The 913,219-nt window shown below is 63.1% G+C and carries 780 protein-coding genes, 15 tRNA genes, 2 pseudogenes and 4 riboswitches (2 of these 801 only partly in view); of the genes and pseudogenes, 313 read left to right on the top strand and 484 right to left on the bottom strand.

The genetic code is table 11. The features are described 5' to 3' along the window. The 5 genes from ACP7EG_RS07085 to queE all read right to left on the bottom strand — a co-directional run. Window positions 1–706 carry the 5' portion of a hemin-degrading factor gene (locus ACP7EG_RS07085; protein WP_426087047.1) on the bottom strand. The gene continues 452 nt to the left of window position 1, outside the view, so the window shows 706 of its 1,158 coding nt (coding positions 1–706); its start codon is at window positions 704–706; its stop codon lies beyond the left edge, outside the window. 61 nt (window positions 707–767) lie between these two features. Continuing rightward, window positions 768–3,131, bottom strand: a complete 2,364-nt coding sequence (locus ACP7EG_RS07080) for a TonB-dependent hemoglobin/transferrin/lactoferrin family receptor (protein ID WP_426087046.1) — start codon at window positions 3,129–3,131, stop codon at window positions 768–770. 234 nt (window positions 3,132–3,365) lie between these two features. Next, window positions 3,366–3,875: a tRNA adenosine(34) deaminase TadA gene (gene tadA / locus ACP7EG_RS07075; RefSeq protein WP_426087045.1), complete on the bottom strand. Its 510-nt coding sequence runs from the start codon at window positions 3,873–3,875 to the stop codon at window positions 3,366–3,368. Beyond that, complete coding sequence (queD, locus tag ACP7EG_RS07070; protein ID WP_035819191.1) at window positions 3,868–4,314, bottom strand: 6-carboxytetrahydropterin synthase QueD; 447 nt, start codon at window positions 4,312–4,314, stop codon at window positions 3,868–3,870. The genes tadA and queD overlap by 8 nt, the downstream gene beginning before the upstream one ends. A gap of 9 nt (window positions 4,315–4,323) precedes the next feature. Further along, the gene (gene queE / locus ACP7EG_RS07065) at window positions 4,324–4,959 is read right to left on the bottom strand and encodes a 7-carboxy-7-deazaguanine synthase (protein WP_426087044.1); all 636 of its coding nucleotides are present in this window, start codon (window positions 4,957–4,959) and stop codon (window positions 4,324–4,326) included. A gap of 289 nt (window positions 4,960–5,248) precedes the next feature. Between queE and ACP7EG_RS07060 the strand changes: the two genes are divergently transcribed. From ACP7EG_RS07060 to ACP7EG_RS07035, 6 genes are all read left to right on the top strand, one after another. Further along, complete coding sequence (locus ACP7EG_RS07060; RefSeq protein WP_426087043.1) at window positions 5,249–6,139, top strand: sensor histidine kinase; 891 nt, start codon at window positions 5,249–5,251, stop codon at window positions 6,137–6,139. A 93-nt stretch (window positions 6,140–6,232) separates the two neighbouring features. Further along, window positions 6,233–7,219, top strand: a complete 987-nt coding sequence (locus ACP7EG_RS07055) for a sensor domain-containing diguanylate cyclase (protein ID WP_426087042.1) — start codon at window positions 6,233–6,235, stop codon at window positions 7,217–7,219. A 72-nt stretch (window positions 7,220–7,291) separates the two neighbouring features. Further along, complete coding sequence (locus ACP7EG_RS07050) at window positions 7,292–7,579, top strand: type II toxin-antitoxin system Phd/YefM family antitoxin (protein ID WP_096235600.1); 288 nt, start codon at window positions 7,292–7,294, stop codon at window positions 7,577–7,579. 1 nt (window position 7,580) lies between these two features. Further along, entirely contained in the window at window positions 7,581–7,913 is a 333-nt protein-coding gene (locus ACP7EG_RS07045) for a type II toxin-antitoxin system RelE/ParE family toxin (RefSeq protein ID WP_426087041.1), read from the top strand. A gap of 93 nt (window positions 7,914–8,006) precedes the next feature. Continuing rightward, complete coding sequence (locus tag ACP7EG_RS07040; protein ID WP_426087040.1) at window positions 8,007–10,871, top strand: M16 family metallopeptidase; 2,865 nt, start codon at window positions 8,007–8,009, stop codon at window positions 10,869–10,871. Between the two features lie 185 nt (window positions 10,872–11,056). Next, window positions 11,057–13,399 (top strand): M28 family metallopeptidase, encoded by a 2,343-nt coding sequence (locus ACP7EG_RS07035; RefSeq protein WP_426087039.1) that lies wholly within the window; start codon window positions 11,057–11,059, stop codon window positions 13,397–13,399. A gap of 15 nt (window positions 13,400–13,414) precedes the next feature. Here the strand turns inward: ACP7EG_RS07035 and ACP7EG_RS07030 are convergent, their stop codons facing one another. Next, the gene (locus ACP7EG_RS07030; RefSeq protein ID WP_426087038.1) at window positions 13,415–13,669 is read right to left on the bottom strand and encodes a hypothetical protein; all 255 of its coding nucleotides are present in this window, start codon (window positions 13,667–13,669) and stop codon (window positions 13,415–13,417) included. A 20-nt stretch (window positions 13,670–13,689) separates the two neighbouring features. Beyond that, on the bottom strand, window positions 13,690–14,475 hold the full coding sequence (locus ACP7EG_RS07025) for a DNA/RNA non-specific endonuclease (protein ID WP_426087037.1): 786 nt from the start codon (window positions 14,473–14,475) through the stop codon (window positions 13,690–13,692). Between the two features lie 227 nt (window positions 14,476–14,702). Between ACP7EG_RS07025 and ACP7EG_RS07020 the strand changes: the two genes are divergently transcribed. Further along, window positions 14,703–15,230 carry an SRPBCC family protein gene (locus ACP7EG_RS07020; protein WP_071077181.1) on the top strand — a complete coding sequence of 176 codons (528 nt, stop codon included), beginning with the start codon at window positions 14,703–14,705 and terminating at the stop codon, window positions 15,228–15,230. Window positions 15,231–15,303: 73 nt separating this feature from the next. Here ACP7EG_RS07020 and ACP7EG_RS07015 read toward each other — a convergent pair whose 3' ends face one another. From ACP7EG_RS07015 to ACP7EG_RS06990, 6 genes are all read right to left on the bottom strand, one after another. Next, window positions 15,304–16,317: a response regulator gene (locus tag ACP7EG_RS07015; protein WP_426087036.1), complete on the bottom strand. Its 1,014-nt coding sequence runs from the start codon at window positions 16,315–16,317 to the stop codon at window positions 15,304–15,306. After that, window positions 16,310–17,407 carry a hybrid sensor histidine kinase/response regulator gene (locus ACP7EG_RS07010; protein ID WP_426087035.1) on the bottom strand — a complete coding sequence of 366 codons (1,098 nt, stop codon included), beginning with the start codon at window positions 17,405–17,407 and terminating at the stop codon, window positions 16,310–16,312. Before ACP7EG_RS07010 ends, ACP7EG_RS07015 begins: the two co-directional genes overlap by 8 nt. Next, window positions 17,407–18,750 (bottom strand): sensor histidine kinase, encoded by a 1,344-nt coding sequence (locus tag ACP7EG_RS07005; protein ID WP_426087034.1) that lies wholly within the window; start codon window positions 18,748–18,750, stop codon window positions 17,407–17,409. The genes ACP7EG_RS07010 and ACP7EG_RS07005 overlap by 1 nt, the downstream gene beginning before the upstream one ends. Then, the gene (locus tag ACP7EG_RS07000) at window positions 18,750–20,144 is read right to left on the bottom strand and encodes a class I SAM-dependent methyltransferase (protein ID WP_096235609.1); all 1,395 of its coding nucleotides are present in this window, start codon (window positions 20,142–20,144) and stop codon (window positions 18,750–18,752) included. The genes ACP7EG_RS07005 and ACP7EG_RS07000 overlap by 1 nt, the downstream gene beginning before the upstream one ends. Before the next feature lie 368 nt (window positions 20,145–20,512). Then, window positions 20,513–21,538, bottom strand: a complete 1,026-nt coding sequence (locus tag ACP7EG_RS06995) for an AraC family transcriptional regulator ligand-binding domain-containing protein (RefSeq protein WP_426087033.1) — start codon at window positions 21,536–21,538, stop codon at window positions 20,513–20,515. Beyond that, on the bottom strand, window positions 21,538–22,440 hold the full coding sequence (locus tag ACP7EG_RS06990; protein ID WP_426087032.1) for a GGDEF domain-containing protein: 903 nt from the start codon (window positions 22,438–22,440) through the stop codon (window positions 21,538–21,540). The genes ACP7EG_RS06995 and ACP7EG_RS06990 overlap by 1 nt, the downstream gene beginning before the upstream one ends. Before the next feature lie 306 nt (window positions 22,441–22,746). Here ACP7EG_RS06990 and ACP7EG_RS06985 point away from each other — a divergent pair, with 306 nt between their 5' ends. Together ACP7EG_RS06985 and ACP7EG_RS06980 are read left to right on the top strand one after the other, a co-directional pair. Further along, window positions 22,747–25,287 carry a TonB-dependent receptor gene (locus tag ACP7EG_RS06985; RefSeq protein ID WP_426087031.1) on the top strand — a complete coding sequence of 847 codons (2,541 nt, stop codon included), beginning with the start codon at window positions 22,747–22,749 and terminating at the stop codon, window positions 25,285–25,287. Window positions 25,288–25,304: 17 nt separating this feature from the next. Further along, window positions 25,305–27,158: a phytase gene (locus tag ACP7EG_RS06980; protein WP_426087030.1), complete on the top strand. Its 1,854-nt coding sequence runs from the start codon at window positions 25,305–25,307 to the stop codon at window positions 27,156–27,158. 111 nt (window positions 27,159–27,269) lie between these two features. Here the strand turns inward: ACP7EG_RS06980 and ACP7EG_RS06975 are convergent, their stop codons facing one another. Next, window positions 27,270–27,614: a hypothetical protein gene (locus ACP7EG_RS06975; protein WP_426087028.1), complete on the bottom strand. Its 345-nt coding sequence runs from the start codon at window positions 27,612–27,614 to the stop codon at window positions 27,270–27,272. A gap of 247 nt (window positions 27,615–27,861) precedes the next feature. Continuing rightward, on the bottom strand, window positions 27,862–28,275 hold the full coding sequence (locus ACP7EG_RS06970) for a hypothetical protein (protein ID WP_426087027.1): 414 nt from the start codon (window positions 28,273–28,275) through the stop codon (window positions 27,862–27,864). A 317-nt stretch (window positions 28,276–28,592) separates the two neighbouring features. Here ACP7EG_RS06970 and ACP7EG_RS06965 point away from each other — a divergent pair, with 317 nt between their 5' ends. The 7 genes from ACP7EG_RS06965 (at window position 28,593) to ACP7EG_RS06935 (ending at window position 33,810) form a co-directional block, all read left to right on the top strand. Next, entirely contained in the window at window positions 28,593–29,132 is a 540-nt protein-coding gene (locus tag ACP7EG_RS06965) for a hypothetical protein (protein ID WP_426087026.1), read from the top strand. Continuing rightward, on the top strand, window positions 29,125–29,844 hold the full coding sequence (locus tag ACP7EG_RS06960; RefSeq protein WP_426087025.1) for a hypothetical protein: 720 nt from the start codon (window positions 29,125–29,127) through the stop codon (window positions 29,842–29,844). The genes ACP7EG_RS06965 and ACP7EG_RS06960 overlap by 8 nt, the downstream gene beginning before the upstream one ends. A 9-nt stretch (window positions 29,845–29,853) precedes the next feature. Beyond that, a complete protein-coding gene (locus ACP7EG_RS06955) occupies window positions 29,854–30,765 on the top strand; it encodes a hypothetical protein (RefSeq protein WP_426087024.1) in 912 nt (303 codons plus the stop codon). After that, window positions 30,765–31,829, top strand: a complete 1,065-nt coding sequence (locus tag ACP7EG_RS06950) for a peroxiredoxin family protein (RefSeq protein WP_426087023.1) — start codon at window positions 30,765–30,767, stop codon at window positions 31,827–31,829. Before ACP7EG_RS06955 ends, ACP7EG_RS06950 begins: the two co-directional genes overlap by 1 nt. After that, the gene (locus tag ACP7EG_RS06945) at window positions 31,804–32,184 is read left to right on the top strand and encodes a hypothetical protein (protein ID WP_426087022.1); all 381 of its coding nucleotides are present in this window, start codon (window positions 31,804–31,806) and stop codon (window positions 32,182–32,184) included. Before ACP7EG_RS06950 ends, ACP7EG_RS06945 begins: the two co-directional genes overlap by 26 nt. A 223-nt stretch (window positions 32,185–32,407) precedes the next feature. Next, window positions 32,408–33,286 (top strand): EamA family transporter, encoded by an 879-nt coding sequence (locus ACP7EG_RS06940; protein WP_426087021.1) that lies wholly within the window; start codon window positions 32,408–32,410, stop codon window positions 33,284–33,286. A gap of 116 nt (window positions 33,287–33,402) precedes the next feature. Then, on the top strand, window positions 33,403–33,810 hold the full coding sequence (locus ACP7EG_RS06935) for a c-type cytochrome (RefSeq protein ID WP_426087020.1): 408 nt from the start codon (window positions 33,403–33,405) through the stop codon (window positions 33,808–33,810). A 195-nt stretch (window positions 33,811–34,005) separates the two neighbouring features. On the opposite strand, the gene ACP7EG_RS06930 is transcribed toward ACP7EG_RS06935, so the two are convergent. After that, window positions 34,006–34,269, bottom strand: coding sequence for a DUF378 domain-containing protein (locus ACP7EG_RS06930; RefSeq protein WP_197678713.1), 264 nt, complete (start codon window positions 34,267–34,269; stop codon window positions 34,006–34,008). Window positions 34,270–34,590: 321 nt separating this feature from the next. Here ACP7EG_RS06930 and ACP7EG_RS06925 point away from each other — a divergent pair, with 321 nt between their 5' ends. Next, a complete protein-coding gene (locus tag ACP7EG_RS06925; RefSeq protein WP_426087019.1) occupies window positions 34,591–35,988 on the top strand; it encodes a methyl-accepting chemotaxis protein in 1,398 nt (465 codons plus the stop codon). Between the two features lie 21 nt (window positions 35,989–36,009). Here ACP7EG_RS06925 and ACP7EG_RS06920 read toward each other — a convergent pair whose 3' ends face one another. Both ACP7EG_RS06920 and ACP7EG_RS06915 read right to left on the bottom strand, forming a co-directional pair. Further along, the gene (locus ACP7EG_RS06920) at window positions 36,010–36,534 is read right to left on the bottom strand and encodes a GNAT family N-acetyltransferase (RefSeq protein ID WP_426087018.1); all 525 of its coding nucleotides are present in this window, start codon (window positions 36,532–36,534) and stop codon (window positions 36,010–36,012) included. 7 nt (window positions 36,535–36,541) lie between these two features. Further along, window positions 36,542–37,114: a helix-turn-helix domain-containing protein gene (locus ACP7EG_RS06915; RefSeq protein WP_426087017.1), complete on the bottom strand. Its 573-nt coding sequence runs from the start codon at window positions 37,112–37,114 to the stop codon at window positions 36,542–36,544. 116 nt (window positions 37,115–37,230) lie between these two features. Here ACP7EG_RS06915 and ACP7EG_RS06910 point away from each other — a divergent pair, with 116 nt between their 5' ends. Further along, window positions 37,231–38,319 carry a flavodoxin family protein gene (locus ACP7EG_RS06910; RefSeq protein WP_426087016.1) on the top strand — a complete coding sequence of 363 codons (1,089 nt, stop codon included), beginning with the start codon at window positions 37,231–37,233 and terminating at the stop codon, window positions 38,317–38,319. A gap of 12 nt (window positions 38,320–38,331) precedes the next feature. Here ACP7EG_RS06910 and ACP7EG_RS06905 read toward each other — a convergent pair whose 3' ends face one another. Beyond that, window positions 38,332–39,234 carry a LysR family transcriptional regulator gene (locus tag ACP7EG_RS06905; protein WP_426087015.1) on the bottom strand — a complete coding sequence of 301 codons (903 nt, stop codon included), beginning with the start codon at window positions 39,232–39,234 and terminating at the stop codon, window positions 38,332–38,334. A 107-nt stretch (window positions 39,235–39,341) separates the two neighbouring features. On the opposite strand from ACP7EG_RS06905, the gene ACP7EG_RS06900 reads away from it, so the two are divergent. After that, window positions 39,342–40,418 carry a YeiH family protein gene (locus ACP7EG_RS06900; protein ID WP_426087014.1) on the top strand — a complete coding sequence of 359 codons (1,077 nt, stop codon included), beginning with the start codon at window positions 39,342–39,344 and terminating at the stop codon, window positions 40,416–40,418. 106 nt (window positions 40,419–40,524) lie between these two features. Further along, window positions 40,525–41,166, top strand: coding sequence for a LysE family translocator (locus ACP7EG_RS06895; protein WP_426087013.1), 642 nt, complete (start codon window positions 40,525–40,527; stop codon window positions 41,164–41,166). Here ACP7EG_RS06895 and ACP7EG_RS06890 read toward each other — a convergent pair whose 3' ends face one another. Then, window positions 41,167–41,934 carry an alpha/beta fold hydrolase gene (locus ACP7EG_RS06890; protein ID WP_426087012.1) on the bottom strand — a complete coding sequence of 256 codons (768 nt, stop codon included), beginning with the start codon at window positions 41,932–41,934 and terminating at the stop codon, window positions 41,167–41,169. It abuts the gene before it with no gap. A gap of 85 nt (window positions 41,935–42,019) precedes the next feature. On the opposite strand from ACP7EG_RS06890, the gene ACP7EG_RS06885 reads away from it, so the two are divergent. After that, window positions 42,020–42,781: an AraC family transcriptional regulator gene (locus ACP7EG_RS06885; RefSeq protein WP_426087011.1), complete on the top strand. Its 762-nt coding sequence runs from the start codon at window positions 42,020–42,022 to the stop codon at window positions 42,779–42,781. Here the strand turns inward: ACP7EG_RS06885 and ACP7EG_RS06880 are convergent. The 5 genes from ACP7EG_RS06880 to ACP7EG_RS06860 form a co-directional block, all read right to left on the bottom strand. Then, window positions 42,778–43,521: a CatA-like O-acetyltransferase gene (locus tag ACP7EG_RS06880; RefSeq protein ID WP_426087010.1), complete on the bottom strand. Its 744-nt coding sequence runs from the start codon at window positions 43,519–43,521 to the stop codon at window positions 42,778–42,780. The two genes, ACP7EG_RS06885 and ACP7EG_RS06880, sit on opposite strands and share 4 nt — an antisense overlap. Continuing rightward, a complete protein-coding gene (locus tag ACP7EG_RS06875) occupies window positions 43,457–44,017 on the bottom strand; it encodes a DUF6714 family protein (protein ID WP_426087009.1) in 561 nt (186 codons plus the stop codon). Before ACP7EG_RS06875 ends, ACP7EG_RS06880 begins: the two co-directional genes overlap by 65 nt. Continuing rightward, complete coding sequence (locus tag ACP7EG_RS06870) at window positions 43,992–44,864, bottom strand: hypothetical protein (RefSeq protein WP_426087008.1); 873 nt, start codon at window positions 44,862–44,864, stop codon at window positions 43,992–43,994. Before ACP7EG_RS06870 ends, ACP7EG_RS06875 begins: the two co-directional genes overlap by 26 nt. 408 nt (window positions 44,865–45,272) lie before the next feature. Further along, a complete protein-coding gene (locus ACP7EG_RS06865; RefSeq protein WP_426087007.1) occupies window positions 45,273–46,493 on the bottom strand; it encodes an MFS transporter in 1,221 nt (406 codons plus the stop codon). A 76-nt stretch (window positions 46,494–46,569) separates the two neighbouring features. Further along, complete coding sequence (locus ACP7EG_RS06860; RefSeq protein WP_426087006.1) at window positions 46,570–47,595, bottom strand: ice-binding family protein; 1,026 nt, start codon at window positions 47,593–47,595, stop codon at window positions 46,570–46,572. A 489-nt stretch (window positions 47,596–48,084) separates the two neighbouring features. Between ACP7EG_RS06860 and ACP7EG_RS06855 the strand changes: the two genes are divergently transcribed. Next, the gene (locus ACP7EG_RS06855; protein ID WP_426087005.1) at window positions 48,085–48,864 is read left to right on the top strand and encodes an EAL domain-containing protein; all 780 of its coding nucleotides are present in this window, start codon (window positions 48,085–48,087) and stop codon (window positions 48,862–48,864) included. Window positions 48,865–48,897: 33 nt separating this feature from the next. Here ACP7EG_RS06855 and ACP7EG_RS06850 read toward each other — a convergent pair whose 3' ends face one another. The 4 genes from ACP7EG_RS06850 to ACP7EG_RS06835 form a co-directional block, all read right to left on the bottom strand. Further along, the gene (locus ACP7EG_RS06850) at window positions 48,898–49,194 is read right to left on the bottom strand and encodes a pentapeptide MXKDX repeat protein (RefSeq protein WP_426087004.1); all 297 of its coding nucleotides are present in this window, start codon (window positions 49,192–49,194) and stop codon (window positions 48,898–48,900) included. A gap of 90 nt (window positions 49,195–49,284) precedes the next feature. Next, on the bottom strand, window positions 49,285–50,016 hold the full coding sequence (locus ACP7EG_RS06845; RefSeq protein ID WP_426087147.1) for a molybdopterin-dependent oxidoreductase: 732 nt from the start codon (window positions 50,014–50,016) through the stop codon (window positions 49,285–49,287). Window positions 50,017–50,068: 52 nt separating this feature from the next. Further along, entirely contained in the window at window positions 50,069–50,665 is a 597-nt protein-coding gene (locus ACP7EG_RS06840; protein WP_426087003.1) for a cytochrome b/b6 domain-containing protein, read from the bottom strand. Next, complete coding sequence (locus ACP7EG_RS06835; protein ID WP_426087002.1) at window positions 50,665–51,447, bottom strand: DUF1223 domain-containing protein; 783 nt, start codon at window positions 51,445–51,447, stop codon at window positions 50,665–50,667. Before ACP7EG_RS06835 ends, ACP7EG_RS06840 begins: the two co-directional genes overlap by 1 nt. Window positions 51,448–51,592: 145 nt before the next feature. On the opposite strand from ACP7EG_RS06835, the gene ACP7EG_RS06830 reads away from it, so the two are divergent. The 6 genes from ACP7EG_RS06830 (at window position 51,593) to ACP7EG_RS06805 (ending at window position 57,128) form a co-directional block, all read left to right on the top strand. Beyond that, a complete protein-coding gene (locus tag ACP7EG_RS06830; RefSeq protein ID WP_426087001.1) occupies window positions 51,593–52,183 on the top strand; it encodes a sigma-70 family RNA polymerase sigma factor in 591 nt (196 codons plus the stop codon). Then, the gene (locus tag ACP7EG_RS06825; protein WP_426087000.1) at window positions 52,180–52,827 is read left to right on the top strand and encodes an NrsF family protein; all 648 of its coding nucleotides are present in this window, start codon (window positions 52,180–52,182) and stop codon (window positions 52,825–52,827) included. The genes ACP7EG_RS06830 and ACP7EG_RS06825 overlap by 4 nt, the downstream gene beginning before the upstream one ends. A 132-nt stretch (window positions 52,828–52,959) precedes the next feature. Beyond that, window positions 52,960–54,459 (top strand): DUF4331 domain-containing protein, encoded by a 1,500-nt coding sequence (locus ACP7EG_RS06820; RefSeq protein ID WP_426086999.1) that lies wholly within the window; start codon window positions 52,960–52,962, stop codon window positions 54,457–54,459. 13 nt (window positions 54,460–54,472) lie between these two features. Beyond that, window positions 54,473–54,721 carry a hypothetical protein gene (locus ACP7EG_RS06815; RefSeq protein WP_426086998.1) on the top strand — a complete coding sequence of 83 codons (249 nt, stop codon included), beginning with the start codon at window positions 54,473–54,475 and terminating at the stop codon, window positions 54,719–54,721. Window positions 54,722–54,798: 77 nt separating this feature from the next. Further along, the gene (locus ACP7EG_RS06810) at window positions 54,799–56,010 is read left to right on the top strand and encodes a hypothetical protein (protein WP_426086997.1); all 1,212 of its coding nucleotides are present in this window, start codon (window positions 54,799–54,801) and stop codon (window positions 56,008–56,010) included. Next, on the top strand, window positions 56,007–57,128 hold the full coding sequence (locus ACP7EG_RS06805; protein ID WP_426086996.1) for a HupE/UreJ family protein: 1,122 nt from the start codon (window positions 56,007–56,009) through the stop codon (window positions 57,126–57,128). Before ACP7EG_RS06810 ends, ACP7EG_RS06805 begins: the two co-directional genes overlap by 4 nt. A gap of 12 nt (window positions 57,129–57,140) precedes the next feature. Here the strand turns inward: ACP7EG_RS06805 and ACP7EG_RS06800 are convergent, their stop codons facing one another. Continuing rightward, on the bottom strand, window positions 57,141–57,686 hold the full coding sequence (locus ACP7EG_RS06800) for an RNA 2'-phosphotransferase (protein ID WP_426086995.1): 546 nt from the start codon (window positions 57,684–57,686) through the stop codon (window positions 57,141–57,143). A 17-nt stretch (window positions 57,687–57,703) separates the two neighbouring features. Then, complete coding sequence (locus ACP7EG_RS06795) at window positions 57,704–59,776, bottom strand: TonB-dependent receptor (RefSeq protein WP_426086994.1); 2,073 nt, start codon at window positions 59,774–59,776, stop codon at window positions 57,704–57,706. A gap of 95 nt (window positions 59,777–59,871) precedes the next feature. On the opposite strand from ACP7EG_RS06795, the gene ACP7EG_RS06790 reads away from it, so the two are divergent. Continuing rightward, window positions 59,872–61,086, top strand: a complete 1,215-nt coding sequence (locus ACP7EG_RS06790) for a response regulator (RefSeq protein ID WP_426086993.1) — start codon at window positions 59,872–59,874, stop codon at window positions 61,084–61,086. Here the strand turns inward: ACP7EG_RS06790 and ACP7EG_RS06785 are convergent. Both ACP7EG_RS06785 and ACP7EG_RS06780 read right to left on the bottom strand, forming a co-directional pair. Beyond that, window positions 61,071–61,445, bottom strand: coding sequence for an immunity 22 family protein (locus ACP7EG_RS06785; RefSeq protein WP_426086992.1), 375 nt, complete (start codon window positions 61,443–61,445; stop codon window positions 61,071–61,073). The genes ACP7EG_RS06790 and ACP7EG_RS06785 overlap by 16 nt on opposite strands. Next, a complete protein-coding gene (locus ACP7EG_RS06780; RefSeq protein ID WP_426086991.1) occupies window positions 61,446–64,139 on the bottom strand; it encodes a polysaccharide deacetylase family protein in 2,694 nt (897 codons plus the stop codon). It abuts the gene before it with no gap. 161 nt (window positions 64,140–64,300) lie between these two features. On the opposite strand from ACP7EG_RS06780, the gene ACP7EG_RS06775 reads away from it, so the two are divergent. Next, a complete protein-coding gene (locus ACP7EG_RS06775) occupies window positions 64,301–64,423 on the top strand; it encodes a hypothetical protein (protein ID WP_426086990.1) in 123 nt (40 codons plus the stop codon). A 22-nt stretch (window positions 64,424–64,445) separates the two neighbouring features. On the opposite strand, the gene ACP7EG_RS06770 is transcribed toward ACP7EG_RS06775, so the two are convergent. Genes ACP7EG_RS06770 through ACP7EG_RS06735 form a run of 8 tightly spaced genes read right to left on the bottom strand, consistent with a single transcriptional unit; the run spans window position 64,446 to window position 72,229 of the window. Next, window positions 64,446–65,498: an ABC transporter substrate-binding protein gene (locus ACP7EG_RS06770; RefSeq protein WP_426086989.1), complete on the bottom strand. Its 1,053-nt coding sequence runs from the start codon at window positions 65,496–65,498 to the stop codon at window positions 64,446–64,448. A gap of 48 nt (window positions 65,499–65,546) precedes the next feature. Beyond that, entirely contained in the window at window positions 65,547–66,608 is a 1,062-nt protein-coding gene (locus tag ACP7EG_RS06765; RefSeq protein ID WP_426086988.1) for an ABC transporter substrate-binding protein, read from the bottom strand. 39 nt (window positions 66,609–66,647) lie between these two features. Then, complete coding sequence (locus tag ACP7EG_RS06760) at window positions 66,648–67,529, bottom strand: ABC transporter ATP-binding protein (protein ID WP_426086987.1); 882 nt, start codon at window positions 67,527–67,529, stop codon at window positions 66,648–66,650. Further along, the gene (locus tag ACP7EG_RS06755; RefSeq protein ID WP_426086986.1) at window positions 67,526–68,779 is read right to left on the bottom strand and encodes an MFS transporter; all 1,254 of its coding nucleotides are present in this window, start codon (window positions 68,777–68,779) and stop codon (window positions 67,526–67,528) included. Before ACP7EG_RS06755 ends, ACP7EG_RS06760 begins: the two co-directional genes overlap by 4 nt. 4 nt (window positions 68,780–68,783) lie before the next feature. Further along, complete coding sequence (locus tag ACP7EG_RS06750) at window positions 68,784–69,548, bottom strand: ABC transporter permease (protein WP_426086985.1); 765 nt, start codon at window positions 69,546–69,548, stop codon at window positions 68,784–68,786. Then, the gene (locus ACP7EG_RS06745) at window positions 69,545–70,387 is read right to left on the bottom strand and encodes an ABC transporter permease (RefSeq protein WP_426086984.1); all 843 of its coding nucleotides are present in this window, start codon (window positions 70,385–70,387) and stop codon (window positions 69,545–69,547) included. The genes ACP7EG_RS06750 and ACP7EG_RS06745 overlap by 4 nt, the downstream gene beginning before the upstream one ends. After that, entirely contained in the window at window positions 70,384–71,457 is a 1,074-nt protein-coding gene (locus ACP7EG_RS06740) for an ABC transporter substrate-binding protein (protein ID WP_426086983.1), read from the bottom strand. Before ACP7EG_RS06740 ends, ACP7EG_RS06745 begins: the two co-directional genes overlap by 4 nt. A gap of 22 nt (window positions 71,458–71,479) precedes the next feature. Continuing rightward, entirely contained in the window at window positions 71,480–72,229 is a 750-nt protein-coding gene (locus ACP7EG_RS06735) for a class II aldolase/adducin family protein (protein ID WP_426086982.1), read from the bottom strand. A 225-nt stretch (window positions 72,230–72,454) separates the two neighbouring features. Here ACP7EG_RS06735 and ACP7EG_RS06730 point away from each other — a divergent pair, with 225 nt between their 5' ends. Beyond that, on the top strand, window positions 72,455–73,507 hold the full coding sequence (locus tag ACP7EG_RS06730) for an ABC transporter substrate-binding protein (protein ID WP_426086981.1): 1,053 nt from the start codon (window positions 72,455–72,457) through the stop codon (window positions 73,505–73,507). Between the two features lie 68 nt (window positions 73,508–73,575). Here ACP7EG_RS06730 and ACP7EG_RS06725 read toward each other — a convergent pair whose 3' ends face one another. The 5 genes from ACP7EG_RS06725 to ACP7EG_RS06705 all read right to left on the bottom strand — a co-directional run bounded on the left by ACP7EG_RS06725 (window position 73,576) and on the right by ACP7EG_RS06705 (window position 80,822). Further along, on the bottom strand, window positions 73,576–74,079 hold the full coding sequence (locus ACP7EG_RS06725; RefSeq protein WP_426086979.1) for a 6,7-dimethyl-8-ribityllumazine synthase: 504 nt from the start codon (window positions 74,077–74,079) through the stop codon (window positions 73,576–73,578). Between the two features lie 176 nt (window positions 74,080–74,255). Continuing rightward, window positions 74,256–74,417: riboswitch (FMN riboswitch) on the bottom strand. 74 nt (window positions 74,418–74,491) lie between these two features. Further along, the gene (locus ACP7EG_RS06720; RefSeq protein WP_426086978.1) at window positions 74,492–76,864 is read right to left on the bottom strand and encodes a TonB-dependent receptor; all 2,373 of its coding nucleotides are present in this window, start codon (window positions 76,862–76,864) and stop codon (window positions 74,492–74,494) included. Between the two features lie 220 nt (window positions 76,865–77,084). Next, entirely contained in the window at window positions 77,085–78,239 is a 1,155-nt protein-coding gene (locus tag ACP7EG_RS06715; protein WP_426086977.1) for an LLM class flavin-dependent oxidoreductase, read from the bottom strand. A gap of 34 nt (window positions 78,240–78,273) precedes the next feature. Further along, window positions 78,274–79,365 (bottom strand): LLM class flavin-dependent oxidoreductase, encoded by a 1,092-nt coding sequence (locus ACP7EG_RS06710; RefSeq protein WP_426086976.1) that lies wholly within the window; start codon window positions 79,363–79,365, stop codon window positions 78,274–78,276. Between the two features lie 245 nt (window positions 79,366–79,610). Further along, entirely contained in the window at window positions 79,611–80,822 is a 1,212-nt protein-coding gene (locus ACP7EG_RS06705) for a sigma-54 interaction domain-containing protein (RefSeq protein ID WP_426086974.1), read from the bottom strand. Between the two features lie 144 nt (window positions 80,823–80,966). On the opposite strand from ACP7EG_RS06705, the gene ACP7EG_RS06700 reads away from it, so the two are divergent. Next, window positions 80,967–82,304 (top strand): LLM class flavin-dependent oxidoreductase, encoded by a 1,338-nt coding sequence (locus ACP7EG_RS06700; RefSeq protein WP_426086973.1) that lies wholly within the window; start codon window positions 80,967–80,969, stop codon window positions 82,302–82,304. Window positions 82,305–82,315: 11 nt separating this feature from the next. Here the strand turns inward: ACP7EG_RS06700 and hmgA are convergent, their stop codons facing one another. From hmgA to ACP7EG_RS06645, 11 genes are all read right to left on the bottom strand, one after another. Next, entirely contained in the window at window positions 82,316–83,620 is a 1,305-nt protein-coding gene (hmgA, locus tag ACP7EG_RS06695; protein ID WP_426086972.1) for a homogentisate 1,2-dioxygenase, read from the bottom strand. Further along, the gene (locus ACP7EG_RS06690; protein ID WP_219134274.1) at window positions 83,617–83,802 is read right to left on the bottom strand and encodes a hypothetical protein; all 186 of its coding nucleotides are present in this window, start codon (window positions 83,800–83,802) and stop codon (window positions 83,617–83,619) included. Before ACP7EG_RS06690 ends, hmgA begins: the two co-directional genes overlap by 4 nt. Before the next feature lie 104 nt (window positions 83,803–83,906). Continuing rightward, window positions 83,907–85,577: an FAD-dependent oxidoreductase gene (locus tag ACP7EG_RS06685; RefSeq protein WP_426086971.1), complete on the bottom strand. Its 1,671-nt coding sequence runs from the start codon at window positions 85,575–85,577 to the stop codon at window positions 83,907–83,909. Between the two features lie 31 nt (window positions 85,578–85,608). After that, on the bottom strand, window positions 85,609–86,934 hold the full coding sequence (locus tag ACP7EG_RS06680; protein ID WP_426086969.1) for an MFS transporter: 1,326 nt from the start codon (window positions 86,932–86,934) through the stop codon (window positions 85,609–85,611). 175 nt (window positions 86,935–87,109) lie between these two features. Next, window positions 87,110–87,928: a helix-turn-helix domain-containing protein gene (locus ACP7EG_RS06675; RefSeq protein ID WP_426086968.1), complete on the bottom strand. Its 819-nt coding sequence runs from the start codon at window positions 87,926–87,928 to the stop codon at window positions 87,110–87,112. 18 nt (window positions 87,929–87,946) lie between these two features. Then, a complete protein-coding gene (gene msrA, locus ACP7EG_RS06670) occupies window positions 87,947–88,456 on the bottom strand; it encodes a peptide-methionine (S)-S-oxide reductase MsrA (protein WP_426086967.1) in 510 nt (169 codons plus the stop codon). A gap of 33 nt (window positions 88,457–88,489) precedes the next feature. Next, on the bottom strand, window positions 88,490–89,857 hold the full coding sequence (locus ACP7EG_RS06665; protein WP_426086966.1) for an MBL fold metallo-hydrolase: 1,368 nt from the start codon (window positions 89,855–89,857) through the stop codon (window positions 88,490–88,492). A gap of 124 nt (window positions 89,858–89,981) precedes the next feature. Then, window positions 89,982–90,956: a porphobilinogen synthase gene (gene hemB / locus ACP7EG_RS06660; RefSeq protein WP_100873238.1), complete on the bottom strand. Its 975-nt coding sequence runs from the start codon at window positions 90,954–90,956 to the stop codon at window positions 89,982–89,984. 112 nt (window positions 90,957–91,068) lie between these two features. Next, window positions 91,069–91,971 carry a VirK/YbjX family protein gene (locus tag ACP7EG_RS06655; RefSeq protein ID WP_426086965.1) on the bottom strand — a complete coding sequence of 301 codons (903 nt, stop codon included), beginning with the start codon at window positions 91,969–91,971 and terminating at the stop codon, window positions 91,069–91,071. A gap of 151 nt (window positions 91,972–92,122) precedes the next feature. After that, on the bottom strand, window positions 92,123–93,478 hold the full coding sequence (locus tag ACP7EG_RS06650) for a sensor histidine kinase (protein ID WP_426086964.1): 1,356 nt from the start codon (window positions 93,476–93,478) through the stop codon (window positions 92,123–92,125). Further along, the gene (locus tag ACP7EG_RS06645; protein WP_071077124.1) at window positions 93,468–94,154 is read right to left on the bottom strand and encodes a winged helix-turn-helix domain-containing protein; all 687 of its coding nucleotides are present in this window, start codon (window positions 94,152–94,154) and stop codon (window positions 93,468–93,470) included. Before ACP7EG_RS06645 ends, ACP7EG_RS06650 begins: the two co-directional genes overlap by 11 nt. A 257-nt stretch (window positions 94,155–94,411) precedes the next feature. On the opposite strand from ACP7EG_RS06645, the gene ACP7EG_RS06640 reads away from it, so the two are divergent. The 4 genes from ACP7EG_RS06640 to ACP7EG_RS06625 all read left to right on the top strand — a co-directional run bounded on the left by ACP7EG_RS06640 (window position 94,412) and on the right by ACP7EG_RS06625 (window position 98,529). Further along, a complete protein-coding gene (locus tag ACP7EG_RS06640; RefSeq protein WP_071077123.1) occupies window positions 94,412–95,188 on the top strand; it encodes a DUF481 domain-containing protein in 777 nt (258 codons plus the stop codon). A gap of 16 nt (window positions 95,189–95,204) precedes the next feature. Next, window positions 95,205–97,073 carry an esterase/lipase family protein gene (locus ACP7EG_RS06635; protein ID WP_426086963.1) on the top strand — a complete coding sequence of 623 codons (1,869 nt, stop codon included), beginning with the start codon at window positions 95,205–95,207 and terminating at the stop codon, window positions 97,071–97,073. 124 nt (window positions 97,074–97,197) lie between these two features. Then, a complete protein-coding gene (locus ACP7EG_RS06630) occupies window positions 97,198–97,842 on the top strand; it encodes a hypothetical protein (protein ID WP_426086962.1) in 645 nt (214 codons plus the stop codon). Between the two features lie 6 nt (window positions 97,843–97,848). After that, window positions 97,849–98,529: a hypothetical protein gene (locus tag ACP7EG_RS06625; protein WP_426086961.1), complete on the top strand. Its 681-nt coding sequence runs from the start codon at window positions 97,849–97,851 to the stop codon at window positions 98,527–98,529. An 11-nt stretch (window positions 98,530–98,540) separates the two neighbouring features. On the opposite strand, the gene ACP7EG_RS06620 is transcribed toward ACP7EG_RS06625, so the two are convergent. From ACP7EG_RS06620 to ppc, 14 genes are all read right to left on the bottom strand, one after another. Beyond that, window positions 98,541–99,536 (bottom strand): HD domain-containing phosphohydrolase, encoded by a 996-nt coding sequence (locus tag ACP7EG_RS06620; RefSeq protein ID WP_426086960.1) that lies wholly within the window; start codon window positions 99,534–99,536, stop codon window positions 98,541–98,543. A 13-nt stretch (window positions 99,537–99,549) separates the two neighbouring features. Then, window positions 99,550–103,263: a PAS domain S-box protein gene (locus ACP7EG_RS06615; protein ID WP_426086959.1), complete on the bottom strand. Its 3,714-nt coding sequence runs from the start codon at window positions 103,261–103,263 to the stop codon at window positions 99,550–99,552. Window positions 103,264–103,636: 373 nt separating this feature from the next. Further along, window positions 103,637–104,104: a GNAT family N-acetyltransferase gene (locus ACP7EG_RS06610; protein WP_426086958.1), complete on the bottom strand. Its 468-nt coding sequence runs from the start codon at window positions 104,102–104,104 to the stop codon at window positions 103,637–103,639. Then, entirely contained in the window at window positions 104,105–104,590 is a 486-nt protein-coding gene (locus ACP7EG_RS06605) for a nuclear transport factor 2 family protein (RefSeq protein ID WP_426086957.1), read from the bottom strand. It lies immediately after the preceding gene. A gap of 60 nt (window positions 104,591–104,650) precedes the next feature. Further along, the gene (locus ACP7EG_RS06600) at window positions 104,651–105,337 is read right to left on the bottom strand and encodes a hypothetical protein (protein ID WP_426086956.1); all 687 of its coding nucleotides are present in this window, start codon (window positions 105,335–105,337) and stop codon (window positions 104,651–104,653) included. Then, window positions 105,304–105,672, bottom strand: a complete 369-nt coding sequence (locus tag ACP7EG_RS06595; RefSeq protein ID WP_426086955.1) for a hypothetical protein — start codon at window positions 105,670–105,672, stop codon at window positions 105,304–105,306. Before ACP7EG_RS06595 ends, ACP7EG_RS06600 begins: the two co-directional genes overlap by 34 nt. A 75-nt stretch (window positions 105,673–105,747) precedes the next feature. Beyond that, window positions 105,748–108,207: a TonB-dependent siderophore receptor gene (locus ACP7EG_RS06590; protein WP_426086954.1), complete on the bottom strand. Its 2,460-nt coding sequence runs from the start codon at window positions 108,205–108,207 to the stop codon at window positions 105,748–105,750. 215 nt (window positions 108,208–108,422) lie between these two features. Beyond that, complete coding sequence (locus ACP7EG_RS06585) at window positions 108,423–109,388, bottom strand: FecR domain-containing protein (RefSeq protein ID WP_426086953.1); 966 nt, start codon at window positions 109,386–109,388, stop codon at window positions 108,423–108,425. Beyond that, the gene (locus tag ACP7EG_RS06580) at window positions 109,385–109,891 is read right to left on the bottom strand and encodes a sigma-70 family RNA polymerase sigma factor (protein ID WP_426086952.1); all 507 of its coding nucleotides are present in this window, start codon (window positions 109,889–109,891) and stop codon (window positions 109,385–109,387) included. Before ACP7EG_RS06580 ends, ACP7EG_RS06585 begins: the two co-directional genes overlap by 4 nt. Window positions 109,892–110,085: 194 nt before the next feature. Then, on the bottom strand, window positions 110,086–110,496 hold the full coding sequence (locus tag ACP7EG_RS06575) for a hypothetical protein (protein ID WP_426086951.1): 411 nt from the start codon (window positions 110,494–110,496) through the stop codon (window positions 110,086–110,088). A 258-nt stretch (window positions 110,497–110,754) separates the two neighbouring features. After that, window positions 110,755–111,018, bottom strand: coding sequence for a hypothetical protein (locus tag ACP7EG_RS06570; RefSeq protein ID WP_426086950.1), 264 nt, complete (start codon window positions 111,016–111,018; stop codon window positions 110,755–110,757). A gap of 96 nt (window positions 111,019–111,114) precedes the next feature. After that, on the bottom strand, window positions 111,115–112,575 hold the full coding sequence (gene pyk / locus ACP7EG_RS06565) for a pyruvate kinase (RefSeq protein WP_426086948.1): 1,461 nt from the start codon (window positions 112,573–112,575) through the stop codon (window positions 111,115–111,117). A gap of 87 nt (window positions 112,576–112,662) precedes the next feature. Further along, window positions 112,663–113,673, bottom strand: a complete 1,011-nt coding sequence (gap, locus tag ACP7EG_RS06560) for a type I glyceraldehyde-3-phosphate dehydrogenase (RefSeq protein ID WP_426086947.1) — start codon at window positions 113,671–113,673, stop codon at window positions 112,663–112,665. A gap of 109 nt (window positions 113,674–113,782) precedes the next feature. Next, entirely contained in the window at window positions 113,783–116,536 is a 2,754-nt protein-coding gene (gene ppc / locus ACP7EG_RS06555) for a phosphoenolpyruvate carboxylase (protein WP_426086946.1), read from the bottom strand. A gap of 478 nt (window positions 116,537–117,014) precedes the next feature. Between ppc and ACP7EG_RS06550 the strand changes: the two genes are divergently transcribed. Next, the gene (locus tag ACP7EG_RS06550) at window positions 117,015–117,470 is read left to right on the top strand and encodes an RrF2 family transcriptional regulator (RefSeq protein ID WP_426086945.1); all 456 of its coding nucleotides are present in this window, start codon (window positions 117,015–117,017) and stop codon (window positions 117,468–117,470) included. A gap of 66 nt (window positions 117,471–117,536) precedes the next feature. Here ACP7EG_RS06550 and ACP7EG_RS06545 read toward each other — a convergent pair whose 3' ends face one another. The 4 genes from ACP7EG_RS06545 to ACP7EG_RS06530 all read right to left on the bottom strand — a co-directional run bounded on the left by ACP7EG_RS06545 (window position 117,537) and on the right by ACP7EG_RS06530 (window position 121,295). Next, a complete protein-coding gene (locus tag ACP7EG_RS06545; RefSeq protein WP_426086944.1) occupies window positions 117,537–119,222 on the bottom strand; it encodes a cation acetate symporter in 1,686 nt (561 codons plus the stop codon). After that, window positions 119,219–119,527 (bottom strand): DUF485 domain-containing protein, encoded by a 309-nt coding sequence (locus ACP7EG_RS06540; RefSeq protein ID WP_426086943.1) that lies wholly within the window; start codon window positions 119,525–119,527, stop codon window positions 119,219–119,221. Before ACP7EG_RS06540 ends, ACP7EG_RS06545 begins: the two co-directional genes overlap by 4 nt. 139 nt (window positions 119,528–119,666) lie before the next feature. Next, window positions 119,667–120,848, bottom strand: a complete 1,182-nt coding sequence (gene hmpA / locus ACP7EG_RS06535; protein WP_426086942.1) for an NO-inducible flavohemoprotein — start codon at window positions 120,846–120,848, stop codon at window positions 119,667–119,669. A 33-nt stretch (window positions 120,849–120,881) separates the two neighbouring features. Beyond that, window positions 120,882–121,295: a hemerythrin domain-containing protein gene (locus tag ACP7EG_RS06530; RefSeq protein ID WP_426086941.1), complete on the bottom strand. Its 414-nt coding sequence runs from the start codon at window positions 121,293–121,295 to the stop codon at window positions 120,882–120,884. Between the two features lie 224 nt (window positions 121,296–121,519). Here ACP7EG_RS06530 and ACP7EG_RS06525 point away from each other — a divergent pair, with 224 nt between their 5' ends. The 8 genes from ACP7EG_RS06525 to ACP7EG_RS06490 all read left to right on the top strand — a co-directional run bounded on the left by ACP7EG_RS06525 (window position 121,520) and on the right by ACP7EG_RS06490 (window position 129,708). Continuing rightward, the gene (locus ACP7EG_RS06525) at window positions 121,520–122,413 is read left to right on the top strand and encodes an STAS domain-containing protein (protein ID WP_426086940.1); all 894 of its coding nucleotides are present in this window, start codon (window positions 121,520–121,522) and stop codon (window positions 122,411–122,413) included. A 7-nt stretch (window positions 122,414–122,420) separates the two neighbouring features. Continuing rightward, the gene (locus tag ACP7EG_RS06520; protein WP_426086939.1) at window positions 122,421–122,783 is read left to right on the top strand and encodes an STAS domain-containing protein; all 363 of its coding nucleotides are present in this window, start codon (window positions 122,421–122,423) and stop codon (window positions 122,781–122,783) included. Next, on the top strand, window positions 122,780–123,229 hold the full coding sequence (locus tag ACP7EG_RS06515; protein WP_426087146.1) for an ATP-binding protein: 450 nt from the start codon (window positions 122,780–122,782) through the stop codon (window positions 123,227–123,229). Before ACP7EG_RS06520 ends, ACP7EG_RS06515 begins: the two co-directional genes overlap by 4 nt. Next, window positions 123,226–124,311, top strand: coding sequence for an ATP-binding SpoIIE family protein phosphatase (locus ACP7EG_RS06510; protein ID WP_426086938.1), 1,086 nt, complete (start codon window positions 123,226–123,228; stop codon window positions 124,309–124,311). The genes ACP7EG_RS06515 and ACP7EG_RS06510 overlap by 4 nt, the downstream gene beginning before the upstream one ends. Next, window positions 124,308–126,131, top strand: coding sequence for an ATP-binding protein (locus ACP7EG_RS06505; protein WP_426086937.1), 1,824 nt, complete (start codon window positions 124,308–124,310; stop codon window positions 126,129–126,131). The genes ACP7EG_RS06510 and ACP7EG_RS06505 overlap by 4 nt, the downstream gene beginning before the upstream one ends. Continuing rightward, window positions 126,118–127,632 (top strand): ATP-binding response regulator, encoded by a 1,515-nt coding sequence (locus ACP7EG_RS06500; protein WP_426086936.1) that lies wholly within the window; start codon window positions 126,118–126,120, stop codon window positions 127,630–127,632. The genes ACP7EG_RS06505 and ACP7EG_RS06500 overlap by 14 nt, the downstream gene beginning before the upstream one ends. Window positions 127,633–127,760: 128 nt before the next feature. Further along, window positions 127,761–128,579 (top strand): substrate-binding periplasmic protein, encoded by an 819-nt coding sequence (locus ACP7EG_RS06495; protein WP_426086935.1) that lies wholly within the window; start codon window positions 127,761–127,763, stop codon window positions 128,577–128,579. Between the two features lies 1 nt (window position 128,580). Next, entirely contained in the window at window positions 128,581–129,708 is a 1,128-nt protein-coding gene (locus ACP7EG_RS06490) for a metallophosphoesterase (RefSeq protein ID WP_426086934.1), read from the top strand. A gap of 41 nt (window positions 129,709–129,749) precedes the next feature. On the opposite strand, the gene ACP7EG_RS06485 is transcribed toward ACP7EG_RS06490, so the two are convergent. The 4 genes from ACP7EG_RS06485 to ACP7EG_RS06470 form a co-directional block, all read right to left on the bottom strand. Continuing rightward, entirely contained in the window at window positions 129,750–130,460 is a 711-nt protein-coding gene (locus ACP7EG_RS06485; RefSeq protein ID WP_426086933.1) for a hypothetical protein, read from the bottom strand. Between the two features lie 17 nt (window positions 130,461–130,477). After that, window positions 130,478–132,433, bottom strand: coding sequence for a hypothetical protein (locus ACP7EG_RS06480; protein ID WP_426086932.1), 1,956 nt, complete (start codon window positions 132,431–132,433; stop codon window positions 130,478–130,480). 11 nt (window positions 132,434–132,444) lie between these two features. After that, window positions 132,445–134,637 carry a sugar kinase gene (locus ACP7EG_RS06475; RefSeq protein ID WP_096235686.1) on the bottom strand — a complete coding sequence of 731 codons (2,193 nt, stop codon included), beginning with the start codon at window positions 134,635–134,637 and terminating at the stop codon, window positions 132,445–132,447. Between the two features lie 431 nt (window positions 134,638–135,068). Beyond that, window positions 135,069–136,001 (bottom strand): LysR family transcriptional regulator, encoded by a 933-nt coding sequence (locus tag ACP7EG_RS06470; protein WP_426086930.1) that lies wholly within the window; start codon window positions 135,999–136,001, stop codon window positions 135,069–135,071. Window positions 136,002–136,124: 123 nt separating this feature from the next. Between ACP7EG_RS06470 and ACP7EG_RS06465 the strand changes: the two genes are divergently transcribed. Next, on the top strand, window positions 136,125–136,892 hold the full coding sequence (locus ACP7EG_RS06465; protein ID WP_426086929.1) for an SDR family oxidoreductase: 768 nt from the start codon (window positions 136,125–136,127) through the stop codon (window positions 136,890–136,892). On the opposite strand, the gene ACP7EG_RS06460 is transcribed toward ACP7EG_RS06465, so the two are convergent. The 10 genes from ACP7EG_RS06460 to ACP7EG_RS06415 all read right to left on the bottom strand — a co-directional run bounded on the left by ACP7EG_RS06460 (window position 136,820) and on the right by ACP7EG_RS06415 (window position 148,943). After that, window positions 136,820–137,809, bottom strand: coding sequence for an NAD(P)/FAD-dependent oxidoreductase (locus tag ACP7EG_RS06460; protein WP_426086928.1), 990 nt, complete (start codon window positions 137,807–137,809; stop codon window positions 136,820–136,822). The genes ACP7EG_RS06465 and ACP7EG_RS06460 overlap by 73 nt on opposite strands. Continuing rightward, entirely contained in the window at window positions 137,796–138,248 is a 453-nt protein-coding gene (locus ACP7EG_RS06455) for an RrF2 family transcriptional regulator (RefSeq protein WP_426086927.1), read from the bottom strand. The genes ACP7EG_RS06460 and ACP7EG_RS06455 overlap by 14 nt, the downstream gene beginning before the upstream one ends. A 115-nt stretch (window positions 138,249–138,363) precedes the next feature. Beyond that, complete coding sequence (locus ACP7EG_RS06450) at window positions 138,364–139,776, bottom strand: c-type cytochrome (protein WP_426086925.1); 1,413 nt, start codon at window positions 139,774–139,776, stop codon at window positions 138,364–138,366. After that, entirely contained in the window at window positions 139,773–141,383 is a 1,611-nt protein-coding gene (locus tag ACP7EG_RS06445; protein ID WP_426086924.1) for a GMC family oxidoreductase, read from the bottom strand. Before ACP7EG_RS06445 ends, ACP7EG_RS06450 begins: the two co-directional genes overlap by 4 nt. A 9-nt stretch (window positions 141,384–141,392) precedes the next feature. Beyond that, complete coding sequence (locus ACP7EG_RS06440) at window positions 141,393–141,917, bottom strand: sugar dehydrogenase complex small subunit (RefSeq protein ID WP_426086923.1); 525 nt, start codon at window positions 141,915–141,917, stop codon at window positions 141,393–141,395. Between the two features lie 28 nt (window positions 141,918–141,945). Continuing rightward, window positions 141,946–143,112 carry a porin gene (locus ACP7EG_RS06435; protein WP_426086921.1) on the bottom strand — a complete coding sequence of 389 codons (1,167 nt, stop codon included), beginning with the start codon at window positions 143,110–143,112 and terminating at the stop codon, window positions 141,946–141,948. Window positions 143,113–143,443: 331 nt separating this feature from the next. Beyond that, window positions 143,444–143,899 (bottom strand): homoprotocatechuate degradation operon regulator HpaR, encoded by a 456-nt coding sequence (gene hpaR / locus ACP7EG_RS06430; protein WP_244198838.1) that lies wholly within the window; start codon window positions 143,897–143,899, stop codon window positions 143,444–143,446. Window positions 143,900–143,985: 86 nt separating this feature from the next. Beyond that, entirely contained in the window at window positions 143,986–144,933 is a 948-nt protein-coding gene (locus ACP7EG_RS06425) for a DMT family transporter (protein ID WP_426086919.1), read from the bottom strand. 71 nt (window positions 144,934–145,004) lie between these two features. Next, window positions 145,005–146,822: a DUF885 domain-containing protein gene (locus ACP7EG_RS06420; RefSeq protein ID WP_426086918.1), complete on the bottom strand. Its 1,818-nt coding sequence runs from the start codon at window positions 146,820–146,822 to the stop codon at window positions 145,005–145,007. Window positions 146,823–146,936: 114 nt separating this feature from the next. After that, a complete protein-coding gene (locus ACP7EG_RS06415) occupies window positions 146,937–148,943 on the bottom strand; it encodes a glycoside hydrolase family 3 protein (RefSeq protein WP_426086916.1) in 2,007 nt (668 codons plus the stop codon). Window positions 148,944–149,151: 208 nt separating this feature from the next. On the opposite strand from ACP7EG_RS06415, the gene ACP7EG_RS06410 reads away from it, so the two are divergent. Further along, the gene (locus ACP7EG_RS06410; protein WP_426086915.1) at window positions 149,152–150,183 is read left to right on the top strand and encodes a helix-turn-helix domain-containing protein; all 1,032 of its coding nucleotides are present in this window, start codon (window positions 149,152–149,154) and stop codon (window positions 150,181–150,183) included. A gap of 152 nt (window positions 150,184–150,335) precedes the next feature. On the opposite strand, the gene ACP7EG_RS06405 is transcribed toward ACP7EG_RS06410, so the two are convergent. From ACP7EG_RS06405 to ACP7EG_RS06395, 3 genes are all read right to left on the bottom strand, one after another. Then, window positions 150,336–153,395: an efflux RND transporter permease subunit gene (locus tag ACP7EG_RS06405; protein WP_426086914.1), complete on the bottom strand. Its 3,060-nt coding sequence runs from the start codon at window positions 153,393–153,395 to the stop codon at window positions 150,336–150,338. Beyond that, a complete protein-coding gene (locus ACP7EG_RS06400; RefSeq protein ID WP_426086913.1) occupies window positions 153,392–154,501 on the bottom strand; it encodes an efflux RND transporter periplasmic adaptor subunit in 1,110 nt (369 codons plus the stop codon). The genes ACP7EG_RS06405 and ACP7EG_RS06400 overlap by 4 nt, the downstream gene beginning before the upstream one ends. An 84-nt stretch (window positions 154,502–154,585) precedes the next feature. After that, window positions 154,586–155,212, bottom strand: a complete 627-nt coding sequence (locus ACP7EG_RS06395) for a TetR/AcrR family transcriptional regulator (protein WP_071077079.1) — start codon at window positions 155,210–155,212, stop codon at window positions 154,586–154,588. 97 nt (window positions 155,213–155,309) lie between these two features. Between ACP7EG_RS06395 and ACP7EG_RS06390 the strand changes: the two genes are divergently transcribed. After that, window positions 155,310–156,779, top strand: a complete 1,470-nt coding sequence (locus tag ACP7EG_RS06390) for an efflux transporter outer membrane subunit (protein WP_426086912.1) — start codon at window positions 155,310–155,312, stop codon at window positions 156,777–156,779. A gap of 14 nt (window positions 156,780–156,793) precedes the next feature. Here the strand turns inward: ACP7EG_RS06390 and ACP7EG_RS06385 are convergent, their stop codons facing one another. The 6 genes from ACP7EG_RS06385 to ACP7EG_RS06360 form a co-directional block, all read right to left on the bottom strand. Then, window positions 156,794–157,906, bottom strand: a complete 1,113-nt coding sequence (locus ACP7EG_RS06385; protein ID WP_426086911.1) for a porin — start codon at window positions 157,904–157,906, stop codon at window positions 156,794–156,796. 24 nt (window positions 157,907–157,930) lie between these two features. Then, window positions 157,931–158,575, bottom strand: a complete 645-nt coding sequence (gene maiA / locus ACP7EG_RS06380; RefSeq protein ID WP_426086910.1) for a maleylacetoacetate isomerase — start codon at window positions 158,573–158,575, stop codon at window positions 157,931–157,933. After that, window positions 158,572–159,933: an MFS transporter gene (locus tag ACP7EG_RS06375; protein WP_426086909.1), complete on the bottom strand. Its 1,362-nt coding sequence runs from the start codon at window positions 159,931–159,933 to the stop codon at window positions 158,572–158,574. The genes maiA and ACP7EG_RS06375 overlap by 4 nt, the downstream gene beginning before the upstream one ends. A 66-nt stretch (window positions 159,934–159,999) precedes the next feature. Beyond that, on the bottom strand, window positions 160,000–160,707 hold the full coding sequence (locus ACP7EG_RS06370) for a fumarylacetoacetate hydrolase family protein (RefSeq protein WP_426086908.1): 708 nt from the start codon (window positions 160,705–160,707) through the stop codon (window positions 160,000–160,002). A gap of 20 nt (window positions 160,708–160,727) precedes the next feature. Beyond that, complete coding sequence (gene gtdA / locus ACP7EG_RS06365; protein ID WP_426086907.1) at window positions 160,728–161,780, bottom strand: gentisate 1,2-dioxygenase; 1,053 nt, start codon at window positions 161,778–161,780, stop codon at window positions 160,728–160,730. Further along, complete coding sequence (locus ACP7EG_RS06360) at window positions 161,777–162,991, bottom strand: 3-hydroxybenzoate 6-monooxygenase (RefSeq protein ID WP_426086906.1); 1,215 nt, start codon at window positions 162,989–162,991, stop codon at window positions 161,777–161,779. Before ACP7EG_RS06360 ends, gtdA begins: the two co-directional genes overlap by 4 nt. 149 nt (window positions 162,992–163,140) lie before the next feature. Between ACP7EG_RS06360 and ACP7EG_RS06355 the strand changes: the two genes are divergently transcribed. Next, entirely contained in the window at window positions 163,141–164,061 is a 921-nt protein-coding gene (locus tag ACP7EG_RS06355) for a LysR family transcriptional regulator (RefSeq protein ID WP_426086904.1), read from the top strand. Window positions 164,062–164,106: 45 nt separating this feature from the next. Next, window positions 164,107–164,562: a GNAT family N-acetyltransferase gene (locus ACP7EG_RS06350; RefSeq protein WP_426086903.1), complete on the top strand. Its 456-nt coding sequence runs from the start codon at window positions 164,107–164,109 to the stop codon at window positions 164,560–164,562. Here the strand turns inward: ACP7EG_RS06350 and ACP7EG_RS06345 are convergent. Continuing rightward, window positions 164,554–164,982, bottom strand: a complete 429-nt coding sequence (locus ACP7EG_RS06345) for a winged helix-turn-helix transcriptional regulator (RefSeq protein ID WP_426087145.1) — start codon at window positions 164,980–164,982, stop codon at window positions 164,554–164,556. The genes ACP7EG_RS06350 and ACP7EG_RS06345 overlap by 9 nt on opposite strands. 162 nt (window positions 164,983–165,144) lie before the next feature. Here ACP7EG_RS06345 and ACP7EG_RS06340 point away from each other — a divergent pair, with 162 nt between their 5' ends. The 4 genes from ACP7EG_RS06340 to ACP7EG_RS06325 all read left to right on the top strand — a co-directional run bounded on the left by ACP7EG_RS06340 (window position 165,145) and on the right by ACP7EG_RS06325 (window position 167,502). Next, a complete protein-coding gene (locus tag ACP7EG_RS06340) occupies window positions 165,145–165,717 on the top strand; it encodes an FMN-dependent NADH-azoreductase (RefSeq protein ID WP_426086902.1) in 573 nt (190 codons plus the stop codon). A 121-nt stretch (window positions 165,718–165,838) separates the two neighbouring features. Then, window positions 165,839–166,126 (top strand): putative quinol monooxygenase, encoded by a 288-nt coding sequence (locus ACP7EG_RS06335; RefSeq protein ID WP_426086901.1) that lies wholly within the window; start codon window positions 165,839–165,841, stop codon window positions 166,124–166,126. A 78-nt stretch (window positions 166,127–166,204) separates the two neighbouring features. Then, window positions 166,205–166,771 carry a hypothetical protein gene (locus tag ACP7EG_RS06330; protein WP_426086900.1) on the top strand — a complete coding sequence of 189 codons (567 nt, stop codon included), beginning with the start codon at window positions 166,205–166,207 and terminating at the stop codon, window positions 166,769–166,771. After that, window positions 166,771–167,502: a hypothetical protein gene (locus ACP7EG_RS06325; protein WP_426086899.1), complete on the top strand. Its 732-nt coding sequence runs from the start codon at window positions 166,771–166,773 to the stop codon at window positions 167,500–167,502. Before ACP7EG_RS06330 ends, ACP7EG_RS06325 begins: the two co-directional genes overlap by 1 nt. Before the next feature lie 27 nt (window positions 167,503–167,529). Here the strand turns inward: ACP7EG_RS06325 and ACP7EG_RS06320 are convergent, their stop codons facing one another. Together ACP7EG_RS06320 and ACP7EG_RS06315 are read right to left on the bottom strand one after the other, a co-directional pair. Then, the gene (locus ACP7EG_RS06320; RefSeq protein ID WP_426086898.1) at window positions 167,530–169,068 is read right to left on the bottom strand and encodes a cryptochrome/photolyase family protein; all 1,539 of its coding nucleotides are present in this window, start codon (window positions 169,066–169,068) and stop codon (window positions 167,530–167,532) included. 31 nt (window positions 169,069–169,099) lie between these two features. Next, complete coding sequence (locus ACP7EG_RS06315) at window positions 169,100–171,547, bottom strand: penicillin-binding protein 1A (RefSeq protein WP_426086897.1); 2,448 nt, start codon at window positions 171,545–171,547, stop codon at window positions 169,100–169,102. Window positions 171,548–171,724: 177 nt separating this feature from the next. On the opposite strand from ACP7EG_RS06315, the gene ACP7EG_RS06310 reads away from it, so the two are divergent. Then, complete coding sequence (locus ACP7EG_RS06310; protein ID WP_426086896.1) at window positions 171,725–171,850, top strand: hypothetical protein; 126 nt, start codon at window positions 171,725–171,727, stop codon at window positions 171,848–171,850. Here the strand turns inward: ACP7EG_RS06310 and ACP7EG_RS06305 are convergent. From ACP7EG_RS06305 to folE2, 4 genes are all read right to left on the bottom strand, one after another. Then, window positions 171,847–172,242 carry a hypothetical protein gene (locus ACP7EG_RS06305; protein WP_426086895.1) on the bottom strand — a complete coding sequence of 132 codons (396 nt, stop codon included), beginning with the start codon at window positions 172,240–172,242 and terminating at the stop codon, window positions 171,847–171,849. The genes ACP7EG_RS06310 and ACP7EG_RS06305 overlap by 4 nt on opposite strands. Further along, the gene (gene blaOXA, locus ACP7EG_RS06300) at window positions 172,239–173,066 is read right to left on the bottom strand and encodes a class D beta-lactamase (protein ID WP_426086894.1); all 828 of its coding nucleotides are present in this window, start codon (window positions 173,064–173,066) and stop codon (window positions 172,239–172,241) included. The genes ACP7EG_RS06305 and blaOXA overlap by 4 nt, the downstream gene beginning before the upstream one ends. Before the next feature lie 86 nt (window positions 173,067–173,152). Then, window positions 173,153–173,320, bottom strand: coding sequence for a hypothetical protein (locus tag ACP7EG_RS06295; RefSeq protein ID WP_426086893.1), 168 nt, complete (start codon window positions 173,318–173,320; stop codon window positions 173,153–173,155). 33 nt (window positions 173,321–173,353) lie between these two features. After that, window positions 173,354–174,265, bottom strand: coding sequence for a GTP cyclohydrolase FolE2 (gene folE2 / locus ACP7EG_RS06290; RefSeq protein ID WP_426086892.1), 912 nt, complete (start codon window positions 174,263–174,265; stop codon window positions 173,354–173,356). A 166-nt stretch (window positions 174,266–174,431) separates the two neighbouring features. Here folE2 and ACP7EG_RS06285 point away from each other — a divergent pair, with 166 nt between their 5' ends. Next, window positions 174,432–174,788, top strand: a complete 357-nt coding sequence (locus ACP7EG_RS06285; protein ID WP_426086891.1) for a VOC family protein — start codon at window positions 174,432–174,434, stop codon at window positions 174,786–174,788. Window positions 174,789–174,867: 79 nt separating this feature from the next. Here the strand turns inward: ACP7EG_RS06285 and alkB are convergent, their stop codons facing one another. Then, window positions 174,868–175,530, bottom strand: coding sequence for a DNA oxidative demethylase AlkB (gene alkB / locus ACP7EG_RS06280; protein WP_426086890.1), 663 nt, complete (start codon window positions 175,528–175,530; stop codon window positions 174,868–174,870). A gap of 94 nt (window positions 175,531–175,624) precedes the next feature. Here alkB and ACP7EG_RS06275 point away from each other — a divergent pair, with 94 nt between their 5' ends. Continuing rightward, window positions 175,625–176,095: a heme-degrading domain-containing protein gene (locus ACP7EG_RS06275; protein ID WP_071077059.1), complete on the top strand. Its 471-nt coding sequence runs from the start codon at window positions 175,625–175,627 to the stop codon at window positions 176,093–176,095. Here the strand turns inward: ACP7EG_RS06275 and ACP7EG_RS06270 are convergent. From ACP7EG_RS06270 to ACP7EG_RS06260, 3 genes are read right to left on the bottom strand one after another with little or no spacing between them, the layout of a single operon-like run. Then, window positions 176,092–176,784: an aspartate/glutamate racemase family protein gene (locus ACP7EG_RS06270; protein ID WP_426086889.1), complete on the bottom strand. Its 693-nt coding sequence runs from the start codon at window positions 176,782–176,784 to the stop codon at window positions 176,092–176,094. The genes ACP7EG_RS06275 and ACP7EG_RS06270 overlap by 4 nt on opposite strands. 15 nt (window positions 176,785–176,799) lie before the next feature. Beyond that, window positions 176,800–177,537 carry an SDR family NAD(P)-dependent oxidoreductase gene (locus tag ACP7EG_RS06265; protein ID WP_096235720.1) on the bottom strand — a complete coding sequence of 246 codons (738 nt, stop codon included), beginning with the start codon at window positions 177,535–177,537 and terminating at the stop codon, window positions 176,800–176,802. Next, window positions 177,530–178,246 carry a GntR family transcriptional regulator gene (locus ACP7EG_RS06260; RefSeq protein ID WP_426086888.1) on the bottom strand — a complete coding sequence of 239 codons (717 nt, stop codon included), beginning with the start codon at window positions 178,244–178,246 and terminating at the stop codon, window positions 177,530–177,532. Before ACP7EG_RS06260 ends, ACP7EG_RS06265 begins: the two co-directional genes overlap by 8 nt. A gap of 135 nt (window positions 178,247–178,381) precedes the next feature. On the opposite strand from ACP7EG_RS06260, the gene ACP7EG_RS06255 reads away from it, so the two are divergent. Next, entirely contained in the window at window positions 178,382–178,834 is a 453-nt protein-coding gene (locus ACP7EG_RS06255) for an acyl-CoA thioesterase (protein ID WP_426086887.1), read from the top strand. Here ACP7EG_RS06255 and ACP7EG_RS06250 read toward each other — a convergent pair. Beyond that, window positions 178,831–179,514, bottom strand: a complete 684-nt coding sequence (locus ACP7EG_RS06250) for a YoaK family protein (protein WP_426086886.1) — start codon at window positions 179,512–179,514, stop codon at window positions 178,831–178,833. The genes ACP7EG_RS06255 and ACP7EG_RS06250 overlap by 4 nt on opposite strands. A gap of 189 nt (window positions 179,515–179,703) precedes the next feature. On the opposite strand from ACP7EG_RS06250, the gene ACP7EG_RS06245 reads away from it, so the two are divergent. Beyond that, a complete protein-coding gene (locus ACP7EG_RS06245) occupies window positions 179,704–181,068 on the top strand; it encodes an amino acid permease (protein WP_071077054.1) in 1,365 nt (454 codons plus the stop codon). Window positions 181,069–181,132: 64 nt separating this feature from the next. On the opposite strand, the gene ACP7EG_RS06240 is transcribed toward ACP7EG_RS06245, so the two are convergent. Then, window positions 181,133–182,767, bottom strand: a complete 1,635-nt coding sequence (locus tag ACP7EG_RS06240) for a hypothetical protein (protein ID WP_426086885.1) — start codon at window positions 182,765–182,767, stop codon at window positions 181,133–181,135. Between the two features lie 423 nt (window positions 182,768–183,190). Between ACP7EG_RS06240 and ACP7EG_RS06235 the strand changes: the two genes are divergently transcribed. From ACP7EG_RS06235 to ACP7EG_RS06205, 7 genes are all read left to right on the top strand, one after another. Beyond that, a complete protein-coding gene (locus ACP7EG_RS06235; protein ID WP_426086884.1) occupies window positions 183,191–184,906 on the top strand; it encodes a methyl-accepting chemotaxis protein in 1,716 nt (571 codons plus the stop codon). A gap of 21 nt (window positions 184,907–184,927) precedes the next feature. Next, the gene (gene cysC, locus ACP7EG_RS06230) at window positions 184,928–185,554 is read left to right on the top strand and encodes an adenylyl-sulfate kinase (RefSeq protein ID WP_426086883.1); all 627 of its coding nucleotides are present in this window, start codon (window positions 184,928–184,930) and stop codon (window positions 185,552–185,554) included. A gap of 33 nt (window positions 185,555–185,587) precedes the next feature. Then, window positions 185,588–186,703: a sulfotransferase family protein gene (locus ACP7EG_RS06225; RefSeq protein WP_426086882.1), complete on the top strand. Its 1,116-nt coding sequence runs from the start codon at window positions 185,588–185,590 to the stop codon at window positions 186,701–186,703. 137 nt (window positions 186,704–186,840) lie between these two features. Beyond that, complete coding sequence (locus ACP7EG_RS06220; protein WP_426086881.1) at window positions 186,841–188,199, top strand: diguanylate cyclase domain-containing protein; 1,359 nt, start codon at window positions 186,841–186,843, stop codon at window positions 188,197–188,199. A 165-nt stretch (window positions 188,200–188,364) separates the two neighbouring features. After that, complete coding sequence (locus ACP7EG_RS06215) at window positions 188,365–188,868, top strand: phage tail protein (RefSeq protein ID WP_426086880.1); 504 nt, start codon at window positions 188,365–188,367, stop codon at window positions 188,866–188,868. A gap of 58 nt (window positions 188,869–188,926) precedes the next feature. Further along, window positions 188,927–189,418: a phage tail protein gene (locus ACP7EG_RS06210; protein WP_426086879.1), complete on the top strand. Its 492-nt coding sequence runs from the start codon at window positions 188,927–188,929 to the stop codon at window positions 189,416–189,418. A gap of 16 nt (window positions 189,419–189,434) precedes the next feature. Further along, window positions 189,435–189,971 carry a phage tail protein gene (locus tag ACP7EG_RS06205; protein WP_426086878.1) on the top strand — a complete coding sequence of 179 codons (537 nt, stop codon included), beginning with the start codon at window positions 189,435–189,437 and terminating at the stop codon, window positions 189,969–189,971. An 80-nt stretch (window positions 189,972–190,051) separates the two neighbouring features. On the opposite strand, the gene ACP7EG_RS06200 is transcribed toward ACP7EG_RS06205, so the two are convergent. Both ACP7EG_RS06200 and ACP7EG_RS06195 read right to left on the bottom strand, forming a co-directional pair. Further along, window positions 190,052–192,214, bottom strand: coding sequence for a biotin/lipoyl-binding protein (locus ACP7EG_RS06200; protein ID WP_426086877.1), 2,163 nt, complete (start codon window positions 192,212–192,214; stop codon window positions 190,052–190,054). Then, window positions 192,211–192,702: a GNAT family N-acetyltransferase gene (locus ACP7EG_RS06195; RefSeq protein ID WP_426086876.1), complete on the bottom strand. Its 492-nt coding sequence runs from the start codon at window positions 192,700–192,702 to the stop codon at window positions 192,211–192,213. Before ACP7EG_RS06195 ends, ACP7EG_RS06200 begins: the two co-directional genes overlap by 4 nt. Before the next feature lie 442 nt (window positions 192,703–193,144). Between ACP7EG_RS06195 and ACP7EG_RS06190 the strand changes: the two genes are divergently transcribed. The 6 genes from ACP7EG_RS06190 (at window position 193,145) to ACP7EG_RS06165 (ending at window position 208,196) form a co-directional block, all read left to right on the top strand. Further along, a complete protein-coding gene (locus ACP7EG_RS06190; RefSeq protein WP_426086875.1) occupies window positions 193,145–203,092 on the top strand; it encodes an Ig-like domain-containing protein in 9,948 nt (3,315 codons plus the stop codon). 49 nt (window positions 203,093–203,141) lie between these two features. Further along, window positions 203,142–205,061 (top strand): TolC family protein, encoded by a 1,920-nt coding sequence (locus tag ACP7EG_RS06185; protein WP_426086874.1) that lies wholly within the window; start codon window positions 203,142–203,144, stop codon window positions 205,059–205,061. Further along, complete coding sequence (locus ACP7EG_RS06180; RefSeq protein ID WP_426086873.1) at window positions 205,061–205,843, top strand: efflux RND transporter periplasmic adaptor subunit; 783 nt, start codon at window positions 205,061–205,063, stop codon at window positions 205,841–205,843. Before ACP7EG_RS06185 ends, ACP7EG_RS06180 begins: the two co-directional genes overlap by 1 nt. A 35-nt stretch (window positions 205,844–205,878) precedes the next feature. Next, window positions 205,879–207,222 carry an HlyD family efflux transporter periplasmic adaptor subunit gene (locus tag ACP7EG_RS06175; protein WP_071076932.1) on the top strand — a complete coding sequence of 448 codons (1,344 nt, stop codon included), beginning with the start codon at window positions 205,879–205,881 and terminating at the stop codon, window positions 207,220–207,222. A gap of 47 nt (window positions 207,223–207,269) precedes the next feature. After that, window positions 207,270–207,656, top strand: a complete 387-nt coding sequence (locus ACP7EG_RS06170; RefSeq protein WP_426086872.1) for a hypothetical protein — start codon at window positions 207,270–207,272, stop codon at window positions 207,654–207,656. Between the two features lie 99 nt (window positions 207,657–207,755). After that, window positions 207,756–208,196, top strand: coding sequence for a DUF411 domain-containing protein (locus ACP7EG_RS06165; protein ID WP_071077044.1), 441 nt, complete (start codon window positions 207,756–207,758; stop codon window positions 208,194–208,196). A gap of 91 nt (window positions 208,197–208,287) precedes the next feature. Here the strand turns inward: ACP7EG_RS06165 and ACP7EG_RS06160 are convergent, their stop codons facing one another. Both ACP7EG_RS06160 and ACP7EG_RS06155 read right to left on the bottom strand, forming a co-directional pair. Further along, window positions 208,288–210,519, bottom strand: coding sequence for an NADP-dependent isocitrate dehydrogenase (locus tag ACP7EG_RS06160; RefSeq protein WP_426086870.1), 2,232 nt, complete (start codon window positions 210,517–210,519; stop codon window positions 208,288–208,290). A 308-nt stretch (window positions 210,520–210,827) separates the two neighbouring features. Further along, a complete protein-coding gene (locus tag ACP7EG_RS06155; RefSeq protein WP_099763532.1) occupies window positions 210,828–211,064 on the bottom strand; it encodes a hypothetical protein in 237 nt (78 codons plus the stop codon). Between the two features lie 388 nt (window positions 211,065–211,452). On the opposite strand from ACP7EG_RS06155, the pseudogene ACP7EG_RS06150 reads away from it, so the two are divergent. Next, window positions 211,453–211,884 (top strand): annotated as a pseudogene (locus ACP7EG_RS06150) (integrase core domain-containing protein); the annotation flags it as partial. Between the two features lie 156 nt (window positions 211,885–212,040). Continuing rightward, window positions 212,041–213,603 (top strand): hypothetical protein, encoded by a 1,563-nt coding sequence (locus tag ACP7EG_RS06145; protein ID WP_426086869.1) that lies wholly within the window; start codon window positions 212,041–212,043, stop codon window positions 213,601–213,603. A 506-nt stretch (window positions 213,604–214,109) separates the two neighbouring features. Here ACP7EG_RS06145 and ACP7EG_RS06140 read toward each other — a convergent pair. The 4 genes from ACP7EG_RS06140 to ACP7EG_RS06125 all read right to left on the bottom strand — a co-directional run bounded on the left by ACP7EG_RS06140 (window position 214,110) and on the right by ACP7EG_RS06125 (window position 216,392). Then, window positions 214,110–214,184: transfer RNA gene (locus ACP7EG_RS06140), tRNA-Val, on the bottom strand. Between the two features lie 82 nt (window positions 214,185–214,266). Then, window positions 214,267–214,983 carry a DNA polymerase III subunit epsilon gene (dnaQ, locus tag ACP7EG_RS06135; RefSeq protein ID WP_426086868.1) on the bottom strand — a complete coding sequence of 239 codons (717 nt, stop codon included), beginning with the start codon at window positions 214,981–214,983 and terminating at the stop codon, window positions 214,267–214,269. A gap of 202 nt (window positions 214,984–215,185) precedes the next feature. Beyond that, a complete protein-coding gene (gene rnhA / locus ACP7EG_RS06130) occupies window positions 215,186–215,623 on the bottom strand; it encodes a ribonuclease HI (RefSeq protein ID WP_071076881.1) in 438 nt (145 codons plus the stop codon). Further along, window positions 215,616–216,392 (bottom strand): class I SAM-dependent methyltransferase, encoded by a 777-nt coding sequence (locus ACP7EG_RS06125; RefSeq protein WP_096235741.1) that lies wholly within the window; start codon window positions 216,390–216,392, stop codon window positions 215,616–215,618. Before ACP7EG_RS06125 ends, rnhA begins: the two co-directional genes overlap by 8 nt. Window positions 216,393–216,411: 19 nt before the next feature. On the opposite strand from ACP7EG_RS06125, the gene gloB reads away from it, so the two are divergent. Then, complete coding sequence (gene gloB / locus ACP7EG_RS06120) at window positions 216,412–217,221, top strand: hydroxyacylglutathione hydrolase (RefSeq protein WP_426086867.1); 810 nt, start codon at window positions 216,412–216,414, stop codon at window positions 217,219–217,221. Window positions 217,222–217,300: 79 nt separating this feature from the next. On the opposite strand, the gene aceB is transcribed toward gloB, so the two are convergent. Then, window positions 217,301–218,899, bottom strand: a complete 1,599-nt coding sequence (aceB, locus tag ACP7EG_RS06115; protein ID WP_219136727.1) for a malate synthase A — start codon at window positions 218,897–218,899, stop codon at window positions 217,301–217,303. 216 nt (window positions 218,900–219,115) lie between these two features. On the opposite strand from aceB, the gene ACP7EG_RS06110 reads away from it, so the two are divergent. Next, the gene (locus ACP7EG_RS06110) at window positions 219,116–220,027 is read left to right on the top strand and encodes a LysR family transcriptional regulator (RefSeq protein ID WP_034784477.1); all 912 of its coding nucleotides are present in this window, start codon (window positions 219,116–219,118) and stop codon (window positions 220,025–220,027) included. A gap of 263 nt (window positions 220,028–220,290) precedes the next feature. Here the strand turns inward: ACP7EG_RS06110 and ACP7EG_RS06105 are convergent, their stop codons facing one another. The 4 genes from ACP7EG_RS06105 to ACP7EG_RS06090 all read right to left on the bottom strand — a co-directional run bounded on the left by ACP7EG_RS06105 (window position 220,291) and on the right by ACP7EG_RS06090 (window position 223,654). After that, entirely contained in the window at window positions 220,291–220,494 is a 204-nt protein-coding gene (locus ACP7EG_RS06105) for a cold-shock protein (protein WP_010398811.1), read from the bottom strand. 298 nt (window positions 220,495–220,792) lie between these two features. Beyond that, window positions 220,793–221,155 carry an Hpt domain-containing protein gene (locus ACP7EG_RS06100; protein ID WP_426086866.1) on the bottom strand — a complete coding sequence of 121 codons (363 nt, stop codon included), beginning with the start codon at window positions 221,153–221,155 and terminating at the stop codon, window positions 220,793–220,795. Between the two features lie 20 nt (window positions 221,156–221,175). Then, on the bottom strand, window positions 221,176–221,826 hold the full coding sequence (gene upp / locus ACP7EG_RS06095; RefSeq protein WP_071076875.1) for a uracil phosphoribosyltransferase: 651 nt from the start codon (window positions 221,824–221,826) through the stop codon (window positions 221,176–221,178). Window positions 221,827–221,971: 145 nt separating this feature from the next. Then, window positions 221,972–223,654: an isovaleryl-CoA dehydrogenase gene (locus ACP7EG_RS06090; RefSeq protein WP_426086865.1), complete on the bottom strand. Its 1,683-nt coding sequence runs from the start codon at window positions 223,652–223,654 to the stop codon at window positions 221,972–221,974. 396 nt (window positions 223,655–224,050) lie between these two features. Between ACP7EG_RS06090 and ACP7EG_RS06085 the strand changes: the two genes are divergently transcribed. Then, window positions 224,051–225,790, top strand: coding sequence for a putative bifunctional diguanylate cyclase/phosphodiesterase (locus ACP7EG_RS06085; protein ID WP_426086864.1), 1,740 nt, complete (start codon window positions 224,051–224,053; stop codon window positions 225,788–225,790). Beyond that, window positions 225,787–227,283, top strand: coding sequence for an HDOD domain-containing protein (locus ACP7EG_RS06080; protein ID WP_426086863.1), 1,497 nt, complete (start codon window positions 225,787–225,789; stop codon window positions 227,281–227,283). Before ACP7EG_RS06085 ends, ACP7EG_RS06080 begins: the two co-directional genes overlap by 4 nt. 170 nt (window positions 227,284–227,453) lie before the next feature. Here ACP7EG_RS06080 and aroC read toward each other — a convergent pair whose 3' ends face one another. Then, entirely contained in the window at window positions 227,454–228,548 is a 1,095-nt protein-coding gene (aroC, locus tag ACP7EG_RS06075; RefSeq protein WP_426086862.1) for a chorismate synthase, read from the bottom strand. Between the two features lie 434 nt (window positions 228,549–228,982). Between aroC and ACP7EG_RS06070 the strand changes: the two genes are divergently transcribed. Next, window positions 228,983–231,244: a putative bifunctional diguanylate cyclase/phosphodiesterase gene (locus ACP7EG_RS06070; RefSeq protein WP_426086861.1), complete on the top strand. Its 2,262-nt coding sequence runs from the start codon at window positions 228,983–228,985 to the stop codon at window positions 231,242–231,244. A 68-nt stretch (window positions 231,245–231,312) separates the two neighbouring features. Here ACP7EG_RS06070 and ACP7EG_RS06065 read toward each other — a convergent pair whose 3' ends face one another. After that, window positions 231,313–231,759 carry a CBS domain-containing protein gene (locus ACP7EG_RS06065; protein ID WP_010398828.1) on the bottom strand — a complete coding sequence of 149 codons (447 nt, stop codon included), beginning with the start codon at window positions 231,757–231,759 and terminating at the stop codon, window positions 231,313–231,315. Window positions 231,760–231,887: 128 nt separating this feature from the next. After that, entirely contained in the window at window positions 231,888–232,511 is a 624-nt protein-coding gene (locus tag ACP7EG_RS06060; RefSeq protein ID WP_426086860.1) for a 2OG-Fe(II) oxygenase, read from the bottom strand. 281 nt (window positions 232,512–232,792) lie between these two features. Here ACP7EG_RS06060 and ACP7EG_RS06055 point away from each other — a divergent pair, with 281 nt between their 5' ends. From ACP7EG_RS06055 to ACP7EG_RS06035, 5 genes are read left to right on the top strand one after another with little or no spacing between them, the layout of a single operon-like run. Beyond that, on the top strand, window positions 232,793–234,103 hold the full coding sequence (locus ACP7EG_RS06055; RefSeq protein ID WP_426086858.1) for an O-acetylhomoserine aminocarboxypropyltransferase: 1,311 nt from the start codon (window positions 232,793–232,795) through the stop codon (window positions 234,101–234,103). A gap of 1 nt (window position 234,104) precedes the next feature. After that, complete coding sequence (locus tag ACP7EG_RS06050) at window positions 234,105–234,917, top strand: alpha/beta fold hydrolase (RefSeq protein ID WP_426086857.1); 813 nt, start codon at window positions 234,105–234,107, stop codon at window positions 234,915–234,917. A 34-nt stretch (window positions 234,918–234,951) separates the two neighbouring features. Continuing rightward, on the top strand, window positions 234,952–236,358 hold the full coding sequence (locus tag ACP7EG_RS06045) for a PoNe immunity protein domain-containing protein (RefSeq protein ID WP_426086855.1): 1,407 nt from the start codon (window positions 234,952–234,954) through the stop codon (window positions 236,356–236,358). Window positions 236,359–236,387: 29 nt separating this feature from the next. Further along, window positions 236,388–238,376: a DUF6630 family protein gene (locus ACP7EG_RS06040; RefSeq protein ID WP_426086854.1), complete on the top strand. Its 1,989-nt coding sequence runs from the start codon at window positions 236,388–236,390 to the stop codon at window positions 238,374–238,376. Window positions 238,377–238,397: 21 nt separating this feature from the next. Then, window positions 238,398–238,712 (top strand): hypothetical protein, encoded by a 315-nt coding sequence (locus ACP7EG_RS06035; protein ID WP_426086853.1) that lies wholly within the window; start codon window positions 238,398–238,400, stop codon window positions 238,710–238,712. A 7-nt stretch (window positions 238,713–238,719) separates the two neighbouring features. On the opposite strand, the gene ACP7EG_RS06030 is transcribed toward ACP7EG_RS06035, so the two are convergent. Continuing rightward, window positions 238,720–240,096, bottom strand: a complete 1,377-nt coding sequence (locus ACP7EG_RS06030) for a YihY family inner membrane protein (RefSeq protein ID WP_426086852.1) — start codon at window positions 240,094–240,096, stop codon at window positions 238,720–238,722. A gap of 67 nt (window positions 240,097–240,163) precedes the next feature. Between ACP7EG_RS06030 and wrbA the strand changes: the two genes are divergently transcribed. Genes wrbA through ACP7EG_RS05985 form a run of 9 tightly spaced genes read left to right on the top strand, consistent with a single transcriptional unit; the run spans window position 240,164 to window position 250,369 of the window. Beyond that, window positions 240,164–240,772: an NAD(P)H:quinone oxidoreductase gene (gene wrbA, locus ACP7EG_RS06025; RefSeq protein WP_426087144.1), complete on the top strand. Its 609-nt coding sequence runs from the start codon at window positions 240,164–240,166 to the stop codon at window positions 240,770–240,772. Continuing rightward, the gene (locus tag ACP7EG_RS06020) at window positions 240,772–241,182 is read left to right on the top strand and encodes a DUF2069 domain-containing protein (RefSeq protein WP_071077034.1); all 411 of its coding nucleotides are present in this window, start codon (window positions 240,772–240,774) and stop codon (window positions 241,180–241,182) included. The genes wrbA and ACP7EG_RS06020 overlap by 1 nt, the downstream gene beginning before the upstream one ends. A gap of 11 nt (window positions 241,183–241,193) precedes the next feature. Beyond that, the gene (locus tag ACP7EG_RS06015) at window positions 241,194–242,609 is read left to right on the top strand and encodes an FAD-binding oxidoreductase (RefSeq protein ID WP_426086851.1); all 1,416 of its coding nucleotides are present in this window, start codon (window positions 241,194–241,196) and stop codon (window positions 242,607–242,609) included. Further along, the gene (locus ACP7EG_RS06010) at window positions 242,606–243,034 is read left to right on the top strand and encodes a DUF4124 domain-containing protein (protein WP_426086850.1); all 429 of its coding nucleotides are present in this window, start codon (window positions 242,606–242,608) and stop codon (window positions 243,032–243,034) included. Before ACP7EG_RS06015 ends, ACP7EG_RS06010 begins: the two co-directional genes overlap by 4 nt. Beyond that, entirely contained in the window at window positions 243,022–245,613 is a 2,592-nt protein-coding gene (locus tag ACP7EG_RS06005) for an FtsX-like permease family protein (RefSeq protein ID WP_426086849.1), read from the top strand. The genes ACP7EG_RS06010 and ACP7EG_RS06005 overlap by 13 nt, the downstream gene beginning before the upstream one ends. Beyond that, on the top strand, window positions 245,613–246,689 hold the full coding sequence (locus ACP7EG_RS06000; RefSeq protein ID WP_426086848.1) for a lipocalin-like domain-containing protein: 1,077 nt from the start codon (window positions 245,613–245,615) through the stop codon (window positions 246,687–246,689). Before ACP7EG_RS06005 ends, ACP7EG_RS06000 begins: the two co-directional genes overlap by 1 nt. Window positions 246,690–246,728: 39 nt before the next feature. Beyond that, window positions 246,729–248,591, top strand: coding sequence for an ABC transporter transmembrane domain-containing protein (locus tag ACP7EG_RS05995; protein ID WP_426086847.1), 1,863 nt, complete (start codon window positions 246,729–246,731; stop codon window positions 248,589–248,591). 2 nt (window positions 248,592–248,593) lie between these two features. Then, window positions 248,594–249,268, top strand: coding sequence for a leucine efflux protein LeuE (gene leuE, locus ACP7EG_RS05990; protein WP_426086846.1), 675 nt, complete (start codon window positions 248,594–248,596; stop codon window positions 249,266–249,268). 9 nt (window positions 249,269–249,277) lie between these two features. Further along, a complete protein-coding gene (locus tag ACP7EG_RS05985; RefSeq protein WP_426086845.1) occupies window positions 249,278–250,369 on the top strand; it encodes a threonine aldolase family protein in 1,092 nt (363 codons plus the stop codon). Window positions 250,370–250,565: 196 nt separating this feature from the next. Here the strand turns inward: ACP7EG_RS05985 and ACP7EG_RS05980 are convergent, their stop codons facing one another. Further along, window positions 250,566–252,008 carry an OmpP1/FadL family transporter gene (locus ACP7EG_RS05980; RefSeq protein WP_426086844.1) on the bottom strand — a complete coding sequence of 481 codons (1,443 nt, stop codon included), beginning with the start codon at window positions 252,006–252,008 and terminating at the stop codon, window positions 250,566–250,568. A gap of 159 nt (window positions 252,009–252,167) precedes the next feature. Continuing rightward, window positions 252,168–254,909 (bottom strand): bifunctional diguanylate cyclase/phosphodiesterase, encoded by a 2,742-nt coding sequence (locus tag ACP7EG_RS05975; RefSeq protein WP_426086842.1) that lies wholly within the window; start codon window positions 254,907–254,909, stop codon window positions 252,168–252,170. Window positions 254,910–255,114: 205 nt separating this feature from the next. On the opposite strand from ACP7EG_RS05975, the gene ACP7EG_RS05970 reads away from it, so the two are divergent. Next, window positions 255,115–256,089, top strand: a complete 975-nt coding sequence (locus tag ACP7EG_RS05970) for a thymidylate synthase (RefSeq protein WP_426086841.1) — start codon at window positions 255,115–255,117, stop codon at window positions 256,087–256,089. Beyond that, on the top strand, window positions 256,089–257,132 hold the full coding sequence (locus ACP7EG_RS05965; protein WP_426086840.1) for an SMI1/KNR4 family protein: 1,044 nt from the start codon (window positions 256,089–256,091) through the stop codon (window positions 257,130–257,132). The genes ACP7EG_RS05970 and ACP7EG_RS05965 overlap by 1 nt, the downstream gene beginning before the upstream one ends. Here the strand turns inward: ACP7EG_RS05965 and ACP7EG_RS05960 are convergent. Continuing rightward, a complete protein-coding gene (locus ACP7EG_RS05960; RefSeq protein WP_426086839.1) occupies window positions 257,129–259,411 on the bottom strand; it encodes a TonB-dependent receptor domain-containing protein in 2,283 nt (760 codons plus the stop codon). The genes ACP7EG_RS05965 and ACP7EG_RS05960 overlap by 4 nt on opposite strands. 244 nt (window positions 259,412–259,655) lie before the next feature. Here ACP7EG_RS05960 and ACP7EG_RS05955 point away from each other — a divergent pair, with 244 nt between their 5' ends. Genes ACP7EG_RS05955 through ACP7EG_RS05945 form a run of 3 tightly spaced genes read left to right on the top strand, consistent with a single transcriptional unit; the run spans window position 259,656 to window position 260,942 of the window. After that, complete coding sequence (locus ACP7EG_RS05955) at window positions 259,656–260,201, top strand: hypothetical protein (RefSeq protein ID WP_116744748.1); 546 nt, start codon at window positions 259,656–259,658, stop codon at window positions 260,199–260,201. Between the two features lie 10 nt (window positions 260,202–260,211). Continuing rightward, window positions 260,212–260,502, top strand: a complete 291-nt coding sequence (locus ACP7EG_RS05950) for a winged helix-turn-helix domain-containing protein (protein ID WP_282407498.1) — start codon at window positions 260,212–260,214, stop codon at window positions 260,500–260,502. Window positions 260,503–260,522: 20 nt separating this feature from the next. Further along, window positions 260,523–260,942 carry a DUF2141 domain-containing protein gene (locus tag ACP7EG_RS05945; RefSeq protein ID WP_282407497.1) on the top strand — a complete coding sequence of 140 codons (420 nt, stop codon included), beginning with the start codon at window positions 260,523–260,525 and terminating at the stop codon, window positions 260,940–260,942. A 13-nt stretch (window positions 260,943–260,955) separates the two neighbouring features. Here ACP7EG_RS05945 and ACP7EG_RS05940 read toward each other — a convergent pair whose 3' ends face one another. From ACP7EG_RS05940 to ACP7EG_RS05930, 3 genes are all read right to left on the bottom strand, one after another. Continuing rightward, complete coding sequence (locus ACP7EG_RS05940) at window positions 260,956–262,290, bottom strand: VWA domain-containing protein (RefSeq protein ID WP_426086838.1); 1,335 nt, start codon at window positions 262,288–262,290, stop codon at window positions 260,956–260,958. Window positions 262,291–262,299: 9 nt separating this feature from the next. Next, entirely contained in the window at window positions 262,300–263,550 is a 1,251-nt protein-coding gene (locus tag ACP7EG_RS05935) for a TerD family protein (protein WP_426086837.1), read from the bottom strand. A gap of 76 nt (window positions 263,551–263,626) precedes the next feature. Next, the gene (locus ACP7EG_RS05930) at window positions 263,627–264,202 is read right to left on the bottom strand and encodes a TerD family protein (RefSeq protein WP_116744752.1); all 576 of its coding nucleotides are present in this window, start codon (window positions 264,200–264,202) and stop codon (window positions 263,627–263,629) included. A gap of 176 nt (window positions 264,203–264,378) precedes the next feature. On the opposite strand from ACP7EG_RS05930, the gene ACP7EG_RS05925 reads away from it, so the two are divergent. From ACP7EG_RS05925 to ACP7EG_RS05910, 4 genes are all read left to right on the top strand, one after another. Further along, complete coding sequence (locus ACP7EG_RS05925; RefSeq protein ID WP_426086836.1) at window positions 264,379–265,194, top strand: alpha/beta fold hydrolase; 816 nt, start codon at window positions 264,379–264,381, stop codon at window positions 265,192–265,194. Further along, the gene (locus ACP7EG_RS05920; protein WP_426086835.1) at window positions 265,191–265,676 is read left to right on the top strand and encodes a dihydrofolate reductase; all 486 of its coding nucleotides are present in this window, start codon (window positions 265,191–265,193) and stop codon (window positions 265,674–265,676) included. Before ACP7EG_RS05925 ends, ACP7EG_RS05920 begins: the two co-directional genes overlap by 4 nt. Before the next feature lie 241 nt (window positions 265,677–265,917). After that, window positions 265,918–268,182, top strand: a complete 2,265-nt coding sequence (locus ACP7EG_RS05915; RefSeq protein ID WP_426086834.1) for an Orn/Lys/Arg decarboxylase N-terminal domain-containing protein — start codon at window positions 265,918–265,920, stop codon at window positions 268,180–268,182. A gap of 159 nt (window positions 268,183–268,341) precedes the next feature. Continuing rightward, window positions 268,342–269,730, top strand: coding sequence for a sigma 54-interacting transcriptional regulator (locus tag ACP7EG_RS05910; protein ID WP_426086833.1), 1,389 nt, complete (start codon window positions 268,342–268,344; stop codon window positions 269,728–269,730). Here ACP7EG_RS05910 and ACP7EG_RS05905 read toward each other — a convergent pair. The 8 genes from ACP7EG_RS05905 to ACP7EG_RS05870 all read right to left on the bottom strand — a co-directional run bounded on the left by ACP7EG_RS05905 (window position 269,690) and on the right by ACP7EG_RS05870 (window position 277,895). After that, entirely contained in the window at window positions 269,690–270,424 is a 735-nt protein-coding gene (locus tag ACP7EG_RS05905) for an amidohydrolase family protein (protein WP_426086832.1), read from the bottom strand. The two genes, ACP7EG_RS05910 and ACP7EG_RS05905, sit on opposite strands and share 41 nt — an antisense overlap. Window positions 270,425–270,440: 16 nt before the next feature. Continuing rightward, entirely contained in the window at window positions 270,441–271,097 is a 657-nt protein-coding gene (locus ACP7EG_RS05900; protein WP_426086830.1) for a hypothetical protein, read from the bottom strand. Between the two features lie 31 nt (window positions 271,098–271,128). Beyond that, window positions 271,129–271,977: a hypothetical protein gene (locus ACP7EG_RS05895; RefSeq protein WP_426086828.1), complete on the bottom strand. Its 849-nt coding sequence runs from the start codon at window positions 271,975–271,977 to the stop codon at window positions 271,129–271,131. After that, the gene (locus ACP7EG_RS05890; RefSeq protein WP_426086827.1) at window positions 271,961–272,989 is read right to left on the bottom strand and encodes an aminotransferase class I/II-fold pyridoxal phosphate-dependent enzyme; all 1,029 of its coding nucleotides are present in this window, start codon (window positions 272,987–272,989) and stop codon (window positions 271,961–271,963) included. Before ACP7EG_RS05890 ends, ACP7EG_RS05895 begins: the two co-directional genes overlap by 17 nt. 20 nt (window positions 272,990–273,009) lie before the next feature. After that, on the bottom strand, window positions 273,010–275,163 hold the full coding sequence (locus tag ACP7EG_RS05885) for a hypothetical protein (RefSeq protein ID WP_426086826.1): 2,154 nt from the start codon (window positions 275,161–275,163) through the stop codon (window positions 273,010–273,012). Window positions 275,164–275,173: 10 nt separating this feature from the next. Continuing rightward, window positions 275,174–276,466 (bottom strand): hypothetical protein, encoded by a 1,293-nt coding sequence (locus ACP7EG_RS05880; protein WP_426087143.1) that lies wholly within the window; start codon window positions 276,464–276,466, stop codon window positions 275,174–275,176. Between the two features lie 67 nt (window positions 276,467–276,533). Continuing rightward, complete coding sequence (locus ACP7EG_RS05875; protein WP_426086825.1) at window positions 276,534–277,253, bottom strand: hypothetical protein; 720 nt, start codon at window positions 277,251–277,253, stop codon at window positions 276,534–276,536. Between the two features lie 36 nt (window positions 277,254–277,289). Then, window positions 277,290–277,895, bottom strand: a complete 606-nt coding sequence (locus ACP7EG_RS05870) for a hypothetical protein (protein ID WP_426086824.1) — start codon at window positions 277,893–277,895, stop codon at window positions 277,290–277,292. Between the two features lie 412 nt (window positions 277,896–278,307). Here ACP7EG_RS05870 and ACP7EG_RS05865 point away from each other — a divergent pair, with 412 nt between their 5' ends. Continuing rightward, the gene (locus tag ACP7EG_RS05865; protein ID WP_426086823.1) at window positions 278,308–280,098 is read left to right on the top strand and encodes a DUF1800 domain-containing protein; all 1,791 of its coding nucleotides are present in this window, start codon (window positions 278,308–278,310) and stop codon (window positions 280,096–280,098) included. Window positions 280,099–280,107: 9 nt separating this feature from the next. Continuing rightward, the gene (locus ACP7EG_RS05860) at window positions 280,108–281,553 is read left to right on the top strand and encodes a DUF1501 domain-containing protein (RefSeq protein ID WP_426086821.1); all 1,446 of its coding nucleotides are present in this window, start codon (window positions 280,108–280,110) and stop codon (window positions 281,551–281,553) included. Here ACP7EG_RS05860 and ACP7EG_RS05855 read toward each other — a convergent pair. From ACP7EG_RS05855 to ACP7EG_RS05840, 4 genes are read right to left on the bottom strand one after another with little or no spacing between them, the layout of a single operon-like run. Then, entirely contained in the window at window positions 281,550–282,395 is an 846-nt protein-coding gene (locus ACP7EG_RS05855) for an intradiol ring-cleavage dioxygenase (protein WP_426086820.1), read from the bottom strand. The two genes, ACP7EG_RS05860 and ACP7EG_RS05855, sit on opposite strands and share 4 nt — an antisense overlap. Next, complete coding sequence (locus ACP7EG_RS05850; protein ID WP_426086819.1) at window positions 282,353–282,517, bottom strand: hypothetical protein; 165 nt, start codon at window positions 282,515–282,517, stop codon at window positions 282,353–282,355. Before ACP7EG_RS05850 ends, ACP7EG_RS05855 begins: the two co-directional genes overlap by 43 nt. Window positions 282,518–282,520: 3 nt before the next feature. Further along, window positions 282,521–283,180 (bottom strand): hypothetical protein, encoded by a 660-nt coding sequence (locus tag ACP7EG_RS05845; RefSeq protein WP_426086818.1) that lies wholly within the window; start codon window positions 283,178–283,180, stop codon window positions 282,521–282,523. A 2-nt stretch (window positions 283,181–283,182) separates the two neighbouring features. Then, complete coding sequence (locus ACP7EG_RS05840) at window positions 283,183–283,656, bottom strand: Spy/CpxP family protein refolding chaperone (RefSeq protein ID WP_426086817.1); 474 nt, start codon at window positions 283,654–283,656, stop codon at window positions 283,183–283,185. 193 nt (window positions 283,657–283,849) lie between these two features. Here ACP7EG_RS05840 and ACP7EG_RS05835 point away from each other — a divergent pair, with 193 nt between their 5' ends. Then, window positions 283,850–284,539 (top strand): response regulator transcription factor, encoded by a 690-nt coding sequence (locus ACP7EG_RS05835; RefSeq protein ID WP_071076833.1) that lies wholly within the window; start codon window positions 283,850–283,852, stop codon window positions 284,537–284,539. Between the two features lie 2 nt (window positions 284,540–284,541). Continuing rightward, window positions 284,542–286,032, top strand: a complete 1,491-nt coding sequence (locus ACP7EG_RS05830; RefSeq protein WP_426086816.1) for a HAMP domain-containing sensor histidine kinase — start codon at window positions 284,542–284,544, stop codon at window positions 286,030–286,032. A 40-nt stretch (window positions 286,033–286,072) separates the two neighbouring features. Here the strand turns inward: ACP7EG_RS05830 and ACP7EG_RS05825 are convergent, their stop codons facing one another. The 5 genes from ACP7EG_RS05825 to ACP7EG_RS05805 all read right to left on the bottom strand — a co-directional run bounded on the left by ACP7EG_RS05825 (window position 286,073) and on the right by ACP7EG_RS05805 (window position 289,567). After that, on the bottom strand, window positions 286,073–286,414 hold the full coding sequence (locus ACP7EG_RS05825) for a FlxA-like family protein (protein WP_426086815.1): 342 nt from the start codon (window positions 286,412–286,414) through the stop codon (window positions 286,073–286,075). A 112-nt stretch (window positions 286,415–286,526) separates the two neighbouring features. After that, window positions 286,527–287,096 (bottom strand): dCTP deaminase, encoded by a 570-nt coding sequence (gene dcd, locus ACP7EG_RS05820; RefSeq protein WP_071076830.1) that lies wholly within the window; start codon window positions 287,094–287,096, stop codon window positions 286,527–286,529. 133 nt (window positions 287,097–287,229) lie between these two features. Continuing rightward, complete coding sequence (locus ACP7EG_RS05815; RefSeq protein ID WP_426086814.1) at window positions 287,230–288,030, bottom strand: alpha/beta fold hydrolase; 801 nt, start codon at window positions 288,028–288,030, stop codon at window positions 287,230–287,232. 58 nt (window positions 288,031–288,088) lie between these two features. Beyond that, window positions 288,089–288,784: an HAD family hydrolase gene (locus ACP7EG_RS05810; RefSeq protein WP_426086813.1), complete on the bottom strand. Its 696-nt coding sequence runs from the start codon at window positions 288,782–288,784 to the stop codon at window positions 288,089–288,091. Window positions 288,785–288,805: 21 nt separating this feature from the next. Further along, window positions 288,806–289,567 (bottom strand): sulfite exporter TauE/SafE family protein, encoded by a 762-nt coding sequence (locus ACP7EG_RS05805; RefSeq protein ID WP_071076827.1) that lies wholly within the window; start codon window positions 289,565–289,567, stop codon window positions 288,806–288,808. Between the two features lie 151 nt (window positions 289,568–289,718). Here ACP7EG_RS05805 and ACP7EG_RS05800 point away from each other — a divergent pair, with 151 nt between their 5' ends. Next, window positions 289,719–290,642 carry a LysR family transcriptional regulator gene (locus ACP7EG_RS05800; RefSeq protein ID WP_426086812.1) on the top strand — a complete coding sequence of 308 codons (924 nt, stop codon included), beginning with the start codon at window positions 289,719–289,721 and terminating at the stop codon, window positions 290,640–290,642. Window positions 290,643–290,984: 342 nt separating this feature from the next. Continuing rightward, window positions 290,985–292,118, top strand: coding sequence for an SMEK domain-containing protein (locus ACP7EG_RS05795; RefSeq protein WP_426086811.1), 1,134 nt, complete (start codon window positions 290,985–290,987; stop codon window positions 292,116–292,118). A gap of 359 nt (window positions 292,119–292,477) precedes the next feature. On the opposite strand, the gene ACP7EG_RS05790 is transcribed toward ACP7EG_RS05795, so the two are convergent. Further along, on the bottom strand, window positions 292,478–294,901 hold the full coding sequence (locus tag ACP7EG_RS05790) for a DNA internalization-related competence protein ComEC/Rec2 (RefSeq protein WP_426086810.1): 2,424 nt from the start codon (window positions 294,899–294,901) through the stop codon (window positions 292,478–292,480). A gap of 216 nt (window positions 294,902–295,117) precedes the next feature. Here ACP7EG_RS05790 and ACP7EG_RS05785 point away from each other — a divergent pair, with 216 nt between their 5' ends. Both ACP7EG_RS05785 and ACP7EG_RS05780 read left to right on the top strand, forming a co-directional pair. Continuing rightward, window positions 295,118–295,951 carry a class I SAM-dependent methyltransferase gene (locus tag ACP7EG_RS05785; RefSeq protein WP_426086809.1) on the top strand — a complete coding sequence of 278 codons (834 nt, stop codon included), beginning with the start codon at window positions 295,118–295,120 and terminating at the stop codon, window positions 295,949–295,951. Between the two features lie 87 nt (window positions 295,952–296,038). Then, window positions 296,039–298,027: a helicase-related protein gene (locus ACP7EG_RS05780; protein WP_426086808.1), complete on the top strand. Its 1,989-nt coding sequence runs from the start codon at window positions 296,039–296,041 to the stop codon at window positions 298,025–298,027. A gap of 3 nt (window positions 298,028–298,030) precedes the next feature. Here ACP7EG_RS05780 and ACP7EG_RS05775 read toward each other — a convergent pair whose 3' ends face one another. The 12 genes from ACP7EG_RS05775 to ACP7EG_RS05720 all read right to left on the bottom strand — a co-directional run bounded on the left by ACP7EG_RS05775 (window position 298,031) and on the right by ACP7EG_RS05720 (window position 313,814). Beyond that, a complete protein-coding gene (locus tag ACP7EG_RS05775) occupies window positions 298,031–298,504 on the bottom strand; it encodes a T6SS effector amidase Tae4 family protein (RefSeq protein WP_426086807.1) in 474 nt (157 codons plus the stop codon). Between the two features lies 1 nt (window position 298,505). Beyond that, the gene (locus ACP7EG_RS05770; RefSeq protein WP_426086806.1) at window positions 298,506–298,892 is read right to left on the bottom strand and encodes a Rap1a/Tai family immunity protein; all 387 of its coding nucleotides are present in this window, start codon (window positions 298,890–298,892) and stop codon (window positions 298,506–298,508) included. Between the two features lie 193 nt (window positions 298,893–299,085). Continuing rightward, window positions 299,086–300,327, bottom strand: coding sequence for a PQQ-dependent sugar dehydrogenase (locus tag ACP7EG_RS05765; RefSeq protein ID WP_426086805.1), 1,242 nt, complete (start codon window positions 300,325–300,327; stop codon window positions 299,086–299,088). Next, window positions 300,324–301,130, bottom strand: coding sequence for a TatD family hydrolase (locus tag ACP7EG_RS05760; RefSeq protein ID WP_426087142.1), 807 nt, complete (start codon window positions 301,128–301,130; stop codon window positions 300,324–300,326). The genes ACP7EG_RS05765 and ACP7EG_RS05760 overlap by 4 nt, the downstream gene beginning before the upstream one ends. A 22-nt stretch (window positions 301,131–301,152) precedes the next feature. Beyond that, window positions 301,153–301,878, bottom strand: a complete 726-nt coding sequence (lolD, locus tag ACP7EG_RS05755) for a lipoprotein-releasing ABC transporter ATP-binding protein LolD (protein ID WP_035819561.1) — start codon at window positions 301,876–301,878, stop codon at window positions 301,153–301,155. Between the two features lie 16 nt (window positions 301,879–301,894). After that, a complete protein-coding gene (locus tag ACP7EG_RS05750) occupies window positions 301,895–303,160 on the bottom strand; it encodes a lipoprotein-releasing ABC transporter permease subunit (RefSeq protein WP_426086804.1) in 1,266 nt (421 codons plus the stop codon). A gap of 65 nt (window positions 303,161–303,225) precedes the next feature. Beyond that, on the bottom strand, window positions 303,226–304,503 hold the full coding sequence (locus tag ACP7EG_RS05745) for a lipoprotein-releasing ABC transporter permease subunit (RefSeq protein WP_426086803.1): 1,278 nt from the start codon (window positions 304,501–304,503) through the stop codon (window positions 303,226–303,228). A gap of 104 nt (window positions 304,504–304,607) precedes the next feature. Next, on the bottom strand, window positions 304,608–305,891 hold the full coding sequence (locus tag ACP7EG_RS05740) for a TolC family protein (RefSeq protein WP_426086802.1): 1,284 nt from the start codon (window positions 305,889–305,891) through the stop codon (window positions 304,608–304,610). Beyond that, window positions 305,891–307,204 carry an HlyD family type I secretion periplasmic adaptor subunit gene (locus ACP7EG_RS05735; protein ID WP_426086801.1) on the bottom strand — a complete coding sequence of 438 codons (1,314 nt, stop codon included), beginning with the start codon at window positions 307,202–307,204 and terminating at the stop codon, window positions 305,891–305,893. The genes ACP7EG_RS05740 and ACP7EG_RS05735 overlap by 1 nt, the downstream gene beginning before the upstream one ends. After that, a complete protein-coding gene (locus ACP7EG_RS05730) occupies window positions 307,201–309,375 on the bottom strand; it encodes a type I secretion system permease/ATPase (protein WP_426086800.1) in 2,175 nt (724 codons plus the stop codon). The genes ACP7EG_RS05735 and ACP7EG_RS05730 overlap by 4 nt, the downstream gene beginning before the upstream one ends. 194 nt (window positions 309,376–309,569) lie before the next feature. After that, window positions 309,570–310,235, bottom strand: a complete 666-nt coding sequence (locus ACP7EG_RS05725; protein ID WP_426086799.1) for a PEP-CTERM sorting domain-containing protein — start codon at window positions 310,233–310,235, stop codon at window positions 309,570–309,572. 66 nt (window positions 310,236–310,301) lie between these two features. Next, window positions 310,302–313,814 carry an SdrD B-like domain-containing protein gene (locus ACP7EG_RS05720; protein ID WP_426086798.1) on the bottom strand — a complete coding sequence of 1,171 codons (3,513 nt, stop codon included), beginning with the start codon at window positions 313,812–313,814 and terminating at the stop codon, window positions 310,302–310,304. A 386-nt stretch (window positions 313,815–314,200) separates the two neighbouring features. Between ACP7EG_RS05720 and ACP7EG_RS05715 the strand changes: the two genes are divergently transcribed. The 9 genes from ACP7EG_RS05715 (at window position 314,201) to ACP7EG_RS05675 (ending at window position 323,466) form a co-directional block, all read left to right on the top strand. Continuing rightward, the gene (locus tag ACP7EG_RS05715) at window positions 314,201–315,253 is read left to right on the top strand and encodes a hypothetical protein (protein WP_426086797.1); all 1,053 of its coding nucleotides are present in this window, start codon (window positions 314,201–314,203) and stop codon (window positions 315,251–315,253) included. Further along, window positions 315,250–316,950, top strand: a complete 1,701-nt coding sequence (gene recJ / locus ACP7EG_RS05710) for a single-stranded-DNA-specific exonuclease RecJ (RefSeq protein WP_426086796.1) — start codon at window positions 315,250–315,252, stop codon at window positions 316,948–316,950. The genes ACP7EG_RS05715 and recJ overlap by 4 nt, the downstream gene beginning before the upstream one ends. Window positions 316,951–316,998: 48 nt before the next feature. Then, window positions 316,999–317,412, top strand: coding sequence for a fosfomycin resistance glutathione transferase (fos, locus tag ACP7EG_RS05705; protein ID WP_426086795.1), 414 nt, complete (start codon window positions 316,999–317,001; stop codon window positions 317,410–317,412). A gap of 275 nt (window positions 317,413–317,687) precedes the next feature. After that, window positions 317,688–317,774: riboswitch (cyclic di-GMP riboswitch) on the top strand. A gap of 83 nt (window positions 317,775–317,857) precedes the next feature. Then, complete coding sequence (locus tag ACP7EG_RS05700) at window positions 317,858–319,855, top strand: S53 family peptidase (protein ID WP_426086794.1); 1,998 nt, start codon at window positions 317,858–317,860, stop codon at window positions 319,853–319,855. A 60-nt stretch (window positions 319,856–319,915) separates the two neighbouring features. After that, window positions 319,916–320,479 carry a putative Ig domain-containing protein gene (locus tag ACP7EG_RS05695; RefSeq protein WP_426086793.1) on the top strand — a complete coding sequence of 188 codons (564 nt, stop codon included), beginning with the start codon at window positions 319,916–319,918 and terminating at the stop codon, window positions 320,477–320,479. A gap of 137 nt (window positions 320,480–320,616) precedes the next feature. Beyond that, a complete protein-coding gene (locus ACP7EG_RS05690) occupies window positions 320,617–321,054 on the top strand; it encodes an MbcA/ParS/Xre antitoxin family protein (protein WP_071076812.1) in 438 nt (145 codons plus the stop codon). Between the two features lie 2 nt (window positions 321,055–321,056). Then, a complete protein-coding gene (locus ACP7EG_RS05685) occupies window positions 321,057–321,755 on the top strand; it encodes an RES family NAD+ phosphorylase (protein ID WP_426086792.1) in 699 nt (232 codons plus the stop codon). Between the two features lie 53 nt (window positions 321,756–321,808). After that, the gene (locus tag ACP7EG_RS05680) at window positions 321,809–322,129 is read left to right on the top strand and encodes a DUF2288 domain-containing protein (protein ID WP_426086791.1); all 321 of its coding nucleotides are present in this window, start codon (window positions 321,809–321,811) and stop codon (window positions 322,127–322,129) included. Window positions 322,130–322,161: 32 nt separating this feature from the next. Continuing rightward, window positions 322,162–323,466 carry a hypothetical protein gene (locus ACP7EG_RS05675; RefSeq protein WP_426086790.1) on the top strand — a complete coding sequence of 435 codons (1,305 nt, stop codon included), beginning with the start codon at window positions 322,162–322,164 and terminating at the stop codon, window positions 323,464–323,466. Between the two features lie 586 nt (window positions 323,467–324,052). Here the strand turns inward: ACP7EG_RS05675 and ACP7EG_RS05670 are convergent. The 4 genes from ACP7EG_RS05670 to ACP7EG_RS05655 form a co-directional block, all read right to left on the bottom strand. Beyond that, entirely contained in the window at window positions 324,053–324,775 is a 723-nt protein-coding gene (locus ACP7EG_RS05670; protein WP_099763446.1) for an ABC transporter ATP-binding protein, read from the bottom strand. A 10-nt stretch (window positions 324,776–324,785) separates the two neighbouring features. Further along, entirely contained in the window at window positions 324,786–326,729 is a 1,944-nt protein-coding gene (locus ACP7EG_RS05665) for an ABC transporter permease subunit (protein ID WP_426086789.1), read from the bottom strand. Window positions 326,730–326,736: 7 nt separating this feature from the next. Next, a complete protein-coding gene (locus ACP7EG_RS05660) occupies window positions 326,737–327,627 on the bottom strand; it encodes a branched-chain amino acid ABC transporter permease (RefSeq protein WP_071076807.1) in 891 nt (296 codons plus the stop codon). Between the two features lie 93 nt (window positions 327,628–327,720). Then, entirely contained in the window at window positions 327,721–328,878 is a 1,158-nt protein-coding gene (locus ACP7EG_RS05655) for an ABC transporter substrate-binding protein (RefSeq protein ID WP_071076806.1), read from the bottom strand. A 365-nt stretch (window positions 328,879–329,243) separates the two neighbouring features. Between ACP7EG_RS05655 and ACP7EG_RS05650 the strand changes: the two genes are divergently transcribed. Continuing rightward, on the top strand, window positions 329,244–330,152 hold the full coding sequence (locus tag ACP7EG_RS05650) for a hypothetical protein (RefSeq protein ID WP_426086788.1): 909 nt from the start codon (window positions 329,244–329,246) through the stop codon (window positions 330,150–330,152). Window positions 330,153–330,176: 24 nt separating this feature from the next. Next, window positions 330,177–330,590, top strand: coding sequence for a hypothetical protein (locus ACP7EG_RS05645; protein WP_426086787.1), 414 nt, complete (start codon window positions 330,177–330,179; stop codon window positions 330,588–330,590). Between the two features lies 1 nt (window position 330,591). On the opposite strand, the gene ACP7EG_RS05640 is transcribed toward ACP7EG_RS05645, so the two are convergent. Beyond that, on the bottom strand, window positions 330,592–331,080 hold the full coding sequence (locus tag ACP7EG_RS05640; RefSeq protein ID WP_426086786.1) for a tetratricopeptide repeat protein: 489 nt from the start codon (window positions 331,078–331,080) through the stop codon (window positions 330,592–330,594). Beyond that, window positions 331,077–333,122 (bottom strand): bifunctional 2',3'-cyclic-nucleotide 2'-phosphodiesterase/3'-nucleotidase, encoded by a 2,046-nt coding sequence (locus tag ACP7EG_RS05635; RefSeq protein ID WP_426086785.1) that lies wholly within the window; start codon window positions 333,120–333,122, stop codon window positions 331,077–331,079. Before ACP7EG_RS05635 ends, ACP7EG_RS05640 begins: the two co-directional genes overlap by 4 nt. A gap of 91 nt (window positions 333,123–333,213) precedes the next feature. Here ACP7EG_RS05635 and ACP7EG_RS05630 point away from each other — a divergent pair, with 91 nt between their 5' ends. The 4 genes from ACP7EG_RS05630 to lysS all read left to right on the top strand — a co-directional run bounded on the left by ACP7EG_RS05630 (window position 333,214) and on the right by lysS (window position 336,681). Further along, entirely contained in the window at window positions 333,214–333,408 is a 195-nt protein-coding gene (locus ACP7EG_RS05630; protein ID WP_167389586.1) for a peptide chain release factor 2, read from the top strand. Next, a protein-coding gene (prfB, locus tag ACP7EG_RS05625; RefSeq protein ID WP_096235817.1) for a peptide chain release factor 2 occupies window positions 333,325–334,429 on the top strand; the annotation gives its coding sequence in 2 pieces (ribosomal slippage) (window positions 333,325–333,405 and window positions 333,407–334,429; 1,104 coding nt in all). The genes ACP7EG_RS05630 and prfB overlap by 84 nt, the downstream gene beginning before the upstream one ends. A gap of 2 nt (window positions 334,430–334,431) precedes the next feature. Then, entirely contained in the window at window positions 334,432–335,133 is a 702-nt protein-coding gene (locus ACP7EG_RS05620; protein ID WP_426086784.1) for an HAD family hydrolase, read from the top strand. A gap of 18 nt (window positions 335,134–335,151) precedes the next feature. Next, a complete protein-coding gene (lysS, locus tag ACP7EG_RS05615; protein WP_141169778.1) occupies window positions 335,152–336,681 on the top strand; it encodes a lysine--tRNA ligase in 1,530 nt (509 codons plus the stop codon). A 72-nt stretch (window positions 336,682–336,753) separates the two neighbouring features. On the opposite strand, the gene ACP7EG_RS05610 is transcribed toward lysS, so the two are convergent. The 11 genes from ACP7EG_RS05610 to ppnN all read right to left on the bottom strand — a co-directional run bounded on the left by ACP7EG_RS05610 (window position 336,754) and on the right by ppnN (window position 347,346). After that, window positions 336,754–337,755, bottom strand: coding sequence for a Gfo/Idh/MocA family protein (locus tag ACP7EG_RS05610; protein ID WP_426086783.1), 1,002 nt, complete (start codon window positions 337,753–337,755; stop codon window positions 336,754–336,756). Between the two features lie 12 nt (window positions 337,756–337,767). Then, complete coding sequence (locus ACP7EG_RS05605; protein WP_426086782.1) at window positions 337,768–338,790, bottom strand: porin; 1,023 nt, start codon at window positions 338,788–338,790, stop codon at window positions 337,768–337,770. Between the two features lie 35 nt (window positions 338,791–338,825). Further along, window positions 338,826–339,785, bottom strand: coding sequence for a 2-hydroxyacid dehydrogenase (locus ACP7EG_RS05600; RefSeq protein ID WP_426086781.1), 960 nt, complete (start codon window positions 339,783–339,785; stop codon window positions 338,826–338,828). A 20-nt stretch (window positions 339,786–339,805) separates the two neighbouring features. Continuing rightward, window positions 339,806–340,792 (bottom strand): sugar kinase, encoded by a 987-nt coding sequence (locus tag ACP7EG_RS05595; RefSeq protein ID WP_426086780.1) that lies wholly within the window; start codon window positions 340,790–340,792, stop codon window positions 339,806–339,808. Then, on the bottom strand, window positions 340,789–341,535 hold the full coding sequence (locus ACP7EG_RS05590; RefSeq protein WP_426086779.1) for a sugar phosphate isomerase/epimerase family protein: 747 nt from the start codon (window positions 341,533–341,535) through the stop codon (window positions 340,789–340,791). The genes ACP7EG_RS05595 and ACP7EG_RS05590 overlap by 4 nt, the downstream gene beginning before the upstream one ends. Next, window positions 341,532–342,266 carry an amino acid ABC transporter ATP-binding protein gene (locus tag ACP7EG_RS05585; protein WP_426086778.1) on the bottom strand — a complete coding sequence of 245 codons (735 nt, stop codon included), beginning with the start codon at window positions 342,264–342,266 and terminating at the stop codon, window positions 341,532–341,534. The genes ACP7EG_RS05590 and ACP7EG_RS05585 overlap by 4 nt, the downstream gene beginning before the upstream one ends. After that, window positions 342,253–342,903 (bottom strand): amino acid ABC transporter permease, encoded by a 651-nt coding sequence (locus tag ACP7EG_RS05580; protein ID WP_289949237.1) that lies wholly within the window; start codon window positions 342,901–342,903, stop codon window positions 342,253–342,255. The genes ACP7EG_RS05585 and ACP7EG_RS05580 overlap by 14 nt, the downstream gene beginning before the upstream one ends. A 1-nt stretch (window position 342,904) precedes the next feature. Further along, a complete protein-coding gene (locus ACP7EG_RS05575) occupies window positions 342,905–343,597 on the bottom strand; it encodes an amino acid ABC transporter permease (RefSeq protein ID WP_426086777.1) in 693 nt (230 codons plus the stop codon). A gap of 91 nt (window positions 343,598–343,688) precedes the next feature. Continuing rightward, on the bottom strand, window positions 343,689–344,495 hold the full coding sequence (locus ACP7EG_RS05570; RefSeq protein WP_096235825.1) for a transporter substrate-binding domain-containing protein: 807 nt from the start codon (window positions 344,493–344,495) through the stop codon (window positions 343,689–343,691). 220 nt (window positions 344,496–344,715) lie between these two features. After that, complete coding sequence (locus ACP7EG_RS05565; protein ID WP_426086776.1) at window positions 344,716–345,783, bottom strand: LacI family DNA-binding transcriptional regulator; 1,068 nt, start codon at window positions 345,781–345,783, stop codon at window positions 344,716–344,718. A 192-nt stretch (window positions 345,784–345,975) separates the two neighbouring features. Then, on the bottom strand, window positions 345,976–347,346 hold the full coding sequence (ppnN, locus tag ACP7EG_RS05560) for a nucleotide 5'-monophosphate nucleosidase PpnN (protein ID WP_426086775.1): 1,371 nt from the start codon (window positions 347,344–347,346) through the stop codon (window positions 345,976–345,978). A 311-nt stretch (window positions 347,347–347,657) separates the two neighbouring features. Here ppnN and ACP7EG_RS05555 point away from each other — a divergent pair, with 311 nt between their 5' ends. The 5 genes from ACP7EG_RS05555 (at window position 347,658) to ACP7EG_RS05535 (ending at window position 352,686) form a co-directional block, all read left to right on the top strand. Then, window positions 347,658–349,163 carry a peptide MFS transporter gene (locus tag ACP7EG_RS05555; protein WP_099763427.1) on the top strand — a complete coding sequence of 502 codons (1,506 nt, stop codon included), beginning with the start codon at window positions 347,658–347,660 and terminating at the stop codon, window positions 349,161–349,163. A 130-nt stretch (window positions 349,164–349,293) separates the two neighbouring features. Further along, entirely contained in the window at window positions 349,294–349,974 is a 681-nt protein-coding gene (locus ACP7EG_RS05550; protein WP_426086774.1) for a UPF0149 family protein, read from the top strand. Between the two features lie 131 nt (window positions 349,975–350,105). Then, entirely contained in the window at window positions 350,106–350,468 is a 363-nt protein-coding gene (locus tag ACP7EG_RS05545; protein ID WP_096235830.1) for a DUF6232 family protein, read from the top strand. 122 nt (window positions 350,469–350,590) lie between these two features. Continuing rightward, complete coding sequence (locus tag ACP7EG_RS05540; RefSeq protein ID WP_426086773.1) at window positions 350,591–352,291, top strand: hypothetical protein; 1,701 nt, start codon at window positions 350,591–350,593, stop codon at window positions 352,289–352,291. A gap of 14 nt (window positions 352,292–352,305) precedes the next feature. Next, window positions 352,306–352,686 carry a hypothetical protein gene (locus ACP7EG_RS05535; protein ID WP_426086772.1) on the top strand — a complete coding sequence of 127 codons (381 nt, stop codon included), beginning with the start codon at window positions 352,306–352,308 and terminating at the stop codon, window positions 352,684–352,686. Between the two features lie 9 nt (window positions 352,687–352,695). Here ACP7EG_RS05535 and ACP7EG_RS05530 read toward each other — a convergent pair whose 3' ends face one another. Beyond that, window positions 352,696–352,923 carry a hypothetical protein gene (locus ACP7EG_RS05530; RefSeq protein WP_426086771.1) on the bottom strand — a complete coding sequence of 76 codons (228 nt, stop codon included), beginning with the start codon at window positions 352,921–352,923 and terminating at the stop codon, window positions 352,696–352,698. Between the two features lie 145 nt (window positions 352,924–353,068). Between ACP7EG_RS05530 and ACP7EG_RS05525 the strand changes: the two genes are divergently transcribed. Together ACP7EG_RS05525 and ACP7EG_RS05520 are read left to right on the top strand one after the other, a co-directional pair. Beyond that, window positions 353,069–354,262: a hypothetical protein gene (locus tag ACP7EG_RS05525; protein ID WP_426086770.1), complete on the top strand. Its 1,194-nt coding sequence runs from the start codon at window positions 353,069–353,071 to the stop codon at window positions 354,260–354,262. Next, window positions 354,255–355,202, top strand: a complete 948-nt coding sequence (locus ACP7EG_RS05520) for an AAC(3) family N-acetyltransferase (protein WP_426086769.1) — start codon at window positions 354,255–354,257, stop codon at window positions 355,200–355,202. Before ACP7EG_RS05525 ends, ACP7EG_RS05520 begins: the two co-directional genes overlap by 8 nt. Here ACP7EG_RS05520 and hepB read toward each other — a convergent pair. From hepB to ACP7EG_RS05505, 3 genes are all read right to left on the bottom strand, one after another. Beyond that, window positions 355,185–357,416, bottom strand: coding sequence for a heparin/heparin-sulfate lyase HepB (gene hepB / locus ACP7EG_RS05515; protein ID WP_426086767.1), 2,232 nt, complete (start codon window positions 357,414–357,416; stop codon window positions 355,185–355,187). The genes ACP7EG_RS05520 and hepB overlap by 18 nt on opposite strands. After that, window positions 357,392–358,060 carry a hypothetical protein gene (locus ACP7EG_RS05510; protein WP_426086766.1) on the bottom strand — a complete coding sequence of 223 codons (669 nt, stop codon included), beginning with the start codon at window positions 358,058–358,060 and terminating at the stop codon, window positions 357,392–357,394. Before ACP7EG_RS05510 ends, hepB begins: the two co-directional genes overlap by 25 nt. Before the next feature lie 165 nt (window positions 358,061–358,225). Further along, window positions 358,226–360,487: an OPT family oligopeptide transporter gene (locus tag ACP7EG_RS05505; RefSeq protein ID WP_426086765.1), complete on the bottom strand. Its 2,262-nt coding sequence runs from the start codon at window positions 360,485–360,487 to the stop codon at window positions 358,226–358,228. 211 nt (window positions 360,488–360,698) lie between these two features. Here ACP7EG_RS05505 and ACP7EG_RS05500 point away from each other — a divergent pair, with 211 nt between their 5' ends. Further along, entirely contained in the window at window positions 360,699–363,026 is a 2,328-nt protein-coding gene (locus tag ACP7EG_RS05500) for a penicillin-binding protein 1A (protein ID WP_426086764.1), read from the top strand. 115 nt (window positions 363,027–363,141) lie between these two features. Here the strand turns inward: ACP7EG_RS05500 and ACP7EG_RS05495 are convergent, their stop codons facing one another. Continuing rightward, window positions 363,142–363,795 (bottom strand): TetR/AcrR family transcriptional regulator, encoded by a 654-nt coding sequence (locus ACP7EG_RS05495; protein WP_426086763.1) that lies wholly within the window; start codon window positions 363,793–363,795, stop codon window positions 363,142–363,144. 360 nt (window positions 363,796–364,155) lie between these two features. Between ACP7EG_RS05495 and ACP7EG_RS05490 the strand changes: the two genes are divergently transcribed. After that, window positions 364,156–365,070 carry a lipase family alpha/beta hydrolase gene (locus tag ACP7EG_RS05490; protein ID WP_071076781.1) on the top strand — a complete coding sequence of 305 codons (915 nt, stop codon included), beginning with the start codon at window positions 364,156–364,158 and terminating at the stop codon, window positions 365,068–365,070. 10 nt (window positions 365,071–365,080) lie between these two features. Beyond that, a complete protein-coding gene (locus ACP7EG_RS05485) occupies window positions 365,081–366,007 on the top strand; it encodes a lipase secretion chaperone (protein ID WP_426086762.1) in 927 nt (308 codons plus the stop codon). Between the two features lie 3 nt (window positions 366,008–366,010). Here the strand turns inward: ACP7EG_RS05485 and ACP7EG_RS05480 are convergent, their stop codons facing one another. From ACP7EG_RS05480 to ACP7EG_RS05465, 4 genes are all read right to left on the bottom strand, one after another. Continuing rightward, window positions 366,011–368,788 (bottom strand): ATP-binding protein, encoded by a 2,778-nt coding sequence (locus tag ACP7EG_RS05480; protein ID WP_426086761.1) that lies wholly within the window; start codon window positions 368,786–368,788, stop codon window positions 366,011–366,013. Between the two features lie 51 nt (window positions 368,789–368,839). Continuing rightward, window positions 368,840–369,727, bottom strand: a complete 888-nt coding sequence (locus ACP7EG_RS05475; protein ID WP_426086760.1) for a putative bifunctional diguanylate cyclase/phosphodiesterase — start codon at window positions 369,725–369,727, stop codon at window positions 368,840–368,842. Then, window positions 369,727–371,325 (bottom strand): methyl-accepting chemotaxis protein, encoded by a 1,599-nt coding sequence (locus ACP7EG_RS05470; RefSeq protein WP_426086759.1) that lies wholly within the window; start codon window positions 371,323–371,325, stop codon window positions 369,727–369,729. The genes ACP7EG_RS05475 and ACP7EG_RS05470 overlap by 1 nt, the downstream gene beginning before the upstream one ends. Window positions 371,326–371,658: 333 nt before the next feature. Continuing rightward, on the bottom strand, window positions 371,659–373,413 hold the full coding sequence (locus tag ACP7EG_RS05465; protein ID WP_426086758.1) for a methyl-accepting chemotaxis protein: 1,755 nt from the start codon (window positions 373,411–373,413) through the stop codon (window positions 371,659–371,661). 338 nt (window positions 373,414–373,751) lie between these two features. Between ACP7EG_RS05465 and ACP7EG_RS05460 the strand changes: the two genes are divergently transcribed. The 7 genes from ACP7EG_RS05460 (at window position 373,752) to ACP7EG_RS05430 (ending at window position 382,079) form a co-directional block, all read left to right on the top strand. Continuing rightward, the gene (locus tag ACP7EG_RS05460) at window positions 373,752–374,687 is read left to right on the top strand and encodes a 5'-nucleotidase (RefSeq protein ID WP_426086756.1); all 936 of its coding nucleotides are present in this window, start codon (window positions 373,752–373,754) and stop codon (window positions 374,685–374,687) included. A gap of 218 nt (window positions 374,688–374,905) precedes the next feature. Further along, a complete protein-coding gene (gene mfd / locus ACP7EG_RS05455) occupies window positions 374,906–378,349 on the top strand; it encodes a transcription-repair coupling factor (protein ID WP_426086755.1) in 3,444 nt (1,147 codons plus the stop codon). 31 nt (window positions 378,350–378,380) lie between these two features. After that, window positions 378,381–379,247, top strand: a complete 867-nt coding sequence (gene serB / locus ACP7EG_RS05450; RefSeq protein ID WP_426086754.1) for a phosphoserine phosphatase SerB — start codon at window positions 378,381–378,383, stop codon at window positions 379,245–379,247. A gap of 67 nt (window positions 379,248–379,314) precedes the next feature. Continuing rightward, window positions 379,315–380,067, top strand: coding sequence for a hypothetical protein (locus ACP7EG_RS05445; protein WP_426086753.1), 753 nt, complete (start codon window positions 379,315–379,317; stop codon window positions 380,065–380,067). After that, entirely contained in the window at window positions 380,064–380,981 is a 918-nt protein-coding gene (locus ACP7EG_RS05440; RefSeq protein ID WP_426086752.1) for a TIGR04222 domain-containing membrane protein, read from the top strand. The genes ACP7EG_RS05445 and ACP7EG_RS05440 overlap by 4 nt, the downstream gene beginning before the upstream one ends. Beyond that, window positions 380,971–381,825 (top strand): DUF692 domain-containing protein, encoded by an 855-nt coding sequence (locus ACP7EG_RS05435; RefSeq protein ID WP_426086751.1) that lies wholly within the window; start codon window positions 380,971–380,973, stop codon window positions 381,823–381,825. Before ACP7EG_RS05440 ends, ACP7EG_RS05435 begins: the two co-directional genes overlap by 11 nt. Beyond that, entirely contained in the window at window positions 381,822–382,079 is a 258-nt protein-coding gene (locus ACP7EG_RS05430) for a hypothetical protein (protein WP_426086749.1), read from the top strand. The genes ACP7EG_RS05435 and ACP7EG_RS05430 overlap by 4 nt, the downstream gene beginning before the upstream one ends. Before the next feature lie 16 nt (window positions 382,080–382,095). Here the strand turns inward: ACP7EG_RS05430 and ACP7EG_RS05425 are convergent, their stop codons facing one another. Then, window positions 382,096–383,961, bottom strand: coding sequence for a serine hydrolase domain-containing protein (locus ACP7EG_RS05425; protein WP_426086748.1), 1,866 nt, complete (start codon window positions 383,959–383,961; stop codon window positions 382,096–382,098). A 92-nt stretch (window positions 383,962–384,053) separates the two neighbouring features. On the opposite strand from ACP7EG_RS05425, the gene ACP7EG_RS05420 reads away from it, so the two are divergent. Beyond that, on the top strand, window positions 384,054–384,416 hold the full coding sequence (locus ACP7EG_RS05420; protein ID WP_426086747.1) for a DUF4870 family protein: 363 nt from the start codon (window positions 384,054–384,056) through the stop codon (window positions 384,414–384,416). Window positions 384,417–384,452: 36 nt separating this feature from the next. On the opposite strand, the gene ACP7EG_RS05415 is transcribed toward ACP7EG_RS05420, so the two are convergent. Both ACP7EG_RS05415 and rimO read right to left on the bottom strand, forming a co-directional pair. Continuing rightward, on the bottom strand, window positions 384,453–385,619 hold the full coding sequence (locus tag ACP7EG_RS05415) for a cystathionine beta-lyase (RefSeq protein WP_426086745.1): 1,167 nt from the start codon (window positions 385,617–385,619) through the stop codon (window positions 384,453–384,455). 96 nt (window positions 385,620–385,715) lie between these two features. Next, on the bottom strand, window positions 385,716–387,071 hold the full coding sequence (gene rimO, locus ACP7EG_RS05410) for a 30S ribosomal protein S12 methylthiotransferase RimO (RefSeq protein ID WP_426087140.1): 1,356 nt from the start codon (window positions 387,069–387,071) through the stop codon (window positions 385,716–385,718). 310 nt (window positions 387,072–387,381) lie between these two features. Between rimO and ACP7EG_RS05405 the strand changes: the two genes are divergently transcribed. Continuing rightward, on the top strand, window positions 387,382–388,977 hold the full coding sequence (locus ACP7EG_RS05405; RefSeq protein ID WP_426086744.1) for a hypothetical protein: 1,596 nt from the start codon (window positions 387,382–387,384) through the stop codon (window positions 388,975–388,977). Between the two features lie 91 nt (window positions 388,978–389,068). Here the strand turns inward: ACP7EG_RS05405 and phaR are convergent, their stop codons facing one another. Both phaR and phaC read right to left on the bottom strand, forming a co-directional pair. Beyond that, window positions 389,069–389,632 (bottom strand): polyhydroxyalkanoate synthesis repressor PhaR, encoded by a 564-nt coding sequence (phaR, locus tag ACP7EG_RS05400; protein ID WP_071076767.1) that lies wholly within the window; start codon window positions 389,630–389,632, stop codon window positions 389,069–389,071. Between the two features lie 225 nt (window positions 389,633–389,857). Then, on the bottom strand, window positions 389,858–391,573 hold the full coding sequence (gene phaC / locus ACP7EG_RS05395; protein ID WP_426086743.1) for a class I poly(R)-hydroxyalkanoic acid synthase: 1,716 nt from the start codon (window positions 391,571–391,573) through the stop codon (window positions 389,858–389,860). Window positions 391,574–391,694: 121 nt separating this feature from the next. Here phaC and ACP7EG_RS05390 point away from each other — a divergent pair, with 121 nt between their 5' ends. After that, window positions 391,695–391,919, top strand: a complete 225-nt coding sequence (locus ACP7EG_RS05390; RefSeq protein ID WP_243420269.1) for a hypothetical protein — start codon at window positions 391,695–391,697, stop codon at window positions 391,917–391,919. Window positions 391,920–391,935: 16 nt separating this feature from the next. Here the strand turns inward: ACP7EG_RS05390 and pgeF are convergent, their stop codons facing one another. Further along, window positions 391,936–392,721: a peptidoglycan editing factor PgeF gene (gene pgeF / locus ACP7EG_RS05385; RefSeq protein WP_426086741.1), complete on the bottom strand. Its 786-nt coding sequence runs from the start codon at window positions 392,719–392,721 to the stop codon at window positions 391,936–391,938. Then, a complete protein-coding gene (locus ACP7EG_RS05380; protein WP_071076764.1) occupies window positions 392,721–393,746 on the bottom strand; it encodes an RluA family pseudouridine synthase in 1,026 nt (341 codons plus the stop codon). Before ACP7EG_RS05380 ends, pgeF begins: the two co-directional genes overlap by 1 nt. 89 nt (window positions 393,747–393,835) lie before the next feature. Here ACP7EG_RS05380 and ACP7EG_RS05375 point away from each other — a divergent pair, with 89 nt between their 5' ends. After that, window positions 393,836–394,639 (top strand): outer membrane protein assembly factor BamD, encoded by an 804-nt coding sequence (locus ACP7EG_RS05375; RefSeq protein ID WP_071076763.1) that lies wholly within the window; start codon window positions 393,836–393,838, stop codon window positions 394,637–394,639. Window positions 394,640–394,724: 85 nt separating this feature from the next. Here ACP7EG_RS05375 and yaaA read toward each other — a convergent pair whose 3' ends face one another. Then, window positions 394,725–395,495 (bottom strand): peroxide stress protein YaaA, encoded by a 771-nt coding sequence (gene yaaA / locus ACP7EG_RS05370; protein ID WP_426086739.1) that lies wholly within the window; start codon window positions 395,493–395,495, stop codon window positions 394,725–394,727. Between the two features lie 30 nt (window positions 395,496–395,525). Between yaaA and ACP7EG_RS05365 the strand changes: the two genes are divergently transcribed. The 3 genes from ACP7EG_RS05365 to ACP7EG_RS05355 all read left to right on the top strand — a co-directional run bounded on the left by ACP7EG_RS05365 (window position 395,526) and on the right by ACP7EG_RS05355 (window position 398,373). Further along, entirely contained in the window at window positions 395,526–395,960 is a 435-nt protein-coding gene (locus ACP7EG_RS05365) for a putative toxin-antitoxin system toxin component, PIN family (protein ID WP_426086738.1), read from the top strand. A gap of 83 nt (window positions 395,961–396,043) precedes the next feature. Beyond that, the gene (locus ACP7EG_RS05360) at window positions 396,044–397,222 is read left to right on the top strand and encodes a pyridoxal phosphate-dependent aminotransferase (protein ID WP_426086737.1); all 1,179 of its coding nucleotides are present in this window, start codon (window positions 396,044–396,046) and stop codon (window positions 397,220–397,222) included. Between the two features lie 47 nt (window positions 397,223–397,269). Next, entirely contained in the window at window positions 397,270–398,373 is a 1,104-nt protein-coding gene (locus tag ACP7EG_RS05355) for an HD-GYP domain-containing protein (protein WP_426086736.1), read from the top strand. A 38-nt stretch (window positions 398,374–398,411) separates the two neighbouring features. Here ACP7EG_RS05355 and ACP7EG_RS05350 read toward each other — a convergent pair whose 3' ends face one another. Continuing rightward, entirely contained in the window at window positions 398,412–398,870 is a 459-nt protein-coding gene (locus ACP7EG_RS05350) for a nuclear transport factor 2 family protein (RefSeq protein ID WP_426086735.1), read from the bottom strand. Window positions 398,871–399,132: 262 nt separating this feature from the next. Continuing rightward, window positions 399,133–399,795, bottom strand: a complete 663-nt coding sequence (locus tag ACP7EG_RS05345; protein WP_426086734.1) for a DUF2625 family protein — start codon at window positions 399,793–399,795, stop codon at window positions 399,133–399,135. 312 nt (window positions 399,796–400,107) lie between these two features. Here ACP7EG_RS05345 and ACP7EG_RS05340 point away from each other — a divergent pair, with 312 nt between their 5' ends. After that, entirely contained in the window at window positions 400,108–400,959 is an 852-nt protein-coding gene (locus ACP7EG_RS05340) for a helix-turn-helix domain-containing protein (protein ID WP_426086733.1), read from the top strand. Between the two features lie 29 nt (window positions 400,960–400,988). Beyond that, window positions 400,989–402,023: a serine hydrolase domain-containing protein gene (locus ACP7EG_RS05335; RefSeq protein WP_426086732.1), complete on the top strand. Its 1,035-nt coding sequence runs from the start codon at window positions 400,989–400,991 to the stop codon at window positions 402,021–402,023. A 7-nt stretch (window positions 402,024–402,030) separates the two neighbouring features. Here ACP7EG_RS05335 and ACP7EG_RS05330 read toward each other — a convergent pair whose 3' ends face one another. The 17 genes from ACP7EG_RS05330 to ACP7EG_RS05250 all read right to left on the bottom strand — a co-directional run bounded on the left by ACP7EG_RS05330 (window position 402,031) and on the right by ACP7EG_RS05250 (window position 420,053). Then, on the bottom strand, window positions 402,031–402,933 hold the full coding sequence (locus ACP7EG_RS05330) for an alpha/beta hydrolase (RefSeq protein WP_426086731.1): 903 nt from the start codon (window positions 402,931–402,933) through the stop codon (window positions 402,031–402,033). Window positions 402,934–402,959: 26 nt separating this feature from the next. Further along, window positions 402,960–404,021, bottom strand: a complete 1,062-nt coding sequence (locus ACP7EG_RS05325; RefSeq protein ID WP_426086730.1) for a tetratricopeptide repeat protein — start codon at window positions 404,019–404,021, stop codon at window positions 402,960–402,962. A 17-nt stretch (window positions 404,022–404,038) separates the two neighbouring features. Further along, the gene (locus tag ACP7EG_RS05320) at window positions 404,039–404,944 is read right to left on the bottom strand and encodes an ExeA family protein (protein ID WP_426086729.1); all 906 of its coding nucleotides are present in this window, start codon (window positions 404,942–404,944) and stop codon (window positions 404,039–404,041) included. After that, the gene (gene mshL, locus ACP7EG_RS05315) at window positions 404,945–406,717 is read right to left on the bottom strand and encodes a pilus (MSHA type) biogenesis protein MshL (RefSeq protein ID WP_426087139.1); all 1,773 of its coding nucleotides are present in this window, start codon (window positions 406,715–406,717) and stop codon (window positions 404,945–404,947) included. Between the two features lie 13 nt (window positions 406,718–406,730). Continuing rightward, window positions 406,731–407,129, bottom strand: a complete 399-nt coding sequence (locus ACP7EG_RS05310) for an MSHA biogenesis protein MshK (RefSeq protein ID WP_426086728.1) — start codon at window positions 407,127–407,129, stop codon at window positions 406,731–406,733. After that, window positions 407,114–407,836 carry a hypothetical protein gene (locus ACP7EG_RS05305; RefSeq protein WP_426086727.1) on the bottom strand — a complete coding sequence of 241 codons (723 nt, stop codon included), beginning with the start codon at window positions 407,834–407,836 and terminating at the stop codon, window positions 407,114–407,116. Before ACP7EG_RS05305 ends, ACP7EG_RS05310 begins: the two co-directional genes overlap by 16 nt. Then, window positions 407,833–408,528, bottom strand: coding sequence for an MSHA biogenesis protein MshA (locus tag ACP7EG_RS05300; RefSeq protein ID WP_426086726.1), 696 nt, complete (start codon window positions 408,526–408,528; stop codon window positions 407,833–407,835). The genes ACP7EG_RS05305 and ACP7EG_RS05300 overlap by 4 nt, the downstream gene beginning before the upstream one ends. Beyond that, window positions 408,525–409,469 (bottom strand): agglutinin biogenesis protein MshI, encoded by a 945-nt coding sequence (locus ACP7EG_RS05295; protein WP_426086725.1) that lies wholly within the window; start codon window positions 409,467–409,469, stop codon window positions 408,525–408,527. The genes ACP7EG_RS05300 and ACP7EG_RS05295 overlap by 4 nt, the downstream gene beginning before the upstream one ends. A 168-nt stretch (window positions 409,470–409,637) precedes the next feature. Next, window positions 409,638–413,357 (bottom strand): DUF6701 domain-containing protein, encoded by a 3,720-nt coding sequence (locus ACP7EG_RS05290; protein WP_426086724.1) that lies wholly within the window; start codon window positions 413,355–413,357, stop codon window positions 409,638–409,640. Between the two features lie 23 nt (window positions 413,358–413,380). Continuing rightward, complete coding sequence (locus ACP7EG_RS05285; RefSeq protein ID WP_426086723.1) at window positions 413,381–413,830, bottom strand: agglutinin biogenesis protein MshP; 450 nt, start codon at window positions 413,828–413,830, stop codon at window positions 413,381–413,383. Continuing rightward, window positions 413,827–414,714, bottom strand: a complete 888-nt coding sequence (locus tag ACP7EG_RS05280) for a pilus assembly FimT family protein (RefSeq protein WP_426086722.1) — start codon at window positions 414,712–414,714, stop codon at window positions 413,827–413,829. The genes ACP7EG_RS05285 and ACP7EG_RS05280 overlap by 4 nt, the downstream gene beginning before the upstream one ends. Continuing rightward, window positions 414,711–415,340: a type IV pilus modification PilV family protein gene (locus ACP7EG_RS05275; protein WP_426086721.1), complete on the bottom strand. Its 630-nt coding sequence runs from the start codon at window positions 415,338–415,340 to the stop codon at window positions 414,711–414,713. The genes ACP7EG_RS05280 and ACP7EG_RS05275 overlap by 4 nt, the downstream gene beginning before the upstream one ends. Then, entirely contained in the window at window positions 415,327–415,905 is a 579-nt protein-coding gene (locus ACP7EG_RS05270; protein WP_426086720.1) for a pilus assembly FimT family protein, read from the bottom strand. Before ACP7EG_RS05270 ends, ACP7EG_RS05275 begins: the two co-directional genes overlap by 14 nt. Before the next feature lie 123 nt (window positions 415,906–416,028). Beyond that, window positions 416,029–416,508, bottom strand: a complete 480-nt coding sequence (locus ACP7EG_RS05265; protein ID WP_426086719.1) for a type II secretion system protein — start codon at window positions 416,506–416,508, stop codon at window positions 416,029–416,031. Between the two features lie 59 nt (window positions 416,509–416,567). After that, window positions 416,568–417,119 carry a type II secretion system protein gene (locus ACP7EG_RS05260; RefSeq protein WP_426086718.1) on the bottom strand — a complete coding sequence of 184 codons (552 nt, stop codon included), beginning with the start codon at window positions 417,117–417,119 and terminating at the stop codon, window positions 416,568–416,570. Next, complete coding sequence (locus tag ACP7EG_RS05255) at window positions 417,116–418,348, bottom strand: type II secretion system F family protein (RefSeq protein WP_426086717.1); 1,233 nt, start codon at window positions 418,346–418,348, stop codon at window positions 417,116–417,118. The genes ACP7EG_RS05260 and ACP7EG_RS05255 overlap by 4 nt, the downstream gene beginning before the upstream one ends. A gap of 1 nt (window position 418,349) precedes the next feature. After that, a complete protein-coding gene (locus tag ACP7EG_RS05250) occupies window positions 418,350–420,053 on the bottom strand; it encodes a GspE/PulE family protein (protein WP_096235892.1) in 1,704 nt (567 codons plus the stop codon). 233 nt (window positions 420,054–420,286) lie between these two features. Between ACP7EG_RS05250 and ACP7EG_RS05245 the strand changes: the two genes are divergently transcribed. The 3 genes from ACP7EG_RS05245 to ACP7EG_RS05235 all read left to right on the top strand — a co-directional run bounded on the left by ACP7EG_RS05245 (window position 420,287) and on the right by ACP7EG_RS05235 (window position 426,456). Next, window positions 420,287–420,652, top strand: coding sequence for a YgiW/YdeI family stress tolerance OB fold protein (locus ACP7EG_RS05245; RefSeq protein WP_426086716.1), 366 nt, complete (start codon window positions 420,287–420,289; stop codon window positions 420,650–420,652). Between the two features lie 408 nt (window positions 420,653–421,060). Beyond that, window positions 421,061–425,536 (top strand): PAS domain-containing protein, encoded by a 4,476-nt coding sequence (locus tag ACP7EG_RS05240; RefSeq protein WP_426086715.1) that lies wholly within the window; start codon window positions 421,061–421,063, stop codon window positions 425,534–425,536. After that, window positions 425,533–426,456, top strand: a complete 924-nt coding sequence (locus tag ACP7EG_RS05235) for a diguanylate cyclase domain-containing protein (RefSeq protein ID WP_426086714.1) — start codon at window positions 425,533–425,535, stop codon at window positions 426,454–426,456. Before ACP7EG_RS05240 ends, ACP7EG_RS05235 begins: the two co-directional genes overlap by 4 nt. 118 nt (window positions 426,457–426,574) lie before the next feature. Here the strand turns inward: ACP7EG_RS05235 and ACP7EG_RS05230 are convergent, their stop codons facing one another. The 5 genes from ACP7EG_RS05230 to ACP7EG_RS05210 form a co-directional block, all read right to left on the bottom strand. After that, window positions 426,575–427,030, bottom strand: a complete 456-nt coding sequence (locus ACP7EG_RS05230; protein WP_426086712.1) for a MaoC family dehydratase — start codon at window positions 427,028–427,030, stop codon at window positions 426,575–426,577. Further along, entirely contained in the window at window positions 427,023–427,511 is a 489-nt protein-coding gene (locus ACP7EG_RS05225) for a MaoC family dehydratase (protein ID WP_099763378.1), read from the bottom strand. Before ACP7EG_RS05225 ends, ACP7EG_RS05230 begins: the two co-directional genes overlap by 8 nt. Further along, complete coding sequence (locus ACP7EG_RS05220) at window positions 427,508–428,653, bottom strand: acyl-CoA dehydrogenase family protein (RefSeq protein ID WP_426086711.1); 1,146 nt, start codon at window positions 428,651–428,653, stop codon at window positions 427,508–427,510. Before ACP7EG_RS05220 ends, ACP7EG_RS05225 begins: the two co-directional genes overlap by 4 nt. A gap of 16 nt (window positions 428,654–428,669) precedes the next feature. Beyond that, window positions 428,670–429,860, bottom strand: a complete 1,191-nt coding sequence (locus ACP7EG_RS05215; protein WP_426086710.1) for an acyl-CoA dehydrogenase family protein — start codon at window positions 429,858–429,860, stop codon at window positions 428,670–428,672. Between the two features lie 214 nt (window positions 429,861–430,074). Beyond that, window positions 430,075–430,692, bottom strand: a complete 618-nt coding sequence (locus tag ACP7EG_RS05210) for an FMN-dependent NADH-azoreductase (protein ID WP_426086709.1) — start codon at window positions 430,690–430,692, stop codon at window positions 430,075–430,077. A 116-nt stretch (window positions 430,693–430,808) separates the two neighbouring features. On the opposite strand from ACP7EG_RS05210, the gene ACP7EG_RS05205 reads away from it, so the two are divergent. Beyond that, the gene (locus ACP7EG_RS05205; RefSeq protein WP_426086708.1) at window positions 430,809–431,750 is read left to right on the top strand and encodes a LysR family transcriptional regulator; all 942 of its coding nucleotides are present in this window, start codon (window positions 430,809–430,811) and stop codon (window positions 431,748–431,750) included. 16 nt (window positions 431,751–431,766) lie between these two features. Here ACP7EG_RS05205 and ACP7EG_RS05200 read toward each other — a convergent pair whose 3' ends face one another. From ACP7EG_RS05200 to aceE, 3 genes are all read right to left on the bottom strand, one after another. Next, on the bottom strand, window positions 431,767–433,356 hold the full coding sequence (locus tag ACP7EG_RS05200; RefSeq protein ID WP_426086707.1) for an aspartate:alanine exchanger family transporter: 1,590 nt from the start codon (window positions 433,354–433,356) through the stop codon (window positions 431,767–431,769). A 240-nt stretch (window positions 433,357–433,596) separates the two neighbouring features. Next, a complete protein-coding gene (gene gstA / locus ACP7EG_RS05195; protein ID WP_426086706.1) occupies window positions 433,597–434,223 on the bottom strand; it encodes a glutathione transferase GstA in 627 nt (208 codons plus the stop codon). A 19-nt stretch (window positions 434,224–434,242) separates the two neighbouring features. After that, window positions 434,243–436,909, bottom strand: coding sequence for a pyruvate dehydrogenase (acetyl-transferring), homodimeric type (aceE, locus tag ACP7EG_RS05190; RefSeq protein WP_426086705.1), 2,667 nt, complete (start codon window positions 436,907–436,909; stop codon window positions 434,243–434,245). A 134-nt stretch (window positions 436,910–437,043) separates the two neighbouring features. Here aceE and ACP7EG_RS05185 point away from each other — a divergent pair, with 134 nt between their 5' ends. After that, a complete protein-coding gene (locus ACP7EG_RS05185) occupies window positions 437,044–437,523 on the top strand; it encodes a MarR family winged helix-turn-helix transcriptional regulator (protein ID WP_426086704.1) in 480 nt (159 codons plus the stop codon). Here ACP7EG_RS05185 and ACP7EG_RS05180 read toward each other — a convergent pair. Continuing rightward, on the bottom strand, window positions 437,508–438,629 hold the full coding sequence (locus tag ACP7EG_RS05180; protein WP_426086703.1) for a transketolase-like TK C-terminal-containing protein: 1,122 nt from the start codon (window positions 438,627–438,629) through the stop codon (window positions 437,508–437,510). The two genes, ACP7EG_RS05185 and ACP7EG_RS05180, sit on opposite strands and share 16 nt — an antisense overlap. A gap of 137 nt (window positions 438,630–438,766) precedes the next feature. Here ACP7EG_RS05180 and ACP7EG_RS05175 point away from each other — a divergent pair, with 137 nt between their 5' ends. Next, window positions 438,767–438,955, top strand: a complete 189-nt coding sequence (locus ACP7EG_RS05175) for a hypothetical protein (protein ID WP_426086701.1) — start codon at window positions 438,767–438,769, stop codon at window positions 438,953–438,955. A gap of 153 nt (window positions 438,956–439,108) precedes the next feature. Here ACP7EG_RS05175 and ACP7EG_RS05170 read toward each other — a convergent pair whose 3' ends face one another. The 4 genes from ACP7EG_RS05170 to alaC all read right to left on the bottom strand — a co-directional run bounded on the left by ACP7EG_RS05170 (window position 439,109) and on the right by alaC (window position 444,873). After that, the gene (locus ACP7EG_RS05170; RefSeq protein WP_426086700.1) at window positions 439,109–439,759 is read right to left on the bottom strand and encodes a hypothetical protein; all 651 of its coding nucleotides are present in this window, start codon (window positions 439,757–439,759) and stop codon (window positions 439,109–439,111) included. 55 nt (window positions 439,760–439,814) lie between these two features. After that, entirely contained in the window at window positions 439,815–442,103 is a 2,289-nt protein-coding gene (gene metE / locus ACP7EG_RS05165; RefSeq protein ID WP_426086699.1) for a 5-methyltetrahydropteroyltriglutamate--homocysteine S-methyltransferase, read from the bottom strand. A 385-nt stretch (window positions 442,104–442,488) separates the two neighbouring features. Continuing rightward, window positions 442,489–443,391, bottom strand: coding sequence for an HNH endonuclease (locus ACP7EG_RS05160; RefSeq protein ID WP_426086698.1), 903 nt, complete (start codon window positions 443,389–443,391; stop codon window positions 442,489–442,491). Between the two features lie 264 nt (window positions 443,392–443,655). Next, a complete protein-coding gene (gene alaC / locus ACP7EG_RS05155; protein WP_426086697.1) occupies window positions 443,656–444,873 on the bottom strand; it encodes an alanine transaminase in 1,218 nt (405 codons plus the stop codon). 309 nt (window positions 444,874–445,182) lie between these two features. Between alaC and ACP7EG_RS05150 the strand changes: the two genes are divergently transcribed. Further along, window positions 445,183–445,866, top strand: a complete 684-nt coding sequence (locus ACP7EG_RS05150) for a pentapeptide repeat-containing protein (protein WP_426086696.1) — start codon at window positions 445,183–445,185, stop codon at window positions 445,864–445,866. Between the two features lie 178 nt (window positions 445,867–446,044). On the opposite strand, the gene ACP7EG_RS05145 is transcribed toward ACP7EG_RS05150, so the two are convergent. Next, window positions 446,045–447,265 carry an MFS transporter gene (locus tag ACP7EG_RS05145; protein WP_426086695.1) on the bottom strand — a complete coding sequence of 407 codons (1,221 nt, stop codon included), beginning with the start codon at window positions 447,263–447,265 and terminating at the stop codon, window positions 446,045–446,047. A gap of 114 nt (window positions 447,266–447,379) precedes the next feature. On the opposite strand from ACP7EG_RS05145, the gene ACP7EG_RS05140 reads away from it, so the two are divergent. Further along, the gene (locus tag ACP7EG_RS05140) at window positions 447,380–448,309 is read left to right on the top strand and encodes a LysR substrate-binding domain-containing protein (RefSeq protein WP_426086694.1); all 930 of its coding nucleotides are present in this window, start codon (window positions 447,380–447,382) and stop codon (window positions 448,307–448,309) included. Between the two features lie 22 nt (window positions 448,310–448,331). Here ACP7EG_RS05140 and ACP7EG_RS05135 read toward each other — a convergent pair whose 3' ends face one another. From ACP7EG_RS05135 to ACP7EG_RS05120, 4 genes are all read right to left on the bottom strand, one after another. Further along, window positions 448,332–455,399, bottom strand: coding sequence for a YDG domain-containing protein (locus ACP7EG_RS05135; protein ID WP_426086693.1), 7,068 nt, complete (start codon window positions 455,397–455,399; stop codon window positions 448,332–448,334). Then, complete coding sequence (locus ACP7EG_RS05130) at window positions 455,400–456,053, bottom strand: filamentous hemagglutinin N-terminal domain-containing protein (protein WP_426086692.1); 654 nt, start codon at window positions 456,051–456,053, stop codon at window positions 455,400–455,402. A 26-nt stretch (window positions 456,054–456,079) separates the two neighbouring features. Continuing rightward, window positions 456,080–457,738 (bottom strand): ShlB/FhaC/HecB family hemolysin secretion/activation protein, encoded by a 1,659-nt coding sequence (locus ACP7EG_RS05125; protein ID WP_426086691.1) that lies wholly within the window; start codon window positions 457,736–457,738, stop codon window positions 456,080–456,082. Between the two features lie 410 nt (window positions 457,739–458,148). Continuing rightward, on the bottom strand, window positions 458,149–460,419 hold the full coding sequence (locus ACP7EG_RS05120) for a carboxy terminal-processing peptidase (RefSeq protein WP_426086690.1): 2,271 nt from the start codon (window positions 460,417–460,419) through the stop codon (window positions 458,149–458,151). A gap of 519 nt (window positions 460,420–460,938) precedes the next feature. On the opposite strand from ACP7EG_RS05120, the gene ACP7EG_RS05115 reads away from it, so the two are divergent. Together ACP7EG_RS05115 and ACP7EG_RS05110 are read left to right on the top strand one after the other, a co-directional pair. Continuing rightward, a complete protein-coding gene (locus tag ACP7EG_RS05115; RefSeq protein WP_426086689.1) occupies window positions 460,939–462,909 on the top strand; it encodes a methyl-accepting chemotaxis protein in 1,971 nt (656 codons plus the stop codon). A gap of 50 nt (window positions 462,910–462,959) precedes the next feature. Further along, the gene (locus ACP7EG_RS05110; RefSeq protein ID WP_426086688.1) at window positions 462,960–463,232 is read left to right on the top strand and encodes a putative signal transducing protein; all 273 of its coding nucleotides are present in this window, start codon (window positions 462,960–462,962) and stop codon (window positions 463,230–463,232) included. A 9-nt stretch (window positions 463,233–463,241) separates the two neighbouring features. On the opposite strand, the gene ACP7EG_RS05105 is transcribed toward ACP7EG_RS05110, so the two are convergent. Continuing rightward, the gene (locus ACP7EG_RS05105) at window positions 463,242–463,790 is read right to left on the bottom strand and encodes a thymidine kinase (RefSeq protein ID WP_034755172.1); all 549 of its coding nucleotides are present in this window, start codon (window positions 463,788–463,790) and stop codon (window positions 463,242–463,244) included. 294 nt (window positions 463,791–464,084) lie between these two features. On the opposite strand from ACP7EG_RS05105, the gene ACP7EG_RS05100 reads away from it, so the two are divergent. Further along, window positions 464,085–465,476, top strand: coding sequence for a pyridoxal-phosphate dependent enzyme (locus ACP7EG_RS05100; RefSeq protein WP_426086687.1), 1,392 nt, complete (start codon window positions 464,085–464,087; stop codon window positions 465,474–465,476). Then, entirely contained in the window at window positions 465,473–466,654 is a 1,182-nt protein-coding gene (locus ACP7EG_RS05095) for a trans-sulfuration enzyme family protein (protein ID WP_426086685.1), read from the top strand. Before ACP7EG_RS05100 ends, ACP7EG_RS05095 begins: the two co-directional genes overlap by 4 nt. A 103-nt stretch (window positions 466,655–466,757) precedes the next feature. On the opposite strand, the gene ACP7EG_RS05090 is transcribed toward ACP7EG_RS05095, so the two are convergent. Together ACP7EG_RS05090 and ACP7EG_RS05085 are read right to left on the bottom strand one after the other, a co-directional pair. After that, window positions 466,758–468,977: a penicillin acylase family protein gene (locus ACP7EG_RS05090; RefSeq protein ID WP_426086684.1), complete on the bottom strand. Its 2,220-nt coding sequence runs from the start codon at window positions 468,975–468,977 to the stop codon at window positions 466,758–466,760. Between the two features lie 14 nt (window positions 468,978–468,991). Next, entirely contained in the window at window positions 468,992–469,828 is an 837-nt protein-coding gene (locus ACP7EG_RS05085) for a hypothetical protein (protein WP_426086683.1), read from the bottom strand. 112 nt (window positions 469,829–469,940) lie between these two features. On the opposite strand from ACP7EG_RS05085, the gene ACP7EG_RS05080 reads away from it, so the two are divergent. The 4 genes from ACP7EG_RS05080 (at window position 469,941) to ACP7EG_RS05065 (ending at window position 473,374) form a co-directional block, all read left to right on the top strand. Then, window positions 469,941–470,387: a DUF2939 domain-containing protein gene (locus ACP7EG_RS05080; protein WP_426086681.1), complete on the top strand. Its 447-nt coding sequence runs from the start codon at window positions 469,941–469,943 to the stop codon at window positions 470,385–470,387. Window positions 470,388–470,512: 125 nt separating this feature from the next. Then, complete coding sequence (locus ACP7EG_RS05075) at window positions 470,513–471,016, top strand: DUF2939 domain-containing protein (RefSeq protein WP_426086679.1); 504 nt, start codon at window positions 470,513–470,515, stop codon at window positions 471,014–471,016. A gap of 78 nt (window positions 471,017–471,094) precedes the next feature. Beyond that, a complete protein-coding gene (locus ACP7EG_RS05070) occupies window positions 471,095–471,307 on the top strand; it encodes a hypothetical protein (RefSeq protein WP_099763360.1) in 213 nt (70 codons plus the stop codon). Window positions 471,308–471,643: 336 nt separating this feature from the next. Further along, the gene (locus ACP7EG_RS05065) at window positions 471,644–473,374 is read left to right on the top strand and encodes a methyl-accepting chemotaxis protein (protein WP_426086678.1); all 1,731 of its coding nucleotides are present in this window, start codon (window positions 471,644–471,646) and stop codon (window positions 473,372–473,374) included. Window positions 473,375–473,448: 74 nt separating this feature from the next. Here the strand turns inward: ACP7EG_RS05065 and ACP7EG_RS05060 are convergent, their stop codons facing one another. Further along, window positions 473,449–474,846: an HD-GYP domain-containing protein gene (locus ACP7EG_RS05060; RefSeq protein ID WP_426086677.1), complete on the bottom strand. Its 1,398-nt coding sequence runs from the start codon at window positions 474,844–474,846 to the stop codon at window positions 473,449–473,451. Between the two features lie 497 nt (window positions 474,847–475,343). Here ACP7EG_RS05060 and ACP7EG_RS05055 point away from each other — a divergent pair, with 497 nt between their 5' ends. The 5 genes from ACP7EG_RS05055 to ACP7EG_RS05035 all read left to right on the top strand — a co-directional run bounded on the left by ACP7EG_RS05055 (window position 475,344) and on the right by ACP7EG_RS05035 (window position 481,637). After that, window positions 475,344–477,626, top strand: coding sequence for a TonB-dependent receptor (locus ACP7EG_RS05055; RefSeq protein WP_426087137.1), 2,283 nt, complete (start codon window positions 475,344–475,346; stop codon window positions 477,624–477,626). Between the two features lie 102 nt (window positions 477,627–477,728). Beyond that, window positions 477,729–477,815: transfer RNA gene (locus ACP7EG_RS05050), tRNA-Leu, on the top strand. Window positions 477,816–478,098: 283 nt separating this feature from the next. Next, the gene (locus ACP7EG_RS05045) at window positions 478,099–478,584 is read left to right on the top strand and encodes a hypothetical protein (protein WP_426086676.1); all 486 of its coding nucleotides are present in this window, start codon (window positions 478,099–478,101) and stop codon (window positions 478,582–478,584) included. A 423-nt stretch (window positions 478,585–479,007) separates the two neighbouring features. Next, window positions 479,008–480,513 (top strand): glycosyltransferase family 39 protein, encoded by a 1,506-nt coding sequence (locus ACP7EG_RS05040; protein WP_426086675.1) that lies wholly within the window; start codon window positions 479,008–479,010, stop codon window positions 480,511–480,513. A gap of 203 nt (window positions 480,514–480,716) precedes the next feature. Next, the gene (locus ACP7EG_RS05035; protein ID WP_426086674.1) at window positions 480,717–481,637 is read left to right on the top strand and encodes an IS481 family transposase; all 921 of its coding nucleotides are present in this window, start codon (window positions 480,717–480,719) and stop codon (window positions 481,635–481,637) included. Window positions 481,638–481,722: 85 nt separating this feature from the next. On the opposite strand, the gene ACP7EG_RS05030 is transcribed toward ACP7EG_RS05035, so the two are convergent. Next, window positions 481,723–482,472, bottom strand: coding sequence for a hypothetical protein (locus ACP7EG_RS05030; RefSeq protein ID WP_426086673.1), 750 nt, complete (start codon window positions 482,470–482,472; stop codon window positions 481,723–481,725). 1 nt (window position 482,473) lies between these two features. Then, complete coding sequence (locus ACP7EG_RS05025) at window positions 482,474–483,154, bottom strand: hypothetical protein (RefSeq protein ID WP_426086671.1); 681 nt, start codon at window positions 483,152–483,154, stop codon at window positions 482,474–482,476. A gap of 111 nt (window positions 483,155–483,265) precedes the next feature. Here ACP7EG_RS05025 and ACP7EG_RS05020 point away from each other — a divergent pair, with 111 nt between their 5' ends. Together ACP7EG_RS05020 and ACP7EG_RS05015 are read left to right on the top strand one after the other, a co-directional pair. After that, window positions 483,266–483,535: a hypothetical protein gene (locus tag ACP7EG_RS05020; protein WP_426086670.1), complete on the top strand. Its 270-nt coding sequence runs from the start codon at window positions 483,266–483,268 to the stop codon at window positions 483,533–483,535. Window positions 483,536–483,609: 74 nt separating this feature from the next. Next, on the top strand, window positions 483,610–483,732 hold the full coding sequence (locus ACP7EG_RS05015; protein ID WP_426087136.1) for a phage virion morphogenesis protein: 123 nt from the start codon (window positions 483,610–483,612) through the stop codon (window positions 483,730–483,732). 1 nt (window position 483,733) lies between these two features. Here ACP7EG_RS05015 and ACP7EG_RS05010 read toward each other — a convergent pair whose 3' ends face one another. Then, entirely contained in the window at window positions 483,734–484,702 is a 969-nt protein-coding gene (locus tag ACP7EG_RS05010; protein ID WP_426086669.1) for an IS1595 family transposase, read from the bottom strand. Between the two features lie 224 nt (window positions 484,703–484,926). Here ACP7EG_RS05010 and ACP7EG_RS05005 point away from each other — a divergent pair, with 224 nt between their 5' ends. From ACP7EG_RS05005 to ACP7EG_RS04995, 3 genes are all read left to right on the top strand, one after another. Next, window positions 484,927–485,898: a hypothetical protein gene (locus tag ACP7EG_RS05005; RefSeq protein WP_426086668.1), complete on the top strand. Its 972-nt coding sequence runs from the start codon at window positions 484,927–484,929 to the stop codon at window positions 485,896–485,898. A gap of 171 nt (window positions 485,899–486,069) precedes the next feature. After that, on the top strand, window positions 486,070–486,471 hold the full coding sequence (locus tag ACP7EG_RS05000) for a hypothetical protein (RefSeq protein ID WP_426086666.1): 402 nt from the start codon (window positions 486,070–486,072) through the stop codon (window positions 486,469–486,471). Window positions 486,472–486,873: 402 nt separating this feature from the next. Then, on the top strand, window positions 486,874–491,916 hold the full coding sequence (locus tag ACP7EG_RS04995; RefSeq protein WP_426086665.1) for a diguanylate cyclase domain-containing protein: 5,043 nt from the start codon (window positions 486,874–486,876) through the stop codon (window positions 491,914–491,916). 27 nt (window positions 491,917–491,943) lie between these two features. Here the strand turns inward: ACP7EG_RS04995 and ACP7EG_RS04990 are convergent, their stop codons facing one another. The 3 genes from ACP7EG_RS04990 to ACP7EG_RS04980 all read right to left on the bottom strand — a co-directional run bounded on the left by ACP7EG_RS04990 (window position 491,944) and on the right by ACP7EG_RS04980 (window position 494,640). Then, entirely contained in the window at window positions 491,944–493,443 is a 1,500-nt protein-coding gene (locus ACP7EG_RS04990) for a nucleobase:cation symporter-2 family protein (protein WP_426086664.1), read from the bottom strand. 276 nt (window positions 493,444–493,719) lie between these two features. Continuing rightward, window positions 493,720–494,148, bottom strand: coding sequence for a hypothetical protein (locus tag ACP7EG_RS04985; protein ID WP_426086663.1), 429 nt, complete (start codon window positions 494,146–494,148; stop codon window positions 493,720–493,722). Between the two features lie 81 nt (window positions 494,149–494,229). Beyond that, the gene (locus ACP7EG_RS04980; RefSeq protein WP_426086662.1) at window positions 494,230–494,640 is read right to left on the bottom strand and encodes a FeoC-like transcriptional regulator; all 411 of its coding nucleotides are present in this window, start codon (window positions 494,638–494,640) and stop codon (window positions 494,230–494,232) included. A gap of 149 nt (window positions 494,641–494,789) precedes the next feature. Here ACP7EG_RS04980 and ACP7EG_RS04975 point away from each other — a divergent pair, with 149 nt between their 5' ends. Next, on the top strand, window positions 494,790–495,503 hold the full coding sequence (locus ACP7EG_RS04975) for a S24 family peptidase (protein WP_116744874.1): 714 nt from the start codon (window positions 494,790–494,792) through the stop codon (window positions 495,501–495,503). 44 nt (window positions 495,504–495,547) lie between these two features. Here the strand turns inward: ACP7EG_RS04975 and ACP7EG_RS04970 are convergent, their stop codons facing one another. From ACP7EG_RS04970 to ACP7EG_RS04940, 7 genes are all read right to left on the bottom strand, one after another. Further along, the gene (locus tag ACP7EG_RS04970; protein ID WP_426086661.1) at window positions 495,548–497,434 is read right to left on the bottom strand and encodes a propionate--CoA ligase; all 1,887 of its coding nucleotides are present in this window, start codon (window positions 497,432–497,434) and stop codon (window positions 495,548–495,550) included. Window positions 497,435–497,536: 102 nt separating this feature from the next. Then, window positions 497,537–498,727 carry a 2-methylaconitate cis-trans isomerase PrpF gene (prpF, locus tag ACP7EG_RS04965; RefSeq protein ID WP_426086660.1) on the bottom strand — a complete coding sequence of 397 codons (1,191 nt, stop codon included), beginning with the start codon at window positions 498,725–498,727 and terminating at the stop codon, window positions 497,537–497,539. A 114-nt stretch (window positions 498,728–498,841) separates the two neighbouring features. Then, on the bottom strand, window positions 498,842–501,436 hold the full coding sequence (gene acnD, locus ACP7EG_RS04960; protein ID WP_426087135.1) for a Fe/S-dependent 2-methylisocitrate dehydratase AcnD: 2,595 nt from the start codon (window positions 501,434–501,436) through the stop codon (window positions 498,842–498,844). Between the two features lie 23 nt (window positions 501,437–501,459). Continuing rightward, window positions 501,460–502,614 (bottom strand): bifunctional 2-methylcitrate synthase/citrate synthase, encoded by a 1,155-nt coding sequence (gene prpC, locus ACP7EG_RS04955; RefSeq protein WP_219134697.1) that lies wholly within the window; start codon window positions 502,612–502,614, stop codon window positions 501,460–501,462. 75 nt (window positions 502,615–502,689) lie between these two features. Then, window positions 502,690–503,577 carry a methylisocitrate lyase gene (gene prpB / locus ACP7EG_RS04950; RefSeq protein ID WP_096236075.1) on the bottom strand — a complete coding sequence of 296 codons (888 nt, stop codon included), beginning with the start codon at window positions 503,575–503,577 and terminating at the stop codon, window positions 502,690–502,692. Window positions 503,578–503,931: 354 nt separating this feature from the next. Continuing rightward, window positions 503,932–504,180 (bottom strand): hypothetical protein, encoded by a 249-nt coding sequence (locus ACP7EG_RS04945; protein ID WP_096236077.1) that lies wholly within the window; start codon window positions 504,178–504,180, stop codon window positions 503,932–503,934. 124 nt (window positions 504,181–504,304) lie between these two features. Further along, complete coding sequence (locus ACP7EG_RS04940; RefSeq protein ID WP_426055210.1) at window positions 504,305–504,541, bottom strand: hypothetical protein; 237 nt, start codon at window positions 504,539–504,541, stop codon at window positions 504,305–504,307. A gap of 165 nt (window positions 504,542–504,706) precedes the next feature. On the opposite strand from ACP7EG_RS04940, the gene ACP7EG_RS04935 reads away from it, so the two are divergent. From ACP7EG_RS04935 to ACP7EG_RS04925, 3 genes are all read left to right on the top strand, one after another. Continuing rightward, window positions 504,707–505,564, top strand: coding sequence for an MBL fold metallo-hydrolase (locus ACP7EG_RS04935; protein ID WP_426086659.1), 858 nt, complete (start codon window positions 504,707–504,709; stop codon window positions 505,562–505,564). 141 nt (window positions 505,565–505,705) lie between these two features. Then, window positions 505,706–507,094 carry a virulence factor gene (locus ACP7EG_RS04930; RefSeq protein WP_426086658.1) on the top strand — a complete coding sequence of 463 codons (1,389 nt, stop codon included), beginning with the start codon at window positions 505,706–505,708 and terminating at the stop codon, window positions 507,092–507,094. Between the two features lie 122 nt (window positions 507,095–507,216). Continuing rightward, window positions 507,217–508,650 (top strand): MFS transporter, encoded by a 1,434-nt coding sequence (locus ACP7EG_RS04925; RefSeq protein WP_426086657.1) that lies wholly within the window; start codon window positions 507,217–507,219, stop codon window positions 508,648–508,650. A 19-nt stretch (window positions 508,651–508,669) separates the two neighbouring features. Here ACP7EG_RS04925 and ACP7EG_RS04920 read toward each other — a convergent pair whose 3' ends face one another. Both ACP7EG_RS04920 and ACP7EG_RS04915 read right to left on the bottom strand, forming a co-directional pair. Next, complete coding sequence (locus ACP7EG_RS04920; RefSeq protein WP_426086656.1) at window positions 508,670–509,575, bottom strand: LysR family transcriptional regulator; 906 nt, start codon at window positions 509,573–509,575, stop codon at window positions 508,670–508,672. Window positions 509,576–509,581: 6 nt separating this feature from the next. Further along, window positions 509,582–511,030, bottom strand: coding sequence for a M20/M25/M40 family metallo-hydrolase (locus ACP7EG_RS04915; RefSeq protein ID WP_426086655.1), 1,449 nt, complete (start codon window positions 511,028–511,030; stop codon window positions 509,582–509,584). A 173-nt stretch (window positions 511,031–511,203) separates the two neighbouring features. Here ACP7EG_RS04915 and ACP7EG_RS04910 point away from each other — a divergent pair, with 173 nt between their 5' ends. The 3 genes from ACP7EG_RS04910 (at window position 511,204) to ACP7EG_RS04900 (ending at window position 513,403) form a co-directional block, all read left to right on the top strand. Continuing rightward, entirely contained in the window at window positions 511,204–511,734 is a 531-nt protein-coding gene (locus tag ACP7EG_RS04910; protein ID WP_298414566.1) for a GNAT family N-acetyltransferase, read from the top strand. A gap of 120 nt (window positions 511,735–511,854) precedes the next feature. Further along, window positions 511,855–512,310, top strand: a complete 456-nt coding sequence (locus ACP7EG_RS04905) for a glycine zipper 2TM domain-containing protein (RefSeq protein ID WP_426086654.1) — start codon at window positions 511,855–511,857, stop codon at window positions 512,308–512,310. Between the two features lie 142 nt (window positions 512,311–512,452). Further along, on the top strand, window positions 512,453–513,403 hold the full coding sequence (locus ACP7EG_RS04900) for a PP2C family protein-serine/threonine phosphatase (RefSeq protein ID WP_426086653.1): 951 nt from the start codon (window positions 512,453–512,455) through the stop codon (window positions 513,401–513,403). Here the strand turns inward: ACP7EG_RS04900 and ACP7EG_RS04895 are convergent. Continuing rightward, window positions 513,384–513,803: a DUF2177 family protein gene (locus tag ACP7EG_RS04895; protein WP_426086652.1), complete on the bottom strand. Its 420-nt coding sequence runs from the start codon at window positions 513,801–513,803 to the stop codon at window positions 513,384–513,386. The two genes, ACP7EG_RS04900 and ACP7EG_RS04895, sit on opposite strands and share 20 nt — an antisense overlap. A gap of 306 nt (window positions 513,804–514,109) precedes the next feature. Between ACP7EG_RS04895 and ACP7EG_RS04890 the strand changes: the two genes are divergently transcribed. The 5 genes from ACP7EG_RS04890 (at window position 514,110) to ACP7EG_RS04870 (ending at window position 521,033) form a co-directional block, all read left to right on the top strand. Beyond that, a complete protein-coding gene (locus ACP7EG_RS04890) occupies window positions 514,110–515,735 on the top strand; it encodes an FHA domain-containing protein (protein ID WP_426086651.1) in 1,626 nt (541 codons plus the stop codon). A gap of 511 nt (window positions 515,736–516,246) precedes the next feature. Continuing rightward, window positions 516,247–516,840, top strand: a complete 594-nt coding sequence (locus tag ACP7EG_RS04885) for a metal-dependent hydrolase (protein WP_426086650.1) — start codon at window positions 516,247–516,249, stop codon at window positions 516,838–516,840. A gap of 115 nt (window positions 516,841–516,955) precedes the next feature. Continuing rightward, complete coding sequence (locus tag ACP7EG_RS04880) at window positions 516,956–517,474, top strand: sigma-70 family RNA polymerase sigma factor (protein ID WP_426086649.1); 519 nt, start codon at window positions 516,956–516,958, stop codon at window positions 517,472–517,474. After that, window positions 517,474–518,442, top strand: coding sequence for a FecR domain-containing protein (locus tag ACP7EG_RS04875; RefSeq protein WP_426086648.1), 969 nt, complete (start codon window positions 517,474–517,476; stop codon window positions 518,440–518,442). The genes ACP7EG_RS04880 and ACP7EG_RS04875 overlap by 1 nt, the downstream gene beginning before the upstream one ends. A 113-nt stretch (window positions 518,443–518,555) precedes the next feature. Continuing rightward, entirely contained in the window at window positions 518,556–521,033 is a 2,478-nt protein-coding gene (locus tag ACP7EG_RS04870) for a TonB-dependent siderophore receptor (RefSeq protein WP_426086646.1), read from the top strand. Window positions 521,034–521,042: 9 nt separating this feature from the next. Here ACP7EG_RS04870 and ACP7EG_RS04865 read toward each other — a convergent pair whose 3' ends face one another. The 5 genes from ACP7EG_RS04865 to ACP7EG_RS04845 form a co-directional block, all read right to left on the bottom strand. Next, window positions 521,043–521,930 (bottom strand): pirin family protein, encoded by an 888-nt coding sequence (locus ACP7EG_RS04865; RefSeq protein WP_426086645.1) that lies wholly within the window; start codon window positions 521,928–521,930, stop codon window positions 521,043–521,045. Beyond that, a complete protein-coding gene (locus ACP7EG_RS04860; RefSeq protein ID WP_099763291.1) occupies window positions 521,927–522,325 on the bottom strand; it encodes an OsmC family protein in 399 nt (132 codons plus the stop codon). The genes ACP7EG_RS04865 and ACP7EG_RS04860 overlap by 4 nt, the downstream gene beginning before the upstream one ends. 78 nt (window positions 522,326–522,403) lie before the next feature. Further along, entirely contained in the window at window positions 522,404–523,150 is a 747-nt protein-coding gene (locus ACP7EG_RS04855; protein WP_426086644.1) for an SIMPL domain-containing protein, read from the bottom strand. Between the two features lie 35 nt (window positions 523,151–523,185). Beyond that, window positions 523,186–525,507, bottom strand: a complete 2,322-nt coding sequence (locus ACP7EG_RS04850) for an SUMF1/EgtB/PvdO family nonheme iron enzyme (RefSeq protein ID WP_426086643.1) — start codon at window positions 525,505–525,507, stop codon at window positions 523,186–523,188. Between the two features lie 19 nt (window positions 525,508–525,526). Further along, on the bottom strand, window positions 525,527–527,842 hold the full coding sequence (locus tag ACP7EG_RS04845) for a hypothetical protein (RefSeq protein WP_426086642.1): 2,316 nt from the start codon (window positions 527,840–527,842) through the stop codon (window positions 525,527–525,529). Window positions 527,843–528,207: 365 nt separating this feature from the next. Between ACP7EG_RS04845 and ACP7EG_RS04840 the strand changes: the two genes are divergently transcribed. The 3 genes from ACP7EG_RS04840 (at window position 528,208) to ACP7EG_RS04830 (ending at window position 530,474) form a co-directional block, all read left to right on the top strand. Beyond that, a complete protein-coding gene (locus tag ACP7EG_RS04840) occupies window positions 528,208–528,444 on the top strand; it encodes a hypothetical protein (RefSeq protein WP_426086641.1) in 237 nt (78 codons plus the stop codon). Window positions 528,445–528,631: 187 nt separating this feature from the next. Continuing rightward, window positions 528,632–529,330, top strand: a complete 699-nt coding sequence (locus tag ACP7EG_RS04835; RefSeq protein WP_426086640.1) for a hypothetical protein — start codon at window positions 528,632–528,634, stop codon at window positions 529,328–529,330. A gap of 115 nt (window positions 529,331–529,445) precedes the next feature. Continuing rightward, on the top strand, window positions 529,446–530,474 hold the full coding sequence (locus ACP7EG_RS04830) for a transporter (protein WP_170840458.1): 1,029 nt from the start codon (window positions 529,446–529,448) through the stop codon (window positions 530,472–530,474). 64 nt (window positions 530,475–530,538) lie between these two features. Here the strand turns inward: ACP7EG_RS04830 and rnk are convergent, their stop codons facing one another. Further along, window positions 530,539–530,946: a nucleoside diphosphate kinase regulator gene (gene rnk, locus ACP7EG_RS04825; RefSeq protein ID WP_167389686.1), complete on the bottom strand. Its 408-nt coding sequence runs from the start codon at window positions 530,944–530,946 to the stop codon at window positions 530,539–530,541. Window positions 530,947–531,526: 580 nt separating this feature from the next. Between rnk and ACP7EG_RS04820 the strand changes: the two genes are divergently transcribed. Beyond that, complete coding sequence (locus ACP7EG_RS04820; RefSeq protein WP_426086639.1) at window positions 531,527–533,419, top strand: putative bifunctional diguanylate cyclase/phosphodiesterase; 1,893 nt, start codon at window positions 531,527–531,529, stop codon at window positions 533,417–533,419. A 182-nt stretch (window positions 533,420–533,601) separates the two neighbouring features. Here ACP7EG_RS04820 and ACP7EG_RS04815 read toward each other — a convergent pair whose 3' ends face one another. Next, window positions 533,602–535,290: a peptide chain release factor 3 gene (locus ACP7EG_RS04815; RefSeq protein ID WP_373629862.1), complete on the bottom strand. Its 1,689-nt coding sequence runs from the start codon at window positions 535,288–535,290 to the stop codon at window positions 533,602–533,604. A 162-nt stretch (window positions 535,291–535,452) separates the two neighbouring features. Between ACP7EG_RS04815 and ACP7EG_RS04810 the strand changes: the two genes are divergently transcribed. Both ACP7EG_RS04810 and ACP7EG_RS04805 read left to right on the top strand, forming a co-directional pair. After that, window positions 535,453–537,510: a methyl-accepting chemotaxis protein gene (locus ACP7EG_RS04810; protein ID WP_426086638.1), complete on the top strand. Its 2,058-nt coding sequence runs from the start codon at window positions 535,453–535,455 to the stop codon at window positions 537,508–537,510. Window positions 537,511–537,735: 225 nt separating this feature from the next. Next, entirely contained in the window at window positions 537,736–538,545 is an 810-nt protein-coding gene (locus ACP7EG_RS04805) for a Crp/Fnr family transcriptional regulator (protein ID WP_071076667.1), read from the top strand. A gap of 71 nt (window positions 538,546–538,616) precedes the next feature. On the opposite strand, the gene ACP7EG_RS04800 is transcribed toward ACP7EG_RS04805, so the two are convergent. The 12 genes from ACP7EG_RS04800 to ACP7EG_RS04745 all read right to left on the bottom strand — a co-directional run bounded on the left by ACP7EG_RS04800 (window position 538,617) and on the right by ACP7EG_RS04745 (window position 549,340). Beyond that, complete coding sequence (locus ACP7EG_RS04800; RefSeq protein WP_426086637.1) at window positions 538,617–540,032, bottom strand: CHASE3 domain-containing protein; 1,416 nt, start codon at window positions 540,030–540,032, stop codon at window positions 538,617–538,619. Between the two features lie 144 nt (window positions 540,033–540,176). After that, window positions 540,177–540,809, bottom strand: a complete 633-nt coding sequence (locus tag ACP7EG_RS04795) for a response regulator (protein WP_034783185.1) — start codon at window positions 540,807–540,809, stop codon at window positions 540,177–540,179. Between the two features lie 196 nt (window positions 540,810–541,005). Continuing rightward, on the bottom strand, window positions 541,006–541,410 hold the full coding sequence (locus ACP7EG_RS04790) for a MerR family transcriptional regulator (RefSeq protein WP_426086636.1): 405 nt from the start codon (window positions 541,408–541,410) through the stop codon (window positions 541,006–541,008). Between the two features lie 10 nt (window positions 541,411–541,420). Further along, a complete protein-coding gene (locus ACP7EG_RS04785; RefSeq protein ID WP_010399205.1) occupies window positions 541,421–541,768 on the bottom strand; it encodes an integration host factor subunit alpha in 348 nt (115 codons plus the stop codon). 169 nt (window positions 541,769–541,937) lie between these two features. Next, window positions 541,938–544,364: a phenylalanine--tRNA ligase subunit beta gene (gene pheT, locus ACP7EG_RS04780; RefSeq protein ID WP_426086635.1), complete on the bottom strand. Its 2,427-nt coding sequence runs from the start codon at window positions 544,362–544,364 to the stop codon at window positions 541,938–541,940. 78 nt (window positions 544,365–544,442) lie between these two features. After that, on the bottom strand, window positions 544,443–545,459 hold the full coding sequence (pheS, locus tag ACP7EG_RS04775) for a phenylalanine--tRNA ligase subunit alpha (protein ID WP_010399212.1): 1,017 nt from the start codon (window positions 545,457–545,459) through the stop codon (window positions 544,443–544,445). Window positions 545,460–545,604: 145 nt separating this feature from the next. After that, window positions 545,605–545,964, bottom strand: a complete 360-nt coding sequence (gene rplT, locus ACP7EG_RS04770) for a 50S ribosomal protein L20 (protein WP_010399214.1) — start codon at window positions 545,962–545,964, stop codon at window positions 545,605–545,607. A 26-nt stretch (window positions 545,965–545,990) separates the two neighbouring features. Next, window positions 545,991–546,188: a 50S ribosomal protein L35 gene (gene rpmI / locus ACP7EG_RS04765; RefSeq protein ID WP_010399216.1), complete on the bottom strand. Its 198-nt coding sequence runs from the start codon at window positions 546,186–546,188 to the stop codon at window positions 545,991–545,993. A 227-nt stretch (window positions 546,189–546,415) separates the two neighbouring features. Further along, window positions 546,416–546,976 carry a translation initiation factor IF-3 gene (gene infC, locus ACP7EG_RS04760; protein ID WP_373629882.1) on the bottom strand — a complete coding sequence of 187 codons (561 nt, stop codon included), beginning with the start codon at window positions 546,974–546,976 and terminating at the stop codon, window positions 546,416–546,418. A 12-nt stretch (window positions 546,977–546,988) separates the two neighbouring features. Then, on the bottom strand, window positions 546,989–548,896 hold the full coding sequence (gene thrS / locus ACP7EG_RS04755) for a threonine--tRNA ligase (RefSeq protein WP_096238553.1): 1,908 nt from the start codon (window positions 548,894–548,896) through the stop codon (window positions 546,989–546,991). Window positions 548,897–549,107: 211 nt separating this feature from the next. Further along, a tRNA-Val gene (locus ACP7EG_RS04750) sits at window positions 549,108–549,184 on the bottom strand. Window positions 549,185–549,263: 79 nt separating this feature from the next. Next, window positions 549,264–549,340: transfer RNA gene (locus ACP7EG_RS04745), tRNA-Val, on the bottom strand. Between the two features lie 148 nt (window positions 549,341–549,488). Here ACP7EG_RS04745 and ACP7EG_RS04740 point away from each other — a divergent pair. Then, window positions 549,489–549,953, top strand: a complete 465-nt coding sequence (locus tag ACP7EG_RS04740; RefSeq protein WP_426086634.1) for a hypothetical protein — start codon at window positions 549,489–549,491, stop codon at window positions 549,951–549,953. Window positions 549,954–549,956: 3 nt separating this feature from the next. Here ACP7EG_RS04740 and ACP7EG_RS04735 read toward each other — a convergent pair whose 3' ends face one another. Then, entirely contained in the window at window positions 549,957–551,069 is a 1,113-nt protein-coding gene (locus ACP7EG_RS04735) for an acyltransferase family protein (RefSeq protein WP_426086633.1), read from the bottom strand. Between the two features lie 138 nt (window positions 551,070–551,207). Between ACP7EG_RS04735 and ACP7EG_RS04730 the strand changes: the two genes are divergently transcribed. Beyond that, a complete protein-coding gene (locus ACP7EG_RS04730; protein WP_426086632.1) occupies window positions 551,208–552,170 on the top strand; it encodes a succinylglutamate desuccinylase in 963 nt (320 codons plus the stop codon). A gap of 161 nt (window positions 552,171–552,331) precedes the next feature. Here the strand turns inward: ACP7EG_RS04730 and ACP7EG_RS04725 are convergent, their stop codons facing one another. Both ACP7EG_RS04725 and sugE read right to left on the bottom strand, forming a co-directional pair. Continuing rightward, window positions 552,332–552,661 carry an SMR family transporter gene (locus tag ACP7EG_RS04725; protein WP_070217979.1) on the bottom strand — a complete coding sequence of 110 codons (330 nt, stop codon included), beginning with the start codon at window positions 552,659–552,661 and terminating at the stop codon, window positions 552,332–552,334. 23 nt (window positions 552,662–552,684) lie between these two features. Then, window positions 552,685–553,005 carry a quaternary ammonium compound efflux SMR transporter SugE gene (gene sugE, locus ACP7EG_RS04720; protein WP_070217981.1) on the bottom strand — a complete coding sequence of 107 codons (321 nt, stop codon included), beginning with the start codon at window positions 553,003–553,005 and terminating at the stop codon, window positions 552,685–552,687. 194 nt (window positions 553,006–553,199) lie between these two features. Between sugE and ACP7EG_RS04715 the strand changes: the two genes are divergently transcribed. The 3 genes from ACP7EG_RS04715 (at window position 553,200) to ACP7EG_RS04705 (ending at window position 555,117) form a co-directional block, all read left to right on the top strand. Continuing rightward, entirely contained in the window at window positions 553,200–553,562 is a 363-nt protein-coding gene (locus ACP7EG_RS04715; protein WP_425269194.1) for a DUF1304 domain-containing protein, read from the top strand. Between the two features lie 137 nt (window positions 553,563–553,699). Continuing rightward, window positions 553,700–553,996, top strand: coding sequence for an ArsR/SmtB family transcription factor (locus ACP7EG_RS04710; protein WP_426086631.1), 297 nt, complete (start codon window positions 553,700–553,702; stop codon window positions 553,994–553,996). A 56-nt stretch (window positions 553,997–554,052) separates the two neighbouring features. Then, window positions 554,053–555,117: an alkene reductase gene (locus tag ACP7EG_RS04705; RefSeq protein WP_426086630.1), complete on the top strand. Its 1,065-nt coding sequence runs from the start codon at window positions 554,053–554,055 to the stop codon at window positions 555,115–555,117. 49 nt (window positions 555,118–555,166) lie between these two features. Here ACP7EG_RS04705 and ACP7EG_RS04700 read toward each other — a convergent pair whose 3' ends face one another. Continuing rightward, window positions 555,167–555,388 (bottom strand): hypothetical protein, encoded by a 222-nt coding sequence (locus ACP7EG_RS04700; RefSeq protein WP_099763274.1) that lies wholly within the window; start codon window positions 555,386–555,388, stop codon window positions 555,167–555,169. Between the two features lie 250 nt (window positions 555,389–555,638). Between ACP7EG_RS04700 and ACP7EG_RS04695 the strand changes: the two genes are divergently transcribed. Beyond that, complete coding sequence (locus ACP7EG_RS04695) at window positions 555,639–556,250, top strand: 1-acyl-sn-glycerol-3-phosphate acyltransferase (RefSeq protein WP_426086629.1); 612 nt, start codon at window positions 555,639–555,641, stop codon at window positions 556,248–556,250. Here the strand turns inward: ACP7EG_RS04695 and ACP7EG_RS04690 are convergent. The 12 genes from ACP7EG_RS04690 to tssK all read right to left on the bottom strand — a co-directional run bounded on the left by ACP7EG_RS04690 (window position 556,247) and on the right by tssK (window position 571,203). Further along, window positions 556,247–556,807, bottom strand: a complete 561-nt coding sequence (locus tag ACP7EG_RS04690) for a HupE/UreJ family protein (RefSeq protein WP_426086628.1) — start codon at window positions 556,805–556,807, stop codon at window positions 556,247–556,249. The genes ACP7EG_RS04695 and ACP7EG_RS04690 overlap by 4 nt on opposite strands. Next, window positions 556,804–557,442, bottom strand: coding sequence for an urease accessory protein UreG (gene ureG / locus ACP7EG_RS04685; protein WP_100873508.1), 639 nt, complete (start codon window positions 557,440–557,442; stop codon window positions 556,804–556,806). The genes ACP7EG_RS04690 and ureG overlap by 4 nt, the downstream gene beginning before the upstream one ends. 22 nt (window positions 557,443–557,464) lie before the next feature. Further along, window positions 557,465–558,145 (bottom strand): urease accessory protein UreF, encoded by a 681-nt coding sequence (locus tag ACP7EG_RS04680; RefSeq protein WP_426087134.1) that lies wholly within the window; start codon window positions 558,143–558,145, stop codon window positions 557,465–557,467. Continuing rightward, window positions 558,145–558,669, bottom strand: a complete 525-nt coding sequence (gene ureE, locus ACP7EG_RS04675; protein WP_426086627.1) for an urease accessory protein UreE — start codon at window positions 558,667–558,669, stop codon at window positions 558,145–558,147. Before ureE ends, ACP7EG_RS04680 begins: the two co-directional genes overlap by 1 nt. A 13-nt stretch (window positions 558,670–558,682) precedes the next feature. Beyond that, a complete protein-coding gene (gene ureC, locus ACP7EG_RS04670; protein ID WP_426086626.1) occupies window positions 558,683–560,383 on the bottom strand; it encodes an urease subunit alpha in 1,701 nt (566 codons plus the stop codon). A gap of 1 nt (window position 560,384) precedes the next feature. Then, window positions 560,385–560,714 (bottom strand): urease subunit beta, encoded by a 330-nt coding sequence (locus tag ACP7EG_RS04665; RefSeq protein WP_071076649.1) that lies wholly within the window; start codon window positions 560,712–560,714, stop codon window positions 560,385–560,387. 30 nt (window positions 560,715–560,744) lie between these two features. Beyond that, window positions 560,745–561,047, bottom strand: a complete 303-nt coding sequence (locus tag ACP7EG_RS04660; RefSeq protein ID WP_426055246.1) for an urease subunit gamma — start codon at window positions 561,045–561,047, stop codon at window positions 560,745–560,747. 21 nt (window positions 561,048–561,068) lie between these two features. Next, window positions 561,069–561,911, bottom strand: a complete 843-nt coding sequence (locus tag ACP7EG_RS04655) for an urease accessory protein UreD (protein ID WP_426086625.1) — start codon at window positions 561,909–561,911, stop codon at window positions 561,069–561,071. A 160-nt stretch (window positions 561,912–562,071) separates the two neighbouring features. Continuing rightward, a complete protein-coding gene (locus ACP7EG_RS04650; RefSeq protein WP_426086624.1) occupies window positions 562,072–564,276 on the bottom strand; it encodes an EAL domain-containing response regulator in 2,205 nt (734 codons plus the stop codon). A 175-nt stretch (window positions 564,277–564,451) separates the two neighbouring features. Then, window positions 564,452–566,617 carry a sensor histidine kinase gene (locus ACP7EG_RS04645; protein ID WP_426086623.1) on the bottom strand — a complete coding sequence of 722 codons (2,166 nt, stop codon included), beginning with the start codon at window positions 566,615–566,617 and terminating at the stop codon, window positions 564,452–564,454. Next, on the bottom strand, window positions 566,614–569,694 hold the full coding sequence (locus ACP7EG_RS04640) for a response regulator (protein ID WP_426086622.1): 3,081 nt from the start codon (window positions 569,692–569,694) through the stop codon (window positions 566,614–566,616). Before ACP7EG_RS04640 ends, ACP7EG_RS04645 begins: the two co-directional genes overlap by 4 nt. A 162-nt stretch (window positions 569,695–569,856) precedes the next feature. Beyond that, window positions 569,857–571,203 carry a type VI secretion system baseplate subunit TssK gene (tssK, locus tag ACP7EG_RS04635; protein ID WP_426086621.1) on the bottom strand — a complete coding sequence of 449 codons (1,347 nt, stop codon included), beginning with the start codon at window positions 571,201–571,203 and terminating at the stop codon, window positions 569,857–569,859. Window positions 571,204–571,377: 174 nt separating this feature from the next. Between tssK and tssF the strand changes: the two genes are divergently transcribed. The 8 genes from tssF to ACP7EG_RS04595 all read left to right on the top strand — a co-directional run bounded on the left by tssF (window position 571,378) and on the right by ACP7EG_RS04595 (window position 582,126). After that, entirely contained in the window at window positions 571,378–573,183 is a 1,806-nt protein-coding gene (gene tssF, locus ACP7EG_RS04630; RefSeq protein WP_426086620.1) for a type VI secretion system baseplate subunit TssF, read from the top strand. After that, window positions 573,147–574,172: a type VI secretion system baseplate subunit TssG gene (gene tssG, locus ACP7EG_RS04625; RefSeq protein ID WP_426086619.1), complete on the top strand. Its 1,026-nt coding sequence runs from the start codon at window positions 573,147–573,149 to the stop codon at window positions 574,170–574,172. The genes tssF and tssG overlap by 37 nt, the downstream gene beginning before the upstream one ends. A gap of 28 nt (window positions 574,173–574,200) precedes the next feature. Further along, window positions 574,201–574,455: a PAAR domain-containing protein gene (locus ACP7EG_RS04620; RefSeq protein WP_426086618.1), complete on the top strand. Its 255-nt coding sequence runs from the start codon at window positions 574,201–574,203 to the stop codon at window positions 574,453–574,455. Window positions 574,456–574,467: 12 nt separating this feature from the next. Further along, window positions 574,468–577,065 carry a type VI secretion system Vgr family protein gene (locus ACP7EG_RS04615; protein WP_426086617.1) on the top strand — a complete coding sequence of 866 codons (2,598 nt, stop codon included), beginning with the start codon at window positions 574,468–574,470 and terminating at the stop codon, window positions 577,063–577,065. Further along, window positions 577,062–578,984, top strand: coding sequence for an esterase/lipase family protein (locus tag ACP7EG_RS04610; RefSeq protein WP_426086616.1), 1,923 nt, complete (start codon window positions 577,062–577,064; stop codon window positions 578,982–578,984). Before ACP7EG_RS04615 ends, ACP7EG_RS04610 begins: the two co-directional genes overlap by 4 nt. Then, entirely contained in the window at window positions 578,981–580,093 is a 1,113-nt protein-coding gene (locus ACP7EG_RS04605; RefSeq protein WP_426086615.1) for a T6SS immunity protein Tli4 family protein, read from the top strand. Before ACP7EG_RS04610 ends, ACP7EG_RS04605 begins: the two co-directional genes overlap by 4 nt. 354 nt (window positions 580,094–580,447) lie before the next feature. Continuing rightward, window positions 580,448–581,575 (top strand): T6SS immunity protein Tli4 family protein, encoded by a 1,128-nt coding sequence (locus tag ACP7EG_RS04600; protein ID WP_426086614.1) that lies wholly within the window; start codon window positions 580,448–580,450, stop codon window positions 581,573–581,575. 71 nt (window positions 581,576–581,646) lie between these two features. Further along, window positions 581,647–582,126, top strand: a complete 480-nt coding sequence (locus ACP7EG_RS04595; RefSeq protein ID WP_426086613.1) for a GNAT family N-acetyltransferase — start codon at window positions 581,647–581,649, stop codon at window positions 582,124–582,126. A gap of 4 nt (window positions 582,127–582,130) precedes the next feature. On the opposite strand, the gene ACP7EG_RS04590 is transcribed toward ACP7EG_RS04595, so the two are convergent. The 6 genes from ACP7EG_RS04590 to ACP7EG_RS04565 all read right to left on the bottom strand — a co-directional run bounded on the left by ACP7EG_RS04590 (window position 582,131) and on the right by ACP7EG_RS04565 (window position 585,609). Beyond that, window positions 582,131–582,304: a hypothetical protein gene (locus tag ACP7EG_RS04590; protein WP_426086612.1), complete on the bottom strand. Its 174-nt coding sequence runs from the start codon at window positions 582,302–582,304 to the stop codon at window positions 582,131–582,133. Continuing rightward, entirely contained in the window at window positions 582,297–582,674 is a 378-nt protein-coding gene (locus ACP7EG_RS04585; protein ID WP_426086611.1) for a DUF2750 domain-containing protein, read from the bottom strand. Before ACP7EG_RS04585 ends, ACP7EG_RS04590 begins: the two co-directional genes overlap by 8 nt. After that, window positions 582,664–582,945 carry a hypothetical protein gene (locus ACP7EG_RS04580; protein ID WP_426086610.1) on the bottom strand — a complete coding sequence of 94 codons (282 nt, stop codon included), beginning with the start codon at window positions 582,943–582,945 and terminating at the stop codon, window positions 582,664–582,666. The genes ACP7EG_RS04585 and ACP7EG_RS04580 overlap by 11 nt, the downstream gene beginning before the upstream one ends. 1 nt (window position 582,946) lies before the next feature. Then, window positions 582,947–583,336 carry an Imm1 family immunity protein gene (locus ACP7EG_RS04575; RefSeq protein WP_426086609.1) on the bottom strand — a complete coding sequence of 130 codons (390 nt, stop codon included), beginning with the start codon at window positions 583,334–583,336 and terminating at the stop codon, window positions 582,947–582,949. Next, the gene (locus tag ACP7EG_RS04570) at window positions 583,333–584,973 is read right to left on the bottom strand and encodes a SulP family inorganic anion transporter (RefSeq protein WP_426086607.1); all 1,641 of its coding nucleotides are present in this window, start codon (window positions 584,971–584,973) and stop codon (window positions 583,333–583,335) included. Before ACP7EG_RS04570 ends, ACP7EG_RS04575 begins: the two co-directional genes overlap by 4 nt. A 66-nt stretch (window positions 584,974–585,039) precedes the next feature. Beyond that, a complete protein-coding gene (locus ACP7EG_RS04565; protein WP_426086606.1) occupies window positions 585,040–585,609 on the bottom strand; it encodes a TetR/AcrR family transcriptional regulator in 570 nt (189 codons plus the stop codon). 127 nt (window positions 585,610–585,736) lie between these two features. Here ACP7EG_RS04565 and ACP7EG_RS04560 point away from each other — a divergent pair, with 127 nt between their 5' ends. From ACP7EG_RS04560 to ACP7EG_RS04545, 4 genes are all read left to right on the top strand, one after another. Beyond that, window positions 585,737–586,714: an SDR family oxidoreductase gene (locus ACP7EG_RS04560; RefSeq protein ID WP_426086605.1), complete on the top strand. Its 978-nt coding sequence runs from the start codon at window positions 585,737–585,739 to the stop codon at window positions 586,712–586,714. 3 nt (window positions 586,715–586,717) lie between these two features. After that, complete coding sequence (locus ACP7EG_RS04555) at window positions 586,718–587,593, top strand: Ku protein (RefSeq protein ID WP_426086604.1); 876 nt, start codon at window positions 586,718–586,720, stop codon at window positions 587,591–587,593. Window positions 587,594–587,713: 120 nt separating this feature from the next. Beyond that, window positions 587,714–589,870 carry a PAS domain S-box protein gene (locus tag ACP7EG_RS04550; RefSeq protein ID WP_426086603.1) on the top strand — a complete coding sequence of 719 codons (2,157 nt, stop codon included), beginning with the start codon at window positions 587,714–587,716 and terminating at the stop codon, window positions 589,868–589,870. An 11-nt stretch (window positions 589,871–589,881) separates the two neighbouring features. Further along, entirely contained in the window at window positions 589,882–590,025 is a 144-nt protein-coding gene (locus ACP7EG_RS04545; protein WP_426086602.1) for a hypothetical protein, read from the top strand. Here the strand turns inward: ACP7EG_RS04545 and ligD are convergent. Then, window positions 590,009–592,498, bottom strand: coding sequence for a DNA ligase D (ligD, locus tag ACP7EG_RS04540; RefSeq protein ID WP_426086601.1), 2,490 nt, complete (start codon window positions 592,496–592,498; stop codon window positions 590,009–590,011). The two genes, ACP7EG_RS04545 and ligD, sit on opposite strands and share 17 nt — an antisense overlap. 232 nt (window positions 592,499–592,730) lie before the next feature. Between ligD and ACP7EG_RS04535 the strand changes: the two genes are divergently transcribed. Then, window positions 592,731–593,048 (top strand): hypothetical protein, encoded by a 318-nt coding sequence (locus tag ACP7EG_RS04535; RefSeq protein ID WP_426086600.1) that lies wholly within the window; start codon window positions 592,731–592,733, stop codon window positions 593,046–593,048. Between the two features lie 74 nt (window positions 593,049–593,122). On the opposite strand, the gene ACP7EG_RS04530 is transcribed toward ACP7EG_RS04535, so the two are convergent. Both ACP7EG_RS04530 and ACP7EG_RS04525 read right to left on the bottom strand, forming a co-directional pair. Beyond that, the gene (locus ACP7EG_RS04530) at window positions 593,123–593,857 is read right to left on the bottom strand and encodes a LytR/AlgR family response regulator transcription factor (protein ID WP_426086599.1); all 735 of its coding nucleotides are present in this window, start codon (window positions 593,855–593,857) and stop codon (window positions 593,123–593,125) included. Next, window positions 593,857–595,152: a sensor histidine kinase gene (locus tag ACP7EG_RS04525; RefSeq protein ID WP_426086598.1), complete on the bottom strand. Its 1,296-nt coding sequence runs from the start codon at window positions 595,150–595,152 to the stop codon at window positions 593,857–593,859. Before ACP7EG_RS04525 ends, ACP7EG_RS04530 begins: the two co-directional genes overlap by 1 nt. Before the next feature lie 253 nt (window positions 595,153–595,405). Here ACP7EG_RS04525 and ACP7EG_RS04520 point away from each other — a divergent pair, with 253 nt between their 5' ends. The 5 genes from ACP7EG_RS04520 to ACP7EG_RS04500 all read left to right on the top strand — a co-directional run bounded on the left by ACP7EG_RS04520 (window position 595,406) and on the right by ACP7EG_RS04500 (window position 598,153). Next, window positions 595,406–595,747: a hypothetical protein gene (locus tag ACP7EG_RS04520; protein ID WP_426086597.1), complete on the top strand. Its 342-nt coding sequence runs from the start codon at window positions 595,406–595,408 to the stop codon at window positions 595,745–595,747. A 41-nt stretch (window positions 595,748–595,788) separates the two neighbouring features. Then, on the top strand, window positions 595,789–596,127 hold the full coding sequence (locus ACP7EG_RS04515; RefSeq protein WP_426086596.1) for a hypothetical protein: 339 nt from the start codon (window positions 595,789–595,791) through the stop codon (window positions 596,125–596,127). Window positions 596,128–596,340: 213 nt separating this feature from the next. Then, the gene (locus tag ACP7EG_RS04510) at window positions 596,341–597,360 is read left to right on the top strand and encodes a serine hydrolase domain-containing protein (RefSeq protein ID WP_426086595.1); all 1,020 of its coding nucleotides are present in this window, start codon (window positions 596,341–596,343) and stop codon (window positions 597,358–597,360) included. A 115-nt stretch (window positions 597,361–597,475) separates the two neighbouring features. Further along, window positions 597,476–597,847, top strand: coding sequence for a hypothetical protein (locus ACP7EG_RS04505; RefSeq protein ID WP_426086594.1), 372 nt, complete (start codon window positions 597,476–597,478; stop codon window positions 597,845–597,847). 42 nt (window positions 597,848–597,889) lie between these two features. Beyond that, window positions 597,890–598,153 (top strand): hypothetical protein, encoded by a 264-nt coding sequence (locus tag ACP7EG_RS04500; RefSeq protein ID WP_426086593.1) that lies wholly within the window; start codon window positions 597,890–597,892, stop codon window positions 598,151–598,153. A 66-nt stretch (window positions 598,154–598,219) separates the two neighbouring features. On the opposite strand, the gene ACP7EG_RS04495 is transcribed toward ACP7EG_RS04500, so the two are convergent. The 6 genes from ACP7EG_RS04495 to ACP7EG_RS04470 all read right to left on the bottom strand — a co-directional run bounded on the left by ACP7EG_RS04495 (window position 598,220) and on the right by ACP7EG_RS04470 (window position 606,235). After that, on the bottom strand, window positions 598,220–598,777 hold the full coding sequence (locus ACP7EG_RS04495) for a fasciclin domain-containing protein (RefSeq protein ID WP_426086592.1): 558 nt from the start codon (window positions 598,775–598,777) through the stop codon (window positions 598,220–598,222). A gap of 214 nt (window positions 598,778–598,991) precedes the next feature. Further along, window positions 598,992–600,434, bottom strand: coding sequence for an efflux transporter outer membrane subunit (locus ACP7EG_RS04490; RefSeq protein WP_426087133.1), 1,443 nt, complete (start codon window positions 600,432–600,434; stop codon window positions 598,992–598,994). Between the two features lie 44 nt (window positions 600,435–600,478). Beyond that, window positions 600,479–603,679, bottom strand: coding sequence for an efflux RND transporter permease subunit (locus ACP7EG_RS04485; RefSeq protein WP_426086591.1), 3,201 nt, complete (start codon window positions 603,677–603,679; stop codon window positions 600,479–600,481). Window positions 603,680–603,681: 2 nt separating this feature from the next. After that, a complete protein-coding gene (locus ACP7EG_RS04480) occupies window positions 603,682–604,926 on the bottom strand; it encodes an efflux RND transporter periplasmic adaptor subunit (RefSeq protein ID WP_426086590.1) in 1,245 nt (414 codons plus the stop codon). Window positions 604,927–605,207: 281 nt separating this feature from the next. Then, window positions 605,208–606,068, bottom strand: coding sequence for an alpha/beta hydrolase (locus ACP7EG_RS04475; RefSeq protein WP_426086589.1), 861 nt, complete (start codon window positions 606,066–606,068; stop codon window positions 605,208–605,210). Then, window positions 606,065–606,235, bottom strand: coding sequence for a hypothetical protein (locus tag ACP7EG_RS04470; protein WP_426086587.1), 171 nt, complete (start codon window positions 606,233–606,235; stop codon window positions 606,065–606,067). The genes ACP7EG_RS04475 and ACP7EG_RS04470 overlap by 4 nt, the downstream gene beginning before the upstream one ends. A 188-nt stretch (window positions 606,236–606,423) precedes the next feature. On the opposite strand from ACP7EG_RS04470, the gene ACP7EG_RS04465 reads away from it, so the two are divergent. The 3 genes from ACP7EG_RS04465 to ACP7EG_RS04455 are packed head-to-tail and all read left to right on the top strand — an operon-like array spanning window position 606,424 to window position 608,803. Next, window positions 606,424–607,383: a LysR substrate-binding domain-containing protein gene (locus ACP7EG_RS04465; protein WP_426086586.1), complete on the top strand. Its 960-nt coding sequence runs from the start codon at window positions 606,424–606,426 to the stop codon at window positions 607,381–607,383. Further along, complete coding sequence (locus ACP7EG_RS04460; protein WP_426086585.1) at window positions 607,380–608,351, top strand: D-2-hydroxyacid dehydrogenase; 972 nt, start codon at window positions 607,380–607,382, stop codon at window positions 608,349–608,351. The genes ACP7EG_RS04465 and ACP7EG_RS04460 overlap by 4 nt, the downstream gene beginning before the upstream one ends. Next, window positions 608,348–608,803, top strand: coding sequence for a hypothetical protein (locus ACP7EG_RS04455; RefSeq protein ID WP_426086584.1), 456 nt, complete (start codon window positions 608,348–608,350; stop codon window positions 608,801–608,803). Before ACP7EG_RS04460 ends, ACP7EG_RS04455 begins: the two co-directional genes overlap by 4 nt. 3 nt (window positions 608,804–608,806) lie before the next feature. Here ACP7EG_RS04455 and ACP7EG_RS04450 read toward each other — a convergent pair whose 3' ends face one another. The 7 genes from ACP7EG_RS04450 to ACP7EG_RS04420 form a co-directional block, all read right to left on the bottom strand. Further along, window positions 608,807–609,319, bottom strand: coding sequence for a DUF1993 family protein (locus ACP7EG_RS04450; protein WP_426086583.1), 513 nt, complete (start codon window positions 609,317–609,319; stop codon window positions 608,807–608,809). Beyond that, entirely contained in the window at window positions 609,316–609,795 is a 480-nt protein-coding gene (locus ACP7EG_RS04445) for a hypothetical protein (RefSeq protein ID WP_426086582.1), read from the bottom strand. The genes ACP7EG_RS04450 and ACP7EG_RS04445 overlap by 4 nt, the downstream gene beginning before the upstream one ends. Window positions 609,796–609,889: 94 nt before the next feature. After that, a complete protein-coding gene (locus ACP7EG_RS04440; protein ID WP_426086580.1) occupies window positions 609,890–610,765 on the bottom strand; it encodes an extracellular catalytic domain type 1 short-chain-length polyhydroxyalkanoate depolymerase in 876 nt (291 codons plus the stop codon). 73 nt (window positions 610,766–610,838) lie between these two features. Then, complete coding sequence (locus tag ACP7EG_RS04435) at window positions 610,839–612,062, bottom strand: sensor histidine kinase (protein WP_426086579.1); 1,224 nt, start codon at window positions 612,060–612,062, stop codon at window positions 610,839–610,841. Then, window positions 612,059–612,760: a response regulator transcription factor gene (locus tag ACP7EG_RS04430; RefSeq protein WP_426086578.1), complete on the bottom strand. Its 702-nt coding sequence runs from the start codon at window positions 612,758–612,760 to the stop codon at window positions 612,059–612,061. The genes ACP7EG_RS04435 and ACP7EG_RS04430 overlap by 4 nt, the downstream gene beginning before the upstream one ends. Beyond that, entirely contained in the window at window positions 612,757–613,281 is a 525-nt protein-coding gene (locus tag ACP7EG_RS04425; RefSeq protein WP_426086577.1) for a GNAT family N-acetyltransferase, read from the bottom strand. Before ACP7EG_RS04425 ends, ACP7EG_RS04430 begins: the two co-directional genes overlap by 4 nt. A 20-nt stretch (window positions 613,282–613,301) precedes the next feature. After that, on the bottom strand, window positions 613,302–613,865 hold the full coding sequence (locus ACP7EG_RS04420) for a GNAT family N-acetyltransferase (protein WP_426086575.1): 564 nt from the start codon (window positions 613,863–613,865) through the stop codon (window positions 613,302–613,304). A 178-nt stretch (window positions 613,866–614,043) separates the two neighbouring features. Here ACP7EG_RS04420 and ACP7EG_RS04415 point away from each other — a divergent pair, with 178 nt between their 5' ends. From ACP7EG_RS04415 to ACP7EG_RS04400, 4 genes are all read left to right on the top strand, one after another. Beyond that, window positions 614,044–614,811, top strand: coding sequence for a CPBP family intramembrane glutamic endopeptidase (locus ACP7EG_RS04415; RefSeq protein ID WP_426086573.1), 768 nt, complete (start codon window positions 614,044–614,046; stop codon window positions 614,809–614,811). Between the two features lie 9 nt (window positions 614,812–614,820). Beyond that, window positions 614,821–615,477 carry a hypothetical protein gene (locus ACP7EG_RS04410; protein WP_426086572.1) on the top strand — a complete coding sequence of 219 codons (657 nt, stop codon included), beginning with the start codon at window positions 614,821–614,823 and terminating at the stop codon, window positions 615,475–615,477. A 10-nt stretch (window positions 615,478–615,487) separates the two neighbouring features. After that, window positions 615,488–616,294, top strand: a complete 807-nt coding sequence (locus ACP7EG_RS04405; protein ID WP_426086571.1) for a DUF6624 domain-containing protein — start codon at window positions 615,488–615,490, stop codon at window positions 616,292–616,294. A gap of 196 nt (window positions 616,295–616,490) precedes the next feature. Then, on the top strand, window positions 616,491–616,997 hold the full coding sequence (locus ACP7EG_RS04400; protein ID WP_426086570.1) for an AAA family ATPase: 507 nt from the start codon (window positions 616,491–616,493) through the stop codon (window positions 616,995–616,997). Here ACP7EG_RS04400 and ACP7EG_RS04395 read toward each other — a convergent pair. Further along, entirely contained in the window at window positions 616,994–618,139 is a 1,146-nt protein-coding gene (locus ACP7EG_RS04395; RefSeq protein WP_426086569.1) for an alpha-hydroxy acid oxidase, read from the bottom strand. The genes ACP7EG_RS04400 and ACP7EG_RS04395 overlap by 4 nt on opposite strands. Before the next feature lie 92 nt (window positions 618,140–618,231). Further along, complete coding sequence (locus tag ACP7EG_RS04390; protein WP_426086568.1) at window positions 618,232–619,188, bottom strand: phytanoyl-CoA dioxygenase family protein; 957 nt, start codon at window positions 619,186–619,188, stop codon at window positions 618,232–618,234. A gap of 115 nt (window positions 619,189–619,303) precedes the next feature. On the opposite strand from ACP7EG_RS04390, the gene ACP7EG_RS04385 reads away from it, so the two are divergent. Then, window positions 619,304–620,176, top strand: a complete 873-nt coding sequence (locus tag ACP7EG_RS04385) for a helix-turn-helix domain-containing protein (protein WP_426086567.1) — start codon at window positions 619,304–619,306, stop codon at window positions 620,174–620,176. A gap of 55 nt (window positions 620,177–620,231) precedes the next feature. On the opposite strand, the gene ACP7EG_RS04380 is transcribed toward ACP7EG_RS04385, so the two are convergent. The 4 genes from ACP7EG_RS04380 to ACP7EG_RS04365 form a co-directional block, all read right to left on the bottom strand. Further along, window positions 620,232–620,308: transfer RNA gene (locus tag ACP7EG_RS04380), tRNA-Arg, on the bottom strand. Between the two features lie 160 nt (window positions 620,309–620,468). Continuing rightward, window positions 620,469–620,545, bottom strand: a tRNA-Arg gene (locus tag ACP7EG_RS04375). Window positions 620,546–620,623: 78 nt separating this feature from the next. Continuing rightward, window positions 620,624–620,700 (bottom strand) — tRNA-Arg (locus tag ACP7EG_RS04370). An 82-nt stretch (window positions 620,701–620,782) separates the two neighbouring features. Then, window positions 620,783–620,859 (bottom strand) — tRNA-Arg (locus tag ACP7EG_RS04365). Window positions 620,860–621,284: 425 nt separating this feature from the next. Between ACP7EG_RS04365 and ACP7EG_RS04360 the strand changes: the two genes are divergently transcribed. Both ACP7EG_RS04360 and ACP7EG_RS04355 read left to right on the top strand, forming a co-directional pair. Beyond that, a complete protein-coding gene (locus ACP7EG_RS04360) occupies window positions 621,285–623,771 on the top strand; it encodes a hybrid sensor histidine kinase/response regulator (RefSeq protein ID WP_426086566.1) in 2,487 nt (828 codons plus the stop codon). A 300-nt stretch (window positions 623,772–624,071) separates the two neighbouring features. Beyond that, window positions 624,072–625,055: a diguanylate cyclase domain-containing protein gene (locus tag ACP7EG_RS04355; protein WP_426086564.1), complete on the top strand. Its 984-nt coding sequence runs from the start codon at window positions 624,072–624,074 to the stop codon at window positions 625,053–625,055. A gap of 75 nt (window positions 625,056–625,130) precedes the next feature. On the opposite strand, the gene ACP7EG_RS04350 is transcribed toward ACP7EG_RS04355, so the two are convergent. Then, entirely contained in the window at window positions 625,131–625,526 is a 396-nt protein-coding gene (locus ACP7EG_RS04350) for a hypothetical protein (RefSeq protein ID WP_096236236.1), read from the bottom strand. 309 nt (window positions 625,527–625,835) lie between these two features. Between ACP7EG_RS04350 and ACP7EG_RS04345 the strand changes: the two genes are divergently transcribed. After that, the gene (locus ACP7EG_RS04345; protein WP_426086563.1) at window positions 625,836–626,549 is read left to right on the top strand and encodes a sensor histidine kinase; all 714 of its coding nucleotides are present in this window, start codon (window positions 625,836–625,838) and stop codon (window positions 626,547–626,549) included. 50 nt (window positions 626,550–626,599) lie between these two features. Continuing rightward, window positions 626,600–627,115 (top strand): DUF6265 family protein, encoded by a 516-nt coding sequence (locus ACP7EG_RS04340; RefSeq protein ID WP_426086562.1) that lies wholly within the window; start codon window positions 626,600–626,602, stop codon window positions 627,113–627,115. Window positions 627,116–627,157: 42 nt separating this feature from the next. Here ACP7EG_RS04340 and ACP7EG_RS04335 read toward each other — a convergent pair whose 3' ends face one another. The 16 genes from ACP7EG_RS04335 to ACP7EG_RS04260 all read right to left on the bottom strand — a co-directional run bounded on the left by ACP7EG_RS04335 (window position 627,158) and on the right by ACP7EG_RS04260 (window position 643,592). Continuing rightward, window positions 627,158–628,456, bottom strand: a complete 1,299-nt coding sequence (locus ACP7EG_RS04335; protein WP_426086561.1) for an NAD(P)/FAD-dependent oxidoreductase — start codon at window positions 628,454–628,456, stop codon at window positions 627,158–627,160. 20 nt (window positions 628,457–628,476) lie between these two features. After that, window positions 628,477–628,977: a hypothetical protein gene (locus ACP7EG_RS04330; RefSeq protein ID WP_426086560.1), complete on the bottom strand. Its 501-nt coding sequence runs from the start codon at window positions 628,975–628,977 to the stop codon at window positions 628,477–628,479. A gap of 93 nt (window positions 628,978–629,070) precedes the next feature. After that, window positions 629,071–629,838 carry a transporter gene (locus ACP7EG_RS04325; RefSeq protein WP_426086559.1) on the bottom strand — a complete coding sequence of 256 codons (768 nt, stop codon included), beginning with the start codon at window positions 629,836–629,838 and terminating at the stop codon, window positions 629,071–629,073. Between the two features lie 83 nt (window positions 629,839–629,921). Then, window positions 629,922–631,577: a methyl-accepting chemotaxis protein gene (locus tag ACP7EG_RS04320; protein WP_426086558.1), complete on the bottom strand. Its 1,656-nt coding sequence runs from the start codon at window positions 631,575–631,577 to the stop codon at window positions 629,922–629,924. Between the two features lie 192 nt (window positions 631,578–631,769). Continuing rightward, entirely contained in the window at window positions 631,770–633,149 is a 1,380-nt protein-coding gene (locus ACP7EG_RS04315; protein WP_426086557.1) for a multicopper oxidase family protein, read from the bottom strand. A gap of 2 nt (window positions 633,150–633,151) precedes the next feature. Next, entirely contained in the window at window positions 633,152–634,519 is a 1,368-nt protein-coding gene (locus ACP7EG_RS04310; RefSeq protein ID WP_426086556.1) for a TolC family protein, read from the bottom strand. A 1-nt stretch (window position 634,520) separates the two neighbouring features. Continuing rightward, the gene (locus tag ACP7EG_RS04305) at window positions 634,521–634,895 is read right to left on the bottom strand and encodes a hypothetical protein (protein ID WP_426086555.1); all 375 of its coding nucleotides are present in this window, start codon (window positions 634,893–634,895) and stop codon (window positions 634,521–634,523) included. A 113-nt stretch (window positions 634,896–635,008) separates the two neighbouring features. Next, complete coding sequence (locus ACP7EG_RS04300; protein WP_426086554.1) at window positions 635,009–635,428, bottom strand: hypothetical protein; 420 nt, start codon at window positions 635,426–635,428, stop codon at window positions 635,009–635,011. Between the two features lie 41 nt (window positions 635,429–635,469). Continuing rightward, complete coding sequence (locus ACP7EG_RS04295; RefSeq protein ID WP_426086553.1) at window positions 635,470–636,033, bottom strand: hypothetical protein; 564 nt, start codon at window positions 636,031–636,033, stop codon at window positions 635,470–635,472. Continuing rightward, complete coding sequence (locus tag ACP7EG_RS04290) at window positions 635,988–636,131, bottom strand: DUF2474 domain-containing protein (protein WP_298413413.1); 144 nt, start codon at window positions 636,129–636,131, stop codon at window positions 635,988–635,990. Before ACP7EG_RS04290 ends, ACP7EG_RS04295 begins: the two co-directional genes overlap by 46 nt. Further along, window positions 636,131–637,138 carry a cytochrome d ubiquinol oxidase subunit II gene (gene cydB, locus ACP7EG_RS04285; protein WP_426086552.1) on the bottom strand — a complete coding sequence of 336 codons (1,008 nt, stop codon included), beginning with the start codon at window positions 637,136–637,138 and terminating at the stop codon, window positions 636,131–636,133. Before cydB ends, ACP7EG_RS04290 begins: the two co-directional genes overlap by 1 nt. Then, on the bottom strand, window positions 637,128–638,543 hold the full coding sequence (locus ACP7EG_RS04280; protein ID WP_426086551.1) for a cytochrome ubiquinol oxidase subunit I: 1,416 nt from the start codon (window positions 638,541–638,543) through the stop codon (window positions 637,128–637,130). Before ACP7EG_RS04280 ends, cydB begins: the two co-directional genes overlap by 11 nt. A 154-nt stretch (window positions 638,544–638,697) precedes the next feature. Further along, the gene (locus ACP7EG_RS04275) at window positions 638,698–640,290 is read right to left on the bottom strand and encodes a diguanylate cyclase (RefSeq protein WP_426086550.1); all 1,593 of its coding nucleotides are present in this window, start codon (window positions 640,288–640,290) and stop codon (window positions 638,698–638,700) included. 127 nt (window positions 640,291–640,417) lie between these two features. Beyond that, a complete protein-coding gene (locus tag ACP7EG_RS04270; protein WP_426086549.1) occupies window positions 640,418–640,975 on the bottom strand; it encodes an NADPH-dependent FMN reductase in 558 nt (185 codons plus the stop codon). A gap of 204 nt (window positions 640,976–641,179) precedes the next feature. Beyond that, a complete protein-coding gene (alr, locus tag ACP7EG_RS04265) occupies window positions 641,180–642,289 on the bottom strand; it encodes an alanine racemase (RefSeq protein ID WP_426086548.1) in 1,110 nt (369 codons plus the stop codon). Between the two features lie 13 nt (window positions 642,290–642,302). Further along, a complete protein-coding gene (locus tag ACP7EG_RS04260; RefSeq protein ID WP_426086547.1) occupies window positions 642,303–643,592 on the bottom strand; it encodes a D-amino acid dehydrogenase in 1,290 nt (429 codons plus the stop codon). Window positions 643,593–643,697: 105 nt separating this feature from the next. On the opposite strand from ACP7EG_RS04260, the gene ACP7EG_RS04255 reads away from it, so the two are divergent. From ACP7EG_RS04255 to ACP7EG_RS04245, 3 genes are all read left to right on the top strand, one after another. Next, complete coding sequence (locus ACP7EG_RS04255; protein ID WP_034754979.1) at window positions 643,698–644,198, top strand: Lrp/AsnC ligand binding domain-containing protein; 501 nt, start codon at window positions 643,698–643,700, stop codon at window positions 644,196–644,198. A 147-nt stretch (window positions 644,199–644,345) separates the two neighbouring features. Then, window positions 644,346–644,693 (top strand): hypothetical protein, encoded by a 348-nt coding sequence (locus ACP7EG_RS04250; RefSeq protein ID WP_426086545.1) that lies wholly within the window; start codon window positions 644,346–644,348, stop codon window positions 644,691–644,693. A 77-nt stretch (window positions 644,694–644,770) separates the two neighbouring features. Further along, window positions 644,771–645,631, top strand: a complete 861-nt coding sequence (locus tag ACP7EG_RS04245) for a tetratricopeptide repeat protein (protein ID WP_426086544.1) — start codon at window positions 644,771–644,773, stop codon at window positions 645,629–645,631. Here ACP7EG_RS04245 and ACP7EG_RS04240 read toward each other — a convergent pair. Beyond that, on the bottom strand, window positions 645,614–646,576 hold the full coding sequence (locus ACP7EG_RS04240; protein WP_426087132.1) for a GlxA family transcriptional regulator: 963 nt from the start codon (window positions 646,574–646,576) through the stop codon (window positions 645,614–645,616). The two genes, ACP7EG_RS04245 and ACP7EG_RS04240, sit on opposite strands and share 18 nt — an antisense overlap. A gap of 141 nt (window positions 646,577–646,717) precedes the next feature. Between ACP7EG_RS04240 and ACP7EG_RS04235 the strand changes: the two genes are divergently transcribed. The 4 genes from ACP7EG_RS04235 to ACP7EG_RS04220 all read left to right on the top strand — a co-directional run bounded on the left by ACP7EG_RS04235 (window position 646,718) and on the right by ACP7EG_RS04220 (window position 649,915). After that, a complete protein-coding gene (locus tag ACP7EG_RS04235) occupies window positions 646,718–647,365 on the top strand; it encodes a cysteine hydrolase family protein (RefSeq protein ID WP_426086543.1) in 648 nt (215 codons plus the stop codon). 21 nt (window positions 647,366–647,386) lie between these two features. Continuing rightward, window positions 647,387–647,635: a hypothetical protein gene (locus ACP7EG_RS04230; RefSeq protein WP_426086542.1), complete on the top strand. Its 249-nt coding sequence runs from the start codon at window positions 647,387–647,389 to the stop codon at window positions 647,633–647,635. Window positions 647,636–647,644: 9 nt separating this feature from the next. Beyond that, window positions 647,645–649,258, top strand: a complete 1,614-nt coding sequence (locus tag ACP7EG_RS04225; RefSeq protein ID WP_426086541.1) for a restriction endonuclease — start codon at window positions 647,645–647,647, stop codon at window positions 649,256–649,258. A 120-nt stretch (window positions 649,259–649,378) separates the two neighbouring features. Further along, window positions 649,379–649,915 (top strand): YdcF family protein, encoded by a 537-nt coding sequence (locus ACP7EG_RS04220; RefSeq protein WP_426086540.1) that lies wholly within the window; start codon window positions 649,379–649,381, stop codon window positions 649,913–649,915. A gap of 29 nt (window positions 649,916–649,944) precedes the next feature. Here the strand turns inward: ACP7EG_RS04220 and glpK are convergent, their stop codons facing one another. The 8 genes from glpK to glpD form a co-directional block, all read right to left on the bottom strand. Beyond that, complete coding sequence (glpK, locus tag ACP7EG_RS04215) at window positions 649,945–651,438, bottom strand: glycerol kinase GlpK (protein ID WP_426086539.1); 1,494 nt, start codon at window positions 651,436–651,438, stop codon at window positions 649,945–649,947. Window positions 651,439–651,518: 80 nt separating this feature from the next. After that, window positions 651,519–653,246, bottom strand: coding sequence for an ABC transporter substrate-binding protein (locus tag ACP7EG_RS04210; RefSeq protein ID WP_219889056.1), 1,728 nt, complete (start codon window positions 653,244–653,246; stop codon window positions 651,519–651,521). A gap of 72 nt (window positions 653,247–653,318) precedes the next feature. Continuing rightward, window positions 653,319–653,594 (bottom strand): DUF2160 domain-containing protein, encoded by a 276-nt coding sequence (locus tag ACP7EG_RS04205; protein WP_071076998.1) that lies wholly within the window; start codon window positions 653,592–653,594, stop codon window positions 653,319–653,321. 28 nt (window positions 653,595–653,622) lie between these two features. After that, a complete protein-coding gene (locus ACP7EG_RS04200) occupies window positions 653,623–654,429 on the bottom strand; it encodes a carbohydrate ABC transporter permease (protein ID WP_426086538.1) in 807 nt (268 codons plus the stop codon). Then, entirely contained in the window at window positions 654,426–655,310 is an 885-nt protein-coding gene (locus ACP7EG_RS04195; RefSeq protein ID WP_071076566.1) for a carbohydrate ABC transporter permease, read from the bottom strand. The genes ACP7EG_RS04200 and ACP7EG_RS04195 overlap by 4 nt, the downstream gene beginning before the upstream one ends. Continuing rightward, a complete protein-coding gene (locus tag ACP7EG_RS04190; protein WP_426086537.1) occupies window positions 655,310–656,410 on the bottom strand; it encodes an ABC transporter ATP-binding protein in 1,101 nt (366 codons plus the stop codon). The genes ACP7EG_RS04195 and ACP7EG_RS04190 overlap by 1 nt, the downstream gene beginning before the upstream one ends. A gap of 1 nt (window position 656,411) precedes the next feature. Further along, a complete protein-coding gene (locus tag ACP7EG_RS04185; RefSeq protein ID WP_426086536.1) occupies window positions 656,412–657,506 on the bottom strand; it encodes an ABC transporter ATP-binding protein in 1,095 nt (364 codons plus the stop codon). Between the two features lie 72 nt (window positions 657,507–657,578). Continuing rightward, window positions 657,579–659,147, bottom strand: a complete 1,569-nt coding sequence (glpD, locus tag ACP7EG_RS04180) for a glycerol-3-phosphate dehydrogenase (protein ID WP_426086535.1) — start codon at window positions 659,145–659,147, stop codon at window positions 657,579–657,581. A gap of 194 nt (window positions 659,148–659,341) precedes the next feature. Here glpD and ACP7EG_RS04175 point away from each other — a divergent pair, with 194 nt between their 5' ends. After that, a complete protein-coding gene (locus tag ACP7EG_RS04175) occupies window positions 659,342–660,103 on the top strand; it encodes a DeoR/GlpR family DNA-binding transcription regulator (protein WP_141169978.1) in 762 nt (253 codons plus the stop codon). Window positions 660,104–660,164: 61 nt separating this feature from the next. Here the strand turns inward: ACP7EG_RS04175 and ACP7EG_RS04170 are convergent, their stop codons facing one another. Continuing rightward, a complete protein-coding gene (locus ACP7EG_RS04170; RefSeq protein WP_426086534.1) occupies window positions 660,165–661,169 on the bottom strand; it encodes a zinc-dependent alcohol dehydrogenase family protein in 1,005 nt (334 codons plus the stop codon). A gap of 124 nt (window positions 661,170–661,293) precedes the next feature. Between ACP7EG_RS04170 and ACP7EG_RS04165 the strand changes: the two genes are divergently transcribed. The 3 genes from ACP7EG_RS04165 (at window position 661,294) to ACP7EG_RS04155 (ending at window position 663,997) form a co-directional block, all read left to right on the top strand. Next, a complete protein-coding gene (locus tag ACP7EG_RS04165; RefSeq protein ID WP_426086533.1) occupies window positions 661,294–662,175 on the top strand; it encodes a LysR family transcriptional regulator in 882 nt (293 codons plus the stop codon). A 321-nt stretch (window positions 662,176–662,496) separates the two neighbouring features. Continuing rightward, entirely contained in the window at window positions 662,497–663,000 is a 504-nt protein-coding gene (locus tag ACP7EG_RS04160) for a MarR family winged helix-turn-helix transcriptional regulator (protein ID WP_071076561.1), read from the top strand. 79 nt (window positions 663,001–663,079) lie between these two features. Continuing rightward, the gene (locus tag ACP7EG_RS04155; protein ID WP_426086532.1) at window positions 663,080–663,997 is read left to right on the top strand and encodes a pyridoxal-phosphate dependent enzyme; all 918 of its coding nucleotides are present in this window, start codon (window positions 663,080–663,082) and stop codon (window positions 663,995–663,997) included. Between the two features lie 3 nt (window positions 663,998–664,000). On the opposite strand, the gene ACP7EG_RS04150 is transcribed toward ACP7EG_RS04155, so the two are convergent. From ACP7EG_RS04150 to ACP7EG_RS04120, 7 genes and pseudogenes are all read right to left on the bottom strand, one after another. Then, on the bottom strand, window positions 664,001–666,001 hold the full coding sequence (locus ACP7EG_RS04150; RefSeq protein ID WP_426086531.1) for a diguanylate cyclase domain-containing protein: 2,001 nt from the start codon (window positions 665,999–666,001) through the stop codon (window positions 664,001–664,003). Between the two features lie 19 nt (window positions 666,002–666,020). Further along, window positions 666,021–666,530: pseudogene (gene cysC, locus ACP7EG_RS04145) on the bottom strand (adenylyl-sulfate kinase); the annotation flags it as partial. An 83-nt stretch (window positions 666,531–666,613) separates the two neighbouring features. Next, window positions 666,614–669,283 (bottom strand): molybdopterin-dependent oxidoreductase, encoded by a 2,670-nt coding sequence (locus tag ACP7EG_RS04140; RefSeq protein ID WP_426086530.1) that lies wholly within the window; start codon window positions 669,281–669,283, stop codon window positions 666,614–666,616. Between the two features lie 11 nt (window positions 669,284–669,294). Next, window positions 669,295–670,533 (bottom strand): NAD(P)/FAD-dependent oxidoreductase, encoded by a 1,239-nt coding sequence (locus ACP7EG_RS04135; RefSeq protein WP_426086529.1) that lies wholly within the window; start codon window positions 670,531–670,533, stop codon window positions 669,295–669,297. Beyond that, entirely contained in the window at window positions 670,518–670,871 is a 354-nt protein-coding gene (gene nirD / locus ACP7EG_RS04130; RefSeq protein WP_426087131.1) for a nitrite reductase small subunit NirD, read from the bottom strand. The genes ACP7EG_RS04135 and nirD overlap by 16 nt, the downstream gene beginning before the upstream one ends. A 12-nt stretch (window positions 670,872–670,883) precedes the next feature. Continuing rightward, on the bottom strand, window positions 670,884–673,436 hold the full coding sequence (gene nirB / locus ACP7EG_RS04125) for a nitrite reductase large subunit NirB (RefSeq protein WP_426086528.1): 2,553 nt from the start codon (window positions 673,434–673,436) through the stop codon (window positions 670,884–670,886). Between the two features lie 10 nt (window positions 673,437–673,446). Beyond that, complete coding sequence (locus tag ACP7EG_RS04120) at window positions 673,447–674,742, bottom strand: MFS transporter (RefSeq protein WP_426086527.1); 1,296 nt, start codon at window positions 674,740–674,742, stop codon at window positions 673,447–673,449. Between the two features lie 335 nt (window positions 674,743–675,077). Between ACP7EG_RS04120 and ACP7EG_RS04115 the strand changes: the two genes are divergently transcribed. The 3 genes from ACP7EG_RS04115 to ACP7EG_RS04105 all read left to right on the top strand — a co-directional run bounded on the left by ACP7EG_RS04115 (window position 675,078) and on the right by ACP7EG_RS04105 (window position 679,687). Continuing rightward, a complete protein-coding gene (locus ACP7EG_RS04115) occupies window positions 675,078–676,766 on the top strand; it encodes a CehA/McbA family metallohydrolase (RefSeq protein WP_426086526.1) in 1,689 nt (562 codons plus the stop codon). Next, window positions 676,763–677,332 carry a hypothetical protein gene (locus tag ACP7EG_RS04110; protein WP_426086525.1) on the top strand — a complete coding sequence of 190 codons (570 nt, stop codon included), beginning with the start codon at window positions 676,763–676,765 and terminating at the stop codon, window positions 677,330–677,332. The genes ACP7EG_RS04115 and ACP7EG_RS04110 overlap by 4 nt, the downstream gene beginning before the upstream one ends. A 243-nt stretch (window positions 677,333–677,575) precedes the next feature. Beyond that, window positions 677,576–679,687: a prolyl oligopeptidase family serine peptidase gene (locus ACP7EG_RS04105; protein ID WP_426086524.1), complete on the top strand. Its 2,112-nt coding sequence runs from the start codon at window positions 677,576–677,578 to the stop codon at window positions 679,685–679,687. A gap of 70 nt (window positions 679,688–679,757) precedes the next feature. On the opposite strand, the gene ACP7EG_RS04100 is transcribed toward ACP7EG_RS04105, so the two are convergent. Continuing rightward, entirely contained in the window at window positions 679,758–680,381 is a 624-nt protein-coding gene (locus tag ACP7EG_RS04100) for a glutathione S-transferase family protein (RefSeq protein WP_426086523.1), read from the bottom strand. 254 nt (window positions 680,382–680,635) lie between these two features. Between ACP7EG_RS04100 and ACP7EG_RS04095 the strand changes: the two genes are divergently transcribed. Next, window positions 680,636–683,341: a M1 family metallopeptidase gene (locus ACP7EG_RS04095; RefSeq protein ID WP_426086522.1), complete on the top strand. Its 2,706-nt coding sequence runs from the start codon at window positions 680,636–680,638 to the stop codon at window positions 683,339–683,341. A gap of 457 nt (window positions 683,342–683,798) precedes the next feature. Here the strand turns inward: ACP7EG_RS04095 and ACP7EG_RS04090 are convergent, their stop codons facing one another. The 3 genes from ACP7EG_RS04090 to ACP7EG_RS04080 are packed head-to-tail and all read right to left on the bottom strand — an operon-like array spanning window position 683,799 to window position 699,884. Next, a complete protein-coding gene (locus ACP7EG_RS04090) occupies window positions 683,799–684,869 on the bottom strand; it encodes an OmpA family protein (protein ID WP_426086521.1) in 1,071 nt (356 codons plus the stop codon). 8 nt (window positions 684,870–684,877) lie between these two features. Further along, the gene (locus tag ACP7EG_RS04085) at window positions 684,878–688,183 is read right to left on the bottom strand and encodes a hypothetical protein (protein ID WP_426086520.1); all 3,306 of its coding nucleotides are present in this window, start codon (window positions 688,181–688,183) and stop codon (window positions 684,878–684,880) included. 52 nt (window positions 688,184–688,235) lie between these two features. Continuing rightward, on the bottom strand, window positions 688,236–699,884 hold the full coding sequence (locus ACP7EG_RS04080; protein WP_426086519.1) for a hypothetical protein: 11,649 nt from the start codon (window positions 699,882–699,884) through the stop codon (window positions 688,236–688,238). A 576-nt stretch (window positions 699,885–700,460) separates the two neighbouring features. Between ACP7EG_RS04080 and ACP7EG_RS04075 the strand changes: the two genes are divergently transcribed. Then, entirely contained in the window at window positions 700,461–701,189 is a 729-nt protein-coding gene (locus ACP7EG_RS04075) for a YceI family protein (RefSeq protein ID WP_426086518.1), read from the top strand. Here ACP7EG_RS04075 and ACP7EG_RS04070 read toward each other — a convergent pair. Further along, window positions 701,152–701,781 (bottom strand): LysE family translocator, encoded by a 630-nt coding sequence (locus ACP7EG_RS04070; RefSeq protein ID WP_426086517.1) that lies wholly within the window; start codon window positions 701,779–701,781, stop codon window positions 701,152–701,154. The genes ACP7EG_RS04075 and ACP7EG_RS04070 overlap by 38 nt on opposite strands. Window positions 701,782–701,936: 155 nt before the next feature. Here ACP7EG_RS04070 and ACP7EG_RS04065 point away from each other — a divergent pair, with 155 nt between their 5' ends. Continuing rightward, window positions 701,937–704,828, top strand: a complete 2,892-nt coding sequence (locus ACP7EG_RS04065) for an ATP-binding protein (protein ID WP_426086516.1) — start codon at window positions 701,937–701,939, stop codon at window positions 704,826–704,828. On the opposite strand, the gene ACP7EG_RS04060 is transcribed toward ACP7EG_RS04065, so the two are convergent. Both ACP7EG_RS04060 and ACP7EG_RS04055 read right to left on the bottom strand, forming a co-directional pair. Further along, the gene (locus ACP7EG_RS04060; protein ID WP_426086515.1) at window positions 704,813–705,724 is read right to left on the bottom strand and encodes an alpha/beta hydrolase; all 912 of its coding nucleotides are present in this window, start codon (window positions 705,722–705,724) and stop codon (window positions 704,813–704,815) included. The two genes, ACP7EG_RS04065 and ACP7EG_RS04060, sit on opposite strands and share 16 nt — an antisense overlap. Before the next feature lie 2 nt (window positions 705,725–705,726). Next, entirely contained in the window at window positions 705,727–708,876 is a 3,150-nt protein-coding gene (locus ACP7EG_RS04055) for an NAD(P)-binding protein (protein ID WP_426086514.1), read from the bottom strand. Window positions 708,877–709,069: 193 nt separating this feature from the next. On the opposite strand from ACP7EG_RS04055, the gene ACP7EG_RS04050 reads away from it, so the two are divergent. Further along, window positions 709,070–709,612: a phosphohydrolase gene (locus ACP7EG_RS04050; RefSeq protein WP_426086513.1), complete on the top strand. Its 543-nt coding sequence runs from the start codon at window positions 709,070–709,072 to the stop codon at window positions 709,610–709,612. 353 nt (window positions 709,613–709,965) lie between these two features. Further along, window positions 709,966–710,565 (top strand): response regulator, encoded by a 600-nt coding sequence (locus tag ACP7EG_RS04045; RefSeq protein WP_426086512.1) that lies wholly within the window; start codon window positions 709,966–709,968, stop codon window positions 710,563–710,565. A 416-nt stretch (window positions 710,566–710,981) separates the two neighbouring features. On the opposite strand, the gene ACP7EG_RS04040 is transcribed toward ACP7EG_RS04045, so the two are convergent. After that, window positions 710,982–711,203: a hypothetical protein gene (locus tag ACP7EG_RS04040; protein ID WP_071076994.1), complete on the bottom strand. Its 222-nt coding sequence runs from the start codon at window positions 711,201–711,203 to the stop codon at window positions 710,982–710,984. Between the two features lie 220 nt (window positions 711,204–711,423). On the opposite strand from ACP7EG_RS04040, the gene ACP7EG_RS04035 reads away from it, so the two are divergent. Together ACP7EG_RS04035 and ACP7EG_RS04030 are read left to right on the top strand one after the other, a co-directional pair. Beyond that, complete coding sequence (locus ACP7EG_RS04035) at window positions 711,424–712,017, top strand: chromate transporter (protein ID WP_426086511.1); 594 nt, start codon at window positions 711,424–711,426, stop codon at window positions 712,015–712,017. Further along, complete coding sequence (locus ACP7EG_RS04030; protein WP_426086510.1) at window positions 712,014–712,598, top strand: chromate transporter; 585 nt, start codon at window positions 712,014–712,016, stop codon at window positions 712,596–712,598. The genes ACP7EG_RS04035 and ACP7EG_RS04030 overlap by 4 nt, the downstream gene beginning before the upstream one ends. A gap of 139 nt (window positions 712,599–712,737) precedes the next feature. Here the strand turns inward: ACP7EG_RS04030 and urtE are convergent, their stop codons facing one another. From urtE to ACP7EG_RS03995, 7 genes are all read right to left on the bottom strand, one after another. Next, entirely contained in the window at window positions 712,738–713,436 is a 699-nt protein-coding gene (urtE, locus tag ACP7EG_RS04025; RefSeq protein WP_426086509.1) for an urea ABC transporter ATP-binding subunit UrtE, read from the bottom strand. A gap of 2 nt (window positions 713,437–713,438) precedes the next feature. Then, window positions 713,439–714,269 carry an urea ABC transporter ATP-binding protein UrtD gene (gene urtD / locus ACP7EG_RS04020; RefSeq protein WP_426086508.1) on the bottom strand — a complete coding sequence of 277 codons (831 nt, stop codon included), beginning with the start codon at window positions 714,267–714,269 and terminating at the stop codon, window positions 713,439–713,441. Further along, complete coding sequence (gene urtC, locus ACP7EG_RS04015) at window positions 714,266–715,381, bottom strand: urea ABC transporter permease subunit UrtC (protein WP_426086507.1); 1,116 nt, start codon at window positions 715,379–715,381, stop codon at window positions 714,266–714,268. The genes urtD and urtC overlap by 4 nt, the downstream gene beginning before the upstream one ends. Continuing rightward, complete coding sequence (gene urtB / locus ACP7EG_RS04010; RefSeq protein ID WP_426086506.1) at window positions 715,378–716,979, bottom strand: urea ABC transporter permease subunit UrtB; 1,602 nt, start codon at window positions 716,977–716,979, stop codon at window positions 715,378–715,380. The genes urtC and urtB overlap by 4 nt, the downstream gene beginning before the upstream one ends. Before the next feature lie 137 nt (window positions 716,980–717,116). Then, window positions 717,117–718,370, bottom strand: coding sequence for an urea ABC transporter substrate-binding protein (urtA, locus tag ACP7EG_RS04005; protein WP_426086505.1), 1,254 nt, complete (start codon window positions 718,368–718,370; stop codon window positions 717,117–717,119). A gap of 201 nt (window positions 718,371–718,571) precedes the next feature. Next, window positions 718,572–719,360, bottom strand: coding sequence for a DUF4349 domain-containing protein (locus ACP7EG_RS04000; protein WP_426086504.1), 789 nt, complete (start codon window positions 719,358–719,360; stop codon window positions 718,572–718,574). Between the two features lie 16 nt (window positions 719,361–719,376). Further along, the gene (locus tag ACP7EG_RS03995) at window positions 719,377–719,988 is read right to left on the bottom strand and encodes a transglutaminase-like domain-containing protein (protein ID WP_426086503.1); all 612 of its coding nucleotides are present in this window, start codon (window positions 719,986–719,988) and stop codon (window positions 719,377–719,379) included. A 273-nt stretch (window positions 719,989–720,261) separates the two neighbouring features. Between ACP7EG_RS03995 and ACP7EG_RS03990 the strand changes: the two genes are divergently transcribed. The 3 genes from ACP7EG_RS03990 to ACP7EG_RS03980 are packed head-to-tail and all read left to right on the top strand — an operon-like array spanning window position 720,262 to window position 725,497. Further along, the gene (locus ACP7EG_RS03990) at window positions 720,262–720,840 is read left to right on the top strand and encodes a DUF2760 domain-containing protein (protein WP_426086502.1); all 579 of its coding nucleotides are present in this window, start codon (window positions 720,262–720,264) and stop codon (window positions 720,838–720,840) included. Continuing rightward, complete coding sequence (locus ACP7EG_RS03985; protein WP_426086501.1) at window positions 720,837–722,708, top strand: Hsp70 family protein; 1,872 nt, start codon at window positions 720,837–720,839, stop codon at window positions 722,706–722,708. Before ACP7EG_RS03990 ends, ACP7EG_RS03985 begins: the two co-directional genes overlap by 4 nt. Before the next feature lie 2 nt (window positions 722,709–722,710). Next, window positions 722,711–725,497: an Hsp70 family protein gene (locus ACP7EG_RS03980; RefSeq protein WP_426086500.1), complete on the top strand. Its 2,787-nt coding sequence runs from the start codon at window positions 722,711–722,713 to the stop codon at window positions 725,495–725,497. 174 nt (window positions 725,498–725,671) lie between these two features. Here the strand turns inward: ACP7EG_RS03980 and ACP7EG_RS03975 are convergent, their stop codons facing one another. The 3 genes from ACP7EG_RS03975 to ACP7EG_RS03965 form a co-directional block, all read right to left on the bottom strand. Beyond that, on the bottom strand, window positions 725,672–727,213 hold the full coding sequence (locus ACP7EG_RS03975) for a CHASE2 domain-containing protein (protein ID WP_426086499.1): 1,542 nt from the start codon (window positions 727,211–727,213) through the stop codon (window positions 725,672–725,674). 106 nt (window positions 727,214–727,319) lie between these two features. Continuing rightward, a complete protein-coding gene (locus ACP7EG_RS03970) occupies window positions 727,320–728,516 on the bottom strand; it encodes a serine hydrolase domain-containing protein (RefSeq protein ID WP_426087130.1) in 1,197 nt (398 codons plus the stop codon). A 172-nt stretch (window positions 728,517–728,688) separates the two neighbouring features. Then, window positions 728,689–730,185, bottom strand: coding sequence for an alginate export family protein (locus ACP7EG_RS03965; protein ID WP_426086498.1), 1,497 nt, complete (start codon window positions 730,183–730,185; stop codon window positions 728,689–728,691). Between the two features lie 213 nt (window positions 730,186–730,398). Between ACP7EG_RS03965 and ACP7EG_RS03960 the strand changes: the two genes are divergently transcribed. Together ACP7EG_RS03960 and ACP7EG_RS03955 are read left to right on the top strand one after the other, a co-directional pair. Further along, window positions 730,399–731,541: a GAF domain-containing protein gene (locus ACP7EG_RS03960; protein ID WP_426086497.1), complete on the top strand. Its 1,143-nt coding sequence runs from the start codon at window positions 730,399–730,401 to the stop codon at window positions 731,539–731,541. 143 nt (window positions 731,542–731,684) lie between these two features. Then, window positions 731,685–733,493, top strand: a complete 1,809-nt coding sequence (locus ACP7EG_RS03955) for an NAD(P)-binding domain-containing protein (RefSeq protein WP_426086496.1) — start codon at window positions 731,685–731,687, stop codon at window positions 733,491–733,493. A 195-nt stretch (window positions 733,494–733,688) separates the two neighbouring features. Here ACP7EG_RS03955 and ACP7EG_RS03950 read toward each other — a convergent pair whose 3' ends face one another. Further along, on the bottom strand, window positions 733,689–734,255 hold the full coding sequence (locus ACP7EG_RS03950) for a YceI family protein (protein ID WP_100873620.1): 567 nt from the start codon (window positions 734,253–734,255) through the stop codon (window positions 733,689–733,691). 19 nt (window positions 734,256–734,274) lie between these two features. Here ACP7EG_RS03950 and ACP7EG_RS03945 point away from each other — a divergent pair, with 19 nt between their 5' ends. The 5 genes from ACP7EG_RS03945 to ACP7EG_RS03925 all read left to right on the top strand — a co-directional run bounded on the left by ACP7EG_RS03945 (window position 734,275) and on the right by ACP7EG_RS03925 (window position 737,862). Further along, window positions 734,275–734,589 (top strand): hypothetical protein, encoded by a 315-nt coding sequence (locus tag ACP7EG_RS03945; protein WP_426086495.1) that lies wholly within the window; start codon window positions 734,275–734,277, stop codon window positions 734,587–734,589. Between the two features lie 153 nt (window positions 734,590–734,742). Then, window positions 734,743–735,201, top strand: a complete 459-nt coding sequence (locus ACP7EG_RS03940; RefSeq protein WP_426086494.1) for a YbaN family protein — start codon at window positions 734,743–734,745, stop codon at window positions 735,199–735,201. 324 nt (window positions 735,202–735,525) lie between these two features. Beyond that, window positions 735,526–736,335 (top strand): methionine ABC transporter ATP-binding protein, encoded by an 810-nt coding sequence (locus tag ACP7EG_RS03935; protein ID WP_070222288.1) that lies wholly within the window; start codon window positions 735,526–735,528, stop codon window positions 736,333–736,335. Continuing rightward, complete coding sequence (locus ACP7EG_RS03930) at window positions 736,328–737,002, top strand: methionine ABC transporter permease (RefSeq protein WP_071076516.1); 675 nt, start codon at window positions 736,328–736,330, stop codon at window positions 737,000–737,002. Before ACP7EG_RS03935 ends, ACP7EG_RS03930 begins: the two co-directional genes overlap by 8 nt. A gap of 32 nt (window positions 737,003–737,034) precedes the next feature. Beyond that, the gene (locus ACP7EG_RS03925) at window positions 737,035–737,862 is read left to right on the top strand and encodes a MetQ/NlpA family ABC transporter substrate-binding protein (protein WP_426086493.1); all 828 of its coding nucleotides are present in this window, start codon (window positions 737,035–737,037) and stop codon (window positions 737,860–737,862) included. Between the two features lie 229 nt (window positions 737,863–738,091). On the opposite strand, the gene ACP7EG_RS03920 is transcribed toward ACP7EG_RS03925, so the two are convergent. Together ACP7EG_RS03920 and ACP7EG_RS03915 are read right to left on the bottom strand one after the other, a co-directional pair. Beyond that, entirely contained in the window at window positions 738,092–738,706 is a 615-nt protein-coding gene (locus ACP7EG_RS03920) for an OmpW/AlkL family protein (protein ID WP_426086492.1), read from the bottom strand. Between the two features lie 145 nt (window positions 738,707–738,851). Next, window positions 738,852–739,748 (bottom strand): LysR family transcriptional regulator, encoded by an 897-nt coding sequence (locus ACP7EG_RS03915; RefSeq protein ID WP_426086491.1) that lies wholly within the window; start codon window positions 739,746–739,748, stop codon window positions 738,852–738,854. 253 nt (window positions 739,749–740,001) lie between these two features. Between ACP7EG_RS03915 and fur the strand changes: the two genes are divergently transcribed. The 7 genes from fur to ACP7EG_RS03880 all read left to right on the top strand — a co-directional run bounded on the left by fur (window position 740,002) and on the right by ACP7EG_RS03880 (window position 744,709). Beyond that, window positions 740,002–740,442 (top strand): ferric iron uptake transcriptional regulator, encoded by a 441-nt coding sequence (fur, locus tag ACP7EG_RS03910; protein ID WP_071076512.1) that lies wholly within the window; start codon window positions 740,002–740,004, stop codon window positions 740,440–740,442. 74 nt (window positions 740,443–740,516) lie between these two features. Next, window positions 740,517–740,882, top strand: a complete 366-nt coding sequence (locus tag ACP7EG_RS03905) for a MerR family transcriptional regulator (RefSeq protein WP_426086490.1) — start codon at window positions 740,517–740,519, stop codon at window positions 740,880–740,882. A 59-nt stretch (window positions 740,883–740,941) separates the two neighbouring features. After that, entirely contained in the window at window positions 740,942–741,532 is a 591-nt protein-coding gene (locus ACP7EG_RS03900; RefSeq protein ID WP_426086489.1) for an NAD(P)H-dependent oxidoreductase, read from the top strand. 180 nt (window positions 741,533–741,712) lie between these two features. Next, window positions 741,713–742,921, top strand: coding sequence for a SpoIIE family protein phosphatase (locus ACP7EG_RS03895; protein WP_426086488.1), 1,209 nt, complete (start codon window positions 741,713–741,715; stop codon window positions 742,919–742,921). A 65-nt stretch (window positions 742,922–742,986) separates the two neighbouring features. Further along, window positions 742,987–743,544, top strand: coding sequence for a SiaB family protein kinase (locus ACP7EG_RS03890; RefSeq protein WP_071076508.1), 558 nt, complete (start codon window positions 742,987–742,989; stop codon window positions 743,542–743,544). Between the two features lie 22 nt (window positions 743,545–743,566). Beyond that, a complete protein-coding gene (locus ACP7EG_RS03885) occupies window positions 743,567–743,965 on the top strand; it encodes a DUF1987 domain-containing protein (RefSeq protein ID WP_426086487.1) in 399 nt (132 codons plus the stop codon). Window positions 743,966–743,968: 3 nt separating this feature from the next. After that, window positions 743,969–744,709: a GGDEF domain-containing protein gene (locus tag ACP7EG_RS03880; protein ID WP_426086486.1), complete on the top strand. Its 741-nt coding sequence runs from the start codon at window positions 743,969–743,971 to the stop codon at window positions 744,707–744,709. Window positions 744,710–744,723: 14 nt separating this feature from the next. Here ACP7EG_RS03880 and ACP7EG_RS03875 read toward each other — a convergent pair whose 3' ends face one another. From ACP7EG_RS03875 to ACP7EG_RS03835, 9 genes are all read right to left on the bottom strand, one after another. After that, on the bottom strand, window positions 744,724–745,437 hold the full coding sequence (locus ACP7EG_RS03875; RefSeq protein WP_426086485.1) for a substrate-binding periplasmic protein: 714 nt from the start codon (window positions 745,435–745,437) through the stop codon (window positions 744,724–744,726). Window positions 745,438–745,592: 155 nt separating this feature from the next. Then, window positions 745,593–745,688: transfer RNA gene (locus tag ACP7EG_RS03870), tRNA-Sec, on the bottom strand. Between the two features lie 19 nt (window positions 745,689–745,707). After that, window positions 745,708–747,663 carry a selenocysteine-specific translation elongation factor gene (gene selB / locus ACP7EG_RS03865; protein WP_426086484.1) on the bottom strand — a complete coding sequence of 652 codons (1,956 nt, stop codon included), beginning with the start codon at window positions 747,661–747,663 and terminating at the stop codon, window positions 745,708–745,710. Continuing rightward, window positions 747,660–749,069 (bottom strand): L-seryl-tRNA(Sec) selenium transferase, encoded by a 1,410-nt coding sequence (gene selA / locus ACP7EG_RS03860; protein WP_426086483.1) that lies wholly within the window; start codon window positions 749,067–749,069, stop codon window positions 747,660–747,662. Before selA ends, selB begins: the two co-directional genes overlap by 4 nt. Beyond that, window positions 749,066–750,121, bottom strand: coding sequence for a formate dehydrogenase accessory protein FdhE (fdhE, locus tag ACP7EG_RS03855; RefSeq protein ID WP_426086482.1), 1,056 nt, complete (start codon window positions 750,119–750,121; stop codon window positions 749,066–749,068). The genes selA and fdhE overlap by 4 nt, the downstream gene beginning before the upstream one ends. 175 nt (window positions 750,122–750,296) lie before the next feature. Next, on the bottom strand, window positions 750,297–750,968 hold the full coding sequence (locus ACP7EG_RS03850) for a formate dehydrogenase subunit gamma (protein ID WP_426086481.1): 672 nt from the start codon (window positions 750,966–750,968) through the stop codon (window positions 750,297–750,299). After that, on the bottom strand, window positions 750,958–751,878 hold the full coding sequence (fdxH, locus tag ACP7EG_RS03845; protein WP_071076501.1) for a formate dehydrogenase subunit beta: 921 nt from the start codon (window positions 751,876–751,878) through the stop codon (window positions 750,958–750,960). The genes ACP7EG_RS03850 and fdxH overlap by 11 nt, the downstream gene beginning before the upstream one ends. 13 nt (window positions 751,879–751,891) lie before the next feature. Then, on the bottom strand, window positions 751,892–754,963 hold the full coding sequence (gene fdnG / locus ACP7EG_RS03840; RefSeq protein ID WP_426086480.1) for a formate dehydrogenase-N subunit alpha: 3,072 nt from the start codon (window positions 754,961–754,963) through the stop codon (window positions 751,892–751,894). A 283-nt stretch (window positions 754,964–755,246) separates the two neighbouring features. Beyond that, window positions 755,247–757,397: a TonB-dependent receptor gene (locus ACP7EG_RS03835; protein WP_426086479.1), complete on the bottom strand. Its 2,151-nt coding sequence runs from the start codon at window positions 757,395–757,397 to the stop codon at window positions 755,247–755,249. 381 nt (window positions 757,398–757,778) lie between these two features. Here ACP7EG_RS03835 and ACP7EG_RS03830 point away from each other — a divergent pair, with 381 nt between their 5' ends. Further along, complete coding sequence (locus ACP7EG_RS03830; RefSeq protein ID WP_426086478.1) at window positions 757,779–759,485, top strand: methyl-accepting chemotaxis protein; 1,707 nt, start codon at window positions 757,779–757,781, stop codon at window positions 759,483–759,485. Window positions 759,486–759,508: 23 nt separating this feature from the next. Here ACP7EG_RS03830 and ACP7EG_RS03825 read toward each other — a convergent pair whose 3' ends face one another. The 31 genes from ACP7EG_RS03825 to ACP7EG_RS03675 form a co-directional block, all read right to left on the bottom strand. After that, a complete protein-coding gene (locus ACP7EG_RS03825; protein ID WP_426086477.1) occupies window positions 759,509–761,269 on the bottom strand; it encodes a S41 family peptidase in 1,761 nt (586 codons plus the stop codon). A 23-nt stretch (window positions 761,270–761,292) separates the two neighbouring features. After that, entirely contained in the window at window positions 761,293–761,745 is a 453-nt protein-coding gene (locus tag ACP7EG_RS03820) for a hypothetical protein (RefSeq protein WP_426086476.1), read from the bottom strand. A 33-nt stretch (window positions 761,746–761,778) separates the two neighbouring features. Continuing rightward, complete coding sequence (locus ACP7EG_RS03815; RefSeq protein ID WP_426086475.1) at window positions 761,779–763,266, bottom strand: SulP family inorganic anion transporter; 1,488 nt, start codon at window positions 763,264–763,266, stop codon at window positions 761,779–761,781. Between the two features lie 257 nt (window positions 763,267–763,523). After that, window positions 763,524–763,597: transfer RNA gene (locus ACP7EG_RS03810), tRNA-Cys, on the bottom strand. A 41-nt stretch (window positions 763,598–763,638) separates the two neighbouring features. Further along, window positions 763,639–763,714: transfer RNA gene (locus ACP7EG_RS03805), tRNA-Gly, on the bottom strand. A gap of 89 nt (window positions 763,715–763,803) precedes the next feature. Continuing rightward, window positions 763,804–763,879 (bottom strand) — tRNA-Gly (locus ACP7EG_RS03800). A gap of 56 nt (window positions 763,880–763,935) precedes the next feature. Then, window positions 763,936–764,011 (bottom strand) — tRNA-Gly (locus tag ACP7EG_RS03795). A 70-nt stretch (window positions 764,012–764,081) separates the two neighbouring features. Then, window positions 764,082–764,157, bottom strand: a tRNA-Gly gene (locus ACP7EG_RS03790). Between the two features lie 92 nt (window positions 764,158–764,249). Continuing rightward, window positions 764,250–764,325, bottom strand: a tRNA-Gly gene (locus ACP7EG_RS03785). Window positions 764,326–764,430: 105 nt separating this feature from the next. Beyond that, window positions 764,431–765,015, bottom strand: coding sequence for a CDP-diacylglycerol--glycerol-3-phosphate 3-phosphatidyltransferase (pgsA, locus tag ACP7EG_RS03780; protein WP_071076491.1), 585 nt, complete (start codon window positions 765,013–765,015; stop codon window positions 764,431–764,433). Window positions 765,016–765,131: 116 nt separating this feature from the next. Then, a complete protein-coding gene (uvrC, locus tag ACP7EG_RS03775) occupies window positions 765,132–767,012 on the bottom strand; it encodes an excinuclease ABC subunit UvrC (protein WP_426086474.1) in 1,881 nt (626 codons plus the stop codon). Window positions 767,013–767,019: 7 nt separating this feature from the next. Continuing rightward, window positions 767,020–767,421 carry a holo-ACP synthase gene (acpS, locus tag ACP7EG_RS03770; RefSeq protein ID WP_426086473.1) on the bottom strand — a complete coding sequence of 134 codons (402 nt, stop codon included), beginning with the start codon at window positions 767,419–767,421 and terminating at the stop codon, window positions 767,020–767,022. A gap of 16 nt (window positions 767,422–767,437) precedes the next feature. Beyond that, entirely contained in the window at window positions 767,438–768,199 is a 762-nt protein-coding gene (pdxJ, locus tag ACP7EG_RS03765) for a pyridoxine 5'-phosphate synthase (RefSeq protein WP_426086472.1), read from the bottom strand. 42 nt (window positions 768,200–768,241) lie between these two features. Further along, entirely contained in the window at window positions 768,242–769,093 is an 852-nt protein-coding gene (gene recO / locus ACP7EG_RS03760) for a DNA repair protein RecO (RefSeq protein WP_426086471.1), read from the bottom strand. A 28-nt stretch (window positions 769,094–769,121) separates the two neighbouring features. Next, window positions 769,122–770,024, bottom strand: coding sequence for a GTPase Era (gene era / locus ACP7EG_RS03755; RefSeq protein ID WP_096236430.1), 903 nt, complete (start codon window positions 770,022–770,024; stop codon window positions 769,122–769,124). A 1-nt stretch (window position 770,025) separates the two neighbouring features. Continuing rightward, window positions 770,026–770,841, bottom strand: a complete 816-nt coding sequence (rnc, locus tag ACP7EG_RS03750; protein ID WP_086140332.1) for a ribonuclease III — start codon at window positions 770,839–770,841, stop codon at window positions 770,026–770,028. A gap of 74 nt (window positions 770,842–770,915) precedes the next feature. Beyond that, entirely contained in the window at window positions 770,916–771,833 is a 918-nt protein-coding gene (lepB, locus tag ACP7EG_RS03745) for a signal peptidase I (protein ID WP_071076486.1), read from the bottom strand. A 3-nt stretch (window positions 771,834–771,836) separates the two neighbouring features. Next, window positions 771,837–773,627, bottom strand: a complete 1,791-nt coding sequence (gene lepA, locus ACP7EG_RS03740) for a translation elongation factor 4 (RefSeq protein ID WP_096236434.1) — start codon at window positions 773,625–773,627, stop codon at window positions 771,837–771,839. Window positions 773,628–773,942: 315 nt separating this feature from the next. After that, on the bottom strand, window positions 773,943–774,188 hold the full coding sequence (locus tag ACP7EG_RS03735) for a glutaredoxin family protein (protein WP_426086470.1): 246 nt from the start codon (window positions 774,186–774,188) through the stop codon (window positions 773,943–773,945). Between the two features lie 134 nt (window positions 774,189–774,322). Next, window positions 774,323–775,819: a DegQ family serine endoprotease gene (locus tag ACP7EG_RS03730; RefSeq protein WP_426086469.1), complete on the bottom strand. Its 1,497-nt coding sequence runs from the start codon at window positions 775,817–775,819 to the stop codon at window positions 774,323–774,325. 413 nt (window positions 775,820–776,232) lie between these two features. Next, on the bottom strand, window positions 776,233–776,556 hold the full coding sequence (locus ACP7EG_RS03725) for a sigma-E factor negative regulatory protein (protein ID WP_426086468.1): 324 nt from the start codon (window positions 776,554–776,556) through the stop codon (window positions 776,233–776,235). A 71-nt stretch (window positions 776,557–776,627) separates the two neighbouring features. Beyond that, entirely contained in the window at window positions 776,628–777,251 is a 624-nt protein-coding gene (gene rpoE, locus ACP7EG_RS03720; protein WP_219136777.1) for an RNA polymerase sigma factor RpoE, read from the bottom strand. A 66-nt stretch (window positions 777,252–777,317) separates the two neighbouring features. After that, window positions 777,318–777,836, bottom strand: coding sequence for a hypothetical protein (locus ACP7EG_RS03715; protein WP_426086467.1), 519 nt, complete (start codon window positions 777,834–777,836; stop codon window positions 777,318–777,320). A 130-nt stretch (window positions 777,837–777,966) separates the two neighbouring features. Further along, a complete protein-coding gene (gene fabF / locus ACP7EG_RS03710; protein ID WP_071076479.1) occupies window positions 777,967–779,217 on the bottom strand; it encodes a beta-ketoacyl-ACP synthase II in 1,251 nt (416 codons plus the stop codon). A 29-nt stretch (window positions 779,218–779,246) separates the two neighbouring features. After that, the gene (gene acpP, locus ACP7EG_RS03705) at window positions 779,247–779,486 is read right to left on the bottom strand and encodes an acyl carrier protein (RefSeq protein ID WP_008449912.1); all 240 of its coding nucleotides are present in this window, start codon (window positions 779,484–779,486) and stop codon (window positions 779,247–779,249) included. A 178-nt stretch (window positions 779,487–779,664) separates the two neighbouring features. Beyond that, window positions 779,665–780,408 carry a 3-oxoacyl-ACP reductase FabG gene (gene fabG / locus ACP7EG_RS03700; RefSeq protein WP_099763133.1) on the bottom strand — a complete coding sequence of 248 codons (744 nt, stop codon included), beginning with the start codon at window positions 780,406–780,408 and terminating at the stop codon, window positions 779,665–779,667. A 49-nt stretch (window positions 780,409–780,457) separates the two neighbouring features. Next, a complete protein-coding gene (gene fabD / locus ACP7EG_RS03695) occupies window positions 780,458–781,399 on the bottom strand; it encodes an ACP S-malonyltransferase (RefSeq protein ID WP_426086466.1) in 942 nt (313 codons plus the stop codon). 136 nt (window positions 781,400–781,535) lie between these two features. After that, complete coding sequence (locus tag ACP7EG_RS03690; RefSeq protein WP_426086465.1) at window positions 781,536–782,534, bottom strand: beta-ketoacyl-ACP synthase III; 999 nt, start codon at window positions 782,532–782,534, stop codon at window positions 781,536–781,538. A gap of 15 nt (window positions 782,535–782,549) precedes the next feature. Then, complete coding sequence (gene plsX / locus ACP7EG_RS03685; RefSeq protein WP_071076475.1) at window positions 782,550–783,617, bottom strand: phosphate acyltransferase PlsX; 1,068 nt, start codon at window positions 783,615–783,617, stop codon at window positions 782,550–782,552. A gap of 210 nt (window positions 783,618–783,827) precedes the next feature. Then, window positions 783,828–784,010, bottom strand: coding sequence for a 50S ribosomal protein L32 (rpmF, locus tag ACP7EG_RS03680; RefSeq protein ID WP_010399517.1), 183 nt, complete (start codon window positions 784,008–784,010; stop codon window positions 783,828–783,830). A 235-nt stretch (window positions 784,011–784,245) separates the two neighbouring features. Continuing rightward, window positions 784,246–784,743, bottom strand: a complete 498-nt coding sequence (locus tag ACP7EG_RS03675) for a YceD family protein (RefSeq protein WP_071076474.1) — start codon at window positions 784,741–784,743, stop codon at window positions 784,246–784,248. Between the two features lie 223 nt (window positions 784,744–784,966). Between ACP7EG_RS03675 and ACP7EG_RS03670 the strand changes: the two genes are divergently transcribed. Together ACP7EG_RS03670 and ACP7EG_RS03665 are read left to right on the top strand one after the other, a co-directional pair. Further along, window positions 784,967–785,575, top strand: a complete 609-nt coding sequence (locus ACP7EG_RS03670) for a Maf-like protein (protein ID WP_426086464.1) — start codon at window positions 784,967–784,969, stop codon at window positions 785,573–785,575. 18 nt (window positions 785,576–785,593) lie between these two features. Then, entirely contained in the window at window positions 785,594–786,343 is a 750-nt protein-coding gene (locus ACP7EG_RS03665) for an SAM-dependent methyltransferase (protein WP_426086463.1), read from the top strand. A 181-nt stretch (window positions 786,344–786,524) separates the two neighbouring features. Here the strand turns inward: ACP7EG_RS03665 and ACP7EG_RS03660 are convergent, their stop codons facing one another. After that, entirely contained in the window at window positions 786,525–787,442 is a 918-nt protein-coding gene (locus tag ACP7EG_RS03660; RefSeq protein WP_071076471.1) for a 23S rRNA (adenine(2030)-N(6))-methyltransferase RlmJ, read from the bottom strand. A 277-nt stretch (window positions 787,443–787,719) separates the two neighbouring features. Here ACP7EG_RS03660 and ACP7EG_RS03655 point away from each other — a divergent pair, with 277 nt between their 5' ends. After that, window positions 787,720–788,151: a thioredoxin family protein gene (locus ACP7EG_RS03655; protein ID WP_426086462.1), complete on the top strand. Its 432-nt coding sequence runs from the start codon at window positions 787,720–787,722 to the stop codon at window positions 788,149–788,151. A 3-nt stretch (window positions 788,152–788,154) separates the two neighbouring features. Here ACP7EG_RS03655 and ACP7EG_RS03650 read toward each other — a convergent pair whose 3' ends face one another. Continuing rightward, complete coding sequence (locus tag ACP7EG_RS03650) at window positions 788,155–790,428, bottom strand: molybdopterin cofactor-binding domain-containing protein (protein WP_426086461.1); 2,274 nt, start codon at window positions 790,426–790,428, stop codon at window positions 788,155–788,157. Window positions 790,429–790,438: 10 nt separating this feature from the next. Continuing rightward, the gene (locus ACP7EG_RS03645) at window positions 790,439–793,576 is read right to left on the bottom strand and encodes an EAL domain-containing protein (RefSeq protein ID WP_426086460.1); all 3,138 of its coding nucleotides are present in this window, start codon (window positions 793,574–793,576) and stop codon (window positions 790,439–790,441) included. 261 nt (window positions 793,577–793,837) lie between these two features. On the opposite strand from ACP7EG_RS03645, the gene ACP7EG_RS03640 reads away from it, so the two are divergent. Further along, entirely contained in the window at window positions 793,838–794,344 is a 507-nt protein-coding gene (locus tag ACP7EG_RS03640; protein WP_034779265.1) for a DUF1993 domain-containing protein, read from the top strand. Window positions 794,345–794,449: 105 nt separating this feature from the next. On the opposite strand, the gene ACP7EG_RS03635 is transcribed toward ACP7EG_RS03640, so the two are convergent. Together ACP7EG_RS03635 and ACP7EG_RS03630 are read right to left on the bottom strand one after the other, a co-directional pair. Next, window positions 794,450–794,644, bottom strand: coding sequence for a DUF1289 domain-containing protein (locus tag ACP7EG_RS03635; RefSeq protein ID WP_096236462.1), 195 nt, complete (start codon window positions 794,642–794,644; stop codon window positions 794,450–794,452). Then, a complete protein-coding gene (locus ACP7EG_RS03630) occupies window positions 794,644–795,222 on the bottom strand; it encodes a DUF1415 domain-containing protein (protein ID WP_426086459.1) in 579 nt (192 codons plus the stop codon). Before ACP7EG_RS03630 ends, ACP7EG_RS03635 begins: the two co-directional genes overlap by 1 nt. A 333-nt stretch (window positions 795,223–795,555) precedes the next feature. Here ACP7EG_RS03630 and ACP7EG_RS03625 point away from each other — a divergent pair, with 333 nt between their 5' ends. From ACP7EG_RS03625 to ACP7EG_RS03605, 5 genes are all read left to right on the top strand, one after another. Beyond that, entirely contained in the window at window positions 795,556–796,968 is a 1,413-nt protein-coding gene (locus ACP7EG_RS03625) for a transglycosylase SLT domain-containing protein (RefSeq protein WP_426086458.1), read from the top strand. A 102-nt stretch (window positions 796,969–797,070) separates the two neighbouring features. Further along, window positions 797,071–797,859 (top strand): enoyl-ACP reductase FabI, encoded by a 789-nt coding sequence (fabI, locus tag ACP7EG_RS03620; protein ID WP_219136789.1) that lies wholly within the window; start codon window positions 797,071–797,073, stop codon window positions 797,857–797,859. Window positions 797,860–797,931: 72 nt separating this feature from the next. Beyond that, entirely contained in the window at window positions 797,932–798,210 is a 279-nt protein-coding gene (locus ACP7EG_RS03615) for a hypothetical protein (RefSeq protein WP_426086457.1), read from the top strand. Window positions 798,211–798,215: 5 nt separating this feature from the next. Next, on the top strand, window positions 798,216–798,737 hold the full coding sequence (locus tag ACP7EG_RS03610; RefSeq protein ID WP_426086456.1) for a helix-turn-helix transcriptional regulator: 522 nt from the start codon (window positions 798,216–798,218) through the stop codon (window positions 798,735–798,737). A gap of 382 nt (window positions 798,738–799,119) precedes the next feature. Beyond that, window positions 799,120–800,526, top strand: a complete 1,407-nt coding sequence (locus ACP7EG_RS03605) for a DEAD/DEAH box helicase (protein ID WP_071076465.1) — start codon at window positions 799,120–799,122, stop codon at window positions 800,524–800,526. 88 nt (window positions 800,527–800,614) lie between these two features. Here the strand turns inward: ACP7EG_RS03605 and ACP7EG_RS03600 are convergent, their stop codons facing one another. From ACP7EG_RS03600 to ACP7EG_RS03585, 4 genes are all read right to left on the bottom strand, one after another. Beyond that, window positions 800,615–801,073 (bottom strand): acyl-CoA thioesterase, encoded by a 459-nt coding sequence (locus tag ACP7EG_RS03600; protein WP_071076982.1) that lies wholly within the window; start codon window positions 801,071–801,073, stop codon window positions 800,615–800,617. Between the two features lie 127 nt (window positions 801,074–801,200). Further along, window positions 801,201–801,569, bottom strand: coding sequence for a hypothetical protein (locus ACP7EG_RS03595; RefSeq protein WP_096236472.1), 369 nt, complete (start codon window positions 801,567–801,569; stop codon window positions 801,201–801,203). Between the two features lie 129 nt (window positions 801,570–801,698). Beyond that, complete coding sequence (locus ACP7EG_RS03590) at window positions 801,699–801,836, bottom strand: hypothetical protein (protein WP_170840448.1); 138 nt, start codon at window positions 801,834–801,836, stop codon at window positions 801,699–801,701. A gap of 240 nt (window positions 801,837–802,076) precedes the next feature. Then, complete coding sequence (locus ACP7EG_RS03585; RefSeq protein ID WP_426086455.1) at window positions 802,077–802,250, bottom strand: hypothetical protein; 174 nt, start codon at window positions 802,248–802,250, stop codon at window positions 802,077–802,079. A 248-nt stretch (window positions 802,251–802,498) separates the two neighbouring features. Between ACP7EG_RS03585 and pepA the strand changes: the two genes are divergently transcribed. Beyond that, a complete protein-coding gene (gene pepA / locus ACP7EG_RS03580) occupies window positions 802,499–803,332 on the top strand; it encodes a flocculation-associated PEP-CTERM protein PepA (RefSeq protein WP_426086454.1) in 834 nt (277 codons plus the stop codon). Window positions 803,333–803,410: 78 nt separating this feature from the next. On the opposite strand, the gene ACP7EG_RS03575 is transcribed toward pepA, so the two are convergent. From ACP7EG_RS03575 to ACP7EG_RS03555, 5 genes are all read right to left on the bottom strand, one after another. Next, a complete protein-coding gene (locus ACP7EG_RS03575; protein ID WP_426086453.1) occupies window positions 803,411–804,532 on the bottom strand; it encodes a nitroreductase family protein in 1,122 nt (373 codons plus the stop codon). Next, window positions 804,529–805,398 carry a ThiF family adenylyltransferase gene (locus ACP7EG_RS03570; RefSeq protein WP_426086452.1) on the bottom strand — a complete coding sequence of 290 codons (870 nt, stop codon included), beginning with the start codon at window positions 805,396–805,398 and terminating at the stop codon, window positions 804,529–804,531. Before ACP7EG_RS03570 ends, ACP7EG_RS03575 begins: the two co-directional genes overlap by 4 nt. Window positions 805,399–805,480: 82 nt before the next feature. Continuing rightward, window positions 805,481–807,067: a methyl-accepting chemotaxis protein gene (locus ACP7EG_RS03565; protein ID WP_426086451.1), complete on the bottom strand. Its 1,587-nt coding sequence runs from the start codon at window positions 807,065–807,067 to the stop codon at window positions 805,481–805,483. Between the two features lie 144 nt (window positions 807,068–807,211). Beyond that, window positions 807,212–807,409, bottom strand: coding sequence for a hypothetical protein (locus ACP7EG_RS03560; protein WP_010399555.1), 198 nt, complete (start codon window positions 807,407–807,409; stop codon window positions 807,212–807,214). Window positions 807,410–807,502: 93 nt separating this feature from the next. Next, entirely contained in the window at window positions 807,503–810,337 is a 2,835-nt protein-coding gene (locus tag ACP7EG_RS03555; RefSeq protein WP_426086450.1) for a M16 family metallopeptidase, read from the bottom strand. 184 nt (window positions 810,338–810,521) lie between these two features. Next, window positions 810,522–810,672, top strand: a riboswitch (FMN riboswitch). A gap of 95 nt (window positions 810,673–810,767) precedes the next feature. Between ACP7EG_RS03555 and ribB the strand changes: the two genes are divergently transcribed. Then, window positions 810,768–811,415 carry a 3,4-dihydroxy-2-butanone-4-phosphate synthase gene (ribB, locus tag ACP7EG_RS03550; protein ID WP_426086449.1) on the top strand — a complete coding sequence of 216 codons (648 nt, stop codon included), beginning with the start codon at window positions 810,768–810,770 and terminating at the stop codon, window positions 811,413–811,415. Window positions 811,416–811,422: 7 nt separating this feature from the next. On the opposite strand, the gene ACP7EG_RS03545 is transcribed toward ribB, so the two are convergent. After that, window positions 811,423–812,796, bottom strand: coding sequence for an MFS transporter (locus ACP7EG_RS03545; protein ID WP_426086448.1), 1,374 nt, complete (start codon window positions 812,794–812,796; stop codon window positions 811,423–811,425). A 122-nt stretch (window positions 812,797–812,918) separates the two neighbouring features. Here ACP7EG_RS03545 and ACP7EG_RS03540 point away from each other — a divergent pair, with 122 nt between their 5' ends. From ACP7EG_RS03540 to ACP7EG_RS03520, 5 genes are all read left to right on the top strand, one after another. Further along, window positions 812,919–813,785 (top strand): LysR family transcriptional regulator, encoded by an 867-nt coding sequence (locus tag ACP7EG_RS03540; RefSeq protein ID WP_426086447.1) that lies wholly within the window; start codon window positions 812,919–812,921, stop codon window positions 813,783–813,785. Between the two features lie 67 nt (window positions 813,786–813,852). After that, window positions 813,853–814,671, top strand: a complete 819-nt coding sequence (locus tag ACP7EG_RS03535) for an MlaE family ABC transporter permease (RefSeq protein WP_423245199.1) — start codon at window positions 813,853–813,855, stop codon at window positions 814,669–814,671. 52 nt (window positions 814,672–814,723) lie between these two features. Beyond that, window positions 814,724–815,755 carry an MlaD family protein gene (locus ACP7EG_RS03530; RefSeq protein WP_096236486.1) on the top strand — a complete coding sequence of 344 codons (1,032 nt, stop codon included), beginning with the start codon at window positions 814,724–814,726 and terminating at the stop codon, window positions 815,753–815,755. Continuing rightward, a complete protein-coding gene (locus tag ACP7EG_RS03525) occupies window positions 815,752–816,423 on the top strand; it encodes a hypothetical protein (RefSeq protein WP_426086446.1) in 672 nt (223 codons plus the stop codon). The genes ACP7EG_RS03530 and ACP7EG_RS03525 overlap by 4 nt, the downstream gene beginning before the upstream one ends. An 87-nt stretch (window positions 816,424–816,510) precedes the next feature. Further along, window positions 816,511–817,836 carry an ATP-binding protein gene (locus tag ACP7EG_RS03520; RefSeq protein WP_426087129.1) on the top strand — a complete coding sequence of 442 codons (1,326 nt, stop codon included), beginning with the start codon at window positions 816,511–816,513 and terminating at the stop codon, window positions 817,834–817,836. On the opposite strand, the gene ACP7EG_RS03515 is transcribed toward ACP7EG_RS03520, so the two are convergent. The 8 genes from ACP7EG_RS03515 to ACP7EG_RS03480 form a co-directional block, all read right to left on the bottom strand. Next, a complete protein-coding gene (locus tag ACP7EG_RS03515; protein ID WP_426086445.1) occupies window positions 817,833–819,152 on the bottom strand; it encodes an HD domain-containing phosphohydrolase in 1,320 nt (439 codons plus the stop codon). The genes ACP7EG_RS03520 and ACP7EG_RS03515 overlap by 4 nt on opposite strands. Before the next feature lie 14 nt (window positions 819,153–819,166). After that, window positions 819,167–820,648, bottom strand: a complete 1,482-nt coding sequence (locus tag ACP7EG_RS03510; RefSeq protein ID WP_426086444.1) for an ATP-binding protein — start codon at window positions 820,646–820,648, stop codon at window positions 819,167–819,169. Continuing rightward, the gene (locus tag ACP7EG_RS03505) at window positions 820,645–821,484 is read right to left on the bottom strand and encodes an HDOD domain-containing protein (RefSeq protein ID WP_426055399.1); all 840 of its coding nucleotides are present in this window, start codon (window positions 821,482–821,484) and stop codon (window positions 820,645–820,647) included. Before ACP7EG_RS03505 ends, ACP7EG_RS03510 begins: the two co-directional genes overlap by 4 nt. Continuing rightward, a complete protein-coding gene (locus ACP7EG_RS03500) occupies window positions 821,481–821,825 on the bottom strand; it encodes a hypothetical protein (RefSeq protein ID WP_426086443.1) in 345 nt (114 codons plus the stop codon). Before ACP7EG_RS03500 ends, ACP7EG_RS03505 begins: the two co-directional genes overlap by 4 nt. Next, a complete protein-coding gene (locus tag ACP7EG_RS03495) occupies window positions 821,822–822,688 on the bottom strand; it encodes a response regulator (RefSeq protein ID WP_426086442.1) in 867 nt (288 codons plus the stop codon). Before ACP7EG_RS03495 ends, ACP7EG_RS03500 begins: the two co-directional genes overlap by 4 nt. A 134-nt stretch (window positions 822,689–822,822) precedes the next feature. Beyond that, a complete protein-coding gene (locus ACP7EG_RS03490; RefSeq protein ID WP_426086441.1) occupies window positions 822,823–823,281 on the bottom strand; it encodes a hypothetical protein in 459 nt (152 codons plus the stop codon). A gap of 87 nt (window positions 823,282–823,368) precedes the next feature. Then, a complete protein-coding gene (locus ACP7EG_RS03485; protein ID WP_426086440.1) occupies window positions 823,369–824,631 on the bottom strand; it encodes a DEAD/DEAH box helicase in 1,263 nt (420 codons plus the stop codon). Window positions 824,632–824,710: 79 nt separating this feature from the next. Beyond that, on the bottom strand, window positions 824,711–825,769 hold the full coding sequence (locus tag ACP7EG_RS03480; RefSeq protein WP_426086439.1) for a DUF4105 domain-containing protein: 1,059 nt from the start codon (window positions 825,767–825,769) through the stop codon (window positions 824,711–824,713). A 72-nt stretch (window positions 825,770–825,841) separates the two neighbouring features. On the opposite strand from ACP7EG_RS03480, the gene ACP7EG_RS03475 reads away from it, so the two are divergent. The 4 genes from ACP7EG_RS03475 to motA all read left to right on the top strand — a co-directional run bounded on the left by ACP7EG_RS03475 (window position 825,842) and on the right by motA (window position 828,645). Beyond that, window positions 825,842–826,357 (top strand): hypothetical protein, encoded by a 516-nt coding sequence (locus ACP7EG_RS03475; protein WP_426086438.1) that lies wholly within the window; start codon window positions 825,842–825,844, stop codon window positions 826,355–826,357. Window positions 826,358–826,390: 33 nt separating this feature from the next. Continuing rightward, window positions 826,391–827,095: a hypothetical protein gene (locus tag ACP7EG_RS03470; protein ID WP_426086437.1), complete on the top strand. Its 705-nt coding sequence runs from the start codon at window positions 826,391–826,393 to the stop codon at window positions 827,093–827,095. 41 nt (window positions 827,096–827,136) lie between these two features. Further along, window positions 827,137–827,493: a glyoxalase superfamily protein gene (locus tag ACP7EG_RS03465; RefSeq protein WP_426086435.1), complete on the top strand. Its 357-nt coding sequence runs from the start codon at window positions 827,137–827,139 to the stop codon at window positions 827,491–827,493. 288 nt (window positions 827,494–827,781) lie between these two features. Beyond that, a complete protein-coding gene (motA, locus tag ACP7EG_RS03460) occupies window positions 827,782–828,645 on the top strand; it encodes a flagellar motor stator protein MotA (RefSeq protein ID WP_071076441.1) in 864 nt (287 codons plus the stop codon). An 81-nt stretch (window positions 828,646–828,726) separates the two neighbouring features. On the opposite strand, the gene ACP7EG_RS03455 is transcribed toward motA, so the two are convergent. After that, window positions 828,727–829,326 carry a TetR/AcrR family transcriptional regulator gene (locus tag ACP7EG_RS03455; protein WP_426086434.1) on the bottom strand — a complete coding sequence of 200 codons (600 nt, stop codon included), beginning with the start codon at window positions 829,324–829,326 and terminating at the stop codon, window positions 828,727–828,729. Window positions 829,327–829,491: 165 nt separating this feature from the next. On the opposite strand from ACP7EG_RS03455, the gene ACP7EG_RS03450 reads away from it, so the two are divergent. Continuing rightward, window positions 829,492–830,715: an MFS transporter gene (locus ACP7EG_RS03450; protein ID WP_426086433.1), complete on the top strand. Its 1,224-nt coding sequence runs from the start codon at window positions 829,492–829,494 to the stop codon at window positions 830,713–830,715. 91 nt (window positions 830,716–830,806) lie between these two features. Here ACP7EG_RS03450 and ACP7EG_RS03445 read toward each other — a convergent pair whose 3' ends face one another. From ACP7EG_RS03445 to ACP7EG_RS03435, 3 genes are all read right to left on the bottom strand, one after another. Continuing rightward, window positions 830,807–831,358, bottom strand: coding sequence for a cyclophilin-like fold protein (locus tag ACP7EG_RS03445; RefSeq protein ID WP_426086432.1), 552 nt, complete (start codon window positions 831,356–831,358; stop codon window positions 830,807–830,809). Then, window positions 831,330–832,493, bottom strand: coding sequence for an MFS transporter (locus ACP7EG_RS03440; RefSeq protein WP_426087128.1), 1,164 nt, complete (start codon window positions 832,491–832,493; stop codon window positions 831,330–831,332). The genes ACP7EG_RS03445 and ACP7EG_RS03440 overlap by 29 nt, the downstream gene beginning before the upstream one ends. Before the next feature lie 102 nt (window positions 832,494–832,595). Then, window positions 832,596–833,570 carry an alpha/beta hydrolase gene (locus tag ACP7EG_RS03435; RefSeq protein WP_426087127.1) on the bottom strand — a complete coding sequence of 325 codons (975 nt, stop codon included), beginning with the start codon at window positions 833,568–833,570 and terminating at the stop codon, window positions 832,596–832,598. A 340-nt stretch (window positions 833,571–833,910) separates the two neighbouring features. Here ACP7EG_RS03435 and ACP7EG_RS03430 point away from each other — a divergent pair, with 340 nt between their 5' ends. Beyond that, window positions 833,911–834,804: a LysR family transcriptional regulator gene (locus ACP7EG_RS03430; RefSeq protein WP_426086431.1), complete on the top strand. Its 894-nt coding sequence runs from the start codon at window positions 833,911–833,913 to the stop codon at window positions 834,802–834,804. Between the two features lie 17 nt (window positions 834,805–834,821). Here ACP7EG_RS03430 and ACP7EG_RS03425 read toward each other — a convergent pair whose 3' ends face one another. Then, on the bottom strand, window positions 834,822–836,639 hold the full coding sequence (locus tag ACP7EG_RS03425; protein ID WP_426086430.1) for a DUF4153 domain-containing protein: 1,818 nt from the start codon (window positions 836,637–836,639) through the stop codon (window positions 834,822–834,824). Window positions 836,640–836,741: 102 nt separating this feature from the next. Beyond that, window positions 836,742–837,179, bottom strand: a complete 438-nt coding sequence (locus tag ACP7EG_RS03420; protein WP_426086428.1) for a hypothetical protein — start codon at window positions 837,177–837,179, stop codon at window positions 836,742–836,744. An 80-nt stretch (window positions 837,180–837,259) separates the two neighbouring features. Between ACP7EG_RS03420 and ACP7EG_RS03415 the strand changes: the two genes are divergently transcribed. Next, window positions 837,260–837,655, top strand: a complete 396-nt coding sequence (locus tag ACP7EG_RS03415; RefSeq protein ID WP_426086427.1) for a MerR family transcriptional regulator — start codon at window positions 837,260–837,262, stop codon at window positions 837,653–837,655. A gap of 52 nt (window positions 837,656–837,707) precedes the next feature. Here ACP7EG_RS03415 and ACP7EG_RS03410 read toward each other — a convergent pair whose 3' ends face one another. From ACP7EG_RS03410 to ACP7EG_RS03400, 3 genes are all read right to left on the bottom strand, one after another. After that, window positions 837,708–838,352: a choice-of-anchor C family protein gene (locus ACP7EG_RS03410; protein ID WP_426086426.1), complete on the bottom strand. Its 645-nt coding sequence runs from the start codon at window positions 838,350–838,352 to the stop codon at window positions 837,708–837,710. Between the two features lie 152 nt (window positions 838,353–838,504). Further along, a complete protein-coding gene (gene rraA, locus ACP7EG_RS03405; RefSeq protein ID WP_426086425.1) occupies window positions 838,505–838,999 on the bottom strand; it encodes a ribonuclease E activity regulator RraA in 495 nt (164 codons plus the stop codon). A 32-nt stretch (window positions 839,000–839,031) separates the two neighbouring features. Then, the gene (locus ACP7EG_RS03400; RefSeq protein WP_426086424.1) at window positions 839,032–840,282 is read right to left on the bottom strand and encodes an MFS transporter; all 1,251 of its coding nucleotides are present in this window, start codon (window positions 840,280–840,282) and stop codon (window positions 839,032–839,034) included. 100 nt (window positions 840,283–840,382) lie between these two features. On the opposite strand from ACP7EG_RS03400, the gene ACP7EG_RS03395 reads away from it, so the two are divergent. Then, a complete protein-coding gene (locus ACP7EG_RS03395) occupies window positions 840,383–841,183 on the top strand; it encodes a helix-turn-helix transcriptional regulator (protein ID WP_332859157.1) in 801 nt (266 codons plus the stop codon). Here the strand turns inward: ACP7EG_RS03395 and fliD are convergent. From fliD to alr (ACP7EG_RS03375), 4 genes are all read right to left on the bottom strand, one after another. Continuing rightward, window positions 841,180–842,565, bottom strand: coding sequence for a flagellar filament capping protein FliD (gene fliD, locus ACP7EG_RS03390; protein WP_426086422.1), 1,386 nt, complete (start codon window positions 842,563–842,565; stop codon window positions 841,180–841,182). The two genes, ACP7EG_RS03395 and fliD, sit on opposite strands and share 4 nt — an antisense overlap. A gap of 232 nt (window positions 842,566–842,797) precedes the next feature. Beyond that, complete coding sequence (locus ACP7EG_RS03385) at window positions 842,798–843,118, bottom strand: PilZ domain-containing protein (RefSeq protein WP_280141164.1); 321 nt, start codon at window positions 843,116–843,118, stop codon at window positions 842,798–842,800. A 131-nt stretch (window positions 843,119–843,249) separates the two neighbouring features. After that, the gene (gene radA / locus ACP7EG_RS03380; protein WP_096236532.1) at window positions 843,250–844,626 is read right to left on the bottom strand and encodes a DNA repair protein RadA; all 1,377 of its coding nucleotides are present in this window, start codon (window positions 844,624–844,626) and stop codon (window positions 843,250–843,252) included. A 74-nt stretch (window positions 844,627–844,700) separates the two neighbouring features. Further along, window positions 844,701–845,780 (bottom strand): alanine racemase, encoded by a 1,080-nt coding sequence (gene alr, locus ACP7EG_RS03375; RefSeq protein ID WP_426086421.1) that lies wholly within the window; start codon window positions 845,778–845,780, stop codon window positions 844,701–844,703. Window positions 845,781–846,027: 247 nt separating this feature from the next. Here alr (ACP7EG_RS03375) and lplT point away from each other — a divergent pair, with 247 nt between their 5' ends. Beyond that, window positions 846,028–847,290: a lysophospholipid transporter LplT gene (lplT, locus tag ACP7EG_RS03370; RefSeq protein WP_071076427.1), complete on the top strand. Its 1,263-nt coding sequence runs from the start codon at window positions 846,028–846,030 to the stop codon at window positions 847,288–847,290. 102 nt (window positions 847,291–847,392) lie between these two features. Here the strand turns inward: lplT and ACP7EG_RS03365 are convergent, their stop codons facing one another. Genes ACP7EG_RS03365 through tsaB form a run of 4 tightly spaced genes read right to left on the bottom strand, consistent with a single transcriptional unit; the run spans window position 847,393 to window position 850,430 of the window. Then, the gene (locus tag ACP7EG_RS03365) at window positions 847,393–848,331 is read right to left on the bottom strand and encodes a DUF1853 family protein (RefSeq protein WP_426086420.1); all 939 of its coding nucleotides are present in this window, start codon (window positions 848,329–848,331) and stop codon (window positions 847,393–847,395) included. After that, complete coding sequence (locus ACP7EG_RS03360) at window positions 848,324–849,202, bottom strand: uracil-DNA glycosylase (RefSeq protein ID WP_426086419.1); 879 nt, start codon at window positions 849,200–849,202, stop codon at window positions 848,324–848,326. Before ACP7EG_RS03360 ends, ACP7EG_RS03365 begins: the two co-directional genes overlap by 8 nt. Next, complete coding sequence (rimI, locus tag ACP7EG_RS03355) at window positions 849,199–849,708, bottom strand: ribosomal protein S18-alanine N-acetyltransferase (RefSeq protein ID WP_096236542.1); 510 nt, start codon at window positions 849,706–849,708, stop codon at window positions 849,199–849,201. The genes ACP7EG_RS03360 and rimI overlap by 4 nt, the downstream gene beginning before the upstream one ends. Next, window positions 849,705–850,430: a tRNA (adenosine(37)-N6)-threonylcarbamoyltransferase complex dimerization subunit type 1 TsaB gene (tsaB, locus tag ACP7EG_RS03350; RefSeq protein WP_426086418.1), complete on the bottom strand. Its 726-nt coding sequence runs from the start codon at window positions 850,428–850,430 to the stop codon at window positions 849,705–849,707. Before tsaB ends, rimI begins: the two co-directional genes overlap by 4 nt. 254 nt (window positions 850,431–850,684) lie before the next feature. Between tsaB and dapC the strand changes: the two genes are divergently transcribed. The 7 genes from dapC to ACP7EG_RS03315 all read left to right on the top strand — a co-directional run bounded on the left by dapC (window position 850,685) and on the right by ACP7EG_RS03315 (window position 859,167). Continuing rightward, entirely contained in the window at window positions 850,685–851,914 is a 1,230-nt protein-coding gene (gene dapC, locus ACP7EG_RS03345; protein WP_426086417.1) for a succinyldiaminopimelate transaminase, read from the top strand. 17 nt (window positions 851,915–851,931) lie between these two features. Next, window positions 851,932–852,759 carry a 2,3,4,5-tetrahydropyridine-2,6-dicarboxylate N-succinyltransferase gene (dapD, locus tag ACP7EG_RS03340; RefSeq protein ID WP_070223998.1) on the top strand — a complete coding sequence of 276 codons (828 nt, stop codon included), beginning with the start codon at window positions 851,932–851,934 and terminating at the stop codon, window positions 852,757–852,759. Between the two features lie 122 nt (window positions 852,760–852,881). Next, on the top strand, window positions 852,882–854,429 hold the full coding sequence (locus ACP7EG_RS03335) for an FAD-dependent oxidoreductase (protein WP_426086415.1): 1,548 nt from the start codon (window positions 852,882–852,884) through the stop codon (window positions 854,427–854,429). Window positions 854,430–854,561: 132 nt separating this feature from the next. Continuing rightward, a complete protein-coding gene (locus ACP7EG_RS03330) occupies window positions 854,562–854,918 on the top strand; it encodes an ArsC family reductase (protein WP_096236552.1) in 357 nt (118 codons plus the stop codon). Between the two features lie 34 nt (window positions 854,919–854,952). Next, window positions 854,953–856,089, top strand: a complete 1,137-nt coding sequence (dapE, locus tag ACP7EG_RS03325; protein WP_426086413.1) for a succinyl-diaminopimelate desuccinylase — start codon at window positions 854,953–854,955, stop codon at window positions 856,087–856,089. A 56-nt stretch (window positions 856,090–856,145) separates the two neighbouring features. Next, entirely contained in the window at window positions 856,146–857,036 is an 891-nt protein-coding gene (gene prmB / locus ACP7EG_RS03320; protein WP_426086411.1) for a 50S ribosomal protein L3 N(5)-glutamine methyltransferase, read from the top strand. A 136-nt stretch (window positions 857,037–857,172) separates the two neighbouring features. Then, window positions 857,173–859,167 carry an ATP-binding cassette domain-containing protein gene (locus ACP7EG_RS03315; RefSeq protein WP_099763078.1) on the top strand — a complete coding sequence of 665 codons (1,995 nt, stop codon included), beginning with the start codon at window positions 857,173–857,175 and terminating at the stop codon, window positions 859,165–859,167. Between the two features lie 39 nt (window positions 859,168–859,206). Here the strand turns inward: ACP7EG_RS03315 and ACP7EG_RS03310 are convergent, their stop codons facing one another. Further along, window positions 859,207–859,707 carry a chemotaxis protein CheW gene (locus tag ACP7EG_RS03310; protein WP_426086410.1) on the bottom strand — a complete coding sequence of 167 codons (501 nt, stop codon included), beginning with the start codon at window positions 859,705–859,707 and terminating at the stop codon, window positions 859,207–859,209. Between the two features lie 196 nt (window positions 859,708–859,903). On the opposite strand from ACP7EG_RS03310, the gene arfB reads away from it, so the two are divergent. Next, window positions 859,904–860,302, top strand: coding sequence for an alternative ribosome rescue aminoacyl-tRNA hydrolase ArfB (gene arfB, locus ACP7EG_RS03305; protein ID WP_034779396.1), 399 nt, complete (start codon window positions 859,904–859,906; stop codon window positions 860,300–860,302). Here the strand turns inward: arfB and ACP7EG_RS03300 are convergent, their stop codons facing one another. Together ACP7EG_RS03300 and ACP7EG_RS03295 are read right to left on the bottom strand one after the other, a co-directional pair. After that, window positions 860,303–862,162 carry a flagellar assembly protein A gene (locus tag ACP7EG_RS03300; RefSeq protein WP_426086409.1) on the bottom strand — a complete coding sequence of 620 codons (1,860 nt, stop codon included), beginning with the start codon at window positions 862,160–862,162 and terminating at the stop codon, window positions 860,303–860,305. Between the two features lie 161 nt (window positions 862,163–862,323). After that, window positions 862,324–862,713 carry a hypothetical protein gene (locus tag ACP7EG_RS03295; RefSeq protein ID WP_099763075.1) on the bottom strand — a complete coding sequence of 130 codons (390 nt, stop codon included), beginning with the start codon at window positions 862,711–862,713 and terminating at the stop codon, window positions 862,324–862,326. A gap of 264 nt (window positions 862,714–862,977) precedes the next feature. On the opposite strand from ACP7EG_RS03295, the gene ompR reads away from it, so the two are divergent. Beyond that, entirely contained in the window at window positions 862,978–863,679 is a 702-nt protein-coding gene (ompR, locus tag ACP7EG_RS03290; protein WP_232730910.1) for a two-component system response regulator OmpR, read from the top strand. A gap of 13 nt (window positions 863,680–863,692) precedes the next feature. Continuing rightward, window positions 863,693–865,051, top strand: a complete 1,359-nt coding sequence (locus ACP7EG_RS03285) for an ATP-binding protein (RefSeq protein ID WP_426086408.1) — start codon at window positions 863,693–863,695, stop codon at window positions 865,049–865,051. A gap of 153 nt (window positions 865,052–865,204) precedes the next feature. Here the strand turns inward: ACP7EG_RS03285 and ACP7EG_RS03280 are convergent, their stop codons facing one another. Together ACP7EG_RS03280 and ACP7EG_RS03275 are read right to left on the bottom strand one after the other, a co-directional pair. Beyond that, complete coding sequence (locus tag ACP7EG_RS03280) at window positions 865,205–865,684, bottom strand: Imm26 family immunity protein (RefSeq protein ID WP_426086407.1); 480 nt, start codon at window positions 865,682–865,684, stop codon at window positions 865,205–865,207. Between the two features lie 93 nt (window positions 865,685–865,777). Further along, complete coding sequence (locus tag ACP7EG_RS03275) at window positions 865,778–866,083, bottom strand: hypothetical protein (RefSeq protein WP_243136503.1); 306 nt, start codon at window positions 866,081–866,083, stop codon at window positions 865,778–865,780. Between the two features lie 142 nt (window positions 866,084–866,225). Between ACP7EG_RS03275 and ACP7EG_RS03270 the strand changes: the two genes are divergently transcribed. Together ACP7EG_RS03270 and ACP7EG_RS03265 are read left to right on the top strand one after the other, a co-directional pair. After that, complete coding sequence (locus ACP7EG_RS03270; protein ID WP_426086406.1) at window positions 866,226–867,383, top strand: iron-containing alcohol dehydrogenase; 1,158 nt, start codon at window positions 866,226–866,228, stop codon at window positions 867,381–867,383. Window positions 867,384–867,449: 66 nt separating this feature from the next. After that, window positions 867,450–867,547: riboswitch (TPP riboswitch) on the top strand. A gap of 87 nt (window positions 867,548–867,634) precedes the next feature. Beyond that, window positions 867,635–869,779 (top strand): TonB-dependent siderophore receptor, encoded by a 2,145-nt coding sequence (locus ACP7EG_RS03265; protein WP_426086405.1) that lies wholly within the window; start codon window positions 867,635–867,637, stop codon window positions 869,777–869,779. Here ACP7EG_RS03265 and ACP7EG_RS03260 read toward each other — a convergent pair. From ACP7EG_RS03260 to ACP7EG_RS03250, 3 genes are all read right to left on the bottom strand, one after another. Next, window positions 869,776–870,324: an AAA family ATPase gene (locus ACP7EG_RS03260; protein WP_426087126.1), complete on the bottom strand. Its 549-nt coding sequence runs from the start codon at window positions 870,322–870,324 to the stop codon at window positions 869,776–869,778. The two genes, ACP7EG_RS03265 and ACP7EG_RS03260, sit on opposite strands and share 4 nt — an antisense overlap. After that, entirely contained in the window at window positions 870,324–870,935 is a 612-nt protein-coding gene (gene pnuC / locus ACP7EG_RS03255) for a nicotinamide riboside transporter PnuC (RefSeq protein WP_426086404.1), read from the bottom strand. The genes ACP7EG_RS03260 and pnuC overlap by 1 nt, the downstream gene beginning before the upstream one ends. Window positions 870,936–871,020: 85 nt before the next feature. Next, complete coding sequence (locus ACP7EG_RS03250) at window positions 871,021–871,539, bottom strand: DUF2867 domain-containing protein (RefSeq protein ID WP_426086403.1); 519 nt, start codon at window positions 871,537–871,539, stop codon at window positions 871,021–871,023. 67 nt (window positions 871,540–871,606) lie between these two features. Between ACP7EG_RS03250 and ACP7EG_RS03245 the strand changes: the two genes are divergently transcribed. The 3 genes from ACP7EG_RS03245 to ACP7EG_RS03235 all read left to right on the top strand — a co-directional run bounded on the left by ACP7EG_RS03245 (window position 871,607) and on the right by ACP7EG_RS03235 (window position 873,497). Next, window positions 871,607–872,245 (top strand): TetR/AcrR family transcriptional regulator, encoded by a 639-nt coding sequence (locus tag ACP7EG_RS03245; protein WP_426086402.1) that lies wholly within the window; start codon window positions 871,607–871,609, stop codon window positions 872,243–872,245. Between the two features lie 58 nt (window positions 872,246–872,303). Beyond that, the gene (locus tag ACP7EG_RS03240; RefSeq protein ID WP_426086401.1) at window positions 872,304–872,918 is read left to right on the top strand and encodes a class I SAM-dependent methyltransferase; all 615 of its coding nucleotides are present in this window, start codon (window positions 872,304–872,306) and stop codon (window positions 872,916–872,918) included. 87 nt (window positions 872,919–873,005) lie between these two features. Then, entirely contained in the window at window positions 873,006–873,497 is a 492-nt protein-coding gene (locus ACP7EG_RS03235; protein WP_426086400.1) for a hypothetical protein, read from the top strand. A 27-nt stretch (window positions 873,498–873,524) separates the two neighbouring features. Here the strand turns inward: ACP7EG_RS03235 and ACP7EG_RS03230 are convergent, their stop codons facing one another. From ACP7EG_RS03230 to ACP7EG_RS03145, 18 genes are all read right to left on the bottom strand, one after another. Further along, window positions 873,525–874,058, bottom strand: coding sequence for a hypothetical protein (locus ACP7EG_RS03230; protein ID WP_426086398.1), 534 nt, complete (start codon window positions 874,056–874,058; stop codon window positions 873,525–873,527). 112 nt (window positions 874,059–874,170) lie between these two features. Then, the gene (locus ACP7EG_RS03225; protein WP_426086397.1) at window positions 874,171–874,923 is read right to left on the bottom strand and encodes a substrate-binding periplasmic protein; all 753 of its coding nucleotides are present in this window, start codon (window positions 874,921–874,923) and stop codon (window positions 874,171–874,173) included. 130 nt (window positions 874,924–875,053) lie between these two features. Continuing rightward, entirely contained in the window at window positions 875,054–876,649 is a 1,596-nt protein-coding gene (locus ACP7EG_RS03220; protein ID WP_426086395.1) for a tetratricopeptide repeat protein, read from the bottom strand. 2 nt (window positions 876,650–876,651) lie between these two features. After that, complete coding sequence (locus ACP7EG_RS03215) at window positions 876,652–878,709, bottom strand: phospholipase D-like domain-containing protein (protein WP_426086393.1); 2,058 nt, start codon at window positions 878,707–878,709, stop codon at window positions 876,652–876,654. Window positions 878,710–878,734: 25 nt separating this feature from the next. Further along, a complete protein-coding gene (locus tag ACP7EG_RS03210; protein WP_426086392.1) occupies window positions 878,735–881,542 on the bottom strand; it encodes a type VI secretion system Vgr family protein in 2,808 nt (935 codons plus the stop codon). 107 nt (window positions 881,543–881,649) lie between these two features. After that, window positions 881,650–883,797 carry a S46 family peptidase gene (locus ACP7EG_RS03205; protein WP_426086391.1) on the bottom strand — a complete coding sequence of 716 codons (2,148 nt, stop codon included), beginning with the start codon at window positions 883,795–883,797 and terminating at the stop codon, window positions 881,650–881,652. A gap of 87 nt (window positions 883,798–883,884) precedes the next feature. Next, window positions 883,885–886,014 (bottom strand): PAS domain-containing sensor histidine kinase, encoded by a 2,130-nt coding sequence (locus ACP7EG_RS03200; protein WP_426086390.1) that lies wholly within the window; start codon window positions 886,012–886,014, stop codon window positions 883,885–883,887. After that, complete coding sequence (locus ACP7EG_RS03195) at window positions 886,011–888,605, bottom strand: chemotaxis protein CheB (protein ID WP_426086389.1); 2,595 nt, start codon at window positions 888,603–888,605, stop codon at window positions 886,011–886,013. Before ACP7EG_RS03195 ends, ACP7EG_RS03200 begins: the two co-directional genes overlap by 4 nt. Window positions 888,606–888,720: 115 nt before the next feature. After that, window positions 888,721–890,145, bottom strand: a complete 1,425-nt coding sequence (locus ACP7EG_RS03190) for an efflux transporter outer membrane subunit (RefSeq protein WP_426086388.1) — start codon at window positions 890,143–890,145, stop codon at window positions 888,721–888,723. Beyond that, window positions 890,142–893,378: an efflux RND transporter permease subunit gene (locus ACP7EG_RS03185; protein ID WP_426086387.1), complete on the bottom strand. Its 3,237-nt coding sequence runs from the start codon at window positions 893,376–893,378 to the stop codon at window positions 890,142–890,144. The genes ACP7EG_RS03190 and ACP7EG_RS03185 overlap by 4 nt, the downstream gene beginning before the upstream one ends. Then, window positions 893,375–896,494, bottom strand: a complete 3,120-nt coding sequence (locus tag ACP7EG_RS03180) for an efflux RND transporter permease subunit (protein WP_426086386.1) — start codon at window positions 896,492–896,494, stop codon at window positions 893,375–893,377. Before ACP7EG_RS03180 ends, ACP7EG_RS03185 begins: the two co-directional genes overlap by 4 nt. Next, complete coding sequence (locus ACP7EG_RS03175; RefSeq protein WP_426086385.1) at window positions 896,491–897,861, bottom strand: efflux RND transporter periplasmic adaptor subunit; 1,371 nt, start codon at window positions 897,859–897,861, stop codon at window positions 896,491–896,493. Before ACP7EG_RS03175 ends, ACP7EG_RS03180 begins: the two co-directional genes overlap by 4 nt. A 428-nt stretch (window positions 897,862–898,289) precedes the next feature. Continuing rightward, on the bottom strand, window positions 898,290–898,829 hold the full coding sequence (locus ACP7EG_RS03170) for a GNAT family N-acetyltransferase (RefSeq protein WP_426086384.1): 540 nt from the start codon (window positions 898,827–898,829) through the stop codon (window positions 898,290–898,292). Window positions 898,830–898,904: 75 nt separating this feature from the next. Next, window positions 898,905–900,779 carry a signal peptide peptidase SppA gene (gene sppA, locus ACP7EG_RS03165; protein WP_426086383.1) on the bottom strand — a complete coding sequence of 625 codons (1,875 nt, stop codon included), beginning with the start codon at window positions 900,777–900,779 and terminating at the stop codon, window positions 898,905–898,907. 63 nt (window positions 900,780–900,842) lie between these two features. Next, entirely contained in the window at window positions 900,843–902,321 is a 1,479-nt protein-coding gene (locus ACP7EG_RS03160; protein WP_426086382.1) for a sodium:solute symporter, read from the bottom strand. Between the two features lie 68 nt (window positions 902,322–902,389). Beyond that, complete coding sequence (locus ACP7EG_RS03155; protein WP_426086381.1) at window positions 902,390–903,607, bottom strand: YeeE/YedE family protein; 1,218 nt, start codon at window positions 903,605–903,607, stop codon at window positions 902,390–902,392. 161 nt (window positions 903,608–903,768) lie between these two features. Next, window positions 903,769–905,769 (bottom strand): PhoX family protein, encoded by a 2,001-nt coding sequence (locus tag ACP7EG_RS03150; RefSeq protein WP_426086380.1) that lies wholly within the window; start codon window positions 905,767–905,769, stop codon window positions 903,769–903,771. A 130-nt stretch (window positions 905,770–905,899) separates the two neighbouring features. Next, a complete protein-coding gene (locus ACP7EG_RS03145; RefSeq protein WP_426086379.1) occupies window positions 905,900–907,111 on the bottom strand; it encodes an MFS transporter in 1,212 nt (403 codons plus the stop codon). A 144-nt stretch (window positions 907,112–907,255) separates the two neighbouring features. On the opposite strand from ACP7EG_RS03145, the gene ACP7EG_RS03140 reads away from it, so the two are divergent. Further along, on the top strand, window positions 907,256–907,492 hold the full coding sequence (locus tag ACP7EG_RS03140) for a DUF3820 family protein (RefSeq protein ID WP_071076391.1): 237 nt from the start codon (window positions 907,256–907,258) through the stop codon (window positions 907,490–907,492). Between the two features lie 17 nt (window positions 907,493–907,509). Here ACP7EG_RS03140 and ACP7EG_RS03135 read toward each other — a convergent pair whose 3' ends face one another. From ACP7EG_RS03135 to ACP7EG_RS03120, 4 genes are all read right to left on the bottom strand, one after another. Continuing rightward, the gene (locus ACP7EG_RS03135; protein WP_426086378.1) at window positions 907,510–907,893 is read right to left on the bottom strand and encodes a glutaredoxin; all 384 of its coding nucleotides are present in this window, start codon (window positions 907,891–907,893) and stop codon (window positions 907,510–907,512) included. Window positions 907,894–908,002: 109 nt separating this feature from the next. Beyond that, entirely contained in the window at window positions 908,003–908,647 is a 645-nt protein-coding gene (locus tag ACP7EG_RS03130) for a GNAT family N-acetyltransferase (RefSeq protein ID WP_426086377.1), read from the bottom strand. Between the two features lie 70 nt (window positions 908,648–908,717). After that, window positions 908,718–909,539 carry an APH(3')-I family aminoglycoside O-phosphotransferase gene (locus ACP7EG_RS03125; protein WP_426086376.1) on the bottom strand — a complete coding sequence of 274 codons (822 nt, stop codon included), beginning with the start codon at window positions 909,537–909,539 and terminating at the stop codon, window positions 908,718–908,720. Between the two features lie 16 nt (window positions 909,540–909,555). After that, complete coding sequence (locus tag ACP7EG_RS03120) at window positions 909,556–910,044, bottom strand: Lrp/AsnC family transcriptional regulator (RefSeq protein WP_426086375.1); 489 nt, start codon at window positions 910,042–910,044, stop codon at window positions 909,556–909,558. 77 nt (window positions 910,045–910,121) lie between these two features. Between ACP7EG_RS03120 and ACP7EG_RS03115 the strand changes: the two genes are divergently transcribed. Then, window positions 910,122–911,012 (top strand): EamA family transporter, encoded by an 891-nt coding sequence (locus ACP7EG_RS03115; protein WP_426086374.1) that lies wholly within the window; start codon window positions 910,122–910,124, stop codon window positions 911,010–911,012. A 3-nt stretch (window positions 911,013–911,015) separates the two neighbouring features. Here the strand turns inward: ACP7EG_RS03115 and ACP7EG_RS03110 are convergent, their stop codons facing one another. Next, window positions 911,016–912,239 carry an MFS transporter gene (locus ACP7EG_RS03110; RefSeq protein ID WP_426086372.1) on the bottom strand — a complete coding sequence of 408 codons (1,224 nt, stop codon included), beginning with the start codon at window positions 912,237–912,239 and terminating at the stop codon, window positions 911,016–911,018. Window positions 912,240–912,324: 85 nt separating this feature from the next. Between ACP7EG_RS03110 and ACP7EG_RS03105 the strand changes: the two genes are divergently transcribed. Continuing rightward, window positions 912,325–913,219 carry the 5' portion of a LysR family transcriptional regulator gene (locus tag ACP7EG_RS03105; RefSeq protein WP_426086371.1) on the top strand. It continues 26 nt past the right edge of the window, so 895 of the gene's 921 nt are visible here — the first part of the coding sequence; its start codon is at window positions 912,325–912,327; its stop codon lies off the right edge, out of view.

Here is a 913,219-nt window from a genome sequence, read left to right as displayed (position 1 = left end):
AGGCCAGCTGGAATTCCTTGACGTCGATCTCGGCATCGGGCTTTTCCGCCACTTTCGGCGCCACGGCCAGCACGTTCAATTCCGCGCTTTGCTGGGGCATGCGGAAGTTTGCCACCAGCTTGTCGTAGACGGCCACGCCCGGCTCGTTGCGCAGGTAGATTTTGTGCACGGCCGTGCCGTTGGCATCAAAAAATTGCAGGCTGCGCGTCGGCTTGCCGTCGCGGCCCGCTTGCTCCACAGCAAATGCATATTTCCAGTTTTCAAAGTGGAAGCGCAGGTCGATCTGGCCGCCCAGGTAGCCGCCCGCGATATTGCGCTGGCGCGCCTGCGTTTCCGGGTCCTGCTTGGCATCGGCCTGTTCCGACTTGTCGCCCGCCTGCTTGAATTTGCTGGCGACGCCCGTCGTTTCGATGACGCCGTTTTCATTGCGCGTGATCGCTTGCACGAGGCCCAGGTCCAGCGCGGCGCGCATGATTTCGCGCGGCTGGTTGCCATCGGCCTGCAAGCGCGTGACGCCCTTGCCGATGTTAGTTGCCAGCAATTGCGCTTCTGACGCACCCAGCGCGCGTGCCGCGTCGCGGATCTGCAGCTTGGGCTGCTCGGTGCGCAAGGTGGACCAGCGTTCCGCCAGGGTGGCTGGGGCCGCAGATGCGTTTGCAATCAGCAGGCTGCCTAGCAGGGATAGAACGAGTTTGGATAACTTCATAGAGAGACCATTCAATCAAACATGGAAAATAAGAGGGGCAAGCACCCCTCCCCGGTAAAAATCAGAAATTGACGCTGAGGTTGGCGGCGACGTTGCGGCCCGGCTTGGCGTAGCGCTCGATCTCGGCGCGGGTAGCCGCCGTGGTACCAGCGGACAGGCTGCGCGCGGCGGCGTAGTCCCAGTACTTGCGGTCCGTCAAGTTGTACACGCCGACGATGATCTTGGCGTTCTTGTGCACGTTCCAGTAGGTCGACAAGTCAAAGATCGTGTACGACGGCACCTTGAAGCGCGGCGCGGTCGTGCCCGTCAGCAAGTCGTTCGGCGCCTGTTTGTCACCCGCATGCACGACCGTCAGGGCCAGGCCGAACAGCTCGTTTGCATGGTCGTAGCCGACGCTCAGCGCCGTCTTGGCGGGCGCCACCGAGGCCAGGCCGCCGCTGTCGCCCGTCAGGGTATTGAAGGAGCGGCCCTTGGCCACGCCCGTGGCCAGGTCGACGTGGTAACCCTGCATGGCTGGCGCCCAGGCGCCCAGCTCCGCGCGCAGGGTCAGCTCGGCACCCCAGGTGCGCGCATTGCCGATGTTTTCCGGACGGAACAGGCCCTGAGTGATGGTGGGATAGTTGACCGGGTCATCTTCCTGCATCACATACTCGATCATGTTTTTGTATTCCGTCTGGTAGACGGAGGCGTGCATGCTCAAGCCCTTGACGACGTCGCCCTTCAAGCCCAGTTCATAGGCCTGGCTGGTTTCCTTGCGCAAATTCGCATTGCCCAGCACGGCATAACCTCTGCCCGTGCCCGTATAGCTGATGGAATCATAGGTGCCCGTGCGTTCGGCCGCCGTCGGCAGGCGCGTGCCGCGCGTCACGGTGGCGTAGGCGTTCATTTGCGGCAAGACTTCCACGGACAGGCTCAGGCTGGGCGTGAAATACGTGTCGCTCTGCTTGCGCACTTCCTTGGCTGCGCCCGGCACGCCGATGGCGTAGCGTTGCAGGTTTTTCGGTGCGTCCTTGCGGTAATCGGCACGCAAGCCCGGCGTCAGCACGGCTTTCTTGCCAGCCAGATCAAAGCTGAGGTCGTCGCGCACGTACAGGGCCAGCTTGCTCGTGTCCATGTCGGCCATGCGGTTCTTGTTGGTGATCTGATGCTGGCCCGTGGCGACGATGAGACGGTCTTCACGCCACGGACGGCGCGTTTTCAGCTGTTCCAGCTGCACGCCATACAGCAGCGCGTTGTTCGCATTGAGCTGCTTGAACGCTTCGGACGTGACGCCGATGCTGTCGTTCTTGAAGCTGGTGTCGATCGAGCGCTGCGCCGGGCTGCCAAAGGTGTAGACGCCTTGCGTCTTGTCATCGGTGTTCGCATTCTGCAGATACACTTTCGACGTCAGGCGGTCGAACAGGGCGAAATCCTTGAGCACCACGTCATGGCCCAGGCTGACGCGCGTGCGCCTGGTGGTGGAATCCTGCTGCACCCCCGTCGGATAATACGTGCTGACCTTGCTGCGCAGATCGCGCTTGTTCTTGCGCTCGAACATGTCGACCGTCAAGTCGAGCTTTTGTTCACCAGGCAAGGTCCACACGAGCTTCGACAGCAAGGCGTTCGAATGCCAGTCGTCGGGATTGGGTGGCGTGGTGCCGCGGCTGTCCGTCTGCTCGCCATCGCGGTGCACGTAGACGGCCAGGCCCTGCAGTGTGGCGCCGATCCTGGCGGCGCCCGTCAGGGTGTGCGCATTGCTGCGGTCGGCCGTGGCGCGGCCGTATTTATAGGCGACATAGTGATCCCGCCCATCGCCCAGGTAATCCTCGGGCGACTTGGTGATGTAAGCCACGCCGCCGCCCAGGCCCGGATTGGCGCCGCTGGCGGCCGTCGTGCCCGAATCGATGCGCACTTCGCGGAAGGTTTCAGGGTCAAAATAATCACGACCCGTGGCGAAGGCGTTGAGGGTGTTGCCGTCCGGCTTGGGCGCCGCGTCGGGCAGCGCAATGCCATCGAGCTCCAGGCTGACCCGGTTGCCTTCCAGGCCGCGGATGTTGTAACCGGTATTACCCGAACCATCCCACACGCTGCCGCTGCCCGAGGCCGCCGCTGGCGCGGTAATCAAAGGCAGGTAGCGCACGATGCCGCCCATTTCCGTGACATTGCGGCGCTCCAGGTCGTCCGCCGAGACGACCGTCTTCGTGCCGGCGCGGCGTTCATAGTCCTGCTTGGCATTCACGACGATTTCCGGGAAGACAGGCAGCTTGGCCGGCTCCTGCGCCGCCGTGCCCGCGTTGATGGCGGTATTTTGCGCGCAAACCGGCAGCAGCGGCGCGGCGAACAGGCCCAGCAAGGCTGCGCGCAGCACCAGGTTGTGGCGGTGGGCGGGCAGGTGAGCTGGGGATACGACGGGTGCAGCGGAGCGCTGCAGAAGCACTGTAGTCATGATGTTCCGGTTTAAGAGTGGAGGCTGGCTCTTGAACCCGGATCGATAACGATGCGCAAGGAAAGGTTGCTGGCGAAAACAATACTGTAACACGAATCATTCTCATTTGAGAATGGCAAAGTAGTCTAGACAGATGTTATTTCGCAACAGTTGCAAAAATGCCAGCCGGGATGGCTGGCAAGGCATGGCTCATTACCGGCAAGGCCATGGCGGCCCTGCCCTGTCAGGGCATGGTCAGGCTTCCGGATGGGCCAGCTTGCGCGCTTCCGCCTGCGCACGACGGCGCTCGACAAAGAAGCGTTTGAGGAAGGCGCCGCACTCGTCGGCCAGCACGCCCCCAACGATCGCCGTCTGGTGGTTCAAGGCTGGCTGCTCGAACAGGTTCAGCACGGAACCGCAGGCGCCCGTCTTCGGGTCGCCAGCACCGTACACCACGCGCGCCAGGCGCGCATGCAGCATGGCGCCCGAGCACATCACGCACGGTTCCAGTGTCACGTACAGCTCGCAGCCGGGCAAGCGGTAGTTGCCCAGCTTTTCGGCGGCCGCGCGCAAGGCCATCACTTCCGCGTGCGCCGTGGGGTCGTGGCGGCCGATGGGCTGGTTGTAGCCCACGGCGATGACTTCGCCATCCTTGACGACGACGGCGCCGACGGGCACTTCGCCCAGGTCCCACGCGTGCTGGGCCTGTTCCAGGGCCAGCTGCATGTAGCGCGCGTCCTGCGCACTAGCGTGCACTTCAGTCATCGGTCACTTCTGCCCAGCAATTCGGTGTTTCATGCAACACCAGTTTATGCAGGTGCAAGCCGGTGCCGAAATGGTCGGTGAATGCGGCCTTGAGGATCTCGAAGGCGATGCGCGCCAGGTTTTCCACGGTCGGGATGCGGTCGATGACGACGGTTTTATGGTCGGGCAGGCTGGCCAGGAAGTCGCGCACGGCCGTGTCTTTTTCATACACGAGGAAGGCGTGGTCCCACACATCGACCAGGTGCTGCTTGGCCAGGGTTTTCACGTCGGAAAAGTCCATGATCATGCCATTGTCGGAATTGCCTTCCGCTTCGATGACCTTGCCGACCAGCGTGATTTCCACCGTGTAGCGGTGGCCGTGCAAGTTGCGGCACTGGCTTTTATGGTCGGGAATGCGGTGGCCCGCGTCGAATTCGAGCTTGCGTGTGATAGTCAGCATATTGTTTTGTTAAGGTATTTGCAGGAGTTTATGGGTTTGCAGGCTCAGCTTCCACTTCGGGTTGCTTTTGCACGTCTCGATGGCCAGCTGCATGTTGCGCGCGGCCAGGGGACCGTCCATCGCCTGCACGAAGAAGTTCTCGAAGTCCAGTTGTTCGTAGGCGGCCAGGTCTTGCTGGAACTGGGGAATGACCACCTTGATTTCATTACCTTTGTGTACGACCAGTGTCGAACCCATCTTCGGGCTGACGCAGATCCAGTCCACGCCGGCTGGCACGGGCAAGGTACCGTTGGTTTCGATGGCAATGGTAAAGCCGACCGCGTGCATGGCGTCGATCAGGGCCGTGTCCAGTTGCAACAGCGGCTCACCACCCGTAAACACCACGTATTTGCTGGGCGCGTAGCTGGCCGGCCACAGGCTGTCGATCAGCGCGGCCAGTTCCTCGGGCGTCTTGAACTTGCCGCCCCGTTCGCCATCGGTACCGACGAAATCCGTGTCGCAGAACTGGCACACGGCCGTGGCACGGTCGCTTTCGCGGCCCGTCCACAGATTGCAGCCGGAAAAGCGGCAAAACACGGCCGGACGGCCCGCGTGTGCACCTTCGCCCTGCAGGGTATAAAAAATCTCTTTGATGCTATAAGTCACTGTATTTCCTAAGAGCTGGCTGGCGTCCTCGCGCAAGGCGACCGCAGCGATGCCCGCGCACAGCGCCGGAACCGCAAATGCCGATTGACAACCTTCTATTATATGTCGCCGCGACACTTCCCGTGCAAATGCCGTGGCCGCCACCTGGCGCTACGGTGTCAACGGGCAAGAAAGCCACAGCGGCAGGCATAACTGCGTAGCTTTTGCGTTTAGACAATATAAATAACCCAAAGATAATATATTTTCTGTAAGAACATTGCCTTCTGGAAAATATTTAGGGAGCAAGGACATGCTGCAACGCTGGATACGCCTGCCGTACCGCCTGAGCATTCTGGCCTGCCTGACGGCCGCCGCACTCGCGTCCCTGTATGCCGGGCCACTGGCGCAAGCCAGCCTGCCCTGGTCCCTGATGGCGGCCTGCGCCCTCCTGCCAGGCGCGCTGGCGCTGCTGCTGTGGCGCCAGCATCGGCTGTTCCAGCGCCAGCGGACGCTGGAACAGCTGCGCGCCGACGCCGAGCAGACGCGCCTGGCCAGCGGACAGCGCAAGGCGCGCGAACAGGAACGCCTGCGCATCGGGCGCGATATCCACGACGACCTGGGCCAGCATTTGCTGACCCTGAAAATCGACCTGTCCATGCTGCAGGCCAGCACGCATGGCGCGACGCCCCAGCTGGCACGGCAACTGGCCGTGATGGCGCGTAATGTCGACCTCAGCATCGCGGCGCTGCGCCGCGTCATCCACGACCTGCGCCCACCCGCCCTCGATGCCGGCCTGCAAGCGGCGTGCGACGGCTTGCTGGCAGACTTCCAGCGCAGCACGGGCATCGATTGCAGCTGCGATTACCGGCTCGACGCCGCCGCCGGCAGCGCGCACGGGCCCCTGCTGTACCACGCGCTGCAGGAAGCGCTGGCCAATATCGCCCGCCATGCGCGTGCCACGCATGTCCAACTGTGCCTGCAACAAGCGGGCGACACCCTCGCCTGCAGCATCAGCGACGACGGTGTCGGGCTGTCGGGTTCGCCGCCGCGCCTCGGTTACGGCCTGTCCGGCATGCATGAGCGCGTGGCCGCCGCCGGCGGCAGCCTGCACATCGCCAGCCACAGCGGCGCCGGCACCACCTTGCACCTGTCGCTGCCCCTGCCAGGCTGCCGCCACGATGAAGCGATGGTGCATCGCTGAAAATATTGCTCTACATCAACACCATCGCTACTCCACGCTGCATCATGGCCAAGGAGCCAGCTCCCCCCATTCACGCCCAGGAAGGATGCATTCATGCCGGATAGTCACGCACATGCCAGCGCATCGCCGTATGGCGAAGCCCAGGGTTTCGCCGTCAAGATGATGGAATTGCTGGTGGTGCCCACCTTTGTCCTCGATGTGCATGGGCGGGTGATGATCTGGAACCGCGCCTGCGAGCAGCTGACGGGCGTGCCGGCGGCCGAAGTACTGGGCACGCGCGAGCCGGGCCGCTGTTTTTACAACGACGAGCGCCCCACCCTGGCCGACCTGCTGCTGGCCGGACGCGGCGGCGACATGCGCGCACTGCATGCCCAGCAGCAATACCGCAGCAGCACGGGCAGCAATCTGTGTGCGGAAAACTGGTGCGACATGCCGCGCACGGGACGGCGCCGCTACCTGGCCGTCGATGCCAGCCCCATCTACGGCAACGGCGACGAACTGATCGCCGTGGTTGAAACCCTGCGCGACATGACCGATGAAAAGCGCGCGCAGGTGGAACTGCAACGCCTGGCCACGCGCGATGGCTTGACGGGGCTGGCAAACCGGCGCTGCTTCGACGACACCATCCTGGCCGAATGGCAGCGCGCCCAGCGGCAGGGCCAGCCCCTGTCGCTGCTGATGGTCGATGTCGACAATTTCAAGGAATACAACGACAGCCACGGCCACCAGGGCGGCGACCTGTGCCTGCGCAAGGTGGCCGGCGCCGTGGCCAGCGAAATGCGCGCGAACGACATGGTGGCCCGCTATGGCGGTGAGGAATTTACCGTCATCCTGCCGAACCAGTCGCTCAAGGGCGCGGCCATCGTGGCCGAACGCATCCGCCAGCGCGTGGAACGGCTGCAACTGCCGCGCAAGCGCCCCGACGGCGCCTGCGTCACCGTCAGCATCGGCGCCGCCACGGCCCTGCCAGGCCCCGGCACGCAACCGGGACAATTGATCCACACGGCCGACTGCGCCCTGTACCGCGCCAAGCACCTGGGCCGCAACCGCATCAGCCTGCCGGAAACCACGCTCACGTAAGCAACAAGGAGGCACGACCAAATTTGGTGTATATTTGGTCCTGTCGCAGTTTTTTTCGCATTTGGAGCCGCCATGAACCTCAAGGAACGCATCAAGCCAATTTCTTACCTCAAGGCCAATACGACCGAGATCGTCAACAGCTTTGACGCGGGCCAGGACGAGCCCATCATCATCACGCAAAATGGCGAAGCGAAGATGGTCGTACTGTCCATGCACGCCTACCAGGAAGGCAAACGGCAGGCGCAGCAGATGCAGGAACAGCACGCGTTCATGAAGCTGATCGCCATGGGCAACCAGGACATCGCGCGCGGCGACGTGGTGTCCGAAGAAGACTTCCTGGCCAGCCTCGACCAGGCTTGAGATGGCGCGCCTCGTCGTGCTGAAAAGCGCCGCAGCCGATTTCAGGGAATTGCGCAGCGACTTCCAGACGCGCCATGCGGCAGCGCAATGCGAGCAGTTCACCTCGGACTTTCGGCAACTCTTTGCCGATCTGAAGACCTATCCCGACAGCGACGCGCCCATCGAAGCGGCCCGCGACCTCGGCCTGGACGTGCGGCAGCGCCTGTGCCATGACATCCGCGTCGTATACCACCATGATCGTACGCACGGCATCGTGTATATCCGCATGTTCCTGCCGACCCGGCGCGACTTTCTCAGCCATGTGACGGCACGCATCCTGCGGCCCGACTTTTAATCTCGCCCCTATGCACGGCGGCCTGAATATTCTATGCTGCGGCGTTGCACTTTCATAACATCCAAAAAAGAAGGAGCCCCCGTGTCAAGAATCATGCCCGCTTTATTACCCGCTTTCGCCCTGGCCCTGTCGGCCATGGCATCGTCGAACCTGGGCGCCGCGCCCGTCAAACCGGCCGCTGCCCACAGCGCCCCTGCCAGCAAGGCCGATTTGCTGCCATTCAAGGCCACCGAAAAGACCCTGGCCAATGGACTAAAAATCATCATCGTGCCGACCGGCTTCCCGAACCTGGTCTCGCTGCAGATTCCCGTGCAGACGGGCTCGCGCAATGAAGTCGAGCCGGGCAAGTCCGGTTTCGCGCATTTTTTTGAGCACATGATGTTCCGCGGCACCAAGGCCTATCCGCCCGAAAAATACCAGGAAGTCATCACCCGCGCCGGCGCGCGCCAGAATGCGTATACCAGCGACGACCTGACCAATTACCACACGACGTTTGCCAAGCAGGACCTGGAAACCGTTCTGAAGGTGGAGGCTGACCGCTTCCAGCACCTCGATTACGCGGAAGACGCGTTCAAGACGGAATCGCGGGCCGTGCTGGGCGAATACAACAAGAACAGCGCCAATCCCGTCTCGAAACTGTTCGAAGTGATGCGCGACAGCGCCTATACCACGCATACCTACAAGCACACGACGATGGGTTTTATCCAGGACATCGAAGACATGCCGAACCAGTACGCGTATTCGAAGATCTTCTTCGACCGCTGGTACCGTCCCGAGCGCACCACCATCATCATCGCCGGCGACGTCGAGCCGCAGCAAGCCATCGCGCTGGTGGAAAAATACTGGAGCGCCTGGCAGCGCGGCAAGCAGCAGGCCGCCGTGCCCGTGGAACCCGCGCCGCGCGGCCCCGTCTACAAGCATGTGGCCTGGCCCACGCCGACCCTGCCATGGGTGGCCGTGGGCTTCCACGCACCCGCGTTTTCCGTGAAGGACAAGGACCAGGCGGCGCTGGCGACGTTGCTGTCGCTGTCGTTCGGCCGCACCTCGCCGTTGTATAAACGTTTGGTGCAAAACGAGCAAAAGGTCGACCAGTTGTTCGAGATGACGCCGGACCGGGTCGACCCGACCCTGGCCGTGCTGGGCGCGCGCGTGAAAAACATCGACGACGCCGTCTACGTGCGCGACGCGATATTGGCCACCGTGGCGCAGCTGCGCGATACGCCAGTCAGCGAAAAAGACCTGGCGGACGCCAAGTCGGCCGAAAAATATGGCTTGATCCGCTCGCTCGACAACACGGAGCAAATTGCCGGCACCCTGGCTTCCTTCGTGCATTTCGACCGTTCCTACGCCACCATCAACCAGTACTACCGCCTGATCGATACGCTCACGCCAGCCGACCTGCAGGCTGCCGCACGCAAATACCTGACGGACGACGGCCTGGTGGTGACCACCCTGTCAAACCAGCCGATGGCAGCTGCCATCGCCACCACGCCGAAGCTGGCCAGCCTGCTGCCGGCCGCCTCGAACGCGAAATTTGACGTCTTGGTGCAAAAGTCCGCGCTGCCGCAAATCCGCTACAAGCTGCTGTTTACGGCCGGTTCCGCGCAAGACCCGCAAGGCAAGGAAGGCCTGGCCGCGCTGACGGCCGCCATGGTGGCGTCCGGCGGCTCGTCCGAACGCAAGATCGACGAAGTCAACCAGGCCCTGTTCCCGCTGGCCGGCAGTTTCAGCCAGCAGACGGACAAGGAAATGACGACGTTTACGGGCTCCATCCACCGGGATAACTGGACGCAGTTCAACGCCATCGCCCTGCCCCTGCTGCTCTCGCCGGGCTTTCGCGAAGACGACTTCCGCCGCCTGAAGGATGCGCAAAAGAACGCGCTGCTGCTGGACCTGAAGGACAATAATGAAGAGGAATTCGCCAAGGAGCGCTTGCAAACGAATGTGTATGCAGGCACGCCATATGGCCACCCGGTGCTGGGCACGCTCGCCGGCATCGACGCCATCACCCTCGACGACGTAAAACAGTTCTGGAAGAGCGCGTATGCGCAAGGCGCCGTCAAGGTGGGCGTTTCCGGCGATGTATCCGACGCCATGACGGCCTCGCTGACGCAGGCACTCGGCAAACTGCCGGCCGGCCCAGGTTTGCCGGCCACTGTCAAACCCGCGGGCCGCAAGGCGCAGGGCCTGGAAGTGGAAATCATCGAGAAGAACACGCGCGCCACGGCCATTTCCTTCGGCTTGCCTTTGGAAGTGACGCGCACGCATCCGGACTTCCCCGCCCTGTGGCTGGCGAAAACCTGGCTGGGCGAGCACCGCGCCTCGAATTCCTACCTGTACCAGCGCATCCGCGAGCTGCGCGGCATGAACTATGGCGATTACGCGTACATCGAAGCCTTCCCGCGCGGGATGTATCAGTTCTTCCCGAACCCGAACCTGGGCCGCAAGGCGCAGCTGTTCGAGATCTGGATCCGCCCCGTGGCGCCGGACAACGCCCACTTCGCCCTGCGCGTGGCCCTGACGGAATTGGGCAAGCTCATCGACAACGGCCTGACGCAGGACGATTTTGCCACCACGCGCGACTACCTGATGAAGAACGTCTTCGTCATGACCTCGACACAAGACCAGCAACTCGGCTATGCGCTCGACTCGCAATGGTATGGCACGCCGGAATTTACCAAGCTGATGCGTGACGGCCTGTCGAAACTGACGCTGGCCGACGTCAACCGCGCCATCAAACAGCATTTGTCGGCAAAGAACCTGTCGGTGGTGATCGTCGCCAAGGATGCGGCCGGCTTGAAGGATAAGCTCGTCAGCGACGCGTTTTCGCCCATCAAGTACGACGGCAACAAGCCGCAAGCGCTGCTCGATGAAGACAAGGTCATCGGCGCGATGAAACTGGGCATCAAGCCGGAAGCCGTCACCGTGACGCCAGCGGCGCAGGCGTTCGCCAAGTAAGTTTGTGCCAGATCAAGCTCATCCGACGCAGCTTGCCGGATGAGCTTGATCTGTTCTTCGGCGCGGCCAAACCCGACTTCAGGCAGCAAATCCCGGTCTTGGTCGGAAAGTAGCAACTTGGCAATCTGGTTATCTGCATACTGTTTTTCGACTCTTCCCGAGTGAAAACCATGACAAGGATAACCATGCAGCTGTTCCCTCCCCACCTTTACGCCACGTGCGTCCTCGCCGCCGCTACCCTGCCTGGCGCCCTGTACGCGCAAGTGCCGGCCCTCGCCGGACAGTGGCAATTCCAGACGGCGACGGGCACGACCACGACGAATGGCGTCGAAGTCGACCTGATCGACACGGGCATACTCGACATCACCGAAGAGCAAGGCGGCATGCGCGCAACGATCGCGTGGCTCGACGAACGGGGCCAGCTCACGCCGCCGCGCACGGTGCATGGCATGGCCAGCCCGGCCGGCACCGTCTTCCGGCACGGCGGCAAGCGCGTCAGCACGGGGAGAAGCGGCAAGGATGTGAGCACCGACGTGACGATCCGCTGGACCTTGCAAGCCAAAGGCAACGTGCTGAGCGGCGAACGCCTGGTCGAAACCGATGAGAACGAACCCAAGCCGGTGACGGGAACGCGGCTCAGGGAACGTTATGTGCCGCCGGTGCTGCAGGCCGCGCTGCCGGGAACTGCGGCAAGCGCCACCGCGCGCGGCCCGTCGACGCCGGCCGAACGCGCGCGCGTGGTGCAGATGGCGCAAGCGGCGCAGCACGATCCTCTGGCGCTGCAGCAGCGCGATGGCGCCTGGCTCAGCGCATGGATCGATGCCATTCCCGACCTCACGTTCGACGCCAGCATGCCCGATGACTGGCTGAGCACCGCCCCCACGCCGGCCACGCGCGAGGCGCTGCGCTTCCAGTACCTGGCCAGCGTGATGGCCTTCCAGATCGACCACCCGGAACAAGCCCGGCAGCAAGGGGACCGCGACCTGGCGGGCATGCAGGGCGTGCTGCGCGCCTATGAAACACTGCTGCACCAGGATAAGCTGAACCGTTCCGCAAAACTGGACGCGGCGCTGGCGGCGCGCCAGCAAGACAGGCTGCCCGCCTTCCTGGCTACGCTGTCCGGCAGGGATGCCAGCATCGAGGCCACGCCATCACCATCTGGCGACGCCACGGCGCGCCGGATCGTGGCGCTGGGCACCAGCGAGCCGCGCGCCATGGACTGGCTCGACATCCTGAGCAACCGCTTCGGGGGCCGCATGGCAGGCAGCGACGCCTACACGCATGCGGCGCAATGGGCGCGCATGCAACTGCGGCAATGGGGCGTGCAGGCCGAATTGGAAGAAGCCGGTGACATGCCCGTCGGCTTCAACCGGGGCCCCTGGTCGGGCAAGATGCTGGCGCCCCAGGAGCTGCCTCTGCGCATGGCGACGCCCGCCTACACGGCCGGCACGCGTGGCGTGCAGCAGGGCCGGGCAATTATGGGGCCGGCCACCCTGGAAGAGGCGCAGCAGCGCGCTGCGCAATTCAAGGGAAAATGGGTGCTGACGAGTGGTGAAAGCGGCGGTGGCGGGCGCGATGGCAAGACCATCCACAAGCCTAGGGCCATCACCCGGCTGCTGATGCAGGCCGGCGCCCTCGGCACCATCCAGTCTGGCGAAGAACCCTTGTATGCCGCCAGCGCGGCGCCCGCTACCTGGGCGACCCTGCCGACCTTGCCCGACATCAAGCTGGCCGCGCCACACTACGCCGACATCCGCCAGCGCCTGGCGCGCGGTGAAGCGGTCACCCTGGAATTTGACATCCGCAACTGGTTCTATCCGGGCCCGGTGACGTATCACAACGTCGTCGCCCGCATTCCCGGCACGGAAAAGCCGGAAGAAATCGTGCTGATCGGCGCCCACCTCGACAGCTACGATGGCGGCACGGGCGCGGCCGACAATGGCGGCGGCGTGGCCAGCATGCTGGAAGCGATGCGCCTGCTGGCCAAGTCCAATGCCAGGCCGCGCCGCAGCATCATGCTGGTGGCCTTCGGCGCGGAAGAAATCGGCCGCAAGGGTTCGTTCGCGTTCGCCGAGCGGCATGCAGGTGAATTGAAGAATATCGTCATGATGCTCAACCGCGACGGCCGGCCCGGCGCCATCGACGGCATCGCGATTCCCACGGCCTGGAAGAGCGTGTTTGGCCGCGTCGAACTGGCCCTGCAAGACATCCACCCCGTGTTCGGCTTCGCCACAACCATCAACGATGTGCCGCGCGATGCCAGCAAGGCGATGAATGCGCGGGCCGGCAGCGATGACGCCGTCTTCAGCCTGCATGGCGTGCCGACGCCGAAATTTACCGTGCTCGGTGATTTCGACTATGCGCGCGTGCATCACACGGTACTGGACACGTATGACAACGTGCTGCCTTTCAGCGCGGCGCAGCAGTACTCTGCCATCGCCATCGCCCTGACCGCGTATGAAGTTGCGAATGCGCCGGAAGAGATCAGCCGGAAGGGCTACTATCGCGCCGCCAGCCCGGCAAAATAGGTGCTGGCCCCAACGTTACTCGAAGGGATTGGCCACCGACGTCACCTCGGGCGGCGGCAACTGGTCGGGCAGTTCCTGCTTTTCCAGCTGCGCCACCACGTCGCCCAGCAGTTTTTGCAGCTGTTTCGCCAGGGCCAGGCCCGGCTTGTCCAGGGTCAGGTCGATATCGCCGCTGATGCTGATGCGGTCGATGCGGTTTTCGATGCTCAGATTGCCGATTTCCAGCACATCGCTTTCATTGGCATACGGGACGAATTTCTTTGCGCACATGGAATTTCCTTTCAATGGTCTTATTTTTTGGACTTGCTATTGATCTTGGGCAAACTCAGCATGCGCAGCTTTTGCTGCCGCGTCAGCGACGGTAACAGATCGATGCCTATCCTGTCTTCCAGTTGCGCAATGCTCAGCATTTCATACGCCTTGGTATCGACGTTTTCGATAAAGTAGGCGGCACCGGCGCGCTGGCGCGGGCTGTACACGGCCTTGTACAGGTGGCTGGGCACGATCACGCGCCCCACCTTGCGCAAGTTACCGCCAATAAAAGCCGGCCCCGTAATCACGTACAAATCGCCCTCCTTCTTCGCCATCTTGCGCACGGCGCCTTCGATGCCGGCCCACACATAGCGGTTGTTGCGCGCATCCTGCGGCACCATATTGGCCAGGGTAAAGCTGTCGCGCTGGCTCTGGCGGTCCGGCATGTCGCCGTTCGGCGCCATGTGGCCACGGTCGAAGCCGCTGCGCGCATAATCGGCCAGTTCCGCGCGCTGGGTGGCGGGCAGCTTGCGTTCGGCGTGGAAGGAGTTTTCGCGCGACAAGTCCTGCGCCGCTTCCAGGTTGTTCGCCGTCAAGTGCTCGGCCGACCACAGGGGCGTACGGGTGATCCCCGAGTGCATCACGCCAAACACGTTGTAGCACAGCTCTTTGGTCGCCACATCCAGCTTGGGGTTGGTGATTTCCGGCTTGCGGCCATCGACGTAATGGGCGGGACAGGCATCGGCATGCGCCAGGTTCGCGGCAAAGGCGGACGCCAGCAAGCCGCACGCCAGGGTCAGCCTGGCGATCGATCGTTGAATCATATTTCCCTAAGTGAAATCGTTGCAGGCCAGCATTCTAGCGGACGCCGGCCCTCACCACAAACCGGCACACACCTGGCGTGCGCGGGTGCGCGCGGCGGCGAACGAGCGTGCAGGCGGTCCTGCGCAGAGCTGGCGCAAATAAAGGCCAAGCGGCTGCGCACAGCCATTCATATCTGCTAAGATTGCCTTGATTCGTTCGCATCGACCATTCAAGATCTGGAGAGCATATGATCAAAAAAACCCTGCTGCTGATCGTCGTCGTCGTCGCCGCCATCCTCGGCTATGCCACCACCAAGCCCGACACCTTCAGTGTCCAGCGCGAAATCACCATCAAGGCCCCGCCCGAGAAAATCGCCGGCCTGATCACGGACTTCCATTACTGGGCCGCCTGGTCGCCGTGGGAAAAACTCGATCCGGCCATGCGCCGCACCTTTGCGGGCCCGGCCAATGGCCTGGGCGCGCAATATGCGTGGCAAGGCAATGACAAGGTGGGCGCCGGCCGCATGGAAATCACGGAAGCGGCCCAGCCCGAGCGCACCGTCATCAAGCTGGACTTCCTGAAACCGTTCGAAAGCCATAACACCACCACGTTTACCATGACACCCGAGGGCGACGGCACCAAGGTAAACTGGACCATGACGGGTCCCAGCCCTTACGTCAGCAAGGTCATGACGGTGTTTGTCAGCATGGACAGGATGATCGGCAAGGATTTTGAAAAAGGCTTGAACAACCTGAAGGCGGCGTCAGAGCGCTAAGCTCTGTTCGCAGCAAGCAGAAACAGGGCCCGCGCGGCCCTGTTTTCTATGGCGCTTCCCCTTGCGGGCCCCGTCAGAACTGCTCGATCCAGGCCGCCAGGTGGTCCGGCGTGAGCGCCGGTTCAGCCTGCACTACCTTGCCTTGCAAGCCTTGTTCCGTCTTGCTCAGCTGCAAGGACCAGCCGCGCCGCGCCAGCCACAGCAAGCTGGCCAGCCAGAATGCGTGGATGGACGAGACGGGCGTGGTGGTCGGCGTTTCCAGGAATTCCGTCAGCAGGCGTCCATCGAGGAACAGAGCCGTGCCGCCCTGGTTTTGCAGCGCCGCGCCAAACACGGGCAGCAGCATGTCGATCGCTTGCTCCACGCCGCGCCCCGGGTGCTCGCGCTCGAGCGTGTCGAGCTGCTGGCGCACGGCGGCGGCAAAGGCGGTGCCGCGGAAGGCTTCCGAACTGACCAGGTCGGCATAATCCATCAGCAGCCAGTCCGGCTCGGGTGGCGTGACGCCGGCCGTCAGGGCCGCCGACAGATACGCTTCCACGGGCAGCTGCTGTTCCGGACCAGCCAGGCTGGCGCACAGGGCGTACAGGGTGCCGATGCGGTTGGCGACGGCTTGCCGCTGGCGCACCATCAGTTTTTCGCGCAGCAGCTGGGCGTGTTCATTGCGCAGCCGCGCCAGTTCCAAAGCCTGCTTGAGTTCCATGCGCAGCGCCGCGATATCCCACGGCTTCTGGATGTAGCGGTGGATCTGCCCCTGGTTGACGGCCTCCACCGTGTGCTCCAGCTCGGAATACGCGGTGGTCAAAATGCGCACGATGTGCGGATAGCGGTCCCAGGCATAGGACAGCAATTCGTTGCCATAGGCACCCGGCATGCGCTGGTCCGACACCAGCACGGCGATGCGCTCGGCCTGCGCGTCGAGGATGCGCTTGCCCTCCTCGACCGAGGTGGCCGTCAGCACGTTGGCCAGCGGCGCGATGGCGCGCTGGAAATATTTGAGGGCGTTGGCCTCATCATCGACATAGAGTATCGTCGGCAAGCCTTGCGCCGGCTCACGCTGAGCCGGCAAACGCAGATTGGCGTCAATCATGCTCGTTCCTTATATGTACTGGAAAATTCAGGGTTACCGTGGTGGCACTGCCAAATTCGGTAGCGATATCGAGGTTGCCGCCGAACGATTGCATCATGCGGTGGCAAAACACCATGCCCCAGCCCTTGCCTTCGTCACCGCTGGCGCCGACGGGATCAAGCAACAGCTGCGCAACAATCTCGGGGGCGATGCCGGCGCCATTGTCGCGCACCGTGATACGGCCCGCATCGATGCGGATGCCGATCGCAGGATGGTCTTGCTCGCCGGCCGAACGCAGGGCATTCGCCAGCACGGACGATAAAATCAGCGCGACGCAATTGGGCGACTCGGCAATGGCGAAATCCTCGCCCTGCTCGAGCGTGATGGCGGCGCGCTGGGCCGTGCTCAAGGGATAGCTGTCGAGCAAGGCAGCCAGCAGCTGGCGCGCGCTGCCGGCGCTGCGTCCGCCCTGCATGCCCGGCCCGGCGCTGGCCAGGCGCACCGTGTCGACAAAGCTGGCCAGCACGGACAAACAATAGCGTGCATTGTCGTGCATCAAGGCGGCCGCTTCGCCGATCTCGGCCTGTGCTGCGGCGTCCGCCTGCGCGCGCCGCGCGATGCCGCGCGCAAAATTGGCGATGGCCGCCAGCGGCGTGTTCAATTCGTGCGCCAGAAAGGCCAGCGATTCCTCCATCGCCACCAGGCCCTGGCGGCGCGCGGCGCGCTCGCGTCCCGTCTGCACTGCCAGCTGCAGCGCCGTTTGCATGGCGGCCAGGTCGAGCGGCTTTTCCAGCAGGCGGAACAGCGAGCCGCCATTGATCAGTTCCAGCAGCACGTCCTTGTCCGCATACGCCGTCACCAGCATGCAGACGATGTGCGGGTAGCGCTGCGCCACTTCCTGCAGCAGCTCGCTGCCCAGGCGATCCGGCATGCGGTAATCGGTAACGAGCACATCGATGTTGGCGGCCTCATCTTTCAGCATGGCCAGCGCCGCATCGACGCTGTGCGCCGTCAGCACGCGGTAGCGCGCACCGATGGCGCGCTCGAAGTACTTGCAGGCAAGCGCTTCGTCGTCCACATACAGCACGCTGGCGCGGCTATCGTTGTCCATTAACGCCCCTCCCAGTCGGAGCGCTGCAAGTCGAAATTCATGCTGGCCCACTCGCCCAGTTCGCTTTCGGCGGAGAGGGTGCCGCCGTGGCGCTCGATCACGCCATAGCTGATGCTCAGGCCCAGGCCCAGCCCCTGCCCCACTTCGCGCGTGGTGAAGAACGGTTCGAACACGCGCGCCAGGTTTTCCGGGGCGATGCCGGGGCCGTTGTCGCGCACGCTGATGCGCAGGCGGTTCTCGTCCCAGCGGGCCGTGATGCGGATCTCGAACGGCGGCGCATTGCCCTTGCGCATGGACAGCACGGCATTGCCCAGCAAATTGATCAGCACGCCCACGATGGCCGCCTCGTCGCCGCGCACCAGGGTGTCGACCGGCAGGTCGTGGCTGATGCTGACATTCTTCGTTTCATGCCCCACCAGGCGGATGGCCGCGTCGAGCGCGCTGCGGAACTGGAAGTGTCCCGTTTCCAGCTGGTTGCCGCTCTTGCGGTAGGCAAAGGTCTTCAAGTCGGACACGATGTGCTGCACGCGCAGCATGCCCTCCTTGGCGTCGGCCAGACATTCGCTCACCAGCGCGCTTTGCTTGGCGGCCGGGTCTTCGATGGCCACCTCGATGGCCATCATGCAGAAATTCACGGGGTTGTTGACTTCATGCAGCATGCCGGCGGCCAGGGTGCCGATGGCGGCCATTTTCTCCTGTTGCAGCATCTGCCCCTTGATATCGGCCAGGCTTTTATTCGTTTCTTCCAGCTGCGTGTTCTTTTGCGCCACTTCCGCCTTCAGCTGGAACAGCATGAAGCGGGCGCGCTCATTGAAATAGGTGAAGACGGCGCTGATGCTGGCCGACATGATGAGGAACAGGCAGTTGACGACAAACGTGGCCGGCAAATCGAAGCCGCCCGCATGCCAGGTGCAAGCGGCCACGTACAGCAGGCAGGAGATGGCGCCGAAGACCATGTTTTGCCACAGGCCGAAGGCCAGCACGATGCCCGAGGAATAGATGGCCAGGGTCATGCCCACATAATAGATCGAGGTGGCGCCTTCCGTGACGGCGATCATCCAGGCGATCATGATTTGCGGCAGGATCAGCCAGACGAAGGTCAGCCCCTGGATGCGGTCTTGCGCCCAGCGCGTACGCATGGCCAGCACGACGCAAAAAATCAGCACGGACACGAGAATGCGCGCACTGGTGAAAGCCGACTGCTTGTCCGGATACAGGGCCGAATCGAGGCCCATGCCAAGCAGGATCAGCACGATGCCCGTGTAAGCCCCGCCGCGGCTGAATTCCAGGCGAAAGTCGCGCAAAACGGCCGTGTAGCCGGCGTGCAGGCCTGGAGTATCCATCAAGGAATGCTCACTTCCGCAAACACATTCACGCCTGTGGCGTCGACATAGATTTTCGGCTCCGTCGCATGTTCAGGCAGCAAGGCCGACAGGCCCGCTTCATTACGATAGATCAGATGCCACTCCAGCAAATGCTCCATGCCGAACTTGCCCGGATTGTTCGCGTGCACATTGGTGACGAGCAAACGGCCGCCCGGCCGCACGCGCGAGGCGAAATGCAGCAGCAGGCGCGCGCAGACCTTGTCGGACAGGTAGTCGAACAGGCCGGCGCAATACACGGCGTCGAAACTGCCAGGCAAGCCCGTGATACCCGAGCCATGGCGGCGCTTGAGCAGGTTGTGCACGGAGTCGTGTACGTAATCGATTTCCGCTACTCTTCCCGTACGCTGCATGATGGTGGTCAGGCGCGCGCGCGTCCAGTCCAGGGTCTCGCTGCTGAAGTCGACCAGCTCGAACGCCAGCCACTGCGCATCCGGGCACGTTTCCAGGAAACGCTGCACCTCGATGGCCGGGCCGCAGCCCACATTGAGCACCTTGTAGACGTGCCCGGCAACACGCGCCTCGGCCGCCTTGTGCGCCAAAAACTCCGTCAGGATATCGATGCGGTTGCGGTGCGCCGTGGCGACAGCCGCCTGCAAGAAGGCTGCATTGACGATCTGGAAGTAGGTACTCGGACCCTGGCGCGGATCGTCGAGCAGCTGATTGACCATCTGGTAATCGCCCGCATAGCCGAGCGGTTTGGTAAACGTGCGGAAGACGAACGGCGCGCGCAGGATCAGCGGGTGCAGCGCCGTCTGGGCAAAGGCCCGGTGGGCCGGCGCCCGTTCTTCCTCGACCAGCGAGGCTTCCACCTCGAGCTGGCGCAAGTACAGCTGGGTTTGCTCCATCAGCGGCAAGGCCAGCTCGTCGAAGATGTCGGCGCGCAAGCGGCCGTTTTCCTTCGGCAGCGAGTCCGACAAGTCGACCTGCTCGACCCAGCGCGCCACCTCCGACAAAAAGGCGCGCATTTCGTTGACGACGATCTGGTAGTCGCGGCGGATGCGGAAGCGCTCGCCCCAGCCGGCGACAAAGGCGCTGGACTCTTTCGCCACGGCGCCCTTGACTACCACCACGTCGCTCAGCTCGCGCCACTCGTCGATCAGGGTGACGGAAACGATGGCGGTCAGGCCCGTGTTGACGCTGCTGATGACGACGGCCTTGCCCACATAGGCGTTCTTCGCCCCCATACGCACCGTCAGGTCATTGAGCACCTCGCTGACCTGCACAATCGAGTAGGGATTGTAGATTTCCATGACCAGCGAATTGCGCTGCAAGTTGAAAATCGTGCCGCGCACCGCCTCACCCTGGGTGTTACGGAAACTGACGACTGGATCGATCTGCGATTGTGAATACACGATTAAGCATTATCAAGTTGCCCGGCTTCCGGCGCACCACGCTGGGCGCGCCAGTTTCCAGGCTGGGTTAAGGCACGGCACAACGGTCGTCGCCGCCGTACCGGAGCGCCTCAAAGCGCGTCTGTTCGCTCTCTGGTCGAGTGTACTATGGATGTAGCAGAACGGGCAATTGTTCCCTCTGGTACGACTGTCCGTGGCGCTGGCGCGCAACGCCCAACAAAACCCGCGCGCGCCACAGGGAATGGGCGACGCCCATCAAAACCGTAGCGAGCGGAAGTGAATTGCGGCCGAGAAGCGCAACTGTGCTGTAGCACAGTGAGCATCGCAGGCCGTAAGTCACGACGCGCAGTAGGTTTTGATCGGCGTTCTCATCCAGCAACAAACAGGGCCAGTGCATGACGCAACAGCTGTGGCGTTTGCCCCGTCCAGCGCTTGAACGAGCGGCGAAAGTTGGTGGCATCATGAAAGCCGAGGTAGGCGGCCACGGCATCGTTGTCGTAGCCATGCGCCTGGAACAGGTAGATGGCCTTGTGCGCGCGCACCTGGTCCAGCTCGGCCTGGAAATGCGTGCCATGGCGCGCCAGGTGGCGTTTCAGGGTGGCGGGACTGACGCCAAACTCCTGCGCCGTGCGTTCCAGCGTGGGCGCACAGCGGATATTGGCCAGCAGGTAGTCGTACAGCGCGCCGAGCAGGCTCGCCGCCGGCACGGGCGCCAGGGCCGCCGCGCGCAAGGCCAGCGCGGCCGCAGTGGCATTGCCGCGCGGCCAGGGTTTATCCAGCCAGCTGGAATCGATAAGCATGGCATCGACCTGGCAATCGAAACGCAGCGCCTGGCCCAGGTGCACTTCATGCTGCTCCACATGACGGGGCCGCGCGCGGTTAAAGCAGAAGCGCCACGGCAACGCCTCGCCGGCCAGCCAGCGGCACATGGCCGCCAGCGCCGTCATGTGCATTTCCACCAAAAAAGGCAGCTGGCTGGGCGCGCCGAACGCATCGACCCAGTACAGCACGTGCAGCTCGCCCGCCTCGCGCAAACGCGGTTGCAGCAGCGGACACAGCAAGGTATGCAAGCCGCACAGAATGCTCAGGGCCTGGCGCAGATTCTGCGCCTGCAGCAAGGCATGGCTGGCCGCGCCGTAATGGCCGGGCAGCATTTGCTGGCCCAGCATGAAGCTGGTGTCGGCACTGTCCAGGCCGCGCGCCACATTGGCCAGCAATTGCAGGTACTGGGCGGCGCTGACCTGGCTTTCCGCACACGGCAGCGCACCGCCGTCGAGGCCCGTGCCCTTGAGCAGCGGCGCCACAGCCAGCTCGCGGCTGCGCGCGTAGTCGAGTACCAGCGCCGGCTGGTGATGGGCCGCGATGCTGGGGTCGGCTTGCTGGTTCAGCAGCATCAGGCAGGTGCGACGGAACTGATCCCGGCACCGGAGCGCGGCATTTCCACGGCACGGCTCAGCTCGGCCAGCACCACTTCCGGCACGCCATCGGTAAGCGAGCAGGCATGCCGCAGGCTCAAACGGATTTCGCGGTTGTCATTGGCGTGGTGCCGCATCTGCCCCACCATGGCGCACAGGTGGCGCGCCTTCACGGCCGCATCCTCGCGCGACACGCCCGGCATCAGCACGGCAAAGCGGTCGCCCGCATAGCGGCACAGCAAATCGTCATTACGCAAGTTCAGCAGCAGCATATGGCCCACGGCTTGCAGCACGCGGTCGCCTTCGCGGTGGCCGTATTCGCGGTTAATCAGGTGAAAACTGTCGATATCGAGCAAGACCAGCGCGCAATCGAGGCCGGGCCGGCGTTCCTGTTCCAGGCGCATCTGCGTGCGCAGATAGCTGGCGTCGGCCAGCTGCGTGATGCGGTCGAAGGCGCGGTGGTCGCGGAACAGGCGTTCGCGCTTTTGCAGGTGCTCGTTCAGGCGGAACTGTTCCTGGCGCCAGTAATACATGCCGATGGTCAGCACCAGCATGCCAAACGGAATCAGGGCTTCCAGCCAGTTGTCCCACACGGCACTCTTATCGACGGCAAAGAATTCATCGAGGCAATCGGCCCAGGACCCCAGCATGATGGCGCACAGGCCGCCGGCGATCAGGCTCGTCACCCGTCCCCGTGGACGGCTGCTGAGAGTAAACAAGAACCAGATGCCCGCCATGACGGCCGTGCCGCCTTCGCAGACGATATCCATCCACTTCCAGATGGCAAACGGTTTAACGTGGCCTAGTATGGCGTACAGGAAAAAGAACAGGGGCAATGCCAGCGCGGCGGCAATCAGGCTGTTACGGTGCAACGGCAGCATGTGGGGAACCTTTAAAAGTGGTGCTGCCGCCACGATAGCGCCCGCCCATGACGGCACGATGACATACGCTGCGCCCGTGCGGCAGGTGCAAACGGCTCAACATGAGCAGAGCAGCTGATGCAAATCCGGCAAGCCGCTTCCCATGCGCCCTGCGCTGGCAGGTCATTTCAGCTCACCACGTTTCCTTTTCGGCCGGAAAGCGTCCATCAGCCCTTGTTTTCAAGGTGGCAAGCCCGCCCCTGTCACGCAACCGTCATATTTGCTGCCTAGAATCCGCCCGGTTCCCTACCCCTAACCGAGCTCTTCATGAAAACCATGCACACTTCCTTCCCCTCCCCGCTGCGCCTGACGGCCCTGTCCCTGGCCATCATGGCCGTCTTCAGCGGTCCAAGCCAAGCGCAAGCGCAGGCACAGGACGATGGCCAGGCGGCCGCCACCGTCGTCGTCAGCGGCCAGCGCGCCAGCCTGCGCAACGCCATCGCCGCGCAAGAGAAAGCCGACAACATCATCAGCGTCATCAGTAGCGACGATATCGGCGGCTTGCCCGATAAAAACGCGGCCGAGGCGCTGGCCCGCTTGCCGGGCGTGTCCGTGCAGCGCGACCAGGGCGAAGGCCGCTACATCACGGTGCGTGGCCTGGGGCCGGACTTGAATGCGGTGACCATCAACGGCGCGCTGGTACCGTCGCCGGAAGCGGGCCGCCGCGCCGTGGCGCTCGACATCCTGCCTGCCGGCCTGATCCGTACCCTGGAAGTCTCGAAGACTTTACTTCCGGAAATGGACGCCAATTCGCTGGGCGCCACCATCGAAGTCAAATCGCTGTCCGCCTTCGACTTGCCGGGCAAGCTGCTGTCGGCCAACGTGGGCGCCAGCCATGATGAAAAGACGGGCAAGACCAGCCCCAGCGGCGGCGCCCTGTGGGCCCAGCGCTTCCTCGATGGCAAGCTGGGCGTGGCTGCCGGCCTGAGCGTGGAAAAGCGCTCGTTCGGCTCCGATGACGTGGAAACGGGCGGCGCCTGGAGCAAGGGTAAATTGTCTGGCCTGGAGTTGCGCGACTACCTGCCCGTGCGCAAGCGCGGCGCGCTGGCCATCAACCTCGACTACCGCCCGGAAGCGGGCAACAGCTGGTTTTTGCGCTCTTTTGTGAGCGAATTTTCCGACGATGAAGTGCGCGACCGCCTGACCATCAGCAATATCGCGGGCGGCAGCCTGGCCGAAGGCCAGACGGCCGGCGCGCGCGCCGAGCGCCGCATCCGCCAGCGCAAGTACACGCAGCAAGTGCGCTCGCTGGTCCTGGGCACGCAGCAGAAATCGGGCGACTGGACCCTGGACGTGAAAGGCGGCATGAGCCGCGCCACGGAAGACACGCCGGAGTCCTTGAACGACGGTCGTTTCCGCGGCACCAGCAATTTTGCCGGCATCAGTTTCACGGATACGCAGGAGCCGACATTGAGCGGCCCCGCCTCGCTGTACGATCCGGCCAGCTATGCGCTGAACGCCATCACCCTGCAAAAGCGCTACTCGAAGGACAATGAACACCACGCGCGCATCGACCTGGCGCGCAAGTTCGATATCGCCACCCTGAAATTCGGCGCCAAGCTCAGCCGCCGCGAAAAGACCAATGACACGGATCAATGGGCGTATAACAGCAGCAAGGCCAGCAGCGGCAATTACTGGGGCGCCGGCTCGACCTCGATGAGCAACTTCGTGCAGGGCCACACGCTCGACTACGACTTGGGCAACATCGGCGTGGCGCTGGACCCGCTTCTCATCCGCGCCCGAGTGGCCGGCCTCGACCGCGACAAGGCGCGCCTGGCCACCGAGTCCATCATCAACGATTACCGCATGCATGAAGACATCAACGCCATGTATGTGCAAAACAGCTACGACTTCGACGCCTGGCACATCCTCGGCGGCGTGCGCGCTGAACGCACCAGCTTTGAAGCGGCCGGCTCGCAAGTGGACAGCGCCGGGTTGGCCACGGCATTGACGCGCGAACGCTCGTACACCAACTGGCTGCCGAACCTGCAAGCCCGTTATGACGTCGATCAAAAGACCAGCGTGCGGGCCGCCTGGACGCAAGCCGTGGTGCGCGCCAACTTCAGCCAACTGGCACCCGGCATCAGCCTGGCCAGCAACACGGAAGCCGTGATCGGCAACCCGGACTTGAAACCGCTGAAAGCCAACAACCTGGACCTGGGCATCGAAAGAGTGCTGGGCAACGACGGCGTAATGTCGGCCTACGGTTTCTACAAGGACATCAAGAATTTTACCTACACGACGAACCTGGCCGGCACGGGTCAGTGGGCCAATTACACCTCGGCCACCTCGTATGCGAACGGCGACGCGGCCAAGGTGAAAGGCATCGAACTGGCCTACATGCAGCCGCTGCGCATGCTGCCGGCGCCGTTCAACAAGTTTCTCGTCGGCGTGAATGGCACCCTGAGCACCTCGAGCGCGCAAATCGGCCGCTACGACAAGGCCAGCAAGCAGCAGATGAACCGCGACATCCGCCTGCCGGGCCAGTCGAACCAGGTCATGAACTTGATGTTGGGCTATGAAACGGGGCCGGTGAGCGCCCGCCTGGCGCTCAACTACAAGTCGCCGTACCTGCTGGAAATGGGCGGCGACATCCTCGATCAAAGCCAGGACCACATCGTCGACAGCCAGAAGCAGCTCGATTTCTCGCTGTCCTACCAGATCAACAAGCAGTTCCAGGTGGTCTTTGAAGCGGCGAACCTGAACAACGAGAAATACTATGTCTACCAGGGCACGAAGCAATACAACGTGCAGAACGAACAATATGGCCGCACTTTCAAAGTGAGCCTGAAAGCCAGCGCCTTCTGATGATGATCCCCAATAACATGAAAAAAACCGTACTCTGCAGCGCTTTGCTGGCTTGCCTCAGCGGCATCGTGCAGGCCGCCCCCGCCAACGCCTTACCTTCCTTCACGCAGGAAGCGGAAGAACTGACCCGCCTGCCCGGCGGCGGCTGGCTGACTTTGGACAAGCACGGCTTGCGTCTGTTCAATGCAGCCGGCCAGGAACAGGACCGCATCGCCGTGCGCGCCAAGCAGCTCGACACGCGCCTTGACGGCAATCAAGTGCTGGCCGTGTTCCTGGAAGCGGACACGCAGCGCCCGCTGCCCGTCTCCGTCGATGTGCAAGCCGGCAAGCTGGTCAAGCTGGCACCGTTTCCCGTGCCGACGTTTTCCGTGGAAGCATCGTGTTTGTACCGCGACGCGCAGCAACTCGATCATCTGTTCTTGATCGGCAAGGATGGGCAAGCGGAACAGTGGGTGATGCAGGGAGAACAGCGCAGCCTGGTGCGCAAACTGGCTTTGCCGCCGCACGCGAAGCATTGCCGGGTCGACGATGGCGCGCAGCGCCTGCTGGTGAGCGAGTCCAACATGGGCGTGTGGGCGTATGACGCCGATTCGGAGGGCATGGGCAAGCGCGAAGTGGTGGCGCTACGCAAGCCGTACGGCCAGCTGGACGGCGGCGCCGGTGCGCTGGCCGTGCTGCCCGGTGGCGTGGCCGTGCTCGACGGCAAGGCGGAAAAGCTGCACCTGTTTGCGCATGAAACCGGCAAATGGACGGCGCAGCCAGCCCAAGCGGTGGCCTTGAACGTACGCAAAGGCGACAGCCAGCTGACGCTGGACAAGGGGTCGCTACTGCTGCGCGGCAAGAACGGCTGGCAAGCGCGCCCCTTGAAATGGAATGGTAAGGCGGAAACGCAGCCTGCGGTAGCCATCATCGCCCCGCAGGCGCAGACGGCGCCGATGGCGCGCCAGGGCGACGCGGCCGACGACCCGGCCATCTGGCTGGCCAGCGATCCTGCCAACGCGCGCATCCTCGGCACCAACAAGAAGCAGGGACTGCTCGTCTACGACCTGCAAGGCAAGCAGACGCAGCTGCTGGAAGTGGGCCGTTTGAACAACGTCGACGTGCGCCAGAACATCCAGTTGGGCGGCAGCAAGGTCGACCTGGCCGTGGCCACCCAGCGCGACGACAACAGCATGATGCTGTTCACCATCAATGCCAGCGGCGAGGTGGCGGAAGCGGGCCGTTTTCCTACCGGACTGAAAAGCATCTACGGCATGTGCTTGTACCAACCGGCCAGCGGCGGCGTGCAAGCGTTCATCAACGACAAGGATGGCACTATCCAGCAATACAGCATCGGTCTGAGCGGCAACCAGTTCAGCGCCACCCTCTTGCGCAGCTTCAAGGTTGCCACGCAACCGGAAGGCTGCGTGGCCGACGACGCCAACGCCCGCCTCTTCCTGGGCGAGGAAACGCGCGGCATCTGGACCACCTCGGCCGACGCCGCCAAGCCCGATGCCCTCACCATGGTCTTGCCCGTGGGCGCGAACCTGACGGCCGACGTGGAAGGCATGGCCATCTACCGCAAGCCGGGTGGCAAGGCTGACACTGGCTACCTGATCGTCTCCAGCCAGGGCGACAGCAGCTACGTGGTGCTCGACGCGCAAGCGCCGTATAAAGTACGCGGCCGCTTCAAGGTGGGATTCAACTTGCCCGCCGGCATAGACGGCACATCGGAAACGGATGGCCTGGAAGTCACCTCCGCCAACCTGGGTGGCGCGTATGCGCAAGGCATGCTGGTGATCCAGGACGGCTACAAGCGCCTGCCCGATGGGCCTCAGAACTTCAAGTATGTGGCGTGGGGGGATGTGGCGAAGGCGTTGGAGCTGGAGTAAGTTAGCAACAACAGGGGCCAGCCTCACCGCCAGAGTGTATAAGTAAAAGCAGTGCAGGACATCCATGCCATGCATGGATGTCCTGCTGCGCTCACGTGCCCGGGTGTTTGCCTATGGCGATATCCAATGGTACTTTTCCAGCACGCGGTCATGCTTGTCCAGCGTCATGGACCACGCTTCCATCCCGAGCGTCAGGCGATTTTCGTACCACAAGCGTACCACGCAGGGTTCCTGGCATGGCGTCGAGGCATAGCGCTCGAACAGCTTGCCCTGAAGCTCCACATGCGATGGTGCACCCAGTTCAGCGATCACGGCTTCCCGCGCAGCGCCCGGCTGGATCATGGCATAGCCTTTTTCCCTAGTGTGGGAGATCACATGACATGCCGTGACGTACCAGACGGGACTGAGGAATAGCAGCCACAACACGGTTTTTTTAAGTGATATTTTCAATTTCATGCCTTACTTCCCGTTAAATCTGTTCAACGCGCTATCCAGGCCAATTGGAATGGCCCCTCCTTGCGGATCACTTTGCAATACGGAACTGCTCAGTCCGTGTCCGTTTGTTGGCACTGACGCCATGCCGCGCAAGCACCCGCCCGATGGACCGCAAAATTTCAAATATGTGGCGTGGGGGGGGATGTGGCGAAGGCGTTGAAGCTGGATTAAATTAGCAACGGCCGGTCCTTCGAGAGCGGCCCCGGCACTATGCGCGCGGCATATCGATATGAAATGGCAGCCGCTTACCGCATAAGTCCACCATGCCCGACACAAGCAGGCGTCGTGCCGACAACTCAATGATGTTGACAGCCGATACGTCACCGTACTCCATCATATACATGCCCGACTCCTCCGCCTCGGGATGCGTATCGAGCATCCCGATCGCAAACGCTCCTCCCTGCCCTCCCGGTATGCGCAAGCCGTGCAGGAAAAACGCAGGCGGATACAGCGCCCACGACCATTCCGCGTCATCGGGCTCGGTCAAGCGCATAAACACATCGTCGTCCCCATGGATATCGATGTTCAGTTCCACCATGCCAGTGCCATCTTCTTCCAGGCTGATGCTTGATTTCGCGATATCCACGTCAAAATTGGTGTCGCCGATACTAAAAACAGTCATTCAATACTACTCCGGGTTACAGGTAACTATGCGGCGCGACAGGCGGCAAGTGGGGATTCAATCGGTGGTCGCAACACTGTAACCTGGATCTATCGTGACAGAGAAGAGATTGCTGTGAAAACGATCTCAAATCCATTGGACCTTAGGTGCCTGGATGATTCTGATGGCAATGATTAACATCGACAGCTTGTCGGTCATCTTTACACTTCCCCGCGACTGCCACGGGCAATCCTGAGCAAGCATTAATTTAACAGAGCTGCCACGGACTGGCATAGTTAATGCATAGCTAATCCCATGATGCCAACCAGGGGATTTCCATGCTCTATACTCTACACAAATCGTTCTGTCGCGCGCTGGCCGCACTCATACTGCTCGCGCTGGCACACAGCGCGCACGCGCTGCCGCTACTCACGCTCACCTCAACACAGACCACCATGCCTGCCTCGGCCGGTGGCAGCGTCCAAATCACCGGCAGCATCATCAACCGGACTAACACGGCGCTGGACGCGACCGACCTGTTCCTAAATTTCGGCAATTTCGATCCAGCTGCGTTGACGCCACAGCAAACGTTGGGACTGGTCCTGTTCAGCATTCCCAGTTTTTCGTTCAGGGACAATGTTGCCCTGTTCACTATCGACGTGGCGACCAACGCGCTGCCCGGCGCGCATACGCTCGATGTGATGCTGCAGGACCTTAGCGGCAACTTCTCCGACGTCATCAGCTTCAGCTTCCTGGTCGACCAAGTGGTGGCCGTATCGGAGCCGCCCACGCTGGCCATCATGCTGGCCGGCCTGGCTGGCATGACCGGCATGATGCTTTGCCGTACTGTCTCCAACCATGGAGGCAATCATGGCTAGCAAGCCACAGATCGGCACGGGCAACGCCACGGTCATCAACACCGGCGAAGAAGTCATCGTCTCGATCACTGTGACCAACATCGGTAGCGAGACCGCCAGCAAGGTGTTCCTGACCGGCGCCACACTGGGTGCGGCACGGCGAATCAGCCCGCAGAATTTTCCGGTGTACATCGGTAACCTGACGAACGAAGGCAGCGGCAGCATAGGCGCCAGATTCAGCCACACCGGGCTAACGCCCGGCCAGCAATACCTGCTGACCCTGCGCGGCACCTACGAGGCCGGCGGCACGCTGGGCTTCGTCGTCAATCGCTACGTGATGATTCCGCAGCCGGCGCCGTATGCCACGCCACGTCTGCGCTCGCATGTGAACGTGCTGCTGAATAACGCCACGTGGACCTACACCATCTTCAACGACGAGCCGCTGGGCAGCTCCTTGTATATCGCCGCCTTCCACCTCGACATCGTGGCACCCACCACCGTCACCGGCACGCCACACGGCTGGCAGTCCGAGTCCGACCTGATGACCTATGTGGGCTGGATTTCTGGTGATGCCCATATCGCGCCCCAGCAAGCGCTTGGCGGTTTCGAGATCCAAAGTCCAACCGGGCGCTCCGAGTCCACCTCCTACAGCCTGACCTCCTGGGACCATGCGGCCAACAATGCCGGACCGGTGGGGCTGGACTCGGTACTGTCGCCATCCAGAGCACGATAGGTGAACGATATGAAAACCTCAGACCATACCGTACTCGACGACATCGCACGCACGCTGGCTGGCGTCACCTCGCGCCGCGCCGCACTGAAAATGGTCGTGCTCGGCCTGGGCGGCATGACCCTGGCCCGGTTCGGCATCGACAACGCCTGGGCGGCGCGCAATTGCCTGTGCAATAACCGCGTGTACGACTCTGCCCTTGCCTGCTGCACGCCCAACGGCGTGGTGCAAAAGCACCCCATTGCCAATCTGGCGGACTGCCCTTCCCGCACCGCCAACCTGGCGCATACCTGCACCGCCAATGGTTGCGGCGCGGTCGGATCGTGGGTGCCGCCGCCGCAAAGTTACTTCGGCGTCAGCTTCGTTCCCGCTTGTAATACTCACGATTGTTGCTACGACAAGTGCAAGCAGAACAAGGCAGCGTGCGATACCAACTTCCTTAGTGAGCTTAACGCTATTTGCACCGCAGCCTTCCCCGGTACGGGCAGCATACAGAACATCAAGCGCGGCGGTTGTCTGTCCCAGGCGCAGGCCTATCACAACGCGGTGTCCGCCTATGGCCAAAACGCGTATGACGACGCCCAGAAGCTCTCGTGCGACTGCTGCCCGCCTACGGCTTGCCAGACCTGCGCCGGCGGCAGTTGCGGCGCCTTCCCGGCATGCGTCGGCGGCGGCGACTGCGTGTGCTTTACGACGCCGAATGGCTCGGGCGTCTGCGTGCACGGCAATACTCCTTGTGCCGGTTTGCCTACCTGCAGCTCCAACGACGATTGCCCACCGGGATACGGTTGCGCCGGCTCAAATTGTTGCGGCGGCACCGCATTGTGCGGGCCACTGTGCTCCGACCTGACGAACGCATCGATCATCTCGCCGTTTGGTGGCGCTCAACGTTACGACGGACCTACCTTGGGAGGAAAGAGATAATGGACGCGTTTATAGTGCCATTCACCGTCTTGCGCCTGCTGTTGGGCGGCGTCTTGCTGATGGCCGCTGCCGGCAAGCTACTGCACCGGCAGGCGTACGCTCAAACGCTGGCGGAATTCGGTATTCCCACTGCAATGCAGCCGCAACTGGCGTGGCTGATGCCGACGTGCGAACTGGCGATCGCCTTCATGCTGACGCTGGCGATGTCCACGTGGTGGAGCGCCATCGCCTGCGCCGCACTGCTGACGCTCTACAACGCCGTGCTGGCGTACAAGCTGCTGCAAGGCCAGCGGCCCAGTTGCAACTGCTTCGGTCAGCAGGACGCCACGCCGATCGGCCCCACTACGCTGCTCAGAAACGGGGTACTGCTGTCGATGGCGGGCGCACTGATTTACGCTGGGCCGGCATACGCGCATGCTCCTGTATGGCCGCATCTAGCCGAGATATTGGTCACAGCCCCGACACTGTCGATATGCATCGCCGTGATGGCGGTGCAATGGTGGCTGCTACTGCATACGCTGCGCCAAAACGGGCGCCTGATCTTGCGCATGGATACGCTGGAGCTTCGACTCGACGCCGCCAACATTGAGCCACTGCATGCTGTCGACATGCGGCCGCGCGGACTGGCAGTCGGCAGCATGGCGCCGGACTTCGCGCTGCCGGGAATGGGCACTGGCGAAGCGAAGACGCTGGCGCAGCTCAGGTCTGTCGGCCTGCCGGTGCTGCTGGTATTCTCCGACATCGCCTGCGGCCCTTGTGCCGAACTGGCGCCGCGCATTGAGAGTTGGCATCGGCAATACCAGGGCTTGATCAGCATCGCCGTCATCCTGCGCGTCGATGCCGGCCAGCTGCACCGTCCACATACCGCCGGCTCCTGCACCACGCTGCTGCAAGAGGACCGAAAGGTATCCGAGCGCTACGACGCGCTGGTGACTCCGAGCGCTGTACTGGTGTCCGCCGAGGGGACGATCGCATCGCATCTGGCGCTGGGTTCAAAAGACATATACGATCTACTGGAATCAACCGTACCGCAGATCGATGAAAACCGGAATATCGCCGCTTAAATCGCCACGACAGGCAAGCCGCCTACTGCTGACGGTCGGCACTTGCCTGCACCTGATCACCGCGCTATTTCTGGCCAACGGTGGCGGCATCGTCTTTCGGACGGCGCTGTGCGCCTGGTCGCTGGCGCCCTACCTATTACTGGCAATTGCGCTACAACGCAGCAAGAATTGCGGCGGTCTGTTAGCCGGCGCCTTGCTGATGCTGCTGCTGGACGCGCACACCTACTGGTCTGTGTTTGTGGCCCCGCAAAGCTCCACTGCTGCATTGGGTCTGCTAATGGCACCGTTGTTCAACCTGTTCTGCATGGCGCCGATATCGATTGCCGCCAACATGTGGCTGGGCCGCAGGCGATAATTGTTTACTAGTGTTAAGAATCAAAATGGTAAAGGCTGTTCGATTAGCAACGGCTACTTCCGGCCATGAGTAAACAATGCTACAACTGTAACGTATTTTACAACATGGTATCCAGAAAAGTAGCCGCGATGCACCAGTCATGCCAGCAACTGCCCAGTTAAATCTCCCCCGCTTACCAATCTGCCAGCGACTGCCAGCCTAAGGCATATTAAAATACCGCCCCATGACCTCCCCCGCCTCGACCTCCCCTCTCCCCGACAGCATTTTGCTCCCTTCCCTGGCAGTATTGGGAGGGCAGATTTCCGTCAATCTGGGGGCGGCGATTGCGAAGAATCTGTTTCCTGTCATCGGCGTCGAGGGGATTACGGCGTACCGGGTGGGTTTTTCAGCGCTGATCCTGCTGGCCATCTTCCGGCCGTGGCGTTTCCGCCTGACGCGCAAGGATGTGCTGAACTTGCTGGTCTACGGTTCCGTGCTGGGGCTGATGAACTTGCTGATTTACCGGGCGTTTGCGCTGATACCGATCGGTATCGCCGTCGCCATCGAGGTCACGGGGCCGCTGGCGGTGGCCATGCTGTCGTCGCGCCGGCCGCGCGATTTGCTGGCCGTGGCGTGCGCCGTGTTCGGCCTGTATTTATTGCTGCCGCTGCAAGGCAGCCCGGGCAGCCTGGACCCGATCGGTGTGGCATATGCGCTGGGAGCGGCGCTGTGCTGGGCGCTGTACATCATCTTCGGCAAGCGCGCCTCGACCTTGCAGGGCGGGCAAGCCGTGGCCTGGGGCATGACGGTGGCGGCCATGGTGACGGTGCCCATCGGCGTCGCGTACTCGGGCACGGCTCTGCTGGCGCCATCGATTGCGCTGATGGGCCTGGCAATCGCCATGCTGTCCAGCGCCCTGCCGTATTCGCTGGAAATCTTTGCCTTGCGGCGTTTGCCGCAAGGCGTGTTCGGCATGTTCAGCAGCGCGGCACCGGCCGTCAGCGCGCTGGCCGCCATGGCCGTGCTGGGAGAGTTGCTGAGCCTGACCCAGTGGCTGGCCATCGCCTGCATCGTGTGCGCGTCGGCCATGGCGGCGTTGGGCGCTCAGGGCGGCAAGCGCTAGCGGTGTCAGTCATCCGGCACGATTTCTTGGCATGGCTGCGCAACAGACGGGCAGGTTTGGATGCCCGCCTGTAAAATGCGTCATTGCTTGCCATATCATGCCTTTCCGCCTCACCGATGACATACCCATTTCTTTTTCGCTGCTCCTCCCATCTCGTCGCTGCAGCCTTGCTGCTGGCGCCAGTCGCCGCCGCACAGGCAGCCGCTCCCGCCGCCCTCACGGGCAACGCCGAAGCGGGCAAGACGGCGTTTCGCAAGTGTGCCTCCTGCCACCAGGTGGGGCCATCGGCGCGCGGCGGCTTCGGCCCCAAGCTGACGGGCGTGATTGGCCGCAAAGCCGGTGCCACCACCGATTACAAGTATTCAGCGGCCATGAAAAACGCAAACATCGTCTGGACCGAGCAAAACCTGGCCGGCTTCCTCAAGTCACCCAGCGATTTCATTCCTGGCAATAACATGCGCTTCTGGGGCATCGGCAACCCCCAGCAAGTGGCCGATTTGCTGGCCTACCTGCGCACGCAGTAAGCACCTGCAATTAGCACAGGCAGCAAAGCATGCGCTACCGACGCATGCACCGATGCTTGCACCGTCCGGCAAGGCGACCACGCACAGGCCCGCCCGCCCCCACCTGCACGTACATACAAGCAGGCACCACCCCATCAAAACCCTGACAACTGCCAGCGATGGGCAAGTCTGGCGCTGACGCGCCAGGGGCGTCCCCTAGGACTTGGCTGGCAGCTTGCGCACGCACAGGTAAATGGAATACACCGCCGCCAGCCCCACCAGCACATACACGCCGCGCGAAGCCGTCGTCATGGCGCCGAGGATGCGGGCCACGATGTCGATGTCGAACAAGCCCACCAGCGCCCAGTTCAAGCCGCCCACGATCAGCAGGATCATGGAGATCCAGTCGACCACGTTCAAGCGCTTTGCCGTCATTTCCTCGTTTGCCGCACCGTCCGATCCTGCCTGGATATTCGCCATCTCAGCCTCCTGTGTATAAGAAGAAGACCCGCCGCCGGGTCCGTGCAAGGAACAGTGTAGGCGCGGCAGCGGCATGCGCCAGTCGGACGATGCCGGGGATCGAGGTAGGACGAGTCTGGAATACGGCGGGTGATTTTATCTGGCAAGAAGCCATGCCGCTGTTGCCAAACAAGCAGTGACTAATTCCAATATAGAAATATTTATAGATTACTTAGTATTGCGCTGCTACACTCATTTCACCCCGGCAACTTCAGGGGGACAAGCGCCACGCCGTACCGCCCGCATGGGGAGCGGCCACCATGGGACAACAGCTGAGGGGACATGAATATTTCAAACATACGCATCGGTGTACGCCTGACAACAGGTTTCTTACTGGCATCGCTGTTGCTGGCCGTGGTCGTCGGCATCAGCACGTGGCAGCTGGCCACGGTGAGCGGGGAAATCGACAGCAGCGTGAACCAGCGCTATGCGCGCATCGAGCAATTGCAGGCCACGCGCAACCGCACGCAGGAACAGCCCGCCCTGCGCGACATCGACCAGCAGATCGCCACGCAATCGGCGCAGATGCGCGCGGCGGCCGAGACGGCCATGGCCCGTGCGCACGATACCAGCGTGCTGATCATCGCGCTGGGCCTGATCGGCGGCGTGCTGAGCCTGGTCACGGCCTGGTTCATCAGCAGCGGCATCGTGCGGCCCCTGCGGCACGCCGTCAAGGTGGCGCGCAAGGTGGCTGGCGGCGACCTGAGCGGCAATATCCGCGTCGAATCCGGCGATGAGGTGGGCCAGTTGCTGCAGGCGCTGAAAGACATGAATGCCAGCTTGATCACTATCGTAGGCGACGTGCGCGGCGGCACGCTGGACATCGCGGGCGCCTCGGGAGAGATCGCCGCTGGCAACCTGGACTTGTCGCAGCGCACGCAAGCGCAAGCCAGTTCGCTGGAGCAGACGGCCGCCTCGATGGAAGAGCTGACTGGCACCGTCAAGCAAAATGCGGACAATGCGCGGCAAGCCAACCAACTGGCGCAATCGGCCGCTGACGTGGCCGGCAAAGGGGGCAAGGTGGTGGCACAAGTAGTCGATACCATGAGCTCGATCAATGCTTCGTCGAAAAAGATCGTCGATATCATCGGTGTCATTGACGCCATCGCCTTCCAGACGAATATCCTGGCCCTGAATGCAGCCGTGGAAGCGGCGCGCGCAGGCGAACAGGGACGCGGCTTTGCCGTCGTGGCCGCCGAAGTGCGCACCCTGGCCCAGCGTTCGGCCGGCGCGGCGCGGGAAATCAAGCAGCTGATCGGCGACTCCGTCGAGCGGGTCGACGCGGGCGCGCGCCTGGTCGATACGGCGGGCGCCACCATGCGCGAAATCGTTGCCAGCGTTCACCGGGTGACGGACATCATGGGCGAGATCAGCATGGCCAGCGGCGAACAATTGTCCGGCATCGAGCAAGTCAATGCCGCCATCGTGCAGATGGAGCATGTGACGCAACAAAACGCCGCGCTGGTGGAACAAGCGTCAACGGCGGCGGCGAGCATGCAGCAGCGCGCCCAGCAGCTATCGGGCACGGTGGGCATCTTCACCTTGGGCAATGAGGTGGCGCCCCTGCACGCGGCACCGGCCATCAGCCTTGTCGCAGCGCAATACGCAACGCATGGCAAGGCGGCCCCCGCCCTGGCACGCTCACGCGCCCCTGCCGTTAGAGCGCGCCTGAAAGCCTGAGTTCCCCGCCTGAGTTCCCCGCTATAGCTGCTTGTACATGATGGTGGTGGCGTCCAGCCGGTCGCCGGCCGGCGCCAGCGCATAGGCGGGGATGCTGCCGGCCACCACGTAACCGAGCGACAAATACAGCGGTTCGGCATGGTCGCCGCTGCGCGTGTCCAGGGTCAGCAGGCTGCGCGGCAAGAGGCGCGCCTGCTCTTCCAGCGCCTGCATCAGCTGGCGCGCGAGGCCGAGGCGGCGGTAAGCAGGCGCGACCAGCAACTTGCGTACTTCGGCCCGGTGCCCCTGATTGGGATTGGTATCCCAGTCCAGCTGCACGGCGCCGGCCACCCGACCATCGACTTCGGCCACCAGCAGCAGGCGCGCGCCGCGCGTCACGGCGGGCAGCACATTGTCCGTCCAGAACGCCTGGCTGGCCGCCACGTCAAACGGCAAGATAAAACCGATGCTGGCGCCGTCGTGCACGCAGTCTTGCAGCAGTGCGCCCAGTTCCGGCAGGCGGGCAAGAATATCGGCGGGTGTAAAACTGCGCAGCGAAGCGGGCATGCTGACCTCAGACAAGAAAGAGAAAATAGCGGGCGCCGCTATCCGGCGGCGTGATAAACGCGCTGGTGCCCTGCAACTGGTAGCGCAGGCAATCGCCAGGCATTAAATCGTGCGAGCGGCCGTCGACCATCACGTTCAGCTGGCCTTCCTGCAACAACAGATGGTGTTCCATGCCGGGCCGGGGCGAGGCCGCGTAGGTGATCGTCACGCCCGCGCCCAGTTCGCATTCGAGCGCTTCGCCGGCCAGGGCGCGTGACGGGGGCGAGACGGAACGGCGGATAAAACCGGTCTCCGGGTCCGTCCACACGCCCTGCTGAGCCCGCCGCAGCAGGGGCGGAAAATCGTCTTCCACCATGCGCAGCAGGCGCGACATAGCCAGGCCATACGCGGCGCACAGCTTGCCCAGCACGACCGTCGTCGGGCTGACTTCGCCATTTTCCAGGCGAGATAATGTCGCGCGGCTGACCTGGCTCGCGTTCGCCAACTGGTCCAGCGACCAGCCCCGCTCCACGCGCAACTGTTTCAGGCGCGCCGCCAGCCGCTGTTCGGTATCGTGATCAGTCAATTCTGTATTTTCCATATGTGGGAATTTATCCCGTAAACGGGAATTTGGCAAGCAGTCGTCGCAGAGTTGCTCAACGCACAGACCAGCGGCCGCTGCTCAAGCAAGATGGTGCATCACCTCAAGGAGAAGCCATGTCCGCCACTCCCCCCACTCCCCAGCCGCGCCAAGGCCAGGCGCCCGCGCCGCTGGCCAGGGTCGAATTTCATTTGCAATTCATCCGCTCGTTTGCCGACCCCACGTTCGACGCCGTGCGCGGCGCCCTGGTGCAGGTGGAAGAAGTGGCGTGGAAGAATTACCAGGATGGCCGCAAGGCGCCCGTCACGCAGAAGGCGGGGCCTGGTTTTGCCGACCCCGACTACGAGCTATCGGTGGAATGGCTCGCCACGCGCGACCGACTGCTGGCCGCCGAGGCGCGCCAGAAAGATCCCGCCACGCCGTCGCGCGTGCAGCTGATCTGCGGCGCGGCGCGCAACGACGGTTCTTGCCCTGGTGAAATATCAAAGACCTGGCGCATGACGCAATGGGCCAAAGAAGTGCTGCAGGCCGAGCACATCGAAGCGGACGTGCTGGACCTGAGCTTGCTGACGTCCTCGTATGACTTGCACATTCACCCATGCAAGGGCTGCGTCTCGACGGCCATGCCCCTGTGCCACTGGCCCTGCAGCTGCTACCCGAACCATGGCGAACGGCAAACGAATGACTGGATGGCGGACATTTACGAACGCTGGACGGCCGCGCACGCCGTCATCATCCTCACGCCCGTGTACTGGTATCAGACGCCCGGCGTGCTGAAACTGATGATAGACCGGCTCGTCTGCGCCGACGGCGGCAACCCCGACCCCACGTCCACGCACGGCAAGAAAGCCGTGGAAGCGAAGGCCCTGGAGTTGCAAGGCTGGAATTACCCGAAACACCTGGCCGGGCGCGCGTATGGCCTCGTCGTGCATGGCGACGTGGCCGGCATCGAAGGCGTACGGCGGGGCCTGTCGGATTGGCTCGACTGGATGGGCCTGGTCGATGCGGGCGCGAAGTCGCGGCTGGACCGCTACATCGGCTATTACGACAGCTATGCGCAAAGCCATGAGACCCTGGACCGCGATACCGAGATGCAGGAAGAAGTGCGCAACGTGGCGCGTGCCGTGGCCGAAGCCGTCAAGCGGCTGCGCGCAGGCACGCTGGCGCCGCCCGATGCGGCACTACAAGCTCCGCGGCCAAAATGACGCCGCGCCTAGCTACCCTGCCATGCGCGAGGCGTGGCGGCACAGTTCCAGGAAACCCGTCAAGCGGGGCGACAGGATCTTCTTGGACTGGCGGATCAGATAAAAGTTGCGCTCCAGGGGCGGCAGCATGGTGTCCAATTCCACCAGTTGCCCGCTGGCCAGCAGGTCGGCCACCACCACGCGCGACAGGCAGGCGATGCCGAGCCCCGCCGCGGCGCCATATTTGATCGCCTCCGAATTGCTGAATTCGCCCGCGGCGCGCAGATAGTGCAGATACGGCACCAGCGCCTGCTCCACGGCTTCGCGCGTGCCCGAGCCCGCTTCGCGCAACAGCCAGCCCGCCTGGTTCAGCTCTGCAAAGCTGAGCAAATGATGCAGCTGCGCTAGCGGATGCGTGGGCGCGGCCACGATCAGCATCTGGTCCGTCAGCCACGGTTCCACCAGCAAGCCCGCTTCGTGGCACGGCCCTTCGATCAGGCCGATATCGACACGGAACTCCGCCACGGCGGCGGCGATGTCGGCCGTGTTGGCAATCGTCACTTGCGGGATGCTGCGCCCGTACTGCTGCGCCGCCTGGGCCAGGATCTGCGGCAGCAGATAGATGCCTATCGTCGTACTGGCGCCGATTTGCAGGCTGACGGGCACGGACGGGTCGGCGCCCGCGAACTGGCGCTCGATGCTGGCGGCCCCGTCGCGCATCTGCCGCGCCTGCGGCAACAGCAGGCGGCCATTGTCATTGAGCAGCAATCGCTTGCCCACCCGGTCGAACAGCTGCGCGCCCAGCAAGGTTTCCAGTTCATTCAGCGCAGCGCTGGTGGCCGATTGCGACAGCGCAATGTGTTCGGCCGCCGCGCTGGTGCTGCCCGTGTCCGCCACGGCGAGGAAAATCTGCAGTTGCCGCAAGGTTAAGGCCATCGAATCTACCTATTTAATTGGTTAAACATACAAAAACAATCCGTTTTACCATTTAATCGACGAACTGTACAGTCATGCCATACGAACCAGTAACCATGGAGTACGGCATGTCTTCTCTCACAACAAGCAACACAACAAGTTTCAGCGACCGCTATGGCCGCCTTCTGCCTGGCCTGCTGCTAAGCGGCATGATCGCCTGGGGCGCCATTCAACTGGGCAAGCTGGAATGGATGCAAAGCCACGGCATGAGCGCCCTGACCCTGGCCATCATGCTGGGCATTGTGCTGGGCAACAGCGTGTATGGCCGCCTGGCGCCCACCTGCGGCGCAGGCGTGACCTTTTCCAAGCAGACCTTATTGCGTCTTGGCATCATCCTCTACGGCTTTCGTTTGACATTCCAGGATATCGGCCAAGTGGGCCTGGCCGGCATCGCCATCGACGCGCTGGTGCTGACGTCCACGTTTGGCCTGGCGATGTTCCTCGGCACCAAGGTGTTCAAACTGGAACGCAACAGCGCCATTCTGATCGGCGCGGGCAGCTCGATCTGTGGCGCCGCGGCCGTGATGGCGACGGAACCCGTCGTCAAGGGGCGCAGCGAAGACGTTACCGTGGCCGTCTCCACCGTCGTCGTGTTCGGCACCATCGCCATCTTTTTGTATCCCTTGCTGTACCAGCTGAACCTGAGCTGGCAGGTGCTGGGCGCCACGCCCACGGCGTTCGGCGTGTACATCGGTTCGACCGTGCATGAAGTGGCGCAAGTGGTGGCGGCCGGCAAGTCGATCGGGCAGGAAGCGGCGAACGCGGCCGTGATCGCCAAGATGGTGCGCGTGATGATGCTGGCCCCCTTCCTTGTCATCCTCTCGGCGGTGCTTGCGTGCGGCAAGGCCAAAGGTGGCAGCCACGACAAGGCCACCAAACTGGCCATTCCCTGGTTCGCCTTCATTTTTATCGGCGTGGTGGCCTTCAATTCGCTGGGCTTGCTGCCAGCGGGCACCGTCGCCACCATTACCGAGCTCGACACAGTCTTGCTGGCCATGGCCATGGCGGCCCTGGGCTTGACGACGCATATGTCGGCCATCCGCCGCGCCGGCATCAAGCCCCTGCTGCTGGCCGGACTGCTGTTCTGCTGGCTGATCGCCGGTGGCGCCGCCATCAACCACGTGGTCGCCAGCCTGTTTGCCTGAAGCTGAGCCTGATTCAGGCGGGGGCCGCTGACGCGGGAGCCGAAAACTTCGTACAATAAGCGTGTTTTGACTCTCAATCCGGCTTCGGCCCCACCCAGGAACACCCATGCATCTCTCGAACTGGCTGCTTTTCTGCAGCGTCGCCCTGCTCGTCACGTTTTCTCCCGGTCCGGCCGTCCTGCTGGCCATCTCGAATGCCATCGCCGTCGGCCCGCGCCGCGCGATGATCAGCAGCATGGGCAATGGCTTTGGTTTGTTCATCATTTCCGGCGTGGCCATGGCCGGCATGGGCGTCGTGCTGGCGACCTCGGCCACGGCTTTCATGCTGCTGAAACTGGCTGGCGCCCTGTATCTGGTGTACCTGGGCATCAAGCAATGGCGCAGCAAGACCAGCATCGTGGCCGATGCGCCCGTGGCGTTTGGCGCGGCGAATCCGAATTCGTTCTGGAAACTCTTCCGCCAGGGCTTGACGGTGGCGCTGACCAATCCCAAGGCCATCCTGTTCTTTTCGGCCCTGTTCCCGCAATTCATCACGCCGGGCGAACCGGTGGCCATCCAGTTCACCGTGCTGACGACCTCGTTTGTGGCCTGCGCCATGCTGGCCCATTTGTTCTACGCCAACCTGGCGCGCCTGCTGAAAACCCAGCTGGCCACGCCGGGCCGCGCCAAGCTGTTCAACCGTATCTCGGGCGGCGCCTTCGTGCTGCTGGGCCTGAGCCTGCTGCGCCTGCGCGCCAAGGCGACGTAACTAGTCCTTTTCCGTCAAAAACGCCTCGATGCTGGCCGCCAGGGCCAGCGGCGTTTCATTCATCGGATAGTGTCCCGCATTGCCCAGCACTTCCAGCCGGGCTTGCGGGTACCACGCCAGATACGTGCGGCGCATCAGGGCCGCATCAAAGCGGGGGTCGTGCTCGCCCACCAGCGCCAGCAAGGGCAATTTCGGCGCCGCCCGCATCACCTCCCCGCTGAAATCCGTGTCGCTCCACGCGAGAAAGTAGCGTGCGAACGCGGCCGGATCCGCACTTTCCCACGAATATTGCGCCTTCCAGTCCAGCCAGCTTGCAGGCAAGCGCCCGCCCGTGCTGCGATCGATGATGGCGCGCCGCGCTTGCTGGTTGCCGCTGGCGTCGATAAACAACGCGCGTGCCGCCGCATCCATGCTCACGCCGCAACTGGGCACGGGCGCCACGGCCACCAGTTTGCGCACGCGCAAGGGTGCCAGCAAGGCCAGCCGTTCCAGCGCCATGCCGCCCATGGAGTGACCGACCACGCTGAAGGTGGTGAAACCGAGCGCATCGGCCAGCGCCAGCGCGTCGCGGGCGACCTCTTCCATCGAATACTCGCCCGCCGCGCCGCGCATGCCGCCATAGCCGCGATTGTCCATGAAGACATAGCTGAAAGCGCCGCCATCGAGGGCCACTTCCATCGGTGCAAATGCGTGCGCGTCGCCAAACCAGCCGTGCAGGACGATGACGGCGTGGGGACCATGGCCCACGCGATGATAGCTATTGTGCATATACACTCCAGAAAAAGAGTGCATGGTAAGCGCAGATCAAACGGCCTGCCTTCGATAGCAGGTCAAATACTGTAGAGTACGGGCCATGGATGATTTTTATACGGAAGTGCCGCGTCCCTTGATCGCCACTGCGCGCGAGTATGCCGCGGGAGAGATGTTTCCCGAGCATCAACATGCGCGCGGGCAATTCGCCTATGCGGCGCGCGGCGTCATCAGCGTGCACACGCCGCAAGGCAACTGGCTAGTGCCGCCGCAACGCGCCTGCTGGGTCCCGCCCCAGCTATCCCACGGCATGCGCATGCATGGTGGCGTGAGCATGCACAATGTCTTCATTGACGAGGCCGCCATCTCCAAGATGGGCTTGCCATCCGATTGCCAGGTGCTGGACGCCTCGCCGCTGCTGCGCCAGCTGCTGGCCGAGGCCGTGAGCGTGGAAGCCTTGTATGCGGAAGAATCGCGCGCCGGACGGTTGATGGCCTTGCTGCTAGATGAGATTGCCGCTGCCAGGCCCCTGCCCCTGAGCGCGCCCCTGCCCCAGGACGCCAGGCTGGCGCGCCTGTGCACGCAACTCTTGCAGCGACCCAGCCTGGACAGCAGCCTGGATGCGATGGCGGCGCAGGCGGGCATGAGCCGGCGCACCTTTACGCGCCAGTTCCGCGACCAGACGGGCCTGGCCTTTGCCCAATGGCGCCAGCAAGCGTGCCTGCTGGCGGCCATCAAGCGCCTGGCCGAAGGGCAAGCCGTCACCCGCGTCGCGCTGGACCTCGGTTATGCCAGCCCCAGCGCCTTCACGGCAGCCTTCCGCCGCGTGCTGGGCCAGGCGCCCAGTGACTATCTGTCGAACTAGGCAATGAAGGCGGCAATGCGCTGCGACAGCGCCTGCGCCAGTTTCTGCACATGGTAGCCGTCGACAAAGCCATGGTGCGCCTGCGCGGAAAACGGTACCCGCATGCGGCCATCGTCCTGCGCGGGGCCGAACTTGCCCCAGGTAAAGGTCGGGATATCGGCATCGCGGTGGCGGTGGATCGGGTGCTCGATGGCCGCCAGTTCCAGCCATGGCAGGCAGGTGATGAAGATATTGTTGCGCTGCTCGCGCTCGCTCTCTCCCTCGCCCGTATTGATCAGCGCGGAACTGGCTTCGGCAAGGCGTTTCGCTTCCAGGCTGCGTTCGATGAACAGGTCAAGCTGGTCCGTCATCGTGAAACGCGTGTAATTGAGGTTCTCGTCGCCGTTGATGACGGTGTAGGACGCGGGAAAATCATCGATCCTGATCACTTCGCCTTGGTAGATGCGATACATGAAGTTGTCGATCTCCCTGACCGTATTGAGCAGGCAAAACAGGAAAAAGTGGAACACGGGAATCCGGCGCGCCTTGCAGTACGGCCGGAAATCCGGCACGTCGAGCTGGAAGTTGATGTTGACGAGGGGATTGTCAAACGCGCGGAACAAGTCGTAGCGGTCGCGCCGCTTTTCAAAATTTTTCATGCGGCGAGTGTAGACGATGGGGGTGCTGGCGGGCAAGTCACGCCGCATCCGCTTGCCAGTAATTTGCCATGGCGACAAGGGCACCATGGACAGTATGGGCATGCATGCCGTCGTCCAGCTTTGCCACGAACGCCAAGAAGCGCACGACGGCCTCCCTTTGCGCCGCATCGAGCGCTGCGTATTGCGCGATGGCATACGCGCGCCGCGCCAGGTTCTTTTCCGACGGACAGAGCGACGACACGGTCATGCCGAGCACATCACTTTCCCAGCTTGCCGGATGCGCCACCGCGTAGCGCATGTATGCTGGCAAGTAATACCGGAATTCCCCGGCATCCATATGCGCAAGCAAGCCTGCGCCTGCCTCGATTTCCACATCGGGAATCTGTTGCCAGATTGAATCGACGCGCTGCCTGCCGCTGGCCTCCCATTGCCTGCCGCTGATATCGCCCGACATGCCGTCGCCATCCGTCAAGAGAAACTGCCGCAGCGATGTTTCCGCACGCGGCGCACCATCAAACGCGCTTTCGATGCAAGCGATGATCTCTGCAGGATGCACTGAACCTCCTGGCAAGTCAGACCGCCTGGCCGATCTCGTCATCGATCATATTGACGAACAGATCGAAACTCAGGATACCCGTGCCGATGCACGAAAACACCGTGGCGCCCGCCGCATCCTTGATCGTCACTTTTTCGGTCCAGTCACTCAGATGCATGCATTTCAGGCTAGCGCCAGGCCAGGTGACGCCATCCACATGCAAGCCCTGGGCAGACAATGCCACTACTTGTGTCTTGAAATTCAGGAAATTACCGAGCAAACGTTTCTTGTACACGTTGCCGCTACTGATGTAATGGAAGTTCACGCGCTCGCCGTCTGCAAGCTTCTGCTTTAATACGGGCATGCGGTGCAAGACATAGCGGGAACGAAACTCGTCCATGAAATCGTCAAAACGCTTGAGTTCTGCGGTAGCCAGTATCCAGGGCTGGTCGGCGCCCGTGCGGTAGGCAAAGTTATTGATCAAGCCTGACATGGCGGTGGAGCCGGCGGCGAATAGATACAGGTCCTCGATATCGGCAAAGGCTGCGTAGCTGCGGATGCCGCCCGATTCATGCACCACGCCGTCTTCATGCAATTCAAAACGACTCTTTTGCCGCTTGAGCATTACCGCACGCATCACCAGTACCAGCAGTGCGATCAGCAATAGAAAAGCCGCCGCGCCATAAAGAATAGTCAGATTGCTGTGCGTGCCCAGTTTGGCGCCGTTACGCAGCGTCATGGCCTGCGCATCGGTCAGTGTCTTCTGCGGCAAGGTCGTGCTCAGGTACAGCACCAAACCCGCCACTGCCGCCAGGATCGCCGCAAATACCGCAAAGAGCATCGGTACTGTCTTGCCATGAAAATACACGGCGAGTGCTTTATTGCTTTGCGGGATACTAAAATTGCCCATGTAATCTTCCTATTAAATGATAGAGAGTTTTCAAAACCCGGATGCCGACATATATTCGGACCGGATTGTCTCCTATCTATTGCAGGAATGGTCACACGCAAGCGCACTCAAAACTAAGTAGGTCGTGGGAAATTATTGTGAAGTTATGACGAACAGAACCGGATGCTCTGCAAGGCGCCCGCTGCGACGCAGTGCGAGCACTGCTAGCAGCGGGCAACACCGCAGAGCGCCGGTTATGGAAGTCAGAAATCACAATAATTTATTACGCCCTACTTAGTGTTCGTCAATCATGAAGCTGATTATTGGCCGAGCACTTTATTATCTGGCATTGCAGGATTTCCCGAGCCACGTCCGCCACGCCGTCCTCCGGTTCGGCAATTATGCGCAGCGTTCGAGTGCCAAGCCGTATCATGTGGAAGCAGCGTGCGCCAGGCCCCGCTGCACTTTCCACGCCAGCGGCAAGGTCAGCAGTAACAACGCCGCCAGCGCCAGCAAGACTGTGTTCACGCTGGTATGGTCGCCCAGCGCGCCGAACAGCACGGGCGACAGCGCACCGCCGCCGATGCTGCCCGTGTAGAACAGGGCGAACGCGTGCTCGCGCTTGCCAGGCTCGGCCAGCTCCGGCACCGCGCCATACAGCACGGACGAAGTGCCGTTCAGCGCCAGCCCCAGCAGAGGCAACATGGCCATGATCCCGGCCAGCGGCAGCCACAGGGCCGCCACGATCAGCAGCGAGGTCATCGATTCCGTCAGCCACACGGTTTTCATCATGCCGATGCGCGCGCCCAGGTAGCCGCACAGCAGCTTGCCGAAGGCGCCGCCCACAAACAGCAGAGACAGGGCCACGCCGATGCCGGCCGTGCCCGCACCCTTACTTTTCAGCAAGAATGGCAAGAAGGTGAGAAAACCCATGCGCACGGCGCTGTCCAGCGTGCCCGTGGCCAGCAAGGCACGAAAGCTTGCTTTGGAGCCGCTGCCAGTGATGGGTTTGGCCGCTGTCTTCTGGCTGGCCTGGATGTCTCCCGGTTTCGGCAGCAGCCACCACAGCAAGCCGGCCGCCGCCAGGCCCAGCAAGCCCAGCAGCGAGACGCTGGCTTGCCAGCTGCACACCAGCAACAGCAAGCCCACCAGCGCGGGTATCAGGGTCTTGCCGATATCGCCGGCAAAGTTGTAGTGCGACAGCGCTTCCTTGACGCCGCCGCCCGCCTCGTGCGTGTCGGTGACGATGGACGAGGCCAGCGGATGCTGGGTACTGGCGCCCAGGCCGCCCAGCAGCAGGGCCACCAGCAGCACGGCCAGGCCGCCCGCCTGCCCGGCGATCAGGTAAGCCACGCCGGCCAGGGCCGTGCCGCCCACCAGCATGCGTTCGCGTCCCCAGCGCCTGGCCATGCGGCTGGCCAGCAACTGGAAACCGGCCATCATGCCCGAGTAGGAACCGCGCAACAGGCCCACCATGGCGTAACTGATGGCAAACTGCGCCTGCCAGATGGGTAGCAGCACATAAATCACGTCCGTCAAGCCGTCATGCACGGCATGCGCGCTGCAGGCGGCGAACAGCGAGCGGCGGCGCAGGGATTTGTCGGAATCAGGGGAAACGGCAGGAAGCGCGGCGACGGAAGGTTCGGTCATGACTGTGCATGCAATAAATCAGGAGGAGACCAGCTTACTACAAATTGCCTTGGCATCTAGGTCGCCTTGTTTCCCCTTACAGGCGCGCCAGCTTGCGCTGCCGCATCAGGCCAAGCAGGGCAAGGCCGGCCACCAGCATGGCGTAGCTGGACGGTTCCGGCACTGCCGGCATGTCGATGCTGCGAACAGCGGTACCGTCCACGATATCGAAACCGCTGCCTATGCCGCTGCAGCCATTGCCGCCGATGCGCGCGCCGTCGCCCGTCGACACATACGATGTGGCGGAAAAGAGCCCGCCGCAGGCGCTACCCACGCCCGTCACGCTGGTGCCCGCGCCCACACTGACGTAATCCTTTGCCAGGATGGTGCCGATGAACTCCCCGCTGGCGCCCAGGCTCGTGTAGCCGCCACTGTTCCAGATGACGCTATTGCTGGCATCGGCATTGATCAAGACAATTTTCATGGCCGCGCCCGTGACCAGGTAATCGTCGATATTGAACACCCAGGATTGATTGGAGCGGTTCTGTCCGTCCAGGGTCAGCGTGATGCCGGCCGTGGTCGACAAATTGGCCGCCGAAAACACGCCCGGATACAGCGTGGTGTCGAGCGTCATGGTCGTGCCCAGGGCGGTCCCCCGCCCCATGTTCTTCAATGCGGCCTGCGCGGCACCAACCTGCTGCGCATCGCTCTGCACGTTCGCCGGCAGCGCGGAAAGCGTGCCAGCACCATGGGTGGTGCTGCTGGCGGACAAGGTGACCGCGCCCAGCGCCGCCACCTTGCCGGCCACGCTGGCATTGGCGCCGACGGTGGCGGCGCCGCCACTGAGCATATTGCCGCTCACGCTGGCATTGGCGCCGATGGTGGACGCGCCCAGGGAAAGCAGATTGCCGCTGAGCCGCGACGCGGCGCCCATGGTGGCGACATCGCCCGAGACGATATCGCCCGTGACGGTCGAGTTGGCGCCGGTGGTCGCATAGGTGAGCGCAAACACGGAAGAACCGGCTAGCGACTGGCCAAACAGGGGCACGCCTTCGGCATGGACTTGCGCGGCAGTGCAGGCCAGCGTGACGAACAGCGCCAGTGTCGATGGTGGCAATTTCATGGGTTTCTTTTTGCGCAGCTTGCGCATGAATGGAGTTACGTGCAATGGAGTTGCGTGCAGATCCCGGGCCATCATGGCCAACTTGAGAATGCACGGTCGTTTCGCGACAAGCGGCAGGCAGCAGAGGTGAAACACCTGAAACGATATCGTCGAATGCAGCAAGCCAGTACGACTGCGCGTAAGGGCCGGTAGGCGGGGACGTGCCGCAGGGGGATGGGCGGCGGGCGGTCAGCTGTTCCGATGGGCGGGTCACGCTGACAACGTGACGCATCGGAACTGGTAAATTCCTTAGTGGAAATAGTACAGCGCCTGTCGGCGAATAGCCAATCAATTATTACTATGAGGAAATTTGTATTATTTTCTGTCTCATTTCTCCCCTGGCACAACCTTCCCCTGTTTTGGCGCGCCATAAATATCGCGCCACTGGCGCAGGGCCGTGGTATAACTGCCATGTACATCTTGTACCTTTTATCAGAGGCCAGCGCGACCATGACGTCCTCCAGCGACACCCCCGGCCAGGCCGGGAAAAAGGCAGGCTGCAGCCAGTGCAGGGATGCCGCGCCACTCGGCTTCGATTTCACCTTTGCCTATCAACCGATCGTCGACCTGTCCACACGCTCGATCTTTGGCCATGAAGCGCTGGTGCGTGGTCCCAACGGCGAATCGGCTTACTCGGTCTTGTCGCAGGTGAATGACGAAAACCGCTATGTGTTCGACCAGGCTTGCCGCGTGCGCGCCATCGAGGGCGCGGCCCGACTGGGCATCGAGGAATATCTATCCATCAATTTCCTGCCGAATGCCGTGTACCGCCCCGAAGCGTGCATCCAGACCACCTTAGCTGCGGCGCGCAAATACAATTTCCCCATCCGCCGCATTATCTTCGAGGTGACCGAGGGCGAAGAAGTGCGCGACCGGCCCCACCTCGTCAACATTTTTCATGAGTATCGCCGCTTCGGCTTCCAGACGGCCATCGACGATTTCGGTGCCGGCTACGCGGGACTGACGCTGCTGGCGGAGTATCAGCCGCACATCATCAAGATCGACATGGAACTGGTGCGCGGCATCGAGGCCAGCGCCCCAAGGCAGGCGATCGTCAGGGGCATCGTCGCCATTTGCAAGGAACTCAACATTCAAGTCTTGGCCGAGGGCATCGAAACGACCGCCGAACGCGATTGCCTGAGGGAGATGGGCATCGACTTGATGCAGGGCTATCTATTTTGCAAGCCGGCACTGATGGCCATCGGCGTGATCAATCCGGCAGCGTGGTGAGCGGCAGCCACCACGCACCATTCTGCTCCGGTCTTACTTGCCCATCGCATCCTTCTTCATCTCGTCCTTTTTCATTTCATCCTTCTTCATGCCGTCTTTTGCCATGGCATCTTTTGCCATGCCATCCTTGGCCATGTGATCCTTTTTCATGTGCTTCTTGGACATCGGCTTGTGCATGCCGTCCTTGTCCATCGCATCCTTGTGCATGGCGTCGGCCGAGGCGTCCTTGGCCATCGGGTCTTTCTTCATGGCGTCCTGGGCGAAAGCGGCGCCCGACATGAGGATGGCGGAAGCGAGGATGGCGGTGAAGGTGGTGATCGTGGTTTTCATGATAAGTCCTTGTCTCTGGGTTAAATGGGCAAGTGCCCGGCACTGCAAAATACTGCTGCTTGGTTTTGCTACTGGTGTTGCTAAAAATGTTCAGGAACCGCCAAACCAGTTATATCCTTGATTCTCCCAATACCCTCCCGGATACGTATTCGTCACGAAAATGGCCTGGATGTGCTTGGGATTCTTGTAGCCCAGCTTGGTCGGCATGCGCAGTTTCATCGGGTAGCCGTATTTCGGCGGCAATTCCTGGCCGTCATACGTCAAGGCCATGATGGTTTGCGGATGCAGGGCCGTGGCCATGTCGATGCTTGTAAAATAATCGTCGGCGCACTGGAAGCCGATGTATTTCGCCGTCGTGTCGGCGCCCACGCGCTTGAGGAAGTGGGAAAACGGTACGCCGCCCCACTTGCCGATGGCGCTCCAGCCTTCCACGCAGATGTGGCGCGTCACCTGCGTTTCCTGCGGCAAGGCGCGCAATTGCGGCAGAGTCCACGGCTTCTTGTCGGCGATCAAGCCGCTCAATTCCAGGCGCCAGGCGTCGCCATCGACCTCTTCCACTTCATCCTCGCCGTAATACGCGTTGAAGGGAAACGGCCGCGTGATCATGGAATCGGGATAAGTGGGCGACAGTTTATTCGGGTCAAACAGCCAGCCCTGCACCCGGTCGTTGAAGCGCGAGACGGCCATCAGCGCCGTCTCGATGCTGGACGGATCGCTGGCATTGCATCCCGTCAGCAGCGACAAGCCGCCCAGGCTCAAACTGCGCTGCAGGAACTGGCGCCGCGATGGCTGTTTGATCTGGCGCAAGGCGTCGGCCAGCATGGCCTGGCCCTGCGCTTGCACGATGATGGTTTTTTTCATGGTGATTGTCTCCTTAGCGGCCGCGCAGCATGGCGACCAGGGTGCGCGGCACCAGCGCCACCATCAGCAGGTGCACGCCGACAAAGCCCGTCAGCAGCGCCATGGCGATGAAATGCACGCGGCGCGCGCTCTCGTAGCCACCCATCAGCTCGCGCAAGATGGGAAACTGCACGGACTTCCACAACACCAGACCGGACAGCACCAGCACGATGCAGTCGAGCATGACGAACAGATAGGCGGCGCGCTGCACCATGTTGTAGCGGCGCGGGTCCGCATGGGCCAGCTTGCCCTTCAGCGCGGCGGCGACATCGGCCAGCAGCAGGCGCGGCGACAGAGGAAAGAACTGGCGCCGCAGCCGTCCCGAGACGATATTAATGATCAGATACAGCAAGCCATTGACCACCAGCAGCCACATGGCGGCGAAATGCCATTGCAGGGCGCCGCCCAGCCAGCCGCCCAGGGTCAGCGCACGCGGCAGCTCGAACGGGAAGAATTGCGCCGCGTTGTAGATGCGCCAGCCGCTGGTGGCCAGCACGACCACGGCCACGGCATTGAGCCAGTGCGTCAGGCGCAGCCAGGCGGGGTGGATCACGCTCGCTGGTCCGTTCATCACATCGCTCCCTTCGCGCATTGCGCCGTGCTGACGGTTTGCAGGATGGCGCTGCTGTCAGCCCGCTGCACGAAGGCCACCACTTGCAGCTGCTCGGGGCGCCAGCTGGCGGGCAGCTTGATTTCGCGGCGCAGCCGGGCGCGGCCTTGCGCCAGCGCAAGCGGTCCCAGCCACAGGCGCACGGCTGCATCGTGATGCAGGGTGGCGCCCCGGTTTTCGCCGCGCAGCACGGTCGAGACGATGCCACTTTCGCTGATGGCCACATATAACTGCCCGCCCGTGTGCCCGTCCGGCGCGCTGGCATCGGCTTCAAGCAATAGTTTTCCGCCCTGCAGCGGCGTGGCGGACAGGCTGATGTTGACTGGCGCGGCGGTCGCGTTGATGCGGCGGATGGCGGCCGGCAGCTGCGTATCCCAGCTGCGCAATTCCATGCCGCCGACGAAAAACTGCGGCGTATAAGCCACATGGCGCGGCTGGTGGCGCAGCAGTTCGGCCTGGCGAGAGTCGAATTGCGCCTGTGCCAGCGGGTCCGTCCAGCCGATCTGGTCCCAGTACGTGACGTGCAGGGCCAGTGGCACGATCAGGCTGGCCGCCCCCGCTTCCTTGCGCAAGGCGTTCAGCCGCTGGTCGGCGGGCGGGCAGCTGGAGCAGCCTTCGCTGCTATACAGTTCCACCAGCGCCGCCGTCTGCGGCCCGCTTTGCACGGCGCAGCGCTGGCCCGCTGCCACGTTCATGCCCAGGACGGGAAGTAGAAGTATTGCAAGGCGGTGCTTGATGTCCATGGTCTTTCACCGGTATATTAAATTAAGAAGCGTTGAATGAAGAAGCGTGCTTGCCTGTCAATTCGCCGCAGCATGCGGATTGGTTACAGCCACCATCAAATAATTCAAGATTTATTTTTTTCAACGCCTGTCACCAAAGGCCTGCATGCAACGAATACCTGTAAGCGAACACCTGCATGGCACGGAATTGCGGCTGCACGGCTTGATGCTGCGCGGGCTCGATGGCGATGCGGGCGCCTACCGCAATTTCTTGCAGGCAAGTAGCGCCCATTTGCGCGCGTTTTTCCGGCGCCGTCTGCAGCGCTGGCCGGACGAGGTGGAAGACTTGGTGCAGGAATGTTTGCTGGCCATCCACAACCAGCGCTTGACGTATGACACAGGGGTACCGCTGACGTCGTGGATTCATGCGATCGCGCGCTACAAATTGATCGACTGGCTGCGCCGGCATGGGCGGCGCGAGGCGCAGCACTTGCCGTATGACGAAGAAGATAGCGCGCAGGAACTGTTTTCCAGCGCCGATGCCGAGGCGGCCGAAGCCAGCCGCGACCTGGGCAAGCTGCTGGCCACCTTGCCGGCGCAGCAGCGCGACGCCATCGTGCATACCAAACTCGACGGCTGGTCCGTACGCGACACGGCCGCCGCCATGGACATTTCGGAAGCCAGCATCAAGGTGGCCGTGCATCGCGGCTTGAAGGCACTGGCGGCCAATTTAAGGATAGAGGGAAACGCACCATGAAAACCGATGACTTGATCGCCATGCTGGCCAGCGGCCCGGACGTGGCCGCCGCAGCGCCGCCCGGCACGCACTGGCGCGCCGCAGGCACTGTGGGCGCCGGCCTGCTGGCCAGCGTGGCCCTGATGGCCATGCTGCTGGGCGTGCGCCCCAACCTGGAGCAGCTGGCCCTGCTGCCGGACTTCTGGATCAAGGTGGGCTTTGTCGTGTGCCTCTGCCTGGCCGCCTGGCACGTCAGCCGCCGCCTGTGCGTGCCGGGCGCCAGCACACGCGCCCTGCCCCTGCTGATCGCCATGCCCCTGCTGCTGATGTGGGCGCTGGGCGCCATCATCCTGAACGAAGCGCCGCCCGAACAGCGGGCCGAACTGTTCTGGGGCGCCACCTGGCGCAGCTGCCCCTTGCTGATCGCCATGCTCTCGCTCCCCATCCTGGCCGCCGTGCTGCGCCTGATGCGCCAACTGGCGCCCACGCGGCTGCGGCTAGCGGGCGCGGCTGCCGGCTTTGCCGCCGGCGCCATGGCGGCGCTCGTGTACTGCCTGCATTGCCCCGAACTGGCGGCCAGCTTCGTCGGTTTCTGGTACGTACTGGGCATGCTGGTGCCGACCGCCCTCGGCGCGGCCCTCGGTCCGAAAGTGCTGGCCTGGTAAGGGGCCGGCAAGATCTACTTGCACACGTTGACAAAGAGTTGAATCCGTTTTTTGTAGCCGTTCGTATAAGTCAGGCAGCCTGCAGTTTCTTGGACTTGCCTGTCAACGCTAACAAAAATCGGGAGAATCGAAATGTCTTTGTCAATATCGAAAACCGCGCTTGGCGCGGCCATCCTGGGCAATTTTCTGGCGGCGGCCATTGCCCCGCCCGCTTTTGCTTCCAGCCACCGCGAAGCGCCGTTCATCACGCAAAACCCCAAGGTCGACGCCACCGACTTCTATATGTTCCGCAGCTATGAAGCGGGGCGCGGCGCCTACACTACTCTGGTAGCCGACTACATTCCCCTGCAAGACGCCTACGGTGGGCCCAACTATTTCGCCATGGACCCGAACGCCCTGTACGAAATTCATATCGACAACAATGGCGACGGCAAGGAAGACCTCACCTTCCAGTTCCGCTTCAGCAACACCATCAAGGATGGCCAGTTCACCGTGGGCGGCAAGAAAGTCTCGATTCCGCTCGTCATCAATGGCGGCGCCATCGATTCCGTCAACCCGGCTGGCCTGAACGTGCGCGAAACCTACAGCGTGACGGTGGTGCGGGGCGACCGCCGCACAGGCACGCGCAGCAGCGTGACCAACGCCACGGGCGGCGGCACTACCTTCGACAAGCCCGTCGACAATATCGGCAACAAGGCCATCCCCAACTACGCCGCGTATGCCGCGCAGCATGTGTACGCCGTCAACATCCCCGGCTGTGCCGCGCCGGCGCGCCTATTCGTCGGCCAGCGCAAGGACCCGTTCGTAGTGAACCTGGGCGAAACGTTTGACTTGATCAACATCAAGGCACCCGCCACGGAATTCTCCGCGAATGCGGAGTCGGCTGCCAAGGATGACCTGGCGCGCAAGAACGTCACGGCCATCGAAATGGAAGTGCCGACCGCCTGCCTGACGGCGGGCAGCGACCCCGTCATCGGCGGCTGGACCACGGCCAGCCTGCGCCAGGGACGCTTGCTGAACCCGGCACCGGGCACGGCCACCACGGCGTCGAAGGAAGGCGGCGCGTGGGTGCAAGTGTCGCGCCTGGGCATGCCGCTGGTAAATGAACTGGTCATCGGCCTGAAGGACAAGGACCGCTTCAACGCCAGCAAGCCGTCGGGCGACGCGCAATTTGCCGACTACGTTACCAATCCGACGGCGCCAGCGCTGGTGGAAGTGCTGTTCGGCTCTGCAGGCGCCAAGGCGCCCACCAACTTCCCCCGCAACGACCTGGTGGCCACCTTCTTGACGGGCATCAAGGGCGTGAACCAGCCAGTCACCGTGACAGCCTCGGAAATGCTGCGTCTAAATACGTCCATCGCGCCCACCGCAGTTGGATCGCAAAAGCGCCTGGGCGTGATCGATGGCGACAACGCAGGCTTCCCGAACGGCCGCCGCCCTGGCGACGATGTGGTCGACGTGGTGCTGCGCGTGGCGATGGGCAAGCTGTGCACCCTGAACATCGGCTGTGCACCGGCCGACGCGCCCGCCGGCACCCTGCATTTCACGGACGGTGCTTTCCTGGATGAAACCTTCTTCACGGCGGGTTTCCCTTACCTGAAAACGCCCGTGGCCGGTTCGCCGCAGCTGTAACGAGGAGAACGCGATGAAAAAGCTCTATGTAATCGGCGCCATGGCGCTCATGGCCTTGCTGGCCGGCTGCGGCGGCGGTAGCAGCAGCCACGGCGACGATAACGGCAACGGCGGCACCACGCCGCCGCCCGTGGTCTTGCTCGATGCGTTTTATGTAGCCGTCAGCAACGTCATTTTGACCACCAGCGATGACAAGGATGGCGTGGACATCGACACCATCATGGCGACGTCTCCGGAAAATACGGAACCGGTGCCGCTGTAACGCGCTGTAACTGAGTGCGGGCGCCTGGGAGTCAGCTCTCGGGCGCCCGTATCAATGACTGTTGATGGGCATCCACGATGAAAACACCGTTTTCCCTGCTGTGCGCCTGCCTGCCCCTGCTGGCATGGGCCGCACCCTACACGCCGAAAGACGGCAGCGCCGTCATCGAACAGCTGCCGCGCCGCGCCGACGCCACGCAGCTCGCCTTGCGGGGCCTGCGCCAGCAACTCAACGCCACGCCGCAAGACCTGGCCCTGGCGGCAAGCCTGGCGCAGCGCTACATCGCCCTGGCACGCAGCGAAACGGACCCGCGCTACCTGGGCTACGCGCAAGCGGCGCTGGCGCCCTGGTGGCGGCAAACGGCACCGCCCTTGCCCGTGCGTTTGCTGCGTGCCACCATACTGCAAAGCACCCACAAGTTCGGCCTCGCCCTGCAGGATCTCGACGCCGTCATCGCGCAGCAGCCGCAAAACGCCCAGGCCTGGCTGACGCGCGCCACCGTGCTCACGGTGCAGGGCGACTACACAAAAGCAACGGCGGCATGCGCGCGCCTGTCGGCCTTGACAACGCAACTGGTCACCGTCACCTGCCTTGCCAATATCGCCAGCGTCACGGGCCGCGCCGCCAGCAGCGAACGTTTGCTGGACCTGACCCTGCGGCGCAGCGCCGGCACGGCGCCCGAACTCGATAGCTGGGCCCTGACCCTGCTGGCGGAAATGGCCACGCGGCGCGGAGAGTCAGCGCTGGCCGAGGCGCGCTACCAGCAAGCGCTGGCGCAGCAGCCGCGCGACAGCTATCTGCTGGGTGCCTACGCGGACTTCCTGCTCGACCGCCAGCGCCCGCAGGAAGTGGTCAAGTTGCTCAAAGACCAGCAGCGCATCGACGCCCTGCTGCTGCGTTACGCGCTGGCCCTGCAATCGCTGCCCGGCCGGCAGACGGCATTCCAGGCGGCAAAAGCGGAACTGGCCGCCCGCTTCCACGCCGCCATGCAACGGGGCGACACCGTACACCAGCGCGAGCAAGCGCGTTTCGCCCTGTTCCTGCAGCACGATGTCCCCGTTGCCCTGAAGCTGGCGCAGCAGAACTGGGCCATCCAGAAGGAAGTGCCCGACATGCGCATCCTGCTCGAAGCGGCCCTGGCCGCGCGCAATGACGGTGCCGCGCAACCCGTGCTGGCCTGGATCGCGGCCAACGGTGTGGAAGACGTGGTCCTGCAACGGCTCGTCAGGCAGCTGGGACCGCAGGATGGGCAGAAAGTCAGTTTTATCAGGAAAGCGGGGGTACTATGAAGCGCTGCCTTTTCATCCTGCTGCTGTGCGCCTGGCTGGCTCCTGCGCAAGCCCACAAGCCCAGCGACAGTTATCTGAGCCTGGCGGTGCACGGCCAGCAGATCGAGGGACAATGGGATATCGCCCTGCGCGACCTCGATTTCGCCATCGGCCTCGATGGCAATGGCGACGGCGCCCTGACCTGGGATGAAATCCGCGCGCGCCACGCGGCGATTGCCGCCTACGCGCTGCAGCGCCTGCAGGTGGCCAGCGACCAGGGCGCGTGCCCGTTGACAGCCGTCGAACAGCTGATCGACAGCCACACGGACGGCGCCTACAACGTGCTGCGCTTTCGCGCCGACTGTCTCGGCGGCGCTGCGCCAGCCAGTGTGACCATCGGCTACACCCTGTTCGCCGACCTCGACCCGCAGCACAAGGGCCTAGTAAAAATCAATAGCGGCGGCACCACGCAAACGGCCATCTTCGACCCGGGCAGCCCCCGCCAGACGATTTCGCTGGCCGCGCCGGACCGCCTGGCGCAGTTCGGCGCCTACGTGAAACACGGCATCTGGCATATCTGGATCGGCTACGACCATATTTTATTTCTGCTGTCCCTGCTGCTGCCGGCCGTGCTGCTGCCCGGCTTGCGCGAGCAGCAGCACGGCTTGAAGGCGGCGTTTGTCGACGTGCTGAAAGTCGTCACGGCGTTCACACTCGCCCATTCCCTCACCCTGAGCCTGGCCAGCCTGTCGCTCGTGTCCCTGCCCTCGCGCTGGGTGGAGTCGGCCATCGCCGCGTCCGTGATCCTGGCGGCGCTGAACAACCTGCTGCCCCTGTTCCGCGGCAAGCGCCCCGTGGCTGCCTTTGCCTTTGGCCTAATCCACGGTTTCGGTTTTGCCAGCGTGCTGCGCGACCTGGGCTTGCCGCAGGGTTCCTTGCTGGCCAGCCTGCTGGGCTTCAACGTCGGCGTTGAAATCGGCCAGCTGGCCATCGTCGCCGCCTTTTTACCCGTCGCCTGGCTGCTGCGCAAGACCTGGCTGTACCGGCAAGTGCTGACCGTGGGATCGGCGGCGATTGCCGTGGTGGCGTGCGTGTGGCTGGTGGAGCGGGTGGCCGATATCAAGCTCATCAGTGCATGAGCGCATGCCGATTTAAGGAAAACCGATAAACCCCACCGGCACGGCTTGCGTCAACCACACGCCATTGGCCGACACGTAAAACACATGGCCCTGCGCCTGCATGGCGGCCGCATCGACCGTCAGCACGACAGGCTTGCCATGGCGCGCGCCCACGGCCACGGCCGTTTCGCGGCTGGCAGACAGGTGTACGTGGTTGCGCGCTCCCGACAGCAGGCCGGCAACGCGGATCGCTTCCAGGAAGCGGCTGGCCGTGCCGTGGTACAGCATGGCGGGCGGCGTGGCGGGCGGCAGAGCGATATCGACGGCGGCCAAGGAATGCCCTTGGTTGGCGCGGATGCGCATGCCGTCGTCGCTGATGGCGTAGCGGGTCTTGCTGTCGCGCGCTACGACGTCATCCAATTGTTCACGGGAAAGGCGGCGGCCATGCTGGGCCGCGCGCGCCAGCAGCTGGCCGATGTCGGCCCAGCCCTGGGCATCGAGTACGAGGCCGATTTTTTCTGGCGCGTGGCGCAGTATGAGGGAAAGAAATTTACTGGTATTTACTAGGTGATCTGTCATGCCCCAGTTTACCGTTATCAGAACGCATATGACAAGGTCAGGCGCGCGGAACGGGGCTCCACCGGATGGAAATGGCGATCGTTCACCCCGTCCGCCGCCTCGCCGGGCAGGCGCGAGGCATAGTAGTAATCGATGTCGCTGGCGCGTTTATTCAACAGGTTGAACACGTCGAGCGCGATGCGCGTCTTGCGGTTGAGCTGATACGCGAGACGCGCATACGCCAGGGTGGTCGAGGCGGAGCGCACGCTATTGTCCTCGATCAAGGGACGGGGACCGAAATAGCGCAGCTGGAAGGCCCCCGACCACGGCCCCTGATCCGTCACCGTCACGCCAAACGAAGCCACCTTGTCAATCGAGCCGGGAATAAAGTTGCCGGCAGCATCGTTTTGCGTATAGCGCGAGCGCGAAGCGGCCAGGTCCAGGTCGAACAGCAGCCACGGTGCGGCTATGTAATGGTTGTTCCACTCGATGCCGTGGCGGCGGCTGGCGCGGCTCGCTTGCGTCTCGCCCACGTCGCCGACGAACAGCAGTTCGGATGCGAGATCGAGGCGCCACAGGGCCAGCGAGCTTTGCAGGCCCGGCAGCCATTCCGTGCGCGCGCCCAGTTCCATACCTTTGGTCGGCACCAGGGGCGTGACGGGAGCCGATGACGTGCCATCGGGCAAGCGCGTCTGCGTCGTACCCCGCGCATCGTTGCTATGGAATCCCTTGCCATAATTGACGAAAAACTCCGTCCTGCGCCACGGCCCGAGTATCAATGACAGCTTCGGCGACATCACATGGTCGCTCGCCGCGCCGCTGTTGCCCTGCACGCTGTTGTCGACCTTGAAACGGTAGGCGTCGTAGCGCAAGCCCGCCACCGAACGCAGCCACGGTAGCCATTGCACCGTGTTTTCACCATACACGCCGATGCTGGCCTCGCGCACGCGGTCTTCGCGCAGCGTGCTTCGCCGCACCCGCTCCACCGTGCTGTACAGGCCCACGGGCGACAAACGGTCGACACGTGCCTGCACGCCGAGCTTGTTGCGCAGGGAGAACCCCGCCAGCTCCGTGTTCCAGCTTTCGCTGGCGTTCACGCCCGCCACCGTGCGCCGCTCGCTTTGCTGGAACTGGTCACCGGTGGCCGGCCTGGCCAGGAAATACGTGAAATCGCTGTTGAGTTCCAGCTGCGAGCGGATCAGATACGCGTCAAACTCGAACAAGCGATTCTGCGTGCGCTGGCGCAAGGCGCACGACAGGCTGGTGCGCGACGTATCTCCGCCGTCGCTGGGCGCCAGGCTGCCAAAACGGCCGATCAGGCCGGATTCCACGGCGCGCAGCGGTACCTGGTCGGTGGCGTTCCAGCTGTTGTGATACGCCATGGCCGTCACGCTGAATCCATTGTCTGCCGTGCCCTGGCTGTAGCGCAGCACGCCGCTAACCTTGCGCACGCGCTCCGACACGTCCCAGGGACCGTTGTTGCGGTGTACTTCCAGGCCATACAGCAGGGTGCCCTGCCCCGCAGCGGCCGAATCGGCCACGACGCCACGCAGATAGCCGTGCTGGCCGACGGACACGCTGGCCTGGCCTTGCGGCAATTTATCGGCCAGGCGGATGCGGGCTGCCCCTGCCGAGGAAAAATCGCCTTCGCTGGCGAAATACGGCCCCTTCTTGTAGTCGATGCGCTGCACCAGTTCGGGAATGAGGAAATTGAGGTCGGAATAGCCTTGACCGTGCGCATGCGTGCGCATATTCACGGGCATGCCGTCGACGTAAGTGGCGAAATCCGTGCCGTGGTCCAGGTTAAAGCCGCGCAAGAAATACTGGTTGGCCTTGCCGTCGCCGCTGTGCTGGGTGACGATCAGCCCCGGCACGAATTCCAGCAACTCGCCCGTGCGCAAGGCCGGCCGGTTGACGATCAGCTCGTTGGTGATGACGCCCTGGCTGGCCGCGTCCGAGGTGCCGACGGCATTGTCGTAGTGACCCGTCACGCGCACGGTGCGCGACTCATCCGTGGACGGTGCGGCCTGCGGCGTGGCCCCCGCCCTGGGCGCCACGGACAGCAGCCCCAGCGCACAAGCTGCCAGCTGTTTGCGTTTTATCAATGGCATGGCGTCTCCCCTTTTTATGATGTCAGTACAGGCTCCTGCGGGATATATACGCGGCAGGCAGGCTGCCTGGATTCAGCAATTTTCAAGGAGCGTCCGTGGACCTGAGCGACAGCACCGGCAAGGCGAGCAAAACCGCCACGGCGGCCGTGCGCAAGCGCGACGTGCTGCCGTATATCCTGCTGTTCATCTTGCTGGCGGGTTTGCTGGCCGTGCTGGCAGGCGCCCTCCTGCCGCCGTACTACCATGCCGTGCCTGCCATGCTGTGGAGCCTGGGCTTTTGCGTCAGCGGCATGCTGCTGGGCTTTTTGTTCGGCATACCGCGCAGCCTGCCATCGGGCACCGTCAACGCCGCGCCGGCCGACGAGCGGGCCAATGGCAAGGGCCGCCCCACGGACGAGCCACCGGCCGCGGGGGCCGATGCGGTAACCAGCAATACCCTGTTTTTGGGCACACCCACGCCCATGGAAATCAATTCCAACCTGGTGGAAGTGTCGGACTGGCTGACGAAAATCATCGTGGGCGTGGGTTTGATCGAACTCAAAAGCCTGCCCGGCAGCGCGCGCAGCATGGCCGCCTTCATCGCGCCCAGCCTGGCCACGGACACGCCCACGGCGATGGCGATGGTGGGCGGCATCATGCTGTTCTTTTCCGTGCATGGTTTCCTGATCGGCTACCTGCTCACGCGCATTTACCTGTCCATCATGATCAAGCGCGCCGACAGCCTCGTCAAAAATGAATCGGTGCGCCTGGAAAGCGGCAAGGAAATCGAAGTGACGGAGCTCAGCCGTTTGCAGCAAAAGTCGCTCGACGACATGCAGGAAGCCATCACGCAGCTGTTGCTGGCCCATCCACCCGATGGCGGCGGCACCGTCACGGCCCTGGCCGGCGTGCCGACGGCGCAAAAGCCATCCAGCCTGGTGCTCTGGCTGGACGACCATCCGCGCAACAATACCTTGCTGGTGGAACAGCTGGAACGGGAAAACATCAAGGTCGACCAGGCCGTGTCGACCAGGCAGGCGCTGGCCATGCTGCAACAGAAGCACTATGCGCTGTTCATCACGGACATGGCCAGGGTGGAAAACGGCCGCCGCATCAAGGATGCGGGCGTGCGCACGGTACGCGAGGTGCGGCAAGTGCAGCCGGAGCTGCCCATCATCGTGTATTGCAGCAAGGATACGGTCGCCAGCTACGGCACGGAAGCGGAAGCGGCCGGCGCCCGTTTCATCACCACCTCGGGCACCAGCTTGCTGGCGGCAATCAACAAGCTATTGCACGAGGGCCGAAGGGATGGCGCTCAGCCACCGGCGTAGGCGTAGCTGCCCACGTAATGCAGCAAACTGCGCTGCGGGTGCGCCAGTTGATTTGGCGCAAACACGCACACGCTCGTGTCGGCCAGCACGCCCGGCGCGTCGGCGCAGGCCTGCGCCAGCCAGCTGTCGCCATACGACACGCCGTCGAGCAACTGCGCCAGCGGCGCGGGCGACGCCAGCATGGCGCTTTCCACACACGCTGGCTCGTACTGCGTGAGGCCCGTTTCCAGGATGAATGGCGACGGTACTTCATCGCCATCTTCCGTGTACCTGGGCGACAGGTAAGCCTCCAGCGCTTCCCGGCTGGCGAAGCGGCCGCTGCAGGTGAAGACGTGAACCACGGGCAAAGTATTGGCCAACTACAGCTTCTCCATCTTTTGCCGCACGGCCGGCGCCGTCGAGGCCGTTGGCGCCAGTTCCAGATAGGTTTTGTATGCGGCCTTGGCCTTGGCTGCATCGCCAGCCTTGGCATACGCGTCACCCAGGTTCAAATAGGCGATGGCGCGCGACGGGTCCATCCTGACCGTGTTTTCAAACCAGCGCGCCGCTTCGCGGTATTTTTCCTGCTTGTAGAAGACAAAGCCCAGGTTGTTGGCGGCCAGCGCGAAGTCGGGACGCAATTTCAGCGCTTCCGTAAATTGCGCTTCCGCCGCCGCATACTGTTTCTCCTTGTACAGCTGCAAGCCACGGTCGTTGGCCCGCTGCGCCAGCTGGCGCGTGGAAGTCGGTACGGCGCCCGGCGTGACGATCTTCTGTTCCCCGCCCTGCAAATCCTTCACCGTGACGCTGGCCGCTTGCGGCTTGGCATCGAGCTTGCTGTTCAGGGCGATGGCTTCCGTCGACAGCTGTGTCGTGTTCGGGCTGAGGAATTCTGTTTCGCCCGGCAATTCAAAGACGAAATCGCCCCCTTCCGAGCCAGGCAAGCTGCCGAACGCGGGCGTCTGGTTCGACACGCTGGAGACGGCCGGCGCCACATACGCCGCCAGTTCCGTCGCCGTGATCAGGCCGTCGCCGTTCAGGTCGCCCTTGCCCGCCAGACCTTGCAGCAGGGTCCACGTGAACACGGAGTGGCCGTTCGGCCCGCCGTCGGCCACCAGCTGGTCACCGCCGCCGGCCGTCAGCATTTGCCGGCCGATGCGCCTGGCGTTATCGCGCAGGAAAGAGCTGGAACCGGCGCCACGGGTAAGGCCCAGGCCGCTGTAGCAGGCATCCATGACGAAGAACGCATGCTTGGCTGTCAGCGATTCCGCGATATTCTGGATTTCCGTCATTGGAATCGCATCCGTGGCGAACTGCGCCGGGTCGGAATCGACGGGCACGATATAGCCGAGGTCACGCCCGGAACTGAGCTTGCGCGTGGCGCCGTGGCCGGCAAAGAACACGAAGATGCGGTCATTCTTTTGCACGCCGCCATGCGCCAGCTTGTCGTGGAAGGCGGCCAGGATGTTGTTGCGCGTCGCCTCGCCGTTCTTCAGGGTCACGACACGCTCGGGCGCAAACGCGAATTTCTCGATCAGGGTTTCGCGGATGCCTTGCGCATCGCGCACCGCATATTGCAGTTTTGGCCATTTCGCATAATCGTCGATGCCGATCACCACGGCCCAGGAATTGGCATAGCCCGTGGTGACGGGCACTTTTTCCGGCGCGGGCGCCGTGCTTTTCGCCACCTGGAAGCTGGTGCCATCCCAGCCCGCGAATTGATAGCCTTCGGCGATCAGCTTGTCTAGCACGGCCGGCAAGGCTTTCACCGTGCGCTCGTGGATGTCGTGGAACAGGACGATGCCGCGCCCCGCCTTGTCGACGGACGCCAGTACCCGGTTGGTGATGGAACTGGGTACGGGGTCGGCCCAGTCCAGCGAATCGATATTCCACATCACGGATTTCAAATGGGCATCGGCCAGCGCGGCCATGCCTTCGCTATTGCGCGCGCCATACGGAAAGCGGAACAGCGCAGCCCGCTCGGGGCTGATGGCTTTCAGCAAGGTGTCGGTGCCGAGGATTTCACCTTTCAGCTTGTCGCCCGTCTGCTTCGACAATTGTGCGTGGCTGAAACTGTGGTTGCCCACGGCATAGCCCTCTTGCATCAGCTTGCGGCTCACTTCCGCGCCCGCACCCAGCTTGGCGTGACCTTCCGCATCCAGCGAACCCAGGTTGCGCCCCACGTTGAAGAACACGGCCGGCACGCCATACTGCTTCAGGATGGCGCTGATTTCTTCCGTGTAGCGGCGGTGCGGGCCGTCGTCGAAGGTCAGCACGATGGTCTTCTTCGGCAAGCCCAGGCCAAAGATTTCCGCCTCATCTTTTTTTGGCGCCGGCTTGGCTTCCGGGACGGAACCTGCTGGCGGTACCGCATATGGCACGACGATGCCGTTTTCCTTCAAAATCTGTTCGCGGCTGTAGAGCTTTTTCAGCTGCGCCACGTAATCGTCCCAGCGTTCGCGCTTGAGTTCAATGGACCGCTGGCCCAGGTTGCCGAAGATTTGCCGGATTTCCTTTTCGTAATTGCGCTCGATCTCGCCCAGCGCATCGAGGTCTTCCGAAATGCGCTTGTGCAGCTTGATCGCCGGCAAGGACGAATCCTTGGCCACGTCGGCCAGCATGCTTTGCAGCAGTTCGCGGAAAGCCAGGCGGTCCGCGTCGTACAGACCGGGGTCGGATTCGATATACGTGAGCAGACTGTCGAGCGCTTCGAAGCGGCCCGGATTCGTGGGCGCCGTCAATTGGTCCAGCGCAAGATCGAGCTTGGCGATGCGTTCCTGGTTTTCATGGAACAGCGCCTGCCCCACTTTACGGGCTTCGTCGCGCGCGCCTTCCGGCAAGCTTTGCTCGTCAGCCAGCAGCACGATAATCTTGCGGAAATTGGCCAGCAAGTCGCGGAACTGGGCGGCCACGGCGGCCGTATCGACGGCGGACTGCGGCGCGGCGACCAGGCTGCCCGAGGCCGGGGCGGTCGACGTGGCCGTGGCGGCAGGACGGGTATAGGTATAAATGCCGGCCCCAGCGGCGAGAGCCACGACGACGGTGGCGGCGATCTTGATCGGTTTGGAAGTCACAGGCTTGTCATTCCCTTCACATACTATGCATAACATTCAGATGGCGCGGATGCGCACGATGCATAATTGTAAAGCACGCTCAGCACAAGCTCAGCCCGCACGCTGAATTTCGGCAATAATATTACTGCACACATACATAGATAGTGAAAACGGAAAAGACGATGCACAAGAAACTCTGCGCGGCAGCGCTGATGCTGGGCGTGGCCCTGATGCTGCTGCAATTGCGCGCGCATGCGGGCGATGGCGTGATCAATGTGGCTGGACGCGTATGCCTGCCGCACTGAACCACGCGCCCGTCCTCCAGAGCTACACCTTGGCCGGCTCCCAGTAATTGGCTAGGCCCAGCTTTTTCAGGCCGGCCGCCACGAAACGCGGCTCCAGCAATTCCTCCGCCGTCAACGGTAGTCGGATCAGCTTTTGTTCCTGCGCAAATGCCAGCACCCTGCGGTAATGCCGGTACACGGCGTCGTCGTACAGGGGCGACCAGCGCTCCTTCCACTGCAAGCCCGGATCGTCGTAGCTGCGCCGCACCACGCTGTCGGGCGTGCCATTGCGCGTGCCATCCTTGATGACGGCTTCGCGGTTGGCGTCCAGCGCCGCCCAATGCTGGGCCCGCAGCCAGGCCGTGGCCACCAGTTCCGCGATGTCGGGATGGGCTTGCGTAAAGTCGCGCCGCGCCCACAGTTCCGCGCGCATTTTACGCTCCGGCAAGCCCTTGCTGGACCAGATGATGCGGCCAATGCCCTTGTCTTCCAAGGGATAGCCATTGATCATGAACAAGGCGTCGACGGCGCCCGTGGCCAGCGCGGCCGTGCCCGGCTTCAAGTCCATATTAATCAGGCGGAAATCCGTGGGCGACATGCGCTGGTCGGCGATCAGCTGGCGCAGCCCCAGTTCCCATGGCCGGCCCCGGTGCACGCTGATGCGCTTGCCCTTCAGCTCGGCCAATGACGTGGAGCGCGAACTGGTGGGCACCAGCAGGAACTGGTCCGTGCCCCGCCCCGCCGGCACGATCACCTGCGTGCGCACGCCGCCCGCGTTGAGGATGACGGAGGGCAGGTCGCCATACGCGGCCATGTCGATGCGCCCGCTGGCGAACGCCTCGTTCATGGTGGCGCCCGTGTCGCCCGTGACGGGCAGCCATTCCAGCCGCACGCCGCGCTGCTTGAGCTCGCGCGCCAGCCAGCCTTCCTGCTGCACCCGGTAAGCGATGCCGCCCAGTTCCGCCCTGCCGTTTTCCGCAAAGCCCGTCGAGGCGATACGCAGGGCCGCCGGCGGCGCCCCCGCTTTCACCGCCGACACCGCCTGTCCCGCCAGGGGCAGCAGCGCCAGCCCGCCCATCACCGTGCGTCGCCGCATCGCATTCTCCTCATCATCATGCATGGCCACTGTTGACGTGCTTCCCGCTCAAGCCGCCCGGCGCGTCTGCGCCAGCGCCGCTTCGAATGGACGCGGGTCGATCCAGGCGCGCACGTCGACCTTGCTGGGCAGGAAGTTCCAGCGGAACAGGAAGTCGCTGAAATCCTGCAAGCCGGCGACCGACGTTTCCGCCAGGTCCGTGTCCAGGCGCAGATGGGCATCCTTGCCGTAAGCCACTTGCACCCAGTGCTCGCTGGCATTCGATTCGCGCGCGAGGAAACGCCGCGTCTCGTCCGCATGGCCGCGCGCCCACGCTTCGGCCCGCAGCACCTGCTCGACCAGGGTCACGGCGGAGCTGAAGTGATGCTCCAGCAAGTGCGCATCGACGCTCAAGGTGCGCGGCGTGCCGTTGTTGGCGCGGATCAGGGGTTCCGGATGGTTGCCCGTGTCGATCACCGTGTGCAAGCCGAACTGCTGCGCCAGCTGGGCGGCAGAAGCGCCTTTCAGGAAAATGGCATCCACCTCGCCCCGCAGCAGTCCCAGCAGCTCCGGACTCTGTCCGCCGCGCCGCGCGCCGCTGAACAGATTCGTTGCCGCGCCCTGCTCCGGCGGCGATTCGCTCTGGCCAGCCGCGATCACATAATCAACCAGTTCCACGTCGGCAACAGCCAGCCCTTCCAGGCTCAGCGCATTTTCCAGCCCCCGCAAGGCTTGCGCGCGCGCAAAGTCGATCTGCGCCTTGGCCCACAATGGCAGGCCGAAGCGCCGTCCCTTCAAGTCGCGCACCGTCTGGATACCGCTGCCGGGCAGAGTCAGGATCAGCTGCGTCTCGTCCGACCACGACAGGCCGATCACGCGCGTCTCGCGCCCCGCCGCGCGCGCCCACAGGGCTGGGATGTTGCCGCCGTGGCGCACGGAGTTCTGCAGGGTATGGTCGAAATGCGATTCGCGTACGGCTTCCTGGTCGGACTCGCGCAGCGAGCGCAAGCTGGTGCCATCGGCGCGCAAGGCCGCTTCCAGCCAGCCTTGCTGCAAAGCTATCCCCAGGCCCGTCGGGACGGGGCAGCGCGTGTACCACAGGGTATCGAGTGCTTGGTTTTCATTACTCATCTTTTTTCTCCAGGGTAGGTGGACCGTTCAAAAAGGAAACTACAGCGCCATCCTGCGCGCCCATTCATTGCCATCCCATGAGCTGCTGGGATCTACATCCTGCGCCACGGGCGCGTGCGTGTCGTCCAGGTCGCTGAAATCCGCATGCAAGCCGTCGCGGATGGCGACAAAGCCCGGCGAACCGCGCTGGCGCGGGTGAGCCAGCGGCACATCCTGCACGCGGCGCACCTTGCCCGGGCGCGCATCGAGCACGACGATGCGGTCGGCCAGGTAGACAGCTTCATCGATGTCATGCGTGACCATCACCATGGTGATGCCCTCGTCTTGCCACAGGCGGCGCAGTTCCTGCTGCAGGCGCAAGCGGGTCAGCGCGTCGAGCGCGCCCAGCGGTTCGTCCAGCAGCAGCACGTCGGGCCGCCCCACGAGGGCGCGGGCAATCGCCGCCCGCTGCGACATGCCGCCCGACAACTGATGCGGATACGCATCCGCATAGCCATCGAGGCCCACGCGCGTGATTTCCGCCGCCACGCGGGCGGTGCGCTCGGCCAGCGGCACACGGGTATTGCTGAAAGCCACGGCGACGTTCTGCTGCACCGTCAGCCACGGAAACAAGCGGTGGTCCTGGAACACCAGGCCCCGGTGCAAATCCGTGCCACGAATCGGCACGCCGTCGTGCAGCAGCAAGCCCGTGTAATCCGTATCGAGGCCCGCCAGCAGGCGCAGCAGGGTTGACTTGCCGCAACCGGACGCGCCCACGATGGCGACGAATTCACCGGGCGCAATGGTCAGGGAAATGTCGTCGAGCACCAGCAGCGGCGCGCCTTTCAGCGAAAACGACTTGCTCACGTGCTGCACTTGCAAGCCGCCGCTCAGGTGCTGCCGCTGCGGCAGCAAGGTCGAAGGGGAAACGAAATCATTCATGGCGTACTCTCTGCAGTGGGGGCGAGGGAAGAAACGGCGGCGGGCGGCGCCCGGCGCAGCCAGCGGCTGCCGTGGAAAACCAGCCAGGCGGCCAGCCATGGAGCCAGCCAGATCAGGAACACATTGCGCAGACCCGTCAGGTCGGCCAGGCGGCCCGCCGCCAGCGCGCCAGCCGTGCCGCCCACCATGCCAAACAGCGTCAGATGGGCGGAAACGCGGGCCTTGTCGACGGGCGCCCGGGCGATATTGTCCGTATTGACGAGGTTATTCACGCCCAGGCCCAGGCCCAGCAGCACGGACGCGCCCAGGTAAGCGATGCTGGAGGGCCACAGGCCCAGGATCAGCAAGGCGGCCATGATGGCCAGGTGGGCGCCGCCATACAGTTGCTCGCGGTACGGGCTGGCCAGCACAAGGCGCCCCAGGAACAGCAACACCAGCACGCAGCTGAGTCCCTGCACGGCCATCAGCCAGACGGAGTGATGCGCAGGCCAGTGCAGCACGCGGATGGCCAGCAAGATGGAAAACACGCCCACGCTGGACGCCGTGAAGCTGGCGAGTATCTCGAACAGGTAAGTCACGCGCACGACGGGCAGGCGCAGCAGCTCGCGCAAGCTGGCCGCGCCGGGTACGGCAGCATGTCCCCCAAGCTTGCGCGGTGCCGTATTGCTGGGCAACACTTGCCAGCCCAGTACCGCCAGCATGGCGAACATCAGGGCGGAGATCAAAAAGCCTGCCTTCAGCCCCAGTTGGGCGATCAGGTAATTGCCGCACAAAGGCCCGAGGAACTGCATGCCGAGTATCAAGGTCCCCTTGTACCAGCCCGCCTTGCCCTGCCCCAGTTCCGGCAGGCGCACGAGAAACACGGTGCTCATGGCCACGATGCGCAGCGAGATGCACAGGCCGACGAGAAACATCAGCAGGGCCACCCATTGCCAGCCGGGCAGCCACGGCAGCACGCAAAAGGCCAGCGCCAGGCTCAGGCTGACGCCCGCATACAGATGCTTCGGGTTGCCACGCGAAAGAATGTAGCCGGCCGGTATGGTGCCCAGCGCCATGGCCAGGGTTTCCGCGCTGCTGATCGCGGCCAGTTGGAAATTGCTCACGTGCAAATGTAAACCCAGCAAGGTGGCCAGCACCTTGTTCATGCCGATGGTCACGCCCGACAGCAAGGTCAAACCGATGAAGCGCAGCAAGAAGGCGCGCAGTTCGCCGTCGCGGGCGCTGACGGCCGCATCCGCTTGTAAAGGCATCGAGTCACTCACTGCTGCGCCCCTTCACCAGCAAACGCGCCAGCCGCGCAAACGCCACGTTCATCGCCTGCGCCAGCAGCGCGATCACCAGCACGGCCAGCAAGACGACATCCATGCGGCCCGACACTTCACCGTTCAGCAACAATGAACCCATGCCGGGCCCAGCTGCAAACAGCAGTTCGCCGCCCAGGCAAGCCAGCCAGGCAAACGCCAGCGCATGCGTGACACCCGTGACGATGGCCGGCATGGCGCCCGGCAGCAAAATCTGGCGCAAGGTTTGCCAGCGCGTCAGGGTCAGCACCTGCCCCACTTCGCGCAATCTTCCCTCCACCTGGCGCATGCCCGCCTGCGTGTTGAGCACGGTAGGATAAAAGGCGGCGATGGCGATCACCAGCAGCTTGGCGCCATCGCCATTGCCCACCCACAGGCCCAGCAAAGGGATCAGGCCCAGCAACGGTACTTGCCGGATGCTGTGGAACAGCGTGCCAATCAATCGGTCAGCCAGCGGCGACTGCGCCATCAGCGCACCCGTGACGATGCCGGCGCTGCCGCCCAGCAGCAAGCCGGCCAGAGTGCGGCCCAGGCTGGCGCGCAAATGCACCCACAGTTCGCCCGTGACGAGCAGGTCGCGCAGGCTGTGCGCCAAATCTCCCAGCGAGACAAAGATGTAGGCGGCCGCCGCACCCTGGCCGGAGGCCCATTGCCAGGCGCCCAGCAAGGCCAGCGGCAACAGCGCGCCCTTGATGATCTGGATCAAACGTTGTTTCATATGGACTCCCCGTTACGCTTCCAGCGCATCAACCGCGATTCCAGCGCGTGGCAGGCCCGGTCCAGGCCGAAGCCGATCACGCCTGTCAGCACCACGCCCACCATCACCACGTCGAGGCGGAACATTTGCCGGCCCATTTCCATCATCTGCCCCAGGCCGCTGTCGGCGGCCAGCAATTCCGCGCCCACCAGCACCATCCACGAGCGCGACAGGGCGATGCGCATGCCCGTCAGCGCGGCCGGCACGATGGCCGGCAAGACGATCAGGCGGATGCGCTGCCAGCGCGAAAAGCAATACACGTGCGCCACCTCAAAGTAGCGCTGCGACAGGTTGCGGATGGCGTCATGCACGGCCAGCGCCACGATGAAGAAACTGGCCTTGGCCACGATAAACACCTTGAAGCTCTCGCCTATGCCGAACAGCAAGATAAACAAAGGGATCAGGGCCACGGTGGGCAGCTGGCGCAAGACATTGAAGGTGGGGTCGACGTAGCTGCGCAAGCCAGGCGACAGGCCCAGCACGACGCCGAAGGCCAGGCCCGCGCTGGCGCCCAGGCCGAAACCGGCCAGCAGGCGGAACAGGCTGATGCCCAGATGCTGGCCCAGTTCGCCGCTCTCGGCCAGGTCGCGGGCCGTCAGCAGCACTTGCCATGGCGACATCAAGATGTGCGCCGGCATCCACTCGAAGGTGGTGGCCGCCGTCCACAGCAGCAGCAAGGCGAGCGGCGACGCCCACACGGACCAGGACGAGCGCACAAAGCGTTGCAGCAAGGGGACAGAGGCTGCACGTGCTGCAGCATGGACGCGCGGCAAGGCGATGGCGTTGACGATGGAAGTCATGGCGTCCAGTAGGTTTGCAGCTTCAGCTGCGCCAGCGCCTGGTTGACGAACTGGGGCGCGAACAGGCTATCGACTTGCAGGGGCCGCGCGATCAGGCCCGCGCTCTTCGCATACGCCGCCTCGCCCACGTAATGCTGGCGCAAGCTGGCCGTAAACAACGGCGACCAGCGTGCCTGCCACGGCGTATGGTCGCCCGCCAGTTCGCGCCGCACGACGCTTTCCACCTGGCCCGCGGCCGCCTCGGTGCGCACATAGTCATCTTCGCCACCCGCGCCGGCGGCACGGTGGTGTTCGCGCACATAGGCCGTCACCACCAGCTGGGCCAGCTGCGGATAGCGTTGCAGGAAGCCGCTGTCGGCCCACAGTTCGGCGCGCATCTTCCAGTCCTGCGGCGGCGCCTTGCTGGACCAGATGATCTTGCCCACTTTTTTATCTTCCAGCAAGAAGGCGTCGCTGAGGGTGAAGAAGGCGTCCGCGCCACCCGTCGCCACGGCCGCCGCGCCTGCCTGTGGATTGAGGTTGAGGATCTTGACGTCGCGCAAGGTCATGCCATTTGCTTCCAGCAGGCGGGCGAATGGGTATTCCCACGGCCGCCCACGGTGCAAGGCGATCTTCTTGCCCTTCAAATCCTTGATCGAACGGGCCGTGGAACCGTTCGGCACCACCAGATAGGTGTTGTTGGCGCTGCCGCCGGGCAGTATCAGCCGCGTCTGCAAGCCGGAGGCATTGGCGATTATCGATGGCAAGTCGCCATACTGGGCCAGGTCGATCGAGTGATTGGCAAACGCCTCGTTGACCTGCGTTGCCACGGAATTGGTGGTGACGGGCACCCATTCCAGCTTCACGCCCAGCTTGCCCAGTTCGGCGGCCAGCCAGCCCTGCGCGGCCACCTGGGCGGCCGAACCGGCAAACACGGTCTTGCCGGACGGCGCCGTGCGGGCCACGACGGCGATGCGCACGGCGGCCGGCAGCGCTTCTGCCGCCAGCGCGATGGCTGGCGCCAGCAAGCTGGCCGCCACGACGGCGGCGAATACCTTGCGCCAGGTCAAACGTAAGAATTTCAATGACATCTCGGGCCTGTTCTTGAAAGGGTTACACCAGATCGGTGGCGGGCAGCAGGGAGAGCGCGCGCGCCGTGTCGATCAGCTTGCTCATCTTCCATTGCTGCAGCAACACGCCGGGACCGAAGTCGCGCGAGCCGCCAATGGCTTCGGCCGCGATCTGGATCTTGGCGCCCTCTTCCAGCAGCAGGATGAACTCGGCCAGCTTCAGCAAGCCCTGCTTGCCCCACACGGTGGCGCCGCCATTCGCTTCCAGGATGGCCGTCGCGTGCGTGTTGCGGGCGATTTCACCGAGGATGAAATCGACTTCCGGCTGGCGGCGGTCGATATAGATGGGAATTTCGCGGATCAGCTGGAAGCGCTGCACGGGCACGTAGCGGATCGGCAGGGTGCGGTGCGTCTGCGCCCACGCGCCCAGGGACGGCGAGTGCACGTGCGAGATCGACGTGACCTCGGGCCGCTCGCGGAACAGTTTCAAGTAACGCGCGCCACCGTTGTTGGCGTCGCCCACAATCACCGTGCCATCGAGCGCCAGCACGGCCGCCTTCAGGGGCTGGCCGCGGCGGAACGGGCCCGGGTCGTTGACGACCACCACCTTGTCACCGCCAGGGGTGCGCTCGACAAAGCCCACCGTGCCGTTGGCCGTCAGGCTGCCTGTCTCGCGCAAGCCGTCGAAGGCCGTCTGCGCATCGCGCCGCACCTGTTCCACGAAGGCCAGTTCGGCCGCCGTCAACTCCTGCACCTGTACTAGTTGTGCTTGCGCTTGTGCCACGTCCGTCATGTCATGCTCCATTCTTTGAGGTTGAGGTACGAATCAGTCATGCCTCTACTTTCGCAAGACGCGTGCCAGCGCCAGGGCCGCAGAAATGGTGGAAGGCTGCTGCCTGCGCAACAGCGGCTGCTGGCGTGGCAGCAGCGCTGGACGCAGGCGCTGTCGCCAAGCCAGCAAGCGGCGCGGGCACGTTTCCTGCACGGCTCAAGGCTCCACCCACCACGAAGGAATCCCATGACTACCGCACCATCCCCTGAAGTCGATACCGTCTGGTTCACGCGCTGCCCCGTGCCCACGGCCACGGGCCTGGCCTACAAGCTTGGCTGGCTGGACGAGGAATTCGCCCGCGACGGCATCGCCCTGAAAACCCTGCAGGAAGTAGGTGGCGAACTGGCGCGCCACCATTACGACCACGGCCTGTCCACGCTCGTGCGCGAAGGCGGCAACCTGCTGGCCCTGCCCGCGCGCGCGCAAGGGGCGCCCACGCGCCTGATCGGCCTGACCTGGATCGACGAATGGCAAGCCATCCTCGTGCGCCCCGGTTCCGGTATCACGACGCCCGCGCAGCTGCAGGGCAAGCGCCTGGCTTTACCCGCCTTTCGCGCGGAAGACTTGCGCGAGAACCGGCGCGGGCGCAGCATCGCGCGCGGCATGAGCCTGGCCGGCTACAAGGGCGTGCTGGCGTCGGCCGGCTTGACGCTGGACGATGTGCGACTGGTGGAAGTGGGTGGCGAGGCGCCAACGCAGGCAAATCTGGGCGCGGGCCTGTGGCAAGGCATCGCGCCGCTCTTGCGCGGCGAAGTCGATGCCGTCTACGTGAAAGGCGCGGCGGCGGCCGAAGCGGCCCGCGCGGCCGGGCTGGAAGTGGGCATAGACATCGACGCCCTGCCCGACCGGCGCTTCCGCGTGAATAACGGCACGCCACGCCCGATCACCGTGCATGAAACGATGCTGGAACAGCATTTCGAGCTGGTCGTGCGCTTTTTGACGCAAACGCTGCGCGCCGCCCACTGGGCGCGCAGCCACCAGGCCGACGTGCTGGCCATCCTGCAGGGCGAAACGCGGGCCGGCGCCGACGCTGTGGCCGAAGCCTACCGCGACGGTTTTCATTTGACCCTGGCGCCCGACCTGTCCGACGAGAAGGTGGCGCTATTCCGCCAGCAGAAGGACTTCCAGCTGCAGCACGGCTTCCTGGACCGCGACGTGGATATCGACGCCTGGATCGACTGCCGGCCGCTGGAGGAAGCGCAGCGGCGACTGGAAGCGCTGCTGCGGCAAGCCGCATAAAGAAACGGGGCCAGCACATGGCAACATGTGCTGGCCCCGGGTACTACGGCATCAAGGCAAACTGAGCCCTAGGCAGCCAAGGCCTCGTGCGGGGCGGCGGCCGGTTGCGCCAGCCGCTGCAGCGAGCGGATGGTGGCCGCGCAGGCAGTGGCCAGTTCGACGCCCTTGACCTTGAAATGCTGGAAGTAGAATTCCTGGTGCTCGTGGCCCGCATGGAAGTGGTGCGGGGTCAGCACGGCCGACAGCACGGGCACGCCCGTCGCCAGTTGCACCTGCATCATGCCGGAAATGACGGCATCGGCCACGAAGTCATGCCGGTAGATGCCGCCGTCCACCACCAGGGCGGAAGCGGCAATCGCCGCGTATTGGCCGCTCCTGGCCAGCACTTGCGCATGCAGGGGAATTTCAAAGGCGCCGGCGACGTCGATGACATCGATATCGTCCTGCGTGAAACCCAGGGTCGCCATTTCGGCGATGAAGGACAATCGGCATTGCGCGACGATGTCGCGGTGCCAGCCCGCCTGGATGAAGGCGATGCGTTTGGCTGGTATTGCGTGTGACGCTTGTGACATATAAAAGACTCCTGTTTTCAAGAATGACAAAAAACAGGGCATTGGATCGAAGGGGATATGACGGGCGCATGAAAGCCACGCCCAACTGCGCATGCAGGCACGTGCACCCGCGCACCGACGGCAAACGCAGGCCGTCCATGCGCCGGGCGTATGCCGGCACCAACACAATGATTCCATCCCGCTCTCTCTTTATCCGGACTATACCGTCGGCCCCGGAATCACACCAGGTCTGCTGACCTTGCCGGCATGGTCCAAAGACCATGCCAGCAAGCGCTCGCGGGCTAGGCACGCATGCCATTACCGCCGGTGGGGAATCGCACCCCGCCCTGAGAACGTTGCGTGGCCAGCGCACCGGGTGCGGCAGCCACGCCCGGCGACTATAGCATATCGCCCCTGCCCCTGCCCTGCAGGGTCAGAACTGCACCGTGTACGAGGCGCCCACCGTGCGGCCCTGGCCAATGATCACCGTGTCGCCATTCACGGCACCCGGCACGAAGCTGGTGAGCGTGTGGTTGCGGTAAACCTTGTCGGCCAGGTTGTTCGCATACGCCGTGATCCGCTGCTTGCCGCCCGGGAGCACATACGACAGGCGCGCATTGGCCAGCGCGAAGCCGCCCTGGTTCAGCAAGCCGCGCGCGGCATTTTGCGGGTCGACATAGTAGTACTGCTTCGACGTGTAGCGCACATCGCCGCTGAAGACCAGCTGCGCGCCATTGCCCAGCGGGTAGCGGTAATCGGCCGCCAGCAAGGCCGTCACGTGGGGCGAGCGCACGAATTCATTGCCGGAACGGTCGCCGCCATTGTTCTGGATGGCGAAATCGTCGAATTCCGTGCGCAGCAGGCCCAGATTGGCATTGATGTGCAGGTTGTCCGTCGGCTGCGCCTCGATCTCGAATTCCGCGCCATTCACGTGGGCCTTGCGCACGTTCTGCAGGTAATTGACGCTTTGCGTGGGGTCGCCGTTGTACACGCCCGTGATATTCACCTGCACGTTCTTGTAATCGTAGTGGAAGACGTTGGCGTTGAAATTGAGGCGCCCGTCCAGCCATTCGGACTTGATTCCCGCCTCGAACGAGTTCAGGGTTTCCGGCTTGACCGTGTTCAGGGCCCGCACGTCCGTGGCACTCGTGTTGTAGCCGCCGGACTTGATGCCGTGTGCGTATTTCAGATAGCCGCGCAGGGTGCTGCTGAAGCGGTATTCGGGCGTGACGTCATAGGTCAGTGCATTCCACGTGGTGGACGGATTCGAGGTGAAATTGTTGTTGACGACCGAAGCGGCCGTGTAATTGCCGCCCCGGACCGTGTTCCACCAGTTGGCCGCATCACCAAACGTCACCGAATTCGATGCGGCCTGCACGCGCTGCAAGTCGAGGTCCTTGGTTTCCGTCGTCCAGCGCAGGCCGAATGTGGACAGCAACTGCTCGCTGAAGTTGACGGTCGTGCTGCCGAAGATGGCCGCGCTGCGCGCCTTGTGCTGGTAGATGGTGCGGTTGTAGCCGACAGGCTGCGTGCTGCCCGCCAGCGCCGGCACACTGCCGTTGGGCAGGCGCGCGCCGGCCGAATCGGAATCGATCTTTTCATTGAAGTAGAACAGGCCCGCCACCCAGCTCACGGCGCCGTTTTGCGGCGACGTCAAGCGCAGCTCCTGCGACACTTGCCTGCTGCTGGCCTTCGAGCGGCTGCGCCCCACTTCCAGCGGTGTGTTGTCGCTGTCGCCCGTCGCTTCGTTGCGGAAGTTTTCATAGCCGGTGATCGACGTCAGGGTCAGCTCGCCCAGCGCATATTCGAGGTTCAGCTGCGCGCCGCCCTGTTTCACGTCGCTGTCGGCCGGCGCATTCGTGCTGACATCATCGGGATTGGTGCTGGGGACGTAGCCGTTGCGGTACACGCCATTCGCGCCATAGCTGGCCACCGTGGTGGTGGCGCCCTTGGTCGTGTAATCGCGATAATGCAGGTTCAGGTTCGCCGTCAGGTCGCGCCCGATCAGGGCCTTGAGCTGGCCGCGGATGGCGCTATCCTTGAGTTTTCCATCGCGCTCGCCCGTAAACTGATTGTAAAAGCGGCCCTTGTCCTGCTGCTCCGTGTGGAAGGACAAGCGCCCCGCCAGCACCTCGTCGACCAGGGCGCCACCGATGGCCCCTTCGGCCACGGTGGTGTCATAGCTGCCGTAATCGAGCTTGGCGTAGCCGCTGGATTTGAACGAAGGCTTGCGCGAAATCACATTAATGGCGCCGCCAGTCGTGTTCTTGCCCCACAAAGTGCCTTGCGGGCCGCGCAGCACTTCCACCCGGTCCAGATCGAACAGGGGAAAGCCCGTGGCGCTGGAATTGCTGATGTAGACATCGTCGAGGTAAAAGCCGACGGGATTCGGAAAATCGATTTGCTGCTGGCCCGCGCCCACGCCGCGTATCCACCAGCGCGGACGGCCATGCTGCTGCGTGCCGGCCGAGGCGTTCGGCACGTAATTGAGGATTTCGCTGGCCGAGCGGCCGATGCCCGTATCGAGCAGCTCCTTGCCGCCGAGGACCGTGATCGCGCTCGGCACCTTCTGTGCCGATTCTTCGCGCTTTTGCGCCGTCACCGTCACCGATTGCAAGGAGGCGCCCTCGCCGGCGCCGTTGGCGTCGGCAGCGGCAATGACATCGGCGCCAGGCGTTTCCGCGTGGAGCATGCCATGGACGAGCATCAAGCCGCCGATGGCGAAGGCCGAACGCAGCGCGCGGCGCAGCGGGGTCAGATGAAAGGGAAAGGAAGAAAAGGCGGCGGGGGAAGTCGAACGGCGCATGGGTGATTATCCTTGAGTAAAGTCAAAACGCGAGATGGTGATGACTGTTATTGCAAGGCGCATGCCCGCTACCGCAGTGCAGCAATATATACGCTAAGTGCTTGATTTAAAAGGAAGACTATCATGATGATAGTGCTGTTGATTTGGCAGCAGCGGCGCCGCCGCGTGCTGCCTGCGCGACAGCAGGCGGTGGCGCTGCTGTCGCGGCAACAGGGGATACTCAGGCGGCGCGCAGCAAGGCGGCACCATGGCCACGCACCAGCGGCAGCACCTCCTCGCCCACCCGGTACGCTTCTTCCAGGTGCGGCGTGCTGGCCAGGATGAAAGCGTCGGCGCCCAGTTGCACCAGTTCGTCGAGGCGTTCGGCCACCTGCTGGTAGCTGCCGACGATGCCCTGCGTCTGCCCGCCGCGCAGCAGGTTGAAGCCGGACCAGATATTCGGCGCCGTGATCAAGTCCTTGTAGCTGTTCAGGGTGGTCGGACGGTTGCCCCGCTGGCGCGCCGCGCCCACGGAATCGCCGCCATCGGCGCCGAGGAACTGGCGCAGGGTGGCGGCATCCACGGTCTCAAAGCCCTTGCGCACCTCGTCCCACGCCTCTTCTTCCGTGGCGCGGGCCACGATGTCGACGCGCACGGCGCACTTGATCTTGCGCCCCAGGAGCGCCGTCTTTTCATGCACGCGGGCGAATTTCTCGCGCAGCTGCTCGAACGGTTCCAGCCACGTCAGGTAGTAATCGGCGTGCTTCGAGGCGGAACCGAGGGCCGCGTCGGACGAGCCGGAAAAGTAAATTTCGGGGAAATCCTGCTCGGACAGGGGCGTGGCCAGGCCCGCGTCTTCCACCTGGTAGAACTTGCCCTGGTAGGAAAACGGCCCGCCGCGCCACACGCCGCGCACCACATCGAGAAATTCCGTCGTGCGCGTGTAGCGGTCGTCGTGGCCGGCCGAATCGCCCCACCACAGCTGCGCCGGGCCGCCACCGCCCGTGATGACGTTGTACAAGGCCCGGCCGCCCGTGGCCCGCTGCAGGCTGGCCGTCATGCGCGCTGCCACCACGGGGTTCAAAAAACCGGGCTGGAACGGGATCATGAAGCGGAAGGTGCTCGTCTCGCGCGCCAGCAGCGCGGAAATGGCCCACGGTTCATCCGTCATGGGAAAGGAAGGTATCAAGCCGCCCTGGAAGCCCGATATCTCGGCCGCACGGGCGATTTCCGCCAGGTAGTCGATGTAGGTAAAACCGTCGGTGCCGCCGCCACCGAGGCCCGCCTGGCGCAGGTTGTCATTGCCGGGAAACCAGTCGCCGCGAAACGGCGTGCGGGCGCGGTGCGAACTCGGTTCGCCATGTGTGGGGATGCGCCAGAAAAAATCGATTGCCATCAAGGTACTCCTTCAGTAGGTTGAATACAGGAACTCAAGCCGCTTGCAGCTGCGCGCTCAACGCTGCACGCACGCGTGGCAGCACGTGTTCGCCGATGCGATAGGCTTCCTCGAAATGGGGGATGGCCGCCAGCACGAAGCTCGACACACCGGCCTGCGCGTAGGCTTGCAACGCCGCGCTGACCTGTTCATAGCTGCCGACCAGGGCGCCGTGGGCGCCCGTTTGCGCTTGCGCAAAGCCGGGCCAGAAGGCCGCAGCGCTGGCCGTCGTGCTCTCATTCAACGGAGCGTCGTCGGGCAGACCCGCCCCGCTGCGGTAGCGGCGCGCGTCGCGCAAGGCTTCGTCGAAGGTTTCACGGGCCAGCACGTCGATGCGCAAGCCCGCCGCCACCGTGCGGCCCAAGTGGCGCGCCTGCGCTTGCAGGCTGTCGATGGAAGGCTGCAGGTCCGTCGCGGGCGCCGCGTCAAACACGTGCACGTCGGCCTGGCGCGCCGACAAGGCCAGCGCCTCGGGCGTCTCCCCCGTCAGGTAAATACTATTCACAGGATGGTTCGCCAGCGGCCCCTTGAAGCCGCCGTCCTGCACTTCGAAGAACTTGCCCTTGAAGCTGAACGGTGATGTGCTTTGCACGCCGCGCGCCACCGTGATGAATTCATCGATGCGGGGCAGAATATCGGCGTCCGGCGCCGCATCGCCCTGGCGCCGGCGCGCTGCCGCATCGCCGCCATGACCGATTTGCCAGGCGAAGCGCCCGCCCGTGAAGCGCTGGAAGCTGACGGCGTTCTTTGCCGCGTACACGGCAGAACCCCAGGCGGCGTCGAATTCGGCGATCAGTTTCAGATGGCGCGTGCTGCGCGCCAGGTAACCGGCGACGATCCAGCTTTCGTCACCCTGCGTATCGTGGCGTATCTGGATGCCGTCGAAGCCGGAAAGATCGGCGGCGCGGGCGATCTGGTGCAGGTAGTCGAAATAATTGAACGGCGGACGCGCGCCGCGCGGGTCGCTCACGCCCGCCTGCAACGGGCTGGGGGCGCCAGCATTTCGCTCGCCCCTGCGCGTGATGCCGGGCGCCGCGTAACGGCCGTCGCCGCTGGTGGGCAATTGCCAGATGAATTCGATGGTCATGCATGGACTCCTGTCGTGGATCGAAGAAAGGGGCTGCACGCGCATGGTGAGCAATGCGCACACAGACCTGCCCTTTCCTCCTCGCAGAAAACATGCCATGCCGCGTGCACCCGCCAGCGCCCTTCGCTGCTGATTTGGCAGCAATCCGCTGCACCCACGGCAGCAGCGTGCTGCGCGCGCAGCAGCATAAAAAAAAGCCGGAACCGCATCGCTGCGGGTCCGGCTCCAGGAGATTGGTCATGCGCCTAGTCGATGGCGCCCGCCTTTTTCAAAAAAGTGCGCAGGATGTTACGGCTGAGATTCAGGTGCTTGGCCGTGCGCACCTGGTTGCGCTCATTGCGCTCCCACGCGGCGCGCACCAGTTCCTGCTGCATGGCTTCGAATTCCACTGCCTCGCCCGAGTCGAGCAAGGCTTGCCAGGCACGGGCGAAACGTTCGGCCGCCAGCAAGTCATCCTGCCCGGCCGCGCCGTGGGCCGTGTAGGCGATATCGGCAGCGCCAGCCCAGGTGTCCAGAACGGGGACAGGGGCAGATGCGGGCGCTGGCGCGGGAGACGTGGCAAGTGCGCGATGCCAGCCCGACAAACTCAGGTCTTCGGCGCGCACCACGCCGCTGCGGCAAACCAGCAGCGCGCGGTGGATGACGTTTTCCAGTTCGCGGATATTGCCCGGCCATGGATACGCCAGCAAGGCTTGCTGCGCGTCAGGGCCCAGTTCCACCTCGCCCAGGTGCAAGCGCTGCGCATAGATGGCCATGAAGTGGCGCGTCAGCGGCATGATGTCGCCCGGGCGCTCGCGCAAGGGGCGCAGCGGCAAGCCGATCACCTGCAGCCGGTAATACAGGTCTTCGCGGAAGCGCCCGGCCCGCACGGCTTCGGCGAGGTCCACATTGGTGGCCGCGATCAGGCGCACGTCGATGGGGATGGCGCGCCGCGCGCCCAGGCGCACCACTTCGCGCTCCTGCAGCACGCGCAGCAGCTTGACCTGCATCGCCAGCGGCAAGTCGCCGATTTCGTCGAGGAACAGGGTGCCGCCGCTGGCCGTCTCGAACCAGCCAGGTTTACCCTGCTGCGCGCCCGTAAACGCGCCTTTTTCGTAGCCAAACAGTTCGCTCTCGACCAGGGTTTCGGAAAAGGCGCCGCAGTTAATCGCCACAAAGGTCTGCTCGGCGCGCCCGCTCAAGCCGTGCACATGGCGCGCAATGAGTTCCTTGCCCGTCCCTGTTTCGCCCGTGATCAGCACCGTCGCCTCGCTGGGAGCGATGCGTTCGATCAGTTCGTGCAACTGGCGCGAACGGGGGTCGGCAAAGACAAAGGCCGTGGCGCGCACCAGCAAGCTCATTTGCTGCGGGTCGCGGAAGGCGACCAGCGCCTCGCTATCGCCGTCATCGCCGGCGCCGCGGGCAAGGTGGGCGCTGCGCGCGAAATCGCTGCTGAAATTGTGGGCTAAGAGTTCCATGGGCCGACTATACCGCGCGCCATCGCCAGGCGTGAACGAATGGTGCCGCGCTAGCTTATCCGGATTTTGCATATGCGGGGCGTTGGCCCGAACCTTGCTGCAGCAAAGGAGCAGGCAATGTCGCCTGCCTACCACGGAGCCCCCATGCCAGCACGCCAGCTTGTCCTGAACGTCTTTTTGCAACGTCACGGCCACCATCCCGCCGCCTGGCGCCATCCGTCTGCCAGCGCCAGCGGCCGGCCCGACCTGGCCTGGTGGCTGCGCGCCGCCCGGCTTGCCGAGGCGGCCAGGTTCGACAGTTTTTTTATCGCCGACTTCATCGGCCGCGCCGGCGAGGTCACGCCCGAGACGGGCCGCGCCGCCATCGGCCTGCCCTTCGAACCTTTCACCCTGCTGTCGGCGATTGCCGCCGTCACCAGCCATATCGGCCTGATCGCCACCGTCAACACCAATTACGAACACCCGTACCACGTGGCGCGCAAATTCAGTTCGCTCGACCACCTGAGCGGCGGGCGCGCGGGCTGGAATGTCGTCTCCTCGTTTGGCGAACACACGGCGCGCAATTTCGGCATCGATGCACCGCGCAGCCATGCGCAGCGCTATGCGCGCGCCGATGAATTCATCGCCCTGTCCAAGGCCCTGTGGGATAGCTGGGATGACGATGCGTTCGACCGGCCCGACCGCGCCGGCGGCCAGTTTTACGCGCCCGCACAAGGCCATGCGCTCGACTTCCAGGGCGAGTATTTTGCCTCGCGCGGCTTGCTGGACTTGCCCCGTCCCTTGCAGGGCCACCCGGTGCTGGTCCAGGCGGGCAATTCCGAGGCAGGCCGTGAATTTGCCGCGCGCCAGGCCGAGATGGTGTATTGCTCGGCCACCTCGCTGCCCGTGGCGCAAGCGTATTATGCGGACGTCAAGGGGCGCATGGCGAAATACGGGCGCGCCGAAGATCAGCTGAAAGTCACGCCGGGCCTGTCGGTGGTGGTGGCGGAAAGCGACCAGCAGGCGCAGGACCAGTTCGGCGAACTGCAGGCGCTGGTCGACTTCAGCAATCTGGAATTTGGCGGTTTCGACTTGTCCGGCTATCCGCTCGACGGCCCCCTGCCCGACCTGCCCTACCAGGCGGGCGAGAATGGCAAGGGGCGCTTCCTGCAGCAGTTGGAGCTGGCCCGCCGCGAGAACCTCACCTTGCGCCAACTGGTGCTGCGCTTTCGCGTGGCGCGTGGCCATCTGCAAGCCATCGGCTCCGTCAAGACGGTGGCCGACCTGTTGGAGCAGTGGTTCGTGGAACGGGGCGCGGACGGTTTCAACGTCGTGCCGCCGCTGCTGCCGCAAGGCTTCGAGGATTTTACGCGGCTGGTGGTACCGGAACTGCAGCGGCGCGGCCTGTTCCGCACCGAGTATGCGGCCAGCACCTTGCGCGGCCATTTGGGACTGGTGCGGCCCGCCAACCCGCACACGGTGGCGGGGGCGCGGGCCGCCTGAGCAAAGCCAGACTAAGCCTGGTCCGGATCGAAATGCTTGCGCAAGCCTTGCCAGCATTCGAAATAGTCGTTCTGCAGCAGGCCGCCGTCCAGGGCGAACGGCGTGGGCTTGAGGATGGTGCGCGTCTCGAACATGAAGGCCATGGTGTCGGCCACCTTCGCGGGTGCGGAAGTGTCGCTGTGCGAGGCGCGTTCGAACGTTTGTGCATCGGGACCGTGGCCGGACATGCAGTTGTGCAGGCTCGCGCCGCCCGGCACGAAACCGGCCGCCTTGGCGTCGTACACGCCGTGGATCAGGCCCATGAATTCGCTGGCCACGTTGCGGTGGAACCACGGCGGCCGGAACGTATGCTCGGCGGCCAGCCAGCGCGGCGGGAAGATGGCAAAGTCGATGGCGCCCAGCAGCGGGTTTTCGCTCGGCGCCTGCAGCACAAGGAAGATCGACGGGTCGGGATGGTCGTAGCTGATCGAGCCGATGGTGTTAAAACGGCGCAAATCATATTTGTACGGCGCGTAATTGCCGTGCCAGGCCACCACGTCCAGCGGCGAATGGTCGAGCGTCGTGCGCCACAAATGGCCGCCGAACTTGGCCAGCAATTCGCACTCGCCGTCGATATCCTCGTAGGCCGCGTGCGGCGTGAGGAAATCGCGGCTGTTGGCCAGGCCATTCGAGCCGATGGGCCCCATGTCGGGCAAACGAAAAGCCGTGCCGAAGTTTTCACACACATAGCCGCGCGCCTGGCCGTCCGGCAGGGTCACGCGGAAGCGCACGCCACGGGGAATGACGGCGATTTCCTGCGGTTCCAGTTCGATCAAGCCCAGTTCCGTGGCGATCGCCAGCCGGCCTTCCTGCGGCACGACCAGCAATTCGCCATCGGCCGAGTAAAAGAAGCGCTGCATGGAACAGTTGGCCGCATACACGTGGATGGCGCAGCCGCTCATCGCTTCGGCACTGCCGTTGCCGGCCATGGTTTGCCAGCCGTCGATGAAGTCGACCGGCGTGCCGCTGTCGGGCAACGGCAGCGGGTCCCAGCGCAGCTGGTTCGGCGGCGTGGGGGGCATGGCGTGAAAATCGCTGACGATGCGGGTATTTTGCAGCAAGGTAAACGGCGGATGCTGGCTGGCGGGACGGATGCGGTACAGCCAGGAGCGCCGGTTCTGCGCGCGCGGCGCCGTGAAGGCCGTGCCCGACAATTGTTCCGCATACAGGCCCAGGGGCGCTTGCTGCGGCGAATTTTGCCCCTGCGGCAAGGCGCCGGCGATGGCTTCCGTGGCAAATTCGTTGCCGAAGCCGCTTTGGTAGCCGGCGCCTGTCATGCGTTTTCCGCCAGGCCGTCGGCCGCGTCGCGCAGCAAGCCCTGCACCACGTCGGCCTGGCCGATGGCGCCCATGGCCAGCAAGGCAAAGCGGGCCAGGAACAGCGGCGAGCGCTGTTCGCCCAGGCCGCCCATGGTGTGGCACAGCTCGGTGTACAAATTATCGAGTTCGATGTCGGTCATATTATCTCCTGATCTTGATGTATTACATTCGCCCATTTCAACCCGAAAGGCGGAACAGCTGGGGTCGGACCCTCAGGGTCCGACCCCGGAATTTGCCGTTGGGCTTAACTCGCTAATATCCTCGCCAGCGCCTGCGCCACCTGCCCCGCCTGCACTTGCCGCCAGCGCCCCAGCACGTGGCCGTCCGGACGCACCAGGTAAAACGTGCCTGGCTGCGCGTCGAATAGCGAGAATACCCGCGCCGTGTGGTCCCAGGCGCACTCTTGCGCCCCGCTGCGGCTGATCGCCACGGTACTCAACGGCAAGGTGTCGCCCAGCGCCAGCAGTTCGGCTGGCACGGCCCCATCCTCGCTGAAATACAGGCCCGTGAAAGCACCAGCGGCGCGCAGCACCAGATCGGTAATATACCCGGCTTTTTGTCCGCCGTTGTGCGGCAGCGCCAGCGGGCATTCTGGCAAGACCGTGCCCGGCGCGGGACCAGTTGCAAACACGTCCGCGTCAACCGCATTCAGGGGCGACCGCGCATACGCGATGGCGCTGGTCTGGCGCGGGTTGATCAGCGAGCGCACGTGCGCATGCTTGCCCGCCAGGCCCAGCACGGCCGTGCGCATCAGCTCGAAAGCGAAGGTGGGCGGCGCCATGAATTCCGTGCTTTTGGTGCCGTGGCGCAGGTTTTCACGGGCGGCGAACACGCGTTCGTCGGAATAGCTGTCCAGCAGCCCCTGTGGCGCCCGGCCCTTGACCACATACGCCAGTTTCCAGGCCAGGTTGTCGGCATCGTCGATGCCGGAGTTCGCTCCGCGCACGCCGAAGATGGGCACCAGGTGGGCCGCATCGCCGGCGAACAGCACGGCGCCGTGCCGGTATTTGTCCAGGGTCAAGGCGTTGGCCTTGTAAATGGTGATCCACACGGGATGCCAGGGCGCTGTTTCCCCCATCATGGCCAGCAGGCTGTCCACGCGCGGCGCCACGTTTTCCAGCAGCACGGCCGCCTGCGCATCCTCGTCGTCGCGCAGCTGGTAATCGATGCGCCAGATATCGTCGGGCTGCTTGTGCACCAGCACGGTCGAGCCGGGATTCGATGGCGGGTCGAAATACGCGAGGCGCTCCGTCGGGCGCTCGCTCTTCAGGTGGATATCGACGATCACATAGCGCCCTTCATAGCTGGTGCCTTGCAATTTGAAGCCCAGCGCCTCGCGCACGGCGCTGCGCCCGCCATCGGCCGCCACCAGCCAGTCCGCCTCGATTTTGTAGGTTTCATCGGGCGTGGCCACGGTGACCGTGGCGCCATCGGCGCGCTGCTCCACGCCGGTCACCCGTGTTTGCCAGCGGATATCGATCAGCTCGCTCTGGCGTTCGGCTGCATCGAGCAGGAATTGCTCGATATGGTATTGCGCCAGGTTGAGCATGGGCGGCAATTTCTGCTGCGCGTCTTGCGGCATCGTAAAGTGCAGCACTTCCTCGTCGCGGTAAAAGCTGCGCCCGCCCGCCCACGGCAAGCCTTTGCTCATAAAACCGTCGAGCGCGCCCAGGCGGTCGATGATTTCCAGGCTGCGCCGCGAGATGCAGATGGCGCGGCTGCCCGTGCAGACGCCATCGTCCGCTTCGATCAGCACCGAGCGCACGCCGTGGCACGCCAGGCCCAGGGCCGTGGCCAGGCCCACGGGACCGCCGCCGACGATCAGCACCGGCACGTGCTCGATGCCGGCACCGGCAGGTTTGCCGGGCGGATACAGCTTCGGCACATGGGGATAAGGGTGGAATGTATCGCTCATGATGTTTCCTCTTCAACAATATTCGACAATACTATTTGCTACTGCGCGCGATGGGCAGTGTCAGCACGATGGCCGCGCCCGCCACCAGCAGCACGCTGGCGTACAGCAAGCCCGTGGCAAAGCTGTGCGTGACATCCTTCAGCCAGCCCACCACGACGGGATTCAGGGCCGAGCCGATATTGCCCGTGGCATTGATGACGGCGATGCCGATGGCGCGCGCGCCCAGGCTCAGGGCCCGGTCCGGCGTGGTCCAGAAGACGGACATGGCGGTATACGCGCCCGTCGAAGCCATGCACACGCCCAGCAACTGCACCACGGGATTGCCGGAGTACGCGGTGAAGAGCCAGCCGCCGGCCGACAGCAGCATGGGCCAGACGATGTGCCAGCGGCGCTCCTGCAAGCGGTCCGAGCGGCGGCCCCACAGAATCATGCCGATCACGGTGCATACTTGCGGAATGGCGGCCAGCAGACCGATCTGCGTGTTGCTGGCGTTGCCGCTGAAACTTTTCACGATCAGCGGCGTCCACACGGCCACCATCGCCAGGGTGTTGACCAGGCAAAAATAGGCGATGCCGAATTTCAATACCGTGGGCGACAGCATTTCCGCCAGCACGGAGGTCTTCTGCTCCTGCGCCACCGGCTTGTACTCGGCCGCCAGCATGCGCGCCAGCACCTGCTGTTCCAGCTTGCCCAGCCAGTTCGCCTTGTTGGGCGAATCGTCCAGATAGCCGTACACGGCCAGGCCCAGCAGCACGGATGGCATGCCTTCGAGCAAGAACAGCCATTGCCAGCCCTTCAAGCCCCAGTGGCCATCCAGGCCCAGGATCAGTCCCGACAAGGCCGAACCGACGGCAGCCGTGACCGGCATGGCGATCATGAACAGGGCGTTGGCGCGCGCCCGGTAGGCGCTGGGAAACCAGTACGTCAGGTACAGCAACATGCCGGGCAAAAAGCCCGCCTCCGTCACGCCGACCAGGAAGCGCAGCGCATACAGGCTGGCCGGGCCACTGGCGAACAGGGTCGCCGTCGAGGCCAGGCCCCAGGCGATCATCATGCTGCCTATCCATTTACGGGCGCCGATGCGGGCCAGCACGATGTTGCTTGGGATGCTGCACGCGATGTAGGCAATGTAAAACAAGGTGGTGGCAAAGCCGAACTGGGTGCCGGACAGTCCCAGGTCTTGCATCATGGTCAGGCCGGCGAAGCCGATGTTGATGCGGTCAAGAAAGGAAAAAACGAACAGCAGGAACAAGAATCCCAGCAAATGGCGCGATACCTTGCGCATTACCTGCTGTTCCAGTTGATTGGTGGCCGCGTCGAGAACGGGCGCGTTGGTGGCTTGTGTGGCGCGGGTCATGCTTGTCTCCATAAGGTGTCGCCCTCCCCTTGTTGTTGTTCTTGGGTAAGGGCGGCCGGGTAATCCCGGCTTGAAACACAGTATGCAGACGACGATGCCGGCAGCTGTCCCCATTTTGGGGACAACTGCCGGGCAAAACAGTCAAAAAGGCGGAGCCATCCCTACGCCGAAGGGACTAGACAGGCGCTGGCGCCATGCACAGGGCGAACAACTGACGCTGGCTGGAAATGCCCAGGCGTTTATACGCGCGCTTTTGATACGTGATGACGCTCGATGGCTGCACGCCCATGGTTTCGGCGATTTCCACAGCCGTGAGGCCTTCGAGCACACAGCGCAGCACGTCCAGTTCGCGCTTGCTCAGGGCGGGGCAATGCTGGCGCAACCTGGCCAGCATCATGGGCGAAACGCCTTGCGCGGGCTGGCCATTGACGCTGTAGTGGTGTCTGGCCGCATACGCGAACAGCGGCGACAAGGTTTCGATGGCGGCGATTTCGCCGGGCTGGAACTGGCCCTGGCTGCTATCGCGGTAAAAATTGACGGATAGCCAGATGTCGCCGGCCGGCTGCACCAGCAGGGACAGCCGGTCCGACACATTCGGTCTTTGATAGCAGACGGCGCGGTAGCCCGGGTGGCAGATCTCGTCGCTGGCCTGCTGGTGCAGCACGATGGCGGGGTCCAGCTTCGGCTGGCGGGCTGGCGCGATGACGCTCTGGTTGCCGTCGAGCGCATAGTAGTGGCGCGCGTAGCTGTCGGCGATATCCTGCAAAAAACGCCCGCCACGCCGGTCGGCCACGGCCACCGTGCGGGGCCGGTTGCCGAATTCATAGGCAAAGATCGTGCACTGGGCGATGGAGGCGGCCGTGCCGGCCGTTTTCAGGATGGCGCCCGCCATGGCATTCACGTCGGCATGGCCGATGGCGGCCAGCAGATCGAGGGCGCGCCCCAGGTCCAGCTGGCCTTCCGCCTGCCGCCGCTCCACCTGCCAATAGCGCATGGCCGCCTCCCGTGACGCTTATTGTTGACGCTGCGGCAAGACCCAGTCCGGCCGGATGTAGTGGCAAGTATAGCCGTGCGGCAAGCGCTGCAGATAATCCTGATGCTCCGCTTCCGCTTCCCAGAACGGGCCGGCCGGCGCCACTTCGGTCACCACCTTGCCGGGCCACAGACCGGAGGCGTCGACGTCGCGGATGGTGTCTTCGGCCACCTTTTTTTGCTCGTCGCTGGTATAAAAGATGGCCGAGCGATAGCTGGTGCCGCGGTCGTTGCCCTGGCGGTCCGGCGTGCTGGGGTCGTGGATCTGGAAGAACAATTCCAGGATCTTGCGGTAGCTGATGGTGTTCGGGTCGAAGATGATTTCGATCGCTTCCGCATGCGTGCCATGGTTGCGGTAGGTGGCGTTGGCCACGTCGCCGCCGCTGTAGCCCACGCGCGTGGCAAGCACGCCCGGATAGCGGCGCAGCAAGTCTTGCACGCCCCAAAAGCAGCCGCCAGCCAGGATCGCGGTCTCGTTGTCTTGTGCCATGGTGTCGTTCCTCTTCATTCAGAAGCAGCTATCTTACCGCGTCGCGCCATTTCCTTCAGGCCGCGCCAAAAGGCGCTTCAGCTGCGCCGCCTGGTAGGCGCCGATGGCGTCGTTGAACAGGCAGCGGATCAGGGGGTCGTCAACGATGTCGGCCTCTTCCAGTTCGGCCCGCGTGGCCGCATCGAAAGGGCCATCGTTGATGCGCATGTACATCGAGGTCAGCGATTCACCCAGCGCCAGCGCCGCATGGCATTTCACCAGCGGCACCTCGGTGGTCCAGCCCGGCGCCTCGCCCGTGTCCGGCACCAGGTCGATCAAGTCGCCGTGCGTGCGGTAGTGCAGGACGGTGGCTGCGCCGTCATGGCCGTACAGGGCCAGGCGCCACAGGCGCGGGATTTGGAAGTAACTATCCTCGGGCAGTTCCATGTCGCGGTAGCGTTCGAGCAAGCCATGCTGGCAAAAATCGAGCACCAGCGCCGCATCGGCATCGCTCAGGGGCGCGAAACGCCGGGCGATGTCGGCGGTCGCGGGCGGCGGCGCATCGGGGCGGTAGTCGAAATCGACGTCCTGCGTCCCGACGGGGATGACCCAGGGCAGCGGCGCGGCCGGCGCCAGGCCGTGCGCGTCGAGCAGCACGGACGTCGACGGGTCGAGGCGGAAGATGTGCGCGTCCGGCAGCGCGGCGCCGATTTCATCGGCAAAGCGGCGGTAGGTAATCGGGAACATCGCATGGTTGTACCAGGACCAGTCTTCCTGCACGAACTGGCAAGAGCTGGGCACGAGGTAACGGGGCGCCAGCGCGCGCAGTTGCGGCACCCAGTCGTCGGGAAGCTCGACTGGCCCCTGCGCTGCCAGCGACGGCGCGATGACGGCGAGCTCGCGCATGGTCTGGAACGGCCACAAGACCATGTCCCAGGGCGCAAACGCGGCCAGCTGCGCCAGGGTTTCGGGTCCGATCCAGGAATCGACGACGTTGAGCACATTCAGGCCGGCGGCGCGCACCTGGAACAGCGAGTCGACATCGTCGTCCAGCGCGCGGCGCGGGATCACTTCGATGGGGCCCACGCGCACGGGCACGTCGACGTGCAGGCGCTCGACGGTGGTAAAACCCAGCGCGCGCAGCATGACGAACAGCTCGTCGAAGACGCAGTACAGGTAGATGGGCGTGGCGCGGTCGAGCACATCGAGACTGTCGAGCGAGCAGTGGTCATCGTGGAAGTGCGAGATGAAGACGGCATCCCAGCGCAGCCGGCGCACGGCATCGAGGTCGAAGCGCACGGACGGAAACGCGTGGCAGTTACGGCTGAACGGATTTTCGACGATGGGGTCGAAGGCGATGGCCGTGCCTTCGCATTCGAAGACATAGCCGGCGTGCAGGATGCGGGAGATTTTCAGGGGCATGGCTAAATAAATAAATAAAACCCAACGGCAAATTCCGGGGTCAGACGGGGACGCCGAGTCCCGGCGGGTCTGACCCCAGCTCTTGCTTTTGGGGTAAAAATAAGCACCAACTTGACGGGAATGCTCAATACGGATTATTCAGCACATCCATCGCGAAGTAAGTAAAGATCATGTCTGCGCCCGCGCGCTTGATGGCGCCCAGGGTTTCCTGCACCACGCGGCGCTCGTCGATGGCGCCCGCCTGTGCGGCGAACTTGATCATCGCGTATTCGCCGCTGACCTGGTAGGCGCCGATCGGCAGGCGCGTCACTTCGCGCAGGTCGCGGATGATGTCCAGATACGCCCCGGCCGGTTTCACCATCAGCGCGTCGGCGCCTTCGGCTTCGTCGATCAGCGACTCGCGGATCGCTTCGCGGCGGTTCATCGGGTCCATCTGGTAGGTTTTGCGGTCGCCCTTCAGGGTGCTGCCGGCCGCATCGCGGAACGGGCCATACAGGCCGGAGGCGAACTTGGTGGAATACGCCATCACGGGCGTGTCGTGGAAGCCGGCCGCGTCCAGCGCGCTGCGGATCGCCGCCACCTGGCCATCCATCGCGGCCGATGGGGCGATGATGTCGGCGCCCGCCTGGGCCGCGATGACGGCCTGCTTGCCCAGGTTCAGCACCGTGCTGTCGTTGTCGACCGTGTCGCCATGCAGGATGCCGCAATGGCCGTGGTCCGTGTATTCGCAGAAGCAGGTGTCGGACATGACCACCATTTCCGGCACGGCGTCCTTGATGATGCGCGACATGCGCGCCACCAGGCCGTCCGGGTTCAGAGTGTCCGTGCCGTGGCTGTCCTTGTGGTGCGAAATGCCGAAGGTCATGACGGAGCGCAGGCCGGCGCGCGCATAGCGTTCGACTTCCTGCGCCAGCTTCGCTTCGGGAATGCGGCGCACGCCAGGCATGGACTTGATGTCGATGAAATCGCTGGAACCTTCGTCGACGAAGATCGGCAGGACCAGGTCGCGCGGATTGATCTCGGTCTCGCGGAACAGCTCGCGCAGTTGCGGGGTCGCGCGCAGGCGGCGCATGCGCGAAGTGGGGAATTGTGCTGGCATGGGGTGACTGGCTTCAGGTTGAGAACGCCGATAAGTATACGCCGATCACGCCGATTGCGCCGGGCCGCGCGGCAAAAAAGCCGCACAGGTCAAAAAATGCCGCCGGGTGCTTTCATTGCGGGTGCAACAGGGCCGCCACTTGCCAGCGCATGTCCGCCGCCAGTTGCAGCAGCATGGCGCTGCGGCGGCGCGCCTCGGCACGCTTTTTCGACGGCACCAGTTCGATGTCCGGCATCCGGCAAGGGCCGCATGGCAGGCGGTAATTGCCGTCGCTGGTGGGCAGCGCATGCAATTCCTGCCACGCCAGGTCGTAGTCGCACGAGATGTGGCGGCGCCGGCGCCAGTTCAGCGCGATGCGGTTGGCGTTGCTGACCAGGTGCAGATGGCCGCAGCCGAAAAAGTCGCCCAGGTCGCGCAAGGCGGCCACCATCAGGTTTTTCGGCCGGCAGCCGTGCAGCGCCCGCGTGGCCTCTTTCACCGCGAGGGCGCCGGCAGGCGAGCGCAAGCCCTGCAAGGCGCCCAGCTGGATGACGGCGCCGCCAGGCTGGGGCCGGAACAGGAAGCTGGCCAGGTACAGCGACACGCCGTCACGCGTCAGGCGCAGGCACAGCTCCCCTTCGCGGTGGCTGTCGTGAATGGCCGTCAGTTGCAAGCGGTAGGTGGCGCCATCCTTGCCCTCGATGCTGGCCAGCACCAGCGCGCGGCGCGCCGCGTATTCCACCAGCCCCCGCGCGCCGGCCTGCCACAGGAAGCGGTAATGCCCGCGCAACAGCTCCACCCTCGCCGCGCAAGCAAACTGGCGGCTGGCGTAGGGACGGTAGATTTTATACAGCAGGCTGGGATGGGCTTGCGCCAGCGCCGCCAGACCCGGCGTGCCGGCGATGAAGGCTTGCCAGCGCGCGCGCTGCAGGGGAAAGACCAGCGCGCCCAGAGTGGCCTTGAGGCGGTGGCCATGCTGGCGCAGTGCCGGCAGCTGCGGCGCGGCGTTGTCGCCAATGGCGGTAAAAGGTTGCATGCGAACGGCTCTACTGAACGGGACGCGGCGACGGCCGCAAACAGCCCGGCGCAAAGCGGCTGCGCGCACGCAGCCGCTCTACGCCGGGTAGAACGGATGATAGGGGGAGGTGAAAACGAAGGGGGTTACAAGTTGGTAATGTGCGGCCCGGCTAGCGCAGCAGCCGCAGGCGCAGGCGCAAGCCCGGCGCCGCATCCTCGATGTCCAGGCTGCCGCCGTGCAGGGCCGCGATGGCCGCCACGATGGACAGGCCCAGGCCATTGCCGGGTAAATGGCGGCTCTTGTCGAGCCGGTAAAAACGCTGCGTCAGCTTCGGCAATTCTTCCCGGGGCACGCCGGGGCCGTTGTCGCGCACGGCCAGCCAGCTGCCCTGCTCATCGCTGCCGGCCGACACTTCCACCGTGGCGCCCGGCCCAGCATACTTGATGGCGTTGTCGACCAGGCTGGCCAGGGCGCTGCCCAGCAGGTTGCGGTCGCCGCGCGCCGGCACGCTGTCGCCATACATCTGCACCAGCAGCACGCCCTGCTCGTCAGCCGTCGCCTCGTACATTTCCACGATGTCGGCGCCGATCTGCTGCAGGTCGATGTCGTCGAAATTCTCGGGACGCATGCCCGATTCGGCCGCTGCGATCTGCAGCAGCTTGTCGAACACGCGCGTCAGGTCGTCGATGTCGTCAATGGCCGCCTGCGCCGCACTCTCGTAGCCGGCCACGCTCTGCTGCTGGCGCAAGGCGCCATCGAGCTTGTTGCGGATGCGACCCAGCGGCGTGCGCAAGTCGTGCGCAATGGCGTTCGAGACGTGGCGCACGCCTTCCATCAGGTGTTCGATGCGGTCGAGCATGCGGTTGATATCGCGGCTCAGCAAGCCGAATTCATCCTCGCTGGCGACGGGAATGCGCCGGCTCAGGTCGCCTGCCTCGATTTCCCCCGCCGTGCGGCGGATTTGCCCGATGCGCGCCTCGAGCTGGCGCCGGAACAGCCAGGCGCCCGCCACCACCAACAAGATGGCCACCCCGCCGCCATAGGCCAGCGAGCGCAGCACCAGGGTACGGATGGACTTGCCCTCTTCCATGTCGCGTCCGACGAACAGGCGCGCGCCGCCCGCCAGGTCGCGGATCAGCATGCGCGCGGGCACCCTGCGCCCTTCGCGCGTGACGTCGCGGTGCAGCAGGCGGCCCACGGGACTGGCAAGGTCAGGCCAGGACGACAGATTGCCGGCCACGCGGTGGCCATCGGCATCCACCAGTAAAAAAATCTCCGTGTCGCTGTCGGTGCGGTCGGTGAGCAGATGGGCGATTTCCGCCGTCGTGCGGCTGCTGCCCCCCTGCTGGTACAGCACGGCGAGGCGCTCCGAGAGCAAGGTCAGCTTGCGGTCCACGCTGCGATCGAGCACGCCGATGGTGCCGAAATAGAAGACGGCGCAGACGATGCTGATCGACACGACCACCAGCACGCCATAGCCGAGCGCCAGGCGGGCCGCAATGGAACGGTGCCAGTTACGCACCATCGAGCACGCCCAGGGTGTAGCCGACGCCGCGCACCGTGTGGATCAGCGGCGGCGAAAACTCCTTGTCCACCTTGGTGCGCAAGCGGCTCACCTGCACATCGATGACGTTCGTCTGCGGGTCGAAATGGTAGTCCCACACGGCTTCGAGCAGCATGGCGCGCGTGACGGACTGGCCCTGGTGGCGCATCAGGTATTCCAGCAGGCGAAATTCGCGCGGCTGCAGGGCGATTTGCCGGTTGGCGCGCGTCACGCGCATGGTGCGCATGTCGAGCACCAGGTCGGCCACCTGCAGCTGCGTCGATTCGGGCACGGGCGCGGCGCGCCGCAGCAGCGCCTCGATGCGGGCCAGCAGTTCGGCGATGGCGAACGGTTTCGACAGGTAATCGTCGCCGCCGCTGCGCAAGCCGCGCACGCGCTCGTCGACGCTGGACAGGGCCGACAGCACCAGCACGGGCGTGTTGCGGCCCATGCCGCGCAGGCGCGCGACGATGGCCAGGCCGTCGATCTCGCCGGGCAGCAGGCGGTCGAGCACCAGCGCATCCCAGTCTTCGCCGCAGGCCAGGCGCATGCCGTCGATGCCATTGTCGCAGGCGGTGACGTCGTGGCCTGCCTCGCGCAGGCCGGCACAGATATAGCGGGAAGTTTCAGCTTCGTCTTCGATAACCAGGCAGCGCACGGGAGATTCCTTGTAAAGATCAGGCAGCAAACAGGCGCAGCATACGCCAGGCGCGCGCCACTTGCCAGCCCTGTCGCGTGCGGCAAACGATGGCGGGGTCGGGTACAATACAGCCTCGACAATGTTTGGCCGCGCCCGCGCGCGCGTACGTACGCATGTTTTTATCGGCGCCGCCCCGATTGCTGCGGCCTGCATCGACACCACCGCCACTAACGAACAGCAGGCACGCCCGGCGCGCGCCATAGACAAATACAGCCATGAAATCGACCCACTCTCTCGCACTGGCGCTGGCCATGGCCATCACCTGCGGCAGCGCCGCCGCCGCAGACGTAAAACAAACCATGCTGTTCGATGAAATTCCCATCGGCAGCTGGAGCACCTCCGCCGAACTGGGCGCCATCACCACCTCGGGCAATACGGTCGGCACCTCGGTGACGGGCAAGATCGACGCACGCCAGGAACTCGATGACTGGAGCAACCAGTACATCTTCAGCGGCTACTTCAAGGAAGATGAAACGACGAACGACGACGGGCAGAAAGTGCGCGAACGCTCGGCCGAACGCTTTTCTGCTTCCGCCAAGGCCGCCTACAAGCTGATGGCCGACCATGAAAAACTGTTCGTGCTGGCCTCGCACGTGAACGACAAGTTCGGCGCCTACACCAAGTACTCGACCCTGGCCGTCGGTCATGGCTCGCGCTGGTACCAGTCGAGCGACAAGAGCGTCGACGTGGAATTCGGTCCTGGCTATTTCAGCGGCACCAACGACACGGGCGAATCGGAGCACGGCCTGACGGTGCGCGGCGCGGCCGCCATGAAGTGGAAAATCAGCCAGTCGGCGATGTTTTCGCAGACGCTCAGCGTCGAACGTGGTACGTCGAACACCCACTCCATCGCCGAAACGTCCCTCAGCACGAAAATCAACGGCACCATGCAGATGAAGGCCGCCTTCAGCGCGCGCAACGACACGCGCGTACCGGACGACAAGAAGAACACGGATACGCAGACGTCGCTGACCCTGGTCTATTCGTTCTGAGATGCCGGCCAGGCTGATGCGGCGACTGCGCCTGGGCGCCCTGCTGTGCGCGGCGGCGCTGCTGAGCGGCTGTGCCGCCGTCACCGTCAGCGCGATCTCCCCGGCCGACTACCTGCAGCAGCGGCGCGGCGACATCCTCACCACGGGCAAACTCAGCGCTGCGGCCAGCGAAGTGCTGCGCATTATCGGCAGCGACATCGCCGCCTGCGAAAGCAATACGGGCAGCTGCCGCGCCGACCTGGCCCGCTCCGAGCTGCTCAGCGACGAGCAGCGCCTGGCCACGCTCTCTGAATTGTGGCTGGAAAGCGCCCTGGCGGAAGAAAAACAGGGTGGCCACCCCAGCGCCGAATTGCTCGCTGCCTGGCTCGAATCGGCCCGCTACGCGTACGCATACCTGTTCTACACGACGCGCACGCCGGGCCAGCGCGCCTTCGAGGAACGCCAGACGCAAATACGCGACTACTATAACTATGCCGTGCAAAAGGCCGTCGGCAACCTGTTCCGCCACCGTGGCGAATACCGCCCCGACGGCCATGTGATCCGCGTCGCCGGCTGGCAGATCGACAGCGAATTGTCGGCCCTGCGCCTGCCCGAAGACGGCACCCTGCCCGAAGAACTGCTGCCGGCCACCTCGCTGTCGTTTTCCGGCCTGCGCAATGTGTACCGGCGCGACGGCTTCGGCGCCGATCTGGTCGCCGTGATGCCCAAACCAGGCGCATCGAAAGGCGAGTATGTGCCCTACCAGGAAACCCGCTTCCCCGTCGTCACGGCGCTGATCCGCTTCGACGGCAACAGCCTGCAGGAGGTATTGGCCACGCAGCAGTTGATGGTGATGCTGGTGGACCCGACGCGCAGCGACTCGACGCGCATGGCGGGCCAGGAATTGCCCGTGGCGGCCAACTTCACGGCCGGCTATGGCCTGTGGCTGGCCCGTTCCGGCTTCGGCGTGCAGGCGCTGCGCACCCTGTTCGGCCGCGCCGACGGCATTTCGCGCCCGCAGGTGCACCTGATGCAGCCCTACGACCCGAACAAGCGCACCATCGTCATGCTGCACGGCCTGGCCAGCAGTCCGGAAGCGTGGATCAATGTGGCGAATGAACTGATGGGCGACGAGCAGCTGCGGCGCCGCTACCAGATCTGGCAGGTGTACTACCCCAGCAATGCGCCACTGGCGGCCAACAATGCCGCCATCCGCCAGGCGCTGGCCGCCACTCTGGCGCATTTCGACCCGTCAGCCAAGGCGGATGCGGCGAACGACATGGTCTTGATCGGCCACAGCATGGGCGGCGTGCTGGCGCGCCTGATGGTATCGGATGCCAGCAACACCCTGCTCGACGCCATCACGGAAGAATACAATTTGAAGGGCAAGAAGGCGGAAAAAGTACGCGCCGGACTGGCGCCCTACCTCAATTTCACGGCCATGCCGCAGGTAAACCGCGCCATCTTCATCGCCGCACCGCACCGCGGCACCTCGTTCGCCAACCACAAGGTGGCGCGCTGGATCGCCAACCTCGTCACCCTGCCCATCAACATGCTCGAGCAGCTGTCGGACGCGGCCGGCAGCCTGGCGCAGCTCGACACGGGCAGCAGCGAACCGCTGCGCATCCCCAACAGCATCGATAACCTCAGCGACAAGGACCCCTTCGTGCGCCTGGTGGCGGACCTGCCCATCAGCCCGAAAGTGCGCTATTACTCCATCATGGGCAACGACACACCGGAACTGCCCCTGCTTGAATCGAGCGACGGCGTGGTGCCCTACGCCAGCGCCCACCTCGACGGCGCGCTGTCGGAAAAAGTCATCCCTTCGTGGCACAGCGTGCAGGAAAGCCCGCAGGCGATTCTGGAGATACGGCGGATTTTGCGGCTGCCAGACACTTTGCCTTAAGGCACCTGGCATGCTCCCCGCATGGCTTAACGCTGGATAAGAAAGTTGCGTCACGTGATAAAGTTGCGAAACATGAGAATCTTGTATATGATGTTCTTTACCACGCTACTGCAAAGGAATCATCATGACAGCGCATCTGCATCACGATACTCTGGCGCCCGAGCGTCAGGCATTAACCGATAGCGACCTGCGGGTGGTGGAACAATTCTCGCAGCTCGTGACCGCACAGCTCGACGTACTGGCGCAAGGGCCCGAGCGCCAGCGCCTGATCGACGTGGCCACGCGCGCACTCCATCAGGCGCGCGCTTCGCTGGGCGCCGCGCGGCCGCTCGCGCCGCTCCAGCTTCCCGTGTCAAAACTCAAGGTGTCCGATGTCATTGGACAAGGATGGGTGGAACTGTCGCAGGCGTCCCTGTATCGCGCAGTGGAAAGCAAGCGGTTTTATTGCGTGACGCCCAAGGGGCGCAGCATCGGCAAGGAATTTCCAGCCTGGCAATTTGTCCAGCCCGTGCCGGAACTGATTGGGCCGGTACTGACCGTCCTTGCCGACCAGCCGAGTAGTGAAATCCATGCCTTCTGGGTCAGCCGTGTTGACGAACTCAACGAGCTGTCGCCGGCAGAGATGCTTGCAGGCAAATCGTTCGAAACGCGCGCCGAGATCCATCCAAGCCAGCAGGCGCTGCTGGATCTGCCGGCAAACGAGAGATTGCGCAAGGTGCTGGCGGCGGCCAAGTGGCAGCATAGGGGGATGGCTGACATCGTAGGCTAGTCCGGCATGACGCCTGAACTGGAAGAAACACCTATCCCGCCAGAAATGGCTGCGCGCCTGCCGGCATTGGCCTTGCTGCGTGCTGAATTATTGCGCAATCTTGCCACCCATCAAGCAGACCAGCCCCTGATACGCGCAGCGTGGAGCGCGGCATCCATCTGGCCGGCAAAGGTCGAACGCACGTATCGTTTCGGTCCTCCCGCCGCGCTGGCCGGCCCGGACGGTTTCCCCTATCACTGGGTGTATATCGCAGAAGATACCTGCACGGCTGCCTGGGAAGCCCAGCTTTGCTGCAACGACGTCACGCGCCCCGGTACCTTTTACGTCGCGCACAGGGCGGAACAGGCGCTGATCGCAACCTTGTCATTCGCCACCCTTCTGAACTTGCTCGACCTGACAGGCTTGGCCGCCAGCCGGCTGGGCATCTATGATCAACTGCGCAGCCCCGATCACGGCTGGTGTCAAAGGCTGGGCTGGCAGCTGGATCAGATCATTGCACAGGAGAAACGCCAGATCCATGGTTTCATGTATCCATCGCGCCGACAGCCCGGTAAACTGGCCTATGCGATATCCTCGCGCCATATGGCAGCGCTGGGAACCAGCATGGCATGCTCACACGTACAATTCGGCAACACTGAAGCCTATGCGCGCCTGCTGGCCGATCACCTGCGCGTGGACCCACCCTGACCTGAGACGCCCTACACCGGCTCGCGCCACTTGTCCTTGATCTCCAGCATGGCTGGCAGCTGTTCGATGAACAGCGCCAGCAGGGTCGGGTCGAAGTGCGTGCCGCTGTCGCGCTGCATGGTGGCGATGGCCTCTTCGACCGTCCAGGCGCGCTTGTACGGGCGTTCGCTGGTGAGCGCGTCGAAGACGTCGGCGATGGCGACGATGCGGCCTTCGTGGGGGATTTCCTCGCCTTGCAAGCCTTGCGGATAGCCGCTGCCATCCCATTTCTCGTGGTGCGTCAGGGCGATGATGCGCGCCATTTTTAGAAGGCCGCCCGCGTGCTCGCCGATGATGGCCGCGCCGATTTCCGCATGGCGGCGCATGACGCTCCATTCGTCCGCATCGAGCTTGCCCGGCTTTTGCAGGATGGCGTCGGGGATGCCGATCTTGCCCACGTCGTGCATGGGCGCCGCATTCAATAAATCTTCCGCCCTGGCCGCGCTGTAGCCGGCCGCCAGCGCCAGCTGGCGCGCATAATAGCTCATGCGGATGACGTGCATGCCCGTCTCGTTGTCCTTGTATTCGGCCGCCTGGCCCAGGGTCTGGATCACCTGCAGGCGCGAGCGGCGCAATTCCTCGGCATCGACCAGCGACAAATGCGTGCGCACGCGGGCGCGCACGATGGGCGGGCTGACGGGCTTGGTGATGTAGTCGACGGCGCCGGCGTCAAAGCCGTCCGCCTCGTCCTTCACGTCGCACAGGGCTGTGACGAAAATCACGGGGATGGACGCGGTGGCCGGCATGGCTTTCAGCTGGCGGCACACTTCGTAGCCCGTCATGGCGGGCATCATGATGTCGAGCAGGATCAGTTCGACGGGATTGTTCTGCGCCAGTTCCAGCGCCTTCTCGCCATCCTTGGCATACAGCAGGCGATAATCATCCTGCAAGATCTGGCGCAGCACCTGCAGATTCGTCGCTTCGTCGTCCACCAGCAGCAGGATCGGTTTGTCTTCGTGTAAGGTCATCGTTAGCCCAATATCAGGAAAGGTCGGCCGGCGCGGGAGCCTCAAGCCACGCCAGCAACTGGCGCAGCACGTCCGCGGCGCGCGCAAATTCAAAATCGTCGATGGCGCTGGCCAGCGCCTGCAGGCGCTGCTGCTGGCCGTACGGCGCCAGCATGGCAGCGATCTGCGCCATCAGGGCATCGTCCAGCTGTCCGCCTTCCAGGCTGACGATGGCTTGCCGCAGCAAGGCGCCAGCGACGGATGCATCGAGCGGCGCGCTGGCAGCCGGCGCAGCATCGGTGGGCGCCAGCGTCGCCATGGCACCCTCCTCCAGCTCGCCGGCCAGCGCCATGAAGGCGGCCGCCAGCTGTACCAGCAATTCGGTGGCCGGCAACTGGCGCGCGATGGCTTGCTCGATGCGTCCCAGCAGGCTTTCGACCTGCACCAGGCACAGGTTGCCCGCCGCGCCCTTGATACGGTGCAGCAGGTGGCCCGCCACGCTGCCATCGCCACGCTCCAGTTCCGCCGCCAGCATGGCGGCGCAATCGCCATTGGCCTGCACGAAGCGCGCGATGGCCCGCTGCAAGGTCTCGCGGCCGCCCCACAGGGCGATGCCGCGCTGCCAATCCACCTGGCCTGCGGCGGCACGCGCCGCCGAGCCGGCCGCCGGCGGCGGCATGGCCACGGCGATATCGAGCAGGCGGGCGATTTCCGCCGTCAGCTTGTGCATTTCCAGCGGCTTCGAGGCAAAACCGTTCATGCCCGCCGTCTGCGCGGCGCGCCGGTCCTGTTCCAGTACGCTGGCCGTCAGGGCGATGATGGGCGTCGCCTTCAAGCCCTGTTCCCGCTCGTATACGCGAATCAGGCGTGTCGCTTCCAGGCCATCCATGCGCGGCATCTGCACGTCCATCAGGACGATGTCGAAGCTGCCACGGCTGAACTCGCGCACGGCGCTCTCGCCATCGCTGGCGGCGATCACCTGGTGGCCGGCCGCGCCCAGACTGATCTGCAGCAGCTCCACGTTCTGCGGCACGTCGTCGGCCACCAGGATGCGCAGCGGCGGCAAGGCCACCACGGGCTGTTCGCTGCGGCGCGCCACAGCCTTGCCCGGCGCCAGCGGCAGCAATACATGGAACACGCTGCCCACGCCCAGGGTGCTTTCCACCGTGATGGTGCCACCCATCAGTTCGACCAGCTGCAGCGAAATCGTCGTGCCCAGGCCCGTGCCGCCAAAGCGGCGGCTCATGGAAGAATCGGCTTGCGTAAATGGGGCAAAGATCTTGTCCAGGCGGTCGGCGGGGATGCCGATGCCCGTGTCGTGCACGGCGATATGCACCTGCTCGCCCTGCATGGCGACGGCCACGCGCACGTGGCCCACTTCCGTGAACTTGACGGCGTTGCCGATCAAATTCGTCAGCACCTGCTGCAGCCGGCGCGCGTCGCCCAGGAAGAACTGGCCCATGCCCGGATCGACGTCCACATGCAGCACCAGGTCGCGCGCCTGCGCCGTGATGCGCAGGGAGGCCGCCACATGGTCGACCAGGTCCGGCAGCGAAAAGTCCACCAGTTCCAGCTCGGTGGCGCCTTTTTCCAGCTTGGCCGTGTCGAGGATGTCGTTGAGCAGCTCGAGCAGCGAACGGGCCGACTGGCGCACCGTGCCCAGGTGGCGGCGCTGCAGGCTGTCCAGGGCGGTCCCCAGCAGCACTTCCGTAAAGCCGATGATGGCGTTCATCGGCGTGCGGATTTCATGGCTCATGTTGGCCAGGAAGCTGGTTTTCGATTCGGCGGCCAGCTCGGCGCGGTCTTTCGCCGCGCGCAGGTTTTCCTGCATGGCGCGCCGTTCGCTCACGTCGGTGGCCAGCTTGACCACCTTGAACGGCTTGCCGTCCGTGTTGAAGATCGGGTTGTACGAGGCCTGTATCCACACTTCCCGGCCATCCTTGTCGATGCGCTTGTACTCGCCCGTATTGAATTCGCCCTGCGCCAGTTGCTGCCAGAACGCGATGTAGTCGGGCGAAGTGACATAAGCCGGTTCGCAGAAGATGCTGTGGTGCAGACCCAGCACGTCATCGAGCCGGTAGCCGAGCAGGTCGAGGAAGTTCTGGTTGGCCGCCAGGATGCGCCCCTGCAGGTCGAACTCGATGACGGCCATCGCGCGCGAGATGGCCGTCACCTTGCCTTCGTATTCGGCGTTGCGCAATTCGCTTTCCGTGATGTCGAGGATGACGCCGTCGATCCAGCGCACCACGCCGTCGTTGTCGAGCACGGGGCCGCTGCTTTCGCGCACCCAGCGCTCGCGCCCGTCGCGGTGGATCAGGCGGTAGACGTTCTCGAAATCGCGCTTCTCGCCGGCCGCCTGCACGCAGGTGTCGCTGACGCGCTGGCGGTCGTCCGGATGCACGAGGTCGAACAGCCTGACCCGCCCTTCGATGAAGTCCTGCGGCATCCAGCCTGTCAGGTTGAAGACGGCATCGCTGATGAAGATCATCTTCCATTCGGGCGCGAAGCTGCAGTGGAAGGACACGCCGGGGATATTGCGGATCAGGGTGCGGTACTGGCGCTCGCTGTCCTTCAGCGCCTGCTCCATGCTGCGCGAGGAGCGCATGTCCGTCACGAAGGCCACGAACAGGGGCTGGCCCGGCGTGTCGATCTTGCCGATCGCCACGCGCATGGGCAGCACCGCACCATCCTTGTGGCGGCCATTGAGTTCGCGTCCGCTGTCGAGGATGCGCGAAGCACCCGTTTCCAGGTAGTCGCGCAGATAGCCCTCGTACTCGGCGGCGTCGGACGGTTGCAGCAGCACGCTGGCGTCGCGCCCAACGATCTGCGCTTCGCGCCAGCCAAACAGGCTTTCCGCGGCGGGATTGAAGGAGCGCACCTTGCCCTGGCCATCGATGGTGATCAGGCCATCGGCGGCCGTGTCGACGATGGCGCGCAGGCGCGACTCGCTGGCGCTGGCATGGCGCAGCAACTGGCGGTAGCGCAGCAAGCCGTTCGCGGCGACCACAAAGACGGTCAGGGTGACGGTGATCAGGGCCACGGCCAGGGCCACGAACGAGGCTTGCACCACAATCGTGTTCTCGCCTGCCGTGGGCGTGCCGGAAAATCGCGCCGCCAGCATGCCCGTGTAATGCATGCCGGAAATGGCCAGGCCCATCACGACACTGCTGACCAGCAGCGCCGTCAGCGCACTGAGGCGCTGGCGCATGGCGCTCAGGCCGAAGCGTATCCACAGCGCCAGCATGGCCATGGTGACGGCCACCAGCAGCGACAGGGCAAACAGCCACGGCTCGTAGTGCAGGGTCAGCGAAGTTTGCATGGCGGCCATGCCGCTGTAATGCATGGAGCCGATGCCCACGCCCACCAGCACGCCGCCCACCACCAGCTGGCGCCAGTTGATGCGCGGACGCGCCAGCAGGTTCAGCGCCACCCATGACGCGGCCACGCCAGGCAGCATCGACAGCAGGGTCAGACCCGGTTCGAAGGACACACGCGTGCAGATGTCGAAAGCCAGCATGCCGATGAAGTGCATCGACCAGATGCCGCCGCCCAGCGCGATGGCGCCTGTGATGATGGCCGTCTGGCGCTGGAAGCCCCGTTCGCTGCTGCGCGCCATGCCGGCGATCTGCAGGGCCATGAACGAGGCAAAGATGGCGATAGCGATGGAAAACAGCACCAGCCAGGCATCGTGCGTGCCGTAGATATACGGCACGGTATCGGTCGAAAAGGCAAAGATGGAACTCAGCATACTGTCGTGAACTACATAGAGTGAAACGTGACGTCGCAAAACATGACAGCGCACCGCGCGCCGATGCCAGGCTTTTTAGTAAAGCGGCAACACAGCGAAAATGACAACGGCAGCAATCGACCAGGGCAAGGCTCGGTCATCACGCCCACGCCTGCCGCGCGGGGGAAAGGTGCCCGTTCAGAGAGAACAAGCGGAATACGTACGAACTCTGGCGCGGATAGCTGGCCGCCAGCGTGACGATGATTTTTTAAAGAGTCATGAGTATAGTTGCTTTACGAAAATATTCATAGGACTTCAGCAATACAATTGCCAGGAAATACATGTTTTGCGGCGATACGGCGACAGTTGCCCGTCGCGGCCAGGCACGCCGCCGTCACGCCGGCGTGCGCACGGCCATCATTTCGCCATCCGCGTCGATGCCCGTTTCGACAAAACCGGCCGATGCATACAGCTGCCGCGCTATCAGATTGGCGGGCGAGTAGTACAGCGCTACGCGGGCCGCGCCGCGGGCGCGCATCTCGCCCAGCAGCAACTCCAGCGCGCGCCGGCCCAGGCCCTGCCCCTGCCAGCCGGCGGCCAGCATCAGCCGGTACAGCACGTAGGTATCCTGCCGGCCCGCCGGGCCCGGCTCCGCATACAGGGCAAAGCCGGCCAGCACCTCGCCGGCATAGATGGTGCGCGCGTGCATGTGCGGGTGTGCGGCGGCAAGCGCCAGCGACTCGGCATTGCTGGCAATAAAATCCTGCTGCGCCGCGTGCGGCGCCAGCGCGCGCACGTCGTCGATGTTGCCCGCAATGACGGCGCGCAGCGACAGGTCCGGCAAGGCTTGCCTGGATATCACTTATTTATTCGCGCGGTGCCCGTAGCTGAGCACGCGCGTCATGTGCCAGCCTGCCGGGCTTTGCTTCCATATGATGGTGAAATCGGCCAGGCCGTCGCAGCTACCCGTATCGAACTGGCAAAAGCGGTGCGAACCCTGCTCGATGGCGCCAAAGTCCTGGATCGGGTAGACGCGCTGTGAGCCAGCGACAATTTCCCGGCGAAATTTGCCGCAGACATGCTGTTGCGTGTTGGCCAGCATCGCATCGCGGTTCCAAGTGACGCCGCCCTGGTCGTGGTAAAACTCCACATCCGGGGCAAAGTAGCTCGCATGTTCCTGCAGGCGTCCCGCTTCGGCACAGTGATTGAAGGCATCGAAAGCCTTGGCGTCGAGCGCGACAATGGTCGCTTCCAGCGTGGGTTCGGCGGCATCGGCCTGCAGGCAAAAGGCGGCGCAGGCAAGCAGCGTGCAGACCTGCGGCAAGCCCCGGCAGAAGAAACTATTCATGGACAATTCCTTTTCACCGGCGCTCACGGGGCCAGCGTGCGTGCATCATAGCAGAATCAATTACGCCTGCGGCCAGCGCGCGCGGATGGCGGCGCACGACTGGTAATGCGGGCCGGCCGTCTCGCTGACGGCAATGCCGGCCAGCGTACAACGGCGGCTCAGCTCGTCCTTGATCTGCCGCAACGACCAGCGCTGCGGCACGAGCAAATCCATGCCCACCACGCGGATCAGCGGGCAAGCGTCGAGGTTCGTGTGCAGCAGCAACTCCAGGCGCGCCATCGGCGGCCCGCCGCGGTAGACATCCACCGGGCCCGCGTAGCTGACCACCTCCAGCGCGCGTATCTGCTGCGGCGTCAGTTGCAGCACCTTGTCATGGCCAGGCAAGCCCCGCGCCACCCGGCGCAGCAACAGGCCAGCGTCGTTGATTTCGACATGAAAAGACAGATTGCGATCCGGCAGCAGCACCAGGCCGATGGTCCACGCGGCCAGCGCCGGCAGGAGCAGCAGCACTGCCTCGCCCGCGTACGACACATCACGCCAGACGGCTTGCAGGACAAAGGCGAGGATCAGGGCGCAGCCGCCCAGCAGCACGCTGCGCCACAGCACGGGACGCAGATTGGCCATCATCGCCGCATGGGAGCTGGCATCGTCGGCCGGCGCAAAGCGTATCCATTCGGCGCGCACCGGCTTGCAGAGCTTGGCGGGAATACCGATCAAGCGTTGGATGCCCGCATGTCGCGGAACCACGCCAGTTGCTCGCGCGTCAGGTAGTTGGCGCCATCGCCATGCAGGATAACGATCTCGATCTCGGGCGGAATCGACGCGATCAGCTGCGCCCCCGTGACGGGAAGCTTGGGAAACGCGATGCCGGCCAGGAAGGCCGGGTCTTCCGCCACCGTCACGCACTGGCGCTCCGGGTTCGGCGACGGCACGAGGAACAGGTCGATCTGCTCGCTTTGTCCGCCGATGACGACGTGCAATTGTGCGGCCAGCAGTTCGGGCAGGATCAGCTCGATGTTATTCTCGGTGCGCGATAGCTGGAAAGCGCTTTTCAGGGGCGTCAGGACTGGCGTGGCGGACATGGGAGCAGTGTGAAAGTGAAGACGGCGGCAGTGTAGCAGAGGCGCCCGCACGGGCGCGCTCTGCTGGCGCAGCGGCTACAGCTTGTAATTCAGGGACAGCAGCACGCTGCGCGGCGCGCCGTAGCGCTCCAGCCCGCCCGACCAGGCATAGCCGAGGCCCTGGTAGTAGCGGCGATCGAGCACGTTGTCGACACTCACGCGTAGCTGTACCTGCTCGCTGAGGCGGTAACCGGCCGTCAGCCCGACGATGGCGTAGCCGCCCTGCTGCGTCAGGTAAGCCTTGTCGCTCCGGTAAATCTTGTCCTGCGCAGTCACGGAGGCGCCCAAGTTCCACCGCGCCAGGCTGCCCCCCAGTTGCACAGTCGTGTATAGCTTGAACAATTGCTTCGGCTCATCCGTGGCGATGCGCTGGCCGATATTCGCCGCCACGCTATCCTTCGTGTACTTGGCCAGCACATAGGTGTAGCCGCCCGCGATCTGCCAGCCCGGCAGAGGCGAGCCCGACAACTGCAAGTCGACGCCTTCGCTTTTTACCTGCCCGGCCGCGCGGGCACAATAGATGGCGCCGCCCGTGGGGCAATTGACTTCATCGGCCATGGCGCGGTTATTCTGCTTGATGCGGAACAGGGCGCCGCTGGCATTGAGCCTGCCGCCGAAATATTCTCCCTTGACGCCCAATTCCAGGTTGGTGCCGCTCAACGGCGGCAAGGTATTGCCCTTGACATCGAGCACGCTTTGCGGCTGGAAGATCTGCGTGCCGCTCGCATACACGGAATGGTGCGCGTCCAGGTCGTAGACCAGACCCGCGTATGGCGTAAACTTCGCGTTTTCCGTCAGGTCGCGGCGCCACGTCGGCTTGGTGGCATACCAGCCAGTGACATCCTGCGCATACCAGCCGAAGCGCCCGCCCAGCACCAGGCGCAGCGGATCGGCCAGGCTGAAGTTGCCGGCCGCATAAATGCCCTTCTCGTCCGTCTTGCGGCCCCAGTTGTACGGCTCGAACGGCGCGCCGCGCATCGAGTAGGCACGGGGATTCCACTGGCGCAGATCGAACACGCGCTTTCCCGCACCTTCCCAGCTCTGGGCCGCGTCCGAATCGTCATGGCGGTAGCTGGCGCCGACGATGACGTCATGCTGGCGGCCGAACCAGGTGACGGGGCCGCTCAAGCGCCAGTCGGCCACCACTTGTTGCGTGTTGTACTTCCAGCCAGTTTCCGACTGTTCCAGCAGATACGTTTCGCCCTCGACACGGCTGTTGGTGGTATTGCGCGTGCTCGACGAGGCATCGATGTGCGTGATGGCGAAGCGGCTGCGCCAGCCCTGCTCCAGCGTGGTTTCCAGGTCGGCGAAGACGACGTTGTTGTCGCGTTTCTGGAACGAGTCGGCATTGTTCAGGAAAGTCGAGCGGGGCAAATCCATGTGGCGGCCGTCGGGCAAGGTCGGCAAGCCGACGAACACGCCGTCGGTGCGGCTGTGCTGGCGCGAAAAACCGATGCCGGCCGTGGTCGACGGCGTCAGGTCCGCCTCGACGATCGCATACACGGTGCCATTGGTATTGTTGACCACATCGACAAAGCTGTCGCTGTCGCGCCAGCTGGCCGCCACCCTGCCGCGCAGGCTGCCCGACTCGTTCAGGGCATTGCTGCCATCGACCGTCAATTGCCGGTCCTTCCAGCTGCCCAGGTAGACAGACGCATTGAGCAAGGGCGTGGCCGTGGGGCGCTTGCGTATCATGTTGATGCTGCCCGACGGTGCGCCCGCCCCTTCCATCAGTCCGGTGGCGCCGCGCACCACTTCCACGCGGTCGTACATCAGCATGTCGGCCGAGACGTTGCGCTCATTGAAACCCGTCACATCGAGCGGCAAGCCATCAACATTCACGTGGCTCAAGGCAAACCCGCGCGCAAAATACGTGGTTTCCTGGTCGGACACGCCCTGCGTCTTGCCATACAGGCCCGGCGTGGCGCGCGCCACGTCCTGCAAGGTGGTCAGGTCGAAATCTTCCATTTGCTGGCGCGAAATCACGCTGACCGTTTGCGGCGTGTGGCGCTGCGACAGGTTCAAGCCCGTGGCCGTCGACAGATTCCTCGACGTGTATAACCCCGTGCCTTCCGTGGCGCGGTCCGCCTCGGCGCTGACGATCACGGCGGGCATGCTGTCCAGACCTCCATCGGCCGTACTGCTACTGATTTTACGCAACAGGTAATTGCCATTGCCGTTTGCAAGCACTTCGAGTCCGCTGCCCTGCAGCAGTTTTTGCAGGCCGGCCGCGACGCCATGGCGGCCCTGCAAGCCTGGCGTCGCCAGGCCGTCGAGCGCCACGCCCTGCGTGGACAGGTTGATCCCGGCGGCGATGGCAAACGTGGACAGCGCATCGCGCAGGCTGCCGGCAGGAATGCTGTAATCGCGCAGGTTGGCGGCCGGGCTGGACTCGGCCGCCAGCGCCATTTGCGGCAAACCGGCACCGGCCGCACCCACGGCCAGGAACAGGACCAGCGCGGCGCGCACGGCGCCGGTGATGGGATGGAGCGTCATGCGTGCTGTTGTCAAACTGCGGTGCTGCAAAGCCATGTGGACCCTTTCGATGGTTCGGATTGTTCGTTCTCTACCTTGTATGACGGAGCAATCTAAAAAAAGGGACAGGCAAGAAGTAAATTGGAGCACGTCGGCTTACGCCCTGCGGGCTAAGCCGACCTACCATACCCGACAGGCGTAGGTCGGGTTAGCCCACCGGGCGTAAGCCGACAATCTCAAGCCGCCTCGACACTGATCCAGTAGCGCGTGCGGCGTACCAGCCGGATCGGCAAGGAACGCTGCAGCAAGAGCAGGATGTTGTCCGGGTCGTTCAGCTGGAAGATGCCGTCCACGGGCATGGCGGCCAGCGCCGGATCGCAGCGCAGCACGCCGTAGCGATAGCGCGCCACCTGCGCCAGCACCTCGCCCAGCGGCATGCGCTCGGCGATCAGCACGCCCTGCAGCCAGCCGGCAGCATGCGGCGCCAGCGGCGACAAGGAGGAAACGGCACGCTCATCAAAACTGCCTTGCCGGCCCGCATTGACCCTGCGCACGGTATCGGACGCCTGCGCTGGTCGGATCTCGACGGCGCCCTCGCTGACAGCCACCTGCGTGCGTGGCGCCAGCACGCTGCCGCCCTGGCGCACGCTGAAGTGCGTGCCCAGCGCGCGCACACTGCCATTGCTGCTGCGTACGAGGAATGGGCGCGCGGGCACTGCCCCGTCGTGCGCCGTGGCAACATGGAGTTCGCCCCCATGCAAGACCACCAGCCGGGCCCCGTCGTCAAAGTGCACGTCGATGGCCGTGTCCGTGTTGAGCACCAGTTGCGTGCCATCCGGCAAGGTCATGTGGCGGATCTCACCGCGCGCCGTGCGGATCGCGGCGCGCCAGACCTGCCATGGGGCCGACTGGCTGGCCAGCCACAGCGCCGGTCCGGCCGCGATCAACCCGGCCAGACCGTAGAGTACGGCACGCCGCTGCGGCGACTGCGGCGCCGCGTCTGCCGTCTGGCGCAGCGCGGGCGGCACGCTGGCCAAGGTGCCGCACACCAGCTCGGCCCGCTGCCAGGCCGCTGCGTGCGCGGGATCGCTGGCGCGCCAGGACTGGAACGCTTGCTGCTCATCTGGACTCAAGGTGCCCCCGTGCAGGCGCACCAGCCATTGCGCCGCCGCGCGGGCGGCGCGCGGATCGATGGCGCTCACAGGATCAGCAGGATGCAGCGTTCAAACGCCTGCACCATGTAGCGCTTGATGCTGCGCTCGCTCACGGCCAGGCGCCGCGCGATTTCCCCGTAAGCAAGGCCGTCAACATGCGCCAGCAGGAAGGCGTTGCGCACCAGCGGCGGCAAGCCATCGAGCATGGCATCGATGCGCTGCAAGGCCTCCAATACCAGCAGGCGCTCTTCAGGAGACTGCATCAGCAGATCGGGCTGCTGCGCCAGGGTTTCCAGCCATGCCTGCTCCAGCGATACGCGCCGGTAATGGTCGATCAGCAAGCGCTGCGCCACGGTGGTCAGGTAGGCGCGCGGTTCGCGCAAGGTCTGCCGGCCTTCCGGCGGCGCCGTCAGCAGGCGCACGAAGGTATCCTGCGCCAGGTCGGCCGCATGGTCGGCGCACTGCAGCTTGGCGCGCAGCCAGCGCATCAGCCAGCCGTGGTGGCTGCTGTAAATGGCTGCGATCGATTCGCTGGACTGCGCAATGTTCACGACGGACTCCTGCGCTGCAAGCGGCAAGGTGGAGGGTTTGCGATAGCCGGGTGGAACACGCCACCCAACTGAGAATAATTCTCATTATCGCAAACACTGCGCGCCCGCGTCAATGCCGGCGCCCGTCCAGCCAGGCAAACTGTTGTTTCAGCGTGGCGCCTGGCGCTTGATATACTGGCGTTGCCACAGCAAATTCAGCGAGTTATCACGGGCCAGACGGCAGGCGCCCTTTCCGGGCTGGCTCCGCGTGTCTGCACCCACTTATCCACGATAAGCCGGTACTCCAGTTTTTTTTCATAGTGACCCACGCCACCGTATTCGACGGTCAGCCAGATGCAACGCTGGCCTGCGACACCGCCAATCAGCCTGCGCATCGGCACGGTTTGATCGAGGATAACGTCGCTCGGATTGAATTTACCACCGATGTCCGCGATCCCCTCGATGCCCGGCCTGGCGCGCCCCAGCAAGTCCTGAACCTGGGCAGGGAGTGCATCGAGCGATGTCACGGCCGCTCTGTCGTCCGCATCGCATGATGCGTCCTGCGCCCGGGACTGGGCCGTGCAAGCGAGCATGAGCATCAATACGGCAGCATATCCGGGTTTCATCTTGACGGTTCCTTCAATTGCCAAATGGGAAAGTATCTATCTTCTCACGCGCGAGCCGATCGCACCAGTTGCCCGGCCACGGGACCTGGCAAGGGCGCCCGGGACGGGGAGGTTCAGGGCCGGCCGCGGCCGGTCACCTCGGCCAACGGCGAACGTCCGGCGTCAATGCCGGTGGCCACTGATGCCTGGAAACTGTTGTTTCAACGTGGCTGCCAGTGCTTTATATACTGTCGTATTCGATCAGCTGATCGCGGGAGATTATGCCCGATGGCGTGTCTCTGGCCTTGCTGCCAGCACGAAGGGAATGGCAAACGGCCCCAGAAACACCACCAGGATGGTCCTGACAGCAGTTGTTTTCAAGGAGCGGCGTTTGGCAATGAAGAGGCAGACAAAGGCCGACAGCGACCAGATCAAGGCAGGCAAGTATGTAGTCATCATGAACTCCGGATGCGCCCTGGAAGGCAGGAAACCATGCTGACACGGAAATGTGGTCACTGCAATGGCTGATTGGGCATCTGCCATTGCAGTGGGCGGCCAAGCGCCCCGCTTTCAGCCATTCTTAAGACTGCCGGCGGCTGTCGGCCAGTGATGAGGCCAGCAATGTGGCCAGTAATACGGTCAGTGCTGGCCGATCTTCATGATTTTCAGCGCGTTCGTGCCGCCGACCTTGCCCATCGGCTCGCCCCAGGTCAGCACGACCGTGTCGCCCTTGGTCACGACCTTATGTTCCAGCAGCAGCTCTTCCGCCTGCTGCAAGACCTTGTCGCGATCCGTGCCAGACGTCAATTCCAGGGTGCTGACGTTGCGGTACAGGGCCAGCTTGCGGCGCGTGCCCACGCTGGGGGTCAGCGCCACGATGGGGATGTCGATGTTGCAACGGCTCATCCACAGGGCCGTGGAGCCCGATTCCGTCAGGGTGGCAATGGCTTTCACGCGCAAATGATGGGCCGTAAACAGGGCGCCGTAGGCGATCGACTGGTCGATGCGCGAGAACGTGGCGTTGAGGAAATCGGCGTCCAGCTTGCAGGTATCCCATTTTTCCGCGTCCAGGCAGATGGCGGCCATCGCTTCCACCGTCTCGATCGGGTAGCGGCCCGAGGCCGTTTCCGCCGACGTCATGACGGCGTCCGTGCCATCGAGCACGGCATTGGCCACGTCGGACACTTCCGCGCGCGTCGGCACAGCGTTGACGATCATCGATTCCATCATCTGTGTGGCCGTGATCGCCAGTTTATTCGACGCGCGCGCCATCTTGATCATGCGCTTTTGCAGGGCCGGCACGGCCGCATTGCCCACCTCGACCGCCAGGTCGCCGCGCGCCACCATGATGCCGTCGGAGGCGTCCAGAATCTCTTGCAGCGCGGGAATCGCTTCCGCCCGCTCGATCTTGGCGATCATCATCGGCTTGTGATCCCACGCTTCGCCGGCGATATTGGCCAGCTGGCGCGCCATGACCATGTCGGTGGCGTTTTTCGGGAAGGACACGGCCACGTAATCGGCCTGGAAACTCATCGCCGTCTTCACGTCTTCCATGTCTTTCGCCGTCAGCGCCGGCGCGGACAGGCCGCCGCCCTGGCGGTTGATGCCCTTGTTATTCGACAGTTCGCCGCCGATTTTCACGGTGGTGTGGATTTCGCTGCCGACGACCTTGTCGACCGTCAAGACGATGAGGCCGTCGTTCAGCAGCAGCACGTCAGCCGTACGCAAGTCGCGCGGCAATTCCTTGTAGTCGAGGCCGCAGCGTTCGAGGTTACCCAGTTCGCCGTTTTCGCCCCATTTGGCGTCAAGGATGAACTTCATGCCATTTTCCAGGAAAATCTTGCCTTCTTCAAACTTGCCGACGCGAATCTTCGGGCCTTGCAAGTCCGCCATGATGGCCACTTCGCGGCCGCACAGCGCTGCCGCTTCGCGCACCATGCGGGCGCGGTCGATATGGTCTTGCGCCTTGCCATGCGAGAAGTTCAGGCGTACGACGTCGACGCCGGCCTTGAACATGCGGACCAGGGTCTCGATATCGTTCGAAGCGGGGCCGATGGTGGAAACGATCTTGGTGGCGCGTTGCTGTACTTGCATGGTCATGGTGTGCTGCTTTCTATAATGAGTTGCTACAAGGGCCAGCCTTGTGGGCCGGCCGTCCTGGTGCGCTGGATCAGCGGTGGTTCTTTCTTACTTGGCCGCCATCAGGGCGACCGTGGTGTCGAGCATGCGGTTCGAGAAGCCCCACTCGTTGTCGTACCACGACGACACCTTCACGAGGCGGCCCGAGACCTTGGTCAGGGTCGAATCGAAGTTCGACGACGCCGGGTTATGGTTGAAGTCGATGGAAACGAGCGGCTCCGTCTGGTATGTGAGGATGCCTTTCAGCACCCCTTCCGACGCCGTTTTCAGCAAGGCGTTGACTTCCTCGACCGTCGTATCGCGCTTGGCGATGAAAGACAGGTCAACCAGCGAGACGTTAATCGTCGGCACGCGGATGGCGAAACCGTCCAGCTTGCCGTTCAATTCAGGCAAGACCAGGCCGACGGCCGCCGCCGCGCCCGTCTTGGTGGGGATCATCGAATGCGTGGCAGAACGGGCGCGGCGCAAGTCTTCATGCATCACGTCGGAGAGTACCTGGTCGTTCGTGTAGGCGTGCACGGTGGTCATCAGGCCCGATTCGATGCCGATGGCGTCGTTGAGCGGCTTGACTAGTGGCGCGAGGCAATTCGTCGTGCACGAAGCGTTCGAAATCACCGTGTCCGATGCCTTCAGCACGTGCTGATTGACGCCGAACACGATGGTGGCATCCACGTCCTTGCCGCCCGGCGCGGAAATGATGACTTTCTTTGCCCCGCCCTTCAGGTGGGCCGAGGCTTTTTCCTTGGTGGTGAAGAAACCCGTGCATTCGAGCACCACGTCCACGCCCAACTCTCCCCACGGAATCAGGGCCGGATCGCGCTGCGCGAAGACGCGGATGCGGTCGCCATTGACGAGCATGTTGTCGCCATCGATGGTGACGACGCCGGGAAACTTGCCGTGCACCGTATCGTAGCGCGTCAGGTGCGCATTCGACTTGGCGTCGCCCAGGTCATTGATGGCGACGATTTCGATATCCTGCTGCTTGCCGCCTTCATAAAACGCGCGCAAGACATTGCGGCCGATGCGGCCATAGCCATTGATGGCAACTTTGATGGTCATGCTGTCTCCTTGATGTTTTCTACTGAGTTCGTAAAGCCAACCCAAGTGCAAATACCGGGGTCGTACCCTGAGGGTACGACCCCAGCCCTCGCTCTTGGGTTTGCCTTAATTAACCACTATTCCGCAAACCCGCCGCGATGCCATTGATCGACAAATGAATCCCCGTGCGCGCCGCCGCATCCTGCTTACCCTCGCGGAAACGTTTCAACAGCTCCACCTGCACGTGGTTCAGCGGGTCGATGTAGGGGAAACGGTTGCGTATCGAGCGCTGCATCAGCGGATTGGCTTGCTGCAACTCTGCCTGGCCCGTGATCAGCTTCAAGGCATCCAGCGTGGCCGCATATTCGGCGCGGATGCGTGTAAAGATGGCCTCGCGCAAGGCCTTGTCCTTGACCAGTTCCGCATACTTGCCGGCAATGGCGATATCGCTCTTGGCCAGGACCATATCCATATTCGACAGCAAGGACGTAAAGAAGGGCCAATCCGTGTACATGCCGCGCAGCACGTCCGCGCCGTCCGCCGGATGGGCGGCCAGGTAGGCTTGCACGGCGGAACCAAAGCCGAACCAGCCAGGCAGCATCAAACGGCATTGCGCCCAGCTCAAGACCCAGGGAATCGCGCGCAAATCCTCGATCGAGGTCGATTTCTTGCGCGAGGCGGGACGGCTGCCGATATTCAGCGCGGCAATTTCCGCAATCACCGTCGATTCCCAGAAATACTGTTCGAAGCCGTCCGTGCCGTAGACGAGGTCGCGGTAGGCGTTCAGGGCCGTGCCAGACAATTCTTCCATTGCCGCCAGGTGGCCCGCGCCGGCCGAGGCCTTCGGCTGCAGCTGCGCCTGCGGCAGCAGGGTCGACTGAATGGTAGCGGCCACCAGCACTTCCAGGTTGCGGCGCCCTACTTCCGGGTTCGCATACTTGGCCGTGATGACTTCGCCCTGCTCCGTCAAGCGGATCTGTCCCTGCACGGCACCGGCCGGCTGGGCCAGGATGGCTTCGTAGCTGGGGCCGCCGCCACGTCCGACGGAACCGCCGCGGCCGTGGAACAGGCGCAGCTTGATCTGATACTGCTTGAATACCGTCACCAGCTCGATTTCGGCCTTATAGAGTTCCCAGCCGGAGGTGAGGAAGCCGCCGTCCTTGTTGCTGTCAGAATAGCCGAGCATGACTTCCTGCTGGTCGGCGCGCGACTTGAGCAATCCCCGGTAGAACGGCAAGCCGAAGGCGCGCGCCATGATGGCGGGGCCGGCGCGCAAGTCGTCGATGGTTTCGAACAGGGGAATGATGTTGACATCCACTTCGCGACTGTCCTGGCGCAGCAAGCCCACTTCTTTCAGCAGCAGGGCCACTTCCAGCAAGTCCGAGACGCTGGCCGCCTTCGAGATGATGCAGTTCGGTACTGATTCGCGGCCATATTTGACGTGGGCCTCGCGCACGGCGCGGAAGATGTCGAGTTCGGACGTCGTTTCCTCGGAGTACTGCGCATACGGCGACGCCAGCAGGCGTGGCGACTCCAGCTCGGCCAGCAGCACGGCGATGCGCTGCTCTTCATCGAGGTCCAGGTAGACCAGGCCCGGCTGGGCGCCGGCAAACAGTTCGCCCACGACACGCTCGTGCACGTCGGAATTCTGGCGCAGATCGAGCGGCGCCAGCGAAAAGCCGAAGACCTTGACGGCGCGGCGCAGCTGGCGCAGCCGGCCACGTGCCAGCGCACGCAAGCCATTGCTGACGAGCGAATGCTGGACCACGTCCAGGTCGGCCAGCAGTTCGGCAGCCGCCGCGTAGGGTTGCACGCCTTCGGCTGGCTTGCCCTTGCCGCACAAGGCGACGCGCGTCGCTTCCAGGCGCGCATGGATACCATGCAAGGCGCGGCGGTACGGCTCGTCGACCCGGTGCGGCGACGCATCGGCCGAGCGTTCGGCCAACGCGCGCAGCGGCTCGCTGCATGCGTTCAAGATTTGTGCCAGCGACAGTTGCGAGGCGAGCTTGCGCAATTCGCCCAGATAAAAGTCGAGCACCTTGTCGGCCTGCGTCTGCAGGGTGCTGCGCAGGATGTCGGCCGTGACAAACGGGTTGCCGTCGCGGTCGCCGCCTATCCAGCTGCCGACCTTCATGAAATTGGGCAATTCCGCATCTTCCCAGCGGGCATCGCGCTGGGCCAGCATGGTTTCCAGCGAGGAATACAATTTCGGCAATTCGCGCAAGATGGTGTGGTCGTAGAACGACAGGCCATTGGCCACTTCATCCATGACGGACAGTTTGCTGGTGCGCAACAAACGCGTCTGCCACAGGGTGACGATGCCACGTCCCAGCGCTTCTTCGTTTTGCTCCGCCTCTTCCGGCGTCATTTGCACGCGGTCGCGCTCGCTCAACAGGCGGGCGATGGCCATCTGGCAATTCTGGATGCTCTTGCGCTGCACTTCCGTCGGATGCGCCGTGAACACGGGGCTGACAAACGCATCTTCAAAGAAGGTTTCCAGCGCATCGGCCTTGCCCGCGTCAAACACGTTGCCGACGGCATGGCTGAGGCTACCCTGGCGCGGTGGCGAACCGGCGATCAAATGGGCGCGCGTGCGGCGGATGTGGTGTTGGTCTTCTGCAATGTTGGCCAACAGCGAGAAATAGCTGAAGGCGCGCGTCAATTGGGTGGTTTCTTCCTGCGACAGCGCTTGCAGCGCGTCCGACAGCTGCGCGCGCGCCGCTTCGTCATTGTCGCGGCGGAAACGGATGGCCAACTGACGCACATGCTCGATGCGCTCGAAGGCGGGGTCGCCCAGGTGGTTGCGGATGGCGTCGCCCAGCAGACGGCCCAACTGGCGGATATCGCTGCTCAGCAGCTCGTCTTTCACTTCATTCATTTGCATGGTATTCATTTCCTGGGGCGGCCACGGCGGCACCGCACAGATTGCGTAGTACGCGCTTCCCGGCCCGGGAAACGCCCATCATCCATTTTGTAGTAAATTTACCTTACTGTCTCACCATCCTCTTGATTTTCATCAATAAAATCCACGTCAAACGGGCCTTAAAGGGCTTGCGAGCTGTTTGCCAGGGCAACAATATGAAAATTTACTACGCATTTAAGCGAAAGGCAACCAAATTTGTCTTTCCAGGCTGAAAAGTGACGGCGCAAGTCACATGGCGGTGGCGATGGCGAGGCACTCTCCTGTATGCTGGCGGCTTGAAACAAGGATGTAATCCACATCTTTACAACACACCTGACAAACCGTAGCGAGCGGGATGAGTTGTGGCCGAGAAGCGGAGCTGTGCGGATGCACAGTGAGCATCGGAGGCCGCAAATCGCGACGCGCAGTAGGTTTGTCGGGTGTTTTACTCTCTTCTCCCATGCGACTGACTGCCTACACTGACTACACCCTGCGCACCCTGATGTATCTGGGCGTGCACCGCGACCGGCTCGTGACCATCCAGGACATCGCCGACCTGCATTCGATTTCAAAGAATCACCTGATGAAGGTGGTGCACCAACTGGGCCTGTCAGGCATCGTGGAAACGGTGCGTGGGCGGAATGGCGGCCTGCGCCTGGCGCGCGACCCGGCCGAGATCAATATCGGCACGGTGGTGCGCGAGACGGAAAACGATTTTTTCATGGCGGAATGTTTTAACAAGGAAAACAATACCTGCCCGCTGACGCCCGATTGCCTGCTGAAAGCCAAGCTGGGCCAGGCCACGGCCGCCTTCCTGGCAGTGCTCGACACGGTGACCCTGGCATCGATACTCGAAGCGACGCCGGGCGTGCCGGCGCTGGCGGCGGGCGTGATTCCCCTGCGCGTGGCGAAGTAAGCGCGCGCCAAAAACAACAATGCCCGGCAAGCCGGGCATTGTTTCCTGCAGTAACTATCTAAAACATCAATGCGCGCTGGCACCGGAGGCGCCGATACCCGTTTCCGAACGCATCTGCTGCGCCTCGTAACCGGCGCGGTCGATGCGCGCGCGCGGGCTCTTGTCGAGCACGGAGAACAGCCAGATGCCGACAAAGCCTGCCGTCATCGAGAACAGCGCCGGCGAGGCATACGGGAACAGCGCCGCCGGATGACCGAGCACGTCGACCCACACGGACTTCGACACCACCGTCAGCGCGACGGCCGTGGTCAAGCCCAGGAAGCCGCCGATGGTGGCGCCCCGCGTGGTGCAGTCTTTCCACAGCACCGACATGAACAGCACGGGGAAGTTGGCCGAGGCAGCGATGGCGAAGGCCAGCGAGACCATGAAGGCGATATTCTGCTTCTCGAAGGCAATACCCAGCACGACGGCGATAATGCCCAGCACGATGGTGGTCACGCGCGACACTTTCAATTCGTTGGCGCCCGTGGCCTTGCCCTTCTTGATGACGGTGGCATACAGATCGTGCGACACGGCCGAAGCGCCCGACAGGGTCAAACCAGCCACAACGGCCAGGATGGTGGCAAACGCGACCGCCGACATGAAGCCCAGGAACACATTGCCGCCCACAGCCTTGGCCAGATGCACGGCCGCCATGTTGTTACCGCCCAGCAGCTTGCCGGCAGCATCCTTGAACTCGGGATTGGTGCTTACCAGCACGATGGCGCCAAAACCGATGATGAAGGTCAAAATGTAGAAGTAGGCGATCCAGGTGGTGGCCCAGAACACGGATTTGCGCGCTTCCTTGGCGCTCGGCACCGTGAAGAAACGCATCAGGATGTGCGGCAAGCCGGCCGTACCGAACATCAGCGCCATACCGAAGGAGATGGCCGAGATCGGGTCCTTGATGAAGGAACCGGGGCCCATGATGGCTTCCTTGGCGGCGTGCACGTCCACCGACTTGGCGAACAGCGCTTCCGGGCTGAAGTTGAATTGCGCCAGCACGGCAACGGCCATGAAGGTGGCGCCGCCCAGCAGCATGACGGCCTTGATGATCTGCACCCAGGTGGTGGCCGTCATGCCGCCAAACAGCACGTAAATCATCATCAATGTACCGACCAGGACGACGGCGATCCAGTATTCCAGGCCGAACAGCAGCTTGATCAGCTGGCCCGCGCCCACCATCTGCGCGATCAGGTAAAAGGCCACGACGACGAGGGTGCCGGACGCCGAGAAAATGCGGATCGGCGCCTGCTTGAAGCGGTAGGCGGCCACATCGGCAAAGGTGTAGCGGCCCAGATTACGCAAGCGCTCGGCCATCAGGAAGGTGATGATGGGCCAGCCGACGAGAAAGCCGATGGCATAGATCAGGCCGTCATAGCCGTTGAGGAAGACGGCGGCGGAAATGCCGAGGAACGATGCAGCCGACATATAGTCGCCCGCAATGGCGAGGCCATTCTGGAAGCCCGTGATGCCGCCGCCGGCCGTGTAGAAATCGGAGGCCGACTTGGTCTTCGCGGCCGCCCACTTGGTGACGAACAAGGTAAAAATGACGAAGGCGGCGAACATGATGATCGCCGTCCAGTTGGTGGGTTGCTTGACTGCCTGGCCCAGGTCGGCGCCGGCCGCCAGCACGCTGTTGCTGGCGCTCGCCAGCAAGGTCAGGGCTGCCAGGCAGGAAAATGTGCGTTGCATCGATGGGGCGCGGTTCATGCTTGCACCCGTGCCTGGATGGCGCTGGTCAGGTCGTCGAATTGCTTGTTGGCGCGGCGCACATAAATGCCGGTGATCACCACGGTAAACACGATGACGAACAAGCCAATCGGCATGCCCCAGGTCATCACGCCCGTGCCCGTTTTGGTGGCAAGAAATTCCTTGTTGAAGGCGATGAGCAGGATGTAGCCGTAGTACACCAGCATCATCAGGCCCGTCAGCGCCCAGCCGAAGCGCGAGCGCACCCTGACCAGCCGATGATAATTGGGGTCACTCTTGAGTTTTTGTACCAGATCGTCATGCATGGTGTTGCCTCCTGTTATGTAAAAGCGTGCTCTTTTGTGCGAGCTTGGATTCACAGTACAGCGCGAGACTTACCCGCCCCTTACGGCAGCGGTTTTTTCTCGCAGGAGCAACACAAGGAGCAACACAAGGCAGGTAAGGTCAGTTCAGCGCGGCTGCCGGTCCGAAGAATTCATGGTGCGTCTGCCCTTCCGGCACGCCCAGCTCGCGCAGATATTGCTTGACGGCCCGCATGAACGGCTGCGGCCCCAGGAAGTAGGCGTCGACGTCGCGCGAGGCTGGCAGCCAGTGATTCAGCTGCTCTTTACTCAGCAGGCCGACGGCGTCCGGTGCACCTTGCGCACCGTCATGTTCCGCGTAGCAGTAATAGCGCTGCAGCTGCGGGTGCTGCGCAGCCAGTGCGTCGATCTGCTGGCGAAACGCATGCACGCCCTGGTTGCGCGCCGCGTGGATGAAATGCACGGGACGCTTGCCGCGCAGGGCCGCCGTCAGCATGGCCAGGGTCGGCGTGATGCCCACGCCGCCGCTGATCAGCACCAGCGGCTTGTCGCTCTCCGTCAGCACGAAGTCGCCCGACGGCGGCGTCAGCTGCACGGTATCGCCCGCCTGTATATGATCGTGGAAGAAATTCGACACCTTGCCGCCCTCTTCGCGCTTGACGCTGATGCGGTAGGTCTGGCCATTGCTGGCGGCCGACAGCGAGTACTGGCGGCGCATGGGCACGCCATCGACGCTGGCCAGCACGCCGATATACTGGCCTGGTGCAAAGTCGAGCACGGGCTGGCCATCGGCAGGCGCCATCAGGAAGGACGTGATCTCGCCGCTTTCCACCGTCTTGCTGCGTACGACAAAATCGCGCGCGCCGCTCCAGCCGCCCGGCGCGGCAGCCTGCGCCTTGTAGATACGCCCTTCTTCGCCGGCCAGGATGTCGGCCAGCTGGCCGTAGGCCGCGCCCCAGGCATCGATGACGGCGTCGCTGGCCACCTCGGCGCCCAGCACTTCGCGGATCGCTTGCAGCAGGCTGGCGCCCACCAGCGGATAGTGCTCGGCGCGGATCTGCAAGGCCACGTGCTTGTTGACGATGGTGGCCACCAGGTCGCCCAGCGCTGCCAGCTGGTCGATATGCTTGGCATACATCAGCACGCCATTCGCCAGCGCGCGCTGCTGGTCACCGCTGTGCTGGTGCGCCTGGTTAAAGTACGGCAGCACTTCGGGATGGTCGCGGAACAGATTCTTGTAGAAGTGGCGCGTCAGCGCTTCGCCGCCCTGTTCGAGGATGGGGACGGTGGCCGTGATGATGGCGCGTTGTTCTTGGGTCAGCATGGGGAACTCCTGTGTCTATATGGGTAAGCGGTTTCAGGCCAGCGTTTCAACGGCTGGATACAGCTCATGGTCTTCGCGCCGCATGCGCTGGAACAGCGCGTGCAGCACGGTATTGGCTTCGCTGCGGAAGGCATCCGGCTCGGCCGCCAGGCGCACTGGCGTATTCCAGCGGCCGGCAAAATCGAGGTAGGCGCCGGCGATGCCGTGCATCTCGTTTTCGTACTGGCGGCCCAGCTGCGCCACCCTGGCCACGCCACAACTCTGCGCGGCCGGATACAGGTAGCGCTGCTCGACGGCCAGGTGCAGCTTGATCAAGCCGCTCATGGCGATGATCTGGTCGGCAATCGCCTGCGCCTGTGCGGCCACACCGCCACGCGCCAGCTGGCGCAAGGCATCGATGGAGGCCAGGATGGCCAGGTGCTGCTGTTTGAATTTGTCGATATTCATGGCGTGTTTCTCTTGTTGAGTGTTGCCAGTGTAGCGGAATTCGCATAAACATGCAAACCACATACATCTTTAAAGCGGCAGCTTTGCGGCGGAAAACTGGATCGACATGCGCCACTATGTGCGGCACAGAACACAAGCCACAATCGTGCTTGCCTATAATTTATTCATCACAGTGCGGTGCCGTTTGCGGCCGTGCCGCACCCTCCACTCAGCCAAGGATGAGCATGAAAATGAAGACGGACACGGTCAAGACGGGCACGGGCCAGGCGCAGCAACTGGCCGGCATCATCAGCGAGCACCACACGGCGCTGCTGGACGGCTGGATGGCCGGCCTGGTCGCCCGCTTGGTGCGGCGCGACAAGATCGCCGAAAACGAGCTGCGCCAGCAGGCAGCGCAATTGCTGCCGCTGCTGGCGGGCGCGCTCGACAGCGGCGACTCGTTCGACATCGAAGGCGGCGCCTGGGACGATACGCGCCAGCTGATCGCTGAAATATCGCAGTCGCGCGTGCGCCAGGGCTATTCGCCGATCGACACGGCCGGCTTCATGTTCGCCCTCAAGGAACCGCTGTTCGCCTACCTGCGCAAGCAAATCACGGCGCAGCCGGAGCAGCTGGGCGACGCCATCATCAGCACCAGCAAGCTGTTCGATGAATTGGGCCTGCTGACCATCGCCATCTACCAGAAGGCGCGTGAACAGGTGATTCTGCGCCAGCAGCAGGAATTGCTGGAACTGTCCACGCCCGTGGTGCAACTGTGGCAAAACGTGCTGGCCCTGCCCCTGATCGGCACTCTCGACAGCGCCCGCACGCAAGTGGTGATGGAAAGCCTGCTGCAAAAGATCGTCGACACGGGCGCCCTGATCGCCATCATCGACATCACGGGCGTGCCCACGGTCGACACGCTGGTGGCGCAGCACCTGTTGAAAACCATCGCCGCCGCGCGCCTGATGGGCGCCGACTGCATCATCAGCGGCATCCGCCCGCAGATCGCGCAAACCATCGTGCACCTGGGCGTCAACCTGGAAGATGTGATGACCAAGGCTACCCTGGCCGACGCCTTCGTCGTGGCCCTGAAACGCACGGGTTCCAGCATCACTTACCAGCAGCAACAACACTGAGGCGCCTATGGAAAGAATTCCCATTTTACGCATGGGCCGGCTGTTGCTGGTGACGATCCAGGTGGACATGCATGACCGCCTGGCGATGACCTTGCAGGACGACCTGACCACGCGCATCGTGACGGACCGCGCCACGGGCGTGCTGATCGACATTTCCGCGCTCGACATCGTCGACTCCTTCATCGGCCGCATGATCAGCAACACGGCGGCGATGGCGAAAATCCTCGACGCGCGCACGGTGGTCGTCGGCATGCAGCCGGCCGTAGCCATCACGCTGGTGGAACTGGGCCTGACCCTGGAAGGCGTGAGCACGGCGCTGAACGTGGAACGGGGCATCAAGCTGCTGGACCGGGACGGCGCATGCACATGACGGGGGGTGCCGTGCTGGGCGCGCAGGCACAGGCGGGGGTGCAGCAGGTGCAGCAGATCCTGCCCCTGCACAGCGACGAAGACGTCGTGCGGTTGCGCAAGCAGGTGCGCGACAGCATGGTCGCCATGGGTTTTGGCCTGATCGAACAGACCAAGATCATCACGGCGGCGAGCGAACTGGCGCGCAACACCCTGCGCTACGGCGGCGGCGGCGAAGCGCGCATCGCGCGCGTCAGCGATGGCGCGCGCCAGGGCCTGGAACTGCGCTTTGTCGACGCGGGGCCGGGCATCGACGATATTACCCTGGCGCTGACCGATGGCTATACCAGCGGCGGCGGACTGGGACTGGGGCTGGGCGGCGCCAAGCGCCTGGCCGACGCCTTTCACATCGACACGGCGCCCGGCGCGGGCACCACCGTCACCATCGCGAAATGGAAGCTGTTTTGAACCACCTGGAACCTCAGCCTGACATTCTCAGGCAACGCAGTTTTCCCATCGGCGAACCGAGCGAGATCGCCGCAGCCCGCCGCGCCGGCAACGAACTGGCGCGCCGCATCGGCTTTGACGACGTGCGCACGGGCCAGTTGGCCATCATCATCAGCGAAGCGGCCACCAACATCGTCAAGCACGCGCAGCGCGGCGAAATCCTGCTGCGCAAGGTACTGCGCGGCGGCACCAGCGGCATCGAAGTGCTGGCCATCGACAACGGTCCCGGCATGGCGAATGTGCGCCAGCACATGCAGGACGGCCATTCCACCACGGGCACGTATGGCGTAGGCCTGGGCGCGATACGCCGCCTGAGCCAGGAATTCGACCTGTACACGGCGCCCGGCAAGGGCACAGTGCTGATGACGGTGGTGTGGGGGCCGAACGCCAGCAGCGCCGTTCCCGCCCATCCGAACTGGCAAATCGGCGCCGTGTGCCTGCCGCTGGCGTCGGAGCAGGTGTGCGGCGACGCCTGGAACGTCGTGTGCGAAGGCCATGAACTGAGCCTGATGGTGGCCGATGGCCTGGGCCATGGTCCGCTGGCGGCGCGCGCCTCGGAATGCGCCAGCACGCTGCTGGAACACGCCACACCCGGCCTGCCACCCCTGCCCGCCCCCTTCATCGAACTGGCCCACGGCGCCCTGCGCACCACGCGCGGCGCAGCCATGGCGGTGGCGCACATCGACAGCGCGCGGCGCGAACTGCACTATGCGGGCGTGGGCAATATCGCCGCCTGCGCCTTCGATGCGCAGCAGCGCCGGCATCTGCTGTCGCATAACGGCATCGTCGGCAGCAATCTGCGCAAGGTGCAGGAATTCTGCTATGCGTGGCAGCCGGGCACGACCTTGATCATGCATAGCGACGGCCTGCATACACGCTGGGACCTGGAACAGTATCCGGGCCTGGCGCAATGCCACCCCAGCCTGGTCGCCGCCGTGCTGTACCGCGACTTTGCACGCGGGCGCGACGACGTCACGGTGGTGGTGCTGCGCGAACATGAGGAGCACCGGCATGCCGGTGCGGAAAGGAACGACACGCCATGACACAACGCATATTGACGGCGCATATCGGCAGCGAACTCGATGTGGTGGGAGCGCGCCAGCGCGCGCGGCAAATCGCCGCCCTGTGCGGCTTCGGCGTGCAGGACCAGGTGCGCATCGCCACGGCCGTGTCGGAACTGGCGCGCAACGTCTACAACTATGCGGGCAGCGGCAAGGTGCACTTCGCCATCGATGGCCAGACGGCGCCGCAGGTACTCAGCATCCGCATCGAGGACCAGGGCCCCGGCATCGCGCAGCTCGACAAGATACTGGCCGGCACCTACCGTTCACCTACGGGCATGGGCCTGGGCATCCTGGGCGCGCAGCGCCTGATGGATCGCTGCCACATCGACAGCACGCCGGGCGCCGGCACGCACATCACGCTGCAAAAGCTGTTCCCGCGCGACTCTCCCCTGCTCGACGGCAGCATGATCGGCGCGCTGTCGGGCAGCCTGCAGGCGCTGCCATCGGATATAACGCTGTCCGAAGTGCAGCAGCAGAACCGCGAGCTGCTCGCCACCCTGGCCGAACTGAAGACGCGCCAGGACGATTTATTACAGCTGACGCGCGAACTGGAAGACACCAACCGGGGCGTGGTGGCGCTGTTCGCGGAACTCGATGAAAAAGCCGACCACCTGCGCCGCGCCGACCAGATGAAATCGCGCTTCCTGTCGAACATGAGCCATGAATTCCGCACGCCGCTCAGCTCCATCCGCGCCCTGTCCAAGCTGCTGCTCGACCGCATTGACGGCGAACTGTCGCAGGAGCAGGAAAAGCAGGTGCTGTTCATCCTGCAAAGCGCCGTCAGCCTGAGCGACCTGGTCAACGACTTGCTGGACCTGGCCAAGATCGAGGCGGGCAAGGTCGACGTGCACGCCAACAGTTTTCAAGTAGCCGACCTGTTCAGCGCCCTGCGCGGCATGCTGCGCCCGCTGCTGGTGTCCGAGTCGCTCACCCTGACCTTCATCGCCCCCGATCCTGCGCTGCAGATCCATACGGATGAAGGCAAGTTGTCGCAAATCCTGCGCAACTTCATCGCCAACGCCCTCAAGTTCACCGAGGCCGGCGCCATCGTCGTCAGCGCCACGTCCTTGCCGCAGCAGGACGCCATCCGCTTTTCCGTCTCCGACACGGGCCTGGGCATCGCCGCCGACGACGTGCAGCTGATTTTCGAGGAATTCAGCCAGGTGGAAAACCACATGCAGCGCAAGGTCAAGGGCACGGGCCTGGGCCTGCCCCTGTGCCGCAACCTGGCCACCTTGCTCAACGGCACGGTGGCCGTGGAAAGCACACCGGGTGAGGGTTCGCTGTTTTCCGTCATCCTGCCCACCAGCTACCATGCGCCCGAGGGCAGCCTGCCGCCGAGCGCGCCGGCCAACGACAACGGCAACGACCAGCGCATCGGCGTGCTGGTGGTGGAAGACAATCCGCCCATCCGCCTGCTGTATGAAAAATTCCTGGCCGGCAGCGAATTTCGCGTGGTTCCCGCGCGCAGCGTGCGCGAGGCGCAGGAACGCTGGGAACAGCAGCGCCCCGCCGCCGTCATCCTCGACATCCTGCTGCACGGCGAAACGGCCTGGCACTGGCTGGCCGAGCTGAAAAACGACCCGCTGCGGCGCCAGGTGCCCGTCATCGTCGCTACCGAGATCGACGACGTGCGCAAGGGTCTGGCCCTGGGCGCCGACGCCTACTACGTCAAGCCGCTGTCGCGCCAGCAATTGCTGGCGACCCTGCGCGCGCTGATCGGCAATCCACACCACCGGCAAGAGCCGGTTCCGCCGCAAGGCACAACCACCTGGGACAATGCGCATGCTACCGGATAACAATAGCGATGCTCTGATCCTCAACGTCGATGACAGCGACGGCGCCCGCTACGCCAAGTCGCGCATCCTCAAACGCGCCGGCTTCAAGGTCATCGAAGCGTCGAACGGCGGCGACGCGCTGCTGCGCGCCCGCCAGGACCGCCCCAACCTGATCCTGCTCGACGTCAAGCTGCCCGACATCAACGGCCTGGAAGTGTGCCGCCAGTTGAAGGGCGGCGCCGAAACGAACACCATCCTGGTGCTGCAGACGTCGGCCTCGTGCATCGGCACGGCCGACAAGATCCGCGCCCTGGACGGCGGCGCCGACAATTACCTGGTCGAGCCGATCGAGGCCGATGAATTGATCGCCAACGTCAAGGCGCTGCTGCGCCTGGGCCGGGTCGAGCGCGAGCTGCGCGACGTGGACCGCCGCAAAGATGAATTCCTGGCCACCCTGGCGCACGAATTGCGCAACCCGCTGGGCCCCATCCGCACGGCGCTGGCGCTGCTGTGCAAGCTCGATCCCGTCGTGCCGGCCATGCAGGACAATGCGCGCCGCACCATCGGCCGCCACACGGACCACCTGGTGCGCCTGGTGGACGACCTGCTCGACGTGTCGCGCATTTCGCAAGGCAAAATCTCGCTGCAATGGGAAAGCGTGAGCCTGGCCAGCGTTATCCGCAGCGCGCTGGAAACCAGTTCGCACAGCGTCGAGGCGCGCGGCCATGCGCTGGACGTGCACCTGCCCCAGGAAGAACTGTGGGTCTGCGGCGACGCCGTGCGCCTGTCGCAGATCGTCGCCAACCTGCTGCTCAACGCGGCCAAGTTCACGGCGCCGGGCGGACGCATCGCCATTTCCGCCGTGCGCGAAGACGATAACGTGCGCATACGCCTCTGCGACAACGGCATCGGCATCGCCGCCGCCAGCATCGACAGCATCTTCGGCCTGTTCGAGCAAAGCGGCCACGCGCCCGACCGGGTGCAGGACGGCCTGGGCATCGGCCTGTCGCTGGTGCGCAAGCTGGTGACCTTGCACGGTGGCCAGGTCAGCGTGCACAGCCCTGGCGTAGGGCTGGGCAGCACCTTCGAAGTCATCCTGCCGCTCGACGCCAACGTGCCGCTGCCGGCCGTGCCGGCGCCGCAGGCGGCCAGTGGCGCCAGCCAGCGCATCCTCGTCGTCGACGACAACTGCGACGCGGCCGACACCCTGGCCGAACTGCTGGAAATGTACGGCCACACGGTGCGCACCGCCTACACGGGCGCGCAAGCGACCGAGCGCACCGTGGAATTCAAGCCTGACATCATCTTTCTCGACATCGGCCTGCCCGACATGAGCGGCTACGAGGTGGCCGTCAAACTGCGCCAGTTGCCAATCCCGCAGCAATTCCTGCTCGTCGCGCTGACCGGCTATGGCCAGGAACACGACCGCCAGGCGGCCCTGCAAGCGGGTTTCAACGAGCACTTCGCCAAGCCCGTCGATTTCGGCAAGCTGGCCATGCTGGGGCTGCATATCGCATCATGACGCTGGACTGGCTGCGAAATTGGTCATTTACATAACGCGTCGACTATAATCGGCAGTGCGAAACGCGACTGTTTCGGGCCAACCGGGATGAACAATTGCAGCAAAAAACGATAGGTAATGGCGCTGCTGTGCCTTTTTCCACATGGCTGCGCCCCCGTGCCTGGCTGGCCGCCTTTGCCGCCACGGCCTTGCTGGCAATGCTGGCCAGCAAGGCCGTGGCGGCCAGCACCGAAGCAGGATTACCAGGCAGGCTGGTATGCCATGACGACCTCTTCGCACCCTACTTCATGCAGAATCAGGGCCGCATCGAGGGATTGAACGTCGATGTGCTGCGCGAGGCGGCAGCCCGCCTGGGCATCGCCATTGAATTTCGCGCCATGCCATGGCGCCGGCTCGAAAGTGAGCTGGCCAGGCCCCAGGGCACGGTCGATTGCGCCTTCGCCATGAGCCGCACACCGGCACGCGAGCAGTACCTGGAATTTGGCAAGGTACCGCTGCAGCCGACCGAGTACGCGCTGTTCGTGCGGCAGGCCGACACGCTGCTGGCCGTGGGCAAGCTGGACGACCTGGCCGGCAAAGTGATCGGCGTGCGCGGTGGATTCCGCCTGCCCGAAGCCATCGCCGCCGGCGTGGCGCAGGGCCGCTGGAGCATCGCCGACGTACCGACGGATGCCGCCAACTTCCAGAAACTGGCGCTGCGCCGCATCGATGCCGTGCTGGCGGACGGCGTCGTCGGCCAGTACACGGTCAAACAGTTGAAACTGCAAGGCATCGTCCGCGTGGCGCCGCCACTGGCCCGCTTCGACACCTATATCGTGTTTCGCAAGAATACAGGCTCGCCCGCGCTGGCCGCCGCCTTCGACCGCGTATTCCGGCGCATGCGCCAGGATGGCAGTTTCACGCGCATCACTTCCGCCTATCTGGGCGCCCCACTTCTGGAACCTTGACATGACAACCCGCACGCCGCTGCTGCGCATCACCATGATACTGGGCGCCCTGCATGCCCTGCTGGGCTGGCTGCTGCTGCCTGCACTGCCCGTCGGCCTGGCCGGCTGGCTGCTGGGCGGCGCCGTCTTGCTGGCGTCGACCATGCTCATGCCGATGACCATCTTCGCCCGCGCCGTCACGGGCGATGCGCGCCTGGCCGACCGTCTGAGCTGGGCCGGTTCGCTGTGCATGGGCTTTTTTTCCTCGCTGTTCGTGCTCACCGTGCTGCGCGAACTCACCCTGCTGCTGCCGGCAGCACGCCCGCACGCGCAGGCCTCCGCCGTAATTGTCCTGCTCCTGGCGCTGCTGGCCAGCGTCGTCGGTTTCATCAACGCCCGCCGTGTGGCGCGCGTGCGCGAGGTGACGGTGCCGATCGCCGGCCTGCCGGCCGCCCTGCATGGTTTTAGCATCGTGCAACTGAGCGACATCCACGTGGGCGCCACCATCAAGCGCGCCTACGTGGAAGCCATCGTCGCGCGCGCCAACGGCCTGCAGGCGGACCTCATCGCCATCACGGGCGACGTGGTCGACGGCACGGTGGCGCAACTGGGCAGCCATACGGCGCCGCTGGGCGAGCTGCGCGCGCGCCACGGCGTCTTCCTTGTGACGGGCAACCACGAATACTATTCGGGTGCGGCGCCCTGGGTGGCGGAATTTCGCCGCCTGGGCTTGCGCGTGCTGATGAACGAACATGCGGTACTGGAACACGACGGCGCGCGCCTGGCGCTGGCCGGCGTCACTGACTTCAACGCCGCCGCCTTCGATCCGGCGCAGAAGAGCGACCCACAAGCGGCCATCGCCGGTGCACCGGCCGATATCCCCCGCATCCTGCTGGCGCACCAGCCGCGCAGCGCGCCCGAGGCCGAAGCGGCCGGCTACGACCTGCAATTGTCGGGCCACACGCACGGCGGCCAGTTCTGGCCGTGGAATCTGTTCGTGCCGCTGCAGCAGCCGTATGTGGCCGGCCTGCACCGGCGCGGCCGCCTGTGGATTTACGTCAGCCGCGGCACCGGGTACTGGGGCCCGCCGAAACGCATCGGCGCGCCGGCGGAGATTACGCGACTCAGGCTGGTGGCGCACAGCGGCTGAGCAGGCCTGGGGCATGGCCAGTTTCTTTATCGCTGCGGCAGTCAGACCCTGCCGGCAAACATGGCAATTCCGGCGGCACAGCCTGCGCTGGCCACGACCAGGGTGGCAATCAGCCAACGCCGCACAGATTGTGTCGAGGACGCCAGCTGCTCCGTCCATTTTCTGGCCCACGCATCCTGCTGCATCGCCAGCGCGGTCAATTGCATTTGCTGCTCGGCAAACGCCAATTGCATCTGCGCCACGGACTGCACCAGCGGCGCCACCTCGGCTTCGTTGCGGCGGGCAACCTCCATGAGCGATGCCGCCACCTGCGTGCCCAGCTCATGGCGCTGCTGCGCCATCATTTCTTGCAACTGAATGAAGGATTGCTTGTCGGACTCACCTTGCTCCACCAGTTGTCCCGACAATTTCTCCACCGAGTCGCGGTGGGCAGTCACCGTGCCCTGTTCCAGCGTATTCTGGACCTGGTGCAGCATGGGTTGCAACGACAGGCGAATTTCGCGCGGCGTCTCTTCGGCCAGCGATTTGAGCGATCGAATCTGCGTGAGCGCGTCATCCGCACTCATATTGGTGCCCTGGATAATGGCCTGTAAATCTTCCAGCATCGATTCAAACTGGTTCAGCCGTTTGTCCAGCTCGCGGACCGACTTCGTAACAGGCGCCAGAGGTTCCTGCATTACTTTTTGCAATAGTTCCTGAAATTCGTGTTCCTGGCGGGCGATATCGTGTTGATTGTTCATGGCCTTGGTCAATATGAAGTAAAAGTGAATTAAATGGCGGAGGGTTCGATGTGCAGCAGGACTTGCTTGCGTACGTCCACAAGGCGCACGGCAGCCAGCAAGCCCAGAAAGCCGGTGACGCGGTTGCCGGCGGTGCAGATCGCCTGTCGCCGCTGTTCCAGCTCAGCGACATATTCCGCGTCGAGCAGCGACGCAAAGCGGCGGCTCTCCAGCAGGTCGTTTTCCATCCGCTGTTCAAACATCTCGCGCGCCTGCGTGTGCTGTGCCAGTTTCTCCTCCAGCAGCTTGATCGGCGCGATGCCGCCGTCGGCAATCCGCTGAAAGTCGTCGCGTTTGTAGCGTTGCTCCTCCAGCTCCTCCAGCAGGCGTTCCCGCCAGGCATGAGCGGCGGCCAGCCAGCGTTTGCGGGCAAGCGCCTTGAGTTCCGTCTGGACCTCGTCGATACAGCGCTTGAAGGTCCTGAGATCCCTGGCATAGTCGCTGCCCTCGCCGGTGCTCCAGTATTTGTCCACCCAGTAGGCATTGAGGGTGGAGAGGAAGCTGCTGAACGCATCGTCCAGTATGTCGTCGCTGCCGCTGGCGCCATCCTTCAACTCCACACGGCGCCAGAACGGCTGCGTGCCTGACATCCGTGCCGTGTCGGGATGGCAGGCCAGCATGGCCTGCTTCATGGACGACTTCGCGCGCCGGATCACTGCCTTGAAGCCGTCGACGCTTTCGTATGGATCGCCAGGCGCCGTCGTAGCAAAAACGAAATGCCGCGCTATGTCTTTCGACAACGCCTCGTCCGTCAATGCTTCCTGCGCCTGCGCCAGGCTGACGCATTGTTTGCCGATATTCTCGGCCGCCAGTTGCGCCTGCCCTTGTTCGTGCTGCGCCCGCCCCAGCACCGCTTGCAGCGCCTCGCTCTCGGCACCCAGCACTTCCTGGCGTTTTTTCTTCACCCTGGCAATCACCATGTGCGCATCGACGGCAACGCGCAGACGCGCCAATGGCGTGGTTGACGCCTGTATATCGCTCAGCAACTGCTGCTTGAGTGTCAGCATCATCGGCTGTACCCGCGCATACAGAAGGGGTTCGGCTTCGCGGGCATCGAGCCACGACTGCCCGAACTCAAGCGGGAAAAAGTTCGCCGCGCGCTTGACATCCTCACTCAGCGGTATCGAGCGTTCAATCTGTTCGACCAGGCGCTGCCGGTACAGCGGCACTTCGGCCTCGCCAGCATGCTCGCGCACCATGTCGCGCACCGACTGCGCCGTGAAGGAATAGGTGGTGACAATCCGAAAACGCCGCGGCGCGCTTTGCCAGTCTTCGATGCCCGGCAACGTCAGGCCGCCCCCCTGCAGGAACGACAAGTCATCACCGCGCCCCACCAGCAGGATCAGATCGGCCAGCGGCACATATTTGCGGGCCATCGCATGTACATGCTCCTGCTCTGCCGCGTTTGCCGGTTTGTCGCCGGGAAGATCGAGCATGCGCACGCCCGACTGCGCGACATCGGCATCAAAGCATTCCAGCGGGACGAACACGACGCACGGCCCATGCGCGACCAGTTGGCGCATTTCCATCGCCGTTCGCAACCGGCCAAGTTCTGCCTCCATGGCCAGGTCATCGCCGTACCATGCGGTGGCCGTGTCATTGACTTTCAGTCCCCAGCGCTGATCCGGCGAACGGCGATATTCCATCGTGGTGGCGGTGGCCGATTGTCCGGCCGCGCGTCCACCCCGCAAGACCCGCGCCACGCGCGGCATCTGCGTCGCCAGCACCCCCATCAACTCCATCAGCAAGGTAGTTTTGCCGACCTGAGTCTTGCCGAAAACGACCACGTAGGCTTCCGCCTGCTGATCCTTGCTGGCCAGGCGGTCACGGATTTCAGGGCTCAGCGATTCAGCAAAGCGCGTATATGCCCGGAAGGCCCAGTCCAGCCGCTCCTGGTCATGCTGTGCCCATGCCGCGCGCACGCCGGACGCTTGCGCCGGCGCCAAGCTGCCCCGGCTCACGCGGCCGCATCCGCATGGAACAGCGCCATCGTATGCCCGGACCGCCCCAGTTCGAACAGCAGGTCACGCTGCAGCGAACGCACATCGGCCAGGGCCTTCGCCAGGCGGTCTTTTTCCATCAGCGCTTCATCCAGGCGGTAGCGCGCGCGCAATGACTGTTCCAGCCGGCCCCGCATCTGGCCCATCATCTGATTGAAATGATGGATGAAATGCTTGTGGTGGTGTGCCTGTATGCTCTGCAACATCGATTGCGAAACGAGCCGTGCCTTCTCGTCATGGATGCGCGTGGCCTGCATGGCGGAATACGCCAGATACCCCACCGCCACTGCGCCGACCACGGCCGCGCCAACGCCGCCGATGGCGGCACCGGCCGCCGCCGTGCCGCCCGTGCCGGTGCCGGCAGCCGCGGCCGAGGCGGACGCCGGATTGAACATGCTCATCAGCGCAGGGATCACATCGACATCGCCATCGCTGAGCACATCGACGGCAAAGACGGTGGCAATGCTGCGCAAGACCGTCTTGCCCAAGGTCACGCCGTCGCCCAATTGCTGCACCGCCTTTTTCATCATGTCGGCTTGATCGGACGCCTCTGCCGTCTTCAATTCCGGCGTCAGGCCCACCAGCGCGGGCATCATGCTGGCCAGCCGCGCATATTCCAGCGTCAACGCTGGCAAGAGCTTGATCGCGCTGACGACATCCTTGGTCACCAACTGGGCCGGCCCTTCCGCCCGCCCCTTTGCACCCAAAATCACCCGCAGATTTTGCTGGTCGTCCTCGTCCGGACGCTGCCAGGCAATCACTTGCTGCTTTGCATCGACATAGCCCAGTTTTTGCATCGGTGTCGCATCGCTTCCGTGCGCGATGGCAAGCACTTGCTGGCCCTGCTCACCGCGCAGTTTCTTCTGCGTCAGCCCGCCGATCATGTCGGTGTGCTTTTCCAGCACGTCGGCCTGGCCGCCCCACGATGCGCTTACGCTCTGCGCTATGTGCTGGTGGCTTTGCGTGGCCGTTCTGGCGAAGTCCTTGATTTTGTTGACCACACCCTCGTGATCGCTGATCAAGCTGCCTTCGAGCGTCTTCCAGGCCGCACCCAGATGCGCTTGCAGCAATTGATCGACGCCTTCCAGATAGTCCTCGCGCAAGCTATCCCTGGCCTCGTCGAAGGCCTCCAGATAGCTGCGCACTGCCTGCAAGCCCTCATTGCCGCTCTCGCGTTCATGAAAGAGCAGCTTGGTTTTATTGTGCACCAGTCCCAGCACCGAGGTCAGGTCACGGCTCAGCACCCCTGCCAGACGACTCAGTTGCGCCTTGCGGTCGCCGCCGCCCGAGCAGGACAGGTCCTGGATCGCCTTGGTCAAAGCTGGCAGCCAGTCTTGACGATAGTTCTGGTCATCCGCGCCGACGCAAATGATTCTGGTCCCGGCCAAGTCGGCTGGTACCTTGAACACATGGGCCGCCGTATCGCGCAACGCCTGCAGGCGCTCCGGCTTGCCGCGCGCGGCCTCCGTTTTACTGATCACCACCAGGGTTTGCGCGCCACCCAGTTCGCCTTGCAGCATGTCGGTGACGATGTCGACCTGCTGCTGGTTGGCCATGCGCGTCTCGTCCGTGACGACGATGCAGCCGACCGCACCGACCAAGGCCTGGCGCATCAGTTCCTGCCATGATTTATTCTCGCGGTCCTGCGTCTCGTAGCCAGGCAGCAGCAGCCAGGCCTGGTTCGCCCGATTGAAATAGCGTTGCGGCACCTTCAGCACGGGCAGCAGCACGTCCATTTCCGGGTCGCATACGGCTTTCTGGAAGGTGGCGACATCGACGTCGTCCTCTACCAGCACGTATTGCCCGTCCTGCTTGCGCAGGCAGCGCAGCGCGCCCTGCACCTCGGTGTGCGACGCATCTTCCAGCACCAGCACGGGCAGCTTCTCGCCCCGGCCTTCGTTGGGCTGCAACCATTGCGCCGACTCGCCATCGAGCGCATACAGCGAGCGCAGCAGTGTAGTTTTTCCCGCCCCTTGCGAGCCGCCGATCGCCAGGATCGACGTCGTGCCCAGCACTTCGGCAAGCAACAGGCGGCGCATGATCAGCGGCATGTCGGTGCGCAGGCGCTCGTCGTCAATCAACTGACTGGCGCCATGCAATTCGCGTAAGGCAGCGTTCAAATCTTGCAGCAAAATTTCAGGAGAATGCATCGTGAGGACTTTCTATCGACAACGGTTTAAATAACTGCGCTCCAGGCGATGTTGATCCCATACCTATAGTCGCGCGGCAAGCGCATGCGGCGATTCGTGGATGGGATCTGTCAGGAATGGACGGCACAGACAAAAACTTTCTTTTCGGAATGTTTTCATCTTACACAAGCGTAGCGACAGATCGTGTCGCTACCACCCGCCATGTCATGTTATTTGTGAAAAGAAAGTATATTTACAACAATGTGTCGGCTAGCCCAGGCTGCGCTGGCGAGAATGGCCATAACCATGTAGTAGAACAGCTATCAACACCTACTGCGCGTCGTAATTTGCGGTCTTTGATGCTCACTGCCTCGGCGGCCCCGTACTTCGTACAGTTGCTCTTCTCGAGCCAACGGGGGCGCCGAGCCTTCCTTCCGCTCGCTACGATTTTGTCAGGTGTTGTAATCAGGCCGTATCTGCGCAGCGAAATCGCGCTGGCGGAATTGCTCCAGCAAAAAATCGACGAAGACGCGCGTCTTCGCGGGCAGCAGCTTCTTGCTCGCATAGTACACGGACAGGGGGCCGGAATCGGCATGCCAGCCGGGCAGCAAGCGGATCAACGCTCCGCTGCGCAAGTGGGTCAACGCGTGCGGCATGGGCAGCAGCGCTACGCCGACCCCCATGATGGCCGCCTGCGCCATCGCGTCCGGGTCGTCGAAGATGGCGCGCGGGCGGGATTCGGCCACGCCTTCGCCGCCCTGCCCGTCGCGCAGTATCCAGCTGCGCAATCTGCCGCTGCCGGCCGAGCGGCGCGCCACGCCGTCGAATTGCGCCAGATCCGACGGGTGCATGGGCATGGTTTTACCTTGCATGAAGGCGGGCGACGCCGTGGCGACGATGTGGGCGTGGCCCAGTTCGCGCGCCACCACGCCCGGCGTCAGCTCGATGCCGCCGCCGATGGCGACATCGAACCCCTCGCCGATCAAGTCCACTTGCCGGTTATCGAAATGGCAGTCGGGGACCACGCCCGGGTAGCGGGCGATGAACTCGCCCAGCAGGGGCACCACGTAGCTGCGCCCGAACGACGGCGCCATGCTGATTTTCAGGATGCCGGCCGGCTGGCCGCCCTCTTCCGCCACGCCGGCGATCGCTTCGCGCAGGGTGGACAGGGCGCCGCCTATCTGCTGCAGGAAGCGCTCGCCCCCTTCCGTCAGGGTCAATCGCCGCGTGCTGCGCTGGAACAAGCGCAATCCCAGGCTCGCTTCCAGCCGCGCCACGTTCTTGCTGACGGCAGCCGGCGTCAGCCCCAGGCGGCGCGCAGCCGCCGAAAAGCTGCCCAGTTCGGCAGACAGCACAAACGATTGCAAGTGATTGAGGGCGTCCATGCGCCTATTTTACCCGCTCATTTGATACTGATGGTTGAAAGTGATTGTAGCGATTCATGGCTAGCGCGCAGGCAATCGAAGGCAGATACTGAGCTTCTCGATTCCTCACACAGAAAGCCCATCATGCAAACCCAAGCCACCACCAGCACCTCTTTACCACTGCAAGACAAGATCGCGTTTGTAACGGGCGGCTCGCGCGGCATCGGCGCGGCCATCGTGCGTCGCCTGGCCAGCCAGGGCGCGACCGTCGTCTTCACCTATCAAAGCTCGGCCGCCGAAGCGCAGGCGCTGGCCGCCACAGTGGAAACAGCGGGCGGCAAGGCGCTGGGCGTGCAAGCCGATGCGGCCGACGCCGCAGCCCTGACGGCGGCGATCGACAAGGTGGCGACGCAGTTTGGCAAGATCGACATCCTCGTCAACAATGCGGGCGTGTTCCTGCCCGGCGCCATCGACGATTTTTCGCTGGCAGACTTCGACAAGACCTTGAACGTCAACGTGCGCGCCGTGTTCGTCGCCATCAAGGCGGCCGTGGCGCACATGCAGACGGGTGGGCGCATCATCAATATCGGCAGCACGAATGCGCACCGCATGCCGTTCGGCGGCGCGGCCGCCTACGCCATGAGCAAATCGGCGCTGATCGGCCTGACGCAAGGCCTGTCGCGCGACCTGGGGCCGCGCGGCATCACCATCAACAATGTGGAACCTGGCCCCGTCGCCACCGACATGAACCCGCCGACGGGCGACTTCGCCGACCTGATGCACGGCCTGATGGCCCTGCCCCGCCACGGCACGGCCGATGAAATCGCCGGCATGGTGGCTTACCTGGCCAGCGCGGAAGCGGCATTCGTCACGGGCGCCGGGCTGAAGATCGATGGCGGTTTTGCCGCCTGATCCAGTCCGAACATCAGCGAGCGGTGCGCTGCCACGCCGGCCATGGCGCCATCGGCCACCGCGAATGCCACGCTGCCAGCCATGCGCCCCGCATCGCCGCAACAGAAGACGCCGGGCACGCTGCTGGCCTTTTGCTCGTCGGTACGCACAAATGGCCCCATGGCACCCTCTTCCAGCGCGCAGCCCAACTCGCCGGCCAGGGCACTGGTCAGGCGGGTGCGGGTCGCCACGAACAGGCCTGCCATCACGTGGCGGCTGCCGTCCGCCATGACCACATCGGCTACCCCGTCGATCTGCGCCACGGGCGTGTGCACCACTGTCACGCCGCGCGCGGCCAGTTGCACCAGCTGCGCCGCATCGGGCTCGAACGCGCCATTCAGGAAAAAGGTGACCGTGCCCCAGTCGGGCAGCATCAGGGCGTGGTGCATGGACAGGGGCCCCGTGGCCAGCACGCCGATGGCGCCTTGCTCCAGTTCATAACCGTGGCAATACGGGCAGTGAAAGACGCTGTTGCCCCAGCGTTCGGCCAGGCCTTCGACGGGCGGCAATTCGTCGATCACGCCGGTGGCCAGCACCAGGCGGCGGCCATGCACGACGCTGCCGTCCGCCAGGGTCACGTCGAAGCCATCGCCATCGCTGCTGGCCACCGCCTGCAAGGCCGTCCCGTCCCGCCAGGTGACGGTGGCATACGCCAGCAGTTGCGCCTTGCCTTCGGCGGCGATGGCGGCCGTCCCGCTGCCGTCCTGGGTCAGGAAGCCGTGGGAATGGCTGGCGTAGCGGTTGCGGCGCTGGCCGCCGTCGATCACCAGCACGCGGCGGCGGGCGCGCGCCAGTTGCGTGGCGGCGGACAGGCCGGCGTAGCTGCCGCCGATGATGATGGCGTCAAACGTGGCGCTGTGCGGTTCAGGAATGTGCATGGTGTGCTCCTCGGTGCAAGGCGTACTGTTGGCTGAAACGGTCAGCCAGGTCGGCCAGGGTGACGGCGCCAAAGCGCTGGATCAGCAGCGCCTCGGCTTCGTCGAAGGCGCCGGCCAGCGACTGGTTGACCACTTGTTCGACCAGGCAGCCCGGCTGATCGACGCGGTTGCCCATGGCGAAAATGGTGGGCGAACCCACGGCCACATAAATGTCTTGCAGGGTCACGCGGTGCAAGTCGCAGACGATGCGCCAGCCACCGCCATGGCCCTTGACCGACGCCACGTAGCCGCGCTCGCGCAGGCCGGCCATCACGCGCCGCACCAGCACGGGGTTGGTGTCCAGGTAGCCGGAAAGTTCCTCGGACGTCATCGGGCGTCCCGCGTGGGCCATGTGCAGCAGCACATGGAGGATCGATGATAGTTTGCTGTCGCGTCTCATGTAACTAATGATAGTACATAAATCCCATAGATGCAAATCAGTTGCAAACTCTTGCGTAAAAAAAGGGGTCAGACCCTGTCGAGTCTGACCCCAGCCTTTGCTTCAGGGTTTATTTTCAAGCTGCGGATGTTTCCTTGCGCCGCCGTCCCCGCCACCACAGCAGCAAGGCCAGCAGCACCAGCACGCCGACGATGATGCCCGCGCGGGCCAGGCCGATCAGGTTGGACGGCGCGCCGCCATTGCGCAAGGTCGTCACCTGCTCCGCCGTCACTTTCACATCGGGGTTGCCGTACATCTTCTGCACGTAATTACCGAGGGTGACGATCTGCTCGTCCGACAGGGTCTGGCGGAAGGCTGGCATCAGATGTCCCGCAGTATGATTACCCTTGCCGTCCTGCCGTTCCACACCATCGAGTATTGCCATCACCAGGTTGTTGCTGTTGCTGCGGCCAGTCACCGAGTTATGGAACAGCGGCGGCAAGCTGCCGTCGAAACTGCCCTCGCCCCTGGCCTGGTGGCAGCTGGCGCACTGCGCATCGTACAGCTGCGCACCCGACATCCTGTTCAGGTTTTGCGGCAGCGGCACGCCGCGGATGCTACTCAACTCGTCGCCAGCCTGGCCCCATTGCGTCACCGCTTTCGTGTCCGCCTTGTCGCGGATGGCGGGCACGCTCTTGACGTAGTGCGCGATGGCGTTCAGATCCGCGTCGCTCAGGTGCTTCAGGCTATGGTCGATGGCTTCGGCCATCGGTCCGGCCGCCTGCGCCTTGTTGGCCGCGCGGCCCGTGCGCAGGTAGCCGGCCAGCTCCTGCTGGCTCCAACTGCCGATACCGCTGTTGACGTCCGACGTAATGTTCGGCGCGTACCAGGTACCCAGGTCGGACCCACCCAACTCTTTCGACAGCTGCTCGGCCATCAGCGCATTGCGCGGCGTGTGGCAAGTGGTGCAGTGGGCCAGGCCTTGCGCCAGATAGGCGCCGCGGTTCCACTCCATGCTCTTGGCCGCATCGGCCACGAACGGCTTTTTGTCGAGGAAGAGCCAATTCCAGAGCGCCATCGACATGCGGATGTTGAACGGGAACGGCAAGTCCGTCTTTTGCGCCGGCGCCGTATCGACCGCCGCCACGCCATGCATGAAGTAGGCGTACAGGGAGGCCGTGTCGTCATCCGTCACCTTGGCGTAGGCCGTGTAGGGCATGGCCGGGTACAGGTGCGCGCCGTCGGCCCGCACGCCGTGGCGCACGGCGTCGGAGAATTGCGCCAGCGTGTAGTTGCCGATGCCATGCGTTGTCGATGGCGTGATGTTGGTGGCAACGATGGCGCCCAGCGGCGTGGCCAGCGCCAGCCCGCCCGCCATCGGTTTGCCGCCAGGCACGCTATGGCAGGCGATGCAGTCGCCCGCCGTGGCCAGGTAGCGGCCACGTTCGATCGCCTGCACGTCCGCGCCAGGAGCTTGCTCCGCCAGCACCGGCAAGGCCACGAGGGACAGCAAGGCGGCGCCCGCCGCCAGTCGGAAGGCCGCCATCATGCTGTTCCTCCCTGTTGTTCGTCGAGAATATGCTTGACGCTGCGCAGGGCCACGGCCAGGCCGTTTTCCGTCGAATTGCAGGTGCCGGACGTGGGCAGCACGCCGGTGCTGCATAGGAACAGATTGGCGTGGTCGAAGGTGCGGCCCCACTGGTCGCACACGGCCTTGGCCGGATCGGCACCCATCGACAAGGTGCCGCAGATGTGCTGGTTGTTGGCGAACACGCCTTCCTTGCTGTGGCGCAGATTGGTGCCGCCCATCAGCTTGGCGATGTGCTCGAAATCCTGCTTCGAACGCTCGTGCCCCCGCTTGGTGTACTCGTCGATCGCATAATGCGCCTGCGGCTTGGGGATGCCCATGGCATCCTTTTCGCTGCTGAGGGCGATGCGATTTTCCGGGTTCGGCAGCACTTCCAGCACGTTTTTCAGGCTCATTTCGCGCGCCGAGCGGAAACGCAGCTGCTGTTCGAATTCGGCGCCAAAGACGCCCTTGCCGATCAATTCCCTGGTGGCGCCATCGACGCGCGAGATATTCGTGAAGTCCAGGCGGTATGGCGAATGCTGGCTGCGGAAGTCGCCATCGCGCATGGTGTTGATGGAGTTGGGGCTTTGCGGGCCCCGGCCCAGCCACAGGTCTTCATCCGCGTCGAAGGTGATCGAGGTGCTCGGGTGGTCCATCAGGTTGCGGCCCACCATGTCGCTGCTGTTGGCCAGGCCATTCGGGTATTTGTCCGAGGCGGAAACGAGCAGCAAACGGGGGCTTTCGATGCCGTTGGCGGCCAAAATGAAAGTCTTGGCCGTGACCCTGTGGCTGTTCTTCTCGACGTCGTAGTACAGCGCCGCCGTGATGCGGCCCTGCGCGTCGTGTTCCAGCTTGTAGACGTTGGCATTGCAGACGATCTTGACGCCCGCGTCTTCCGCCTGCTGCGCGGCGATGCCGCCGTGATATTGCGCGTCGATGGGGCAGATCGGCTGGCAGCTGTTGTTGCCGCAGCAGGCCGGGCGGCCATCGTAGCTGACGCTGTTGCGCGCCACCGTGTTGCCGACCACCTTGAACGAGGGGTCGAGGCGCTCGCGGATGCGGCGCATGGCATACGGCTCCGTCACGGCATCCATCGGGAATGGCTGCTTGCGCGGCGAACCCGTGTTATCGGCCCCGGAAACGCCCATGATGTCTTCCGCTTCCTGGTAGAACGGCTCCAGGTCTGCGTAGCTGAGGGGCCAGTCGACGCCCACGCCATACAAGGTATGGATGCGGAAGTCGTTCGGCACGTTGCGCCACGCTTGCGCGGCCCAGTGCCACGAGGTGCCGCCGAACTGGCGGATGTATTCGGCCGGGTACGGATACGGGCCGGCCTGCACCAGGTGGCCGTTGTCCTTCGGCTGGTAGATCGGGTGCGGCGCCGTGGCCACCGACGGATACGGCGACATCCAGTCGCTGCGGCGCGTCGTGTTGCGGAAACGGGCGACGATTTCGCCGCGCGACACGCGCGGACCCGCTTCCAGGATCAGCACCGAGGCACCCGCCAGCGCCAGCTTGCGCGCGGCCAGGGAGCCGATGATGCCGGAGCCGATGACGAGGTAATCGGCAGAGAGTTCTTCAGCCATGATGGCTCCTTAAATTGGTTTTCTGGCCCAGCTGCCGTAGGCGCCGTAGGAATACGTGGGAGGCTTGAGCACATCGGCCACAACGGCCGCGTTCAAGGCCTGCTCGTAGGCGACGCAGACGGCCGCCTCGCCCGTGCCGACGATGCCCAGGTACCAGGCGCTGGCGATCTGGCGCGGCAAGGCCGCCAGCGGCGCCTGTGCCGAGTCGAGCGCATCGAGCGCTTCCTGCAGGCCGGCCGCCTGCAAGTCCTGCGCATTGATCAACGTCAGCAGCGCGCGCACCTTCGCGGGAAAGGCCGCGTCCTGCGCTACCAGCGCGTCATACAGGCGCTTGGCCAGCACGGGGTCGAGCACCGGGCGCCCGACCAGCATGGCCGACACGCCCAGGAAGGCGCCCTGCTCCGCATTGGCGACCGGTTCGGCCAGCGCCCAGGGAATCAGCGCCGCCACCGAAGCCGACAGCAAACCGGCCAGCACCATGCGGCGGCCAGGATTGAAAGGGCCGCGGCCCTCCTTATTGTGTGTAGCGTCCAATTGAAGCTCCCGTGAGTTCAGCAACCGTTCAGAAAGAATGCTTGAGACCGACCATCACCACTGTCTGGCCACCGTTCGACGACGGCGTGCCGTTTTGCGAATCGCCGACCGAGGCGACGGCATCGATGATGGCGCCGCCCTGGCCCAGGGTCTGGCCGCGCGCCAGCTGGCGCGCTTCGATCAGGTAGATCGCCGTGCGCTTCGACAGCGCGTAATTCTGCTCGAACGACAGCTGGCGGTAGCGCGCGCGATCCGACACGCCGTTGGCGTGGCTGGCGAAAGTATCGCTGTAGCCGGCGGACAGGAACCACTGCGGCGTCAGCTGGTAGCTCGAGATCAGGCCGGCCGTGTTGAAGATGGCCGTGTCGCGGAAGGCCGAGCGGCGGCCCGCCTGGTACTGCACGTTGCTGGCATTGGCGCCCACCATCCACTTGCCCATGGTGTAGCGCGCGCTGGCGGCGATGAATTCGATGCTTTCCGCCGAGGCGTAGCCCTGGTTGATGGCGGAGATGCCGAAGCTGCCAGATGCGTTGTCGCTCCAGCCGGCGCCATTCTGTCCATTTTTCAGTTTCAGGTAGCCGAGCGCGAATTCGGCCGGCGAGGTGCTGTACTTGACGGCGGCGCTGAAACTGCTGCCCACGGCATTGCCGTCGGCCGCTTCGCCAAAACCGTATTGCGCGCTCGCCTGCAGGCCGCGCCAGGCGGGCATGCTGTAGGTGACGGAATTGCTGATGCGCACGGTCGTATCGAGGCCGTCGATATCGCCCGGGTGAGCTCCGGTGGCGCCCGTCAAAACGTTGCTCGATGCCAGGGAGCCCACCAGCAGGTAGTAAGGCGTGTACTGGCGGCCGGCCGTCAGGGTGCCGTAGGCGTTCGATTGCAGGCCCACGTAGGCCTGGCGGTTGAACAGGGAGCTGGCCGAACTCTGCGCGCCCGTATCGCTTTCAAAGCCGTTTTCCAGCAGGAACAGCGCCTTCAAGTCACCGCCCAGGTCTTCCACGCCCTGGAAACCGATCTTGCTGGCAGACAAGTTACCGCTGCGCATGTAAGTGTTCGACTTGCCGCCCTGGTTGCTCGCGTAGGCGGTAGCCGCATCGACCACGCCGTAAATGGTGACATTGCTTTGGGCGCAAACGTTTGCGCCGATGAGCGTGGAGACGGCCAGCGCCGCAGCGCGCATGCATGGTATGTTCATTTTTTCCTGACTTTCCTGTTTTGTTGTACGCCAGACAAGTATTGCCGCCGCGATGGCGCAATACAGGCTGTGGCGCCGCGTTGCCGCCCCATCCAGCGAGCGGGAATCCGCTGTTTTTCTTGATCTGGATCAAGTGAGGCAAATTATACGCTTATTTACTAACATGTAAGTGATTTACTGTAGGGCGTAGTCTTATAGCAAAACTGACACGCGCGCGGGCACAAGCCCGGCAGGATGCGGCAATGCGTGGAACGGGCATGGCAAAAGCAGCGGCGGCGCGTGTCGAAAAACACGCGCCCGATGAATGCTCAGGCAAGGAGAAGTTTGGGGTTCAGCGCAGGATGGCGGGCGCCACCGGCAGGGTTTCGAGAGCAATAAAAGCTTCCAGGGTGCGGCGCATGTCTTCGAACACTTGCTTGCCGTACGCCGCTTCCAGGTGTTCATATTGCAAGTCGATGAGCTTGCCCATCTGCAGCAGCAGGCTGGCGCCCGCTTCCGACAGGTGCACCTTGCGGCGGCGCTGGTCGCCTTCGAACTTGCTGCGCCCGATCAAGCCGATTTCTTCCATGCGCGCCAGGATGCCGCTCATGCTGGGACTGGAAATCTGGCAGATATTACACAGCTCGCGCGGTTCCAGCGTGGGGCTTTCGTTGAGCGCGCGCATGATGCGCCACTGCTGCTCCGTCACGCCGAAGTGATTGAGGATGGGGCGGAAATGCTGGAGCAGGCTGTCGCGGGCCTTGAGCAGCAGCTGCGGCATGTTCGGATAACGGATCGGTAGCTGCAAGCGGAACTCCTGGTATGACCGGCAAATGAGCGTCATTATACGGCCGGCCCAGGGCAAACGGCGGGCTGGCAACGATGTATTTTTCGCTACGTCCGCCCTGCCCCGTCCTCCTGCGCGTGCCGCTGCACGGACCACAACACGCCCGCCGTCAGCAAGAGCATCGCCACCCATTCCAGGGGGCGCGGCATGCGCTGCGCGTAGACGAAGCCGTACAGCAGCGCGAACAGGGTCTCCGACAGTATCAGCTGGCCCGACAGGGTGACCGGCACCAGGCGCGACGCCAGGTTCCACAGGTAGTTACCGACCACGGAAGCGCCCAGCGCCAGCAGCAGGCACACCAGCCAGAAGCGGGGCCAGTCGCGCGCAGGACCGCCATCGACGCCACCCGCCGGCTGCAGCGCCAGCATCACGGCACCAACGATCAGGGCGATGACGCCGCTGGCCAGGCCATACAGCATGGCCCATTCCACCGAACTGAAATGCGCGTGGCGCTTGAGGAAGCGGGCATTATCGAGCGCATACCAGCTCCAGCAGGCGAGCGCGCCGATGGCGCACAGCACGCCGGCCAGCTTGTGCGCCAGGCTGGCGCCGCCTGCGCCGCCGGCATGGCTGAAAATATCGAGATTGATGCAGGCGATGCCCAGCGCTACCACCAGCAGCGGCAAGGCCAGTTGGCGCAGGGGCAGCGCGCCATGGTCCTTGCGGCCAAAAATCGTCACGCTCAGGGGCAGCAAGCCGATGATCAGCGAAGTGGCCGCCACGCCCGCCAGCTTGACGCCATACGCCAGCAGCAGGTAATACACGACATTGCCGGCCAGCGCCTGGCGCAGCATGGCCAGCCAGTCGCTACGCCGCAAGCGCCGCAGCAGGGGCAGGAGGCGCGGCAGCATCAGGCCGGCCGCCAGCGCGCCATAGCAGACGTAGCGGCCCACCATCAGCTCGAGCGGAGAAAAATCTGGCAGCAAGACCGGCACAATGAAAACGGCGCCCCAGAAGGCGCCGGCCAGCAAACCACATACGATCCCACGCCACATACAGCCACTCTCACGTCATCACTTGAAGGCGCCAGTATAGGGTATGCGGCGCAGCGCGGAGTGGCCCGTCGTCAGCCCTTAGCCTTGCGTTGCTCGGGGATGAACTGCTCGCGCACGGCCTTGGCCAACAGGTACGGCGGCAGCAGGCCCTGGCCCAGCAGGAAGTTATTGAAGGCCAGGCGGTCGAATTTAGCACCCAGCGCCAGCTCCGTTTCCGCGCGCAATTGCAGGATGCGCGTATAGCCATAAAAATAGCTGCCCGCCTGGCCCGGCATGTTGAAGGTATAGCGGTCCAATTCCTGGCGCGCCATCGCTTTCGACAGCATCACTTCGTCCGTCAGGATGCGTCCCGCCTCTTCGCGCGTGACCTGCCCCAGGTTCAGCATCGGGTCGAGCATGGCGCGCGCCGCGCGCAGCATGCGGAACTGCAGCGCGATGAACTGGCCTTCAGCCGGCTCGTAGGGAATCATCTCCGCTTCCGCGTACAGCGCCCAGCCCTCCACGTTGACACTGTTGAACGCGTACAGGCTGCGCGCCTGCGACACGCCCCGCTCCACCATGGCGCTGAACTGCAGCTCGTGACCGGGACGGCCTTCGTGCGCGCTCAGGGTCCAGGCCGCGCCCGCGAAATTGAAATCGTCATACGCTTCGCCCTTGCCGCTGGCGGCCGGATTGCTGACGGGGAGGACGAACTGGCCGTGTTCTCCCGTATTGCCGATCAGCGGAGGCGGACGCATATGCGGCGCCGGCTGGGCCGCCGATTCGGCGGCGGACGCCAGGCGCATGGTCATGGCGCGCGCAGGGATGTCGACCACGCGCTGCCGGGCGATGCGTTCTTCGAGCTGCGTATTGACGCCCTTGTAGTGCGCTTCGAGCTGCTCGTTGGGGATGGAATCGGCCTTCAGTGCGCGCAGCACCTGACGATAATCCGAGCCGTCGACTCCCTTCAAGGCCAGCTTGGCCGCCACCACGGGTGCCAGCGCCTGCATGGCGGCGCGCGTTTCCAGGTAGGCCACCTGCGCCCGTTCCACCAGCGCACGCGGCTCGATGTCGATGCCCACCTGTTTCAGGCGGAAGGCATACAGCTCGGGCGCCATGCGGAAATCCGTACGCGACAAGGGCAACACCACCTGCTTTTCCCACGCCGCGTACGCGTTCAGCTGCTGCTCCATGGCCGCCAGCGCAGGTTCGGCGCCAGTGATTTTCATGTCGGCAAACAGTTTGCGGATGCCGGCGATATACGTGGGCACATTTTCCAGCGACTGCTCCACCTGCAGGCGCACGGGTCCCGCCAGGCCAGGCTTGCCGATTTTTTCCGTGAAGCGCGCCTTGGCCTGCTGCGTGATCGGCGTGCTTCCCGGGAACTGGCCCACGTAGCGCTGCAGGCGTTCCAGCGCCTTGGCGCGGCGTGCGGCCGGGCGCTGTTCCTGCAGCAGGCTTTGCATGCTGCCGAAGACCATTTGCGGCACATCGACCCACGGCAGGGTGTATTTGGCATCCAGCTGGGCGCCCATGATTTCCTGGTCGACGGCGTTCATCAGAATTTGCAGATCCTGGCGAATGCGTTCGTCGCGTTCCAGTTCCAGCTTTTGCTGCAATTGCGCGCGTGCCTTCTGCATGGCTGCCACATAGCGTTCCGTGATCTTCGGCCCCAGGTCGGCGGCCAGTCCGTCGTACTGCGCCAGGCCCGTGTCGGAAGCGTTTTCGGGCGAGAACTGCGCCTGCGCCGCTAGCACGATGGCCGCGTTACGGTTGCTGGCCTCGACCCAGGCGGACGACGCGCTGGCGGTGGCCGGGACTGCAGGGCCTGCGGCCATGGCGGGCATGGCAAACGCGGTGGAGAGCAAGGCGGCAAGCACGGTCTGGTGCACTTTCGGAATGACGGACATCGTGGGGTTCCTTCCTGAGGTGAGCGATGAGCGAAGCGGCCAGTATCGGCGAGTGCCAGGGTGCTGTCAATCGGGCAGGAACAGGCCGCGCCGGGCGGCCCGTCCCGCTCCCTATCAGTACCCCAGGCCGTAGCCGAACTTGTACAGCGGATGGGCCGTGTCATACGGCACGTCCGATTTCTGCACCTGCACTTCGGCCATCGACGATGGCAGCTCGAACGGCAGCTTGCCTTGCGGCTTGGCCTTGCCCGTCAGGACATCGAACAGCGCGCCGTCGCTGACGCCAAAGTTGGCGAGGATGGCGCTGGCCTTGTCCTGCACGTTGCCGAGGATGGCCGGACGGTCCAGGTACACCGTCACCACCGTCTTCGGCGCATATTTCGCCGCGTTCTTGATCGCCTCGTAGTCGGCGTCGCCATCGACATAATTCAGGCGCCCTTCGTGCTGCATGCTGCCGAAGATGTAGTTCGGGTGCAGGGTTTCATACGGCGCGGCCACGCGCAGCAGGGCCACGTCCGCTTCCTGCGGCGTGGCCACTACCGTGTAGCCATACTGCTGCGCCACGGCCGCATCGATGCCATACAGGTAGACCTTCTTGACGCTGGCCGCCAGCGGCAAGACCTTGTCCTTGTTTTCCAGCAGAACCAGCGAGCGGCGCTGGGCGTCCAGGCCCGCCTCGATGAAGTCCGCCTTGCCCACCGTGGCGGCCGCCTTGGCCGCATCGACGAACGGATGCTCGAACAGGCCCTGCTTGAATTTCTGGATCAGGATGCGCCGCGCCGAGGCGTTGATGCGCGCTTCCGTCAGCTGGCCCCGCTGCACGGCTTGCGTCAGGTACGGCGCTTCCGTCACGCCGCCAAACTGATCCATCCCCGCCGTGACGGCCTTCACGTAGCGCTCAGCCTTGGTGGCGTCTTCCATGCCCCACGGCGTGCCGAAGCCGATGAAGGAAGGCGCCACGCCCGGCGCCGTGCCGTTGCGGCAGTTGGCATCGCAGTCGGAGGTGATGCCCCAGTCGGACAGGATCACGCCTTCAAAACCGTATTTGCCGCGCAGCAGATCCGTCAGCATGGTCTTGCTGAAGCCGGCCGCCACTTGTTCCAGGGTGATGCCATCGATGGTGATATTGCCGTCCGGCAGAGCGTATGTCGGCATGACGGAAGCCGCCTTGGCCGTGAATGCCCCTTCGAACGGCTTCACGTGATAGGCAAAATTATTGCCCGGATAGGTCATGTAGCGGCCATAGTAGTTGTGGCCGTCGAAGCCTTCCTTGGTGGCTCCGTAGCCGACCCAGTGCTTGACGACGGCCACCACGCTGCCGTCATGCAAACCCGTATTGCCATCCTGGAAGCCCTCGATATAGTGCTGCACCATGCGCTTGGCCAGATCCGCGTCTTCGCCAAAGGTGCCGTTGATGCGCGACCAGCGCGGCTCGGTGGCCAGGTCGGCCTGCGGCGACAGCGCTTGCGTGATGCCGACGGCCAGGTATTCCTGGCGCGCGATGTCGCCGAAGCGGCGCACCAGCGCGTCGTCGCCGATGGCGGCCAGGCCCAGGGTTTCCGGCCACTGCGAGAAACCCTTGGTGCCGGCGCTGGCGCCCACCGTGTACTGGAAATGGTGGCGCGGGTCCGTGCTGATGGACACGGGAATGCCATGGCGCGACGTTTCGCTCAGGGCCTGCACCTTGTTGTACTGGGACGCCATGTTGGCCGTGTCGCCCGCCATGCGCGTAATAAACGTGTTGACGTACTGCTTGACGATCAGGTCTTGCAGGGCCGTCAAGTCATACGCGCCGCCCAGACCGATGCCGGAAGGATCGGACACGGTGGGCGCCGTACCGTGCATCATCAGGCCCGCTTTTTCATCGAGGCTCATGCGCGACAACAAATCGTCGGCGCGCGCTTCGGCTGGCAGGCGCCAGTCTTCGTACGGGTCGATCTTGCCGTTGCGGTTCATATCCTTGAAGGCATAGCCGTCGACATTCAGCTGGCTAAAAGTGGTGGTGCCAAACACGGGCTGCGTGTACTGCTCGCTATCGTTATTGCCGCAGGCGGCCAGGGCAAGCGTGGCGACGCAGCCGGCGACCACGCGGGCCATCGGTTTCAAAGTGCAATTCATCATTATCTCCAAGACTGTTTTTGTAGGTATCAAGGCACGGCAGCAAGGCCGGCCGAAAACAATATAGCGTGAGAATGCGTGAGTTTCTTGACCGCACAGCACGCGTTTTATACCCGCGAGAACAATTTTTGGTTAGACGGCACGACAACCAACAATCTCTTACAAAGTGCTAATATTTGTGAAAAATTACTACAACAAGCAGGAGACACCCGTGCACAAACCCGATACGCGCACAGTTTCGAACCGCATCGCGCAGCAATGCGCGCGCGCCATGCAGGCCGATGGGCACGACCCCGCCGACTTTTTCCGCCACACGGGCATCACGCCGGCGCAGCTCACGGAACCTGGCGGGCGCATCAACGCCGAGCGGCACCGCCGCATGACGGCCTACGCCCAGCAATTGCCACAGCACCGCGGCTTGCTCGATCTTGACGTGACGCACTGGTTCGCGCATTACTCGGGCATCGCCCACGTCTGCTTCAACCGCCCCACCCTGCGCAGCGCGCTGCACGAGCTGCTGCACTTGCGGGGCCTGATCGGCGAATTTGACTTCATGCTGATGAGCGAGAATGGCACGCGCATCGAGATCGAATACCTGTCCGAGTTCTGCCCGCTGGGGGGCGCCATGCAGGCGCTGGCCAATTTCCGCATGCTGTCGCTGGTCGCGCGCGCCTACGACGAAGGCACGGCCACCGCCTTCCACGCCAGCTTCCGGGGCAAGGCACCGTGGTTCGCGCCCGCCATTGCCGAGTGCTTCGGCGCCGCCGCCACCTTCGGCCAGGCGCGCAACACGCTGACGTTTGACGCGCCTGCGCTGGACCGGCCCTTTGCCCAGTTCAACGCGACGCTGGCGCCGCACGCGCTGCGGCACGCGCAGGGGCAATTGCAGCAGTTGCAGGGCGCGCAGCTGTTTTCGGCCCGCGTGGAGCAAGCCATCATCGATTTGCTGGGCCAGCAGGCCGACGTGGACGGCACCTCGCTGCTGCCGGCCCTGTGCGACGGCCTGGCGATGAACCGCTGGACCTTGCAGCGCCAGTTGCAGCAGGAGCAGACCTCATTCCGCGCGCTGGAATTGCGCGCCAAGAGCCGCGAATCGCGCCGCCTGCTGCGCGAAACGAACCTGAGCGTGGCGGACATCAGCGAGCGCCTGGGGTTCTCCTCGCAAAGCGCGTTCACCCGCTTTTTCAAGAACCAGTTCGAACTGCCGCCAGCGCGCTACCGGCAGGATGCGGCTGGAGTTTAACAAGTCCGAAACCCAGGCTCCCCGGGCCAAGCGGACCTGAAAAATGTCGAGGGCAAGGCGCAGCGACGCAGACAGTACGCAAGTACGGCAAGGAAGCTGCAACGCCGCCATCGGCATTTTCTCAGGCCCGCGTCCCCGGCCCGCTGTTCAAGCTAGACAGCCTGCGGCCGTATTCTGAACCAGATCGCATACATGGCCGGCAAAAACACCAGGGTCAGCACCGTGCCGGCAAACGTGCCGCCGATCAGGGTGTAGGCCAGCGTTCCCCAGAAGACCGAATGGGTCAGCGGAATGAAGGCCAGGATGGCCGCCAGGGCGGTAAGGATCACCGGCCTGGCGCGCTGCACGGTCGCTTCGACGACGGCATCGAAAGGCGCCAGCCCGGCCGCCTCGTTATGGTGGATCTGGCCGATCAGGATCAGCGTGTTGCGCATCAAAATGCCCGACAGTGCGATCAGGCCGACCAGCGCATTGATGCCGAACGGCTGCTGGAACAGGATCAGGGTGGGCACGACGCCGATCAAGCCCAGTGGACTGGTCAGGAAGACCATGACCATGGCCGAAATCGAGCGCACCTGCAGAATGATCATCAGCAGGGTCAACGCCAGCATGATGGGGAACAGGGGCAGCATGGCCTGCGTCGCCTTCGCCGATTCCTCGATCGAGCCGGCCTGCTCGATGCGGTAGCCGCCTGGCAGCGTATCGATGATGGAGCGCAGCTGCGCCGTGATGGCGCCCGACACGTCGGGCGGCTGCAGGCCGTCGGCGATGTCGCCACGCACGGTGATCGTCGGCTGGCGATCTCTCCGGCGCAGCACCGGTTCTTCCCAGCGTACCTCCACGGCCCCCACCTGCGACAGCGCGATGCGCTCGCCGTTGGCGCCAGCCAGGGTCAGGTCGGCGATACGGGCCGGGTCCAGGCGCATGTCGCCGGCCGCGCGCGCCACCACCTGCACCGTGCGGATATCTTCACGCACGGCGGTGACGGGTACGCCGCTGAGCAGGAACTGCAGCTGCTGCGCCACGGCGCCTGAGCTCAGCCCCATGGCTTGCAAGCGGTCCTGCTGCAGGCTGAAATGCAGGGTGGGCGTGCGCGTGCCCCAGTCGGTATTGACGGTGCGCATCATGGGACTGGCCTGCATCACGCGCTGTACCTGGCCGGCGATGGTGCGCAACACCTCGGGGTCCGGGCCGCTGACGCGGTAGGCGACGGGAAACGGCGAATACGGGCCGAACACCAGTTGCGTGACCCGCACGCGCGCCTCCGGCGCCAGGCCGGCGGCAATGGCCATGCGCAAGCGCTGCTTGAGGGTGTCGCGCGCTTGCTGGCTGTCGGTGCGCACGACGATCTTGGCAAACGAAGGATCGGGCAATTCCGGCCCCATCGCCAGGTAAAAGCGCGGCGCGCCCTGGCCAACATAGGCCGTGACGATCTTCGCCTCGGGCTGGCGCGCCAGCCAGGCTTCCACTTTCGCAGCCGCGCCGCTGGTCTGCCCGATCGCGCTGCCGTAAGGCAGTTGCACTTCGATCAGCACTTCAGGACGGTCGGAGATGGGGAAAAACTGCTTCTTGACGACGGCCATGCCCAGCACGGCCAGCACGAACAGGCCGATCACGGTGGCGAACACCAGCCATTTTCTGCCGATCACGCGTCCCAGCAGGCGGCGAAAGCGGTGGTAGTGCGGCGTGTCGTACAGCGCATCATGGCCGCCCGCGACCTTTTTCAGCTCGGGCAGGAGCTTCACGCCCAGGTAAGGCGTAAACACCACGGCCACCACCCACGAGGCGATCAGGGCGATGCCGACGATCCAGAACATATTGCTGGTGTACTCGCCGGCGCTGGAGCGGGCAAAGCCGTTGGGCATGAAGCCGACGGCCGTGACCAGGGTGCCCGCCAGCATGGGCGCGGCCGTATGGCTCCAGGCATAGGCGGAAGCGGCAATGCGGCTGTAGCCCTCTTCCATCTTGACCACCATCATCTCGATGGCGATGATGGCGTCGTCCACCAGCAGGCCCAGTCCCAGGATCAGGGAACCGAGGGTGATGCGGTCGAAATTCTTGCCTGTCGCGGCCATCACGATGAACACGACGGCAAGGGTCAGCGGCACGGCGGCGGCAACGACGATGCCGACGCGCCAGCCCATGCTGACAAAACACACCAGCATCACCACCAGCAGCGCGGCGAGGAACTTGAGCATGAATTCATCCACAGCCGCGCCGATATTGACAGCCTGGTCGGTGACCTTGGTCAGGCTCATACCCAGCGGCATTTCAGTGCCGATGGCCGTCACTTCCCGCTCCAGCGCGCGGCCCAGGTCCAGGCCATTCCAGCCATCGCGCATGACCACGCCCAGCAGCAGCGCCGGCTCGCCGCCATTGCGCACCATGAAGCTGGCCGGGTCCTCGTGGCCGCGACGCACGGTGGCGATATCGGACAGGGCCAAGGTGCGGCCCTGCGCCACCACCGGCGTGTCGCGGATCTTTTGCAGCGCGTCGAGCGCGCCGTCGAGGCGGATGAACACTTGCGGCCCCCGCGTCTGGACCGAACCGGCTGGCGTGAGTGCATTCTGGCCGTGCAGCGCAGCAAACACGTCCTGCGCCCTGATGCCCAGGGTGGCCAGGCGCTCCTGGGAAAACTCGACATAGATGCGTTCGGCCTGCTCGCCGATGATATTGACCTTCTTCACGCCCGGCACGTGCAGCAGGCGCTGGCGCAAGGTTTCCGCCTCGCGCACCAGCAGGCGCTGCGGCTCGCCCCGCGCCTTGAGCGCAAACAGGGCAAAGGTGACGTCCGCGTATTCGTCGTTGATCATGGGGCCGATGACACCGGACGGCAGGTTGGCCGCCTCGTCGCCAGCCTTCTTGCGCGCCTGGTAAAACTCGGCCTGCACCTGGTCGGGCGGCGTGCTGTCGAGCAGGGTCAGGGTAGTGAACGCCAGGCCGGGCGTGGTATAGGTTTCGGCGCGCTCGTACCAGCGCAGCTCCTGCAAGCGCTTTTCGATCTTTTCGGCCACCTGATCCTGCATTTCGCGCGCGCTGGCGCCTGGCCAGGCGGTGACGATGGTCATCACCTTGACCGTGAAGGCCGGGTCTTCCGCCCGTCCCAGTTTAAAGAAGGACAACAGGCCGGCCAGCGATATCAGGCAGATCAGGAACAGCGTGACGGAACGCTCGCGCACGGCCAGCGCCGACAGGTTGAAGCCGCCGCTCATGGCCGCGCTCCCGCGCCCGCTTGCTCAAGTGCGACCTGCTCGCCGTCGCGCAGCAGGTGGGCGCCCAGCGCGACGATGCGTTCGCCGCTTTTGAGCTGGCCGCTGACGTCGGCGCCATCATCGTGCAGGCGGCGCACCTTGACGGGCCGCCAGGCCAGCCGCGCCGGCTCGCCCTGGATCAGCCACACGCCCGGCCCCTTGCCCCCGTCGTGCAGGGCCGCGAGCGGTACCCGTACGGCATCGCCGGCATCGGCGCTACCGGCAATGCGCACCGTGACGGTGGCGCCCAGTGGCGCGCCCGACAGCGCTGCATCGAGCACATAGCGCGCCTCGAAGGTGCGCGTTTGCCGGTCCGCGTTCTGCGACAGCTGCCGCAGCGTGGCCGGCACGCTGGCGCCCAGCCTGCCAAATAGCGTGGCCTGGGCGGTCGAACCAAGCGCCGGGCGCAAGGTTTCCGGCAGCTGGATCGCCGCTTCGCGCCGCCCGTCATGCGCCAGGCGCACCGCCGGCTGCCCGGCAGCGAGTACCTGGCCCGGTTCGGCCAGCGTCTCCGTCACGATGCCATCGGCATCGGCCACCAGCACTGCGTAGCGCAGCGCATTGCGCGCCACGTCGGCCTGGGCCTCGGCTGCCTTGAGCTGGGCAGCAGCGGCGTCGGCCAGCGCCCTGGCCTGGTCGTAGGCTGATGCCGAGATGGCACCGGTGCCGCGCAAGTCGCGGTAACGCGCCTCCTCGTCGGCCGTCTGGCGCGCGCGGGCGCGCTCGGCCGTGACCGCGTCCTGGCGTGCCTGGGCCAGCAGTTGCAAGTCCTGCGCATCGAGGCGCATCAAGGCCTGGCCCCGCCGCACGGCCTGGCCGGCATCGACCAGGCGCTCTTGCACCTTGCCGGCGACCCGAAAACCCAGTTCGCTTTGCACGCGTGGCGCGACCACGCCGGTAAAGCTACGCGCACCCGACTCGGCACCCTGCACCGTGACGGCGCGCACCAGCGGCATGGCGGTACGCGGATCGGCTTGCGCCTTCTCGCCGCAGGCGGTCAGGCCCAGGGACAAGGCCAGGGGCAAGGCGGTGATGACAGCAGATGAGGCAAGACGGCGCCAGCGCATAAGAATCCCATGAACGAATTGAACAGGGTTCTCATTTTGGTACTAGTGACCAAATAAGTCAACAGTCACTAATCAGCATTGTGACTAGGGTGACAAGCTGCGCAACACCAGGCTGGACAATTGTGCCGGCGCCGTCTCGCTCGTCTCCAGGCTGTGCTGCAGCAGCAAGGGATTGATGTAGGGGCGCATCACCAGGTAGATCGCGCTGGCTGTTTCGTCGAGCGGCGTCTTGCGCTCGAAGTCACCTGTCTTGCGGCCCTGCTGCAAGATATCCTGCAGCAAGGCGCCCATGGCCAGCTCATAGGCCTGCACCGTCGGCCAGCGCCCGGTGGCGGCCGACGCGGCGATGTCGTACAGCTTGCGGTCCTGGAAGAACAGCCGCAGGCTGGCCTCGACGCTGGCCTTGAACATGCGCCGCAGCTTCTCTGGCGGCTGCGCAGCGGCATCCACCGCCGCCCTGACCTCGGTTTCGATCTGGCGCAGGCAGTTGCCGCAGATATGCTCGCCGATGGCTTGCTTGGACTCGAAGAACTTGTAGATATACGCCTTGGAAAAGCCGATGGCCTTGGCCAGGTCGGACACGGTGGTCTTTTCGTAGCCATACAGGCTGAAATACTCGGTGGCGGCGACGACGATCTGCTCGCGCACGTCGTGGCCGGCCGGGCCGCGCGCGGGCGACGGCATTGTTGGATGCAGTGTGGTGTGGTTCATGGCAACAGCTTAACGCGCCACGCCAAAATGTACAATCAGTGACCAAAATGTATTATAGTCACAAATTATTCCATTTTTGACGAACAGGACGATCCCCATGCCCATCCCGCCCCTTCTGCGCCTCCCCCTCCTGCTGCTTGCCGCCGGCCTGGCCGCCGGCTGCACCGCCGGTGCCGATTACCAGCGGCCCGCACTGCCGCAAGCGGCGCAGTATCTGCACCAGTCGGCAGTCGGCTTGCGCCAGGACGCCGATGCAGCCGATCTGCAGCAGTGGTGGACGGCGTTTGGCGATCCGCACCTGACCCGCCTGGTGACGCTGGCACTGGCGCAAAACCTCGACCTGGCGCAGGCGGCGGCCAGGGTGCAACAGGCGCGCGCAGCGCTGGGCGCGGCCGATGCCGCCTTGCTGCCTTCCGCCAATCTCGATGGCCAGACCGCGCGCGCCTATCAATCGGTGCAGACGCCGCTGGGCAAGGTGCTCAATGCCGCACCGGGGTTCGCGCGCGCCGGCAGCGCGCATGAAGTCAACCTGGAAGCGTCGTGGGAAATCGACCTGTTCGGCGGCCTGCGCCGAGAACGCGAAGCGGCGCGCGCCGACTACGAGGCAACGGCAGCGGGATGGGCGGCAGCGCGGCTGGCCGTGGCGGCGCAGACAGCCGACTTGTATCTGACCATCCAGGGCCTGCAAACGCGGCGCGATCTGGCACGCAGGCAGGTCGACACCCAGGCGGCGGCGCTGGACATCGCGGCGCTGTTGTATGGCAAGGGGCTGGTGAACGAGCCGGCGCTGCGGCAGGCCGAGGCGGCACTGGCGCAGGCGCGCGCGGCCATGCCGGGCCTGGAAACGGCGCGCGACGTGGCACTGCATGCGCTCGACGTGATGCTGGGCGCGGCGCCCGGCACCCATGGCCAGGAACTGCCCGCCAGCGGCATCATCGCGGTCGCGCCACGCATCACGGCCGGCGGTACGCCAGGCGACCTGCTGCGGCGCCGGCCCGACCTGATCGTGGCCGAGCGGCGCCTGGCCGCGGCGAGCGCGCGCACCGGCGCGCAAGTGGCCGAATACTATCCCAAACTGAGCCTGGGCGCCCTGCTCGGCAGCACCACCGCCGGCGGCTCCCTGTTTGCCAGCGGGTCCGGCCAGGCCGCGGGCGTACTCGGCATGCGCTGGCGCCTGTTCGATTTCGGCCGCATCGCAGCACAGATCGACGCCGCCCGGGGCCAGGAAGCCGAGTTGCTGGCGGCCTACCGGCTGGCCGTGCTGCATGCCACGGAAGACGTGGAGAATGCCTGTTCGGCACTGCTCGGATACGAACAGCAGGCAGGCCTGCAGGCGCAAAGCGTCGAAGCGCTGGAGCGCGCACGCGCCGCTGCGCTGGCGGCCTTCCACAAGGGCGTGGTGGGCCGCCACGATGTGCTGCAGGCCGACGCCCAGCTGTTGCGGGCCGAGGATGCGCGCGCGCAGGCGCAAACGGCCGCCGCGCGCGCGGCGGTCGCCACCTACAAGGCGCTGGGCGGCGGCTGGCAGGCGCCGGCGCCGGCACCTGCGGCCCTTGCTGCGCGGTAAAGCTGGGACAGCGTTCAGAAAAAGTGGCGCATCCCCGCCATCACGCCATTCTGCGTGCGCCCCGCGCCCACGGTGCCGCCCGCGTCCAGCGCCACGGCGGCCGCGCCATCGTTATCCATGCGGCCGATGGCGCTGTAGACGGCCGTGCGTTTGGACAGGTGATACGTCAGGCGCACGGTGGCCAGGGTGGAGTCGTTCGGGCTGTGCTTGACGGCCAGCCTGGCGAGCTGTCCATCAAGGACCAGCGCGGGCGCCAGCGGATACGCGGCGCCGAAGTACAGCAGCTGCGAATCAACTGGCCCCGTGGCGGCGCGGATGCTGCGGTCAATGATGCCGCCGCCGATTTTCAGCTTGTCAACCATGGCATAGGCGCTGGCGATCACGCGGCGGTCGAAGTTGCGGCTCGATGTGAGGCCGTTGGCCGCGCCCGCGTTGCCGTACATGATGTCGTACGACGCCGTGGCGCCATAGCGGCCCGTGTCGTAACCGAGCAAGGCGGTGATCTGGCGGCAAGCCTTGGCATTGCCCGCCACTTCGCCTGCGCAGCCCGTGGCCGCCGGCCCGCCCGCCGCCGAGGCGTCGCGCCCCAGGCTGTAGGTGGCGCCCACGGTCACATCGGAAAACGTGCCCAGGTAGCCGATGGCGTTGTCGCTGCGCGCATTCGGCAGGTACAGGTCGAGGCTGCTGATGGAAAACAGGGCCGGACCCATGATGTCAGACTTTTGCGTGGCCCAGAACGACATGTTCATCTGCCGTCCCAGCGTCAGAGTGCCATAGCGCCCCTTCAAGCCCACGTACGACTGGCGGCCGAACAGCCGACCGCCCTGCCCCGCGATGCCCGTATCGACGCCGAAGCCCGATTCCAGCGCAAAGATCGCCTGCAAGCCGCCGCCCAGGTCTTCCACGCCCTTGAAACCTAAGCGCGATGGCAATGAACCCGTCAAAGTGGGCATCTTGGTGACGCTGTCGCCGGCCGCATTGGCATTGCTTGTGTAAGCCACGGAGCTGTCGAGCACTCCGTACAGGGTGACGCCGCTTTGCGCGTAAGCGCCTGTGGTCACGCTGCAGGCGCACGCGCCCAGCAGCGCCAGCGCAGTCAGCTTGCGTGTGGCGTTGATTTTTCTCATGCTTGTCTCCGTTTATTGTGGTTTTTATTCTGCGTCTGGCTGTGCATCCGGGTGCGCGTGCTGGAACGCCGGCAGCGCCTCGCAGTGCGCGACGATGCGCAGGATCGTGGGATACGGCGCCAGGTCGCACTGGAAGCGCCGCGCGTTGTACACCTGCGGCACCAGGCAGCAATCGGCCAGGGTCGGCGTGTCGCCATGGCAGAACATGCCCGTATGTGCGCCGCTCGCCAGCTGCGCTTCCAGCGCGGCCAGGCCCAGATGCGTCCAGTGCTGGTACCAGGCGTTCTTCTGTTCCTGCGACAGGGCCAAAGGGCCCGTCAGGTAATTCAGGATGCGCAGATTGTTCAGCGGGTGGATGTCGCAGGCGCAGACCATGGCCAGCTGGCGCACGCGAGCGCGCCCCAGGGCATCGGCCGGCAGCAGTTTTTGCCCCGCCTGCGTCTCGTCGAGGTATTCGATGATGGCCAAGGATTGCGTCAGCACGGCGCCGCCGTCCTCCAGCACGGGCAGCAGGTGCTGCGGGTTCAGGCTGGAAAACGCCGGCGTGAACTGCTCGCCGCCATTGCGGCTCAGGTGCACATAGGCCGTGTCGGCGTGCAGCTGTTTCAGGTTCAGCGCAATGCGCACGCGGTAGGACGCGGAGCTGCGGTAATAGCCATGCAGTTTCATACGGTGCTCTCTTTCAGGGTAGCGGGAACGGCGCTGGCGCCAGTCCGGGTGCGCATCAAACGACCCATGGCCAGCAAGGCCAGGGACGCCAGCACGGCCGGAATGGCCAGCAGGAAGAAGATGGTTTCGTTATCGAGTTTCAGGGTCAGCATCAGGCCGCCGGCCATGGAACCGAGCACGGAACCGCTGCGTCCCACGGCGGCCGCCCAGCTGACGCCCGTGGCGCGGCTCGACGTGGGGTAAAAGGCGGCAGCCAGCGCATTGGCGCCCACTTGCGAGCCGCTCACGCCGAAGCCCACGCCAAACACGGCCAGCACCAGCAGGGCCAGGCTGCTGCCCGACAGCGCCACGACGACGATGCAGCCGGCGGCGGCCAGGTAGGCGATGCTGAGCACTTTGTGCGGACTGTAGCGGTCCATCCAGCGCCCCAGCATGATGGCGCCGACGGTGCCACCCACCTGGAACATCATCGTCACCAGCGAGGCGTTCGAGAGGGACAGCCCATTGCCATTCAACAGCGTCGGCATCCAGCTCGAGAGCAGATAGATGATCAATAAACTCATGAAAAACGTGGACCACAGCAGCAAGGTGCCGCCAATGACGCCGGGACGGAACAATTCGGCCATGGGCGAGCCGGCGAGTTTTTTATCGCTGACGACGAGGCGCGGCAAGGCGGCCAGGGTGGGCGCGATGCGGCGTGCGATGTTCAGCACCTGGCTGGCGTCGCGGCCTTTCAGCACCAGCCAGCGCAGCGATTCGGGCAGCGCCAGCAACAGCACGGGCACCAGCAGCAGCGGCAAGGCGCCGCCGAGCATCAGCACGCCGCGCCAGCCGATCAGGTGCAGCAGCTGCGCCGAGGCCAGGCCGCCCAGCGCGGAACCGATGGTAAAGCCGCAGAACATCATGGTCACCAGGCCGGAACGGCGCTGCTGCGGGCAGTATTCGGACGTCATGGTCACCGACGTCGGCATGGCGCCGCCCAGGCCCAGCCCCGTCAAAAAGCGCAGCACCAGCAGCATCGTCAGATCCGTCGACCAGGCCGACAGCAGGCTGGCGGCGCCGAAAAACGCCACGGAGACGATCAGCACGGGACGCCGGCCGTAGCGGTCCGCCAGGGGGCCGAACAGGAAAGAGCCGGCCATCAGGCCAAACAGGCCCGCGCCGAACAGGGGCGCCAGCGCGGCGGGCGTCAAGCCCCATTCGGCGCGGATGGCGGGCGCGATGAAGCCGATCGAGGCCGTGTCAAAGCCGTCGATGGCGACGATCAGAAAGCATAGCCAGAGGATCAGCTTCTGGTAGCGGGAAAACGGGTGGCTGTCGAGGAAGTGCTGGACGTCGGTGCCGGCGTGGGTAGTCATTGTCTTGTCTCCATTGTTATTGTTCGCTGGGGCTGCGCGATCTGTGCCGCGCTGGCCCGATGGTGTTTACTGCACGGCGACGGTGATCGGCGTCAGCCCGGCGATGCGCGCCTCCATGGTTTGCCCGCTGGTGACGGCGCCCACGCCTTCGGGCGTGCCCGTCATGATGATGTCGCCCGGCTGCAGCTCGAACAGCGTGGACAGATTGGCGATGACTTCATTGACGGACCAGATCAGGTGCGTGAGGTCACTCGTCTGCACGATTTTTCCATCCACTTCCAGCACGATGGCGCCCGTGTTGATTTCACCGGACACCGCGATGGGCGTGAGCGCGCCGATGGGGGCCGAATAGTCGAAGGCCTTGCCGATTTCCCACGGGCGACCCTGTTCGCGCATGCGCATCTGCAGGTCGCGCCGCGTCATGTCCAGGCCCACGCCGTAGCCGAAGATGTGCGACGCCGCGTCCTCCAGGGCGATGTCCTTGCCGCCCTTGCCGATGGCGACCACCAGTTCGATTTCATGGTGGTAGTTCGACGTCTGCGCCGGATACGGCACGGTGGCCGTCACGCCGGGCAGCACGGACACGACGGACTTGTCGTCATTCGGCTTGCAAAAGAAGAATGGCGGTTCGCGGTCGGGATCAAAGCCCATTTCGCGCGCATGGGCGGCGTAGTTGCGGCCCACGCAGTAGATGCGGCGCACGGGAAACTGGCTGTCGGTGCCAAGGATGGGCAGGCCGGCGATGGCTTGGGGTTCAAAAATGAAGTTGGTCATGGTGAAATCCTGTGAAAAAATCAATCGGTCAAAAACTGCTCGCGCAGCACGCCCATGGCTTGCTGCACGGGGCGGTCGGAAAAACTGAACAGCACGACGTCGTCCTGCGGGCAGTCGAAGGAGACAAGGGCCCACGATGGCACGACGAAGGTATCGCGCGGGGCGAAGTCGAATACCTGCACTCCGATCGTCACCTTGCCGTGGCCTTCGACCACGCTGTAGACGGTGCCGTCGGTGCTGCGCGCGCGCTTGCCCTTGAAACCTTTGGGCAGCAGCTGCATGAAGGTGGCCATGGTGGGCATCGGCGAGCCGCCCGTCAGCGGATTCGTGTAGCGCAGCTTGTAGCCGTGCCAGTCGTCGATGGCGTCGGTGCGCGACAGCAGGTCCAGCGCTTCGCGCGAACGGGCATACGGGTAGTTGAAGATGGGCGAGGTGGCGCCCTCGTGCAGCTGCTTCACGGGCGCCATGTTGTAGCCGTAGCGGGCGAAGCTCTGGCCTTCCGGACGGCTGACCGTCTGACTGTCCTGCGTGTCGTTTTCCGCGAAGCCGGAATCGAAATAGCGCAGCATGGGAATGTCGAGGCCATCGAGCCACACGACAGGCTCGCAGACGCCGTCCACACCCAGGTTGCCATGGTCATGCCAGGTCCACGACGGGGTGATGATGAAGTCCCCAGGGTGCATGGTGGTGCGCTCGCCCGCCACCGTCGTGTAGGCGCCCTGCCCTTCGATCACAAAGCGCAGCGCGGACTGGCTGTGACGGTGCGAGGGCGCCACTTCGCCGGGCAAAATCAGCTGCAGGCCCGCGTACAGCGATTGCGTAATCGACGAACGCCCAGGCAAGGCCGGGTTTTCCAGCACCAGGACGCGGCGCACGGCTTCGTGGGCGGTGATCACTTCGCCGGCGCGCGCCAGCTGCGGCGCGATATCCGCATAGCGCCACAGGGCGGGGGCATACGGCGCCGTCGGATGGGGCGGCACCAGGGTGTGCAAGGATTGCCACAGCGGCGACAGATGCATGCCGCTCAGGGCTGCATATAAAGCCTCGCGTTCGGGCGTTTGATGGGAAGTCATGCTGCGTCCTTCTCGGTGGTGGCCAGGCAGGTTTGCGCCGTCCAGCCATACAGCCAGGCCAACGCTTCATAGAATTGCGCGGGCGTACGGCCGCGCCACAAGTCATTGCGCACCAGGCGTTCGACGCCTTTGGCGTGATACAGCCGGCCCATTTCGCGCGCCGACAGCACCACGCGGGCCGTGCGGGCGATGCGCGAGCGTTGATACAGCTGGAAGGCGGCGGCCATGTCGAAATCGCAGGCGCGCACGGCTTCGCCCAGGGTGACGGCATCTTCCAGCGCCATGCAGGCGCCCTGCGCCAGGTATTGCAGCATCGGGTGGGCCGAGTCGCCCAGCAAAGTCATGCGCTTCGTGCTCCAGTTGGCGACGGGGTCGCGGTCGGCCGTGCTCCAGCGTTTCCAGCTGGTCGGCTTGTGCAGCAGCTGGCGCGGCTGCGCATGCACGCCGTCGAAGTAGGACAGCACTTCTTCCTTGCTGCCGTCCGTGACGCTCCACGCTTCCTGCTCGCGGCTGTGGAAAGTCACCACCAGGTTGTATTGCTCGCCATTGCGCAGCGGGTAGTGCACGAGGTGGCAGTTCGGTCCGGCCCAGACGACGGGCGCGTTCCAGCGCAAGTCGGCCGGCATGTCGGCGGCCGGCACCACGGCGCGGTACACCACGTGGCCGGAAACGCGCACCACATCGCCCACGATGCGCTCGCGGATCACGGACTTGACGCCATCGCAGCCGATCAGCACATCGGCGCGGAAGCTGCGCCCTGCCGCATCGACCACGGTGACGCCATCCGCATCTTCCACGACGTCCGTCACCTGCGAGGAGGTCACAAAGGTAATCAGGGGCGAAGTGCGCACGGCGTCGAGGATGGCGCCGTGGATGTCGGCGCGGTGGATGACGGCGTAGGGGTTGGCGAAGCGTTCGCGGAAGGCCGCATCGACGACGAAAGTGCCTACCTCGCTCGCGTCGACGGCGTCCATCATCACCAGGCGTTCCGTGAAGACAGCCTTGGCACGCGTACGTTCGCCCACGCCCAAGGCATCGAGCGCGGCGAAGGCATTGGGCGCCAGCTGGATGCCGGCGCCGATCTCGCCCAGGGTCGATGCCTGTTCCAGCACGGTGACGGCCAGCCCCAGGCGCGACAGGGAGAGGGCGGCGGCCATGCCGCCGATGCCGCCGCCGACGATCAGCACGGACGGCTTGTTGGTATGTTCCATTTCTTTCCTCCAATTGATCTGTGTGCTTGCGCGATGCACGTTTGCCGTGCTCTTGGTATGGCAAGCAGTGTGCCGACAGGTCAATATTTGGTAAAGCGATGGAATACAATAACAACAATCACGTTTTTAAATAATGGTGGAATCCTCTTATGTCGCGCTTCGATATCGAACTGCTGTTCATCTTTGACGAGATCTATAAAAGCCGCAATGTGACGCGCGCGGCGGAAAACCTGGGTTTGCCGCAATCAACGGTGAGCATCGGCCTGGGGAAATTACGCACGCATTTCGGCGACCGCCTGTTCGCGCGCACCTCGAAAGGCATGGAGCCGACGCCGCGCGCGCAGAACGCGGTGCAGGACGTGCGCGCCGCGATTGCCGCCTGGCAGCATGCGCTGGCTGACCAGCCCGTGTTCGACCCAGCCGCCAGCACGCGCGAATTTGCCATCTGCATGACGGACATCAGTGAAATCGTGCTGCTGCCCACGTTGCTCAACCACCTGCAGCAGATCGGCCCCCACATCACGCTGGACGTGTCGAAGATCGCCACCGACACGCCGGCGCGCCTGGAAGGAGGCGAAGTGGACCTAGCCGTGGGCTTCATGCCGCACCTGGAATCGGGGTTTTATCAGCAGAAACTGTTCGACCAGCATTTTGTCTGCCTGGTGGCCAGCAGCCACCCGCGCATCCGCGACACGATTACTGTGGAAGAGTTCCTGGCGGAGGGGCATATCGAGGTGAAAAGCTCGGGCACCGGGCATTCCATCGTGGAAAAGGTGCTGGCGGCGGCCGGCGTGCAGCGGCGCATCGTGCTGAAACTGCCCAGCTTCCTCGGTGTATCGCGCATCGTCGCCGAAACCGAGTACATCGTCACGGTACCGTACCGCTACGCGCTGCAAATGCGCGACCACGAAGCGTTCCGCATCCTGCCCCTGCCTGTGGCGCTGCCCAGCTTCTCAGTCAAGCAGCACTGGCACGAGCGCTACCATGAAGATGCGTCGAACCGCTGGCTGCGCCAGACCATGGCGCAGCTGTTTGGGGCGGGTGATGGAACGGCATTGCCTTTTGAGTAAGTTTTCCCCATACTGCCAGGCCCAGCCTTTTCATTGCCTTCAATTATGTCCATCAGCCTGCGCCCCGTCACCGTCGACAATTTTGACCTCATCAGCGAATTGCCCCTGCTGCCCCAGCAGCGCGACTACCTGGCCAGCAACGACTATTCCATGGCGCAAGCGAGTTTCCATCCCGCCACCATGCATACACGCGCCGTGTATGACGCTGAGGAGGTGATCGGTTTCCTGATGTTCGTCTCGCCCGACGACGAAGATCCGCCCGGCTACTACCAGATCTGGCGCTTCATGATCGATCACCGGCGCCAGGGGCAAGGCCATGGCCGCGCCGCCCTCGCCCTGGCGCTGGCGGAAATCCGCGCCCGCCCGGACGCGCGCAGCATCGAAATTTGCTACAAGCCCAGCAATGCCAACGCGAAACAGTTCTATGCCAGCATGGGTTTCGTGGAAAAAGGCTTGGACGCGGATGGCAATGACATGCTGGCCGTCATTCAGCTAGCCTAACTGAGCTAGCCTAACTGAGCTGGCCTGACTGTCCGGCGTCGCGCCCGCATCGGCCCTGGCATCGAACGCCAGCCGCGCCGCATCGATGGCGTCGCGGTGGCCGTAGGCCCAGGCGCCCAGCGCGCTGATGGGGATCAAGAGAGAGCGGCCCAGGTCCGTCAAGGCGTAATCGACGCGTGGCGGCACGGTGGGAAACACCGTGCGCGTGACGAGACCGTCGCGCTCCAGACCGCGCAAGGTCAGAGTCAGCATGCGCTGCGAGATGCCGCCGATCAGGCGGCGCATTTCGTTGAAACGCTTGGTGCCATTGCCCAGCAACATCACCACCATCACGCTCCATTTGTCGCCCACGCGCGTGAGAATATCCGTGATCGGCCGGCACGCGTCGGCCACGCCCGCGTGGCCGCCATGGTCGCGCATGCGCCGTTCCAGCTCGGCGCCGCGCGCGGCCACCTCGCCAATAGTCACATCCGTGTGCCCCAGTGTGGAAAAAGTGCCTTCTTGTGCGTTCATTTGATAGTCACTATATTTAACTCGGTTACAAAAATATACCACCCGATCATACCACCCAAGAAGGCTCACATGAACATCCTGCATATCGATTCCAGCATCCTCGGCGAGCATTCCGTCAGCCGCCAGTTGTCCGCCGCCATCGTCGCCCGCCTGCAAGCGGCCGCGCCCGGCGCCACCGTCCACTACCGCGACCTGGCCGCCCAGCCCTTGCCGCAATTTACAGCCGCCCCCAGCGCCATCGAGGGCGAAGCACTGTCCGCCGCGCTGGAGCAAGTGCTGGCTGCCGACGTCATCGTCATCGGCGCGCCCATGTACAACTTCGCCATCCCCAGCCAGCTCAAATCGTGGCTCGACGCGCTGGCCCTGCCCGGCAAGACGTTTCAGTACGGCGCCAATGGTCCCGAAGGCTTGCTGGGCAGCAAACGCGTGATCATCGCCTCGACGCGTGGCGGCTATTACGGCGCCGACACGCCGATGGCCGCGCTGGAACACCAGGAAAGCCATCTGCGCGCCTTCCTCGGCTTCCTCGGCATCACGCAGATCGAGATCGTGCGCGCCGAAGGTGTCAAGGTCAGCGACGCCGCCAGGGCGCAGGCATTAGCGGGCGCTTTCGAGCAGATCGGCGCGCTGCAGGCGGCGTAGGTTCAGCTTGATTATCTGGCTGCGGCGGAAACTGTTTCGGCGCAGCCAGGCTGGGCATGGCGGGCAAGAATGATCAAACTACGCTAAGCTGCACCCGCCCCACCACTTTACAAGGACCACCATGACCCTGATCGTCGTCGCCACCATCGATGCCCAAACTGACCATATCGACGCCGTGCGCGCCGCCCTGGAAGCCGTCGTACCGCCCAGCCGCGCAGAAAACGCCTGCCTGCGCTACGAATTACACCTCGACAACAAGATTCCCACGCGCTTCATCATGCTGGAAGAATGGACCGACCAGGACGCGCTGACGGCGCATTACGCGACGCCCCACTTCAAGGCGCTGGTGGCCGCCGTGGGCGACAAGACCGTGAAGATCGACGTGGCCGAGTTGAGCAAGCTGAAGTAACCGAACGGCAGCGTTCAATCGCGCGTTCCCCAAAGAAAGTTGCCACTTATAATATGGCAACTTTTTTTTATGGCTATCATGACACCATTCTCCCGCATGCACGGCGCCCTTGCGGCCGCCGCCTTCACCGTTTGCACCGGCGCCGCCGCGCAAGCGCCCATGCCCAAGCTCGTGGGCGAGTACAACCTGCTCTCGTCGACGACCGTGCCGCCCAGCAACTGGGGCTATTCCAAGGCCCGCGTGTCGATCAAACAGCTCGATGACCATCACCTGCTGATCCTGCTCGCCTGCGAGTGGAAACGCGAGCCGAAGGCCGTCTGCGGCGACTATTTCTATGCCCAGTGGCGCGACGATGGCCTGTATCTGCAAGATATGAACACGTTTGCCATGCGCCTGTACTTCGATCCCGCCACGCGCAAGCTCACCATCATTTCGCGCGGCGCCGACGCCAGGCAGAGCGTACGCCACGAAGTGTTCGGCACGACGACGGCGCCACTGGTCGACACCGCCCTCGTGCGGCGCATGAAGCGCGAGCAATCGAATGCCGACAGCAAGGAAAACCGGCGCGTGTTCGGGCCCTACACCAAGTGGGACTACCGGGAAAACCGCATCGAATTCCAGCGCCAGGACTTGACGGCACCGTGATGGCGCGCCTGATCCAGCCCATGCGGCGCCAGCTGCTGCGCCTCGCCGGCGCCCTGCTGTGCTCGCCCGTGCTTGCGCGCGCGGCCGACGGCGGCCTGCCCGACGCCGTGCGCCAGCGCATCCTGGCCACCCTCGATGCATCGCTGCCCAAGGTGCTCAATGTGCACCACCTGGCGCTGATACGGCGCTTCAACATCGGCTGGTCGCCCGTGGAAAGCGGCGCGCCCATGCTCAATCCGGCCTACCCGCTGGGCAAGGGCGACACCTTGGCGCTGGCCATGCAAGCCATCGCCAGCAAGGATGCGGCGCTGGCCGCCCAGCGCCTGATGGAGGCGTCGCTGCTGCTGCCGCACTTCGTGCAGATGGCCGACCTGAAACCGGGCAGCTATGCCAATGGCAAGGCGCCGTTTACCTTGACCGCCCGGCATCTGGCGCTGCTGCGGCAACAGTCGTGGATGACGCTGGAAATGCTGGGCATGGGCGCGGAAGACTACCTGGCCGAAGGGTACTGGCCCACCCCGTCCGTCGACGGCAAGCGCCCGTATGGCGACTTCACGAATTACCCGGTGGAAATGGCACAGGCGCTGGGCTTGCCCGTGCGCCAGCAAGCGGACGGCAGCCTGGCCATCACGCCCGCGCTGAGAACGGAACTGAAAGCGCTGCACCAGCAGACCATGCCGGCGCTGCAAGTGTTCGTGCGGGAAGCGGGCTTGCGGCGCAATACCGTCTAAGGGTGTGCCGGACCAGATTGCCCTGTGTTACAGGGAATCGAGCCGGGCCAGCATCGTGGCCGCCTGCTGCCGGAAAGCCGCGATCGTCGCCGCGTCCATTTTCTCCAGCTGGCGATACGCCATGCCGATGCGGGGATTGCGTTCCAAAGTCTCTGCATTGCGATGGAAAAAATCCCAGTACAGGGCATTGAAGGGACAGGCGCGCTCGCCGACGCGCGCCTTTTTATCGTAATGGCAGCCTTTGCAATAATCGCCCATGCGGTCGATATACGCCGCGCTGGAGACATACGGCTTGGTCGCCAGCAGCCCGCCATCGGCGAACTGGCTCATGCCGACGGTATTGGGCAACTCCACCCATTCGAAAGCATCGATATAGATGCCCAGGTACCAGCCATGCACCCTGGCCGGATCGAGGCCGGCCAACAGCGCGAAATTGCCGATCACCATCAGGCGCTGGATGTGATGCGCATGCGCCTGTTCCAGCGACTGGGTGATCGCCTGCGACAGGCAATGCATCTTCGTCTTGCCATCCCAGAACCATGAAGGCAGCGGGCGCGTGTGGCCAAAAAAATTCTTCTCCGCATAGCCGGGCATATGCGCCCAGTAAACACCGCGCACATACTCGCGCCATCCCAGTATCTGGCGGATGAATCCCTCCACCGCAGCCAGGGGCGCATGGCCGGCGTGATAAGCCGCTTGCGCCCTGGCGACGACTTCGCGCGGGTTGAGCATCTTGACGTTCAGCGCGAACGACAGCAGGGAATGAAACAAGCGCCATGCCTTGCTGCTCATCGCGTCCTGGAAATCGCCAAAATGCGGCAAGGCCCGCTCGATGAAGGCATCGAGCTGCTGCAGCGCCTCATCGCGGTTCAGCGCCCACGCCAGCCGGTCGGCGTGGGGAGCGCCGAAGCTTTTCACGCCTGCGGCGACGATGCTTTGCCATAACGGGGAATGGTCATGCACGGTACGCGAGTCTTGCGGCTCGGCGGGCGTGCCGCGCCAGGGCTTGCGGTTATCGTGATCGAAGTTCCATTGACCGCCGACGGGTTTTTTCGCGTCTTCCATCAGCACCTTGTGCGTGCTGCGCATCTGGCGGTAGAAAAACTCCATCAGCCATTGCTTGCGTCCGGCGAAAATATCGGCAGCCTCATGGCGGGCCGTATAGAAATGCTCGCTGTCGACCATCAGCCAGGGGATGGTCGAGCGCCTTCCCGCCTGGTACAGCTGCTGGTCGAGGCGCCATTCGTCGGGTGCCTGATATTCGAAGGCGCAAGCGTCATAGTGACGAATCAGCGCTTCGATATTCTCCGGTATCGTCCGCGTGCTTTCCACCTCGTCGATGGCGATGTAATGCACGCTGTGGCCGAGCTGGCGCAGCTGGCGCGCCAGCTCGCGCATGGCCGCGAAGATCGCCAGGATTTTCTGCGCATGATGCAGCACATAATCGGTTTCCTGCCTTACCTCCATCAGGACATAGATGGTGGCGGCATCGACTTCGGTGAACCAGCGATGCTGCGCATTGAGCTGGTCGCCGAGTATCAGGCGCAGTGTGGGCTTGGGTGACATGATTGTCCTGTATCAATTACCATCGCGTCGGCTAAGCTTGCGGCACGGGCTGCGGCATAGGAGCGGGTGCCGGAGCGGGCTCCGGCACCGCCTTGCCATGCGTGTCCTGCTCGCCTTCGGCCGGCACTGCCAGCGGCGCTGGCGGCACGCCTTCCTGCAGCAAGTCTCCCGGCTCTTCCACCGGTTCGTCCTGCGGCTCATCGACCGGTTCCACATGGCGCAGCGGTGGCGGTGGCTTGCCGCCGGGGAAAATGGCGTCGCGCGACAGCTTGCCCGTGTCGAGCGCCGTCTTGAAGAAGTCGCCCACCACCAGCACGGCGTTGTGGCCGCCCTGGCCCCAGTAATTGCTGCGCATGGTGACGCGCGCGTCATTGAAACCCACCCAGGCGCCGCCCACCAGTTCCGGGTGCATCAAAATGAACCAGCCGTCCGCATTGTTTTGTGTGGTGCCGCTCTTGCCGGCCACGTCGGAGCGGATGCCGAAGCGGCTGCGGATGGCCGTGCCCGTGCCGCGGTCGATGACGCCGCGCATCATGTCCGTCAGCGTGGCGGCCGATGCCGCCTGCATGGCGCGCTGGGGCTTGTCTTCGCCAAAACGGGCGATGACCTTGCCTTCGCGGTCCGTAATGTGCGTGACGACGAACGGCAGGCGCGCTTCGCCCTGGGCCGCGATGCTGGCGTAGGCATTGACCATTTCCAATAAGGTAACGGGACTGGTGCCCAGCGCCAGGGACGGCACTTTTTCCAGCTTGCTGTCGCGGATACCGAGCGCGCGCGCCAGTTTGATGATCGGCGGCAAGCCGACGTCCTGCATCACTTGCGCCGTGATGGTGTTTTTCGAGTAAACAAGGCCGTCGCGCATGGTCATGTCGCGCCCCGTGGTGCCGCTCATGTCGGTCGGGCGCCATTTCGTGCCGTCGGCCGCCTTGATATCCATCACTTCATCGCGGTAGACGTGGTCGGGGCTCAGGCCCTTTTCCAGCGCCGCGCCATACACGATGGGTTTGAAGGTGGAACCGGGCTGGCGCGCCGCCTGCGACACGTGGTCGAATTGCTCGCGCGCAAAGTCGCGGCTGCCCACCCAGGCGCGCACGGCACCCGTGGCCGGGTCCATGGCCGCAAAACCCGCTTCCAGGCGCGTCTTCGACTTGCGCAGGGCCGCCATGAAGGCGCGGTCGCCCTTCAGCTGCGCCAGCGCGTCATCCGGCGTGCTGCCGGCCGCCGTCAGCTTGCGGTAGTCGCCCGACTCGCGCACGAAGGAATCGAGCAGCGCCGGATGCGATTTCCAGAAATAATCGAACGGTACGCTGCCAGCCTGCATGCCCGCGTACATGCCCGTCGAAGTAGACGATGGCACACCCGCGCGGCTCCATTCCACGTCGGCAATGGCCTGCAAGGCATTCGCCTGGCGTTCGACGGCGCGCTCGGCCGCCTGCTGCAAATCGTGGTCGAGCGTGGTGTGCACCACCAGGCCATCGCGCTCCAGGTTGTAATCGTTTTCGTCGGCCCAGTCGATCAGCCACTTGCGCACATAGGCCGTGAAATGGCTGTCCGATTGCGCGCGCTCGCTCTGGCGCTCGAAATGCAGGCGCAGCGGACGCTTGATCAACTGTTTATAGCGCGCCTCGTCGATGACGTCGTGCTTGCGCATCTGGCCCAGCACCACGTTGCGCCGCTGCAGGGAGCGCTCGGGATTGCCCACGGGATTGTAGTAATTCGTGCCCTTGAGCATGCCGACCAGGGTGGCGCTTTCCAGGATGTCGAGGCGCGAGGCGGGCTTGTCGAAGTAGGTGCGGGCCGCCATCTCGATGCCGTAAGTGTTGTACAGGAAAGGCACGGTGTTCAGATACGCTTCCAGGATTTCCGTCTTGCTGTAGGTGGCCTCGATTTTCAGGGCCGTGATCAGTTCCTTCAGCTTGCGGTTCAGGTTGCGCGAGCGGCCTATCTCCTCGGGGAACATATTGCGCGCCAGCTGCTGCGTGATGGTGGAACCGCCCTGGGGGTTGCCACCCGCCGTGTGCAAGATGGCGCCCGCCGTGCGCGTGAAATCGATGCCGTGGTGTTCGTAGAAACGGTGGTCTTCCGTCGAGATCAAGGCGCTGATCACGTTCGGCGAAATCTGTTTTAACGTGACCCGTTCCTGCAAGCCCTGGTCGAAACGCACCAGTTCCTTGCCGTCGGTGCTGACCATGGTGCTCGGTGCGGCCGCGCGCGCCTGGCGCAAATCGTGGATGCTGGGCGTCAGGGGAATCAGCAGCAGCAGGTACAGCGTCAACAAGGCCAGCAAAGCCAGGAACGACCACAGGCCCAGCACCAGCGCGCGCCGCACGGGCGGCAAGGTCATCAAGCGCGCATGGCCGCGCCGGTACAGCGCCACTGCTTTTACCCACGCCACGCCCGCCACACGAACGACCTGCGCGCGCACCTGTATCCACGCCTGCCGTGCTTTTTCCTGAAACTGCTCCATGCCTGATGCCATGCTTGTAACCTTGTCTGATGCCGGATGATCCGTTTCAGCAAGTATATAGGGCGGGCAATGTGGCGGGATGGAAATAAGTAAGCGGAAGTACGGAAGATGACCGGATTATTGCCAATACGTAAAACAATCAGTTAATATCGGCTGGCACTCCCGCCACACTCACTGATGGACGCCGCCATGCCCGCCCTGTCTGCACGCCAGCAACTGCAAGCCACCTTCCTTGCCGCCTGCGGCTTTGCCGTGTTTTGTTTTGGTATCCGGCTGGGTTATCAACTGGTCCATCGGCTTGTGTTGGGGGCCTAAGCGAGACAGGCATCGAGGCGCGCCAGCGTGACGCCGACAAACGCGCCCACGCAGCGCTCGTCATGCGTTGTAAACGGGTTTTCCAGCTGCAGCAGACCGCAATCGCAGACGACGGGGTCAACGCTGACGACGACGCCCAGCGCCAGGTAGCGCCAGCCGTCAAGCCGGCGCAGCCCCTGCTCCCGGCCCGGATTGGCGCGGAAGATGGCGTCCCAGTCGTCACGCTCGCTGGGCATGGGCGACAGTTCGAGCTGAACTTGCGTGCCGGCGGCCAGTTGCGCGCCGCCAAACTCGTCCATCACGTGCAGGCGCTGGCCAGCAACGTCGATGACGGCTTCCAGGTACGCTCCCTCGGAGGCGATGAAGGTGGCGGCGACGATGCTGGCCGTCACTTCTGCGCCTGCTCCAGCAGGGCCGGCAATTCTTTCAGCATCGCTTCGCGCGTGCGCAAGCCCGCCGATGGCAGGCCCTTCTGCTCGTCCTGCACCAGGCGCGCAAACACGATGCTGCGCTCGCCCTTGCTGGCCCAGCCCACGAACCAGCCGTAGCCATGCGCTTCGTCAAAGCTTCCGTCGGCCTTGCGCGGGAAGGCCGCGCCCGTCTTGCCATGCACTTGCCAGCCATCCACGTCCGCCAGACGCGTCAAGCGCTGCGTTGCCTGCATCGCCTGCTTCGCCTGCTTCGTCACGGGCAGCTGATAATTGACCAGTTTACGCAAGAAACCCAGCTGTTCCAGCGGAGAGATCTTCAGCGAAGAGCTGATCCACGAGCGCTCCAGGCTATTGTCCTTGCCCGGATCGCCCGACACATCCGCATTGCCATAACGCAAAGCCTTGGCGTACTTCTGGAAGCGCTCGGCGCCCAGCGCCTGCGTGATCTGCTGCGAATACCAGACGACGGAATACTGCATCCAGCGCGACGGGTCCGTATCCTGGCGCCACGCTTCGCCGCCCCAGTCCACATAGCCCTGGCGGTATGGCAGGGTCGGCTTGTGCTCATCCTTGAGGAAACCGGCGTCATAGCCCATCAGGCTGAGGGCGATCTTGAAGGTCGAGGCGGGGGTGACTCTGTCGATGCAATTACCCTCTTGCAACAAGACGGCGCCCGTCTTGGCGTCGGCCATGGCGGTGCAGATGGTGGCGGCCTGGGCCTGCGAGGCGGCCAGCGTGGCGCCTGCCAGGCCGAGGATGAACGGGAAGAATGCGCGGTATTTCATGGGCCTCCGGGGCTGGGGGAGAAGGACAAGGCGAGATTGTACCGGTCAGCGCGGCGCGATGCCAGCGCTGATGCAGCACCTGAGAGCTAGCGCCCCGCCGGCGCGCCCGGCTGGCGCTCCCGCTTCAAATGCTCCTCTTCCAGCTCGTCCATGCCCAGCTTTTCCTCGTCGATCAGCGCACGTTCGCGCCGTTCACGCTCCAGTTCCTGTTCCAGGCTGTCATCGCCCACTTCCCGCTCGATTTTCTCCGGCATGCTGTCCTCCTTCACGGTGGTTGAGTGAAAAACTCAGGCAAGCTGGCCCGCCTGCGCCACGGCGTCGTGCGGATGCAGGCTTTCCATATGCCGTACGGTAACACGCGCCTGCGCATGATGTTGCGCCAGCGCCGCCTGCACGCGGCGGGCCGCGTCTTCCACATACATCAGGTTAGCACCATTCAAGCGCGCGAACGCCTGCTCGTCGGCCCGTTTCACGGCCGTTTGCAGCGGCGTGGCCAGCGCCGCTTCCACCAGGTCGATCAGGGGAAACAGGTCCAGCTCCGCCTGTTCCGTCAATGCCACGCTGACCGTCGCCGTGCTGCGCTGGCTGTGCGGTGTGGCCAGGCTGGCGTGTTCCTGCAGCCAGCCGCGCGCGGCAGCGCCATCGATGCCGCCTGCGCCGAACTGCGCCGCAAAGGCATCGGCAAGCAATTGACGCGCCAGCGCCGCCGAACACGGACAGGTCGAGGAATAGCCGATCTCCACCGTCAGGGTCAGGGCAAAGCCCTGCGCAGAAACACTCGCCTGCAGGCGCACTGGATACGATTTCCAGCCCGACAGCCCCGCCGTCAACAGCGCCGGCTGGCGCCGCAGCACGGGGAACGCCAGCGCGAGGCGTGCCTGCGTGCTGCCGCAATCGGCGTGGCTGCCCACCATGCGTCGCAATACGGCGGCCAGCGCGCCCGCATCGAGCGGCTGTGCGGCGGCAAACGCATCGAGCAGCAGATACAGCCGCGACATGTGGATGCCCTTCACGTGCGGATCGGGCAAGTCCACCTGCACATCGGCCCACGCATGCACTTGCTGCGCCTGCCCGCCCTCTTCCAGCCACACGGGCAAGGCGATGCCCTGCATGCCGACCCATTCCAATGGCAAGGGGTGGCCCAGATGGGGACCGGCGGCCACATCGGGCAAGGACATCATTTGCTCATCGCGTTTCATTCGGAATCAACCTTAATATGCAAATCAATTGCATATAGTGAAGAAGTTTCCCCGCATTTGCAAGCAAGTTGCATATATTAAAAAAGGGGCAAGGTGCGCGCCCGCACGGAAGCGGCGAGCGCCCCGGCGCTATCCTGATTCCTGCCCTCGATCAAGGAGTATCATCATGCCCATCCTGAACGCCATCGCCAGCCTGGCAGTACGCGACCTGACTGCATCCAGCGCCTGGTATGCCAGCCTGCTGGACAAGGAAGCCGACACCCGGCCCATGCCGGAAGTCGCTGAATGGAAATTTGACCGGGGCGGCGGGCTGCAGCTGTACCAACAGCCCGAGCGCGCCGGGGGCGGATCCGTGACCCTGGCCGTCGACGATATCGATCTGCTGGCCACGCATTTGCAGCAGCTGAACGTGGCGCACGGTGCGCTAACGAGGACGGCGCAAGTGCGCACCATCATGCTCACCGACCCGGACGGCAACCATATCGCTTTTGCCCAGGTGCTGGGGCACGCGATGGCACGCTAGGCCATGTATCTGCTGGTCGTACTGGGTCTCGGCAGCGTACTGCAATATATTCTCAAGCCGGGTACGCCCTGGCGCCAGCTCAGCCAGCCTTGCGAAACGTCAGATTGATGCGCTGCGCGCCCAACAACGCATGTTCGCCCTCCTTCAAGGGCGCCACGCCGTGGAAGCGCAGGCGGTCGGCGCCGCCCCACACCACCACGTCGCCGTGCAGCAAAGGAATGCGGGCCACCCTGTCGGCCCGCTCGGCGCCGCCGAACAGGAAGGTGGCGGGCAGGCCCAGCGAGACGGAAACGATGGGCGCGGTGAAATCGCATTCATCGCGGTCCTGGTGCAGGGCCATGCGCGCACCGGGCGCATAACGATTGATCAGGCAGGCATCGGGCGTGAAGCCCGGATAGCCGGCCGCCAGCGCCGCCTGCTGCGCCAGGCGCAGGAACACGGGCGGCATCGGCGGCCAGGGGCGGCCGCTGGCCGGATCGAGCCGCGCATAGCGGTAACCGCGTCCATCCGTGATCCAGCCCTGAGCGCCGCAATTGCTCATGGCAACGGACATGCGCAAGCCGCCCGGCGTGGCCATGTGGCGCAGGGGCGCCGCCAGCACGATGGCGTCCAGCGCCGGCAGCAATTCATCCAGATACGCCAGCGCAAAAGCGCGCAGCAGGACCGACGCGGACGAACCGGGCACCAGCGGCGCGGGGCTGGCCGGAGCCTGGTCTTCATCGGCAAACAGGGACAGGTTCATGCCGCCTATTGTAGGCGCGGGACGGAAAAAGCGCGCGCGGCTGGTCCATGCTGCGCTACAGTAGCGTTTCCAGCCACTACCACCCGCCTCCACGATGGATCATTACGCCGATTTGCTGCAAACCCTCGCGCAACAGGAAGAATCCCTGCAATTCGAACGCTTCGACAACGACGCCGCGCTGGCCGTGGGCCTGTGGATCGTTGAAGAAGTGCGCAAGCGGGGCAAGGCCGTCACCGTGAACATCACGCGCAACGGACAAGTCCTGTTCCACCACGCCATGACGGGCGCCACGGCCGACCAGGCAGACTGGATACGCCGCAAGAACCAGACGGTGCAGCGCTTTTGCCACAGCTCCTACTACATGGGCATCTCGTATAAAAGCCGCGGCAGCACCTTCGAAGACGTGAAATACCTCGACGACATCGAGTACGCGGGCCACGGCGGCGCGTTCCCCCTGCTGATACGCGGCGTGGGACTGGTCGGCACGGTGAGCGTTTCCGGCCTGGCGCAGGCCGACGACCACGCGCTGGTGGTAGCGGCGCTGCAGGCGCAGCTGGAACGCTAAGCTGCCAGCGCCCGGCGCAAGGCGGCGCGCGCCAGCAAGCGCGTGGAATCGAGCGTCGGCAGCGGCGAATTGGCGTCGCTGATGATCAGCGGGATTTCCGTGCAGCCGAGGATGACGGCGTCGCAGCCCTGCTCGCGCAAGCCGGCGATGACGGCCTGGAAGCGCGCCACGCTGTCCGGTTTGATCACGCCGGGCACCAGTTCTTCCATGATGATGCGGTTGATCTCGCTGCGTTCGTCCTCGCCGGGCCGCACGCAAGCGATGCCGCGCGCGGCCAGCCGGTCCGGATACACGGCGCTGTCGACCAGCCAGCGTGTGCCCGTCAGCCCCACGCGGCGAAAACCGCGCGCGGCCGCTTCGGCGGCGACGACGTCGGCGATATGCAGCCACGGCAGCGGCGAACGGGGCGCCATCAGCTCGAATGCCTGGTGGATGGTGTTGTCGGGGCAGATCAGAAAATCGGCGCCGGCGGCGGCCAGCTTGCGCGCCGACGCCAGCATCAGTTCGGCCACGCCGGCCAGGTCGCCAGCATTCAAGCAAGCCACATAGCGCGCCAGCGACGGCGTGTGCAGTGTGACTTCCGGATGTGCATACGCTCCCAGCGCATGCGCGCCCTCTTCGCAAATCGTGCGGTAGCACAGGGCCGCGCCTTCGGCCGAGCAGCCGACGATGCCGATATGTTTGCTCATGATCTTCCTCCTTGATTAAATGCGCTGGCCGCCGTCGATGGGAATTTCCGCGCCCGTGATGTACGAGGCGCGCTCGCTGCACAGGAACTCCACCAAATCGGCCACTTCGGCCGTCGTGCCCAGGCGGCGCAGGGGGATTTGCGTGTCGACGATGTGCGAGGTGCCGGGCGACAGGATGGCCGTGTCGATCTCGCCCGGTGCGATGGCATTCACGCGCACGTTCAGCGGCGCCATGTCATTGGCCATTTCGCGCGTCAGCGACGCCAGCGCCGCCTTCGAGCTGGCGTAGGCGGAACCGGCAAACGGGTGCACGCGGTAGCCGGCGATCGAGCACAGGTTCACGACGGCACCGTGCGCATTCGACAATTCCTGCGCGAAGCCGCGCGTGAGCGCCAGCGGCGCAAAGAAATTCGTGTTGTACATTTCTTGCCACGTCTGCATGTCGGTGGTCAGCGAATTGACGCGCGCGCCGCCCGGCCCCTTCGGCGACACGCCCGCGTTGTTGACCAGCGCGTGCAGCTTCGAGTCGCCCAGCATGGGGCGCAGGGTGTCGACCATCTGCCCAATCTGGCTCAGGTCCGACAGATCCATGCACACATGCGTGTTGTGCTCCTGGCTGCGCGGGCAGCCGCCGGGAATCGGGCTGCGCGAGACGGTGATGACCCGCCAGCCCAGGCTGCGGAAGCGTTCGGCCACGGCGTGGCCGATGCCACGGCTGGCCCCCGTGACGATGGCGGTTTTTTGTTCACTCATGTTCTTCCTTGTTCTGTTCTCGTTCGGTTGTGCCGGCGTGGATGCGCTCCTGGCGCATGACATAGGCCAGCATCTGCGTCCCGCCGTCGAGGATGTCCTGTTCGATGGCGCGCCGCGCGGCCGCGCTGTCGCGCTGGCGCAGCGCGCTGATGATGGCGTGGTGGTGGCCCACCCGCATGTCGGGCGAAAAGCTGGCGTAGCCGGCGGCGATCAGGGGCGCCGTCTGCATCCACAGGTGGTCGACGAAGCGTTTCAAGGTCGGCATGCCGGCCGCCTGCGCCAAGGCCAGGTGAAACGCCTGGTTGCATTGCAGGGCCGCCGCCAGGTCATGCCGCGCGATGGCCTCTTCATTCGCTTGCAACAGGCGCTCCAGGTCGGCCAGGGTGGCGGCGTCGATGCGCTGCGCCGCCTCGAATGCGCCCAGCCCTTCCAGTTCCAGGCGCAGCGCGCGGATTTCCAGGTAGCGCGCCACGCTGAGCACGGGCACGCGAAAGTCGCGCGGCGAGCGCAGCACCAGCGCCTCTTCCTGCACCAGTTGCAGCATGGCGTCGCGCACGGGCGTGACGCTGGTACCGAGCTGCAGCGCCAGTTCGCGGATGCGCAGCCGGTCATTCGGCTGGAAGCGCCCGGCCGCCAGCGCGTCGCGCAGCATCACGTACACGGACTTGCCCAGGTTGACGTGCACCAGGCTGTCCAGGGAATGGTTCATAGGCATTTTCAGATTTTTCAGATTATGATGCATCATACATCAACGCATAAAACAGCGTTTTTCCAGACGTACGCCGTAGGCAGGAAACGCCGCCAGCACGTACAATCAGCCGCCATCGTATCGAAAGGATCGCACTTGAACTGGGATTATCCGCACGCCCACACCCTGCCCGTCATGCCCGAAGCGGGCGACATCGATGGCTTGCAGCATACGAACAACGCCGTGTATGTGCGCTGGTGCGAGCATATCGCCTGGCACCATTCGGCCACGCTGGGACTGGACCTGGAAGATTACCAGCGACTCGACCGGGCCATGGCGATACGCCGCGGCGAATACGACTACCTGCTGCCGACGCGGGCCGGCGAAGCGCTGACCCTGGCCACCTGGCTGTGCGCCAGCGACGGCCGCTCCAGCATGGAACGGCGCTTCCAGCTGATCCGCGACAGCGACGGCGCCACCGTCGTGCGCGCACGCTGGAACCTGGTCTGCATCGAATTGAGCAGCGGCCGCGCGCGCCGCCTGCCGCCCGAGTTTCTGGCCGTGTACGAACCGGCCATCGTGGCGGCGCGTCAACCGGTGCAGGTTTAGGCGGCCTGGCGTGCCGGCTCCAGCGCGATCAGCACCAGCAAAATGGCCAGCGGCACGGCCAGCGCCGCAAAACCCACGGCCAGGTAGGCAAAGGCGGCCAGGATGGCGCCCACGGCAAAGCCCATCAGAGGCCAGAAGCATTTGACGCAGCGCTCGCGCGTGGCGCCGTCTGCCGCGCCGCGCAGCACGTCGACCGTATCGATCACCAATTGCGTGACGTTGCCCGTCATCATGGACGTGGGCGCCAGGTGCGCCAGCAGCAACCGGCTGATGGCGCTGTGCGCCCCCATGGCCGCCGCGCCGAACAGGCCGGCCGCCATCGCCAGCGCGCCCGGCTCCGCCACCAGCGGTTCGGCCAGCACGCCAGACACCATGAAACCGAGCAGCAGCGCCAGCTCCAGCAGCAGCGCCAGGCGCAACGCCGGTCCGCCGCGGCGCTCGACCGCCACGCTCAAGAGCCGCGTCGCCGCCACGCCCACGATAAACGCAGGGAACGCCAGCAGCTTGAGCGCGATCGAGGCATGCGTGGCATTGGCCAGCGCCGCGCCGATCAGCACGAAGTTGCCCGTCACATGGGCCGTGAACAGGCCGAACAGGGCGACAAAGCCCAGGGTATCGACATAGCCGGCCAAAAAGCCCAGGCTGATGCCTTGCAAACGGCTGCGTTGCGCAAGCTGCATACACACTCCTTGAAATTTGCCATCATGATACCGTGCCGCCGGCGCAGCCTGCAGCGCTTTTGCACGCCGTTCGGCGAAGATGCGGGGCTTTTCTTGCGCCTCCGCAGTGCAACATGCATTTCGCTCCTGCTTTGCGCGCCCATGCTTTAGAATCAGCGACCTCAGCCCCGTAAAAACAGGATAAAACATATGACGGCAGTCGGGAATACCGAACCACAAGAGCTCAAGCGCGGCCTGAAAAGCCGCCACATCCAGCTCATCGCCCTGGGCGGCGCCATCGGCACCGGCCTGTTTCTGGGCATCGCGCAAACCATCAAGATGGCCGGCCCTTCAGTCCTGCTGGGCTATGGCATCGCCGGCGTCATCGCCTTCCTGATCATGCGCCAGCTGGGCGAGATGGTGGTCGACGAACCCGTCGCCGGCTCCTTCAGCTACTTCGCCGACAAATACTGCGGCCACCTGCCCGGTTTCCTGTCGGGCTGGAATTACTGGGTGCTGTACGTGCTCGTCAGCATGGCCGAACTGACGGCCGTCGGCATCTATGTGCAGTACTGGTGGCCGGGCGTGCCCACCTGGGTCTCGGCGCTGATCTTCTTTTGCGCCATCAACGCCATCAGTTTGCTGAACGTCAAGGCGTTTGGCGAAATGGAATTCTGGTTCGCCCTCATCAAGGTGGTCGCCATCATCGGCATGATCGTCTTCGGCGCTTACCTGCTCGCTTCCGGCGACGCGGGCCCGCAAGCGTCGGTGGCCAACCTGTGGCAGCACGGCGGCTTCTTCCCGAATGGCTGGCAGGGCCTGGTGATGGCCATGGCCGTCATCATGTTCTCGTTCGGCGGCCTGGAACTGGTGGGCATCACGGCCGCCGAGGCGGACGACCCGAGCACGACGATTCCACGCGCCACCAACCAGGCCATCTACCGCATCCTGATCTTTTACATCGGCGCGCTGGGCATTTTGCTGTCGCTGTACCCGTGGCAAAACGTCGTCACCGGCGGCAGCCCCTTCGTGCTGATCTTTCATGCGCTCGACAGCAACCTGGTGGCCACGGCCCTGAACGTGGTGGTGCTGACGGCCGCCCTCTCCGTCTACAACAGCGGCGTGTACTGCAACACGCGCATGCTGTTCGGCCTGGCCAAGCAAGGCAATGCGCCGCGCGCGCTGCTGCGCCTGAACCGCCGCGGCGTGCCGCTGGCGGCGCTGGGCGTGTCGGCCCTGGCGACGGGCGCCTGCGTGGTGGTCAATTACTTCATGCCGGGCGAAGCGTTCGAAGTGCTGATGGGCCTCGTGGTCTCGGCGCTGATCATCAACTGGGCCATGATCAGCTGGATCCATTTGCGCTTCCGCGCGCAGAAAAAAATCGAAGGCAAGACGACCTTGTTCCAGAGCCTGGGCTACCCATTCACCAACTACCTGTGCCTGGTCTTCCTGGCCGGCATTTTGGTGATCATGTACCTGACGCCGGGCCTGCGCATTTCCGTCTACCTGATCCCCGTCTGGCTAGGCGCCCTGGGCGTCGGTTACTGGATCAAGCAAAGCAAGGCCAAGGCCTGACGCGACACCTTCGCGCCAAAGAAAAAGCCCGCCTTCTTGCGAAGACGGGCTTTTTTTCTGCACGCTATGCGCCGGCTGATGCGCCGGCCGCCCCATTCTTGGCTTCCTGTGCTGCGGGCATGGCGTCCCCCTGCCACGGGCTGATCCACTGACCGGGATAGGATTGCAGCATGATATCGTCGTTCAGTGTCAGCAAATCCTGCTTGTGCTGCTCGGCCCTTCCCTCGACAGTCTGGTCCGTGGTACCCGTCTTGTAAGGCCACAGCAGCGTGAGCAAGTCGCGCTGCACGGAATGCTGGGTCGGCGTGGTCGTGTCCGACTCCAACTTGCCCATCACATATGTCATGACATGCGTGGACTGAGTGGCTGTTTGTTGCAGGCTCGCTTTGACCAGCTTGCCTTCCTTGTAGGCCAGTTGCGCATCGCTGCTGGCCGTGTCTTCGATCTGGTGGTAGGTGTAATTCTGTGATTCCACCGCTTCCGTCAAGCGCAACGGCACGCCGGGGATCAAGGGCATGTGGAAGCTGGCGCTCAGCTTTGATTGCTGCTGCTGCCGGATCGAGCGCTCGTCCTGGCTGGCGCCGGCCAGGGTCGTCTGTTGCGACAGTTCATAGTTGAAGCCATCCGTTTCCGCCAAGCGCATGGAATTGCTCGATTTCGGCGTTTGCGACACCGAAGCGCTGAAGTCCGCCATGCCGGTCAGGATCGCCTTGTCCTCGGCTGCCAGGCGCCACTTGCCTGCTGCCGGTACGCCGCGCGCATCCTGCGGCGCGGCGGCGTTGCTGTGCAAGGCGCCAAACGCATCCTTGAACATCGCCATCAGCGCCGGATCGCCATGGCCGCGCGACGCGGCCTGGCCGATCTGCTTCATATAACTGCCCATGGCCTTGGCCTGCTGCTCCTGGCTGCCAAGGGCATTGAGCTTGCTGGCGTCCACCTTCACGTCCAGCGAGCCGGCCACGCCCTTGAAGCTGACCTTGCGCTGCGCGCTGTCGGCCTGGAAGTCCAGCGTCTGCGTGCTTTGCGGCTCGGTGCGCACTTTCACTTCCGCGTGCAAGTTCACCGAGGCCAGCACGTTCTGGTCAAATTGCATCAGACCGCTCAAGCTGATCTTCGGCTGGCCCTGCGCCATGCCATCAATGGCTTCCTGGAAGGCCTGCGCCAGGCCGCCCAGCGCGCCGGCCTCGGTCTCGCTGAGTTCGCCGCTCGTGCTCATGCGCACGGCCAGGCCATCGTCCTGGCTATCGAGCGACAGCTTGACCTCCACGCCGCTCCTGGTGGTGATGCTGAGATTGACCTTGTCTTCGCCATTGCCGTGCAGGCTGGCCGCTTGCATGGCCCCGATGTCGCTATAGGTATTGGGTTCCATGCGCGGCGGCGATTGCTGTACCGCCTGCGACACATTGCGCACGCCCCCCTTGATCTGCTCCAGCAAGCTCGCACCCAGGCCGGCGAAACGGCCGCCAACCGTGCGCGAAAAAAAGTTTTTCGTCATTTGCTCGCTGACGCCATCTTGCGCAGGGCTTTCCCATATCTTGGGCGACGGCGTCAGGTCGACGGTGGCTTGCCTGCTTCCGATGGCAACGATGGAAGACGGACTTGGCGCCGGAGACGACGCGGCATCGGCCTTGTTGGCCGCGGCACTGAGCGCGCGGGACGGACTTGGATTCCAGCTCGGGATCGAGGAGACGGAGGTCATGGGTCTTATGCCTTGCTAAACGAGGATCGGTGGTTGAATAAAATATGCATAACCTTCAGTTTTTGATAACTATTTACCTTCGAGCACACCCAGGCTTTCACGGAGAAAGGGACGGGGCACATCTGAAACGCTAAGCAGACACAACTATAACGACGTGAAAGGTGAAATCATGAGCGCAAAGTAGCATGAAAATTTTTCATTCTTGATACAACTCACGCTGCGCCGCCACGCCCGAACTCGCGCGGGTTTGCCATCTAACTCAATTCGAACTGTTGCCGCCGGTAAATTTCTACTGTTGCTCAAATGCTGAATGTGACTATGTGTGACATTTGGCCTACCCGCAATCACTATGATCGTTGAGTGCTTCGCGATAAATCCGCATTAGCTTATGCGAAACGGCAAGCACGGCCTTAAGGAGGCAGCATGAGATTTCTGAACTTAACCATCGCCAAGCGGCTCGGCCTGGGCTTTGGCCTGGTCGCCCTGTTCCTGTTGCTGGTCATCGCGCTGGGACTGACCAGCATGCGGCAAATCCAGGACCGCATGGATGAAGCGACCAAGGTCAACAACGTCGAAACCAGGCTGGCCCAGACTATGGACTTGACAGTGACCGAGCGGGCGCTGGCGCTGCGCAATCTGATCTTGCTGAAGGAGGAGAAGGAAATCCAGATCGAGGTCGCGCGCATCGCGGAGCAGGAAAAAAAATACGCCGCCGCCCAGCAAAGGCTGGGGGCGATGTTCGCCAAGCTGGAAGGCACCTCGAGCGAAGAAAAAAGCCTGCTCGAACAGATCCGTACACAAAGCGAGCTGGCGGCCCCCTTCATTCAGCGGGCCGCCGCGCTGGCGCTGGAGCAGAAGCAGGACGATGCCTACAAGCTGCTGCGCTATGAATTCCGCCCCGTGCAAAAGCGCTGGTGGGAATTGCTGCGCACCTTGATCGCCGTCGAGGAAAAGCAGAATAACGAGGCCTCCAGCATGGCCGAGGCGGCCTATAGCCAGGCGCGCCTGGTGATGCTGAGCATCGGCTCGCTGGCGCTGCTCACCAGCCTGCTGGCCGCCGTGCTGATCACGCGCAGCGTGACGCGCCAACTCGGTTGCGAACCAGACGAAGCGGCGGCGATCGCCGGACAGATCGCCAGCGGCAACCTGGCCGTGCCCATCCATACCCGCGCCGGCGACACGCACAGCCTGCTGTACGCCATGCAGTCGATGCGCGACAGCCTGGCACAAATCGTCCAGCAAGTTCACGCCAGCACCGAGACCATCGCCACGGCGGCGGGACAAATCGCCATGGGCAACCTGGACTTGTCTTCGCGCACGGAGCAGCAGGCCAGCACGCTGGAGCAAACCGCTTCGTCCATGGAAGAACTGACCAGCACCGTGCGCATCAACACCGACCATGCGCGCCAAGCCAACGGGCTGGCCGAATCGGCTTCCGATGTCGCCACCAAGGGCGGCGCCGTGGTGGCGCAGGTGGTCGACACCATGGCGGCCATCGATGTCTCGGCGCGCAAGATCGTCGACATCATCGCCGTCATCGACGGCATCGCCTTCCAGACGAATATCCTGGCGCTGAACGCGGCAGTCGAAGCGGCCCGCGCCGGGGAACAGGGGCGCGGCTTTGCCGTGGTGGCCACCGAGGTGCGCAACCTGGCGCAGCGCTCGGCCGCGGCGGCCAAGGAAATCAAGGACTTGATCGGCGACTCGGTCGACAAGGTCCAGGCCGGCAACCGGCTGGTGGAACAAGCCGGATCGACCATGCACGAGGTGGTCGCCAGCGTGCGGCGCGTCACCGGCATCATGTCTGAAATGATGTCCGCCAGCCAGGAACAATCGGCCGGCATCGAGCAAATCAATATGGCCGTGACGCAAATGGACAATGTGACGCAGCAAAATGCGGCCCTGGTCGAAGAAGCTGCCGCCGCGGCGCAAGCGATGCAGGAACAGGTCAACAGCCTGAATGATGTGGTCAGCGTCTTCCGCGTGGGCAACATCGCCGGTGGCCGCGATGCGGGACTGCGTGTGGTCAGCCGTCCGCCACCGCCACCGCCGCTGGCGGCACGACGCCCGCCCGCCACGCCAAAGCCACCCCGTCCGGCCGTCGCCAAGCCCAGCGAAATCGAGTGGGAACAGTTTTGAGCCGGCAACGGGGAGTGGCACATGGGTAAACTGGAACAGATCGCCGCTGCGGGCCACGTGGCGACGCACATATTCCCGCATACGGGCCATATCGGCAAGGAACAGCGGGGGCCGCTGGCCGGCCAGCGGGCTGCGACGCTGTGGCTGACCGGCCTGAGCGGCGCAGGCAAGTCGACGCTGGCGTACGCGCTGGAAAGGCGGCTGCTGGCGGCGGGCCGCCTGAGCTGCGTGCTCGACGGCGACAATATGCGGCACCACCTGAATGGCGACCTGGGCTTTTCTCCGCGCGACCGCCAGGAAAACATCCGCCGCGGCGCCGTCGTGGCCAGGCTGATGAACGACGCCGGCATGATGGTCATCTGCGCCTTCATCTCGCCGCTGCGCAGCGACCGCGACATGGCGCGCCAGATCATCGGCAGCGACGATTTTATGGAAGCCTACATCAGCACGCCATGCGCGCTGTGCGAGGAACGCGATCCCAAGGGACTGTACAAAAAAGCGCGGGCCGGACTGATCCCGGCATTTACGGGCGTCTCCGCGCCCTACGAAGCGCCGCTGGCGCCGGCGCTGACGCTCGATACCAGCATGCTGTCGCTGGAACAGGCGTGCGAACGGCTGTTCCAGCAGCTGTGCCCGCGCTTCATCTGATGCCGCGCACCCACCTGTTCGAGGAATGATGCGATGAGCAGCCACCACCCCGGCGACGGCGCGCGCCCGCAGCCTGTCATGATGATCCCCCTGCGCCGCTGCGGCAGCCATGCCCTGCGCCTGCGCCTGAACCTGTCGCCGCAGTTTTATTCACCATATCCGCTGCACCTGGTCGACATGATGCCGCTGCTGCCCCTGTACGGCGACTTGCGCGACGACCGCGCCTACTTTCGCCTGGTGGTCGACGTGGTGGGCCTGGCGGCGGTCAGCATGGTCAAGTGGCAGGGGGTCGTCTTCGATCCGGTGGAAGTGTTCGAAACACTGCGCGGCCAGCCGCGCAGCATCCACCGCGTGGCATGGGAGCTGCTGCTGCGCGCGGGCGAACGCCGCCAGGCGCAGGTGGTGATGGACAAGTCGCTCGACAGCGTGCACTACGCCGACGACATCGTGCGGCTGTATCCGCACATGCTGTTCCTGAACATGGTGCGCGATCCGCGCGCACAAGTGGCGTCGATGAACCGCGCCATCATCCACGATTTCGACACGCTGCTCAATGCCAGGACCTGGCTGGCCGCCCACACGGCTGCCGACCATGTCCTGCAACGCTATCCTCAGCGCGTGCTGACGATACGCTATGAAGATTTCCTGTCGCGGCAACAAGAGACGCTGGAAACGGTATGTGACTTTCTCGGCATCGCCTTCCTGCCGCAGATGCTGGACGTGGCCGCGTCGGCGGAAGCGCGGCACATCGCACAGTTGTCGTCGCTGTGGTCGGCCAACTGCCATGCGCCGATCGCGGCCAACATCGACAAATTCAGGCAGCAACTGTCGGACGATGAGATCAACCTCATCGAAACGCTCGCCGGCCCGTACATGGACCGCTACGGCTACACGCGCCTCTGCCGCGGCGACGCCGGCATCACGCCCGCGCTCATCGAACTGGCGGGCAGGCGCTCGGCGCAAGGACGCGAACGCGCCTGGCGCGCCCTGGAACAGGATAACTTCCGCGATTACGTGCTGCGCCGCTGCCGCGCCGACTATCTGGCCCAGCTGCAGGCACGCCTCAGCCAGAGCGGCGGCGCGCCGGACAGCGGCGCCATCGTCACGCTGGATCAACTCGACCCGGACGCGTTTGTCGTCGATGATTGACAGGCTGGCGCCGACACCTGCTCCGCAGCGGCATGCCGCCGTCGCTGCCGGCCCGGCAAGCCGCGATCAACGCTCTTTGTTTTCTAAAAACAACAATTTCAATATCGATCGGCAATGTCCACTAGAATAGTGAACATATGAAACATCTGATTAGCGCGCCGGTCGCCAGCTTCACCGATTTGCTGCTCGACGCCGTGTGCATGGTCGATGTGAATGGACGCTTTGTCTTTGTCAGCGCCGCCTGCGAACGTATCTTCGGCTACACCCAGGAAGAAATGATCGGCATGGTCATGCTCGACCTGGTCGCGCCAGCCGACCGTCAGCGCACCATCGCGGCGGCGCAGGCCATCATGAACGGCCATGCCCAGGTCCACTTTGAGAACCGCTACACCCGGAAAGACGGGCGAGTCGCGCACATCATGTGGTCGGCCCGCTGGTCCGCCACCGACCAGCTGCGCGTGGCGGTGGCGCGCGATATCACGACGCTGAAACAGACGCAGGCGAAGCAGGCGGCGCTGTACGCCATCTCCGAGGCGGCGCATGCGACCGAGGAACTGCCGGCCCTGCTCCAGCGCATCCACCAGATCGTCCGCGAACTGCTGCCCGCCTGCGGCCTGACAGTCTCCCTGCGCGACGAGCACGGCCAGCACTTGCACCATGCGCAGCAGGAACTGGACGGCACGCCGGCAACGCACGCCGCGCTGGCGGGCCTGCTGTGCGAAGAAGTGCAGCACAGCGGCCGCGCCTTGCTGATCGAACCGGGCCAGCTGGCCGGCTTGCCACCCGCCTTGCAGGCAGCCGCTGGCGACCTGCTGGAGTACTGGCTCGCCGTCCCACTGCAGTCGTCGCGCGGCATCATCGGCGTGCTGGTATTGCAAAGCGGCCAGGGCGCTGCCACAGGCAACGAACACGAGCTCGATTTGCTGCAATTCGTCGCCAAGCAACTTGCCATCGCCATCGAGCGCAAGCAACTGCAGAGCCGCATGCACTTCATGGCCATGCACGATGAACTGACCCGCCTGCCGAATCGGCGCCTGTTCCATGACCGCCTGCAGACGGCGTTTGCGCGTGCCCAACGCCATGATGGCCGGCTGTCGCTGCTGTTTCTTGACCTGAACCGCTTCAAATTAATCAATGACCACTACGGCCATGCCTGCGGCGACCTGCTGCTGCAGGCCGTAGCGGGCCGGATCAGGGCTTGCCTGCGTGAGACCGATACCCTGGCCCGCCTGGGCGGCGATGAATTCGTCGTGCTATTGGAAAACAATCCGCTGTCGGTCGATGTGATGCTGATCGAACGGAAAATCCACGCGGCGCTGGCCACTCCGCTACGGCTTGGCGATGGCCGCCGCCTGCGCATCAGCGTCAGCATCGGCGTCGCGCACTACCCGGAACACGGCGAGAATATGCAACAACTGCTGCGCCACGCCGACCGCGCCATGTATGTCGCCAAGTCGCCATCGCTGACACCGGAATATCCGCACGCACCGGAATAACATCCTGGATGTCAGTAATCAAAAAACGCACCCCATCACAAGAAATTTTATTTGATCTACCACAATAAAAAGAGTGGAATTATTATCAACTTCTGATAAAGTCAGAACGCAACAAATCATGAGCATTTTCTTCTTTTTTATATTGATCAAATATAGGAGTCGTTTATGTCTGAATGTTATGTGGGCGAAATCCGTATGTTTTCGGGAAATTACGCGCCGCTTGGCTGGTTGATGTGCGATGGACAATTGCTCAGCATTAGCGAAAACGATGTGCTGTATTCGCTGATCGGCACTACCTATGGCGGCGATGGCAGAACGACGTTCGGCCTGCCAGACCTGCGCGGCCGCGTGCCTATTCACACCAGCAGCACCCACCTTTTGAGCCAGAAGGCAGGTACTGAAACCGTCGCCCTGGGATCGCAGCAAATACCGCAACATACCCATGCCGCCGCAGCACAGAAGGCGGCCGGCACCTTGGCCAGTCCGACCAACGGCGTGTGGGCGACGACGAGCACGAATAACTATGCCACGGCCACCAGCGGCTTGACAAACATGAATTCGGCAAGCATTTCCCCTGCCGGCAGCACGCTGCCGCACGACAACATGATGCCCTTCCTCGCCCTCTCTTTCATCATCGCCACCAGCGGAATATATCCAACCCGGCCATAAACCTATGCTGGGCGAGTAAATATTATTTATACCAAACAAATGATAAGGAGAGCGCTTCATGGAACCGTTTTTGGGTGAGATACGGCTGTTCAGCTTGGCTTATGCCCCGAAAGGATGGGCGGCATGCGAGGGGCAATTGCTGGCAGTACAAAGCAATGCCGCCTTGTTTTCCCTGCTGGGCACTTTATACGGCGGCAATGGCAGCTCCACTTTCGCCTTGCCTGATCTGCGCGGCAAGGTTCCCATCTATTGCGGCACAAGCTATATTCAAGGCAAGGCCGGCGGCGCAGAAACGCATACGCTGCTAACGAGCGAAATGCCGCAGCACACGCATACAGCGCACGCCTCCACCAGCGCCGTCGATGTAAGCTCACCCAAAAATGCCACCTGGGGCAATTTCCCCGCTGGCTATGCCGCCAGCGCCGACACCACGCTCAACGCGGCAGCGATCGGCAGCGCCGGCGGCAATCAGCCACACAACAATATGCAACCCTATCTGGCGCTCACTTTCTGTATCGCCGTTCAGGGCATTTATCCACCACGACCATAAAAAAAGGGGGCATACCATGGCAGATCCATTTGTCGGAGAGATCCGGATTTTCTGCGGCACGTTCATACCGAATAATTGGGCGGCTTGCGATGGCGCGACATTGCAGATACAACAAAATACCACGCTGTATTCGGTCATCGGCACCCAGTATGGCGGCAATGGCAGCACCACGTTCATGTTGCCAAATTTAAAAGGCATGGCGCCGCTACACCAGGGTACGGGTCCCGGACTGACGGCCAGAGCGCTGGCGGCAACGGCAGGCGTTGCCAGCGTCACGCTGACCGAGAGTACGATGCCCGCCCACACGCATGGCGCGATGGCGCTGGACGCGGCTGGCGACGTGCCGAACCCCAGTAATGCGGTATGGGCACAAAACGTCAGTGGCGGCCGCAATCCCGTGCCGCAGCCGCAATATGTCACGGCCGTCAATACTGTCATGAATGCGACCCTGCTGGCGCCTGCCGGAGGTAGCTCGCCGCACAACAATATGCAACCCTACTTGCCGCTGCAATTCATGATTTGCCTGTACGGCGAATACCCGAGCAGACCCTGAGCGGCCAGAGCCTGTTTCTGCGGGCGCATGGCGGCGGATGGCGGCTCCAGCCTCATCCGCCGTTTTTCATTCCCATCTACTTACAAGCCGCTTTCGCGTATCAGCACGCCGGCGACCTTGCGCGCGGCGCGCCACAGCATGCTGCTGCGCTCGCCGTCGATATGCGCGACCATGGGCGCCATGCTGTCCACGCCGTCGCCGTCCAGTTGCAGCGTGACGCGATACAGGGCTTCATTGGCCAGCGACTCGCCATGCGGACCGCCGCGCGCGGCGATCGGTCCGCCATGCAGGGACGATAGCATCGCTTCCGGCAAGAGCCGGCTGGCGGTGCTGTCGATGCGCGTCACGGTGGCCGCCCGCGCTGCGGCGTCGGCGCGGCGCGGTATCAGCCGCGCGCGCGCGCCCAGCTTGACCCTGCCGATATCCGATTCATGCACGAAGACCTGCGCCTGCCCCGCCCCGTTTCCCACCACGCGGCCCAGGACATGGCTGGTGCCGACCCATGCTCCCGGGAACAGGCCCGGATCGAGGTCGCGCACCACGCCCGCATGCGGCGTCGCCACGGTCAGCCGCCCCAGTTCGGCGCTTTGCAGCGCATATTCGGCCCTGGCCGCCGCCAGTTCCTGGTCCAGCACGCGGGCCCGCTCATTCAAGTCGGCGTTGTCGATGGCGCCATTGATCTGGCGCTCCAGCCCGGCGATCCGGCTTTGCAATTGCTGCAACTGGCTTGTCACCGCTGGCGCGGCCAGCAAGAACAGGGCGTCGCCACCGTGTACCGCCTGCCCCTCCTTCACCAGCACCTTTTCCAGGCGTGCCGGCATCGGCGCAAAAAGCTGGCTGTGCAGGTCCGCCTGCCAGTAACCATCGGCGACCACATCCGCGCGCCACGGCACCACCAGGATGACCAGCAGGACCAGCAAGGCCAGGCCGCTGCGCGCCGCATTGCGCGACCAGCGCGCGCGCAAATCGCGCCAGGTGCGCAGCTCATTCCAGATGGGTCGCAAGACAAACCAGCTTATTTCCACGGCAAACAAAATCACCCCCAGGGCCTTGAAGAAGAAAAAATACACGGCGGCCGCGATGCCGGTGAACATGATGAGCCGATACAGCCAGGTGGCGTAGGCGTACAAGGCGAGCCAGTGGGCCCGCGCCCGCAGTTGCGGCTCGGGAAACGGCGCGGCGATGCCCAGCACCACTTTGCGCAGTTGCCATCGCGCAATCGCAAAACTGCGCTCGGACAAGTTCGGCACATCGAGCAAATCCATCAGCAAGTAATAACCGTCAAAGCGCATGAAGGGATTCAGGTTGATCGCCAGCGTGCTGACCCAGGTGACGGCGGCCAGGATATACAAGGCGCTCTTGAAACCGCCGTCCGGCGCCAGGCTCCACAGCAGTGCCGCCAGGCCCGCCAGCAATAGTTCGGCCACCACGCCGGCGCCACCGATGGCCAGGCGGGCGCGGCGCGAGGTCAGTTTCCACGCCTCCGAGGTATCGGTGTACAGCAAGGGCCACATCATCATCAGCGCCACCCCCATGGCCGGCACGCGCACGCCGTAATGCTTGCAGGTGTAGGCGTGCGCCAGTTCATGCAAGATCTTGGCCAGCGCCAGCGCCAGGCCGTAGTACAGCGCGCCCTGCCACGAGAAAAAGTACAGGAAGGTACTGGAAAAGGCGGGCCACTGATCCAGCACGCGCCATACGCCCACCAGCGACAGCAGGGTGCAGGCGATGAAAAAGCCGGGCCGGAACAGCGGCTCCACATAGGCCAGGGTGCGGTTCAGGAAGGCATCGGGGCGCACCAGGGGAATGCGGAAAAACAGGTAATGGTGCAACAGCCATTGCAGCAGCGTGGGCTTGCGTCCCGCCGCCACCTTCTGCAGATGCGTGCGCAGCCCTGCCGTATCGGCGCGCAACAATTCGTTCGCCTGCAGGAATTGCTGCACGCCCAGCACATCCTCGGGCTGCGGCGCCAGCGCCGTGTCGCGCGCGACGGCGTCGCACAGCGCACCTGCCGGCATGCCGCCGCGCCAGCGCGACAGCAACTCAAATTCCAGCCAGCCGATGCGGAAAAAACGGTTGCGCACGGCATCGTGCACATGCCAGTGCGGCGTGCCGTCGATGCCGGGCGGCGCCGGCTGCAGAGACAGGTCTTCACGCAGGGCCGCCAGGCGTTCGTCGGCCGGATCGGCCAGATCAGGCACTTGCCCGGCCAGCACGCCAGCGCCCCCATCGTGCACATTCATGCCTGCCACCGCAGGTGCGCACTCAATGCGTCTTCCGCTTCCACGCAAAAACCCAGCGCCAGATACAGGCGCCGGGCAGCGGGATTGCTTTGATGTACAGTCAAGCGCATCTCTTGCCCCGCCACGGCGGCGCGTCCTTGCAAACGGCGCAGTATTTCTCCTGCACAACCCTGCCGGCGCGCCTGCGGCAGCACGCTGATATCCACGATGCGCAAGATGGCCGCTGTGCTATCGATCACCACGCGGCCCAACGCTTCATTCTGATGTTCAATGATTAAATACTCCGCAGCGGGATAGGTCGTTTTATACCCGGCCGCCTGGGCTTGATATTGCATTGATATTAATAAATTAATAATTGTTAAATCAGATACCAACATATTCAAATCATCGCGCGTCGACGCATATAAAAGCTCGGCAAATGCCTGGTCAGCCAGGGTCGCCGGACGCAATAGCAACTCGGACGGCACCATGCTTACGCGGCCCGCCATGCTCGATAACACGCCGCAATACGGCCGCAAACGGTGAAAACAGTGTCGGCATCCCGTTCATCATTCATCAAACCCACCTTTTTGGTTGCTCATCAATGCAATAATATTGATTACAATTTATCTGCGCATGACATAGTACGGTATTCATGCATATCTCGAAATATTTATTTGATATTTCCATTGTCGCGTTTAATCGTGCGCAAAAAAAACGACACCAAGTTGACAAATATTGCCACTAAGCAGTTACAATATATAAAGAAATAATCATATTCTTTTAATAAAACAGTGATTATTGGTGATAATCAGTGATTATTAGTGATAGTTAATATAAATAAATGTAATTGCCGCCTTCTCCCTGGCGCCAATCTGGTACTTTTAAACATTTTATCCCCTGCTGTCGCGACGTGATGCGAACCGTCCGGGCAGCGCAAAGGAAGCTGCGATGAAACGATACGACGCCCCAAGTGCCCTCTCTTCCGTGACCGCCGCAGCGCCGCCCGCCAGGGCCGCGCAAGGACCGCGCCTGCGCCCGGCACGCAGCATGCTGGCACTGGAAACACGTATCGTCTTTGATGGCGCGGTAGCCGCCACGCTGACCGAGCCGCATGACGGCAGCGCCGGCGCACTGCACCAGCCGGCCATCGCCGGCAGGGCCATCGATGCGGGACGCGCTTCCGCCGAAGCCGCCCGCAGCGCGGCGCTGGCGCCGGAACGGGCACCTGCCGAAGCCGCGGCCAAGGCGGCCGGCCCCGGCACCATCGTCTTTGTCGATGCCTCGGTGAGCAATCCGCAAGCGCTGCTGGCCGGCCTGAAACCGGGCGTCGAAGTCGTCATGCTCGACAAAAACCGCGACGGCGTGCAACAGATCGCCGACGCCCTCAAGGGGCGCCACGGTCTGGAGAGCATCCAGATCATTTCCGAAGGCAGTACCGGGCGTGTGATTCTCGGCTCGTCCGTCCTGTCGGATAACAACATCGACCGCTACCAAAGCGCGCTGGCCACCTGGGGCGGCGCCTTGCGCAGCGGCGGCGACATCCTGTTGTTTGGGTGCAACGTTGCCAACAATCCCACGGGCGAGCACTTTGTCAACCGCCTGGCCGCCTTGACCGGTGCCGACGTGGCCGCGTCGACCGATTCCACCGGCGCTGCCGCGCTGGGCGGCAACTGGGTCCTGGAAAAACACACGGGCCAGATCGAGGCCGACAAGGCGATCAGCGAACGCGCACTGGCCGACTACGCCGGTTTGCTGCTGACTGGCAATGGCACCGCCGACGGCACCTATGATTTCGGCGGCACCTATGGCTCTGCCAGCGGCGGTTTCCGTCCGCTCGCCGACAAACTGAAAGTCAGCGACTTCCTGGCCCAGGACGGCACCATCCTGTATGCCAGCAATCCTGCCTCGGCGACCGATGGCGGCAGCGTCACCGCCGTATTCAAGGCGGAAGGCAGCACTGTCGCCAAGACTTTCACGTTCAAAGATTTTGGCTTCAGCGTCACCTCGCGTGGCGCCGGCCTCAACACCCGCACCGTCGACCAGCTGGTCGTGGTGCTGGCCGACGCCTCCGGCAACACCATCGCCACCTTGCAAATGGCTGGCCCCACGTTGACCCTGTCGACCACGGTTCAATCGCTGAGCTCGCTGATCAACAGCGGCACGCCCTATAATTACGCCAACGTGGCCTCGGTCAGCATCACCATCAGCCTGTGGAAGACCACCGATCATGGCGGCGACGGCGGTTCGGCCAGCGAAATCAATTTCGAATCCATGACGATGAGCAACATCAGCGCCGGCGTCGTCAACACGGCGCCTGTCTTCGTCGGCGCGACCACTGCGCTGACCGTGGCCCAGAACGGGGGCGCCACCGACATCAAGGGTTTGCTGCACATTAACGATGTCGACGTGGGCCAGACGGAAACCTGGACCCAGTCCCAGGCACCGCTGCACGGCACGCTCTCTTTCAGCGGCGCCACCGGCAGCTCGGGCAGCGCCGACATCACGCCTGGCGGCACCATCACCTACACGCCGACGGCGGGCTACGCCGGCACCGATACCTTCACCATCCGCGTCAGCGACGGCGTCAGCACCGTGGACCGCATCATCACCGTCAACGTCACGCCCGCCGCACCGGGTGCGCCCGACCTGGCGGCCGGCAGCGACAGCGGCAGCAGCAATACCGACAACAAGACCAACGCCGGCAGCCTCACTTTCAGCGGCAGCAGTGCCGCCGGCGACAGCGCCAGCACGGTGCGCGTCTTCATCGACGCCAACAACAACGGGCTGTACGACGCCGGCACCGAGGCCACCGCCACCGCCACCGTCAACAACGGTAGCTGGAGCGTCAGCGGCTTGAGCACCAGCGGCCTGGCCGATGGCGCCTACAATGTGTACGCCATCACCACCTCGGCCAGCGGTGCGCTCAGCAGCAGCAAAAGCGCCGCATTGAACGTGACCATCGACAAGACGTCGCCGGGCATGCCGAGCAACGCTATCGTGCTGAGCACCGCTTCCGACAGCGGCAGCTCGAATGCGGACGGGCGCACCAATGTCACCAATCCGACGGTACGCATCAGCCTGGCAGGAACCAACGCCGCAGCCGGCGACACGGCGGAACTGCTGCTGGGCGGCGCCTCGCTGGGTACACCTGTTCGCCTGGTGCTGAACGGCACCAATATCAGCGACGGTTATGTGGATATGAGCGTCAGCAGCGGCGACCTGGGCGCCGACGGCAGCAAGGTCTTGACGGCGAAGATCACCGACGTGGCCGGCAATGTGGGCACGGCCGGCGGTTCACTGACGATCACGCTCGACACCACCGCGCCGGGCATGCCGAGCAATCCGATCGTGCTGGGCGCCGCCTCCGACAGCGGCAGCTCGAATTCGGACGGGCGCACCAGCGTCACCAATCCGACGGTGCGCATCAGCCTGGCAGGCACCAATGCGGTGGCCGGCGACACGGCGGAACTGCTGCTGGGCGGCAACTCCTTCGGCCTGCCACTGCGCGCCACCCTGAGCAACACCAATATAAGCAACGGCTATGTCGACCTGACCGTGGTCAGCGGCAGCCTGGGCGCCGACGGCGCCAAAGTCCTGACGGCGCGCCTCACCGACGTGGCCGGCAATGTGGGCACGGCCGGCGGCACGATGAACCTCACGCTCGACACGACGCGGCCAGGCACGCCGAGCAATCCTATCGTGCTGGCCGACGCCTCCGACAGCGGCAGCTCGAACGCCGATGGCATCACGAATATCAGCAACCCGACCGTACGCGTCAGCCTGGCCGGCACCAACGCCGCGGTCGGCGACGTGGCCGAACTGCTGCTCGCTGGCGCCGCCTTTGGCACGCGGGTGCGCGCCACGCTTACCAGCACGAACATCAGCGACGGCTATATCGACCTGAGCGTCAGCAGCGGCGGCCTGGGTGCCGACGGCAGCAAGGTCTTGACGGCGCGCATCACCGACGTGGCTGGCAATATCGGCACGGCCGGCGGCTCAGCGACGGTCACGCTCGACACGGCCATCGCCACGCCATCGACACCGGTACTCAACAGCGCCAGCGACAGCGGCAGCTCGAACAGCGACCGCATTACCAATGTCGCCACGCCAACCATCAGCGGCACGGCAGAAAACGGCAGCAGCGTCACCCTGTACGACACCGATGGCGTCACCGTGCTGGGCACGACCGTGGCCACGGGCGGCGCATGGAGCATCACCAGCAGCGCGCTGAGCAACGGAGTACACAACCTGAAAGCCCAGGCCGTCGATGCCGCTGGCAATGCCAGCATCCTCTCGGGCGCCCTCTCCATCATCATCGACACCTCCGCGCCGGCCACGCCCGCCACACCCACACTCGATCCCGCCAGCGACAGCGGCGCATCGAATGCGGATGGCATCACCCGCGTCACCACGCCAACCATCAACGGCACGGCAGAAGCGGGCAGTACCGTCACCCTGTACGACACCGACGGCGTCACCGTGCTGGGCACGACCGTGGCCACGGGCGGCGTATGGAGCATCACCAGCAGCGCGCTGGCCAACGGCGAGCACAAGCTGACCGTCAAGGCCAGCGACACGGCCGGCAACGTCAGCGCCGCCTCCGGCCAACTCTCCGTCACGATCGCCACCGTGGGCGTGGCGCCTGCCGCGCTCGCGCTCGATGCCGCCAGCGACAGCGGCATATCGAATGCGGACCGCATCACCAACGTCAGCACGCCAACCATCAGCGGCACCGCCCAAGCCGGCGCCATTGTGACGCTGTACGACACAGATGGCACCACCGTGCTGGGCACGACAGTGGCCACCGGCGGCGTGTGGAGCATCACCAGCAGCGCGCTGGGCCAGGGCCTGCATCGGCTGAGCGCCAGGGCGTTTGACGTCGTCGGCAATACCAGCCCCGCCTCGACGACCCTGAACGTCACCATCGATACCAGCGCGCCTGCCGCGCCGGCCGCACTCACGCTGGACGCCACCACCGATAGCGGCGCGTCGAGTTCGGACGGCGTCACCAAGTTTGGCAACCTGCTCATCAACGGCAGCGGCGAAAACGGCAGCATCGTCACCCTGTACGACAGCGACGGCGTCACCGTGCTCGGCGTTACCGTGGTTTCCGGCGGCCTCTGGCACATCACCACCTCGTCGCTGGCCGATGGCGGGCACACCCTGCGCGCCGTCGCCACCGACGTGGCCGGCAATGCCAGCGCCGCCTCCGCCACGCTGAACGTCACGGTCGATACCAGTATCGCGGCGCCAGGCACGCCCACGCTCGATGCCGCCAGCGACAGCGGCGCATCGAATGCGGATCGCATCACCAGTGTCACCACGCCAACCATCAGCGGCACGGCCGAAGCGGGCAGCACCATTACCCTGTACGACGACGATGGCGTCACCGTACTTGGAACGACCGTGGCCACGGGTGGCGAGTGGCACATTACCAGCAGCGCGCTGGCCGACGGCGAGCACAGGTTGACCGCCAAGGCCACCGACAAGGCCGGCAACATCAGTGCCGCCTCCGGCCAACTCTCCGTCACCATCGACACCTCCGCGCCGGCCGCGCCCGCCACGCCTACCCTGGACGCAGCCAGCGACAGCGGCGCATCGAACGCGGATGACATCACCCGCGTCACCACGCCAACCATCAGCGGCACGGCCGAAGACGGCAGCACCATTACCCTGTACGACGACGATGGCGTCACCGTGCTGGGAACGACCGTGGCCACCGGCGGCGCATGGCGCATCACCAGCAGCGCGCTGACCGACGGCGTGCACAGACTGACCATCAAAGCCACCGACACGGCCGGCAACATCAGCGCCGCCTCCGGCCAACTGGCCGTCACCATCGACACCTCCGCGCCGGCCGCGCCCGCCACGCCGACCCTGGACGCGGCCAGTGACAGCGGCGCATCGAATGCGGATGGCATCACCCGCGTCACCACGCCAACCATCAGCGGCACGGCCGAAGACGGCAGCACCATTACCCTGTACGACGACGATGGCGTCACCGTGCTGGGAACGACCGTGGCCACGGGCGGCGCATGGCGCATCACCAGCAGCGCGCTGACCGACGGCGTGCACAGACTGACCGTCAAAGCCACCGACACGGCCGGCAACATCAGCGCCGCCTCCGGCCAACTCTCCGTCACCATCGATACCTCCGCGCCGGCCGCGCCCGCCACGCCGACCCTGGACGCGGCCAGTGACAGCGGCGCATCGAATGCGGATGGCATCACCCGCGTCACCACGCCAACCATCAGCGGCACGGCCGAAGACGGCAGCACCATTACCCTGTACGACGACGATGGCGTCACCGTGCTGGGAACGACCGTGGCCACGGGCGGCGCATGGCGCATCACCAGCAGCGCGCTGGCCGACGGCGTGCACAGGCTGACCGTCAAGGCCACCGACACGGCCGGCAACATCAGCGCCGCCTCCGGCCAACTCTCCGTCACCATCGACACCTCCGCGCCGGCCGCGCCCGCCACGCCCACACTCGATCCCGCCAGCGACAGCGGCGCGTCGAATGCGGATCGCATCACCCGCGTCACCACGCCGACCATCAGCGGCACGGCAGAAAACGGCAGCACCGTCACCCTGTACGACGACGATGGCGTCACCGTGCTGGGAACGACCGTGGCCACGGGCGGCACATGGCACATCACCAGCAGCGCGCTGGCCGACGGCGAGCACAGGTTGACCGCCAAGGCCACCGACAAGGCCGGCAACATCAGTGCCGCCTCCGGCCAACTGGTCATCACCATCGATGCCACGGCGCCGGCCACGCCCACCACGCCTACCCTGGACGCGGCCAGCGACAGCGGCGCATCGAATGCGGATCGCATCACCAGTGTCACCACGCCAACCATCAGCGGCACGGCAGAAAACGGCAGCACCATTACCCTGTACGACGACGATGACGTCACCGTGCTGGGAACGACCGTGGCCACCGGCGGCGCATGGCGCATCACCAGCAGCGCGCTGACCGACGGCGTGCACAGACTGACCATCAAAGCCACCGACACGGCCGGCAACATCAGCGCCGCCTCCGGCCAACTCTCCGTCACCATCGACACCTCCGCGCCGGCCGCGCCCGCCACGCCGACCCTGGACGCGGCCAGTGACAGCGGCGCATCGAATGCGGATGGCATCACCCGCGTCACCACGCCAACCATCAGCGGCACGGCCGAAGACGGCAGCACCATTACCCTGTACGACGACGATGGCGTCACCGTGCTGGGAACGACCGTGGCCACGGGCGGCGCATGGCGCATCACCAGCAGCACGCTGGCCGACGGCGTGCACAGGCTGACCGTCAAGGCCACCGACACGGCCGGCAACATCAGCGCCGCCTCCGGCCAACTCTCCGTCACCATCGACACCTCCGCGCCGGCCGCGCCCGCCACGCCCACACTCGATCCCGCCAGCGACAGCGGCGCGTCGAATGCGGATCGCATCACCAGTGTCACCACGCCAACCATCAGCGGCACGGCCGAAGCAGGCAGCACCATTACCCTGTACGACGAAGATGGCGTCACCGTGCTGGGAACGACCGTGGCCACGGGCGGCGAGTGGCACATTACCAGCAGCGCGCTGGCCGACGGCGAGCACAGGTTGACCGTCAAAGCCACCGACAAGGCCGGCAACGTCAGCGCCGCCTCCGGCCAACTGGTCATCAGCATCGATGCCACGGCGCCGGGCACGCCCGCCACGCCGACCCTGGACGCGGCCAGCGACAGCGGCGCGTCGAATGCGGATGGCATCACCAGTGTCACCACGCCAACCATCAGCGGCACGGCAGAAAACGGCAGCACCATTACCCTGTACGACGACGACGGCGTCACCGTGCTGGGCGCGACAGTGGCCACGGGCGGCGTGTGGAGCATCACCAGCAGCACGCTGGCCCAGGGCACGCACACCCTGACGGCCAAAGCAGTCGATATCGCCGGCAACGCCAGTGCCGTCTCGGGCGGCCTGCAGCTGACCATCGACACCAGCGCCCCGGCCGCGCCACCGGCGCCCGTACTGGCCGCCGCCAGCGACAGCGGCGCCTCGAACAGCGACGGCGTCACGAATGTCACCCATCCGACCATCACGGGCCGCGCCGAAAGCGGCAGCACCATCACCCTGTACGATACGGATGGCGTCACCGTGCTGGGCACGACAGTCGCCACGGGCGGCGTGTGGAGCATCACCAGCAGCACGCTGGGTGATGGTATCCACAGCCTCAGCGTAAAAGCCACGGATACGGCCGGCAACACCAGCGCCGCGTCCAGCCTGCTATCCATCAGCATCGACACCAGCGCCCCGGCCGCGCCACCAGCGCCGGTGCTGGCCGCCGCCAGCGACAGCGGCGCATCGGACAGCGACGGCGTCACGAATGTCACCCGTCCGACCATCACGGGCCGCGCCGAGGCCGGCAGCACCATCACCCTGTACGATACGGACGGCGTCACCGTGCTGGGCAGCACCATCGCCACAGGCGGCGTGTGGAGCATCACCAGCAGCACGCTGGGTGATGGCATCCACAGCCTCAGCGTGAAAGCCACGGATACGGCCGGCAACACCAGCGCCGCGTCCAGTCTGCTGTCCATCAGCATCGACACCAGCGCCCCGGCCGCGCCACCGGCGCCCGTACTGGCAGCCGCCAGCGACAGCGGCGCATCGAACAGCGACGGCGTCACGAATGTCAACCGTCCGACCATCACCGGCCGCGCCGAAAGCGGCAGCACCGTCACCCTGTACGATACGGACGGCGTCACCGTGCTGGGCAGCACCATCGCCACGGGCGGTGTGTGGAGCATCACCAGCAGCGCGCTGGGTGATGGCATCCACACTCTGACCGCCAAGGCGACCGATACGGCCGGCAACACCAGCGCCGCGTCCAGTCTGCTGTCCATCAGCATCGATACCAGCGCCCCGGCCGCGCCACCGGCCCCCGTGCTGTCAGCCGCCAGCGACAGCGGCGCCTCGAACAGCGACGGCGTCACGAATGTCACCCGTCCGACCATCACGGGCCGCGCCGAGGCCGGCAGCACCATCACCCTGTACGATACGGACGGCGTCACCGTGCTGGGCAGCACCATCGCCACGGGCGGCGTGTGGAGCATCAGCAGCAGCACGCTGGGTGATGGCAGCCACAGCCTCAGCGTAAAAGCCACGGATACGGCCGGCAACACCAGCGCCGCCTCCAGTCTACTGTCCATCAGCATCGACACCAGCGCCCCGGCCGCGCCACCGGCGCCCGTGCTGGACGCCGCCAGCGACAGCGGCGCCTCGGACAGCGATGGCATCACGAATGTCACCCGTCCGACCATCACGGGCCGCGCCGAAAGCGGCAGCACCGTCACCCTGTACGATACGGATGGCGTCACCGTGCTGGGCACGACAGTCGCCACGGGCGGCGTGTGGAGCATCACCAGCACGACGTTGGGCACGGGCGGCCACAGCCTGACTGCCAGGGCGGTGGATGCGGCAGGCAATGCCGGCGCCGTTTCCAGTGCGCTGGCCATCACCATCGACAACGCCAGCGGCGCGGTGCCGACGACGCCGGTGCTGAGCAGCGCCAGCGACAGCGGCGCCTCGAACAGCGACGGCGTCACGAATGTCAACCGTCCTACCATCACCGGCCGCGCCGAGGCCGGCAGCACCGTCACCCTGTACGATACGGACGGCGTCACCGTGCTGGGCAGCACCATCGCCACAGGCGGCGTGTGGAGCATCACCAGCAGCACGCTGGGCGACGGCAGCCACACCCTGACAGCCAGGGCCGTGGACAACGCGGGCAACGCCAGTGCGACATCGGGCGCGCTGAACCTCGTCATCGACGCCAATGCGCCCGCCGCCGCCGACACGCCGCAACTGGCCAGCGGCGGTGCCTCGACCACCAGCACCACGCCTGTCCTCGGCGGCAATGCCGAAGCGAACAGCATCGTCACCGTGCGCAGCGACGGGGTGGTGATCGGCACGGTACGCGCCGACGCCGACGGCCGCTGGAGCCTGAGCACCGTGCTGGCCCTGGGTGCACACCAGATCACGGCCAGCGCCACGGATGCCGCCGGCAACACCGGCATTGCTTCGCGCGCCCTGACCCTGAACGTGCTGGCGCCGCCGCTGCCCGAGACGAGGCGTCCGCCCCTGCCCATCCCCTCCGTGCCGGAGGCCGCACCGCCTGTCGTGACGGTCGCCGCGCCGCCCATCAGGGATGCCGCGCTCGGCCAGCTCAGCATGTCGCCGCTGGCCGCCGTGGTCGATGCCGCCAGTGGCCAACAAGATGAACACTTCCGCGCCGCGCCGGCGCTTGACGTCGCCTACACGCCGCTGCCTCCCGTGCGCGCCGCGCTGATACTGAACCGGGAAATCGCCGATGTCTCGCTGAATATGCGACAAGGCTTGAGCCTGTCGATTCCGCGCGACACCTTCGTCAGCACGGACGGCAGCACGCCGACCCTGACGGCCCGCCTCGTCGACGGCAGCCCCCTGCCGGCCTGGATACGCTTCGACCCACTCAGCGGCACCTTCAGCGGCACGCCGCCGTCGGGCCAGAGCATAACGCTAGAAATCGAGGTCGTGGCCAAGGATGCCAAGGGCAACGAAGTCAAGTCCATCTTCAAGCTGCGCGGCGGTGCGCCCGCCGCCACGCCGCCACAGGCCAGCCTGTCGGGCAAAAATCTGCTGCTGGCGCTCGGACTGTCCCGGCATGCCGACGGCGCGGCGGCGATGGACGACACGAGCGCCCTGCCCGATGCGGTCCTGGCGGCCCTGCGCGATGCGGGACAGGATGCCATGCCGGAAGCGCCACAGGAGGCGCCCGCAGGCGCCATGAGCGGGCAGCTGGCGCGCGAAGCGCAACGTTTTTCCCGCGATGCCGGCGCTACCTTGCGCCATCTGGCGCAACTATAGGTAATCGACACAACACATGACAAGACTTCATAACCCAGGAGCACCATCGATGACTTTTTTTACCAGTGTCACCCGCACCGTCCCCCCGGCAACCCTGCGCCGCCTGCCCTTGGCCATCGTGCTGGGCGCCATGCTGAGCGCCTGCAGCGTTCTGCCCGAGCCGATCGATGCGGAAACCCGCAACGTCCGCGCGCGCAACGATGTGGAGACCCTGTTCAAGGATGTCGAACCGGTCAGCGGCGAGGTCACGCTGCACGAAGCGTTCGCCCGCGCCCTCAAGTACAACTACGATTACCGGCTGCGCTCGATGGAGCAAAGCATGGCGTCGAGCCAACTCGACCTGGCAAAATATGACATGCTGCCGCGCCTGACCGTGGCGGCCGGCTACAGTTCGCGCAGCAACGATGCCGGTTCGCGCTCGGTCGACCTGGCCACGGGCGTGGAAAGCAATCTGTTCTCGGGCGCCCAGGAACGCACGCGCAACACCCAGAACGCGGTGCTGGCCTGGAACGTGCTCGATTTTGGCGTCAGCTATGCGCGCGCCCAGCAGCAAGCCGTGCAAGTGATGATTGCCGAAGAACGCAAACGCAAGGTGGTGCAGAATATTTCGCAAGACGTGCGCCAGGCATTCTGGCGCGCCTATGTCGCCCAGCAAACGCTGCCGCGCATGGACGAATTGCTGAACCGCGTCAAGGAAGCCCTGCTGCGCAGCGAGCGCATGGAAACGGAACGCATGCTGCCGCCGCTGCAAGCGCTGGCCTACCAGCGCGCCATGCTCGACTTGCACCAGCAAATCGTGGCGCGGCGCCAGGAATTGATACTGGCCAAGTCCGAATTGAACGCGCTGATCAACCTGCGTCCAGGTACCGTGGTAACCTTGTCCGCCGGCCAGGAAGAGCAGGAAACGAGCAAACTGCAGCCGTTCGACGACTTGAACGCGCTCGACCTGGCGGCGCTGAACAACCGGCCGGAATTGCGCGAGGAAGATTACCGCAAGAAGATCTCCGTGCTGGAGGGACGCAAGGCCCTGCTGGCCTTCCTGCCCGGCATCGAGCTGAACCTGTCGAGCAACCGCGACAGCAATAAGTTCTTGCTCAATAACACCTGGGGCGAGGCTGGCAGCACCGTCTCGCTGAACCTGATGCGCGCCTTCGCCTACCCGGCCACCAAGCGCGCCCAGGAAAGCCAGGCCCAGCTGGACGACACGCGCCGCATCGCGCTGACGATGGCCGTGCTGACCCAGGTGCGCATCGCCACCCAGCGCTTCCAGGAAGCACGCGCCGACTACTTCGTCAGCAGCCAGGCGGCCAAGGTCGACGCCCGCATCGAACAGCACACCTTGTCCGCCACCAAGGCCAGCGCCGAATCGGAAATGGAATTGCTGCGCACGGAAGTGCGGGCCGCGTTGTCGGAAATGCAGCGCTATGTCGCCCTGGCCAACTTGCAGAGCGCCTATGCCCGCGTGGCCAATTCGGTGGGCGCCGACTTGCTGCCCGAGCAGCCGCAGAGCAGCAGCGTCAGCGCCTTCACGGCACAACTGGCCAAGGCCGACCAGGACTGGCGCAAGACCAGTTTTCATACGACAGACAGCGCGCTGCCTGCGCCGCAAGTAACTTTTGGCAACATCGCCACCCCGGCCGGCAGCGGCCTGGACCTGGCAGCGCTGCTGCGCGCGCGCCTGCCGGAACACGGCGCGGCGGTGACGGGCGTAGCCGGCGAGCACACGCCCGTGATCAGCGCCACGGCCAGCGTGGGCCAGCCCAGCGCCGGCATGCGCTCGGTCGAAGTGACGTGGTTGATCAAACGCGGCGACGTGACCCTGGCCAGCATCCCCTACCGCTCGGCCATTCCCGACAGCGTGGCCTCGGCCTGGCCCGTGTTCGGCCAGGCGGCGGCGGAATCGGCGGCCGCCAAGATCAGCAGCCTGCTGCGCAGCGACGCCGCCAGCCGCCGCCAGGTGAGCAATTGATGCGCCTAGCGTACCATTGCACCCTGGGCGGCACCGCCGCAGTGCTCGCTATCCTGCTGTCGGCCGGCGTCCAGGCGGCACCGGTGGCGGCGGCCAAGCCGGCCCCGGCCGACACGCACAAGACGATACGGGTACTCGTCGCGGCCGACCAGGAAAGCGTGCTGGCGTCGCAGATGGCGGGCCGCATCGATCAGGTCTCCGTCAAGCTGGGCAGCACCATCAAGGCCGGCCAGGTCTTGCTGCGCTTTAATTGCGATGAGCAGGATGCCCACCTGAAAATGGCCAACGCCGAATTTTACGGCGCCCAGCAAACCTATGAATCGAAGGTCAAGCTGCAATCGATGCAATCGGTGGCCGAAATCGACGTGCAGCAGGCGGGTGCGGCGGCGCAAAAATCCAGGGCGCAAATCCAGCTATACCAGGCGCAACTGCGGCAATGCACTATTGTCGCGCCGTTCGCCGGCCGGGTCACCCGCTTGCTGGCCAAGCAGTACGCCAGCGTCAACATCGGCCAGCCCCTGATCGAAATCGTCAATGACCGCAAGCTCAAGGTGCAGCTGAACGTGCCTTCGCTGTGGCTGTCCTGGCTCAAGCCGGGCCAGCCGTTCACGCTGCAGATCGATGAAACGGGCAAGGCCTATGAGGCGAAGGTACAGCGCATCAACGGCCGGGTCGACGCCGTCAGCCAGTCGATCGAAATCGAAGGCGAAGTGCTGGGCAATCCCGATAATTTACTGCCAGGCATGAGCGGCGTGGCAAGCTTCGCACCGCCCAAACGCTGAGCACCAGCCCCATCCACGCCTCACCAGGAAGTCCCTTGTCAGAATCATCGATCAATTTGCACAGCATCGGCACCCTGCTCCAGATCGAGCAGGATGTGCGCCAGGCCGGCAGCGAAAACGCCGTCGAATTCATCGCCGTCAACGACACCTGGCGCATCCTGCCCTACCGCCAGGCCGTGCTATGGCGGCTCGACGCTGCCGGCCTGGCATCGCTCAAGCTGGTATCCGGCCTGGCCGAGCTGCCCGCCGACTCGCCCTACCGGCAATGGATGAACGCGGCCCTGCGGCACGTGGCGCCCAGCCTCACGCCGGGCAAGGCGCGGCAGCTGGCGCGCGACGCGCTGCCGGAAGCCCTGCAGGACGGCTGGGATGAATGGGCGGCGCACAGCGTCTTGCTGGTCGCCCTGCCCACACCCGTTGGCGGCTGCGTCGGCGGCTTGTGGCTATCGCTCGAAAGCGCGGCGGGCGAAGCCGAAACGGCGCTGGTCGAGCGCCTCGCCGGCGCTTACGGACACGCCTTGTGGGCCTGGCGCGCGCGGCCGTCAGGCTGGCGCCACAGCGTGGCGCGACTGCAAGCCCGACCCAGGCGTCTGTGGCTGGCCGCCGCGCTGGTGGCGCTCATTCCCATGCGCCTGACGGTGCTGGCGCCGGCCGAAATCATCGGCAAGGACGCCAAGCTGATCGCCGCGCCGCAAGACGGCGTGGTGGCGCGCTTCTTCGTCAAGCCGAACCAGATGGTGGCGGCGGGCGCGCCCTTGTTCGCGCTGGAAGACACGGGCGCGCGCAACCGCAACGAAGTGGCGGCCAAGTCGCGCGCGGTGGCGGCGGCCGAATACCTGCGCGCCACGCAAAAATCGTTCAGCGACGGCGCCAGCAAGGCCGACCTGTCCTCGCTGAACGCGCGCCTGGAAGAAAAATCGGCCGAAGCGCAATACGTGCAGGACATGCTGGACCGCATCCAGGTGCGCGCGCCCGCAGCCGGCATCGCCGTGTTTTCGGACCAGAACGACTGGCTGGGCAAACCCGTGCAGACGGGCGAACGCATCATCTTGCTGGCCGATCCGGCCAAGGTGCAGATCGCCATCCGCCTGCCCGTCGACGATGCGCTCAGCCTGGAACCGGGCGCGGACGTGAAGCTATACCTGAACGTGGCGCCGCTGGGCACCGTCGCTGGCGTGCTGACCCAGTCCAGCTACGAGCCGACGCTGAGCAGCGAGGGCGTGGTCGCCTATCATTTGAAGGCCGACCTGGCGCCCGGCGAGCCGCTGCAGCGCATCGGCTTGAAAGGCACGGCCAAACTGTACGGCGGCTGGGCGCCGCTGATCTACCACGTGCTGCGCAAACCGCTGGCAGTGGCCCGCCGCACGCTGGGCGTTTGATCGCAGACGCAGACCAGGCCGCCCGCGCCATGGTATACTTTTGCGCGATGATGCGACTCCTCAAGACCTGGCTGATCCTGATGTTGATGACGCTGCTGCCGCTGCAAGCGGTGGCCGCGGGCATGCGCCTGTCTTGCGCCAGCGGCCTGCAAGGAACGCGGCACAGCCTGTCGACGGACGCCGGCGCGCCAGCTTGCCACCAGGCTCAGGCAACCCCAAAAATGGACGGCACGGATAGCACAGACAGTGCGCCCGGCGAACGGCATGCCGTTTGCGGCGCCTGTTCCGCCTCGTGCATGGGCGCATGCATGTCCCCACCCAGCGCGCCCGCCCTTGCGGCCTGCGACGGGGCGCAAAGCGTGACGCTGACCGATACCCCGCCGCTGGCGGGTTTCGTGCCCGACGGCCCGCGCCGGCCGCCCCGGCGCGCCTGATTTGCCGCGACGCCGGAGACCGGCGCCAGACCTGGGCCGCCCCTGGCGCATCGCGCCCACGGCCATCCTCCATTGATTCAGTACTTGAAAGATAACATCATGATCCGACATATCCTCATGCGCGGCGCCTGCGCCGCCATGCTGGGCCTGCCCCTGCTCGCCACGGCCGCCGGCCCCGTCATCGACGTCTACAAAAGCGCCTCGTGCGGCTGCTGCACCGCATGGGTCAAGCACCTGGAAGCGAACGGTTTTACCGTGCGCGCCAAGAACGTCGAGATGCCGGCGCAATATCGCCAGCGCGCCGGCATACCCGACCAGTTCGGCTCCTGCCACACGGGCATCGTCAACGGCTACGCCATCGAAGGCCACGTGCCCGCCAGCGACATCAAGCGCCTGCTGCGTGAGAAACCCCAGGCGAAAGGCCTGGCCGTGCCGGCCATGCCCATGGGCTCGCCGGGCATGGAAGGACCGCGCAACGATCCCTACGACGTGTTCCTGGTGAAAGCCAATGGCACTACGGTCTACCAGCACTACAAATAAGACTGAGGGGAAATGAAAAACGCCGCCGAGATCACTCCCGGCGGCGTTTTTTTGTCAGGCAGTAAAGAACTTACTGCCTCTCAGGACTGCATCAGATGGTGTCGAGCACCGCATTCAGGCTGGCGCTCGGACGCATGACCGCTTCCGTCTTCGCCGGATCGGGCAGGTAGTAGCCGCCGATATCCGTTTCCTTGCCTTGTACTGCTTTCAGCTCGGCAACGATCTTTTCTTCGTTGTCGGCCAGGGCTTTGGCCACTGGCGCGAAGTGCGCCGCCAGTTCCGCATCGTCCTTCTGCGTAGCCAGGGCTTGCGCCCAATACATGGCCAGGTAGAAATGGCTGCCGCGGTTGTCGAGCTCGCCAGTACGTGGCGATGGCGACTTGTTGTTGTCCAGCAGCTTGCCGGTGGCTTCATCCAGGGTTTTCGCGAGGATTTTGGCCTTCGCATTGCCCGTCTTGATGCCCATGTCTTCCAGCGACACGGCCAGGGCGAGGAACTCGCCCAGCGAATCCCAGCGCAAATGGTTCTCTTCCACCAGTTGCTTGACGTGTTTCGGTGCCGAACCGCCGGCGCCCGTTTCGTACATGCCGCCACCGGCCATCAGCGGCACGATCGACAGCATCTTGGCGGACGTGCCCAGTTCCAGGATCGGGAACAAATCGGTCAGGTAGTCGCGCAGGATGTTGCCGGTCACCGAGATGGTGTCCAGGCCGCGGAAGGCGCGTTCCAGCGTGTAACGCATGGCGCGCGTTTGCGACATGATCTGGATTTCCAGGCCGCTCGTGTCGTGCTCCTTCAGGTAAACCTGTACCTTCTTGATCACTTCGTTCTCGTGCGGACGGTAGGAATCGAGCCAGAACACGGCAGGCATGCCCGAGTTGCGCGCGCGGGTGACGGCCAGCTTGACCCAGTCGCGGATCGGCGCGTCCTTGACCTGGCACATGCGCCAGATATCGCCCTCTTCGACCGTTTGCGTCAGCAGCACTTCGCCCGTTTCCAGGTCGGTGATGTTGGCGGTGCCACCTTCTGGCACTTCAAAGGTCTTGTCGTGCGAACCGTATTCTTCCGCTTGCTGCGCCATCAGGCCCACGTTCGGCACGGTGCCCATGGTCTTCGGATCGAAGTTGCCATGCCATTTGCAGAAACCGATCATTTCCTGGTAGATGCGCGCGAAAGTCGATTCCGGCATGACTGCCTTGACGTCTTTCGGACGGCCATCGGCGCCCCACATCTTGCCGCCGATACGGATCATGGCGGGCATGGACGCGTCGACGATGATGTCGTTCGGCGAATGGAAGTTGGTGATGCCCTTGGCCGAATCGACCATGGCCAGTTCCGGACGATTCGCGTGGCAGGCGTGCAAATCTTTCAGCACTTCATCTTTTTGCGACGCTGGCAGGGTCTCGATCTTGTCGTACAGATTGCTCATGCCATTGTTGACATTCACGCCCAGCTTGTCGAACAGTTCGGCGTGCTTGGCGAACGCGTCCTTGTAGAAAATGCGCACGCAGTGGCCGAAGACGATCGGGTGCGAGACCTTCATCATGGTCGCCTTGACGTGCAGCGAGAACATCACGCCCGTTTTGAAGGCGTCGTCGATTTCCTTCTCGTAAAACTCCAGCAGCGCTTTCTTGCTCATGAACATGCTGTCGATGATTTCGCCCGCTTTCAGCGCAACCTTCGGTTTCAGCACGATGGTCTTGCCCGAGGCGGTGACCAGTTCCATCTTGACATCGCGGGCCTTTTCCAGGGTCAGCGATTTTTCGCCATGGTAGAAGTCGCCATGATGCATGTGCGAGACGTGGGTTTGCGACGCCTGGCTCCATTCGCCCATCGAGTGCGGGTGCTTGCGTGCATACTCTTTGACAGCCTTCGGTGCGCGGCGGTCGGAATTGCCTTCACGCAGGACCGGATTGACCGAGCTGCCGATGCACTTGCCGTAACGGGCCTTCAAGGCTTTTTCTTCTTCCGTCTTCGCGTCTTCCGGATAGTCCGGCAGCTTGTAGCCACGGCCTTGCAATTCGCGCACGCAAGCGATCAATTGACCTTGGGAAGCGCTGACGTTCGGCAATTTGATGATGTTGGTGTCTGGATTCTGGGTCAATTTGCCCAGTTCAGCCAGGGTATTCGGGACTTTTTGCGCGTCCGTCAGGAATTCGGGAAATTCGGCCAGTACACGCGACGCCACCGAAATATCCGTGGCGACGATATCCACGCCAGCCGGCGCGGTAAATTTTTTGATAATTGGCAGCAGGGAATACGTCGCGAGCAGCGGCGCCTCGTCAGTCAGCGTGTAGATGATTTTGGATTTTTGTGTTGCCATGTTCATTCCCTTGTATGCGGTGATGCCTGGTGGTTAACTTTCTTCATTCCAAACACAGGACGGTTAGCCTTGCTTTGGACGGCTAGTGTGCCGGCGGTGACGCCGTGCTTGCCCACCACGTATTTTAGACTGTCCTGCCGCTGTTTGTGTATCCGATGGCGACGAATCTTATATAAGACAGCAAATATCTGATGGCGCCGGGCCCGAACGGCCATTTTCCGCCTTGAAATGGGTGCAGGACGGCGGCACGGCATGTATGTCGCCTTGATGAAGCATTCAATATTGACAATATCCAAGTGGGAGCGACGTCACGCCCGCTCGTTCTTGACGATGCCGCGCACATTCATCAGCGCCAGGCAAACGTTCAGCACGATCAAGGCCCAGGCTGCGTCTTGCCAGCCCCAGCAGACCCACAGCGCATTGCTGATCAAAAAGACCCAGAACCCGGCGAGGCGCCGCGCGGCGGTGCGCGAACCCACCAGCCAGGCCGCCAGCAGCGAAGCGGCCATGGCGGGCCATTGCAATAATTCGAGGATGTCGGACATGGCGCCTCCTGTTTGCCAGCAACGTAGCAGTATTGTCTGTCGTTTTATTGGCGCACGCCTGCCAGGGGTGGCACCACTTCCCCGCAAATGAGGATTCTTACCCAAGCGTTTCAATCAGCTTGTCAAAGCTCAAGCGGTGGTGTTGATTATCGTGCCAACGGCACCCGAGGCAGCCGCGACCTTGGTGCCATCGTGATCACCATTGCTATCCATACCTCCAGCCTTGACCTGCTGTGTAACGACAGCCACCGGCGCGGTGTACGCAGACGCTGTCGAGCTAGCAATTGCCGATGTCATGTTGCTCTCCAAAAATTATTCCAGGGGTGCATCAGCATTTACGGCAAGTTTTCAAGAAACCTGGCAGTGAAGGTCAAGTCGCGCCCCTATCTGCTATCGCTATCGCGCTAAGCTCGATGCGGAAAACGCTGTCGTGGCTGACTGGCTGGTACGCCTGACCAACAACCAGCGCAACTGGGGCTTTGGCCTGTGCTTCCTGTATTTGCGCAACGTGAAGGGTTTTAAATGGAACCACATTCGCTGCGATAACGGCCCGGAGTATATCAGCGCCGTGACGCTGGCCTGGGACGCCAAACGCGGCATTCGCATCGACTTCATCCAGCCTGGACAGCCGCAACAGAATGCTTATGTCGAGCGCTATAACCGCACGGTGCGCTACGATTGGTTGGCCCATCACCTGCTTGAAACGCTCGATGTGATCCAGGATTTCGCAACCCGCTGGCTGTGGACTTACAGTCACGACCGGCCCAACATGGCACTTGGCGGCATCACACCAAAACAGAAGCTTGCCTTGCCCGCTTGACCTCTACTTTTAGCACGATCTAAAAATGGGGGGATTACCATAGACGAGTGGCAGTAGAGCTAGAAATTCAAGGTGTTGACCACGATCGCGATTTTGATACCTAGCAATAAGTAGTCACCTCCGTAGAATAGCGACAACTTCTTTTAAAGGAAAAACATGCTGCCAACTACTAATCAACTGCCGACGCTAGGATACCTGCACAAGGTCATATGCGATAGCCTGGGCCTGTGGAACAGCGACAACGAAGACGTCACCTTCCACGTCACGGCCACCGAGCAAGAGCGGCGTACGGCGTTGCGACAAGCTTTCGATGCAATTAAAAAAGAGGACGGCGTGTATGGATCCCTCGACGACTTGGTCGCAGTGACTACCCAGTTCGCGCCAAAGGATAGTCAGAGCGTTAAAAAAAGTAGAACGATCCAAAGCTATGTCAATCATCTATCCAAAACCGACTTTGAATCCCTCGACGACTATGTAAAGTTACGCCAATACATCATAGTGTTGCTCAATGAGCGTTACGCCCGCTGGGGCGTAGCCGAACTGGCGGTCAGCTTTTACGTGTCGGCGCTTGCCCACTACCGGGAGTTTGTCAGAGAGTACGCCTGCGATGCGCAGAGTCAAAAGTACAGTTATCAGTGTTTTCTCAATCAAGATCTTCGCTTGCTGACGGGAACTCTAACCCGCGAGTTGTTACCAGACGATACTTGGCCGGATGCGGCGCTGAATGAACCGTGGCCCTTGAAGGGATTCGCTGATGCTGCTTGCAAGATCACCGGTACGTCGCTGCATAAACTTCACCAGTACCACGAATTTCAGCGAAAGGGACCGCTCAACGAGCAAGTATGGACCCGTGACTTCACCTCCCAAGGGGTCAATACTCGGTCCAAACAGGTAATCGAGCGGCTACGCAAGTACAGCCGGATGAAGTGGGAAACTTTTTACGCCACCCTTCAACCGCTGACTTACTACCTGCCGAAGGCGATTCATGAAAAGGTATTCGCGACTCATGCGTTTGCAGCCATGATCGCTCACAACCTCAATGTCTATGTGGCTGATTGTGGACCATTCGAGCCTCCCGCAAGAGGCCATCTGACGCACGGCCAGGTTGATCAGAGTCACGCAATACCTAGCAGCGACTTGCTTGATCTGCTATTCAACGACTATCCAATTGGCCACGAAGTTTCCGCCCAGCAAGCGCCCAACCGCTATCAAGCTCTGCTCGCCGGAATCAGGACACTACCTGGCTCACTGAACCTTGCAATGGACATTCCGAGCAGCCTGGAGCTAATTTACGAAAAAGAACATAAGAGGTTCATCGAAGGGGCATCGCACGCAACGTTAGCGAATGGCCCCAACTGGCTCAAAGAATGGGCACGAGCCCGAGATGCCTTGTTTATCGGTGATGCCGGTCTTGCGCTCGCGCACTTCAATACTGCATTCGATCAGGCAAAGTACGTGGCGGGGCCATTATTTATACCCTTCTACATACAGGTGTGTGCATTCTGCAAATCGCAATATCGGGTACTTTCAGAGCGGAAGGAAGAGGAATTGTTCGAGCGGTTCTACGAAGGCTTGGGCAGCAACGCCGCGCACTACGCAAAATTGGTAGGCTATACCCCGCAGTGGGAGCGAGACCCGAAGACTCTGATACCCCACGCAATACTACCTCTGAAGTCGCGGTTGATTACCAGGGAAATCGACGCGCTGGCAAAAATCTAGTACAGCGGGATCGCACCGACCTTCCATGGGGCATCCTATGTAGGCCAAGCTTTCGAAATGCATCACTTTACCGGAGAGTGATGCAACTTACAGTGATCCGGAAAGGAGATAAAAATGAGCAAAGGTAGCGGTAATAACGGGGGCCGTAGTGGTGGCTCCCAAAGTAGTGGCAGTAAAGGCGGCGGGGCAGCTGGCGGTGGCCGTGGGCAAGGAAATGGCGGAGGGTGGCCAAGTGGAACGGGCAAGCCATCCGGCGGAGGGCGCAGCAATGCCCCCGCCCCCGCTGGCAACAAATAGGTCTGGCGCTGGTTTAGCTTAACAATTCCGTCGAGAGGAACCGCCCGCAAGCTAAGCTTGTGGACTCTCTTGACGTGAAAACGGCCGCAGGAAGCGGCCGTATCGTTTGGGGCTGGACAATGGACGAGAACTCATTGCCCCATATTTGCCTCAAGTTCCTATTCAGACAAGATATGAAATCTTAAATCATTGAATACAAACGAAAAATTTGGTGGGAAGTGCAAGTTTCGAACTTGCGACCCCTGCAGTGTGAATGCAGTGCTCTACCCCTGAGCTAACCTCCCGAAGCGAGGCGAATTATCGCATAGGTGTTGCGGCATCTGCAAGGGCTGACAACAGGAAATTTAGCATGCCACGCTTTTTTTCTCAGGCGGCCACTGGTGGCGCCAGGACGGCGGTCCAGATGCACTGGCCTTTGGCGGCCTTGTCGAGGCCGGCGATGGTGGCTTCGTGGGCGGCAAGCTCGTCGGCCGTGGCGCTCTGGAAGATGACTTCGGCCAGGGGCACGATTTCCAGGACGCCGCCATCGGCAGCCACTTCCACTTCTTCTTCCATGCTCAGGCTGTTCTGACCACGCGTCATGGCCAGGTAGACGTCGGCCAGCAATTCCGAGTCGAGCAGCGCGCCGTGCAGCTTGCGGTGGGCGTTCGACACGCCGTAGCGATCGCACAGGGCGTCGAGCGAGTTGCGCTTGCCCGGATGCATTTCCTTCGCCTGCACCAGGGTGTCGATCACGCCATGCACTTGCTCATGCACGGGCGGCAGGTTCAGGCGCTTGAACTCCGCATTGAGGAAGCCGATATCGAACGGGGCGTTGTGGATAATCAATTCGGCGCCGGCGATAAACGTGCGGAATTCTTCCGCGATTTCCGCGAATTTCGGCTTATCGCTAAGGAATTCCGTCGTCAATCCGTGGACGGCCAGCGCGCCCTCTTCCGAGTCGCGCTCGGGATTGATGTAATGGTGGAAATTATTCCCCGTCAACATGCGGTTGTTCAATTCGACCGCCCCGATCTCCAGGATGCGGTCGCCCGTGCGCGGGTTCAGGCCGGTGGTTTCAGTATCAAGAACAATTTGACGCATGGCGGATTCATTCGTAAAAGCAAAAAGCGAAGGGCACAGTATAGCAAACCTGTGTGCTGCAATCGCACCCAGACATGTTCGAACGCCCAACAAAACCGTAGCGAGCGGCAGTGATTTGTGGCCGAGAAGCGCAACCGTACTCTAGTACGGTGAGCATCACAGGCCGCAAAGCGCGACGCGCAGTAGGTTTGGTTGGGCGTTCTTAGGCGCGCACGGTCTCCACGCCCAGGTTGGCCAGCTCATCGGCCCGCTCGTTGCCCGGATGGCCATTGTGGCCACGCACCCAGCGCCATTCCACTTCATGGACGGCCTGGGCCGTATCGAGGGCCTGCCACAGGTCGACGTTTTTCACGGGTGCCTTGGCCGCCGTTTTCCAGCCGCGTGCCTTCCAGCCGTGGATCCATTCGCTGATGCCCTTTTGCACGTACTGGCTATCGGTATACAACACCACCTGGCACGGGCGTTTGAGCGCCGTCAAGGCTTCGATCACGGCCTTCAATTCCATGCGGTTATTCGTCGTATTCAGTTCCCCGCCGTAAATTTCTTTCTTGGCGCCATCGGCCACCATCAGTGCGCCCCAGCCGCCAGTGCCGGGATTGCCCTTGCATGCGCCATCGGCGTAAATCTCAACCTTATCCATCTTGCTGTTCCCGCCTTTTATTCGTGACCGGTGCGCCTGCGGGCGCCGTCGCCGGTTTCTTGGTCCACGCCGGACCGATCAAACGCATCCCTTTGACGCGCTTGATCGCCTGCACTATATACACTGCGCCCAGATATGGCCACCAGCGCGCACCGGCCTTGTCCATGAAAGCGTTGCGGCGTAGCCATTTTTCTGTCTTGCAGGCAGGTGCGTAGCAGCCGAAGTGGCTTTGGCTGACGCCCATGTTCAGCAATTTTAACCAGTCTTTCATGCGCGGCATAGAGATCAGCTCACCCGCCTGCGGCAGGTAATGGCGTCCCGTGACTCTTCCGATGCCCTGGCGCATGCCCCACAGGCTGGCCGGATTGAAGCCGCAGACGATCACGCGCCCCTCGGGGATCAGCACGCGCTCGACTTCGCGCAAGACCTGGTGCGGCTCGGCGGCAAATTCGAGTACGTGCGGCAAGACCACCAGATCCAGGCTCTGCGAATCGAACGGCAGTTCGTCGAAAGCCGACACCAGGGTCAAACGGCTCTCTTGCGGCGGACGCGATGGCAGGCGCGCATCGAGCAGCCATTTGCTGGGCATGCGGCTGGCCGCCAGCGCGTCAAGCTGGGGCAAGCCAATCTGCACGGCGTTAAATCCGAAGATGTCGACGGTCAAACTGTCGAGGCATTGCTGCTCCCAGGCGCGCACATACAGACCGGCCGGCGTCTGCAGCCAGCCGTCAAGCGCTATAATGGATTTTTCGGATGCCACACTGTCCATTCAGTTTTCTCTTTTGCTCATGACACATTCCCCTGAACACGCTTTATCGGTACTTGCCGTGCCCGCCTTTGCCGACAACTACCTGTGGCTGATCCATGACGGCCGCGACGCCGTCGTGGTCGACCCCGGCGATGCCGTGCCCATCCTCGATGCGCTACAAGCCCATCAGTTGACCTTGTGCGCCATTTTACTCACGCACCACCACGCCGACCACACGGGTGGCGTACCTGAATTGTTGCAGCATTTCGCCGTGCCCGTCTTCGGCCCGCGCAATGAGGCTATCACAACCATCACTCAACCGCTTGCCGAAGGCGATGTCGCCTATGTGCCCGAGCTGGGTTTGCAGATGACAGTCATCGACGTGCCCGGCCATACCAAGGGGCATATCGCCTACGTGCGCCAGCGCTCGGAGCAAGGCGATGCACCATGGCTGTTTTCCGGCGATACCCTGTTTGCCGGCGGCTGCGGCCGCCTGTTTGAAGGCACGCCGGGCCAGATGGCCGACTCGCTGGGCAAGCTGGCCGCCCTGCCCGACGATACCGAGGTATTTTGCGCGCATGAGTACACCTTGTCCAATCTGCGCTTCGCCAACGCCGTCGAACCGGGCAATGTGGCCTTGCAGGAACGCATTGCCATCGACACGGAAAAGCGCCAGCAGGGTTTATCGACCGTGCCGTCGACCATAGCCTTGGAAAAAGCCACGAATCCCTTCCTGCGCTACCGCGAACCGGCCATCCTGAACAGCCTGAAGGTGGAAGGCAAGCTGGCCAGCGACGCTTCGCCCGTGGAAGCATTTGCCGCACTACGTATGTGGAAAAACAACTTTTAAGCTTCTGTTTCTAAAAAGAAAAATCCCGGCGATACCATCAGGTATCGCCGGGATTTTTTATCAATCTATTTAATCAGGATCAGATTTCTTCGTACAGCGGCAAGGTCAGGAACTCGGCAAACGATTCCGACGTCGACATTTCCTCGAAAATCTGCCCCGCGCGCACATAGGTCGGACCGTTGCCGCCTGGCGCATCGCGCTGCACCTTGGCCAGTTCTTCCGGAATCATGGCGCGTACCATGTCGGCCGTGACCTTGCGGCCATCTTCCAGCACGCCCTTGCTGGAACGAATCCATTGCCACACTTGCGAGCGGCTGATCTCGGCCGTGGCCGCATCTTCCATCAGGTTATGGATAGGCACGCAACCGTTGCCAGCCAGCCAACTGCCCAGGTAGTGGATGCCCACGTTGATGTTGTAACGCAAGCCCGCTTCCGTGATCGGCGCTTCCGGCTGGAAGTTCAGCAGATCCGACGCTTTCACATCGATGTCGGGACGCTGTTTCTCGATCTGGTTCGGCTTGTCGCCCAGCACTTTGGTGAACTCGCCCATGGCCAGTTCCACCAGGCCCGGATGGGCAACCCAGCCGCCGTCGTAGCCGTCGGTGGCATCGCGCGCCTTGTCGTTGCGCACGCCGCCCATGGCGATGTCGTTCTTTTCGGGATCGTTCTTGATCGGGATCAAGGCTGCCATGCCGCCGATGGCTGGCGCACCGCGCTTGTGGCAGGTTTTCAGCAGCAGCAAGGCGTAGGCGCGCATGAATGGCGCCGTCATGGTGACTTTGGCGCGGTCAGCCAGGCAGAAATCCTTGTCCAGCTTGAATTTCTTGATGCACGAGAAAATGTAATCCCAGCGGCCCGCGTTCAAGCCCGAGCTGTGTTCTTTCAGTTCGTACAGGATTTCATCCATTTCAAACGCGGCCAGGATGGTTTCGATCAGCACGGTGGCCTTGATCGTGCCTTGTGGCAAGCCCAGCTCGTTTTGCGTCATGACGAAGATATCGTTCCACAGGCGCGCTTCCAGGTGCGATTCCATCTTCGGCAGGTAGAAATACGGGCCGGCGCCCCGTGCCAGCTGTTCCTTGGCGTTATGGAACATGAACAGGGCGAAATCAAAAATGCCGCCGGAAATGCGCTTGCCGTCGACCAGCACGTGCTTTTCATCGAGGTGCCAGCCACGCGGACGCACGACGAGGGTGGCGATCTTGTCGTTCAGCTTGTACGACTTGCCATTTTGCTCCAGCGAAATCGTCTTGCGCACGGCGTCGAACATATTGATCTGGCCCGTCAGCTGATTATCCCAGTTCGGCGTGTTCGAATCTTCGAAGTCCGTCATGTAGCTGTCCGCGCCGGAATTGAAGGCGTTGATGACCATCTTGCGCTCGACGGGACCGGTGATTTCCACGCGGCGGCATTCGAGCGCCTTCGGAATCGGCGCGATCTTCCAGTCACCGTCGCGGATATGCGCGGTTTCTGGCAGGAAATCAGGACGCTCACCTGCGTCGAGGCGCTTGGCGCGTTCCACGCGCACGGCCAGCAACTCCTGGCGGCGCGGCTCGAATGCACGCGTCAGCTTGGCCACCAGCGCCAGCGCTGCCGGCGTCAAAATCTGTTCGTAGCCGGGCTGGATTTCACCCGTGATTTGCATGCCTTCGGGAAGTGTGATCGTGTTCTGCGTCATGAAGTTCTCCGGTTTTTAATAAATATAAGCAAAGGTAATCTGGTGATCCAAGTATAAGCTGAATGACTGCGCGAACAAGCGGGACAAAGGCGTAAAAACACTCTGCCGGGCGGCGCGTTTGTTCTATAGTATTGCACTATAAGGCATGGAAACGAGATTAAAAATCACTTCATCTATGCGTTTTTATCACAAGTGACGAGATAGCGAGCACAGCATATGGGCCAGTTCAGACAAATATCGACCTTCGTGGAAGTGGTCGCCAAGGGTAGCCTGTCGGCGGCCGCGCGCGCGGAAGGCATCGCCCCGGCCATGATAGGCCGGCGCCTCGATGCGCTGGAGCAGCGCCTGGGCGTCAAATTACTGCAGCGCACGACGCGCAAGCTGGCCTTGACGAATGAAGGCGCCGCCTTCCTGGAAGATTGCCAGCGCATCCTGGGAGAATTGGAAGAGGCGGAAGCGGCCGTGGCCGAGCGCAGCGTGAAGGCCAGCGGCCATTTGCTCATTTCCGCACCGGCTGGCTTCGGGCGCCAGCACGTGGCGCCCCTGATCCCCTCGTTTGTCGCCGAGCACCGCGACGTGACGGTGTCGCTGAACCTGAACGACCGCCTCGTCGACCTGATCGGCGAAGGCATCGACGTGGCCATCCGCATCGCCAGCCTGTCCGATTCCTCGCTCGTGAGTACGAAACTGGCCGACAACCAGCGCGTGCTGGTCGGTTCGCCCGCCTATCTGAAACGGGCGGGCACGCCGCGCATCCCGGCCGACCTGGCGAAACATAATTGCCTGGCGATCAGCAGCGAAGGCAGCCAGCGGGGCTGGACCTTCCGCGAAAACGGCAAGAATGTCATTTTGAAGGTGGCTGGCAATATGGTGTGCAACGACGGCGAAGTGCTGCACGACTGGGCCTTGGCCGGCAAGGGTCTGGCGTGGCGCTCGATGTGGGAGGTCGGTGCGGAAATCGCCTCGGGCCAGCTGGTGACGGTGCTGGACCAGTTCGCCGCGCCGGGCAACGATATTTATGCCGTGTTTGCCCAGCGCCGCCACTTGCCACTGCGCATACGGGCGTTTGTGGATTTTTTGCGGCACTCATATGCCCAGCCCGACTACTGGCGTGAAAGAGCAATCTAGTCAATGCGGGTCTAACTGGAAGAACGCAGCTTGGCGTAGGTCGGCGTAGGTCGGCTTAGCGCAGCGTAAGCCGACACCAGCCCATACCTCTTGGCAGCACCACCATTGTCGGCTTACGCGCAAGCGCTAAGCCGACCTACGCGGCGACGCAAGCACGCCAAATAGAGCCACGAAGCCCACGTAAAACCCATGCCTCACGGAAATTCAGGCGAAAAAAAATCCTCGGAGACCGAGGATTTCTTTATTTCGTTTGATCCAGCGTATTAGATTGGCTGAATGTTCGAAGCTTGCTTGCCTTTAGGGCCAGCGGTCACTTCAAAAGAAACGCGTTGGTTCTCTTGCAGGGACTTGAAGCCGTTCGACTGGATAGCCGAGAAGTGAGCGAACAGATCTTCGCCGCCTTCGTCAGGAGTAATAAAGCCGAAGCCCTTCGAATCATTGAACCATTTTACGATGCCAGTTGCCATTACAATTTCCTATTTCAGTTAAGTTGGGCTTGCGCCCGTTATATCGTTTGAAGCAAGAAAGAAATGACAGACAAACTGCACTACTACCTCGAATCCAACGATGCCCAATTATACCAACAAAACTGAGAAAAACCATTCTTTCGCAAAATAAACTTGCGAACACTACTTTAATAGCCAAATCCCCGTCTTGCGGCGCCCTGTACCAGCGGCATGGAGACACTATATCCTAATCTGCGACGCCGATGCTTTGCGTTGCATCAAATGAATCATTGCAACCACATCTCTATGGAGCTGGCATTTACACGCTGAAATGGGTGGCGCCCGCATCGCGCGCGGCCCAGTGCAGCAGCGCCTCCACTTGCCCCCGCATGGCGGGCCATTCCGCCACTGCCTGCGCAGGCGTGTTGAGCATGGCGCGCACCTGCTGTTCGATGCGCCGGCATTCCTGGCCCAGCGCAGCGAAACCGAAGGTGGCAGCCGAGCCGGCGACCGCGTGCAGCGCGCGGTGCAGCTCCGTCAACGGCTCCAGGCGGGGGCCTTCGCTGTCGCAGCGGCCGCTGGCCTGCATGATCGCTTGCATCAGGGCCGGCACGCCAGCCGCATATTTTTCGTTCAGGGCGCGCAAACGCGCGCGAAAATCCGGGTCGATCAAGGTTGCCATCGTAATACTCGCGGATTGGCTTACTTGGTGCCGAAGATGCGGTCGCCGGCATCGCCCAGGCCCGGCACGATGTAAGCGTGGTCATCCAGGTGCGAATCGAGCGAAGCGCAATACATCTTGACCTTCGGATGCGCGTTCTGGAACACGGTCACGCCTTCCGGCGCGGCGACCAGCGCCAGGAAGATGATCTGCTCGTCCGTCACGCCGCGTTTCTTCAGCACGTCGACGGCGTACACGGCCGAATTGCCGGTCGCCACCATCGGGTCGCACAGGATGAAGGTGCGCTCGTTCAAGTCCGGCAGGCGCACCAGGTATTCCACGGGCATGTGGGTGGTGGGATCGCGGTACACGCCGATGTGGCCCACGCGGGCCGATGGCACCAGGTTCAGCAAGCCATCGCTCATGCCGATGCCGGCGCGCAGGATGGGCACGATGGCCAGTTTCTTGCCAGCAATGACGGGCGCGTCGATAGTCACCAGAGGGGTCTTGATTTCGCGCGTGGTCAGCGGCAGGTCGCGCGTGATTTCATAGCCCATCAACAAGGTGATTTCCTTGAGCAATTCACGGAAGGTGCGCGTCGACGTGTCGTGCTCGCGCATGTGGCTCAGTTTGTGCTGGATCAAAGGGTGATCGGTAATGAACAAATTCGGGAAGCGTGGATCTTGTTTCATATTGTTGTTCTTTCTCTGCTCTCTGGCGCGGCGGCAAGCATGGCCGCAAGCGCGCTGTGTGTCGATAAAATGAAGGATTGCCACATTATCCCAGCCCACAGCCCGCCTGTGGCCTGAATTTTCGAAATAATCGGATATATCGGGGTCAATACTCGCGCAGTGCGCGCGCCAGGATGGCCGCGCAATCGGTGCCCGCCGGCAAGCGGCCATACGCACCGCCCGGCGCTTGCACCAGCCGCGACTGCAGGAAGGCCTGCGCAATAAAGGGCGGCGCATGGCGCAGCAGCAAGCTGGCCTGCACGGCCAGCACGATGCGTTCAGATAATTGCCTGGCGCCAAATTCATCCGTCTGCGGCCCGTCCAGGTCGGACAGCAGGCGCGTCCGGTACTCGGCAAAGGCGGCATCGGCATCGCCGGCCAGCGCCAGCTCGGCCGCCAGGGCGTCGCGCGCAGCCGGCGACTTGCCGAAGGCACGCAAGACGTCGAGGCACATGACGTTGCCCGAACCTTCCCAGATTGAGTTGACGGGCAGCTCGCGGTACAGGCGCGCCAGCGGCGCGTCTTCCACATAGCCGGTGCCGCCCAGCACCTCCATGGCTTCCGCACCGAAGCCGGGACCGCGCTTGCAAATCCAGTACTTGCCGGCCGGCGTGAGCACGCGCGCCAGCATCGCTTGCCCTACATCGTCCTTTTCATCGAAACAACGGGCCAGGCGCAGGGCAAAGGCCGTGGCGGCTTCCGATTCCAGCGCCAGGTCGGCCAGCACGTTTTGCATCAATGGCTGCCCGGACAGCGGCTTGCCGAACACGACCCGCTGGCGCGCATGGTGCAGCGCCTGCGTCAGGGCGGCGCGCATGATGCCGGTGCTGCCCAGCACGCAATCGAGGCGCGTGTGGCTGGCCATTTCCAGGATGGTGGGAATGCCCCGCCCCGGCTGCCCCACGAGCCAGCCGTAGGCATTGGTAAATTCCACTTCCGACGAGGCATTCGAGCGGTTGCCCAATTTATCTTTCAGGCGCTGCACGCGGATGGCATTGCGGCTGCCGTCGGGCAGATAGCGCGGCAAAAAGAAACAGGACAATCCCCCCTCTTCCGCCTGCGCCAGGATCAGATGGGCGTCGCACTGCGGCGCCGAAAAAAACCATTTGTGGCCGACGATGCGCCAGGCGCCGCCAGCCTCGTCGCCGAACAGGGCCCGCGCCTCGTCCTGCGGCACGCGCACGGCGCGCGTAGTGTTGCTGCGCACGTCCGAGCCGCCCTGCTTTTCCGTCATGCCCATGCCGACCAGGGCGCCGCGCTTCTGTTCCACGGGCAGGGAACGGGGATCGTATTCGCGCGAGAGGATTTTCGGCAGCCAGCGCGCAGCGATGTGCGGCAGGTCAAGCGCCTGGCGCAAGGCCGGCACCGAGGCATACGTCATCGTCACGGGACACTGCGTGCCGTTTTCCACCTGCCCCACTAATAGATAGGCGGCCGCGCGCGCCACCTGGGCGCCAGGACCGGGCGACACCCACGGCGCAGCGTGCACGCCGGCGCCCACGAGGATGGCCATCAGCTCATGCCAGGCCGGATGGAACAGCACTTCGTCGATGCGGCGCCCGGCCCGGTCGAACTGCTGCAGCTCGGGCGTGTGGATATTGGCCAGGCGCGCCAGCGCATACGTCTCGGCGCGGCCCAGCCTTTCACCCAGCGCGTCGAGCGCCTGCCGCGCCGCGTCGCCCCCCTCGCGCAGCAGCGCTTCGATCAGCGCCGGGTCACAGGCGAACAGATTGACGTTTTCAAACGGCGTGGCCTGGTTGAAAACTTCATGCGTGTCAAAAGCATTCATGGGAGTCTCCCGCGATTTGTTATCATGGCGCCCTTGCTGTCGCTGGCGCACCGTCAACACCGTCTGCCAGCCAGACTAGCGTAAAGCGCATGGCGGGGCAAGCGCGCCAGTGGAAGCCAGCTCAGATAAATGTTTCCATGTGGAACGAAAATGCCTGCGTGTGTCGCGCAGCATGATTTTTTTCATGGAAGGCAGGAATATTTACAAAACCTGAAGCAATGTTGCTCTATTTCATGTAATCGAATGCTTTTCAATGATACATTTCGTGTGGATCGCGTTCCGATAGTTGCCCTCCGGCCCGCTATGGCGCGCGTAGCGCACGATGCACTCTTTCCGTTGGCGCCCTGCCCTGCAGCGTGCGTCGGCACTGATAACAAAAAGGTAAAAGCCCGCACGATGTTTTCCAGTACCCCATCCGCCGCCCACCGCGAGGCACGCCACGAGTTGGACAACCTCATGGAAGAGGCAGGCGACGTCGTGTTCCGGCTCGATACGGACGGCCTGATCCTGTTCGCCAGCAAGCGCGCAGCCACCCTGTTCGGCGCGCCCTCGGGCCTGTCCGGCCACTTGCTGCTGCCACTGGCCGCCGAAGCATCGCGCGCGGCGCTGCAGGCAGCGCTGGAAGATTCCCTGGAAGAACCGGGCCGCCTGGAAGTGCGCCTGCAAACACCGGACCAGGAAATCTGGTTCGAGCTGCGCCTGTCTTCCTATATGAACGCAGCCGGCGTGACCGAATTGCTGGTAGTCGGGCGCGACACCTCGGCCCAGCACAACACGGAAGAACGCTTGCGCCACATGGCCACGCACGATGCGCTGACCGGGCTGCCGAACCGCCTGCTGCTGTCGGACCGCATCCGCATGGTGATCGCCCAGGCGGCCCGTTCGGGCCAGGGTTTTTCCGTCGCCACCATCGGCCTCGATGGCTTTAAAAAGGTCAACGATGGCCTGGGCCACCCCGTCGGCGACGCCGTGCTGCGCCTGGCCGCCGCGCGCCTGCGCAAGACCTTGCGCGACAGCGACACCCTGGCGCGCGTGGGCGGCGATGAGTTCGTCGCCGTGCTGCCGGGCAGCGCCACCGATGCACAAATCAAGCTGGTGACGGGCCGCCTGCTGGCCACCCTGCAGGCGCCGTTCGAAGTCGATGGCCATACGATCTACGTGGGGGCGTCCGTGGGCGTATCGATCTATCCGCTGCACGCGGAAGATGAAGTGCGCCTGGTGGCGCTGGCCGATGCGGCCATGTCGCGCGCCAAGGAAACGGGCAAGGCCCGCTGCCTGGTCTACAGCCCGCGTCTGAATGGCCCGTCGGAACACGATATTTCGCTGGAAGCGGCCATGTTTCACGCCGTGCGCGAAGGCGAATTTCTGCTCTTTTACCAGCCCATCGTCGATGCGCACACGCGGCAGATCCAGGGTTTCGAAACCCTGATGCGCTGGAAGCATCCGACCCTGGGCCTGGTGCCGCCCGTGCGTTTCATCCCGATTGCCGAAGCCAATGGCCTGATCAATCTGCTGGGCGCCTGGGCGCTGAAGGCGGCCTGCGTGCAGCTCAAGCAGTTCCAGGAAGTGGCCAAGCGGCCGCTGTACATCTCCGTCAACATCAGCCCGCGCCAGTTCCGCAACGACAAATTCCTCGACGTGCTCGATGACGCCATCGCCTTTTCGGGACTCTCGGGCGAACACCTGGTGCTGGAAATTACGGAAGGCACCCTGATGATCGACCCCGTGCATGCAGAAACCATCCTCGTCAAGATGACGGAGCGCCGCGCGCGCATCGCCATCGACGATTTCGGCACCGGCTATTCCTCGCTCGCGTATCTGAAGCGCTTCCCCATTTCCGTGCTGAAGATCGACCGCACCTTCATCAAGGACTTGCCCGAATCGAGCAAGGACGCGGCCATCTGCAACACCATTCTCGACTTGGCCAAGCATTTGAATTTGTCCGTGGTGGCCGAAGGCGTGGAAACGGAGGAGCAGATGCACTTCATGGAGTCGCGCGGCTGCCAGTATGTGCAAGGCTATTTGACGGGCAAACCGATGCCGGCCCATGCCGCGCTATCGGCCTTGAGCGAAAAAACCTATGCGGCGCTGGTGCCCACGCCGTCTGCCAATGAACAGCGCGGAGGGGTGCAATGAATCCAGGTCATTTCACGGTACCGACACAGCTCGGCAAAAACACCCTGGACCTGCTGTGGGCGCGCACGCGCCAGCAGGGCGACATGCCCGGCTTCGCGAAAGCCATCAGCGCCATCCTGGGCGCCATGCGCGGCGAGGATGACCACGAATTCGACATCACGCAAACGGTGCTGTCCGACCCTGTCCTCACGCACAAGGTACTGCGCCTGGCCAACAGCGGCATGTATTCGGCCTTCGGCCAGCGGGTCAACACGGTCTCGAAGGCCGTGCTGGTGCTGGGCATCGACGCCATCGGCCACCTGGCGCTGGGACTGAAGCTGATCGAGGAGCTGTCGCAAGCCTCACCCGACTCCGTCAGTGCCCACGTGGAAATGGAAAAGGCCGTGCTGGCCGGGATGGTGGCGCAGCAAGTGGCCACCAGCGCCGGCAGCCTGCAGGCGGAGCAAGCCGTCGTCTGCTCCATGCTGCACACCCTGGGTCGCATGATGGTGACGTTCTACATGACGGACTTCTGGGCGCGCATGCAGGCGCACGCGGGTCCCGGCAACGAGGCGGCAGCCGCATGCGAAATCCTCGGCCTGTCGCTGCCGGAAGTGGGCTATGCCACTGCCGCCCACTGGGGCTTGCCGCAGCACCTGATCAACGGCATGCGTCCGATGGAGCCGTCGCCCGACAACGCGCCAGTCAGCGGCGCCGACTGGATGGCAGGACTGTCGACCATGGCGGCGCGCTGCGCCGACTCGCTGTGGCATGACGATGCGGCCGGCGCGGCGCAGGTGCACGCGCTGATCGACGACTATGCGGGCACCCTGGGCATCGCTGCCACGGACCTGGTGGTAGCGGTGGACAAGGCGAAGATGATGGCGGCGGCCGACCTGTCGATCGCGCCCCTGTCGAAACCGGCCGAACGGCGCGCACGCCAGTTGGCCTCGACGCGCATGCGCGCCGAGGGCAACCGTGTCCTGATCGGCGGCCTGGCCGACCTGCGCGGCGCCATCGGCAGCGCCAGCCCCGGACAGATGGTCTCGATGGCGCTCGAAACACTGCACCAGGGCTTTGATTTTTCGCGCTCGGTGGCATTCGTGCGCAACCACCGCGATCATTTGTACTCGGCGCGCATCAGCATGGGCGAAGGCATGGCCGACCTGCAGGACCTGATGGTATTTGGCGACGCGTATGAGCCGAACGTCTTCCACGCGGCCCTCAATAGCGACCGCGTGATCTTCATCGACAATGCGCGTGACCCAAAATTTGCCGCCAAGCTGCCGCAATGGTGGAAAGCGACGTTGTCGGAAGCGCGCAGCTTCGTCGTGCTGCCCCTGTCGGCCAACGGCCACCCCACGGGCTTCCTGTACGGCGACTGGGACGACAGCTTCCCGCCGATTCAATTGAACCAGACGGAATTCAACCTGATCAACGATATCCGGGCGTTATTGGTGCAGTCGGTAGAGATGCGCCATCAACTCGAATTGGTGGCGAACAAGGTGGCTTGACAGGAAGCGCCGACAATGGTGTCGGATTACGCGCAAGCGCTAATCCGACCTACATGGCGTGGGTCGTAGGTCGGGTTAGCCAGAATGGCGTAACCCGACATCACCGCAACACATGGCATGAATCGTGGGTCGAATTAGGGCCGCAGGCCCGTCATCCGACAACATTCATCTTACTTCAACTTCGGCGTACTCACGCTGACGTCGCCGCATTGCGCGCGGTGCATCAGGGCGTGATCGATCAATACCAGCGCCAGCATCGCTTCGGCGATCGGTGTGGCACGGATGCCCACGCAGGGGTCGTGGCGGCCGAAGGTTTCCACCATCACGGGATTGCCCTCTTTATCGATCGAGCGGCGCGGCGTGCGGATCGACGACGTTGGCTTGATGGCGATCGATACTTTGACATCCTGCCCCGTCGATATACCACCGAGTACGCCGCCGGCGTTATTGCCGATAAAGCCTTCCGGCGTCAGTTCGTCGCCGTGCTCGGAACCCTTTTGCGCCACCGAATCGAAACCGGCGCCGATTTCCACACCCTTGACGGCATTGATACCCATCATGGCATAGGCGATGTCGGCGTCGAGCTTGTCGTAGATGGGCTGGCCAAGGCCGACCGGCACGTTTTGCGCGATCACGTCGATGCGCGCGCCGATGGAATCGCCATCGCGGCGCAATTGATCCATCGCCTCTTCCATGCGCGCGATCAGGTCCGCGTCGCCGCTGGCGGCAAAGAAGGGGTTCGCATGCACGTGTTCCCAGGACTGGAACGGCACGGGAATGTCGCCCAGCTGGCTCATGCAGCCCTTGAAGGTGGTGCCGTACTGCTGCAGCAGCCATTTCTTGGCAATCGCCGCCGCACCCACCACGGGCGCCGTCAGGCGCGCCGAGGAACGCCCGCCGCCGCGCGGATCGCGCACGCCGTATTTATGCCAGTAGGTGTAGTCGGCATGGCCGGGGCGGAAGCTTTCCGCGATATTGCCGTAATCCTTGCTGCGCTGGTCTTCATTGCGGATCAGCAGCGCGATGGGCGTGCCCGTCGTCACGCCCTGGTACACGCCGGAAAGAATTTCCACCGTATCCGATTCCTGGCGCTGCGTCACGTGGCGCGAGGTGCCCGGCTTGCGACGGTCCAGCTCGGGCTGGATATCGGCTTCCGACAGGACCAGGCCCGGCGGACAGCCATCGATCACGCAGCCGATGGCCGGGCCATGCGATTCGCCGAAAGTGGTAACAGTAAACAGTTTGCCAAAAGAATTGCCGGACATAGTAGGAAGTGTGAAAGACTGGAAAACTCAATTCTACCAGCCTGCGGGGCAGGCCATGCCGCTAATGCCGCAGCAAGGCCCGATATTCCCGCCCGTCATCACCATTTTTAAATCCCGTGTTTTTTTTCATACAAAAAACACCAAATATGAGTTGCAATCATGCAATACAAGAAATATTGCTCTACGGAATAGGCTTAAAAAAACATTTTGCTTATTAAATAGCTATATACTTGAATGATGGACCATCAGAAAATGTGCGAGCCTCGGCAGCACCGGAGTGCTACATTTTCGATGCGCCCTGAGTGCATCAGAAATGGCCAGGGCTAGGCGCGGCGCCGAAGACAGTACGCAAGTACGGCGAGGCGCTGCAACAACGCCATGGACATTTCTGATGTGCTCACATCTCGTTCCGAGTCATCCTGGAGAAGCCATACATGCCCGCACCGATCATCCCCCTTGACAGCAACAAGGACGATCACGACGACCTGGTATTCCTCGATGAGCAACCAGCGCCACCGCTGGCCATCGCACCGCGCAGCGTCTGGCGGGTGATGATCATTGACGACGATGAAGACGTCCACTCCACCACCACTTTTGCCCTGGGCAACCTGGAAATGCAGCACCGCCCGCTGGAATTCGTGCATGCGTATTCGGCCGGCCAGGCGCGCGAACTGCTCAAGCATGAAGACGACATCGCCGTCATCCTGCTCGACGTGGTGATGGAACAGGATGACGCGGGCCTGCACCTGGTGCGCTACATCCGCGAAACACTGAAAATGACGGATGTGCGCATCATCCTGCGCACGGGCCAGCCCGGCTATGCGCCGGAAATCGACGCCATCCGTGACTACGATATCAACGACTACAAGACCAAGTCCGAGCTGACGCGCATCAAGCTGTTTACCACGGTGACGGCGGCCATCCGCTCGTACGAGCAGATACGTTCGATCAGCAACAGCCGGCGCGGCCTGGACCAGATCGTCCACGCCAGCACGCAGTTGATGGCGCTGCACGGCGTGCAAAACTTCTCCGCCGGCGTGCTGGCGCAGATCGCCGACCTGCTGGGCATCCGCGCCGATGGCGTGCTGTGCGTGCAGGACTTGCAGGACAATGGCGCCAGGGAGCTGCTCGTCTCGGCCTGCACGGGCAGCTTTTCCGGCTTGCCGCACAGCGCCCTGTGCGGCCTGCAAAACCCCCGCGTGATGGCTGCCATCGAGCACACGCTGGCGCAGCGGCGCAATGTGTATGCGCACGACTACGCCACCCTGTACTTCGCGGGCAAGGCCAGCCGCGATGCGGCCGCCTACCTGGTCCTGCCGCGGCCCCTCTCGGCCATCGATGAAAGCCTGCTGGAAGTGTTTTGCAGCAACGTCGCCGTGGGCCTGGACAATGTCGAACTGGTATCGCACCTGCACAACGCCGCCTTCTACGACCAGTTGTCGAAGCTGCCGAACCGCACGCGCCTGGTGGAAATCCTCGACGCCGCCCTGGCCGGCCCAGCGCGCGACGACGCCACCCTGGCGCTGGTCGACCTCGACCACTTTGCCGAAACCAACGACGCGCTGGGGCACCAGTTCGGCGACACCCTGCTGATCGCCGTGGCGGGCCGATTGCAAACCCAGCTGGGTCCCCAGCTGACGGTGGCGCGCCTGGGCGGCGACATCTTTTGCGTGCTGGGCGACTCGTCGCAAGTCAACCCGGCCAAGATCCTGGCCCTGTTCCAGGCGCCGTTCTGCATCGATGGCCAGGATGTGCAGCTGTCGGCCACCCTGGGCCTGGTACGGCTGGGCGAACATGCGGGCACGGGCGCCGATGCGCTGAAGGATGCCGATATCGCCCTGAAACGGGCAAAAAGCCAGCAGCGCGCCGGGCACTTCTATTTTTCGCGCAGCATGGGCATCGAAATCCGCGAAAGAGTCCGCATGATGCACGCGCTGCGCACGGCCTTCAGCCAGGACCAGCTGTTTGTCGTGTACCAGCCGCAGATCGACCTGACCACGCGCCGCCCCGTGGGCGCCGAAGCGCTGCTGCGCTGGCAAACGCCGGACGGCAAGTTCATCTCGCCCGACCGCTTCATCCCGATCGCCGAATATTCGGGCATCATCATCGATCTGGGCGAATGGGTGCTGCGCACGGCGTGCCGCGAACTGGTGCTGCTGCGCGAGCAAGGGCACCGCAACTTCGTCATGTCCGTCAACGTGTCGCAAGTGCAGTTCCGCCACCCGCTGTTCCTGGAAATGCTGCGCGCGGCGCTGGAAGAGACGCAGGCGCCACCCGAGTTCATCGAGCTGGAAATCACGGAATCGATGGCCATGGAAGAGCCGGACCTGCTGATCAAGATGCTGTGGCAGATCAAGCAGACGGGCGTCAGCATCGCCATCGACGACTTCGGCACGGGTTTTTCGTCGCTGTCGTACCTGCAGCGGCTGCAAGTCGACCGCCTGAAAATCGACCGCGCGTTTGTGACGGAAATCACGGGTTCCGCGCGCGGCAGCAGCATCGCCGAAATGGTCATCCAGCTGGGCCGCAACCTGGGCCTGGCCGTGATCGCCGAAGGGGTGGAAGACGAGCGGCAAGCGCAAATTCTGCAGGCGCTGGGCTGCCCCATGGCGCAGGGTTTCCTGTTCGCCCGCCCGATGACGGCCACGGCGCTGAGCACCTGGCTGAACAATGAGGCGCTGCAGGGGGCGGCGTAGGCGCCAGCTTGCATTGACCATGCAAAACGCCGGCAATGCCGGCGTTGTCTTTACTGCATGAACTAAGCTTAGTCGGTGGTTTCGGCCGGCCAGTCGCGAATATACGCTTTCAGCATCTGGTTTTCAAAGCTTTGCGCCTCAAGCACGGCGCGTGCCACGTCGTAGAAGGAGATGACGCCCAACAAGGTCTTGGCGTTCATGACGGGCAGGTAGCGCGCATGTTTTTCCAGCATGATGCGGCGCACTTCGTTCACTTCCGTGTCGGGCGTGACGGTGATCGGATGGTCATCCATGTGCTTGCGCACGGTGCCGCCGCCGATCTGGCCCGCGTTCTCGTGCAACGCGTTGAGCACTTCGCGGAAGGTCAGCATGCCGACCAGGTCGCCAAATTCCATGACCACCAGCGAACCGATGTCTTTTTCAGCCATGGTATTGGCCGCGTCAAGCAGGGGCTGGTCAGGCGTGACCGTGTAGAGGATGTTGCCCTTGACTTGGAGAATTTCAGATACTTTCATATTGGCCGTCCTGTCCGCGTGATTGGTATTTTAGTTATTCTAGCCCTTACTGCGACTGTAGCCTATGCCTGCGGAAAAATCCAGCCTTGCGCGCAATCAAATCGAGGGGGATTGCGCGCAACTTTTTATCACGCGCGGCGGCGGAACCAACCGGCGATGGATAGACGTTCGCGCGCCGTCGGCAGCACCTCGTGCAGCATCTCGCCCGACAGGAACATGGCCATGCGCCCTGCTTCGGGCGCGATATCTACGCTGGGGCCGCCATCGGGGTGCAAACGCAGCGCGCCGCCGTGTTCTGGCAGCCAGTCGTCGTTCAGGTACAGCACGACGGACACGGTGCGTTTGTCATCATCGCGGAAACGGTCCAGATGGGCCCGATAAAAGGCGCCCGGCGCATACAGGGCGAAATGGCTTTCGTACTCTTCCAGCCCCAGGAACAGCTCGCGATTGAGGGTCTGGCGCAACGCTTCCATATGCTTCAGATAGCGATCGCAGGCGCTTGAGCGGCCCGCTTCCAGCCATGCGATATGGTCGCCGCGGATGTCCGGCTGCAGCAGCGGTGCATGGCCGCTGCCCACGCCGGCGCCCTTCATCTTGCCGCTGAGCATGGATTGCACGCATTCGGCGGCCAGTTGGCGGCTGAGTTCAGGGGGAATGAATTGCTCTTGCATCAGCCAGCCTGCGCGGCACAGGCCGTCAACGATAGACGGTCCGGGCACGGCAAGGGCGCCGTCGAACGATATTGCGGGCATAGAATTTTTCCTGGTGGACATGCATGTGAGTGCGCCTGAAGCCCAGGATTTCGTTCGTGTGCAGCTGCTTCCTGGCGGTGCGGCGCACGCGCGAAGGTCGAACAGCCCGAATATCACTGACCCAGCATCCTACCACCGCCACGCGCAGCCGGTTGCTTTTTTCGACTTCAAGTGACACGCGCGGCCCGCCAGCACGGCATCATGCGCCCTGCACGCGAGCCCTTTTACTCAGCGCTAAATCAGGTTACGATCTTGCTACTATAAAACTTGGCGGAGACACCATGAGCGGCCCGAAATACCCCGGTTTCGATACTTTATCCCTGCATGCGGGCGCGGCGCCCGACCCGGCCACGGGCGCGCGCGCCACGCCCATCCACTTCACGTCCTCGTTTGCCTTCAAGAGTTCGGAGCATGCGGCCTCGCTGTTCAACATGGAGCGGGCCGGCCACGTGTACTCGCGCATTTCGAATCCCACCAACGCCGTGCTGGAAGAGCGCATCGCCGCCCTCGAAGGGGGCGTGGCCGGCATCGCCACGGCCAGCGGCCAGGCCGCCATGCACCTTGGTTTATGTACCATCGCCGGCGCCGGCTCGCACATCGTTGCCTCGCGCGCCCTGTACGGCGGCTCGCACAACCTGCTGGCTTATACATTAAAACGCTTCGGTATCGAGACGACGTTCGTCGACCCGCGCGACGTGGATGCCTGGCGCGCCGCCATTCGCCCGAATACGAAAGTGCTGTTCGGCGAAACGCTGGGCAATCCAGGCCTCGACGTGCTCGACATCCCGACGATTGCCGCCCTGGCGCACGAACACCAGCTACCGCTGATGCTCGACTCGACCTTTACCACGCCGTACCTGCTGCGCCCCTTCGAGCATGGCGCCGACCTGGTATTCCACTCGGCCACCAAGTTTTTATGCGGGCACGGCACGGCCATCGGCGGCTTGCTGGTCGATGGCGGCACCTTCGACTGGCAAGCCGCGTACGACAAGACGGGCCGTTTTGCCGAACTGTGCGAGCCGTATGACGGCTTTCACGGCATGGTCTTCGCCGAGGAATCGACGGTGGCGCCGTTCGCCCTGCGCGCGCGGCGCGAAGGCTTGCGCGATTTCGGCGCCGTCATGAGCCCGCACAATGCCTTCGCCATCCTGCAGGGTATCGAAACCCTGGGCTTGCGCATGGACCGCCACGTGGCCAACACGCGCAAGGTGATCGACTTCCTGCTGGCCAATCCGGCCGTGGATGCCGTATCCTACCCCGAACTGCCATCGCACCCCGACTACGCACTGGCAAAAACCCTGCTGCCGAAAGGCGCGGGCGGCGTCTTCACCTTCCGCCTGCGCGGCGACCGCGCGGCGGGCCAGCACTTTGTCGACAGCCTGAAAATCTTCTCGCACCTGGCCAACGTGGGCGACGCCAAGTCGCTCGTCATCCACCCCGCCTCCACCACGCATTTCCGCGTGCCGGACGATCAACTGGAACAGGCGGGCATCACGCAAGGCACCATGCGCTTATCGGTGGGACTGGAAGACGCGGACGACTTGATCGAAGACCTGGCCCGTAGCCTGAAACTGTCGCAGAAAGGCGCCTGACATGTTATTCACCATCGAAAACACCACGGCCTACTGCTACACGGGTGGCAAAGCATACAACCCGGATCAACCCACGGCCGTCTTCATCCACGGCGCGCAGAACGACCATTCCGTGTGGGCCCTGCAAACGCGCTATTTCGCCCACCACGGCTGGAACGTGCTGGCCGTCGACTTGCCGGGCCACGGACGCAGCCTGGGTACGGCAAAGGATAATGTCGCAGAACTGGCGCGCTGGATACTGGCCGTGCTGGACGCCGCTGGTGCGGACAAGGCAATGCTGATCGGCCACAGCATGGGTTCCCTGATCGCGCTGGAAGCGGCGTACCTGGCGCCGGATCGCGTCAGCCACCTGGCCATGCTCGGTTCCACCTACCCGATGAAGGTCTCGCCGGCGCTGCTGGAAACGGCGCTCCAGGATGAACAGGCGGCCATCGACATGGTCAATATCTGGTCACATTCGTCGATCGCGCAAAAGCCCTCGTTCCCCGGCCCAGGCTTCTACGCCATGGGCGGCGCGCGGCGCTTGAAACAGCGCATCGCCGCCCTCAATCCCGCTCACGTGTTTCACACGGATTTTTTCGCCTGCAACGCCTACGCGAACGGCGAAATCGCCGCCGCTTCGGTACACTGCCCCACTGTATTCATTTTTGGCGCGCGCGACATGATGACGCCACCCAAGTCGACCAGGCTGCTGACAGCGGCCATCGCGCATGGCACGGTGGTGCAGGTCGACAGCGGACATGAATTGATGGCCGAGCAACCGGACGCCGTGCTCGACGCGCTGTTTGCGTTTGCGCAAACGGCAGCGGCATAAGCACCCGCCACACGGACTTTTTTAGGATAGACGGATGATGTTGTTGAATACCCTGTTTGAAGAATTGACTGGCCGCGGCAGCGGCACGGAAGCGCAGCGGCACGAACGCTATAAATGGCTGGAACAGCTGCGCTTCACTAACCCGCTGGCGGACGAAGGCGGCCCCATGGCCGGCATTCCGTACTACCAATGGTGCCGGCTGCCGCAGGCCCTCGTCGTGGCGGGCCAGCACACGGATCTGCTGGTCGGCACCACGAGCTCCCAGTACCTGGTCTTCGAGGGCCGCCACGCGGCAGCCTTCGCGGCCGAACTGGATCTGCAATACGACGCCAACAACCGCATCGACCGCCCCGGCGGCCTCGACGAGCTGCTCGACGCCTATGAAGAGCAGGACGACGGCAGTTGGAGCACCCTGCCAAATGAAGCGCCTGCGCCACCGCTGGCCGGCTGGGACGACGTGTACTTCCGCGTGCGCGACCTGAGCGACGGCAGGACCATCCAGAGCGTGACCACCATCGCCTACGAAAGCAGCCGCTTCCCTGGCTACACCCTGCTGGGTACGACCATGGTGGGCGTCGGCGCCATCGTCCACGACGACGAAACGGCGCAGTATCTGCAGCAAATCTTCGCCGACTGGGCCATCCAGCGCGAATGCGCCGCCACCTGCCCGGTTTCGTCCACGCCCTGGCCCCACGCGCCGCGCCAGACGCCGCCCGAGACGTTCGGCACTGCGTTCGACTTTGGCCGCAACCTGCCTTACCTCGACGCCCTGCTGGCTGCCTACCGGCGCGCGCAGGCGCAGGCGGAAATCGATGGCGGCGACGCCGCCTACTGGGCATGCGCAGCCGCCAGCACGGCGTACCAGGTCTTCTCGCTGCGCTACACGGCAGGCTTGCCCTTGCCTGACGTGGAAACGGCGCTGGAAGCGGCCATCGCCGCCTGCGAAACGGCGCGCGCGGCCCTGGCCGCCGCCTACGATGACGATGCCTTGCCCGCCTTTGATTTCGAACAGTTGACGGATTACGCACGCACCCTGCAGTTGCTGGGCGCCGCCCTGCTGTTCGGCCGCCACGACCTGGCTGCCCGCCTGGCCGCCCTGCAGACGGCCTTCGATGGCGAAGATGGCGTATACGAAGCGCTGCTGGCGACCATCGATCCGCAGCGTCCCGCCGTCGACGAATGGTATTTCGCCGAGCCCTACTCGGCCCTGTTCGAGTGCCTGGACGCGGACGATCCCGCGCAGCAGCTGGAACACCTGCGGCACTACCTGGCCAGCTGGCACACCGCGCTGGTACGCGAAGACTGGTTCAACGGCCATTTGCGCGCACACGGCCTGGGCGGCTACTACGGCCTGTGGGCCTTCGAGGCGGCCGCCGTGGCCAAACACCTGGGCCTGGAGCGCAGCGCGCTGGCGCACTGGGTCATGCCGCCAGCGCCCTGAATCCCCCGTTCACTTTCAGATAAATATCCATGATCAACACTGCAGCCCTGTTCAGCACCGCCTTCCTGCCCGGCCAGGCCGGCTTCGACACCGAGACGATTACCGGCCTGGCCGAATGGCGGCTGGACGTACCTACGCTGTTCAAGCTGCTCGTCGGCGCCGGCACGCAAGCTGTCGCCTGGCCCATCTACGGCGATGGCGAAGACTGCGCCTGCGTGCTGGCCGCGCCAATGGCGCAGGCGCAGGCCAGCTGGCGAGCCTTGTGCGCGCTGATGGACAAGCCGCGCGACGCGGCCGCCATCGTCGCGCGCAGCGCCATCAGCACCCTGCTGGCGGGCGGCCAAGGGTGGCTGATCCTCGATTGCGTACAGCTGGTCCCCCACGATATCGACACGCCGGAATACGCCGCCGCGCTCGACGCTCTGCGCGCCGAGGCGCAAGCCTTGCACCTTGCCCTGCTGCACGGCGACAAGGAAGCCCTGACGCCCCTGCTGACCGCCGGTGCCGCATCGCCTGCGACCGGCTACTGGTCCGCCACGGCTGATGCGCAGTTGGCCGATGTCGAGGAACTCGATGCGGAAGATGTACCGTTCCTGCAGGGCCTCGAAGTACGGGCATGGGTGGAAGACGCCTTGTGCTATGAAGTGAGCAAGGCCGGGCAGCCCGGCATCCTGGGCCTGGTCACGCCGTATGGGCGCTGGATCGTGCCGCTGTCGCTGAATGTGACGGCACTGGGGGCGCGCCACGCGGACGACGGCTGGATCACGTTTGCCACGATGGCCCACCCCGACGCACACGGCGTACTGGATCTGAACGGCACCGTGGTGCTGCCGCCCGCCCCCGGCGCCCTGTACGTGATCAGCCCCCACCTGCTGCAGCAGATCGATCCGGACGGTGCCAGCCGCTTGCTGCGCCTGCCCGATGGTGCGCTGCTGTTCGAAAGCGTGCACCAGATCGGCCAGCGCGACGATGGCTGTATCGATATCGAACGCCAGACGCACGATGACGAGCGCAATGTCTGCGGCGTGATTGACGCCACCGGCAAGGTAGTGCTACCGACTGCCTACAGCGCCGTGCAGGATTTTGGCACGAAAAAGAAAATCGCCATCATCAGCCAGCGCATCGATGGCCGCTTCCTGTTTGGCCTGGCGAACAGCCGCGGCGAGCTGCTGGCGCCCTGCCAGTACGAAGCCATCGATTCCGCCACAACGTCGTCGCCGCCCAAATTGCGCAAGAACCTGATCTTCGCCATCGACGCGCAAGGCCTGGCCTGCATGCTGACCCTGGATGGCAAGCAGGCGTTTACGCCGCTGTATCCGCCCGCCCACCATCTGCGCGGCGTGGCCGTGCAAAGCGAATTTTTATATGTCGTCAAGGAGGGCATGGCCTGGAGCATGGATTTCACGGGCCAGTTGCTGGAACAGTTCGACACCGTGGACAACTTCAAGGCGGCCATCACGGCGCAATTGAGCGAGGCCATGGGACTTGGCAAGAAGAAAGCGGTGCCACGCAACAGCTTTACGCCGGCGCAGATCCTGGCACAGGCCGACCGCGAGCAGTTGCACAGCATGGCCGCCCTGCTCTTGCTGGGCGATGCGGCACTGGCCGCGCGTTGCGTCGACATCACGTTGGAAGAGCTGGCGGAGGACGACCCGGAAGAAGAATACGAAGGCGACTCGCCCGAGGCCGCGTGTTTCTTCCTGCTCTGGTCGACGGCCGCCGATGCGCTGGGCCACGGCACCACGCTGGACTGGAAATCAGTCGATGAAGTACCGCGCATCGCCCAGCATATCGGCCTGCCCGCGCTGCGCGATTTTTCGTGGGCGCAGCGCGAGGATGGCGACGCCATGGCCGAGGGCCTGGCCGCCATTGCCGGCCACCTGGCGCCGCATCAGCTGCGCCTGGTCAACCTGCACGGTGGCGAAGACACATATTACCTGGGCGTGGTGCGCGCGTCCGATGCGGCCGCGTTCAGCAAAGTGGCCCTGCAGGCGGCTTTGCGGCCCGTGCTGCTGTGATTTTTCCAATACAAGGTATCCATGCACGCGAAAAAATTCATCGATGATGTCGTCGCATCCAATGCGTCACTGCTGGCCTTGTATGCGCAGGGGCGGCTGGGGCAAACCCGGCTTGGCACCCTGCTCGACGGTCTGGCACTGGCCGAGGCCCAGCGTGTACAAGTCCTGGCCTTGATCAAGCTGGCGATCGATGACGCCACGTACCAGTTGGTGTGCGGCATCGAGGGCAGCGCCTCGCTGGGCGACAGTCAGCAGGATTACACGCTGCTCGACGAAGACGGCAATACGCTGACGGGGGCGCTCGATGCGCTGCTCTATGACAGGCTGCACACCTGATCGACCGTCAGGCGCAGCGCACTTCCCCAAAATGCTGCGCCAGGGTCAGGCCCAGTCCCTGCTCCACGGCGTTTTCCACCTGCGCCGCCAGCGCGGCTGCATCGATGGCCGCCTTGATGTCGCGCTCATTGGTGGAACCGGCCGGATAGCCGGAATTGACGCGCATGCCGCCGAAGACGAACAGCCGATAGACATCGGCCAGGCTGATGCGGTTGACATTGCCCAGCAAGACCCAGTGGTCGGAGCTGTCGGCCACGCGCTTGCCCCACTGCACCCGCACGGCGCCATCCACGTTGACTCGTCCCACCCAGCCCTGCTGCACCATCTTATCGAGCAGGGTTTCCATCTCTTCGAAGCCCAGGCGCGTACTGCGGCGTATCTCGGCCGCGCCCACCAGGGCCGAATCGGCGCAGTGACAGGCCTGATGCAGCACCTTCAGGATGGCGACGGCGTCGACGAATTCGCTGCCCGGCGCCGCCTCGTACCACCAGCGCTCGTATTTCACGACGGGCAAGGCGGCCACCAGCAAGGCGCCCACCAGGGTGATCATCCAGCTCAGGTATATCCACACGAGGAACAGCGGCAAGGCGGCCAGCGCGCCATAGATACGCGAATACGTGGGGAACTCCTGGATGAATTCACCGAAGCCCCGCTTGGCCACCTCGAACGCCAGCGCCGCCAGCAAGCCGCCCCAGGCCGCGTCGCGCCAGTCCACGTCGCGGTTCGGCACGGCGATGTACAGCAGGGTAAACGCCAGCATGGTCAGGCCGATCGACACCAGGGTATAAAACACGGCGCCGAGGAAAGGCACGGCGCCCACCACGCCGCTGGTGGCCATGAAGAGGCGCGAGGTCACCGTCAGCGAGACACCCACCAGCAGCGGCCCCAGGGTGACGATGGCCCAGTACACGAGCAAACGCTTGGTCCAGCGGCGCTCCTGGCGCACGCGCCAGATGCGGTTGAAGACGCGCTCGATCAAGCCCATCATGCCCACCGAGGTAACGATCAGGGCGCCCGCGCCGATGGCCGACAGGCGCGTGGCTTTCGAGGCAAACGTCGTCAGGTAGTCGAGGATGGTGTTCGATATCCCCTTGGGCATCACGCTTTGCACGAAATAGTCTTCCAGCGCGTGGCGGAAGGTATTAAACAGGGGGAAAGTGGTGAAGATGGCCAGGGCCAGGGTGAGCAGCGGCACCAGCGCGAACACGGTGGCGAAGGTCAGGCTGCCGGCCACTTGCGGCAGGCTTTCCTCGCGCACGCGGCGGCGCGCGAACTGCAGCAGGTCACGCGTTTCGGACCACGTCAGGCCGCGCACGACGGCCAGCCCCATGCTCAGGGCGCGCCACAGGTATTGAAAGATGGGGAGTATATATTTTGAAAACATGTGCAAAATCAGAACGGCGCCATGACAGCAGTCGTATCAGGCTGTAAAGCGCCCTATAATACCAATGATGAAGCCAACCAATCTGATTATTCTCGTATTGTTTTATTCACGCCATGGCGCCACGCGCCAGCTGGCCGAGCTGATAGCCCAGGGAGTGGAAAGCGTGCCTGGCTGCGACGCGCGCCTGCGCACCGTGCCCGCCGTCTCCACGGTGACGGAAGCGACGGCGCCGGAAGTCCCGCCTGATGGCGCTCCTTATGTGGAACTGGAAGACTTGCAGGAATGCGCGGGCCTGGCCTTGGGGTCGCCCACGCGCTTCGGCAACATGGCCGCCGCCATGAAGTACTTCTGGGATGGCACGGCCAGCGACTGGCTGGCTGGCAGCCTGTCCGGCAAGCCAGCCTGCGTGTTCACGTCCACGGGCAGCCTGCACGGCGGCCAGGAATCGACCCTGCTGTCGATGATGATCCCCCTTTTCCACCACGGCATGCTGGTCATGGGCTTGCCCTACACGCATGCTGAACTGATGACGACGTCCACGGGCGGCTCGCCATATGGCGCCACGCACTGGTCAGGCATCGATGGCGACAAGGCGCTCAGCGACGATGAAAAACGCCTGGCCATCGCCCTGGGCCGGCGCCTGGCGGAAAGCGCCGCAAAACTGGCAGGCGCATGATGCACGGCACACTGCACAAGTATTTTCACTGGGGCGCCATCGCCAGCCTCGTCACCCTGATCGTCTGGTGCCTGCTGTGGGAAACCGTCGTCGCGCCACTGCAGCCGGGCGGCTCCTGGGTCGTGCTGAAGGCGGCGCCCCTGTTCATTCCCCTGTACGGCGTCATCAAGCGCGACGTGTACACCCTGCAATGGTCGTCGATGGTGATCCTGCTGTATTTTACAGAGGGCGTGGTGCGCGGCTACAGCGACACGAATCCCGTCTCCGCCATGATGGCCTGGGGCGAGGCGGCCATCGTCTGCATCTACTTCTTCTGCGCCGTGCTGTATCTGCGTCCTTACAAAAAGGCCGCCAAGCGCATGGCCAAAGAGCTGCTGGAAAAAGTGAATAAAGTGAGCATCAAGAAATGATCGAACAGACTATGAGTGACCAAGCCGACTTCCTCGCCGCCTGCCGCAACCTGCTGGGCGACACCTATGTCCTCACCCTGGACGCCGACATGGCGCCCTTCCTCACCGACTGGCGCGACAGGTTTACCGGCAAGGCCCTGGCCGTGCTGCGCCCCGCCACGGTGGAACAAGTGGCAGGCGTGCTGCGCGCCTGCGCGCAATGGCAGATTCCCGTCGTGCCGCAAGGCGGCAATACGGGCCTGGTATTGGGCAGCATCCCGGACGCTGCCGGCACGGCCATCGTGCTGTCGCTGGCGCGCCTGAACAGCATCCGCGCACTCGACCCCGTCAACCGCACCATCACGGTGGATGCGGGCTGCATTTTGCAAACCATCCAGGAAGCGGCAGCCGCCGCCGGCTGCCTGTTTCCCCTGTCGCTGGCGGCCGAAGGCAGTTGCACCATCGGGGGGAATTTGGCCACGAACGCGGGCGGCACGGCCGTGCTGCGCTACGGCAATACGCGCGAGCTGTGCCTGGGCCTGGAAGTGGTCACGCCGCAGGGAGAGATCTGGAGCGGCTTGCGCGGCCTGCGCAAGGACAATACGGGCTACGATTTGCGCGACCTCTACATCGGCGCCGAGGGCACCCTGGGCGTGATCACGGGCGCGGTGATGAAACTGTACCCGCAGCCGAAAGCCTGCATCACGGCGCTGGCCGCCATGCCCTCGCCCGCCCACGCCCTGCGTTTATTAAGCCTGATGCAGGACCATTGCGGCGCCAGCCTGACGGGTTTTGAACTGATGTCGCAGTATTGTCTGCAACTGGTGGAGCAGCAGTTCCCCCAGCTGCCGCGTCCTTTCGCCGAGCCGCATGGCCAATATGTGCTGCTCGAATTATCGAGCAGCCAGTCCGAGGCGCACGCCGTGGAATTGCTGGAAGCGAGCATCGGCGCGGCCCTGGAAGACGAGTTGATTGAAGACGCCGTCGTCGCCAGTTCCGTGGCGCAGTCCGAAGGCCTGTGGCAGCTGCGCGAACATATTCCGCTGGCGCAGGCGCAGGCGGGCAAGAACATCAAGCACGATATCTCGCTGCCGATTTCCCGCATCGCCGATTTCATCGCCGTCACGGACGTGGCCCTGGAAACGGCCTTCCCCGGCTGCCAGTTGGTGTGCTTCGGCCACCTGGGCGACGGCAACCTGCATTACAACGTGGCGCCGCCAGCCGGCATGACGGATCGCGACTTCCTGGCCAATCAGGACGCCATCAACCGCATCGTGCACGACCAGGTGCACGCTTTTGGTGGTTCCATCTCGGCCGAACACGGCATCGGCGCCCTCAAAAAGGATGACCTGGCGCACTACAAGTCGCCGCTGGAACTGCAGCTGATGCGCGCCGTGAAGCAGGCGCTGGACCCGCAGAACATCATGAATCCGGGGAAGATCCTGTGAGAGTACCGTTCTTCCTGTTCGCCATCTGCACGGGCCTGGCCGGCCAGGCTGGCGCGCAGGACGTCTACAAATGCGTGCAGGATGGCCAGACCAGCTACAGCGCCGCGCCATGCACGGGCGGCCAGCTGCAGATCCTGGAAATCCCCTCGCCACCGCCTGCCGTCGACAAGGGCGCGGCGACGCGCCAGGAACGGGTGGCCAGCCAACTGGAAGCGGCACGCAAGAAGCAGGAAAATCTGGCAGACCAGGCGCGCGAACGGGCCGCCAGGCAGAAGGAAACGCATGACAAGCATTGCGCCAAGCTGCGCCTGGAGCAGAAATGGGCGGCGCAGGACGCCGTCGGCGCAGGCGACAAGAACCGCGACGCGGCGCAACTGAAAGTGCGGCGCGCCGGCGAACGCCTGGCCGTCGAATGTCTGAATTGAGTGCGCCGCTGGCCAGCCCGGCGACGACGCGCCTGCTGTCGCGCTGGCTGCTGCTGGGCGAATGGCGCGCGCATCCCGTGCGCGCCCTCGTCGCCATACTCGCCATCGCCATCGGCGTGTCCTTGGGCTTTGCCATCCACCTGATCAACGCGGCCGCCTTCAACGAATTCTCCACGGCCGTCAAAAGCCTGTCCGGCCAGGCAGACGTGCAGGTGGCCGGGCGCGAAGCGCTGTTCGATGAAAGCATCTACCCATGGCTGGCGCAGCGCGACGGCGTGGCCGTGGCCTCGCCCGTGCTGGAACTGCAAGCCGGCGTAGCAGGCAAGAAAGACGGCGGCCCGCTGCACATCCTGGCGCTCGACGTCTTCCGCGCCGGCTTCATCTCGCCCGACCTGATCGGCGCGCCCGCCGACGGCCAGCCTTTCGACACCCTGGCCGACGACGCCATCTTTTTATCGCCGGCCGCCTTGCGCTGGCTCGGTGTGGCGCAGGGCGACACGATTGCCCTGCAATCGGGCACGGGCCAGGTGCCGCTGCGCGTGGCCGGCTCGCTGCAGCGCACGCGCGCCGGCCAGCGCATCGCCGTGATGGATATCGGCGCGGCGCAGTGGCGCTTCAACAAGCTGGGCAAGCTGTCGCGCATCGATCTGAAACTGCGCCAGGGCGTCAACCGCGACGCCTTCCAGGCGGATCTCGCGCGCACACTGGAAGCGCAATACCCGGGGCGTTTCCAGGTGGGCCAGCCGAATGACGAAAACCAGAATAGCCGCAACAATAACCTCAGCCGCGCCTACCGGGTCAACCTGACGGTGCTGGCCCTGGTGGCCCTGTTTACGGGCGCCTTTTTGGTATTTTCCACGCAAGCGCTGTCCGTCATCCGCCGCCGCGGCCAGTTCGCGCTGCTGCGCGTGCTGGGCATGGAGCGGGGCCAGTTGCTGCGCCAGGTACTGCTGGAAGGCGCCAGCCTGGGCGTGGTCGGCGCCGCGCTGGGCATCGCCGGCGGTTATGCCATGGCCGCTGTCGCCCTGCGCTTCTTCGGCGGCGACCTGGGCGCCGGCTATTTCGCGGGCGTGCAGCCGCAGGTGCAATTCACGCCCGTCGCCGCCTTCGTGTATTTTGCCCTTGGCCTCGGCGTGGCATTGCTGGGCTGCGCGGCGCCCGCGCTGGAAGCGGCGCGCGCCGCCCCCGCCATCGCCCTCAAATCAGGTAGCGAAGAAGTCGTGACGACGCGCCTGGCGAAAACCTGGCCCGCGCTGGCTTGTTTGCTGCTGGCCGGCGCCCTGACGTTCTTGCCACCCGTCTTCGAGTTGCCCCTGTTCGGCTATCTGTCCATCGCCCTGCTGCTGATCGGCGCCATCGCCCTGATGCCGCAACTGGCGGCCGTGGTCTTCCGTTTCCTGCAGCGCGCCTGGCTGCGTACGGACGCGAGCATCCACGCGCCCGTACGCAGCCTGACCCTGGCCCGCCTGGCGAATGCCTCCGGCCAGGCCGGCATCGCGCTCGGTGGCGTGCTGTCGAGTTTTAGCCTGATGGTGGCGATGGCCATCATGGTGTCGAGTTTCCGCGTTTCCGTCGATGACTGGCTGTTGCAGATCTTGCCGGCCGACGTGTATACGCGCACGACCGCCAGCGGCGGCACGGCGGGCCTGAATCCACGCGAACAAGCCGCCATCAGCGCCTTGCCCGGCGTGGCCAGGGTGGATTTTCAGCGCCTGCGCTCGCTGTCGCTGGCGCCAGACCGCCCGAACGTGATGCTGCTGGCGCGACCCGTCAACCTGGCCGATCCGGGAAAAAGCATGGTACTGGTGGGCGACACCCTGCCCGTGCCAGCAGGCAGCCGGCCCGTGTGGCTGTCCGAGGCGGCGGCTGACCTGTACAACGTCAAACCGGGCCAGCAGATCGCCCTGCCGCTGGCGGGCGGCTTGCACCAGTTCTTTATCGCCGGCATCTGGCGCGACTATGCGCGCTCTTCCGGCGCCATCCAGATGCCGTTGGACGACTACCGCGCGCTGACGGGCGACCTTGACGTGAGCGATGCGGCCCTGTGGCTGGCCAAGGGCGCCACGGGCGAGCAGCTGCAGCAGCGCCTGAAGGCCCTGCCCTTCGGCGCCAGCCTGGAAGTGTCGAATCCTTCGGCCATCCGCGCCCTGAGCCTGCAGATCTTCGACCGCAGCTTTGCCGTCACCTATTTATTGGAAGCGATCGCCATCGTCATCGGCCTGTTCGGCGTAGCCGCCACGTTTTCCGCGCAAACCCTGGCGCGCGCGCGTGAATTCGGCATGCTGCGCCACGTGGGCGTGACGCGCGGGCAGATTTTGTCCATCCTGGCGCTGGAAGGCGGCGCGCTGACGGCGCTGGGCATCGCCACCGGTTTTGTTCTGGGCCTGTTGATCAGCTTTGTGCTGGTCTTCATCGTCAATCCGCAATCGTTCCACTGGACCATGCAACTGCACCTGCCGTGGCCCTTGATCGCCAGCGTGGCCGCCGCCCTGCTGACGGCTGCCGCCCTGACTGCCCTCATCGCGGGCCGGCAAGCCCTGTCCGCTGGCCCCATCCGCGCCGTCAGGGAGGACTGGTAATGCGCCGTTTAACTTGTCTACTGTTGTTCTGCAGCGCCGCCGCCATCGCCGCGCCGCCCGCCTTCGCCCCCGTCACGCCGCTGCCGGCCGGCCAGACGCTGCGCCTGCCGCACGATTTCGGCGCCCATCCCGCATATAAAACGGAATGGTGGTACGCCACGGGCTGGGTCAAAACCGCCGGCGGCGAGCAACTGGGCTACCAGGTGACCTTCTTTCGCAGCGCCACGGCGTCCGACGCGGACAACCCCAGCGCCTTCGCGCCGAAGCAGCTGATCATCGGCCATGCGGCCCTGTCCGACCCGAAGGTGGGCAAACTGCTGCACGACGAGAAAAGCGCGCGCGAAGGCTTCGGCCTGGCCTACGCCAAGGTGGGCGACACGGATGTGAAACTGGACGACTGGCGCATGCAGCGGCAAGCGGACGGCAGCTACCAGGTCAGCCTGGCTGCGCGCGACTTCACACTGCAGCTGACCCTGGCCCCCACGCAGCCCGTGCTGCTGCAGGGTGACGGCGGCTACTCGCGCAAGGGCGCGCGACCCGCGCAAAGCAGTTACTATTACAGCGAGCCGCAGCTTGCGACCCGTGGCACGATCGCGCGCGCGGGCGCCAAGCCGGAAGTCGTGACGGGCACCACCTGGCTCGATCACGAGTGGTCGAGCCAGGTGCTCGATGCGGATGCCAGCGGCTGGAACTGGATAGGTGCCAACCTCGCTGACGGCGGCGCCCTGATGGCCTTCCAGATCCGCAGCAAGACAGGTGCTAAACTATGGGCGCACGCGACATGGCGCGATGCGTCCGGCAAGATGACGCAGTTCGCTCCCGGCGAGGTCGATTTCACGCCCACGCAGCTGTGGCGCTCGCCCCGCACGCAGGCCGAATACCCGGTCGCCACCGAGATCCGCACTGGTTCCACGCGCTGGCAGATCAAGCCGCTGCAAGCCGACCAGGAACTCGATTCGCGCCGCTCGACGGGCGCCGTGTACTGGGAAGGCGCAGTGACGGTGCAGCGCGATGGCCAGCCGGTGGGCCGCGCCTACCTGGAAATGACGGGCTACGTGCAGCCGATGAAGTTATAAACAGTACCGCAAGCAAAAAGTAAATCAAAGCGAAAAACAATGACAACCAGCACAGAAACAGGCAGCACGAGTACCACCGCAACCACACCGTCCCCCGACACCGGCACCAGCCGCGAACTGAAGAAAGGCAGCCTGGCCGCCTTCAAGGGCTTGATGCCCTTTTTGACGCCGTACCGCAGGCAGTTCTTCCTGGCCGGTATCGCGCTGGTGGTGGCCGCCGCCTCCACCTTGGCCATCCCCGCCGCGTTCAAGCAGATGATCGACCTGGGTTTCGGCGGCGCGGCCGGCTCGAGCAGCATCCAGCATGTCGACCTGGTCTTCCTCGCCCTGTTCGGCGTGGCGTCCATCCTGGCGCTGGCCACGGCGGCGCGCTTTTATACGGTGTCGTGGCTGGGCGAGCGCGTCACGGCCGACATCCGCAGCGCCGTGTACCGCCACGTCGTCACGCAAAGCCCCGCATTCTTTGAAACCACGCAGACGGGCGAAGTCCTGTCGCGCATCACCACCGACACGACCCTGATCCAGGCCGTGGTCGGCACCAGCATCTCCATGGCGCTGCGCAACGTGCTGCTGTTCCTGGGCGGCCTGGTGATGCTGTTCGTCACCAGCGCCAAGCTGGCCGGCATCATCATCGGCTTGCTGATCCTCGTCGTCGTGCCCATCATCGTGTTTGGTCGCCGTGTGCGCAAGCTGTCGCGCGATTCGCAGGACCGCATCGCCGACGCCTCGGCCATGGCCGGCGAAATCCTCAATGCCATGCCCACCGTGCAGGCGTTCACGCACGAGAAAATCGAATCGAAACGCTTTGGCGACTCCGTCGAAGGCGCCTTCATGACGGCCATGCGCCGCATCCGCGCCCGCGCCCTGCTGACCATGATCGCGATTTTGCTGGTCTTCGGCACCATCGTCTTCGTGCTGTGGCTGGGCGCGCGCGCCGTGCTGGAAGGCTCGATGACGGGCGGAGATCTGGGGCAGTTCATCCTGTACGCGTCCATCGTGGCCGGCGCCATCGGCGCCCTGTCCGAAGTGATGGGCGAAGCGCAGCGCGCCGCCGGCGCCACCGAGCGCCTGCTGGAACTGATGGCCGTCAAATCGGAAATCGAGTCGCCAATCAAGCCCCTGCCGCTGCCCGCGCGCGCCGCGAACGGCGCTTCGCTGTCGCTGGACGATGTCATGTTCTCGTATCCGTCGCGTCCGGACACCCACGCGCTGGACCACGTCAGCCTCGACATCCGCGCCGGCGAAACGGTAGCCGTCGTCGGTCCGTCGGGCGCCGGCAAGACCACGCTGTTCCAGCTGTTCCTGCGTTTTTATGACCCGCAAAGCGGCAGCATCCGCCTCGATGGCGTGGACATCAAGCAGCTCGACCTGCACACCCTGCGCGACGCCATCGGCATCGTGCCGCAAGATACCGTGATCTTCTCGGCCGACGCCATGGAAAACATCCGCTACGGCCGCGCCGGCGCCAGCGACGAGGAAGTCATTGCGGCCGCGAAAATGGCGGCTGCCCACGAATTCATCGAACGCCTGCCGAACGGCTACAAATCCTTCCTCGGCGAACGCGGCGTGCGCCTGTCCGGCGGCCAGCGCCAGCGCATCGCCATCGCCCGCGCCCTGCTGAAAAACCCGCCCCTGCTGCTGCTCGATGAAGCGACCAGCGCCCTGGACGCGGAATCGGAACGCCTGGTGCAAAAGGCGCTGGAAGCGGCCATGGTGGGCCGCACCACCGTCATCATCGCGCACCGCCTGGCCACCGTGCAGCGGGCCGACCGCATCATCGTCATGGAAGACGGCAAGATCGTCGAGACGGGCACGCATGCGTCGTTGGTTGCGCTCGGGGGCATCTATGCGAACCTGGCCGCACTGCAATTCCATCACGTACAGCTCAATCCAGCAGAATAATCATGAACGCACTTTTCCACGCCAACCTGGGCATCACCGATTTCTGGACCTTTTTACTCGGGACCATCTTCATCGTCATCCTGCCCGGCCCTAACTCCATGTATGTGCTGTCGGTCGCCGCCCAGCGCGGCGTGCGGCCCGCCTATCAGGGCGCCTTCGGCATCTTCGCCGGCGACCTGATTTTGATGGTGCTGTCGGCCTGCGGCGTGGCCTCGCTGCTGAAAGCCAGCCCGGCCCTGTTTTATGTCGTGAAATACATCGGCGCGGCCTACCTGGGCTGGATCGGCCTGCAGATGCTGATCGGCTGCTGGCGCAAGCTGCGCGCGCCCGCGCCGGCCGACGGTGTAGCGGCAACCGAACCGGCTCCCGTCAAGGAAAGCGACCCGTTCCGCAAGGCGCTGATCATCAGCCTGATGAACCCGAAAGCGATCCTGTTCTTCATTTCGTTTTTCATCCAGTTCGTCGACCCGGCCTTTTCAAAGCCCGTACTGTCCTTCATCGGCCTGGGCCTGATCTGCCAGGTGATCAGCTTTAGCTATCTGACGGCCATCATCTTTGTGGGCGCGCGCCTGGCCGAAACCTTCCGCCGCCGTCGCCGCCTGTCGGCCGGCATGGGCGGCGGCGTAGGCGCCATGTTCATCGGCTTCGGCGCGAAACTGGCCACGGCCACCCTGTAAGGAACTACCGTGAACGAGCTTGAGCTACGCCAGCGCTGCCATACCATCCTGCCGGGCCACCGCCAGCCCACGCCAGCGGCCACCTTCGCCGCCATGGCCGCCTGGTGCGAGGCCAACGACATCGCGCACGACACCTATGGCGAAGGCGCGCTGATCGAACAGTTCGAAAACAAGGTCGCCAGCCTGCTCGGTTTCGAAGCGGCCGTGTTCTGCATCACGGGCACCATGACGCAAGTGACGGCCCTGCGCCTGGCGTGCCAGGACCGGGGTTCGCGCCTGGTGGCGCTGCATCCCACCTCGCACATCCTGCGCCACGAGCGGGGCAACCATGAGTTGCTCGAACACTTCAAGGGTTTGATGATCGGCGACCCGCACCGTCCGTGGACGGTGGATGACTTGCGCGCCGTGCCCGATGCGCTGGGCGCCGCCCAGGTCGAGCTGCCGATGCGCGAAATCGGCGGCCAGTGCCCGTCGTGGGATGAGTTAAACGAGATCAAGCGGCATTGCCGCGACCACAATATTCATTTACACATGGATGGCGCGCGCCTGTGGGAAGCGCAAGCGGGTTTTGACCAGCCACTGCCCGCCATCTGCGGCGGCTTCGATTCCGTCTACGTGTCGCTGTACAAGGGCATCGGCGGTCTCGGTGGCGCCATGCTGGCCGGCAGCCGCCCGTTCGTCGAACGGGCGCGCGCGTGGTTTCACCGCCAGGGCGGCAACATCGTGCACCGCACACCCTACGTGGTGGCCGCCGCCATGCAGTTCGACGCCCGCCTCGCCGCCATGCCCCGCTATTTCGAACGCACACAGTGGCTGTACGCGCTGCTGCGCGACTTCCCGAGCATCGCCGTCAATCCCGCCAGCCCGCAAGCGAACATGCTGCACCTGCACTTGCCCGTCTCGCGCGAGCGGGCCATCGCCATCCGCAACCAGGTGGCGCAAGACCACGGCTTCTGGCTGTTCGGCCGCGCCAGCCACGCCGCCCTGCCAGGGCACAGCGTGGTGGAATGGTATGTGGGAGATAACTTGCTGGACTTGTCGGACGACTGCGTGCAGCTGGCCTTGACCTTGCTGGATCACGCCATGCGCGCCAGGACCTGAGCAGCGCAGGTCGGGTAGGTCGGGTAGGTCGGGTTAGCGCGCAGCGCGTAACCCGACAGCTTCCGCGCTACCACAAAGCAAAACCCATGAAAAGCCGGGGTCAGACCCGAAGGGTCTGCCCCCCATGCACCAAAAAAAAAGCGCCCGAAGGCGCTTTTTTCCTTTCATGGCGGCCGGGTTGGCCGCCACTACCTGCTTAGAACTTGTAGTTATAAGCGAGACCGATCAACTGCATGCGGGTCTTGAACAGGCCCTTGGTGGTTTCACCGTTGCCGGTGCAGCCAGTCTTGACAGGCGAGCAGTCGTTTGTGTAGTTGACGTCAGCATCCTTGAAGTCGATGAAGCTGTAAGCCAGGTCCAGCGAGGAATTGGCGTTCAGTTTCCAGTTCGCGCCGATCGAGTACTGCATGCGGTCGCTGTCCGGCAAGGCCGGGTGGCGCAGTTCCGCGCTGCGGACCGGCGCCTGGTCGTGCGCAATACCGGCGCGCAGCATCAGACTCTCGCTGTACTTGTAGTTGGTGCCCAGCGAGACGCGGTAAGTGTCTTTCCAGTTCTGGCGAATGCGCTCGGCACCTTCGGCCGTTGGCGGGAACTGGATATCCAGGTTCTCCAGGCGCGAAGTGCGGGTCCAGGTGACGTCGCCCATCAAGGCCCAACGATCATCCATCTGGTGGAAGGCGTTGACCGACAGGGTTTCCGGCGTGCGCAGTTCGACCAGCGCCTCGGAATTGACCTTGTTCGAGGCTTTGGCGATGAAGGCGTTCACGGCAGGATTGCTCGTCACTTGAGAGAAGTCCCAGATGGTGCTGCCCTTGAGCTTGTGCGAAATCGACGAGCGGTAAGCAATACCGAAACGCGTGCCTTCATTCAGCTGGTACAGGTAGCCGAGGTTGAAGCCAAAGCCCCAATCGTGGCCGTCCATGGAGGCATGGCCATCCTTGATCTGGCCCTGCAACGCGGCGCCGGCAGCTTGCGCCGCAGCCAGGCCTTGCGTCTTGGCGATATTGGCCAGGAATGCCTGCGATGCGGTTGGCGCAAATTGGCCCAGGAAGGCAACCGAACCCGGCACATCAACGCCCTGGCCCAGCTCCGCCTTCATGTATTCGGCCGTCACGCCGAAACCGAACGAGTGATGCTGATCCAGCTTGAACGCCACCGAAGGATTCAAGGCGATGGCTTCGAGCTTGATATTGGTGATCGCATAACGGCCGGTCCAGTCATTGCCGTAATCGAGCTTGGCGCCATACGGCACGAACAGGCCCGCGCCGACAGTCCATTGATCATTGATCTTTTTGCTGGCATACAAGGCAGGCGCGACTACCGCATCCGGCGCGTAATCCTTGGTGGCCGTGAATGGCGTGCGATTACCCTTCCAGAACTGCTTCGAACCCGTATCCTGGTAGGTCGAATGTGGCACGACGATGGTGCCGCCGCCGACGAACTGCGTGCCTTCCAGGCGCGACAGGCCGGCCGGGTTGTAGAAAATGGTCGATGCGTCGGCCGCTTCGGCGCCGCTGGCATCGGCCGTGCCCTGGGCGGAAACGCTTTGCGAGCCAAAACGGTAGCCCGATGCTTGCGCGGTGGAGGAGATGCCGGCGAACGCGGCAATGATGAGGAGGGGCAGATATTTATGTTTCAAGTTAGTCTCTCTTTATTATATGAAGTGTCTTCGTCACATTGTCTCGGGTAGCTCAACCTCACCCGTCTTGCACTGTTCTTGCCGCCGTGAACTCCAATTCACTGACGGCATGAGCGAAGCATATAATATTTTTTAAAAAAAAGCGAACGTTCGCTCTTTTTATGAAACAGCGTTGTTTTCCTCACCAATCACGGGGCTGCAGGGAGGCAGCACGGGCGCTGGAAGCGGTATCAGAAAGCGCTGCTGCATCAGTCCCAGCATCTGTTCGGCCGGCACGGGGCGCGAAATGAAATAGCCTTGTACTTCGTTGCATTGCAGCGCGCGCAGGATGTCGAGCTGCTCGCGCGTCTCCACCCCTTCGGCCACCACGCTCATGCCCAGCGCATGCGCCATCGACAGGATGGCGCGCACGAACACTTCGCCCTGCTCCGAACGGCCCAGTTCCATGGTGAAGGCGCGGTCGATCTTCAAGCCATCCATGGCGAACTTCTGCAGCTGCGACAGCGACGAATAGCCGGTGCCGAAATCGTCAACCAGCAGGCGCACGCCCAGCGCGCGGATGGCCGACAGCTGCTCCACGGCGCGGTTCTGCTCATCCATCATGGCCGATTCCGTGATTTCCACCTCGATCAGCCGCGCATCGATGCGGTGGCGCGCCAGCGCGGACGCCAGCACCTGGTGCACGTCGCCACGGCCGAACTGGCGCGCCGAGACGTTGATGGAGACGGGCACCAGCTCCAGCCCGCTGGCCTGCCAGCGCGCCATTTGCAGGCACACCTTTTCGATGACGACTTCGCCCAGCTGCGAAATCAGGCCGCTGCTCTCGGCCACGGGGATGAATTCCAGCGGCGGCACCATGCCGTGCTGCGGATGCTGCCAGCGCACCAGCGCCTCCATGCTGCACAGCTGGCCGCTCATGGCATCGACGCGCGGCTGGTAGACGACGAGGAACTGGTCCTGCTCCAGCGCCGTCACCAGGCTTTGCTCCAGTTCGCGGCGGTTGCGGATGGTTTCGAACAATTCCGGCTGGAAGAAGCGGTGATGGCCCTTGCCCGCCACTTTCACGGCGTACATGGCGATGTCGGCATTCTTCAACAGCACTTCCGTCTCGGCGCCGTCGCGCGGATACAGGCTGATGCCGATCGATGCGCCCATCTTGTGGCGTTCGCTGCCCAGGTAAAACGGTTCGTCGAAGGCGATGGCGATGCGCTGCGCCACCTGTTCGGCACGGCTGTCGTCCTCCACCGGGTCGAGTACGACGACGAATTCATCGCCGCCCAGGCGCACCACGTGATCGCCCGGCCGCAGCACACCCTTCAGGCGCAAGGAGGCGGCGCGCAGCACTTTATCTCCCTCGGCGTGGCCCTGCGTGTCGTTGATATCCTTGAAACCATCGAGGTCGATGAACAGCAGCGCCAGCATGTGCCGCGCGATGGCGGCGCGCCCCAGGGCGCCGGGCAGGAATTGCTGCAGCCAGTAGCGGTTGGGCAAGCCCGTCAAGCCGTCTTCATTGGCCAGGCGGCGCAAGTCGCGCTCGTGCTCCTTGGCCGTGCTGATGTCTTGCAGGGTGACGGCCAGCCGGTCGCCGCTGCGCACCAGGCGCCGGCGTATCCAGCGCAGCTTGAACGGGTTGCCTTCCGGCAGCTCGATCTCTTCCTCGGAAAAGCCGGACTGCATGGCGGCCCGGTAGTTATGGATCAGGTCGCGGAAATACGGCTCGTGGGCGCGCGACTGCAGGCGCATGCCCAGCAACTGCTCGCGGCGCACGCCAAAGTAGCCGGCGCCCGGCTCGTTGCAGTCGACGATCTCGAAGTCGAGGATGCTGCCATCCGTGCCGCGCAGGGCGGAAATGATGTAAAAGCCGTCGCTGGTGCCTTCGGTGGCCATGCGGTAAGCGTTGCGCACGCCTTCGGACTGGTGGTGGCGCCACGCCAGGCGTAGCGACAGCACGGTGGCGACGGCGGCAAAGGCCAGCAGCAGCACGGAGACGGCCAGCGCGATGCCGATGTAAATGGTGCGCGTTTCTTCGTAGGGGTGCAGCATTTCGCCGTCCGACAGGCCGACCACGGCCGTAAACGGATACGCTTTCAGCGCCTGCCAGCCCACGTAGCGGCTTTGCTTGTCGGAAAAAGCGATCCTGCCGCCAGAATGCATGGCGCCGCTCTCCGTTTCCAGGAAGCTGGTGTCGAGAAACGGCGTCCCCTGGCCGCTCTGGGTCGGCAGGACGCGCGAACCGAGGCGCGTGCTGAACAGTTCACCCTCTTCGCCCACCATGGCGGACATGCCGAACTTGCCGAAATTGACGCTGTTGTAGAATTCGGAAAAATAGCTGGAATGAATGGAAATGAGCAGCACGCCGTCAAAATTGCCATCCTCGTCTTCCAGCCGGCGCGTGAAATGCACGAGGCTTTCGTCGGCGCCGGGGGTTGCCGGGGCCGCCTCGATGGCCCTCCCCAGCGCGATACGCAGCGCGCTGGAATTGCTGCGCCAGTGGCGCAGCAGGAAATCGCTGCGCTCGTTAACCCGCAGCTGCTGCAGCGGCGCCGTGGCCGTCACGGGGTGGCCCTTGCGGTCGAGGATGGCGACGATGGCAAATTGCGGCAAGGCATACATGCCCTGCGTCTTCAATTGATCGAGGCGTAGCTGGCCGCGCGAATTTTCCCACTCATACTTGAGCTGCAAGGTCAGCTGGTCCATCTGTTCCAGCGTGCGCAGCAGATACTGGCCATACGCTTTCGACAAGGAAGACACGCTGTCGAGCGCCTGCTGCTGCGCCACCTTCCTTTCCGCCTCCAGCTGCAGCAAGGTGGCCGTCCACAGCACCGCGCACAAGACCAGCCCCAGCAAGGGCCAGGCCAGGATCAGGCGCAGGTTGGCCTTGAGAAAATCGGCCCTGCTCATCTCCACCACGGCGGCGTTATTATTATTTACAAATTGTCGCAAGAACATGGTGCAGCATCTGCCGTTTCTGTGTATTTCTTGAAGGACACACAAATTACCACAGAGTCATGTTTGCAGGTGAAACGGCAGCGCATTTATGTGTGCGGACGGCAGCCCGCCTGTCGCGCCTGCGTTACAATCACCATCCTTACCGTTGGAGAAATACATGCAGCAATATCAAGATTTGATCAAGACCGTGCTCGAAACGGGCAGCTGGCAAGACAACCGCACGGGCATCCGCACCCTGAGCGTGCCGGGCGCCATGATGCGTTTCGACTTGGCCAACGGCAACTTCCCTGCCGTGACGACCAAGAAACTGGCTTTCAAATCCGTGATCGGCGAATTGTGCGCCTTCCTGCGCGCCTCGCGCAATGCGGCCGAGTTCCGCGCGCTGGGCTGCAAGGTATGGGACCAGAACGCCAATGAAAACGCGCAATGGCTGGCCAACCCCTACCGCGAAGGCGAGGATGACCTGGGCCCCGTGTATGGCGTGCAATGGCGGCAATGGCCTGCCTACAAGCTGCTCGATGCCGACCAGCCCGCGCAGATTGCCGACGCGCAAGCGAACGGTTTTGCCTTGATCGCCCCCCTCGTCGAAGATGGCGTGCAAAAAGTGCTGCTGTACAAGGCCGTCGACCAGTTGCGCGAGTGCCTCGATACGATCATGACGAACCCGGGCAGCCGGCGCATCCTGTTCCACGGCTGGAACCCGGCCGTGCTGGACGCCGTCGCCCTGCCCGCCTGCCACTTGCTGTACCAGTTCATCCCGAACGCCAGCACGCGCGAAATCTCGCTGTGTTTATATGTGCGCAGCAACGATATCGGCCTGGGTACACCGTTCAACATCGCCGAAGGCGCCGCCCTGCTGCACCTGGTGGCGCGCCTGACGGGCTACACCCCGCGCTGGTTCACGTATTTCATCGGCGACGCGCACATCTATGAAAACCACCTCGACATGGTGGAAGAGCAACTCAAGCGCACGCCGTTCCCGGCGCCCCGTTTCATCATTTCCGAGCGCGTGCCCGACTACGCCAAGACGGGCAAGTACGAGCCGGAGTGGCTGGAAAAGATCGAACCGTCGGATTTCTCGCTGGAAGGCTATGAACACCATGCGCCCATCAAGGCGGCGATGGCCGTCTGATGGCGGTCGCACCGCTGGCCGCCCTGCACCGCAAGCTGTTTGACGAAACGGATGGCAGCAAGTTTGCCAGGCTGAAAGAGCGGCTGCTGAAAAAGCATGCGCCCGACGACCGGCTGGCCGTGATTGATATCCTGACGGCGTATGCGCGCGATGGGCAACTGCTGCACTGGCGCACCTTTTTGATGACAGATATCGTGCACCTGGTGGAAGGCAGTCAACACGCGGCCTTTTTCGCCTGGGCACTGGAGCAGCCCACACTGGCGTACTGGGGCGTCGATGGCTTGCTGAAAAGTATAGGCGTGGAGGCGTATGCGCCGCTGGTGGCGCTGGCAGCGTCCGGCGCCACCAGCCTGGAAGTGCGCGCCAAGGCGATCAAGAGCCTGGCCGTGTTCAGCCGCCAGCCGTTTGACCAGGGCTTGCCGTCCGATCCCGGCCACTGGAAGGCAGAACAGCTGCGGCTCGATGCCGTGCTGGCCTGGCAAGCGGACGGCTACCCTGATGGTGCCGGCTACAAGGCGCCCGCCACGCATGAGACACTGACCCGGCCGCTGTCGCGCCTGGAAATGGCAGCCACCTTCCTCGAGCGAAAACTGGCGCTGCGGCGCCAGCGCGAACAGGACCTGGCGCAACCGTCGAACTGGCTGACGCTCGCCAGCGCCGCGGACATGGCCGAGATCGACGCGCATTGGGTCTTGCCGGAGATCTACCGCCGCTTCCTGGCATGGTATTCACCGCTGCGCGTGCATGTCGACGGCAAGCGTTTCCCCCAGGGCCTGCACCTGTACGGCGCGGCCGATCTGGTGAAGGCCCAGCACGGCTACTCCGTCCATGCCGTGAGCCTTCGCAAAATCGCGGCCTGGCCGCCGAAGCTGGTGGTGATTGCCGATGCGGGCGGCGACCCGTACTGCGTGGACCTGGAAGAAAGAAGCATCGACGGCGACTTGCCCGTGTACCGCGCCGAACATGGCACGGGCGGATGGCGCTTCGAACTGCATACGGACGATTTCATCGACTTCCTGCACGAGATCGCGCTGGCGGCCTAACCTGCTTCGCCTCCCGGCCCACCCGGGCCGGGACCGCCAGGGCCACCCGGCCCCCGTCCGCCCGGCGGACCGAAGCGCGGTTCCCGCTCGCCCTCTTTCGCCGATCCCACGCCGCCGAGGCGGTACGACAGCCCCACATAAATCATCCGTCCATCAAACCGGCGCGTACTCGTCTCGCGCAGGGAAGCGCTGTTGATGACGGTTTCCATCTTGTTGCTGCTGAACACATCGGTCACGTTCATGACCAGGCTCAGCTGCGGCGTCACCGTATGGCGCCAGCTCACATTCAAAGTGTTATTCGGCGAGCGGTAGCCCTGCCCCGACAGCATCTTGCCTTGCATTTGCAGGGCCAGCTGCAGCTGGTTCGCCGCATCGAACTGGTAATTCAGGCGCGCGCGGCCGCTCAGGGCATTCGCCGTGCGCGTGCTGCGGTTGCCCAGGTCGTCGGAACTGCTCTGCTGGCTGCGCGCCAGGTTGCCGCTCGTATTCAGGGTCAAGGATGGGGTCAGCTTGCCGCTGACGCTGAACTCCAGGCCGCTCGAATGGCTGCCTACGCCGTTTTCGCGCGTGGTCAGCAGCACATTGTCGCTGATAAAGTAGCGGTAATCGACGATGGCGTCCGTATCGCGGCGGTGATAGGCGCGCAAGCTGCTTTCCAGGCCGGCGATCTTCGTTTCATAGCCGATCTCGAACGAATCCGTCTGCGTGGGTTTCAGCTTCGGGTTGCCGGCCGAGACATTGAACTCGTCGCGGTACACCACGTACGGGTTCAGGTCACCCGCGCTGGGGCGGCGCAGGCGGTGCGCATAGCTGAAGCGCAGATTGCTCTCGTCGCTGACCTTGTACGTGGCGAACAGGCTGGGAATGTAGTTGACGTAATTGTTGCCGGCCTCGACGCCGCTGGTGATCTGGCGCACGTTCAAGTCCGTGTACTCGGCGCGCAAGCCGGCCAGCGCGCCCCAGCGCTCGCTCAGGCGCATCTGGTAGGAGCCGTACAGCGCGATGGTGCGCTCGTCGAGCTCGAAACGGTTGCTGCGCATGGGGTTGACAGTTGCCGCCAGGCTGGCCGGGTTGATGTCCGTATATAAAGTGTCGAAACTGCTCTGGTTATCGGCCACCTTGTAGCCCAGCTTGGCCGTGCCGCCCGCCAGCGGACGCTCGTAGTCGCCGCTGAAGTCGACGAGGCGGTTGCCCGTCTCGCTGTGCTGGCGCGCGCGGCTGTCGAAGGCATGCACGGGCACAACCGCATAAGTATTCGCGTAATCGCTGTCGCTCTCATTGGTCGAGGATGACACGCGCAGGTCGATCTTCAACGATTCGCCCGGCAACTCGCCCTTGTGGTCGTAGCGCGCACCCCAGCTGGTGTTGCGGCTGTCGCCGTTGCGCACGGTGCTGCGCACATAGTCGCCGATGGTGCTGCCCGTGCTGTCGCCGTTGATGTAGCGGTCGAGCGAACGCTGGTCGTTGCTGCGCCCGTTATACGACACGCTTGCGGCCAGGGTGTCGTTCGCGTTCAGGTTGTAATTCACGGTGCCGTGCAAGCCCAGCGAGTCGTTCAAGCCATTGCTGGCGGAGCTTTGGCTGCTGGGGGCGAACGCGTCTGTGCCACGCTCCAGGCGCTCGCGGCTGACCTCGCCCACGGAATTGCGGCCGTCGTGGCGCACATTGATGCCGCCCTGGTAGCCCCACGGCCCTTCATTGTAGCTGCCGGAGACGGCGCTGTTGTAGCGCCCGGCGATGCCAGCATTCGCGTTGACGGTGGCAAAGCCGCCCGGCTTGCGGTTGCGCCGCATCACCAGGTTCAAAATCGGGCCGCCACCGGCTTCGTTGCCGAACTGGGCACCGGGATTATTGATCACTTCCACCGATTCGATATCGTCGGCCGCCATGGCGTTCAGGGTGGCGCCGCGCGCATCGCCCTGCAGCATGGCCGACGGCTTGCCATCAATCAATATCTGCACATTGCTGCTGCCGCGCAAGGACACGGAACCGTCGGGATCGACGGCCACGGATGGCACATTGTTGAGCGCGTCGGCCGCCGTGCCGTTGCTGCTGCCCACATCGGACTTGACGTCGTAGACTTGCCGGTCGATGCGGCCCGTGGGACGTTCGGCCGTCACGCTGACGGAAGGCGGTGCATCGGCGGCGGGCGCCTTGGCCGATACGGGTGCTGGTGCGGGCTTGACGACGGCGTCGCCGGTGACAGTTTGCGCCTGAACGGCGGCGCCGGAGACCAGCAGGCTACCACCCGCCAGACAGTGGAAAAGAATTTTATGCATTTGGCTAAAAAATAATCGAGACGCTACGGATGAGGCGCTACGCCGCGGCGTGAGGGCACCGCGAAAGCATGCCACGACTCCATTGGGCAAAGCAAAGGCGAACCATTGTTATTTACTTCAATTTACAAATCTCTTCCACTTGTGGTCGTATAGCCTCATACGCTGGAGGGCAAACAAAAGGCTTGACGAAAAAATATCTCACATATAGAGTACTCTGCATTACAGAGTCAACCAGGAGAACACGATGCTGAACCCGCAACAAGTCCAACAATACCTGCAGGAAGTGGAGCAAACCCAGACGCGCAGTGAACAGTATTTGCGCTATTGGCGCTCGGGAGTCATCGTCCAGCTGTGGGGCGTGGTCTGGTTCTGCGCCTATCTGGGCAGTTATCTGGCACCGGCACACAGCGGATATTGCTGGCTGATTGCCGACGCGGTGGGCATGCTCGGTACGGCGTATCTGCTGAGCCGGCAAAAAACCGCCAGCCAGCCGGGCGACCGGCGCATCTGGCTGGCCATGGCCATCCTCGTCGCCTTCGGCATCATGGTGTCGACGTTCATCGTGCACCGGCCCGGCGCCATTTCCGTGTTCTGGACCAGCTTGTTCATGCTCGTGTATATGCTGGCCGGCCTCTGGCATGGCCTGCGGTGGACGATATTGGGCGCCAGCATTTGCGTGCTGACCTTCATCGCCTACCATTTTCTCGCCCCCTGGTTCGATCTGGCCATGGCGCTGCTGGCGGGGGGCGGATTGCTGCTTGGCGGCACCTGGCTGCGCCGCGCCGCCTGAGGAGAACATCATGGCTGGCCTGGACGACATCATCCATCAGAGCACGCGCTTGCGCATCATGACTGCCCTGAATGTATTGCAAGTAAATGACAGCATCGAGTTCGTGCGCCTGAAAGCGCTGACCGAGGCAAGCGACGGCAATCTGGGGGCGCACCTGGACACACTGGCACGCGCAGGCTATGTGACGCTCGAAAAGCAGTTCGTCGGCAAGAAACCGCAAACCCGTATCCATGCCACTGCGCAAGGACGCGCCGCCTACCAGGCGCATGTCGCTGAATTGCGCCGCTTGCTGTCCATATAACATCAACCGAAGGACGTAACATGAAAAAAATCATACCTTGGTGCATCGCACTTCTGCTGCCAGCGGCAGGACTGGCCTGCGCCGCCGACCTGCTCGTGACCGTCAACAATGTCCAGCCCGGTGCAGGCACAGTCAAAGCGGCCATTTACCAATCGGCCGCGCATTTCCTCTCGAAACCCCTGCAGCAGGCTACCGTGCCAGCCAACGGCAGCACCGTCCAGCTGCACCTGGATAAATTGCCTGCGGGCGAATACGCTGTCGCCGTCTTCCAGGACGTGAATGCGAATGGCAAGATGGACAGCAACTTTTTCAAGATTCCCAGCGAACCCACGGGCAGCAGCAACGACGCGCGTTCAGTGATGGGTCCGCCCAGCTACGACAAGGCGCGCTTCTTGCTGCCAGAAGCGGGCACCACGATTGCCATCAAGCTCAACAACTAACATCGCAGGACGATCAGTTCAGCAAGCCCTGACCCCGCGCCAGTTTCAGCCAGCCCGGATATTCCGTCATCAGCAAATCGTACAGCTCCGCATCGCTGTGCTCGTCGGGCGAGCTGACGGCAAAGTAATTGGCGTTATCGACCAGGCGTCCCTGCAATTCGTCGAGTTTTTCCAGGAAGGGAAAGTCGGAATCGGCAAAGGCGGCGAGAAACTTGCTTTTCGACTTGCGCCCCTTGCCGATGCCCATGAATTGCCAGAAGATGGGTTCATTGCTGGCCCAGCGCAATTGCTTCTCCGTTGTCGCCTGGTCGCTGGTGCCGCCGTCGGTGACGAACATCACGTACACGGGCAGCTCGGCCGCAACGGGCCGCGTGCGCTCGCCGCCGGCCTTGTCTGGGAAATAAAACGCGCGGATGGCCTGCATGGCGGCGCCATAGCGCGTGTCGCCTTCCAGCGGATGACGGGTGATCGCCTGCCCCACGTAGCTATTGCAGTTACTCAAGGCCATGGGCGCCGGATGGTGGACATTTTTGCCAAAAAGAAAAACGTCGATCTCGCCATCGTCGTCGAACTTGCAGCCCAGGGCCAGGATGCGCTCGGCAAAGCGCTGCACCAGCCCCTCTTTATATAGCCGTCCCATGGAACCGGAAATATCCAGGCATAAACACACCTTGGCGCGGTGCTCGGACAGGCCCACTTTTTGCAGCGACACGCCCGCCTGCTTGACCAGGCTGACCAGTTGCGGCGCCTCGCGTTCGACTCTCTTTTCCAGGTTGATCTTCGCCTGCTGAATTGCCGAAGCCGCGGCAGAGGTGGCAGGAGAGGCCTGGTCGACTTCGCCGCCGAAGTGGTGCACCAGCGCATCGAGGCCGCCATTAAAACCCTGGCCCACGGCCATGCAGCGCCAGCCGCCATCCTTGCGGTAGAGCTCAAGCAGCATGACGGCTTTTTCTTGCGCGAAATCAGACCCGGCAAACGCAAAGCGGGCCAGCTCGCGTCCGCCCGCCTGCAGGCGCACATGGCCAGCTTGCAGCTGCGACATCACGCCGCCGCCATCGATGGAGGCCGTCACGACGAGCCGGTCTATGCCGGCCGGCAAGCGCGCCAGCTGCAAGGCAAACTCGGCCATGTCGCCGCCACTGCCGGCACGCGCTTCCACGCCGCCGCACGGCGTGCGCGGCTGGTTGAAAAAGGTCATGTAGCGCTCGTCGGACAATTTGCCCTGAGCATCGAGGCCGAAACAGGCCACGTCGAGCGCCAGGCCCTGCGCGGCGACGCCGATCTGCAGCACGCCATCGGGAACGAGATTGGCCAGCGGCAAGCGCTGTCCCTTGGACAAGGTTTCCATCTGTATCTCCTATGGAATGTAGCGGCGCGGATTGTCCGCGTTGAAATCATCTTCGTCTTCCTTGTCCTCGCCCTTGAAGACGACAGGACCGTTGAAGGCCAGCTGCAGGTTCTCGCCCTGCCAGCTCAGCCACGGCGTCGCTTCGCTGCCCGGTTCCGACGTCTTGCCGGACGGCTCCAGGATGATGCTGTCGGGCGTGATGCGCGCCATGCCGATCACATAGGTGTAGACCGTATCGTCTTCGGCTGCCTTCGACAGGCGGAAGTCGAAGTCGCACTCGACGATCTGCTCGCCGTATTGCATGACCATTTTCGGGCGCATGGACGCCACCGGGACGGCGCCATTGGCCAGCGCCGAATACACGCTGAAGACGAGGCCCACCGTGCCGCCGTAATGTTGCGCCAGCGCAGGATTGACTTCCACCGTTTCCGTAGCCGGTTCCTTGCCCGCCGCACCGGCCACATCGCCCAGGTGGCGCACATACGGCATGACGTCAAAGCTGCCCGCCGTGTCCGGCGCCTGGATGAAGCGCATCTGGCCATTCGGCAAGAGGATGCCGACTCTTAAGTCGAGGTCGTCGTTGTCGTCGTCGCCATCGCCGTTATCGACCCAGGTAGCCTTGACGGTGAGTTTTGTTGGCGCGCCCGCGCCCTTTTCCAGCGACACCTTGTGCGTCTGGCCCGCCTTGGTCAGCGAGATTTTCGACAGGGAAATCTTCGGCGCCGCAGGTTCGGGAGCTGCCTGCGCCACTTCACCGCCGAAATGCGCGACCAGCGCGTCCAGGCCGCCGTTAAAACCCTGGCCCACGGCCATGAAGCGCCAGCCGCCGTCCTTGCGGTAAAACTCGCCCAGCATGACGGCTTTTTCTTGCGCAAAATCAGCACCCGCATACGCGTAGCGGGCCAGTTCGCGCCCGCCGTCGAGCAGGCGCAGGTAGCCGCTTCCCAGCTGCGCCATGCTGGCCGCGCCATCGATGGCGGCCGTGACGACCAGGCGTTCGATGGACGCAGGCAAGCGCTCCAGCTGGTAACTGAAGCCGGCCGCATCGCCGCACGGTGCCGAGGTTTCCACGCCGCCGCAGGGCGTGCGCGGCTGGTTGAAGAAAGTCATGTAGCGGTCATCGGACAATTTACCGGCGGCATCGAGGCCGAAACAGGCAAAATCGAGCGACACGCCCGCGCTGGCGAGCCCCAGTTGCACGACATTGCCCGTGACGAGGCCGGACAGCGCCAGGCGCTGCCCCTTGATCAGGTTTTCCATGGAGTCAGGGAGAGAGAGAAGAAAGACAGAACCGGGCAGCAGCGCCACCCGGTACATTTACGCAAACAACTGGTTTTTATGCATTAATACCAAAGGAGCGAGCCAGTGGGCCCAGGCCGCCTTTAAAGCCTTGACCAATCGCCTTGAATTTCCATTCGCTGCCGGCGCGGTAGATTTCGCCGAAGATCATGGCCGCTTCCGTCGAGCCGTCTTCCGACAGGTCATAGCGGGCGATTTCCGCGCCATTGTCGCCGTTCAGGCAGCGGATGTAGGCCTTGCCGACCATGCCGAAGTTTTGCTTGCGGGCTTCCGCGTCGTGGATGGTGACGGCCACGGCAATCTTGTCGATGTCGGCCGGCACGTTGGCCAGGTCGACGGCGATTTTCTCGTCGTCACCATCGCCGCCACCCGTGGTGTTATCGCCCGCGTGGACGATGGAGCCATCAACCGACTTCAGGTTGTTATAAAAAATGAAATCGGCATCGGAACGGGCCTTGCCATCCGTTTTCAGCAGGAAGGCGCTGCCGTCCAGGTCGAAAGCGGCGCCATCAGTGGCGCGCGGGTCCCAGCCCAGGCCAATCACGATTTTCGTCAAGCCGGGAGCTTCCTTGCTCAGGTTGACATTGCCGCCTTTTTGCAAACTGATCGCCATGGTAATTCCTCTTTAATGTAGGGGTTGCATTCGGTGTTTCAGGTCACGTCGCCGGCACGCCGGCTTGATGAGTCATGAGCCTACCATAAAGTTCCTGCTTGCCAGCTGCGCACTATTGAAAATAATGCCATACGGAAAATACCGTACGGCTGTCCCAATGCGCAAAATGACGGATAATGCCGCTCGACAAAAATTTTCACCATCCTGTACCAGGCTTGTCCTTGAACAATACCCAGATACGACTCGACTGTATTCCCGGCACCCTGTGCGATGAACGCCTGTGGTCGCGCCTGGCGCCTGCCCTGGGCGACGCCTTTGATCTGCAGCACGTACCCCTGCACCAGGCGCGCACGCGCGCGCAGATGCAATCGATGATTGCCAGCCACAGCGCTCCGCGAGCCCACCTGGTGGGCTTTTCACTGGGCGCCTACCTGGCGCTGGAACACGCGCTGGCGCACCCGCAGCGCGTGCAGTCTTTGACTTTGATCGCCAATTCGGCCCAAGGTTTGCTGCCGGCGGAAATTAGCGCGCGCCAGCGCATCGTCGCCATGCTTGAGCGCAATGCCTATGCGGGCATCACGCGCCAGCGCCTGCGCGAACTGCTGCACCCGTCGCACCTGGACGATGCCGCCATCACGGGCCTGATCCAGCAAATGGGGCTGGACCTGGGCAAGGACGTGCTGCTGGCGCAATTTCTCACCACCATCAACCGCCCAGACCTGATGGCGCGCTTGCCGGAACTCGATTTTCCCGTGCTGATCGTGGGCGCCGAAGACGACAAGCTCGTCCATCCCGACGACCTGCGCGCCATGGCCGCCCGCCTGCCGCAGGCTACCTTGCACTTACTCAAAGACAACACAGGCCACATGATTCCGCTGGAAGCGCCGGGCGCGCTAGCCGACGCCATGCGTGCGCATCTGGAGGCGGCCGGCAATTTCAACGATAATGACGGGCATCGGGCCATGCCCCCACCCTTTTCACAGAACCCATGAGCCATTTGACCATCATCGTCGCCACCGACCAGCAAGGCGGCATCGGCATCGACAACACCCTGCCGTGGAAATTGCCGGAAGACCTGGCGCATTTCAAGCGTTTGACGACGGGCCACCCCATCCTCATGGGCCGCAAGACCTTCGATTCCATCGGCCGCCCGCTGCCGAACCGCCGCAACATCGTCATCACGCGCAATCCCGACTGGCGCCACGAGGGCGTGGAAGCGGTGTCGTCGGTGCAAGCGGCCATCGCCCTGCTCGATGGGGCCGAAGGCTATGTCATCGGCGGCGCCGAAATCTACCAGCAATCACTGGCCTTGGCGCAGCGTTTGATCATCACGGAAATCGGCCAGACGTTTGACTGTGACGCATTTTTTCCCGCCGTGGACCATGCCGTGTGGCAAGAAACCGCGCGCGAAGCGCATGTCTCGGAAAAATCCGGCCTGCCTTACGCCTTTGTCACCTTGCAACGCAAAGCCTGATAAAGTTGATATGGATACGGACAGAATGTTGCTGTAATACCCCTGTCACACCGTTGCGTCACGCTAGCGCATGCTGGTGACGCTTGGCTACGATATTTTTTTCCCGCAGACGCCGCATTTCTGCGAGAATCCCGTTCTTATTTTTTTTCTGCGGCTGCCGGGTTGTACTACCGCCTGACCGTCGCGCCCTAGTCCGCCCCTCCACATAAGTCAGGGGCGGCTTGCTTTTTTGGAGACATGCATGAAATTTCGTTTCCCCATCGTCATCATTGACGAGGATTTCCGTTCTGAAAATACGTCCGGCCTGGGCATTCGCGCCCTTGCCGCCGCAATGGAAAAAGAAGGCATGGAAGTGCTGGGCGTGACCAGCTACGGCGATTTGTCGCAATTTGCCCAACAACAATCGCGCGCATCGGCCTTCGTGCTGTCGATCGACGATGAAGAGTTCGGTGCCGGCTCCGTCGAGGAAACCGACCACGCCTTGAAATCGTTGCGCGCCTTCGTCGAAGAAATCCGCTACAAGAACGCCGATATCCCGATTTATCTGTACGGTGAAACGCGCACCTCGCGCCACATTCCGAACGATATCCTGCGCGAACTGCATGGTTTCATCCACATGTTCGAAGATACGCCGGAATTCGTCGCGCGCCACATCATCCGCGAAGCGAAATCCTACCTCGATGGCCTGTCGCCGCCGTTCTTCCGCGCGCTGGTGCATTACGCCAACGACGGCTCTTATTCCTGGCATTGCCCCGGCCACTCGGGCGGCGTGGCGTTCCTGAAGTCGCCGATTGGCCAGATGTTCCACCAGTTCTTCGGTGAAAACATGCTGCGCGCCGACGTCTGCAACGCCGTCGAAGAACTGGGCCAGCTGCTCGACCATACGGGCCCTGTCGCCGCGTCCGAGCGCAATGCGGCGCGCATCTTCAATGCCGATCATTGCTATTTTGTCACCAATGGTACGTCCACCTCGAACAAGATGGTGTGGCACTCGACCGTGGCGCCGGGCGACATCGTCGTAGTCGACCGCAACTGCCACAAGTCGATCTTGCATTCGATCATCATGTGCGGCGCGATTCCCGTGTTCCTGATGCCGACGCGCAATCACCTGGGCATCATCGGCCCCATCCCGCTGCATGAATTCACGCCGGAAAGCATTGCCCGCAAGATCGAGGCAAACCCGTTCGCGCGTGAAGCGAAGAACAAGAAGCCGCGCATTCTGACCATCACGCAATCGACCTACGATGGCGTGATCTACAACGTGGAAACCCTGCGCGAAATGCTGGACGGCAAGATCGACACCCTGCACTTCGATGAAGCATGGCTGCCGCACGCCACCTTCCACGATTTCTACAAAAATATGCACGCGATCGGCAAGGACCGTCCACGCGCCAAGGAATCGATGATCTTCTCGACCCAGTCCACGCACAAATTGCTCGCCGGCCTGTCGCAGGCTTCGCAAATCCTCGTGCGTGAATCGGACACGGTCAAGCTGGACCAGGACGCCTTCAACGAGGCTTACCTGATGCACACCTCGACCTCGCCGCAGTATTCCATCATCGCCTCGTGCGACGTGGCCGCGGCCATGATGGAAGCGCCGGGCGGCACGGCCCTGGTGGAAGAATCGATCATGGAAGCGCTCGATTTCCGCCGCGCCATGAAAAAGATCGACCAGGAATGGGGCCAGGACTGGTGGTTCCAGGTGTGGGGACCGGACAGCTTCAACGACGAAGGCATGGGCCAGCAGGAAGACTGGATGATACGCGCCGAGGATGACTGGCACGGTTTCGGCGACCTCGCTCCCGGCTTCAACATGCTCGACCCGATCAAGGCGACCATCGTCAACCCAGGCCTGTCGCTGGACGGCCAGTTCGGCGAGACGGGCATCCCCGCGTCCATCGTCACCAAATACCTGGCCGAGCACGGCGTCATCATTGAAAAATGCGGCCTGTACTCGTTCTTCATCATGTTTACCATCGGCATCACCAAGGGCCGCTGGAATACCTTGCTGACGGCCTTGCAACAGTTCAAGGATGACTACGACAAGAACCAGCCGATGTGGCGCATCCTGCCGGAATTTGCGGCCGCCAACCCGCGCTATGAAAAAATGGGCTTGCGCGACCTGTGCCAGCAAATCCACGATTTCTACAAGGCTTACGATGTGGCGCGTCTGACGACGGAAATGTATTTGTCGGACATGATCCCCGCCATGAAGCCGTCGGACGCGTTCGCCAAGATGGCGCACCGCGAAATCGAGCGCGTGGCCATCGACGAACTGGAAGGCCGCATCACCTCCATCCTGCTGACGCCGTATCCACCGGGCATTCCGCTCTTGATCCCGGGCGAGCGCTTCAACAAGACCATCGTCGACTACCTGCGCTTCGCGCGCGACTTCAACGAGCGCTTCCCCGGCTTCGAGACGGATGTGCATGGCCTCGTGAAACGCGAAGTCGATGGCAAGCGCGGCTATTTTGTGGATTGCGTAAAGTTGGATGAGAACGTCTAAAAACGTCGTCGTTCCATAAACTACGATCATGAACGCCGCCTGATGCAGATCAGGCGGCGTTTTTCATTATGGGCCTCCCGCGCACGCTTGCGCCAGATCAAACGGCTGGGGTATCGGGCTTCTAAGATGGGCGACTCGTGCCCTCGTGATGGCTGGCATATGACGCTCAAGGTGTGGCTGGAAATCGTGCAGCAGGCGGCGGCTGGCAGTGGCGCCTTGCTGATGACGGCCTTGAAGCAGGCTCAGGTAACTGTAGCCCGGCGGCACGATGGCGAGGCAGCTAGCGCGGGCATCGTGCTGTTTGCCGAGGCCGATGCTGCGCTGCTGCACGCGCTGCCGGTCATGTGCCGGCACGCCTCCGTGCTGGCCATTGCCGCCTGCGGCCCTCCCCCCAGCTGTGCGCAACAACGCGCCCTGATGGCGGCTGGCGCGCTCGATGTGCTGCTGTGGCCGGACGGCGCCATTGACGCGGGCCCGGTGCTGGCACGCTTGCAGCGCTGGCAAGCCGTGGCGCAGCTGCTGGCGTCAAACGCCGTGCGCCAGCAGCTGGTGGGCGACAGCACGGCCTGGACGGCCTTGCTGCACCAGGTGGTGGAAATGGCCGCCTTCAGCCAGGCCTCGGTGCTGATCACGGGCGAAACGGGCACGGGCAAGGATTTACTGGCACAACTGGTCCACCGCCTCGGCAACTGCCGCGGCGACTTCACCATCCTCGACTGCACTACCCTGTCGCCAGAACTGGCTGGCAGCGAACTGTTCGGCCATGAACGGGGCGCGTTTACGGGGGCGTCTGGTGCGCGCGACGGCGCTTTTGCCCTGGCCGACGGCGGCGTGCTGTTTCTCGACGAAGTGGGCGAACTGCCGCTAACACTGCAGGCGCAGCTGTTGCGCGCCATCCAGGAACGCAAATACAAGCGCGTGGGCGGCAATACCTGGCAGCCCACACAATTCAGACTCGTGTGCGCCACCAACCGCGAACTGGAGCACGAAGTGGCGCGCGGCGCCTTTCGCGCCGACCTGTATTACCGCATCGCCGGCTGGCGTTGCCAGACGCCGCCCTTGCGCGAACGCCAGGACGACATCCTGCCTCTGGCCCGGCATTTCCTCGCCGAGCTGGGGCAGCGCCCTGCGCCACCGCTGGACGCCGCCGTGCGTGAATACCTGCTGCTGCGCGACTATCCGGGTAATGTGCGCGAGCTGCGCCAGACCGTCACGCGCATCTGGCACCGCCATTGCGGCCCCGGCCCCATCACCATCGGCGCCCTGCCGCCCGAAGAACGGCTGCTGGCGCCACCCTGGCCCGACCCGCATTTTGAAGCGGCCGTGCGGCGGGCCTTGAGCCTGGGACTGAACCTGTCGGACATCACGCGCTGCGCCACCGACCTGGCCATCCGCCTGGTGCTGGCCGAGGAACACGGCAACAACCAGCGCGCCGCCGCCCGGCTGGGCGTGACCGACCGCGCCCTGCAGATACGCCGCAAGGCGGCCGCCTGCGCGGCAAGCAGCCTCACGCCAGCCCCGCCAGCCGCAAAAAATTGCCACCCATAATCAGCGCCGCATCCAGCGGCGGCAAGCCCAGCAACTCAATCTTGTGCAATTCCAGCCCCGGATGCAGCCAGGGGCCATCCGAACCGAACAAGACCTTGTGCGGCCCCGCGCGGCGCACGGCCTGCTGCAGCAAGTCGAAACGGCGCACGCCGGAACTATCCGTGTAAATGTTCGCGTGACGAACAAGGTGGTCGATCAGCGCCAGCTGCGCCGCCCAGTCATCGCCGAAGCTGCCCAGGTGGGGCAGGATGAAGTTGACGTCGGGATACTGCTGCGCCAGCAGTTCGGCCACGGCCACCTCGCCGGCCGGGTCGTACAGCACGGGCAAGCCAAAGAAGCGGGCCGCGTCGCACAGTTCGCCGCTGATGCGCGCGTCGAGCCGGTGCGCCTTGATGCCGACAAAGCCGTAACGCTCGACGGCCGTGCGCACCAGGTCCATGATACGGCCCCGGTCGCGCCGCGCATGCACGAAGGCAAAGCCGTAAAAACGCTGCGGATCGGCAGCGACCAGGCGCGCCACGCCATGGTTGGCGATCGCGTAATCGGAGTGGAAGGTGGCGAACAGCACGCTGCGGGCGATGCCGGCCACCTGCGCGCGGCGCAAATAAGCATCGAGCGGCGCAGCGCTGTCCCACGGCCCACTCAAGCCGTCGCCGGGACCAGCATGGCAATGACAATCGATGACCAGCGCCATGGCCGCCTCCCTGCGCTCAGTTCCAGTCGCCCATGACGACGATACGGTTGCCGCGCCGGCGCCAGCGACCGCTTTCCTCTTCCTGCTGCGGCGCGGGCGAACGGAAGTGCGGCAATTGCTGGTGCAGGGCCCGCGTCAGCGCGCTTTCCACGGCGCGCGCGCTGCCATCGCCTTCGCTGGCCAGGCGCGCCGCCTGCCCCGCGATGCGCACGAAGCGGCGCGCCAGCTCCAGCTCGCGGTCGGCCGGCGCCTCGCCCTCCATCTCCATTTCCAGCTCCAGCGCATTGCTGGCCGCGCGCCCCAGGGCCGAACCGAGCGCCGTGCCCACGCCCGGTATCGGGATCATCGAACCGAGGGCGCCGCCGACAAAGGGCAAGGCCGTCTTGGCCACGGCCTTCAAGGCACCGCCCAGGGGCTTGGCCACCTTGGCGATGGTAGCACCCACTTTCTTGACGCCCTTCCACACGCTCTTGAAGACATTGCCGAGAAACTGCTCGAGTTCCTCCTCGCTGGCCACTTCCAGCAATTCCATGGCGAGCTGCAGTTCTTCCTCTTCGCTGAAAACGGCTGGCGCACTGCCCTTGCCAGGCCAGTCCTGGCCGAATTCCAGCACTTCAAACGCGGCGCCGGCCCGCTGCCGGCATTGCGCGCATGCGCATTCGAGTTGATGCATGATGTTCTCCTTCGCCGTCATCCTGTTATCGTCAGCCCCACATTTCGCCCAGCACGGCCAGTTCCAGTTCGCGCCGCTGGTTGGTCAGCACGCCGCGCTGATTGGCGAGCATGTCGTCGTGGATGCGCTGTTCGATACGGCGCCGCTGCGCCGCCGAGGACAGGGGTGCCACGTACACCTGGTGCCCGCTCAGGTCGACACCCATCATCTGGCCGCACAGCCGGTGCTGCAGCAAACGCCGGTGCAGGTCGTCCGTCTGGCCGCTGTAGGCGCGGCGCCGCCCGCCCGCATCGAACTCGATCACATACAGGCCCGGCCCCCGGCCATGCGGGTCGCGCAGGGCATTGGCGAGCGTACCCAGCGCCAGGTAATTGAGGGCGGCCGCTTCCGGCACCCGGCCCATGGTGCCGGCCAGGGTGGGTGGGATCTCGCCCTGCATCTGGCCATCGTCCTGCCCCTGGTCTGGTTCCTGGTCCTGGCCAGCATCCGGCTCCTGCCCGTCGCCAAACGCGGGGTCGGCCACAGGATAGGGCGCCGGATAAATCGTGGGATAGATGGCCGGATAGGCGCCCCAGCCCCGGTAGCGCGGCGGCAAATAGGGCAATGGCTGGGCAGCATAGCGAGGCGGCCGGTGGCCCTGCCCCTGGTAGCGCGGCGGCGCGGGACGGCGCTGTCCGCGCAACGGTGGCCGCGCGCGCAGCCCGCCGCCGCGCATGCCGCCGCGTCCGCCGCCAGGGCGGGGACGTTCGCCCTCCCATTCGGCCTCGTCCTCTCCCTGCCACTCCTGCGACCATTCCTGCGACCATTCCCCCTGCCATTCCTGTTCGCCGGCCACTCCTGGCTGCCCCGCAAAGGGCAACACTTCAAACGCGTCGTGCATATCGCCTCCTGATGTGATGTTCAAGCAAATCCATCGCCTGCTCCAGTTGCCCGGGCGTCTGGTCAGCCCGCAGCAGAAAAGTCAGCGCGCCGGGACCATCCCCCGCTTGCGCCAGCGCCAGCACGCCCGCTGCGTGCAAGGCTGGCTGCAAATGGGCGCACCCTGGCAGGCGCTGCACGGGGAAGCTGCCGCCCCGGCAAGCCATGCCGGCCGCCGCCATCCCGCTGCGCCACTGCGCCACCCGGTCCGCCAGCCTGGCGCGCAGGGCGTCACCATGCTGCGCATTGAGCGTCAGCGCGCGCCGCGCCGCTGCCAGCACGGCGGCCGAAGGCGGACTGGCATGCACGCGCGTCTGGCTGTGCGCCGCGAAGCGCCGCAGCAAGCCGTCGCTGCCGGTCAGCACGGCCAGCGGCACACCGAATCCCTTGGCCAGCGAAGCGCCGATGATCAGCGATTCGCCAGGCAATCCATGCAGCCGCGCCGAGCCGCCGCCCTGTGTACCCATCACGCCCAGCACCTGCGTGTCGTCCAGCAACAGATAACCGCCGCCCTGGCGCGCCAGGGCCGCATAGCCGGCCAGCGGCAAGACCTGCTCGCTGCCCGGCACATAGCCGTCGGCCAGGATCAACGGGCGCCGTCCCTGCCTGCCCCAGGTCGCCACCAGGCGCCGCAGCGCCGCCATCTCGCCGCTGGGAAACACTTGCCGCGGCAAGCCCAGCGCCTGCGCCCGCTCGGCGCCCCAGCGCGCGATGGCGTAACTGCCGCCATCGACGAGGATCACCAGCCGCTCGGCAGCCAGCATGCCGAACAGATCCCAGAACAAATGCAGGGTCGACGGCAGCACGCAAGCCGCTTCGCAGCCTTGCAGCGCGGCCAGGTCCGCTGCCAGCGCTGACGCGCCCGGTGGCTCGCGCAGCGCCGCCGGCTGCCCCAGAGTCAGGCTGCTCCACGGCGCCAGCTGGGCCGCCGGATGGCGCATGCCCAGGTACAGGGCACTGGTAAAGTCGAGCATGCACGCGCCCCGCTCCCGCCCTAGACGCTGCGCAGCTGCTGACTCAGGCGCTGGCGCAGCAGCACCGAGGGCATGGTCGCTTCGATCGCGGGGTCGCTGCTGTCGACGGACAAATCCACCCCCGTAGCGGCGCGGTAGCCGTGGATGTAACCCTGCACTTGCGGGCGCCAGAAACGTGCCCAGTTGAACGCCTGGGTGGGCTCATAGATATCGCTCCAGTTGCCATAGCGCACAGACAGCAGCAATTGCTCGCCAAAGATGGCCAGGTTACGGAAATGCATCACGCTCGTATCCGTCCAGCCCTGCAGTTTCTTCATGGCGTCGACCCGGTCCATCCACGGCTCCGGATACGCCACCATCACGCGCGTGGGCAAGAATTCGCGAAATTCCGGCCGCGCCAGCATCCATTGCTGCATCAGCATCTCGATGCGCGCCGTCGATGGCAAGTCGCCGAACTGGTTGTGCGCGCCCTGCGACAGGATCAGGTGTATCTCTTTCAATGCATTCAGCACGGGGAAGGCGTCGGCCTTGACCGTGGTGTCGTCGTCCTGCTTGTAGAACGAGGTGAGCAGGCGCAGCAAATGGTGGAACGCTTCGAGGAACTTCGAGCGGCTGTCGGCTGGCCGGAAGTGCTGTACCGCCTTGCCATCGAGACGCACGCCGTAATGGTGGTCGTACTCGTAATTGCGGCGCACCACGGTCAGCCGGTGCTGCTCATCTTGCGTGTATCCCCACAGCAAATTGTTCAGCGGGCGCAACATGTCGATTTCCGTGTTCGACAGGGGATCGAGGCCGCTGCCCGGCGCGCGCAAGTTCTGGAAACGCTGCGTGATGGCATTCATGGTTTGCACCAGCATGCCCTCTTCATGCCAGTACGACCAGATCAGTTCCAGCAGGCAAGGATTGGCCAGCTTTTCCTGGATGATGCCAAAGCACAGGTCCACCTCGCCTTCCTGGCCGCGCGGGATGCTGATGGGGATGTCGGGCAGCTTGCGGCGGATCACGGCCAGATACGGCAAGGTCTGGAAGCCATCGATGTTTTCCAGGTAATCATTGCGCAGCACGGTTTCCAGGTCGCGTCCCTGGGGAATGTCGCGCCGGTCCAGGTAGGCGTTGTCCTCGGCCGGATTGAAGGCCAGCGGCTGGTTCAGCACGCCGCAATTGACCATCACGAACGCTTCCGTCGCCACTTTCAGCACGCGGTAGGAATCGGAATCGGAAAACGGCAGCGCGCGGCGCTGCTTGAGCTGCTGGAACATGTCGGCCTTCTTGACGAAGCGTTCCTGTTCGAAGCCGCGTACATTCGCCAGGTCGCCGCAAAACAGGCTGTCCATGAAATGCAGGTAATTCGTAAACGACATCGCTTCGGTGCTGTTGCGTATCAAGGTCCACAGCGGCAAGTCTTCCGTCGGCTCCGTCTCCGTGCGCGTCAGCGATACGCCCACATTGCCGGAGATGGGCTGCGGCTGGCGTTCTTCCGTCTCGTATTCCGCATCCACGGCTAGCATGGCGTTCGGGCTGAGGCCTTCCGGCACCGGCAAGGCGCTGCGCAGTTCGGGCCGCTGCGACAGCATCATCTGCGCCATGAAACGGTGCATGCCGGCGCGCCGCACGGGCGTGGAAAAGGTATTTACGGCACCGCGCATGGGCACCCATGGCGAGGCGGCCAGCACCTGCACCTGGTCGCGCCCGTCGGCGCTTTGATCGCCGTCAAACGCGACGCTGGCGACGGCGCGGTCGCCCACCCGGCCGAACTGACAATCGCTGGGATGGCAATCGGGCGTTTCAAACACCAGCGCCACCTGCGGGTTGAGCTGGGGCTTGAAGCACAGCACGGCGCTGCAGCCCGCCTGCACCGTCACGCACTGGGGCGCGGTGGTGGGGAAATTGCCATACACCCCCACATAGCTGCCCGTCGCCAGCTCAGCAAACACGGTGCTGCCACGCCCATCCGTCCAGCGCACGCCCACCAGCATGGCGGGATCGGCTACCCAGGTAGCGGGATTGAAATTATGACAATCGGCCTCGGCTCCCCGGTACAGGCTGATGGCGGCATTGACGACCATGGCCCCGCTGTCCTGCTCGTGGACGGTGACAGCGATGCTGCCGCCCTGCTGTTTCGGGCCCGCGCCCCTGTTTTTTCCACCCATATTGCTGCTCATCTTGCTGCTCATGTCATTCTCCTCAATGGATAATCAAACGCGATGCCAGGGGCGGCAGCGGCCTGCCGGACTGGCGGCCATGCCGCACGACATCGGCGCACAGCTCCGACGTGTCCAGGGTGCTGCGCAGGGCCCAGTGGGTCAGCAGGCGTCCCAGCAGCTCGCTTTCGTCTTCCGGGCTCAAGGTGCCGCTGGCGCGCGCCTGGCCCAGCACGGCGAACACCAGGGTCGGCGTCGCCTCGTACATCTGCGCCGGCGCCAGGGTCCAGCTGCGAAACAGCTGCGCCAGCATGGCCGGCTGGCGTGTGGGCACGGCCATGGCTTCGACCAGCGAGCCGCCGCGCAAGGCCGGCGGCCGGTGCTGCACCAGCAAGCCCACCAGGGCCGCCATGCTGGCCTGCAACTGTTCCAGTAGTCGCTGCTGCCCCAGAGGCAGGCCCGCCAGCGGGTAGTACGACAGCCACAGCTGCTCCAGCCGGCTCCATTGGGGATGCGGATACAAGGCCCGTCCCATGGCGCAGCTCAGGCGCACCCGCAGCCATGGCACCGGGTGGGGATCATCGATATTGAGACGGAAGACAAACACGCGCGGCAGGCTGACCACGCCGATCAGGCCCAGGGTGGCTGCCACGCCGACGCGCGCCAGCGACCAGAAATCGGCCACGATCTCGGAAATCCACCGCTCCCACAGCTGCCACACGTGCACCAGGCCGCTGCCGCCGTGCTGCATCGCTTGCAGCACGGGCCGCAGGGACGCCACCAGGTCCAGCAGGGCCGCGCCCTGATGCCCCACCTCGTGCACCAGCGACGAGGCGATGCTGCTGCCAATCATGCGTTCGCGCGGCAAACGGATGATGGCCACGGGATTGTCGCCGCCGCCCGGCAGGCGCGTGCGTGCGCGGCGGATGGCGGCGCCCGGCCCCCGGTCCAGGTAGCAGATCACGGGCGGCGCCTGGTACACATTGCCGGGCAGTGCCAGCGCGTCGGCGGCAACGATGTCGAGGCCGGCCAGCCACACGCCCGTCTTGTGCTCGCTGCGCTGCGTGATGACTTCGTTGAACAGGTCGAACTGGGTCAGCGCGGCATTGAATTTCAGGCGCAGGAAGGTGAAGCGGCGCTGCGCCTCGGCGGCCGTAGCCATGCTGGCGCCGTCGGCGTGTTCGCGCCGCAGCCACCACTGGAACTGGTCCACCATGCGCCGCAATGCGCGTCGGCCCTGCACCAGCTGGCTTTCGATGGCCGACTGGGCACTGGGCATCAGGGCCGCCGCCAGCACCGTCGGCTCGATCAGCGCGAACGGTTCCAGCCGCGCCAGCCGCGTCAGCAGCGAGCGCGCCTCCTGCGCCAGCATCCAGGCAGCGTAAGCGCCGATGGCCATGATGTCAGACGCCGTACAGGACGATTTTATGGCCCTGGCGCGCCCAGCGCCCGCTGGCCGGGCGCATGCCGCCCTGGCCGCGCGCGCTGCCCTGCGCCATGGCACCGGCGCCATTGCCGTTCTGCGTGGCGACCTGGCCGCCGGGACGGCCCAGCAGGCCGGGCGCGAACTGGCGCGCCGCCGCGCTGGCCGCCGCCTGGGCGATGGCGCGCGGGTCGCCATTGCCGCGCGTTTGCGCGGCGCGGTTGACGGTGTCGGCCGCCAGGCGCACGAACTGCTTGGCGCCCTCGAATTCGCGGTCCTCGTTGGATGACGCTTCCGCTTCCAGCCCCAGCGCACTGCCGGCCGCCGAGGCCAGGCCGCTGCCAATCTTGGCCCCCAGCGGACCGCCGAAATAGCCGCCGATGGCGCCGCCGGCCAGGGGAATCGCCTTCTTCGCCACGCCCTTGAGCACGCCGCCGATGGCTTGTCCCACGGGCGACTTGATGATGCCGCCCGCCACCGAGGCGGCCTTGCGCAGGAAATTGCCGAGAAATTGTTCCAGCTCGGCTTCATTGCTCACCGACAACAGTTCATTCGCCAGTTCCATTTCCTCGGCCTCGGAAAACATGGCGTTCGCGCCGCCCTCGCCGCTCCACTCGCCCTGGCCAAACTCGAACTGTTCCGCTTCAAAGCCGGACATTTCCTGTCCGTATTCCAGGGTCGTACGATCCATGTCATGCATGATGAGCTCCTCAAAGTTAACACCTCGGTTGACACCTCAGTTCGGATTACCTTGCCGGACAGCCTGTCCATCCGGCCAACAATCGAGCACGACGATGTGCCCGCCCTCGCGGCGCCAGCGGCCAGCGTCCCGTCCCGACGTTTGCGCCGCCTGCCGGAGCAAGCCTGGCGCCACGCTGCGCGCCACCTGCAGCAAGGCAGTTTCCACCCGCGCGCCGGGCGGGCGCGCGTCCATGCCGCCGTCCCGCGCCAGTTCCGTGTTGACGGCATCGATCAGATGCACGACCTGGCGCGCCAGTTCGAATTCCTTGTCTTCCGGGCTCAATCCTTCCAGTTCCATGCCGAAGATGCCGGCGGCGCGCCGCTTGAGCGCCTGCGGCGAACCGCCATGCAGAGGCAGCAGGGGCGCCACCACCTTGCCCAGCAACTGGCGCAGCGGCGCTTCCAGCGGCGTGCCGCGCACTTGCCGGCCCGCCACGGTGGCGCCCAGCTGGCGCGCCAGGAAAGCGTCGAACTGGGCCGGCCCCTGCAATTCCAGCAAACGCGCCGCCAGGGCCAGCTCATCTTCCTGCTGCAGGGGCGGCATGGCCGGCGCATCAGGCAATTCCATTTCGGGACGATAGGCGAGCAGGCGGCTGGTCATGACAGGCTCCGGTGAAAGACGGGCGGGTAGCCCATGCCTCCCTGACGCAAAGGCCATGCCAGCCATATGCGAGGGAAGAACGGGACGCCACGGCGAACGGTGTTTCGCCGATAGCGTAAAAACCATCGTTTCCGGCGAAGCGAGTTTCGTTGTCAAGATGAGCTTTCAAACAAGCTTAATTGGCAGGAATGATTACGTCGCCTATCCGCCACAGTGCGCGTAATCAGTAAAAAATATTTTCCATTTTCAAAAAACAAACTTCGCGCTACTTCGACAAAAAAATTCTCAATGACACGCCAACGCCCATTAAAAATAAACGTAGCCAACATGCAAATAGCTAATTGGAAAGAAGATTCTGGTAAGCAAGCCCTACAATTAACGGGCCATGTTTTGATTGCCTGAAAGAAACTAAATGACTGACCCTACTTTGCGCCGCTTACTGGCCATCACATTGCTCAGCCTGCTATCCGCCTGCGGTGGTGGCGGTGGCAGCGACAGCAAGACCGGCGCGCCCCAGACCCCGGACGTTTCGGTCGTGCCGCCGGCGACCACCGCCCCCGGCACCACGCCGGGCGAAACTATTCCACCGCCGCCCCTGACCACGCCGCCGGCCAAACAGACGACCACCTTCACGCGCCAGGAAGCGTCGCGCTTCCTGGGCCGCGCCACGTTCGGACCGGACATGGCGGCCATCGAGGCCCTGACCGCCAGCGATAGCGATGCCTGGTTCCGCGCGCAGTTTTCCAAGCCGCAAACCTTGCACCGGAAATATATCGAAGCCAAGTATCCGGCTGCAGGCGCGGCGGCCACCAAGGCCGTGTCAAACGATTTTTATGAGTCGTTCTGGCAGCAAGCCGTGCGCGGCGACGACCAGTTGCGCCAGCGCGTGGCCTTTGCCCTGTCTGAAATCTTCGTCGTCTCCACGCAAAACGCGGCCGTAGGGCCGCAAACGCGGGGCCTCGCCAGTTACTACGATATGCTGGGACAACAGGCGTTCGGCAACTTCCGCACCCTGCTGCAGGGTATGGCCACGCACCCGATGATGGGGCTGTACCTGTCGCACCTGCGCAACCAGAAGGAATCGGCCACGCGCACACCCGACGAAAATTTCGCGCGCGAAGTCATGCAGTTATTTACCATCGGCCTGTACCAGCTGAACGCGGATGGTTCATTGAAACTGTCCGGTGGCAAACCCATCGACACCTACACGCGCGACGATGTGAGCGGCCTGGCGAAAGTGTTTACGGGCTGGAGCTGGGCCGGCCCGGACCAGGACGCGAAGCGTTTTTTTGGCAGTCTGGCCGATCCGGACCGCGACTGGAAACCGATGCAGAACTATGCGGCGTTTCACTCCACCAGCGAAAAACGCTTTCTCGGCGTGAGCGCGGCCGGCGCCGGCGGCGGCGAAGCGGACATGGCACTGGCCCTCGACACCCTGTTCAAGCATCCGAACGTTGGCCCTTTCTTTGGCCGCCAGCTGATCCAGCGCCTGGTCACCAGCAATCCCAGCCCGGCCTATGTGGGCCGGGTCGCGGCCGCCTTTGCCAACAATGGTGCGGGCGTGCGCGGCGACATGCCGGCCGTGATCCGCGCCGTGCTGCTGGACCCCGAGGCGCTGGCGCCAGCCGGCAGCACCCTGCGCACGGGCAAACTGCGCGAACCGCTGGTGCGTTTGGGCAACTGGATGCGCGCGTTTAACGCCAAGGATGCTGCTTTGCAGTACCGCATCTATTACCTCAGCGATCCGCTCTCGGGACTGGGCCAGAACCCCATGAACGCGCCGTCCGTCTTCAACTACTTCCGTCCCTCCTACGTGCCGCCCAATTCCGCGCTGGCGACGGCGGGCCTGGTGGCGCCGGAAATGCAGATCACCTCTGAGCCGTCCGTCACCGGTTACCTGAACTTCATGCAGGATGCCATCAGCGGCGGCGTGGCGGAAAGCCGTGCCGTGCGGGCCGACTACTCGGCCGAACTGGCCCTGGCCGAGCAGCCTGCCGCCTTGCTGGAGCGTGTCAACTTGCTGCTGATGTCGGGCTATATGTCGTCCCGGCTGCGCAGCAAAATCCTCTCGGCCATCACCAGCATCGCGATTCCCGCCGCCAGCGGCAGCAATGCCGCGCAAGTGACGACGGCGAAAACCAACCGCGTGCACCTGGCCATTTTCCTGGCCATGGCCTCGCCTGAATACCTGGTTCAAAAATAAGGAAGCTGCATGACTATCACCTCCCACTTCTCGCGCCGGCGCTTCCTCGGTTCCATGCTGGGCCTGGCCGGCAGCACGGCTGCGCCATTCGCCCTCAACCTGGCCGCCATGGGCCAGGCGGCAGCCCAGTCCGCCGACGACTACAAGGCTCTCGTGTGCCTGTTCATGGCCGGCGGCAACGATACCTTCAACACGGTGCTGGCCACCGATACGCCATCCTGGAGTGAATACTCGCGGTTACGCAACACGGGCGGCAACGATTCGATCCACCTGCCCGGCGTGGGCGAAACGGGCGGCGTGCTGCCGATCGTGCCCGCCACGGCGCAGGCAGGCCGCAGCTTTGCCCTGCATCCCGCCCTCGCCCCCGTGAAAGACCTGTTCGACGGCGGCCGCGCCGCCATCCTTGCCAATGTGGGCACCCTGATCCAGCCTGTGACCCTGGCGCAATACAAGGCGGGCAATGTGGCGCTGCCGCCGAAACTGTTTTCACATAACGACCAGCAATCGACCTGGCAATCGGGCTTGCCGGAAGGCGCCAGCGTGGGCTGGGGCGGACGCCTGGGTGACCTGCTCGGCACGGGCAACGGCTATGCCACGTTTACGGCCATCTCGGCCGCGTCGAACGCGCTGTTCCTCAGCGGGCGGCAGGTGCGCCAGTTCCAGGTGGGCAAGGCGGGCGCCGTACCGATCCGCAATATCGGCAGCGGCTATCTGTTCGGCACCACCGAGGGCGAGACCGCCTTGCGCGACATCATCAGCACGGCGGGCGACGACCTGATGGAGCAGGAACACGTGGCGACGGTGCAGCGCGCCATTTCCAGCCAGGGCGTACTGAGCGGCGCCATGCTGCCGGCCGGCGCGGGCGGCGTGCCGAATCCGCCGCCCTACATCAACCCGAACACGGGCGCGTCCGGCGTCAACCAGCTGGCCGTGCAATTGCAAACCGTGGCGCGCATCATCGGCGGGCGCGGCGCCCTGGGGGCGAAACGGCAAGTGTTTTATGTGACCTTGGGCAGTTTCGACACGCATGACCGCCAGAAGGAGCTGCATGGCGACCTGATGGCGCGCCTGGCGCACGCGCTGGCGTATTTCGACGCCAGCCTGGCGGCCCTGCAGGGTGCGGATGTGCGGCGCCAGGTGACGACCTTCACGGCCTCGGACTTCGGCCGCACCTTCAGCAGCAACGGCGACGGCACGGATCACGGCTGGGGCGCGCACCACTTTATCGTGGGCGGCGCCGTGAAAGGGGGCGACATCTACGGCGCCTTCCCCACCACGGGCCTGGGCCATGCGCTGGACGTGGGTTCCGGCGCCCTGCTGCCGACCACCTCCGTCGACCAGTACGGCGCCACCCTGGCCAAGTGGTTCGGCGTGGCCGACAGCCAGCTGACCGAGGTGTTCCCGAACATCGGCAACTTCAGCCGGCGCGACCTGGGTTTCATGACAGTCACTTAACCGTTCACGGCGATGCTCAGGGTGACGACATAGCCCTGCGTGGCATTGCCCGTCACCGTGGCCATCTGCAGGCTGCAGCCGTCGCTGAAGACATCATCGGTGGCATAGCTGATCTGCGCCAGGTTGCGCACGCTGGCCGTGTAGCCGCTGGCCGTGTAGGCTTCGTTCAAGGTTGCCATCGGGAAGGTGAACTGCGACGTCTTGAGGCGGTTCGAGGCAGAGGCCGCCTTGGCCAGGCTGGGATAGACCTCGACATGCACGTGCGGCATGCGCCCCGCGTAGCAGCCGGGAAAGATGGTCGTGAAGACCAGGTTGCCGGCGCTGTCCGTTTCCTGCACCCCGCGCAAGTAATTCTGCGACGTCACGCCGCCCGAATACAGCGAATACAGGCCTGCGCGGTCGCAATGCCATAAATACACGGCGTAGCCGGCCAGGCTGGCGCAGCTGCCGCTGGCGTTGAGCAACTGCAACTTGATGCTCAATGGCACGCCCTCCGCCACACCCGTGGCGCCGTTAAAACTGGCGCGGATATCGCTGCGCACCACGCCCGACTGCTTCAGCACGTTGATGATGCTGCCGCCATGCGTGTTCGTGCCGTCGGCCGGATACGGCCCGCCCGTTTCCTCGGGCATCACCGTGCAGGCGCCCGTGGTGGGCGTCATCACCGAGCCAGTGCCAGCGCCGCTGCTCGCGGCGCTACTGCCGGCGTCCGCACCGCCGCCGCAGCTCATCAAAGGCAAGGTGGCGGTGCCGGCCAGCAGCCAGCGCAGGACTTGCCGCCGCTCGGCCGCCTGCCGCATCATTTCGAGGTCGGATGCCAGACCGTGATCATGTAATTCCATACATACTCCAACAAATGGGGCAAGCCCGCCAAGGCGGGGTTCAGGCTGGCGCACAGGAACAGGATGTGTGTGGCCCGTGGCGAAAGCGCCTTCCTGGCAGCCAGGGCGAGCTTGCGTTCCATGCTTCAGGCCGTTGTATTGACCAGGTTGCCGCTGGCGGACAGGCTGGCGCCCGCATGCGCCGCGCCCAGGCTGCCCGACAGCGCCTGCAAGAAACTGCCCAGTTTGCTAGTACTGCTGGTGCTGCCCTCATCGCCGCCCAGCGCACTGAGCAGGCTGGCAAAGCTGGACTGCAAGTCCGTCACGCTGCTGTCCGTGCTGTCGCCACTGTCGCTGCCGGACGCGGACAGTTTTTGCAGCAGGCTTTGCAAGTCCGACTCAATATTGCCGGGACCGCCAGCGCGCGCGCCACCGCCGGGCGGCGCTCCCGAAGGCGGTTCGCCACCCTCCTCTTGCCCGCCGGCACTCCCACCGCTCTGCGCATGCAGGCTGCCCATCAGCTGGTGCAGGAAGGCGCCCAGCGCCTGGCCCACGTCGCTGCTGGTGGCGCTGCTGCCGGCGCTGTCCGTAGCGCTGTCGCCATCGCTGGCGTCCACTGACACGCCGATCGATGACAGGGCGCTGGTAATGGCGTCGAGAAACGCGCCATCGTCGGGCTTTTGCGGCCGCGTGCCGCCCACGCTGCCGGCACTACTGGTACTGCCGCTGCTGCTACTGCCGTTCAGGCGGCTTAGCGCGCTCAGCTGGGTAGCCGCGCTGCTAGAACTCAAGGCACTGATGCTCACGGTCACTCTCCTGTGGGTAATTGGGGACGGCGCGGGCCGGGGCGGCTGTCGCGCCGCTGCTGCGCTTGCTTGCGCTGTTCCGGCGTCAGCACGGCCAGCAATTGCTGCTCCAGCCGCGCATGCAGCAAGCTGATCTTCGCCATGGCTTGCGCCGCCGTATTCGCCAGCGCGCCAGCCTTCGCATCGTCGTAGGCGCTGGACCCGGCCAGCTCGCGCAGCTGCGCATGGGCCTTGAAAGCGATCTTTTCCTGTTCCCGCAGCAAGGGTGCCTGGGCGTAGGTGGCGGCGAAGACCTTATCCTGCTGCGCCTCGCTCAACTCGACGCCATGCAGAAACGGCGGCAAGCCGGGCAGCGGCCCCGGCATGGCGCGCGCTAGCGGGCCGTCCGGCGCAGATTCTTGCTGGGCCAGTGCCAGCAGCGGCATGCTGCAGGCGGACAGCAGCAACAGGGAGACGGCAATACTCAGGTGTTTCATCGGGCTTTCCTTTCGTGGCGATCAGCCCTGATTGTCGGCGTCTGGCGTGTAAAGCAACGTTAGGGTGGCGTAAAAGCGTGTAAAAGAAGCGGCGCAAATGTAAGCAGACGTATGTAAAAGCGGGTAAAACCGCCCTGAAGCGCCCCTTTTGACTGCTATCATCGGGCGATATTCACCCGAAAAAAGCACAGGCATGAGCAAGGTTTTGTTAATCGATGACGACGTGGAACTGGTCGGCATGTTCCAGGAATACCTGACGCAGGAAGGTTTTGACGCCCGCGCCGTGCATGACGGCGAAAGCGGCGCAGCCGAAGCGCTGACGGGCCTGTACGCCATCGCCGTCCTCGACGTCATGATGCCGCGCATGAATGGCCTGGAAACCCTGCGCCGCATCCGCGCCGGCAGCAACCTGCCCATCCTGATGCTGACGGCGCGCGGCGACGACACGGACCGCATCGTCGGCCTGGAGCTGGGCGCCGACGATTACGTGACCAAGCCGTGCACGCCGCGCGAGCTGACGGCGCGCATCCGCGCCATCTTGCGCCGTTCGCAAGCGGCGCCGCACGACAGCTCGGGCCTGGCGCCGCTGGCCGTTGGGCAACTGACGATGTGGCCGGAACAGCGCCGCGTTGCCTGGGCCGGTGCGCACCTGGAGCTGACGAGCACGGAATTCAATCTGCTGGAAGTGCTGGTACGCCATGCGGGCAAGCCCGTGAGCAAGAATCAATTGTCCGAACTGGGCCTGGGCCGGCCCATGGCGCGCTTCGACCGCAATATCGACGTGCACTTGAGCAGCCTGCGCCGCAAGCTGGGCAGCCTGGCCGACGGCCGCTCCTGCCTGCAGACCGTCTACCGTCTCGGCTACCAGCTGATCAAGGAGTAAGCGTGGGCCGTTTGTTCTGGAAGTTTTTTCTGTGCATCATGCTGGCGCAGGTAACGGCCACCATCGGCATCGGCGGCACTTTCTGGCTGAAAAACCGGGCGGCACAGCAGGAACGGGCCCTCGACATCGACACCAGTCCGCCCGCGCAAATGATCATCGAGGCCGCCAGCGCCACCGTGGAAGCGGGCGGCAGCCAGGCCTTGCGGCAATTCCTGGGCAAGCTCGAACGCATGCGCGTGTTTGCCGTAGATGCCAAAGGGCAAGAACTGATGGGCCGCAGGGTCCATCCGGCCATACTCCACAAGGCGCGCGCGCTGCTGGCGCAAGGCGCGCCCCATGCCGTGGTGCGCGAGGTGATCAGCCGCGATGGCGTGCGCTACCTGCTGTTTCTGCCCTCGTCCGAGCGCTTTCGCACTGGCGAGGCGGGCGCCGCACGCGACACGCTCAACGCCGTCACTCTGAGCGGCCCGCACGGCATGGGAGCCGGTCCACGGCCCAGCGAAGCGGGCGCCCCGCCGCCACGCGGCGACTTCGGCCGCGGCATGCCGCCGGGCCCGCGCATGGACAGCCCCTACCGCACCTTCATTCCCCTGGCCGCCGCCATCGCCGCCAGCCTGCTGTTCTCCTTCTTGCTGGCCTGGTATTTTGCGCGTCCCATCCGCGACCTGCGGCAAGCGTTCGAAGCCGCCTCGCATGGCGACCTGGCGCCGCGCTTTCACGCCAGCGGCAAGCGCGGCGATGAATTGACGGACCTGGGCCGTGATTTCGACCGCATGACGGGCCGTTTGCGCAGCCTCATGGAAAGCCAGACGCGCTTGCTGCATGATGTGTCGCACGAACTGCGCTCGCCGCTGGCGCGCTTGCAAGCGGCCATCGGCCTGGCGCACCAGCAGCCGGACAAGATGGATGCCTCGATGCAGCGCATCGAACGCGAAAGCGAACGCATGGATAAGCTGATCGGCGAGCTGCTGACCCTGTCGCGGCTGGAAGCGGGCGCCGCCTCTCCCCTCAGCGAAGACGTCGACATCGCCGACCTGTTGCACGACATGATGGAAGACGCCCGCTACGAAGCGAAGGCGCGCCAGGTCGGCATCGCCCTGGCGGGCGAAGCGGCCATCGCCGACGCCGCTGTCACGGGTCGGCCGGAACTGCTGGCGCGCGCCGTGGAAAACGTGGTGCGCAATGCCGTCAAGCACAGCCCCGACGGCGGCACGGTGGAAGTGAATTTGTCGCGCCTGCATGACGGCAAGCAGGATCTGCTGCGCATCGCCGTGCTGGACCGGGGCCCCGGCGTGGCCAGCGCCGACCTGGCCCGCATTTTTGAACCGTTCTTCCGCGCCAGTCATACCCAGCACAGCACGGACGGCCATGGCCTGGGCCTGGCCATCGCCCAGCACGTCATCAGCGCCCATGGGGGCCGCATCGGGGCCAGCTTGCGCAGTGGTGGCGGGCTGTGCGTGGAAATGCTGCTGCCCGTCAAAACGCCAGGCTGACCTGTCGGCGAGCCTGGCGTTTTGATACACGGATGTGCTGTTACGCCTGCGTATCGATGATGCTGCCCAGGGTCGACGAGACGGATTTGGCCGGACTCGTCGCCGTATCGGCGCTACTGGCCGTCTGAGAAGCTTGCTGCGCCGCCTGTTGCGCCGCCGCTGCTTGCAGTTGCGCAATTTGCGCCTGCAAGGCCTGGATTTGCTGTGCCAGCTGCTGTTGCAGCTTTTGCGACGCCTCCGTCTGCTCGCCCTTTTGCGATTCCGTCAATTCTTTTTGCGTCGCCGTGATCTGCTTTTGCAGCGCCGCGATCTGCGAACTGCTGCCCGAACTGGCGCTACTGGCCGCGCTGACTGCGCCGCCTGAACCGATTGCCGCTACCATGATGCCTCCTCAGTGTTTCAATACCAAGGTTAACGGCAAGCATGGGGCGTGGATGTAGGGCGGCAGGTGTAAAGGCAGGTAAAGACAGCTGGCGTCCCACCTTTCAGAATAATCAGGTCTTGGGCAGGGTCACGCCAACCTGGCCCTGATATTTGCCGCCACGGTCCTTGTACGAGGTTTCGCACACTTCATCGGATTCGAAGAACAGCACTTGCGCCACGCCTTCGTTGGCGTAGATTTTCGCCGGCAACGGTGTCGTATTCGAAAACTCCAGGGTCACGAAACCTTCCCATTCCGGTTCGAACGGGGTGACGTTGACGATAATGCCGCAGCGCGCATAGGTGCTCTTGCCCAGGCAAATCGTCAATACATTGCGGGGAATGCGGAAATACTCGACCGTACGGGCCAGCGCGAACGAGTTCGGCGGGATGATGCAATAGCCCTTGCCCGACACATCGACGAAGTTATTCGCGTCAAAATCCTTGGGATCGACGATGGTGGTATTGATGTTGGTAAACAGCTTGAACTCGTCGGCGCAGCGGATGTCATAGCCATAGCTGGACGTGCCGTAGGATACGATGCGGTTACCGTCGCGCTCCTTGACCTGGCCCGGTTCGAACGGCTCGATCATGCCCGTTGATTCGGCCATGCGGCGTATCCATTTATCGCTTTTAATCGTCATCGCAGGGGTATCTTTCTAGAATATCGGAATGGCGGGGGCCGCACGCCTGCTGCAGGCACGGCCCGAATGGCAGGATTTTACGCGAAAATCCGCCACTGTTGGCCCTTGCAAGATGAAAATCGTTGGTCTCAGACTACTGTTTCGCCAACAAGGAAGTGATCATCTCGCGCACCACTTGCGCCGTCAGTTCAGGGTTTTCCATGGGAAACAGATGGCCACCCGGCACCTGGCGGAAAAACTTGCCGACCAGCTTGCGCGTGGCCTTCAAGCCCGCCTGGCGGCATTCCACCGATTCCGTGCCGCCGATAAAGCCGATGGGCACCTGCAAACCATCCTTGACGAGGCCGCCGATGTGATGCGGCAAGCTGCGGTAGACATCCGTTTCCACTTCGCGCGTAAAGCGTAGCTGCACCCCGTCCGGATGGGGAACCAGGCCGCTGTCGATGTAGTCGCGCAACACCTGCGGCGCCCAGATGGCGAACATGTCCTTGGCGGCAAAGTGGGCATACGCGGCTTGCGCATCGGGCCACTGCTTGCGCCGCCGGGCGGAAAAGCGCGACGGCGAAAACCGCTCGCCCAGCGCCGTATTGCGCGCCAGGCGCACCAGCAAGGCGCGCCAGCCCGCCACCACGGGCGAATCGAGCAAGACCACGCAGCGCACCAGGTCGGGCCGCTGCTTGGCCACCATCACGCTGAGCATGCCGCCCAGCGAATGGCCGACGAGGATCACGGGTGCGCTGTAGCGGCGCTCCAGGTCATCGATATACTCGCGCACCAGCTCGGGCCAGCCCGTGCTGACGGGATAATCCGGGTCGTGCGCATGCATGTCGAGCGCCTGCACGCTGTAGTGCTGGCCCAGCAGGCCGAACAGCTTGCGGTAGGTGCCTGCAGGATAGCTGTTGGCGTGGGCAAAGTGCAGTTGCGGGAGTGTCATCGTGGGATGGTGCCGGTGAATGCGATAGGCAATTGTAATGGCATGCCGGCAAGCCGTATCAGAGGAAGGCCTCTAATTGCCCCCGCGCCTGGGCCATGCCGGGCACGAACGAGGCCAGCACTTCGCCCAGCTCGGCGCTGGATTCCACCACGCAAAAGGCGTCGTCAAACGCATGCTCGCGGTTCATGTGATTGCGCACGATGATGCATTCCAGCCCGGCCGCATTGGCGGCGCGCAAGCCGCGCGGCGAATCTTCCACCGCCACGCAGTCGGCGGCGGACAGGCCCAGGCGCTGCAAGCCCAGCTGGTAGCCGTCTGGCGCCGGCTTGCTTTCGCCATACATTTCACGCGTCAGCACGAAGTCGAAGTGCGGCAACATGCCGGTGGCCGCATGACTGATCTGGAAATGCTGTGCATAGGCGCTGGTGACCACGCCCATGGCCACATGCGGACGCAGCGCCGCCAGCACTTGCCCGATGCCGGGCATGGCCAGCCCAGGCGCCTGGCGCAGCCGTTGCGCAAACAGCACGGTGCGCTCGGCGCGCAGGCGCTCGACCAGTTCGATGGAGTGGCCCTGCCCCAGCAGCACATGCCAGGCGCCGTAGTTATTGTCCAGGAACCAGTCAAAGAATTGCTTGGGCGTCAGGTCTATGCCGTAGGGCAAGAGCAAGTCGCGGTTGCTTTCGTAAAACAGCTGCTCGGTGTTGACCAGCACGCCATCGTTATCCCACAGCACGCCCTGGATGGTTTTCATGGCTTGTTGTCGTCTAAAAACTTACTTGAAGAAAATGTCGTAGGACAACTTGAAGATCAGCAGCACCAGCAGCACGAGGAAGAGGATGCGCACGAAGGCGGCGCCGCGGCGCACGGCGATCCAGGTGCCCGTCAGGGCGCCAAGGATGTTGCACACAGCCATCGGTGCGGCCACTGCGTACACCACGTGGCCAGCGGGAATGAAGAAAGCCAGCGCGGCCACGTTGGTGGCGATATTCACCAGTTTCGAGCAGGCCGAGGCGAGGATGAAATCGAAGCCGAAGACGCGAATGAACAGGAAAATCAAAAAGCTGCCCGTGCCCGGCCCGAAGAGGCCGTCATAAAAGCCGATGGCGCCGCCGATGACGATGGCGAGGATGCGTTCGCGCGGGCCGATGGGGCGCGCTTCGCGCGTCGTGCCGAAATCCTTCTTGATGAAGGTGTAGATGGCCATGATGATGATCAACACCAGCACCATCGGGCGCACCACCTGCTGCGGCACATACGATACGGCGGCCGCGCCGAGGAAGGACATGACAAAGGCGCTGGCCACGGCGGGCAGCACCAGCAGCCAGGGAATGTGCACCTTGCCGACAAAGGAGCGGGCGGCAAACGTGGTGCCGCAGGCCGACGCCAGTTTATTCGTGCCCAGCAAGGAAGTCGACGCCATGTTCGGCATCAGGTTGAACAGGGCCGGCAGCTGTATCAGCCCGCCCCCGCCCACGGCGGCATCGATCAGGCCGGCAAAGAAGGCAAATAAACACAGCAGTGAGATGGTCAGCATGATAGGCAATGAGGAATGGGCGACAGCGGCAGTATAGGCGTCGTGGATTTTTCCGGATGCAACTTCAAATTGCGGAAAACGCAATCAGGCGTAACGCTTGACGGAATGCGCCCCGTGCGGTCTACTGGCCTCTTTTGCCGGGAGTCGCGCGATGTCGATGAAACTGATGTGGGAAATCCGCGCCTTCTGCACCGTGGTGGAAAAGCGCAGCTTCATCCACGCGGCACGCATGCTGGGACGCTCGCCGTCCGCCGTCACGCGCGCCATCCAGTTCCTCGAAGACGCCATCGGCGCCGAGCTGATCTTGCGCACGCAAAAGCAGTTCACCCTGACGACAGCCGGCGAGACGTATTACGCGTCGGCCAAGCACTTGCTGGAAACGCAGGCCGAGGCGGAAGACCAATTGGCGGAATTGAGCAACTCGCCGCAAGGCTGGGTGCGGCTCTCGGCGCCGGAAATCCTGTCGCTGGGCTTCTTGCCGAAGGTGGTGGCGCAATTTTCGCGCGATTATCCGAACGTCTCGGTGGACATCCATTTCTCGGACAAATCGATCGACCCCATCCAGGAAAAGCTGGACTTCGCCATCCGCGGCGCCTTCCCCCAGTCGAGCGAGCTGATCGGCTATCCCCTGTGGAACTACCGCCGCTATATGTACGCCTCGCCCGACTATATACAACGCATGGGCGCGCCCGACGAACCGGAAGAACTGGCCGGCCACGACATCATCATGCACTCAGCCCCGCGCATCCTGCGCGACTGGCATTTCGTCTCCGGCGAACGCAATGTGCGCTACCAGGTGCAGCCGCGTTTCCGCTTCACTTCCGGCATCGCCACTTTCCAGGCCGCTCTGGAAGGCGCCGGCATCGTGCGCCTGGCCAGTTGGCTGGCGGAACCGGCCGTGGCTGCAGGAACGCTACGCCGCGTCTGCACGGCGTACCGGCTGACGTCGTCAAAAGAGCTCGATCCCAGCATCCATGCCGTGTATGGCACGTCGCGCATGGCCAAGGGGGCAAGGTTGTTTCTCGAGTATGTAAAGAAACGGGGGATGGAGATACCGGATGAACGGATTAAATGAAGCAGGTTGCTCAATGATTGTTGACCTCAACAATCAAGCACGATCAACACATTAACATAACAAAGAACATGGATTTAATAGATGATGGTTCTACATTTGCATGAGTGGACATGATTGAATTCCTTGCGCTCTTCTGAATTGAAATGTTTTCAAAAAAAATTATTCCATACAAATAACCTCCTTTTACGTCCAAAATTCTTCTTGATATCCTCGATGGCAAATTTTATAATACATTGAGAAAATTTAATCATTGAATAAAAATTTTCAATCCATTTTTACGCCATTGAAAAATACCAACCTTACAACAACCACCCAATCCCACCAACACCAACACCAATTAAAATGTACGCCCCAGAAGAATTAATAAAAAGATTCATAGATCGAATTTCGCTTCACGCATATATCGTTCGACGCTATGCAAAGCAAAATCTACTTAATCGAGCAGTCTTATCAGAATCGCTCTGCCAAGACATTGCAAATATATTATTAAATAGAAAATTTAGAAATTCCAATTTAAAAACTCCCAATCATGACACCATTGACCTTTATGATGACGAGCAATCCCCTCCTGTTTGCGCACAAGTTACAATCAGGACTGACAGAAAAAAAATAGATGAAACCTTATCTAATTTCATAGAAAAAGAATATTATAAAAATTACAGTGAAATTTATTTTTTTATTCTTGGGGAAAAGCAAACATATAATGATAATAAATATCCCTTCAGGACAGATGGTTTATTTAATTTCGATCCAAAAAAACACATCATATCAGTCGATGACATGATTTCTATGGCACGAAACCTTTCAATAGAAGAACTTGAAAATCTTGTTAAAAAAACCGAACAGTACATTAATACAGAAGGGAAATTCAAGCAAACTCAATACGGGAAAATCTTCTTCATTTCTGCGACCTCGATCGCCGTACTATTTTATTTCGGAATGCAGTATAGAGATAATTTTATCTTGATTCCTGGAAGCAATCTAATTGAAAAAAAGATTAATCAGGCAAAAATTGAAGGTACAACCGCGACTACGGAAAGCGCTGATTTTGCAGTAGTGATTCCTTTTGCTCGCCCCAGCTTAACGAAGGAAGATGCACCGGACGGCGTCACTAACGTCATTGCACTTTCAAACTCATCGCCGTTAAAATCTAAAAATCAGGACCTTGTCTTTTCCGCAGGCAGATGCAGATTCATCGGAAGCATTACTTGGGAAGACAAAAATTCTCTCACGGCCTCGGCATCAATAACATCACTTAATTGTGTCTTGGACAACCGCGACACTTATGAACTTCAAAACAAATCTGGAATAGAGATTGGCTTTCTTGAACCAATCAATGCGCCTGCAACAAGACGTTTGCGCTTGATCAAGGAGGATAATATCTTCACCTTACCCAAAGAGGAAAAATATTTACTTCGGCTAGCTCAACCTATTCAGGATCTTGAGTACAAAGGAAAATCTGTTGTAGCGTGGTGAATTTCATAAAATCCATCTCAAAATTATAGGCAATACATAGCTGTTGCTCAAAATGGCCGCCAAACAGGCCGCTGGGGGGATATATGACGGCATTGGAGTCCTTGCCCTCTCACAACGCGAGGGCGTTGTCTTTACCGACTGCAGCTACCTCAGTGTCGAACAAGAACCGATCATGATGTAATGCCGCCATCTGTCACCAGTATATCCCGATACTATCGTACGCTAGGGGCCGCAAACCCGTTAAGTCTATCGGTCGGCATGCTTACGGATTCTGCGCAAGCTATGATTTGTTTCAAGCAATCATGAATCTTTCTCCAAGCCAATATCTATATACCAGACAAAGAAAGCCATATTGCTGTTCAGTGGCCGTAGTAATAACGAGCATGTTGGGTGCGATACCATGACACTTTAATATTTTCCCCAAACTCCAGCACCACCGCCCCCGTCACATCCGTGCGCAACCGCGCAATGCCCATGTCGCCATAGCGCGCATACACTTGCGGCTTCGGATGTTTATAGCGGTTCCGGTGTCCGACCTGGAAAATTGCCAGGGCCGGATGGACTGCGTTCAGAAATGCCGGTGTCGATGAGGTGCCGCTGCCGTGGTGCGGTGCCAGCAGCACCTCGGCGGCCAGTTCGCCCTCCGCCGAGCGCGCCAGCAATTGTGCTTCCTGCGCCGCTTCAATATCGCCGGCCAGCAAGATCGCATGCTTGCCCGCCGTGATTTTCACGGTGCAACTGCGGGCGTTCGGTTTCAGTGCAATGTCCGTGTGGCTGGCGGGCAGCGGGTGCAGCATGGCGAAGTGCACGCCTTCCCAGCTCCAGCGCTGGCCCGCCATGCAGTGCAGATACGGACGCTGGGCTTGCCGCCGGGCCTCGACGGCCGGGTGGCCGTCGAACAGCGACGAGGCCAGCCAGCCTACGTCTATGTTTTCCAGCAAGGATACGGCGCCGCCCGCGTGATCGAGGTCGCTGTGGGAAATGATCACGCCGTCAAGCCTGGCTATGCCGCGCGCGCGCAAGTAAGGCACGATGACCCGGCTGGCGCCATCGGAGTCGAGGCTGTAGGCGGGTCCCGTGTCGTAGAGCAGGCGGTGAGCGTGCGTTTCCACCAGCACGGCCATGCCTTGGCCCACGTCAAAGGCCGTGACCCACATCTGGCCAGGTGGCGGGCTGGACGGCAAGGCCGTCAGCAGGGGCAGCCAGCCCAGCATGCCGGCCCAGCGATGGGGCCATCCGCGTGGCGCCAGCAGCCAGGCCGTGCCAAACAATGCCCAGCAAAAACTCCAGATTGGCGGCGCGGGCGCCGTCCACACGGCAAAGCGGCGCGCCCCCAGCCATTCCAGCACCTGCGCCAGCATCTGCACGATGGCGTGCGCCAGCAGCAACAACCAGTCACACAGGGGCGCGGGCAGCAGGCTGCCCACCAGGGACAAGGGCGTGACGACCAGGCTGATGACGGGAATGGCCAGCGCATTGGCCACGGGGCTGACCAATGACACTTGCGAGAACAGCAGCATCGTCAAGGGCACCAGTCCCACCGTCACCACATACTGCGTATGCGCGCCCAGCACCACGGCCGCGCGCAGACGCCGCCAGCGGCTGGCGCTCTCCGGCAAGGGTGCCGTGGTGCGGCCCGCCGTCGCGTACAGCATGCTGGCGACGGCGCCGAACGACAGCCAGAAACCAGGCCACAGCACGGCCCACGGATCGAGCAGCACCACCACGCCCAGCGCCAGGCACAGCACGTGGACTATGCTGGTGATGCGCCCCAGCCACAAGGCCAGCGCCACCACCAGCAACATATACAAGGTGCGCTGCGCGGGCACACCGAAGCCTGCCAGCAGCACATACACAAATGCCGCCAGCGCGCCGGCCAGGGCCGCCACTTTTTGCGCCGGCAACAGCAAAGGCAGTTGCCGCTCCGTGAAAAACGAGCGCCGCCACAGCGCGCCCGCGCCCAGGGCGAATAGTCCCGCGATCATGGTGATGTGAAGACCCGATATCGAGATCAAATGGCTCACGCCCGTGCGGTTGAACACTTTCCAGTCCGACTGGGGGATGGCGCGCTGGTCGCCCACCACCAGTGCCACGATCACGCCCGCATACTGTTTGCCTTCCAGGCTGCGCAGGATACGCGCGCGCAACGCCGCGCGGCTGGCCTCCACCACGTTGCCGAAGCCGGGCACGAAGGCCGCCAGGCGCACGTTCGGCGTATCGGCGCGCGGCTGCGGCCGCACATAGCCCGTGGCGCGCACACCCTGCTCCAGCAGCCATGCTTCGTAATCAAAACCCATCGGGTTCGCGTTGCCGTGCGGACGCTGCAACCGCACCGTCAGGCGCCAGCGCTCGCCCGGCTGCACGTCGCCCACCTCGTTCGTCACCTCATCGCGAAAACCCGCGTACCAGGACAGGGCGATCAAAGGTGGCACCTGCGCGCCAACTGCCTTGTCCACAGAAAAATTGAAGCGCACGCCCTGCTCGAAACGGTACGGCAGGCTGGCCACCGTGCCCATGACGGTAATGTCCTGGCCTTCATCGGCCAGCGCCAGTTGCGGCGCCATGGCGGCCTGGGCCAGCCAGGCGGCCCAATAGAAGCCCAATCCCACACCAGCGGCAAGCGCGACAGCCGAGCGCCAGTGCGCGTGGCGGCGCAACAGCAAACTCGCCAGCACCCCTGCGCCAGCGATCAGCCACAGCAGCGCGCCCGCATGGGGCGGCAAGCTGGCCTGTGTCTGCAGCCAGGCGGCGCCGGCGGCAAAGCCGAGTATCAGGGTGCGCATAAGAAGGCAGAATCAAGGCAGGATCAAGGCAAAATCCGCTCGCTGCGAAAGGGACTCAGATACTCTGATCGCTTTCTACTCTTTGCCGTCTGATCTGGCGCAATGGTGCGTGGATAAGAACGCGCATGCACGCCATCCGCCACCACCGCAGGCGACACTTTCCTCATGCTAAGATGACCACCCGGCGCCAGGGCGCCACGACTTTACGGACCTTGCATGCCCCCACTGACAGCGGCCGAAACCTATTTGCAGGATTTTCATCAACGGCAAGTCGGCGTGACCAGCGCCGCGTTTGCCCATCTGCAGGCCAATTCCCCTGCCGGCAGCTGGGCCTCGTCCTATGACGTGCTGACCAGCCTGGTACCGTCCGTGGACACGCCGTTGAGCGTGCTCGACCTGGCCTGCGGCGATGGTCATTTGCTGGGCTTGCTGGCAGCCAGGCGGCAGCCCCAGCTGCAACTGCTCGGTGTCGACATGAGCGAGGCTGAACTGGCCGTAGCGCGCGCCGCCCTGCCCGCCTCAGTTTGGCTGCAGCAGGGGCGCGGGCAGGCGCTCGATGTGCCGGACGCGAGCATCGACTGCCTCGTCTCTCACATGGCGCTGATGCTGATGGACGACATTGAACAGGTCATGCGGGAAATCCGCCGCGTGCTGCGCCCCTGCGGCCAGTTCGCCACCATCGTCGGCAGGACTTTTTTGCTGGGTGATGTGAACGAGGTTTTCATGCGCGTCTTCAAGCCCATCGCCAGCGACGCGTTGCCGCCGCTGCGTTTCGGCGACCGGCGCGCGGGGTCGGAAGCGGGCTGGCGCGAACTGCTCGATGCCGGTTTCGCAGACGTTGAATTCGACGACATCGACGTGCCATGGACGCCCACGCCGGCCGCACTGTGGGCCGCCCTGCTTGACACCTACGATATCGACCGCCTGGACGACGACGCCAGGCAGCGCCTGCGCAGCGCGTTCCTGGATGCCGTGACGCCGCTGCAAGCCGGTGACGGGACAATCGCTACCGGCTGGGGCCTGCGCCTGGTGCGCGCACGTGCCGCCTGAACATGCAAGCGCCAAGGCTGGCGCCACCACCGCCCGTCCCCATCGACGGTATAATCGGCCTCGCTTACTTCAACACCCAGGCACGACATGACTTCCTCCGCACTTCCTCCCGACACTTCCAGCGACATTTCCGACAGCACCGAAGACAATAACGACGCCACCCTGGTCGCGGAACTGGGGGCGCTGGCCGAGCATATCCGCCTGGTCAAGATGGAAGGCCGCGTCTTCGTGCGCTTCTCCGGCGTGGTCAAGGCCGGGCATCTGGTGGTGCCGTATGCGCTGGTACCAAGCCAAGGCGTGCTGGCGCGGCCCGCCAAGTGGCGCAAGATGGACCGCGAGGCAAAGCTGGCCCTGGTGCGCGAACGGGCCAGCGCGGCCGTCTTCGAGGAGCTGCGCCAGCATGTGATGGATTTCGTCGCCGATATCGCGGGCTTGAGCGAGGATGTGGATACGGACCCGATGGTCTTCCTGCACACCTTGGCCGACATGCAGACGTCGGAGCCGGCCGGCATGGTCTTCGACCGCATCCGCCAGCGCTTCCATCACGCCATCGAGCGCCAGCAGGAAGAACAGCATGCGGCGCGCACGCGCCAGAGCATCAACCTGGCCGAGTATCCCGCCTCGTTCGAGATGGCGCGCCGCCTGCCGCGCCGCTTCATCGCCCTGCTCGGGCCCACCAATTCCGGCAAGACGCACCGCGCGATGGAAGCGCTGGTGAAAGCAAAGAGCGGCATCTACCTGGCGCCATTGCGCTTGCTGGCCCTGGAAAATTACGAGCGGTTGCAGGAAGCCGCGCCGCACGGAAAACCCTTGGCCGTGAGCCTGATCACGGGCGAGGAGCGCAGGGTCGTCGACGGCGCCACGCACGTGGCCAGCACGGTGGAAATGCTGGACACGAAAACCGTCGTCGAAGTGGCTGTCATCGATGAAATTCAGATGCTGGCCGACCCGGACCGGGGCGCTGCGTGGACGGCCGCCGTCTGCGGTGCGCCGGCCCACACCGTGTACCTGGTGGGCGCGCCGGAAGCGCGGCGCGCCATCGAGGCGCTGGCCGAGCGTCTGGACTGCCCGCTGGAAGTGCATGTACTCAAACGCATGGCGCCCCTGTCGATGGAAGCGAGCGCCGTGCGCAAGGTGCGCAACCTGCGCCGCGGCGACGCCGTCATCGCCTTTTCGCGCCGCGAAGTGCTGATGTGGCGCGACATGATCACGGAAACGGGATTGTCGGTGGCCACCGTCTACGGCAATCTGTCGCCCGAAGTGCGGCGCGCCCAGGCGCAGCGCTTCCGCGACGGCACGGCCGATATCGTCGTCGGCACGGACGCGCTGGCGATGGGCCTGAACATGCCGATCGCGCGCATCGTCATGACCACCTGCGTCAAATACAATGGCCGCGAAGAGGAAGAGATTTCGGCCGCGCTGGCGCGCCAGATCGCCGGGCGCGCGGGCCGCTATGGCGTGCATGAAGAGGGCCTGGTGGCCGGCTACGACAACGAGACACATGAAGTGATGCGCGCCCTGCTCCAGGAAAAGCTGCACCCGCTCAATACCAGCGGCTTTGCCGTGGCGCCCTCGCTCGAACATTTGCACCGCATTTCGTCGGTGACGGGCGAACTGTCGCTGTCAAAGCTGCTGCGCCGCTTCATCCACAACATCGACGTGCCGGACGGCTTCTTCTTCCCCCGCATCACCGAAGACCAGAAGGAGCGCGCCGTCTGGCTCGACACATTACCCCTGTCCGTGGCCGACAAATTCACCCTGTCGCTGGTGCCGATATCGAGCAAGGTGCCGTCCTTGCAAACGGCGTGGGAACACTGGTCGAAGAATCTGTCGCAGGGAAAAACCAGCACCTTGCGCCAGCACGCGTATGGCGCAAGCACGCAGAATCTGCAGCAGGTGGAAGACACTTGCCGCTACTACTCGGCGTATGCGTGGCTCAGCTACCGCCTGCCCGAATTCTTCCCCGATATCGCCGTGGCGCAAAACCTGTCGCGCGATGCGTCGGAGCGGGTCGACTCCATCCTGCGCGCGCACAATGCGGCATCGCGTGGACGCGCGGGCAAAAAGTTCAAATAAGCGTCAACGAATTTCCCAGAACCACACTTCCGCGCAATCCCAGTAGCACTCGGAACCGCACACTTTCACGCCGATGGATGGCAGCAGGATGTCGATATGCCCGCCCGCGCCACCCAGGTAACCGGGAATGCGGAAGAAGGCGACGAGGCCCTTGCGCTGGCCGATGCCGGCGATGGCCGCATCGCGGCTGAATTTCTCGGGTGCGCCAAACATCGAGGGGCTGGCCAGCATATGCGCCAGCTTGGCCTGTCCCGGTTCGATCAGCGCGCCCTTGAACGGCCCCTTGCGAATGGCCATGCGGCCCTTAACCTTGACGCCGACCTTGATCAGGGCCAGGCTGACGCGGATGGCGCAGGTGTTGGCAAAGCTGTCCTTGCCGATCAAGTCTTCCCAGCCGATTTCGCCGAACAGGGCAGCCTGATCGACGGCGCCCACGCTGGAATAATTCTCACGCAGCTTGATGAATGCAGGTTTCACGTCAGCCTCCAGGTGGTGGGGTGGAACAGGGGAAACGCCGCGCCAGGATGGCGACGATCAGGGTGGAAGCGTCACCCTGGCGCGCTCTGGCAGGCAATTTCTTCAAATCAGCAACGACCTGCGCATCGATTTCCAGCGACTTCACGCGGCCCGTATCACACCACAGGCGGCCCTGCGCCGCATCGGCCACGCCGGCCAGGTAGCCTTTGGCGTAGCGCTGATCGAGCAGGAAGACAGCATCGGCCATCGCTCGCTTGGCCGGCCCCTCCTGGTAATACGCGATCAGCTGGTCGGCACTCAGGCGCGGCGCCGGAGGATAGGCCACGCCCTGCCCGCGTGCGCCGGGGAGGCTCAGGCTCAATACAATGAGAAGGGAGGAGACATGCATGGCCATCCATGGTCAGTGGGGAAGGTCTGGCCGATTGTAGAACGATGCGGCTGTCCCGCACTGAGCGAGGTCAAGCGTAGGTCGGATTAGCGCCTCCGAAGGGCGCGCGTAATCCGACGACATTGTTGGCGCTACGGGTGTCGGGTTACGGCCTTTGGCCTAACCCGACCTACGTCTGCGAGGCCGGTGAACGTTACGGCGTGCCCGGCCCCGCGTAATGCAGCTTGAGCACCAGCCCATTATGGTCATCGGCCATATAGATATCGCCATCCTGGCCCTGCTTCACGTCGACGGGCGCACCCCTGCCCTGCTTGCCCTTGCGCTCCCAGTTGCCGATCAATTCGACGGACTTGCCCAGCGGCGCGCCGGCCTTGTCGGGCAGCAGGGCCACCAGGCGGTGGCCATTGCCGCGGTAGCCGTGGTAGCCGATGATCAGGCTATTCTTGTACAGTTCAGGGAAGCGGCTGGCCGTGTAGAACGTCATGCCCAGCGGCGCGGCGTGGCCAGGCAGCAGGCGCTGCGGCGCCGTGTATTGGGCGGCGCAAGCCGTCTTCGGATACTCGGGGCTGGCGACGTTGTCGTCGTAGCAGTACGGCCAGCCATAGTGCCGGTCGGCCTTGATCAAATTGAGTTCTTCATGCGGCAGGTTCTCGTCGCTTTTCAGCTGCGGCATGGCGGCCTGGATGGCGTCGCGCGCATTTTCCGCCTGCCACAGCTCGCCCGTGGCCGGGTGAAAAGCCAGCGCCATGGAATTGCGCAAGCCGCGCGCATGCGTGCGCCAGCCCGTCACCGTGCCGGCTGGCCAGTCCATCTTGTATTCGCGGATGGCGCCCAGCGCTTCCGGACCTTCCGCCGAAGCACAGGCCTTGGCCGGGTCGGGCGCCTTGCCATCGTTCTCGCAGTGGTCGGTGCTCGAGCCCACGTTCACATACAGGTCACCCTTGGGGCTGAAACGCATGGTCGTCAGCAGGTGCAAACCGAGGCCCGGCAGGCGCGGTGTCTTCGCCGTGCCGCCGATGATGTCGGTGAGGGCGCGTGCGGGATCGCGCAAGTCGAAGCGGAAGATGCGTCCCACCTCGCCCACGTAGACCATGCCGTCCGGTCCCTGCACGATGCCGTTCGGGCGATCTAGCTTGTCGAGCAACAGCTTGCGCTCGTAACCGGCGCCGGCCGCCTTGCGCTGCAACAGCCACAATTTACCCTGCTTCGGCGCCCATCCCGCCATGTCCGTGACGAGGATGTCGCCATTCGTCAGCGGCAGCACGCCACGCGGGAATTTCAAACCGTCGGCCAGCACGGCCACGCAAAAGCCGGCCGGCGTGGTGACGTCGAGGCGCGGCATGCCATCGCACTGGGCGCTTGGCGCCGCCATGGCAGGCGCCAACACGGTGGACATGCAGGCCGCCAGGGCGCCGGTGATGATCTTCTTGTTCATGAGGATATTTCCATCAAGGGTAATCGGGGCAGCACGGTGCGCGCGTTGACGCTGGTCGCAGCCGCCACTTGCGCAATATCCAGGCCGCGCAATTCGGCCAGTACGGCGCCGATGCGCGGCAATTCTTCGGGACTGTTGCGGCCCGGGTGGACCCAGCTGGGGGAAATGTCGGGCGCATCCGTCTCCAGCACGATGGACGCCAAAGGTAAATCGGTAGCCATGCGGCGTATCTGCAGCGCGCGGGTAAACGTCATGGCGCCGCCGAAACCGAGCTTGAAACCGAGGTCGATATAAGCCTGCGCCTGCTGGAAGCTGCCATTGAACGCATGCGCGATGCCGCCGTTCGGACGGATCTGGCGCGCGTGCTTGAGGACGATGTCCTGCGAGCGGCGCACATGGGTCAGCACGGGCAAATCGAAGTCGCGGGCGATCTTCAGCTGTTCGCGCAAAAAATGCTCCTGCCTGGCGCGCATGGCCGGTTCGCACAGCATGGGGAGGAAGAAATCGAGGCCGATTTCGCCGATGGCGACGAAACGCGGGTCGGCCATCGCAGCTTGTACGGCCTCGCGCAGGGCGATCAAATCGTCCTCGGTGGCGTGCGGCACGTAGATCGGGTGGATGCCGAGTGCATAGCAGGCGTTGGGCGCTGCTGCCGCCAGCTCGCGCACGATGCTGAAATTGGCCCGTTCGACGGCGGGAATGACAATCATCGCCACGCCTTGCGCGCCCGCGCGCGCCGCCACCTGCAGCGATTCGCCGCCGAATTCATGCGCGTCGAGGTGGCAGTGCGTGTCGATCCACAGCATGGCGGCTCCTTAATATTGCTCAGTATTGATAAGGCTGCAGCCCTTCGTCCGTCAGGCGCAGTACGCGGTCGCAGCGCTTGGCCAGTTCAATATCGTGCGTGACGATGACGAAGGCCGTGCCCAGGGTGCGTGACAATTCCAGCATCAGGTCAAAAATCTGTTCTGCCGTGGCGTGATCGAGGTTGCCCGTCGGTTCATCGGCCAGCACGCAGGCCGGCTGCGTGACGAGGGCACGGGCCAGGGCCACGCGCTGGCGCTCGCCGCCAGACAATTCGCCCGGTGTGTGCGTGACGCGCTTGGCCAGGTTCACGCGCGTGAGAATTTGCTGCGCCAGTTCGGTAGCGGGCGCGCGCTTCATGCGCCGTATCATCAGCGGCATGGCGACGTTGTCCAGCGCGGAAAACTCGGGCAGCAAGTGATGGAACTGGTAGACAAAGCCCAGCGAGGCATTGCGCAAGTCGCCGCGCGCCTTTTCGCTGAGGGTGGCGAAATCCTTGCCCAGCAAGGTGACCTTGCCGCTGGTGGGCGTATCGAGGCCGCCCAGCAGGTGCAGCAGGGTCGACTTGCCGGAGCCGGAGGCGCCGACGATGGCGACCCGCTCGCCGCGGTGGACGTCGATGTCGATGCCGGCCAGCACCTGCACCTTGTAGCTGCCCTGCGTAAAAGTCTTGCCCAGACCGCGACAGGACAGGACGGCGGAATCAGCGGAAGCGCCGTTGGAGGCAGGTTTGTTCAGATCGGTCATGGTAGTCGTCAGTGGTTTATTCATAGCGCAGGGCTTCCGCAGGTTTGACGCGGGCAGCCCACCAGCTTGGGTACAGGGTCGCCAAAAAGGCGAGGATCACGGCCAGCACGCCGATCTTGGTGACGTCGGGCCAACGCAGGTCGGACGGCACGGTGCTGATGAAGTAAATATCCTTGGAGAGGAACTGCACGCCCAGCAGGTGCTCGATGAAGGGCACGATGACGTCGATATTCATCGCCACCAGCACACCGCCGCCCACACCCAGCAGCGTACCCAGGATGCCCACCAGCGCGCCCTGGATCATGAAGATCTTCATAATGGAGCGGGGAGAAGCGCCCAGCGTGCGCAAAATGGCGATATCGGCCTGCTTGTCCGTCACCGTCATCACCAGGGTCGACACCAGGTTGAAGGCCGCCACGGCAATGATCAGGGTCAAAATGATGAACATCATGCGCTTTTCCGTCTGCACGGCGGCGAACCAGTTGGCGTTCAGCTTGGACCAGTCGCGCAGCCACAGGTCGCCCGGCATGGTTTTTTTCAATTCTGCTGCCACTTGCGGCGCCTGGTTCATGTCGGCCAGGCGCAAACGCAGGCCGGACGGGCCGTCGAGGCGCAGCAAACGCTGGCCGTCTTCGATATTGATGAAGGCCAGACCGGCGTCGAATTCATTGTGGCCTGCCTGGAAGATGCCGCTGACGGTGAAGCTGCGCATGCGCGGCAGCACGCCGGCCGGCGTGACCTGGCCCTGCGCCAGCATCAACGTCACTTTTTCACCGAGGTTGACGCGCAAGGCGCGCGCCAGCTCGATGCCCAGCACGATATTGAAGGTGCCCGGCTGCAGCGCCTTGAAGCTGCCCATGCGCGTCTGGCCAGCCACGTCGGACACGTTCGGCTCTTCCTCGGGCAGCACGCCGCGCACGATGGCGGGGCGCAGTGCATCGTCGCGCAGCAGCATGCCCTGCGTTTCCACAAACGGCGCCGCGCCTTTCACGGCCGGATTCTTGAACGCCTGCGCCGCTTCGGCGCGCCAGTCCGGCATGCTGCCGCTGTTGTCGAACACTTCCACGTGGGCCAGCACGGACAGCATGCGGTCCGTCACTTCCTTCTGGAAGCCGTTCATCACGGACAGCACGACGATCAGCGCCGCCACACCCAGGCCGATGCCGGCCATGGAAATGAGGGAAATAAAGGAGATAAAACTGTTGCGGCCACTGCGCTTGCCGGCCCGCGTGTAGCGCAGGCCGACCAGCCATTCGAAGGGAAGATTTTTTAACATGCTCATTAATTCGTTAATTCTCAGGGGTCCGACCCGCCGGGTCTGACCCCAGCAGTTTGTTGATCAGCCAATTACTCATAGCGCAGCGCCTCGGCCGGCTTGACTCTGGCGGCGCGCCAGCTCGGGTAGATGGTCGCCACCAGCGCCAGGCCAAAGGCGATCAGGCCGATCTGCGCCACGTCCAGCCAATGCACGTCCGACGGCACGGCGCTGATCTGGTAGATTTCCTTGGAGATGAAGTGCAGGCCAAAGATACCTTCGATGAAGGGCACGATGACGCCCACGTTCAGCGCCAGCACGACGCCGCCGATCACGCCTAGCGCACTGCCCAGCAAACCCACCAGCGCGCCCTGAATCATGAAGATCTTCATGATGGAGAACGGCGAGGCGCCCAGCGTGCGCAAAATAGCGATGTCGGCCTGCTTGTCGGTCACCGACATCACCAGGGTCGAGACCAGGTTGAACGCGGCCACGGCGATGATCATGCTGAGGATGATGAACATCATGTTCTTCTGGCTTTGCACCAGTGCATACCAGCTGGCACTGGCGCGCGACCAGTCGCGCATCCACAGCTGGCCCGGCATCGACGCTTTGAGTTCGCGCGCCACCTGCGGCGCCTGGTTCATGTCGTGCAGGCGCAATCGCAGGCCGGACGGGCCGTCGAGCTGCAGCAGTTGCTGCGCATCAGCCATGTTGACAAACGCCAGGCTGCCATCAAGTTCATTATGGCCTGCCTCGAAGATGCCCGCCACCTTGAGCGCGCGCATGCGCGGCATGACGATGCCGTTGGCCGGGTCGCCCGCCCTTGGCTCGCGCTCCAGCATCAGGGTCACGTTCTGCCCCACTTTCACGTCGAGCGCCTTGGCCAGGTCGATGCCCAGCACGATGTTGTACGAGCCTGGCGTGAGATCATTAAAACTGCCCTGCTTCATCTGACTCGCCACGCTGGAGACGGTCGCTTCCTGCTGCGGCAGCACGCCGCGCACGATGGACGGGCGCATGGTTTCGTCGTTCAGCAGCATGCCCTGCGTCTCCACGAACGGCGACACAGCTTTCACTTGCGGGTTGGCGTAGGCGGCGCGCTCTTGCGCCTGCCAGTTTGGCATGGAACCGCTGGTGTCGAACACCTCGACGTGGGCCAGCACCGACATCAAACGGTCGGTGACTTCCTTCTGGAAGCCGTTCATGACGGAGAGCACGACGATCAGGGCGGCCACGCCCAGGCCGATACCGGCCACGGAAATGAGGGAAATGAAGGAAATGAAGCTGTTGCGGCCACTGCGCTTCCCGGCGCGCGTATAGCGCACGCCGACCTGCCACTCGAAGGGAAATTGTTTGATGATGCTCATGCGCTCCCGCGACAACGATAATATGCGAGCGCGCAGTGTGCCACACAATGGGCTTTTTATGCATGAAACTATGTGTGCAGCGCCGCATCCCCGCAGCAATTTTCCTATTGCGCCAGGCCGAATACCTGCAACAGCTGCCCGGACAGGGCGTACTGACGCATCTGCGCCAGGGTCAAACGGTGTATCTGGTCGATGCGCCGCTGCTGTATCGTGAAGTAGCTGTCGCGCGTCTGGATGATCTGCTGCAGGTTGCGCCGGCCCGCCTCGTACTGGATGGTCCCGCCGCGCACGACAAAGGCCATCTTCTTTTCCTGCTCTTCCAGCAAGGCCAGGGTGCGCTGCGCATTGGCGATACGGGGCAGCATGCTGGCCAGGTCGGCGCGCGTGCCCTGCTCGGCGCGGACCACATCCGCGTCGGCCGCCTGGGCGCGGCTGATGCTCTCGTCGCGCTGCGCCAGGCTGCCGCCGCCCAACGGAAACTCCCAGCTCACGCCCACCGACCAGCCACGCTGCTGGATGGTCGATGGCGGCGGCGTGGTCTTGTTATTCAACAGATGGCTGACATCGAGGTCCACTTTCGGCGCCAGGGTGGCCGCCACGCTGCGCACGCGCAGCCGGGCGGCGGCGGCGCGTTCGCGCGCGGCGCGCAATTGCGCCTGCTGCGTGTCGGCGTTTTCCAATGCCTGCGCCGGCAGCGGCGCAAAAGTGAAGTCGGCAAACTGCGCCACCGGCTCGAAAGCCAGCGCTTCAAGCTTGATCTGCGCGGCCAGACGGTCCGTCAGCAAGCCGTCGTGTACCAGTTCCGCATCGAGCTGCGAGCTTTGCGCCAGCTCGCGGTCCACTTCCGATGCCTTGCCCAGCTCCGCCTGGCGCATCACCTGCTGCACCAGTTGCGTCACGTCGCGCAACCGCTCCTGCGATTGCAGCAGGCTGCGTTCCAGGCGCTGCATGTCGAAATAGGCTTCGGCCAGCTTTTCCGCGCTGTCCGCCCTTGCCCGCTCCACGTCGAAGGCGGCGCCCGCCACCTCGCGCCCGGCCGCATCCATTTCGGCGCCGTCGGCGCCGCCGTTGTACACATTCCAGCGCAGGCTGGCCTCCACCTGGTGCGTGCGCCGTTGCACGTCCAGCGTGCCATCGAGGTCGTTGCTGCGCCCGCGCGTGGCCTGCAGCGCCGCATTCGGAAACAGGCGTGAACGGGCCTGTTTGTAGCGCGCCTCGGTGGTGGCCAGCGCCGCCTGCGCGGCGATCACTTGCGGATCGCGCGGCACGGCGCGCGCCAGCAAGGCCGGCAAGCCGCGCATGGACTGCGCCTGGAAAGTGGCCGGCGGCGCGGATTGCGCCGCCGCGTTCACGCAGGCGAATGCCATGCAGAATAATAAGGCACGCATCAACGCTCCTGCAGGGAAGACTGCAAGCCGCGCAGCACGGGCTTGAACACATATTGCATCACCGAGCGGCGTCCCGTCAGGATGCCCACGTCGACCGGCATGCCGGGCGTGATCGGCAGTACCTTGCCATGCGCCGTCAACTGGCGGCGGTCAGTGCTGAGCTGCACCTCGAAATACGGCTCGTTGCGCTCGTCGGGTATGGCGTCCGCGCCCACGCGCACCACCTGCGCCTTCATGCGGCCATAGGTGGTGGCGTCATACGCCAGCACATTCGCCGAGGCGCTCTGCCCCACATGGATAAAGCCGATATCGGACGGTTTCACACGTACGGAGATGAGCACCTCGGAGTCGGCCGGCACGATTTCCAAAATAGGCTTGCCAGGCTGCGCCACGCCGCCGACGGTGGCCACCAGCACGCGGTTGACGACGCCGTCGACGGGCGCCGTGATGTCGCGCCGGCTCACTTGATCCTGCTGGCCCTTGACCGTGCTGGCCAGGGCACCCGCCTTGGTTTCGTATTCGCTGCGCTGCGCGCCCCACTGGCCGCGCATGCGCGCTTCGACTTCGCCGGCCTGCGCCTGCGCTTCGGCCAGGGTAGCCAGCAAACGCGGCACGGAGCTGCGCAGGCCGTCGAGTTCCGTGCGCTGCTGCTGCACGCGCTGCTGCGCATTCAGGTAGTCGCCGCGCGAACCGGCGCCCTCTTTGAACAGCCGCTCCTCGATCGCCAGGCTTTCCATGCCGATCTTGAGACCCGTCTCGAGCTGGGCGATGCGGCTGTGCGCCTCGGCCAGTTCGCCGCGCCGGCGCGTCACACCTTCGCGCGCCGCCGCCGTGGCGGAGGCAAATTCGCGCTGGCCGTCGCGCCACAACTGCGTTTCCTTGGCGATCAACTCGGGCGCTTCCTTTTGCCATGCCGGCTCGAAGCGGGGCGTGCCGCCCGTCAGCAGCGCGTCCAGGCGCGCCCTGCCCGCCAGCGCGGCCAGGCGATTCTGCACGCTGGCGCCCAGGTTGGCTTCATACTGGGCCGTGTCCAGGCGCAGCAGCAAATCGCCGCGATGCACCTGCTGGCCAGGCTGCACCAGCATCTCGCGCACGATGCCGCCTTCCAGGCTTTGCACTTCCTGCAGGTGCGATGGCGGCGTGATGGCGCCGCGGCCATTCACGGACACGTCGAGCTGGGCGAACGTGGCCCAGGCCAGCGTCAGCACCACCAGCACGGCGATCAGCGCCAGCATGCGGATGACGAGGCGCCGCGGCTCGCGTTCCGGGTCCGGGTGCGCCTGCGGCAAGGGACGGGCATTCAGGGCGCTCATGCCGGCGCTCCCGTGGTGGCTTCAACGGCGGCGGCAGGCTTGGCGCCCTGCCCGTTCAAGACGCGCAGCACCTCGTCGCGCGGGCCGTCGGCCACGATGCGGCCACGGTCGAACACGATCAGCCGGTCCACCAGCGCCAGCATGGCCATGCGGTGCGTAACGAGCACGATGGTTGTGTCTTGCAAGGTGCGCAGGCGCGCGATCAGGCGCTGTTCCGTGGCCGGATCAAACATGCTGCTCGGTTCATCGAGCAGCAGAATGGGCGGCTTGACCAGCAGCGCGCGCGCCATGGCCACGGCTTGCCGCTGGCCGCCGGACAGGCGCTCACCGCGCTCGCCCACTTCCGTCGCCACGCCGTTGGGCAACTGGGTGATGATGTCGTCCAGGCAGGCCAGGCGGATGGCGTCGAGCAGCTTGGCGTCATCGGGCTGGCTGCGGCCCAATTCGATGTTTTCGCGTAGCGTGCCATGGAACAGGGTCACGTCCTGCGGCACATAGCCGATCTGGCGGCGCAAGCTCAACGGTTCGAGCTGGGTGCTGGCCAGGTCGTCGAACAGCACGCTGCCGCTTTGCGGACCATACTGGTTGAGCAGCAGGCGCAGCAAGGTGCTCTTGCCGGAACCGAGCTTGCCGATCACGCCCACTCTTTCGCCGGCGCGGATATGCAGGTTGAGTTTATCGAGCAGCGGCGGCGAGTGCGGATACGCAAACCCCACGTCGCGAAATTCGATGCGTCCGCTCAGGGGCGGCGCCTGCAGGCTGGCCGCATCGTCGTCGGTGGGCGCTTCCATGATTTTATTGAGTGCGTGATACGACAGCTTGGTCTGCTCCCAGCGCATGATCAAGCCGGCGATCTGGCTGACGGGCGCCAGCGCGCGGCCCGTCAGCATGCTCACGGCGATGATCTGGCCCAAGGTCAGCAGGCGTTCGCCCATCAGCAAGGCGCCGACGGCCACCACGGCCGTGCCGGACAGGGCCAGCACGGCCGTGTTGATGTAATTGACGCGGCTGACGATTTCGCGCGTCTCGACGCTGTTGGCGGCTATCGCCACGGTCAGGCTTTCCCATTTGCGGCGGCTCCACGCCTCGGCGCCCAGCGCCTTGATGGTGTCGAGGCCATTCATGGTTTCAAACAGGTGCGCCGTGCGCTGGCCACTTTCCTGCATCGAGGCGGCCACATGGCGCGCCAGCGCCGCGCGCGAGGCGAAGGCGACCAGCAGCAGGATGGGAATGGCCGCCAGCGGCACCAGCACCAGCCAGCCGCCGACCAGGGCAATGACCAGCAGGAACAGCAGCAGGAAGGGCAAGTCGCCCAGGGTGGTCAGGGTGGTCGAGGCGAAGAATTCGCGCACCGATTCGAAATCGCGCACGGTATTGGCCAGCGTGCCGCCCGAGGCGGGGCGGCTGGCCGCGCGCAGGCGCAGGCACTGGGCGAAGATGCTCGACGAGAGGGCCACATCCATGCGCCGCGACGCCGTTTCCACCAGTTCGCCGCGCAGCAATCGCATGGCCAGTTCAAAACCGGTCAGCGCCACCACGGCGATCGTCAGCACCCACAGGCTGGAGGTGGCGTTGTTCGGGATCACGCGGTCATACACGGCCATCGCGTAGAACGGCACCAGCGCGCTGATGATATTGAGCACCAAAGTGCCCAGCAAGGCCCAGCGAAAGACCCAGCGGTTGCGGTTGAAGACATCCCAGAACCAGCGCCCCGCCGCCGGCATACTGTAGAGCAAGCTGCGCTGGTCGAAGAACATCACTGGACGCACGGCCACCCAGCGTCCAGCGGGCACCTCCTGCGCCAGCATGGCCGCATCCAGCCAGGAACTGCCTTCGATGCCGGGCACATGGCATTCATACTTGCCGTCAGCGATCGTCAGCACCACCAGCGCCTGCCCCGCGCCATTCAACAGCAGGGCCGGCATTTCCGTGGGGCGGCGCGATTTATCCACCGGCAGCGGCGTGCCGGCCAGGCTGCCATGGGCCAGCGCCTGGTCGAGGAAGTCGGCGGCAGCCGGGTCGCCATGCGCGAGCACGCTGGCGCGCAGGCGTTCGGCCTGCACGGCCGTGCCGAAAAAGCGCGCCAGGAACACCACCGCCCCGGCGATGCTGTCGGCGGAGGAAATGGAGAGAGAAGCGTCGGCGGCGTGCGCGGCAGAAGGTGGCGTCATGATGAGCTCAAGTCCGATCTCAGACAGTTGCAATGAACAGTGAGAAACTATTGTCAAGGTCGCGCGGCGATGGCCTGCAAAAACATTGTGCCATAGTAATATCGGCTATTCAGATAGGTGTTGTAAAAATAAAAAACTGCGGCGCGTCGTGACAGACGCGCCGCAGCAGTTACATCAGGCTAACGACTACTGCTTCAGAATTGACCGGCTTTGCGGCGGCGCGCCATGAAGCCCAGCAAGCCCAGGCCGGCCACCAGCATGGCCCAGGTTTGCGCTTCCGGCACCGGCGACACGCTCAGCAAGGTTTGCGAAGCGGGGTTGACGCTGCTCAGGCTGGTGTAGTTGTACAGGTTCTTGATGCTGCCGTCGCCTGTCGCCACGCCCAGCATGGCGTTCGCTTCGCTCACGACTGCATTGCTCAGGCTCCTGAAGCGCAGCTCACCCGTCAACACATTGCTGTTGTCATTGTTCAATTCCCACAACGCCACCTGGAAGGCGGCGGCACTGTTGGCGTTGGTCGACACATTCGCGATGGACGAGGCGTAATAGCCCTCGTACAGGCGCTTGACGGCGTCGCTGGCAGCAAAGACGCCACTGCTGTAGTTATTCGAGACGTTGCTCAGCCCAACATGGGGATCGAGGCAAAAGGCCAGGAAGGTATTGCTGTCGTACTTGACTTGCCACAAGGTCGGCGAAATGCTGCTGCCGGCGCCGAAAGCGCCGCCGCTGGCCGTAAACAGGCTGACGCTATGCGAGTCGACGACTTGCAGATTGGAGGCGGCCAGGGCGCTGCCGCTGGCGAGGGTGAAAACAGCGGCTGTGATGGCGGCGCGGACGATCAGGTGCATGGATTGTTTCATTGTGTATTCCCTATGATTTATTAAATGTGGAGAGCGCCGGGCAGGATTACGGCCCGGCAAGAGACATCAGGCAGCCATTTCCTGGGGCTGTGCAGTGGTGTGTGCCATGGCGCGGCGCAACACTTCCGCCATCTCGCACTGGGCCTGGGCTTCGACAGCGGGAGCAGCCGGGGCTGCAGCCACCGTGGCGACGCTCGCATCCTGCCCCAGCGCCGTGTCGAGCGCATGGTCGTCGCGCAGCAGGTCGGCCATGCTTGGCAGCGATACGCCGGCCTTGGCCGCATCCTTGGCATCGACGTTGAAGTACACGTCCGTCATGTCGACCGTCTTGCCGTTGGCCAGGGTGGCGCTGCTGCGCTCCAGGTGCAGGTTGTCGTTGGCGTCGAGGAAAGGCAGTGCCGTGTAGGACACCGTCAGGCTGGCGACGCCGGCGTCGTGCAGCGACATCAGTTCACCGTCGTCCGTCACGCCATTGCTGTTGGCGTCGCGCCAGATGCGCAGTTCGGCAAACTTGTCATCTTTCGCGTCGACCACGCCGTCGCCGTTCGAGTCATAGCTGGACAGCTTGGCAAAGCCCGTGCCCTTTTCATTGCCGCCAAACAGTTCGGAGATGTTATCGATCTTGCCATTGCCATTGCTGTCGATGGCCAGCAAGCCATCGTGGGCCGAGACCCAGCCCGACTGGATGGCGCTGCCCGTGCCCAGCAAATCGAAGCTGCCATGGAAATCGGCGCGGGCGATGGTATGCACGCCGTCGCCGTTCAGGTCGATCACGATAGGCGTGATGGCGGCATCCCAGCTCATGTCGTTCTGGCCCGAGGCCAGTTTCAGGATATCCGTGTAGACCACGTTGGCATACGAGCCATTGCTGTTGACGTCGGAATCGATGTTGTCGTTCGAGCCCACGTTCTTCACGCCCCAGCGCCAGCTATCCATGGCGTAGCCGGCGTGATACACGCCCGATTTGTCGAACTTGAGCGAGTAGCTGCCCGGATCGAGGTCGGCAAACTTGTAGTTGCCATTCGAGTTGGTGTAGGTGGTCGCCAGCAGCGCGCCACTGCCCGAAAACAGTTGCACCTTGATGTTGGCGATGCCCGCTTCGTTGCTATCCTGCACGCCGTCATGGTCGGCGTCGCGCCACACCTTGTCGCCCAGGCTGGCTTTGCGGTAGATGCCCGCGTCCCAGCTCATGTCATTCTGGCCGGCGGCCAGGTTGATCAGGCCGGAACGGCCCGTGCTCGTATCGACATCGGAATCGCTGGTGTCATTGCCGACATTCGCCTTGGTGTAATAGAAACCAGATGGACGCACGACTGCCACCTTGTAGCTGCCGGCGACGAGATTATCGAACAGATAATTTCCGCTGGCATTCGTCGTTGTCGTGGCAATGATCTGGTTGCTGGCATTGAGCAGGTTGACTTTCACCCCCGCCACGCCCAGTTCGCCCGCATCCTGCACGCCATTGTAGTTATTGTCTTCCCACACGCGATTGCCGATGCTGCCGGTAACAGGCGCGCATTTGACCAGGCCCGCATCCCAATCGAGCTGGACGTCACCCGATTTCAGCGCAATCATGGTGGTGGTCAGACCCGTGGCCGGATTGACATCCGAATCGGTGGCGTAGCCGCCCACGTCGGCCTTGGTGAAATTGTAGCCGGCCGGTGGCACGAAACCCAGGTAGTAATTGCCTGGCACCAGGTTGCTGAACAGATAATTACCGCTGGCATCCGTGGTGGCGCTGGCCACCACGGCGCCTGCGGCGTTGTACAGATTGACTTTCACGCCGCCGACGCCCGCTTCGCCTGCATCTTGCGTGCCGTTGCCGTTGGCGTCAAGCCACACGCGGTCGCCAATGCTGGCGGTTTTATACAGGCCGGCATCGAGGTCCTTGTAGTTCTGGCCGGCGGCAACGGTCACCAGGGCGCTCTGACCCGCCGCGTTGATATCGCTGTCGAGCGCATCGTTGCCACCCGCATCCTTGACCGTGCTCAAATAGCCTGGCGGCGCGACGACGGCAACGGAATACGTGCCGGCATCAACGCTGAAATTGTAATAGCCGGTGGCATCCGTGACGGTCGAGCCGATCACGCTGCCGGCCGCATTTTTCAGCTGCACCGTGACGCCGCTGATGCCCGCTTCGCCCGCATCCTGCACGCCGTTCAAGTTGGCGTCATGCCAGACGCGGTCGCCCAAGGAGGCCGGCAAGGCCACGATGCCCGCATCCAGGCTATGGTTGCTGTCGCCGGAAGCGAGCAGCACTTGCGCCGTCTTGCCGTCGATGGCGCTGGCATCGGAATCGCGCTGCTCATCGCCGCCCTGGTCCTGCCCCGTAAAGGCATAGCCAGCAGGCAAGCTGGTCTTGTCGAACTGGACACTGTAGGCGCCCGGCTTCAGATTCGTGAACAGGTAGTTGCCATTCGCGTCCGTGACGAGCGGGCTGCCGACGGCGTTGCCCGACGCATCGAGCAAAGTCACTTTGACGCCGGCCACGCCCGCTTCGCCCGCATCTTGCACGCCGTTCTTGTTGGCATCGAACCACACGCGGTCGCCCAGCTCGGCGGCGCGGTACAGGCCGGCGTCCAGGCTCGAATTGGTCTCGCCCGGCGCCAGAGTGACGGGCGCCATGTTGCCGGCCGCATCGATATTGCTATCCTTGGCCGCGTCGCCACCCTGGTTGGCAGTTGTCGCCGTGTAGCCATTCGGCGTGACGACGGTGACGGAATACGTGCCGGGATTGACATCGAAGTGGTAACCGCCATTCGCATCGGTGGTGGCCGATGCCACCACGCCGCCGTCCGCGTTCTTCAGCTGCACGGTGACGCCGGCGATGCCCGCCTCGCCCGCATCCTGCACGCCGTTGGCATTCTTGTCTTCCCAGACGAAGTCGCCCAGGTGGGCCATCGGTACGTTGAAGGTCAGGTGATGCGGCACCAGGCTCAGGTCTTGCGCGTTGCAACCGGCAGTGCCGCCGTCATCGCGCACCTTGAAGCCCAGGTCGAAATTGCCAGCCACGGTTTGGCTCGGCACAAAGACCAGATGGCCGGCGCGGATATCCTCAATGGAGACTTCCGTGCCGACCGCGACGGCCACGCCATTGAGCAAGACCTGACCGGCAGTGGTGGTATTGGTGATGACGATGGACTTGAAGCCGTCGTGCTCGACGTCGTCGTGGAAGCCGAAATCGCTTTCGCTGAGCACGACGCTGGCGCCATCGACCAGGTTGAAGGTCTTGTCGGCCGCGTCGGGCGCGTCGTTGACGGGATCGATGATCACTTGCAATTCCAGCTGGACGATATCGCCATTGCCCTTGTCGATCGTCACCTGGATGGTCGAGAAATTGCCGTTGTAGTTGGCTGCCCAGTCGCCCGGACGCACATACACGGTGTCCGCGTCGAGCATGCCGAACAGGGGCGTGTTGCTGGTCGATTCCGTATCATCCGGTAACAGGACGGTAAAGTTCTTGATGTTCAGCTCGCCTTGTACCGTGTAGCCGGCCTGTATCAGCAAGTCGCGGATATCGAAGTTCTTGTTGATGTCTTCGCACACGTGAACCGTGGTCGACAGATTGTAGGTAGTCATGCGGCCTCCTGGCGATGCGCAGCGCTGGCGGCAGGAGTGGAAACGTGAGAGGCCAGGGCGCGATCAGCCTGGCTGCGCAAAGCGGCGAATGTATACATAGGTGGGCTTCCAAGAAAGAAACTTGTTTAAAAAATGAAGCCGGCAGCATCTTGTATACGGTTTCGAGGGATACAGGAGCCAAACGACGCAACCACACAGCAGGGGTGCGGTTATCTTTCTGATATTTAAGTTGACGCAATTATATCGTCGATATTTTCAAAAGCAAATTGTTTTCCCTAAATAAAAATTAAATTTATATAACCTTGATGTTTTTTTGACACCTTCACTACCCAAGGAAGATGATCTGCCCCTACTCTGGCATGGCCACAATCGCCTACAATCTCGGGATGAATCAACTTACCCTCGTCCTGCCCTTCGCCTTGCCCAATGCCGAACTGGCTGCCGACCTGCTCAAGGTCTTGCAGGCGCCCGCGCTGGCGGCCCTGCTATCGCGCACCTCCGCTTGCAATGTGGAAGCTTTTGACAACGCCAAGCGTCTGCTGCCGCATGAAGCGTGGCTGGCGCATGCGCTGGGCCTGTCGCCCGCACCCAACGGCGAGGCGGCGCAGGCGGCCTTTGCCGCCCAGGCCATGCGCGGCTACGACCTCGTGCCGGAACCGGGCGCCCGTTACTTCCTGCTGCATCCGGCCCACCTGGCCATCGCCCGCAGCCATATCAGCCTGGAAGACTTGCGCCAGCTCAAGCTGAGCGAGGATGACGGGCGCGCCCTGTTCGACATTGCGGCCCCGTATTTCGACGAAATCGGCCAGCCCCTGGCGTATGGCGACGCAGGCACCTGGTTCATGCGCGCCGATGCCTGGAGCGACTTGCAATGCGCCTCGCCGGACGCCGCCACCACACAGGACCTGTCCGTCTGGATGCCGGAAGGCGAGCACGCGCGCGCCGCGCGCCGCCTGCAGAACGAAGTGCAGATGCTGTGGCATGAACACCCTGTCAACGCGGCGCGCGAAGAACGGGGTTTGAAAGCCATCAATTCCTTCTGGATCTGGGGCGCCAACCTGGCCAACGCTGAAGCTGCGCACTGCGCCGCCAGCCTGCATACCAGGGACGCACCGGGCTGGCTGGCCGCGCTGGCGGAACCATCACGGCGCGATGCCAGTCCAAACAGTGTGCTGGCAGACCAATCCGACGCGATCGTCGTGCTGGGCGGCCTGATCGAAGCGGCGCAGGCCCAGGAATGGGGCATGTGGCTGCAGCAATTGCAAGCGCTGGAAGCGGACTGGTTCGCCCCCCTGCTGGCGGCCCTCAAAGATGGCCGCCTGGGCCAGCTGCGCCTGGTGCTGAGCCACCGTGACGCCTGGCTAAGCTGTACCACCAGCAAGCTTGCGCAGCGCAAATTCTGGCGCGCGATTACCCTGAACAAGTTGAAAGCATCATGACCCGTACCCGCATCGCCACCCGTCCCTGCCCATACCGCGAATCCGAATTGCTGCGCCAGGGCGGCATCCACCCCGTGCTGGCCCGCCTGTACGCTTCGCGCGGCCTGACGGACGCGAAGGAACTGTCGAGTGAACTGGCGGCCCTGATGCCGCCGTCCGGCTTGCTGCACATCGGCGCGGCCGGCGTCTTCCTGGCCGACGCCATTGCTGCCAAGAAACGCATGGTCATCGTGGCCGATTACGATTGCGACGGTGCCACCGCCTGCGCCGTGGCCATCCGCGGCTTGCGCGCCATGGGCGCCGACGTCGATTTCATCGTGCCCAACCGTTTTGAATACGGCTACGGCCTGACGCCGGAAATCGTCGAACTGACGGCCCGCGAAAAGTCGCCCGACATCATCATCACCGTCGACAACGGCATCGCCAGCATCGACGGCGTGGCCGAGGCCAACCGGCGCGGCATCCAGGTGGTCGTCACCGACCACCATTTGCCGGCCGACACCCTGCCCGACGCGGCCGTCATCGTCAATCCGAACCAGCCCGCCTGCGGTTTTCCCAGCAAGAACCTGGCTGGCGTGGGCGTGATGTTCTACGTGCTGCTGGCCCTGCGAGCCGAGCTGCGCCGGCGCGGTGTGTTCGATGCGCAGACGCAGCCCAAGCTCGACAACCTGCTCGATCTGGTGGCGCTGGGCACGGTGGCCGACGTGGTGCGCCTCGATAGCAACAACCGCATCCTCGTCGCGCAAGGTCTCAAACGCATGCGCAAAGGAAACATGCACGCGGGCGTGGCGGCCCTGTTCCGCGTGGCGGGCCGCGAAGCGCGCAGCGCCACGCCGTTCGACCTGGGCTTTGCCCTGGGCCCGCGCCTGAATGCGGCCGGGCGCCTGCAAGACATGTCCTTGGGCATCGAATGCCTGATCACGGACGACGAAGGCCGCGCCTGGGCGCTGGCCCAGCAACTCAACGACATCAATCTGAAGCGCCGCGAAATCGAGGCGGAAATGCAGGATACGGCCCTGCTGCACCTCGATGATTTCGAACCGGCCAACAGCAGCACCATCAGCGTCTTCGATGCATCCTGGCACCAGGGCGTGATCGGCATCGTCGCCTCGCGCCTGAAGGAAAAATTCTACCGACCGACCATCACGTTCGCACCCGGCGCCGATGGCTGGATCAAGGGCTCGGGCCGCTCGATTCCCGGCTTTCATTTGCGCGACGCGCTCGACCTCGTGTCGAAACGGGCGCCCAGCCTGATCGACAAGTTCGGTGGCCACGCCATGGCGGCAGGCCTGACCATCCGCGCCGACGCCTTCGACGCATTTTCCCAGGCCTTCGAAGCCGTGGGCCAGGCCTGGCTCAGCCAGCAGCAACTGGAAAGAGTCGTGGAAACGGACGGCCCTCTGGAAGACGCTTACTACACGACGGCTTTCATCGAGCTGATGGATGGGCAAGTGTGGGGCCAGGGCTTCGCCCCACCCGTCTTCTGCGATGAATTCCGCGTCGTCAGCCAGCGCATATTAAAAGAGCGTCATTTGAAACTGCTGCTGGAAAAGAACGGCGTGCGTTTTGATGCCATCTGGTTCGGCCACACGGATGCGCTGGGCGAACGCACGAGGGTCGCCTTCCGGCTTGATGCGAATGAATACAATGGCACGACGAAAGTACAATTGATGGTGGAGCACGCGGAGGCCGTCTGACAACATCGGCCCACATCCGTGACTTACCTTATTGATACATTCAAGTCCATGTTGACCGGCCTGAACCACCTCACCCTGTCCGTGCGCGACCTGGCGCGCAGCGTCGTCTTTTACCGCGACGCCTTGGGTCTACGCCTGCATGCGCGCTGGGACAGGGGCGCCTACTTGTCGGCCGGAGATTTGTGGCTGTGCCTGTCGCTGGATGGACCGGACTCAGCCGCGCTGGCCAGCCCCGGCTACACGCACTATGCCTTTTCCATCTCGCAGCAAGACTTCGCCGCCTTTGCCGCCCGCCTGCGCACGGCCGGCGTAGTGGAATGGCAGCAAAATCGCAGCGCCGGCGATTCCCTGTATTTTCTCGATCCGGACGGCCACCAGCTGGAAGCCCATGCGGGCAGCCTGGCGCAGCGGCTGGCGACCTGCCGCGCAGCGCCGTATCCAGGCATGGTGTTCGAGGATTGATGCGTGAAAGCAATATATTCATTAAATTCGTGAAATTCATTCAACCATCAGGAAGTGCCAGCACCGTAGCTGTGAAAAAACACTGTCATGCATCGATACCCCTCTGATAACCTTGCCTATAAGGCTTAATCAAGCTGGCAAGATTGCCTCCGAGAATAGGTAAATTCGCCACATTTCATTGCAATAATGAAAATATTCATTGAAAATAGTTAACACTTATTTGGCAAATTCACTAGAATTGATAACGCATCAAGAAATTTGTCGCGATGCATGATCAATTCTGAGGGCAAACCCGCCGAAAGTCGGGGACGCAAAGCCACCGGCCTACCGCGCGCAAGCGCCACGGCAGCGGGGCTGCCAATGCAGGGCCGGGACCGCCAGCGCGCGGCGCCATGCCAGGATGCATTGTCGAGATGTGGCCCTCGCCAACTCGGAGAGTTTCGCCATGAAAAAATTCACCCCTTTGCATCCCCGTCACGGACGCCTGCTGCTGGGCGCCACTGCCGCGCTCCTGCTGGGCGCTTGCGGCCCCGGCCAGGAGACATCGGCACCGCCCGCCGCCATTGCCACGGCGGCGACCCAATTCAGTGTCGAGGTGCCCGTCATCCCCGCCGCCGTCGGCGCGCTGGTGGCGCAGCCGATGTTCCATGCCGCCCCTGCCCTGCTCGATGCGCCTGACGGGCGCGACAGCACCAACAGCAGCGGCTCGGCCCACTGGCGCCCGCACATGCAGCGGGTGCCCGGGGCCATGACGGACATCAGTACGCGCCGCCTGACGGCGCAAAAGATCGCCGCCGCGCAACAGGCGGCGCAAAACATCGCACCGCTGCTGGACGGCGGCGCGGCGGACATCGCCGCACCGATGGCCGGCAGCAGCGTGGTGTCCACCTACTCGCCCGCGCAAATCCGCGCCGCCTACGACTTGCCCGCGCTGCCGGCAGCGGGCACGGCGCTGACGCCGACCCAGGCGGCCCAGCTGGGCGCGGGGCAGACGATCTATATTGTCGACGCCATGCACAACCCGAACGCGGCGGCCGAACTGGCCCTCTTCAACCAGAAATTCGGCTTGCCCGCCTGCACCACCAAGGCCATCGCGACGAATGCCACCCTGCCCTTGCCACCCGCGCCGGTCAGCGGCTGTGAGTTTTCTGTTGTCTACAACACGCCATCGAGCACCATGACGGCCACCGCGCCCGCCTATAACTCGGGCTGGGCCATGGAAATCGCGCTCGACGTGCAGTGGGCGCATGCCACGGCGCCGCTGGCGCGCATCGTGCTGATCGAGGCGCCCGACGCTTCCATCAACAGCCTGCTGGGCGCTGTGCGCCTGGCCAACCTGATGGGGCCTGGGGTGGTGTCGATGAGCTTTGGCGCCGTCGAAGGCAACTGGACGGCGTCCGTCGACAGCGCCTTCACGGGCAAGAACATGACGTATCTGGCCGCCACGGGCGACTCGGGCAGCAGCGTGTCCTGGCCGTCCGTGTCACCGAACGTGCTGGCCGTGGGCGGCACCACGCTCAGCTACAGCGGTAGCGGCGTGCGCAGTGAAGCGGCCTGGTCAGGCACGGGCGGCGGCATCAGCGCCTATACGGCACTGCCCTCCTACCAGAGCGCCAGCAACGTACCGGGCATGACGGGCTTGCTGCGCCGCAATGTGGCCGACGTGGCCTTCAATGCCGATCCCGCCACGGGCCAGTACACGGCCGTGATGGCACAGGGCAGCAGCACCGCCAGCTGGCTCAGCATCGGCGGCACCAGCCTATCCACGCCGCAATGGGCCGGCCTGATCGCCATCGCCAACGCCAGCCGCGCACTGCAAGCGAAGACGGCGCTGGGCTTGGCGCACACTACGCTGTACGGCCAGATCGCCACCGTACCCGGCACCTTTGCCAGCAGCTTTGCCGACATCACGCGCGGCAGCAACGGCACCTGCAGCGTCTGCACGGCCAGGGTCGGCTATGACCCGCTTGCGGGCCTGGGCACGCCCAACGTGAAAAGCCTGCTCGCCAGCCTGTCGGGCATGCCCGCCGCCCCGGTCGCGCCCGTGGTGACGGGGGCCGGCATCAGCGGCATGGTCGGCACGCCGCTCTCGTTTACGGTATCGGCCAGCGCGGCCAATCCCCTCAGCTTTTCCATGCTGGGCGCGCCGGCCGGCATGAGCATCGCCGCCACGGGCGTCGTCAGCTGGACCGCGCCCGTGGCCGGCAGCTATGCCGTGACCATGGTGGCGCGCAATTCCGTCAGCGGCCTGACCGGCCAGGCCGTGTACAACATCGTCATCGCGCCGCAACCGGCGCCTGTCGTCGCCGCCGGCGCCATCTCGGGCAAGGTCGGCACGGCGCTGGCCTTCAATGTCAGCGTCACCGCACCGAACCCCGTCAGCTATACGCTCACCGGCGCGCCGGCCGGCATGAGCATCAGCAGCGCGGGCCTGGTGAGCTGAGCGGCGCCGCTGGCGGGCAGCTATGCCGTCACCATCACTGCCAAGGACAGCAAGACCGGCTTGAGCGGCAAAGGCATCTACACGGTGGCCATCGCCGCCCCGCTGCCGCCGGTGGTCACGGCGGCCAGCGTGACTGGCAAGCCCGGCGTGGCACTGTCGTTCGCCAGCACGGTGGTGGCGCCCAACCCCGTCACCTACAGCCTGTTGGGCGCGCCAGCCGGCATGAGCATCAGTGCGGCCGGCGTCGTCAGCTGGGCCAGCCCCGTGCTGGGCACGTATAGCGTGACCATCATCGCCAAAGATACCAAGACGGGCTTGAGCGGCCAGGCCGTGGCCACGGTGAAAATCGCCGCCGCGGGTCCCACGATCAGCGCCGCCGCCATGACGGGCGTGGCCGGCAAGGCCATGAGCGGCAGCATCGTGCTGACGGCGCCAGGGGCGACCTCGCTGCGGATCTCGATCGACGGCGCGCCGCTGGGCATGCAGTTTTCCATGAGCGGCCTGACCATCACGGCCTACTGGCCGCAACCGGTGGCCGGCAGCTATACGCTGAAGGTGGTGGCGCTGGACAATAACGGCTTGACGGCGCAACTGAACGTGCCTGTCACCGTCACGGCAAAGTAAGCCAGCGCGGTCCGCCAACGGGGGCGCAGCGGGACACCTGTCCTGCTGCGCCCCTTTTTCATGCGCGCGGACCTTGCAACGAATCCTGAAAAGGAGTATAAATAGTCCATAAACAGAGTTCTATTGAAGGACACGCCATGAATCTCGCCTACGCCTACCCCAAGAGCCGCTTCGAGCCGGCCGTGCTCGTCGACCTGAATGCCAAAGCCGAGCGCGAGCGATTGTCGCAGGCCGCATTGAAAGGGTTTTTCAAGCTGGCCGCCGCCTGGAAGCTGCGCGACGACGATGCGCGCGAATTGCTGGGCGGTCTGTCCAGCAGCGCCTGGTACGAGTGGAAAAAGCACCCGGACCGCGTGCTGGAAGTGGACCGCATCACGCGCATTTCCTATTTGCTGGGCATCTACAAGGCCTTGCACATCCTGTACGGCGACAAGCTGGCCGACGAATGGGTGAGTTTGCCCAACAAAAACCCGATCTTTGGCGGCCGCACACCCCTGTCGCAGATGCTGGCCGGCGGCTTGCTGGCCATGCAGACGGTGCGCAAGCTGCTCGACGCGCGCCGCGGAGGCCTGTAATCGTGCCAGCCATCGCCGATGCACAGCTGCCGCCGCTGGCCGCCTTGCGCCAGATCGATACCTGCCGTTTGATCCCCTCGCGCTTCGCCGACATGGAAGACTCCGTGCTGACGCCCCTGGCCGAGGACGACGATCACCTGCGCGAACTGTTCGAGCTCGATAACGCGACCAACGCGCGCCTGGTGGCCGAGTATGGCGGCGCGCCAGGAATTGGCGTGGACGAGCTGGTTTTTGGCGTGCCGAACTTTCGCATCATCAACGCCGCCTACACCTATGCCCGCCCGGAAGGGGCGCGTTTCAACGATGGCGAGCGGGGTGCCTGGTATTGCGCCTTCGACATGAAAACGGCGCTGGCCGAGATCATTTTCCATAAAACCGTGGAATACCAGGAAATCGACTATTTCGACGACAGCGTCAGCTACCAGTCGCTGCTGGCCGATTTTTCCGCCAGCTTCCACGACCTGCGCGGCCAGCAGCGCTACCAGGCTTGCCTCGATCCGGCCAGCTACATCGCCTCGCAAGACCTGGCCGCCATCCTGCTCGAAGCCGGTTCCATGGGCGTAATCTTCCCCAGTGTCCGGCACGCCAGCGGCACCAACCTGGCCTGCTTCCGCCCTGCCCTGGTAGGCAATGTTCGCAAAGGTGCCGCCTATCGGTTAACATGGCGGGGTACGCCAACGCCGCGCGTGGAAGCCCTGTAAGGCAAGCCAGCCGCGCGCAACGGCACCCGACTCACCGAACATTGATATTTCGCATGCAAACCAATCCTGAAAAAGACACCGAACTGCGCCTCAAAGTGAACAGCGAAACAGCCCGCCTGGCCTGGAGCGAACTGGAAAAGCACTTCGCCCAGGGCAACGTCGTCTGGGTCGCCAATGAACTCGACCTGGTCGAAGTGGCCGTGCGCATCTCGCACGACGACAAGTCCACCATCACGCAATGGATGGTCGATGGCAAAGTGGCCAAGGTGTCGGACCAGCAGGCGCTGGACTGGCAAGCCGCCGATGCGGCCCTGTGGGCCGTCGTCGTCAGCCCGTTCATTCTGGTGCAGCAGGAAAAGCCGACGAAACACTAACGACTGCGTTCGCGCATCAGGCGCAGCGATGTATGCCCGGGCAAGATCTTCCGACCTCGGTGCATCGCCATATACGCATTACAGTAGGCCGCTACGTTATGTTTAATCATTTTGCCTTCTTGATTTTCGAGCGATTAAATGGACGCAAGTTGGCGGTATCTTTTGGTGAGTTATCGGGCACATCCGAACGCACTTGGCGAACCCGCTTTAAGCATGGATGGGTACCAACCGAGGAGGATCGCAGAAATTTAGGCGAAAGAACCAACGCTGCGCTGACCAAGCAAATGGTTGACATCGGAGGATGGTCCTCCGATGAGGCAAGTGCCATTCTTGCCGAATATCCGTCTGTCAGGACAGGTAAATTTTTACCAACTGCTGATCTCATTTACAGCTTGAGTCCTCATCACGGAAAGTATTGTCAGGAAACGCTAGCCCTGGCGGAACACTTTGACCGGGACTGCGCAGCGCTTAGTGACGCCGTTATCTCGCAGGATACTGCCCTGATACGTAACGTGTTGATCACTATGCTCGATTGGCTGCAGTCGTTCTGCCTAGAAGAGGTTGATGTCGACGATGCACGTGTGCTGCGCGCCCAACTTGAACTCGGTTCAGATGTTAATGCGTTACTGGAGACCGCCAAGCCTTTGAATGATGCGTTGCTCTTCCATGTATTGTCATGCTGGGATGTGGAATTCTGTGCTGGTTACTTTGGCAATACTATGCAGGCCTATCCGCTTTTTCAGCTGGTGATGCCCCGCTTTGATCCCAGCATTAATTTCGACCATGAAACAGGACGATTCTCAAAAAATGGCCAGCAACCTAGAAAAGGGCTATTCAACACTGCGACCTCGCGTCTGTTTGATTTCTTATTTGTGCTTGCAGCCTGGAGGCGTGACCGACGTTTGCCCGAAAACATGCCCCGGGTGAAGGACTTCGCAGCCTGGTCTGGCGAGAGCGAGGCGCGCCTGGTAAGCTGGCGCGACGAGACTACGCGCTTCACGATACGCCAACTGGAATGCTTGTGGACAACCGTGATCAAGCCGGACAGCAACGGCATTTACCTGTCAATTCCATTTCCCATGTTTTTCTGCTCACATCTATGGAGTCCGCTCTTGACCCGAGAGAAGGGTCGCACCACCGCCTTGCTCGATTGTACAGACAGCTATGGGGGATGGTGGAAGCGGAACCGGGACCGTTTGGTCACCAAAGGCCTGCAATTCGGCGTGCAGGCCTGGCCTAGCTATCTTACGTCTCAAGAAGCGGAAGGCAAATCATTTGCATCCTTCTGCGCCTCCCAGTCCGCCGGCCGCTCATCCTCTCCCCGCGACTGCCAGTAGGCATCATTATTCGGATTCATCTGATTGCTATGGTTATCGCGTTCCTGTTGGCTTGTCATGTCCGCGCTCCCTTTACTTGGCACCTGGCTTGCCAGAATTATTGGCAGCTGCTGCCTGAAGGCGGCCAACGTAACTGCTCTTAGGGACGCTGCCGCCGGTCGAACTGGCAACGGCCGCCTGTACTCGCGATGCCGCACGGGTTGTGGTGAGTGTCGACGGTTTTTGATTGTGCTTTGCTTTGGTCATGATGTCCTCAGTGATTCGGTTAAGTAACTGCGCTGAAATCAGCAAATGCAGTGTGCCGTATCGTGATGGATTTTTAGTTCCAGAATTCGGAAGCCCGGCGTCGTCGCCATTGGCTTGGGTGTTCGTGAATCACAAGTCCTGACAAATGAAAACGCGATAGATAAGTTGCCACCGGTAGCGTAGAACTTCTTGATTCATAATTCTTGGTAAAAGAGACCTCGACAGGTTCTGTTGAGCACACATAAGTCCGGCCAAGCAGGCGATGAGTGCCTGGCAGAACACTGCATTGCGCAATGCAGAGGATTTGACAATGCGCAGCAAGCGCATTGTCAGTCCATGCTCAGTGCCCGCCGCCCAGGTAGGCTGCAATCACCTTCGGATCGGTCTTCAGGCTTTCGGCCGGGCCGTGCACGGAGATGCTGCCGTTTTCCAGCACGTAGCCGTAATCGGCCACGTTCAGGGCGGCGGCGGCGAATTGCTCCACCAGCAGCATGGTCACGCCTTCACCTTTCAGGCGCGTGATGATGCGGAACACTTCCTCCACCAGGATCGGCGCCAGGCCCATCGACGGCTCGTCGAGCAGGATCACTTCCGGGTTCAGCATGACGGCGCGCGCCATGGCCAGCATCTGCTGCTCGCCGCCCGACAAGGTGCCGGCCAGCTGGTCGCGCCGCTCCTTCAGACGGGGGAACAGCTCCAGGGCCTTGTCCAGGTCGCCCTTGATGTCGCCTTTCGGGCGCGAACGCGTAAAGCGGGGAAAGGCACCCAGCAGCAGGTTGTCCGTCACCGACATGGAGGCGAACACGCGCCGCCCTTCCGGCGAATGGGCCAGGCCGGCGCGCGCGATGCGGTGCGAGTCGAGCCCCGTGACATCCTTGCCGCCCAGGGTGACGGTGCCGGATTTGGGTTTCAGCATGCCGGAAATGGCGCGCATGGTGGTGGTCTTGCCAGCGCCGTTCGAGCCGATCAGGGTCACCAGCTTGCCCTTCGGGACTTCAAGCGAAATGCCGTGCAAGACTTCGACTTTGCCGTAGGCGGCGTGCAGATTTTGAATGGTCAGCATGGTCTTCCTCTCAGTGCGCCACAGGGCTCAGGGTGTCGGCGCTGCCGCCCAGGTAGGCTTCGATCACTTTCGGATCGCTCTGGACAAGCGCAGGTGCGCCTTCGGCGATCTTCTGGCCGAAGTCCAGCACCGTCACCACATCCGACAGGGCCATCACCACGTCCATGTGGTGCTCGATCAGGATGATGGTGATGCCGTGGTCGCGGATCTTGCGGATGATGGCCATCAGCTCTTTGATGTCGGGCGCCGTCAGGCCCGCCGCCGGTTCGTCCAGCAGCAGCAGGCGGGGATTGAGGCCCAGCGCGCGGCCGATTTCCAGCAGGCGCTGCTTGCCATACGGCAGATTGCGCGCCTCTTCGTTGGCCAGGTCCGCCAGGCCGACGAATTCGAGGATGCTGGCGGCCCGCTCGCGCGCCAGGCGCTCTTCGCGCTTGTAACGGGGTGTGTGCAGCATCACGTCCAGCACGTTCGATTTGAAGGTATTGTGCAAGCCCACCAGCACGTTTTCGGTGGCCGTCATCTCGCCGAACAGTTGCACGTTCTGGAAGGTGCGCGCCACGCCGCCCAAGGCGATTTCGGACGGCGTGCGGCCGGAAATGACGGCGCCGGCAAATTCCACCTTGCCCGCCGTCGGCTTGTAGATCCCCGTCAGCACATTCATCATCGTGCTCTTGCCCGAGCCGTTCGGCCCGATCAAGCCGTGCACGGAGCCTTGCGTGACGTTCAAGTCCACCTGGTTCAGCGCTTTCAGGCCGCCGAACTGCATCAGGGCCTGGTCCACGCGCAGCAGCGTTTCGCCGCGCTGGCCGCCCTGGGCGTGGTCAAATGGCGCCACGCCATGCGAAGCGACGGCCTGCACATGACCCCGGCCCTTGCCGATAAAGCTCATCAGGAAACCGACGATGCCGTCCTGCAGGTAGTACACGACAAACAGGGTCATCAGGCCGAAGATGGTCAGGCGCCAGTCGATCATATTGTCCAGTTTATAGGAATACGCGGCCAGGCCGATGGTGGCGACCAGCGGCACGAGCACGCCGCGCACGGTGGAGCGCTTCTTGGCCAGCATGAAGGCGGAACCGATCACGCCCAGCACGGCGGCGGCCACGGCAATCTTGCGGAACAACTCGATGTCCGCCAGCAAACTGGGCAGCATGACGACGATCAGGGCGCCGAGCAAGGCACCCGAGCGCGTCTTGCGCCCGCCCATGATGACGGCCAGCAGGAACAGAATGGTCAGCTCGAAGTTGTAGGTATTGGGCGAGATATATTCTTCCGAATACGCATACAGGCTGCCGGCCAGGCCCGCGAAGCCGGCGCTGATGACAAACGCATACACTTTATAGCGATACACGGACACGCCCATGCAGTCCGAGGCGATGGGGCTGTCGCGCAATGCTTCAAACGCCCGCCCCAGGTTCGACTTCAGGATGCGGTGCACGACCACCAGCGAGATCACCATCAGCGCGGCGACCATGTAGTAGTACTCCACCTCGCTCAATCTGTGGCCGAACAGGACAGGCTTGTGGATCTTGATGCCCATCGGGCCTTCCGTCAGGAAGCTCATTTCATTGATCAGGATTTGTATGATGGTGCCGAAAGCGAGAGTGACCATGGCCAGGTACGGCCCCGTCACGCGCAGGGCCGGCAAGGCCAGGATGGCACCAAACAGGGCCGCGCCCAAGATGCTGGCGGGGATGGCCAGCCAGAACGACAGGCCCAGCTTGAACACCAGCACGCCCGTGGCATACGAGCCGATGCCGAACAGGCCCGCGTGGCCCAGTGACACCTGCCCCGTGTAGCCGACGACGATGTCGAGGCCGAACAGCAGGATGGCGTAGATCAGGATGGTCTCGGCCAGGTGGATGTAATACGGATTCGGGATGACAATCGGGAACAGCACGAGCGCGGCCAGGCCCGCCGCGCAGAACGCCAGCATGGTGAATTTCTTGTTCATGTGATCCTCAGACTTTCTTGATCGCGGCTTTGCCGAACAGGCCGGACGGCTTGACGGCCAGCACCAGCAGCAAGAGCAGCAGGCCTGGCACTTCCTTGTAACCGGTGGAAATGTAATAGCCAGTGGTCGTTTCCGCGATGCCCAGGATCAGGCCGCCGACGATGGCGCCCACGCCCGAGGTCAGCCCGCCGATGATGGCCACGGCAAAGGCTTTCAAGCCCAGCGAGGCGCCCATGGTGGCGCCGGTCAGGGTCAACGGCGCCACCAGCACGCCCGCAAAGGCGGCCGTGGCCGACGACAGCGCGTACGAAAAGGTGATCACCATGCCCGTGTTGATGCCCATCAGGCCGGCCGCGTCGCGGTCATTTGCCGTCGCCACCACTGCCTTGCCATAGATCGACTTGCGGTTGAACAGCTCGACGGCCAGCATGATGGCCAGCGCGCCGACGATGACGGCCACCTGCATCGGCTGCACGTTCGCGCCCAGCACCTTGAATGGCGCGGCCGAGAGCGGCGACGGGAAGGTCAGGTCGTCCTTGCCCCAGATGTTTTCCGCCACGTTTTTAAAGATGATGGCCAGCGCGATGGTCGACATGATCCAGCCAAATTCGGACTTGATCTTGATGGCGGGCCGCACGCCTATCCATTCGACGAACACGCCCTGCAAGGCGCCGAAGGCGATGACGATGGGGACCATCAGCAAATAGCTCATATAAGGGCCGCCGTGGATAGTGCCCACCAGGGAGAGGCCCACCAGCGCGCCCAGCATCAGGGACTCGCCCTGGCCGAAATTGAGGGTGCCGGAAGTGGCGAAGGTCAGCTGATAGCCGAAGGCGATGACGGCATAGATCATGCCCAGCGCGATGCCGCTGAAGACAAGCTGCAGGAAGATTTCCATGGTGTTCCCCGGAAGACGAAAGATGAAAAAATGGCCAGTCCTGATTCCTCAAGGCTGGCCATTGCGCGGCTAGATACTTGGAATTAGCCGGACTTACTTGGCGAGGACGACCTTGCCGTCCTTGACTTCGCCAAACACGGTCAGCTCGGCCGTGATCGCTTCATGGTTGGTCTTGCTGAACGGTTTGTTGTAGGTCGTCACGGCGCCTTCCACCTTGTCCGTCAGGTTTTCCAGCGCGGCGCGCACTTTCGGGCCATCCGTGCCGCCCGCCTGCTTGAAGGCCGCAGCCAGCAGGTAGATGGAATCGTAGCCTTGCGCAGCCGAGACGGCCGACGGCATGCGTCCGCCCGATGGCTTGTAGGCAGCGACATAGGCGTCGATGAAGGCCTTGCGCTTCGGCGTGCTGGCATCCTGGATGAAGGTTTGCGGCATGCGCGTGCCATTGCCGTTCTTGCCCGCGTTGTCGATGAAGTTACCCATGGCCAGGGTCCAGCTGCCGATCAGCGGCACTTTCCAGCCCAGTTTTTCCATGCCGTTGGCGATCTGTGCCAGTTCCGGGCCGATGCCGTAGGTCAGCACCACTTCCGCCCCCGCCTGCTTGGCTTTCAGCAGCTGGGCCGTCATGTCGACGTCCTTGATATTGTATTTTTCAATGGCGACGGGCTTGACGCCTTTCTTTTCCAGCGCCTTTTCCAGGTCTTCGCGGCCCAGCTGGCCATAGTTGGTCGAGTCGGCCAGGATCGCCACTTTCTTGAACTTGCGGTTTTCGATCGCCTCGTGCACGATCATGCCGGACTGGATGGTGTCATTGGCCGCATTGCGGAAGATATAGTTTTCCGGCTGGTCGGCGAACTGCTTGGTGACGATGGAGCCCGTCGCCACATTGTTCATGACGGGAATCTTGGCTTCCTGATAGAAGCGCTGCGAAGCCAGCGCCACGCCCGTGTTGATATAGCCGACGGTGGCGGCGACTTTTTCCTTGTTGATCAGTTCCTGGGCGATTTGCACGCCGCGTTCGTTCTTGGCTTCGTCGTCGCGCTCGATCAGCAACAGCGAACGGCCCAGCACGCCGCCTTTGGCATTGATTTCAGCGACGGCCAGCTTGACGCCGTCGCGCATCGACACGCCCATCGGCGCGGAACCGCCCGTGAACGGACCGGACACGCCGATCTTGATGGGTTCGGCTGCGAAAGCGGATTGAGAGAAACCCAGCACCAGGCTTGCAACGAGCAATTTCTGTTTGAAATTCATTTGTCATCTCCTTTAATACAACATTTTTTTTATAGTCGTACGCTGGATAACCTCCCCATCGATAAAACATTGTAGGTGAGTAATCTGACAGCAGCAACAGATACATATGACGCGTCGCAGCATGCGCAAAAGACCAGATTGCTTGTCCGATGTCAGCTTTTTGTAAGGAAAATATGAAGCAAATTGGCGCACCTGCGTCATAGGACAACAATCCAGTGGTAAAACACGACAGGCAAGCAGGCGAGCTCGGCGATTCACCAAGCCGCTGATCTGGCGCAATATTGACACTGTCCTGCATGCTAAGGTCGGCCATGCCAGCGCATGCGCGCCGGTCCAATCAGCCGCTCCTACCGCATGGAGGCCATATGCAGCGCCCGCAGAACTCATCCGTTTCCACTCTGCTTCTTTACGCCACCGCCAGCTTGCTGCTGGGCGGCTGCGCCAGCAAGCTGGCGCCCGTGCGCACCTTTGCCGAGCAGACGCAAAAGATGTCGCAGCACTTCGAACCCATGCTGGCGGGCGGCGTCCACAGCTGCATGGACAAGGCCATGCGCAAGCGTTTGATTCTGGCCGAGCGTTTCGATGCGCAAGCCAGTGAACAGGCGGCGCGCGCCGATTGCGCCGCGATCGCGCAGGCCAGCGCGTCGGTCGCTAGCCTGAACGACGTCCTGCTGCGCTATGCGCAGACCATGGCGGCGCTGGCCGATGACAAGCTGCCCGTCTACCAGGAAGAATTTGGCGGACTCGGCGATGCGCTGGGCGGCCTGGCACAGCCGGGCGCCGGCGCCCCCCTGCTCGATGCGGGCAAGCTGTCCAAGGTCGTCAAATTGAGCGAACACCTGAGCCGCCTGGCCACGCAACGCGTACAGAAATCGGCCTTGCGCGAATTGCTCGACGAGCAGGAAGCCGTCGATATCGTCAGCAATGCGCTCAAGGAGTATGCCCAGCGCAGCTACCGCGCCGGCTTGCAGGATGAATTGCGCGACCTGGACCTGCTGCGCGGCGCCGTCGACAAGGCCGCGCCGCGTGAACCGCTGGCCGCCAACTACATCCGCACGCGTCTGCATCTGGAAGGACGGCAATTGCAGGAAAGGGAAAAGATCGTCGCCGCGTATGTCGCCGCCGTCGACGCGCTGCAAGCCAGCGTGGCCGCGCTGCGGGCCAATCTCGATCGCCTGCAGGCGCCCGAACTGGAGCGGCAACTGGCGCAGTTCTCACGCCAGGTCGACACGCTGCAAAAACAGGCTGTTTTCTATGGCCCCGCCCGCTGGTAAGCGGCGCGCACACAGGAGTATCCCATGGCCCCACTGACCGAACTGACGAAAGACCAAAGCTACGCCATCGCCGACAGCCTGGCGCAAGCGTCAAGCCTGGTGCTGGAATTGCGCATCCGCGAACGCGAGGCGCTGGCGCCGGACGAGCGCGCACTGCTGGAACAATATGAAAACCACCTGGACCAGATGGTGGCCCTGTTCCGCGCGTATGGCATTTACCTGACGGCCGAAGGCGCCGAGCAGGCGCGCAGCGATATCGAGGGCGCCATCGCGAAGGGCAAGCTGCAGCTCAAGCGCATCGCCGACGTCAAGGCAGCCATAGCCGCGGCGGCCAGGCTGGTCGACCTGGGCGCGGCCATCCTGTCGCGCGACCCGTTCGCCATCGGCGAAGCGGCGGCCAGCCTGCGGACCAGGCCGAAGAAGGAAGCACCGGCCTAATTCAGGGTTCCGGCGGGCGATGGCCCATGGCGTGCGTGGCCATTTTCAGGTACAGGTGGCCCTGTTCCTCATTGTGCGCATAGCCCATTTGCCCTTCGCTCAGGGCCACGGATTTCTGCTGCAGCGCTTCCGGGTAGCCAAGGTCGCAGGCCGCATCAAGCCAATAGCGCGCCTTTTCCTCGTCACTGTCCTGCAGCAGGTTCGCCACGATGAACATGGCGGGCGCCACGCCCCGCTGCGCGGCCAGCTCCAGCCAGCGCAGCGCGGCGGCGCTGTCCTGCGGCCCGCCCATGCCGTTTTTCAGCATCAGGCCAAGGTAATAGGCGGCAGGACCGCTGCCCTGCCCCGCCGCCTGTGCGAACAGCGCGCGCGCCTGCGGCTGCGACGCTTCTCCCGCGCGCATCTGGGCCTTGGCCTGGGCCGTGACGTCGGGCGCAGGCACAACGGGCGAGGCCAGCGCGGCGGCCAGCAGCAAGTTTGCCAGCATCATTTCGACAAGTCCACTTGATACAGCGCAAAGCCCTTGCCCGCGCCATCATCGGCCTTCAACTGCGTCACATTGGTGATGCCGGCCGCTTGCGCCAGCTCGATCACGTTCGGCGCAGAGTGAAACACCACCGGGCCTTTGGTGGCGGCTTTGGCGAAGCGCCAGCTGCGCGCCGAGCCGTTTTTCGCCCGCGTCAGGTTTTTCTCTTGCGTGACGTAGGCAATCAATAGTTCGCGGTTATTGTCGGGCGAGGCCACCACCGTCTTGCTGCCGTCGAGGCCAGGGAAATTGCCGCCGCCGCTGGCGCGGTAGTTATTTGTCGCGATGAGAAATTCCTGCGTCGCGGCCACCGGCTTGCCCTGGTAGGTGAGCCCCTGGATGCGCTGGCCCGGCGGCTGCGTGACGTCGATCTGGTAGCGCACATCGGCGCTGGTGATGGCGTCGAAGTTGTAGCTCGGGTGCGCCGTGTTGACCAGTTCCTGCGCTTCCAGTTTGTTCGGATCGATGGTATTGAAGCGCCGCGCCGACTGTTCCAGCCAGGCTTTCAGTTCCGCGCCATTCATCTTCACGCCATACAGCGCGTTCGGATATAAATACAGGTCGGCCGCGTTGTTCAGCGCCACATTGCCCGCCTTGACGTCCGTGTAGTCGGACACGCCGGCCGAGCCGCTCTTGAACGGCGACGACATCGACAGCACGGGCAAGTGCGCATATTGCGGCAGGTTCGCCTTGACATACGCGGCCAGGTAGCCCGATTGCGCCTGGTTCACCACCTCGATGGCGCTGACGTCGCCCACATCGGCGAAATACGTCGACATGCGGAAGTCGGTGGCGCCGACCGGTGTCTGCACGTAGGCGATGGTGGCCGCGTGTTCTTCCGCCACCAGCCTGGCGATGGCCGCATCGGGCGCCACATAGCTTTTATCCGCGTTCTGGATGCCGCGCGCTTCCACCGTGGTGGCGCTCTTGTCGATGGTCCACTGCTTGCCGTCGTGGCGCAGGCGTAAGCCGATCACGCCCAGGTGCTTGCCCCACAAATTGGCCATCACGGTAGGCACGCCGTTGACCAGCCCTTTGACCTTGTCGACGCCGGGCAAATTAAACTGCGGCACCGTGCTGGCGGCGTTCGGGAACAGCTGATGCGAGTGGCCGATCAGCATGGCATCCACGCCCGGCACTTGCGACAGGTAGTAATTGCCGTTTTCCATGCTGGGCGAATATGGGCTGTCATCGAGGCCACCGTGCGAAATGGCCACCACCAGCTCGGCGCCCCTAGCGCGCATCTCGGGGATGAATTTTTCCGCCGTCTCGCGCACGCCCTGTGTGTAGACGCGGCCTTCCAGCCAGCGCTTGTCCCAGGCCATGATGGTGGGCGGCGCAAAGCTGATGATGCCCACCTTCACGCTGCTGGTCACCGGTTTGCCATCGGGGCCGGTCGCCGTGATCTGCTTGTCGATGATGTGATATGGCGCAAACAGGGGCTTGCCCGTCCTGACGCTGTAGACGTTGGCCAGCACTTGCGGGAACGCGGGGCCGGCGCAGCGCGGTTTGGCCGCGTCCACGCTGTCGACATCAAACTGGTTGCCCGTCACCTGGCTCAAGAAGGCCAGGCCGTAGTTGAATTCATGGTTGCCGATGCCGCCGCCATCGACCTTCAGCAGATTCATGGCCTTGTAGATGGCCAGGGTCTGGTCACAGGCCAGCGGTTTTACCAATGCCTGGTAGTCGGCCAGGGCCGTGCCCTGGATGGTGTCGCCATTGTCGAGCAACAGGTTGTTCGGGAACTCGGCACGTGCCTGGGCGATCAGCGCCGCCGTGCGTTCCAGGCCGATCGACGGTTCCGCCTGCAGCTTGTAGTAATCATAACTGAGCACATTCGCGTGCAAGTCCGTCGTCTCCAGCAGGGCCAGCGTGGCGCTGCTACCCGCTGGCATGGCGGCCATCGCCCGGACCGGTTCGTGGGCGGCGGGCGGCAAGGCGCCGCAGCCGGCCAGCAGCAGCGGTAACAGGGCAAGACGGGGAAGTTGGCGCAGCGGGTGGCACATGAGATGTTCCTGTGAAAAGACAATATCGCCAGCATCATACGCAGCACGCCAGCCATCTTCAAGGCAAAAATATTGTCGCAAATACAGCAAAATGACGATTTTATTGTCTCGTGCGACAGCAATTGCGCCGCAGCGGCAGCGGAAACCGGCCGCGCTCGCGTATAATTCAAGGTTTGATTTCACCATAGAAGACCAGAACATTATGGAAGCCGAACGCATCAATATCATCTCCGCCCTGCTGAACGACCTGACGGTCCGCGAAGCCGAACTTCGGAGGTATCTTTGACTTCGCTGTCAAGTCAGAGAAGCTAGAGCAAGTCAACGAAGAGCTGGAAGATCCGACCGTCTGGAACGATCCGAAGCGCGCCCAGGACCTCGGTAAAGAGAAGAAGGCGCTGGAAGCGATCGTCTTCACGCTAACCAAGGCCGATGCCGACCTGCGCGACACCCGCGACCTGTTCGACATGGCGCGCGAAGAAGGCGATGACGAGACGCTCGAAGCGATCGAGCAGGACGTGCAGGAAATCCGCAAGGTCATCGAAAGCATGGAATTTCGCCGGATGTTCAACAATCCGATGGACCCGAACAACTGCTTCATCGACATCCAGGCCGGCGCCGGCGGTACGGAAGCCCAGGACTGGGCTTCGATGCTGCTGCGCCAGTACCTGCGCTATTGCGAACGCAAGGGTTTTAAAGTTGAAATCCTCGAGCAGTCCGACGGCGAGGTTGCCGGCATCAAGACGGCCACCCTGAAGGTCGAGGGCGATCACGCCTACGGCTTCCTGCGCACGGAAACGGGCGTGCACCGCCTGGTGCGCAAGTCGCCATTCGACTCGGCCAACGGCCGCCACACCTCGTTTACGTCGCTGTTCGTGTATCCCGAAGTCGACGATTCGATCGAGATCGACGTCAACCCGGCCGATATCCGCGTCGATACCTACCGCGCGTCGGGCGCCGGCGGTCAGCACATCAACAAGACCGACTCCGCCGTCCGCATGACCCATGCGCCGACCGGCATCGTGGTGCAGTGCCAGAACGACCGTTCGCAGCACCGCAACCGCGCCGAAGCGATGGAAATGCTGAAAGCCAAGCTGTACGAACATGAACTGCGCAAGCGCATGAGCGAGCAGCAAAAGCTGGAAGACTCGAAAACGGACGTGGGCTGGGGCCACCAGATCCGCTCCTACGTGCTGGACCAGTCCCGCATCAAGGACTTGCGCACCGGTTTCGAGACGGGCAATACCAAGGGCGTGCTCGATGGCGACATCGACGAGTTCATTTCCGCATCGCTCAAGCAAGGCGTATAAGGATGAATGCATCCGCTCCGGCGCTGGCGCAGCGCGCCTTCCTGTTCGACATGGATGGCACGATCGTCGACAACATGGCTTTCCACACGACATCGTGGCTGGCGTTCTTTGAACGCCACGGCCATGCGCTGGACGCGGACGCCTTTTTCCGCGACACGGCAGGACGGCAGGGACACGAAATCATCTCCCAATACCTGGGCGAGGATGCCGACCACGTCACCCTGCTGGCTGAAAAGGAAGTCGTCTACCGCGAACTATATGCCCCGCACCTGGCGACAGTCGCCGGTTTCGACCAGCTGATCACCAGCGCGCGCCAGGCTGGCGTCGGACTGGTGGTGGGCACGGCCGCGCCGGACGAGAACATCGCGTTCACCTTGGACGGCCTGGACCTGCGCCACCGCTTCGACGCCATCGTCGGTGCCGCCGACGTGGAACGGGGCAAGCCGCACCCGGACGTTTTCCTGAAAGGCGCGCTGCTGGCCGGCGCGCTGCCGCACAACTGCATCGTCTTTGAAGACGCGCCCCTGGGCGTGGAAGCGGCGCGCCGTGCCGGCATGCGCGTCGTGGTGCTCACCACCACCTTGCCGGCCGAAGCGTTTGCCGCCTTCGACAACGTGATTGCCATCGTGCCGGATTTCTCCGCACTCGACGTCGACGCACTGTTTGCCAGCGTGGCGCCAGCGCTGGCACCACATCATCAATAATCACCAACGAAGAACACCATGACTACGGATATCCAAGAACAAGCCGCCGCCCCCGATGAAAACAAGATCATCGCCGAGCGCCGCGTCAAGCTGGCAGCACTGCGCGAACAAGGCATCGCCTTCCCGAACGATTTCCGCCCCGAGCACAAGGCGGCCGATCTGCACGCGCAATACGGCAGCAAGACGCGCGAAGAGCTGGAAGCCGAACCTGTCACCGTGGTGCTGGCCGGCCGCATGATGCTCAAGCGCGAAGCGGGCAAGAAAGCCGCCTTCGCCACCCTGCAAGACGCTTCCGGCCCGAAGGCCGACGGCCGCATCCAGATCTACGCCACCCTGGATCTCACCGGCGAAGCGGCCATGGCCGCCCTGCACCACTATGACCTGGGTGACATCCTGGGCGTGACGGGCACGCTGTTCAAGACCAAGACGGACGAACTGACCATCAAGGTCACGCAACTGCGCCTGATCACCAAGTCGCTGCGCCCGCTGCCGGACAAATTCCACGGCCTGGCCGATCAGGAAACCAAGTACCGCCAGCGCTACGTCGACCTGATCATGAACGAAGAGACGCGCCGCACCTTCAAGGCACGTACCGCCGCCATCTCGTCGATCCGCCGCTTCATGGAAAAGAACGAGTTCATGGAAGTGGAAACGCCGATGCTGCACACGATCCCGGGCGGCGCGGCGGCCAAGCCATTCATCACGCACCACAATGCGCTGGACATGCAAATGTTCCTGCGCATCGCGCCCGAGCTGTACCTGAAGCGCCTGGTGGTAGGCGGCTTCGACCGCGTGTTCGAAATCAACCGCAACTTCCGCAACGAAGGCGTGTCGATCCGTCACAACCCTGAATTCACGATGATGGAATTCTACGCGGCCTACACCGACTACAAATGGCTGATGGATTTCACCGAAGCCGTCATCCGCCAGGCCGCCATCGATGCGCACGGCACCGCCACCCTGACCTACGGCGGCCGCGAACTGGATCTGGCAAAACCGTTCCACCGCCTGACCATCGTCGAAGCGATCAACAAGTACGCGCCGGGCTACACGCCGGAGCAGTTGAACGATGCGGAATTCATCAAGGAAGAGCTGAAGAAATTCGGCGTCAAGCCGTTCGCCACGGCCGGCCTGGGCGCGCTGCAACTGGCGCTGTTCGAAGAAACGGCTGAAGCGCAGCTGTGGGAACCGACCTACATCATCGACTACCCTGTTGAAGTGTCGCCACTGGCGCGCGCTTCCGACACGGTGGCCGGCATCACCGAACGTTTTGAACTGTTCATGGTGGGCCGCGAGATCGCCAACGGCTTCTCCGAGTTGAACGACGCGGAAGACCAGTCGGCCCGCTTCCTGGCGCAAGTCGCTGCCAAGGACGCCGGCGATGAAGAGGCGATGTTCTACGACGCCGACTACATCCGCGCGCTGGAATACGGCATGCCGCCAGCCGGCGGCTGCGGCATCGGCATCGACCGCCTGATGATGATCATCACGGATTCGCCGAACATCCGCGACGTCCTGCTGTTCCCTCATTTGCGCCGCGAAGACTAATCCCGGACGCCAGCCGATAAAAAGCCGCCTGATTTTGCGATCAGGCGGCTTTTTCACTTGTGCGGCCTGCTATCAGCCGGCCAGGGTCACGCGCTGGTGGCTGCGGCTGGCCTGCTGCGCCGCCAGCGCCGTGGCCAGCGCGCGCATGCCGTCGTCGCCAGTGGCGGCCGGCTCCCCTTCGCCCCGCATGGCGCGCTGGAAGGCGCGCACCGAGCGCACGTACAGGTTTTCATGCTCGACGGGGATGTCGATGCTGCCGCCGTCGCGCGTCAGGCTGATGGTACCGACGGGGCGCTGCGTCATCACGCCGGTGGCGAAGATGGTGCCTTTGCTGCCGATGATTTCCACGCCGGATAGCGAATACGGCGCGTTGAATGCGTCGTGCACCTGCACCAGGGTGCCGTTGTCGAACTCGATGACGGCCATCAGGCCCTCCTCCAGCCCGGCCACCGTCATACCGCCGCTGGTGGCGCAGGCGGTGACGTGGCGCGGCTCTGAATCGAGCAGGAAGCGCAAGGTGTCGACATCGTGCACGAACATGTCGAGCGTGACGCCGCCCGACTCCGGCGCGTCCAGGCGCCAGCCGCGCAGGTGCTGCGGCAGGTTATTCGCGTGCAGCACGCGGCAATACAGGGGCTGGCCGATCTCGCCCGCGCGTATCAGTTCGCGCACCTTGCCGTGCGTGGCGGCGTTGCGCAGGTGGTGGTTAATCCCCAGCACCACGCCCGCTTCGGCGCAGCCGTCGACCATGCGGCGGGCGTCCTCCAGGTTCAGCGCCAGCGGCTTCTCGCACAGCACGTGCTTGCCCGCGCGCGCCGCCTGCAAGGTCTGCGCCATATGCCATTCGTTGGTGGTGCTGATGTACACGGCGTCCGCGCCCGGATGGGCCAGCGCCGCATCGAGGTCGGTATAGCTGGCGGCTATGCCGAACTGCGCGGCAAAGGCGGCGCCGCGCGCGGCGTCCCGGCTGACCACGGCCAGCACTTCCGCATCGCCCTGCTGGCCGATCGCGTCGACCATCCATTCGCGCGCTACAGTGCTGGCACCGACCAAAATCCATCCGATCTTCTTCATTCGATTCTCCCGTTAAAAAGTGTGGCGCAGGCCCAGGTTCCAGGCCTGGTTGCCGCTGCCGTTGTCGGTGGCGTTGCCCACCAGGTAGGCGGCGCCGTTGCGGTTGTCGATATGCGCGTAGGCCGCATACAAGGTGCTGCGCTTCGACAGCGCATACGTGTAGCCGATGCCGATCTGGGTAGCGTCGCCGTTGGCGGCGCGCCGGTCGTCGCGCCGCACGTACGAGAACAGGACGCGGTGCGGACCAAAAGGCACGGTGGCGCCCAGCATCAGGTCCGCGCTGTCGACCGTGGTGGCGGCGCCCGCCGTGCTCTTGCTGACGGCCACGGCGCCATGCGCCTTGACCACGCCGAAGTCCCAGGTGGCGCCCAGCACCGTGTTCCTCGCCGTTCCCGCCACCAGCGCGGTTGACAGGGTATTGGCGTCCTGGTGCGCCATGCGCAGGTACAGCGGCCCGCTGGCATAGGTGGCCGCCGCGCCCATGTAGCGCTTGGCCGACGCGTCGCCCGGCACTTCGCCGAAGCCGTATGCCAGTTCGCCGGAAAGGCCGCCGCGCACGGGCGAGCTGTAGGTGATGCTGTTGTCGACCCGGCTGATGTAGCCGGCCGTGAAGACGTTGCTCATCCTGCCCGCAAAACCCAGGTAGAACGGGTCCAGCGCGCCCAGGCTGCTATCGATGAAGGTGTACTGGCGGCCCAGTCGCAAGGTGCCCGCCGCGCCGGCGAGGCCGACGAAGGCCTGGCGCCCGAACAGCAGGCCGCCCTGGGCCGAAGCGCCCGTATCGGCCAGGATGCCCGCATCCATCGTAAAGATCGCCGTCATGCCGCCGCCCAGGTCTTCGCTGCCCTTGAAACCGAGCCTTGAGCCGTTGGCGATGCCGCTGGTCACCTTGAGCACCCTGCCGCTGGCGCCGCCGTTCTCGGACACCACGCCCAGGTCCGCGATGCCGTACATGGCTACGTTCGACTGCGCGCTACACAGGCTGCTGCAGGCGCCGGCGCCGATGATCATTGCTCCTACTACCTTGTTCTTCATGTCTTGCCCTGTCTGTCTTTTGATGGAAACTGCGCTTAGCTGACCAGATGGCGCGGACGCTCGCCGCGCAGGCCGGCCAGCAGGTTGTCCACCGCCTGCTGCGCCATGGCGTAGCGCGTTTCGTGCGTGGCCGAGCCGATATGCGGCAGCGCCACCACATTGGCCATGCGCGGCAGCGGATTGTCCGGCGCCAGCGGTTCGCGCTCGAACACGTCGAGACCGGCGCCGTGGATGGTGCCCTGCTGCAGCGCCTCGATCAGCGCCGCCTCGTCGACGATGCGCCCGCGCGAACCGTTGATGAAGATGGCGCCGGGGCGCATCAGCGCGAACTCGCGCCGGCCCATCATGCGTTCCGTCTGCGCCGTCAGCGGCAGCACCACGCAGACGAAGTCGGAGCCGGCCAGCAGGTCGTCGAGCGCCACCTGGCGTGCACCCAGCGCCGCCTCCACCTCGGGCACCGCTTCGCCATTCACGTACAGCACCTGCATGCCGAAGCCGAGCGCGGCGCGGCGGGCGACGGCGCGGCCGATGCGGCCCATGCCCAGCATGCCGATGGTTTTGCCGTGCACGTTGACGCCATACTGGCTTTCGCCCACGCTGCGCGTCCAGCGTCCGGCCTTGACGAATTCGGCCAGTTCGACGACGCGCCGCGCGCTGGCCAGGATCAGCGCGAAGATCGTGTCGGCCGTCGTTTCCGTCAGCACGTCCGGTGTATTGGCCAGCAAGATGCCCCGTTCGCGCAGGTAATCAACGTCGAACTGATCGACGCCCACCGATATGGTGGAAATGATGCGTAGGTCAACGGCCGGGTCCAGCAATTCGCGGTCCAGGCGCACGCTGGCGCCCAGCAAGCCGTGCGCGCCGCGGATGGCGGCGGCGAACGCGGCGCGGTTGCCCGCATCGATCGCCTCGAAGTACGTCACCTCGCATTCGGCGCGCAGGCGCGCCAGCAGCGGCTCGGCCAGCTTTTTATACACAACCACATGTTTTTTCACGCGTATTTCTCCTGTTCGATTCAAGATTGGACCAGCGCGTCGAGCTGGGCGCGGGTCGGCAAGCCTTCCATGTCGCCGGCCACCTGGATGGCGAAGGCGCCGACCCGGTTGGCGCGGCCTACCGCCTGCGCCAGCGGCACGCCTTCCAGCAAGGCGCTGACCAGGCCGGCCGCGAAGCCGTCGCCGGCACCCACCGTGTCGACCACATTGGCCACGTGCTCGCCCGGCACCACGCCGCTATCGCCATCGGCCGTGCGGTAATAGGCGCCGTCGGCGCCCAGCTTGATGACCACCAGCCGCACGCCCCGCTGCAGGTAAAAACCAGCGATGTCGTGCGGCAGCTCGTGGCCGGTGAGGATTTTTCCTTCGCCCAGGCCAGGCAGCACCCAGTCCGCCTTGGCGGCGAGGCGGTTGATCTGCTCGACCATGACGGCTTGCGAGGGCCACAGCGTGGGCCGCAGGTTCGGATCGAACGACACCGTGCGGCCATGCTCGCGCATGAAGTCGAGCGCCTGGCCGGCGAACGCCAGGCTGGTCTCGGACAGTGCTGCCGCCACACCCGTGGCGTGCAGGTGGCGCGCGGACAGGAAATAGGCAGGGTCGAAGTGCTCGGGCGCCAGCCGGCTGGCGGCGGAACCCTTGCGGAAGTATTCGACCAGCGGGTCGGCGCCGTTCTCGGCCCGGGCCTTGAGCTGGAAGGCGCTGGTCTGGCCGGCGACGGTGACGACCCGGCTGCAATCGACACCCTCGGCCTGCACGCTGGCGCGAATGAAGCGGCCAAAGGAATCATCGCCCACCCGGCTCAGCCAGCCGACGCGCAAGCCCAGGCGCGCCAGGCCGATGGCGACATTCGTCTCGGCGCCCGCCAATCGGCGCGTAAAGTGCGCCACGGCCGCCAGGTCCCCCGTTTCCTCGGCAACGAACATCGCCATCGCTTCGCCGTAGGTGACGACGTCGAGCGCGTGCACCCCTTGAATTTCCTTTTGGCGCAGTTCTTGTTCCATCATGCAGCCTCCAGCATCTGGATGTAGCGGCCCGTTTCGGCCACCAGGTCGGCGCCCTCGAGCGGGAATTCGATGGCCCGCTGCACGCCCGGCGCGAAGTGCGCAAAGACGGCGCGCCAGGTGGGATCGGCCTCGGAAACGGCGCAGGCCGACAGCCGCCCCGCGTCCTCCAGGACGGCCTTGCAATGCACATAGCGCACGTACGGCGCCAGCAGACGCGCCGCCTGCTGCGCATCCTCGCCCACCCAGCGCCAGTTGCCGATGTCGAAGGTCAGCCCCACCGGCAGCCCGGCTTCGCGCGCCGCCGCCAGGAAGCGCGCCATCGCCGCCAGCGCGCCGCCATGGGCCGTCTGGTCGTTTTCCACCAGCAGCGCCACGGGCGCAGCCGACAGCTGGGCCTTCAAGGCCGGCAAGTCCGGCGCGGCCGGGTAGTGGCCCAGTGACACCTTCAGGTAACGCGCCCCCAGGCGCGCCGCCTCGTCCAGCATCTGTTGCAGCAGTTCGTGCTGCAGCAAGCCGTCCGCGTCCCACAATTCGATGGGCGTGGAATACACCGAGTACAGGCCGCGCGCGGCCACCGCCGCGCCCATGCGCGCCAGGTCCGGCAAGTCGGAAGTGAACAGTTCACGACGGATCTCGATGCCGGCGCCGCCCGCATCGGCCACCACGTCGATGAAATGGCTTTGCCCCAGCTGCCTGACCCTGCTTGCGCCGTAGGCCGACGCCGCCACCAGGACGGGGCTCATTTGATCGCTCCCGCGCCGACGAACTGGCGCGCTTCGGGCGTTTGCGGGTTGCTGAAAAACGCTTCCGACGGTCCGCTCTCCCACACCAATCCCTGGTGCATGAAGACGGTGACGTCGGCCATGCGCCGCGCGAATTCCATCTCGTGCGTCACCAGCAGCATCGTCATGCCCGCCTGCGCCAGCTCTTCCATCACCTTCAGCACTTCCTGCGTCAGTTCCGGGTCGAGCGCCGACGTCACTTCGTCGAACAGCATCACTTGCGGTTCCATCGCCAGCGAACGGGCGATCGCCACGCGCTGCTGCTGGCCGCCCGACAGCTGCTCGGGATAGGCCTCGCGCTTGTGGTCCAGGCCCACCTGCTTGAGCACACGCAGCGCCGTGGCGCGGCCCTGCGCGTCGGGCACCTTCTTGACGATGCGCGGCGCCAGCATGACGTTTTCTTCCACCGTCAGGTGGGGGAACAGGTTGTAGCTCTGGAAGACCATGCCGACATCCTTGCGCAAGTCGAGCAGATGCTCCTGACGCGCCGTCAGCGTATGGCCGGCCACGACGATGCTGCCGCTGTCGATGGTTTCCAGGCCGTTGATACAGCGCAGCATGGTGCTCTTGCCGGAGCCGCTGCGGCCGATCACGGCGATGACCTGGCCACGCTCGACGGCGAACGATACGCCCTTGAGCACGTGATTGGTGCCGAAGCTCTTGCTGATATTGTCAATTTCAACGATGGGCATGGAATTTCCTTTCCAGTGAATGGCTGTAGCGCGACAGCGGGTAGCACATCGCGAAGTAGATCAGGGCGACGACGGGGAAGACGATGAAAGGCAGGAAGGTCGCGTTGCTGACCAGTTGCCCTGCCCGCGTCAGTTCCACCACGCCGATGATCGAGGTGATCGAAGTGTTCTTGATGATCTGCACCATGAAGCCCACCGTCGGCGGCAGCGAATGGCGCAGCGCCTGCGGCAGGATGACGTAGCGCAGCTGCTGGTAGCGGTTCAGCGCCAGCGCGGCCGATGCTTCCCACTGCTGCCGCTGCACGCCTTCGATGCAGCCGCGCCAGATCTCGCCCAGATAGGCGCTGGCAAAGATCGTCATCGCCGCGCCGGCCGCGATGATCGGCGACAGCTTGTAGCCAAACAGGGCCAGGCCGTAATAGGTGAGGAACAGCACGATCAGCACCGGCGTGCCCTGGACCAGCTGGATGTACAGGGCACTGATGCAACGCAGGAACGGGCTGCGCGCCGTGCGCAGCAGCGCCACCGCGAAGCCGGCGATGCCGCCCGTGATGAAGACGATCAGCGACAGACCGATGGTCCAGCGTGTGGCCTCGAGCAGAAATTGCAGGTTATCCCAGGAAAAATCACTGATCATGTCATGCTCCCATGCGCACCGCGCCCAGACGGCGGCGGCGTTTGAAGACGATCTGGCCCAACACCCAGAAGCTGAAGCGGAACAGCAGGGCCAGCAGGATGTACAGCACCATCACGACGATGTAGATCTCGAAGCTGCGGAAGGTTTCCGAGTCGAGCAGGTGGGCGGCGGCGGTCAGCTCTTCGGCGGAAATGGCCGAAACCACGCTCGAGGCGAGCATCATCAAGGTGAACTGGCTGGCCAGCGCCGGATACACCTTTTCCAGCGCCGGCAGCAACACCACGTGGCGCATCACTTGCCAGCGCGTCATGCCCAGCGCCTGTGCCGCCTCCAGCTGCGAGGGATGCACGGCGCCGATGCCGGCGCGCACGATTTCCGCCGCATAGGCGCCCAGGTTGACCGTCATGGCGACGAGCGCGGCGCCGTTGGCGTCGAGCTGCAAGCCCAGCGACGGCAAGCCAAAGTAAATGATGAACAGCTGCACCAGGAACGGCGTGCTGCGGATGACCTCGACATACGCGCGCACCAAAACGCGGGCATAGGCGGGACCGTTCTTCAGGATGACGGCGGCGCACACACCCACCGCCAGTCCCAGCACCATAGCCAGGGCGCTCAGGCGTATCGTCAGTGCCGCGCCCCACAACAAGCGGTCCAGCGATTGCATGACGAGTTCAAAATGAAATTCATACGGCATACTCAACTCCTTATCTACGTGCGCATCCCCGGCGGCGCCACCACGGTGGCGCGCCGTACGGACCAACACTTTCCCTATGCGGCTTGTGGTATCAGAAGGTCGGCAATGGCGGCAGCGGCGCGCCGCTCCACTTGCGCGCGATGGCGTCGAGTTCGCCGTTCAGCTTGACGTAGTAGATGAAATTGTTGAGCCACTGGTGCAGCTCGAAGTCGCCGCGGCGCACCGCCATCGAATTCGGTTGCACGGAATACGTGAACCGGACCTCGATCTTGCCCGCGCCGCGCGTCTTGATGATGTCGAGCGCCATCGTGCTGGGAATCGAGACGGCATCGACCTGCTTGCTGAGCAAGGCCTGGGTGACGGTGGCGTCGTCCTCGAAACGCACGATGGCCGTGCCGGCCGGCGCCATGCGGCTCAGCGCCGTGTCATTCGTGGTGCCACGCGTCACGCCCACCTTCTTGCCCTTCAAATCGGCCAGGGCCTTGAATTTGCCGCCGACCGGCGCGACGATGGCCAGTTCAAACGCACTGTAGGGCATGGTGAACATCAGGGTCTTGGCCCGTTCCGGCGTGGGCGCCAGGGTCGCCACGAGGAAATCGACCTTGCCCGATTCCAGCGACGGCACGCGCGAGGGTGCCGTCAGGGGCACCACTTCCACGGGCAGGTTCATGTATTTACCGATCAGGTTGGCGACATCGACGTCATAGCCGACGGGCGCGCCCTTGGCGTCGATGCTGCCAAACGGCGGCGTGCCGCTGACCACGCCGATGGTCAGCTTGCCTTTTTTGATCAGGTCGCCAAGCGTCTGGGCGCCGGCATCGGCCGCCGCACCGAGGGCGCACGTGGCGGCCAGCGCGCAAGCCACGATCTTCGCGTAAAACAGTGTCGTCATCTTCATGTTTCCGTCTCCTGTGATCCCGGTACTGGCCTCGTCGAGGCACTTCCGGGAATATTGTCAAATGGACGATTTACTTCGTCTCTTGCCGTGTCGCTTCAACCTCATGCCAAACTCCTGCCATTGCCTTGCCTGACTATCCACACCCCTTTCCAGCGTGAACACACTCTATGAAACCGGTTCCATAACTTACCCAAAAAAAAGGGCAACGCCCTCTCCCCCGTCAATCACCGCCCTTGCCCGCAATTCCTCGCTGGGTGGAATTGCGTACAATCAACTTACCTGGCAACAGCACCTCGCGCGGCGGGCACTGCTCGCCCTGCAAACGCGACAACATGCACGTCATCGCCGAAAAGCCGATTTCATAGGTCTGCTGCTCGATCGTGCTCAGGCCCGCCAGTGGCGACCACGGCAATTCGTCAAAGCCCAGCAAGCCCACGTCCTGCGGCATACGTAGTTCGAGGCGCTGCAGCATCAGCGCCAGTTCCAGCGCCACCATGCCATTCGAGGCCAGCAGCGCCACGCGGCGGCCGCGCCACTGCGCCAGGCATTGCCGCACCTGCGCGTCGATGGAAGGCCGGTCGTCCAGGTCCACCGCCAGCACTTCGCCCACGCAGCCCGGATGCTCCGCCATCACTGACTGAAAACCGTCGGCACGCATCAGGCGCGAGCTGACGCCCGTCAATGGCGGTGCGACGAAGGCGATGGCGTCGAAACCCTGCTCGATCAAGTGTTGGGTTGCCAGGCGGCCCGCCTGCACATTGTCCAGGCCCACCAGGTCGAAATCGGCGCCCTCGATGCGGCGGTCGACCAGCACGATGGGCATGCCCGCCTGCTGCAAGTCGGACGATTCGATGTTGCGCCCCTGCGTATTGACGATCAGCCCTTCCACGCTGTACGAGCGCAGCGCGGCCAGCGACTGGCGTTCGCGCTGTTCGTCATTGCCGGTATTACATAAAATCAGGGTATAGCCATGCTGCTGGCAGGCCGCTTCCACGCCTTGCAGCACCGCCACCGTGTAGGGATTGAGCATGTCGGCCACGACCATGCCGATCAGGCGCGTGCGTCCGCGCTTGAGGCCGCGCGCCATCTGGTTCGGCTGGTAGCCGAGGCGCGCGATGGTGCTGTCGATCTGCTGGCGGATGTTCTCGGACAAAGCGTCCAGTTCACCGCCGAGAAAGCGCGACACGCTGGTCTTCGACACACCCGCCTCGCGCGCCACCTGGGCGATGGTCACGGGCCGGGCCGGCTCGCCGGAGACTGTTTTTTTATTGCCGCGTACTGAATCCAAGGTTGCTCTCCACTACCTGTTGACGTTCATGTTTTTATTTTGGAACCGGTTCCAAAGATAGCACCCACACATCGATGACGCAAGCGATTTGATTACTTGTGGTAGCGAAAGCACATGCTGGGGGCCAAATGTGAAAAGCGCCACCCTCCCCCGGCAAACGCGGAGGGGGCGGCGCGATGGTGTCAAGACTGTTTACTGGACCACTGTGTAGCAAGGCACATACGCCGTACCCGCCAGTTTCATCCGGTGCTGCGCCACGAAGGAAGCCAGCAGCGCATCCATGGGGCCGGCGATGGATTTGTCGCCATGGATCTCAAAGTTGCCGTGCTCTTCGATCGAACGGATGCCGTCGTCCTTGACGTTGCCCGCCACCACGCCGGAAAACGCGCGGCGCAGCTGGGCTGCCAGCAAGTGCGTGGGCTGGTTCTTGTGCAGGCTCAGGTTGCGCATGTTTTCATGCGTGGGCTGGAACGGCTTCTGGAATTCGTGGTCGATCTTCAGCAGCCAATTGAAGTAATACGCGTCGCTGTGCGCCTTGCGGAATTCGCGCACCTGGCGTATGCCTTCGAGCATTTCGCGCGCCACCAGTTCCGGGTCGTCAATGATGATTTTATAGCGCTGCTGCGCGTCCGGACCCAGGGTGTCGCTGATGAACTGATTGATCTGCACGAAATACTCGCGCGAGGTTTCCGGTCCCGTGAAAATCAGCGGGAAGGGAATCTCGGCATTGTCCGGGTGCAGCAGGATGCCGAGGATGTACAAAATCTCTTCGGCCGTGCCAGCGCCGCCGGGAAACACGACGATGCCGTGACCGGCGCGCACGAACGCTTCCAGGCGTTTTTCGATGTCCGGCATGATGACGAGGTCATTGACGATGGGGTTCGGCGATTCGGCGGCGATGATGCCCGGCTCGGTGATGCCCAGGTAGCGGCCATTGTGCAGGCGCTGCTTGGCGTGGCCGATGGTGGCGCCCTTCATGGGGCCCTTCATGGCCCCCGGGCCGCAACCGGTGCAGATGTCGAGGCCGCGCAAGCCCAGCTGGTAGCCCACTTCCTTCGAATAATTGTATTCGGCGCGGTTGATCGAATGGCCGCCCCAGCACACAACGAGGTTCGGATTGAGCTGGGTTTGCAGCACGTTCGCGTTGCGCAGGATGTGGAAGACGGCGTCCGTCACGCCTTCCGTGCTCTGCAGGTCGAATTTCGGGTTGCCCGTGACTTCATCGCTGACGAAGATGATGTCGCGCAGCACGGCAAACAGGTGCTCGTGGATGCCCTTGATCATCTTGCCATCGACAAAGGCGATTGCCGGCGCGCCCTTGATGTCGAGCTTGATGCCGCGCTCGCGCTGGATGATGGAGATTTCAAACGATTGGTAGCGCTCCAGCAAGGCGCGGCCATCGTCGATGGTGCTGCCGCAATTCAAGACCGCCAGCGCGCAGCGGCGGAAGGTGTTGTACAGGCCGCCCTGGCTGGTGTCGAGCAGTTTGTTGACTTCAGTCTTGGAGAGCACGTCCAGGCGGCCTTCCGGTGAAACCAGAGTATCGATAACGTCGTGTTCCATAATGCGAAAAATTCCTTTAAAAATCGATGCTCGAAGGTCTTGCAACCTTAATATACGACAAGTCGGACAAGTTGTGCTGTGCCGCCGCAAAATCGCCCGGGCCGCCCTTGCCTGCAAACCGGTTTGATTAATATGAAACAGTCATTCTTGCTAATGCGAATGGAAACCTTCGCTCAGCGCAATTTGTAGATTAGAATGCCTGCCTATTGGAATTCCCGTGCGTGAGGTTCTTCATGAGAGTCCCCGCCGCCCGCAGGCTTCCATAAGTTCGTTGTATCGATTGACTATAATAATTTTTCAGGAGGAACCGCATGAGCGGTGCGACTACGCCCAACAAGGAAGCCGTTATTCCCGAGTTCAAGCAGATTATGGGCCATCCAAGCCCATTGTGGATGTTGTTCATGACTGAATTCTGGGAACGCTTCGCGTTCTACGGAGTTCGCTGGGCGCTGGTCCTGTACATCGTGGCCCAGTTTCATGCTGGCGACGGTTCGGGACAGGCAGCGGCCAACCTGACCTACGGTTCCTTCCTCGCGCTGGTGTACGCCGGCGCCCTGTTCGGCGGTTACATCGCCGACCGGGTCATCGGTTACCAGCGCTCGATTCTGCTGGGCGCCGTCTTCATGGCAGCCGGCCTGTTCTGCATCTCGGTGCCGAACCAGGACATCTTCAACCTGGGCCTGGCCACGATGATCGTCGGTAACGGCATGTTCAAACCGAACATTTCGACCATGGTCGGCAAGCTGTACACGACAGCCGATCCGCGCCGCGACAGCGGTTTCACGATCTTCTACATGGGTATCAACATGGGCGCCATGGTCGCGCCCGTCTTCACCCAGTGGCTGGCCGAGTCGATCTTCGGCACCAGCGCCATGCCTTCGTACAAGATGGTCTTCATGGCGTCCGGTTTCGGCATGCTGATCAGCCTGGTATGGTTCTTCATCGGCCGCCGCGCCCTGAAGGGCATCGGCGCACCGGAAGCCGGCGCCGGCAACCCGATGCGCGTCGTCTGGGTCGCCCTGGGCTGCCTGTGCGTGATCCCGCTGATGTACTTCCTGCTGACCGTCGGCGCTGAAAAGCTGCAAATCGTCCTGACCGTGCTGTTCATCGGCCTGGCCTTCATGCTGATGATCGAAGGTATCCGCAACGGCAAAGTGGCGCGCGACCGCGTCATCGCCATGCTGCTGATCTTTGTCTTCAACATCCTGTTCTGGATGTTCTTCGAACAGGCTGGCAGCTCGTTTACCTTCCTGGCTGACAAGATCGTCAACCGCGACCTGGGCTTCTGGATCTTCCCGACCGCCTACTTCCAGACCGTCAACTCGGTTGCCATCATCGTCTTTGCGCCTCTGATCGCCGCCGTCTGGGTCTACCTGGCACGCCACAACGTCAACCCTTCGATCCCGCGCAAATTCGGCCTGGGCTTGTTGGGCAATGCATTGGCCTTCGGCTTGCTGATCTTCGCTCTGTCGAGCCTGGTTGGCGCCGATAACAAGATCCCGTTCTGGACCCTGACCACCGTGTACGTGCTGCAATCGATAGGCGAGCTGTGCCTGTCGCCTATCGGCCTGTCGATGGTGACCAAGCTGGCGCCAGTGCGCCTGGTTGGCCTGGGCATGGGCGGCTGGTTCCTGTCGACCGGTATCGGCAACAACCTGTCGGGTATCTTCGCCAGCCACGTCAGCGGCACGAGCGGCATGTCGGTGCAGTCGGCCCTGTCCGGCTACACCTTTGGCTTCTGGTCCCTGCTGGGCGCCGGCGTGATCCTGTTCCTGATCGCACCGCTGATCAACAAACTGATGCACGGCGTGAAGTAAGCGTTCTGCCTTGGATAAAGACGGCGGCCTGCGGGCCGCCGTTTTTCATTCCGGCGCCGGCTTTCCCCTTGCCGGGCGGTACAATACGGCCAGGGCCAGCGGCCATCGACCAACTTACACAAAGAATCCCATGTCCAGCATCTCCACCACCTCGCCTCTCTCCGACGACGAATACGCCGAACTCGACACCCTGCTGGCGGCGCCTGCCCTGGCCGGCGCCGCCATGGACGTGTCCATGCTGGAAGGCTTCCTCACGGCCGTCGCCCTGAGCCCGAAACAGATCACGCCGGAACAATGGCTGCCGTGGGTCTGGGACAAGGCGGCCGGCAGCGCCACGCCGGCACACGACGAAGCCAGCGAACGGGCGGCCAGCCTGGCGCAGCGCCATCACGCTTACATGGTCGAATGGCTGGCGAAGGATCCGGACAGCTTCGAGCCCATCTACGTCTGCGGCCCCGAATGGAGCGTGACCGCCTGGTGTGCAGGCTTCCTGCTTGGCACCAGCCTGGACAAGCCCCAGTGGGCGGCCCTGGCCGTCAGCCACCCGCAATACCTGGCGCCGTTCCAGCACCTGGCCACGGCCAGCGAACTCGATGATGATGCGGCCGAAACGGCCATGGATGGCGTGATTCCCGCCGTCATCGCCATCAACGCCGCCTGGGCGCGCCAGCGCCACCTGAAAAGCCAGGCGCAAAGCCAGTCCGGCGCCACCGTCTTGCGCGAGATACCCAAAACGGGCCGCAACGACCCGTGCCACTGCGGCAGCGGCAAGAAGTACAAGAAATGCTGTGCCGATAGCGATGGCGCGTAAAAGTATTCTGCGCCGATGTTCCATATGGACGAATTGTGACAATGTGTGAGTATTGGCAATGAACAACTGTGTATAGTGAAAAGATTGTTGAAATGCAACAATATTAATCATTTTTACCATACAGGAATCCCATGGAAGAGCGCACTTTTTTTGAGCAAGGCGATGTCAAGGTCACCAATGCCCGTTTTGTCAGCGGTGGCCAGACCTATGCCATGAGCAATGTGACATCGGTCAAGCCGTTTGAGAAAAAACCGCCGCGCGCGCTTGGCATCATCCTTGCACTGGTTGGCCTCGGTGTCATGGTTGGCTCCAGCTTCATGTTTGGCCTGATACTGCTGGGCCTCGGTCTCGCCATCCTGTTCCTGATCAAGCCCGTCTACCATGTGCTGCTGGCAACTTCTGCCGGTGAAACACGCGCCCTCATGACCAAGAACCGCGAATACCTGAACCAGGTCGTCCAGGCCGTGAATGAAGCGATGATCCACCGCGGCTGATCGAACTGCACTGCCGTGACGGCGGTGCGGTAAAATCAGGCGGCGCGTATCGGACGGCCCTGCTGGCCGATACGCATCGAGGGCCATTGCGGCCGCCACCGCCAGTCTTATTTAGCCGACCATTGCGCCTCCTTCTCGCTTCCCTGCTGCGCTTCATCAGCCGCCATGTCCTGCAATTCCTGCTATTCGTTGCCATCCTTGCGGCCGGTCATGCGCTGCTGGAGCAGGCACGGCAATTTCAGGATGGAGTGGCCAGGCTTGGCATGTTGCGCGATGCGGCAAGCCTGGCCGGCGCCCGCCAGGCAACACTGAGCGGAGAAACGCAGGCGCGCGTCGACGCGCTGCGCCAGGCGTCCGACCAGGCCATCGCCGCCCGCATCGCGCATATCGACGCGGCGCTGCTTGCGCTGCGGCAAACGGCAACGGCGTGGTCCGTCACCTTGGCATTGCCCACCAGCAAGGATCTCGGCAACGCCGTCGCAAGGCAGGCCGAGCAGCACATCCGCATCGAACTGCTGCTGCAGGAACGCGCCTATCTGCAGTCGCTGCGTATCGCCATCGGCAATGAAAGCGCCCGCCAGGCGCTGCTGCGCCTGCACGACGAACACCGGCAGGCCTACCAGGCGCTCTCCGGCAACCTGGCCAAGCAACAGGAATTGACACAAGCACACCCGCTGCAAGCACGCCTCCCCGGCACGGCGCCGCACGCGGCAATGGCCGCGCTGCAGGCAGAGGAAGCGCGCCTGCGCGAGGCCAACGCGCTGGCCTACCAGCGCTACATGGCGCAGCGCCAGCGCCTGGCCGCTGCCGGCGCCGGCAGCGTGGCGCCCTTCCAGGTCGACCAGGCACGCATCGACTCGCGCCTGCAGGATCTGGTCCACGCCATGGCGTCGATGGAAGGACAGCTGCGCGACAACTGGTGGCGCGCACTGCGCGAGCTGTTCGCGCGCTACGGCCCTGCGGCCGCCCTGCTGGTGCTGTCGGCCATCCTTCTGCCCGTCGCCATCAAGGCCTTCTTTTACTTCGTGCTGGCGCCACTGGCTTCGCGTTTGCCGCCGCTGTCCATCGCACGCGAGCTGCAACTGGCGGGCAGCTCCCTGCCCCTGCCGCCGCAGGGCGCATCGCGCATTTCCGCCGTCTCGCAGGCATTGCTGCTGCAGCCGGGCCAGCAGATGCTGATCCACCCCGAATACCTGCAATCGTCGCCCGTCAGCAGCACCAAGCGCACGCAGTGGCTGCTGGACTGGCGCTTTCCATTTACGAGCCTGGCAGCCGGCATGGTGGTGCTGACGCGGCTGCACAGCGACGTGACTGCATCCGTGACGATTTCCGCCAGCGACGACCCGCTGCTGGAGATCGCCGTGGTCCACCTGCCAGCCGGCAGCGCATTGATATTCCAGCCACGGGGACTGGTGGGATTGGTCTGCGACGCGAACCAGCCGCTGGCGATATCGAGCCACTGGCGCCTGGGCAGCCTGCATGCCTGGCTCACCCTGCAGCTGCGCTTCATCGTCTTTCGCGGCCCCGTCACGCTGATCGTGCGCGGCTGCCGCGGCGTGCGCCAGGAGCGGGCCGGCCAGGGCCGCGCCATCAGTCAGTCCGCCACCCTGGGTTTTACCACCGACGTGCTGTACTCGACGATGCGCAGCGAAACCTTCATCCCCTACCTGCGCGGCCAGCAAGCCTTGCTCAACGACCGCTTCGACGGCGACAACGGCGTCTACCTGTACGAGGAAACCCCGCGCCACGGCAAGCAGCCGGGCAAGGTGGGCAGCTGGTTCGAGGGTTTCACGGACGCCCTGTTGAAAGTGTTCGGCATCTAGCCGGAAAGGACAGCATGGAAGACTTCCTGTTTGCCGACTTTCTCGAGGATCATGCCGTGTACGCGGCGCTGCAAGCGTATTGGCAGGCGCGCCTGGCCTTCCTCGATGGCCAATGCGCGCCGTATCTGCGCACCACGTTTGCAAATGGCCATCCGTTTTATGACGGCAATCCCATCGTCAACCTGACCGACCGCAACGCCGGCAAGGCGGCGCGCATCGTGCAGCAATGCCCGCGTGAATTCGGCCACGACTACACGAGTTTCGAACAAGCCATCGAGCTGGCCGACGGCGATGGGCATCGCCCGGCACAGGAAAAGATCATCGTGCTGACCTTGACGCCGGCGGCGGCGCAACGCGCCGAGGATGAACTGCGCGCCTGGTTTGCGCCAGCATAGGGCTGCCGGCTACGCCGCAATCGAATGCGACACCGTCAGCCACTCGCCCGGTTGCAGGCTGGCCGCCGCCTCGCGGGTGGCCAGCACGCTGTCCGGGTCCAGGTCGGACCTATTGAGCTTGTAGGAATAGGCAAAATCATCGGCATCGAATGCCTGCCCCGCCTTGACGTAGTACTTGAAGCCGACAAAGGAGTCGGGATTGGTGACGACTGTGTATTCAAGCGTGACGCTGTTCATGGCGGGCCTCGTCGACGTTGGGAGAGTATCCATTATGCGTCAATTCCGGTGGCAGCGATGCGAGGACTGATCCTTGCGGCAAGTCAATAGCCCTGCCCGCTGCCGGCGCTACAGTAGCCTGAGCCCACCACCAGCCATTACTGCCATGCGTACCTTGCTCAAGAAGATCAGGAACACTCTGGCGCCGCCAGCGAGCCTGCCGGCGGCGGCACGCATGGAGCGGTTGTCGGACCGGCGCGGCCTGCCCGCCGTTGATCCTGGCCCGCACGCCGTCGTCAAGGCCTGCACCGCCTGGCTATGCGCGGCGCAGGACCATTCCAGCTCACACGACGGCGGCGTCGCGCGCGACTACAGCCTGCTGACAGGCTGGTCGAGCTCCTACCCGGAGACCACCGGCTACATCATCCCCACCATCATCGCCCTGGCGCAGCGCACGGGCGACGCCGCGCTGCACGAACGGGCGCGGCGCATGCTCGACTGGTGCGTGGCCATCCAGTTCCCGCAAGGCGCTTTCCAGGGCGGGAAGATCGATTCGCTGCCACGCGTGCCCGTTACCTTCAACACGGGCCAGATCCTGCTTGGCCTGGCCGCCGGGGTGGAGGCGTACGGCGCGGCCTACCAGGATGCCATGCAGCGCGCGGCAAGGTGGCTGCGCGACAGCCAGGATGCCGACGGCTGCTGGCGCCGGCATCCGACGCCGTTCGCCGGCCCCGGCGACAAGGCCTACGAGACGCATGTGGCCTGGGGCCTGTTCGAAGCGGACCGCATCGCGCCGGGCCACGGTTATGGCGCCGCCGGCTTGCGTCAGGTCGACTGGGCGCTGAGCAAGCAGCGCCCCAACGGCTGGTTCGCCTCCAACTGCCTGGACAACCCGCTGCTGCCTTTGACCCACACCATCGGCTACGCCTTGCGCGGCCTGCTTGAAGCGCACCGCTTTGCGGGGCGCGCCGACCTGCTGGACGCTGCCGTGCGCACCGCCACGGGCATCGCCAACGCCGTGGCGGCCGATGGCTACCTGGCGGGCCGCCTCTGCCCGGACTTCCAGCCTGGCGCCGATTACGCCTGCCTCACGGGTTCCGTACAAAATGCGCATTGTCTGTTCCTGTTGTATCGGCTCACCGGCGAGCGGCGCTACCTCGACGCGGGGCGCCGCCTTAACCGTTACGTGCGGCGCTCGATCAGCATTGACGGTCCCGCGCACGCACGCGGCGGCGTCAAGGGCTCGTTTCCCATCGATGGCGACTACGGCGCCTGGGCGTACCTGAACTGGGCTGCCAAGTTCTGCATCGATGCGAACCTGCTGGAACTGGAACTGGCACGGGAAGCCGGCGATGCTTGAGCGGGCCAAAGACGCCGCCAGGGCCGCGCTGGAAGCGTGGCGCCGCGCCGGCAGCGCCCGGCACATGCGCCACAGCACCCCCCACGTGACGCGCGCCGGATTGGCCGCCGGCCTGGCGCGGCTGGGCATCGTGCAGGGAGACACGCTGTTCATCCATTCTTCGCTGAAAAGCCTGGGCTACGTGGAAGGCGGCGCGCAAGCGGTGATCGGCGCCCTGCAGGACGCCGTCGGCCCGCAAGGCACCCTGCTGCTGCCCACCTACTATCTGCCCGGCGGCACCGTGCGCGCCACCTGTGAGATGAAAGACTATGTGTTCGACCCGCACCGCCACAGCACGCACATGGGGCGCCTGCCGGAAGCCTTCCTCGCCAGCGCCGGTGTCCGGCGCAGCATCCACCCGACTCACTCCGTGTCCGCGTGGGGCCGCCATGCCGCCGACCTCACCGAGGCGCACCACCGTGCACCCTCGATCTTCGGCATGGGCTCACCCTGGCAGCGCTTCATCGGCTGCGAGCAGGCGAAGGTGCTGGGTCTGGGTATTTCCATGGGGCCGGTAACGTTCTATCATGCGCTGGAAGACGCCATGGGCGACGCCTTTCCCGTGCCCGTGTGGGAAGACGATACAAAGCTGCTGGCTTGCCTGGACCACGCAGGCAGGCACTGGGACGTGCCCGTGCGCCCTTTCGATGCGGCAGTCGCGCAGCGCCGCATCGACCATCCGGGTCGCGGCGACCTGCGCGATTATTTTGCGCGCGAATTCGATGCTGCCGGCCTGCGCGTGAACGGGCAGGTGGGCGATGCGGCGTCGTGGGCCATTCCGGCGCAGGCCTTCTTCGAGCACCTGGGCCGGCTGGCGTCCGAGCACGTGACGATCTACGCCAGCGCGGCGCAGCTGGCGGCGCGGCCCATCTCAACCGCCCCTTTACGGCAAGGCCGGTGAGGCTGCTGCACGCCGGCCACTGTTGCCGCTGCGCTGCAGATCGTACACACCGCCGCCACTGGCGACAAAGTACAAGGTGCCACCATCGGCACTCACCTCATCCTCGATGGGGCCGCCCATGCCGCGCTTGCTCACCGTCCAGCTTCCCGCCTGCAAATCCGTCACCAGCACCTGCATGGACGCGCTTTGTGCCGGCAGCTCGACGGTGATAGTCTCCCCCAGCGACAGGCCGCTCTTGGAAAACAGCACCACGCGGTCCTTGATTTTCACGCCGGCCAGCAGGGCCGAATCGATGGCCGTCGTGGGCAGTGCGGGCAGCGCGCTGCTGGCATCCATCACCTGCATCACGTTCAGGAAAAGGTCCGTTTCGTTGGCAGCCGGTGGCGACACTTCCAGCCGCCACGCGCCAGCTTCCTCGGTCGAATACTCGGCTTCAGGCTGAATCGGATAATTCGTCCCACCGACGCTGAATTCATTGCCGCTGCCGCCCACCTTGGCCAGCACGGCATTCGCCGGCAGCAAGGTGCGGTTGATCAGCTTGCCGTTGTACTGGTAGCTGCTGTTGTAGTCCCATTCTGTGCGCTGGATAACCACCGTGTCGCCGCTGATTTCCGGTTCGGCTTGGCTGTGCAGCAGCCAGGTCTTCCTGAACCCGGCGTCGCTGGCGCTGACCTTGTCAAACACAATCAGGGCGGCCGGGTGGTCTGTGTTCTTGAGGTTCAAGAACACGAATGATCTCTGGAACTGGCGCACCTTGCTGCTGTACGCGGCCGTCAGGTCGCCCTTGATGTAGCTGAAGTCGGGCGCCCCCGCCACACCGCCGACCTGCTGCTGGCGCAGGACCGTGGCCACCTTGTAGCCGTTGGCCAGTTCCGCCAGGGTTTGCGGTTCCTCGCCCGGAAAACGCTGGCCGCCGTCATTCGCATAGCCGTCAAAACTCTCGTTGGGATCATAGACCAGCATCGTGTTGTGCGCGATGCTGCGCTTGTGATAGTTCATGTCATGCGCGCTGCCATATTCCAGAGGAATGCTGGGATCGGCAACATCCCTGCCGCTATAAATGCCCGAATCGATGGCCAGGCCGCCCTTGTAATAAATCTGGAAATGCCCGGCGTCGTAATGCTCGTGATTGCCGAACCAGTCGCCTCCGAGCTTCAGCGTCGCCACGACATTGTCTGACTGCACCTGAATTCGCTCACCATCGGTCCAGCCCGTGCGGGCTATCATCAGGCCGGCAGGATCAGGGAAATACTTGGTCAATGGCAAGGTGGCCGGGCTGGGCGTGCTGCCCATGCCCGTATTGCCAAGCAGGACAGGCCAGATGCTGTCCTTGGCATGGATAAAGTTGACCGGCTGTCTCAGATACTCATGTTTTAACGTGGCATTATTGTAATAGGTGGCGGGCAGCATGTAGGCCAGCGGTTCGCCCCAGTATTCGGTGCTGTTGCTATACGCCGAATGGTAGACATCGCCATCGCGCATCCATTGCCCGTCGGGGCGGCGCGCATACAGCCAGTGATACGGCGTCATCTGCTGCACGGGATCGAACACGGGAGCGGCTCCCATGCGCCGGAATATCCATGCGGCGTACATGTCCGACAGAAAGCGTACTTTGCCGTAGGATGCGCCCTGGTGATGGGCTTGCGAGGCGTAGGCGTAGTTTCGCGGCGCGATATAGTCGGCAAAGAAGCGTCCGGCAACGATGTTGTAGACCAGGGGAGCCTCGTCATAAAAGGCGATGGCGGCCGATAGCTGGTCACGCAGCAGCTGGTTGTCGCTGCCATGGCCCACGACGGCACCTTGCCGCGACGGCGGAAAGCCGATTTCCATCGTCGCGGCAATCTGCGTAAAGCGCGTGACGACATAGGCGCGCTGCTGCACGCTCATCAGATTGAAGCACCAGTCATACACCATGGCGCTGGCCAGGATGATCTCGCCTTTGTCGTTCGGATAGTTGTAACCGGGCGAAAAGCGCACGGCGGCCAGGTAGTCGAGCAGCATTTGCACGGCTTCCTTGCCCCGCTGCGCCTGCGCCGGCTGGCCACTGCGTTCGTACAGGAGAAAGTGCAGCGCCTTCGCCTTGATCCTGCTCACGACATCGATCTGGTGGTTGGTCATGGCGGGACCGCCGGGTACGAACACGGGCAGCGGCTGCAGCGCGACCACGGCCGGCGCCTGGATAGCCGCAGTCAGGACAGCGCGGTGCGGAACCATCTCCTGCGCGTCCGACTCGAAACGGCTGCGTATCGCGGCCAGGTCCCCCCCCCCCTGGCAAACAGGCGCGGATGGACGCCAGCGGGCGGCAGCACCGTGGGCAACGGGTACACGCCATAACCTTGCGGCACAAAACCGGCGAGCGCCGTCACCAGCAGGCAATCGATCCCCACGCCCCCTTCCCGGTACTTGAGCTTCAGTTCGCGTTCACCGGCGGCCAGCCAGCGGGTGACGGGCACCCAGGTCCATGCCGCCGCCTGGCCAGCGGCAAACGGCACGGAGACGCTGGCATAGGCGCCATTGTCAAGCGCCAGGTACAGCGATGCGGCATTCGCCGCCGGTGCCAGCACGCGCAGCCAGATCGTATACGTGCCGTCACGGGGTACGGCCACGGTGTACGATAACTCCGCTGCCGCACCTGGCGTATCGGCGCGCACCAGGTCCGCTGGCGTGGATAAATAGCCGCCGCCGGACACCACGTTGCTGCCAAGGTACTCTTGCGCCCAAGGGCCGGCCGGCGCCGCGGATTCCGCTTCAAACATGGCCTCGACGGGAAACGGCGCCGCATGCAGGACCGGACAGGCCGCCAGCAAGGCAACGTGGATCAAACCGTGCAACTTGTTTCGGCATCGCAGTGGGGACATAAGCATAACTCCAGTTTGTTGTATTTTAAATAGCAATAACAATACACCATCTGACGCTATTTGATTTCATTTTTACAACAAAATACCTGTACAGGCCTGCGGCGCGCAAAAAAACGCCCGGTATCACCCGGGCGTTCTTTGCTGAAAATGCGGATGGATGGCGTTCTACGCCTGCGATGCTTTCTTCTCGCGCGCCACGATATACAGCAGCACGATGATGAGCGCGTACGGCAGCAGCGACAGCGCGTCCGAATGCAAGCCCGCATAGAACGGGTTGCCGTGCTCGGCCCAGTCGGCCATCATCTGGTCGAAGTGCGTCAGCACGCCGGCCGTAATGGCGATGATGATGCCTGCCAGCGCGCCGCCGGCGATGTAACCGGACGCCAGCAGCACGCCCGAACTGCGGTCACCCGCCAGCTGGCGCTCTTCCTCGTTCAATGTGGCGTTGTGTTCCAGCTTGTTGTTGCGGCGGTCCGCCAGCCAGCGCACCAGGCCGCCGACGAAGATCGGCAAGGTGGATGACAGCGGCAGGTACACGCCCACCGAAAACGCCAGCGACGGGATGCCGGCCATTTCCAGCACCACGGCGATCATCACGCCGAACAGCACCAGGGTCCACGGCAGTTGCTGGTCGAGGATGCCCTTGATGATGTAGGACATCAGCACGGCCTTCGGCGCATCGTATTTCTTCACTTCCGAGCCGTCGGGACGCTTGCTGTAATGGCCATTGATGCCCGGATCGACCAGGTAGGCCAGCTGGCCATCTTCCTTGACAAAATATTTGCCGGCAGGGCCGCCCACGGTATCGGTCTTTTGCCAGACTTTATACGTGTTGTGGTCCGTATCGGCTTGCGGGCCATGCAGCTCGCCCGTCACCGTCAGCTTCGACGCGTCGACCGTCAGGCTCGGCGCCACTTGCGCGGCCGGCACGTAGACGGTGCTCGCCTCGTTCAGCTTCAGCAAAATAGGACCGAGGATCAGGGCCGACGACAAGGCGCCGGCCAGGATCGCGTATTGCTGCAGGCGCGGCGTGGCGCCCACCAGGTAGCCGGTTTTCAAATCCTGCGACGTGGTGCCCGCATTGCTGGCGGCGATGCAGACGATGGCGCCCACCGACAAGGCGGTCACATAGTAACGCCCGCCCGTCCAGCCCATGATCAGGAAGATCAGGCAAGTAAACAGCAAGGTGGCCACGGCCATGCCGGAGATCGGGTTCGACGAAGAGCCGATTTCGCCCGTCAGGCGCGAGGACACGGTGGCGAACAGGAAGCCGAAGACGAGGATCAGCAGCGCGCCGAGGAAATTCATGTGCAGCGGCGTGGCGAAGGTGATCACGGCGATGATGGCCAGGCAGCCGATGATGACCCATTTCAGCGGGATATCCTGGTCGGTGCGCAGGGTGGAATTGTTCTTGACGCCCTTGCCGATGCCTTTCAGGCCGGCCGACAGGCTGCGCCAGATCATGGGCATGGCGCGCACCAGCGAAATCAGGCCGCCGGCGGCTACGGCGCCCGCGCCGATGTACAGCACATAGGCGCTGCGCACGTCGTCGGCGCCCATTTCGCTGATCAACTTGGTGCCCGGCGAGAGCACGGTAGTCAGGCTGTCGCCGAAGAACTTGATCATCGGGATCAGCAGCAAATACGACAGCACGCCGCCGGCCGCCATGGTGGCGGCGATGCGCGGGCCGATGATGTAGCCCACGCCCAGCAATTCAGGGGAAATCTCGGCGCCGATGGAGCCGCCCTTCAGCGGCGCGGCAAATTCCACACCCGGCGTGTCCTTCCAGCCCTTGAACGAAATATTGAATACCTTGTACAGCAAGCCGACGGCGAAACCGCCGAAGATGATCTTGGCGCGGCGCTTGGCGTCCAGCGCGGCGGCCGAATCCTTCTCGATGCTTTCGCCGGCGGCGATGCGCGATTCTTCCGTGGCGGCCGCCTTCAGCACCTCGGCGCAAGCCGTGCCTTCGGGGAATTTGAGTTCCTTGTGCTGGTCGACGATCATGGTGCGGCGCATGGGGATCATCATCAGGATGCCCAGCAGGCCGCCGAGGATACCGACCAGCATGACTCTCGAAATTTCCAGGTCGAAGCCGAGGATCAGGATGGCGGGCATGGTCACGCCCAGGCCGAAGGCCAGCGACTCGCCGGCCGAACCAGCCGTTTGCGTGATGCTGTTTTCAAGGATCGACGAATCCTTGCCGCCCACCTTCTTGGCCAGGCCGAACAGCGTGATGGCGATCACGGCGACGGGAATCGAGGCGCTGACGGTCAGGCCCACTTTCAGCACCAGGTACAGCGAGGAGGCGCCAAAGACCATCCCCAGGATGACGCCCATGAACAGCGCGCGGAAGGTCATCTCGGGCAGCTTCGCATCGGCCGGGATATAGGGCTTCACGACGCTCGGTGTTGCATCTTTTGCCATGGATATTTCCTTAATTTTTAAAAATAAACAGCCCGGATTGACGCCCGGGCTATTTTCTTGAAGCCGAGACTATCGCACAGCCGCGTTTCGATGAAAAGGTTTTTTGCTCCCGCTCCCGGAGGCCAGCCCCGCCACCCGCCCGCACGGGAAGCGCTGGCGCATTGGTCTATAATCGCTGCCACCGTGCCCTGCACGCTCATGTGAGACTGCCTTGACTGCCAAACGATCCGGATTCCCCTGGCCTTCCCGCCGCGCCACCGTACGCGCTATCATCATCGCTGGCTGCGCCGCGCTGGCCGCCGCCGTGCTGCTGGCCGCTTACCTGTTCCTGTATGTGCGCCCGCGCCTGCCCGAACTCGACGTCATCACCGACTACCAGCCGAAGATTCCGCTGCGCGTGTACACGGCCGACAATGTGCTGATCGGCGAATTCGGCGAGGAGCACCGCGACTTCGTGCCGATTGCGCAAGTGCCGGAAATGATGAAAAAGGCCCTGCTGGCCATCGAGGATGGCCGCTTCTACGAACACCACGGCATCGACTTCGTGCGCGCCGGCGGCGCCGTGCTGTCGAACCTGCGCCACGGCTTCGGCCACGGCGGCGGTTCCACCATCACCATGCAGGTGGCGCGCAATTTCTTCCTGACGCGCGAAAAAGTCGCCTCGCGCAAGCTCAATGAAATCATGCTGGCCCTGAAAATCGAAGCAGCCCTGTCAAAAGAGCAGATTCTCGAGCTGTACATGAACCAGATGTACCTGGGCCAGCGCTCGTTCGGCTTCGGCAGCGCGGCGCAGACGTATTTCGGCAAGCCTTTGTCGGAACTGTCGATCGCGGAAATGGCCATGCTGGCCGGTTTGCCACAAAACCCCTCGCGCCACAACCCGATCAGCAATCCGAAAAAGGCGCACGCGCGCCAGCAGCTGGTCTTGAAACGCATGCGCGAACTCGATTACATCAGCGAAGGCCAGTATCAGCAGGCGCTGGCGCAACCGCTGCATATCAATACCCGCGGCAAGCAGGGTTTTGATACGCACGCCGAATACGTGGCCGAACTGGCGCGCCAGGCCGTCTACGCGCAGTTCAAGGAAGACAGCTACACCAAGGGCATCAGCGTCTATACGACGATCCTGAAAGCGGACCAGGACGCAGCCTACGCCTCGACCCGCCGCAACGTCATCGCCTACGACCAGCGCCACGGCTACCGTGGCCCGGAAACCTTCATCGACATGCCGCCCGACCCGGAACAGCGCGACGACGCCATCGATGCTGCACTGCAAAAGCGTCCGGACAGCGATGGCCTGATCGCCGCCGTCGTCACGGACGTTGCCAGCGGCAAGGTGGTGGCCGACACGGGCGACGGCGACGCCAAGGCCATCACGGGTGAGGGCCTGCGCTTTGCCGCCCCTGCCCTGTCCGCCAAGGCGAGCGCCGGCATCAAGCTGCGCCCGGGCGCCGTGATCCGCATCGCCAAAGATGCCAAGGGCAACTGGGCCATCACGCAAGTGCCGCTGGTGGCCGCCGCCTTCGTTTCGCTCGATGCCGACACGGGCGCCTACCACGCCATGGTGGGCGGCTTCGACTACAACCTGCAAAAGTTCAACCACGTCACGCAGGCCTGGCGCCAACCCGGTTCGGCCATGAAGCCCTTCGTGTATTCGGCGGCGCTGGAAAAAGGCTTTTCGCCGGCCACCCTGATCAACGACGTGCCCCTGGAAATGCAGGCGGGCGGCAAGGTGTGGGCGCCGCAGAATGACGACTTCAAGTTCGACGGCCCGATCACCATGCGCTATGCGCTGGCGCAATCGAAGAACGTGGCCTCGGTGCGCATCCTGCGCGCGCTGGGCGTGTCGTACACGCACGATTTCCTGGAAAAATTCGGCTTCGACCCTGCGCGCCAGCCCAGCAACCTGACCATGGCGCTGGGTACGGGTTCCGTCACGCCGGTGCAGATGGCGGGCGCCTATGCCCTGTTCGCCAATGGCGGCCACCAGGTGGAGCCGTACCTGATCGACCGCATCGTCGACGCCAAGGGCACTGTGCTGATGCAAACCAAGCCGCCTGTCCCAAACGACGACAAGACGCTGGCGCTGGACCCGCGCAACGCCTTCGTGATGGACAGCATGCTGCGCGAAGTGGCCCGCACCGGCACGGGCGCGGCGGCGACGAAAAAACTGGGGCGCAGCGACATCGCCGGCAAGACGGGTACCACCAGTGACGCCGTCGACGGCTGGTTCGCCGGCTACGGCGGCGGCATCGTGGCGGTGGCGTGGATGGGCTATGACGAGCCGAAATCGCTGGGCGGGCGCGAATTCGGTTCCACCCTGGCCATGCCGATCTGGATCGACTACATGCGCACCGCCCTGTCGACGCGCCCGCAAGTGACGCGCGCCGTGCCGGCAGGCCTGAGCCAGGTCGATGGCGAGTGGCTGTACGATGAATTCATCGACATGAACGGGATCAAGACCCTGGATATGGACGTGGAGACGCCGACGGATCCGGCGGCAGTGCCGGAGACGCTGCCCATCGAAACCACGAACTGACGCAGGTATCTTGTCGGATTACGCTTCGCTAATCCGACCTACCTATTACTGCATCAATCACCAATCGTAGGTCGGGTTAGCCGGGACGGCGTAACCCGACAAGTGCCGCCGAGGTTTACACAGCGGTCATGCTCAAATACCCGCGCACCGTACTGACGACGCTATCGGCGAAATCGTCGACATTGACCTTCGCCGCGCGGTACTTCCAGCGCTTCACGTACCAGTCCTGGAACAGGGCCAGGCAGTGGGCGGCCAGCAAGGTGGGATCGCCCTGCGGCTTCGGCTCGATTTCCCCGATGGTGGCGGCGATCAGGGTCTGTACATACAGCTCCGAATTTTTCGCCATGCTGCGCTGCTCCACCTGCAGCACGCGCGAATCCATGAAGACAAAATAAAACCACGGCTGCAGTACCTCGGACAGGTAGATCGACGAGCGTATCATCGCCTCCAGCCGGTCCAGCGGCGACTTCACGTCGGCAAACAGCAGCGGCAAGGCTTGCGTGGCGTGGCGTACCACGTCCTCAATCATTTCGGCCAGTTGGTCCTTGCTGGTGATGTAGCCATACAGGCCACCCATCGACAGCCCCGTCTCGCGGCACAGGTCGCGCAAGCTCATGGCACGGAAGCCCACGTCATTGGCCAGGCGGAAGGTGGCGACGAAGATGCGTTCGAGATTTTCCAGCGCCGGCTTGCGGCGTTTGACGCCAATACGTTCCGCGTGGCGGTCAAGAATATATTCCCAGATGTTTTCGCCATTTAAAGGCGTCATCTGCTGAAACTGTTCAAAATTGAAATGGGTCGACAAGTGCATTCCCAAGTAACGGTGTATGAGCAATGTAAGACAGCGCCTGAGCGGCGCTGCAAGACGGCGGGACGGCTGATGCCGGGCCGATTATAGCTCAGGAAAACAACTATTTGACCTTTCAACTATGCAATGGGCACAGACACAACGCCAAATTCCCACAGTTATTGCGCTGCATCATGCAATTCACAGCAATTTAAATCCAGCGGTGCTACATTCAAAAAACCGAGCGCTCGCTATATTAATGCATCGATAGAATGTGCAGCGGCGCACGGCACATCGCTACAGCATCGACATTTCCATACTATTTCAAATAACGGAGACAAAATGAAGACACGCTTTTGGCAACTGCTATCCACCCTGCTGCTTTCCCTCGCCATCCTGCCCGGCAGCGCCAGCGCCGCCGGCTACACGCAAACGAAGTACCCGATCGTGCTGGTGCACGGCCTGTTCGGCTTCGACAAGCTCGGCCCCGTCGAATATTTCTATGGCGTCCCCGCCGCCCTGCGCAGCGGCGGCGCGCAAGTGTACGTGACCACCGTGTCGGCCGCCAACAGCACGGAAGTGCGCGGCGAACAGCTGCTGTCGCAGGTGCGGCAAATCCTCGCCGCCACGGGCGCGGCCAAGGTCAACTTGATCGGCCACAGCCACGGCGGCCCCACGGCCCGCTATGTCGCTTCCGTGCGGCCCGACCTGGTGGCGTCCGTCACCAGCGTGGCCGGCGTCAACAAGGGGTCGAAAGTAGCCGACATCCTCAGCGGCGCCATACCCAACACCAGCGGCGCGCTGGGCAATGCGCTCGCCTCCCTGATCGGCATTTTGTCCGGCAACAAGGGACTGCCGCAAAACGCGGGCGCCTCGCTCACCTCCCTGTCCACGGCCGGCTCGCTGGCCTTCAACAGCCGCCACCCGCAAGGCGTGCCCACCTCGGCCTGCGGTGAAGGCGCCTATCAGGTGCAAGGCGTGCATTACTTTTCGTGGAGCGGCGCGCAACCGTACACGAATGTGCTCGACGTGGGCGACCCGCTGCTGGCCGCCATCAGCCTGGCCTTCGGCGGCGTCAAGAACGATGGCCTGGTCAGCAGCTGCTCCAGCCACCTGGGCAAGGTGATCCGCGACGACTACGCCATGAACCACCTCGATGAAGTCAACCAGTTCGTCGGCATCGTCAACCTGTTCGAGACGAACCCCGTCACCGTCTTCCGCCAGCAAGCCAACCGCCTGCAAGGCCTGGGACTGTAAGGAGGCGACGATGCGCACGAACGCGAAATGGATCATTGGCGCCAGCCTGGCGGCCCTGGCCCTGTACCTGGTGCTGCGCCCGGACGAACCGCCCACCCCGCCGCCGGAAAAACCGGAGCCGGACCTGTTCGCGTTCGTGCGCTCGATGCAAGGCACGCGGCCCGACGGCAACGTGACGGTGGCCCCAGGCGACAAGCTGGTGGTCGACGCGGAACTGGGCCACCTGTTCGACTACTACCTGGCGGGCCTCGGCGAAAAGCCGCTGGCCGCCATCCGCAGCCAGATCGAGGCGGAACTCGACAAGCGCCTGGCGCCCGTCCCCGCCCGCGAAGCGAAGCGCCTGCTGGGCGCTTATCTGGCCTACAAGCAGGCGCTGGCCGGCGCGGAACAAGCCTTGCCGGCACAAGCCGATGCGGCCCTGGCGGCGCGCGCGCGCCTGCAAGCGATGCGCGCCCTGCGCGGCAATTACTTTACGGCGGAAGAAAGCGCGGGTCTGTTCGGCGCCAGCGACGCCTATGACGACGATGCCGTAGCGCGCATGGCGATACTCGGCGACGCCACGCTGGACGAGGCGCAGCGCCAGGCGCAACTGGCCGCGTTGGACCAGAAGCTGTCGCCGGCCCAGCGCGCCGCGCGCGATGCGCCGCTGCAGGTGGCACAGCTGGATGAATCCGTCAAGGCGCTGCGGGCCCAGGGCGCAGGCGAAAATGAAGTCTACCGCCTGCGCGCCAACACCTTCACACCGGCGGCGGCGGCGCGCCTGGCGGAACTGGACCGCGAAGAATCGCAGTGGCAGCAGCGCATCATCGCGTATCAGGCGCAGAAGGCGCAGCAGGCGGGCCTGCCCGGCGGCGCACAGGATGCGGCAGCGCTGCAACAGCTGCGCGACGCCAGTTTCACGCCGGAGGAACAGCGCCGGCTGGGCGCCTACGAATAGCGTTCAAGCCAGCTGCGCCAGCAAAGCTGCTGCCGCCATCACGTCCGTCGTGTCGTGCCCCTGCGCGTAGCCGGCATGCACAGGGGCCAGCAAGGCATGCGCAGCGGCGCCGTGGCCTTGCGCCTGCAGCACGGCCGCCAGGCTGGTGGCGCAGCGCAGCTCCCAGCCCGGCGCCTGCTGGCCCCTGGCCAGCTGCAGCGCCTCTTCCAGCTGCGCGCGTAGCGCTTCCAGGCCGGCCGCATCGCCTGGCGCCAACGCCCGCCAGCGGTGATGCGCGTCGCGGCGCAGCACTTCCGGCGCGCTCCACGGCGCCTGCCCCGTACGTGCGCGCCGCAGCGCCTGGCTATCGGCGGCGGCGTCGTGCAGGGTGGCCATCAAATCGATCTGTATCGGCCAGCTGCGCACCGAGGGCCAGGGAAATTCCGTCATCGCCTCGCCCGCATCGAGCAGGCGCTGGTAGGCGGCGCCCCAGGCGCTCCAGTACAACAAGCCATAGCGGGCCGCATGCTCGCACAGCAGGCAAGTCCAGGCATGCGCCAGTCCCCGCTGCCCGCACCACAGGGCGACGGGAATGGCATTGATGGCCAGCGCCACGCACAGCGTGACTCCATTGTGTCCGAAGCCCACCGTCACCGCCTCGCGCGCCAGCGCCAGGGCGTCGTCGGGGCGGCCCTGCATCCACAGGCAGCGCGCCAGCGTGCCGCGCAGGCAAACCTGGTGATCGGCCAGCAAGGCACTGTTGAAGCCAAGCTGTCCGGCGCCCTCGGGGTGCGCCAGCACCATGCGCGCCAGCGCCGCCGACTGCGCGTACCGCCCGCGCAGATACGCGCCCGCCGAGCGCATGCGCGCCAGTACCAGCCGCATCGCCGTGTCATCACGCGCTGCGCACAGGGCGGCCAGCTGCTCCACGTAACTGTCGGCACCCTGGAAATCGGCCATCTTCAGGCTGCAGATCCACATGCCGCAAATCGCCTCAAAGCGGCGGCTGTCGTCGTCCGTGTGCATGGCCAGCGCATAGCCGTGCTGGAACGAACGCAGCATGGTGCCAGTGACGCCCTGCGTATGCAGCAGCAGGTGCGCCAGCGAGGCGTGCAGCTGCATCTCGCTGTCGGGGTCCTCCAGCGCATGCCTGTGCATGCATGCGAGCGCCCGCTCGACGCGCACGCGGTACTCATCCATCAGCGACAGCTGATAGAACAGGGTTTGCGTGGCCAGGGTCAGGGCCACGCCCAGCGCCACGTCGCCGTCCTCGCCGAAAGCCCAGTCGATGGCGGCGCGCAGGTCATCGACATGGCGGCCGTAGCGCGCGCTCCAGTGCGCCGGCGCCATGCTTTCCCAGTCGGCGGCGATGCGTCCCGCCAGGCCCAGGCAATGGCGCGCATGGCGCAGCAGCACGGCGCCGGCGCCCCCGCTCGCCGACAGCTGCGCGCTGGCGTAGGCGCGCGTGGTGTCGAGCAGCCGGTAATACACGTGCTGGCGGCAAAACTCGATGCTGACCAAAGACTTGGCCGCCAGGTCGGCCAGCGTATCGAACACGTCGCAGCCCGCCACGGCGCTGGCCGACTCCAGGCGGAAACGGCTCTTGAACACGCTCAGCGCCTGCAGTACCTGGCGCTCTTGCGCATCGAGCAAGCCGTAGCTCCAGTCCAGGGTGGCGCGCAGGGTCTGGTGGCGCAAGGGCATGTTGCGTGCGCCGCGCGTGAGCAGGCGAAAGCGGTCATCGAGCTGGCGGCGCAACTCGTGCAAGCCGAAATGGCCGATGCGCCCGGCCGCCAGCTCCAGCGCCAGCGGGATGCCATCGAGGCGCCGGCAGATATCCACCACCACGGGCACATCGGCGTCGGCCAGCACGAAAGCATCGTCGACGGCCGCGCAGCGTTCGCAAAACAGCTGCACCGCGGCGAAATGCCGCGCCGCCGCCGCATCGGGCACGGCATCGGCCGGCGGCAATTCCAGCGCCGGCAGGCGCAGCAGCTGCTCGCTGGTGATGCGCAGCGGCTCGCGGCTGGTGGCCAGCACGTGCAGCAGCGGTGCGCCCTTGAGCAAGGCATCGGCCAGCGTGGCGGCAGCGCCGATCACGTGTTCGCAGTTATCGAGCACGATCAGCATGTGGCGCTGGCGCAGGTAGGCCAGCAGGACCGGCATGGCGTCGCCGGCCGGCACCGCCACGCCCAGCGCCGTGGCCAGCGCCTGCGGCACCAGGCGGCCCTCGTCCAGCGGCGCCAGGTCGACGAAACACACGCCGTCGGCATAGCGGCGCAGCACGCGCGTGGCCAGGACGACGGCCAGCGTGGTCTTGCCGATGCCGCCCGGACCGGCAATGCACAGCAGGCGCAATTGCAGCAGCTGGTTGGCCATCGTTTGCAGTGCCTCGGCGCGGCCCAGCATGCGCGTCAGCATGACGGGCAGGTTATGCCGCGGCTCCACGCCCGTCATACCGGGCGCCGGCCGGCCCGTGTGCGCCAGCGGCGCCAGGAAGCCGTAGCCGCGCCCAGGGATGGTGGTGATGTAGCGCTGGCCATCACGGCCATCGCCGAGCGCCTTGCGTAGCGCTGCCAGGTGCACGCGCAAGGTCGCGTCATCGACCACGGCATGGGGCCAGACGATGGTCACCAGTTCATGCTTGTCGACGATGTCGCCGGCGCGCTCCAGCAGGGCCAGCAGCAAGTCCATGGCCCTGCTGCCCAGGCGCAGCGCGCGGTCGCCCTCGAACAGCAGCCGCTCCAGCGGCAAAAGGCGAAACGGGCCGAAGACATAGGCCGGGACGGGACTGTTTATCATTCTTGCATGGGGGAGAAAGTGTTCAGGCATGCGGCTGGCGGTAGCCCTATTTTACTGAGCATCCGCGCCATGCCGCATGGCGCCTTGTTGCGGCGCTGTTACACGGCCGGCCGGCGCGCCAGCGGCCAGCAGCGCGGCCACCTCGGCCGCAGGCGCCGGCCGGTGCAGGTAGAAGCCCTGGACCTGGGGGCAGCCCAGGCGACGCAGCTGCGCCAGCTGTTCGCCGTCTTCCACGCCCTCGGCCAGCACCTGCAAGCCCAGGCCGCGCGCCATGGCAATCGTCGAGGCGACGATCACAGCGTCACTGCCACTGCTCCCCAGGTCGGCGATGAAGGAGCGGTCGATCTTGATGGTGTGAATCGGCAGCATCCTGACATGACTCAATCCCGCATGACCGGTGCCATAATCGTCGAGCGAAATGGCCAGGCCCAGCGCGCGCAGCCGGCGCAGGCCCTGCGTCGCCTGCGCCATGTCGTCGATGCAGCAGCTTTCCGTCACTTCCAGCTCCAGCAGGCCGGGAGGAATGGCATGGCGCTGCAGGCAGCGCAGCACGAAGTCAGGCAAGTGCGCCTGGCACAGCTGGCGCGCCGAGACATTCACGGCGACAGGCACCAGGGGCAAGCCCGCCGCGCGCCACTGCGCCAGCTGGCGGCAGGCGGCGTCGATGCCCCAGTTGCCCAGCGCGACGATGGCATCAGTCTGCTCGGCCAGGCCGATGAAGGCGTTCGGGTAGATCAAGCCATGGCGCGGATGGTCCCAGCGCAGCAGCGCTTCCAGGCCGACCAGGCGCAGTTGCGCCGTATCGAACTTGCCCTGGTAGTGGAAGCAGAATTCGCCGTTGACGATGGCGCTGTCCAGGCGCGCCTGCAGCTCGCGCGCCTGGCGCCGCGCCCGCCACAGCGCGACGCAGCCGAGCCAGAACCTTGCCAGGCGCGCCACTAGGCCAGCAGGCGCGGCACGGCCGGCGCGCTGCGGCGTGGCAAGGTGTGCGCCGGCCCCTGCTGCAGGCGAAATACGCTGACCACCTGCTGCAGCTTCGCCGCCTCGCCTTCCAGCGATTGCGATGCGGCCGCCGCCTCTTCCACCAGGGCGGCGTTCTGCTGCGTCACTTCATCCATCTGCAGCACCGCCTGGCTGACCTGGCCGATGCCCGTGCTTTGCTCGGCGCTGGCGGCCGTGATGTCGGCCACCATCTGGCTCACGCGCCCCACGGCCGCCACCACTTCCTGCATGGTGGCGCCGGCCTGCGCCACCAGTGCGGTCCCCGCATCGACCTGTTGCGTGGAATTGGCGATCAGGGCGCGAATATCGCGCGCCGCCGCCGCGCTGCGCTGCGCCAGGTTGCGCACTTCCGTCGCCACGACGGCAAAGCCGCGCCCCTGCTCGCCTGCGCGCGCCGCTTCCACGGCCGCGTTCAGCGCCAGGATATTCGTCTGGAAGGCCAGCATGTCGATCACGCCGATGATGTCGGCAATCTGCGCCGAGGACGCGCTGATGGCGTCCATCGTGTGAATGACCTGCCCCACGGCTTGCCCGCCGGCACCGGCAATATTCGCCGCCTCGATGGCCAGCACGCTGGCATGGCGCGCATTGTCCGCGTTCTGCTGCACGGTGGAGCTCAGTTCCTCCATCGCCGACGCGGTCTGTTCGAGCGCGCTGGCCTGCTCCTCGGTGCGCGAGGACAGGTCGATATTGCCGGCCGCGATCTGCGACGAGGCCGTGGCGATGGTGTCCGTGCCGCCGCGCACCTGCTGCACGATCTCGAGCAGGTTGCCGTTCATGATGCACAGCGCGTCGAGCAGCTTGCCCGTTTCATCGCCGCCATGGCCGCCGAAGGTCGATGTCAGGTCGCCGGCGGCCACGGTCTGCGCCACGCTCAAGGCATAGTGCAGGGGCTTGACGATGCTGCGCGTGACCAGCCAGGCCGTAACGAGCGAGAAGAGCACGGCCAGCGTGCTCAGCGCCAGCAACATGTTGCGCGCCGTGGCGTATTCCGCGTCCACCTGGGCACCGGCCTCCTCCATCAAGTCATGCTGGTACGTGATGAGCGTTTCCAGCGCCGCCATATAGCGCAGCTGCTCGCCGCGCACCGTGCCGAGCAGCAAACTGGCCGCTGCGTCGCGCGCGCCCTCTTGCAGCAGGGCCAGTACCTTGTCGCGCCCGCCGTTGAAGGCGGCGCCCGCCTGCTTCACGGCCACCATCAGCTGGCGGCCCTGCGGCGACAGCACCACCTTTTCCAGCTGCGCCAGTTCCTTTTCCGTTTCGGCGCCCGCGCGGGCGATGCGGGCGCGTTCCTGCGCCAGCTGCTGCGGCTCGCTCATCAAGAGCAGATTGCGCGAGGAGCGCGCGATGATGTTGACATTCTTGATGATGTCGTTGGCCAGCACGGTTTTCGGATATTTGTCATCGATCACGTCGCGCATGCGCAGTTCCAGGCTCGACAGACGCAGCATGCCCAGCACGGCAGTCGCCAGCAGCAGCAAGGTCAACAACGCAAAGGAGCAGCGCAGGCGCGTGCCGATTTTCATATTTGCCATCTATTCGCATCCTTCAGTGTGGTGCATCGGTCATCGCGCCGGACTCGCCTGCAAGGCTGACGGCAATGGCTGCCGCCTGCCACGTATGGCCGGACGCAACAGGCGAAGGGGTCAGCCGGGATGTGGCCGAGGCAGGAACAAGGGGTGGTACAGCAGGCAGTGTGAGTTATCTCACAAGCAATGTCGCGTTAAGTTTTGAAAAGATTTGCTTAGATGACAAAACAGCTATTCTCATAACGATATTTTTTTAGCAAGCAACAACCGCCGTGCGCGCAGGTAAAAACGGCCGCGCAAGGCGGCCGTCCGGTAGCGCAGGCTGACGCCGTCACGCCATCAGAACACTTCCCACTCGTCGTCGCGCGGCGCGCTCTGGCGCTGGGACGGCACGGCGTGCAGGGCCGGGCGTCCCGCGGTGGGACGCGGCGGCGCCGGACGCTTCGGCGCGGCGCTGGCGACCACGCGGCGCGGCGCGGCCGCTTTGGCATGCGTGGCAGGCGCCTGTGCGCCATCGAGCTTGAAGACGCTGACCACCCCGGCCAGCTGGCCCGATTGCTCCTGCAGCGATTCGGCCGCGGCGGCCGCCTCTTCCACCAGGGCCGCATTTTGCTGCGTCACCTGGTCCATCTGGCCGATGGCCTGGTTGATCTGGTCGATGCCCGAGCTTTGCTCCTGCGTGGCCAGGCTGATTTCCGCCATGATGTCCGTCACGCGCTGCACGCTGGCGACGATTTCGGCCATCGTGTTGCCTGCCTCGCCCACCAGCTTGCTGCCCGCGTCGACCGCCACCACGGAGTCGCCGATGAGGGTCTTGATTTCCTTGGCCGCCGCCGCCGAGCGTTGCGCCAGGTTGCGTACCTCGCTGGCCACCACGGCGAAGCCGCGCCCCTGCTCGCCCGCGCGCGCCGCTTCCACGGCCGCGTTCAAGGCCAGGATATTCGTCTGGAAGGCGATACCGTCGATGACGGAAATGATGTCGACGATCTTGCGCGACGAATCGTTGATGGCGTCCATGGTCTCGACCACCTTGCCCACCACCTCACCGCCCTTGACGGCAACGCCGGAAGCGCTCAGCGCCAGCTGGTTGGCCTGCTGGGCATTGTCGGCGTTCTGCCGCACGGTGGCGGTCAGCTCCTCCATCGACGATGCCGTCTCTTCCAGCGAACTGGCCTGCTCTTCCGTGCGCGAGGACAGGTCCAAATTGCCGCTGGCAATTTCCGACGACGCCGTGGCAATGGTTTCCGTGCCGCTGCGCACCTGGCCGACGATGTTGACCAGGCTGGAATTCATGTCTTTCAGCGCCTGCAGCAGCTGGCCCGTCTCTTCCGTCGTGTGCACCTCGATGTGGCTGGTCAGGTCGCCCGAAGCCACCGTTTGCGCCACTTTCACGGCCGCATTGATCGGCTGCGTGATGGCGCGCGTGATGTAGGCGGCGCAGCCCATGCCCAGCGCGGAGGCCAGCAAGCCGAGGATCAGCATCAGGCTTTCCGAGCGGGTCACGGCCGCGCTGCCGTCCCTGACGCTGGCGTCGGCCACGCCGTTATTGAGCTTGATGATCTCGTTGAGCGTGGCTTCGGCCTTGCAGAACAGGCTGCGCGAAGCCTGGTACTGCTGGTAGAACGCCACGAACAGCTCTTTCTGCCGCGGCTCGTCGCGATTGTCGGCCAGCTGGCGCAGGATGGCGCGCACCTTGTCGTCGTCCGCCTTCCAGGCAGTCCACTCGCCCTGGAAGCGCTGCCACAGCACCGCTTCCTCGGGCGTTTGCGGCAGCGGCTCGTACAGCTTGCGGCCCGCCTCGATATTGCTCCAGGCCTTGGTGCGCAACTGCAGCGCTTCCGCGAACTTGTCTTGTGCCTGGTAATTGTTTTCATAGATGGCGGCCGTCAGGGTGGCGGCGGCGACGGCCGTCTGGCCCTCGTTCATCATCATCAAGCCCTGGATCGACGGCAGGCGCACCACGCCGATCTCGTTGACGGCGTTGCCCACGGTGGCGATGCCCGTGTAACCGCAGATGCCCACCACCAGCAAGGCCGCCATCATCACGGCGACGAGGGTCGCCAACTTCCATTTGATCAGTAAATTCTTAAACATGGCTAGGTCCTTTATTAGTCAAAACTGCTGCTGGCAAGGCTGAGGCTGGCATGTTCAGGTAAAACGGCTGACATTTGTATAAAGGTGGCGGGGGTGGGGCGTACGCTTCGTTACAATTGGCGAGAATTCATAATTGCAAGCATAGAGGAAAAATATCTTTCTGGCTGCTACATACTTGATACAGAACAAGATTTATTTCTTTGCTGTGGCGCGTGTTGCACAGCGGACAAAAAAATGGCCTGGCGCCCTGCTTTGGTGCAAAAAATCGCCGCGTGCCACTATTGGCTGCGCAGTTGATAGTCGTATAAGATGCGCAACAAGCAAACAACAGGCAGACCATGGCATATCCTATCGAACACAAACTGGTGATCGGGGTCGCTTCCAGCGCCCTGTTCGACCTGGCCGAATCGCACCAGGTCTACCTCGACAACGGCCCCGAGGAATACCGCAAGTACCAGGAAACGCATATCGACACGGTCTTGCCGCGCGGCGTGGCCTTTCCCTTCATCCGCCGCTTCCTGAACATCAACAAACACTATCCGCGCCAGTCGCCTGTGGAAGTGGTGCTGTTTTCGCGCAATTCGCCGGAAACGGGTTTGCGCGTGATGCACTCGATCGCCCACTACGGCCTGGACATTTCGCGCGCCGCCTTCATGACGGGCAAGTCGCCCTACCCCTACTTGCCAGCCTTCAACGCCTCGCTCTTCCTCAGCGCGAATGAAGGCGACGTGCGCAGCGCGCTGGCCTGCAACTATCCGGCCGGCCTGGTGCTGCCGTCGCGCACGGAAGACGACGAGAACGACGAAGAACTGCGCGTGGCCTTCGATTTCGACGGCGTGATCGCCGACGACGAAGCGGAAACCGTGTTCAAGCGCAACAATGACGTCGATGAATTCCACGCCCATGAAACCCTGAACGTGGGCACGCCGCACCGCCCCGGCCCGCTGGCCGACCTGTTCCAGAAGCTGGCCACCATGCAGCGCCTGGAAGAAAAGGCGCAGCGGCGCGACCCCGGCTACAAGAAGATCCTGCGCATCGCCATCATCACGGCGCGCAATGCGCCCTCGCACGAGCGCGTCGTGACGACCCTGAAAAGCTGGGGCGTGGCGGCCGACGAGACGTTTTTCCTGGGCGGCATGGACAAGTCGCGCGTGCTGTCCGTGTTCAAGCCGCATATCTTCTTCGACGACCAGATGAGCCATTTGAAGTCAGCCGGCGGCACGATACCGATGGTGCATGTTCCTTTCGGCATCGCCAATATCCGCGCAGGATAAAACCTGCTGCGCGTCGTGCTTTGCGGCCTGCGATGCTCACTGTGCTCAAGCACAGTTGCGCTTCTCGGCCACAAATCACTGCCGCTCGCGACGGTTTTCTCAAGCGCGGAGATATAAGTGATGGTCTATAATCTCGCCTGTCAGCGCCGTCAATGGCGGCGCGGCGCGCACCACAGCTGTCCCATTCAACTGCCTCTGTCACCAGTGTCATCGCCTGCATGTCCTTAGACTTAACAAAAGCCCTTCCCAAGCCCGGCAACCGCTATGCGCTGCCCGCCCTGTATGGTTCATCCGACGCCTATGCCCTGGCGCTGGCCGCGTTGGAATTGAAAGCGCGGGGCCAGATGCTGGCCGTGGTGGTGGCGCAGGCCAGCGACGGCCAGCGCCTGCTTGATGAAATCCCGTGGTTTGGCGGCAAGGAACTGCGCTGCCATCTGCTGCCGGACTGGGAAACCCTGCCCTACGACGCCTTTTCGCCGCACCAGGACCTGGTCTCCGAGCGCCTGGCCACCTTGCACGAAATCCAGACGCGCCAGTGCGACGTGCTGATCGTGCCGGCCACCACGGCGCTGGTGCGCCTGGCGCCGCCGTCGTTCCTCGCCGCCTACACCTTCTTCTTCAAGAAGGGCGAAAAACTCGACGAAGCACGCCTGAAGTCGCAGCTGACCCTGGCCGGCTACAGCCATGTGTCGCAAGTGATGTCGCCCGGCGAATACTCGGTGCGCGGCGGCTTGCTCGACCTGTTCCCCATGGGTTCAGCCCTGCCCTACCGCCTGGACCTGTTCGGCGACACCATCGAGACCATCCGCACCTTCGACGCCGACACCCAGCGCTCGCTGTATCCCGTGCACGAAGTGCGGCTGCTGCCGGGGCGTGAATTCCCCATGGACGAAGCGGCGCGCACCACCTTCCGCAACCGCTGGCGCGAACAGTTCGAGGGCGATCCTTCGCGCTCGGTGGTCTACAAGGACATCAGCAGCGGCATCGCCTCGGCCGGCATCGAATACTACCTGCCCCTGTTCTTCGAGCAGACGGCCACCCTGTTCGACTACCTGCCGCCCGACGCTTCGCTTGCCCTGGTAGGCGAGATCGACGCTGCCATCGGGCGCTTCTGGACCGATACCCAGTCGCGCTACCGCTTTTTGAAAGCGGACCGCGAGCGGCCGATCCTGCCGCCCGAATCGCTGTTCCTGTCCGACGAGCAGTTCTTCGGCCTGGCCAAGCCCTATCCGCGCCTGGCGATTGCGAAATCGAACGACGCGCTGGCCTCCGAACTGTCGGCGCCCGTGCCGAACATCGCCGTCAACCGCCGCGCCGACGATCCGCTGGCCAACCTGCGCAGCTATCTGCTGCAAGCGGGCCGCCGCGTGATGATCTGCGCCGAATCGAACGGCCGCCGCGAAACCTTGCAGCAGTACTTCACCGAATACGATCTGCACCTGACGCCGGTGGAAGGCAGCGACGGTTTTCTGCAGTCCGACGCCAAGCTGATGCTGGGCGTGGCGCCGCTGCATGCGGGCTTCGAGCTATTCACGCCGGACGGCAATCTGGCCTTCATCACCGAGACCGAGCTGTATGCCGGTTCCGGCCGCAGGGTCGGCAGCAAGAAGCAGGAAGGCGTGACGCAGGTCGAATCGATGGTGCGCGACCTGTCGGAGCTGAAAATCGGCGACCCCGTGGTGCACATCAACCACGGCATCGGGCGCTACATGGGCCTGACCAGCATGGACCTGGGCGAAGGCGAGACGGAATTCCTGCACCTTGAGTACGCGAAGGACACGAAACTGTATGTGCCGGTGTCGCAGCTGCATGTGATCTCGCGCTATTCGGGCGCCTCGCCGGAAGACGCGCCGCTGCACTCGCTCGGCTCGGGCCAGTGGGAAAAAGCGAAAAAGCGCGCCGCCGAACAGGTGCGCGACACGGCCGCCGAGCTGCTCAACCTGTATGCGCGCCGCGCGCTGCGCCAGGGCCACTCGTTCGAATTCTCGTCGCACGACTACCAGCGCTTCGCCGACAGCTTCGGCTTCGACGAGACGCCGGACCAGGCCGAGGCCATCCGCAACGTCATCAAGGACATGACCTCGGGCAAACCGATGGACCGCCTGGTGTGCGGCGACGTCGGCTTCGGCAAGACGGAAGTGGCCCTGCGCGCGGCCTTCATCGCCGTCATGGGCGGCAAGCAGGTAGCGATACTGGCGCCCACCACCCTGCTGGCCGAGCAGCATGCGCAAACCTTCGCCGACCGCTTCGCCGACTGGCCCGTGCGCATCGCGGAATTGTCGCGCTTCCGCAGCGGCAAGGAGATCACGCAGGCGTTCAAGGGCATGGCCGACGGCACCATCGACATCGTCATCGGCACGCATAAACTGCTCTCAAGCGACGTCAAGTTTACCCGTTTGGGCCTGGTCATCATCGACGAGGAACACAGGTTTGGCGTGCGCCAGAAGGAAGCTTTGAAAGCCTTGCGCGCGGAAGTGGACGTGCTGACCCTGACGGCCACGCCGATTCCCCGCACCCTGGGCATGGCGCTGGAAGGCTTGCGCGACTTTTCCATCATCGCCACGGCGCCGCAAAAGCGCCTGGCCATCAAGACTTTTGTCCGCAGCGAAGGCGAAGCCATCATCCGCGAAGCGTGTCTGCGCGAACTCAAACGCGGTGGCCAGATCTACTTCCTGCACAACGAGGTGGAAACCATCCAGAACCGCCTGGCCATGCTGACGGAACTGCTGCCCGAGGCGCGCATCGCCGTGGCGCACGGCCAGATGCACGAGCGCGACCTGGAAAAGGTCATGCGCGACTTCGTCGCCCAGCGTTTCAATATTTTGCTGTGCACGACCATCATCGAAACGGGCATCGACGTGCCGACGGCGAACACCATCATCATGCACCGCGCCGACAAGTTCGGCCTGGCGCAGCTGCACCAGCTGCGTGGCCGGGTCGGACGCTCGCATCACCAGGCCTACGCCTACCTGCTGGTGCACGACGTGCAGGGCTTGACCAAACTGGCGCAACGCCGCCTGGACGCCATCCAGCAGATGGAAGAACTGGGCAGCGGCTTTTACCTGGCCATGCACGACCTGGAAATCCGCGGCGCCGGCGAGGTGCTGGGCGAGAGCCAGTCGGGCGAGATGACGGAAATCGGCTTCCAGCTGTATTCGGACATGCTGCACGAAGCCGTGCGCTCGCTGAAGGCCGGCAAAGAGCCGGACCTGGCAGCGCCGCTGGCCTCGACGACGGAAATCAACCTGCACGTGCCGGCCCTGCTGCCAGCCGATTTTTGCGGCGACGTGCACGAGCGCCTGTCGATCTACAAACGCCTGGCCAACTGCGCCACGCCAGAGAAGATCGACGATATCCAGGAAGAGCTGATCGACCGCTTCGGCAAGTTGCCCGACCCCGTGAAAGCGCTGATCGAGACGCACCGCCTGCGCATCGCGGCGAAAACCGTGGGCATCGTCAAGATCGACGTGCATGGCGAAGCGGCCACCCTGCAATTCATGGCCAAGCCCCCCATTGACCCGATGCGCATCATCGAGCTGATCCAGAAGAACCGCCATGTCAAACTGCATGGCCAGGACAAGCTGAAAATCACGGCCGCCATGCCGGACCTGGCCGCGCGCGTGACGCAGATCAAGACCACCATCAAGCAATTGACGGTGTAGACCATTTCGACCATTTATGCAGGATAGCCCCATGACCAACACGACTTCCATCACCATGAACCTGATCCTGCAGGGCCTGGACGGCGACAGCGCCCGCCTCGATCGCATCGCCGCCCTGGCCGCGCCCACGTCCGTCACGCGCCTAGGTCCGAACGCCGTGCGCTGCGAGCAGATCGCCTATTCGCCCGCGCTGCGCCCCACCATCGAAGTGGCGGCCCAGGCGGCCCAGCTGGACGCCACCTACATGATGGGCCAGCGCGAACTGAGTGAATTCAAGCTCGTGGCGATGGACATGGATTCGACCCTGATCACCATCGAGTGCATCGATGAAATCGCCGACATGCAGGGTCTCAAACCGCAAGTGGCAGCCATCACGGAAGCGGCCATGCGCGGCGAACTCGATTTTAGCGCCAGTCTGAAGCAGCGCGTGGCCCTGCTCGAAGGCCTGGACGCATCGGCCCTGCAGCGCGTCTACGACGAACGTTTAAAACTGTCGCCGGGCGCGGAAACCATGCTGGCAGCTGTGCAGAAGGCCGGCCTGAAAACCCTGCTGGTGTCGGGCGGCTTTACCTTCTTCACCGAGCGCCTGAAGGAACGCCTGGGCCTCGACTACACGCACGCCAACGAACTGGAAATCGTCGACGGCAAGCTGACGGGCCGGGTTTTGGGCGGCATCGTCGACGCCGAGGAAAAGCAGCGCACCGTGGAGCGCGTCTGCGCGCAGATGGGCATTACGCCAGCGCAAGCCATCGTCATGGGCGACGGCGCCAACGACTTGAAAATGATGGGCATCGCCGGCCTGTCGGTGGCCTTCCGCGCCAAGCCCGTGGTGCGTTCGCAAGCCGATGTGGCGCTGAATTTTGTGGGACTCGATGGCTTGCTGAACGTATTGACCTGACTTGGCGCCTGGCGGTGCGCGCACGATGGCATATTTTTGCTATATTGCAAACTTGTGAATACCAAGCTTGCCCATCGTGAAAGAACGCCACATGCCGCCATCGCTGCCAGAAGAGATACAACACCACCTGGATGTGTTTGTCGCCGCCGCGCAAACGGCCTTCGGGGATGACCTTGCCGCCGCCGTGCTGTTTGGCTCGGCCGCCGATGGCCAGTTGCGCGCCACCTCCGACGTCAACCTGCTGTTGCTGCTCAAGCGCTTTACGCCGGCATCGGCCGATGCGCTGCGCGGGCCATTGCGCATGGCGCACGCCGCCATCGATTTGCAGGTGATGTTCCTGCTCGAGAGCGAATTGACGCAGGCCGCCGACGCCTTCGCCGTCAAGTTCGCCGACATCATCGCGCGCCATCGAGTACTGCTGGGCAATGACCCTTTCGCCAGCCTGCACACCAGCCGCGACGCCGTGCTGCGCCGGCTACGGCAAGTGCTGCTGAACCAGCAGGTGCGCATGCGCGAACGGTATATGCTCCTCAGTCTGAACGAAGAACAGCTGGCCGGCGCCGTCGCCGACGCAGCCGGTCCCCTGCGTGCGGCCGCGGCCTCGCTGGCGCAGATGGAGGGCAAGTCTGCGCTGTCCGGCAAGCAGGCGCTCGAAGCGTTTGTCGACCAACTGGGCGACCCGGCCCTGCACGCTGCCCTGCAAGCCATGTCGACGGCGCGCGAAACGGCGCGCCTGGCGCCGGGGCAGGCCCTGCCCGCCTTCACCAGCCTGATGACGATTACCGAACGCCTGCGCGAACACGCGGAGCAGATGCAGTGAACGGCGTCAATCCGTTCGACTGGAGCGGGCCCTGGTTCCTGCTGGCCTATCTGATATTCGGCCTGCTCGTGTATTACAGCGCGCGCGAGCTGCTGATCCGCCAGGAATTGCGCAATCCGCATGCCCAGCTGTCGCTCGCCGATGATCCCTACCGTATCGCCTTCCTGCGCGGCGGCGCGCTCGAAGCCGTGAAAATCGCCGCCATCGTGCTGGTCGACCGCGGCTTGCTGCGCGCCGATGGCCCGCTGCTGGAAACGGCCAGCGCCGACAGCCTGCGCTTCGCCAGCCATGACATCGAACGCGACGTGCTGCGGCTGTACCTGGGCCGCCAGGGCCACAGCAAGGAACTGGCCGCGCAGGCCGAGATGCTGCCTTCGTGCCGCGCCTACCAGGACAGCTTGACGCAGCAGGAATTGCTGGTCGGCCCGCCGCTGCTGCGCCGGCGCGCACGCATCACCTGGCCCGCACACTATTTGCTGCTGACGGTGGCCGCCGTCAAGGCCGTCATCGCCATCAGCCGCCAGCACTACAACCTGCTGTTCCTGGCGCTGCTGCTGGCGATCTTCCTGCTCATGCTGCGCGGCTTGCGCACCCAGCCGACCAGCTGGAGCGCGCAGCGGCTGCTGACCGACTTGCGCATGCTGTTTGGCCGGCTGAACCAGCGCGCGTCGCGCCTGCAGGCGGGCAGCAGCAGCGCCGACATGGCCCTGCTGGCCGCCATCTTCGGCCTCGGCGCCCTGCCCCTGTCCGTATACGCGTATGTCGCCCAGCTATACCCGGTGCCCCGGCACAGCAGCGACTCCTCGTCCGGCAGCACGGGCGACTCGTCATCGGGCGGCGGTGATGGCGGCGGCGGCGATGGCGGCGGCAGCGGCTGTGGCGGTTGCGGCGGTGGCGGCGGCTGTGGCAGTTAGCCAGGAAACCGTGCGCGACCGCGTCGGCCTGGGCTGGCGCGGCGAACTGGCTACCGGCATCCTGTCCAACCTGGCGCACATCGATGTGCTGGAAGTGATCGCCGACGATTATTACCACGCCCCGCGCGCCGGCATCGCCGCCCTGCGCAGCCTGGCGCGCCAGGTGCCGGTCAGCCTGCACGGCGTGGGCATGGGGCTAGCCTCGACGATTCCCGCCGACCCGCGCCGCCTGCATGCGATGGCGCGCCTGATGCGGCAGGTGCAAGCCGAATCCTGGTCCGAGCACCTGAGTTTCGTGCGCGCCGGCGGCGTGGAAATCGGCCACCTGGCGGCGCCGCCGCGCACGCCGCTCAGCGCCGCCGGCGCGATCGCCAATATCGCGCTGGCCACGCGCATCGTCGGCAGCGCGCCGCTGATGGAAAACATCGCCACCCTGGTCGCCCCGCCGGCCAGCACCCTGGACGAAGCGGCATGGGTGGCGCAGATTATCCACGGCGCGCACGTGCCGCTGCTGCTCGACCTGCACAACCTGTATGCGAATGCCGTCAATGTTGGGGCAGCGCCGGAGGAATTGCTGCTGCGCCTGCCCCTGGACCGGGTCGGCGCCGTGCACCTGAGTGGCGGCCACTGGATAGCCGCGCCGGGCGGCGGCCAGCGCCTGCTGGACGATCATCTGCACGACGTGCCGCCCGCCGTCTTCGCTTTATTGACCTTGCTGGCGCGCCATGCGCCGCAGCCCCTGACGGTGATCGTCGAACGCGACGGCAATTACCCGTCGTTCGAGCATGTGCTGGGCCAGCTGGAGCTGGCGCGCGCTGCCTTGCGCGCGGGGCGGCGCGCATGAGCTCTCCCGCACTCGAGACCTTTCTGGCAAGGCTGTACACGGACGACGCCCTGCGCGCAGCCTTCCTGCTCGATCCCCGGGCGCAAGCCTTGCTGCATGGCTTGTCGCCGCAGGAAGCGGAGGCGATGGCGGCGATGGATCGCGTCGGCCTGCAGATGGCGGCGGCCAGCTATCGCGCCAAGCGCGCCGCGCACGGTGGCAGGGTCTCGCCGGCGCAGCGCTGGTGGCACCGGCTGCTACAAGTCTGGCGCTGACGGCCCGCTACAGCGGCTACAACTGCCACAGTCGCAACGGCAGCAAGCCCCACCAGGCCAGCACCAGCAGCAGTTGCAGCGCCGCCAGCAAGGCGACCCAATCCCATTTCGCCCACGAGCCCGCCTCGGCAGCCGTGCCACGGCTGCGCCAGCAGCGCGCCAGGCCGAACGCCATGGCCAGCGGCAACGCACCCGTGACCAGCGCCAGCAACACGCTGGCCACGCTGACATCGCCCAGGCGCAGGTAAGACTGGAAATAGAAAAACGGCAGGGGCAAGAGCAGCGACAGCAGCGACAGCAGGGGCGCGAACAGATGGTCGCCCCGCCCCAGGCTGCGCAGCGCGGCGCGCCAGACGCCCACTACCAGCACATACAGCAAGCCCGCCATGCCCAGCGCCAGGCTGCCCCACAAGACCAGCATGCGCAGCATCGACACCCGCTCGTAGCTGCGCAAGCCGTCGCTGAGCACATGCTTGCCATCTTCTTGCATCAGCACGTGCGATGGCGTGCTGCGGTCGCTGGCGCGGAACAGCAAGCCGCCCACCGGTTCCAGTTCCTTCGGCTCGCCCTGGAACGGGATCAGGAACAGCGACTCGCCATCCCATTTCAGGCGCGTAAAGCCGAAGACGGCATCGACCCAGGCCATGCTGGCCATGGGGCTGGGTGACGGCAGATACACGCCCTGCCAGTTTTCCACCGTGGGCGCGGGCGTGCCCTGCGGCGCTGGCGCGCGCAGCGGCAGTTCCAGGTCGCGCAGCAGCAGGCGATTGAAGCGTTCATAGTCGGCTGCTTCCGCATCCGTGTTGAAGGCGACGAAGAAGGCGCTGTCCTGCTCCGGATAGATGCACAGCATGGCGCGAAAACCCACGGCCGTGCCAGGGTGGCAGGCGCCCACCACATTGTGGCGGTCGCGCACGGCCAGGGCCAGGCCGTGGCCCGTTGCCAGGCCCGCCTGCGCCGCATCCGCGCCGGCCGGTGCGGACAAGGCGCCCATCAGCGCCGGCTCGATGAAGCGCTTGTCCTGCAACTTGCCATCGCCCATCAGGAATTGCGCCAGCTTGGCCATGTCGGCCGCCGTGGTGGTAAATTGCGCGGCCGGGCGCAAATACTGCGGCACGGCCGCTTGCGCCACGCCATGCTCGAAGTGGCCCATGGCCAGGCGCGGATCAGCCTGCGCGCCCGTCTGCGTGACGAAAGTAAACGTGCTGTCCGCCATGCCCAGCGGCTGCAGCAGTTGCGCATCGAGGTAGCGTTCATACGGCTGGCCCGTGACCTTCTCGATCACCATGCCCAGCAAGCCATAACCCATGTTCGAATACGCGTAGCGGCTGCCGGGCCGGGCGCGCACGCGCAGCAGATTGCGCCCGCCGTCAAAGGCGGCGGCCAGCGGCGTCTGCGGCGCCGGATTCATGCTGAACGCCTGCCAGAAACGCACGTTATCGAGGCCGGACGTGTGCGCCAGCAGGTGGCGGATGCGCACGGGGTCGCTGGTTTGCCACGGGTTTTTCAGCGCCAGTTCCGGCAGCACCTGCTGCACGGGCGTGTCGAGCGTGAGCCGGTCTTCGCTGACCAGGCGCAAGACGCCCAACGCCAGCGCCACCTTGCCCACGGAACCCACTTGCACGCGCGTGTCCGCCTGCATGGGCATGTGCTTGGCGGCATCGCGCTGGCCCGATGCTCCGACTTTGACTGTGCCATCGGGCAAGACTTCGCTCCAGACGGCGCCCGCCAGGCCCTCTTCCTTCAAGCCAGCGGCAAACTCCGCCTCCAGGGTGGGGCCGGCGGCATGGGCCGCCGTGGCGCACAGCAACAAGGCCGGGATGGCGCGCCGCAGCCATGACCCGGCGCGCGCGGCCCAAGTGGGATGTGGATGTGCTTTCAACAATGTATTTCGCCTTTTTCCATGGATTGCGCTCCCGCGCAACAGAGCTTGTTACAATAAAAACCTGAGCAAACAATCAAGCGGGAGCCTGCATGTCACAAGATATTATTCTCGATAGCCAACTCCAGCAGACCAAAAACCTGGCCTGGTGGTTGTACCTGATACATGGCGCCAGCTTCGTGTTTTCGCTGGGCGCGTTTTCCTTCATTCCGCTCATCATCAATTATGTGAAGCGGGACGAGGCGGCCGGGACCTTCGTGTACAGCCATCACAGCTGGATGATCCGTTCCTTCTGGTGGTACGTGGCCTGGATCGTCGTCGGCGCCGTGCTGTGGATTACCATCATCGGCATTCCGCTGGCGTTCCTCGTGTGGGGCGTAGCCTGGCTGTGGAAAGCCTACCGCTTGCTGCGCGGCTTCCTCGACCTGAACAACAACACCCCCGTACCCATGTAAAAGGTGCTTCGCGGCAAGCCAACGGCTTGCCGCTGCCTACATCGCCGCGAACGCCCGTTCGATATCGGCGATCAGATCCTGCGGATCTTCCAGCCCCACGTTCAGGCGCACCAACTGGCCCGGCAACTGCCAGCCCTTGCGCATGGCGGCGATGCGGTACGGCATCACCAGGCTGTTCGCGCCGCCCCAGCTGTAGCCTATCTTGAACAACTGCAAGGCGTCGACGAAACGGTCCGTTTGCGCCTCCGTGTAGCGGGCATCGAACAGCACGGAAAACAGGCCGCCCGCGCCCGTGAAATCGCGCTGCCAGATGGCGTGACCGGGACAATCGGCGAAGGCCGGATGCAGCACGGTGGCGATCTCGCTTCTTCCCTTCAGCCAGGCGGCCACCGTGCGCGCGCCCGCATCGTGGGCGTCGAAGCGCAGCTTCATGGTGGGCAAGCCGCGCAGCACCAGGTAGGCGTCATCGGCGCCCACGCCCATGCCAAGGCGCATATGCGCCAGCGCCAGGCGCTCGTGCAGCGCCCGCTCGCGCGTAATGAGCGCGCCCATCAGCACATCCGAGCCGCCCGACTGGTATTTCGTCAGCGCCTGCATGATGATGTCCACCCCCAGCTCAAAGCCGCGCAGGGCCAGGCCGGCCGACCAGGTGTTGTCCAAAGCCACCAGCACGCCGCGCGCGTGGGCGGCCGCGCAGATGGCGGGCAAGTCCGGCACTTCCATGGTCACGGAGCCCGGCGCTTCCGTCCAGATGAGTTTGGTATTCTCCTGGATCAAGGCGGCGATGCCGGCGCCGATCAGCGGGTCGTAATAGCGGGCCGTGATGCCGAAATCCTGCGCCAGCCAGCGTCCCAGTTCGCGGTTCGGGTTGTAGATGTTTTCCGGCAATAAAACGTCATCGCCCGTCTTCAGCAGCGCAAAGTCCGCCATGGCGATGGCCGCCAGGCCCGATGGCGCCAGCAGGCAGTACTTGCCCCCTTCGATCTCGGCCAGCCGCGCTTCCAGCGTGAAGGTGGTGGGCGTGCCATGCAAGCCGTAGGTATAGGCGTTCTTCTCTTTCCAGTCGCCCGAACGCATGGCCGCCACGTCCTTGAACAACACGGTCGATGCGTGATGGATGGCGTTGGGAAACGCGGCAAAGCCTTGCGGCGCCTGGTAATCGCTGTGGATCAGCGCCGTCTGGGGGGATTTGATTGTGGTCATGGCGTCGGGAAATAAAAAAAGGCGGGCCAGCAATTGCTGGTCCGCCTTGATTGTAAGGGCTTTACGCCCTGTACGCCGTACGACTGTTACACCTGCTTACTCGGCAGCGCCCCACAGGTCGTGCGCATCGGACGAGGTGATGGTGACATCGACGAATTGGCCCACGGCCAGCTTGCGGTGCGGCTCGAATGGTGGCTTCACATACACGACGCCATCGATTTCCGGTGCGTCGGCGGACGAGCGGCCCACGCCGCCGGAGCGGGTGACTTCATCGATCAGCACGCGCACGGTCTTGCCGACCTTGGCTTGCAGGCGTTTCTTGGAAATTTCTTCCTGCAGCAGCATCACGCGGCCACGGCGCTCTTCGCGCAGCTCTTCCGGCACGGGATTTTCGATGGCATTGGCCGTCGCGCCTTCGACAGGCGAATAGGCGAAGCAGCCCAGACGGTCGATCTGCGCTTCCTTGAGGAAGTCGAGCAAATACTCGAATTCCGCTTCCGTTTCGCCAGGGAAACCGGCGATGAAGGTCGAGCGGATGGTCAGGTCCGGGTTGATGGCGCGCCAGGCCTGGATGCGGTCGAGGTTTTTCTCGCCGCTGGCCGGGCGCTTCATGCGTTTGAGCACGTCAGGGTGTGCATGCTGCATTGGAATGTCGAGGTAGGGCAGGATGTGGCCGCCGCTCATCATCGGGATGATCTGGTCCACGTGCGGGTACGGGTACACGTAGTGCAAGCGCACCCAGGCGCCGTAGGTCTTGGCCAGTTCGCCCAGCGCTTCCGTCAGCTGCGTCATGTGCGTCTTGACGGGACGGCCATTCCAGAAGCCGGAACGGAATTTCACGTCCACGCCATACGCCGAAGTATCTTGCGAAATGACCAGCAATTCCTTGACGCCGGCCTTGAACAGGTTTTCCGCTTCGATCATCAGTTCGCCGATCGGGCGCGAGACCAGGTCGCCGCGCATCGATGGAATGATGCAGAAACTGCAACGGTGGTTACAGCCTTCGGAAATTTTCAGGTAGGCATAGTGCTTCGGCGTCAGCTTGATGCCTTGCGGCGGTACCAGGTCGAGGAAGGGCGCGTGCGGCTTCGGCAGGTGAAAATGGACGGAATCCATCACTTCGGACAGCGCGTGCGGACCGGTAACGGCCAGCACTTTCGGGTGCACCTTCATGATGATGTCGTCGCCGGCAGCATCTTTCTTCGCGCCCAGGCAACCGGTCACGATGACCTTGCCGTTTTCAGCCAGCGCTTCGCCGATGGCGTCGAGCGACTCTTGCACGGCAGCATCGATAAAACCGCAGGTATTGACGATCACCAGATCGGCGCCAGCGTAGGATTTCGCCGTTTCGTAGCCTTCGGCGCGCAGTTGGGTCAGGATTTGTTCGGAGTCGACCAGCGCTTTCGGGCAGCCAAGCGAGACAAAGCCCACTTTCGGCGCCGCACCTGGCATGGCCAGCATGGCCTCTGGCTTGGCGGAAGGAACGGGAATACGGTGAATTTCAGACATAGTTGGCAGCTAGCAAAATGATGAGGCGAATCGGCTATTGTACCCCGAGCCGCCCCTTGCTGTCAGCGCCGGCTTCTTTTGCTGGCGCATCTGCAACGCTACCACCCCAGCTTTGTTGCGGCCGCTGCCATCCTGGCGATGGTCGAACAAGGCCCGGCCACACATTCCAGGTGTCAAGAAAGTCAAAATAATGCCTTAGGGAAATTAATGGCATGACATATAATTTTGTTTTTTATAAAACTAAATGAATCCCATGTCTTTTTCCTTTTCCAATTTGACAGTGCGGCACCGGGCTGTCGCCGCTTGCGGCTTGACTGTATTGCTACTGAGCGGCTGCGTCGTCAACACGTCGGTGGTTGACCCACTGAAAACGAGTGCCCAATCGGGAGAAACCCCGGTGGTGGTCAGCATCACGTCGAATACCAAAGATATTTACGGCTTCAACACCATCAAGTTACGCCGTGTGGTGGCGGGGGAGCAGCGCAGTGATTTCAAGCTGGTCTCCGCAAATCTGGTGATGAAAAAGGTCGAGAGCGCGATGGCAGGCGATACTTCCCTGTTCATTGGCGCACTTCCGCCTGGCGAGTATGAGTTTGTCGAACTGATCGACACGCGGGCCAACAAGCTCTTGCATGTGTACTCGAGCATCGTGGGAAGCTTCAACATCGAAGCGGGAAAATCGGCGGATCTGGGGCGGCTGATTGTGACACGCGGCGATTTCGGCGTGCAATACGGTCGCAGCGCGCAGGTGGTATCGAATGCGCAATTGCTCCAGCGCTTTGCCCCCGACTACAGCAAGCTATTCGGCGCTGCTGCCAGCCCAGGCTGGAGCACCCCGCACCACGCGCAGGACGATGTCGAGCAATTTGCCCGCGCCCACCCGGCCGGGGCCGAGTGCGCCACCGAAATGCCCGATGGCCGGGTGGCTGCCGCCAGCCGCATGGGCGCCGTCCTGATGCGCTCGACGCAAGGGCTATGGAAGATCATCAATGCGCCCTCGGTGGAGTCGCTGTCTTGCGTGTTTCCCGTAGACCTGCCCAATGCCGAGTTGATCGCGGTAGGCGAATCGGGCTCCCTGCTACGCAAAGCGCGTGACAGCGACAAGCTGCTTCCTGTCGATACAGGCAACCTGCCGCCCGGCAACCTGCTGCGCATCGGTGGCAATTCCAAGGATGGCTGGTACGTGATGCATCGCAAGGGCGATGCATTGAACATTTTCCGTGCGAATCAACTGGACGCTGGGGACTGGCGATCCGTGTACCACTCCACCTTGCCCGGATCGTGGCTGCATGGCCCGGGCTTATTGTGGACCTGGCAAGACGCAGAGCGGATCGGCTATGCGCTGGAAAGCGGCTTGATCGGCGAACTCGATTACCGCACGGGCAAGTTGACCGAGCGCTTTAGTCCGCACAAGAAAAGCTTGACGCAGTTTATCCATCAAGCCAATGGCACGCAAAGCGTTCTGGTGGCGGCTGGTCTGGGAGGACGCTTTCCCGACGCCTATGTTTCACGGGATCGCGGCCAGAACTGGACGACTATCGTTTCGCCCTTCAAAGTCCTGATGTCGCCAGTGGCGCCGCTCAATGACGGCAAACTGCTAATGGAAGCCGGCATGTATAACGAGGGCGCCCTGCTGGTCAGCAGCGACGAAGGCAAGACCTGGGCGCCGTATGTCCCATACACTCTGCGCAACGCCCCGTTGATATTCCCGTCCGGCCTGGCGCTCAATATCCAGGAAGATTTCAAGGGTAACGTCAGCATTTACAGCTCCATGGACAATGCCAGGACATGGAAGCTGGAGCATTCAAACCAGGACCTGCTCTCCACGCTGCAACAACGGAAGCAATAACATGCAGCATCGGCAGCCGGCGGCATGACACCCGCAAAGCACAACGGCACAGGAGTTCCTGTGCCGTTGTGTGGCCCGCATTGGCTGCGGCTTACTTCTTGTCCGTCGGAGGAACCGGCGGCACGAACGGGAACGTGCCGAACAGATTCTTGCTCTGGCTCTGCATCTGTTCCTGCATCTGCACGAACAGGCTCTTGCTCTGGTCGATGTAGTTGTTCATCATGCCTTGCATCATCGGGCCCTGGACATTCATGAACTGGGTCCACATTTCCGGGCTGAATGGCTTGCCTTCGAAACTGCCGGCCGATGTGCCCGTGAATTTGTGCTGGATATCGGTGAACGCTTGCACGTTCTTTTCCAGGTAGGATCCCATCATGCCCTGCATGGCGTGGCCATAGTAGCGGATGATCTGCGACAACACGCTGCTCGAAAACATGGGCGCGCCGTTCGCTTCCTCTTCCAAAATGATTTGCAGCAAGATGCTGCGCGTCAAATCTTCACTGGATTTGGCATCGACGACGGTAAACACCTCATTGTCCAACACCAGCTGCTTGACGTCCGTCAAGGTGATGTAGGAACTGGTTTGCGTGTCGTACAGACGGCGGTTGGGATATTTTTTAATCAGGCGGTCTATACTTTTTTTTGCACTACTCATCACAAGTTCCACTTATTGCGCCGCAGCGCATACTGAGTTAATCCGAAAAAAAAGCGAACGTGGGTCCGCTTTCGCACCTGCCTACTTTTTCCATTATAGAGTGGAAAACGGCTCCATTACACATCAGGGTAGTAGATTCCCGCATTTATTGCAACGCAACTAAAAGTAGATTCCTGACAAGACCGATGATTACGCCGGCCTTGTCAGGCAAAAACGCTTTGTGACTTAATCTGCCCTGACTTTAACATACCGCCCCGGCGCCGGCTCGATTGCCGCGTGCCGCTTGTTGCCCGGCTTGCCGGGCGCCTTCACCTGCGCGCCGCCGTGTTCGGCCAGGAAGGCGGCCCATTCGGGCCACCAGCTGCCAGCGTGCTCGGTCGCGCCTACCATCCATTGCTCGGCAGTCAAGGGCTTGGCTTTCGCCGTGCGGGGCTGGTCATTGCTCCAGTAACTGCGCTTTTTCTTCAAGGCAGGATTGATCACGCCGGCGATATGCCCCGAGGCACCGAGGATAAAGCGGTTGGCTTTCGGTTTTTTCGGATTCAGCAAGGCCGTGCTGGCGTAGGCCGCGCCCCAGGGCACGATATGGTCTTCGCGCGAGCCGTAGATGAAAGCGGGCGCGTCGATGCTGCTCAGGTCGACCTGTTCACCGGCCACCGTCAGCTTGCCCGGCACTTTCAGGCTGTTTTCCAGGTAAGTATTGCGCAGATACCAGCAAAACATGGGGCCCGGCAAGCCCGTGCCGTCGCCATTCCAGTACAGCAAGTCGAACGCGGGCGGTTCCTTGCCCTTCAGGTAATTCGACTGCACGTAGTTCCATACCAGGTCGTTCGGCCGCAGGCTGGAGAACGTGCTGCCCAGGTCGCGGCCCGACATCAGGCCGCCCTTGGCCAGGCTCTGCTCGCGCAGCGCCACTTGCGGCTCGTCAATAAAGACGTCGAGCGCGCCCGTGTCGCAGAAATCGAGGAAGGTGGTCAGCAGGGTCAGGCTGGCGGCAGGATTCTCGCCACGCGCCTTGAGTACGGCCAGCGCCGTCGAGACGATGGTGCCGCCTACGCAAAAGCCGAACATATTGAGCTTGTCCTGGCCGGAAATGTCCTGCGTGACCTGGATGGCTTCGATCACGCCCTGCTCGACGTAATCGTCCCACGTCAGGTGCTGCATGCTCAGGTCCGGATTGCGCCAGGACATCAAAAACACGGTATTGCCCTGCTCTACCGCATAGCGCACGAGCGAGTTTTCCGGCTGCAAGTCAAGGATATAGAATTTATTGATGCATGGCGGCACCATCAACAGGGGCCGCTGGTGTACCGTGGCCGTCGTCGGCGTGTACTGGATCAGCTGGAACAGGGCATTTTCAAACACTACCGTGCCCGGCGTGGTGGCCACGTTGCGGCCCACTTCGAAGGCCGACTCATCGGACTGCGAGATGCGGCCCTTCTGCATGTCGGTCAGCATATTGCTCAAGCCCTTGGCCAGGCTCTCGCCCTTGGTCTCGATCAGGGTTTGCTGAGCGTCAGGGTTGGTGGCCAGAAAATTGGCGGGCGACATGGCGTCGACGATTTGCTGCACCGCAAACGCAATCTTTTGCTTCTGGTGCGGCGTCGCTTCCACGGCGTCGGCCATGGCGCTGAGAAACTCCGCGTTCAGCAGGTAGGCGGCCGCATTGAAGGCCGACAGTGGACTGGCGTGCCAGGCGGGCGCGGCAAAGCGGCGGTCTTTCAGCTCCGGCGCCTTGCCGGCCATAAAGTCAGCCCACAAGCCCGTCAGCTTGGCCACATAGGCATTTTTCAGTTGCTCGATCGCTTCCGGCTTGATGCTGGCGCCCGCATCCTGCAAAATGCCGGCAATCGGATTGCCCTGGGGCTGCGGTACCATGTTGAACCACGTCTTCCACTGCTCAGGATTGCTGATCTGCGCCATCCATTCCTTGGTCATCATTTGAGGATCGGGCATATTCATAGATGTAAAAGTCCATTAAGAAATTAAAACGTCGTCAAAAATAAATACTTCTGGATCAAAGCATGCAAACTCTTACTGACTGCCAATACCAATGATGCTCATGACCGCTGTTGCCTGGATCTATGTCGTCGGCCTCATGGCGCTGACGGAACCGTCCATCGTCGCCGGGGTGATGACCTTCGTGCTGTACTGCGTCATCCCGCTGTCCATCCTATTCTATCTGACGGGCTCGCGGCGACGCAAACGCAAGGCTGAGCGCGTCGCTGAACTGAAGGCGCGCGCGCTCGCCTCAGCAGACGATAAAACAAAAACGGCAGACACATAAGTGTCTGCCGTGCAGATTATTTGCGCCAGATCAAGCTGGCCTGTCTTCCCGTGACGCCATCGCGCCGGTACGAGTAAAACTGCGCCGCATCGCTGACGGTGCAATATTCCCCGCCCGCCACTTGCGCCACGCCATCGCGCAGCAACATGGTGCGCGCCAGCGCATAGATATCGGCCAGGTACTTGCCCGGCTTGCCGGCGATGGCGGTGAATGCATTCGATAACACTAGCCGCTCGGCAGCGTCGCGCGCGCCGTCGCGAAACGCTTGCAACACATCCTGCCCCACTTCGAATTGCTGCGGGCCAATGGCTGGTCCCAGCCAGGCGAGGATTTCCCCCCCGCCCTGCGCCCGCATCGATGCCACCGTGCGCTGCAAGACGCCGTTGGCCAGGCCGCGCCAGCCCGCGTGAGCCGCGCCAACGACCAGGCCATCGCTTGAGCTGAACAGCACCGGCAGGCAATCGGCCGTCATCACCACGCACACGGCACCCGCCTGCGTGGCGATGCTGGCGTCGGCATCGGGCACGCAACCGTCCAGGCTGGCCGCGTCCGCCACGGCCACGCCATGCACCTGCGACAGCCAGGCCGGTTCGGCAGGCAAGATGGCCGCCAGCCGCGCGCGGTTGGCCGCCACGTACGCGGGCTCATCGCCCACGTGCGTGCCCAGGTTCAAGCCACCGCCGCCCTGCCCGTCACCATACGGCCCCTGGCTGATGCCCCCCGCGCGCACGGTGGCCAGCGCGCCCACGTTCGCGGGCAGGCCGGGCCAATGGGGAGTAAGGCAAGGCAACGGTGACGTCATCAGACCTGTTCCGGCTCGGGAATGCCGGCGGTGGCGATCAGTTGCGCGAAATCATCGGCCAGCGGCACGATCCACTCGCACGCTTCCAGGGTACCCGGATGCACGAGACCCAGGCGGCGCGCCTGCAGCGCCTGGCGCGAGAAGACCGATACCAGGTGCTGCTTGCCGTACACGGAGTCACCGACCAGCGCAAACCCTAGGTGCTGCATGTGCACGCGAATCTGGTGCGTGCGGCCTGTTTCCAGACGGCACTGCATCAGGCTCACGGGACGGCGGTCGAGTTCGCCGCTGCCGATCAATTCATAGTGCGTGATGGCAGGCTTGGCGGTAAAGTTTTCCGAGACAGCCATCTTGACCCGGTCGCGCGGGTGGCGCGCGATGGAGGCGTCGATGGTGCCCGCCATTTTCGGCGTGCCCCATACGAGCGCGAAATACTCGCGCTTGACGGTACGCGCCTGCAACTGGCGCACCAGATCCGTTTGCGAAGCGAGGGTCTTGCCGACCACCATCAGGCCGCTGGTATCCTTGTCCAGGCGGTGCACGATGCCGGCGCGCGGCACGCCCGCCAGTTGCGGACAGTGGTGCAGCAAGCCGTTGAGCAAGGTACCCGACCAGTTGCCGGGGCCCGGATGCACGACCAGTCCGGCCGGTTTGTTGATCACGATGATATGCTCATCTTCGTGCACGATGTTCAATTCCATCGCTTCCGGCTTAAAAGCCTCGTCTTCCGGCGCGCTTTGCGGCAGAATGACGATCTTCTCGTCGCCATAGGCGGTCATGTTGCGCTTGGCAACTTTTCCATCGACGGTCACGAAACCGGCTTCCAGCCACAGTTGCAAGCGGCTGCGCGAGTATTGCGGCACCAGCTGGGCGATGACTTTGTCGAGGCGGTGGCCGCAGGCGTCCGGCGTCAGTTCCAATGTAATCGGGGCCATGATCTCGAAGGCGTCGTCGGCGGCAAAATCACCGTCAAACGCATCTTCGGCGCCATGGTCAGAAAGGGAGTCAAACGCGGAGTCAGCCAAATTAGGCTTCGGAGTTAATATCACAGCATTCCCATCGGCTATAATCAGCCTATTGTAAAATCTTGGTTAAAACCTTCTTGCAAAACGTCATGCAAAAAAAATTATCGTTGGTAGTCGCTTCAGTCGTTCTGCTCGGCATGTCCGCTTGCAGCTTGTTGCCTGAAAAAGTGGATGAGACCAAAAACTGGTCCGTTACGAAATTATACTCGGAGGCGCGTGAAGAAATGGCCGGGCAGCACTATGAAGCTGCAATCGGCCTGTTCCAGAAGCTGGAGGCTAACTATCCTTTCGGCAACTATGCCCTGCAAGCGCAGATGGAGATCGCTTACGCGTATTATAAGGCGGGAGACCAGGCGCAGGCACTGGCTGCCGTCGAACGCTTCATCAAGTTGCATCCGAACCACGCCAATGTAGACTATATGTACTACTTGCGCGGCCTGATCAGCTTCAACGACCAGATCAGCTTCCTGAACTTCCTGTACGAGCAAGACCCGACCGAACGCGACCCGAAAGCCACGCGCGAAGCGTTTGCGGCCTTCAAGCAACTGGTCGACAAGTTTCCAAATAGTAAATATGCGCCCGACTCGCTGGCCCGCATGAACTATTTGATCGACGCCATGGCGAAATATGAAGTGCACGTGGCGCGTTATTACTACCGCCGCGGCGCCTACCTGGCCGCCGCCAACCGCGCACAAACGACGGTCAGCGACTTTGCCGCTTCGCCCGCCATCGAAGAAGCGCTGTTCATCATGTACCGCTCGTATGACAAGCTGGGCTTGACCGACCTGCGCGACGACACCTTGCGCGTGCTGACCAAGAACTACCCGAACACGGCGTTCCTCAGCCCGGAAGGGGTGAACAAGGAACGCAAGTGGTGGAAATTCTGGCAGTAAAATGAAAAAACCGGAGCTTGCTCCGGTTTTTTCTTTATACCAAGGGGTCAGACCCGTCGGGTCTGACCCCAGCCGTCTACTGCATTCAGTTGCCAATTTTACGTCGAAACACCCAGCTGGTATCGTTCGACGCTTCGGGCACATACGCGTAGCCATCGACGTCGAACTGCTTCAGCTGTTCGGGATCGCGGATGGCGTTGACGGCCGCATAGCGGGCCAGCATGCCGCGCGCGCGCTTGGCATAGAACGAGATGATTTTATACTTGCCGTTCTTCCAGTCCTCGAACACGGGCGCGATGACGGGCACGTCCAGCTGGCGCGGCTTGACGGATTTGAAGTATTCTTCGGACGCAAGATTAACCAGCACTTTCGCGCCCTGCTCTTGCGCAGTACGGTTCAGGCCGTTGGTGATGGTGTCACCCCAGAACGCATACAAATCCTTGCCACGCGCGGTCGACAAACGCGTGCCCATTTCCAGGCGGTGCGGGTGGATCAGGTCCAGCGGGCGCAGCAAACCGTACAGCCCGGATAAAATGCGCACGCGCGACTGGGCGTAGTCAAGCTGGGCCGGCTGCAGGCTGCGCGCGCCGAAGCCCGTGTACACGTCGCCATTGAAGGCCATGATGGCTTGGTGCGCATCGGTCAACTGCGGTGTCCAGGACGCGTAGCGGGCCACGTTGAGGGCCGACAAGGTGTCGGAAATACCCATCAGGCTGCCCACTTCGCTAGGGGAAAACTGGCGCATGCGCTCGATCAGCTGGGCAGAATGGTCGAGAAAATCGGGGGTGCTGTGCAACGTGGTCGTTGGCGGCGTCTCCAGGTCGAGACTCTTGGCGGGCGAAAGCACGATCAACATAAATTATCACTACAAAATAGAATTGCCGACATGATACCTGCTCCACAAAAACTCGTCCTCGACACCAACGTTTGCCTCGACCTGTTCGTCTTCAACGACCCGCGCTGGGCGGGCCTGCTGACGGCCATGGAAAGCGGCGCCGTGCACGCCATCACGCGCGAAGATTGCCGCGCAGAATATCTGGTCGTATTGCATTACAAACATCTGCCGCTCGATGAAGCCAGCCGCGCCGTTGCCGCCGCCCGCTTCGACGCCCACATCAGCGTCGTGGCGCCGCCCGTGTCGGGCGTGCGCCTGCCTGTCTGCACGGACAAGGATGACCAGAAATTCCTCGAACTGGCGCGCGACGCCAACGCCGACATCCTCATCACCAAGGACAAGGCCCTGCTGAAACTGGCCCGCAAGACGGCCAAGGCCGGCATGTTCAAGATCATGCTGCCGGAAGGCTGGGCCTTGCCAGGCTGAGCCGCCAAAGCCCCACACGCGACGGGGCGCGCTGCGCTAGAATGGGACACGATTCCACTTTACGCACCGCGCCCCTACCGTTCATGAACAGCCCGTCCCTGCCCTACACGACTCCCACCCTGACCTCGCGTTTGCCTCTCGTGGGCACCACCGTGTTTACCCGCATGTCCAGCCTGGCGGCCCGGCATGGCGCAGTCAACCTGGGCCAGGGCTTTCCCGACTTCGATTGCGACCCGCAACTGGTCGATCTCGTCAGCGACGCCATGCGCGCCGGCCACAACCAGTATCCGATGATGACGGGCGCCGCCCCCTTGCGCGAGGCGATTGCCGCGAAGATCGCCAGCTTGTACGGCCACAGCTATGATGCCGGCACGGAAATCACCGTCACGGCCGGCGCCACGCAGGCCCTCACCACGGCCATTTTGTGCTGCGTGCATCCGGGCGACGAAGTCATCGTCATCGAACCGGCCTACGACAGCTATCTGCCGGCCATCGCGCTGGCAGGCGGCGTGCCCGTGCTGGTGGCCATGCAAGTGGGAGAATCTGGCTACAGCGTGCCGTGGGACAAGCTGGCCGCTGCCGTCAGCAACAAGACGCGCTTGATCATCATCAACACGCCGCACAATCCGACGGGCACGATTTTGCGCCCGGCCGATGTGGCGGCGCTGGCCGACATCGTGCGCGGCACGCAAATTTTGATACTGTCCGACGAAGTGTACGAGCACATGGTCTACGACGGCGTGCCGCACGCCTCGCTCTCGCGCAACGCGGAACTGGCGGCGCGCAGCTTCATCGTTTCCAGCTTCGGCAAGACGTATCACGTGACGGGCTGGAAAGTCGGCTATGTGGCGGCGCCCGCGGCCCTGACGGCGGAATTTCGCAAGGTACACCAGTACAACGTATTTACCGTCAACACGCCGATGCAGCACGGCATTGCCAGCTACATGGCCAAGCCGCAGCCCTACCTGGACTTGCCCGCGTTTTACCAGCGCAAGCGCGACCTGTTCCGCGACGGCCTGGCGGGCAGCCGCTTCAGCCTGCTGCCGGCCGACGGCACGTATTTCCAGTGCGTGCGCTACGATACCATTTCGCAAGAGACCGAAGCGCAGTTCGCCGAATGGCTGACGACGGAAATCAAAGTGGCCGCCATTCCCGTCTCCGCGTTTTACGCGCAGGGCAAGGAGTCGGGCATCGTGCGCTTCTGCTTTGCCAAGAAAGACGAGACCTTGCGCCTGGCGCTGGAGCGCCTGCGCAGCATATAACCGAGCACTGAGCATGGCTTCGCCACGGCGGAGCAAAGGATGACAGCATGGTACAGCGTCGCATCGGCCCGGCCGACCTGGTTCCCGGCGAACCCCTGCCCTGGGATCTGTTTCTGGCTGACCATACTGCCGGCCCGCAACTGCGCAAGGGGCAGATCATCACGGACGGCGCGCAGCTGGGCCGCTTGCTGCAACTGGGTCTGTACGCGGGCACGCCGGAGCAGCCGTCCGTCTTGCGCTTGCTCAATGAAGCGGCGCAGCGCCTGGAACGCTTGCTGCTCGACTTGCGCAGCGAAAGCAATGCCGAGCGCGATGTGCGCGACATCGCCCGCGACCTGCTGCGCGCGCTCGGGCACGATGCCGATATCGCCCTGGCCAGCATCCTGCTCAACCAGATCGCCGGTACCTACGCCGTGCGCCACTGCATCGAAACGGCGCTGCTGGCCATGCTGGTGGGGCGCAGCATGCACAAGTCCCACGATGAACTATTACTGATCGGTGCCGCCGCGCTGACGATGAACGTGGGCATGCTGCGCCACCACGACAGCTTCCAGGACCGGCGCGGCCCCCTGAATGACGAAGAAATGCGCATCGTGCGTCTGCATCCGCAGGAAAGCACAGAATTGCTGCGCTGCGCTGGCGTCGACGACGAGGAATGGCTCAGCTGCGTGCTCTTGCACCATGAAAACGACGACGGCAGCGGCTACCCGCAGGGGCGCACGGCCGATGAAATCTTGCAAAACGCGAAATTGATCGGCCTGGCCGACCGCTACTGCGCGCGCGTCTCGGCGCGCAACTACCGCCGTTCCATCGTGCCCGACCAGGCGCTGCAACACATCTTCCTCGATCAGGGCGTACCCATCGACCCGCTGCTGGGGGAACAGTTCGTCAAGCTGCTGGGCAAATATCCGCCCGGTACCCTGGTGCGCCTGCGTAGCGGCGAACTGGGCGTCGTCACGCAGCGGGGCGCCGGCCACGTGCATCCGCTCAGCGACCCGCTGGGCGCGCCGCTGGCCGCCGCCCAGTTGGCGCAGATGACACCGCGCGACACAGGCGACAGCCAGTTCGCCATCGTCTCGTCGCTGCATGAAGACGATGCGGGCCTGCATTTCAGCATGCGCAATGTGTGGGGCGATGAGGCGCGGTTGTAGCCTCTCTGGGCAACGCCGGTGCCAGACCAAATGTCAGCTTACGGTTTCGGTGGACGGATGCCCGTGTACTGTGCGCTGACCAGTAGCCATTGATTGTCGACAAGCCGAGCCACATACCCGGCGCGCAGGGCGAAGGTACGGGCAGCCGCGTCCTGATTGACGCGGTAGGACAGCCGTGCCGAGATGAGCGCCGTATCGCCGAAAAGACGCACCACCGGCTCATCGACCTGGAGTTGAGGACTCGGCCGTTTCTGCTCCGGCGCATAGAAGGAGAGCATTTTTTCACGCCCGTCCACCTCGCCGACCGGCGATACTTCCACATAATTCTCGGCCGTGGTGGCTTTCAGGGCGACTTGATCAAAATTATTCTGCGCCTGTGCATGGCGCTGCACCAAAGCCAGCAGTTCGGCATCGGCGGGAGCCGCCTGCGCACCACCGATCGCGCCCAAGGTGCCAAGCAGGCAGGTAGAAAGAATAGGTGAAAGGGTCAATTTCATGCGTATTTCATCCTGGTCGAAGTCATGGAGAAGCATTCGTTGATGACTGCGGCAGCGCCAGCATCGAACACTCGCTTGCGGCCAACTCATCATGAGGAAGCCCACTGTATGCTATCCGATTGCCATTTTCTGGCACATGCCAGTGCGACAAACTGCTGAATTGGGGGATTGAAACGCCATTTCGCCACCTCGATTGCACGCTCGCCATTGCGGTGTCGGGATGCTCACTGCGATGCTTTCAAATACGCTCGCAAGCCATGCGTCAGCTCGCGCTAACAGGTGCATCCAGCAACTTCTGTTTCAGATCAAGGTTGAGCGCCCACTGCTCTTCCACCGGAATGGCGCGCCGCGAACTGGTCTTGAGGGAACCCTCTTGCGTCCACAGAAATGGATAAAAATTCAGGCATAGCTCGCCGGACAAGGGCAATTCGTCAAAGCCATCCGCATCGCCAGGCTGCCGGCCGTAAAACTGCCGCAACTGGCTGGTAAAGGCCCATTCGACAAACGTCGTGAAGCCCATCTCCAGCGCTTCCCACTCCAGCGTCTCGGGGGCCAGGTAATACATATTGCCCTGATCGGGCCCGAGCGCGCCGCCATTGATGGCGAAAAAGCCGCCGAGCACGTCATCGGCCACCAGCAGAAAACCCTCGGCCTTTCCTTCATTCCACATAGCAATGTTCCGGCCCAGCTTGCCGTGGCCAGACCCCAATATGCGTAACCAGCCATCGTCCACCAGGATGCCCCCGGTTTCATAGGCAATCGCGCCGAGGGGAGAACGCGTGGTGACCTGCAGGCTCAGCAGCACGTCCTCCCTGCCGGCCGAGTGAGGCAGCAATTCCACCGGCAAGTCGGCCTCGCTGGCCCATTGCCTGATCAGCGGAAACGCCGGGTCTTCACTATCCAATAATTCATTCAATGTACGCATTGCACCGGCCCTTATCGATGACCGCTTCCGGCGGTCGGAGAATACATGACGAAGCTGGCACTGTCTGGTGCTCACCGCCAGACATTCCTGCCGCTCGCCCCTGGCGCGATCCAGTATCGATGACGACATCTGAATGCTCCGCAGATTTTACACATCCCCTTCCCTGCACGGCTGCCGCCGGCCCCGGAAAGCCGGCTCGGTGGCGCCGTCCGACATCCCGCGCATTCCCCTGAATCGACCGCTCATCCTGCGTCTGGCGCTATTCGTCGGCCCGCGCTCGCCCATCCGGGCGGGCGCACATACCATGCCGATATGACCACTCCACTCCAGTTCAAGTCCGGCCAATTCTATGGCGATGTGCATCACGGCGCGCGCGGCAGCATCTTCGATATCCGTCGCCTGAAGGCCACGCGTGGCGAGGACGAAGTCGAAACGCACCGGCATGACGATGCCCACTTCGTCTTCGTCCTGTCCGGCACGTATATTTCCAGCGCCCTCCACGCCCCGGCACGCGCGCCGTCACCCACCCTCGTCTTCAATCCTGCCGGCACGACGCACCGGTACCGCTTCGTCGATGGCAAAGGCGGTTTCATGACGGTATCGCTCGACCCAGCCCAGCTGTCGGGTGCCGAAGAATTGCATGCGGCCCAGGAATGCGCCACCGTGTTGCGCGATACCGCCAGCGCGGCTGCCGCCTTCCGGCTCGCGCGCGAAATAGGTCGCGGCGGCGATGCCGCGCTGCTGGAAGCGGGCGCGTGGGAGATGCTGGCCAGCCTGCACAGGACGCCCCAGAAGACGCGCCCATCGCTGCCCGCCTGGGCCCACCAAGCCTATGAAGCGGTGATGGACCTGGCCAACGACAGGCATCTGCGTATTGCCGACGTGGCCGCTGCCCTGGGCGTGCATCCCGTGCACCTGGCCCGCGTCTTCCGCCAGGCCTTGGGCTGTTCGCCGGGAGACCTGCTGCGCTGGCGCCGCGTCGATCAAGCCTGCGGCCTGCTGCACCGTCCGGAACTGAGCATGGCCGACGTGGCGCTGAGCGTGGGCTTCGCCGACCAGAGCCACATGAGCCGCGCCTTCCAAGCCCGCTACGGCATGACACCCAGCAACTATCGCCGCCAAATGTTTCAAACGTCCAAGACAATGCTTGGTTTGCAAGACTAGACTGGCCTTTTCCAACTCAGGAGTACACCATGTTGCGATACCTCCCCCTTCTTCTGGCCTGCGGCAGCAACGTCCACGCGGGCGAACTGGACGGCGTTACCACCGCCATCGACGCGGGCGACTTCAAGCAGGTCACCAGCGTCGTCGTGGCACAGCATGGCAAACTGCTCTACGAACACTACTTCGACAAGGATGGCGCCGACAGCCTGCGCAACACGCGCTCGGTTGGCAAGACGGTAGCGGGCATGCTGGTCGGCTTGGCCATCGAGCGCAAGCTGTTGCGCGCCGATACTCCCGTGCTGCCACACTTTCCGGAACTGCGGCCGCTGGCCCATGCCGACCCGCGCAAGGACAAGATCACGGTCGAGGACTTATTGACCATGAGCTCGCTGCTCGAATGCGACGACGACAACCAGCATTCGCGCGGCAACGAAGAGCGCATGTATCTGGTGGAAGACTGGAGCCGTTTCGTGGCCGACCTGCCGATCCGCGGCTTTCCCGAATGGAAGCCCCGCCCCGAGCAATCGCCGCATGGCCGCGCCTGGAGCTACTGCACGGCAGGCGTAACCCTGCTGGGACCGCTGCTTGAAAAAGTGAGCAGCCAGAGCGTGCCGGACTTCGCTGCCGCCAACCTGTTCAAGCCGCTTGGCATCGACAAGGTGAAATGGCAACTCCAGCCCAAGGGCAGCGCCATGACGGGCGGCGGACTGCAACTGCGCAGCGTGGACCTGATGAAGCTTGGCCAGCTCTACCTCGACGGCGGACGCTGGAATGGCAAGCAGGTGATACCGGCTGAATGGGTCAAGCGCTCGATCGCGCCCCATGCCAACGCGCGTGAAGGCATGGACTACGGTTATCTGTGGTGGTTGCAACCGTTCACGGCCAATGGCCGCACGGTGCAAAGCTATGGGATGGCAGGTTCTGGCGGCAATAAAGTGCTCGTCCTGCCGGAACTCGATGCGGTGGTCGTCATCACCACGACCAACTTCCAGGTACGCGACGCCCACGCGCTCAGCGAAAAATTGCTGACCAAGCTGATCATGCCGGAATTGATGCGCCCCTGAGCGCCTTTCATTTTGCGGACGTTAAATACGCCCGCAATCCATGCGTCAGCACAAAAGGAAACACGCTCGCGTGATCTTCATCCTCGAAGACGCGCAGGCGCGTCTTCAGGCCGGGGTACTTGTGCGATTTCAACTTCCCATCGAACTCGCGCACGTCCGCCAACATGTCGGCCTCTTCCTCCGAACGCGAACGCTTCTTGCCCGCCGCCAGCTTTTCCAGGCCGCCGATGCCGAAAAACACGGACGCGGGCAAATCCTTGTGGCTGACGGCATACGCCTGCTCGCGCTCGAACATGATGCCGGCGTCGTACCACAGCGACGGACTGCCGAGGATGTAGTGTTCGAAGGTGCGCGGTTCGTTGAGCAGAAATTGCAGGCCCAGCAGGCTGCCATAGGAGTGGCCGATAAACACCTTGCGCTGCATGTTCACGCGGTAATGCTGCGCAACGAAGGGAAACACCTCGCCCGAGACGAACTGGCCATACGCCTTCGCTTCACCGAACGCCGGTTGCCGCCCCGGCATGTCCGATCGGTAGTCGTGCTTGCGCGGCGTGGTGGGCGTGTAGTCGCGGCGGCGGCTGTACACCCCGCCATCGCCGTTGGCGTACGACAGGCCAACCACTACCACCTCTTCCATCCCGGCATGCTTGTTCAGGCGCTGCGCGATATTGCGCACGATGGCGAACGAATAATTGGCATCCACGACGAACAGCACCGGATAACGCTTGCTTCCTTGCCGATAGGAATCGGGCAAGGCCACATACAGCTGGTAGTCGCGCTTCAGGGCTTGCGCACGGATGTCGCGCACCTCCGTATTTTCCAGTACGTAGCTGGCGGGCGCGCTGGCGGGTGCGGCATGGACGCCATTAACAAGAAAGCAAAGAGCCAGGAGGAAACTATGAGGCTTCAAGCTGGCTTCTTTCATCGAGGTAAAAGTTACTTCGTCGCCGCTGTTGTCAACTGCACCAGCTTGCGCTCGACAAACGCCTGCAACTGGGGCGACAGGGTTTGCAAGCCCTTGGCCCGCTCGAACGCCTGGCGCGCCTGGGCCGGGTGGTTGTCGGCTTGCAATGCTATCCCCAGGCCCATCCACCAGACGCTGTTGTCGGGCGCCGTCTGCAGGGCCAGCTGATAGTGTTCGGCCGCTTCGCGGTAGCGCTGTTCGCGCTGCAGCACGCCGGCCAGGAAGGCGCGGTAATCGCCGTTATCGGCGGCGTACGGCAGGCTGCGCGTGAGGGTATCGAGGGCCGCCGCACCGCCGTTGGCTTTGTCCAGCTGCAAGCGGGCCAGCATCATCGCCTGCGCCGGTTGTTTCGGGTCGAATGCCAGACTCAGCTGCAATTGGCGCGCCGCGTCGTCGGGGCGCTGCGCTTCGAGCAGCAGGCGCACCAGGGTTTCGCGCGCGCCCTGGTGGCGCGGGTCCAGCTGCAGGGTCTGCTGCAAGCCGGCCAGCGCTTCCGAGACGCGGCCATCCTGCAACTGGCCCAGCGCGCGCCGGTATTCATTCTCCACGCGCTGCTGCGGCGTGACTTGTTTTCCGTCGAGGATGCGCTCGCTGGCGGCGGGCACTGGCGTCCTCACCACGGGCGCGGCGGCAGGCTTGGCAGGTTTTTCCGTGATGCGGCGCAGCAGCTTGGCTGGCGCGACCGTCTCCCCGGCCTGCAACACCGGCTCGGGTGCCAGCGGCGCCGTAGCGACCGGCGCCGGCGCAGACACAGGTGCCGCCACCGGTACGGGTAACGGCACGGGTAGCGGTGCCGCCACCGGCAGCGGCGTGTTGGCCACGCTGACCAGCACGGGCGGCACGGCCGGGCGCTTCCAGTACACCCAGCCGAGGGCGATGGCGGCCGCCGTCAGGCCGGCCGCGCCGCCGAAGACCAGCGCGCGCGAGACACCCCGCTCGCGTTCAGGCACGGAGCGGATGCCGGCTGCGTCGCCACGCCCATCGGGGGTGCCGCGCGCATCGAGGTCTTGCAACATCTTGTTAATCAGGCTCATCTACAGGCTCATCTTCGTCATCGGTTCAATAAGGTCCAGCTCACGCCGCAGGCGGCGGCCAGCACGCCGGTGCCAGCCAGCCACGGCCATGGCCGCTGCCAGAAGCGGCGCGGCTTGCTGGCCAGGGTATCGCTGGCGGCCAGCGCCACGTGGCGACCGCTGACCTGCTGCCGGCCTTCGCCGTACGCCACCATCAGCGCCTTGTGCGCCATGATGTTGATCAGGCGCGGGATACCTCCGGAAGCCTTGTACAGCTTGCTTACGCCGCCACGGCTGAACAGGCGCGCGCCATCGAAACCGGCCACGCGCAGGCGGTGCGCCACATAAAAATCCACGTCGTCGCGCGACAGGGGCCCCAGGTGATAGTGAAAGGTGATGCGCTGCGTCAGCTGGCGGATTTCCGGCAGGGCCAGCTTGACGTCCAGCTCGGGCTGACCGAACAGCACGATTTGCAACAGCTTGCGCTTTTCCGTTTCCAGGTTCGTCAGCAGGCGCAAGGCTTCCAGGCTGTCGACGGGAATCGCCTGCGCTTCATCCAGGCACAGCAGCACGCGCTTGCCCTGCGCCGCCAGGTTGAGCAAACGCAAGTTGAGCGACTTGAGCAGCTGATGCTGATCAGCATCTTTCTCCAGCAGCACATCGAGGTCGTCCGCCAAGGCCCTGATCAGCGAACGGGGCGGCAAGTTCGGATTCGGGATGTAGGCCGTGACGAAATCCGGCCCCAGCGATTGCATGAACTTGCGGCAAAGAAAAGTCTTGCCGGTACCCACTTCGCCAGTGATCTTGATGAAGCCCTCGCCATTGCGCGCCGCCACCAGCAAGGTGTTGAGCGCCTTTTGCGACTGCGGGCCGTTGAAGAAGAAACTGGTATCGGGCGTGAGGCCGAACGGCGCCTCGCGCAAGCCGAAATGGGCCTGGTACATTTAGCGCCGCTCCGATGGACGGCGCGGGTCGAGCGCCTCGATGCGCTTGCCCGAATCGAGCAAATCCTCGTTCCAGCTGTTGGCGCCCTCGACGATGGTCGGCTTGATCAGCACCACCAGTTCGCGCTTCTGGATCACTTGCCCCGTGTTGCGGAACAAGGCGCCCAGTACGGGAATATCACCAGCGCCCGGCACTTGCGAGCGGTCCGAGGTGGTGGCCTGGCGCATCAGGCCGCCGATGGCGACGATGCGTCCATCCTGGCTGCGCACCATGCTGTCCATCTCGGACGTGCTGGAGGCGGCCAGCGGCAATTTCAGCGAACCGGCGCTGCCCAGGTCGATTTGCTTGTTGACGGTTGTCACCTGACTGACGGACGGATGCACGTGCAGGATGATATTGCCCTGCTCGTCGATCTGCGGCGTCACGTCCAGCACCACCCCGGAAAAGAAGGGCTGCAGGGTGACGTTCGGGCTGGAGGTGGTGCCGCCCGCAGTGCCGGTCGACGTCACGGTAGTGCTCACGCCGGTGACGAAGAATTCGTCCGTGCCTATCTTCAGCACGGCCTTCTGGTTGTTCATGGTGGCGATGCGCGGGCTCGACAGCACGTGCACGGCGCCTTGCGATTCCAGGAAGGTAATCATGGCGGCAAAGTTGGCGGTCTGGAAGGCCAGGCCGAACATCGAGCCGGCCGCCGTGGCCGCCGAGCTCAAGCCAAAACCGCTGCTGGCCGTCAGGCCGCTGCCATTCGTCATGTTCGGCGGCTGGCCGCCGTTGAACGGCAGCGGCGCCAGGGTGCCGCCCGGCTGGATGAAGCCCGTCGAGATGCGGTTCGTGTGGCCGCTCTTGATGGAGGCAAACGAGGCCCAGTTGATGCCGGTCTGGAAATTATCGTTCAGTTCCACTTCGAGAATCTTGGCTTCAAGGATCACCTGGCGGTCCACCGACAGCTGCGTCGCCTTCAGGTACAGGTCGACGGCGCGCAATTCGTCGGGCATGCCGCGCACCACGACGACGCCGGACTGCGGGCTGATCACCACCTTGCGGCCGTCGGCCGTACCACCAATGATGGCGCCCAGCGACTCCTTCAGTTCGACCCAGAAATTGCTGTCGGACGTGGTGCTCAGGTTGGAACTATCGAGCGCCACCTGGCTGCCGGGCTGGCCTGGCTGCTGCGGCTGGCTCTGCTGGCTGGACTGCCCCGACTGGTTATTGCTGGGACCGGCATTACCCACCGATGTCGATGAGACGCGCAAATTCGACGTGCCCTTGCGGTTGCCCGTCAGGTAATTGACCTGGAACATGCGGGTTTGCATGGTCAGGGGCCGAATCGCAATGCGCGTGCCATCGACCTTGTAATCATAGCCATACATCTCGCGCACGGCGTCGAGCGCCTCGAACAGCGTCACATCTTTCAGGTTGGCGGAAATATTGCCCTGCACATCCGGATGCACGAGCATGTTGTAGCGCGTGCCGTTGACCAGCGAGTGAAAGAACTGGCGTGCCGGGACGTTGTTGAACGCGACATTGAAACGCTCGTCCAGCACGCCGCGCGCCTTGGGCAACTGCGCGGCCAGCGCGGACGCCGGCGGCAGCAGCGCATTTTCCACCGCTGCCGACTGCGCCGCCGGGCTGGTGGTGGCCACTGCGCCTGCCACCTGCTCCTTGATCGCATTGTAGGTGTCGCGCTTCACAGGCGCGACGTTGCAGGCGCACAAACCCGCAGCAAGTCCCAGGACGCTTGCCCGCTTGCTAATTTCAAGTATCTTCCGCATTCCCGCCTTGTATTTATTGGGTGACATGAACCTGTTTCCTTCGTACATGCATTGCATCATTGGCGTCGACCGTCTGCGGATACAGCCGCAGCGTTTCCAGGGTCTTGCCGCGCCGTAGCGCCACGCTCGCTTCACCTATGCTGACGACGACTGCGCCGCCCACCTTGTCACCCGCGCGCACGCTGCGGCCATCGATCACGGCCAGGCGCCGCCCGCCAGGCTGATTCGAAATGAGCACCGATTGCAGCTGCGGCCGCGCCGCACCGGCAGAGGCCGCACTACCGAGGACAGGCGCCGCATCGGGCGGCCGCGTAGGATCGACCAGCGCCTGGGCAAACACCCCCGGCGCCAAGGCCAGCAGCGCGCCAGCAAGGAACACGCAACGACGGGCGCGCATCACAGCGCGATCCATTTCTCGTCCAGGCTGAGCGTGTACAAGGTCAGGCTCAGCGTGGCGTTCGGGTACTGCTCGACTTGCATATTGAGCTTGCCCCAGAACACATGGGACGGCATGGCCTCCACGGCATCCATATAATTCACCATATCCAGATAATTTCCACGCAAGACGATTTCCACACCATGACGGTATAGCACGGCCGGCGCCTTCGCCGGCTCGGCGTCCACTGGCGACTGCCCGGCAGGCGCGGCGGCAGATGCGGACGCCGCCGCCTTGCTGGCGACATGGCCGCCCTGCCCCATGGCGCCGGATGGCAAGGTGGCCAGCGACACCAGGCGCAAATTGGCCTGCTGTTTCAGCAATTGCTGCAGCATCGGCACGATGCGCTCGGGCGCCACCAGGCCGTTTTGCGTCGATTGCAGGGCCTGCCGCATCTGCTGCACTTCCTGCCTGATCCGTTCGAGCCGGATGCGGTCCTGCAAGTTGGGGTCGCCTGCATGCGCGGCCATCCTTTGCGCCATCTCGGTATCGATGGCCGCGACGGCCAGTTGCCGCTGGGCAATCGTGTCGGTCAGCGCCTTGCGCTTGGCCAACTGCGGATTGACGGCCAGATACACAACCATGAAAATCAGCAGCGCGGCACTGGCGCCAAAGACCATGAACCGTTCCCGCACGCTGAGCGCATCAAATTTCAGGGCAAATTGTTGCCATTGCTGTTTCATTGCTTGACCGCCCCTGCGCCGCTGGCGGGTGCCGCCGACGATTGCAAACTGAATTCGATAAAGCGCGGCGCCAGTGCTGCCACGCCAGCAGCCGGCGCTGCGCCCGGCAATGCCGGCGCTGATACGGCGGCCTGGGCAGGAAGCTGCGCGGTGGCCATGTCCAGGCGCGCGAAGGATTTGCCCTGCAACGCCGATTCCCTGGACAAGGCGCTGATGTACTGGGGCAGCAAGTCCGGCTGCACGACGCGCCCCTGCAAGCCGATTTCCTTGCCGGCGCCGGCGATGCTCGCTCCCGTCAGCCACAAGCCATTGACCCTGGCGCGTGCGAAGGCGCGGAAATAATCGGCATAGCCGTGTGTATTGCCCAGTTCGCCGCCCTGCAGAATTTGCCCGGCTTCCAGCAAGGCGCTGCGGTCAGCCTCGGCCTGGCCCAGCGCGCCCGCGATCAGCGGGTCCTTGCCGGGCACGGGAAACCGCGCGAACACATCCGCCCGCTTCGCCTCGCGTGCATCGAGCACGACCTTGGCGTCGGCCGCCGTCCGCTCCAGCGCGGCCACCTGGCGCGCGCCGAACCAGACCACTGCGGCACTGGCGGCAAGGACCAGCCCCAGGCCCCGCAGCAAACCCACCGCCGACAGCGCCTGCTTGCGTTTTTCAAACGCAGGGTTGAACAGATTGATTTGCTGGCTCACGCTGGCATCTCCTCTTGCCGCAGGGCCGCACCCAGGGCCAGGAAAAAGCGCGCCTGGCCGGCAACGGCCAACAACTCCGGCACCTTGGAAAAATCAAACAGGGCCGTCAGATCCAGCGCCTCGACCGGCATGTACAAATTGTCCGCCAGGTAAGCATGCAGGCCGTCGCTGCCGGTCGGCGCCAGGACCAGCCTGGCAACGGAAATAAAATGGAATTGACGGTCGAAGTGGTCAAAGGAACGCTGCAGTTCCAGCGTGATCTTGTCGTAATACTGCTGCCGCTGGGCGTCGCTGGTATCGGCCAGTTGCACCACGGTGACGTCGATGCGGCGCGCCAGGTACAGTTCGCCATCGAACGTCACGGTCAACAGCCCCCCTTCGCCATCGAAAGACAGCATGGCCAGGCCGCGGCCCTGCGTTTCCATCAAGCCCGCGATATTGCGCTGGGCCATTTCCGGGATATCGATGACCGACAGGGCGATCTTGCATTCGCCATACAGCGCCTGGCGCTGGGCCACGGCATTGTTGCGCGCCGCGACGGCGAACAGCGATTGCGCGCGTCCAGGCCCGTTCTTGTCGGCGGGAATATCGATGACGTCGACGGTAGCGTCCGCCGCCGGAAAGTCGAGCATGTCCTTCAGGCGCCAGCGCACGGCAGTCTTGAGCTCTTCCGGCGGCACGTTCGGCGCGTCGAGCGTCAGTATCTGATACTCGCCCGCGCCCAGCAAAGTGGTGTTGCGATAAGACTGGGCATGCATATCCCGGTGCATTTTTTCCAGGGTCGCCGCCGCCAGCGGCTTGCGTCCGGGATACATGACCGCCGCCTGCACCAGCGGCTTGTCGTCCGCGCGCCGCTTGACCACGGCAGCGCACACACCTTCCGCTGAAAATGATGTCGCCAGCCAACCCTCGTGTTTTTTTGCTTTTGCGAATAAACCCATGCCACCGATCCAGATAATGAAATGCTACGACAGCGGTGCCGTCCGAATGATGCATTCAATCAATTTTAATTCATAGCAGGTAGGAACAGGCTAAAAAAGAAATTATTGACAATATTTTTTCAGGAAAACACCACGATTATCACGACGCGCCGAAAAATCACACATCCTTCAATATATTTCGCGCATGAAGAACATGGGCTCGCTCTTGAATGCGCCTATGGTTTCGCGCGCCTGTCCCGGCAGGTACGGTATCAGCGACTGCAGCGTGAGCGTACCTTTTTTCTTCACGGGTGCGGCGGGTTTGGCCATCAGCACGCTGCCGCCGCCCTGCTGCAGCAAGCCACTGTCGAGCGGCAAGGTGCTCGCGGCTGGCAACTGCACATCCGTCAGGTTGAGATAATCCTTCAAGACGAAATTCTTGCGCAGCAAGGCCGTGCAATTGTCCAGCGTATTGGCGGCATATGCGCTGCCGTTCCAGTATTGCGCGACCAGGGGCACCCGCAGCGCGCGCTGTTCCGAGCCATACATATTGTTGATGCGCAAGCGGCCATGACGCAGCCGGGTATCGCCGATGGCGACGCTGGCGGCGGGCGCGACCGCCAGGCCATTCACGCTGGAAATGAGCGCGCCGTCGCTGTCGCTGATGCCCACCACCAGCGAAAAATCATCGTACGGGCCATCCTGGCCGCTGGCCAGCCGGTCAAAGCTGTGCAGTACCGTGATGCCGGTCGCGCCGCTGGGAATCGCCTGCTGCAGGCCAGGCGCGGCGAGCGTGATGCTGCCCGCGCCCGCAGTGCCTGCCTGCACCGTGTAAATGGCGCCGTCGCCGCCAAACTTGATCAGTTCGCCCGCCGACAGGCCACCGCTGCCTGCCACCACCACTTGCGTGCTGCCGGCGGCATACGCGCCACCATCAGTCGTGTAGGAACGCCCGCTGCGCCCCTGGTTCCAGGCAAAGGCGGGCAAGGCTGGCGCCAGGCGGCCGATGGACAGTGCCGCGCCGGCATTGCCCGCGCCCACGCTGACACTGGCGAGTCCGGGATAGGCGCTGCCATAGCGCGCCAGAATCTGCTTGCCCTTGCTCAATGCCGTCGCACCCAGCACGACGCCCAGTTCGCGCTGGCCCATGTAGGTGAAATCGCCGCAGGCCGCCGTCAGCGCGCCCGTGAGCGCGTAGTGGTCAGGGAAGAAGCGGCCGAAGACGGGTTCCGGGCTTTGCGCCTGGTTGGCAATATTGCAGCCAAACTTGCCATTCACGTCTGTATTGCTACTGCTGCCGATGACGCAGTCGCCAGGCTGGTCGACGCTGGTGTAGGCATTGTCGAGCACCGCCTCGGGCAGCATACTGAAGGTGCCGACATCGTTGTACGTCACGCCGCTGCTGCTGGCCAGGCCGCTGGCCAGCACCGCCTGTCCCAGCGGAAATGGACTGGCGTTGGAGCTTGAACTCAGGCGGTCGCTATAGTCGCTGGCGCTGACGAAGCCGACGATTTTCTGGCCGGCCACGGAATTGTCGACCAGCGGCGTGCCGTTATAACCGGCAACGGCCGTCGCGCCCAAGGTGAACTGGGCGCCCGCCGCCAGGCTGGGCGTGCCGCTCAGGGCGCTGTTGCTCATGTTCGAGCTGAGCGTGAACTGCTGCGGCCGCACGGCAAAGCTGTCGGTCGAGCAGCCCACGTTGGCGCTGCCGCACTCGGCTGCCGTGCAAGTGACGCGCACGCGCACATCACGGTAGGCGCTGTACCTGGGCGCCACGGCGCTGAGGGCGGTGGCAGGGATGCTCACATTCGCGCTCGAATAGCCGCCCGTGAACGCAACCAGGCCCAGCGGAATCACGGCCGTCTGGCTGGCCGGGCAGTTATTCGCCCCCAGCGCCACGCCGGTGGCGGTATTGACCAGCAAATCCACCGTGGCCTTGCCTTTAAAGCTCGTTTCCAGGCTGGCATCGGTCTTCAGCTTGACCAGGTCCAGCTTGAAGGCCGTGTCGGCCAGCTTGGTATTCAGGCGCGCATAGGTCAGGCTGCTGGTGCTGGGCACGCAACGGGGAGACGTCGCCTCGCAGGCGTTGAAGCGCGCCACGGCGCAGGCCTTGATCACCAGCGACTGGTCTTCCTGCTCCGTGAACTGCCCATCCGTCACATTCACGCTGACGGTGGCGGCCGTGCCGCTGCTCAGGCCAAACACGGCCTGGTATTCGCCGTTGAACAGATAGGTCGCCACGCCGTCGTTCAGCGTGCCATTGGACAGCACGCCATAGCCCGCGATCAGGGCCCAGTCGCCGATACCGTTCGAGGTAGTCAGCAGGATTTGCGTGGTGTTGTTCGGCATCACGATATTATTGTGATTGACGTCATGCGCCGTGACCGTGAGCGTGCTTTGCTGGCACGTCAGGCCCGACCCCGCATTCGTCACCGCGTAATGGCTCAGGCAGCCAGCCTGGCTGAGATTCTGGTCGCGCTGCACCAGCGCCAGGCCGCCCTCGTAATTATAGGCACGCAATTCGTCGATGGCGCCATCGGTGGAATTGCCGCTGCCGCTCTGTCCCGTCACCGCGCTGCGGTTGTCGCCAATGAACAGGCTGCCGATGCGCGGCGAGACCACCGCGGCGGTGGTAAACGCCGACTCCTTTTGCAGCACGCCATCGACGTAGATGCGCAGGCGGTCGCTACTGGACGCCGCCAGCGCATTGAAGCTCCAGCTCACGGCGATATGCTTCCAGGTGCCGGCGGGCACGCTATTGGCAGCCGTTTCCACCGCGCGCACGTTGCCCAGGCTGTCCGTGACGACGAAGCGCAGGGCGCCCGTGCTGCGCCGCACGAGAAAAAACCACTCGTTGTTGATCTGCGTGGCGTCGAGCAGTTGCGCATCGCGCGTTCCGCTGCCGGACCAGGCCGTATTGGCCTTGTACCAGAAGGTGATGGTGCCGGCGCCGCCCATGGTGGCGGGCACCGACAGCCCGCTGTCGACCGCGGCGATGGCGGCGGCGCTGGTATTGAGGGGGAAGCTGGCGGCGCGGCAGACGCGGCCGGCAGCGATCGTCTGCGCGCCGCCCAGCACCGTGCCGTCGCGCCCGTTACCGCTGGTATCGGTTACTTGCTCGGGCGTATTGTTCCAGCTGGGCTGCTCCATGCGGTACTCGAGCACGGGGCGGGGAATATAGAACTTGATCGCTGAATTGGTGACCGGAAAACCGGTTTGCGGCGTGTCGTAATCGTTGCTGTCGGCTTGCCAGCCGATCTGTCCCAGCTTGGCGGAAGGTCCCGCCACTGCCGTGCCGTACTGGTAGATGAATTCGCCGTTTTCCTGCAAGATCAATTGCAGGCTGTAAGAGCCAGTGGTACTGGTGCCCGTGGTCCATTCCGGCACATTATTCCAGGTCACCACGAAGCTGCGGTACGGCGCCGTGCCGATGGTGGCGTAGCTGACGTAACAAGTCAGGCGGCTGGCGCAGGCGGTATTGTAGGTCGGTACTTCCAGTTTCGAGGTGGGATCGAGGTCGTTGCCATAGATGCGCATGGTGTAATTCAAGCTGCTGTTCGGATACGGCAGCGTCTGCACCGGGCTGCCATAGCCGCAAGTGACATTGTTATTGAACTGCACCCGGCCGTTCGTCATCACGCGCAGGGTGCTGAAGGCCACGCCCGAATACATGAAACTGAAACCGATGGGCAAGGCATCGCTGAGCGTGTCGTCAAGGACGGGCGGCGAGGTACCGCAGCCGGCGGAACCGTTGAATCGGTAGGGCGTGGTGTTATAGCCAAGCTTGGCATGATTGCTGGCGTCGATCCAGCTGTAGGCAAAACTGGTGTTGGCGTAGGTTGCCGCCTGGACCGGTGCGCAAGCAAGCAGGGCCACAACGGCTATCCATACGGCGATGATTGCCTGCATATTATTCCTTGAGAGTAGCGTATTTAAAACTCGGCCTGCACGACGCGCTGCACATAATCGGGATGGTTGGTGGCATTGGCGGTGGCGCACACGCCACCCACGGGCTGGTTGCAGGCGGTCGCAATCACCTGAAAACGGGGCAGCGCACCCGGCGCCTGCGTGCAGCGCACGGTCACGCTAAAGCCGTTCAGGGCGCCATTCGCTGGCAAGGCAAAATCGCGGCTGGCTTCGCATTTACCGTCGACGCGCTGCCGGTACACGCCCCACTCCATGCCGGCGCGGGCCGCCTGGTAGGCGCGCGCGCCCTGCACGTCCAGCGCCGACTCGGCATGCTGCATGGTGGAGATGGAGAGCAGCGCCACGCCCAGCGCGGACAGCACCACCAGCAGGAAGATGGCGGTGACGATGCTGAAGCCGCGCGCCGGACGGCATGGCCGGCACCGCTGCGGCATGGAGGATAGCAATAGTCTCATGGCGAATTATTGACCTGTGCCTGTTGCACCAGCGTGATCTGGCCAGCGTTGCCGCCGGGCGCGCCCAGGGTCAGGCTGACACTGACCAGGCCGCGCTGCAGGTTGGGCAGGGTATCGAAGGAAAAGGCGCAAGCGGCCACCTGATTGGCCATCAGCGCCGCGGACGGCGCGCCGGTCAGCGCCGCTGTGCTCTCCGGCTGGGCCACCTGGATCGCATAGCCGGCATAGCGCGTCAGCGTGCCCGTGCCGTTCGCATTCGGCGCGCAATGATAGGTCACGACCGTACTGACCACCTGGAAACGATAGCTGAGGGAAGGCATGGAGGGTGTTTGCGCGACAAAGGGGTTCTTGACCAGCGTAACATCGTTGCCGCTGATGGAAGCGACCTGGGCGCGGTTGCACTGCCCGCTGCAATCATAGGCGTCCACGGGAGGCTGATCGCCCAGATTGTTGACGACGATAAAGTCGCCGGGAACGATGGTCTGCACGCCGGACGGCGCAGCGCCGACGATGGTAAATACATCCGGGTTGCTCGGCGTGAGGGGATCGAAGGCCAGCACATTGCCCGGTATCGTGTTCGGGTCGTCTTCCGACAGATAGCGCCCGCCCGTCTTGGTCAGCAACAGCTCCAGAAAACTGCCGCTGCTATTGCTCGTCACGCGCACGCTGTTGGGCAAGGCCAGGCGCACGTCGCGCGTGATGCGGCGTGTCGCCAAATCAGCCGCGTCCGCCAGCTCGGCGCGGGCGGCTACATCCAGGTAACTTTGCACTGGGGCACGAATGAACAGCGTCACCATGCCGGCGACGATGGCCGTGATGACGATCACCACGATCAGTTCGATCAAGGTAAAACCGCGCTGCCGGGGGTGTAAAGACATCATCATGGGACGGCATTGCCTGCGTAGCGCGTGCGGTAGCCGGCCAGCACGAGCTGTTGATTCGTGGCATAAGTCACGGTGACCGTGATGCGCAAGACATTCATGTTGATCGGCGTGGCGTCCGAAGGCAAGGTGGCCTTTTCCGGCCCCAGTTCCGCGTCGGGGCTGATGGTCACGCTCACCTTATAGCCGTCAGGAAACAACTTTTTGGCCACGTCATCCTTGTAGCTCTCGGGAGTGTTGAAGGCGCGCACATAGTCGCTGACGTTGTAATACGGCCGCCCCGAGGCGGGTACCGTCGCGCTGACATTTTGCGGCGTGGTACAGCCGGTGGGATTGGTGGCGCTGTCGAACGGTGCGGCATTCGTCGCCATATCGGCGGCCGGATCGGCGAGCGGATCGCAAAACGTAAACCGTGCCCCTTCGATCTCATCGAGCATGGCTTCCGCGATGGCCAGCGCCTGCTTGCGCAATTGCGGATCGGCGCTGCTGGCCGTGGTGCGGGCGAAAATTTGCAGCAGGCCCACGACGGCGATGCTGACCACCACGATGAAGATGACCAGCTCGATCAGGGTCACGCCGCGCTGCGCCGTTCTGCGCACCGGCAAGACGGCTATCCTAGTAATGGACATAGCCGGTCTCTCCTTCGACCACGATAGTACGCGGGATGCCGCCGCCGCTGATGCCGATGCTGACGCGCGCAGGAAAGGTCGACACGGGTTCGGTGTCAGTGGACTTGTAAGGACGGCCCAGGGCATTGAAGTAAAAGGCGGCTGCGCCCAAAGGCACGCTATAGCTGATCTTGTTGGGCGCCGCTTCGCACAGCCACGCCGTGGTATTGGCGCAGGCGCTCAAGGTGGCTGTGCGGCCGCTGTTGCCGCCGGCTGGCGGCAAGACGCGATTGGCCGCGTCGCAGGCGGTATTGAAACACAGGGCAATGCGGGTGCCGTTGAGCTGCACGAAGACGGGACGGTTTTGCGCGATCGCCAGTTTTTGCGCATAGCGCAGCATGCTCACGTTTTGATCGGCAAAGCTGCGCGCGTCAAAACTGTCTTGCCGGAAGAAACGCGGCATGGCGACGGCCGCCAGCAGGCCACCCACCACCAGCACGACGATCAGCTCGACCAGGGTGAAACCGCGCTGCCGCCGCCCACGGCTGGCAGGCCCGGCAAACATCAAACCTGCTGCAGACAGCATCGTGGATACCTGTGGCAATGAGCGGCATGCCGGCTGAAACATGCCAGGAAGAATGAAAAACGCCTGGCGAGCCAGGCGGATCGCCTGCGGCGCGAATGGCCGCAGCAGGCGGGAACTACGTCCTTAACAATTTGTAGCGGCAGTGGTAGGTGTGGGACCCACCACCGGCGCGGCAGTGGCCGACGCCGCCGCATAGGTGAACGAGCAGGTGGTATGAGCGGCGTCAGCGGCAATGGTTAACGGCCCCGTGCCCGTCACGCTGAAATCCGGTGCCCCGATGCCGGCCGCCGCGAGGATGCCGTTGGCGTCAGCGGTAGGATAGCCGTTCGCCAGAGTGACAGCAACGCCATCCATTAGCACCGAGGGAGCCGTGGCAAGCGCACCATTGACCAGCCATTGCGCATGGGCCAGGGCTGCACCAGCCTGCACCGAGGCGCGGGCGCCGTTGATTTTCGCCAGGCGCGCGTCAGCCGACATATTGATAAAACGGGGAATCGCGGTGGCCGCCAATATGCCCAGGATGACGATGACGACGACTAACTCGATCAGCGTAAAGCCCGCTTGAGCACCTTGTTGAAAACGACGAATTGACTGCAGTTTCATGCTGATCTCCAAAAAATCAAAAAAACAATGCTGGCAAAATTTGCCGACAGAATAAAAAATTATTTCAGCCCGCCCGCCTCGCCCACCTGTATCAGGGCCACCTCGGGCGCATCAGCCGGGGTTGAGGGCCTGGCAGGAGTAGCGGACGCTTGTCGCAAGCTTACCTTGAATTGAAGCAACTCGGAATGGTATCCGTTAAAAGTGTTGCCTCGATTTAATATATATACCAATTCTGCATTACTTCTATTAAAAAACCAATGACTTAGGGGAAGTTTTTCCATCTCCGGCGCCGTATATGCACCCAAATAATTGGCCGGCTTTTCAAGCAGCCAATCGACGGGGTTTTGCCCCGCCAGCGCCGGCAACTGGTTTTGCCGGTCGGACGCATACAGTTCCAGCACTTGCATGCGCAGGCCCGCGCGCAAAGCCATGACCGTTTGCTGTACCGCGACCTGCTCCGCTTCCTGCTGAAGCACCGTCAACCGGCTCAGCAGCACGACCGCCAGCACAGCGATGACGGACACGGCAACGGCCAATTCAAACAAGGTAAAGCCGCGCTGCCTTGCCTTGCCAGCCAACATGTTGTTTTTTGGCGAAATGCGCGGCTTCATTTATGCAGGGCCACCTTGCCCAGGTCCCACACGGGCAGGAAGATGCCCAGCGCCAGCACCAGCACCATGACGCCAAGAAAGGTGATCAGGATGGGTTCGATCTGCGCGGACAGGGTCTTCAATTCGTAATCCACTTCCCGTTCGTACATCTGGGCGATTTCATCCATCAGCTCATCCAGCGAACCGGACTCTTCACCGACGGCGATCATTTGCAGCACCACCGGCGTGAAGACGCCTGCCGCCACCGAAGTGCGCAGGATGCTGTCGCCGCGCTCGACGCCGTCGCGCATCTGCTCGACGCGGGCGCACAGATAGGCGTTATCCACCGTCTGCGACACCACCGTCAGCGCCTGCACGATGGGCACGCCGCTGGTGCTGGACAGGGCGAAGCTGCGCGCGAAGCGCGCCATGGTGCCTTTCAGGATGATCTTGCCGGCGATGGGAAATTTCAACTTGTAGCGATCCCATGTGTAGCGGCCAGGCACGGTACGCAACCAGGCCCGAAAAGCGGCTATCGCGGCAATAGTCAGCACCAGTAGCAAAGGCCAATACGCCACCATGAAAGCCGACGTGCCGATCAGGATGCGCGTCATCAAGGGCAGTTCGGCATTGAAGCTGGCGAACACTTTCACGAACTGGGGAATCACGAACATATTGACGATGACCATGGCGAGGAGCATGGCCACGATCACGAAACTCGGGTAGCGCGTCGCCGACTTCACGCGCGCGCGCATGTCGCGGTCGAACTCCAGGTGGTCGAACAGGCGCAGGAAGACTTCATCGAGGCGCCCCGTCATTTCGCCCACGCGCACCATCGACAGGTAAAACGGCGTAAACACGGTCGGGTGGCGCGCCATGGCGGCCGACAGTTCGCGGCCCGCGTCGAGCGATTCGCGCACATCCTTGATGATGCGCCCGAACGCGGGGCTGATGGCGGACTCCTGCAAGCCGGCCAGGCCGCGCATGATGGGCACGCCCGCCTTGAGCAGGGTGTACAGCTGGCGGCTGAACAGCTGCACGTCCATCGAACTGACTTTTTTCTCCGTCAGTCTTTGCCACCAGCCGATATCGGCGCCGGTGGTGGCGGCCTTTTTTGTCACCAGGATTTCCACCGGCGTCGCGCCGGTGGAAAACAACTGGTCGGCCACGGCGCCGCTGTCGGCGCCTTCCATCACGCCGGTCAGCAGCTCGCCGCTGGCGTTGCGCGCCTTGTAAGCAAAAAATGGCACCTCAATCCTCGCTCTGGTTGCTGATGCGCATCGCTTCCATCACCGTCGTGCGGCCCTGCACCACCAGCTGCACGGCGTGGCGGCGCAGGGTGTCGCCCGCCATCTGCGCCGTCGCCACCTTCATGAAGTGGGACGGATCGGCATGATTGGCGGCATCGGCCACGGCGCGCGTGATTTCCAGCAATTCGTACACGCCCGTGCGGCCCCGGTAACCCATGCCATTGCAATGCGAGCAGCCCTTGCCATGAAAATACTGGTTGCGCTCCACCAGCTCGCCCAGTTCCAGGCGCAGCCATTCGTATTCGTTCGGCGTGGGCACGTAGGGCGTGCTGCAGCTTTCGCAGATCACACGCACCAGGCGCTGTGCCAGCACGGCTTGCAGCGAGCTGCCCACCATGTAGCGGGGCACGCCCATGTCCATCAGGCGCAGCGGCGTGCTGATGGCGTCGTTGGTGTGCAGGGTCGACAGCACCAGGTGACCCGTCATGGCGGCGCGCAAGCCGATTTGCGCCGTTTCCTGGTCGCGCATCTCGCCGACGAGCACGATATCGGGATCTTGCCGCAGGGCTGAACGCAGCACGCGGGCAAAGCTCAGCTCGATCTTCTCGTTCACTTGCACCTGGTTGATGCCGGACAAGCGGTACTCGACGGGGTCTTCCACCGTGATGAGCTTTTTTTCCACGGAATTGAGTTCGGCCAGGGCGCAGTACAAGGTCGTCGTCTTGCCGCTACCGGTCGGCCCCGTCACCAGCACCAGGCCGTTCGGGCGGTTGACGATGGCGCGGAAGCGTTCCACCAGCTTGGGCGGCATGCCGATGGCGTCCAGGCGCAAGGTCGTGCCGCCCTGGTTCAACAGCCGCATCACCACCGATTCGCCGTACTGCGTCGGCATGGTGGAGATACGCACATCGATGCGCTGGTTTTTCACGCGGATGGCGAAGCGGCCATCCTGCGGCAAGCGTTTCTCGGAAATATCCAGGTCCGACATCAGTTTTAGGCGCAGCGCCAGCGAACTGGCGATCTTGCTGTCCGCTTCTGTCTGCAGGTGCAGCACGCCGTCGATGCGGAAACGGATCTGCAGCCGGCCTTCCTGCGGTTCGATGTGGATGTCCGAGGCGCGCACCTGCGTGGCGTCCTCGAACACCGATTGCAGCAGCTTGACGATGGGCGCCTCTTCCAGGCCCGGATTGGCGGCCAGCGCGCCAAAGTCGACGGATACGTCGCCCAGATCCTGCTCCAGCTCGCGCGTCAGGGTGGAAATATCTTCCGTGCGGCGGTAGATGCGGTCGATGGCGGCCAGCACTTCCGTTTCATTGACGACAGCGAGCTCGATATGGCGCTTGACCAGGCGCGAGATTTCATCGTACGCGAACAGGTCGGTGGGATCGGACATACCGACCAGCAAGCCCTCGCGCCGGTCCTCCAGCACCAGCGCGCGAAAGCGCCGCGCCTGGGTTTCCGGCAACAGCCGCACCAGTTCGGGATTGATGTTGAAAAACTTCAGGTTGATGTAGGGAATGTCGAGCTGGCGCGCCAGTGCGCCCGAAATTTGCTCTTCCGTGACAAAGCCGTGCTCGACAAAAACTCGGCCCAGCTTGCGCCCCGAGCGCTTCTGTTCCGTCAAGGCCTGGCCCAACTGTTCTTCCGTCAGCAATTTCTGCTGCACCAAAATTTCACCGAGCCGGACTTTCTCTGGCCTTGCCATGCTTGCTCCTCGACAAATTCTTCAGACGATACACGCCAGCGGCGTGCGGGGGTATTTTATTCCAGAACCTGTTGTTTCTTAAAGAAAATACATTCCGTGGCTTGATTTTCGCGCATTTCAACACCCTGGGCACGGGCAGCGTGCGGGCGAACGTAGCCTATGGCAATACCGGTGCTATCATTTCCCATACCGCCGTGTTTTTCTGACAAGGCCGTCACTATCAAAGGAATACCATGTCTCTGCACCGCAAACTCATCGTCTCCCTGGCCGCCGCCAGCGCCTTGCTGGCCGGCAGCGCGCAAGCCCAATACGTGGGGCCGACGGCCGGCCCCACCGCGCCCAGCAGCGTGGCCGCCATCCTGAAAAACCCCGTCGACGACCAGGCCGTCGTGCTGCGCGGCCATTTGCTGCGCAAAGTGAGCAAGGAAAAATACACCTTCTCCGATGGCACGGCGGAAATCCGCGTGGACATCGACGACAAGGTCTTCATGAACCGCAAGATCGACGCCAAAACCCAGGTGGAAATCCGTGGTGAAGTGGAAAAAGACTTCATGGAAAGCCCGGAAATCGATGTCGATGTGCTGACCGTCGTCCCGTAAGCTGCATTGCCATCCCGCCGCCACGGCGGGATGGGTGTCACCCCTCTTCTGTATACCTTGCACAAGCTTTTTTCCATTCAAGAAGCTAAGTAGGTCGTGGGAAATTATTGTGAAGTTATGACGAACAGAACCGGATGCTCTGCAAGGCGCCAGCTGCGACGCAGTGCGAGCACTGCTAGCAGCGGGCAACACCGCAGAGCGCCGGTTATGGAAGTCAGAAATCACAATAATTTATTGCGACCTACTTAGGCTTGTCAGCGCAATCAATTTCGTCTAGCATCTTTTCATTCAAGGTCAGCCAGCGCCAGCGTGAGCCTGCCTGTCGACTCATCCATTCTGGGAGCTTTCCGGGTGCAAGATTTGCCTTCGATACGCTCAAGAATTTCATGGCTGGTGCTCGCCTGGGTCATGCCGACGGCACTCGTGTTTCTGCTGCTCGTGGCGCAAAGCTACACGCGCGAACGCGAGCATGTCGTCAGCGAAACGGCGCAGGCGGCGCGGGCAGTCGCCGCCGCCGTCGAACGCGACCTGAACGGCGCCCAGATGGCAGCGCGCATCCTCGCCGCCTCGCCCGCCCTGCAAGCGGACGACATCGGCGCCCTGCGCATCTTGGCCGACAGCCTGTTGCAGCCAGGCATGGCCGTCAGCGCCTTCATCGTCTCCGACGCCAGGGGACGCCAGCTGATCAATACTGCCCTGCCCGCCAATCTGGCGCCGCCCCCCTTGCCGCAAAAATGGGCCGCCAGCATGGAACGCACGCGCGAGTACGGCAAGCCGCGGCTGACCAGCCTGCTCATGGCGCCCGACGAGGTGCCGCGGCTGGCGCTGAACCTGCCCTTGCCGCGTGCCCAGGGTGCCGCCCATGTATTGATTGCGCTGTACCCGCCCGACTACCTACCCTTGCTGCTGCGCGAACTGCACCTGCCTGCCTACCTGGGCGCGGCCATCATCAATGCCGACGGCATCAACGTGGCACGCACCCTGGCGCCACAGCGCTATGTGGGCCAGCGCAGCGTGGCGCCCCTGCTGGAACAGATACGCCAGGCGCGCGAAGGCGTGCTGCGCCATGCCACCCTGGAAGGCCTGGATGTCTACACGGGCTTTCGCCGCGCCCCGGACGCCGCCTGGACGGTGGCCGTCACCATGCGCAGCAGCACGGTGGCCGAAGCGCTGCTGGGCTCGGTAGTCACGGGTTCCGTCATCCTGGCCTTGCTGCTGGGTGCCGGCTTTGCCCTGGCCTGGCGCGTGGGCAGCCGCCTGGCCCTCACCCTGCAGGAACTGACCTTGCAGATCCACGCGCTGGCGCAGGGCAAACCCTTGCTCTCGAACAAGCACGCGGACCGCGAATCGGCCGACATGGCCAGCGCCCTGGGCGCGCTGGAACGCGACCTGCGGCGCCACCGCACGCAGCTTGAAAGCCTGGTGGCCGAACGCACGCTGGCCCTGGAAAAATCTACCCGCCTGCTGGAAACCGTGTACGCGACGGCACCCATCGGCTTGCTGTTCGTGGGCCTGGACTTGCGCATCGTCATGATCAACCACTACCTGGCCGCCATCCACGGCGCCAGCGTGACGCAGCATCTGGGCCGTCCCGTGGGCGCCATGCTGTTCGACGACGCCGTGCGCGCGGACGTGGAGCGCTGCGTGCGCCAGGTGCTGCAGACGGGCATGCCCATCGTCGACATCGAATTGAAAGGCCACAGCGGGCAGCAGCGCGAACAGCTGAGTCACTGGATCATCTCGTATCACCCGATTTTCGGTCCCGAGCAGCAATTGCTGGGCGTGTCGGGCCTGTGGCTGGACATTACCGAGCGCAAGCGCAGCGAAGCGGAATTCCGCCGCTCGAAACATCTGTTCGGCACCATCATCGAAAACATCCCGGCCATGGTCTTCGTCAAGCGCGCCGACAAGCTGAGCTTTGAAATGGTCAACCGCCACGCGGAACTGACCCTGGGACGCTCGCGCGAGCAATTGCTGGGCAAGACCGACCACGACTTCTTCCCGCCGCCGCAGGCTGCTGCCTTCGTCAGCGCCGACCGCAAGCTGCTGGCCACGGGGCAGATGGTGGAAGTCGAACAGGAAGCGATCAATACGGCCGACGGCACCACGCGCCACTTCACCACGCGCAAGGTGGTCTTGCGCGACGATGCGGGGCGCGCCAGCCATGTGCTGGGGGTCTCGATCGATATCACGGAACGCAAGCGCGCCACCGAGGTGCTGCACGCCACCACCTTACGCCTGGAACAGAACGAGCGCTTCATCCGCACCGTCACCGACAACCTGCCCGGCATGGTGTCGTACTGGGACGCCGATCTGCGTTGCCGCTTCGCAAATAAATTCTATAACGAATGGTTTGGCCGCAGCAGCGCCGAACTGGCCGGCATCCACATGCGCGAATTGCTGGGGCAAGAACTGTTCGACGTGTATGCGACGCATGTTGAAGGCGTGCTGGCGGGCCTGCCGCAAAGCTTCGAGCGCGACCTGCTCGATCCCACGGGCCAGGTATGCCATACGTGGACCAACTACATCCCCGATGTCGACGACAGCGGCGGCGTGCGCGGCTTCTTCGTGATGGCCTCGGACGTATCCGAACTCAAGCGCACGGAATTGCGCCTGCACGAACTCAACGAGCAGATGCTACGCGCGCGCGACAAGGCCGAGGCGGCCAGCACGGCGAAGAGCGAATTCGTCGCCAACATGAGCCATGAAATCCGCACGCCGATGAACGCCATCATCGGCCTGGCACGCCTGCTGGAAGAGTCGCCGCTGGAACGGCGCGAGCGCAGCTATGTCGGCAAGATCCAGATGGCGACCCAGTCGCTGCTCAATATCGTCAACGACGTGCTGGACTTTTCCAAGATCGAGGCGGGACAGATGGTGCTGGAACAGCACCGCTTCCAGCTCGATCGCCTGCTGGGCAGCGTCAGCGTGCTGCTGGCCAACAGCGCCTGGGCGCGCGGCGTGGAGCCCGTATTCGTGCTCGAACCCGGCGTGCCGGACGAACTGATCGGCGACGCCCTGCGCGTGGAACAGATCCTCCTCAACCTGGTCGGCAACGCCGTCAAATTCACCGCGCATGGCGAAGTGGTGCTGGCCATCACCATGGTGGCCGAGGATGCGGCCAGCGCCACGCTGGAGTTTTCCGTGCGCGACACGGGCATCGGCATAGCCGCGGCCGAACAGGAACGCATCTTCGACGCGTTTTCCCAGGGCGATAGCGGTACCAGCCGCAAATACGGCGGCACGGGACTGGGGCTGGCCATCTGCCGGCGCATGGTGGAATTGATGGGTGGCAAACTCAGCGTGACAAGCGCGCTGGGCCAGGGTTCCGACTTCCGCTTCAGCTGCCGCTTCGACAAGGTGGCGCCGCCGCCCGAGCCGCCCGGCAAGAGTATGCCCAAGGCCCTGTCGCTGCTGATCATCGACGACAATGCCAGCGTGCGCGCCATGCTGGAAGACTGGTGCGCGGCGCAGGGCTGGCACAGCCGCAGCGCCGACAGCGGCGCGGCCGGCCTGGCGCTGCTGCGCGCCAGCGCCAGCGGCCTGGACGGCTTGCCGCCGGCAGATCTTGTGCTGCTCGACGTGGCCATGCCCGGCATGGATGGCATTTCCATGCTCACCGAGGCGCGCGCCGACGAACACCTGGCGCTGCCGCCCGTGATCATGCTGGTGGCCGACCAGGACAGCGAAAACCTCGAACGCCTGGCCGACAGCCTGATGCTGGCCGGCATCGTTTCGAAACCGGCCACCCCGGCGCGCCTGCTGGCGGCCGTGACGGCCGTGCGGGATGGACGCAATGGCCGCAGCGCTCCGTCCGCGCTGCCCGTGTCCACTCCCCTGTCGGGCTTGCTGGAAGGCATGCGCGTGCTGCTGGTGGAAGACAATGAAATCAACCAGGAAGTGGCGCAGTACATCTTGCTGCACTCGGGCGCGCAGGTGGCCATGGCCGCCAACGGCCAGCTGGCCGTCGACTTGCTCACCAACACGCCGCACGCCTGGGACGTGGTGCTGATGGATTTGCAGATGCCCGTCATGAATGGCTATGACGCCACGCTGGCCATCCGCGCGCTGGGCTTGCCGGACTTGCCCATCATCGCCATGACGGCCAATGCCATGCACGAGGACCGCCTGCGCGCCATCGCCAGCGGCATGAATGCGCACGTGGCCAAGCCCATCGATGTCGACGAAATGATCGAGACCCTGATCCGGCTGGTACCGGCGCCCCTGGGAGGCAGCGGCGGCACCGTCCCGGCCGGCCATGCCGTCGCACCCATGCCGGAGGTGCCGGCCACGGTGCCCGGCATCGACCTGGCGGCGGCCCTGCAGCGCTTCGGCGGCGACTACGGCGCCTTCCTGGCCCTGCTCAAACGCTTTGAGAATTCGCAAGGCGACGCAGTCGAAGAAACACGGCGCCTGCTGGCCGCTGGCCAGACGCAGCAGGCGGCGCAGTTGCTGCACCGCGTCTGCGGCGTGGCCGCCAACCTGGGCGCCACGCACGTCGCCCGCCTGGCCGCCGAGGCGGAGAAAATGCTGAAAACGGGGCAATCGCACGCCACGGCCGCCTTGCTGGGACAGCTGGAACTGGCGATGGCCGAAGTCATCAAAGCGACGCGTGCCCTGCCCTCGCCCCTGCGGCGCGGCCAGCCGCCAGTTGCCGCGCCCGGCAGCGCGCCGCTCGACGTGCGCGCCAGCCTGGCCGAACTGCTCGTCCTGATCCGTAACAACAACCTGAAGGCGCTGGCACACTTCCACGCCCTGCAGCCCGCCCTGCAACAGTCAGACCGGGAAGCGGCGCTGGCGATGGCAAACGCGATCGAGACCCTGAATTTTTCCGAAGCGGAAAAACTCGTGCTCGATCAGCTGAAACGAGAGGAAAACAAGTGAGCTGGACCAACCTTGCCATGAACGGGCGCATCCTCATCGTCGATGACGCCATGGAAAACATCCAGATCCTGCACCAGCTGCTGCGCGAGGAACACGAGGTGCTGTTCGCCCTGAGCGGCGAGAAGGCGCTGGAAATCGCACATAATCAACTGCCGGACCTGATTCTGCTCGACGCCGTCATGCCCGGCATGGATGGCTACGCCGTGTGCAGCGCGCTGCGCGAATCGGCCATCCTCTGCGCCATTCCCGTCATTTTCGTCACGGCCCTGAACCAGCCCGAAGACGAGACGCGGGCGCTGGAAGCGGGCGCCGTCGATTTCATCACGAAGCCGTTCAACGCGGCCGTCGTGCGGGCCCGCGTACGCAGCCAGCTGACCATCAAGCGCCAGGCCGACGCCATGCGTGAACTGTCGCTGACGGACTCGCTGACGGGCGTGGCCAACCGGCGCAGCTTCAACGAGACCATGGACAGCGAATGGCGGCGCTGCGCACGCGACGGCGTGCCGATGGCCCTCATCATGGCCGACATCGACCATTTCAAGGACTACAACGATACGTATGGCCACCAGGCGGGCGACCTGTGCCTGCAGCAGGTAAGCGCCGCCCTGCGCCGCTGCGCCGTGCGCCCGCCCGACCTGCTGGCACGCTATGGCGGCGAGGAATTCATCATCCTGCTGCCGCAGGAAACGCGCGACGGCGCCGAAGTGGTAGCCCAGCGCATCCTCGACGAAGTGCGCGCCCTGGAAATTGCCCACGCCAGGTCCAGTGTCGGCCCGCACGTCACCGTCAGCCTGGGCATGGCCAGCGTCATGCCGACCGAAGGCATGGACCCCAGCACCCTGATCCGCGCCGCCGATGCCCTGCTGTACCGCGCCAAGCATACGGGGCGGGACAGGTATTGCTCGGCGGAGGGGGAGTGAGGAGGCAGGCTATCGGCTCTTTGTGTCGGCTTACGCCCTGCGGGCTAAGCCGACCTACGCCGACCTACTCCGACCTACGCCAACCTACCCCACCTACGCGGCGAGCCAGGCTTATCCCTCAGGGATAGCAGCGCATCAGGAACTCCGCCACGCACACGGGTTTCGCGTCGCCTTCCCGCTCCATGGTGACGGCCCAGTTCACTTGCGCGCCTTCCGGCAGGTCGTCGACGGACAGGATGTCGAGCCGCGCGCGCAGGCGGCTGCCGACGGGCACGGGCGCGGGAAAGCGCACCTTGTTCAAGCCATAGTTGATGGCCATGCGGATGCCAGCCATATTCAAAGCACCCTGCAGCATGGCGGGCAGCAAGGACAGTGTGAGAAAGCCGTGCGCCACGGTGCAGCCGTAGGGCGACTCGCGCGTGCAGCGCTCGGCGTCCACATGAATCCACTGGTGGTCGTCCGTGGCATCGGCAAAGGTGTCGATGCGCTGCTGGGTGATGGTAAGCCAGTCGGAAACGGCCACGTGCTGCCCGGCCAATGCCTGGAAACCGGCGATACCGGCGATATCACGCATGGTGCTCTCCTGCCGGGCGGCGGCCGAACATGCCCATGCCTTCGACGGTGGTCACCACCTCGCCGTGCTGGTTGCGCACGCTCCACACGGAAATGACGATGCCGCGGTCCGGCTTCGACGTGGACGGGCGCACTTCCTTGACCTGGTAGGTCAGCTGAAGGGTGTCGCCGGCGCGCACGGGTTTGAGCCAGCGGATGCTGTCCAGGCCGGGCGAGCCCATGCTGGACGAGTGCTTGAGCAGATTATCCACCACCAGGCGCATCATCATGCCGCAGGTATGCCAGCCGCTGGCGATGACGCCCTTGAAGATGGTTTTTTCTGCGGCAGCATGGTCGACGTGAAACGGCTGCGGGTCGAAATCCGTGGCGAAGGCGATGATTTCCTTTTCCGTCACGTGGCGCTGGCCCAGGTCGATTTCCAGGCCCTGCGTAAAGTCTTCGAAATACCAATGCTTGGGTTTGATTTCCGTCAATGCGGTCATGCGGTCTCCGTCGGCAAGAAGCCCGGCTGGGCGATAAAGCGCTCGATATGGTGCTCCACGTCGCCCAGAGTCAGGGCGATCATGCTCAAACGCTTGAAATGGTGGGCGGCGGGCAATTCGTCCGTCACACCCATGCCGCCATGCAATTGCACGGCTTGCTGGCCGACAAAGGTGGCGGCCAGCCCGACTCTCGCCTTGGCGGCGGAGACCGTGCGGCGGCGCTCAGACGCATCCGCGCTGTCGACCTTGGCGGCGGCCAGCATGGCCATCGAACGGGCCTGCTCCAGGTGGATGAACATGTCGGCCATGCGGTGCTGCAAGGCCTGGAACTTGCCGATCGGCGCGCCGAACTGCTGGCGCGCTTTTAAGTATTCGAGCGTGGCGGCAAAGATGGCGTCCATGGCGCCCACGGCTTCCGCGCACAGCAGGGCGGCGCCATAGTCGAGCGCTGCGTCCAGCACGGGCCAGCCCTGCCCCGCTTGGCCCACCAGGGCGTCGTGCCCCAGCACCACTTGCACCAGGGTCACGGTGGCGGCGCGCTGGCCGTCGATGGTGCGGTAGTCGCGCACGGAAACGCCGGGCGCGTCACTTGGCACGAGGAACAGCGAGATGCCGTCCGTATCCATCTGGCCGCCGCCGCTGCGCGCCGAGACGACAAGCGCGCCCGCCTGGGCACCGTGGATGACGACGGTTTTCTCGCCATCCAGCACGAAACCGTCGCCGCTGGCGATGGCCGTGGTGGCGATAGCGTGCATATCGTGGCGCGACTGGCGCTCGCCCAGCGCGCAAGCGAGCTTCAGGCTGCCGCTGGCCACCTGCTCCAGCACGCCATCATGGCCGCCCGCCAACGTGAGGAAACGCGCGCCCAGCACGGTGGCGAAATACGGTTCGACCACCAGGCCACGGCCCAGTTCCTGCATCACCAGCAACATGTCGACGGCCGTGCCGTCGAAGCCGCCCGCGCCGGCCGGCAGCGGCAAGGCCGTCATGCCCAGTTCGGCCAGGGTGGCCCAGGCCGCATCGGACGTGCCTGTGGCCGAGTGGATGATTTTTTGCCGCGTTTCGAAGCGGTAATCCTTGTCGACCCAGCGCCTGAGCGCGTCGGCAAATTGCTGCTGTTCCTGATTAAAATGGAAGTCCATGTCGTCTCCTTCTGGCTTACAGGCCCAGGATCATCTGCGTGATGATGTTTTTCTGGATTTCATTCGAGCCGCCATAGATCGATGTCTTGCGGTAGTTGAAGTAATACGCGGCCAGCGGCGCGGCCAGGTCGTCGCCACCACTGCTGTGCGGCGCGCTGCCGTCAAGAAATGCCGGGTCGAAGGGCAAGGCTTGCGGGCCGATGGCTTCCACCATCAGTTCCGTCAGCTGCTGCTGCAGCTCTGAGCCGCGCACCTTCAGCATCGAGGCCTGCGGTCCCGGCCCCTTGCCCTCGTCGCTGATGACGCGCAAGACCGTCATTTCCAGCGCCATCAATTCGATTTCCAGGTGGGCCACCTTGGCGGCAAAGGCGGGATCGTGCAACAGCGGCGCGCCGCGCTTGGTTTGCTGCATGGCCAGCTGCTTGAGGAACGTCAGCTCGCGCTTGGAGCGGCCAACGGCGGCGATGCCCGTGCGTTCGTGCCCCAGCAGATACTTGGCGTAAGTCCAGCCCTTGTTTTCCTGGCCGACCAGATTGCTGACGGGCACGCGCACGTTGTCAAAAAAGACTTCGTTCACTTCATGTTCTTCATCGAGCATGATGATGGGGCGCACGGTGATGCCCGGCGTTTTCATGTCGATCAGCAAGAAACTGATGCCTTCCTGTTTGCGCACCGTGCTATCCGTGCGCACCAGGCAAAAGATCATGTCCGCGTGCTGGCCCAGGGTGGTCCAGGTTTTCTGGCCATTCACGATGTAATGCTCGCCGTCGCGCTCGGCCGTGGTTTTCAGAGAAGCGAGGTCGGAACCGGCGCCCGGCTCCGAATAGCCCTGGCACCACCAGTCGTCGCAATTGAGGATGCGCGGCAGATAATAGGCTTTTTGCTCGGCGTTAGCGAAAGCCATGATGACGGGCGCCACCATATTGACGCCGAAAGGCAGGATGGGCGGCGTGGCGGCACGCGCGCACTCGTCTTCCCAGATGTGGCGCTGCACGGACGTCCAGCCCGTGCCGCCGTATTCGACGGGCCAGGCCGGCGCGGCCCAGCCTTGCTGCGCGACAATCTTGTGCCAGCGCACGTAATCATCCTTGGCCAAGCGCAAATGCTGGCGCACCTTGCGCTGCAAGTCCACCGGCAGATGGGTATCGAGGAAGGCGCGCAGCGTGTCGCGGAAAGCCGTCTCCTCGGCCGTGTAATGCAGGTCCATGTCTGTCTCCTTGTTCTTATCGGTTGCCGTGATGACTGCACGCAAGGATGCTCAGCGCACAAAAAAGCACGACCGTTCTCAAGGATTGTACAACAGAATGGGAGACGCGCCAGGCCTTTTACACAGGCCGGCGCTCAGGAGCAAAATGCCTGGCAGGCGCGTCTGCGACTAGGACAGGTGCCCTAGCCTTGGCTGCTTGCCGCGCCGATCATCATCAAACGCTCGCAGCGCGGCCGAGGTCCGCGCCGAGCTTGTCCACAAAGCGTTCCATGGTTTCCTCGCCCAGATCGACCGCCTTGGCCCCGCCGCCGGCAACGAAGGTCACGTCGCTGATACCGATCACGCCAAGTACCAGGCGCAGATATTGGGTGGCGATGTCGCGATGCTGGATGGGCGAACCCTCGGTATACACGCCACCCGATGCGATCAATACGCTTGCCTTCTTGCCCGTCACCAGGCCGCGTCCATCGAAGCCCAGCGTCAATCCCTTGCGCACGATATGGTCGATCCATGCCTTGAGCACTGCCGGAACATTATAGTTATAGACGGGCGTTGCAATGACAATGTGATCGGCGGCCAGCAATTCCGCAACGAGTTCGTCCGACAGCTGTAACTCATTCGCCATCGCGGGAGTGTGTTGTTCCACCGGGGTGAAGTAGGCTTGCAACCAGGCAGCGTTGACAAACTGAAGTCCGGCATCCATGAGGTCACGTTCGATCACTGCGCCATCCGGGTGCGCGGCACGCCAGTCCTGCACGAAACGACGCGTCATGTTGCGCGACACGGAGTGTTTGCCACGCGGACTGGTCTCGATTACCAATAGCTTAGTCATACCATCATCCTTAAAAGTGTATTGCGGGAAAGGCCTGAAGCGAGCTCGTCGATCAGGCTGCTTATGTGCCTACAATATATCGCCGCGAATATATTTCTAATAGAGATTAAAATGTGATGATATCCATCGAAAATTGTGATGGATTTCACCATGGAGACGCTATTGTGATTGGAAGTCTGACGCTGGATCAGTTGCGGGTGCTGGTGACGATCGCCGATACGGGCAGTTTTTCTGCCGCCGGTCGACAACTTGGTCGCGTGCAATCGGCCATCAGCCAGGCCATAGCGACGCTGGAGGATGTGCAAGGCGTGCTGCTGTTTGACCGCAGTGGCCATCGACCGCGCCTGACCGAGACTGGCAGGGTTCTCGTTGAGCAGGCGCGCCTGGTGTTGGCAAGCGCTGCCCGCTTCGAGGGCGTGGCAATGGGGACGCGCGCAGGCCTGGAACCGGAACTCGTCATTGCGATCGATCCTCTGGTGCCGACGGCACCCTTGATCGAAAGCCTGTCGGCACTGAGCCGGACGTTTCCCAATCTGCCCGTCAGCTTTTCGACAGAAGGCCTGGGCGGTTCGCTGCGGCGCCTGCGAAATGACCCGGCCGCCATCGGCATTTGCCTGCTGCTGCCGTCCATTCCAGACGACATTGCCGCCTATCCGCTGCTGCGCGTCGGCATGCAGGCTGTCGTGGCGCCAGGGCACCCACTTGCTGTGTTAGGGCATCCGGCGACGCAGACCGATCTGGAGCCGCATGTCCAGCTGGTGCTGTCAGACCCCGTCAATCCGGGCAGTGAAAACTTTGGGCTGGCAAGTGGGAAACTTTGGCGCTTCGTCGATCTTGGCCGCCGCCTGGACTTCCTGCTCGGCGGTTTCGGCTGGTGCCGCATGCCCGACCATCTCGTGTTGCCCTTCATTGCCGCCGGGCGCCTGATTGGCATTGAAATCGAACACGATCCAACGCCCCGCGAGGGACTGACGATTTATGCGGCGCATCAGCGAGGCCGCACACTCGGGCCTGCCGGGCGATGGTTGCTGGACGACCTCACCCGACGCCTGTCTTGATCGATCCTGACCGCAATCAGCCATACAGATGCAGCAACACCTGCACGGCGACGATCTTGACGATGGTCATGCTGGGGAAAATCATGGCGTAGCCCAGGTTCGGGCGGTCCGACTTGGCCAGGCGGTTGGCGAACACCAGCACGGCCGGGTTGCCCGTGGCGCCGGCTGCAATGCCCAGCAATTCAGGAAACGGCAGGCGCAGGAAGATCTTGCCCAAAATCACCACGAGAGCTACCACCACCAGCACCGTCACGGCACCGAGCACCAGCATGGGCAAGCCATCGGCGCCCACCTGCTGCACGAACGGCAAACCGGAGGCCATGCCGACGGAGGCGAGGAAAATCGTCAAGCCATAGTTGCGCATGACCAGGTTGGCCGACAGGGGCAAGCGCCAGCTGATCTTGCCCACTCTGCCCAGGCGGCCCAAAATCAGCGCCATCACCAGCGGCCCACCCGCCAGGCCCAGGCTGAACGAGCCTATCCACGGCAATGGGATCGGCACCAGGCCCAGCAGCACGCCCAGCACCATGCCCATGCCCAGCGAGACATAGCTGAACTCGGCTGTGGCCGTGATGGAATTGCCGAACAGCTTGCGCACGTCGGCCGCATGTTTCGCTGGAGCAATAGCCATCACCCTGTCGCCAAATTCCAGCGTCAGGAACGGGTGCGGCAAGATCATGGCGTCGCCACGGCGTATGAACGCGATCTGCAGGGGGAAGTCTTTTGCCAGGTTCAGCTCACCCAGGGGCACGCCGACGATTTCCGCGTCCGACACGAACACTTCCGTGCCGTCGAACGCGCTGCGGTCCTTCATCAAGCGGCCCGGGTCCAGGTGGCCCAGCGCCGTGCGCGCCGCTTCCACGCCCGCCACCGTGCCCGATACCATCAGCGCGTCGCCCACGCCGAGCACGAGGCTCGGATCGGGCAAGCGGTTCTGGTGACCCTGGCGCACGCCGATCACTTGCACGCCCGCCAGCGGGCCATCGGCCAGTTCGGACAGGGCCGCACCCGCCAATTTCGCTTCATCGATGGTAATTTCCGACACGACGATGGGCGCAGGCGGCGGCGTCAGCACGGGTTTTAATATGCGCCCGGCCAGGTACAGGCCCAGCATGGGGCCGACGACGCCAAACGGATACGCGACGGCATAGCCGACGGCCGCATCGCCATTGCCGTGCGACGCTTCCAGCGCCGCCTGCAGGGCGGCCGTGCTGGTCATGGCGCCGGCAAACACGCCGCTGGCCATGCGCAACGAGATATCGATCCACTGCCCGCCCCAGACGGACACGGCCAGGCCGCCCATGACGGCGGCAAAGGCGATCAGATTGTGTTTCTGCCCCGCGCCGCGCAAACCGGCGAAAAATTGCACGCCATACTGCACGCCTATGCCATACAGAAACAACAGCAGGCCGATGGAGCCGACCATCGGCGGCGGTACGGCCCCAGGAGCAAAGGCGCCCAGCGCCAGCCCCGCGAACAGCACGCCCCCCACGCCCAGCGAAAAACCGAACACGCTGATGCGCCCCAGCGCATAACCGGCGCCGATGACGAGAAACAGGGCGAGGATCGGCGTGGACTCCAGCGTGTGGCGAAATAATTGAAGCATCAAACAACCTTGATCTGGAGAAAGCCCAGTTTAGCATGCACAAAAGCAACACGATGGCGATGATGACAAGCAAGCGTGCGCACGTTGATGCGGCAAAAACGGGCAAAAAAAAGCCCGCTACGGGAGCGGGCTGAATCTAATTCCTGTGAGGAAGTAGAGGAGACAGGTGCAATGATGCCGCGTTGCAGCATAACAATCTAATTGTATGTTGTGATGATAGAAATATGATTTATCAATATCTCAGGCCCGCTGCCGCGCCGCTTCCCTGTGCATGGCTTCGCGCACGGCCGGCCTCGCGCCTATGCTTGCCAGCAACGCCCTCACCTGCGGGAAAGCGTCCAGGTCGACTCTGGCAACATCCGACCAACTGAGGATGGTGTACAGATAGGCATCGGCCACGGTAAAGGTGTCGCCCAGCAGCCAGGGGCCGCCGGCCGCCAGGTGCCGCTCGACGTGGTCGAGCCGCGCGGCGATGCGCGAGCGGGCCACGTCCTGCGCCTGGGTGCCGTATTCCGGGTGGAACAGCCAGGGACTGAAGGCCTTGTGCAGCTCGGTGGCGATAAACCCCAGCCACGATTGCAGCCGCACGCGCGCCAATGAGCCCGGCGGCGGCGCCAGGCCGCTGTCCGGCGCCAGGTCGGCCAGGTATTCCACGATGGCTGTGCCTTCCAGCAAGATGGTGCCATCGTCCAGCGCCAGCGCTGGCACATACAGGTTCGGATTCACCTGCGCGTAATCGGCGCCCGTTTCCGTGACGCGTGGAATCTTGCGGATGTCGACTCTTTCCAGTTCCAGCGCGATGCCCGCCTCGATGGCCACGATGTGCGGCGACAGGGAACATGTTCCCGTTGCGTAATACAGTTTCATGCTGCACTCCTCGAAAAAGTTAGACGGACGCGGGATCAAGTTTTTCCACGTCGATGCCGTATCGGGCGATGGCCTCGCTAACCTTGCTGCGCGGCAGTTGTCCTGCGTCGGCCAGCGCCGTCAGCGCGGCCAGCACGATGAAATGGCGGTCCACTTCAAAGAAGGTGCGCAGGGATTCGCGCGTATCGGAACGACCGAAGCCATCCGTGCCCAGGGCAACAAAGCGCCGGTCCGTCACGAAGGGGCGCACCTGGTCAGCCACGATCTTCATGTAGTCGGTGGCGATCACCACGGGGCCTTGCCGGCTGGCCAGGCATTGCTGGATATACGCCACGCGTGGTTCGCTGCCAGGGTGCAGCATGTTCCAGCGCTCCACCGCCAGGCCGTCGCGCCGCACTTGCGTCAGGCTGGTGGCGCTCCACACGTCGGCCGCCACGCCGAAATCCTGCTGCAGCAGCGCGCTGGCAGCCTGCACTTCGCGCAGGATGGAACCGCTGCCCATCAGTTGCACGCGGGGCAAGGAGACTGCCGGGCTTTCCTGCAGCAGATACAAGCCCTGCAAGATGCCCGCCTCGGCTCCTTCCGGCATGGCCGGATGCGGATAGTTTTCATTGAGCAAGGTGATGTAATAAAAAATATCTTCCTGCTCGGCAAACATGCGGCGCATGCCGTCGTGGATGATCACCGCCAGTTCGTAGGCATAGGTGGGATCGTAGGAAATGCAGTTGGGAATCACGGACGACAGCACGTGGCTGTGGCCATCGTCATGCTGGAGTCCTTCGCCCATCAGCGTCGTGCGGCCCGACGTGGCCCCCAGCAGGAAGCCGCGCGTGCGGGCATCGGCTGCTGCCCAGGCCAGGTCGCCCACGCGCTGCAAGCCGAACATCGAATAGAAGATGTAGAACGGAATGGTCGCCAGGCCATGGTTGCTGTAGGACGTGCCGGCCGCGATCCACGAAGAAATCGCACCCGATTCGTTGATGCCCTCCTGCAAGATCTGCCCATCCTTGGCTTCCTTGTAATAGCTGAGCTGGCCCGCATCCTGCGGCGTGTACAGCTGGCCCAGGTAGGAATGGATGCCGATCTGGCGGAACAGGCCCTCCATGCCGAAGGTGCGCGACTCGTCCGGCACGATGGGCACGATGATCCTGCTCAAGGCGGGGTCTTTCAGCAGGGTGCCCAAAATGCGCACGAAGGCCATGGTGGTGGACGCGCCCCGTTCGCCGCTATCCTTGAGCTGGGTGGCGAAGGCGGACAGCGGCGGTATGGGCAGGGGCGCCACCTTGCTGATGCGGGCGGGAATGTAGCCGCCCAGCTGCGCCCGGCGCGCCGCGAAGTAGCGCGCTTCCTCGCTGTCCGGCGCTGGTTTCAGATACGGCATCTCTTCCAGCTGGGCATCGCTGACGGGCAGCGCGAAGCGGTCGCGGAAGGCGCGCACGGCGTCGGCGCTCATCTTTTTCAGTTGATGGTTGATGTTCTGCCCTTCGCCCGCCTCGCCCATGCCGAAACCCTTGACGGTTTTCGCCAGGATCACGGTCGGGCGCCCCGGCGTGCGCATGGCTTCCGCGTAAGCCGCGTGGACCTTTTCGGGATCGTGACCGCCGCGCGTCAGTTGCCAGATGTCGTCGTCGGACATGTGCGCCACCAGCGCCAGCAGTTCCGGATACTTGCCAAAGAAATGCTCGCGCACATACGCGCCATTCTGCGATTTGAAGGTCTGGTAATCGCCGTCCACGCATTCCATCATGCGCTGGCGCAACAAGCCGCTCGTATCGCGCGCCAACAAGTCATCCCAACCGCTACCCCAGATGACCTTGATGACATGCCAGCCCGCCGCGCGGAAGGTGCCCTCCAGCTCCTGAATGACCTTGCTGTTGCCGCGCACGGGACCATCCAGGCGCTGCAAGTTGCAGTTGACGACGAAGATCAGGTTATCGAGGCGCTCGCGGCCGCCCAGGGAAATGGCGGCCAGCGATTCCGGCTGATCCATCTCGCCGTCGCCGAGGAAAGCCCACACCTTGCGGCCCTGGTGCGGCTTCAAGTCGCGGTACTCGAGGTAACGCATGAAACGCGCCTGGTAGGCGGCCGTCAGCGGCCCCAGTCCCATCGATACCGTGGGGAATTGCCAGAAATCGGGCATCAAACGGGGATGCGGATACGAGGACAGGCCCTCGCGCCCCGCTTCGCGGCGGTAATTGTCCAGCTGCGCCTCCGTGATGCGGCCTTCCAGATAGGCGCGGCCGTAGATGCCCGGCGCGGAATGGCCCTGGATGTAGACCAGGTCGCCGGCAAACTGGTCAGTATGGCCGCGGAAGAAATGGCTGAAGCCCACGTCGTACAGCACGGCCGCCGACTGGTAGGTGGCGATGTGGCCGCCCACGTTCGAATGCTTGGCTGCGCGCAACACCATCACCATGGCGTTCCAGCGGATGTAGGCATTCAGGCGGCGCTCGATGGCCAGGTCGCCTGGATAAGCGGGCTGGCGCGCCGTGGCGATGCTGTTGGTGTAGGCGGTGGTGACGCGGCCGTGCATGCCGCCGTGCTGCGCGGCATCAATATCGACGAGCTGGTCGAGCAGGTAGTGGGCGCGCGGACGCCCTTCCACGGCGACGACGGCCTGCATCGCTTCCAGCCATTCTTTGGTTTCCTGCGGATCGATATCGGGTACAGCGAGGGATGAGGTCATGGCAGTCTCCTGGGGGTGGGCATTCATCGTCATGATCGATTGCCACTGCAATCATTGCATTTGCAATCGTTATGCCGGCCATTGTATAGCGCTATAATTGCATTTGCAACTGTGATCGTTTTGGAGGAATACCGATGTCTGCAACTGAGTCTGCAAGCAAGTCCGCAACCGCGCCCGACCTGTGGTTTTCCTTCGTGCGCACGCACCGCTTGATGATCCGCGAGATCGAGCGCCGCCTGGCGGCGGCCGACCTGCCCGTGTATGCGTGGTATGACGTGCTGTGGGGACTCGAAAGCGGCCCGGACGGTTCGCGCCGCATGCACGAACTGGCCGACGCGCTGGCCATCGAACGCTACAACCTGACGCGCCTGGTGGACAAGCTGGAAACGGACCGGCTGGTGACGCGCACGCGTTCGATGGAAGACGGGCGCGCCGCCTTCGTGTCCATCACGGAAGATGGCAAGGTCTTGCGCAAGAAGATGTGGGCCGTGTACCAGGCCACCGTGGCCGATCTGTTCCTGGCGCAATTTGACAGCGGCGAGCAGCAGGACTTCAGCGCCGCCCTGGCCCGCGCCGCCGAGGCGGCACGCCATGCCGCTCAGAGCAAGGCGTAACGCCGCAGCGCGTATTCGACGAACTGCAGGGGCAGCGCACCGTCGTCGGCCAGAGCCTTCAAGGCGGTGACGGCCAGCCATGGCGCGCTGACCTCCATCATGGCATCCGCGCCGACGGCGATGAAACGCCCGCGCACGTAGCCGCCGATCTGCCCCGCGATGTGCTGCCCGTAGCCGGTGACGGCGATGACGGGTGCGGCACTGTCGTCGAGGCAGCGCCGCACATGGGCCAGCCTTGGAGTGGCGCGCGGGTGACGCAGGTTCCACTGCTCCGCCGCCTGCGCATCGCGCGCCAGGCGCGTATAGCTGGGGCAACTCCACACTTGCGTGGCGATATCCCAGTCTTCCTTCAGCAAGCGGGCGGCATCGGCAACGACGGCCAGCATCCGTCCCGCTCCACACAGGCGCACCCGGCCTGGCGCCGGACTCGGCGGCGACACGCGGTACATGCCAAGACTGGCCGCTGCCGCATCGGCGGCCGACAAGGGCGCCGCCGCATCTTCATCCGCACCTTCGTCCGCATCTTCGTCATGTATGGCCAGATAGTAATAGCCTGACTGCTGATCCAGGTACAGCGTTTCCAGCGCCGAGCGCAGGATGGCGCGCACTTCCTCGCCCGTCGCCGGATCGAACGGGGTGCAATTGTGCTGCGCGGCCAGCCAGGCGGGCAGCGCGGGCTGCACGCCTTTCGGCCAGCGCGAGGCGTGCGTTTCCGCATCGTTGCAGACGATGCCTCGCTCACCCGACTCGACCAGCAGCGCGCGCAAGGCCTGCAGCGAGGCGGGGCTGCACAGGTAAAGCAGCGGCTTTTCCGCCTGCGTCGCGGCAGGGCGATAGCGCACAGCCCAGGCGCCCGCAGATGCCCCCACGTCCCAAGAGTCGCCGTCCGGAACTGGAAGCGCCGGCGTACCCACCTTGCGCATCCGCGCCACCACGGCGCCGCCCTGCTTCAGGCTGCCCGCCATGACGCCCAGCGCGCGGCGCGGCGAAGCATGTGGTAGTGGCAAGCCTGACGTTGGCGCCAGCGCGGCCAGGCAGGCTTGAAAGGCGTGGCCCGTTTCGCCGCCTGGCAGTGGCGGCTGGAACAATGAAGGGGGTGTATGCATGGCGGCTCCTGTCTCGGTATCGCTTGCGCATGGCAGACATTGCCTATACGATTGCAAATGCAATGATTGTAGTTGCAATCCTTTGCGCGAACAAGGGACACACGAGCCAACCGAAATTCCTGCCTTCAAGGTGAAAAATGACGCTGAACAATCCTGAAACCGTGCGCATGGCCTATGCCGTGAAGCTGACGAATGCGCAAGTCGAGGCGGCCAAGCGCCTGTATGCCGCGCATTTTGGCTCCATGGACAACCCGCAGGCGCTGGCCGCCATCATCGCGGCACTGGCGCGCAACTACAGCTCGGCCGTGGCGGCGAACGTGCTGTAACCGATGAGACAGGCAAAAAAAAGCCCGCTGCGGGAGCGGGCTGAATCTAATTCCTGTGAGGAAGTAGAGGAGACAGGTGCAATGATGCCGCGTTGCAGCATAACAATCCAATTGCATGTTGTGATGATAGAAATATGTTTTATCAATATCTCGTCAGGCCGTTCCGAAAATAATGAGTTTTCGATGCGATCCTGGTTCACGCGTCACCAGCACGCGGGCTTGCTCTACGGTTACGCAATCCTGCGGCGCAAACCCCGCTGGCACTGTCTGCACATCGCGCGCGATGCGTTGCGGATCATTGATCACGTCATAGTCTGCACGCTTGAAAAACAGCTGCTCGATACCGGCGTCTCCCTGCGGCAGCGGCTTGACGACGATGAGCGACCAACGGCCTTCATCCCCCAGAAAATGCTTTTGCTTCAGGAACAAGTTGACGCGATCTGCATGAGGTGCCGAGTCGCTCAGCTCGCTCTGATAAAGACCCATCGGACACAGCAGCGTGCCGGCTGGCCACCCCATATCGGGCAGCGCTGTGACCGTGTCCGGCCGCAACTGGGCCAGATGGCGGTCGAACGGGTGTTTTTCCGCCGAACAGGCACCGAGCGCCATCAGCGCAAGCATGCCCACGGCGCGCAACAAAGAAATCATCAACTTGCCTCCTTTATGTGTATGGTCAAGCAAGGGTATCTTAAGCGATGAAGCAAAAAAAAGCCCGCTGCGGGAGCGGGCTGAATCTATTTCCTTGGAGGAAGTAGAGGAGACAGATGAATGATGCCGCATCGCAGCATCATTATCCAATTGCATGTTGTGATGATAGAAATAGCTATTCCCTATATCTACCCTCTCCCCCCGCTCAGCCTCAAGCCGCGTTATCGCCGCGCAAGGTTTTCGCCGCCGCCACCATGTTCGCCAGCGCGGGAATGACCTCTTTCCAGCCGCGCGTCTTCAGTCCGCAATCGGGGTTGACCCACAGGCGCTGCGCGGGGATGCGCTCGGCCGCCTTGCGCATCAGTTTCACCATCTGTTCCTGGCTTGGAATGTTGGGCGAGTGTATGTCGTAGACGCCGGGGCCGATGTCGTTCGGATAGTTGAAGTCATCGAAGGCGTCCAGCAATTCCATGTCGGAACGCGAGGTTTCGATGGTGATCACGTCCGCATCCATGTCGGCGATCTGCGCGATGATGTCGTTGAATTCCGAATAGCACATGTGCGTGTGGATTTGCGTTTCGTCCGCCACGCCATTGGCCGTGATGCGGAACGATTCCACGGCCCAGCGCAGGTATTCGGCCCATTGCGACTTGCGTAGTGGCAAGCCTTCGCGCAGTGCCGCCTCGTCGATCTGGATCACGCGGATGCCGGCCTGTTCCAGGTCCAGCACTTCGGCGCGCATGGCCAGCGCCAGCTGGTAGCACGATACGGAGCGGGGCTGATCGTCGCGCACGAAGGACCAGTTCAGGATGGTGACGGGACCCGTCAGCATGCCTTTCATCGGCTTGTCCGTCAGCGACTGGGCGTAGGTACTCCACTCGACCGTCATGGCGCGGGGGCGGCTGATGTCGCCGAACAAAATGGGCGGCTTCACGCAGCGCGATCCATACGATTGCACCCAGCCGAACTGGCTGAAGGCGTAGCCATCGAGCTGTTCGCCGAAATATTCCACCATGTCATTGCGTTCTGCTTCGCCGTGCACGAAGACGTCCAGGCCCAGGGTTTCCTGTTCCTTGACGCAATGGGCGATTTCCGCCTGCATCAGCTTTTTGTAGCTGGCTTCGTCCAGCTGGCCGCTGCGGAACTGGCTGCGCGCCTGGCGGATTTCCGTCGTCTGCGGGAAGGAGCCGATGGTCGTCGTCGGATACAGCGGCAGTTGCAGCAGCGCAGCTTGCTTGGCCGCACGCTCGGCATAGCCGCTGGCGCGCTGGCCCAACGTGGCATCGATGCGCGCCACGGCCGCTTTCACTTCCGGATTGTGCACGCGCGGCGACTGGCGGCGCGCTTGCACGGCCGCATGATTGGCATCGAGCGCCGCCTGCACGGAGGCGCGGCCATGGTTCAGGGCGCCGGCAATGGTGTGCACTTCATCGAGTTTTTGACGGGCAAAGGCCAGCCAGGAGCGGATATCGGCATCGAGCTTTTGTTCGCTATCCAGATCGGCGGGCACGTGCAGCAGCGAGCACGACGGCGCGATCCACAGGCGCGATTGCAGGCTGGCATGCACGGGTTCCAGCCATGCCAGCACCTCATTCAAATCCGTCTTCCAGATATTGCGGCCATTCACCACACCCAGCGACAAGACGCTGGTGGCGGGCAATTGGGCGATCACTTGCCCCACTTCATCGCGGGCATTGATGGCGTCGAGATGCAAACCTTGCACGGGCAGCTTGCACGCCAGTTCCAGGTTATCTTGCAGCTTGCCAAAATACGTGGCCAGCAGCAGTTTGACGTGATTGACCTTGCTCAAGGCATCGTAGGCCGTGACCAGCGCTTGCTGCCACTCACTGCCCAGTTCCGTGACGAGTATCGGTTCGTCGATCTGCACCCACTCGACGCCCTGGGTGGCCAGTTCCTGCAATAGTTGAACGTAGACGGGCAGCAAGCCTTGCAGCAGCGCCAGCTTGTCGGAATCATCCTTGGCCTTGCCCAGCCACAAATAGGTGACGGGGCCGATCAGCACGGGCTTGGCTTTCACACCCAGTTGCCGGGCTTGCGCCAGTTGCTGCAACAGGCGGCTGCTGTCGAGCTTGAATTGCGTGTCGGCCGCAAATTCCGGCACGATGTAGTGATAATTCGTGTCGAACCATTTCGTCATTTCACCGGCATGGACGCAGCTGCAATCGCTGTCGCTGGCCGAGCGGCCACGCGCCACACGAAAATAGTTGTCGAGCGCCGCGCCTTCCAGGCCACGCACGCGCTGCGGCAAGTTACCCAGGGTAAAACTCAGGTCCAGCACCTGGTCATAGAAGGAAAAGTCGCCCACGGGCGCGAAGTCCAGCGCGTTCTGCTCTTGCCAGTGGCGCTGGCGCAACTCCGCGCCTTGGCCTTCCAGCGCGTCCAGGCTGCTTTGGCCCTTCCAGTAATCTTCCAGGGCGAATTTCAGTTCGCGTTTGGCGCCGATGCGCGGGTAGCCCAGATTGTGTGTCGTGACGGTCATGACGGTGCTCCTTATGAAGTATGCACACATCATAGAAGGTTCCATCCATTAAAAATAATGATAATATTTTATATATCCATGAATACTACTCATGTGAGATCATACTCGAATGCATCTGGCCGTCTTGCGCGGGTCATGCCTGAACCGCTGAAACGGACGACGGCATCGACCACCAGCACTGTGTGGTGGCGATGGGCAAAAAAAAGCCCGCTGCGGGAGCGGGCTGAATCTATTTTCTTGGAGGAAGATAGAGGAGACAGATGCATGATGCCGCATCGCAGCATATCAATCCAATGACATGTTGTGATAGCGGAGATATGAATTATCCATATCTCGTACAAGTTGCGAAACAGGCAGCGACATCAACGGCAGTTGCGGCCACTATTCAATCCTGGGGCGGCGAACAAAAGGCAAAGCGTTGCCGATGCATGCGCAGATAATATTTCTGTTCTTCCCTCAAAACGATACGCAACGGAGCAGGCAAACCGATGAGTTCACGATGCCGCCCCAGCAGCGAGGGGGAGCACAACATGGCGCCATCATCAGCAAAGCTGATCAGGCCCCGATCGAACAAGGCATCCAGGGTCGCGATCAGCGGCAAACCATTATGGGGATCAAGGCGCTGCTGATCAGTGGCCCCTTGCCAGGACAGCGCATGCGAAGCACGCAGAACCGGCTCAAGATCGCACCCCGTTACCGCACATTTTCTATCCCACAATGCGAGCAATTCGTCCCGATACCTGCCTTGGCCCCGCCGGGCCTGGCACAGTATTTCTATCTCCGTTGATCGCCCCTTCCCCCTCGAAAGCAAATCATGGATATCATTTTGCTCCACCCTGCTGGCGATCAATGCGAGGATGGCTTCCTTCCCTTTGTTCAAGGCCCCGAAAGCTTGTCGGGGATTGGTGCCGTGAAAAACGACGACTTCGGCCGAGGAGACAGGCGTACTGCGCAGATCAGCATACCAGCGCACCATGCGGTGATACTCTTCTGGTTCATTCGGACTGACCACTCCCCCGCCGCGATACACGATGACTGGCGCGTCATCGAGCACTGTGCCAGCAGCAACGATGCCGATCTTGTTTACCCATAACAGCAGGGTGTCACCGCGCTTGGGCCGCTTGATCTTTTCCAGGAACTCGGGGCCGCCACTGGTCACCGCAACGCCCCTGACTAACCATTCGTTATGAAAACTGAACTCATTATTGGACGTTGCATCGCTATTGATGAAAAACGTGTCCGCCTCAGGAACTTTTTGCTGTCCTTTGCTCAGATTTTCATGTGCCATGTCGGACTTTCATAGGAGGATAGCCGCGCATTGAAACATGCATTGCCACCAACGTCCACAGAATACTCTTCAGACAACAAATATGAATTTCCAGGCAAAAAAAAGCCCGCTGCGGGAGCGGGCTGAATCTATTTCCTTGGAGGAAGATAGAGGAGACAGATGAATGATGCCGCGTCGCAGCATATAAAACCACTTTATATTCGTGATGTCAGAAATACGCGGTAGTGATATTAGGGGCAACAGATCATTCCATGCGGCAACCTTTTACGTTGCCGCATGCGCTTTCCCGTCGCCAGAACGCAACATATTCTTGATGCCCCGCAACGCTTGCCGTACGCGGGCCTCATTTTCGATCAGGGCGAAGCGCACGTATTCGTCGCCGTACTCGCCGAAACCGATGCCGGGAGAGACGCTCACCTTGGCTTTTTGCAGCAGCAGCTTGGCAAACTCCAGCGAACCCAGGTGGCGGTAAGCCTCGGGGATATGCGCCCAGATGTACATCGACGCCTTCGGCTTTTCCACCATCCAGCCCGCTTCATGCAAACCTTTCACCAGCACGTCGCGGCGGCGCTGGTACTGGGCGCAGATTTCCGTCACGCAGCTTTGATCGCCTTCCAGCGCGGCAATGGCCGCCACTTGCACGGGCGTAAAACTGCCGTAGTCGTGATAGCTCTTGATGCGCGCCAGGGCCGACACCAATTCCGCGTTGCCGACCATGAAGCCGATGCGCCAGCCCGCCATGTTGTAGCTTTTCGACATGGTGAAAAACTCCACGGCCACGTCGCGCGCACCGGGCACCTGCATGATGGACGGCGCCTTCCAGCCATCGAAGGTGATGTCGGCATACGCCAGGTCATGCACCACCAGAATATTGTGCTGCTTCGCCAGCGCGACAACGCGCTCGAAAAACTCCAGTTCCACGCATTGCGCCGTGGGGTTGGACGGAAAACCCAGCACCATCATCTTCGGTTTCGGGTAGCTTTCGCGGATGGCCCGTTCCAGTTCGGCAAAGAAATCCACGCCCGGCCCCATGCGCACGGAACGGATGTCGGCGCCCGCGATCACGGCGCCCCAGATGTGGATGGGGTAGCTGGGATTGGGTACCAGCACCGTGTCGCCACGGTCCAGCGTCGCCAGCATCAAATGCGCCAGGCCCTCTTTCGAGCCGATGGTGACGATGGCTTCGCTGTCCGGGTCGATATCGACCTCGTAGCGCTTCTTGTACCAATGGGCAATGGCGCGGCGCAGCCGCGGAATACCTTTTGACGCGGAATAGCCGTGCGTGTCGGGGCGTTTCACCGTTTCGACCAGCTTGTCCACGATGTGCGCCGGCGTGGCGCCATCGGGATTACCCATCGACATGTCGATGATGTCCTCGCCACGGCGGCGCGCGGCCATCTTGAGCTCGGCGGTGATATTGAAAACGTAGGGGGGAAGGCGATTGATGCGCGAAAAGCTGCGCGGAGCTTGGCTGTCGGTCATGATATCTCTATACGTAAGCGCCCGGATCCGTCCGAGCGACGTTGGCGCAGTGGCTGTGCCTGCAACGATATTAACCCGGTTTATCCAGCACTGGCAAGGGTGCTGCAGAGCCGTTACAATGCAGGCTGATCGAAAATGAGCGCACCGGTTGGTAACCCGGTAAGTGCCCGGCACCGTCCGGCATGCTCCCGCCCACGCGGACCCACGGCGCTGACCCTTGGCTGTTACACCAGCCGGGGAGGTGTTCTGGTTCGTGCATTTCCCGCCGCGCCATCCCTCCCCTGCTTTTTTACTTTAGGAATGAGACGGATGGCAACACACGACACCGCAGCAAGCAGCATGACCCTGGACCGCGCCGGCATGGAGCAGCAACTGGCGCAATCAGTGCACCACTTCATCGATTGCGCCTTCGATGGCGAAGACTTGTCGCGCCTCGATTTGCAAGGTTGCACGTTTGAACGCTGCACCTTTGCCGAAACCAGCTTGTTCGCCAGCAAGCTGGCGCGCAGCACCTGGCGCCGCTGCCGCGCCGGCAGCGCCGATTTCGAATCCGTCGACGCCGTCGACGCCACGTTCGAAGGCTGCGACCTGAACAACACAAAATGGCGGCGCGCCAAGCTGGCCTCAGTCACCTACCGGGGCTGCAAGCTGACGGGCGCCTCGTTCGAGGAAGTAGCCCACCTGGGCCTCACCTTCGAGGACAGCCTGCTGGTGGGCGCCGACTTGCGCGGCTTTTCTTTCCGCAAGGCCATCTTGAAACAGCTGGATTTTTCCGATGCCTATCTGGCCGGCTGCGACTTCCGCGACGCCGTCTTCGAAGGGGGCAGCTTGCGCAACGCCACCATCAAACTGGCAAAGTTCCAGGGCGCGGACTTGCGCGGCGCCGATATCGACGGTTTCAAACTGAGCGAAGCGGCGCTGCTGAAAGGCGCCGTCATCACGCATGCGCAGGCAGCCAACTTCATGCGCGCGCTCGATCTGGTAGTCATCTAATTGGTATTGATTTAATTTCAACAGGCAAAAAAAAGCCCGCTACGGGAGCGGGCTGAATCTATTTCCTTGGAGGAGATAGAGGAGACAAGTGCATCTTGCGGCATCGCGGCATATCACGCCACTTTATATTCATGATGATAGAAATTCCTGCCAGTGATAATGAGACGGCATCAGGGTTTCAAGCCGGGCGGCGCGTGGCCAGCGGTAAAAATTCTGCCAGCCACACCAGCAGGGCCAGGCCCGGAAACGCCATGCCAGTCAGCAAGGTCGCTGGCCAGCCGTAGCTGGCATACACCCAGGCGCCGACGGCCGAACCGGCCGCACCGCCGGCAAAGAACAGCGCGAAATACAGGCCATTCAGGCGACCCCGCACTTCCGCGCCCAGGCTGAAGATGGCGCGCTGGCCCAGTACCAGATTCGCCGCCACGCCCATGTCGAGCACGATGGAAGCGACCACCAGCAAGCCCAGCGCCAGGTGCTTCGATGTTGGCGCGAACATCGGCAAGGCAAACGCGACGATGCCCAGCGCCAGCGCGGCAGCCGTGGCCGGCAAGGTATGGCCCGCATCGGCCAGGCGGCCGGCGATGGGCGAGGCAATGGCGCCCGCCATGCCCACCAGGGCAAAGATGGCGATGCCCGTTTGCGACAGGCCGAACGCGGGGCTGGCCAGCACCAGCGGCGTGACGGTCCAGAACAGGCTGAAGGCGCCAAACAGGCCCGCGTGATAGGCGGCGCGGCGGCGCAGCACGGGTGTGCCCAGCAGCAAGTGCCACAGCGAGGCCATCAGGGCCGGATATTTCATGTTCGAGACGGGCTGGCGCACGGGCAAGGCGCGGCGCAACACCAGCGCCAGCAGCAGCATCAGCACGGCGGCGCCGCCAAACACCACGTGCCAGCTGGCGTGCGCGGCCACCAATGACGCCACGGGACGGGCCAGCATGATGCCCAGCAACAAACCGCTGACCACCTTGCCCACCGTCTGGCCCCGCGTCGCTTCCTGCGACAGGTGGGCGGCAAACGGCACGATCACTTGCGCCGCCACGGAACCGAGGCCGATGGCCAGTGCAGCGGCCAGGAACACGATGGCGCCCGTGCTCATGGCCGCGACCACCAGGGCGGTGGCCGTCACCAGCAGGGCCGTGATGATCAGGCGGCGGTTTTCCAGCAAATCACCGAGGGGCACGACAAACAGCAGGCCCAGGGTATAGCCGACTTGCGTCAGCGTGACGATCAGCCCGGCCGCCTTGGCCGACAGGCCCGTCGAGGCGCTGATGGGCCCGACGAGGGTTTGCGCGTAATACAGATTGGCCACGATCAGGCCGGAAGCGACGGCCAGCAGCAGCACCATGGCTGGCGCAATGTCGTGGGGAGTAATAGATGAAGATGAGGCCTTGTTCATGTTGTTTCCTCGGTTCGGTAGAGATGTTGCCATTCTAGGCAAAACCGGGGCAAAGATAATTAGCGCATAATCTACCTACACTTTTCACATAAGATGAACAACGGAAGCTATCCTATGGACAAGATCAAGGCCATGCAGACCTTCGTGCGCATCGTCGAAGCCAACAGCTTTTCCAAGGCGGCCGAGACATTGAATTTGCCGCGCGCCGCGCTGACGGCCACCCTGCAAAAGCTGGAAGCCTACCTGGGCACGCAATTGCTGCAGCGAACCACGCGCCGCCTGTCCCTGACGCCGGAAGGGGCCGAGTACTTTCGCCACTGCATCGATATCTTGAAGGCTGTCGACACGGCGGAACTGGCCTTTCGTGGCCCCGACGCGACAAAACCGCGCGGCTTGTTGCGCATCAACTTGCCCAATACGGTGGGCCGCAGGCTGGTCGTACCGCATATCGCACACTTCCACGCCGCCTGGCCGGACGTGCAATTGCAGCTGAGCCTGACGGACCGCCTGGTCGACCTGACGCAGGAAGGCATCGATTGCGCCTTGCGCGTGGGCACCTTGCAAGATTCCGCCTTCATCGGCAAACAGGTCGGCCTGATGCGCTTTGTCACGTGCGCCTCGCCCGCCTACCTGGCGCGGCACGGCACGCCGCACACCCTGGCGGACTTGGCCACGCACAGCGGCGTCATGCATTACTCGGGCCGCACGGGGCGCGCTTTCGACTGGGATTTTCAACAAGGCAAGGAGGTCGTGCGCGTGCAGATGGCCGGCCCCATCGCCGTCAACGATGCCGACGCCAGCGTCGCCTGCGCCTTGCAGGGGCTGGGACTGGCGCAGGCGGCCATGTACCAGGTGCGCGAGCACCTCGACAGCGGCGCGCTGGTCGCCGTACTGGCCGACCACCCGCCGACGCCCATGCCCATGTCGCTGCTGACGCCGCAAGGGCGGCTGGCCACGCCCAAGCTGCAGGCGTTTGCCGGCTGGCTCACGGCCCTGCTGGCCGCGAATGCGGATGTGCAAACGCCGCACGGCGCCCCAGCGTAGTGGCGACGGCGGCGATGGCGGCTCAAGGCATGGCCGTGCTCAGCTCGGCCGGCAGCAAGATGCCCCGCTCAAGCACGCTCAACTGTAAGCCGGGCAGCACATTGCGGGACACTGCGCCGTTCGCGCCAGCCATGACAGGCGCGGCAACGATGGTGGTGGAGGCCTTGTTCTCCACGCCCCGGACATGTTCCGCGACCACCATATTGCCTGCCCGCGGCACGGCAGACACGGCGGCCACAGCCGCTGTCACCGCGCTTTGCACCGCTTCGGTCGGATTGACTTTCAGCGTGCCGTCGACATAGCGAATGGCATAGTTATTCGACGTCAAGCCCGATGCGGCGATCTTGTAAGTGCCGGATGGTGAGGCGGTGCCTGCGAGGGTGTCGAACAGCAAGGAACCGTTCAGTTCGGAAGCCACGCTGTCGCCGGCCAGCCAGCCCGCATAACTGGCGTCAAACACGGGATTGGGCCGGCCCTGGCCTTTCTCGGCATTATTGGCGGTCACCGTCAGCTGCGCTTGCGCAATATCGGCGCGCGTCGTTGCGCGCGCGCTGACCACGTAATTTCCGGCGTCCAGGCCGCTCAGGCGTATACCGTCCATACTCACCAGCTTGCCCTGCCCCGCCTGCTTGTCGACAAATTGTGCGGCATTGCCGGCAACGCTCAACTGGTCGCCCGCGAGGCGGTCATCGCGCCAGCTCACGCTGGCATTGGCGGTGGCATCGTAGACCTTGTTGCCCGCCGTGATGCTGACCGTCAATGTGGCTGGCGTAATGCTGGCCGTCAAGCCGGTCGGATCGCTGAGCGTGTAATTGCCAGCCGCGCCGCTGGCGGTACTGAACAGAGTAGCGCCTTTTACCGTCACCGTCTTGTCCTTGCCCGCGTCCTTGTCGCTGAACTTCCCGCTCAAACCGGCGAAGCCCAATGTTTCCGAATCAACCAGGCCGGACAGGCTGCCGCCGCTGAGGCTGGCGACCGTGCTGCCGTCATACACCTTGTTGCCGGCGACAATGCCGGCCAGCGTCAGGGCCTTCGGCGTGATGCTGGCGCTCAAGTCCGTGGGCTCGGCCACCACATAGTTGCTGGCCAGGCCGCTGGCCATGTCGAGCAGGGTCGTGCCCGTGACAATGACCGCCTTGCCATTGCCGACATTCTTGTCGCCGAAGTTGCCCGTCAGGCCGGCCAGCCCTACGCTCTCGCCGGCGACCAGCCCGGACAGCACGCCGCCGCTGAGGCTGGCCTGGCGATTGCCATCATAGACTTTATCGCCCGCCACCACGCCGCTCAGGGTCAGGCTGCGGGCCGTAATGTCGGCCGCGGTGCTGGCCACATCGGTGCCCAGCACATAGTTGCCGGCGTCCGCGCCGCTCAAGGCCAGGCCGCCGATATGCACCGTCTTGCCGCTGGCCGCATTCTTGTCGCTGAAAACGCCGCTGGCACTGGCCAGGCCCAGGCTATCGCCCGCCACCATGCCGTAGAAACTGGCGCTGCGGGTATCGAGCAACACGCTGCTGTTGCCGTCATAGACCTTGTTGCCCGCCTTGATGCCGCCGATGCCGCCGATGACGGCCCGGCTGATCTCGGCCGTCAAACCGGTCGGATTGCCGAGCGTGTAATTGCTGGCCAGGCCATGCGCCGTATCGCGCAAGGTGGCGCCGCTCACTGTGACGGCCTTGTCCTTGCCCGCATGCTTGTCCGCAAAAACAGCGTTCAAACCGGCCAGCTCCAGGGTTTCCATCTCCACCAGGCCACTCAGGAAGGCGCCCGACAAGCTGGCCTTGCTGCTACCGTCATACACCTTGTTATTGGCGACAATGCCGGCCAGCGTCAGGGCCTTCGGCGTGATGCTGGCAGTCAAGCCCGTGGGCTCGGCCACCACATAGTTGCTGGCCAGGCCGCTGGCCGTGTCGAGCAGGGTCGTGCCCGTGACAATGACCGCCTTGCCATTGCCGACATTCTTGTCGCCGAAGCTGCCCGTCAGGCCGGCCAACCCCACGCTCTCGCCGGCGACCAGCCCGGACAGCACGCCACCGCTGAGGCTGGCATGGCGATTGCCGTCATAGACTTTATCGCCCGCCACCACGCCGCTCAGGGTCAGGCTGCGGGCCGTAATGTCGGCCGTGGTGCTGGCCACATCGGTGCCCAGCACATAGTTGCCGGCGTCCGCGCCGCTCAAGGCCAGGCCGCCGATATGCACCGTCTTGCCGCTGGCCGCATTCTTGTCGCTGAAAACGCCGCTGGCACTGGCCAGGCCCAGGCTATCGCCCGCCACCATGCCGTAGAAACTGGCGCTGCGGGTATCGAGCAACACGCTGCTGTTGCCGTCATAGACCTTGTTGCCCGCCTTGATGCCGCCGATGCCGCCGATGACGGCCCGGCTGATCTCGGCCGTCAAACCGGTCGGATTGCCGAGCGTGTAATTGCTGGCCAGGCCATGCGCCGTATCGCGCAAGGTGGCGCCGCTCACTGTGACGGCCTTGTCCTTGCCCGCATGCTTGTCCGCAAAAACAGCGTTCAAACCGGCCAGCTCCAGGGTTTCCATCTCCACCAGGCCACTCAGGAAGGCGCCCGACAAGCTGGCCTTGCTGCTACCGTCATACACCTTGTTATTGGCGACAATGCCGGCCAGCGTCAGGGCCTTCGGCGTGATGCTGGCGCTCAAGCCCGTGGGCTCGGCCACCACATAGTTGCTGGCCAGGCCGCTGGCCGTATCGAGCAGGGTCGTGCCACTGACGCTCACGCGCTTGCCCGCGCCCGCATTTTTGTCGCCAAACTGGCCATGCATGCCCGTCATGCCCAGGGTCTCCATGCCCACCAGTCCGCTCAAAGTGCCGCCCGACAGCGACGCCGTGGCGTTGCCGTCATAAATCTTGTCGCCGGCAGTCACTGCGTCCAGCGTCAACACCTTGCGCGTGATGTCGGCCGTCGCGGTGGCGCTGCTGCTGGCCAGTACATAATTGCCCGCGTCCGCGCCGGTCAGGGTGATGCCGCCGACATGCACGGTCTTGTTGCTGCCGGCATTCTTGTCACTGAAAGCGGCGGCGCTACTGTTGAATGCCAGGTCGTCGCCGCTGATCTTGCCGTTAAGCAAGCCGCTGTGCGCCTTCACCGTGGCATCTACGGTGCCGTCATACGTCTTGCTATTGACCGTAATGTCCGTCACGGCGCTGATGGTGGCCTTGCTGATGTTACCCGTCACGCTGTGCGGCGTTGCCAGCACATAATTACTGGCCACACCAGCGGTGGCGCCGCTGCCGGCGTCTGCAAAGAGCGCCTCGCCGATGGTGACGGCCTTGTCATTGCCCGCGTTCTTGTCCGCATACGTGCCCTTGCCCGTGACGCCCAGGGTTTCGGTACCGACCAGGCCATTCAACACACCGCCGCTGAAGCTCACTTGATGATTGCCGTCATACACCTTGTCGGCGATGCTGGCGAGCGTCAATGCCTTGGGCGTGATATCGGCGCTGGTGCTGGCCGAGCTGATGGCAAGCGCATAGTTGCCCGCATCGGCGCCGCCCAACTGCAGGCCGCTGATGTTGACCGTCTTGCCCTGGCCTGCGTTCTTGTCGCTGAACGCGCCCACACCGTCGATCGTCAGCACGTCTGCGGCTATCTTGCCGCCAAACACCGCTGCGCTGGTATCGATGGTGGCGCCCGTCAAACCGTTGTAGACCTTGTTGCGCGCCAGAATGCCGCCTATGCTGGTGATCAGCGCCGGCGTAATGTCGCCGTACATGTCGCTCAAGGGTGCCAGGATATAGTTGCCGCTGGCACTGCCACCCAAGGTGGCGTTGCCAGCGATGGAGATGTGCGTGCCGACGTTCTTGCTGGCATAGCTACCGGACAGCGAAAGGCTCAGCCTGGCCAGGTCATCGCCCACTACACCAACCAGGTTTCCGCCGCGCAAGATGGCAGAGGTCGTGCCGTCGTACACCTTGCTGTCCGCCGAGACGCTGCCCAGGCTGATCTGGCGCGGTGTAATAGTCAGGCTGCCATCGACATAGCTGATCAGGTAGCCATTCTGGGCGGTGGAATACAAGCCGCTGACCCGCACCGCATGGGTGCCGACATTCACCGCGTCGCCGTTCTTGCCGCTCAATACCGCTGTGCCCAGCAGCAGTGCAGGGTCGACCGGCCTGGAATACGAAATGCCGCTCGCGTTGCCGCCCGGTGTCCCATCGTAAACTTTGCTGGCGTTGGAGGCCGTGACGAGCAACGGCGTCATGAACGAACGCAGCAAGGGTGCGCTGTGTCCATCATAGACAACCCAGATGTTGTTCAAATCCCAGGCCGGACTGCTGGTGCCATTGTAGTTGGCCAGGTTTTTCAGTTGCGCCGTGGTCAAGCCCGTGCCGCCCAAGCTGCTGGCCTGCCCGCTGATCTGCGTATCCCAGTAGCTGCTGCTGATCCGGGACGATACCGATGTTCCTCCAGCCAGTCCGCCTAGCGCCCCTGCGCCGCGGACGACAACAGCTGCATAGCTATTGCCGATGGCGCCGAAGTTGTTTTCGCCAGCCAGCCCGCCGACGCTCATGCCGCCCGTCGCACTGCCCGTCGCATAGCTGTTTTGAATCTCGCCATAATTCCTACCCACCAGCGCGCCCACTGCCTTGCTGCCTGAAATAGTGCCACTGACAAAACTGCCGCTGATCTTGCCAGCGTTTTCACCGGCGAAGCCGCCGACATAGTCCGTCCCTTTGATGTTGACGTCGCTCAAACCGAGGGCCGAGATACGGCCGCTCCTGCCGATGTTGCCGATCAGACCGGTGGCATTGTTGCCGGCATTGTTCATGTACAAGCCAGAAATAATATGCCCCGCGCCATTCACGCTGCCACGGAAGTCGCTCCAGATGTCGCCGATCGGCACGAAACCGGCACGCCCCCATACATCGCCGCCGGCCGTGCCGGCGGCGCTGAAGCTGCTGCCCACGCTATACGCTGCCATCCTGTCCATCGTCATCAATTGCAGTTGATGGGCGGAGTTGATGGTGGTCGAATACTCGCTGCTCAGCATTGGCAGGGTGCCGCCGATGCCATTGAGCATGGTATCCGCTCCCACCGTGACCCAGTTATTGCCGCTACGGCCCGATGTCGTGGTGAAGGTGAACCCCGCAAAGCTGGCCGGATTGCGCATCTGCGCTTCCGTCAATCCCGTGGCGCCCGTGCCGCCTCCCGCATTCGACTGGCCGATGCCTTGCAAGCCGGCATTCGCGCTGCTGTTGAAATAGGCGTTCGTGATGCGACCGTTGCTGTAGCCCGCGACACCACCCGGGAGAGCCTGCTGCGCAGTTACCTTGCCGAAAGCATACACATTGTTGAGCGTGCCGCGGTTCCAGCCGACGACGCCGCCGGCAAAGTTTGTGCCGCTGACCGCGCCGATGGCATAGCTATTGCTGATCACCGTCGCTGACTCGGTCGTTCCCACCAGGCCGCCGTAGCCGAAATCGGAGACGCCGTTGCCGCTGGAAATAACCTTGCCAATTGCGTAACTATTGTTGATCGTTAACGGACCCGCAAATCCGACCAATCCCCCCAGAGAGCCCGAGCCCGTCACGGCACCGGTCGCATGGCTTTCCGAAATCGTGCCCCAGGCGTTCGCCACCAGACCGCCTGCCGCATTAGCGCCCGTCACCGCGCCTGTCGCAAAGCTCTTTGTGATGGCGCCCATGTTGGTTTCCACCAAGCCTCCGGCAGCGCCTCCCGTCACCGTGACGCGCATGCTGCTGCTGCTATTGCTGATGACGCCTTCCTCGCCATTGGTATGCACCAGGCCACCCGCTCCCTGCCCGGTACCGGAAAAGTAATCGACACTGCCACTGGTGCGGCTGCCGGTGATTGTGCCATCATTGGCACCGACCAAGCCGCCGAACGGATAGCTTCCACTCAGCGACACGTTACCGTGTGCGCTCACATTCTCGATCAGGCCCGCATTGACCCCCGCCAGCATGCCCATATACGACCAGCCAAAAGCGTTGCTATCGGTGCGCATGACTGTATTGATCAGATTAACATTGCGCACCACGCCGCTGCTCGCGATCGCGTTGAACATGCCAATAGACATGCCATCCTGGGGCTGACGAAACGTCAAACCGACGATGTCGTGGCCCAGTCCATCAAATTTCCCCATGAAGGGCATGCCCAGGATCGGGCTTTGCACGCCGCCCAAGGGCGAGAAACCCGTGCCCCCATTCCAGTCAGCGGTGGCGCTGGCGTCGATATGGCTGCCCAGGACATAGTTGCCCTGCATATTCCCATTAATCCCCTGCAAATCGGTACCGCTGAGGCTGCCAGCCACACCGACACTGTTGATGACCTTGTAGTTAACGAGGTCGCCATCGTTTCCCTGCCTGGTGCTGAAATTATTGCCTGTTGGCAAATCCACCGTTGCATTGACATAGTAGCCGCCGCCATTGCCTTGCGCGCCAGCCCGTTGGCCATATTCGAGAGCCAGGCTGGCCGTGCCGGAACCGCGCAGCGGCGCATTGATATGGATGTTATTGTGCGCGGTCAGGGTCAGCTTGTTGGCCGACCATGAAATCGTATCGTTGACATTGATATCGCCTGCGGCGCCGCCGCTGGCGACAGTGGCGATGCTGACATTGCTGGACTTGAGCGCATTGCTGTAAAACGCGCCAGTCTGGTCGCCACCGGAGGCCGCGATTGTAAAGTCCGTCGGGTCGATCAGCCACATGCCCGTCAAGCCTTTGGGAGCGGCCGTCGTCACCTTCAGCGCATCATCGATCTTGACGTGCGCGGCCGAGGTGTCGACAAAGCCGCCATTGCCCGTCAGGGGCGCGCTGGCGTCCAGCGTGCCGCCCGCGTTCACCGTTCCGCTCTGCATGTCGCCCAGCAATTTGATCGTGCCGCTGCGCGTATCGATCGTCTGCGCCTCGATCACGCCCGTGTTGTTGACGACGGTTTTCAGCAAGTCGCCGGCTGCCTGCGCCGTCAATACCACGCTGCCGCCGTCCGCCCGGATCATGCCGCCATTGTTGACCAAAGCACCCACGGCGCCCGCGTTGACGGCGACATTGAGCAAGCCGTCGCCCGCCACATCCAGCGTGATGGCCCTGCCCGCCGCCAGGGCCACCTAGCCCAGGCGTGCCTGGATCGTGCCCTCGTTCGACACGTTGGCGCCCAGCAAGGCCACATAGCCGCCCGGCGCGCTGATCGAACCTTGGTTCAGCACCTTGCCGGTGCCATTGCCGGAAAATTGGTACTTGCCGGCCATGAAGTCGGCGTTGTTGATATCGAGCGTGGACGCCACCAGGCCGGCCGTGTTCACGGACGCGCCCTGGCCGAACAGCACGCCGTTCGGGTTGACGATAAACACCTTGCCGTTGGCCGACAAGTTGCCGAGGATGGTCGTGCCATCGCTGCCCAGTACGCGGTTCAGGGCCACCGCATTGCTGTTCGGCTGCTGGAATTGCACCGATTCGCCCTTGCCGACATTAAAACTGGCCCAGTTGATGACGGCGTTCTGGCTGCCCTGATTGATCACCGTGGCGCCCGGTGTGCCGTTGATCGTTGCCTGCCCCGCCACCACCGTGCCACCTGTGGGCCCCGCCAGAGCCAGCGAGCCATAGCCGAGCATCAGCGCCGCCGCCATGCTGGTCAGAACGAAGCGGGATGCGGTGCCACCCGAGCCAGGCAAGGAACGCTTGCCAGCCGAATTGACGTTTTCGGACACGGCGGCATAGGCGCCCGTGGCCTGGTTCCAGATGGAACGATAGATGCGATTCATGACAATATCCTGATGATTTGATCTGTTTAGAAGTACTTGACTGCTTGCAGCCAGAAGCGGCCTGCCGCATCCGGTGCCGAGGTCGCCTTGGCATTGCCCAGCTTGTGTGCGTAATACGCTTTCAGGACGAGCGCATTGGCGCCCGTCCACGTCACGCCCACGCCGGCGCCGCTCAGGGTGCGGCGGTTTTCGCCGGCGCTCCAGGCGTCGCGGTTCAGCTTGACGGTGCCCGTGTCGGCAAAGGCCAGCACCTGCAGCTGGCCGGGCAAGGCCGTGAAGGCCGTCACGTTCTGGCGCAGTTCCAGGTTCAGCACGTAACCCTGGTCGCCATATGCTTCGCCGCCCGGATAGGCGCGCACGCCGCCCATGCCGCCGATGCCCATCTTTTCCGACACGTCGAGATTTTTCGACGCCGCCTGGCCGCTGAGGGTGCCGAACAAGCTCGTCTCGCCGCCCAGGCTTTGCACGCGCGCCGCGTTGAAGGCGAGCTTGTGGAAGCTGCCGTGGGTGTCTACCGTCAGCCTGTCGATCAGGCGTGCCAGCGGCGTCTCGATATCGATCTTGCCCGTGGTGTAAGTGATGGAATACGTGCTCACGCCACCGCCGCCCCAGCCATCCTTGGCGTCGCCGTTCAGGTTCAGCATCCACACCCTGGCCGTCTTGTCGTTGACGCTGCCCGTCGATTCCGTGCGGTCCTGGAAGGTCTTGTCGTCGTAGCTGACTTGCGCATACAGGTTGCTGCTGCGCGAGCGGATCAGCGGATAACTGCCATACGCACTGGCGATCTTCGCCGTGCCCTTGGCGTCGAGCACGGCAAATTCCTTGCCCAGCTTGTAATCCATGTACGTGTAGGCGCCGCCCAGGCGCAGCAAACCGGCCTGGCCCTGATACGCCAGGCGGCCATAGTTCAAGCCGTCGGCCGAAGTGAACGCGCGCACGCTGGCCACGTCGCCGATGCCGGCCAGTTCATTGATGTTCAGGGTGGCGCCGATGCGGTTGCGGCCCGTGTAGCGGTTGCCCTGGTTATCGACGTCGATGCTGCCGTTGAAACGCGCACCCGGCTGCACCTCGACGATGAGGTCGGACGCGCCCAGCGACGCCCCCGGCGCCAGGGTCGAGCTGACCTGCACGCCCGGCAAGTCCGACAGCAGCAGCAAGCGCCGCTCCAGCGGCGGCGTGGAAATCACTTGCCCGTCGAGACCGGCCAATATCGTGCCGGCCAGGCCGTCCGACAAATTGCTCTGGTTGCGCAGCTGCACTTGCCCATACTGGCCCGGCAGCACGCTGATTTGCACCACGCCATCCTCAATGTCCTGTGCCGGCAGATACGCCTGCGCGAGGAAATAGCCACGGTTCTGGTAATAGCTGGCAATTTTTGACGCCATGGCGCGCAGCTCGCCCAGGGTCAGCTCGCTGCCCGGCACGAAACCCGTGCTGGCGACCAGTTCGCTCTCGGTAAACACGGGCGGCGCCGCGATCTGCAGGCGCTGCACGGTGATGCGGGTGGTATCGCCCACCGTGGTGGCCGGCACATTGCCCTGCTGCACGCGGATGGCCGGCGGCGCTTTCGGCAACTGGGGCGCGACGGGAATCTGCTGCAGCTGGCTGCCGGCGTTCGGAGGATCGACGGCCCAGGCGGACTGGATCGCCAATAACAGGGTCAGGGGAAGGAGTTTACAACGCACAATAAGCCTCTCGGCCGCCGCTGGCGGCACAACGTACATGAAATAGGGAAAGCATGCGGCACCGGCGCCCGGTACCATTGCAGAAAGCCAAAAAAAAATTCTTTGCGGGAATATAACAAACGTGAAGAATTTATAACCAAGCAAACCTGAGCGATTCTTGACAAATTTAGTCAGGAATAGCGCGGCACAAGGGCAGGAAGACGGGGAAAAGCAGATTTGAGGGAGTGTGGCGGCCGAGGCGTGAAAAGCAGGCAAAAAAAAGCCCGCTACGAGAGCGGGCTGAATCTATTTTCTTGGAGGAGAATAGAGGAGACAAGTGCATTATGCTGCATCGCGGCATATCAATCCAATTGATTGTTGGAATGATAGAAATACGCGAAACAGATAACTCCTCCCTTACTCCACGTTCATTACTTCGATGTCGCCGCCACCGGCGTCGCCTTCACATCGGCTGCATATGGCAAGACCTTCGATGCCATGCGGGTATCGGCCTTGATGAGCGCCACTTCGTCGGCCAGGATGCGCGCCGCTTCGTTCAGCAACACGTCCTTGGCGCTCTTGGCGGCCGTTTCGGCATCGAGTTCGGCGCTGAGGGCGCGCTCGTCGCCCTGCAAGCCGTCGTCGGTGCGCAAGGCGCCCTTCACGGCGGCGATCTGCTTGGCCGTCTTGCTGGCCGCTTTCGCGCCCTTCAGCACGTCTTTCGGATCGGGAATCACCACCAGGTCGTCGGCAGGATTCGAAATCTGCGCGATCAGGCGCTTTTCACGCGCCTTGGCGCGCGCTTCCTGGGCATCGCGCTCCTTGCGGCGCACGGTTTCATTGAGCGAAATCTGGTTTTCCTTGCGCTGCTTGACGACGAGGGCTATGTCATCGAGCAAGTACTGGAAATCCTTGTCCTTGGCCACGCGCGCTTCATGTTTCTTGTCCAGCAGCGGCACGATATCCTTCAGGTCGCCCGTCGGCATGTATTGCGCCGGCTTGATGGCCACCCATGGCAGGGCATTGTCATAGCTCGATTCGCCGAAGTTTTCCGTGTCCGACATGGCTGGCAGCTTGATGTCGGGGGTGACGCCGCGCAACTGCGTGGTGCCGCCATTGATGCGGAAAAATTGCGCGATGGTCATTTTCAGCTCGCCGAAGCGGGCTTTCTCGCTGCCGCCGAAACGGTCCAGGTTGAACAAGGTTTGTACCGTACCCTTGCCGAAGCTGCCTTCGCCGATGATGACGCCACGGCCATAGTCCTGCACGGCGGCGGCGAAAATTTCGGAGGCCGATGCCGAGCCACGATTGATCAGCACGCCCATCGGGCCGTCCCATGCCAGGCCCGCATTCGTATCGCTTTCCACGTCGACCTTGCCTTCGGCATTGCGCTGCATCACGACCGGGCCCTTGTCGATGAACAGGCCCGTCAGTTCGACGGCTTCGTTCAGCGAACCGCCGCCGTTGTTGCGCAAGTCGATGAGGACGTTGTCAACCTTATCCTTCTTCAACTCGGCCAGCAAACGGCTGACGTCGCGCGTGGCGCTCTTAAAGTCTTTGTCGCCACGGCGGCGCGCTTCGAAATCCTGGTAGAAGGTCGGCAGGGAAATGACGCCGATGCGGCGCTTGACGCCGTTTTCACGCACTTCGATGACCGATTTCTTCGCCGCCTGCTCTTCCATGCTGATTTTCTTGCGCACCAGCGGCAAGACCAGGTGCTTGGCGTCCGGGCCGGCGTCGGCCGGCAGGATGTCGAGGCGCACCACGGAATCCTTGGCGCCGCGGATCAGCTGCACCACGTCGTCGATGCGCATGCCCAGCACTTCGGTGATGGGGCCGCTTTCGCCCTGCCCCACGCCGACAATACGGTCGCCCACTTTCAGCTTGCCCGACAGGCCGGCCGGACTGCCCGGCACGACTTCGCGCACCACCGTGTATTCATCGCGCGTCTGCAGCACGGCGCCGATGCCTTCGAGCGACAAACGCATGGCGATGTCGAAGTTGTCCGAGGCGCGCGGGCCCAGGTAATTGGTATGCGGTTCGATCGACATCGCATAGGCATTCATGAAGATCTGGAACACGTCTTCGCTGTTGAGCTTGCGCGAACGGGTGGTGTAGCTTTCATAGCGCTTGTCCAGCGTTTCGCGGATGGCCTTGTCTTCCTTGCCCGCCAGTTTCAGGCGCAGCCAGTCGTTCTTGACACGCTTGCGCCACAGGTCGCGCACTTCCTCGTCGTTCTTCGGCCAGGCAGCCTTTTCGCGGTCGATCTGGTAGCTCTCGTCGGCGGCAAAATCGAACTTGGTTTTGAGTAATTCACGCGCATACGCCATGCGCTCATCGAACCGCTGCTGGTACAGGTTGTAGATGGCAAACGGCGCCGTCAGATCTTCATTGATGATGGCGTCATCGAGCCTGGTGCGCAGCGGGGCGAAACGGTCGATGTCGGCCTGCACGAAAAACAGTTTTTCCGCGTCCAGGGACTTGAAATAGCGGTCGAAGATTTTCTCCGACATGGCGTCGTCGAGCGGCATGGCCTTGTAATGGACGCGCGTCAAGACGCGCGATGCCCACAAGGCGGCCTGCGTTTGCTGGGCCAGCGGCTTCATGGTGAGCGGAGGAGCGGCGCTCTTGTCCGTCTGGGCTGCGCCAGCGTGGGCTGACAGGGCAAGCACCAGGGTGACCAGCATCATTTGCTTCTTCATCGGCTTCTCCGAAAATTAGTTGAATCAATTCCAGGCGGCGCAGCTATGCATGCGCCAGCCAGCAAGACAGTAAGGGGAATACACGACTGGTCTGCATATTATTCTACAGGATACGGCCAGGCAGTCTCCCATGGAAGATCAGTTTCTTCCTGGAAGCTTAAACGCGGATTAAAGGCCGCGTCTCATTCATTACAAAGTGAAACATTCGTGACAAAAATCGCATCCCCCGCCAGCGATGAAGATCAACATGCTCGATTGAAATCAAAAAAGTCAATAGGCCGCTTTCGCGATCCTTGATGCAGATGATGTTTTTACGCGAAAAAGTGATTCCTGCGGGAAACACTTAGTAACAAAAGGCAAGCAACATGCTATCATCGCGCCCTGAAATTTTGCTTGCACGCGCGCAGCTCCCGAACGGGCACGCCTCCGCTTCAAGCGCATTCCCACCAGATCCCCTCCCCGCGTGTCATGTCATGACCAGGAATGGCCGAGCTGATTACCCTTTGCCAGACTCACACTATGCCTACAATTTCGTTCTCCCCCCGCCACTGGAGTGTCGGGGGCAAGATTACCGTCTTCACGTTTGCCCTCGTCAGCCTGATCCTCGCCAGCCTGACGACCTTGATCGGTATCCGCACCTCAAATGTCCTGGAACAGCGCGCTGAAGCGGCCGTCACCAGCGAACTCAATAGCGTCATGACGACCACCCAAGTGTTCCACACGGCCATGGTCAACGAGGCGGCCAGCTTCGCGCGCCTGTTCGCGGCCGAATTTCCCGGCCCGTTCACGGTCGACACGGGCGCCATGGTGGCCGTGGCCGGCAAGGCCACGCCGGCCCTGGCCAACGGCGGCAAGGTGCTCAACCTCGACACGGCCCTGGTCGACCGCTACACGGCGCAGACGGGCGTAATCGCCACCATCTTTGCCGCCAACGGCGATGAATTCGTGCGCATCAGCACCTCGCTGAAAAAGCAGGATGGCGAACGGGCCATCGGCACCCAGCTCGACCACAACCACCCGAGCTATGCGCCGCTGCGCGCAGGCCAGCGCTTCGTCGGCATGGCCACCTTGTTTGGCAAGCAATACATCACCCAGTACGACCCCGTGCGCGATGCGGGCGGCAAGGTGGTGGGCGTGCTGTTCATTGGCCTCGATATCAGCAAGAATCTGGCCATGCTGAAAGAGAAGATTCGCCAGGTCAAGATCGGCCAGACGGGCTACATCTATATCGTCGACACGGCGCCCGGCGCCAATTACGGCCACCTGGTGCTGCACCCGAACAGCGAAGGCAAGAGCGCGCTCGAGTTCAAGGCCAGCGACGGGCGCCTGTTCATCCAGGAAATGCTGGCGCAAAAAGACGGCGCCATGCGTTATACGTGGACGGCGCCGGGCGAAACGAGTGCCAGCGCGCGCGAAAAGCAGCTGTATTACCGTCAATTCAAGGATTGGCAATGGATCATCGCGGGCGGCACGTTCACGGACGAGATCACCCTGGAAGCGCGCCAGCTGCGCAACCAGCTGGCCATTTCCGGCTTCATCGCCCTGCTCGTCTTCGCCCTGTTGCTGTACTGGCTGGTGCGCACGCTCGTGTCGCGCCCGCTGGCCGCCGCCGAAACGGCCGCCGCGCAAATCGCCGCCGGCGACCTGACGGTGCACCTCGATACGACCAGCCTGGACGAAATCGGCCGCCTGCTGCGCGCCATGAACCGCATCAGCGACAAGCTGTCGCAAGTGGTCGGCAATGTGCGCGGCAGCGCCGGGCAGATCGCCACCGCGTCCGGTGAAATCGCCAGCGGCAACCTGGATTTGTCGAGCCGCACGGAACAGCAAGCCAGTTCGCTGGAAGAAACGGCCGCCTCGATGGAAGAACTCAGTTCCACCGTGCGGCAGAACGTCGATCACGCGCAGCAGGCAAGCCGGCTGGCGCGCGACTCGTCGACCCTGGCAGCCGGAGGCGGCGCGGCCGTGGCGCAAGTGGCCAGCACCATGGACGCCATCCGCAACTCCTCAAACAAGATCGCCGACATCATCGGCGTCATCGACGGCATCGCCTTCCAGACGAATATCCTGGCCTTGAACGCTGCCGTAGAAGCGGCTAGGGCCGGCGAGCAGGGACGCGGCTTCGCCGTCGTCGCCACCGAGGTGCGCACCCTGGCGCAGCGCTCGACGGCCGCCGCGAAAGACATCAAGGATTTGATCCAGGCGTCCGCCAGCACGGTGGACCTGGGCCACGCCCAAGTGAGCCAGGCCAGCGCCACCATGGATACCGTGGTGGCCAGCGTGCAGCAACTGAGCACCATCATGGCCGAGATCGCGCAGGCCAGCGACGAGCAGCGCAGCGGCATCGAGCAAGTCAACCAGGCCATCGCCCAGATGGACCAGGTGACCCAGCAGAACGCAGCCCTGGTGGAGGAAGCGGCCGCAGCGGCAGACGCCTTGCAGGAGCAGGCGCAGGAGCTGAACCAGGTGGTGGGCGTGTTCAAGCTGTAGTTCAAACCTGATGCTAAGATGGGGACGAATCCACCTTGCCAGGAGGCACCATGCACGACGACTACGTTTTAATAGCCCGGCTGATGATCCCCACGGATGCGCACGTCATCCGCGGCTGCCTGGCAGCGGCAGGCATCGATGTGCTGCTGACGGACGACCAGCACATGCAGGCCGACATGCTGCTGGCGGCCGCCATCGGCGGCGCCCGCGTCATGGTGCGCGAACACGACGTGGCGCGCGCCAATGAAATCCTGGCCGCCTTCGAGCGGGGCGATCTGGCGCTGGCGGACGACGCCGATGTCGGTGCGCCCGTCGTCGAATAAGGAATAAGTTTACGAGTAGAAACAGCGCCCGCACGCCTGGCGATAACTCTCGTTGCCGCCAATACTGATCTGCTCGCCTTCCTTGATGCGGCGGCCCTGCTCGTCCACGCGGATGTTCATCGTGGCCTTCTTGCCGCAAGTACAGATATTCTTCAATTCCTCGATATCGTCGGCCAGCGCCAGCAAATAGGCCGAGCCGGGGAACGGTTCGCCCTTGAAATCCGTGCGCAAGCCGTAGCAGATGACGGGCACGCCCTTCACTTGCGCCAGCTGGTGCAGTTGCTGCACCTGGGCCGTGCTGAGAAATTGCGCTTCATCGACCAGCAAACAGGCGACCTGGGGAATATCGTCGAGGAAATTCGTGTCGGCATGGAAGATATCGACCTGGCGCTGCGGGCCCAGGCGCGAGGTGACGCGGCCTACGCCGTAGCGGCTGTCGATGGCGGCCGTGTACAGGCGCACCTGCTGGCCCTGCTCTTCATAGTTGTGCGCGACTTGCAACAAGGCCGTCGACTTGCCCGCGTTCATCGCGGAATACCGGAAATAAAGTTTTGCCACTGCCGCCTGCCCTGTCTGTCTGATTATTCTGGATACTGTTTAGCACCTTTTCGAGGCGTGATTATAAATCGCAATGGAGGACTTGCGGCAGCTTAATAGTCCTGCCTTTGGCGCGGCAAGCGGGCGAAAAACGGCGCATACTCGCATCGCGCACCTTGCCGACTATATGCGCAGGGCGCATATGCAAGCATATAAACATTCGTTCGCCGCACTCGTCCACCCGCCTACACTGCGCGGCACGGAAGGCTGCTCGGGACACAATCCGGAGCGGCTGTTTCTCTGACAGGAGCCACCATGAATGATCGAATGCCATCCCCATCCCAGCCGCCAGCGCTATACAAGCTGATCGGCAATACCCCACTGGTCGAAGTCACCAGGCTCGATACGGGCCTGTGCCAGCTGTTCCTGAAACTGGAATCGCAAAATCCCGGCGGTTCCATCAAGGACCGCATCGGCCTGTCCATCATCGAAGCGGCCGAAGCCGACGGCCGCTTGCAGCCGGGCGGCACCATCGTCGAGGCCACCGCCGGCAACACCGGCATCGGCCTGGCCCTGGTGGGCCGCATCAAGGGCTACCGCGTGATTTTAGTCGTGCCCGACAAGATGTCGACGGAAAAAGTGCTGCACCTGAAAGCCCTGGGCGCGGAAGTGCACACCACGCGCTCGGACGTGGGCAAGGGCCATCCCGAGTACTACCAGGATTACGCGGCGCGCCTGGCGCGCGAACTGCCGGGCGCCTTCTTCGCCGACCAGTTCAACAATCCCGCCAATCCGCTGGCCCACGAAACGACGACGGCCCCCGAAATCTGGGAGCAAAGCGGCCATGACGTCGACGCCATCGTCGTCGGCGTCGGCTCGTCCGGCACCCTGACGGGCCTGACACGCTACTTCCGCAAGGTGCAGCCGAAGCTCGAATTCGTGCTGGCCGACCCGCAAGGCTCCATCCTCACGGAATACATCGAGTCCGGCAAAGTGTCCGACACGAGCGGGTCGTGGGCCGTGGAAGGCATCGGCGAAGATTTTATCCCGGCCATCGCCGACATGGACAGCGTCACCAAGGCCTACACCATCAGCGACCAGGAAAGTTTTGATTCCGCGCGCGCCCTGCTGCGCGCCGAAGGCATTTTAGGCGGCTCGTCCACCGGCACCCTGCTGGCAGCCGCCCTCAAATACTGCCGCGAACAGACCACGCCAAAGCGCGTCGTCACGTTCGTGTGCGACACGGGGACGCGCTACCTGTCGAAGGTCTACAACGACGGCTGGATGCGCGACCAGGGCTTGTTGCAGCGGGCGCCCTCGGGCGACTTGCGCGACCTGATCGGGCGCCGCTACGACGAGGGCGACGTCGTCAGCGTGGCGCCGGGCGACACCCTGCTGACCGCCTTCAACCGCATGCGCGCCAGCGACCTGGCGCAGCTGCCCGTCATCGATGGCGGCCAGCTGGTCGGCATCCTCGACGAATCGGACCTGCTGCTGCACGTCTCGGGCGACGCCGCCCATTTCGCGGGTCTGGTGGGCGCCACCATGACGACGCAGATCGAAACCCTGGCGCCCTCAAGCGGCTTGCCCGCCCTGCGCGCCACCCTGGACCGGGGCTTGACGGCCGTCGTCGCCGACGCTGACGCCTTCTATGGCCTGATCACCCGCTTCGACCTTCTCAATCACTTACGCAGGACACTATCTTGAGCCAAGAAACCACCCGCAAGAGCCACCTCGCCACGCGTGTCATCCACGCCGGCCAGTCGCCCGATCCGTCGACGGGCGCCATCATGCCGCCCATTTACGCCACCTCCACCTTTGTGCAGGAAAGCCCCGGCGTGCACAAGGGCTTGGACTACGGCCGCTCGCACAATCCCACGCGCTGGGCGCTCGAGCGCTGCGTGGCCGACCTGGAAGGCGGCAGCGCGGCCTTCGCGTTCGCCTCGGGCCTGGCCGCCATCTCGTCCGTGCTGGAATTGCTGGACGCTGGCAGCCACATCGTCGCCGGCGACGACATGTACGGCGGCACCTACCGTTTATTTGAGCGCGTGCGCCGGCGCTCGGCCGGCCACGAATTCACGTATGTGGATTTGACCAATCCGGAAAACCTGCTGGCCGCGCTGCGCCCGGAAACGAAGATGGTGTGGGTGGAAACGCCCACCAACCCCATGCTGAAACTGGCCGACCTGCGCGCGATTGCCGACATCTGCCGCGCACGGGGCATCATCGCCGTGGCCGACAACACCTTCGCCAGCCCGCTGGTGCAGCGCCCCCTGGAACACGGTTTTGATATCGTCGTCCACTCGACCACCAAGTATCTGAACGGCCACTCGGACATCATCGGCGGCATCGCCATCGTCGGCGCGGAAGAACGCCAGGCCGAATGGCGCGAGCAGCTGGGCTTCTTGCAAAACTCGGTGGGCGCGATTGCCGGGCCGTTCGACAGCTTTTTGGCCTTGCGCGGCATCAAGACGCTGGCCATCCGCATGCAGCGCCATTGCGAAAGCGCGCTGGCGCTGGCGCAGTGGCTGGAGCAGCAAAAGGAAGTGAAAAGCGTGTTTTATCCGGGCCTGGCCTCGCACCCGCAGCACGCACTGGCGCAGCGCCAGATGGATGGCTTCGGCGGCATCATCTCGATCGACCTCGATACGGATCTGGCCGGCGCGCGCCGCTTCCTGGAGCGCTGTGAAGTGTTCGCCCTGGCCGAAAGCCTGGGCGGCGTGGAAAGCCTGATCGAACACCCTGCCCTGATGACGCACGCCAGCATCCCGCCCGAACAGCGGGCCAAGCTGGGCATCGGCGACGGCTTGATCCGCCTGTCCGTGGGCATCGAAGACATCGAAGACCTGCGGCATGACTTGCGCACGGCACTTGATGCGATTTGAGGTGGTGATTTGTCGGATTACGCTCCGCTAATCCGACCTACGGTATGCCGAGGGCGGTAGGTCGGATTAGCCCGCAAGGGCGTAATCCGACACACCACAAACCTCACTCCCCCGGCCGGTACCTGCGCTCCAGGTGCTGTTCCACCTGCTCGGGATAAAACAGCACCTCCTTGAATTCCCCGCGCGCGTACATGGCTGCCTGGTCCTGGAAGTGCGGCGACTTCGGGTCGCCGCTCTGACCACCGGCAAGGATGCTTTTCGCCTTGATGCGGGGGCCAAATTCCACGGCCGCCACAAAGCTGTTACCGCGCTCGCCATACATGCGTCGCGTCGTACTCTTGCTGCTCTGTCCATACGCCGCCAGCGCGCCCCAGTTGCCCGACGCGTAAGGCACGGCCAAGCTGGCTTGTGCATCATCAAACGGCTGCACCACGTCGCCCGTCAGGCGCTGGTAGCGGTTGATCTCGCCCCATGGCGTTTGCCAGTGGCCGAAATCGCGCTGCAGTTTATCGACGGCGCTGGCCAAGGCCGCCAGGCGCTGTGCCGCAGTGACCTTCTCCGTCGCCATGAAGTCGACCACGGGCACGCCCTGCTCACGCGCCTGTTTGCCTGCTAGCTCGGCCAATTCCTGGCCCCAGAACACGGCCAGCGATGTCGCCGTCGACGTCAGCGCATAGCGCCAGTCCCAGGCCCGCAGCAGCGCGACCTTGTCGGCCAGCGCCAGCTTTTGCGCAGAATTCTCCGGCAGCGCATCGAAGGCGGCGAACAGCGGCGGCAGCAGCGCTTCGAATGCCGTCAGTTCGCTGTCGTAGGAGGCGGCGATCAGGCTGTCCAGGGTAAAACCCGTCCTGTTCTGGAAAACCTTGACGGCATGCAGGCCGCGCGCATTTTCGCCATACACGGACATGTACGCGGGATAATCCTGCTGGCGTGGGCTGTTGGCGCCGGCAGCCGAATATGGCCAGTTATTGGTGTTCTGTATCCAGCCATTCTTCGGATTGAACAGGGTGATGGTTTGCGCCACCGTGTGCAGCCCTTGCCATTCCGTGGCCGGGTCGCTGCCGTCGACAGGCTGCTTCCAGTTGAAGCGCGGATCGCGCACGGGGATGAAATTACCGTGAAAATAGGCAATATTGCCGTCCGCATCCGCATATACCGTATTGTTCGACGAATTCGTGCGCAGTTCCATGGTCTTGTAAAACGCCGCGTAATCGCGCGCCTTGGTGCGCGTGTACGATTGTATGAGCGCCTTCAAGGGCGAGTGCATCAGGCGCACGGCCACCCAGCGCCCGTCCTGCGCGCGCACGATGGGACCGTGGTGGCTGTAGTAGACGGTGATGGTTTTGGAGCCCATGGCGCCACTCGCCAGTTTATATGGCAAGGTAATCGGCACGGCTTTCAGGGGCCGCAGCACGCCGTCATAGCGGTAGAACCATGCGCCATCACGGTCGACGATGCTTTCCAGGTATTCGTCGATGACGTCGCCGCCGCCCGAGGTATGCATCCAGCCGAGGCGCTCGTTGAAACCCTGGTAGACGAAGAACTGGCCCCAGGTGACGGCGCCATACGCGTTCAAGCCTTCACCGCTGGTGACTTGCACTTCGGGACGAAAGTAAAAGGACGTGTGCGGATTGATCATCAGCAGCGCGTGGCCATTTTTCGTGATCGCGGGCGCGATGGCGAAGCCGTTCGAACCGCTCGGTTCGGGGTCCAAGCCGGACGCCAACCCGGCATCGATGCTGGCCAGCGCCACGGTAGCTGGCCTGGCTTGCTGCCCATAAAACGCTTCGAGCTGCGCCAGGTTGACGGACTCGATATCACCGCCGATGCTGCCTTCGCTGAAACTGAGGGCCATCCACGGCTCGAAATGCGCGATCAGCCGCGGTTTCACCTGCGGGTGCGTGGCCAGGTAAAAATTGAGGCCATCGGCAAAGGCATCCATCAATGTGCGCAGCCACGGCGGGCTGGCGCGGTACTGCGCTTGCAGCTCCTGCAGATCGATGAAAAGCTTCATGCGCAGGTCGCGGTACAGTTCCCGCTCGCCCTCCACTTCCGCCAGCCGCCCCATGGCATTGATATAGTTCAACTCTACGCGGGGAAAATCATCCTCGGCTTGCGCATACATCAAGCCAAAGACGGCATCCGCATCCGTCTTGCCCGTCACATGGGGAATGCCCCAGGTGTCGCGCGCGATGCTGACATTGGCGGCCTGCGCCTGCCAGCGGGCCATGTCCGTGACAGATGCAGCGGGTGCTGCCAGCGCGGGAGCACTGGCAACGATGCCGCAGGCGATGGCGGCGAACAGGGCGCGGCGGACTGGCATGCAATACTCCAGGGTCAGGATGCGTCGATCAAGGCTGCTATGCGCTGGTTCAACTCCGTATTTTCCGCCTGCAGCTGCGCCACCCGCTGTTTTAGGCTGGCGATCTCGCCGCGCAGGCGTTCCGCTTCGGACGGCGCCTGGGCTGCATTCTCGGCCCACGGCTCGTTGCCCGTTTCCGGCGTATCTTGCGAGACGTGGACTTTCGGCTCGCGCGGCGTGCGCGTGGCGGCGCGCTGTTCGCGGATTTCCTTGGCCGCCTGGCGTAATAACTTCTTGCCACCGGCGACGGCCGCCACCTGCTCTTCCGGCGGCAGGGACGCCACGGTGGCCGCCGCATTGATGGAAATCGTGCCCGAGCGGACCGCTTCCACCAGCTCCGGCGCGGCGGCCTTCTGGATTTTTTCGATCTGACTGATCTGGTTGCTGCTCAAGCGCGCCGCCTTGGCCACCTCTTCGCGCGTGCTCATGGGGGGTTTCGGCGCGTTTTCGCCGTCCGGCGCATCAGCCGCGCTGACAGGCGCCGGGCTGCGCGCGGCGACGATTTCCTTCTTGCGCAGGGCCAGCACGCCGCGCTGGAAGTCCGACACGCTGCGGCGCGCCAAATGATTGTCGATCATCCACAGCATGACGTCGTCGAGCGAAGTAAAGCTGGTGTTCTGGATGGTCTTGAATTCGATGCCGTGCTGGCGGCAGATGGCGTAGCGGTTATGCCCGTCGATCAGCACGTCGTTCCACAGCACCAGCGCGTCGCGGCAGCCTTCGGCCAGCAGGCTGCGCTCGAGCGCCGCGTACTCACTGGCGGTGAGCGGATCGATATACGACTGCAGCACCTGATTGATAGTGATATTCATGGTTGTCCTCAATATTGCGGCGCGATGGTCCGCGCCGGCACGAATGCTACACCATCCACCGCCCCTGGCCGGGTAAAATCACGGCGGCACAGCTCATACAAAAACACGGACCATGAAAAGAAAGTACGCCACCGCGATCATTTTTAGCGTTGCCGCCATCGGCTTCACCTGGGTCAGCCCCTACATCGCCATGTACCGCATCAGCATCGCGGCGAAATCCGTGCGCCTGGAAAACCTGGCGCAGCAGGCCGACCTGCCCGCCGTGCGCGCCAGCGTGGCGCGCCAGTTGCGGGCGGCCGGCGAAACGGCCAATGACGAGGATTTCAAGGAAATGCTCGACACCATCGTCTCGCCGCCCGGCATCACGGTGTTGATCCTGCACGGCAAGCAAGGGGCGGATGGCAAGCGCCACGACTTCGGCATGGCGTACCGCTCGTGGAACGAAGTGGTGCTGCGGCGCAGCGGCGCCGGCCCCGCCGCCAGCCAGTTTTTGCTGCGCCGGCATGGCATCTGGGATTGGAAATTGGCGGATATTACCTTGCCGCCGGAATTACTCTGACGAAACTTGATCTAAAACAACACTTACCTAAACCGCCATATTGATTTTGGGAAATATTATGTAGAATGCTAGCACTTCAGGCGCACCGGGTCGCCAGGCATCCAAGAGATTGCACGATGAAAAGAATGTTGCTTCTCGCTCTAGTGGCACTGGTCGCGCTGGCCGGCGCCTTCTATGGCAGCCCGTATTTCACCATGAACAAGATCCGCGCGGCAACCATGGACGAGGATACCCAGGCCCTGGCTGCGCAAATCGACCTGGCGCAACTGCGCGGCAGCCTGGGGCAACAACTGCATGCCCTGTTCTCGGCACCGGAAGTGGCCGACGACATCAGCCCCGACGTCATCGACCCCTTGCTCGATACCATGCTGATGCCTGAAGGCATCGTCGCCTTGATGAAGCTCAATGACCGCTACGAAAAGCCGATCGCCAAGGTCAGCGACATCAGCGGCCGCAAGCGCAATGCCAAACCCGACTACAAGCTGCGCTACACCTCCTGGGACAAGGTCGTGGTGCAGCGCGCCCATAGCAAAAGCCATATCGGCGAGCTGACCCTGACGCGCGACGGCCTGTGGCGCTGGAAACTGGTGTCGGTGGCGCTGCCCAAGAATCTGCTGGCCGACGCGTAAGGCGCGGGCCCGGCGTATCGGCAAACAGCGGCTGGGCGACACTGCTATCATCGGGTTTTGATTTCCATCGGAGGCAGCATGTCAGACCTGGTACAACACGCACTGGCCCACGCGGGCAAACCGGCCACCACGCCCTGGGTGGTGACCCTGGTCAGCGGCGAAAAACTCACCGGCCCCATTTCCCCGCTCAGCGACGGCTGCTACGCCATCGGCCTGGGACAAATCAAGTATTTTTCTAGCGACAAGGTCGCCTGTCTGAATGTATCGGGCGCGGGCGCGTTTCCCATCTGATCACGGATCGCCAGGGCCAACGACCTTCAAGCCCTTTGCCGCTTGACCGTCTCGCCGGCCAGTGCCCCCGACATTGGCCGTCCATGCTAAATAGTTGTTTTTTGGCACGAAAATTTCATTGATTTACTGATTTTTTTGTGCAAAAATGAATTTAATAAATAAAACAAATAAATTATTGGAATCAGTTTTTAAGTAACACGATCCTCACACCACGAATCCGTGTTCTGGATAGAGATGCACTGCGCAAGGCGCGGCCCATTGGCCAACAATATCTATGGCTACCGGCACCACACGAGCGCCGTTTCTAATTTCATAACGTATTCTGGGAGAGGCATCATGGATAAATTCACTGTTCGCAAGCAACTGACCCTGGCCTTCGGCCTGCTGGTCTTTTTCCTCATCGGTATCTCGATCCTGTCCGTGCGGAGTCTGTCCAACTCCAACGCCGACTTTGAGCAGTATGTCAACGGCATCATGGCGCGTGCCAATACGGCGCACCGCGTGCGTGACGCGATCGACATGCGCGCCGTGGCGGCCAGGAACCTGGTACTGCTTACCAAGCCGGAAGAGCTGGACATCGAACGCAAACACATCATGCAGGCGCATGCCAATGTCGCCAAGAACATGCAGCAGTTGCTGCAGCTGGCACAGCAGCCGGAGGTATCGGACGAGGAACGCGCCATCATCAACAAGATCGACAACATCGAAAAACGCTATGCTCCCGTGGCACTGGCCATCGTGGACCTGGCGCAGCAAAAGAAAACCGAACTAGCCATCGTCAAGATGAACGAGGAATGCCGTCCGCTGCTGGCCGCCCTCGTCGCCGCCAGCGATGAATATTTCGCCCTGACGGAACAGCGCTCCACCCTCATCCTGCAGAAAGACGACGCGCATTACCTGCTCAACCGGAACATCCTCATTGGCGCCAGCGTGCTGTCCATCGTGCTGGCGGCCCTGGCGGGCTGGCTCATCACGCGCCACTTGCTCAAGGCACTCGGTGCCGAACCGCGCCAGCTGTGCGACGCCGTCAGCCTGCTTGCCGGCGGCGACCTGACAGGAAAACTCTGCGTCGCGCCGAACGATAGCGTCAGCGTGCTGTCGGCGCTGCAACGCATGCAGGTGTCGCTGACCTCGGTAGTCTCATCCGTCCGCCAGGATTCCGACACGGTAGCCCTTGCCGCCGAGGAGATTTCCACCGGCAACAACGATCTGTCGCTGCGCACGGAACAGCAAGCCAGTTCACTGGAAGAAACGGCTTCCTCGATGGAAGAGCTCACCAGCACAGTGCGCAAGAATGCGGACAATGCCCGCGAAGCCAATGTGCTGGCGACAACGGCATCGGACGTCGCCAGCAAGGGCGGCGCCGTGGTGGGGCAAGTGATGGGCACCATGGACCTGATCAGCGAATCGTCGCGCAAGATTGTCGACATCATCAGCGTCATCGACAGCATCGCCTTCCAGACCAATATCCTGGCCCTGAATGCCGCAGTGGAAGCGGCGCGTGCCGGCGAACAGGGCCGTGGCTTCGCCGTCGTGGCAACCGAGGTGCGCGGCCTGGCCCAGCGCAGCGCCAGCGCGGCCAAGGAAATCAAGACGTTGATCGACGATTCCGTGAGCCGCGTCGATGCGGGCGCCAAGCTGGCGGCGCAAGCGGGCACGACGATGTCCGAGGTAGTCGCCAGTGTCGCCAGCGTCAGCAACATCATCGCCGAGATCACGATGGCCAGCCAGGAACAGTCCGCCGGGATCGAGCAGATCAATCAGGCGGTGGCGCAGATGGATAGCGTCACGCAACAAAATGCGGCGCTGGTGGAAGAAGCGGCGGCGGCGGCCGAATCGCTGCGCGACCAGGCCAGCAACCTGGTGCAAACCGTGAGCATCTTCAAGACACACGACGGCCAGGTGGCGGCACCGGCGCGCACGACGGCAGCAGCACGCGCCGGCGCAAAACCGCTGCGCCTGGTACCGGCTGCGGCCAGCAGCACCGTCAAGCGCCAGGCCGCGCCGGCAAAACCCCGTGCGGTGCAAGCGCAAGCCGTGACGGCCGGCGATTGGGAAGAGTTTTAAGCAGCTCACAGGTACAGGGGAATGCCGCAACTGGCACCGCCCCTGTCACGTTGCAACAACACGCCAGCCCGCGCTCACGCCGTCAGGCACTCGTTCTGCGGCTGCGCGAGATCGGGCAAGCCGGCCAGCGCCACTTTCAAGGCGGCAAAACACTGCGCGTCGATGGCTGTGCCCACGGTCTCGGCCATGATCTCGAGCGCTTTCGGAATGGGAATTGGCCCCCGATATGGCCGGTCGGCCGTGATGGCGTCGAAAATATCGGCCGTGGTGATGATGCGCGTTTCCAGGCTGATGTCGTCGGCCGTCAAGCCGCGCGGATAGCCCTTGCCATCGAGCCGCTCATGGTGCGCAGCGGCCACGACAGCCAGTTCGGCAAACGCATCAATGCGTGACAAAATCGTTTGCGTATAGTGTGCGTGCTGCTGCACGGCCAGCCACTCATCCGCGTCGAGTTTGCCGGCCTTGTCCAGCACGCTATTGCTGACGCCAAGTTTCCCGACGTCATGCAGCAAGGCACCCCGCTTGAGCCAGCGACGCCGCTCCGGCGTCACGCCCAAGGTTTCGGCGATCATGTCCGCATACAAGGCTACCCTGGCGCTGTGCCCGCTCGTGTACGGGCTTTTCGAATCGACCACCTGACCGAACGCGGCAGCGATGTCGTCGAGATAATCCTCATCCACCGGCACGCAACGGTTGGCCGGCTCCAGCGCCGCCACGGCGGCCGTCAGGTCCTGCGACCGCAACATGGACCAGAACGCGGACGACTGCGCCACCCGTTCGAACGCCAGCACCAGTTGCGGGTCAAACCAGCTGCCCGCGCGCTGGCGCACCTCTGCCTGGGCGGCGCGCGCGCCATCGGCCGTATGAAACACGTCGATCACCTGTGCCAGCAGGGCAATGCGCGAAAACAAGGGAATCGCCTGGCCTGCCAGTTTGTCCGGCTTGCCCTGGCCGTTGTAGTGTTCGTCGAGGCTGTAGATGCCCTGTGCCACGGATTCCGGAAAGCGCAGCAGGCGCGCGATGTCGGCGCCGCGCTGGCAACGCGTGGCGATCAGCTCCTGCGCGATGTGCGCGCCGTCGCGCAAGATCGTCATCACGGCGCGGAAGCGCTCGGCCAGGCCCGCCTTCAGGCCCGTGTGCTTGAGGACGAATTTGAGCACTTGCGGCAGGCTGTCGCCCACCGTCTTGAAGCCTTGTTTGAAAGACAGATCGTCCGTCAGGTAGAGCTCGCAGATGCGCGCTGCATTGCTGCTGCAGCCCAGGTCCTTCAGCAGCAGGGTGTAATACAGATTCCACAGGTCTTCATCCGCCATGCCCAGCTCGCGTCCCACGTGCATGCCGATCCAGCAACAGCGGATGCAATGGCCTTCTGGCTGTCCCTCCGTGATGTCCAGGGCCTGGCTCAGGGCGGCGATCAGTTCGGAAAGCCGGATACCGTCAACGGGCGGCGCACTTGCGGATAAGATTAACATGGTAGAAATATAAGTTTCTAATTTGCAATAATTTATATTCTACGCCAGATCTTGCCTGTAACTACCTTGAGGCAACATCATTGTTTGTGCATGCGCCGCGCCCGGCAGCTGGCAGGCAAGATGCCATCCCATGATGTGGCAACACAACAACATCGCATGGCAGAAGAAAAAAGGGGAATTGTCGTATTTTCCGCACTGCACACTGAGCGCTGGCACGCCATGGCGCCGGCATGTTTGCGCTGTAGCAGGGAAAGATTTCGGTGGCCAAGCCATCCTTTGCGCTGGCACAAGCCTGCCGGCACCCCCACTATGCACCCGCCCGATATTGACGACAAATACGATTTTATTCACGTATTGAGTCGAAACGCATATAAATAGTCTTGCCTGGAAAATGGCATGAATACCAAAACTTTCCGTGCTAGCATGATTTTTCGTCTAGCGGACTTGCGCCTGCCTGGACCTTACGAACAACCTTGACCGACAGGAGCCGTTTCATGATGACACCGCATGCCAGCACACACGCCAGCACCATACGCCACACCCTGATTGCCCTGGCAATCACTGCTGCCTTTCCCCTGCAGGCAATGGCGCAGGACAGCGTCCCGGCGCCGGCCGCACCAGCGGCACAGGCCGGTCCTGGCCAGCTGGAAACGGTGATCGTGACGGCACAGCGGCGCGCGGAAAACATCAAGGACGTGCCCATGTCCATCGCCACCCTGAAAGGCGACAAGCTCGACACCCTGACGGCCGGCGGCGCCGACATCCGCTTCCTCAACAGCCGCTCGCCCAGCGTCTCGGTCGAATCGGATTACGGCCGTACCTTTCCCCGCTTCTACATTCGCGGCCTGGGCAACACCGACTTCGACCTGAACGCCTCGCAGCCAGTGGGCCTGGTGATGGATGACGTGGTGCAGGAAAACGCCATGCTCAAGGGCTTTCCCGTGTTTGACGTGGACCAGGTCGAGGTGCTGCGCGGCCCGCAAGGCACCTTGTTCGGCCGTAACTCGCCGGCCGGCGTGATTAAGTTCGATTCCGCCAAGCCCGTCTTCAAGACGGAAGGCTACCTGAGCGGCGGCTTCGGCAAGGATGGCATGAAGAACCTGGAAGGCGCCTTCAACGTGCCCGTCAGCGACACCGTGGCCCTGCGCTTTTCCGGCCAGACGCAGCGCCGCGACGACCGCGTGCATAACCCGCGTCCCACCGGCACGCGCGACTTCGAAGGCTATGAAGACAGCGCCGCCCGCCTGCAAGTGCTGGTCAAGCCCACACGCGACTTCACGGCCCTGTTCAACGTGCACGCGCGCAACCTCGATGGCACGGCGACGCTGTTTCGCGCCAACATCCTGAAACAGGGCACCAACGACCTGGTCGACAATTTCGATTATGGCTCCTACCCTACCGATGGCATCAACCGCCAGCACCTGAAAACCAAGGGTGGCAGCATGCGCCTGAAATGGGACTTGCCGGGCATCACCCTGCATTCCATCACCGGCTATGAAAAACTCGATTTCTTCAGCCGCGCCGACGTCGACGGCGGCTATGGCGCCGTGTACGCGCCGCCGATGGGCCCCGGCTTCATCCCCTTCGTCGTGGAAACGGCCGACGTGATCCCGAACCACAAGCAGATTTCGCAGGAATTCCGCGCCGAATCGAGCGCAAAGGGCCCGCTGCAATGGATAGGCGGCCTGTTTTACTTCAAGGAAGACATCCAGATCGACAGCATCAGCTTTGACAGCCTGGCGCCCGGCAATCCGCAAAACAGCGCCTACGCCACGCAAAACCAGAGCTCGAAGTCGTACGCGGCCTTCGGCTCGCTCAACTACACGGTCTCGGACGCCCTGAAACTGCGCGCCGGCCTGCGCTACACGAGCGACAAGAAGGATTTCTCGGCCAAGCGCGTGGAAGCGACCACGGCCGGCCCGTTCAACCTGAATGACACCTCGCACAACGTCAGCTGGGACTTGAGCGGCACCTATGTGCTGACGCCGGAAACGAACGCCTACGCGCGCATCGCCACCGGCTACCGCGCGCCATCGATGCAGGGCCGCCTGAACGGCCTGGCCGACCGCCCCTCGCAGGCCGGCGCCGAAAAAGTGCTGTCGGTGGAAGCGGGCATCAAGCAAGACCTGTTCGACAAGCGTGCCCGCCTGAGCCTGGCCGTATTCCAGTATCGCGTGAAAGACAAGCAACTGACGGCCGGCAGCGGCGTCGTCAACATGAACCGCCTGCTCAATGCCGAGAAGGCCACCGGCCAGGGCGTGGAGCTGGACTTCCAGGCCAACCTCAGCGACTCGCTCAGCATGACCCTGGGCGGCAGCTACAACCACACCGAGATCCAGGACAAAAAGCTGTACGTGCAAAGCTGCGGCAACGCCCAGAACACCCCCGCCAGCGGCTGCACCGTCACCGACCCCGTCGGCCCCTTCGTGGGCACGGCCTACATCGACGGCAACCCGCTGCCGCGCGCACCCGAATGGCAAACCAACTTCACCTTGAAATACAGCATCCCCCTCGCCAATGGCGAGTTCTACGCCTACACGGACTGGGCCTATCGCACCAGCTACAACTTCTTCCTGTATGAAGCAAAGGAATACAAGGCCAAGGAATTGCTGGAAGGCGGCTTGCGCGTTGGCTACAAATGGGACCGCTACGAACTCTCGGCATACGGCCGCAACATCACCAACCAGGTCCAGGCACTGGGCGCCATCGAATTCAACAACCTGACGGGCATGGTCAACGAGCCGCGCACGTATGGGGTGCAGTTCAAGGCGACGTTTTGACGGCGGCTAGATAAAACTAGGCTGTCCGCTGCAAACCGGACAGCCTGGCTCAGGCACAAGATGGCGTGATGCGCATCACCTGTGCTAGAATCTCGCCGCGCTGCCCGGATGGTGAAACTGGTAGACACTGGAGACTTAAAATCTCCCGCCTGTAAGGGCGTGCCGGTTCGATTCCGGCTCCGGGCACCAGCGCACAAAATTCAGAAACATCAAAAAAGCCATTAAACTCAATAAAATCAACGAGTTAGTGGCTTTTTTTACGTCCCAGAATTTCCCTTAATCCAGATTAAACCCGACAAAAACCAGTAGCGATTACGCCAAATTGACGCCATGATTACGCCGCAACGAGAGGAACGGATGGCTTCATTCAGGTAGCAGTTTGGCGTCTGGCGGGCATAAATCGCCATCCGAGGCACACGCGAATCTAAAACATTCAGCACCAAGGCCGAGGCTGTGGCCTGGGCGTCGGAACGTGAAACCGAAATCCGGCGCGGCGCCGACAGTGGCATCGTCATCGGGAAAAGCTGCGGCGATGCATTTTACCGGTATGGAAGAAGTCTCCATCCACAAGCGCGGCGAGCGCTGGGAGAGGCTGCGCCTCAATGCCATTGGCGAAGTGGGCATTGGCGGCCAGAAAATCAAAGATATCAAACTGGCCAACAGTTCGGTTCAGTCCAGCCGACAAGGCCGTGTGGACTTCACTGCGCCAGCGTTCCAGCTGCTCCACCAGCAATCCCTTGCGACGGCAGTACGACACCAATTCAGCCTCGTTCAAAGGGACAGTCTCCAGCGCCCCCGCGAACTTGTCGGCGGAACACCATTGCTCGGAGTTTTGTCAATCGCCGGGCACCGCGCGGCCTTGCTCGCGCGCCTGCTTGCGCACAGCGTGAATTCCGGCACACCGGTGAGCTGTGCCACTTCGGCCACAGGCTTGTTTGCGGCGCGTTCATCTGGCTGAGCGCGTGCTCTTTCTTCTCAATGGTGTATTTCGTCATCGTCAAATCCATCGCCCCAAGACTAATTAGAACTCCAAATGCCGGATTGCGGACCTACATGCTGGTGTAGCCAGGTCCGACGCGCGAGATGCCACGATCATGCCGAAGCCACATGCTCCTTGATGAATGGCCTGCTTGCGCAGCTTCATCCTGTACTTGGCCACCGGCTGGATCATTTTTCAGTACTGAATCTGCTACATAAATGGGGCGGCTTTAAGAACTATTCATCCAAACTCCATAGATTCTCCATGTTGCATCGCTACAGTCAATCGCTGACGCATTTCTCGCCAGCGCATTCGTCCCCTCCCTCATGCAAGCCATGACAGTTGCCGATAGGCGTGATGCATTCATGACGCGCTGGACAGTACCTGAAAAATATAGAGAACATGAAATTAGAAGCCATCACCACGTCGGAATCACTGCACGAAACCAGTCCTTCCACACTAAAGAAAATTTTCTCAATTGCCGTGCTGATACATGCGATCATCTGGATTATATTGCCATTGTTATTTCAAAGCAATATTGCACTCGACATGGCCGAGGGTTTAGCCTGGGGAAAAGAGTGGCAACTTGGCTATGAGAAAGATCCACCATTATTTCCGTGGGTCATACAGACTCTCACATCTTGGTCAAATAGAGGGCTATGGATAAGCTATCTTGCAGGACAATTGTGCGTTATTACAGTTTTCTTTGCCGTGTGGCAGTTGGGGCGGCGGGTTGCCACTGAAATGCAGGCATTGACCGGTGCTTTGCTGTTGGAAGGTATTTATTATATCAATCTTCCGGTTTTGGAATTGAATGACATCGTTTTGCAAATGCCATTTTCCGCCCTGTTTGGTTGGTTGCTACATAAGGCGATCCAGGATGATAAGCTGAGGCACTGGATTCTTGCAGGATTGGTTTCCGGCTTAGGTTTGTTGTCGCGCTATTCCATGGGTGCATATATCGTCCCCATTGCGCTATTTGTTGTTGCTCATCCAGCCTCGCGGCGGCGCCTGCACTCAAAAGCACCGTGGTTGCTCATGCTGACATCCACACTGGTATTTCTTCCACATTTATACTGGATCATTAAAAGCGATTTTATTTCGATAAAATATGTCGGAGATAGAGCACCTGAAATTCCACATGCATTTACTTTTATAAAAGAGTACTTTTCATTCATCGGCGCGCAGTTTTTAGCACTCTTACCCATGCTGATAGTGGCATCATTTTTGTGGCGATGGAGGTCATCTCGTGTTTGGCTAAGGGCGCGATGGCACGACTTTGACTTTTGCTATATTGCTGTTTTAGCTCTAGGGCCTGCTATTTTTTCCTTGTTGCTATCTTTGCTAGCACAACGTCCATTGAGGGCCATGTGGGGTGCACCGCTGTGGTTTTTTACGGGGATTTTTATCGTTCTTCTTTTTCAGCCAATCTTGACGCAAAAACGTTTTCGTCACTTTATCTATTCTTGGATTGTACTATTGATATTTCCTTCTTCTTTCTTTATTGTGGAGAAAATTTATGGAACTGACATTACCGGCAATGAACAGGCCGTCAATTTTCCCGGCGAAAGTTTTGGTAACGCTATCAATAACAGGTGGTACACAATGACAGAGCGACCATTGAAATATGTGATTGGGAATACCTGGGATGCTGGAAATGTCGCATTTTATGCAAGAGACCGGCCATCTATCATATTCTCTCATGCCGATCTCCGTGTAAGCCCTTGGGTAAAAATCAAGGACCTCAAACAAGCAGGGGCTGTCATCGTGTGGAACATGCAAGAGGAAGGCAGCGCGCTGCCTCAGTATCTTGCCGCCAGATTTCCAGATGCAATTGTTCAGCCCGCGTTGACTGTGAAAGGGAAACGGTTCCATCATTTCGGTGTCGCCTACCTTTTGCCGCAGTGACTGCACACACAGTACGTTTTTCGGCTCATAACAAAGCATATTGATGGAAAACCGCTCATTCGATAGCTGTTTAGTTTCGTGCAATCATATTCCTCGTCGCAGCATGCCCCTGTTCCGCGCCAGAGCTGTGCTTGACGAGTTGATCGGCGGTTTGCCACCGAGATCGTCCCACCGGTTACAGAGCATCGCATAAACTTCAGTCCATGAGCTCACGCATTCATCCCCAAGCCCGCACCACCCCGAAGATCCGGCAGGAAATCAAGGACTCCGGACTGTCCGACCGCGAGGCCGCCAAGGTCTTCAACATCACTCCTGCCACGGCTGCCAAGTGGCTCAAGCGGGACGATGTGCAAGACCGTTCGCACCGAGCCCGTACGCTGCATACGACCCTGAGCGCGACGCAGGAGGCCATCGTGCTGTCACTGCGCCAATCGCTCTATCTGCCGCTCGACGACCTGCTGTACATTACCCGGCAATACATCAATCCCGACGTCTCGCGCTCGGGCATTGCCCGTTTGCTCAAGCGCGAAGGCATGGCCCGCCTGGAAGATGTCATTCCCAAGGCTGGGGGAGAAACGATCTCGGCCAAGAAGACCTTCAAGGACTACGAACCCGGCTTTGTTCAAGTCGACATCAAATACTTGCCGCAGATGCCGGACGAAACCTCGCGCCGCTATCTGTTCGTGGCCATCGACCGCGCCACGCGTTGGGTGTTCCTGCATATCTACGGTGATATGACAGACAAAAGCAGCGTCGACTTCCTGCACCGGCTCAAGCTGGCCTCGCCGATCAAGATCATCAAACTGCTGACTGACAACGGCTCGCAATTCACCGACCGCCTCACAACAAAAGACAGGAAGCCCAGTGGCCAGCACGCCTTCGATAAAGTCTGCGCCGCCATGGGTATCGAACACCGCCTGGCACCGCCCAGGCATCCGCAAACGAATGGCATGGTCGAACGATTCAACGGCCGTATCAACGAACTGTTGCAGCAGACCCGATTCGACAGTCGGGCCGATCTGGAGGCTACCTTGCTCAACTATTTAAAGCTTTACAACCACCATATTCCACAACGGGCCATCGGTGCCAAAACACCCATCCAGGCGCTCAAAGAATGGCAGTAAAAGAAGCCGGACCTATTCGTTAAGCGCGTTTATGATCAAACGGGACTGGACAGCTAAACTACTGAAAGCATCATCAGCTACTAGATCACTCGCTGGGCACTTCTCGCCAATAGCCTGAAGGTATCTTTAGCAACTCTCCTCCTCCTCCTCCACCACCTCCTCCGCCGCCACCACCGGCACTGCCTCCGCCTCCTTCAGTGGGAACAGGAGGTGGATAAAATTTTGGTGGCAAGCCACCTTTATTAGCAAAATTTTCACAATATTTTTGATACATAGGGCTGGCTTGATATTTCGCTTTTGCGGTTGCAATCGCTGCGTTTTCATATAGGATTGATCCAGGAGTCAGATCTGCTACCGAAGCCGCCATTAGACTATAAAGGTCGGCGGGGATCCCTGGCCCGGGAACCACTAAAGATCCACTAGTTATTCCTCGATCAACAAGATAATCAAAAACAAAGAGAGACGCCAATGCCTCTCGCTTATAGCACCAATCAACAATTTTAGCCGGATCTGTTTGATAATCAAGAGCAACTCTTGTTGCGTAAAACGCATGACCCAACTCATGAAGCAGAACGGAGTCGTATGCTTTGAGATATGGCAGGCCGCCTATCGCGTTGGCCAATGCTGTCACATCATGAGGATTTATAAAAATGGAACCCGGTTCCGAAATACCATTTTTCATCTCTCCAGGTTGATAATTGCTCGAACCATTATAATTATTTTTCGCTATACCTTTAGCAATAATATTATCAATAAATGAAATCGTTTTAGGACTACGCAAAGCTTGGAGCCGTGAAACAGGGTTTGGTGGATTGGAAGGCGTCTTTATAGGCATACTATCTTTTAATAGGTGGATGAATGGCGGATAAATCAATGGATATCACACAATTATTGACTGACTTTACTAATATATACACATAGGGAAATGAAGGGTTTATTTTCCGGTAAGCCTCATATTTCAACGGCGGACGGTCTTCCGATCCTGCAAAAAAATCGGGGAAGTAGAAAGGCTGCTCACCAGATGGCTCCCCCCAAACTTTTGTAAGAAGATCGTTTGGTATGCAGGCATATTCTGGCGAAATTTCAAGACTCACTTCTGCACCGCCATCAGACTCCACTTTGAAAGTGAAAGTTCTCAGTGAGTTAAAACGTATGTCAGAGGTGGCAGATCGGTCTTCATTGTAGAAACAGGAGTCACCGTATTTGGTCTTTTCGACGCAGTGGGTCGAATTAAAACTGGCACTTCCTGTGCCAATGATGTTAGCCAGAACGATACGCTCTGGTCGTTGAGACATATCGACAAGAAAACCCACCAGCTCCTCCACCCGACGACGCTGTAAAGGTGTTGCAGAACCAGTGATTGCCTTTGCAATGAGGCCTATCTCTAGAGACTGCGCGGCTGATGTATCAGCGGCACAAAAAACAACCAGCATAGCAGTAATTAAGAAGTTAATTTTCACTCGCATACATCCCCCATAAATGACGATGTTTCCGTTACGCGCTAAAAATTGATGCATGTGCAATTTAATGAAATTTATTATGCATCAAATCCACATTCAACTCTACACATTTCATCGGCGGCCGTAGCCGAATGGCAGCGCATCCTGCGCGGCCTGGCCACCTTTGAAATGAGCCTGGCCCTGGGCAACCCGGCCGTGTTCCCGCAATCGCCCGTCACCGTGACAGGCTTCAAGCCCGAGATCGACGCCACCGAATGGCTATCGGTCAAGGTCACGCACAGCCTGGGCTGCAACGGCTTTACCACGCGGGTGGAATTTGAAACGAAGACGAAAGCGGTCGAGGCAGAACGCGAGGACGAGAAAGACCCGGATGAGGGCATCACGGGCGTGGTGGCCAAGTGGAAGGACGTGGCGGCGAAGAAGAAAAAGGCAGGGTAGGAGCAGGCTGGTGCCATGGGCAAGCTTAAGACGCTGGAGCACACTTACAAGAGCAAGCAGGCCGCGAGGGGCTACTGGACAAGATCAGTAAGAAGGGAGCAAAGCACACCTACCCTGCCCGCCCACTTTTGGGACTGAACGAAGCGGATCGAACGTTGATACGAGAATCCTTAATGTATCATTTGACAAAAATTTAGGCTATGTCACCGTCAGATGTGGAAATGCTCCCAGGGTTGCCTTCAATAATGTTTCTGGTGAGCGGATGCGCCGGGCGTCAAGGATCCAGCGCCATCCCAGGTAGTTCGGCAGGTAACGCGTCGCCACGCCGTGAAACGGCCGTAGCCATTCGCGCAAGCGGCTGTGATACGCATTGACGTTCTGCACATGGGCGGCGCCCCGCACGCGGATGCCGGCGCGCAAGTTGACGGCCTGATGGCTGATGCCCGCCTCCCTGGCGAAGGCGCGGTAGGCGGCATGGCCATCGGTCACCAGCAAAACATCCTTGTCGATGACGGGCAACAAACAATGGTGTAACTGCGCCTTCGTCAGGGCCCCTTTGCCCGTGACAAAATCGAGGGTTTGTCCCGTGCGGTCGCGCGCCACCAGGATACAGACCTGTTCATTGGAAATGCCGCGTTGGCGGGCATGGCCGCCCCGGCGGCGGGCTGGACGCGTCATCCGCCTGGCTCCCTTTTCCGATTCCAGCAGATATAACTCGTCGGCCTCGGCGATGCCATGCAGGCCATGCGGCCGGTCCGTCTTGGCGACCGTTAAAAAACGGTGGCGCCAGCGAAAGGTGGTGTTGCGGTGCACACCCAGCTGCTGAGCGGCCTGGCGCACCGAGGCGGAGTCGAGCAGACAATCGGCATACTCGAGCCAAAGCGCCTTGTGGCGCAAGCGGGCCAGCGGCGTGCCCGTCAAGGCATTGAAGGTACGCCCGCACGGCACGCAGCGGTAGCGCTGCAAGCCGTGTGCATGGCCATGCCGGTGCAGCTGAGGCGAGTGGCAGGCGGGACAGGCCAATCGCGGTTGCGCCACACTTTCCAGCAGCGCGACGGTCGCGTCGTGTGGGGCATTGCCACGCAGCAGCGCCATTCCAGCCTGCCGCTGGCGTCGGTTCAACTGCGCAAACTGGGCGATAAAGCTGATCCATTCGGCTGCCTGCATGATCTGCTCCCTGTCAGGTGAGTATGCAGAGTCAGACAGCACTGTCAACGGAAGATTCCGGCATTTACCCTACTTACCGATGACAGAGCCAAAATTTAAGGACTCTCAACCTTGCCAACAGCAGATTATTTTTGTAAAAGCTGCTATCTTTCTTATCGTTCATCACCCACTTCTCCTCACCACAACTTTCACATTAATGTTTTAAGAAAACCATTGGAAGAAATATGTCATCACAAAGTCGATCAAATCATATACTTGAACTTGCAAAGGAACTTTTGGACGACATTGAACTAGGAAGAGTTGACGCAGAACATTTGATTTTGAAAGCATCTCGTCTGGCCCGCTGGGTCGGTTCGGATGAAGTCCGACACTGGTTAAAGTTAGAACTTAAGGGATATAACTCCAACGAACCAGTATCACTTAAATATATGACACTTACGGGTCGATGGACGGATAAAGAAAAAGGACTGGGGCTTTGGGGGCCATTAGCATTGCAGGAAGCCACAATTCTTGCTGAAAAAGCAAAATTGGCAATGCTCCGTATACCTGACTCTAGTAGTGACTATATCAATATTACCATTCGGCAAATCACAGACAAAATGACGGTAGCGAGCAACACTATTGTTCGTGCTAGCGGCGTACGCTCGCGAGTGCTTGCTTATCTTCACGAATTTATCAGTGAAATTTACTATGAAAAAGAATTCGAAAATCTTTCCGAATCCATTTTTGAGCGTTACAAATCAAACGTAGACAAATTAATTTTTCAACATTGCGGAGAAATACTAGAAAAAATTCCTGCAGTAATGTCTCGTCTTGCAGACGGAGAAGAAGAATCAATAAGTCAAGCCCTGAGCACCTGTCGTAGGATCATCGAATCATTTTCCGACTCAATTTTCCCACCGACTGAAGATACGATGGACATTAATGGCAACACTCTTAAACTGGATGCAGGAAAGCACCAAAACCGCATTAATGCTTATATTCATACAAGAACCCAGAGTCAATCACGAAAACAACGTCTTCGACAAAATTTGGCAAATCTATTTGATCGTGTTTCGACAGGTGTACATAAAGACGTATCCTCGGAAGAGGCACATTCTCTTTTTCTAAATACTTACTTATTTCTGGGTGAAGTACTTCACTTACCTGAAGAGGGCAGTAAATCCATATCTATTGTTGCCAACGTAAGCCCGTAGTACTTACCGGCGAAGTCGTTTTTGAATTAATTCCGCTCAATGAGGATTATCCCATGCCCCGAAACGATGAACGCCCATGGTCACTATTTATAGGTGATATGGCGAAGCATGGTCGGAAGACAAGACGCCGGAAAACATAATGATTTTTCACAATAGCAAGCTGAGGAAAGTATGAATTTAGAAAAAGAAATGCCATCATCCGCCGATGGCAACATGGCTCCTGCTGTAGATAGAGCATTTGTCAGAAACCTGGCTGTTAAAAACTTTGAAGCGCTACAGGCAGCCGCCATCGCTGGGAAGAATACTCACCAACTAGCCCTTGACCAGAGCGACGAAATAGAAGACTTCATCAAAACATTGCCGTCTGAAGATAGATCAAAATTCTCCACTCTCTACGAACAGGAGTTGAATGCGGCCACCCAAGCCTCGATCGACAAGACCATGGCGATTAATTCACAAACTGCCAATCAACTTTTAGATAACGCTACAAAAACGAACAACGTCTCTATCTGGATCAGCATTATTGTCTTTTTCATTGTCCTTATCGGCTTCATAAAAATGATAAAAAGCTAAATCACCCCGCCACCGCGTGCGTCCGCACGTGCATTTTGGCATCATGCATTGCATGAACGCCTACCTGTCCGGCCAAGTCATCACCCTGGCCGTGCCCGTAAAACAAGCAAGCGTCGCACGCGCCCCCATCGACCGAGCCAGTTGCCGGCGCCCGGCGTAGTGGAAGTACCGGACTTCAGAACCATCGCCGCCACATCCAAGGAATACCTGGTCAGCCTGCTGCGTGAAGCCCGGCACGCGGCCGTCACAGCCCTGCCGGCTTTTATACAACACCGCCCAGCGCACCACGTGCCACGCCCTCACTCCTCGGCTGCCTACTGATATAATACTTACAATCAAGTAATACTTCGAAATGTGCGCCTCAAGGCTCCCGCAACCGTCTGTGTATCGCTAGCCCAGCCCATGAGCTCTCTTTTCGACCACGAGATCATCAAACAGCTGCACAACGGTGGCCGCTCGCGGGTGTATCGCGCCAGGGCCGCTGATGGCACTGCGCTGATCGTCAAGAAGCCCAATCAGCAGTTCCCTTCCTTTCAGCAACTGGCACAATTCAAGCGCGAGTATGCGATCGCGCGCCGCTGCCGCCATCCTGGCGTGGTGCATCCGCTTGCGCTGCAGTTGCACGGCGGGTGCTGGACGATGATCCTGGAAGATAGCGGCGGCCAGGCGCTCGACCAGATTCTGCGCGCGCAGGCGGCGGTGCGCAGGACGCCGGCGCAGCCTGCGTTGGCGCTGGACGATTTTTTCGACATCGCGCTGCAACTGTGCGCGGCGCTGGAAGAGGTCCATCGTCATGGCGTGATCCACAAGGACATCAATCCCTCCAATCTGGTGTGGAATGCCGACCGGCGTCTGCTGCAGCTGACCGATTTCGGCATCGCCTGTGAACTGCCATACGAAAGCCATGGCATCGTCAATCTCCAGGCCCTGGAAGGCACGCTGCGCTACATGGCGCCGGAACAGACGGGGCGCATGAATCGGCGGGTCGACTGGCGCGCTGATTTCTACGCGCTCGGCGCCACCCTGTACGAACTGCTGGCCGGCCAGGCGCCGTTCGAGGCGGGCGACGAGATGGAACTCGTGCATTGCCACATTGCCCGCAGTCCCGACTGGTCGCACCCGGCGTTCGCAGACTTGCCCGGCCAGTTGCTGCCGATCATCCAGCGCCTGCTGGAAAAAAATGCCGAGCAACGCTACCAGAGCTTGCAAGGCCTGCGCAGCGACCTCGAAGCATGCCGCGCGAAAAAGCCGGCGCAGCCGCTCAAGCTGTCCGACCACAATGGCCGCTTCCTTGTGCCGCAGACGCTGCATGGGCGCGAGGATGCCATCGCCATGCTGCTGGCGGCGTTTGAACGCAGTGCCGCAGGTCGCTGCGAGATGCTGCTGCTGGCCGGCCATTCAGGCATCGGCAAGTCAGCGGTCGTCAACGAGGTACAGAAACCGATCATCGCCCGGCGCGGCTGCTTCCTGTCCGGCAAATTTGACCAGCTCCAGCGCGACGTACCGTATGCCTCGCTGATCCAGGCCTTCCAGGGCCTGGTGCACCAGTTGCTGGGCCAGCCCGAAGCAACGCTGCGGCAGTGGTCCGCAAAACTGCACGGCGCCCTGGGCGATGGCATCGGCGTGCTGGTCGAACTGATTCCCCAACTGGCGTTGATCGTCGGCCCCACCGACGCCCTGCCCGCGCCGGCGCCGGCACAGGCCCAGCTGCGCCTGGACCGCCTGTTCCCCCGCTTCGTCGAAGTTTTCGCCTGCACCGGGCATCCGCTGGTGCTGTTCCTGGACGACCTGCAATGGGCCGATGCGGCCACGCTGCGGATGATCGAGCTGCTCATGCTCTCCTGCGACAAATGCTGCCTGCTGTTCATCGGCGCGTACCGCGACAACGAAGTGAGCGCCGCGCACCCCCTCATCGCGCTGCGCGACAAGCTGCTCGCACGCGAGGTGCGCCTGTCCACGCTGTTTTTGAGCCCCCTGAGCGAAGCGCAAGTTGCGCAAATGGTAGCGGCCACCGTACGCGTGGCGGCACCCGACTGCGCGCCACTGACCCGCATTTGCTACACCAAGACGGCCGGCAATCCATTTTTCCTCAACCAGTTCCTCGCTACGCTCAATGAGACGGGCCATCTGCGCTACCGCGCAGCCGACGATTGCTGGGACTGGGACCTGCGCGCGATACAACAGGTCAAATATACCGACAACGTGGTCGAGGTGCTGCTGGAGAAAATCCACCGTCTGCCCACGGCAACGCAGCACCTGCTGCAACTGGCCGCCTCCAGCGGCAACCGCTTCACGCTCGACACGCTTGCGCTGGCAGTGGACCGCTCGCCCCGGCACACGCAGCAAACCTTGTGGCCGGCGCTGCATGCAGGACTGGTCCAGCCGCTCGACGAACGCTATAAATACGTCAATGGCGACACCCGTGCCGGCCACAGCGACGTCCATTACCGCTTCCTGCACGATCGGGTGCAGCAGGCAGCCTACCTGGTCGCCGATGCCGCTACCCGCGCGGCCAACCATCTTCGCATCGGCCGCCTGCTGCTGCGGCATGCGACACCGGAGCGTCAGGATGGTGCACTGTTCGAGATCGTCGAACAGCTCAACGCCGGCCGTGCGCTGCTCGACGACGCAGATGAGCGCGTGCAGTTGGCGGCGCTCAATCTACAGGCCGGCGTCAAGGCGCGACGCTCGGCCGCGTTCCAGGCCACCCTGGAGCACATGCGAATTGGTCTGGGCCTGCTGCCGGCGGAGGCGTGGAGCGTCCACGCCGACCTCTGGCTCGACCTGCAGCTGGGCGCGGCCGAAGCGGCGTACCTGTGCGGGCAGTTCGATGCCGCCGAGGCGATCTATCCGCTGGTGCGCGCCCGCACCTTGCACCCGCTGCTGCAGCTACGCTGCATTGCCATCCAGGCGCACCAGTATCAATTGCAGGGTCGCCTGCTCGACGCCATCGCCGTGCAGCGCGAAGGCCTGGCGCAGTTGAACATCGCCATTCCGCACGATGTCGCGCACATGAAGGCGCGCTTCGACGACATCCGTGCCGACATCGGGCAGCAGCCAGGCGCGCAGGCGCCCGACACCTTGTTGGCGGCGGGCGACATGTGCGCGCCGGACGCAGTGGCCGCGATGCAGATGATGCAGGGCCTGTGGATGGCCAGCTATTACGCCGGCCAGCAGGATCTCAGCGCACTGATGGTGGTATCGATGACGCGGCTGTCCATGCAGCGGGGGAACAGCGATTTCAGCGCCGTCGCCTATGTCGGCTACGCGCTGATGCTGGCGCTGTACGGCGGCGACGTGGCGCGCGGCTACGACTTCGGCGCGATGGCGATGGCGCTGGCCAGGCGGCGTGCCAATCTGCAGACGCGCACACTCACGGGCCTGATGTTCGGTGCGCTCATCAGCCACTGGACGCAGCCACTGCGCAGCTCCGATGCCCTGTACGAAGAAGCCTTTGGCTGGGCCCTGGAAATCGCCGATTTCGTGCAGGTCGGCGTGGTGGCGGCCGTGCGCGCCACCGAACGGATGATCCTCGGCGACTACCTGCCGCACCTGATGCACGACATCGAGCACGACCTGGCGCTGATGCGCGCCAACGGCCAGCAGGCGATGGCCGATTGCTGTGTCGCCGCCGCGGTCCAGCCGATCAAATGCCTGATGGGCTGCCTGCCCCGTCACGATAGCTACGATGATGCGACGTTCAGCGAGGCGCGTTTCCTCGAACAGTATGGCGATTCGCAGCTGTACCGCGCCTACTATTTGCAAGGCAAGATCCGCAACGCCTACCTGTTCGACGGCGCCGACGCCGAGCTGCTGGCAGGCCAGCTCGGCATCGTCACCCAGATCATGCGCGGCCAGGCCAAGGTTGCCGAGTCGAGCTTCTACGCCGCGCTGATATGGCTGCGTGCCTTGCGGCGCGACCCGGCGCGACCCGATGCGGGCGCTGTGCTGAGCGTGATCGATGCACTGCAGGCGAGCCTCACCGAGTGGGCCAGGCAAGGATCGGACAATAGCGCTGCCAAACATCTGCTGGTGATGGCCGAGATGGCACGCTACCGGGACGACCTGCAGCTGGCCACACGCCATTACCGGCAGGCGATCGACGCCGCCGGTCTGGCAGGCTACGTCAACGTGCAAGCGCTGGGCAATGAGCTGTGCGGCGAATACTGGTCCGAGCAGGGCCACGCGCGCGTGGCCGGCGTCTTCATCCAGGACGCCATCGCGCACTACGGCCAGTGGGGCGCAGAGGGCAAGGTGACGCAACTGCGGGAGCGCCACGCTGCGCTGCTGTCAAGGATGGATGGCCGCAGCACGCAGCGGCATTCGGTCTCCCACACGCACGGCAGTTCCGCGCTCGACCTGGTGTCGCTGCTGAAGGCGGCACAGATCCTGTCAAACGAAGTCGGCCTGCGCAATGTGCTGACGCGCCTCATTTCCATCGTGTGCGAAAACGCTGGCGGGCAAGTGGCGCGCCTGCTGCTGCTGTCCGAAGGCAGCTACCAGCTGGAGGCCAATATCGATGGCGATGGCGTCACCGTCCTGCAAGCGCGGCGGCTCGACCTGAACGCCGCCAGCGACCCGCAGTTCCCGCTGACGCTGCTGCGCTACGTGATCCGCACTGGCGCGGAGGTGATCGAAGACAGCATCACAGGCGTGTCGCGCTTTGCCGCCGACCCGTACGTGCAGCTGCAGCGGCCGCGTGCCGTCATGTGCCTGCCGATCCGGCACGGCGGCCAGATCGACGGCATCCTGTACTTCGAGAACCGGCTTGCGGAAGCCTCGTTCACGCAGGAGCGCGTCGCCTTCCTGCGCATGCTCGGTGTACAGGCGATGATCTCGATCTCCAGCGCCAGGCTGCATGACAGCCTGGAACGGCGCGTTGCCGAACGCACGGAACAGCTGGAAGACGCCAACCGCAAACTGGCAACCCTGTCCATCACCGACGGCCTGACGGGCCTGTCGAACCGGCGCCATTTCGACGACGTGCTGCGCGCCGAATGTGCGCGCGCCACGCGCGTCGGCCAGCCGCTGGCCGTCGTCATGCTCGATGTCGACTACTTCAAGCGCTTCAACGACCGGCATGGCCACCAGGCCGGCGACGCGTGCCTGATCCGCGTCGCGCAGGCGCTGGCGGCCGGCATGCGGCGCGCGGGCGACCTGACGGCGCGCTACGGCGGCGAAGAGTTTTCGATCGTGCTGCCGAACACGGGCGCAGACGACGCGCGCCAGATCGGCGAAGCGCTGCGGCGCGCCATCGAAGATCTGGGCATCCCCCATGCGAGTGCGGATGCAGCACAGGTGACGATCAGCGTCGGCATCGCGGTCCAGTCGCCACCGGGCGCCGCCGATCCCGACGCCCTGCTGCGCCTGGCCGACGCCGCGCTGTACCACGCCAAGGATGCGGGGCGCAATTGCGTGGTACTGAGGATGCTGCCGTCCGGCTGATCCGCATTCACGCTACAGGGCGGCGCCTCAATCGCTGCCGTGACTATTTTCGCGCGCCTGCTCCCTCGCTTTTTCGCTTGAGGCCAGGCCGTTGAAGAACAGATTGAGCAGCACGGCAACGATGGCGGCCAGCAGGATACCGCTGTGCAGCAACGGCGACAGGGCCTTGGGCATGTGCTGCGCATATTGCTCTGCCACCAGCGGCAGCATGCCAAAGCCGATCGACAAGGCCACGATGAACAGGTTGTTGCGGTTGCTCTTGTAGTCGACGCCGGCCAGGATGCGGATGCCGGTGGCGGCCACCATGCCGAACATCACCAGCCCTGCACCGCCCAGCACGAACGCCGGCACGGACTCGGCCGTCTGCGCGATCTTCGGGATCACGCCCATGACGAGCAGGATGAGGCCGGCCGCCACGCAGACCCAGCGGCTGCGCACGCCCGTCACGCCCACCAGGCCTACGTTTTGCGAGAACGAGGTGTACGGGAAGGTATTGAAGATGCCGCCGATCAGGGTGCCCAGGCCATCGACGCGCAAGCCGCGGCTGATGTCGTCTTGCGTGATGCGCTTGTCCGTCATTTCGCCCAGCGCCAAAAACATGCCCAAGGACTCAATCATGACGACGATCATCACCAGGCTCATGGTGACGATGGCGACCACGTCGAAGGTCGGCATGCCGAACTGGAACGGCGTGACGATGGCAAAGGCCTTGGCGCTGGCCACCTTGGCAAAATCGGCCTTGCCCATGGCAAACGACAGGGCCGTGCCGGCGATGATGCCGATCAATACCGCGATATTCGACAGGAACCCCCGGCCATACTTGGCCACCAGCAAGATGACGGCCAGCACGAAGAAGGCGATGCCCATGTTATCCAGCGCGCCGTAGCCGGGATTGGCGATCAGCGGCACGGGGCCAAGCGGCGCAGGCAAGCCGGCCGCCGTGGCGGCAGCGGCCATCTTGAGGAAGGCAGGATCGGCAATTTGCGCCATGGCGGGCGGCCCGCCCATGGCCCAGTTCACGCCCACGCGCATCAGCGACACGCCGATCACGGCGATGATGCTGCCGGTGACCACGGGCGGAAACAGGGCCAGCAGGCGGCTGATGAAGGGCGCGATCAGCATGGAAACGACGCCGGCGCCGATCACGGCGCCAAAGATGCCAGTGATGCCCAGGGCCGGGTTGTTCGCCATGGCCAGCATGGGACTGACGGCGGCAAATGTCACGCCCATCATCACGGGCAGGCGGATGCCGAAGTACTTGCCGATGCCCAGGGACTGAATCAGGGTCACCAGGCCGCAGCAGAACAGGTCGGCACTGATCAATGCCGCCACCTGCTCGGGCGGCAGCTTAAGGGCACGGCCGACGATCAGCGGCACGGCGATGGCACCCGCATACATGACGAGCACATGTTGCAAACCCAGGGCGAACAACTTGCCGGCTGGCAGGATTTCATCCACGGGCGATGGCGCGGCAGGCGTGCTGCCCGGAACGCTGCGGTGGATGGATTTCAAGCGGGGAGAGGCCATTTACGCTCCATTTCCTGGGTTACCGCGACCCGGATGGGTGCAGGTGAAAGGGAAAAGCAAGAGAGAAACGGGAAGACAGGAACACACTGGCGGTGGATGAGGCATGCGAAGCTCCTTGGATGGGATGACCAAGGTATGCCATGCACGCTTCGTGCCAGGTGAAATTGTATACAGTTTGTGGCGACAAACCAGCATGAGGCGCGTGGCGCCCTCCCCCTTCGCACCGATTTCAGGCACGCTGCCATGAGCATGCACTAAAAGGGGACGCCAGCGCCGTCAGCGTCGCATCCGCACCTCCTTGACGGCAGCGGCCGCATCCGCCGCCAGTTCACCGATATCCTTGTCGCGGCGCCGGTCGAACCAGCGCACGCTGGCACTCACCAGCCACCACGCCGGCAAACCGACGAGCGCCATCAGCGGTGCGGCAATGAACAGAAAGCCCGTGGCCGGATCACAGCCATACAGCGCCGCCACCGTTTGCGCGCTGTCAAACAAGCCGGGCCACCACGCCAGCACCGCCGACACCAGGACGGGACCGGCAAACGTGGCAATGATGATGCTGGAGCAAATACGGATGAGCGCCTCCTTGCAGTTGCGTGGCCACATGACCATGAAGCTGAGCAAGGTGGCAAAGAAGGCGGCCAGCAAGGGGACGCCCAGCAGCTTGATCCAGGCAGCCCCTGCGGCGGTGATATCGATATGCATGATGTGCTTTCAGTTGCGGCAAAAAAAGCTGCGCTTGGCAGCTTGCTTGCTGTCATTCATTTGAGAAGGCGGCTTGCTGCCCTACCCTTGCGCCGGTCCGAACAGGGCCGCCACCAGCGGATCGCGGCGCGCCGCACCGCGTGGCCAGCTGGCCGTACGGCGCACCTGCGGCGGCAGTTCGGCCCAGCCGTCGACCTCCTCGTCCTGTTCGCCCAGCGCGTACAGGGCGGGCCGCTGGCGTCCCGGTTCCGTGCAATGGCGCTGCGCCAGGTGAATCTGTCCCATGCCGCACATGTGGCGCAAATAGCGGCTCATGGTGCCCGCATCGAGTCCCAGCAAGGCGGACAATTGCGCCGCGCTGGCCTGGCCCTGCTCGCGTATGTACTGCGCGATGCGGGCGATATGCAGCTGCGACTTCTTGCTGCGTCCCTGTAACTGGCGCCCCTGGCGTGGCACCACCCTGCTTTCCACCAACTGACTGCTGTTCAACATCTGCCTGACCTCCCGTGGTGTCGCCCATCGGCAGACGCTGTAGTGCGTTTGCGACAGGCAACGAGTGGACTTTATCAATCGCTAATGTTAAAGTCAAGCATTTGGTAATTTATCAAACGGTAAATTTCGGGTTTAATGTGGAGATGAATATGTATCAATACAGACGCGACCGCCTGCTGGCCCTGATCCGCGAGCACTACGACAACACGCGCAAGAAAATTTCCGACGTCAGCGGCTGGAGCGAGGCGCGCATCTCGCAAATCCTCTCGCCCACCTACCGCGAGGGACGCGCCTTCAGCGAAAAAATCGCGCGCAAGCTGGAAGCGGACCTGCAACTCGACAGCATGTACTTCGACCAGGGTGCGGCACCCGATCAAGCAGAGCTGGCGGCACGCGCGCTGGGAGAGGTACAGCCTGTGGTGGTGCTCGATGGCGAAGATGCGCGCTTCTACCCGATCCGCAAGGTCAAATTGCGCCTGTCGGCAGGTATCACAGGCTTTGCCATCGAACCGGAAACGCACGACGGCAGCAGCATCAGCGTGCCGCGCAGCTGGGTCGAGCGCAATGGCTACCACCCTGAAAAACTGGTGGCCATCAAGGTCAAGGGCGAGAGCATGGAGCCGGCCCTGTACGAGGACGACGTGGTGATCATCAATACGGCCGACAAGCGGCCGGCCGATGGCATTGTGTTTGCCATCAATTACGAAGGCGAACCGGTGGTCAAGCGCATGGCGCGCGATATCGGCGAATGGTGGCTGACCTCGGACAACCCGGACCAGCGCAAATACCACCGCAAGCTGTGCCGTGGCAATGAATGCCTGATCGTGGGCAGGGTCGTGCGCAAGGAAAGCGACCGGATTTGAGAATAATGTTTATCGTTTGATAAACTTCATTCTCATCATGACGTTTACACCAATGCGGCCTGAATCTGCTGCAGCGATGCCGGATCGTCCATCGACGTCAGGTCGCCCGGGCTGCGCCCTTCGCAGATGGCCTGGATCGAGCGGCGCAGCAGCTTGCCCGAACGCGTCTTCGGCAACTGTGCCACGAACAGCACGCGCGCGGGCCGCGCCACGGCGCCCAGCTGGCGGTCTACCACGGCCATCACTTCGCGTTCCAGTGCCGCTTTCGCTTCAACGCTGTCGAAACCCTGCGGGTTTTTCAGGATCACAAAAGCCATCGCCACCTGGCCTTTGAGCTTGTCTTCCACACCCACCACGGCCACTTCCGACACGTTCGGATGGCTGGTGATGCTTTCCTCGATTTCGCGCGTGCCCAGTCGGTGGCCGGCCACGTTGATCACGTCATCGGTGCGGCCCAGGATGAAGTAATAGCCGTCCGCATCGCGCACGCCCCAGTCGAAGGTGGAATACACTTGCCGGCCGCTGAAGGTGGACCAGTAGGTCTCGACGAAACGCTCGTCGTCGCCGTACACCGTCTGCATGCAGCCGGGCGGCAGCGGGCCTTCCAGCACCAGCACGCCCTTCTCGTTGGCGCCGCACTCCTCGCCCGTCGCTTCGTTGAGCAGCTTGACCTGGTAGCCGTACATGGCCATGCCCGGGCTGCCCAGGCGCGTCGGCGTATCGGCCACGCCTTTTGCCACCGAGAGGATCGGCCAGCCCGTCTCCGTCTGCCAATAGTTGTCGATGATGTCCACTTTGAGTTCATCGGCGATCCATTGCGAGGTGGTTTCATCGAGCGGCTCGCCCGCCAGGTACAGCGCCTTCAGGGAAGACAGGTCGTACTTGCGCATCAATTCCACCGGATGCTTGCGCAGCACGCGGATGGCCGTGGGCGCCGAGAACATGCGCGTGACCTTGTATTTTTCGACGATGCTCCACCAGATGCCCGCATCGGGACAGATCGGCAAACCCTCGTACAGGATGGTGGCCATGCCGGCGATCAGCGGGCCATACACGATGTAGGAATGCCCCACTACCCAGCCGATATCCGAGGTGGCAAAGAAGGTTTCGCCGGGCTTGCCGCAGAAGTTGTACTGCATCGACGACGCCAGCGCCACCGCATAGCCGCCCACGTCGCGCTGCACGCCCTTCGGTTTACCCGTCGTGCCCGAGGTGTACAGCACGTACGACGGCTCGTTCGATTCGAGCCAGGTGACGGGCACCTGCGCGTCCAGGTGCTGCTCGCGCAGGGTCGCGTAATCGACGTCGCGGCCCGGCGTCAGTTGCATCGGCACCAGGTGGCGGTCGACCAGCAGCACCTGCTGCGGCTTGTGCGCGGCGATGCGGATGGCTTCGTCGAGCAGCGGCTTGTAGGCGATCGCCTTGCCATTGCGCGAACCGGCATCGGCGGAGAACACCAGTTTTGGCCGCGCATCGTCGATGCGGCTGGCCAGGCTGTTGGCGGCAAAACCACCGAACACCACGGAATGCACGGCGCCGATGCGCGCGCACGCCAGCATGGCGAAGGCCGCCTCGGCGATCATCGGCATGTAGATCAGGACGCGGTCGCCCTTGACCACGCCCAGCGACAGCAAAATAGCGGCGCAGCGTTCCACTTCGCGCTGCAGCTCGCGGAAGCTGTAAGTGCGCTCGGTATTCGTTTCGGTGGAGATGGCAATCAGCGCGGCGGCATCGCCCTGGCTGTGCACCCAGCGGTCGACGGCGTTGTGACACAAATTGGTGGTGCCGCCGACGAACCATTTGGCGAACGGCGGGCGGGAATAATCAAGCACTTGCGAAAATGGGCTATGCCAATCGATCTTTTCCGCTTCCTCGCGCCAAAAAGCATCAGGCGTGTCGATCGAGCGTTGATAAAATGCTGCGAAATTCATGTCTCCTCCGGTAGGCGTGCAATCTGTGTCGGACCTGGGCCAACTGGCCTGGCCGCCGCATTATGTGTACGATCTGTGTAGCATCTGCCTGCGTATTTCTGCCTAAAACGCGTCGCCTGGAATGCGCACGACACCTTCCATCAGCACGCGTGCGCTGCGGCTCATGATGGCTTTGGTGACGCTCCATGCGCCATCGACCAGCGCCGCTTCCGCACCCACCATCAGGGTGCCGGACGGGTGGCCGAAGCGCACGCTGGTTTTTTCGCCGCCGCCCGCCGCCAGGTTCACCAGGGTGCCGGGAATGGCTGCCGCCGTGCCGATGGCGACAGCGGCCGTACCCATCATGGCGTGGTGCAGCTTGCCCATCGACATGGCGCGCACCAGCAGGTCGATCTCGCCCGCTGCCACCTGCTTGCCGCTGGACGAGACATAGCTGGCCGGTTTGGCGACAAAAGCCACTTTCGGCGTGTGCTGGCGCTTCGCCGCTTCATCCAGGTGGGCAATGAGACCCATGCGCAGGGCGCCATGCGCGCGGATGGTCTCGAAACGGGCCAGTGCGGTCGGATCGCCATTGATGGCGTCCTGCAGTTCCGTGCCCGTGTAGCCGATGGCCTGCGCATCGACAAAAATCGTCGGGATGCCGGCATTGATCATCGTGACTTTCAAGGTGCCGATGCCGGGCACGTCGAGGTCATCGACCAGGTTGCCAGTGGGGAACATAGCGCCACCGCCGCCCTCTTCCTCGGCGGCCGGGTCGAGGAATTCCAGTTTCACTTCGGCGGCCGGGAAGGTCACGCCATCGAGCTCGAAGTCGCCCGTTTCCTGCACTTCGCCATGCGTCACGGGGACGTGGGCGATGATGGTCTTGCCGATATTGGCTTGCCAGATGCGCACCGTGGCGACACCATTTTCAGGCACGCGCGCGGCGTCCACCAGGCCGCTGGCAATGGCGAACGAGCCGACGGCGGCCGACAGGTTGCCGCAATTGCCGCTCCAGTCGACAAACGGCTTGTCGATGGAGACCTGGCCGAACAGATAATCGACATCGTGCTCCGGCTTGCTACTTTTTGCCAGGATCACCGTCTTGCTGGTGCTGGAGGTGGCGCCGCCCATGCCGTCGATCTGCTTGCCGTACGGGTCGGGACTGCCGATCACGCGCAGCAGCAGCGCATCGCGTGCCGCGCCCGGCACTTGCGCGCTGGCGGGCAAATCCTGCAGGCGGAAAAACACGCCCTTGCTGGTGCCGCCGCGCATGTAGGTGGCGGGGATTTTGATTTGGGGTACGTGGGTCATGGAAATTCCTGCGTTGAATGGCTGATTAAACCCAACGGCGAAATGCCGGGGTCGGACCCTGAGGGTCCGACCCCAGACCTTGCCTTTGGGGTGAATTGCGCGATCACATCGCCATTACGCCGCCTTGGACGACTCGAGGAAATCCTGCGCGAAGCGTTGAAGAACACCGCCCGCCTCGTAGATCGACACCTCTTCCGCCGTGTCGAGGCGGCAGGTGACGGGCACTTCGAGCGTTTCGCCGTTCTTGCGGTGAACGAGCAGGGTCAACGTGGAGCGCGGCGTGCGCTCGCCCACGACGTCGTAGGTTTCACTGCCATCGATGCCCAGGGTCTTGCGGTTCACGCCTGGCAAAAACTCCAGCGGCAGCACGCCCATACCCACCAGGTTGGTGCGGTGGATGCGCTCGAAGCCTTCGGCCACGATGGCTTCCACGCCGGCCAGGCGCACGCCCTTGGCGGCCCAGTCGCGCGAGGAACCCTGGCCGTAGTCGGCGCCGGCGATGATGATCAGGGGCTGCTTGCGCTCCATGTACACCTCGATGGCTTCCCACATGCGCGAAATCGTGCCTTCCGGCTCGATGCGCGTGAGCGAACCGGCTTTGACTTTGCCATCCTCGATGACCATCTCGTTCTTCAGGGTCGGGTTGGCAAACGTGGCGCGCTGCGCCGTCAGATGGTCGCCCCGGTGCGTGGCGTAGGAATTGAAGTCTTCTTCGGGCAAACCCATCTTCGCCAGATATTCGCCAGCCGCGCTATCGAGCATGATGGCGTTCGATGGCGACAAATGGTCGGTGGTGATGTTGTCGCCCAGGACGGCCAGCGGACGCATGCCTTTCAATGGACGTGCGCCAGCCAGCGCGCCTTCCCAGTATGGCGGACGGCGGATGTACGTCGTCTGCGGACGCCAGTCGTACAGGGGGCTGACCTTGATGCCGTCGTCCACCTGCGCGGCAAACATCGGGATGTACACCTTGCGGAACTGCTCCGGCTTGACGCTGGAAGCGACGATGGCGTCGATTTCCTCGTCGGATGGCCAGATATCCTTCAACTGGATAGCCTTGCCGTCCGGGGCGATGCCCAGCACGTCCTTTTCGATGTCGAAGCGGATGGTGCCGGCAATCGCGTAGGCCACCACCAGCGGCGGCGAGGCGAGGAAAGCCTGTTTCGCGTACGGGTGGATGCGGCCGTCGAAGTTGCGGTTGCCCGACAAGACAGCCGTGGCGTACAGATCGCGCGACACCACTTCTTCCTGGATGACGGGATCGAGCGCGCCCGACATGCCGTTGCACGAGGTGCAGGCAAACGCCACTACGCCGAAGCCCAATGTTTCGAGCTCGGTCATCAGGCCCGCTTCCTGCAGGTACAGCTCCACCGTTTTCGAGCCAGGTGCCAGCGACGATTTGACCCATGGTTTGCGCGTCAGGCCGAGGCGGTTCGCATTGCGCGCGATCAGGCCGGCGGCGATCATGTTGCGCGGATTGTTCGTGTTGGTGCAGCTGGTAATCGCCGCGATGATGACGGCGCCGTCCGGCATCTTGCCCGGCTCGTTTTCCACCACGCCGGAGATCCCGCGCGCGGCCAGTTCCGACGTCGGCACGCGGTTGTGCGGATTCGACGGCCCGGCGATATTGCGCACCACGGACGACAGATCGAACGTCAGCACGCGCTCGTACTCGGCGTCGACCAGGCTGTCGGCCCACAGGCCAGTCTCTTTGGCGTACAGCTCCACCAGTTTCACCAGTTCGTCGTCGCGGCCCGTCAGTTTCAAATACTTGATGGTCTGTGCATCGATGTAGAACATGGCGGCCGTGGCGCCGAATTCCGGCGCCATGTTGGAAATCGTGGCGCGGTCGCCCAGGGTCAGGTGCGACGCTCCCTCGCCGTAGAATTCCAGGTAGGACGAGACGACCTTCTGCTTGCGCAAAAATTCCGTCAGCGCCAGCACGGTATCGGTGGCCGTGATGCCCGGCTGCGGTTTGCCCGTCAGCTTGACGCCGATGATGTCGGGCAGGCGCATCCACGAAGCGCGGCCCAGCATCACGCTTTCCGCTTCCAGGCCACCCACGCCGATGGCGATCACGCCCAGCGCATCGACCATCGGCGTGTGCGAATCCGTGCCCACCAGGGTATCGGGATAGGCGACGCCATTTTGCACCTGGATCACGGGCGACATGCGCTCCAGATTGATCTGGTGCAGGATGCCGTTGCCTGGCGGGATCACGTCGACATTTTTAAAGGCTTTCTTGGTCCAGTCGATGAAATCAAAGCGGTCTTCGTTGCGGCGGTCTTCGATGGCGCGGTTCTTGGCGAAGGCGTCGGGGTCAAAACCACCGCATTCGACGGCCAGCGAGTGGTCGACCACCAGCTGCGTCGGCACGACGGGGTTGACCAGGGCAGGGTCGCCGCCCTGGGCCGCGATGGCGTCGCGCAGGCCGGCCAGGTCCACCAGGGCCGTCTGGCCCAGGATGTCATGGCAGACGACGCGCGCCGGGAACCACGGGAAATCGAGGTCGCGGCGGCGTTCGATGAACTGGCTCAGCGAGGCGTTCAGGGTGGCAGGGTCGCAGCGGCGCACAAGGTTTTCGGCCAGTACGCGCGAGGTGTAGGGCAAGGTGGCGTAGGCGCCTGGCTGGATCGCATCGACGGCGGCGCGCGTGTCGAAATAGTCTAGCTGGGTGCCCGGCAAGGGCTTGCGGTGCAGCGTATTCATCGGGGTAGTCATTGCAGTGCTCATTATTTGCGGTCCTTGATCGGCACGAATTCCAGGTCTTCCGGGCCCACGTAGTTGGCGCTCGGGCGGATGATCTTGTTGTCGATGCGCTGTTCGATGATGTGAGCGGCCCAGCCCGAGGTGCGCGAAATGACGAACAGCGGCGTAAACATCGCCGTCGGCACGCCCATCATGTGGTACGACACGGCCGAGAACCAGTCCAGGTTCGGGAACATGTTCTTGATTTCCCACATCACCGATTCCAGGCGCTCGGCGATGTCGAACATTTTCGTGGAACCGGCTTCCTGCGACAGCGAACGCGCCACTTCCTTGATGACTTTATTGCGCGGGTCCGAAATCGTGTAGACGGGGTGGCCGAAGCCGATCACCACTTCCTTGTTGGCGACGCGCTCGCGGATGTCCGCTTCCGCTTCGTCGGGATTGTCGTAACGCTTCTGGATGTCCAGCGCCACTTCGTTCGCGCCGCCGTGTTTCGGGCCGCGCAGCGCGCCGATGGCGCCCGTGATGGCCGAATGGATGTCCGAACCCGTGCCGGCGATGACGCGGCTGGTGAAGGTCGACGCATTGAATTCGTGTTCCGCGTACAAGATCAAGGACGTGTGCATGGCTTTTTCCCACGACGCCGACGGTTTTTCGCCGTGCAGCAGGTGCAGAAAGTGGCCGCCGATCGAGTCGTCGTCCGTTTCCACTTCGATGCGCTTGCCGTTATGGCTGTAGTGGTACCAGTACAGCAGCATGGAGCCGAACGACGCCATCAGGCGGTCGGCGATGTCGCGCGCGCCAGGCGCGTTATGGTCGTCTTTTTCCGGCAGCGTGCAACCCAGCACGGACACGCCCGTGCGCATCACGTCCATCGGGTGGGCGGCGGCCGGCAGCGCTTCCAGGGCCGACTTGACTGCCGACGGCAAGCCGCGCAGGGATTTCAGCTTGGCTTTGTAGCCTTTCAATTCGGCGGCGGTCGGCAGCTTGCCGTGCACCAGCAGGTAGGCGATTTCCTCGAACTCGCAGCTGTCGGCCACGTCCAGGATGTCATAGCCGCGGTAGTGCAAATCGTTGCCGGTCTTGCCGACCGAGCACAGCGCCGTGTTGCCGGCAGTAACGCCGGACAGGGCGACGGATTTTTTAGGCTTGAAAGTAGCGACTTGCGGTGCGGTCATAGTGTTCTCCAGAAGATGATTGTCAGTCCAGTGCGGCGGGCTTGGACCTCCCAAGGCCCGCTCTTGTATAGGTGCTTACTTCTTTTGCGCGGCGAACAGCGCATCGAGCTTTTGCTCGAAGTCGTGGTAGTTGATCGATTCATACAGCTCCATGCGCGTCTGCATGGTGTCGACGACATTTTTTTGCGTGCCGTCGCGGCGCAGGGCGCGGTAGACGTTGTCGGCCGCCTTGTTCATGGCGCGGAAAGCCGACAGCGGATACAGGGCCAGGCCCACGTGGGCGCTGCGCAGTTCGTCCAGCGTGAACAGCGGCGTGGAACCGAATTCCGTGATGTTGGCCAGGATAGGCACGTTGACGGCCTTGGCGAACGTGGCATACATGTCCAGGTCCGTGATGGCTTCCGGGAAGATCATGTCGGCGCCCGCTTCGACGCAGGCGACGGCGCGTTCCAGTGCCGCTTCCAGGCCATCGACGGCCAGCGCATCGGTGCGCGCCATGATGACGAAGTTCGGGTCCGTGCGCGCATCGACGGCCGCCTTGATGCGGTCGACCATTTCTTCCTTGCTGACGATTTCCTTGCCCGGACGGTGGCCGCAGCGCTTGGCGCCCACCTGGTCTTCGATATGCAGGCCGGCAGCGCCAAACTTGATCATCGATTTCACGGTGCGCGCCACGTTGAAGGCGGACGAACCGAAGCCCGTGTCGGCATCGACCAGTAGCGGCAGGTCGCACACGTCGGTGATGCGGCGGATATCGGTCAGCACGTCGTCCAGGCTGGAAATGCCCAGGTCGGGCAAGCCCAGCGAGCCGGCCGCGACACCGCCGCCGGACAAATAAATGGCTTTATAACCGGCGCGCTTGGCCAGCAAGGCGTGGTTGGCGTTGATGGCGCCGACGACTTGCAACGGGGATTCTTCCTGGACGGCCTTGCGGAATGCGGCACCTGCGGAGTATTGAGTCATGTGTTCACCTTATGGGATTCGGGTCGTCCCGAATGTTTCATGGACTTGCTATGAGCATCACTATTGCAAATGCCGTGCCAGGGCCGCGCGTCCACCCGGAAAGTACGCCAGTACGCAGTGAGATAAGGGGGAAACGGCCATGTATCGGCATGGCGTGCAGTGTCACGCAAGGGAACAAGCATGTCACGATGCATGTCAATGATGTTTCAAATATGTTTCAATCATTCCATTTGAAACATTGAAACATGAAACATACCAGACTGCCACCGGGCGGAACTCCGGACGGGACGGCGGGCGCGCACATAAAAAAACAGCCGGCGGGCGCCGGCTGCAGGTTTGCTGGAAATGCTGGAACTAAGCCAGCCGCACCAGCGGATTGGCGATGATGTTGTCGATCTGGCGCACGGCTTCTTCGCAGGCGGCGGCAATGGCGCCATCCTCGTCGTCGCGCACGAACTGCATGGTCGAGCCTTCGAATACTTCCAGGCCTTCCGCTGTGGCGCGTTCGATGTCGCAGCTGGCAGACCATTTGCCATCGGTGGTGGGCACGGCCAGGGGAACGATTTCCCAGCCTTTATAGTGAATTTTAGAACTGTTTTCCATGGGGTGCCTCCTTCGTGACTGACTCAATAGTGGAAATCGTAGCATGAAGCGCGACCGCTAGCGACGTGTTTCAGGCGCCAGCGTGCGGTCAGGCTGACTTTCCGGCTAAACGATTTACGCTGGCTCAAGGACGCAACAGATTATCCACTTCCGTCCTGGCCACTTCTATCCCGGCCGTGCAAGCCGTCTCAGGCGCCGCATAGCCGCCCAGGGTGCGGCTGCGCGTGATCGCTTGCGCCGCGCTCTCGCCCTCGCGCTGCAGGTGGTAGGTAAAATCCCATAAATCGTCGTTGTCCTTTTGCGGGGTCACCGAAATCGTAAAACCGCGGTACTGTTCGCTGCGTGCAGTAATATCGTTCATGAATTTCTCCTTGTAGGATGAGGTTACCACGCTGCAAGCGCCAGGGTGCGCACGACTGCCGCGCACTCCTTATCTGTTTTTCGCATGCCAAAGGTCAATTCTCAGCATTTTTTTGGCGCACTCTGGCGATATAATGCCCTTCCCTGTCCGTACTTTGCCGCCGCGATGACCCCACAAATCCAAGCTTTCTTCGATCCCGCCACCGCCACCGTCACCTATGTTGTGTACGAGGCCGATGGCCAGGACTGCGCCATCATCGATTCCGTGCTCGACTACGACCCGAAAGCGGGCCGCACCTCGACCACCTCGGCCGACAAGGTGATCGCCTTCGTGCGCGAACACGGCTTGCAGTGCCGCTGGCTGCTGGAAACCCACGCGCATGCCGATCACCTGTCCGCCGCGCCCTACCTGCAACAGCAGCTGGGCGGCGACGTGGCCATCGGTGCCGCCATCCAGACGGTGCAGCAGGCGTTCGCGGCCGTCTACCACCAGGATGACGCCAGGGCCGACGGCTCGCAGTTCGACCAGCTGTTCGCGCCCGACCAGGTGTTTCATATCGGCAAGCTGGAAGTGCGCGCGCTGCACGTGCCCGGCCATACGCCGGCCGACCTGGCTTACCAGATCGGCGACACCGTCTTCGTCGGCGACACCCTGTTCATGCCGGACGTGGGTTCGGCCCGCTGCGACTTTCCAGGGGGCTCCGCGTCCCTGTTATACCGCTCCGTGCAGCGCCTGCTGGCGCTGCCGCCGCAAACGCGGCTGTTCATGTGCCACGACTATCCACCGAACGGCCGCGCGCCGCGCTGGGAAGTGACGGTGGCGGAACAGCGCGCCAGCAACATCCACTTGCGCGACGGCATCACGGAAGAACAGTTCGTGGCCATGCGCACGGGCCGCGACGCCACACTGGACATGCCGACCCTGATCCTGCCCGCCATCCAGGTCAACATCAACGCGGGCAAGCTGCCCGAGCCGGAAGACAACGGCGTGCGCTACCTCAAAATACCGCTGAACGCGATCTGATTGCCTGGGGCACTCCCCGCCCCTCGCACCGCCTTTCTTGACACCACGCAAGTTCCACCTAAGGCAATCCGCATACAGTGCAGATTGCCTGAGTTCACTTTGGCGCCGCCTTTTCCTGCTTGACGCTGACGGAGCGCCCGCATGTCGCCCGACCCTACGCTCGATAGCAATTGCATCCTGCTCGCCGAAGCCGAAGGCACGACCTTGTTCAGCCATGCGCTGCCCATGCTCGCCGCTTTCTCCCTATTTGCGCTATTGACGGCATGCGCCATGAAACCTGCGCAGAAAGAAGACGATCTCCCAAGAAACACTGCCCACGCTCCCTTCCGGGCACAAGTGGTGGGCCTGCAGTGGCTCAATCCCCTGCAGCGGCTCGACTATCCGACCGAGTGGCAGCTGCTATGGACGTTGGGATTGGCCAAGCCCAACGAAAATGACGATATGGTCAGGACGGATCCCAGGGGCTTCAGTACCTTGCAGGCCGTCGCCCCCATTGCTCACGATCTCGATGGCACGGAAACGTTCAAGGGCTATCACTATAAATATGTGCGGAAATTAACCAGCCTATTTCATGACATTTACTACTCCAGTCCCACCTACTTTTATCGGGTCTATCCCAAGGATCAAAAACAGAACTGGCGGGAACTGGCAGGCATCCGCGTGGAATATGCCCTGCCTGCGGGTAAGTTGGACCCAGAAGAGGCAAGAAACACTACGCGCGAACGCATCACCGACACCTTCAACATCGGCAATGTCAATTTCCCCACCCTCTGGACCCGCGCCACCCCACCCGACGTGCGCATCACCCTGGGTGGCAACAATGCGGGCTTCGTCTCCCTGCAAGCCGCGCTGGCCTACCTGGAAGCGCATCCGCAGCAAACCGTATGGGTCATGAACTGGGATGCGCCGAGCCGGCCGAAAACCATGCAGATCAATGAAAACCTCGTGCTGCTGGTGCTGGCCGGCCCTGATTACAAAACGGAGCGGGCGGCGCTGGCGTGGATAGGCTATCCGGCCACGAAAAATGTGGCGGACTTTGAACTGGCCAAGGACAAGCCGCCGCGCGCCGTGCAGGCGTGGCAGGCGCTATTTTCCGAAGCGGCGCGCCAGGGCGGCAAGACGGAGACCGACATCGGCTACGTCATCCACGACGCCAACAGGACGTTGCCCAGCTCCTCCGACCGGCTGGGCCAGCTGGCGCAGGCGCTGACCCTGGAGGTGACGGAATTCGACTTCCTGCCGCAGACCTTCAATACGCCGGCGCTGCTGGGCGAGATGGGCGCCGGCACGGCGCTGACCAATGTCGCCCTGGGCATCGCCCATGCGAACCACGTCGGCAAGAGCGTGCTGGTGGCGGGCACCAGCGATCCTGCCAGCGTCATGGGCGTGCTGGTGTCGCCGCCCGCCACGGTGCGGCCCATCAATCACGACCAGCCGTGGTTCCGCGCGCGCGGCGAAAACCATGCGTATCTGCCGTGGTGGGGCATCCGCCACGACACGGCGGACGCTATGCAGGGTTATTCAGATTGAAGTCCGAAGGCACCGCTCCTCACATGGCGTCAAACGCAATAACACAATGCAAATGATGCGTCTTCCGCCATGCCATATCCCTCAGTACCATGTGGTGACCCTATTCGAGGATCAGCCACGCCATGCAACCACCGTCAAAACCCGTACCGCCCGGCCAGCAGACCACTCAGGCCGATAGCGTCACAATGCCCATGCACGGCGCGCTTGCCAGCCTGTCCCTGGCGATGCTGCTGCCCGCGCTGGGCACCAGCATCGCCAACGTGGGCTTGCCCGACATGGCCAAGGCCCTGCAGGCACCGTTCCAGGATGTGCAATGGATCGTGCTGGCGTATCTGCTGGCCATCACCGCCCTGATCGTCAGCGTGGGGCGGCTCGGCGACATGCTCGGCCGGCGCCGCCTGCTGCTGGCCGGCATCGCGCTGTTTGCCCTTGCCTCCATCCTGTGCGCCCTGGCGCCCACCTTGTGGCTGCTGGTTGCCGCGCGCGCCCTGCAAGGCCTGGGCGCTTCCGTCATGATGGCGCTGACCATGGCCTTTGTCGGCAGCACCGTGCCCAAGGCAAGGACGGGCAGCGCCATGGGCCTGCTCGGCACCATGTCGGCGGTCGGCACCACGCTCGGCCCCGCGCTGGGCGGCCTGCTGATCGCGCACTTCGGCTGGCAAGCCATTTTCCTCGTCAACGTGCCGCTGGCTGCCGTGGCGCTGCTGCTGGCCTGGCGCTACCTGCCGGCCGACCAGCGCGGCGCGCACGCCAAGCGTCCCGTATTCGACCACCGCGGCACCGTGCTGCTGGCGCTGACCCTGGGCACGTATGCGCTGGCCATGACCCTGGGCCGCGGCCATTTCGGCGTGCGCAACGCGGCGCTGCTGCTGGCCGCCTGCGTCGGCGCCATCCTGTTCGTCCGCGTCGAACTGAAGGCGCCGGCGCCGCTGATACGCCTGGCCATGCTGCGCGCGCCCGTGCTCAGCGCCGGCCTGGCGACCAGCATGCTGGTCTCGACGGTCATGATGTCCACCCTGGTGGTCGGTCCCTTCTACCTGGCGCGCGGCCTGGGCCTGGGCGCCGCCGTCACCGGCATGGTGCTGGCGGCCGGGCCGCTGGTGGCGGCGTTCTGCGGCGTGCCGTCCGGCTGGCTGGTGGACCGCTACGGCGCACAGCGCATGGGCGGCGCGGGCCTGTGCGGCGCGGCCGGCGCCTGCCTGGCGCTGGCCCTGCTGCCCGCCAGCCTGGGTATTCCAGGCTATGTCGCGCCCATCATGCTGCTCACGGCCAGCTACGCGCTGTTCCAGGCCGCCAACAATACCGCCGTGATGGGCGACATCGTTCCCGATCAGCGCGGCGTTATCTCCGGCATGCTCAATCTGTCGCGCAATCTGGGCCTCGTCACGGGCGCCTCCGTGATGGGCGCCGTCTTCGCTGCCAGCGCCGGCGATATCACCGGCGCCCAGCCAGCCGCCATGATCCGTGGCATGCACGCCAGCTTTGCCGTCGCCAGCGCGCTGATACTCGCCGCGCTGGCCATTTTCGTGCTCGGCCGCGCTCTGAGCAAGCCCTGACCTGCCGCTGCCGGCGGCATCAACTGGCGTTGATCCGGGCCGCGCAGGCGTCGACCACGCAGCCGCGCAGCCAGCGGTGGGCAGGGTCGGCATCCATGCGTGGATGCCACATCAGCGACACGGTCAGGTCGGGCATGCCTAGCGGCAGCGCAAAACTGAACATACCGGCGCGCAGATTGCCCGTATGCCGTTCCGGCACGGTGGCGATCAGGTCGGAGCCGGCGGCCAGCGCCAGCGCCGCCGTAAAGCCGCCGACGATGCTGGCGATCGTGCGCTGCAGTCCCAGCGCGGCCAGGGCGTCGTCCATCGGTCCCGTATCCTGGTCGCGCCGCGCCACCAGCACGTGCTGGCCGGCCGCATAACGCTCGGCGCTGATGTCGCCCTGCGCCAGCGCATGGCCGCTGCGCACCACGCCCACGAAACGGTCGCCGAACAGCCTGCGCGTGCGCACTTCAGGGCTGGTAAGACTGCCGATCACGCCCGTCTCCAGGTCGATGCTGCCCTCGCGCAGCTGCACACTTTCCCGGTCGACCTTTTGCACGAAGCGCAGACGCACGCCAGGCGCCTGTGCGCCGATGTGCGCCAGCAGCGCCGGGCCGAAATTTTCCACGAAACCGTCGCTCGAACGCAGCGTAAATGTTTGCGCCAGCTGGCGCGGGTCCAGCTGCTCCGCCGGACGCAGTACGGCCAGCACCTCGCCTAACAGGGGCCCCACTCTTGCGCGCAGCTCCAGCGCGCGCGGCGTGGGCACCAGTTCACGCCCGGCGCGCACCAGCAACGGATCGCCGGTCGTCTCGCGCAGACGCGCCAGGGCGCGGCTCATGGCCGAGGGGCTCAAACGCAAGCGCCGCGCCGCGCGCGTGACGCTGCCTTCGGCCAGCAGCACGTCAAGGGTGATCAACAGGTTCAGATCGGGTAGCGACATTGGCGCTTACTCGCCCTGCTCCGGCGCGCGGCCGATCTCGCCGTCGATATTGGCCAGGAACCAGGCCAGCGATGACATCAGCGCCACGTTGCGCTTCAGGTTATCCGGGTCGACCTTGTCCAGCGTGTCGGCCGGCGTATGGTGGTAGTGGAAGTAGCTGTGGCTGTCGACCAGCGGCTCGAAGCTGGGCACGCCGCCCGTTTCCAGGCGGTGCAAGTCGCCCGTGCCCAGCGCGTCGCGGCGCGTGAACGCGTGCGCGCCCATCGGTTGCAGGACGGCCAGCAACGGCGCAAACAGTTTTTCCGCCTTCGGCCCCACGCTGGCCTTGATGCCGAACGGACGGCCAGCGCCGCTATCCATCTCGATGGCCGCATATTGTTTGCCGAGCGCCTGCTTGTGGGCCTCGAAATAGGCCTGGCCGCCACGCCCGCCGTTTTCCTCGTTCATCCAGGCGATCACGCGGATGGTGCGGCGCGGGCGGTAGTCGAGCTTTTTCAGGGTTTCCACCACGCCCATGGCCGCCACCACGCCGGCGCCGTCGTCGTGCGCGCCCGTCGCCAGGTCCCAGGAATCGAGGTGGCCCGAGACCACCACCACTTCGTCGGCCTTGTCCGTGCCCGGCCAGTCGGCGATGACGTTGTAGCTGTCCGCCTCGGGCAGGTTTTGTGGCGTCAGGGTCAGGTGCATTTTCATCGGGCCGCGTGCGGCCAGGCGGCCGATCAGCAAGGCGTCTTCCACGGTGACGGCGGCGGCGGGAATGCGCTTGTTGTCATCGAGGCCCGTGGCGCCCGCATGCGGGATGCGGAAGTTCGCGCCGCCGATCGAGCGCACCAGCGCGGCGGCGGCGCCCAGATCGGCCGCCGCCTTCGGTCCATTGAAACGGAAGCGCGAGCCCTGGCCGTAGGTGACGCCGGCCAGACCCCGCTCGGCCATCTCCTGGTCGAACGGCGTGTCGATCAGCACGATGGCGCCCTTCACTTGCGCCGCGCGCGCCTTGAGTTCCTCGAAGCTTTTGACGATGATGAGGGGCGCCGTCAGGCCGGCGGCCGGCGTGGCGCCCGAACCGCCCAGGGCGGTCAGCACCACGCGCTGCGATACCCCCTGCGGACGGCCCGCATAATCGACGATTTCCGCCGTTTCCACGCCGCGCACCCAGTGCGGCACTTTCACGGGCTGCAAGGTGACGGTAGCGCCCAGCTGGCGCATGGTGTCGGCCACCTGCTGCACGGCGGCGGCCGCGCCGGCGGAGCCGGACAGGCGCGGGCCGATCAGATCCGTCATGTCGGCCAGGCGCGCATACGCCCAGTCGCTGTGCAGCGCCGTGTCGCGCACCTGCGCCAGCGCTTGCGGCGCATTACCTGGCGCGGCGGCAAAGGCGCCGGCGCTGACAGCGCAGCCAAGGGCGATGAATAAAGCGGAACGGCGCAGTGGCGCGCCAGTCAGGATGCTATGCATGTAATGTCAATTCCAGTCAACGAGGTCGAAGCGGATACGCCGTGGCCAGGGGCAAGGCGCGGCTTTCTACGATAGCGTATTTATTCTGTCGTTGCAGCAACTTTTACGGGATCGATTGCCTCTCCCCCCGGAGTCGATTACCATCAAGATCGTGATCGCTACCGGATACCGCCATGCTCAAGGGAACACTCTGTAACGTCCGGCATGTGCAGGCCGCCGACCTGAATGCCTATATTTCCCTCGTCAACGACCTGCCCTCGCGCGGCGAGTTTTTCTCGATGCAATTCAAGTCGCCCGAGGCCATGCGGCGCGACTTCCTGCAATCGGGTTTTGTCACCGAGGACAGCGAATTGTTCCTCATCGAAGACAAAGCCCAGCACATCATCGGCACGATCACGCACTTCAAGAGCCGCACGCCAGCCTCGCGCGAGATCGGTTACCGCCTGTTCGACCGGCAGCGGGACGGGCGCGGCTACATCAGCGAAGCGACGCGCCTGGTGGTCGATTACCTGTTCAACGCCTATGCGTATCATCGGCTGGAGCTGCTGATGGACCCGCTGAACATCGGCTCCGAGCGCATCGCGCAAAAGAACGGCTTTACCGAGGAAGGCTTGATGCGCCAGGCGTTTTTTATCAATGGCGCGATGCGCGATGTCAAAATGTACAGCCTGCTGCGGCCCGAATGGCAGGCGCGCCTGCGCTGACTTGTTACCATCGGGGCAGGAATGTAAGAAGTTGTATTAGACGTGGAACAAGCTGGTGACAGCAGCTATAGTCCAGTCCATGCAGATCATTGTGATCTCGCCGGAATGGAAGGAAATGCCATGTTGAACAAGAAACTCCTGGGTGCGGTAATGGTAGCTGCAGTGGCTGTGTCTTCGGCCGCAGTCGCCGGCGACCGCGACTTCAATACCGTTGCAGGCGCCGTTGTCGGAGCTGCCATTGGCAACAGCACCGGCGGGCGCAATGGCGCGATCGTCGGTGGCGTGCTTGGCGCCGCCGTCGGCAACAGCATCAGCACGAATGACCGCCATTATGACCGTGGCGGCTATCGCGGCGGCTACCGCGAAACCTATTACGCGCCTGCGCCGCAACCGGTGTACTACGCGCCGGCACCGCAGCCCGTGTATTACGCGCCGCCACCACGCTACTACGGCCCACCGGCTGTCGTCTACGTGCAACCGGGCCGCGGCTACTACCGCGACCATGGCCGCCGCGACTACTATGACCGAGACTACCATGACCGCGGCCACGGCCACGGCTGGGGCCATCGCCGTTAAGCGCCGCCCTGCACCATGAAAAACCTGCGCCAGCCTGCTGCCGCAGGTTTTTTTGTTAGATAAGCAAGGTATCGCCCCTGCACAATTTCGGCTAAGCTGTGTCCTATGATCAACATTGCTGGCCGCCTGGACCGTTCAACCGATGCATTTAATCAAAGACGCGCTTGACTTCGGCCCCTGGCTCGATGCCGCCGCCGGCAGCAGCATGGGCGCCGGCCCCGTGCCGCGGCGCGAGAACCAGGACAACTTCCTGCTGATCGATGCCAGCGGCCACGCCGTCTGCCTGTCGCGGCAGGCGCCATTCCACTGCCAGGTGCCGGGCTGGCCGCGCGGCCATGTGCGCGCAGCCGTGCTCGACGGCATGGGCGGCCACGGCCAGGGGCGCGAAGCGGCGGAAGCGGCCGTGCAAGGCTTGCTGGCCATGCCTGCCTGCCTCGACACGGCCAGCCTGGCAGCCAGGCTCGATGCTCTGCACACGCGCTTGCAGGATGGTTTCGCCAGGAGCACGCCCGCCCAGGCGCGTCCGCCCGGCACCACCCTGACCTTGCTGGAAGTGCCGCCCGGCGAAGCGCCGCTGCTGTATCACGTGGGCGATTCGCGCCTGTATGAACTTGCCGATGGCGTGGCCAGCATCCTCACCATCGACCACGTGCCGGCCACCGTGTACGCCATGCGCGGCGCGCTCGACGAGACGCGCTGGCGCGCCGCCGTGCACGGCGAGCACCATCCGCAAATCTCGCAGGCATTTATTTTAGGCAACGCCCTAAGCGACAGCTTGCAGCTCGACAAGCCCCTGCGCGGCCTCGATGCATCCACCTTGCCACCCTTCCTGGCGCACCTGGGCGACCGCCGCGTGCTGCGCGTGCGCCCCGGCGCCCACTATGTGCTGGCCAGCGACGGCTTCTGGGCCTGTGACGATCCGCTGGCGCTCACGGCCCGCTGGCCCGCCTTGTGTGCCGGCAAGAGTGCTGCCCAGGCCGTCAGCGCCCTGTTCGACGACTTCCTCTCCGATCCGCCAACAGGTTTACATAGCGACAACATTACCTTGCTCGCGCTGCGCTTCGATGCGGCGTTCAGCGCCCCAGGCGGCTAGCAGCCAGATAACCGGCCGTCGCCGACACGGCCGACAGCACGGCGCCCCAGGTCATGTCGATCGCCGTCAGGCCCAGCGGCCAGTCGCGCAAGGTGGCATAGTTGCTCAAATCATAGGTGCCATAGGCAAGCAGTCCAAGCAGCGCACCCAGCGCCGCCGCCGTGCGCCCGCGGCGCGCGCGCAGTCCGGGCAAGATGGCAAAGACCAGCAGCCCCGCCACGTACAGCATATAAAACAACACGGCCGGCGCCCAGCGCGGAGACTCCGCCAGCAGCGGCCCCAGCGCCGCCGCGTACACAGGCTTCATCAGCACCGCCAGCCACAGGGCATCGATGGCCAGGAAGACGCACAAGGTGGCGCCATAGGCAATGACAAGCTGTAGCGGGCGTTGGACAGGCATGCTCTTCTCTCGATTCAAGCGTTAGGGGGAACGGCCAGCATAATGCAAAACGCCCCAGGCTCGCATCGCGGGCGTAAAAATGCCCGGCCGGCGCGCACGCGCATTGATGGGAAGCGATTCCATGCAATATCAAAATAACATATCCAGAAAAACATAATATGTGTTTTTGAGCAATAGTTTCCATGGCATATATGAAGGGGGGTGACCAGGGACATGAATTTGGGCAAAAAGTGCGCATTCCGGGGCCGCGAAAGTTGCCAAGCAGGCGCAAAAGCGCGTAAGCTCTCATGTAGAACAGAGGGCGAAATGTCCCCGCTCGATTCGAGTCAGAATGTCATGAAAAAATGCAGCAACCCGGAGCACCCGCACTGTACGTTCTGGGTCTTGCCTGGGGATACAGTCTGTGCGGGCAACCACCCGCAAGCGACGACTGCTCCCAGCAGCTACGACCTGTTGACCGCACTGCGCAGCGCCCGTTCCGAGCCATCGGCAACGGCGCTTTCGCACGCCCCTGCGCATGATTCTGATACTCGTGATACTGTTATTCGCGATGCTGCCATTCAAACGGTAAGCCGCTCCTCACCGGCGGCCGCCGCCCCGGCATTCACGCCAGCGCCCGTTGCGCCTGCAACGGTGCCGCCCGCCTACCAGCCGGTGCAAGCCCACCTGCACATCAGCGGCTTCGATCCGCGCGCGGCAGGCGGACGGCAAACCCTGAAGATGGAATTGCGCGGCATGAGCGCCGCCTGCGCACCGCAGTTGACCTTGCGCCTGCGCTCGGATCTGATCCCGCGCGGTGCCGTGCAACATGATTTCGTGCGCACCACGCGCGGCGACTGGCGCCCCGTGTTTGTCGAGTTTTCCTCGCGCAACAAGGAACACGGGCAATACCAGATCGAAGTGGAAGTGCACAGCCATGTCGATGGCGCCGTGGCGCAAAAATGGGTGTGCACCTTCGTCATCCTGGTGCCGCGCCGCGACGCCACGCTGACGGAAATCCACCAGATCTTCCTCAGCACGCACAAGAATGTGCGCGTGATGGCGGACGACGCCTCGATCGCCCGCGTGACGGGCGGCGACGGCTGCAACCTCGACGTGACGGCGCGCAATGCCGGCATTGCCCACGTGGACTTGTCCGCGCCGCAAGGCAAGATCGACATGGGCTTTACCACCATTGCCTGGGACGAGGAGTTGATCGAAGTCGACCTGCCCGCCGCCAACCACTGCCATCCGCACCCGAGCCAGGCCGCCTGCCTCGTCAATGCGGCGCCGGAAGCGGGCGAGCAGCGCCAGATCCGCCTGTTCGCGCTGGAAGAATGCATGCTGGGCCGCTTCGAGCTGGTGGACCCGGAAGCGGACGTGCTGCTCAGCCATTTCAGTCCCGACGGCCAGGACAACAACGGCCTGACGCGCCGCCTGTCGGGCCGCCATGCCATCATCCGGCGCAGCGGGCAAGGTTTTGAAATCGAGGATGTATCGCGCTATGGCGTGCTGCTCGACGGCGTATGGCCCGGCAAGCACAAACCCGTCGCCCTGCGCCTGGGCATGCGCATCGAATTGTCTGCCAGCATCAAGGGCATCGTCGTGCTCAGCGTCACGGCCATCCTGGCGCACGGCGTGATCCTGCACCGCATCGACCACGGCGCCCGCGCCGAATGCTTTTACCTGCTGCTGCCGGAAGCCCAGCCTTCGCTGGCCAGCCACCTGGCCACGCCGCAGGCCAGCTGCCTGCCCGTGCTATTTCACCGCAACGGCGGTTTCTGGCATATCGATACCGCCAGCGGCAAGGAAACCGCGCTGGCCCCCGCCACTGCTCTGGATAAACTCAGCGGCTTCGCGCGGCACAACCGCTTCGCCAGCGAACCGTATCCGGAATGCTGGATCATCCGCACCGAGGGTGCGGCGCTGTGCGATAGTGTGCTAACCGCATAGAAACACTGAACCAAACCTACTGCGCGTCGGTATAGGCGGCCTGCGATGCTCACCGTACTAGAGTACGGTTGCGCTTCTCGACCACCTCTCCCTTCCGCTCGCTACGGTTTTGTTCAGTGTTGTAAGTCTGCAGTTATCCGCAAGGCACTAGCGGGGTACCAGTACAAGGAAAATCATCGACAAGCCCAGAATAAACACCGCTTCCAGCGTAAACACGATGGCGGGAATCTGCAATTCGCGCGGGATTTTCATGGCGAGACCTCTTCAAAACGTGGGACTACTTTCAGCATAGCGCGCCCTGCGCCAATTACATTATCAGCCGCACAACACACTTGAACGCCCGGCATGACTTGCCGAGTCCGCTAGCCAGGCCCTGCCGACACATAATTTAACAAATTATCGCCAGATATTCTGCAAATAGCACCCCTCCACGCCCTTGCATACTGTATATTCATCCAGTTAATATCCCCCTGTATTTCACACAACGCCCGCATGGCGTTTTACATTTTCTATGGCTTCCAACAAAGCGCATCATGCGACCGGTTGGGCTGCCGGCGTGATCGCCGCGGCCCTGGTCGCGCACGCTGGCGCCGGTGGCCCCTACCAAGTGCTGAGCATGCTCGCCTTTGTCATGGGCGCACTGGGCGGCACGGCGCCGGACTGGCTGGAAGTGGCCTGGTGGGCGCGCACGCACCGGCTGTGGATCACGCACCGCACCTGGACGCACTGGGGCCTGGCCTGGATCGCCCTGCTCGTCTACACGTATCTGCAATTGCCGCACCACCTGTGGGCGCCGCCCCTGTTCGGCTTTGCCGCAGGCGGCATCATGCATCTGCTGGCCGACTGGCCCAATCCGCTGGGCGTGCCGTGGATTTTCCGCCGCCACTCGTTGCGCTGGTGGAAAAGCGGCCGCCACGACATCATCGTCATCCTCGCCGCCTGGCTGGCCGCCACCGTCGTGGCCGACCACGTGTTTTTTGATGGCATCCACCTGCGCCGCACCGTGCTGGCGTTTGACAGCCTGCTGCACTGGTCCGCTGGCGCACTCCAGACGACCTGGGCGGATCTGCAACAGTGGCAAGAGCGCTGGCGCCTCGGCGGCTGACGCCAATTGACGCCGGCGGCATGGCAATGTGATAATGAGTATCATTCTCAAACAGCCCAGCCAGCCGGCACCCCGCGTTCCGTCAGCCCAGCTCATCCCTTGCCTGGAGAACGCAGTGAGCACCGTCAGTCCCACCTATGCCAGCCCCCTGACCACCCTGTACAGCGAACACCACGGCTGGCTGTATGGCTGGCTGCGCGGCAAGCTGGGCAACCGCGCCGAGGCGGCCGACCTGGCGCAGGACACGTTTTTACGCCTGCTGGGCAAACGCGAGGTGACACCGCTGGCGCCCCTGCGCGAGCCGCGCGGCTACCTGGCAACCATCGCACGCGGCTTGCTGATCGACCGCTACCGGCGCCAGGCGCTGGAACACGCCTATCTGGAAGCGCTGGCGCAGCAGGCGGAGCCGACAACGATGTGCGCCGAAACGCATGCCATCATCATCGAAACCCTGCTCGCAGTCGACCGTCTGCTCGACCGCCTCGGGGCGCGCACGCGGACCATCTTCCTGCTGGCGCAAATCGAAGAGCTCAGCTATGTGGACATCAGCCGACGCCTCGGTGTCTCCCTGCCCACCGTCAAGAAGCACCTGGTGCGCGCCTACACGGAATGCCTGCTGCTGGCGGCCGGCTGATGTTTGGCGCCACCACCGCCCCTTCCACGCCTATCGCCCGCAAGGTGCTGGCCGCCGCCGCCCACTGGCATGTGGAACTCCAATGCGGCAGTGCAGACGCAGCCGCCGTGCAGGCATGGCGCGACGCCAGCGCCGAGCATGAACGGGCCTGGCAGCTGCTGCAGCGCATGGACGGCCAGCTGGGCGCGATACCGACAGCGCTGGCGATTCCCGCGCTGCAGGCGGCGCAGCAGCGCCGGCGCGCGGCCGCCAAGATACTCGCCGTGCTGGTGGCGGCTGGCGGCGGCATCGCGCTGGGCCAGGCGGGCCTGCAATCGGGCCCATGGCAAGCCCTGACGGCGTCCTTGCGCACGGCGCCGGGCCACCGCCGCCACGTGCCCCTGGCCGATGGCGGGCGCCTGGAGATGAATACGGATAGCGCCGTGGATGTCGCTTACAGCGCCACACAGCGTCGGATCCGCCTGCACCAGGGCGAAATCATCATCACGACGGCATCCGATGCCCGCCCCTTCCTGGTCGACACCCCGCACGGCGTGATCCGCGCGCTGGGCACGCGCTTCGGCGTGCGCTGCGATGCGGACGGCAGCGTCGTCAGCGTCTTCGAACACGCGGTGGAAGTGCGCTGCGCGGCGCGCCCGGACGCCGTGCGGCGCCTGGAAGCGGGCCAGCAGTTGCGCTTCTCCGACACTGGCTTGGCAGCCGTACTGGCCATGCCAGCGCACCAGGACAGCTGGCTGCGCGGCATGCTGGTGGCCGCCGACTGGCCCCTGCAGCAACTGCTGCGGGAACTGGCGCGCTACCGGCGCGGGCGCCTCGCCTGCGACGCCAAGGTGGCGCAGCGTCCCGTCACGGGCACCTACCGCCTCGACGATATCGACGCCGTACTGGAAAGCCTGTGCGCCTCGCACGGCCTGCAAGTGACGTACTTCACGCGCTACTGGGCCACGGTGTCGGCCCGGCCGGCATAATTATTTTCAGTTTTTTTGCGCCAGGGGTTGGTGTTTCGATGCGCTGCTTCGGCTTCATGGATAAGTAGCCGATTCATCCTCCATTGACCATACCCTGAACCGAAAGACCGAGCATGCAGCTGACCACCCCCGTCCTCCATCCCGCCGCGCGCGCCATCCGCCTGGCCGTCCTCGCCATGGCGTGCGCCGCCCCCGCCGCCTTCCTCGCCGCGCCCGCGCTGGCGCAAGGCCAGGCCGCCACCACCGCGCCGCAAGCCTACGCCATTGCGGCCGGCCCGCTGGCCACCGCCCTCAACGATTTTGCCGTCGCCGCCGGCGTCAGCCTGTCGACCGATCCCTCTCAGACGCGCGGCCTGCGCTCGGCCGGCGTGCGCGGCAGCTTCAACGTCAGCCAGGGCTTTGCGCAGGTGCTGGCCGGCAGCGGCCTGGAAGCGCTGCAGTTGCCGAACGGCGCCTACGTGCTGCGCCAGGCGGCGCCAACCTCCGCCTCGGCGACCGGCGTGGAAAAGACCATGGCGCCCGTGATGGTCAGCGCCAGCATGGAGCGCGACCCTGTCAGTGAACACAGCAACTCGTACGCGGCGCGCGCCGTCACCGTCGGCAAGGGCGTGCAAACCCTGCGCGAGATTCCGCTATCCGTCAGCGTCGTCACGCGCCAGAAAATGGACGACCAGAACCTCAACACCATCGATGCCGTGCTGGCCAATACCACCGGCATCACCATGTACGACAGCCCGATGGGCGGACGCTATGTGTATTCGCGCGGCTTCATGGTCGAAACGTACCAGTTCGACGGCGTGAACCGCGCCATGTACTACCCGCAGGCGAACAGCTTTACCAGCAATACAGCCATGCTCGACCGCGTGGAAATCGTGCGCGGCGCCACGGGCCTGCTGCAGGGCACGGGCTCTCCTGGTGCGGCCATCAACATGGTGCGCAAACGCCCGCTGGCGGAAAAGCAGGTACAGCTGGCGCTCGGCGCGGGCCGCTGGAACGACGTGCGTGGCGAAGTCGATGTCACCGGCCCCCTGAACGAATCGGGCAGCATCCGCGGCCGCGCCGTGGCCGCGCACGACCAGCGCGATTATTTCTATGACGTGGCCGACAGCCGCACCGACGTGCTGTACGGCGTGCTGGAATTCGACCTGGCGCCGGGCAGCAAACTGACGACGGGCGCCAGCCATGAAAAACTGAAGTCAACGCCATTTTTCTCGGGCATGCCCCGCTACCGCGATGGCAGCGACCCGAAACTGCCCCGCGAGACCTTCCTCGGCGCCGACTGGAACCGCTGGAATAGCAAGCAAACGGCCGTCTTCGCCGAATTCGAACACCGCTTCGATGCCGACTGGTCGTTGAAAGCCAGTGCCAACTACACGCGCGAGCGGCATGACGTGAAATACATGTTCAGCCAGGGTGCACTCGATCCCGCCACCATGGCCGGCATGATGATGTACGGCGGCGTCTTCGACTACGGCAGCACCAACAAGGGCATCGACCTGTCGCTCGATGGCAAATTCAACGCCTTCGGCCGCCGCCACGGTTTCAGCGCCGGTGTCAGCACCAACCGCCTGGAAAGCGACAGCGATTTCAGTCTGGCCCTGCTGCAGAAGCCGAACAACCCGCTGCAACCGAATCGCGGTGTGGCCGAGCCGAGCGACACCTGGTTCCGTGAAAACAGCTATCGGGGCGATCCCAGTGTAACGAAGATGACGCAGACGGGCGCGTATGGCGTGGCCCGCTTCAGCGTCAGCGACCCGCTCACCGTGGTGGCGGGCGCGCGCGTGTCGAACTACAAATGGAGCAGCGTGTACCGCGACACGGGCGAGGTGTATATCGATCCGTACCGCGAAAACGGCGTCGTCACGCCATATGGCGGCGTGATTTACGCATTCGACAAGCGCTGGTCGGGCTACGCCAGCGTGTCCGACATCTTCCAGCCGCAAAACCAGCGCACGGCCGAAGGCGCCCTGCTCGACCCGCTCAAGGGGCGCAACCTGGAATTGGGCGTGAAAGGTGAGCTGTTCGATGGCAAGGTGAATGCCTCGCTGGCGCTGTTCCGCATCGAGCAGCGCAACCGCGCAGAGCTCGACCTGGTCAACACCTGTTCCAGCGGCACGGAGTGCTATTTCTCGGCGGGCAAGGTGCGCAGTGAAGGCGTCGATGCGGAAATCAGCGGCGAAGTGGCGCCGGGCTGGCAGCTGTTCGCCGGCTATACCCTGAACAATTTCAAGTACCTGGAGCAGACCTCGAATGCGGGCGTGATGTTTGCCAGCACCTACTCGCCGCGCCACATGCTGCGCGCGTGGAGCGACTACCGCCTGCCCGGCGCCTTGCAGAAGTGGAGCGTGGGCGGCGGCGTGAACTTCCAGACGCAGAGCTCGCGCGTGACGCGCGACGTGACCGTGGCGCAAGGCGCGTATGCACTGTGGAGCGCGCGCGCCGCCTGGCAGATCGACCGCAACTGGACGGCGGCACTGTCCGTGACGAACCTGCTCGACAAGCGCTACTACCAGACGGTCGGTGCGCCGGCGTGGGGCAATTTCTACGGCGAGCCGCGCAAGGCCGCATTGACCCTGCGCGCGCGCTTCTAAACCAAGCGCCTAGGTTGCCGGGCGCAGGGGCGCCTTCGGCAACGGGATGAATTCCGTCTCGCCCGGCACTTGTCCCATGCGCTGGGCGCTCCAGTCGTCGGCCGCCTGCGACAAACGCTCTTTGCTCGACGAGACGAAATTCCAGAACAGGAAGCGGTGGCCGTCCAGCGGCTCGCCGCCGATGACGACGAATTGCACCGGGCCGCTGCCTGCCGTCACCACGGGCACGGCGCCGGCCTCCAGCAGCGCCATGGTATGCGGCACCAGCGCCACGCCATCGATCAGCACGTCCCCGCTGATCGGATACACCGCCGCTTCCGGCGGCAAGCCCTCCAGGCGCAACTCGCGCCCCGCCTGCAGCGCCACGTCCAGGTACAAGGTCTGCATGTAGGTGCGCACGGGCGAGGTCTGGCCAAAGGCCGTGCCGATCAACACTTTCACGACGGAGCCATCGAGCGGCACGACAGGAATGTCGGCCTGCGGCGTGTGCGTGAAACTTGGTTCGTCTTCTTCATGCGCCTTGGGCAGCGCGGCCCACAGCTGCAAGCCGTGCGTGCGGTGCGGCTGGCCCGCCAGGTCGAGCGGCGTGCGCTCGGAATGCACGATGCCGCGCCCGGCCGTCATCCAATTGATGGCACCCGGCTCGATGCGCTGGTAAGAGCCGATGCTGTCGCGGTGGTCGATCGCACCTTCGAACAGATAGGTGACGGTGGCCAGGCCGATATGCGGATGGGGACGCACGTCGTGGTTGGCATCGGGCGCCACGTCGATGGGGCCGAAATGGTCAAAGAAAATGAAAGGGCCGACGGCCTGCTTGACGGCCGAGGGCAGCAAACGCCGCACGACGAAACCGCCGCCCAGGTCCTTTTCGTGGCTTTTCAGGATGGCCGCGCTCATGCCAGCACCGTCGTCACTTCGGTGGTCACAGCCGTCATCAATTTATGCAGCGGGCATTTGCCGGCCGCGGCGAGCAATTCCTGGCGCTGCGCGTCGCTCAAGTCACCGGTCAGGTGCAGGGTGGCGGCCAGGCGGTACACGCCCTTGCGCTCTTCGCTGGCATCGCGCTCGGTCGACACTTCCACATGTTCCAGGGGAATGCCCTTGTGTTTGGCGTACCAGACCACCGTGAGCGCCTTGCAGGCCGACAGGGCCGCGTCATACAGGTCGTGCGGCGAGGGACCGGCATCGCCGCCGCCTTCAGCGACCGAGGCGTCGGCGGAAATGATGTGATCGCGCACGTGCACGATGTGGCGCATGGGTTGCGACTGGTCGCGGATGGCTTTGATGGTCATGGCGTTCCTTGGTGCGTTTGGAAAGCCACAATTTACACCGTTTGCCCGCTTTGCGCAGCCAGCTCCCCTGCTACCGGCTCATTTGATACGGAACACGGCGTCGACCGTCTGCGCCATTTTGAGGCTGGTGACCATCAGCATGTCGTCGGGATTTTGCCGCTGGCGGCTGTTCGCGCGCTGGTAACGGTCGGACGGCACCAGGCCCACCGCATTACCCAGGTTTTTCAGCTGGTCCGAGGAGATGCCAGCCACGGCGCCCACGCGCTTGCCGAAGCCGCGCGCCATGGCGTCGGCCTTGCGCTGTGCATCCTTGACGGCTTCGCCCATCAACTCCTCTTCCAGGCGGATGCGTTCGGTGGCGCCGAAGGTGACGGCAAACGCATCGAGGTTGGGCATGGCCAGCAGCGGACGCATGACGGCGGGCCATTTCGACAGGTCCATCACGTTGATATGCACGCTGGCCTTGATCAGGTATTGCGGGTTGGCCGGGTCCTGTTCCGCGCCCTTGCGGATTTCCTTGCGCACGTCGCGCACCTCGATGCCGGCAGCCGCCTCGGGCAAGCCCTGCTCCACCAGCAGCGCCTTGACTTCCGTAATACGCGTCTGCACGAGGAGCGTGGCCGCTTCGGGCGAGGGGTCGAAGACGCTGACGTCGAAATCGATCTCGCCCAGGTCGGGCAAGACAAAGCTGAACGCCGTCCCCGTCGCATGGATGAAGGGATAGGAGGGCAAGTCGCCGGCCAGGGCGGAGACGGGCAGGCAGGCGAACAGCAAGGACAGCAGGCGGCGTTTGAACACGGACACTCCGGCACGGTTAGGATGCATGAAGTATCCGCCAAGATGACAGATTTAACAATAAATTAATCGAGCGTGCGCGCCACCCGAAAGCCCACGATATCGTTCGACAGCACGGTGGAAAAAGCGTTGCGCAGGGCCGAGCGCAGATAGCGCGGGTGATACAACCAGGAGCCGCCGCGCAGGATGCGCCGGCTGCTGTCGCTGCCCTCTTCCCACGCGCTGCCGTCGACTGGCGCGCCGTCGTAATTGTCGTGCACCACGTCCTGCACCCATTCCCACACATTGCCATGCATGTCGAACAGGCCCCAGGAATTCGGCGCGAAGCTGCCCAGCGGCGTGGTGCCGCCCCGGTACACGCCGCGTGGGCCGCCGTTGTAGACATACAGGCCGTCGTAATTGGCTTGCTCGGTGCTGATCGTGTCGCCCACGTTGAAGGCCGTGCGCGTACCGGCGCGGCAGGCGTATTCCCACTCTGCTTCGCTGGGCAGGCGATACTGCCGCCCGGTGCGCTCGCTGAGCCAGGCCAGGTATAGCTGCGCGTCATTCCAGCTCACGCCCACCACCGGGTGCAGGTCGTTCTGCACGAAGCCGGGATTGTCCCAGTCCGTCTCGGAACCGCCCGCCCAGCCGGTCGCCTTGACGAAAGCGCGCCATTCGCCCACGCTGACGGGGTGGCGCGCCAGCGCGAATGGGCGCTCGATGCCAACCCAGTGCTGCGGCGTTTCGCGCTCCAGCCATGCCTGCTGCGAGCCGGCCTGGATGGCAGCCTTGTGCTCCGTCTCGTGCGCGCCCATCTGGAAGCGGCCGCTGGGAATGAGCACCAGTTCCGGACCCTGCCCCGCGCCATCGAGAAAATCGTCGCGCAAGATGCCTTCGGCATTGGCCACCGGTTGCACATGTTCGGGTTCCGATTCCGCTTCTGGCGCCGGCGCGGATGCTGGCGCAGGGACAGACGCGGCGGCGCGGCTGGCCTCTGCGCGACGCGCGCGTTCCTGCTCGGCGCGATAGGCCGCCTCCGCCTTGGCGACGATGGCCTTGCGCTGCAATTCCTGATGTTCCTGCAAGGCGGTGGCGGCATCGGCTTCGCGGCGCGCGCGCAACTGGCCGCGCAGCGCTTCCTTGCGCAGCTTGCGCGCCTCTTCCGCTTCGAAATGGCGCTGCGCTTCCTGCTCGCGGCGCAGTTTGTCCTGCCGCTGCTTTTCCAGCGCAGCGGCATGGATTTCCGCCTTGCGCCGCTGGTCCAGTTCTTCCTGGCGTATCCGGGCCCGCTTGATCTCTTCTTCGCGCGCCTGTTCGGCGGCCAGCGCCGCCTGCCGTTGTTGCTGCGCCGTGCGCGCCTGCTGCTGGCGCGCCTGTTCCGCCAGTTCTTCCGGCGACGGCCCGGCGGCACGCTCCAGATTTTCCAGCAAGGCTTGCACCGATAGCGGCCGCAATTCTGCCGTCAGCGAAAAACCGTTCTGCAGCACTTGCCACTGCGCCGCATTGAGCGCCTGCGGTGGCGAGGGCAGATGGCTGGCGCTGCGCGCATCGTCGAAGGGCATGCGCCCTTCCAGCATCTGGTAAATCATCACGGCCACCGCATACACGTCCAGGCGCGGGCTGGGCTGGCGCTGGTTGGCGCCTGCCTCGGGCGCCCGATAACCGTGCGTGCCCGCATTCGGCATGTCCAGCGCCAGGCTGCTGTCCGCATTGCGCACGCGCGTCGCGATGCCGTAATCGAGCAATTTGATATCGCCTTTCGCCGTCAGGAAGACATTGCCCGGCTTGATGTCGCGGTGCACCAGCTTGTGCTTTTCCCACGCATACGACAGGGCCTCGGCCACCGGCTGCAGCAATTCCTGCACCCTGGAGAGCGGCAGCGCGCCCTGGCGGCCCAGGTAGTGCTCGAGGTCTTCGCCATCGAGGCATTCCATGATGATGAAATAGCTGGCCGTGGCCGGATCCTGCGCCCACTCGTAGACGCGCACGATGTTCTCATGCGCGAGTTTTCTCGCCTGGGTCGCTTCCTCGATCAGCAACTTGGCGTGCGTGGCGCTTTGCGTCAGCTGCGGCGGCAAGATCTTCAGCGCCACCATTTCGCTGCTGCCCAGCTCCGCGTGCGTGGCCAGGTCGGTGGCTTGCCACACCTGCCCCATGCCGCCCGTGCCGATCAGCCGTTCGAGCCGGTAGCGGCGGTTTTGCGGGCCGATTTCCTGGCCCGTCATGAAGCCCAGCTCCGTGCCCTGGCGCACCGGCAGCGGCACGGCCACGGGTGCTGCGCCTGGCGGCGCGTACTCGGCGTCGAGGATGGCGTTTTTGCGGCGTTCAAATTCCTGCTCGCTGAGCAGCCCGTCGTCATGGAGGGCGCGCAGTTCCCGCAGTTTGTCTCGTGCTTTTTGCATCATCTGGGGTGAAACGCTTCCATCAAGGCTGCAGGGCGACGCCACAGGCGGCGCAGAATTTATCTTCCGGATGGCCCGCGCGCTGCGCATGGCCGTTCTTGCAGCGGGCCGGCGCGGCAGAGGCAGCGCCTGGCTGCAGCGCCTGCGCCACGGCCACGCCCAGCTGCGCCTGCGCCGACAGGCCATGCGCGTGCGCCGCGTTCTGCAAGTTGATCAGGTCGAGCTGCTGGCGCCGTTCGCGTTCCGCCTGGCCTTCCAGGTAGCTGCGCTCCTGCGCCACACTGTCCTGCGCCATGCGCATGGCGTCCAGCGGCGCGACGCCGTTCTCGGCCGCCGCCAGCGCCGCCAGCGCGTGAATCTGCTCGGCGCTCATGCCGGCCTGCAGCTGCGTTTTCAGCACTTGCGCCAGCGCGGCCGCGTTCTGCCCGGCGGCCATGGCCAGCTTGCCCGTGTCGCTCAAGCTGCCGATTTTCTCGATGCGGTCGATGTCGATGCGCGCCAGTGCGGCCGCATGCGCCTGCTGCGCCAGCAAGGCCTCGTACTCGCCCTTCCAGCGCGCGTAATCGCTTTCGCGCTGCTGCGCCATGGCCAGCAAATCGCGCTGCCATTGCGCTTCCTGTTCCAGCTGGCGCAGCTGCTGGCGCTGTTCCTCGATGGCCAGCGCATCGAGCTGCGCCAGCTGCGTTTGCTGCTGCAGCTGGCGCGCGTGCACGCCGTCGGCCTCGATGGTGCGCAACAGCTTTTCCTGCTGCGCGATGGCGTCTTCGCGCGCGCCGCCGCGCCGCAGCGCCGCCACTTTTTCCGCGATTTCCGCCGCCTGCACCTGCGCCGCTTCATCCTTGTGCGCCTCGGCGCGCAGCAATTCGCGCTGGCGCGCCAGCTGCATCTGGTCTTCCCACTCCTGCACCCGCTCGGCCTCGCGCTTGCGCGCCGCATTTGCCAGCATCAGGCCCTGCCAGGCGGCCTGGTGCTGCTCCGCCTCCAGTTGCGCCTCACGCTGGGCCGCATCCGCTTGCGCCTGGCGCAGGCGCGCCAGCTGGGTGCGGCGGCCCGTCTCGTCGTCGATCAGCAGCGCGCTTTCGATCTGCTGCGCTATCGACTGCAAGTGGACTTGATGCGTAAAACGCTGCTGCGCCAGCTGGATCTGCTCGCGCCCATGCAGCTGCGACAATTCCAGCTCGCTGCGCATCTTGATGGCGGCCAGCGCGCGCACGTGTTCCCAGTTGGCCGTTTCATCGGCGCGCTGCGCGCCCTTTTGCGCCAGTTCCTGTTCCAGCTCGCCCAGCGCCAGCGCGGCGCCGTGGTCGAGCGCCTGGCGCCGCGATTTCGCTTCCAGAATGCGGCCATACAGGTCGATCTGGCGTCCGCGCAGCGCTTGCAGGCGCTCCGCTTCCTGGTGGCCCAGCTCGGCTTTTTCCAGCGTCGCATCCTGCCGCAGTTCGGTGCGCCGGTGCGCATGGCGCGCCGCCAGTTCTTCGCGGCGGATGCGCTGCCACTCTTCCTCGTCATACAGCTGGTCGAGCTGCTTCATGCGTTCCAGGCTGTGCTGTTCCAGTTCCTGCGCCGGCAAGCCACCCAGCCACAGCGTGCCGATGGCGGCGTCGGCGTTGCCGTCGCGCTTGTCATGGCGTAGCGCCAGCGTCTCCACGCGCGCCACGGCCAGGCCGGATGGCGCCAGGCGCTGGGTCAGCGCCGATTGCAGGCGTTCGTTCAATTCGGGCCGCAAGTCGGCATTCGCGTCCATCTCGCGCAGCGCGCGGCTGCCGATGAATTCCAGCGCAATCTGGCGCACGGACGGCAGCAGCAAGGCGTGCAGGTGGGCGCGCGTGACGGCGCCCGGCGCGCGCATGAACTGGCGCGCGAACGCATCGGGCTGGCCCAGCGCGATATCGATACGCAAGGACGCGGCGACGTTAAGCAGTTCCGTGCTGGCCAGGCCGGGCAGGTCGAATTCGAGATGCACGGCATCGGCGCGCGCGATCAGCACTTCGGCCGGACGCGCCGGCAGCAGCGCGGGCAGGCGCGCAAAGAAGGCGGCGCTGTCGTAGTCGCCGGCCGGTATCAAGGTGAAAGCGTCCGATTGCACGATCCAGGCGCGTGACTCGGCGGGCACCTGCAGGCGGCGCGCCGCGCCGCCGAACAGCGAGGACAGTTCGCGCACGCCGAAGAACAGGGCCAGTTGCCCATCAGCAAGATGCCATTGGTTGGCATGCAGCACCGCGTCGCTGTCGGGGGCGCCCAGCGACAAGCCGCATTGCGCGCAATAGCCGGCGGCAGCGCCGTTCTTGTGCTCGCAGCGCGGGCAGCGGGCGCCGCCAAAACCAAACAATTGGAACATGTGTGACTCCTGATGAGAATGATTGTGTGCGCAAGTGTGCGCAACACGGCTGCCATGCCGATTCTAGCAGGACAGCTGGCGCAGCACCTGCCGCGCGCCGCGTGTGCAGAACTCGGCGCACAACAGGCGCACAACACTGTGCAGTGTCAAATAATGCCATAGAGCAATTGCATTCATATGCACGGATACAGGGCTAATTAGGCCTCAATTCAAGCGGTCGCCCGCCAGCCCTGGTGCAGGCATTTCAGCGCCGTTTTTTTGCAGGCCATCCCGCCAAAACCACGGCTGGTCGCATCTGCATGGCACGCTGGCGCGCCCTTGGCTACAGTGCATGCATACCCACCCGCCACCCGAAAGGAACCATCATGAAAACGTTGAAAAACATGGAAGCCATCTTCACCGTCGCCGTCGCCGTCGCCTGCGGCGCCAGCTATGTCAGCTTCATGCAGCCATCGGCAGCCAGGACCGCCGCTGTGGCGCAAGCGAGCGCCATCCCCGTCGTGGTGGTCAGCGCCAAGCGCCTGACGGAACAGGAAAAGAAAATCTCGCTGATCGAGGAACGGCAAGCCTTGCTGGGCAACACCACCGCCAGCACCTTGTGAGCCATCCATGCTGACCGTATGCCGCCTGGCGCAGCGTAAATAGCCACGCGCCAGGCCGCCATTTGTATCCGCCACGGATACACGGACACACAGCATTGTGTCAATTGTAATAAGTTGAATCAAAGGCGAAAAACCGCCAGCAAACGCCTATAGTCCATTTCACGCAATCACCGAAATGGAGCACACCATGAAACCCATCGCACTCTACGCAGCAGCCATGCTCGCCATCAGCACCGCGGCTTTTTTGCCGGCGCAGGCGATGGCACAGAATCAGCTCGGCGTGAGCATTGTCGTCGGCAACGCCCCGCCTCCACCACGCTTTGAAAGCGCCCCCGCACCGCGCGCCGGCTATGTCTGGGCACCGGGCTACTGGAACTGGGACGGCCAGCGCCATGTCTGGAGCGGCGGCGAATGGCTGCGCGAACGGGGTGGCAACCAGTACCGCCGCGCCGCCTGGATACAAGAGAACAACCGCTGGCGCCTGGACCGTGGTGGCTGGGTCGCCGCGCAAGTGCAGCCCGTGCGCTATGACGACATCCGCATCGCCCCGCCGCCACCGCGCCGCGAAGCCATGCCGCGCGCCCGCCATGGCTATGTCTGGGCCCCGGGTCACTGGGAATGGCGCAGCCAGCGCTACGCCTGGACGCCGGGTGTGTGGATCGCCGAACGCCCCGGCTATGCGTATGCGCCACCCGCCTGGAACCAGCGCGATGGCCGCTGGCAGATGGAGCAAGGCCGCTGGTCGCCACGCGGTCCGAACGGCGACCGCGACCGCGACGGCATCCCCAACCGCTATGACCGCGACAATGGCAACCGCCACGACCGCGACGGCGATGGCGTACCGAACCGCGATGACCGGCGTCCGGATAACCCCCGCCGCAATTAATACGCATCTGTAGTCCAGACAAGGCCACCCATCGCGGTGGCCTTGTCATTTTCCGGACACATCCGTGTATTAAAATCGCGCGACGATCAATCACACTGCGCGAGAAAGATTCACGATGGCGATGGAAACTGCCGGTTTTACTTACGGCTCGGATACCTCGGGCCTGGTCTGGGGCTTCCTGTTTGGCCGCGAGGCGCAACCGCTGGCGCTCGACTCGGCGGCGGCGCTGGCCTGGCTGGCCGATGGCGCGGCCAGGCCGGCGCAGGAATTCGTCTGGCTGCATTTCAATTTATCGCACGCAGCCAGCGAAAAATGGCTGATGACGCATACGCAGCTGGCCGACGAATTCTATGAGACGCTGCACCAGGGTTCCCGCTCGACGCGCATCGAACAGGCGGAAAACACCCTCATCGCCGTGGTCAACGATGTGGTGCACAATTTCTCGTTCGAAGCGTCGGACATTTCCACCATGTGGGCCAGCGTGGCGCAAGACCTCGTCATCACGGCGCGCCGCGCGCCGCTGCAGTCGATCGAGCGCTTGCGCCAGGCCGTCATCAAGAACCACGAGCCGATCCGCTCGTCGGTGGAATTGCTGATCCATTTGCTGCGCGACCAGGCCGACGTGCTGGTCAATATCGTGCGCGATGCCGTGGCGCGGGTCGACGATATCGAAGACCACTTGCTGGCCGGGCGCCTGGTGCCCAAGCGCGAAGACCTGGGCGCCATGCGGCGCGTGCTGGTGCGGCTGCAGCGCCTGCTGGCGCCGGAACCGGCAGCCCTGTTCCGCCTGCTGCAACGCCCGCCTTCATGGGTGTCGGAGCTGGACAGTCTGGAACTGCGCCAGTCGACGGAAGAATTTTCCGTGGTGCTCAGCGATATGTCATCCTTGCAAGAACGCATCAAGCTGCTGCAGGAAGAGATTGCCGCCAGGGTCAACGAGGAAAACAGCCGCAGCCTGTTCGTGCTGACCATCGTCACCGTGCTGGCCTTGCCGATCAATATCATCGCCGGCATGCTGGGCATGAATGTGGGGGGAATTCCGCTGGCCCAGCACCCGCAGGGCTTCTGGATCATCGTTGCCATCATCGTCACGTTTACTGTCGTGGCGGGATGGCTGGTGGTGCGCGTGCAGAGAAACAGTTAAATCCGCTCCCGGCACGGCCTGGCAGGCGAACGGCAGGCGCCGTCCGCCATCTGCGCATCGATGCCTAGCGGTGGTATTCGCCGGCCCGTTCAGGCTGATACACGATTTCCTCGATCTTCACCTTCACCACGCCACCAGGCATGGGCCAGGCGATGCTGTCGCCCACAGACAAGCCCAGCAGCGCGCTGCCGACTGGCGCCAGCACGGAAATGCGGTCGGCCTGGCCGTCCACATCCTTCGGATACACGAGCGTCAGGCAGAATTCCTCCTTGTTTTCCACCGTGAAGCGCACGGTGGAATTCATCGTCACAACGGTGGGCGGTATTTCTTGCGGCTCGAGCACCTCGGCACGACCCAGCTCATCGAGCAAGGCGGCCTTGTCCGGCGACAAGTTATTTCCCAAGGCATACAACAACGCTTCCAGTCGTTCCAGGTCTTGTGACGACAAAATAATTTTTGGTTTTTTTTCCAAGATATCCTCACTATTGATCATTAGGGCGACGTCCGGTTTTGCTGGCGGCAGTTTACTTGGCCGCAGCAGACAAAATAAACAGCATCAGAACGTCCATCATCAGCGGATTATGGACGAACTCGCGGAGCAAGGCCATAGCGTTCTCGCATTCTTCATTAAAATTTATTAAAATCAATGACTTGCAATGGCCGATACGGACAAAAAGTTAATCCCTGCCGTGACGGCTGCAGGCATTCAAGTTACTCTGCATGACATTTTGTTTACCTTCAGCATGTTTTTAGGGGAAAAAACCCGCCGCTAAAAAAAGGATTAAAATTCAGATTACATTATTATTAGAAAGACACGCCCCGCCTTTTCCGCCTGACTTGTCGCCTTGCATGCGGCTACCGGCCTGCGGCATGGCGACTAAATTGCCGCGTGCCCTGTACTTTCACGCTGCGAAATGACAATATATCGGCCTTAACAACACGTTGAGAGTTCCGGCTCACTTCGGTTTTCATCAGACTGGAACGTAAAGTATGGCAGGGCGAGGCGGGATCACACGGGGTGGCGGCAAGCGTGGCCGGCAGGAGAATGCGTCATGATGGTGCCATTGATGCTACCCTCGGTGCAGTTGCGCGGTGACCGGATAGCCAGGCTGAACCTGCTGGCCGCAGCGGCCATGCTGGCCACGGCCAGCCTGCTGCTGATCCTCTTCCAGTTGTTTTCCCTCCAGGCATCGCTCCAGCGCGACCTGCGCATCCAGGCCGACATGCTGGCGCCAGCCGCTACCCAGGCCATGCGCCACGATGATCGCCTTGCGGCGCAACAGGTGCTCGCTCCCCTCGCCGCCGCCCCGCATGTCCGGCAAGCACTGCTCTACAGTCCGTATGGCACGCCATTCGCCCGCTACGCGCGCAGCGCCAGCGATACCGTGCCCACGGCGCCGCGCAACGGTCAGCAAATCGATTACCTGGACGGCAGCGCCGCCCTCCTGCAAAACCTGCCCGGCGGCGGCGCACTGTATCTGCGCGCCAGCCTGGCGCCGCTGTTCGGCAGCCTGGCGCAATTTGCCGCCTTCACCCTGCTGGTCTGCCTGTGTGCGTTCGGCCTGACGGTCCTGATGGTGCGCCGCACGCGCACCGCTGTCCAGCAAGCGGAAAGCCATTTGCACTACCTGGCCCACGTCGATCCTGTCACGCAACTGCCGAACCGCCATGAATTCAACGGCGCCCTGGCCTACGCGCTGGCGCGCGCCGACCGCCAGGACAGCAGCGTGGGACTGCTGCTGCTGGACCTGGACAACTTCAAGGTGGTCAACGACACGCTGGGCCACCACTGCGGCGACCAGCTGCTCAAACTCGTCGCAGAACGCCTGGTGGAGATCCTGCGCGGCACCGACATCATCTGCCGCATCGGCGGCGACGAATTCGTCGTCATCGTCGAACCGGCCGACGACGCTTCGGAAATGGCCAGTGTGGCGCGCAAGATCCTGGCCGTGCTGGCCGCGCCGTTCGCGCTGGAAGGCCACCAGCTGTATGTCAGCGCCAGCATCGGCGTGAGCCTGTATCCGTTCGATGCGCAGGACGTGGCCACCCTGACGCGCAATGCCGACACGGCCATGTACCACGCCAAGCACCAGGGCAAGAACCGCTATGCCGTGTTCAAGGCCGAAATGGAATTGCGCGCCCAGCGCCGCCTGCGCATGGAAGCGAACCTGCGCCGCGCCCTGCAAAACGAGGAGCTGTATCTGCACTACCAGCCGCAGATCGACTTGCGCAGCGGGCGCATCGTCGGCGTGGAAGCGCTGATACGCTGGAACTGCCGCGAGATGGGCCAGCTCAGCCCCAGCGAATTCATCCCCGTGGCCGAGGAAAGCGGCATCATCGTCGAGCTGGGACGCTGGGTGCTGCAAAGCGCCTGCCGCCAGGCGGCCAGCTGGTGCAAGGCCGGCCTGCTCGATTCGCTCGAACACGTGGCCGTCAACCTGTCGGCCTGCCAGGCGCGCGACCCGGGATTGATGGACGATATCCGCGCCATCCTGCACGAGACGCAGCTGCCGCATGGCTTGCTGGAGCTGGAAATCACGGAAGGGGTATTGATGGACAATATCCACGCCAACGTGGAACTGATGCGGCGCCTGCAGGACACGGGCATCCACCTGTCGATCGACGATTTCGGCACCGGCTATTCCTCGATGTCGTACCTGAAGCGCCTGCCGATCGATCAATTGAAAATTGACCGCAGCTTCGTGCACGACCTGCCCGGCGAAGGCGAAGCCATCGTCACGGCCATCATCGCTATGGCGCACAGCCTGCATCTGAAAGTGGTGGCCGAAGGCGTGGAAACGCTGCAGCAGGTGGAGTTTTTGAGAAAAGCCGGCTGCGACAACGTGCAGGGCTTTTTCTTTGCGCGCCCCATGACGGCGGCGCAGTTGACGGCATTGCTGCTGGAGCGGCGCGACTGGAGTACGCGCACCGTCATGTCGGCTTGAATTGCGCCAACGATGGTGTCGGATTACGCGGCGTGCCGCCGCTAATCCGACCTACACAATGAACAGGCAAGTCGGCGTAGGTCGGATTAGCGGGGCCGCCGAGGCGCGCAGCGCGTAATCCGACATCACCCGCACCTCAAAGCGCAGGTCGGGCTAGCGCGTAACCCGACGCCACCTCTACATCAAGCCAATTTCGCCGAATGCTCGCGCGTCGCGTGGAACGTCAGCTTCGGCCAGCGCTCTTCCGTCAGGCGCAGGTTCACGCCCGACGTGGCCAGATAAGCCATGTTGCCGGCCGCATCGTAGGCCACGTTGTGGCCCAGCGCGTTCTCGAAATCCTGCAGGATGCGCTTGTCGTCGCAGCTGACCCAACGCGCGCTGCTGATGCTGGTGCCTTCGAAGACGGCGTCGACGCCATACTCGTTGAGCAAGCGGCTCGCCACCACCTCGAACTGCAGCACGCCGACGGCGCCCAGTACCAGTTCGCCGCCCTGCACCGGCTTGAAGACCTGCACTGCACCCTCTTCGCCCAGCTGCTGCAAACCCTTGTGCAACTGCTTGATCTTCAAGGGATTACGGATGCGCACTGAGCGGAAGAAGTCTGGCGCGAAGTAGGGAATGCCCGTAAAGGTCAGCATCTCGCCTTCGGAAAAACTGTCGCCGATCTGCATGTTGCCGTGGTTCGGCAAGCCGATGATGTCGCCCGCGTACGCCTCTTCCACCTGTTCGCGCGAGGAAGCCATGAAGGTCACCACGTTCGACACCTTGATCTCGCGCCCCAGGCGCAAGTGCTTGACCTTCATGCCGCGCTCGAAACGTCCCGAGCACACGCGCAAAAAGGCGATGCGGTCGCGGTGCGCCGGATCCATGTTCGCCTGGATCTTGAAGACGAAGCCCGTAAACGGCTGCTCGGACGGCGCCACCGACCGCACGGTCGCGTCGCGCTCGCGCGGCGCCGGCGCCCAGTCGACCAGCGCCGAGAGAATCTCGCGCACGCCGAAGTTGTTGATGGCCGAACCGAAGAACACGGGCGTCTGCACGCCGGAGAGGAATTCTTCCAGGTTGAACGGGTTCGACGCGCCGTGCACCAGCTCCACTTCCATGCGCAACTGGTCCATCTCCAGCGGGAACATCTCCTGCAGGCGCGGGTTGTCAATGCCCTTGATGATTTCGAAAGCGCCGTCGGCTTTTTCTTCGCCGGCCTTGAACAGCATGATCTCGTCGTTCAGCAGGTGATACACGCCGCGGAAGTTCTTGCCCATGCCGATAGGCCAGGTGACGGGCGCGCACTGGATCTTCAGCACCGATTCGAGTTCGTCGAGCAGGTCCAGCGGATCGCGCGTCTCGCGGTCCATCTTGTTCATGAACGTGACGATGGGCGTATTGCGCATGCGGCAGACAGCCAGCAGCTTGATCGTCTGCGCTTCCACGCCCTTGGCCGCATCGATCACCATCAGCGCCGAGTCGACTGCCGTCAGCACGCGGTAGGTATCTTCCGAGAAGTCCTGGTGGCCGGGGGTGTCGAGCAGGTTGACGACGTGGCCGCGAAATTCGAACTGCATCACCGAGGAGGCGACGGAAATGCCGCGTTGCTTCTCGATCTCCATCCAGTCCGACGTCGCGTGGCGGCCCGATTTACGCGCCTTGACGGTACCGGCCATCTGGATCGCGCCCGAGAACAGCAGCAGTTTTTCCGTCAGCGTGGTCTTGCCCGCATCCGGGTGGGAAATGATGCCGAAGGTGCGGCGGCGCGCCACTTCGCGCGCGATCACGGCAGGCGCCTTGCTGCTGGCTGACGCTGCGGCGTTGTCCGCATTGTCGCTGGAATCGGGGGTAGTGATGTCGTTCTCGTTGGCCATATTGGTGACCATAATATGGCCCTCGCAAAAAACCCTCGATTTTACAGAAGGATCGCACTTCCGTGTGAACTGCTTCACTCGGGCGGAAAGCAAAATTGCCCACTTCATCAAGGGGTCACAATCCGCAGGCAACATTGCATTGCAGAAATGTTGTCACCCTACCCTGGAAAACCGATGAAAATCCTCCTTACCCCCGCCATCCGCCTCATGCAGCGCTTGCGCCTGCTGCCCAAATTCATGCTGGTCTGCCTGGTCTTCCTGCTGCCGCTGGCGCTGGCGACCACCCTGCTGATCTCGGAGCTGGGCAAGTCGCTGGCGCAGGCGCAGGATGCGCAGCGGGGCGTGGCTTATGTGCGCCAACTGCAGGAAGGCACGCGGCTGCTGCAGCAACGGCGCGGCTTGGAACACTTGCGCCTGAGCGGCAAGGCGGGCATGGACAACTCGGCCCTGAATGCGCGCATCACGGCCGCGCTGGCGTCCCTGGCGCGCTTGCCGGCCGGCGCCGGCCTGCCCCAGGCGGCCGAGCTGACGAAGCAGTGGCAAGCCCTGCTGGGCCGCCAGGCGGGCCTCGCGGCGCGCGACAGCTACGCGGCGCACACGGCGCTGCTGCGCCAGGCGGCCAAACTGGGCCAGCTGGTGGCCGACCGTTCGCACCTGAGCCTCGACCCGGACGCGGGCGCCAACCACCTGAGCGCCGTCTTCACGGCCACCCTGCCCGACCTGGCCGAGAGCCTGTCCGACATCGCCGGGCGCGGCGCCGCCTACATCGACACGGGCCTGTTCGAAGCAAACGAAGATCAACTCGTCAACGCCAACGCCCTGATCGCGCGCCACGAACTGGAACGCCTGCCGGCCCGCTTCGACGAAATCCTCGCCGCCAAGCCGGCCTTGCGCGCCAGCCTGCAGCCGGCGCTGAAAGCCGTGCCGACGGCACTGGCCTTCCTCGAACGCACGAAAAATGAAGTGACGAATTCCTACGACCAGACCTCGGGCGCGCAATTCCACGCGGCCGGCATGCAAGCCATCGACGCCCTGCACGCGCTCTCCGGCGCCTCGGCCAGCGCGCTGGACGACTTGCTGGCGCAGCGCATCGCCCGCGACGAGGCGCGCCGCGGCCTGATCCTGGCCGCCATGCTGCTGGTGCTGCTGGCCGCCGCCTACCTGTGCGCGGGCTTCTATGCCGCGTTCGCGCGCGACGTGACGCAATTGCGCGTGGCCGTCGGCGCGGCGGCGGCCGGTGACCTGTCGCAGCGCATCACCTCGCAGGCGCATGATGAAATCGGCGACCTGGTGCGCGACTTCGGCGCCATGACACACGGCCTGGCCACCCTGGTGCAGGAAATCCGCGGCGGCGCGGCCGTCATCGCGGCGGCCGGCGCCGATATCGCGCAGGGCAATGCGGCCCTGTCCGGCCACACGGCCACGCAAGCGGACGCGCTGGGCGCCACGGTGGACTCGATGCGCGAGCTGACGGCCACCGTGGGCCGCAACGAAGCCCATGTGGGACAGGGACGCACCCTGGTGGCGACGGCGGCCGACGTGGCCCTGCGCGGCGGGCAAACGGTGGGTGCCGTGGTCGAGACCATGGCCTCGATCAAGGCCAGCTCGCACAAGATCGTCGACATCATCGGCGTCATCAACGGCATCGCCTTCCAGACGAATATCCTGGCCCTGAATGCGGCCGTGGAAGCGGCGCGCGCGGGCGAGCAAGGACGCGGCTTTGCCGTCGTCGCGTCCGAAGTGCGCAGCCTGGCGCAGCGCTCGAACGAAGCGGCGCTGGAAATCAAGCGCCTGATCGGCGATTCCGTGGCCACCGTGGATGCGGGCGGCGACCTCGTCAATGCCGCCGGCAACACCATGCGGCAAGTCGTCGATGCGGTGCAGCAGGTGGCCGTGGTGATCGGGCGCATCAGCAGCGCTGGCGCCGAGCAGAATGGCGAGATCGCCCGCATCAACCAGGCGCTGGCGCAAATCGACGACATGACGCGCCAGAACGCGGGCCTGGTCGACGAGGCGCGCGCCGGTTCGCAGCGCCTGCACCAGGAAGGCGAGGCGCTGACGCAGGCCGTCAGCCGCTTCCGCCTGGGCGAACACGAGGCGCCTGGTACGCGCCATACACCCGCCGCGAGCATGCGAGACGGCTTGCCCAGCGTGCGTCCGGCCGGCCTGTGGAGCGCCAATAAGCCGCGCGTCATATCACAAAATCGCGCAGAACGGCGCAAGGCTAGCTAGGCTAAAGTGTGCATGTAGGACAAGGACTACAATTTCGCCTCAAAAGAGACTACAAGGTGGCGACTGCTAATCTTATGTTCGCCACTTACATAAGCTTTTAAAGTAGCTACATCGCGATCTGCACCGCGCGGTTGAAAAAAACACTGTTATCCGATGGATGCGGCACAATTTTCAACCAGCAACGCGGCAGTCGCACTCCGATGTAAAAAGCCTGTGAGGAATACTATGAGCCATACTCAACTTATCACCCCGGTCCAGAAAAACCAGTTGCTGCCGCGCGCCATGCCGGCGGCTGGACGGGAAATCAAGCTTGCGTCGCGGGTTAGCCTCAGCAGTGCCCAACAAAATGAATTGCTGGCCGCCCTGCCACGCGCCGCGCTCGAATCGCTGTTCGAAGACCTGGAACTGGTGGAACTGCCTTTCGGCAAGGAACTGTATGCCTACGGTAACAACCTGGAATACAGCTATTTCCCCACCACCGCCATCATTTCGCTGCTGTACGTGATGGAAGATGGCGCCACGACGGAAATCGCTGTCGTCGGCCATGAAGGCGTGGCCGGTGCCTCGCTGCTGGCAGGCGAGCGCGCCATGTGCACGGCCGTCGTGCAAAGCGCCGGCTACGGCTATCGCCTGAAAACACAAAGCTTGCGCAACGCCTTCAATCAAGGCGGCGCCCTGCCCCAGTTGCTGATGCGCTACACCAACGCCCTGTTTGCACAAATGGCGCAGAACGCCGTCGGCGGCCGCCACAGCTCAATCGAGCAAAAACTGTGCCGCTGGCTGCTGGACCGCCTGGACCGTTCGCCATCGAACGAACTGAAAGTGACGCAAGAGCTCATTTCCATCATGCTGGGCGTGCGCCGCGAAAGCATCACGGCCGCCGCCGGCAAGCTGCAAGATGAAGGTTTGATTCACTATCGCCGCGGCAATATCACGGTGCTGGACCGCGCCGGCCTGGAATGCTATGCGGGCGAGTGCTACAAGGTGGCCAAGACGGAATACGACCGCTTGCTGCGCGACGTATCACGCTGCTGATCCGCTGCTGATCTGAATAGATAAAAAAATGGCCGGGCTACACGCCCGGCCATTTTTTCGTCCCTGCACAGTTAAACGCTGGCGTCTTCGTCGAGCTCTTCCGGCTCCGGCGTCAGCGGCAGCGGAATCACGGCTTCCACGCAAGTCCCCTTGCCTTCCGGCCCCTGGCGCACGGTGAGGGTGCCGCCCAGCAACAAGGCGCGCTCGCGCATGCCCAGCAAGCCGTGCGACATGGGTTTTTGCAGCGCATCTTCGGTGATGCCGATGCCGTCGTCGATGACGCGCAGCACCAGGCCGTGTTCATTGCGTTTCAAGGTCACGCTGACCATGCCGGCGCGCGCATATTTGAGGATATTCGTCAGCGATTCCTGCACGATGCGGAACAGGGCAATCGTCAGGGTGGCTTCGCGGTTATCGATATTGATGGCCACGTCCGTTTCGCAGCGAACCGAGCTCATGCGCGCAAAATCCTCGCAATAGCTTTCGATGGCGGCGCACAGACCCAGGTTGTCCAGCAGGCTGGGGCGCAAATCCTCGACGATGCGGCGCTTCAATTCTACCGTTTCCAGCAGGGTTGCCTTGGCGCGGCGCAATTGCGCGGCCAGTTCCGGCTGCGTGTGCGCCAGTTGCTGCGTGACGGCGCCCAGGTCCATGCTGATCGATGTCAAATGGGCACCCAGCTCATCGTGCAGCTCACGCGCCAGACGCGCCTTCTCCACTTCATTGACGCTGATCAAATGGCGCGATAGCACGGATAACTGCTCCGTGCGCTTGCTGACCGTCGATTCCAGGGTGTCGTTGGCATTTTGCAGGGCATACTCGACGGCCGCACGGTTCTGGAAGCTGCGCCGCACCAGCTGGTAAAACATGATCAGCACCAGGATGGCCAGGGCATTGATGCCGATACCGAGCAGCACGGCTTTCTGGTACTCATGGTAAAAGGCGGCGCTGCCGGACGACAGCGCTTCATTCTGCTCGCGCGTCATGATCACCACCTGCAGGCGGATTTCGTCCATGGTGGCGCGGTCATCGGTCACGCGCGAGATATTCACAATTTCAGCCAGCCCGCCCTGCTTATAGACGTCGATCGATTGTTGCAGCATCGACATCTTGCGACGGATCAAGCTCTTTAATTGCGCCAGATTTTTCAGCTGCGTGGGACTGCCCGCGAGCAAGGTTTGCAGCTCGTTGAATTCGTTGTCAATTTCGGTGGAAGCCGTCTTCGACGGTCCCAGATACGTTTCGGAGCCGGAAATGAAATAGCCGCGCAAGCTGCTTTCCGCGTCCAGCACCAGTACGTTCAAGTACTGCAGGCGGTCCGCCACGCGGGCGCTCTGGCTGAGCAAGGCATTCGTGCCCTTCAGCGACTGCAGATTATGATAGAGACTGAAACCATTGAGTACAAGCAGCAAGGCGCAAGTGACGCACAGGATCGTCTTGTACAGGGGCAGGCGGTGATTCGGGGCCGGTTCAACGGTGAAATACATCCTGATGTGCATCCTTAGCAAGGTTCGGCGCAAGAAAAAGCGCCGGCGCCGGCCAATTATAGTCCTCGCCACAGACTGCTGCACTGCACAAGTCGTGCTGGCTAGCTGGCTGAGCGATCATGTTTCCATGATCGCACCGCAGCGCTAGTCAAGCAAATTGTTTTTCATTGCGTAATAGGTCAAGTCGCTGTTCGATTGCAAGCCCATTTTTTCCATGATGCGCGTACGGTAAGTACTCACCGTCTTGATGCTCAGCGACAAGGCCACGCCGATATCGGACACGGTCGCACCACGCGCCAGGCGCAGGAAGACCTGGAACTCGCGGTCCGACAATTCCGTATGCAAGGCGGCATTCGTGTCGCGGTCGAACGACTGCGCCAGCAACTCGCCCACGGTGGAACTGACGTAGCGGCGCCCCTGGAATACGGTGCGCACGGCCGTCATCAGCTCATCGGCTTCGCATTCCTTGTTCAGATAGCCATTCGCGCCCATCTTGAACAGGTTCAGCGCGTATTGCTGCGCGGGATAGCCGCTGAGTATCAGCACGGGCAATTCCGGCTGGCCCTGGCGAATCGTGCGCAAGGTATCGATGCCGCTCTGATCGGGCATGGCGATATCGAGCAGCAATACATCGCATATTTCGCGGCGGGCGATGTCGAGCGCTTCACGCCCGGTACCGGCTTCCGCCACCACACTGAAATCGCTTGACGACGAAAAAATCTGCTTGAATCCAGCTCGTACTATTTGGTGATCATCACAAATGGCAACGCGTATCATTGTTTCCCCTTAAATTTTCCTGGCCTGGGAAAGACTACCGGAACCTGCACGCTGCTCCGGCTTAGCGTCACTAACAAAAACGCAACATTAACATTATATTCAAAATATGGCGCGCCGCAGAGTACCGGCAGCGGGCGCAAACCCATGCAAACTACTCGGCCGGTACCGGACAACCCGACCTATATTGGTACAAATCTTATTTTAGCAAGTTTAAAATCGCAATTAATTCATTGCGTATCCACACGCGGTCCAGCGGTACTTCCTGCGGCACGACAGGCATGGCCGGCAGCACAGGCAACTCGTCGACGATGGCATGCGATGCGCCACGGCTATCGAGTTTGTTGCGCGCGCCACTGATGGTAAAGCCCTGCTCATACAGTAATTCGCGGATCCGGCGTATCAGCAGCACCTCATGGTGCTGATAATAACGGCGGTTGCCACGTCGTTTGACCGGCTTGAGCTGGGAAAACTCCTGCTCCCAGTAGCGCAGTACGTGCGGTTTGACGCCGCACAACTCGCTCACCTCGCCGATCGTGAAATAGCGTTTCGCCGGAATGGGCGGCAAGGCGATCAACTCGGTTTTACTGATGCGCTCGTTCATCGCCACTCACTCAGGCAGCACGTGCCAGCGGACTGGTCTCTTCGACCATGCTTTTCAGCTTCTGGCTCGCATGAAAGGTCACGACACGGCGTGCCGTGATGGGAATCTCTTCGCCCGTCTTCGGATTGCGACCCGGCCGCTGCGGCTTGTCACGCAACTGGAAATTGCCGAAACCGGACAGCTTGACGGCCTCGCCGCGCTCGAGCGCATTGCGGATCTCGTCGAAAAAGGTCTCGACCATATCCTTCGCTTCGCGCTTGTTCAGGCCTACTTGCTCGAACAACAGTTCGGCCAGTTCCGCCTTGGTCAAGGTGGGTAAATCTTTTTCCGCTTCCTGGCGCACTTTGGCAACCAGCATGGCCCGATGCAGATCGGCGGCCAGTGCGGATTGCAGTACGGCGGAATCAACGTCGCTGTTATTAATTTTCCTGCCCTGCCTTTTCTGTGCGCCCGAACCCGCCACATGGCAAGCTCGTCTACGGTTGACGACGGAAAGGCCGTCACGCAAGGCGACGGCCAGTCCGGTATTACGAACGCAGTTTCGCGTCGTGGCCCTGCTTGGCCGCATCGATCAGGACAGCCATCAGGCCATCGACGACATCGTCTTGCAGAGTGTTTTGAGTATCTTGCAAGCTAATCCGGAAAGCAAGGCTTTTTTCATCCGTTTCAAGCCCTTTTCCACGATATTCATCAAATAAAACAATGGCTTGCACGATACGCGCTGCAGCGCTTGCCTTGGCGGCGGCGTGGAAGCTGTCGAGCAGATCCTGCACCGCTACCGATTGCTTGACGACCACGGCCAGGTCGCGGCTGGCGCCAGGGAATTTCGAGATTTCCTGGTACACGGGCACGATGCGTTGCGTCAGGGCAGCGGCGTCCACTTCGAACAGCACGGGCGCCAGCGGCAAGTCGTACTTTTGCATCCAGCGCGGGTGCAATTCGCCGATGAAACCGATGACCTTGCCATCGAGTTCCACGTTGGCCGAACGGCCCGGATGCAAGGCCGGGTGCTCCGCCTTGGTGAAACGCAAGACCAGCGGCGCGAACAGTGCTTCCAGGTCCGCCTTCACGTCGAAGAAGTCGACCGTGCGGGCGGGCTGTCCCCACTGCTCGTCGGCTACCGCGCCGTAGGCCATGGCCGCCACACGCTTCGGCTGGGCGTAGCCAGCCACCGACAAAGGACCGTTTTCCACGCTGTCGTCGCGCTGGTAGATGGCGCCCACTTCGAAGATGCGCACGCGGTTCGTCTTGCGGTTCAGGTTATAGCGCACATTGGCGATCAGGCTGCCGATCAGCGAGGAACGCATCACGCTCATCTGGCTGGCGATCGGATTCTGCAATTTGATCGGATTGGTGTTGCCCGAGAAATCGCGCTCCCATGCCGTATCGACAAAGCTCATGTTAACCACTTCCTGGAAGCCCAGGTCAGCCAGCTCATGACGTACCGCAAACAGGGAACGGGTATTTTCTGGTGCAATATGCATCACGTTCGCGGCCACGGGCGGCAGGGTCGGGATGTTTTCAAAGCCGTACACGCGCGCCACTTCCTCGATCAGGTCTTCCTCGATCTCGATGTCGAAACGGTAGCTGGGCGACGTCACGGAAAACACGCCGTCCGCCAGGGTGAATGGCAGGGCCAGACGCGTGAAGATATCGGCGATCAGCTCATCGTTGAGCGGCACGCCGATGACCTTTTGCGCGCGCGCCGTGCGCATCGATACAGGCTGACGTTGCGGCAAATTGACCACGTGATCGTCGACGGGGCCGACGGTGGTATCGGGCGTGCCGCAGATTTCCACAATCAGGGCCGTGATGCGCTCGATATGCTCGACGGTGGTGGCGAAATCGACGCCGCGCTCGAAGCGGTGCGCCGCATCGGTCGAGAAATTCAAACGGCGCGCGCGGCCTTGAATGGCGTTCGGCCACCAGAATGCCGCTTCCAGGTAGATGCTGTCCGTATCGTCCGAAACCGAGCTGGCGTCGCCGCCCATGATGCCGGCCAGCGATTCGATTTCCTGCTCATCGGCAATGACGCCGAGCCATTCGTCGACGGCGATGGTGTTGCCATTCAACAGCTTGACGGATTCGCCCGCCTTGCCCCAACGCACGTCGAGGCTGCCGTGGATCTTCGCCAGGTCAAACACGTGGCTAGGACGGCCCAGTTCCAGCATGACGTAGTTGGAAATGTCGACCAGGGCCGACAGCGGACGCTGGCCGCTGCGCTCGAGGCGCTGCTTCATCCAGTCCGGCGTGGCGGCACGGGCGTTCAAACCGCGGATGACACGGCCCGTGAAACGGCCGCACAGGTCCGGCGCGCTGACTTTGACGGGCAGGATTTCGTCGCTGGACACCGGCACGGTGCGGAACTGCGGCACATTCAGGGTCACACCCGTGAGAGCCGACACTTCGCGCGCCACACCCAGCACGGACAGGCAGTCCGCCTTGTTCGGCGTCAACTTGATGGTGAATTTCAAGTCGTTCAAGGCAAAGTAATCGCGGAAATTCTGGCCGATCGGCGCGTCGTCCGGCAATTCCATCAAGCCGGCGTTTTCTTCCGACAATTTCAACTCGCGCGCGGAGCACAGCATGCCTTGCGACTCGACGCCGCGCAGCTGGCCCACCTTGATTTCAAACGGCTTGCCATCGGCGCCAGGCGGCAGCACGGCGCCTGCCATGGCGCAGACGACTTTCAAGCCCGGGCGCACGTTGGGCGCGCCGCAAACGATATTGAGCATGGTGCCCGTGCCGACATCGACCTGGCACACATTCAGGCGGTCCGCATTCGGATGTTTTTCCATCTCCAGGACCAGACCTACCACCACGTTCGAGAATGGCGGGGCGACAGGATCGACGTCCTCGACTTCGAGACCGGACATGGTCAGCAGATGGGCCAGTTCGTCCGAAGTCATCTTCGGATCGACCATGGTACGGAGCCAGTTTTCGGAAAATTGCATAATCAAGCCTTCAAATGGTCAAAGCTCACAGCGCGAGCGCACAGGCGCTCAAGCGCCATGAATCAAACGGAACAACGCTTAGTTGAATTGCTTCAGGAAACGCAAGTCGCCTTCATAAAACAGGCGCAGGTCGTTGATGCCGTAACGCAGCATCGTCAAGCGTTCCAGGCCGGAGCCGAAAGCAAAACCGATGAATTTCTCGGGATCGAGGCCGAAGTTCTTCACCACGCTCGGATGCACCTGGCCAGCGCCCGACACTTCCAGCCAGCGGCCCTTCAAGGGACCCGAGCCGAAGGCGATGTCGATCTCGGCCGACGGTTCCGTAAACGGGAAGTACGATGGACGGAAGCGCACTTGCAGGTCGTCCGTTTCAAAGAAAGCCTTGACGAAATTCAGGTACACGCCCTTCAGGTCGGCAAAGCTGATGTCTTCGGCAATCCACAGGCCTTCGACCTGGTGGAACATCGGTGAATGGGTGGCATCGCTGTCAACGCGGTAGGTGCGGCCCGGCGCGATAACCTTGATCGGCGGCGTATGCGTGCGCGCATAGCGCACCTGCATCGGGCTGGTATGCGTGCGCAGCAGCAAAGGCTTGCCATCGGTGTCGTTGCCGTCGATGTAGAAGGTGTCTTGCATGGAACGGGCTGGATGGTTTTCCGGGCTGTTCAGCGCCGTGAAGTTGGTCCAGTCGTTCTCGATTTCAGGGCCGTCGGCCACGTCGAAGCCGATCGAACGGAAGATTTCCTCGACCCGCTCCCACGTGCGCATCACGGGATGGATGCCGCCGGGCATGCGGCCACGGCCTGGCAGGGTCACGTCGATCGCTTCAGCGTTCAGACGGCCTTGCATTTGGGCATCGGCCAGTGCATCACGGCGCGCCGTCAGCGCGTCCTCGATCTGCACTTTGACGGCGTTGATCAGGGCGCCCTGCGCCTTGCGCGCGTCCGGGTCCAGCTTGCCCAGGCCCTTCATCATTTCGGTAATCTGGCCAGTCTTGCCCAAGTAGCGGGCTTTGGCGTTTTCAAGTGCGGCAGCGTCTGCGGCGGCGATAAAGTCAGCCTGGGCCGAGACGACGAGTTCTTCTAGGGAGTTCATGCGGCTTTTCCTGTTTTGGAAATCAATCCTGGATTTAGTAATCTAGAACCCAACAATCAAAAACGGAAACGGGGCATAAGGTTCACACCCCTGCCCCGCTCTTTATAACGTCACCCTACGGATGACGTTGTGCAATCACCGATGCTTACGCAGCGATTTTTGCTTTAACTGCGTTGACAATCGCAGCGAATGCTGGCTTGTCCATCACAGCCATATCGGCCAGGACTTTACGGTCCAGTTCGATATTTGCTTTTTTCAAGCCGTTCATGAATACGCTGTACGTTACGCCATGCTCACGGGAAGCGGCGTTGATACGGGCGATCCACAGGCGGCGGAAAACGCGTTTCTTGTTGCGGCGATCGCGGTAAGCGTATTGGCCAGCGCGCATAACTGCTTGCTTGGCAACACGGTATACACGGCTGCGGCGACCACGGTAGCCTTTAGCTTGTACAAGAATCTTTTTATGACGGGCACGAGCTGTAACCCCACGTTTTACTCTAGGCATAGTAACTCCTTATATTGAGTGTGAGATTAAGCAGTCGGCATCATGCGGTAGACGGATTTCACGTCAGACGCAGCGACATTGGTGGTACCGCGCAGAGCGCGTTTCAGCTTGGTGGTTTTCTTGGTCAAGATGTGGCGTTTGAACGCATGACCACATTTAACAGTACCACCCGGGCGCACGCGAAAACGTTTTTTCGCAGAGCTTTTGGTCTTCATTTTAGGCATAGCAATCTGTCCTCTTACGGACAGCTCCATTTATAACAGGATTGCAGGTGGCAACACGACGCTGCGCTTAGATGCCTGCTTTCACATGCTGTGCAGCGGATGCGAGTCCGCTACAGTTCGCGCGGCCCGGACATTGCTGTCAGGGCCGCGCAAATTCTGCCTGGAATCTGGTGCTGCACCAAGACTGGCGCAAATCACGTCGACTCACAGTAAAACGCTATTGTAGCTTACTTCTTCTTCTTCGGCGAAAGAACCATGATCATTTGGCGGCCTTCCATCTTCGGGAACTGCTCGACCTGGCCATACGGCTCCAGATCGGCTTTCAGACGTTCCAGCATGCGGAAGCCAATATCCTGATGCGCCATCTCACGACCGCGGAAACGCAGCGTGATTTTGGTTTTATCACCTTCATCAAGGAACTTGATGAGATTACGCAACTTGATATTGTAGTCACCATCATCAGTCCCCGGACGGAATTTGACTTCCTTCACGAGGATGATCTTTTGCTTCAATTTGGCTTCGTGAGCTTTCTTTTGCTCCGAATACTTAAATTTGCCGTAGTCCATCAAACGGCAAACCGGTGGCTGCGCGGTAGGCGCAATTTCCACCAGGTCGACGTTTGCCTCTTCCGCCAGGCGGAAGGCTTCAGCCAAACTTACGATACCGAGTGGCTCGTTATCGACCCCGCTTAAACGCATTTCAGGGGCAGTGATTTCGCCATTGATGCGATGTGACTTGTCAGTAGCTATTGTAATTTCCTTTAAAAATCTTGTAAGACGGTCGTGCAGCGAGTTTCCTCGTCAGGCCTTGGTGTCGACTTCATGTTTGAGTCGCTCAATCAGGGCATCGACGGACATTACGCCCAGATCGATATTGCCCCGCGCCCGCACGGCCACTGTATTTGCATCCCGCTCTTTGTCGCCAATTACTAAGATGTAAGGCAATTTTTGTACGGAATGTTCACGTATTTTATAGGTAATCTTCTCGTTACGCAAATCAGCCTGTACGCGCAGCCCCGCTTTGCGCAGTTTTGTTGTAACTTCCTGTACATAGTCGGCTTGAGCGTCGGAAATATTCAACACCGACACTTGCACTGGCGACAACCACAACGGCATGGCGCCCGCATAGTGTTCGATCAGGATACCGATAAAACGTTCCAGCGAACCCACGATCGCGCGATGCAGCATGATCGGCACCTGGCGCGTGTTGTCCACGGCCACGTATTCGGCGCCCAGGCGACCCGGCATCGACGGATCGATCTGCACGGTGCCCACTTGCCATGCGCGACCCAGACTGTCTTTCAGATGGTATTCGATCTTCGGACCATAAAAAGCGCCCTCGCCCGGCAATTCCGTCCATTCCACGCCACAGGCACGCAGGGCCGAACGCAAGGATTCCTCGGCGAAATCCCACGACTCTTCCGTACCGATGCGATTATCGGGACGCAAGGCCAGCTTCACGTCGATATTCGTGAAACCAAACGCCGTGTACACATCCATCGCCTGCTGGTGGAAAGCCGTCACTTCGCCGGCGATCTGCTCTTCCAGACAGAAGATGTGACCGTCATCCTGCGTAAAGCCACGCACACGCATCATGCCGTGCAAGGCGCCCGACGGCTCGTTGCGGTGGCACTGGCCGAATTCGCCGTAGCGCAATGGCAGGTCGCGGTAGCTGCGCATGCCATTGTTGAAAATCTGGATGTGGCCAGGGCAATTCATCGGCTTCAGCGCATACGCGCGATTTTCCGATTCCGTGATGAACATGTTTTCACGGTAATTGTCCCAGTGACCGGTTTTTTCCCACAGGCCACGGTCAAGAATTTGCGGCGCCTTGACTTCCTGGTAGCCGTTAACCTGGTACACATTGCGCATGTATTGCTCGACTTGCTGCCAGATTGACCAGCCTTTCGGGTGCCAGAAGATCAGGCCTGGCGCCTCTTCCTGGAAATGGAAGAAATCGAGCTGCTTGCCCAGCTTGCGGTGATCGCGCTTTTCCGCCTCTTCCAGGTTATGCAGATACAGTTCCTGATCTTCCTTCTTGGCCCAGGCCGTGCCATAGATACGCTGCAGCATCTCGTTTTTCGAGTCGCCGCGCCAGTAGGCACCGGCCAGCTTCATCAGCTTGAACACTTTCAGCTTGCCCGTCGATGGCACGTGGGGGCCGCGGCACAAGTCCGTGAATTTGCCTTCGGAATACAGCGACACTTCCTGGTCGGCCGGAATCGAACCGATCAGCTCTGCCTTGTAGGCTTCGCCGATACCCTTGAAGTACTCGATGGCTTCGTCGCGGGCAACAACCTTACGCGTGACTTGCTCATCCTTCTTGGCCAGTTCCGCCATTTTCTTTTCGATCGCGACCAGATCTTCCGGCGTGAACGGACGCTTGTAGGCGAAGTCGTAGTAAAAGCCGTTATCGATCACGGGACCAATGGTCACCTGTGCGTCCGGGAACAATTCCTTGACGGCATACGCCAGCAAGTGGGCCGTCGAGTGGCGGATCACTTCCAGGCCATCGGCATCCTTGTCCGTGACAATCGCCAATTCCGCGTCTTGCTCGATCAGATAGGAGGTATCGACCAGCTTGCCGTCGACCTTGCCGGCCAGGGCAGCCTTGGCCAGGCCGGTACCAATATTGGCCGCAACCTGGGCCACGGTGACCGGGCCGTCAAATTGACGGGCGGAACCATCGGGAAGTCGGATTGTAAGCATATTGATCTCCATATCGGCGCTGGCGCCAGGTAAAACTGCGATGTGATGGGTAAAATAACTGAAAGGAAAACGCAGACGCAAAAAAACGCGGACTAGCCGCGTTTTTCACTTTCTTGAGACAAAGGAAACCCGTTCGACTAGCGTCACTCCCAAAGCTTGGTAGTAGTTCGCGGTGTCATAACCGGTTTTACCTTTCTCTCTAACTGCATTCTGGTGGGCGGTGAGGAATTCGAATCCCCGACCCCTTGGATGTCGACCAAGTATTCTAACCAGCTGAACTAACCGCCCGTAAAACTTTTGTGATCATTGTATTTCAAATGACCGCTTGCGGCTTGCGCCAGCTTAAAAACTATCTACTGCCAAATTCTGGTGGGCGGTGAGGAATTCGAATCCCCGACCCCTTGGATGTCGACCAAGTATTCTAACCAGCTGAACTAACCGCCCCGAAGACCAGCATTATAGAGAGGCTTTCCCAGAATGACAAGGGCTGTTTTACAGGAAACTTTAATCTGTTTTTGATCCGCTTCCCGGGCGTCAGCCCTCTTTATACAGAGTCGGCCCGGCACACGCGGAATGCCGCTAGAATCGCGGCATGAACTCCACTATATTAGCCTGGCTGAAAACCCTGAGCCGCATCTGCGGTTTCGAAACGGCCGACTCCTTCCCGCCCAATCACCTCTACGCGCGCACGCGCTGGGACGCCGCGTACTTCGATATCGCCTCCGACGTGAAGCCCGACGAGATCGAGCGGCGCATCTGCGCGGCCATCGCCAACACGCCGAGCGTCTTCGCCTACATCACCAACCCCACGCCGCGTATGCAGCGCGCGCTGCTGAACGTGATCCACGACCGGCTGCGGCGCCAGCCTGGCGCGGGCGCTACGGACCTGGTCTTGTTATTGATCAATGCCTACGCCAGCGACCACATCACAGAAGCCGTGCCCGGCCTGCGCACCCTGATCTTCAACACGGAACATGAAGACACGAATCTGCGCGTGCATGCGATCCTGGAATTGCTGGTGGGCACGCCACGGGGACTGGACGTCATCGACATCTAGCCGTCACGCATGATTGGCGGGAACATAGCGCGCCCGCAAGCGCATGAACGGCGTTTCCACCAATCTGTACAAGAGCCAGCCCGTGACGATGCTGAGCAGTATCATCACCAGCATGGCCGGCAGGCTGTCCGGCCCGTAACCGATATCCTGCAAGAGCGGGCGCAGCAGGATGCACAGCTGCTTGTGCAGCAAATAAATCGCATACGACCACAGCGCCAGGCTGGCCGCGCCCGGCACGCGCAGTTGATATAGCGCACTGGCGGGACTGAGCGCGGCGATCAGCAATAAAGTAAAACTGGCAGCCAGGGCCGGATAGCCGAGCACCGTCACCCAATAACCATAGTGATCGGTGAGAAACACGTAAAATATCAGCGCCGTGCCAGCGATTCCCGCCAGCAAGATGCGGTTGCCGTAGGACGTGAGGCGCGTCCAGGCGATGGGATGGTAATTCTTCAGCAGCGCCAGCGCCACGCCCGCCACCAGTTCGTCGAAGCGGCACCACGACGCATAGTAAATGTACTTGTAATAGCCGAGGCCGCCGCGCGGCACTTGCACATATTCATCCCACAAATACGCGCGCAGCAGCATGCCGACGATCAAGCTGGCGGCCACTGCCAGCCACGCCCACAGCAGCGACTTGCGGCAGGCGGCGATCAGCAACGCCACGGCCGGCAGCAACACATAGAACTGCTCTTCCACGCACAAGGACCACGCATGCGAGAACGCCGTGCCCGGCGTCAGATTGATGTTTTGCGTAAAGGTCAGGAATTTCCACAGCGGCAATAGATCACTGTCACCGCGAAATGCGGGCCACAAATAGTACAGCGCCAGCACGGCATAGAAACTGGGCAAGGTGCGCAGGAAGCGCCGCGCATAGAAACGCGGCAAGGAAAAGCCTTGCTCGCTGCGCAGGGCCGCAAAGATCTGGTTGCCGATCAGATAGCCACTGAGGGCAAAGAACAGGTCCACCCCGACCCAGCCGATTTCGCCCCAGAAACCAAACGCCCCGCCCTCGCTGACGAACAGCACATAATGATTCATGAAGACGAGCACGATGGCCAGCGCGCGCAAGGTATCGAGGCCATACAGGCGGGAAGGATGGGAAGTGCTGGACATGAAATCGGCAAGAGAAAACAACGGTGGCGCCGATCATGCCACGCCGCACCTTGCCATGGCCAACTTTTTGCAGGCGTGCACGGCGAATCCCGCTAAAATATGCCGACCCCGCTTTCCCTTCCCGCAACAGCATAGGATATGTCCAGCATGAGCAGCGCACTCCACTTCACATCCATCAACTATACGGGCCAGGGCAGCGGCCCGCGCCTGATCGTCACGGGCGCCGTGCACGGCAATGAAACCTGCGGCACCAAGGGCATCCACCGCGTGATGGCTGAACTCGACAGCGGCGCCCTCTCCATCGTGGCCGGCAGCGTCACCTTCGTGCCCATCACCAATCCACTCGCTTATGCCAAGGGCGTGCGCAGCGGCGACCGCAACCTGAACCGCAACCTGTTCCCGAACGACCATCCACAGGATTTCGAAGACCGCATCGCCAACTGGCTGTGCCCCTTGCTGGGCCAGCACGACGTGCTGCTGGACTTGCATTCATTCAATGCCGACAGCCAGCCCTTCGTCATGGTGGGACCGCGCAACAACGATGGCCCGCTGCAACCGTTTCAACATGAAGACAAGGAACGCGCGCTGGCGCGCCGCCTGGGCGTGCGCCGCTTCGTCGATGGCTGGCTGCATGCGTATGGCCAGGGCGTGCAGCGCCGCCTGGGCAATAGCGACCAGGTGGGCCTGGTCTTGCGCTACGGCGTGGGCACCACCGAATACATGCGCTCGACGGGTGGCTATGCGCTGACCCTGGAATGCGGCCAGCACGCAGACCCGGCCGCGCCAGATGTTGCCTACCGCGCCATCATGAACACCTTGGCCTTCCTCGGCTTTATCGATGCGCCACAGCCTGAACCGATCGCCGACGCCGACATGGAAGCGCTGAACATGGTCGTCGTGCACGACAAGCTGCACGCGGATGACCGCTTCATCAAGACCTGGTCCAGCTTTGACAAGGTCAAACAGGGTGATCAAATTGGCGTGCGCGCGGACGGCACGCCCGTGACGGCCGAGTTCGACGCCTACATCCTCTTCCCGGACGTCAACGCGCAAGCCAATGCCGAGTGGTATTACCTGGCGCGGGTAGCCAGCAGCTTTTGATTAGAGCCTATTCCAGTAGGGAGCGTCATCTGCTGGTAGTTCATCAGGAGCGCGGACAAGGCGTGAGGAGGACGCGTGGCGAGCCACGCGACGACGATCAACGCAGTCCCCGCTTCTGAGGGGCGCCAGCAGGGGATGTATTCATCTACTGGGATAGGCTCTTAGTGGCCGACGGACTTTGAAAACAAATTGATCACTAACACGCCGGCAATGATCAGCCCCAGGCCAATCAAGGCCGGCGTATCGAGGCTTTGCTTGAACCAGAACCAGCCGACGGCGGAAATGAGCACGATGCCCACGCCGGACCAGATCGCATACACGATGCCGGTAGGAATGACCTTCAAGGTCAGGGACAAGCACCAGAAGGCGATGCTGTAGCCGACCACAGTGATGACACTGGGCCACAAACGGCTGAAGCCCTCGGACGCCTTCAAGGCGCTGGTGGCGATGACTTCGGCGATGATGGCGATGGCCAGGTAGAAATACGTCATGGCGAGGCTCATACTGGTATCCTTTATTGAGGGCTGAGCAGTTTCAAGCCCAGGATGCCCGACACGATCAATGCGATGCAGGCGATGCGCGCGGCGCTGGCCGGTTCACCCAGCACCATGATGCCGAAGATGGCCGTGCCGACGGTGCCGATGCCCGTCCAGATGGCATACGCCGTGCCCAACGGCAAGGTGCGCAAGGCCAGGCCCAGCATCACCACGCTGCCCAGCATGGAAACAGCCGTCAGTACGGACGGCACCAGGCGGGTAAACCCCGCGCTGTATTTGAGGCCGATGGCCCAGCCGATTTCCAGCAAACCGGCAAGTACCAGGATGATCCACGCCATACACACTCTCCTGAGGCGGCAGGGTCGTCCCCGCCATACAGCCCCCACATCGAGCGGGGTCGTCCCCACAGGAGCAAAAGGAAAAGTATACCATCGGGTGAAGGCTCTTGCCGCCAGCACATTTTTTCTGGTGATGTTGCCAAAAAACAGGCACTTGGCAGCATAATTGCCGCACCTATTCACTCTCGGAAACAATGATGCTGCTTCTGGCCCAAATCCTTACCGCCCTCATCCTGCTGCTGCACGTCTACATCGTGCTGCTGGAAACCGTGCTGTTCGATACGCGCGGACGCAAGGTGTTTGGCCTGTCCAGGGAAAAAGCGGAGATCGTGCGTCCGGCCATGTCGAACCAGGGTTGCTACAACGGCTTTCTCGTCGCCGCGCTGGCGCTGGGTTTTTTTCACCCGGACGCGGCTATCGCCCATGCGTTCACCGTCTTCGGCCTGGCCTGCATCGCCGTGGCCGGCGTGTGGGGCGCGGTGACTGTCATGACGCGCATCCTCTACCTGCAAACGGTGCCCGCCGTCATCGCCCTGCTGCTGTTCCACTTCGCCTGATTCCTGCCGGGCGGCCCTGCTTGAAAAATCCACACCGCCAGCAGGCTTTTTACTTATATCGTAAAATGACGATATTGAAATTCACAAAAGACGAACCATATATCGTCTGCAGACGAACATCGATCAGGAGAAACACCATGGACATCGACGCCATCCACAAGGCGCTGGCCAATCCCGTGCGGCGACAGATCCTGCAATGGCTGAAGGAGCCGGAGCAATATTTTTGCGAGCAAGAGCATCCGCTCGACTTCGGCGTCTGTGCCGGACTGATAGGCCGCAAGCTGGGCCTGTCGCAATCGACGGTCTCGGCCCACCTGGCCACCTTGCAAAAGGCCGATTTGATTTCAGCCAGGAAAGTTGGCCAATGGAGCTTTTTTAAACGCAACGAAGCCACCCTCCAGGCTTTTCTGGAACATATGCAGCAAGGTTTGTAACCGCAGCCCCATCCATATCGCCGCCCGCGGCACTCTCGACAGGAAAGATAGTAATCATGGTAACTTTATTTGACCCCATCACCATTGGCAGCCTGCAACTGAAAAACCGCATCATCATGGCGCCGCTGACGCGTTCGCGCGCCGGCAATCCGGGCCGCGTACCCAACGCCCTGATGGCCGAGTACTACACGCAGCGCGCTTCGGCCGGCATGATCATCTCGGAAGCGACGGCCGTCACGCCGCAGGGCGTGGGCTATGCGGACACGCCGGGCATCTGGTCCGAGGAACAGGTGGAAGGCTGGAAACACATCACCAAGGCCGTGCATGACGCGGGCGGCCTGATCGTACTGCAACTATGGCATGTGGGCCGCATTTCCGCGCCCGTCTTTCTCGATGGCGACCTGCCCGTGGCGCCCAGCGCCGTCAAGCCAGCCGGCCATGTCAGCCTGCTGCGCCCGAAACAGGAATTCGTCACGCCGCGCGCGCTCGATACGGAAGAAATTCCCGGCATCGTGGCGGCCTACCGCCTGGGTGCCGAGAATGCGAAAAAAGCCGGTTTCGACGGCGTGGAAATCCACGGCGCGAATGGTTATTTGCTCGACCAGTTCCTGCAAGACAGCACTAACTTGCGCACCGACAACTACGGCGGTTCGATTGAAAACCGTGCCCGCCTGATGCTGGAAGTGACGGATGCGTGCATCGAGGTGTGGGGCGCCGACAAGGTGGGCATGCATTTGGCGCCGCGCCGCGATGCGCACGACATGGGAGATTCCGACCCGCGCGCCACCTTCGGCTACGTGGCACGCGAGCTGGGCAAGCGCGGCATCGCCTTCATCTGCGCGCGCGAAGCGCTCGGTGACGACCGCCTGGGTCCGTACCTGAAACAGGAGTTCGGCGGCGTGTACATTGCCAACGAGAAAATGGACAAGGCGGCGGCCGAAGCCCTGCTGGCCAAGGGCGAAGCCGATGCCATCGCCTTCGGCCTGTGGTTCATCGCCAATCCCGACCTGCCCATCCGCCTGCACAGTGACGCGCCCTTGAATCCCCTGAACCCGGACACCCTGTACGCACCCGATGCGGCCGGCTACACGGACTACCCGGCACTGGCAGCACTGGCTTAAACAACACTCCGGACAACAGCAGCGGCACGTCGTCGCTGTTGCCTGCCCTTCAGCGCCATCGGCGCCGGGCCGGCCGGGCCGGACGGCGCGCCTGTACGCTGCTGAACACACGGCGTATCACCTCGGCCGGCACCGCGTGCTCACGCAAGTAAGCTGTCGCCACCGTCCGCCCGAGGGCGTGATGAAACGCCACGCCACGCTCGACGAGCTCGGCCATCACTTTGTCCGTTCGGACATGCTCCCCACGTACATCCTCGATACTGTTTTTCATGCCATGGCTCCCTGTCGGGTGGATCAATGCTGCATCAAGTTTTGACCACATTGTGTGCATTTAGTGCCCGCCACAGTGGCAAAGCATCGTTAAAATAGCAGCAACAGCCGGCTCGACACCGCATGGATAGCGACCTCGGCTGCTTGTCGCCACCGCCAGCCCCGTATAGAATGCCTGCGCAGAATTTTTGCTTCAAGGAAAATGGCCAGCAGCGCCATCCGATTAAAAACAGTGTCACTGAAGGGTATCAATGGACGATTTATTTGTACAAGCGGGCGACTTGCCGACCTGGCACCAGCGCTGCGCGTTGCGCGTGCTGGGGCTGTTTGGCTGGCGCATGCGCTTCCGTCCCCTGCCGGGGCCGCGCGGCATCGTCGTCGTCTACCCGCACACGTCGAACTGGGATTTCATGGTGGGCCTGTTCGGCAAATGGGCACTGTCGCTGCCGTTCCGCTGGCTGGCCAAGGACTCCTTGTTCCGCGGCCCGATGGGCAAGGTGCTGCGCTACCTGGGCGGCGAACCCGTCGACCGCAGCACCACCAGCGGCACGATTCAACGCCAGGCCGAGCGCATGCTGGCCGCCGACTGGTACTGGCTGGCCATCACGCCGGAAGCGACGCGCAGCTACCGCCCGAACTGGAAAAGCGGCTTTTATCACCTGGCCCTGGCTGCCAAGGTGCCGCTGTTGCTGGTGTATATCGACTACCCGAACAAGGTGCTGGGCGTCGTCGACCATATCTACTTGACGGGCGACAAGGAGGCCGACATGGCCGCCATCGCCGCCGTGTATGCGGGCCATCAGGGCTTGCACCCGGAAAAGGCGGCGCCCATCGTGCTGTCCGAGAAGCGCCCCGGCTCTTAGTTCACTCCCATCAGCACCACGCCGGCGGCCGTCAAGGCCACGCCGGCCACGCGCAGCACGCGCCCGGCCAGCACCTGGCCGGCGAAACGTCCCGCACACAGCAGCATGGCCGAAGCGAGCAGGAAGCCGCACGCGGCCGAGGCAGCCGGTAATTCCTGTCCATGCGCATTGCCATGCGCCAGCGCAAACACACCCACGAGCAGCATGCCGAGCCAGTTCGGCAGAGTCAGCGCCAGCGCGATGGCCAGCCCCACCAAGGCCACCGTAGCGGCGATGCCCGTTTCCAGACCGGGCACCGTCAAGCCCGCCATGCCGGCCAGCGCGCCGAGCAGCATCATGCCAAGAAAAGTGGCGGGCTGGGCCAGGCCACGGCGCTGCTGCCCGCCCCAGAGGCCCACGCCCAGCATGGCCAGCAAATGGTCGATGCCCGTGAACGGATGGGCGAAACCGGCCAGAAAACCCACGCTGTCGCCATGGCCGGGGTGGGCCATGGCGGGCAGCGCCAGCAGGCACAGTGCCGCCACGGCGGCCGTTTTTGTCATCAGTCTTGCGCTCATTGCAGCTCCTTGCCTGGTTGATCGAGCAAACCTTGCTCGCGAATAAAATCGATGACCACCTGCACGCCGTCGCCGCTGCGCAAGTTGGTAAACACGAAGGGGCGCTCGCCGCGCATGCGCCTGGCGTCCTGCGCCATCACGTCGAGATTGGCGCCCACGTACGGCGCCAGGTCCGTCTTGTTGATAATGAGCAAATCGGAGCGCGTGATGCCGGGCCCGCCCTTGCGCGGGATTTTTTCGCCGCCCGCCACGTCGATCACGTAAATCGTCAGGTCCGACAGTTCTGGGCTGAAGGTGGCGGCCAGGTTATCGCCGCCCGATTCGACCAGGATCAAGTCGAGATGCGGAAAATCTGCCTGCATGCGCGCAATCGCTTCCAGGTTGATCGACGCGTCTTCGCGAATCGCCGTGTGCGGGCAGCCGCCCGTCTCCACGCCCATCAAACGCTCGGCCGGCAAGGCGTCGGCGCGCAGCAGGATTTCCATGTCTTCCTTGGTGTAGATGTCATTCGTGATGACGGCCATGTCGTAGCGCTCGCGCATGCCCTTGCATAGCATTTCGCACAGTGCCGTCTTGCCCGAGCCGACCGGGCCGCCGATGCCTACGCGCAGGGGATTGGAGGTAATCGATGTCATGTTTGCTCTCTCATTGAATAGTTCAGGAACGGTACAGGCGGCTGTACTGCACTTCGTGCCGCATCGACAGCAGCGACAGGCCCGGTGCCCAGTTGCCCATCTCGTCGTCTTGCAAGGTTTGCGCCGTCAGCGCCGCCGCTTCCAATTCCGGGCGCAGCGACAACAGCAAACGCTGGCCCGCCACCTGCCCCAGCGGCACGGACTTCACGCAGACGAGCACCTGGTTTTCCGCCCAGGCAAACAGCATGGCCAGCAGCGCCTCTTCGCGCGGAATCGCCAGCGCCGCCACGGCGCAGGCATAGGCCGTGGGCAGCGCCACTTCCGGCTGCCCCTGCAGCATGTCGATCAACACGCCGTCGGCCACGCCCAGTTCGGCCAGCAATTTGGTCAAGGAATACCCCATCTGGATGGTTTCTGCGCGAAATTCCGCCGTATCGCGCGAAGCGATGAAACGCTCGCTCCAGCGCTGCAGGGCGCACAGATCCTGTGCTGCAAAGGCCTGCATCAAGCGCCAGCACAGGGGCGCTTCCCAGCGCGCCACCACCAAGGTCAGATGCTCGGCGATCCACGCGCGCGCCGTGGCCGCGTCGTGCACCAGGCCGGATTCGAGCGCTGCTTCCAGCCCCTGCGAATAGCTGTAGGCGCCGATCGGCAGGGCCGGGCTGGCGAACTGCAGCAAATGCAGCAGGGCCGACGCCTGCATCATGCGGCGCCTGGCACATCGCCGGGACGGTGGATTTTCTGCCGCAGCGGCACGGGTGCCAGCAAGTGCTGGCCGTGGCCGTCGTGGTGGCCATGGCCGCCGCCATACGCGCCCGCCTCCGGCTCGAACGGCGCGCCTTCCTCCGTCACGGTCGCCTGCAAGCCTTGCAGCATCTCTTTTAAAACGGGGTCTTTGCGGATGCGCAGAAAGCCGTTGCCCACCTGCGCCTGCGTGTGGCGATTCCCCAAATGAAAAGCGCAGCGCAGCAGGGTGTGCGCATCCGCGCAGCGTACCAGGTAGGTCGGTTCGCGCGCGGCGACGATCTGCACCACCTGCCCTTCCGGCCCCGTCATGCGCTCGCCGTCGCGCAGCACCGTGCCGCGCACGGTGAACACGGCCACCTCGTCGCCATTCGACAGCACGGCGCGCAGCCGGCATTTTTCGCGCTGGTCGTAGGGCAGCACCAGTTGAGCAACGGCGGCGCGAGTATCGTCAGCCGCCAGTTTGGTATGCAAAGTCAGCATGCTTGTCTCCTGCTTAAAATAGAAAATAGCGCTGCGCCATCGGCAGCACGGCGGCGGCCTCGCACACCAGCAGCTGGCCGTCGGCGCGCACGGCGTAGGTTTCCGGGTCCACTTCCATGTGTGGCGTGGCGCTGTTATGGATCATGTCGTGCTTGCGCAAGCCGCGCATGTTTTTCACGGCGATGACGGATTTATTCAGTTTGAGTTGATGCCCGATATCGAGGTCGTAGGCCGCCTGCGAGACAAAGGTGAACGACTTTTTCAGGCCGCCGCCGAAGGCGCCGAACATCATGCGGTAATGCACGGGCTGCGGCGTGGGAATCGAGGCGTTCGGGTCGCCCATCTGCGCGGCGGCGATCATGCCGCCCTTTAAAATCATCGATGGCTTGACGCCGAAAAAGGCCGGCTTCCACAGCACGAGGTCGGCGATCTTGCCCGCCTCGATGGAACCAACCACATGGGAAATCCCATGCGTGATGGCCGGATTGATCGTGTACTTGGCGATATAGCGCTTGGCGCGGAAATTGTCGCTGCGCGCCGTGTCGGGCGCCAGCGGCCCCCGCTGCACCTTCATCTTGTGCGCCGTCTGCCAGGTGCGCATGATCACTTCACCGACACGCCCCATGGCTTGCGAGTCGGACGACATCATCGAAATGGCGCCGATATCGTGCAAAATGTCTTCGGCGGCGATGGTTTCGCGGCGGATGCGCGACTCGGCAAACGCCACGTCTTCGGCAATCGCAGGGTCCAGGTGGTGGCACACCATCAGCATGTCCAGGTGCTCGTCGAGCGTGTTGACGGTAAACGGCCGCGTCGGGTTGGTCGACGACGGCAAGACGTTGGACTGGCCCACGGCGGCGATGATGTCGGGCGCATGGCCGCCGCCCGCCCCTTCCGTGTGAAAGGTGTGGATGGTGCGGTCCTTGAAGGCGGCCAGGGTGTGCTCCAGAAAGCCGCCCTCATTCAGGGTATCGCTGTGCAGCGCCACCTGCACGTCCATGCGGTCGGCCACGGACAGGCAGTTGTCGATGGCGGCCGGCGTGCTGCCCCAGTCCTCGTGCAGTTTCAGGCCGATGGCGCCCGCGCGCACCTGCTCTTCCAGCGGCAGCGGCAAGCTGACGTTACCTTTTCCCATGAAGCCCAGGTTCATCGGGAAGGCGTCGGCGGCCGCCAGCATGGCGTGCAAATGCCATGGTCCCGGCGTGCAGGTGGTGGCGGCCGTGCCCACGGCCGGTCCCGTGCCACCGCCCAGCATGGTGGTCACGCCGCTCATCAACGCTTCCTCGATCTGCTGCGGACAGACGAAGTGGATGTGCGTGTCGACGCCGCCGGCCGTGACGATCAGGCCCTCGCCGGCGATGATTTCCGTGGCGCCGCCGATGGGCAAAGTCACGCCGGGCTGGATGTCCGGGTTGCCCGCCTTGCCGATGCCGAAGATCAGGCCATTTTTCAGGCCGATATCGGCTTTCACGATGCCCCAGTGGTCGAGGATGACGGCATTCGTGATGACGGTATCCATCACCTCGGCCGCGCAGCGCTGCGACTGGCCCATGCCGTCGCGGATCACCTTGCCGCCGCCGAATTTCACCTCTTCGCCGTAGATCGCATAGTCATGCTCGATCTCGATGAACAATTCCGTGTCGGCCAGGCGGATGCGGTCGCCCTTGGTGGGGCCGAACATTTCGGCATACGCGCTGCGGGGAATGCTGGCCATCTCAATCCTTTCCTGGTGGAGTGTCTTGCAGGTCACCCATCACTGCGCCATTGAAGCCGTAGACCTTGCGTTCGCCCGCCAGCGCCACCAGTTCCACCGTGCGTTGCTGGCCAGGTTCGAAGCGCACGGCCGTGCCGGCCGTGATATTGAGGCGCATGCCGTAGGCGCGCCAGCGCTCGAAGGCCAGCGCCGGATTGACTTCAAAAAAGTGAAAGTGCGAGCCCACCTGGATCGGCCGGTCGCCCCGGTTGGCCACCACCACGGTGGCCGTGGCGCGCCCGGCATTCAAGCTGATTTCGCCTTCTTCCAATTTGTATTCACCTGGGGTCATGACCGGCTCCTGTAAATGTCGCTTGTGTGGTTAGGGTATCGGGTGGTGCACGGTCACCAGCTTGCTGCCATCGGGGAAGGTCGCTTCCACCTGGATATCGGGGATCATCTCGGCGATGCCGTCCATGACGTCGGCGCGCGAGAGTATTTTGCTACCGTCCGACATCAGCTGCGCCACCGACTTGCCATCGCGCGCGCCTTCCATGATGGCGGCGCTGATCAGGGCCACCGCTTCCGGATAATTCAATTTCAAGCCGCGCGCCAGGCGCCGTTCGGCCAGCAGCGCGGCCGTAAAAATGAGCAGCTTGTCTTTTTCGCGGGGAGTCAGGTCCATGGTTTTCCTTGTCTTTCCTGTTCAAGTGTTCCAGATGCGGGGCACGACGGCGTCGCGCCCCAGCATGGCGGGGCGCAGCAGAAGCCAGGCGGCCAGCATGATCCGGCGCGCCGCCTCGCTGTCGCCGCACAGCAGGCGCACTACCACCAGCGCTTTCATGTGCGTGGCGCCAAACACGGCGCCGGCCGGCACGGCGATCTCGCGCACGGCCGCCAGTACTGATGGAGAAACGGGTGTGCCGACGGCGATCAGGGTGGCGCATACCGTGTGGCCGGCCAGCCCCAGGGGACTGGCCATCAGGGCGCCGCCTCCCGCCAGCACGCCCTGCTCCCACCACAGCAGCTTGCCGCCACGGCGGATCTGCACCTGCTGGCTGATGCTGCCCGTGTTGAAAACTTCGCCCGAGGCGCTGCGGCCCAGGCAGACGATGTCGCAGCCGATGTAGCTGGCGTCCTGCGCCAGTTCCACTTCATGGCGCAGGTGCACGCAAGCCCGGTCGAAGAAAATGCTTTCCTGCGGCAGCCACTCGATGGCGGCGCCGGTACCGGCGCGCAGCACGATGTGCTGACCCGAGACGTGGCCATTCGCGCGGTACCACTTGGCGGCCCCCGGCGAGGTCAGCAAGGCATGCGCGCCTGCGCCCACCGTGGCGTCGACGGCCAGCTGGTCGCCGCCCACCACGCCGCCGGGCGGATGGATGATGATGGCGTGGCAGACGGCATCGCCTTCCGGGTACAGGGGCTTTTGCACGCGCAAAGGACCGCGATGCGTGCGCTCGACGAGGCGGCTGACGCCATCGTGCAGCGCAAAGCCCAGGCGCAAATGCGCCTGCCAGGCGCCGTGTGCGCTGGACTGTGAAGGCATGGCTGGATGGGTACTGTCTGGCATGCGGGGCAATCGCGTAAATAAGCGATTACCTAAGCAGGATATGTGCCAGCGTCAGGGGATGGAAAAGTGAGAATCCTGCACCGCGCTGCTGCGAATGCACCGGCATGGTGCAGCGGCCGCACCGCGGCGTGTATGCTCAGGCCACAGCCAGGGTGCGCCGCTCACGCAGCAAGGCCGTGAATGGTGCGGCAGCCAGGGGCCGGCTGAAATAATAGCCCTGCATTTCGTCGCAGCCGTGTTCCGTCAGGAAGTCCACCTGTTCGCGCGTTTCCACGCCTTCGGCGATGACGCGCATGTCCAGGTTGTGTGCCAGCGAGATGACGGAACGGGCGATGGCCGCATCGCTGCTGCTGGTGGTGACGTCGTCGACGAAGGATTTGTCGATCTTCAGCACATCGATGGGAAAACGCTTCAGGTAGCCCAGGCTGGAATAGCCGGTGCCGAAGTCGTCGAGCGAAATACCCACGCCGATATCCTTCAGGCGCGTGAGCGCCGCCACCGCCTTGTCAGGGTCGCCCATCACCGTGCTTTCCGTGATCTCGATGCCGAGGCAGGCGGGCGCGATGCCGTATTTACGCAATACGGCCTCGACGAAAGGCACCGTGCGATCCTGCGCGAACTGTTTACCGGACAGGTTGACAGCCACCTTGATGCTGCCCAGGCCTGCGTCGTGCCAGGCGCGGATCTGCGCGCAGACGCTTTCCAGCACCCATTCGCCGATGGCCGTGATCAAGCCGTACTCCTCGGCCAGCGCGATGAACAGGCCGGGCGACACCTTGCCCAGCACCGGGTTCTCCCAGCGCAGCAGGGCTTCCGCGCCCAGCAAGGTGCCCGTGCGCAAGCACATCTGCGGCTGGTAGTGCACTGCGAATTCATCGCGGCAGATGGCGCCGCGCAGCTGCTGCTGCATGGCCAGGCGGGCGCGGATATCGCTGCCCATGCGCTCCGTGAAGAAGGCGTAATGGTCGCGCCCCATTTCCTTGGCGCGCACCAGGGCCGTGTCGGCGTGGCGCAGCACGTCATCGAGGCTGTCGCCATCGGCCGGGCACATGGCGATGCCGATGCTGGTGGTCAGCGCCAGGCGCTCGCCACCAACACTGAGCTCTTCGCGCAAGCCGGCCAGAATGGTTTGCGCCAGCGCCAGCGTGCGGCCCAACAGGGCATCGTCCTGCAGCAGGATCTGGAATTCGTCGCCGCCCTGGCGTACCACGGTGTCGCCCTCGCGCACGCAGCCGGAGAGGAAACGCGCCACCACTTGCAGCGCCTTGTCGCCCACGGCCTGGCCGTGCGAATCGTTGATGTTCTTGAAGCGGTCCAGATCCAGGCACATCAGCACCACTTGCTGGCTGTCGCGCAGGGCGTTCGCGCGCGCCTGTTCGAAACGTTCGCGCAGCAGCACGCGGTTTGGCAAACCCGTCAGCGCGTCGTGGTAAGAGAGGAAATCGATCAAGTGCTGCTCGGCCTTGCGCTCGCTGATATCGAGGAAGACGCCCACATAGTTGACGACGGCGCCATCGGGCCCGTACACGGTGGACGCACTGAGCAAACAGGGATAGGTGTCGCCGCTCTTGCGCCGCGTTTGTACTTCGCCCGACCAGCAGCCGCTGCTGCGCAAGCCTTGGCGCAGGGCCTGCAACACCGCTTCGCCCGTGTGTCCGGCATGCAGGCGCATGATGTCCGTGCCCACCACTTCCTGCGCCGCGTAGCCGGTGATGCGTGTAAAGGCGGGATTGGCCGTGACGATGGTGCCGGCCGGATCGGTGATCAAAATGGCGTCCTGGGTGGCTTCGAAGACCTGGCCCGACAGGCGCAGCAATTCCTCATTGGCGCGGCGGATCTGCACTTCGCGCGCCAGGGTGCTGGCCACCTGTTCCAGTTCGGCCGTGCGTTCGGCCACGCGCCGCTCCAGGTTGGCGCGCTCCTGCGCCAACTGCAGCTGCGCCCGCGCCAGGCGCACGTGCGCGTCGGTACGGGCGAGGATTTCCTCGGCCTGGAAGGGCTTGGCGATGAAATCGACGGCGCCCAGCGCAAAGCCGCGCACCTTGTCGTCCGTATCGTACTGGGCCGACAGGAAGATCACCGGCACCTGGCGCAGGGACGGTATCTCCTTCAGGCGGCGGCAGACTTCAAAGCCGTCGAGGCCCGGCATGCGCACGTCGAGCAGAATCAGCTCCGGCGGGCGCGCCTGGGCCGTCCACAGGGCCAGTTCACCGTTCGGCGCCTGACGCACCGCATAGCCGGCGCCGCCCAGCAAATCGCTCAACAACTTCAGCGAAGCCGGCGTATCTTCAACGATCAGTACTTCGCCCTTCGAATTCACTTCCGAAAAATCGCGGTGCATGTAGCAGTTCTCTCAGCTTTGGATGAGGCGCGGCGCTCGATTGCCACGCTGGACAAGACATTTCTTTGCGATGAACTACGTACTATCATCATAATCTTTATTGCAATTTAGCACCATCCATCCACGGCACTTAGTCCGTCTTTTCATCGAATCCGATGTTGTCAGTCCACACTTTTCAAGCGCGCACCAGCGCGCCCTCGCTCTCCAGCAAGACGCATAGCTGACGGTACTGGTGCTGCTCCAGCATGGCCTGCAGCGGCGCCAGCAACGGCGCCGCCGACGCCGGCAGGGCCGCCAGCAGCTGCGCCACCCTGGCCAGATTCAATTCGCGCAGCGCCACCAGCAAGGCGGCGCGCTCTGCTCCGGCCAGCAACAGCAAGTCTTGCGCCTGCAGTGCCGGCAGCACTGCCGCCTGCGCCGGCATGGCCGGCGGCGCGGGAGCCTGCACTGGCGCCTGCGCCGCCTGCGCGGGTATGCTGAAACGGAAGGTGGCGCCCTGCCCCGGCATGGACTCCAGCGTCAGTTCGCCTTTCATCAACTGCACCAATTCGCGCGAGATGGCCAGGCCCAGGCCCGTGCCATCCTTCGGCCCCGCGCTGTCGGCCTGCACGAAGGGCTCAAAAATGCGCTGCTGGTCTTCCAGGGCGATGCCGATGCCCGTGTCGCTGACGGCGAACGACAGGCGCCACGTGGCGTCATCAAGCCGCTCGCCGCGCACGCGCAAGGTAACCTCGCCGCTGCCGGCGAACTTGACGGCATTCGACATCAGGTTCAACAGCACCTGGCGCAAGCGCGTCGCATCGAGCAGCACCGCCGCCGGCAGGTCCGCGCAATCGAGGCGCAGGGCCAGCCCCTGCTGCTCGGCGCGCATGCCCAGCATGTCCATCACTTCCTGCAACAGGGGCGCCAGCGCCACCACAGTCGCCTGCGCCTGCAAGCGCCCCGCCTCGCCCTTCGACAGTTCGAGGATTTCATTGATCAGGGCGAGCAAATGATTGCCGGAGCGGTGGATGATGGCCAGGTTGCGCTTTTCATCGTCCTGCATGTTGGGCGAGGCGGCCATCAGGCGCGAAAAGCCGATCACGGAATTCAAGGGCGTGCGCAGTTCATGGCTCATGTTTGCCAGGAAGGTACTCTTGGCGCGGTTCGCCGCCTGCGCCTGGCTGACGGCTACCGACAGGGCGCTCGTGCGCTCGGCCACCAGTTCTTCCAGGTGGTGGCGGTGGCGCAGCAGTTCCAGTTCGGCCTCGCGGTGCGCCGTGATATCGTAGTTGGAGCCCACCAGGCGCATGGGCAAGCCCCGCCCGTCGCGGAAGATCACGGCGTCGGCCTTGATGTAGCGGATGGCGCCATCGGGCCACAGGATGCGGTACTCGTGCGTGAACGCCTGGCCGGCGCCCAGCGCGGCGCGCAGGGCCTCCTTGGCCGCCGGCACGTCGTCCGGCATCAGCGCCGCGCGCCAGATCGCCGCCGGCGACATGCTGCTGGCCGCATCGGCCTTGAACTGCGCGTACATCTGTTCATCCCATTGCAATGCGTCGCTGTTGACGTTCCAGTCCCAGATGCCGATGCTGGCCGCGCCGGTGGCCATCTGCACGCGCTCCTCGCTGCGCTGCAGGGCGCGGTAACGGCTGTCGAGCAGCGCCACCATGTCGCGGATGGAGCGGTACAGGGTGCGCAGCTCACCCAGAAACCACGCTTTCGGCGGCGTGCCGAACGCTTCGCCCTGCCCCGCCTTGACGCCGGCCGCGTACTGGCCGATGGCCTTCAACGGCTTGAGCATCAGACACCACAGGAGCAGCCAGATACAGGCCACGAGGATCACGTCGAGCGCCACGATCATGGCGCCGATGCCCAGCGCGCGCTGACGCAGCTGCGCGTGCAGCAGGGCCGGCGTGGCATACACGGCAACGCTGCCGATGACTTGTCCGCCTGCCGTCACGGAGCGCCGCTGCACCAGCCAGTCCGCTTCGACCGATAACGCGGCGAGGCTCTCGATGGCGCCGTCCGCGGTGCGGCGCAGGACCAGGGCCTCCTTGCCAATGCCCGGCGTGAGGGAACTGGCCACCAGTTCGCGCTTGCCCAGCATGCTGCGCATGATGGCCTGCATCTGCTTTTCATCCAGGTTCCACAAGGGCAGTTCGATGGCCACGGCCAGCTGGTCCGCGCTGACGGCCAGGCTGCGATGCAGCTGCTGCCAGCGCTGCTCGCGTTCGGACTGGTAAAACAGCACGGCAAACACCAGCAGCAGCGCGGTGACGACACAGGTCAGCGCCACGCTGACGGCCAGCACGATGGATACGCTGCCCAGGTGCCAGCCCTTGGGTAGGTGAAAAGTCATGCGTCTTCGCCCTGCGGTTCGCTGGCCAGCTGCGCCAGCAAGGCGCACAGCGGCTGGTACTGGTGCTGTTCCAGCATGGCGGCGATGTGCGCGGACAGCTGCGGCAGGCCGGTCGCCACGCTGGCCAGCACGATGGCGCTGCGCCGCAAATCGAGGGCCTGCACGGATTCGAGCAGCGCCTGCCGTTCGGCCGCGCCCAGCTGGCCCAGCGCCTGCTGCAAGTCAAAGGCTGGCGCCGGCACGCGCGGCGGCGCGGCGGTGGTGCGCTGGAAGCGCACGCCCAGTTGCTGCTCCAGCATGGCGAACAGGTGTTCCTGCTCGATCGGCTTGCGCAGGAAGCCGTCGGCGCCGGCTGCCAGCGCCTCCTGCTTTTCTTCTTCGAAGGCGGAGGCGGTCATGATCACCAGGCGCGGCTGCACCAGCGCCGGCTGCGCGCGCAGCCAGCGCGTCAGCGCCAGGCCATCCATGTCCGGCATGCGCCAGTCGCTCAGCACCATGTCATAGCGCTGCGCCGCCAGCATGGTTTGCGCCTGCGCGCCGCCCGCCGCTTCCTGCAGATGGAAACCCAGCGGCGCCAGCAAGCCGGCCAGCAGCTTGCGGCAGTTGTCGTCATCGTCGACCAGCAGCACCATGCGCCCGCGCTGACCCGGCGGCAGGCGCGCCACGCGGCCCGGCGCCAGCGCCGCGATGGCCGGCTGCTGCAGCACCGGCGCGCGCAGGTCAAAACGGAATACGGAGCCGGCCCCCAAGGTGGAGTCGACGCGCAGCTCGCCGCCCATCAGGCGCACGAATTCGCGCGAAATGGTCAGCCCCAGTCCCGTGCCGGCCTGCGCCACGGCGCTGTCGGCCTGCACGAACGGTTCAAAGATGCGCTCCAGGTCCGCTTGCGCGATGCCGCTGCCCGTATCGCGCACGGCGAAGGCCAGCGCCATCTGCCCACCTTCCGTCGCCTGGCACGCCAGCGACAAGGTCACGCTGCCCTGCTCGATGAACTTGAGCGCGTTCGACAGCAAATTGAGCAGCACCTGGCGCAGCTTGGCGCCATCGAGGCGCACCAGCGGCGGCACGCCGGAACGTTCGAGCTGCAGCGCGATGCCCTGGTCGCTCGAGCGCATGCGCACCATCTCGAGCACCTCGTCGAGCAAGCCATTCAAGTCCACGGGTCCCGTTTGCAGCTGCATGCGGCCCGCTTCGATTTTCGACAGTTCGAGGATGTCGTTGATCAAGGTCAGCAAATGATGGCCAGCGCGGTTGATGATGGCCAGGTTATGCTTTTCTTCCTCGAACATGCTGCTCGAATCGGCCATCATCTGCGAAAAACCGATCACGGAATTCAAGGGCGTGCGCAGTTCGTGGCTCATGTTGGCCAGGAAGACGCTTTTCGCGCGATTTGCCGATTCGGCCTCGGTGACGGCCACGGACAGGGCCGCCGTGCGCTGCTGCACCAGTTCTTCCAGGTGGTCGCGGTAGCCAAGCAATTCCTGCTCGCCGTGTTTGCGCTCGGAAATGTCGACGATGCCGCTGCGCACCAGGCGCCGCCCTTCCATGGGCAATTTGACCAGCCGCACCTCGCAGGGAAAAATGCTGCCGTCGGCACGCCGCACATTGCGCTCCACCAGGATAGGCTCGCCCAGCATGGCGCGGCGCAGATGCTCTTCCATCATCAGCCCCAGCGGCAAGCCATCGGGCTGCTTGCCGGTATACAGGTCGAACGGCCCGCGTGCCAGCAGCGCTGCGCGCGACAGGCCCAGCATGCGCTGCGCGCTGCTGTTGGCGTCGACGAAGCGGTCCAGGTCCAGGTCGTACACCAGGATGGCTTCCGGCGCATGCTCGACCAGGATGCGGAAGCGCTGCTCGCTCTCGCGCGCTTCGCTCTCGGCGCGCCGCAGGCGCCGCCGCTGTAGCAGCAAGGCGCTCAGCAAGCCGGCCATCACGATAAAAACGCCGCCCACCAGCAGCACGGCGACGCGGTGTTCATGCCACAGTTGCGGCGGCCGGTTGAGGAACAGCGTGTGCGGCGGCAGCCGGCTGATGTCGGCATCCCAGCGCTGCAGCTGTTCCCAGTCGTACATGGGCACCGGGCGGGCCGGCGGCAGCAAGGCGCCCGGCGCGGCGGGCGCCTTGCCATCCAACACGGCCAGCGACATCTGCGCCACCTGCTGCGCGGCCTGTTCGATGTGCAGGATGGAGCCACCCAGGATGCCCTTGCCGACCGTCGCGTTGTACATGCCGAAGGTGGGCACATTCGCCAGCCGCGCCAGCTGCACGGAAAACGGCACGGGCGTGGCGATGATGCCGGCCACGTCGCGGTTGACATTGCCGGCCACCAGCACGCTATCAGCGGGCAAGTGCGCCACCGCCGCGCGCATCTGCTCCAGGGTCAGGTCATCGAGGTAGCGCATGGCCAGCTTGCCCTGCCACGCCAGCGCCGCCTGCTGCATATTGCGCTTCAAGGCCTGGTCGGCCTCGCTGGTGCCGACGGCCATGACGATGGTTTTGGTCTCCGGGAACAGCGCCATGGCTTGCGCCAGCGTGCCGGGAAAATCGACATTCGCCTTTTGCTGCCAGATGGCAGCCGGACTGCCCGCCGGCAAGGCCTTGCCCGAGGTGTTAATCGCCAGCACGGGCACGCCGCGCGCCAGCGGCGCCAGGTCCGACAGCAAAAAATCGAGCGCGGGCTGCTGCATGGCGATGATCAGGTCGGCCTTGCGCCCCATCATCTGGGTGTATCTTAAAAGCAACAAATCACGCATTTCGTTGCGCAGCGCCGGGTCGCCCTGGGTATTCAGGTTCAGGTGTTCGACCATGATGTCTTCGCTGGCCAGGCCTGCGGCCACCATGGCGGTCACATAGGTACGCGTGTACGATTCCACGCCGGCGCGGCCATAATCGTAAGCGTTGAGGAACAGCACGCGCTGACCCTGGTGCGGCGGCGCGACGCTGGGCGCCGCTGCCGGCAAGGCGGCGCAGGGCGCGGTGACACACAACGCCAGCAGCAATGCGCGGCAGCAGCGGCGCACCGCTGCCCTGCCCTGCCCACCGCCCGGCCGCAAGCCGCCCGGCAGATCACGCATCATTCGCCATGCCCATGCTCACTCCCGCCTGTCACCATGTTTCACCCATGCGCTGGCTGATCAGCCACCGACACTTACAAAAACATGATAACGTCAACTGCAGGGGCAAGTCTATTCCTTAGGGCAATCTTTTGACAACCCACCCACTCGCCATGCCAAGCTTCGTTACGCGGCGGTACCGCTGATACCGAATAATTCCAGCTTCAGCCCTTTTATGCCAGACGGCACATAGATCGCAATCGCCTGGGCCTTGATCATGCTGTCATAAATACTGCCCTTGCCAGCGATGGAAAAATAATATGTGTTCGGCCGCACCGGCACTTCAGCAGGAACCTGGGCCATATGACGCAACTCGGCACCCGGAAGTGCCCGGCTCAGTAATAGCTCGATATTGTCCGGAGATGAAATCTTGAACTGCAACGGCACCGTGGCGACCAGTTCCAGCGCCGGCATATCGGCGTTTACCGCAAGACAGAGTTCGGTCTGGCGGTCAATCCGCTTGGCATCGAGCAAGCCGTGATAGTGGGTGTTTTGTTGCGCGTCGTTGGACAGCGCAATCGGGAAGTAGCGCGACAGGAGTACCGTATCGATCAGGTCGCGAATGATGCCATCAAGCTTGCCGAAACCGGGAGCCGCGTCATCATGAGAATATGCCGGCAAGTCGTTCAGTGTGTATTTTTTCGAAAACGTCATCAAGCCACCGGCCAATGCCATCAATTTTTCAAACAAATACACGGGATGGTGGCGCCGGTAACTGGCGCAATGACTGAGCGTGGCGCTGGCCGTGCTCAATGTATTGAGCATCCAGAACGAGGAAACATCGCCGCCATGAAATTCCACCGTATTGTTACCGGGCTGGCGGTGGCGGCTGTACAGCGCTTCAATTTTCGCGCCCATGCGATCGATCAGCGACTCGAGCATTTTCTGCAGCGAAGACTCGGCGCTGATGGTCAGGCCAGGTGGAATGAAGGAAGTATCGACTTCGAAGCCGCCGTTGCCGGCACGGTACAAACGAATCACCGGGATGGCAAGGTAATCATTCAGGGGGGCCAGTTGCGACAGCAGGTACACGCGTTTTTTCAGGTAAGCCACCTCGATGCTGACTGCTTCGCTGTACAGATCCGGAGTCTCGATATCCGCCTGGACATAGCGCGCGCCTGCAGAGCTCACATTGCCGCCATGTGCCTGCAGCGCCGGTAGCGCGGCATAAAAAGTGAAACTATGTTCGCTGGAAGGCAGCTTGGACAGGTCAACGGCACTGGGCAATATATCGCCAAGCGGCGCCTCAAACAGTTCTCCATCCTGAAAGACGAGCGACATGGCGTCCGCCCGCAAGCTATTGTTGGCCAGTGCATCCGCATTCCAGCTGACGCCATGCACGCCCCATAAATGGGGATTAATCAACGAGGCCAGACGCTGCAGGCGCGCTTCATGGTAGCGGTCCAGTTGCTGGAATTGCTGGGGACCGATGGCCAGGCCTTCGGACCAAAGTAATTTGGATGGCAATGTCATGGCGTTCTCCATGTTGACCGTTGGAATCATGCTGCCTTGCCAGTCTGATGTTGTTAGCTTGGAAGCCCTTGATGTTGCGCAGCACCCTGTTCAATTACTTGCGCAAACGCAATTTACCTTTGAGAAAACGCTTGGATACTGGTCATTCCAGCGCAAAGACACAGGAAAAAAGAGATGGAGGATTTGCTGCCGTATTTCGAGCGAGAGCTGGTGATGCTGCGGCGACATTGCCGGGAGTTTGCCGACCGCTATCCGAGAATCGCCGGCAAATTGCACATGTCCGGCGAAGCTTGCGAAGATCCGCACGTCGAACACCTGATCGAATCGGTGGCCATGCTGGCGGCACGCATCTCAAAACGTCTCGATGACGACTATCCGCAATTTACCGAAGCCTTGTTCGAAGCCCTGTTCCCACACTATCTGCGGCCCTTTCCATCGTGCAGCATCGTGCACCAGCCCGCCCCGGCGGCCGGAGCGGGCATATTGCACCTGCCAGCCGGCAGTGAAATGGATGCAACGCCCGTGCGCGGCGTGCGCTGCCGCTTCAAAACGGTCTACGACATGACGACAGGAGCATCGGTACTGGAAAGCGCGGCTTTCGATGCCATGATCAAGGCACCGCCAGGCGTACGCCTGCCAGCATCAGCGACTTCCTCGCTGAACATCGGCATCCGGCATCTCGACGCGGCACCCGCATCGCTGCGCGTTTTCGTCGATGGCGAAGCGTCTTTTTCCGCCGCATTGCGCGATGCCTTGTTCATGCATACCGTCTGCGCTTTCGTGTCGAGCGACACGCTGCAATGGATGGCCTTGCCCGCCGTGCCTGTGACGCCCGTCGGCTTCGCCGACACGGATGGCTTGATACCTTTCGGTGCGCGTTCGCAGCCAGCCTACCGCGTGCTGAGCGAGTATTTTGCGTATCCGGAAAAATTCAATTTCTTTGACATCGATATCGCGGCGCTGAGTGCCGCCCTGCCGCCTGCTTGCCAGCGCTTTACCCTGCATCTGTGCATGGCCGGTTTGCGGCCCGATTCCGCTGCGGCGCGCATGTTGTCCAGCATTTCCAGCGAAAACTTGAGGCTGGGCTGCAGTCCGGCGGTCAATCTCTTCCTCCAGGAAGGCGTGCCGATTTCCGTCACCCGGCAGAAAACCGACTACTCCGTGCTGGCCCATGCTACCCATGCGCATGGCTATGAAGTCGTCTCCGTCGATGCGGTGCGTTTGTTGCGCCAACGGGGAGGCGAAAGCACGCTGACCGAATTTCGCCCCCTGTACAGCCTGCGCCATGGCGAGGGCACGGCGCAACAGGGCCATTACTGGGTCATGCGCCACGATACGGCTTTGGCCATCAAAAGTCCTGGCCACGAAAAGAAAATCACGCTGGTCGATAGCGACTTCAATCCCTTGATCCATGAAAAGGCCAGCTTGTCGCTGTCGCTGACGTGCAGCAACCGCGATCTCCCGCTGTCGCTCAAATACGGCCAGCCGCAAGGAGACTTGCAACCGTGCGGCGGCGGCCCCATGCTGCACATGCTGCGACGCCCCAGCCAGCCGCGCCGCTTTTCGCCGGGCGCGGGCCTGCACTGGCGCCTGATTTCGCACCTGGCGCTGAATCATCACGCGCTGGTCCAGGAGGGCCTGCCGGCGCTGCGCGAAATGCTCACGCTGTATGACTTGTCCCAATCGGCAAGCTCGCAACGCCAGATCGGCGGCATCGCCGCGCTGGCGCACTCGCCGACCACGACATGGCTGCGGCACAAGCGCGGCACCTCGCTGGCGCATGGCGTGGAGGTGCGTATCACGCTGGACGAGGAAGCGTTCGTCGGCAGCGGCATGCACCTGTTTGTGCAAGTGATCGATCACTTCCTTGGGCTGTATGTACAAATCAACAGTTTTATCGAACTGGTGGTGCTGTCACTGCAAAGTGGAGAGGAGCTGATCCGATGCAAACCAAGAAGCGGACTGCAGAATCTGGTGTGATCCAGCACTTGCTGGCCGAGCCATACCGCTACCAGTTCATCCAGGCGGTGCGTATTCTGCTGTGCTGGCTACGCAGCCAGAACGTGTCCCATGTGCAAGCTTTCGGCCAGGTATTGCGCTTCAAAAACAGCTTGTCCTTGCGTTTTCCCGCCAGTGAAATCGAACAGCTTTCGCTTGACGAGAATGAACAGCTGGCCCTGATACCGACGTTCATGCGTTTTCTGGGCGTCGGCGGCACCTTGCCCTTGCATCACTCGGAACGCATCGCCGCCTACCGCTTGTCGAGCAAGGATGCCGGCGTCTCGGCCTTTCTCGATATCTTTTCGCACCGCATGGTCGCGCTGTATTACCAGGCGTGGGAAAAGTATCGGCTGGAATCGACGCTCCAGACCCAGGCAACCGATGCACAATTGCCTTTGCTGCTGGCACTGGCCGGCGTGCGGCGCACTGCGCTGCCGCCGAGGGCTGAACCGGATGCCGTGACGCAGGACGTCGCGGCCTGGTACGCGGGTCTGCTGCGCTGCCGTCCCGTCTCCGCGCAAGCGATTGGCCGCGTGCTGACCGAATACTGCGGCGTACCCGTCACCTTGCAACAATTTGTCGGTGGCTGGGACTATCTGGAAAAAAACCGGCGCAGCCAGCTAGGCAGTGTCAATTTTACGCTGGCGCGCGGCGCAACGCTGGGCCTGCGGCTGTGGCGCCAGGACATGCGCATCTGCCTGCATATCGGGCCGCTGGATCCCGCTGGCCTGCAACGTTTCCTGCCGCGCAGCGCAGGTGCGGCGGCCCTGGCAAAGATGCTGACGCTGTTTGGCGTGCCGGACTTGCAATATGAAGTGCGGCTGATATTGAGTCCGCCATGCATTACCCCCCTGCTCCTGAGCGCCAACCCGTCAGAAAGACGGCGCCTTGGCTGGACGACGTTCTTGCAAACGGCACAAGGCAAGGCAGGCGGTGCCGAAGTACCTTATTTGCTGCAACTGGCTTGAGCAGTCATCCCTGGAAAGCGAGGCAAGCATGAAACATGCGGGACGCGGCGTCATCCGGCTCGGAGACGCAACCGATCATGGCGGCAAGGTCACCAGCGCATCATCCGGCACCACCGTGATGGGGAAGACGGCGGCGCTGGCCGATGACACAACCTTCTGCCCCAAGTGCAAGGGCAGCTTTCCCATCAAGCCGGACGGCGCCGGCGCAAAACACATGGGCAAGCCGTACGCCTATGACGGCGATGCCACCGCCTGCGGCGCCCACCTGATCACATCGCTATAACGGAGGCAGGCCATGCATGCAAGCATCCAGGCGGCGCTATCGGCCTTCGACCTCGCCGCGCAAGAGCGGCGCCTGCTGAAGATCGAGTTCCCCCATGAAGATGGACCGGCCGGCGCCATCCTGCTGGTCAATTCTCTGACTGCAAGCGAAGAGGTATCGCGCGACTTCCGTTTCGAAGCCGAATTGCTGTCCGATGACGCGCACATCGCGCTCAAGGCCATGATGGGCCGCATGGTGAGCATTTCCATGCTGCGCGACGATGGCACGCTGCGCTACTTTAACGGCTATGTGGGCGAGTTTTGCCTGCTGCGCGCCGATGGCGGCTTTGCGTGGTACCGGATGGTGCTGCAACCATGGCTGGCCTTTGCCCGGCTGCGCCAGGACAATATGTCCTTTCATGGCCAAAGCGTGATGCAGCTGACCGAGACGACCTTTACCCACTACGGGAAGCGCGACTGGAAAACCAGCATCCATGGCGACGATCCGCAAATCACCTGCGCCAATCAGCACAATGAAACCGACTACAACCACCTGCACCGGCGCTGGGAGGCATTAGGCTGGCATTACTGGTACGAACACCGCGCCGACGGGCATACGCTGTGGCTCGCAGACAACAGCACCCTGGCGGACATGATCGCCACGCTATCGGGCGACGGCGCCATGCGTTTCCACTCCGAGTCGGGCTCCATGGAAGACGATGGCCTGCAACAGTGGCAAGCCGTGCGCCGGATCGGCTCCGGGCAGCTGACCTTGGCCAGTTTCGACTATAAAAATCCGCAGCCACGCCTTGCCAGCGGCTACTCCCTGAACCGCCAGGGTGATGTATTTGCCCATGAGTTGTATGAAAACACGGGCGCCTATGGCTACAAGAATGTCGATGATGGGGAAGCTCTGGCACAACGCCGCATGGAAGAAAGCGACCATCTGCGCCAGTATTTCGAGGCAGCCGGCAATCACCGTGGCGCACAGCCCGGCCTTTGCTTCCGCCTCGATGGCCATTTCAGCGCCGAAGAAAAACGCTACCAGCCTGGCCAGGAGCGCCCTGACAGTATTGCCGAACGCGAATACCTGATCCTGTCAGTGCTGCATAGCGCCAGCAATAATTATCAGGTCGGCCCGAACGCCCCCTCCCACTATGTCAACAATATGCTGTGCGTGCGCCGGGACATCCGCTGGCGGCCGGGCCGTGGCTACAACAGCACGCCATGCATCGTTGCCGGCGTGCAGACGGCGCTGGTGGTCGGGCCGGCCGGGGAGGAAATCCATACCGATGCCCTGGGACGCATCCGCCTGCAATTTCACTGGGACCGCCTGGGTACATTCGATGAACGCAGCTCGCCATGGATAAGAGTCATGATGCCGATGGCGGGCCCGCAAATGGGGCAAATCGCCTTGCCCCGTGTAGGCCAGGAAGTCGTCGTGCAATTCCAGGACGGCAATATCGACCACCCCATCGTCATCGGCGTGGTCTACAACAGCGCCAATCCGCCGCCATGGCAATTGCCACAGCAGCGTGCTCTGTCCGGCTTGCGCAGCCGAGAACTGGGCGCCCGCAGCGCCAACCATCTCGTGCTCGACGATACCAAGGGGGAGATCCAGGCACAGCTGCGCAGCGAGCACCAGGATAGCCGGCTTTCATTGGGCAACATCACGCGCATCGACGACAACGCCGGCCGCAAGGAGGCGCGCGGTGTGGGTTTTGAACTGGCCAGCAGCGCCTGGGGCGCCCTGCGCGCAGCCAAAGGCATGCTGATCACCACCGAAACATCAACAGGAACGGGATCAGTCAAACAGCTCGACGACACACACGCCCGCCTGGCGCAGGCACGCCAACTGCAGCAAGGCTTGGCCGGCATGGCCGTCGACGCGGGTGCGCAAGACAGCGCCGCACAACAGGGCGCCGTGGCCGATTCCATCCAGCGGCAAAACGCCGCCATCAAAGGTGCCGGCGGCGATTTCCCGGAGCTGTCCGAACCACATCTACTGCTGGCCAGTCCGGCCGGCATCGAGCTGAGCACGGCCCAGTCCATCCACCTGGCCGCCAGCGAGCATGTGGCGCTTACCAGCAGCAAGCATATTTCACTCGCCAGCGGCGACAGCATGTTTGCCAGCATCGCCAGGAGCTTCAGCCTGTTCGTGCACAAGGCCGGCATGAAACTGATCGCCGCCAGCGGCAAGGTGTCCATCCAGGCCCACAGCGACGAGGTGGAAATCCTCGCCCAAAAAGTGCTGTCGCTGATCAGCGAAGCGGACTGGGTCAACATCAAGGGCAAGAAAGGCATACGCCTGCACGGCGCCAACCACATGCTGGAAATCAGCGACAAGGTGCAGTTCTTCACCTCATCCCCCGTACTCTTCAACGGCAACCTGGAAACCCTGGCGCCAAAGAGCGTGTCGCAGGAATTTAATGAACGGCCAGTAGCGCGTTTTGATCAGGCCGTTCGACTGCTGCAAGTCGATGGCACACCCGCTCCCGATATAGCTTTTGAGTTAATACGCGAAGATGGCCACAGAATCAGTGAAAAAAGTAGCAGTGACGGGCTCACCCCAGTACAGAAAGGAGACGGCATGGATAGCTACACAATACGCTATAAGGGAGAACTTCCATGAGTGACGATACGGATCTGAATGAACACGGCAATCACCAAGGCGAATTTCGGCAGACTGTTGGCGGATGGGCTGAGTACACCGTCAATATGACTGAAATAAACGACACGATTCGTCATGACGTAACCATTCCTCCTGGGAAAATAATTCCTATCATCTTTTTACCAGGCGTGATGGGTAGTAATTTACGCATGAGCAAGGTACGCCAGAAAGAGCTGGACAAAAGCGATAACATTTCCTGGAGGCCAGATGACATGATGAGCGTGGCCGGAAAATGGAGTGTCGTAGAAGGTTATGGCATCGGTGGATGGTATAAAAATGCATCACCGAGAGATCGACAGATGGCCCTCGATCCAAATGAAACCGAGGTCGAATATTATATTTACAGCACAAATCAAGGAAGATTTGAACCAAGTGGCAACATCACAGGACTTTCCGATTTTCGTCACACCAACATTCCACATGATTTTGCTGGAGTGCCGCCATTGATTGCCATTAGTCCAAGAAAAATAAAAGAGAATGCAAAGTACAACATTCCAGGAATAGTAGATACCTCCTTACCCCCAGCCTTGCGTGAAACACCGGCACAAATTGCACGTTGGCGCGGCTGGAGCGAGATACTTTTTATTGGGGCTTATGGTGAAATGCTAAAGACTGCGGAATTTTTCATGAATAACATTGTCAAAGACAAAAATATTCTTCCCCATTGGCAGATAAGAGATATTCACTCTAAGAAAAATCAAGGTCCATATCCTGAAATTTCAAAATTAGTGCTACAAGCACCCAGCGCCTTCGGTGCCACATCCGGTACTGCAATTACCGAGGCTGATCTAAAAAAAATATCTCCATGCTGGTATCCTGTTCACGCCATGGGCTACAACTTCTTGCAGAGCAATGCTACCTCTGCTGGCGTCATCGCTGAGCGGATACGTGGACTTGTCAAAGGCTATGTGGGCTGCGGATTCAAATGCGAAGAGGTCATTCTCGTCACACATAGCATGGGAGGTTTGCTTGCCCGCACCTTAATGCATCCAAGTTATGGAAATCTTGTTAACGACAAGGAAGTAAAAGTACTTGGCGTCTATCATAATGTCATGCCGTCGATAGGTGCCGCAAGCGCCTATAAACGTATGCGCTTCGGTTTTCTGGAAAAATCTGGCCCATTCAATAAAAAGACGGCACAAGTTCTGGGAATTAACGGAGAGCATGCAACTGCAATGGTAGCAAATGCTCCAGCTGCATTGGAAATGATGCCGAGCGTTGCCTACGGCGCGAATTGGCTCAAAGTCGTGGACGACAAAGATCGAATTTTATGGAGCTGGCCGCAAGAAGCTCAGAACGCACTCGATAGCATTTATCTACGACCAAGCAGTAATTGGTGGCGTCTAATTAATCCAATGTGGGTAAATTCAGCAAACATTCCCCATGAAAAAGGTGGCGGACTAAAAAATGTAACCCAGCGAATAAAAGATGCCTTTGCATTTTCACACTCCATCGAAAAATACTTCCACAAACAAACATACGCTAGTTACTGCGAATCAAAAGACTACCTGTCTTATGGCGAGGTAATCTTCAAAGTTACTGATGGCATGGGTGGTGGACTGACAGATTTTTTTAAGAAATTTACTCCTCCTCATGCAGAGAAATGGAAACTAATCAACGATGATGCAAAAGGAATCCTAACCGTTCAAACTGGATCACGCATACTAAAACTCAAGTTGCAGCCTGCAAAAGAGCTTGGAGATGAAACAGTTCCAGCAATCCGGTCTGCCCGCCATATTACAGGAAATATTTTTCGTCATGGATTAGCAGATGGTAGCGGCTATGAACACCAAAATAGTTACTTGAACAAAAACGTGCTGGCATCTATGCTTTACTCCATAATTCAAATTGCAAAATTAGCAAATTGGGATAAAAAATGAAATCAATTTTTATTAAATATATTTTAATGATTTTCATATTTTTCCCCATAATTGCTTGCACAAAAAATTCCATGATTAAGGAGGAAATTATGCCTAAAAAAACGAAATTGAATGGGCGATTGGAAAAAATGTTTTTAAAAACTAAATTATTATGTTTCGGCCGCTATGCATTGGAAGTTCCAGTCGAATCAAAACTTATTATTGGAAGCAATACTATTGACGTGGAAAAAATAACAACACATAATTTGCATTTTAAAATAGAAAAAGACATAGAAGAAATTCTTAAAAAAAACAAGAGCGCAGAAATCACATACAACCTTGAAGGCCCAATTAAAAATAGTTGGCAATTACGCTATTACAACAGCATTCATGCGAAGGAAATGAAATTTCTATTTTTTAAAACTTATATTACAAAAGGAGATTTTACATTTATTGCTGGAGATGCTGTAGATGTGGATATCGGGGAACGAGAAGAAGAAATTGCTCGTCGACAGCTGCTTCTCGCAAAAAACATACGGCTGCGTGATATGGACGAAATTCCTTCAGACCCTGGGGTTTGCTTCGAACATGGCTTCCTGGCAGAAAATTTATATAAAGAGCAAGAGATTGACAACGTCGGAATTCATTTTCCAAGTATCCCTGATATAACTTTTTCGGTGAGTTCCAATAAGGATGCATACGGCGATTACTCTTCAGAAGAATTTGAGAAGCGACTACGTGGCGAATTATCCTTGCTCAACCGCATACAGAGTGCAAAAGACATACAGGGGGCGACTTATCCCAAGCGGAACTTGTTACGCGAAGGGAAGCGGGACGTTCAGCATTGGAAGGGGGAAGAGTCACTCATCCTGCGCCCTGATGGAGTACATGATTTTGAATGGGCATTGGTAGGCAAGCCGAAAGACATCGCAAATCCATCTGTACTGGAAGTCAAGATGTACACCAAAGTCGCCCACAACATGGTCGGCGCCGCCGAAGCCGCGTCGCTGACCGACGAAGAGGCCATCGCCTTGTGGGACAAGCTGCTGTCCGGCTTGAAGTTCCGGGTGAAAGTGCCGGGTGCGCCGCCGGGCTCGTACTACATCGATCCGGACAAGCCGGCGCAGTGACGGCTAGGTAAACGCGGCATCAGCATAGCATTGACGGTCTTCACAGCGGCTCTAACGATCCATGGAATAAATTCGAGCCGCTACCTGAAAAATGGAAGTTACTTGAAGATGATAACAAGGGGCAACTCCTCGTCCAGGCCGGAGGTAAATTCTTAAAGTTAAAGCTACAAGCAGCTAATGCACGCGGTGATGGAACGATGCCGTCACCGGCACATGACAGGCACACTTTTCGTACATGGCACGACGGAAGCGAATGGTTATGACCACCAGAGCAGCTATGCCGATACAAATGTAATGGCATCCATGCTGTATTCCATCGTGCAAATTGCCAAAACGGCAAAGTGGGAGTAAGCCATGAATAATAAGATAAAGAAAACAATTTTCCTCACGATCACAGTTATTGCGACGGTATTCCTATCCGCCTACGCGAAAAAAAATTCAGCCACGGAGACCATAATGCCTGGACATTTTAAGCTTAGCAAACGCTTGGAAACACTATTTTTAAAAACAAAAATTGTATGCTTCGGACGCTATGCCCTAGAGGTTCCGCAAGAAGCACAACTCATATCAGGAGGAACAACAATTCTTTCGGAAATTAAAACCATACCAGGCGGAATAACAGAAAAAAACGAACGCATTGCAGAAGAAATTGAAAGAATAAAAAAAAGCGACCGAACATCTGAAATTATACACAATGGAAAAGGACCCATAGAAAATAGCTGGCAACTTCAATACTATGATGGAGAATTCTCCAAAGAAGGTGGGCGTTTAATATTCAAGACATACATCATAAAAGGAAACCATATATTCATTCTTGACGGATCAACACGAAAAGGTGAAGCAATAGCAGATTCCATAGGAAATCAAATGGTCCGCGCTAATAACTTACGTCTGCGCGATGAAAATGAAGTTCCCAAGGAACCAGGCTATTGCGTCAAAAATGGTTTTATGAGCGACAACAAATATGACAGTCAGGAAATGGCGGATGCAGGCCTGTATTTCCCCAGCTTTCCAGACGTGACTTTTTCCATCACTGCGAATAAAAATGCCTACGGTGACTATCCTCCTGCTGAATACGATGCAAAAGTACGTGGGAAATTATCATTACTTGCTCGCATCCAGGAAGCAAAAGACCAGCAAGGCAAGAACTACCCTCCTCGTACTCTGCTACGCGAGGGCAAGCGTGACGTGCAGCACTGGCATGGCGAGGAATCGTTGATACGGCGTACCGATGGCGTGCATGATTTTGAATGGACGCTGGTGGGTACGCCGCGCGATATCGCCTATCCAGCGGTATTGGAAGCATCCATGTACACCAAAGTCGCCCACAACATGGTCGGCGCCGCCGAAGCCGCGTCGCTGACGGACGAAGAGGCCATCGCCTTGTGGGACAAGCTGCTGTCCGGCTTGAAGTTCCGGGTGAAAGTGCCGGGTGCGCCGCCAGGCTCGTACTACATCGATCCGGACAAGCCGGCGCAGTGACGGCTGGACAAGCTCATGCTGGTGCCATGCCAGCCATTGCGCTAGCATGCGCTTTTGCCCCGAAAGCCGCCATGCTCATCACCCTGCGCCCCGCCCTGCCCCTTGACATCGACGCCCTGTGGGCCCTGCGCACGGTGGCCGTGCGCGTCGGTTGCGCCACGCACTATGCGCCGGAACAAATCGCCGTGTGGACAGCCTCGCCCGTACCGGACTCTTATGCCGCCATGCTGGCTGCCGGTGGCGGCATCGTGGCGATGCAGGACGAGGCCATTGCCGGCTACGCCATGCTCGATGCGGACAAGCAGGAAGTCGATGCCGTATTCGTCGATCCGGCCCGTGCGGGCCTGGGCATCGGCAAGCGGCTGCTGGCGGCGCTGGAGCAGCTGGCGCGCGAGCGCGGCATGGCGCGCCTGCACCTGTCCGCATCGCTCAACGCCGTGCCGTTTTATCGCGCCGCCGGCTTCATCGCCTTGCGCGAGGAAGCGTATGCGCATCCGAGCGGCATCAGCCTGGCCAGCGTGGCGATGGAAAAGGTGCTGGCGGCCGCCTGAGCCGTCAGTCTTCTGTGGCAGCAGCTTCGGACTCGGCCAGACATTGCTGCAGCTTCGCGATCAGCGCGCGCACTTCGTCGTCGCCCAGGTCCAGCGGATCACCGTGCGCGCCGACGGCGATCAGGCAAATGGCCGAGCCGTCGTACCAGGCGTCCAGGCGTTCTTCCTGATTATTCATATTGTCTGGATTCCTCTCGCAGGTAGGCAAGCAGATCGGCAGGCGCCGCGACGCTGGCGCCGTCTTGCGGCACGGGGAACACGAAAGCCAGTTGATCATTGCCCGCCATGCCGGGTAGCCACTTGGTCAGAAAATCATCGAGCGCGATGGCGCGCGGCTGGAAATCCATCCAGTCGCCGCTGGCGCACGCTTGCGCAAAGGCAGCTTCCGGCCAGAACGGGATGGCGACCTTGCCGTAGGCTTGCGCCGTGGCCCAGCCTGCATGGTACAAGCCCCACACTTCTTGCGTATCAGCTACCTTGCGCACAAAATAGGTATGGCGTTCGGCCGTTGGCAGCCCCGCCACCTGCTTGAACTTTTCAGGATGCACGGTTTTCCCCCACCCCGTCCCATACCCGCAGCTGCGGCGTGCACCAGCCCGTCACCATGTCGAGGGCGTCCAGTATCACGTCTTCCAGCGGGCCCTCCTGCGTGGCTGGACGCAGTTCGTGCAGCAAGGCGGCCACCTGCGCCGCCGTCACGCCGCTGGCCTTATAGCGCAGCAAGATGGCACGCAGCGTTAATAAACCTGCCCTGGCGTCCAGCGCGGCGAGCAAGTCCCTGTCGATGTCGGCGAGGATGGTTTGCGTGGTTTGCAGCATATCAATCCGCCTCCCACGCGATGCTGGCCGGCTGCGCGCCGCCTGTCCTGAAAAACGCGACAAAGGCACGCTGGCAATGTTCCACCTCCACGCACCACGCTTCCGGATACTCGTCCACCTGGCCATTCGACAGCAGATAGCTGCAAACGCCGTCTACCTCCTCGTCGCCCAGCGAGTGAAAACTCAGGTCATCCTGCCCCGACAGATACATCAGCCAGGCGTTGCCGCCATTGCGCAGCATGCACAGGGCCGGGCCCTGCTCCGCCTCGGTGGCCAGGGTCAGCCACAGTTCGCACTGCGCCAGCGCGCGCGCGTCGGTCAGCGCCTGTTCCAGCGCAAGGAGGCTATCCATCACATGCGGCTCGCCATGCAGATTCAGTTCCATCCTCATGCATGTTCTCCACTTAAATCAGCCGTCGCCAGCGCCGTGCTCAAGTACAGCTTGCCGCTCAGGTCTTGCAACAGGCTGCTCTGGCGCAGGCGGTCCATCACAGGCCCCTTCACTTCGGCCAGGTTCAGGCTGATGCCGCGCTTGATCAGCGCGCCGTTGAGTTCGATCAAGCCCAGCAAGGCAGTGCTGTCGATCTGGTTGACGGCCGACAGCACCAGCACCAGGTGGCGCGCCGTCGGGTGTCCCCGCAATTCGTCTTCCACGCGCTCGGTGACGGCTTCCACATTGCCGAAAAACAGCCCCGCATCGATGCGCAGCAGCAAGACGTCTGGTAACGTTTGCGCCTCGTAGCGTTCCACGTTGCGGAAGTGCTCGCTATTCGGAATGCGCCCCAGCACGGCGATGTGCGGACGGCTGGCGCGCCAGATCAGGGTGCCCATCGACAGCAGCACGCCGATCACCACGCCCGCTTCCACGCCCAGCACCAGCACGCCGGCCGTCGTCGCCAGCAGGGCCAGTGCATCGCTGCGGTCGTAGCGCCACGACAGTTTCAAGGTATCCCAGTCCAGCAGGCTGGCCACGGCAAAGATGATGGTGGCCGCCAAGACCGGCAGCGGCAGCAGGGCCAGCCAGCCCGTGGGCGCCACCAGCGCCAGCGCCAGCAAGCCCGCCGTGATGATGCTGGCCAGCGGCGTGTTGGCACCCGCCTGGAAATTGACGGCCGAGCGCGAGATGGAACCGGTGACGGGGAAGCCGCCCGACAGTGCGCTGGCCACGTTGGCGGCGCCCAGGCCCAGCAATTCGCGGTTCGTGTGCAATTTTTCACCGCGCTTTTGCGCCAGGGTCTGGGCGGCGGACATGCTCATTAAAAAGATGATGAAGGCGATCAAGAGCGCCGGCGACAGCAAGGTGCGCCAATGGGCGCCAGAGGTGGCCAGGTTCAGGCCCGGCAAGCCGCTGGGCACATGGCCCGTCGTCTGCACGCCCATCGCTTCCAGGCCGCCATAGGCGACAAGCGCGATGCCGGCCAGCACCAGCGCCATCGGCGCCAGGCGCGCACCCACATCGGCCGCCACCGGGTTCAAGCCACAGCGCTGCAGCAGGCGCGACGCGTAGCGCTTGGCCAGCCACAGGAACAGCAGACCGCCCAGCCCGAGGACCAGGCTGGGCGTGTGCCAGTGGGGAATGCTGGCGCCCAGCAAGGGCGTGATCTGGCCCCAGATGATCAGGATGGCCGCGCCATTGCTGAAACCGCTGATCACGGGACGCGACAAAAAGCTGGCCATGAAGCCCAGGCGCAGCACGCCACACAGCAGCAGGACCAGGCCGCTGATGAAGGCCAGCTGGGCGGCCAGGACGATATACAAGGAGGAGCCGGGGTCGGCCAGCGGCGCCAGGGCGGCGGCCGTCATCAGCGAGACGATGGCCATGGGGCCCACCGATTGCGTCATGCTGCTGCCGAACAAGGCGTACAGCACGGGCGGCAAGATGCTGGCATAGATGCCCACCACGGGCGGCAAGCCGGCCACCAGCGCGTAGGCCATGCCCTGCGGCACCATCATCATGGCGACAACGATACCGGCGGTAATGTCTCCGGCCAACAGAGGACGCCGGTATTGCCTGAGCCAGAGCAGCATGAATGATCCCGAAATCTGAAAACCGAAGCCTATCATGCGACGCGGCCGGCTGACAGAGGGATATGTTCAGTCTGGCAGCAATTGCGCCTTCACGGCGTCGAGGATTTCGGCCGACAGGGCCTCGTCATCGACGGAACGGGCCAGCACCATGGCGCCCACCATGGCCGCAAACGTGGAAATGGCCTGCTGGCGCAGCTCTTCCGCTGCGCCGTCGGGCAGCAAGCCTTGCAGCAAGGCGAACTGCTGCTGCGTGGCTTGCGTAAACGCGGGACGCGCGCCGGGCGACATGCGCGCCGCATCGACGCCCATGGCCGCCGCCGGACAGCCGCCGCCGGGCTGGTCGCGGTGCCTGGTGGTCAGATAGTTCTCGATAATGGCCGGCAGCGCCCGCTGCGGGTCGCTGGCGACCTTCGCCCGCCAGCCTTCCAGCGACTTGTTCAAGGCATGCTGGCACGCTTCGATCATCAAGTCTTCCTTGGACGCGAAATGGCCATAGAAGCCGCCATGCGTGAGGCCCGCGTTCTTCATCAGGTCGGCCACGCCGATGCCGTCGTACCCCTTTTCGCGGAACAGTCTGGCCGCCACGTCCACGATGCGCTCGCGGTTCAGCGCCGCCTGCTCCCTGCTCACCTTCATGCTGCTCTCCCACTATGATGTCAATCATCATCTAATCTTACACCCGTTTGCGCCACTCTGTTAGCAAGCGCACCGTTCGATGCCAGTGCCGCGCCGATACTGGAGTTTCGTTTCCACGGAGGCCAGCATGAACGAGAACAAGGACCAGTCCGCCGGTAACTTGCAGCGCGCCATCCAGCAGGAGCAAGATGGCCGCGACGCCGCAGCAGAAAGCAAGCGGGACAGCAAGCCTCCCGTCCAAACGGGCAGTCGCAGCCAGCCGATTCCTCCCCTGCCCGCCCAGCACCTGGCCAAGCCCGGCAGCGAAGCGCAAATGTCATTGAAACCCCGCTTCCTGGCGCCCGACTACTGCGGCAGCGGCAAGCTGGCCGGCATGGTGGCCATCATCACGGGCGGCGATTCGGGCATCGGCCGCGCCGTGGCCGTGCTGTACGCGCGCGAAGGGGCCGATGTCGTCATCATTTACCTGAACGAACACGCGGACGCCAACGAAACGAAGCGCTATGTGGAAGCGGAAGGCCAGAGCTGCCTGTTGATTCCCGGCGACGTGCGCGACCAGGGCTTTTGCCAGCAAGCCGTCAATCAGGTGCTGGAACGGTTCACACACATCGACATACTGGTCAACAACGCCGCCTTCCAGGAACACGCGGAGTCCTTGCTGGACCTGAGCGAGGAGCGCTTCGACCTCACCATGAAAACCAATGTCTACGGTTACTTTCACATGGCCAAGGCCGTGTTGCCCCATCTGCAGCGCGGTGCCTCCATCATCAACACGGGGTCCGTGACGGGTTTGCATGGTTCCAAGCACTTGCTCGATTATTCCACCACCAAGGGCGCCATCCATGCGTTCACCATGGCGCTGGCCGGCAATCTGCTCGACAAGGGCATCCGCGTCAACGCCATCGCACCGGGGCCCGTCTGGACGCCGCTCAACCCGGCCGACAAGACGCCCGAGGACATCGCGAAATTTGGCGCCGACACGGACATGCGCCGCCCGGCCCAGCCCGAGGAATTGTCGCCCGCCTACGTCTTCCTGGCCTCGCCCGCCTGTTCCAGCTACATCACGGGCATCATCCTGCCCATCACCGGCAGCGTGGGGAACTAGGCCATGGCGCGCGCACTATGGAAAGGCGCCATCAGCTTCGGCCTCGTGCACATCCCCGTCGAGCTGATTTCAGCCAGTCTCGACCATGAACTGGATTTATCCATGCTGGACCGGCGCGACTTCGCGCCCATCGGCTACAAGCGCTACAACAAGCGCACGGGCAAGGAAGTCGAGTGGGACGACATCATCAAGGGCTATGAATACAAGACCGATGAGTACGTGGTGCTGTCCGAAGAAGACTTGAAACAGGCGAATGTGAAGTCCACGCAAACCATCGCCATCGACACCTTTGTCGATGCGGTCGAGGTGCCGCTGACCTTTTACGCGCACCCGTATTATTTGCTGCCCGCCAAGGGCGGCGAGAAAGTCTATGCGCTGCTGCGCGAAACCTTGCGCAAGGCTAATAAAGTGGCTATCGCCAGCGTAGTCATGCGCACCAAGCAGCATTTGTGCGCGCTCGTTTGCGTCGGCGACGCCATCGTGCTCAACACCCTGCGCTACGCCGATGAGCTGCGCCCCACGGATGACCTGGACTTGCCCGGCAGTACCCTGAAGGCGGCGGGCATTACCGACAAGGAACTCAAGATGGCCCTGTCACTGGTGGAGGGCATGAGCGAAACGTGGCAACCCGGGCAATACCACGACAGCTACCGCGAAGACGTGCTGGCGCTGGTGAAAAAAAAGATCAAGGCGAAACAGACCAAGACCATCACCCCACCCTCGCCCGCGCCGGAAACAGAGCACGGCAGCAATGTGATCGACCTGGTCGCCCTGCTGCAGCAAAGCCTGGGCAAGAAGGCGCCAGCCGTGCCCGCCCGCAAGCGCGCGGCCTCGTCCGCCTCCCGCAAACCGCCGCCCGCCAGGCGCAAGGCGGCCTGATACTCGTGTCCCGCCCGGGATACTCTTCAATCATAATTTCGTTGACTTTGATCAAGCTTCTCGCTAGCGTATGCACACAGCCTGCCGCCCGGCAAGCTCTGTCATGCGTGCGGGAAAACAATGGATGCCGAGTTAGATCAGCTTATCCTCAGTGGCGCCCCTGGCGGCGTTGTCATCACGAATGAAGAGCATGTCGTCGTGCGCTGGACGATCGGAGCGCAGCGCATCTTCGGCTATGCCAGCGATGAGGCACTGGGCCGCACGCTGTGGGAACTGATCTCGCTGCCGGGACAGGCCGAAGCGGCCCCGCTGATCGACGAGAAACTGGCGCTGCATGGCAGCTATGACCGCGAATCGCTGCGGCGGCGCAAGGATGGCGAACTCATCTACGTCGATGTGGCCTGCCAGGCCGCACGCGCCACGCCGGACGCCCCCTGCTACCTGATTTCCACCATGAAGGACACGACCTTGCTGAAGGCGGCGCGCGACGCCCAGTTTGTCGACGTGCGCTACCGGGTGCTGTTCGAATCGACCCCGGACAGCGTCATCATGGTCAATGCCACCGGCGCCATCGTGCTGGCCAACCAGCAGGCGCAGCGCCTGTTCGGCTATGCGGAAGGCGAATTGAGTGGCAGGCAAATCGATACCCTGTTGCCGCAACGCCTGCGCCACGCGCACGTGGGACACCGCGCACGCTATTTCGACCAGCCCCGTACGCGCACCATGGGCGCCGACCTGGAGTTGCTGGGTTTACGCAAGGACAACGTCGAGTTCCCCGTCGAAATCAGCCTCTCGCCCATCCAGACGGAGATCGGCACCTTCGTCATCAGCGCCATCCGCGACGTCAGCGACCGGCGCCGGGCCGAGCAGAAGTTTCGCGGCTTGCTCGAATCGGCGCCGGACGCCATCGTCATCGTCAATGGCGATGGCGAGATCGTGCTCGTCAACTCGCAAACGGAACGCCTGTTCGGCTATTCGCGCGCGGAGCTGCTGGGACGCAATGTGGAAGTGCTGATCCCGGCCCGCTACGCGCATGACCATCCGCACCACCGGCAAGCCTTTTCCACGGCGCCGCGCGCCCGCTCCATGGGCGCGGGCCTGGAACTGTATGGCTTGCGCCGCGATGGCACCGAGTTTCCCGTCGAAATCAGCCTGTCGCCGCTGGAAACGGACGAAGGCGTGCTGGTGTCGTCAGCCATCCGCGACATCACCGAGCGCAAGCGCATCGAACACACGCTCAATGAACAGAAAATCGAACTGCAGCGGGCCAGCCAGGCAAAGGACCGCTTTCTCACCAGCATGTCGCACGAGTTACGCACGCCACTGAATGCCATCCTCGGCTTTGCCCAGCTGCTGGCCAACGAATCGCTGCCCGCGACGGTGCAGCAAAAACGCGCCTTCGTGCAAAACATCGTCACCTCGGGCCGCCACCTGCTCACCTTGATCAATGAAATCCTCGACCTGGCGAAGATCGAGTCAGGCAGCCTGAGCCTGTCGATCGAGGCGGTGGCGCTGCCCGCGCTGATCGAGGAAGTGCGCGTGATGGTGCAAGAACAGGCGCAGCAGCGCCAGCTCGAAATGGTCTTTTCGGTCTGCGAGCCGCTGACCGTCAAGGCCGACCATACGCGCCTCAAGCAAGTGCTGCTGAACCTGCTGTCGAACGCCATCAAGTACAACCGCCCGGCCGGCAAGGTGGAGCTGGAAATCTCGCAACCCACTGCGCAGCGCGTGCGCATCGCCATCCGCGACACGGGCAAGGGCCTGGACGACGCGCAGATAGCCGAACTGTTCCAGCCGTTTAACCGGCTGGGCCAGGAGGCGGGCAGCGAGGAAGGCACGGGCATCGGCCTGGTCGTCACCAAGCGCCTGATCGAGCTGATGGGCGGCGCCATGGGCGTGCACAGCTGCGTCGGCGTGGGCAGCGTCTTCTGGATCGAACTCGACACCATGGCCGCGCCGCCCGCCAGGATGCCGCTGGACACGGAGGGGCTGGTCGAACCTGCTGGCGACGCTGCCGACGATGCCGGCGGCCAGGCTCTGCTGCTGTACGTGGAAGACAATCCGGCCAGCCTGCGACTGGTGGAAGACATCATCAGCTTCCTGCCCCATCTGCGCATGATCTCGGCCACCGATGCGCGCCATGGCATTGCGCTGGCGCTGGAGCGCCGCCCCGATGTGATCTTGATGGATATCAACCTGCCCGGCATGAATGGCAACCAGGCGCAGCGCATCCTGCGCAACGATCCGCGCACAGCCACATCCCCGTCATCGCGCTGACGGCCAATGCCATGAAGGGCGACATCCACCACGGCCTGGCTGTAGGATTTTTCCGCTACCTGACCAAACCCGTCGAGATTCCCCAGCTCAACGCTGCCATCGACGAAGCCCTGCAACTGGCGCGCGCCAGCCTGCCGCTCAGGCCGGCGCAGTAAAACCCAGTTTCTGCATGGCCTTATCGATGCCCCTGGCGCTGCGCGCATAGCCAGCCCAGGGCGCATTGCCCACGTCGAGGCGGCTGTGGACATTGCCCACGTTCCATTGATCGCCCGCCTTCAGCTTGTCGAGCTCCTCCCATGCCAGCGGCACGGAAATGCCCAGCCTGGAGCGCGTGCGGGCCGACCACGCACACACGGTGGTGGCTCCCCGTCCGTTGCGCAAATAATCGATGAAGATCTTGCCGACGCGGTTGGCGGGACCGCTCTTGACGACAAAACGCGCCGGTATCTGCTGCGCCATATGCGCCACGATGGCTTGCGAAAACGCCTTTACCGTGTCCCAGTCGTATTTCGGGCGGATCGGCACGACCACGTGCAAGCCCTTGCCACCGCTGGTTTTCAGCCAGGCGGGCAGCCCCAGCTCCGTCAGGAAGGCGCGCAGCAGCACGGCCGCTTCGCGGATCGCGGGCCAGGCCACGCCCTTGCCCGGGTCCAGGTCAAACACCAGGCGATTCGGCGTGTCATAGGCGCTGGCCAGCGCGTTTTGCGTGTGAAACTCCACCACATTCCACTGCGCCGCCGACAACAAGCCCTGTACGCTGGCCACTTCCAGCATGGCGGCATGCTCGGGATCGAGGCCGGGATCGAGTTGTTTGACACCGGGCATGGTCGCGGTATCAGCATGCTTCTGGAAAAACAGCTCGCCGCCTACGCCGGCCGGCGCGCGCACCAGCGACACGGGCCGGTCCCGCAAATGCACGAGCATCAGCTTGCCCACCAGCGCGTAATAGCGCACCAGATCGATCTTGCGCGCGCCGCTGTCCTTGTCGATCACCCGGTCCGCATGGCTGACCTTGAAACTGGCCGGCAAGACGCTGTCCGGCGTGGCCTGGTTTTGCATCGTCGTCTCCCTGTCGATCCGCTGTGCCCGCTCACGCACGATGGCGGCCGGTTTTTTATCTTCGCGCAAGCCGTGAAACACGGCATGGCGCACGGCGCCGCCACTGGTCCATTGCGCAAAACTCACTTCTGCCACCAGTTGCGGCTTGACCCAGATGGGCCGGCGCACGCCGCCCGCCTTGCCCGCGAACGCACTGGCATCAACGGCCAGCGCATCGAGGCGGCGCCGCAAGTCGCGCAGGGCCGCATCGTCAAAGCCGCTGCCCACATTGCCCGCGTAGCGCAGCTTGCCCTGCGCATCGTGCACGCCCAGCAGCAGCGACCCGATCCCTTCGCGCGCGCCCTGCGGCGCCGTATAGCCGCCGATGACGAATTCCTGGCGCAGCCCGCATTTAAGCTTGATCCAGTCGCCGGAACGCCGCGTGACGTAGGGCGAGCCGCGCCGCTTGCCAATCACCCCTTCCAGTCCCAGGCGGCAAGCATGGGCCAGCAACCGCTGCGGCGCAGCATCGAGCGCCACACTGAAACGCACCAGCGGCGAGGCGGGCAATTGTTCCAGCAACCCCTGCAGCAGAGCCCTGCGCGCCTCGACAGGCTGGCCCCGCACATCGTGTCCATCGAAATATGCCACATCGAACAGGTAATACACGATGGCGCTGGTCGCTTCCGCATCGAACGCGCGCTGCAAGGCGCCGAAATCCGGGTGACCGCTGGCGTCGTTGACGACGATTTCACCGTCATACCAGCCTGGCGGCAAGCCCAGCTGTTCCAGCGCCTGCCGCAGCTTCGGCAGTTTGGCCGTCCAGTCATTGCCATTGCGCGTCATCAGGCTGACCTGTTCGCCATCGCAACGCGCAAGGATGCGGTAGCCGTCGAATTTCGCCTCGAAAATCCAGTCTTGCGCATCTGGCGGCGGCGTATCGACGAGGGTGGCCAGTTGGGGCGACAGGGTAGCGGGTAAATCGGCATCCGGCGGCGCGGCAGCCACCTTGCGCTTGGGCAGGGCCTTGTTCTTGACGCTGTCGGGGAACTCGTCGACGACAGAAAATTCCAGTGCCGGCCGGGCATATCCGTCTTTTTCCTTGATCAGCAGCCAGGCTGGCTGCTTTTCGCTGCGCTTGTCTCCTTTACCCTTCATGCGCACCAGCACCCACTTGCCCTGCATCTTGTGGCCATGCAGGGTGAATTTCAGTTCGCCGGCCGCCAGCGCGGCGCGCGCGTCCGGCGTGGCCGCCTGCGCTTGCCATGTGCCCTTGTCCCAGATGATGACCTTGCCCGCGCCATACTGTTTTTCCGGGATCGTGCCTTCAAAACTGGCGTAAGCGAGGGGATGGTCTTCCACCTGCACCGCCATGCGCTTGTCGCGCGGGTCGTAGCTGGGTCCTTTCGGCACGGCCCAGCTTTTCAGCGTGCCATCGAGTTCCAGGCGAAAATCATAGTGCAAACGGCTGGCCCAATGCTTCTGGATGACGAAGGTGTGCACCTCGCCCGCAACCTCGCCGCCACCTGCCGGCTCGGGCGTGACGGCGAAATTGCGCTTGGCTTGATAGGTTTTCAGGGCGGCTTTCATGGCGGACCCATGCGGTGAGGATGGCATCCAGTCTAGGCTGCCGCTTGGCGTAGCGCGGTACGCCAGCTAACAGAGTACCTCGACGCGCGCAGCCATGCGGCAAGGCGGTCACACGGCAAGTGTAAGTATTTGTAATGGCGTGTCAACGCAATTGCCGCACGGCGCGTTTTTGGCTCAGTGACAGGGGAAATGCATCTCCTGAACTACAACCCACTTCTCGAGGAACTGCACCATGAAAAAAGTAATTGCTACTCTGATCGCCGGCTTGTTCGCTACCGCAGCCTTTGCTCAAACCCCAGCACCAGCAGCGCCGGCCAAGGCCGAAGCCAAGCACACCAAGGAAGTGGCCAAAGCAGAAGCAAAAGAAACCAAGGCCGTCGTGAAAGCCGATGCGAAAGAAGCCGTCGTGAAAGCCGATGCGAAAGCCGATGTCGCCAGCGCCAAGGCCGATGCCAGCGCCACCAAGGCCAAAGCCCATCACAAAGCGAAAAAAGCCAAGGCCAAGGCTGACGAAGCCAAAACTGAAGCGACCGCAGCAGCAGCCAAATAATCAGTTCCGCGCGTTTTCCGCGTCACTCAAAAAGACAGCTTCGGCTGTCTTTTTGTGCATGGACAGCGCTGTCGCTACATCTGCCGGAACTGGCGCGCAAACGCTTCACTGACAGAGAGTGAGCCATGTCCGCCCTTCAGACGGATATACATCGCCGTACCATCTTTGTCGATGCGTTCGATCGCATGCAGGTTGACGATGCTGCTGCGATGGATCTGCACAAACTGCGCCGGGTCCAGTTGCTCCAGCAATTCCTTCAGGCTCAGACGGATCAAGCTTGCGCCGCCAGCGCTGGCCACGCGCGTGTATTTTCCTTCGGATTGGAAAAAATCGATCTCGCTCACCAGCAGCAGGCGCAAGGTATTGCCAGCCGACGCCTTGATCCATTTCAGGTAGGACGGTGGCGGCGCAAACACTTGCTGCCACACGGCGGCCGCCGGCGGCGCTGCTGCCGCGCCGCGCGCCTGCAAGCGCCGTATCATCTGCAGCAGCCGCGCCGTCGCCAGCGGTTTAACCAGATAATCAACTGCCCCCGCATCGAACGCCGACAGCGCGTATTCCGCATACGCGGTAACAAAAACCACCTGGCAGCCGGCAGGCAGATGCTGTGCCACCTCCAGGCCATTCAAGCCTGGCATCTGTATATCGAGAAAAACGATGTCCGGCTGCTGCTCCGTGATCAAGGCCAGGGCCGCGATACCGTCGCCTGCCTCGCCCACAATCTGCAAGGATGGCCACAGCAACTGCAACTGGTCGCGCAGCTCCGCGCGCAGCAGCGGCTCATCTTCAACGATCAAGGCGCGCGACATCAGATAGCTCCTGACGAAACCGGCAAGCGCACGATGGCCGTCACTCCGCGCGGCTGTGCCTGCAGCACCTGCAGCGTGGCCGCATCGCCATACAATAATGCCAACCGGGCGTGGATATTCGACAGCCCTACTCCATGGCCATGTCCCGTGCTACCACCCAGACCAGCGCCGTCATCGTGGACAGTCACTTCCAGCGTGCCACTTTGCAGCACGGCGCCAATACGCAGCGAACCTGGATGCGGCAATCCCTGCAATCCATGCCGCAGCGCATTCTCCACCAGCGAAATGAGCATGGCCGGCGGCATCGGCAAGGCGCGCAGACCTTCCGGCACGTCGATGAAAAAGCGCAGACGCTGGCCCATGCGTATCTGCATGAGCGACAGGTAGGCGCGCGCCAAATCGATTTCGCGACCCAGGGTCGACGATATCGAGCGCATGTCGGGCAAGGCATTCTGCAGATAGGCAATCAGATGGTCGAGCATCTCCAGTGCCGCGGACGTGTCCGTGCGCATCAGGTATTTCAAATTGGCCAGGGTATTGAACAGGAAATGCGGCTCCACTTGTGCCTGCAGGGCAGACAGGCGTGCCTGCAAAGCTTCGCGTTCGGCCGCCTGTTCGCGCAACACGGCATCCTGAGCACGCCAACGCCGCGCAAGGCTGGCTTGCAATTGTGTTGTTACCGCTTCCACGGCGCGCAATGCGCTACCGGTCTGCATGCACAGGCATTGCGCACTCAGGATGCGCCGCACGCGGATGCGCACGCCTTGCCCTTCTTCGGCACATAGGCGCACCTCCGTGGCGCCGAAAATAAAAAATGGGCGCGATCGTCCCAGCACGATGATGCGTTTGAACGGATCATGAGCAAAGGCCGGCGGCCCCGCCAGACCCAGCGCCTGGCCCGTGGCCAAACCGGAAAGCGCTTCCGCGCACAGGTCGAAACTGGTAAAGATATCGAAGGGCGAGGCCAGCTCGCGCGAGACGCGGGCCGAGATCAGCTCCTCGCTGAGGGTAACGCCTTCTTCGCTGAACTTGCGCAACTGCTGAAGCACCATGGAGCGGGCGCCGATCGCAGGTAACAGCAGCATGTAAACACCACTCACCAGTTGCACCCAGCTGACCGTTCCGCCTTTCGGCAAGTACATCAACAACAGCATCATCATCACCATTACTGGCGCCAGCGGCAACAGTATTGCGCCGTAAAAACGCAGCAGGGTCTGCCGCATGTACAGGCGTACCAGGCGCGGATCGTGGCGTATGGGCGGCGCGGCAAAGGAAGGAAAAGAAGGCTCGGACATGGCAGGCGTTTGAGTGAATTTATCGTTATTCTAGCGCCCATCTCCCGGCACCAGGGAGGCATGCGACGGGCGGGGGCCGGTACGGCATGAAGTCCCCTCTACGGAGCATCAGTGCCACCTGCATGGATCGGAGTGTAAGCGATTGTAAGGTCCGTCAACGCAAGCGTTCGGGGGCGCGTTTTATGCTCAGTGACACGGGAATCATCCCGGCACCAACAGACATACCAGACAAACCACCACTGAGGACTGCACCATGAAAAAAGCAATTATTACCCTGATCGCCGGCCTGTTCGCTACCGCAGCCTTCGCCCAAACCCCTGCCACCCCGGCAGCGCCTGCCAAAGTGGAAGCGGCCCACACCAAGGCTGTCGTGAAAGCCGACGCCAAGGAAGCGCAAGCCGTCGTGAAAGCGGATGCCAAAGAAGCGAAAGCCGTCGTCGCCGCGAAAACGGAAGTGGCCAGCGCCAAAACGGAAGCAGTCACCACGAAAGCCAAGGCACACCACAAGGCCAAGCACACCAAGGCCAAGGCCGATGAAAAACTGGCTTCGGCCACCGCTGCAGCACCTGCTCCAGCACCAGCAGCAGCCAAGTAATCCTCGACGCACCATCACTTACCACTTGCCAGGAAAATAAAATGAAAAAAGTTATCGCCACCCTCGTCGCCAGCCTGTTCGCTACCGCAGCCTTCGCTCAAACCCCTGCCGCCCCGGCAGCGTCGGCTCCGGCCAAGGCGGAAGCGGCACACACGAAAGCCGTGGTCAAGGCAGAAGCCAAGGAAACCAAGGCTGTCGTGAAAGCCGACGCGAAAGAAGCGGTTGTCGCCGCCGATGCGAAAGCCGACGTCGCCAGCGCCAAGGCCGATGCCAAAGCCAGCAAGGCCAAGGCCCATCACAAGGCCAGCAAAGCCAAAGTGAAAGCGGATGCAGCGAAAGCGGCAGAAACCGTTCCGGCAACGCCAGCACCAGCGAAGTAATCGCGAACACAGCCACGGGAGCGCGTCCGCCGGGTCTGCGCTAACGTGGCCACTTCGCCTGCACTATCAGGGACAGCTTCGGCTGTCCTTTTTGCATGTTGCCTCTTGCACTGCGCCTTCATGCAAACTTCATCGAACAGGCCAGCTTGCGCGCGACAAAGCGACGCAGATGAGGGACACTGGCACTCCGACTATTGCCACGAAGCCCAGCCCATGCGCCACCTGCCCTTGCTATTGATTGCCGCCCTGTGCCTGCCCTGCGCCGTCAATGCGCAAGACACCCCCACAACCCTGGAACAAGTCCTGCAAGCCCAGGACCACGACAGCCATGGCGACTTGCGCGCCGTCGTCGTGCTGCGCGAGGGCGCCATCGTGGCCGAACGCTATTACAACGGCGAGACGGCCGACACCCTGCACGACATCCGTTCGGCCGGCAAGAGCATCACCGCGCTGCTGATGGGCGCGGCCGTGGCACGCGGCCAGCTGGCGACAACAAAAACCGTGGGCGACTACTGGCCCGAAGTGGCTGGCAGCCCGGCGGGCAGAGTCGCCCTCGACGACTTGCTGACCATGCGTTCGGGCCTGGCCGCCTTTGATGAAGACGAACAGTCGCCGGGCAATGAAGACAAGCTCGATGCGGCGTCCGACCCCGCCGCCTTCGTGCGCGACGTGCCGGCCGCAACAAAGCCGGGCAGCATCTACCGCTACAACTCGCTGGGTTCCTACATCGCCGGGAGAGTGGTGGAAAACGCCAGCGGCGCCGACCTGGAAGACTATGCCGCCAGGGTATTGTTCACTCCACTGGGCATCACGCGCTGGAGCTGGGGCCGCGACGTGGCCAAGCACCCGAAAGGCCAGGGCAATCTGTCGCTGCGCGCCCGCGATGCGGCGAAGATTGGCCAGATGGTGCTCGACGACGGCGTGGTCGATGGCCGGCCGGTGATCGATGCGGCATGGATCAAGGCCGCGCTGGCGCCGCGCGTGGCCATCGGCGCCGTGGACCGCTACGCCGACAGCTATGGCTATTTCTGGTACGCGAAGACGCAGGATATCGCCGGACAAAAGATCGCCGTGCATTTCGCCTCGGGCAACGGCGGCAACAAGATCTATGTGATCCCCGCGCGCCGCATGGTCGTCAGCATCGCATCGAGCGCATATGGCAAGGGTTATGGACAGCGCCGTTCGGAAGACATCCTGAAAGCCATCCTGAAGGCGGATGCAACGCAGATGTAAGCGTTTGTAATGACCGTCAACGCAAGCGTCCGGGGGCGCGTTTTATGCTCAGTGACACGGGAATCATCCCGCCACCAACAGACATACCAGACAAACCACCACCGAGGACTGCACCATGAAAAAAGTAATTGCTACCCTGATCGCCGGCCTGTTCGCAACCGCAGCCTTCGCTCAAACGCCCGCAGCTCCGGCAGCGCATGCTACCGCAGCAGCCTCGGTTCCCGCCAAAGTGGAAGCGGCCCATACCAAGGCCGTCGTGAAAGCGGACGCCAAGGAAGCGCAAACGGTCGTCAAAGCGGATGCGAAAGAAGCGAAAGCAGTCGTCGCCGCCAAAACGGACGTCGCCAGCGCCAAAGCGGAAGCTGCCACCACGAAAGCCAAGGCGCACCACACTGCGAAAAAAACCAAAGCCAAGGCTGACGAAAAGCTGGCATCGGCCACCGCCGCTGCCGCTGCCGCAGCTCCAGCTCCAGCTCCAGCCAAGTAATTCCGACACACCTGACTGACCACATATACCAAGGATCTTAAAATGAAAAAAGTTATCGCCACCCTGATCGCCAGCCTGTTCGCCACCGCCGCTTTCGCCCAGACGCCAGCCGTCGCGCCAGTCGCTCCAGTAGCACCGATTCCTGTCGTCGCCCCGGTCGTCAAGGCCGAAGCACCGGCAGCCGCCGTCAAGCCAGCGACGCACAAGAAAGCCAAGCATCACAAGGCGAAGAAAGCAGCACCGGCGACGCCAGCAGCTCCGGCCGCACCAGCAGCTTCCGTACCGGCAGCAGCGCCAGCCAAGTAATCAAGACCGCGCAAGCCAAAAAGACAGGGTTTTCCCTGTCTTTTTTTCGCCCGCTTTTTCGTGTATTTATTTCGGCATCAGCACCGTGTCGATCACATTGATCACGCCATTCGACTGGTACACGTCATAGGTGCTGATGTTGGCGCTGTTGCCGCCCTCGTCCATCACCACAATATTGTGCATGCCGTTCATGGCGAACATCAGCTTGCCCCCGCTGGCCGTGGGCAAAGTGGCTTTACCATCATGCATCTTGATTTCCCTGGCCAGCGCCTTGAAGTCATATTTTCCGGGCACCACGTGGTAGGTGAGGATTTTCGTCAGCGTCGCCTTGTTTTCCGGTTTGACCAGGGTCTCGACGGTGCCGGCCGGCAGTTTGCCGAACGCCGCATTCGTCGGTGCGAACACGGTAAACGGACCCTTGCCTTTCAAGGTATCGACCAGACCTGCGGCCTTGACGGCAGCCACCAGGGTCGTGTGGTCGGCCGAATTGACGGCGTTATCGACGATGTCCTTGGACGGATACATGCTCTGGCCACCGACCATGGTCGTCATATCGGCGGAAAAAGAGGTGCTGGCGGCCAGCATGGAAGTGAGGAACAATGCTGCAGGGATGAAGGTGCGCATGATGATATCTCCTGGATGACTGCGTTTGCGTGATTGCAGGAGTACTTACGCGGTCTGTCCGCAAACGGATTCAACTGATTGTCGGCTTACGCGCTGCGCGCTAAGCCGACCTACGCAAGCTATAAAAAAACGGCGCCGTGCAAGCGCACGACGCCGTTCCCGATATGCATCCCTTGCCGCGGGCCGGATTGATCCAGCCCGCGGTGCCGGGAAACTAGTTGGCCGCGACCTGCGGCTCCGTCTCGCCCCAGCCGCCGCCCAGGGCGCGGATCAGCGCCACCGTGGTGACGGCGCGGTTGCCGCGCAACTGCACGGCATTGCGCTCGATGGCCGCCAGGTTGCGTTGCGCGTCGAGCAGATCGAGGTAGCTGGAACGGCCCGCGTCGTACAGCTTTTGCGCCAGGTCGGCCGAGCGGCGCGCCGAAACGACGGCTTCGTCGATCTGCTGCGTCTGGCCCGACAGGATGCGCAGGCCGGCCAGGTTGTCTTCCACCTCGGCGAAGGCTACCAGCACGCTCTGGCGATACGTTGCCACCGACTCTTCCAGCTGCGCTTCGCTGCGGCTCACGGCCGCCTTGTTGCGGCCACCGTCGATGATGGGCATCGACATCAGGGCGCCCAGCAGCCAGGAGCGGCTGCTCCACTTGAAGATATCCGAGAAGGTATCGGACGCGCCGCCACCGGAGGCGTTCAAGGTCAACGCGGGGAACATGGCCGATTTGGCCACGCCGATGCGTGCATTCGACGCTTCCATGGTGCGCTGCGCCGACGCGATGTCGGGACGGCGTTCCAGCAGGGACGACGGCATGCCGGCCGGGATCACTGGCAGGAAGCCACTGTCTTGCAGCGGGTTGACGCCCGCAGTGAAGCTGGCGGCCGGTTTGCCCAGCAGGACGGCCAGCGCATGCTCGCCGGTGGCGCGCTGGCGCTGCAAGCCGATGGCTTCGGCGCGTACCGTCGACAGCTCCGTGCGGGCACGCGACAGATCGAATTCGCCGATGTCGCCCAGGTCATAGCGGCGCTGGTTCACATGCACGCTTTCTTCACGCAGGCGCACCGTCTGTTCCAGCGTCGCCAGTTCGGCGTCCGTGGCGCGCAGCTGGAAGTAGGTCTGCGCCACGTCGGCCTGCAAGGACAGCAGCACGGAGCGGTAGGTCGCTTCCACGGCCAGCGCATCGCTGCGCGAGGCGCTGACGTTCGATGCCACGCGGCCGAACAAATCGACTTCGTAGCTGGCCGTCAGGCTGGCCTGGTAGACGTTGGTCGCCGCTACCGGCGCGCCGTTCGGCAAGCCGAGCGACACGGCGGAAGCGCGGTTGCGCTGGCCGCCCACGTTCACGCCCACTTGCGGGATGCGGTCCGCTTCGGCGATACCGGCAATCGCCCTCGCCTGCTTGACGCGGGCGGCGGCCACCGCCAGGTTGGCATTCGCCTGCGTGGCTTCGCTGATCAGGCTAGTCAAGGCCGGATCGTTAAACGCCAGCCACCATTCGCCGCGCGCCTGGCGCTCGGCTGGCACGCCCTGCTTCCAACGCGTGCCGTCGGCCGCCGTCTGCACGGCAGGCGCTTGCGCTTCCTTGAACGCCGTCGGCGTCTCAATCTGCGGCTGCTTGAACTCCGGCGCCGCGCAGGCGGCCAGCAGAACTGCGGCGGCCATGGCGCTCAAGACGGGCGCTGCGCGCCGGATGATTGCATTGGTTTTCAATATATATCTCCTTCCAGGTCCAGCGCTGGCGCAGCGCTTGGCTTGGCGGCAGCGGTGGCTGGTTTTTTCTCAAAACGCTGCGCCAGGGTGCGCAGCAGTACGTAGAACACGGGCGTCAGGAACAGGCCGAAGAAGGTCACGCCCAGCATGCCGGCAAACACCGCCACGCCCATCGCATGGCGCATTTCCGAACCAGCGCCGTGCGAGAACACCAGGGGCACCACGCCCATGATGAAGGCGATCGACGTCATCAGAATCGGACGCAGGCGCAGGCGGCACGCTTCCAGCGCCGCTTGCACGACAGTGCGGCCATGCTCTTCCAGTTCGCGGGCAAATTCCACGATCAGGATCGCATTCTTCGACGCCAGCCCCACCAGCACGAACAGCGCGATCTGGGTGAACACGTTGTTGTCGCCGCCGGTCAGTTTCACGCCAAGCAAGGCGCAGAGGATCGACATCGGCACGATCAGAATCACGGCCAGCGGCAGGGTCCAGCTTTCGTACTGGGCGGCCAGCACCAGGAACACCAGCAGCACGCACAGCGGGAAGACATAGATCATCGTATTACCGGACAAGATGTCCTGGTAGGTCAGCTCCGTCCATTCATACGAAATCCCTTGCGGCAGCACTTCCTTGGCGATGCGTTCCAGCGCGGCTTGCGCCTGGCCGCTCGATACGCCAGGGGCGGCGCCGCCGTTGAAATCGGCTGCGGCGTAAGCGTTATAGCGCTGCACGCGGTCCGGACCATAGCTATCCTTGACGCGCATCAGCGACGACAGCGGGATCATTTCGCCTTTGTTACTACGCACCTTCAGCTGCGCGATATCCTGCGCATGTGAACGGAACGCCGCATCGGCCTGCACGCGCACCTGGTAGGTGCGGCCAAACTGGTTGAAGTCATTCACGTACAGCGAACCGAGGTTGATCTGCAAGGTCTGGTAGATGGTCGCCAGCGGCACGCCCATCTGCTTGGCCTTCACGCGGTCGACGTCGGCAAACAGCTGCGGCACGTTGATCTGGTAGCCCGAGAACACGCCCGCCAGTTCCGGCGTCTGGTAGGCCTTGGCGGCCAGCGCCTGGGTGGCGTTGTACAGCGCATCGTAACCGAGGTTGCCGCGGTCTTCGATCATCATCTTGAAGCCGCCGATGGTACCGAGGCCGTTGACCGGCGGTGGCGGGAAGACCATGATGAAGGCGTCCTGAATACCGCCCAGGCGCTTGTTGATCTCGGCCGCGATGGCGCCGCCCGACAATTCCTTGGTGGTACGTTCGTCGAACGGCTTCAGCGTGGCGAAGACAATGCCGGCGTTCGGCGCATTGGTAAAGTCGTTGATCGACAGGCCGGGGAAGGCGATGGTCGATTCGACGCCGGGCACCGATTTGATGACGTCGGACATGCGGCGCACGACATCTTCCGTGCGGTCCAGCGAAGCGGCGTCAGGCAATTGCGCAAAGCCCACCAGGTACTGCTTGTCCTGCGCTGGCACGAAGCCGGCCGGCACGGACTTGAAGGTGAAGATGGCGGCGACGACCAGCAGCGCATACACGCCCAGCGAGGCGCTCTTGCGGCCCAATACACCCTTCACGCCCGCTTCATAACGGTGCGAAGCGCGGCCGAAGAAGCGGTTGAACCAGGCGAAGAAGCGGCCGAAGACCATGTCCATGCCGCGCGTCAGCGCATCCTTCGGCGCATCGTGCGGTTTCAGCAGCGCGGCCGACAGGGCCGGCGCCAGGGTCAGCGAGCTGAAAGCGGAGATCACCGTCGAAATGGCGATGGTCAGCGCGAACTGGCGGTAGAACTCGCCCGACAGGCCGGGCACGAAAGCGATCGGCACGAACACGGCGCACAGCACCAGGGCGATGGCGACGATAGGACCGCTGACCTCTTTCATGGCCTGGATGGTGGCGTCGCGTGGCGAGAGGCCTTCCTCGATGTTGCGCTCGACGTTTTCCACCACTACGATGGCGTCATCGACGACGATACCGATGGCCAGCACGAGGCCGAACAGCGACAAGGTGTTGATCGAGAAGCCAAAGCCCAGCATCACGGCAAAGGTACCGACGATCGACACGGGAACGGCCAAGAGCGGAATGATCGAGGCGCGCCAGGTTTGCAGGAAGATGATCACCACCAGCACCACCAGTGCGATCGCTTCCAGCAGGGTGTGGATCACGGCTTCGATGGACGAACGCACGAACTGCGTGGGGTCGTACTCGATGCGGTATTCCACGCCTTGCGGGAAGTCTTTTTTCAGCTCTTCCATCTTGGAACGCACGTCGGACGACAATTGCAGCGCGTTGGCATTCGGCGCTTCGAAAATACCCATGCCGACGGCCGGATTATTGTTCAGCAGCGAACGCAGCGAGTAGCTGTTGGCGCCCATTTCCACGCGCGCCACGTCTTTCAGGTGCGTGATGGCGCCGTCGGCATTCGTGCGCACGATGATGGCGCCGAATTCCTCGGGCGTCTGCAGGCGGCCCTGGGTATTGACGGTCAGCTGGAAGTCCGAGTTCTTCGCTGGCGAGGCGCCGATCACGCCGGCGGCCACCTGCACGTTCTGCTCGCGGATGGCGTCGACGACGTCGTTCGCCGTCATGCCGCGTGCCGCTACCTTTTGCGGGTCGAGCCAGATGCGCATGGCATAGTCGCCGGCGCCGAAGATCTGGATGTCGCCCATGCCGGGCAGACGGGCCAATTGATCCTTGACGTTCAGCACCGCGTAGTTACGCAGGTACATATCGTCATAGCGCTTGTTCGGCGAAACCAGGTGCACCACCATGGTCAGATTCGGCGACGATTTCACCGTCGTTACGCCGATCTGGCGCACTTCCTCGGGCAGGCGCGGCAAGGCGCGCTGCACGCGGTTCTGCACCTGCGTCTCGGCCTGCTCGACGTTGGTACCGATCTTGAAGGTCACGGTCAGCATCATCGAACCATCGGACGTGTTTTGCGAGGACATGTAGAGCATGTTCTCGACGCCGTTGATCTGCTCTTCGAGCGGCGCGGCCACGGTTTCGGCGATCACTTTCGGGTTGGCGCCCGGATATTGCGCGCGCACCACCACGGATGGCGGCACGACGTCGGGATACTCGGAGATGGGCAGGCCGAATATCGACAGCAGCCCGGCCACGAATATGACTATCGACAGCACCGCCGCGAAAATCGGCTTGTCGATGAAAAAGCGGGAAAAATTCATGTTTATTCCTTGGAAGTCGATGCTGCTTTCGCGGCGATCTTGGCGTCTTTTGCTTCAGGTTTTGCGGGGGCGACGGGCGCGGTCGGATCGAAATCCATGGCCACCATCTGCGGCGTCACCGGGGCGCCAGGACGCACGCGCTGCAAGCCGTTGACGACGATCTTTTCGCCCGCTTTCAAGCCTTCGCGCACCACGCGCAAGCCGTCCGAGTTCGGGCCCAGCTTGACGGCGCGGTACTCAGCCTTGTTGTCAGCGCCCACCACGTAGACATACTTGCGGCTCTGGTCCGTGCCGACGGCGCGGTCGCTGATCAACAGCGCCGTGCTTTGCGCCTGCGGGCCATTGCCGCCGTCGAGCAAGATGCGCGCGAACAAGCCTGGCACCAGCTGGCGCTCGGCGTTGGCGAAGGTGGCGCGCATGCGCACGCTGCCCGTGGCCGGGTCGAGCTGGTTGTCGACGAATTCCAGCTTGCCTTCGTGCGGGAAGCCCGTTTCATTGGCCAGGCCCACCTTGACGGTGACGGGCGTGCCCTTTTGCGCCGTGCCGGCCACGCGCAGATACGTATCTTCATCGCCGTCGAAGCTGGCGTAGATGCGGTCCGTCGACACCACCGAGGTCAAAATGGCGGAAGCGTCGATCAGGTTGCCGACGGTGATTTCGGCCTTGCTGACACGGCCGCTGATCGGCGCCTGCACCTGCGTGTACGAAAGGTTCAGCTTGGCCGCTTCATAGGCGGCTTGCGCCGAGCGGGCGTTCGCGTCCAGCTCTTTCAGGCCCGAGGCCTTTTCATCGAATTCACGCTGGGCGATGGCTTTTTCGGCCAGCAGCTTTTCAGCACGCGACAATTCCAGCTTGGCCAGTTCGGCCTTGGCGCGGGCGGAAGCTGCCGTGCCTTCGGCGCGCGACACTTCGGCCTGGAATGGACGCGGATCGATGACGAACAGCACCTCGCCCTTTTTCACTTCGCTGCCCGGCTTGAAATTGACGGCGGTAATGAAGCCGCCGACTCGCGAGCGGATTTCCACGCGCTCGATCGCTTCCAGGCGGCCCGAGAATTCCTGCGTTTCCGTGATCTGTTTTTCAACGACGGCAGCGGCCGAGACGGGAGGGCCGCCAGCTGCTGGCGCGTCGGGCACCTTGCTATTGGCCGAATCGCAGCCGGCCAGGCTCACGGCCACCAGTCCTGCCAGCGCGAGCGAGGCAGCCAGGGGCTTCAGCAGAGTGGAAAATTGTTGAACGTTTTTCATTTTATTTCCCTGTTTTATGAAAATTTCTAATGGTATGGGCGGCAGGAAGCAACCCAGCTAAAAGTGGAAACTGCAGCGTATGGTGGTGCCATGGCGCCCGACGGCGCTCGATCAAAGGTAAACAGGCCGCCAGCGGGTTAAAAGCGGACGGGGACGACGAAGCTGGCTGTGCGAGCGCACAACGCAGACAAGATGGGAACTACACTGCGTAGTGTAGCAACCGAAACTCAAAAAGTAAACTAGTTAGTGTAAGTTTTTTTGCGGTGCCGCAGATGGCGGCTTTAAGACTCGGGCTCCTGCCCCAGTCCAGCGACAAAGCTGGCGATTTCACTCAATACCTGCACCTTGCAAGCGCACTCATTGCGTGCGCCGGCATCCTGCAGCGGCGCGGCGGCCATGCGCCGCACGGTGGTCTTGATGCCGCAGGCGATCAGTTTGCTGCCGTATTGTTCAGCTTCGTCGCGTAATGGATCGTCTTCGCTGGACAAGATCAAGGCTGGCGGCAGGTTCTTCAGGCGGCTCGACTGCAATGGCGACGCGTACGGATGGGTACGGTCAGCGGCATTCGGCAGGTAGCCACGGTAGGCGGCGGCGCATTGATCGGCCACTTCCGCCAGGTCGGGACAACTGGGCAAACTGCGCATCGAGCAGGTCGACAGGCCGGGGTCGAGCATGGGCATGATCAGCACCTGGCCCGCGAGGGGCGGTCCGCCCCGGTCGCGCGACATCATGGCGCACACGGCGGCCAGGTTGGCGCCCGCCTCGATGCCCGACACCACCATCTGCTTGCCCGTCCAGCCCAGCTTGGACTTGTTCTTTTTGGCCCACAGCAGCACGGCATGCGCGTCTTCCACGGCGGCGGGGAATGGCCGCACCTTCGCCAAGGTGTAGTTGGCGGCCAGCACCACGTGGTCGGGGTTGCTCAGCACGAGGCAGCGCAGGAAGTCGTCCGCGTCGTCCAGGTCGCCGTCGACAAAGCCACCGCCATGGAAGAAGACGATCAGGCTCGATTGCCTGGCGCCCGGCACGCCGGCAGTGTAGACGCGCGCGGCGAGCGCATCCTGCGCGCCCTGCACCTCGATGTCGCGTATCTTCAGCGCCTGGCCAGGTGCCAGTTCGGCCGCGGTGTCGGCAAAGCTCATTGCGCCACCACCGGCGGCACGGCAGCATCGAGCACCGTGTCGTTCAGGCACAACAGGGCGACGCCGCCCATCTCATGGGTCAGGGCGCTATAACCGCTGGCTTCGCTTTGCGCCGCCAACGAGTAGGCATCCGTCGATACCATCGCGGCCAGAGCGAGCGAGCTCATAGCGAGAGCAAGCACTGCAAAGATTCCATTCCGATGACCCATGATATTTCTCCTGTTGTACTTCCTGCGGCATCACTTATGCTGCAGTACAACAACTATAGACTTGATCTACAATCTGATAAAGAGTGCAATGACGAATTGATTGTTCAGGATTACGAACAATCCCGCATAACATGCTAAGGAATCAAGTGAATAAGCTGCAAGCCATGGAAGTTTTCATCCAAGTCGTCGATGCGGGCGGCTTTACGCGGGCGGCGGAAAACATGCAGTTGCCGAAAGCCACCGTGTCGACCCTGATCCAGTCGCTGGAAGCGAGCTTGTCGGTTAAATTGCTCAACCGCACCACGCGCCACGTCAGCATCACCTCCGACGGCGCCGCGTATTACGAACGCTGCGTGCGCATCCTGTCGGACGTGCGCGAAGCCGAGGAATCGCTGTCGCGCACGCGCTTGAGCCCCAGCGGGCGGCTGCGCGTGGATGCGCCCACGGCCCTGGCCAGCGAACTGATCATCCCCGCCCTGCCCGATTTCTTCGCCCGCTACCCCGACATCTCGCTGGAACTCGGTTGCAGCGACCGGCCCGTCGACCTGATCGAGGAAGGCGTCGACTGCGCCGTGCGCGGCGGAGAATTGGGCGATTTGAACCTGATCGCGCGCAGGGTCGGCGTATTGCATTTCATCACCTGCGCCGCGCCCGGCTATTTGGCGCGGTACGGCACGCCGCTGCACCCGAACGACCTGGCGCAGCACCGGGGCGTGAATTTTTTCTCCGCCAAGACGGGCAAAACGTTTGACTGGGATTTCACGCGCGCCGGCGAACGCATCCAGATGTCCATGCCCAGTCATATCGCCCTGAACGACTCGAACGCCTACGCGGCGGCCGGCCTGGCCGGCCTGGGTATCGTGCAAATGACGCATTTCATGCTTGCGCCGCTGATAGAACAGGGCAAAATGGTGGAATTGCTCGATGAATGGGAATCCGACCCGCTGCCCATCCACGTGATCTATCCGCCCAACCGCCATCTGTCCGCCAAGGTGCGCGTGTTTGTCGAATGGGTCGCCGACATGTTTACCAACCACCCGGCCACGCAACTGAAGGGCAAGAGCAATCTTCCCACGCGTGCCGCCCAGACCGAGGCCCAGCCATGACTGCAGCAAGCACATCGTCCCACCGCATCGTCTTCCTCGACCGCGACAGCCTGATCGCCACTGTGCGTCCGCCCGCCTTCGCGCACAGCTGGGAAGAGTATGCGCACACCAAGGGCAGCGAACAGACGGTGTCCCGTCTGCAAGGCGCCAGCATCGCCATCACGAACAAGGTGCCGCTGCGCGCAGCCGAGCTGGCCCAGTTGCCGGATTTAAAAATGATCGCCGTGGCCGCCACCGGCACGGATATCCTCGACCTGGCCGCCTGCCGGGAGAGGGGCATCGTGGTGGCGAATATCCGCGACTACGCGCGCGCCACCGTACCCGAGCATACCTTGGCCCTGATGCTGGCCCTGCGCCGCCAGCTGGTCGCCTATCGCGCGGATGTGGAAGCGGGACTGTGGCAGGCTTCGGAGCGCTTCTGCCTGTTCGGCCACCCGATCCGCGACCTGGCCGGCAGCCGCCTGGGTTTGCTCGGCTACGGCGCGCTGGGCAAGTCCGTGGCCCAGCTGGGGCGCGCCTTCGGCATGCAAGTGCAGGTGCACAATCGCTCGCCCATAGCCGACGACGGCGTGACGCAAGTGACGTTCGACGAGCTGCTGGCCACTTCCGACGTGCTGAGCCTGCACCTGCCCCTGACGGACAAGACGCGCAACATCATCGGTGCGCAAGAACTGGCGCGCATGCAGCCCACGTCCCTCTTGATCAACACGGCGCGGGGCGGCCTGGTCGACGAAGCGGCGCTGGCCACAGCGTTGACAAATGGCGTGATCGCCGGCGCCGGTTTCGACGTGTTATCGAAGGAGCCGCCGCCGCCCGACAACCCGCTGTTGAACTTGCGCTTGCCCAACTTCATCCTCACGCCGCACACGGCCTGGGCCAGTGGCGAGGCCATGCAGAAGCTGGCCGACATATTGATCGGCAACGTGGAAGCGTTTGAACGCGGGGCGCCCGTGAACGTGGTGGCATGAGCGTACTGCAGGAACTCGATGAACTGCTGTGCAGCGACGACGGTGAATACGACCGCCTCGACCTGTTTCTCGATGCGGACGAGCTGATCGGGCAACTGCAGTCCGCCGACGTGCCCGCGCTGCTGGGCCTGTGGCGCGTTCGCGGCCTATCCTGGCAACAACGCTACACGCAAGCGAGCAGCAACATCGACGGCGCTGTGCTGCGCGCCTTGCTGGCGGGTTTGCTGCAAATCAAGGACACCACCCACGGCGTGTTCGAACTGATGTCGCGCCTGCCGCCCGTGGCCGACACTTCTCCCCTCAGCGAGGCGCTGCTGGACTTTGCCGAGCAAGCCTGGCATGCGAAGCCGGAGCGGCAGCGGCAAATCCAGATCAGTTGCTGGAGCTGCGGGCTGTCGGGCCGGCTGTTGAAGCGGCTGGGGTTGCCCTCATGGAAAGACGCGGGCTTGTAGCAATTACGGCGCGGCTGGCGTCGCGAACGAAAAACCCGGTGCATAAGCGTGATAACCATCGAAATCGCCCTTGCCGATGGCCGCGCCGGCGCTACGCGCTATCGCATACGCCATGCCGAAGTGAAAGTAGAAATTCGGCAGGATGTATAAATTCAAATATTCATCGGCCGGCAGCACGATGTCGGCGAAGCCGGCGCGGTCGTGGCAGAGGCGCCCGGGCGGCCCGTCAAAGCGTTCCACGGGAATGGCCTTGAGATAGCGCACGGTCTGCGCGATCTGTTCCTGCAGGCTTGCCGCAGCGCTGAAATCGGCCACGTCCAAATCCGCCAGCGGGCAGCAGCCGCGCAGCGAAAAGCTCACGGCCGCGCGCACCTGCTGGGCGAAGGGCAGCATGTCCGGGTGCAGACGCGCCGCCAGCATCTGCGGTGCCGTGCCCGTCTTGTCGAGCATGGCGGACAACTGCGCCAGCGAACGGCAAAAGATGGCGGCGGGGTTGATCTGCGTCAGCTCCGTCATGACTGGCCCTCCTGTGCAGTAGCATCCTGGAGCGCAACCTTCTTCAACACGCGGATCAGCCGGCGTTCATGGCGGCCCACGGCATCCCAGTGCCAGGCGTCGGTCGGGCCGAATGCCGGGTAATGGGCTTGCCATTTTTCCGCGCGCTGCTGCGAATTGGCGCCCACGTTCGAGTCCGGGCCCTTGCCGCTGGACAAGCGCAGATACACGCGGATGACGCCCCAGCCTTCGCACACATAACGATACGTGAGGCCGCCGCACTGGGCCGGGTCGAGCGCGATGCGGCGCGGGGCAAACTGCCCGCCCATGTCCGGGTAATGCACGGCCAGCAGCACCTCGCTGGCCCCTTCGGCCTCCAGCCTGGCCGCATACGCGCACAGCTCGGCAGGCGAGTGAAAGTGCAGCGTTTCCTGTTCCGCCTCCGAGTACGCCTGCGCCACGGCCGCGCCGGGCTTGGCGAAGATTGCCTCGGCCATGGCCGCGATACCTGCCTCTGACATTCCCACCGTGCTCCCCCTCCCCTGATTTGCCGCATAGCACTGCAGCGATGGCCGCCATCCTAGCATGGCGTCAACGGCGATGGCGGCTGAAAAATTCCCACATCACCTCATTCGCATCGATGGCGCGTGTGGTCTTGCCGATGGGCAGGCCGATATTGAAGGCGTCGGTGCCAGGCCACGTGTGGCCGCCGTCCTTGACGGTGATCAAGGCCACCTGCTGCGCGCCATTGCCCTGCTCCACATGCGTCACTTGCGTATCGTCACCTGGCACGGTGGCTAGCAAGCGCGCCGGTGGCGCGGCGCCTTCGAGGCGGTTTTGCTTGCGCCAGTAGGCAAACGTGTCCTCGGCGGATAGATAGCCGCCATCCTTGCCCCCATACAAAACCACCTTGTCGGCCGTGCCCTGCATCAACAGCATGCCCACCGGCGAAGGCACGGCGTGGTGGGCAATGACGGGCACGGGCATCGGCGCGCCCACGGAAGCGACGGCCGCGAATTGCTGCGGCAGCTCGGCCGCCAGGCGCAGGGCAAAGAAGCCGCCGCGCGACAATCCCGTGGCATACACGCGCTTGTCATCGATGCGGTAATCCTGCTTGAGCTTGCTCAGCATCGCTTGCGTAAAACCGACATCATCGGTGCCCGCCAGGTAATCCATGCCAAAGCCCACGTTCCAGTCCTGCTTGATGCCTTGCGGATACACAACGATGAACCGGTGCCGCTCGGCCGCCTTGTTCATCTGCGTGTACAACATGTGTTCCGCCATGCTCATGCCGCCGCCATGGAAATTGAAGACGACGGGAAACGCTTGCTGCGGCTGGCTTTGATAAGCGGCAGGCGTATAGACGATGTAGCGGCGTTTTTCGTCTTTGTGAACGAGGCTGGTCACTTGCGCCAGCGCAGGAATGCAGGTGCAGGCCAGCACCAACAGGCTGATAAACAATTTCATGCGACTTTCTCCGTTGATCAAGAGCTTGCAGCTTAGGCAAGCGCCGGTGAAATCGCGGTGAAATCCGGTGACTTTATTGCGCCCGGGCTGGAACGATGGTGACACGGTACTCCCTCTCGCCGGGGTGGAAAACAATCTCCCAGCGCATGGCTTGTGCCAGGCGCAGCAGCAGGTTCTGTCCATGCGCGAAGCCCTGGACGCGCCGTGGCTGGCCCGCCGGCACGGTATTGCCGATGCTCAGGCAACCTTGCGCAAACGCAATACTGACGCGGCAAGCTGGGCCGCCATGGAACAGCGCATTGGCCAGGCAATTATTGATGAGCAACAGCATCAGTTGTCCGTTGCCGAGCACCTCCAGCCGCTCGGGCAAGTCCAGCGCCAGCAGGCTGGCATCCCAGCGATGGTCGTCCAGCAGGCGCAGCAGGCATTGCTCTATGCAGCCGCGCAACTCCACCAGCTCGCCGGGCAGCTGCTCGGCCCGTGCCAGCGCGAACAACACCTCGATGGTGGCGCGCATATCGTCCGTGGATTGCTGCAGCTGCGCCTGCGCCTGCCCGCCCAAAGGCTGCGCACCGGTCAGCGCAAGCGTGTTGTGCATCAGGGTCAGCGGCGTGCGCAGTTCGTGGCTGACGTCGCGCGCGAAGGCCTGTTCGCGCTGCAAGACCGCCTGCAGTTCGACAAAGGTAGTTTCCAGGCGGCGCGCCAGGAAACCGATCTCATCGGGGCGATCGCGCGCGCTGAAATGCACGGCGCTGCCGGGCGCCAGCTGGCGCGCTTCCTGGGCCAGTCTCTGCAAGGGCCGCACGAGACGCCGCGCCAGCCAGTAGGCCAGCAGCAGGGCCAGGGCGATCAGCGCCAGCGCCATGCCAGCAACGACACCGCCCACTTCCTGCGCCAGGCGCGACACTACCAGCACGGGTGCCACGTCAGCCAGCAGATACACGCGCTGCGGCTGGCCAGCGGCAACGAGGTCCAGCGCCAGCACGTGATAATGCTGGCCCGTCGTCGTGAACACCTCCCCGCGCGGGGCGGACGGCGGCACTTGCGCACGTACCGCCTGAGGCAATGCAAGGTAGCCGCCATAAACCGTGATGAGGTCGCTGCCAGACGGCGTCAGCTCACCTTGCTGGCGCCAGCGCTGGCTGACGGCCGCCGCTTCGCGCTCGAGCAGGCGCTGCACCAGCATGTCTTCCGTCACATAGGCGATCACCAGCGCCAGGCCCGTGTAGCACAGGCACAGCAGGACGGTGAAGCCGGCCAGGGCCGCGAACAGCTGGCGGCGGATCGACTTGCTCACGGAGACGCCGCAGATTCAAAGGCAAGGCGGTAGCCCAGCTGCGGGATGGTCACCAGCATGCCCGCCGCGCCAACCAGCTCCAGCTGCTTGCGCAGCGCGTAGATGTGCGATTTGAGCGCGTCGCTATCGGGCGGCTGGCTGCCCCACAGCTGCTGCAGCAAGGCCGAGCGCGACACGGCGTGCGGATGTTCGCGGCACAGCAGCAGCAAGATTTTAAAGCCCGTCTGCGTCAGCGGCAGCGCCGCATCGCCAACCAGGGCGCGTCCTGCGCGCGTCTGCAAGGTGAAGGGCCCCACGCGCATTTCCTGGTGCACGTGCAACTGCTGCCGGCGCGCCAGTGCTTCGCAGCGCAAGGCCACCTCGCGCAAGTCGAAGGGCTTGGTCAAATAGTCGTCGGCGCCATCGCGAAAACCGCGCGCCTTGTCTTCATAGGCGTCGCGCGCCGTCAGCATCAAAATCGGCACATTGCTGGGCGCGCCCGCCTTGATGGCGCGGCACACTTGCAAGCCATCGATGTCGGGCAGGTTCAGGTCCAGCAGCACCACGTCATAATTGTTGCGCGTGGCCAATTGCACCGCCAGCGCACCCGTGCCCGCATGGTCCGTCTGCCAGCCCAAGCCGTCGAGAAAATCGAGCACCTGGCGCGCGATGGCCAGGTGGTCTTCCACCAGCAGGATGCTCAGGGGAAGCTTGCTCATGGCACGACGGCAATGCGCGCAAGCAGCCAGAAGTTACCGGATCTTCCACGAATTTGCCGGTAGCAGCGCAAATAACCTTCCCGCTCGAAAGCGCAGCGTTCGAGCACGCGGATCGAACGTGCATTGCTCTCCAGCACGGTCGCCTGGATGCGCAGCAAGCCCAGACGCTGGAAACCCCAGTCCACGACAGCGTTCACGATGGCCGTGGCCACGCCCTGGCCCCAGACGGCGGGCGACAGGTCGTAGGCGATTTCCGCCGTGCGGTGCTGCGGGGAAATGGCATTCAAGCCGATGGTGCCCACCAGTTGGCCACCGTCGCGCAGCACCACGGCCAGACGCATGGGCGAGGACGGCTGGGCCGATGCGTAGTCATCGAAATTGGACTGCAGGTCGTCGATGCTGCGCAAGTCCCAGCTCGTGTGCTCCACGACAACAGGATCGGCCAGGTACGCGTACCAGGCGGGCGCGTCGCTACGCTCCAGGTGGCGCAAGGTCACCAGGGGATGATAGATGAGCGGCAATCGCGGCTTCCCGCAGTGGCTCACGCGGCGCCCTTGCGGCGCGCTTCCCACGTCCGCCGCAGCAAGCCGTACAGGGCCGAATCGCTGACCTGCCCGCCCACGATCCAGCGTTCGGGCAGGAAGCCTTCCTTGTTGAAACCCTGGCGTTCCAGGGCGCTGGCCGAAGCGGCGTTATGCGGATCGATGTCGGCTTCCAGGCGGTTCAGGTCGCGCTCGATGAAGGCGAATTCAAGCAGCGCCGACAAGGCTTCGTGCATATAGCCACGGCCCCAGTACGGACGGCCCAGCGCGTAGCCGATTTCGGCGCGGCGGTTCTGGCGGTGCTCGGAAAACAGGCTGCAGCTGCCCAGGTATTCGCCCGTCGCCTTCAGCTCGACGGCGAAGCGGAAGAATTCCTCTTTCTCGAAAGCGGCGATGTCTTCGGCAATCTGGCGCGTGGCGCGGCTGGCATCGGTCCACGGCGGTTCGCTGAAATAGCGCATCACTTCGGGGTCGGCATGCATGGCGAATTGGGCCGCTTCATCGGATGGCTGCGGCTTGCGCAGGATCAGGCGCGCAGTGGTGAGGATTTTCGTGTAGGCCATGCAACTCCAATCGAAGGTTGAAACGGACAATGCTTATTATTCCATGCAATTGTAATGATGTGGCAACTTTGCAGCGCGGCTTTTAATGTACTATGGCAATGTTTCTCCATATCATAGATGCAACTTCATGATCCGCTCATGCACGCAGTAAACGATGCAGCACACACCGAAGCCGACCATGTCCATCCCTAGAATCCACCTCACCATGCCGCTCGCCATCGGCGCACTGGCCATCTGGCTGGGCCTGAGCCTGGCAGGCCGCTGGCTGGAAGCGGCCGGCTACGCCTTGCCGGGCGCCGCCGTCACCGGGCGTATCGGCCTGTCGTGGGCGCTGGCCGCCATGTTCGCACTGGCGCTGCTGCTGGCATCAAGCCGGCGCCGCGAAGCAGGCCTGTGCGCGCCGCAGCCATGGAAAACGCTGTGGCTGGTCTGGCCGCCGCTGCTGTATGCCTTGCTGATGTTGCTGCTGGCCTGGGCCGGCGGCTGGCCGCAGCCGCGCGTGCTGCTGATCGTGGCGTGCAATGCGGCGCTGGTGGCCATCTCGGAAGAACTGATGTTCCGCGCCATCTTGCTGCAAGGCATGCTGGACCGCTACGCCGTCTGGCCCGCCGTCCTGATGTCATCGGTGCTGTTCGGCCTGGCCCACTTGGCCAACGGCCTGGCCACGGGCGACGTCAGCGGTGCCCTGTGGCAAGCCGTCGCCGCCACCCTGCAGGGCGTCGGCTATGCAGCCATACGCTTGCGCACCCGCTCGGTATGGCCCATGGTCCTCGTGCATGGACTGTGGGACTACGCGCTGGTGACGGCCACCTTGCCCAACCCGGCCGAAGACGGCGCGTCCATCCTGCCGACTATCGCCCTGCTGGCCGTGCTGCCCCTGTGCCTGTATGGCGTGTACCTGCTGCGCCCCAGCCAGAGGGCTGCCATATCTCAACTACAACGATAAGGAAGGTGCATGGCGTTTTTTTCCCGTGATTATGAGGTATTCCTGCTGCTGGCCGCGCCCGATGCGCCGCCGCTGTGGAATGCGGCGCAATGGACGCCGTTTGCCGCCAGCCTCGATGGTCTCATGGCGCAGGCGCGGGGCAAGGCGGGCGTGCGCAGCCATCAATACAATCCCAAGGGCAAGCCGATTCCCTTTGGCCGCCTGGGCTGGGACGACAAATCGCACGCGAAGTGGACGCACACGGCGGCCACGACGCAAGCGCGCTTCATGACCGTGGAAGCCTGGGCGCCCACCTGGACCCTCTGCGAAAAAGACGACCAGGCGCCCGATGTGTTCCTCGCACTGGCCAACGAATCGCTGCTGGGACTGGCCGGCAAGCCCCTGCAATTCGGCCAGCGCCTGGTGTGCGCCATCGCCACGGACATGGGGCCGGAGGCGGCCGCCACCTTGCGGCAAGCCCTGGCGCAACTGGCCGCGCAGCAAGACGCTGTCGTCTTCGCCCACACGCGGCGCCAGTGGGGCCGCGCCGCGCATGGCGGCTTCACGGGCGCCATCCAGGATATGCTGATCGGCGGCCTGTTCCAGCCGGACGACCCGCATGCGCGGCCGCTCGATGCGGCCACCTTCCGCGAAACCTGGACCTTGCTCGACATCCCCCATTCCTGAACGGACTCCCATGCCGCGCCTGACCTTCACCATCCTGCTGTGCTGCAGCGTCCATGCGGGCGCCTTCGAACTGAGCGGCGCCATCCGCAGCAACGGCCCACCGTTGCCGCCAGCCATCAGCATCGTTGCCGAGCGCATGCACGGCGAGCCGCAAATACATGGCACGGTCGAGAATGGCCGCTACCGCATTGATGTACCGGAAGGCACCACGCTGGCACTGCTCCTGCAATCGCCCGACTGGGAAGCGGAACCCAAGCTCATCTTCAGCGCGGCCACGGCGGGCGCGCTGGACTTCCTGCTGTATCCGGCGGCAGTGCCCGAAGAGACGCTGGCAGCCGAATTGCGGGCCATGGAACAGGAAGACCAGGCACTGCGCGCGGGATTCCCGCCAACGGGGCCGGACCTGGCCACACGCCAGCGCATGCTTGCCACGGATGGCGCACACGAGCAACGCTTGCGGCAAATCATCGCCAGCAAGGGCTGGCCCACGCAAACGATGGTGGGCTACAAGGCAGCGGGCAGCGCCTGGCTGATCGCCCAGCATGGTTCCAATGCCTTCCTCAAAAGCAGCCTGCCGCTGATGCGCGCAGCAGCGGCACGGGGGGAGATCACGCCATCGAAGCTGGCACTGGCGATCGACCGCGACTTGAGCAATGACAATCAGCCGCAGTTGTACGGCAGCCAGTTCCAGACTGGCAGCGACGGCAAGACGGTCCCCTTCCCCATCGACGATCCGCAGCGCCTGGAGCAGCGCCGCGCCAGCATGGGCATGGAACCGTATGCGCAATACCGGCAGTTATTCGAGCAGGACAATTGACAACGCCAACCGTCGCATGGCATCGTTGCGCCATGCCATCGCCATTCCCGCCCCTGCCATCGATTATTGCCGCCATTTCAAGCATGGTGGCTGGACAGGAATGACATTGACCGAGCCGCCTGCAAGGCGGCTTGGATCTGCAACAAACAATCAAGACGTCTCGCAGGCTTTGTTTTACTCACCTGAGCGAGCGACCATGCAAACCACTTCCAGCACCCCAGTTACCCCCACCCTGCACCTCGTGTGCGGCAAGATTGCATCCGGAAAATCCACGTTGACGGTCCGGCTGGCCTGCGCGCCGCAGACCGTGCGCATCAGCGAAGACAGCTTGCTGGCGCAGCTGTATCCGGGCCAGATCGCCAGCCTTGCCGACTATGTGGCGTGCGCGGCGCGGCTGCGCGCGGCCATCGCCCCTTTGGCCCTGCAGCTGCTGCAGGCGTGCGTGTCCGTCGTGCTCGATTTCCCCGCGAATACACCGGCCAGCCGCGCCTGGATGCGCGAACTGTTCCAGCAGGCGGGCACGCCGCACGTGCTGCATTACCTGGATGTACAGGATGAGGAATGCAAGGCGCGCTTGCGCCAGCGCAATGCCGGCGGATTGCACCCGTTCTCCACCAGCGACGCTGATTTTGACGCCATCACGCGCCACTTCGTGCCGCCCCAGGCGTCGGAAGGCTTTGATATTGTGCGGATAGAAGCTTAAAACGTCCCCGGCAGCAGGATTTTTTTATCCACATGCTGCAGGTCGCGCAAGCCGCAAAAGGCCATCGTCAGGTCGAGTTCATTGCGGATGATGTCCAGGCATTTGGTCACGCCCGGCCCGCCCATGGCACCCAGGCCGTACAGGAACGGGCGGCCGATGTACACGCCCTTGGCGCCCAGGGCCACGGCCTTGATCACGTCCTGGCCCGAGCGGATGCCCCCGTCCATGTGCACTTCAATCTGGCTGCCGACGGCGTCGACGATGGCGGGCAAGGCTTCGATCGACGATTGCGCGCCGTCGAGCTGGCGCCCGCCGTGGTTCGAGACGATCAGCGCGTCGGCGCCACTGTTGAAGGCCAGGCGCGCGTCTTCCGGGTCCATGATGCCCTTGATGATGAGTTTGCCGCCCCAGCGCTGCTTGATCCATTCCACGTCCGCCCACGACAGGCTCAGGTCGAACTGCTGCTGCGTCCAGGCTGACAGCGACGACATGTCGGAGACGGACGTGGCGTGGCCGACGATGTTGCCGAAGCCGCGCCGCTTCGTGCCCAGCATGCCCGCCACCCAGCGCGGCTTGGTGGCCATGTTGATGATGTTGGGAATCGTCAATTTCGGTGGCGCCGACAGGCCGTTGCGCAAATCCTTGTGGCGCTGGCCCAGCACCTGCAAGTCGAGCGTCAATACCAGCGCGCCGCACTTGGCCGCCTTGGCGCGGTCGATCAGGCGGTTGATGAATTCGCGGTCCTTCATCACGTACAGCTGGAACCAGAACGGTTTTGTCGTGTTCGCCGCCACGTCTTCGATCGAGCAAATGCTCATGGTCGACAGGGTGAACGGCACGCCGAAGCGCTCGGCGGCCTGGGCGGCGAGGATTTCGCCATCCGCATGCTGCATGCCCGTCAAGCCCGTGGGCGACAGGGCCACCGGCATCGAGACATGCTGTCCGACCATGGTCGAGGCCAGGCTGCGGTTTTCCAGGTTGACGGCCACGCGCTGGCGGAACTTGATCTTGGCGAAATCGCTGTTGTTGGCGCGGTACGTCGATTCTGTCCAGGAACCGGAATCGGCGTAGTCGTAAAACATGCGCGGCACCCGTTTCTGGGCCAGCACGCGCAAGTCTTCGATGCAGGTGATGATACTCATGCGTTTCCTCGGTCGATGGCAAGTCGAACCATGATCGTGCATTTACCCGCAATTGTCTATCCGGCAGGCAAGACTGGCGGACAGACCGTGGCTTACCAGTCGCGCGCGCCGAGGATCTGCTCGCCCAGCGCAGTCAAACGCGCCTGCGGATAGCGCAGCATTTCCTTTTCCTCGGGGTCGCCGGGAAACGCGTAGCCCTGCGGCGCGCTGCGCTCGCGCCAGCTTTGCACGCGCCAGTCGCGCAAAGCTTGATTGTCTTCCTGGGCGGGCGTGAAGGAAATATATTGCGCCAGGCGCACCTGGTCCGTGGACGTGTTCGGGCGGATGCCGTGCGCCAGCAGGCTGTTGAAGATCAACAACTCGCCTTTTTTCATGGCGATGAATTCCATCGGATATGGCACCGTCGCCAGGTCCGGCTGCCACGGGTTGCGATCCGCCGGCACGCTCTTGCGCCACGCGAGCAAGTTGTTGAACAGTTCCGGATAGCATTGAAAACCGCCGCTCTCGGGCGAGGTATCGGACAGGGCCAGCACACCCTGCACGTTGACGGGCAGCGGGTCGAGCGTGGTGTCGGCATCCCAGTGGATGAAGCCGCCAAACTTGCGCTTGCCATGGTTCGGCGTGTTCAGGTTGGCGCGGTCGATGGTCACCCACAAATCCTGACGGTCCCAGATGTCGACGAAGGCATCATATACCCGTTGGGTCTGGCGGTTATCCCACAGGGTCTGGTTGTGATAGGCCTCGACCATGCCGGAACCGTTGAGTTCCTTCATCGTGTGGTCGCGCAACTGGTCCCGGTTCCAGGTGGCAGCATCGTGCTGGTCCAGTCCTTGAAACTCCCACAGGAAATCTGTTGTGCGGCGCACTTGCTCGGGCGACACGGCATCCTTGACGATGACATAACCATAGGTTTGCCAGTGCAAAAAGTCGCTGTCGGACAGCACGCGCAGGGGCAGCTGTTTCTGGATGTCGCGCAACTGGGTTTGCTCCGTGTAGGCCACGGACGGGTTGCCGGGACGGTCTTCGCCGTATTGATATTTGTCTTGCATCGCTGTCTCCTGTGTTGGTATGAGACAGATTGTGCAATGGCACGGCGCCGTAAAATGCGCGCTGAGCGGCCAATACTGATACTATCCTGACTATTCATTCGCCTCAAACGTCACAATGACGCCTTTATTCGAACAAGTCACGATACCGACGGGCCACTCCTGGGGCTTGCTGTGGCGCGAACTCGACACCATTCCCTTCATCTGGCATTACCACCCGCAATTCGAGCTGACCCTCACCGTCAATGCGCGGGGACAACGCTATATCGGCGACCACCTGGGCGATTTCGAGCCGGGCGACCTGGTGCTGCTGGGGCCGAATTTGCCGCACACCTGGTCGGCCAGCGAGCGCATCGACGGCGCGCAGCCGATGCTGGCCGTCGTCGTATGGTTTTCATTGGAATGGGTGGAGCAACTGGCGGCCTGTTTTCCCGAGTTGCACAGCTTGCGGCAACTGGCGGCCCGCGCCGGCCCTGCCCTGCATTTTTCAGCGGAGACGAGCGCGCGCAGCGCAGATAAACTACTGCAACTGCATGCCCTGCCCGTGCCACAGCGCTTGCCGCTGCTGCTCGACGTGCTGCTGGATCTGGCCAGTGATGGCGGCGCACGGCCGCTGGCCTCGATGGCACAGGCGCCGCTGCCCGATGGGCAACACAAGCGCATGGCGAGTGTGTTTGATTTCATGCACGCGCATTTCCGGGAAGAAATCGCGCTGGAAATCCTGGCGCAGCGGGCGGCCCTGTCGCTGGGCGCGTTTCACCGCTGTTTCAAGCGCCACGCGCATTGCACGCCGGGCGAGTACCTGGCGCGGTTGCGCATCGGCCGCGCCTGCCAACAGCTGATCGAGAGCAATCTCGCCATCGCCGTCATCGCGCAAGAGGCGGGCTACCGCAACCTCGCACATTTCAACCGCCAGTTTCGCGCCGCCAGGCACGTCACGCCGCGCGCGTTCCGCCTGCAATACCGGCGCGGCGCCACAGGCGTATCGTAAAACCATTCGGGAACGAAAAAGGGGATCAGATTTTACAATCTGACCCCCAATATTCTGGTGCGGCTGGCAGGAATTGAACCCACGACCCCTTGGTTCGTAGCCAAGTACTCTATCCAGCTGAGCTACAGCCGCCTAAGACAAGATTATAGCAGGGCTTTGCAGAATGGCAAAGGGCGCCGTGCGGAAATTTCACAATTGCCCAGGCCGCCAGCATGACCGCTGTCTGCCCGCCGCGAGGACGAAAAAAAACCCGGAAAGCGAACTTTCCGGGTTTTTCCACTACTGCTGATACTGGTGCGGCTGGCAGGAATTGAACCCACGACCCCTTGGTTCGTAGCCAAGTACTCTATCCAGCTGAGCTACAGCCGCAAACTCTGACACACTTCGCCGGACGGCGCGAAGCTTGAAACTTTCATCAAAACGCAGCGAACTGCGTTTTGGCAATACTGGTGCGGCTGGCAGGAATTGAACCCACGACCCCTTGGTTCGTAGCCAAGTACTCTATCCAGCTGAGCTACAGCCGCAAAACTTCTACAACATTCCATTAACAACATGGAGATGAAACTTTTTACAACAAAACCAGGCAAAGTCTGATTTTCAGTATTCTGGTGCGGCTGGCAGGAATTGAACCCACGACCCCTTGGTTCGTAGCCAAGTACTCTATCCAGCTGAGCTACAGCCGCGCAGGCAAACATTATAGCGTATTCATTTCGCTTTGAAAAGTTCGATTTTTCAATCGCTTAGCTGATTTTGCAGAATACCGCCCCGCACCATCAGCCACCTTTTCACTGCCGAAAAGCGCACGCCTTTCATCGATGGACACAACGGCTTTCACAGTGGCATCCAGCGCATCGAGAAGTTGCTGTCTCGAAAGAAGCGGGATTATAGGGACTGCCTTCCCGTCTGTCCAGTGCTATCTGCAGGCGGCACGCAAGCGTGCGGTGGCGCCGCTCCGCTTGGAGCTACAATACCAGTCAGACAGGGGCGCTCGTGCCTCCTCTCATGCATGACGGCAGGCAGTTCCATCATGCCCCACTCACTGAGCTTAGCGATGGCGGCCAGGCGGGGCAACAGCCTGTGCGGCAGACTCACCGTTGCAGGATTTCCGATGGCTAAGCATGACCGCAAGCAAGATCTGCTCCCCCCATCAGCGCCGCTGAGCCTGTCAGACGAGCGCCTGGCCAACTTACTGGAGAGTATTACCGACGGCTTCTGCCTGCTCAACCAAGACTGGACCATCCGCTACATCAATACGCGCGGCGCCGACATGCTCGCACCGCAGCGTCCGCCCGGCAGCCGGCTGGCTGGCAGCAGCCTGTGGCAAGCCTGCCCCCACTTGAAGGGCACGGAACTGGAAGTGCAGTACCGGCGCAGCATGGCGCAGCAGCACAGCTGCAGTTTCGAGCTGTTGTATCCGCCGCTGGGGCGCTGGCTGGAAGTGCGCATCTTCCCGTCCAGCGAAGGCTTGACCACATATATCCAGGACATCAGTGAGCGCAAGGCGGCCGAGGAAAGCTTGCGCCACAGCGAAGAAGACTTGCGCGCGCTGGCCAATTCCATCCCGCAACTGGCCTGGATCGCCAGCTTCGACGGCACCATCGCCTGGTACAACCAGCGCTGGCACGACTACACGGGCACCAGCGCCGAACAGATGGCGGGCGAGGGCTGGAGCATCGCCTATGACGCGCAGCACTTGCCGCCCATGCTGCAAGGCTGGAAGGCCGCCTTGCGCGATGGCACGCCCTTCGAAATGGAGTTCCCCATTCGCGGCGCCGACGGCCAGTACCGCTGGTTCCTGACGCGTGCCAATCCCGTGCACGACCGGGGCGGCCAGCTGCTGCGCTGGTTTGGCACGAGCACCGACGTCGACCAGGTCAAGCGCGTGCAGGAAGCCTTGCGCGACGAGACGCGCGTACTGGAATTGCTCAACAACACGGGCGCGGCCCTGGCCAGCACCCTGGACTTGCCTGCCCTGCTGCAGGAAACCGTCGATGCGGCCACGCGCATCAGCGGCGCGCGCTTCGGCGCCTTGTATTATGACGAGGCGGGTGATGTCCACGACAGCCCCGGCGCCCTGCCTGCGCCGCGCGCCGTCAACGGCATCAGCCTGCGCCAGGCCGAAACCATCGCCGCGGAACTGCGCCAGGGACCGGCCATGCGCCAGAACGACTTGCTGGCCGCACCCGACGCCAGCGCCGATGACGCGCCGCCGTTGCGCAGTTGCCTGAGCCTGCCCATCAGCTCGCGCTCGGGCCTGTTGCTGGGCCGCTTGCTGCTCGGTCATCCGCAGGCGGGCATGTTCAGCGCGCGCAGCGAGCGCATCGTCTCGGCCATCGCGGCACAGGCCGCCGTCGCGCTCGACAATACGCGCCTGTACGCGGCCGCCACGCGCGCCGCCGACGAGCGCAAGGTGCTGCTCGACAGCGAACGCGAGGCGCGCGCCGAGGCCGAGCGCACGAATCGGCTGAAAGATGATTTTCTCGCCACCCTGTCGCATGAACTGCGCACGCCGCTGTCGGCCATCCTGGGCTGGGCCCAGGTGCTGCGGCGCGGCACGCGCGACCAGGCCGACCTGCACCGTGGCTTGCAAAGCATCGAACGCAATGCGCGCGCGCAGGCGCAACTGATCGAAGACTTGCTCGACATGAACCGCATCACCTCCGACAAGGTGCTGCTCGACCTGCAGCCCCTTGCGCCCGCCAGCGTCATCGCCTCGGCCATCGAAACCCTGCGCCCGGCAGCCGACGCCAAGCACATCGCCATCCACAGCAGCATCGCCAGCGATGCGGGCACGATCATGGGCGATCCCGGCCGTATCCAGCAAGTGATCTGGAACCTGCTGTCGAATGCCCTGAAGTTCACGCCGCAAGGGGGACGGGTCGATATCGGCGTGCGCCGCGAGGCGAGCCGCCTGGCCATCACGGTGGCCGACAACGGCGTGGGCATCAAGAAAGACTTCCTGCCCCACGTATTTGACCGCTTCCGCCAGGCAGACGCCTCCACCACGCGCCGGCATGGCGGCCTGGGACTGGGACTGGCGATCGTCAAGCACCTGGTGGAACAGCATGGCGGCACGGTCACGGTCAGCAGCGCCGGCGACATGCAGGGCGCCAGCTTTACCGTGCGCCTGCCCCTGGACACGCCGGCCGCTACCGCGCGCCAGGAGGGCGGCGCCCCGTCCGCCAGCCCTGACTTGCGCGGCGTCAGGGTGCTGCTGGTCGATGACGAAGCCGATGCACGCGAATTAACGGAACGCATCCTGCGCGATCACCACGCCGAAGTGCATGTCGCTGGCAGCGTGGCGCAAGCGCTGCAACTGCTGGAGCAGGTGCGCCCGCATGTATTGGTCAGCGACATCGGCATGCCCGATGCCGACGGCTTCGACTTGCTGGCGCACATCCGCGCGCACGCTCCCCCTGGCGCCGCCCGCCTGCCCGCGCTGGCGCTGACGGCATTCGCGCAATCGCAGGATCGCCAGCGGGCGCTGGCCAACGGCTTCCATGCCTGGGTCTCGAAACCGCTGGACCCGGCCGAATTGGTGGCGGCCGTGGCGCAACTGGCTACGGCGCACATCACGCCCCCCTTAAAAAGATGATGCAAAGAAAGACATAGTGCAGAACAAAATGGCTATTTTCGTGGGTTGACCTTCCTACTTCCAGACGCGGCACTGTCCTACAAGCAACTAAGCTGAAGTTTGCTACACTAAAATGCAGAAGCAAACCTGCACGGCAGGCAGGAGACAGGCAGCCTTGGCTGCCATCAGTGGCAGAAGCGAGTTCAAGCGCTGTTGTGCGCCGCATCTTGTTGCAAGGCGCTACTATCCTCCCCACCGCCGTCAGCCGATCATCAGCGGTAGAAGCCAGCGTTGCATAGACCGTATTAACCGAGACCCTACATGCCCAGCCAAGATGAGATTTTGAAAGCCAAAATTTTGGTCGTTGACGATTCGCCCGACAATGTCGACCTGATGCTGGAAATCCTGCGCGATGCCGGCTATACCAATGTCACGGCCACCATGCGTCCGGCCCAGGTCTGCCCCCTGCACCGGGAGCATTGCTACGACCTGATCTTGCTGGACCTGCAAATGCCGGAACTGAATGGTTTCCAGGTCATGAAAGGCTTGAAGGAGATCGAGCATGGCGGCTACCTGCCCGTGCTGGCCCTGACGGCACAGCCGAGTTTCAAGATCGCCGCCCTGGAAGCGGGGGCGCGCGACTTCATCAGCAAACCGTTCGACCTGATGGAAGTGCACAAGCGCATCCACAACATGCTGGAAGTGCGCCTGCTGTACAAGGAACTGGCACAATACAGCAAGCAGCAGCAGGAACTGGCGCTGCACGACCCGCTGACGGGCTTGCCGAACCGGCGCCTGCTGGAAGACCGCATCGAACACACGCTGCTGCAATCTGCCCGCAGCCGCGGCAAGTCGGCCATCCTGTACCTGGACCTGGACGGTTTCAAGACCATCAACGACAGTTACGGCCACGGCTATGGCGATGACATCCTGAAAATGGTGGCGGCCCGCCTGGTGGGCGCGTCGCGCAAGGAAGACACGGTAGCGCGCATCGGCGGCGACGAATTCGTCATCGTGCTGGGCAACCTGGCCGGCAAGGGCGATGCGCGCGAACCGGCCGCCAAGCTGATCGAAGTCATTTCGGAGCCGTATTTCATCAACGACCTGACCTTGCGCCTGTCGACCAGCATCGGCATCGCCATCTACCCGGACGACGCCAGCACCGTTGAATCCCTGCTGGGCGCGGCCGACACGGCCCTGTATGAAGCCAAGCGCGCCGGCAAGAACCGCTTTTGCTGCTCGCCCCACGAAGTGATCGCGTCGCAGGTCAACATGCAGAAAAGCAGCGTCGCCTCGATCGCCTGAAATTAATTCCGCGCGGCACATGAAAAAACCGGCTGGCCATCATCGGCCTGCCGGTTTTTTTCTGTCTGGCAGGTGTTATTTCTTGCCAGCCGTCACTTCATGCTGACCCGCATGCTGGTGATCCGTTTGCGCATTCACGGTGTCCGGCGCCACTTCGATACGCGTGATGCCGGCATCGACGGAAATCGGGTCGCTGGCGGGGAAAGTCATTTCGACGGCATCGTCGAGCAACTCTTCCTTGGCCCGCTCTTCGCCGCTCATGCCCTCTTCATCGGCCAGGATGGCCAGCGCGCTGGCCCATTTGACGAAATTGAGATTGGACAGTTCGCGCACGGTGGTCACGCCGAACGCCTGCTGCAAGGCCTTGGCATCCTTGGCGCTGACGCCGCGCAGGGCGCTGATGGGCGCATTGACGATGTCGCGGAAGCTTTTGTCGAGGTATTCCTTGTCGACGATGGTTTCGATATTCATGGCATGTCCTTTCGTTTCGGTAAACGGGCCGGTGCTGCACCCTGCGCCGCGGAGCGGCTATGCTGCATGGGGAGAATGCATGCCCCCACTATGGCAGCGCGCGGCACCCCGGTATGTGCGCAGCCGTACGCAACGGCGGGAACGGCACCCCTGGCGCAAACGATAATCTTGACTACGATATAAAAATGATGGGTGGAGATTAAAATTGTCGAAAAGACAGAAATTTTCCATCCATGCGCCTTGCGGTGAAATCCTCATGTATGATCCACCACTTGAATTTGGTCCACCTTTTACCATTCACGGGGCGCTATGTCCGCACAAACAGATCCGAACAAGGAAGCGGCCCAGGCCGATGCGGAACGCGCCGCCGATCTCAGCGAGTTGCTCGGTCATGTCAACACCAGCTGGGACAATGAACGGCGCGCCCTGTCGCGCCAGCTGCACGACAGCCTCGGTTCCTCGCTGACGGCGCTGACCATGCACTTGTCGCTGCTGACGCAAAAAATGCCGCAGGAAGCGGCCTTGCTCGACCGTGCGGCCACCATGAAGCAATTGCTGCTGAATGTGATTGAAACCAACCGGCAAATGCAGATGAAGCTGTGGAACGACAAACTGGAGTTTCTCGGCGTCAATGTCGCGCTGGGCGAACTGGCCGCGCAATTTGCCGACCAGCACAAAATTACCGTACGCTGCAGCCTGCCCGAGGATGAGCTGATTTGCCCGCGCAACGTGGGCGTGGCCCTGCTGCGCACCCTGGAAGAAGCGCTCAGCAACATCGCCACGCACGCCAACGCCACAGAAGTGGACATCATCATCGACGACAACGACGAAGCACTGATGATGACGGTCAAGGATAACGGCAGCGGCTTGCCGGCCAGCGAACCCGTCGAAATGAGCAAGCACGGCCTGCGCTCCGTGCGTGAACGCGTGCATTACCTGGGCGGCAACCTGAGCCTGGCGTCCAATCCGCAAGGCGGCACGGCGCTGACCGTCGTCCTGCCGCGCATTAGTCCGAAAGAATAGTCTTTGCCAGGCGCCCTCATACGCTGAACGCTTCGACGACAGGAGACCGCATGCAACGACTGATCCCCACCCTGCTGGCAGCACTGCTGACTCTGGGCAGCGCCCAGGCCGTCGAAAAAACCGTGCCACCGCCGGAAACCGTGGACAAGCTGGCCTGGCTGGCTGGCTGCTGGAATGTCGACGGCGCCGAACCCGGCTCCGGCGAACAATGGAGCACGGCCGCCGGCGGCACCATCCTGGGCACCAGCCGCACCGTCAAGGGCGGCAAGACAACGGCCTTTGAATTCGTGCAAATCCGCCTCACCGAGCCGGGCCAACTGGCCTACATCGTGCAGCCGTCGGGCCAGCCGCCCGTGATCTTCAACCTGCTACGCCAGGACAAGCCGAATGAATTCATCTTCGCCAATCTGGACAATGACTTTCCGAGCCGCATCCTCTACCGCCACGACAGCGAACGCATTTTGCACGCCAGCATCACCGGCACTTTGAAAGGCAAGCTCACCACCATCGATTTCCCCATGACGCGGGGCCGCTGCGAAGCGGCGCCGATTACGCGCAGCAAATAAAAAGGGGCCGCGAGGCCCCTTTTTCAGTTTGATATCAACGGCTTAATGCAGCTTCACCTGCGGCGTGCTGCGCTTGATCAGGAAGCGGCCCATGGCCATGACGGCCGTGCGCACGCTGCCCAGCACGGCGTTGTGGTGCATCAGGTGCAGGCTGACATACATCATGCGCGCCACAAAGCCTTCCACAAACCAGCTCAGGCCCTTCAGGGAGCCCATCAGGGTGCCCACCGAGGTGGTACGGCCGAACGACACCAGCGAACCGTAGTCCAGGTATTCATACGGCTTGGTTTGCGGCGGCTTGCCATTCGCTTGCAGCAGGAAGGTTTTCAGCAGGTAATCGGCCTGCTGGTGGGCTGCCTGGGCGCGCGGCGGCACCAGCTTGCCGTCCGGCCCCATACAGGCGGCGCAATCGCCCAGCGCGAAGATATTCGCATGGCCCTGCACATTGAGCATGCCCGTCACTTCCAGCTGGCCGGCGCGATTCGTCGGCAAGCCCAGGGTCGACAGGAATTCCGGCGCGCGGATGCCGGCGGCCCACACGCAAATGTCGGCCGCATAGCTGGTGCCGCTGGCCACCGTCACTTTGTCGGCTTCGATCGTGGTGACGCGCGTATCGGTCACCACGCTGATGCCATGTTGATGCAGCAGTTTCGAGGCGGCGATGGAGACGCGCTCGGGCAACGGCGCCAGGATGCGCGGCGCCCCTTCGAGCAGGGTGATGCGCACATCCTTGATGGCGTTGAGATTCTGAAAACCATACGCGGCATACACGCCGCTCGCTTCGCGCAATTCGGCCGCCAGCTCCACGCCCGTGGCGCCGCCACCGATGATGACGATATCGACACCGGGATGGCCCGCGTCGCCCTGGCGCTGCTCGGCCATGGCCAGCAGTTTCAGCAGGGTCAGACGGAAACGTTCGGCGTCTTCCGTGGCATTCAGGGAAATCGTGTTTTCCTTGGCGCCGGGCACGCCGAAGTAATTCGAGGTGCTGCCCACGGCCAGCACCAGCTGATCATAGTGGACCGTGCGCTGCGGCAAGAGCTGCTCATGCTTGTCGGTGGCGATGGCGCCTACGGTGAGGCTGTTCGAGGCGGTGTCGAGCGCGATCAGAGGGCCATAGACATAGGTAAAACCATTGTCATGCGCCAACATCTGGTACGACAGGCCCTCCTGGTGAATATCCAGGGTGCCGGCCGCCACCTCATGCAGCGACGGCTTCCAGATATGGTACAGGCGGCTGTCGACCAGGGTCACCTGGCCGGGGCCGAGCTTGCGGCTGAGTTTGCAGGCCAGCTCCAGGCCGCCTGCGCCGCCACCTACGATGACGATTTTACTATGCAAAGATCCTCCGGTTTGCGTGTTTAGTCCCTGCGCCCATTACCATTACCGTTGCCATGGCCCCTGCCCGGATTGTCGTCATGCTTGTCGCGCTTGCCCTCATGTTTTTCGCGCTTGTCATCATGCTTGTCAAAGTGCTTGTCATGCTTGTTGTCATGACGGTCGCGGTCGCCGTAATCGGGACGGCCATGGTCGCCATGCTGCTGACGATAGCGGGGCGCATATTGGTTGTTATACCAACTATCTTGGACGAAATAGACCTCTTGGTTACAGGCATTATACTTGCGGCAGTGCTTGGACCAGTTTTTCGCATGGCCGGGCGGCACGCGCAGGTAGATGGGGCGGGCCGAATAGTATTGCGGACGCTGCACGATGACGGGCTGGGCGTAGATCAATTGCGGCGCGGGATAGTCGCCTATGTCGATGCGTCCGTAAAAACCGGGCTGGCCGATGGTGACGGAGACCTGGGCAACAGCGGCGGTGGCGGCCGACAGCAAGACGGCGGCAAGAATCAGGGTTTTCATGGGGACACTCCTTTTATCAGTTATGCCTCGATTGTAGACCTCGTGCGCCACGCTGTTTGTTCGCAAGGACACATAAGGACCAGCGTTGCCATCTCACCACAGTTTTCCCAAAGGTACGACCAGCCCGCTGAACAGCGACCAGTCCGGCGACGCCGCCGTCAAGCCGCGCGCCATGCCGATATCGATGGCCAGCCGTGGCGTGGGACTGTAAGTGGCCGCCAGCAAGAGCTGCGCAGTGGCCGGCGCGCCGCGCAGGCGCGTGCCCGACAGTTCCGCCGTGGCACCCCAGCACGCGCTGACGGGCGTGGAAAAGGAGGCTGCCCAGCCCGTTTGCACCCTGCCAGTATGCGGGTCGGATGCGCCCAGGCGCGTGGCGTTCAGGTTGGCGTCCATGTGCACGGCGCCCAGGTCGCGGCTGAAAATGCCGTTCAGCGACACGTCGCTCTTGCCGCTGCCGATGCTGTCCTTGGCCGTCGGCAACTTCCAGCCCAGTTCCAGGCCCAGCGCCGTGGCGCTGTCGAGCAAGAAGGCGCGCTTGAGCACGACGGTCGTGTCGCCCACGCCCGTTTCGCGCCGGCCCGTGTCATCGCGCGCGCGCACGATGCCCTCACCTTCGAGCAGCACGCCCCATTCGGGCGTAAACGCCAGTTTGAACGTATAGGGCAGGCTGGCGCGGCGCGTATCGTCCGTTTTGGACAGCAAGCCGCCGGCCTCGAATTCCAGCTGGCCCGGCACGGGCAGCTGGGCGGGACTGGCCACGGAAGGCCGGTAAGGCAGGACGGGATCGCCCTCCTGCGCCTGCGCCAATGGCGCCAGGGACAGCAGGGAGAAACACAGCAACGGCAAGCAGAGAGAAGACATGGAAGACCCGGAAGTGGCAAATACGCAATAGCGACAGCCTACCACCAAGCCCAGCTGTGCGTGTTGCGCCGATCCTGCCGGGTTCAGGCCAGGCGCCGCACGCCCTGCCTGGCGGCGGGCACGGGCCGACGCAGCGGCGAGACATTGCTGGCCGGCGCCACGGGCAGCTGTTGCGCCCGGGCATGCAGGTGGAACACGCCCACCAAGTCCGTCAGGATCTGCGCCTGGTCTTGCAGCGATGCGGCGGCAGCCGCCGCCTCTTCCACCAGGGCCGCGTTCTGCTGCGTCACCTGGTCCATTTGCAGCACGGCCTGGTTGACTTGCTCGATGCCGGCGCTCTGTTCGGCGCTGGCGGCCGTGATTTCCTGCATGATGTCGGCCACCTGGCGCACACTGGTGACCACTTCATCCATCGTCTTGCCCGCGTCATGCACGAGCCTGGAGCCGATTTCCACCTGCTCGACGGAGTCGCCGATCAGGGTCTTGATTTCCTTGGCGGCACTGGCCGAGCGCTGGGCCAGGTTGCGCACCTCGGACGCCACGACGGCGAAACCGCGCCCCTCCTCGCCCGCCCTGGCCGCTTCCACGGCCGCGTTCAAGGCGAGGATGTTGGTCTGGAAGGCGATGCCGTCGATGACGCTGATGATGTCGACGATCTTGCGCGAGGAGGCATTGATCGATTCCATCGTCTGCACCACCTGCCCCACCGCCGCGCCGCCCTTGCCGGCCACGTCGGAAGCGGCGCCGGCCAGCGCATTGGCCTGGCGCGCATTGTCCGCATTCTGCCGCACGGCCGAGGTCAGCTGCTCCATCGAGGATGCCGTCTCTTCCAGAGAACTGGCCTGTTCTTCCGTGCGCGACGACAGGTCGAGATTGCCCTGGGCGATTTCGCTGGAGGCCGTATGGATGGTGTCCGTGCCCGAGCGCACCTGGCTGACAATGCCCACCAGCTTGTCGCGCATGGCTTTCATGGCAAACAGCAGGCTGGCGTTGTCATGGCTGGCCGTGCGGATATCGACAGTCAGGTCGCCCTCGGCGATGGCGCCTGCGATCTTGACGGCATACGCCGGTTCGCCGCCCAGCTGGCGCGTCAGTCCGCGCGTGATCAGCGCGCCCAGCGCCAGGCCTGCCGCCATGCTGCCCAGCACCAGCGCGAGCATGAAGCTGCGGCTGGCCTGATACACACCGGACGCCTGCTCGGCCGCCGCCTTGGCGCGCTCTTCCTTCTGCAGCGACAATTTATCCAGCACGCCGTCGAGTTCGTCCGCATGCTGGCGCGTCTGATTCAGCAAGCCGACAAGCTCGGCGCTGCGCTGGGCCAGCGGCTCGGTCCCCGCCAGGGACAGCGCCTGCGTCATGACGGTGATGTATTGCGCCTCGACGGCCGCGAAGCGGGCAAACAGTTCCTTGGCGGCCGGCGTGACGAACAGCGGCTGGGCCTTGACCAGGTGGCTTTTATTTAATTCGAGGAATTTGGCGATATCGGCCTGGCGCGTGGCGCGCTCCTCGGCGGTAGTGGCCAGCAAGAAATTACTACGGGCACGGCCCACCTTGATCAAGGCAATATTGGCTTCCTTGATATGCGACAGACCAAGCAACTCATTGTGGTACATCTGCCCGGCCATGGCGTCGATCTTGCCCATGTTGAAGATGCCGATGCCGGCCACGCTGGCCCCCATCAGTGCCAAGCAAAAAAACGCCGCGATCAGGCGCGTGCCCACCTTCATTTGACTCAACATGATTCCCCCATAGTCCGGCCACCAGTGCTCGAAGAAGCAGCGGAATGTCTTGAATATAAAGAAAATAGCGGAGTAGAAATACGCGCATTGTCACTAAACAACAATAGCTTGATCTATAACAACAAGCACCAGGACTTGCCGTGCTAGGCAAGCCCTTAATATTAATTTAAAAATAATAATATTATTAAGACATTAATGATCGTGCCTGAGCGGCTTGCGCACCGTCATCTCGACACCGCCCTTCGCCGCCGCCTTGCCTGCACCCTGGCTGCGCACCGGTTCCGGCAAGGCGCCCGTCCATTCATACGCCACGCTGCCGGCCGGGTGCTTGTACCAGCCCGGATCGCGGTAATCGCCCGGCTTCTGCTCCTTGCGCACCTTCACCGTGGTAAACATGCCGCCCATGCCGATGGCGCCGAACGGGCCGTCGCCGGCCATCATCGGCAAGGTGTTGTCGGGAATCGGCATCTGCATCTCGCCCATGTCGGCCATGCCCCGTTCGCCCATCACCATGTAGCCGGGCACGAGCTGGTTGATCTTCGCCGCCACGCCCTGGTGGTCGACACCGATCATGGTGGGCACGTCATGCCCCATGGCATTCATTGTGTGGTGCGACTTGTGGCAGTGGAAAGCCCAGTCGCCCAGGTCGGTGGCCGTAAATTCCACGGCGCGCATCTGCCCCACGGCCACGTCCGTCGTCACTTCGGGCCAGCGCGATTCGGGCCGGGTCCAGCCGCCATCCGTGCCCGTCACCTCGAATTCATGGCCATGCATGTGGATCGGGTGGTTGGTCATGGTCAGATTGCCCACGCGCACGCGCACCTTGTCGCCCTGGCGCACCACCATGGGGTCGATGCCGGGGAAGACGCGGCTATTAAACGTGAACAGATTAAAATCCGTCATGGTCATGATCTTCGGCGTGTAGCTGCCCGGATCGATATCGTAGTTGCTGAGCAAGAAGACGAAATCGCGGTCCACCTTCATGAAATTCGGGTCTTTCGGGTGCGTCACCCAGAACCCCATCATGCCCATGGCCATCTGCGTCATTTCATCGGCATGCGGGTGGTACATGAAGGTGCCGGGCCGCCTGGCAACAAACTCGTACACGAAAGTCTTGCCGGGAGGAATGCCCGGCTGGGTCAGGCCCGTGACGCCATCCATGCCGTTGGGCAAGCGCTGGCCATGCCAGTGCACGCTCGTGTGTTCCGGCAATTTATTCGTGACAAAGATGCGCACGCGGTCGCCCTCCACCACTTCGATGGTGGGGCCCGGTGACTGGCCGTTGTAGCCCCACAGGTTGGCTTGCATGCCGGGCGCCAGTTCGCGCACGACGGGTTCGGCCACCAGATGAAATTCCTTGACGTTGTTGTTCATGCGCCAGGGCAAGGACCAGCCATTCAGGGTGACGACGGGGTTGAATGGCCGCCCGTTCGGCGGCGGTGGCGGCGCTTTTGTTTCCGCACCGGCCGCGCTGACGGCTTCCGGCAACGAGGCAGCACCGACTCGGCTGACGGCCGCGGCGCTGAGGGCGACGGCGCCCGCATTCATGAAAAAGTTTCTACGTGTAATCATCATTATTCCTTTGCCGCAGTTGCCACGGGGCCGCTGCCATTGATGGCCGATTGCAATTCAGTTTGGGCGATCCAGAAATCGCGCTGGGTTTCGATGGCGCTGTTCACGCTGGCGACTTGCTCGCGCGCGTCGGCCAGCAACTCGAACACGCTGGCCAGCATGCCGTTGTAGCGCAGCAATACTTCATGCGAAATCGTCTTGCGTAGCGGCACGACTTCATCGCGGTAGTGGCGCGCCAGGTCGTACGCCGTGCGGTAGCTGGAATACGCCTCGCGCACTTCCGAGCGGGCCTGCACGGCCGTGCCCGCCGTGCGCTGCAGCGCTTGCTCGTACAGGGCTTGCGCCTTCGCATTGCGCGCCGAACCCCAGTCGAACAGGGGCAATTCCAGCGATACTTCATAGCCGTTTTCGCGCGGCGCCTTGCTGCTGCTCTTGTTGGTATAGCCCACGTCGAGCACATTGACGAAACCCGTCACCTTGGACAGGCCCAGCGCGTCGGCCGAGGCATGCGCGTCGAGTTTCGCTCTTTGCACGTCGAGGCGCTGTTCCATCGCCTGCGCCTCGATATTGCCCGCCTCAGCCGCCTGGGCCGGCAAGTCGGGCAGGCGCGACGGTAAAGTAAAGCTGGCCTGCTTGCCCCACAGGCCCAGCAAGCGCGTCAGGTGCTCGCGCGTCACCAATGCCTGATGGCGCGCGCGAGCCAGGTCGCCGACGGCGTCCGCGTAAAACACTTGCTGGCGCGCCTGGTCGAGGCGGCTCCAGTTGCCCGCCTGCCGCAAGCGCGTGGCCAGTTCGGCGCCCGCTTCGGCCGACAGCAGCGCGCGCTGCATGAACGCTTCCGTCTGCACGGCAGCCACCGCATTGAAGTAGGCACGGCGCGTGTCGGCAGCCAGTTGCACGGCGCTGCTGGCCGCCTGCAGCTTGGCTTGCTCGAAACGGCCCCGCTCGATGTTGATGCGCATCGGCATGGTCAGCAGTCCCGCCAGGTCGAAGCTGACGCCGCGGTCGATTTCATTGCCATGGCTGCCGTGCGAGCGGCCGAACGACAGACCGGGATTGCGCAAGCGCCCCGCCTGCACCAGGTCTGCCTCGGACGCGCCCAGCTGGGCCAGCGCCACTTTCATGCCGTGGTTGTTCATCAGGGCAATGCGCACGGCGCTGTCGGCGTCCAGGGGCTGGGCCAGCAGGGAGGCCAGCTTTTCCTCGCCACCCTGGTCGGCCAGCGCCGCAGGGGCACCCGTGCGGACGTCGGCCAGCGTGGACACCGTCCGCATGCCGCCATCCTCGCTGAAACTGGCGCAACCACTGAGCAGCAGGACGGCTGCCAGCGCCAGCGGCGTGAGGCAAGTTGATTGTGTGAAGCGGGCCATGTCAATGTCCTTCATGCTGGTGTGGCTGATGTTGCGGGGCCGGCTGGGCGGCCGGCTTCGCCTCCGGCTTGGGCATGGGCATGGCATGCTTCATCGGCATGGCGTGGCCCTTCATTTGATGGCCGTCCATCTGGTGGCCTTCCATCTTCATCATGCCCATGTGGCCGCCGGCCTTGCCGACTTTGTCGTTGACGGCGCGCCAGGTCTGATCGGGCGTGGCGTCTTCCTCGGCGGCGGGACGGTAGCCGGCGAAGGCGGAGTGGTAAGTGGTGGCCGGCACGGATGCTTGCGCCTCTTGCGGGGCGGGCTTGGGCTGGGACTGCGCTGCGGCGGCCAGCGGCAGTACAGCCAGCACGAAGCTGAACAGGTGTTTCATGGTATTCCTTGATTGACAGGGTATGGCGCGGCAGGTGCGCGACTGGAACGCTGGCGCGGCCGCTGCAACGTGCAGGGACGTGCGACGGCGGCACCGCCAGGTTCAACGGGCGGTCAGGCGGAGTGCGTGCTTCTCGGGGGACGTTCGGGACCAGGCGGGATATGCCCGGCGAACAGGGAATCGGGCGCCAGCACCGGTGGCGGCGCGCGCAGGGTCAAGGCGTGCAAGGCGGGCATGCCGGGCGGCGCCGTAGCGCCCACCGTGCAGGCGCCATGGTTGCTGCAATCGTGGCCATGCTGCATGGCGCCGCCATCATCCATGGCCATTGTCATCGGCTGGTGCGCGATCCGCATGTCGGCCGCATCGTTCATATCATGGCACTGGGGCGCCGACGCTGCCACAATGGTGACCGCTGCCGTCAGCTCGTCCACGCAGCAGCTGCGCATGGCCGACGCAAAGCCCTGCATGGGCAAGGTGACGGCCAGCAGCCAGAGCAGCGAGCGGGCGAGTGAGCGGAAAAAGGCACGGTTCATGGCACAACTATAAACCTTCCCACGCGAGGAAGGTCAAGTCCCTATTTGCGCACGTAGCCGTGGGTCAGCCAGATGACGTACTCGCCGTAATATCCCTGCCCTTCGAACAGGGCCTGGCCATCGGAAAAAGTCACTTTCTGCACTTCATTGATGGTGAAATACGCGCGGCCATCAGCCGCCTCCATGTCGCCCCAGTGGCGCGCGCGCGGTGGCCGGTAGCCGCTGGCGCGCCCGATGGCGGCCAACAGGTCGCCGATCATGAAGTCGAGCAACATGTCGGCCAGCAGCGGCCGGTGGCCCGCCAGCATGGCCGTGATGTCCGGGTAGCCCGCTTCCTTGAGTTCGGGCAAGTCGCTTTCCTCGTACTGCAGGTCGTCTGCGCGGCAAGTCTGGATAAAACTGTTGAACGGCTCGTCGAGCAGGCCCGCCAGCGCCGCTTCCGGCACGCTCAGGCGAAACGGCTGCAGCGGCAGCGCGCTGCGCTGGCCGTAGTTGAGTTCGCGGCAGCCGAGGAAGGCCAGCGGGTGCAACTGGCCACCGACCTCGCAGCGGATGCCTGTCAGCTGCCCATCCCCGCCGCCCGCATCAGCAGGCGCATCGCCCACGCGGCCAGGCCCAGGGTGGCCACGCTGGCCAGCCAGATGCCGGCCAGCCACGCCAGTCGTTTGCACCATGATTGTTGTCCCTGTTCAAATTGTTTCATCAGTGATAGCCATCGTCCGGGTGGACTTTGCCACGAAACACATAATATGACCACACCGTATACATCAGGATAACGGGGATGATGAACAGCGCCCCCACCAGGGTAAAACCCTGGCTTTGCGGCGGTGACGACGCCTCCCATATCGATACCGACGGCGGGATGATGTTGGGCCACACGCTGATGCCCAGGCCCGTGTAGCCGAGGAAGACCAGCGCCAGGGTCAGCAGGAAAGGCGCCGTCTGCCGCCCCCGCCGCACGGAGCGCAGCAGCAGCCAGCCCGCGCCCAGTACCAGCAGCGGCACGGGCAAAAACCAGAACAGTTGCGGCAGCGCAAACCAGCGCGCGGCGATGGCCGGATCGACAAAAGGCGTCCAGAGACTGATGACGGCGATCACGCCCAGCAGCAGCCAGACGAGCGTGCGCGTGATGCGCCCCGCGCGCGCCTGCAAACCGCCGTTCGTCTTCATGATCAGCCAGGTGCTGCCCAGCAAGGCATACGCCACCACCAGTCCCAGGCCCGTGAACAGCGAGAACGGCGTGAGCCAGTCCAGCGCGCCGCCCGCATAGCTGCGCTTGACTACCGGCATGCCCTGGATGTAGGCGCCCAGGGTCACGCCCTGGAAAAAGGCGGCCGCCACCGAGCCGCCGATAAACGCCTTGTCCCACACATGGCGCTCATGCTCGCGCGCCTTGAAGCGGAATTCGAAGGCCACGCCGCGGAAGATCAGGCCCATCAGCATGAAGCTGAGCGGCAGGTAGCAGGCGCTCAGCACCACGGAATAGGCGAGCGGAAAGGCCGCCAGCATGCCCGCGCCGCCCAGCACCAGCCAGGTTTCATTGCCGTCCCAGACGGGCGCGACCGTATTCATCATCACGTCGCGCTCGCTCTTCTCCTGGAAAAACGGATACAGGATGCCGATACCCAGGTCGAAGCCATCCATCACCACATACATCATGATGCTGAACAAGATAATGATGGCCCACAGTAGTGGCAGATCAATGCCCATGCGAATTTCCTCCTTGTGCTGCAGATAGTGGCCGCGCGGGTGTGCGCTCCTGGCCCGGTCCGCCGTGCTCGACGCGCTCGCCCTCATGCGGCTGCGGCCCCACGCGGATCAAACGCAGCAGGTAGCCGATGCCCGTGCCGAAGACGGCAAAATAAATGACAATGAACAGCACCAGGGTGATGCCCAGCTGCGTGGCGCCGTGCGCCGAGACGGCGTCTTGCGTGCGCAGCAAGCCGTACACGGTCCACGGCTGGCGGCCGATCTCGGTCGTGTACCAGCCGGCCAGCATGGCCACCAGGCCGCTGGGCCCCATCCACAGGGCGCAGCGCAGGAACAGGCGCGAGCGCCACAGGGTGCCGCGCCAGCGCAGCCACGCACTCCAGAGTCCCAGCGCGATCATCAGCATGCCCAGCCCCGCCATCAGGCGAAACGACCAGAATACGACGGCGGAAGGCGGCCGGTCGCGCGGAGCGAATTCTTTCAAGGCGGGAATCGTGCCATTCCAGTCATGCGCCAGGATCAGGCCGCCCAGGCGGGGGATTTCCACCTTGTACAGGGTTTCCTCGCGTTCCATGTCGGGCCAGCCGAACAGGATCAGCGGCGTGCCCTCGCCTCCTTTGTTTTCCCAGTGGCCTTCCATGGCGGCGATCTTCGCCGGCTGGTGCTCCAGCGTGTTCAAGCCATGCAGGTCGCCGATCACGGCCTGGATGGGCGCGACGATCAGCAGCATCGACAAACCCATCGTCATCATCTTGCGGATGGCCGCATTGTCATTGCCCCGCAGTAAATGCCAGGCGGCCGACGCCACCACCAGCAAGGCCGTGGCGAGGAAGGCGGCCACGCTCATGTGCAGCAGCCGGTAGGGGAACGAAGGATTGAAGATGACGGCCAGCCAGTCCACGGGCACGACCCGGCCGTCGATGATTTCATGGCCCTGCGGCGTCTGCATCCAGCTGTTCGAGGCAATGATCCAGGTGGCCGAGATCAAGGTGCCCAGCGCCACCATGGCCGTGGCGAACATGTGCAGGCCCGGCCCCACGCGGTGCCAGCCGAACAGCATCACGCCGAGAAAACCCGCTTCCAGGAAGAAGGCGGTCAGCACTTCGTAGGCCAGCAGCGGGCCCGTGATGCTGCCCGCATAATCGGAAAAGAAACTCCAGTTGGTGCCGAACTGGTAAGCCATGACGAGGCCGGAAACGACGCCCATGCCGAAATTGACGGCGAAAATCTTCGACCAGAAGTGGTACAGGTCGCGGTACACGCCATCCTGCGTGCGCAACCACGCCGCCTCCAGTACCGTCAGGTAACTGGCCAGGCCGATGGTGATGGCAGGAAAAATGATGTGAAACGAGATGGTGAAGCCGAACTGGACGCGCGCCAGTTCCAATGCAGTGAGCCCTAACATGTGTTGCCTTCCCGACGTGTGACGTCTGTTTTACCCAGGCCTCCACTCTAGGCTTTTCGAGTAAAACATAACAGACTCAGAAATCGGAGAAAACATAGGATCAGTTTGACGTTTGCCGAATGACAAGGTCAATCTGATCCGGCACAAAAACGCCTCAGGCGGGCTCGGCGAGGCCCACGCGGTTGCGTCCATTTTCCTTGGCCACATACAGGGCCGCGTCGGCCGCCAGCAGCACGGCGTCCGCACCGAGCACCTTGCCCGCCCCCTGTTCCGACGAGACGACGCCCAGCGAGACCGTGACGGGACCGGCGCCGGGGATCTCGGCGGCGGCCACGCGGGCGCGCAGGCGCTCGGCCACCTGCAGCGCCACGTCGAGGTCGGCCTCGGGCAGCAGCATGATGAATTCATCGCCGCCATTGCGGCACAGCACGTCGGCATCGCGCGAGCAGGCGCGCATCAGCTGCGCCAGGTGCAGGATGACTTCATCGCCCACCGCATGGCCCCAGCGGTCGTTGACTTGCTTGAAATGGTCGATGTCGATGGCGATGACGGAAAACGGCCGCGCCTGCGCCTGCCAGGCATCCAGCGCCGCCGCCATGCCGCGCCGGTTGGCCAGGCCCGTCAGCGGGTCCGTCTGCACGTCGAATTTCAGCTTGCCGATCTTTTTCTGCAGCAAGGACATTCCCACCAGCAAGGCGCGCTTGATCTGCGCCGCTTCCAGATACCAGGCGCGGATGCCGCCGATGCGCTCGGCCATGCCAGCCGCATCCATGCGGCTGGCGCCTTCGGCCAGCTGCATCAGGGGCCGTGAAATGAGGCGCGCCAGCCACCAGATGAACGGCAGGCTGAGCAAGGCAATGGGCAAGGAATACCACAGGGTGTTGAGCATCAGCTGGTTCAGCGGGGCCAAAGTGGCGGCCGTGGGCCGCTGGGCCACAATGCCCCAGCCCGTTGACGGCAGCACGGCATAGCCGGCCAGCATGTCCGTGCCCCGGCTGTTGACGGTGCTTCCGCTGCCGCTTTCCTGGCGCAGGATGGCGTCGATCACGGTATTCTTGCCGGCCACTTCGCCGACCCGCGAGGGATCGGGATGGTACAGCAGGCGCCGGCTCTGGTCGACCACATATAAATACGAACCATCGCGGTAGTAATGCTGTCCCAGCAAGGTGAACAGGATGTTTTTCTGCTTCAGGTAAATCGAACCGCCCACATAGCCCAGATAGCGTCCGCCGTGATCGAACACGGGATGGGAAATGAAGACCACCAGGTTGCCCACCGACGACATATACGGCCGGGTGATCAGCGGGCGGCGTTCGCGCAGCGCCAGGCGCGCCCCTTCCGAGGCCAGCTGGCTGTTCTGCAGGCCCAGCGTCTCGGGCGACACGCCCAGCACCTTGCCCTGCGCATCGACGATCAGGACGGAATTGAAGCTGTTAGTCTGCCCGCGCAAGCGTTCGGCTTCCGTCTTGAGGGCGGCCGGGTCGGCAAAATGCCGGGGCAGCTGGCCGGCGCTGTAGGCCAGTTGCTGGCGCGCCGCCAGCAGGAAGTTCTCCGTGCTGCTGGCCAGCTTCAGCGCATACGCGTAGTTCGCCTCCAGGGTCGTATCGATCAGCAACTGGCGCTGCACCTGATACGTGGCATAAAAGCTGTTAGCCAGGGAGATGACGGCGCTGGCAAACGCCACCAGCACGATCAGACGGCGCAGATTGATGCGCAACAGAGGTTGCGCCACAGGTTGAAGCGGCATGGAAGAGACGGGGCAGTGTAGGATTGCGCCTGAAAAAAAAGCCCATTATACATGTCCATACAGCAACAAAGTGCCATGGACAATGGTTTATTGCCCCATTTGTCCCCGCCCGACAAGCCTAGACCATTCAGGCATGCACGGCGTGCTTGCGTACCCAGTCCGCATAGCGCTGCATCCAGCCCTGGAAGAAGCCCAGGCTGGCCGGACCGATGCCGCCATGCTCGTCGAACAGGCCTTCCTTGGACTGGATAAACATTTCTGGTTGGCCCAGCAGCGGCACGTCCAGGTAAGCGAGCACATTGCGCAAATGCTGCTGCGCCAGGGCCGTGCCCGTGGCGCCCACGGAGACGCCCAGCACGGCGCCCGGCTTGCCGCCCCACACGCTCTGGCCATACGGGCGCGAGCCATGGTCGAGGGCGTTTTTCAGCACGCCGGGGATGGAACGGTTGTATTCGGGGGTGAGGAAGAGCAAGGCTTGCGATGTGGAAATGTCGGATTTGAGGCGCAGCACCTGTTCGGCTTGCGCGCCATCGTCATCCTGGTTGTACAGCGGCAAGTCACCGATCTCGATATGTTTGAAGGAAAACTCGGGCGGCGCCAGCTTGATGATGGCGTCGGCGAGCTTGCGGTTGAAGGAATCCTTGCGCAGGCTGCCGACGATGATTGCGACTTGATATTGGCTCATGAAAATCCCCGATGATGGTTAAGAAAAAGCCCTGAGGTGCGATGCACGTCAGGGCTATCTTGCCACACAATCATCGCTTTCGCGCTGCTTAGCGTGCGAAACCAGCGCACCTGAAAAAATGCTCAGGGCTAGGCGCCTTGCCGAAGACAGTACGAATGTACGGCAAGGCAAGGCAACAACGCCATGGGCGTTTTGGCAGGTGCGCTAACGTGCCAACCCCTGGTACTCGCGGTAGTAGCGTCCGCCCAGGTTCGTCAAGACCTCATAGCCGATGGTATTGGCCATGGCCGCCACGGCATCGACCGGGTGTTCGGCGCAGATCAGGTCGACCAGGCTGCCCGGCACGACGCGTTCCTGCGCGATGGCGCTGACGTCGAGCGTGATCGAGTCCATCGAGATGGCGCCGATCTGCGGCACTTTCACGCCATCGACGATGGCCAGGCCCTGATTGCTCATGCTGCGCAGCCAGCCATCGGCGTAGCCGACGGAAATCGTCGCCACCTGGCGCGGCTCGCTGGCCGTGTAGCGGCGGCTGTAGCCCACGTGGTCGCCAGCGGCGATGGTGCGCGTCTGCATGACCTTGCCTTGCAGCCGAACCACGGAGCGCAGGGGATTCGGTTCGCCGCCCTGCGGCGCGATGCCATACAGGGCCGCACCGGGGCGCACCAGGTCGAAGTGATAGTCGGGCGACAGGAAAATACCCGAGGAATTGGCCAGGCTGGCGCGGTACTGCGGCAAACGGGCGCGGATGGCGATGAAACGGGCCAGCTGCTCGCCATTCATGGGGTTGCTGCGCTCGTCGGCGCACGCCAGGTGGCTCATGATGTAGCGCACCTTGATGCCGTCAAGAAAGTGTGCATCCAGCAGCCAGGCGTCGATTTCCTGCGGCGACAAGCCCATGCGCGACATGCCCGTGTCCACCTGCACGATGGCGTCCAGGGTTTTCCCCAATGCCTTGGCGTGTGCGCGCCAGCCCGCCACCTGCGGCTCGCTGTTGAGCACTGGCGTCAGGCCATGGGCCGTGAATTCACCTTCCGTATCGACGGGCGGGCCGTGCAGCACGAAGATGGCCGCGTCGGGCGCCACGTGCGGGCGCAGGCTGATGCCCTCTTCCAGATGCGCCACAAAAAAGTGCCGGCAACCCTCTTCATACAGGGCCGCGCCCACTTGCGCGGCGCCCAGGCCATATGCGTCGGATTTGACGACGGCCGAGCAGGCGGCCGGGTGCGCCTTGTCGCGCAGCAAGCGGTAGTTGGCGCGCACGGCGTCCAAGTCTACCGTCAGGATGGCGCCGCTACGTTCCTTTGCAGGCATGCTGGCCGCCATCTCAGGCCACCGCGTGTTGCAGTTTGCCGCCGCGCTGCGCGCCGCTGTAGCGGCTGACGGACAGGTCATCGGCCAGAATTGCCGGCTGTTTCGACGACATCAGGTCGGCCAGCAATTGCGCCGAGCCGCAGGACATGGTCCAGCCCAGAGTGCCGTGGCCCGTGTTCAGGAACAGGTTGCGCAGCGGCGTGCGGCCGACGATCGGCGTGCCGTCCGGTGTCATCGGGCGCAAACCCGTCCAGAACGTGGCTTCCGCCGTGTTGCCGCCGCCGGGGAACAGGTCGTTGACGACCATTTCCAGGGTTTCGCGGCGGCGCGGGTTCAGGTCCAGGTTGTAGCCGGCGATTTCCGCCATGCCGCCCACGCGGATGCGGTCGTCGAAACGCGTCACGGCAATCTTGTAGGTTTCATCGAGAATGGTCGACACGGGCGCCTTGGCCGCGTTGACGATCGGCACGGTGATCGAATAGCCCTTCAATGGATACACGGGAATGTCCAGCAGCGGCTTCATGAAACCCGTCGAGTAGGAACCGAGGGCCACCACGTAGGAGTCGGCCTTGACGATTTCCGCGCCGCATTGCACGCCGGCGATCTCGTCGCCCTGCGTCAGCAGCGCGTCGATGGACACGCCATAGCGGAACTTCACGCCCAGCGCCACGGCCATTTCCGACAGGCGCGTGGTAAACAGCTGGCAATCGCCTGTTTCATCGTTAGGCAGGCGCAAGCCGCCGAACAGTTTATCCTTGACCGCTTCGAGGGCCGGCTCGGCGCGCGACAACTCGTTGCGCTGCAGCACTTCATACGGCACGCCCGCGTCTTTCAACACTTCGATATCCTTGGCGGCGTCGTTGTACTGCTTTTCAGTGCGGAACAATTGCATCGTGCCTTGCTGGCGGCCTTCATACGTGATGCCCGCTTCGGCGCGCAGCACCTTGAAGCAATCGCGGCTGTATTCAGCCAGGCGCACCATGCGTTCCTTGTTCACCGCATACGCTTCCGGTGTGCAATTACGCAACATCTGCCACATCCATTTGAGCTGGGCGGCGCTGCCGTCGAGCGAGATGGCCAGGGGCGCGTGGCGCTGCATCATCCACTTCACGGCTTTCAGGGGAATGCCGGGCGCGGCCCATGGCGAAGCGTAGCCGGGCGAGATTTGCCCCGCATTCGCGAAGCTGGTTTCCAGTGCCGGGCCCGGCTGGCGGTCGATGACGGTCACCTCATGTCCTGCCTTGGCCAGATAGTAAGCACTGGTGACGCCGATGACGCCGCTACCCAGAATCACGATACGCATAGTTTCCTCATTATATTTTTTAGGCTATTGCCAGATTAACCGCTATCATATTGGGAAAGAGCCAGTATTTGTTCACGTATAAATCGAGATATTCAGCAATAAATCATGAGAATCCTTAAAGAATCGGCACGTGGTCTCGACAAGCTGGACCGCCACATCCTGCGCATCCTGCAGCAGGATGGCCGCATCTCGATGAAAGACCTGGGCGAGCAGGTGGGCCTGTCGATCACGCCCTGCATCGAGCGGGTCAAGCGCATGGAGCGCGACGGCGTCATCACGGGCTACCACGCCAAGGTGAACCCGGCCGCGCTGGGCGCCAAGCTGCTCGTCTTCGTAGAGATTACTCTCAATCAAAAGTCGGCGTCCGCCTTCGAGCAATTCCGCCGCGAAGTGTTGCAGATTCCCGAAGTGCAGGAATGCCATCTGGTGTCGGGCGACTTCGATTACCTGATCAAGGCGCGCATCCATGAAATGGCCGAGTACCGCAAACTGCTGGGCGACATGCTGCTGCAACTGCCGGGCGCCGCGCAATCGAAAAGCTATGTGGTGATGGAAGAAATCAAGGAAACCCTGGCACTCTCGACCGACGTGCTGCAGAGCCGCTAAAGGTAGCACCAGCCGGCACCAAAGGCATCATTTTGTGCGCCTTTGTATAATCTTGTAGCACATTCGGCGCGACCCAAGCACACTCCCTCCTGACATCACGCCCGTCCCCTCTGAGATTGGAAGCAGTGATGCACACTGGGAGTCCGTATGAACACATTGATAAAACTGGCAGCTTCCTGCCTCGCGGGCCTGGCCGTGGCCATGTGCACCGCCAGTGAATACAAGGTCAACCGCGCGCCGGACAATGGCGCCATCTATCAGAACATCAAGGTCGGCAAGACCACCCGCCTCGACCTCGACGCGGCCCTGGGCAGCGCCACCGTCGTCAGCTTCGATCCCGGCTATGAAGTCTGGGTCTACAAGAACCAGTTGCAAACCCCCAAGGTGACGCGGCTGCTCCCCCTGCTGGGCGAAAAAGGCACGCGCGAAGTGGCCGTGATGTTCGACCAGGCGGGTGTCGTCAGGAAATTCCGGATACACGAGCCGCGCAAGTAGGTCGCGCAAGCACGCCACAGGGACGCGCCCGCCGCGTCCTCTTGTTCTACACTGGCGTTTTATACTCCGGTGCCCCCATGCAACTACCCGCAGCCCTCGCCCACATCTCGACAGACCAGGACTGGCGACACACGACAGCGTATCCACCGCTCGGCTTCACTCCCTTCTTTGAAGGTGCGCTGGGCAATGGCGACACCTTCGGCCTGTACTGGCCCATCGGGCGCGAAGCGTCCGAACCGATCGTCGTCGAGACCTGGCACGACGAGTGGCGCCTCCAGCCGCACTTTTCCAGCCTGGCGGCGTTTCTGCAAGCCCATGCAGCCGCGCAGGACGAGTATGTCGGCACGCCGTCGCTGGCCGATGATCCCGCCTCGCCGCGCGCCGCCTATCTGGAAGCCAAGGAATTGATTGCGCAGCGCAACCCGGAGGCGGCCATCGCGCTGCTGGAAGCGGCGCTGGCCCTCGTGCCCGAATATACGGACGCCCTGGTGCTGCTGCATGGCCAGTATGTGCGCGCGGGAAGAATCGGGGAAGCCGTCAAGGTGGCCATCCAGGCCATCATCTCGCCACCGTCGTTTGGCGGCCCGCCATTCAAGGCCTTGCAATGGCTGCGCATGCAGCCGGTGCCGGACGGGGAACTCGACCCCATCTGGCGCGCCTGCGGGCAGTTGTCGTTCAACTTTGGCGGCAGCAAGGAAAATGCCGATTACCCCGTGCTGCTGGCCGCCATCGCCACCTATGTGGAGCAAGGCAAGCATGTTTGCGCCTCGACCCTGATGCAGACGTATGCCGAACTGATGAGCGCGGAAACCGTGTCCTTCCAGGAACGCTACGCCTTCGAGCCAGCCGCCTTCATTGCACGGCAAATCGCCGTCAGTGCGAAACTGCCCCAGGGCAGCCGGGACCCGGCGACGCTATGGTCAAGCGACCTGGCCTAGCTGCTGCCGGAACAGCTTGCGGTACGCCGAAGGCGACGTCTGCAAGTTCGCGCGGAAATGCTGGCGCAGCGACAACGCCGTGCCGAAGCCGGCCTCTTGCGCCACGACATCGATCGAGGCCGCGCTTTTTTCCAGCATGCCTTGCGCATGTGCAAGACGCTGGCTCAGCAGCCATTGCTTGAAGGACGTACCCGTGGCCTGGCGGAAATGGCGCGTGAAGTTGCGCCGGCTCATGGCGGCCCGTGCGGCCAGCGCGTCGATGCTGTGCGCCTGGCCCAGGTTGGCCGTCACGCCAGCGAGCACCTCGGCAAAGCGCCCTTCGCTGCCGGACACGGGCAGCGGGCGCTCGATGAACTGCGCCTGCCCACCCTGGCGGTGCGGCGCCACCAGCAGCCGGCGCGCCACGCGGTTCGCCACCTCGGCGCCGGCCAGCTGGCGCAACAGATACAAACAGCAATCGAGGCCGGCCGCCACGCCGGCCGACGTCAGCACAGCGCCATCGTCCACGTACAGCACTTCGCGGTCCACCCTGACCCTGGGATAGCGGGCCGCCAGCTGCTCCGCCATGCCCCAGTGCGTGGCCGCGCGCTTGCCATCCAACAAGCCCGCCTGCGCCAGCGGAAACGCGCCCAGGCACAGGCCCACCATGCGCGCCCCGCGCCCGCTGGCCGCCTGCAGCGCCGCGACCAGCGACGGTGCAGCATCGCGGCAATCGTCGTGCCAGGCCGGCATGATGACGATATCGGCGCCCTCCAGCCCCTCCAGTCCGCACTCGGGCGTGATGCAAAAGCCGGCCGCCGTGCGCAAGGGTGCGGGATCGGCGGCACAGACGCGCACGTGAAAAGGCGGTAGATCGGCCTCGTCCGTCTGGGCGCCAAACACGAGGCAAGGCACGGACAAGTGAAATGGCGTCATGCCGTCGAAGGCGATCACGGCCACGCTCAAGGGGGCGGAAGAAGCAGGAATAGTAGGCATGGCCCGATTTTATCGTATAAAGTCCTTCAGGCCACTTTTTGTTTGCGCCGCGCGGGCCGAGAATGGCTGTGTCGAGGAAGCCCTTCCTCTTTCACCCATTCAGGAGAATCCATGTCCACCGAAATTTCCACCGCTCCACGCCGCGCCCTGCTCGTCATCGATGTGCAAAATGAATACTTCACGGGCGACATGCCCATCGAGTACCCATCCGTCGAGATTTCCCTGCCGAATATCGTCACCGCCATGGCCGCCGCCCGCGCCGCCGGCGTGCCCGTGATCGTCGTGCAGCACGATGCGCCGGAAGCTTCCCCCATCTTCGCCAGGGGCAGCGACGGCTGGCAGCTGCATCCGCAAGTGGCCGCCTTTGCCGCCGACCACCGCATCAACAAGAGCATGGGCAGCGCCTTTGCGGGCACGGACTTGCGCGCCTGGCTGGAGAACCACAACATCGACACCCTGACAGTGACCGGCTACATGACGCACAACTGCGATGCCGCCACCATCTACCACGCCGCGCACGACGGCTTGCAAGTCGAGTTCCTGCAGGACGCTACCGGCACCCTGCCCTACGCGAATGCGGGCGGCACGGCCAGCGCCGAGGAAATCCACCGCGTCTTCAGTACCGTGTTCCACTCGAATTTCGCCGCCGTCGCCAGCACGCAGGACTGGCTGGCTGCCGTGCGCGAAGGCAAGCCGCTGGAAAAGGATAATATTTATCTGTCGAACCAGCGCGCGCGACAAGCGGCCGGCGCCGCCTGAGTTGGCCCATTAAAAGCGCCGATGCCCGTCATCGGCGTCGCAGCAGCCGCCGAACTGGATCATGCCATCGACCGTGATCACGACGGCAGGACGGCTCAGTCTACTGAGCTGGAACGGGCGACGGATGGCATCGTGGCCGACGACGAGGGCCATCTGATCCCACCAGCCATTATTACTGCAGCCGTGGATCGGCAGAGCCGGCTGGAATATCAATTTATTGTCCGGATAAAAACTTTCTTGCGGTATTCTATTATGATCACAATCAACTAGGAATATGACATGGGCCGACGCTCTGGATTGGAAGGTTTCATCCGTGCCACGAGCAGAGCTATCGCAGCTGCCGAGAGGGAGCAAGCAAGACAAGTACGAGGCGCAGCCACGATACGGCGGGTTCATGAACGCAACGAACGCATGGCTGCTGCGCAATCGATGCGCGATACGAAGGCGGCAGAAAAACAGGCAAAGATCGACTATCTGGATTTAAGGCAGCAGGAGGTCGCCGACATGAATGAAGAGATTGAGGATTGCCTCGCTGGTTTGCGCGGAGTGCTGGTCCACACCCTTGATGTTGACGATACGATTAGTTTCGACAGTCTTCGGCCAACAGAAAAATTTGCCCCGTTTGAAATATCCCCCCGTTTATTCAGCACCTCCGCTCCGGACGAAGTTCTGCATCACCCGCCTCCTTCATGGTCAGCACTCATGCCCCATATCGCAAAGCGTCATGAACTTAACGTAAAAAAATCAGAAGAAAACTACCACAGGCAGTTAATCGCTTTCAGCATCCAGGAAATCGCCAAGAACTTTTTCAAGGATCAGGAACGCCGTGAATACGATGTGCGAAAAATGGCCTTCTATGCTGGCCAGGCCGAACGAAATAGTGCAATTGATCAGTTCAAGACAGAGTATTTCTCACACGACCGCGATGCCGTGGTCACCTATTGCGACATGGTGCTATCCAGATCAGAATACCCACTGAACGACTTTCCCCAGGAATTTCGCGTCGCCTACGACGGTTTGACTGGCACACTGGCTGTCGAATATGAGTTGCCCTTGATTTCCATCGTGCCCACGACATGCGAATTTCGCTACGTCAAAAGCAAGGACAGCATCGAATCAAAGATCCGCAAGCCATCGGAAATTCAGGACATTTACCGGCAGCTGATCGCTGAAATCGCCCTGCGCAGCTTGCATGAACTGTTTGAGGCGGATCAGGCATCGGCAATCAAAGTACTCGCCTTTACGGGAATTATTGATACCCATGACCCCGCGACGGGCCATGACATCCGAGTACCCGTCATTTCGGTGCGTGCGGCGCGTGACACGTTTCTTGCCATCAATTTGCAGCGGGCGGATCCCGTCGCATGCCTGCGTACTTTGGGCGCCCATGTTTCATCTCGTCCCGAGGAACTGCTGGCGGTCAAGCCGATCATCGAATTCAGTATGGTCGACAAGCGTTTCATTGTCCAGGGGGATGCCTTGAGCGAGTTGGATAACCGCTCCAACCTGCTTGAACTAAGCCCAACCCAATTTGAAGTCCTGGTCGCCAATTTGTTCAGCAAAATGGGACTCGATACCAAACTCACCCGCAGTTCCCGCGACGGCGGAGTTGATGCGGTGGCATTCGATATCCGCCCCGTGTTGGGTGGCAAGGTGGTCATTCAAGCCAAGCGATATAAGGATGCGGTTGGCGTGAGCGCCGTTCGCGATTTGTATGGAACCATGTTGAACGAAGGCGCGAGCAAAGGCATATTGGTCACGACCAGTCGTTATGGTCCCGACGCCTATGCCTTTTCATCCAATAAACCGATCGAACTGATAGACGGCTCAGCCTTGCTGTATCTGTTGCGCGAGCACGCCGATGTGAATGCCAGGATTGTCCCGCTGAGCTAAGTTGCAACTTTACTGGGCTGTTCACCGCGCCTGCAGAACAGACACTTGCAGGAGTGGGTGAGTATGATGCGTCCACTACAAGTTTCACCACCAACAATGCGAAAAATCATACTCCTGAGCTTGAGCGCTCTTGTTGTTTTCCTGCTGGCCACCGCCGCCTTGGTGCTGGCGGGCCTGCACGACAAACTGGCGCCCGCCGACGTGATCGTCGTGCCCGGCAACACCATCCTGCCCGACGGCACGCCCAGCCCCCGCCTGCAGGCACGGCTCGATGCTGCGCTGACGCAATTCCAGGCTGGACTGGCGCCGCGCATCCTCGTCAGCGGAGCGACGGGCAAGGAAGGTTTTGACGAGGCCGCATCGATGGCCCGCTATCTGCTCAAGCACGGCGTGCCGGCCAGCGCCATCATCGAAGATAGTCAAGGCTGGACCACGGACGCCACGGCCCGCAACGCGGCGTTTCTCATGCGCCAGCACGGCTGGAAGACAGCCATGGTCGCCACGCAATATTTTCATGTCCCCCGCTTCCGTCTGGCTTTGGAGCGGGCCGGCATCGCCGTCAGCGGCCAGGTGCACGCACCCTATTTCGAGCTGCGTGACCTGTATTCCGTACCGCGCGAAACGGTGGGGTACGCTGTGTATTTCGCGCGGCCCTGATCCCGCTGATTCCCCGGCTTTTTCCCAACTTACTCGCTCCAGTCGCGCGACCGCTCCACGGCGCGCCGCCACTTGTGCAGCCGCGTCAGGCGTTCGTCGGCCGCCATGGCCGGCTCAAAACGGCGCCCCACTTGCCACTGGGCGGCGATTTCTTCCTGCGATGCCCAGAAACCCACGGCCAGGCCCGCCAGGTAGGCGGCGCCCAGGGCCGTCGTTTCCGTCACCACGGGACGCACCACGGGCACATTCAAGATGTCGGCCTGGAACTGCATCAGCATGTCGTTGCGCGCCGCGCCGCCATCGACGCGCAATTCACTCAAGGCGATGCCCGCATCGTCCTGCATGGCGGACAGCACATCGACGTTCTGGTAAGCCACGCCTTCCAATGCGGCGCGCGCGATGTGCGCCTTGCCCGTGCCGCGCGTGATGCCGATCAGGGTGCCGCGCGCATACGGGTCCCAGTAGGGCGCGCCGAGGCCGGCGAACGCAGGCACGAAGACCAGGCCGCCCGAATCAGGCACGCTGGTGGCCAGCGCTTCCACTTCGGACGAGTCGCGGATGATGCCCAGCCCATCGCGCATCCATTGCACGGCTGCACCGGCGATAAAGGCGCTGCCTTCGAGCAAGTAATCGGTCTTGTCGCTACCCGCTCCCAGGCTCCAGCCCACCGTCGTCAACAACCGGTTTTTCGATGGCAAGGGGCGCTTGCCCACGTTCATCAGCATGAAGCAGCCCGTGCCGTAGGTATTTTTCGCCATGCCCGGCTTCAGACACACCTGGCCGAACGTCGCGGCCTGCTGGTCGCCCGCGATGCCGGCGATCGGCACGGAGATACCCAGCAAGTCCACGCGCGTGTGCGCCGCCACGCCGCTCGATGGCACGACGTCGGGCAGCAGGGAGGCGGGAATGTCGAGCAGCGCCAGCAGATCCGTGTCCCACTGCAAAGTATGAATGTTGAACAGCATGGTGCGCGCCGCGTTGCTCGTATCCGTCAAGTGGGCGCCGCTCATCTTGTAGATCAGCCAGCTGTCGATGGTGCCGAAGGCCAGTTCTCCCCGCTCGGCGCGCGCGCGGGCGCCGGGAACGTTGTCGAGCAGCCATTTCAATTTAGTCGCGGAAAAATAGGCATCCAGCACGAGTCCCGTCTTTTGCTGGATGAGGTCCGCCTTGCCCTGCCCGACCAGTTGCGCGCAATAGGCCGCATTTCTGCGGTCTTGCCAGACGATGGCGTTGGCGACGGGTTCGCCCGTGGCGCGGTCCCACAGCACCGTCGTTTCACGCTGGTTGGTCACGCCGATGGCGGCCACGTCGGATGCGGCCACGCCGCTGTCGCGCAGCACCTGCTGCAGCACGCCCTCTTGCGAGGCCCAGATTTCGTTCGCGTCATGCTCGACCCAGCCCGGCTGGGGGAAAATCTGGCGAAATTCGCGCTGTGCGCTGGCGTGCGGCCGGCCCGCATGGTCAAACAGGATGGCACGCGAGCTGGTGGTGCCCTGATCTAAAGCAAGTATGTATTTGGTCATGGTCGCTACTACGTCTATACAGTGAAGAGGCACGGGCAAGCGCCCGTGCCCCGGGACAACGGCGGCAGAAGTTTACACGACTACCTTACCTTGCCTTCTTTCCAAGCCTGCAATAATTTATCGTAGGCAATCGTTTCACCCTTCGGCTTTTCATTCGCCAGCTTTTTCCAGGGAGCGTGCTGGTCCGACAGATACTGGTTCGGATCGCCTTTCGGGTTCAGCTTGGGCGCGCACGCCTTCATGCCCGCCCGCTGCAGGCGCGCCATGACCTGGTCCATTTCCTCGGCCAGGTTATCCATGGCCGCTTGCGGCGTTTTTTCCGCCGTAATCGCCGTGGCCACGTTCTTCCACCACAGCTGCGCCAGCTTCGGATAGTCGGGCACGTTGTTGCCCGTCGGCGTCCACGCCACTCTGGCGGGACTGCGGTAGAACTCGATCAAGCCGCCGTATTCGTTCGCATGTTTCGTAAAATAATCGTGGCGGATATCGGAATCGCGAATAAAAGTCAGGCCGACGATGGATTTCTTCAGCGACACGGTTTTCGAGGTGACGAATTGCGCATACAGCCAGGCGGCGGCCTTGCGGTCGTCCGGCGTGGACTTGAACAGGAACCAGGAACCGACGTCCTGGTAGCCGTTCTGCATGCCCTCTTTCCAGTACGGGCCGTGCGGCGACGGCGCCATGCGCCATTTCGGCGTGCCGTCCTTGTTGACCACTGGCAAGCCCGGTTTCGTCATGCCAGCCGTAAACGCCGTGTACCAAAAGATTTGCTGGGCGATTTCACCCTGCGCCGGCACGGGACCCGCTTCCGAGAAATTCATGCCGTTCGCCTGCGGCGGCGCGTATTTCTTCATCCAGTCGATGTATTTCGTCAGCGCATACACGGCCGCCGGCGAATTGGTGGCGCCACCGCGTGAAACGGACGCGCCCACGGGCGTGCACTTGTCGGCCGCCACCTTGATGCCCCACTCGTCGACGGGCAAGCCGTTCGGGATGCCCTTGTCGGCCGCGCCAGCCATGGACAGCCAGGCATCGGTAAAGCGCCAGCCCAAGGAGGGATCTTTCTTGCCGTAATCCATGTGGCCATACACTTTCTTGCCGTCCAGTTCCTTCACGTCATTGGTAAAAAAGTCGGCAATGTCTTCATACGCGGACCAGTTCTGCGGCACGCCCAGCTCGTAGCCATACTTGGCCTTGAACTTGGCTTGCAAATCCTTGCGCGCGAACCAGTCGGCGCGGAACCAGTACAGGTTGGCAAATTGCTGGTCGGGCAGCTGGTACACCTTGCCATCGGGCGCCGTGGTAAAGCTGATGCCGATGAAATCTTTCAAGTCCAGGCCGGGATTGGTGAATTCCTTGCCCTTGGCGGCCATGTAGTCGGACAGTGGTTCGACGGCGCCATAGCGGTAATGCGTGCCGATCAGGTCGGAATCGGAAATCCAGCCGTCATAGATGCTCTTGCCGGACTGCATCGACGTTTGCAGCTTTTCCACCACGTCGCCTTCCTGGATGATGTCGTGGCGCACCTTGATGCCCGTGATTTCCTCGAAAGCCTTGGCCAGGGTCTTCGATTCGTAGACGTGGGTGTCGATGGTTTCCGAGACCACGGAAATTTCCTTGATGCCCTTGGCTTTCAGCTTGGCCGCCGCATCGATGAACCATTTCATTTCAGCAAGCTGTTGCTGCTTGCTCAGGCTGGATGGCTGGAATTCCTTGTCGATCCAGGTTTGCGCCTGTTTGGCGTCAGCCAGGGCCGCATTCGACACGAGCATGGCCACCGCCGCGAAGACCGTGAACTTCAATTTCATCGTGAATCTCCTTTTATTGTATTGCCGGCCGCCTGCTGACGGTCCGGCCTCCATCAACACCGGCAAGCCGGCTCACCCCCAACGCATTACCACTAATAAAAGTACAAAACTGATGGCAGCCCCGATGGCCTGCTGCATCTCCGTAAACCCCGCCCAGGCCAGGTTGACGTAGGCCGCCGTGAGCAAGCCGATGAACAAACGGTCGCCGCGCGTGGTGGGCATGGGCAAGAAGCCCTTGCGCGCGATGCTGGGCGAACGGATTTGCCACACCGTCATGCCCGCCAGCATCAAGCCGATACAGATGAAGAAAATGGCCACTTCCGGCGTCCACGCCATCCAGCCGAACAGGCTGGTTGTGCTATCGGTATTTTCCATGTCACACCCTCCCCATCGCGAAACCCTTGGCGATGTAATGCCGCACGAACCAGATCACCAGCGCACCGGGCACGATGGTCAGCACGCCCGCAGCCGCCAGCACGCCCCAGTCCATGCCGGCCGCCGAGACGGTGCGCGTCATGGTGGCGGCAATCGGCTTGGCGTTGACGGACGTCAAGGTACGCGCCAATAACAATTCCACCCAGCTGAACATGAAACAGAAGAAGGCCGTCACGCCCACGCCCGACTTGATCATCGGCAAGAAGATGCGGATGAAGAAGCGCGGGAAGCTGTAACCGTCGATATACGCCGTCTCGTCGATTTCCTTGGGTACGCCGGACATGAAGCCTTCCAATATCCACACGGCCAGCGGCACGTTGAAGACCATGTGCGCCAGCGCCACGGCCAGGTGCGTATCCATCAAGCCCACCGTCGAATACAGCTGGAAGAAGGGCACGAGAAAGACGGCGGGCGGCGTCATGCGGTTGGTCAACAGCCAGAAGAACAGGTGTTTATCGCCGACGAAGTTATAGCGCGAAAAGGCATACGCGGCCGGCAAGGCGACGGTGACCGACATCACCATGTTCAAGGCCACGTAAATCATGGAATTGATGTAGCCGCTGTACCACGATGGGTCCGTAAAGATGGTTTTGTAGTTGGCGAACGTCAGGTGCTCGGGCCACAGGCTCAGCACGCCGACGATTTCCTCATTGGTCTTGAGCGACATGTTGAGCATCCAATAGATGGGCAACAGGGATGCCAGCAAAAAGACGGCGAGGATGGTGGCACTGATTTTCTTGTGCATCATTTCTGGTCTCCCGTGCCGACGCGCTGCATCCACGTGTACAGCACAAAGCAGAACAGCAGGATGATGAGGAAATAGATCAGTGAGAAGGCGGAAGCCGGCCCCAGGTCGAACTGGCCCACGGCCTTTTGCGTCAGGTATTGCGACAAAAAGGTGGTGGCATTGCCCGGTCCGCCACCGGTCAGCACGAACGGTTCCGTGTAGATCATGAAACTGTCCATGAAGCGCAGCAAGACGGCGATCATCAGCACATTGCGCAGTTTCGGCAGCTGGATGTAGCGGAACACGGCCAGGCGCGAGGCGCCGTCGATGCGCGCCGCCTGGTAATACGCGTCGGGAATGGCGCGCAGACCCGCATAGCACAGCAGCACGACCAATGGCGTCCAGTGCCAGATATCCATCACCATCACCGTCAGCCAGGCGTCGAGCGAGTTGCCGTTGTAATTGTAATCAAAGCCCAATTGATTCAGGGTGTAACCCATCAGGCCGATGTCGCCGCGGCCAAAGATTTGCCAGATGGTGCCCACCACGTTCCACGGTATCAGCAGGGGCAGCGCGATCAGCACCAGCGCCAGCGAGGCTTTCCAGCCCTCGGCCGGCATGCACAGGGCGATCAAAATGCCGAGCGGAATCTGGATCGCCAGCACGGAGCCGGAAAACAGCAACTGGCGCAGCAAGGCGCTGTGCAAGTCGCCGTCGAGCATGACCATGCGGAACCACTCCGTACCCACGAACACCTTTTGCGTGGGACTCAGAATATCTTGCACGGAATAATTCACCACCGTCATCAACGGCAGAATGGCGGAAAAGGCCACGCACAGCAGCACGGGCAGGATCAACAGCCAGGCGCGGCGGTTGTTATCGGTTTTACCGTTATGTATCATCAGGCCACCCGCTTATCGTTGACGTAGTACAAGGTGCGTTGCTGGGGAAAGCGCAGCCGTACAGCCTCCCCCACCACGGCGTCGATGGCGCGCAGCTTGGCCGCCACCGTGGCGCCGCCCAGCTGGAATTCCGCCAGGTAATGCGTGCCCATGTTGCGCACGGCAGTCACCGTGGCGTCCAGGCAATGATCGTCCCCCGCGCCGCCCTCGCCCGCTTTCAGGCATTCGACGAATTCCGGTCGCACACCCAGCGTGATTTTCCCTTGCGCGCCAGCCAGCGCCGCGCGGGCGGCGGCGGACACGGCCAGCGGCTGGCCCGCCACCCTCGCCCCGCCATCGTCCAGAGTGCAATCGAGCAAGTTCATGCCCGGATTGCCGATGAAATAGCCGACAAACGTGTGTTCCGGTTCCTCGAACAGCGCTTGCGCGCTGCCCGTCTGCACCACTTCGCCCTGCGTCATGACGACCACCTGGTCGGCAAAGGTCAGCGCTTCCACCTGATCGTGCGTGACGTAGATCAAGGATAATTTCAGTTCGTGGTGGATTTCCTTGAGTTTCCGGCGCAACAGCCATTTCAGGTGCGGGTCGATCACCGTCAGCGGTTCATCGAACAGCACGGCCGCCACGTCGGGACGCACGAGACCGCGTCCCAGCGAAATCTTTTGCTTGGCGTCCACGGACAAGCCGCTGGCGCGCAATTTCAGGTCGCCCGTCAGTTCCAGCATCTGCGCCACCTGCTGCACGCGCTTTTTCACCTCGATCTCTTTCCAGCCGCGATTGCGCAGCGGAAACGCCAGGTTATCGTGCACGGTCATGGTGTCGTAGATGACGGGAAACTGGAACACTTGCGCGATATTGCGCGCCTCGGTCGGCAGCTGCGTCACATCCTTGCCGTCGAACAGCACCTTGCCATGCGACGGTTTCACCAGGCCGGAGATGATATTGAGCAAGGTCGTCTTGCCGCAGCCGGACGGCCCCAGCAAGGCGTAGGCGCCACCGTCATGCCACGCCATGCTCATGGGCCGCAGCGCATAGTCGGCGGGTGCCGTGGGGTTCGGTTTGTAGGCGTGGGCCAGGTCGACCAGTTCGATGCGCGCCATGTCACACTCCTCCTTGCACAGGGGCGAACAGCAGGCCGCCGTCATCCGCAAAGATCAGCAGCGCATGCGGCTGGCAATACACGGTGCAGGCGCTGCCGATCTCCAGCTTGTGCACGCCGCCCAGTTGCGCCACCAGGGCCAAGTCGCCACGGCGCGCATGCACATAGGTTTCCGAGCCGCTGATTTCCGCCAGGTCCACCGTAGCTGCGATGGCCACGTCGCCATCGGACTGGGGTGATAAATGCAGGCTGTGCGCGCGCACGCCGAGGATCACCTCCGTGCTGTCGCCCAGGCGGGCACGCTGTGCGCCGCTCAGGTGTATCGCCAGGCCGTCCGCCGCCTGCGCCACGCCCTGCGCATCGACGCGCGCGGGAATCAGGTTGATGGGCGGATCGCTGAAGGTGCGCGCCACATCGATGGAATTGGGCGCGTTGAAGACATCGAGTGTCGGCCCCTGCTGCAACAAGCGTCCCTCGTGCAGCACGGCCACGTGGCCGCCCAGCTGCAGCGCTTCCAGCGGCTCCGTGGTCGCGTACACGACCGTCGTGCTGCCGCTGGAAAACAGTTCCGTCAATTCGCGGCGCAATTCCTCACGCAATTTGTAGTCGAGGTTCACCAATGGCTCGTCGAGCAGCAACAGCGAGGCATCCTTGATCAGCGCGCGCCCCAGCGCCGTGCGCTGCTGCTGGCCGCCCGACAGTTCGCCGGGCGTGCGCTGCAGATACGGCGTGATATGCAGGCGCTCGGCCAGCGCCAGCACCTTGGTTCGTATCTGTTCTTCGGGCACCTTGCGCAAGCGCAAGGGCGAGGCGATATTGTCGTACACGGTAAAAGCCGGATAGTTGATGAATTGCTGGTACACCATGGCCAGATTGCGCTTACTGACGGGCACGCCCGTCACGTCGACGCCATCGGCCGTGACGGTGCCCCCGCTGGGCTTGTCCAGGCCCGCCATGACGCGCATCAGGGTCGTCTTGCCGGCACGCGTAGTGCCCAGCAAGACGTTGATGGCGCCCGGCACCAGCGCCAGCGACATCGGATATAAATAATCGTCAGCCCCTTGCTTCCTGCTGATCTTGTCCAGTACCAGTTGCACGCGCGTCTCCTCCAGTGATGGTTTCTTATTCTTCGCGGCACCCTCTGCGGGGCGTGGTCGCCAACGTGCTGCTTACGGCAAAGGGTGCTGCAACAGCCAGGCGTCGAGCCTGCCCGCCGTCTCGCGCGGCAGGTGCAGGCCCAGCTTGGAGCGCCGCCACAGGATGTCGGCCGCGCTGACGGCCCATTCATGGCGCCGCAAATAGTCCACTTCCGCCCCGTACAGGCCGGCGGCGATTTCCTCGCCCATGGCCGCTACATCCTTGCGCCCTTCGAGCAGCAGATGGATGCGCGTGCCGTAGGCGCGCGCATAGCGCGCCACCAGCGCCGCCGGCAGCCACGCATATTCGCGCTGCAAGCCTTGCACGAACTGGCCGAATTCGCGCACGGACCGGTTCTGCGGCACGCTGCCGAACACATCACCGCCGGGCAGGCAGGCATTGGCCGTCCAGGCTGGCCGTGTATTGCCCAGCAAGGGCGCCAGTAAATCGAGCGCTTCCTCGGCCAGCTTGCGAAAGGTGGTGATCTTGCCGCCGAAGATACTCAGCAGCGGCGCGCCTTCCTGGTCCAGTTCGAAGCGGTAATCGCGCGTGACGGCCTTGGCGTCGGCCGCCGCGTCTTCCACCAGCGGGCGCACGCCCGCATACGTCCAGACCACATCAGCCGGCACGACGGGCTTGCTGAAATAGTAACTGGAAAGCTCGCACAAGTAACGAATTTCCTCGTCGTCGATTTCCACCTTGCCGCGCTCGCCCTGGTAGTCGAGATCGGTGGTGCCGATCAGGGTGAAATCGTGCTCATACGGAATGGCAAACACGATGCGTCCGTCCGGATGCTGGAAGATATACGCATGATCATGCGCGAACAGACGCTTGACGACGATATGGCTGCCCTTGATCAAACGCAAATGCCGGCCCTGTCCGCCGGGCGCCGCCTGCTGCAGAAATTCCGCCGTCCACGGCCCGGCCGCATTGACGACGCTGCGCGCGCGCACGGCCAACTCACGTCCATCGCCTTGCTGCAGGGTCGCCTGCCAGGAAGCGTCCGCACCCGCGCCATCGCGCCGCAGGGCCGTGCAGCGCGTCTGCGTCAGCACGTGCGCGCCCTTGTCCGCCGCGTCGATGGCGTTCAGCACCACCAGACGCGCATCGTCGACCCAGCCATCGGAATACACGAAGCCACGCTTGAACTCAGGTTTTAACGGTTTTCCCGCCGCGTGACGCTCAAGGTCGATGCCTTGTGAGGCAGGCAGGATTTCGCGCTTCGCCAGCATGTCGTAGAGAAACAGGCCGGCGCGTATCAGCCAGGCGGGGCGCTGGCCTTGCGCATGCGGCATGACAAAGCGCAAAGGCCACATGATGTGCGGCGCCGAGCGCAGCAGCACTTCGCGCTCGATCAGCGCCTTGCGCACGAGGCCGAATTCATAGTATTCGAGGTAGCGCAGGCCGCCGTGTATCAGCTTGGTGGACGCGGACGAGGTGTGGGCGGCCAGGTCGTCTTTTTCGCACAGCACCACGGACAAGCCCCGCCCGGCCGCGTCGCGCGCGATGCCGGCGCCGTTGATGCCGCCACCCACCACCAGCACGTCACATGCCATCGCTGGCTGCGGTACTGCGTCGATTCCCTGCTGCATTGAGGACATCGGGACTCCATCGTTATCAAGGACAAGCGACCAAGAAAGACTAGGCACACCCGGCGACTGTGGTTAAGATCAATACGGATGTCATACGAATGCAATATGGATAAGATTACGCCATAAATCGAACTCATAGCAACATATTTTCACCCACATTTGTTCGATTTTGTTCGCTTATGGAATTTTAAAGAGACACGCCCATGAATTTGAATCCCCGCCAGCGCCGCTTGCTTGAAGTGGTGCGCCAGAAAGTCACCATGTCGGTCGAGGAGCTGGCCCAGCAACTCGACGTCACGCCGCAAACCGTGCGGCGCGACGTCAAGCAGATGGAAGAAGCGCGCCTGCTGGCCCGCTATCACGGCGGCGTGGGCTTGCCCTCGTCCGTGGAAAACATCGATTACAGCCAGCGCCAGGTATTCAACAGCGACGCCAAGCGGCGCATCGCCACCGCCGTGGCGGCGCAAGTGCCGCATGGCTGTTCGCTCCTGATCAATATCGGCACCACCACCGAAGAAGTGGCGCGCGCGCTGGGACAGCACACGGGCTTGCACGTGGTGACGAACAACTTGAACGTGGCCGCCATCCTGGCCGACAACGCCGCCTGCGAAGTCATCGTGGCCGGCGGCGTGGTGCGCGGACGCGACCGTGGCATCGTGGGTGAAGCCACCATCGACTTCATCCGCCAGTTCAAGGTCGACATCGGCATCATCGGCATTTCCAGCATCGACGAAGACGGCAGCCTGCGCGACTTCGACGCGCGCGAGGTGAAGGTGGCGCAAGCCATCATCGAGCAGTCGCGCGAAGTGTGGCTGGTGGCCGACCAGCATAAATTCGGCCGCAAGGCGCTGGTGCGCCTGGCCGATCTGGCGCAAATCGATATCTTGTTTACGGATGCGCCGCCGCCGGCCCGCTTTGCCCAGGTCTTGCGCGATGCCAACGTGAAAGTGCACGTGGCCACCTGACGGCGACTCTTCCACTGGCCGTGCCGGGCAGCATCACCGGGCAAGACCTGGCCTCCCCGGCTCAGTGCGCGATGGCAAGCTTGCCGAAGTGGCGTCCGCCGGCAGCCAGCTCCGCATACGCTTCGGCCGTGTCGTCGATGCTGAACACACGGTCGATGACGGGCACGATGCCATGCGCGGCGATGGCCTGCGCCGCCTGGGCCAGGTCCGCCACGCAACCGGTATTGTTGCCGACGATGCGCAAAGCCTTGACGATGACGGGCAGCAAGTCGATGCTGGCGGCCGTGCCGCCGACAAAGCCCACGGTGAAGACCGTGCCGCCCACCGCCGCCGCATTGAGCGAGCGCACGATGGTGGCGCCACCCACCGTCTCGACCACCAGGTCGGCGCCCCGCCCACCGGTCAGTTTCAGCACTTCCGCGTCCCAGGCGGGCGTGGCCCGATAGTTGATCAGATGATCGGCCCCCAACTGGCGCGCACGTTCCAGCTTTTCATCGCTGGACGACGCCAGGATCACTGTGGCGCCCGACGCCTTGGCGAACTGCAAAGCAAAGAGGCTGACGCCACCCGTTCCCAACAACAACACCACCGATCCGGGGCGCACTGGCGCCGAACGCACGGCGTTCCAGGCCGTCGTCGCCGCGATGGGCAGCGCCGCGCCCTGGACAAAATCAAGGTGGGCCGGCAAGGCGACCAGGCTGGCAACGGGGACGACCACGTACTCGGCCAGCGAGCCGGGCAAGGTGACGCCGCGCATCGCACCCACGTTGTGCGGCGTGATGGCCCCGCCCTGCCAATTCGGCATGAAATGGGGGATGACGCGGTCGCCGACGGCCAGGCCGCTGACGCCGTCGCCCAGCGCCGCCACTTCACCCGCGCCGTCGGCGACGGGGATCAGCGGAAAGGCCGCGCCGGCAAAATGACCTGTCGCAATGGCCACATCCAGGAAGTTCAGCGTGGCGGCGCGCAGGCGCAGCAGCACCTCCCCCCGGCCGGCCTGCGGCTGGGGCAGCTCGGTCGGGCGAAACGCGGTGAGGGAAGGAGCGGTCAGTTGTATGGCTTTCATGGTCTGTTCTCGGGCGATGTGTGTCAGGGTGGCCGCACGCTGGCGGGAAAAACATCAGTGTCATTTAAAATCATTAATAGATAAACTATGGTTTGATTCGATGATTTGACACTAGGGATTGCCAATGGATTTGCTCGACAGCATGAAGGTGTACGTACTGGCCGTTGAGAAAGGCAGCCTGAGCGCTGCTGCGGCCGCCTGCGGGATCTCCGCGACGATGGCCGGCAACCACCTGCGGACGCTGGAAAAACGCCTGGGCATGCAACTGCTCCAGCGCACCACCCGGCGCCAGCACCTGACCGCCTTCGGCGAGGATTACTATGCGCGCTGCAAGGAAATCCTCAGGCTGGTGGCAGAAACCGATGTGCAGGCGCAAAACCTGCAACTGGCGCCCGCCGGCAAGCTGCGCATCACGGCGCCCCTCACCTTCGGCGCGGAAGCGCTGATGCCCGCCATGGCCGTATACCTGGAGCGCTATCCCGAGGTGAGCATCGATGTGGTCCTGAGCGACCGCGTGGTCGACCTGGTGGAGGAAGGTTTCGAAGCCGCCATCCGTATCGGTCAGCTGCCCGATTCGTCGCTGATCGCCAGGCCGCTGGCACCCTACCGGCTGATGATCTGCGCCTCGCCCGACTACCTGGCGCGCAAGGGAACGCCGCGCCAGCCGGCCGACCTGAGCCAGCACGAATGCCTGTCCTTTTCTCCCGCCGCCCTGGCGCACTGGCGCCTGACGGGCCACCAGGACGACGTCTGCAGCGTGCCCGTCTCGGGTCGCCTGCAAGTCAACCACGGCCAGGCGCTGCGCGTTGCCGCATTGCATGGCATGGGCATCGTACTGCAACCGGCCTTCCTGCTGGAAACGGACGTGCGGGCGGGCCGCCTGGTCCAGCTGTTTCCCACGCATGCATTGCCCAGCCGCCCGTTAAGCGTGGTCTACCTGCCGGACCGCTACCGCTCGCCCAAGTTGCGCAGTTTCGTCGATTTTCTGGTGGAACGGTTCAGCTGAATGGCAGCAGTAACAAGCCGCTGTCATTCGACATCCATTTCAGTTGAAATATTTATCAATTCGGCAAAAAAGCTGTTACCATTGAGGCAACATGAGTTATTTTTTTAATCTTCCTCTCCGGCAATACGATTATTTGCTTGATATTGCTTTTTATCTATCCAGAGCAAGGAAATAAGGAAAAACTCTTTGCTGGTCAGTGATTTCCTGTGAAAACAGTGTTAAAACTACCTCAAGCACGATGATTGTTCCCAAACAAACCACTCGACAGCAAGCGTGAAGGCCTTGACCATGCCGGTAACGCCGCCCAGTGAAGGAAAAGAAATGAGCCATAATTTTGAAACGGCCGCCTCGCCGCAAGCCGCCCATCCCAACAGCGTTCCCGTCAGCGAGCTGGAAGCCCATCTCGGCTACTGGCTGCGTTTCGTCTCCAACCACGTTTCCCACAGCTTCCAGAAAAAGGCGGAAGCCAACGGCGTGACGGTGTCCGAATGGGTGGTGCTGCGCGAAATGTTCCGCCTGGGCTGCACCTCGCCCACGGTGCTGGCGCAAGTGTCCGGCATGAGCAAGGGCGCCGTGTCGAAGCTGATCGACCGCCTGGAAAGCAAGGGCATGGTCAGCAAGTCGATCCTGCTGGCGGACCGCCGCCAGCATTCGATCGAACTGACCACGGAAGGCGCAGCGCTGGTGCCCGTGCTGGCCGGGATGGCCGACCAGAACGACGAGGAGTTCTTCGGCAAGCTGCCGCGCCAGCTGCGCGACGACCTGCTCGCAGCAATGAAGCAAGTGGCGCGCACGCATCAGCTCAAGAGCGCGCCCCTGAATTAAAGCCGCTTGCGGCAAGGGTGGAACGGTGGCACGGGCGCTTCGGCTATGATGCTGGCCTGACCGTTTACCAGGAACACGCATGGCCCTGCACATCGAAACCCCTCTGCTCAACTCGCGCGCCCTGAGCCTGCACAGCGAACGCGCCATCTGGCTCAAGCTCGAAGCCTTGCAGCCGCCCGGCTCCTTCAAGATCCGCGGCATCGGCCTCGCCTGCGAAGAATACGCGCGGCGCGGCGCCAGCCGTTTCATCTCCTCTTCCGGCGGCAATGCCGGCATCGCCGTCGCCTATGCGGGACGCCAGCTGGGCATTCCCGTCATCGTCGTGGTGCCGGAAACGACCAGCGCGCGGGCCAGGGCCCTGATCGCGCAGGAAGGCGCCGAAGTCATCGTGCACGGCGCCGCCTGGCAAGAGGCCAACGCGCTGGCGCAAGCCATGCTAACGCCGCAAGACGCTTTCCTGCATCCGTTCGACGACCCGCTGCTGTGGCAGGGCCATGCAGGCATGATCGATGAAGTGGCCAGCGCTGGCCTGAAACCGGACGCGGTGGTGCTATCGGTGGGCGGCGGCGGCCTGCTGGCCGGCGTGGCCGAAGGCTTGCAGCGCAACGGCTGGGACGACGTGGCCCTGGTGGCCGTGGAAACCGAAGGCGCGGCCTCGCTGGCCGCCGCCGTGGCCGCGCGCGACCACGTGGCCCTGCCCGCCGTGAGCAGCATCGCCACTTCGCTGGCCGCGCGCCAGGTGTGCGCGCAAGCCTACGCCATCAGCCAGACGCGCCTGCTGCACAGCGTGGTGGTGTCGGACAAGGCCGCCGTCGATGCCTGCCAGCGTTTTATTGACGACCAGCGCCTGGTGGTGGAGCCGGCCTGCGGCGCGGCCCTGGCGGCCGTCTACGGCAAGGTGCCGCAACTGGCGCCCTACCGCAATGTGCTGGTCATCGTCTGCGGCGGCGTCACGGCCACCACGCAGCAGCTCGACCACTGGACTGCCACCCTGTAATACCTACGGGGCCGCCTCGCGCAGCGCCACGCCGTCGCGGCCCTGCCCCTTGGCGGCATACAGGGCCTGGTCCGCCTGGTCCAGCAACTGCGCCGGCGTCAGCGCGCCTTCGCGGAAGATGGCGATGCCGATGCTGGTCGTCACCGGCAGCGGGCCGCTGGCCAGCTCGAAGGGCTGGCGGATGGCGTCGATGATCTTCGCGCCGATCTGGCGCACTTCGGCCGCGCCGTTCACGCCTTCGAAAATGATCACGAATTCATCGCCGGCCAGGCGCGCCACCAGGTCGCTGGCGCGCACGCTGCGCACCAGACGCGCGGCGAATTCCTTCAGCACCTCGTCGCCCGTTTTGTGTCCCAGGCTGTCGTTGATGGCCTTGAAGCGGTCGATATCGAGATAGGCCAGCGCCATGGGCGCGCGCGCCACGCGCGTGCGCTGCATGCTTTGCGCCAGCTGTTCGTCGAAGCGGCGCCGGTTGGCGATGCCCGTCAGGGTGTCGGTGGCGGCGGCAAACTGCAGCGCCGTATGCTCCGCCTTGGTCTTGGTGATTTCGTGGATCAGGCCATACACGCCTTCCACCGCGCCGCTCTCGCCCACATCGGGCACATAGCTGGTCTGGAAGGAGCGCCGGCCCGCCTCCCCCTCGCCGTCGATGGTGAATTCATATTCGACCGCCTCGCCCGAGAAGGCGCGCTGCAGGTAGGCTTCGCGCAATTGATACGCTTCTTCGCCCAGCACGTCGCGTATCGACTGCATCATGCTTTCCTTGCGCGACCGGCCGAACCATTTTTCAAACGTGGCGTTGATGAACTGGTAGCGGTGCTCGCGGTCGATGTAGACGATCACCACGGGGACATGGTCCGTCAGCAGCTTCAAGCGCCGTTCGCTGTCGCGCGTCTGCGCCTCGGCGATTTCGCGCTCGGCCACCAGCGAGTAAAAATCGCGGCTCAAGTCGCCGATCTCGTCGCGCCGCTCGATTTGCAGCGCCTCGATGCCCAGGCGCTGGCGCCGGATTTCATGCACATGGTGGCGCAGGCGCTCCAAAGGCTGCAACAGGCGCAGCACCACGCGCCAGCCGGCCAGGCCCGACAGCGCCGCCAGCAGCACGGCGGCCAGCAGGATCTTGCTGCGGATGGCGTGCAGCGGCGCGAACGCGTCGCTCATGGGATAAACGGACGCCAGTATCCAGCCCGTCGAGGCGATGCGGTGATAGGCAAACAAGGCATCGACGCCTTGCGTGGTGGTGCCCGTCAGCCAGCCCTCGAAGCCCTGCAGGGCGCGCCGCGTCGGTTCGCTGATGCGGCCATGCGCGTCGATATGCTGCATGATGCGCGACTTGTCGGGATGCTCGACGATGACGCCTTCGCTGGTCATGATGTACAGATAGCCGCCCGTGCCCGGCTTGAGTGCGCCCAGGCGCCCCAGGAAATCGGGCTGGCGCAGGTTCACGCTGGCCGCCAGCACATAGCGCATGGCGCCGTGCGCGTCGAACACGGGCTGCGTCACCACCACCAGCGGCATGCCCGAAATGCTGCCGTTGAGCGGCGCGGAAATCACCGAACGCCGGGTCGCCAGCGTCTGGTCGAAATACGGGCGGCCTTTCAGGTTCATCCCCGCCTGCGGCTTGACGGGGCCCATGCTGGCCAGCAGGGAGCCATCGGTGGCCGCCACGCCGGCCGTGTAGAACTCCTTGCCCAGCACCGTTTGCGCGGCCAGGAAGCGCTGCAGGCCGGCGCCATCGTGCGCGCCGCTGGCCGCCAGGCTATCCGCCATCGCACGCAGCACATTGCGCTTCGCGTCAAGTTCTTCATCGATGAAAACGGCGGCGCTGGCCAGCGATACATACTGCTGGCGTCCCGTCACGTCGCGCATGCCGCGCTCGGCCACGCTCAGGGTGGCCAGTGCCAGCGAGGCCACTGCCGCCAGCACGAGCAGGAAGACGACCACGCTCATGCGCGCCTTCAGGCTGGCAGGCAGGCGTCGGCGCAGCAGTTTGCGCAATCTCATACGCATCGTCATCACGCCGTCACAGTCGCTGCTGCAAATGCCGGCACAGGCGCTCGACCGACTCGTCCAGCGCCAGCATGCCCGTGTCCAGGGTCAGCGCGGCAGCCAGCGGCGCTTCATAAGGCGCGGAAATGCCCGTGAATTGCGCCAGCTGCCCCGCGCGCGCCTTCGCATACAAGCCCTTGGGATCGCGCGCCTCGCACACGGCCAGCGGCGTGCTGACGTGGACCTCGATGAAATGCGCCGCGCCGACGATGTCGGCGGCCATGGCCCGGTCGGTGCGGTACGGCGAAATGAAGGCGGCGATGACGGTCAATCCCGCCGCGTTCATCAGGCGCGCCACTTCGGCCGTGCGGCGGATGTTTTCATGCCGGTCTTGCGGTGTAAAACCGAGGTCGCGGTTCAGGCCATGGCGCAGCTGGTCGCCGTCGAGCAGCGCCACGGCGCGGCCCTGCGCCTTGAGCGCTTGCGCCAGCGCCAGCGCGATGCTGGTCTTGCCGGCGCCGCTCAAGCCCGTCAGCCAGACCGTGGGGTGTTGTGCTACTGTCATCACACTGCCTCTCTATTATAGAGCTGGCAATATAACAAAGCCGTGCCGGAAAGGACAGATTTTCAGGCCGCGCTGCGCACCTCAAACAGCAACTGTCGTATCTCGGGCACGCAGGAGCCGCAATTGCCGCCCGCCTTGACGCAGGCCGTCACCTGCGCCGTCGTCGTCAGCTTTTGATCCACGATGGCGGCACAAATGGTGTTGCGCCCCACGCCAAAGCACGAGCACACAGTGGGCCCGGCGTCGACGCCCTTGCCGATGGGCTGGCCCAGCAGCACGCCGGCGCGGTCCGCCGCATCCATTTGCGCATGCGCAAACAGGCCCGCCAGCCAGCTGCGCGACGGCAGGTCGGGGCGGGGCGAGACATACACGCATTGCGCGATGCGCCCTTCGTCCAGGTGCACGGCGCGGTACACGCCGGCGCTGGCGTCGGCATAATCGAGCCAGTCGGCATTGTCGTCCGTGACGCCGAGCAGCGCGCGCGCCCAGGCGCCGAGATCCCCGATGCGCTGGCGGCCCGCCAACTCGTAGCGCAGGAACTGCTCGCCCTGGATGCGCGTCCAGTGCGCCACGCCGTCCAGGTTCAAGGGCGTGCGGCTCAACACGAAAGCATGCCAGTGCACGCGGAACTGCTCGATGCGCACGGGCGTGTGCTTGAATTCGGGCTCGCCCGAGACGGGATCGACGACCGGGTTGACGACGGCGCCCACGCGCGCATCGGACGCATTCGCGTCGCTCCAGTGGATCGGCACGAAGACCTGGCCGCGCGCGATGCCGCCGCCGTGCACGACGCGCGCCACCATCGCGCCCCAGGCGCTGGAAATGCGCGCCAGCTCGCCTTCGCGCACGCTGTACAGCAGCGCATCCTGCGGGTGGAGGTCGATGAAGGCCTCGGCGACGTGACCGGACAATTTCGGCGCCTTGCCCGTGCGCGTCATCGTATGCCACTGGTCGCGCACCCGGCCCGTGTTGAGGATCAGCGGATACTCTTCGTCGGGCGCATTGCGCGGTGCGCGCGGCGGCGTCGGCACGAAACGCGCGCGGCCATCCACATGGGCGAAACGGCCATCGCCGAACAGCCGTGCCCTGCCCTGCGGCCACTGCTGCGGCGCCAGGGCGTCGTATTGCGCCGCATCCAGCTTGTCGAGGCCAGCCAGATTGAACAGGCGCGCCTGCTCGCCCACATTGCGGAAGGTGGACAGGCGCGCGTGTTCGTCGAAGATAGCCTGCGGCGAGGTAAAATCGAAGCCAGCATAGCCCATGCGCGTGGCCACCTCGCACAGCACGTCCCAATCGGCGCGCGCCGCGCCGGGCACCGGCAAGAAGGCGCGCTGGCGCGAGATGCGCCGCTCGGAATTGGTCACCGTTCCATCTTTCTCGCCCCAGCCCAGCGCAGGCAGCAGCACATCGGCATGCGCATTCGTGTCCGATTCGGCGCTGATGTCCGACACCACCACCAGTTCGCACTTGGCCAGCGCGCGGCGCACCTGGTCCGCGTCCGGCATGCTGACCAGGGGATTGGTGGCGATGATCCACACAGCTTTGACCTTGCCCGATTCGATCGCGTGGAACAGGTCCACGGCTTTCAGGCCAGGCTTGTTAGCGATACGCGGCGAGTCCCAGAACGTTTGCACGGTGTCGCGGTGCAGGGGATTATCCAGTTCCAGGTGGCCGGCCAGCATATTGGCTAGCCCCCCCACTTCGCGTCCGCCCATGGCGTTCGGCTGGCCCGTCAGCGAAAACGGCCCCATGCCGGGCTGGCCGATGCGCCCTGTCGCCAGATGGCAGTTGATGATGCTGTTGACCTTGTCCGTGCCGCTCGATGACTGGTTCACGCCCTGCGAAAAGGCCGTGACGACCTTGCGCGTGGCGGCAAACGCCTGGTAAAACGCCAGCAAGGCGTGCGCATCGACCTTGCAGATTTTCGCCACCTGCAAGGGGTCGCTGCAATCCACGTGCGCGGCCGCCAGCGCCGCATCCAGTCCCGCACTGTGCTGCGTGACGAACGCATCGTCGATCACGCCTGCCTGCGCCAGATAGCACAGCAAGCCGTTGAACAGCCACACGTCGGTACCCGGCTTCACGGGCAAATGAACATCGGCCAGCTCGCAGGTGGCCGTGCGGCGCGGGTCGATCACCACCAGTTTCATCTCCGGCCGGGTTTCCCGGATGCGGGCGATGCGCTGAAACAGGATCGGATGGCACCAGGCCGTGTTCGACCCCACCAGCACCACCATGTCGGCCAGTTCCAGGTCTTCATAGCAGCCCGGCACGATATCCTCGCCGAACGCGCGCTTGTGTCCAGCCACGGCCGACGACATGCACAGGCGCGAATTGGTGTCGATATTCGCGCTGCCCACATAGCCCTTCATGAACTTGTTGGCCACGTAATAATCTTCCGTCAGCAGCTGGCCCGAGACATACAGGGCGACGGCGTCGGGTCCGTGTGCATCGATGATGGCGCGCAAGCCGCCGGCCACCCGGTCCAGCGCGGCATCCCAGGAAGCCGGCTGCAAGACGCCCTCGACGCGCACCTGCGGCTGCAGCAAACGGTTGTCCAGATCCAGGGTGTCGCCCAGCGCCGAGCCTTTCACGCACAGGCGCCCCAGGTTGGCCGGGTGCGCGGCGTCGCCGGCGATGCGGATGGCGCCATCGGGCAAGCGTGTCGCTTCCACGCCGCAGCCGACGCCGCAGTACGGGCAAGTGGTTTTTACGGGCGTGCAGCTTGTCATGAGATGTCCTGTCAGGCAGCCTGGCCGCACAGGGCCTGGCCAAACAATAAATGGGAGCGCAGCGCGCTGATGTCGCGGCGCTGCTGGATCAGGTCGAAATACCAGGGACCGTCCTGCACCTCGCCATACAGTACGGCGCCCACCAGGCGGCTGCCCTGCACCACCAGGCGCTTGTAGACACCGCGACGCGGATCGCGCAGCACCAGGTCTTCGCTGCCCTCGCCGCCGATGATGTCGCCGGCCGAGTACAGGTCGATGCCCGTCACTTTCAATTTGGTGGCGCTGGCCTGCTGCACGTAGCGCCGGTGTCCCGCGCCGGCCAGGTGCGCACCGCACACGCGCGCCTGTTCCCATATTGGCGCCACCAGGCCGAAGGTGGCGCGGCGGTGCTGCACGCATTCGCCCACCGCGTACACGCGCGGGTCATAGCTTTGCAGGCAGTCATCGACGACGATGGCCCGCTCGCAGTGCAGGCCGGCCGCTTGCGCCAGCGCGATGTTGGGGCGCACGCCGGCCGTCATCACCACCAGGTCGGCCGGGATCGACGTACCGTCGGCAAAGCGAACACCCTGCACCCGGTCGGTGCCAAGGATTTCCGCCGTTTGCGCCTGCATCAAAAACCGCAGGCCGCGCGCTTCCAGCGCCGTTTTCAGCAGCATCGATGCGGGTGCGTCCAGCTGCTGGTTCATCAGGGCGCCGCTCATGTGCACCACCGTCACATCCATGCCCTGGCGCTGCAAGCCGTTGGCCGCTTCCAGCCCCAGCAGGCCGCCGCCGATGACCACCGCGTGGCGGTGCGTGCGCGCCGCCTGCAGCATGGTGTCGACGTCGCTGATATCGCGAAAACCGATCACGCCGGGCAGCGCGTGGCCCGGCACGGGCACGATGAACGGCGTCGAGCCGGTGGCCAGCAGCAACCGGTCGTAGGCTACCGTGACGCCGGACCGCGCCTCTACCTTTCGCGCCTGGCGGTCGATGCGCACCACGGGGTCGCCCGCGTGCAGGGTGATGCCGTTTTGCGCATACCAGTGGCGCGTGTGCAGCATGATGTCGTCCACCGTCTTTTCACCGGCCAGTACGGGAGACAGCAAAATGCGGTTGTAATTGCCATGCGGTTCGGCGCCGAACACGGTGATGTCGTACAGGTCGGGGGCCAGTTTCAGCAACTCCTCGACCGTGCGCATGCCGGCCATGCCATTGCCGACCACGACTAAAGATGGCCGCGCGGCGGTGTTCACAGCGCCACCCATACCATGCCGCCGAACACGCGCGCCGGCCAGGCGGCGACCGAATGCTCGGGCGCTTCCAGACACTCGCCGCTGGCCAGGTCGAAGTGCTGCTTGTAGATGGGCGAGGCGACGACGACGCGCTCGCCGATGCTGCCCACCAGGCCCCGCGAGAGCACGGAAGCGCCCGCGTTCGGGTCGACATTGTCGATCGCGTACACGCGCGGCGCGGCATCGCCGACGCGGAACACGGCCACGTGGCGCCCGTTCAACAATGCGCACACGCCCGTGTCGGGCACGATGTCGGTCAAGGGGCAGATGGCCACCCAGTTGTCGGCGCTGGCGCCGGACAGTTCATTCATCGCGTTCATGGCTCAAGCCTCCACGGCAAGGATGGGGATCACGCTGCTGCGGCGTTCACTCGGCGTGGCGGGCCGGATCTGGCCCCGCTCCTCCACGAACACCACGTTTTCATCGTGCTTCTCGCTGTTGACGAAGTGGCGGAAGCGCTGGCGCACGGCGGGGTCGGTGACGGCCGCTTTCCATTCACAGGCGTAGGTGTCGACCACGTGCTGCATCTCCGCTTCCAGTTCGGCGCCCAAGCCCAGGCTGTCGTCAATGATGACGCGCTTGAGGTAATCGAGGCCCCCTTCCAGGTTGTCACGCCACACGCTGGTGCGCTGCAGGCGGTCGGCCGTGCGCACGTAAAACATCAGGAAGCGGTCGACATAGCGCACCAGGGTCGCTTCATCGAGATCGGACGCCAGCAGTTCCGCGTGGCGCGGCTTCATGCCGCCATTGCCGCACACGTACAGGTTCCAGCCCTTTTCCGTGGCGATCAGGCCGATATCCTTGCCTTGCGCCTCGGCGCATTCGCGCGTGCAGCCGGAGACGCCGAACTTGATCTTGTGCGGCGTGCGCAAGCCCTTGTAGCGATTTTCCAGCTGGATCGCAAAACCCACGCTGTCGGCCACGCCATAGCGGCACCAGGTGGAACCGACGCATGATTTCACCGTGCGCAAGGATTTGCCGTAGGCGTGGCCCGATTCGAAGCCGGCCCCGATCAGCTCTTCCCAGATGGCCGGCAATTGATCGACGCGCGCACCGAACAGGTCGACCCGCTGGCCGCCCGTGATCTTGGTGTACAGGCCGTATTTCTTCGCCACCGTGCCCACGGCGATCAGGCCGTCGGCCGTCACTTCGCCGCCCGGCATGCGCGGCACCACCGAATACGTGCCATCCTTCTGGATATTGCCGAGAAAGTAATCGTTACTGTCCTGCAGGCTGGCGTGCACGGGCGACAGGACGAAATCGTTCCAGCACGAGGCCAGGATATTTGCCGCCACGGGCTTGCACACATCGCAGCCGAGACCCTGGCCATGCGCGCCCAGGAGTTCTCCGAAGCTGCGGATCTTGCCGACGCGCACCAGGTGGTGCAATTCCTGGCGCGAGTAGGCAAAGTGCTCGCACACGTGGTTGTTCACCATCAGGCCCTGCTTCTGCATTTCCGCCTTCATGATCTGCGTCACCAGGGGCACGCAGCCGCCGCAGGCGGTGCCCGCCTTGGTGCAGCTTTTGAGCGCGCCGATGCTGGTGGCGCCCTCGGCCACGGCCGCGCACAGCGCACCTTTCGAGACGTCGTTGCACGAGCAGATTTGCGCCGCATCGGGCAAGGCATCGACGCCCAGGCCCACCTTTTGCTGGCCGTCGGCCTGCGGCAGGATCAGGAATTCGGGGGATGCCGGCAGCTCGATTTTATTCAACATCATTTGCAAGAGCGTGCCGTATTCGCTGGCGTCGCCCACCATCACGCCGCCCAGCAGGTACTTGCCGCAATCGGAGACGACGATCTTCTTGTAGATCTGCTTGCGCTCATCCATGAACTGGTAGGAGCGGCTGCCCGGCGCATTGCCGTGCGGGTCGCCCAGGCTGGCCACGTCCACGCCCATCAACTTGAGCTTGGTGCTCATGTCGGCGCCCTTGAACGACGCTTCGCCCTCTTCCTGCAACAGGTGGCGCGCCGCGATGCGCGCCATTTCATAGCCGGGCGCCACCAGGCCGAACACCAGGCCGCCCCACAGCGCGCATTCGCCGATCGCATAAATATCCGGGTCGGAGGTGACGCAGCTGTCGTTGATGGCGATGCCGCCGCGCGGCCCCACGTCCAGGCCGCAGGCGCGCGCCAGTTCGTCACGGGGACGGATGCCGGCCGAGAAGACGATCATGTCCGCTTCCAGGTGGCTGCCGTCGGCGAACTGCATGCGATGCGTGGCCGCCTCGCCGTCGACGATGGCCAAGGTGTTCTTTTGCGTGTGCACGGTCACGCCCAGTTCCTCGATCTTGCGGCGCAGGACGCGCGCGCCGCCTTCATCGACTTGCACGGCCATCAGGCGCGGGGCGAATTCCACCACATGGGTGTCGAGTTTCAAATCGCGCAAGGCCTTCGCGCATTCGAGGCCCAGCAGCCCGCCGCCGATGACCACGCCCGTGGTGGACTTGGCGCCCCAGGCCAGCATGGCTTCCAGGTCTTCGATGGTGCGGTAGACGAAGCAGCCATCGCGCTCCTTGCCCGGCAGCGGCGGCACGAACGGCGTGGAACCGGTGGCGAACACCAGCTTGTCGTAGGCCAGCACTTCGCCCGTGCTGACGGTGACGCTTTTCGCCACGCGGTCGATGGACACGGCCCGCGCATTCAGTTTCAGGACGACGTTGCCCTTGTCGAAGAAGCCGGGTGCCACCAGCGACAGATCCTCGGCCGATTTGCCGTTGAAAAATTCGGACAGGTGCACGCGATCGTAGGCGGGGCGCGGTTCTTCGCACAAGACCGTGACGTGCAGGTGCGGCGCGTTTTCCAGGGCCAGGCGTTCGAGGAATTTGTGCCCGACCATGCCATGGCCGAGGACGACGATGTTCAAGGGGTGGTTCATGCTTGTCTCCTCAGGCCGCAGCCATGTTCGGTTCGGCCGCCAGACCAGTGAAACGGGCGGCGATGGCGCACAGGGCAGAGATCACCACCAGCGCGCTCAAGATGATCAGGGTCTGGCGGATGTCGCCCGTACCCTTCATCAGGAAGCCGGCCGCCACGGCGCCCACGTTGCCGCCGGCGCCGATGATGCCGGCCACGCCGCCCAGCGCCTTACTGTCGATGAAGGGCACCAGCGCATACGTGGCGCCGCAAGCCATGTGGGTGAACAGGCCGAAGACCAGCATGGCGATGACGGCATAGGTGACGCTGTCGACTTTCGCAAACCACAGCAAGCCCACGCCTTCGCCGATCATCAGCATGAACAGCAGGGTCACGCGGCTGTTCAGGTTGCCGCGCAGGGCCAGCTTGTCGGACATCCAGCCACCGAGGGCGCGGGCAAACAGGGCCAGCAAGCCGAAGCTGCCGGCGGCAAGACCCGCCGACTTCAGGGACAGGCCGAAATGGTCGACGTAGTACACGGCGGCGATGTTGTGGATGAAAATCTCGATGCCGAAGCAGGCGCCGTAGGTGACGAACAGCAGCCACACGCGATAGTTGGAACTGGCTGCCTTGAAGCTGGCCCAGCCACCCTTTTTCCCACCCTCGATGGCGGTGCCGGCGGCGCGCAAGTCCGAGTAATTGCCTTCAGGGCAATCCTGCGTATAGCGCCAGTACAACACGGCCATCACCAGCATCAGCACGCCCGGCACCAGCAGGGCGATGCGCCAGCCCAGCGATTCGGACACGCCCAGCATCAGCACGGCGCCGAGCAGCAGCGGCATCAGCGCCTGCGCCGCGCCACCACCCGCATTGCCCCAGCCGGCGGCGGCGGCATTCGCCGTGCCCACCACGCGGGGCGCAAACATCACGGAGGTGTGATATTGCGTAATGACAAAGCTGGCACCCACGGCGCCGATGCCCAGGCGAAAGAACAGAAAGCTTTCATAGCTTTGCGAGGCGGCCACGCCCAGCACGGGAATGGCGCCCAGCAGCAGCAAGCCCGTGTACGTCTTGCGCGGGCCGTAGCGGTCGCACAATGGCCCGACGATCAGGCGCACGAGGATGGTGATGGCGACGGCCGCGATATTGATGTTCGCCACTTGCGCCAGGGAAAGGCCAAACTCGCCCTTGATGACCGGCATCAGCGGCGCACAGGCGAACCAGGCGAAGAAACACACGAAAAATGCCATCCACGTCAGGTGGAATGCCCGCATGGGTGGCGTGGCGAGGGAGAAGAGCGCGATGCGCGTTGCTTTTTGGCTGGCCATGATAGGTTCCCGAAGTATCCCGAAAATAACAAAAATGCAAACAAAAACGGCGCCCGCCCCCGCCGATGAAAAAAATCAGCCAGAGCGGACGCCGTTGTCCATGTGGTCCGTCGTTGGACCGTTGTGCGTTTATTCAGGGGATCGCCGTTGATCCGTATCTCTTGTGTAGCAAGCGCCGTGCCAGCTTCCCTGAGGGCACGCAGCGCCATTTGCGCTGGCTTTGCGCCAGATCATGGCACCTGACGGTGCAAGGGCGCCACTTGCTGGTGCATGCGGGAACCAGTACGTGGCAATTCTTGTCTAACTGCCATCTGAAGCAGACACGGGAGGCCACGATGGTCAAGATACTGCGCCGCTGGCGGCCACCGTGGCTGGCTTGCGCGTGCGCCGGCGTGTTGCTCATTACGTGGAGCAACACTGCCGCCGCGCAAGAGCCGAAGGAACACAGCGAACTCGATGCCACTGTCCTCGCGCCCTTTCACGCCTCTCGCGGCGAGCGAGTCACGCAGGCGCGCACGTTTGTCGTGCGGCTCGCCTATCCCGACGAGGGGCGCACGCACGCCGTGCACTGGACACTGACCTTGTCCGGCCCCGGCCCGCAAGGTGCCGTGCTGCGGCGCTGGTCGGGCACGCAACAGGTGGGCGCCGACGGCAAGAGCGTGAACTTGCCTTGGGATGGCCGCGCCGACGCCGATGCGCGCAAGCGGCGTATGCTGGCACCCGATGGCTTGTACCAGCTGCGCCTGCTGGCCGTGGCCGATGCGGGCACGCCGCAAGAGGCGCAAGTGGAACAGCAATGGCACATCCAGGTGCAGCGGGGCGCCAGCACGGCACCCAAGGTGCCCGCCTTCCAGGCCGGCCTGCAACACCTGTCCCGCCTGGATGGCCAGGTGGATTACCGCATCGTCTACGCCAACCTGCACAGCCAGACGCGCCACAGCGACGGCGGCGCGGCTCTGGACGCTTGCCGTGGCGCGCAGGAACCGCAAACGGCGCCCTTCGGCCCCATCGATGCGTACAAGTATGCGCAAGATCACGGCCTGGACGCCTTGCTGGCCTCCGAGCACAACCATATGTATGACGGTTCGGACGGCACCAACGCCGCCGCCGTGCCGGCAGAGGCCAAGGCCTTGTACCAGACGGGACTGGCCGAAGCGGCCGCCTATACGGCTGCCCACCCGGGCTTCCTGGCCCTGTACGGCATGGAATGGGGCGTCATCAACAAGGGCGGCCACCTGAACATTGTCAACAGCGAGCAGTTGCTGGGCTGGGAAAGGAATGCCGGCGGAGAATTGCTGGCCGATGTGGAAACGCCGAAAAGCGACTACGCCGCCCTGTATGCGCTGATGCGCGAACGGGGCTGGCTGGGCCAGTTCAACCACCCGGCGCAAACGGGCCAGTTTCTCGTCAACGGCCAGCCGCTGGGCTACACACAAGATGGCGACGCGGCCATGGTGCTGTGCGAAGTGATGAACACGTCCGCCTTTTCCACCAACGACAAGGAAACGGAGACGCGGCGCAGCAATTACGAGGCGGCTTGCAACCGGGCCCTGGCCGCCGGCTACCACGTGGCCTTCAGCAGCAACCAGGACAACCACTGCGCCAACTGGGGCGCCGCCTACGGCAACCGCACGGCCGTGCTGGTGGCCAACCCGGCTGCCGGCATGCCCGTGACACGCGACAGCTTCATCGACGCACTGCGCGCGCGCCGCGTCTTTGCCACCATGGACAAGCACGCACAGCTGCTGTTCACGGCGAATGACAGGCTGATGGGCGAGCGCTTCGAGAACCGGGGACCGCTGCACCTGGCCACCCATTTCAGCAACAGCTCGGGGCGGCAAGCGGCGGCCATCGCCATCTTGCACGGTGTGCCGGGCGGCAACGGCTCCGTCACCGCCATATCGGACCAGGCCGAGACCACCCTCACGCCCGCGCCCGGCCCGCACTTCTATTACGCGCGCCTGACGCAGGATGACGGCAATATCGTCTGGTCGGCGCCCGTGTGGGTCAATCAGTTGCCGTGAACGCCGCGGGTCAGCGTACGGCAACAGCCACCGAATCGATTATTTTTTCGCAGGCGTCGTGTTGTTATACTCATGCAATAAAACTGCTGATTCTTGATTTTACTTTCATGCATTCCATTAAATTCATTCTGGCATTCATCGCGCTTCTCACGCCACTCGTGGGCTGCCATGAAAAAGCGGAAAAATACCAAGGACTGGCCGAGCGCGCAGTCATCAGCCCAGCGACTGTCAATGGTACGGCATGCGAAAATCATGGCTCGGTATCTTATTCCTATGTGATCAATGGGAAAAGATATTACGGCTGGACTTCTAATGCGGAATTATCGCTTTCCTCGTGTTCAGATATCAGGCCTGGCCATGCTTTTTCCATTTATTACGACCCTCTGCATCCATCGGTCAATTCGATCAAGGAACCATGGGAAGAATATGAACGGAGACGAGGCTACTATATCCCGGGATGGCTGATATATTTCCTGCCGCTTTTTATTCCCTTTTTCGTACTCGGCATTGAAGTACTGAAAGACAAACAAAACGACACGGGCGCAGCTACACATGGCGATCGCTAGACAAGCGTGTGCCCTCTGACTTCCATAACGTCCGCCGGGCAACAGCACGGACTGGCGCCCCCTGAAGAGCCAACACGCCGCAGATTCTACGGCCTCGCTCTTTTTCAGCAAACAATATTGGAAAAGTAACTATTTTTTTAAGTAGCCGTCCATAGACACTGGTTCCCCACAGCAATCCATGGCACCATGGCTGCGCCGTTTTGCCTGCAACGCGGCCTCCATCGGACCAACCAGGAACCCTACATGTCGTCATATCGCAATCTCGCCGGCAGCATGCTGCTCGGCCTGGCCGCAGCGGGCATCGCCCATGCACAAGCACCCACGCCCGCCGCTGCCACTGCTCCGGCTGATCCCCACCTGTGGCTGGAAGAAGTCCTCGGCGACAAGCCGCTGGCCTGGGTCAAACAGCACAATGCCGTCACCACCAAAGAATTGGAAGCCCAACCCGGCTTCCCGGCCCTGCAGGCGCGCCTGAAAACCATCCTCAACTCGAAGGAACGCATTCCCTACGTCAGCAAGGAAGGCGAGTTTTACTACAATTTCTGGCGCGACGCCCAGCATGTGCGCGGCATCTGGCGCCGTACCACGCTGGCGCAGTACCAGCTGGCCGAACCCGCCTGGGAAACCGTGATCGACCTCGACCAGCTGGCCGCTGGCGAGCATGAAAACTGGGTCTGGGGCGGCGCGTCCTGCCTGTATCCGAAGGGCGAACGCTGCCTCATTTCCCTGTCGCGCGGCGGCGGCGACGCCAAGGTGGTGCGCGAATACGACGTGGCAAAACGCGCCTTTGTCGACGGCGGTTTTACCCTGCCCGAAGCGAAGGGCAGCGCCAGCTGGATCGACCAGGACACCCTGTTCGTCTCCACCGATTTCGGCCCCGGCACGATGACCAGCTCCGGCTACCCGCGCATCATCAAAGAGTGGCAGCGCGGCACGCCGCTGGCGCAAGCGCAAACGCTGTACGAAGCCAAGGCCGACGACCTGAGCGCCGGCGCCTACAAGGACTTCACGCCCGGCTACGAACACCAGTTCGTCGAGCGGCAAATCGATTTCTACAGCGGCGAAATGTTTCTGCGCGACGGCGCCGAGTTGAAGAAAGTGCCGAAGCCGGACGACGCGACGGCCTTCACCGTGCGCGACCAATTGATCATCACCCTGCGCTCGGACTGGAAAGTGAACGGCAAGACCTACCTGCAAGGCTCATTGCTGGCGACCGACTTCAAGGGCTTCATGCAGGGCAAGCAGGAGCTGGAAGTGCTGTACGCGCCCACGGCCACGTCGTCGCTGGACAATGTCACGCCGACCAAGTCAGCCATCCTCGTGACGACTCTGGACAAGGTCAAGAACCGCCTGACGGAACTGCGCCACGTGAACGGCAAGTGGCAGCGCCGCGCCGTCGATGCGCCGAAACTGGGCACCCTGGCCGTCAGCGCGCTCGATCCCGTCGACTCGGACCAGTACTTCCTGACGGTGACGGACTTCCTCAACCCGACCACCCTGTACCTGGCCACGGCGCAGAGCGACAAGCGCACGAAAATCAAGTCGCTGCCCGCCTACTACGACGCGACGCCGTACAAGGTGGAGCAATTCGAATCGACGTCGAAGGATGGCACCAGGGTGCCGTATTTCGCCATCATGAACAAGAAGACGAAGTTAGACGGCAGCAACCCCACCGTGCTGTATGGCTACGGCGGCTTTGAAGTATCGCTGAAACCAAGCTACAGCGGCACCACGGGCGTGGCGTGGCTGGAAAAAGGCGGCGTGTACGTGCTGGCAAATATCCGCGGCGGCGGCGAATTCGGCCCCCGCTGGCACCAGGCGGCCTTGAAGGAAAACCGCCAGCGCGCATATGACGACTTCATCTCCGTGGCGCAAGACCTGATCAAGCGCAAGGTCACCAGTCCGCGCCACCTGGGCATCATGGGCGGCAGCAATGGCGGCCTGCTGACGGGCGCCGTGCTGGTGCAGCGTCCCGACCTGTTCAACGCCGTCGTCAGCCAGGTGCCGCTGCTCGACATGCGCCGCTATAACAAGATGCTGGCGGGCGCCTCGTGGATGGGAGAGTACGGCGACCCGGACGTGCCGGAACAATGGGCCTACATCAGCAAGTACTCGCCATACCAGAACGTCTTCAAGGACAAAAAGTATCCGCGCGTGCTGTTTACCACCTCCACGCGCGACGACCGGGTCCACCCCGGCCATGCGCGCAAGATGGTGGCAAAGATGGAAGAGCAAGGCCACGACGTGCTGTACTGGGAAAACACGGAAGGCGGCCATGCGGGCGCCGCCAATAACGACCAGCAGGCGCTGATGTGGGCGCTGACCTACACCTTCCTGCTGGAGCAGCTGAAGTAATGTGGTGGTGTCGGATTACGCGTTCCGCCAATCCGACCTACCGGGCGAAAGCGGCCGCCGCAGGCAAGGCTTACTTCACCTGCGCGCTGGGGCGCTCGGCGATGCGGTCGCGGTAGGCTTGCAGGTTCTGTAACCCTTCCGCGCCCGGCCGGTACTTCATCAGGCCGCGCGCAAATTCCAGCGCGCAGAAGGCCGTGATGTCGGCAATCGTAAAGCGCTCGCCGGCGATGTAGGGCCGGCCGGCCAGCACCTGGTCCAGCCATTGCGCCGTTTCGCGCAGCTTGCCCGCCTGCGCCGTGGCGAAATCGGGAAACTGCGGGTTTTCCAGCGCCACCAGGGCCGGATGTCCATGGCGTACCCAGTTGGCGGCGGCGCTGAACAGGTGCAGTTCCACGCGGCGGTCGGCCATTTCAATGAAGGCGCGCTCCTCGAAGCCTTCGCCCATCAGGTTGGGCTGCGGGTGCAAGCCTTCCAGGTAGGTGCAGATGGCGCGCGTCTCGGTCAGCACGCGCCCGTCCGCCAGTTCCAGCACGGGCACGCGGCCCAGCGGGTTTTTCGCCAGGAAGGCGGGGTCGCGGTGCTGGCCCGCCATCAGGTCGAGCGCCACTTCCTCGATGCCGGTGATGCCTTTCTCGGCGATGAACATGGTGACGCGGCGCGGATTGGGCGTGCGGGGGCTGATAGTCAGTTTCATGTGCGTGGGTCTCGTCTCGTTATGGTGTTGGACAGTCAACTGCGGCTCCAGCCTGTGGCAATGCAGTCAGGCAACCATCATACCAGCGCGCGGCAGGCGTGCGCCGCCCCTGGCGCGTTGACTTTGCCCCCGTTTCACCTTAGATTGCGCTACGGGAACGCTGGCCACCAGTTCCAGCGATGTCCCCCAACCGTCATCAACGCCCGCAGCCTATCCGGCTGGCGGGCGTTTTATCCATGAACCAAGGGCATACCATGCATCGCACACCGACTCCGCGCTTCCGGCGCAGCCAACTGGCCGCCGCCGTCCTGGCACTGACTGCCGTCACCGCACTCCACCCTGGCCACGCCGCTCCCGCTGTCAAGTACGCCTCGGCCAGCCATGCCGCCACGACCACCACGCAGCTGCCGCGCGGCGTCACACCCTTGCACTATATCGTGTCGATCACGCCGGACGCCGCCGCCTCCACCTTCAAGGGTGAAGCCGCCATCAAGGTGGCCGTCGACAGGCCAACGGCCAGCATCACCTTCAATGCCCTGAACCTGGCGTTTACGGCCGCCGCCATCGAAGGCCAGGGCGGCAGCAAGCAGGTGACGCGCAAGATCGAGTTCGATGCAGACAAGCAGACGGCCAGCGTGCATTTTGCCGAGCCACTGGCCAAGGGCGAGTACCTGTTGCGCATCGATTACAGCGGCAAGATCGGCACGCAGGCCACGGGCCTGTTCTCGCTCGACTACGACACGCCGCAAGGGCGCCAGCGCGCGCTGTACACGCAGTTCGAAAATTCCGATGCGCGCAGCATGCTGCCGTCGTGGGATGAACCGGATTACAAGGCCACCTTCGATCTCAGTGTGGTCGTGCCGAGCAGCCAGATGGCCGTCAGCAACATGCCGATTGCCCGCAGCGAGGAGATGGGCTATGGCATGAAGCACGTGTACTTCGCCACCACGCCGCGCATGTCGACGTATCTGCTGTTCTTCGGCCTGGGCGACTTCGAGCGCGCCACGGCCATGAGCGACGGTACGGAAATAGGCGTCATCACGAAGAAAGGCGCGCTGGCGCAAAGCCGCTTCGCGCTCGACGAGTCAAGCGCCCTGCTGCGCGAATACAACGATTATTTTGGCGTGCGCTACGCGCTGCCCAAGCTCGACAACATCGCCGCGCCGGGCCGCAGCCAGTTCTTCGGCGCCATGGAAAACTGGGGCGCCGTCTTCACCTTCGAATACGGCCTGCTGCTCGACCCGGCCATCTCGACCCAGTCCGACAAGGAAAACATCTACACCACGCTGTCGCATGAAATGGCGCACCAGTGGTTCGGCGACCTGGTCACCATGCGCTGGTGGGACGACCTGTGGCTCAACGAAGGTTTTGCGTCGTGGATGGAAAGCCGCACCACGGAGCGTCTGCACCCCGAGTGGAACACGGCCCTCTCAAGCGTCGGCGGGCGCGAGTCGGCCATGAGCCAGGACGCGCTGCGCACCACGCACCCGGTGGTGCAGCGTATCGCCACCGTGGAACAGGCCAGCCAGGCGTTCGACGGCATCACCTATCAAAAGGGCGAGGCGGTGATACGCATGCTCGAAGCGTATGTGGGCGCCGACACCTGGCGCACGGCCGTGCGCAACTACATGCGCAAGCATGCGTATGGCAATACGGTGTCGGACGACCTGTGGCGCGAAGTCGATGCGGCCGCCGGCAAGCCCGTCAGCGCCATCGCCCATGATTTCACCCTGCAGCCTGGCGTACCGATGATCACGGTGGGCGACGCCGTGTGCAGGAAGGGCCGCACGCGCGTGAGCCTGACGCAGACGGAATTTTCCAAGGACCAGCCGGACAAGAAACCGTTGTCGTGGAAAGTGCCGGTGATCGCCTCGACGGTCGGCAGCCACAAGCAGGCGCGCGTGCTGGTCAAGAATGGCAAGGCGACCCTGAACGTGCCCGGCTGCGGCGCCTTGCTGGTGAACGCGGGCCAGAGCGGCTACTACCGCACCGTGTACGCGCCCGCCAACACGCGCGCGCTGGCCGGCAGCTTTGCGCGCCTGGCGCCGATCGATCAGCTGGGCTTGCTGGCGGACAGCCAGTCGCTGGGCCTGGCGGGCGCGCAAAACCTGGCCGACTTCCTGGAAATGGTGAAAGCGACGCCCCTGTCGGCCGATCCGCAGGTGCTGGGCCGGGTGGCCGGCTCCCTGGGCAGCCTGTATGAACAGTATGCGGGCGACAGCGTGGAAAGCAAAGCGCGCCAGCAGGCCTTCGGCCGCTTTGCCGTGGCGCGCCTGGCGCCGATGATGGCGCAGACGGGTTGGGAAGCACGCGCGGGCGAAGCATCCAGCGTGGCGACCCTGCGCGGACACCTGATTGCCATCCTCGGCGACATGGGCGAGCCCGGCGTACTGCTAGAGGCGCGCCGCCGCTATGCAGCCAGCGAACAGGATCCCGCCGCCATGCCCGCGCCGCTGCGCCGCACCATCCTGGGCGTGGTGGCGCAGCATGCGGATGCAGCCACCTGGGAGCAGTTGCACGCCAGGGCTCAGCAGGAAAAGACGCCGCTGGTCAAGAACCAGTTGTACGACCTGCTGGCATCGAGCGACGATCCGGCCCTGGCGCAGCGCGCGCTGGCCCTGGCGCTGACGGAGGAACCGGGCGTGACCAACAGCCCGGCCATGATCTCGCGCGTGGCACGCACGCATCCCGAGCTGGCCTTCGACTTCGCGCTGGCGCACCTGGAGCAAGTCAATGCACGCGTCGACGCCAGCTCGCGCAGCCGCTACTTCCCGCGCCTGGCGGCCGCTTCGGCGCAGCCGGACATGATCGCCAAACTGGAAGCGTACGCGCAAGCGCACCTGCCGGCCGGCGCGCGCGGCGACGCCGACAGCTCAGTGGCTGGCATCAAGTACCGCATCAAGCTGCGCACCGAACGGCTGCCAGCCGTCGATGCGTGGCTGGCGAAGCAGGCGGGATAAGAAAGGCTCCCGGCGCTGTGCTGCCGGGAGGCAGGAAACGCAGGCAAAAAAAAACCGGCTTCGCAGATTGCGGTAGCCGGTTGAAACGCTGTTTCAGAGCGCAGGGATAAACTGGGGAAAACAGAAAAAGCGGAAATCGTGCCGGTCATTGAGGTGTCCGGCAACCCTGCGCCCGGGGTTTCCGTGCGCCATGTGTCCACTATGCCAGCCCTTGCCTGTGACAGGCTTAGGACTTCATTAAATCCCCGTCCGATTCCCGCATTTCCCCTGCCCCGCCCTGCGATCATTACAATAAAACAAGTTTCACGTGTCTGGTGCCGATGGTTGAGCTCACCGGCTAAGCTGTTGAGTCATGCCTGCATCCTATCGCTCCCGGAGCGTAGTGATCTGCGCACCGCATGCTGTGTGCCAACAAAAGCATCATAACAGCGGCATATGACCGCCACATGACGTAACGCTATGGTGCGCCGCCCTCCTTCGCGGAACTTTTGATACCCGTCAATTCAATTTCCACGCGGCGGTTCGGCTGCAGGCAGTCGATCAGGGCAGCGCGCGGCATCACCTTTTCGCAGGCGGCGACGGGTTCGGCCTTGCCCTTGCCATAGGCGCTGATGACATTGGCGATGCCTTGCTCGCGCAGCAACTGTTTCACGGTCAACGCGCGGCGCTCGGACAAGGCCTGGTTATAGCTGTCCGTGCCCAGGCGGTCCGTATGGCCCGTCACGGATAGGGTGTCGATCTGCACGTAGCCCTGCTTCAGGCGCGCCGCCAGTTCCCGGATTTTCTCGACGCCCTGGGGCAGCACGTCTGCCGCGCCCGCCTTGTCGAAGCGAAACAAGGCGTCCATGTCGAGCGTGATGCGTTCATGCGTGATGCGCGGCGGCAAAGGATCGGGCTGCGGCTGCGGTTTCGGCTTGTCAGCCGGGCACGCGGCCGCGGCAGACTGGGCGGCAGTCTGCGCATCTTCGGCCAGCTGCACGTAGGGATTCGCGTGACGCCAGCCCTGCTGCTTGTATTCATTGCCCGCATGCACCAGTTCCACCTCGCCGCACGCTACCTTCTGTGCCGCGCAGGCGAAGCCGGGCGACGCGCGCAGCGTTCCAAAGCTGGACCACAGATCGTCGCGCAGGCGCGTGGCATCGTTCACCAGCGGCGTGGCGTCGCCAGGATTGGGCGTGCTGCCATCTTCCAGCGCGGCGACGATCTTTGCCGATTCCTGCAAGGCTTGCAGGGGAAAGGCCGAGCGGTCGTTGCGCGTGTATTCGTGGAAAGACACGTCGAGCCAGCATTGCGCCTTGGACAAGTAATAATCGCCCACGCGCACACCGCCGTCGTTGAGCTTCTTGATGCGTTCCTGCAGCAAACGATAAGCCTGCTGGTCGGCAGAGACGGCCTGATCGCTGATGCGCAGCTGGGGCATGGCCAGCGGCGCCGTTGGCAGGGTGGGCGTAGTCGCCTGGGCCAGGCCCATGGCCAGCAGGCTGGCGAGCGGTATCAGTTTCATCATCGGGGTCATTTTTGGAGTCATGGTAGTTTTCATGGCCGGGCCAGAGTACGGTTGATGGTGGCGTCTTTGCCTTTGAACAGGTTTTCATCGAACTTGAAGCGCAGGCGCAGGTAGGGGCCGCGCGCCGTGTAGTCGGCGCCCGTCAGGTCGCGGTCGGAAAAGCCTGACCAGTTGTGGCCGGCCGACAGCCACAGGTTTTGCGCCAGCAGATAGCCCACTTCAACGCCGTTCGCCCACTGGCGGCTGCCCCCTTGCGGGCTGCCCATCACGGCCGCCAGCACGCCGATGTCCCAGTTCTTGCTGATGTCGTACACGGTGCGCCCGGAAAACAGCCACGCCGTGTACTTTTCCTGCCCGGCAGGCAAGTTCTTGTCATTGTTGTGCTTGGCGGCGACCCTGCCCGTGAACCACCAAGGACGGCTGGGGTGGTAATCGAGGTGCGTGGAAACGATATGCGCGCGGTAATTGTCGCCATCGATCAGTGACTGGTCGCGCACGGTCTTGTATTCGTAGCGGGCCAGACCATTGAAACGGTTATCGTCCACCGGACGCCAGGCAAAGCCCAGCTGCGCCCGGTCCTGCAGCACGTTGCCGACGGGCGCGCCGCTGGCGTCGTCGTTGTTGCGCGTGTACAGAAGGTAATTGCGCGCAAGCAAGGTCCAGTCGCGGCTCAGCTTGCGCGCCCAGGCGATGGTATTGAGCCATTGGTCCTGGCGCTGGTTGCCGGGCGCAATCTCGCTGTCGAACAATCGCCGGTACTCGAGCTTGATGGAGCCGCGCCACAGGGGATTGGCCGAATAGTCGAGTCCTGCCGCCACTGCCACGGCTTGCTGTTGCTGGCCGTTCATGACTTTCAGGTATTCGATATTCGTGTTCGCCGCCAGGCCTTCGCCCAGGTTCCACGTGTTGCGCAAGCCTGACGCCAGCTGCAAGTCGCGCTGGTTGCTCAGGCTGTAATCCATGGCGTCGCGCATGCGGTACTCGCCAAACACGGTGCCGCCCGGCATGTAGCCCGTATCCGCGCCGGCGACAAAGCTGGTGCTGCGGTCCGCCGGATTGAGCGAGTAGGCGGACGCCAGCCCCGTCTGGTTTTCATAGCGCGCGTACAAGCGGCTGCGCTCGGCCAGCTGGTATTGCGCGCCCAGGCCGTAGCGGTGCTGGTCCGCGTCCGAGATGCTTTTTTCCACATCGCCGTTCAAGGTCCAGCGCTCCGTGGCCTTGTATTGCGCCCCCAGGCGCACGGTGGTGGCGTCCAGCGGCACCGTCGTGCCCGCCCCCGCGCCGGGATTGATAGGCGCAAACGTGGTGATGCTGCCGCCCGTGACGGGGTCGATGGCCGTGTTCGCCGTACCATTGCCAAAGAAGCCGCCCGTGGGATTCAAGCCCGTGCCCAGCGGCGAGGTATTGGGCGCGATGCCGGCCGTCGACGGCATGCCGCCGCTCTCCTTCATGTGCTGGACGGAGACGTCGAGCAGCCAGCGTTCGCTGGCATTCCACGCCACGCCCAGGCGCTGCGCATCGCGGCGCGCGTCCGTGCTGCGCTCATCGCTGCGGATGGCCTCGCCATACACGGTGACGGCGGGACTGAGCTTGTAGCCAGCCTTCACGCCCGCCTCGCCCCGTCCGCCCGTGATGCCGGCCGCCGTGTTATTGAAATCCTTGTCGGAGCGGCTCCAGAAGACTTTCGCTTCCAGCTTGTCATCCTTGTGCTGCAGCTCGACCCGGGCCGCATTGCCGCTGACTTCATCGCGCAGCTCGCCCGCCTGGCCCGACGGCGTCGTGTAGATGCTGCCGCCCGCGCTGTAGCTGGTGGACGTGGTGCGCGCCACTTCGAGCACCAGCAGGCTGTGCTCGCCGAAGCGCAAGCCCGCATTGACGCTGTGCAATTTGTACGGCGACAAGGGATTCTTGTCTTCCACGGCCGAGCCGCCGAGCGAGACCATCTTGCCCAGCTGTACTTGCCCATCCACGCCCATGGTCCAGAATTTTTCGCCGCCCTGATCTACCTCATAGCTGATGCGGATCGATTGCGGGTCGCCATTCGGCGTCAGCGCGGGAATCGCCTGCTTGAACAGGATGCGCCCGCTGAACGGCTCGAAGCTGTAATCCTCGAAGCGGCGCAGCTGCGTCACTTGCACGATATTGCCGTTCTGGTTCTTGTCGCGCACCACGATCTCGATCTTTTCCGAGTTTTCGATGGCGTTGTTGTTGCGCACCGCGAACGGCCCCGAGGTGCCATTCGCCCGGTATTCCTCGACCACCTGCTTCAGGCTATCGTTGATGGCGAAGGCATTGGCGACGATGCCATCCTGTTCGTAATGGCCGCGCCCGCCCGTGGCCGTGCGGTTGTACTGGCCCAGTTTTCTCTGCTGCAGGCTGGCCACGGCGCCGCCGCCCGTCATCTGGCTGAAGCCGTCGCCGGTGGCGAAGTCGCCATACAGCACATAGCTTTTTTGCTGGTCGATGCGCACGTACAGGCGGTCGCTGGAGCGGGCGTCGAAATTGCGCACGGAACTGTCGCCGTAGACGGGATAAAACTCTTCCGGATTGACATCGCGCAAGAGGCGCGCGCGCGTATCCTTGTCCGAGTCGTAGGCGGCCGTCAGCAAGGCGTCGCCACGGATGGTTCCCTTCAGGAACATGGCTGCGCGGCCCGCCACGTTGGCCTTGCCATTGTTGAACGCCCGGCTCCAGCGCTGGATGTCGCGCTCGAAACCGTCATTGAAACGCGACGGTGCAATCGCATCGCTCGACAGGCTGCGCTTGCTGATGATGCCGTCGATCAAGCCCACGGCCAGCATGTCGCGCAGTTCCGGCAGGAAACTGATCGTGCCCTGCGCCGCCACCTTGCCGGCCGACACGCGCAGCAGCACGTCCTGCGGCGTGGCCGGGGCCAGCAGGCTGAAGCTCGCCACACCATTTTCCACCGTCAGTTGCGTGCCGGGCGTGACCTTGTCGGCGTCGCGCCGCTCGGGGCCCAGCTCGTCCGTGCGGGCCCCGGGCAGCAGGATGCGCCCACCGCTGGCCTCGATGGTCAACAGCGCCGTGCCCGCCAGCGGCTTGCCGTGCTCGTCGTACAGCCTGACCGTCACCGTGACGGGGCTCTGGCCATCGGCCGGCACGTCGTTCCTGTCCGTCTCGACGGCGATGCGCGCCACGCCCCCGTTGATCGCGTAGTCGGTGCCGCCCACCTTGCCTGCAAGGAAGGATGGCGCCGCCACGGCGGAGCCTGCCGCACTGTCCGGCAAGGGCAATTGCGCCAGGCTGGCCACCGGGAAGGCCAGCAGGGCCAGCGCGGCGGCCATGCGCCGGGGCGCGGGGAGAGTTCTCTTCATGGCTTGTTTCTCTTTAGCAGCATTGGCAAGCGGCAGGTAAGGTGAAAGAGGCTTATTGCGCATGGCTGCCTCCTGCGGCTGGCTGGGCGGCGGGCGTGGACACGCGGGGCGCGACGACAGGCTGGTTGGCGCTGTCCGTCGCCTGCGCGGGCGCGCTAGCGGGCTGGCTGCTGAAACTCAGTCCCGGCCCCGCCCTGCCCTCCCTTTCCACGCTGCGCACCTCGCCCTGCGCGCGGCGCGCCTTGACTTGCTCGAGCACGGGATTCGAGCACGAGCCTTCGATGAAGTCGGCGCGCAGCAGCTCGCCGTTCTTGGTATCGAGGAACAGGCTGTGCGGATCGCCCAGGTTGCGGTTCGACGCTTCCATCATGCGGCTGGCGCGCGGCAACGTTGCGCCATCGACCTTGATGACATGGCTGTTCGGCGTGATACCGCAATAGCTGTATTTGCCTTCCACGTCCGTGGTGAAGTTCGTGCCATCCTCCATGTACAGGCGCACGCCCGGGATGCCCAGTTCCTCGCCGTCCTGCACGTGGTTGTTGTTGCAATCGACAAACACCTTGCCGGCGATGCAGGCATCCGTGGTGAACACGCCGCCCGTCACTTTCACTTTCGCGCGCGCCTCGTTCGAGGGCGGGCCGTTGGTGGTCGATGCCTGGGCGCGGTTGATGCCGTCACCCTGCAGCGAACCGACGCCCACGCGCAGGCGGTAGCGGAAACTGGCGCTGGCGTTCGGCGCCAGCGATTCCAGCTTGAAGTTCAGCTGCGGGCCAGGCTTGCCGGATGGATCCGGCTGCACCACATTGTTGCGCGTGGTGGTACCGTCGATATAGCGGAAGCCGGCCGGCAGTTTATCGAGCACGCTAACGCCAAACGCCGTCGCCACGCCCGTATTCTTCACCTCGATCGTGTATTGCAGGCTGTCGCCGATCTCGGCCTGGGTCTTGTTGACGCTCTTGCTGATCAACAACATCGGCTTGTCCGTCGTGTTGAACACCACGGGCGTGAAGCTCGGCGGCGTGGCGCCGGGCGTGGCCGGCAGCAGCAAGGTGTCGGCCGAGCTGGCCAGGGCCAGCACGCTGGCGGGCGCCACCGGCGTCGTCGACGTGCCCGTGCCGCTGTAGCTGTGGCCGATGTTACGCCCGCCTGTTTCCGTGCCCAGCATGGTGCTCGCATACACCTGGTTCAGCTGCGGCACGGTGGGAATCGCCGCCACGCTGCCGAAGTCGACCAGCACCGTGAAGCCGATGTTGCAGCTTTCCTGCGGCTGCAAGTCGCCCTTGCCATTCAACAAGCCAAACACGGTGGCGCCGTTGAAGTCGGGATTGGCGACGCAGGCCGTGGCGCTGGCAGGTCGCGCCGTGACGGCCAGGCTGCCCGGCTTGAGGGTGACACTGGTCGCCGTGGGGAAGACGGCCCTCAGGTTTTCCGCCACCTGCACCATGGTCGAGGTCGGGTAGCCGGCAGGATAGCGGTTGGCCGCCTGCACCGTGTAGCTGATCTCGAACTTGCTGGCATCGACTTGCTGCTGGGCCGAAACCGCCTTGATGACATCGACCACTTGCCGCAGCAAGACCACGGGCGTGGGCGTGTCTTCGCCCGTGAAGGCGACGCCGCCCACGGTATCCGAGGCATTGCCGTTGCGGTTGGGGTCGACTTTTTCCACCAGTGCGGCCACGTCGGCGGCCGTGGCCACGGCGCCCGCATGGCTGCCGCCATTGTTGGAAGCGTCAAACACGAGGCTGCCCGCGGGCGGCGTGTAGGCCGGATTGGCCGCGATGACGCCTGCTGCCGGCGCCGGTGGCACGCTGATGGCCCCGCCCGCATTGGCGACATTGCCGCCCAGCGCGCTGACAAACACGCTGTTGTTGTACTGCGGCAAAGTCGTATCCTGCACCGTGATTTCCACAGTGAAAGTGATGACGCTCAACTCGCCCTCGCCCAGGGCTGCGTCGCCGCTGAGCAAACGCAGGTCGCTGCCGCCGCAACCGCCCGTGAAGCCCGGGTTGACGGCCAGCTGCCTGCTGCCGCCAATGGCGGGCGCGGCAGGTGGCGCGACGATGCGGCACGTGACGGGTTCGGGGAAGGCGGCGCGCAGGCTGTCGAGCGCCTGCACATTCGACGCCGTGCCCTTGCCCACATTCCGGATCACCACCGTGTAGGGCACAGTGAAGACCCTGGCCGACAGCTGGGCCACCTTGCCCACGCCCAGCGCCACGCCGATGGCCGGATTCGCCACGTCCGTGACAGCCGTGCAGTCAGATGCCTGTGCGCAACGTGGCAAGTCCGTGCCGGTCGGCACGATGGTATTGCTCAGGGTGCCGCTGGCGGCCACTTTCGCGCTCACCGTGACGGCGGCCACGGCATTGGGCGCCAGGCCTGCCGGGACCGTGCAGACCAGTTTATTTGCGGCCAGCGGCGCGCAAGTGGTGGGCGCGGCGGGCGTGACGACGATCTCCGTCAAGCTGGCGGCCAGGTCATCCGTCAAAGTGATGGCAGCCGTGGTGGCGCCGCTGCCGGCGTTGGTCGCCGTCATCGTCCAGCTGACGGTGTCGCCGATGCTGGCGTTGGCCTTGTCCGCCACTTTCTTCACCATCACGCTGGGGCTGGTGACATTGGTGCTGGTCTGGCAATCAGCTGGTGCCAGGCACAGCGGCGCATCGGGACCCGACGGCACGACGCGGTTCAGCGCCGCGCCGGGCTGGGTGACGGTGGCCGACACTTCCACGCTGGCTTCGCCGCCATTGCCTATCAGTCCGGCAGGCACGCTGCAGGTCAGCACATTGCCGGCCACGGGTGCGCAAGTGGCGCGCACAGGCGTGACCAGCACGTTCGTCAAGCCGGCCGGCAAGGTGTCGACCAGGGTCATCACGGCGCGCGTGGGGCCGCTGCCCGTGTTGCTGGCCGTGATGGTCCACACGATGGTGTCGCCCACGTTGGCGCTGGCGCGGTTGACGCTTTTCCGCACTGCCACCTTGGGTCCCGTCAGCACGATGCTGGACTCGCAATTGCTTCCCTGCGCGCAGCTTGGATTATCCGGACCGCTTGGCAGCACGCGATTCGACAGCGTGCCTTCCAGCGTACCGGTAGCCGTCACGCGCACGCTGCGCGTGCCATTGCCGATAGCCAGTTGACCAGCAGCAATGCTGCAGCTTTGCACGCTGTTCGCCACCCAGTTCGCCAGCGGCGGGCACGTCACGCCAGCGTCGGCATTGACCGCCAGCACCGTCAGGTTCGGTGGCAGGATATCGGCCAGGGTCACCACGCCCTGGTTGGCCACACCGCCGCTGTTGACGGCAGTAATGGTCCAGATGATGCTGTCGCCCACGTTGGCGTTGCTGCGGTTGGCCGTCTTGCTGACGCGGATGACGGGACCCGGCATGGTCACCGTGGCCGTGTTCGGCAAGTCGTACTGCACCTCCGCCGAGCTGGTGGCGATGATGCTGACGATGGTCGAGACATTGCTGGCCGGCTGGATGTAGGACAGGCTAAAGCTGTGCAACTCGTTGGGCGCCAGGCTGGCGGGCAAGCCCGTCACCGTCACCACGCCGCTGACGGCGTCATAACTGCCGGCCACGCCGCTCAGGGTCACGCCCATCAGGCCCTGCGCCAGTTTCAGGCTGTAGGTCACGTTCTCGGCCGTCCCGGGACCGGCATTGCTGAAGCTGACGATGCCGCTGATCTGGTCGCCGGCGCTGGTGCTGCCGGGGAAACCGTTGAGGGTGGTGGTCACGTCGACCAGCAGCTTGATGGCCGTGGTGCTGGTGCTGCAGTCCGCCGCCTGTACGCAGACTGGATTGTCCGGGCCGCTTGGCAGCACCGTGTTCTGCAGCACGCCAGCGGCGCTGGCCGTGGCGCGCAATACCACTTGCGCCTGTCCGCCTGGCGCCAGGCCTGCCGTCACGCTGCATGTGACGATATTGCCGGCCACGGGCGCGCAGGTGGCCAGCTGCGTGGACAGCACTTGCACGCCGCTGACGCCGGCTGGCAGGTTGTCGGTCAGCACGATGGCGGATTTGGTCGCGCCCGTGCCGCCATTGCTGGCAGTGATGGTCCAGGTCAGCAAGTCGCCCACATTGACATTGCTCTTGTCGACGCTCTTGCGCACCGTCACTTGCGGCGCCACGAGGGTCGACGTGGCCTGGCAGGCGCTCGCCTGTTCGCAGGCGGGATTGTCGCCACCGCTGGGCAAGACACGATTCGACAGGGTGCCGCCCAGGGTGCCGCGTCCCGTGACGACGACCTTGCGGCTGCCGTTACCGGCAGCCAACTGACCTGCCGCAACCGTGCATGCCTGCACGCTGCCAGCCGTCCAGCTGGCGGCCGGCGGGCAGCTCACGCCCGCGTCTGGCGTCACGCTGAGCACGACGATGTTGGCAGGCAGCACATCGCTGACGACGACCGGGTTTTGATTCGGCAAGTTGCCCGTGTTCGTCGCCGTGATGGTCCAGGTCAGGATGTCGCCCACTGCCGCGTTTACCTTGTCGACGGACTTGCTGGCGCGGATCACCGGGCCAGGCAAGTTCGTCGTCGCCGTATTCGGCAAGTCATTGACGATTTCCGTAGAGCTGGTGCCCACCACGCTGCTGATGCGCGAGCTGTTGCTGGCCGGCTGGGTGTAGAACAGGTTGAAGCTGGCGCTCTGCCCGCTGATCAGGGTGGCCGGCAAGCCGCTCAGCACATACAGGCCCGTGCCGCTGTTATAGACGCCGCTGATGCCGGGCGCGCCGCTGACGGGGCTGACGGAAACGCCGCTCAATCCCGCTTCCAGCTGCAGGCTGTAAGTCATCGTTTCCGCCACGCCAGGACCCACGTTGGCAAATGTCACCACGCCACGGATGGCGTCGCCCGCATTGCTGCTGGAGGGGAAGCCGTTCAGGGTCGTGGTCACGTCGACCAGCAGTTTCGACACCACCGTCGTGGTCTGGCAATCGCCGGGGACGGCGCAAACGGGGTTGTCCGGTCCTCCCGGCAGCAGCGCATTGACGAGGCTGCCCGACAGGGTGGCCGTGGCGCTCAGCTTGACGCTGGCGCTGGTGCCGGCGGTCAGGCCGGCCGGCACGCTGCAACTGACGACATTGCCCGCCGGCGCGGCGCAAGTGACGGGCGCCGTCGGCGTCACCAGCACGTTCGCCAAGCCCGCAGGCAGAGTATCGCTCAGGGTGGCGACGGCCGTGCTGGGACCGCTGCCGCTATTGCGCAAGGTCAAGGTCCACGTCAGGGTGTCGCCCACGTTGGCTGCCGTCTTGTCGACGCTCTTGCTGGCGTTCAGCAAGGGCGCGCTGACGGTGCTGGTGGTGCTGCAATCGCCCGCCTGCAGACAGGCCGGGTTATCCGTGCCGCTGGCGCTGACGCCATTGACGAGGCTGCCTGCTGCGGCGGCGCGCGCCGTCACTTGCAGCGTAGCATTGGCGCCGGCGGCCAGGCCGGCCGGCACGCTGCACGTGAGGATATTGCCGGCCAGCGGAGCGCAGGTGACGGGCGCCGCTGGCGTGACGACAATATTTGCCAGGCCGGCCGGCAAGGTATCGGTAATGGTGGCGACGGCCGTGCTGGCGCCCGTGCCGCTGTTGGCCAGGGTGACCGTCCACGTCAGGCTGTCGCCGATATTCAGGGCCAGCTTGTCGACGCTCTTGCTCAGCGCCAGGCTGGGGCTGGTAATGGTGGTTTGCGTCTTGCAGCTGCTGGCCTGGAAGCAGGCTGGATTGTCCGGGCCGCTTGGCATGACCTGGTTGGCCAAGGTGCCGCCCGCGCTGGCCTTGCCGGTCAGCACGATCTGGCGCTGGCCATTGCCTGCCGCCAGCTGGCCGATGGCCACGCTGCAACTCTGGCTGCTGTTGGCCACCCAGCTGGCCAGCGGCGGACAGGTGACGCCGCTGTCGGGCGCCACATTGGTGACAATGATATTGGCCGGCAGCAAGTCCGTCAAAATGACGGCGCCCTGGTTGGCCAGGCTGCCCGTGTTGCTGGCAGTAATCGTCCAGATAATTTCTTCGCCCACGTTGGCCACGGCCTTGTTGGCCGTCTTGCTGACGCGGATGATGGAGCCGGGCATGGTGACGGTCGCCACGTTGGGCTGGTCGTTCGGCACTTCCGTCGACGTCGTGGCAATGCGGCTGACCACGGTCGACAGGTTGCTGGCCGGCTGGATGTAGCCGAGCTGGAAGCTGAAGCCCTGCCCCGCCGCCAAGGTGGCCGGTACGCCGCTGAAGGTCACCAGGCCGGAGCCTGCGTTATAGCTGCCTGTCACGCCGCTGATGTTCACGCCGGCCAGGCCGGGCGCCAGCTGCAGGCTGTACGTCACGCCTTCGGCCGGCCCGGGACCGATGTTGCTGAAATTGACCGTGCCGGCTATCGCGTCACCCGCTTGCGTGCTGCCGGGGAAGCCGTTCAGCGTGGTGGTCACGTCGACCAGCAGTTTCACAGCCGTGCTGGTGGTGCTGCAATCGCCGGGCTGCAGGCAGACAGGATTGTCGGGGCCGCTCGGCACGACAGTATTGACATAGGCGCCGGCCGCATTGGCCACGCCCTTGACGACGATATTCAACGTGGAAGCGGCGGTCATGCCGGCAGGAATCGAGCACACCAACTGGTTGCCGCTAGGCACCGCACAGGTGGCGGGCGACGCGGGCAGCACCTGCCACAGGGTCAGGTTGGCCGGCAAGGTGTCGGTCAGGGTGACCACACCCGTGGTCGCGCCCGTGCCCGTATTGGCCACGGCAATGGTCCAGGTCAGCGCATCGCCGACATTGATATTGCTCTTGTCGACGGTTTTATGCACGGCCACTTGCGGGCTGAGGATGGTGGTGGTGGTCTGGCAGGAAGCTGCCTGCGCGCAGGCCGGATTATCGGGGCCGCTCGGCAAGACTTTGTTGCCCAGGCTGCCGCCGGCCGTGCCCCTGGCTGTAATGACGATGCTGCGGCTGCCATTCACGGCAGCCAGTTGGCCAGCCGCGACGGTACACGCTTGCGCGCTGTTGGCCAGCCAGCTGGCCAGCGGCGGACAGCTGACGCCGGCGCCCGGTGCGACGGACAACACCACCACGTTGGCGGGCAGGATATCCGTCAGAGTCACCGCGCCCAGGTTGGCCAGGCTGCCCGTATTCGTCGCCGTGATGCTCCAGGTGACCGTCTCGCCCACGTTGGCCGTCGTCTTGTCGGCCAGTTTCGTCACGCGGATGATGGGACCGGGCACGGTGGCCATGGCCGTGTTCGGCAAGTGGTTCGGCACTTCCACCGACGTGGTGGCAATGCTCGACGTCACCATCGACAGGTTGTCGGCCGGCTGCGTGTAGCTGACGTTGAAACTGGTGCTCTGGCCATTCGCCAGGCCTGCGGGCAAGCCGCTCAGGGTCACGACGCCCGTGGCGGGATTGTAGCTGCCCACGGCGCCCGTCAAGGTGACGTTGCCCAGGCCCGGCGTCAGCTGCAGGGTGTACGTCACGCCTTCGGCCGGGCCCGGTCCCACGTTGGCGTAAGTGACGGTGCCGGAAATCGTGTCGCCCGCCAGCGTATTCGGCGGGAAATTGTTCAGGGTGGTGGTGACATCGACCAGCAGCTTGACCACCGTGGTGGTGGTGCCGCAGTCCCCGGGCAGCACGCAGGCAGGATTGTCCGGCCCGGATGGCAGCACGCTGTTGACGGCAGACCCGGCCAGGGTGGCCGTGGCGCTGACGATGACCTTCGCCGAGGCGCCGGAGGCCAGGCCGGCCGGCACGCTGCACGTCAGGTTCTGGCCCGCCACGGGCGCGCAGGTGACGGGCGCCTGCGGGCTGACGACGATGTTCGCCAGGCCGGCCGGCAAGGTGTCGGCCAGCGTGACGGCGCCAGTGCTGGCGCCAGTGCCGCTATTGTTCACCGTCAAGGTCCACGTGAGCGTGTCGCCCACGTTGACGCTGGCCTTGTCGACGGTTTTCTTCACGGTCACGTTCGGGCTGGTGACGGTGGTGGTGGTCTGGCAATCGGCCGGCGTGGCGCACGCGGGCGTGTCGACGCCGCTCGGCACGAGGCTGTTGGCGACGCTGCCGGGCGCATTCGCCACGGCCTTGATGAGCACCGTCGCCTGCATGCCGCTGGCCAGCCCTGGCGGCACGGTGCAAGTGAGCGTGGTGCCGGCGGGCACGCCGCAACTGGCGGGCGCCACCGGCAGGATCTGCAGCGCACCCACGTTCGCGGGCAAGCTGTCCGTCAGGGTAATCGGGCCATTCGTCGGACCGCTGCCGCTGTTGATGGCTTTCAGGGTCCACGTGATGGTGTCGCCAAGGTTGACGGTGGTCTTGTCGACGCTTTTCGTCACGGCCACGCTGGGGCTGGTCACCGTGCTGGTGGTGGCGCAGTCGGCGGGCGTGGCGCAGGCAGGATTGTCGGTACCGGATGGCACGACGCTGTTGGCGTAGGTACCCGCCGCGGCAGGCTGGGCCGTGACGGTGAAGCCGGCCACACCGCCGTTCGCGGCCAGGCCGGCCGGCACCGTGCAGGTGAGGATATTACCCACGGGCACGGCGCAGGTGGCGCTGCCGACCAGCGCCACATTCAGGCCCACCAGGTTGGCCGGCAAGGTGTCGGTCAGGGTGATGGGCGCGGTGCTCACGCCATCGCCGCTGTTCGTCGCCGTGACGCTCCAGGCCAGGGTGGCGCCGATATTGATGCTGGCATGGTCGACGGTTTTCTTCACCGCCACTTTCGGACTGGTGATGGTGCTCGTCGTCTGGCATACGCTGGCCGAGCTGCAAGCCGGGTTGTCCGGACCGCTGGGCATGATGCGGTTCGACAGGCTGCCGGCGGCCGTGGCGTGCGCGGTGATGATGACCGTGCGGCTGCCGTTCAGGGCGGCCAGCTGGCCGGCAGCGACCGTACACGTCTGCGTGCTCGACGCCACCCAGCTGGCCAGCGGCGGGCACGTCACGCCCGGTGCGGCCACCACGCTGGTCACCACCAGGTTCGGCGGCAACAAATCGGCGAGGCTGACGACGCCCTGGTTGGCGACATTGCCCGTATTGCTGGCCGTGATCGTCCAGACGATATTCTCGCCCAGGTTGGCCGTGGCCTTGTCGGCCGTCTTGGTGACGCGCACGTTCGGTCCCGGCACCGTCACCGTGGCCGTGTTCGGGTAATCGTTCGCCACCTCGGTGGAAGTGGTGGCGATGATGCTGGTCACCGAGGAAATATTGCTGCCAGGCTGGGTGTACGACAGGTTGAAACTGACGCTCTGCCCTGGCGTCAGGGTCGCGGGCAAGCCCGTGAACGTGATGAGGCCGGTGCCCGCGTTATACGTGCCGCTCACGCCTGTGACCGATACGCCGGCCAGACCTGTGGCCAGTTGCAGGCTGTACGTCACGCCTTCGGCCGCGCCCGGTCCCAGGTTGGCATAGGTCACGACGCCAGCAATGACATCGCCCGCGTTCGAGGTGCCGGGGAAACCGTTCAGTGTCGTGGTCACGTCGACCAGCGGCTTGCTGACGACGGTCGTCGTCTGGCAGGCGGCCGGCGTGACGCAGCCGGCGCCGTTGCCTCCCGACGGCAGCACGCTGTTGATGAAATTGCCTGCCGCCGTCGGCACGCCAGTGATGCTGACCTGGGCGCTGGCGCCCGGCGCCAGGCCCGCGGCTATCGTGCAGGTGAGCGTATTGCCGGCCAGCGGCGCGCAGGTGGCGGGCGCCGTGGGCGTGACGACGATGCTGGCCAGGTTGGCCGGCAGGGTATCGGCGAGGGTCAGGATGGCCGTGGTGGCGCCCGTGCCGGTATTGTTCGCCGTCAGGGTCCACCGCACGGTGTCGCCGATGAAGGCGCTGCTCTTGTCGACGCTTTTTTGCACGCGCACGAGCGGGCTGACGATGCCCAGCGTGTCGCTGTCGACGTTATTCGCGGGAATGGGGTCCAGCGTGGTCGCGCCGGCCGTCGTGGTGATCGTCAGGCTGCCGCTGGCGGGCAGGTTGAAGGTCGAACTGCAATTGATGCGCGAGCCGGGAATGAAGGGCGACACGGGGACGCTGCAGCTGGCCGTGGCGCCGGCTGGCAAGCCGCTCATCACGCAGGTGGGCGCGGCCGCATTGTCGGGGCCGTTATTCGTGCACACCCCCGTCACCGTCACGGGGGAACCGGCATCGTAGGGACCGGCTGGTACCGTGGTGACGGCTTGCATGTCCGCCTGCAGGCGGCGGTTGCTGATGGTGCAGGTGACGGGCGCCTCGGGCATGGTGAAGTTGCCGGCGTTGGCGGCGCCGGCTCCGATGATTGCGGCCGTATCCGTGCGCGCGCAGCTGTAGCTGCTCTGGTACTGCGCCAGGTTGGTGGCCGTGCCCGCGTTCTCCGCGAACGTTGCAAGGTTGCCCACGCGCACTACGGCGCTGGCCGTGGCACCGTTGCCGCCCTGCACGCCAGCCGTGCCGTTGGCATTCATGATGAACAGGCCGCTGTCGCTGGCGGGCGCCAGCACCTTGAGCACCGTCAAGGTATTCGTCCTGGCCGTGGCCGTGGTGCTGCTGCTGTTATTGCTGAGATCGCTATCCGTTTCATTGGGCGAGACGATCACATTGGCCGTATTCACTATGCTGGCCGCGTCGCCCGGCGTGGCCGTGATCGTCACGGTCAGGTAGGAACCCGTGGTGGGGTCGCTGACGGCCGCATTCACGGGCAAATTACCCATGGTAATGCCGACGCTGTTGCTGCCCGAACCCGAGGTTTTCGTGCCGCAGGAAGCGCTGCCGCTGGCGGCGCACGTCCAGCTGACATTGCTCAAGCTGGCGGGCAGCACATCGTTGAAGGTAGCGCCCGTGCTGAGGGCCGGGCCGCGGTTCCAGACTTTCACGGTGTAGCTCAAGGGCTTGCCGATAGAAAACTGCGCCGGACCCACCTTGCCGACGGCCAGGTCGGTCTTGCTATTGGTGCAATTGGTATAGGAACTGGCCAGGCTGGGGTCGCGCAATTGCGCTGCAGGAATAATTTCCGTCACATTGTCAGGACGCGTCCAACGCATGTGCAAATAATTGATGCCGCCCACGTTATTCCACAGCACGCGGGCCAGATAACAGCCGCCCGGCGTGGCGCTATTGAAATTGCCGGCCAGATTCTGGAAATCCGTTTCATTATTCGAATATTCGGCCACGCTGCCCACGGGCACGTTGTACACGGTATTGCGGTAATTGGTCGAGTACTGGGTCGAGAAATCGACTTTCACGTCATCATCATGCGCAACGCTGAATTTGTAATTTCCCGCCTGTGGAAAGACCACCAGCGTGTACATCACGCGGCCCATGATCCAGGCCCGGCAGGCAGCCGACGTTTGCTGCGTATCGAGGTTGCATAGCTGCGCAGGATTGGCGGGGGTGCCATTGGCCCAGTCCAGCTGCGGCGAGGTGCCCGTGCGCGCCGCGTTGGCGGAGGGATTCGTGGCCAGCGCCGCCAAACTGGTGAGCCGGCCGGTGCTGCCCGCGTTGAAGCCATTGTTGTAATTGGGCGCGGACGGATTGGCCGGTACCCGCTCGATGCCGCGGTAATCCTCCCACAACACTTGCGCACTGGCGGGCGCAGCGGCGCCCAGCAGCAGGGAAGCGAGGGCCAGCGGCAGAGCATGAGACCTGGAAAACTGGGGCAAGCGGGCGCGGCGCACAATCGCAGCCAGCTTCCCGATGTAGCCTCCGGCTGGAGAAAAAGCTGCATGGCGGCCAGAACGGCCTGCCGTTTCCTGTAGTGTTTTGATCATGTTGTCCGCTAAGAAATGTACCGCTATACGGCTTATATACATATGAAAATGACATTTAATTGTCATGATTATATGAACAAGTAACAGTTCAAGCGTACGACAACAGTGACTTTTTTGTTTTCAACAAAGAAATTAAATTATCTCGTTGATATTTCACAACACAATCATCAAATTAATCATGTAGTGATACTGGTATTTTATTTCCTGCCGCATACTGATCAGCTCGACATAATATTTAAATTATCATTTATATAATCATGCGAAACTATCAAATGCATAGTTTGTTTTTCAAAAGAAATTATTAATGCTAATTATCACCAATTATTTCAATACGTATGCCCTTTCCACGGCCAACTGCCCATAATTCGATCCTGCGCTGCCTCCCATTCATTCTCAAACGCCTGCGTTAATACCAATTTCACTTTATTCACGCATGCCGCCCTGCGAAAGAGGGTATGCGGAAGGCCGAATTGGTCTTGCAAAACGGCCGCGCACACGATCCTGCTATCGCGCCGGTGCCAGGATCGCTTACTATCGCCCCATTGCGCCCTGCGCCACCACCGTGAGTCCTCATTGATGCCACATGTTCACCACCGCACGCTGCTGGCCTGCGCCTTGCTCGCGGCCTGCACCCCGTTCGCCCCGCCGCCCGCAGCCTCGCTACCAGCCTCGCCAGTTCCGGCACCAGCCATGCAAGCGCCAGCGTGGCAACAGCAGGGCGTGCAGGTGCTGCACATCGTCCCGCAAGAATCCCTGTTGACCATCACCGTGCGCCGTGGCGGCGCGCTGGCGCGGCTGGGACATGACCATGTGATCGCCAGCCGCAGCCTGCAGGGCGTGGTGGCGCCCGCGCCGGGACGCACGCAATTTCGCTTTCGGCTGGACGAGATGAGTGTGGATGAAGCAAGCTTGCGCCAGGCGGCCGGCTTGACGACGACGCCGTCGGCCGACGCCGTCGCCGGCACGCGCCACAACATGCTGGTGCGCGTGCTCGAGGCCGAGCGTTACCCGTGGGTCAGCATCAAGGCGCGCCGCACGGGCGACAAAGAAGTGTTTGAGGCCGACATCACCCTGCATGGCGTGACGCGCACCGTGCAGCTGCCGGTGCGGATAGCGGAAACGGCCGATGGGCGCGGCCTGCAGGCCAGCGGCAGCCTGCTGCTGAAACAGAGCGACTTCGGCATCGTGCCGTTCGCCATCCTGGGCGGCGCCATGGCCGTGCAGGACCAGATGGAACTGGCGTTTCGCATTACCGCCCGGCAAGAACTCAGCGCGCCAGGATCAGGCGCAAGCCCAGGCCGATGAAGATGGTGCCGGCCACGCGGTCCAGCCACAGGCCGGCGCGCGGGCGGCAGTTGAGCCACAGGCCGACGGCGCCGGAAAAATAGCCGAGCAGGCTGAACAGCACGCAAGCCTGCGCCGTAAAGACCAGGCCCAGCTGCGCCGTCTGCCAGCTGGCATTGCCCTGGCCCGCGACGATAAACTGCGGCAAGAACGAGAGAAAAAACAGCACGACTTTCGGATTGATACTGTTGGCAAACAGTCCTTTGCCGAACAAGCGCACCAAGGACTCGTCGGGCAAGGCGCCCGCGCCATCGACTCTGGCACCGCCACGGCTGCGCAAGGCGCCGATGCCCAGCCACACCAGGTACAGGCCGCCAACCACTTTCAGCGCCGTAAATGCGGTGGGCGAGGCGGCCAGCAGGGCCGACACGCCGATGGTCGCCAGCAGCGTGTGCGTGAGGCAGCCAAGGGCGCAGCCCAGGCCGAATACCATGCCCTGGCGGCGCCCGCGCGACATGCCCACGCCCAGCACCATCAGGTTGTCGGGGCCGGGACTGGCGGTGATCAAAACGGCGGCGGCCAGGAAGGCCAGGAACTGGTCGGGACTGAGCATGAATATCTCGCGGGCAAAAGGCGCCATGATACCGGAGCGGGCGCCATGCCGGCAGGACATGAGTGCCCGTGCGCCACCGAGAGTCGATTAAAATGGCTACTCCACAGCAAACGGCGTTGCCGCCAATTCCCGCGCGACCATCACCACACTCATCGATGCCTATCCACCCGCCCCCCTCCAGCCACCGCGCTTCGCGCTCCCGCGTCAGCGCCTGGCTATGCGGCTGGGCGCTCCTGTTCGGCCTGCTGTTCGCTCTGCTGGGTCTGGCGGGTGCGGCGCAGGCGGCGCCATTACCCCTGGGCAAGCAAGGCATCGCGCACCTGGGCAGCGGTGGGCAACTGTTTTTCGCCGGAAGTGAAGCCGCGCCTGCCGATGCCGCCGCCCTGCCAGCCTGGCTGGCGCGCCAGCGCCCGGCCGACCAGGTCGACCTGTTCGGCGGCGCCTACTGGCTGCATGCGCAAGTGCGCAACGACAGCAGCATAGCGGCCTGGGTAATCGACCCGAACGACACCCTGATCGACCTGGTCGATCTGCACGTCTATGGCCCCGGGCAACGGACGGCGCCGCAGACCTTGCTCACGGGCTACCAGCGTCCGCACGAATATTTGTTGCACTACGGCAGGAACGTGCAGCTGGCGCCGGGTGCCACGTATGACATCCTGATCCGATTTTCCAGCCCCTACTATGCGCGCGCGCCCATGTTCGGCGTGAAGACGCAGCAGGATTACCGCAAGCTGGTGGGCAAGGAAAACTTCCTGATGGTGGCGTCCATCGGTGCCCTGCTGGCGCTGGGTCTGTTCAATTTCTTCATTTTTTCCATCACCCTGGAAAAAGCCTCGGTCTATTACGCGCTGTACGTGCTGACCTATGGCCTGGCCTGGGCCATGACCTTCCACGTCTTTGCCGACCTGTTCGACTGGCACATGCTACAGCTGCATTACGTGCCGTTTTTCGTGCTGCCCGTCTTCAGCACCCTGTTCTACACGCATTTCCTGCACCTGCGCGACTACTCGCCCCTGCTGTACCGGATCAGCAAGGTCAACCTGGTGCTGCCCTTGCTGCTCTTGCCCAGCTGCTTCTTCGCCCTGTCGTATGCGCACACCCTGGCCACCATCGCCATCAGCATCTGGATGCTGCTGGCGCTCGTTTGCGGCATCGTCGTCTGGTGCCGCGGCTACCAGCCGGCGCGCTTCTTCGTGCTGGCCTTCGTCGCCCTGATGCTGCCCGGCTTCTTGATCCTGCCGGCCAACCTGGGCCTGATGCCGGCCATGGTGGCCAACGCCCAGCTGGTCACCCTGCTCGGCGGCACCTTCGACGGCTTGCTGCTGGCCTTTGCCCTGGCCGACCAGATCCGCCTGCTGCGCAACAACCTGGAACAGCGCGTGCAGGAACGCACCCTGGCGCTCACCCTCAGCAACGACGCCTTGCTGAAGGCCAAGGAACACGCGGAAGTGGTCAGCCGCCACCGCATCGATTTTCTTTCCGCCATGAGCCACGACATCCGCACGCCGCTGGCTGGCGTGATCGGCATGCTGAAATTCGCCCTGCGCGACCAGTCCGTGCGCGGCCGTACACAGGAATACCTGCGCATAGGCCTGCATAATGGCGTCTCGCTATTGACCATCCTCAATGACATCCTCGATTTCTCGAAGATCGACGCGGGCAAGCTGACCCTGGAAACCGTGGACTTCGACCTGGTGGCGCTGATCGGCGACGCGGCCGGCATCGTGCAGGGCCAGGCCGATGCCAAGAGCCTGCTGCTGCGCCGCGAACTGGCGCTGGACCTGCCGCGCTACGTGCGCGCCGATCCCACGCGCCTGAGGCAAATCCTCATCAACCTGCTGGGGAACGCACTGAAATTCACGGCCAATGGCGAAGTGCTGCTGGAAGTGCGGCGCGCCCGCACGCCGCCGCGCCAAGATGGCCGCAGCGAAATCGAATTCATCATCAGCGATACGGGTCCCGGCATCGACGCGGACACCTTGCCCCGTTTGTTCCAGAAATTCGAGCAAGCCGACCACTCCACCACGCGCCGCTACGGCGGCACGGGCCTGGGCCTGGCCATCTGCAAGGAACTGGTCGAACTGATGAAAGGCACGATCGGCGTGGAAAGCCGGGTCGGCATCGGCTCGCGCTTCCATTTCACCTTGCCGCTGACGCCTGGCAGCGCGCCGGCGGCCGACGCGCGCCGGCCGGCACGCCATGCGCGCCACGCCTGCCGCCTGCGCATCCTGTGCGCCGAAGACGTGCGCACCAACCAGATCATCATCGGCACCCTGCTGGAAAGCATGGGACATGCCGTGACCATCGTGGAAAACGGCGAGCAAGCCTTGCGCGCGCTGGGTACAGGCGCCTACGATTGCGTGCTGATGGATGGCCGCATGCCGCTGATGGATGGCGAACAGGCCGCGCGCCTGATCCGCGACGGCGGCAACGGCCAATTCCCCATTCCCGACGCGCACATCCCCATCCTCGCGCTGACGGCCAACGCCAGCGAACATGACCGGCAACGCTACCTGGCCGCCGGCATGGACGACTTCCTCAGCAAGCCCGTCGACGAAGCGCTGCTGTTCGAGAAAATCGACGCCGTCATCGACCTGCTGCTGGCGCGCGGCCACGCGCTGCCACCCGCCATGCCCACCGCGGACGATACCCTGGCGCGCCAGTTCGGCCTGGACGACGCCGCCGACGAGTCACCCGCGCCGGCAGATCCCATGACGGCGCCCGTGCACATCCTGCCGCTGGCAGGCCTGTCGCCGCAGCACTTGCAGCGCATCGCGCAAGCGTTCCTGATGGAAGCGCCACGGCGCCTGGACCTGGCCTGCCACGCCGTGCGCGATGGCAACGCCAGCGCGGCCGCGGCCGCCTTCCACGCCTTGAAAGGCAGCGCCGGCTACCTGAGCCGCCCCACCCTGCACGGCCTGTGCCACCAGATGGAAACCCTGGCCTCGAACGGCCAGCTCGATAACGTGGAGCCATTCCTGCCACAGCTGCAGGCGGCGCTGGACATAGCGCGGCGCGACCTGGAAACTCAGCCCGGAGCTTGAGCCATCCAGCCATGCGATCGCAGCCACGCCAGCAACAGTTGCGGCCACGCGGCCGGCTCGCTGCGCGGCTTGCCCAGGCCCCAGCCATGGCCGCCGCTCTGAAACTGGTGCAGCTCGACGGGCACGCCCGCGCGGCGCAGGGCCGCGGCCATCCATAGACTGTTCTCAGGCGGCGCAATCGGGTCATCGAGCGCCTGCGCGATGAAGATGGGCGGCGTGCGCGCATCGACGTGCAATTCCACCGACAGCGCGTCGCGCGCCGCCTGCGTGGGGTGGCTTCCCAGCAGCTGCTGCTTCGCATGCGTCGTGTCGAATGGCCGCTGCATGGTCAGCACGGGGTACAGCAGCACGGCAAAGTCGGGCCGCGCCGATACGCCATCGATCGCGTCGACGGGCGCATAGCGCGCGGCGTCCGGCTGGACAGCCGTCATGCCGGCCAGGTGCGCACCGGCAGAGAACCCCAGCATGCCGATGCGCGCCGGGTCGATGCGCCACTCGGCGGCGCGCGCGCGGATCACGCGCATGGCCCGCTGGCCATCCTGGAATGGCGCGGCCACCCCGCCGCCCTCCTGCGGCAAGCGGTACACGAGTTCAAACGCCGTGACGCCCTGCGCCTGCAGCCAACTGGCGGCCGGGCCGCTTTCCTTGCCCGCCTCGATATGCGCATAACCGCCGCCGCTGACCAGCAGGATGGCCATGCCATTCGGCTGCACCGGACGGTGCACGATCAAATACGGTTGTTCGACCTGCGTGATGGAACCCCTGGCGCTATCGCACTGCGGGCGCCGCGCCGCGCCGCCGGGCGGCGCGCCGGGCCATAGCAGAAGCGCGCCGGCCGGTGCGGCAGCTGCGTGCGGGTGGCCCAGGACAAGACACAACAGCATCAGGCGTCGCATGGCTAGAAATCCGTCTCGCCCTGGATCACGGCCGGATAACCCGTCATCGCGCGCGAGGTCTGCATGCCCGCCATCACGGCCGCTTCCACGCAGCCCGCGTTGAGACCCGTCCTGATCCAGTCGCCCGTGAGGAACAGGTTACGGAAGCCCGACTGGTCGGTGGCCAGCCGGTACTGCGTGCTGTTCACCACCGACATCACGTAGCGCTCGGACGGGTCGACGTTGGCGCGCCAGTACTGGCTGTCGAAGCGCGCCGGCCCCGTGCCGGCTTTCGCATCGACCAGCCATTGCCACGGAAACGCGCCAGGCGCGCCCGCCTCTGGCCATAGCGCGCCAATCTCCCGCTCCAGCTGGTGCAGTGCGCCCTGTTTCGCCCTGGCCGCGCAGCGTGCGGGAAAGCCCGTGTCGGTGACGGGCGGGTAGCTGTCGACGGGGAAGGCGCTGCAAAAGTACGAGACGTTTTTCGGTTCCAGCCCCGCCGGCCAGTCTTCGTGCGCCAGCAATTGATCCATCGGCGCCCACGTGTCGTACGGCTCCGTGAAGGCCGACAGCACCGGTTGCTGCCCTTTCGGCTGCGTGGTCCAGCCCATCTGCGCCAGGTTTTTGTTCAGCCACACCTGATAGGCCTGCGTGGCCACGGTTTTCACCTTCTCGGCCGCCAGTTGCAGGGCCGGGCTTTGCGCCAGCAGTTGCGGGCATAGGGCGGGCAGCGAGCCGATGGAAATGCCGAACACCACCTTGTCAAAGTCGACGCCCTTCTTCAAGACCCTGGCGGGCAGCTGGCGGCCGAACGCCTGCTGATACTGCTGCGGCCAGTCGCTCCAGTACGATTCCAGGTTGACTTCCTGCGCTTGCAGCAGCGCCGCCTGGGCCGGCTCGATCTGTGCGTAATCGGGTGCGCTGGGCCAGCAAGCCAGGCCTTTCACGTCCACCAGCGGCGCGTAGCCGGCGGCAGGGTCCTTCAATTGCACCTGCTGCGTGATGCGGATGCTGTCGATGTCGCCCGCGCCCGGCACCAGCTCTTCCACGCGCTGGAAGAATTTGAATTCCACGCCCCTTTTTTTCAGCACTTCGTACATCGGCGTAAAAATCGTGTCGCCCATACCGGCCTGCATCTTGAACATGATGCCGCCCTTGTAGGCCAGACCGATGCGCGCCATCGCCCGCAACAGCGTCCCTGCCTCGATGTTCGGCTTGGCAAAATCGCCGCCCTCGTAGGCAAACACCAGGTCATAAAAACCCCGCACGGGCGCCGACTTGACGCTGAACTGCTCGTCGCCGCCATGTTTTTTCAGCCAGGCGCGGAAATCGATATCGTTGATGACGTCAAAGCCGTGCTTGAACACGCCATCCTCGAACATGCCCTTCATGACCGTGATGCCCAGGTCCAGGCAGGTGAACAGGCGGCGCAATTCATCGTCGCCGTCGATCAGCGCGCGGTAGCGCAGGCGCAGCCAGGCGCGGATGCCGTTCAGGGTGCTGGCCAGCAGCTGGTGGCGGGCCTGGTCGTGGCGTGTGGAGTCCGGCGCCAGGTCGGCCACCAGCGCCGCCAGCGCGCCCACGGACAGGCCCACGTCCAGCCCCAGTTCATCGGCCTGCCCCACCACTTCGTCGGCCAGGCGGCGCAGCCAGCCCGGCCACACGCCCTCGCCTTGCGAGGCGATGGCGCTGGCACTGGCACGCTCTATGCGCGCGTCGGCGTCCGCCACTTGCCGGATCTGGCGCAGCCACTGCTCGATCCAGCCCACCATGGCGATGGCCATCTGCCACAGGGTGATGTCTTCGCCGCCCTCGCCCGGCTCGCCCGGCAAGGTGGGAAAGACGATGGACCAGTTGCGCCACTGGCCCTTGACGTCTTCCGACAGGGCCACGTAATCGTGCTGCTTGAAGGCGTCGCGCCAGGTGGCCAGCGGCGCGCCGGGCGGGCGTTCCAGGCTCGCATACGCTTCCTTGATCATCTTGAAGGCGTTGGCGTAAAAGCCGAACCAGATGTGCAGGCCGTGCTCCTCGATGCGCTGGCCCACTTGCGCATTGCGGCCGCTGGCGCCCTTGCCGCCCAGGCGCCAGCCCAGCTGGTAGACGGTGATGGCGTGCCGGTTTTGCCAGCCCGGCTGGCTCGTCAAATAATACGCGGTGGTCATGGCCGCCACGCCGCCGCCGAGGATGGCGATCTTTTCCGGCGCGATGCGGGAATTGTCGACCAGTTCCTCGCCCGGCATGGCCGTGAAGTCGAAGTTCACATGGAACGGCAATATCGCCGCCTGCGGCCCCAGCTGCAAGCCCAGGGTCTGGTCCAGCGGAAAGCTGTCAAACGCATGCAAGGTGCACTCGTATTCATAACCGAGCAGGCGCGCGCTGTGCAGGCGGTTGATCTCGGCCGGCGCGGCCAGCAGGGCCTGGTACACGGCTTTCACGCCAGCGCTGTCGGGGAACTGCTTGAGGAAGATCTGGTCGATGCGCGGCTTGCGCAGCAAGGACAAAATATCGGCCCAGCCGGCCTGGTCCATGTCGAAGAAATCGGGGATGGAGAGGAAAATCTGGAAGGCCTGCTCGATGAGTTCGAGGAAACTGTTGACGGACTTGTGCTGCCCCGTCTGCACGGTGGCATTGACTTCCAGCAGCGGGTGCAGCGCCAGTTTCGTTTCCGGCGAAAAATGCTGGAAACCCTTGGCGGCGACGGAACAGCGCAGCGGCTCGCTGCCGGTGGCGGGAATTTCGTAGTCGCACAGGTATTTCGGATAGCCGAACAGCTCGCGCCCGTTGATCAGGGCCATCGCGTCATCGACGAAAATATGGCACGGGTACCAATAGATATGCGCGAGCTTGCCGTGCTCATCCATCTGGCCCACCATGATCCAGGTGACGATATCGACTTCCGTGATCCAGCCCTTGGCCTGGTCGACGGGGTTGGCAGAGTCCGCATGGTTGACGCGCGTAAACGTCAGCATCACGTACGGCGACAGCGCTTTCAGGGTCATGCGCTTGCCCGCCACCTGGTTCAAGGTGGTATTCACGGTCGTTTGCAGCTTGGCCAAGTCGCCCCTGACGAAATAGCCGTACATTTCCGACTGTTTCAATTGCAGCGGCGAGTGCATCATCACCGAACCGCCCTGATAGATATACGAAGGTCTTGCCGAAGGTTGCGCCGTCATTGCCCTGCCCCTGTGAAGTTTCAGACAAACAAGATTGCTATAGTGTATTGAGAAAGAACAATGAATGATATGAAATAAATGAAAGGATTTGCCAAGATGCATAGGCTCAGCAGCGCGCCACACGCGTGGCGGCCGGGGCAAGCCTGTGCCATCGGGTGTACGATAAGCCATCTTGCATATCCGAGCACAGGCAATGATTACCACCGACTACGTTTCCACTTATTCCGGCAACCGTTTTTATCCCTTGCGTCCGCATATCGACAAGGTAGTCATTGAAGACATTGCCCACGGCCTGGCGTACCAGTGCCGCTTCAATGGACAGACGCAAGAGTTTTACTCGGTCGCCCAGCACAGCCTGATCGTCGCCGGGCTGGTGCCGCCCCATTTGCGCCTGGCCGCCCTGCTGCACGACGCGGCCGAAGCCTACCTGGGCGACATGGTGAAACCTTTGAAAGTGCTGCTGCCGGAATTTGCCGTGCTGGAAGACAAGGTCAGCGCCATCATCGCCGCCACGTATGGCCTGGATTTTTCCGATTACGCGCCCATCAAGCGGGCCGACCTGATCGCGCTGGCCACGGAAAAGCGCGACCTGATGCCCCACTCGGCCGAGCGCTGGGCCTACCTTGACGGCATCGCCCCCTTGCCCGGTATAATCGAAGCCATGGGTCCAGCCGAAGCCAAGCAGCGCTTCCTGCATGCCTTTGCCCAGTTGGGCGGGTTGGGTCTGGCGGCGTGAATGCTGCCGCACGAACGGCGCTAAGCCCCGGTTTTTGCACGGCTTTTTCAGATATCCACAGCAACTGTGGATAAAGTTGTTGATAAGCCCCTCTTGACAAGCCGCAACGCGAGTATAGATGCGGCTTTCAACAATTTGCTGATTTCACAGGCAATTTTTTACCCCAATGAAATCAATGACTTAGAATCATGATTTTGCGCCAGAGCAAAGTTGCTCGAGCACCATGAAAATATATTTTTCTGTGCGTAAGCAATCCTGCTCCAGGCTGCCTTGCCTGAACCGCATTGTTTTGACAAACCCCGCAGACTGGCATAGTGTGGAGTGAGTGAGCACGATCAACGGTGGATAAATGCATGAATATGGATAGCGACAATGCCGCCACGGGAGCGGACGAACCCGACTGGCTGGTCGAGGGGCCACTCGGGCGGGCAGAGGCGGCAGCAGAGTCCGCCAACACGGCGCCATGGCGCGTGCTGATTGTCGATGATGATGTCGATGTGCACGTGGTGACCAAGTTCGCCCTCAGCCAGGCCAGTTTCCAGGGCCGCAGGCTGAGCTTTCTGCACGCGTATTCGGGCGCCGAGGCGCTCAGCTTGCTGCGCGGCACACAAGATATCGCCGTGGTGCTGCTCGATGTCATCATGGAAACCCAGGATGCGGGGCTGCAAGTGGCGCGCCAGATCCGCGAAGACTTGCACAACAGCGCCGTACGCATCATCCTGCGCACGGGCCAGCCTGGCCAGGCGCTGGAACACCGCATCATCATCGACTACGACATCAATGATTTCTGGTGCAAGACCGACCTGACCACACGCAAGCTGTTTACCACCGTGATCGCCTCGCTGCGCACCTACGCCACCTTGCGCGAAGCGCAGCAACAAGTCGCCGACCTCGCCGCCGCCCTGGCCCACTGCGGCGACGCGCCAGCGGAACCGGCCGGCGGCACGCCCTGACCATCCGCCGCTACTTTCAGTCATAAAAACAAGAGCACTGGATAGGCATACAGGCTTGTGGCATGCCCCATTCTGATCCATTTTGCTGGCCGACGGCATGCGCTGACCGGCCCCACTTCCTAAGTAGCGGATTGTTAAGCGCTTTTTCAGATATCCACACGGACTGTGGATATCTTTGTGGATAAGCGCCTATTGACAGGCCTCAAAGCCACAGCCCGTGCGGCTTTCAATAAACTGCTCAATCAAACAGCAAAAATAAAATCCATTAAAATCAACTACTTAGAAATCCACACATAATCACAAGAAAATTATTTCGCCAGTTTCGCTAACCCATCATTTGTGCATAACTGAGCCGTAATGATCAATTCGACAACGCCAGAGTGGCGCTGCCGGCAACACAGTTGCCGTGTGGATACTCAATGCATAGTCTGGCGGCGCTGCTCCGGATGCAGCAGCACGCGTTCGATCAGTTCGGGGGCGACATTGTATGACTTCAGGTATTCCAGCGCACACAAGGTACTGAAGGCCGCCTGCACGGCGATGCCCAGATTGACGATGTCGCACATCTTCTGATCGACCCGGGCATGTGGCACCACGGTTTTGACGGGCATATGCAGCGTTTCTGTGGAATTAGGCATGATGAACAACTCCTGCGAAGGGGAACGGAGGGGTGGAGACGGCGTAGCGGTACAAACCGCACCAGCGCTGACAGGAACAGTGGTCGTGTTGCCGATAAAGTATTGCTGATAAACTCTCGATGTCAATGGCAGGGAAACATGAGCCACGGTTTTTTTCTTGCAGGCACAACTGGAGCCGAAAGCGATGGACAAGCGCAATCGGCCACGGCGATAATCAGCCATGCCCTCATCCCCCCTTTCCGCCCGCCCGCCTGACCTGCCCCGCCCGCAACCGGCCTCGCTGGCCGACCTGTTCTTCTCGTTCACCTGGCTGGCCTTGCAGGGGTTCGGCGGCGTGCTGGCCGTGATCCAGCGCGAAATGGTCGAGCGCAAGCGCTGGCTGACGCAAGAGGAATTCCTGGAAGACTGGGCCGTGGCGCAAATCATGCCCGGACCGAATGTCGTCAACCTGTCGCTGATGGTGGGTGGGCGCTATTTCGGCTTGCGTGGCGCGCTGGCGGCGCTGGCCGGCATGCTGGCCGTACCCCTCGTCATCGTGCTCGTGCTGGGCGTGCTGTACACGCGCTTTGGCGACAACCCGCAGATGGCGGGCGCCTTGCGCGGCATGGCCGCCGTGTCGGCCGGCATGATCGCCGCCACGGGTGTGAAACTGGCGACCGCGCTGGCCAGGCATCCGCTGCCCCTGTGGCTGACCTTGTCCATCACCGTGCTGGGCGTGCTGATGGTGGCCGTGCTGCGCTGGCCCCTGCTGTACATCCTGCTGGGCCTGGGCGGCATCGGCTGCCTGCTGACGTATCGAAAGCTGTCCGCATGAATCCGCCACTGCAACTGGTGCTGAGCACGGGCGACTGGCTGAACCTGTTCGGCCACTACCTGATGCTGTCGCTGATGTCGATCGGCGGCGCCATTTCCACCACCTCCGAAATGCACCGCTTCCTCGTCGAGCAGCATGGCTGGCTGACGCAGGCGCAATTCAATGAGTCGATCGCCATCGCCCAGGCCGCGCCCGGCCCGAACGTGCTGTTCGTCGCCCTGATGGGCTGGAACGTGGGCATGAATGCGGGCAGCTACACAGCCGCGTACCTGGGCGTGCTGGTGACCATGGTGGGCATCATGCTGCCCAGCACCACCCTCACCTACGTGGCAGCCCAGTGGGGCTACCGCAACCGCGACCTGCGCCCCGTGCGTGCCTTCAAACAAGGCATGGCGCCCATCGTCGTCGCCCTGCTGATTTCCACGGGCATGATACTGGGCGGCGCCAACCATGACCTCCGCACGGACTGGCCCCTGTGGAGCCTGTCCATCGTGGCCGGCCTGATCATCTGGCGCACGAAGATCCATTTATTGTGGCTGCTGGCGGCCGGCGCCGTACTAGGCTGGTTCCAGCTGGTTTAGTACGCCTATCAAAACCTACTGCGCGTCGTAATTTGCGGCCTGCGATGCTCACTGTACATTCGTACAGTTGCGCTTCTCGACCACAACTTCCTTCCGCTCGCTACGGTTTTGTTAGGCGTTGTTAAGCCAGTTATTAAGCCTACACGGCCAAATGGCGCTTCACATCGTCACCATCCATCTGTTCCGCCGTGCCGCTGGCGACCACGCTGCCGCGCGACAGCACGATGAAGTCGTCGGCCAGTTCGCGGGCAAAATCAAAATACTGTTCGCACAGCACGATGGCCATGTCGCCCCGCTGCTTCAACAAAGAAATGACCCTGCCGATATCCTTGATGACGGAGGGCTGTATACCCTCCGTCGGCTCGTCGAAGATGATCAATTGCGGTTCGGCCAGCAGCGCGCGGGCGATAGCCAGCTGCTGCTGTTGCCCACCCGACAAATCGCCGCCACGCCGCTGCAGCATCTCTTTGAGTACGGGAAACAGTTCATACACGTGGGGATCGATGCGCGAGGCTTGCCTGCCCCGCTTCACCGCCATACCCATCAGCAAGTTTTCCTCGACCGTCAGGCGCGCAAAGATGTCGCGCCCCTGCGGCACGTAGGCGATGCCCAGCTTTGCCCGCGCATGCGGCGCCAGCTTCGTGATGTCGCGCCCGTTAAAGGCCACCGTGCCCTGCGCCACGGGCAGCACGCCCATCAGGCATTTCAACAAGGTCGTCTTGCCCACGCCATTCCTGCCCAGCAAGGCCAGACACTCGCCCTTGCGCGCCGCCAGGTTGATGCCGCGCAAGGTGTGCGAGGAGCCATAGTATTGATTTAACTGTTGTACTTCGAGCATGGTTACCTCCCCAGATAGACTTCGATGACCCGCTCGTCGGCTTGCACTTCGTCCATGCGGCCCTGCGCCAGCAGGGCACCTTCATGCAGCACGGTGACGATGCCTTGCTGGGCAATGTCCGTGACGAAACCCATGTCGTGTTCGACTACCATGATCGAATGCTTGCCGCGCAATTCATTGAGCAACTCCGCCGTGCGCGCCGTTTCCGCGTCCGACATGCCGGCCACCGGTTCGTCCAGCAGGATCAGCTGCGGCTCCTGCATCAAGAGCATGCCGATTTCCAGCCACTGCTTTTGCCCGTGCGACAGCAAGCCCGCCGGCCGCGCCTCGTGACCATTAAGGCGTATCAAACGCAATATGGCTTCGATCTTGCCCTCCTGCTCCGACGTGAGGCGCGCAAACAGGGTGGGCGCCACGCGCTTGTCCATCTTCATGGCCAGTTCCAGGTTATCGAAGACCGTGTGCTGCTCGAACACGGTGGGGCGCTGGAACTTGCGGCCGATGCCCGCGTGGGCGATTTGCGCTTCCGTCATCGTGGCCAGATTCATGGTCTGGCCGAACCAGGCCGTGCCGGACGTGGGCCGCGTCTTGCCCGTAATGACGTCCATCATCGTCGTCTTGCCCGCCCCGTTAGGGCCGATGATGCAGCGCAACTCGCCCACGGAAATATCCAGGCTCAGCTTGTTAATCGCCTTGAAGCCGTCGAACGACACGCTGATGTCTTCCAGATACAAAATGGCGCCATGCGTCGTATCGACGCCCTCGCCTTTCACGCGCGAATACGTGGGGCCAGCTTCGGCGCTGGCCATGCCGGGCAACATGCGGATGCTCATGCGGCCTCCTCTGCCACGACGGGCTTGCGTTTGAGCTTGCTCAACACGCCCAGCATGCCTTGCTGCATGAACAGGGTGACGACGATGAACAGCAGGCCCAGCGCGAACAGCCACAGCTCCGGCAAGGCAGCCGTGAACCAGCTCTTCAAGCCATTCACGGTGAACGCGCCCAGGATGGGACCAATCAAGGTGCCGCGTCCGCCCACGGCCACCCACACGACCATTTCGATGGAGTTGGCGGGCGACATTTCGGACGGATTGATGATGCCCACCTGCGGCACGTACAGAGCACCGGCGATGCCGCACAGCACGGCGGATAAAGTCCAGACGAACAGCTTGAACCATAGCGGGTTATAGCCAAGAAACATCAGCCGCGCCTCGCTGTCGCGCACGCCCTGCAGCACCCGGCCCAATTTCGAGCGGACGATGGCGCGCGCGCCCACCAGCGCCGCCAGCAGGAAGGCCAGGGTCAGCAGGAACAGCACGGCCCGGGTAGCAGGCGCCGTGACGCTATGGCCGAGGATGGTCTTGAAATCCGTGAAACCGTTGTTGCCGCCAAAGCCGGTGTCATTGCGGAAGAACAAGAGCATGAAGGCATACGTCATCGCTTGCGTGATGATGGAAAAATACACGCCCTTGATGCGCGAGCGAAACGCAAAGTAACCAAAGACAAAAGCCAGCACGCCCGGCACCAGCACGACGAGCGCCATGCAATACCAGAAATGTTCGGTAAATGCCCAGTACCACGGGTAAGTTTTCCAGTCGAGAAAGACCATGAAGTCGGGCAAGCTGCTGTGGTACTGGCCCTGGTCGCCGATGGCGCGCATCAGATACATGCCGTGCGCATACGCGCCCAGCGCAAAGAACACGCCGTGGCCCAGGGACAGGATGCCCGTGTAGCCCCAGACGAGGTCCAGCGCCAGCGCGGCCAGCGCGTAGCACATGAACTTGCCCACCAGCGCCACCGTATAGGCGGACACGTGCAGCGCATGCCCTTCGGCAAACACCAGATTAAAAATCGGCAACAGTGCCGCCAGCAGCGTGCATGCGGCAATGGCCAGCCAGACGGGCCGCGTAAACAGGCCCTGCTTTATCGGATAGGAGGTAGTCATTCGACGCTGCGTCCCTTCATGGCAAACAGGCCCTGCGGCCGGCGCTGGATAAAGATGATGATGAACACGAGAATGGCGATCTTCGCCAGCACGGCACCCGCCACCGGTTCGAGGAATTTGTTCACTTCGCCCAGGCCCAGCGCGGCGATCACGGTGCCGGCCAGCTGGCCCACGCCGCCCAGCACCACCACCATGAAGGAGTCGACGATATAGCTTTGGCCCAGGTCCGGCCCCACATTGCCCAGCTGCGACAGCGCTACGCCGCCCAGTCCCGCGATGCCGGAACCGAGGCCGAAAGTCAGCATGTCGACCTTGCCCGTGGCCACGCCCACGCAATCGGCCATGCGGCGGTTTTGCGTGACGGCCCGCACGAACAGGCCCAGCCGTGTCTTGTTCAGGATCAGCCACACGGCCACCACGACGATGACGGCAAAGCCGATGATGGCCAGCCGGTTGTACGGCAGCACGAGGCCGCCCAGCACGCTGACGCCGCCCGACATCCAGGCCGGGTTCGCCACTTCCACGTTTTGCGCACCGAAGATCGTACGCACCGTCTGCATCAGGATCAGGCTGATGCCCCAGGTGGCCAGCAGGGTTTCCAGCGGCCGCCCGTATAGCCAGCGGATCACCGTGCGTTCCAGTGCCACGCCCACCAGGCCGGCGACGAAGAAAGCGGCAGGCAAGGCGGCCAGCAAATACCAGTCCTGCATGGCCGGCAAGTAACTGCGGAAAAACAGCTGGCACAGATACGTCGTGTAAGCGCCTATCATCAGCAATTCGCCATGCGCCATGTTGATGATGCCCATCAAGCCGAAGGTGATGGCCAGGCCCAGCGCGGCCAGCAGCAGCACGCTGCCCAGCGAAATGCCGTAGAACACATTGCCGGCAAATTCCATGCGCGACACTCGTCCCTTGATCTGGCGCATGGTCTCGATGGCGGCCAGCTGCACGGACTCGTCCGGCTCGCCGGCCTTGCCGTCTGGCCCTTTATCCAGCATGGCTTGCAGCACGGGCAACAAGCGCGCATCGCTGCTGCCGGCCAGGTCCTGCACGGCGGCCTTGCGCGTGGCCGCGTCCGGCGCATGCAGGTTGGCGCTGGCGATCAACACTTGCAAGATCTGTTTGATGTCAGCATCGTTTTCCCGTGCCAGCGCCGTGCGGATCAGGGGGATTTGCGCGGGATCGACCGCCTTTTGCAAGGCTTGCGCGGCCGCCAACCGGGCGCTGCGTTCCGGCGCCAGCAACTGCAAGCCCGACAAGGCGCCCGCCACGGCCGCGCGCAAGCGGTTGTTGACCATCACGCCGTCGATGCCGTCCGGCACGGCACCCAGCTGACCCGTGGCCGGATCGTAGGCTTGCTCGCCATCGACGACATACACCTTGCCATCGGGCGCGGCATACAAGGCGTCGCCCTGCAATGCCTGCAATACGCGGGCGGCCTCGGGCGTGGCCAGGGCGGCGATCCGGGCGACGGCCGCAACTCTGGCATCGGGGTCATCGCCGGATAGCGGCTTGAGCAATTCTGGAGGGATGGCGGCCTGCGCCAGCGAGGATAGCAACAGGCAGGCGAGGACCAGCAGTTTGGGGAGGAGCTGCATGCGCATGGATTCCATGTAGTAAAGCCGATGTCTTGATAAGTATCCTTCCCCCAAAGACAAGGACAGGGGTCAGACCCGGCGGGTCTGCCCCCAGCTCTTTGCCTGGGGTTGCGATGACGATTCGACGCGCAAGCTCTTTACAACTTCTGCTTGCCCTCATTGCCCTTGATAAACGGGCTCCACGGCTGGGCGCGGATCGGTTCCTTGGTTTTCCACACGACATTGAATTGCCCATCGGCCTTGATCTCGCCGATCATCACGGGCTTGTGCAGGTGGTGATTCGTCGCATCCATGGTGAGGGTGAAGCCCGAAGGCGCTTTGACGCTCTGGCCAGCCATGGCGGCGATCACCTTGTCCGTCTCCGTCGACTTGGCCTTTTCCACGGCTTGCGCCCACATGTGGATGCCCACATACGTCGCTTCCATGGGGTCGTTCGTCACGACGGAACCCGCGTTCGGCAACTTTTGCGCCACCGCATACGCCTTCCACTGCTTGATGAAAGCCGTATTCACGGGATTCTTGACGGATTCAAAATAATTCCAGGCCGCTAGGTGACCGAGCAGCGGCTTGGTATCGATGCCGCGCAGCTCTTCCTCGCCCACGGAAAACGCGACGACGGGCACGTCCGTGGCTTTCAAGCCCGCATTGCCCAGTTCCTTGTAGAACGGCACGTTGGAATCGCCATTGATGGTGGAAATGACGGCCGTCTTGCCGCCCGTGGAAAACTTCTTGATATTGGCGACGATGGTTTGATAGTCGGCGTGGCCGAACGGCGTGTAGACCTCGCTGATGTCGCTATCCTTGACCCCTTTGCTTTTCAGGAAGGCGCGCAAGATCTTGTTGGTAGTGCGCGGATACACATAGTCCGTGCCCAGCAGCACGAAACGCTTGGCGCCGCCGCCATCCTTGCTCATCAGGTATTCCACCGCCGGGATCGCCTGCTGGTTCGGTGCGGCGCCCGTATAAAACACATTCTTTTCCAGCTCCTCGCCCTCGTATTGCACCGGGTAAAACAGCAGGCTGTTGAGTTCCTTGAACACGGGTAACACCGATTTGCGCGACACGGACGTCCAGCAGCCGAACACCACGGCCACTTTATCTTGCGCCACCAACTGGCGCGCTTTTTCCGCAAACAGGGGCCAGTTCGATGCGGGATCGACCACCACGGCTTCCAGCTTCTTGCCCAGCACGCCACCCTTGGCATTGATCTCGGCGATCGTCATCAGCGCCACATCCTTGAGCGACGTTTCGGAAATGGCCATGGTGCCCGACAGGGAGTGCAAGATGCCCACCTTGATGGTATCGGCGGCCAAGGCTGCCTGCATGTAAGTGGACGTGGCCAGGGCCAGTGCGCCGGCGGCGGCCGCTTTCAGGATGATGCGTCGTGACATGGGGACTCCTGTGAATGATTCGTGAGGGGACGGACTGGGCCTACGATGTTGTTAAAGCAGAATGCATGCCAGCGCCGGCAGGCGTCCGCCATGGTGCACGCGACCAGCGCCGCACGAAAAAAAACCTGGCTGCACAAGGACTGTGCAGCCAGGTTTCAAATTGCCGTAAAACGGTGCGCCGGACGCGGCTATCCTTGCGCTTTAATCATTGCGCGGTGTTCCTCTCAGGCGGCGCCAGCCCTTGCGGCCCAACGGGAACAGCAGCACGAACGCGATCAGCCATGGCAGGATATACGCCATGGCCGTGATGGCGTTGGCCACGCCTTCCGACAGGTTTTCCGTGAAATTGCCCAGCGCCCGCTTGACGGGACGCCAGAACGATTGCTTGCCTTCGGCGCTGATGGCCACGTTCAGCAAGTCCGTGTCGATGCGCTGCATCAACAGCGCATTGGCCGCCGTCGCCTGCTCCAGTTCCACTTGCACGGTGGCCAGTTCCTTGGTCACCTTGATCAAGGCATCGACGTTCGCGCCCGAGCGCTTTTCCAGGTCCTGCAATTGCGCCTGGTACTGCTTGAGCATTTCCAGGCGTTTCTTGCTGTCGAGCACGGGACGCCCCAGGTCTTCCACCTTGGTGCCCTGGCTGGTGACGTCGCCGCCGGCCGCGACCAGCGCGACGAGCTTTTTGATGCCGGCCGGCTTGGCGCGCATGCTGATACGCGCGTGCACATAGCGGCCGCCGTCGATGCTGGAATCGAGCAGCAGGCAGCCGTTTTCCGTGTCGGCCTTGCAGGCGGCGACCACTTTTTCATACAGGGGCCGTACTTGCGCCTCATTCGTATCGACGCTGACATTGTGTTCATAGGCAAGAAACTCGCTGCCCTTTTCCTTGCCATCGAGACGCGCAGCGCTGGACTGGCCCGCGCTCTCGCCCTTGCTGCCGCAACCGGCCAGCAGCAACAGGCCGATCAAGCTGATATACACTTTTTTCATGATTTCTTTCTTTGAATTATTTTCGAACCGGCAACATCTCAACATCGGGCAAATGCGCCGCCACATCCTGCACCGTGGCGTAACCGGTCAGGGACGCCACCACCTGCGGCAGCGGTGCCGGCCAGATTTCCGGTAAATCGCGTTCCTCGGGCGCCAGCACGGGAAAAGCCAGCTGTTCCTGCGGTGGCGTGAAGGCGGCAGCGACGCCGGGCTTGTTGCCGCGCGCATCGATGCGGTACCAGCCAAACTCTTGCAGATACACGGCGTTCAAGCCGTGCAGGCAGAACGGCGGCCCCACTTCGCCCACGGCCAGGCGCTGGTAGCACAGGCCGGCAGGAATGCCGTTGGCGCGCAGCAGCGCGGCCAGCAAATGGCTCTTTGCATAACAGTAACCCGTGCCATGCTGCAAGACGTCGGAAGCGCGGCAGGTAACGGGATTGCGCTGGTAATCCCAGCTGTGGGCAATCTCGTCGCGCACGAAGGCAAAGCAGCGGGCCGCGATGGCGGCGTCGCCCACCGCGCCGGCTGCCAGTGCGGCCGCCCTGGCGCGCACGGCCGGATGCTCGCTGTCGATATACGTGCTGCTGGCCAGATAGATGGAAAAGTCGGGGGAAAAGTCGGTAACCATGGCATCAAGATCATGCAAAAAGATAATGCGCGATTCTAGTCGAAACGGCACGAAATCGAGCGTTTCCTTGCGCAGGAACAAAGAAAATCCATGCGTCAGGCTGGCTGCGCCGGGGCCGGCGGCTTTGGCGGCGGCCCGGTAGCTGGTATCATGCGGGCAAACGCAGCCGGCCCGATATGTACGACGGGCCCGGCACCTGCACTACCCTGCGAAGCGGCCACGCCACCCGGCGCGCCGCCGACGCCACCCTACAGATCAGAGAAATGAGTTCCTATGAGCACACCATCGTCCCACCCATCGTTCTGGCGCCGCGTCCCGCTGGCTTTTGGCGCCTTCTTCAGCACCCTGTCGGACGCCGCCTATGCGGCCCGCGTGGAAAAACTGTCCTTGCCCGAAGTGGCGCCGGTGGCCCCTGCTCCTGCGCCAGCCCCCGCGCCGACGCCGGCCGCCGCGCCCGTCATATTAAAAGAAGCCACGCCGGACGCCGCCCTGCAATTGCTGGCCCTGCTGCAACGCGAAGCGCGCCTGATCGACTTCACCCAGGAAAACCTGGGCAGCCATGCCGATGCCGACATCGGCGCGGCCGCCCGCGTGGTGCACGAAGGCTGCGCCAAGGTCATGCGCGAGTATTTCACCATCGAGGCCGTGCGCCAGGAAGCCGAGGGCAGCCGCATCGTCCTGCAGGAAGGGTTTGATTCCGCGCAAGTACGCCTGACGGGCAACGTGGTCGGCTCGGCGCCATTCACGGGCACCCTCAGCCACCGCGGCTGGCGCGCTTCGAGCGTGCGCCTGCCGAAACTGAGCGAGCAGCACGACGCCGCCATCCTGGCACCGGCCGAGGTGGAACTGTGAGCGACACGATCAACCCTACCCCGCGCTACGCCATCGGCATCGACCTGGGTACCACCCACAGCGCCCTGTCGTATGTGAACCTGGTCGAGAGCGACGGCGAAAAGTCCAGCCACGGCGTGCTGAAAGTGCCGCAGCTGTCGGCGCCGGGCACGGTAGAAGAATTGTCACTGCTGCCATCGTTCGTGTATCTGCCGCACGCCGATGAAGTGGCGGCGGGCGACCTGGCCCTGCCCTGGGTCACCGAGGAAGCCGAAGCGCCGTTCGTCGTTGGCGAAATGGCCCGCAGCCGTGGCGCCACCACGCCCATCCGTCTGGTCTCCAGTGCGAAAAGCTGGCTGTGCCACCCGGGCGTGGACCGCCGCGCGGCGATTTTGCCGAACGACGCGCCGGCCGAAGTCGCACGCATTTCACCGATCACGGCCGCCACGCGCTACCTGACGCACTTGCGCCAGGCCTGGGACAACGCCCACCCACAAGCGCCGTTCGCCGAGCAGGAAATCACCGTCACCATCCCCGCCTCGTTCGATCCGGCCGCGCGCGAGCTGACGATGGAAGCGGCGCAGGCGGCCGGCTACACTTCGCTCACCTTGCTGGAAGAGCCGCAAGCGGCCCTGTACAGCTGGATCCAGACCAGCGAAGGACGCTGGCGCAAGGAAGTCAAGCCGGGCGACATCATTTTAGTCGTCGACGTGGGCGGCGGCACCAGCGACTTTTCGCTGATCGCCGTGCTGGAGCGCGACGGCGTGCTGGAACCGCACCGCGTGGCCGTCGGTGAACACATCCTGCTCGGTGGCGACAATATGGACCTGGCGCTGGCCCACCTGGTGGCACGCAAGCTGGCCGCCAACGGCACCCAACTCGACGCCTGGCAAATGCGCGCACTCACTTACGGCTGCCGCAGCGCCAAGGAAAGCCTGCTGGCCGACAGCGGCCTCGATGTGGCACCGATCGTCGTGCCGAGCCGCGGCTCGAAACTGATCGGCGGCTCCATCCGCACGGAACTGACGCGCGCCGAAGTGTCCACCTTCATTCTCGACGGCTTCTTCCCGCAGGTGGAAGCATCGAGCCGCCCTGCCGTGCGCACGCGCGCCGGCCTGACGCAACTGGGCTTGCCGTATGCGCAGGACGCGGCCATCACGCGCCACCTGGCCGCCTTCCTGGGCCGGCAAGTGGCGGCCACCAGCGAACTGGAAGGCTTTGCCGGCCGCCAGTCGCAAGATGCCAGCTTCTTGCATCCGACGGCCGTGCTGTTCAACGGCGGCGTCTTCAAGTCCGACTTGCTGGTGCAGCGCATCATGGCGACCGTCAACGACTGGCTGTACCTGGAAGGCGCGGAACCGGCACGCATGCTGGCCGGGGCCGACCTGGACCTGGCCGTCGCGCGCGGCGCCGCCTACTACAGCTACGTGCGGCGCGGCCATGGCGTGCGCATCCGCGGCGGCACGGCCAGCGCCTTCTATGTGGCCATCGAATCGGCCATGCCCGCCATTCCCGGCATGGAACCGCCGATCCAGGCCCTGTGCGTGGCGCCGTTCGGCATGGAAGAAGGCAGCGAACTGGAATTGCCGGGCCAGCAATTCGGCCTGGTGGTGGGCGAACCTGTGCACTTCCGCTTCTTCGCCTCGTCCACGCGGCGCAACGACCAGATCGGCGACTTGCTGGACTTCTGGGGTCCCGATGAATTGCAGGAACTGAGCGAAATCCAGGCGACGTTATCGGCCGAAGGCCGCTCGGCTGGCGACGTGGTGCAAGTGAAATTGCACGCACGCGTGACGGAAGCGGGCACCCTGGAGCTGCTGGCCGTTTCCCCTGACGGCGCCGAGCGCTGGAAAGTGGAATTCGACGTGCGCGGCACGCCGCAGCAATAAACGTGGCTAGCGCTGTGGGCAAGCCGGCCTGGCTGGTCGGCATCGACCTGGGCACCACCAACACGGTGGTGGCCTATACCAATGCGGCCGATGCGCAGGCAGGCATACAGCTGTTCGCCATCGAGCAGCTGCTCGCTCCCGGCGAAGTGGGCGCACGCCCCCTGCTGCCGTCCTTGCGCTACCATCCTGCCGCCGGCGAACTGGCGGCAGGCGACTTGCAGCTGCCGTGGCCACAGGACGATGTCACCAGCGCGGAACACCCCGTGCTGGGCGCCCTGGCGCGCCAGCTCGGCGCGCAGGTGCCAGGCCGGCTGGTCACCAGCGCGAAGAGCTGGCTATCGCATGCGAACGTGGACCGCCAGGCGCCGATTTTGCCATGGGGTGCCGACGCCGACGTGGCCAAGGTGTCGCCCGTGGCGGCCAGCGCCAGCTACCTCGCGTATGTGCGCGCCGCCTGGAATCACCGCTTCCCGCAGGCTCCGCTCGAAGAGCAGGAACTGGTGCTGACCATCCCCGCCTCGTTCGACGAGGGTGCGCGCGCACTCACACTGGAGGCGGCGCGCCTGGCGGGCTTGCCGGGTGCAAATTCGCTGCGCCTGGTGGAAGAGCCGCAGGCGGCCTTTTATGATTACCTGCAGCGCAGGCGCGCCACCTTGCGCGCCGACCTGGCCAATACGCGCCGCATTCTAGTCTGCGACGTGGGCGGCGGCACCACCGATTTCAGCCTGATCGACGTCGCCTTCGATGACGATGGCGCACCCCAGCTCACACGCAGCAGCGTGGGCAACCATTTGATACTCGGCGGCGACAATATGGACCTGGCGCTGGCCCACCTGGTGGAAACGCGCATGGCGGCAAGCGTCGAAGGTGGCATGAAGCTGTCCGCCGCGCGATTGTCGCAGCTGATGGAGCGCTGCCGCGCCGCCAAGGAACTGCTGCTCTCCAGCGACGCACCAGACAAGGCCAGCGTCACTCTGCTGGGCGCCGGCTCGCGCCTGATCGGTGGCCGCCGTTCCGCCGACGTCACGCGCGAGGAAGTGGCGGCCCTGGTGGTCGACGGCTTCTTCCCCAAGGTGGAACTGGGCGATACGGCGAAAAAAGGCCGCGCCGGCATCGTCGAATTCGGCTTGCCGTATGCGCAGGACGCGGCCATCACGCGCCACCTGGCCAGCTTTTTACAACAACATCAGGGCGCACTGCCCGACACCCTGCTGCTGAATGGCGGCGTGTTCCGCGCCGACGCGCTGGCGCGCCGCCTGGCCGCCACCCTGGAACACTGGAGGGGTCAGCCCCTTACCATCCTGCACAACGATAATCCCGACGTGGCCGTGGCGCGTGGTGCCGTTGCCTACGCGCTGGCCCGACGTGGCCAGGCGCCGCGCATCGGCGGCGGCTCGCCGCGCAGCTATTTTCTCGTGCTGGGCGAGGCGGGCAAAGACAACCGTGCCGTCTGTATCCTGCCCCGTGGCAGCGCCAGCGGCGAGGAAATCCGCCTGACGGAGCGCCTGTTCGCGCTGCGCCTGGGCCGGCCCGTGCGCTTCCACCTGGCCACTTCCCTCTTTGAGGCGGGCACGCCGCCCAAGCTGGGCGAGATCGTCGACCTGGATGCCGGCGAATACCTGCGGCTGCCGCCGCTGGCCAGCGTGCTGCACGATAAACAGGATGCCGGCGACAAGCGCGAAATCACCGTGCAACTGGCGACAGTCATGACCGAGGTAGGGACTTTGGAAGTGCATTGTGTGGCCGAAGCCGATGCCGGCCAGCGCTGGCTGCTGGAATTCCAGTTACGGGGCGAAGAGGAAAACCATGCCGTAACGTCCACTGCCTCGCCGCGCGTGAAGGAAGCCATCGAAAAAATCGAGCGCATCTTCGGCGGCAAGGCGCAAAAGGTCGACACCAAAGAAGTGCGCCAGTTGCGCCAGCACCTGGAGCGGGGGCTGGGCGGACGCGAAAGCTGGGAGACGCCGCTGCTGCGACAGCTGTTCGACGCCTTGCTACAACGCGCGCGTGGACGGCGCCGCTCCGCCGAACATGAGCGTGTCTGGCTGAACCTGGCCGGCTACTGTTTGCGTCCCGGCTATGGCGACGCGCTCGACCCGTGGCGCATCGAGCAACTGTGGGCCCTGTTCGACACGGGCATCCAGCACCACAAGGACAACCAGGTGTGCGCCGAATGGTGGACCCTGTGGCGCAGGGTTGCCGGCGGCTTGAGCACGCAGCAGCAACTGCGCCTGCTCGACGACTTCGCCTTCAACCTGCAAGCCGATGCGGCCCAGCGCGGCAGCCGCCCCGTCACCCTGGTCGACGGCAGCGACGACGACATGCTGCGCCTGGGCGCCTCACTCGAGCGCATCCCCGGCGCCTACAAGGCGGAAGTGGGCGCCTGGCTGATCAAGCGTCTGCAGAAGGCTGATAAAAAGGGCGAAGCAGCGGATACGAATACCCTGTGGGCGCTGGCCAGGGTCGGCGCGCGCCAGCCCTTCCACGGCAGCGCGCACGAAGTGGTCGACAGCGCCACCGTGGCCGAATGGCTCACGATGCTGCTGGCGCTGGACTGGAAAAAAGTGGAGCCGGCGGCGTTTGCCGCCACCCACCTGGCGCGCATGACGGGCGACCGCTCGCGCGACATCGCCGACGACTTGCGCGCCACCATCCTGGCCCGCCTGAAAGCCGTCGGTGCCCCGCCCCTGTGGCAGGCGATGGTCAGCGAAGTGACGCAGCTGGACGAAGCTGTTACCCGCCGCATGCTGGGCGAGGCGCTGCCGCCGGGCTTGAAACTGATCGGCTGAAACCATGGGTCACGTAGGTCGGATTAGCGTAGCGTCATCCGACAGGCATCGCCAACAATGTTGTCGGATGACGGCCTGCGGCCTGATCCGACCTACCCTTCGCTGCGCGCGCCGCAATACCGCGGCAAACTATCGGCCAGCCATACCCAGGCCATTGCGGCACGCCGCCCTGCGCTAAATCACGGCGATGATCAACAGCACCACCGCCAGCGGCGCCTGCACCAGCACGATGCCGGGATGCGTGCGGCGCAGCTGGGCCCACACGGACAGGCCCGGCACTTCTTCGTGCGGGTGGCGGGCTTCGTCGCGCAGCGACATCGCGTGCAGGAACATGCCGGCGATCAGGGGGCCGGGGTTGACCCACCAGCCCTGCTCCAGCAAGCCGCGCGACAAGTAGATGGCCAGCGCGCCGATGACGAACGGCGAGGCCCACACCAGCGCCAGCATCAGGCGGATGCCATAGAATTCGAACAGGGTACCCAGGCGGTGCAAGCGGCTGAAATCGTGGTCTTCCATGCGCGTGTCGATGGCCAGTTCGGCGCGGCCGTACAGGGTCCACAAGCCGCCGAACAGGCAACCCAGCAGCACGCCGATAACGATGTCGGCCACGAACACCGCATATTTGTTGACGTCGGCCGTGCCGATGCCCAGCGACGTGTGAGCGGCCGCGTGCAGGTGCAGGCCGGCCTGTTCGCCTTCGGCCGTCGTATAGCGGTCGCGCACGTCATAGGTGCTGCCGATGTACACGACGTTCTTGCGCAGTGCGTCGGCCGCCACGCCGGCCTGGCCATCGACCAGTTTGACGCGCGTGCGCGTGGGGTTCAGAAATTGCGGCGCCACGGCGGCAGGGTGAAACGGCGCGGTGACGGCGTTCTGTTCGGCCGCATCCTTCGCGTCGCCGTGGATGACGGGTTCGAACGCCCAGCGGGCCAATTCCTTTTCGCTGCCTGTGCGCCGGGCCAGCTGGCACACGCGGCCGGCCAGCGCCAGCACTTCCTTTTGCTCGGACAAGACGGCCGGCATGGGCTGCTTCTGCTCCTGCTCATCGGCGCCATGCGCCAGTTCGAAGGCCACGGCTGCCAGCACGGGGCTTTTCAGCTCAATGCGCGTGACGGCGCCCATGCGTTCGCGGATCTGCGGGCTGGCAAAGTGGATGCCGGCGGCGCAGCGCGCGCGTATCCACGGCAGGTTCGCATTCCGGTCCGATTGTTCGGGCAGGATCAGCACCAGTTGCCGGCCATCGGCGGCCAGCTGGTCGAGCAGGCTGTCCAGCGGCCGCTCGCCCGCCTTGTGCTGTTCATACACGGCAGGCGCCAGGTCGAGGTCGATGGCAAGCACCTTGCTGCCGCGCGCGGCGACACTCGCAATCAATTGCTCCAGGCGTGAACGCTCCAGCGGTTCGCGCTCGTCGAAGACCTGTTCGAACGCGGGCTGGTCGATTTCGATGATGCCGGGCCGGTAGGCGGCGCCCGGGTCCTTGTCCCGCTCCAGCAGCTGCCCCTGTTCCGCGCTGGCGCGCAGCATGGCCGCATCGAGCCATTCGAGCACGTGAAAACCTTCCAGCACCAGCATCAGCGCGGCGATCAGGCTGGCGCCGATCACGTGGTGCAGCAGATGCGTGCCCGTCAGCTTGAAGGCCGAGCCCAGCTGGGCGACCGGCCACAGCAGGCGCCGCCAGAGCGGCGGGCGCGGTTGATCTGGCGGACTGGTTTCCACAGTGTGCTTCCCTTGCGTGCGGTGCGTGAATTACTATTCAGGCAACAATTAATGACGAAAGGACAGTGTATTCCAGTTGTGCCCAGCCCGCCGCACGGCTGGCAGCCTATTTCGGTTTGGCCAGCAACAGCTTGCCCAGCGCTTCGAAGGCCGGCGTGGTGGTCGGATCGTTGGCCGCATTGGCCGCCGTCGGCGTCGACGCAAAACGCACGATCACCATTTCCGCCTTCGGATCGACATAGATGCGCTGGCCGTACACGCCGCGCGCCATGTAAGCGCCATGGTCGTTATGCGTGACCCACCACATGTCGCGGTAGCTCCAGCCCTTGAGCAAATCGTAGCCGCCCTTGGCGAACAGCTGCTTGTCGCCGCCGCGACGGATATCGTCGACGGCCGCCTTGGGCACAATCTGCTGGCCATTGTAGCGGCCATCGTTGCGCAGCATTTCGCCGAAGCGGGCCAGGTCGCGCAAGCCCGCATTCAAGCCGCCGCCGGCAAACGGCGTGCCCGTCGAATCGACCGTCATGTAGGCATCCTGCTCGGCGCCCAGCTTTTGCCAGACGCGCTCGGACAGATATTCGTTGACGTTCTGCCCCGTGACACGGGCGATGATCCAGCCCAGCACGTCGGAGTTGACCGTGCGGTAGCCAAACGCCTCGCCATGCCGGCCTTCGTGCTGCACCGTTTGCAGGTACTCGAAATAGCTGCGCGGCCCCGTGTAATCCTTCGGCTTGGGCAGCGGGCTGCCGGCCGCCGCGTGCTGCCACACTTCCGCTTTCGGGTCGGCGTAATCTTCGCTGAATTTCAGGCCCGTGGTCATGTCGAGCACCTGGCGCACGGTGGCGTCGCCAAACGCCGACTTGGCCAGCTCCGGCACATACTCGGCCACTTTTTTGTCCGCATCGAGCTTGCCTTCGGCCACCAGCGCCGCGCCGATGGTGCCCATCACGGATTTGGTTACCGACATGGCGCCATGCTGGCCGCCTTCCTTCAGCACGCCAAAGTAACGCTCATACACGATGCGGCCCCGGTGCAGCACCACGATGCCGTCCGTGTAGTTGGCGCCCAGCGACTGCTCCCAGGTCATCGTTTCCTTCGCGCCCAGGGGCGTGAAGCGCAGGCTGTCGATATCCTTGCGCAGCGCGCGTTTCAATGGCACGGGCGCCTTCAAGCCGCGCGCGACGTCCACCGTCGGCATCAGCTGGCGGAAGTGCGACACGCTCCAGCGCAGCTGCGGGAAATTGAAATAGCTGCCATCGTCGAAGCGGATGATTTTATCGGCCGGCGGCGGCGCGCCCACCATCCATTGCAATGCAGCCGGATCGCTGGCGGCCGCTGACAGCGGGGTGGCAGCCCCCTTGGTCGTCTCCGCCGCGTGGGCACCGGCGGCCAGCGCCAGGCAGGCGGCGGCCAGGGCCAGGCGTTTCATGCTGGAAAAATCGTTCATGCGATGCTCTCCTTGATAAACAGTATATTTAATAAACCCACACGATATTCGCCAGCCAGCCCGTCCACGTTTTGGCCTGGCCATTCACCAACTGGTTGACGCCCGACTGTGCGAACGATGCGCTGAAACCCAGGGTCAGATAGGTATTCGGGTTCACCACGCGCACATACTTGACGAAGACATCGTTGGCCAGCATCGGGCGCAGCACGCCGGCGATCACCACGGGGGCGTCGCCCGGCACGTCGAGGCGCGTGGCCTGGCCGAACTGCAGCGGGCTGCCCATCTGGTTGGCCCGCACCTGAGCCAGGTAGGCGGTCACGGTATCTTTCGGCGTCGGGTGCAGCTCGATGGTGGCCTGCAGCGCGTTCACGTTGGCATTCACGAAAACCCAGGTCGCCTTGCTGCCTGAAGCCCAGGCACCCGGCGTGCCTTCGAAGAACAGCGGGTCGAAGCGCTCGTTGCGCGCCGTGTGCGGATCGTCGCCGGAAAAACTCTGGTAGCCAAGGGTGAACTTCGGCGTCCACGCCACGTCGGGCAGCGAAAAGCCCCCTTCCGTACGCCAGCCCCAGCCCCGCATCGGCTCGCGCGTATTCCATTCGCGCGCCGCATCGACGCCGAACCAGCCTTTCGACAACAGCGTGGGCAGCACGGGAACGCGCGCATAGCCATACACGAACTGCAGATCCTTGCGGCCATCGGGCACGGCCAGCGGTGCGCCGATGCCTCCCGGCGCCGCCTGCGGATACGCGGCATGCGAACGCGGTACCTTGCCGTACGCGATGCCGGCCTTGCGGTCGTTCGCGGGCGCGTAGCTGACATCCACGCCGACGACGCGCGTGCCGCTATCGTTGTCGGGGTTTTCATTCGGGTCGAGATAAAACGCCTGGGCGCTGAACGCATCCTGGCTTATTTTGGCCACCACGGAATTCTGGAAGGCCTTGCGCGGGCCGAGCTTCAGCGCGCCGCGGTCAAAGCCGTTCGAGCCGCCATTGGCGATCAGCATGCCCGTGCCCAGCGTGAAATTCTGCGCGCCGGCAGACAGGTCGAGCATCGCGCGCGTGCCGCCGATCGGCATGCGGATGCCGGCGACGAATTCCTCGATCGAGATGCGGCCCGTGTCGCCCGCACCAAACGGGTCGTGGCGCAAGGTGCCCGAGCCGACGGCGGACACGCGTGCATACAGCTGCCTGCCGTCGCCGAAATTGCGTTTGAAGCCGAGCGCCGGCTTGACATAGAACTCGTACCAGTAGGGTTTGAAATCGAAGTCGGGATTGCGCGCCGGCGTATTCGACAGCTTCCAGAACAGATTGCTCTCGCCGGCCACCTGCACGCCCGCTTCCACGGAACGCGTCATGTGCCAGCTGGCGACTATGGCCGGTTCTACGGCGGCGCGCCGCGCCACCTCTTTTTCCATGTTGCTCTGGCCATCGGGATCGAGCTGGCCGGCGGCGCCGCAGGCGGCGCTCGCTCCCAGCAAGGCCAGCACCATCGCTCTGCGTATCAGGAACATCGCTTGCATTGCCATAGATATCCCTTGCGATAACCGACTGTCAATTTGAGCCGATGTTATCAGAGATGCTCTTTTTTATTGTTGTAAAGCATTCTATTGTGCGGGCCACGCGCTGAGACGATCGTCTCACGCGTGCGCCATGCTGCAACGCAGGATGCGCGGCCCGGCACTTCGTGCTACAAACGGAAAACAATCCAAACACCAGCATCAGAGACACTGGAGAGCGCCATGCCCTACGTCCGCCAGACCAGCCATATCGACCGCGTGCGCGACCTGATCGCCGGCCGTATCGTCAATCCTGGCGCCGACACGGCCAGGCTGGCCTCGTCGTACCGGCGCTCGCTGGACGACTACCGGCTCGACCCCGCCTCCACCACGGGGCCGCGCATCCTGACGGGCGCCGAACTGCGCGCCATCCAGCAATCCGAGGAAGGCTTTCTGCGTTCCACGGGACAGTGCCTGCCACGCCTGCACGCCATGGTGCGCGAAGCGGGCTATTGCGTCATCCTGGCCAATGCGCGCGGCGTGACGATCGACTACGTGGTCGACACGGACCAGCGCAAGGACTTCAAGAAGGCGGGCCTGTATCCGGGTTCGTGCTGGTCGGAAGAAGAGGAAGGCACGTGCGGCATCGCCTCCGTGCTGCTCGACCAGGAAGCCATCACCGTGCACAAGAGCGACCATTTTCGCGCCGCGTTCACGGGCCTGACCTGCAGCGCCGCGCCGATTTTTTCGCCGCACGGCGACTTGATCGGCGTGCTCGATGCCTCGGCACTGAACTCGCCCGACGCGCGCGACAGCCAGCGCCTGGTGAAACAGCTGGTGCGCCAGGGCGCGACCCTGATCGAGGATGGCTTCTTTCTCAAGTCCTACAGCCATTGCTGCATCCTGCTGGCACACCGCAACCGCCACTTCGTGGAAGTGCAGCCGGAGATGCTGCTCGCCATCGACGAACATGGCAACGTCATCGCCGCCAACGGCTGCGCGCGCGACGTCATCGGGGGTCTCGACACCCTGCCACGCCCCATAGCCGAGGTGCTGGAAGTGCGCGCCGAGCGGCTGTTCGATGCGCGCGCGGGACACAATCTGCTGTCGCTGCGCCTGACCGGCGGCAGCACCTGGCTGCACGTCCGCGTGCGCGCACCGCTGCGCCAGGCCAGCGCGCGCCTGCGCGCCACACGCGAGGCGCCCGTCGCGGACGGCGTACCGGAATACACGCCGCCGGAGCTGGCCGAGCGCACGCGCATCGTCCACGCCATGAACGCCGCCAAATGGCATCCGCTGCAGGCGGCCGCCATGCTGGGCGTCTCGCGCGCCACCTTGTACCGCCGCCTCAAGCACTTGAAAATCGTGGCGCCGCACCGGCAGTAAGCAACAGAAAAAGCTGAGACTTCCGTCTCAATAGCAGCCATGCTGCGCTGCAGGATGCGGGGCCAGAACGCCAGTGTTACAACATCGTCAGCGGCAACACAGCCGCATCCCATCATAAAGTCAGCAGACTTGGAGGAGACACGATGCAAACCGATAGCAACCCGCACGACCTGGCCGTGGCCAGCATCCTGGAGCAGCTCGAAGGCTGTCTTCGCACCAGTGACAGCACGGGCGCCGCACAGCTGTTCGAACCAGACGGCTACTGGCGCGACCTGGTGCTGTTTACCTGGAACTTGAAAACCCTGGAAGGCCGCGAGCAGATCGCCGCCATGCTGGCCGCCCAGCTGGGCGCCGTGCAGCCCGTTTCCATCCGCATCGCCGACGGCGAACATGCAGTGGAAGCCGGTGGCGTGCTGCAAAGCTGGATCACGGTGGAAACGAACGTGGCGCGCGGCGTGGGCTTCATCCGCATCCGCGACGGCAAAATCTGGACCCTGCTCACCACCATGAGCGAATTGAAGGGTTTTGAAGAAGCCAAGGGCGGCCGGCGGCCCATGGGCGCGGAACACGGCGCGCGCACGGACCGCAGCAGCTGGCTGGAACAGCGCGAGCAGGAAGCGACGGAACTGGGCTACGCGCGCCAGCCCTACTGCGTCATCATCGGCGGCGGCCAGGGCGGCATCGCGCTCGGCGCGCGGCTGCGCCAGCTGAACGTCCCCACCATCATCATCGAGAAAAACGCGCGCCCGGGCGACAGCTGGCGCAAGCGCTACAAGTCCTTGTGCCTGCACGACCCCGTCTGGTACGACCACATGCCGTATATCCCGTTCCCCGACAACTGGCCCGTCTTCACGCCGAAGGACAAGGTCGGCGACTGGCTGGAAATGTACACCAAGGTGATGGAGCTGAACTACTGGGGTTCGACGTCATGCGAGTCGGCCAGCTTCGACGCAGCCAGCGGCGAGTGGACGGTGCAAGTGCTGCGCGACGGCCAGCCCGTCACCCTGAAGCCGAAACAGCTGGTGCTGGCCACGGGCATGTCGGGTAAGGCGAACATGCCGAAGTTCAAGGGCATGGACGTGTTCCAGGGCGAGCAGCAGCACTCGTCGCAGCATCCGGGGCCGGACGCGTATGTGGGCAAGAAGGTGGTGGTGGTCGGCGCGAACAATTCCGCGCACGATATCTGCGCCGCCCTGTGGGAAGCGGGCGTGGACGTGACCATGGTGCAGCGCTCGTCGACGCACATCGTCAAGTCCGATTCCTTGATGGACCTGGCCTTGGGCGACCTGTATTCGGAACGGGCGCTGGCGGCCGGCATGACCACAAACAAGGCCGACCTGACGTTCGCCTCGATCCCCTATAAAATCCTGGCTGACTTCCAGAAACCCGTCTTCAAGGCCATCCGCGAGCGCGATGCGGACTTTTATGCGCGCCTGGAAGAACGGGGTTTCATGCTCGACTTCGGCGACGACGATTCCGGCCTGTTCATGAAATACCTGCGCCGCGGCTCCGGCTACTACATCGATGTGGGCGCTTCCGAGCTGGTCGCCGACGGCAAGATCAAGCTGAAAAGCGGCGTCGGCGTGCAGGAGCTGAAAAGCCATTCCATCGTGCTGTCCGACGGCACGGAACTGCCGGCCGACCTGGTGGTGTACGCCACCGGCTACGGCTCCATGAATGGCTGGGCGGCCGACCTGATCTCGCCCGAAGTGGCGAATAAAGTGGGCAAGGTGTGGGGACTGGGTTCGGCCACGACGAAGGACCCGGGCCCGTGGGAGGGAGAACAGCGCAATATGTGGAAGCCCACGCAGCAGCAAGCGCTGTGGTTCCACGGCGGTAACCTGCACCAGTCGCGCCACTATTCGCAGTACCTGTCGCTGCAGTTGAAGGCGCGCATGGAAGGTTTGAACACGCCCGTGTATGGACAGCAGGAGGTGCATCACCTGGCGTGATCGTCTTGCATGCCGGCTCATGTCGGATTACGTGCGGCTTTGCCGCACTAATCCGACCTACCAATGATAAAAAATGGCGGCGGACCGAAGTCCACCGCCATTTTACGTTGCAGCGAAAATGTGGGGTCAGACCCGCCGGGGGAATGTTACCCAATGGGGGAACATTCCAATCACGCAGTGACTGACCCCAGCAGTTTATTGCTTGATCGCTTCGATGGCGAAAGTCAAAGTGACATCATCGCTGACAGCTGGCGCATATTTGCCGGCGTTGAATTCCGAGCGCTTGATCTTGGCCGTGGCGTTGGCGCCGCAGGCGTCTTTCTTCAGCATCGGGTGCGGTGCGCAGGCGAACGAGGTGACGGTCAGTGTCACTGGCTTGGTCACGCCTTTCAGGGTCAGGTTGCCTTCCACGGAGGCCAGCTTGTCGCCGTCGAAATTGAACTTGGTCGATTTGTAGGTGGCGACCGGGTACTTGGCCGTGTCGAGGAAGTCTTCACCCTGGATGTGCGAGTTGAACAGGGTCGAACCCGTATCGACGGACTTGGTGTCGATCAGCACTTCGACGGCACCCGTCTTGGCGGCGCGGTCCAGCGTGACCTTGCCGGTGGTGTTATTGAAACGGCTTTGCTGCGTCGAGAAGCCCATGTGGGTGTACTCGAAACGGGGGAAAGTGTGGCTGCCATCGATGACATAGACTTCAGGCGCGGCAACGGCGGACAGCGAGAAGCCGGCGGCGGCGATAAAAGCGAGCAGTTTTTTCATTGTAGATTCCTGATAGAAAGTGGAGGATGTCAAAACCGCAAGCAGCTGCAGGCGGGAAGCGCTGCGGCTGATTGTCTGGCTTCAGTTACAACAGATTATGCATGGCATGAAGATCGATGTAAAACGCAAAATATACCTAGTTAGCATCGATAAAATCGATAATAACAACGATGATGTCCATGACAGCGCCTTCTGCTGCCGATTATTGTCTGCATTGCCCAAAATATCCAGCGTTATCCGGCGCCACAGTATGCATCAAATGAGAATGATTCTTGTTATTATTATGCAGGGTGGTTATCATCGCGGCCTTGGCACGCATGCAGCGTCACCTTGATTCATCCATAATAGAGCCGAAAACAGAGCAGAACCCAGAGCAGAAAAACATGACGGCCACCCACCACACCCGCCACGATATGCGCACCTTGAACGCCCATCCTGCCGCCTCCCCGCTCCGCAGCCAGGGCTTGAGCACCGGCGCCTTCGCCTGATGCGGGAGACGCACGCCCGGATCCCACTGCGCGAAGCGCACGGCGCGCGCCTGCGCCGCTGGGCTTGGACCGCCGCCGGCGCCCTGATGGTGCTGCTGGGGCTCATCGGCGCCATGCTGCCCGTCATGCCAACGACGATTTTCCTGATCCTCGCCCTGGCCTGCTTCAGCCGCGCCTCGCCGCGCCTCGAGCACTGGTTGCTGCAGCATCCACGCTTCGGCCCGCCGCTGCGCCAGTGGCGCGAACACCGCGCCGTCTCGCGGCGCGGCAAGGCCATGGCTTGCCTGGGCATGGCCATCGGCTTTGTCGCCATGTGCCTGGGCCATCCGCCGTGGTGGGTCATCGCCATGGTGGGCGCCATGGAAATCGCCGTCCTCGTCTACCTGTTGCGCCGTCCCGAAGGCCCTGCCGCCAGCGGAGCAGAATCTGCCCACGAAGAGGACAATGGCAGGCAATAAACGGCCCCGCCCACGTCAAAAAAACACCAAGTCAGCCGAACCACACATAAAAGCACCGCGATGCCCGCGCAGGGCGCGTCGAACTTTTCACCAAGAAGTGGCTTCGCTGCGCCAGTCCACGCGATTAAATTCGGCAAGAGCGCTGATTTCCCGCTTTTTCAACTTGAAAACCGGCGCATAGACATTATTTGCATATTCAAAGCAAGATTCTGTCGTAGGAGTAATAACACGATCGGAGGTATACTACGCAACCGACGTAGCAGGCCGGGCGATTTGGCCCCTGCAAGCAAGCCTGTCACGGTCCAATAAAAAAGGAAACACTGCATGACCACACCACACCGTACGCCGGTGATTCGCATCGATGGCGCGAACAAGACCTTCGCGCTGCCCAAGGGCGAACAATTCCACGCGGTCAAATCGGTCACGCTGGAAGTCTATCCCGGTGATATTTTCGGCCTGATCGGCAAGAGCGGCGCCGGCAAATCCACCTTGCTGCGCCTGATTAACCTGCTGGAGCGTCCCGACAGCGGCACCATTACCGTGGCCGGGCGCGAACTGACCCGCCTGGGCAAGAGCGAATTGCGCGACGCGCGCCAGAACATCGGCATGATTTTCCAGCAATTCAACCTGCTGCAAAACGCCAGCGTCTTCGACAACGTCGCCTTCCCCTTGAAAATCCATGGCACGACCAAGGGCGAGCAGATCGCCGCCCGGGTCGAGGAGTGCCTGGCCCTGGTGGGCCTGTCCGACAAGCTGCACAGCTATCCGGCGCAATTGTCCGGCGGGCAGAAACAGCGCGTGGCGATTGCGCGCGCCCTGGCCAGCCACCCCGATGTGCTGCTGTGCGACGAGCCGACGTCCGCGCTGGACGCGGAAACCACGCGCGCCCTGCTCGACACCCTGCGCGACATCAACGCGCGCCTTGGCGTGACCATCGTCATCGTCAGCCATGAGCTGTCGGTGCTGGGCGCCATCTGCAACCGCGTCGCCGTCGTGGAAAACGGCGCCATCGCCGAACAATTCGATTTGAGCGACACGGCCACCCCACGCAAGACGGCGCTGGGACGCGAGCTGGCGTATTACGGCACCGAGGCGTTTGAAGCCACCGCATGGAAGGATGCAACACATGTTTGAAGAATCGATCAATAACGTCGTCAACCTGCTGCCGGAAATCTCGGTGGCGCTGGGCCAGACAATGACCATGCTGGGCATCGGATTGAGTGCCGCCATCCTGATCGGCGGCCCGCTGGGCATTGTGCTGTTCCTCGTCTCGGAAGGCCAGTCGCTGGAAAACCGTCCGTTGTCGATGATCCTCGGCTGGCTGGTGAATACCGTGCGCAGCTTCCCGTTCATTATCTTGCTGGTCGCCCTGACGCCGTTTACACGCATCATCGCGGGCACCTCGATCGGCCCGCTGGCAGCTGCCGTGCCCCTGTCGTTCGCCGCCATTCCCTACCTGGCGCGCCTGGTGGAACAGAACCTGCGCGAAGTGCCGCGCGGCGTGATCGAGGCGGCGCACGCCATGGGCGCGTCGGAAATGCAGATCATTTTCCGCGTGCTGCTGGTGGAAGCGCGCTCCGGCCTGGTGCTGGCCCTGACCGTGCTGTCGATCAGCTTCCTGTCGTATTCGGCCGTGGCCGGCGTGGTGGGCGGCGGCGGCATCGGCGACCTGGCCATCCGCTACGGCTACTACCGCTTCGAGACGGACATCATGGTCGTCACCGTGGCCATCCTGATCGTGCTGGTGCAAACCATCCAGTTCGCCGGCACGCGCATCGCCAAGCGCCTCGACAAACGTTAATTCATATTCAGTATTTCAGTACAAGGAAAAGCATGAAACAACTTCGCCGCAATCTGCTCCTGGCCGCCGCCAGCCTGGCCTTCGCCACCGCCGCCCACGCCAAGGACCCAAAAGAGCTCGTCATCGGTACCAGCTCCGGCCCGTATTCGGACCAGCTGAAGCTGGGCATCAAGCCTATCCTGGAAAAACAGGGCTACAAGGTCAGGATCGTCGAATTCAACGACTACGTGCAGCCGAACTACGCGCTGGCCGAGGGCTCGCTGGACGCCAACGTGTTCCAGCACATCGTGTATCTGACCAAGTTCGCCACCGATAACAAGCTGCCCTTGAGCGCATTGATCACCGTGCCGACCATGCCGATCGGCCTGTACGGCGGCAAGCAAAAAACCCTGGCGGAAGTCAAAAACGGCGCCACCATCACCATGCCGAACGACCCGACCAACCAGGCGCGCGCGCTGGTGATGCTGGCCAAGATGGGCTGGATCAAGCTGAAACCGAACGTCGACCCGCTGCGCGCTTCCGAGCGCGACGTGCTGGAAAACCCGAAGAAGCTGAAACTGGTGCCGCTGGAAGCGGCGCAGCTGCCACGTTCGCTGGCCGACGCCGACTACGCTTTCGTCAATGGCAATTTCGCCCTGGCCGCCGGCATGAAGCTGACCTCGGCCCTTAGCGTGGAAAAGATCTCGGACAGCTACATCAACCTGGTCGCCATCCGCACGGCCGACAAGGCCAAGCCATGGGTCAAGGACCTGGAAGCGGCCTATCGTTCGCGCGCCTTCCTCGACGCGACGAACAAATACCTGGCCGGCTACGAAAAGACGGATTATCAGCTGGCGCTGGAAAAGACGCTGAAAAAATAAGGCGCAAGCAAAGCGCTGCACGCAAAAAGACGGCCAGGTTCACACCTGGCCGTCTTTTTTTGCGCCCGCGCTGCGCGGGCATCTTCAATACTTGCAACGCCTAACAAAACCGTAGCGAGCGGAAGGAAGGCTCGGCGCCCCCGTTGGCTTGAGAAGCGCAACTGTACGAAGGTACAGTGAGCATCGCAGACCGCAAATTACGACGCGCAGTAGGTTTTGATAGGTGTCCCTAGAAGCGGTAGCCGACGCCTACACCGATCAGGATAGGATCGATCTTGACTTCGCTGATCTTGGCACCGGCAGCGGTCATGACGTCGCTGCGGATCTGCACTTTCTTGATATCGAAGTTCAGCGACCAGTTTTTATCGAGCTTGTAGTCGACACCGGCTTGCAGGGCGAAACCCCAGCTGTCGTGTTCCAGGCGCAGGCCGCCCAGTTTGACAGCCGAGATATTCGTGTAGTTCACGCCGGCGCCCACGTAAGGGCTGAGCTGTTTTTCAGGCATGAAGTGGTATTGCAGCGACAGGGTCGGTGGCAGGTGCTTGAAGGTGCCGACTTGGCCGCCGTCGAGCTTGACGTCATGTTTTTGCGGGTAGGTCAGGATCAGCTCGGCAGCAATATTCGGCGTGAAAAAGTACGAAATATCGATTTCAGGAATCGTCTTGCTGCTGACCGTCAGGCGGTCGGATGCGCCGACGCCACCAACAGGGGTAGATTTATCGGCCGGATCGATGTGCACGGCGCGCGCGCGCACCAGCCATGGGCTTTCCTGCGCCATTGCATTACCGGCGAATGCGCCGATGGCGGCCAGGACGATTGCTGCTGCAGTTGCGGACGTTTTCATTATGTTTTCCTCTGTCGTTAAGTAACGCTGCGAAGTTTAAGAGTGCAGTGCAACAAAAACTTTGATCCACATCAAATAGTGCTAGATGGCATCACTACAGGGATTTTTTTCTTTGCCAAGGTCAAGAAAATGCGGCATTGCAGAATCAAGCTGGCTCGGCGAACAGACTGGCGAGCCAGTCGGCAAACACGCGCACGCGCGGCGACAATTGCCGCTGATGGGGATACAGCACGGACACGGGCAGCGGGTCGGGACGCATGGCCGACAACACTTCCACCAGCTCGCCGGCGGCCAGCGCCTGCTCCAGATGGTAGCGAGGCGCCTGGATCAGGCCCAGGCCCGCGCGGCAGCAGGCGTGATACGCGTCGGCATTGTTGACGGACACGGTGCCCGGCAAGGCCACGCTGTGGTGCTGGCCAGTCACCTTGAAATCGAAGGGCCAGACCTTGCCCGTCTGGGCGGAAAAGAAATTGACGGCGCGGTGGCCATCGAGCTGCGCCAGATTCTGCGGCGTGCCGTGCGCGGCCAGGTAGGCGGGGCTGGCGCACGTCATTTGTTCCAGCAGCGCCACGCGGCGCGCCACCATCGACGAGTCGCTCAATGCCCCCACGCGCAGCACGCAGTCGACGCCTTCGCGCACCAGGTCGACGAGGCGGTCGCCCATGCCGATTTCCAGTTCGATCAAGGGATAGCGGGCACAGAACCGGTCCAGCACGGGCAGGACGAAATGCATGGCCAGGGTCGCGTGCAGGTCGATGCGCAGCTTGCCGGCCGGCTGCTGCATCGCCGAGGAAAACACGGCTTCCGTTTCTTCCAGGTCCGCCAGCAGGCGCACGCAGCGCTGATAATATGCCTCGCCATCGGGCGTGGGCATCACTTGCCGCGTGGTCCGTTGCAGCAGGCGCACGCGCAGCCGCGCTTCGAGTTGCTTGATCGCATGCGTGACGGTGGCCTTCGGGTAGCCAAGGTCATGCGCCGCCTGCGTGAAACTGCGCAACTCGACGATGCGGGTAAACAGACGCATCGCATCAAATCGGTCCATGCCCCCCTCCATTGTTATTGCCTGCTGGACAGTGTAACGATTCGAGCGCCACTTTTCCATATTGAACAATAACCTTGGCAGCAGTTGTCCGCCACGCAATGGCCACTTGCGCCGATGTCACTGGATACCCAACTGGCTACACCGCATACTATTTTCAGTTCGCACATGCGAATGGTAATGATTATCATTTGCGATATAATGCAGGTTCACGCTTAAGCGCTCGCTCAGGCGATCATAAAAAGGAATGGGAGACATGGATATATTGAGGGAACTGCGTGAATCGGGCTTGAAAGTGACCATCCCCCGCTTGCGGATTCTGCAGCTGTTTCAAGAAGGCACGATCAAGCACCTGAGTGCGGACGATGTCTACAAACTCTTGCTGGCTGAAAAAATCGACGTGGGCCTGGCCACCATCTACCGCGTGCTGATGCAGTTTGCCGAAGCGGGCATTTTGTTTCGCCGGCATTTCGAATCGGGCCATGCCGTCTTCGAACTGAATGAAGGCCAGCACCACGATCACCTGGTCTGCACGGGCTGCGGCAAAGTCGATGAATTCGTCGATGAAGGCATCGAACTGCGCCAGAACGAGATCGCCACCGAGCGGGGCTTCGTGCTGCACGAGCACGCGCTGTCGCTGTACGGCACCTGTGCCGAGTGCACGGCGAAGAAAGTCCCGCCGCGCAAGGCCTCCTGAGGCAGCGCGCAAGGTAGCGCCTGGCAAGCCACCTGCGCTACACTGCGTGCGCCGCAGCTCAACAAGGGACAAGCATGTACATCGGAGAAATCGCCCGCCTGGCGGGCACCTCGCCCAAGGCCTTGCGCCACTATGAAACGCTGGGCTTGCTGGGCGACGTGCGCCGTTCCGGCGCCTACCGCGTCTACACGCAGCAAGACCTGGCGCAAGTCAGACTGATACGCCAGGCGCAAGCGCTGGGCTTCCGCCTGGCCGAACTGCTGCCCATCCTGGCCGGCGAAGAGACCGACTGGGCCGCCCTGTCGCAGCACATCGCCGCCAAGCGCGCGCAGATACAGCAGGAGTTCGCCCGTCTGCGCCAGCTCGACGCGCAATTGGCCGACATCGACACAGAAATCCGCGACTGCCTGGCGCGCCAGCACCTTCCAGCGGCCGCTTGACTCTGCCACTAGGGGCAGGCTTTAGCATGCAAGCTGTTCTTTAACGGAAAGCCTGCAGCATGAGCAACATTACACCGAAACGCATTTTAATTCTCCTCGGCCACCCGTCCAGCGACAGTTTCTGCGCCGCCCTGGCCGAGGCCTACGCCGCCACGGCCCGCAGCGCAGGCCACAGCGTGCGCGAGCTGCGTCTGGGCCAGCTGGACTTCGATCCCATCCTGCACGAAGGCTATCGCCAGGTACAGCCGCTGGAAGCGGACTTGCTGGCGGCCCAGGAAGCCATCAGCTGGGCCGAACACCTGGTGTTCGCCTACCCGATCTGGTGGGGCGGCGCGCCGGCCCTGCTGAAAGGCTTTGTCGACCGCGTCTTCCTGCCCGGCTTTGCCTTCAAGTATCGCCCGGGCAAGGCTTTCCCGGCCCAGTTGCTGAAGGGCCGCACGGCCCAGCTCCTGGTGACGATGGATACGCCGCCCTGGTATTTCCGCTGGGTCTACCACATGCCTGGCATCCACCAGCTGCGCAAGACGACGCTGGAATTTTGCGGCGTCAAGCCCGTCAAGGTAGCCAGCTTCGGCCCCATCCTCGATTCCACCGAAGTGCAGCGCGCGCGCTGGCTGGAACAGGCGCAGGCGCTGGCCCGGCGCCTGTAGGGCCGGAAACGGCTTGCCATGCAGCCATCTTGCATACGGTTTTGACAAGCTGGTAATCAAGCCGTCACATTCCAGGGCTACCATGATGATATTGCCTGTTTGTCAGTCGCCTTGCCGTCGCGACAACAAGGGTCCGCTCGTCATGTAAAGGTAGCCGCTGTGGAGTTCAACGCTTCTCGATTGCATCTTCCCCGTTATCGCACCTCCGTGGCGTTTGATCTGTGCATACCCACGGAATCGGTGCAGGCCGACGCCAGCAATTTCGCCGTGCTGGAACTGTTCACGGAACGGCGCGACATGATGAGCTTGCCCGTCACGGAGCAGCAGAAACCCATCGGCTTGATCAGTCGCAATATCTTCATGTCGCAGATGTCCAAGCCCTTCTATCACGAGGTGTACGGCAAGAAGAGCTGCATCGCCTTCATGGACAAGGAACCGCTGATCGTCGATGGTGCCATGAGCATCGAAGACCTCACCTTCCGCGCCGTGGAAGCGGGCGAAAAGGCGCTGGCCGACGGCTTCATCATCACGGAAGGTGGCGCGCTGGCCGGCGTGGGCTTCGGCTTGCAGTTGATGAACGTGGTAGCCACCATGCAGGCGGAAAAGAACCGGCAAATCATGCACAGCATCGATTACGCCAGCGTGATCCAGCGCGCCCGGCTGCGCACATCGGACGCGGAATTGCGCGCCACCCTGCCCGACGCGCACCTGGAATGGCAGCCGCGCGACGTCGTCGGCGGCGATTTTTACTTCTTCGAGCGCCACGCGGGCGGCTGGTTCGCCGCCATCGCCGACTGCACCGGCCATGGCGTGCCGGGCGCCTTCATGACCCTGATCGCCTCGTCGGCCCTGAGCCAGGCACTGCGCGAACTGGGGCCGCGCGATCCGGCCGCCCTGATCGGCGCCGTCAGCCGCTCCATCAAGACCTTGCTGGGCCAGGACGGCGCCGCCAGCGGCCATCACGCCGGTTCGAACGACGGCATGGATTGCGCCTTCCTGTGTTACGACGACGCCAGCGCCAGCCTGCGTTTCGCGGGGGCGAAACTGGCGCTGTACGTGGTGGTGCCAGGCGAAGAGGCCGTGCGCGCCATCGACGGCGCGCGCATGGGCGTGGGCTATGTCGACACGCCGCCCGGCTACTGCTGGCACAACGAGACGCTCGCCATACCCGCCGGCAGCCTGCTGTTCATCACGACCGACGGCTTGCTCGACCAGATCGGCGGCGCGCGCGACATCGCCTATGGCAAGCGGCGCATGCGCGAGCAGCTGCTGGCGCAGCGCGACGCTCCCGCTGGCGACGTGGCGGCGGCACTGCTGCAGGACAGCGCGGCCTGGCAAGGCAAGCAGCCGCGCCGCGACGACCTGACCTTTTTCTGTTTCCGCCTGTAGTTTTGGCGCCATCGAACCACATTATCAACAAGAAACCGGGTCACCGGCTAGCCAGGAGCACGGACGTGCTGTACGAAGAATTCAACGAGTTTTGGGATGTGGCGCGCAAGCGCAACATCATCTTTTTTTACGTGGGCTATTTCTCGCAGCACGTGGTGAGCGCCATTTCCGAAACCATCAAGGCGCGCCTCGATACGGCCGGCGCGGCCGGACCCACGCGGCGGCGCATCTTTTCCTCGTTCATCGAGATGTCGCAAAATATCATGCACTATTCCGCCGACAGCCTGACGCCCGATGCGCAGCTGGACCAGCAGATGCGGCGCGGCTCGTTTTGCATCGGCACGCGCGGCGACAGCTTTTTTCTGCTGTGCGCCAACCCCGTCTCGACGGACAACGTGGCGCAGATCCGCGCCCGCCTGGAGCCGCTGCACACGATGACGATGGAAGAAATCCGCCTGGCCTACAAGAAGGCCCTGCGCGAGGAAGCGCCGGCCGACAGCAAGGGCGCGGGCCTGGGTTTTCTCACCATGGCGCGCGACGCCAGCGAGCCGCTGGAATTCGAATTCGTCCAGGACCCACAGGAGCCGGGGCACACCATCTTCTGCATCAAAGCCATCATTTGAAAGAGCCGACTCAGGAAAGCATATGCAATTACCGTCACCACTGTTCATCGCCGCGACCCCGTGTTCGCCCGAAATCGACTTCCGTTTCGAGCAGCACACCCTGTCGATCAAGGGCGAGTCCTATCCGGAAAACGCGGCCGCCTTCTATGGCCCGCTGATCGCCACCGTGCGCGCCTACCTGGACGCCTGCCGCGAGAGCACCATCACCGTCAACGTCTCGCTGGCCTACTTCAACAGCTCCAGCACGAAGATGCTGTTTACCCTGTTCGACACCCTGAATCAGGCCGCCATCGACGGCAACCAGGTGCGCCTGAACTGGTATCACGACGAAGACGACGACACCATCCTGGAGTTCGGCCAGGAGCTGCAGCAAGATTTCACGGCACTCGATTTCTGCGACCATCCCGTGCGAGGCAGCTAGAGCATGCACGCCGCCATCTCCGAGTCCGGCCTGGAACCCGACCTGTTCACCGTGGAAGCGGCGGCGCTGGCTGCCGCGCGGCGCATGCACGCCGACGTCCATGCCAGCGGCGAGGCGCAGCGCCGCGTGCTCGGTGAACTGATCAATCACTACGAACGGCTGATGCGCGAGACGCGGCGCCTGATCGGCCGCAGCGACCGCGCCGAGCGCGACATGCATTTGCTGAACCGGCAATTGCAAACCCTGGCCGGCCAGCTCGAATACCGCGCCACGCACGATCCGCTGACGGGCGCCCTGAACCGCGGTGCCGTGATCGAGCATGCCTCGCGCTGCCTGGCGAAGGGCGACATGGCCCTGATCGTGCTCGACATCGACCTGTTCAAGCAGGTCAATGACGATTTCGGCCACCCGGCCGGCGACGGCGTGATCCAGGCCGTGGTCGACTGCCTGAAGGGATTATTGGGACAGGAGACGGCCATCGGCCGGGTCGGCGGTGAAGAGTTTTCCGTGGTCTGGCCCACCTCCTCGCGCGACGAGGCGGTGCAAGTCGCGCAGCGCATCTGCGAAAGCATCGGCCGCCAGCGCCACGCGGCGCCCATCACGCGCGCCATCACCGTCAGCGTGGGCCTGAGCTGGAACCGCGCCGGCACGCCGTTCGAAACGGCCTACAGCCATGCGGACCAGGCCCTGTACCAGGCCAAGCGCGAAGGACGCAACTGCGTGCGCCAGTGGCTGGAAAGCTGACTCAATGCACTGAGTCAGCGCAGCTGTTCGCGCGCCATGCTGCCGTCGCGGCGCATGGCGGCAGCGGCGCGCTGCATGGCAGCCACCTGCGCCTCGGGCACCTTGAGGTTACAGGCCAGGTAAGTCTGCACGCGATTAAAGATCAGCAACGGCTCCACCTTGCCCTCCCACTCCTTGCCGGCAAACGGTTTGCTGCCCACCGCCATGCCCACGGCCCACAGATCGATGCGCCCGAGCAGCAGCTTTTGCGGATTGAGCCACTCCTGCGTCACTGGCGCCACGCTCAAGCCACGCTGGCGCAGGTAGTCATCGCGCGCGTCGCCCAGCACCGTGCCGATCACCAGGCCGCGCGCATCGGCCAGCGTGCGCAGCGTCAGATGCCGCTCGACCAGGCCATACAGTATCCACTCCGCTTCGTTGAGGGGGCCGATCCAGCGAAATTGCGCTTCGCGCTCTTGCGTGCGGCTGGTGGAAAAGATGCAGGTGTCGGCTTCGCGCAGCGCCTGCGCGTACGCGCGCTTCCACGGCAACAACTCGATGCTGTAGGCGATGCCGGCGCGCGCCATGATGTCGCGCACCTTCGTCGTTTCGCGTCCCACGACGACATTGCCTTCCATCATGCTCGATGGCGGCAAGTGCTCGCCGACGATGCGCAGACCAGCCGCCGCGGCCAGCGCCGGCATCAGCAGCGCCACTGCCAGCAGCCGTGCCATGCTTGCTTGTTTCATGCTTGCTTTCATCTGCGACAGGAGATTCAAGCCGATGTTACCATCGCCCCGCGCCGGCATCGCCGCATATTATCAATTACACCATGTATTTTCCGCAACGTGGCAACAGGCCAACGCCGGGACGATCAGCATGCAGGGGGGAAGGGAAGAATCACTGGCGGAAAACAGTAGGAGTCGAACCTACGGGAGAACGTCTGACGCCCTCCACCGGGTTTGAAGCCCGGCCACATCACCGGATGAGTGTGCTTTCCGCGGTGCCTGAGCTAGTACTTAGCTGTTGGGCAAGGCTGCAGTGTAGGACCACAGCGCTTGCGGGCGCAATAGATGCCCATTGCCAACACGGCGAGTATAACCGACGCGGTCAAAGAATTCCAGGACCTGGATCGCCCGCTTGCGGCCCAGACCGCTGGCATCGCGGAAGGTGGCCGCACCCACAGCGCCATTGCCGGGCGGTAGACCTTCATCCTGTTCGGCTTTTCCAGCCAGACTGCGCACCAGTTGCGCCAGCTCGGCCAGCGCCGCCTGGTGATAAAACAGGTCGTGCACCACCTGGCTGATCTGCCCTGCCTTGGCAAGTTTACGCAACAGCCGGCGCGCGTCATCCTCGGCCAGGCCGAAGTCGCGCGCCAGGTCGCGCGTCCACGGCGGCTCGAAGCGCCCCTGTTCCAACGCTGCCAGCAAGGGCTCGGCCAGCGCCTGCTCCTGCGGCGTCAGTTCCACGCTGTGCGTCGGCAGATGCAGGCTGGCGCCGCGCGCCAGGAGCTCGCCGCGCGCCAGCAAGGCTTCGACCAGATGGCTCCACAAGGCGTCTTCCATCTCCGCGTCGACGATGCGCTTCAGGCGCCACAGTTCCGGCCCCGCCTCGTCGGGGGCGCGCGCATGGAACACCGCCAGGGCAGCCAGCACCCTCTCTTCAAGCGCCAGAAGCGCCGGCGGCGCCAGCAGCAGGGCGTCGCCACCGCGCAGGGCGATGCGCCGCGTGTCGGCCGGCAGCGCGATGGCGTTCGCCGGCAGCAGCGACAGGCGCACCAGCAGCGACTCGCGCAGCCCCAGCGGGCTTTGCGCCAGCAAGGCAGCAATATCGCCCTGTGCGACAAAGGCGGCCAGCGCGTCCAGCCAGCTTAAGCGCGCCGGGCTGCGGCGCTTGCGCGCGGGGCCGAACGGGTCGAGCACCATGCCGCCGCCCACCGTCTGCGTCGCTTGCGCATTGCGCACGACGAAGCGGTCGCCCGGCACGCCGTGCATGGGCGACTCGAACACCAGTTGTACCCTGCCCGTCTGCCCCGGCGACAGGGTTTCGCCATCGAGCATGACGGCGCGCGCCAGCTGGTGCGCCGCGCCCAGGTGCACGTGCAGCGGCGACCAGGCTTTCAGTTGCACGCCGGCGTCGGGCAGCAAGGTCAGTTCCACATCGAGGCGTTCGGAACACTGCGCCAGCTCGGGCGCGACGATCCAGTTACCCCGTTCGATGCGTTCGCGCTCGATGCCGGCCAGGTTCAGCGCCAGGCGCTGGCCCGCCATGCCCGTCTCGGCCGCGCGGTTCTGTGCATGGATGCTGCGCACGCGTGCTTGCGCGCCGCCGGGCGCCAGTTGCAGCATGTCACCAACCTGCGCGCGTCCCGCCAGCGCCGTGCCGGTGACGATGGTGCCCTGTCCCGACAAGGTGAACACGCGGTCCACGCCGAGGCGGAACAAGCGCCGCTCATCGCGCTGCGGCAGGCTGCGCGACACTTGCGTCAGGTGCGCCAGCAAGGCCGCCACGCCGGGATCGTTGTCGCGGCTGGCGGCTGTGGGGAAGATGGGGCTGCCCGCCAGCGGCGTGCCGGCCAGCAGCGCCTCGATGTCCGCCTCCACCTGCGCCACGCGGGCGCCATCGGCGCGGTCGATCTTGGTCAGCGCCACGGCGCCGCGCGTCACGCCCAGCAGCTGCAAAATGGCCAGGTGCTCGTGCGTCTGCGGCATGATGCCGTCGTCGGCCGCCACCACCAGCAGGGCGAAGTCGATGCCCGTCACGCCGGACGCCATGGTGCGGATGAATTTTTCGTGTCCCGGCACGTCGATCACGCCCAGCACCGTGCCATCCGCCAGCGGCAGATAGGCGTAGCCGAGTTCTATCGAGATGCCGCGCGCCTGCTCTTCCTTCAGGCGGTCCGTGTGCACGCCCGTCAGCGCGCGCGTGAGCGTCGTCTTGCCATGGTCGATATGGCCTGCGGTGCCGACGATCATGCGGACAACTCGGCGAGCTGCGCGATGAAGGCCGTTTCGTGCGCCGGCTCCAGGCAGCGCAGATCGAGCCACAGGGTGTCTTGCCCGATGCGCCCGATCACGGGACACGGCAAGGCGCGCAGGCGCTGTTCCAGCGCGCCCAGGGGGTTGCTCAGGCGCGAACCGGGTGTGCTGCGGACGGCCAGGCCAAAGCTGGGCAGCTGGTCGACGGGCAAGGCGCCGCTGCCGATCTGGCTTTTCATCGCTTCGGCCGTCACCACGTAAGAGGTACCCAGCGCACCTTGCAGCAGCGGCAGCAGGGTTTGCGCCTGCGCGCGCATGGCGGCCGCGGGGCGCGTCAGCAAGCGCAAGGTGGTCAGGCGTTCGGCCAGCAAGTCCGGCGCGCGGTACAGCTGCAGCACGGGGGCCAATGCGGCCAGGGTCAGTTTGCCCACACGCAGCGCACGTTTCAGGGGGTTGCGCTTGATCTTCGCGATCAAATCGGCGCGTCCGACGATGACGCCGCATTGCGGCCCGCCCAGCAATTTATCGCCGCTGAAGGTCACCAGGTCGGCGCCCGCTGCGATGGTTTCGCGCACCGTCGTTTCATGTGGCAAGCCATACTGCGCCAGATCGACCAGGGTACCGCTGCCCAGGTCCACGGCCGTCGGCACGCCGTGTTTGGATGCCAGCGGCACCAGTTCGTCGAGTTCCACGCTTTTCGTGAACCCCGTGATCGCGTAATTGCTGCAATGGACCTTCATCAAGAGGGCCGTGTCTTCATTCACGCCATTGGCGTAATCGGCCAGGTGGGTGCGGTTGGTGCTGCCCACTTCGCGCAGCACGGCGCCCGCGCGCGTCATCACGTCAGGGATGCGGAAGGCGCCGCCGATTTCCACCAGTTCGCCGCGCGAGACGATGACCTCTTTATTCTGCGCCAAGGTGTTCAGCATCAGCAGCACGGCGGCCGCATTGTTGTTGACGATGGTGGCCGCTTCGGCGCCCGTCAGTTCGCGCAGCAATTCCTCGACTAGGTCGTCTCTATCGCCGCGCTTGCCCGTTTCCAGGTCGAATTCCAGGTTCATCGGCCACTGCAGCGCTTCCACCACGGCTTGTACGGCCGCGTCGGGCAGCAGCGCGCGGCCCAGATTCGTGTGCAGCACGGTGCCCGTCAGGTTGAACACGGCGCGCAGCTGCGAGCGCGATTGGGCTTGCAGGCGCTCGCCCATGTGCGCGGCGATGGCGGCAAGCGATGCGCCCTCCTCGCACACTGCGCCGGCCAGCATGGCCGTGCGCAGTTCGGCCAGCACGGCGCGCGCGCAGGCCAGGGTTTGCACGCGGCCGTAATGTGCAATCAGATCAAGGCAAGCCGCGTCGCCCAGGATGCGGTCGACCGACGGCAGGCGCACGGTTTGCCCTGTCGTCATGCTGGCTGGCCCTCGCCGCTGTCGTTCTTCCCCAGCCACAGCAGCGGATTGCCGCTGGCGCGCTGGTAGCCCGCTTCGCCCACCAGCAGGTCGAGCATCAGGCTGGCCAGGTCGTCGGCCAGCGGTTCGACGTTGTAATCGTGTTCCTGGTTGAAGACTTTGCGATAGGTATGGCAGTCGTCGCAGGTTTCCGCGCGCGCCACCTTCTTCGGATCATTCGCCTTGTTAGGCAATTTGTCGTCCTTCGCCGCCACGGGGTCGAACGGCTTTGCGTCGGCCGCGTCCAGGCCCTGGTAGGCGATCTTGCCATTCTGTTCACAAGTCGAGCACTTCACGCGCACCATGTGCCATTCGCTTTCGCAAATGCCGCAGTGCAGATAGCGGTAACCCTGCGACTGGCCGCCGATGCGGATCACGCTGGCGACGGGATGCGAACCGCAGACGGGGCACAGGGTACCCGTTTCCAGGTCCGGCACGCGCGCGGCGCGCAGTTCGCTGGCCGACACCGACCATAAAATCTGCAGCGCGGCGGCGACGAACGGCGCGTGCATGGGATTGAGGTTGTCGCCGTTTTCATCGAGCACGGCATCGGCGCAGGCATCCAGCGCAGGCGCGTCGAGCGCGCGCAGCTGCGCCAGCACCTGGGTCAGGCCGCCCGACAATGCCGGCTGGCTGGCCGCCGTGCTCGCCAATTCATCGAGCAGGCTGGCAAAGATGTCGCGCCAGACGGGCGGACGGGCGCCATTCACGGGCAACACCGGCATGCGGTGCTGCATCGCGCGGCGCAGCGCGTCGGGGTCGGCGGCAGGCACGGCGCCGGGCGCCAGTTTTCCCACCACGGCGGCCTGCGCATCGGCCAGCGCGGCCATCAGCACCAGGTAACCCTGCATGCCCGCGTCGACGGGGATGCCCTTGATATTGCCTTGCGCCAGCTCGCGCAAGCGCAAGGCACGCGCCTTGAACAGGCTGTCAGGCTGCGGCAGCAGCAGGCGCGGAATCGCGTTGTGGTCCAGGCCTTCTATTTCGCCTGGCTGAAGAATGCGTTGTACCAATGGAGTTTTCCCATCAAAAAAAGCAAGGCAGAGCCAGCGGAGTTGGCTGTGCTGTAAAAGTATTTTAATCGATAAAAAGAAAGGGGCCAGTCCTGGGGGACTGGCCCTGGCATACGAAAACGTCGGCGGCGGAGCATGTCGGCTTACGCGAAGCTAAGCCGACCTACCCTGCTGCCTACTTTCTCGTATTACGGATCACCGCTTCAAACCACTTCGGATGGTGCTTGCGCGCCCAGCCGTAGGTGACGGTGCCGCGCACCATGGCGCCGACCGAGCCCTTGACCCAGATCGCCGCATAGATATGCACGATGATGGCGCAGATGATGGCAAAAGCGCAACCGGCATGCAACAAGGCGGCAAAACGCACCACGTCGATCGGGAAGTAGAACGCGAAATACGCGCGCCAGATCACGATGCCCGACAGCAGCAAGCCGATCATGCTGACCAGCAACACGAAGAACAGGATCTTCTGGCCGGCATTGTATTTGCCGATCTTCGGAAGCTTTTCCTCACGGTTGTTGAGCACGTCGTCCATTTGCTTGAGCCACTGCTTGTCGCCGTCCTCGAACTTGTTGTGGTGCCAGAAGCGCACCACCAGGATCGCGAACGAGACAAACATCACCAGGCCGGCAAACGGATGCAAGATGCGCGTCCATTGCCCGCCGCCGAACAGGTTCGCCAGCCACGCCATCGAGGGATGGAACATGGCCAGGCCGGACAGGGCCAGCATGACGAAAGTGATGGCGGTGACCCAGTGATTCGTGCGCTCGTTCGGGTTGTAGCGTTCGATCAAGGGATTGCCATCCTTGTCGCGCAGCTTGCCATCGTGATGTTCACTATGCTTCATGCTGTTCCTCCCGGATGCGCTTGGCCTCTTCCAAGGCTTCGTGCTCTTCGTCCTTGCTCACTTCGTTCGGACCGACACGCGTGTAATGGAACAGGCCTGCCAGCGCCGTGACAGCCATGCCGGCTACTGCCAGCGGCTTGGACCAACCCTTCCAGAAGCCCACCATCGGGCTGATGCGCGGACGTTCCGGCAAGTTCGAATACAGCTTCGGCTTGTCGGCATGGTGCAGCACGTACATCACGTGCGTACCGCCCACGCCCAGCGGATCGTACAGGCCCGCGTTCTCGAAACCGCGCGACTTCAGGTCGACGATGCGCTCTTCCGCATGCACCTTCATGTCTTCCTTGGTGCCGAAGAGGATGGCGCCCGTCGGACAGGTTTTCACGCAGGCCGGTTCCTGGCCCACGGCCACGCGGTCCGAGCAGAGCGTGCACTTGTAGGCGCGGTCGTCCTTTTTCGAAATGCGGGGCACGTCGAAAGGACAGCCGGCCACGCAGTAGCCGCAGCCGATGCAGTTTTCCTGGTGGAAATCGACGATGCCGTTCGTGTACTGCACGATGGCGCCCGGCGCCGGACAGGCCTTCAGGCAGCCCGGGTCCTCGCAGTGCATGCAGCCATCCTTGCGGATCAGCCACTCGAGGTTGCCGTCGTTGTCTTCGTGTTCGGCAAAACGCATCACCGTCCACGATTGCGGCGTCAAGTCCGTCGGATTGTCATAGGTGCCATGGTTTTCGCCGACTTCATCGCGCAAGTCGTTCCATTCCATGCACGCCGTCTGGCAAGCCTTGCAGCCGATGCATTTCGACACATCGATCAGCTTGGCCACGGTACCCGTCACCGGGCTGCGTGCTTGCGGTGGCGTCACCGTGGTAGCCGACAGGCGCCGGATATCTAAGGATTGCAGTGCCATTATTGAGCTCCCATCATGCTTTTTCCACCTTCACGAGGAAGGACTTGAATTCCGGCGTTTGCGAATTCGCATCCCCCACGCCCGGTGTCAGGGTATTGATCAGATACCCCGGCTTGGCCACACCCGTAAAGCCCCAGTGCAGCGGCAGGCCCACGGTATGCACCTGCTTGCCCTCGATCATCAACGCCTTGATGCGCTTGGTGACCACGGCCTTGGCGATGATGTGCCCGCGCTTGGAACTGACGCGCACTTCACCGCCGGCAACGACGCCGATGCTCTTGGCCAGCTCTTCGCCGATTTCAACGAATTGCTGCGGCTGGATGATGGCGTTCAGGCGCGCATGCTTGGTCCAGTAGTGGAAATGCTCGGTCAGGCGGTAGCTGGTCGCCACATGCGGATATTCCTCGTGCGTGCCGAACATTTTCCGATCATCGGCGAACACGCGCGCGGCCGGATTGCTGGTCGCTTGCGGGTTTTTCGGATGCATGGGGTTGTAGCCCAGCGGATTTTCGAACGGCTCGTAATGCTCGGGGAACGGCCCCTCGGCCATGGCGCCACGCGCAAAGAAGCGCGCCACGCCTTCGCCCAGCATGATGAACGGACCCATGCCGTTTTCCGGCGGTTCGTCGACCTTGAAGTCGGGAATATCGGCCCCGCTCCAATTGGTGCCATTCCACTCGATCAGCTTGCGCGTCGGGTCGAAAGGCTTGCCCTTCAAGTCGCACGAAGCGCGGTTGTACAGCACGCGGCGGTTCGCCGGCCACGCCCAGGCCCAGCCCAGCGTCTGGCCGATGCCGGTCGGGTCGCTATTGTCGCGCCGTCCCATCTGGTTGCCCGCCTGCGTCCAGCTGCCGGCGAAGATCCAGCAACCGCTGGTGGTGGTGCCATCGTCGCGCAATTGCGCAAACGAGGCCAGCTGCTCGCCCTTTTTCACCAGCAGCTTGGTCGGATCCTTGAGATCGTACAAGTCGGCCAGCGCACGGCCGTTGAATTCGCGGGCGATTTCTTCCGGCTGCGGGTTTTCCGGCTGCGCATAATTCCACGTCAGGTTGAGAATAGGATCGGGGAACTTGCCGCCCTCTTTCTTGTACATGCTACGCATGCGCAAGAACAGGCCCGACATGATCTCCAGGTCGCTGCGCGCCTGGCCCGGCGGTTCGGCCGCCTGCCAGTGCCACTGCAGCACGCGCGAGGAACTCACCAGCGAACCGCGTTCTTCGGCGAAGCAGCTGGTCGGCAAGCGGAACACTTCCGTCATGATCTTGGTGGGATCGACTTCGTGATATTGCCCGTGCGGCTTCCAGAATTCGCCCGTTTCCACGGCCAGCGGGTCCATGATGACGAGGAACTTCAGCTTCGACAGCGCTTCCGTGACCTTCTGCTTGTTCGGCGCGGACGCCAGCACATTGAAGCCCTGGCAGATATAGCCCGTCATCTTGCCTTGGTGCATGTTCTCGATGGCTTGCATCAAGTCATACGGCTTGTCGAGTTTCGGCAGGTAATCGAAGGCGTAATTGTTCTCGGCCGTGGCGAAATCACCCCACCACGTCTTCATGAAGCTGACGTGGAACTTGCGGTAATTGCTCCAGTAGCTGAGCTGGTTTGGCCGCAGCGGCTTGGTGGCGCGCGCGCCGATATACGCATCGAAGTCCTGTTCGGCCTCGTTCGGCAGCGTCATATAACCTGGCAACAGGTTCGACATCAGGCCCAGATCGGTCAAGCCCTGGATGTTCGAGTGGCCGCGCAAGGCGTTCATGCCGCCGCCCGCGATACCCATATTACCCAGCAACAGCTGCACCATGGCGCCCGTGCGGATGGTTTGCGCACCCGTCGAGTGGTGCGTCCAGCCCAGTGCGTACAAGATGGTGCCGGCGCGTCCCGGCACGGCGGTCGAAGCCAGGGCTTCCGCCACCTTGTGGAACTTGTCGGGTGACACGCCGCACGTCCGTTCGACCATTTCGGTCGTGTAACGTGAGTAGTGCTTCTTCATCATCTGGTAGACGCAGCGCGGGTGTTCCAGGGTCGGGTCGACCTTGGCGTAGCCGTCGTCGCCGATCTCGTAATCCCAGGTGGCCTTGTTGGTGTACTTGCCTTTTTCTTTGTCGAAACCCGAGAACAGACCATCTTCGAACGCATAGTCTTCGCGCACGATGAAAGGCATGTCCGTGTAGTTGCGCACGTACTCATGCTGGATCTTGTCGTTCGTCAGCAGATAATTGATGATCGCGCCGAGGAAGACGATGTCCGTGCCGGTACGCGTGGCGCAGTAGTAATCTGCCACGGATGCGGTACGGGTAAAACGCGGATCGACAACGATCAGCTTGGCCTTGTTATGCGCCTTCGCTTCCGTGACCCATTTGAATCCGCAAGGATGTGCTTCTGCTGCATTGCCGCCCATGACCAAAATCACATCGGCATTCTTGATATCGACCCAATGATTCGTCATCGCGCCACGGCCAAACGTCGGGGCAAGACCTGCCACCGTCGGTCCGTGTCATACACGCGCCTGATTATCAAAGGTCAGCATTCCCATGCTGCGCACTGTCTTGTGGGTCAGGTAACCGACCTCGTTGCTGCCGGCGGACGCGGCCAGCATGCCGGTGGAGAGCCAGCGGTTGACGGTCTTGCCGTCGGCATTCTTTTCGATCAGGTTGGCATCGCGGTCATCCTTCATCAGGCGCGCGATCTTGTCGAGCGCCACATCCCAGGAGATCGGTTGCCATTCCGTGCCGCCCGGTGCGCGGTATTCGGGCACTTTCAGGCGGTTCGGGCTGTGGATGAAGTCGACCAGACTGGCGCCTTTCGGGCACAAGGTGCCGCGGTTCACCGGGTGATCGGCATCGCCTTCCACGTGGATGATGCTGGAGACGGCATTTTTTGCGCCGTCGCCCAGACCATACAGCAGGACGCCACATCCTACCGAACAGTAAGGACAGGTATTGCGTGTCTCGGTGGTGCGAGACAGCTTGTATTGCCGCACTTCCGCCATCGCCTGGCCCGGTGCGAAACCGAGCAGGGCGAGGCTGGAACCAGCAATGGTCGCGCCAGTTACCCGAAGGAACTGGCGCCTGGACATCTGAACCATATTCAGGCCTCTATGATGTGAGTAAATAAAAAGTCATACAACGTCGTAGTGGTGTCATATCACTAAGATATAAGCACCATGCCTGTGCCGTATGACAGTATTTTACCCCTCAAACCCCGTCAAGGCTCAGTCCGCCGGAGAAAATTGCACATAGTCAACATTATTTGAGCGGTACCGAATAGTTCCTCTAAACAATGGCAGCCCGCCCGGCCCAGCTCCCCCCATGAAAAAACCCGCTCGTGAGCGGGTTTTGGGGATGGGACCGAACTTACTACAAGCTGATTTACAGGCTGTAGCGCAAGGTCAGCGCCACGTTGCGCGGCGCGCCCGGCAAGCTCAGGTTCGGGCTGGAACCGTGGCCGGAAACGATGTAGCGCGTATCGCCGATATTGTTGACGTTCAGCTGCACTTCATAACGGCCCGTGCGGTACGCAGCCATGGCGTCGGCCGTCACGTAACCGGGCAAGACCACCGTGTTGCCCGGATTGGCGAAACGGCTGCCGACGGCATTCGCGCCGCCGCCCACGGTGAAGCCGTGGCCCAGGTCTTTCGTCAGCCACAGATTGGCCGTGTTGCGCGCAGTCAGGGTGGCGCGCTTGCCCTTGATGGCGACGGAACTGGCCGTCGTCGTGCCCGGCGCATTCACGCTCTTGTCGACGGCGATGGAATCGGTGATCGTGGCGTCCAGGTAAGCATAGCCGGCCATCATTTTCCAGCCATCGTGCAAATCCGCGTTGAAGGTCAGTTCCAGGCCGTCCGTGCGCTGCGTGCCGACGGGCACGATGCGGTTCGTGATCGGATCGCTGGTCTTGATGTTGTCGCGCTCCAGGCGGAACAGCGATACGGTGGCATTCGCGCGGCCGCCCCACAGGTCGTACTTGGCGCCCACTTCCGTGTTGCGCGTGGTTTCCGGCGCCAGGTCGGCGTTATTCGCGGCCAGGGCGAAGTTCTCGCCGCTGGGCTGGAAGGAGCGGCTCCACGAGGCGTAGTAGGACTGCGCCGCGCTGGGTTGCCAGACGAGGCCGGCGCGGGGGCTGTAGGCCGAATCCGTGCGTGACAAGTCTGCCGTCGTCACGCCAGCCGCATTGGCCAGGCGCGACTGCTGCTGGTAGCGGTCATAGCGCAAGCCGGCCAACGCCTTCCACTCGTCGCTGAAAGCGATGGCATCCTGCACGTAGGCGGCCGCCGTGTCGTAGGTACCGAAGGTATCGCTGCGCACGCCCAGCTTGCTGCGGTTGACCACAGGCAGGACGGGATTGAAGATCGAGACATTCGTCGCCACCACGGTCGAGGCCCAGCTGTTGGCATCCTTGTTTTGCTTGCCGAACTCGGCGCCGTACAGCACTTCATGGCGCAAGGTGCCCGTGACCAGCTTTTGCGTCAGTTCCGTCTGGTTAAACCAGCCGCTCTCGTCGCGGTTCAACTTGGCGTGACCGAGGCTCATCGTGCCTTTGACTTCGTTGACGTTGCCGGAAATATTCGTGTTATTGCGGTCCAGGTGGTAATCGTAGTAGCGGAAGGCATTACGCAATGACAAGCTATCGCTGAACTTGTGCGTCAGCGTGGCGGCCGTGGAGACCACACGCGACTGGCTGAAATCGGCATCGCGGGCGTTGGCGGCGCCATAATAGGTGCCCGCATCGACGGCGACGGGACGGCCGTGCCAGGACGGGATGCCGAAGTCCGTCAGGCGGCGGTCTTCCAGGTAGTCGCCCTGCAGCAGCAATTTGGTGGCGCCAGAGAGGCGGATGGCCACCGATGGCGCCAGCGCCGTGCGGTTGATGAATTGCTGCTCGCGGTAGCTGTCGGACACTTCGCGCGCGCCCGTGACACGCCAGTCCACCGTCTCGCCCACTCGGCCCACGTCGACTTCGCCGCGGCGCCCTTTTGTATTCGTCAGGCTCAGGGCCACGTCCGTGATATCGATACCCGGTTTTTTGGTGATGCGGTTGACCAGGCCGCCCGAGGAACCGCGACCGTACAGCACGGCAGCCGGCCCCTTGATCACTTCCAGCCGCTCCACATTCGACAGGTCGCGGAAATACAGCGCGTCATCGCGGAAGCCGTCGACAAACTGGTCGCCGATGGCCGTGAAGCCGCGGATGAACACCTGGTCGCGCTGGCCATCGCCGGTGGACAAGCCCACGCCGGGGATGTTCTTCATGATGTCCTGGATCGACATGGCGTTCTGGTCGCGGATGACGGCAGCCGGCACCACGTTGATCGTCTGCGGCACGTCGCGCAGGGCCATTTCCGTCTTGGTACCGCTGGCGGACGTGCCGGCGACATAGCCATCCTTGTCCTTCGACGCCGTCACCGTGACGGCGGGCAAGCTTTCCTGAGCCCAGGCCGCCAATGGCACGGCGCCGAAGGTCAAGGCGCCCAGTACGGCGAGCGTGATCGGTTTACATCCTGGCTTGCGCTGTTGCTGCATACAATTCCCTGGTCGATTATTTAATACGAATGATTATCATTAGTATTTTATCAGCCGGCGCGGCAAAAAGTAAGGCGAAATGTAAGTGATAGTACTTATGAACTAGGTACTTGATGTAAAAAAGCAACAATGAATTAATATCAATAAGTAATTAAAATTGCTTTGAAAAACTATTTCCGTGCGTCAATGCTATACTTGCGGTTGCTGGTCAGCGGCTCCCCACGCCGTCACACCCCTTGCTTTACCTCCAACGCCGTGCACAGCGCGGCGCGCCGCAATGCAATCACGCGGCACCCGAAGACCCCGATCCCCTGCGCCTTGCGGCGCCTGTCCGCCCCTGCTGGCGGCGGCGATCATGACTATTAAATTGTTAGGACTTACATGAAAAACCTGAACATCGGCAGCCGCCTTGGCGTCGGCTTTGCTGTCGTATTGCTGTTGCTTGCCGCCTTGACCATCACCGCCCTGGTGCGCATGCAAACGGCCAGCGACCTGACCTACCGCCTCATCAATACCAGCATCAAGAACCAGCGCATGGTGGCCGAATGGTCGAAGATCATTGAATTGAACAGCGTGCGCGGCGTGGCCTCGTTTGAAATCACCGATCCTGTCGTGCGCGCCAAGATCGAGGCAGACTTGAAAGTCGATGCGGACCGCTCCAGCAAGCTGCAGGACGACATCATCGCCTCGCTGCTCAACCCTGCCGTGATCGAGCAGTTCAAGGTCGTGCGCAAGGTGCGCACCGACTATGTGACGACGCGCGCACGCGCCTTCAAGATGAAGGCCGACGGCGACGTGGCAGGCGCCAAGGAAGTGTTCGAGAAGGAAGTCGCGCCGATCACCGTGGCTTACCTGGCCGAAGTGAAGCGTTTTTCCGGCATGCAGATCAAGGCCGCCGACGGCGTCGGCGCCAGCATCATCGAAGCCTACAGCAGCACCCGCATCTTCCTCATCACCATGGGCGTGCTGGCCGTGCTGATGGGCATCGGTTTCGCCTGGTGGATCACGCGTTCGATCACCGGCCCCATCCGCGATGCCGTGAAAGTGGCGGAAACCGTGGCAGCAGGCGACCTGAGCAGCGTCATCACGGTGCAAGGCCGCGATGAAACGGGCCAGCTGATGCATGCACTGAAAACCATGAACGACAGCCTGGTGGGCATCGTCGGCCAGGTGCGCAGCGGCACCGACACCATCGCCACGGCGTCCGCAGAAATTGCCGCCGGCAACCAGGACCTGTCGTCGCGCACGGAACAGCAAGCCAGCTCGCTGGAAGAAACCGCGTCGTCGATGGAAGAATTGACCAGCACCGTGAAGCAGAATGCGGACAATGCGCGCCAGGCAAATAAACTGGCCGGCGACGCCGCCGGCATCGCCAGCCGCGGCGGCGCCGTGGTGGCCGAAGTGGTTGCCACCATGGGCGAGATCAATACCTCGTCGAAGAAAATCGTCGACATCATTTCCGTCATCGACGGCATCGCCTTCCAGACCAACATCCTGGCCCTGAACGCGGCCGTGGAAGCGGCACGCGCCGGCGAACAGGGTCGCGGCTTTGCCGTGGTGGCAACAGAAGTGCGCAACCTGGCGCAGCGCTCGGCAGCGGCGGCGAAAGAAATCAAGGGCTTGATCGACGACTCCGTACAAAAGGTCGACGTGGGCACGGATCTGGTCGACAAGGCCGGCAAGACGATGGAAGAAATCGTGCAAAGCATCGGCTTCGTCACCTCCATCATGAGCGAGATCAGCAACGCCAGCGAAGAGCAGAGCGCGGGCATCGAGCAAGTCAACCAGGCCATTTCCGAAATGGACCAGGTGACGCAGCAAAATGCAGCCCTGGTGGAAGAAGCCTCGGCCGCAGCCGAAGCGATGCAGGAGCAGGCGAGCGAACTGGCGCAGGTGGTCAGCGTCTTCCGCCTGGACGCGAATGCGGCGGCGACCGACCGTTTCAGCATGAAAGCGGCGCAGCGCAGCGCGCCGGCCGCGCCTGCCGCATCCGTCCGCAAGGCCTCGGCCCCTGCCCTGCGCCTGCCCGTGACGCGCAAGAGCAGCAAGGCGCCGGCGCCGGTCGAAGGCGAGTGGGAAGAGTTTTAAGTCCGCAGCAACAGCAAGAACAGCTATTGCCGGCGTATCTCGGCAATAGCCGCCTCCAGCACCTCGTCGCGCCCGGCCCGTATGCCGGCAAGCGTAGGCCTGACCTCGATATCGGGGATGATGCCCACGCGCTGCGTGGGGCGCCGATCCGGATAAAACACGCCGATGCCGCTGATCAGGGTGCTCAAGCCGCCCGGCAGCGCAAACGGCGAGATATTCCCATCCGCGCCAGCCGTGGTGCTGCCGATCACCTTCGCGCGCGGCGCCACGCGCAAGGCCATGGCCGTGTATTCGGCCTGGCTCTGGCTGACTTCATCGACCAGCAGCATGACCTTGCCCGCATAGCGCAGCGCTTGCGGGTACAAGGCTATGGCATTGGTCCAATGGAAGGCGCCGGGGTTGCCAAGGTCGCCCTTGGTAAAGCGGGCAAACTCCGTAGGCCGGTCGACCAGGTAAGACCCCAGGGCAAAGACGACAAACTCGCGCGGGTAGTTGCGTATATCGATAATCAGGCCGCGGCTACCCGCCGCCGCTGCCATATGCGCCGCCACGTCAGCCCGCTTGAGGCTCGACAGCTTGAGGTAGGCGATATCGTCGCCCAGGCGCTGGAACGTTTCCCCGTCCCTGTCATGCGTATCTTGCCCCGCTTGCCGCCCGGCTGGCACGCGCTGCGCCGTCAAATCCACGTCCCCCTGCTCGCGGCGTACCTGCAGCCGGGTTTCACCGCAAGCGCCAGTGGTCAGCTTGCCCGCCATGTCGCGCAGCCGCGCCGCTTCATTCGATGCCGCATAGTAGGGCCGCCAGGCGGCGACCAGTTGCGCCACCGGCACGCCATCGACGCTGGCGATGACATCGCCGACCTGCAAGCGCGTCGCCGCTTCGGCTTCGGCCTCACGGTAGCCCACCACCACGGCGCTATTGCCGATGAAGCGGAGCTTGACTGGCAGCCGGCATTGTCCCACGGGCGGACGCACGTGCAGCGAACTCCACAGATTAGTGTGGGAATCGTTCAGGCGCGCGATCACGGCCATCATTTCCAGCTGATAGCTGGCGCGGTCCCTGGCCAGCGCGATGCGCGGCAGCGACTGGCGCAGGACCTCATCCCAGTTTTCGCCTGCCGTAGCGCGGTAGGGCGACCAGTATTCGATGATATTCCAGAAGCGAAACAAGGCCAGCAACTGAAAGCCGGCATCGGGCAGCGCAATATTCTCGTAGGCGATCTCATGCTCAAAGACGGGATTGCCCACCTGCTCGTGCAAGCGCAGATAAAACTGGCTGGCCGACGCCGGCCGGCGCAGATAAATGTGCCGCAGATCGGCGCGCAGGCCGGCGCCCAGCAAGCTCGCATCGTCCAGCCATTGCAGTGCGGGACGCAGATGCAGCTCGCCCTGCGCCGGGACGGCACAAGGGTCGCAGTCGGCAAGTGTCCCCAGACCGGCGATCCATTCCCGCAGCACGGCATCGCCCGCCGCCCTGTCAGGTGCGGCCAGCATGCGGGGCATGACACGCAAGAGTTCGTAGTCCCATTGCCGTCCGCCTGCAGTGATCAAGGGGTGATGGTATTTCAGGAACCCCCATACCTTACCGAGCACGACGAGATTATCGACTTGCGCCGGCGTCACGGTATCGAGCGCGATACGCGAGCCGGCGTCGAATGCGTGATCGGTGTCAAACGCGGTGTGGCCGCCGTCCTGCGCAAAAGCCAGGGGTGCCGTACCGACGAGCAGAAAGGCAATGGCTGGCATGCACCAGCGCGCCAGTCTCAGGCGGGGTATCCATTTCATCGAGCATCCTTATCAACAGTAATTCAGCTCAGGCGGGCTTGCGCATCCGCAACCAGGGTTGCCAGCTCGCGCGGCACGGATTGCCCCAGAAATTCCAGCGCCAGTTGTTCCGGATCGATGGCGGCATCCGACGGCAAGCCATGCTCGAAGCCGCCCACCATGATGCGGCAGAAATGCGGCGATTCCTCCCGCGTTTCCACATACCAGCAGCCCGCATGGCCCTGCACGAAGTACTCGCCGATAAAATAGCCGAGCATGGTCTTCACCCACTGCCAGCTCTCGTCGCGGATGACGATGGTGCGCATGGCCGCATCGATGTACGGCAGATATTCAGCCGCGTTGGTCAACACTTCGTGCGCCGGCTGGATGCCCAGGCGCTCGACAAAGTTCACCAGCGAGGCACCCAGCGCGTCATAGTAGGCATCGAAACCCGCCTGGCTTTGTTGCAGCAATTGCTCTTGTTCGTTCGACAGCATTCACACTCCACAGACATTCAACAATTCCCTATTTTACGCCACGCTCACATCGACTCCGGCCCGCTGCAGCAAGGCCTCATTGCGGGCGGATAACTGCGTCACCTGGAGGTGCTTGCCGGCCTTGTCGTAGCGCTCATACAGCGCCTCGATGGCAGCGATGGCCGAGTGATCGGCCATGTGCAGGTGCCGGCAATCGAGGATGACGCGGGCCGGGTCCGACGCCAACTGGAACAGCTCCTGGAAATGCGTGGCCGAGGCGAAAAACAGGGTGCCGTGCGGCAGGTACACGCGCATGCCAGGGCTGCTGTCATCGATGTCGGCACGCATGTCGCGTGCATGTTGCCAGGCAAAATTCAAGGCGGCGATGACGATGCCGCACAGCACGGCTGTCGCCAGGTCCGTGAACACCGTGATGACCGTCACGGCGACGATCACTAGCGCATCCTGCGGCGGCACCTTGCCCAGCACGCGCAAGGAACCCCAGGCAAACGTCTGCTGCGCCACCACGAACATCACGCCCACCAGGGCGGCCAGCGGGATGCGCTCGATCAGAGGCGAGAGGAACAGGATGAACAATAAAATCATCACGCCGGCCGTCACGCCCGACAGGCGCGAACGGCCGCCGGAACTCAAATTGATCATGGTCTGCCCGATCATGGCGCAGCCGCCCATGCCGCCAAACAGGCCCGACACGACATTCGAGGCACCGAGGGCGATGCATTCGCGGTTGGGCTGGCCCCGCGTTTCAGTCATCTCATCGGTGAGATTGAAAGTGAGCAAGGTTTCCAGCAAGCCCACCATGGCCATCAGCGCCGCATACGGAAAAATGATGTGCAAGGTCGCCATGTCCAGCGGCACGGTGGGCCAATGCAGGGCCGGCAAGCCGCCGGCGATGTGCGCGAGGTCGCCCAGGGTGCGCGTGGGCAAGTGCAGGAAATGGCTGAGCACGCCCACGCCCAGGATGGCCACCAACGCGGGCGGCACGGCCTTCGTGATGCGCGGCAGCACGTAGACGATGGCCATGGTCATTGCCACCAGCGCACCCATGACGTACAAGGGCGTGCCTTGCAGCCAGGTTTCGCCGTGCGGCGTGGCCTGGCGAAAGTGTTCCAGTTGCGCCATGGCGATGACGATGGCCAGACCATTCACAAAGCCCAGCATCACCGGGTATGGCACCATGCGGATCAGCTTACCCAGACGCAAGATGCCGAACAGCGCCATCAGGATGCCACTCAGCACCACGGTGGCCAGCAGATACTGCACGCCATGCTGGGCCACCAGCGCCACGATGACGACGGCCATGGAACCGGCGGCGCCGGAAATCATGCCGGGGCGCCCGCCAAAGATGGCCGTCAGCGCGCAAATGATGAAGGCGCCATACAGGCCCATCAGGGGATTCAATTGCGCCACCAGGGCGAAGGCAATGCATTCGGGCACCAGGGCGAATGAGGTGGTCAGGCCAGCCAGGATGTTTTTTGGTACGTTCAAGTACCACTCATCCCGAAAAGTTGTGTTGATCATTGATGCGTATCCAAAGTCGGAACAGGAAAATGCCGGCCTGATGGACAATAATCAGGCGCAGCCATGCCAGCGGGCGTCACAAAAAAGCTGCGCTGAGGTTGAACGGAGCAGGAAAGTCGTCAGTGACTACATGGGGTTGGCGGAATGGGGGAAGTTTCATCAAGGCGCCAGGCGGCGCGGCTGAGCTTGCTGGCATTATACAAGATGCACAGCGGGCAAAAAAATAGCCCACTCGAAAGTGGGCTATTTTTTTCATCTGGAGGCGAGGACGGGAATCGAACCCGTCTAAACGGCTTTGCAGGCCGCTGCATAACCTCTTTGCTACCTCGCCAGAGGAACTGCTTGAGTGGCCTTCCGGCACACCTTGAAAACTGGAGCGGGAGAAGAGTCTCGAACTCTCGACCTCAACCTTGGCAAGGTTGCGCTCTACCAACTGAGCTACTCCCGCATTGGAGCTTGTTTACCGCATAATCACGCCGCATGACTGCTTTGCGGCGGATAAAAAAAGGAAGCCAGCTTAGCTTCCCTTTAGAATTCTGGAGCGGGAGAAGAGTCTCGAACTCTCGACCTCAACCTTGGCAAGGTTGCGCTCTACCAACTGAGCTACTCCCGCATTGGAGTTTCTATTTTCTGCTACTGCCATCTTGCTGTACTGCCTCCAGCTTGCGCTGGAGCGGGAGAAGAGGCTCGAACTCTCGACCTCAACCTTGGCAAGGTTGCGCTCTACCAACTGAGCTACTCCCGCTTTGCAACATCATTCTACTTCTTTTTACTGCGCCATTACTACCTTCGAGCACTGCTGAACCAGCATACACTGGAGCGGGAGAAGAGGCTCGAACTCTCGACCTCAACCTTGGCAAGGTTGCGCTCTACCAACTGAGCTACTCCCGCAGTGGACAACATTGTATCAGAAGCTCTATCACATCGCCAGTACTACTTTTTGCTGCATTCGCTGTTTTTACCTATGACACGATCCAGAAAACTGGAGCGGGAGAAGAGGCTCGAACTCTCGACCTCAACCTTGGCAAGGTTGCGCTCTACCAACTGAGCTACTCCCGCGTCATCAACAACAGGCCAGCATTGTAAAGGATTTACAGGGGCTGTCAACGGGCAATATCTGGTGTTTTGCAAAATATTCCGTATAAAGCAGCCACCTGCTTATTCTTAGTGCAGATTTCCCGCTTTTTCCTTAATGAGCGGCCATGCCAGACGCAGGTAATAGAACATCGACCACACCGTCAGCACGCTGGCGATCCACAACAGGCGCTCACCCCACACATGCGTGTCGATCGCACCAAAGATCACTTCGTGGTACAGCAGCAAGGGAATGGCCGTCATCTGCGCGGCCGTCTTGATCTTGCCGATCGAGCTGACGGCCACCGATTTCGATGCGCCGATCTGCGCCATCCATTCGCGCAAGGCGGAAATGGTGATTTCGCGGCCGATGATGATGAAGGCCAGCACGGCATTGACACGGTCCAGCTGCACCAGCACCAGCAAGGCGCCCGCCACCATCAGCTTGTCGGCCACGGGGTCGAGGAAGGCACCGAAGGCCGACGTCTGGTTCCAGCGCCGCGCGAGAAAGCCATCGAACCAGTCGGTGACGGCGGCAACAATGAATACCAGGGTGGCAACCAGGTTCTGGTCGCCATGCAGCAGCATCGACGGCGGCAGGTAAAACACGCCGACGACGAGCGGGATCAGGGCCACGCGCAGCCAGGTCAAGAGAATGGGAATATTAAAAGGCATAAGGAAGCAATCGGCCGACGGGTAAATTGAACATGAAGAAAGCGCCACTAGTCTACATGGCCCCAGGGTATTAGCCTAGTCCGCTTGCCGCAGCACCGGACCAGGCCATCCGGTCATTAGTGCAACTGCTTGTAAATCTCTTCTGCAAGTTGAGTCGAAATCCCCTCCACCGACATCAGATCCTCGACGCTGGCATCGACCACGCCACGCAAACCGCCAAAGCGCGACAGCAGTTTCTGCCGGCGCTTGGCGCCGATGCCTTCTATCTCTTCCAGGCGCGAGGTCTGGCGCGTCTTGGCGCGCTTGGCGCGCATGCCGGTAATGGCGAAGCGGTGCGCCTCGTCGCGGATCTGCGCGATCAGCATCAGCGCCGCCGATTCCTTGCCCAGTTCCTGCGCCGCGCGGCCATCGACGAACAGCAGGGTTTCCAGGCCCACCTTGCGCCCTTCTCCCTTGGCCACGCCGACAATCAAGCTGATATCGAGTCCCAGCTCGGCAAACACCTGGCGCGCCATTTCGATCTGTCCCTTGCCGCCATCGATCAGCACCACGTCGGGCATCACGCCGTCGCCATTCGCCACTTTTTCGTAGCGGCGCATCAGGACCTGGCGCATGGCCGCGTAATCGTCGCCGGGCGTGATGTCGTTGATGTTGTAGCGCCGGTATTCGCCGTTCTGCATGGCGTGGTGGTGGAATACCACGCACGAGGCCTGCGTCGCTTCGCCCTGCGTGTGACTGATGTCGAAACACTCGACGCGCAGGCTGTCGAGGTCTTCCGTTTCCAGGCGCAGCGCCTCGGCCAGCGCGCGCGTGCGCGACTGCTGTGAACCCTGCTCCGACAGCAAACGCGCCAGCGAAATCTCGGCGCCCTTTTGCGCCATCTCCAGCCACTGGCGGCGCTGTCCCTGCGGCTGGAAGATCAGGTTGATGCGGTGGCCGCACTGTTCCATCAGCGCCACCATCAGGGCCGGCTGGTCGAATTCGATATTCAGGATCAGGGTGCCGGGGATGAATTTTTCCGTGTAATGCTGGGCCAGGAAGGCGGCCAGCACTTCCACCTCGATCGGTTCTTCGGCAATCGCCGCCGCATCGCTGAGCTGACTGGGGAAATAGGCGCGGTCGCCCAGGTGGCGCCCGCCGCGCACCATGGCCAGGTTGACGCAGGCGCGCCCGCCCTGCACCAGCACGGCGAGGATGTCGACATCGGCGTCGCCCGTCGTTTCCATGCTTTGCTGGTGCAGCACGCGCGACAGCGAGGCGATCTGGTTGCGCACCACCACCGCCTGCTCGAACTTCAGCTCGGAGGCAAACGCGTGCATCTTCTTTTCCAGGTCGGCCATCACTTCGCTCTGGCGCCCACGCAGGAAGCGCGCCGCGTTTTCCACGTCGTTTTTATAGTCTTCCTTGCTGATCAGGTCCACGCACGGCGCGCTGCAGCGGCCGATCTGGTGCAGCAGGCAGGGCCGCGTGCGGTTGGCGTAGACGCTGTCCTCGCAGGTGCGGATGAGAAACACCTTCTGCAGGATCTGCATCGACTCCTTGACGGCCCAGGAACTGGGGAACGGCCCGAAATACTGATTTTTCTTGTCCACCGCGCCCCGGTAATACACCATGCGCGGCGCATTGCCATTGGTGATTTTCAGATACGGATACGACTTGTCGTCGCGAAACAGGATGTTGTAGCGCGGCTGCAGCGCCTTGATCAGGTTGTTTTCCAGGATCAGCGCTTCCGCCTCGCTGTGCGTGACGGTCGTTTCCAGGCGCGCGATGCGCTCGACCATCATGGCGATGCGGGGGCTGGCCAGGTTTTTCTGGAAATAGCTGGAAACGCGCTTTTTCAGGTCGCGCGCCTTGCCAACATACAACACCTTGTCGGTGGCGTCGAAATAGCGATACACGCCGGGCAAATTCGGCAGCTTGGCGACGGTGGCCAGCACCTGTGCGCGCGGGTCGGGTGGCGTTTCCGCCACGGAAGATTCTGGGCTTGCTTCGGTCATTGCTGGCTCATTCTTGCGCTGCTTGCTCGACGATCACGAACGCGACCGCGTACTCTTCTTCATCGCTGATGGTCACTTGCGCGCTCAGCCGGTTTTTCTCCATGAAGTCGGCCAGCACGCCGCTGCAGACGATCATCGGCTTGCCGCTGGGATGATTCAGCATCTGCGCGGCAGGCCAGGTCATCGGCATGCGCAAGCCCAGGCCGATGGCCTTGGAAAACGCCTCCTTGGCCGCAAAGCGGGTGGCCAGGAAGCGCACGCCGCGTACGGCGTTTTTCGCACTGCGGGCACGGAATTTCTCCAGCTCCTGCGGCCCCAGTATTTTCTGCGCGAAACGCTCGCCATGGCGCGCCAATGCCGCCTCGATGCGGGGAATCTTGCAGATATCGGTGCCGATGCCGTAGATCATGGGCTTGTCCTATTCCTTATGCTTTGTTACCCAGACGCGCAGCCACCATGATGGCCTTCATTTCGCGCACGGCGTTTTCCCAGCCGACGAACACGGCATGCGCGACGATGGCGTGGCCAATGTTCAGTTCAGTAATATCCGGAATGGCTGCAATCGCTTGCACATTGGTGTAATGCAGGCCGTGGCCCGCATTGACCTTCAAGCCGCGGCCCACGCCGAACAGCACGCCCGCCTTGATGCGTTCCAGCTCGGCCAACTGCTCGGCGCCTGCAGTATCGGCGTAGCGGCCCGTGTGCAGCTCGATCACGGGCGCACCGAGTTCGGCAGCGGCGGCGATCTGTTGCTCGTCGGCATCGATGAACAGGCTCACGCGGATGCCTTCGCCCTGCAATTGCTTGACGGCAGCCTGCACTTCCTTGAAGTAGCGCACCACGTCCAGGCCCCCTTCGGTCGTCACTTCCGTGCGTTTTTCTGGCACCAGGCAGACGTCGGCTGGCTTGATGCGGCAGGCGAAGTCAATCATTTCCTGCGTCACGGCCGCTTCCAGGTTCATGCGCGTGAGCAATTGCGGCGCGATGGCGATCACGTCCGCATCCTTGATGTGGCGGCGGTCTTCGCGCAAATGCAGGGTGATGGCGTCGGCGCCCGCCTGCTCGGCCAGCAGGGCCGCGCGGATCGGGTCCGGATAGGCGGTGCCGCGCGCATTGCGCAAGGTGGCCACGTGGTCGATATTGACGCCCAGGTCGATGACGGGGCCGGAAGGCTGCAAAAAGCTCATAGTGATGGTATCCGTAAAGTGCTGTTGTGCGGCAAACCGCCGCTACAGCTGCATTAAATCGATCAGTATCTGGCGCGTGTTCAAGGTGGCGCCCCCCAGTTGATGGGCTAGCAAAAAGCGCATCAGCAGCTTGCTTTGCGCCTGCGTGGCCACATCGAGATAATCTTCGCGCTCCATGTCGAGCAGGGTCTTGCCCGTGATCTTCGGCCAGGCATCGCTGGCGCGCGCCGGGCGCGGTCCCCGTTCCGGGTCGACCACGTACACCTGCCCCGCCTCGACGGCCTGGCGCGTGCCCGTGCAGCGCGTCAGGTCGGCCGCCACGCCCGTTTCCTTGAGCAGCGCGCGCTCGAACTTGCGCAGCACGATAGGTGGCGGCTCATTGTGCGCCAGCTGATTCAAGGTAGCAACGTAGTGGTCGAACAGGACAGGATGCGGATCGTCGCGCGCCAGCAGTTTCACCAGCAATTCGTTCAGATAAAAGCCGCACAGCAGCGCCGTCTTTTCCAGCGGCAACATGCCGCCCACCCATTCGGCGCCCGTCAAGATGCGCAGCTCGGATTTGCCCGTCCAGCCCGCCTGCAGCGGTTGAAACGTCTGCAGTACGCCGCGCAACTGCGAATGGGGCCGCTTGGCGCCCTTGGCGACGAGCGCGATGCGGCCGTATTCGCGTGTAAACACGTCGACGATGAGGCTGGTTTCTTTATGCGGATAGCTGTGCAGCACGAAGGCGGGCTGGCCCGTGATGCGGCCGTCGCGCGTGGGCGGGCGGCTGCGCCTTGGGGGCGGTGCGGAAGGTGCGGCCGGCGGCGCGATGGCCACCGGCGCGGGAACAGGTGCAGATGCAGCAGATGCAGCTGGCGCGATGTCAGGCTGCGCTGGCGTGGTGGTGCTCATGCGTGTAGCGTCGCCCTCGGGTTGCGGATTACTCGTAGCCGTAGGCGCGCAAGCCCGCCTCGTTGTCGGCCCAGCCCGATTTGACCTTGATCCAGATTTCCAGGTACACGGGGCCGCCAAACAGTTTTTCCATATCCAGGCGGGCCTGGGTGGAGACTTCCTTCAGGCGCGCGCCCTTGTTGCCGATGACCATGGACTTGTGCGTATCGCGCTCGACCAGGATGGCGGCGAACACGCGGCGCAGATCGCCTTCCTGCTCGAATTTCTCGATCAGCACGGTGCTCGTGTACGGCAGTTCGTCACCCACGAAGCGGAAGAGTTTTTCGCGCACGATTTCCGAGGCGAGGAATTTTTCGCTGCGGTCCGTGATGTCGTCCGGGCCAAAGATGGGCTGGTTTTCCGGCAAGAAGCGCTTGATCTCGTTCTGCAAGCCTTCCAGCTGAAAATGCAGCTTGGCGGAGACGGGCACGATGGCAGCAAAGTCGCGCATGGCGGCGATCTTTTGCGCGAACGGCAGCAATACAGCTTTATCCTTGACGCGGTCGGATTTGTTGATGACCAAGATGCATGGCACTTCCTTCGGCAGCAGGTCCATCACTTGCTGGTCGGCCGGGCCGAAGGTGCCCGCCTCGATCACGTACAGGATGACGTCCGAGGAAATCAGCGTGTTGGTGACGGTCTTGTTCAGCGTCTTGTTCAGCGCGTTCGAGTGGCGCGTCTGGAAGCCAGGCGTGTCGACGTAGATGAATTGCGCGTCCGGCACCGTCTGGATACCCGTGATGCGGTGGCGCGTGGTTTGCGCCTTGCGCGAAGTGATGCTGACCTTCGCGCCGATCAGCACGTTCATCAGGGTCGATTTGCCCACGTTGGGGCGGCCCACGATGGCGATATAGCCACAGCGGAAGTTGTCGGGCATTTTGGTGGCTGTCATGCTAGTGTCGATTCTGTTTAGTGTGAGCGGCGATCGCCGGGGCAGCAGGAGCTTGCGCGTCGTCGCTCTGGATGGTGGCAATGCCGGCCAGCTTGAGCTGGGCGGCGCGCGGTTTGGGCTTGCGGCTTGCGGCAGGCGATTTCAACAGCGCCTGCTCGGCCACGTCCAGCGCCAGTTTGGCGGCGGCTTGCTCACCGGCGCGGCGGCTTCCGCCACGGCCGTAGACCTGGATATTCAATTTCGGCACCAGGCATTCGATCTCGAATTCCTGGCTGTGGGCAGCGCCGTGGGTGGCCACCACGTTGTACTGTGGCAGCGAAATTTTCTTGCTTTGCAAAAACTCCTGCAGCAGGGTCTTGGCATCCTTGCCCAGGGTTTGGGGATCGACCGAGTCGAGGATGGGAATGTAGAAGGCGCGGATCACCGTGCTGGCCGCATCGAAGCCCGTATCGAGGAAAATCGCGCCCAGCAAGGCTTCCAGGGTATCGGCGAGGATCGAAGGACGGCGGAAACCGCCCGATTTGAGCTCGCCTTCACCCAGGCGCAGGAATTGCGACAATTCCAGCTTTTGCGCGATTTCATACAGCGACTGCTGTTTCACCAAATTCGCACGCAGGCGCGACAAATCGCCCTCGTCGATGGTCTTGAAGCGTTCGTACAGGATGGAAGCGACCACGCAGTTGAGAATGGAGTCGCCGAGGAATTCCAGCCGCTCATTATGCAAACTGCTGTGGCTACGATGCGTCAAGGCTTGCTGCAACAGGCCAGCATCCTGGAACGTATAGCCTAAACGGGTTTGCAATAGCTGAAGATTCATTGTTGTTTCTGTATCATCTGAGTAATTCGGCTGGCCGCCGCGCGGGGAATCGGCGCGGCAGCCATAGGGGCGGCCTAGTGGATGCCGCCCACGCGTTTCGGGTTGCTGAAGTTCATCCACACCAGGAAAGCCTTGCCGACGATATTCTCGTTCGGCACGAAGCCCCAGTAGCGGCTGTCCGCGCTATTGTCGCGGTTATCGCCCATCATGAAGTAATTGCCTTGTGGCACCACACACGTAAAACCGTCTTCGTTGTAGTTGCACGCATCCTTGTGCGGGAAATCCTTCACTTCGCGCAAGTTCAACGTGGGAGCAGGCTCGTCGTTGAGGATGCGGTGGCTCACGCCCGTCAGATTTTCTTCCAGCTGCTTGTGGTAGACAGTGCTTTCATCGTCCAGGTAGTCGTCCAGCGGGGTGTACTGCACTTCCTTGCCGTTGACCGTCAAGCGCTTGTTTTCATAGGTGATTTTATCACCGGGTACGCCGATCACGCGCTTGATGTAGTCTTGCGACATATCTTTCGGGTACTTGAACACCATCACGTCGCCGCGCTGCGGATCGTTGACTTCAATGATGCGCTTGTTGACGATCGGCAAACGAATGCCATAGGTGAACTTGTTGACCAGGATAAGGTCGCCCACCAGCAAGGTCGGCACCATCGAGCTCGACGGGATCTTGAATGGCTCGTACAGGAACGAGCGCAGGCAGAACACCAGGGCGATGACGGGGAAGAAACTACCCGAATACTCGACCCAGGTCGGCTGGCGCAACAGCGCCGCCTCGATGGTCGCGCGGCTGCCGCCCGCATCGGACTTGATGCCCTCGGCGGCCAGCTTGGACTGGCGCGCGTCGAACTCGGCCAGGGCAAGGTCGGCCGCCTTGCGGCGCTGCTTGGACAGATAAAATACATCCAGGCACCAGACCAGGCCCGTCAACACCATCAGCACGAACAGGATTAAAGCGAAGTTTCCTAAAATCACTTGCAGGTTCATTGATCAACCATCCACTTGTAAAATTGCCAGGAATGCCTCTTGCGGGATCTCCACGGAACCCACTTGCTTCATGCGTTTCTTACCCGCTTTTTGTTTTTCCAGCAATTTTTTCTTGCGGCTGATGTCGCCGCCATAGCACTTGGCCAGCACGTTTTTGCGCAAGGCTTTGACGTTCTCGCGCGAAATGATGTTGGCGCCGATGGTCGCCTGGATGGCCACGTCGAACATCTGGCGCGGGATCAGTTCGCGCATCTTGGCGGCCACCTGGCGGCCACGGTACTGGCTGTTCGAACGGTGCACGATGATGGCCAGCGCATCGACTTTTTCGCTGTTGATCAGCATGTCGACCTTGACCACGTCGGCCGCGCGGTATTCCTTGAACTCGTAATCCATCGAGGCATAGCCGCGCGACGTCGATTTCAGGCGGTCGAAGAAGTCCAGCACGATCTCGGCCATCGGCATTTCGTAGACCAGCTTGACCTGGCGGCCGTGGTAGCTCATATCCATCTGGATGCCGCGCTTGCCGATACACAGGGTAATCACGGAACCCACGTATTCTTGCGGCATGTACAGATTGACCGTGACGATAGGCTCGCGCACTTCCTCGATGCGCGACGGATCGGGCATCTTCGATGGATTGTCGACGTTGATCAAGGTGCCGTCACGCTGGATCACTTCGTACACCACGGTTGGCGCCGTGGTGATCAGGTCCATGTCGAATTCGCGCTCGAGGCGTTCCTGCACGATTTCCATGTGCAGCAAGCCCAGGAAGCCGCAGCGGAAGCCGAAGCCCAGCGCCTGCGACACTTCCGGCTCGTACATCAGGGCCGCGTCGTTCAGTTTCAGCTTTTCCAGCGAATCGCGCAGCGCGTCGTACTGGTTCGCTTCCACAGGGAACAGACCGGCGAACACTTGCGGCTGCACTTCCTTGAAGCCGGGCAATGGCGCAGCGGCAGGACGGCTGACCAGAGTGACGGTATCGCCCACTTTCGCCGCTTTCAATTCCTTGATGCCGGCGATGATGAAGCCCACCTGGCCTGCCGACAATTGCGGCAGCGATTGCGAACGGGGCGAGAACACGCCGATGTCTTCCACCAGTTGCACCGAATCGGTGGCCATCAGGCGGATCTTGTCTTTCGGTTTCAGGGTGCCGTTGACCACGCGCACCAGCATCACCACGCCCACATAGGCGTCATACCAGGAGTCGACGATCAGCGCCTGCAGTGGCGCATCGGGGTCGCCCTTCGGTGGCGGCACCTTGACGATCAGTTGCTCGAGCACGTCCAGCACGCCGAAGCCCGTCTTGGCCGAGCAATGCACGGCGTCGGCCGCGTCGATGCCGATCACGTCTTCGATCTCGGCAATGGCGTTCGGTGGGTCTGCGTTCGGCAAGTCGATCTTGTTCAGGACGGGCACCACTTCCACGCCCAGGTCCAGCGCCGTGTAGCAGTTGGCGACCGTTTGCGCTTCCACGCCTTGCGACGCGTCAACCACCAGCAGCGCGCCTTCGCAGGCGGACAGCGAGCGCGACACTTCATAGCTGAAGTCGACGTGGCCTGGCGTATCGATCAGATTCAGGTTGTAGATCTGGCCATTGCGCGCCTTGTAGTGCAGGGCCGCCGTTTGCGCCTTGATGGTAATGCCGCGCTCGCGCTCCAGATCCATCGAATCGAGCACCTGCGCCTCCATCTCGCGGTCGGACAAGCCGCCGCACAATTGAATGATGCGGTCAGCCAGGGTCGATTTACCGTGGTCAATATGGGCGATGATGGAGAAGTTGCGTATGTTATTCATTAACTAATATATGTGCGAGTGACAACACTGCTTTAACAGGAATCAAGGGGATCATGTCCGGGCCAAACAGGGCCAAAACCAGGCGCCCCACTCATGATGAAAAAAGCGCTCCGAGCAGGACATCTGCATGCCCAGGCGAGCGCTTTTGAAGCGACAGAAGCTGCTGCCTCGGACAGTAGCTTTTTCGACCTCCCCATTTTACCGGATTTCAGAGCGGAAAGCCCGTCTTTCAGAGGCCGGCAGCGGGCAAGCCGACATTTTCAGCTGTTTCCAGCAGCGGAATGCTGCAATGCAGTGTCAATATTGGTATTTAAGCTACGCCAGGCAGCGCCGGACGGCGGCCTCGTCCAGAAAATAATGGCATAGCTCGGGTTGGGCCAGGTCGCCAAACAGCACCGGCACCAGCTCATCGAAGCGGGCCAGCAAGCTCGCATCGGGCGACGCATCGATATCGATCACCTCTACCGTGAAGGGAGTAGCGGGCGGCTGCAGCAGGAGCAAGGCATCGAGCATATCCTGGCAGAGGTGACAATAACTGCGGGAATAGAGGGTGAAGTGCATATTTTAGTGGCGGAGCAAAAGAAGGCTGCGGTCAGACGGGGACGCCTAGTCCCGACGGGGGAATTCAAGCCAGTGGCTTGAATTCCGATCCCGAAGGGACCGACCCCGGCCTTTGCGGGGTGCGGGTTGAAAAGTTACTTCGCCGATGGGCGCAGCGAAACGAATAGCGCCACATCGCCACGGCGCACCAGCACGGCCGACGACTTCTTCGGATCGAGCTTGGCCACCAGGGCATTGAACTGCTTGGCATCTTTCACGGCAACGTTGTTCAATTGCAAGATCACATCGCCAGGCTGCAGGCCGGCCAGGGCCGCCACGCCATCCGCGTCGTCGACCAGCACACCCGCATCGATCTTCAGCTCCTGCTTCTTCGCGGCTGGCACGTCGCTGACCTTCAGTCCGAGTGCATTGACGGCTTGCGCTTCCCGCTCCTTGGTCCCCTTTTTCGCCGTTTTTTCGGCTTCCAGTTCGACGACGGTGACAGCGATATCCTGTTGCGCACCCTTGCGCCAGACGGTGACAGTGGACTTGCCGTTGACGGCGGCGCCGCCTACCAGGCGCGGCAGGTCGGACGAACGCTCGATCTGGGCGCCATTGAACTTCAGGATGATGTCGCCCGGCTTGATGCCCGCCTTGTCGGCCGGGCCGCCCTCTTCCACCATCGACACTTGCGCGCCCTTGGCGTTGGGCAAGCCCAGCGATTGCGCCACATCCTTGCTCACTTCGCCGATCTGCACGCCGATACGGCCGCGCACCACTTTACCCGTCTTTTTCAGCTGCTCGCCCACGCGCATGGCTTCATCGATGGGCACGGCAAACGAAATGCCATTGTAGGCGCCGGACAAGGTGGCGATCTGCGAATTGATGCCGATCACTTCGCCGCGCATATTGATCAGGGGACCGCCCGAGTTGCCGGGGTTGACGGCCACGTCGCTTTGAATCAGGGGCAGGTAGTCGCCCGTGTCGCGGGACTTGGCAGAAATGATGCCGGCCGTCACCGTGTTTTCCAGGTTGAATGGCGAGCCGATGGCGATCACCCACTCGCCCACGCGGATCTTGTTCGAGTCGCCGATGGTCAGACGCGGCAGGTTGGCGCCCTCGATTTTCAGCAGGGCCACATCGGTGCGGGCGTCAGCGCCAATCACCTTGGCCTTGAATTCGCGCTTGTCCGTCAGGGTCACGTAGACTTCATCGGCGCCGTCGACCACGTGGGCATTGCTCAGCACGTAACCATCAGCCGAAATAATGAAGCCGGAACCGACACCGCGCTGCACTTCCTGCTCTTGCGGCACGGCGCGACGGCCGCCGCGCGGCGCCTGCTGGCGCGGCGTTGGCATGGCGCCGCCAAAGAAGCGACGCAAAAATTCCTGCATTTCCTGCTCATCCTGGCCGCCCGCGCCGGGCGCAGTCATCTTCAGGCGCTCGGTGGTGCGGATATTCACCACGGCCGGGCCAACGGCGTCGACCAGGTCCGAGAAATCAGGCAATTTCACGGCCGGCATGGCGGCCTGCGCCTGTGGCGCCAGGCCGAGCATTGTCGGGGCGAAAAAGACGCCAGCCGTACCGAACAATAAGGCGGAAAGCGTCTTCACTGAAAATGACTTACTGGCGACACACATGTTTTTTTTCATGGAAAGGATCTTTTCGAGTATATAAACGGATCAAAACGCGGATCGGCGATTGCCTGCGTGCATGATTGGCCGTCACGACGGAATCCCAGGGGCAACCACACCTGGTCGCGCGCATGGCAGCAACAATATATCGCAAAAGCAAGATATTGCCTGCACACAGTGTCAATCGTAGCGAAGTCCAGTGTCAAGAGGGCCAGGAGCAGCTTAAAAGCCTATCCCAGTAGATGAATACATCCCCTGCTGGCGCCCCTCAGAAGCGGGGACGGCGTTGCTCGTCGTCGCGTGGCTCGCCACGCGTCCTCCTCACGCCTTGTCCGCGCTCCTGATGAACTGCCAGCAGAAGACGCTCCCTACTGGGATAGGCTCTAAGTATCAAGACCCGCCTGGCATAAGATGCCGCAGATGCGGCAGCGCTAGCGTTGCGCCAGCGGCCCCGCCTCCAGCGGCTCGGCAGCGCCCGGGGGCACGATGGCAGCGGACAGTGGCAAATGGACAGCCGGCTCATCAGGCGCCGCCTCGGCGGCCAGGCGGCTCGTCAGGCGCGCGTCGAATTGGGCACTCAGGGCATGGCCGCACTGCTCCGAGCGCAGCACGTCGCCGATCAGGCGATAGGCATCCCAGGCTTGCCGCCCCTCATCCGTGTCGAGGGCGGCAAAAGCCAGTTCGAGTTCGCTCGCCGCCAGCTCGCCATCGGCCAGGGCGGAAATCGTCTCGTGCAATCGTGTATGCGTATCCATGATGGGTCCTGCCATTTCAAGAGGGTCGGCGCGGAACCGGACGCAGCCATGCCAACCTCATATTCCCCAGATTACCAGCGCTTGTCAATCGGCATATCCAACAATGGCTTCAATTTCTCTGCGATCACTTCGCGCGCACGAAAAATACGGCTGCGCACGGTGCCGATGGGGCACGCCATGATCTCCGAGATCTCTTCATAGCTGAGGCCCTCGATCTCGCGCAGCACGATGGCCGTGCGCAGTTCGATGGGCAGCACCTCCATGGCCGCGTTGACTGTGGCTGCAATTTGCTTGCTGGCCAGTACCGATTCGGGCGTATTGTTGTCACGTAATTTATTGCCGTCATCGAAGGACTCCGCCTGCTCGGCGTCGGCATCGCTGGACGTGGCGGCGCGCCGCCCCTGCGTGACGAGATAATTCTTGGCCGTATTGATGCCGATGCGATACAACCAGGTATAGAAGGCGGCATCGCCGCGAAAATGGCGCAGCGCCCGGTATGCCTTGATAAAGGTTTCCTGCACCACATCTTCGGCCTCCGCCGGGTCATGCACAAGTCGCGACACCAGGCGCATCAAGCGGCGCTGATATTTCGATACCAGCACATCGAATGCCCGTTTGTCGCCAGCCTGCACTCGCTCGACCAGCAACTGATCATACTCGCGCTCTGTCCTCACGCCCGATGTCCCTGTTCGCATGCAGCGTGGGCGCCTGTATGGATATAGAGTTGGCCCGCTGCAAGAAGTTCAGTGTTCGCCCCACTTTTATTCTTCCCCACTGCGCGCCGCGATGGCCCGGCACGCCACGGCCAGCGGGCGGAAGGCGGCGCAAGCGCTGCCACGCTGCGCCAGTACCTGCATGCGCCGCCCCGCGGCATCGGCCAGGCACAGCACCAGCAGCGATGGCCACAGGGTCGAGCCCGGTAACAGGCGCAGCACCGGCGGCACCAACGGCCCCGCGCTGGACGGCGCCCCGCCATGCTCTAGATATACCGCCAGCCGCAACTGGCCGACCGGCGAAATATCAAGCACCTGCGGCTTTCTGCGCTGGCGCAGCAAAGCCAGCAAAAACACGCCGCCAGCCGCACTCGATAGTGCAGCGGGCCAGCCCAGCGCATAGCCGCCCACCAGTTGGCCGAAGCCGGGGCCAGAGCCAGATAGGGCCGCAACGTGCCACGCGCCGCTCAAAGGCCAGGCGGCCAGCAGCGCGCACAGCCCCAGCACCGCTTGCAGCAGGCGCAAACAGACAGGCGTGCGAATGACAGCCGCTACCGCGATCGACATATTGCCAACTCAAAGGGAAAAACATCAGGCGCGCCGGCACTATGCCGGGCAAATTCAGTCACCAACGAACGTTGGCACCGAATCAGCGCTCACTACGGTTTGACCGTAGTGAGCGCTTGAAAGTTCCTACTTATTTCGCTTTACCGAAAATCAGCGTGCCATTCGTTCCGCCGAAGCCGAACGAATTCTTCACTGCATAATCGATCTTCATATCCCGCGCCGTGTTGGCACAGAAATCGAGATCGCAAGCGGGATCCTGGTTGAAGATGTTGATGGTCGGTGGCGACACCTGATGGTGCAATGCCAGGACCGTAAACACCGCTTCCAGACCGCCCGCGCCGCCCAGCAAATGGCCCGTCATCGACTTCGTCGAGTTGACGACCATATGCTTGGCATGCTCGCCGAAGGTGCGTTTGATGCCCATCACTTCCGCCACGTCGCCTTGCGGGGTCGACGTGCCGTGCGCGTTCAGGTACTGAATCTGATCCGGGTTCAAGCCTGCGTTGTTGAGGGCCGCGATCACCGATTTGCTGCCGCCGCTACCATCTTCCAGCGGCGAGGTCATGTGATAAGCATCTGCGCTCATCCCGAAACCATGCACTTCGGCATAGATCTTGGCACCACGGGCCACCGCTTGCTCATACTCTTCCAGCACCATGACGCCAGCACCCTCGCCCAGCACGAAGCCGTCGCGGTCGGTATCCCACGGACGCGATGCCGTTGCCGGATCGTCGTTGCGGGTCGACAAGGCACGTGCCGAGGCGAAACCGCCCAGGCCCAGCGGCGACACGGTCGATTCAGCACCGCCGGCAATCATGACGTCGGCATCGCCGTACTCGATCATGCGCGCGGCAGCGCCGATGCTGTGCAAACCGGTGGTACACGCCGTCACGATCGCCAGGTTCGGACCCTTCAGACCATATTTGATCGAAAGATTGCCAGAAATCATGTTAATGATCGAGGCAGGCACGAAAAATGGCGAGATACGGCGCGGACCGCGCTTTTCGTACTCGGATTTGGTTTCCTCGATCAGCGGCAAGCCACCGATACCGGAACCGATGATCACGCCGATGCGCTCGGCGTTTTCCTCGGTCACTTCCAGACCGGAGTCCTGCATCGCCTGGATGCCTGCAGCCATGCCGTAATGGATAAAGGTATCCATGTGGCGGGCTTCCTTACCGGAGATGTACTCTTCGATATTGAAACCTTTGACTTCACCGGCAAAATGCGTGGTGAAGGGCAATGCATCAAACTTGGTAATCGTGGCAATGCCGGATTTACCTTCGGTAATTGCGCTCCACGCCTCGGCAATAGTATTGCCGACAGGTGAAACACAGCCCAGGCCGGTTACAACAACACGACGGTTTTTAGAACGGCTCAAGCGATTCTCCTGAAGTCGGTCAAACAGGCTTAGGCCTTGACGTGTGCGGTGGCGTAGTCGATCGCCTGTTGCACGGTGGTGATTTTTTCAGCTTGTTCGTCAGGGATTTCCATTTCGAATTCGTCTTCCAGGGCCATGACCAGTTCCACGGTGTCCAGGGAATCGGCGCCGAGATCGTCGACGAAGGAGGATTCGATTTTGATGTCTGCTTCTGCAACGCCCAGTTGCTCAGCGACGATTTTCTTAACGCGTTGTTCGATATCCGACATGTTATGGCTCCAAAGTGTGTGTTACGGAAAGTGCGCGCATTTTATCAGGTTTGCGCGTCCGAATACTAATTTCGGTGTCTGCTGCTAATTCAACCGAAGCTGCTGCTAAAAGATGCGATTATAGACAAAAACGACCGTTGAATCATGCCACAAACGCCCGCCCTGTCTAGCTTTCACATCAATTCATGTACATTCCACCGTTCACGTGCAGGGTCGTGCCCGTGATATATGCCGCTTGTGGCGAGGCCAGAAAGGCCACCGCCGCTGCCACGTCTTCCGGTTTGCCCAGGCGGGACAGGGGAATTTGCGTCAACAGGGCCGCGTGCTGCTCTTCGCTCAGGGCCTTGGTCATGTCGGTATCAATGAAGCCGGGGGCGATGCAGTTCACGGTAATGTTGCGGCTGCCGATTTCGCGCGCCAGGGCGCGGCTCATGCCTTCCACGCCGGCCTTGGCCGCCGCGTAATTCATTTGACCCGGATTGCCCGACGAAGCCACCACCGACGTAATATTAATGATACGCCCAGCCTTGGCTTTCATCATGCCACGCAGTACGGCGCGCGACAGGCGGCCGACGGCCGACAGGTTGGTGGAAATGACGCTATCCCACTCGTCATCCTTCATGCGCATGGCCAGCTGGTCTTGCGTGATGCCCGCATTGTTGACCAGGATCGACAGGCTGCCGTAGGTTTTCTGCACCTCATCGACGACGGCCGCGCAGCGCGCCGCATCGGTCACGTTCAGCACCAGACCCTTGCCCGCCACGCCTTCGGCGGCCAGGTAATCGGTGATGGCTTGCGCACCGCTCTCCGAGGTGGCGGTGCCAACCACGGTGGCGCCCTGTTTGCCCAGTTCGGTGGCGATGGCGCGGCCGATGCCGCGCGAGGCGCCCGTGACCAGCACGACTTGATTTGCTAAATTCATGAGTATCCTTTAAAGCAAGTGCGGCAGGCAGGCTGCCGCAATCTGATGTTTATTTGAGCTGCGTCAAAATGCGTTCCAGCGAGGCCTGGTCGACGATGGCGTCGCCCACCAGCACGGGATCGATGCGCTTGGCCAGGCCCATCAGGACCTTGCCCGGACCGCATTCGATCACTTGCGTGATGCCCTCAAGAGCCACTTTCTGCATCGTTTCCACCCAGCGCACGGGGCTCGCTGCCTGACGCACCAGCGCATCCTTGATGCCGGCGACGTCGTTGACAATGGCCACGTCGACGTTGTTGATCAGGGCGATTTGCGGTGCCGAGAAGTTCAAGCTGGCCATGTATTCACGCAAACGGTCCGAAGCCGGCTTCAGCAGCGACGAGTGGAATGGCGCGGAGACGGGCAGCTTCATGGCGCGCTTGGCACCCTTGGCCTTGGCCAGTTCGCAGGCGCGCTCGACCGCCGCCGTATGGCCGGCGATGACCACTTGCGCAGGCGCATTGAAATTGACGGGCTCGACCACCAGGGCCGGGTTTTCCGCCACCGCTTCCGCACAGGCGGCGCGCACGTCGTCATCCGACAGGCCCAGCACGACAGCCATCGTGCCCTGCCCCACGGGCACGGCTTCCTGCATGGCTTGCGCACGGAAACGCACGAGTGGCACGGCATCCTTGAACGAAATGACGCCGGCGGCGACCAGCGCCGAGTATTCACCGAGGCTATGGCCGGCCACGACGTTCGGCACGGGGCCGCCCGCTGCCAGCCAGGCGCGGTAAAAGGCCACGGCCGCCGTCAGCATCACCGGTTGCGTGTTGGTGGTCAGATCCAGTTCTTCCTTCGGACCTTCGGCGATCAGCTTGCCCAGGTCAAATTGCAGGGCGTCCGACGCTTCGGCCACGGTTTGCGCCACCACGGGGTTGCCGGCGAAACCGTCGAGCATCGCAATCGCTTGCGAGCCTTGGCCTGGGAAAACAAATGCAAATTGTGTCATGTCGACTCCGTTTTTTACTATTTAGAGAATCAGAGACCCAAAGGCAACTGCTGGGGTACGTCCCTGCGGGATCGGAATGCATTCCATTGGAATGCATTCCCCCGACGGGTCGGACCCCGAAGTCAGCCTTCGGCTATCACATCCTTGCCAGCACGGCGCCCCAGGTAAAGCCGCCGCCCACGCCTTCCATCATGACGTTGTCGCCCTGCTTGACCCTGCCATCGCGCACGGCGATGTCGAGCGCCAGCGGGATCGAAGCGGCCGAGGTGTTGCCATGCTGGTCGACGGTGACGACCATCTTTTCCAGTGGCAATCCGAGTTTCTTGGCCGTGCTGTTCATGATGCGGATGTTCGCTTGGTGCGGGATCAGCCAGTCGATCTGGTCCGCCGTCATGTTGGCGTGCGCCAATGCTTCGTGCGCGACCTTTTCCAGCACGGACACGGCCAGCTTGAACACGGCCGGGCCATCCATGTACAGGAAGGCACTGCCGGCCAGCGCACCGCCAGCCACGCTGCCCGGTACGCTGAGGATGTTCGAGTGGCGGCCGTCCGCGTGCAGCTTGGTGGCTAGGATGCCGGGCTCGGTGGAGGCCGTCATGACGATGGCGCCGGCGCCGTCACCGAACAGCACGCAGGTGCCACGGTCATCGAAATTGAGGATGCGCGAAAACACTTCGGCGCCGATCACCAGCACATTCTTGTGCATGCCAGATTGAATAAAGCTATCGGCCGTGGCGACTGCATACACGAAACCGCTGCAGACGGCTTGTACGTCGACGGCGGCACAGTTATTCGTGATGCCCAGCTTGCTCTGCACGATGCAGGCGGTGCTGGGGAAGCTGCCGAAGAAATCGGGAGTCGAGCTGGCGACGATAATCAGGTCCAGGTCGTTGCCGCTCAGGCCCGCCATCTCCAGGGCTTTTTTGGCCGCTTCCACGCCCAGGTCCGAGGAGTTTTGCGACGGCGCCGCGTAATGGCGCGCCGAGATACCGCTGCGCGAGAAGATCCATTCATCCGACGTCTCGATGCCCTTGGCGGCGAGCTGTTCGGTCAAGTCCTGGTTGGTGACGCGCTTCTCCGGCAAGTAGCTGCCGGTGCCGATAATTTTGCTGTAAGTTTTGCTAAAAACAGTCATGCAAGTACCCGTCCACTAAATGGTAGAGCTTGTTGAAGTAGGTTCGTCCGGTACTGGCGTGCGCGGCATCAGCTCGGCGATCAGGCTGGCCAGCTGTGCTTGCACGTCATTTTTTGCCGCGTCAAAGGCACGGCGCAAGGCCCATTCAAACGAATAGGCATCGGCGCTGCCATGGCTCTTGAAGACGAGACCACGCAAGCCCAGCAGGCTGGCGCCGTTGTAACGCGATGGATTCAGGCGGTTGCCGATGGCTTTCAGGGCACCACGGGCGATCAGCGCGCCCAGCATGGTGATCGGATTGCGCTTGAATTCGGTAGTCAGCACGTCCTTCATGAGGCGCGCCAGGCCTTCGATGGCTTTCAGGGTCACATTGCCGACAAAACCGTCGCAGACGACGATATCGGTGGTGCCTTTGAAGATATCGTTGCCTTCCACGTTGCCGTAGAAGTTCAGCGCGCCACGCTCGTGGTCGGCCTGCAACAGCTTCGCGGTGAGTTTCACCACTTCATTGCCCTTGATATCTTCCGTGCCCACGTTCAGCAAGCCGATCGTCGGGCGTGCTATGCCTTCCATGGCGGACACCAGCACGGAGCCCATGATGGCGAACTGGTGCAAGTGATGCGGCTCGCAATCGACGTTGGCACCCAGGTCCAGCATGTAGGTCGGGCCGTTCTTTTGATTCGGCAAGATGCTGCAGATGGCCGGGCGGTCGACGCCGGACATGGTTTTCAAGACATAGCGCGACACGGCCATCAGGGCTGCCGTATTACCGGCGGAAACGGAGGCTTGCGCCGCGCCGCTCTTGACCTGTTCGATGGCCACGCGCATGGAGGAATCCTTCTTGCGGCGCAGGGCCACTTCCAGGGGATCGTCCATGGTAACTTGTTCGGAGGCATGCAATACCGACAGACGCGGATGCGTGTCAGCTTTATGTTTTTTCAGTTCGGCACGGATCACGTCTTCCAATCCAACAAGGATCAGTTCGGCTTCAGGCTCATGTTTTACGAAGGAAATTGCTGCGGGGATAGTGACTGAGGGACCATGATCTCCGCCCATGCAGTCGATAGAAATTTTGATTGTCATTTGTGTTGATTCAATACCGCTGCGGGCGTGCGGCAAGATGTGAATCGGACTGGAGCATATGCAGGGCGCAGCATGTCATGCACAGACCTGGACAGCGTGATTCAAAATGACGGGTATGCAAGATGAATTGCAGCCGATAAAAAAGAAGAAGCGGCGCCACGCCGAATAACCACGCAACACCGCTTTCATCTTACCCAACAAAAACGTCGATTACTCGTCGTTTTTGGTCTTCAACACTTTGCGGCCACGATAGAAGCCGTTAGGGCTGATATGGTGACGCAGATGTGTTTCGCCGGTAACTGGCTCGACGCTCAATTGCGGCGCGACCAGGAAGTCGTGCGAACGGTGCATGCCGCGCTTGGAAGGGGTTTTCTTGTTCTGTTGAACTGCCATGATGACTCCTAATACATAAGTTCTAAAATTTTAGCACAATCGATTGGCAAATACATGCGAATCGAGTATCCCAGCGGCAAAGACTACCCGAAAATAGCCCGGACCGACATCGTTTATTACAATTACATTTCACTACACTTGCCATACTCGATTACAACACGCGTTTGACACGTTCTCTAAGCGGGACCTCACAAACCTACGGTTTTTGAGGCCACCTATAAACTACAACTACTACTTATTCTGGCTTCAAGTCCTTCAGTGCCGCAAACGGCGACTGCTTTTCAGTCTTGAGAGCATCGAGCTGCGCCGTATCGGGGCAGACGTCGTGTTTGGGTACCTGCGGCAGGGCCAGCAAGGCTTCATCTTCGATCAGGGCCGCGGCATCCATGCTGCGGCTGCCGACGATCACGTCGATCGATTCATCGTTGATGATTTCTTCGATCTCGTCCGCCTGCTCGTCATCCTTGCCCAGCATCAGAGTAGTCGTCGAATCAATTGCGTAAGCATACGGAGTCAGGCAGCGCTGGCAAACCAGCTGAACGGTGCCGTTGACCGACAAGGTCAGTTGTGGGTAGCCCAGCTTGCTGGTGCCGCCGACGATCTTCCAGGCGATGTCGCCGGAAGCATCTGCACAATCCTTGGTCAACCGGGTCATTTCAGCGACAGGAGTTACACCCTCGCGGCTCCCGCTGATACGACAAAAATCAAAGGCGTCGATCACAAAAGCATTCATTGGTAGAAAATTTCCCCGGAAAACCTGCGATAATAACAGGGTTTTGAGCACGGAGTCAAAGGCTAAGCATCTTTTTTGACGCAATCTTTGCCATAAACATGACAACTTCATCAACACCGTCATGCCGCATGGAGCCTCAGTTATGGGCTCTGCGCCCTGGAATTTGCGTGAAATTCCACTGACATCGACCAGCGCGGCCATGCCGGCCGCCATCCATTACCGAATGATACCAACTTCCGCCCCATTGCGCTTGATTCTTGCATCGAGTTCGACCTATCGCAAGGAATTGCTGCAACGCCTGCGCCTGCCTTTCGAGGTGGCCGTGCCCGACCTCGACGAAAGCCCCCTGCCAGGCGAAAGCCCCAGCGCCACGGCCCTGCGCCTGGCCCAGGCCAAGGCGCAGGCCGTGCTCGACCGCTACCCTGGCAGCCTCGTCATCGGCTCCGACCAGGTCGCCACTCTGGATGGCGCGCAGATCGGCAAGCCGGGCAACCATGCCTACGCCCTGCAGCAGCTGCAAACCATGCGCGGGCGCCAGACCGTATTCCATACGGCCCTGTGCCTGCTCGACGGGCGCCAGTCGCCCGCCGTGGCGCAAGTGGAAGATATCCAGACCCGCGTCACCGTGCGCGACTTGCCCGATGCCGAACTGGACGCCTACCTGCGCATCGAGCAACCGTATGATTGCGCCGGCAGCGCCAAGAACGAAGGCCTGGGCATCGCCCTGCTCGAATGCATCGCCACCACCGACCCGACCGCCCTCACCGGCTTGCCGCTGATCGCCCTGACGGGCATGCTGCGCAAGGCGGGCGTGGCATTTTTTACCATTTAATTTACCGACAAGAAGAATATGACCGGCACCCTGTACCTGATTCCCAACCACCTCGGCCTGTCCGACAGCCCGACCGACCCGCTGGCCCACATCATTCCCGAGCAGGTGCGCCAAATCACCTCGCAACTCGATTATTTCGTTGCGGAAAACGCCAAGACGGCGCGCGCCTTCCTGAAATTGATCGGCAACCAGCATCCGCTGGCCAAACCGCTGCAGGAAATCACGATTTCCGAACTCAACGTCAATACCCCGGCGCAAGCGCTGGCCGGCTTGCTGGCGCCCTTGCTGGCGGGACGCGATGCGGGTCTCATCTCGGAAGCGGGCGTGCCCGCCGTGGCCGACCCCGGCGCCGACCTGGTGCGCCTGGCGCATCAGCACGGCATTAAAGTGCGCCCGCTGGTGGGGCCGTCGTCGATCCTGCTGGCCGTGATGGCCAGCGGCCTGAATGGCCAGAGCTTCGCCTTCAACGGCTACCTGCCCACCGATGCAGCCCTGCGTGCCAAGCGCCTGAAGGAACTGGAAAGCCGGTCGCGCAATGAAAAGCAGACCCAGCTATTCATCGAAACGCCCTACCGCAACGCCGCCATGCTCGAAGCGCTGGTAGCCCAATGCGCGCCGTCGACCCTGATCTGCGTCGCCACCGACCTGAGCCTGGACACGGAAAGCGTGCAGACGTGGAATGGCGCGCAGTGGAAGAAACAATTGGCCGCCGGCAAGGCACCGGACTTCCACAAGAAACCGACAGTGTTCTTGTTGTTGGGACAGTAAACGACAAACGCCACGAACATATTTGCCGTGGCGTTTACTTTGCTCAACTACGATAGTTACGACACCTGACAAAACCGTAGCGAGCGGAAGGGAGAGGTGGCTAAGAAGCGCAACCGTACTTTAGTACGGTGAGCATCGCAGGCCGCCTATACCGACGCGCAGTAGGTTTGGTCAGGTGTCCTCAGACTCGGCGGGTACCCGTGTTTTTCTGTCCGCCCTTGCCCGTTTCCAATACGAACTTGGCGCCATCGTCGCGCCCCAATACCTTGACCAGGTACGGCATGACTTCGCGCAACATCGGCTCCAAGGTGTACGGCGGGTTCAAGATGAACATGCCGCTGCTGTGCAAGCCGAAGCCGTCCGGCGACGGCGTGTTGACCGTCAGAGTCACGTGCAGCCAGTCCGAGCTGGGCAGTTGCTTGAGCTTGTCAGCGAACTGGCGCGATTCCATGCGCTGCAGCACCGGGTACCAGACGGCGTAGATGCCCGACGGGAAGCGCACGAGGGCGTCGGCCAGGGTGTCCTTGACCTTGCGGTAATCCATCTTGTCTTCATATGGCGGGTCGATCAGCACCAGCGCGCGGCGCGATGGCGGCGGCAGCAGGGCTTTCAGGCTCTGGAAGCCGTCAGCCTTGGTGATGAGCACGCGCTTGCCGCGCACGGTCGGACGCTCGCCCTGGGCCAGCGCATGCGCTTCGACCTTGCGGAAGTTGTCGGCCAGAATCTTGGCATCGGCTGGATGCAGCTCGAACAGGCGCAGACGGTCTTGCTCGCGGCTGACCTTGTCGGCGCAGTACGGCGAACCCGGGTAGTAGCGCATCTTGCCGCTCGGATTCATTTCCTTGATCAGCTTCATGTACTCGGCCAGCGAGGCTGGCAAGTCCGTGCGGTCCCACAGGGGCGCGATGCCCGTTTCGTATTCCGCATTTTTCGCGGCATAACCACCGTCGAGCGCATACACGCCCGCGCCGGAGTGGGTATCGATATAACTATAGGCGGTATCTTTTTGATTCAGATATTGTAACAACTGAATCTGCACATAATGCTTCAACACATCGGCGTGATTACCCGCGTGAAAGGCGTGGCGGTAACTCAACATAAGCTGGCTAATTCCATAATAAAAATAAACAAAGGCGGGAGCGCTGACACCGGGCAGGGCATGAAAACAGACTGGAGGGGGTCAGGCTGCGGGGCCAGGAAACAGCATGGACCAGCGTAATCAGCGCGCAATTATCAGCATTATCCACCAGAAAGGGCGATTGCATCAAAAAACACCGATAAACAAGCTCATGCATTCTCGGGACTGGCGTGGCCGGGCGCGGTAGAATACGCGCATCGGGCGCCCCGCGCCCATCCGCCCACTAATAGATACGAGCATGCACAGCCTGACCCTCACGACCGATAACCGCGCCGACGTCGCGGCAGCCCTGGCCGGCCCACACTGGACCGTGGCTTGCCTGTGTGCGCTGTGGTGCGGCACCTGCGGCAGCTACCGCGCCACGTTCGAGGAACTGGCCGCGCGCCACCCGGACACGCTCTTCGTCTGGATCGATATCGAAGACCAGGCCGACGTGGTGGGCGACCTCGACATCGACAACTTCCCCACCCTGCTGATCCAGCGCGAGGACCATGTCGCCTTCTTCGGCACGGTGCTGCCCGACGGCGGCCTGGCGCACCGCATGGTGCAGGCGCAGCAGGCGCTCAGCGCCGAGGAACTGGCGGCACTGGCCGGCAGCACGCAGGAACGGCGCGACTGGCAGCGCGACTGCAATCTGCGTCAATTACTGGCTGCCACCCTGGCACAGTAAACATCAGGCCAGGCGCAGCGGCAGGCTGCGCAGCCGTTTCCCGGTCAAGATGAAGATGGCGTTGCCCACGGCCGGCGCAATCGGCGGCGTACCGGGTTCACCCACGCCTTCCGGATGCTCGGCGCTGGCGATGATGATGGTTTCCACTTCCGGCGTTTGCCCCATGCGCAACACGGGATAGTCGTGGAAATTGCCCTGCTCCACTTTGCCATCCTTGAAGGTGATCTCGCCGCCCAGCGCCGCCGACAGGCCAAACAGCACGGCCGACTCCATCTGCTGGGCGATGATGTTCGGATTGACGGCGATGCCGCAATCGATGGCGCACACCACGCGCTGCACGCGAATTTCGCCGTTTTCCACGGACACCTGCGCCACCTGCGCCACGATGCTGCCGAACGACTGGTGCAAGGCCACGCCATGCGCATGGCCGGGCGGCGCACTGCCCGCCCTGGCGACTGCCGCATCGAGCACGGCCAGGTGGCGCGGATGTTTCAATAACATGGCGCGACGGAAGGCGATGGCGTCCTGCCCGGCCGCATGCGCCAGCTCGTCGATAAAGCTTTCCTTGAAGAACGCATTGTGCGAATGCCCCACGGAGCGCCAGTAGCCGATGGGAACGGCACTGTCGGCGATCACGTGGGCGATGCGCTGGTTGGCGATTTCATACGGCATGTCGAATTCGCCTTCGGCCGTGGTCTTGTCCGGCCCCGCCCCCGGCAAGCCGAAGTTGCGCTGCAAAAACTGATGCGTGATGGAACCACTGACGGATTTATTATCCCAGGACGCGATGCGGCCGTGCTCGTCGAGGCGTGCCGCAAAGCGGGCCAGCGCGGCGGGACGGTACATATCGTGCTGTGTGTCCTGTTCGCGCGTCCACACCAGCTGCACCGGTGCGCCATCGCACTGCAGCGCGATGGCCACGGCTTGCGCCACCATGTCCACCTCCAGGCGGCGGCCAAAACCACCGCCCAGCAGCAGCACCTCGATCGTCACATCCTTCGCGTCGACGCCGGCCACTTTCGCCGCCACGTCGACGGCGATGCCGGGTGCCTGCGTCGAAACCCACAGCATCACCTTGCCATTTTTCACCTGCGCGGTGCAGTTGACGGGTTCCATGGCCGCGTGCGCGAGGAACGGCGCGCGATACTCGGCGCTGACCTGCCGCAAGCCCTGCGCGACCTTGCCCTCGACCTCGCCGCTGGCGTGGTACGCATAACCGGCTTCGGTATCTAACAGGCGGGCAAACTGCGCATACACGCCGGCGCTGGACAAGTTCGCTTGCGGGCCCGCCTTCCACTGCGTCGGCAAGGCGGCTGCTGCCTGCCTGGCGCGCCACCAGGTATCGGCCACCACGGCGGCACACGAGACGCTGCGCTGAGCCAGGTGCGGCGTCAGGTCCAGCACTTTTTTGACGCCGGGCATGGCCAGGATGGGTGCCGCGTCGAACGCGGCCAAGGTGTCGCCCAGGCGCGGCGGCAGATGCAGGGCCGCGTACAGCATGCCGGGCGGGCGCGCATCGATGCCGAAGCGCGCACTGCCATTCACTTTGGAGGGCGTGTCGCGGCGCGGCGCCGGCTTGCCGATCAGCTTGAAATCCTGGGGCAGTTTCAGCACGGGCGTGCCCGGATCGATGGCGGCGGCGCGCTGCGCCAGGCTGGCGTAGCTGGCGCGCCGGCCATCGGGGTGCAGCACTTCGCCATCCTGCGTGCGGCATTGCGCGGCCGGCACCTGCCACTGCGCGGCGGCAGCGGCCACCAGCATGGCGCGCGCGGACGCGCCCGCTTCGCGCATGGGGCCCCAGCCATCCTTCACGCTGGACGAGCCGCCCGTGACGATCACGCCCAGTTCGCGCGCCGCCTTGGCCACCGTCCATTGCGCCAGCGCTTTTACGCGGCCCTGGTCGTCCGGGTGGAACGGCAGGCTATCCTTGAGCATGGCCACATTGCCGAAGATTTTATCCATCGGCGCCTGGATCAGTTTGACGCTGGCCAGCGGTACGTCGAGCTCCTCGGCCACCAGCATGGGCAAGGCCGTATGCACGCCCTGCCCCATCTCGCTGCGCGGCATGGCCAGGGTCACCATGCCGTCCGTACCGATGGCCAGCCAGCCGTTCAAGGCCACGGCGCCATCCTGCAGCGGCAGCGGCGCGCTGCCGTGCAGGCGCTGGCGCGGCGGCAGCACGCCCCAGCCCAGCACCAGGGCGCCCACGCCGGCCACGCCGAGGCCAAGGCCGCCGAGCAGGAAACGGCGGCGCGAGGTGTTTTTTTCTCCGGCCATGGGATACCCTTTAATTAGTTAGTCGTGGTTCCAGCGGGTCGAGCCAGCGCTCCAGCATATCCTCTGCCAGCACCGGGCGGCTATAAAAATAACCTTGCGCCAGCTTGCAGCCATGGCGCAGCAGGAAAGCGGCCTGCTCTTCCGTCTCCACGCCCTCGGCGATCACCGACAAGTGCATGCTCTTGCCCAGCTGGATGATGGCAATCGCAATCGCCTCGTCGTTCACATCCGTCGAGATATCCTTGATGAACGAGCGGTCGATCTTCAAGGTCTGCACGGGCAGCTGTTTCAGGTACGCGAGCGAGGAATAGCCGGTACCGAAGTCGTCGATGGCCAGTCCCACGCCGATGGCGTGCAGATCGTTGATGAAACCCAGCGCGTCGCCCGTGTTCATGATCACCGATTCCGTCACTTCCAGCTGCAGGCGCTGCGGCTCCAGCCCCGTTTCCTTCAAAATGTCGGCCACCATGCCGGCAATGCTGCCCCGCTCGAACTGTTTCACCGACAGGTTGACGGCCATCTTCGGCACGTGCAAGCCCTGCGCCTGCCAGCGCATCATCTGGCGGCACGCTTCGTCGAGCACCCATTTGCCCAGCTGGTTGATGAAACCGCTGTCCTCGGCCAGCGGGATGAAGCGCACCGGCGGCACCAGGCCCAGTTCCGGGTGGTTCCAGCGCACCAGCGCCTCCACGCCGACCAGGCGGCCCGTGTCGATTTCCACCTGCGGCTGGTAATTCAGGAACATCTCGTTCTTCTCGATCGAGCGGCGCAGGAAGGTTTCCAGGCGCAGGCGCTCGACGCCCTCGCCCGTCATCGACGGCGCATAGAAGCGGTAGCCATTCCGCCCGCGCGCCTTGGCCTGGTACATGGCCACGTCGGCATTGCGGATCAGCATATTCAAGTCCAGCGCATCATCCGGATACAGGCTGATGCCCACGCTGCACGTGACGAACAATTCATGGCCGGCCACCGTGAACGGCTGCTCGAACATGGTCATCAGCTTTTCCGCCACCTGCGTGGCGCCGTACTCGCCATCGACGCGCTCGAGCAGCACGATGAATTCGTCGCCGCCCAGGCGCGCCAGCGTATCGCCCTCGCGCAGGCGGGCCGCCAGCTGACCGGCCACCTTTTGCAGCAATTCATCGCCGATATGGTGGCCCAGGGTGTCGTTGACGTTCTTAAAACGGTCCAGGTCGATGAACAGCACGGCCAACTGCTCCTGCTCGCGCGCAGCGCGCAGCAAGGCGTGCTGCAGGCGGTCGTGGAACAGCAGGCGGTTCGGCAGCGCCGTCAGCGGATCGTGGTGCGCCATGTGGTCGAGCTTTTCCTGCGACTCCTTGAGCAGGGTGATATCGCTGAACACGCCCACATAATGCGTGGTGACGCCATGCGTGTCGCGCACGGCACTGATGGTCAGCCACTCCAGGTAGATGTCGCCGTTCTTGCGCTGGTGCCAGATCTCGCCGCGCCAGAAGCCCGAGGCGATCAAGGCATCCCACATGGCCTGGTAAAACGCCGCGTCGTGGCGCTGCGAACGCGTCAGCGACGAGTGCCGTCCCAGCGCCTCGGCTTCATGGTAGCCCGTGATCTGCGTGAAGGCCGGGTTGACGGCGACGATGATGCCGGCGGGATCGACCACCATCACGCCATCGGCGATATGTTCCAGCACGGTGGCCGACAGGCGCAGCTTTTCCTCGGCTTCCTTGCGCGAGGTGATGTCGGCGTACACCCAGATGCTGCCGTCGTTGGGGTGCAGCGGATCGAGCGCGCAACCGCTGACCAGGGCCCAGAACTGGCTGCCGTCCTGGCGCAGGTAGTGGCGCTCCTCGCTGAAGTCACCGCCAGCCGCCAGGGCCGGATACTGGCGCTCGCCCGCCGCCTCGAACTCGAAGTGCGAGGGGAAGACGATGGCGGTCGAACAGCCCGTCATTTCGGCGTGAGCGTAGCCGAACAGCTCCTCGCAGCGGCGGTTGACGGAAATGATGCGGCGGTGGCGCACGAACATCACGCCGAACATCACATTGTCGAGGATGGCGCTTTGCTCCGTCAGCAGCGCCTCGATGCGCATCTCGTGGTGCTTGCGCTGGCTGATGTCGGCAATGATGCCGTCGACCCACACGACGCCCTGCTCACCGGCCTGCGGCTGGCCATTCTCGGCCACCCAGCGCTCGATGCCGAAGGCGTCGATGATGCGGTATTCCAGCGCATACGGGCGCACCTCAAGCACCGCCTGGCGCACGGCGCGGCGGTGTTCGCGGCGGTCTTCCGGGCAGATCAGGTCGGCCCAGGCGTGCGTGCTGCCGCGCATGAACTGGCGCGCTGAATAGCCGGCGATGTCTTCGATGGCATCGCTGACGAAATCGATGGGCCCGTCGGGCCGGTAGCGGAAAACGGCGCCCGGCACCTGCGTGACGATGGTGCGGAAACGCTCTTCGCGCTGGCCCACATCCTCGAACAACTGGCGAATGGCCGCGCGCATTTGCTCGAGCTGGGCCGTCAGGCGACCCAGCTCGTCATTGCTGTGCGAGGCCAGCGGCGTGTCAAAATCGCCGTGCGACAGGCGGTCGGAAAAGCGCGTCAGGCGGCGCAGGGGTTTCAACAGGCGGCGGTTCAGGAACAGCACGATCAGCGCCATCGACACGGCCAGCTGTGCGCCCAGCACGAAAATATAGGACATCTGCTTTTCGCGCAGCTCCTGCTGGCTGCGCGCATCGTCCATCTCGACGACGATGTGGCCGATGCGTTCGCCACGCACGAGGATGTCGCGCTCGGCGCGGTACAGATTGCCCACGGGCCGCTGCGGCGCCTGCAGGCTGATGAATTCCGTGTCGCCCTGCCCCAGCACCTTCACCAGCAGCACGGCGCGGTCGCGCATCACCGACTCGACCAGCGAATGGGCCGATTCCGCATTCATGTTCCACAGCGATTCCTGCATGCCCAGCGCCAGGATGTCGGCATTGCGCTGCAAGGCTTCGTTCAGGCTGGTGCGCGCCGACTGGCGTTCATGCACGCCGACCAGCAGATAGCTGCCGAAAATGGCGGGCACGACCAGGCCGCCAAACACCACCAGCAGCAAGGCGCCATAGATCGACGAGCCGTACAGCACACGCAGGCTGGCGCGCAAGCGCTGATAGGGCGAATTAAACATGCGGCAACAGGGCAACAGGGATCAGGCAGGCGATCATGGAACTTTACAGGGGAATCCGGGTGATAAGGAGGGAAGAAACTTTTTCAGGAGCAATTATGCATGGAAAAAGCGGGGGAAGTCACCAACAAACACGCACCAACGGCAACCTCATGCCATATACACAGGGCTGAAAAACCACACGCGGGCCGGTACGCCGGGCCAGCGCCAGCAGAAAAACGCGCAGCTTGCTATCATCGCGCCACTTTACCTCGAGGAACCACCATGACCTTCTCCATCTACTCCGCTTCCATCCCCGTCTTCAAACAGATCCTGGGCAGCCTGGCCGCCATCCTGGACAAGGCGGAAACGCATGCGCAAGACAAGAAAATCGACCCGAACGCCCTGCTGCAATTCCGTTTATTCCCGGACATGCTGCCCTTCGTGCGCCAGATCCAGATCGCCACCGACTTCGCCAAGGGCTGCGGCGCGCGCCTGGCCGGCGTGGCCGTGCCACCGTATGAAGACAGCGAACAGAGCTTTGCAGAGCTGAAAGCGCGCATCGTGAAAACCATCGCCTTCCTGGAAAGCCTGCCGCAAGCGGACATCGACGGCAGCGAAACGCGCGCCATCACCACCGGCAGCGGCGAAAAGACCAAGCACTTCACGGGCCAGACGTATCTGTTCCACTACGCGCTGCCGCACTTCTTCTTCCACGCGACGACGGCGTACGACATCCTGCGCCACAATGGTATTGAAGTGGGTAAAAAAGATTTTATTGGTAGTTATTAATAGTTGACGCCAATAGTACCGGGGTCAGACCCTCGCGGCCGCCAACGCTGAGCTCTGCGTTAGCGTCCTTGGGGGTCTGACCCCAGCAGTTGCCGTTGGGTTAAATCAAGTATTCCGGCGCGGATACCCTTGAGAAAGAATCCGCACCCACACCACTTCCTTCTCCTCCTCCGTCATCGACACCCAGTGGGCCACTTCCACCACGCTGCGGCCGCAGCCGCGGCAGATTTCGTCGAAGGTGGTCGAGCAGACCGCCACGCACGGCGTATCGGGACGGGGCGGCAATTCCTTGTCAGCCATCAGGATACCTTCAGCAAGCCGAGCTTTTCCCAGCCTTCGACGCCCAGCGCTTCCAGCGTGGCGATATTCTTGTCAAAAATTTCCGACGCTTCCGGGAACGCCTCGACGGCGCGCTCGATGCTGTCTTCGCGCAGCAAGTGCAGGGTCGGATACGGCGAGCGGTTGGTGTAATTGCTGATGTCGTCCTCGAACGTCTCGGCAAACTGGTAGTTCGGATGGAAACTGGCCACTTGCAATTCGCCGGCCAGGTGCATGTCTTCCACGGCCGCATCGGCCACATCGAGAAACTCGTTGTAGTCGAGGAAATCATTGAGGGTGTACGGATGGATCAGCAAGGTCGTGTCGATCTGCTCGGGGTCCGTGTCGGCCAGGGTTTGCAGCTCGTCCATCAGCATCGCCAGCAAATCTTCCGGATTGCTCGATTCGCACACAACATAGCGGATCTGCTTCTTGACGTGCACGGCCTTGGCGAACGGGCACAGGTTCAGGCCGATCACGGCCTTTTCCAGCCAGGCAACGGTATTGGCGATGATGACGGCGTTGTCGTCGTCGTGGCGCGGCGGGGTGTTCATATGCATGACTCTCTATTAATATGGCAGCCGGCAGCACAATGGCCGGCCAAAGCCAAATTGTACGCACTCTTTGCGCAGTCTCATACTGGACAACTGCCAGGCTTGCGCCATCGTCCTCGCCATGTATGCTATAACAGCGGCCGAATCACGCATCGGGCAAATTAAATTTGCAATAATGACAGCATCTGCGAATGGAAACCTTGTCGTTTCCCACTTATTGCCGCGTATTTCCTGTCATCATGCTGACATAATTCTTGACTCCGGCATGTGGATATACGTACACTCGCAGCTTGATCATGGGTCTGTCCGATGTTTCTCCGACGACAACAATGGAACACTATGCACGAAAACTCCTTTAAATCTACCGTCCTGGCGGCGTTGGCCCTGGCGCTTGCGCCCGCCCTCAGCCAGGCGTACGAAGCCGGTGTTGAGAGCGATAACGCGCCAGTCGCTGCAACCACACCCGCCCTGATCCCGATGACCGCCCAGGTCACGGCGAAACTCCCCACCCTCGACAACCGCCTGCAAAAGACCGACCGCCTGCTGAAAAACCTCAGCGACAATTCCGATCCGCTGCGCGAAGCCGACGTCTGGGGCCGCATCCGCAGCGGTTATGCGATTCCCGACATCAACAACCAGCTGGTAGCGAACCACGTCAACTGGTATGCCACCCGCCCCGACCACCTGGCTCGCACCACGGCGCGCGCCTCGCGTTATATCTTCCACGTGGTGCAGGAACTGGAAAAGCGCGGCATGCCGACGGAACTGGCCTTGCTGCCGTTTATCGAGTCCGCCTTCAACCCGCAGGCATTCTCCAGCGCCAGTGCGGCCGGCCTGTGGCAATTCGTGCCGGCCACCGGACGCGATTTCAACCTCAAGCAAACCATGTTCAAGGACGACCGCCGCGGCGTGCTGGCCTCGACCGATGCGGCATTGACGTATCTGCAGCGCCTGTATGACATGTTTGGCGACTGGCAACTGGCGCTGGCCGCCTACAACTGGGGCGAAGGCTCGGTGCAGCGCGCCATCAAGAAAAACCAGGCGCTGGGCAAACCGACCGACTTCGAAAGCCTGGCCGACCTGATGCCGGCCGAAACGCGCAACTACGTGCCGAAACTGCAAGCGGTGAAAAACATCATCGCCAATCCGGCCCAGTTCGGCCTGACCCTGCCCGTGGTCGACAACCAGCCGTATTTCACGGCCATCGACAAGACCAGCGACATCGACATCACCGTCGCGGCCCAGCTGGCCGAACTGTCGACCGACGAATTCAAGGCGCTGAACCCGCAATTCAACCGCCCCGTCATCATCGGTGGCGAAAAGACCAAGATTCTGTTGCCACAGGAAAATGCGGCCAAGTTCACCACCAACCTGGCGCAATGGGGCCATGCCTTGTCGAGCTGGACGACGCACAAGATCACCAATGCGCGCGAACGCATCGAAACCCTGGCGTCGAAATTCGGCACCACGGCCGACGTGCTGCGCCAGGCCAACAATATTCCCCAACGCACCAGCCTGCGCGCCGGCTCCACCATCCTCGTGCCGAAGACTTCGGCCACGATGAACAAGGACATCACCCAGGAAATCGCCGACAGCGCCACCATGCTGCTGGAAGCGGACCGTCCGGAACGGGCCGCCAAGGCACTGCGCCGCGTCGCCAAGGGCGGCAAGGTGCAAGCCGCGCCAATTTCCCTGGTGAAACCACGCATCCAGCGCGGCGGCGGCAATAGCCGGGCAAAAGCGCGCCACTGATCGCCTTGTCCTTCTGAGACACGCCACCGGCCGCCACAGCTTTGCTGTCGCGGCCGGTTGTACATCCACCCACCCCGTTCACCCACCCAGACAGGAGTCGTCATGGCTTTCTTGCAAGGTAAAAAAATCCTCATCACGGGCCTGCTGTCGAACCGCTCCATCGCCTACGGCATCGCCAAGGCTTGCCACCGCGAAGGCGCGACCCTCGCCTTCACGTATGTGGGCGAGCGCTTCAAGGAACGCATCACGGAATTTGCTGCCGAATTCGGCAGCGAACTGGTATTCGACTGCGACGTTTCCAGCGATGAACAGATCAGCGCCGTCTTCAGCGACCTGGCGCAGCATTGGGAACACCTCGATGGCCTGGTGCACGCCATCGGCTTTGCGCCGCGCGAGGCGATCGCCGGCGACTTCCTCGACGGCCTGTCGCGCGACAGCTTCCGCATCGCGCACGATATCTCCGCCTACAGTTTTCCTGCCATGGCCAAGGCCGCCCTGCCCCTGCTGCATCCGGGCGCCTCGGTCCTGACCCTGACTTACCTGGGCGCCGTGCGCGCCGTGCCCTATTACAACACCATGGGCCTGGCCAAGGCGTCGCTGGAAGCGTCCGTGCGCTACCTGGCCGAATCGCTGGGCCCGCGCGGCATCCGCGCCAACGGCATCTCCGCCGGCCCCATCAAGACCCTGGCCGCCTCCGGCATCAAGGATTTCAGTAAACTGCTGGGCTTTGTGGCGGAACACGCCCCGCTGCGCCGCAACGTCACCATCGAAGAAGTGGGCAACACGGCGGCCTTTTTGCTATCCGACCTGGCCTCAGGCATCACGGGCGAGATTACCTACGTCGATGGCGGCTTTTCGCAAGTGATGGCCGTCAATCCCGAAGTAGAGTAATGCGGTGATGGCCGATATTCTGCGGTTGTCACTTGACAACCGAAAAATATTGACATACATTGGAGACATCACATGGCGCGCTCCTCGCGCCCGAAGAAAGAAATCGAAGCGGCGCTGCGCCACGCGGAAAGCCAAAACTGGAGAGTGGAAGTCGGTGGCAGCCATGCCTGGGGGAAAATCTATTGCACCTACAATGACGACGGCTGCCGCTGCGGCGAGTTTTGCATCGCCTGCATCTGGAGCACACCAAAGAATCCGGGCAACCACGCACGAGCGATCCGGCGAGTAGTAGATAATTGCACTTTCAATAAACTGATGCACGACTGCATGCAACGCAAATCCCGGGGATAGCCATCATGGATTACATCTTTACGCTCAAGTATCGCCTGCCCGACCACGAACACGACCTCGACGCGCTGGCCGAGCGCCTGGGCAGTGGCGGCTGCGACGACGCCTTGGCTGGCATCGGGCAAGCGGGACGGCTGGCGTTGGAATTCACGCGCGAGGCCAGCAATGCCAACGAAGCGCTGCTGAGCGCCCTGGCCGACGTCAAGGCCATCGTGCCCGAAGCCGTGCTGGTCGAGGCCGCGCCCGACTTCGTGGGTCTGACCGACGTGGCGCAGGTACTGGGCCTGTCCCGGCAAAACCTGCACAAGCTGATGAGCAAACACCGCCACAGCTTCCCCGTGCCCGTGCATGAGGGCAGCGCCAGCATCTGGCACCTGGCCGACGTACTGGCATGGCTGCATGCCAAGGGAACATATCAGCTGGAACCCGGCCTGACCGAACTGGCGCAGGTCACCCGGCAAATCAACCTGGCCAGGGAAATGGCACAGGCACCCCAACTGCCCGCCGACATCGTGGCCATGCTCAATTAAATCAAGGAAAACTACGTATTCTTACTGATTTCACATAGGAAACATGTTCAAAACGTGGTAGGACTGTCGTTTCTTCCCATTTAGGCCGTGCAAAACGGCGGCAAATACGGTATAGTGTCGTTGTGCGCTGCAATATGTTCGCTTGAAGCGATGGCAACACCGCAGTAACATGCAATTACAAACTTAGCAGCTTCGCAAGCCTTAGCGCATCCACAGGATGCCGCTTATAAAGCCCTCCCGCCTTGTGTGTCGCACCTGACACCGTCCCGGCGCAAAGCTTTTGTGCCGAAATTTCTTTCTAGTTGAGTCATTTCGTTTTGGTTGGCGTTGCTATTTTGCGTTCTGCTTTTTGCAAGAACGCTGATTTTTACGAAAGAAAAGAATGACATTTGAATCCTTAGGCCTGCATCCGTCCATCATCGCCGCTCTGACCGAATCGGGCTACACCGCGCCAACCGCGGTACAGTCGCAAGCGATTCCAGCCGCGATCGAAGGCCGTGACCTGCTGGTCTCGTCGCAGACCGGTTCGGGCAAGACCGCAGCTTTCATGCTGCCGTCGCTGCACAAACTGGCCAGCGCCGAACAAAGCGCCGCCAGCAAAACGCCGAACCAGGAAATGCAAGCATCGCGCGCCCGCGGCGAGCGTCCACGCTTCAAAGCTGCCCAGCCAAAAATGCTGGTGCTGACGCCAACGCGCGAACTGGCCCTGCAAGTGACCACCAACACCGACAAGTACAGCACCGGCATCCGCCGCATCAAGGCTGTGTCGATCCTGGGTGGCATGCCTTACCCTAAACAGATGCAATTGCTGGCCAAGAATCCTGAGATTCTGGTCGCCACCCCTGGTCGTCTGATCGACCACATGGACTCGGGCAAGATCGACTTCTCGCAACTGGAAATCCTGGTGCTGGACGAAGCCGACCGCATGCTGGACATGGGTTTCATCGACGACATCGAAAAAATCGTGGACGCGACGCCAGAAGGCCGTCAAACCATGCTGTTCTCGGCAACGCTGGACGGCGTGGTTGGCAACATGGCGCGCCGCATCACGAAAAACCCGCTGGTCATCCAGATCGCCGGTTCGTCGAACAAGCATGAAAACATCACCCAGCGCGTCCACTTCGTCGACGATCTGTCGCACAAGAATCGCCTGCTGGACCACCTGCTGCGCGACGAAACCCTGGACCAGGCTGTTGTGTTTACCGCCACCAAGCGTGACGCCGACACCATCGCCGACCGTCTGAACATCGCCGGCTTCTCGGCTGCCGCCTTGCACGGCGACATGCATCAGGGCGCGCGCAACCGCACCCTGGACGGCATGCGCCGCGGCCAGGTCAAAGTGCTGGTCGCCACCGACGTTGCCGCCCGCGGCATCGACGTACCGACGATCACCCACGTGTTCAACTACGATCTGCCGAAGTTCCCGGAAGACTACGTCCACCGCATCGGCCGTACCGGCCGCGCTGGCCGCAATGGCCTGGCCATCTCGCTGGTGAACCACGCTGAAGGCATGAACGTCAAGCGCATCGAACGCTTCACCAAGCAATTGATCCCGGTCAATGTCATCGAAGGTTTCGAGCCTAAGAAAACGGCGTCGGCACCACGTTCGAGCGCCCGTCCAGGCGGCTGGAAACCAGGCGACAACCGTGGCGGCGCGAAGCCAGCGCAACGCACGTTCAGCAAGCCAGGTGCACCACGCAAAGACGGCGCACCTAGCACCGGCGGCGGCTACAAGGGTTCCAACCCGCGCAGCACCGACGGCGCACGCCGCAGCTACGGCGACCGTTAATCACGGCGCCATGCCGCCAGCAGGCGGCAGGCAATAAAAAAACGGCCACCAGATCACTCTGGTGGCCGTTTTTTCATGTCCACTGCATTTATTTCTTCGACACCTTCTGGCGCGACAGCTTGCGCAGCTTGGCCTGCTCGAAGCGCACCTGCTGCTCCGGCGTTTCCAGCACCAGCGGCGGCACGGCCACGGGCTTGCGGTTGGTGTCCACGGCCACCATCGTGAAATAGCAGCTGTTGGCGTGGCGCACCAGGCGCTGCTGGATGTTTTCCGTCACCACGCGGATGCCCACTTCCATCGAGGTCGTGCCCGTGTAATTGATCGAGGCGAGGAACGTCACCAGCTCGCCCACGTGGATAGGCTGCAGGAACATCACCTGATCCACAGACAGGGTCACCACATAGCTGCCCGAATAGCGGCTGGCGCAGGCGTAGGCGACGCTATCGAGGTATTTCAGGATGGTGCCGCCGTGCACGTTGCCGGAAAAGTTGGCCATATCGGGCGTCATCAGGACCGTCATCGTCAGTTCGTGGGCCGACCAGTTCATCGCGCTGTCCAAAGTGTTCTCCAAAGGGGAAATAAGAAAAAGAGTGGGATGTGAAAACCGGCCTCAGGGGCCGGCGGCAAAGCGTAGCGTCTATCCCGGTAGGGGGCGTCTTCTGCTGGGATAGGCTCTACAGGCCCAGGGTGTCGATGTCGGCCAGCGAGTCGCGGCCCTTGTCGGAAATGTCGTGACCCTCGCCTTCCGCGCGTGCCACGATGTGGGCTTTCTTGCCCAGGAAATAGGCCACGTCCGATTCCAGCTTGGTCAGCGGATCGGCGGCGACGGCGCGCAGCCCCATGATGCAGCGGCGCAGGAACAGCAGCTGTTGTGCTTTCTCGGTGATGGACAGACGGCCATCGCGTGCATAGCTGAGCAGCTTCAGGCCGGACAGGCGTTTGGCGTTGCGGGCAACGCAAGCACTGGGGCGCTCGGTCTTGATGCCGCGTGCAACTTGCTCCAGCGCGTCATATTCATCGGTTGTTAATTTCTCGTTCTTCATTACTTTTCCATAAAAGGCCAGGTGTTCGGCCCCCATGGTACGCGCCCCGCTGCGCATCGGCAACAGGCAACGTGAATCTAGCGCCGCCCGCCAGCCGGCCAGGCGGCGGAAACACGGGCGTGATGAGCGTTATTTGTAGCTGCGCAGCAGCAGCCATGCCAGTCCGCAACCAGCCACGGCGCCCGCCAGGGCCAGCGCTGCGAGGTTTTTGCTGGTGATCACAGGGCGCCGGCCCAGGTAGATTTTGTTATGCAAGGAATTGCCCATGATGGTCTCCTGTACAAGAATTTTTATGATGTCTCATTATAAGAACAGAATCGTGACGGCCACATGACACACAGCAGTTAGCGCTTGATTTGTATCCACTCGGCAACGTTTATTGGTATTTTTGTTGTTTAATTGGCGTGGCGATCCCGCCGACCGCGCAATCCATTTCCGACCAGAAATAAACAGCGCGCGGCAGTGGCCTCGCCGCTCAGGTGCGTTCAGGCGTGCGGCAACTTGCTGTCAGCCCATCCTGACGGGCGGCGGTGGTGGCGTCGGTTCCTCGACGGGCACGGGCTCCGTGTGCGGCGGCTTTTCCGGCGGCGGCGTCAGCGGATCGCCTTCGGGCGGCGGCGGGATGTCTGGTTCAGGCGTGCTGTGCGCATGCAGCGGGGCATGACGGGATGGTAGTTGCATGGTGACCTCCTTTGCCCCACTCTAGCCGATGACAGGAAAGACTGGCGCCCGCGAGCCGCGCCATAGGCCGGCTAAAACGTCGATTTTTTTTACACAAGCACGAAGAATGGCATCCCTGCTTTTATAAGCTGTTGAATTCAAATACAAATATTACATGGTACGAATTCTGCTTCAAGGGCGTATGAGGTTATCTGAGGCAGCCGCCACAGTGACCTGGTCCGATCAACCCTCACGCTGAAGGAAATGCCATGAAAACGCTGTCCTCATTCCTGCGTCTCGCTCTCTCCGCGGCCACCATCGGCGCCGCGCTGATCAGTGCTCCCGCATTCGCTGGTCCTTTGTTCACCGTCAATGAAGGTTCCGTCCCCGGTACCGCAGCCAATCTGGTGGTGGCCGACCGCATCAGCTTTGAATATCACGCGCGCGTCGAACAAACCATCGTTGGCGGTTTGGGTGGCGGCAACGATCCCTTCACTCAAACAGGCTTTCTGAGCAAGGCCGCTTTCGGCAGTCCCACTGGCGGCAGCGTTCCGTCGCAACTGAACGCCCTGAATGGCTATGGCATCTATGGCCTGTTCAGCATCACCGGTCAGTCCGATACGCTGGCTGGAGGGATCCACGCTACCTTTCAAACCCTGACCATGACCTTGTACATCGACCCCAACCAGGACACGTCACTGTCGGTCAGTAACGTCGCAGGCTCGCCGGTGAATGTGGGTGGCGTCTCCGGGGATGACTATGCGATCGTGACCTACACGCTCGACGTGGGCGAAGCACACATTTTCGCCGGCCTGGCCCAGGGCGACTTCAAGGCCTTGCTTAACGCCACATTGACGCCGCAAGGACAGTTGTTCTTCGTCAACCCCAACCCGTTTTTCCCACTGGAGTCCCTCAGCGGGAATACCAACAGCTTCATCGGCGGCAGCCTGACCAACAGTTTCGTCGCGATGGCCGACGGTGGCGGCCTGGAATTATTCCAGGCCGCTGTACCTGAACCAGGCACCATCGCCCTGCTCGGTATCGGCCTGTTTGGCCTGGGCCTGACTGCGCGCCGCCAGCAAGGCGGGCAACGCCAGGCTTGAGATGCGATCATCCAGTCTGAAAGCCGCTGATGTCCTCAGCGGCTTTTTTCGCTGCGGCAAGCGGCAAGCCCATGCCGCTCACGCAAGCGTCCTCCCGTTGACCGGCGCCACCAGCAAGTCTTGCAGCGGCCGGCGCAAGGAGCGCGCCTGGGCCGCCGGGCCGGCGCCGATGCGGCCAAGGAACACGGCCCGATCAAACGCCACCGCACCCAGCACGGCCTGGCATTGCAGCGCCAGTTCCTGCGCCAGCTCCAGCATGCCGTCGGTGCGCGAAAAGGCCCGCCGTTCGCGCACATAACGGGCGAAGATCAGCGGCGTCAGTTCCGGCTGTAACTGCAGGCCCAGCTGCGTGGCCGTCAGCCAGAAGCGCTGCATGGCCCTGCCCGCCGCAACGTAATCATCGATGTGACGCGGCGGCGCCTCGGCCAGCAGCACGAAATGCGCGGCGCAATACAGGCCCGGCAGCAAGTCCATCTGCAGACGCGGGGCAATGGTGCCTCCCAGCCAGGTATTGAAAAAATCCACGCGGCGCCAGCTGTGCATGACCCAGCGCATCAGCCGCGCCGTCATCGGGTCCACGCCCAGCGCCTGCTCCGGGATGCGGTCGGTGCTGAAGCGCGCGCCCCACTCGATGACGTCGCGGTGTACCTTGTGCGCTTCGGGCATGGTCAGGCGCAGCTTCGCATTGTCGAACATCAGGCGCGCACAGGCCAGGCGCATGCGCCAGCCTTCGAACCACTGCACGCTGTAGCCGGGCGGCAAGCTGGCCGCCAGCGCCGCCTTTTCGCTGGCGCGCAGGCGGCGCGTGCTGAGCCGTCGCCGCTGCACGCTGCGCTGCGGCAGGAAGGCCGCCAGCGGGTCGGGCAACATGCCGGGGCTGTCGACAAAGCGCACGTCAAACGTGGGCAAGGTGTCGGGCAAGCCGCCGTGCCGGCGCGCTTCCATGCGCAAGCCATGGCTGCTGGCCGCCAGCGCCATACTTTCGAGCAAGGCGCCCAGCGACAGCTGGCTGGGATGGCCGTCGAGGTCGTACACGCAGTGGCTGCGCGTATCGAAGCCATGCACGACGACATGGCGCGGGTCCACGACTTCAAAACGCCATGGCTGCGTGTTGTCGCCGCTGGGTGCCCAGCGCGCCTGGTCGAGGATGTTTTCCAGCACAGAATCGATCTGCGCGATCAGCGGTGCTTGTGCCATCATGCCCCCTGCGCCGCGCGCCGCCGCTTGATGATGGCCATCGTCAGGCGTTGCAGCGGATGACGGTTGCCGCCGGGACGCCAGGTACGCACGAGCTTGTTGCGGTAGGCGTCGAAATGCATGCCGTGCGGCGCGGCCATCACCTTGCCGCGCTTCAAGAGTATTTTCAGCGCCTCGGTGGCGGCCGCGCCCGCGCACAGCTGGCAGCCCATGATGGTCGACGGTCCGCGCCGCTCCTTCAGGTTGATGGCCGACGGGTCGACCAGGTAGGGGCCGTGCAAGCCGGCCGGCGCCAGCCCGACGAGAAAGCGCAGAGCTTTTTCTTCTTCGGGCAAGTCGCCCCAGCCAAAATACTCTTCGAACGTCATGCCGCCGGGCATGAAGCTGAGCACGGCCGTGCCCATGCCCAGCGGCGCGGCCGTGATGGCGGGGATACCCAGGCGCGCGCAAGTGGCGAAGGTGGCCTGGCGCGCGGGGAAGGCAAAGAAATCCAGGCCGTCCACATACAGGTCGACACCGGCAAAAAACTCCGCCAGGTTGCTGTCGTGTATGCCGTCAGGAAATTGTTTAATCTCCAGTTCGGGATTGATGTCCGTCGCCATCTGCGCCAGCACGGCCACCTTGGGCTGGCCCAGGGTGGAGACCATGGCGCCGGCCTGGCGGTTGAAGTTGGCGATATCGAAGGTATCGAAATCGGCGATGTGAAAAGCGCCGATGCCCAGCCGCGCCAGGGTCAGCAAATGCACGCCGCCCACACCGCCCATGCCGGCAATGGCCACGCGCTTGCCGCGCAGGCTGTCCTGCTCCGCCTGCGTGACCCAGCCCAGGTTGCGGGCAAACGCCGCCTGATAGGAAAAACCGTCTGTCATGCTCACCTCTTCTGTGCATCCGCTAAGGACCAAGAATGGTTTGACAGACGCTCGGGCGATAAGTTCCCGCTATGACGACAGCTTAGCGCGCCAGACGGCGCGGCGCTGCCGGCGCCGTGCGCGAGGGTGGCGCGGCATGCCGCGCCACTGCACCGACCTTGAACACGCTGACGATCTGCGCCAGCCCGGCCGCCTGCTCGTTCATCGCCTGCGCCGCCGCCGAAGCCTGCTCGACCAGGGCCGAGTTTTGCTGCGTCATGTTATCCATCTCGACGATGGCCTGGTTGATCTGCTCGATGCCGGCGCTCTGCTCGGCGCTGGCCGAGGAAATCTCGGCCACGATATCGGTCACATGCTGCACGCTGGAAACGACTTTCTCCATCGTCTCGCCCGCCAGCGCCACGAGTTTTTCACCGGCCCCCACTTGCTCGGCGGAACTGTCGATCAATTGCTTGATTTCCTTGGCGGCGGCAGCCGAACGCTGCGCCAGGTTGCGCACCTCGCTGGCGACGACGGCGAAGCCACGCCCCTGCTCGCCCGCGCGCGCAGCTTCCACGGCCGCATTCAAGGCCAAAATATTCGTCTGGAAGGCGATACCGTCGATGACGGCAATGATGTCACCGATCTTTTTCGACGAGGCATTGATGGCGCCCATGGTATCGACCACCTGGCTCACCACGCCGCCCGCCTGGGTCGCCACTTGCGAGGCAGAAATAGCCAGCTGGTTGGCCTGGCGCGCATTGTCCGCATTCTGGCGCACCGTCGAGGTCATTTCTTCCATGGTCGAGGCCGTTTCTTCCAGCGAGCCCGCCTGCTGCTCCGTGCGCGCCGACAGGTCGTGGTTGCCGGAAGCGATCTCGCCGGACGCCGTGGAAATGGCATCCGCATCGTTGCGCACCTGGCTCACCAGATGCGCCAGGTTGTCGCGCATGGCCTTGATCGCCATCAGCAAGCTCGACGTGTCGCCGGGGCGCGTGTCGATCTGCGTGGTCAGATCGCCCTGGGCAATTTGCGCCACGATGGCCGCTGCATAGTCGGGTTCACCACCGAGCTGGGCCAGGATACGGCGCAGCATCAGGGCCGCCAGGGCGCCCACCACCAGCATCAGCGCGCCGCCAATGGCCAGCAGCACGCCAGCCTGGGCCCAGAACTTGTGGTTGATGTCATCGATGTAGGTGCCCGTGCCGATCAGCCAATCCCATGGCGCAAATTTCACCACGGCATACATCTTCGCCACCGGGTCCTTCACACCGGGACGCGTGCCGTCCGCCTGCACCAGGCCGATGCGGCTGGTGGCCAGCGCTGCCCGGTAGCGGTCGCCCGACTGCTTCATGTTCTTTTGCGGCGTGCCGATGCGCGACGCATTCGGATGCACGTACAGCAAGTCGGTGCTGAAATCGCGCACAAAGTAATACATCTCATCCTTGACGAAGCTGCCGATGGCCAGCTTGGCCTGCTGCTGGGCCTGTTCACGCGTGAGCTTGCCCGACTGTTCCAGCGCATACGCCTTTTCCACCGAGGCGTTGGCCAATTCCACCAGCACCGTCAATTGCTCGACCCTTTCGGCCATCATGGTCTGGCGCAGGGAATACAGAGAGAATGACGCGATAAGGACGATGCCTAGCAAGGTGCTGAAACACAGGAGGAGAATGCGCGAACGGAGTGTCATGGGAGCCTGGGTAGAAAATAAAGCGTGGAATTATAAACAATTTCCCAATGGAAATCTTTTCAGAAAAGCAAAGCGGGCGGCGCTACCAGGCTGATGCCTGGCAGGCACCGCCCGCTTTATTGCTACTCGCTTGTTACTGGCGGATCACGCCAGCGCTTCCTTGGCCGCCTCTTCCGGCGTCAAGCCGTCGTAGAACTGGTCGGTAAACCACTCGACCTGCTCTTCAATGTGGTCTTGCGCCTGTGCCACGGTGGCGCCGCCGGCCACCAGGAAGCCTTCAACCTCGATACACCAGTTGATCAATTCCAGGGTTTCCGGATCGAGTTCTTCTTTCTTAGCCATCGTATTTCCTTGCTTGTTAAATTGCGATCACATCCATCAGCAGCAGTTTAACAGCTTCGCCGCCCTGCCGCCCCTGCAATACAACAATGAAGATTACTTAGAGGCAACGTTCTTACGTTCCGGATACAGCACCACCTGCACATAATTGTGCAGGTCCAGGTAGCGCTGCGCCGCCAGTTTGACGGCTTGCGGCGTGATGGCCCGCACGCGCTGCGCGTAGCGCAGGATCTGCGCGGGATCGCGGCCTTGCGTCACGGAACCCATCAGTTGGTTCATCCAGTAATTATTTTCCCGCAAGGATTTCTGCTGGCGTGTGATCCAGTTCAGCTTGACCTTTTCCAGGTCGGCCACGGACGGCCCCTCGGCCTTCATCTTGTTGATTTCGGCAAAGGCGGCGGCGATCACCTTGTCCACATTTTCCGGCCCCGTCGGCAAGTTCAGCGCCACCGAATAATGGCCATACGGATGCTGGCCCATGGACGTTTCGAAGCCGCCGCCATAGATCATGCTCATCTTTTCGCGCAGCACTTCGATGACTTTCAGGTTCAACACCTCGCCCAGCGCCTGCAGGGTCAGCTTTTGCTCGTCCGAATATGCCGCGTCGCCATTGAAGGTGATGGAAATCGTGCTTTTGGGCTCGCTGCCCATGTAGATATCCTTCTTGACGATCCCTGTCACCGGACGCATGCCCACGTCGCGGTAGGCGTGCGGCACCTCGGCCACGGGCAAGGTGCCCAGGTAGCTGGCGATCAGGGGCTTGATCTTCTCGAGCTCGAAGCTGCCCGTGAAGATGAAGGTCATGTCGCGCGCGCTGGAAAAGCGCTGGCGGAAGATGTCCAGCGAGCGCTCCAGGCCCACCTTGTCGAAGTCGGCCGCGCGCGGCACGCCATCGACGCGCGGGTTGTCGCCAAACGTGGCGTGCTGGACGGCATCGTAAAACACGGCTTCCGGCTGCGCCATGCTGTTTTTCGCCAGGTCCTGCTGCTTGCCGATGAAGGATTGGTACAGGCCCACATCCTTGCGCACGTCATGGAAATACAGATACACGAGTTGCAGCATGGCTTCCACGTCGGCGCTGCTGGCCGAGCCGCCAAAGCCTTCGCTCAGTTCGCCCAGCGAGGCGCCCACGTTGACCGTCTTGCCGGCCAACACCTTTTGCAAGTCCAGCGGCGCCAGGTCTTTCAGGCCCATGCTGCCGACCACGGCGCTGGCATAGCGGGCGTTGTAGATGTCGGCGTCGCCGAACAGCGACTGGCCGCCGAAGCGGGTCGAACCCATCAGCACCTGGTCATTCTTGAAATCCGTGGGTTTCAACAGCACGCGCACGCCATTGCCCAGGGTCAGTTCCGTCACGCCGATGGCGCTATTCAACTTTTCAGCGACGATGCTACCGCCGGCCGGCGGGCCGTCCATCAGCTTGCTGGCCAGCACTTTTTCCGTGCGCGGCTCGACCTTTTGCCGCTCGGCTTGCGCCACGGCGTCGAGCAATTGCTGCTGCGTCGGGACGCTGGCGCCCGGTTTCGGCTCGGCGCCCATGAAGACCACCAGTTTCTTTTGCTGGTCGGGAATCACCCTGGCGACCGTCTCGTTGATTTCCTGCAAGGTCACCTGCGGCAAGAGTTCCTGCGCATACAGCAATTCATTGGCGATGCCGGGGATGGCTTCCTGCTCCAGGAAGTTGCGCGAATACTCGGCCACGAAGCCGGACGAATCGGACTTGTCGCGCTCGCTGTACGCGCGCTCGTAATTGCGCAGCATGTTCTTGCGCGCGCGGTCCAGCTCATCCTGGCTGAAACCGAAGCGGCGCGCCCGCTCATCTTCTTGCACCAGCGCGTCGACGGCCGGCTGCACGCCGCCCTTGCCCAGCAAGGCATATGCGCTGAACGATTCATAGCCGCGCACCAGCTTGCCCATGCTGCTGCCGCCCTGGATGAAGGGCGGGTTCGCTTGCTGCGTCAATTCCTGCATGCGCGCGCTGAGCATCTGGCCATACAGGTTTTCGATCATCTGGCGGCGGTAGTCGGCAATGGTGACGGGCTCCTGCGCGGCGCGGATCGGGTAGCGGATGAAGACAGTGTCGTCCGGCGCTTCCTTGTCCGTGATCACCAGCGCTTCCGTTTGCGAGCGCTGCGGCACTTCCGCATACAGGCGCGGACGCGGTTTCGCGGGATTTTTCAGCTTGCTGAAATGCTGCTGGATCAGCTTTTCAGCCTGTTTCGGCTCCACGTCACCGACCACCATCACGGCCATCAGGTCGGGGCGGTACCAATCCTTGTAGAAACGCTTGATGGCTTCCGGCTTGAACGTTTTCAAGACGGATTCCTTGCCGATCGGCATGCGCTGCGCATAGCGCGAACCGTTCAGCAGCTTCGGATACAGCACCTTGTTCATGCGGTCGCTGGCGCCCTTGCCCAGGCGCGCCTCTTCCAGCACGATGCCGCGCTCGCTGTTGATGTCGGCCGGATTGAATTTCAAGCCATGCGCCCAGTCTTCCAGCACGAGAAAACCCTTTTCCAGGTTGTCCTTCTTGTTCGTCGGAATCGGCAGCACGTAGACGGTTTCATCGAAACTCGTGTAGGCGTTCAGGTCGGCGCCGAACTTCACGCCGATCGATTGCAAATAGGAAATGAGCTCATTGCGCTTGAAATGCGTGGAGCCATTGAAGGCCATGTGTTCCGTGAAATGCGCCAGGCCTTGCTGGTCGTCATCTTCCAGGATGGAGCCGGCTTTCACCACCAGGCGCAATTCCACTTTCTGCGCGGGACGGGCATTTTTCTTGATGTAGTAGGTCAAGCCATTCGGCAATTTTCCGACGGTCACTTCTGGTGCCAGCGGCAGGGGATCGGTCAAACGGATTTCCGCCTGGGCCATGCAGGCGCATGCCAGCAAGACGGCGCCCGAGATCAGGCGTAATTTACTCAGCTTCATGTATTCTCAACGGTAAGATTCAGTAGACATACCTTACACTGAAATCGTCTTTCCGCCATTAAAAACAGCTTAGGAAAACTGCTGTGCCCTGGCAACTTTGCCGAATGACAAACTCAACACTGCCCTGCCACATTTTTTCAATTGTGCTAGAGTATTGCCGCCGGTCATGTGGACCGGCACAACAATACGTCTTCGGGGCGGGGTGCGATTCCCCACCGGCGGTAAGACCGGCAACGGTCAAGCCCGCGAGCGCTTGTCAGGTTTCGCCTGATGAGGTCAGCAGATCCGGTGTGATTCCGGGGCCGACGGTATAGTCCGGATGAAAGAAGATGTGCAGTAAACGCGATGTCCCATCGACCTGTCGATGCGGCCGGCTGCGTCTATTCGCTTGCCCTGCAGCGTTTTTCGCCTATGCGAGGAGCGTTTCACCATGTTAGTCAACAGCTATACCCTGCTTTCCAACGACCTGGAAGGTCGCATCCAGTCCGCCCTGGCCGCCATGCGCGCCGGCATTCCCGTCATCCTGCTCGATGATTTCGACCGTGAAAACGAAGCCGACCTGATCCTGTCTGCCGAGAAACTCACCAACGAAACCATGGCCCTCTTGATCCGCGAATGCAGCGGCATCGTCTGCCTGTGCCTGCCCACGGACGTCGTCAGCGCGCTGGAATTGCCGCCCATGTCGCCCGACAACGGCAGCCGCTACGGCACGCCGTTTACGGTATCCATCGAGGCGCGCGACGGCGTCACGACGGGCGTGTCGGCCGCTGACCGCGTGACCACCATCCGCGCCGCCATCGCGCCGAACGCCAAGCCGGCCGATCTGGTGCGCCCCGGCCACGTGTTCCCCCTGCGCGCCGCACCCGGTGGCGTGCTCGAGCGCCGTGGCCACACGGAAGGCTCGGTCGACCTGTCGCGCATGGCGGGCCTGAACCCGGCCGCCGTGCTGTGCGAACTGATGAACCCGGACGGCAGCATGATGCGCGGCGACGATATCGAACGCTTCGCCGAGCTGCATGGCATGCCGATCCTGACCATCGAAGAACTGGTGGAGTGGCGCAGCACGCGCGGACAGTAAGCCTGCTTCAGGCGGTGGCCACGGCCTTCGGCACATGCACGTGCCGATACACGAGGCCCGCCGCCAGGCCATACGCGACGGCAATCGTCGCGTAGGCCAGCGGCAAGCGCAGCGACCAGTCCGGCAGCATGTGCAGGATGCTGCCGATCAGGGCCACCCCCACCAGCGCGCCAATCTGCCGGTTCGCATTCAGGGCCGCCGCCGCGCTGTTCGCATGCTGCTTGCCGGCCACCCGCATCACGGTGGCCGTCATGGCGGGAATGGCAATGCCGATGGCCACGTTCATCACAGCCGTGCCCAGCGCCAGCCAGCCATATGGCGTGCCCGGACGCAAGCCCATCAGCAGCAAGGCCATCACGGCCCCCACCAGCAAGCCGGCCAGCATGGGCAAGCGCGTGCCATGACGCGCCGCGATACCGCCTGCCATGAAGTTCCCCACCGTATAGGCCGCCATCATCGGCAGCAATCGCAAGCCCGACTGCAAGGCATCGGCGCCGCCCGACTGCTGCAGGAACAGGCTCAATAAAAACAGCTGGCCGAAGACGCAGAAATTGATCAAAAAACCAACGCCATTGGCCGCGCCAAAGCTGCTGCTGTGAAACAGTTCACGCGGCAACAGCGGATGGCTGCCGCTGCGCTCGCGCCGCAGCAACTGCCAGGCCGACAGCAAGGTCAAGGCCCCCGCCGCCAGCACGCCGGGCGACAGCCAGCCCAGCACGGGCCCTTCAATCAGCACGAAACTGAGGCCCGCCAGCGCCGCCACGCCCAGCGCATGGCTGAACAGAGATAAATCGCGCGGCTGGCGCGCCGGCGCGGCCAGCAACAGCTGCGCCATGACGATGGCCAGCACGCCCAGCGGCACGTTGACCCAGAAGACGCTGCGCCAGCCGAACTGGTGCACGAGGATGCCGCCGATCAGGGGGCCGGACGCGCCAGCCACACCCACCAGCGCCGACCAGGCGCCCAGCATGCGCGTACGTTCGCGCTCGTCTTCAAAGCTGTGCGTCAGCAGGCTAAGCGAACTGGGCATGAACAAGGCCGCACCCGCGCCCTGCAGCAAGCGCGCCGCCGTCAAAAAATGCCCGTCGGGCGCGGCGCCGCACAACACCGAGCCGAGGATAAAGATGCCGAGGCCGCCCTGGTACACGGCTTTCGGCCCGTAGCGGTCGGCCAGCGCGCCGCCGGCCAGCAGCAGCGCGGCAAACGTCAAGGTGTAGCCGTCGACCACCCACACCAGGCCCGTCAGCGGGATGCTCAAGTCCAGGGCGATATCGGACAGCGCCACGTTGACGGCCGTGACGTCGAGCATGGCCATGACGAAGCCGAAGGCCAGGGTCAGCAGGATCAAGCCGCTGGCGCGGTGTGGTGTAGGGACAGACATGATATTTCCTTGCAGGGACAGCGGGCAGCCATTATGCGAGCGTTGAATAATGCAGTAAACAGGCATAAAATCGGCGCATTGATGCAAAAATGCATCAGCAAACAAGGACAAGGACTGGGCTCATGGATTGGGATAACGCGCGCATCTTTCTGGCCATCGGCCGCGCCGGCACCCTGCGCGGTGCCGCGGCCCTGTTGCGCATCGACCAGGCCACCTGCGGGCGCCGCCTGGCAGCACTGGAAAGCTCGCTGGGCGCCACCCTGTTCCTGCGCACGCCGTCGGGCTACGTGCCCACGCCGGCCGGCGAACTGGCGCTGACGGCGGCCGAAGCCATGGAGCGGGCGGCCGACAAACTGCAACGCGAGATGCAGGGCGTCGACAACCGTTTAAGCGGCCTGGTGCGCGTGGCCACCACCGACACCATGGCCAGCCATTTCGTCATCCGCGCCATGCAGCAGCTGCACGCGGCCCACCCGGACATCCGCATCGTGCTCAACGTGGCGCCCGCGCTGGCCAGCCTGACGCGGCGCGAAGCGGACCTGGCCGTGCGCGGCGTGCGCCCCACCGACCCGGACCTGATCTCGCGCCACCTGGTCAAGCGCAGCCTGGGCCTGTATGCGTCGAAAAGCTATCTGGCCGAACGGGGCGAACCCGTGCGCGGCACAGCGCTGGCCGGCCACGATATCGTCATCTACCACCAGTCCGTGACGCCCCGTCATGGGGAAAAAATCGCGGGAGAACCCGTCGCCAACGCCAGGGTCGCCATGGAAGTGAACTCGGCGGCGATGCTGCAGGAAGCCACGCGCGCAGGCCTGGGCGTGGCCGAGCTGGCCACCCACCTGGGCGATATCGACCCGCAACTGGTGCGCATCTGGCCCGAGCGGGCGGAAAGCTACGACGTGTGGCTGGTCATGCATGCCGACCTGAACCGTTCGGCACGCGTGCGCGCGGCGGCCGACGCCATCATTGCCAGCGTGGCCGGGCAATAGGCTAGCCCGCGCACGGCTGCACGGCCAGGGAATCGCTTGTATCGAACGCATCCAATGTTAAGATGCCATGATGACCCTATCCGTCTCCCTCATCATCAGCCTGCGCCGCCTGCACCGGGCCACCATGGCCTGGCTGGTTAGCTGGTGGCGCATGCTGCATTTCGCCACCCTCGTGTTTTCGCTGGCCCTGTCGCCATCGAGCTATAACCGCGACAACCGCCCCATCCTCGCGCACCGCCTGGTGACGAACACGGCGCCCAATCTCGTGTGGTTCAGCGTGGCCTGCGCGCTGGTCAGCCTGGTGCTGATCCGCATCGTCGTCGTCAGCGCGCAAAGCTACGGCCTGTCGCGCTATGCGCTGGAAATGGTGGTGCGCGTGCTGGTGCTGGAACTGATACCGCTGACGGCCGCCCTGTTCGTGGCCCTGCGCCTGACCCTGCCCGACGGCATTGCGTTCGCGCAAATGCGCTCTTCCGGCATGCTCGACACCATGCAGCGCCAGGGCGTCGACCTGCTGCGCCGTGAATACTTTCCGCGCGTCATGTCGGGCATCTTCGCCGTGTGGATGCTGGCCATCGTCAGCTGCGTCACTTCGCTGATCCTCGCGTATGTCACCATCTACGGTTTCACCCCGTGGGCGCTGCAAGGCTACACGCGGGTGGTGGGGCAAATCTTCAATCCGGCCGTGGCCCTGATCCTGATGCTCAAAGTCATCTTCTTCAGCTTTGCCGTGGCCCTGATCCCGCTGGCCTCTTCCTACTATCCGGAAGAGCCGCACAGCCGGCGCAACCGCCTGTGGGCCGCGCACGGCCTGTCCGAAATGCTGCGCCTGTTTTCCGTCATCCTGCTGATCGAAGTGGCTTCGCTGATGGGCAATTACTACTGATGCCCCGCCGCCGCCAGCGATCCCCGAACCACCCATACGAGAGCCAGAATCCATGAGCCAGAGCCAGCCCCCCAATCCCGACCAGGTCGACGTCACGGCGCCCGCCGGTCTCACGCCAGATGCCGTGCTGCCCGCCCCGCCGCCCGTGCGCCACGCCGAACTGAAGGCGGCCATCCTGCTCGTCTTCATGTTCGTGCTGGTGGTCGGCTCCGTCATCTACCTGATGTATGCGCGCGGCGCCTTCGAAGCCACGCAAACGCTGGTGCTGACGGCCGACGATTCGGACGGCGTCGGCGTGGGCGCTGACCTGACCTTTTCCGGCTTTCCCATCGGCCGCGTGCAGCGCATCGAACTGGCGCCGGACGGCCGCGCGCGCGTCATCATCGACGTGCCGCGCAAAGACGCGCACTGGCTGCGCAGCAGTTCCATCTTCACGCTGGAGCGTGGCATCGTCGGCGGCGCCAAGCTGCGCGCCTACAGCGGCATCCTGACGGACCCGCCGCTGCCCGACGACGCCACGCGCGACCTGCTGGTGGGCGACATGGCGGCGGAAATCCCGCGCCTGCTGGCCGCCGCGAAAGACTTGCTGAACAACCTGGGCAGCCTGACGGGCACCGATTCTCCGCTCGACGGCACTCTGCGCAATGTGCAGGCCGTGACGGGCAAATTGAGCGGTCCGGGCGGCGCCATGGGCTTGCTGACGGGTGACGACAAGCAGTCGCGCCTGCTGGTCGAGCGGGCCAACGCCTTATTGGTCACGGCGGATCAGCTGGCGCGCCGCACGGATGGCCTGGTGGCCAATGCCGACACGCGCGTGTTCGGCGAAAAAGGCGTGATGACGGATGCGCAGGCTACCATCGTGCAGCTGAACGCCCTGCTGGCCGACACCCGCAACAGCCTGAAAAAAGTCGACGCCGTGCTGGTCGAGGCACAAGCCGTGGGCGCCAACGCCAGGGCGGCAACAGCCGACCTGGGCCCGCTGCGCGCGGACGTGGAAAGCAATCTGCGCAAGGTCGAGCAGCTGGTCAATGAAATCAACCGCAAATGGCCGTTCAAGCGCAATCCGGAGATCAAACTGCCATGAGAAATATCAAACTCCTCCTGTCTGCCCTGGCTATGGCAGCGCTTGCCGCCTGTTCCAGCGGCCCGCCCGTGCCGGACTGGAAAATGAATGCGCAAAGTTCCGTCGAGCGCTTCCAGGCGGCCTATTTGAATGGCAACGCCCTGGTCGAACAGACGGAATTCCGGCGCGCCCGCAGCCAGGTGGCCGGCACGGGCAAGCTCGAGCTCGTGGCGCGCATCGAACTGCTGCGTTGCGCCGCGCGCGTGGCCAGCCTGGCCTTCGAGGACTGTGCCGGCTTCGACGCCCTGCAAGCGGACGCGCATGACGCCGACCGCGCGTATGCGGCTTACTTGGCCGGCAAGGCGCAAGCGGCCGACATCGCCCTGCTGCCGCAAGTGCAGCGCGCGCCAGCCGGTGCCGGCGCCGACACAGCCGCCGCCAGCGCCGTGGCGGCCATCAATGACCCGCTGTCGCAGCTGGTGGCGGCCGGCGTGCTGCTGCGCTCGGGCCGCGCCACGCCGGAGCTGCTCGACACGGCCGTGGCCACCGCCTCGGACCAGGGCTGGCGCCGCCCGCTGCTGGCGTGGCTGGGCGTGCAGCGCCTGCGCGCCGAACAGGCGGGCGACACGCAAGCGGCGCAGCGCATTGCGCGGCGCATGGCGATCGTCGAGCAGCCGCTGGCCCCCTGAGCGTGCCGATGGCGGCCCAAGACAGGCAGAATCAGGCATAATCAAGCCAGGATGACGGCAATGTGGTGCAGGCAGCGAGGTGTGACGATGCAGTTCGAGGATTTCGACTTTTCCAACCCCGAGGCCGGCAAGCACGGCGAGGGGCCGCCTGGCGATGGCACACCGGCCGCCACGGCCGTACGCCTGCAATACCTGCTCGACAATACGCCCTCCATCATCTATTGCACCGTGCCCAGCGGCGACTTCAAGATGACCTTTGTCAGCAACAATGCCTTGAACGTGCTGGGCTACCCGCCCGAAGACATGGTGGCCGACCCCAACTTCTGGTTCGACCACATCCACCCCGACGATGCGCCCGGCATTTTTTCCAGCCTGGCGCAGATCTTCGTCGAAGGCGCGCGCGCCTATGAATACCGTTTCCGCGTGCGCGACGGCAGCTATCTGTGGATGCACGACAGCCTGCGCCTGGTGCGCGACGAGCATGGCGTGCCGTTCGAGGTGATCGGCTCGCTGACGGACATCACGGAACGCAAGCGCATGGAAGCGATGCTGCAGGCACGCGGCGAAGAACAGCAACTACTGATCAGCAAGTTGCAGGAAGCGCACGACCAGTTGCTGCAATCGGAAAAAATGGCCTCCATCGGCCAGCTGGCAGCCGGTATCGCGCATGAAATCAACAACCCGATCGGTTTCGTCAATTCCAACATGAGTTCGCTGCAAGGCTATGTCGGCACCCTGTTCGGCGTCATCGGACAATATGAAGCGGCGATGCGCGAGACGCCCGACGGCCCTGCCCTGGCCGCACGCGTGGCCGAGGTGCGCGCGCAGGCCGACCTGACCTTCCTGCAGGACGACATGGTGGACCTGGTGCGCGAATCGATGGATGGCTTGAAGCGCGTGCGCGACATCGTGCAGGCGCTGAAGGATTTTTCCCATGTGGGCGAGACGGACTGGCAAGTGGCCAGCCTGCACGCGGGCCTGGACAGCACCCTCAATATCGTCGCCAACGAATTGAAATACAAGGCGCGCATCGAGAAACAGTATGGCGAACTGCCGCCGATACTGTGCCTGGCGTCGCAGCTGAACCAGGTGTTCATGAACCTGCTCGTCAACGCGGGCCAGGCCATCAGCAGCGACGGCGTGATCAGCATCCGCACCGGTCATGCGGACAACTGGGTGTGGGTGGAAATCGGCGACACGGGCGCCGGCATCGCGCCCGAGCACCTGAACCGCATCTTCGAGCCATTCTTCACCACCAAGGCGGTGGGCAGCGGCACGGGCCTGGGGCTGTCGCTGTCGTACGGCATCGTCAACAAGCATGGCGGGCGCATTGAGGTGGCGTCCGAAGTGGGCCAGGGCACGCGCTTTACCGTGCACCTGCCGCTGCAGCCGCCCACCGCCACGAACGCCTAGGCGTCTTTCGGCGGCGCGTACACGCGGATGCTCAGGCGCCCGCCATTCTTGCCTTCGAAATCGAGCAGCTGGGCAATCACGCGGGCCGTCAGCACGTGTTCGGCCGCCAGCAGCATCAGGCCATCGCGGCTGATCAGGTCGCGCGACAGCGTCATGCCCGGCTCCAGCTGGCCTGACAGCACGGTCAGGTCGCGCGCCGGCGGCTCCGTCTCCTCCATGATGCTGCGGAAAGCAGCCACCACGGCCGGGTCGTAGCGCTTGCCGACGCTGTCGTAGATCAGGGTGCGGGCTTCGTCGGCGCGCAGGCTGCGCTGCACCATGGCGCCGATCTGCAAGCCGTCGTAGTCGGACGCCAGCGCCAGGATGCGCGCGCCCATGGGTATGGCCAGGCCCACCAGGCCATCGGGAAAGCCGCCGCCGTCGAAGCGCTCCAGCTGCGAGCGCAGGATGACGGAGACGGCGCGCAGCTCGTCGAGCGCCATCAATAATTGTTCGGCGCGCAGCGGATGCTTGCGGAACGCGGCCAGCTGCTCGCCCGTCCAGGCGCTGGCCGGCAGTTCCAGTACATCGTCACTCAAGCTGAGCTTGCCGATATCCTTGAGCAGGGCCGCGATGAACACGTCGCGCGCTTCCTGCCCTTCCAGGCCCAGCGCCTGCGCCAGCTTGCGCGACAGCTCCGCCACCCGCCGCGCATGGCCGACGAGCTTGCCGCCGCGCATCTCGATCAGGTTGGAAAACACCTTGATCGTCGTCACGAACGTGGCCTTCAGGCGCTCATTGGCCGCCTGCACCTCGTCGTGCGACTGTTTCAGCTGCTGCGTGCGCGTCGCCACCTTCGCTTCCAGGCTGGCGTTGAGCGCCTGCAGCTGCACGTTCTGGCTGGCCGTCAGCGCTTCCAGGCGCAGTTTTTCCTGTTCCAGCGCGCGCCGTTCCAGCGCGTGGCGCACCACCAGCACGATATCGTTCTCGTCCCAGGGCTTGGTCACGTAGCGGTAGATTTCGCCCTGGTTGATGGCGTCGAGGATGGACTGGATATCGGCATAGCCCGTCAGCAGCAAGCGTATGGTGCCGGGCCAGCGCTGGCGCACCTGGGCCAGGAATTGCGCGCCATCCATCTGCGGCATGCGCATGTCGGAGATGACCAGGTCCACCGTCTCGCTCTCGAGCAGGGCCAGGCCCGCCGCGCCGCCGTCAGCCGTCAGCACGCGGTAGCCGTGCGGACGGAACAGCCGCCGCAGCGACGAGAGGATATTCGGTTCGTCGTCGACGCACAGGATGGTCGGTGGCGCGGCCGCAGTGCTGGTGCTGGTGCTCATGCTGTCCTGTTCGGTCATGGTACGGCGGCCTGCGCCTGGCGCACGGGCAAGGTGATGCGGAAGGTGGTGCCGCGGCCGATGATGCTGCGCACGTCGATGCGGCCGTGGTGTTTCTGCACCGTGGTGTAAGCCAGCGACAGCCCCAGCCCCGTGCCCTTGCCCACGGCCTTGGTGGTAAAGAACGGATCGAAGATGCGCGACAGGTGTTCGGGCGCGATGCCGCCGCCCGTGTCCTCGACCTCAATCCACACTTCCGTCGCGTTGTCGCTGCCCGTGCGCAAGGTGATGCGTCCGTGCTCCTCGCCCATGGCGTGGGCCGCGTTGACGACCAGGTTCATGATCACCTGGTTCAGTTCGGAAGGCTGGCATTCGATGTCGGGAATATCGCCATATTCGCGCACCACGTCGGCCTTGTACTTGACCTCGTTATTCACGATATTGAGCGTGGTATCGATGCCCTGGCGCAGGTCGGCCCAGACCCACTCCTGGTGCGCATCCGTGCGCGAAAAATCCTTCAGGTCCTGCACGATGCGGCGCACGCGCGAAATGCCTTCCTTCGACTCGCCCATCAGCAGCGGAATGTCGGTGCGCAGGAAGTCCAGGTCGATCTGTTCGCGCAAGGCGCGCAGGCGCGCCGCCACCACGGCGTCCGCCACGGCCGGCTCGGCTTCCTCGTAGGCGTCGAGCATGCTGAACAGGTCATCCAGGTAGCCTTCCAGCGTGCCGACATTCGAAAACACATAGCCGATGGGATTGTTGATCTCGTGCGCCACGCCGGCGGCCAGCTGGCCGATCGAGGCCAGCTTTTCCGACTGCAGCAGCTTTTGCTGGGCCAGCGACAGCTTGCTGTTCAATTCTGTCAGAGCCAGGTTACGTTCGCGCAATTCCAGATCGGCGAGCTGGCGCTGGCGGATATCGTCGGCCAGGCGCTCGTTCATTTCGGCCAGCTGAGCCGTGCGCTTGGCCACCAGGTGTTCCAGGTTGTCGTGCGCCTTGCGCAGCGCCAGTTCGGCCAGGCGCCGTTCGCTCACATCGCGCAGGGTTTCGATGGCGCCCACCAGACGTCCCTGGCGGTCGCGCAGGGGCGCCGCCGTGAAATGCAGCCAGTGGCCGTCGGGGCCGATATCGGCAAAGAAATCCTCGGCCTCGAAGGCGCCGGGGATGACTGGTGAACGCTTCAGCTTGCCAAGGTAAAGGTCATTTTCGCCGAACGCGATATCGTCGGCCACCAGCAGGTCGGCCAGGCAGGCGCGCGGCTGCGGATAAAACGCCTTCCAGTGGTCGCGCGTGCCGACCATCTCGGCGGCCGTAAAGCCCAGCAACTGTTCGCAGGCGCTGTTCCAGTGCGTCACCACATGGTCCGTATCGATGGCGAAGGTGGCTACGGGATGGCCATCGAAAAATGCCGATAGCGCGATGGTGTCGCCCTGGCGGCGTTCCGGCGTGGCGGGCAGTGCCTGCCCTGCATCTGTTTCCATGGCGTCTTTCTTGTTCATGCCAGCATGATCCGCGACATTTCATCGAAGGTGTGTTCGGTTTGCCCCAGCAGCGCCAGCCAGGCCGGCTCGTCCAGCGCGATGCTGCGCCAGCCCGTGGGCGACAGGGCCGGCACCAGCGCATCATCGACGCCAGCCAGGTCGAGCGCCAGGGCGACGGCGTTGGCCATGTGCACGGCCAGCGGCAAGCCGCCCGCCTCCAGGCGGTCGATGGCGTGGTGGTCGGCCACCGCCTGCTGTATCGCCTCGGGAAACTTCCAGTAGGCGGCCAGGGCGCTGCCCACTTGCGCGTGATCGATGCCGATGACGGCCAGTTCAGCCTCGGCCATCTGGCAGTCATGCGCCTGGCGGTAGCTGCGCACGAGCGCGTGCTCGGCCGGGAAGCGCGTCACCAGCACCAGCGTGCCCAGGTCGTGCAGCAGGCCGGCCGTGAACGCCGTCTCGGGATTGACGCGCAGGTGCGGCGCCAGCAGGCGCGCGGCGATGGCCGTGGCCAGCGAGTGACGCCAGAACGCCTTGAAATCAAAGCCGCCGGCCACCGGCGCGAAGCTGCCCGTCAGGGCGCAGGCCGTGACGACGGTGCGGATGCTGTGAAAGCCCAGCACGGAAACGGCTTGCGGAATGCTGGTGACCTTCGATTGCATGCCGTAGAACGAGGAGTTGGCGATGCGCAAGGTCTTTGCCGCCAGGGCCTGGTCCAGCTCGATCTTTTGCGCCAGCACATGCACGTCCGTATCGTCCTGGTCCATGCTCGACAGCAGCTCCAGCACCACCACCGGCAGCGAAGGCAGTTCCTGTATCTGGCGGATGATATGTTCAAAACTGAGCCGTGTCATGCCGCGCCCCCTTGCCGGTAGCGCTGCAGCAGCGCCAGCAGTTCCGCTCCGGCGGAATCGGGCGGCGTGGCGCGGAACAGTACGGCCAGCCGTTCCAGGCGGCGCGAGCGTTCCTGCTCGGCATATGCCTGCGCGGCGGGGTCCGGCGCCTCGTCCATGACGACATGGCAGCGCTCCACATTGCGCCTGCGCAAGGCCGTCAGGCTGGCCGCCGTCAGGGTGGCGCCCCGGGCCAGCAACACGGCGCCGCTGGCGTCGCTCAGCGCCTGCGCCAGCACCATGCCTTCCTGCGCCTGCTCCATGGAAATCTCGCGTCCGCTTTCACTCACGCTTTCACTCATGTACCCGCTCCATGACGACTCAGTGTGACAAGGCTGCCGCGCGAGCGCGAATGCAAGCCCATGGGATGGACTGCCACGACATACGGCTGGCCGTCGATGGCGGCCAGGCGGGGCGTGTCCTGCCCGTCGAACAGTTGCGGCAAGACCAGCGCCGCCTCGTTGCCCAGCAGGGCCGCGCCCCGCTCGAACAAATTGGCTGCCGCCGCGTTGATGAAGGCGATCATGCCTTCGTCGTCGAGCCCGATCACGGGCAGCGGCAGAAATTGCAGTACTTCGCGCGCGATGCCCAGGCTGACTTCATCGCGGCTGATCTGGTGCTGCTGCTGGCTCACCAGCGCCTGCATGGCGGCATTCGCCGCCGCCAGCGCCTGGTTGGCGTCGCGCAGCTGCGCATTCAGACGCACATTGTCGTCGTCGATGCCCTTCAGGCGAAAGGCTTCGGCGATATGCTCGCGCAGCTGATGGTCATCCCAGGGCTTGGTGAGGAACTTGAAGATGGCGCCCTCGTTGACGGCGTCCGTGACGGCCTGCAACTCGGTATAGCCCGACAACATGATGCGGATGGTTTGCGGACACAGCAGCTTGGCCTTGCGCAGGAAGTCGGCGCCCAGCATGCCGGGCATGCGCTGGTCCGACACGATCACGTCGACCGCATGGCTGGCCAGCACGTCCAGTCCTTCCTGGCCGCTGTTGGCCGTGAGGATATGGTAGCCATCGCGCCGCAGCAGGCGCTTGAGAGAAGCGAGGATATTCGGCTCGTCATCGACCAGCAGCAAGGTGCGCTGCTGCGCCGCAGGCTGCTGTACGGCGTCCGCCGCCAGCACCGCAGTACCCGGCACACCATGCTCATCGTGCAAATCCATCGGACCATCCTCTCATCGCCAAGGCGATATGCAAGTTTGCCTGGAGCGGGAATCTGCCGCGCTGCAATCAGCTTGCGCTGAAATTATACGACTAAATATTCCCGTATGACACTAATCCCGCACTTATCCGGCACTTATCCGCGCCGCGCCGGGCAAGGCGTGTCGCGGTAAAACACAAAGCCACCCAGGCCGATGGCCTTGGTGTCGGCTTTCACGCCATAGACCAGCGTATTCTTGTCCGCCTCGATGCGCAGCAGATTCTGGTGCTGCACGATTTGCGCGTGGGACAGCTCCAGCGAGGGTGTCGGCGCCAGCTGCAAACGCAGTTCGGACGTGGCCGCATCATACGCCCAGCGGCCCGGGTTGAAGAAAGCGAAGCCGCCGTCGAAACGCAGGCTGCCATCATTGAACTGAGTCAGGCAAATACCGGGAAATTCGCTGGGCGGGTTGTACCAGGTGGCGGCCACGGCCGCATCGGCCGGCGCTTTGCCCGGCATCTGCATGCCGTTCGTGCCATTGTTCCCGCCCATGCCGGCGCAACCGGCCAGCGCCAGCGCACAAGCCAGTGCGCCAGCGCGTGTGATGAATGTCATGTGCATTCCCATCCCCTTGCTTTATAGAAACGCAATCTTAGTCCGGGAAACCTGGCCGTTCAAGCGGCCAGCGCACATAAGGCGGATTTAATTGCCCCCGGCCGCCTTCGCAGCCATGGCAGCAGCCTCGCGCAATTTGTCCTTTTTGCTTTTGCGCGCGCCCTTCACGCCGCCGTTCACCGTATCGGTAACGGGATTCACGGGCGCGGGCAGTTCCGTCGGTTCGAAACCGGCCACCACTTCGCGCACGATGCGCAAGTCGTTGCGGTTTTCGATCAGGCGGAAATGCGCTTCCGTATCGGCCGTGACGAAACTGATGGCCGTGCCGCTTTCGCCGGCGCGGCCCGTGCGCCCGATGCGGTGCGTGTAGTCGACGGCCGAGCGGGGCAAGTCGTAATTGACGACGGCCGGCAGGCCGGCGATGTCGATGCCGCGCGCGGCCACGTCGGTGGCGACCAGCACCTGCAGGCGCCCTGCCTTGAAGTCGGCCAGCAGCTGGCTGCGCGTGCCCTGGCTGAATTCGCCGTGGAAGGCGCCCACGTGCAGGCCCGCGCGCTGCAGCTTGTCGGCCACGTGTTCGGCCGCATACTTGGTGGCGACGAACACCAGCACCCGATCCCACTGCTGCTGCAGGATCAGGTAGCGCAGCAGCTGCGTGCGGCGCGGCACGTCGACCGTGATGGCGCGCTGCACGATGTCGGGCTTGTCCTGCGGTTCGGACACCACTTCGATGCGCACGGGTTCCTTGAGCAGGCTGTCGGCCAGCGCCTGCACGCTGTCGGGGAAGGTGGCGGAAAAGAACAGGTTTTGCCGCTTGCCCGGCAGCAGCGCCAGGATGGCGTTGATTTCTTCACTAAAACCCATGTCGAGCAAACGGTCTGCTTCGTCAAGCACGCACAGCGACACGCCGCCCAGTTTCACGGCATTTTGCCGCACCAGGTCCAGCAATCGACCCGGCGTGGCGACGACGATATCGGCGCCGCCGCGCAAGTCCATCATCTGCGGATTGATCGAGACGCCGCCGAACAGCACGGAAATTTTCAGTTTGATCGGCAACGGCTTGGCCAGCGCGTGCACCGTCTGCCCCACCTGTGCCGCCAGCTCGCGCGTGGGCACGAGGATCAGCGCGCGCACCTGGCGCGGGCCGGAAGCGGGCGCCATCAGCGCCTGCAGCAGCGGCAGCGCGTAGGCGGCCGTCTTGCCGGAACCCGTCTGCGCCGCGCCCAGCACGTCGCTGCCGCGCAGGATGGCGGGAATGGCGGCTGCCTGGATGGCCGTCGGCGCGGCATAGCCGGCCTTGTCGACGGCGCGGACCAGGGCGGGAATCAGACCCAGTGAGGAAAATGGCATAGCGGGCCTTATTTATTCATGAAGTGAGACCGGCCGCAATGTGCGGCCGGTCGGAATAGCGACAGTATAAAGCAGGCGCTTACTGCTTGGGCATTTGCAGCTTCGGATGGCCCGTTTCATCGTAGCCCGGCATGCCACGGCGGATCGCGTGCGAAAAGTCCGTATCGTCATTCGCCGCCCGCGCACGCGCCGTGACGTGGCCCCCTGTACGCAGCTGCTGGAAGCTCTGGCCGGGCACCAGGCCCTTGACGTCGAACAGATAGCGGTCCAGGTAGCCCGAAGCCAGCAGGCGGTAGTCGAACGGCAGGCCCGGCACGATGCGGCGCACCATCTCGAAGACGATGGTGGTGCAGTTGGCCGTCAGGGTGTTGTAGAACTGCGGCTTGGCCTTCAGCGCCTGCGCTTCGTCCAGGTAGGCCAGGAACAGCGAGCGCATGGCCGCTTTCGGCATCATCACGCGGTACAGATGCATGTCCTCGCCCCGCGCATTCGTGCGCACGCGCAGGATGTCGCGCTCGTCGGCGGCGATCAGGCTCATCTCGAAATGCTTGAAAAAGCCGCCGATGGCGGAAAAGCTCTCGCCCTTTTCCTTGCGGATCTCGATGGAAAACGTCAAAAAGCGCCCGTCCGCAAAGCCGAAGGAAATCAAGGTATGCGCGATATAGGGGCCCGTCCAGTACGACAGGGCCGTGTCCACCGTGCGCAGCTCGTCGAGGTCGTAGCTGCGCTGTTCCCACTTGACCGTGTAATCGTCATCGCTGCGCCAGTCGAAATTGCGCACATTGTCCAGCGTGACGCGATTGCCCTTGACGGTGCCCGAGACATTGCGCGCCACGTCGTCGGCCCACACGCGCTGCTGCTTCGGCGTGATCAGGCTCCACCACAGGAGCAGCAGGATAAAACCGGCCGCATACGGCAGCAGCACGCGCACATCGCCGCGCGTCCACCACAGCACCACGCTGGCCACGCCCAGCGCGCCCCACAGCAGGGCGCCGATGGCTTGTGCCGCCGTGCCGCCGGACAGCTGGTACCACAGCGCCAGCGCGCCCCACAGTGCAGTCAACAGAAGAATCAGGGAAACGGCCATTTTGCCGAGGGTGGCCAGCACGGAGCGGGCACGTAGTGATAAGAAAGTCATGCCCTGATTATAAGGGCAAGTGAAGATGGGCAAGTATTTCGGACGTGCCATCCTATCTTGGGGCAGGTCACGATGTTATTTCGATGGCATAATGATTTCTTTTGCAATCAATTCTGCCTGCGTATGCAACTCCATGGTTTTTCCATCCTCAAGGGTTTAACCAAAATCTTGCTTGAAGGGCAAGAACTTGACCTGCACAACGATTACGAATTCACACAGATCGACTACCGCATCGCTGCACGGCAACTGCAGCTGCATTGGGTACGCAGTGCCGGCGACTGGGTCAGGCCATCCATGCCCCCTGCGCTGACACTGGTGTGCGCAGGCGTGCAGGTGCTGAAAATCCGGGAATCCGGCGAAGATGAGCATGTTGACGGGGAGAAATGCCTGTCCTCGATCGGCTTCATGTGGAATGCCATGCGCGATGACATGGACGGCGTCGCATCGCATGAGGCGAGCCAAGGCTGCACGGATCTCGCGTTGATTTTCATGAGTGACCTGAGCATCAAGATTGCCGCCGCCGAGGCACGCATCCTTGTTGGCGCCGGGCCGGCCAATCAGGCCGCATCCATCGCAGCAGAGCAATAACTATAACAAGCACAACAACATTCAGGTGACACTTTGCAGCATCAAACGCTCTACGCCCTCGCCGGCAGCCTCAACTCCCTCTTCATCGTCGTCAGCTTGTACGGCCTGTGGTCGCAGCTGCAAAAGATCTGGCAGCGCAAGCACGACGCCAGCCTGGGCGCCGGCCAGACGACGGACATCCTGTCGCTCAACCAGTTCAGCGTCAGCTTCCTTGCGTATTGCGCGTTCTTCGTCTACGGCTATTCGATCACGCCGTTCAACCATTACATCGTCTGGCCCCGCTTGATCGCTTCGCTGATCGCGCTGGCCATCCTGTATGAAATCGACCGCGACCGCCGCAGCCTGGCATCACGCAATGCGCTGCTGGCCTGCGCGCTGCTGCTGTGCGCGGGGGTGGCGGGGCTGGCGTTCGGCCCCACCTTCACCGATGAAAAGCGCGTGATCTCGCAAAGCCTGATCGTCGCCGTTACCGTGCTGCTGGCGCAGGGCTATGCGCACCAGATCCGATTGATCTGGCGCTCGGGCAAGACGGGCGCCGTGTCCCTGAAAATGAGCCAGTTCATCCTGGCGATGGATATCAGCACCATCTTCTTTGCCTGCGTCATGGGGCTGAAAACCGGCTGGCCCCTGCTGCTGCTGGCCTGCGTCAGCGCCACGACCAAGCTGATCATCATGTGGCTGTTCCGCTGGGAGAAGACCAGTCCTGCCGCGCGGATCAAACAGCAAGCGCCGGCCTGAGGCTAGAATGGCGGGATCGCCACCATATTGAAAGCGCCGCCATGCATGCTCCCATTCCCATCCTGCGCAGCTTCTCCGAAGCCAAGGCGCGTGAGTTCTACCTCGATTTCCTCGGTTTTACCCTGGACTGGGAACACCGCTTCGTGCCCACCGCGCCGCTGTACCTGCAGGTGACGCGCGGCGATCTCGTGCTGCACCTGAGTGAGCACTACGGCGACGCCACGCCCGGTGCGGCGCTGCTGATCCCCGTCGATGACATCGCCGCCCTGCACGCGGAGCTGCAGGCCAAGGATTACCCGTATGCGCGGCCCGGCATCCGCGACGAGGACTGGGGCCGCATCCTGGAAGTGGCGGATCCGTTCGGCAACCGGCTGCGCTTCTGGCAGCGCAGCGAATAACGTTTACCGCCCGCTCAAGGCGCACATCTCCGCATACAGGTTTGCTTTGCCCTCGAAGCCGATGCCGACCAGGTCCGGGGACGATTCATTGCCGGCCAGGCCCGCCGCGATATGTCGCGGGCGCCGGCCGACCTGTACGCCTGCTACCCGAGCCGCCACCAACTGCCCGCCAAAGTGCGCGCTTTTATCAATTTTCTCGGCCAGCAGTTGCAGCCGGAAGCGGCCACGGCAGCCGAATCAGGTTAAACTACAATATTGCGATATGGCAATATTATGAAGGAGTAAGTTTTGCTAGTCATACTCGGATTTCTCGTCGTGCTGTTTTCCGTCTTCGGCGGCTTCGCCATGCAGGGCGGCCACCTGGCGGCGCTGTTCCAGCCGCTGGAATTGCTGATGATCGGCGGCGCCGCGCTGGGCACCTTCTTTGTCGGCAACGACGCCAAGGCCATCCGTGCCACGTTCGCCGCCCTGCCCACCCTGTTCCACGGTTCGCAATACACAAAGGCGCGCTATATGGAACTGATGGGGCTGATGTATGAAATCCTCAGCAAGATCCGCAAGGAAGGCTTGATGTCGGTCGAGGACGATATCGACGACCCCTACCGCAGCGCCATCTTCGTGAAATACCCGTACACGCTCGGCGACGAGCACATCCTGGAATTCATCACCGATTATTTGCGCCTGATGGTGTCGGGCAATATGGACGCTTATCAGATCGAAAACCTGATGGATAACGAGATCGAGACGCACCATGAAGATGCGGAAATGCCGATCCAGACGATTTCGCAGCTGGCCGACGCCATGCCCGCCTTCGGCATCGTGGCCGCCGTGATGGGCGTGGTGCATACCATGGCCTCCGTCGGCTTGCCGCCGGCCGAGCTGGGCGTGCTGATCGCGCAGGCGCTGGTGGGCACCTTCATCGGCATCCTGCTGGCCTATGGTTTCATCGCCCCGCTGGCCAGTCTGCTGCGCCGCAAGCACCATGAAACGGCGAAGATGTACCAGTGCGTGAAAGTGACCCTGCTGGCCAGCCTGAACGGCTATGCGCCGGCGCTGGCCGTGGAATTCGGCCGCAAGGTCATTTCCGCCACGGAACGCCCCTCGTTCAGCGAACTGGAAAACCACGTGCGCCAGGTGCGCACGAAAAACTGATACGGCCTGTTTCACTTGCCCGGCGCGTCAGGCTTCCGGCGACGGCAGCGGATACGCCAGTGCGCTTCTGGCGGCTTGCTGTCATTGGCGCGATGACCTTGTAACCAACAGCCCGCGCAGTAGCAATTCCAAGGCAGCAACTCCCTCGATCAAGCGCGCCGTGCCTTCGTCACCGTCTGCGATCCAGAACGCCGCTTCTGCCAGACTGCCGTAAATCAGCGAAGCGAGTGCCCTTGGGCTGGCGTCTGCCACGATGCCTTGCTGAATCAGCTCCTGGATAATGCCCTGCATCGACGCGACGCAATGGCGCTGCGAGTCCGGTGAGGCACCACCGAGGACCGCCCTGGCATCGCGTAAAACGATGCGCTGAATTTCCGGTTCCAGGGCCATCTCCAGATAGGCACGGCAGCGACTGCGAAAACCGTCCCACAGATCGTCGGCGCGTTCGGAGATGGTTCGCAGGCGGTCATCCATTTCCGCGTCGATCTGTTCCACCACCGCGAGCAGCAAGCCCTTCTTGTCGCCAAAGTGGTGATACAGCGCACCACGCGTCAGCCCTGCCTGCGCGGTGAGGTCATCCATTGATGTGTCGGCATAACCGCGCTCGCTGAACACTTTGCGGGCAGTGGCCAGCAACGATGCTCGGGTTTCTTCCATTTCGGCACGGGTGCGGCGAACCATTGCTTTCTCCTTACATACGTAGCGTATGATTGTTTACATACAGTGCGTATGAATATATACTTATTCATACGTGCTGTATGTATTATCACTGCGACGTGTCTCCATTGCAAGCTGGGCATGCCGGCACAAACCATTTATCGCATGATCGAATGAAGGATATGACCCATGAGTACGTCTCCCTGCGCCGCAACAGAAACCGCTGTCCGTCACCCGTGGCTGGCGGTCACCGCTATAGGCATGGCCACCTTCTCGGTAGTGACGACGGAAATGCTCCCGGTCGGCCTGTTGACGCCGATAGCTGACACCCTGGACACCTCCACCGGAACCGCCGGCCTGATGATCTCGCTGCCAGCATTCCTGGCGGCCTTGTTCGCGCCGCTGGTCGTGATCGCATCGGCAAGCCTGGACCGGCGCAAAATTCTCTGTGGCTTGCTGAGTCTATTGGTGATCGCGAACATTGCCTCGGCATTGGCACAAAACATGGCGTGGATGCTGGCTGCACGTGTTCTTGTCGGTTTTTGCATGGGCGGCATCTGGGCCATTGCCGGTGGCCTGGCTTCCCGCCTTGTTCCTGCTCCCTCCATCGGCCTGGCCACGTCGATTATCTTCGGCGGAGTAGCGATCGCTTCTGTGCTGGGCGTGCCGCTAGGCGCACAAATCGGCGACGTTGCAGGATGGCGCTGGGCCTTTGGCGCCATGGCGCTGTTCAGCGGCCTGGTACTGGCGCTGCATCTGGCTGTCATTCCTGCCCTGCCCGCTGCCGGTTCGGCGACCCTGCGCCAATTCGGCAAGCAGTTGCGCAACCGGCAATTGCAAGCGGGGCTGCTTCTGACCCTGTTGCTGGTGACGAGCCATTTCGTGGCCTTCACCTTTGTGCGTCCGCTGTTGCTGTCAGTGTCGGGGTTTGATGCACAATGGCTGGGCGCACTACTGTTTGCCTATGGCTTCGCAGGCATCATTGGAAACTTCCTGGCCGGTGCCGTTGCGGTGCGGCGCACGGTGCCCACCATCATCGCTATCTCGGCTGGACTGCTGCTCACGCCGCTACTCTTCCTGGCGCTCGGCGACTCCAGCATCGGCGGCGGCGTGGTGTTGCTGGTTTGGGGACTGGCCTACGGTGGCGTATCGGTCGGCCTGATGACCTTGATGATGAAGGCGGCGCCACGGGCCGTGGAAATAGTCGCCGCGCTGTATGTGGGCGTATTCAACGTTGCCATTGCGCTCGGGGCATGGGCCGGTGGACAGGCCGTCGACAGGCTGGGCCTGTCCGCCAACCTCTGGCTCGCCGCAGGATTCGCCGCTGCTGCCTTGCTGCTATCGTTGAGGATCAGCTTTGTTGAACACGCAATGAAGGCTGCCGACAGGCAGCTTGGCTCGGCAACGGACTGAGGCAATACAGTCTGTCATGAAAGCTTCTGGCGGCTTGCCGTCGCTGCCGGGTTCCGCCCCGAAGCGGTCATTGTGCAAGCCTTGTGGGCGTTCATTTATATTTAAGAAACTGGACCCTAACGCCGTGCTCGCCCAGTGCATGGGCCAGCCCAACCGGATTTGCCACGCCACCAACGTTTGAGTAGGAATACGGTGAAGTAAATGCCTGATAGAAGATAACCAAGGTCTTCGAGCCGTACAGCAAGAGGTCGCCATTGCTGATCATTTCCATCCTGGTTGCGTTAGCCGGCAGCGCCTTTTGCAGATCTGCATGCTTCTCGTTTCCGTTGAGTTCGGCCATATCCAGCGTCAGCGGTAGCATCTTGGCAAATGCATGCCCGGTCACGTTGTCGGACAAGATGACGACGAAGCGTCGTTCCCCAACGACCATCCACATACGCGACTCCTCGGGCTTCAGGGGTACCGCAGCCGTGGAAGAAGCGCATGGCACGCAGGCAGATTGCTGTCGGGCTTCGCAAGTGCCGAGAAAGAACAAGCCTAGCAACAGGCCCATTCCATGCAGGCCACCGGACAGGCGGCGCTCGCTCATGCTGGCCACTGGATGCTGAGCGCTGTTACGAACCGCCAGTTTGCGTGTGATCATTGCTTGCTCCTTCATTGGTAGATGGCTCAGATTGCGCGCGCGAGGTCAGGATGGAGGCCAGCAGCAGTACGGCCGCGCTGACAATGAACGTGCTCTGATACCCGCTCTTGTCGAACAGCAAGCCGCCGATCGTGGAACCGAGGGCGATGGCGAGTTGCACGACGGCCACCATCAGCCCGCCACCCGCCTCTGCATCCCGGGGCAACGTCGTCGCCAGCCATGACCACCAACCCACCGGCGCGGCAGTCGCGACAACGCCCCAGATGCCCAGCAGTACCGTCACTGCAGCAACCTTGCTGCCGAAGAGGGTCAGCGCCACGGCGATCAATGCCATCAGGACGGGAATGGCAACCAGCGTCCGGGAAAAATTCCAATTCAGGAACTTGCTGATGACGGTGGTGCCGATAAAGCCTCCTGCGCCAATCGCCAGCAGTATCAGCGACAGCGTGGATATGTCTACGCGCGTCACGCTTTCAAGGAATGGACGCAAATAGGTGAACAAGGCGAACTGTCCCATGAAAAAGGTGCTGACAGCCAGCATGCCCAGGGCAACCTTCGGATCCCGCAGCAGTTTGAAGACGTTGCGCGAAGCCGCCGGGCCAGCCTGGCGCGGCATGGAAGGCAGGCTGATCGACTGCCAGACAAAGGCAATCAAGGCCACTGGCACCAGGCAAAAGAAAGCACCACGCCATCCGATGACAGAACCGAGGTAACTGCCCAGGGGCGCGGCGACGACGGTCGCCAGCGCATTGCCGCCATTGAAGATGGCCAGCGCGCGCGGCACCTGATGGGAAGGCACCAGGCGCATCGCGGTGGCCGCCGACAGGGACCAGAAGCCGCCAACCACCACGCCGATTAGCGCACGTCCCGCCATGTACAGAAGATAGTTCGGCGCCATCGCGACGACGGCCCCGGAAGCGGCCATCAGTGCGGTCAGCCCCAGCAGGAGCGTCTTGCGGTCCATGTTGCCAGCGATGGTGGAAATCGACAGGCTGGTGAGCACCGCAAACGCGCCAGAGATGGCAATTCCCTGTCCCGCCATGCCTTCGCTGACCCGGAGATCACTGGCCATGGGCGTCAACAGGCTGATGGGCATGAACTCCGAGGCGATCAGCGCGAAAACGCACAGCGTCATTGCGAAGACCCCACCCCACATGGCCGCCTGCGTACCGGCGTCAGCGTGCCCCTGCACGCCATCCGGGATCGTGCTGCTTATTGGTGCTGTCATGGTATGGGCCTATGCCAGATTCTTGTGGAAGAATGCGTTCAACTTCTCCCAGGGGATGAGTTTCACCCGGTCATACAGATCGACGTGCCCGGCGCCTGGAACGATTACCAGTTCCTTGGGGTGGGCCGCAAGCCGGTACGCCTCTTCGCTGAATTCCCGGGAATGCGCCTGGTCACCTGTGATGAACAGCATGGGACGTGGGGAAATCGTCGCGATGTCGTTGAACGGATAAAAGTTCATGAACTTGACGTTGCTGGCCAGCGTCGGGTGCGTCGTCAGTTCGCGCGACGACCCTGCCGGGGTGAACTCGCCGCGCGCGGTGCGATAAAAGTCGTAGAACTCGCGCTGGATCGGATGCGTATTGCCATCGAGCTTGTGCACGGTTCCGCCGGTGTACTTGATGGCGCCACCGGAAAAGTCCACGTAGCGCTGTTGCGCCGCCTCGGCAATGATCTGCTTGCGTTGCTCCAGCGTCTGCGAATGATGCAGTGCATTGCGGTTGGCGGCACCCATATCGTACATGCTGACAGTGGCAATCGCCTTCATGCGCGGATCGATCTTGGCGGCACTGATGACGAAACTGCCGCTGCCGCAAATGCCAAGAACGCCGATCCGTTCACTGTCGATGAATGGCTGGGTGCCCATATAGTCCACCGCCGCGCTGAAGGCTTCGGCGTAGATGTCCGGCGCTACGGCATTGCGCGGCTGGCCGGCGCTTTCGCCCCAGAATGACTGATCGATGGCCAGCGTGACGAAACCCTGCTCGGCCAGTTTCTGCGCGTACAGATTTGAGCTTTGCTCCTTTACCGCGCCCATCGGGTGGCCGATGATGATCGCGGGATGCCTGGCATTGCGGTTGAGATCCTTGGGCATGAACAGATCGCCGACGAGCTGCATCTGGTACTGGTTGTTGAAACTGACCTTGCGCGCAGTGACTGTCGCGCTCCTGTAGAAGTTGTCGGCGTTGTTGGACATATCCGGCATTGGCTTGCTATCGGCAGCGAACGCTGAACTAGCGGCAACGGAAAGGCTGCCCAGCACGGCCATGCCTGTGCCAGCAGTCTTCAGGAAATCACGGCGTGCTACATCATCTATGGTCATGTCTACTTCTCCAGTTCGTTAGGTATGGGGCACGTTGTAGGTGTTGACGTGCATCGTACGTCGCGCTTAACGCACCTGCGCACCGAAATCTCGAACAGGTATATGTGTGACAGCCATGAATGTTGTGTATATTTATATTAAAAATCGCATATCCAATTGGTATCATCCGTTGCCAGGCACCACGACGGGATACCCTTAACAGCCGGTTTCAGGAGTTATTCAAATGGCCAGAGATAACATTATTGACATTCTTATATTTTTTGAGGTCGCTCGCGAACGCAGTTTCACCCGTGCCGCCATCAAACTAGGCATGTCCCAGTCCACACTCAGTCACATCATTCGGGATCTGGAAGCCCGGCTGGGCGTGCGGCTGCTCAATCGTACGACCAGGAGTGTTTCGCCGACCGAGGCAGGCGAGCGCCTGCTGACCAATGTCGCGCCGCGGCTTGAGGAGGTCCATGCCGAAATCGCCGCTGTCAGCGATTTGAATGGCAAGCCGGCGGGCACTGTGCGCATCACTGCCATCGACCATATTATTGATACCTTGCTGTGGCCAAGGCTGGCGCCGGTGCTGCCTCACTATCCCGACCTGCATATCGAGATTCAGTCAGATTACAAGCTGATCGATATCGCGGCGGACCGCTATGACATCGGAGTGCGTTATGGAGATCAGGTCGAGGAGGACATGATTGCAGTCAGGCTCACGCCGGACATTCCTACCATGATCGTTGGCTCGCCTGACTACTTCTCCTGGCATTCGCAACCAGTCAACCTGCAAGATCTCATGAAACATAATTGCATCACGCTGCGGCTCGCAGGCAGTGGCGGCATTTATGCGTGGGAGCTGCAGCATGATGGACGCAACGTGGAAGCGCGGGTGAGCGGCCAAGCCGTATTTACCAGCGCCGTGCCCATGGTACAAGCCGCCTTGAGCGGCAATGGATTGGCATTCGTGACGGCAGATCTGGCGGCCAAGCATGTACGTGACGGACGATTAATCAGCGTCATGAGTGACTGGTGTGGAAAGTTTCCTGGCCTCCATGCCTACTATCCCAGCCGCCGCCACGCATCGAGGGCGCTACGCATTGTTGTCGAAGCTATCCGTCACAAGGAGTAATTTCCTCTCCCTGCCATTTACTGGCCCGGCACCGTCTCATCCGGGCAGCTAACCTCGTCTTCTGGCGTATATAAAGTCATCGGCACGCGCTGGCCATCGACTTCCAGCTCGCGTACCTTCGGCGGTACCAGTTGGAACTCGCCTGCCTGCAGTTTTTCGCGCAGCGGCTTGCAGCGCAGGGCGTCCATGGGGATTTGCCCGCGCGCGGTCCAGCTGCCGTCTTCCTTTTCCGCCAGCAATACCGACGAGGCGCGCGGGTCATTGCTGATCAGCAGCACGTCCTCTTTGCCATCGCCATCAAAATCGAGCAAATACGCATCGCACTGTGGCCCCGCCCGCTTCAAGCAGGCGGGCAGGCGCCAGGCCGGGCTCACTTGCGTCCAGTCCTGGCGCAGGAAACTGTCCGGCAACTTCGCCGTGGCCGGGCGCAGGGTCAGGTTGATCGACACGTCGCTCAGCGCGCCCGTCTCGTCGAGGCGGTTCTGGCGCTTGAGCATGGCCTCGGCGCGGGCCCGCACGATGGCCGCATCCGGGCCGGCCGTGCGTTTGCTCAATTCCTGCAGGGCCGCCTGGCCATAGCGGGCGCCCTGGAAGCGCAGGTATTCGAAATCGAACTTGTCCACGCTTACTTTACCGCTGTCCAGGCGCGCCATCTGGCTGGCCACGGAAATGCGCGCCGGGTCCGCCAGCGGCGAAAACAGGGCGAACAGCACCAGCAGGGTGACAAAGGCGGTGGCCACGTTGACGTTGGCAATCAGGTGCAGCCAGTCGCCATACTTGCTGGCCGCCCAGGCATAGCCGGCGGCGTAGCAGGTGGCGACCAGCAGGCAGGCGGCGGCGATCAGGCGGTCGGCCGTCCAGCCATGCGACATCACGCGCAGGGTCAGTGCATAAATGGCGATGCCCACCACCCACGGCAGCAGCAGACAGGCCAGGCGCGTGCCCAGGCGGATGCCGCGCGCCACGCCATGGCCCACTTCGCCATTCTGGAAGGCGGCATTGATCAGCACCACCAGCACGCCGGCCATGCCCAGCAGCACGGATGCCGCATGGCGCGTGGCCCACAGGCGCTCGAAGCCGATGAAGGGCAGGGTCAGCAGGAAACCGGAAACGAGCACGGCGGCAATCGGCATCAGCCACGACAGCAGCACCAGCAGCAGGGTGCGGATGCCGCGCACGATGGACGGGCGCACGTCGGTGATATGGATGGCGAACGAGAACGCGAAGCAGATGACGGGAATCACGAACCACGCCTGGCCCAGCAATTTTTTCAGGAAACTGAGCTTGATCAGCAGGAACAATTGTCCGCCCAGCCACAGCACCAGCCACAGGCCCAGCACGAACAGCAGGGAAAACAGCAGCTGGATGCCGAGCTTCCAGGCGATTTCAAAATACGTGGGATAGCGGGCGATGCGCTGGCCATCCTGGGCGCCGGCCAGCACCAGCGCGTGGGCGATATAGAAACCGACCACGCAAAAACCGAACAGCTGGGCGGAAATGACGCGCAGCGGCGCGCCGGGCTTGTAGTTGCCCCAGATGACGTGCTCGGCGCCGCGCGCCACGTCATGCCAGGCCAGCACGGCCAACACGACGGCCGCGCCGGCCATCCACAAGCCGATGCGCTTCGCCGACATGTGGCCCAGGCTGGACACCAGCAGGATGGGCAACAGCAGGCTGATCAGCATCAATGGCCCGAGCAGGTAGGCTTCCGTGGCCGGCCACACCTTGTCTTGCGCCGTGCTGTACAGCCAGTACAGCAGCAAGCCTTGCAGCAGGCCCGTCACCAGGCGCGTCACCGCGATGCGCGGCGCCACCACCGGATCGAGCAACGCCATGTTTTTTCCTGCGGCATCCTGCTGCATAGTCATCCTCTTAATAGTCGTTCATTGCAGTCATTGCTGTACTGCGAGCACGGCCATTATTGCATTTCGTTATCGTCATCTCAACAGCGATTCGTGCGGCTCCCCGTCCCGCGCGCCTTCGCCGGGGCGCAATGGCAGGCTTTGCGCCAGGCCCCAGGCCAGTTCCGGCACGAGGAACAGCCACAGCAGGGGCTGGCCCGTGACCAGCAGCGTCCACGCCATCCACAGGGAAAACAGGTAGCGCGCCGCCGCGTCATAGCGGCCAAAGCGCGGCTGCGGGTCGAGCATGCGCAGCACGGACCAGACCATCACCACGCTGCCAAACAAGCTGCTGATGAGCAGATGAAACGGTCCGAAAACGGGTAGCGGCACGCCGCCCAGGCCCACGTTGAGGGCGCTCAAGTGCTCGCGCAGCAGCAAAAACGTCCACGGCATGGTAAACGGGGCCGTCATGAGCACATCATAAATGGCGCTGGCGCGCACCACGCGGCGGAAAGCGGAAACGGACAACATGGCAACTCCTGTCGATGGAAAGCGCCCATGATCGAGGTTGGAGTACACTCCATGGTCAAGCATTTTATGAAAGAAAATCCATGCAGATCGGCGAGATGGCGCAGGCGACGGGCTTGAGCCGCGATACCCTGCGCTTCTATGAAAAACGGGGCTTGCTGCGCGCACGGCGCGGCGCGAATGGCTACCGCGACTACCCGCCCGAGGCGGCCGACTGGCTGCGCTACCTGCGCACGGCGCAGCAGCTGGGCTTTACCCTGGCCGAAATCGAAGCGGACATGCCGCTGCTGGCGGCCGCCGGCGATCCCGCCACGGCGGAACTGCTGCGTGCGGCGCTGGCGCGCAAGCTGGGTGAAATCGATGCGCGCATCGCGGGATTGACACAGTTGCGCGGCGAATTGGCGCGGCGGCTGGAGCCGCAAGCGGCAGCGTGTCCGTTACGGGGAGAGGCCGATGCAACTCAACTCAACCTGGCGTAAAAAAACCGCCTGTGCATGGCAGCAGGCGGTTTGATTTCGGACAAAACCAGGCTTACTTGGCGGCCTTGCGGCGGCGCAGGAAACCCATCAGGCCCAGGCCAGCGAGCAGCATGGCGTAGGTTTCCGGTTCCGGCACGGCGGTCATCACGGACACGTTGTCGATCACGGCGCCCGAGAATTTGTCGAATGGCGTGCCGGCCTTGGCGGCGCTGGCAAACGACAGGGTCGCCAGGCCGGTGGTGGCAGCCGTGAAGCTCAGGGTATTGCTGCTGTACAAGGTGTTCGAGGCGGCAGCCGTCGAGTAGAAATTGCCTGCCGCGCCACCGAAGCTGACGGCCACGCCCTGGCCTGCGGGGCCGCCGGAATTACGCGCCATGTCAAAGCTCAGGTTATACGTCTGGCCGGCAATGACACTGAAACTTTGCGAGAGGAAACCTGGACCAGGTGTGCCCAGCATATCGACGCTGTAGCCATCGATGGCATTGTAGGCATTGCGGATCAGGTCGACGGAACTGGCGCCCACGGTCCAGCCCGTAAGGGCCGACGAACCGTTGTTGATGACTTTAAAACCGCTGTTGAAGGTATAGCCGGTAGCGACCGTTTCAAAATTGCCATTCGTGATCAGGTTGACGGGGCTGGCGCTGGCGGTGCCTGCTGCAAACAGAGCGACAACTGCTGCGATGGTGGCGATTTTCATGGTCTGATTTCCTTGCTCTGTTGATATTAAAGTTACCTTAAGTGAAATCATATCTCAGCCATGATGAAAATCAAAGAACTTTGCAAAAATATATTTAACGTGGAAAATATGCAACGCCTTTCGGCACACGCCCCCTCCCGCAGGAGAACCGTTCAATCGAGTTCCTGGCGCGCCACCAGGATGCCATCCGCATCGGCGTAGATCCAGTCGCCCGGATGCACGGCCACGCCGCTGAGCTGCACGCGCACGTCGCTCTGGCCGGCGCCCGTCTTGTTGCTCTTGCGCGGATGCGTGGCCAGCGCGCGCACGCCGATCTGGCAGACATTGATTTCTTCGCTGTCGCGGATGCAGCCATCGACGACGATGCCGGCCCAGCCGTTGCTCTCCGCCAGCACGCCCAGCTGGCCGCCCACCAGCGCGCGGCGCAGGCTGCCGCCGCCATCGATCACCAGCACATGGCCCTGGCCCGGCGTTTCCAAGGTGCTGCGCACGAGGGCATTGTCTTCGAACACTTGCAAGGTGGTGGCCGGGCCGCTGAAGCGCACGCGCTGGCCGAAAGCGCGGTACACGGGCGGCAGCACGGCCAGGGTGCCATCGTCCAGCATGGCTGCATGGTCGTCGCACAGATCGGTGGTGGCAAAGGTCATGGGAACTCCTTGGGTGGCAGATGGCAACGATTCTATGCCTTTTGCAGCGCCGCGGCGCGTGTTTTACCGCCCACGCCCACGGCCGTGGCAATCGCCAGCGCCTGGAATACGCCGATGAAGACGAACAGCAAGGCCGGATGGTCGCCATCCATCAGCGCGCCAAAGAACAGGGGCCCCACGGCCAGGCCGCTGTCGAGGCCCGAATACACGACGCCATACACGCGCCCCGTGGCATTCTTCGGCGCCGCCGCGCGTATCATCAGGTCGCGCGACGGTCCCGCCACGCCCGACGTCAGGCCGATGGCGCCCATCAGCACCACCGCGCCCCAGGCCGGCACGACGGCCATGGCCAGCAGCACAGCCAGCAGCGCGGCGGCGGAAAAGGCGATCGCCACGTTGCGGTCCGGCTGCTTGCTGCGCGCGCCCACCACGCCGCCGGCCAGCATGCCCACGGCCGAGGCCAGCATGTAGGCCGTGTAAGCGCTGGTGGCCAGCGCCAGGCTCATGCCGTACAGCTTGACCAGAGCCACGCTGGCAAAGCTCTGGATGCCGCCCAGGGCGATGGCGGTAATGAAGAAGAAGGCAAAACACATCCACACGGCCGGCAAACGCAAAAAGTCCAGCGTGCCTTCGCCGCCGGCCGCCTGGCCCGGCGCGGCCTGCTTGACAGGCTCGGGACGGATGGCGTGGCGGTTCAAAAACAGGATCAGCAGCACGCCAAACGGCAGCACGGCCGCGCATTGCAGCGCCACTCGCCAGTCATACTGGGTGGCAACGTACGTCATGAACAAAGGCGCCAGGGCCCAGCCGATGTTGCCGCTGATGCCATGCACGGAAAAACCGTAGGCCACGCGGGCCGCCGAGACGCGCTGGTTGAGGATCGTATAGTCGGCAGGATGGAACACGCTGTTACCCATGCCGGCGAGCATGGCGCCCAGCATCAGCGCCGCATAGCTGTGCGCGGTGGACAGGGCCAGCGCCGACACACCCAGCAAGAATATGCCGGAAAACAGCACGGCACGCGCGCCGAAGCGGTCGACGACAAAGCCGGCCAGCGCCTGCCCCACGCCCGAGATGATGAAAAACACCGTCATCAGCAGGCCCAGTTCCGCATACGACAGGCCGAAGGCCGGTTTCAGCCAGACGAACAGGGCCGCGAGGATCAGGTGGTAGAAGTGCGAAATGCCATGCGCCAGCCCCACCAGGGCGATGACGCGCGCGTCGCTGCGCAAGGTTGGCGGTGACTGCGGTGGCACGTGCCTTGCCGAGTTAGTTGTTATCATGTCATACCCTGTCTTATACTGGTGAAGCTCAAGTGTATGCAAAATACCATCGTCTGTTTTCCGACAGAACGACATAATTTATCGAATTAAGGCCAAGCTGATGGGTGTACCTATCCTCCACCATACCCGCATGTGTCCGCCAAGGGAGGCGCCCAGTGCGACCATCCCCGTGACCATGGTCGCGCGCGACCTGCAACCCGATGAATTTTTATTACCGCACAGCCATCCCTGGGGCCAGGTCACGATGGCGCTCGAAGGCGTGCTGCGCATTACCGCCAACAACAGCAGCTGGGTGCTGCCACCCATGCGCGCCATCTGGATCGCGCCGAACGTGGAGCATGCCGTCACGATACTGGAAAAAACCCGCTTGCGCCCCCTGTGCATCCATGCCGCGCGCGCGCCGTTCGCGGGCCGCGACTGCAAGGTGCTGGAAGTGTCGAACCTGCTGCGCCAGCTGATCATGGCGCTGGAACAGCTGGACCCGGGCCAGGAGCCGGCGCGCGAGGCACTGCTGGCCGAACTGATCCTCGACGAGCTGAAACGCTCGGACACGCGTCCCATCCGTGTGCCCTTGCCCAGCGACAAGCGCCTGAAGACCCTGTGCGATAGCCTGATCGACAAGCCCGGCTTGAACCAGACGCTGGAACACTGGGCGCAGCAGGTCGGCGCCTCGGAGCGTACCCTGGCGCGGCTGTTCGAACGGGAATTGGGCATGAGTTTTGGCCAGTGGCGCCAGCAGGTGCGCCTGGCGCACGCGGCGCCCCTGATCGCGCGCGGCGTGCCGCTGTCGCAGGTGGCCGAAGAACTGGGCTACGCCAGCCAGTCGGCCTTTTCCGCCATGTTCAAGAAGACCTTCGGCAGTTCGCCATCGGCCTTCTTTGCGCAGGGCGAGCGTTCTTAAGCCATGAAGTCGAAGAGCGAATTTTTACCGGTATAACCCGGCAAGGCCGAGTTCGTGCCCATCTGCTCCTGGGCCGAATACGCCTTCACCAGCGCCTGCGCCTGCGCCGTCAGCGCCTTGGCCAGCACGGCTTTCTTGTTGTTCAGCGTGGTGATGTCCTTGCCCACCGATTGCACTTCCTTGCGGATGATGCTCGTTTCGCCCGTCAGCTCGCCGATCTTGCTGGAGAACTGGTCCGCCACGCCCTTGCCGTTATTCGTAAACAGCTTGCTGACAGCATCCGGATCGGCGGCGATGGCGGCCTTGAGTTTTTTATCGTCGAGTACCAGCTCGCCGCTCTTGCCCAGGGTCACGCCAGCGCTGCCCAGGATGGAAGCGGGCACGCCCGTGCTGGCCGTGCGCAGCACTTGCTCCATCTGCGAACGCACCTGGCCCAGGGCCGTATCGGATTTCAAATCGCCCTGCTGCAGGCTCTGCAGCTTGCTGTTGAGCTCGTTGTAGGCCGTGACGAAGCTGGCCACGTTGCTGGCGATCTGGCTGCTGTCCTTGGCAATGACGAGGTCCGTCGTGCCTGTTTTCTTCAATTCGATGGTGGTGCCCTCGACGGCAGTCGTCAGGGTATTCGTGGCGCTTTTGATGTCCTTGCCGTCGACGGTGAGCAGCGCGTCCTGCGCGGCGGCCGTCTGTTGCAAGCCCTTGCCGGCACCGGGCGCATAGCTGAGCAGGTTGCTGACGGCCGCGTCGCCGGACACGCTGATGCGCATGCTGCTGTCGGCGCCGCTCTTGCCGTTCAGGGCCAGCGAATAGCCATCCGGGCCCTTCACCACGCTGGCGTCGATACCCTGCTGCTTGAGCGCGGCGGCGATGCCGTCGAGGCTATTGTTGCTGCTGTCAATCGTCAGCGAAATGACCTTGCCACTGCCGGGTGTGAATTGCTTGCCGTCGGTCGCGCCCACTTCGATCTTGACCAGCGCGGGCGCCCCCGTGCCGATCGCCGCGCTCGAGGTTTTCTGCGCGCCGCTCTGCAGGGTCTGCCCCTGTGCCAGCTGCTTGACGTTCAATGCATGGCTGCCGCTGACAGCCTTGTCGGTGGTGGTGGCGCTCAGCACATCCTTGCTGCTGGACGTGGCCGAAGTGGCCAGGCCGCTGCCGGCCATGTTCTTGGCTACGCTCTGAAATTTCGCCAGCGCCGATTGCAACTGGCCCAGGCCCGAGAACTTGGCCTGGTCGCGCGCCAGGCTGGCATTGAGTTTGACGACGCCCGTGTTCTGCGACTGCATCTGGCGCTCCACCTTCGCATACACATCGGCCGAGATACTGCCCTGCGTCGTCTGTTGCGTGTTATTGGTGTAAGCCTTGCTGTTGATGGTCGAATTAAACATGGTGGGCATTCCCGTCGGGTGTAAGGTCATGGCACACGGTTCAGGTCATGACCGCGCGCTGCGCTGGAAACGGACAGCAAGCGCGCGTGGCGCGGCAAGGTCCCTCTTCTGGTTGATAATTATGCAGTATTACCGGAATATCAAAACAGCGAACAGAACAAGTTTTTCCTGACTGCAAACCCATATGCACCATGATAGCGCATTTCATGTGCAGCCCCTCTGCGGGCATGCCTCAGCGCATGAATTTCGAAATGGCACTGCTGACAGCCATGTCCAGTTGCAGGAAAGTGAGTCCCACCTTGAAACCTGCACTGCTGAAAATGCAGTGCGAGACGGACACCCGCGCCTCGATAATGTGTGCCGCGCCGTCGTAAAACAACTCGAACAGCACCTTGCCCTGCTTGCCTGTCGGCACCGGTTCCGCGATGACGGCCGCCATGCCGCCCGGCCCCACATCGAGGGTGCGCGCCGCTACAGGCCCCGCGCCATCCATTACCAACATTGCCTTGGCACGCAATATCTTGCGTGCGCCCTGCCTTTGCTCAACTGACACTGTATTCCGCTTCTCTAGCTATGCATTGTCGATGCGGATTCATGAGACGAATCCATCGGACAAATATTATAGTTCTAAACGGAAATTCTGTTTGACTTGTCTCAAACTTGGCATTTACACCATACCAACTCTTACTCCAGGTCACGGAGCTTATTGAATGCCTCGTCGATGCGTTCGACGCCGATGACCTTGAGACCTTCGATCGCTTGCTTGGGCAGGTTGGACTTGGGCACCACGGCCAGGGTAAAGCCCAGCTTGGCCGCTTCGCGCAAGCGTTCCTGGCCCCGTGGCGCAGGACGGATCTCGCCGGCCAGCCCCACCTCGCCAAACACCACGAGTCCCCTCGGCAAGGGTTTGTTGCGCATCGACGAGTTAATCGCCAACAACACGGCCAGGTCGGCCGCCGGCTCCGTAATTTTGACGCCGCCGACGGCATTGATGAACACATCCTGGTCGAAGGCGGCGATGCCCGCGTGGCGGTGCGCCACGGCCAGCAGCATGGCCAGGCGGTTCTGCTCCAGGCCGACAGACAGGCGGCGCGCATTCGGCAAGTGGCTGGTGTCGACCAGGGCCTGAATTTCCACCAGCAGCGGACGCGTGCCTTCCTGCGTCACCATCACGCAGGAACCGGGCACCTGGTTGTCGTGCTGCGACAGGAACAGCGCCGACGGGTTCGACACCCCTTTCAGCCCCTTTTCCGTCATGGCGAACACGCCCAGCTCGTTGACGGCGCCGAAACGGTTCTTGATGGCGCGCACCAGGCGGAAGCTGGAATGGGCGTCGCCCTCGAAATACAGCACCGTGTCGACGATGTGTTCGAGTACGCGGGGACCGGCCAGCGCACCCTCCTTCGTCACGTGACCCACCAGGATGATGGTCACGCCCGTCTGCTTGGCCGCCCGCGTCAGCTGCGCCGCGCACTCGCGCACTTGCGCCACGGAACCGGGCGCCGAACTGAGCGCGTCCGAATACACGGTCTGGATCGAATCGATCACCACCACTTCCGGCTTCAGGTCGGCCAGGGTGCCGAGAATCTTTTCCAGCTGGATCTCGGCCTGCAATTTGAGTTCCTTGGCATCGATGACGAGACGCTTGGCGCGCAGGGCGATCTGCGCGCCGGACTCTTCACCACTGACATACAGCACGCGCTTGTGGTGCGACATGTTGGCCAGCGCCTGCAGCAGCAGGGTCGACTTGCCGATGCCGGGATCGCCGCCGATCAGCACCACGCCGCCGGCCACCATGCCTCCGCCCAGCACGCGGTCGAATTCTTCGATGCCCGTGCCGAAGCGGGGCACGTCGATGGCGTCGATATCGTCGAGCGACAGCACGGGTGCCGTCTGCGCCAGCGACATGTGCTGCGGGTTCGAGTAGCGGTTGTTGCCGCCCGTTTCGGGCAGGGTTTCCACCATGGTGTTCCACTGGTTGCACGAGGTGCATTGCCCCATCCATTTATTACTGATGGCGCCGCAATCGCTGCAGGTGTAGATGGTCTTGACTTTTGCCATGGTGTACTTTGCTCAGGTAGAATGAAACAGCTGGTTATATATACAGTATATACAAACCGCGCTGCCGCGTCACCCTACGCTTCGTTCACCGGTACGCGCGGCGCCAATGCGCACATCAGCTCGTAGCCGATGGTGCCGGCGGCCAGCGCGACCTCGTCGATCGGCAGGCCCTGGCCCCACAAGGTCACGCTGCTGCCGACCCGCGCACCGGGCACGTGCGTCAAGTCGACCATCAGCATGTCCATCGAGACCCGGCCGATGAGCCCCGTGCGCACGCCGTCGACCAGCACCGGCGTGCCTTCGGGCGCGTGGCGCGGGTAGCCATCCGCATAGCCGCAAGCCACCACGCCCACCTGGATATTGCCGGCCGCCTCGTAGCGGCTGCCATAGCCCACCACTTCGCCGGCGGCGATATGCTGGATGCCGATGATGCTGCTGCGCAAGGTCATCGTGGGCAGCAAGCCGAACGCTTGCGCCGACGTGCCGCTGGGCGTGCCGCCATACAGCATGATGCCGGGGCGCACCCAGTCGCTGTCCAGATGGTGCAGCAGCAAGCCAGCCGAATTGCACAGGCTGCGCGGCAAGGCCGCATCGATACTGGCCGCGCCCGCTTCAAAACGCAGCATCTGCTGGGCCAGTGGCAAGCGCGTGGGCGCCGCCTCGTCCGCATTGGCGAAATGCGTCATCAGGGTGATCGTGCCGATATGCGGCATGGCGCGCAGGCGCGCATACGCAGCCGCCACGGCATCTGGCGTAAAGCCCAGACGGTTCATGCCCGTATTCATCTTCAGGTGCACATCGATGGCGTGCGGCAAGCGCGCCGCTGCCAGCATGGCGATCTGTTCTTCGCAATGCACGCTGCCATTCAAGCCATATTGCGCCATGACCGGCAGATCGCTGGCGTCGAAAAAGCCTTCCAGCAGCAAGATGGGCTTGGTCCAGCCCAGTTCGCGCAAGCGCACGGCGTAGTCGACCTCGACCAAGGCCAGGCCATCGGCCTCGGCAAAGCCCCGCATGGCCCGTTCCAGGCCGTGGCCATAGGCATTTGCCTTGACGACGGCCCACACCTTGGCGCCGCGGGCGCAGGCACGCGCGCGCGCCAGATTCTGTTGCATGGCATCCAGATGGATGGTGGCGATGAGGGGCCTGGGCATATGCGTCGTTCACGGCGGGTGGGAAAGCCGTATTTTACCGGATGCACAGTAAGCGGACACTGCAGATGCCCACGATCGTGTGCATAGGACATCATTTACAAAATGCTCACATGTATGTGTATTTTTCTACGGCAGAAAAATTAAGCTTCGCTTAGGCAAGACTATGCAAAGCGACCCCGCCCAAACTTGGGGTTTGCCGTTTTTTCGTGGTATAAAGCAAGCCAGATATGATTTCAGGCAATCCAGAATGAATCGTGGTTTTTATACCATCATGGCGGCGCAGTTCTTTTCTTCGCTGGCAGATAACGCCCTCTTTTTTGTCGCCGTCGATTTATTGGTGTCCATGAAATCCCCGGCGTGGATCACGCCGCTGCTCAAATTGTCGTTCGTACTGTTTTACGTGCTGTTGGCCGCTTTTGTCGGCGCCTTCGCGGATGCATTACCGAAAGGCAAGGTCATGTTCATCGCCAACATGGTCAAGATCTTCGGCTGCGCCCTCGTCTTCTTCCACGTGCACCCCTTGCTGGCCTACGCCGTCGTGGGTTTTGGCGCGGCTGTGTATTCGCCCGCCAAGTACGGCATCCTGACGGAACTGCTGCCGCCGGAAAAGCTGGTGGCGGCGAATGGCTGGATCGAAGGCTTGACCGTCACCTCCATCATCCTCGGCACCGTCATGGGCGGCGCGCTTGTCAGTGGTCATGTGTCCGACATGCTGCTATCGATCGACATCCCGCTGATCGACACGGGCATCGCCAACAAGACAGAAGCGGCCCTGTGCGTGGTGGTGGGCATTTATGTGCTGGCAACCCTGGCCAACCTGAAGATTCCCGACACGGGCTGCGTGTATGCGCATCAGGAACGTAATCCTATCAAACTGATCACCGATTTTGCCAATTGCTATTCCATCCTGTGGAAAGACAAGCTGGGCCAGATCACCCTGGCCGTGACGACCCTGTTCTGGGGCGCTGGCGCCACCTTGCAACTGATCGTGCTGGAATGGGCCAAGCAGTCGCTGAACATGCCGTTCGACAAGGCGACCAGCCTGGTGGGCGTGGTCGCCATCGGCGTGGCCGCCGGCGCCGTGCTGTCGGCGCGTTTCATCCCGCTGCGCAAGTCGCTGACCGTCATTCCGCTGGGCATCGCCATGGGCGTGATCGTCATGATGATGACGCAAGTGCACTCCGTGTGGATCGCCTACCCGCTGCTGATACTGATCGGCGCCCTGTCCGGCTTCTTCGTCGTGCCCATGAATGCCCTGCTGCAACACCGCGGCCACGTCCTGATGAGTGCGGGCCATTCCATCGCCGTGCAGAACTTCAATGAAAACCTGTCGATTCTCACCATGCTGGCCGTATATTCCATCATGATCCGCTTGCACCTGCCGCTCAATATCATCATCACCCTGTTCGGTCTGTTCGTCGCCGGCACGATGTACATGATCATGCGCCGGCACAAGCTGAACCAGCTGGAACACGACAGTCTGTCCTTGATCGGCGAGCATAAGCACTAAACCCAAGCAAGGGCTGGGGTCAGACCCTGAGGGTCTGACCCCGGATGTCGTTTGGGGTTGAGTGGCTTAAATCGGCAACACGCCAGTCAGCCGCCGCGCGACCTACGCAGGTAGCGTGCCTGCCAGCCGCCGTGCGGCAGCCTGCTCCGTCCAGTCATGGGGCACGACAAAACCGCGCGTGCGCTCCACTTCCCAGCCTTCGACATTGCCCACCGTGGCCACCATCACCGGTTGCGCCAGATCAGACAACTGCGCGCGCAAGGTATCGACATCCAGCACTGCCACCTCGCGCCCCTTGAACGGCGCCAGCCATTGCAAACGCGGCAGCACGACATAGCGCTGCGCCGGCAATTGTGTTGGCGTGCACCAGAAGCCGTGTCCATGTTCCGGGGAAATACCATCCATGCCGGGCGTGGTGCCCGGAGCATAAAACAGCCAGCCCTTGACCAGCGCCTGCGCCGCGCGCACGGGCTGCGCCAGCAAGCTTTGCGCAGCCGGGTGGCGAGACAAGGCGAGTTGCTTGTCGAGAATCTTGCGCATCTTCAATCCCAAGGTGTCGGCCAGGTTGGGGCCGATCAAGTGGTTGAAGACACCGGGATCCGGCGCGCCTTCCAGCAGGTAGAACTTGGTGGCGAATTCCCAGTGCAGCAAGCCATCTCCGTGACGCAGCAGGAAATCGAACTCGCCCACCGTGTCGTTGCGGTTCACCTGCACTTGCAAGCCATGCGCTTGCAATACACCATGCTGCTCAAAATAAAAGGCCAGCAGCTTTTCAGCGTACAGGCCCAGGCGGGAATAGAATTTCGGCCCCAGCGCCGCATCGAGCGGCGACGGGTCATCTTGCAGCGCCGCCAGCCATGCCGCCACGGCAGGCGTAACGGAAGGCAAGCTGGCGATGCGCCCGCCCCAGTGGGCGCTGGAGGGGTCAAGCAAGTCGGGCGAGTCGAGCAGCCAGGCCAGCGCCCGCACGCGGGGGTGCGTCAGATGCCCCCAGCGGCGCTCGAAGCGGACCTGAAAGGTAGCGACAGCCGTATCAACCACCGTGCGTGCTTTTCGCCAGGCACAGGTCGGCCCAGGCACGCGCCTTGGCCTTGCCCGTCTCGTCCTGCAGCAACATTTCCGGGTGGAAGGTAGCCACGACGGACGCACTGCCCAGCTGACGCACCTTGCCGCGCACGGGTTTTTCACCGGGATTGATGCCGGCGGCGGCCATCGACCCCAGGGTGACGATGGTGCGCGGTTGCAGCAGGGCCAGTTCGCGCTCGAAATACGGGCGACAGGCGGCCGACTCTGATTCGGTGGGCAAGCGTTCCTGCCCCGCCTCGTCGAGCGGACGGCATTTCAGCAAGTGCGTGATGTACACGTCGCGGCCCGCCTCGAGGTCGATGGCTTTCAGCATATTGTCGAGCAATTTTCCCTGCTCGCCCGGCAAGGCGCGCCCTTCCCGTTCTTCCGCGCGCGAGGGGCTGCTGGCCAGCATCAGCCAGGCGCCTTGGCGGTCGCCACGGCCCATGACGACGCCCTTGCGCGTCTTGCACAAGTCGCAGCGCGCGCATTTGGCCACGGCGGCCGTCAAGCCTTCCCAGTCGAGGGCGGCAATATCGGCGTCGCTCAGCTGCCTGGCCGGTGGCGGCGCGGGAGCATCGTCGAACCAGGCCGTGTCGTCCGACTCGGCGGCAGGAGCTGGCGTAGCGACAACGGCGACGGGCATTTCGACCTGCACCTCGGCGACCACCTCAGTAACCACTGCGGTCACGGCTTCAACGGCTTCGGCCACGGGCGCCGCCACGGCAACGCCCATCTCCAGGGAAGCTTCGACAACAATATCAACGACCTCGGGCGCGGCCCCCTGGCGCAAGCGCCACAGGGGGCCGACGCCCATTTCATCGAGGAAAACGGCGCTGCGGCTCATAGGGTATAACGCATCACGATGGCGTCCTCACGTTGCGAGTTGGCCGCCGGATAGTATCCCTTGCGCCGGCCGATCTGTTCAAATCCATAACGCTGATAAATATCGAGCGCGCGCGCGTTCGACGGGCGCACTTCCAGCAGCATCGATTCCATGCCCAGCTGGCGCGCGCAGGCGCAGGACTGCTGCAGCAGGAAGCGGCCCAGCCCCTGGCCCTGAATGGCGCCCTCGACGGCCACATTCAGCAAGTGCGCCTCGTCGACCACCAGCATCAGCAGGAAGTAGCCGAGCAGGGTGCCATCCACGTCGCGCAGCACCCAGGCCGGGTAGCCGCTCTTGAGCGAATCGACGAAGTTGCCGTGCGTCCAGGGATGCGGATACACGCGCTGCTCCAGCGCCAGCACTTCGACCAGGTCCGCTTCGAGCATCGGCTGATAGTCGAGGCGCAGCAAGTCCCAGCCTGCCGCGCTGTCGTCCTGCGTCACTGCATCCTTGCCCTCCTCCATCATTGCGCCGACTCCGCAGCGGCCTTGGCCAGTTGCATCTCCTGCCGTTCTGCGCTCGTATAGGCGATCTTGTTGCGCAAATACAAAGGCTGTGCCTCGGCCGCCGTTACAAACTGGCCGGCGGCAAAAGCGATACGCGCCAGCTGCGCCACCTGCACGGCGTGCGGCATGATGGCCGCGTCGGCCGTGGCGGCGCACGGCAACGCGGCCAGCGCTTCGGCGTAGGCGCCAAAACCGTTACCGCAACCGGCCACATCGCCTTGCGGCGCCACGCCGGCCGGCGCGCTCAAGGCCGGGGGCAACACGGCCCGCAAGCCATCCTGGTAATCATATTGCGCCCAGTACACTTCGCCCATGCGGGCATCGAGCACGGTCACGATGTGCTGCGCGCCATGCTGCTGGTGGCACGCCAGCGCCATGGCGTCGAGCGTGACGATGGGCACGACAGGCAGCTTGGCGCCGTAGGCCAGGCCTTGCGCGATGCCGCAGGCCGTGCGCACGCCCGTAAACGAGCCGGGACCGGAGCCGTAGGCGATGGCATCCACGTCCGCCAAGGTCACGCCCGCTTCGGCCAGTAATTCCTGCACCATCGGCAAGATCGACTGGGAATGCGTACGCACGCCCGACGAGGCACGGGACAGGACGACATCGCCGCGCAACAAGGCGCAGGAAGCGAGTTCGGACGAAGTTTCAATAGCAAGCAGGGTGGGAAGTAAGATAGGCATGGCGTATTTTACCTTGCCGCGCCATGGTGCGGCACTCCCCGCTGCGGCATGCCTGGAGCAGCCGGACAGCAATCAGGCCGATGCGGCTTGCACAGCGGGCCCGCGAGGACGGCTATAATGAAAGACGCAGCTTAGTATTTGACCGGCGTCAAGTCTGCCGCGCCAAGCAACTGTTCAGTAAATTACTTAGCAGTAAATACTTAGCAGTAAGCACTTAGCCACATCGCCTTTCCACTCTTGCCCTGGTCCGTTCCGTGAATCCACTTCTTGCTAAATTGCAACCATATCCATTCGAAAAGCTGCGCCAGCTGTTTGCCGGCGTGACGGTCAACCCCGAGTATGCGCCCATCAGCTTGGGCATGGGCGAACCCAAGCATCCGACGCCGGCCTTCATCGAGCAGGCCTTGGTCGACAATATCCACGGCCTGGCCAGCTATCCGACCACCATCGGTTCGGAAGCCTTGCGTACCGCCATCGCCGGCTGGCTGGAGCGCCGCTATGGCATCCCCAAACTCAATCCTGCCACGCAAATCCTGCCCGTGAACGGTTCGCGCGAAGCGCTGTTTGCGCTGGCGCAAACGGTGATCGATCCGTCGGCCGGCTCGCTGGTGATCAGCCCGAATCCGTTTTACCAGATCTATGAAGGCGCAGCCTACCTGGCCGGCGCCGAACCATATTTCGTCAATTCCGACCTGGCGCGCAATTTCGGCTGCGACTACGACGCGGTGCCCGCGTCCGTGTGGGAAAAGGTCAAGCTGCTGTTCCTTTGTTCGCCCGGCAACCCGACGGGCGCCGTGCTGACCCTGACGGACTGGGAACACCTGTTCGCCCTGTCCGAGCGCTATGATTTCGTCATCGCCGCCGACGAGTGCTATTCCGAAATTTACCACGGCGACACGCCCCCGCTGGGCGCGCTGCAGGCGGCGCACATGCTGGGTCTGTCCACGATCGAACGTCCGTATGCGCGCCTGGTGGTGTTTTCCAGCCTGTCGAAGCGCTCGAACGTGCCCGGCATGCGCTCGGGCTTTGTCGCCGGCGACGCGGAAGTGCTGAAAAAATTCCTGCTCTACCGAACCTACCACGGCGGCGCCATGAGCCCTGCCGTGCAGGCGGCCTCCGTCGCGGCCTGGAACGACGAAACCCATGTCGAGGAAAATCGCGCCAAGTACCGCGCCAAGTTCGACGCCATCACGCCGCTGCTGCAAGCGGTGATGGACGTGCAATTGCCGGACGCCGGCTTCTACCTGTGGGCCGACGTCAGCCGCACGGGCCTGTCCGACACCGAATTCGCGCAGCGCCTGTACGCCGAATATAATGTGACGGTATTGCCTGGCAGCTACCTGGCGCGCGACGCACACGGCATCAATCCGGGCCGCAACCGCATCCGCATGGCCCTGGTGGCCGAAACGGCCGAAGGGCTGGAAGCCGCACTGCGCATAGTAAAATTCTGCCAGCAGCTTTCCGCATCCGCATCAACCAACTAAATAAACAAGACATCATCATGAGCCAACAACTGCAAACCATCATCGACCAGGCCTGGGAAAACCGCGCCGAGATCAATCCGCGCAACGGCACGGCCGAACTGCGCGACGCCGTCTCCCACGTCATCAATGGCCTGGATAACGGCAGCATCCGCGTGGCGGAAAAAACCTCGGGCGACTGGGTTGTCAACCAGTGGGTCAAGAAAGCCGTGCTGCTGTCGTTCCGCCTGGAAGACAACGTCGTCCTGCCATCCGATGGCACGATGCAGTTCTACGACAAGGTGCCGACCAAGTTCGCCAACTACACCGCCGAAGACTTCGCCAAGGGCGGTTTCCGCGTGGTGCCACCAGCCGTTGCCCGCCGCGGCAGCTTCATCGCCAAGAACGTCGTGCTGATGCCGTCCTACGTCAACATCGGCGCCTACGTCGATGAAGGCGCCATGGTCGACACCTGGGCCACCGTCGGCTCCTGCGCCCAGATCGGCAAGAACGTCCACCTGTCCGGCGGCGTCGGCATCGGCGGCGTGCTGGAACCAATGCAAGCGAACCCGACCATCATCGAAGACAACTGCTTCATCGGTGCCCGCTCGGAAATCGTCGAAGGCGTGATCGTCGAAGAAAACTCGGTCATCTCGATGGGCGTGTACATCGGCCAGTCGACCAAGATCTACGACCGCGCCACGGGCGAAGTGACCTACGGCCGCGTGCCTGCCGGCTCCGTCGTGGTCTCGGGCAACCTGCCTTCGGAAGACGGCAAATACTCGCTGTACTGCGCCGTCATCGTCAAGCGCGTGGATGCAAAAACCCGCGCAAAAACGGGCATCAACGAACTGCTGCGCGGCATCTAATTACTGCGCCGCAAGGCGCACGCAGCACCCTGAATGTCCCGCCCCGGCGGGACATTTTCATTTCCAGAACACAACTTCAATCGTCCCGCCCCCGCTTCTCATCCTGTCCTATACTGGATGGCATGAATACTCCTCCCGTATTAATCGTCGGCGCCGGTCCTACCGGCCTCATGCTTGCTTTGCGCCTGGCGCGCCATGGCGTCGATTGCCGCATCATCGATAAAAACAGCGGTCCGGGCCAGGCGTCGCGGGCCATGGCCGTGCATGCGCGCACCCTGGAGTTTTACCAGCAGCTGGGCTTTGCCGACGAACTGGTCAGCCTGGGCATCAAGATCAATGCCATGCACATCCACGAAGGCGGCGAGGAGCTGGTAAAACTGGCGCTGGGCGAGATCGGCGAAGGCCTGAGCCCTTACCCTTTCGTGCTGAGCCTGCCCCAGGACGAGCATGAACGCTTTCTCATCAGCAAGCTGGCGGCGGCCGGCGTGCACGTGGAGTGGAATGTGGCGCTGGACCTGTGGACGCAAGACGATAGCGAAGTGCAAGCCATCCTGCTGAAAGATGACGAGCGACAATATTGCACGTTTGACTATATCTGCGGCTGCGACGGCGCCCGCAGCAAGGTCCGCGAAATCGCCGGCGTCGACTTTTCCGGCGGTACCTACGACCACCTGTACTATGTTGCCGATGCGCAAGTGGCCGGCAGCAATACGGATTTGCACGCCCACCTGGGCGCGAACTCTTTCGCCCTGATGCTGCCCGTGCGCACCAGCGGCATGCAGCGCCTGATCGGCATCCTGCCCGACCGCCCCGATGGCGCGCCGGCGCCCGTTTTCGACGATGTGCGCGAACAGGTACAAACCCTGCTGGGCATCAAGGTCGAGCACGTGAACTGGTTTTCCACGTATAAAGTGCATCACCGGGTAGCGGCGCAATTCCGCGAACGGCGCTGCTTCATCCTCGGCGACGCGGCCCATTTGCACAGCCCCGTGGGCGGCCAGGGCATGAACACGGGCCTGGGCGACGCCGTCAACCTGGCGTGGAAACTGGCGCAAAAGTTGCATGGCCAGAGCAACGACGCCCTGCTCGACACCTATGAAAGCGAGCGCATCGTGTTTGCCCGCAAGCTCGTCGCCACCACCGACCGTGCCTTCCAGGCCATCGTCGCGCAAGGCATGGCCGGGCAATTCCTGCGGCGCTGGCTGGTGCCGCACGCGCTGCCCTTCCTGTCCGGCTTCGGGCGAGCGCGCCGTTTGCTGTTCCAGACGGTGTCGCAAATCCAGATCAGCTATGAAGACAGCGCCCTTTCTGCAGGCCATGCGGAATATCTGCGCGGCGGCGACCGCCTGCCGTGGTTCTCGGACGGTACGCAAGACAACTTTACGGCCCTGCGCAGCATGGATTGGCAATTGCACATCTATGGCGAGCCGGCGCCCGAACTGCTGAACGAGGCCCGCGTGCTGAAACTGCCCGTGCATTGCTATACCTATAACGTGGCCGCCAAGCTCGCGGGCCTTGGGCGCGACGCGGCCTACCTGGTGCGCCCCGACGGCCACATCGCGCTGGCCCTGCACCAGCAGGAAAGCGGCGCCCTGCGCGCCCTGGCCTTGCGACTGGGCCTGCATTTTGGTCCGGCGGAGATAGGCAAGGCGGCGCCACGGCCTGTGTAGGGGAATCACGGGGCCGTGTTGCACTGCCGCATCGACTGCGCATCAACTGTATAATGGCGGCTACCATCGCATTTTGTCCTGGCGCAAGCGCCGCGATCAAGCGAACCGCATTCATTCCCCTTGGCCCTACCCATGACGACCATTACACTCTACGGTATCCCCAATTGCGATACCGTCAAAAAGGCCCGCACCTGGCTGGCTGCGCAGCAACTCGATTTCACTTTCCACGACTTCAAGAAACAGGGCCTGGAACGCGCCACCGTCGAGGCATGGCTGCAGCAATTGCCGTGGGATGTGCTGGTCAACAGGAAAGGCACGACCTGGCGCGCCCTGTCCGACGAGCGCAAAGCATCGATCACGGATGCGGCCAGCGCCCTGGAGCTGATGCTGGAAAACCCGTCCATCATCAAGCGCCCCGTGCTGGACAAGGATGGCAAGTTCAGCGTGGCGTTTTCAGATGCACAGTACGCAGCCATTTTCGGGCTGTAATTTTTACTTAGACAGAAGCACCCCGCTCTACACCATGACCACCTCCAAAACCCTCGCCCTAACCGAAAAACTGATCGCCCTGTCTTCGGTCACACCCGATGACAAGGGCTGCCAGCAGCACCTGATCGACATCCTCACGCCGCTGGGCTTTGTCTGCGAGACGATCCAGTCGAACGACGTCACCAATCTGTGGGCACGCCGTGGCACGACGTCCCCCGTGTTCGTCTTTGCCGGCCATACGGACGTGGTGCCGACCGGTCCCGTCGAGCAATGGCGCTCGCAGCCGTTCATCCCCACGCAGCGCGACGGCAAGCTGTACGGCCGTGGCGCGGCCGACATGAAGACCTCGATCGCCGCCATGGTGGTCGCTTGCGAGGAATTCATCGCCGCCACGCCCGACCACACGGGTTCGATCGCCTTTTTGATCACCAGCGACGAGGAAGGCCCGGCCACGGACGGCACCGTCATCGTCTGCGACAAATTGAAGGCGCGGGGCGAGCAGATCGATTATTGCCTGGTGGGTGAGCCGACGTCGAGCGCGCAGCTGGGCGACATGATCAAGAATGGCCGCCGCGGTTCGCTGTCGGGCCGATTGACGATCAAGGGCGTGCAAGGCCATATCGCCTACCCGCACCTGGCGAAAAACCCGATTCATGAAGCGGCGCAGGCGCTGGCCGACCTGGTCGAGGAAAAATGGGACGCGGGCAACGAGTATTACCTGCCGACCTCGTGGCAAATGTCCAACATCAACGCGGGCACGGGCGCCAACAACGTGATTCCCGGCGACATGGTGATCGACTTTAACTTCCGCTTTGCCACGGCCAGCACGGCGGAAAGCTTGCAAGCGCGCGTGCATGCCATCCTCGACAGGCATGACTTGCAATACGATATGCAGTGGACCCTGAGCGGCCTGCCCTTCCTCACGCCGCGCGGCACCCTCTCCGATGCGCTGTCGTCCGCGATTCACGCGGAAACGGGCATTGTGACGCAGCTGTCGACCACGGGCGGCACCTCGGATGGCCGGTTTATCGCGCAGATCTGCCCCCAAGTGATAGAATTCGGGCCGCCCAATGCAAGTATTCACAAGATCGACGAGCACATCGAACTGCGCCACATCGATCCCCTGAAGAATATTTACCGGCGCACGCTGGAGCATTTGCTGCCCGTCTGAACCAGAATACCGAGGCCCGTCACGGCGGGCCAGAACACCGTCTTTTCGAGAATGCCATGACCCCGAACCCGTTTTCCACGCCACGCGACCTGCTGCGCTACGCCGTTACCCGTTTCAATACCGCCAAGCTGTTTTTCGGCCACGGCAGCGCCGAAGCGTTCGACGAAGCGGCCTATCTGATCCTGCACACTTTGAAGTTGCCGCTCGACAAGCTCGAACCGTTCCTCGACGCCAAGCTGCTGCCGTCGGAAATCGCCAGCGTCATGACGGTCATCGACCGCCGCAGCATCGACCGCGTGCCGGCCGCCTACATCACCAAGGAAGGCTGGCTGGGCACCTACAATTTCTATGTCGACGAGCGCGTGATCGTGCCCCGCTCCTTCATCGCCGAGCTGATTCCTGAATACTTTTCGCCATGGGTGGCGGAACCGGAAGCGGTGGAAAACATCCTGGAACTGTGCACCGGTTCGGGTTGCCTGTCCATCATGATGGCCGACGCCTTCCCCAACGCCGCAGTGGACGCGGTGGACATTTCCGCCGACGCGCTGGCCGTGGCCAAGCGCAACGTCGACACGTATAAACTGCAAGATCGCGTCAAGCTGATCGAATCGGACCTGTACACCAACGTGCCGGCCAAGAAATATGATTTGATCATCAGCAACCCGCCGTACGTGAATTCCGCGTCGATGGGCACGCTGCCCCAGGAATACCTGGCCGAACCGCAAATCGCCCTCGACGGCGGCAGCGACGGCATGGACCTGGTGCGCAAGATCATCGCCGGCGCGGCCGAACGCCTGACGGACGACGGCATCCTGATGATTGAAATCGGCAATGAACGCGAATACGCGGAAGCGGCCTTCGGCGAGCTGGGCCTGACCTGGCTGACGACCAGCGCCGGCGACGACATGGTCTTCCTGCTGACGGCCGAGCAGCTCAAGCTGGTTTGATCGACTTGGCAGGTCGGATTAGCGTAGCGTAATCCGACAAATGTGCATGCTGCCCGTCGGATTACGCCCTTCGGGCTAATCCGACCTACCTGAATTTTACGGCGCGGGTTCATTCCCAGCCTTTACAAAGAAAAAAATGATACGTTTCCTACAAGTAAGCCTGATGCGCGGCATCAAACCGTTGCTCGAACAAGTCGATGTCACCCTCAATCCGGGCGACAAGATCGGCCTGATCGGCGCCAATGGCGCGGGCAAATCGAGCCTGTTCGCCATGATGCGTGGCGAATTGCACCCTGACCAGGGCGAGATCGATTTCCCCGCCAAATGGCGCGTGGCTTACGTGGCGCAGGAAACGCCGCCGCTGGACCGTGCCGCGCTCGACTATGCGATCGATGGCGACATCACCCTGCGCAAACTGGAAGCGGAACTGGCGCATCTCGAATCGCAACCGGAAAGCACGGAAAACGGCATCGCCATCGGCAACATGTACAGCGCGCTGGCCGATGCCGACGCCTACACGGTGCAGTCGCGCGGCGAGCAATTGCTGCTGGGCCTGGGCTTCACGCTGGACCAGATGCAGCAACCGGTGGCCAGCTTCTCGGGCGGCTGGCGCATGCGCTTGAACCTGGCGCAAGCGCTGATGTGCCCGTCCGACCTGCTGCTGCTCGATGAACCGACCAATCACCTGGATCTGGACGCCATCATCTGGCTGGAAGACTGGCTGAAGCGCTATGCCGGCACCTTGTTAATCATTTCGCATGACCGCGACTTCCTCGATGAAGTGGTCAACGTCGTCGTGCATATCGACGAACGCAAGCTGAAACGCTACTCGGGCAACTATTCGAGCTTCGAGCGCCAACGCGCGGCGCAGATGATTCTGGCCGCCGGCGCGCTGGAAAAGCAGCAGCGCAAGCGTGCCCACCTGGAATCGTTCGTGAACCGTTTCAAGGCGCAAGCCTCGAAGGCGCGCCAGGCGCAAAGCCGCATGAAGGCGCTGGCGAAGATGGAAGAGCTGGCGCCATTGCGCGCCGCCGCCGAATTCTCGTTCGAATTCCGCGAGCCCTTGAGCGCGCCGAACCCGCTGATGGTGATGGAGGACGTCGACGCGGGCTACAAGATCGAAAACGAAGCGACGGGCGAAATCACGCATAAAACCATCGTCAACGGCATCAAGTTTTCACTGCAGATCGGCCAGCGCATCGGCTTGCTGGGCCAGAACGGCGCCGGCAAATCGACGCTGATCAAGACCATCGCCGGCGAACTGATGCCGCTGACGGGCGACGCCACCATGGGCAAGGGCCTCAACATCGGCTACTTCGCCCAGCACCAGGTGGAAATGCTGCGCCACGACGAATCGCCACTGTGGCATCTGTCGAAGATCGCCCCTACCGTGCGCGAGCAGGAACTGCGCAACTTCCTGGGCGGCTTCAACTTCCCCGGCAACATGGTCACCGCCTCGATCGCCCCGTTCTCGGGCGGCGAAAAAGCCCGCCTGGCCTTGGCCCTGATCGTCTGGCAGCGTCCGAACCTGCTGCTGCTCGATGAACCGACCAACCATCTGGATCTGGAAACGCGCGAAGCACTGACGGAAGCGCTGGCGCAGTTCGAAGGCACGCTGGTCGTCGTGTCCCATGATCGCCATTTGCTACGCGCCACCACCGACGAATTCATCATCGTGGCCGACGGCAAGCTGCAACCGTTCGACGGCGACCTGGACGATTACAAGGATTGGTTGTTCAAGACCAAGCTGGGCAAGGGCACGGACGTGCTGCCGGCCGCCGGCAAGGCCAACAAGACGGACTTCCCTGTCGTCTCACCAGTAGCGGTAGCGGCCGCCGCCCCTGCCGCGCCCGTGCGCGACAAGCGCCAGGAAGCGGAAGACCGCCAGAAGGCCGCCGCCCTGCGCAAGCCGATCGAGAACAAGATCAAGCGCCAGGAAGAGCAGATCGCCAAGCGCAACGCGCAAAAGGCGGAAACGGAAGCCAAGCTGGGCGAGCCGACCATCTACGACGCCGCCAACAAGGCCAAGCTGAAGCAATTGCTGGCCGACCAGACCTTCTTCACCAAGGACCTGGCACAGCTGGAAGCGGAATGGCTCGATTTGCAGGATCAGCTGGAAAAGCTCGGTTAAGCAAGCAACGACAAAAGACGACTCACGGGTCGTCTTTTTTTATGCCGCCTGCATGGGGCCGGGGCTGCGGATCGCCATCAGGCGGTCGATGTCGACGAGGATCAACCGACGTCCCGCCAGCGTGCCCAGGCCCAGCAGATAATCGGCTTCCGCCGCGCCCAGGCCGGGCACGGCGGCGATGTCGCTGGCGGCCAGGCTGACGATGTCGGTGACGCCATCGACCACCATGCCCATCACGCCATTGCTCAGCTGCAAGATGATCACGTCGGTGGACGGGTCGGGCGTACCCTGGGCGCTGCCGAACGCGGCGCGCATGTCGACGATGGGGATGATCACGCCGCGCGAGACGGCCACGCTGCGCAGCACCTCCCCTTCCGAGGAAAAGCGGTCGAGTTCCTTCAGCGGACGCAATTCCCGCACGCAGCGGTAATCGAGGCCGTATTCCAGGCCGCCCAGCCGGAAGCTCAAGTACTGCGTCAGGTGTTGCGCGGTGCTGCGTTCCGCCGTTGCTGCGGCGCCAGGCGTCGTCGTGGGCTGCATGGTGTTCCTTTCATCCGGTAAGCGCTGCCAGGATGCGCAGTGGCGCAACGTTGGCCCCATGCTAACCAGCATCACCGCAGGCGGCGTTGAGAAACATCAACTTTCCCGGAAGGCATGCGTAGCCACACTGCCCTGGCTTGCGCCGGCGCAGCCATCTTCCCTTACAATACCCACATCGTTTCCCCACAGGCAGGCCATGCAACACCTCGTCAATCCCGCTGAAGTTGAATTTTCCGCCATCCGCGCCCAGGGGCCGGGCGGGCAGAATGTCAACAAGGTGTCCAGCGCCATCCATTTGCGCTTCCCCATCGCCGCCTCGTCGCTGCCGGAAGCGTACAAGGAGCGGCTGCTGGCCCTGCGCGACAGCCGCATCAGCAAGGATGGCGTGCTGGTGCTCAAGGCGCAGCAGTCGCGCAGCCAGGAGCAGAACAAGGAAGAAGCCTTGCGGCGCTTGCAGGAAATCATCGACAGCGTCACCTTTTTGCCCGCCGTGCGGCGCGCCACCAAGCCCACGCGCAGCTCGCAGCGGCGCCGCCTCGACAGCAAGAGCACGCACAGCGTCCTCAAGCAATCACGTGGCAAGGTGATCGACTGATCAGGGTGGCGGCTGGTAAGTCCAGTCCAGGCTGCCTGTGCTGTCCGCAAACACGCTCTGCGTGGCCGGCGTGGCGCTGCGCAACAGCGCCTTGATCTCCTTCGGCGGCCGGTCGTAGACCTTGGCCGGCCCGGGCGGCACGACCATGGCGCGCACGGCCGTTTCACCGTCGACCAAACCCAGGCTGCAGCGCGACTGGCCGGCCGTCGCCTGCCGCTGCTGGCGCACTTGCGCCACCAGGGCCAACATTTGCGCCTGCAGGATTTCCGACTGTTTCACTTCCACCCGCAGGCGCGCCACTTCCTTCAATACGGGGGCGATGCGCGCCGCCAGCTTGTCGTACTGCAGCTGCTGCGCCGGCTGCAGCTGCAGCTCGCCGCGCCGCAGCTGGCCCGCCAGGGTCAGGTAGTTGCGCACTTCTGGCAAGTGCGCAATGGCATCGATTTCCTGCTGGCGCTTGTGCTGCAGCTGCTGGTAGTGCGCGGCCCGGGCCAGGCTTTCCGCGATCTGTTGGTCCAGGGCGCTCAAATCGGGCACCAGCGGGAACAGCAGCATCTCCACCTGCTTGCGCGGACCAGCGCTGCCGATGCGGATGGTGCGTGCCGCCACGGCGCAGCCTTCGGCCAGCTCAATGACGACCTCGTCGGCGATGATCTCGCAATTGCTGGCATGCTCGATCACCACGCGCGTGCCGGCGATGACGCAGCTTTCCGCGCGCTTCATGTGGACTTCACCGCTCAGCGCCTGCAGCACGGAACCGGAAGCGACGCCCTCGACGCGCACGTCGCCGTGCTCGTTGAAGGCCGTGCCGCCCACCAGGTTGCGCTGTAACAGGATCAGCCCGCCATGCGAGTGCAGGTGGCCATACACGTCGCCATGGATGGTGATGTCGCTGCCGTCGAGCTGGCGCTGCTCCTGCACTTCGCCATATTCTTCATACGCGGCGCGCAGCTTCAAATTGCCCGTGGTGCGGCTGCTGACGCCTTCGCGGCTGACGATCTTGTTTTCGATGGAGAGCTTGCCGTGCGCATCGACATTCACATAGCCATCCTGAGTGGCGACCACGTAATCGCCATCGCTGAAGCGCTCGACCGCCGTGCCCACCCCTGCCACCGCCGCCGGGTCCAGCTCCAGCGGCGCGGGCGGCGGCAGCAGTGTGCCGTCCAGGTCGTAGCCGGGCGAGCCGGGCGCACCCGGTAGCAGCCGCAGCAGGCGCGCGTGTTTTTTCACTTGCGGAAAACGGTTCTTGAAACTGAGTAAATCCAGGCGGCCATCGGAGCGTTCGCGCGGCGCATCGTTGCGGTGGATGCCTTGCGACACTTCGACCAGCTGGGCGTCGCGCCCCGGCTGCGGCGCCAGTGCGCGCGCCACCGTGATGCGCTCGGCCTTGCCGCTGCCGAGAATGGCGCGCACGGCCGCACCATCGATGCCATAGTGCACGCCCTTGCACCACAGGTCGGCCACCAGCTCGTCAAACTCGCGGCGCGCCGGCACCTGGCCATCCGCGTCAGGCGACAGCGCTTCAAAGTAGAACTCGGCGCTGTCGCCACGAATCTTGATTTGTTTATACAACGCACGGCGCTGGGGCGGAAATGGCGCCACGCAGGCGGCAATGCGCAGCAAGGCATCGCTCTTGGGCGCGGCGCGGGGCGCGGGGGCATGGAACAGGGTCAGCAGGAACAAAGCGTAGTCGAGACCGGCCAGCAGCTGCCCCGACTGGAACAGCTGGTCGATGGCGACGCGCAACTGTGCGGGCGCCAGGGACAGGTCCAGACACACGCCCTCGTCGCGCTGCACCAGGCCGCGCGGCAAGCCGCCTGCGGGGACCGCTTCAGGAACGGGTGTGTCGTCGTCGCTCACCACTTGCCTCCCCAAAACCAGGAATTGTCTCAGTGCACTAGAACAATATCACGGGGCGTGGCGGCGTGCCTGACTGAGCAACAATGTTGGTGGGCAGATGCAAACAGGGCCATGTCTTGCGAGATGGCCCTGTGGGATGGAGGTGCGCGATGTCTAAATAATTAGCGGCGTGGGGGATTCGAGTAAATATCCTGGCCCACTTCGTTGATCTGGCGGCGCAGGTCGCGGCGCTCGTCGGGCGTCATGCGGCCCGTGCGGCGTGAGGCGTCGGCGCCTTCGCTGGCGCGGCGCTGCTCTTCGGCGCGCGTATCGAAACTGCGTGCGTCACGCTGTTCGCGCAGTCGCGTATCATTGCTATTGCTGCGCTGTACCTGCTCATAGCGCTGGGCCTGCACTTGCGGCTGGTCGTCACGGCGTGGCGGCGGCTGGTTTTGTGCCAGCGCCAGGCTGGCGGCAAACACGGAGCAAACGGCAAATGCAGACAGCACAGTCGTACGTGCGGCAATAGCTGCGCTGGGAGCGGTGTGAATTTTTTTAGTAAAGATATTCATTGAGTTCCTCTTCCGCGATGCCGCATAAACTTAAAGCTGATTTCCACTGTGGCCCCAGTGTATGATGCTTTACACGGTGCAGTAAGAGTAATTGGGTAAAGTTTGTAACACTTTGTAATGGGTCGCCATACCCCCTTGCCGACGCCACGCGAGGCGTTACTATAGCAACTAATATAAGATAACACGACACCTTAAATGACCACAACCTCCACTTCCGGCAGCAACACGCCTACGCAATCGATCCACGGCCACCAGGCAAAAATCATGGTGGTCGATGACGATGTGCGCCTGCGCGACTTGCTGCGCCGCTACCTGACCGAACAGGGTTTCAATGTCTTCACGGCAGAGAGCGCGACGGCCATGAACAAGCTGTGGCTGCGCGAACGCTACGACTTGCTGGTGCTCGACCTGATGCTGCCCGGCGAAGACGGCCTGTCGATCTGCCGCCGCCTGCGCGGCGCGGGCGACCAGACGCCGATCATCATGCTGACGGCCAAGGGCGAAGACGTGGACCGTATCGTGGGCCTGGAAATGGGCGCCGACGACTACCTGCCAAAACCGTTCAACCCGCGCGAACTGGTGGCCCGCATCGGCGCCGTACTGCGCCGCAAGGGTCCCGATGAAATCCCGGGCGCACCGTCGGAAACACCGCAAACCTTCGAATTCGGCGACTTCGTGCTGGACCTGGGCACGCGCACATTGAAAAAGAGTGGCGAAACAGTGCCGCTGACCACCGGTGAATTTTCTGTGCTGAAAGTGTTTGCCCGCCATGCGCGCCAGCCGCTGTCGCGGGAAAAACTGATGGAACTGGCGCGCGGCCGCGAATACGAAGTGTTCGACCGCAGCCTGGACGTGCAAATCTCGCGCCTGCGCAAACTGATCGAACCCGATCCGTCGAGCCCGCTGTTCATCCAGACCGTGTGGGGCCTCGGCTACGTCTTCATCCCGGACGGACAGCCGCGCTGATCGCAGGCGAGGCATGATGAAGCTTGTTCCCGATATCAGCCTGGCACGGCTGAAAAGCGGCTTGTTCTGGCGCACCTTTTTGCTGCTCGGCACCTTGACCACGGTCAGCATGATCACCTGGATCGGCATGATTTCCGTCATCCAGCGCGAGCCGCAGGCGCAGCAGATTTCCGCTCAGATCATTTCCGTCGTCACCATCACGCATGCGGCACTGACGCACTCGGCGCCCGAGCTGCGGCGCGAGCTGCTGTTCGACCTCGTCAGCAATGAAGGCATCCGCATCTTCTCGCTGGAAGAGGACGACCGCATCGAGCCGCCGCCCGACAATTACCTGATGCCCGAGATCGAGGCGCAGGTGAAAGCCAAGCTGGGCAAGGACACGCGCTTTTCCGCGCGCGTCAACGGCGTGGCCGGTTTCTGGGTCAGCTTCAAGATCGACGACGATGAATACTGGCTGATGCTGGACCGCGAGCGCCTGCGTGGCCTGACGGGCTTCCAGTGGCTGGGCTGGGCCAGCCTGGTGTCCCTGCTGTCCCTGCTGGGCGCAGCCATCATTTCCAGCCTGATCAATCTGCCGCTGTCGCGCTTGACGGCGGCCGCGCGCGACATCGCCAAGGGCAAGCAGCCGGCGCCGCTGCCGGAAAAAGGCCCGATCGAAATCATCGAGGCGAACCGCAGCTTCAACCAGATGGTCGATGATTTGAAGCAGGTGGAATCGGACCGTGCCGTGATTTTGGCGGGCATTTCGCACGACTTGCGCACGCCGCTGGCGCGCATGCAGCTGGAAGTGGAAATGGCCAACCTGTCGGACGAAGCGCGCGAAGGCATCCAGTCCGATATCGGGCAGATGGACGCCATCATCGGCCAGTTCCTCGACTATGCCAAGCCGACGGAAACGTCGAGCTTTACGGACGTTGACCTGAGCGGCTTGCTGCTCGACATGACGCGCGAAGCGATGCGCCTGCCGGACGTGAAAATCAACGCCAGCATCGCCGAAGGCGCGCATGCGATGGGCAACCCCACCGACTTGCGCCGCGTGCTGAACAACCTGATCGAGAATGCGCGCCGCTATGGCAAGACGCCGGACAGCGACGTGACGGAAATCGATATCGCCTGCCATGTGCGCACCAGCCACGGCGTGAAAAAGGTGATCATCGAGGTGCAAGACCACGGCACGGGCGTGCCGGCAGAAAAGATCGAGCAACTGATGAAACCGTTCACCCGCCTCGACACGGCGCGCGGGCAGGCAAATGGCGCCGGTCTGGGCCTGGCCATCGTCGACCGCGTGCTGCTGCGCCATGGCGCCGAATTGCAGGTGCGCAACCGCGAAGGCGGCGGCCTGGCGTTTCAGATCAGTTTGCCAGCGGCGTAAAAATAATCGGGCCTGCTCACTCCGGTGTTTGCGCCAGCGGTGCAGGCGATGTAGGTCGGATTAGCGGGAACCGCGTAATCCGACAAGAACAGCCAACAATGTTGTCGGATTACGGCCTTACGGCCTAATCCGACCTACGCTGCCCCACAACGGTCAAACCGACGCCGCTTCCTGCGCCAGCAATTTATTCATCAACAATTCCGTCGCCCCATAGCCGTAGAGGGAATCGCTTTCCATGCCCGGCGTATCGAAGGGGATCGATTCCTCACGGTTCAGCTTGGCAGGGTCGGCATCCGCATAGCTGGCACGCCAGGCGCGCTGCAAGGATTCATTGCGGCGGATAAAGGCCGGCATGGGCCAGGCATCGCGCTCCCAGTGGGGGCTGTCGCCCAGCAGGGGCCAGCGCTCGTTGAGCAGGGCCATGTCGCCCGTGCGCAGGCGGCGCACGGCCTGTTCCGGCCGCAAGCCTTCCAGTTCTTCCAGCGCAGGCAGGCTGTCGCGCTTCGGCCCGAACATATACGCCAGCATGATGCGCCCGGCGGGCGCGCGGCGCGCCACCACGCCGACGGCATAGCCGCCGCCCGGCAAGGGCACAGCAAACCAGCTGCCTTCCCGGTATGGTAATGATTTCATTTCTGCAAACTCCCCCAAAATCGTGTTCGGGGCACAGTCTACGCGAAGCAAGGGCTATGTGGCGCATGGTACGCCCCAGCAACAAACCAATAGTTACACTATTTTCTCGTCATAGTGATACTGGGCAACAATCGGCCCCGCCTTGAACAGCGCTTCCTTCATGGCCGTATCCAGGCGCGCGTCGCGGCGGCGCATCCATTCGAGCAGCATGGCCGCTTCCTTGCGGCTGGTGTCGCCCGCATGCGCGAGCACGCGGCGCAGTTCCGGGTCCGTGCACGCCTCGAAACGCTGGCTGTTCAAGTCCAGCGCGTGCAGCGCGGCGATGGTGGCGCCGATGGCGCGGTGCATGTCGAGTGCCGTGGCCGGCAAACCCGATTCTTCCAGTGGGACGGTGGTCATGCGCATTCCTTTTCGCGTGGTGGTGACATCGGCTGCATTCTCCACCGCGCGGGCGAAAAGCTCAAGCGTCCACGACACGTTTCCACCCGTTCGGCCATAATCATGACTCAGCAACAGCCTAAACCTCGGCAGCGGGAGCCCCATGTTCAATTTCGACTTTTACAATCCAACGCAAATCCTCTTCGGCCAGGGCCAGATCGCCGCCATCGCCGGCCTGATCCCGCCGCAGGCGCGGGTCCTGATGACCTACGGCGGCGGCAGCATCAAGCGCAACGGCGTCTACGATGAAGTCAGGGCGGCGCTGGCCGGCCACACGGTGCTGGAATTTGCCGGCATCGAACCCAATCCCAGCTATGAAACCCTGATGCAGGCCGTGGCCCTCGTGAAAAGCGAGCGCATCGATTTCCTGCTGGCCGTCGGCGGCGGCTCCGTGGTCGATGGCACCAAGCTCATCGCCGCCGCCGCCCTGCATGAGGGCGAGGCGTGGGACATCCTGGCGAAAGGCGGCAAAATCGTCGAGGCCGCCCTGCCCTTCGGCACAGTGCTCACTTTGCCGGCTACCGGTTCCGAAATGAATGGCTCGGCCGTGATTACGCGCAAGGCCACGCAGGAAAAGCGCTCGTTCATGAGCCGCAAGGTGTATCCGAAGTTCTCGGTGCTGGACCCGTCGAAAACGTTCACCTTGCCGCTGCGCCAGGTGGGCAATGGCGTCGTCGATGCGTTTGCGCATGTGATGGAACAGTATCTGACCACCCCCGTGAACGCGTCAGTGCAGGACCGCTTCGCCGAAGGCATCCTGCTGACCCTGATCGAGGAAGGCCCGAAAGCCCTGTCGCACCCGGACGACTACGACGTGCGCGCCAACGTGATGTGGAGTGCCACCCTGGCCTTGAACGGCCTGATCGGCGTGGGCGTGCCGCAAGACTGGTCCACGCACGCCATCGGCCACGAATTGACGGCCCTGTACGAGCTCGATCATGCGCAAACGCTGGCCATCATCCTGCCCAGCATGCTGCGCGTGCGCAAGCAGGCCAAGCGCGCCAAGCTGCTGCAATACGCGGCCCGCGTCTGGGGCCTGGACGGTGGCGACGAGGATGGCCGCATCGAGGCAGCCATCGCGCGCACGGAATTCTTCTTCCGCCACATGGGTGTCAAGACGCGCCTGGCCGACTACGGCCTGAACCATGCCAGCGTGGACGCCGTCGTCGCCGCCCTGGAAGCGCACGGCATGACGGCGCTGGGCGAACAGCGCGAAGTGACGCCTGCGGTCAGCCGCAAGGTGCTCGAACTCAGTTTGTAGATTCGCACCACACTGTTGTAAAACGGTCAGCCAGCGGGACAGCTGGCCGTGCTTCATGCTAAGCTGTCATTTCGCTAGGGGTCCTGGAGCAGTCATCCGGGTGAGAGATACCCTTCGTACCTGATCTGGATAATGCCAGCGAAGGAAAGCGCAAAGTACCTCCCTCCTTTGATAGCTCCTGCGTTGGCGCCAGCCGAACAAGCAGCCTGCCGTGCTCTTTCCCTAGAGGCGGCTTGAACCACGAGCAATCTATGTCCACACCGAATTTATCTATTTCCGTTTTGACCCTGGCCATCCTGCACGCGTTTTCCGCGCCCGCCCTGGCCGCGAATGACACCGCAGAAGCGCCGGCCGACACGCAAAGCATGGCTGAAGTCGTCGTCACGGCCAGCAAGGCGCCTGCCGCCAAGCGCGCTTCCGTGGGCGGCTTTTCCGACGCGCCGCTGCTGCAGACACCCGCGTCCGTCACCGTCATTTCGCAAAAAGACATGCAGGACTTGCAAATACGCAATCTCAGCGATGCCGTCAAGCTCGACACCAGCATCAACGACGCCTACAACGCCGTCGGCTATGCGGAGCAATTTTCCATCCGTGGCTTCAAGCTCGACAACAATTCCAGCTACCGCAAGGATGGCGTGGCCATTCCCGGCGACACGCAAATACCGCTGGAAAACAAGGAACGCATCGAAGTCCTGAAGGGCCTGGCCGGCTTGCAGGCAGGCGTGGCCGCGCCGGGCGGCGTGATCGACTTCATCGTCAAGCGCCCGACTAGCGCGCCGCTGCGCACGGTCACCGTGGAAACGCGCGAGCGGGGCACCCTGTACGGCGCCGTCGACCTGGGCGGACGACTGGAAGACACGCGCTTCGGCTACCGGGTCAACGTGGCAGCCGAACGCCTGCGCTCCTACATCAAGGGTGCGGACGGCAACCGCAAGTTCATTTCCGGCGCCTTCGACTGGCAGATCTCGCCGCAAGCGCTGCTGCAAATCGATGCCGACTACCAGGACAAGGCGCAGGCCACGGCGCCCGGCTTCCAGCTGCTGAATAACACCACCTTGCCGACCGGCATCAGCGCCGACGCCATGCTCAACCTGCAGCCGTGGACGCGCCCCGTGGAAACCGTCACCAGCAATATCGGCCTGCGCTTCCAGTACGCCTTCAATGACGACTGGCACGCCACCTTGTCGGCCAACCAGCACTCGTTCAAGCGCGATGACTACACCGCCTTCCCGTATGGTTGCAGCGGGCAAGACCTGTACCCTGGCTTCTGCGGCAATGGCGACTATGACGTGTACGACTACCGCAGCCTGGGCGAGACGAAAAAGCCCCTGAGCGCACAAGCCATGATCCAGGGCAAGTTCGCCACCGGCGCCCTGCGCCATGACTTCACGGCCGGCGTCTCGACCTTCCGCCGCAAGGACCGCGCCGGCCTGTACGTGTACGACTGGGTGGGCGTGAGCAACATCTATCAGCCGCAGATCGTCGGCACGTCGCCCGGCGTCACGGGCCCCGTGCACCTGGTGCGCAAGGATACGGAAAACTCCGTCTTCGTGCAGGACATCGTCAGCCTGGCCCAAAACTGGAAGCTGCATGGCGGCTTGCGCCATATCAATGTCGACGGCTACCAGTATGTCTTGAAGGCCGACAAGGAAATCCGCGCCAAGCATGACTTCCTGCTGCCCAACGTATCGCTCGTCTACACCCCGCTCGACAATGTCTCCGTGTATGCGGCCTACTCGCAGGGCATGGAACATGGCGGCACGGCCGACCGCAAGGCGATGAATGCCAACGAAGAGCTGACACCCAGCCGCTCGAAGCAGATCGAATTGGGCGTGAAGATGGATGTGACGCCGGACTTCATGCTGGCGGCCAGCCTGTTCCAGATCCGCAAGGGCCTGGAATTCCAGAACGCCGCCGGCTACTTCGTGCGTGAAGGCCAGGCGCAGCACCGTGGCCTGGAATTATCCGCGCAAGGCAAAGCGACCCGCGACCTGAACCTGGGCGTCTCGCTGACGGCCCTGAACAGCCAGCAATCGAACACGGGCGAAGCGTCGCTCGATGGCAAGCGCGTACCGAACGTGCCCGCCTTCAAGGCGGCCGTGCATGCGGATTATGCCGTGCAACAGGTGGCGGGCTTGAGCGTGAATGGCAGCTGGGAATATGCGGGCAAGAAAGCGTTTGAGTACAACAACACCACTTTCGTGCCGTCGTACAACGTGTTCAACCTGGGCGCCGCCTACGCCACGCGCATTGCCGGCAAGACAGCCGTGCTGCGCGCCAGCGTCAACAACGTGGCAGACAAGTTCTACTGGCGCGACGTGACGCCGGAATCGGATGGTTATCTGTATCCGGGCGCCAGCCGCACGTTCAAGGTGTCGGCGCAGTTTGACTTTTAATTGAGGGAAATGGCAGGCGCTGCAGCGAGCGCCTGCCGCAGCAAAGGCGCCGCCTGTTCCAGGCGCGCCTCCAGGTTGTCGCGCAGCACGTGGTAGACGATGCCGCGCGCGTCGAGCTCGTCGAGCAGGTAGCGGTAGATCAACTGGCGCACGGCTTCCGACTCGCGCTGCAAGCCGTCGGCCACCCACGGGCTGTCGGGCGCCGTCACCAACGTCACATCGTACTGCGTGGCATCGGCCAGCGCCGCCAGCTGCGCGTCGGCGCCATCAAAATAATGGCGGCTGTAGACGGCCGTCATCAAGGGCGTGGTGTCGCAAAACAGGAAGTGACGCGCTTGGGCGGCGGCTGCCGCTTCGCGTTCGACTTGCGTACGCGCAATACCATACTGGTCGGCCGCGACGGGCACCCTGCCCTGCGTTGCCACGAATTCGCGCAAGTATTCCGGCACCCAGACGGTGCCGTAGCACTCGGCCAGGGCGGCCGCCAGGGTCGACTTGCCCGACGATTCCGCGCCCAGGATCGCCACGCGCACGCAAGGCGCCATCACTTGAGGACCATCGCATCGGGCGCGGCCGGTGCCGACTTTTTCCACGCCAGCAAGCCGATGATGGCCATCACGACGAAGAAGCCATACAGCACGGCCGTCAGGGTCAGGCCCTTGTGCAGGTACAACCAGACATACAGCACATCGACGACGATCCAGGCGATCCAGTTTTCCAGCTTCTTGCGCGACAACAGGAATTGCCCGACCAGGCTACCTGCCGTGAGGAAACCATCCGCATGCGGCACGTCCGTGTCCGTCGTCGTCAGCAGCCAGGCAATCAGCAGGAAACCGATCAGCCAGCCCGCGGCGCAGGCCAGCCAGCCGCGGCCATCGAGGCGCGTGACGGGCAGGATCTTGCCGCCGCTGGCTGGATGCAGCCACTGGTACCAGCCCCAGAACGAGACGCTGATGAACAGCAGTTGCAAGGCCATGTCGCCGTACAGGCGCGACTCGAAAAACACGAAACCGTAGGCGGCCGAGGAAATGATGGCGAACAGCCACGCCCAGTGATTCTGGCGGATATTCAGCGCAACGGTTGTCAGTGCCAGGACAAAGGAAATCAGTTCAAGCGGCGTGGTGGCAAAACCCAGCAGGAGAAGCGTATCGTTCATGGGAATCGTGATGAGGCTGGTGGCGCAGTATGCAATACCGGCCATGAATAAGCAAGATTGCCCGCGCCGTCACGCCCCTTCCCCCTCAGGCAAAGCCACCCTTGGCGGCGCGCGCCAGCGAACGCTGCACGATCAGCTTGTGGAAAGGCCGGATCAGCAGGATATAGGCGCGCCCCACCCAGTTGTGGCAATGCACGACGCTGGCCACGGTCACGCAGCCATGCCGCCCCGTGTCGCGGTTGCGCAGCACCGCCAAGCGGAAGTCCAGGTGGCTGTCATCCTCGCCCACGATGATCTCGTCGTCGCTGACGGCAAAGATGCGGAAGATACCGATGCGTTTGCCTGGCCTGGCTTCCATCTGCTTTGCCGTCCGGATGCCGAAGCGCGCCACGATGGCGTCGCGCAGCACCATCAGGCTCTGCGCCCAGCCCGGCTGGCTGCCCAGCAGCTGGCGCGCCAGGCTTTCCATGTCCAGTTCGCGGGCGCGCGCAGTCGGCAGGTCGACGGCATACGCATCGGCCAGGTTGCTGCCCGGGTACAAGGGGGCGATGCTGGCGCCGGGCGGCAAGGCCACGGCGCGGACGGCGATGTTCATCTCTTGCATGTGCTCTCCATGTGTTCAGTGATAACATGGCCATCATACACGACAATGTGAACAGCGATAACATAGAATGACAACAACGAGCACCTATCACCACGGCAACTTGCGCGACACCCTGGTCGCCACCGCCATCGCGCAACTGGCGCAGCAGCACGACGCCGCCCTGTCGCTGCGCGAACTGGCGCGCACGGTGGGCGTATCGATCGCCGCCGTGTACCGCCACTTCCCCAGCAAGGAAGCCTTGCTGGCCGATGTGGCGGCGGCCGGCTTCGCCAGCCTGATCGCCAAATGGGAAACGGAATTGCCGCCGCCGGGCAGCCTGCCTGCCGAGCAGCGTTTTCAGCTGCTGGGCCAGCAATACATCGAATTCGCCCTGGCAGCGCCTGCCCACTACCGGCTGATGTTCGAGCACCAGGACGTGCGCCAGTTCCCCGCCCTGCAGGAAGCGGCGCAAGCGTGCTTCCAATATGTGCTGCAGACGGCCGGCGCCGCCGTGCGCGAAGCGGGCCTCGATGCGCGCTGGGACAAGGCCGCCGCCAGCGCCGGCTGGTCGCTGGGGCACGGCTACGTGATGCTGCTGCTGAGCGGTCGCTTGGTCATGGCGGACAGCGGCGACGAGCTATCGCCAGCGATGGTGCCGCGCTTTTTTCAGTTGCCGGTGGCGGCGTTGCGGCAGGCGCATCAGCAAGCGGAAGAAAAGCCGTTATGACTGCAGAAATGAACATCGCCAGAGGAGCCGACTGATAATGCAGGAAATGCAGGATCCCATGGACTCATCTACTGTCCCGGGCACCGAGGGCTATGCAGAAAACGCAGGGCAGCTCATTGCACGATACGACAACGTTACATTCCTTGATAAATACCGGCCCGTCAGTCATCTCTTGCCGACGATATCAAGCGCCGTGCTCGACATCGGCGCCGGGACAGGCGGCGACGCGGCGTGGCTTGCAAGCTCAGGCCACAAAGTGACCGCGCTTGAGCCCGTTGCAGCCTTCCGCGAGGCGGGCATGAAGGCACATGCCCTGGCCAACATAGAATGGGTGAACGACAGCCTCCCAGCTCTTTCCACGCTAGGAGCGCGTCCTGCCAAGTATGACCTTATTGTCGTCGCGGCCGTCTGGATGCATCTGGCAACGGAAGAAAGGATCGAGGCGATGGGCAATATCAGCAAGTTGCTCAAGCCCGGCGCCATGCTCGTCATGTCCCTGAGGCATGGCCCAGCCCCTGAAGGCCGTCGCATCTTTGATGTCTCTGCCAATGAAACAATAAACCTCGCGATGCAATATCAGCTCAAATTGATGTTGAGTACGCAGGCGCCATCCGTTCAGCAGCAGAATCGCCAGGCGGGGGTAAGCTGGTCCTGGATTGTCTTTGAGAAATGATTCGAGCTGAAGCAGCGTGCGCCAGGGCGTTGACAAGGCGCGCATTCAGCCGAGGCTAGCCATTATTTTTTTGAAACACCATTATTTATGCATGACATATCGATAGATACGCTCTCCGTGATTGCCAGGCAATGCATTGCGGTGACATGCCTGCAACGCTTTTTCCAGCGCTTTGATATTCACCATCCTGCATTGTCTGCGTTCGCCAGGCACGTGTGGGAAGTGGCGCAGGTCGAGCCTGGGGATTTTGCAGCCTGGGAACGCGGCTTTGCATCCTTGGCAGTGACGGGCATGGGAGACCCCTGGCCGGAGGACGTACGCATGGCCATACCCGGGCACCTGCTTGGCGCGCTGGAGGAACTTGTTCAGCACGTGCTGGAAACGAGCGCCTGCACCTGGTATGGCGATGACCTTCCAGCAAGCAGGCAGCAGCTGGAAGCCGTCATTGATATCTGCGGCAAACATGACGTGGCGGTGCCGCAGCTTGCGCACTATGTGCAGCACGATGCGGCGCTGGGCGGCGGCTGGGGGCCGACGCTGACGGACGGGGAAATCATGCGCTGGAAAGCCCTGATATAGAAGGCGGCCGGCAATGGCGGCGGATGCTCACGTCAGGAGACGCTGGCGCACCTGCTCGAGCAGGCGCTCCTCTTCATCCGTATCGGCATCGACTTGCGTGACCACGGTCCAGAACGGCGTGCACGTCTTGATCTGCTCGAAACAATGGCTCGTTTCCAGCCGCACCATGGTTTTCCTCAGGCTGTGCAGATAGCCCTCTTCGATGGCGCAGAGCAATTCGTCATCAGCAGCGTCGATCAGCTCGCGCAGCGCACCTTCGATCCTTGCGTGGCCCTCCTCCCACAGTTGACCAATTTCCGGTACATCGTCTTCCATGCACTCGTTCGACCAGTCCGGAGGATAGTCATCGCGCTCCCGGTTATCGGGATCGGTGTCAAAGCTCAGCGAAAGGGATGGGAACGATACGGCATTGAAGGCAAAGGCTGAAAATGGCTGATCCTTGAAAGCGGACGCGCCCAGCAGCGCCAGCGAGGCGCTGGCCAGCCTGAACCAGGTTGCTTCAACGTCATAGGCCGTTTCAAATGCGTGCCAATCCGGCGGCAAATCGGAAGTCTGGGGCATGGGAACCTGTCGAAAAAGAATAGCGGTAAATGGTAAAGCAATTATACGTGGCACTTCCCGCGCGGCAGACGGCAGCATGTGTGCAGTGCGCGCATGGGCGCCAGCGGACGGTTTATCTCTGTGGCAGGCTGAATGACTTGCTGTACTTGCTCATGATCTGTTTGATCTCACCGCTAGCCGAGAGCTTATCGAGCGCCTCTCTCAGTGCCCGAGTCGTTTCCGGCTTTGCGGTTTTCTTGGAAACAAACAAAATGAAATCATTGCTACCCAGGACGAGCGGAACGCCTATGTCTTCCGGTTTCACGCCGGCCATGTACGCGCCGTAAAACAGGCCCATACTCGATCCCACCCCCGCGTCCAAACGTCGCATTGCCAACATTTTTGCCATGGTGACATAGTCATTGACGGGATACTTCTGGATCGCATTGTCGGTGTCGAATTGCTCCACATATTTGCTGGTGCGTACCACGCCGACGGTCTTGCCGCGCAATTCGCTCAGCTTGCTGTAGTTCTTGCCGGATGGGCCCACGAGGATGATAGGCATGGACACGACGACGCCTGCCGGCACGGCGCCGCGCGTCATTTGATCGTTGCCGAAGCGTATGGTCATGTCGGCGCTCCCGTTTTCAATATCGGCGGCGGTTCTGGGATAAGGGACAAGGGAATTGGTGTAGCGCAAGCCTGCAACTTCCGCGATGCGATTGCCGATTTCGTACATCATGCCGGTGGGGTGGCCGTCGCTCCCCATAAATCCCCATGGTGGGCCGAGAATGGTGGCAATCTTGAGCGATTCGCCGAGCGCCTGGCCAGGCAGCGCCAGCAAGATAGCGAGAATTGCAAACAGCCTGACAACTTTCATTTTCATCACTTTTTTAGATGCGTGAATTCCATGGATCCCGCGCATAGTGTATGCCCGATTGGCCTAGATGCACTACATGCCGATCAATTTTCCATCAGCTTTGTGCTGCTGGAAGGGCCGCGCCTGGTGCGCCGCCCTATCCGATTTCAGGAAGGGATATATCCATCAAATTCCACGTCACCTCGTCGTCAGGCAAATCGAGCAGCCAGTCGCGGTGCGGTTGCGGGAACGGCGCGCCCTGGGTCAGCCAGGCCTGGCGCCAGTACTGGTTGACGATGGCCTGCAGCGGATGGTCGGCCGCTACCCACGGTTGCCAGACGCCGCTGACCGGACAGGCTTGCCCGCAAGCACAGCTCAACCATGACTCGGGCCGTGCCACCTCGCGCAGCAAGCCGTGCACCGCGCGCGGTTCCACTGCCCCATGGTTGTGCCGTATCGTCAGGCACTGCTCCCATGTCACCGCGCCGTAACGGCTCTTGCCAGCGGCATCGAGCACGCTGAAATGGCGGAACTCTTCGTCTTTGCGCAGCAGCCGGGCCGGCTCCGTCAAGCCCTGCCCTTGGGCGGGTTGCCAATATGCGGAAAATGGCGCGGTCGGCGCATCGCTGTGCAAGCCGGCGGGACGCAGCGCATAGTCGGCGGCCAGGAAATATGGCTCTTTTGAAAGCGACGCGGCGCTTGGCTGCGGGATGGCTGGCGGTGGACGGACACCCATGGCGGCGTCGAGCAGGCTCTTTCGTTGACCATCCCACGGCGGCAGATCGGCCGGTGGCAATGGCAAGATTTTATCGAGGTTGGGAAAGCGGCGATTGGGGTTGAAGCCGAGGGCACGATTAAGTACCGCATAACGTTCACCGCGAGCCTTGTCAATGAACGGCACTAACATATCGGACATATTGAAAGGTTGGCTGAACTCTATTGAGAGATCGCGTGCGCACTGCGCGCAACCCAGGCGGACACCTTCATGTAAAACTTTTAGTGCGCGGTCTTTTGTTTCTGGCGTCCGATGATCGCCAATTATTGTGCCATCTGCAGTTCTTGGCGCAGCATATAAATAATATAAATCATATGCCGCTGGACCATAACCTTGGGCAACCGCACACTCCAGCATTTTGGTCGCTACAGGAATGTTGCCCCACATATCAATACCTGGGTGATCCTCTCCAGCAGTCAATTTTTCGCCGAGAAACCCCATTGCCTGTGGATTCCCCATCTGCGCCGCCTTTTGCCAAAAGGCATAAGCCCGCGTGATGTCGCCATTAACGCCTGTGCTGTTCGCATAATACGTTCCCATCCGGTCATATGCCGCCGGAATCCCGAGCCGCATCGCCTTTTCCACCAGTTGCACCGCTTCTTCCTCGCCATATAAAGGATCGCGCCCTTCCACATACAGGCTGGCCAGATTGAGCATCGCCTTCCAGTGCAATCGCTCTGCCGCTTGACGCGTCAGAGCGACGATTTTTTTGTAATCGCGGTCTTCCACGGCAATTTCGGGATCTTCCATGGCGCGCGCTTCGAGGAACCAGTCCTCGGCTTGCGCATCGATGGGCGGTACCTTGCTCGCCTCGGTTTCACAGATAAAATCCGCTACATGGGGATTGAAAAGCGGCAAACTTTGGTTCCGTGGCAGGACTTTGTCGTTAGGCATTTTGCAAGCAATCAAAGGAACAAAGAGAATAACTGCCAACGCAAGAAATGGCAGGCGAAAAGATACGGCATTTTTCTTACTCATGATCAACCCAGACGTATGGTGGAGCTGCGTTTGTCTTCCAATGGCAGCAGGAAACCAGTCATTTTCTTGAAAATTGCAGTTTCGGATTTGTTGAATTTTTTCTTGTGGTTTTCCTTCATAAGTTTTGTCCAATTTTCAAACGCCAATGCAATCTCCGCCTTCGTCCCCCCCCCTCCATCGACCAATCCCCCGCTATGCATGCGCCACACCCGATTGCGCAAATCACTGGCCACGCGGCGGTCGATGGTGGCGATATTGATTTCGCTGTCGACGGCCATGCTGCGCTGGTTCAGGTTGGCGCTGCCCAAGGTCATGAACACGTCGTCGACCAGCATCAATTTGGAATGGATGTAGATTTCACGGTAACGCCAGCGGTCCTTGTCAAACGCGCTGACATTGAGCATGGCCACCGATACCTTCAGCCCGAATTCGCTCTCGAGCGTCATCACGCCGGGTTTGTTGATGCCGTTGGAGTGCTGCACCACGTCGGGCAACTGGACTTCGGCCTCGGCCGAAATGCCGAATCCTGCCCTGACACGCCGGGTTTTCGGTCGCTTGTTGTAGTCGTCGATCATGGTGTTTTGCCCCGTCATGCCAGCGTGCTGCCCCAGCGCCGCCAGCGTATCGTGGGTGCGCGGCACCATCTGCGCGCGCTCCGGCACGGGGATGACGATGAATACGTGCATGACCGGCATATCTTCAAGACTCTTGCCCGCCTTGACACTGCCGGCCTTCCAGGCGGCGACCACCTTCTTGCGCTCGGCCAGCAAGTGCCGGGCCCATTCTTCATACTGGAAATACTGGTTTTCCACATACAGGTAGCCGGCCGCCAGGCTGGCCTGGGTCACCGCGCGAAAATAGGTTTCCTTGATCGTCTTGTCTTGTTCCTCGGGCTGGGTCAGGACGATCTGCACGGTGGAGTCGTCCGGCCCGGCCTCGCGCAACAGCTGGGACGACGGGTTTTTACATGACGAATACCAACTCACGCATTCCCCGGCGGCCTGATGGGTGCGGTCGTCGATCGCGCGGTCCCATGCCTTCACGAAATTGTTGTACAGCGCGATCAATGCCTTGCCACCGTCGATGCGGCAGGCATAATCCTGGTACGGTTTCAGCGTGGAGAACCCGCCGTCCGCGGCCATTCCCTGCAAACACTCGCGCCGCTCGTTGGCCCCGCCCTGTTCGCGGCGCGTGTCGTCGAGCAGATGGGCGGTCGTGTCCCAATAATCGGTCACCGAGTTCAGGCCCATTACATAGCCGACGGCCTTGGATCCCTTTTCGTGGGAGAAATCGATCAGGATCGTCTTCTGGTGATGCGTGCCCAAGTAGCTCATGCCAGGCTTTTCAATTTCCCCCATCGTCAAGCCGTGCGGCTGGCTTGTTTCGGTCGCGATACTCTTGCCTATCGCATGGCTGTTGCCGTGCCGCAGGTGAATCGTCAGGCGCCCCAACAAGCCATGGAACGCGGCCGCATACCAGCTGTAGCAATATTCTTCACGCGCCAGCATCGGGATATCCTCGGGCCGGACCCTATCACCCCTGTAACCGCCGCTGAACATCTCTTTCCTGGCGACCGCGTCCTGCAACATCGCCAGGCTGCCTTTTGCGCTGATGTTCTCAAAGCGCTGTCCACCGGTTTTCCACGGCGAGGTGCCATGCGAATGGCCCGGCATATTGTGCACCATCGGCGAACCGATCCGGTCATGCCAGATCAGCAGGCGCACCCTGAGGTGACGCCGCGTGGTGGCGTCGATCAGCAAGTCGCCAAACGTGTCGCCACGCGGCCAGGTGGCGCTGTTGCCGCGCACCAGTTCCATGCCCGGATCGAAACCCCAGCAGCACAGGTCGATGGAATCTTTAGCCCTGGCGATCTCGGCGGCGATGTCGGCGAACCCCTCCTGTCCGCAAATGAACAGTGTCAGCTTGTTGTTATGCGTAATCGGATGAGTGGCCTTGCCCTTCAGGTTGCGGTTTTCCAGCAGCCACTGGAGCGAACTCGTCGCAGTGCGTCCGACTTCGTCGATGTGAGTGGTTTCGATGCGGCCGCTCGATTCCGGCATGGCGCTCTCCCGTCAGTGTGGTGAATTATTGAACCCCGCGGCCATCGGCGGTGTCGTCGAATGCGCGCAAACCGCGGTTCGACAGCTTGTGTTCGCCGTCCTGCGCCGCGTTCGGGTCGAAGCGTGCGCTCGCCAGCAATGAAAACTCTTCGCCATTGCCAAGGACGACACGGTAGCGCGGCGTGCCATCCTGGTGCGCGATCAGGATGCGGCCGAATTCGTCGGTCAGGCCTTGCTCGACTTCGGCCTCCCCGTTGTACAGCGTGTACGGCACATTGGCGTACTGGCCGCCATCCGCATGGGCCTGTATCGTATGCTGCAATTGCCCCGCTACCGGCGCGATGGGCGGCTCCAGCTCCGGTTGCGGCCGGTTCTTGGGCGCCAGCGTTTCCAAGTTTCCATGAAACAGCGTCGGCGACGCGGTAAAAAACTGTACCTTGTCGCTAATTTCAAGCATGCAATCGGCGCCATGCAGGCGTACGCCTTTGCGGCCGCGAATATTCACCCAGTCGGCCTGGCTGATCAATTCCAGAACCTTGTTGGCGACGATATCGACCGCATCGGTTTGCGCCGCGATCTGCACCGGGCCAGCTGCGGCGATCAGTTTCATGCCAGCCTTGTGGACGAACAGGCGCAGCGCTGCGCCGATGCTGGCGAACAGGCCGCCGCCGGCCGCCAGCGACAGGTCGCACCCGGTCGTCAACGCGGTGTGCTCGGCGCTGGCGATGTGCGTCGATTGCGCGGTCGTCGTTTCGATACCGGCCGGACTGGCCAGCACCAGATGCGGCTTCGATAATTCGGAAAATGCGTTTTCGCCACTGCCGCCACCGCCCTTGATCCCGGCATGCTGGGCTTTCAGCACATCGGCGGCGGCGCCCTGCTGGGCGGCGCTTTCTTGCGCGCCGTAATGCTGCGCCAGGGCGGCAAGCGCCTTGTGCCGCTCAGCAGCCTCGGCCAACCGGCGCAAGGTTTCATCCATGCTCTTGATATGCGAGGCGGCGCCAGGGCGCGCTTCGGTGGTCAGCAACATGCCGCGACCGGCGCGCGCCACGCCCCAAGCGTCTGACGCCAGTTCCCAGCCCTCACCACGCGCATCCTTGCGCCCGCTGGCGTCTTCGATGCGGCTGATGCAGCCGAGCGACAATTGGCTGTGCTGATGATCGCTTTTCAGTTGCGCCTGGATGTGCTGGTGCGTATCGTCGAGTACCAACTGGTTGCCGCGCACGCCGTAGCCGCCGCCAGGCATCAGCTCGGCGCTGCGCCAGCCGCCCAGTACGCGTTGCCCCGGCAAATTCCACGGCGGCGCATGGTTGCCGTTGTACACCGCGCCGACGATGACGGGACGGTCGATATTGCCGTCGAGAAACTGAATCAGCACTTCCTGGCCGATGCGCGGCAACGCGATCTGGCCGAAGGCCTGGCCCGCCCATGGCGTCATGACCCGGATCCATGGCGAACTGCCCGCGTCGAACTTGCCCAGCCGGTCCCAGTGGAATTGCACCTTCACCCGGCCCAGCGCGTCGGTATGGATGGTTTCGCCTGCCGGACCGGTGACGATCGCCGTCTGCACGCCGGGCAAGGCACAAGGCGTGCTGTTGAACTGCCGCCCCGGATACCAGCGAATGCTCTTGCGGATGCAGCGAAAACGGTTTTCATAATGCGACTTCGCGCCCATCCCTGCCTGGTAATTGTTGCTGGCGATATGATCGACCGACAAGATCAGGTATTCGCGCGAGCCGATGTCCGGGCGCGCCGCTTCACCTCTGGCGGGCATGGCTTGCTTGCCGCTGAAGTGTCCGCCCAGCGTGAAACTGCGCCCGGCCTGGGCGCAGCGGTGATTGCCGCCCGCTTCGAAGTATTGCGCCTGGCAGTTCTGCTCCTCCAGGCGGCGTTGCGCCAGCGCTTCGCCAGCGCCCATGTCGGCATAGCCATAGCCGGTGTTTTGATACAGTTCATGGGCAAACACGTCGCCCTGCTGGTGCAGCGCATAGCCGCTGGCGCGGCTGGCATACGGCTGCTTGTAGTTGAAGCTGGCCAGCGTGAGCGAGCCTGAAGCGATCTTCCGTATTGCCTGCCAATCGCGTATGCCGTCGCCCTCCTGCGAGCCCGCGTCGCTGCGAAACACCATCTCGTCGGCTACACTGGCATCGCCGTCGCCTGGATCGATGCTGTCGCTCAGCCAGGTATTGTCGCCCAAACAGAGCGTATGGCCGTCGGCGCGATGTTCATACCAGTAATGGATACCCTGGTCTTCCCAGCGCCGGTGCAGATGGTTGTAATCGGTTTCATTATGCTGGTTGGCACAGCTTAATATCGCTTTTTCCTCATGCAGCCGGTTTTGCCAGTCGCGCTGCAAATAATGATCGAAGGTCGTTTCGCTGATGTCGACGACCGTGCGTTCGTGGAACGAAACGTTGTCCATGCGCAGCCTGGAAAACGCCAGCCAGGGTTGCAGCACCATCTGGTAGAAAGCGAAACCGCCATCGCTGCGCAACAAGCGAAATTCGCCGACGTAACCATTAAAATGGCGCAAGCTGCCGTCATCGCGCACCATCGAAATCGTGACCATGCGTCCCATCATCGCTGTCAGGGGAACGTGGAGATTGTCCGACAGCAGTTCGACGTCGAAGCGGAAGTCGCGTGACATTTCCTCGTGTGCCCGCAAACTGTTGACCAGCAGCGCGGTATCGGGTGGACCATCGTCGCGCGGAAAATCCATGCGCAGCAAGCGGCTATCCTGGACTCGCCAGCCCGCTCCGAAAAGGCGCGCCAGATCGGCTGCCAGCTCGCCATCATCCATCTTGCCCCCTTCAAACTTGTTCCCCTGGCTCATGCTAACCATGGTGAACGCTGGCATATTGATGGAACTCAAACTAGTTGCCCATACGCAAAAAAGCCGCATCGGCCCTGCGGCGGATGCGGCTTGTTTAGCGTCGAAAATTACTTCTTGGCAGCTTTCGGATACTTGATCGTCATTTCCTTGAGCAAGTTATCCGCATGGTCCACTTCCTTCATTACCCACAGCATGTAGCGGATGTCGAGGTGGATGGCGCGCGTGATGGCTGTGTCGAAGTACCAGTCCTTGGTGATCGATTCATACGTCGAATCGAAGTTCAGGCCGATCAGCTCGCCACGCTTGTTCATCACGGCCGAGCCGGAATTGCCACCCGTGGTGTCCGCGCTGGTCAGGAAGTTGACGGGCACTGTGCCCAGCACCGGGTCGCGGAACTGGCCGTAGCGTTTTTCCTTGACGGCATCGATCAGGCCTTGCGGCGCTTCGAACGGGGCCTTGCCAGTGACTTTCTCGACGATGCCTTCCACGGTGGTGAACGGTCCCTTGCTCAGCCCGTCGCGCGGCGAGTACGGCGATACCGTGCCGTAGGTCACGCGCAGGGTCGAGTTGGCGTCAGGATACACCGGCTTGCCTTGCGACTTTTTCCAGGCAATCACGGCTTGCATGTATTGCGGAATCACGCGTTCCAGGTTACCGTCGATTTCCTTGCGGCGCTCTTCCAGCGCCAGTTCCACCGGCTGCAGCTTGACAGCCAGCTGCATGAAGGCATCGTCGGAGCGGGCCACGGCAGCCTGATCCTTTTCCAGCCAGGCCAGGCGCTTGGCCGTGTCAGCCAGTTGCGTCTGCTGGTACAGGGCCGGCACGGCCGCTGGCGCCGGCAGCAGCGCGTCCAGGCCTTGCGGATGGCTCTTCGCGGCCAGTTGCGCATAACGCTTCAGGCCCGCCGCAAAACGCGCCTGGTCGACCTGGTTGACATACGACTGTTCCAGGCGCGCCAGACGGGCCTTGATGAAGGCCAGGTCGCGCTGCTGGAAACCCGATTCGCGCTCGGCGTCCGCTTTCTGGCGCTCCAGCGACAGGCGGTAGATGGTGCGCGCGCTTTTCAGCAAGTCGCTGTTGGTGGCCACGGACCAGGCGAACTCTTCTTCGCTCAAGGCCATGTCGCTGGCGATCGCCGCGTCCAGTTCGGCCAGCAGGGTAGCCGACACATTCGGCTGCTTGGCGTACCAGGCGCGGAACTCGGCATCCTGCACGTCCTTGATGGCGGCGATGTCCTTGCGTGCAAAACCGTCGAGCAAGCCCTGGGTTTTCTTCAGCACGTTGTTGATGCTTTTCACCACGCTGGCATAGCGCACAGCAGCGGCCGCGTCGCCATTGGTGGCGTCGGCCATCACGGCCAGGTCCGCTTGCAGTTCGGACACTTTCAGGGGGAAGGCCGTATCGCGCGCGAAGCGGATTTCCGCCGGCAGCTTGTAGCGGCTGGTGCGGCCGGGGTAGCCCGCCAGCAAAATGCCATCGCCGGCTTTCAAGCCTTCGGCCGAGACCACCAGGAAGTCCTTCGATTTGTATGGCACGTTGTCGGGCGACGGATCGGCCGGACGGCCATCCTTGCCCACGTAGGCGCGCAGGAACGAGTAGTCGCCCGTGTGGCGCGGCCATTCGTAGTTGTCGATGTCGCCGCCGAAGTTGCCGATCTTGTCCGATGGCGCGTACACCAGGCGCACGTCGCGTATCATCATCTGGCGGATGCGGTAGTACTCGAGGCCGCGGTGGAAGGCGGGCACGGAGCAGCGGTACATCTTGTCCGTTTCGCATTCGGCGATCAGGTCCTTGATGCGCTTTTCCACCGCTTCGTGGCGCGCGCGGCCCGTCATGTCGGCCGTCAAGCCTTTCAGCACGCGCTCGCTGACGTTCTCCACCTTGTCGGTGACATACACGAGGCTGTTCGGACCGCCCGGCAGCTCGCCAGCGCGCGTCTTGGCCAGAAAGCCGTTGGTGATGTAATTGTGTTCCGGGGTGGAATTGCGCTGCACGGCGCCATACGCGCAATGGTGGTTCGTCACCACCAGGCCCGCGTCGGAGACGAAAGCGGCCGAGCAGCCGCCCAGCGAGACGATGGCGCTCATCGGATGCTTGCTCAGGTCGGCCAGTTTTTCTGCAGGAATTTCGATGCCGACCCGTTTCAGTTCGGCTTTCAGCTGTGGCAGCTGGTGTGGTTGCCACTGCCCTTCGTCGGCGTGTGCGCCGGCGAACGCGCCCAGTAAGGCGACTGGTAAAACGATTGTTTTGAACAAGATATGCCCCTCCATAAATAGCAGGCGAAAGTATAGCCTGTCACAGGGGCCTGAGTCGGCAAAAATTAACGCATTGCAATTTCTGTATCAGGCGGCCGGCCGCCCCGCTCCCGGCAAGGGAATCTGCAGGGACAAACGGCAACCGGCGCCCGAGGCCGGCATGCCCACCTCGAAGTGGCCGCCCAGCGCCGTGACGCGCTCGGCAATGCCGATCAGGCCAAAGCACTGCTTCTTGCGCTGCTGCTGCGGCGTGATGCCGATGCCGTTGTCGCTGATGACCACATACACGGCGCAGGCATCCGAACTGAGCTCGATCTCGACCTGGCTGGCCTGCGCATGGCGCATGACGTTGCTGAGTGCTTCCTGCACGATGCGGAACAGCACGATCTCGACCTGGCTGCCGATGGCGGCAAACAGGGCCTCGTCGCGTATCAGCAGGCGGCAAACGACGCCGCTGCGCTTGCGGAAGTCGCCTACCTGCCATTCAATGGCAGCCTGCAAGCCCAGGTCCAGCGCCATCGGGCGCAGTTCGTTCATGATGCCGCGCACGCTCTTGATGGTGGTGTCGACATTGCTGAGTACGGCGCCAACGCGGCGATGCAGGCGCGGATGGGAACCTTCCGTGCGCGCGCTGAGCATGGAAATATCGATGCGCAGCGCCAGCAGGTTTTGCCCCAGTTCATCGTGGATATCGCGCGAAATGCGCTTGCGCTCGTCTTCCTTGGCCGTTTCCAGGTGCAGCGCCAACTGGCGCAGCTGCGCATGCGACTGGCGCAACGCGCTATCCATCAACTTGCGCTCGGTAATGTCCGTGTGCGCCACCACCACGCGCAGCGGCCCTTCGCCGAGGAAACGGCTGATCCTGGCCTGCGACCAGCGGGGGCCTGAGCGCGTGGTAAATTCATACTCGAGCGCAAACGTGTCGGCCGTGCCCGCAATCACGGAGCGAATGCCGGCGGACAGCTCGCGTCCGGCGCTGCGCTGCCAGCGCGGGTCCGTCTCGCAGAATTCCAGGTACTGCAGCGGCCGTGGCGTTTGCCCGACGAAGGCCAGGCACGCCTGGTTGGCATGCACGACGCTGCCGGCCCGGTCCAGCACCAGCACCCGGTCCGTCAGCGAATCGATGGTGGCGTGAAAGAAGCGCTCGGCATCGCGCAAGGCTTCCTGTGCCCGCTCGCGCTGCTGCACTTCCAGCTGCAGATGCTGGTTGGCACGCAGCAATTCAGCCGTGCGTTCGATGACGCGCTGGTCCAGTTCGCGGTGCAACTCGCGCAAGTCCGCCTCGGCCAGCTTGCGCTCCGTGATATCGGAAAACACGCCGACAAAGTGGCTGATGCTGCCATCCGGGCTACGCATGGGCGTGATCGACAGCGACTCGACGAAGCGCTCGCCATTCTTGCGCCGGTTCACCAGTTCGCCATACCAGCTGCCATCCTGGTGCAGGCTGCGCCACATGGCGGCATAAAAATGCGGCAAATGCGTGCCACCGCCGAGGAAGGACGGATCGCGCCCGATGGCTTCCTCCGCCTGGTAACCTGTGATGGTGGTGAAGGCGGGGTTGACGGAAATGATGCGGTTGGCGCTGTCCGTCACCAGCACGCCTTCGCGTATGCTGTTGAGGATGACGAAGGCGCGCCGCAAGGCCGATTCGCGCGCATGCTCGTCGCCCAGGTCCGTCACCAGCATGCGTGCCGTGGCACTGGCCGCGTCGACATTGGCCTCGATGCGCACCATGCCGCCCATGCCGCCCGCTTCGCCTTCGAACAGTTGCGCCTCGAGCACCTGGCGCGCGCCGCTGGTAAAGACGGCTTCGAGGAAGCTGCGGAAACTGCCTTGCGCCTGGGGCGCGACGAATTGCTCGAAGCGTCGCCCCAGCAGCTGGTTCTTGTCGCGTTGCAACAAGCCGCAGGCCGCCACGTTGACACGCGTGATGACGCCCTCGCGCGCCAGGGAAAAATAGCTGACGGGCGCCTGTTCATACAGCTGCGCGTAACGGTCGCGGCTGCTTTCAAACTCATTCTTCAGCTGTTCCAGCTCGGCCAGGGCCGCACTCTGCATTTCCAGCTCGATCTGGCTGACCTGCAATTCATGCAGCTGGCGCATCACCTCTTCATTCGACTGCGGCGGCGCTACGGACTGGCGCTGCAGCGCCGCCAATTGCTCGGCTTGCTCTCGCAAGCTGGCCGGTCCGCTCCCCTCGTCGAATGGTTCGCTCATGACGCGCTCTCTCCTGCTTTCCCGTCTGCCGCGGCGCCGGACTGGATTTGCCGCAACTGGGCTTCCAGCAGTTTCGATTCTGTAATATTGATGAAAGTCACCACCACGCCATCGATCACATTTTCCACCGTACGGTACGGCATGATGCGCACGTTGTACCAGCGTCCCGTCTTGGTTTCCACTTGCCGCTCGCAAAACACCAGACTGCGGATCACTTCCAGCGCGTCCGCTTCCAGGTTCGGGTAGGCCAGGTCGTTGACGATGTCGCTGAGCGGACGGCGCAAGTCCGTCTGGATCAGCTTGTAGATTTGCGTAGCCGGCGCCGTGAAACGGCGGATGCGCAGCTCGCTGTCGAGGAAAATGGTGGCGATATCGGTACTATTGAGCAGATTTTTCATGTCGCTGTTGACCAGCGACAAATCATCGACCTTCGATTGCAGCTCGGCATTGACGGTGTACAACTCCTCATTGAGCGACTGCATTTCTTCCTTCGACGTCGTCAGCTCTTCGTTCGCCGATTGCAGTTCTTCATTGGTCGACTGCAATTCCTCGTTGGCCGATTTGAGCTCTTCGCGCGAGGTCTGCATTTCGTCGCGCACGGTCTGGATTTCATTGCGCGCCTGGATCAGCTGCTGCTCCAGCTCCAGCATCTTGGGACTCGCCGAGCGGCCCCGGCGCGGCGTAGCCGCCAGCGGCGTGCTGGCAAACGTGACGAAGACCATGCCGCAGAGCGCTTCAGGCTGGCGCAAGGCTTCCGCCGTCAAGTCCACGCCCTGCGCCGGCCCTGTGTGATCCTTGAGCACCAGGCCTGTCAGGCGCACCAGGCTATCGCTTTGCAGCGCCTGCGTGATCAGCCCCGCCAGCTCGTAGCGCAAGCCCTCGCGCGCCATCGCGTGGATATTCCAGTTGGCCTTGCCAGCCGCCGGCTCCAGGAAGGCGCCCGTGCGGCCGTTGATGTACAGGATATCCCCATCCTGGTTCAGCAGCACGGCCGCAGGCGAATATTTCTGGAGCAATAATTGCTCGACATGGGATTGGATTTTTCCGGGCATGCTGACGTCTCTCGTGTCGCTGGGGGGAGGAGGAATGGCCGACGATACCTTCGTGGGAAAGTACGTCAGCAAGCGCTGGCGAGCCAGGTTGTCGAGGCGCCGGTACAGCCGGGTCGATGTGGTCAGCGGCGAAAACAGCTCGGAAAAATGACCGGGCGTGTCGGCGCTGCCCAACAGTAAAACGCCATCGCGGTTCAAGGCGTAATGAAACAGGGGAATCAAGCGCTGTTGCAGCTTAGCATTGAGGTAAATCAACAGGTTGCGGCAGCACAGGATATCGAGCTTGGTGAACGGTGGATCGGAAATGACATTTTGCTGAGCAAAGATGATCATGTTGCGGATCTCTTTCCTGACCAGGTAATCGCTCTTGTCCTGCATGAAAAACCGTTCCAGGCGCTCGGTCGACACTTCGCTGCTGATCGTTTGCGGAAAACGGCCCTGGCGCGCGCGGTCGATGGCGTCGGCCGACAGGTCGGTGGCAAAGATCTGCAGGCTGTATTTCGACGGCGGGTTGCTGCTGGCCACCACTTCATGGAACACCATGGCCAGCGAATAGGCTTCCTCGCCCGTGGAACAGGCCGGTATCCAGGCCTTGAAGGCGCGCCCGTCCGGGTGGGCCGCCAGCATTTGCGGCAAGACCACCATCTTCAGGTACTCCCACACCTTCGCGTCGCGGAAAAAATTCGTCACGCCGATCAGCAATTCCTTGAACAGCAGGTCGATTTCCGCAGGATTGTTGCGCAGATAGGGAATGTACTCTTCCATCGACGTCATCTGGTACAAGCTCATGCGGCGCTCGATGCGGCGCAGCACCGTATTGATCTTGTAGTCCGAGAAGCTGTTGCCCGTATGTTCGGACAGCAAGGCGACAATTTCCTGCAATGCATTGCGTCCGCTCGGCTCCTTGTCCGGCAACGCCAGGAAGCTGCTGCGAAACAGGTAACTGACGATCTTTTCCGGCATCTTGTCGGGAAAATCGACGAGGTCCACCGCCTCGGCGGCGATGGCGCTTTGCGGCATCATGTCGAACTTGGCCGAATCGGGATGCTGCGCCATGGTCAGGCCACCGGCCTGCTTGATGGCTTGCATGCCGCGCGTGCCGTCGCTGCCCATGCCGGACAGAATCACGCCCACGGCCAGTTCGCCCAGCTCGGCCGCCAGGCTTTCAAAGAAAGCATTGATGGGCAGGCGGTGGCCACGCAGCTGCAGCGGCTCGCTAAGCACAAAGTGTCCCTTGGACAGGCCCAGGTCCGCATTGGACGGGATCACATAGATATGGTTCGGCTGCAGTTTGGCGCGCTGCGTGATTTCCGTGACGGGGATGCTGGTGGCACGCTGCAGCAGTTCCGGCAACATGGCTTTTTGCGTGGGATCCAGGTGCTGGATCACCACATAGGCGATGCCGCTCTGCGGCGACACATGCGTCAGGAAAGCGACAATCGGATCGAGACCACCGGCCGACGCGCCGATGGCCACCACGGGAAAATCGATGGCGGCCACCTCAGGCGCTGGAGCTTTGCTGTGTTTGCTGCGTGTCATCGTCGGCAAGAATGCAGCCACGGCACGTGCGCCAGGCTGGCGGATGAATAATCTTGCATTCTAGCACCCAAGGCGCACGGCAAAACGCGAATTTGGCGCAGGTGCTGCTTACCCCTTACTGCGCCTGCGGCACATGCCAGCCACCGCCCAGCGACTGGATCAGGGCCACGGCCGTCGTCTGGCGGTCCGCCTGCGCCTGCACCAGCGAACGGCGCGCCGACAACGCCGTCACTTGCGCCGTCACCACGTCCGTATAGCCGACCTGGCCCGCGTTGTAGCGGTTCAGCATCTGCTGCTCCACCTGGTCGGCGGCGGACGACGCCTGCTGGCGCAAGGCCAGCTGCTCGGCCAGCGCGCGCGTGGCCGACAACTGGTCTTCCACGGCGCCAAAGGCACTCAATACCGTCTGGCGGTAGCGCGCCACTGCCGCCTCATGCCCCGCCCTGGCCGCGTCCACGCTGGCCTTGGTGGCGTCCGCGTTGAACAGGGTTTGCGCGGCCGACACGCCCAGCGACCACAGGCTCGACGATGCATTGAACAGGTCGCCCACACGGCTGGCGCCGGAACCGTACGATCCCGTCAGGTTCAGGCTGGGATAGTAGGCCGAGCGGGCGATGCCGATCTGCTCGTTGGCCACGGCCACCCTGCGCTCGGCGGCCGCGATGTCGGGACGGCGCTGCAGCAAGGTCGACGGCACGCCCAGCGGCACCTCGGGCACGGTCAGTGTCCACGGCGCCACGGCCAGGCTGAAGTCGGACGGCGCCTTCCCCAACAGGATGGCGATCGCATGTTCCAGCTGCGCGCGGGCACGCGTCTGGCTGGACAGGTCGATCTGCGCATTGGCCAGCTGCGTCTGCGCCTGCAGCAGGTCGGACTTGGCGGCGATGCCCGAGTTAAAACGGTTGCTGGTGATGTCGAGCACGCGCTTGTAGCCGTCGATCGTTGAATTGAGCAGCGCGATCTGCGCATCGCTCTGGCGCAGCGAAAAATAATTGATGGCCAGCTCGCCCTGCGCCGACAGGCGCGCCGCAGCCAGGTCGGCCGCGCTGGCGGCGGCGCTGGCATCTGCCCCCGTCACGCCGGCGCGCAGGCGGCCCCAGATGTCCGGTTCCCACGAGGCGCCGATGGCGGCCTTGAAGTTGTTGTTCGTCTGCTGCTCGCCCCCGCCACCGGAACGGGCACCGCTGCCCGTCAGGTTCACGGTCGGGAACAGCGAGGCACGCTGTTCGCGCACCAGCGCGCGCGCCTGCTCGTACGAGGCGATGGCAGCGGCCACATTCTGGTTCGATATCTCGATGCTGTCGGCCAGCTGATTCAGCTGCGCGTCGCCGAACAGGGTCCACCAGGGACCGCGCTCGAGGGTGTCGGCCGGCGCGGCAGGCTGCCAGCCGGCCGCCTCCTTGAACGTTTGCGGCGCGACGGCCGTCGGCGTTTCATACGCGGGGCTGACGGCGCAGCCGGCCAGGAGAACTGCGGCCGCCGCCAATGCCAGCAGGTGGCGTGCGGGGACGGTCGATACGATAGGTTTTACTTGCTTCATGATTGTGTGCTCGGGTTATCTGGCCCAGGAATGCGGCTCAATTGCTGCTCGTCGGCGCTGCGCGTGCGCAGCTTGTCGAGCAGGATGTAGACCACCGGGGTGGTCAGCAATGTGAGTAACTGGCTGGCAATCAGGCCGCCGATGATGGCGACCCCCAAGGGCTGGCGTAGCTCTGACCCCTCGCCGAAACCGATCGCCAGCGGCAAGGCGCCAAGCGCCGCCGCCAGGGTGGTCATCAGAATGGGGCGGAAACGCAGCAAACATGCCTCGCGCACCGCTTCCACCGCTGTCAAGCCGCGCGAACGCTCGGCCTCCAGCGCGAAGTCGATGATCAATATAGCATTTTTCTTGACGATACCGATCAACAGGAACACGCCGATCAGGGCGATGATGGAAAACTCCATGCGGAACAGCAGCAAGGCCAGCACGGCGCCCACGCCCGCCGACGGCAAAGTCGACAGCACGGTGATCGGGTGGATCAGGCTTTCGTACAGGATGCCCAGCACGATGTAGATCACCACGATGGCCGCCAGGATCAACAGCGGCTGCTCCTTGTTGCTGTCCTGCGCGCTCTTGGCCGAGCCCTGGAAGCTGCCGCGCACGTTGACCGGCATGCCGATTTCCGACTCCGCCTGGGCCACGGCCGCCTGCCCGTCGCTGAGCGGATAGCCGTCAGCCAGGTTGAACGACACGGTGGTCGCCAGCTCGCCGCCCTGGTGGTTGATCGACGTGGCCGTGGAGCTTTCCGCAAAGCTGCTGAACGAGGACAGCGGCACCATGTGCGCCAGGGTCGTGGACAGGGCCGAGCCGCTGGACGGATCGCGCGCCGCCGTCGTGTTGGACGTCGTCGCGGTGACGGCTGATGTGACTACACTGGTGGTCGTGCTGACACCGGCCGCGTTGGAGGCCGGCACATACACTGAGCGCAGTGCTTCCGGGCTTTGCGCATAGCGCGGCGCCACTTCCATGATCACGTGGTACTGGTTCAGCTCATCGTAGATGGTCGCCACCTGGCGCTGGCCGAAGCTGTTGTACAGCGCATTGTCGATGTCGCGCACCTGCACGCCCAGCTGCGTGGCGCGGTCCTTGTCGATGGAGACAAAGGTTTCCACGCCGTTTTCCGCCTGGTCCGTGTCGACGTCGATCAGGGCCGGCTGCATCTTCATCTGGTCGGCCAGTTTCGCCGCCCATTTTTTCAGGTCCGCCTGGTTGTCGCTGATCAGGGTGTACTGGTAGGTGGAGTTGCTGGAACGTCCGCCCATGCGCAAGTCCTGCACGGGGTTGAGGAACAGCGAAATGCCCGTCACCTTGGCCAGTTGCGGGCGCAGGCGCGCGATCACGGCCTGGCCCTTGTCGGTGCGCTGCGAGGCCGGTTTCAGGTCGATGAACATGAAGCCGCCCCCTGCCCGTCCGCCGCCGGTGAACCCCACGACGGTGGCGACGGCCGGATCGTCCTTGATGATGTCGACCAGCTGGCGCAATTTACTCTGCATGGCCTGGAACGAGATGCTCTGGTCGGCACGCATGCCGCCATTGATCTGGCCCGTATCCTGCTGCGGGAAGAAGCCTTTCGGCGCGGCGGCAAACAGATACACGTTCAGGCCGACGACGAACACCAGGATGGTCATCACCAGTGCGGCGCTGGACAGGGCCCAGTCCAGGCAATGTTCATACACTTTCAGCATGCGCTCGAAGCCGCGTTCGAACCAGCGCGCGACCAGGCCGGGTGGCTTGTGCTGCTGGCCGCTTTTCAGCAGCCAGGCGCACATCATCGGCGTGGTAGTCAATGAAATGACCAGCGAAATCATCACGGCGGCCGACAGGGTGACGGCAAATTCGCGGAACAGCCGGCCCACCTGCCCGCCCATGAACAGCAGCGGGATGAAAACGGCCACCAGCGACAGGCTGATCGACAGCACGGTAAAACCCACTTCGCGCGCGCCCAGCAGGGCCGCCTTGAAGCGGTCCATGCCCGCCTCGATGTGGCGCTGCGTGTTTTCCAGCACCACGATGGCGTCGTCGACGACAAAGCCCGTGGCCACCGTCAGCGCCATCAGCGACAGGTTATTCAAGCTGAAACCCAGCATGTACATCACGCCGAAGGTACCCAGCAAGGAAACGATGGTGGCGACAGCCGGGATGATGGTGGCACGCACGCTGCGCAGGAAAGCGCTGACCACCAGCACGACGAGCACGATGGACAGGATCAAGGTGAATTCGATCTCGTGCAGGGACGAGCGGATGGAGTTGGTGCTGTCGGACGCCACCTGCAGCTTGATGTCGCCGGGCAGCTGCGCCTGCAATTGCGGCAGCAGCGCGCGCACGCCGTCCACCGTGGCGATGACGTTGGCGCCCGGCTGGCGCGTGATCAGCACGATGACGGCCGGGTCGCCATTGAACAGGCCCAGGGTATTGTTGTTCTCCACGCCGTCGACCACTTCGGCCACGTCGTCGAGGCGGATGGCGGCGCCGTCGCGCCAGGCCACCACCAGGCTGCGGTAGTCGGCTGCGCTGCGCCCGCCCGAGGCCGTGCTGGCACCCGAATAGATCTGCAGGCTGCGCGCGTCGCCGGAAATCGCCCCCTTGGGACGGTTGGCGTTGCTGGCCTGGATGGCGGCGCGCACGTCTTCCATCGACACGGCATAGTGATTGAGCTGATACGGCAGCAATTCCACGCGCACGGCCGGCAGCGAACCGCCGCCCAGTTCCACGTCGCCCACACCCTTCACTTGCGCCACCTTCTGCTGCACCAGGTTCGACACGGCGTCGTAGATCTGGCCCGGCGTGCGCGTTTTCGACGTCAGCGCCAGGATGATCACGGGCGCGTCGGATGGATTGGCCTTGCGGTAGGTGGGGTTGCTGCGCAAGGTGGCCGGCAAATCCACGCGCGCGGCGGCAATGGCCGCCTGCACTTCGCGCGCGGCCGAATCGATCTTGCGGTTCAGGTCGAACTGCAGGTTGATGCGCGCCGAACCCGTGCCCGACGACGACGTCATCTCGTTCACGCCCGAGATCACGCCCAGGCGCCGCTCCAGCGGCGTGGCTACCGAGGTGGCCATGGTCGCGGGGCTGGCGCCGGGCAGGCTGGCGCTGACGGAAATGGTCGGATAGTCGACCTGCGGCAGCGGCGAGACGGGCAGCACGAAGAAGGCGCCGATGCCCGCCAGCGCGATGCCGATGGTCAGCAGCACGGTGGCGATGGGACGCTTGACGAACGGTTCGGACAGGTTCACGCGGCGCCCCCCGCATTATCAGCCGGCTTGTCCACGCTCACGCCCCGCGTCTTCGACGCGAAACGCTGGCCCAGGCGGTCAAAGCCCAGGTAGATGACGGGCGTGGTAAACAGGGTCAGCACCTGGCTGACGATCAGGCCGCCGAAGATGGCCAGGCCCAGCGGACGGCGCAACTCGGCGCCCTCGCCCCAGCCCAGCATCAGCGGCACGGCCGCGAACAGGGCCGCCAGGGTCGTCATCAAAATAGGACGGAAACGCAGCAGCGCCGCCTGGTGGATGGCTTCCTGCGGGCTTTTGCCTTCGTCGCGTTCGGCCTCGATGGCGAAGTCGATCATCATGATGGCGTTCTTCTTGACGATGCCGATCAAGAGGATGATGCCGATGATGCCGATCACGCCCAGGTCCTGCCCGGAAATCATCAGCGCCAGCAAGGCGCCCACGCCGGCCGACGGCAGCGTCGACAAAATCGTCAGCGGGTGGATGTAGCTTTCGTACAGCACGCCCAGCACGATGTACACGCAGACGACGGCGGCGAGAATCAGCCACAGCTGGTTCGACAGCGAATTTTCATACGCGCCGGCCGCACCGAGGAACGTCAAAGTCACCGATGGCGGCAAGGCGATGTCTTGCGCCGCCTGGCGGATGGCGTCGACGGCGCTGCCCAGGGCCACGCCTTGCACCGTATCGAAGCCGAGGGTCGTGGCGGGATATTGCGCCACGTGCGTGATTTGCAGCGGCGCCTGTTTTTCACTGACGCTGGCAAACGCGGACAGCGGCGTCGACTTGCCGGACCCCGTGCGCACCTGCAGTTCCGACAGGTCGGCCGGCGTGGTGACGATGCCGGGCTGCGCTTCGAGAATCACACGGTACTGGTTGGTTTCCGTGAAAATGGTCGAGATGATGCGCTGGCCGAAGGCGTTATACAAGGCGTCGTCGACGGTCGCCGTGGTCACCGACATGCGCGCGGCGCTGTCGCGGTCGATGGACACGCTGACGGCGGCGCCCGTGGCGCCCGCATCCGTGACGACGTTGCGCAGCTGCGATTTTTCGCGCATGCGCGCCGCCAGCTTGCCGGCCCACTCGGTGACGGTGGCCGTGTCGGCCCCTTCCAGCGAGACGCGGTACTGCGTGGGACCCGATTCCGCATCGATGGTCAGATCCTGCGTCGGCTGCAGATACAGCGTCACGCCGGCCACCTTGGCCACGCGGTTGCGCAGGCGCTCCATGATCTCGTCCTGATTGCCGCTGCGCGGACGCTTCAGGTTGATCAGCATGCTACCCGTGTGCAGCATGGTGTTGTTGGCCGCATCCACGCCGACCAGGGAACTCAAGGTATCGACAGCGGGGTCTTCCAGCAACGCGCTGGCGGCGGCCTGCTGCAAGGTGGCCATGCGCTCGTACGAGACGGCTTGCGACGCTTCGATGCGCGCCTTCAGCTGCCCCGTGTCCTGCGTGGGGAACAGGCCTTTCGGGATGGTGATGTACAGGATGACGGTCAGCAGCAAGGTGGCCAGGGCCACCAGCAGGGTCAGTCCCTGGCGTTTCAGCACCCACACCAGCGCATGGTCATACTGCACGATCACGCGGTCGAGGAAAGCCTGGATGCGCTGGCCCGTGGCGCTGACCTTTTCATCGGCACGGCTTTTCAGCCAGCGCGCCGACATCATCGGCACCAGGGTCAGCGAGACCACGGCGGAAATCAGAATCGTGATGGCCAGGGTCATGGCAAATTCGCGGAACAAGCGGCCCACCACGTCGCCCATGAACAGCAGGGGAATCAGCACGGCGATCAGCGAGACCGTCAGCGAGATGATGGTAAAGCCGATCTGCGACGCGCCCTTCAGGGCGGCGGCCATCGGCGTCTCGCCCTCTTCGATGTAGCGGGCGATGTTTTCGATCATGACGATGGCATCGTCGACGACAAAACCGGTGGCAATCGTCAGCGCCATCAGGGACAGGTTGTTCAGGCTGTAGCCGAGCAGATACATGACGCCGCAGGCGCCGATCAGCGAGATCGGCACGGACAGGCTGGCGATCACGGTGGCGCGCATGCTGTGCAGGAAGGCGAAGATCACCAGCACCACCAGCAGCACGGACAACAGCAGTTCCATTTCCACGTGTTCGACGGAAGCGCGGATGCCCGTGGTGCGGTCGCTCAGCACGTCGAGCTTCATGGCCGCCGGCAGGCTGGCCTGCAAGTCCGGCAGCAGGGCCTTGATGGCGTCGACCGTCTTGATGACGTTGGCGCCGGGCTGGCGCTGCACGTTCAGGATGATGGCCGGCCGCTTGCCCGACCAGGCGCCCAGGCGCGTGTTTTCCGCGCTGTCGACGACATTCGCCACATCAAGCAGGCGCACGGGCGCGCCGTTTTTATAGGTGATGATCAGGCGCTTGTAGTCTTCCGCCGTCACCAGCTGGTCGTTGGCATTGATGGTAAACGAGCGCGTGGGGCCGTCGAAACTGCCCTTGGCGCTGTTGACGTTGGCCGCCGCGATGGCCGTGCGCAGGCTGTCGAGGCCCAGGCCGTACGAGGCCAGCAATTTGGTATCGCCCTGGATGCGCACGGAGGGACGCTGGCCGCCCGACAGCGAGACCAGGCCCACGCCATTGACCTGGCTGATCTTCAGCGCCAGACGCGTGTTGACGATGTTTTGCACCTGCGTCAGCGGCATCGTGTCCGAGGTAATCGCCAAGGTCAGCACGGGCGCGTCGGCCGGGTTGATCTTCGCGTACACGGGCGGCGCCGGCAAGTCGGTCGGCAGCAGCGAACCGCCCGCGTTGATGGCGGCCTGCACTTCCTGCTCGGCCACGTCCAGCGTCTGCCCCAGCGTGAATTGCAGGGTGATGAGGGAAACGCCGGCCGCGCTGGTGGAACTCATGCGCTGCAGGCCCGACATTTGCCCGAACTGGCGCTCCAGCGGCGCCGTGACCGTCTGCCCCATGACTTCGGGACTGGCGCCCGGGTACAGGGTCTGCACCTGGATGGTGGGGAAGTCCACCTGCGGCAAGGCGGCCAGCGGCAGGAACTTGAAGCCGACCAGCCCCGCCAGCACGATGGCCAGCATCAGCAGCGCCGTGGCGACGGGGCGCTTGATGAAGGGAGTCGATGGACTCATTGCGCTGCGCCCTTCGCTGGCGCGCTAGCTGGCACTGCGGCTGGCGCGGATGCGGATGCCGATGCGCTGGCCGCGCCGTCAGCCTGCTGGCGGCGGTGGCGGCGTTCGCCGTTCGCGCCCGTTGCACCGCCCGCGCCTGCACCGCGCGCGCCGGCAGGCTTGTCGCCCGCCAGGGTGACTTTCGCGCCTTCCTTCAGGCGGTCGGCGCCTTCCGTGATGACTTGTTCGCCCGCTTCCAGTCCGGCGCGGATTTCCACCATGTCGGTGGTGGCCTGGCCGCGCGTGACCATGCGCACGGTGACGGTTTTATCCGCTTTCAGCACATACACGAAGTCGCCGTTGTTACTGTGGCGCAGGGCCGTGACGGGCACCAGCACGGCGCCCGTGATATTGCCCAGCTCCAGGCGCACGTTAACGAACTGGCTGGGGAACAGCGCCATCTTGTCGTTCGCGTAGCGGGCCTTGGCGCGCACGGTACCCGTCTGCACGTCGACCTGGTTATCGAGCGCGCTCAAGCTGCCCTTGTCCAGCGTGTGCGTGCGCGTGCGATCCAGCGCCAGCGCCGGCAGGGCCGAGCCGGCATTCAGGCGCTCCTGGATGGTCTGCACTTTATCCTGAGGCACGGAAAACTGCACGTCGATGGGCGACAGCTGCGTCACCACCACCACGCCACCCGCGTCGCTGGTGCTCACCAGATTGCCGATATCGACCACCTTCAGCCCTGCGCGGCCGCTGATCGGCGACACCACTTTTGTATAACCCAGGTTCAGTCTGGCCGTGCCTTCCGCGGCGCGGTCCGTCATGACGGTGCCTTCCAGCTGTTTCACCAACGCGGCCTGCGTATCGACATCCTGGCGCGCGATGGAATCCTGACCCAGCAGCGTTTGATAGCGCTTCAGGGTCAGGCGCGCGTTTTCCAGCTGCGCTTCATCGCGCTGGCGCTGACCCGTGGCCTGCATCAGCGCCATCTCGAACTGCGCCGGGTCGATCTGCGCCACCACCTGGCCCGCCTTGACCATGCCGCCTTCCTTGAATTTCAGCTCCTTCAAAATACCCGACACCTGTGGGCGCACCGTCACCGTGGACGCGGCCGTCACCGTGCCCAGCGCATCGAGCACCACGGGCAGGTCGGACTTCACGGCCGTGGCCACGCCCACGGTGGTCGATGGGCCGCCACGGCGACCGCCCGGGCCACCGGGCCCGCCAGGGCCGCCCATGCCGGGGCCGCCCTGGACGCTGGTGCCCGAGTGGGTCAGGTACCAGGCACCGCCCCCCAGCGCAGCCATGACGGCCAGCGCGATGAGCGTGCCGACGATTTTCGAACGGCGGCTGCGCCGCGGGGTGTTGGGTGTTGTCTGCGAATCCATCGCTTATCCTTGTATACGCCGCTGGCACGGCGAGTCTGTGGCGCCGGCCGAGGTGGAGCACACTCAGGCCGGACGACCGTTTTTCGGGGTTGTTTCGGTACACAGCCGGGGGAGTCAAGAGCTGAAAGTCAGCTGAAAAAACATCGCTCCCTAGCGTGAAACGACTCTAACATAGTCATGTTTCTGTTTCATTTCTACTTGAAACAATTACACATAGCCAGGCTGGTATGGGAGGATCAGGAGGGCTGGCTGGCGTGCCGCCACTGTGGGGGAACAGTGGAAAAATCAGGCTTGCGGGGCGTCGAGCCCCGGCGCCAGCGGTGCGCGGGCGACTCGCAAGCAGATACAAACTCGCTACAAATCTCCCGCCATCGGCCTTGACCTGGCGCCACGCGGCTGCTCAGGCGGCGCAAACTCTTTACCTGGATTTACAAGCTCATGCCGAGAATGACATCCTGGTAGTCGGTGTGGCCCACGCGGAAGGTGCGCCGGCCCACCTGCGCAAAGCCGCAGCGCGCATAAAACGCCAGCGCGTCGTGGTTTTCCGCGTACACGCCCAGCAGCACCCTTCCCGCCCCGCTGACGCGCGCCTGACTCAGCGCCGCCTGCATCAGGCGCTGCCCCACGCGCTGGCCCTGGAAACGGTGCAGCAGGTAGATACGCTTGATTTCCAGGTCTTGCGGATGCGGGTCCGCCACCGGCAGGCTGGCGGGACTGAGCACCAGGTAGCCGACGGGCGCGCCGCCGGGCGTGGCCTCGGCCAGCCACAGCCGCATGCCCGGCAGCGCCAGCCAGTCGCGGTACAGCTGCACGTCGTGCTGGCGCTGGCAATGGGCGATGATGTCGGCGCCATCGAGGATGCCGGCGAACGCTTCAAGAAAAGTCGACTGCCCCACCAGCGCCAGCGCCTGTTCATCGCCCTCGGCGCAGGGGCGGATGGTAATCGCCGTGTCAGTGTGTGTATGCATGTCGCTTGCCATAGTCTGCTCTGCATAGAAAACAAGCCGGGCGAAGCCGGCTTGGGTGGGTTGTTGATGTGGGGGTTACTTGCCGCCGAGTGGTACCTCGCACAGGCAGTGCGTAAGGGCCATGAACGGTTTGTGTTCGCGCGTGATGCCCGACAGCCAGGAGAGGTCCTGCGCCATGCCCAGCGCCGCGTCGGCCGGCAAGCCCGTCGTGGCCAGGCCCAGCTTCACGTGCTCGCCCAGGCCCAGCGAGGCCATGGCTTTGGAGCCGAACATACCGATCAGGCGGTCCACGTTCGACGTTTCCTGCTCCAGGTAGGTCACGCGGTAGTCGCTGCCCAGCTTGGCGCGCTTGGCGGCCGAGGCCAGCGCATCGCCATAGCTGCCGATGCGGTCGACCAGGTTGCGCTCTTTCGCCTGCAAGCCCGTCCAGACGCGGCCCTGCGCCACTTCATTGATCTTTTCCGGCGTCGTCTTGCGCGCCTTGGCTGCCAGGTTCAGGAAGTCGCCATACACGTGGTTGATCGAACCCTGGATCACTTGCGCGAAGCGGGGGTCGAGCGGACGCAATGGGTTGCCCGCGTCGGCCAGCCAGGTGGTGGGCGAACCGGCCGTGTGGATGCCCAGCTTTTCCACTACCTTGTCGGCCGTCGGCAGAATCGCGAACACGCCGATGGAACCGGTGATGGTGGCCGCGTCGGCGATCACTTCATCGGACGAGGTGCTGATCCAGTAACCGCCCGAAGCGGCCACGTTGCCCATCGAGACGACCACCGGTTTGCCGGCGGCGCGCGTCAGTTCCAGTTCGCGGCGGATCAATTCCGAGCCGAAGGCGCTGCCGCCCGGCGAATCGACGCGCAGCACGATGGCCTTGATCGATTTGTCTTCGCGTGCCTGGCGGATCAGACGCGAGGTGGACAGGCCGCCAATGGCGCCCGGTGGCGCAATGCCGTCGCCGATTTCACCGGAGGCGATGACCACGCCGACGGCGTCGCCGATGTGCACGGGGCGCAGGCGCGCCAGGTAGTCCGTGTAATTGATCTGGCGGAAGTTCGTGCCTTCCGTATTTTTGGCGCCGCGCGCCATCATGAACTGGCGCAGTTCATCGCGCGTTTTCAGACCGTCGACCAGCTTGCCATTGAGCGACAGCTTGCCCAGGTCGCCGCCAGCGGCCGTCATCATGGCGGGCAGGTTGTCGATCGTTTGCATGATGGCGCCGGCCGGCAGCTTGCGCGCCTTTTCCACGTCCGTCGTGTAGGTGGTCCACAGACCGTTGTTCAGGTAGCGGTCCGCTTCGGCTGCCGCTTCGGATGGGCCGTTGGCGATGAAAGGCTCGGCCGCGCTCTTGTACGTGCCGACTTTCAGCAGGTTCACCGTCACGCCCACTTTATCGAGCGCGTCGCGGTAGTAATTGCGGTAGCGGCCAAAGCCTTCCAGCATGACGCCGCCCATCGGGTGCAGGAATACCTCGTCGGCCTTGGCCGCCACCAGGTACTGGCGCTGGTTGTAGCTGGAACCCCAGGCCGTGACTTTCTTGCCCGTGGCGCGGAAACGCTCCACGCCGGCCGCCACTTCGCGCAGCGAAGCGAGGCCGCCGCCCTGCAACTCGTCGAGCAGGATCACCATGGAGCCGATATTCTTGTCCTTGGCCGCCGTGTCGAGCACCGCCAGCACGTCGCGCAGCTGCACGCTTTTCTTGACTTCGCCGCTGACATTGGCCAGCACCGCCTCGCGCACGCCGCCTGGCGTTTCCTCGACCAGCGGGCCTTGCAAGTCCAGCACCAGAGTGGTCTTTTCCGCCAGGGGCTTGGCGCCGCCGCCAAAGATGGCGATCAGGATGGCGATGACGATCAGCAGGAAAATCAGATTGATGACCGCGCGGCGGGTGGCGTCCAGCGCGCGCCAGAATGCGCCAAAGCCGCGGCGCAGCGGCGGGAAGGGGTTGAGTGACATTGATGCTCCGTGGGGTTGTGTACCGAAAGGAAACCAATATAACTGAAAACGGGCTGAATCGTCTTATTTTGACAAGTGTGCCGCGCCTTTGATGGCCTGCCCTGCCGGCGTGGAAATGAGGAACAGGCCGCCCAGCACCAGGGCGCCATTCAGGATCAGTAGTTCCAGGCCGATGCGGTAATGTTCGAACAGCCGCGCCTGTTCCCCTTCGATCAGCGCGCACAGCAAGGGCCCGGCCACGGCCACCAGCGGCACCCAGCGGTCGCGCACGCCGCGCTTGCAAAGCAGGCCGAAGGCGAACAGACCCAGCAGCGGACCATAGGTATAGCTGGCCAACTTCAGGATCACGACGATCATGCTGGGATCGTCCAGCCACTTGAAGACCATGATCAGGATCAAAAACAGTGCGGCAAAGCCCAGATGCACACGGCGGCGCCAGCGCATCTGCGCCACCGGGGTCAAATCCGTCCTGCGCTGCAGACCCAAAATATCGATGCAGAAAGTGGACGTCAGGGCAGTGAGCGCCCCATCCACGCTGGGAAACAGGGCGGAAATGAGGGCGATGAAGAAAATCAGCTGCACCACGGCGGGGAAATGCCCGAGCACGACGGCGGGGAACAGTTTATCTCCCGTGGCCGTCACGCCAGCCAGCGGCGCATACAGGTGCAGCAAGCCACCGAGGAAGAGGAACAGCAGCAGCACGCCAGTCAGCACCACGGTGAGGCTGAGCATATTCTTTTGCGAATCGCGCAAAGTGCGCACGGAAATGTTCTTTTGCATCATTTCCTGGTCCATGCCCGTCATGGCGATGGTGATGAACATGCCGGCGAGAATGTGCTTCCACACATACGCGGGGCTGTCCGGGTCGACGGTGAAGATGCGCGTGAGGCCCTGCGCGCGCATGCGTTCGAGGCTGTCGATGAGGGACAGGTCCATTGCCCGCAGCAAAAACACGCTGCAAATCACCAGTCCGGCCAGCATGCAGGCCGTCTGCAGGGTATCGGTCCAGACGATGGTTTTCACGCCGCCCTCGTACGTGTAGAGCAGGATCAGCAGCAGCACGACGCACGACGTCAGCCAGAACGGCACGCCCAGGCTATCGAGAATGGTGGCTTGCAGGATATTGACCACCAGATACAGCCGCGCCGTCGCGCCCAGCAGGCGCGAAAGAATAAAGAATGCCGCCCCGCTCTGGTAGGCACGCCGTCCCAGACGCCATTCCAGGTAGCGGTAAATCGATGTGAGCTGCAGCCGGTAGTACAGCGGCAGCAAGATGAACGTGATGGCCAGGTAGCCGAGGACGTAGCCGAGCATCAGCTGGATGTAACCGAAACCGTTGCTGCCCACGGCGCCGGGCACGCTGATGAAGGTCACGCCCGTGAGCGTCGTACCCACCATGCCGAAGGCCACCAGCATCCAGTTGCTGTCCTTGTTGCCGATGAAAAAACTGTCGTTGGTGGCGTGACGCGAGGTGCGCCATGCCACGGCCAGCAGGATCAGGAAATACGCGAGGACGACGGCAAACAGGATGAGGGGCGACATGGACGTTGCACGGCGGCAAAGAGGAACAGGGGCAGAAATATACAGCAAAGCCCCTGTTGACGCCGGTGTCAGCAGCCGGACGGTTTCACGCGCTCCACTTCCAGGCCAAACCACGGACGCAGGCGCGTGCCAACGACGTTGCCGACGAAGGCGCACACCAGCCACAGCCAGCCGTGCAGGCTGCCCGAGACGATGCCGCTGAAATACGCGCCGATATTGCAGCCATACGCCAGACGCGCGCCGTAGCCCAGCAGCAAGCCGCCCACCACGGCGGCGATGATCGAGCGCCGCGGGATGCGCCACACGGGCGCATAGCGGCCGGCCAGGGCCGCCGCCAGCATGGCGCCCAGCACGATGCCGATATCCATCACGGAAGTCTTGTCTTGCATCAAAGGCGCGGCCAGGGCGGCGGCATTCGCCTTGGTCGACCAGTAAGCCCAGCTGGCCGTGTCGATGCCGATCACGGACGCCGCTTTCGCGCCCCACAGGGCAAACGCGGACGTCACGCCCCATGGCTTGCCCGACAGCGCCAGGGTGGCAAAGTTCAGCACGACGAGGGCGACGGCGCCCGCCACCAGCGGCCACGGGCCGTGCAGCCAGGGCGACGCTTGCGCCGGGCGCAGCGGCGTGGCGACGAGCTTGCCATGGCGGCGCTTTTCAACGAAGACCGTGATGCCGGCGATCAGCGCGAAGACGATCCAGTTCAGCACCAGCGCGGGTACCAGGCCCAGGCTTGTGACGAGGGAAATGGGTTTCAATTGCGGCAGCGCCGTCCAGAACGGCATGTGCGCCGTGCCGATCACGGAGCCGACGATGAAGGCGGCCAGCGTGATGAGCATGCGCGTGCTGCCGCCACCGACCGTATATAAGGTGCCGGAGGCGCAACCGCCGCCCAGCTGCATGCCGATGCCGAAGATGAAGGCGCCGAAGATGACGGAGGTGCCGGCGGGAGAAACCAGGCCCGCGACGGGCGTGCCGAACAGGGTGCCGGCCGACAGCGCGGGGAAGAACAGCGCCACGCCCACGGCCAGCATCAGCATTTGCGCGCGCAAGCCGTCGCCGCGGCCATCGGCGATGAAGACGCGCCAGGCGGACGTGAAACCGAAGGCCGCGTGATACAGGGTGATGCCGAGCAAGGCGCCCACCACGTACAGCGCGGACTGGGTGGGGCCGACGGTCAACGCCAGATACCACGCACCCAGTACGATGAGCAACAGGGCAACGCCCAGCGGTTTTGGATTGATAGCGGTGCGCAGGCGTAGCGGTGAAGCTGCAGTATCGGACATGGTAGGGGACGCCAAAGGAAGGGAAACGCCATTTTCCCCCGTTTTGCTGTTTTCTGCCAAAAAGTTACTTGGCCTTCAATCCCAGGCCATGCAGCCAGCAGGGCAAGGAAGGCCTGCGCCTCCCTGCCCTGCATGCTGGCAGCCGGATCAGCTGACGCACATCACTTCGACAGTTTGACCTGCGCCAGTTCCGCCGTCAGATAGCCGACAGCGGCACTGGCCTTGCCGTTGTAGTTGCTGTTGATGAGGATATTGATCTGATCCTTCAGCGCCGATGGCAGGCCGGGGAAGCGGTTCCACTCGTCACCCGGATGCTGGAAGTTGCTCATCACATAGGTCCAGCCATTGATCTCATCGACCGCATGCAGGCCCGTCGATTCCGCGCCCGCCGGGCAGGACAGCAAACGTTCCAGCTTCTTGGTATCGACGTTATACGCCCACAGGAAGTTGTTCAGGTGGTTGCCGCTGTCCTCGCCGATGAACAAGGTACGCAGTTTTTCCGAGAACTTCAGGTTGTCGGGACTGGCGATCTTGGCCGGGTTGGCCGTATTGCCCAGGCCATCGGCCGCGATGTCTTCGCCTGCGATCAGCAGGGTCGATTCGCTCGGCACCCATTCGCTGTCGATGGTCGCGCCAGTGTCATCCTTCTGTCCGCCCGCCAGCTTGTGCGACACAACGCCGCCCGCCACCAGTTTCTTGAATTTCACGTTGTTGCCAGCCACGTAGCCCGCACCGCCTTCGACCATCGAGTCCTGGATGTTGGCATACGCCGAGTAGGCAATCTTGTCCTTGGCGTTGACCGTCGTGCCTTCGTTCTTGGTAAAGGCCATGCTGCCACCCTTGAGGGCGGCGTAACGGTGGGTTTCAAGGAAGGCGGCGGCCTTTTCCTGGCCGGCCTTGACTCTGACCCAGGCGGTTTTCTTGTTCAGGACGATCTTCGTGTAGCTGGCGTCGGACGGATCGGCCAAGGTCGAATCCATGATGTCGGTAGCCTTGATGCCGCCGTCGACCAGCGCCTTGATCTCGGCGTGCGTCGCATGGCCCAGCTTGACCCATTGCAGCTTGCCGGTGGTGGTCTCGGTCAGCTGGGTGGTGTATTTGGCGACGTACAGGGTACCGCCTGCCGCCAGGTCGGCGACCTTGTCGGCCACGAACATGAACAGCCCGCCATTTGTATAGTCGTCGCCGCCCAGGATGGTGCGCTGGTCTGGCATCACCTGCACCAGTTCGCGCGAGTAGCGGCCCAGGCAATAGTGCTTCTTGATGCTGCCCGTGCCGTCCGGGTTCACCGACACTTCCGGCAAGTGGCCGTAGTCATACGCATTGGCGGTAGCCGTATCGCCGAAGACGTTCTTGCTGAATTCCTTGAGCACGGCCAGCGACTGGCCACCCAGGCCCTGGTCGAAGGCATCGGGCTCATATTCTTCGCTCGACAGATGGGTGTTCCACGGCGACAGGCTGGCGCCGCAGGTAATCCACAGGCCCTTGACGGACGAGGTATCGACATTGTGGTATTTCACCAGCGACAACTTGCCGGTGGTCTGGTCCTGGTCCAGGGTCAGCACGGCGATCGGCGACGGCAGCGTGCCGTAGGTGGACGCGCCGGCCTGGTTGAACGAGTTGTATTCAAACTGCACCACGGCAAACACAGGCTTGCCCTTGACGCCGGTCACGCTGGCGTTGGCAACCGTCAGCATCGAACTGCCATCTGGCGAGTCCGAGAAGAACTGGCGTTCCTTGCCCGGCACCGAACTGTCGATGATGGGCTGGTTCTTGATGTCAAAATAAGCGCCCGCAATCACGGTGCCGCCCTTGCCGTCCGGCACCCGGTCGCCGGTCAGGAAGAAAGGCTGGTACGCCAGGTTATAGCTGTTGCTGCTGCCATCGCTGAAATTGACCTTGAGCTTGGAGCCGACGGTGGTCGTGGCCAGCGCGGCAGGCACGCTCGCCAGCGGCGCTGCCATGCCGGTGAATTCTGCCGTGGTAAACGTCGCGGTGGGCGTGACTGGCGCGGTCACCGGCGGCAGGTCGTTATCGGAACTGCCGCCACAACCGGACAGAAAGGCGCTGACACCGGTCAAGCCGGCCAAAGGCAGCATGGGGGCACCGGCAAACAGTTGCAACAGGCGGCGGCGCGAGGACTCAGGGGCGTAATTCGACATTTTTTGTTTCTTCCGTTATAAATAAATATCGTGGGACAGACCAGCTTGATTACGAGGCCGGAGCATAAACGACAAATATTTCAACTTGATTACAGGCAAACTGCACCGTGAAGCAAGGGCAAGCGAGGTGTCAATGGCCCGCCGCATGCATCGATTTCTCGCCAGCAACCCGCACGGGAATCGGGTTCAATCGATCCAGGCGGCCGCTCAGGGCCGTCAAGCCGAATGCACCGAGCACGACCAGGGCGCCGATCCAGCCCGTATGCACCAGGCCCAGGTGTTCGACGATCAGGCCGCCGCCCCAGGCGCCACCGGCGATACCCAGGTTGAAGGCGGCGATATTCAGGCCCGAGGCCACGTCGACGGCGCGGGGCGTGAAGTGTTCCGCCTGCTGCACCACATACACTTGCAGGCCAGCGACATTACCGAAGGCCACGGCGCCCCACAGCAGCACGGTGATGACGACCAGCACGGGATGCGGCGCCGTGAAGGTCAACAGCAGCAAAACAAACGCCAGCAGCAAAAAAATCAGTTTCAGGGCACGCACCGGGCCCTGCTTGTCGGCCAGCTTGCCGCCCCAGATATTGCCGAACGCCACGGAGACGCCATACACGAGCATCACCGCGCCCACGGCGCCGGCGCTGAAACCCGATACTTGCTGCAGGATCGGCGCCAGATAGGTAAAGGCGATGAAGGAGCCGCCATAGCCGACCGCCGTCATGGCGTACACCAGCAACAGGCGCGGCTGGCCCAGCACCTGCACTTGCTGCAGCAGGGACGCCGGTTTGCTGTGGGCGATCGTCGACGGCACGTACAGCAGGCTGCCGATGAACGCCACCAGGCCCAGCGCCGAGACGGCGAGGAAGGTTTCGCGCCAGCCGAAATGCTGGCCGATGAAGGTGCCCAGCGGCACGCCCGTCACCAGGGCCACGGTCAAGCCCGTAAACATGATGGCAATCGCGCTGGCCGCCTTGTCCTTCGGCACCAGCGAGGTGGCGATGGTCGAGCCGATGGAAAAGAACACGCCATGCGCCAGCCCCGTCAGGATGCGGGCGATGACGAGGGTTTCATAGCCGGGCGACTTCCAGGCCAGCAAATTGCCCAGGGTGAACAGGACCATCAGCGACAATAACAAGGTTTTGCGCGGGATCTTGCCCGTCAGGGCAGTCAGCACGGGCGCGCCGACGGCGACGCCCAGCGCATACAGGCTGACCAGCAAGCCGGCCGACGGCAGGTTGACGCCCAGGTCGGCGGCGATGGTGGGCAACAGCCCGACAATGACAAACTCGGTGGTTCCGATGGCAAAAGCGCTGAGGGTCAGCGCGAGCAAGGCAATGGGCATGACAAACTCCGACAAATGATGGTGGCATGCAGTATCGGGGTTTTCTTTGTGGCGAAAAATACCTCATCAGGCAGAAGATACTTGCGCACAGATCAACAATGTACATATCTGCTACACTGGCCCGATCAAAATCGGAGCTGTCGCATGAATTCAGAAAAACTGGCGCTGCTGGTCACGCGCGAAATGCCCTATGGGAAATATCAGGGACGCTTGCTGGCCGACTTGCCGGGACACTACCTGGGCTGGTTCGCGCGCGAGGGTTTCCCCTCGGGCGAACTGGGCAGTTTAATTGCGCTGATGTACGAGCTCGACCACAACGATTTGCGCGGCTTGCTCGACCCCTTGCGCACGCGCAAGTCGCCGTGGCGGCCGGGCGAGTAAGGAAAGTAAGGCAGGTGTTAAAACTGGCGCACCTTCTTCGCCAGCATGGCGCTGAATTCGCCATTTCCCACCAGCGTTTGCAGCTCGCTGGCGCCACCGATGAGCACACCGTTGACAAATACCATGGGGAACGTGGGCCAGCCCGTCCACATTTTCAGCGCATTGCGGCGATGCCACAGGTTCAGATAACTGCCGTACTGCAGGTACTGGTAGGGCGTGCCCAGCACGTCGAGGATCTTGCGCGCCTTGCGCGGAAACGGATTGAGCGCCATGCCAACCACCACCACCTGGTGCGCGGCGATGGCGGCCTGCACTTCGCGCACGATGTCCTGGTGCTTGCTGCCGATCAAAGGGCGGGCGGCGGGATGGATCTGGGCTTCGTCGAGGATGGCGCGGGTCATGAAAGTCCTGGGATGAGTGGCACGTGGCGTGCGGGTCACGCATTGTGACACGCACACGGGCTGGCGTGGGCGACACTGCGCTTCCCGTCTCTTCGCGCATGTCCCGACATTAAATGATCGTTGCCGTCGAATACGCTGATTGAATATGCCAGCCCAGGCTCGCATACAATTTCAAGCCATCCTCGGTTGCCACCAGCACCCGGCGCGCGCTGCCCGATCTCTGCCTGGCCGCCAGTGCGGCGATCAGTGCTCGCCCCAGCCCCCGGCGCCGATGCGCGGCTTCGGTGACGATACGGTCAAACACAAAGACGCCGGCATGTTCCACGGCATGGCCGCTGGCGGCAACGGTGCCGTCGCCGGTGAAAATACGCGCCGTCGTGATTGCCTGCGACGTTGCCACGTCAAGCCGGTAGCCGGCCGGCACAGCTGGCGCCTGCAGACTGCCTTCATGGATCATGAAAAGGCCGGCAGGGAGCAGTTGCCATCGAGGCGGCAAAAGGCGCAGCAATTGCTCCCCGGAACCACACATCTTGATGAAGATATGCGGACGGTGAATCGACGCCGCCACCGCGCTGATGCCTGGAACAGGCCCTGGAAAAACGTAGCGCCGGATTTCCCCGGGCAAGCCCGTCTCGACGCGCCACCCGCCGTGATCGGGCACGGGCAGCGCCAAACCACGTGCAATGGAACGGGCGGCCAGCCAGGCAGCAAGAAGGCCGAGCTCAGGCAGATGCGAATTTTCTTGCTCCCCCATTATTCGGCTCCCACATTCGTCCCCGCTGATGATGCCAGAGCGCAGGCGGCGGCTACCCGCTGGATCGCATTCAGAACAGCTCGTCGAGCAGCAAGTGAAACTGCAGCTTGCCTTGATCGATATCAAGGAGCCCATATTGCTCAACAAACCTTTGCTGTAGCGCGGCATCCAACTCACCGAGAGCACGCCATGCGATGGCCAGGTCCTGGTAACGGTCGGCTACGCCCGCCCGTCCCACGTCGATGCAGCCGACGACGGCGTCTTCCCGCATCACGATATTTTCCAGCGAGAAGTCGCCATGCGTGACAACGAGGTCGGGCACCAGGGGCTGGCAATCCTGCAGCGCCATCCACACCTGTTCCGCCGTCCAGCCCTGGCGCCCGGCATCGAAATCGTCGGCATCGACCAGGCCCGCATCGATGCGCTGGCGCGCCTGGGCCAGCCGAACGGCATGGCCGGCGTCGAATGGACAGTCGCTCACGGGAAGCGCATGCAGGCGGCGCAGGAAGGCCGCCAGTGCGTCGACCACGGCGGGGCCCAGTGCGGGGTGCGCTTCCAGCACTGCGGACGCCGTTGTGCCTGGCAAGGCCGTCAGCAGCAGCCAAGCCTGCTCCGGGTCTGCCACGCGGGCGAACTGGACCACGGCCGGCACGGGCAGGTAGGGCGCCAGCCAGCGCAGGCGCGCCAGTTCATCGGCGAGGTCGGCGGCGGCGCTACCCCTGCCGTGCTTCAGGTACAGGTCCGGCGCAGCGTCCCTGCCCTGCAGCCGGTAGACGGCAGCGTCCGATTCACCGACGCTGTCGCGCGCCCATTGATAGTTGGCCACGGCGGCGGACAGGCTGGCGGGCATGGCGGCCATCACGGCGGCTTGTTTCTTTTTGAAGATAGTCATTTACCTGGACTGTGCCCTATGCCAGCGGCACGTGCAAGCCCATCTTGAGGCAAGTCAAGGCCACCGAGGTGCGGTAGCGCCGGATATTGTCGTCGCCGCCGAACAGGCGTTCCGTCAGCGCCTCATATTCGGCCATGCTGCTGGCCGTGATGAGCAGCAGGTAATCGGCCTCGCCCGTGATGCCGTAGCACTGCTGGATGGCAGGCTCGGCCATGATGCGCGCGCGCAGGCCGGCCGTGCGCTGCGGGTGCTCGTCGTGCAGATGCACTTCCACCGTGAGTATCAAGGGGCGGCCCAGGCGGCTGGCGTCGAGCACGGCCACTTCCTGACGGATCACCCCGCTTTCGCGCAGGCGCCGGATGCGCCGCTGCACGGCCGGCGCGGACAAATGCACGGCCTGGGCGATTTCGCGCTGCGAGGTCGTGTTATCGCGCTGCAAGATGTCGAGGATCGCCAGGTCGAAGGCATCGAGGGGGATGGAAGGCGTGAGCGAAAGTTGCGTCATGAAGGTCAAAATGCAGTGCAAATATCGGAGCAGACACAATAAACTTTCACCATTCCGATATCAAGCCTTTTATCACCATGCCATTACGCCGCTATTCCTCGCTGATTCCCCTGCTCGCCATCCTCGGCTCCGTCACCTGCCTGGGACTGGGCACCTCGTGGGCCAAGCACAGCCTGTTTCCGCTGGTCGGGGCGCAGGGCACGACGGCCGTGCGCGTGGGCTTTTCCGCCCTGCTGCTGTTGCTGTTCTGGCGCCCCTGGCGCTGGCAGCTGAGCCGCGCCGACCTGCGCACGGTGGCCCTGTACGGCGCGGCGCTGGGTTTGACGAACCTGTGTTTCTATATGGCGCTGCGCACGATACCGTTCGGCATCGCCGTGGCGATCGAGTTTTCCGGCCCGCTGGCCGTGGCCCTGCTGGCCTCGCGCCGGCCGGTCGATTTCGTCTGGGTGGCCCTGGCCGTGGCGGGACTGGCGCTGCTGTTGCCGCTCGGCCACGACGTCAGCAATCTCGATCCCACGGGCGTGCTGTTCGCGCTGGGTGCCGCCGTCTGCTGGGCCAGCTATATCCTCTTCGGCAAGCGCGCCAGCCATTTGCATGCGGGTCACTCCGTCTCGCTGGGCCTGGCGATGGCCGCGCTGGTGGTGGTGCCCGTGGGTGTGATGCATAGCGGCGCCGCCCTGCTCTCGCCCGTCGTGCTGGGCGTAGGCTTAGGGGTAGCGCTCATTTCCAGCGCGATACCGATCTCGCTGGAAATGGTGGCCCTGAAGCGGCTGACGCCGCAAGCGTTCGGCATCATGAGCAGCATGGAACCGGCCGTGGCCGCCATGCTGGCCTTCATCCTGCTCGACGAGCGGCTGGGTGCCGGGCAGTGGCTGGCCATCGCCATGATCATGGCCGCGTCGATGGGCAGTTCCTACATGGCGCAGCGCCAGAGACGCAGTGCGCCGTGCGCCGCCGTGCATACCTGAACCTCAGTGCGCGGCCGCCCCCGCCACGTGGGCAGCCAGGTTGCGGCGCGCCAGCCACGCCAGCGGCAGCAGTGCCAGCAAAGCGGCGGCCACGCCGGCCCACGGCGACGACGCCATCATCTGGCGCGACACCATCAGCGCGCCCAGCATGGAGCCGAACGAGATGCCCAGGTTGAATGCGGAAATGTTCAGGCCCGAGGCAAAGTCGACGGCGTGCGGCGTGTAGCGCTCGGCCGTAGCCAGCATGCCGGCTTGCAGGGCGGGCGACAGGCCGAAGGCAAACACGCCCCAGACAAACAGCATCACCGTCATCATCCATGGTGAGCTGATGCTCAGGGCCACGCCCACTTGCGTGACGGCCAGCAACAGCAGCATCAATCGCAAGGCTTTTTGCCAGCCCAGGTGGCTGGTCAGGTAGCCGCCCGCCAGGTTGCCGGCAAAGGTGGCGATGCCGAACACGATCAGCAGCGCGCTGGCCATGGTGGCGGAAAAGCCCGTCACATCCGTCAGGATGGGCGTAATAAAAGTGAAGGCGGCAAAGCTGCTGCCAAAGCCAAACGTGGTGACGGCCATCATCGTCAGGATGGGGCCGCTGCCCAGGGCCGCCAGCTGCGTCATGGCCTTGCCGCCCTTGCCCTGCTGCAAACCGGCCGGCAGCCAGCGCGCCATGGCGCCCAGACCCACGGCGGCCAGCACGACGACGGCAAAAAACGGCAAGCGCCAGCCCATCAGGTTACCGAGGAAACTGCCGAGCGGCACGCCGATCACCATGGCCAAAGTCAATCCCGCAAACATCACGGAAATCGCCCTGCCTGCCTGCGCCTTGGCGACCAGGCTGGCGGCCACGGTGGCGCCGATGGCAAAGAAGGTGCCGTGCGCCACGGCCGTGATGACCCGTCCCACCAGCAACCATTCAAATGTATGGGAAAAGGCCGCCAGCAAGTTACCGGCCAGAAAAACGCTCATCAGTCCCAGCAAGGCCGCCTTACGCGGCAGGCGCGACATCAGCAGCACCAGCAGCGGCGTGCCGATGGCCAGCGCCAGTGCATACAGGCTGACCAGCGAGCCGGCCGATTCGATGGAAATCTGCAAATCCTTCGCAATAGTGGGCAGGATGCCGACGACGATGAATTCGGTGACGCCGATAGCAAAGGCGCCGACGGCCAGCGCCAGCACGCCGGGCGGCATGCTGTGGGCTGGAGGGGAAACAGGGCTTGCGGTGGTCATGATGGCTCCAACAATGGTTCAAGCCGGCCAGTGTATCGATGCAAACGCTTTTGATATAGACTCTAATAATGGAAACACCTGTGAAATGGATTCAATAATGGCCAGGCAAGACATCAACCGCGCGTTCGAGATGGCCGTGTTTGTGGCCGTGGTGGAAACGGGCGCCTTTTCCGCCGCCGCGCGCCGCCTGGCCCTGACGCCGTCGGCCGTCAGCAAGCTGGTCAGCCGGCTGGAAGCACGGCTCGGCGCGCGCCTGCTGCAGCGCAGCACGCGGCAATTGCACACCACGCCCGAGGGCGACGCCTTCTTCGTGCAATGCAAGCGCATCCTCGACGATATCGATGGCGCCGAGCGCGAAGCGGCGCAGGGTGCGGCGCCGCGCGGACGCTTGCGCATCAACTGTTTCGTGCCATTCGGCGTGCGCCATCTGTTGCCCATCCTGCCCGAGTTCGCGCAGCGCTATCCCGACATCGTGCTTGACGTGGTCGTCAGCGACGCCATCGTCGACTTGCTGGAAGACCGCACCGACATCGCCATCCGCACGGGCAAGCTGAAGGAATCGAACCTGGTGGCGCGCAAACTGGGCGAAGACGCGATGGTCGTGGTCGCCTCGCCCATCTACACGGCACGGCATGGCCTGCCGCGCACGCCGCTGGAATTATCCGAACACAATTTATTGGCCTTCAACTTCCGCTGCCAGAACGAAACCTGGCCCTTCCTCGACGGGAGCGGAGGAACGTTGCAGGTGGCGCCGCAGGGCAATACCTGCGTCAGCGATGGCGAAAGCATGCGCCAGCTGGTGCTGGCGGGCATGGGACTGGGACGCTTTTCGCGCCAGCATGTGCAGCGCGATATCGAGCAAGGACATTTAATATCCTTGCTGCAGGACTACAATCCGGGCGACCGTGAACTCGTGCACGCCGTCTTCGTGGGACCGGGCTTGCAAGTGCCGGCCCGGGTGCGCGTGATGCTCGATTACC

The sequence above is a fragment of the Janthinobacterium sp. PSPC1-1 genome (assembly GCF_049897625.1).
Classification (GTDB): Bacteria; Pseudomonadota; Gammaproteobacteria; order Burkholderiales; family Burkholderiaceae_D; genus Janthinobacterium; species Janthinobacterium tructae.
The sequence above is the reverse complement of the archived record's forward strand: the minus strand, read 5'-3'. Positions and strand labels throughout refer to the sequence as shown.

What these genes read in the sequence shown, in the direction of transcription:
- ACP7EG_RS03820 (WP_426086476.1), bottom strand. Translation starts at nt 761,745, where the DNA reads ATGCTGTCGAACGAACAAGAGCAATTGCTGCAACAAAGCCAGGCGGGT.
- ACP7EG_RS06965 (WP_426087026.1), top strand. Translation starts at nt 28,593, where the DNA reads ATGCTCTATACTCTACACAAATCGTTCTGTCGCGCGCTGGCCGCACTC.
- ACP7EG_RS04430 (WP_426086578.1), bottom strand. Translation starts at nt 612,760, where the DNA reads ATGAGCAAGCTTCCCCTGAGCATCCTGCTGGTGGAAGACCACCTGGCC.
- ACP7EG_RS07055 (WP_426087042.1), top strand. Translation starts at nt 6,233, where the DNA reads ATGCCGGATAGTCACGCACATGCCAGCGCATCGCCGTATGGCGAAGCC.
- fabD (WP_426086466.1), bottom strand. Translation starts at nt 781,399, where the DNA reads ATGACACAATTTGCATTTGTTTTCCCAGGCCAAGGCTCGCAAGCGATT.
- ACP7EG_RS06390 (WP_426086912.1), top strand. Translation starts at nt 155,310, where the DNA reads ATGCCCATCCCGCCCCTTCTGCGCCTCCCCCTCCTGCTGCTTGCCGCC.
- urtA (WP_426086505.1), bottom strand. Translation starts at nt 718,370, where the DNA reads ATGTCACGACGCATCATCCTGAAAGCGGCCGCCGCCGGCGCACTGGCC.
- ACP7EG_RS03605 (WP_071076465.1), top strand. Translation starts at nt 799,120, where the DNA reads ATGACATTTGAATCCTTAGGCCTGCATCCGTCCATCATCGCCGCTCTG.
- ACP7EG_RS05480 (WP_426086761.1), bottom strand. Translation starts at nt 368,788, where the DNA reads ATGATAAACAGTCCCGTCCCGGCCTATGTCTTCGGCCCGTTTCGCCTT.
- ACP7EG_RS04855 (WP_426086644.1), bottom strand. Translation starts at nt 523,150, where the DNA reads ATGCATCCTAACCGTGCCGGAGTGTCCGTGTTCAAACGCCGCCTGCTG.
- ACP7EG_RS04075 (WP_426086518.1), top strand. Translation starts at nt 700,461, where the DNA reads ATGCCACATGTTCACCACCGCACGCTGCTGGCCTGCGCCTTGCTCGCG.
- glpD (WP_426086535.1), bottom strand. Translation starts at nt 659,147, where the DNA reads ATGTCCTCAATGCAGCAGGGAATCGACGCAGTACCGCAGCCAGCGATG.
- ACP7EG_RS06740 (WP_426086983.1), bottom strand. Translation starts at nt 71,457, where the DNA reads ATGTCATTGAAATTCTTACGTTTGACCTGGCGCAAGGTATTCGCCGCC.
- ACP7EG_RS05495 (WP_426086763.1), bottom strand. Translation starts at nt 363,795, where the DNA reads ATGACGCCTTTAAATGGCGAAAACATCTGGGAATATATTCTTGACCGC.
- ACP7EG_RS04455 (WP_426086584.1), top strand. Translation starts at nt 608,348, where the DNA reads ATGAGCGTACTGCAGGAACTCGATGAACTGCTGTGCAGCGACGACGGT.
- ACP7EG_RS04475 (WP_426086589.1), bottom strand. Translation starts at nt 606,068, where the DNA reads ATGAGCTTTGCCGACACCGCGGCCGAACTGGCACCTGGCCAGGCGCTG.
- ACP7EG_RS06490 (WP_426086934.1), top strand. Translation starts at nt 128,581, where the DNA reads ATGACAACCCGCACGCCGCTGCTGCGCATCACCATGATACTGGGCGCC.
- ACP7EG_RS06205 (WP_426086878.1), top strand. Translation starts at nt 189,435, where the DNA reads ATGGCAGATCCATTTGTCGGAGAGATCCGGATTTTCTGCGGCACGTTC.
- ACP7EG_RS05180 (WP_426086703.1), bottom strand. Translation starts at nt 438,629, where the DNA reads ATGCATACACCCCCTTCATTGTTCCAGCCGCCACTGCCAGGCGGCGAA.
- ACP7EG_RS07020 (WP_071077181.1), top strand. Translation starts at nt 14,703, where the DNA reads ATGATCAAAAAAACCCTGCTGCTGATCGTCGTCGTCGTCGCCGCCATC.
- ACP7EG_RS05090 (WP_426086684.1), bottom strand. Translation starts at nt 468,977, where the DNA reads ATGCCAGTCCGCCGCGCCCTGTTCGCCGCCATCGCCTGCGGCATCGTT.
- ACP7EG_RS03850 (WP_426086481.1), bottom strand. Translation starts at nt 750,968, where the DNA reads ATGAAGCATAGTGAACATCACGATGGCAAGCTGCGCGACAAGGATGGC.
- ACP7EG_RS06330 (WP_426086900.1), top strand. Translation starts at nt 166,205, where the DNA reads ATGACACCATTCTCCCGCATGCACGGCGCCCTTGCGGCCGCCGCCTTC.
- ACP7EG_RS03610 (WP_426086456.1), top strand. Translation starts at nt 798,216, where the DNA reads ATGGATTACATCTTTACGCTCAAGTATCGCCTGCCCGACCACGAACAC.
- ACP7EG_RS03935 (WP_070222288.1), top strand. Translation starts at nt 735,526, where the DNA reads ATGACCACACCACACCGTACGCCGGTGATTCGCATCGATGGCGCGAAC.
- ACP7EG_RS04870 (WP_426086646.1), top strand. Translation starts at nt 518,556, where the DNA reads ATGCAGCTGACCACCCCCGTCCTCCATCCCGCCGCGCGCGCCATCCGC.
- ACP7EG_RS05790 (WP_426086810.1), bottom strand. Translation starts at nt 294,901, where the DNA reads ATGCGCACCCTGATACTCGGCTTTGCCGCCGGCGCCGCCTGGCTGCAG.
- ACP7EG_RS03400 (WP_426086424.1), bottom strand. Translation starts at nt 840,282, where the DNA reads ATGATAACAACTAACTCGGCAAGGCACGTGCCACCGCAGTCACCGCCA.
- ACP7EG_RS06370 (WP_426086908.1), bottom strand. Translation starts at nt 160,707, where the DNA reads ATGACCAACTTCATTTTTGAACCCCAAGCCATCGCCGGCCTGCCCATC.
- ACP7EG_RS04735 (WP_426086633.1), bottom strand. Translation starts at nt 551,069, where the DNA reads ATGTCCAGCACTTCCCATCCTTCCCGCCTGTATGGCCTCGATACCTTG.
- ACP7EG_RS05740 (WP_426086802.1), bottom strand. Translation starts at nt 305,891, where the DNA reads ATGCGTGCCTTATTATTCTGCATGGCATTCGCCTGCGTGAACGCGGCG.
- ACP7EG_RS05245 (WP_426086716.1), top strand. Translation starts at nt 420,287, where the DNA reads ATGTCTCTGCACCGCAAACTCATCGTCTCCCTGGCCGCCGCCAGCGCC.
- ACP7EG_RS05405 (WP_426086744.1), top strand. Translation starts at nt 387,382, where the DNA reads ATGTCTTTTTCCTTTTCCAATTTGACAGTGCGGCACCGGGCTGTCGCC.
- pepA (WP_426086454.1), top strand. Translation starts at nt 802,499, where the DNA reads ATGAAAACGCTGTCCTCATTCCTGCGTCTCGCTCTCTCCGCGGCCACC.
- pnuC (WP_426086404.1), bottom strand. Translation starts at nt 870,935, where the DNA reads ATGAACGATACGCTTCTCCTGCTGGGTTTTGCCACCACGCCGCTTGAA.
- ACP7EG_RS05840 (WP_426086817.1), bottom strand. Translation starts at nt 283,656, where the DNA reads ATGAAACACCTGAGTATTGCCGTCTCCCTGTTGCTGCTGTCCGCCTGC.
- ACP7EG_RS04970 (WP_426086661.1), bottom strand. Translation starts at nt 497,434, where the DNA reads ATGAATTTCGCAGCATTTTATCAACGCTCGATCGACACGCCTGATGCT.
- ACP7EG_RS05855 (WP_426086820.1), bottom strand. Translation starts at nt 282,395, where the DNA reads ATGGAATTACATGATCACGGTCTGGCATCCGACCTCGAAATGATGCGG.
- ACP7EG_RS04480 (WP_426086590.1), bottom strand. Translation starts at nt 604,926, where the DNA reads ATGAAAAACGTTCAACAATTTTCCACTCTGCTGAAGCCCCTGGCTGCC.
- ACP7EG_RS04830 (WP_170840458.1), top strand. Translation starts at nt 529,446, where the DNA reads ATGGCGATGGAAACTGCCGGTTTTACTTACGGCTCGGATACCTCGGGC.
- lepB (WP_071076486.1), bottom strand. Translation starts at nt 771,833, where the DNA reads ATGAACCTGCAAGTGATTTTAGGAAACTTCGCTTTAATCCTGTTCGTG.
- ACP7EG_RS07005 (WP_426087034.1), bottom strand. Translation starts at nt 18,750, where the DNA reads ATGGATACTCCAGGCCTGCACGCCGGCTACACGGCCGTTTTGCGCGAC.
- ACP7EG_RS04060 (WP_426086515.1), bottom strand. Translation starts at nt 705,724, where the DNA reads ATGCGACGCCTGATGCTGTTGTGTCTTGTCCTGGGCCACCCGCACGCA.
- ACP7EG_RS04325 (WP_426086559.1), bottom strand. Translation starts at nt 629,838, where the DNA reads ATGTCTTCTCTCTGCTTGCCGTTGCTGTGTTTCTCCCTGCTGTCCCTG.
- ACP7EG_RS05080 (WP_426086681.1), top strand. Translation starts at nt 469,941, where the DNA reads ATGAAAAGAAAGTACGCCACCGCGATCATTTTTAGCGTTGCCGCCATC.
- ACP7EG_RS06910 (WP_426087016.1), top strand. Translation starts at nt 37,231, where the DNA reads ATGTCCGCCACTCCCCCCACTCCCCAGCCGCGCCAAGGCCAGGCGCCC.
- ACP7EG_RS04665 (WP_071076649.1), bottom strand. Translation starts at nt 560,714, where the DNA reads ATGACCCCAGGTGAATACAAATTGGAAGAAGGCGAAATCAGCTTGAAT.
- ACP7EG_RS05310 (WP_426086728.1), bottom strand. Translation starts at nt 407,129, where the DNA reads ATGGATCGCGCTGTGATGCGCGCCCGTCGTTGCGTGTTCCTTGCTGGC.
- ACP7EG_RS05320 (WP_426086729.1), bottom strand. Translation starts at nt 404,944, where the DNA reads ATGTACCAGGCCCATTTCGGCTTGCGCGAGGCGCCGTTCGGCCTCACG.
- ACP7EG_RS05250 (WP_096235892.1), bottom strand. Translation starts at nt 420,053, where the DNA reads ATGGCAAGGCCAGAGAAAGTCCGGCTCGGTGAAATTTTGGTGCAGCAG.
- alr (WP_426086548.1), bottom strand. Translation starts at nt 642,289, where the DNA reads ATGCCTGCAAAGGAACGTAGCGGCGCCATCCTGACGGTAGACTTGGAC.
- ACP7EG_RS03140 (WP_071076391.1), top strand. Translation starts at nt 907,256, where the DNA reads ATGAATTCAGAAAAACTGGCGCTGCTGGTCACGCGCGAAATGCCCTAT.
- ACP7EG_RS04030 (WP_426086510.1), top strand. Translation starts at nt 712,014, where the DNA reads ATGAATCCGCCACTGCAACTGGTGCTGAGCACGGGCGACTGGCTGAAC.
- acpP (WP_008449912.1), bottom strand. Translation starts at nt 779,486, where the DNA reads ATGTCGGATATCGAACAACGCGTTAAGAAAATCGTCGCTGAGCAACTG.
- fos (WP_426086795.1), top strand. Translation starts at nt 316,999, where the DNA reads ATGTTGACCGGCCTGAACCACCTCACCCTGTCCGTGCGCGACCTGGCG.
- rimI (WP_096236542.1), bottom strand. Translation starts at nt 849,708, where the DNA reads ATGATGGAGGAGGGCAAGGATGCAGTGACGCAGGACGACAGCGCGGCA.
- ureE (WP_426086627.1), bottom strand. Translation starts at nt 558,669, where the DNA reads ATGCTGACTTTGCATACCAAACTGGCGGCTGACGATACTCGCGCCGCC.
- nirB (WP_426086528.1), bottom strand. Translation starts at nt 673,436, where the DNA reads ATGAACCACCCCTTGAACATCGTCGTCCTCGGCCATGGCATGGTCGGG.
- ACP7EG_RS06020 (WP_071077034.1), top strand. Translation starts at nt 240,772, where the DNA reads ATGCACGGCACACTGCACAAGTATTTTCACTGGGGCGCCATCGCCAGC.
- ACP7EG_RS06515 (WP_426087146.1), top strand. Translation starts at nt 122,780, where the DNA reads ATGACGGGGGGTGCCGTGCTGGGCGCGCAGGCACAGGCGGGGGTGCAG.
- ACP7EG_RS03445 (WP_426086432.1), bottom strand. Translation starts at nt 831,358, where the DNA reads ATGATCACACGCAAACTGGCGGTTCGTAACAGCGCTCAGCATCCAGTG.
- ACP7EG_RS03170 (WP_426086384.1), bottom strand. Translation starts at nt 898,829, where the DNA reads ATGCATACACACACTGACACGGCGATTACCATCCGCCCCTGCGCCGAG.
- ACP7EG_RS05915 (WP_426086834.1), top strand. Translation starts at nt 265,918, where the DNA reads ATGAAATTTCGTTTCCCCATCGTCATCATTGACGAGGATTTCCGTTCT.
- ACP7EG_RS07080 (WP_426087046.1), bottom strand. Translation starts at nt 3,131, where the DNA reads ATGACTACAGTGCTTCTGCAGCGCTCCGCTGCACCCGTCGTATCCCCA.
- ACP7EG_RS05215 (WP_426086710.1), bottom strand. Translation starts at nt 429,860, where the DNA reads ATGGACCTGCATTACACGGCCGAGGAGACGGCTTTCCGCGACACGCTG.
- ACP7EG_RS05285 (WP_426086723.1), bottom strand. Translation starts at nt 413,830, where the DNA reads ATGAGACTATTGCTATCCTCCATGCCGCAGCGGTGCCGGCCATGCCGT.
- phaR (WP_071076767.1), bottom strand. Translation starts at nt 389,632, where the DNA reads ATGAGTAGTGCAAAAAAAAGTATAGACCGCCTGATTAAAAAATATCCC.
- ACP7EG_RS03835 (WP_426086479.1), bottom strand. Translation starts at nt 757,397, where the DNA reads ATGCAGCAACAGCGCAAGCCAGGATGTAAACCGATCACGCTCGCCGTA.
- ACP7EG_RS05170 (WP_426086700.1), bottom strand. Translation starts at nt 439,759, where the DNA reads ATGCAATTGGATAATGATGCTGCGATGCGGCATCATTCATCTGTCTCC.
- ACP7EG_RS06295 (WP_426086893.1), bottom strand. Translation starts at nt 173,320, where the DNA reads ATGCCGGAGAAAATCGAGCGGGAAGTGGGCGATGACAGCCTGGAACAG.
- ACP7EG_RS06035 (WP_426086853.1), top strand. Translation starts at nt 238,398, where the DNA reads ATGCACGCGAAAAAATTCATCGATGATGTCGTCGCATCCAATGCGTCA.
- dcd (WP_071076830.1), bottom strand. Translation starts at nt 287,096, where the DNA reads ATGACGATTAAAAGCGATAAATGGATACGCCGCATGGCCGAATCAACG.
- ACP7EG_RS06945 (WP_426087022.1), top strand. Translation starts at nt 31,804, where the DNA reads ATGAAAACCGGAATATCGCCGCTTAAATCGCCACGACAGGCAAGCCGC.
- ACP7EG_RS05675 (WP_426086790.1), top strand. Translation starts at nt 322,162, where the DNA reads ATGCCCGGGCAAGATCTTCCGACCTCGGTGCATCGCCATATACGCATT.
- ACP7EG_RS06040 (WP_426086854.1), top strand. Translation starts at nt 236,388, where the DNA reads ATGATCAACACTGCAGCCCTGTTCAGCACCGCCTTCCTGCCCGGCCAG.
- ACP7EG_RS06885 (WP_426087011.1), top strand. Translation starts at nt 42,020, where the DNA reads ATGGATGATTTTTATACGGAAGTGCCGCGTCCCTTGATCGCCACTGCG.
- ACP7EG_RS06225 (WP_426086882.1), top strand. Translation starts at nt 185,588, where the DNA reads ATGAGCAGCCACCACCCCGGCGACGGCGCGCGCCCGCAGCCTGTCATG.
- ACP7EG_RS05555 (WP_099763427.1), top strand. Translation starts at nt 347,658, where the DNA reads ATGAGCGGTGCGACTACGCCCAACAAGGAAGCCGTTATTCCCGAGTTC.
- ACP7EG_RS06220 (WP_426086881.1), top strand. Translation starts at nt 186,841, where the DNA reads ATGAAACATCTGATTAGCGCGCCGGTCGCCAGCTTCACCGATTTGCTG.
- ACP7EG_RS05130 (WP_426086692.1), bottom strand. Translation starts at nt 456,053, where the DNA reads ATGAATCGCATCTATCGTTCCATCTGGAACCAGGCCACGGGCGCCTAT.
- ACP7EG_RS04445 (WP_426086582.1), bottom strand. Translation starts at nt 609,795, where the DNA reads ATGGCCGAGGCAATCTTCGCCAAGCCCGGCGCGGCCGTGGCGCAGGCG.
- ACP7EG_RS05210 (WP_426086709.1), bottom strand. Translation starts at nt 430,692, where the DNA reads ATGACTAAGCTATTGGTAATCGAGACCAGTCCGCGTGGCAAACACTCC.
- ACP7EG_RS05005 (WP_426086668.1), top strand. Translation starts at nt 484,927, where the DNA reads ATGTCATCACAAAGTCGATCAAATCATATACTTGAACTTGCAAAGGAA.
- ACP7EG_RS04710 (WP_426086631.1), top strand. Translation starts at nt 553,700, where the DNA reads ATGGACATCGACGCCATCCACAAGGCGCTGGCCAATCCCGTGCGGCGA.
- ACP7EG_RS05680 (WP_426086791.1), top strand. Translation starts at nt 321,809, where the DNA reads ATGCAAACCAATCCTGAAAAAGACACCGAACTGCGCCTCAAAGTGAAC.
- ACP7EG_RS06875 (WP_426087009.1), bottom strand. Translation starts at nt 44,017, where the DNA reads ATGACGAGATCGGCCAGGCGGTCTGACTTGCCAGGAGGTTCAGTGCAT.
- ACP7EG_RS06845 (WP_426087147.1), bottom strand. Translation starts at nt 50,016, where the DNA reads ATGCTGGCCGACGCCTTGCGCCAGATCAAACAGCCATCGCGGCGCCAG.
- ACP7EG_RS03120 (WP_426086375.1), bottom strand. Translation starts at nt 910,044, where the DNA reads ATGACGCAACTTTCGCTCACGCCTTCCATCCCCCTCGATGCCTTCGAC.
- ACP7EG_RS04945 (WP_096236077.1), bottom strand. Translation starts at nt 504,180, where the DNA reads ATGGAAAACAGTTCTAAAATTCACTATAAAGGCTGGGAAATCGTTCCC.
- ACP7EG_RS05035 (WP_426086674.1), top strand. Translation starts at nt 480,717, where the DNA reads ATGAGCTCACGCATTCATCCCCAAGCCCGCACCACCCCGAAGATCCGG.
- sppA (WP_426086383.1), bottom strand. Translation starts at nt 900,779, where the DNA reads ATGTCACTCAACCCCTTCCCGCCGCTGCGCCGCGGCTTTGGCGCATTC.
- ACP7EG_RS05110 (WP_426086688.1), top strand. Translation starts at nt 462,960, where the DNA reads ATGCACGACGACTACGTTTTAATAGCCCGGCTGATGATCCCCACGGAT.
- ACP7EG_RS06975 (WP_426087028.1), bottom strand. Translation starts at nt 27,614, where the DNA reads ATGAAATTGAAAATATCACTTAAAAAAACCGTGTTGTGGCTGCTATTC.
- ACP7EG_RS04300 (WP_426086554.1), bottom strand. Translation starts at nt 635,428, where the DNA reads ATGAACCGTGCCTTTTTCCGCTCACTCGCCCGCTCGCTGCTCTGGCTG.
- ACP7EG_RS05175 (WP_426086701.1), top strand. Translation starts at nt 438,767, where the DNA reads ATGACGCTGAACAATCCTGAAACCGTGCGCATGGCCTATGCCGTGAAG.
- ACP7EG_RS05585 (WP_426086778.1), bottom strand. Translation starts at nt 342,266, where the DNA reads ATGCCCATCGTTGAAATTGACAATATCAGCAAGAGCTTCGGCACCAAT.
- ACP7EG_RS04275 (WP_426086550.1), bottom strand. Translation starts at nt 640,290, where the DNA reads ATGCCGCTTCAACCTGTGGCGCAACCTCTGTTGCGCATCAATCTGCGC.
- ACP7EG_RS05505 (WP_426086765.1), bottom strand. Translation starts at nt 360,487, where the DNA reads ATGGCAAAAGATGCAACACCGAGCGTCGTGAAGCCCTATATCCCGGCC.
- ACP7EG_RS05365 (WP_426086738.1), top strand. Translation starts at nt 395,526, where the DNA reads ATGATACCTGCTCCACAAAAACTCGTCCTCGACACCAACGTTTGCCTC.
- ACP7EG_RS05890 (WP_426086827.1), bottom strand. Translation starts at nt 272,989, where the DNA reads ATGCTCGACTTTACCAGTGCCCTGTACCTGGGCATGCGCCATCCGGCG.
- ACP7EG_RS05595 (WP_426086780.1), bottom strand. Translation starts at nt 340,792, where the DNA reads ATGATGGAACAAGAACTGCGCCAAAAGGAAATTCAAGGGGTGCACGCG.
- ureG (WP_100873508.1), bottom strand. Translation starts at nt 557,442, where the DNA reads ATGACATCGATTACCTCCAATCCCCTGCGCGTAGGCATCGGCGGCCCG.
- ACP7EG_RS06160 (WP_426086870.1), bottom strand. Translation starts at nt 210,519, where the DNA reads ATGGCAACACAAAAATCCAAAATCATCTACACGCTGACTGACGAGGCG.
- ACP7EG_RS04985 (WP_426086663.1), bottom strand. Translation starts at nt 494,148, where the DNA reads ATGCATATCGATATCACCGCCGCAGGGGCTGCCTGGATCAAGCTGCTG.
- ACP7EG_RS06620 (WP_426086960.1), bottom strand. Translation starts at nt 99,536, where the DNA reads ATGACCTTACACGAAGACAAACCGATCCTGCTGCTGGTGGACGACGAA.
- rimO (WP_426087140.1), bottom strand. Translation starts at nt 387,071, where the DNA reads ATGCCAGGTGCGGCGCCGAAAGTGGGCTTTGTCTCGCTTGGCTGCCCG.
- ACP7EG_RS06435 (WP_426086921.1), bottom strand. Translation starts at nt 143,112, where the DNA reads ATGAACATACCATGCATGCGCGCTGCGGCGCTGGCCGTCTCCACGCTC.
- ACP7EG_RS03565 (WP_426086451.1), bottom strand. Translation starts at nt 807,067, where the DNA reads ATGACACTCCGTTCGCGCATTCTCCTCCTGTGTTTCAGCACCTTGCTA.
- ACP7EG_RS05150 (WP_426086696.1), top strand. Translation starts at nt 445,183, where the DNA reads ATGGCAACACACGACACCGCAGCAAGCAGCATGACCCTGGACCGCGCC.
- ACP7EG_RS06050 (WP_426086857.1), top strand. Translation starts at nt 234,105, where the DNA reads ATGTTATTCACCATCGAAAACACCACGGCCTACTGCTACACGGGTGGC.
- phaC (WP_426086743.1), bottom strand. Translation starts at nt 391,573, where the DNA reads ATGATGACCAAGGAATGGATGGCGCAGATCAGCAATCCTGAGCAGTGG.
- ACP7EG_RS07015 (WP_426087036.1), bottom strand. Translation starts at nt 16,317, where the DNA reads ATGATTGACGCCAATCTGCGTTTGCCGGCTCAGCGTGAGCCGGCGCAA.
- ACP7EG_RS05905 (WP_426086832.1), bottom strand. Translation starts at nt 270,424, where the DNA reads ATGGCGCTGGTCATCGATTGTCATTGCCATGCTGGTCCCGGCGACGGC.
- ACP7EG_RS04120 (WP_426086527.1), bottom strand. Translation starts at nt 674,742, where the DNA reads ATGGCCAGCCAAAAAGCAACGCGCATCGCGCTCTTCTCCCTCGCCACG.
- ACP7EG_RS06895 (WP_426087013.1), top strand. Translation starts at nt 40,525, where the DNA reads ATGCATCTCTCGAACTGGCTGCTTTTCTGCAGCGTCGCCCTGCTCGTC.
- ACP7EG_RS04460 (WP_426086585.1), top strand. Translation starts at nt 607,380, where the DNA reads ATGACTGCAGCAAGCACATCGTCCCACCGCATCGTCTTCCTCGACCGC.
- ACP7EG_RS06995 (WP_426087033.1), bottom strand. Translation starts at nt 21,538, where the DNA reads ATGCTGCTGAACCAGCAAGCCGACCCCAGCATCGCGGCCCATCACCAG.
- ACP7EG_RS03225 (WP_426086397.1), bottom strand. Translation starts at nt 874,923, where the DNA reads ATGAAAATGAAAGTTGTCAGGCTGTTTGCAATTCTCGCTATCTTGCTG.
- ACP7EG_RS04570 (WP_426086607.1), bottom strand. Translation starts at nt 584,973, where the DNA reads ATGCTGCTCTGGCTCAGGCAATACCGGCGTCCTCTGTTGGCCGGAGAC.
- prpF (WP_426086660.1), bottom strand. Translation starts at nt 498,727, where the DNA reads ATGACCCACGTACCCCAAATCAAAATCCCCGCCACCTACATGCGCGGC.
- ACP7EG_RS06060 (WP_426086860.1), bottom strand. Translation starts at nt 232,511, where the DNA reads ATGCCCGCAATATCGTTCGACGGCGCCCTTGCCGTGCCCGGACCGTCT.
- dapE (WP_426086413.1), top strand. Translation starts at nt 854,953, where the DNA reads ATGACCACCTCCAAAACCCTCGCCCTAACCGAAAAACTGATCGCCCTG.
- ACP7EG_RS05145 (WP_426086695.1), bottom strand. Translation starts at nt 447,265, where the DNA reads ATGAACAAGGCCTCATCTTCATCTATTACTCCCCACGACATTGCGCCA.
- ACP7EG_RS03905 (WP_426086490.1), top strand. Translation starts at nt 740,517, where the DNA reads ATGTACATCGGAGAAATCGCCCGCCTGGCGGGCACCTCGCCCAAGGCC.
- ACP7EG_RS06900 (WP_426087014.1), top strand. Translation starts at nt 39,342, where the DNA reads ATGTCTTCTCTCACAACAAGCAACACAACAAGTTTCAGCGACCGCTAT.
- ACP7EG_RS06355 (WP_426086904.1), top strand. Translation starts at nt 163,141, where the DNA reads ATGTCGCGCTTCGATATCGAACTGCTGTTCATCTTTGACGAGATCTAT.
- ACP7EG_RS03675 (WP_071076474.1), bottom strand. Translation starts at nt 784,743, where the DNA reads ATGAATGCTTTTGTGATCGACGCCTTTGATTTTTGTCGTATCAGCGGG.
- ACP7EG_RS05930 (WP_116744752.1), bottom strand. Translation starts at nt 264,202, where the DNA reads ATGGCGATCAGTTTGCAAAAAGGCGGCAATGTCAACCTGAGCAAGGAA.
- ACP7EG_RS04315 (WP_426086557.1), bottom strand. Translation starts at nt 633,149, where the DNA reads ATGATTACACGTAGAAACTTTTTCATGAATGCGGGCGCCGTCGCCCTC.
- ACP7EG_RS05530 (WP_426086771.1), bottom strand. Translation starts at nt 352,923, where the DNA reads ATGAACAGCGTCACGCTTGAATACACAGTCGTCACCAATCCCGACTCC.
- ACP7EG_RS03485 (WP_426086440.1), bottom strand. Translation starts at nt 824,631, where the DNA reads ATGCCATTTTCCTCACTGGGTCTGATTCCCGCCCTGGTCCGCGCCGTC.
- ACP7EG_RS04615 (WP_426086617.1), top strand. Translation starts at nt 574,468, where the DNA reads ATGCATGCAAGCATCCAGGCGGCGCTATCGGCCTTCGACCTCGCCGCG.
- ACP7EG_RS05770 (WP_426086806.1), bottom strand. Translation starts at nt 298,892, where the DNA reads ATGCATGTCTCCTCCCTTCTCATTGTATTGAGCCTGAGCCTCCCCGGC.
- ACP7EG_RS04245 (WP_426086544.1), top strand. Translation starts at nt 644,771, where the DNA reads ATGCAACTACCCGCAGCCCTCGCCCACATCTCGACAGACCAGGACTGG.
- ACP7EG_RS05040 (WP_426086675.1), top strand. Translation starts at nt 479,008, where the DNA reads ATGAAATTAGAAGCCATCACCACGTCGGAATCACTGCACGAAACCAGT.
- ACP7EG_RS04135 (WP_426086529.1), bottom strand. Translation starts at nt 670,533, where the DNA reads ATGGGTGGCGCTGTGAACACCGCCGCGCGGCCATCTTTAGTCGTGGTC.
- ACP7EG_RS04175 (WP_141169978.1), top strand. Translation starts at nt 659,342, where the DNA reads ATGAATTTGAATCCCCGCCAGCGCCGCTTGCTTGAAGTGGTGCGCCAG.
- ACP7EG_RS03335 (WP_426086415.1), top strand. Translation starts at nt 852,882, where the DNA reads ATGAATACTCCTCCCGTATTAATCGTCGGCGCCGGTCCTACCGGCCTC.
- ACP7EG_RS04600 (WP_426086614.1), top strand. Translation starts at nt 580,448, where the DNA reads ATGAATAATAAGATAAAGAAAACAATTTTCCTCACGATCACAGTTATT.
- ACP7EG_RS06145 (WP_426086869.1), top strand. Translation starts at nt 212,041, where the DNA reads ATGCTGCCAACTACTAATCAACTGCCGACGCTAGGATACCTGCACAAG.
- ACP7EG_RS04595 (WP_426086613.1), top strand. Translation starts at nt 581,647, where the DNA reads ATGCTCATCACCCTGCGCCCCGCCCTGCCCCTTGACATCGACGCCCTG.
- ACP7EG_RS03125 (WP_426086376.1), bottom strand. Translation starts at nt 909,539, where the DNA reads ATGACTATCTTCAAAAAGAAACAAGCCGCCGTGATGGCCGCCATGCCC.
- ACP7EG_RS04310 (WP_426086556.1), bottom strand. Translation starts at nt 634,519, where the DNA reads ATGGCCCGCTTCACACAATCAACTTGCCTCACGCCGCTGGCGCTGGCA.
- ACP7EG_RS06750 (WP_426086985.1), bottom strand. Translation starts at nt 69,548, where the DNA reads ATGAAACAACGTTTGATCCAGATCATCAAGGGCGCGCTGTTGCCGCTG.
- rnc (WP_086140332.1), bottom strand. Translation starts at nt 770,841, where the DNA reads ATGAATCTTCAGCTATTGCAAACCCGTTTAGGCTATACGTTCCAGGAT.
- ACP7EG_RS04260 (WP_426086547.1), bottom strand. Translation starts at nt 643,592, where the DNA reads ATGCGTATCGTGATTCTGGGTAGCGGCGTCATCGGCGTCACCAGTGCT.
- ACP7EG_RS06085 (WP_426086864.1), top strand. Translation starts at nt 224,051, where the DNA reads ATGTTTTCCAGTACCCCATCCGCCGCCCACCGCGAGGCACGCCACGAG.
- ACP7EG_RS05420 (WP_426086747.1), top strand. Translation starts at nt 384,054, where the DNA reads ATGTCACAAGATATTATTCTCGATAGCCAACTCCAGCAGACCAAAAAC.
- ACP7EG_RS06445 (WP_426086924.1), bottom strand. Translation starts at nt 141,383, where the DNA reads ATGGCTGAAGAACTCTCTGCCGATTACCTCGTCATCGGCTCCGGCATC.
- ACP7EG_RS05010 (WP_426086669.1), bottom strand. Translation starts at nt 484,702, where the DNA reads ATGCAGGCAGCCGAATGGATCAGCTTTATCGCCCAGTTTGCGCAGTTG.
- glpK (WP_426086539.1), bottom strand. Translation starts at nt 651,438, where the DNA reads ATGACCAAATACATACTTGCTTTAGATCAGGGCACCACCAGCTCGCGT.
- ACP7EG_RS03585 (WP_426086455.1), bottom strand. Translation starts at nt 802,250, where the DNA reads ATGCAACTACCATCCCGTCATGCCCCGCTGCATGCGCACAGCACGCCT.
- ACP7EG_RS05975 (WP_426086842.1), bottom strand. Translation starts at nt 254,909, where the DNA reads ATGAGCAGGGCCGATTTTCTCAAGGCCAACCTGCGCCTGATCCTGGCC.
- ACP7EG_RS06200 (WP_426086877.1), bottom strand. Translation starts at nt 192,214, where the DNA reads ATGAATGTGCACGATGGGGGCGCTGGCGTGCTGGCCGGGCAAGTGCCT.
- ACP7EG_RS05280 (WP_426086722.1), bottom strand. Translation starts at nt 414,714, where the DNA reads ATGATGATGTCTTTACACCCCCGGCAGCGCGGTTTTACCTTGATCGAA.
- ACP7EG_RS07060 (WP_426087043.1), top strand. Translation starts at nt 5,249, where the DNA reads ATGCTGCAACGCTGGATACGCCTGCCGTACCGCCTGAGCATTCTGGCC.
- ACP7EG_RS03665 (WP_426086463.1), top strand. Translation starts at nt 785,594, where the DNA reads ATGACCGGCACCCTGTACCTGATTCCCAACCACCTCGGCCTGTCCGAC.
- ACP7EG_RS05120 (WP_426086690.1), bottom strand. Translation starts at nt 460,419, where the DNA reads ATGAAGAAGCAAATGATGCTGGTCACCCTGGTGCTTGCCCTGTCAGCC.
- wrbA (WP_426087144.1), top strand. Translation starts at nt 240,164, where the DNA reads ATGAAGCCAACCAATCTGATTATTCTCGTATTGTTTTATTCACGCCAT.
- ACP7EG_RS06055 (WP_426086858.1), top strand. Translation starts at nt 232,793, where the DNA reads ATGAGCGGCCCGAAATACCCCGGTTTCGATACTTTATCCCTGCATGCG.
- ACP7EG_RS06540 (WP_426086943.1), bottom strand. Translation starts at nt 119,527, where the DNA reads ATGCATGACGATCTGGTACAAAAACTCAAGAGTGACCCCAATTATCAT.
- ACP7EG_RS04495 (WP_426086592.1), bottom strand. Translation starts at nt 598,777, where the DNA reads ATGCGCACCTTCATCCCTGCAGCATTGTTCCTCACTTCCATGCTGGCC.
- ACP7EG_RS06375 (WP_426086909.1), bottom strand. Translation starts at nt 159,933, where the DNA reads ATGACTACCCACGCCGGCACCGACGTCCAGCACTTCCTCGACAGCCAC.
- ACP7EG_RS04535 (WP_426086600.1), top strand. Translation starts at nt 592,731, where the DNA reads ATGAAAAAAGTAATTGCTACTCTGATCGCCGGCTTGTTCGCTACCGCA.
- ACP7EG_RS06265 (WP_096235720.1), bottom strand. Translation starts at nt 177,537, where the DNA reads ATGAGTGAACAAAAAACCGCCATCGTCACGGGGGCCAGCCGTGGCATC.
- ACP7EG_RS07025 (WP_426087037.1), bottom strand. Translation starts at nt 14,475, where the DNA reads ATGATTCAACGATCGATCGCCAGGCTGACCCTGGCGTGCGGCTTGCTG.
- ACP7EG_RS03395 (WP_332859157.1), top strand. Translation starts at nt 840,383, where the DNA reads ATGGGTGTACCTATCCTCCACCATACCCGCATGTGTCCGCCAAGGGAG.
- recO (WP_426086471.1), bottom strand. Translation starts at nt 769,093, where the DNA reads ATGAGCACCACCACGCCAGCGCAGCCTGACATCGCGCCAGCTGCATCT.
- ACP7EG_RS04980 (WP_426086662.1), bottom strand. Translation starts at nt 494,640, where the DNA reads ATGTTGAACAGCAGTCAGTTGGTGGAAAGCAGGGTGGTGCCACGCCAG.
- fabG (WP_099763133.1), bottom strand. Translation starts at nt 780,408, where the DNA reads ATGAATTTAGCAAATCAAGTCGTGCTGGTCACGGGCGCCTCGCGCGGC.
- ACP7EG_RS05605 (WP_426086782.1), bottom strand. Translation starts at nt 338,790, where the DNA reads ATGAAGAACAAGGTAGTAGGAGCAATGATCATCGGCGCCGGCGCCTGC.
- ACP7EG_RS04230 (WP_426086542.1), top strand. Translation starts at nt 647,387, where the DNA reads ATGCCCGTCATCGGCGTCGCAGCAGCCGCCGAACTGGATCATGCCATC.
- ACP7EG_RS05965 (WP_426086840.1), top strand. Translation starts at nt 256,089, where the DNA reads ATGGCGGTCGCACCGCTGGCCGCCCTGCACCGCAAGCTGTTTGACGAA.
- ACP7EG_RS03495 (WP_426086442.1), bottom strand. Translation starts at nt 822,688, where the DNA reads ATGGATTTGCACGATGAGCATGGTGTGCCGGGTACTGCGGTGCTGGCG.
- ACP7EG_RS05620 (WP_426086784.1), top strand. Translation starts at nt 334,432, where the DNA reads ATGAATGCATCCGCTCCGGCGCTGGCGCAGCGCGCCTTCCTGTTCGAC.
- pheS (WP_010399212.1), bottom strand. Translation starts at nt 545,459, where the DNA reads ATGAACTCCCTAGAAGAACTCGTCGTCTCGGCCCAGGCTGACTTTATC.
- ompR (WP_232730910.1), top strand. Translation starts at nt 862,978, where the DNA reads ATGGTGGTCGATGACGATGTGCGCCTGCGCGACTTGCTGCGCCGCTAC.
- ACP7EG_RS05970 (WP_426086841.1), top strand. Translation starts at nt 255,115, where the DNA reads ATGCAGCAATATCAAGATTTGATCAAGACCGTGCTCGAAACGGGCAGC.
- ACP7EG_RS04390 (WP_426086568.1), bottom strand. Translation starts at nt 619,188, where the DNA reads ATGCAAGACAAATATCAATACGGCGAAGACCGTCCCGGCAACCCGTCC.
- ACP7EG_RS03260 (WP_426087126.1), bottom strand. Translation starts at nt 870,324, where the DNA reads ATGGCGCCTTGCGTGCGCGTGGCGATCCTGGGCGCGGAATCGTCGGGC.
- ACP7EG_RS05865 (WP_426086823.1), top strand. Translation starts at nt 278,308, where the DNA reads ATGACTGACCCTACTTTGCGCCGCTTACTGGCCATCACATTGCTCAGC.
- ACP7EG_RS03830 (WP_426086478.1), top strand. Translation starts at nt 757,779, where the DNA reads ATGAAAAACCTGAACATCGGCAGCCGCCTTGGCGTCGGCTTTGCTGTC.
- ACP7EG_RS03920 (WP_426086492.1), bottom strand. Translation starts at nt 738,706, where the DNA reads ATGAAAACGTCCGCAACTGCAGCAGCAATCGTCCTGGCCGCCATCGGC.
- ACP7EG_RS05780 (WP_426086808.1), top strand. Translation starts at nt 296,039, where the DNA reads ATGACTTCCTCCGCACTTCCTCCCGACACTTCCAGCGACATTTCCGAC.
- ACP7EG_RS06550 (WP_426086945.1), top strand. Translation starts at nt 117,015, where the DNA reads ATGCGACTGACTGCCTACACTGACTACACCCTGCGCACCCTGATGTAT.
- msrA (WP_426086967.1), bottom strand. Translation starts at nt 88,456, where the DNA reads ATGGCACAAGACAACGAGACCGCGATCCTGGCTGGCGGCTGCTTTTGG.
- ACP7EG_RS04000 (WP_426086504.1), bottom strand. Translation starts at nt 719,360, where the DNA reads ATGAAAAAAGTGTATATCAGCTTGATCGGCCTGTTGCTGCTGGCCGGT.
- ACP7EG_RS03735 (WP_426086470.1), bottom strand. Translation starts at nt 774,188, where the DNA reads ATGCACTTCACCCTCTATTCCCGCAGTTATTGTCACCTCTGCCAGGAT.
- ACP7EG_RS06940 (WP_426087021.1), top strand. Translation starts at nt 32,408, where the DNA reads ATGACCTCCCCCGCCTCGACCTCCCCTCTCCCCGACAGCATTTTGCTC.
- ACP7EG_RS06720 (WP_426086978.1), bottom strand. Translation starts at nt 76,864, where the DNA reads ATGCGCCGTTCGACTTCCCCCGCCGCCTTTTCTTCCTTTCCCTTTCAT.
- ACP7EG_RS03880 (WP_426086486.1), top strand. Translation starts at nt 743,969, where the DNA reads ATGCACGCCGCCATCTCCGAGTCCGGCCTGGAACCCGACCTGTTCACC.
- hepB (WP_426086767.1), bottom strand. Translation starts at nt 357,416, where the DNA reads ATGGTTCCGCACCGCGCTGTCCTGACTGCGGCTATCCAGGCGCCGGCC.
- ACP7EG_RS04405 (WP_426086571.1), top strand. Translation starts at nt 615,488, where the DNA reads ATGCCGCGCCTGACCTTCACCATCCTGCTGTGCTGCAGCGTCCATGCG.
- ACP7EG_RS06735 (WP_426086982.1), bottom strand. Translation starts at nt 72,229, where the DNA reads ATGACGGACGTGGCACAAGCGCAAGCACAACTAGTACAGGTGCAGGAG.
- ACP7EG_RS04040 (WP_071076994.1), bottom strand. Translation starts at nt 711,203, where the DNA reads ATGCCTAATTCCACAGAAACGCTGCATATGCCCGTCAAAACCGTGGTG.
- ACP7EG_RS05945 (WP_282407497.1), top strand. Translation starts at nt 260,523, where the DNA reads ATGAAAAAAATCATACCTTGGTGCATCGCACTTCTGCTGCCAGCGGCA.
- ACP7EG_RS05785 (WP_426086809.1), top strand. Translation starts at nt 295,118, where the DNA reads ATGCCCCCACTGACAGCGGCCGAAACCTATTTGCAGGATTTTCATCAA.
- ACP7EG_RS05805 (WP_071076827.1), bottom strand. Translation starts at nt 289,567, where the DNA reads ATGCTGACCATCTCACTGCTGTGTTTATTTGCCTTCTTTGCCGGCCTG.
- ACP7EG_RS06530 (WP_426086941.1), bottom strand. Translation starts at nt 121,295, where the DNA reads ATGAATATCGACAAATTCAAACAGCAGCACCTGGCCATCCTGGCCTCC.
- ACP7EG_RS04785 (WP_010399205.1), bottom strand. Translation starts at nt 541,768, where the DNA reads ATGCTGGTTGCCAAAGTGCGCCAGGAAGCGGAAAAAGATTTACCCACC.
- ACP7EG_RS05550 (WP_426086774.1), top strand. Translation starts at nt 349,294, where the DNA reads ATGTCCAGCATCTCCACCACCTCGCCTCTCTCCGACGACGAATACGCC.
- ACP7EG_RS03925 (WP_426086493.1), top strand. Translation starts at nt 737,035, where the DNA reads ATGAAACAACTTCGCCGCAATCTGCTCCTGGCCGCCGCCAGCCTGGCC.
- ACP7EG_RS03475 (WP_426086438.1), top strand. Translation starts at nt 825,842, where the DNA reads ATGTTATTTCGATGGCATAATGATTTCTTTTGCAATCAATTCTGCCTG.
- ACP7EG_RS04730 (WP_426086632.1), top strand. Translation starts at nt 551,208, where the DNA reads ATGTCCAGCATGAGCAGCGCACTCCACTTCACATCCATCAACTATACG.
- ACP7EG_RS06240 (WP_426086885.1), bottom strand. Translation starts at nt 182,767, where the DNA reads ATGACCTCCGTCTCCTCGATCCCGAGCTGGAATCCAAGTCCGTCCCGC.
- ACP7EG_RS05580 (WP_289949237.1), bottom strand. Translation starts at nt 342,903, where the DNA reads ATGATCAGTGATTTTTCCTGGGATAACCTGCAATTTCTGCTCGAGGCC.
- ACP7EG_RS04895 (WP_426086652.1), bottom strand. Translation starts at nt 513,803, where the DNA reads ATGCCTGTCCAACGCCCGCTACAGCTTGTCATTGCCTATGGCGCCACC.
- ACP7EG_RS04440 (WP_426086580.1), bottom strand. Translation starts at nt 610,765, where the DNA reads ATGAAATTGTTTATCAGCCTGTTGGTGCTGGCCTGCACCTGCATTCCT.
- alkB (WP_426086890.1), bottom strand. Translation starts at nt 175,530, where the DNA reads ATGAACCTGTCCCTGTTTGCCGATGAAGACCAGGCTCCGGCCAGCCCC.
- ACP7EG_RS06000 (WP_426086848.1), top strand. Translation starts at nt 245,613, where the DNA reads ATGCGCCGTTTAACTTGTCTACTGTTGTTCTGCAGCGCCGCCGCCATC.
- ACP7EG_RS03240 (WP_426086401.1), top strand. Translation starts at nt 872,304, where the DNA reads ATGGACTCATCTACTGTCCCGGGCACCGAGGGCTATGCAGAAAACGCA.
- ACP7EG_RS05825 (WP_426086815.1), bottom strand. Translation starts at nt 286,414, where the DNA reads ATGGTAGCGGCAATCGGTTCAGGCGGCGCAGTCAGCGCGGCCAGTAGC.
- ACP7EG_RS03110 (WP_426086372.1), bottom strand. Translation starts at nt 912,239, where the DNA reads ATGACCACCGCAAGCCCTGTTTCCCCTCCAGCCCACAGCATGCCGCCC.
- aroC (WP_426086862.1), bottom strand. Translation starts at nt 228,548, where the DNA reads ATGTCCGGCAATTCTTTTGGCAAACTGTTTACTGTTACCACTTTCGGC.
- ACP7EG_RS04575 (WP_426086609.1), bottom strand. Translation starts at nt 583,336, where the DNA reads ATGAGGATGGAACTGAATCTGCATGGCGAGCCGCATGTGATGGATAGC.
- ACP7EG_RS04100 (WP_426086523.1), bottom strand. Translation starts at nt 680,381, where the DNA reads ATGAAACTGACTATCAGCCCCCGCACGCCCAATCCGCGCCGCGTCACC.
- thrS (WP_096238553.1), bottom strand. Translation starts at nt 548,896, where the DNA reads ATGCTTACAATCCGACTTCCCGATGGTTCCGCCCGTCAATTTGACGGC.
- ACP7EG_RS05490 (WP_071076781.1), top strand. Translation starts at nt 364,156, where the DNA reads ATGAAGACACGCTTTTGGCAACTGCTATCCACCCTGCTGCTTTCCCTC.
- ACP7EG_RS04255 (WP_034754979.1), top strand. Translation starts at nt 643,698, where the DNA reads ATGAGAATCCTTAAAGAATCGGCACGTGGTCTCGACAAGCTGGACCGC.
- ACP7EG_RS06840 (WP_426087003.1), bottom strand. Translation starts at nt 50,665, where the DNA reads ATGAACGGACCAGCGAGCGTGATCCACCCCGCCTGGCTGCGCCTGACG.
- ACP7EG_RS04975 (WP_116744874.1), top strand. Translation starts at nt 494,790, where the DNA reads ATGTATCAATACAGACGCGACCGCCTGCTGGCCCTGATCCGCGAGCAC.
- ACP7EG_RS05485 (WP_426086762.1), top strand. Translation starts at nt 365,081, where the DNA reads ATGCGCACGAACGCGAAATGGATCATTGGCGCCAGCCTGGCGGCCCTG.
- ACP7EG_RS05895 (WP_426086828.1), bottom strand. Translation starts at nt 271,977, where the DNA reads ATGCACGACGCGTTTGAAGTGTTGCCCTTTGCGGGGCAGCCAGGAGTG.
- ACP7EG_RS04815 (WP_373629862.1), bottom strand. Translation starts at nt 535,290, where the DNA reads ATGGTCACCAATATGGCCAACGAGAACGACATCACTACCCCCGATTCC.
- fliD (WP_426086422.1), bottom strand. Translation starts at nt 842,565, where the DNA reads ATGTTTAATTCGACCATCAACAGCAAGGCTTACACCAATAACACGCAA.
- ACP7EG_RS05160 (WP_426086698.1), bottom strand. Translation starts at nt 443,391, where the DNA reads ATGGCACATGAAAATCTGAGCAAAGGACAGCAAAAAGTTCCTGAGGCG.
- ACP7EG_RS05955 (WP_116744748.1), top strand. Translation starts at nt 259,656, where the DNA reads ATGCTGAACCCGCAACAAGTCCAACAATACCTGCAGGAAGTGGAGCAA.
- ACP7EG_RS03310 (WP_426086410.1), bottom strand. Translation starts at nt 859,707, where the DNA reads ATGCAGCCCACGACGACGCCTGGCGCCGCAGCAACGGCGGAACGCAGC.
- ACP7EG_RS05650 (WP_426086788.1), top strand. Translation starts at nt 329,244, where the DNA reads ATGCAGCGCCCGCAGAACTCATCCGTTTCCACTCTGCTTCTTTACGCC.
- ACP7EG_RS04360 (WP_426086566.1), top strand. Translation starts at nt 621,285, where the DNA reads ATGGCTAAGCATGACCGCAAGCAAGATCTGCTCCCCCCATCAGCGCCG.
- pgeF (WP_426086741.1), bottom strand. Translation starts at nt 392,721, where the DNA reads ATGACGTCACCGTTGCCTTGCCTTACTCCCCATTGGCCCGGCCTGCCC.
- ACP7EG_RS06570 (WP_426086950.1), bottom strand. Translation starts at nt 111,018, where the DNA reads ATGGCAGATGCCCAATCAGCCATTGCAGTGACCACATTTCCGTGTCAG.
- ACP7EG_RS03645 (WP_426086460.1), bottom strand. Translation starts at nt 793,576, where the DNA reads ATGTTTAATTCGCCCTATCAGCGCTTGCGCGCCAGCCTGCGTGTGCTG.
- ACP7EG_RS04035 (WP_426086511.1), top strand. Translation starts at nt 711,424, where the DNA reads ATGCCCTCATCCCCCCTTTCCGCCCGCCCGCCTGACCTGCCCCGCCCG.
- ACP7EG_RS06745 (WP_426086984.1), bottom strand. Translation starts at nt 70,387, where the DNA reads ATGACTTCCATCGTCAACGCCATCGCCTTGCCGCGCGTCCATGCTGCA.
- ACP7EG_RS06260 (WP_426086888.1), bottom strand. Translation starts at nt 178,246, where the DNA reads ATGAACCATTCCCTGGACAGCCTGGTGCACGTCAACCTGGGCAAGTCC.
- serB (WP_426086754.1), top strand. Translation starts at nt 378,381, where the DNA reads ATGACCAACACGACTTCCATCACCATGAACCTGATCCTGCAGGGCCTG.
- ACP7EG_RS06460 (WP_426086928.1), bottom strand. Translation starts at nt 137,809, where the DNA reads ATGCACATTCCTGAACCGCACAGCGCCACGTTTGACGCCATCATCATC.
- urtD (WP_426086508.1), bottom strand. Translation starts at nt 714,269, where the DNA reads ATGAGCATCCGCATGTTGCCCGGCATGGCCAGCGCCGAAGCTGGCCCC.
- ACP7EG_RS06395 (WP_071077079.1), bottom strand. Translation starts at nt 155,212, where the DNA reads ATGAACCACACCACACTGCATCCAACAATGCCGTCGCCCGCGCGCGGC.
- ACP7EG_RS06315 (WP_426086897.1), bottom strand. Translation starts at nt 171,547, where the DNA reads ATGGCATCAGGCATGGAGCAGTTTCAGGAAAAAGCACGGCAGGCGTGG.
- ACP7EG_RS06310 (WP_426086896.1), top strand. Translation starts at nt 171,725, where the DNA reads ATGCCCGCCCTGTCTGCACGCCAGCAACTGCAAGCCACCTTCCTTGCC.
- ACP7EG_RS05850 (WP_426086819.1), bottom strand. Translation starts at nt 282,517, where the DNA reads ATGGAACGCAAGCTCGCCCTGGCTGCCAGGAAGGCGCTTTCGCCACGG.
- ACP7EG_RS04550 (WP_426086603.1), top strand. Translation starts at nt 587,714, where the DNA reads ATGGATGCCGAGTTAGATCAGCTTATCCTCAGTGGCGCCCCTGGCGGC.
- selA (WP_426086483.1), bottom strand. Translation starts at nt 749,069, where the DNA reads ATGACGACAGGGCAAACCGTGCGCCTGCCGTCGGTCGACCGCATCCTG.
- dnaQ (WP_426086868.1), bottom strand. Translation starts at nt 214,983, where the DNA reads ATGCGTCAAATTGTTCTTGATACTGAAACCACCGGCCTGAACCCGCGC.
- rpmF (WP_010399517.1), bottom strand. Translation starts at nt 784,010, where the DNA reads ATGGCAGTTCAACAGAACAAGAAAACCCCTTCCAAGCGCGGCATGCAC.
- ACP7EG_RS05375 (WP_071076763.1), top strand. Translation starts at nt 393,836, where the DNA reads ATGCAAAAAAAATTATCGTTGGTAGTCGCTTCAGTCGTTCTGCTCGGC.
- ACP7EG_RS05535 (WP_426086772.1), top strand. Translation starts at nt 352,306, where the DNA reads ATGGAAGACTTCCTGTTTGCCGACTTTCTCGAGGATCATGCCGTGTAC.
- ACP7EG_RS04385 (WP_426086567.1), top strand. Translation starts at nt 619,304, where the DNA reads ATGACGCCTTTATTCGAACAAGTCACGATACCGACGGGCCACTCCTGG.
- ACP7EG_RS05570 (WP_096235825.1), bottom strand. Translation starts at nt 344,495, where the DNA reads ATGAAGATGACGACACTGTTTTACGCGAAGATCGTGGCTTGCGCGCTG.
- ACP7EG_RS04270 (WP_426086549.1), bottom strand. Translation starts at nt 640,975, where the DNA reads ATGAGCCAATATCAAGTCGCAATCATCGTCGGCAGCCTGCGCAAGGAT.
- ACP7EG_RS05470 (WP_426086759.1), bottom strand. Translation starts at nt 371,325, where the DNA reads ATGGCAAATATGAAAATCGGCACGCGCCTGCGCTGCTCCTTTGCGTTG.
- ACP7EG_RS06335 (WP_426086901.1), top strand. Translation starts at nt 165,839, where the DNA reads ATGACCCTGATCGTCGTCGCCACCATCGATGCCCAAACTGACCATATC.
- ACP7EG_RS04140 (WP_426086530.1), bottom strand. Translation starts at nt 669,283, where the DNA reads ATGACAAGCTGCACGCCCGTAAAAACCACTTGCCCGTACTGCGGCGTC.
- ACP7EG_RS05640 (WP_426086786.1), bottom strand. Translation starts at nt 331,080, where the DNA reads ATGATGCTGGCAAACTTGCTGCTGGCCGCCGCGCTGGCCTCGCCCGTT.
- ACP7EG_RS06505 (WP_426086937.1), top strand. Translation starts at nt 124,308, where the DNA reads ATGACACAACGCATATTGACGGCGCATATCGGCAGCGAACTCGATGTG.
- ACP7EG_RS04235 (WP_426086543.1), top strand. Translation starts at nt 646,718, where the DNA reads ATGTCCACCGAAATTTCCACCGCTCCACGCCGCGCCCTGCTCGTCATC.
- ACP7EG_RS06275 (WP_071077059.1), top strand. Translation starts at nt 175,625, where the DNA reads ATGGATCATTACGCCGATTTGCTGCAAACCCTCGCGCAACAGGAAGAA.
- ACP7EG_RS03135 (WP_426086378.1), bottom strand. Translation starts at nt 907,893, where the DNA reads ATGACCCGCGCCATCCTCGACGAAGCCCAGATCCATCCCGCCGCCCGC.
- ACP7EG_RS05935 (WP_426086837.1), bottom strand. Translation starts at nt 263,550, where the DNA reads ATGGAAAACCTGATCAAGGGGCAGCGCCTGGCGCTGTCCGGCCTCGTC.
- ACP7EG_RS06045 (WP_426086855.1), top strand. Translation starts at nt 234,952, where the DNA reads ATGATGTTGTTGAATACCCTGTTTGAAGAATTGACTGGCCGCGGCAGC.
- ACP7EG_RS03515 (WP_426086445.1), bottom strand. Translation starts at nt 819,152, where the DNA reads ATGAGCACCAGCACCAGCACTGCGGCCGCGCCACCGACCATCCTGTGC.
- ACP7EG_RS03940 (WP_426086494.1), top strand. Translation starts at nt 734,743, where the DNA reads ATGCGGGAGACGCACGCCCGGATCCCACTGCGCGAAGCGCACGGCGCG.
- ACP7EG_RS05265 (WP_426086719.1), bottom strand. Translation starts at nt 416,508, where the DNA reads ATGAAACTGCAGTCAATTCGTCGTTTTCAACAAGGTGCTCAAGCGGGC.
- ACP7EG_RS06170 (WP_426086872.1), top strand. Translation starts at nt 207,270, where the DNA reads ATGATGCGACTCCTCAAGACCTGGCTGATCCTGATGTTGATGACGCTG.
- ACP7EG_RS05900 (WP_426086830.1), bottom strand. Translation starts at nt 271,097, where the DNA reads ATGCATCAACTCGAATGCGCATGCGCGCAATGCCGGCAGCGGGCCGGC.
- ACP7EG_RS04995 (WP_426086665.1), top strand. Translation starts at nt 486,874, where the DNA reads ATGAGCTCTCTTTTCGACCACGAGATCATCAAACAGCTGCACAACGGT.
- ACP7EG_RS05525 (WP_426086770.1), top strand. Translation starts at nt 353,069, where the DNA reads ATGCGTACCTTGCTCAAGAAGATCAGGAACACTCTGGCGCCGCCAGCG.
- cydB (WP_426086552.1), bottom strand. Translation starts at nt 637,138, where the DNA reads ATGGGCATTGATCTGCCACTACTGTGGGCCATCATTATCTTGTTCAGC.
- ACP7EG_RS04865 (WP_426086645.1), bottom strand. Translation starts at nt 521,930, where the DNA reads ATGAGCGCGGCCATCCTGAAAAGCCACGAAAAGGACCTGGGCGGCGGT.
- ACP7EG_RS05920 (WP_426086835.1), top strand. Translation starts at nt 265,191, where the DNA reads ATGAGCCATTTGACCATCATCGTCGCCACCGACCAGCAAGGCGGCATC.
- rpoE (WP_219136777.1), bottom strand. Translation starts at nt 777,251, where the DNA reads ATGCGAACAGGGACATCGGGCGTGAGGACAGAGCGCGAGTATGATCAG.
- mshL (WP_426087139.1), bottom strand. Translation starts at nt 406,717, where the DNA reads ATGCGGAAGATACTTGAAATTAGCAAGCGGGCAAGCGTCCTGGGACTT.
- ACP7EG_RS04070 (WP_426086517.1), bottom strand. Translation starts at nt 701,781, where the DNA reads ATGCTCAGTCCCGACCAGTTCCTGGCCTTCCTGGCCGCCGCCGTTTTG.
- ACP7EG_RS04155 (WP_426086532.1), top strand. Translation starts at nt 663,080, where the DNA reads ATGGCCCTGCACATCGAAACCCCTCTGCTCAACTCGCGCGCCCTGAGC.
- urtE (WP_426086509.1), bottom strand. Translation starts at nt 713,436, where the DNA reads ATGCTCGAAGTACAACAGTTAAATCAATACTATGGCTCCTCGCACACC.
- ACP7EG_RS06685 (WP_426086971.1), bottom strand. Translation starts at nt 85,577, where the DNA reads ATGAGCGATACATTCCACCCTTATCCCCATGTGCCGAAGCTGTATCCG.
- gtdA (WP_426086907.1), bottom strand. Translation starts at nt 161,780, where the DNA reads ATGACTTCCCATCAAACGCCCGAACGCGAGGCTTTATATGCAGCCCTG.
- hemB (WP_100873238.1), bottom strand. Translation starts at nt 90,956, where the DNA reads ATGCCAGCACAATTCCCCACTTCGCGCATGCGCCGCCTGCGCGCGACC.
- ACP7EG_RS04160 (WP_071076561.1), top strand. Translation starts at nt 662,497, where the DNA reads ATGAGCCATAATTTTGAAACGGCCGCCTCGCCGCAAGCCGCCCATCCC.
- ACP7EG_RS06825 (WP_426087000.1), top strand. Translation starts at nt 52,180, where the DNA reads ATGAAAACCGATGACTTGATCGCCATGCTGGCCAGCGGCCCGGACGTG.
- ACP7EG_RS04105 (WP_426086524.1), top strand. Translation starts at nt 677,576, where the DNA reads ATGTCGTCATATCGCAATCTCGCCGGCAGCATGCTGCTCGGCCTGGCC.
- ACP7EG_RS04200 (WP_426086538.1), bottom strand. Translation starts at nt 654,429, where the DNA reads ATGATGCACAAGAAAATCAGTGCCACCATCCTCGCCGTCTTTTTGCTG.
- ACP7EG_RS06920 (WP_426087018.1), bottom strand. Translation starts at nt 36,534, where the DNA reads ATGCCCGCTTCGCTGCGCAGTTTTACACCCGCCGATATTCTTGCCCGC.
- ACP7EG_RS06450 (WP_426086925.1), bottom strand. Translation starts at nt 139,776, where the DNA reads ATGATGGCGGCCTTCCGACTGGCGGCGGGCGCCGCCTTGCTGTCCCTC.
- ACP7EG_RS05960 (WP_426086839.1), bottom strand. Translation starts at nt 259,411, where the DNA reads ATGCATAAAATTCTTTTCCACTGTCTGGCGGGTGGTAGCCTGCTGGTC.
- ACP7EG_RS04330 (WP_426086560.1), bottom strand. Translation starts at nt 628,977, where the DNA reads ATGAAAACCCTGATTCTTGCCGCCGTCTTGCTGTCGGCCGCCACCGCC.
- ACP7EG_RS04165 (WP_426086533.1), top strand. Translation starts at nt 661,294, where the DNA reads ATGGATTTGCTCGACAGCATGAAGGTGTACGTACTGGCCGTTGAGAAA.
- ACP7EG_RS03250 (WP_426086403.1), bottom strand. Translation starts at nt 871,539, where the DNA reads ATGCAAGAGATGAACATCGCCGTCCGCGCCGTGGCCTTGCCGCCCGGC.
- ppc (WP_426086946.1), bottom strand. Translation starts at nt 116,536, where the DNA reads ATGCAAATGAATGAAGTGAAAGACGAGCTGCTGAGCAGCGATATCCGC.
- ACP7EG_RS05230 (WP_426086712.1), bottom strand. Translation starts at nt 427,030, where the DNA reads ATGCGTGATATCGCCGGTATCGCCGGTTTCCAGGCATTGGCCGGGCAG.
- ACP7EG_RS04620 (WP_426086618.1), top strand. Translation starts at nt 574,201, where the DNA reads ATGAAACATGCGGGACGCGGCGTCATCCGGCTCGGAGACGCAACCGAT.
- ACP7EG_RS03825 (WP_426086477.1), bottom strand. Translation starts at nt 761,269, where the DNA reads ATGAAATGGATACCCCGCCTGAGACTGGCGCGCTGGTGCATGCCAGCC.
- ACP7EG_RS06520 (WP_426086939.1), top strand. Translation starts at nt 122,421, where the DNA reads ATGGAAAGAATTCCCATTTTACGCATGGGCCGGCTGTTGCTGGTGACG.
- ACP7EG_RS06955 (WP_426087024.1), top strand. Translation starts at nt 29,854, where the DNA reads ATGAAAACCTCAGACCATACCGTACTCGACGACATCGCACGCACGCTG.
- era (WP_096236430.1), bottom strand. Translation starts at nt 770,024, where the DNA reads ATGACAGCCACCAAAATGCCCGACAACTTCCGCTGTGGCTATATCGCC.
- fdxH (WP_071076501.1), bottom strand. Translation starts at nt 751,878, where the DNA reads ATGGCACTGCAATCCTTAGATATCCGGCGCCTGTCGGCTACCACGGTG.
- ACP7EG_RS05875 (WP_426086825.1), bottom strand. Translation starts at nt 277,253, where the DNA reads ATGCATGACATGGATCGTACGACCCTGGAATACGGACAGGAAATGTCC.
- blaOXA (WP_426086894.1), bottom strand. Translation starts at nt 173,066, where the DNA reads ATGAAATACCGCGCATTCTTCCCGTTCATCCTCGGCCTGGCAGGCGCC.
- cysC (WP_426086883.1), top strand. Translation starts at nt 184,928, where the DNA reads ATGGGTAAACTGGAACAGATCGCCGCTGCGGGCCACGTGGCGACGCAC.
- ACP7EG_RS06100 (WP_426086866.1), bottom strand. Translation starts at nt 221,155, where the DNA reads ATGGCAACCTTGATCGACCCGGATTTTCGCGCGCGTTTGCGCGCCCTG.
- pgsA (WP_071076491.1), bottom strand. Translation starts at nt 765,015, where the DNA reads ATGCCTTTTAATATTCCCATTCTCTTGACCTGGCTGCGCGTGGCCCTG.
- aceE (WP_426086705.1), bottom strand. Translation starts at nt 436,909, where the DNA reads ATGACCTCATCCCTCGCTGTACCCGATATCGATCCGCAGGAAACCAAA.
- acnD (WP_426087135.1), bottom strand. Translation starts at nt 501,436, where the DNA reads ATGAATACGCTGCACCGCAAGCCCTTGCCGGGCACCCAGCTAGACTAT.
- ACP7EG_RS04905 (WP_426086654.1), top strand. Translation starts at nt 511,855, where the DNA reads ATGTTGAACAAGAAACTCCTGGGTGCGGTAATGGTAGCTGCAGTGGCT.
- ACP7EG_RS06155 (WP_099763532.1), bottom strand. Translation starts at nt 211,064, where the DNA reads ATGTCCGACATCCTCGAATTATTGCAATGGCCCGCCATGGCCGCTTCG.
- ACP7EG_RS06190 (WP_426086875.1), top strand. Translation starts at nt 193,145, where the DNA reads ATGAAACGATACGACGCCCCAAGTGCCCTCTCTTCCGTGACCGCCGCA.
- ACP7EG_RS06635 (WP_426086963.1), top strand. Translation starts at nt 95,205, where the DNA reads ATGCGGCGACTGCGCCTGGGCGCCCTGCTGTGCGCGGCGGCGCTGCTG.
- ACP7EG_RS06800 (WP_426086995.1), bottom strand. Translation starts at nt 57,686, where the DNA reads ATGACAGATCACCTAGTAAATACCAGTAAATTTCTTTCCCTCATACTG.
- ACP7EG_RS05745 (WP_426086803.1), bottom strand. Translation starts at nt 304,503, where the DNA reads ATGAGCATCATCAAACAATTTCCCTTCGAGTGGCAGGTCGGCGTGCGC.
- ACP7EG_RS05885 (WP_426086826.1), bottom strand. Translation starts at nt 275,163, where the DNA reads ATGAGCAGCAAGATGAGCAGCAATATGGGTGGAAAAAACAGGGGCGCG.
- ACP7EG_RS03660 (WP_071076471.1), bottom strand. Translation starts at nt 787,442, where the DNA reads ATGTTGAGTTACCGCCACGCCTTTCACGCGGGTAATCACGCCGATGTG.
- pyk (WP_426086948.1), bottom strand. Translation starts at nt 112,575, where the DNA reads ATGACCATGCAAGTACAGCAACGCGCCACCAAGATCGTTTCCACCATC.
- folE2 (WP_426086892.1), bottom strand. Translation starts at nt 174,265, where the DNA reads ATGAAACGCGATGAGCAAATGATGTCCTTGCCCGATGTGGCCGCCGGT.
- ACP7EG_RS03190 (WP_426086388.1), bottom strand. Translation starts at nt 890,145, where the DNA reads ATGAAGCAAGTAAAACCTATCGTATCGACCGTCCCCGCACGCCACCTG.
- ACP7EG_RS04660 (WP_426055246.1), bottom strand. Translation starts at nt 561,047, where the DNA reads ATGGACCTGACTCCCCGCGAAAAAGACAAGCTGCTCATTTTTACGGCC.
- tssG (WP_426086619.1), top strand. Translation starts at nt 573,147, where the DNA reads ATGCAAACCAAGAAGCGGACTGCAGAATCTGGTGTGATCCAGCACTTG.
- ACP7EG_RS03430 (WP_426086431.1), top strand. Translation starts at nt 833,911, where the DNA reads ATGGCCAGAGATAACATTATTGACATTCTTATATTTTTTGAGGTCGCT.
- ACP7EG_RS03525 (WP_426086446.1), top strand. Translation starts at nt 815,752, where the DNA reads ATGAGAAATATCAAACTCCTCCTGTCTGCCCTGGCTATGGCAGCGCTT.
- ACP7EG_RS05335 (WP_426086732.1), top strand. Translation starts at nt 400,989, where the DNA reads ATGTTGCGATACCTCCCCCTTCTTCTGGCCTGCGGCAGCAACGTCCAC.
- ACP7EG_RS04740 (WP_426086634.1), top strand. Translation starts at nt 549,489, where the DNA reads ATGAACTCCACTATATTAGCCTGGCTGAAAACCCTGAGCCGCATCTGC.
- ACP7EG_RS03415 (WP_426086427.1), top strand. Translation starts at nt 837,260, where the DNA reads ATGCAGATCGGCGAGATGGCGCAGGCGACGGGCTTGAGCCGCGATACC.
- ACP7EG_RS06015 (WP_426086851.1), top strand. Translation starts at nt 241,194, where the DNA reads ATGAGTGACCAAGCCGACTTCCTCGCCGCCTGCCGCAACCTGCTGGGC.
- ACP7EG_RS05520 (WP_426086769.1), top strand. Translation starts at nt 354,255, where the DNA reads ATGCTTGAGCGGGCCAAAGACGCCGCCAGGGCCGCGCTGGAAGCGTGG.
- ACP7EG_RS03440 (WP_426087128.1), bottom strand. Translation starts at nt 832,493, where the DNA reads ATGACGCTGTGCGTTTTCGCGCTGATCGCCTCGGAGTTCATGCCCATC.
- ureC (WP_426086626.1), bottom strand. Translation starts at nt 560,383, where the DNA reads ATGGCCAGCATTCCCCGCAGCGCGTATGCCGAAATGTTCGGCCCCACC.
- ACP7EG_RS05940 (WP_426086838.1), bottom strand. Translation starts at nt 262,290, where the DNA reads ATGGAAACCTTGTCCAAGGGACAGCGCTTGCCGCTGGCCAATCTCGTT.
- ACP7EG_RS05390 (WP_243420269.1), top strand. Translation starts at nt 391,695, where the DNA reads ATGACCGCTGTTGCCTGGATCTATGTCGTCGGCCTCATGGCGCTGACG.
- ACP7EG_RS06815 (WP_426086998.1), top strand. Translation starts at nt 54,473, where the DNA reads ATGAAAAAGCTCTATGTAATCGGCGCCATGGCGCTCATGGCCTTGCTG.
- ACP7EG_RS05260 (WP_426086718.1), bottom strand. Translation starts at nt 417,119, where the DNA reads ATGAAGCCGCGCATTTCGCCAAAAAACAACATGTTGGCTGGCAAGGCA.
- ACP7EG_RS06770 (WP_426086989.1), bottom strand. Translation starts at nt 65,498, where the DNA reads ATGCGGCGACGCACGGTGATGGGCGGGCTGGCGCTGCTGCCCCTGGCG.
- ACP7EG_RS05465 (WP_426086758.1), bottom strand. Translation starts at nt 373,413, where the DNA reads ATGTTTAAGAATTTACTGATCAAATGGAAGTTGGCGACCCTCGTCGCC.
- nirD (WP_426087131.1), bottom strand. Translation starts at nt 670,871, where the DNA reads ATGAATGAACTGTCCGGCGCCAGCGCCGACAACTGGGTGGCCATCTGC.
- ACP7EG_RS03540 (WP_426086447.1), top strand. Translation starts at nt 812,919, where the DNA reads ATGGATTGGGATAACGCGCGCATCTTTCTGGCCATCGGCCGCGCCGGC.
- tssF (WP_426086620.1), top strand. Translation starts at nt 571,378, where the DNA reads ATGGAGGATTTGCTGCCGTATTTCGAGCGAGAGCTGGTGATGCTGCGG.
- ACP7EG_RS05720 (WP_426086798.1), bottom strand. Translation starts at nt 313,814, where the DNA reads ATGACTACCTACAATCTGTCGACCACGGTTCACGTGTGCGAAGACATC.
- ACP7EG_RS03235 (WP_426086400.1), top strand. Translation starts at nt 873,006, where the DNA reads ATGCATGACATATCGATAGATACGCTCTCCGTGATTGCCAGGCAATGC.
- ACP7EG_RS05270 (WP_426086720.1), bottom strand. Translation starts at nt 415,905, where the DNA reads ATGCTGTCTGCAGCAGGTTTGATGTTTGCCGGGCCTGCCAGCCGTGGG.
- ACP7EG_RS06655 (WP_426086965.1), bottom strand. Translation starts at nt 91,971, where the DNA reads ATGCAACCTTTTACCGCCATTGGCGACAACGCCGCGCCGCAGCTGCCG.
- ACP7EG_RS06705 (WP_426086974.1), bottom strand. Translation starts at nt 80,822, where the DNA reads ATGGAACTCTTAGCCCACAATTTCAGCAGCGATTTCGCGCGCAGCGCC.
- ACP7EG_RS06730 (WP_426086981.1), top strand. Translation starts at nt 72,455, where the DNA reads ATGACTACCGCACCATCCCCTGAAGTCGATACCGTCTGGTTCACGCGC.
- ACP7EG_RS05000 (WP_426086666.1), top strand. Translation starts at nt 486,070, where the DNA reads ATGAATTTAGAAAAAGAAATGCCATCATCCGCCGATGGCAACATGGCT.
- ACP7EG_RS06700 (WP_426086973.1), top strand. Translation starts at nt 80,967, where the DNA reads ATGCCAGCACGCCAGCTTGTCCTGAACGTCTTTTTGCAACGTCACGGC.
- ACP7EG_RS05810 (WP_426086813.1), bottom strand. Translation starts at nt 288,784, where the DNA reads ATGAAAACCATCCAGGGCGTGCTGTGGGATAACGATGGCGTGCTGGTC.
- ACP7EG_RS04065 (WP_426086516.1), top strand. Translation starts at nt 701,937, where the DNA reads ATGCCTATCCACCCGCCCCCCTCCAGCCACCGCGCTTCGCGCTCCCGC.
- ACP7EG_RS06525 (WP_426086940.1), top strand. Translation starts at nt 121,520, where the DNA reads ATGAAAATGAAGACGGACACGGTCAAGACGGGCACGGGCCAGGCGCAG.
- ACP7EG_RS06475 (WP_096235686.1), bottom strand. Translation starts at nt 134,637, where the DNA reads ATGCATTCTCCTGAAATTTTGCTGCAAGATTTGAACGCTGCCTTACGC.
- ACP7EG_RS03595 (WP_096236472.1), bottom strand. Translation starts at nt 801,569, where the DNA reads ATGAAGAACGAGAAATTAACAACCGATGAATATGACGCGCTGGAGCAA.
- ACP7EG_RS03200 (WP_426086390.1), bottom strand. Translation starts at nt 886,014, where the DNA reads ATGAGCGAACCATTCGACGAGGGGAGCGGACCGGCCAGCTTGCGAGAG.
- ACP7EG_RS05635 (WP_426086785.1), bottom strand. Translation starts at nt 333,122, where the DNA reads ATGTGCCACCCGCTGCGCCAACTTCCCCGTCTTGCCCTGTTACCGCTG.
- ACP7EG_RS04420 (WP_426086575.1), bottom strand. Translation starts at nt 613,865, where the DNA reads ATGGCCTACACGAAAATCCTCACCACTGCGCGCCTGATCCTGCGCAAG.
- prpB (WP_096236075.1), bottom strand. Translation starts at nt 503,577, where the DNA reads ATGACTCAATACTCCGCAGGTGCCGCATTCCGCAAGGCCGTCCAGGAA.
- ACP7EG_RS03885 (WP_426086487.1), top strand. Translation starts at nt 743,567, where the DNA reads ATGCAATTACCGTCACCACTGTTCATCGCCGCGACCCCGTGTTCGCCC.
- ACP7EG_RS05800 (WP_426086812.1), top strand. Translation starts at nt 289,719, where the DNA reads ATGTCGATGAAACTGATGTGGGAAATCCGCGCCTTCTGCACCGTGGTG.
- ACP7EG_RS06915 (WP_426087017.1), bottom strand. Translation starts at nt 37,114, where the DNA reads ATGGAAAATACAGAATTGACTGATCACGATACCGAACAGCGGCTGGCG.
- ACP7EG_RS04810 (WP_426086638.1), top strand. Translation starts at nt 535,453, where the DNA reads ATGAAAATCCTCCTTACCCCCGCCATCCGCCTCATGCAGCGCTTGCGC.
- mfd (WP_426086755.1), top strand. Translation starts at nt 374,906, where the DNA reads ATGTCCTTAGACTTAACAAAAGCCCTTCCCAAGCCCGGCAACCGCTAT.
- ACP7EG_RS04050 (WP_426086513.1), top strand. Translation starts at nt 709,070, where the DNA reads ATGATTACCACCGACTACGTTTCCACTTATTCCGGCAACCGTTTTTAT.
- ACP7EG_RS04485 (WP_426086591.1), bottom strand. Translation starts at nt 603,679, where the DNA reads ATGAATTTTTCCCGCTTTTTCATCGACAAGCCGATTTTCGCGGCGGTG.
- ACP7EG_RS04680 (WP_426087134.1), bottom strand. Translation starts at nt 558,145, where the DNA reads ATGCAGGCGTCGGCCCTGCTGCATTTGCTGCAGTTCGCCAGCCCGGCC.
- ACP7EG_RS05510 (WP_426086766.1), bottom strand. Translation starts at nt 358,060, where the DNA reads ATGTCCCCACTGCGATGCCGAAACAAGTTGCACGGTTTGATCCACGTT.
- queD (WP_035819191.1), bottom strand. Translation starts at nt 4,314, where the DNA reads ATGCTGACTATCACACGCAAGCTCGAATTCGACGCGGGCCACCGCATT.
- ACP7EG_RS03630 (WP_426086459.1), bottom strand. Translation starts at nt 795,222, where the DNA reads ATGCATATGAACACCCCGCCGCGCCACGACGACGACAACGCCGTCATC.
- ACP7EG_RS05730 (WP_426086800.1), bottom strand. Translation starts at nt 309,375, where the DNA reads ATGACGCCACCTTCTGCCGCGCACGCCGCCGACGCTTCTCTCTCCATT.
- ACP7EG_RS06830 (WP_426087001.1), top strand. Translation starts at nt 51,593, where the DNA reads ATGCAACGAATACCTGTAAGCGAACACCTGCATGGCACGGAATTGCGG.
- ACP7EG_RS05060 (WP_426086677.1), bottom strand. Translation starts at nt 474,846, where the DNA reads ATGTTAATCTTATCCGCAAGTGCGCCGCCCGTTGACGGTATCCGGCTT.
- ACP7EG_RS04645 (WP_426086623.1), bottom strand. Translation starts at nt 566,617, where the DNA reads ATGACTTTTCACCTACCCAAGGGCTGGCACCTGGGCAGCGTATCCATC.
- ACP7EG_RS04305 (WP_426086555.1), bottom strand. Translation starts at nt 634,895, where the DNA reads ATGAAACACCTGTTCAGCTTCGTGCTGGCTGTACTGCCGCTGGCCGCC.
- ACP7EG_RS03145 (WP_426086379.1), bottom strand. Translation starts at nt 907,111, where the DNA reads ATGCCCATTGCCTTGCTCGCGCTGACCCTCAGCGCTTTTGCCATCGGA.
- ACP7EG_RS05795 (WP_426086811.1), top strand. Translation starts at nt 290,985, where the DNA reads ATGTACGCCCCAGAAGAATTAATAAAAAGATTCATAGATCGAATTTCG.
- ACP7EG_RS04410 (WP_426086572.1), top strand. Translation starts at nt 614,821, where the DNA reads ATGGCGTTTTTTTCCCGTGATTATGAGGTATTCCTGCTGCTGGCCGCG.
- ACP7EG_RS04055 (WP_426086514.1), bottom strand. Translation starts at nt 708,876, where the DNA reads ATGACGGCGCAACCTTCGGCAAGACCTTCGTATATCTATCAGGGCGGT.
- ACP7EG_RS03960 (WP_426086497.1), top strand. Translation starts at nt 730,399, where the DNA reads ATGCCCTACGTCCGCCAGACCAGCCATATCGACCGCGTGCGCGACCTG.
- ACP7EG_RS06950 (WP_426087023.1), top strand. Translation starts at nt 30,765, where the DNA reads ATGGACGCGTTTATAGTGCCATTCACCGTCTTGCGCCTGCTGTTGGGC.
- ACP7EG_RS05025 (WP_426086671.1), bottom strand. Translation starts at nt 483,154, where the DNA reads ATGCATCAATTTTTAGCGCGTAACGGAAACATCGTCATTTATGGGGGA.
- ACP7EG_RS04990 (WP_426086664.1), bottom strand. Translation starts at nt 493,443, where the DNA reads ATGGCCTCTCCCCGCTTGAAATCCATCCACCGCAGCGTTCCGGGCAGC.
- ACP7EG_RS03130 (WP_426086377.1), bottom strand. Translation starts at nt 908,647, where the DNA reads ATGGGGGAGCAAGAAAATTCGCATCTGCCTGAGCTCGGCCTTCTTGCT.
- rplT (WP_010399214.1), bottom strand. Translation starts at nt 545,964, where the DNA reads ATGCCTAGAGTAAAACGTGGGGTTACAGCTCGTGCCCGTCATAAAAAG.
- ACP7EG_RS04510 (WP_426086595.1), top strand. Translation starts at nt 596,341, where the DNA reads ATGCGCCACCTGCCCTTGCTATTGATTGCCGCCCTGTGCCTGCCCTGC.
- ACP7EG_RS06235 (WP_426086884.1), top strand. Translation starts at nt 183,191, where the DNA reads ATGAGATTTCTGAACTTAACCATCGCCAAGCGGCTCGGCCTGGGCTTT.
- ACP7EG_RS04885 (WP_426086650.1), top strand. Translation starts at nt 516,247, where the DNA reads ATGGCTTCCAACAAAGCGCATCATGCGACCGGTTGGGCTGCCGGCGTG.
- rraA (WP_426086425.1), bottom strand. Translation starts at nt 838,999, where the DNA reads ATGACCTTTGCCACCACCGATCTGTGCGACGACCATGCAGCCATGCTG.
- ACP7EG_RS05725 (WP_426086799.1), bottom strand. Translation starts at nt 310,235, where the DNA reads ATGAAACAATCCATGCACCTGATCGTCCGCGCCGCCATCACAGCCGCT.
- ACP7EG_RS06415 (WP_426086916.1), bottom strand. Translation starts at nt 148,943, where the DNA reads ATGATGAATTGCACTTTGAAACCGATGGCCCGCGTGGTCGCCGGCTGC.
- ACP7EG_RS05545 (WP_096235830.1), top strand. Translation starts at nt 350,106, where the DNA reads ATGGAAGAGCGCACTTTTTTTGAGCAAGGCGATGTCAAGGTCACCAAT.
- ACP7EG_RS06835 (WP_426087002.1), bottom strand. Translation starts at nt 51,447, where the DNA reads ATGGACATCAAGCACCGCCTTGCAATACTTCTACTTCCCGTCCTGGGC.
- ACP7EG_RS03555 (WP_426086450.1), bottom strand. Translation starts at nt 810,337, where the DNA reads ATGAAGCTGAGTAAATTACGCCTGATCTCGGGCGCCGTCTTGCTGGCA.
- ACP7EG_RS06080 (WP_426086863.1), top strand. Translation starts at nt 225,787, where the DNA reads ATGAATCCAGGTCATTTCACGGTACCGACACAGCTCGGCAAAAACACC.
- fabI (WP_219136789.1), top strand. Translation starts at nt 797,071, where the DNA reads ATGGCTTTCTTGCAAGGTAAAAAAATCCTCATCACGGGCCTGCTGTCG.
- rnhA (WP_071076881.1), bottom strand. Translation starts at nt 215,623, where the DNA reads ATGGATAAGGTTGAGATTTACGCCGATGGCGCATGCAAGGGCAATCCC.
- ACP7EG_RS06285 (WP_426086891.1), top strand. Translation starts at nt 174,432, where the DNA reads ATGCCCATCCTGAACGCCATCGCCAGCCTGGCAGTACGCGACCTGACT.
- ACP7EG_RS06625 (WP_426086961.1), top strand. Translation starts at nt 97,849, where the DNA reads ATGACGCCTGAACTGGAAGAAACACCTATCCCGCCAGAAATGGCTGCG.
- prmB (WP_426086411.1), top strand. Translation starts at nt 856,146, where the DNA reads ATGACCCCGAACCCGTTTTCCACGCCACGCGACCTGCTGCGCTACGCC.
- ACP7EG_RS04450 (WP_426086583.1), bottom strand. Translation starts at nt 609,319, where the DNA reads ATGACGGAGCTGACGCAGATCAACCCCGCCGCCATCTTTTGCCGTTCG.
- aceB (WP_219136727.1), bottom strand. Translation starts at nt 218,899, where the DNA reads ATGACGCAGAACACGATCACACTTCCCGAAGGCATGCAAATCACGGGT.
- ACP7EG_RS04840 (WP_426086641.1), top strand. Translation starts at nt 528,208, where the DNA reads ATGAAAACGTTGAAAAACATGGAAGCCATCTTCACCGTCGCCGTCGCC.
- ACP7EG_RS05085 (WP_426086683.1), bottom strand. Translation starts at nt 469,828, where the DNA reads ATGAATATCACTATCAATCAGGTGCTGCAGTCGTATATCGATCCGCTC.
- ACP7EG_RS06925 (WP_426087019.1), top strand. Translation starts at nt 34,591, where the DNA reads ATGAATATTTCAAACATACGCATCGGTGTACGCCTGACAACAGGTTTC.
- ACP7EG_RS06575 (WP_426086951.1), bottom strand. Translation starts at nt 110,496, where the DNA reads ATGAAACCCGGATATGCTGCCGTATTGATGCTCATGCTCGCTTGCACG.
- lplT (WP_071076427.1), top strand. Translation starts at nt 846,028, where the DNA reads ATGAATCGTGGTTTTTATACCATCATGGCGGCGCAGTTCTTTTCTTCG.
- ACP7EG_RS03530 (WP_096236486.1), top strand. Translation starts at nt 814,724, where the DNA reads ATGAGCCAGAGCCAGCCCCCCAATCCCGACCAGGTCGACGTCACGGCG.
- ACP7EG_RS06590 (WP_426086954.1), bottom strand. Translation starts at nt 108,207, where the DNA reads ATGACGCTCCATCCCATCACCGGCGCCGTGCGCGCCGCGCTGGTCCTG.
- ACP7EG_RS04850 (WP_426086643.1), bottom strand. Translation starts at nt 525,507, where the DNA reads ATGATGCAAAAAGCACGAGACAAACTGCGGGAACTGCGCGCCCTCCAT.
- ACP7EG_RS06820 (WP_426086999.1), top strand. Translation starts at nt 52,960, where the DNA reads ATGTCTTTGTCAATATCGAAAACCGCGCTTGGCGCGGCCATCCTGGGC.
- ACP7EG_RS03265 (WP_426086405.1), top strand. Translation starts at nt 867,635, where the DNA reads ATGTCCACACCGAATTTATCTATTTCCGTTTTGACCCTGGCCATCCTG.
- ACP7EG_RS03875 (WP_426086485.1), bottom strand. Translation starts at nt 745,437, where the DNA reads ATGAAACAAGCAAGCATGGCACGGCTGCTGGCAGTGGCGCTGCTGATG.
- ACP7EG_RS06855 (WP_426087005.1), top strand. Translation starts at nt 48,085, where the DNA reads ATGACGTCCTCCAGCGACACCCCCGGCCAGGCCGGGAAAAAGGCAGGC.
- ACP7EG_RS03950 (WP_100873620.1), bottom strand. Translation starts at nt 734,255, where the DNA reads ATGAAAAAACTGCTCGCTTTTATCGCCGCCGCCGGCTTCTCGCTGTCC.
- sugE (WP_070217981.1), bottom strand. Translation starts at nt 553,005, where the DNA reads ATGGCGTGGATCATCCTGGTACTTGCCGGTTTGCTGGAAATCGGCTGG.
- ACP7EG_RS06455 (WP_426086927.1), bottom strand. Translation starts at nt 138,248, where the DNA reads ATGAGACGCGACAGCAAACTATCATCGATCCTCCATGTGCTGCTGCAC.
- ACP7EG_RS06690 (WP_219134274.1), bottom strand. Translation starts at nt 83,802, where the DNA reads ATGACCGACATCGAACTCGATAATTTGTACACCGAGCTGTGCCACACC.
- ACP7EG_RS04700 (WP_099763274.1), bottom strand. Translation starts at nt 555,388, where the DNA reads ATGAAAAACAGTATCGAGGATGTACGTGGGGAGCATGTCCGAACGGAC.
- ACP7EG_RS05030 (WP_426086673.1), bottom strand. Translation starts at nt 482,472, where the DNA reads ATGCCTATAAAGACGCCTTCCAATCCACCAAACCCTGTTTCACGGCTC.
- ACP7EG_RS03815 (WP_426086475.1), bottom strand. Translation starts at nt 763,266, where the DNA reads ATGATCAACACAACTTTTCGGGATGAGTGGTACTTGAACGTACCAAAA.
- ACP7EG_RS05295 (WP_426086725.1), bottom strand. Translation starts at nt 409,469, where the DNA reads ATGGGTTTATTCGCAAAAGCAAAAAAACACGAGGGTTGGCTGGCGACA.
- ACP7EG_RS06675 (WP_426086968.1), bottom strand. Translation starts at nt 87,928, where the DNA reads ATGCGCTATTGGCAGGTGGAGCGGCGGCAGGCGGAAGGCCAGCTGGAC.
- ACP7EG_RS05430 (WP_426086749.1), top strand. Translation starts at nt 381,822, where the DNA reads ATGAGCTCTCCCGCACTCGAGACCTTTCTGGCAAGGCTGTACACGGAC.
- ACP7EG_RS04915 (WP_426086655.1), bottom strand. Translation starts at nt 511,030, where the DNA reads ATGCATAGCATCCTGACTGGCGCGCCACTGCGCCGTTCCGCTTTATTC.
- gap (WP_426086947.1), bottom strand. Translation starts at nt 113,673, where the DNA reads ATGACCATCAAAGTTGCCATCAATGGCTATGGCCGCATCGGCCGCAAT.
- prpC (WP_219134697.1), bottom strand. Translation starts at nt 502,614, where the DNA reads ATGACCGCACCGCAAGTCGCTACTTTCAAGCCTAAAAAATCCGTCGCC.
- ACP7EG_RS03215 (WP_426086393.1), bottom strand. Translation starts at nt 878,709, where the DNA reads ATGCCGGAATCGAGCGGCCGCATCGAAACCACTCACATCGACGAAGTC.
- leuE (WP_426086846.1), top strand. Translation starts at nt 248,594, where the DNA reads ATGAACGCACTTTTCCACGCCAACCTGGGCATCACCGATTTCTGGACC.
- ACP7EG_RS06935 (WP_426087020.1), top strand. Translation starts at nt 33,403, where the DNA reads ATGACATACCCATTTCTTTTTCGCTGCTCCTCCCATCTCGTCGCTGCA.
- ACP7EG_RS03490 (WP_426086441.1), bottom strand. Translation starts at nt 823,281, where the DNA reads ATGACATTCATCACACGCGCTGGCGCACTGGCTTGTGCGCTGGCGCTG.
- ACP7EG_RS03180 (WP_426086386.1), bottom strand. Translation starts at nt 896,494, where the DNA reads ATGAGTCCATCGACTCCCTTCATCAAGCGCCCCGTCGCCACGGCGCTG.
- ACP7EG_RS04080 (WP_426086519.1), bottom strand. Translation starts at nt 699,884, where the DNA reads ATGATCAAAACACTACAGGAAACGGCAGGCCGTTCTGGCCGCCATGCA.
- ligD (WP_426086601.1), bottom strand. Translation starts at nt 592,498, where the DNA reads ATGAAAGCCGCCCTGAAAACCTATCAAGCCAAGCGCAATTTCGCCGTC.
- ACP7EG_RS04805 (WP_071076667.1), top strand. Translation starts at nt 537,736, where the DNA reads ATGAGCCATACTCAACTTATCACCCCGGTCCAGAAAAACCAGTTGCTG.
- ACP7EG_RS04935 (WP_426086659.1), top strand. Translation starts at nt 504,707, where the DNA reads ATGACCCCACAAATCCAAGCTTTCTTCGATCCCGCCACCGCCACCGTC.
- ACP7EG_RS04705 (WP_426086630.1), top strand. Translation starts at nt 554,053, where the DNA reads ATGGTAACTTTATTTGACCCCATCACCATTGGCAGCCTGCAACTGAAA.
- ACP7EG_RS06605 (WP_426086957.1), bottom strand. Translation starts at nt 104,590, where the DNA reads ATGAATAGTTTCTTCTGCCGGGGCTTGCCGCAGGTCTGCACGCTGCTT.
- ACP7EG_RS06090 (WP_426086865.1), bottom strand. Translation starts at nt 223,654, where the DNA reads ATGAATGCTTTTGACACGCATGAAGTTTTCAACCAGGCCACGCCGTTT.
- ACP7EG_RS04505 (WP_426086594.1), top strand. Translation starts at nt 597,476, where the DNA reads ATGAAAAAAGTAATTGCTACCCTGATCGCCGGCCTGTTCGCAACCGCA.
- ACP7EG_RS06865 (WP_426087007.1), bottom strand. Translation starts at nt 46,493, where the DNA reads ATGACCGAACCTTCCGTCGCCGCGCTTCCTGCCGTTTCCCCTGATTCC.
- ACP7EG_RS04530 (WP_426086599.1), bottom strand. Translation starts at nt 593,857, where the DNA reads ATGTCGCGCGCCTTGATCGTTGAAGATGAGCCGCTGCTGCGCGCGGAG.
- ACP7EG_RS05240 (WP_426086715.1), top strand. Translation starts at nt 421,061, where the DNA reads ATGCCGACGGCACTCGTGTTTCTGCTGCTCGTGGCGCAAAGCTACACG.
- ACP7EG_RS04695 (WP_426086629.1), top strand. Translation starts at nt 555,639, where the DNA reads ATGGACGATTTATTTGTACAAGCGGGCGACTTGCCGACCTGGCACCAG.
- ACP7EG_RS04095 (WP_426086522.1), top strand. Translation starts at nt 680,636, where the DNA reads ATGCATCGCACACCGACTCCGCGCTTCCGGCGCAGCCAACTGGCCGCC.
- ACP7EG_RS07040 (WP_426087040.1), top strand. Translation starts at nt 8,007, where the DNA reads ATGCCCGCTTTATTACCCGCTTTCGCCCTGGCCCTGTCGGCCATGGCA.
- ACP7EG_RS03220 (WP_426086395.1), bottom strand. Translation starts at nt 876,649, where the DNA reads ATGAGTAAGAAAAATGCCGTATCTTTTCGCCTGCCATTTCTTGCGTTG.
- ACP7EG_RS05290 (WP_426086724.1), bottom strand. Translation starts at nt 413,357, where the DNA reads ATGCAGGCAATCATCGCCGTATGGATAGCCGTTGTGGCCCTGCTTGCT.
- ACP7EG_RS06385 (WP_426086911.1), bottom strand. Translation starts at nt 157,906, where the DNA reads ATGAGAAAAATCAACGCCACACGCAAGCTGACTGCGCTGGCGCTGCTG.
- ACP7EG_RS06725 (WP_426086979.1), bottom strand. Translation starts at nt 74,079, where the DNA reads ATGTCACAAGCGTCACACGCAATACCAGCCAAACGCATCGCCTTCATC.
- ACP7EG_RS03690 (WP_426086465.1), bottom strand. Translation starts at nt 782,534, where the DNA reads ATGACTGTTTTTAGCAAAACTTACAGCAAAATTATCGGCACCGGCAGC.
- ACP7EG_RS05870 (WP_426086824.1), bottom strand. Translation starts at nt 277,895, where the DNA reads ATGACCAGCCGCCTGCTCGCCTATCGTCCCGAAATGGAATTGCCTGAT.
- ACP7EG_RS06210 (WP_426086879.1), top strand. Translation starts at nt 188,927, where the DNA reads ATGGAACCGTTTTTGGGTGAGATACGGCTGTTCAGCTTGGCTTATGCC.
- ACP7EG_RS05645 (WP_426086787.1), top strand. Translation starts at nt 330,177, where the DNA reads ATGGCCCCACTGACCGAACTGACGAAAGACCAAAGCTACGCCATCGCC.
- tssK (WP_426086621.1), bottom strand. Translation starts at nt 571,203, where the DNA reads ATGACATTGCCATCCAAATTACTTTGGTCCGAAGGCCTGGCCATCGGT.
- ACP7EG_RS05670 (WP_099763446.1), bottom strand. Translation starts at nt 324,775, where the DNA reads ATGCTGACCATTCAAAATCTGCACGCCGCCTACGGCAAAGTCGAAGTC.
- ACP7EG_RS06980 (WP_426087030.1), top strand. Translation starts at nt 25,305, where the DNA reads ATGAAAAAAACCGTACTCTGCAGCGCTTTGCTGGCTTGCCTCAGCGGC.
- ACP7EG_RS04170 (WP_426086534.1), bottom strand. Translation starts at nt 661,169, where the DNA reads ATGAAAGCCATACAACTGACCGCTCCTTCCCTCACCGCGTTTCGCCCG.
- ACP7EG_RS05860 (WP_426086821.1), top strand. Translation starts at nt 280,108, where the DNA reads ATGACTATCACCTCCCACTTCTCGCGCCGGCGCTTCCTCGGTTCCATG.
- ACP7EG_RS03535 (WP_423245199.1), top strand. Translation starts at nt 813,853, where the DNA reads ATGATGACCCTATCCGTCTCCCTCATCATCAGCCTGCGCCGCCTGCAC.
- ACP7EG_RS05075 (WP_426086679.1), top strand. Translation starts at nt 470,513, where the DNA reads ATGTTGCTTCTCGCTCTAGTGGCACTGGTCGCGCTGGCCGGCGCCTTC.
- ACP7EG_RS04500 (WP_426086593.1), top strand. Translation starts at nt 597,890, where the DNA reads ATGAAAAAAGTTATCGCCACCCTGATCGCCAGCCTGTTCGCCACCGCC.
- fur (WP_071076512.1), top strand. Translation starts at nt 740,002, where the DNA reads ATGGATATATTGAGGGAACTGCGTGAATCGGGCTTGAAAGTGACCATC.
- ACP7EG_RS04715 (WP_425269194.1), top strand. Translation starts at nt 553,200, where the DNA reads ATGATGCTGCTTCTGGCCCAAATCCTTACCGCCCTCATCCTGCTGCTG.
- tsaB (WP_426086418.1), bottom strand. Translation starts at nt 850,430, where the DNA reads ATGCCTATCTTACTTCCCACCCTGCTTGCTATTGAAACTTCGTCCGAA.
- ACP7EG_RS03575 (WP_426086453.1), bottom strand. Translation starts at nt 804,532, where the DNA reads ATGATGGCACAAGCACCGCTGATCGCGCAGATCGATTCTGTGCTGGAA.
- ACP7EG_RS04250 (WP_426086545.1), top strand. Translation starts at nt 644,346, where the DNA reads ATGAACACATTGATAAAACTGGCAGCTTCCTGCCTCGCGGGCCTGGCC.
- ACP7EG_RS04320 (WP_426086558.1), bottom strand. Translation starts at nt 631,577, where the DNA reads ATGTTGAGTCAAATGAAGGTGGGCACGCGCCTGATCGCGGCGTTTTTT.
- ACP7EG_RS06640 (WP_071077123.1), top strand. Translation starts at nt 94,412, where the DNA reads ATGAAATCGACCCACTCTCTCGCACTGGCGCTGGCCATGGCCATCACC.
- ACP7EG_RS06165 (WP_071077044.1), top strand. Translation starts at nt 207,756, where the DNA reads ATGATCCGACATATCCTCATGCGCGGCGCCTGCGCCGCCATGCTGGGC.
- ACP7EG_RS03600 (WP_071076982.1), bottom strand. Translation starts at nt 801,073, where the DNA reads ATGAACTGGTCGGCCCACGAACTGACGATGACGGTCCTGATGACGCCC.
- ACP7EG_RS04920 (WP_426086656.1), bottom strand. Translation starts at nt 509,575, where the DNA reads ATGTCGCTACCCGATCTGAACCTGTTGATCACCCTTGACGTGCTGCTG.
- ACP7EG_RS04340 (WP_426086562.1), top strand. Translation starts at nt 626,600, where the DNA reads ATGCAACGACTGATCCCCACCCTGCTGGCAGCACTGCTGACTCTGGGC.
- ACP7EG_RS06125 (WP_096235741.1), bottom strand. Translation starts at nt 216,392, where the DNA reads ATGGACAGTGTGGCATCCGAAAAATCCATTATAGCGCTTGACGGCTGG.
- ACP7EG_RS04605 (WP_426086615.1), top strand. Translation starts at nt 578,981, where the DNA reads ATGAAATCAATTTTTATTAAATATATTTTAATGATTTTCATATTTTTC.
- ACP7EG_RS06465 (WP_426086929.1), top strand. Translation starts at nt 136,125, where the DNA reads ATGCAAACCCAAGCCACCACCAGCACCTCTTTACCACTGCAAGACAAG.
- ACP7EG_RS04860 (WP_099763291.1), bottom strand. Translation starts at nt 522,325, where the DNA reads ATGACCATCAAAGCCATCCGCGACCAGTCGCAACCCATGCGCCACATC.
- ACP7EG_RS05100 (WP_426086687.1), top strand. Translation starts at nt 464,085, where the DNA reads ATGAATGATCGAATGCCATCCCCATCCCAGCCGCCAGCGCTATACAAG.
- ACP7EG_RS05590 (WP_426086779.1), bottom strand. Translation starts at nt 341,535, where the DNA reads ATGAGCCCCGTCCTGGTGGCGGCGTCGGCCTACGGCGCAAGCAGGGTC.
- ACP7EG_RS06765 (WP_426086988.1), bottom strand. Translation starts at nt 66,608, where the DNA reads ATGAGTAATGAAAACCAAGCACTCGATACCCTGTGGTACACGCGCTGC.
- ACP7EG_RS04930 (WP_426086658.1), top strand. Translation starts at nt 505,706, where the DNA reads ATGTCGCCCGACCCTACGCTCGATAGCAATTGCATCCTGCTCGCCGAA.
- ACP7EG_RS06805 (WP_426086996.1), top strand. Translation starts at nt 56,007, where the DNA reads ATGAAGCGCTGCCTTTTCATCCTGCTGCTGTGCGCCTGGCTGGCTCCT.
- ACP7EG_RS05950 (WP_282407498.1), top strand. Translation starts at nt 260,212, where the DNA reads ATGGCTGGCCTGGACGACATCATCCATCAGAGCACGCGCTTGCGCATC.
- ACP7EG_RS03465 (WP_426086435.1), top strand. Translation starts at nt 827,137, where the DNA reads ATGCATGCTCCCATTCCCATCCTGCGCAGCTTCTCCGAAGCCAAGGCG.
- ACP7EG_RS04190 (WP_426086537.1), bottom strand. Translation starts at nt 656,410, where the DNA reads ATGGCGCGCATCGAACTGGTCGACCTGGCCCACGCCTACAAACCGAAC.
- ACP7EG_RS03210 (WP_426086392.1), bottom strand. Translation starts at nt 881,542, where the DNA reads ATGAGCCAGGGGAACAAGTTTGAAGGGGGCAAGATGGATGATGGCGAG.
- ACP7EG_RS05205 (WP_426086708.1), top strand. Translation starts at nt 430,809, where the DNA reads ATGATATCCATCGAAAATTGTGATGGATTTCACCATGGAGACGCTATT.
- ACP7EG_RS05140 (WP_426086694.1), top strand. Translation starts at nt 447,380, where the DNA reads ATGGACAAGATCAAGGCCATGCAGACCTTCGTGCGCATCGTCGAAGCC.
- ACP7EG_RS03175 (WP_426086385.1), bottom strand. Translation starts at nt 897,861, where the DNA reads ATGGATTCGCAGACAACACCCAACACCCCGCGGCGCAGCCGCCGTTCG.
- ACP7EG_RS05995 (WP_426086847.1), top strand. Translation starts at nt 246,729, where the DNA reads ATGACAACCAGCACAGAAACAGGCAGCACGAGTACCACCGCAACCACA.
- ACP7EG_RS03730 (WP_426086469.1), bottom strand. Translation starts at nt 775,819, where the DNA reads ATGAAAAAAAACATGTGTGTCGCCAGTAAGTCATTTTCAGTGAAGACG.
- ACP7EG_RS03285 (WP_426086408.1), top strand. Translation starts at nt 863,693, where the DNA reads ATGATGAAGCTTGTTCCCGATATCAGCCTGGCACGGCTGAAAAGCGGC.
- ACP7EG_RS03560 (WP_010399555.1), bottom strand. Translation starts at nt 807,409, where the DNA reads ATGGCTAAGAAAGAAGAACTCGATCCGGAAACCCTGGAATTGATCAAC.
- ACP7EG_RS04470 (WP_426086587.1), bottom strand. Translation starts at nt 606,235, where the DNA reads ATGAGCTCGCTCGCTCTGGCCGCGATGGTATCGACGGATGCCTACTCG.
- ACP7EG_RS03195 (WP_426086389.1), bottom strand. Translation starts at nt 888,605, where the DNA reads ATGACACGCAGCAAACACAGCAAAGCTCCAGCGCCTGAGGTGGCCGCC.
- ACP7EG_RS04820 (WP_426086639.1), top strand. Translation starts at nt 531,527, where the DNA reads ATGATGGTGCCATTGATGCTACCCTCGGTGCAGTTGCGCGGTGACCGG.
- ACP7EG_RS04835 (WP_426086640.1), top strand. Translation starts at nt 528,632, where the DNA reads ATGAAACCCATCGCACTCTACGCAGCAGCCATGCTCGCCATCAGCACC.
- ACP7EG_RS06650 (WP_426086964.1), bottom strand. Translation starts at nt 93,478, where the DNA reads ATGGTGCGTAACTGGCACCGTTCCATTGCGGCCCGCCTGGCGCTCGGC.
- hmpA (WP_426086942.1), bottom strand. Translation starts at nt 120,848, where the DNA reads ATGCTGACCCAAGAACAACGCGCCATCATCACGGCCACCGTCCCCATC.
- ACP7EG_RS04515 (WP_426086596.1), top strand. Translation starts at nt 595,789, where the DNA reads ATGAAAAAAGTTATCGCCACCCTCGTCGCCAGCCTGTTCGCTACCGCA.
- ACP7EG_RS03155 (WP_426086381.1), bottom strand. Translation starts at nt 903,607, where the DNA reads ATGTCCGATACTGCAGCTTCACCGCTACGCCTGCGCACCGCTATCAAT.
- ACP7EG_RS03275 (WP_243136503.1), bottom strand. Translation starts at nt 866,083, where the DNA reads ATGACCACCGTCCCACTGGAAGAATCGGGTTTGCCGGCCACGGCACTC.
- urtC (WP_426086507.1), bottom strand. Translation starts at nt 715,381, where the DNA reads ATGACTACCTCCTATCCGATAAAGCAGGGCCTGTTTACGCGGCCCGTC.
- ACP7EG_RS07010 (WP_426087035.1), bottom strand. Translation starts at nt 17,407, where the DNA reads ATGGACAACGATAGCCGCGCCAGCGTGCTGTATGTGGACGACGAAGCG.
- ACP7EG_RS05360 (WP_426086737.1), top strand. Translation starts at nt 396,044, where the DNA reads ATGAACAGCCCGTCCCTGCCCTACACGACTCCCACCCTGACCTCGCGT.
- dapD (WP_070223998.1), top strand. Translation starts at nt 851,932, where the DNA reads ATGAGCCAACAACTGCAAACCATCATCGACCAGGCCTGGGAAAACCGC.
- lysS (WP_141169778.1), top strand. Translation starts at nt 335,152, where the DNA reads ATGACTACGGATATCCAAGAACAAGCCGCCGCCCCCGATGAAAACAAG.
- ACP7EG_RS04210 (WP_219889056.1), bottom strand. Translation starts at nt 653,246, where the DNA reads ATGAAATTGAAGTTCACGGTCTTCGCGGCGGTGGCCATGCTCGTGTCG.
- ACP7EG_RS04520 (WP_426086597.1), top strand. Translation starts at nt 595,406, where the DNA reads ATGAAAAAAGCAATTATTACCCTGATCGCCGGCCTGTTCGCTACCGCA.
- ACP7EG_RS06245 (WP_071077054.1), top strand. Translation starts at nt 179,704, where the DNA reads ATGACGGCAGTCGGGAATACCGAACCACAAGAGCTCAAGCGCGGCCTG.
- ACP7EG_RS06615 (WP_426086959.1), bottom strand. Translation starts at nt 103,263, where the DNA reads ATGCTGAGTTCCATCTTTGCCTTTTCGACCGATACCGTGCCGTATATC.
- ACP7EG_RS03360 (WP_426086419.1), bottom strand. Translation starts at nt 849,202, where the DNA reads ATGAGCCGCAGCGCCGTTTTCCTCGATGAAATGGGCGTCGGCCCCCTG.
- ACP7EG_RS06990 (WP_426087032.1), bottom strand. Translation starts at nt 22,440, where the DNA reads ATGCTGCCGTTGCACCGTAACAGCCTGATTGCCGCCGCGCTGGCATTG.
- ACP7EG_RS05345 (WP_426086734.1), bottom strand. Translation starts at nt 399,795, where the DNA reads ATGCGTACATTGAATGAATTATTGGATAGTGAAGACCCGGCGTTTCCG.
- ACP7EG_RS04800 (WP_426086637.1), bottom strand. Translation starts at nt 540,032, where the DNA reads ATGTATTTCACCGTTGAACCGGCCCCGAATCACCGCCTGCCCCTGTAC.
- ACP7EG_RS04690 (WP_426086628.1), bottom strand. Translation starts at nt 556,807, where the DNA reads ATGAGCGCAAGACTGATGACAAAAACGGCCGCCGTGGCGGCACTGTGC.
- ACP7EG_RS03915 (WP_426086491.1), bottom strand. Translation starts at nt 739,748, where the DNA reads ATGGACCGATTTGATGCGATGCGTCTGTTTACCCGCATCGTCGAGTTG.
- ACP7EG_RS06860 (WP_426087006.1), bottom strand. Translation starts at nt 47,595, where the DNA reads ATGAAATTGCCACCATCGACACTGGCGCTGTTCGTCACGCTGGCCTGC.
- ACP7EG_RS04545 (WP_426086602.1), top strand. Translation starts at nt 589,882, where the DNA reads ATGAAGGGCGACATCCACCACGGCCTGGCTGTAGGATTTTTCCGCTAC.
- ACP7EG_RS07045 (WP_426087041.1), top strand. Translation starts at nt 7,581, where the DNA reads ATGGCGCGCCTCGTCGTGCTGAAAAGCGCCGCAGCCGATTTCAGGGAA.
- ACP7EG_RS07035 (WP_426087039.1), top strand. Translation starts at nt 11,057, where the DNA reads ATGCAGCTGTTCCCTCCCCACCTTTACGCCACGTGCGTCCTCGCCGCC.
- ACP7EG_RS06215 (WP_426086880.1), top strand. Translation starts at nt 188,365, where the DNA reads ATGTCTGAATGTTATGTGGGCGAAATCCGTATGTTTTCGGGAAATTAC.
- ACP7EG_RS05700 (WP_426086794.1), top strand. Translation starts at nt 317,858, where the DNA reads ATGAAAAAATTCACCCCTTTGCATCCCCGTCACGGACGCCTGCTGCTG.
- metE (WP_426086699.1), bottom strand. Translation starts at nt 442,103, where the DNA reads ATGACCGTCACGACACACAATCTGGGCTACCCGCGCATCGGCGCCAAA.
- ACP7EG_RS06405 (WP_426086914.1), bottom strand. Translation starts at nt 153,395, where the DNA reads ATGAGCGGCGGCTTCAACCTGTCGGCGCTGGCCGTGCGCGAGCGTTCC.
- ACP7EG_RS06810 (WP_426086997.1), top strand. Translation starts at nt 54,799, where the DNA reads ATGAAAACACCGTTTTCCCTGCTGTGCGCCTGCCTGCCCCTGCTGGCA.
- selB (WP_426086484.1), bottom strand. Translation starts at nt 747,663, where the DNA reads ATGATCGTCGGCACCGCAGGCCATATCGACCATGGCAAGACGACGCTC.
- ACP7EG_RS05610 (WP_426086783.1), bottom strand. Translation starts at nt 337,755, where the DNA reads ATGAAGAAGATCGGATGGATTTTGGTCGGTGCCAGCACTGTAGCGCGC.
- ACP7EG_RS03995 (WP_426086503.1), bottom strand. Translation starts at nt 719,988, where the DNA reads ATGGTTACCGACTTTTCCCCCGACTTTTCCATCTATCTGGCCAGCAGC.
- ACP7EG_RS05070 (WP_099763360.1), top strand. Translation starts at nt 471,095, where the DNA reads ATGTCAGACCTGGTACAACACGCACTGGCCCACGCGGGCAAACCGGCC.
- ACP7EG_RS05065 (WP_426086678.1), top strand. Translation starts at nt 471,644, where the DNA reads ATGGATAAATTCACTGTTCGCAAGCAACTGACCCTGGCCTTCGGCCTG.
- ACP7EG_RS06185 (WP_426086874.1), top strand. Translation starts at nt 203,142, where the DNA reads ATGACTTTTTTTACCAGTGTCACCCGCACCGTCCCCCCGGCAACCCTG.
- ACP7EG_RS05690 (WP_071076812.1), top strand. Translation starts at nt 320,617, where the DNA reads ATGAATCTCGCCTACGCCTACCCCAAGAGCCGCTTCGAGCCGGCCGTG.
- ribB (WP_426086449.1), top strand. Translation starts at nt 810,768, where the DNA reads ATGTTAGTCAACAGCTATACCCTGCTTTCCAACGACCTGGAAGGTCGC.
- ACP7EG_RS03640 (WP_034779265.1), top strand. Translation starts at nt 793,838, where the DNA reads ATGACCTTCTCCATCTACTCCGCTTCCATCCCCGTCTTCAAACAGATC.
- pheT (WP_426086635.1), bottom strand. Translation starts at nt 544,364, where the DNA reads ATGCAATTTTCCGAAAACTGGCTCCGTACCATGGTCGATCCGAAGATG.
- plsX (WP_071076475.1), bottom strand. Translation starts at nt 783,617, where the DNA reads ATGACAATCAAAATTTCTATCGACTGCATGGGCGGAGATCATGGTCCC.
- ACP7EG_RS04225 (WP_426086541.1), top strand. Translation starts at nt 647,645, where the DNA reads ATGGGCCGACGCTCTGGATTGGAAGGTTTCATCCGTGCCACGAGCAGA.
- ACP7EG_RS05305 (WP_426086727.1), bottom strand. Translation starts at nt 407,836, where the DNA reads ATGAAACAGCAATGGCAACAATTTGCCCTGAAATTTGATGCGCTCAGC.
- ACP7EG_RS04725 (WP_070217979.1), bottom strand. Translation starts at nt 552,661, where the DNA reads ATGACGTATTTCTACCTGGCCATCGCCATCATCGCCGAAGTCATCGCC.
- ACP7EG_RS05355 (WP_426086736.1), top strand. Translation starts at nt 397,270, where the DNA reads ATGGTACAGCGTCGCATCGGCCCGGCCGACCTGGTTCCCGGCGAACCC.
- ACP7EG_RS04415 (WP_426086573.1), top strand. Translation starts at nt 614,044, where the DNA reads ATGTCCATCCCTAGAATCCACCTCACCATGCCGCTCGCCATCGGCGCA.
- ACP7EG_RS04555 (WP_426086604.1), top strand. Translation starts at nt 586,718, where the DNA reads ATGGCGCGCGCACTATGGAAAGGCGCCATCAGCTTCGGCCTCGTGCAC.
- ACP7EG_RS03655 (WP_426086462.1), top strand. Translation starts at nt 787,720, where the DNA reads ATGCACAGCCTGACCCTCACGACCGATAACCGCGCCGACGTCGCGGCA.
- ACP7EG_RS03650 (WP_426086461.1), bottom strand. Translation starts at nt 790,428, where the DNA reads ATGGCCGGAGAAAAAAACACCTCGCGCCGCCGTTTCCTGCTCGGCGGC.
- ACP7EG_RS03990 (WP_426086502.1), top strand. Translation starts at nt 720,262, where the DNA reads ATGAGCACACCATCGTCCCACCCATCGTTCTGGCGCCGCGTCCCGCTG.
- ACP7EG_RS04090 (WP_426086521.1), bottom strand. Translation starts at nt 684,869, where the DNA reads ATGACTCCAAAAATGACCCCGATGATGAAACTGATACCGCTCGCCAGC.
- ACP7EG_RS04940 (WP_426055210.1), bottom strand. Translation starts at nt 504,541, where the DNA reads ATGAACGATATTACTGCACGCAGCGAACAGTACCGCGGTTTTACGATT.
- ACP7EG_RS05655 (WP_071076806.1), bottom strand. Translation starts at nt 328,878, where the DNA reads ATGAATTTCAAACAGAAATTGCTCGTTGCAAGCCTGGTGCTGGGTTTC.
- rpmI (WP_010399216.1), bottom strand. Translation starts at nt 546,188, where the DNA reads ATGCCTAAAATGAAGACCAAAAGCTCTGCGAAAAAACGTTTTCGCGTG.
- ACP7EG_RS06005 (WP_426086849.1), top strand. Translation starts at nt 243,022, where the DNA reads ATGTCTGAATTGAGTGCGCCGCTGGCCAGCCCGGCGACGACGCGCCTG.
- ACP7EG_RS04345 (WP_426086563.1), top strand. Translation starts at nt 625,836, where the DNA reads ATGTCCGCACAAACAGATCCGAACAAGGAAGCGGCCCAGGCCGATGCG.
- ACP7EG_RS03315 (WP_099763078.1), top strand. Translation starts at nt 857,173, where the DNA reads ATGATACGTTTCCTACAAGTAAGCCTGATGCGCGGCATCAAACCGTTG.
- ACP7EG_RS06870 (WP_426087008.1), bottom strand. Translation starts at nt 44,864, where the DNA reads ATGGGCAATTTTAGTATCCCGCAAAGCAATAAAGCACTCGCCGTGTAT.
- ACP7EG_RS03955 (WP_426086496.1), top strand. Translation starts at nt 731,685, where the DNA reads ATGCAAACCGATAGCAACCCGCACGACCTGGCCGTGGCCAGCATCCTG.
- ACP7EG_RS04795 (WP_034783185.1), bottom strand. Translation starts at nt 540,809, where the DNA reads ATGATACGCGTTGCCATTTGTGATGATCACCAAATAGTACGAGCTGGA.
- ACP7EG_RS05185 (WP_426086704.1), top strand. Translation starts at nt 437,044, where the DNA reads ATGTCTGCAACTGAGTCTGCAAGCAAGTCCGCAACCGCGCCCGACCTG.
- ACP7EG_RS04845 (WP_426086642.1), bottom strand. Translation starts at nt 527,842, where the DNA reads ATGTTCCAATTGTTTGGTTTTGGCGGCGCCCGCTGCCCGCGCTGCGAG.
- ACP7EG_RS05055 (WP_426087137.1), top strand. Translation starts at nt 475,344, where the DNA reads ATGACACCGCATGCCAGCACACACGCCAGCACCATACGCCACACCCTG.
- alr (WP_426086421.1), bottom strand. Translation starts at nt 845,780, where the DNA reads ATGCCCAGGCCCCTCATCGCCACCATCCATCTGGATGCCATGCAACAG.
- ACP7EG_RS06665 (WP_426086966.1), bottom strand. Translation starts at nt 89,857, where the DNA reads ATGCCCCTGAAAATCTCCCGCATCCTGCACGCCGGCTATGTCTTCGAA.
- ACP7EG_RS05835 (WP_071076833.1), top strand. Translation starts at nt 283,850, where the DNA reads ATGAGCAAGGTTTTGTTAATCGATGACGACGTGGAACTGGTCGGCATG.
- ACP7EG_RS05910 (WP_426086833.1), top strand. Translation starts at nt 268,342, where the DNA reads ATGACGCTCAAGGTGTGGCTGGAAATCGTGCAGCAGGCGGCGGCTGGC.
- ACP7EG_RS06065 (WP_010398828.1), bottom strand. Translation starts at nt 231,759, where the DNA reads ATGAAAGTATCTGAAATTCTCCAAGTCAAGGGCAACATCCTCTACACG.
- ACP7EG_RS06710 (WP_426086976.1), bottom strand. Translation starts at nt 79,365, where the DNA reads ATGACCATCGAATTCATCTGGCAATTGCCCACCAGCGGCGACGGCCGT.
- ACP7EG_RS06890 (WP_426087012.1), bottom strand. Translation starts at nt 41,934, where the DNA reads ATGCACAATAGCTATCATCGCGTGGGCCATGGTCCCCACGCCGTCATC.
- ACP7EG_RS04565 (WP_426086606.1), bottom strand. Translation starts at nt 585,609, where the DNA reads ATGAAGGTGAGCAGGGAGCAGGCGGCGCTGAACCGCGAGCGCATCGTG.
- ACP7EG_RS06070 (WP_426086861.1), top strand. Translation starts at nt 228,983, where the DNA reads ATGCCCGCACCGATCATCCCCCTTGACAGCAACAAGGACGATCACGAC.
- ACP7EG_RS06400 (WP_426086913.1), bottom strand. Translation starts at nt 154,501, where the DNA reads ATGCGCTGGCGCCGTCTTGCCTCATCTGCTGTCATCACCGCCTTGCCC.
- ACP7EG_RS03670 (WP_426086464.1), top strand. Translation starts at nt 784,967, where the DNA reads ATGATACCAACTTCCGCCCCATTGCGCTTGATTCTTGCATCGAGTTCG.
- ACP7EG_RS03270 (WP_426086406.1), top strand. Translation starts at nt 866,226, where the DNA reads ATGTTCAATTTCGACTTTTACAATCCAACGCAAATCCTCTTCGGCCAG.
- ACP7EG_RS05340 (WP_426086733.1), top strand. Translation starts at nt 400,108, where the DNA reads ATGACCACTCCACTCCAGTTCAAGTCCGGCCAATTCTATGGCGATGTG.
- ACP7EG_RS03970 (WP_426087130.1), bottom strand. Translation starts at nt 728,516, where the DNA reads ATGGTGGGCGCGCCGCCGCCGGCCGATAAAATCATCCGCTTCGACGAT.
- ACP7EG_RS03455 (WP_426086434.1), bottom strand. Translation starts at nt 829,326, where the DNA reads ATGGTTCGCCGCACCCGTGCCGAAATGGAAGAAACCCGAGCATCGTTG.
- ACP7EG_RS06470 (WP_426086930.1), bottom strand. Translation starts at nt 136,001, where the DNA reads ATGGACGCCCTCAATCACTTGCAATCGTTTGTGCTGTCTGCCGAACTG.
- ACP7EG_RS06630 (WP_426086962.1), top strand. Translation starts at nt 97,198, where the DNA reads ATGACAGCGCATCTGCATCACGATACTCTGGCGCCCGAGCGTCAGGCA.
- ACP7EG_RS05325 (WP_426086730.1), bottom strand. Translation starts at nt 404,021, where the DNA reads ATGAGCCTGATTAACAAGATGTTGCAAGACCTCGATGCGCGCGGCACC.
- ACP7EG_RS06905 (WP_426087015.1), bottom strand. Translation starts at nt 39,234, where the DNA reads ATGGCCTTAACCTTGCGGCAACTGCAGATTTTCCTCGCCGTGGCGGAC.
- lepA (WP_096236434.1), bottom strand. Translation starts at nt 773,627, where the DNA reads ATGAATAACATACGCAACTTCTCCATCATCGCCCATATTGACCACGGT.
- ACP7EG_RS07050 (WP_096235600.1), top strand. Translation starts at nt 7,292, where the DNA reads ATGAACCTCAAGGAACGCATCAAGCCAATTTCTTACCTCAAGGCCAAT.
- ACP7EG_RS03635 (WP_096236462.1), bottom strand. Translation starts at nt 794,644, where the DNA reads ATGGCTGACAAGGAATTGCCGCCCCGTCCCGATACGCCGTGCGTGGCG.
- ACP7EG_RS03625 (WP_426086458.1), top strand. Translation starts at nt 795,556, where the DNA reads ATGCACGAAAACTCCTTTAAATCTACCGTCCTGGCGGCGTTGGCCCTG.
- gstA (WP_426086706.1), bottom strand. Translation starts at nt 434,223, where the DNA reads ATGAAACTGTATTACGCAACGGGAACATGTTCCCTGTCGCCGCACATC.
- ACP7EG_RS07030 (WP_426087038.1), bottom strand. Translation starts at nt 13,669, where the DNA reads ATGTGCGCAAAGAAATTCGTCCCGTATGCCAATGAAAGCGATGTGCTG.
- ACP7EG_RS03725 (WP_426086468.1), bottom strand. Translation starts at nt 776,556, where the DNA reads ATGGATACGCATACACGATTGCACGAGACGATTTCCGCCCTGGCCGAT.
- ACP7EG_RS05925 (WP_426086836.1), top strand. Translation starts at nt 264,379, where the DNA reads ATGCCGCTCGACAAAAATTTTCACCATCCTGTACCAGGCTTGTCCTTG.
- ACP7EG_RS06180 (WP_426086873.1), top strand. Translation starts at nt 205,061, where the DNA reads ATGCGCCTAGCGTACCATTGCACCCTGGGCGGCACCGCCGCAGTGCTC.
- ACP7EG_RS04580 (WP_426086610.1), bottom strand. Translation starts at nt 582,945, where the DNA reads ATGCTGCAAACCACGCAAACCATCCTCGCCGACATCGACAGGGACTTG.
- ACP7EG_RS06595 (WP_426086955.1), bottom strand. Translation starts at nt 105,672, where the DNA reads ATGTCCGCCACGCCAGTCCTGACGCCCCTGAAAAGCGCTTTCCAGCTA.
- ACP7EG_RS06270 (WP_426086889.1), bottom strand. Translation starts at nt 176,784, where the DNA reads ATGAGCAAACATATCGGCATCGTCGGCTGCTCGGCCGAAGGCGCGGCC.
- recJ (WP_426086796.1), top strand. Translation starts at nt 315,250, where the DNA reads ATGACCCGTACCCGCATCGCCACCCGTCCCTGCCCATACCGCGAATCC.
- ACP7EG_RS04610 (WP_426086616.1), top strand. Translation starts at nt 577,062, where the DNA reads ATGAGTGACGATACGGATCTGAATGAACACGGCAATCACCAAGGCGAA.
- ACP7EG_RS06325 (WP_426086899.1), top strand. Translation starts at nt 166,771, where the DNA reads ATGGCGCGCCTGATCCAGCCCATGCGGCGCCAGCTGCTGCGCCTCGCC.
- ACP7EG_RS05115 (WP_426086689.1), top strand. Translation starts at nt 460,939, where the DNA reads ATGCCTACAATTTCGTTCTCCCCCCGCCACTGGAGTGTCGGGGGCAAG.
- ACP7EG_RS03500 (WP_426086443.1), bottom strand. Translation starts at nt 821,825, where the DNA reads ATGAGTGAAAGCGTGAGTGAAAGCGGACGCGAGATTTCCATGGAGCAG.
- ACP7EG_RS06680 (WP_426086969.1), bottom strand. Translation starts at nt 86,934, where the DNA reads ATGACCCGCGCCACACAAGCCACCAACGCGCCCGTTCTCGACGCGGCC.
- ACP7EG_RS06930 (WP_197678713.1), bottom strand. Translation starts at nt 34,269, where the DNA reads ATGGCGAATATCCAGGCAGGATCGGACGGTGCGGCAAACGAGGAAATG.
- ACP7EG_RS05350 (WP_426086735.1), bottom strand. Translation starts at nt 398,870, where the DNA reads ATGAAATTGACCCTTTCACCTATTCTTTCTACCTGCCTGCTTGGCACC.
- ACP7EG_RS04195 (WP_071076566.1), bottom strand. Translation starts at nt 655,310, where the DNA reads ATGATACATAACGGTAAAACCGATAACAACCGCCGCGCCTGGCTGTTG.
- ACP7EG_RS05415 (WP_426086745.1), bottom strand. Translation starts at nt 385,619, where the DNA reads ATGACCACAATCAAATCCCCCCAGACGGCGCTGATCCACAGCGATTAC.
- ACP7EG_RS03480 (WP_426086439.1), bottom strand. Translation starts at nt 825,769, where the DNA reads ATGACTTTCTTATCACTACGTGCCCGCTCCGTGCTGGCCACCCTCGGC.
- ACP7EG_RS05815 (WP_426086814.1), bottom strand. Translation starts at nt 288,030, where the DNA reads ATGACACTCCCGCAACTGCACTTTGCCCACGCCAACAGCTATCCTGCA.
- acpS (WP_426086473.1), bottom strand. Translation starts at nt 767,421, where the DNA reads ATGATCTACGGCATCGGCACCGATATCTGCAAGATTCCCCGCATCGAG.
- ACP7EG_RS04890 (WP_426086651.1), top strand. Translation starts at nt 514,110, where the DNA reads ATGTCCCCGCTCGATTCGAGTCAGAATGTCATGAAAAAATGCAGCAAC.
- ACP7EG_RS04525 (WP_426086598.1), bottom strand. Translation starts at nt 595,152, where the DNA reads ATGTCCGAGCCTTCTTTTCCTTCCTTTGCCGCGCCGCCCATACGCCAC.
- ACP7EG_RS03425 (WP_426086430.1), bottom strand. Translation starts at nt 836,639, where the DNA reads ATGGCGTTGCTCGATCCGGTGGTGGCGCCGCGCATCGCGGTGACGCGC.
- ACP7EG_RS06345 (WP_426087145.1), bottom strand. Translation starts at nt 164,982, where the DNA reads ATGCGCGACCATGGCGGCCACGCGGGCGTGGCCGACGCGTGCCGGCCG.
- ACP7EG_RS04350 (WP_096236236.1), bottom strand. Translation starts at nt 625,526, where the DNA reads ATGAATATCGAAACCATCGTCGACAAGGAATACCTCGACAAAAGCTTC.
- tadA (WP_426087045.1), bottom strand. Translation starts at nt 3,875, where the DNA reads ATGACTGAAGTGCACGCTAGTGCGCAGGACGCGCGCTACATGCAGCTG.
- ACP7EG_RS06110 (WP_034784477.1), top strand. Translation starts at nt 219,116, where the DNA reads ATGGGCCAGTTCAGACAAATATCGACCTTCGTGGAAGTGGTCGCCAAG.
- alaC (WP_426086697.1), bottom strand. Translation starts at nt 444,873, where the DNA reads ATGACCGACAGCCAAGCTCCGCGCAGCTTTTCGCGCATCAATCGCCTT.
- ACP7EG_RS05225 (WP_099763378.1), bottom strand. Translation starts at nt 427,511, where the DNA reads ATGACCGCATTGACGGAAATCAAACCCAAGCATTGGTATTTCGAAGAC.
- ACP7EG_RS06760 (WP_426086987.1), bottom strand. Translation starts at nt 67,529, where the DNA reads ATGAATGATTTCGTTTCCCCTTCGACCTTGCTGCCGCAGCGGCAGCAC.
- ACP7EG_RS04650 (WP_426086624.1), bottom strand. Translation starts at nt 564,276, where the DNA reads ATGCACCGCGATTTTTCGGAAGTGAATTCGAAGGGCGAAGTACTGATC.
- ACP7EG_RS06970 (WP_426087027.1), bottom strand. Translation starts at nt 28,275, where the DNA reads ATGACTGTTTTTAGTATCGGCGACACCAATTTTGACGTGGATATCGCG.
- ACP7EG_RS04290 (WP_298413413.1), bottom strand. Translation starts at nt 636,131, where the DNA reads ATGAAACAATTTGAACAGGGACAACAATCATGGTGCAAACGACTGGCG.
- ACP7EG_RS06425 (WP_426086919.1), bottom strand. Translation starts at nt 144,933, where the DNA reads ATGTGGCGTGGGATCGTATGTGGTTTGCTGGCCGGCGCCTTCTGGGGC.
- ACP7EG_RS05020 (WP_426086670.1), top strand. Translation starts at nt 483,266, where the DNA reads ATGAGCCTGGCCCTGGGCAACCCGGCCGTGTTCCCGCAATCGCCCGTC.
- ACP7EG_RS03420 (WP_426086428.1), bottom strand. Translation starts at nt 837,179, where the DNA reads ATGTTGTCCGTTTCCGCTTTCCGCCGCGTGGTGCGCGCCAGCGCCATT.
- gloB (WP_426086867.1), top strand. Translation starts at nt 216,412, where the DNA reads ATGACACATTCCCCTGAACACGCTTTATCGGTACTTGCCGTGCCCGCC.
- ACP7EG_RS03590 (WP_170840448.1), bottom strand. Translation starts at nt 801,836, where the DNA reads ATGGGCAATTCCTTGCATAACAAAATCTACCTGGGCCGGCGCCCTGTG.
- ACP7EG_RS04560 (WP_426086605.1), top strand. Translation starts at nt 585,737, where the DNA reads ATGAACGAGAACAAGGACCAGTCCGCCGGTAACTTGCAGCGCGCCATC.
- ACP7EG_RS06985 (WP_426087031.1), top strand. Translation starts at nt 22,747, where the DNA reads ATGAAAACCATGCACACTTCCTTCCCCTCCCCGCTGCGCCTGACGGCC.
- ACP7EG_RS03160 (WP_426086382.1), bottom strand. Translation starts at nt 902,321, where the DNA reads ATGTCGCCCCTCATCCTGTTTGCCGTCGTCCTCGCGTATTTCCTGATC.
- ACP7EG_RS04045 (WP_426086512.1), top strand. Translation starts at nt 709,966, where the DNA reads ATGAATATGGATAGCGACAATGCCGCCACGGGAGCGGACGAACCCGAC.
- ACP7EG_RS03330 (WP_096236552.1), top strand. Translation starts at nt 854,562, where the DNA reads ATGACGACCATTACACTCTACGGTATCCCCAATTGCGATACCGTCAAA.
- ACP7EG_RS05275 (WP_426086721.1), bottom strand. Translation starts at nt 415,340, where the DNA reads ATGTCCATTACTAGGATAGCCGTCTTGCCGGTGCGCAGAACGGCGCAG.
- uvrC (WP_426086474.1), bottom strand. Translation starts at nt 767,012, where the DNA reads ATGACCGAAGCAAGCCCAGAATCTTCCGTGGCGGAAACGCCACCCGAC.
- yaaA (WP_426086739.1), bottom strand. Translation starts at nt 395,495, where the DNA reads ATGTTGATCGTGCTTTCGCCCGCCAAGAGTCTCGACCTGGAGACGCCG.
- ACP7EG_RS06360 (WP_426086906.1), bottom strand. Translation starts at nt 162,991, where the DNA reads ATGGAACATACCAACAAGCCGTCCGTGCTGATCGTCGGCGGCGGCATC.
- upp (WP_071076875.1), bottom strand. Translation starts at nt 221,826, where the DNA reads ATGAAACAAGATCCACGCTTCCCGAATTTGTTCATTACCGATCACCCT.
- ACP7EG_RS06030 (WP_426086852.1), bottom strand. Translation starts at nt 240,096, where the DNA reads ATGTTTTCAAAATATATACTCCCCATCTTTCAATACCTGTGGCGCGCC.
- ACP7EG_RS05220 (WP_426086711.1), bottom strand. Translation starts at nt 428,653, where the DNA reads ATGGACTTCCATTTTAATCAGGAACAGCAGCAATTTGCCGACGCGCTC.
- ACP7EG_RS03615 (WP_426086457.1), top strand. Translation starts at nt 797,932, where the DNA reads ATGGCGCGCTCCTCGCGCCCGAAGAAAGAAATCGAAGCGGCGCTGCGC.
- ACP7EG_RS04400 (WP_426086570.1), top strand. Translation starts at nt 616,491, where the DNA reads ATGCAAACCACTTCCAGCACCCCAGTTACCCCCACCCTGCACCTCGTG.
- ACP7EG_RS06545 (WP_426086944.1), bottom strand. Translation starts at nt 119,222, where the DNA reads ATGAACCGCGCCCCATCGATGCAACGCACATTTTCCTGCCTGGCAGCC.
- ACP7EG_RS04910 (WP_298414566.1), top strand. Translation starts at nt 511,204, where the DNA reads ATGCTCAAGGGAACACTCTGTAACGTCCGGCATGTGCAGGCCGCCGAC.
- ppnN (WP_426086775.1), bottom strand. Translation starts at nt 347,346, where the DNA reads ATGGAACACGACGTTATCGATACTCTGGTTTCACCGGAAGGCCGCCTG.
- ACP7EG_RS06960 (WP_426087025.1), top strand. Translation starts at nt 29,125, where the DNA reads ATGGCTAGCAAGCCACAGATCGGCACGGGCAACGCCACGGTCATCAAC.
- ACP7EG_RS03570 (WP_426086452.1), bottom strand. Translation starts at nt 805,398, where the DNA reads ATGACAGACGGTTTTTCCTATCAGGCGGCGTTTGCCCGCAACCTGGGC.
- ACP7EG_RS05460 (WP_426086756.1), top strand. Translation starts at nt 373,752, where the DNA reads ATGGCATATCCTATCGAACACAAACTGGTGATCGGGGTCGCTTCCAGC.
- ACP7EG_RS06320 (WP_426086898.1), bottom strand. Translation starts at nt 169,068, where the DNA reads ATGTCACCCAAGCCCACACTGCGCCTGATACTCGGCGACCAGCTCAAT.
- ACP7EG_RS05630 (WP_167389586.1), top strand. Translation starts at nt 333,214, where the DNA reads ATGACGATTTTATTGTCTCGTGCGACAGCAATTGCGCCGCAGCGGCAG.
- urtB (WP_426086506.1), bottom strand. Translation starts at nt 716,979, where the DNA reads ATGCAGCTCCTCCCCAAACTGCTGGTCCTCGCCTGCCTGTTGCTATCC.
- ACP7EG_RS04790 (WP_426086636.1), bottom strand. Translation starts at nt 541,410, where the DNA reads ATGAACGAGCGCATCAGTAAAACCGAGTTGATCGCCTTGCCGCCCATT.
- maiA (WP_426086910.1), bottom strand. Translation starts at nt 158,575, where the DNA reads ATGAAACTGCATGGCTATTACCGCAGCTCCGCGTCCTACCGCGTGCGC.
- ACP7EG_RS03435 (WP_426087127.1), bottom strand. Translation starts at nt 833,570, where the DNA reads ATGCCGGATATGTCCAACAACGCCGACAACTTCTACAGGAGCGCGACA.
- ACP7EG_RS03510 (WP_426086444.1), bottom strand. Translation starts at nt 820,648, where the DNA reads ATGAACAAGAAAGACGCCATGGAAACAGATGCAGGGCAGGCACTGCCC.
- ACP7EG_RS06350 (WP_426086903.1), top strand. Translation starts at nt 164,107, where the DNA reads ATGTCCATCAGCCTGCGCCCCGTCACCGTCGACAATTTTGACCTCATC.
- hmgA (WP_426086972.1), bottom strand. Translation starts at nt 83,620, where the DNA reads ATGACAGGCGCCGGCTACCAAAGCGGCTTCGGCAACGAATTTGCCACG.
- ACP7EG_RS03520 (WP_426087129.1), top strand. Translation starts at nt 816,511, where the DNA reads ATGCAGTTCGAGGATTTCGACTTTTCCAACCCCGAGGCCGGCAAGCAC.
- ACP7EG_RS04900 (WP_426086653.1), top strand. Translation starts at nt 512,453, where the DNA reads ATGCATTTAATCAAAGACGCGCTTGACTTCGGCCCCTGGCTCGATGCC.
- ACP7EG_RS06105 (WP_010398811.1), bottom strand. Translation starts at nt 220,494, where the DNA reads ATGGCAACTGGCATCGTAAAATGGTTCAATGATTCGAAGGGCTTCGGC.
- ACP7EG_RS04115 (WP_426086526.1), top strand. Translation starts at nt 675,078, where the DNA reads ATGGTCAAGATACTGCGCCGCTGGCGGCCACCGTGGCTGGCTTGCGCG.
- ACP7EG_RS03930 (WP_071076516.1), top strand. Translation starts at nt 736,328, where the DNA reads ATGTTTGAAGAATCGATCAATAACGTCGTCAACCTGCTGCCGGAAATC.
- ACP7EG_RS04085 (WP_426086520.1), bottom strand. Translation starts at nt 688,183, where the DNA reads ATGAAGAGAACTCTCCCCGCGCCCCGGCGCATGGCCGCCGCGCTGGCC.
- ACP7EG_RS03410 (WP_426086426.1), bottom strand. Translation starts at nt 838,352, where the DNA reads ATGAAAATCGCCACCATCGCAGCAGTTGTCGCTCTGTTTGCAGCAGGC.
- ACP7EG_RS03245 (WP_426086402.1), top strand. Translation starts at nt 871,607, where the DNA reads ATGACAACAACGAGCACCTATCACCACGGCAACTTGCGCGACACCCTG.
- ACP7EG_RS04150 (WP_426086531.1), bottom strand. Translation starts at nt 666,001, where the DNA reads ATGAGATTGCGCAAACTGCTGCGCCGACGCCTGCCTGCCAGCCTGAAG.
- ACP7EG_RS03115 (WP_426086374.1), top strand. Translation starts at nt 910,122, where the DNA reads ATGCCATTACGCCGCTATTCCTCGCTGATTCCCCTGCTCGCCATCCTC.
- ACP7EG_RS03965 (WP_426086498.1), bottom strand. Translation starts at nt 730,185, where the DNA reads ATGGCAATGCAAGCGATGTTCCTGATACGCAGAGCGATGGTGCTGGCC.
- ACP7EG_RS04490 (WP_426087133.1), bottom strand. Translation starts at nt 600,434, where the DNA reads ATGGCCGCCGCAGTTCTGCTGGCCGCCTGCGCGGCGCCGGAGTTCAAG.
- ACP7EG_RS04925 (WP_426086657.1), top strand. Translation starts at nt 507,217, where the DNA reads ATGCAACCACCGTCAAAACCCGTACCGCCCGGCCAGCAGACCACTCAG.
- ACP7EG_RS03295 (WP_099763075.1), bottom strand. Translation starts at nt 862,713, where the DNA reads ATGAATATCTTTACTAAAAAAATTCACACCGCTCCCAGCGCAGCTATT.
- ACP7EG_RS05765 (WP_426086805.1), bottom strand. Translation starts at nt 300,327, where the DNA reads ATGAACAAGAAGATCATCACCGGCGCCCTGGCGGCCTGCATGTCCACC.
- lolD (WP_035819561.1), bottom strand. Translation starts at nt 301,878, where the DNA reads ATGACCGATCTGAACAAACCTGCCTCCAACGGCGCTTCCGCTGATTCC.
- ACP7EG_RS04355 (WP_426086564.1), top strand. Translation starts at nt 624,072, where the DNA reads ATGCCCAGCCAAGATGAGATTTTGAAAGCCAAAATTTTGGTCGTTGAC.
- ACP7EG_RS06250 (WP_426086886.1), bottom strand. Translation starts at nt 179,514, where the DNA reads ATGCAGCTTGCGCAACGCAGCCGTTTGCAAGGCATCAGCCTGGGCTTT.
- ACP7EG_RS03450 (WP_426086433.1), top strand. Translation starts at nt 829,492, where the DNA reads ATGAGTACGTCTCCCTGCGCCGCAACAGAAACCGCTGTCCGTCACCCG.
- ACP7EG_RS03900 (WP_426086489.1), top strand. Translation starts at nt 740,942, where the DNA reads ATGAGCAACATTACACCGAAACGCATTTTAATTCTCCTCGGCCACCCG.
- ACP7EG_RS06755 (WP_426086986.1), bottom strand. Translation starts at nt 68,779, where the DNA reads ATGCCTTTACAAGCGGATGCGGCCGTCAGCGCCCGCGACGGCGAACTG.
- ACP7EG_RS05665 (WP_426086789.1), bottom strand. Translation starts at nt 326,729, where the DNA reads ATGAACAAGAAATTCACCATGCTGGCGTTCTGCGCGGCGGGCCTGGCC.
- ACP7EG_RS04640 (WP_426086622.1), bottom strand. Translation starts at nt 569,694, where the DNA reads ATGATGCGTGATCTGCCGGGCGGCTTGCGGCCGGGCGGTGGGCAGGGC.
- ACP7EG_RS06340 (WP_426086902.1), top strand. Translation starts at nt 165,145, where the DNA reads ATGAACATCCTGCATATCGATTCCAGCATCCTCGGCGAGCATTCCGTC.
- ACP7EG_RS05660 (WP_071076807.1), bottom strand. Translation starts at nt 327,627, where the DNA reads ATGGAAATCTTCCTGCAGCTTGTCTTCAGCGGCATCGCGCTGGGCATG.
- ACP7EG_RS06420 (WP_426086918.1), bottom strand. Translation starts at nt 146,822, where the DNA reads ATGTCCGTCATTCCGAAAGTGCACCAGACCGTGCTTGCCGCCTTGCTC.
- ACP7EG_RS06500 (WP_426086936.1), top strand. Translation starts at nt 126,118, where the DNA reads ATGCTACCGGATAACAATAGCGATGCTCTGATCCTCAACGTCGATGAC.
- ACP7EG_RS04875 (WP_426086648.1), top strand. Translation starts at nt 517,474, where the DNA reads ATGTTTGGCGCCACCACCGCCCCTTCCACGCCTATCGCCCGCAAGGTG.
- ACP7EG_RS06880 (WP_426087010.1), bottom strand. Translation starts at nt 43,521, where the DNA reads ATGCCCATACTGTCCATGGTGCCCTTGTCGCCATGGCAAATTACTGGC.
- ACP7EG_RS06795 (WP_426086994.1), bottom strand. Translation starts at nt 59,776, where the DNA reads ATGCCATTGATAAAACGCAAACAGCTGGCAGCTTGTGCGCTGGGGCTG.
- pdxJ (WP_426086472.1), bottom strand. Translation starts at nt 768,199, where the DNA reads ATGAGCTTTTTGCAGCCTTCCGGCCCCGTCATCGACCTGGGCGTCAAT.
- ACP7EG_RS04590 (WP_426086612.1), bottom strand. Translation starts at nt 582,304, where the DNA reads ATGAATAATCAGGAAGAACGCCTGGACGCCTGGTACGACGGCTCGGCC.
- ACP7EG_RS05735 (WP_426086801.1), bottom strand. Translation starts at nt 307,204, where the DNA reads ATGAGCGCCCTGAATGCCCGTCCCTTGCCGCAGGCGCACCCGGACCCG.
- ACP7EG_RS03280 (WP_426086407.1), bottom strand. Translation starts at nt 865,684, where the DNA reads ATGAAATCATTACCATACCGGGAAGGCAGCTGGTTTGCTGTGCCCTTG.
- ACP7EG_RS04280 (WP_426086551.1), bottom strand. Translation starts at nt 638,543, where the DNA reads ATGTTAGGGCTCACTGCATTGGAACTGGCGCGCGTCCAGTTCGGCTTC.
- ACP7EG_RS06850 (WP_426087004.1), bottom strand. Translation starts at nt 49,194, where the DNA reads ATGAAAACCACGATCACCACCTTCACCGCCATCCTCGCTTCCGCCATC.
- ACP7EG_RS03715 (WP_426086467.1), bottom strand. Translation starts at nt 777,836, where the DNA reads ATGTCGATCGCGGTAGCGGCTGTCATTCGCACGCCTGTCTGTTTGCGC.
- ACP7EG_RS06195 (WP_426086876.1), bottom strand. Translation starts at nt 192,702, where the DNA reads ATGGCGGGCCGCGTAAGCATGGTGCCGTCCGAGTTGCTATTGCGTCCG.
- ACP7EG_RS03545 (WP_426086448.1), bottom strand. Translation starts at nt 812,796, where the DNA reads ATGTCTGTCCCTACACCACACCGCGCCAGCGGCTTGATCCTGCTGACC.
- arfB (WP_034779396.1), top strand. Translation starts at nt 859,904, where the DNA reads ATGCAACACCTCGTCAATCCCGCTGAAGTTGAATTTTCCGCCATCCGC.
- ACP7EG_RS06775 (WP_426086990.1), top strand. Translation starts at nt 64,301, where the DNA reads ATGCACAAGAAACTCTGCGCGGCAGCGCTGATGCTGGGCGTGGCCCTG.
- ACP7EG_RS04655 (WP_426086625.1), bottom strand. Translation starts at nt 561,911, where the DNA reads ATGCCTTCACAGTCCAGCGCACACGGCGCCTGGCAGGCGCATTTGCGC.
- ACP7EG_RS05200 (WP_426086707.1), bottom strand. Translation starts at nt 433,356, where the DNA reads ATGCTTCAATTATTTCGCCACACGCTGGAGTCCACGCCGATCCTCGCC.
- ACP7EG_RS04395 (WP_426086569.1), bottom strand. Translation starts at nt 618,139, where the DNA reads ATGAGTATCATCACCTGCATCGAAGACTTGCGCGTGCTGGCCCAGAAA.
- ACP7EG_RS05715 (WP_426086797.1), top strand. Translation starts at nt 314,201, where the DNA reads ATGAATCAACTTACCCTCGTCCTGCCCTTCGCCTTGCCCAATGCCGAA.
- ACP7EG_RS06715 (WP_426086977.1), bottom strand. Translation starts at nt 78,239, where the DNA reads ATGGCAATCGATTTTTTCTGGCGCATCCCCACACATGGCGAACCGAGT.
- ACP7EG_RS03505 (WP_426055399.1), bottom strand. Translation starts at nt 821,484, where the DNA reads ATGACACGGCTCAGTTTTGAACATATCATCCGCCAGATACAGGAACTG.
- ACP7EG_RS03150 (WP_426086380.1), bottom strand. Translation starts at nt 905,769, where the DNA reads ATGTCGAATTACGCCCCTGAGTCCTCGCGCCGCCGCCTGTTGCAACTG.
- ACP7EG_RS05575 (WP_426086777.1), bottom strand. Translation starts at nt 343,597, where the DNA reads ATGCCGTATGAATTTCATTTTGAACTCGTCATGCAATCGCTGGACCGC.
- radA (WP_096236532.1), bottom strand. Translation starts at nt 844,626, where the DNA reads ATGGCAAAAGTCAAGACCATCTACACCTGCAGCGATTGCGGCGCCATC.
- ACP7EG_RS03230 (WP_426086398.1), bottom strand. Translation starts at nt 874,058, where the DNA reads ATGCCCCAGACTTCCGATTTGCCGCCGGATTGGCACGCATTTGAAACG.
- ACP7EG_RS05750 (WP_426086804.1), bottom strand. Translation starts at nt 303,160, where the DNA reads ATGAGCATGTTAAAAAATCTTCCCTTCGAATGGCTGGTCGGCCTGCGC.